785 protein-coding genes, 1 tRNA gene, 33 pseudogenes and 2 riboswitches (2 of these 821 running past the window's edge) are annotated in these 916,370 nt (G+C 58.5%); of the genes and pseudogenes, 459 read left to right on the forward strand and 360 right to left on the reverse strand.

Annotation, left to right across the window (positions count from 1 at the left end; all coding sequences use genetic code 11):
* On the forward strand, positions 1-1,299 hold the 3' portion of the coding sequence (locus tag ACMXYJ_RS17330; RefSeq protein WP_415756145.1) for a sigma-54 dependent transcriptional regulator. The gene continues 27 nt to the left of window position 1, outside the view; only the last 1,299 of its 1,326 coding nucleotides appear in the window; the start codon falls outside the window, past its left edge; the stop codon is at positions 1,297-1,299.
* A gap of 81 nt (positions 1,300-1,380) precedes the next feature.
* Here ACMXYJ_RS17330 and ACMXYJ_RS17335 read toward each other — a convergent pair whose 3' ends face one another.
* The 9 genes from ACMXYJ_RS17335 to ACMXYJ_RS17375 all read right to left on the reverse strand — a co-directional run bounded on the left by ACMXYJ_RS17335 (position 1,381) and on the right by ACMXYJ_RS17375 (position 9,912).
* Entirely contained in the window at positions 1,381-2,661 is a 1,281-nt protein-coding gene (locus ACMXYJ_RS17335) for a hypothetical protein (protein WP_415756146.1), read from the reverse strand.
* A gap of 44 nt (positions 2,662-2,705) precedes the next feature.
* Entirely contained in the window at positions 2,706-3,446 is a 741-nt protein-coding gene (locus tag ACMXYJ_RS17340) for a hypothetical protein (RefSeq protein ID WP_415756147.1), read from the reverse strand.
* Between the two features lie 34 nt (positions 3,447-3,480).
* Positions 3,481-4,161: a C39 family peptidase gene (locus ACMXYJ_RS17345; protein ID WP_415756148.1), complete on the reverse strand. Its 681-nt coding sequence runs from the start codon at positions 4,159-4,161 to the stop codon at positions 3,481-3,483.
* Between the two features lie 62 nt (positions 4,162-4,223).
* Positions 4,224-5,738 (reverse strand): heme utilization protein, encoded by a 1,515-nt coding sequence (locus ACMXYJ_RS17350; protein WP_415756149.1) that lies wholly within the window; start codon positions 5,736-5,738, stop codon positions 4,224-4,226.
* A 51-nt stretch (positions 5,739-5,789) separates the two neighbouring features.
* Positions 5,790-6,362: an adhesin gene (locus tag ACMXYJ_RS17355; protein ID WP_415756150.1), complete on the reverse strand. Its 573-nt coding sequence runs from the start codon at positions 6,360-6,362 to the stop codon at positions 5,790-5,792.
* A 1-nt stretch (position 6,363) separates the two neighbouring features.
* Positions 6,364-6,801, reverse strand: a complete 438-nt coding sequence (locus ACMXYJ_RS17360; protein ID WP_415756151.1) for a hypothetical protein — start codon at positions 6,799-6,801, stop codon at positions 6,364-6,366.
* Between the two features lie 317 nt (positions 6,802-7,118).
* Positions 7,119-7,643: an AAA family ATPase gene (locus ACMXYJ_RS17365; RefSeq protein ID WP_415756152.1), complete on the reverse strand. Its 525-nt coding sequence runs from the start codon at positions 7,641-7,643 to the stop codon at positions 7,119-7,121.
* Positions 7,640-8,203, reverse strand: coding sequence for a nicotinamide riboside transporter PnuC (pnuC, locus tag ACMXYJ_RS17370; RefSeq protein WP_415756153.1), 564 nt, complete (start codon positions 8,201-8,203; stop codon positions 7,640-7,642). The genes ACMXYJ_RS17365 and pnuC overlap by 4 nt, the downstream gene beginning before the upstream one ends.
* A 74-nt stretch (positions 8,204-8,277) precedes the next feature.
* Entirely contained in the window at positions 8,278-9,912 is a 1,635-nt protein-coding gene (locus ACMXYJ_RS17375; RefSeq protein ID WP_415756154.1) for a methyl-accepting chemotaxis protein, read from the reverse strand.
* Between the two features lie 295 nt (positions 9,913-10,207).
* Here ACMXYJ_RS17375 and ACMXYJ_RS17380 point away from each other — a divergent pair, with 295 nt between their 5' ends.
* Entirely contained in the window at positions 10,208-11,038 is an 831-nt protein-coding gene (locus ACMXYJ_RS17380) for an undecaprenyl-diphosphate phosphatase (protein WP_415756155.1), read from the forward strand.
* Positions 11,035-11,463, forward strand: coding sequence for a DUF1294 domain-containing protein (locus ACMXYJ_RS17385; protein ID WP_415756156.1), 429 nt, complete (start codon positions 11,035-11,037; stop codon positions 11,461-11,463). The genes ACMXYJ_RS17380 and ACMXYJ_RS17385 overlap by 4 nt, the downstream gene beginning before the upstream one ends.
* Here ACMXYJ_RS17385 and ACMXYJ_RS17390 read toward each other — a convergent pair.
* Positions 11,460-11,819, reverse strand: a complete 360-nt coding sequence (locus tag ACMXYJ_RS17390; protein ID WP_415756157.1) for an MmcQ/YjbR family DNA-binding protein — start codon at positions 11,817-11,819, stop codon at positions 11,460-11,462. The genes ACMXYJ_RS17385 and ACMXYJ_RS17390 overlap by 4 nt on opposite strands.
* Entirely contained in the window at positions 11,816-12,724 is a 909-nt protein-coding gene (locus tag ACMXYJ_RS17395) for a LysR substrate-binding domain-containing protein (protein WP_415756158.1), read from the reverse strand. The genes ACMXYJ_RS17390 and ACMXYJ_RS17395 overlap by 4 nt, the downstream gene beginning before the upstream one ends.
* Before the next feature lie 129 nt (positions 12,725-12,853).
* Between ACMXYJ_RS17395 and ACMXYJ_RS17400 the strand changes: the two genes are divergently transcribed.
* Together ACMXYJ_RS17400 and ACMXYJ_RS17405 are read left to right on the forward strand one after the other, a co-directional pair.
* Positions 12,854-13,465 carry an FMN-dependent NADH-azoreductase gene (locus ACMXYJ_RS17400; protein WP_046055117.1) on the forward strand — a complete coding sequence of 204 codons (612 nt, stop codon included), beginning with the start codon at positions 12,854-12,856 and terminating at the stop codon, positions 13,463-13,465.
* 179 nt (positions 13,466-13,644) lie between these two features.
* A complete protein-coding gene (locus ACMXYJ_RS17405) occupies positions 13,645-14,682 on the forward strand; it encodes an alpha/beta hydrolase family protein (protein ID WP_415756159.1) in 1,038 nt (345 codons plus the stop codon).
* Between the two features lie 103 nt (positions 14,683-14,785).
* Here ACMXYJ_RS17405 and ACMXYJ_RS17410 read toward each other — a convergent pair whose 3' ends face one another.
* Positions 14,786-15,973 (reverse strand): MFS transporter, encoded by a 1,188-nt coding sequence (locus ACMXYJ_RS17410; RefSeq protein WP_415756160.1) that lies wholly within the window; start codon positions 15,971-15,973, stop codon positions 14,786-14,788.
* A 248-nt stretch (positions 15,974-16,221) separates the two neighbouring features.
* Positions 16,222-17,811, reverse strand: a complete 1,590-nt coding sequence (locus ACMXYJ_RS17415) for an ABC-F family ATPase (protein ID WP_008149954.1) — start codon at positions 17,809-17,811, stop codon at positions 16,222-16,224.
* 496 nt (positions 17,812-18,307) lie between these two features.
* Between ACMXYJ_RS17415 and lpxO the strand changes: the two genes are divergently transcribed.
* Complete coding sequence (lpxO, locus tag ACMXYJ_RS17420) at positions 18,308-19,207, forward strand: lipid A hydroxylase LpxO (protein WP_415756161.1); 900 nt, start codon at positions 18,308-18,310, stop codon at positions 19,205-19,207.
* Between the two features lie 77 nt (positions 19,208-19,284).
* Here the strand turns inward: lpxO and ACMXYJ_RS17425 are convergent, their stop codons facing one another.
* Positions 19,285-20,133 carry a Ku protein gene (locus tag ACMXYJ_RS17425; protein ID WP_415756162.1) on the reverse strand — a complete coding sequence of 283 codons (849 nt, stop codon included), beginning with the start codon at positions 20,131-20,133 and terminating at the stop codon, positions 19,285-19,287.
* A 203-nt stretch (positions 20,134-20,336) separates the two neighbouring features.
* On the opposite strand from ACMXYJ_RS17425, the gene ACMXYJ_RS17430 reads away from it, so the two are divergent.
* Both ACMXYJ_RS17430 and ACMXYJ_RS17435 read left to right on the forward strand, forming a co-directional pair.
* Entirely contained in the window at positions 20,337-20,693 is a 357-nt protein-coding gene (locus tag ACMXYJ_RS17430) for a hypothetical protein (protein WP_415756163.1), read from the forward strand.
* A gap of 51 nt (positions 20,694-20,744) precedes the next feature.
* Positions 20,745-21,896 carry a PQQ-dependent sugar dehydrogenase gene (locus tag ACMXYJ_RS17435; protein ID WP_415756164.1) on the forward strand — a complete coding sequence of 384 codons (1,152 nt, stop codon included), beginning with the start codon at positions 20,745-20,747 and terminating at the stop codon, positions 21,894-21,896.
* Positions 21,897-21,943: 47 nt separating this feature from the next.
* On the opposite strand, the gene rimI is transcribed toward ACMXYJ_RS17435, so the two are convergent.
* Complete coding sequence (gene rimI / locus ACMXYJ_RS17440) at positions 21,944-23,041, reverse strand: ribosomal protein S18-alanine N-acetyltransferase (RefSeq protein ID WP_415756165.1); 1,098 nt, start codon at positions 23,039-23,041, stop codon at positions 21,944-21,946.
* 92 nt (positions 23,042-23,133) lie between these two features.
* Between rimI and ACMXYJ_RS17445 the strand changes: the two genes are divergently transcribed.
* A complete protein-coding gene (locus ACMXYJ_RS17445; RefSeq protein ID WP_415756166.1) occupies positions 23,134-24,708 on the forward strand; it encodes a RimK family protein in 1,575 nt (524 codons plus the stop codon).
* Positions 24,709-24,715: 7 nt separating this feature from the next.
* The gene (locus tag ACMXYJ_RS17450) at positions 24,716-25,639 is read left to right on the forward strand and encodes a magnesium transporter CorA family protein (RefSeq protein WP_415756167.1); all 924 of its coding nucleotides are present in this window, start codon (positions 24,716-24,718) and stop codon (positions 25,637-25,639) included.
* Between the two features lie 146 nt (positions 25,640-25,785).
* On the opposite strand, the gene ACMXYJ_RS17455 is transcribed toward ACMXYJ_RS17450, so the two are convergent.
* Entirely contained in the window at positions 25,786-26,121 is a 336-nt protein-coding gene (locus tag ACMXYJ_RS17455; protein WP_415756168.1) for a DUF2834 domain-containing protein, read from the reverse strand.
* Positions 26,122-26,369: 248 nt separating this feature from the next.
* Between ACMXYJ_RS17455 and ilvA the strand changes: the two are divergent.
* Positions 26,370-27,365, forward strand: a pseudogene (gene ilvA / locus ACMXYJ_RS17460) (threonine ammonia-lyase, biosynthetic); the annotation flags it as partial.
* A gap of 24 nt (positions 27,366-27,389) precedes the next feature.
* Here the strand turns inward: ilvA and ACMXYJ_RS17465 are convergent.
* Together ACMXYJ_RS17465 and eco are read right to left on the reverse strand one after the other, a co-directional pair.
* Complete coding sequence (locus tag ACMXYJ_RS17465; protein WP_033055038.1) at positions 27,390-27,695, reverse strand: NIPSNAP family protein; 306 nt, start codon at positions 27,693-27,695, stop codon at positions 27,390-27,392.
* A 29-nt stretch (positions 27,696-27,724) separates the two neighbouring features.
* On the reverse strand, positions 27,725-28,207 hold the full coding sequence (eco, locus tag ACMXYJ_RS17470; RefSeq protein WP_415756169.1) for a serine protease inhibitor ecotin: 483 nt from the start codon (positions 28,205-28,207) through the stop codon (positions 27,725-27,727).
* Between the two features lie 305 nt (positions 28,208-28,512).
* Here eco and ACMXYJ_RS17475 point away from each other — a divergent pair, with 305 nt between their 5' ends.
* Positions 28,513-28,782, forward strand: coding sequence for a DUF1652 domain-containing protein (locus tag ACMXYJ_RS17475; protein ID WP_123365031.1), 270 nt, complete (start codon positions 28,513-28,515; stop codon positions 28,780-28,782).
* Here the strand turns inward: ACMXYJ_RS17475 and ACMXYJ_RS17480 are convergent.
* Both ACMXYJ_RS17480 and ACMXYJ_RS17485 read right to left on the reverse strand, forming a co-directional pair.
* Entirely contained in the window at positions 28,779-29,174 is a 396-nt protein-coding gene (locus tag ACMXYJ_RS17480) for a hypothetical protein (RefSeq protein ID WP_415756170.1), read from the reverse strand. The genes ACMXYJ_RS17475 and ACMXYJ_RS17480 overlap by 4 nt on opposite strands.
* Before the next feature lie 92 nt (positions 29,175-29,266).
* A complete protein-coding gene (locus tag ACMXYJ_RS17485) occupies positions 29,267-29,536 on the reverse strand; it encodes a DUF2790 domain-containing protein (RefSeq protein ID WP_046047138.1) in 270 nt (89 codons plus the stop codon).
* Positions 29,537-30,103: 567 nt separating this feature from the next.
* Here ACMXYJ_RS17485 and tnpB (ACMXYJ_RS17490) point away from each other — a divergent pair.
* Together tnpB (ACMXYJ_RS17490) and tnpC (ACMXYJ_RS17495) are read left to right on the forward strand one after the other, a co-directional pair.
* Positions 30,104-30,508, forward strand: coding sequence for an IS66 family insertion sequence element accessory protein TnpB (gene tnpB, locus ACMXYJ_RS17490; RefSeq protein ID WP_415756171.1), 405 nt, complete (start codon positions 30,104-30,106; stop codon positions 30,506-30,508).
* A gap of 18 nt (positions 30,509-30,526) precedes the next feature.
* Positions 30,527-31,957: pseudogene (gene tnpC, locus ACMXYJ_RS17495) on the forward strand (IS66 family transposase); the annotation flags it as partial.
* Between the two features lie 490 nt (positions 31,958-32,447).
* Here tnpC (ACMXYJ_RS17495) and tnpC (ACMXYJ_RS17500) read toward each other — a convergent pair.
* A complete protein-coding gene (gene tnpC / locus ACMXYJ_RS17500; RefSeq protein ID WP_415756172.1) occupies positions 32,448-33,992 on the reverse strand; it encodes an IS66 family transposase in 1,545 nt (514 codons plus the stop codon).
* 18 nt (positions 33,993-34,010) lie between these two features.
* On the reverse strand, positions 34,011-34,370 hold the full coding sequence (gene tnpB / locus ACMXYJ_RS17505; protein ID WP_415756173.1) for an IS66 family insertion sequence element accessory protein TnpB: 360 nt from the start codon (positions 34,368-34,370) through the stop codon (positions 34,011-34,013).
* Positions 34,371-34,452: 82 nt separating this feature from the next.
* Here tnpB (ACMXYJ_RS17505) and ACMXYJ_RS17510 point away from each other — a divergent pair.
* Positions 34,453-34,578 (forward strand): annotated as a pseudogene (locus tag ACMXYJ_RS17510) (transposase domain-containing protein); the annotation flags it as partial.
* Between the two features lie 514 nt (positions 34,579-35,092).
* On the opposite strand, the gene ACMXYJ_RS17515 reads toward ACMXYJ_RS17510, so the two are convergent.
* From ACMXYJ_RS17515 to ACMXYJ_RS17535, 5 genes are read right to left on the reverse strand one after another with little or no spacing between them, the layout of a single operon-like run.
* Positions 35,093-35,455 (reverse strand): hypothetical protein, encoded by a 363-nt coding sequence (locus ACMXYJ_RS17515; RefSeq protein ID WP_415756174.1) that lies wholly within the window; start codon positions 35,453-35,455, stop codon positions 35,093-35,095.
* Entirely contained in the window at positions 35,452-36,429 is a 978-nt protein-coding gene (locus tag ACMXYJ_RS17520) for a tetratricopeptide repeat protein (protein ID WP_415756175.1), read from the reverse strand. The genes ACMXYJ_RS17515 and ACMXYJ_RS17520 overlap by 4 nt, the downstream gene beginning before the upstream one ends.
* Positions 36,430-36,448: 19 nt before the next feature.
* Positions 36,449-40,000, reverse strand: a complete 3,552-nt coding sequence (locus tag ACMXYJ_RS17525) for a LysM peptidoglycan-binding domain-containing protein (protein ID WP_415756176.1) — start codon at positions 39,998-40,000, stop codon at positions 36,449-36,451.
* A gap of 29 nt (positions 40,001-40,029) precedes the next feature.
* Entirely contained in the window at positions 40,030-40,896 is an 867-nt protein-coding gene (locus ACMXYJ_RS17530; protein ID WP_415756177.1) for a DUF4123 domain-containing protein, read from the reverse strand.
* Positions 40,887-42,935: a type VI secretion system tip protein VgrG gene (locus ACMXYJ_RS17535; RefSeq protein WP_415756178.1), complete on the reverse strand. Its 2,049-nt coding sequence runs from the start codon at positions 42,933-42,935 to the stop codon at positions 40,887-40,889. The genes ACMXYJ_RS17530 and ACMXYJ_RS17535 overlap by 10 nt, the downstream gene beginning before the upstream one ends.
* Before the next feature lie 241 nt (positions 42,936-43,176).
* On the opposite strand from ACMXYJ_RS17535, the gene ACMXYJ_RS17540 reads away from it, so the two are divergent.
* The gene (locus tag ACMXYJ_RS17540) at positions 43,177-44,478 is read left to right on the forward strand and encodes an OprD family porin (protein WP_415756179.1); all 1,302 of its coding nucleotides are present in this window, start codon (positions 43,177-43,179) and stop codon (positions 44,476-44,478) included.
* A 317-nt stretch (positions 44,479-44,795) separates the two neighbouring features.
* Here ACMXYJ_RS17540 and ACMXYJ_RS17545 read toward each other — a convergent pair whose 3' ends face one another.
* From ACMXYJ_RS17545 to ACMXYJ_RS17615, 15 genes are all read right to left on the reverse strand, one after another.
* Positions 44,796-45,821, reverse strand: coding sequence for an IS110 family transposase (locus ACMXYJ_RS17545; protein WP_415756180.1), 1,026 nt, complete (start codon positions 45,819-45,821; stop codon positions 44,796-44,798).
* A 130-nt stretch (positions 45,822-45,951) separates the two neighbouring features.
* Positions 45,952-46,896 carry a carbohydrate kinase family protein gene (locus ACMXYJ_RS17550; RefSeq protein WP_415756181.1) on the reverse strand — a complete coding sequence of 315 codons (945 nt, stop codon included), beginning with the start codon at positions 46,894-46,896 and terminating at the stop codon, positions 45,952-45,954.
* 13 nt (positions 46,897-46,909) lie between these two features.
* Entirely contained in the window at positions 46,910-48,406 is a 1,497-nt protein-coding gene (xylB, locus tag ACMXYJ_RS17555) for a xylulokinase (protein ID WP_415756182.1), read from the reverse strand.
* 175 nt (positions 48,407-48,581) lie between these two features.
* Positions 48,582-50,054, reverse strand: coding sequence for a mannitol dehydrogenase family protein (locus tag ACMXYJ_RS17560; protein ID WP_415756183.1), 1,473 nt, complete (start codon positions 50,052-50,054; stop codon positions 48,582-48,584).
* Between the two features lie 15 nt (positions 50,055-50,069).
* Complete coding sequence (locus tag ACMXYJ_RS17565; RefSeq protein WP_415756184.1) at positions 50,070-51,173, reverse strand: ABC transporter ATP-binding protein; 1,104 nt, start codon at positions 51,171-51,173, stop codon at positions 50,070-50,072.
* Between the two features lie 166 nt (positions 51,174-51,339).
* Positions 51,340-52,170 carry a carbohydrate ABC transporter permease gene (locus ACMXYJ_RS17570; protein ID WP_046047128.1) on the reverse strand — a complete coding sequence of 277 codons (831 nt, stop codon included), beginning with the start codon at positions 52,168-52,170 and terminating at the stop codon, positions 51,340-51,342.
* 10 nt (positions 52,171-52,180) lie between these two features.
* The gene (locus ACMXYJ_RS17575; protein ID WP_415756185.1) at positions 52,181-53,107 is read right to left on the reverse strand and encodes a carbohydrate ABC transporter permease; all 927 of its coding nucleotides are present in this window, start codon (positions 53,105-53,107) and stop codon (positions 52,181-52,183) included.
* 152 nt (positions 53,108-53,259) lie between these two features.
* Positions 53,260-54,570, reverse strand: a complete 1,311-nt coding sequence (locus ACMXYJ_RS17580; protein WP_415756186.1) for an ABC transporter substrate-binding protein — start codon at positions 54,568-54,570, stop codon at positions 53,260-53,262.
* Positions 54,571-54,798: 228 nt separating this feature from the next.
* A complete protein-coding gene (locus ACMXYJ_RS17585) occupies positions 54,799-55,704 on the reverse strand; it encodes an AraC family transcriptional regulator (protein WP_129444280.1) in 906 nt (301 codons plus the stop codon).
* A 79-nt stretch (positions 55,705-55,783) separates the two neighbouring features.
* Entirely contained in the window at positions 55,784-56,665 is an 882-nt protein-coding gene (locus ACMXYJ_RS17590) for a phospholipase (RefSeq protein ID WP_415756187.1), read from the reverse strand.
* Between the two features lie 191 nt (positions 56,666-56,856).
* A complete protein-coding gene (locus ACMXYJ_RS17595; RefSeq protein WP_415756188.1) occupies positions 56,857-57,720 on the reverse strand; it encodes a phospholipase in 864 nt (287 codons plus the stop codon).
* 146 nt (positions 57,721-57,866) lie between these two features.
* Positions 57,867-59,162, reverse strand: a complete 1,296-nt coding sequence (locus ACMXYJ_RS17600; RefSeq protein ID WP_415756189.1) for a glycosyltransferase — start codon at positions 59,160-59,162, stop codon at positions 57,867-57,869.
* A 107-nt stretch (positions 59,163-59,269) separates the two neighbouring features.
* On the reverse strand, positions 59,270-61,639 hold the full coding sequence (locus tag ACMXYJ_RS17605; protein WP_415756190.1) for a hypothetical protein: 2,370 nt from the start codon (positions 61,637-61,639) through the stop codon (positions 59,270-59,272).
* Between the two features lie 24 nt (positions 61,640-61,663).
* Positions 61,664-63,025, reverse strand: coding sequence for a hypothetical protein (locus ACMXYJ_RS17610; protein WP_415756191.1), 1,362 nt, complete (start codon positions 63,023-63,025; stop codon positions 61,664-61,666).
* A gap of 181 nt (positions 63,026-63,206) precedes the next feature.
* Entirely contained in the window at positions 63,207-63,566 is a 360-nt protein-coding gene (locus tag ACMXYJ_RS17615) for a response regulator (RefSeq protein WP_415756192.1), read from the reverse strand.
* Positions 63,567-63,828: 262 nt separating this feature from the next.
* Between ACMXYJ_RS17615 and ACMXYJ_RS17620 the strand changes: the two genes are divergently transcribed.
* The 5 genes from ACMXYJ_RS17620 (at position 63,829) to ACMXYJ_RS17640 (ending at position 70,373) form a co-directional block, all read left to right on the forward strand.
* On the forward strand, positions 63,829-67,320 hold the full coding sequence (locus tag ACMXYJ_RS17620; RefSeq protein WP_415756193.1) for a response regulator: 3,492 nt from the start codon (positions 63,829-63,831) through the stop codon (positions 67,318-67,320).
* Complete coding sequence (locus tag ACMXYJ_RS17625; protein ID WP_415756194.1) at positions 67,320-68,153, forward strand: CheR family methyltransferase; 834 nt, start codon at positions 67,320-67,322, stop codon at positions 68,151-68,153. The genes ACMXYJ_RS17620 and ACMXYJ_RS17625 overlap by 1 nt, the downstream gene beginning before the upstream one ends.
* Positions 68,150-68,743 carry a chemotaxis protein CheB gene (locus tag ACMXYJ_RS17630; protein ID WP_415756195.1) on the forward strand — a complete coding sequence of 198 codons (594 nt, stop codon included), beginning with the start codon at positions 68,150-68,152 and terminating at the stop codon, positions 68,741-68,743. The genes ACMXYJ_RS17625 and ACMXYJ_RS17630 overlap by 4 nt, the downstream gene beginning before the upstream one ends.
* Positions 68,737-69,918, forward strand: coding sequence for a hybrid sensor histidine kinase/response regulator (locus tag ACMXYJ_RS17635; protein ID WP_415756196.1), 1,182 nt, complete (start codon positions 68,737-68,739; stop codon positions 69,916-69,918). Before ACMXYJ_RS17630 ends, ACMXYJ_RS17635 begins: the two co-directional genes overlap by 7 nt.
* Positions 69,919-69,995: 77 nt before the next feature.
* Positions 69,996-70,373 carry a response regulator gene (locus ACMXYJ_RS17640; RefSeq protein ID WP_008146959.1) on the forward strand — a complete coding sequence of 126 codons (378 nt, stop codon included), beginning with the start codon at positions 69,996-69,998 and terminating at the stop codon, positions 70,371-70,373.
* A 39-nt stretch (positions 70,374-70,412) separates the two neighbouring features.
* Here ACMXYJ_RS17640 and ACMXYJ_RS17645 read toward each other — a convergent pair whose 3' ends face one another.
* From ACMXYJ_RS17645 to ACMXYJ_RS17660, 4 genes are all read right to left on the reverse strand, one after another.
* Entirely contained in the window at positions 70,413-71,324 is a 912-nt protein-coding gene (locus ACMXYJ_RS17645; RefSeq protein ID WP_415756197.1) for a halovibrin HvnA, read from the reverse strand.
* 206 nt (positions 71,325-71,530) lie between these two features.
* Positions 71,531-73,183 (reverse strand): response regulator, encoded by a 1,653-nt coding sequence (locus ACMXYJ_RS17650; protein ID WP_415760749.1) that lies wholly within the window; start codon positions 73,181-73,183, stop codon positions 71,531-71,533.
* A gap of 14 nt (positions 73,184-73,197) precedes the next feature.
* A complete protein-coding gene (locus tag ACMXYJ_RS17655; RefSeq protein WP_415756198.1) occupies positions 73,198-74,700 on the reverse strand; it encodes an ATPase domain-containing protein in 1,503 nt (500 codons plus the stop codon).
* A gap of 116 nt (positions 74,701-74,816) precedes the next feature.
* Positions 74,817-75,872 carry a tetratricopeptide repeat protein gene (locus ACMXYJ_RS17660; protein ID WP_415756199.1) on the reverse strand — a complete coding sequence of 352 codons (1,056 nt, stop codon included), beginning with the start codon at positions 75,870-75,872 and terminating at the stop codon, positions 74,817-74,819.
* A gap of 204 nt (positions 75,873-76,076) precedes the next feature.
* On the opposite strand from ACMXYJ_RS17660, the gene ACMXYJ_RS17665 reads away from it, so the two are divergent.
* From ACMXYJ_RS17665 to ACMXYJ_RS17675, 3 genes are read left to right on the forward strand one after another with little or no spacing between them, the layout of a single operon-like run.
* Positions 76,077-78,224 carry an FUSC family protein gene (locus tag ACMXYJ_RS17665; RefSeq protein ID WP_415756200.1) on the forward strand — a complete coding sequence of 716 codons (2,148 nt, stop codon included), beginning with the start codon at positions 76,077-76,079 and terminating at the stop codon, positions 78,222-78,224.
* A complete protein-coding gene (locus ACMXYJ_RS17670) occupies positions 78,214-78,414 on the forward strand; it encodes a DUF1656 domain-containing protein (protein ID WP_046048365.1) in 201 nt (66 codons plus the stop codon). The genes ACMXYJ_RS17665 and ACMXYJ_RS17670 overlap by 11 nt, the downstream gene beginning before the upstream one ends.
* A gap of 4 nt (positions 78,415-78,418) precedes the next feature.
* The gene (locus tag ACMXYJ_RS17675; protein ID WP_415756201.1) at positions 78,419-79,384 is read left to right on the forward strand and encodes a biotin/lipoyl-binding protein; all 966 of its coding nucleotides are present in this window, start codon (positions 78,419-78,421) and stop codon (positions 79,382-79,384) included.
* Positions 79,385-79,596: 212 nt separating this feature from the next.
* Here the strand turns inward: ACMXYJ_RS17675 and ACMXYJ_RS17680 are convergent, their stop codons facing one another.
* The 4 genes from ACMXYJ_RS17680 to ACMXYJ_RS17695 all read right to left on the reverse strand — a co-directional run bounded on the left by ACMXYJ_RS17680 (position 79,597) and on the right by ACMXYJ_RS17695 (position 86,693).
* Entirely contained in the window at positions 79,597-81,018 is a 1,422-nt protein-coding gene (locus ACMXYJ_RS17680) for an efflux transporter outer membrane subunit (protein ID WP_415756202.1), read from the reverse strand.
* Entirely contained in the window at positions 81,015-84,197 is a 3,183-nt protein-coding gene (locus ACMXYJ_RS17685; RefSeq protein WP_415756203.1) for an efflux RND transporter permease subunit, read from the reverse strand. The genes ACMXYJ_RS17680 and ACMXYJ_RS17685 overlap by 4 nt, the downstream gene beginning before the upstream one ends.
* Positions 84,198-84,209: 12 nt before the next feature.
* The gene (mexE, locus tag ACMXYJ_RS17690; protein ID WP_415756204.1) at positions 84,210-85,463 is read right to left on the reverse strand and encodes a multidrug efflux RND transporter periplasmic adaptor subunit MexE; all 1,254 of its coding nucleotides are present in this window, start codon (positions 85,461-85,463) and stop codon (positions 84,210-84,212) included.
* 312 nt (positions 85,464-85,775) lie between these two features.
* Entirely contained in the window at positions 85,776-86,693 is a 918-nt protein-coding gene (locus tag ACMXYJ_RS17695; RefSeq protein ID WP_008156370.1) for a LysR family transcriptional regulator, read from the reverse strand.
* A 259-nt stretch (positions 86,694-86,952) separates the two neighbouring features.
* Between ACMXYJ_RS17695 and ACMXYJ_RS17700 the strand changes: the two genes are divergently transcribed.
* The 4 genes from ACMXYJ_RS17700 (at position 86,953) to pgm (ending at position 93,270) form a co-directional block, all read left to right on the forward strand.
* Positions 86,953-87,975, forward strand: a complete 1,023-nt coding sequence (locus tag ACMXYJ_RS17700; protein WP_415756205.1) for a zinc-dependent alcohol dehydrogenase family protein — start codon at positions 86,953-86,955, stop codon at positions 87,973-87,975.
* Positions 87,976-88,553: 578 nt separating this feature from the next.
* Positions 88,554-90,044 carry a hypothetical protein gene (locus tag ACMXYJ_RS17705; protein WP_415756206.1) on the forward strand — a complete coding sequence of 497 codons (1,491 nt, stop codon included), beginning with the start codon at positions 88,554-88,556 and terminating at the stop codon, positions 90,042-90,044.
* Positions 90,045-90,111: 67 nt separating this feature from the next.
* The gene (locus ACMXYJ_RS17710; RefSeq protein WP_415756207.1) at positions 90,112-91,512 is read left to right on the forward strand and encodes a PLP-dependent aminotransferase family protein; all 1,401 of its coding nucleotides are present in this window, start codon (positions 90,112-90,114) and stop codon (positions 91,510-91,512) included.
* Between the two features lie 111 nt (positions 91,513-91,623).
* Positions 91,624-93,270: a phosphoglucomutase (alpha-D-glucose-1,6-bisphosphate-dependent) gene (gene pgm / locus ACMXYJ_RS17715; protein ID WP_415756208.1), complete on the forward strand. Its 1,647-nt coding sequence runs from the start codon at positions 91,624-91,626 to the stop codon at positions 93,268-93,270.
* Positions 93,271-93,331: 61 nt separating this feature from the next.
* Here pgm and ACMXYJ_RS17720 read toward each other — a convergent pair whose 3' ends face one another.
* Positions 93,332-94,027, reverse strand: coding sequence for a pirin family protein (locus tag ACMXYJ_RS17720; protein ID WP_415756209.1), 696 nt, complete (start codon positions 94,025-94,027; stop codon positions 93,332-93,334).
* Between the two features lie 280 nt (positions 94,028-94,307).
* Between ACMXYJ_RS17720 and ACMXYJ_RS17725 the strand changes: the two genes are divergently transcribed.
* Positions 94,308-96,782 carry a UvrD-helicase domain-containing protein gene (locus ACMXYJ_RS17725; RefSeq protein ID WP_415756210.1) on the forward strand — a complete coding sequence of 825 codons (2,475 nt, stop codon included), beginning with the start codon at positions 94,308-94,310 and terminating at the stop codon, positions 96,780-96,782.
* Between the two features lie 66 nt (positions 96,783-96,848).
* Here ACMXYJ_RS17725 and ACMXYJ_RS17730 read toward each other — a convergent pair whose 3' ends face one another.
* On the reverse strand, positions 96,849-97,121 hold the full coding sequence (locus tag ACMXYJ_RS17730; protein WP_415756211.1) for a DUF1652 domain-containing protein: 273 nt from the start codon (positions 97,119-97,121) through the stop codon (positions 96,849-96,851).
* Positions 97,122-97,385: 264 nt separating this feature from the next.
* On the opposite strand from ACMXYJ_RS17730, the gene ACMXYJ_RS17735 reads away from it, so the two are divergent.
* The 14 genes from ACMXYJ_RS17735 to ACMXYJ_RS17800 all read left to right on the forward strand — a co-directional run bounded on the left by ACMXYJ_RS17735 (position 97,386) and on the right by ACMXYJ_RS17800 (position 118,563).
* Complete coding sequence (locus ACMXYJ_RS17735; RefSeq protein ID WP_140682769.1) at positions 97,386-98,201, forward strand: helix-turn-helix transcriptional regulator; 816 nt, start codon at positions 97,386-97,388, stop codon at positions 98,199-98,201.
* Between the two features lie 50 nt (positions 98,202-98,251).
* Entirely contained in the window at positions 98,252-99,655 is a 1,404-nt protein-coding gene (locus ACMXYJ_RS17740) for an NAD(P)/FAD-dependent oxidoreductase (protein WP_415756212.1), read from the forward strand.
* Between the two features lie 43 nt (positions 99,656-99,698).
* Positions 99,699-100,040, forward strand: coding sequence for a cupin domain-containing protein (locus ACMXYJ_RS17745; protein WP_056743722.1), 342 nt, complete (start codon positions 99,699-99,701; stop codon positions 100,038-100,040).
* Between the two features lie 47 nt (positions 100,041-100,087).
* On the forward strand, positions 100,088-101,173 hold the full coding sequence (locus tag ACMXYJ_RS17750) for a polyamine ABC transporter substrate-binding protein (protein WP_415756213.1): 1,086 nt from the start codon (positions 100,088-100,090) through the stop codon (positions 101,171-101,173).
* A 92-nt stretch (positions 101,174-101,265) separates the two neighbouring features.
* Complete coding sequence (locus tag ACMXYJ_RS17755; protein WP_415756214.1) at positions 101,266-101,724, forward strand: REP-associated tyrosine transposase; 459 nt, start codon at positions 101,266-101,268, stop codon at positions 101,722-101,724.
* 400 nt (positions 101,725-102,124) lie between these two features.
* Positions 102,125-103,582: a serralysin family metalloprotease gene (locus ACMXYJ_RS17760; RefSeq protein ID WP_415756215.1), complete on the forward strand. Its 1,458-nt coding sequence runs from the start codon at positions 102,125-102,127 to the stop codon at positions 103,580-103,582.
* A gap of 67 nt (positions 103,583-103,649) precedes the next feature.
* Positions 103,650-104,075, forward strand: a complete 426-nt coding sequence (locus ACMXYJ_RS17765; RefSeq protein ID WP_415756216.1) for an AprI/Inh family metalloprotease inhibitor — start codon at positions 103,650-103,652, stop codon at positions 104,073-104,075.
* A gap of 188 nt (positions 104,076-104,263) precedes the next feature.
* A complete protein-coding gene (locus tag ACMXYJ_RS17770; RefSeq protein ID WP_415756217.1) occupies positions 104,264-106,039 on the forward strand; it encodes a type I secretion system permease/ATPase in 1,776 nt (591 codons plus the stop codon).
* Positions 106,036-107,370: an HlyD family type I secretion periplasmic adaptor subunit gene (locus tag ACMXYJ_RS17775; protein ID WP_415756218.1), complete on the forward strand. Its 1,335-nt coding sequence runs from the start codon at positions 106,036-106,038 to the stop codon at positions 107,368-107,370. Before ACMXYJ_RS17770 ends, ACMXYJ_RS17775 begins: the two co-directional genes overlap by 4 nt.
* Positions 107,371-107,372: 2 nt before the next feature.
* Positions 107,373-108,737 carry a TolC family outer membrane protein gene (locus tag ACMXYJ_RS17780; RefSeq protein ID WP_415756219.1) on the forward strand — a complete coding sequence of 455 codons (1,365 nt, stop codon included), beginning with the start codon at positions 107,373-107,375 and terminating at the stop codon, positions 108,735-108,737.
* Positions 108,738-108,777: 40 nt separating this feature from the next.
* A complete protein-coding gene (locus ACMXYJ_RS17785) occupies positions 108,778-111,741 on the forward strand; it encodes an autotransporter domain-containing protein (RefSeq protein ID WP_415760750.1) in 2,964 nt (987 codons plus the stop codon).
* A 112-nt stretch (positions 111,742-111,853) separates the two neighbouring features.
* Complete coding sequence (locus ACMXYJ_RS17790) at positions 111,854-114,901, forward strand: autotransporter domain-containing protein (RefSeq protein ID WP_415756220.1); 3,048 nt, start codon at positions 111,854-111,856, stop codon at positions 114,899-114,901.
* Between the two features lie 23 nt (positions 114,902-114,924).
* Positions 114,925-116,613, forward strand: a complete 1,689-nt coding sequence (locus tag ACMXYJ_RS17795; RefSeq protein WP_415756221.1) for a polyurethane esterase — start codon at positions 114,925-114,927, stop codon at positions 116,611-116,613.
* A 96-nt stretch (positions 116,614-116,709) separates the two neighbouring features.
* Positions 116,710-118,563, forward strand: coding sequence for a polyurethane esterase (locus ACMXYJ_RS17800; RefSeq protein ID WP_415756222.1), 1,854 nt, complete (start codon positions 116,710-116,712; stop codon positions 118,561-118,563).
* A 106-nt stretch (positions 118,564-118,669) separates the two neighbouring features.
* Here ACMXYJ_RS17800 and ACMXYJ_RS17805 read toward each other — a convergent pair whose 3' ends face one another.
* Both ACMXYJ_RS17805 and ACMXYJ_RS17810 read right to left on the reverse strand, forming a co-directional pair.
* On the reverse strand, positions 118,670-118,894 hold the full coding sequence (locus ACMXYJ_RS17805; RefSeq protein ID WP_046055248.1) for a YgdI/YgdR family lipoprotein: 225 nt from the start codon (positions 118,892-118,894) through the stop codon (positions 118,670-118,672).
* A 9-nt stretch (positions 118,895-118,903) separates the two neighbouring features.
* Positions 118,904-119,083, reverse strand: a complete 180-nt coding sequence (locus tag ACMXYJ_RS17810; RefSeq protein WP_415756223.1) for a hypothetical protein — start codon at positions 119,081-119,083, stop codon at positions 118,904-118,906.
* Between the two features lie 18 nt (positions 119,084-119,101).
* On the opposite strand from ACMXYJ_RS17810, the gene ACMXYJ_RS17815 reads away from it, so the two are divergent.
* The 4 genes from ACMXYJ_RS17815 (at position 119,102) to ACMXYJ_RS17830 (ending at position 126,089) form a co-directional block, all read left to right on the forward strand.
* Positions 119,102-120,769 (forward strand): VRR-NUC domain-containing protein, encoded by a 1,668-nt coding sequence (locus ACMXYJ_RS17815; protein ID WP_415756224.1) that lies wholly within the window; start codon positions 119,102-119,104, stop codon positions 120,767-120,769.
* Complete coding sequence (locus tag ACMXYJ_RS17820; protein ID WP_415756225.1) at positions 120,766-123,045, forward strand: ATP-dependent DNA helicase; 2,280 nt, start codon at positions 120,766-120,768, stop codon at positions 123,043-123,045. Before ACMXYJ_RS17815 ends, ACMXYJ_RS17820 begins: the two co-directional genes overlap by 4 nt.
* A gap of 129 nt (positions 123,046-123,174) precedes the next feature.
* Positions 123,175-124,083: a zeta toxin family protein gene (locus ACMXYJ_RS17825; protein ID WP_415756226.1), complete on the forward strand. Its 909-nt coding sequence runs from the start codon at positions 123,175-123,177 to the stop codon at positions 124,081-124,083.
* Between the two features lie 86 nt (positions 124,084-124,169).
* Positions 124,170-126,089 (forward strand): hybrid sensor histidine kinase/response regulator, encoded by a 1,920-nt coding sequence (locus ACMXYJ_RS17830; protein ID WP_415756227.1) that lies wholly within the window; start codon positions 124,170-124,172, stop codon positions 126,087-126,089.
* 10 nt (positions 126,090-126,099) lie between these two features.
* Here ACMXYJ_RS17830 and ACMXYJ_RS17835 read toward each other — a convergent pair whose 3' ends face one another.
* From ACMXYJ_RS17835 to ACMXYJ_RS17865, 7 genes are all read right to left on the reverse strand, one after another.
* Positions 126,100-126,345 carry a hypothetical protein gene (locus tag ACMXYJ_RS17835; RefSeq protein ID WP_415756228.1) on the reverse strand — a complete coding sequence of 82 codons (246 nt, stop codon included), beginning with the start codon at positions 126,343-126,345 and terminating at the stop codon, positions 126,100-126,102.
* 88 nt (positions 126,346-126,433) lie between these two features.
* Positions 126,434-127,765 (reverse strand): IS4 family transposase, encoded by a 1,332-nt coding sequence (locus ACMXYJ_RS17840; protein ID WP_415756229.1) that lies wholly within the window; start codon positions 127,763-127,765, stop codon positions 126,434-126,436.
* A 120-nt stretch (positions 127,766-127,885) separates the two neighbouring features.
* On the reverse strand, positions 127,886-128,362 hold the full coding sequence (locus ACMXYJ_RS17845; protein WP_415756230.1) for a hemerythrin domain-containing protein: 477 nt from the start codon (positions 128,360-128,362) through the stop codon (positions 127,886-127,888).
* Between the two features lie 255 nt (positions 128,363-128,617).
* The gene (locus tag ACMXYJ_RS17850) at positions 128,618-128,914 is read right to left on the reverse strand and encodes a hypothetical protein (protein WP_415756231.1); all 297 of its coding nucleotides are present in this window, start codon (positions 128,912-128,914) and stop codon (positions 128,618-128,620) included.
* Between the two features lie 186 nt (positions 128,915-129,100).
* Positions 129,101-130,444 (reverse strand): cation:proton antiporter, encoded by a 1,344-nt coding sequence (locus tag ACMXYJ_RS17855; protein ID WP_415756232.1) that lies wholly within the window; start codon positions 130,442-130,444, stop codon positions 129,101-129,103.
* A gap of 128 nt (positions 130,445-130,572) precedes the next feature.
* Positions 130,573-131,430, reverse strand: coding sequence for an SDR family oxidoreductase (locus tag ACMXYJ_RS17860; RefSeq protein WP_415756233.1), 858 nt, complete (start codon positions 131,428-131,430; stop codon positions 130,573-130,575).
* 200 nt (positions 131,431-131,630) lie between these two features.
* Positions 131,631-132,785, reverse strand: a complete 1,155-nt coding sequence (locus ACMXYJ_RS17865; RefSeq protein ID WP_415756234.1) for a MalY/PatB family protein — start codon at positions 132,783-132,785, stop codon at positions 131,631-131,633.
* Positions 132,786-133,007: 222 nt separating this feature from the next.
* Between ACMXYJ_RS17865 and fdnG the strand changes: the two genes are divergently transcribed.
* From fdnG to ACMXYJ_RS17900, 7 genes are all read left to right on the forward strand, one after another.
* Positions 133,008-136,073 carry a formate dehydrogenase-N subunit alpha gene (fdnG, locus tag ACMXYJ_RS17870; RefSeq protein ID WP_415756235.1) on the forward strand — a complete coding sequence of 1,022 codons (3,066 nt, stop codon included), beginning with the start codon at positions 133,008-133,010 and terminating at the stop codon, positions 136,071-136,073.
* Positions 136,074-137,009 carry a formate dehydrogenase subunit beta gene (gene fdxH / locus ACMXYJ_RS17875; RefSeq protein WP_415756236.1) on the forward strand — a complete coding sequence of 312 codons (936 nt, stop codon included), beginning with the start codon at positions 136,074-136,076 and terminating at the stop codon, positions 137,007-137,009.
* On the forward strand, positions 137,006-137,659 hold the full coding sequence (locus tag ACMXYJ_RS17880; protein ID WP_415756237.1) for a formate dehydrogenase subunit gamma: 654 nt from the start codon (positions 137,006-137,008) through the stop codon (positions 137,657-137,659). Before fdxH ends, ACMXYJ_RS17880 begins: the two co-directional genes overlap by 4 nt.
* Positions 137,660-137,663: 4 nt before the next feature.
* Positions 137,664-138,590 carry a formate dehydrogenase accessory protein FdhE gene (fdhE, locus tag ACMXYJ_RS17885; protein WP_415756238.1) on the forward strand — a complete coding sequence of 309 codons (927 nt, stop codon included), beginning with the start codon at positions 137,664-137,666 and terminating at the stop codon, positions 138,588-138,590.
* A 64-nt stretch (positions 138,591-138,654) separates the two neighbouring features.
* Complete coding sequence (gene selA, locus ACMXYJ_RS17890) at positions 138,655-140,079, forward strand: L-seryl-tRNA(Sec) selenium transferase (protein ID WP_415756239.1); 1,425 nt, start codon at positions 138,655-138,657, stop codon at positions 140,077-140,079.
* Positions 140,076-141,983 carry a selenocysteine-specific translation elongation factor gene (gene selB, locus ACMXYJ_RS17895; RefSeq protein ID WP_415756240.1) on the forward strand — a complete coding sequence of 636 codons (1,908 nt, stop codon included), beginning with the start codon at positions 140,076-140,078 and terminating at the stop codon, positions 141,981-141,983. Before selA ends, selB begins: the two co-directional genes overlap by 4 nt.
* Positions 141,984-141,989: 6 nt before the next feature.
* A tRNA-Sec gene (locus tag ACMXYJ_RS17900) sits at positions 141,990-142,085 on the forward strand.
* Positions 142,086-142,097: 12 nt separating this feature from the next.
* Here the strand turns inward: ACMXYJ_RS17900 and phaC are convergent.
* The 3 genes from phaC to phbB all read right to left on the reverse strand — a co-directional run bounded on the left by phaC (position 142,098) and on the right by phbB (position 145,882).
* A complete protein-coding gene (gene phaC, locus ACMXYJ_RS17905; RefSeq protein ID WP_415756241.1) occupies positions 142,098-143,801 on the reverse strand; it encodes a class I poly(R)-hydroxyalkanoic acid synthase in 1,704 nt (567 codons plus the stop codon).
* A 98-nt stretch (positions 143,802-143,899) separates the two neighbouring features.
* Positions 143,900-145,078 carry an acetyl-CoA C-acetyltransferase gene (locus ACMXYJ_RS17910; protein ID WP_415756242.1) on the reverse strand — a complete coding sequence of 393 codons (1,179 nt, stop codon included), beginning with the start codon at positions 145,076-145,078 and terminating at the stop codon, positions 143,900-143,902.
* A 57-nt stretch (positions 145,079-145,135) separates the two neighbouring features.
* A complete protein-coding gene (phbB, locus tag ACMXYJ_RS17915) occupies positions 145,136-145,882 on the reverse strand; it encodes an acetoacetyl-CoA reductase (RefSeq protein ID WP_415756243.1) in 747 nt (248 codons plus the stop codon).
* Between the two features lie 341 nt (positions 145,883-146,223).
* On the opposite strand from phbB, the gene ACMXYJ_RS17920 reads away from it, so the two are divergent.
* Positions 146,224-147,261: an AraC family transcriptional regulator gene (locus ACMXYJ_RS17920; RefSeq protein WP_415756244.1), complete on the forward strand. Its 1,038-nt coding sequence runs from the start codon at positions 146,224-146,226 to the stop codon at positions 147,259-147,261.
* Between the two features lie 24 nt (positions 147,262-147,285).
* Here the strand turns inward: ACMXYJ_RS17920 and ACMXYJ_RS17925 are convergent, their stop codons facing one another.
* On the reverse strand, positions 147,286-149,895 hold the full coding sequence (locus ACMXYJ_RS17925) for a DUF3141 domain-containing protein (protein ID WP_415756245.1): 2,610 nt from the start codon (positions 149,893-149,895) through the stop codon (positions 147,286-147,288).
* Positions 149,896-150,150: 255 nt separating this feature from the next.
* Here ACMXYJ_RS17925 and phaP point away from each other — a divergent pair, with 255 nt between their 5' ends.
* Complete coding sequence (gene phaP / locus ACMXYJ_RS17930) at positions 150,151-150,720, forward strand: TIGR01841 family phasin (RefSeq protein WP_415756246.1); 570 nt, start codon at positions 150,151-150,153, stop codon at positions 150,718-150,720.
* 35 nt (positions 150,721-150,755) lie between these two features.
* Here phaP and phaR read toward each other — a convergent pair whose 3' ends face one another.
* The 7 genes from phaR to ACMXYJ_RS17965 all read right to left on the reverse strand — a co-directional run bounded on the left by phaR (position 150,756) and on the right by ACMXYJ_RS17965 (position 159,834).
* A complete protein-coding gene (gene phaR / locus ACMXYJ_RS17935; protein ID WP_415756247.1) occupies positions 150,756-151,304 on the reverse strand; it encodes a polyhydroxyalkanoate synthesis repressor PhaR in 549 nt (182 codons plus the stop codon).
* 309 nt (positions 151,305-151,613) lie between these two features.
* Positions 151,614-152,639: an IS110 family transposase gene (locus tag ACMXYJ_RS17940; protein WP_415756180.1), complete on the reverse strand. Its 1,026-nt coding sequence runs from the start codon at positions 152,637-152,639 to the stop codon at positions 151,614-151,616.
* Positions 152,640-152,849: 210 nt separating this feature from the next.
* Complete coding sequence (locus ACMXYJ_RS17945; protein ID WP_415756248.1) at positions 152,850-154,118, reverse strand: OprD family porin; 1,269 nt, start codon at positions 154,116-154,118, stop codon at positions 152,850-152,852.
* A gap of 127 nt (positions 154,119-154,245) precedes the next feature.
* Complete coding sequence (locus ACMXYJ_RS17950; RefSeq protein WP_415756249.1) at positions 154,246-156,018, reverse strand: acyl-CoA dehydrogenase C-terminal domain-containing protein; 1,773 nt, start codon at positions 156,016-156,018, stop codon at positions 154,246-154,248.
* Positions 156,019-156,082: 64 nt separating this feature from the next.
* Positions 156,083-157,753, reverse strand: coding sequence for a cation acetate symporter (locus tag ACMXYJ_RS17955; protein ID WP_415756250.1), 1,671 nt, complete (start codon positions 157,751-157,753; stop codon positions 156,083-156,085).
* On the reverse strand, positions 157,753-158,079 hold the full coding sequence (locus ACMXYJ_RS17960) for a DUF485 domain-containing protein (RefSeq protein WP_123363997.1): 327 nt from the start codon (positions 158,077-158,079) through the stop codon (positions 157,753-157,755). Before ACMXYJ_RS17960 ends, ACMXYJ_RS17955 begins: the two co-directional genes overlap by 1 nt.
* A 132-nt stretch (positions 158,080-158,211) precedes the next feature.
* A complete protein-coding gene (locus ACMXYJ_RS17965) occupies positions 158,212-159,834 on the reverse strand; it encodes an acyl-CoA synthetase (RefSeq protein ID WP_415756251.1) in 1,623 nt (540 codons plus the stop codon).
* 230 nt (positions 159,835-160,064) lie between these two features.
* On the opposite strand from ACMXYJ_RS17965, the gene ACMXYJ_RS17970 reads away from it, so the two are divergent.
* The 6 genes from ACMXYJ_RS17970 to ACMXYJ_RS17995 all read left to right on the forward strand — a co-directional run bounded on the left by ACMXYJ_RS17970 (position 160,065) and on the right by ACMXYJ_RS17995 (position 166,721).
* Positions 160,065-162,341 (forward strand): PAS domain-containing sensor histidine kinase, encoded by a 2,277-nt coding sequence (locus ACMXYJ_RS17970; RefSeq protein WP_415756252.1) that lies wholly within the window; start codon positions 160,065-160,067, stop codon positions 162,339-162,341.
* 4 nt (positions 162,342-162,345) lie between these two features.
* Positions 162,346-162,981, forward strand: coding sequence for a response regulator transcription factor (locus ACMXYJ_RS17975; protein ID WP_415756253.1), 636 nt, complete (start codon positions 162,346-162,348; stop codon positions 162,979-162,981).
* 78 nt (positions 162,982-163,059) lie between these two features.
* The gene (locus ACMXYJ_RS17980; RefSeq protein ID WP_415756254.1) at positions 163,060-164,160 is read left to right on the forward strand and encodes an AI-2E family transporter; all 1,101 of its coding nucleotides are present in this window, start codon (positions 163,060-163,062) and stop codon (positions 164,158-164,160) included.
* A gap of 66 nt (positions 164,161-164,226) precedes the next feature.
* Entirely contained in the window at positions 164,227-164,958 is a 732-nt protein-coding gene (locus ACMXYJ_RS17985; protein ID WP_415756255.1) for a hypothetical protein, read from the forward strand.
* Between the two features lie 13 nt (positions 164,959-164,971).
* On the forward strand, positions 164,972-165,436 hold the full coding sequence (locus ACMXYJ_RS17990; protein WP_415756256.1) for a MaoC family dehydratase: 465 nt from the start codon (positions 164,972-164,974) through the stop codon (positions 165,434-165,436).
* Between the two features lie 100 nt (positions 165,437-165,536).
* On the forward strand, positions 165,537-166,721 hold the full coding sequence (locus tag ACMXYJ_RS17995) for a patatin-like phospholipase family protein (RefSeq protein ID WP_415756257.1): 1,185 nt from the start codon (positions 165,537-165,539) through the stop codon (positions 166,719-166,721).
* An 81-nt stretch (positions 166,722-166,802) separates the two neighbouring features.
* Here the strand turns inward: ACMXYJ_RS17995 and ACMXYJ_RS18000 are convergent, their stop codons facing one another.
* On the reverse strand, positions 166,803-167,450 hold the full coding sequence (locus tag ACMXYJ_RS18000) for an MliC family protein (RefSeq protein ID WP_415756258.1): 648 nt from the start codon (positions 167,448-167,450) through the stop codon (positions 166,803-166,805).
* 402 nt (positions 167,451-167,852) lie between these two features.
* Between ACMXYJ_RS18000 and otnI the strand changes: the two genes are divergently transcribed.
* The 5 genes from otnI to ACMXYJ_RS18025 all read left to right on the forward strand — a co-directional run bounded on the left by otnI (position 167,853) and on the right by ACMXYJ_RS18025 (position 174,760).
* Positions 167,853-168,641, forward strand: coding sequence for a 2-oxo-tetronate isomerase (gene otnI, locus ACMXYJ_RS18005; protein ID WP_415756259.1), 789 nt, complete (start codon positions 167,853-167,855; stop codon positions 168,639-168,641).
* Between the two features lie 362 nt (positions 168,642-169,003).
* Positions 169,004-170,101 (forward strand): carboxynorspermidine decarboxylase, encoded by a 1,098-nt coding sequence (gene nspC, locus ACMXYJ_RS18010; protein WP_415756260.1) that lies wholly within the window; start codon positions 169,004-169,006, stop codon positions 170,099-170,101.
* Positions 170,102-170,128: 27 nt separating this feature from the next.
* On the forward strand, positions 170,129-171,364 hold the full coding sequence (locus ACMXYJ_RS18015; RefSeq protein ID WP_056742289.1) for a saccharopine dehydrogenase family protein: 1,236 nt from the start codon (positions 170,129-170,131) through the stop codon (positions 171,362-171,364).
* Positions 171,365-171,681: 317 nt separating this feature from the next.
* Positions 171,682-173,403, forward strand: coding sequence for a type I secretion system permease/ATPase (locus ACMXYJ_RS18020; protein ID WP_415756261.1), 1,722 nt, complete (start codon positions 171,682-171,684; stop codon positions 173,401-173,403).
* Positions 173,396-174,760 (forward strand): HlyD family type I secretion periplasmic adaptor subunit, encoded by a 1,365-nt coding sequence (locus tag ACMXYJ_RS18025; protein ID WP_415756262.1) that lies wholly within the window; start codon positions 173,396-173,398, stop codon positions 174,758-174,760. Before ACMXYJ_RS18020 ends, ACMXYJ_RS18025 begins: the two co-directional genes overlap by 8 nt.
* A gap of 33 nt (positions 174,761-174,793) precedes the next feature.
* Here ACMXYJ_RS18025 and ACMXYJ_RS18030 read toward each other — a convergent pair whose 3' ends face one another.
* The 4 genes from ACMXYJ_RS18030 to ACMXYJ_RS18045 form a co-directional block, all read right to left on the reverse strand.
* Positions 174,794-175,741: an IS110 family transposase gene (locus ACMXYJ_RS18030; RefSeq protein WP_415756263.1), complete on the reverse strand. Its 948-nt coding sequence runs from the start codon at positions 175,739-175,741 to the stop codon at positions 174,794-174,796.
* Between the two features lie 291 nt (positions 175,742-176,032).
* Entirely contained in the window at positions 176,033-180,859 is a 4,827-nt protein-coding gene (locus tag ACMXYJ_RS18035) for a M10 family metallopeptidase C-terminal domain-containing protein (protein ID WP_415756264.1), read from the reverse strand.
* 388 nt (positions 180,860-181,247) lie between these two features.
* Positions 181,248-181,826 (reverse strand): S-(hydroxymethyl)glutathione synthase, encoded by a 579-nt coding sequence (gfa, locus tag ACMXYJ_RS18040; RefSeq protein ID WP_415756265.1) that lies wholly within the window; start codon positions 181,824-181,826, stop codon positions 181,248-181,250.
* A 180-nt stretch (positions 181,827-182,006) separates the two neighbouring features.
* Positions 182,007-182,243: a hypothetical protein gene (locus ACMXYJ_RS18045; protein WP_056742331.1), complete on the reverse strand. Its 237-nt coding sequence runs from the start codon at positions 182,241-182,243 to the stop codon at positions 182,007-182,009.
* A gap of 175 nt (positions 182,244-182,418) precedes the next feature.
* On the opposite strand from ACMXYJ_RS18045, the gene ACMXYJ_RS18050 reads away from it, so the two are divergent.
* A complete protein-coding gene (locus ACMXYJ_RS18050) occupies positions 182,419-182,760 on the forward strand; it encodes a hypothetical protein (RefSeq protein WP_415756266.1) in 342 nt (113 codons plus the stop codon).
* 196 nt (positions 182,761-182,956) lie between these two features.
* On the opposite strand, the gene ACMXYJ_RS18055 is transcribed toward ACMXYJ_RS18050, so the two are convergent.
* Entirely contained in the window at positions 182,957-183,853 is an 897-nt protein-coding gene (locus tag ACMXYJ_RS18055; RefSeq protein WP_415756267.1) for a hypothetical protein, read from the reverse strand.
* A gap of 373 nt (positions 183,854-184,226) precedes the next feature.
* On the opposite strand from ACMXYJ_RS18055, the gene ACMXYJ_RS18060 reads away from it, so the two are divergent.
* From ACMXYJ_RS18060 to ACMXYJ_RS18075, 4 genes and pseudogenes are all read left to right on the forward strand, one after another.
* Entirely contained in the window at positions 184,227-184,844 is a 618-nt protein-coding gene (locus ACMXYJ_RS18060; RefSeq protein WP_415756268.1) for a dTMP kinase, read from the forward strand.
* Between the two features lie 135 nt (positions 184,845-184,979).
* A pseudogene (locus ACMXYJ_RS18065) lies at positions 184,980-185,667 on the forward strand (IS3 family transposase); the annotation flags it as partial.
* A gap of 955 nt (positions 185,668-186,622) precedes the next feature.
* Positions 186,623-187,117: a chalcone isomerase family protein gene (locus tag ACMXYJ_RS18070; protein WP_415760751.1), complete on the forward strand. Its 495-nt coding sequence runs from the start codon at positions 186,623-186,625 to the stop codon at positions 187,115-187,117.
* A gap of 10 nt (positions 187,118-187,127) precedes the next feature.
* The gene (locus tag ACMXYJ_RS18075; protein WP_415756269.1) at positions 187,128-187,664 is read left to right on the forward strand and encodes a DUF3833 domain-containing protein; all 537 of its coding nucleotides are present in this window, start codon (positions 187,128-187,130) and stop codon (positions 187,662-187,664) included.
* A gap of 56 nt (positions 187,665-187,720) precedes the next feature.
* Here the strand turns inward: ACMXYJ_RS18075 and ACMXYJ_RS18080 are convergent, their stop codons facing one another.
* The 7 genes from ACMXYJ_RS18080 to ACMXYJ_RS18110 all read right to left on the reverse strand — a co-directional run bounded on the left by ACMXYJ_RS18080 (position 187,721) and on the right by ACMXYJ_RS18110 (position 193,248).
* Positions 187,721-188,209 carry a DUF2878 domain-containing protein gene (locus ACMXYJ_RS18080; protein WP_415756270.1) on the reverse strand — a complete coding sequence of 163 codons (489 nt, stop codon included), beginning with the start codon at positions 188,207-188,209 and terminating at the stop codon, positions 187,721-187,723.
* A 1-nt stretch (position 188,210) separates the two neighbouring features.
* Positions 188,211-189,470: a class I SAM-dependent methyltransferase gene (locus tag ACMXYJ_RS18085; RefSeq protein WP_415756271.1), complete on the reverse strand. Its 1,260-nt coding sequence runs from the start codon at positions 189,468-189,470 to the stop codon at positions 188,211-188,213.
* On the reverse strand, positions 189,445-190,257 hold the full coding sequence (locus tag ACMXYJ_RS18090) for a DUF1365 domain-containing protein (protein ID WP_415756272.1): 813 nt from the start codon (positions 190,255-190,257) through the stop codon (positions 189,445-189,447). The genes ACMXYJ_RS18085 and ACMXYJ_RS18090 overlap by 26 nt, the downstream gene beginning before the upstream one ends.
* Positions 190,254-191,501 carry an NAD(P)/FAD-dependent oxidoreductase gene (locus ACMXYJ_RS18095; RefSeq protein ID WP_415756273.1) on the reverse strand — a complete coding sequence of 416 codons (1,248 nt, stop codon included), beginning with the start codon at positions 191,499-191,501 and terminating at the stop codon, positions 190,254-190,256. The genes ACMXYJ_RS18090 and ACMXYJ_RS18095 overlap by 4 nt, the downstream gene beginning before the upstream one ends.
* Positions 191,502-191,507: 6 nt before the next feature.
* Positions 191,508-192,257: an SDR family NAD(P)-dependent oxidoreductase gene (locus ACMXYJ_RS18100; RefSeq protein ID WP_415756274.1), complete on the reverse strand. Its 750-nt coding sequence runs from the start codon at positions 192,255-192,257 to the stop codon at positions 191,508-191,510.
* Positions 192,254-192,676 carry a nuclear transport factor 2 family protein gene (locus ACMXYJ_RS18105; protein ID WP_415756275.1) on the reverse strand — a complete coding sequence of 141 codons (423 nt, stop codon included), beginning with the start codon at positions 192,674-192,676 and terminating at the stop codon, positions 192,254-192,256. The genes ACMXYJ_RS18100 and ACMXYJ_RS18105 overlap by 4 nt, the downstream gene beginning before the upstream one ends.
* Positions 192,677-192,801: 125 nt before the next feature.
* Positions 192,802-193,248 (reverse strand): PAS domain-containing protein, encoded by a 447-nt coding sequence (locus ACMXYJ_RS18110; protein WP_415756276.1) that lies wholly within the window; start codon positions 193,246-193,248, stop codon positions 192,802-192,804.
* Positions 193,249-193,411: 163 nt separating this feature from the next.
* On the opposite strand from ACMXYJ_RS18110, the gene ACMXYJ_RS18115 reads away from it, so the two are divergent.
* The 3 genes from ACMXYJ_RS18115 to arsN2 all read left to right on the forward strand — a co-directional run bounded on the left by ACMXYJ_RS18115 (position 193,412) and on the right by arsN2 (position 196,599).
* Positions 193,412-194,329 carry a MerR family transcriptional regulator gene (locus ACMXYJ_RS18115; RefSeq protein WP_415756277.1) on the forward strand — a complete coding sequence of 306 codons (918 nt, stop codon included), beginning with the start codon at positions 193,412-193,414 and terminating at the stop codon, positions 194,327-194,329.
* Between the two features lie 360 nt (positions 194,330-194,689).
* Positions 194,690-195,967 (forward strand): MATE family efflux transporter, encoded by a 1,278-nt coding sequence (locus ACMXYJ_RS18120; RefSeq protein ID WP_415756278.1) that lies wholly within the window; start codon positions 194,690-194,692, stop codon positions 195,965-195,967.
* Between the two features lie 47 nt (positions 195,968-196,014).
* Complete coding sequence (gene arsN2, locus ACMXYJ_RS18125) at positions 196,015-196,599, forward strand: arsenic resistance N-acetyltransferase ArsN2 (RefSeq protein WP_415756279.1); 585 nt, start codon at positions 196,015-196,017, stop codon at positions 196,597-196,599.
* On the opposite strand, the gene ACMXYJ_RS18130 is transcribed toward arsN2, so the two are convergent.
* Positions 196,545-197,891, reverse strand: a complete 1,347-nt coding sequence (locus ACMXYJ_RS18130; protein ID WP_415756280.1) for an HlyD family type I secretion periplasmic adaptor subunit — start codon at positions 197,889-197,891, stop codon at positions 196,545-196,547. The genes arsN2 and ACMXYJ_RS18130 overlap by 55 nt on opposite strands.
* Positions 197,892-199,628, reverse strand: coding sequence for a type I secretion system permease/ATPase (locus tag ACMXYJ_RS18135; protein ID WP_415756281.1), 1,737 nt, complete (start codon positions 199,626-199,628; stop codon positions 197,892-197,894).
* A gap of 314 nt (positions 199,629-199,942) precedes the next feature.
* On the opposite strand from ACMXYJ_RS18135, the gene ACMXYJ_RS18140 reads away from it, so the two are divergent.
* A complete protein-coding gene (locus tag ACMXYJ_RS18140) occupies positions 199,943-200,629 on the forward strand; it encodes a response regulator (protein ID WP_415756282.1) in 687 nt (228 codons plus the stop codon).
* Positions 200,630-200,641: 12 nt separating this feature from the next.
* Here ACMXYJ_RS18140 and ACMXYJ_RS18145 read toward each other — a convergent pair whose 3' ends face one another.
* Complete coding sequence (locus tag ACMXYJ_RS18145; RefSeq protein WP_415756283.1) at positions 200,642-202,129, reverse strand: sensor histidine kinase; 1,488 nt, start codon at positions 202,127-202,129, stop codon at positions 200,642-200,644.
* 402 nt (positions 202,130-202,531) lie between these two features.
* Between ACMXYJ_RS18145 and ACMXYJ_RS18150 the strand changes: the two genes are divergently transcribed.
* Complete coding sequence (locus ACMXYJ_RS18150) at positions 202,532-208,930, forward strand: peroxidase family protein (RefSeq protein ID WP_415756284.1); 6,399 nt, start codon at positions 202,532-202,534, stop codon at positions 208,928-208,930.
* 68 nt (positions 208,931-208,998) lie between these two features.
* Here the strand turns inward: ACMXYJ_RS18150 and ACMXYJ_RS18155 are convergent.
* Positions 208,999-209,604: pseudogene (locus ACMXYJ_RS18155) on the reverse strand (VIT1/CCC1 transporter family protein); the annotation flags it as partial.
* Positions 209,605-211,059: 1,455 nt separating this feature from the next.
* Here ACMXYJ_RS18155 and ACMXYJ_RS18160 point away from each other — a divergent pair.
* From ACMXYJ_RS18160 to ACMXYJ_RS18175, 4 genes are all read left to right on the forward strand, one after another.
* Positions 211,060-212,835: a transposase gene (locus tag ACMXYJ_RS18160; protein WP_415756285.1), complete on the forward strand. Its 1,776-nt coding sequence runs from the start codon at positions 211,060-211,062 to the stop codon at positions 212,833-212,835.
* A 238-nt stretch (positions 212,836-213,073) separates the two neighbouring features.
* The gene (locus tag ACMXYJ_RS18165) at positions 213,074-213,844 is read left to right on the forward strand and encodes a TniB family NTP-binding protein (protein WP_256666195.1); all 771 of its coding nucleotides are present in this window, start codon (positions 213,074-213,076) and stop codon (positions 213,842-213,844) included.
* A gap of 7 nt (positions 213,845-213,851) precedes the next feature.
* Positions 213,852-214,706: a hypothetical protein gene (locus tag ACMXYJ_RS18170; RefSeq protein ID WP_415756286.1), complete on the forward strand. Its 855-nt coding sequence runs from the start codon at positions 213,852-213,854 to the stop codon at positions 214,704-214,706.
* Between the two features lie 172 nt (positions 214,707-214,878).
* Complete coding sequence (locus tag ACMXYJ_RS18175; RefSeq protein WP_415756287.1) at positions 214,879-215,895, forward strand: hypothetical protein; 1,017 nt, start codon at positions 214,879-214,881, stop codon at positions 215,893-215,895.
* 797 nt (positions 215,896-216,692) lie between these two features.
* On the opposite strand, the gene ACMXYJ_RS18180 is transcribed toward ACMXYJ_RS18175, so the two are convergent.
* Entirely contained in the window at positions 216,693-217,166 is a 474-nt protein-coding gene (locus ACMXYJ_RS18180; RefSeq protein WP_415756288.1) for an XRE family transcriptional regulator, read from the reverse strand.
* A 334-nt stretch (positions 217,167-217,500) separates the two neighbouring features.
* On the opposite strand from ACMXYJ_RS18180, the gene ACMXYJ_RS18185 reads away from it, so the two are divergent.
* The 17 genes and pseudogenes from ACMXYJ_RS18185 to umuC all read left to right on the forward strand — a co-directional run bounded on the left by ACMXYJ_RS18185 (position 217,501) and on the right by umuC (position 234,224).
* The gene (locus ACMXYJ_RS18185) at positions 217,501-217,905 is read left to right on the forward strand and encodes a DUF6957 family protein (protein ID WP_415756289.1); all 405 of its coding nucleotides are present in this window, start codon (positions 217,501-217,503) and stop codon (positions 217,903-217,905) included.
* A gap of 38 nt (positions 217,906-217,943) precedes the next feature.
* Positions 217,944-218,408 (forward strand): hypothetical protein, encoded by a 465-nt coding sequence (locus ACMXYJ_RS18190; RefSeq protein WP_415756290.1) that lies wholly within the window; start codon positions 217,944-217,946, stop codon positions 218,406-218,408.
* A gap of 764 nt (positions 218,409-219,172) precedes the next feature.
* Positions 219,173-219,670 (forward strand): hypothetical protein, encoded by a 498-nt coding sequence (locus ACMXYJ_RS18195; RefSeq protein ID WP_415756291.1) that lies wholly within the window; start codon positions 219,173-219,175, stop codon positions 219,668-219,670.
* Between the two features lie 21 nt (positions 219,671-219,691).
* Positions 219,692-219,904 carry a hypothetical protein gene (locus ACMXYJ_RS18200; RefSeq protein ID WP_415756292.1) on the forward strand — a complete coding sequence of 71 codons (213 nt, stop codon included), beginning with the start codon at positions 219,692-219,694 and terminating at the stop codon, positions 219,902-219,904.
* 161 nt (positions 219,905-220,065) lie between these two features.
* A complete protein-coding gene (locus ACMXYJ_RS18205) occupies positions 220,066-220,443 on the forward strand; it encodes a hypothetical protein (RefSeq protein ID WP_415756293.1) in 378 nt (125 codons plus the stop codon).
* A gap of 309 nt (positions 220,444-220,752) precedes the next feature.
* The gene (locus ACMXYJ_RS18210) at positions 220,753-221,241 is read left to right on the forward strand and encodes an Lrp/AsnC family transcriptional regulator (protein WP_193076621.1); all 489 of its coding nucleotides are present in this window, start codon (positions 220,753-220,755) and stop codon (positions 221,239-221,241) included.
* Between the two features lie 135 nt (positions 221,242-221,376).
* A complete protein-coding gene (locus ACMXYJ_RS18215) occupies positions 221,377-221,916 on the forward strand; it encodes a peptidylprolyl isomerase (protein WP_415756294.1) in 540 nt (179 codons plus the stop codon).
* Between the two features lie 29 nt (positions 221,917-221,945).
* On the forward strand, positions 221,946-223,688 hold the full coding sequence (locus tag ACMXYJ_RS18220) for an aminopeptidase P family protein (RefSeq protein ID WP_415756295.1): 1,743 nt from the start codon (positions 221,946-221,948) through the stop codon (positions 223,686-223,688).
* 160 nt (positions 223,689-223,848) lie between these two features.
* Positions 223,849-225,138 (forward strand): purine-cytosine permease family protein, encoded by a 1,290-nt coding sequence (locus ACMXYJ_RS18225; RefSeq protein WP_415756296.1) that lies wholly within the window; start codon positions 223,849-223,851, stop codon positions 225,136-225,138.
* Between the two features lie 171 nt (positions 225,139-225,309).
* A complete protein-coding gene (locus ACMXYJ_RS18230) occupies positions 225,310-226,023 on the forward strand; it encodes a TorF family putative porin (protein WP_415756297.1) in 714 nt (237 codons plus the stop codon).
* Positions 226,024-226,079: 56 nt separating this feature from the next.
* Positions 226,080-228,131, forward strand: coding sequence for a hydantoinase/oxoprolinase family protein (locus tag ACMXYJ_RS18235; RefSeq protein ID WP_415756298.1), 2,052 nt, complete (start codon positions 226,080-226,082; stop codon positions 228,129-228,131).
* Positions 228,128-229,810: a hydantoinase B/oxoprolinase family protein gene (locus ACMXYJ_RS18240; protein ID WP_415756299.1), complete on the forward strand. Its 1,683-nt coding sequence runs from the start codon at positions 228,128-228,130 to the stop codon at positions 229,808-229,810. Before ACMXYJ_RS18235 ends, ACMXYJ_RS18240 begins: the two co-directional genes overlap by 4 nt.
* Before the next feature lie 494 nt (positions 229,811-230,304).
* Positions 230,305-230,583, forward strand: a pseudogene (locus ACMXYJ_RS18245) (PAS domain-containing protein); the annotation flags it as partial.
* 108 nt (positions 230,584-230,691) lie between these two features.
* Positions 230,692-230,877, forward strand: a pseudogene (locus tag ACMXYJ_RS18250) (methyl-accepting chemotaxis protein); the annotation flags it as partial.
* Between the two features lie 104 nt (positions 230,878-230,981).
* Entirely contained in the window at positions 230,982-232,199 is a 1,218-nt protein-coding gene (locus ACMXYJ_RS18255; RefSeq protein WP_415756300.1) for a DUF3422 domain-containing protein, read from the forward strand.
* A gap of 323 nt (positions 232,200-232,522) precedes the next feature.
* Positions 232,523-232,957 (forward strand): LexA family protein, encoded by a 435-nt coding sequence (locus ACMXYJ_RS18260; protein ID WP_415756301.1) that lies wholly within the window; start codon positions 232,523-232,525, stop codon positions 232,955-232,957.
* The gene (gene umuC / locus ACMXYJ_RS18265; RefSeq protein WP_415760752.1) at positions 232,944-234,224 is read left to right on the forward strand and encodes a translesion error-prone DNA polymerase V subunit UmuC; all 1,281 of its coding nucleotides are present in this window, start codon (positions 232,944-232,946) and stop codon (positions 234,222-234,224) included. The genes ACMXYJ_RS18260 and umuC overlap by 14 nt, the downstream gene beginning before the upstream one ends.
* Positions 234,225-234,326: 102 nt before the next feature.
* Here the strand turns inward: umuC and ACMXYJ_RS18270 are convergent, their stop codons facing one another.
* Positions 234,327-234,659 (reverse strand): hypothetical protein, encoded by a 333-nt coding sequence (locus ACMXYJ_RS18270; RefSeq protein WP_415756302.1) that lies wholly within the window; start codon positions 234,657-234,659, stop codon positions 234,327-234,329.
* A 238-nt stretch (positions 234,660-234,897) separates the two neighbouring features.
* On the opposite strand from ACMXYJ_RS18270, the gene ACMXYJ_RS18275 reads away from it, so the two are divergent.
* From ACMXYJ_RS18275 to ACMXYJ_RS18310, 8 genes are all read left to right on the forward strand, one after another.
* Entirely contained in the window at positions 234,898-236,166 is a 1,269-nt protein-coding gene (locus tag ACMXYJ_RS18275; protein ID WP_415756303.1) for a cystathionine gamma-synthase family protein, read from the forward strand.
* 136 nt (positions 236,167-236,302) lie between these two features.
* Positions 236,303-237,739, forward strand: a complete 1,437-nt coding sequence (locus tag ACMXYJ_RS18280; protein WP_415756304.1) for an amino acid permease — start codon at positions 236,303-236,305, stop codon at positions 237,737-237,739.
* Positions 237,740-237,790: 51 nt separating this feature from the next.
* A complete protein-coding gene (locus ACMXYJ_RS18285; RefSeq protein WP_415756305.1) occupies positions 237,791-238,681 on the forward strand; it encodes a LysR substrate-binding domain-containing protein in 891 nt (296 codons plus the stop codon).
* 18 nt (positions 238,682-238,699) lie between these two features.
* Positions 238,700-240,088, forward strand: a complete 1,389-nt coding sequence (gene thrC, locus ACMXYJ_RS18290) for a threonine synthase (RefSeq protein WP_415756306.1) — start codon at positions 238,700-238,702, stop codon at positions 240,086-240,088.
* A complete protein-coding gene (locus tag ACMXYJ_RS18295; protein ID WP_030130664.1) occupies positions 240,085-240,522 on the forward strand; it encodes an Lrp/AsnC family transcriptional regulator in 438 nt (145 codons plus the stop codon). Before thrC ends, ACMXYJ_RS18295 begins: the two co-directional genes overlap by 4 nt.
* A gap of 114 nt (positions 240,523-240,636) precedes the next feature.
* The gene (locus ACMXYJ_RS18300) at positions 240,637-241,677 is read left to right on the forward strand and encodes a homoserine dehydrogenase (RefSeq protein ID WP_415756307.1); all 1,041 of its coding nucleotides are present in this window, start codon (positions 240,637-240,639) and stop codon (positions 241,675-241,677) included.
* A gap of 12 nt (positions 241,678-241,689) precedes the next feature.
* Positions 241,690-243,108 carry an aldehyde dehydrogenase family protein gene (locus ACMXYJ_RS18305; RefSeq protein ID WP_415756308.1) on the forward strand — a complete coding sequence of 473 codons (1,419 nt, stop codon included), beginning with the start codon at positions 241,690-241,692 and terminating at the stop codon, positions 243,106-243,108.
* Positions 243,109-243,330: 222 nt separating this feature from the next.
* Entirely contained in the window at positions 243,331-243,696 is a 366-nt protein-coding gene (locus tag ACMXYJ_RS18310) for a histone-like nucleoid-structuring protein, MvaT/MvaU family (RefSeq protein WP_415756309.1), read from the forward strand.
* A gap of 162 nt (positions 243,697-243,858) precedes the next feature.
* Here ACMXYJ_RS18310 and ACMXYJ_RS18315 read toward each other — a convergent pair whose 3' ends face one another.
* Together ACMXYJ_RS18315 and ACMXYJ_RS18320 are read right to left on the reverse strand one after the other, a co-directional pair.
* Entirely contained in the window at positions 243,859-244,749 is an 891-nt protein-coding gene (locus tag ACMXYJ_RS18315; RefSeq protein WP_415756310.1) for a DMT family transporter, read from the reverse strand.
* 14 nt (positions 244,750-244,763) lie between these two features.
* Complete coding sequence (locus ACMXYJ_RS18320) at positions 244,764-245,636, reverse strand: aspartyl/asparaginyl beta-hydroxylase domain-containing protein (protein WP_415756311.1); 873 nt, start codon at positions 245,634-245,636, stop codon at positions 244,764-244,766.
* Between the two features lie 121 nt (positions 245,637-245,757).
* On the opposite strand from ACMXYJ_RS18320, the gene ACMXYJ_RS18325 reads away from it, so the two are divergent.
* A complete protein-coding gene (locus tag ACMXYJ_RS18325; RefSeq protein ID WP_415756312.1) occupies positions 245,758-246,642 on the forward strand; it encodes a LysR substrate-binding domain-containing protein in 885 nt (294 codons plus the stop codon).
* 171 nt (positions 246,643-246,813) lie between these two features.
* Here the strand turns inward: ACMXYJ_RS18325 and ACMXYJ_RS18330 are convergent.
* The 6 genes and pseudogenes from ACMXYJ_RS18330 to ACMXYJ_RS18355 form a co-directional block, all read right to left on the reverse strand.
* Positions 246,814-247,068: pseudogene (locus ACMXYJ_RS18330) on the reverse strand (hypothetical protein).
* Between the two features lie 690 nt (positions 247,069-247,758).
* Positions 247,759-249,297 (reverse strand): PepSY domain-containing protein, encoded by a 1,539-nt coding sequence (locus ACMXYJ_RS18335; RefSeq protein WP_415756313.1) that lies wholly within the window; start codon positions 249,295-249,297, stop codon positions 247,759-247,761.
* A gap of 13 nt (positions 249,298-249,310) precedes the next feature.
* Positions 249,311-251,446, reverse strand: a complete 2,136-nt coding sequence (locus tag ACMXYJ_RS18340) for a TonB-dependent receptor (protein WP_415760753.1) — start codon at positions 251,444-251,446, stop codon at positions 249,311-249,313.
* Positions 251,447-251,552: 106 nt separating this feature from the next.
* On the reverse strand, positions 251,553-251,966 hold the full coding sequence (locus ACMXYJ_RS18345) for a DUF2946 domain-containing protein (protein WP_415756314.1): 414 nt from the start codon (positions 251,964-251,966) through the stop codon (positions 251,553-251,555).
* 144 nt (positions 251,967-252,110) lie between these two features.
* Positions 252,111-252,599 (reverse strand): copper chaperone PCu(A)C, encoded by a 489-nt coding sequence (locus ACMXYJ_RS18350; RefSeq protein ID WP_415756315.1) that lies wholly within the window; start codon positions 252,597-252,599, stop codon positions 252,111-252,113.
* Positions 252,599-253,204, reverse strand: coding sequence for an SCO family protein (locus tag ACMXYJ_RS18355; protein ID WP_415756316.1), 606 nt, complete (start codon positions 253,202-253,204; stop codon positions 252,599-252,601). The genes ACMXYJ_RS18350 and ACMXYJ_RS18355 overlap by 1 nt, the downstream gene beginning before the upstream one ends.
* Before the next feature lie 352 nt (positions 253,205-253,556).
* A riboswitch (cobalamin riboswitch) is annotated at positions 253,557-253,754 on the forward strand.
* Positions 253,755-253,796: 42 nt separating this feature from the next.
* Here ACMXYJ_RS18355 and ACMXYJ_RS18360 point away from each other — a divergent pair.
* From ACMXYJ_RS18360 to ACMXYJ_RS18370, 3 genes are all read left to right on the forward strand, one after another.
* On the forward strand, positions 253,797-254,444 hold the full coding sequence (locus ACMXYJ_RS18360) for an energy-coupling factor ABC transporter permease (RefSeq protein ID WP_415756317.1): 648 nt from the start codon (positions 253,797-253,799) through the stop codon (positions 254,442-254,444).
* 99 nt (positions 254,445-254,543) lie between these two features.
* Positions 254,544-254,927, forward strand: coding sequence for a DUF2946 domain-containing protein (locus ACMXYJ_RS18365; protein WP_415756318.1), 384 nt, complete (start codon positions 254,544-254,546; stop codon positions 254,925-254,927).
* Between the two features lie 235 nt (positions 254,928-255,162).
* Positions 255,163-255,747: a putative natural product biosynthesis protein gene (locus ACMXYJ_RS18370; protein WP_415756319.1), complete on the forward strand. Its 585-nt coding sequence runs from the start codon at positions 255,163-255,165 to the stop codon at positions 255,745-255,747.
* 44 nt (positions 255,748-255,791) lie between these two features.
* Here ACMXYJ_RS18370 and ACMXYJ_RS18375 read toward each other — a convergent pair whose 3' ends face one another.
* The 6 genes from ACMXYJ_RS18375 to ACMXYJ_RS18400 form a co-directional block, all read right to left on the reverse strand.
* Positions 255,792-256,079, reverse strand: coding sequence for a c-type cytochrome (locus ACMXYJ_RS18375; protein ID WP_415756320.1), 288 nt, complete (start codon positions 256,077-256,079; stop codon positions 255,792-255,794).
* Positions 256,080-256,590: 511 nt separating this feature from the next.
* A complete protein-coding gene (copC, locus tag ACMXYJ_RS18380; protein ID WP_415756321.1) occupies positions 256,591-256,965 on the reverse strand; it encodes a copper homeostasis periplasmic binding protein CopC in 375 nt (124 codons plus the stop codon).
* Positions 256,966-257,056: 91 nt separating this feature from the next.
* Positions 257,057-259,138: a TonB-dependent receptor gene (locus tag ACMXYJ_RS18385; RefSeq protein WP_415756322.1), complete on the reverse strand. Its 2,082-nt coding sequence runs from the start codon at positions 259,136-259,138 to the stop codon at positions 257,057-257,059.
* A gap of 112 nt (positions 259,139-259,250) precedes the next feature.
* A complete protein-coding gene (locus tag ACMXYJ_RS18390; protein WP_415756323.1) occupies positions 259,251-259,640 on the reverse strand; it encodes a DUF2946 domain-containing protein in 390 nt (129 codons plus the stop codon).
* A 252-nt stretch (positions 259,641-259,892) separates the two neighbouring features.
* On the reverse strand, positions 259,893-261,929 hold the full coding sequence (locus ACMXYJ_RS18395) for a TonB-dependent receptor family protein (RefSeq protein WP_415756324.1): 2,037 nt from the start codon (positions 261,927-261,929) through the stop codon (positions 259,893-259,895).
* Positions 261,930-262,067: 138 nt separating this feature from the next.
* Positions 262,068-262,445 carry a DUF2946 domain-containing protein gene (locus ACMXYJ_RS18400; RefSeq protein ID WP_415756325.1) on the reverse strand — a complete coding sequence of 126 codons (378 nt, stop codon included), beginning with the start codon at positions 262,443-262,445 and terminating at the stop codon, positions 262,068-262,070.
* 190 nt (positions 262,446-262,635) lie between these two features.
* Positions 262,636-262,697, forward strand: a riboswitch (Fluoride riboswitch).
* A 142-nt stretch (positions 262,698-262,839) separates the two neighbouring features.
* Here ACMXYJ_RS18400 and crcB point away from each other — a divergent pair.
* Both crcB and ACMXYJ_RS18410 read left to right on the forward strand, forming a co-directional pair.
* Entirely contained in the window at positions 262,840-263,223 is a 384-nt protein-coding gene (gene crcB / locus ACMXYJ_RS18405) for a fluoride efflux transporter CrcB (protein ID WP_415756326.1), read from the forward strand.
* A 10-nt stretch (positions 263,224-263,233) separates the two neighbouring features.
* On the forward strand, positions 263,234-263,557 hold the full coding sequence (locus ACMXYJ_RS18410; RefSeq protein WP_415756327.1) for a DUF190 domain-containing protein: 324 nt from the start codon (positions 263,234-263,236) through the stop codon (positions 263,555-263,557).
* 579 nt (positions 263,558-264,136) lie between these two features.
* Here ACMXYJ_RS18410 and ACMXYJ_RS18415 read toward each other — a convergent pair.
* From ACMXYJ_RS18415 to ACMXYJ_RS18425, 3 genes are all read right to left on the reverse strand, one after another.
* Entirely contained in the window at positions 264,137-264,346 is a 210-nt protein-coding gene (locus ACMXYJ_RS18415; RefSeq protein ID WP_415756328.1) for a hypothetical protein, read from the reverse strand.
* A gap of 959 nt (positions 264,347-265,305) precedes the next feature.
* On the reverse strand, positions 265,306-265,929 hold the full coding sequence (locus tag ACMXYJ_RS18420; RefSeq protein ID WP_415756329.1) for a class I SAM-dependent methyltransferase: 624 nt from the start codon (positions 265,927-265,929) through the stop codon (positions 265,306-265,308).
* Between the two features lie 750 nt (positions 265,930-266,679).
* Positions 266,680-266,889, reverse strand: a complete 210-nt coding sequence (locus tag ACMXYJ_RS18425) for a hypothetical protein (RefSeq protein WP_415756330.1) — start codon at positions 266,887-266,889, stop codon at positions 266,680-266,682.
* Between the two features lie 399 nt (positions 266,890-267,288).
* Between ACMXYJ_RS18425 and ACMXYJ_RS18430 the strand changes: the two are divergent.
* From ACMXYJ_RS18430 to ACMXYJ_RS18445, 4 genes and pseudogenes are all read left to right on the forward strand, one after another.
* Positions 267,289-268,507 (forward strand): annotated as a pseudogene (locus tag ACMXYJ_RS18430) (IS3 family transposase).
* A gap of 26 nt (positions 268,508-268,533) precedes the next feature.
* Positions 268,534-268,728 (forward strand): annotated as a pseudogene (locus tag ACMXYJ_RS18435) (transposase domain-containing protein); the annotation flags it as partial.
* Between the two features lie 151 nt (positions 268,729-268,879).
* Complete coding sequence (locus tag ACMXYJ_RS18440) at positions 268,880-269,719, forward strand: class I SAM-dependent methyltransferase (protein ID WP_415756331.1); 840 nt, start codon at positions 268,880-268,882, stop codon at positions 269,717-269,719.
* A 167-nt stretch (positions 269,720-269,886) separates the two neighbouring features.
* Positions 269,887-269,988, forward strand: a pseudogene (locus tag ACMXYJ_RS18445) (LysE family translocator); the annotation flags it as partial.
* A gap of 27 nt (positions 269,989-270,015) precedes the next feature.
* Here ACMXYJ_RS18445 and ACMXYJ_RS18450 read toward each other — a convergent pair.
* On the reverse strand, positions 270,016-270,327 hold the full coding sequence (locus tag ACMXYJ_RS18450) for a hypothetical protein (protein WP_415756332.1): 312 nt from the start codon (positions 270,325-270,327) through the stop codon (positions 270,016-270,018).
* A gap of 476 nt (positions 270,328-270,803) precedes the next feature.
* Here ACMXYJ_RS18450 and ACMXYJ_RS18455 point away from each other — a divergent pair, with 476 nt between their 5' ends.
* Positions 270,804-271,841: a GGDEF domain-containing protein gene (locus ACMXYJ_RS18455; protein WP_415760754.1), complete on the forward strand. Its 1,038-nt coding sequence runs from the start codon at positions 270,804-270,806 to the stop codon at positions 271,839-271,841.
* A gap of 255 nt (positions 271,842-272,096) precedes the next feature.
* Here the strand turns inward: ACMXYJ_RS18455 and ACMXYJ_RS18460 are convergent, their stop codons facing one another.
* The 3 genes from ACMXYJ_RS18460 to ACMXYJ_RS18470 form a co-directional block, all read right to left on the reverse strand.
* Entirely contained in the window at positions 272,097-272,339 is a 243-nt protein-coding gene (locus ACMXYJ_RS18460) for an AbrB/MazE/SpoVT family DNA-binding domain-containing protein (protein WP_415756333.1), read from the reverse strand.
* Between the two features lie 312 nt (positions 272,340-272,651).
* Positions 272,652-272,966 (reverse strand): type II toxin-antitoxin system HicB family antitoxin, encoded by a 315-nt coding sequence (locus tag ACMXYJ_RS18465; RefSeq protein ID WP_415756334.1) that lies wholly within the window; start codon positions 272,964-272,966, stop codon positions 272,652-272,654.
* 89 nt (positions 272,967-273,055) lie between these two features.
* Positions 273,056-273,292, reverse strand: coding sequence for a hypothetical protein (locus ACMXYJ_RS18470; RefSeq protein ID WP_415756335.1), 237 nt, complete (start codon positions 273,290-273,292; stop codon positions 273,056-273,058).
* A 13-nt stretch (positions 273,293-273,305) separates the two neighbouring features.
* Here ACMXYJ_RS18470 and ACMXYJ_RS18475 point away from each other — a divergent pair.
* Positions 273,306-273,499, forward strand: a pseudogene (locus ACMXYJ_RS18475) (transposase domain-containing protein); the annotation flags it as partial.
* Between the two features lie 203 nt (positions 273,500-273,702).
* On the opposite strand, the gene ACMXYJ_RS18480 reads toward ACMXYJ_RS18475, so the two are convergent.
* From ACMXYJ_RS18480 to ACMXYJ_RS18495, 4 genes and pseudogenes are all read right to left on the reverse strand, one after another.
* The gene (locus tag ACMXYJ_RS18480) at positions 273,703-273,996 is read right to left on the reverse strand and encodes a hypothetical protein (protein WP_145307075.1); all 294 of its coding nucleotides are present in this window, start codon (positions 273,994-273,996) and stop codon (positions 273,703-273,705) included.
* Between the two features lie 15 nt (positions 273,997-274,011).
* A complete protein-coding gene (locus tag ACMXYJ_RS18485; RefSeq protein WP_415756336.1) occupies positions 274,012-275,103 on the reverse strand; it encodes a hypothetical protein in 1,092 nt (363 codons plus the stop codon).
* Positions 275,100-276,470 carry a flavin-containing monooxygenase gene (locus ACMXYJ_RS18490; RefSeq protein ID WP_415756337.1) on the reverse strand — a complete coding sequence of 457 codons (1,371 nt, stop codon included), beginning with the start codon at positions 276,468-276,470 and terminating at the stop codon, positions 275,100-275,102. The genes ACMXYJ_RS18485 and ACMXYJ_RS18490 overlap by 4 nt, the downstream gene beginning before the upstream one ends.
* Positions 276,471-276,773: 303 nt before the next feature.
* A pseudogene (locus ACMXYJ_RS18495) lies at positions 276,774-277,065 on the reverse strand (transposase); the annotation flags it as partial.
* Between the two features lie 60 nt (positions 277,066-277,125).
* Here ACMXYJ_RS18495 and ACMXYJ_RS18500 point away from each other — a divergent pair.
* Positions 277,126-277,302 (forward strand): annotated as a pseudogene (locus ACMXYJ_RS18500) (transposase domain-containing protein); the annotation flags it as partial.
* A 1-nt stretch (position 277,303) separates the two neighbouring features.
* Positions 277,304-277,867, forward strand: coding sequence for an AAA family ATPase (locus ACMXYJ_RS18505; RefSeq protein WP_415756338.1), 564 nt, complete (start codon positions 277,304-277,306; stop codon positions 277,865-277,867).
* Positions 277,868-278,119: 252 nt separating this feature from the next.
* On the opposite strand, the gene ACMXYJ_RS18510 is transcribed toward ACMXYJ_RS18505, so the two are convergent.
* Both ACMXYJ_RS18510 and ACMXYJ_RS18515 read right to left on the reverse strand, forming a co-directional pair.
* On the reverse strand, positions 278,120-279,202 hold the full coding sequence (locus ACMXYJ_RS18510; protein ID WP_415760755.1) for a methyl-accepting chemotaxis protein: 1,083 nt from the start codon (positions 279,200-279,202) through the stop codon (positions 278,120-278,122).
* A 207-nt stretch (positions 279,203-279,409) separates the two neighbouring features.
* Positions 279,410-279,685: pseudogene (locus ACMXYJ_RS18515) on the reverse strand (PAS domain-containing protein); the annotation flags it as partial.
* 294 nt (positions 279,686-279,979) lie between these two features.
* Here ACMXYJ_RS18515 and istA (ACMXYJ_RS18520) point away from each other — a divergent pair.
* The 3 genes from istA (ACMXYJ_RS18520) to ACMXYJ_RS18530 all read left to right on the forward strand — a co-directional run bounded on the left by istA (ACMXYJ_RS18520) (position 279,980) and on the right by ACMXYJ_RS18530 (position 283,431).
* A complete protein-coding gene (gene istA / locus ACMXYJ_RS18520; RefSeq protein ID WP_415756339.1) occupies positions 279,980-281,479 on the forward strand; it encodes an IS21 family transposase in 1,500 nt (499 codons plus the stop codon).
* Positions 281,472-282,275, forward strand: a complete 804-nt coding sequence (istB, locus tag ACMXYJ_RS18525) for an IS21-like element helper ATPase IstB (RefSeq protein WP_415756340.1) — start codon at positions 281,472-281,474, stop codon at positions 282,273-282,275. Before istA (ACMXYJ_RS18520) ends, istB (ACMXYJ_RS18525) begins: the two co-directional genes overlap by 8 nt.
* 556 nt (positions 282,276-282,831) lie before the next feature.
* On the forward strand, positions 282,832-283,431 hold the full coding sequence (locus ACMXYJ_RS18530) for a hypothetical protein (RefSeq protein ID WP_415756341.1): 600 nt from the start codon (positions 282,832-282,834) through the stop codon (positions 283,429-283,431).
* A 173-nt stretch (positions 283,432-283,604) separates the two neighbouring features.
* Here the strand turns inward: ACMXYJ_RS18530 and ACMXYJ_RS18535 are convergent, their stop codons facing one another.
* From ACMXYJ_RS18535 to ACMXYJ_RS18555, 5 genes are all read right to left on the reverse strand, one after another.
* Entirely contained in the window at positions 283,605-283,922 is a 318-nt protein-coding gene (locus ACMXYJ_RS18535) for a DUF7693 family protein (RefSeq protein ID WP_415756342.1), read from the reverse strand.
* Positions 283,923-284,071: 149 nt separating this feature from the next.
* Positions 284,072-284,485, reverse strand: a complete 414-nt coding sequence (locus tag ACMXYJ_RS18540; protein ID WP_415756343.1) for a hypothetical protein — start codon at positions 284,483-284,485, stop codon at positions 284,072-284,074.
* 5 nt (positions 284,486-284,490) lie between these two features.
* Entirely contained in the window at positions 284,491-284,688 is a 198-nt protein-coding gene (locus ACMXYJ_RS18545; protein ID WP_415756344.1) for a hypothetical protein, read from the reverse strand.
* A gap of 50 nt (positions 284,689-284,738) precedes the next feature.
* Positions 284,739-285,074, reverse strand: coding sequence for a tyrosine-type recombinase/integrase (locus ACMXYJ_RS18550; RefSeq protein WP_415756345.1), 336 nt, complete (start codon positions 285,072-285,074; stop codon positions 284,739-284,741).
* Between the two features lie 159 nt (positions 285,075-285,233).
* Complete coding sequence (locus ACMXYJ_RS18555; protein ID WP_415756346.1) at positions 285,234-286,568, reverse strand: tyrosine-type recombinase/integrase; 1,335 nt, start codon at positions 286,566-286,568, stop codon at positions 285,234-285,236.
* Positions 286,569-288,143: 1,575 nt separating this feature from the next.
* On the opposite strand from ACMXYJ_RS18555, the gene ACMXYJ_RS18560 reads away from it, so the two are divergent.
* The 4 genes from ACMXYJ_RS18560 to ACMXYJ_RS18575 all read left to right on the forward strand — a co-directional run bounded on the left by ACMXYJ_RS18560 (position 288,144) and on the right by ACMXYJ_RS18575 (position 293,693).
* Entirely contained in the window at positions 288,144-289,352 is a 1,209-nt protein-coding gene (locus tag ACMXYJ_RS18560) for a tyrosine-type recombinase/integrase (protein WP_415756347.1), read from the forward strand.
* 24 nt (positions 289,353-289,376) lie between these two features.
* Positions 289,377-290,909 (forward strand): tyrosine-type recombinase/integrase, encoded by a 1,533-nt coding sequence (locus ACMXYJ_RS18565; protein ID WP_415756348.1) that lies wholly within the window; start codon positions 289,377-289,379, stop codon positions 290,907-290,909.
* A complete protein-coding gene (locus ACMXYJ_RS18570; RefSeq protein WP_415756349.1) occupies positions 290,902-293,187 on the forward strand; it encodes a hypothetical protein in 2,286 nt (761 codons plus the stop codon). The genes ACMXYJ_RS18565 and ACMXYJ_RS18570 overlap by 8 nt, the downstream gene beginning before the upstream one ends.
* A 125-nt stretch (positions 293,188-293,312) precedes the next feature.
* Positions 293,313-293,693 (forward strand): hypothetical protein, encoded by a 381-nt coding sequence (locus ACMXYJ_RS18575; protein WP_415760756.1) that lies wholly within the window; start codon positions 293,313-293,315, stop codon positions 293,691-293,693.
* 99 nt (positions 293,694-293,792) lie between these two features.
* Here ACMXYJ_RS18575 and ACMXYJ_RS18580 read toward each other — a convergent pair whose 3' ends face one another.
* The 7 genes from ACMXYJ_RS18580 to ACMXYJ_RS18610 form a co-directional block, all read right to left on the reverse strand.
* Positions 293,793-294,029, reverse strand: coding sequence for a helix-turn-helix domain-containing protein (locus ACMXYJ_RS18580; RefSeq protein WP_415760757.1), 237 nt, complete (start codon positions 294,027-294,029; stop codon positions 293,793-293,795).
* 699 nt (positions 294,030-294,728) lie between these two features.
* Positions 294,729-294,923 (reverse strand): hypothetical protein, encoded by a 195-nt coding sequence (locus ACMXYJ_RS18585; RefSeq protein WP_415756350.1) that lies wholly within the window; start codon positions 294,921-294,923, stop codon positions 294,729-294,731.
* Positions 294,924-295,367: 444 nt separating this feature from the next.
* Positions 295,368-296,687: an OmpP1/FadL family transporter gene (locus tag ACMXYJ_RS18590; protein ID WP_415756351.1), complete on the reverse strand. Its 1,320-nt coding sequence runs from the start codon at positions 296,685-296,687 to the stop codon at positions 295,368-295,370.
* Between the two features lie 166 nt (positions 296,688-296,853).
* A complete protein-coding gene (locus ACMXYJ_RS18595) occupies positions 296,854-298,752 on the reverse strand; it encodes an acyl-CoA synthetase (protein ID WP_415756352.1) in 1,899 nt (632 codons plus the stop codon).
* Positions 298,752-299,708, reverse strand: coding sequence for a fumarylacetoacetate hydrolase family protein (locus tag ACMXYJ_RS18600; RefSeq protein WP_415760758.1), 957 nt, complete (start codon positions 299,706-299,708; stop codon positions 298,752-298,754). Before ACMXYJ_RS18600 ends, ACMXYJ_RS18595 begins: the two co-directional genes overlap by 1 nt.
* A 175-nt stretch (positions 299,709-299,883) precedes the next feature.
* Positions 299,884-300,975 (reverse strand): VOC family protein, encoded by a 1,092-nt coding sequence (locus ACMXYJ_RS18605; protein WP_415756353.1) that lies wholly within the window; start codon positions 300,973-300,975, stop codon positions 299,884-299,886.
* A gap of 87 nt (positions 300,976-301,062) precedes the next feature.
* The gene (locus tag ACMXYJ_RS18610) at positions 301,063-301,677 is read right to left on the reverse strand and encodes a TetR/AcrR family transcriptional regulator (protein WP_415756354.1); all 615 of its coding nucleotides are present in this window, start codon (positions 301,675-301,677) and stop codon (positions 301,063-301,065) included.
* A gap of 227 nt (positions 301,678-301,904) precedes the next feature.
* Between ACMXYJ_RS18610 and ACMXYJ_RS18615 the strand changes: the two genes are divergently transcribed.
* Positions 301,905-303,143, forward strand: a complete 1,239-nt coding sequence (locus ACMXYJ_RS18615; protein WP_415756355.1) for an NADH:flavin oxidoreductase/NADH oxidase family protein — start codon at positions 301,905-301,907, stop codon at positions 303,141-303,143.
* Between the two features lie 4 nt (positions 303,144-303,147).
* On the opposite strand, the gene ACMXYJ_RS18620 is transcribed toward ACMXYJ_RS18615, so the two are convergent.
* Both ACMXYJ_RS18620 and ACMXYJ_RS18625 read right to left on the reverse strand, forming a co-directional pair.
* On the reverse strand, positions 303,148-303,795 hold the full coding sequence (locus ACMXYJ_RS18620; RefSeq protein ID WP_415756356.1) for a TetR/AcrR family transcriptional regulator: 648 nt from the start codon (positions 303,793-303,795) through the stop codon (positions 303,148-303,150).
* Between the two features lie 2 nt (positions 303,796-303,797).
* A complete protein-coding gene (locus ACMXYJ_RS18625; protein WP_415756357.1) occupies positions 303,798-305,456 on the reverse strand; it encodes a bifunctional 3-(3-hydroxy-phenyl)propionate/3-hydroxycinnamic acid hydroxylase in 1,659 nt (552 codons plus the stop codon).
* A 307-nt stretch (positions 305,457-305,763) separates the two neighbouring features.
* Between ACMXYJ_RS18625 and ACMXYJ_RS18630 the strand changes: the two genes are divergently transcribed.
* From ACMXYJ_RS18630 to ACMXYJ_RS18650, 5 genes are all read left to right on the forward strand, one after another.
* A complete protein-coding gene (locus tag ACMXYJ_RS18630) occupies positions 305,764-308,661 on the forward strand; it encodes an AAA family ATPase (RefSeq protein ID WP_415756358.1) in 2,898 nt (965 codons plus the stop codon).
* A 231-nt stretch (positions 308,662-308,892) separates the two neighbouring features.
* Positions 308,893-309,108 (forward strand): hypothetical protein, encoded by a 216-nt coding sequence (locus tag ACMXYJ_RS18635; protein ID WP_415756359.1) that lies wholly within the window; start codon positions 308,893-308,895, stop codon positions 309,106-309,108.
* A 117-nt stretch (positions 309,109-309,225) separates the two neighbouring features.
* The gene (locus ACMXYJ_RS18640; RefSeq protein WP_415760759.1) at positions 309,226-310,743 is read left to right on the forward strand and encodes a TolC family protein; all 1,518 of its coding nucleotides are present in this window, start codon (positions 309,226-309,228) and stop codon (positions 310,741-310,743) included.
* Between the two features lie 29 nt (positions 310,744-310,772).
* Positions 310,773-311,885 (forward strand): efflux RND transporter periplasmic adaptor subunit, encoded by a 1,113-nt coding sequence (locus tag ACMXYJ_RS18645; protein WP_415756360.1) that lies wholly within the window; start codon positions 310,773-310,775, stop codon positions 311,883-311,885.
* Entirely contained in the window at positions 311,882-314,980 is a 3,099-nt protein-coding gene (locus tag ACMXYJ_RS18650) for an efflux RND transporter permease subunit (protein ID WP_415756361.1), read from the forward strand. The genes ACMXYJ_RS18645 and ACMXYJ_RS18650 overlap by 4 nt, the downstream gene beginning before the upstream one ends.
* A gap of 118 nt (positions 314,981-315,098) precedes the next feature.
* On the opposite strand, the pseudogene ACMXYJ_RS18655 reads toward ACMXYJ_RS18650, so the two are convergent.
* From ACMXYJ_RS18655 to ACMXYJ_RS18665, 3 pseudogenes are all read right to left on the reverse strand, one after another.
* Positions 315,099-315,686: pseudogene (locus ACMXYJ_RS18655) on the reverse strand (polyphosphate kinase 2); the annotation flags it as partial.
* Positions 315,674-316,033 (reverse strand): annotated as a pseudogene (locus ACMXYJ_RS18660) (arsenate reductase ArsC); the annotation flags it as partial. The pseudogenes ACMXYJ_RS18660 and ACMXYJ_RS18655, both read right to left, overlap by 13 nt.
* A gap of 125 nt (positions 316,034-316,158) precedes the next feature.
* A pseudogene (locus ACMXYJ_RS18665) lies at positions 316,159-316,934 on the reverse strand (ParA family protein).
* Positions 316,935-317,092: 158 nt separating this feature from the next.
* On the opposite strand from ACMXYJ_RS18665, the gene ACMXYJ_RS18670 reads away from it, so the two are divergent.
* Positions 317,093-317,875, forward strand: a complete 783-nt coding sequence (locus ACMXYJ_RS18670) for a CHAD domain-containing protein (RefSeq protein WP_415756362.1) — start codon at positions 317,093-317,095, stop codon at positions 317,873-317,875.
* Positions 317,876-318,271: 396 nt separating this feature from the next.
* Here the strand turns inward: ACMXYJ_RS18670 and ACMXYJ_RS18675 are convergent, their stop codons facing one another.
* A complete protein-coding gene (locus ACMXYJ_RS18675; protein WP_415756363.1) occupies positions 318,272-318,868 on the reverse strand; it encodes a DJ-1/PfpI family protein in 597 nt (198 codons plus the stop codon).
* Between the two features lie 143 nt (positions 318,869-319,011).
* Between ACMXYJ_RS18675 and ACMXYJ_RS18680 the strand changes: the two are divergent.
* Positions 319,012-319,249, forward strand: a pseudogene (locus ACMXYJ_RS18680) (transposase domain-containing protein); the annotation flags it as partial.
* Between the two features lie 796 nt (positions 319,250-320,045).
* Here the strand turns inward: ACMXYJ_RS18680 and ACMXYJ_RS18685 are convergent.
* Both ACMXYJ_RS18685 and ACMXYJ_RS18690 read right to left on the reverse strand, forming a co-directional pair.
* Entirely contained in the window at positions 320,046-321,821 is a 1,776-nt protein-coding gene (locus ACMXYJ_RS18685) for a UvrD-helicase domain-containing protein (RefSeq protein WP_415756364.1), read from the reverse strand.
* Positions 321,822-321,864: 43 nt separating this feature from the next.
* A complete protein-coding gene (locus ACMXYJ_RS18690; RefSeq protein ID WP_017683861.1) occupies positions 321,865-323,769 on the reverse strand; it encodes an ATP-dependent nuclease in 1,905 nt (634 codons plus the stop codon).
* 345 nt (positions 323,770-324,114) lie between these two features.
* Between ACMXYJ_RS18690 and ACMXYJ_RS18695 the strand changes: the two genes are divergently transcribed.
* Positions 324,115-325,089 (forward strand): HNH endonuclease, encoded by a 975-nt coding sequence (locus tag ACMXYJ_RS18695; RefSeq protein ID WP_415756365.1) that lies wholly within the window; start codon positions 324,115-324,117, stop codon positions 325,087-325,089.
* Positions 325,090-325,212: 123 nt separating this feature from the next.
* On the opposite strand, the gene qatD is transcribed toward ACMXYJ_RS18695, so the two are convergent.
* From qatD to qatA, 4 genes are all read right to left on the reverse strand, one after another.
* Entirely contained in the window at positions 325,213-325,980 is a 768-nt protein-coding gene (qatD, locus tag ACMXYJ_RS18700) for a Qat anti-phage system TatD family nuclease QatD (protein ID WP_415756366.1), read from the reverse strand.
* Entirely contained in the window at positions 325,977-327,353 is a 1,377-nt protein-coding gene (qatC, locus tag ACMXYJ_RS18705) for a Qat anti-phage system QueC-like protein QatC (protein WP_415756367.1), read from the reverse strand. The genes qatD and qatC overlap by 4 nt, the downstream gene beginning before the upstream one ends.
* The gene (qatB, locus tag ACMXYJ_RS18710; RefSeq protein ID WP_017684654.1) at positions 327,350-327,895 is read right to left on the reverse strand and encodes a Qat anti-phage system associated protein QatB; all 546 of its coding nucleotides are present in this window, start codon (positions 327,893-327,895) and stop codon (positions 327,350-327,352) included. The genes qatC and qatB overlap by 4 nt, the downstream gene beginning before the upstream one ends.
* Before the next feature lie 326 nt (positions 327,896-328,221).
* Complete coding sequence (qatA, locus tag ACMXYJ_RS18715) at positions 328,222-330,171, reverse strand: Qat anti-phage system ATPase QatA (RefSeq protein WP_415756368.1); 1,950 nt, start codon at positions 330,169-330,171, stop codon at positions 328,222-328,224.
* Positions 330,172-331,163: 992 nt separating this feature from the next.
* Between qatA and ACMXYJ_RS18720 the strand changes: the two genes are divergently transcribed.
* The 6 genes from ACMXYJ_RS18720 (at position 331,164) to ACMXYJ_RS18745 (ending at position 336,693) form a co-directional block, all read left to right on the forward strand.
* Positions 331,164-332,438, forward strand: a complete 1,275-nt coding sequence (locus ACMXYJ_RS18720) for a hypothetical protein (RefSeq protein ID WP_415756369.1) — start codon at positions 331,164-331,166, stop codon at positions 332,436-332,438.
* 947 nt (positions 332,439-333,385) lie between these two features.
* Positions 333,386-333,628 carry a hypothetical protein gene (locus tag ACMXYJ_RS18725; protein ID WP_415756370.1) on the forward strand — a complete coding sequence of 81 codons (243 nt, stop codon included), beginning with the start codon at positions 333,386-333,388 and terminating at the stop codon, positions 333,626-333,628.
* A 31-nt stretch (positions 333,629-333,659) separates the two neighbouring features.
* A complete protein-coding gene (locus ACMXYJ_RS18730; protein WP_415756371.1) occupies positions 333,660-334,055 on the forward strand; it encodes a hypothetical protein in 396 nt (131 codons plus the stop codon).
* Between the two features lie 656 nt (positions 334,056-334,711).
* Positions 334,712-335,839, forward strand: a complete 1,128-nt coding sequence (locus tag ACMXYJ_RS18735) for an ATP-binding protein (protein ID WP_415756372.1) — start codon at positions 334,712-334,714, stop codon at positions 335,837-335,839.
* Positions 335,840-336,183: 344 nt separating this feature from the next.
* Entirely contained in the window at positions 336,184-336,435 is a 252-nt protein-coding gene (locus ACMXYJ_RS18740; RefSeq protein ID WP_415756373.1) for a hypothetical protein, read from the forward strand.
* 30 nt (positions 336,436-336,465) lie between these two features.
* The gene (locus ACMXYJ_RS18745) at positions 336,466-336,693 is read left to right on the forward strand and encodes a hypothetical protein (RefSeq protein ID WP_415756374.1); all 228 of its coding nucleotides are present in this window, start codon (positions 336,466-336,468) and stop codon (positions 336,691-336,693) included.
* A 759-nt stretch (positions 336,694-337,452) separates the two neighbouring features.
* Here the strand turns inward: ACMXYJ_RS18745 and tnpC (ACMXYJ_RS18750) are convergent.
* From tnpC (ACMXYJ_RS18750) to ACMXYJ_RS18775, 6 genes and pseudogenes are all read right to left on the reverse strand, one after another.
* A pseudogene (tnpC, locus tag ACMXYJ_RS18750) lies at positions 337,453-339,001 on the reverse strand (IS66 family transposase).
* 83 nt (positions 339,002-339,084) lie between these two features.
* Positions 339,085-339,420: an IS66 family insertion sequence element accessory protein TnpB gene (gene tnpB, locus ACMXYJ_RS18755; protein ID WP_415756375.1), complete on the reverse strand. Its 336-nt coding sequence runs from the start codon at positions 339,418-339,420 to the stop codon at positions 339,085-339,087.
* 541 nt (positions 339,421-339,961) lie between these two features.
* The gene (locus ACMXYJ_RS18760; protein ID WP_415756376.1) at positions 339,962-341,071 is read right to left on the reverse strand and encodes a hypothetical protein; all 1,110 of its coding nucleotides are present in this window, start codon (positions 341,069-341,071) and stop codon (positions 339,962-339,964) included.
* Positions 341,072-341,532: 461 nt separating this feature from the next.
* Entirely contained in the window at positions 341,533-342,165 is a 633-nt protein-coding gene (locus ACMXYJ_RS18765) for a DUF6988 family protein (protein ID WP_415756377.1), read from the reverse strand.
* A gap of 509 nt (positions 342,166-342,674) precedes the next feature.
* Positions 342,675-343,199: a cupin domain-containing protein gene (locus ACMXYJ_RS18770; protein WP_415756378.1), complete on the reverse strand. Its 525-nt coding sequence runs from the start codon at positions 343,197-343,199 to the stop codon at positions 342,675-342,677.
* Between the two features lie 164 nt (positions 343,200-343,363).
* Positions 343,364-343,888: a transporter suffix domain-containing protein gene (locus ACMXYJ_RS18775; protein ID WP_415756379.1), complete on the reverse strand. Its 525-nt coding sequence runs from the start codon at positions 343,886-343,888 to the stop codon at positions 343,364-343,366.
* 118 nt (positions 343,889-344,006) lie between these two features.
* Between ACMXYJ_RS18775 and ACMXYJ_RS18780 the strand changes: the two genes are divergently transcribed.
* From ACMXYJ_RS18780 to ACMXYJ_RS18790, 3 genes are read left to right on the forward strand one after another with little or no spacing between them, the layout of a single operon-like run.
* On the forward strand, positions 344,007-345,560 hold the full coding sequence (locus tag ACMXYJ_RS18780) for a TolC family protein (protein WP_415756380.1): 1,554 nt from the start codon (positions 344,007-344,009) through the stop codon (positions 345,558-345,560).
* Positions 345,557-346,696: an HlyD family secretion protein gene (locus ACMXYJ_RS18785; RefSeq protein ID WP_415756381.1), complete on the forward strand. Its 1,140-nt coding sequence runs from the start codon at positions 345,557-345,559 to the stop codon at positions 346,694-346,696. Before ACMXYJ_RS18780 ends, ACMXYJ_RS18785 begins: the two co-directional genes overlap by 4 nt.
* A 4-nt stretch (positions 346,697-346,700) precedes the next feature.
* The gene (locus ACMXYJ_RS18790; protein ID WP_415760760.1) at positions 346,701-347,726 is read left to right on the forward strand and encodes a DUF2955 domain-containing protein; all 1,026 of its coding nucleotides are present in this window, start codon (positions 346,701-346,703) and stop codon (positions 347,724-347,726) included.
* Here the strand turns inward: ACMXYJ_RS18790 and ACMXYJ_RS18795 are convergent.
* Positions 347,711-348,166, reverse strand: a complete 456-nt coding sequence (locus tag ACMXYJ_RS18795; RefSeq protein ID WP_415756382.1) for a hypothetical protein — start codon at positions 348,164-348,166, stop codon at positions 347,711-347,713. The genes ACMXYJ_RS18790 and ACMXYJ_RS18795 overlap by 16 nt on opposite strands.
* 227 nt (positions 348,167-348,393) lie before the next feature.
* On the opposite strand from ACMXYJ_RS18795, the gene ACMXYJ_RS18800 reads away from it, so the two are divergent.
* The 7 genes from ACMXYJ_RS18800 to ACMXYJ_RS18830 all read left to right on the forward strand — a co-directional run bounded on the left by ACMXYJ_RS18800 (position 348,394) and on the right by ACMXYJ_RS18830 (position 356,829).
* Positions 348,394-350,781: a DUF3772 domain-containing protein gene (locus ACMXYJ_RS18800; protein ID WP_415756383.1), complete on the forward strand. Its 2,388-nt coding sequence runs from the start codon at positions 348,394-348,396 to the stop codon at positions 350,779-350,781.
* Between the two features lie 833 nt (positions 350,782-351,614).
* Positions 351,615-352,391, forward strand: coding sequence for an ABC transporter substrate-binding protein (locus ACMXYJ_RS18805; RefSeq protein WP_046047038.1), 777 nt, complete (start codon positions 351,615-351,617; stop codon positions 352,389-352,391).
* Positions 352,392-352,481: 90 nt separating this feature from the next.
* A complete protein-coding gene (locus ACMXYJ_RS18810; RefSeq protein WP_046047037.1) occupies positions 352,482-353,171 on the forward strand; it encodes an ABC transporter permease in 690 nt (229 codons plus the stop codon).
* 14 nt (positions 353,172-353,185) lie between these two features.
* Positions 353,186-353,884 carry an ABC transporter permease gene (locus ACMXYJ_RS18815; protein ID WP_415756384.1) on the forward strand — a complete coding sequence of 233 codons (699 nt, stop codon included), beginning with the start codon at positions 353,186-353,188 and terminating at the stop codon, positions 353,882-353,884.
* Positions 353,885-353,892: 8 nt separating this feature from the next.
* Complete coding sequence (locus tag ACMXYJ_RS18820) at positions 353,893-355,005, forward strand: succinylglutamate desuccinylase/aspartoacylase family protein (protein WP_415756385.1); 1,113 nt, start codon at positions 353,893-353,895, stop codon at positions 355,003-355,005.
* Between the two features lie 18 nt (positions 355,006-355,023).
* Positions 355,024-355,788 carry an ABC transporter ATP-binding protein gene (locus ACMXYJ_RS18825; RefSeq protein ID WP_415756386.1) on the forward strand — a complete coding sequence of 255 codons (765 nt, stop codon included), beginning with the start codon at positions 355,024-355,026 and terminating at the stop codon, positions 355,786-355,788.
* A gap of 120 nt (positions 355,789-355,908) precedes the next feature.
* Positions 355,909-356,829 (forward strand): MurR/RpiR family transcriptional regulator, encoded by a 921-nt coding sequence (locus ACMXYJ_RS18830; RefSeq protein ID WP_415756387.1) that lies wholly within the window; start codon positions 355,909-355,911, stop codon positions 356,827-356,829.
* Positions 356,830-356,841: 12 nt separating this feature from the next.
* Here ACMXYJ_RS18830 and ACMXYJ_RS18835 read toward each other — a convergent pair whose 3' ends face one another.
* Complete coding sequence (locus ACMXYJ_RS18835) at positions 356,842-357,765, reverse strand: helix-turn-helix domain-containing protein (RefSeq protein ID WP_415756388.1); 924 nt, start codon at positions 357,763-357,765, stop codon at positions 356,842-356,844.
* A 161-nt stretch (positions 357,766-357,926) separates the two neighbouring features.
* On the opposite strand from ACMXYJ_RS18835, the gene ACMXYJ_RS18840 reads away from it, so the two are divergent.
* The 10 genes from ACMXYJ_RS18840 to ACMXYJ_RS18885 all read left to right on the forward strand — a co-directional run bounded on the left by ACMXYJ_RS18840 (position 357,927) and on the right by ACMXYJ_RS18885 (position 369,556).
* On the forward strand, positions 357,927-359,285 hold the full coding sequence (locus ACMXYJ_RS18840) for a glutamine synthetase family protein (RefSeq protein WP_415756389.1): 1,359 nt from the start codon (positions 357,927-357,929) through the stop codon (positions 359,283-359,285).
* A gap of 200 nt (positions 359,286-359,485) precedes the next feature.
* A complete protein-coding gene (locus ACMXYJ_RS18845; RefSeq protein WP_415756390.1) occupies positions 359,486-360,574 on the forward strand; it encodes a polyamine ABC transporter substrate-binding protein in 1,089 nt (362 codons plus the stop codon).
* Positions 360,571-361,872 (forward strand): NAD(P)/FAD-dependent oxidoreductase, encoded by a 1,302-nt coding sequence (locus ACMXYJ_RS18850; protein ID WP_415756391.1) that lies wholly within the window; start codon positions 360,571-360,573, stop codon positions 361,870-361,872. Before ACMXYJ_RS18845 ends, ACMXYJ_RS18850 begins: the two co-directional genes overlap by 4 nt.
* Before the next feature lie 217 nt (positions 361,873-362,089).
* Entirely contained in the window at positions 362,090-362,686 is a 597-nt protein-coding gene (locus ACMXYJ_RS18855) for a paraquat-inducible protein A (protein ID WP_415756392.1), read from the forward strand.
* A complete protein-coding gene (locus tag ACMXYJ_RS18860) occupies positions 362,683-363,339 on the forward strand; it encodes a paraquat-inducible protein A (RefSeq protein WP_415756393.1) in 657 nt (218 codons plus the stop codon). The genes ACMXYJ_RS18855 and ACMXYJ_RS18860 overlap by 4 nt, the downstream gene beginning before the upstream one ends.
* Positions 363,320-364,975, forward strand: coding sequence for an intermembrane transport protein PqiB (locus ACMXYJ_RS18865; RefSeq protein WP_415756394.1), 1,656 nt, complete (start codon positions 363,320-363,322; stop codon positions 364,973-364,975). Before ACMXYJ_RS18860 ends, ACMXYJ_RS18865 begins: the two co-directional genes overlap by 20 nt.
* Positions 364,976-364,992: 17 nt before the next feature.
* Positions 364,993-365,550, forward strand: a complete 558-nt coding sequence (locus ACMXYJ_RS18870; protein WP_415756395.1) for a PqiC family protein — start codon at positions 364,993-364,995, stop codon at positions 365,548-365,550.
* 323 nt (positions 365,551-365,873) lie between these two features.
* Positions 365,874-366,887, forward strand: a complete 1,014-nt coding sequence (locus ACMXYJ_RS18875) for an iron ABC transporter substrate-binding protein (RefSeq protein WP_415756396.1) — start codon at positions 365,874-365,876, stop codon at positions 366,885-366,887.
* A gap of 3 nt (positions 366,888-366,890) precedes the next feature.
* Positions 366,891-368,489: an ABC transporter permease gene (locus tag ACMXYJ_RS18880; protein WP_415756397.1), complete on the forward strand. Its 1,599-nt coding sequence runs from the start codon at positions 366,891-366,893 to the stop codon at positions 368,487-368,489.
* Positions 368,486-369,556 carry an ABC transporter ATP-binding protein gene (locus ACMXYJ_RS18885; protein ID WP_415756398.1) on the forward strand — a complete coding sequence of 357 codons (1,071 nt, stop codon included), beginning with the start codon at positions 368,486-368,488 and terminating at the stop codon, positions 369,554-369,556. Before ACMXYJ_RS18880 ends, ACMXYJ_RS18885 begins: the two co-directional genes overlap by 4 nt.
* An 11-nt stretch (positions 369,557-369,567) precedes the next feature.
* Here ACMXYJ_RS18885 and ACMXYJ_RS18890 read toward each other — a convergent pair whose 3' ends face one another.
* Positions 369,568-370,506, reverse strand: coding sequence for a site-specific integrase (locus ACMXYJ_RS18890; protein WP_371918015.1), 939 nt, complete (start codon positions 370,504-370,506; stop codon positions 369,568-369,570).
* 354 nt (positions 370,507-370,860) lie between these two features.
* On the opposite strand from ACMXYJ_RS18890, the gene arnB reads away from it, so the two are divergent.
* The 10 genes from arnB to ACMXYJ_RS18940 are packed head-to-tail and all read left to right on the forward strand — an operon-like array spanning position 370,861 to position 381,869.
* Positions 370,861-372,009, forward strand: a complete 1,149-nt coding sequence (gene arnB, locus ACMXYJ_RS18895) for a UDP-4-amino-4-deoxy-L-arabinose aminotransferase (RefSeq protein ID WP_415756399.1) — start codon at positions 370,861-370,863, stop codon at positions 372,007-372,009.
* Complete coding sequence (arnC, locus tag ACMXYJ_RS18900) at positions 372,006-373,025, forward strand: undecaprenyl-phosphate 4-deoxy-4-formamido-L-arabinose transferase (RefSeq protein WP_415756400.1); 1,020 nt, start codon at positions 372,006-372,008, stop codon at positions 373,023-373,025. Before arnB ends, arnC begins: the two co-directional genes overlap by 4 nt.
* On the forward strand, positions 373,022-375,028 hold the full coding sequence (gene arnA / locus ACMXYJ_RS18905; RefSeq protein WP_415756401.1) for a bifunctional UDP-4-amino-4-deoxy-L-arabinose formyltransferase/UDP-glucuronic acid oxidase ArnA: 2,007 nt from the start codon (positions 373,022-373,024) through the stop codon (positions 375,026-375,028). The genes arnC and arnA overlap by 4 nt, the downstream gene beginning before the upstream one ends.
* Positions 375,028-375,912: a 4-deoxy-4-formamido-L-arabinose-phosphoundecaprenol deformylase gene (arnD, locus tag ACMXYJ_RS18910; RefSeq protein WP_415760761.1), complete on the forward strand. Its 885-nt coding sequence runs from the start codon at positions 375,028-375,030 to the stop codon at positions 375,910-375,912. The genes arnA and arnD overlap by 1 nt, the downstream gene beginning before the upstream one ends.
* Positions 375,909-377,558, forward strand: a complete 1,650-nt coding sequence (arnT, locus tag ACMXYJ_RS18915; RefSeq protein WP_415756402.1) for a lipid IV(A) 4-amino-4-deoxy-L-arabinosyltransferase — start codon at positions 375,909-375,911, stop codon at positions 377,556-377,558. Before arnD ends, arnT begins: the two co-directional genes overlap by 4 nt.
* On the forward strand, positions 377,555-377,899 hold the full coding sequence (gene arnE / locus ACMXYJ_RS18920; protein WP_415756403.1) for a 4-amino-4-deoxy-L-arabinose-phosphoundecaprenol flippase subunit ArnE: 345 nt from the start codon (positions 377,555-377,557) through the stop codon (positions 377,897-377,899). The genes arnT and arnE overlap by 4 nt, the downstream gene beginning before the upstream one ends.
* On the forward strand, positions 377,896-378,297 hold the full coding sequence (arnF, locus tag ACMXYJ_RS18925; protein ID WP_415756404.1) for a 4-amino-4-deoxy-L-arabinose-phosphoundecaprenol flippase subunit ArnF: 402 nt from the start codon (positions 377,896-377,898) through the stop codon (positions 378,295-378,297). The genes arnE and arnF overlap by 4 nt, the downstream gene beginning before the upstream one ends.
* On the forward strand, positions 378,294-379,673 hold the full coding sequence (locus tag ACMXYJ_RS18930; protein WP_415756405.1) for a UDP-glucose dehydrogenase family protein: 1,380 nt from the start codon (positions 378,294-378,296) through the stop codon (positions 379,671-379,673). The genes arnF and ACMXYJ_RS18930 overlap by 4 nt, the downstream gene beginning before the upstream one ends.
* A gap of 5 nt (positions 379,674-379,678) precedes the next feature.
* Positions 379,679-381,268, forward strand: coding sequence for an ArnT family glycosyltransferase (locus tag ACMXYJ_RS18935; RefSeq protein WP_415756406.1), 1,590 nt, complete (start codon positions 379,679-379,681; stop codon positions 381,266-381,268).
* A gap of 40 nt (positions 381,269-381,308) precedes the next feature.
* Positions 381,309-381,869 carry a GNAT family N-acetyltransferase gene (locus ACMXYJ_RS18940; protein ID WP_415756407.1) on the forward strand — a complete coding sequence of 187 codons (561 nt, stop codon included), beginning with the start codon at positions 381,309-381,311 and terminating at the stop codon, positions 381,867-381,869.
* Here ACMXYJ_RS18940 and ACMXYJ_RS18945 read toward each other — a convergent pair.
* Positions 381,820-382,785, reverse strand: a complete 966-nt coding sequence (locus tag ACMXYJ_RS18945; protein WP_415756408.1) for a LysR family transcriptional regulator — start codon at positions 382,783-382,785, stop codon at positions 381,820-381,822. The genes ACMXYJ_RS18940 and ACMXYJ_RS18945 overlap by 50 nt on opposite strands.
* Positions 382,786-383,092: 307 nt before the next feature.
* On the opposite strand from ACMXYJ_RS18945, the gene argH reads away from it, so the two are divergent.
* The 9 genes from argH (at position 383,093) to ACMXYJ_RS18990 (ending at position 392,594) form a co-directional block, all read left to right on the forward strand.
* Positions 383,093-384,520 (forward strand): argininosuccinate lyase, encoded by a 1,428-nt coding sequence (gene argH, locus ACMXYJ_RS18950; RefSeq protein WP_415756409.1) that lies wholly within the window; start codon positions 383,093-383,095, stop codon positions 384,518-384,520.
* A 165-nt stretch (positions 384,521-384,685) separates the two neighbouring features.
* Positions 384,686-385,564 carry an amino acid ABC transporter permease gene (locus ACMXYJ_RS18955; protein ID WP_415756410.1) on the forward strand — a complete coding sequence of 293 codons (879 nt, stop codon included), beginning with the start codon at positions 384,686-384,688 and terminating at the stop codon, positions 385,562-385,564.
* Between the two features lie 10 nt (positions 385,565-385,574).
* Positions 385,575-386,339 carry an amino acid ABC transporter ATP-binding protein gene (locus ACMXYJ_RS18960; protein WP_415756411.1) on the forward strand — a complete coding sequence of 255 codons (765 nt, stop codon included), beginning with the start codon at positions 385,575-385,577 and terminating at the stop codon, positions 386,337-386,339.
* A 38-nt stretch (positions 386,340-386,377) separates the two neighbouring features.
* A complete protein-coding gene (locus ACMXYJ_RS18965) occupies positions 386,378-387,202 on the forward strand; it encodes an ABC transporter substrate-binding protein (protein ID WP_415756412.1) in 825 nt (274 codons plus the stop codon).
* 147 nt (positions 387,203-387,349) lie between these two features.
* Entirely contained in the window at positions 387,350-388,198 is an 849-nt protein-coding gene (locus ACMXYJ_RS18970) for a polysaccharide deacetylase family protein (protein WP_415756413.1), read from the forward strand.
* A complete protein-coding gene (locus tag ACMXYJ_RS18975; protein ID WP_415756414.1) occupies positions 388,191-389,078 on the forward strand; it encodes a polysaccharide deacetylase family protein in 888 nt (295 codons plus the stop codon). Before ACMXYJ_RS18970 ends, ACMXYJ_RS18975 begins: the two co-directional genes overlap by 8 nt.
* The gene (locus tag ACMXYJ_RS18980; RefSeq protein ID WP_415756415.1) at positions 389,075-390,535 is read left to right on the forward strand and encodes an MmgE/PrpD family protein; all 1,461 of its coding nucleotides are present in this window, start codon (positions 389,075-389,077) and stop codon (positions 390,533-390,535) included. Before ACMXYJ_RS18975 ends, ACMXYJ_RS18980 begins: the two co-directional genes overlap by 4 nt.
* A gap of 16 nt (positions 390,536-390,551) precedes the next feature.
* Positions 390,552-391,730 carry an MFS transporter gene (locus ACMXYJ_RS18985; RefSeq protein ID WP_415756416.1) on the forward strand — a complete coding sequence of 393 codons (1,179 nt, stop codon included), beginning with the start codon at positions 390,552-390,554 and terminating at the stop codon, positions 391,728-391,730.
* A gap of 156 nt (positions 391,731-391,886) precedes the next feature.
* The gene (locus tag ACMXYJ_RS18990; protein WP_415756417.1) at positions 391,887-392,594 is read left to right on the forward strand and encodes an HPP family protein; all 708 of its coding nucleotides are present in this window, start codon (positions 391,887-391,889) and stop codon (positions 392,592-392,594) included.
* A 96-nt stretch (positions 392,595-392,690) separates the two neighbouring features.
* Here ACMXYJ_RS18990 and astA read toward each other — a convergent pair whose 3' ends face one another.
* From astA to ACMXYJ_RS19025, 7 genes are all read right to left on the reverse strand, one after another.
* Positions 392,691-393,725 carry an arginine N-succinyltransferase gene (astA, locus tag ACMXYJ_RS18995; RefSeq protein WP_415756418.1) on the reverse strand — a complete coding sequence of 345 codons (1,035 nt, stop codon included), beginning with the start codon at positions 393,723-393,725 and terminating at the stop codon, positions 392,691-392,693.
* Entirely contained in the window at positions 393,722-394,660 is a 939-nt protein-coding gene (ctlX, locus tag ACMXYJ_RS19000; protein WP_415756419.1) for a citrulline utilization hydrolase CtlX, read from the reverse strand. Before ctlX ends, astA begins: the two co-directional genes overlap by 4 nt.
* 239 nt (positions 394,661-394,899) lie before the next feature.
* Complete coding sequence (locus ACMXYJ_RS19005; protein ID WP_415756420.1) at positions 394,900-395,379, reverse strand: Lrp/AsnC family transcriptional regulator; 480 nt, start codon at positions 395,377-395,379, stop codon at positions 394,900-394,902.
* 12 nt (positions 395,380-395,391) lie between these two features.
* The gene (locus ACMXYJ_RS19010; protein WP_415756421.1) at positions 395,392-396,153 is read right to left on the reverse strand and encodes an ABC transporter ATP-binding protein; all 762 of its coding nucleotides are present in this window, start codon (positions 396,151-396,153) and stop codon (positions 395,392-395,394) included.
* Positions 396,154-396,209: 56 nt separating this feature from the next.
* Positions 396,210-396,920, reverse strand: a complete 711-nt coding sequence (locus tag ACMXYJ_RS19015; protein WP_415756422.1) for an ABC transporter permease — start codon at positions 396,918-396,920, stop codon at positions 396,210-396,212.
* On the reverse strand, positions 396,917-397,642 hold the full coding sequence (locus ACMXYJ_RS19020; protein ID WP_415756423.1) for an ABC transporter permease: 726 nt from the start codon (positions 397,640-397,642) through the stop codon (positions 396,917-396,919). Before ACMXYJ_RS19020 ends, ACMXYJ_RS19015 begins: the two co-directional genes overlap by 4 nt.
* Positions 397,643-397,718: 76 nt before the next feature.
* A complete protein-coding gene (locus tag ACMXYJ_RS19025) occupies positions 397,719-398,501 on the reverse strand; it encodes a transporter substrate-binding domain-containing protein (protein WP_046053556.1) in 783 nt (260 codons plus the stop codon).
* Between the two features lie 183 nt (positions 398,502-398,684).
* Between ACMXYJ_RS19025 and ACMXYJ_RS19030 the strand changes: the two genes are divergently transcribed.
* Genes ACMXYJ_RS19030 through ACMXYJ_RS19040 form a run of 3 tightly spaced genes read left to right on the forward strand, consistent with a single transcriptional unit; the run spans position 398,685 to position 401,304 of the window.
* The gene (locus ACMXYJ_RS19030; protein ID WP_415756424.1) at positions 398,685-399,026 is read left to right on the forward strand and encodes a hypothetical protein; all 342 of its coding nucleotides are present in this window, start codon (positions 398,685-398,687) and stop codon (positions 399,024-399,026) included.
* Between the two features lie 16 nt (positions 399,027-399,042).
* Positions 399,043-400,149 (forward strand): enoyl-CoA hydratase/isomerase family protein, encoded by a 1,107-nt coding sequence (locus tag ACMXYJ_RS19035; protein WP_415756425.1) that lies wholly within the window; start codon positions 399,043-399,045, stop codon positions 400,147-400,149.
* 3 nt (positions 400,150-400,152) lie between these two features.
* Positions 400,153-401,304, forward strand: coding sequence for an acyl-CoA dehydrogenase family protein (locus tag ACMXYJ_RS19040; RefSeq protein WP_059402381.1), 1,152 nt, complete (start codon positions 400,153-400,155; stop codon positions 401,302-401,304).
* Positions 401,305-401,522: 218 nt separating this feature from the next.
* On the opposite strand, the gene ACMXYJ_RS19045 is transcribed toward ACMXYJ_RS19040, so the two are convergent.
* From ACMXYJ_RS19045 to pssA, 7 genes are all read right to left on the reverse strand, one after another.
* A complete protein-coding gene (locus ACMXYJ_RS19045) occupies positions 401,523-402,296 on the reverse strand; it encodes an enoyl-CoA hydratase (RefSeq protein ID WP_076031060.1) in 774 nt (257 codons plus the stop codon).
* 13 nt (positions 402,297-402,309) lie between these two features.
* The gene (locus tag ACMXYJ_RS19050; protein WP_046046988.1) at positions 402,310-403,437 is read right to left on the reverse strand and encodes an acyl-CoA dehydrogenase; all 1,128 of its coding nucleotides are present in this window, start codon (positions 403,435-403,437) and stop codon (positions 402,310-402,312) included.
* A gap of 140 nt (positions 403,438-403,577) precedes the next feature.
* Positions 403,578-404,771 carry an acetyl-CoA C-acyltransferase gene (locus ACMXYJ_RS19055; protein ID WP_415756426.1) on the reverse strand — a complete coding sequence of 398 codons (1,194 nt, stop codon included), beginning with the start codon at positions 404,769-404,771 and terminating at the stop codon, positions 403,578-403,580.
* 12 nt (positions 404,772-404,783) lie between these two features.
* Positions 404,784-405,545 (reverse strand): SDR family NAD(P)-dependent oxidoreductase, encoded by a 762-nt coding sequence (locus tag ACMXYJ_RS19060; RefSeq protein ID WP_415756427.1) that lies wholly within the window; start codon positions 405,543-405,545, stop codon positions 404,784-404,786.
* A 16-nt stretch (positions 405,546-405,561) separates the two neighbouring features.
* Positions 405,562-407,226, reverse strand: a complete 1,665-nt coding sequence (locus ACMXYJ_RS19065) for an AMP-binding protein (RefSeq protein WP_149627947.1) — start codon at positions 407,224-407,226, stop codon at positions 405,562-405,564.
* Between the two features lie 249 nt (positions 407,227-407,475).
* Entirely contained in the window at positions 407,476-408,492 is a 1,017-nt protein-coding gene (locus ACMXYJ_RS19070) for an AraC family transcriptional regulator (protein WP_415760762.1), read from the reverse strand.
* 154 nt (positions 408,493-408,646) lie between these two features.
* A complete protein-coding gene (gene pssA / locus ACMXYJ_RS19075; protein WP_415756428.1) occupies positions 408,647-409,990 on the reverse strand; it encodes a CDP-diacylglycerol--serine O-phosphatidyltransferase in 1,344 nt (447 codons plus the stop codon).
* A gap of 217 nt (positions 409,991-410,207) precedes the next feature.
* On the opposite strand from pssA, the gene ACMXYJ_RS19080 reads away from it, so the two are divergent.
* Both ACMXYJ_RS19080 and ACMXYJ_RS19085 read left to right on the forward strand, forming a co-directional pair.
* Positions 410,208-410,771: a TetR/AcrR family transcriptional regulator gene (locus ACMXYJ_RS19080; protein ID WP_008152706.1), complete on the forward strand. Its 564-nt coding sequence runs from the start codon at positions 410,208-410,210 to the stop codon at positions 410,769-410,771.
* 56 nt (positions 410,772-410,827) lie between these two features.
* Positions 410,828-411,304, forward strand: a complete 477-nt coding sequence (locus ACMXYJ_RS19085; protein WP_008038345.1) for a DUF1348 family protein — start codon at positions 410,828-410,830, stop codon at positions 411,302-411,304.
* Positions 411,305-411,423: 119 nt separating this feature from the next.
* Here the strand turns inward: ACMXYJ_RS19085 and sfnG are convergent, their stop codons facing one another.
* The gene (gene sfnG, locus ACMXYJ_RS19090) at positions 411,424-412,518 is read right to left on the reverse strand and encodes a dimethylsulfone monooxygenase SfnG (RefSeq protein ID WP_415756429.1); all 1,095 of its coding nucleotides are present in this window, start codon (positions 412,516-412,518) and stop codon (positions 411,424-411,426) included.
* Between the two features lie 355 nt (positions 412,519-412,873).
* On the opposite strand from sfnG, the gene ACMXYJ_RS19095 reads away from it, so the two are divergent.
* Together ACMXYJ_RS19095 and ACMXYJ_RS19100 are read left to right on the forward strand one after the other, a co-directional pair.
* Positions 412,874-414,115 (forward strand): acyl-CoA dehydrogenase family protein, encoded by a 1,242-nt coding sequence (locus tag ACMXYJ_RS19095; RefSeq protein ID WP_415756430.1) that lies wholly within the window; start codon positions 412,874-412,876, stop codon positions 414,113-414,115.
* A 195-nt stretch (positions 414,116-414,310) separates the two neighbouring features.
* Positions 414,311-415,090, forward strand: a complete 780-nt coding sequence (locus tag ACMXYJ_RS19100; protein WP_046046975.1) for a TSUP family transporter — start codon at positions 414,311-414,313, stop codon at positions 415,088-415,090.
* Here the strand turns inward: ACMXYJ_RS19100 and nudC are convergent.
* Complete coding sequence (gene nudC, locus ACMXYJ_RS19105) at positions 415,058-415,888, reverse strand: NAD(+) diphosphatase (protein WP_415756431.1); 831 nt, start codon at positions 415,886-415,888, stop codon at positions 415,058-415,060. The genes ACMXYJ_RS19100 and nudC overlap by 33 nt on opposite strands.
* Before the next feature lie 6 nt (positions 415,889-415,894).
* On the reverse strand, positions 415,895-416,707 hold the full coding sequence (locus ACMXYJ_RS19110) for a crotonase/enoyl-CoA hydratase family protein (protein ID WP_415756432.1): 813 nt from the start codon (positions 416,705-416,707) through the stop codon (positions 415,895-415,897).
* 563 nt (positions 416,708-417,270) lie between these two features.
* Between ACMXYJ_RS19110 and glgA the strand changes: the two genes are divergently transcribed.
* The 9 genes from glgA to ACMXYJ_RS19155 all read left to right on the forward strand — a co-directional run bounded on the left by glgA (position 417,271) and on the right by ACMXYJ_RS19155 (position 431,485).
* Positions 417,271-418,857 carry a glycogen synthase GlgA gene (glgA, locus tag ACMXYJ_RS19115; protein ID WP_415756433.1) on the forward strand — a complete coding sequence of 529 codons (1,587 nt, stop codon included), beginning with the start codon at positions 417,271-417,273 and terminating at the stop codon, positions 418,855-418,857.
* A gap of 13 nt (positions 418,858-418,870) precedes the next feature.
* On the forward strand, positions 418,871-420,670 hold the full coding sequence (gene treZ / locus ACMXYJ_RS19120) for a malto-oligosyltrehalose trehalohydrolase (protein ID WP_415756434.1): 1,800 nt from the start codon (positions 418,871-418,873) through the stop codon (positions 420,668-420,670).
* A complete protein-coding gene (malQ, locus tag ACMXYJ_RS19125; RefSeq protein WP_415756435.1) occupies positions 420,667-422,745 on the forward strand; it encodes a 4-alpha-glucanotransferase in 2,079 nt (692 codons plus the stop codon). Before treZ ends, malQ begins: the two co-directional genes overlap by 4 nt.
* The gene (locus tag ACMXYJ_RS19130; RefSeq protein ID WP_415756436.1) at positions 422,742-425,528 is read left to right on the forward strand and encodes a malto-oligosyltrehalose synthase; all 2,787 of its coding nucleotides are present in this window, start codon (positions 422,742-422,744) and stop codon (positions 425,526-425,528) included. Before malQ ends, ACMXYJ_RS19130 begins: the two co-directional genes overlap by 4 nt.
* Before the next feature lie 21 nt (positions 425,529-425,549).
* Positions 425,550-425,864 (forward strand): DUF2934 domain-containing protein, encoded by a 315-nt coding sequence (locus ACMXYJ_RS19135; RefSeq protein ID WP_415756437.1) that lies wholly within the window; start codon positions 425,550-425,552, stop codon positions 425,862-425,864.
* Positions 425,865-425,979: 115 nt separating this feature from the next.
* On the forward strand, positions 425,980-428,139 hold the full coding sequence (gene glgX, locus ACMXYJ_RS19140) for a glycogen debranching protein GlgX (RefSeq protein WP_415756438.1): 2,160 nt from the start codon (positions 425,980-425,982) through the stop codon (positions 428,137-428,139).
* A 113-nt stretch (positions 428,140-428,252) separates the two neighbouring features.
* Positions 428,253-429,011, forward strand: coding sequence for a PIG-L deacetylase family protein (locus ACMXYJ_RS19145; protein ID WP_415760763.1), 759 nt, complete (start codon positions 428,253-428,255; stop codon positions 429,009-429,011).
* Between the two features lie 170 nt (positions 429,012-429,181).
* Positions 429,182-429,982: an endonuclease/exonuclease/phosphatase family protein gene (locus ACMXYJ_RS19150; RefSeq protein ID WP_415756439.1), complete on the forward strand. Its 801-nt coding sequence runs from the start codon at positions 429,182-429,184 to the stop codon at positions 429,980-429,982.
* 429 nt (positions 429,983-430,411) lie between these two features.
* A complete protein-coding gene (locus tag ACMXYJ_RS19155) occupies positions 430,412-431,485 on the forward strand; it encodes an autotransporter domain-containing protein (RefSeq protein ID WP_415756440.1) in 1,074 nt (357 codons plus the stop codon).
* Positions 431,486-431,564: 79 nt separating this feature from the next.
* On the opposite strand, the gene glgB is transcribed toward ACMXYJ_RS19155, so the two are convergent.
* The 3 genes from glgB to ACMXYJ_RS19170 all read right to left on the reverse strand — a co-directional run bounded on the left by glgB (position 431,565) and on the right by ACMXYJ_RS19170 (position 439,299).
* On the reverse strand, positions 431,565-433,796 hold the full coding sequence (glgB, locus tag ACMXYJ_RS19160; protein WP_415756441.1) for a 1,4-alpha-glucan branching protein GlgB: 2,232 nt from the start codon (positions 433,794-433,796) through the stop codon (positions 431,565-431,567).
* 2 nt (positions 433,797-433,798) lie between these two features.
* Positions 433,799-437,140 carry a maltose alpha-D-glucosyltransferase gene (gene treS / locus ACMXYJ_RS19165; RefSeq protein ID WP_415756442.1) on the reverse strand — a complete coding sequence of 1,114 codons (3,342 nt, stop codon included), beginning with the start codon at positions 437,138-437,140 and terminating at the stop codon, positions 433,799-433,801.
* Positions 437,141-437,304: 164 nt separating this feature from the next.
* Positions 437,305-439,299 (reverse strand): alpha-1,4-glucan--maltose-1-phosphate maltosyltransferase, encoded by a 1,995-nt coding sequence (locus tag ACMXYJ_RS19170; protein WP_415756443.1) that lies wholly within the window; start codon positions 439,297-439,299, stop codon positions 437,305-437,307.
* A 230-nt stretch (positions 439,300-439,529) separates the two neighbouring features.
* On the opposite strand from ACMXYJ_RS19170, the gene ACMXYJ_RS19175 reads away from it, so the two are divergent.
* On the forward strand, positions 439,530-439,697 hold the full coding sequence (locus ACMXYJ_RS19175; protein ID WP_415756444.1) for a hypothetical protein: 168 nt from the start codon (positions 439,530-439,532) through the stop codon (positions 439,695-439,697).
* Between the two features lie 11 nt (positions 439,698-439,708).
* Here the strand turns inward: ACMXYJ_RS19175 and ACMXYJ_RS19180 are convergent, their stop codons facing one another.
* Positions 439,709-440,215, reverse strand: a complete 507-nt coding sequence (locus ACMXYJ_RS19180) for an MgtC/SapB family protein (RefSeq protein WP_415756445.1) — start codon at positions 440,213-440,215, stop codon at positions 439,709-439,711.
* Positions 440,216-440,353: 138 nt separating this feature from the next.
* On the opposite strand from ACMXYJ_RS19180, the gene ACMXYJ_RS19185 reads away from it, so the two are divergent.
* The 3 genes from ACMXYJ_RS19185 (at position 440,354) to mapR (ending at position 443,877) form a co-directional block, all read left to right on the forward strand.
* Positions 440,354-440,587 (forward strand): DUF3203 family protein, encoded by a 234-nt coding sequence (locus tag ACMXYJ_RS19185; protein ID WP_056745903.1) that lies wholly within the window; start codon positions 440,354-440,356, stop codon positions 440,585-440,587.
* Between the two features lie 195 nt (positions 440,588-440,782).
* Entirely contained in the window at positions 440,783-442,228 is a 1,446-nt protein-coding gene (gene ccoG, locus ACMXYJ_RS19190; protein ID WP_415756446.1) for a cytochrome c oxidase accessory protein CcoG, read from the forward strand.
* A 239-nt stretch (positions 442,229-442,467) separates the two neighbouring features.
* Positions 442,468-443,877, forward strand: a complete 1,410-nt coding sequence (mapR, locus tag ACMXYJ_RS19195; protein ID WP_415756447.1) for a GntR family transcriptional regulator MpaR — start codon at positions 442,468-442,470, stop codon at positions 443,875-443,877.
* An 8-nt stretch (positions 443,878-443,885) separates the two neighbouring features.
* On the opposite strand, the gene ACMXYJ_RS19200 is transcribed toward mapR, so the two are convergent.
* The 8 genes from ACMXYJ_RS19200 to tpx all read right to left on the reverse strand — a co-directional run bounded on the left by ACMXYJ_RS19200 (position 443,886) and on the right by tpx (position 458,259).
* Positions 443,886-445,040, reverse strand: coding sequence for a Kelch repeat-containing protein (locus tag ACMXYJ_RS19200; RefSeq protein WP_415756448.1), 1,155 nt, complete (start codon positions 445,038-445,040; stop codon positions 443,886-443,888).
* Positions 445,041-445,205: 165 nt separating this feature from the next.
* The gene (locus ACMXYJ_RS19205) at positions 445,206-445,952 is read right to left on the reverse strand and encodes an SDR family oxidoreductase (protein ID WP_415756449.1); all 747 of its coding nucleotides are present in this window, start codon (positions 445,950-445,952) and stop codon (positions 445,206-445,208) included.
* Between the two features lie 93 nt (positions 445,953-446,045).
* Positions 446,046-448,127 carry a bifunctional diguanylate cyclase/phosphodiesterase gene (locus ACMXYJ_RS19210; RefSeq protein ID WP_415756450.1) on the reverse strand — a complete coding sequence of 694 codons (2,082 nt, stop codon included), beginning with the start codon at positions 448,125-448,127 and terminating at the stop codon, positions 446,046-446,048.
* Between the two features lie 189 nt (positions 448,128-448,316).
* Complete coding sequence (locus ACMXYJ_RS19215; RefSeq protein WP_415756451.1) at positions 448,317-449,798, reverse strand: efflux transporter outer membrane subunit; 1,482 nt, start codon at positions 449,796-449,798, stop codon at positions 448,317-448,319.
* Positions 449,795-452,902: an efflux RND transporter permease subunit gene (locus ACMXYJ_RS19220; protein ID WP_415756452.1), complete on the reverse strand. Its 3,108-nt coding sequence runs from the start codon at positions 452,900-452,902 to the stop codon at positions 449,795-449,797. The genes ACMXYJ_RS19215 and ACMXYJ_RS19220 overlap by 4 nt, the downstream gene beginning before the upstream one ends.
* A complete protein-coding gene (locus tag ACMXYJ_RS19225) occupies positions 452,899-456,003 on the reverse strand; it encodes an MdtB/MuxB family multidrug efflux RND transporter permease subunit (protein ID WP_415756453.1) in 3,105 nt (1,034 codons plus the stop codon). The genes ACMXYJ_RS19220 and ACMXYJ_RS19225 overlap by 4 nt, the downstream gene beginning before the upstream one ends.
* Positions 456,000-457,316, reverse strand: a complete 1,317-nt coding sequence (locus ACMXYJ_RS19230) for an MdtA/MuxA family multidrug efflux RND transporter periplasmic adaptor subunit (protein ID WP_415756454.1) — start codon at positions 457,314-457,316, stop codon at positions 456,000-456,002. The genes ACMXYJ_RS19225 and ACMXYJ_RS19230 overlap by 4 nt, the downstream gene beginning before the upstream one ends.
* Positions 457,317-457,758: 442 nt before the next feature.
* Positions 457,759-458,259, reverse strand: coding sequence for a thiol peroxidase (gene tpx, locus ACMXYJ_RS19235; protein WP_008150862.1), 501 nt, complete (start codon positions 458,257-458,259; stop codon positions 457,759-457,761).
* A 303-nt stretch (positions 458,260-458,562) separates the two neighbouring features.
* Here tpx and ACMXYJ_RS19240 point away from each other — a divergent pair, with 303 nt between their 5' ends.
* The 15 genes and pseudogenes from ACMXYJ_RS19240 to ACMXYJ_RS19310 all read left to right on the forward strand — a co-directional run bounded on the left by ACMXYJ_RS19240 (position 458,563) and on the right by ACMXYJ_RS19310 (position 478,062).
* Positions 458,563-458,988, forward strand: coding sequence for a YciI family protein (locus ACMXYJ_RS19240; RefSeq protein WP_415756455.1), 426 nt, complete (start codon positions 458,563-458,565; stop codon positions 458,986-458,988).
* 452 nt (positions 458,989-459,440) lie between these two features.
* Positions 459,441-459,788 (forward strand): annotated as a pseudogene (locus tag ACMXYJ_RS19245) (hypothetical protein); the annotation flags it as partial.
* A 10-nt stretch (positions 459,789-459,798) separates the two neighbouring features.
* The gene (locus ACMXYJ_RS19250) at positions 459,799-461,250 is read left to right on the forward strand and encodes a DUF1254 domain-containing protein (RefSeq protein ID WP_415756456.1); all 1,452 of its coding nucleotides are present in this window, start codon (positions 459,799-459,801) and stop codon (positions 461,248-461,250) included.
* A 27-nt stretch (positions 461,251-461,277) separates the two neighbouring features.
* Entirely contained in the window at positions 461,278-462,681 is a 1,404-nt protein-coding gene (locus ACMXYJ_RS19255; protein WP_415756457.1) for a DUF1254 domain-containing protein, read from the forward strand.
* Between the two features lie 12 nt (positions 462,682-462,693).
* Positions 462,694-463,647 carry a SphA family protein gene (locus tag ACMXYJ_RS19260; RefSeq protein ID WP_415756458.1) on the forward strand — a complete coding sequence of 318 codons (954 nt, stop codon included), beginning with the start codon at positions 462,694-462,696 and terminating at the stop codon, positions 463,645-463,647.
* 14 nt (positions 463,648-463,661) lie between these two features.
* Positions 463,662-464,642 carry an AAA family ATPase gene (locus ACMXYJ_RS19265; protein WP_415756459.1) on the forward strand — a complete coding sequence of 327 codons (981 nt, stop codon included), beginning with the start codon at positions 463,662-463,664 and terminating at the stop codon, positions 464,640-464,642.
* 8 nt (positions 464,643-464,650) lie between these two features.
* Positions 464,651-465,589 carry a DUF58 domain-containing protein gene (locus ACMXYJ_RS19270; protein ID WP_415756460.1) on the forward strand — a complete coding sequence of 313 codons (939 nt, stop codon included), beginning with the start codon at positions 464,651-464,653 and terminating at the stop codon, positions 465,587-465,589.
* Positions 465,586-466,113, forward strand: a pseudogene (locus tag ACMXYJ_RS19275) (DUF4381 domain-containing protein). Before ACMXYJ_RS19270 ends, ACMXYJ_RS19275 begins: the two are co-directional and overlap by 4 nt.
* Positions 466,100-467,092 carry a vWA domain-containing protein gene (locus ACMXYJ_RS19280; protein ID WP_415756461.1) on the forward strand — a complete coding sequence of 331 codons (993 nt, stop codon included), beginning with the start codon at positions 466,100-466,102 and terminating at the stop codon, positions 467,090-467,092. Before ACMXYJ_RS19275 ends, ACMXYJ_RS19280 begins: the two are co-directional and overlap by 14 nt.
* Position 467,093: 1 nt before the next feature.
* Positions 467,094-468,674, forward strand: a complete 1,581-nt coding sequence (locus tag ACMXYJ_RS19285; protein WP_415756462.1) for a VWA domain-containing protein — start codon at positions 467,094-467,096, stop codon at positions 468,672-468,674.
* Positions 468,671-470,095, forward strand: a complete 1,425-nt coding sequence (locus ACMXYJ_RS19290) for a hypothetical protein (RefSeq protein ID WP_415756463.1) — start codon at positions 468,671-468,673, stop codon at positions 470,093-470,095. The genes ACMXYJ_RS19285 and ACMXYJ_RS19290 overlap by 4 nt, the downstream gene beginning before the upstream one ends.
* Positions 470,092-471,120, forward strand: a complete 1,029-nt coding sequence (locus ACMXYJ_RS19295) for an HAD family hydrolase (protein ID WP_415756464.1) — start codon at positions 470,092-470,094, stop codon at positions 471,118-471,120. The genes ACMXYJ_RS19290 and ACMXYJ_RS19295 overlap by 4 nt, the downstream gene beginning before the upstream one ends.
* A gap of 73 nt (positions 471,121-471,193) precedes the next feature.
* Positions 471,194-472,774: an arylsulfatase gene (locus tag ACMXYJ_RS19300; RefSeq protein ID WP_415756465.1), complete on the forward strand. Its 1,581-nt coding sequence runs from the start codon at positions 471,194-471,196 to the stop codon at positions 472,772-472,774.
* Positions 472,775-472,957: 183 nt separating this feature from the next.
* On the forward strand, positions 472,958-475,471 hold the full coding sequence (locus ACMXYJ_RS19305) for a fused MFS/spermidine synthase (protein WP_415756466.1): 2,514 nt from the start codon (positions 472,958-472,960) through the stop codon (positions 475,469-475,471).
* Between the two features lie 239 nt (positions 475,472-475,710).
* Positions 475,711-478,062, forward strand: coding sequence for a tetratricopeptide repeat protein (locus ACMXYJ_RS19310; protein ID WP_415756467.1), 2,352 nt, complete (start codon positions 475,711-475,713; stop codon positions 478,060-478,062).
* 85 nt (positions 478,063-478,147) lie between these two features.
* Here ACMXYJ_RS19310 and ACMXYJ_RS19315 read toward each other — a convergent pair whose 3' ends face one another.
* The 3 genes from ACMXYJ_RS19315 to ACMXYJ_RS19325 all read right to left on the reverse strand — a co-directional run bounded on the left by ACMXYJ_RS19315 (position 478,148) and on the right by ACMXYJ_RS19325 (position 481,343).
* Entirely contained in the window at positions 478,148-479,116 is a 969-nt protein-coding gene (locus ACMXYJ_RS19315; protein WP_415756468.1) for a hypothetical protein, read from the reverse strand.
* Between the two features lie 77 nt (positions 479,117-479,193).
* A complete protein-coding gene (locus ACMXYJ_RS19320; protein ID WP_415756469.1) occupies positions 479,194-479,673 on the reverse strand; it encodes a DUF934 domain-containing protein in 480 nt (159 codons plus the stop codon).
* A complete protein-coding gene (locus ACMXYJ_RS19325; protein ID WP_415756470.1) occupies positions 479,670-481,343 on the reverse strand; it encodes a nitrite/sulfite reductase in 1,674 nt (557 codons plus the stop codon). Before ACMXYJ_RS19325 ends, ACMXYJ_RS19320 begins: the two co-directional genes overlap by 4 nt.
* A 272-nt stretch (positions 481,344-481,615) precedes the next feature.
* On the opposite strand from ACMXYJ_RS19325, the gene ccoN reads away from it, so the two are divergent.
* The 6 genes and pseudogenes from ccoN to ACMXYJ_RS19355 all read left to right on the forward strand — a co-directional run bounded on the left by ccoN (position 481,616) and on the right by ACMXYJ_RS19355 (position 485,113).
* Complete coding sequence (ccoN, locus tag ACMXYJ_RS19330; RefSeq protein ID WP_415756471.1) at positions 481,616-483,043, forward strand: cytochrome-c oxidase, cbb3-type subunit I; 1,428 nt, start codon at positions 481,616-481,618, stop codon at positions 483,041-483,043.
* Between the two features lie 15 nt (positions 483,044-483,058).
* The gene (locus tag ACMXYJ_RS19335; protein ID WP_415756472.1) at positions 483,059-483,280 is read left to right on the forward strand and encodes a cbb3-type cytochrome c oxidase subunit 3; all 222 of its coding nucleotides are present in this window, start codon (positions 483,059-483,061) and stop codon (positions 483,278-483,280) included.
* A 114-nt stretch (positions 483,281-483,394) separates the two neighbouring features.
* Positions 483,395-483,684: pseudogene (locus ACMXYJ_RS19340) on the forward strand (PAAR domain-containing protein); the annotation flags it as partial.
* 18 nt (positions 483,685-483,702) lie between these two features.
* A complete protein-coding gene (locus ACMXYJ_RS19345; protein WP_415760838.1) occupies positions 483,703-484,119 on the forward strand; it encodes a hypothetical protein in 417 nt (138 codons plus the stop codon).
* Positions 484,082-484,705: a hypothetical protein gene (locus tag ACMXYJ_RS19350; RefSeq protein ID WP_415756473.1), complete on the forward strand. Its 624-nt coding sequence runs from the start codon at positions 484,082-484,084 to the stop codon at positions 484,703-484,705. The genes ACMXYJ_RS19345 and ACMXYJ_RS19350 overlap by 38 nt, the downstream gene beginning before the upstream one ends.
* Positions 484,706-484,726: 21 nt before the next feature.
* Positions 484,727-485,113 (forward strand): putative Ig domain-containing protein, encoded by a 387-nt coding sequence (locus ACMXYJ_RS19355; protein ID WP_415756474.1) that lies wholly within the window; start codon positions 484,727-484,729, stop codon positions 485,111-485,113.
* A gap of 24 nt (positions 485,114-485,137) precedes the next feature.
* On the opposite strand, the gene ACMXYJ_RS19360 is transcribed toward ACMXYJ_RS19355, so the two are convergent.
* A complete protein-coding gene (locus ACMXYJ_RS19360) occupies positions 485,138-485,632 on the reverse strand; it encodes a hypothetical protein (protein ID WP_415756475.1) in 495 nt (164 codons plus the stop codon).
* 69 nt (positions 485,633-485,701) lie between these two features.
* The gene (locus ACMXYJ_RS19365) at positions 485,702-486,478 is read right to left on the reverse strand and encodes an AraC family transcriptional regulator (RefSeq protein WP_415756476.1); all 777 of its coding nucleotides are present in this window, start codon (positions 486,476-486,478) and stop codon (positions 485,702-485,704) included.
* Between the two features lie 95 nt (positions 486,479-486,573).
* On the opposite strand from ACMXYJ_RS19365, the gene ACMXYJ_RS19370 reads away from it, so the two are divergent.
* Complete coding sequence (locus ACMXYJ_RS19370) at positions 486,574-487,266, forward strand: aspartate/glutamate racemase family protein (protein ID WP_415756477.1); 693 nt, start codon at positions 486,574-486,576, stop codon at positions 487,264-487,266.
* Position 487,267: 1 nt separating this feature from the next.
* On the opposite strand, the gene ACMXYJ_RS19375 is transcribed toward ACMXYJ_RS19370, so the two are convergent.
* From ACMXYJ_RS19375 to ACMXYJ_RS19385, 3 genes are all read right to left on the reverse strand, one after another.
* Entirely contained in the window at positions 487,268-487,789 is a 522-nt protein-coding gene (locus tag ACMXYJ_RS19375; RefSeq protein WP_415756478.1) for a GNAT family N-acetyltransferase, read from the reverse strand.
* Positions 487,790-487,826: 37 nt separating this feature from the next.
* Positions 487,827-488,819, reverse strand: a complete 993-nt coding sequence (locus ACMXYJ_RS19380; protein ID WP_415756479.1) for a LysR family transcriptional regulator — start codon at positions 488,817-488,819, stop codon at positions 487,827-487,829.
* Positions 488,820-488,906: 87 nt separating this feature from the next.
* A complete protein-coding gene (locus ACMXYJ_RS19385) occupies positions 488,907-489,347 on the reverse strand; it encodes a carboxymuconolactone decarboxylase family protein (RefSeq protein WP_415756480.1) in 441 nt (146 codons plus the stop codon).
* 207 nt (positions 489,348-489,554) lie between these two features.
* Here ACMXYJ_RS19385 and ACMXYJ_RS19390 point away from each other — a divergent pair, with 207 nt between their 5' ends.
* The 4 genes from ACMXYJ_RS19390 to ACMXYJ_RS19405 all read left to right on the forward strand — a co-directional run bounded on the left by ACMXYJ_RS19390 (position 489,555) and on the right by ACMXYJ_RS19405 (position 492,945).
* Entirely contained in the window at positions 489,555-490,988 is a 1,434-nt protein-coding gene (locus ACMXYJ_RS19390; RefSeq protein WP_415756481.1) for a PLP-dependent aminotransferase family protein, read from the forward strand.
* A 123-nt stretch (positions 490,989-491,111) separates the two neighbouring features.
* Positions 491,112-491,405, forward strand: a complete 294-nt coding sequence (locus ACMXYJ_RS19395; protein WP_008150809.1) for a putative quinol monooxygenase — start codon at positions 491,112-491,114, stop codon at positions 491,403-491,405.
* A 190-nt stretch (positions 491,406-491,595) separates the two neighbouring features.
* On the forward strand, positions 491,596-492,006 hold the full coding sequence (locus ACMXYJ_RS19400; RefSeq protein WP_415756482.1) for a cupin domain-containing protein: 411 nt from the start codon (positions 491,596-491,598) through the stop codon (positions 492,004-492,006).
* A 228-nt stretch (positions 492,007-492,234) separates the two neighbouring features.
* Entirely contained in the window at positions 492,235-492,945 is a 711-nt protein-coding gene (locus ACMXYJ_RS19405; protein ID WP_415756483.1) for an ATPase, read from the forward strand.
* 171 nt (positions 492,946-493,116) lie between these two features.
* On the opposite strand, the gene ACMXYJ_RS19410 is transcribed toward ACMXYJ_RS19405, so the two are convergent.
* Positions 493,117-498,024, reverse strand: a complete 4,908-nt coding sequence (locus tag ACMXYJ_RS19410) for an NAD-glutamate dehydrogenase (RefSeq protein WP_415756484.1) — start codon at positions 498,022-498,024, stop codon at positions 493,117-493,119.
* Positions 498,025-498,527: 503 nt separating this feature from the next.
* On the opposite strand from ACMXYJ_RS19410, the gene ACMXYJ_RS19415 reads away from it, so the two are divergent.
* From ACMXYJ_RS19415 to ACMXYJ_RS19445, 7 genes are all read left to right on the forward strand, one after another.
* Positions 498,528-498,881: a hypothetical protein gene (locus tag ACMXYJ_RS19415; RefSeq protein WP_415756485.1), complete on the forward strand. Its 354-nt coding sequence runs from the start codon at positions 498,528-498,530 to the stop codon at positions 498,879-498,881.
* Between the two features lie 295 nt (positions 498,882-499,176).
* Positions 499,177-500,136, forward strand: coding sequence for an AAA family ATPase (locus tag ACMXYJ_RS19420; protein WP_008150800.1), 960 nt, complete (start codon positions 499,177-499,179; stop codon positions 500,134-500,136).
* A 5-nt stretch (positions 500,137-500,141) separates the two neighbouring features.
* On the forward strand, positions 500,142-501,086 hold the full coding sequence (locus ACMXYJ_RS19425; RefSeq protein ID WP_008150798.1) for a DUF58 domain-containing protein: 945 nt from the start codon (positions 500,142-500,144) through the stop codon (positions 501,084-501,086).
* Positions 501,083-501,577, forward strand: coding sequence for a DUF4381 domain-containing protein (locus tag ACMXYJ_RS19430; protein WP_415756486.1), 495 nt, complete (start codon positions 501,083-501,085; stop codon positions 501,575-501,577). Before ACMXYJ_RS19425 ends, ACMXYJ_RS19430 begins: the two co-directional genes overlap by 4 nt.
* The gene (locus ACMXYJ_RS19435) at positions 501,570-502,646 is read left to right on the forward strand and encodes a vWA domain-containing protein (RefSeq protein ID WP_415756487.1); all 1,077 of its coding nucleotides are present in this window, start codon (positions 501,570-501,572) and stop codon (positions 502,644-502,646) included. The genes ACMXYJ_RS19430 and ACMXYJ_RS19435 overlap by 8 nt, the downstream gene beginning before the upstream one ends.
* Complete coding sequence (locus ACMXYJ_RS19440) at positions 502,643-504,382, forward strand: tetratricopeptide repeat protein (RefSeq protein ID WP_415756488.1); 1,740 nt, start codon at positions 502,643-502,645, stop codon at positions 504,380-504,382. The genes ACMXYJ_RS19435 and ACMXYJ_RS19440 overlap by 4 nt, the downstream gene beginning before the upstream one ends.
* Positions 504,379-506,019, forward strand: a complete 1,641-nt coding sequence (locus ACMXYJ_RS19445) for a BatD family protein (protein WP_415756489.1) — start codon at positions 504,379-504,381, stop codon at positions 506,017-506,019. Before ACMXYJ_RS19440 ends, ACMXYJ_RS19445 begins: the two co-directional genes overlap by 4 nt.
* Before the next feature lie 6 nt (positions 506,020-506,025).
* On the opposite strand, the gene ACMXYJ_RS19450 is transcribed toward ACMXYJ_RS19445, so the two are convergent.
* The gene (locus tag ACMXYJ_RS19450; protein WP_415756490.1) at positions 506,026-507,609 is read right to left on the reverse strand and encodes an ABC-F family ATP-binding cassette domain-containing protein; all 1,584 of its coding nucleotides are present in this window, start codon (positions 507,607-507,609) and stop codon (positions 506,026-506,028) included.
* 201 nt (positions 507,610-507,810) lie between these two features.
* On the opposite strand from ACMXYJ_RS19450, the gene ACMXYJ_RS19455 reads away from it, so the two are divergent.
* Genes ACMXYJ_RS19455 through ACMXYJ_RS19465 form a run of 3 tightly spaced genes read left to right on the forward strand, consistent with a single transcriptional unit; the run spans position 507,811 to position 513,286 of the window.
* Positions 507,811-509,055, forward strand: coding sequence for an exonuclease SbcCD subunit D C-terminal domain-containing protein (locus tag ACMXYJ_RS19455; RefSeq protein ID WP_415756491.1), 1,245 nt, complete (start codon positions 507,811-507,813; stop codon positions 509,053-509,055).
* Positions 509,052-512,693: an AAA family ATPase gene (locus ACMXYJ_RS19460; protein WP_415756492.1), complete on the forward strand. Its 3,642-nt coding sequence runs from the start codon at positions 509,052-509,054 to the stop codon at positions 512,691-512,693. Before ACMXYJ_RS19455 ends, ACMXYJ_RS19460 begins: the two co-directional genes overlap by 4 nt.
* Entirely contained in the window at positions 512,690-513,286 is a 597-nt protein-coding gene (locus tag ACMXYJ_RS19465; RefSeq protein ID WP_415756493.1) for a glutathione S-transferase, read from the forward strand. The genes ACMXYJ_RS19460 and ACMXYJ_RS19465 overlap by 4 nt, the downstream gene beginning before the upstream one ends.
* A gap of 109 nt (positions 513,287-513,395) precedes the next feature.
* On the opposite strand, the gene ACMXYJ_RS19470 is transcribed toward ACMXYJ_RS19465, so the two are convergent.
* From ACMXYJ_RS19470 to ACMXYJ_RS19510, 9 genes are all read right to left on the reverse strand, one after another.
* On the reverse strand, positions 513,396-513,653 hold the full coding sequence (locus tag ACMXYJ_RS19470) for a hypothetical protein (RefSeq protein ID WP_415756494.1): 258 nt from the start codon (positions 513,651-513,653) through the stop codon (positions 513,396-513,398).
* Positions 513,650-513,862 (reverse strand): hypothetical protein, encoded by a 213-nt coding sequence (locus ACMXYJ_RS19475; RefSeq protein WP_415756495.1) that lies wholly within the window; start codon positions 513,860-513,862, stop codon positions 513,650-513,652. The genes ACMXYJ_RS19470 and ACMXYJ_RS19475 overlap by 4 nt, the downstream gene beginning before the upstream one ends.
* Positions 513,863-513,977: 115 nt before the next feature.
* A complete protein-coding gene (locus ACMXYJ_RS19480) occupies positions 513,978-514,103 on the reverse strand; it encodes a hypothetical protein (protein WP_255141673.1) in 126 nt (41 codons plus the stop codon).
* 208 nt (positions 514,104-514,311) lie between these two features.
* A complete protein-coding gene (locus tag ACMXYJ_RS19485; RefSeq protein ID WP_008030101.1) occupies positions 514,312-514,491 on the reverse strand; it encodes a hypothetical protein in 180 nt (59 codons plus the stop codon).
* A 155-nt stretch (positions 514,492-514,646) separates the two neighbouring features.
* On the reverse strand, positions 514,647-515,816 hold the full coding sequence (locus ACMXYJ_RS19490; protein ID WP_415760764.1) for a lactonase family protein: 1,170 nt from the start codon (positions 515,814-515,816) through the stop codon (positions 514,647-514,649).
* Positions 515,809-516,105: a DUF5629 family protein gene (locus tag ACMXYJ_RS19495; protein WP_134097098.1), complete on the reverse strand. Its 297-nt coding sequence runs from the start codon at positions 516,103-516,105 to the stop codon at positions 515,809-515,811. The genes ACMXYJ_RS19490 and ACMXYJ_RS19495 overlap by 8 nt, the downstream gene beginning before the upstream one ends.
* A gap of 163 nt (positions 516,106-516,268) precedes the next feature.
* Positions 516,269-517,849: an aldehyde dehydrogenase (NADP(+)) gene (locus tag ACMXYJ_RS19500; protein WP_415756496.1), complete on the reverse strand. Its 1,581-nt coding sequence runs from the start codon at positions 517,847-517,849 to the stop codon at positions 516,269-516,271.
* Between the two features lie 10 nt (positions 517,850-517,859).
* Entirely contained in the window at positions 517,860-518,852 is a 993-nt protein-coding gene (araD1, locus tag ACMXYJ_RS19505) for an AraD1 family protein (RefSeq protein ID WP_415756497.1), read from the reverse strand.
* A 150-nt stretch (positions 518,853-519,002) separates the two neighbouring features.
* Positions 519,003-520,325, reverse strand: coding sequence for an MFS transporter (locus ACMXYJ_RS19510; RefSeq protein WP_076030998.1), 1,323 nt, complete (start codon positions 520,323-520,325; stop codon positions 519,003-519,005).
* Between the two features lie 193 nt (positions 520,326-520,518).
* Between ACMXYJ_RS19510 and ACMXYJ_RS19515 the strand changes: the two genes are divergently transcribed.
* Together ACMXYJ_RS19515 and ACMXYJ_RS19520 are read left to right on the forward strand one after the other, a co-directional pair.
* Positions 520,519-522,255, forward strand: a complete 1,737-nt coding sequence (locus ACMXYJ_RS19515; RefSeq protein WP_008157040.1) for an IlvD/Edd family dehydratase — start codon at positions 520,519-520,521, stop codon at positions 522,253-522,255.
* Positions 522,256-522,440: 185 nt separating this feature from the next.
* The gene (locus tag ACMXYJ_RS19520) at positions 522,441-523,160 is read left to right on the forward strand and encodes a FadR/GntR family transcriptional regulator (protein WP_176471536.1); all 720 of its coding nucleotides are present in this window, start codon (positions 522,441-522,443) and stop codon (positions 523,158-523,160) included.
* 102 nt (positions 523,161-523,262) lie between these two features.
* Here ACMXYJ_RS19520 and ltrA read toward each other — a convergent pair whose 3' ends face one another.
* From ltrA to ACMXYJ_RS19565, 9 genes are all read right to left on the reverse strand, one after another.
* Positions 523,263-524,684 (reverse strand): group II intron reverse transcriptase/maturase, encoded by a 1,422-nt coding sequence (gene ltrA / locus ACMXYJ_RS19525; protein WP_415756498.1) that lies wholly within the window; start codon positions 524,682-524,684, stop codon positions 523,263-523,265.
* Positions 524,685-525,162: 478 nt separating this feature from the next.
* Positions 525,163-527,547 (reverse strand): efflux RND transporter permease subunit, encoded by a 2,385-nt coding sequence (locus ACMXYJ_RS19530; protein ID WP_415756499.1) that lies wholly within the window; start codon positions 527,545-527,547, stop codon positions 525,163-525,165.
* 28 nt (positions 527,548-527,575) lie between these two features.
* On the reverse strand, positions 527,576-528,649 hold the full coding sequence (locus ACMXYJ_RS19535) for a WD40/YVTN/BNR-like repeat-containing protein (protein WP_415756500.1): 1,074 nt from the start codon (positions 528,647-528,649) through the stop codon (positions 527,576-527,578).
* A gap of 892 nt (positions 528,650-529,541) precedes the next feature.
* Positions 529,542-532,199, reverse strand: a complete 2,658-nt coding sequence (gene pepN, locus ACMXYJ_RS19540) for an aminopeptidase N (RefSeq protein ID WP_415756501.1) — start codon at positions 532,197-532,199, stop codon at positions 529,542-529,544.
* A gap of 10 nt (positions 532,200-532,209) precedes the next feature.
* Complete coding sequence (locus ACMXYJ_RS19545; protein ID WP_415756502.1) at positions 532,210-533,040, reverse strand: DUF2797 domain-containing protein; 831 nt, start codon at positions 533,038-533,040, stop codon at positions 532,210-532,212.
* Positions 533,037-533,297, reverse strand: coding sequence for a YeaC family protein (locus tag ACMXYJ_RS19550; protein ID WP_415756503.1), 261 nt, complete (start codon positions 533,295-533,297; stop codon positions 533,037-533,039). Before ACMXYJ_RS19550 ends, ACMXYJ_RS19545 begins: the two co-directional genes overlap by 4 nt.
* Positions 533,298-533,330: 33 nt before the next feature.
* Positions 533,331-534,200, reverse strand: a complete 870-nt coding sequence (locus ACMXYJ_RS19555; RefSeq protein WP_415756504.1) for a rhomboid family intramembrane serine protease — start codon at positions 534,198-534,200, stop codon at positions 533,331-533,333.
* On the reverse strand, positions 534,197-535,171 hold the full coding sequence (locus tag ACMXYJ_RS19560; RefSeq protein ID WP_415760765.1) for a metallophosphoesterase: 975 nt from the start codon (positions 535,169-535,171) through the stop codon (positions 534,197-534,199). Before ACMXYJ_RS19560 ends, ACMXYJ_RS19555 begins: the two co-directional genes overlap by 4 nt.
* Positions 535,168-536,058, reverse strand: coding sequence for an NAD(+) kinase (locus tag ACMXYJ_RS19565; RefSeq protein WP_007906781.1), 891 nt, complete (start codon positions 536,056-536,058; stop codon positions 535,168-535,170). Before ACMXYJ_RS19565 ends, ACMXYJ_RS19560 begins: the two co-directional genes overlap by 4 nt.
* 107 nt (positions 536,059-536,165) lie before the next feature.
* Here ACMXYJ_RS19565 and ACMXYJ_RS19570 point away from each other — a divergent pair, with 107 nt between their 5' ends.
* Positions 536,166-537,116 carry a DUF1853 family protein gene (locus ACMXYJ_RS19570; protein WP_415756505.1) on the forward strand — a complete coding sequence of 317 codons (951 nt, stop codon included), beginning with the start codon at positions 536,166-536,168 and terminating at the stop codon, positions 537,114-537,116.
* Between the two features lie 103 nt (positions 537,117-537,219).
* Here ACMXYJ_RS19570 and ACMXYJ_RS19575 read toward each other — a convergent pair whose 3' ends face one another.
* Positions 537,220-538,503, reverse strand: coding sequence for an arsenic transporter (locus tag ACMXYJ_RS19575; protein ID WP_415756506.1), 1,284 nt, complete (start codon positions 538,501-538,503; stop codon positions 537,220-537,222).
* Positions 538,504-538,629: 126 nt separating this feature from the next.
* Positions 538,630-539,733, reverse strand: coding sequence for a DUF2855 family protein (locus ACMXYJ_RS19580; protein ID WP_415756507.1), 1,104 nt, complete (start codon positions 539,731-539,733; stop codon positions 538,630-538,632).
* Positions 539,734-539,788: 55 nt separating this feature from the next.
* On the opposite strand from ACMXYJ_RS19580, the gene ACMXYJ_RS19585 reads away from it, so the two are divergent.
* Complete coding sequence (locus ACMXYJ_RS19585) at positions 539,789-540,448, forward strand: TetR/AcrR family transcriptional regulator (RefSeq protein ID WP_415756508.1); 660 nt, start codon at positions 539,789-539,791, stop codon at positions 540,446-540,448.
* 13 nt (positions 540,449-540,461) lie between these two features.
* Here the strand turns inward: ACMXYJ_RS19585 and ACMXYJ_RS19590 are convergent, their stop codons facing one another.
* Positions 540,462-541,022: an NADPH-dependent FMN reductase gene (locus ACMXYJ_RS19590; RefSeq protein WP_415756509.1), complete on the reverse strand. Its 561-nt coding sequence runs from the start codon at positions 541,020-541,022 to the stop codon at positions 540,462-540,464.
* 176 nt (positions 541,023-541,198) lie between these two features.
* Here ACMXYJ_RS19590 and ACMXYJ_RS19595 point away from each other — a divergent pair, with 176 nt between their 5' ends.
* Complete coding sequence (locus ACMXYJ_RS19595; RefSeq protein WP_046048837.1) at positions 541,199-541,459, forward strand: hypothetical protein; 261 nt, start codon at positions 541,199-541,201, stop codon at positions 541,457-541,459.
* A gap of 88 nt (positions 541,460-541,547) precedes the next feature.
* Positions 541,548-542,441: a LysR family transcriptional regulator gene (locus tag ACMXYJ_RS19600; protein WP_415756510.1), complete on the forward strand. Its 894-nt coding sequence runs from the start codon at positions 541,548-541,550 to the stop codon at positions 542,439-542,441.
* Here ACMXYJ_RS19600 and ACMXYJ_RS19605 read toward each other — a convergent pair.
* From ACMXYJ_RS19605 to ACMXYJ_RS19625, 5 genes are all read right to left on the reverse strand, one after another.
* A complete protein-coding gene (locus ACMXYJ_RS19605) occupies positions 542,407-543,021 on the reverse strand; it encodes a GNAT family N-acetyltransferase (protein ID WP_415756511.1) in 615 nt (204 codons plus the stop codon). The genes ACMXYJ_RS19600 and ACMXYJ_RS19605 overlap by 35 nt on opposite strands.
* Positions 543,022-543,035: 14 nt before the next feature.
* Positions 543,036-545,291, reverse strand: coding sequence for an Orn/Lys/Arg decarboxylase N-terminal domain-containing protein (locus ACMXYJ_RS19610; protein WP_415756512.1), 2,256 nt, complete (start codon positions 545,289-545,291; stop codon positions 543,036-543,038).
* A gap of 127 nt (positions 545,292-545,418) precedes the next feature.
* Entirely contained in the window at positions 545,419-546,177 is a 759-nt protein-coding gene (gene dnaQ / locus ACMXYJ_RS19615) for a DNA polymerase III subunit epsilon (RefSeq protein WP_033054619.1), read from the reverse strand.
* Between the two features lie 212 nt (positions 546,178-546,389).
* On the reverse strand, positions 546,390-546,848 hold the full coding sequence (gene rnhA / locus ACMXYJ_RS19620; protein WP_415756513.1) for a ribonuclease HI: 459 nt from the start codon (positions 546,846-546,848) through the stop codon (positions 546,390-546,392).
* 92 nt (positions 546,849-546,940) lie between these two features.
* Positions 546,941-547,699: a methyltransferase domain-containing protein gene (locus ACMXYJ_RS19625; protein ID WP_008152097.1), complete on the reverse strand. Its 759-nt coding sequence runs from the start codon at positions 547,697-547,699 to the stop codon at positions 546,941-546,943.
* Positions 547,700-547,764: 65 nt separating this feature from the next.
* On the opposite strand from ACMXYJ_RS19625, the gene gloB reads away from it, so the two are divergent.
* The 8 genes from gloB to fabI all read left to right on the forward strand — a co-directional run bounded on the left by gloB (position 547,765) and on the right by fabI (position 558,601).
* Positions 547,765-548,532, forward strand: coding sequence for a hydroxyacylglutathione hydrolase (gene gloB / locus ACMXYJ_RS19630; protein WP_415760766.1), 768 nt, complete (start codon positions 547,765-547,767; stop codon positions 548,530-548,532).
* Positions 548,533-548,631: 99 nt separating this feature from the next.
* A complete protein-coding gene (locus ACMXYJ_RS19635) occupies positions 548,632-550,086 on the forward strand; it encodes a transglycosylase SLT domain-containing protein (protein WP_415756514.1) in 1,455 nt (484 codons plus the stop codon).
* Between the two features lie 317 nt (positions 550,087-550,403).
* On the forward strand, positions 550,404-552,236 hold the full coding sequence (locus ACMXYJ_RS19640; RefSeq protein WP_415756515.1) for an extracellular solute-binding protein: 1,833 nt from the start codon (positions 550,404-550,406) through the stop codon (positions 552,234-552,236).
* Positions 552,233-554,074 (forward strand): extracellular solute-binding protein, encoded by a 1,842-nt coding sequence (locus tag ACMXYJ_RS19645; RefSeq protein WP_415756516.1) that lies wholly within the window; start codon positions 552,233-552,235, stop codon positions 554,072-554,074. Before ACMXYJ_RS19640 ends, ACMXYJ_RS19645 begins: the two co-directional genes overlap by 4 nt.
* 4 nt (positions 554,075-554,078) lie before the next feature.
* Positions 554,079-555,152, forward strand: a complete 1,074-nt coding sequence (locus ACMXYJ_RS19650) for a microcin C ABC transporter permease YejB (protein WP_415756517.1) — start codon at positions 554,079-554,081, stop codon at positions 555,150-555,152.
* A 1-nt stretch (position 555,153) separates the two neighbouring features.
* The gene (locus tag ACMXYJ_RS19655; protein WP_415756518.1) at positions 555,154-556,173 is read left to right on the forward strand and encodes an ABC transporter permease; all 1,020 of its coding nucleotides are present in this window, start codon (positions 555,154-555,156) and stop codon (positions 556,171-556,173) included.
* A 1-nt stretch (position 556,174) separates the two neighbouring features.
* Entirely contained in the window at positions 556,175-557,785 is a 1,611-nt protein-coding gene (locus ACMXYJ_RS19660; RefSeq protein ID WP_223430832.1) for an ABC transporter ATP-binding protein, read from the forward strand.
* Between the two features lie 21 nt (positions 557,786-557,806).
* A complete protein-coding gene (gene fabI, locus ACMXYJ_RS19665; protein WP_008152082.1) occupies positions 557,807-558,601 on the forward strand; it encodes an enoyl-ACP reductase FabI in 795 nt (264 codons plus the stop codon).
* A 76-nt stretch (positions 558,602-558,677) separates the two neighbouring features.
* Here fabI and ACMXYJ_RS19670 read toward each other — a convergent pair whose 3' ends face one another.
* Positions 558,678-559,922: a hypothetical protein gene (locus ACMXYJ_RS19670; RefSeq protein WP_415756519.1), complete on the reverse strand. Its 1,245-nt coding sequence runs from the start codon at positions 559,920-559,922 to the stop codon at positions 558,678-558,680.
* Positions 559,923-560,271: 349 nt separating this feature from the next.
* On the reverse strand, positions 560,272-561,138 hold the full coding sequence (locus ACMXYJ_RS19675; RefSeq protein WP_415756520.1) for a LysR family transcriptional regulator: 867 nt from the start codon (positions 561,136-561,138) through the stop codon (positions 560,272-560,274).
* Positions 561,139-561,249: 111 nt separating this feature from the next.
* Between ACMXYJ_RS19675 and ACMXYJ_RS19680 the strand changes: the two genes are divergently transcribed.
* Complete coding sequence (locus tag ACMXYJ_RS19680; protein ID WP_415756521.1) at positions 561,250-561,675, forward strand: VOC family protein; 426 nt, start codon at positions 561,250-561,252, stop codon at positions 561,673-561,675.
* Here ACMXYJ_RS19680 and ACMXYJ_RS19685 read toward each other — a convergent pair.
* The 5 genes from ACMXYJ_RS19685 to ACMXYJ_RS19705 all read right to left on the reverse strand — a co-directional run bounded on the left by ACMXYJ_RS19685 (position 561,644) and on the right by ACMXYJ_RS19705 (position 566,689).
* Positions 561,644-562,243: a GGDEF domain-containing protein gene (locus tag ACMXYJ_RS19685; RefSeq protein ID WP_415756522.1), complete on the reverse strand. Its 600-nt coding sequence runs from the start codon at positions 562,241-562,243 to the stop codon at positions 561,644-561,646. The two genes, ACMXYJ_RS19680 and ACMXYJ_RS19685, sit on opposite strands and share 32 nt — an antisense overlap.
* 74 nt (positions 562,244-562,317) lie before the next feature.
* Positions 562,318-562,896, reverse strand: a complete 579-nt coding sequence (locus ACMXYJ_RS19690) for a hypothetical protein (protein WP_415756523.1) — start codon at positions 562,894-562,896, stop codon at positions 562,318-562,320.
* A gap of 1 nt (position 562,897) precedes the next feature.
* On the reverse strand, positions 562,898-565,066 hold the full coding sequence (locus ACMXYJ_RS19695; protein ID WP_415756524.1) for a xanthine dehydrogenase family protein molybdopterin-binding subunit: 2,169 nt from the start codon (positions 565,064-565,066) through the stop codon (positions 562,898-562,900).
* 25 nt (positions 565,067-565,091) lie between these two features.
* On the reverse strand, positions 565,092-565,547 hold the full coding sequence (locus ACMXYJ_RS19700) for a (2Fe-2S)-binding protein (protein WP_054615082.1): 456 nt from the start codon (positions 565,545-565,547) through the stop codon (positions 565,092-565,094).
* 296 nt (positions 565,548-565,843) lie between these two features.
* On the reverse strand, positions 565,844-566,689 hold the full coding sequence (locus ACMXYJ_RS19705) for an oxidoreductase (protein ID WP_415756525.1): 846 nt from the start codon (positions 566,687-566,689) through the stop codon (positions 565,844-565,846).
* 114 nt (positions 566,690-566,803) lie between these two features.
* Here ACMXYJ_RS19705 and ACMXYJ_RS19710 point away from each other — a divergent pair, with 114 nt between their 5' ends.
* Positions 566,804-567,724 carry a LysR family transcriptional regulator gene (locus ACMXYJ_RS19710; protein WP_415756526.1) on the forward strand — a complete coding sequence of 307 codons (921 nt, stop codon included), beginning with the start codon at positions 566,804-566,806 and terminating at the stop codon, positions 567,722-567,724.
* A gap of 10 nt (positions 567,725-567,734) precedes the next feature.
* On the opposite strand, the gene ACMXYJ_RS19715 is transcribed toward ACMXYJ_RS19710, so the two are convergent.
* Entirely contained in the window at positions 567,735-567,983 is a 249-nt protein-coding gene (locus tag ACMXYJ_RS19715) for a transmembrane sensor/regulator PpyR (protein WP_415756527.1), read from the reverse strand.
* Between the two features lie 159 nt (positions 567,984-568,142).
* Positions 568,143-569,501, reverse strand: a complete 1,359-nt coding sequence (locus tag ACMXYJ_RS19720; RefSeq protein ID WP_415756528.1) for an XAC2610-related protein — start codon at positions 569,499-569,501, stop codon at positions 568,143-568,145.
* Positions 569,502-569,683: 182 nt separating this feature from the next.
* On the opposite strand from ACMXYJ_RS19720, the gene ACMXYJ_RS19725 reads away from it, so the two are divergent.
* Positions 569,684-570,187, forward strand: coding sequence for a VOC family protein (locus tag ACMXYJ_RS19725; RefSeq protein ID WP_415756529.1), 504 nt, complete (start codon positions 569,684-569,686; stop codon positions 570,185-570,187).
* A gap of 35 nt (positions 570,188-570,222) precedes the next feature.
* Positions 570,223-571,056 carry a helix-turn-helix domain-containing protein gene (locus tag ACMXYJ_RS19730; RefSeq protein WP_415756530.1) on the forward strand — a complete coding sequence of 278 codons (834 nt, stop codon included), beginning with the start codon at positions 570,223-570,225 and terminating at the stop codon, positions 571,054-571,056.
* Here the strand turns inward: ACMXYJ_RS19730 and ACMXYJ_RS19735 are convergent.
* Complete coding sequence (locus ACMXYJ_RS19735; protein ID WP_415756531.1) at positions 571,053-571,640, reverse strand: LysE family translocator; 588 nt, start codon at positions 571,638-571,640, stop codon at positions 571,053-571,055. The genes ACMXYJ_RS19730 and ACMXYJ_RS19735 overlap by 4 nt on opposite strands.
* A gap of 170 nt (positions 571,641-571,810) precedes the next feature.
* On the opposite strand from ACMXYJ_RS19735, the gene ACMXYJ_RS19740 reads away from it, so the two are divergent.
* The 5 genes from ACMXYJ_RS19740 (at position 571,811) to ACMXYJ_RS19760 (ending at position 576,216) form a co-directional block, all read left to right on the forward strand.
* Complete coding sequence (locus ACMXYJ_RS19740) at positions 571,811-572,431, forward strand: LysE family translocator (RefSeq protein ID WP_415756532.1); 621 nt, start codon at positions 571,811-571,813, stop codon at positions 572,429-572,431.
* 73 nt (positions 572,432-572,504) lie between these two features.
* Positions 572,505-573,545, forward strand: a complete 1,041-nt coding sequence (locus ACMXYJ_RS19745) for a DMT family transporter (protein WP_415756533.1) — start codon at positions 572,505-572,507, stop codon at positions 573,543-573,545.
* Between the two features lie 80 nt (positions 573,546-573,625).
* Positions 573,626-574,708: a bifunctional transcriptional activator/DNA repair enzyme AdaA gene (locus tag ACMXYJ_RS19750; protein ID WP_415756534.1), complete on the forward strand. Its 1,083-nt coding sequence runs from the start codon at positions 573,626-573,628 to the stop codon at positions 574,706-574,708.
* 43 nt (positions 574,709-574,751) lie between these two features.
* Positions 574,752-575,555, forward strand: coding sequence for an isocitrate lyase/PEP mutase family protein (locus ACMXYJ_RS19755; protein WP_415756535.1), 804 nt, complete (start codon positions 574,752-574,754; stop codon positions 575,553-575,555).
* Between the two features lie 4 nt (positions 575,556-575,559).
* Positions 575,560-576,216, forward strand: a complete 657-nt coding sequence (locus ACMXYJ_RS19760) for a DNA-3-methyladenine glycosylase family protein (RefSeq protein WP_415756536.1) — start codon at positions 575,560-575,562, stop codon at positions 576,214-576,216.
* 169 nt (positions 576,217-576,385) lie between these two features.
* On the opposite strand, the gene ACMXYJ_RS19765 is transcribed toward ACMXYJ_RS19760, so the two are convergent.
* The 3 genes from ACMXYJ_RS19765 to ACMXYJ_RS19775 form a co-directional block, all read right to left on the reverse strand.
* On the reverse strand, positions 576,386-577,483 hold the full coding sequence (locus ACMXYJ_RS19765; RefSeq protein ID WP_415756537.1) for an extracellular solute-binding protein: 1,098 nt from the start codon (positions 577,481-577,483) through the stop codon (positions 576,386-576,388).
* Between the two features lie 2 nt (positions 577,484-577,485).
* On the reverse strand, positions 577,486-578,610 hold the full coding sequence (gene aguA, locus ACMXYJ_RS19770; RefSeq protein WP_415756538.1) for an agmatine deiminase: 1,125 nt from the start codon (positions 578,608-578,610) through the stop codon (positions 577,486-577,488).
* Between the two features lie 100 nt (positions 578,611-578,710).
* Positions 578,711-579,595 carry a LysR substrate-binding domain-containing protein gene (locus ACMXYJ_RS19775; RefSeq protein WP_033054579.1) on the reverse strand — a complete coding sequence of 295 codons (885 nt, stop codon included), beginning with the start codon at positions 579,593-579,595 and terminating at the stop codon, positions 578,711-578,713.
* A gap of 281 nt (positions 579,596-579,876) precedes the next feature.
* Here ACMXYJ_RS19775 and ACMXYJ_RS19780 point away from each other — a divergent pair, with 281 nt between their 5' ends.
* From ACMXYJ_RS19780 to ACMXYJ_RS19790, 3 genes are all read left to right on the forward strand, one after another.
* Positions 579,877-580,281 (forward strand): PaaI family thioesterase, encoded by a 405-nt coding sequence (locus ACMXYJ_RS19780; protein ID WP_415756539.1) that lies wholly within the window; start codon positions 579,877-579,879, stop codon positions 580,279-580,281.
* A gap of 46 nt (positions 580,282-580,327) precedes the next feature.
* Entirely contained in the window at positions 580,328-580,816 is a 489-nt protein-coding gene (locus ACMXYJ_RS19785) for a GFA family protein (RefSeq protein WP_415756540.1), read from the forward strand.
* A gap of 100 nt (positions 580,817-580,916) precedes the next feature.
* Positions 580,917-581,705 (forward strand): MipA/OmpV family protein, encoded by a 789-nt coding sequence (locus tag ACMXYJ_RS19790; RefSeq protein ID WP_415756541.1) that lies wholly within the window; start codon positions 580,917-580,919, stop codon positions 581,703-581,705.
* A 137-nt stretch (positions 581,706-581,842) separates the two neighbouring features.
* On the opposite strand, the gene ACMXYJ_RS19795 is transcribed toward ACMXYJ_RS19790, so the two are convergent.
* From ACMXYJ_RS19795 to ACMXYJ_RS19805, 3 genes are all read right to left on the reverse strand, one after another.
* Entirely contained in the window at positions 581,843-583,129 is a 1,287-nt protein-coding gene (locus ACMXYJ_RS19795) for an ATP-binding protein (protein ID WP_415756542.1), read from the reverse strand.
* On the reverse strand, positions 583,130-583,837 hold the full coding sequence (locus ACMXYJ_RS19800; RefSeq protein ID WP_095128502.1) for a winged helix-turn-helix domain-containing protein: 708 nt from the start codon (positions 583,835-583,837) through the stop codon (positions 583,130-583,132).
* Positions 583,838-583,992: 155 nt separating this feature from the next.
* Positions 583,993-584,601 carry a tRNA-(ms[2]io[6]A)-hydroxylase gene (locus tag ACMXYJ_RS19805; protein ID WP_046032069.1) on the reverse strand — a complete coding sequence of 203 codons (609 nt, stop codon included), beginning with the start codon at positions 584,599-584,601 and terminating at the stop codon, positions 583,993-583,995.
* A 160-nt stretch (positions 584,602-584,761) separates the two neighbouring features.
* On the opposite strand from ACMXYJ_RS19805, the gene ACMXYJ_RS19810 reads away from it, so the two are divergent.
* The gene (locus ACMXYJ_RS19810; RefSeq protein WP_415756543.1) at positions 584,762-585,625 is read left to right on the forward strand and encodes a universal stress protein; all 864 of its coding nucleotides are present in this window, start codon (positions 584,762-584,764) and stop codon (positions 585,623-585,625) included.
* 125 nt (positions 585,626-585,750) lie between these two features.
* Here the strand turns inward: ACMXYJ_RS19810 and ACMXYJ_RS19815 are convergent, their stop codons facing one another.
* Entirely contained in the window at positions 585,751-586,221 is a 471-nt protein-coding gene (locus ACMXYJ_RS19815) for a DUF1289 domain-containing protein (protein ID WP_415756544.1), read from the reverse strand.
* A gap of 566 nt (positions 586,222-586,787) precedes the next feature.
* Between ACMXYJ_RS19815 and acnB the strand changes: the two genes are divergently transcribed.
* Complete coding sequence (gene acnB, locus ACMXYJ_RS19820) at positions 586,788-589,397, forward strand: bifunctional aconitate hydratase 2/2-methylisocitrate dehydratase (protein ID WP_415760767.1); 2,610 nt, start codon at positions 586,788-586,790, stop codon at positions 589,395-589,397.
* A gap of 170 nt (positions 589,398-589,567) precedes the next feature.
* On the opposite strand, the gene ACMXYJ_RS19825 is transcribed toward acnB, so the two are convergent.
* Positions 589,568-591,229, reverse strand: a complete 1,662-nt coding sequence (locus ACMXYJ_RS19825) for a SulP family inorganic anion transporter (RefSeq protein WP_415756545.1) — start codon at positions 591,227-591,229, stop codon at positions 589,568-589,570.
* Between the two features lie 193 nt (positions 591,230-591,422).
* Positions 591,423-592,703 carry a serine/threonine transporter gene (locus ACMXYJ_RS19830; protein ID WP_415756546.1) on the reverse strand — a complete coding sequence of 427 codons (1,281 nt, stop codon included), beginning with the start codon at positions 592,701-592,703 and terminating at the stop codon, positions 591,423-591,425.
* 269 nt (positions 592,704-592,972) lie between these two features.
* Between ACMXYJ_RS19830 and ACMXYJ_RS19835 the strand changes: the two genes are divergently transcribed.
* The 7 genes from ACMXYJ_RS19835 to ACMXYJ_RS19865 all read left to right on the forward strand — a co-directional run bounded on the left by ACMXYJ_RS19835 (position 592,973) and on the right by ACMXYJ_RS19865 (position 599,524).
* Positions 592,973-593,356 carry a tautomerase family protein gene (locus tag ACMXYJ_RS19835; protein ID WP_415756547.1) on the forward strand — a complete coding sequence of 128 codons (384 nt, stop codon included), beginning with the start codon at positions 592,973-592,975 and terminating at the stop codon, positions 593,354-593,356.
* Between the two features lie 55 nt (positions 593,357-593,411).
* Positions 593,412-594,332 (forward strand): DMT family transporter, encoded by a 921-nt coding sequence (locus ACMXYJ_RS19840; RefSeq protein ID WP_415756549.1) that lies wholly within the window; start codon positions 593,412-593,414, stop codon positions 594,330-594,332.
* Between the two features lie 81 nt (positions 594,333-594,413).
* Positions 594,414-595,022: a TetR/AcrR family transcriptional regulator gene (locus ACMXYJ_RS19845; protein WP_415756550.1), complete on the forward strand. Its 609-nt coding sequence runs from the start codon at positions 594,414-594,416 to the stop codon at positions 595,020-595,022.
* A 265-nt stretch (positions 595,023-595,287) separates the two neighbouring features.
* The gene (locus tag ACMXYJ_RS19850) at positions 595,288-596,247 is read left to right on the forward strand and encodes a 2-hydroxyacid dehydrogenase (RefSeq protein ID WP_415756552.1); all 960 of its coding nucleotides are present in this window, start codon (positions 595,288-595,290) and stop codon (positions 596,245-596,247) included.
* Positions 596,248-596,391: 144 nt separating this feature from the next.
* Complete coding sequence (locus tag ACMXYJ_RS19855; RefSeq protein ID WP_415756553.1) at positions 596,392-597,459, forward strand: phosphotransferase family protein; 1,068 nt, start codon at positions 596,392-596,394, stop codon at positions 597,457-597,459.
* Between the two features lie 33 nt (positions 597,460-597,492).
* Positions 597,493-598,260 (forward strand): SDR family oxidoreductase, encoded by a 768-nt coding sequence (locus tag ACMXYJ_RS19860; protein ID WP_008149805.1) that lies wholly within the window; start codon positions 597,493-597,495, stop codon positions 598,258-598,260.
* A 148-nt stretch (positions 598,261-598,408) separates the two neighbouring features.
* Positions 598,409-599,524 carry a Gfo/Idh/MocA family protein gene (locus ACMXYJ_RS19865; RefSeq protein WP_415756554.1) on the forward strand — a complete coding sequence of 372 codons (1,116 nt, stop codon included), beginning with the start codon at positions 598,409-598,411 and terminating at the stop codon, positions 599,522-599,524.
* Between the two features lie 406 nt (positions 599,525-599,930).
* Here ACMXYJ_RS19865 and ACMXYJ_RS19870 read toward each other — a convergent pair whose 3' ends face one another.
* Together ACMXYJ_RS19870 and ACMXYJ_RS19875 are read right to left on the reverse strand one after the other, a co-directional pair.
* Positions 599,931-600,179 carry a DUF1652 domain-containing protein gene (locus ACMXYJ_RS19870; RefSeq protein WP_415756555.1) on the reverse strand — a complete coding sequence of 83 codons (249 nt, stop codon included), beginning with the start codon at positions 600,177-600,179 and terminating at the stop codon, positions 599,931-599,933.
* 129 nt (positions 600,180-600,308) lie between these two features.
* Positions 600,309-601,805, reverse strand: a complete 1,497-nt coding sequence (locus ACMXYJ_RS19875) for a helix-turn-helix transcriptional regulator (RefSeq protein ID WP_415756556.1) — start codon at positions 601,803-601,805, stop codon at positions 600,309-600,311.
* Between the two features lie 322 nt (positions 601,806-602,127).
* Between ACMXYJ_RS19875 and ACMXYJ_RS19880 the strand changes: the two genes are divergently transcribed.
* Entirely contained in the window at positions 602,128-602,586 is a 459-nt protein-coding gene (locus ACMXYJ_RS19880) for a hemerythrin domain-containing protein (RefSeq protein WP_415756557.1), read from the forward strand.
* Between the two features lie 177 nt (positions 602,587-602,763).
* Here the strand turns inward: ACMXYJ_RS19880 and sigJ are convergent, their stop codons facing one another.
* The 4 genes from sigJ to ACMXYJ_RS19900 all read right to left on the reverse strand — a co-directional run bounded on the left by sigJ (position 602,764) and on the right by ACMXYJ_RS19900 (position 607,146).
* Positions 602,764-603,657, reverse strand: a complete 894-nt coding sequence (gene sigJ, locus ACMXYJ_RS19885; RefSeq protein ID WP_415756558.1) for an RNA polymerase sigma factor SigJ — start codon at positions 603,655-603,657, stop codon at positions 602,764-602,766.
* A gap of 3 nt (positions 603,658-603,660) precedes the next feature.
* Entirely contained in the window at positions 603,661-604,095 is a 435-nt protein-coding gene (locus ACMXYJ_RS19890) for a carboxymuconolactone decarboxylase family protein (RefSeq protein ID WP_415756559.1), read from the reverse strand.
* 159 nt (positions 604,096-604,254) lie between these two features.
* Complete coding sequence (locus ACMXYJ_RS19895) at positions 604,255-605,538, reverse strand: Zn-dependent hydrolase (RefSeq protein ID WP_415756560.1); 1,284 nt, start codon at positions 605,536-605,538, stop codon at positions 604,255-604,257.
* A gap of 123 nt (positions 605,539-605,661) precedes the next feature.
* On the reverse strand, positions 605,662-607,146 hold the full coding sequence (locus ACMXYJ_RS19900) for an NCS1 family nucleobase:cation symporter-1 (protein ID WP_415756561.1): 1,485 nt from the start codon (positions 607,144-607,146) through the stop codon (positions 605,662-605,664).
* 552 nt (positions 607,147-607,698) lie between these two features.
* Between ACMXYJ_RS19900 and hydA the strand changes: the two genes are divergently transcribed.
* The 3 genes from hydA (at position 607,699) to preA (ending at position 611,935) form a co-directional block, all read left to right on the forward strand.
* Positions 607,699-609,138, forward strand: coding sequence for a dihydropyrimidinase (gene hydA, locus ACMXYJ_RS19905; protein ID WP_129444838.1), 1,440 nt, complete (start codon positions 607,699-607,701; stop codon positions 609,136-609,138).
* A gap of 154 nt (positions 609,139-609,292) precedes the next feature.
* Positions 609,293-610,660: an NAD(P)-dependent oxidoreductase gene (locus ACMXYJ_RS19910; RefSeq protein WP_415756563.1), complete on the forward strand. Its 1,368-nt coding sequence runs from the start codon at positions 609,293-609,295 to the stop codon at positions 610,658-610,660.
* A complete protein-coding gene (preA, locus tag ACMXYJ_RS19915) occupies positions 610,661-611,935 on the forward strand; it encodes an NAD-dependent dihydropyrimidine dehydrogenase subunit PreA (protein WP_415756564.1) in 1,275 nt (424 codons plus the stop codon).
* A 140-nt stretch (positions 611,936-612,075) separates the two neighbouring features.
* Here the strand turns inward: preA and ACMXYJ_RS19920 are convergent, their stop codons facing one another.
* A complete protein-coding gene (locus tag ACMXYJ_RS19920) occupies positions 612,076-612,696 on the reverse strand; it encodes a TetR/AcrR family transcriptional regulator (protein ID WP_415756565.1) in 621 nt (206 codons plus the stop codon).
* A 139-nt stretch (positions 612,697-612,835) separates the two neighbouring features.
* Between ACMXYJ_RS19920 and copC (ACMXYJ_RS19925) the strand changes: the two genes are divergently transcribed.
* From copC (ACMXYJ_RS19925) to ACMXYJ_RS19950, 6 genes are all read left to right on the forward strand, one after another.
* On the forward strand, positions 612,836-613,201 hold the full coding sequence (copC, locus tag ACMXYJ_RS19925; protein WP_415756566.1) for a copper homeostasis periplasmic binding protein CopC: 366 nt from the start codon (positions 612,836-612,838) through the stop codon (positions 613,199-613,201).
* Between the two features lie 3 nt (positions 613,202-613,204).
* Positions 613,205-614,065: a copper homeostasis membrane protein CopD gene (gene copD, locus ACMXYJ_RS19930; protein WP_415756567.1), complete on the forward strand. Its 861-nt coding sequence runs from the start codon at positions 613,205-613,207 to the stop codon at positions 614,063-614,065.
* A 250-nt stretch (positions 614,066-614,315) separates the two neighbouring features.
* A complete protein-coding gene (locus tag ACMXYJ_RS19935; RefSeq protein ID WP_415756568.1) occupies positions 614,316-615,614 on the forward strand; it encodes an OprD family porin in 1,299 nt (432 codons plus the stop codon).
* A 214-nt stretch (positions 615,615-615,828) separates the two neighbouring features.
* Entirely contained in the window at positions 615,829-616,653 is an 825-nt protein-coding gene (locus ACMXYJ_RS19940) for an NAD-dependent epimerase/dehydratase family protein (protein ID WP_415756569.1), read from the forward strand.
* 53 nt (positions 616,654-616,706) lie between these two features.
* A complete protein-coding gene (locus ACMXYJ_RS19945; RefSeq protein ID WP_415756570.1) occupies positions 616,707-617,591 on the forward strand; it encodes an SMP-30/gluconolactonase/LRE family protein in 885 nt (294 codons plus the stop codon).
* Positions 617,588-618,463 carry an aldose 1-epimerase gene (locus ACMXYJ_RS19950; protein WP_415756571.1) on the forward strand — a complete coding sequence of 292 codons (876 nt, stop codon included), beginning with the start codon at positions 617,588-617,590 and terminating at the stop codon, positions 618,461-618,463. Before ACMXYJ_RS19945 ends, ACMXYJ_RS19950 begins: the two co-directional genes overlap by 4 nt.
* On the opposite strand, the gene ACMXYJ_RS19955 is transcribed toward ACMXYJ_RS19950, so the two are convergent.
* The 10 genes and pseudogenes from ACMXYJ_RS19955 to ACMXYJ_RS20000 all read right to left on the reverse strand — a co-directional run.
* Positions 618,448-620,175: a hybrid sensor histidine kinase/response regulator gene (locus ACMXYJ_RS19955; protein ID WP_415756572.1), complete on the reverse strand. Its 1,728-nt coding sequence runs from the start codon at positions 620,173-620,175 to the stop codon at positions 618,448-618,450. The genes ACMXYJ_RS19950 and ACMXYJ_RS19955 overlap by 16 nt on opposite strands.
* Positions 620,159-621,322, reverse strand: a complete 1,164-nt coding sequence (gene ercA, locus ACMXYJ_RS19960) for an alcohol dehydrogenase-like regulatory protein ErcA (protein WP_415756573.1) — start codon at positions 621,320-621,322, stop codon at positions 620,159-620,161. Before ercA ends, ACMXYJ_RS19955 begins: the two co-directional genes overlap by 17 nt.
* 233 nt (positions 621,323-621,555) lie before the next feature.
* Positions 621,556-622,698, reverse strand: coding sequence for a pyrroloquinoline quinone biosynthesis protein PqqE (gene pqqE, locus ACMXYJ_RS19965; RefSeq protein WP_102616694.1), 1,143 nt, complete (start codon positions 622,696-622,698; stop codon positions 621,556-621,558).
* Positions 622,676-622,948: a pyrroloquinoline quinone biosynthesis peptide chaperone PqqD gene (pqqD, locus tag ACMXYJ_RS19970; RefSeq protein WP_415756574.1), complete on the reverse strand. Its 273-nt coding sequence runs from the start codon at positions 622,946-622,948 to the stop codon at positions 622,676-622,678. The genes pqqE and pqqD overlap by 23 nt, the downstream gene beginning before the upstream one ends.
* The gene (gene pqqC, locus ACMXYJ_RS19975) at positions 622,945-623,697 is read right to left on the reverse strand and encodes a pyrroloquinoline-quinone synthase PqqC (protein WP_415756575.1); all 753 of its coding nucleotides are present in this window, start codon (positions 623,695-623,697) and stop codon (positions 622,945-622,947) included. The genes pqqD and pqqC overlap by 4 nt, the downstream gene beginning before the upstream one ends.
* A 126-nt stretch (positions 623,698-623,823) precedes the next feature.
* Positions 623,824-624,738, reverse strand: coding sequence for a pyrroloquinoline quinone biosynthesis protein PqqB (gene pqqB, locus ACMXYJ_RS19980; RefSeq protein WP_415756576.1), 915 nt, complete (start codon positions 624,736-624,738; stop codon positions 623,824-623,826).
* Positions 624,739-624,793: 55 nt separating this feature from the next.
* Positions 624,794-624,865 carry a pyrroloquinoline quinone precursor peptide PqqA gene (pqqA, locus tag ACMXYJ_RS19985; RefSeq protein ID WP_003253598.1) on the reverse strand — a complete coding sequence of 24 codons (72 nt, stop codon included), beginning with the start codon at positions 624,863-624,865 and terminating at the stop codon, positions 624,794-624,796.
* Positions 624,866-625,125: 260 nt separating this feature from the next.
* Positions 625,126-626,646: an acetaldehyde dehydrogenase ExaC gene (gene exaC, locus ACMXYJ_RS19990; protein WP_056741730.1), complete on the reverse strand. Its 1,521-nt coding sequence runs from the start codon at positions 626,644-626,646 to the stop codon at positions 625,126-625,128.
* 247 nt (positions 626,647-626,893) lie between these two features.
* On the reverse strand, positions 626,894-628,669 hold the full coding sequence (locus tag ACMXYJ_RS19995; protein ID WP_415756577.1) for a PQQ-dependent methanol/ethanol family dehydrogenase: 1,776 nt from the start codon (positions 628,667-628,669) through the stop codon (positions 626,894-626,896).
* A 315-nt stretch (positions 628,670-628,984) separates the two neighbouring features.
* Positions 628,985-629,287: pseudogene (locus tag ACMXYJ_RS20000) on the reverse strand (quinoprotein relay system zinc metallohydrolase 1); the annotation flags it as partial.
* Positions 629,288-629,683: 396 nt separating this feature from the next.
* Here ACMXYJ_RS20000 and istA (ACMXYJ_RS20005) point away from each other — a divergent pair.
* Both istA (ACMXYJ_RS20005) and istB (ACMXYJ_RS20010) read left to right on the forward strand, forming a co-directional pair.
* Positions 629,684-631,183, forward strand: a complete 1,500-nt coding sequence (gene istA / locus ACMXYJ_RS20005; protein ID WP_415756578.1) for an IS21 family transposase — start codon at positions 629,684-629,686, stop codon at positions 631,181-631,183.
* A complete protein-coding gene (istB, locus tag ACMXYJ_RS20010; protein ID WP_415756579.1) occupies positions 631,176-631,979 on the forward strand; it encodes an IS21-like element helper ATPase IstB in 804 nt (267 codons plus the stop codon). The genes istA (ACMXYJ_RS20005) and istB (ACMXYJ_RS20010) overlap by 8 nt, the downstream gene beginning before the upstream one ends.
* A gap of 626 nt (positions 631,980-632,605) precedes the next feature.
* Here the strand turns inward: istB (ACMXYJ_RS20010) and ACMXYJ_RS20015 are convergent.
* Genes ACMXYJ_RS20015 through ACMXYJ_RS20025 form a run of 3 tightly spaced genes read right to left on the reverse strand, consistent with a single transcriptional unit; the run spans position 632,606 to position 635,544 of the window.
* Positions 632,606-633,628, reverse strand: coding sequence for a sensor histidine kinase (locus tag ACMXYJ_RS20015; protein ID WP_415756580.1), 1,023 nt, complete (start codon positions 633,626-633,628; stop codon positions 632,606-632,608).
* Positions 633,629-633,637: 9 nt separating this feature from the next.
* Positions 633,638-635,113 (reverse strand): RAD55 family ATPase, encoded by a 1,476-nt coding sequence (locus tag ACMXYJ_RS20020; protein WP_415756581.1) that lies wholly within the window; start codon positions 635,111-635,113, stop codon positions 633,638-633,640.
* A complete protein-coding gene (locus ACMXYJ_RS20025) occupies positions 635,110-635,544 on the reverse strand; it encodes a hypothetical protein (protein ID WP_415756582.1) in 435 nt (144 codons plus the stop codon). The genes ACMXYJ_RS20020 and ACMXYJ_RS20025 overlap by 4 nt, the downstream gene beginning before the upstream one ends.
* A gap of 241 nt (positions 635,545-635,785) precedes the next feature.
* Here ACMXYJ_RS20025 and ACMXYJ_RS20030 point away from each other — a divergent pair.
* Positions 635,786-636,358: pseudogene (locus ACMXYJ_RS20030) on the forward strand (alpha/beta hydrolase family protein); the annotation flags it as partial.
* A 23-nt stretch (positions 636,359-636,381) separates the two neighbouring features.
* Here the strand turns inward: ACMXYJ_RS20030 and ACMXYJ_RS20035 are convergent.
* Complete coding sequence (locus tag ACMXYJ_RS20035; RefSeq protein ID WP_415756583.1) at positions 636,382-637,344, reverse strand: LysR family transcriptional regulator; 963 nt, start codon at positions 637,342-637,344, stop codon at positions 636,382-636,384.
* Positions 637,345-637,501: 157 nt separating this feature from the next.
* On the opposite strand from ACMXYJ_RS20035, the gene ACMXYJ_RS20040 reads away from it, so the two are divergent.
* The 5 genes from ACMXYJ_RS20040 to ACMXYJ_RS20060 all read left to right on the forward strand — a co-directional run bounded on the left by ACMXYJ_RS20040 (position 637,502) and on the right by ACMXYJ_RS20060 (position 644,235).
* Entirely contained in the window at positions 637,502-638,830 is a 1,329-nt protein-coding gene (locus ACMXYJ_RS20040; protein WP_415760768.1) for an MFS transporter, read from the forward strand.
* Positions 638,827-640,329, forward strand: a complete 1,503-nt coding sequence (locus ACMXYJ_RS20045) for a M81 family metallopeptidase (protein WP_415756584.1) — start codon at positions 638,827-638,829, stop codon at positions 640,327-640,329. The genes ACMXYJ_RS20040 and ACMXYJ_RS20045 overlap by 4 nt, the downstream gene beginning before the upstream one ends.
* A gap of 373 nt (positions 640,330-640,702) precedes the next feature.
* Positions 640,703-642,385 carry a peptidoglycan D,D-transpeptidase FtsI family protein gene (locus ACMXYJ_RS20050; RefSeq protein WP_415756585.1) on the forward strand — a complete coding sequence of 561 codons (1,683 nt, stop codon included), beginning with the start codon at positions 640,703-640,705 and terminating at the stop codon, positions 642,383-642,385.
* 63 nt (positions 642,386-642,448) lie between these two features.
* Positions 642,449-642,949, forward strand: coding sequence for a UmoC family flagellar biogenesis regulator (umoC, locus tag ACMXYJ_RS20055; RefSeq protein WP_415756586.1), 501 nt, complete (start codon positions 642,449-642,451; stop codon positions 642,947-642,949).
* A 62-nt stretch (positions 642,950-643,011) separates the two neighbouring features.
* Positions 643,012-644,235: a D-alanyl-D-alanine carboxypeptidase family protein gene (locus tag ACMXYJ_RS20060; protein WP_415756587.1), complete on the forward strand. Its 1,224-nt coding sequence runs from the start codon at positions 643,012-643,014 to the stop codon at positions 644,233-644,235.
* Positions 644,236-645,026: 791 nt separating this feature from the next.
* On the opposite strand, the gene ACMXYJ_RS20065 is transcribed toward ACMXYJ_RS20060, so the two are convergent.
* The 3 genes from ACMXYJ_RS20065 to ACMXYJ_RS20075 all read right to left on the reverse strand — a co-directional run bounded on the left by ACMXYJ_RS20065 (position 645,027) and on the right by ACMXYJ_RS20075 (position 647,200).
* Positions 645,027-645,686, reverse strand: a complete 660-nt coding sequence (locus tag ACMXYJ_RS20065; protein ID WP_415756588.1) for a Vat family streptogramin A O-acetyltransferase — start codon at positions 645,684-645,686, stop codon at positions 645,027-645,029.
* A 46-nt stretch (positions 645,687-645,732) separates the two neighbouring features.
* Positions 645,733-646,428 (reverse strand): pentapeptide repeat-containing protein, encoded by a 696-nt coding sequence (locus ACMXYJ_RS20070; protein WP_415756589.1) that lies wholly within the window; start codon positions 646,426-646,428, stop codon positions 645,733-645,735.
* Positions 646,429-646,528: 100 nt separating this feature from the next.
* Positions 646,529-647,200, reverse strand: a complete 672-nt coding sequence (locus ACMXYJ_RS20075) for a pentapeptide repeat-containing protein (RefSeq protein ID WP_415756590.1) — start codon at positions 647,198-647,200, stop codon at positions 646,529-646,531.
* Positions 647,201-647,377: 177 nt separating this feature from the next.
* On the opposite strand from ACMXYJ_RS20075, the gene ACMXYJ_RS20080 reads away from it, so the two are divergent.
* Positions 647,378-648,139, forward strand: coding sequence for a CerR family C-terminal domain-containing protein (locus tag ACMXYJ_RS20080; protein WP_256664582.1), 762 nt, complete (start codon positions 647,378-647,380; stop codon positions 648,137-648,139).
* Positions 648,140-648,761: 622 nt separating this feature from the next.
* On the opposite strand, the gene ACMXYJ_RS20085 is transcribed toward ACMXYJ_RS20080, so the two are convergent.
* The 7 genes and pseudogenes from ACMXYJ_RS20085 to pedF form a co-directional block, all read right to left on the reverse strand.
* On the reverse strand, positions 648,762-650,474 hold the full coding sequence (locus ACMXYJ_RS20085; RefSeq protein ID WP_415756591.1) for a UvrD-helicase domain-containing protein: 1,713 nt from the start codon (positions 650,472-650,474) through the stop codon (positions 648,762-648,764).
* Positions 650,471-652,321 (reverse strand): ATP-dependent nuclease, encoded by a 1,851-nt coding sequence (locus ACMXYJ_RS20090; protein WP_415756592.1) that lies wholly within the window; start codon positions 652,319-652,321, stop codon positions 650,471-650,473. Before ACMXYJ_RS20090 ends, ACMXYJ_RS20085 begins: the two co-directional genes overlap by 4 nt.
* Before the next feature lie 306 nt (positions 652,322-652,627).
* Positions 652,628-652,855: pseudogene (locus ACMXYJ_RS20095) on the reverse strand (transposase); the annotation flags it as partial.
* A 208-nt stretch (positions 652,856-653,063) separates the two neighbouring features.
* A pseudogene (locus ACMXYJ_RS20100) lies at positions 653,064-653,660 on the reverse strand (MBL fold metallo-hydrolase); the annotation flags it as partial.
* Positions 653,661-653,676: 16 nt separating this feature from the next.
* Complete coding sequence (locus tag ACMXYJ_RS20105; RefSeq protein WP_415756593.1) at positions 653,677-654,438, reverse strand: quinoprotein dehydrogenase-associated SoxYZ-like carrier; 762 nt, start codon at positions 654,436-654,438, stop codon at positions 653,677-653,679.
* A complete protein-coding gene (locus ACMXYJ_RS20110) occupies positions 654,438-655,313 on the reverse strand; it encodes a substrate-binding periplasmic protein (protein ID WP_415756594.1) in 876 nt (291 codons plus the stop codon). The genes ACMXYJ_RS20105 and ACMXYJ_RS20110 overlap by 1 nt, the downstream gene beginning before the upstream one ends.
* Positions 655,314-655,316: 3 nt before the next feature.
* Entirely contained in the window at positions 655,317-655,778 is a 462-nt protein-coding gene (pedF, locus tag ACMXYJ_RS20115) for a cytochrome c-550 PedF (RefSeq protein ID WP_415756595.1), read from the reverse strand.
* A gap of 253 nt (positions 655,779-656,031) precedes the next feature.
* Here pedF and exaA point away from each other — a divergent pair, with 253 nt between their 5' ends.
* Positions 656,032-657,924: a quinoprotein ethanol dehydrogenase gene (gene exaA / locus ACMXYJ_RS20120; protein WP_415756596.1), complete on the forward strand. Its 1,893-nt coding sequence runs from the start codon at positions 656,032-656,034 to the stop codon at positions 657,922-657,924.
* Positions 657,925-658,076: 152 nt separating this feature from the next.
* The gene (locus ACMXYJ_RS20125) at positions 658,077-658,724 is read left to right on the forward strand and encodes a pentapeptide repeat-containing protein (RefSeq protein ID WP_415756597.1); all 648 of its coding nucleotides are present in this window, start codon (positions 658,077-658,079) and stop codon (positions 658,722-658,724) included.
* Between the two features lie 744 nt (positions 658,725-659,468).
* Here the strand turns inward: ACMXYJ_RS20125 and ACMXYJ_RS20130 are convergent.
* Genes ACMXYJ_RS20130 through ACMXYJ_RS20140 form a run of 3 tightly spaced genes read right to left on the reverse strand, consistent with a single transcriptional unit; the run spans position 659,469 to position 661,491 of the window.
* Positions 659,469-660,107 carry a response regulator transcription factor gene (locus tag ACMXYJ_RS20130; RefSeq protein WP_415756598.1) on the reverse strand — a complete coding sequence of 213 codons (639 nt, stop codon included), beginning with the start codon at positions 660,105-660,107 and terminating at the stop codon, positions 659,469-659,471.
* Entirely contained in the window at positions 660,104-661,366 is a 1,263-nt protein-coding gene (locus ACMXYJ_RS20135) for a sensor histidine kinase (protein ID WP_415756599.1), read from the reverse strand. The genes ACMXYJ_RS20130 and ACMXYJ_RS20135 overlap by 4 nt, the downstream gene beginning before the upstream one ends.
* Positions 661,367-661,368: 2 nt before the next feature.
* Positions 661,369-661,491 carry a hypothetical protein gene (locus ACMXYJ_RS20140; protein WP_008149743.1) on the reverse strand — a complete coding sequence of 41 codons (123 nt, stop codon included), beginning with the start codon at positions 661,489-661,491 and terminating at the stop codon, positions 661,369-661,371.
* A 158-nt stretch (positions 661,492-661,649) separates the two neighbouring features.
* On the opposite strand from ACMXYJ_RS20140, the gene ACMXYJ_RS20145 reads away from it, so the two are divergent.
* The 6 genes from ACMXYJ_RS20145 (at position 661,650) to ACMXYJ_RS20170 (ending at position 666,840) form a co-directional block, all read left to right on the forward strand.
* On the forward strand, positions 661,650-662,834 hold the full coding sequence (locus ACMXYJ_RS20145) for an ABC transporter substrate-binding protein (RefSeq protein WP_415756600.1): 1,185 nt from the start codon (positions 661,650-661,652) through the stop codon (positions 662,832-662,834).
* 30 nt (positions 662,835-662,864) lie between these two features.
* Entirely contained in the window at positions 662,865-663,824 is a 960-nt protein-coding gene (locus tag ACMXYJ_RS20150; RefSeq protein WP_415756601.1) for a YVTN family beta-propeller repeat protein, read from the forward strand.
* Positions 663,821-664,552 (forward strand): ABC transporter ATP-binding protein, encoded by a 732-nt coding sequence (locus tag ACMXYJ_RS20155; protein ID WP_415756602.1) that lies wholly within the window; start codon positions 663,821-663,823, stop codon positions 664,550-664,552. Before ACMXYJ_RS20150 ends, ACMXYJ_RS20155 begins: the two co-directional genes overlap by 4 nt.
* Positions 664,549-665,340 carry an ABC transporter permease gene (locus ACMXYJ_RS20160; RefSeq protein ID WP_046048912.1) on the forward strand — a complete coding sequence of 264 codons (792 nt, stop codon included), beginning with the start codon at positions 664,549-664,551 and terminating at the stop codon, positions 665,338-665,340. The genes ACMXYJ_RS20155 and ACMXYJ_RS20160 overlap by 4 nt, the downstream gene beginning before the upstream one ends.
* Before the next feature lie 223 nt (positions 665,341-665,563).
* On the forward strand, positions 665,564-666,121 hold the full coding sequence (locus ACMXYJ_RS20165; RefSeq protein ID WP_415756603.1) for a PQQ-dependent catabolism-associated CXXCW motif protein: 558 nt from the start codon (positions 665,564-665,566) through the stop codon (positions 666,119-666,121).
* A gap of 56 nt (positions 666,122-666,177) precedes the next feature.
* Positions 666,178-666,840, forward strand: coding sequence for a response regulator transcription factor (locus ACMXYJ_RS20170; RefSeq protein WP_008149733.1), 663 nt, complete (start codon positions 666,178-666,180; stop codon positions 666,838-666,840).
* A 113-nt stretch (positions 666,841-666,953) separates the two neighbouring features.
* On the opposite strand, the gene nahK is transcribed toward ACMXYJ_RS20170, so the two are convergent.
* From nahK to ACMXYJ_RS20190, 4 genes are all read right to left on the reverse strand, one after another.
* Positions 666,954-669,548 (reverse strand): hybrid sensor histidine kinase/response regulator NahK/ErcS', encoded by a 2,595-nt coding sequence (gene nahK, locus ACMXYJ_RS20175; protein WP_415760769.1) that lies wholly within the window; start codon positions 669,546-669,548, stop codon positions 666,954-666,956.
* A complete protein-coding gene (gene nosP / locus ACMXYJ_RS20180; RefSeq protein WP_415756604.1) occupies positions 669,517-670,680 on the reverse strand; it encodes a nitric oxide-sensing protein NosP in 1,164 nt (387 codons plus the stop codon). The genes nahK and nosP overlap by 32 nt, the downstream gene beginning before the upstream one ends.
* A gap of 155 nt (positions 670,681-670,835) precedes the next feature.
* The gene (locus tag ACMXYJ_RS20185; protein ID WP_415756605.1) at positions 670,836-672,020 is read right to left on the reverse strand and encodes a porin; all 1,185 of its coding nucleotides are present in this window, start codon (positions 672,018-672,020) and stop codon (positions 670,836-670,838) included.
* 209 nt (positions 672,021-672,229) lie between these two features.
* Positions 672,230-673,036, reverse strand: coding sequence for a sulfite exporter TauE/SafE family protein (locus tag ACMXYJ_RS20190; RefSeq protein ID WP_415756607.1), 807 nt, complete (start codon positions 673,034-673,036; stop codon positions 672,230-672,232).
* Between the two features lie 160 nt (positions 673,037-673,196).
* On the opposite strand from ACMXYJ_RS20190, the gene ACMXYJ_RS20195 reads away from it, so the two are divergent.
* Positions 673,197-674,060, forward strand: coding sequence for an MBL fold metallo-hydrolase (locus ACMXYJ_RS20195; protein ID WP_415756608.1), 864 nt, complete (start codon positions 673,197-673,199; stop codon positions 674,058-674,060).
* Positions 674,061-674,158: 98 nt separating this feature from the next.
* Here the strand turns inward: ACMXYJ_RS20195 and bkdR are convergent, their stop codons facing one another.
* Positions 674,159-674,644, reverse strand: a complete 486-nt coding sequence (gene bkdR, locus ACMXYJ_RS20200; protein ID WP_046048920.1) for a Bkd operon transcriptional regulator BkdR — start codon at positions 674,642-674,644, stop codon at positions 674,159-674,161.
* A gap of 185 nt (positions 674,645-674,829) precedes the next feature.
* Between bkdR and ACMXYJ_RS20205 the strand changes: the two genes are divergently transcribed.
* The 5 genes from ACMXYJ_RS20205 to ACMXYJ_RS20225 all read left to right on the forward strand — a co-directional run bounded on the left by ACMXYJ_RS20205 (position 674,830) and on the right by ACMXYJ_RS20225 (position 681,041).
* The gene (locus ACMXYJ_RS20205) at positions 674,830-676,065 is read left to right on the forward strand and encodes a 3-methyl-2-oxobutanoate dehydrogenase (2-methylpropanoyl-transferring) subunit alpha (protein WP_046048921.1); all 1,236 of its coding nucleotides are present in this window, start codon (positions 674,830-674,832) and stop codon (positions 676,063-676,065) included.
* A 1-nt stretch (position 676,066) separates the two neighbouring features.
* Entirely contained in the window at positions 676,067-677,125 is a 1,059-nt protein-coding gene (locus ACMXYJ_RS20210; protein WP_033054499.1) for an alpha-ketoacid dehydrogenase subunit beta, read from the forward strand.
* Entirely contained in the window at positions 677,126-678,397 is a 1,272-nt protein-coding gene (locus ACMXYJ_RS20215; RefSeq protein WP_415756609.1) for a dihydrolipoamide acetyltransferase family protein, read from the forward strand.
* Between the two features lie 17 nt (positions 678,398-678,414).
* The gene (lpdA, locus tag ACMXYJ_RS20220; RefSeq protein ID WP_415756610.1) at positions 678,415-679,797 is read left to right on the forward strand and encodes a dihydrolipoyl dehydrogenase; all 1,383 of its coding nucleotides are present in this window, start codon (positions 678,415-678,417) and stop codon (positions 679,795-679,797) included.
* Positions 679,798-680,021: 224 nt separating this feature from the next.
* Positions 680,022-681,041 carry a branched-chain amino acid aminotransferase gene (locus ACMXYJ_RS20225; RefSeq protein ID WP_046048924.1) on the forward strand — a complete coding sequence of 340 codons (1,020 nt, stop codon included), beginning with the start codon at positions 680,022-680,024 and terminating at the stop codon, positions 681,039-681,041.
* Positions 681,042-681,142: 101 nt separating this feature from the next.
* Here ACMXYJ_RS20225 and ACMXYJ_RS20230 read toward each other — a convergent pair whose 3' ends face one another.
* Positions 681,143-682,057: a LysR substrate-binding domain-containing protein gene (locus ACMXYJ_RS20230; RefSeq protein ID WP_415756611.1), complete on the reverse strand. Its 915-nt coding sequence runs from the start codon at positions 682,055-682,057 to the stop codon at positions 681,143-681,145.
* A gap of 105 nt (positions 682,058-682,162) precedes the next feature.
* Between ACMXYJ_RS20230 and ACMXYJ_RS20235 the strand changes: the two genes are divergently transcribed.
* On the forward strand, positions 682,163-682,771 hold the full coding sequence (locus ACMXYJ_RS20235; RefSeq protein ID WP_008149720.1) for a LysE family translocator: 609 nt from the start codon (positions 682,163-682,165) through the stop codon (positions 682,769-682,771).
* On the opposite strand, the gene ACMXYJ_RS20240 is transcribed toward ACMXYJ_RS20235, so the two are convergent.
* Positions 682,768-683,532, reverse strand: coding sequence for an ArsR/SmtB family transcription factor (locus ACMXYJ_RS20240; protein ID WP_415756612.1), 765 nt, complete (start codon positions 683,530-683,532; stop codon positions 682,768-682,770). The two genes, ACMXYJ_RS20235 and ACMXYJ_RS20240, sit on opposite strands and share 4 nt — an antisense overlap.
* 82 nt (positions 683,533-683,614) lie before the next feature.
* Here ACMXYJ_RS20240 and ACMXYJ_RS20245 point away from each other — a divergent pair, with 82 nt between their 5' ends.
* Complete coding sequence (locus tag ACMXYJ_RS20245; RefSeq protein WP_415756613.1) at positions 683,615-684,736, forward strand: cytochrome P450; 1,122 nt, start codon at positions 683,615-683,617, stop codon at positions 684,734-684,736.
* A 21-nt stretch (positions 684,737-684,757) separates the two neighbouring features.
* Here the strand turns inward: ACMXYJ_RS20245 and ACMXYJ_RS20250 are convergent, their stop codons facing one another.
* Positions 684,758-685,639, reverse strand: a complete 882-nt coding sequence (locus ACMXYJ_RS20250; protein ID WP_415756614.1) for a LysR substrate-binding domain-containing protein — start codon at positions 685,637-685,639, stop codon at positions 684,758-684,760.
* A gap of 139 nt (positions 685,640-685,778) precedes the next feature.
* On the opposite strand from ACMXYJ_RS20250, the gene ACMXYJ_RS20255 reads away from it, so the two are divergent.
* Entirely contained in the window at positions 685,779-686,810 is a 1,032-nt protein-coding gene (locus ACMXYJ_RS20255; RefSeq protein ID WP_415760770.1) for a D-cysteine desulfhydrase family protein, read from the forward strand.
* A gap of 175 nt (positions 686,811-686,985) precedes the next feature.
* Positions 686,986-687,333: a hypothetical protein gene (locus ACMXYJ_RS20260; protein ID WP_415756615.1), complete on the forward strand. Its 348-nt coding sequence runs from the start codon at positions 686,986-686,988 to the stop codon at positions 687,331-687,333.
* 407 nt (positions 687,334-687,740) lie between these two features.
* On the opposite strand, the gene ACMXYJ_RS20265 is transcribed toward ACMXYJ_RS20260, so the two are convergent.
* Positions 687,741-688,079 carry an FKBP-type peptidyl-prolyl cis-trans isomerase gene (locus tag ACMXYJ_RS20265; RefSeq protein WP_074875989.1) on the reverse strand — a complete coding sequence of 113 codons (339 nt, stop codon included), beginning with the start codon at positions 688,077-688,079 and terminating at the stop codon, positions 687,741-687,743.
* Between the two features lie 146 nt (positions 688,080-688,225).
* Between ACMXYJ_RS20265 and ACMXYJ_RS20270 the strand changes: the two genes are divergently transcribed.
* The 3 genes from ACMXYJ_RS20270 to ACMXYJ_RS20280 all read left to right on the forward strand — a co-directional run bounded on the left by ACMXYJ_RS20270 (position 688,226) and on the right by ACMXYJ_RS20280 (position 690,787).
* Positions 688,226-689,290, forward strand: a complete 1,065-nt coding sequence (locus tag ACMXYJ_RS20270) for a M4 family metallopeptidase (protein WP_415756616.1) — start codon at positions 688,226-688,228, stop codon at positions 689,288-689,290.
* Entirely contained in the window at positions 689,287-689,610 is a 324-nt protein-coding gene (locus ACMXYJ_RS20275) for a protealysin inhibitor emfourin (RefSeq protein WP_095128151.1), read from the forward strand. Before ACMXYJ_RS20270 ends, ACMXYJ_RS20275 begins: the two co-directional genes overlap by 4 nt.
* 103 nt (positions 689,611-689,713) lie before the next feature.
* Positions 689,714-690,787: a diguanylate cyclase domain-containing protein gene (locus ACMXYJ_RS20280; RefSeq protein ID WP_415756617.1), complete on the forward strand. Its 1,074-nt coding sequence runs from the start codon at positions 689,714-689,716 to the stop codon at positions 690,785-690,787.
* Positions 690,788-690,799: 12 nt separating this feature from the next.
* Here the strand turns inward: ACMXYJ_RS20280 and ACMXYJ_RS20285 are convergent, their stop codons facing one another.
* Entirely contained in the window at positions 690,800-691,108 is a 309-nt protein-coding gene (locus ACMXYJ_RS20285; protein ID WP_415756618.1) for an RcnB family protein, read from the reverse strand.
* Positions 691,109-691,319: 211 nt separating this feature from the next.
* Between ACMXYJ_RS20285 and ACMXYJ_RS20290 the strand changes: the two genes are divergently transcribed.
* Both ACMXYJ_RS20290 and ACMXYJ_RS20295 read left to right on the forward strand, forming a co-directional pair.
* Positions 691,320-692,624, forward strand: coding sequence for an MFS transporter (locus ACMXYJ_RS20290; protein WP_415756619.1), 1,305 nt, complete (start codon positions 691,320-691,322; stop codon positions 692,622-692,624).
* A gap of 21 nt (positions 692,625-692,645) precedes the next feature.
* Positions 692,646-693,422, forward strand: a complete 777-nt coding sequence (locus ACMXYJ_RS20295) for a substrate-binding domain-containing protein (RefSeq protein WP_415756620.1) — start codon at positions 692,646-692,648, stop codon at positions 693,420-693,422.
* Here ACMXYJ_RS20295 and ACMXYJ_RS20300 read toward each other — a convergent pair.
* Positions 693,412-694,317: a LysR family transcriptional regulator gene (locus tag ACMXYJ_RS20300; RefSeq protein WP_150657467.1), complete on the reverse strand. Its 906-nt coding sequence runs from the start codon at positions 694,315-694,317 to the stop codon at positions 693,412-693,414. The genes ACMXYJ_RS20295 and ACMXYJ_RS20300 overlap by 11 nt on opposite strands.
* 295 nt (positions 694,318-694,612) lie before the next feature.
* On the opposite strand from ACMXYJ_RS20300, the gene ACMXYJ_RS20305 reads away from it, so the two are divergent.
* A complete protein-coding gene (locus ACMXYJ_RS20305) occupies positions 694,613-696,436 on the forward strand; it encodes a monovalent cation:proton antiporter-2 (CPA2) family protein (RefSeq protein WP_415756621.1) in 1,824 nt (607 codons plus the stop codon).
* Positions 696,433-697,545 carry a DNA alkylation repair protein gene (locus tag ACMXYJ_RS20310; protein ID WP_415756622.1) on the forward strand — a complete coding sequence of 371 codons (1,113 nt, stop codon included), beginning with the start codon at positions 696,433-696,435 and terminating at the stop codon, positions 697,543-697,545. The genes ACMXYJ_RS20305 and ACMXYJ_RS20310 overlap by 4 nt, the downstream gene beginning before the upstream one ends.
* Here the strand turns inward: ACMXYJ_RS20310 and ACMXYJ_RS20315 are convergent.
* Positions 697,526-698,098, reverse strand: a complete 573-nt coding sequence (locus ACMXYJ_RS20315) for a cytochrome b (protein WP_415756623.1) — start codon at positions 698,096-698,098, stop codon at positions 697,526-697,528. The two genes, ACMXYJ_RS20310 and ACMXYJ_RS20315, sit on opposite strands and share 20 nt — an antisense overlap.
* A 207-nt stretch (positions 698,099-698,305) precedes the next feature.
* On the opposite strand from ACMXYJ_RS20315, the gene ACMXYJ_RS20320 reads away from it, so the two are divergent.
* The 7 genes from ACMXYJ_RS20320 to ACMXYJ_RS20350 are packed head-to-tail and all read left to right on the forward strand — an operon-like array spanning position 698,306 to position 704,651.
* Positions 698,306-698,983, forward strand: a complete 678-nt coding sequence (locus ACMXYJ_RS20320) for a thermostable hemolysin (RefSeq protein WP_415756624.1) — start codon at positions 698,306-698,308, stop codon at positions 698,981-698,983.
* A complete protein-coding gene (locus ACMXYJ_RS20325; protein ID WP_415756625.1) occupies positions 698,973-700,454 on the forward strand; it encodes an AMP-binding protein in 1,482 nt (493 codons plus the stop codon). The genes ACMXYJ_RS20320 and ACMXYJ_RS20325 overlap by 11 nt, the downstream gene beginning before the upstream one ends.
* Entirely contained in the window at positions 700,451-701,125 is a 675-nt protein-coding gene (locus tag ACMXYJ_RS20330; RefSeq protein ID WP_415756626.1) for a TenA family transcriptional regulator, read from the forward strand. Before ACMXYJ_RS20325 ends, ACMXYJ_RS20330 begins: the two co-directional genes overlap by 4 nt.
* Positions 701,112-701,921 carry an SDR family oxidoreductase gene (locus ACMXYJ_RS20335; protein ID WP_415756627.1) on the forward strand — a complete coding sequence of 270 codons (810 nt, stop codon included), beginning with the start codon at positions 701,112-701,114 and terminating at the stop codon, positions 701,919-701,921. Before ACMXYJ_RS20330 ends, ACMXYJ_RS20335 begins: the two co-directional genes overlap by 14 nt.
* Positions 701,918-702,562 (forward strand): tetratricopeptide repeat protein, encoded by a 645-nt coding sequence (locus ACMXYJ_RS20340; protein WP_415756628.1) that lies wholly within the window; start codon positions 701,918-701,920, stop codon positions 702,560-702,562. Before ACMXYJ_RS20335 ends, ACMXYJ_RS20340 begins: the two co-directional genes overlap by 4 nt.
* An 11-nt stretch (positions 702,563-702,573) precedes the next feature.
* Positions 702,574-703,236, forward strand: coding sequence for a response regulator (locus ACMXYJ_RS20345; RefSeq protein ID WP_415756629.1), 663 nt, complete (start codon positions 702,574-702,576; stop codon positions 703,234-703,236).
* Positions 703,233-704,651 carry an ATP-binding protein gene (locus tag ACMXYJ_RS20350; protein ID WP_415756630.1) on the forward strand — a complete coding sequence of 473 codons (1,419 nt, stop codon included), beginning with the start codon at positions 703,233-703,235 and terminating at the stop codon, positions 704,649-704,651. Before ACMXYJ_RS20345 ends, ACMXYJ_RS20350 begins: the two co-directional genes overlap by 4 nt.
* A 97-nt stretch (positions 704,652-704,748) precedes the next feature.
* On the opposite strand, the gene ACMXYJ_RS20355 is transcribed toward ACMXYJ_RS20350, so the two are convergent.
* On the reverse strand, positions 704,749-704,964 hold the full coding sequence (locus ACMXYJ_RS20355; protein ID WP_415756631.1) for a DUF4287 domain-containing protein: 216 nt from the start codon (positions 704,962-704,964) through the stop codon (positions 704,749-704,751).
* 76 nt (positions 704,965-705,040) lie between these two features.
* Positions 705,041-705,925: a LysR family transcriptional regulator gene (locus ACMXYJ_RS20360; RefSeq protein WP_415756632.1), complete on the reverse strand. Its 885-nt coding sequence runs from the start codon at positions 705,923-705,925 to the stop codon at positions 705,041-705,043.
* 121 nt (positions 705,926-706,046) lie between these two features.
* On the opposite strand from ACMXYJ_RS20360, the gene ACMXYJ_RS20365 reads away from it, so the two are divergent.
* The 3 genes from ACMXYJ_RS20365 (at position 706,047) to lldD (ending at position 710,716) form a co-directional block, all read left to right on the forward strand.
* Positions 706,047-707,714 (forward strand): GMC family oxidoreductase, encoded by a 1,668-nt coding sequence (locus ACMXYJ_RS20365; protein ID WP_415756633.1) that lies wholly within the window; start codon positions 706,047-706,049, stop codon positions 707,712-707,714.
* 133 nt (positions 707,715-707,847) lie between these two features.
* Entirely contained in the window at positions 707,848-709,470 is a 1,623-nt protein-coding gene (locus ACMXYJ_RS20370) for an MFS transporter (protein WP_415756634.1), read from the forward strand.
* Positions 709,471-709,573: 103 nt separating this feature from the next.
* Positions 709,574-710,716 carry an FMN-dependent L-lactate dehydrogenase LldD gene (lldD, locus tag ACMXYJ_RS20375; protein ID WP_415756635.1) on the forward strand — a complete coding sequence of 381 codons (1,143 nt, stop codon included), beginning with the start codon at positions 709,574-709,576 and terminating at the stop codon, positions 710,714-710,716.
* A gap of 63 nt (positions 710,717-710,779) precedes the next feature.
* On the opposite strand, the gene ACMXYJ_RS20380 is transcribed toward lldD, so the two are convergent.
* Together ACMXYJ_RS20380 and ACMXYJ_RS20385 are read right to left on the reverse strand one after the other, a co-directional pair.
* On the reverse strand, positions 710,780-711,148 hold the full coding sequence (locus ACMXYJ_RS20380; RefSeq protein ID WP_415756636.1) for a DUF427 domain-containing protein: 369 nt from the start codon (positions 711,146-711,148) through the stop codon (positions 710,780-710,782).
* 117 nt (positions 711,149-711,265) lie between these two features.
* Positions 711,266-712,228 carry a LysR family transcriptional regulator gene (locus tag ACMXYJ_RS20385; RefSeq protein WP_415756637.1) on the reverse strand — a complete coding sequence of 321 codons (963 nt, stop codon included), beginning with the start codon at positions 712,226-712,228 and terminating at the stop codon, positions 711,266-711,268.
* A 111-nt stretch (positions 712,229-712,339) separates the two neighbouring features.
* Here ACMXYJ_RS20385 and ACMXYJ_RS20390 point away from each other — a divergent pair, with 111 nt between their 5' ends.
* The 6 genes from ACMXYJ_RS20390 (at position 712,340) to ACMXYJ_RS20415 (ending at position 717,901) form a co-directional block, all read left to right on the forward strand.
* Positions 712,340-713,239 carry an NAD-dependent epimerase/dehydratase family protein gene (locus ACMXYJ_RS20390; RefSeq protein WP_415756638.1) on the forward strand — a complete coding sequence of 300 codons (900 nt, stop codon included), beginning with the start codon at positions 712,340-712,342 and terminating at the stop codon, positions 713,237-713,239.
* Between the two features lie 176 nt (positions 713,240-713,415).
* The gene (locus ACMXYJ_RS20395; protein WP_415756639.1) at positions 713,416-715,365 is read left to right on the forward strand and encodes a DNA topoisomerase III; all 1,950 of its coding nucleotides are present in this window, start codon (positions 713,416-713,418) and stop codon (positions 715,363-715,365) included.
* A gap of 78 nt (positions 715,366-715,443) precedes the next feature.
* Positions 715,444-716,073: a glutathione S-transferase family protein gene (locus ACMXYJ_RS20400; protein WP_415756640.1), complete on the forward strand. Its 630-nt coding sequence runs from the start codon at positions 715,444-715,446 to the stop codon at positions 716,071-716,073.
* 48 nt (positions 716,074-716,121) lie between these two features.
* Complete coding sequence (locus ACMXYJ_RS20405) at positions 716,122-716,625, forward strand: GNAT family N-acetyltransferase (protein WP_415756641.1); 504 nt, start codon at positions 716,122-716,124, stop codon at positions 716,623-716,625.
* Positions 716,626-717,144: 519 nt separating this feature from the next.
* Positions 717,145-717,474 carry a hypothetical protein gene (locus ACMXYJ_RS20410; protein ID WP_415756642.1) on the forward strand — a complete coding sequence of 110 codons (330 nt, stop codon included), beginning with the start codon at positions 717,145-717,147 and terminating at the stop codon, positions 717,472-717,474.
* A 124-nt stretch (positions 717,475-717,598) separates the two neighbouring features.
* The gene (locus tag ACMXYJ_RS20415) at positions 717,599-717,901 is read left to right on the forward strand and encodes a hypothetical protein (RefSeq protein ID WP_056741688.1); all 303 of its coding nucleotides are present in this window, start codon (positions 717,599-717,601) and stop codon (positions 717,899-717,901) included.
* Here the strand turns inward: ACMXYJ_RS20415 and cynR are convergent.
* A complete protein-coding gene (cynR, locus tag ACMXYJ_RS20420; protein WP_415756643.1) occupies positions 717,887-718,792 on the reverse strand; it encodes a transcriptional regulator CynR in 906 nt (301 codons plus the stop codon). The genes ACMXYJ_RS20415 and cynR overlap by 15 nt on opposite strands.
* Positions 718,793-718,916: 124 nt before the next feature.
* Between cynR and cynS the strand changes: the two genes are divergently transcribed.
* Together cynS and ACMXYJ_RS20430 are read left to right on the forward strand one after the other, a co-directional pair.
* On the forward strand, positions 718,917-719,384 hold the full coding sequence (cynS, locus tag ACMXYJ_RS20425) for a cyanase (RefSeq protein ID WP_415756644.1): 468 nt from the start codon (positions 718,917-718,919) through the stop codon (positions 719,382-719,384).
* A 167-nt stretch (positions 719,385-719,551) separates the two neighbouring features.
* The gene (locus ACMXYJ_RS20430) at positions 719,552-720,214 is read left to right on the forward strand and encodes a carbonic anhydrase (RefSeq protein ID WP_415756645.1); all 663 of its coding nucleotides are present in this window, start codon (positions 719,552-719,554) and stop codon (positions 720,212-720,214) included.
* Positions 720,215-720,294: 80 nt separating this feature from the next.
* Here ACMXYJ_RS20430 and ACMXYJ_RS20435 read toward each other — a convergent pair whose 3' ends face one another.
* The 3 genes from ACMXYJ_RS20435 to glsB form a co-directional block, all read right to left on the reverse strand.
* Positions 720,295-720,645, reverse strand: coding sequence for a BON domain-containing protein (locus ACMXYJ_RS20435; protein WP_415756646.1), 351 nt, complete (start codon positions 720,643-720,645; stop codon positions 720,295-720,297).
* 170 nt (positions 720,646-720,815) lie between these two features.
* Positions 720,816-722,318 (reverse strand): aldehyde dehydrogenase family protein, encoded by a 1,503-nt coding sequence (locus ACMXYJ_RS20440; protein WP_415756647.1) that lies wholly within the window; start codon positions 722,316-722,318, stop codon positions 720,816-720,818.
* A 197-nt stretch (positions 722,319-722,515) separates the two neighbouring features.
* A complete protein-coding gene (gene glsB / locus ACMXYJ_RS20445; RefSeq protein ID WP_415756648.1) occupies positions 722,516-723,424 on the reverse strand; it encodes a glutaminase B in 909 nt (302 codons plus the stop codon).
* Between the two features lie 367 nt (positions 723,425-723,791).
* Here glsB and ACMXYJ_RS20450 point away from each other — a divergent pair, with 367 nt between their 5' ends.
* The 3 genes from ACMXYJ_RS20450 (at position 723,792) to ACMXYJ_RS20460 (ending at position 725,360) form a co-directional block, all read left to right on the forward strand.
* Positions 723,792-723,995: an HvfA family oxazolone/thioamide-modified RiPP metallophore gene (locus ACMXYJ_RS20450; protein WP_095132146.1), complete on the forward strand. Its 204-nt coding sequence runs from the start codon at positions 723,792-723,794 to the stop codon at positions 723,993-723,995.
* Between the two features lie 56 nt (positions 723,996-724,051).
* The gene (locus ACMXYJ_RS20455; protein WP_415756649.1) at positions 724,052-724,567 is read left to right on the forward strand and encodes an HvfX family Cu-binding RiPP maturation protein; all 516 of its coding nucleotides are present in this window, start codon (positions 724,052-724,054) and stop codon (positions 724,565-724,567) included.
* Positions 724,568-724,661: 94 nt separating this feature from the next.
* Positions 724,662-725,360 (forward strand): dienelactone hydrolase family protein, encoded by a 699-nt coding sequence (locus ACMXYJ_RS20460; RefSeq protein ID WP_415756650.1) that lies wholly within the window; start codon positions 724,662-724,664, stop codon positions 725,358-725,360.
* Positions 725,361-725,412: 52 nt separating this feature from the next.
* Here ACMXYJ_RS20460 and ACMXYJ_RS20465 read toward each other — a convergent pair whose 3' ends face one another.
* Together ACMXYJ_RS20465 and ACMXYJ_RS20470 are read right to left on the reverse strand one after the other, a co-directional pair.
* On the reverse strand, positions 725,413-726,387 hold the full coding sequence (locus ACMXYJ_RS20465; protein WP_415756651.1) for a nitrilase-related carbon-nitrogen hydrolase: 975 nt from the start codon (positions 726,385-726,387) through the stop codon (positions 725,413-725,415).
* 104 nt (positions 726,388-726,491) lie between these two features.
* Positions 726,492-727,424 carry a GlxA family transcriptional regulator gene (locus tag ACMXYJ_RS20470; protein ID WP_415756652.1) on the reverse strand — a complete coding sequence of 311 codons (933 nt, stop codon included), beginning with the start codon at positions 727,422-727,424 and terminating at the stop codon, positions 726,492-726,494.
* Positions 727,425-727,455: 31 nt separating this feature from the next.
* On the opposite strand from ACMXYJ_RS20470, the gene ACMXYJ_RS20475 reads away from it, so the two are divergent.
* Positions 727,456-727,581 (forward strand): hypothetical protein, encoded by a 126-nt coding sequence (locus ACMXYJ_RS20475; RefSeq protein WP_415756653.1) that lies wholly within the window; start codon positions 727,456-727,458, stop codon positions 727,579-727,581.
* Here the strand turns inward: ACMXYJ_RS20475 and ACMXYJ_RS20480 are convergent.
* A complete protein-coding gene (locus ACMXYJ_RS20480) occupies positions 727,578-727,778 on the reverse strand; it encodes a YbdD/YjiX family protein (protein ID WP_415756654.1) in 201 nt (66 codons plus the stop codon). The two genes, ACMXYJ_RS20475 and ACMXYJ_RS20480, sit on opposite strands and share 4 nt — an antisense overlap.
* Positions 727,779-727,952: 174 nt before the next feature.
* On the opposite strand from ACMXYJ_RS20480, the gene ACMXYJ_RS20485 reads away from it, so the two are divergent.
* Positions 727,953-728,438, forward strand: a complete 486-nt coding sequence (locus ACMXYJ_RS20485) for an adenosine-specific kinase (protein ID WP_415756655.1) — start codon at positions 727,953-727,955, stop codon at positions 728,436-728,438.
* A 10-nt stretch (positions 728,439-728,448) separates the two neighbouring features.
* Here ACMXYJ_RS20485 and ACMXYJ_RS20490 read toward each other — a convergent pair whose 3' ends face one another.
* Entirely contained in the window at positions 728,449-728,757 is a 309-nt protein-coding gene (locus tag ACMXYJ_RS20490) for a hypothetical protein (protein WP_415756656.1), read from the reverse strand.
* A gap of 71 nt (positions 728,758-728,828) precedes the next feature.
* Between ACMXYJ_RS20490 and ACMXYJ_RS20495 the strand changes: the two genes are divergently transcribed.
* The 3 genes and pseudogenes from ACMXYJ_RS20495 (at position 728,829) to ACMXYJ_RS20505 (ending at position 731,838) form a co-directional block, all read left to right on the forward strand.
* The gene (locus ACMXYJ_RS20495) at positions 728,829-730,253 is read left to right on the forward strand and encodes a GGDEF domain-containing protein (RefSeq protein WP_415756657.1); all 1,425 of its coding nucleotides are present in this window, start codon (positions 728,829-728,831) and stop codon (positions 730,251-730,253) included.
* A 7-nt stretch (positions 730,254-730,260) separates the two neighbouring features.
* Positions 730,261-730,662 (forward strand): annotated as a pseudogene (locus ACMXYJ_RS20500) (DUF1214 domain-containing protein); the annotation flags it as partial.
* A gap of 201 nt (positions 730,663-730,863) precedes the next feature.
* Positions 730,864-731,838, forward strand: coding sequence for a DUF1214 domain-containing protein (locus ACMXYJ_RS20505; protein ID WP_415756658.1), 975 nt, complete (start codon positions 730,864-730,866; stop codon positions 731,836-731,838).
* A gap of 272 nt (positions 731,839-732,110) precedes the next feature.
* Here ACMXYJ_RS20505 and ACMXYJ_RS20510 read toward each other — a convergent pair whose 3' ends face one another.
* A complete protein-coding gene (locus tag ACMXYJ_RS20510) occupies positions 732,111-732,731 on the reverse strand; it encodes a cell wall hydrolase (protein ID WP_415756659.1) in 621 nt (206 codons plus the stop codon).
* A 175-nt stretch (positions 732,732-732,906) separates the two neighbouring features.
* On the opposite strand from ACMXYJ_RS20510, the gene ACMXYJ_RS20515 reads away from it, so the two are divergent.
* The 3 genes from ACMXYJ_RS20515 to ACMXYJ_RS20525 all read left to right on the forward strand — a co-directional run bounded on the left by ACMXYJ_RS20515 (position 732,907) and on the right by ACMXYJ_RS20525 (position 736,086).
* Positions 732,907-733,758 carry a CAP domain-containing protein gene (locus tag ACMXYJ_RS20515; RefSeq protein WP_415756660.1) on the forward strand — a complete coding sequence of 284 codons (852 nt, stop codon included), beginning with the start codon at positions 732,907-732,909 and terminating at the stop codon, positions 733,756-733,758.
* A gap of 424 nt (positions 733,759-734,182) precedes the next feature.
* Entirely contained in the window at positions 734,183-735,181 is a 999-nt protein-coding gene (gene moaA, locus ACMXYJ_RS20520; RefSeq protein ID WP_415756661.1) for a GTP 3',8-cyclase MoaA, read from the forward strand.
* 5 nt (positions 735,182-735,186) lie between these two features.
* Entirely contained in the window at positions 735,187-736,086 is a 900-nt protein-coding gene (locus ACMXYJ_RS20525) for a bestrophin family protein (protein WP_415756662.1), read from the forward strand.
* A gap of 168 nt (positions 736,087-736,254) precedes the next feature.
* On the opposite strand, the gene ACMXYJ_RS20530 is transcribed toward ACMXYJ_RS20525, so the two are convergent.
* Positions 736,255-737,043: a DeoR/GlpR family DNA-binding transcription regulator gene (locus ACMXYJ_RS20530; protein ID WP_415756663.1), complete on the reverse strand. Its 789-nt coding sequence runs from the start codon at positions 737,041-737,043 to the stop codon at positions 736,255-736,257.
* 297 nt (positions 737,044-737,340) lie between these two features.
* On the opposite strand from ACMXYJ_RS20530, the gene ACMXYJ_RS20535 reads away from it, so the two are divergent.
* The 3 genes from ACMXYJ_RS20535 (at position 737,341) to ACMXYJ_RS20545 (ending at position 742,452) form a co-directional block, all read left to right on the forward strand.
* On the forward strand, positions 737,341-738,228 hold the full coding sequence (locus tag ACMXYJ_RS20535; RefSeq protein WP_415756664.1) for a serine hydrolase domain-containing protein: 888 nt from the start codon (positions 737,341-737,343) through the stop codon (positions 738,226-738,228).
* Between the two features lie 137 nt (positions 738,229-738,365).
* Positions 738,366-740,549 (forward strand): ornithine decarboxylase SpeF, encoded by a 2,184-nt coding sequence (gene speF / locus ACMXYJ_RS20540; RefSeq protein ID WP_415756665.1) that lies wholly within the window; start codon positions 738,366-738,368, stop codon positions 740,547-740,549.
* Between the two features lie 226 nt (positions 740,550-740,775).
* Positions 740,776-742,452, forward strand: coding sequence for an MFS transporter (locus ACMXYJ_RS20545; RefSeq protein ID WP_415756666.1), 1,677 nt, complete (start codon positions 740,776-740,778; stop codon positions 742,450-742,452).
* A 128-nt stretch (positions 742,453-742,580) separates the two neighbouring features.
* Here ACMXYJ_RS20545 and ACMXYJ_RS20550 read toward each other — a convergent pair whose 3' ends face one another.
* Entirely contained in the window at positions 742,581-743,003 is a 423-nt protein-coding gene (locus tag ACMXYJ_RS20550) for an HD domain-containing protein (protein ID WP_415756667.1), read from the reverse strand.
* Between the two features lie 65 nt (positions 743,004-743,068).
* Complete coding sequence (locus ACMXYJ_RS20555; protein WP_046049313.1) at positions 743,069-743,440, reverse strand: PH domain-containing protein; 372 nt, start codon at positions 743,438-743,440, stop codon at positions 743,069-743,071.
* A gap of 199 nt (positions 743,441-743,639) precedes the next feature.
* Between ACMXYJ_RS20555 and ACMXYJ_RS20560 the strand changes: the two genes are divergently transcribed.
* Positions 743,640-744,065 carry a hypothetical protein gene (locus ACMXYJ_RS20560; RefSeq protein WP_415756668.1) on the forward strand — a complete coding sequence of 142 codons (426 nt, stop codon included), beginning with the start codon at positions 743,640-743,642 and terminating at the stop codon, positions 744,063-744,065.
* Positions 744,066-744,069: 4 nt separating this feature from the next.
* Here ACMXYJ_RS20560 and ACMXYJ_RS20565 read toward each other — a convergent pair whose 3' ends face one another.
* Both ACMXYJ_RS20565 and ACMXYJ_RS20570 read right to left on the reverse strand, forming a co-directional pair.
* Positions 744,070-744,543, reverse strand: a complete 474-nt coding sequence (locus ACMXYJ_RS20565; protein WP_415756669.1) for a GNAT family N-acetyltransferase — start codon at positions 744,541-744,543, stop codon at positions 744,070-744,072.
* Between the two features lie 219 nt (positions 744,544-744,762).
* Positions 744,763-745,242, reverse strand: a complete 480-nt coding sequence (locus tag ACMXYJ_RS20570) for a VOC family protein (RefSeq protein WP_415756670.1) — start codon at positions 745,240-745,242, stop codon at positions 744,763-744,765.
* Positions 745,243-745,415: 173 nt separating this feature from the next.
* Here ACMXYJ_RS20570 and ACMXYJ_RS20575 point away from each other — a divergent pair, with 173 nt between their 5' ends.
* Positions 745,416-745,958 (forward strand): DinB family protein, encoded by a 543-nt coding sequence (locus ACMXYJ_RS20575; protein ID WP_415756671.1) that lies wholly within the window; start codon positions 745,416-745,418, stop codon positions 745,956-745,958.
* 235 nt (positions 745,959-746,193) lie between these two features.
* A complete protein-coding gene (locus ACMXYJ_RS20580) occupies positions 746,194-746,562 on the forward strand; it encodes a DUF5064 family protein (RefSeq protein ID WP_415756672.1) in 369 nt (122 codons plus the stop codon).
* Positions 746,563-746,578: 16 nt separating this feature from the next.
* Here ACMXYJ_RS20580 and ACMXYJ_RS20585 read toward each other — a convergent pair whose 3' ends face one another.
* Genes ACMXYJ_RS20585 through ACMXYJ_RS20595 form a run of 3 tightly spaced genes read right to left on the reverse strand, consistent with a single transcriptional unit; the run spans position 746,579 to position 749,940 of the window.
* Positions 746,579-748,348, reverse strand: a complete 1,770-nt coding sequence (locus ACMXYJ_RS20585) for a SulP family inorganic anion transporter (protein WP_415756673.1) — start codon at positions 748,346-748,348, stop codon at positions 746,579-746,581.
* Positions 748,349-748,397: 49 nt separating this feature from the next.
* On the reverse strand, positions 748,398-749,219 hold the full coding sequence (ppk2, locus tag ACMXYJ_RS20590) for a polyphosphate kinase 2 (RefSeq protein WP_415756674.1): 822 nt from the start codon (positions 749,217-749,219) through the stop codon (positions 748,398-748,400).
* Between the two features lie 58 nt (positions 749,220-749,277).
* Positions 749,278-749,940, reverse strand: a complete 663-nt coding sequence (locus ACMXYJ_RS20595) for a hypothetical protein (protein ID WP_415756675.1) — start codon at positions 749,938-749,940, stop codon at positions 749,278-749,280.
* Positions 749,941-750,120: 180 nt separating this feature from the next.
* Here ACMXYJ_RS20595 and ACMXYJ_RS20600 point away from each other — a divergent pair, with 180 nt between their 5' ends.
* The 7 genes from ACMXYJ_RS20600 (at position 750,121) to ACMXYJ_RS20630 (ending at position 757,443) form a co-directional block, all read left to right on the forward strand.
* Entirely contained in the window at positions 750,121-751,395 is a 1,275-nt protein-coding gene (locus ACMXYJ_RS20600) for a flavohemoglobin expression-modulating QEGLA motif protein (protein WP_415756676.1), read from the forward strand.
* Positions 751,396-751,555: 160 nt separating this feature from the next.
* Positions 751,556-752,866: a flavin-containing monooxygenase gene (locus ACMXYJ_RS20605; protein WP_415756677.1), complete on the forward strand. Its 1,311-nt coding sequence runs from the start codon at positions 751,556-751,558 to the stop codon at positions 752,864-752,866.
* A gap of 24 nt (positions 752,867-752,890) precedes the next feature.
* Positions 752,891-753,307 (forward strand): RidA family protein, encoded by a 417-nt coding sequence (locus ACMXYJ_RS20610; RefSeq protein WP_415756678.1) that lies wholly within the window; start codon positions 752,891-752,893, stop codon positions 753,305-753,307.
* A 170-nt stretch (positions 753,308-753,477) separates the two neighbouring features.
* On the forward strand, positions 753,478-754,155 hold the full coding sequence (locus ACMXYJ_RS20615; RefSeq protein ID WP_415756679.1) for a DUF1028 domain-containing protein: 678 nt from the start codon (positions 753,478-753,480) through the stop codon (positions 754,153-754,155).
* Entirely contained in the window at positions 754,152-755,303 is a 1,152-nt protein-coding gene (gene argE / locus ACMXYJ_RS20620) for an acetylornithine deacetylase (protein WP_415756680.1), read from the forward strand. The genes ACMXYJ_RS20615 and argE overlap by 4 nt, the downstream gene beginning before the upstream one ends.
* A 285-nt stretch (positions 755,304-755,588) precedes the next feature.
* Positions 755,589-757,004 (forward strand): purine-cytosine permease family protein, encoded by a 1,416-nt coding sequence (locus ACMXYJ_RS20625; protein WP_008151857.1) that lies wholly within the window; start codon positions 755,589-755,591, stop codon positions 757,002-757,004.
* A 193-nt stretch (positions 757,005-757,197) separates the two neighbouring features.
* A complete protein-coding gene (locus ACMXYJ_RS20630) occupies positions 757,198-757,443 on the forward strand; it encodes a PLD nuclease N-terminal domain-containing protein (protein ID WP_415756681.1) in 246 nt (81 codons plus the stop codon).
* Between the two features lie 97 nt (positions 757,444-757,540).
* On the opposite strand, the gene ACMXYJ_RS20635 is transcribed toward ACMXYJ_RS20630, so the two are convergent.
* Complete coding sequence (locus ACMXYJ_RS20635) at positions 757,541-758,047, reverse strand: hypothetical protein (RefSeq protein ID WP_415756682.1); 507 nt, start codon at positions 758,045-758,047, stop codon at positions 757,541-757,543.
* A gap of 156 nt (positions 758,048-758,203) precedes the next feature.
* On the opposite strand from ACMXYJ_RS20635, the pseudogene ACMXYJ_RS20640 reads away from it, so the two are divergent.
* Together ACMXYJ_RS20640 and ACMXYJ_RS20645 are read left to right on the forward strand one after the other, a co-directional pair.
* A pseudogene (locus ACMXYJ_RS20640) lies at positions 758,204-758,323 on the forward strand (PLD nuclease N-terminal domain-containing protein); the annotation flags it as partial.
* 571 nt (positions 758,324-758,894) lie between these two features.
* Positions 758,895-759,188 carry a fructose-bisphosphate aldolase gene (locus ACMXYJ_RS20645; protein WP_415756683.1) on the forward strand — a complete coding sequence of 98 codons (294 nt, stop codon included), beginning with the start codon at positions 758,895-758,897 and terminating at the stop codon, positions 759,186-759,188.
* A 93-nt stretch (positions 759,189-759,281) separates the two neighbouring features.
* Here ACMXYJ_RS20645 and ACMXYJ_RS20650 read toward each other — a convergent pair whose 3' ends face one another.
* From ACMXYJ_RS20650 to ACMXYJ_RS20690, 9 genes are all read right to left on the reverse strand, one after another.
* Complete coding sequence (locus ACMXYJ_RS20650) at positions 759,282-759,638, reverse strand: DUF7079 family protein (RefSeq protein ID WP_415756684.1); 357 nt, start codon at positions 759,636-759,638, stop codon at positions 759,282-759,284.
* Positions 759,623-760,405 (reverse strand): hypothetical protein, encoded by a 783-nt coding sequence (locus ACMXYJ_RS20655; RefSeq protein WP_415756685.1) that lies wholly within the window; start codon positions 760,403-760,405, stop codon positions 759,623-759,625. The genes ACMXYJ_RS20650 and ACMXYJ_RS20655 overlap by 16 nt, the downstream gene beginning before the upstream one ends.
* A 414-nt stretch (positions 760,406-760,819) precedes the next feature.
* Complete coding sequence (istB, locus tag ACMXYJ_RS20660) at positions 760,820-761,623, reverse strand: IS21-like element helper ATPase IstB (RefSeq protein ID WP_415756579.1); 804 nt, start codon at positions 761,621-761,623, stop codon at positions 760,820-760,822.
* Positions 761,616-763,115: an IS21 family transposase gene (gene istA / locus ACMXYJ_RS20665; RefSeq protein ID WP_415756686.1), complete on the reverse strand. Its 1,500-nt coding sequence runs from the start codon at positions 763,113-763,115 to the stop codon at positions 761,616-761,618. Before istA (ACMXYJ_RS20665) ends, istB (ACMXYJ_RS20660) begins: the two co-directional genes overlap by 8 nt.
* A gap of 269 nt (positions 763,116-763,384) precedes the next feature.
* On the reverse strand, positions 763,385-763,627 hold the full coding sequence (locus tag ACMXYJ_RS20670; RefSeq protein ID WP_415756687.1) for a hypothetical protein: 243 nt from the start codon (positions 763,625-763,627) through the stop codon (positions 763,385-763,387).
* Positions 763,628-763,940: 313 nt separating this feature from the next.
* On the reverse strand, positions 763,941-764,489 hold the full coding sequence (locus ACMXYJ_RS20675) for a cupin domain-containing protein (protein WP_007895886.1): 549 nt from the start codon (positions 764,487-764,489) through the stop codon (positions 763,941-763,943).
* A gap of 454 nt (positions 764,490-764,943) precedes the next feature.
* Positions 764,944-766,242 (reverse strand): NAD(P)/FAD-dependent oxidoreductase, encoded by a 1,299-nt coding sequence (locus tag ACMXYJ_RS20680; protein WP_415756688.1) that lies wholly within the window; start codon positions 766,240-766,242, stop codon positions 764,944-764,946.
* A 52-nt stretch (positions 766,243-766,294) separates the two neighbouring features.
* Positions 766,295-767,785 (reverse strand): aldehyde dehydrogenase, encoded by a 1,491-nt coding sequence (locus ACMXYJ_RS20685; protein ID WP_415756689.1) that lies wholly within the window; start codon positions 767,783-767,785, stop codon positions 766,295-766,297.
* A 173-nt stretch (positions 767,786-767,958) separates the two neighbouring features.
* Positions 767,959-769,335, reverse strand: coding sequence for a glutamine synthetase family protein (locus ACMXYJ_RS20690; protein WP_415756690.1), 1,377 nt, complete (start codon positions 769,333-769,335; stop codon positions 767,959-767,961).
* Between the two features lie 280 nt (positions 769,336-769,615).
* Here ACMXYJ_RS20690 and ACMXYJ_RS20695 point away from each other — a divergent pair, with 280 nt between their 5' ends.
* The 5 genes from ACMXYJ_RS20695 to ACMXYJ_RS20715 all read left to right on the forward strand — a co-directional run bounded on the left by ACMXYJ_RS20695 (position 769,616) and on the right by ACMXYJ_RS20715 (position 774,802).
* Positions 769,616-770,377 (forward strand): gamma-glutamyl-gamma-aminobutyrate hydrolase family protein, encoded by a 762-nt coding sequence (locus ACMXYJ_RS20695; RefSeq protein ID WP_415756691.1) that lies wholly within the window; start codon positions 769,616-769,618, stop codon positions 770,375-770,377.
* 215 nt (positions 770,378-770,592) lie between these two features.
* Positions 770,593-771,735 carry a polyamine ABC transporter ATP-binding protein gene (potA, locus tag ACMXYJ_RS20700; protein WP_415756692.1) on the forward strand — a complete coding sequence of 381 codons (1,143 nt, stop codon included), beginning with the start codon at positions 770,593-770,595 and terminating at the stop codon, positions 771,733-771,735.
* 29 nt (positions 771,736-771,764) lie between these two features.
* Complete coding sequence (locus ACMXYJ_RS20705) at positions 771,765-772,646, forward strand: ABC transporter permease subunit (protein WP_162247457.1); 882 nt, start codon at positions 771,765-771,767, stop codon at positions 772,644-772,646.
* Positions 772,643-773,527, forward strand: coding sequence for an ABC transporter permease subunit (locus ACMXYJ_RS20710; protein ID WP_415756693.1), 885 nt, complete (start codon positions 772,643-772,645; stop codon positions 773,525-773,527). Before ACMXYJ_RS20705 ends, ACMXYJ_RS20710 begins: the two co-directional genes overlap by 4 nt.
* A 177-nt stretch (positions 773,528-773,704) precedes the next feature.
* Positions 773,705-774,802, forward strand: coding sequence for a polyamine ABC transporter substrate-binding protein (locus ACMXYJ_RS20715; protein WP_415756694.1), 1,098 nt, complete (start codon positions 773,705-773,707; stop codon positions 774,800-774,802).
* A 272-nt stretch (positions 774,803-775,074) separates the two neighbouring features.
* Here the strand turns inward: ACMXYJ_RS20715 and thpR are convergent, their stop codons facing one another.
* Positions 775,075-775,614: an RNA 2',3'-cyclic phosphodiesterase gene (thpR, locus tag ACMXYJ_RS20720; protein WP_415756695.1), complete on the reverse strand. Its 540-nt coding sequence runs from the start codon at positions 775,612-775,614 to the stop codon at positions 775,075-775,077.
* Positions 775,615-775,674: 60 nt separating this feature from the next.
* On the opposite strand from thpR, the gene ACMXYJ_RS20725 reads away from it, so the two are divergent.
* Positions 775,675-775,869 (forward strand): hypothetical protein, encoded by a 195-nt coding sequence (locus ACMXYJ_RS20725; RefSeq protein WP_008151815.1) that lies wholly within the window; start codon positions 775,675-775,677, stop codon positions 775,867-775,869.
* Positions 775,870-775,883: 14 nt separating this feature from the next.
* Here the strand turns inward: ACMXYJ_RS20725 and ACMXYJ_RS20730 are convergent, their stop codons facing one another.
* Positions 775,884-776,237 carry a DUF1428 domain-containing protein gene (locus ACMXYJ_RS20730; RefSeq protein ID WP_415756696.1) on the reverse strand — a complete coding sequence of 118 codons (354 nt, stop codon included), beginning with the start codon at positions 776,235-776,237 and terminating at the stop codon, positions 775,884-775,886.
* 15 nt (positions 776,238-776,252) lie between these two features.
* Positions 776,253-777,320: a hypothetical protein gene (locus ACMXYJ_RS20735; RefSeq protein WP_415756697.1), complete on the reverse strand. Its 1,068-nt coding sequence runs from the start codon at positions 777,318-777,320 to the stop codon at positions 776,253-776,255.
* A 413-nt stretch (positions 777,321-777,733) separates the two neighbouring features.
* Here ACMXYJ_RS20735 and ACMXYJ_RS20740 point away from each other — a divergent pair, with 413 nt between their 5' ends.
* Positions 777,734-777,994: a hypothetical protein gene (locus ACMXYJ_RS20740; protein WP_046055896.1), complete on the forward strand. Its 261-nt coding sequence runs from the start codon at positions 777,734-777,736 to the stop codon at positions 777,992-777,994.
* Here ACMXYJ_RS20740 and ACMXYJ_RS20745 read toward each other — a convergent pair.
* From ACMXYJ_RS20745 to ACMXYJ_RS20770, 6 genes and pseudogenes are all read right to left on the reverse strand, one after another.
* Positions 777,966-778,909, reverse strand: a pseudogene (locus ACMXYJ_RS20745) (NAD-dependent epimerase/dehydratase family protein). The gene ACMXYJ_RS20740 and the pseudogene ACMXYJ_RS20745 sit on opposite strands and share 29 nt — an antisense overlap.
* 2 nt (positions 778,910-778,911) lie before the next feature.
* The gene (locus ACMXYJ_RS20750; RefSeq protein ID WP_415756698.1) at positions 778,912-780,027 is read right to left on the reverse strand and encodes an HlyD family secretion protein; all 1,116 of its coding nucleotides are present in this window, start codon (positions 780,025-780,027) and stop codon (positions 778,912-778,914) included.
* 6 nt (positions 780,028-780,033) lie between these two features.
* Positions 780,034-780,882 (reverse strand): hypothetical protein, encoded by an 849-nt coding sequence (locus ACMXYJ_RS20755; RefSeq protein WP_415756699.1) that lies wholly within the window; start codon positions 780,880-780,882, stop codon positions 780,034-780,036.
* Positions 780,883-780,884: 2 nt separating this feature from the next.
* On the reverse strand, positions 780,885-782,213 hold the full coding sequence (locus ACMXYJ_RS20760) for a glycosyltransferase family 2 protein (protein WP_415756700.1): 1,329 nt from the start codon (positions 782,211-782,213) through the stop codon (positions 780,885-780,887).
* A gap of 5 nt (positions 782,214-782,218) precedes the next feature.
* Positions 782,219-783,607, reverse strand: a complete 1,389-nt coding sequence (locus tag ACMXYJ_RS20765; RefSeq protein ID WP_415756701.1) for a diguanylate cyclase domain-containing protein — start codon at positions 783,605-783,607, stop codon at positions 782,219-782,221.
* Between the two features lie 460 nt (positions 783,608-784,067).
* A complete protein-coding gene (locus ACMXYJ_RS20770; protein WP_415756702.1) occupies positions 784,068-784,976 on the reverse strand; it encodes a LysR family transcriptional regulator in 909 nt (302 codons plus the stop codon).
* Positions 784,977-785,110: 134 nt separating this feature from the next.
* On the opposite strand from ACMXYJ_RS20770, the gene ACMXYJ_RS20775 reads away from it, so the two are divergent.
* Positions 785,111-786,541 carry an MFS transporter gene (locus ACMXYJ_RS20775; RefSeq protein WP_415756704.1) on the forward strand — a complete coding sequence of 477 codons (1,431 nt, stop codon included), beginning with the start codon at positions 785,111-785,113 and terminating at the stop codon, positions 786,539-786,541.
* A gap of 13 nt (positions 786,542-786,554) precedes the next feature.
* Here the strand turns inward: ACMXYJ_RS20775 and ACMXYJ_RS20780 are convergent, their stop codons facing one another.
* From ACMXYJ_RS20780 to ACMXYJ_RS20805, 6 genes are all read right to left on the reverse strand, one after another.
* Positions 786,555-786,995, reverse strand: coding sequence for a cupin domain-containing protein (locus ACMXYJ_RS20780; RefSeq protein WP_415756705.1), 441 nt, complete (start codon positions 786,993-786,995; stop codon positions 786,555-786,557).
* Positions 786,996-787,197: 202 nt separating this feature from the next.
* The gene (locus tag ACMXYJ_RS20785) at positions 787,198-788,529 is read right to left on the reverse strand and encodes an IS4 family transposase (RefSeq protein WP_415756706.1); all 1,332 of its coding nucleotides are present in this window, start codon (positions 788,527-788,529) and stop codon (positions 787,198-787,200) included.
* Positions 788,530-788,990: 461 nt separating this feature from the next.
* Positions 788,991-789,926, reverse strand: coding sequence for a Ppx/GppA family phosphatase (locus ACMXYJ_RS20790; protein WP_415760771.1), 936 nt, complete (start codon positions 789,924-789,926; stop codon positions 788,991-788,993).
* A gap of 235 nt (positions 789,927-790,161) precedes the next feature.
* Positions 790,162-791,565: an MFS transporter gene (locus tag ACMXYJ_RS20795; protein WP_415756708.1), complete on the reverse strand. Its 1,404-nt coding sequence runs from the start codon at positions 791,563-791,565 to the stop codon at positions 790,162-790,164.
* 625 nt (positions 791,566-792,190) lie between these two features.
* Complete coding sequence (locus tag ACMXYJ_RS20800; RefSeq protein ID WP_415760772.1) at positions 792,191-792,628, reverse strand: DUF1801 domain-containing protein; 438 nt, start codon at positions 792,626-792,628, stop codon at positions 792,191-792,193.
* A 42-nt stretch (positions 792,629-792,670) separates the two neighbouring features.
* The gene (locus ACMXYJ_RS20805; protein ID WP_008151753.1) at positions 792,671-792,907 is read right to left on the reverse strand and encodes a hypothetical protein; all 237 of its coding nucleotides are present in this window, start codon (positions 792,905-792,907) and stop codon (positions 792,671-792,673) included.
* Positions 792,908-793,079: 172 nt separating this feature from the next.
* Between ACMXYJ_RS20805 and ACMXYJ_RS20810 the strand changes: the two genes are divergently transcribed.
* On the forward strand, positions 793,080-794,843 hold the full coding sequence (locus ACMXYJ_RS20810) for an L-lactate permease (protein WP_415756709.1): 1,764 nt from the start codon (positions 793,080-793,082) through the stop codon (positions 794,841-794,843).
* A 140-nt stretch (positions 794,844-794,983) separates the two neighbouring features.
* Here ACMXYJ_RS20810 and glcC read toward each other — a convergent pair whose 3' ends face one another.
* The gene (gene glcC / locus ACMXYJ_RS20815; protein WP_415756710.1) at positions 794,984-795,751 is read right to left on the reverse strand and encodes a transcriptional regulator GlcC; all 768 of its coding nucleotides are present in this window, start codon (positions 795,749-795,751) and stop codon (positions 794,984-794,986) included.
* 234 nt (positions 795,752-795,985) lie between these two features.
* Here glcC and glcD point away from each other — a divergent pair, with 234 nt between their 5' ends.
* The 5 genes from glcD to ACMXYJ_RS20840 are packed head-to-tail and all read left to right on the forward strand — an operon-like array spanning position 795,986 to position 802,428.
* The gene (gene glcD / locus ACMXYJ_RS20820; RefSeq protein WP_415756711.1) at positions 795,986-797,485 is read left to right on the forward strand and encodes a glycolate oxidase subunit GlcD; all 1,500 of its coding nucleotides are present in this window, start codon (positions 795,986-795,988) and stop codon (positions 797,483-797,485) included.
* On the forward strand, positions 797,485-798,549 hold the full coding sequence (gene glcE, locus ACMXYJ_RS20825) for a glycolate oxidase subunit GlcE (RefSeq protein WP_415756712.1): 1,065 nt from the start codon (positions 797,485-797,487) through the stop codon (positions 798,547-798,549). Before glcD ends, glcE begins: the two co-directional genes overlap by 1 nt.
* Positions 798,550-798,552: 3 nt before the next feature.
* Positions 798,553-799,770 (forward strand): glycolate oxidase subunit GlcF, encoded by a 1,218-nt coding sequence (gene glcF, locus ACMXYJ_RS20830; protein WP_415756713.1) that lies wholly within the window; start codon positions 798,553-798,555, stop codon positions 799,768-799,770.
* A 20-nt stretch (positions 799,771-799,790) separates the two neighbouring features.
* Positions 799,791-800,192, forward strand: a complete 402-nt coding sequence (locus ACMXYJ_RS20835) for a heme-binding protein (RefSeq protein ID WP_008157093.1) — start codon at positions 799,791-799,793, stop codon at positions 800,190-800,192.
* Positions 800,193-800,247: 55 nt separating this feature from the next.
* The gene (locus ACMXYJ_RS20840) at positions 800,248-802,428 is read left to right on the forward strand and encodes a malate synthase G (RefSeq protein WP_415756714.1); all 2,181 of its coding nucleotides are present in this window, start codon (positions 800,248-800,250) and stop codon (positions 802,426-802,428) included.
* A gap of 57 nt (positions 802,429-802,485) precedes the next feature.
* On the opposite strand, the gene ACMXYJ_RS20845 is transcribed toward ACMXYJ_RS20840, so the two are convergent.
* Complete coding sequence (locus ACMXYJ_RS20845; RefSeq protein ID WP_415756715.1) at positions 802,486-804,015, reverse strand: MFS transporter; 1,530 nt, start codon at positions 804,013-804,015, stop codon at positions 802,486-802,488.
* Positions 804,016-804,304: 289 nt separating this feature from the next.
* On the opposite strand from ACMXYJ_RS20845, the gene yghX reads away from it, so the two are divergent.
* On the forward strand, positions 804,305-805,192 hold the full coding sequence (gene yghX, locus ACMXYJ_RS20850) for a YghX family hydrolase (RefSeq protein WP_415756716.1): 888 nt from the start codon (positions 804,305-804,307) through the stop codon (positions 805,190-805,192).
* Here the strand turns inward: yghX and mug are convergent.
* Positions 805,189-805,710, reverse strand: a complete 522-nt coding sequence (mug, locus tag ACMXYJ_RS20855) for a G/U mismatch-specific DNA glycosylase (protein WP_415756717.1) — start codon at positions 805,708-805,710, stop codon at positions 805,189-805,191. The genes yghX and mug overlap by 4 nt on opposite strands.
* 8 nt (positions 805,711-805,718) lie before the next feature.
* Positions 805,719-806,345: a TetR/AcrR family transcriptional regulator gene (locus tag ACMXYJ_RS20860; RefSeq protein ID WP_415756718.1), complete on the reverse strand. Its 627-nt coding sequence runs from the start codon at positions 806,343-806,345 to the stop codon at positions 805,719-805,721.
* Between the two features lie 225 nt (positions 806,346-806,570).
* Between ACMXYJ_RS20860 and ACMXYJ_RS20865 the strand changes: the two genes are divergently transcribed.
* From ACMXYJ_RS20865 to ACMXYJ_RS20885, 5 genes are all read left to right on the forward strand, one after another.
* Entirely contained in the window at positions 806,571-807,707 is a 1,137-nt protein-coding gene (locus tag ACMXYJ_RS20865; RefSeq protein ID WP_415756719.1) for an HlyD family secretion protein, read from the forward strand.
* Positions 807,707-809,191, forward strand: coding sequence for a DHA2 family efflux MFS transporter permease subunit (locus ACMXYJ_RS20870; RefSeq protein ID WP_415756720.1), 1,485 nt, complete (start codon positions 807,707-807,709; stop codon positions 809,189-809,191). The genes ACMXYJ_RS20865 and ACMXYJ_RS20870 overlap by 1 nt, the downstream gene beginning before the upstream one ends.
* A gap of 19 nt (positions 809,192-809,210) precedes the next feature.
* Positions 809,211-810,701, forward strand: coding sequence for an efflux transporter outer membrane subunit (locus ACMXYJ_RS20875; protein ID WP_415756721.1), 1,491 nt, complete (start codon positions 809,211-809,213; stop codon positions 810,699-810,701).
* A 23-nt stretch (positions 810,702-810,724) separates the two neighbouring features.
* Positions 810,725-811,675 (forward strand): aldo/keto reductase, encoded by a 951-nt coding sequence (locus ACMXYJ_RS20880; protein WP_415756722.1) that lies wholly within the window; start codon positions 810,725-810,727, stop codon positions 811,673-811,675.
* Positions 811,676-811,742: 67 nt separating this feature from the next.
* A complete protein-coding gene (locus tag ACMXYJ_RS20885; RefSeq protein WP_415756723.1) occupies positions 811,743-812,681 on the forward strand; it encodes a LysR family transcriptional regulator in 939 nt (312 codons plus the stop codon).
* Between the two features lie 63 nt (positions 812,682-812,744).
* On the opposite strand, the gene ACMXYJ_RS20890 is transcribed toward ACMXYJ_RS20885, so the two are convergent.
* Entirely contained in the window at positions 812,745-813,017 is a 273-nt protein-coding gene (locus ACMXYJ_RS20890) for a DUF2790 domain-containing protein (RefSeq protein ID WP_415756724.1), read from the reverse strand.
* Between the two features lie 238 nt (positions 813,018-813,255).
* Here ACMXYJ_RS20890 and ACMXYJ_RS20895 point away from each other — a divergent pair, with 238 nt between their 5' ends.
* On the forward strand, positions 813,256-813,708 hold the full coding sequence (locus tag ACMXYJ_RS20895; RefSeq protein WP_415756725.1) for a hypothetical protein: 453 nt from the start codon (positions 813,256-813,258) through the stop codon (positions 813,706-813,708).
* Between the two features lie 23 nt (positions 813,709-813,731).
* Here ACMXYJ_RS20895 and ACMXYJ_RS20900 read toward each other — a convergent pair whose 3' ends face one another.
* On the reverse strand, positions 813,732-814,049 hold the full coding sequence (locus ACMXYJ_RS20900; RefSeq protein ID WP_056745235.1) for a carboxymuconolactone decarboxylase family protein: 318 nt from the start codon (positions 814,047-814,049) through the stop codon (positions 813,732-813,734).
* 212 nt (positions 814,050-814,261) lie between these two features.
* Between ACMXYJ_RS20900 and ACMXYJ_RS20905 the strand changes: the two genes are divergently transcribed.
* From ACMXYJ_RS20905 to ACMXYJ_RS21030, 26 genes and pseudogenes are all read left to right on the forward strand, one after another.
* On the forward strand, positions 814,262-815,635 hold the full coding sequence (locus ACMXYJ_RS20905; protein WP_150657348.1) for a glutamine synthetase family protein: 1,374 nt from the start codon (positions 814,262-814,264) through the stop codon (positions 815,633-815,635).
* 10 nt (positions 815,636-815,645) lie between these two features.
* Positions 815,646-817,037: an aldehyde dehydrogenase family protein gene (locus ACMXYJ_RS20910; RefSeq protein ID WP_415756726.1), complete on the forward strand. Its 1,392-nt coding sequence runs from the start codon at positions 815,646-815,648 to the stop codon at positions 817,035-817,037.
* 3 nt (positions 817,038-817,040) lie between these two features.
* Complete coding sequence (locus ACMXYJ_RS20915; RefSeq protein WP_056745249.1) at positions 817,041-818,201, forward strand: iron-containing alcohol dehydrogenase; 1,161 nt, start codon at positions 817,041-817,043, stop codon at positions 818,199-818,201.
* Between the two features lie 154 nt (positions 818,202-818,355).
* Positions 818,356-819,921: an amino acid permease gene (locus ACMXYJ_RS20920; RefSeq protein ID WP_415756727.1), complete on the forward strand. Its 1,566-nt coding sequence runs from the start codon at positions 818,356-818,358 to the stop codon at positions 819,919-819,921.
* Between the two features lie 143 nt (positions 819,922-820,064).
* Positions 820,065-820,520 carry a VOC family protein gene (locus ACMXYJ_RS20925; protein WP_415756728.1) on the forward strand — a complete coding sequence of 152 codons (456 nt, stop codon included), beginning with the start codon at positions 820,065-820,067 and terminating at the stop codon, positions 820,518-820,520.
* Positions 820,521-820,725: 205 nt separating this feature from the next.
* Positions 820,726-820,992 (forward strand): annotated as a pseudogene (locus tag ACMXYJ_RS20930) (PAS domain-containing protein); the annotation flags it as partial.
* 261 nt (positions 820,993-821,253) lie between these two features.
* Positions 821,254-822,291, forward strand: a complete 1,038-nt coding sequence (locus ACMXYJ_RS20935) for a methyl-accepting chemotaxis protein (protein WP_415760773.1) — start codon at positions 821,254-821,256, stop codon at positions 822,289-822,291.
* Positions 822,292-822,512: 221 nt separating this feature from the next.
* On the forward strand, positions 822,513-822,674 hold the full coding sequence (locus ACMXYJ_RS20940; RefSeq protein ID WP_415756729.1) for a DUF2986 domain-containing protein: 162 nt from the start codon (positions 822,513-822,515) through the stop codon (positions 822,672-822,674).
* An 82-nt stretch (positions 822,675-822,756) separates the two neighbouring features.
* Positions 822,757-823,119 (forward strand): DUF6463 family protein, encoded by a 363-nt coding sequence (locus ACMXYJ_RS20945; protein WP_258612319.1) that lies wholly within the window; start codon positions 822,757-822,759, stop codon positions 823,117-823,119.
* A 127-nt stretch (positions 823,120-823,246) separates the two neighbouring features.
* Positions 823,247-823,864, forward strand: coding sequence for a hypothetical protein (locus ACMXYJ_RS20950; protein WP_415756730.1), 618 nt, complete (start codon positions 823,247-823,249; stop codon positions 823,862-823,864).
* Between the two features lie 217 nt (positions 823,865-824,081).
* Positions 824,082-825,464 carry a M15 family metallopeptidase gene (locus tag ACMXYJ_RS20955; protein ID WP_415756731.1) on the forward strand — a complete coding sequence of 461 codons (1,383 nt, stop codon included), beginning with the start codon at positions 824,082-824,084 and terminating at the stop codon, positions 825,462-825,464.
* Between the two features lie 108 nt (positions 825,465-825,572).
* On the forward strand, positions 825,573-826,244 hold the full coding sequence (locus ACMXYJ_RS20960; RefSeq protein WP_415756732.1) for a GntR family transcriptional regulator: 672 nt from the start codon (positions 825,573-825,575) through the stop codon (positions 826,242-826,244).
* A 114-nt stretch (positions 826,245-826,358) separates the two neighbouring features.
* On the forward strand, positions 826,359-827,291 hold the full coding sequence (locus tag ACMXYJ_RS20965) for a 4-hydroxyproline epimerase (RefSeq protein ID WP_415756733.1): 933 nt from the start codon (positions 826,359-826,361) through the stop codon (positions 827,289-827,291).
* Positions 827,288-828,403, forward strand: a complete 1,116-nt coding sequence (locus ACMXYJ_RS20970) for an NAD(P)/FAD-dependent oxidoreductase (RefSeq protein ID WP_056745265.1) — start codon at positions 827,288-827,290, stop codon at positions 828,401-828,403. Before ACMXYJ_RS20965 ends, ACMXYJ_RS20970 begins: the two co-directional genes overlap by 4 nt.
* Entirely contained in the window at positions 828,396-828,632 is a 237-nt protein-coding gene (locus ACMXYJ_RS20975) for a (2Fe-2S)-binding protein (protein WP_008157207.1), read from the forward strand. Before ACMXYJ_RS20970 ends, ACMXYJ_RS20975 begins: the two co-directional genes overlap by 8 nt.
* A complete protein-coding gene (locus ACMXYJ_RS20980) occupies positions 828,629-829,885 on the forward strand; it encodes an FAD-dependent oxidoreductase (RefSeq protein WP_415756734.1) in 1,257 nt (418 codons plus the stop codon). Before ACMXYJ_RS20975 ends, ACMXYJ_RS20980 begins: the two co-directional genes overlap by 4 nt.
* 74 nt (positions 829,886-829,959) lie before the next feature.
* The gene (locus tag ACMXYJ_RS20985; RefSeq protein WP_074877194.1) at positions 829,960-830,709 is read left to right on the forward strand and encodes an AraC family transcriptional regulator; all 750 of its coding nucleotides are present in this window, start codon (positions 829,960-829,962) and stop codon (positions 830,707-830,709) included.
* A gap of 250 nt (positions 830,710-830,959) precedes the next feature.
* Positions 830,960-831,778 (forward strand): ABC transporter substrate-binding protein, encoded by an 819-nt coding sequence (locus tag ACMXYJ_RS20990; protein WP_008157204.1) that lies wholly within the window; start codon positions 830,960-830,962, stop codon positions 831,776-831,778.
* 10 nt (positions 831,779-831,788) lie between these two features.
* Complete coding sequence (locus ACMXYJ_RS20995) at positions 831,789-833,567, forward strand: cis-3-hydroxy-L-proline dehydratase (RefSeq protein WP_415756735.1); 1,779 nt, start codon at positions 831,789-831,791, stop codon at positions 833,565-833,567.
* Positions 833,560-834,225: an amino acid ABC transporter permease gene (locus tag ACMXYJ_RS21000; protein WP_008157202.1), complete on the forward strand. Its 666-nt coding sequence runs from the start codon at positions 833,560-833,562 to the stop codon at positions 834,223-834,225. Before ACMXYJ_RS20995 ends, ACMXYJ_RS21000 begins: the two co-directional genes overlap by 8 nt.
* Before the next feature lie 10 nt (positions 834,226-834,235).
* Positions 834,236-834,886: an amino acid ABC transporter permease gene (locus tag ACMXYJ_RS21005; RefSeq protein ID WP_415756736.1), complete on the forward strand. Its 651-nt coding sequence runs from the start codon at positions 834,236-834,238 to the stop codon at positions 834,884-834,886.
* A complete protein-coding gene (locus ACMXYJ_RS21010) occupies positions 834,879-835,601 on the forward strand; it encodes an amino acid ABC transporter ATP-binding protein (protein ID WP_008157200.1) in 723 nt (240 codons plus the stop codon). Before ACMXYJ_RS21005 ends, ACMXYJ_RS21010 begins: the two co-directional genes overlap by 8 nt.
* A gap of 134 nt (positions 835,602-835,735) precedes the next feature.
* A complete protein-coding gene (locus tag ACMXYJ_RS21015) occupies positions 835,736-836,764 on the forward strand; it encodes a trans-3-hydroxy-L-proline dehydratase (protein WP_076030925.1) in 1,029 nt (342 codons plus the stop codon).
* A 138-nt stretch (positions 836,765-836,902) separates the two neighbouring features.
* Positions 836,903-837,820 (forward strand): dihydrodipicolinate synthase family protein, encoded by a 918-nt coding sequence (locus ACMXYJ_RS21020; protein WP_008157198.1) that lies wholly within the window; start codon positions 836,903-836,905, stop codon positions 837,818-837,820.
* 73 nt (positions 837,821-837,893) lie between these two features.
* Positions 837,894-839,291 (forward strand): annotated as a pseudogene (gene abaF, locus ACMXYJ_RS21025) (fosfomycin efflux MFS transporter AbaF).
* 33 nt (positions 839,292-839,324) lie between these two features.
* Positions 839,325-840,905 (forward strand): aldehyde dehydrogenase (NADP(+)), encoded by a 1,581-nt coding sequence (locus ACMXYJ_RS21030; RefSeq protein WP_415756737.1) that lies wholly within the window; start codon positions 839,325-839,327, stop codon positions 840,903-840,905.
* A 123-nt stretch (positions 840,906-841,028) separates the two neighbouring features.
* Here ACMXYJ_RS21030 and ACMXYJ_RS21035 read toward each other — a convergent pair whose 3' ends face one another.
* Positions 841,029-842,036 carry an Ldh family oxidoreductase gene (locus ACMXYJ_RS21035; protein WP_415760774.1) on the reverse strand — a complete coding sequence of 336 codons (1,008 nt, stop codon included), beginning with the start codon at positions 842,034-842,036 and terminating at the stop codon, positions 841,029-841,031.
* Between the two features lie 237 nt (positions 842,037-842,273).
* Here ACMXYJ_RS21035 and ACMXYJ_RS21040 point away from each other — a divergent pair, with 237 nt between their 5' ends.
* From ACMXYJ_RS21040 to ACMXYJ_RS21055, 4 genes are all read left to right on the forward strand, one after another.
* Complete coding sequence (locus ACMXYJ_RS21040; protein WP_415756738.1) at positions 842,274-842,714, forward strand: Ohr family peroxiredoxin; 441 nt, start codon at positions 842,274-842,276, stop codon at positions 842,712-842,714.
* A 76-nt stretch (positions 842,715-842,790) separates the two neighbouring features.
* Entirely contained in the window at positions 842,791-843,243 is a 453-nt protein-coding gene (locus ACMXYJ_RS21045; RefSeq protein WP_056745302.1) for an Ohr family peroxiredoxin, read from the forward strand.
* Between the two features lie 106 nt (positions 843,244-843,349).
* The gene (locus ACMXYJ_RS21050; protein WP_415756739.1) at positions 843,350-843,790 is read left to right on the forward strand and encodes an Ohr family peroxiredoxin; all 441 of its coding nucleotides are present in this window, start codon (positions 843,350-843,352) and stop codon (positions 843,788-843,790) included.
* A 133-nt stretch (positions 843,791-843,923) separates the two neighbouring features.
* Positions 843,924-844,385 carry a MarR family winged helix-turn-helix transcriptional regulator gene (locus ACMXYJ_RS21055; RefSeq protein WP_415756740.1) on the forward strand — a complete coding sequence of 154 codons (462 nt, stop codon included), beginning with the start codon at positions 843,924-843,926 and terminating at the stop codon, positions 844,383-844,385.
* Positions 844,386-844,420: 35 nt separating this feature from the next.
* On the opposite strand, the gene ptrR is transcribed toward ACMXYJ_RS21055, so the two are convergent.
* On the reverse strand, positions 844,421-845,305 hold the full coding sequence (gene ptrR / locus ACMXYJ_RS21060; protein WP_046046804.1) for a putrescine utilization regulator PtrR: 885 nt from the start codon (positions 845,303-845,305) through the stop codon (positions 844,421-844,423).
* Between the two features lie 100 nt (positions 845,306-845,405).
* Here ptrR and ACMXYJ_RS21065 point away from each other — a divergent pair, with 100 nt between their 5' ends.
* Positions 845,406-846,797, forward strand: a complete 1,392-nt coding sequence (locus tag ACMXYJ_RS21065) for an aldehyde dehydrogenase family protein (protein ID WP_415756741.1) — start codon at positions 845,406-845,408, stop codon at positions 846,795-846,797.
* Positions 846,798-846,841: 44 nt separating this feature from the next.
* Here ACMXYJ_RS21065 and ACMXYJ_RS21070 read toward each other — a convergent pair whose 3' ends face one another.
* Positions 846,842-847,213: a nuclear transport factor 2 family protein gene (locus ACMXYJ_RS21070; protein WP_415756742.1), complete on the reverse strand. Its 372-nt coding sequence runs from the start codon at positions 847,211-847,213 to the stop codon at positions 846,842-846,844.
* A 147-nt stretch (positions 847,214-847,360) separates the two neighbouring features.
* Here ACMXYJ_RS21070 and ACMXYJ_RS21075 point away from each other — a divergent pair, with 147 nt between their 5' ends.
* Positions 847,361-848,023 carry a glutathione S-transferase family protein gene (locus ACMXYJ_RS21075; protein WP_415756743.1) on the forward strand — a complete coding sequence of 221 codons (663 nt, stop codon included), beginning with the start codon at positions 847,361-847,363 and terminating at the stop codon, positions 848,021-848,023.
* 5 nt (positions 848,024-848,028) lie between these two features.
* Here ACMXYJ_RS21075 and ACMXYJ_RS21080 read toward each other — a convergent pair whose 3' ends face one another.
* Positions 848,029-848,973 carry an aldo/keto reductase gene (locus ACMXYJ_RS21080; RefSeq protein ID WP_415756744.1) on the reverse strand — a complete coding sequence of 315 codons (945 nt, stop codon included), beginning with the start codon at positions 848,971-848,973 and terminating at the stop codon, positions 848,029-848,031.
* A gap of 355 nt (positions 848,974-849,328) precedes the next feature.
* Here ACMXYJ_RS21080 and ACMXYJ_RS21085 point away from each other — a divergent pair, with 355 nt between their 5' ends.
* Positions 849,329-850,117, forward strand: a complete 789-nt coding sequence (locus tag ACMXYJ_RS21085; RefSeq protein ID WP_415756745.1) for an alpha/beta hydrolase — start codon at positions 849,329-849,331, stop codon at positions 850,115-850,117.
* Positions 850,118-850,131: 14 nt separating this feature from the next.
* On the opposite strand, the gene ACMXYJ_RS21090 is transcribed toward ACMXYJ_RS21085, so the two are convergent.
* The 3 genes from ACMXYJ_RS21090 to ACMXYJ_RS21100 form a co-directional block, all read right to left on the reverse strand.
* Positions 850,132-851,403: an epoxide hydrolase family protein gene (locus ACMXYJ_RS21090; RefSeq protein WP_415756746.1), complete on the reverse strand. Its 1,272-nt coding sequence runs from the start codon at positions 851,401-851,403 to the stop codon at positions 850,132-850,134.
* A gap of 174 nt (positions 851,404-851,577) precedes the next feature.
* Positions 851,578-851,994 (reverse strand): organic hydroperoxide resistance protein, encoded by a 417-nt coding sequence (locus tag ACMXYJ_RS21095; RefSeq protein ID WP_415756747.1) that lies wholly within the window; start codon positions 851,992-851,994, stop codon positions 851,578-851,580.
* Between the two features lie 158 nt (positions 851,995-852,152).
* Complete coding sequence (locus ACMXYJ_RS21100) at positions 852,153-853,484, reverse strand: PLP-dependent aminotransferase family protein (RefSeq protein ID WP_415756748.1); 1,332 nt, start codon at positions 853,482-853,484, stop codon at positions 852,153-852,155.
* An 83-nt stretch (positions 853,485-853,567) separates the two neighbouring features.
* Here ACMXYJ_RS21100 and ACMXYJ_RS21105 point away from each other — a divergent pair, with 83 nt between their 5' ends.
* Positions 853,568-854,458, forward strand: a complete 891-nt coding sequence (locus ACMXYJ_RS21105; protein ID WP_415756749.1) for a DMT family transporter — start codon at positions 853,568-853,570, stop codon at positions 854,456-854,458.
* Here ACMXYJ_RS21105 and ACMXYJ_RS21110 read toward each other — a convergent pair.
* Positions 854,406-854,813, reverse strand: coding sequence for a hypothetical protein (locus tag ACMXYJ_RS21110; protein WP_415756750.1), 408 nt, complete (start codon positions 854,811-854,813; stop codon positions 854,406-854,408). The two genes, ACMXYJ_RS21105 and ACMXYJ_RS21110, sit on opposite strands and share 53 nt — an antisense overlap.
* A 173-nt stretch (positions 854,814-854,986) precedes the next feature.
* Here ACMXYJ_RS21110 and ACMXYJ_RS21115 point away from each other — a divergent pair, with 173 nt between their 5' ends.
* Entirely contained in the window at positions 854,987-855,847 is an 861-nt protein-coding gene (locus ACMXYJ_RS21115) for a CAP domain-containing protein (protein ID WP_415756751.1), read from the forward strand.
* A 16-nt stretch (positions 855,848-855,863) separates the two neighbouring features.
* On the opposite strand, the gene ACMXYJ_RS21120 is transcribed toward ACMXYJ_RS21115, so the two are convergent.
* From ACMXYJ_RS21120 to ACMXYJ_RS21130, 3 genes are all read right to left on the reverse strand, one after another.
* A complete protein-coding gene (locus ACMXYJ_RS21120) occupies positions 855,864-856,493 on the reverse strand; it encodes a Vgb family protein (protein WP_415756752.1) in 630 nt (209 codons plus the stop codon).
* A gap of 36 nt (positions 856,494-856,529) precedes the next feature.
* Positions 856,530-857,750 (reverse strand): helix-turn-helix domain-containing protein, encoded by a 1,221-nt coding sequence (locus ACMXYJ_RS21125; protein ID WP_415756753.1) that lies wholly within the window; start codon positions 857,748-857,750, stop codon positions 856,530-856,532.
* Between the two features lie 231 nt (positions 857,751-857,981).
* Positions 857,982-858,899 carry a LysR substrate-binding domain-containing protein gene (locus tag ACMXYJ_RS21130; protein ID WP_415756754.1) on the reverse strand — a complete coding sequence of 306 codons (918 nt, stop codon included), beginning with the start codon at positions 858,897-858,899 and terminating at the stop codon, positions 857,982-857,984.
* Between the two features lie 198 nt (positions 858,900-859,097).
* On the opposite strand from ACMXYJ_RS21130, the gene ACMXYJ_RS21135 reads away from it, so the two are divergent.
* The 22 genes from ACMXYJ_RS21135 to ACMXYJ_RS21240 all read left to right on the forward strand — a co-directional run bounded on the left by ACMXYJ_RS21135 (position 859,098) and on the right by ACMXYJ_RS21240 (position 880,115).
* Complete coding sequence (locus tag ACMXYJ_RS21135; RefSeq protein ID WP_415756755.1) at positions 859,098-860,390, forward strand: MFS transporter; 1,293 nt, start codon at positions 859,098-859,100, stop codon at positions 860,388-860,390.
* A gap of 30 nt (positions 860,391-860,420) precedes the next feature.
* Positions 860,421-861,647: a CaiB/BaiF CoA transferase family protein gene (locus tag ACMXYJ_RS21140; protein ID WP_415756756.1), complete on the forward strand. Its 1,227-nt coding sequence runs from the start codon at positions 860,421-860,423 to the stop codon at positions 861,645-861,647.
* A complete protein-coding gene (gene scpB / locus ACMXYJ_RS21145) occupies positions 861,644-862,438 on the forward strand; it encodes a methylmalonyl-CoA decarboxylase (protein ID WP_415756757.1) in 795 nt (264 codons plus the stop codon). The genes ACMXYJ_RS21140 and scpB overlap by 4 nt, the downstream gene beginning before the upstream one ends.
* Before the next feature lie 409 nt (positions 862,439-862,847).
* Positions 862,848-863,684, forward strand: coding sequence for an ABC transporter ATP-binding protein (locus ACMXYJ_RS21150; protein WP_223431478.1), 837 nt, complete (start codon positions 862,848-862,850; stop codon positions 863,682-863,684).
* A 39-nt stretch (positions 863,685-863,723) separates the two neighbouring features.
* Positions 863,724-864,725: an ABC transporter substrate-binding protein gene (locus ACMXYJ_RS21155; RefSeq protein ID WP_415756758.1), complete on the forward strand. Its 1,002-nt coding sequence runs from the start codon at positions 863,724-863,726 to the stop codon at positions 864,723-864,725.
* Positions 864,726-864,753: 28 nt separating this feature from the next.
* Entirely contained in the window at positions 864,754-865,530 is a 777-nt protein-coding gene (locus ACMXYJ_RS21160) for an ABC transporter permease (protein ID WP_027923579.1), read from the forward strand.
* On the forward strand, positions 865,527-866,294 hold the full coding sequence (locus ACMXYJ_RS21165) for an SDR family oxidoreductase (protein WP_415756759.1): 768 nt from the start codon (positions 865,527-865,529) through the stop codon (positions 866,292-866,294). The genes ACMXYJ_RS21160 and ACMXYJ_RS21165 overlap by 4 nt, the downstream gene beginning before the upstream one ends.
* A 13-nt stretch (positions 866,295-866,307) precedes the next feature.
* Positions 866,308-866,847 (forward strand): cupin domain-containing protein, encoded by a 540-nt coding sequence (locus ACMXYJ_RS21170; RefSeq protein ID WP_415756760.1) that lies wholly within the window; start codon positions 866,308-866,310, stop codon positions 866,845-866,847.
* Positions 866,848-866,851: 4 nt separating this feature from the next.
* Entirely contained in the window at positions 866,852-867,736 is an 885-nt protein-coding gene (locus ACMXYJ_RS21175) for an alpha/beta fold hydrolase (protein ID WP_415756761.1), read from the forward strand.
* Positions 867,733-868,569, forward strand: a complete 837-nt coding sequence (locus ACMXYJ_RS21180; RefSeq protein ID WP_415756762.1) for an IclR family transcriptional regulator — start codon at positions 867,733-867,735, stop codon at positions 868,567-868,569. Before ACMXYJ_RS21175 ends, ACMXYJ_RS21180 begins: the two co-directional genes overlap by 4 nt.
* A gap of 1 nt (position 868,570) precedes the next feature.
* Positions 868,571-869,368 carry an SDR family oxidoreductase gene (locus tag ACMXYJ_RS21185; RefSeq protein WP_415756763.1) on the forward strand — a complete coding sequence of 266 codons (798 nt, stop codon included), beginning with the start codon at positions 868,571-868,573 and terminating at the stop codon, positions 869,366-869,368.
* Positions 869,361-871,043 carry a thiamine pyrophosphate-binding protein gene (locus tag ACMXYJ_RS21190; protein WP_415756764.1) on the forward strand — a complete coding sequence of 561 codons (1,683 nt, stop codon included), beginning with the start codon at positions 869,361-869,363 and terminating at the stop codon, positions 871,041-871,043. The genes ACMXYJ_RS21185 and ACMXYJ_RS21190 overlap by 8 nt, the downstream gene beginning before the upstream one ends.
* A gap of 10 nt (positions 871,044-871,053) precedes the next feature.
* The gene (locus tag ACMXYJ_RS21195) at positions 871,054-871,857 is read left to right on the forward strand and encodes an aspartate dehydrogenase (RefSeq protein WP_123368849.1); all 804 of its coding nucleotides are present in this window, start codon (positions 871,054-871,056) and stop codon (positions 871,855-871,857) included.
* Between the two features lie 10 nt (positions 871,858-871,867).
* Positions 871,868-873,364 carry an aldehyde dehydrogenase gene (locus tag ACMXYJ_RS21200; protein WP_415756765.1) on the forward strand — a complete coding sequence of 499 codons (1,497 nt, stop codon included), beginning with the start codon at positions 871,868-871,870 and terminating at the stop codon, positions 873,362-873,364.
* Positions 873,361-874,326 carry a VOC family protein gene (locus tag ACMXYJ_RS21205; RefSeq protein ID WP_415756766.1) on the forward strand — a complete coding sequence of 322 codons (966 nt, stop codon included), beginning with the start codon at positions 873,361-873,363 and terminating at the stop codon, positions 874,324-874,326. Before ACMXYJ_RS21200 ends, ACMXYJ_RS21205 begins: the two co-directional genes overlap by 4 nt.
* A gap of 13 nt (positions 874,327-874,339) precedes the next feature.
* Positions 874,340-875,482 carry an FAD-dependent monooxygenase gene (locus tag ACMXYJ_RS21210; RefSeq protein ID WP_415756767.1) on the forward strand — a complete coding sequence of 381 codons (1,143 nt, stop codon included), beginning with the start codon at positions 874,340-874,342 and terminating at the stop codon, positions 875,480-875,482.
* 14 nt (positions 875,483-875,496) lie between these two features.
* Positions 875,497-875,814 carry a hypothetical protein gene (locus ACMXYJ_RS21215; protein ID WP_123368846.1) on the forward strand — a complete coding sequence of 106 codons (318 nt, stop codon included), beginning with the start codon at positions 875,497-875,499 and terminating at the stop codon, positions 875,812-875,814.
* 1 nt (position 875,815) lies between these two features.
* Entirely contained in the window at positions 875,816-876,043 is a 228-nt protein-coding gene (locus tag ACMXYJ_RS21220; protein WP_415756768.1) for a recombinase-like helix-turn-helix domain-containing protein, read from the forward strand.
* A 21-nt stretch (positions 876,044-876,064) separates the two neighbouring features.
* On the forward strand, positions 876,065-877,099 hold the full coding sequence (locus ACMXYJ_RS21225) for an aromatic ring-hydroxylating oxygenase subunit alpha (RefSeq protein ID WP_056745372.1): 1,035 nt from the start codon (positions 876,065-876,067) through the stop codon (positions 877,097-877,099).
* Positions 877,096-877,533 carry a Rid family hydrolase gene (locus ACMXYJ_RS21230; protein ID WP_415756769.1) on the forward strand — a complete coding sequence of 146 codons (438 nt, stop codon included), beginning with the start codon at positions 877,096-877,098 and terminating at the stop codon, positions 877,531-877,533. Before ACMXYJ_RS21225 ends, ACMXYJ_RS21230 begins: the two co-directional genes overlap by 4 nt.
* Before the next feature lie 3 nt (positions 877,534-877,536).
* On the forward strand, positions 877,537-878,496 hold the full coding sequence (locus ACMXYJ_RS21235; RefSeq protein WP_415756770.1) for a PDR/VanB family oxidoreductase: 960 nt from the start codon (positions 877,537-877,539) through the stop codon (positions 878,494-878,496).
* Between the two features lie 389 nt (positions 878,497-878,885).
* On the forward strand, positions 878,886-880,115 hold the full coding sequence (locus ACMXYJ_RS21240; protein WP_415756771.1) for a hypothetical protein: 1,230 nt from the start codon (positions 878,886-878,888) through the stop codon (positions 880,113-880,115).
* A gap of 44 nt (positions 880,116-880,159) precedes the next feature.
* Here ACMXYJ_RS21240 and ACMXYJ_RS21245 read toward each other — a convergent pair whose 3' ends face one another.
* Together ACMXYJ_RS21245 and ACMXYJ_RS21250 are read right to left on the reverse strand one after the other, a co-directional pair.
* Positions 880,160-880,561 carry an NUDIX hydrolase gene (locus tag ACMXYJ_RS21245; RefSeq protein ID WP_415756772.1) on the reverse strand — a complete coding sequence of 134 codons (402 nt, stop codon included), beginning with the start codon at positions 880,559-880,561 and terminating at the stop codon, positions 880,160-880,162.
* Positions 880,552-881,058: a GNAT family N-acetyltransferase gene (locus ACMXYJ_RS21250; protein ID WP_415756773.1), complete on the reverse strand. Its 507-nt coding sequence runs from the start codon at positions 881,056-881,058 to the stop codon at positions 880,552-880,554. Before ACMXYJ_RS21250 ends, ACMXYJ_RS21245 begins: the two co-directional genes overlap by 10 nt.
* 313 nt (positions 881,059-881,371) lie before the next feature.
* Between ACMXYJ_RS21250 and ACMXYJ_RS21255 the strand changes: the two genes are divergently transcribed.
* The 6 genes from ACMXYJ_RS21255 to ACMXYJ_RS21280 all read left to right on the forward strand — a co-directional run bounded on the left by ACMXYJ_RS21255 (position 881,372) and on the right by ACMXYJ_RS21280 (position 890,129).
* Positions 881,372-882,670, forward strand: coding sequence for a sialidase family protein (locus ACMXYJ_RS21255; RefSeq protein ID WP_415756774.1), 1,299 nt, complete (start codon positions 881,372-881,374; stop codon positions 882,668-882,670).
* Positions 882,667-883,281, forward strand: coding sequence for a hypothetical protein (locus tag ACMXYJ_RS21260; RefSeq protein WP_415756775.1), 615 nt, complete (start codon positions 882,667-882,669; stop codon positions 883,279-883,281). The genes ACMXYJ_RS21255 and ACMXYJ_RS21260 overlap by 4 nt, the downstream gene beginning before the upstream one ends.
* Before the next feature lie 32 nt (positions 883,282-883,313).
* Positions 883,314-885,350 carry an LTA synthase family protein gene (locus ACMXYJ_RS21265; protein ID WP_415756776.1) on the forward strand — a complete coding sequence of 679 codons (2,037 nt, stop codon included), beginning with the start codon at positions 883,314-883,316 and terminating at the stop codon, positions 885,348-885,350.
* Between the two features lie 380 nt (positions 885,351-885,730).
* On the forward strand, positions 885,731-887,986 hold the full coding sequence (katG, locus tag ACMXYJ_RS21270) for a catalase/peroxidase HPI (protein WP_415756777.1): 2,256 nt from the start codon (positions 885,731-885,733) through the stop codon (positions 887,984-887,986).
* Between the two features lie 151 nt (positions 887,987-888,137).
* On the forward strand, positions 888,138-889,157 hold the full coding sequence (locus ACMXYJ_RS21275; RefSeq protein ID WP_415756778.1) for an AbrB family transcriptional regulator: 1,020 nt from the start codon (positions 888,138-888,140) through the stop codon (positions 889,155-889,157).
* A 351-nt stretch (positions 889,158-889,508) separates the two neighbouring features.
* A complete protein-coding gene (locus tag ACMXYJ_RS21280; RefSeq protein ID WP_415756779.1) occupies positions 889,509-890,129 on the forward strand; it encodes a hypothetical protein in 621 nt (206 codons plus the stop codon).
* Between the two features lie 82 nt (positions 890,130-890,211).
* Here the strand turns inward: ACMXYJ_RS21280 and ACMXYJ_RS21285 are convergent, their stop codons facing one another.
* Positions 890,212-890,577 (reverse strand): hypothetical protein, encoded by a 366-nt coding sequence (locus ACMXYJ_RS21285; RefSeq protein ID WP_415756780.1) that lies wholly within the window; start codon positions 890,575-890,577, stop codon positions 890,212-890,214.
* 200 nt (positions 890,578-890,777) lie between these two features.
* On the opposite strand from ACMXYJ_RS21285, the gene ACMXYJ_RS21290 reads away from it, so the two are divergent.
* Positions 890,778-891,050, forward strand: a complete 273-nt coding sequence (locus ACMXYJ_RS21290) for a hypothetical protein (RefSeq protein ID WP_415760775.1) — start codon at positions 890,778-890,780, stop codon at positions 891,048-891,050.
* A gap of 116 nt (positions 891,051-891,166) precedes the next feature.
* Here ACMXYJ_RS21290 and mqo read toward each other — a convergent pair whose 3' ends face one another.
* Positions 891,167-892,813, reverse strand: a complete 1,647-nt coding sequence (gene mqo, locus ACMXYJ_RS21295) for a malate dehydrogenase (quinone) (protein WP_415756781.1) — start codon at positions 892,811-892,813, stop codon at positions 891,167-891,169.
* A gap of 387 nt (positions 892,814-893,200) precedes the next feature.
* Here mqo and ilvD point away from each other — a divergent pair, with 387 nt between their 5' ends.
* Positions 893,201-894,883: a dihydroxy-acid dehydratase gene (gene ilvD / locus ACMXYJ_RS21300; RefSeq protein ID WP_415756782.1), complete on the forward strand. Its 1,683-nt coding sequence runs from the start codon at positions 893,201-893,203 to the stop codon at positions 894,881-894,883.
* 48 nt (positions 894,884-894,931) lie between these two features.
* Here ilvD and ACMXYJ_RS21305 read toward each other — a convergent pair whose 3' ends face one another.
* The 5 genes and pseudogenes from ACMXYJ_RS21305 to ACMXYJ_RS21325 form a co-directional block, all read right to left on the reverse strand.
* Positions 894,932-895,795 (reverse strand): methyl-accepting chemotaxis protein, encoded by an 864-nt coding sequence (locus ACMXYJ_RS21305; RefSeq protein ID WP_415760776.1) that lies wholly within the window; start codon positions 895,793-895,795, stop codon positions 894,932-894,934.
* 42 nt (positions 895,796-895,837) lie between these two features.
* Positions 895,838-896,485: pseudogene (locus tag ACMXYJ_RS21310) on the reverse strand (MCP four helix bundle domain-containing protein); the annotation flags it as partial.
* A 225-nt stretch (positions 896,486-896,710) separates the two neighbouring features.
* A complete protein-coding gene (locus ACMXYJ_RS21315) occupies positions 896,711-897,658 on the reverse strand; it encodes a phosphatidate cytidylyltransferase (RefSeq protein ID WP_056745391.1) in 948 nt (315 codons plus the stop codon).
* A complete protein-coding gene (locus tag ACMXYJ_RS21320; RefSeq protein WP_046049021.1) occupies positions 897,655-898,254 on the reverse strand; it encodes a lysophospholipid acyltransferase family protein in 600 nt (199 codons plus the stop codon). The genes ACMXYJ_RS21315 and ACMXYJ_RS21320 overlap by 4 nt, the downstream gene beginning before the upstream one ends.
* On the reverse strand, positions 898,241-898,873 hold the full coding sequence (locus ACMXYJ_RS21325) for a CDP-alcohol phosphatidyltransferase family protein (protein WP_415756783.1): 633 nt from the start codon (positions 898,871-898,873) through the stop codon (positions 898,241-898,243). The genes ACMXYJ_RS21320 and ACMXYJ_RS21325 overlap by 14 nt, the downstream gene beginning before the upstream one ends.
* Positions 898,874-899,150: 277 nt before the next feature.
* Here ACMXYJ_RS21325 and ACMXYJ_RS21330 point away from each other — a divergent pair, with 277 nt between their 5' ends.
* The 4 genes from ACMXYJ_RS21330 (at position 899,151) to ACMXYJ_RS21345 (ending at position 901,382) form a co-directional block, all read left to right on the forward strand.
* Positions 899,151-899,582, forward strand: coding sequence for a nuclear transport factor 2 family protein (locus tag ACMXYJ_RS21330; protein WP_415756784.1), 432 nt, complete (start codon positions 899,151-899,153; stop codon positions 899,580-899,582).
* A gap of 157 nt (positions 899,583-899,739) precedes the next feature.
* The gene (locus ACMXYJ_RS21335) at positions 899,740-900,141 is read left to right on the forward strand and encodes a GFA family protein (protein WP_415756785.1); all 402 of its coding nucleotides are present in this window, start codon (positions 899,740-899,742) and stop codon (positions 900,139-900,141) included.
* 79 nt (positions 900,142-900,220) lie between these two features.
* Complete coding sequence (gene msrA, locus ACMXYJ_RS21340; protein WP_415756786.1) at positions 900,221-900,727, forward strand: peptide-methionine (S)-S-oxide reductase MsrA; 507 nt, start codon at positions 900,221-900,223, stop codon at positions 900,725-900,727.
* A gap of 235 nt (positions 900,728-900,962) precedes the next feature.
* Complete coding sequence (locus ACMXYJ_RS21345; RefSeq protein WP_415756787.1) at positions 900,963-901,382, forward strand: organic hydroperoxide resistance protein; 420 nt, start codon at positions 900,963-900,965, stop codon at positions 901,380-901,382.
* Positions 901,383-902,085: 703 nt separating this feature from the next.
* On the opposite strand, the gene ACMXYJ_RS21350 is transcribed toward ACMXYJ_RS21345, so the two are convergent.
* The 3 genes from ACMXYJ_RS21350 to ACMXYJ_RS21360 are packed head-to-tail and all read right to left on the reverse strand — an operon-like array spanning position 902,086 to position 905,081.
* The gene (locus tag ACMXYJ_RS21350) at positions 902,086-903,594 is read right to left on the reverse strand and encodes a tripartite tricarboxylate transporter permease (protein WP_415756788.1); all 1,509 of its coding nucleotides are present in this window, start codon (positions 903,592-903,594) and stop codon (positions 902,086-902,088) included.
* Positions 903,595-903,618: 24 nt separating this feature from the next.
* Positions 903,619-904,113: a tripartite tricarboxylate transporter TctB family protein gene (locus ACMXYJ_RS21355; protein ID WP_415756789.1), complete on the reverse strand. Its 495-nt coding sequence runs from the start codon at positions 904,111-904,113 to the stop codon at positions 903,619-903,621.
* On the reverse strand, positions 904,110-905,081 hold the full coding sequence (locus ACMXYJ_RS21360; protein ID WP_403137872.1) for a tripartite tricarboxylate transporter substrate binding protein: 972 nt from the start codon (positions 905,079-905,081) through the stop codon (positions 904,110-904,112). Before ACMXYJ_RS21360 ends, ACMXYJ_RS21355 begins: the two co-directional genes overlap by 4 nt.
* Before the next feature lie 308 nt (positions 905,082-905,389).
* On the opposite strand from ACMXYJ_RS21360, the gene ACMXYJ_RS21365 reads away from it, so the two are divergent.
* Entirely contained in the window at positions 905,390-905,740 is a 351-nt protein-coding gene (locus ACMXYJ_RS21365; protein ID WP_415756790.1) for a DUF6152 family protein, read from the forward strand.
* A complete protein-coding gene (locus tag ACMXYJ_RS21370; protein ID WP_415760777.1) occupies positions 905,740-906,252 on the forward strand; it encodes a DUF6644 family protein in 513 nt (170 codons plus the stop codon). Before ACMXYJ_RS21365 ends, ACMXYJ_RS21370 begins: the two co-directional genes overlap by 1 nt.
* 3 nt (positions 906,253-906,255) lie before the next feature.
* Here the strand turns inward: ACMXYJ_RS21370 and ACMXYJ_RS21375 are convergent, their stop codons facing one another.
* Together ACMXYJ_RS21375 and ACMXYJ_RS21380 are read right to left on the reverse strand one after the other, a co-directional pair.
* The gene (locus tag ACMXYJ_RS21375; protein ID WP_415756791.1) at positions 906,256-907,344 is read right to left on the reverse strand and encodes a polyamine ABC transporter substrate-binding protein; all 1,089 of its coding nucleotides are present in this window, start codon (positions 907,342-907,344) and stop codon (positions 906,256-906,258) included.
* Between the two features lie 51 nt (positions 907,345-907,395).
* A complete protein-coding gene (locus ACMXYJ_RS21380) occupies positions 907,396-908,697 on the reverse strand; it encodes an NAD(P)/FAD-dependent oxidoreductase (RefSeq protein ID WP_415756792.1) in 1,302 nt (433 codons plus the stop codon).
* Positions 908,698-908,846: 149 nt separating this feature from the next.
* Here ACMXYJ_RS21380 and ACMXYJ_RS21385 point away from each other — a divergent pair, with 149 nt between their 5' ends.
* Entirely contained in the window at positions 908,847-909,749 is a 903-nt protein-coding gene (locus ACMXYJ_RS21385) for a LysR substrate-binding domain-containing protein (protein ID WP_415756793.1), read from the forward strand.
* Between the two features lie 17 nt (positions 909,750-909,766).
* On the opposite strand, the gene ACMXYJ_RS21390 is transcribed toward ACMXYJ_RS21385, so the two are convergent.
* On the reverse strand, positions 909,767-909,988 hold the full coding sequence (locus ACMXYJ_RS21390) for a hypothetical protein (protein ID WP_056743460.1): 222 nt from the start codon (positions 909,986-909,988) through the stop codon (positions 909,767-909,769).
* A 220-nt stretch (positions 909,989-910,208) separates the two neighbouring features.
* Between ACMXYJ_RS21390 and ACMXYJ_RS21395 the strand changes: the two genes are divergently transcribed.
* The 6 genes from ACMXYJ_RS21395 to ACMXYJ_RS21420 form a co-directional block, all read left to right on the forward strand.
* Positions 910,209-910,973, forward strand: coding sequence for an alpha/beta hydrolase (locus tag ACMXYJ_RS21395; RefSeq protein WP_415756794.1), 765 nt, complete (start codon positions 910,209-910,211; stop codon positions 910,971-910,973).
* A 135-nt stretch (positions 910,974-911,108) separates the two neighbouring features.
* A complete protein-coding gene (locus tag ACMXYJ_RS21400) occupies positions 911,109-911,366 on the forward strand; it encodes a DUF2790 domain-containing protein (protein ID WP_415756795.1) in 258 nt (85 codons plus the stop codon).
* A 108-nt stretch (positions 911,367-911,474) separates the two neighbouring features.
* Positions 911,475-912,146 carry a heavy metal response regulator transcription factor gene (locus ACMXYJ_RS21405; RefSeq protein WP_415756796.1) on the forward strand — a complete coding sequence of 224 codons (672 nt, stop codon included), beginning with the start codon at positions 911,475-911,477 and terminating at the stop codon, positions 912,144-912,146.
* Positions 912,143-913,549 (forward strand): heavy metal sensor histidine kinase, encoded by a 1,407-nt coding sequence (locus tag ACMXYJ_RS21410; RefSeq protein ID WP_415756797.1) that lies wholly within the window; start codon positions 912,143-912,145, stop codon positions 913,547-913,549. Before ACMXYJ_RS21405 ends, ACMXYJ_RS21410 begins: the two co-directional genes overlap by 4 nt.
* Positions 913,550-913,791: 242 nt before the next feature.
* Positions 913,792-914,976 (forward strand): acetyl-CoA C-acyltransferase family protein, encoded by a 1,185-nt coding sequence (locus ACMXYJ_RS21415; protein WP_415756798.1) that lies wholly within the window; start codon positions 913,792-913,794, stop codon positions 914,974-914,976.
* A 441-nt stretch (positions 914,977-915,417) separates the two neighbouring features.
* Positions 915,418-916,370 carry the 5' portion of an undecaprenyl-phosphate glucose phosphotransferase gene (locus tag ACMXYJ_RS21420; protein WP_415756799.1) on the forward strand. 472 nt of this gene lie beyond the right edge of the window, so the window shows 953 of its 1,425 coding nt (coding positions 1-953); its start codon is at positions 915,418-915,420; the stop codon falls past the right edge of the window.

Consider the following 916,370-nt stretch of genomic DNA (forward strand, 5'->3'; position numbering starts at 1 on the left):
CTGTTAGTAGTGGACCCTTGTGACGACTGTTATCGTCTGCTGCCGGGTTTGCGCACTGTGGGTTGGGACGTTGACAGCTGTACCCTGGAAAATGTAGCCGACAAAACCTGCGATGTCGGCCTGTTGCGTTTGCAGCCTTTTCACCTCGAACGTCCGGAAGCCGTCAAAGAGCTGATCAGTCGTAGCGGTACCGAGTGGATCGCCGTACTCAACCAGGAAGTCCTGCGATTGCAGAATGTCGGGGACTTTGTCTGCGAATGGTTCTTCGATTTCCATACCTTGCCATTCGATGTGTCCCGGGTTCAGGTGACGCTGGGCCGGGCATTCGGGATGGCACGCCTGCGTGGGCAGGGCACGGTTCACATTGATCAGCCTGAACACGAGCTGCTTGGCGACAGCAAACCCATTCGCGAACTGCGCAAGTTGCTGAGCAAGCTGGCGCCCACCGAGTCTCCAGTATTGATCCGTGGTGAAAGCGGTACCGGTAAAGAACTGGTCGCCCGCACGCTCCATCGACAATCCCAACGTCACAGCAAACCCTTTGTCGCGATCAATTGCGGCGCAATTCCCGAACACTTGATCCAGTCCGAACTGTTTGGCCACGAGAAGGGCGCTTTTACTGGCGCCCATCAACGCAAGGTCGGGCGGATCGAAGCGGCTAACGGCGGCACGCTGTTTCTCGACGAGATCGGTGATCTGCCCCTGGAACTGCAGGCGAACCTGTTGCGTTTCCTCCAGGAAAAGCACATCGAGCGGGTGGGCGGCAGTCAACCGATTCCCGTGGATGTGCGGGTGTTGGCCGCGACCCATGTCGATCTTGAGGCCGCGATCGAGAAGAAACGCTTTCGCGAAGACCTGTATTACCGCCTGAACGTGTTGCAGGTCGCGACCGCCCCCCTGCGTGAGCGCAATGGCGATCTGTCGATGCTGGCGAACCACTTTTCCCATTTCTACAGCCATGAAACCGGCCGCCGTCCGCGAAGCTTCAGTGAAGACGCCTTGATTGCCATGGGCAAGCATGACTGGCCCGGCAATGTGCGCGAGCTGGCCAACCGGGTACGTCGCGGGTTGGTATTGGCTGAGGGCCGGCAGATTGAGGCGCGAGACCTGGGGCTGATCAGCCAGCAGGCCGTTGCCGCGCCGATGGGCACGCTGGAAAACTACAAGCACCGGGCAGAGCGCCAGGCCTTGTGCGATGTACTTAACCGTCACAGCGACAATTTGAGCATCGCCGCCAAGGTGTTGGGGATATCCAGGCCTACCTTCTACCGTTTGTTGCACAAGCATCAGATACGTTGAGCTGCAAGTAAAAGCACTGAAGCCTGGAGCGATCAACAACAAAAAACCCGCCGAAAAAGCGGGTTTTTTGTAGGTGGTGGATTAGAAGTAGTACGGGAATTTCAGGCTGAAGGAAAAGTCTGGCGAGTCGTCGGTCAGACCGATGGACAGGTTGGGAACGATCGTCAGGTTATCGGTTGCTGCCAGGGTCATGCCGATGTTGAAGTTGGCCGAGTTGTAGTCGCTGTTGGTAATCGATTGCCAATCGCCACCGTCCGGCTTGATCTTGCTCTTGCGGGCGAACTGATCGGTGAACGAGAACGACATACTCATCTTCTCGTTCAAGGCGAAAGCAATACCGGCGCCAACCTGCCAGGAGTTACCCAGTTTCACGTCCCCGGGCACCTTGGAGTTGACCTGAGGGCTGATGTCGCTGAAAGAGTCTTCAATGTTGTAGGTGTAGGCCAGGCTGCCGAACAGCACAGCCGGGTCGAAGGTCTTGACCAGCGAGATACCCGGGGTGATCGCCCAGACACCATTGCCGGTAGGCAAGTCTTCGGGTACTGCGAGGTTATCGTTGCCCGGGACCTCAATCAGCTTGATGCCGTAAGGGTCATCCCCGGTCGGCGCTTTGACGCGCAGTGTCACCACCGCGTCGGGCAGATTGACCGACTCATCCAGGAATTTGTAAGCAACGCCAACGTTCACATCGCCGATGGTCGGGTCGCGGGTAACCGTCGCGTCTGAAACCCCGTTTGCGGCGCCACCAGCGCCGCCGGAGGAATACGTGGATTCGCGATAGACCACGGGGACGTTAATGTCGAACTGCCAACGTTGTCCCGTGTTGTAGCGGGCGGTCAGGTCCAGGGTCCAGTTATCCGACTTGATACGGTCGAGGTTGATGTTGCCGAGAAAGATCGAGTCCAGTGCCAGGAAGCCATTGAGCGTCAGCGCACGGGTGTCGTAGTGGGTGTAGGTCAGGCCGGTTTCGACGCTGAACTTGCCGCCACCGAAGAAGCCGCTGGCTTCGTCATACAGGTTGGAAACGCTTTGCGCAGGCTCCGAATCATCCTTGAGCGATTGGCCATATGAACTACCGGTGGTTCCCGGCGCACCGGCAGCCACCGTCTGACCACCCTTTACCGTTTCGGCGGGGGATTTGGTCAGGCGTTTGGGAGCGGGTGTTGCAGGTGTTTCTTCGACCTGGCGAACGCGTTGCTCGAGTACCATCAGCGCGTTCTGTTGTGCTTCGTAACGCTGTTTCAACTCCATGAGTTCTTGTTTTAGTATCTCGACCTGGGGGTCCGGTGCTGCGTACAGCAGTGTCGCCGGGGCCAGGCTACTCAAACAAACAATAGCTCTGAACGTAAACGATCGGTGCATGGGTTAGCCGTCCCTTCTGACTTCATGATGAGACTGAGCGTAGATCAGAATCCCTGAGTGCGAAGACCTTTGAGCTGGTCCAGGTTGCCGTTCAGCGACCCGGCTGTCGCCACGTTGTCACGCAGCACGACATTGAAGGAAGTGAGGTTGCGGACCTGGTTGCTACTGCCGAGCAAAGTCGTGTTCTGCATCATCCCGCCCTGGGCCAGGCGTTGTACGGTGCTGCCCTGGTTGTTGTTGGCCACGATGTTGAGTTGCACACCCGTACCGGTCGAGGAAACGCTCAGCGAGCCTGCGCCGTTGGCGCCGACCAACGTCTCGCCTGCGGCCAGTGCCTGGCCCTGCTGTTGCGTTGCTGGCGCCTGGTTAGCCTTCGTGACGTTGATATCAACGTTGTTGTAGGCAGTGTTATGGTCGCCGGCCGCACGCACGACTTGGGTGACGCCTTCGGTGGTGTTGAGGCCGCTGCCGCCCGTGACGGTACCGGTGCCTTGCGAACTCGCCGAACCATTACCTTTTTCGTCGATCATCGACACATAGAACTGTGGCTTGATGGTCGATTGTTGAATTTGCATCGAGGAAGTTGCCCCGATCACTTCACCGTTGGCGTTTTGCCAAGTGCTGGTCATGACGATGCCGAAACTGACGATCCGTCCCGGCATGACATAGCGGCCTCGCAGGGTTGCCAATTCCTGATCGTTAAGTTCAATGGGTTTGAGCGTCTGTGCCTGGGTCGGCAGGCTGGCGGCCAGGCAAATCACGGCCAGCCAGATTGGAGTCTTCATTGGAATGCTCCCGGAGCGTCGTGCTCCCTTGTTATTAGAAGAAGTCGCTTTGGATGAATCCGAAATCCATCAACTCTGCGTCTTGCACCGGGCTGAAGGTGTTGATGCGGTTCTTGGCGGTCAGTGGCAGGGGTGGGTCGAGCAACGCATTGGTTTTGTCGTAGCCCTGGCCGATGACGGCAAAGATGATGCCGTTCCAGCCTTTTACAAAGTCTTCGACTTTGTAACGTTTATGACCGAGTACCGGATCTCCGATATATACCCAGCCCTTATGGACTCTTTGCATGACCACAAAATGTTTGTAGCCACGGATATCCATGAGCACCACAACCGGAATTTTGATTTCGCTCAACGTTTCCGTCGCTACCCGGTAACCACGGGCCCGCATGCCGAGACTTTCCACGTAGCGCTTCATGTCGAGCATGGAAAAGCCCTGGACGCGGACAAGATCCTGATCGGAGTGTGACAGCATGCCTTCGATGATTTGTTCTTCGTTCACGTCAAGCCAATAGGCCTGGCGCAAGATGGTTGCCAGCGCTGCTGCGCCGCAACTGAAGTCGGTTTTCTGTTGCACGAGGTCGGCAAATTTCCGCTCGCGTACGCTCTGGATCGGCTTATACACAAGAGCGCCACCCGGCAGGACGGCAAGCGGCATTTGTGCAGCCTCGATCACACTGGCCACGCAAAGCAATAATGCCAAGGCGATAATGCGCATGGTGGAATGCCTTCTGGTTGGGTTGAAAAAGGCCCCCGTAAGGGGGCCTCCAGAGACAGCAGTTAGAACGATTGGTTGGAGATGGCCAGCGAGTTGCTTTGCTGGTTGCCCACACCGGCAGCTACGTTGACGCCCAGGTTGCCACTGCCACCATTCACCGAACCGCTCAGGGTTGCAGTGTTGGTCACAGGGTTGGCCCAGCCAGTTGGAGTCAGCACTTGATAAGAGTAGGTGTTACTCAAATCATACGAGCTGCTTTCACTCCAGCTTTTCGCTTTTGCGTACTCAGATTCGGACGACTTGCTGCCCGATTTATCGTACGAGGACGCGTTCGCTTTCTCGAACGAAGCATCGAACGCTTTCTCGAACGACGATTCTTTCGATTTGTCGTACGAGGATTCGTGCGATCTGTCGTACGAGGAGTCACGGGTACGGTCGTACGAGGAGTCGCGTGTACGGTCGAACGAGGAATCGCGCGAACGGTCGTACGAAGTTTCTACCGCTACGTCAAGCGATGCGCCAAGCGTTGCGTTAAGCGATGCATCGGACTCCCTGCTGCGGGTGCGATCGCCAAAGCCATTGTTGACGGTAGTGGAGCTGGAGGACGCCGCCGCAGCGTCCAACGAAGCGTCCAGGGAAGCAGTCAGAGAAGCACTCGAAGAACCGTTTGCATTGCTGCTGTTGGTACCGCTTGCACTGCTGCTGTTGGTTCCGCTCGCAGAACTGCTATTGGAACCGCTTGCAGCGCTGCTGTTGGAACCACTTGCAGCACTGGCGGAAGAACCGCTTACATCAATGCTGAGGGAACCGCTGGCTTCAGAACTGCTGGAACCGGCCTTAGCCCAGCTTGAAGAAGCGCTTTGACTGCCGCTGGCCTCGAAGGACTTGTCGCGAGAGGCACTACCGCTAGCGGTTTTGGTAACCGTAATGGTATCGACGCGATAGGTCCGGTCGGCGGTGTTGTTCACTGTCAGGCCAGGACCGTCTTGATTGGCGGAGGCGGTGGCTCTTGCGCTACCGAGTGGAGCATTGGTATTGGCAATGGCCATGGTGTTTTTCTGTTGGTTCAGATCGCCGCCAGCAATGTTGACACCCACGTTGCCGCTGCTGCCGTCGGCAGATCCACTCATCACGGCAGAGTTGGTTACGCCGAAGTTGTCGACGCGGTTACGGTTGCTGGTTTGCCTGACGTCAGCGGTGGCACTGGCAGTGCCGAACACGAAGCTGTTATCGATCGCGGCGTTGTCGGAGGCTGCGTTGGCGATGGCGGCGGCGTTGTCTTGCTGGTTGCCGTTACCTGCCGCCACGTTGACACCGACGTTGCCGCTCGCGCCTGCGGCCGAACTACTCATCTCGGCTGAGTTTTCTACCCCTTCATTCCAGATGCGGTTGCCGGTACTGTTCTGTCTGTCGTTAGCATTGGCAGTCGCGCTGATAGGGACCATTTTTGCAGGAGGGTTGTGATTGCCACCGTTGTGATGGTTGCCACGCCGATCGTTTTGCCCAGCTTGTGCAGCAACAGCCAAGACCGCAGCGATTGCAAAAACCAGAGGTTTTATTGCCATCGAAGGTTTCATGGTGATTCTCCGTACTTATTTTAGGTTAAGTGTTGTACCTACCTGTTTGGGTCAATCCATGACCCGTACGCTCAGGGTGTTGGCCGTTCGGTTTCCCACCCCGGCGCTCTGATTCAACTGGATCACCCCACGACTACCGGTGAAGGCCTGATCGCTGGTAGCGACCTGGCGATAGCCTGGTGCAGAGTCAGTTGGATCGGAGTTGATGATCAGCGCCACGTTCTGTTGCCTGAGGACGCTGTCGTCGATACTTTGCGGCTGTGTGCCGATGCTTATCCGCATGGCATTGGCTTGCTGGTTGCTGGCGCCCGCGCTCTGGTTGACGCCCAGAGCACCGTTGCCGTGGCTGAAGGAGTCGCCTTGAATGCTGGATCGAGCATCGATCCTCGGGTCGATCACCGAACGCATCCGTTGGCGAATCTCTGTGGTCGCAGCAGCGCCATGGCCGACGGCGATGGCCCGGGCGTTAGCCTGTTGCTGGAGATCGCCGGCAGCCTGGTTGACCGCGAGGTTGCCCTGGTACTGGGTGCCTGAGCCGTCGATGTCGGCGTTATTGATGACGGGAGATTGGGCAAAGGTCGATGCACTGCAAAACATAGCGATAATCAGCAGCGTACGATTCATCTTAACGGTCTCCCGTTATGACTTTCAGAGCACCCAGGCCTTGTTGGACGCTTGAATTGACCATGTTGGCAATACCGTTTCCGGCATTTCCAGAACGTCCGGCGGGGAGGTTGGAAAGCTGGCTCTGGTTGGTGATATTGCCGCCCAGGTTGTTGGTGTTTTGAGTGACCAGGCGGGAGATGCCTGCACCACTGGCGACACCGGCAAAGTCGCCGTCGCTCAATTCGTTCGTTTGCGCGAGGATTTGTTTGGACGGGTTGGCATTGACGGTGGTGGGGCTAGGGTCGGGAATCATCGGAGCACGCGTTGCCATGCGAGGCTGGACATCGCGTTTGATAATGATGATGCCGTTGTCGGCTTGTACGGGTAGGCAAACACTTGAGCCCAGTGCGCATCCGATCAGCAGGAGGCTATAAATGCTGTTATCAAATTTCCCCACGGCGGCAATTCCTTCTGTGAGTGAAACGCTGGCCCTTATCAGCGTTGCGAGGAAGAGAGCAGAAGGTGTGCCGGTTTTTGTTTTTCGTTTGAAAACAGTTGGTTGGCTACAATTGTCGAAGTAGTCAAAAAATTTTGTAACGCCACTGAGACAGAGCCACGCAAAAACGCCGCCGATGCTGGCGGCAGTGCTCGCTAAGGGCGCTGAAGGCAGGTTGTATCAGTGGCTTAACATTTTCTTGCTGGAGTGCTTGAGCGGCTTTAGCTCGCGGGTTTGCGCAGGGGCGGGTGTTTCAGGAATGGACATTTTCGGTACTGTCAGGCCTTGAGCAAGCGGGTCACAGCCTCAAATGCTGCGTCCTTGCGCTGTTGCCAGCCACCTTGCAGCACCTTGCAAGGCTGGTGGTGCAGGTCAAGCCATTGGCGATTGGCCTGGAAAAACGCCTGGCGTTCTGCCAGTTGCGGTTGGCAACGCTGCCCGTCGTCATGCCAGGCAACGGTTTCAGGGCTCAGCAGCAAATGCAGGTCGTAGTGCCGTGCCAGCAATGCTTGCTCGATCCAGGTCGGGTAATCGCCAAACAAAGTCTGGCTCCAGAGGATGTTGCTCAGCAAGTGAGTGTCGAGAATCAGCAAATGCGGCTGCCGGGCGCGTGCCTCGTCCTCCCATTTCAGCTGCCCTCGGGCGATTTCCGGAATGTCGGCCAGGCAGGTGTCACGTGGGTTTTGTTCGATGAACCAGCGTACATATTCGTCTACCAGGACCCCGCCGAAATGCTGCTGTAACTCGGCTGCCAGCCAACTCTTGCCACTGGATTCGGGGCCCGTAAGTACCAGAACTTTCATGTGCGCAACGCCGGATCGGCCCGCCATTCCCGCCAGCCTTGCACGGCAATCAGGGCGAACAGCGCGTAGAGCCCAGCGGTCAGGTACAGGTCTTTGTAAATAAACAGCCCGACGAAGATCACATCCAGGGTGAACCACAGCGGCCAGCATTGAATGCGTTTTTGCGCCATCCATACCTGTGCCACCAAACTGAAGCCAGTCAGTGCCGCATCGAGCCAGGGTTGTGCGGCATCGGTCCAGTTCGCCATTGCAGCGCCCAGCAACAGACTGCCCATCGCGCCAATGAGCAGACTGAAAGCGACCGATTTACTGTCGAGTACGCTGACCTGCCGACCATGGTGTGCGCCCCCCGCATGCGTCCACTGCCACCAGCCATAGAGCTGCAATGCGGCGTAGATCACCTGCAGGAGCATGTCCGAGTAGAGCTTCACCTCAAAAAAGATCCAGCTGTAAAGCAGCACCATGACCAGACCGATCGGCCAGCACCAAGGGTTCTGTTTGACCGTCAACCAGACGGCAATGACACCGAGGGCGGCGGCAAACAGTTCAAGCCCGGACATGGAGGTTCCTTGGGGGAAGTCGAAGAGGGGGCGGATTGTAACGGCAGGCGCCGCCAAGTAGAACCGGCCTGTCGTTACACGCGGAACTGCTTGAGCAGCCCATTCAATTGCTCACTCAATTCCTTCAGATGAACGCTGGCCACGCTCGACTGTTCGGCCGCCAGCGCCGTGCTGTGGGACAAACCGGCCGCCTGGGTGACGTTCTGGTTGATGTCCTCGACCACATGCGCCTGTTGCAAGGTCGCGCTGGCGATGGAGGCGTTCAACCCGTTGAGGTTGCGCAGCGCCTGGGCAATGGCATTCAGGCTTGCACCGGCCAGGCCGGCCTGCTCGATGGTCAACTGCGATGCACGGCTGCTGTCGCCGATCACTTTGACCGCCGCTTCGGAGTGACTTTGCAGGCGTTCGATCATCGACTGGATCTCGGCCGTAGACTTCTGGGTACGCTGGGCCAGCAGTCGCACTTCATCGGCCACCACTGCAAAACCGCGACCTTGCTCGCCGGCCCGGGCGGCTTCGATGGCCGCGTTGAGGGCCAGCAGGTTGGTTTGCTCGGCGATGGAGCGGATCACTTCGAGGACGCTGCCGATCTGCGTGCTTTCGGCGGCCAGGGTGCGAATCACTTCCACCGCCTGATCGATGGTCGACGACAGCTTGTCGATCTGTTGCAGGCTGCCATCGATGTTAACCTGGCCTTGCTGCGCCTGAGACTCGGCATCGCGCATTTCGCTGGCGGCGTGCTCGGCGTTCTTCGCGACGTCGTGTACGCCATACGTCACTTCATTGATTGCCGTGGCCACCAGTTCCATTTGCTGGGACTGTTGCTGACTGCGTTGCTGGGCCTGGGCGGCGTCGTTGCCCAGTTCGCTGGAAGACTGACCCAGGGCACTGGCGGACACTTGCAGTTCCCTGATCACCAGTCGCAGCTTGGCGGTGAAGGCGTTGAAGTGGCGTGCCAGTTGTGTGACTTCATCCTGGCCATGGGTGTCGAGGCTGTGGGTCAGGTCGCTCTCGCCGCTGGCGATGTTGGCCATGGCGTTCACGGTTTCCTGCAGTGGACGCACGATGCTGCGGGCAATCAGGATGACCAGCAGCGCCATGATCAGGGCAATCACCAGCCCCACGAACGAGGCCTTCCAGACCTGGGCATAGAACTCGGCCTGCATGTCATCGATATACACGCCCGAACCGATTACCCAACCCCAGGGCTCGAAGAGTTTGATGTAGGAAGTTTTTTCTATCGGTGCACTGGCGCCCGGTTTCGGCCAGCGATAGTCGACGGTGCCGGCACCCTTGGACTTGGCGACGGCGACCATTTCGTTAAACAGGGCAAAACCGTCCGGGTCGCGAATCGCCGAGAGGTTCTGGCCATCGAGTTTCGGGTTGGCCGGGTGCATGATCATCACCGGCGTCAGGTCATTGATCCAGAAGTAGTCATTCTGGTCATAACGCAGACCGCGAACGGCGCTCAGAGCCTGCTTCTGCGCAGCATCGCGGGTGAGCGTGCCGGCGGTTTCGAGGTCGTGGTAATAGGTCAGAATACCGCTGGCGGTTTGCACCACATGCTGGGTTTTCTGGGCCTTGGCGTTGTACAGGTCATTGTGTATCTGCTTGAGCATCAAGACGCCCAACGTCATTAGCATCAGGACGGCCACGATCAAGATGAGCCACAAACGTCGGCTGATCGACATACTGCGCAAGCTGTTCATAACGCTGTCACTCCGATTTCTTTTTCTTCTAATAAATGATCGCCAGCATCCAACCACACTTTGCCAATCGGTCATATCCGACCCAAGTCCAATAACGCGGCAGCGTTAATCGGACTTGTCTGATAGGATTTCGGCCCCGCACGGAAAAACCTGAATCCAAGTTGATTTTTCACGGAATTTTTATGGTTTCGTCTGGATCCTGTGCGCGCGGGACTTCAGCTAGGCTGATCGCAGTAATCGTTCTGAAAAAATTATTAACGGGGCATGCCGTGGCGCATTGCTTCTTGGGGGATTGATGGATCTTTGGACTGCCTTTTCGGCGTTGATTCTTGGGGTTGTAGAAGGGCTGACGGAGTTTTTGCCGATTTCCAGTACCGGTCACCAAATCATTGTGGCGGACTTACTCAACTTCGGTGGCGAGCGGGCCATCGCTTTCAACATTATTATTCAGCTGGGGGCGATTCTGGCGGTGGTGTGGGAGTTCCGCCGCAAGATCTTCGACGTGGTCATCGGTTTGCCGACCCAACCGAGCGCTCGACGCTTTACCGCGAACCTGTTGATTGCGTTCATGCCGGCCGTGGTACTGGGGGTGATTTTTTCCGATTTGATCCACGAGTACCTGTTCAACCCGATCACTGTCGCGACGGCGTTGGTTGTGGGCGGGATCGTCATGTTGTGGGCCGAAAAGCGTCAGCATGAAGTGCATGCCGAAACCGTTGATGACATCACCTGGAAAGACGCCCTGAAAGTCGGCTTCGCCCAGTGCCTGGCGATGATTCCCGGGACGTCACGCTCCGGCTCGACGATCATTGGTGGCTTGTTGTTCGGGCTGTCGCGCAAAACCGCTACCGAGTTCTCGTTCTTTCTGGCGATGCCGACCATGGTCGCTGCGGCGGTTTACTCGGGCTACAAATACCGCAATCTGTTCGTCCCCTCGGATTTTCCGGTGTTCGCGATCGGTTTCGTCACGGCGTTCATCTTCGCGATGATTGCCGTCAGAGCCTTGCTGGTGTTCATCGGCAGTCACAGCTATGCGGCGTTTGCCTGGTATCGCATCGCGTTCGGCCTGGTCATCCTGGCCACCTGGCAGTTCGGCTGGGTCGACTGGACCGCGGTCAAGCCATGAATGACGCCAGCGCGCGCAACAACCCCGGACGCAAACCCGCAGGAGAGATTCGCAATCTTCAGCTGAAATTGTTGGTGTTTGCGATCCTGTGCGCGCTGCCGCTGTACGGTTCGATGTCGTTGTGGCTGCGCGGGGTTTCGGTGATTCCCCTGGCGGCGTACGGGGTCGTCAGCCTGCTGGCGTTCTTGCTGTACTGGAGCGACAAGCGCAAGGCTCGTGCAGACCATTGGCGCACACCGGAGAACGTGTTGCATGCGGTGGAACTCGCCGGGGGCTGGCCGGGTGCCTTGCTGGCGCAGCAGCTGTTTCGGCACAAGACGCGCAAAGTGTCGTTTCAGGTGTTGTTCTGGATGATCGTGCTGCTGCACCAGGTGTTCTGGATCGACCAACTGTTTCTGGGTGCAAATCTGCTGGCATTGATTTAAAGCAGCAGTCCGACCTGGGTGCGCTTGGGCAACTTGCTCACCACCAATTGATGGGAGCGCTGCAACAAGCCTTGCAGCTCTTCAGGGCCCAACGGGTAGGGCGTTTCCATGATGATCCACTGAGCCCGCGCCAGATACGGCGCGGGGCGGATTCCCGGGCGGTCGCAATGACCGAGAAACAAGTCCTTGTCGACCTTGAAGGCCAGGGATTCGCCCCGCAGATTCTGCAAGGCAAACATCTTGTTCCCTGCAATCGAAAACACCCGTACGCCACCCCACTTGTAGTCTTCCCGCGCACCCGGCAGCGCGAGACAGAATTGCGCGACATCCTCTTCGCTCATACGTCCAGTCTTCATATCAGTCGGTCCCCACAGGCATTGAATGATTCGATCAAATGGTCGAGCCAGGCTCGTACGGCCGGCATCACCCCGCGCCGATGAGGGTAGACCGCTTGCAGCCAGCCGCCAGGTAACGACCAGTCGGGCAGCAACTGTACCAGCGAGCCGTTTTCCAGTTCCTGCTCGCAATACATCATCGGCAGCATGGTAAAACCCTGGCCGGCGAGGGTGCAGGCCTTGCGCACGATAAAGTCATCAATGCCCAATCGCGCTTCGAGGGTGAGATCGCAGCTTTTGCCCTGTTGGTCGAGCATGCGGATATGCACCAGGCGGTCGGCTTCCAGGGCGCCGAGCACGGGAAGGTTTTTCAAGTCTTCAGGGTGGTTGATTTCACGACCGTGCAAAAAACCGGGGCTGGCGACCATCGCCATCTGCGCCTGGCGCAAACGTCGGGTGACCAGCAGCGGATCCTCATCGCCCAACTCACGCACCCGCAGCGCCACATCGACGCCCTCGGTCACCAGGTCGACGCGGCGGTTGAGCAGCATGACCTCCAGTTGAACCTGAGGATACTTTTCAAGAAATTTGCTGATCACCGTTGGCAACATCTCATGGGCCAACCCGACGGGGCAGGACACCCGCAAACGCCCGCGAGGTTCACTGGACATGCTGGCAACGGCTTCGTCGGCCATCTCGGCTTCCAGCAGCATCGCCTGACAGTGCCGCAGATAACGTTCGCCCACGGCGGTCAGCTTCAGTTGTCGGGTGGTGCGTTGCAGCAGGCGCGCGCCAAGGCGCTCTTCCAGCTCGGCGATGCGCCGCGACAATCGCGACTTGGGAATGCCGAGCAAACGCCCGGCCGCCGCGAAGCCACCGGCTTCAACCACCTTGGCGAAGTAGTAGAGATCATTGAGGTCTTGCATGGTGTGAGCTCGATTGTTCTATCAGTAGGACGAACTATCGCATTGTTGCAGTCTAATCAGCTATTGGTTTCGCCTGTAGGATTCTCACCATTAGATCGCCTCGTAGCGATCCTCACCTGGAGATCCCACATGAAACTGCTGCATATCGATTCGAGCATTCTTGGTGACAACTCGGCTTCCCGTCAGCTGAGCAGCGAAGTCGTTAAAGCCTGGCAAACCGCCGAGCCGACTGCCGTGGTGACCTACCGCGACCTGGCCGCCGATGCCATCAGCCATTTTTCCGCCACCACCCTGGTTGCCGCCGGCACCACCGCTGAACTGCGTAACGCCGCGCAGCAACACGAAGCCGAGCTGAGTGCCACCACCCTGGCCGAATTCCTCGCCGCCGATGCCGTGGTGATTGCAGCTCCGATGTACAACTTCACCATCCCGACCCAACTCAAGGCCTGGATCGACCGCATCGCGGTTGCCGGTCAGACCTTCCGTTACACCGAAGCCGGTCCTGAAGGCCTGTGCGGTGGCAAGAAAGTCGTGATCGTCTCGACTTCCGGCGGTCTGCATGCGGGTCAGGCGACTGGTGTTGCTCACGAAGAGTACTTGAAGGTGCTGTTCGGCTTCATCGGTATCACTGACATCGAGTTCGTCCGTGCCCATGGCCTGGCCTACGGTGACGAAGTTCGCACCAAAGCCATGAGCGACGCTCACACGCAAATCAGCGAGCAGTTGTTCGCCGCTGCGTAAGGCTTCTGTAAAGAAAATCAAACAGCTCGAGCAACATCCAAAAAACTCTGTATTCTGATCACGCAAGTGCCAGATGCGGAGTTTTTTGTTTCTGGCTATTTCGGAATTTCATTAAATAGTGGCCCGAGTTATGCAGTCGAGGGTTAACGTCCCCGGTCAGTAGCCAGGTGGAGCCTCCCATGGTGCGTCTTTGTGCAACCTTGCTGATTTGCCTGCTCAGCAGCCTGAACTCAGTGCACGCCGCGCCTGCGCCGCATCCTCACTGGAGCGTCGGCTACCATGAGATGAGTTTTCTTGACCCTCTGGACTTGCAGCCGATGCGCGCCATCGCCTTCTATCCCTCCAGCGACAAGGAACACTCCAGCCTCCTCGAGGGCTACACGGTCGAAGCGGGCGAAGACACCCGCGTCGCCATCGGCCGATTCCCGATGCTGATGCTGTCCCACGGCAACACCGGAACCCCGCTGGCCTTGCACGACCTCGCCACGTCGCTGGCACGCAAAGGGTTTGTGGTGGTGGCGGTGATCCATCCCGGCGACAACTCCAAAGACCACAGTCGCCTCGGTACGTTGAGTAACCTTTACGGTCGGCCCATCCAGATTTCCGAAGCCATTACCGCGACGCTGGGTGATCGAATGCTCGCGCCCTTCGTCAATGCCGATCAGGTGGGTGTGATCGGTTACTCGGCGGGCGGGGAGACGGCGCTGATTCTGTCCGGCGCGACGCCAGACCTGGACCGTCTGCGCCGTTATTGTCAGGAGCGCCCGGACGACCGCGATGCCTGCAACACCCAAGGCGAATTGATTGCTGACCGCGATGACTTGCAACCGGTGGCCGACCCGCGGGTTCGCGCCTTGTTGCTCATGGCGCCGCTGAGCCTGAAGTTTGGCCGTCATACCCTGGCCGACGTGCATGTGCCGGTGCTGCTCTACAGTGGCGACGGCGACAAACTGGTGGCGTTCGACAAGAATGCCGCCGCCCTGGCGCGCAAACTGCCGATCGCACCGGACTTCAAGTTGCTGGCCGGGGCAGGGCACTTTGTGTTCCTGGCGCCTTGCAATGAGGAGCAGATCATCACCATGCCGGCGCTGTGTACCGATGCCGATGGTGTCGATCGCAAAGACATCCATCGCACCATGGTGTCCGAAGCCGGGCGTTTCTTCTCTCACGCGCTTGGCAAATCGACCCGGGCCGGAATGCAGACGGCGGATCAGTAATGTGGGAGCGGGCTTGCTCGCGAAGGCGGTGGGTCAGTTGACATTAATACTGACTGATACACCGCCTTCGCGAGCAAGCCCGCTCCCACAGTGGATTGCAGTGTCAGGCCATGGCGCGGCGTTTCAGTAATAGGGTCAAACCGAGTCCTGCCACCGACAACAACGCCGCGCTGAAGAAAATCCACGTGTACCCCAGGTTCAACGCCACCGCGCCCATCAATGGCCCGGCAATCGCCAGTGCCAGATCGAAAAACACCGCGTAAGCACTCAATCCCGCCCCGCGACTGGAGTTGGGCACTTGCTTGATCGCTTCGACCCCCAGCGCCGGATACACCAGCGACAAACCAAACCCGGTCAGGCCTGCACCGATCAGCGCATAGCCGGTCGAAGGCGCCAGCCACAGCAACACCAGGCCCACCGTTTCAATGCTCATACAGGCAATGGCCGAGGTGAACCCACCGAAACGGCTGATGCTGGAGATGAACAACAGTCGCGCCAGAATGAAACACACGCCAAACACTGTCAGGCAATAAGCCGCGCCGGCCCAGCCACGGTTGACGTAATACAGAGTAATAAAGGTGGTCAGCGTGCCGTAACCGATAGAGGCGAGGCTCAGGCTCGCGCCGAACGGCGCAATGCGCCCGAACACCGCCCAGAACGGCAGGCGCTCGCCGCGAATCACCGGCACCGAGGGTTTGTTACGAATCAGCAGCAACGCCGCCAGCGCCAGCACCGACAGCGCGATCCCGAGGCTGGCGAACCCCAGTTCGCCGACCATCACCACCCCCAGCGGCGCACCAATGGCAATTGCGCCATAGGAGGCGATGCCGTTCCAGGAGATCGATCGCGCGGTATGTTCAGCGCCCACTTTACCCATGCACCAACTGATGGTGCCGACCCCGATCAAGCCTTGGGCGATCCCCAGCAACAAGCGGCCGGCGATCAGGATCAACAGGCTCAGCAATGGAAAACTTTGCAGCAGCGTTGAAATCAACGTCAGCGCACCGCTCAACACAATCCCCGATAACCCGTAAACAATCGCCCGCTTGGTGCCGATGCTGTCCGACAGGCGCCCGGCCATCGGGCGGCTGAGCAGGGTGGCCAGGTACTGCGAGCCGATGGTCAGCCCCGCGATGATCGCGCTGAAACCCAGCTGTTCGTGGACGTAACCCGGCAATACGGCAATCGGCAGGCCGATGCAGAGGAAGGCAATAAAGGTATAAAAGACGATGGAGACGATCTGCAGAGTGATCGCCATGGAGCTTTGAGGGGGCAGTTGCTGCACAGACATGAGGGCTCGTTCGCGGGCGGCGGTAGGAGAACTGCATCATGGCGCGGGCGCAAAATAAAAGAAAGCAGGCTAACTATATTCATCGGCCTTGAGGGCTTCATCGCGAGCAAGCTCGCTCCCACAGTGGATCGCGGTCCCCTGTGGGAGCGAGCTTGCTCGCGATGGGTTTTCAGCACCAAAGCTCCACTTGGCCTTGAAATGCAAAAAGCCCCGTCACAAGGACAGGGCTTTTCATTTATAGCGAACGCTTAGAACACAACGCCCTGGCTACGCAGGTAGTCGTCATAGGTGCCGCTAAAGTCGATCACGCCGCTAGGGCTGAGTTCGATAATGCGGGTGGCCAGGGACGATACGAACTCACGGTCGTGGCTGACGAAGATCAGCGTGCCCGGGTAGTTCTCCAGCGCCAGGTTCAGCGCCTCGATGGATTCCATGTCCAAGTGGTTGGTCGGTTCGTCCATGATCAGCACGTTCGGCTTTTGCAGGATCAGCTTGCCGAACAGCATGCGACCTTGCTCACCACCGGAGATGACCTTGACCGACTTGAGGATTTCGTCGTTGGAGAACAGCATCCGGCCGAGGGTACCGCGAACGATTTGCTCGCCGCCCTGAGTCCACTGGCCCATCCAGTCGAACAGGTTGCAGTCGTCTTCGAAGTCGTGAGCGTGGTCCTGGGCGTAGTAGCCCAGTTCCGCGGCGTCGGTCCACTTCACAGTACCGGCATCCGGGGTCAGTTCGTTGACCAGGGTGCGCAGCAGGGTGGTTTTACCGATACCGTTCGGGCCGATGATCGCCACACGCTCGCCGGCTTCAACCTGGAAGCTGAAGTCCTTGAACAGTGTCTTGCCGTCGAAGCCTTTGGCCATGCGCTCGACGATGACCGCCTGACGGTGCAGCTTCTTGGTTTGTTCGAAACGGATGAACGGGCTCACACGGCTCGAAGGCTTGACCTCGGCCAGCTGAATCTTGTCGATCGCCTTGGCGCGGGACGTGGCCTGCTTGGCTTTCGAGGCGTTGGCCGAGAAGCGGCTGACGAACGATTGCAGTTCCGAGATCTGCGCCTTCTTCTTGGCGTTGTCCGACAGCAGCTGCTCGCGGGACTGGGTCGCCACGGTCATGTACTCATCGTAGTTGCCCGGGAACAGGCGCAACTCGCCGTAATCCAGGTCAGCCATGTGGGTGCACACGCTGTTCAGGAAGTGACGGTCGTGAGAGATGATGATCATCAGGCTGGAGCGCTGGGTCAGGATGTTTTCCAGCCAGCGGATGGTGTTGATGTCCAAGTGGTTGGTCGGTTCGTCGAGCAACAACACTTCAGGATCGGAGAACAGCGCCTGAGCCAGCAATACGCGCAGTTTCCAGCCTGGGGAAACTTCGCTCATCGGGCCGAAGTGCTGCTCGATGCCGATACCCAGGCCCAGCAACAGTTCGCCGGCACGGGATTCGGCGGTGTAGCCGTCCATTTCGGCGAACTCGGTTTCCAGTTCAGCAACGGCCATGCCGTCTTCTTCGGTCATTTCCGGCAGCGAGTAGATACGGTCGCGCTCGGCCTTGACCTTCCACAGCTCTTCGTGACCCATGATCACAGTATCGATCACGGTGAATTCTTCGTAGGCGAACTGGTCCTGGCGCAATTTACCCAGACGCACGTTCGGCTCGAGCATGACCTGGCCGCCGGACGGCTCGAGGTCGTCGCCGAGGATTTTCATGAAAGTCGACTTGCCGCAACCGTTGGCGCCGATCAGGCCGTAGCGGTTGCCCGCGGCGAATTTGACCGAAACGTTTTCGAATAGCGGCTTGGCGCCGAACTGCATCGTGATGTTAGCTGTAGAGATCAAAGGTTTTTCCTGCGAAGCATTCAGAGTAGCTAGGGTTGCGGCAGTACCGATTCAGTACCCGTTTCCGGTTTTCGAACCACAGGAAATGCATCCCGGTCAGAAGCGGAAGGTCCATCTGGCAATAAGTGGACAGCAGCATATGGAGCGCTTGGCCCGAGTCGAAGTGCGCTGAGACGGGGTTCATTCCCGTCATCAACCAAGGGGGGCGCGTAATGTTTGGCGGCGATTGTACTGGTCTGGCTCTTTAAACGATAGGGCGTTAAGGCCGCACGGCCACTTTGGCAGCATCAGTGGACAGATTTTCACATCTGAAGGTTAACTATTGGTTACAAACTGTGGCTAAAATGCCATCTATCACCTGATGCCGACAGGCGGCATAGGCTCAAGAACGCGCCATTCGGAACCGCTGTTCTTAATTCAGACGCTGCACAAGACCCTCGAGCCGATCCAACGGCAAGGGACGCAGTTTGTTCACTTCTGACGTGTGACGATTTTTGTGAAATTGATCATTGCCGCTATTTACGTTGTATCCATTGCGTACGTCCACTTGCGCGGACGCGTGCGCCACAAGCTGGGCCGCCAACTGAGCGACCACTCGACGTTTCTGGCGCCGATCAACTGCTTCCTTTATCTGTTCTCGAAAATCCCCAACAAGCCTTACCTCAACCCGGCCGACTTTCCTGATCTGAGTCCGTTACAGGACCATTGGGAGGAAATTCGTGCTGAAGGCCAGAACCTGCTCAGGGCCGGGGAGATCAAGCGCTCGAATCAATATGACGACGTCGGCTTCAATTCCTTCTTCAAGACGGGCTGGAAGCGTTTCTACCTGAAGTGGTACGGCGACAGCCACCCTTCGGCCATGAAACTCTGTCCGCGCACCACCGAACTGGTGCAAAGCATCGGCTCGATCAAGGCCGCGATGTTCGCCGAGCTGCCACCGGGTTCGAAACTGGTCCGTCACCGCGATCCGTATGCCGGTTCCTACCGCTATCACCTGGGCCTGGAAACTCCGAACGATGCCGGTTGCTACATCAACGTCGATGGCGAGAACTACCACTGGCGCGACGGTGAAGCGGTCATGTTCGACGAGACCTTCATTCATTACGCCGAAAACACTACCGAGCAGAACCGCATCATTCTGTTCTGCGACGTAGAGCGGCCGATGAGGTATCGCTGGGCGGCGGCGTTCAATGGCTGGTTCAGCCGTAACGTGATGTCGGCGGCGGGTGCGCCGAATGATGTGGGTGATAAGACCGGCGGCATCAACCGCTTGTTCGCCAAGATCTACAAGATTCGCCTGCGCGGCAAAGCGCTCAAGAAGCGCAACCGCAAGCTCTATTACCTCGAAAAGTGGGCGATTTTTGGTGGTTTGTTGGCGATTTTTGTTTTGATCTGAGTTTGCGTTACGTCGGAATCCGCCATCGTCGGAGCTTGCTCGCGATGGGGCCATAACATTCACCGCACAACCCTCAATTAGCCGCGAGAAGACTTGGTGGCTTTTTTGTTTGCGGCCGGCTTCGTTTTGCTCGTGCTCTTGCCCCCAAGGCTGCGTTTAAGCAGCTCGGTAAGATCGATAACATCTGCAGTTTTGCGTTCCTCTTCGCCAGTCGCTGTCTCAACATCCTCGATCTTGCCTTCATTAGCCTTTTTCTCCACCAACGCCATGATCTTGTCTTCAAAACTGTCGCGATAATCCTCGGGTTTCCAGTCTGCGCTCATGTCCTGAACCAGACGTTTAGCCATATCGAGTTCACCCTTGGCCAATTCGGGCTTGGTGACTTCACTGCCCAACTCCAGCGTATCCAGACTTCGCACTTCGGCGGGCCAGCGCAGCATCACCAATACCATCGCCGATTCCAGCGGCATCAGCGCGGCGAGGTGTTGGCGCGTGTGCAGCACAACATGAGCCAGGGCGACTTTATTCGTCTTGCTTAACGTTTCGCGCAACAGCGCATAGACCTTGCCTCCGCGTTTATCCGGCGCGAGGTAGTAGGGCGTATCAATGTTTTGCAGGGGAATCTGCTCGCTGTCCACAAAGGAAAAGATGTCGATGGTCTGAGTGGACAGCGGGTGCGCCGATTTGATTTCCTCTTCGCTGAGGACCACATACCGACCCTTTTCATACTGCACACCTTTAACGATGTGTTCCTTGGTCACTTCCTTGCCGGTGACCTTGTTGACGCGCTTGTAGCCCACCGGGTCCATGCTGCGGCTGTCGAGCCAGTCGAAATCCACCCCGTGCGAGGACGTCGCCGAAACCAGCGCCACAGGGATATGCACCAGACCGAAACTGATCGCGCCTTTCCAGATTGCCCGTGCCATGGTCGTCTTCTCGCGAGTGATGTTCAGGTGACCCGCGGCCTGACGCAAAAGTTTCAGTGGCTTGCAGCCCGGTCCTGAGGGGGATCAGCGGCGGGCTCAACTTCGTGTTACATCTTGCCGGGGAGGTTTTAGTTAACAAATCCGAACCCCGGGCGTAGCGTGATATCGAAGTTCCTATCCGCGCTGATGTCGAGAGGCTCCCCATGAACAGATTTGTGCTCGGCTGCGCCGCGTTGGCGTTGAGTGGCTTGCTGAGCAATCTGGCCCAGGCCGACACTGCGCCGCCACCTTCTTCGGTGCTGTTGGCCCAGAGCCCGACAGGCAACGCCAGCAACCCTTACAACAGCCCGATTCGCCGGGCCAATCCCAACAGCATGCAAGGCACGCAACCCCGCGCGCCGGCCATCCGCGCCCCAAACACGGTGCCCGTGCCGAGACCGCCGACGCTTGATAATGGTGGCATCGGTAACCGCTATCCCCAGGATCGGTCGCCTCCCGCCACCCCACCGAAATTCATTCCTAATCCACCTCATCGAGACCCAGGCACCAGCAACCGTTGAACGGCACGACAGCGTTCTTGCCAGCCATTCGAACGACAAAAGGAATCGTGCATGTTGCGTAAAACCCTTCTGGCCACACTGTGTGCCAGCGCACTGATGACCGTCACGGCGCCCGTTTTCGCGGCGCCAACCCAAAATCTGAAAAGCGAACAGGGCACCCTTGAGGTGACGACAGTGACCAAGGGGCTCGAACATCCCTGGGCCTTGGCATTTCTTCCCGATCGCCAAGGGATGCTGGTGACCGAACGGCCCGGCAACCTGCGGGTGATCAGCGCCGACGGTAAACTTTCCGCTCCGCTGAGTGGCGTGCCAAAAGTATGGGCCAAGGGGCAGGGCGGCTTGCTGGATGTGGTGTTGTCGCCCGACTTCAAGCAAGACCGCACGGTCTATCTGTCGTATGCCGAAGGCGGTGGTGAGGGCGACAAGGCCGGGACGGCGGTAGGTCGCGGACGTCTGTCTGACGACCTGACAGCCCTCAAGGATTTCAAAGTGATTTTTCGCCAGGAGCCCAAGCTTTCGGTCGGTAACCACTTTGGTTCGCGCCTGGTGTTCGACCGCGACGGCTATCTGTTCATCACCCTTGGCGAGAACAACGACCGGCCGACTGCTCAGGACCTCGACAAGCTGCAAGGCAAGGTCGTGCGGATCTACCCGGACGGCAAGGTGCCGGATGACAACCCCTTTGTCGGTCAGGCCGGCGTACGCCCGGAAATCTGGTCCTACGGCCAGCGCAATCCGCAAGGCGCGGCGCTCAACCCCTGGACCGGCACCCTTTGGGAAAATGAACACGGTCCCCAGGGCGGCGATGAAATCAACATCATCGAGCGTGGCAAGAACTACGGCTGGCCGATGGCAACCCATGGCATCAACTATTCCGGCCAGCCGATTCCGGAAGCCAAGGGCAAGACCGCGGAAGGCACCGTCGCCCCGCACCATGTCTGGGAAAAGTCCCCCGGCCTCAGCGGCATGGCGTTCTACGACGCTGACCGCTTCAAGGCCTGGCAACACAACGTGTTTATCGGCGCGTTAGTGAGTCAGGAGTTGATCCGCTTGCAGTTCGATGACGACAAGATCGTTCACGAAGAGCGATTGCTGGGCGAACTCAACAAGCGCATTCGCGATGTGCGGCAAGGGCCAGATGGGTATTTGTATGTGCTGACCGATGAGGACGATGGAGCCCTGTACAAGATCGGACTGAAGTAACTCATCCTTGTAGCAGCTTCGCCAGCTGCTACAAGGGATTGTGAAACTCATGAGCGGGCGTACAGGATCACCGCCGCCCGCAACTTGCCCCGCCCGAAGCTGCTCATCTTGTCGAACTCTCCATGGCTGACTGGCAGATGCTGGCAGTCCATGGGTTGGCGATGCTGGCTGTGATCGACATCCGGGTCATGCAGGTAAACGAATTCCTCATCGCAATCGGTGACGATCACCCAATGCGGCGATTTGGAACGGGTCAGTCGATAGCTGCTGATGAGCACCAGCGGTTGTCCGCCATCATCCAGTAACCGTGGAAGGTTCAGTGGTCCGCCGATCACTCGCTCCACATCAGTCTCTTGTAGCTGCGTGGTGAACTCTTCGTGCACTAACCGCATTACATCTTTTTTATGCACATCGCGTACTCCATCGAGAAACAGTGGCCCGGCCATACTCAGTTGCAGACGCACTCCAAAACCTCGTCGCCATGCCGCCAGCGCCAGACCTTGAGGACTGCAGCCACCATGGCCGGAGGTCATGAACACGGTGGTCGCTTCGCGCCAGATTTGCAGTTCTTCACGGCGCTCCAGCATGCGATCCGCTTGCAGCGCGCCCATGGCCATCAGCAGACAGGCCGGGCCGCAGGTGAAATCGGTGGTCTGCCGATACCAGGGCACCTTGATGTTGCTCGAGTCGCGGTGCTGGAGGATGCGCTTCTCCAGCCGCAGCGCGTCGGCATGGTCCTGGTAATAGTCGTGAATCAGCGCAAAGCGTCGATATCCATTGCGCTCATACAGGGCAATCGCCGTCGGGTTGTCGATGCGTACTTCCAGTCGCAGGTAGGCGCAGTCGTGCTCAAGGGCGCAGGCCTCGATGCGCTGAAGCAATTGCTTGCCCAGGCCGCTGCCGCGCGCTTCGTTGGCGATCGCAATCGAGTAAAGGCGCGCCAGCGAAGTACCCCGGTGAAACAGCACCACGGCGTAACCGACCAGGTGCTCACCACGCTGGGCCACCAGCAGTTGCCCGTGGGCCCGCGTGATCATCCATTGAAAGCTGCGACGGTTAAGCCGATCCGTGGTGAAACAGTGTTGTTCGAGTTCCAGCAGTGCCGGTAAATCTTCAACCACCGCCAGGCGAAAAACCAGATTCATATGACCACCGTAAAAGTTGCGTAACGAAACGGGACTTTCTAAAAAGTTCGTGCTTAATAGGAAAGGTCTTGTTCTCCAACGGATCAATCACTATGTCAGCGGTACAGGGTCATTGGCGCGAAGTATCCGAGCAAACTTTGCCGGCAGCAACTTATTTAAATGACGGTGTTAGAACTTCCAGTCAGTTGATTATCATCGTCGAACGCAAGGAAGACTGGGCCTCCTACTTCCCCAGTGAAGACATCGTGACGGCCCAGGAATACCTCGAAAAAACCCGTGACGACGAGCGGGGCAAGCGGGTTCAGGTGATCAACCTGTGCCGCAGCTACAAATACCTGGGGCACGGTTACTACTGCTCTTTGCTGGCCGAAGCCCGCGGACACAAGGTGATTCCGTCGGTGCGGACCATCAGCGAACTGACTCGAAAATCCTTGTACGGCCTGGCCCTGGATGATTTGGATAAAACCCTGGAAAAAGCCCTCAGTCATCATCTGTACAGCGATACCGAAGGCTTTACCCTGACGCTGTACTTTGGCAAGACTCATATCGAGCCGTTGCAGGATCTGGCGCGACAGTTGTTTGAAGTCTTTCCGTGTCCGATATTGTTAGTTGAATTTCGTCGAACTAACGGCTGGCACATTGAAGGAATAAAGTCCGGCGCCTTACATAAGTTACGCGAAGACCAGGAAGACCAGTTCGCCCACTCACTCGACAGTTTCAGTCGCAAGATCTGGCGCGTGCCGCGTTCCCGGCGTTTGGCCCGTTATGACCTGGCCATCCTGCACGATCCCCAGGAAGCGTTGCCGCCGTCGAATGCCAAGGCGCTGGACAACTTCGTCCGGGTTGGCAAGACGTTGGGCATCGACGTCGAGCTGATCGAGCGCAAGGACTACGCACGTATCGCCGAATACGACGGACTGCTGATCCGCGAGACGACCAGTGTCGACAACCACACCTACCGCTTTGCCAAGAAAGCCGAGAGCGAAGGGCTGGTGGTGATGGACGACCCGGCGTCGATCCTGCGTTGCACCAACAAGGTGTACCTGACCGATCTGCTCAAGAGCCATCAACTGGGCATGCCCGCCACCGAGATTCTCTACAAAGAGCGACCGGAAGACTTTGAGCGGGTTGGTGAGCGTCTCGGTTTTCCGTTGGTGTTGAAGATCCCCGACGGCTGTTTCTCTCGGGGCGTGATCAAGGTCGAAAGCCAGCAAGCCTTGCTCGACGCCACGGCCGAACTGTTCGAGCATTCGGTGCTGTTGCTGGCTCAGGAATTCTTCTACACCGACTACGACTGGCGCATCGGCGTGCTCAACCGCAAACCCATCTTTGCCTGCCAGTACTTCATGTCCAAGGGCCATTGGCAGATCTACAACCACAAGGCCAAGGGTCAGGACATCAATGGCGAATGCCGTACCCTGGCGGTTCACGAGGCGCCGCGGGCGGTGGTGGAGCTGGCGGTGAAGACTGCGAACCTGATCGGCGATGGCCTCTACGGTGTCGATCTCAAGCAGTCCGGCGACAAAGTGGTGGTGATCGAGGTCAACGACAACCCCAACATGGACGCTGGCATCGAAGACGCTTACTTGCAGGACGATCTGTATTCACTGGTGCTGGAAGAGTTCGTCCGTCGCCTGGAACTCAAGCGCCGCGGCCAGGCCTGGTGAACGGCCGATGATCAAGAGCTTTCAACTGATCCACGGCGCCCTGCACAAAGTCGAACGGCTGGACGCCGAAGTGATGCTCTTCAGCAACCCCGACGCCGCCGAGCGGGACCTGCTGCACAGCCATTTCAAGCTCGATGAACACGCCCTGGCCTCGGCCCTGGACCCCGACGAGGTGTCACGCATCGAGTTTCACCCCGACAACCTGTTCCTGATCTGGAAACGCCCGGAAAACTATTCCGGCGCCGGCAGCCTGGCCTTCGAGGTGTCATCCTGCGGCTTGCTGTTCTCGCCGGGCCGTTTGCTGGTGATCGCCACCGACGACTCGCCGCTGCACGGGCTCGGCACCCGGCAGCGGCTGAACACGCCACTGGATGTGTTGCTGGATTTGTTGTTCAACAACATCCATCACTACTTGGGCCACTTGAAGGTGATCAAACTGGTTGCCCGGGAGTTGCAGCAAAAATTCAATGCGTCGATGGAAAACCAGCACCTGATCCAGATGTTCAACCTCAGCGAGAGCCTGATCTATTACATCAACGCCATCCACAGCAACGGCGCAGTCCTGACCCGGTTGCGCAATCACGCGGCAAAGGAACATTTCAGCGCCGAAGCCATTGGCCTGATCGACGACCTGATCATCGAAAACAACCAGTGCTACAAACAGGCGGAAATCTACTCCACGGTGTTCTCCGGGCTGATCGACGCCCGGGGCAACCTGATGAACAACAGCATGAACAACCTGCTGCGCAAACTGACGTTGATCAATGTGGTGTTTCTGCCGCTGAACCTGATTGCAAGTATCGGCGGCATGTCCGAGTTCAGCATGATGACGGCGGGCGTGCCGTGGTGGGTTTCGTATCCGCTGTTTCTGAGCGCGATGATAGTGGCGGCTGGAGTGATGGTGCTCGGGCTCAGGCGGTTGGCGAAGTAACTTTGGCGGCTGTCAGACCGCCTTCGCGAGCAAGCCCGCTCCCACCTTATTATCTCTGCCATTCACAAATTATGTGTTCACGGAAGATCTCAAGTGGGAGCGGGCTTGCTCGCGAAGGCGATCTCAACGGCACAACAACTCCTGGATCAAACCTGTTGAGTCGCAGCATCAGATTTCTTGCGGCTTTGAAATCCCCGCGCGACCAAATACAACAATGGCCCGATGGATACAAAAATCGCCGTAATCAGCAGATAAGGAACCACCGACCATGCCGGCTGCCCACGCTTGCGCGCATCCGTGTACATCCAGATGCCCGCGAGCGTCGCCAGCAGGTACAAATCAATCACTACCTGCGCCGTGTCGGGGCGCGACATCAGGCTGATGCCGAAGTCGATCAATGACTGTTCGGCCTGAAGCATCACCGAAACGGTGTAGCCGGTGAACGCGATCAGAGCAATGAGGGGCAGGGCGACAGACTTCATGGTTTCCTTCCTTGGGACGATGAGCAGAGTCGTCAACCTACAGAGGCCGAGTAAAATTGGCCATTGACTTGCCATCAGCGTCCGGCTAATTTCCGGACATGACTTCCACTGTATTGCGCTGCCAGCCAAGCATTATTACCGCCATTCCTTATTTGGCGGGCTAGCTCATGACTGCAGCACCCAACCCGCCCTAGAGGCGGGTTTTTACTTTCTGCCTCCTGGGTTCCGATCAACGTCAGGAGACGACCATGAACACGACCACCGCCCAGCAGACCTTGCTTGAGCACTACGTAAAAAAGATCCTCGCCGCGCCGGTGTATGAGCTCGCGGTGCGTACGCCGCTGCAACCGGCGCCAGCGTTGTCCGAGGCGCTCGGCAATCAGATCCTGCTCAAGCGCGAAGACCTGCAACCGACCTTCTCCTTCAAGATCCGCGGTGCCTACAACAAACTGGTGCAGTTGAGCGATGAGCAAAAGGCACGTGGCGTGATCACCGCTTCGGCGGGCAATCATGCCCAGGGTGTGGCGCTGGCGGCACGTGAATTGGGGATTGCCGCGACCATTGTGATGCCGTGCACGACGCCGGAATTGAAGGTGCTGGGCGTACGCAGTCGGGGCGCCGACGCCGTGCTGCACGGTGAGAGTTTTCCGTTTGCGCTGGACTATGCGCTGAACCTGGCACGGCAAACCGGTCGCACCTTTGTCTCGCCGTTCGACGACCCGGACGTGATCGCGGGGCAGGGCACCGTCGCCATGGAAATCCTGCGTCAGCATCAAGGTCCGCTGGACGCGATCTTCGTCCCGGTGGGCGGTGGCGGCCTGATTGCCGGCATCGCGGCGTACGTCAAATACCTGCGACCTGAAGTCCGTGTCATCGGCGTCGAGTCGGAGCATTCCGCCTGTTTATATGCGGCATTGCAGGCCGGCGAGCGAGTTGTCCTGCCGAACGTAGGCACTTTCGCCGACGGTGTGGCCGTCGCACAGATCGGTGCTTATGGTTTCGAAGTCTGCCGGTTTTGCGTCGATGAGGTGTTGACGGTCAGCAACGACGAACTCTGCGCCGCCATCAAGAATATCTACGACGATACCCGCTCGATCACCGAACCTTCCGGCGCCTTGGCCGTGGCCGGAATCAAGAAATACGTGGCGCAAACCGGTGCCCGTGATCAGACACTGGTAGCGATCGACTCGGGCGCGAATATCAATTTCGACAGTTTGCGCCATGTGGCCGAGCGCGCCGCGTTGAGCGGCGCCCCGGCGTGAGCAGTATCAGGCCAGCAGCGGGCGCAGGAAGGTCCGCTCATAACTGACGATAAACTTCTTCTCGACCAGCGAAGCCACCAGCGCGGTGCTTTCGGCATCTGTCATCGCGATATGCCGGTAGCTTTCATAGTCCGCCAGCGAAGGAAAGCTGAACAGGCAGTAGGCGATATTGCTCGCGCCCTCGGAAGGCAGGAAGTACCCGTGGTGCGTACCGCCCAAACGCTCGACGATGCCGAGCCAGGCCTTGGCGTAGGCTTCGAATTCGCTGAGTTGATACGGATCGATCACATACTTGACGTGGCAGGTAATCAAAATGGCGCTCCTGTAGAGGGACAGAACGGTTATTCCTGGACGGCTTTCTCGACCTTGCTCGACGCCGACCAGATCCGGTAGCGAACTTCGACGTCTTTGGGCACGTAGAGCACGATCGGCAGTTTGCTGTTGTAGCGCAGCATGAAACCGTCACCGACCACCGGCACGAAGTCCTTTTTACTCTTGCCGTCCGGGCAGGCCATCATCGTACTCATCGGGCCGATGACTTTTTCCAGTCGATAGAACGGATAGCCCCAGCCTTCGAGGTTTTTCTCCTCGAGAATGCCGCCCAGGCGTTGGCGATTGCAGTCGACGGTCAGGGTTTTTCCGGCGAGGACTTCGACCTGGAAACCGTCTTCCTGAGTCTGTGGGGCAAGGTGAATGACCTGGCGGGTGAAACCGTTCTCCGCTTTGGGGAACGGCGCGACTTCTTCGAGTTTTGCGGCGTGAGCGATGGTCGACAGCCCGGCAACAATCAGCCCGACGGTAGTGATACAGGTCAAAGAACCCATGATGCCTCCTTGCTTGCGAGTGGGGTCAGCGGATACTGATTTGAATGGTCGCATTCTTACTGGCGTGGTCGGCCAATGCAAACTTGTCGCTGGATGTATGCAAATTGCAGGGGCACCACAACGCCTTTCTTGCATATTGCATGGGCTATTTACGCGCGGTTTCGCTAAATCGTTGATTTACCGATGAGCTGCAGGGCGAAATTCCGGGCATGTTTTATGCTGTAGCTGGTCTTAAGCTGACCGGGGATTTCATTGCGTCAGTATCGATCGTTGATTGGCAGTCTCACATTAAGGAGAGGGTCGCCATGTTTCTTTCTGCCTTGGAACTTCGCAACATCATTGAAAGCAGTTTTTTGCCGAAACGTTGTCAATGCACGCTGTCGCCGGACCTGTCGATGACCGTCAAGGTGTATTCCGATCGGGAAACCGATCACCTCGACCTCATGGTGACCGGAATCAATGCCAAGCACTTAAATGGTTGCCGTGAAATCAACGACCTGATCGCTGGACTGCGCTCTGACATGCAGCACCAGACCATTGCCCAGACGCTGCATCCAGACAGAAAAGCGCTTTAACCCACGGTTTCGAGTTCCATCGACACGCGCTTGGTCTGGAGAAACGCCAGGCCCAGCGCCAGTTCGACCACCACCGCAAGCAATATGCCCGGACCGGCATGGCCATTGAGCCATTCGCCGAAGCCCAGTGCTGCCAGCCCCCAGCAGCCGACCATGAAACCATTGCTCAGCGCATGGCGGGTGATCGAAGGCGCCTCGTTTCGAACCAGATAAAACATCACACCCAATGCCGCGAACAGCATTGCGCTGCGCCGCGCGACAACGCCCACTGCCAACGAGTAGTCGAGACCCCAGATTGACAGCAACCAGTCGGGCATCAAACCCCAGACAAGGGCCAGCAAAAAGCACAGAAGGGAAGAGAAGGTCGACAAGGCACGAAACGATAACTGCATGGCGAATCCTTGCGGCAGTGGGGGGAGGCGCTAGAGCATAGCGCCAGAACCCCTCACCGGAATACCGCAAAGTGTTGAATCAGACCTTTCCGTCAGTTCTGATAACTGCAGGCGTCGGAAAGTTTACGGTAGGAGATTTCCGCAGGCTTGCCCGAGGTGCTATCGATGTACTTCATGTCGGCTGTGACCACTTTGCAGTCCAGCGTCGACGGTTCGGTCAAGGTAATGACCTTGCCCACGTGCAGCGGCATACCGTAGTGGTACGGCACCGCCTGAGAGCTCGAAGTGTCATTGGCCTGGGCGAGACCGGCAAACGCGGTGCAGGCGAGGGCGGTGGTGATCAGCAACGTGCGCATGTTCATGAACGATCTCCGATGCGGGGGGAAGTCAGCTCGACGTATTGGCGTCGAACCTGCCGCACTGGGCGTCAGAGAACTCTGAGGGCGTGCGGTCCAGTAAAGTTTTGGACCGCGCGGTTAAGCGATGGTTAACCCGACTGAGTGCCGCCTGTCGTGAGGAGGTTTCTGACAGAGGTTTCATGTAGGTAAAAAAACTGAGGGAGGTTCGGCCCGTTCCTACACGGCCGGACTCTTTGTCGTCTTTCGCAGGCAGGTTACCAGCGTTTACTGTTTGACCTCGCTGCAAAATCAGCGAGCAGGTTTGGTCACCTGATGCCATCACACATATGTGTGCCATCATTCGCGCTGCGGACATCTATGTCCTCGTAGTGCGTTGCAATGGCGGCTGTGTGCTGGACGCCTTCGGGCGAACCGATTTGATGGTGTCGGTTGACCAAGCCTGCACACAGTCCGCCTCCCATCGTTTGGTCACGGTACTGGCGGTTATTTACTAATCATCGAGTAATTACTATGCCAACGCTAAATCCATTGTAAGCGCTCCATGAACCCCACATTCAAAGCGCTTAGCTGATGCCGGATGCTGTGCTCCCGATTCTCTCAGGAGGCCAGCTCGTCATGATGCGACCCGACGCCAAAGTTGAAAAAGTTTATCTCTACCCCAAGCCCGTGGACTTCAGAAAGTCCATTGATGGCCTCGCTGCGCTGGTCGAGCTGGACATAAAAGTGGCGGTGTTCGATCCCGTGCTCTTCGTTTTTCTCAACAAGCCCCGTAACCGCGTGAAGATTTTGTACTGGGAGCGCAACGGCTTCTGCCTTTGGCTTAAGCGCTTGGAGTCCGAGCGATTCAAAACATCGCCTGATCTCAGCGATGAAGTGATCGTTCTGACCGTCCAGGAACTGAACTGGCTGCTCGACGGTTTTGACCTGTGGCGCAACCGTCCTCACCAGGTTTTGACTCCACGCTACGTAGCCTGACCCGGTATAATCCGGGCCATGATTTCTCTGCCCGACGATCTTCCTGATGACCCCGTTTTGCTCAAGCAGCTGCTGCTTGAGGCACTCAATCGCCAGGAAGAAGTTGCCCAGGCTTATCAGGCTCACATCCTCGACCTGAAAGGACAGATCAAGCTGTTGCGCGACCGCTTGTTCGGGCGTAAGTCCGAGCAGACAGCGCAGCCCAATACGCCGCAACTTGCACTGTTCAATGAGCCTGAAAGCGAGCCGATGCCATTGATCGGCGATGCTGAAGAAGTCGTTTCCCCGGTGCCGCGCCGAGGAAAACGTAAGGCGTTGTCGGCTGAGCTGCCGCGTGTCGAGGTCATCCACGAACTGCCCGAGCACGAACTGACCTGTGCCTGCGGTTGCCGCAAGCACGTGATCAGCGAAGAAATCAGCGAACAGCTGGATATCGTGCCGATGCAGATCCGTGTCATCAAACATATCCGCAAGGTTTACGGTTGCCGTGGCTGCGAAACGGCACCGGTCACCGCCGACAAACCGGCTCAACTGATCGAAAAGAGCATGGCCAGCCCAAGCGTTCTGGCCATGTTGCTGACCACCAAGTACGTCGATGGCTTGCCGCTGCATCGTTTCGAGACGGTGTTAAGTCGACACGGTATCGATATACCAAGGCAAACACTGGCGCGCTGGGTGATGCAGTGCAGCGAACACTTTCAGCCACTGCTGAACTTAATGCGCGACCGATTACTGGAAAGCCCGGTGATCCACTGCGATGAAACCCGTGTTCAAGTATTGAAAGAGCCAGGTCGAGACCCGACCAGCCAATCCTGGATGTGGGTACAAGCCAGCGGCCCGCCAGATCGCAAAGTCGTGTTGTTCGAGTACACGTCCAGCCGTGCGCAGGAGGTTCCGTTACGTCTACTGGAAAGTTATCGCGGCTATGTTATGACCGATGATTACGCGGGCTATAACGCCTTGGCGTTGCAGCCGGGGGTTGAACGGCTGGCCTGCATGGCCCATGCGCGCCGCAAGTTTGTCGAGGCTCAGAAAGTGCAGCCGAAGGGCAAGACGGGACGTGCCGATATCGCCCTAACAATGATCAACAAGCTGTATGGCATCGAGCGCGACCTCAAGGACGGCGATGATGGACAGCGTTTAATCGGCCGTCAGCAAAGGAGCGTACCGATCCTGGCTCAGTTGAAAAGCTGGTTGGAGAAAACGCAGCCCCAAGTAACGCCGCAAAGTGTGCTGGGTAAGGCCATTAATTATCTGGCCAGCAACTGGAGCCGGCTGGAGCGTTATGTAGAAGCCGGTTTTTTACCTATCGACAACAATGCGGCCGAAAGGGCGATAAAACCGTTCGTTATCGGTCGTAAGGCGTGGCTGTTCAGCGACACGCCCAAAGGCGCTACCGCCAGTGCTCAGATCTACAGCCTGATGGAGACCGCCAAGGTCAACGGTAAGCGCTCCATGAACCCCACATTCAAAGTCACCACCTGTCCCAGACGCGGTGCCCCATATTTCTCTACCTGTGGCACATAAATAGCTCACTTACTATTTTGCTGGCATAAGAATGCCAATGTTTGGCTATTTTAGTGGCACAAAAATGCCAAAGTTTGGTTATTTCAGTGGCACAAATATGCCAAGGCCAGGTATTTCAGGTGGTACAAAAGATGGGCCCTATTTTTGTGGTATTTAAATGCCATTCAAATGCCACATAAATGCCACGAAAATGGAGAAGTACGCCCTATCTGTGCTCATGTGAGCCATTTTGGACCTGTACCGGGGGTAGGACTATTTTTGTACCGGGGGTAGGATTTTCCGTTTTTACAGGGCTTTGGAGGCCCAAAAAACGTACCGAGTCTATTACGTGTTGGGTGGATTTGTCGGTACAGCAAAGGATATCGAAAGGTCTCGATAGCGTACGATCCAACCACCCACGATAGGGTCAGGCTTAACGTCGTATCTCTGGCGAACAGTTCCACGGCAGCAGTGCTTCATAGTCCGCCACCGACTGCGCATGTGGTAACTGCTCCAGTACGTGGCGTAGCCACGTATAAGGCTCTTGGCCGTTGACCTTGGCGGTCTCCACCAGACTGTAGATCTGAGCACTGGCGGTAGCGCCTTTGGGCGTGTCGCTGAACAGCCACGCCTTACGACCGATAACGAACGGTTTTATCGCCCTTTCGGCCGCATTGTTGTCGATAGGTAAAAAACCGGCTTCTACATAACGCTCCAGCCGGCTCCAGTTGCTGGCCAGATAATTAATGGCCTTACCCAGCACACTTTGTGGCGTGACTTGGGGCTGCGTTTTCTCAATCCAGCTTTTCAACTGAGCCAGGATCGGTACGCTCTTTTGCTGACGGCCGATTAAACGCTGTTCATCATCGCCGTCCTTGAGCTCGCGCTCGATGCCATACAGCTCGTTGATCATTTTTAGGGCGATATCGGCACGTCCCGTCTTGCCCTTCGGCTGCACTTTCTGAGCCTCGACAAACTTGCGGCGCGCATGGGCCATGCAGGCCAGCCGTTCAACCCCCGGTTGCAACGCCAAGGCGTTATAGCCCGCGTAATCATCGGTCATAACATAGCCGCAATAACTTTCCAGCAGACGCAACGGAACCTCCTGCGCACGGCTGGACGTGTACTCGAACAACACGACTTTGCGATCTGGCGGGCCGCTGGCTTGTACCCACATCCAGGATTGGCTGGTAGGGTCTCGACCTGGCTCTTTCAATACTTGAACACGGGTTTCATCGCAGTGGATCACCGGGCTTTCCAGTAATCGGTCGCGCATTAAGTTCAGCAGTGGCTGAAAGTGTGCGCTGCACTGCATCACCCAGCGCGCCAGTGTTTGCCTTGGTATATCGATACCGTGTCGACTTAACACCGTCTCGAAACGATGCAGCGGCAAGCCATCGACGTACTTGGTGGTCAGCAACATGGCCAGAACGCTTGGGCTGGCCATGCTCTTTTCGATCAGTTGAGCCGGTTTGTCGGCGGTGACCGGTGCCGTTTCGCAGCCACGGCAACCGTAAACCTTGCGGATATGTTTGATGACACGGATCTGCATCGGCACGATATCCAGCTGTTCGCTGATTTCTTCGCTGATCACGTGCTTGCGGCAACCGCAGGCACAGGTCAGTTCGTGCTCGGGCAGTTCGTGGATGACCTCGACACGCGGCAGCTCAGCCGACAATGCCTTACGTTTTCCTCGGCGCGGCCCCGGGGAAACGACTTCCTCTTCGGCATCGCCGATCAATGGCATCGGCTCGCTTTCAGGCTCATTGAACAGTGCAAGTTGCGGCGTATTGGGCTGCGCTGTCTGCTCGGACTTACGCCCGAACAAGCGGTCGCGCAACAGCTTGATCTGTCCTTTCAGGTCGACGATGTGAGCCTGATAAGCCTGGGCAACTTCTTCCTGGCGATTGAGTGCCTCAAGCAGCATCTGCTTGAGCAAAACGGGGTCATCAGGAAGATCGTCGGGCAGAGAAATCATGGCCCGGATTATACCGGGTCAGGCTACGTAGCGTGGAGTCAAAACCTGGTGAGGACGGTTGCGCCACAGGTCAAAACCGTCGAGCAGCCAGTTCAGTTCCTGGACGGTCAGAACGATCACTTCATCGCTGAGATCAGGCGATGTTTTGAATCGCTCGGACTCCAAGCGCTTAAGCCAAAGGCAGAAGCCGTTGCGCTCCCAGTACAAAATCTTCACGCGGTTACGGGGCTTGTTGAGAAAAACGAAGAGCACGGGATCGAACACCGCCACTTTTATGTCCAGCTCGACCAGCGCAGCGAGGCCATCAATGGACTTTCTGAAGTCCACGGGCGTGGGGTAGAGATAAACTTTTTCAACTTTGGCGTCGGGTCGCATCATGACGAGCTGGCTCCTGAGAGAATCGGGAGCACAGCATCCGGCATCAGCTAAGCGCTTTGAATGTGGGGTTCATGGAGCGCTTACGGTCAACGGGCAAGAGCCTTATACGTGGCTACGCCACGTACTGGAGCAGTTACCACATGCGCAGTCGGTGGCGGATTATGAAGCGCTGCTGCCGTGGAACTGTTCGCCAGAGATACGAAGTTAAGCCTGACCCTATCGTGGGTGGTTGGATCGTACGCTATCGAGACCTTTCGATATCCTTGGCTGTACTGCCAAATCCACCCAACACGTAATAGACTCGGTACGTTTTTTGGGCCTCCAAAGCCCTGTAAAAACGGAAAATCCTACCCCCGGTACAAAAATAGTCCTACCCCCGGTACAGGTCCAAAATGGCTCACATGAGCGCAGATAGGGCGTACTTCTCCATTTTCGTGGCATTTATGTGACATTTGAATGGCATTTAAATACCACAGAAATAGGGCCCATCTTTTGTGCCACCTGAAATACCTGGCCTTGGCATTTTTGTGCCACTGAAATAACCAAACTTTGGCATTTTTATGCCACTAAAATAGCCAAACATTGGCATTCTTATGCCACTAAAATAGCCAAACATTGGCATTCTTATGCCAGCAAAATGGTAGGTAAGCTATTTATGTGCCACAGGTAGAGAAATATGGGGCGCCGCGTCTGGGATCAGGTGGTGACTTTGAATGTGGGGTTCATGGAGCGCTTACGTTATTCATGGTTGCACAGAGATCACCCTCCATCTGGCCAAGTCGAATCATTGAATAAATATTGCCTTGCTTAGCAGAATCCTCGTAAGCATCTTTGGCCGCTGTGTCGATATATCGTTTGTTTTTTTGTATTGCTTCGCCTAGATAGTATTGAGCTTCGCTGTCACCGGCAGCGGCAGCGATTTGTAGGTAGGGGAGTGCAGAGATAGCCTTGAACTGGGTGTAAAGCTCAATACCTCGACTCTTGGCAGACTGCTGCTCGCTCGTAAGCTTTGCGCAAACTGGTGAGGATATTCCAGCCAAGAAAAAGGCTATAAAGCACAATGCTCGTGCTGATCGCTGATTCATAATTTATCTGGGAAATATGATAGCGGCGGGTGTGTTGCTTTCCATTCTTTCGACATCTGCTTTGCTTGTTCGATTTGTTCAGGCGTTAGTTTTGCTGCGATTTCAGGGAGCATGTCGTTAGCGTAATCTTGCAAGCCGCCACCACCGTCAAGCTCAAGTAGCGTGTAAATTAAAGCGTATGATTTTACTGGGTCATAAGGGAATCCGAGTTCTGATGGGTTCTTAGATAAAAAAGAACCATATCCGAATACAGCACTTGCATATCCAGCTTTCGCAGCCTTTTCATTCCAGAATCTGAGCGTTTCAAAATCTTTTTTGTACGCAAGAACTTCTACATACCCCATCATACCTAAAGGGTAGCCACCTTCAGCAGATGCTTTCATTAAGCGTTCAACTACTTCTGCTCTCTTTGATGGAAGCAGGAAAAACCCTTTTCCATCACGGTACCCGGTTGCCAGGTAATACTGTGCGAAGGCATACCCACTCTCCGCTGATTGCTCAAGCCACTTGTCGTCTCCAGTTAGGCGAAACAACAGATACATGGCTTCTGCATCTCCTTTGGCCGCTTCTTTTTTAGCAGCATTTAATGCCATTTTTCGCCATTCAGCTGGTTCTTTTCGACCTTTTGGACAGTTCTTCATAACAATACACAGATCGTTCTTGTTTCCAGAGAGTCTAATCATTGAATATATATCGCCTTGAAGTGCAGATGCTTCATAAGCGCTCTGTGCCTCAGGTGTAATATGCCGTTTGACTTTGCGCAGCGCTTCGCCCAGATAATACTGGGCTTCGTGATCTCCTGCTTCTGCGGCGATTTCTAGATGAGAGATCGCAGACAAAGTCTTAAACTGATTGTAAAGAATAATGCCTTTTTCTTTTTCTTCAAGTTGCTGTTGTGAAGGGGCAGCTAACGAATCAAAGCTAATAATGAAAGAAAATATTATAGTGCATAAGAATGACTTTGAATTAATCATGTTAATTTCTCGAGGTTTATTAGCCTGTGTATTTCATGGTGGTTCTTGGGATATAGCTGTTTTCATGAAAGTCTAGTTTGCATGAGCCATCTAGACGTTGACCCAGTTTTTTGCTCTCTCTCACATAAGCTGCTCGAATTTGGTCGCTATCTTGTCGAGAAAATCTCAATACGGGATTTTGCATGAAGTTGTCTAGTTTGTATTTGTTTTCACAGTATTCCTGCCCTGAGGTTTCGGCGATTTCGCCAAATTTATTCATGCTTTTGCATGCGTCTTCAAACTGCTGTTGAGCCTCGGTCAATGTCCCAGAAGCACTGGAGTTTTTACCTATCCAGTTTACTATCTTACTTATTGCTTGTTGTTGTAACAGATATGCCTCATCTCTGAGGTACTCGTGCTTCTCATCATTTGGATCACCTTCACCTCCCTTCGTCGAGGTTACGGCAAAGGCTTGTGGTACAGATGTCAGTGTCATAAATATAGGACCTAAAGCTGCTGGCGTCGCCTGAACGAACCATTTCTCCATTTCCTCTTGGTTGTGATATTCAACAATTGTATGAGCAATGGGCCCTCCCTTTCCACTACTGGTCATCGCGTCATATAGATTCATAATGACGTTGATGCCCATCATGTAGACCATTGCAACATCCAACCCAACCGCGCCGAGCATGTTCAGTGCAGAAGCTTGTTCAGCAGCCTCCGGCGTCATCCAACTAATAGAAGCGCCTTTAGCTTTATACAGCTCACGTCGATAAATATTGATGAGTTCTACAACAGCCTCGTAACCCACCTCAAACTTGAAACTACCAGTCGCACCCGGCCCAAGAACAACCGTTGCTTTAAGATTGAGGATGAATTTTCCCTGATCTAGAGAAATTCCAGCATTGCCTTGCAAGCCCGCGCCATAGGCAGCGCCTAAAGATCCGCTGAGGTTGGCAAGCGTTAGCCATTGGCTAGCGCTGGTAGCCTCCTTACCGTTATTGATTCCGGTGGAGGGGCCCGCACGCAACGCAGCCAATGCTTTAGGTGGAGCCCAATTTAAAGCCCCTGTCAGTTGGATACCTGCTTGCACGCCGGCGAATAGATTGAAATTGGCCTTCATGCCATCTTCAATTTGTACTTTGGCGGCCCTGCCGGACAGGACTTGGCCACTTGACTTGGTGTCGACAGCAGTCAGAGCCTTGGATTGGTACACAAGATCTGGGGTAGGGCTGGTGTCACCGTTGTCGGCTTTGGTTTTGATCATTTCATCGTGGGTCTTACGTTCCGCTTTTGCTTCGGCATCTTCGCGCTGCGCCGGTTTGACAGGGCTGAGTGTGGCGCCATATTTGGCGTTGCCGTTTATAGGGGACAGTTCAATGCTACCGGCGAGCATGAGAGACGCACCGGCGTATCCCCAGGCACGAGCACCGAAGTGGAAGGACATACGGCCGAGGTTCAAAGTTTGAAGCTGAGGATTACCTTCAAGGTAGTAATCGACAGTCACATCCTTGGCCTTCTCCCGTGTCGGCATATCGACTTTTAGCAGTTCCACTTCACCTCGTGCCAAGTCAAAGCTCAGCGACGCGCTTGCCGACATCTGAAAACCTTCAGCGGCAGAGAAGGAGGGGCCTTCCATTTTCACTTCGCCGTGCAGTTTTTTTTGCGGCGGCGCCAAGCAGCGGACGAATTGCGCTTGTGGGCTTTTATCGAACAGCCTTACCTCACCACGAACACTCTTTTTGAAGACTACCTGCTTGAGATGCTCGCCCCATTCTTTGCGCGCGCCGGCATCCTCGAGCTGAGTCACTTTATAGCCACTGCTTTGGAGGAAGCTGTAAAACTTGTCAATATTGAACCAGCCATTGGTGTCAAACCAATCGCCGGCCTGGTCTCCAATTCTTAGTGCGCCCTGGCTTTCAAGCCACTGTCCGAATACCTTCTGCGCACTGTTTTTACTCGCACCACCGTCACCATTTGCGGGAATACCTTCAACCACTTTGCTGATGCTCTTACCGGCTTTTTTCAAGTCTTCCTCAAGCAGTTTTGGCGCACCCTTGAGGGTCAGCAAACTGAACCATTTCAATGGCGTCCCGCTTGCACCGAGCGTGCTGACCTCCCTTAGCGGAAAGCCTTCCTTGATGAGGCGGTCAATAGGCTGCGGCTCAAACTGCTCTGGTTCCCATAGCAAGTGACGTCGAATAGGGTCAGCGGCGACTTTTTGCTTAGCCTTTTCGTGCAAACCTTGTTTTACAACTTGCAACCGGTCCCATTCAGTACGTTCGGCCTCGACCAGCCCGGCCGGTGCCTGGGCATTTTGACCAGTTGCCTCGATCCAGTTTTTGTACTTTTCACGCAGACGGTCATTGATTTCCGACTGCTGTTTTTCTGTATCGAGGAATAGCTTGAACTGCTCGATACCTGAAGTGATGTCATTGCCACTGATCAGCGCATATTCAGGCAAGGCAATCCCGTACTCAGCTACCTTAATAATCGCGTCGGTGTATTCGTGATAGGCAAACGACTTGGCTTCGCCGTGCTTCCAGGCCATATAGGCGTACGTATCACCTTCGCAGGCGTATAGGCACTTCTGCAGCTCGTCACGTTTTTTCTTGTCTGTTTCAAGAAGCTTGGCGATATCTTCCTGCGCCTGTGGCTGGATGCCGTCTTCGCTGATCAAGGCTTTGCGTTTTTCCAGATAATTCTGGACGCGGGCGCGGGCTTCGATTGCCGCAGGAGCGAACAATGTGCCGTTTTCGTAGGTATGTCCCTTCTTTACAGCAGCGGCAATGGCTATTTTTTTAAGCGCCAACCATTCGCTGCGTAACTTATGTAGTTCGCTGTAATCATTGCGAATGCGGTTCTGAGTATCGATATCCGACTGAAGTTGATCTATCCGCGAACGTTGAGTATCGGTTTTTGGCGCTTCGGCTTTTGGTGCATCCTTTTCTTTTGCGCGTTTTGCTTCTTGCCGACTGCGAAGGACCATTCCTGGGTCCATTTCGATATCCGGTTCCTGAGCGTGAATTTCCTCCATTCGCTGGCGCTGTTCGCCTTCAAGGAAGTTACTCAGTTTTGGCTCAAGGAAGTAACTCAGCAATCCACTATCGTCTAATCCCTTGAGGCGCTCATCGCGGGATTTGCTTGGAGAAATCTGATTCTCCAGCGCGTGCATTGCCTCCTTCATCGAGGAAGCAGCTCGCTCGGGCAGTAACCAAAATTCTTGTTCGTCGGTTGCATAAATGGCGGTGCCATACGTGCTGGAACAAGGCTTTGGCTGCTCCTTGAAGCTGGGAGCACACGTTTCTGCAAAGTCTTTTTTGGACCCCAAGCCAATTGGTTTAGGGGCGGGCTCACTCGGGGCTTCGGTCTTTGTAGCCGGTTCGGCAGACGCCACAAGGGGCGATGCAGGTTGCGCAACCGCTTCAGCCTGAGCACTCTTGGGAACACTAAGATTCCAACCCGGCATAATCACATCCGGGTAGGCAATAAAGGGATTCAACTGGCGCAACTGCGCAACAGTGGTTTTGTAGCGAACAGCAATCTCGCTGAGGGTTTCACCAAGACTGACTAAATGATTGGTAATTTCCATGGTGCTTCCGTTCTGTTGTTGCGTCGGGTTCATTGGGGATTGGCGGATGCTGTTTGCATCAGCTGTTCAACCTTGATGAACGACTCTTCCCTGGATTGCAGGATGGCCATTGCTTCTGGCCGTGTTTCAAGCAGCGGCCCGTCGACGACAGAGGCGAGCTTGAGCAAATGGTCACCTTCGTAGATGTTGTTTTTGAGCAAAAGGTCCAGGTTCTCGGTAATTTCATTGATCCGATCATCACCGGGCTCACCGAACGCGGCATATTGCTCATCGACCCAGTACAACCACCCCAGTCGCGCTTGAATCTTTGCTGCGTTGTCGGGAAGGTTGAACGCCGGGCCATCGCCACGCCACTTCAGTTCCGATTTCGTCGTCCATGACAGCCACGCGCCACGCTCTTTGCCGAAGTGGGTCGGGGCAGGGCTATACACCGCTTGCCAAGGACCGAACAATTGAATGGACGCGTCACCTGCGGTGTAGGCCAACGCAGCCCAGAGGCTCGGTATGTGATAGCTCAGCAGGCTTTGGCCGCCGGAACCGTCGTTGGCTCGTAGCAACCAGCGCGCGTGGGCGAGGGCCTGGGTGGCGTCTTCTGCGACCAGGGCAATGCCCGAGTGGTTTTCTTCGCACAATCGCGTGGCTTCGACTGCCAACCGGCTGCCCCAAGGTGCTGTGAGCCAGAGCGGACCTTCGTTGGCGATTTCCGCAAAGTCAGTGCTGCTGAACAAGGCTTGAGCATTCATCGGTTCGCCGATGCGATACAGACGCGACATCGCCTCGGGTTGGCGTGCGCGATCGATGATGAAACACAGGACCTGACTGGACTGTTCCCTGGGCAGTGACTCGAATCCGTAACGAGGTGCGGCCAGCAGGGTGTTCATGGCGGTTACATGCATGTGCAATCCTTACGGCTGCAGGCGCCGTTGCTTTGCTTGCCGCATAACGGAGTGATGCCTGACTCGTTGAGACGACTGGGGAGAGGGGCCTTGCCCGCGACATCCGCATCCGCCACCTTCATCGGCCCTGGTAACAACGGCGCCGCAGGCGTCCCCGAGCCCGGCCCACCGCCCGAGTTAACCTTCACCTGCGCACCACTAATGGTCACACCCCCCGCATCCACCTTCACAAAGCTCCCGCCAGCCTTGGCCGTCAGCTCCATGCCACCCTCAACCACAACCTTTTCCCCAGCGTTGTAGTGAATCTCCTGACCCGCCTCAACAAACTGCGCCGTCCCCACCTTCACATGCTGAGTCACGGCAACCGTCAGGTGATCATTAGCCCGGGTTTCAGTCTTGCGATCCAGATGAGTAATCCGATGTTCTTCAACCTTGAACTCGCTTAAAACATTCGCCTCAACGGTGTCATGCCGCTCATTGCCGATGCGAATCTTCTGGTCATGCTCAATGTTTTCATCCCAATCGCGCTGAGCGTGCAGGTAGATCTGTTCTGCGCCTTTCTTGTCTTCAATCCGAAACTCGTTGTAACCGTTGCCGCCCGGTGAGCTCAGGGTCTTGAACGTGCTGCGGGTTTTGTTCGCCGGTAGGTCGTACGGGACGACGTTTTCCTTGTGGTACAAGCAGCCGGTGATCAGCGGCTGGTCGGGGTCGCCTTCCATAAACGACACCAGCACTTCCATGCCGATGCGCGGGATGGCGATGCCGCCGTAGGCGCTTCCGGCCCAGCCGGTGGCGACGCGCAGCCAGCAGCTGGTCTTGTCGTCGGCCTGGCCTTCGCGATCCCAGTGAAACTGGACTTTGACGCGGCCGTACTCGTCGCAATGGATTTCTTCACCCGCAGGGCCGGTGACGATGGCGGTCTGGCTGCCCAGGACTTTGGGTTTGGGGTGTTCGAGGGCAGGGCGGAAGTGCGCGTCCCACGGGGTGGCGAGGAAGCGGTTGCGGTAGCCCTGGTGGAAATCGTCTTTGTTCTGGGTGACGTCGCTGGTGACGTTTGCACCGAGCACTTGCGGCTGTTTGCCTTCGTGCTGCACTTCCAGCAGCAGCCAGAGGTCGTTCCACTCGGCGCGCGGGTGTTCGCTCAGGGCCATGAAGTGGCCGCTGACCAGGGTTGGCTCGTCGCCTTTGCCTTCGGCAAGTTTGTAGTCGCTGCGATGGCGTTCCAGGGCGCGGGTTGCCAGTTGCTTGCCGCGTTCGCGGTCGGTGAAGCGGCCGGGGTAGTCGTAGTCTTCCAGGTCCGGGGCGAACGCGCTTTTGGCGGCACCTTCGGGAAGGATGCGTGGTTTCTCGAAGTCGTAGTCGCGGCGGCTGACGCGGGTGGTGCGGGTTTCCAGGCGTAGGTTGAAGCGCTTGATCACCGGTTTCTCGGCGGCCATGCCGGAGTCTTGCTGATAGGCCACGGGCGCGAGTTTGCGGAACACCGTCTGGTCATCGCCGAACACCAGTTTGTGGCCGCTGGCACTGTGCTGGAAGTGGAAGTGAATGCCTTCTTCTTCGCACAGGCGCTGGATGAAATACAGGTCGGATTCGTCGTACTGCACGCAGTAATCGCGTTCCGGGTAGATCGCGCCGAGCTGGAAGCTGTAGGCATCGGCCAGGATGCCGTGCGCTTCGAGGACCTGAGCGATGATCTTCGGCACACTTAAATGCTGGAAAATCTGCTGGTCATGGTTGTGGCGCAGGTAGGCGAGTTGCGGCACCAGGCTGATGCTGTAACGGGTCAGGCTTTTGCCGGAGTCGCCTTGCTCGATGCGGTACACCAGACCGTGGATGATGCCTTTGCCGGTGGCGCCGAAGGTCAGGCAGCCGGGCTTGTGCAGCAACTCTTCGAGTTTCAGGTCGGGGCGCGCGCTGACCAGTTCGATGTCGAAGCAGAACGGCTGGTTGAGGGTCTCGCGACCGACGAAGCTGAGTACCTGAAGGTCAACGGAAACGCCTTCCAGCGTCAGGGAAATATGGGTTGCGTTCGCGTCCAGCATGCCTTTAATTCCGTCCTTTGAATAAGCTGGGGCGGATGGTGCAGGATTAAAGCGCCTCGTTCAAGGAAACCAACAGTCATTTACCGACTAAAGTCGTCTGTAGCCCGTAACAGCCTTCTGCCATCATCGCCGCTCACCTCTGTGTGTCCACTTCATCCTGGCAAGTTACTTGTCCGGGGCGAAGGCTATTTTTTGGCTTATTGCGCCTTGCGCAAACGCTGCACTGTTGGAGCTTTTTTTCATGCGTCCCCCCTTTATTCTCATCACCGCGCGCCAGTCACTCGGCTTCGGCGCTTTAGTCCTGTGCGCCGGTTTTACCGAGTCGGCTTTTGCGAGCGGTTTTATCGACGACACCACGGCGAAAATCGAATCGCGCACGGTGTATTTCAATCGCGACTTTCGGGATGGGCACACGTCCACCGAGCAGGGCGCTTCGAAGCGTGAAGAGTCGGCTCAAGGTTTTATTCTCAATCTGCAATCGGGTTACACCGAAGGCACCGTCGGTTTCGGTATCGATGCCTTGGGCATGCTGGGGCTCAAGCTCGACTCCAGCGCCGACAGCAGCAACAGCGGTTTGCTGCCGTCCACGGGACAGGATCCGCGCGGGTCGAAAGATGAATACGCGAAACTGGGCCTGACCGCCAAAGTGCGATTCTCGCAAAGTGTATTGAAGTACGGCGCACTGCTGCCTGACGTGCCGCTGCTGAAGTACAACGACGGTCGTTTGCTGCCGACAATGTTCAACGGCGCAATGCTCACGTCCAAAGAGGTCAAGGACCTGACCTTTATGGCGGCGCGGCTGGACAAGTACACCGCCCGGGATTCCACCGACTCCCAGGACATCCGCGTGCACTGCAAGAACAAGCGTTATGCCTGTAACGTCACCGCCGATCATTTCGACATGTACGGCTTCGATTACAAGATCAACGAGCGCCTGACCGGTCAGTATCACTACGCCGAGCTGGAGGACATCTACCGTCAGCACTTCGTCGGTTTGCTGGCCAACCAGCCGTTGGGCGAGGGCGTGCTCAAGGCTGACCTTCGGCTGCTCAAGAGTGCCGACAGCGGCGCCGCTCGTGCAGGCTCCATCGACAACCGCGCCCTGAGCGGCATGCTCGCTTACGCCATCAGCGGCCACACCTTCAGCGCCGGTTGGCAGCGCATGAACGGCGACAATTCGATGCCGTATCTGGATGGGACCAATCCGTACCTGGTCAACTATGTGCAGGTCAACGACTTCGCGGCTGCGCAGGAGCGCTCGTGGCAATTGCGTTATGACTATGACTTCAAGGCGATTGGCATTAACGGACTGAGTTTCCTGACCCGTTATGTGAACGGTGATCACATCAAGGTGCTGGGCAGTGATCAGGAAGGGAAGGAGTGGGAGCGCGACAGCGAGCTCAAGTACGTGGTGCAGAGCGGGACGTTCAAAGATGTCAGCCTGCGATTGCGTAATGCGACGTACCGGACCAACTACGAGAAGTTTGCCCGGGATGTCGATGAGACCCGGTTGATTGTGAGTTACAACTTTTCGGTGTTGTGACAGTGAGACTGGCGGTGTAAGTGACACCGCCTTCGCGAGCAAGTCGGATCGCCGCACCGCCGCTCCCACATCTATGGTTACCCCCTTTTCTGCAATACTGTTTTTGATGCGTGTTTGGCTTGCTTTCATCTATCCGGCGTCTGAGTGGGGTTATGGCCCCGCGCCTCGATGAGAATCGATGCCCGACGATCCTAATTATTCGAACGGCCTTTCAGCCGTGTGGGAGCTCAGGGTTGTCGTCAGGCCGGTTGGCCGTTCACGTCATCAGTTATCCAGCATCGCAAAACCAGGTGGGTGGTGCTCGGGTGACAGCAGGGTCAGGCGTTCATCGCGGCTGGCCCTGCATCGAATTCAGTGTGGTGGGCCGCAATCGCCCAAGCGATCCTCGCCAGCTTGTTGGCCAGCGCACAGACCACATGGTTGGAGTGATGGTGGGTCAATAGCTGCCGGACCCAGTCCGCCAGCCAGCCTTTCTGGAGCTCCAGCCGCATCAAGTAAACACGGGCACACTGGACGAGCAGGCGCCTCTGGTTTCGATCACCGCGCTTGCTGATACCCAACAGTACGGTCTTGCCGCCAGTGGAATGCTGCTTGGGTACCAACCCGATCGAGGCCGAATAGCCTCGACCGCATTTGAACTGTTTGCCATCACCCAATTCGGCAGCCAGGACGCTGGAGGTGATCGGGCCGACACACGGGATGGTCATCAGGCGAGATGCCAGATCATCTCCAGCGGCCTGGTTTTCCACGTCCTTGTCCAGCTTTTTGACCTGCCCGTCCAGGTAGTTGAAGTGCTCATGCAGCATCATCAGGGTCTCTTTGATGCGCTCAGAAAATGAGCTCGCCTCAACCAGCGCCGGAACATCTTTGATTGATTTGAAGCTTGGGGACAGGCTGACGCCAACCTCCAGAAGGGCGGCGTGAATCCGATTGACGGTAGCGGTGCGGTCTTTGATGAACGAATCGCGTGTCGAGTTGAGCATGGCCAGCGCCTGCTGATCCTGGGTTTTTGGGTGCACAAAGCGCATCGTTGGGCGAGTTGCCGCCTCGCCGATCGCCTCAGCATCAGCGAAGTCGTTCTTGTTGCTTTTCACGTAAGGACGCACGAGATGCGGCGCAATGAGCTTGGGCGTATGCCCCAGCTTTGCGACCTCCTGCGCCATGTAGTGGGCGCCACCACAGGCTTCCATCACGACGGTGCAGGGTTCGATATTCGCCAGGTGCTGCATGAGCGCGGCGCGAGTAAATTTTTTGCGGTAAAGCTCATGACCACGATCATCCTGCGCATGCAGGTGAAAGGTGTGTTTGCCCAAGTCGATGGCGGCAATGGCTACTTTGTTCATGGCAACGGTCTCCGGTGAGCCCCCTGTGAAAGCTTAGTGGGCGATCGCAGGGGGCGGCGGGGGTAGCCATTTCATTATTCGACCGCGATCCAATGTGGGAGCGGGCTTGCTCGCGAAGAGGCCATAAGCCTCAGCGAAGATCCAACTGATGGCGATATGGCAAGTCCGGCCCGGTCTTGCTGCACGTCAGCGCTGCTGCTTGCACTGCAAATTTGAGCATCGCATCAATTTGCTCACGACTCAGTTGCTGCACGCCCTCAACCGAATCCATCTGCTGCTCCGTCAGCCAGGTAATCAACGCCGCCTGGAACGTATCGCCAGCCCCCACGGTGTCAGCGATTTTCACTGAGCTCGCCGGCACCGACCATGAACCATGGGCACGACTGAACACCGTCGCCCCCTCGCCACCACGGGTCAGAAACACCAACTGACAACGATGCTGCAGCCAGCCTTCAATCACCCGTTGCGGATCCTGCTCGGGGTACAACAGGCTCAAATCCTCATCGCTGACTTTGATCAGGTCGGCCAGCTCAACCAAGGTCGCAATCCGCGAACGCCACAGGTCGATATTCGGCTCAGGATTGAGCCGCACGTTGGGGTCAAGGCTGATCAAGCGTTTACCGCTTTCCCTGCGTACCAGTGCCAACAGCGTGTCGGCAATCGGTTGTACCACCAGCGAAAACGAACCGATGTGCAGGCCGCGTACCTCAGGGCCCAGTTCCGGCAGATGCTCGGTTTTCAGCTGACGATCCGCGCAACCTTCACCCCGGAAGCTGTAATGCGGTGAACCATTGGCACCGACGGCCACCATCGCCAGGGTCGAAGGCGCAGCGAAATCCACCAGGTAATCCGGGCGCACGCCTTCATCCTGCAGGACCTGTTGCAAGCGTCGACCGAGATAGTCGGTGGACAGGCCGGCAAACAGCGCCGCGTCCACGCCCAAACGGCGCAAACCCACCGCGACGTTGAACGGCGAGCCGCCGGCAATCGCCTTGAAATTCACTTTTGAAGCCAGGCCGCTGGCGTCGTCTTCACTGAAGAAATCGAACAGCGCTTCGCCACACACCAAGTACATAGTTATTCACTCTTCAAAGGGTTGCGACATGCTGTTGATAGCGTTCGTAGGCCTGCTGACAGGCCGCCACATTGTCTGCGATCGGCAAGGTTTCGCTGGCTGGATCGACCTTCACGCAACGCTCGCATAGATCCGCCAGGCTGTCTTCATGCCCATTTGCCCAGGACTTGCACCACGCGGCCTGAATCGCGGCGCCAAGGGCCGCGGCTTCGCTTTGTTCGGTGCAGATCACTGAGGTGTTCATGATGTCAGCGACGATCTGACGCCACACCGGGCTTTTCGAGCCGCCGCCGATCAGGCAAATGCTGCGGCTTTGTAAGCCATTCTGGCGCAGCAGGTCCAGTCCATAACGCAAACCGAAGGTCGTGCCTTCGACCACCGCGCGGCACAGGTTGGCCTGAGTCAGGTTGGTCATCGTCAATCCCAGCAGGCTGCCGGATGCATGGGGCAGGGCGGGGACGCGCTCGCCGTTGAGGAACGGCAGCATGCACACGCCTTCGGCACCGATGGGTGCGTGCTCAACGAGGGCATTGAACTGCTCGATATCCAGTTCGAACAACTCGCGAATCACACCGGTGGCATTGGTCAGGTTCATGGTGCAGATCAGCGGCAGCCAGCCACCGCTGGAGGAGCAGAACGTTGCCACTGACGCGTCCGGACTGACTTTCGGTTGATCCGCATAGGCGTACACCGTCCCCGAAGAACCGAGGCTCATGGTGATAGCGCCGGGTTTGATGTTGCCGGTGCCGATGGCGCCCATCATGTTGTCGCCACCGCCGCTGGAGACCAGCGCCTGCGGGTTGATGCCCAGGTGTTCGGCGATGCTCGGCAGGATCGTGCCGACCGCTTGATGAGCGTCAATCAGCTCCGGCAGCGCGGCTTGCAGTCGCCCGGTGGGGTCGATGTCACGCAGCAGCTGCAAGTCCCATTGGCGGGTGCGCACGTTGAAATAGCCGGTGCCCGAGGCGTCGCCGTACTCACTGCAACTGCGGCCGGTAAGCCAATAGTTGAGGTAGTCATGGGGCAGCAGGATGCGGGCGATGCGAGCGAAAATCTGCGGATGTTGTTCTTTGGTCCAGAGCAGTTTGGAAACGGTGTAGCCCGGCGCGATCACAACGCCGAGGCGTTCCAGGGAGCCTTTTTCGCCACCCAGATGGGCAAGCAGACGGTCGTTTTCCGGGGTGGATTCGGTGTCACACCAGAGTTTGGCCGGACGCAGCACCTGGCCCTGATCGTCTAGCAGCACCAGCCCATGTTGCTGACCGGAAACGCCGATGCCAAGGATGTCCTGGCCGTCGACCTTCGCCGCGAGCAATGCACGGCGGGTGGCAAGCGCGAAGGCCTCGAGCCATTGCGAGGTGTCTTGCTCGCGGCGGCCATTGGCGCCACTGATCAGGCTGTGCGCGGCGGCACCCTGGCCGAGCACCTGACCGCTGACGGCGTCGAGGATGATGGCTTTGGTGCCTTGGGTGCCGCAGTCGATGCCGAGGAATAGTTGTTGGTTTGCCATGGAAGATCCTTGGTGTGTCAGGTCGATCTCGGTGAAGCCATTCGCGAGCAGGCTCGCTCCCACACTCGATCTGAGGTGGCCACGAATGTTGTGTACGCCAGCTATCTATTGTGGGAGCGGCGGTGCGGCGATCCGACTTGCTCGCGAAGACTGTGCAGCAGGTTCACCGTCGTGCTTACGCCAATACCCGCTCCAGAGTCCGCGTCACGCCGACATCGCGCAAGCTGTTACAGCACCACTCAAACGCCGCCACAAACTCGGGCGAATGCGGAATCGCCGTACCAAATATCTCCTCAACCTCCAGCAACCGCTGCGTGATCAACGCATCATCCGCCACCAGCGCCTGACAGAACTCCGCCCGCGGATCAGGAATGCTGTAGGTATCGCCATTCTCGTCCACGCCCTTCAAATACAACGCCCAAGCAGCCACCACTAACGCCGCCCGTTTGGTCTCCTGTCCATCAGCAATCAACCGATTGATCGTCGGCACGGTGAACTTAGGAAACTTCGACGAACCGTCCGAACACACGCGCTCCAGCTGATCGGCAATCGCCTGGTTGGAGAAGCGCGCCTCCAGAGTGTTTTTGTACTCGGTCAGGTCAATCCCCGGCACGGGCGACAGTTGCGGGGTCACGTCCAAGTCCATGTAGGCACGCATGTAGCGCACGAACAGCGGGTCGTTCATGGTTTCGTGAACGAAGCGGTAACCCTTCAAAAAACCCAGATAAGTGAGTGCGAGGTGACTGCCGTTGAGCAGTTTGATCTTCATCTCTTCGTAGGGCGTGACGTCGTCGGTGAACTGCACGCCGACCTTTTCCCAGGCTGGACGGCCGTTGACGAACTTGTCTTCCAGCACCCACTGCACAAACGGTTCGCAGACCACCGGCCAGGCATCGTCGATAGCGTGTTTATCGTGCAGTTGCAGCTTGTGTTCGGTGCTGGTCATCGGCGTGATGCGGTCGACCATCGCGTTGGGAAAACTCACGTGGGTGGCGATCCATTCCCCCAGCTCGGCATCGCGCAGGGCGGCGAACGCCAGTAACGCTTTGCGAGTGACCGCGCCGTTGTGCGGCAGGTTATCGCAGGACATCAAAGTGAACGCAGGCGTGCCGGCTGCACGGCGTTTGGCCAGTGCGGCGCAGAGAAAACCGAACACGGTTTTCGGTGCGCTCGGGTGTGCCAGGTCGTGCTGGATCTGCGGCAGCTGGGCCATGAACTCGCCGTTGCTGTCGTCGATGCAGTAGCCGCCTTCGGTAATGGTCAGCGAAACGATACGGATCTGGGGGCTGGCGAGTTTGTCGATCAACGCTTGCGCGCCGTCTTCAGCCAGCAGCATGTCGCGAATCGCGCCGATGACCCGGACTTCGGTGTCGTCGGTATCCCCAAGCTCGAACAGGGTGAAGAGGTAATCCTGCTCTTTAAGATCGTCCCGGGCGCGACGGTCTTCGGCGCGCAGGCCGACGCCGCAAATCGCCCAGTCCAGGTCTTCGCCGGTGTTCATCAACGCATCGGTGTAATACGCCTGATGCGCCCGGTGGAAACCGCCGACGCCAATGTGCGCGATGCCTTGGCGGGTGTCGCTCAGGGCGTAGGCGGGCAGGACCACCTCGGGGGCGAGGCGGTTGAGGTTCTGTTTATTCAGTTTCATCACATGCTCTCTAAATCAGGCCGCAGCGCGCAACGGGCGGGTCAGCGCCACACCGTCGGCATCGAATAAATGGCAGTGCTCGGCGTCCAGATGCAGGCTCAGCGACTCGCCATAACGGCTGGCCAGGTCGCCGCGAACGCGCATGGTCAAGGCTTCGCCGGACGAGGTCACCACGTGGCAGAAAGTGTCGCTGCCCAGGCGTTCGCTGACGTCGGCCGTGACCTGCAAAGTGCAGTCGCCGATTTGCGCGAGGTTGAGGTGTTCCGGGCGAATGCCCAACGTCACCGCACCACCGACGCTCAGGTTGGCGCCGCTCAGCGGCAACGTGATGCGGGTGCCGGCGTCCAGCAGTACTTCGCAGCTCTGGCTTTCGACGCGGGTGACTTTACCCTTGAGGAAACCCATTTTCGGCGTGCCCAGGAACCCGGCGACAAACAGGTTGGCCGGCTGGTGATACAGGTCCAGTGGCGAGCCGACTTGTTCGACTTTGCCTCCATTGAGGACCACGACTTTGTCGGCCATGGTCATGGCTTCGACCTGGTCGTGGGTCACGTAGATCATCGTGGCTTTGAGTTCTTTGTGCAGTCGCAACAGTTCCAGGCGCATCTGCACCCGCAGGGCGGCGTCGAGGTTGGACAGTGGCTCGTCGAACAAGAAAATCTTCGGATTGCGCACGATGGCCCGGCCGATGGCCACGCGCTGACGCTGACCGCCGGACAACTGTTTCGGCTTGCGTTCGAGCATCGGCCCGAGTTCGAGGATGCGTGCTGCTTCGCCGACTTTCTTCTCGACTTCGGCTTTCGGTACGCCGGCCAGGTCGAGGGCAAACGACATGTTTTTGCGCACACTCATGTGCGGGTACAGGGCGTAGGTCTGGAATACCATCGCCAGGTCGCGTTTGGCCGGGCTGACTTCGGTGATGTCGCGGCCATCGAGCTCGATGGTGCCGCCGCTGACTTCTTCCAGGCCGGCAATCAGGCGCAGCAACGTGGATTTGCCGCAGCCTGATGGCCCGACGAACACCACGAACTCGCGGTCGTTCACTTCCAGGTCGATGCCTTTGATGATGGAAAAGCCTTCGAAGCCTTTTTGCAGATTCTTGATTTTCAGGTTGGCCATGATGATGGGCCTCCACTTGTTGTTATTCAGTTGAGCCGTGCGGGCTTTTTTTGTGGGAGTGAGCCTGCTCGCGATGAGGCCGTGTCAGTCAACATCACTGTTGAATGACACTCCGCCATCGCGAGCAGGCTCGCTCCCACAGTGGATCGCGTTGAGTCGGCGAGCTTCATTTCACGGCGCCGAACGACAGGCCGCGGACCAATTGTTTCTGGCTGATCCAGCCGAAGATCAGGATCGGCGCGCAGGCCAGGGTCGACACCGCCGACAACTTGGCCCAGAACAGACCTTCGGGACTGGAGTAGGAGGCGATCAATGCGGTCAACGGTGCGGCTTTCGACGAAGTCAGGTTCAAGGACCAGAACGCCTCGTTCCAGCACAGGATCAGCGACAGCAATACCGTGGACGCCAGCCCGCCCTTGGCAATCGGCAGCAGCACCCGGACCATTTCCTGCCACAGCGTGGCGCCGTCGAGGCGCGCGGCTTCGAGGATGTCCTTGGGGATGTCTTTGAAGTAGGTGTAAATCATCCAGACCACGATCGGCAGGTTGATCAGCGTGTAGATCACGATCAGTGCGATACGGGTATCGAGCAGGCCGAAACTCTTGGCCAGCAGGTAGATCGGCATCAGCACGCCCACCGGTGGCAGCATCTTGGTGGAGAGCATCCACAGCAGCGTGCCTTTGGTGCGCTGGGTTTCGTAGAACGCCATCGAGTACGCCGCCGGCACCGCGATCAGCAGGCACAGAGCCGTGGCGCTGAACGAAATCACCACCGAGTTCCAGGCGAAGCTGAAATAGTCGCTGCGCTCGTTGATGTGTAGGTAGTTCTCCAGTGTCGGCGTGAAGATGAACTGCGGCGGCGTGGCGAACGCATCGATTTCGGTTTTGAAACTGGTCATCACCATCCAGAAGATCGGGAAGAAGATCAGGATCGCGATGGCCCAGGCCAGGGTGCCGAGCAGCAGGCTTTGCAGACGGCGGGATTGTTGAAGGGTCATGGCGCAGGCCTCAGGCTTTGTCTGTCAGGTTTTTGCCGATCATGCGCACCAGCACGATGGCCGCGATGTTGGCGATCACCACCGCGATCAAGCCACCGGCGGACGCCATGCCGACGTCGAACTGCACCAGCGCCTGGTTGTAGATCAGGTAGGCAAGGTTGGTCGAGGCGTAACCGGGGCCACCGTTGGTGGTGGTGAAGATTTCGGCGAACACCGACAGCAGGAAGATGGTTTCGATCATCACCACGACGGCAATCGGCCGCGCCAGGTGCGGCAGGGTCAGGTGCCAGAAGATCGCGATCGGCCCGGCACCGTCGAGGCGCGCGGCTTCCTTCTGTTCCTGGTCGAGGGACTGCATGGCGGTCATCAGGATCAGGATCGCGAAGGGCAGCCATTGCCAGGACACAATGATGATGATCGACAGCAGCGGGTAGTGCGCCAGCCAGTCCACCGGCTGCGCCCCGAACAGCTTCCAGACGTAGGCGAGAATTCCCGACACCGGATGGAAAATCAGGTTCTTCCAGATCAGCGCACCGACGGTGGGCATGATGAAAAACGGCGAGATCAGCATCACCCGTACGATGCCGCGACCGAGAAACTCACTGGCCTCCAGCAGCGCACTGATCAACACGCCAAACACCACGCTGATCAGCAGCACGCTGCCGACCAGCAACAAGGTGTTGGTGGCGCCGGGCAGGAAACCCGAGTCGCTGAGGAAGTAGCTGAAGTTCTCCAGCCCCACGAACTGGTTTTCGCCGGGGTAGAGCAGGTTGTAGCGGATCAGCGAGAAGTAAACGGTCATGCCCAACGGCACGATCATCCACAGCAGCAACAACGCCACCGAGGGGCTGACCAGAAACCAGCCGGGGTTGGACAACCGGCTTTTACGCACCGGCTGGGGAATGTCCATGTGAGCTTTGGCAGTTGAAATATTCATGGCGATAGAACCGATTCATGCAGACCAATGAAGATCCACTGTGGGAGCGAGCTTGCTCGCGATGGCGATGTGTCAGTCACTCACAATGTTGAATGGGAGACGGTCATCGCGAGCAAGCTCGCTCCCACAGAAGGCGGGAGCAGGTTGCGGGGTTACTTGGGGTAACCGGCGCGCTTCATTTCACGTTCGGTGGTTGACTGGGCAGCGGTCAAGGCCTGGTCGACCGTGGTCTGGCCGATCAGTGCCGCCGAGAACAGTTTGCCGACCTGGGTGCCCACGGCCTGGAATTCAGGAATGGTCACCAACTGGATGCCGATATACGGCACGGGCTTGAGGGTAGGCTTGCTCGGGTCCGCGGCTTTCAGCGACTCGAGGGTCACCTTGGCGAACGGCGCAGCCTTCATGTACTCATCGCTGTACGTCGAAGCGCGGGTACCTGGCGGTACGTTGGCAATGCCGTCTTTCTCGGCAACCAAGGCGCCGTATTCCTTGGACGTGGCCCAGGCGCTGAAGGTTTTCGCGGCGTCCTTGGCCTTGGAACTGGTTGGAATCGCCAGCGCCCAGGAATACAACCAGGCCGAGCCTTTGTCGGTGGTCTCGTGCGGAGCGTAGGTGAAGCCGACGTGTTCGCTGACCTTGCTTTGGGTCTTGTCGGTAACAAAGGAGCCTGCGACGCTGGCATCGACCCAGATTGCGCATTTACCACTGTTGAACAGCGCGAGGTTTTCGTTGAAACCGTTGCTCGACGCGCCCGGCGGGCCGGATTTCTTCATGGTGTCGACGTAGAAGTTCAGCGCGTTTTTCCACTCGGGGCCGGTGAATTCCGGTTTCCACTGCTCATCGAACCAGCGCGCACCATAGGCATTGGCGACGGTGGTGATCAGCGCCATGTTCTCGCCCCAGCCGGCCTTGCCGCGCAGGCAGATGCCGTACTGTTCTTTATCCTTATTGGTGAGTTTGCTGGCGAATTCGCTGATCTGGGTCCAGGTCGGGTGCTCGGGCATGGTCAACCCGGCCTCCTTGAACAGATCGGTGCGGTAATAGGTGATGGAGCTTTCGGCGTAGAAGGGCAAGGCATACAGCGAACCCTTGACCGACAGGCCTTCACGCACCGATGGGAAGACGTCGTCGAGGGCGTAACTGGCCGGCAAGTCCTTCATCGGCTCCAGCCAACCTTTGGCGCCCCAGAGTGCGGCTTCGTACATGCCTATGGTCAACACATCGAACTGTCCGCCTTGAGTGGCGATGTCGGTGGTCAGGCGTTGGCGCAGGACATTTTCTTCCAGCACCACCCAATTGAGCTTGATGTCCGGATGCGCGGCCTCGAAGGTCTTCGAGAGTTTTTGCATGCGGATCATGTCGCTGTTGTTGACGGTGGCGATGGTCAGGGGCTGGGCGCCGAGGCTGACGCTGCTGAGGGTCATGCAGGTGAGGGCAAGCAGAGCTTTTACAGAAGGTTGCATCGTGCACTCCTTTTCTGCACCCGGCGGGTTACAGAAGGACAGTTATTGTTTTTGTGTCTTCCGACGGCAGGAAGAATGTGCACTGATTACAGCCTTCAATTGATGACGTGACAAATCATCCATCGCACTTGAATCGATACTATTTTGCACTGGTGTTTGGAGGGAGAGGTGCAGGGAACGGCTTTTTAGCGGTTAGACCCTATGGATTCCGTACAGGTTTTCAGGCGTTTAACCCAGGTTCTGCTCAGTCAACCGCTGCACGGCCAATCGCCGGTAATGGGACGGCGTCATGCCCTTGAGTTGCTGAAAACGCCGATTGAAGTTGGAAATATTGTTGAAGCCCGATTCGAAACACACATCGGTTACCGGTTTGTCACCGTCGGCCAGCAGCTCACAGGATTTGCTGATGCGCAGTCGATTGACGAATTCGATGAAGCAGCGGCCGGTGGCTTGCTTGAACACTCGACTGAAATAAGTCGGCTTCATGCCCAAGTGCTCGGCGACTTCCTCCAGCGGCAGTTCACGAGCGTAATGCGCGAAGATGTAATCCACCGCCCGGTTGGTGCGATCAATATTGTGCTCGTCGGCCAATTGCGGTGTCGTGGCCCCGGACAGCAGTTGATAGTCGTCAGAGGTCGCCAGCAACTCCAACAGAATGAAAAAGTGCCCAAGGCGCGTCACTCCTTTGGTGTCGGCGATGCGCTGCATCAACGTCATGGCCTGGCGAATGGTGCGCTTGCAGCGAAACTCGATGCCGTACTGGGCGCGCTCCAACAGCGGCGCCAGCGTTTTGAGCTCGGCAAACACCAAGTGGCCGCTGTCGAATAACTCATCCGTGAAGTTGACCAGCATGTCGCGCTTGGGCACCACTTCGTCTTCGGCCACCTGGCTGATCCAGTTGTGGGGCAGGTTGGGGCCGGTGAGGAATAGTGATTCTGGATAGAAGTTACCGATGTAGTCACCGATGAACACTTTGCCGGAGCTGGCGACGATCAGGTGCAGCTCGTATTCCTTGTGAAAATGCCAGCGCACCAACGGGCAAGGAAAACCATGCTGGCGATAGATGATGGACAACCCGTTGTGGTCGTCCATCAGTTCGTAGGAGGGGTCTGTCACGCGGGCTGTTCGGGTCATGTCAGGACGCTTTTCTTGTTATCGCTGTCGGATCATGCCTCTTTTGGCGCCTGCTGTGCCAGCCTGCCACGACTTTCGCTCAGGCCCGCTCGTGCAACCTGTCTCCGTAAACCGCTTTCATGCTGGTGGCGCTCCAGCAGTAGCGGACAATATCCGCCTCTTCAAAAAAATCTGTGCTGATGATGCTGCAACGGGTGACCCAGTCGCGGGTGGTGTGGAACCAGTCGTTGATTTGGTTTTTGATGTGCTGCGGGCCACCCAACAGCGAATAGCACGTCGCCGGCAACGACCAAAGAAATGTATCGTAAGGCGCCCCCACGAGGGTGGTCTGGATATGCGAATGCAGATCGATGGTGTCGGTGAATACCTTGCCGTTCCATTTGTGAGGTACTTGCGGCCAGAAATACTCACTGTCGAGTCCAGGTTTCGCCTGTGCGGCCATGACTATGCGGCGCTGCGAACTGGCGCGCTTGAGCTGTTCCACGGTACTGCGCGCGTCCGAAGGACGGATCAAGCGCGAGCCCAGGTGGTGCATCAGAAAATCATTGAATTGTTGGTAGCCGAAAGGCTTCGCTGCATCCCCTAACTGGTGGAAGTCGAGGACAATGAATTCGTCCGGGTTTCGGTCGAGGAATGACGTCAGCGCGTCGATCAGTTCATCGAGAATGCGGTGGGATTGATAGCCGTTGTGATGGAAGTAGAACACCGGTACTACCGGGCCGGCGGTACAGCCAAGCCGGATATCGAACGCCCGTGCGCCGTTGGCCAGTTGCCAGGCAAATGAGTCGTTCTGGCACGTCGTCCAGTTGCCTACCACCACCTCATAGTTGGGCGCTTTTTTGTCCATTCCGGCGTTGTGCGTTCCAGGCCAGACAATATCAGTCAGCTTCAACTGGCCGATATCCAGTACGTTGCTCATCCATTTCTGTTTGTCGAGTGTGGGTGCTGTATTGCGGGTCATGACAGTTCCTTGTCGTTGATTCGCCCCATCCGTAGGGAGAAGAAGTTCATGTGTCGGATGTAGCTGAGTGCCACATCCGTATCACTGGCCTGAGACAAAAGGCTTTCATGACCCAGCATAGAAGTGCGTGACAGTATTGCCAGCGTCGGAAACACTTACACAAGAATAGCTATTTGATGGCGCGGAAATTGTTAATTCCGCTTGCTCGCTTTGGTCAGGTTTACAATCCGGCAATAAGAGACAATGTTGGACTCTTCAATAAAATCGACATTGATAATGTTGCACTTTGACGCCCAGTCGCTTTTCTTCGGATCGAACCAGAAATTAAGCTCTTCATGAATATCCACGGGGCCACCGAGAGCGCTGTAACTGGTGGCGGAAAGCGACCACGGTGCCCATGTGCCTGGCGGGTTTTTTAGTACATTAATAATATGTTTTTCCAACTCAGCGGTACTGGTAATACCGCTGCCAGACCATTTGTGCCCGATCTGCTCGACAAATACGTTTTGATCGAGTGCCCTGTTCCAAGGGGCCGCGACCAAAATTCTTTGTACAGAACTGATTTGTTTGAGTTGACGGAAACTCAGAGACCGGTTTTTGGTGGGGATTATGCGATGGCCGAGAAAGTTCATCATCATGCTATTGAAGTAAGCGAAATCAAACTGATCCCCCTTCAGTTCATGAAAGTCCAGGATGATGAATTCGTCGGGGTTCTCCCGAAGAAATTTTTCCACATCGGTTACAAGGTTCCCCAAGGTTCGACCATTGCGGTAACCGTTGTGATGAATGCAGAATTTCCCGAGTCCCTGCGCGTTAGCGTCGTACATTAAACGGATATCGAGTGCTCGAGAGCCGTGGCTCAGCTGGGCATAAAAAGATTTGTGCTGACAGGCGAGCCAGTGGGCGCCTGGAATCAGCGGCCAGGATGCTTTCCAGTCGGAGCCCGCGTTATGGGTGCCTGGTAGCGTCAATTCGCAGAGCGACAATGTATCAATTTCCGGAGTGGCGGTCATCCAGTTGTTAAGTGTGTGATTACTCTGAACAAAGTTGTCCATTTAATGCATCCTTGCATTGGTTTGTTAAGGGTTGGTTGTGCCGAACCTAACTCATCAAGTTAAAGTCCGGCTGGGTGTTTATAGGGGCAGTGTTAAGCCTGGTAAATAATGGTGATAATGCAAAATGTTTGCTGCTGGAATAAGTGTTATAACGGATTTCGATTCTTTGCTTCAATCCATTGCGCCATGTATCGCGTGCTTTTGTGGTGGTGATGACGCAGCATACTTCCCGTAAAGTTGTCGCTTCTAAGTTGTGCCAAGCGTTGTTGGCAATACAACAACTTTTCGATCAGCGCCGGACCATGTTCCGATTGTCGATAACGATCGGCCAGCAATGTCTTCCCTTGGGATTGGGCGTCAGTCCACAGAGCCTCGTCCTTGTACAGCTGAACCGCGCAATCGGCGAACGCCTGTGCTGTTCGGGTCACAGCGCCCGGCCAGAGATGTTCGCCATGCATCGCTTCTGCGCCGATTGGCGTTGTGATCGTGGGGGTGCCACACAACATGGCGTCGACAATTTTTCCTTTGATTCCGGCACCGAAGCGTAGGGGGGCCAGACAAATCCGTGCGCCAGACATGACTTTTAACGCATCTTCCGCCCAGTTCATTACGTGAAAACCCTGGCCGGGGTTGTGCAGCGCAGTCGCTTTGGGCGGTGTGTAAGCACCGTAAATGTGCAATTGAACCGTAGGCAGTTGTTGGCGGATCAGCGGCCAGATAGTGGTTTTCATCCAGAGCACCGCATCCCAGTTGGGTGCATGACGGAAGTTGCCGATACTGAGAAAGTGCGCGCGGTCTTCAAAAGAAACCGGTGGCGCGCTCGGTAGATCGACCATCAGCGGGCACCAGTGCAGCAAGTGGCGCGGCAGCTTGAATTGCTCGACCAGCAACTCGATCTCTACTTCGGAGATCATCAGATTCAAGTCGCAACGATAAATCGCTGCGATTTCCCGTTTAGCCAGATCGGTCTCGGCCATGAGTTTGAACTCTTCACGCAACGCCGGGGCGAACAAATCGTTGAAATCATTGGCGTCGTCACTGGCCTTCAAACGCTCCTTGAGGCGTTGATGGCGAGCATCCCGCAGGCTTTGCAGGTCGGAGGTCTCAAGCACGCGCAAGGCATCGGGGCAATGCTTCTCAACTCGCCAGCCGAACTGTTCTTCCATCATGAATCGATCGAACAGAACGATATCCGGGGCCAGTTCGTAGATGAACGTGTCGAAACTGCTGTTGTTCAATTCAATCGGGACTTCGCGAATGCCCAAGACCGTCAGGTCTGCCCGGTGCTCACCGGTGCCAGCCGGGCTACTGAACGTTATGTCCCAGCCTTGCTGCAAGAAGGTCTCGAGAATTTGCATCATATGCCCACCGGCCGCAGAAGAACGGGGCTCGGGCCAGACGTAACCAATGACCAGGACTTTGGTGGCGGGCGGCTGAGTCATGAACAGTGATCCTTTGCAGCAAGCGAGGGGGCAAAAAGGGCGCAATTAAACCACAGTACTGTAGTGGTCGCATGCGCCCTGTTTCAGTAACTCGGTACGTCTGAAACTCAGAGAATGTTGATTTTTACCAGTGTCTGCTCACTGATGTATCCATTGTTGGCATTTTTGAGTGCCGCTTTCATGATCTCTATATTCTGCTGATACGCCTGCTTGTTGGTCTTTAATTGGCTTAGCAACGATGTCGTCAATGCAAACGAGTCGGCATTTTTAAACGCCGTGCCGCGGTTGTAGTTGGTATTTGGAAAACTCGGCAGGCCCATGGATACCTTGCCGTTGGCGAGATTCAGGAGTGGACTTACGTCCAATTGCTGAGAACCATGCTGAAATATTCCGCTGTGTTCGGCGTAGGCGAAATCTTTGGTTTTCGGCGCACCGTGGAAAATTTCATGAACGAAAGTATCGGCTGTGATGCCCGGATTGAAATGATCCCTGCGATAAGCATCGTTGAAGTTGTTGCTGTAGACCCGGATGAATTCGTTATTGGCATTTTGTGCCTTGTTGCCGGTCTTCCAATCGTTGTAGAGCCCCCAATGCAGCTCGGCTATTGCGTCGCTTTCTTTACCGCTGTCGAGGATGAAGTTACCGGGTTTGATATTTGAAAGATCCTCTTTGACTGCAATCAGGTAGTCGCGGTAAGTACTTCGGGCTGCGGAAGAGTCATTCGCAAGCAGAAGGTCAAGAACCGCATTCGATTCCTTAATCAGCGCGGGGTCATTCAATACGTTGATTGCATCGTCTACTTTTCTGCTCGCGAGTGGTAAACCTTCCTTGATCACTGTACGAGCGTAACTTTTAGGCATGACTTTATGCCAGTGCGGGGTGGGCAGTTTAAGTTTGAAATCTAAACCCTTCAGTTTGGCTCCCCAAGGTTCGCCCAATCGGTTCAGAGCGTACCATTCGTCATTGCGGCGTATCCCCCATACCTGGAAGGCATCCTGGGAAGTTTGCGCGGGACGCCAGGTTCCTAGGCGAATAGTGTCAGGGTCGACAGTGGCGGCCAGTTGGCGGTGTGGCGTTATGTCCGACCATTTGCGTACGTCGAAAATCACGTTATCCAGTGCGGCCACGCGGTTGCGCAACAGTTTTGCACCATGTAGAAGCAAGTCGGATGCTCCGTCCAGCGGATTGAACAGGTTGCTCACCAACCCGAGTCCCGTCGAAGCGATCTTGCCGGCCTTGGTAGTAATGCTCATGCTTTTGGCCGCAAGACTGGCAATCTGAGCGACGGCTCCGACTACTAACAGAAGGGTCATCGTGGCTTCTAAAGTACAGGACGCCACCCCTTGGAATTGTCGATCCAGATCGTCTGAGCTCAGATCTTCGATGCATGATTTGAAGGGCACGACAAAGTTGAGAAACGTATCCAGATCCTTCTCCCGTTTTACGCGCAATGCCTCCAGCCTGGTCTGTCCCCAGCACTCTTTCACCAATTCATCGTAGGTCGCGACGGGTCTGTGCTTGAGTACGAAGTTCACCAACGGGTCGAACTCTGTCGAATAGAAACTATGGTAATAACCGTTGATTTCCGGCGTCAGTGGAGACGCTGACAATTCACCGATTTTTTCGATCACACCAGGACTGATGTTGACGAGGCCGGGTGTGACCCCATGGGTATAACACTCGATGTTCGTGGGCAGTTGAAGCACCTTCGCAGGAGGAGAGTAGTTTTTCTCATTGTTGTCAGCGGTTGTGCTTAAAAGGTTTTCCTCTTGGATAAGCGCTGCCAGCCGGGTGTTCTCGCGACAGGTTCCGTGCAAGGTGAATAATTCGTAACAACTCACTCGGCCTTCGAAGTGTGAACAGATGACTACACCGTAGCGACCCTTTGCCTCATCTATGTCCTTATGACTTTCCGTCGGTTTCCGCTCGGTCACTTTCAGGATCGTGTCAATGGTCGACGCTATGGGGTTCGTGGGAAGGCTGGTGATCGAGTGGAGTTTCGCGACTGACGGTCTTACGGTGAACATCATCACCTTACCTTTTAACAGGCGTGTCCGATCAGGCAGTGGCATTGATGAAAAAGCCTGCTTCAAATGCATGTTCATTGCTTGTACATGAGCCACATAGTCGCGATTGAACTGACGGTAGAACTCACCGTCAGGAGAAATCAGGTTGGGGAGCATTTGGGGAAACACTTTGTAAATGCTTTCGCCATTCTTCAGATCCCAGTCACCGGTCCCCAGATCATTGGACATGTGCAGTTCTACAGGCGATACGAGAAACGGGTCGGCGTAAGTATCCTCCAGAGGTCGATTTTTCTTTTGGTGAAGGACGTCGTTTTCAAGATAGGTACATCCTTTGGCGACCTGCTTGAGAATGTCCAGTGCGACGCCTTTGCGAGTCGGCAGAGGGCGAGACAATGTTTCGGCTGTTTCGGCAAGCGTCTTGGCATGTAGGGCATACGCGCCTAATGCCACTTCAAGCGAGTCCGTGACCGACTTCTATACGTCATCCAGCGTGACGATTTTGTTGAGTAACCCCCAATCAATCACCGGATCCACGGCAGCCAGAGCGTCAAGCGTCTTTCGCGACTCGGAGACCGAGTCAAACTTCGACAGTTGGTGTAGCTGCGCATAAGTCATCGAGCGCGTCGATCCCGGCGCAATGATTTCCTGCACCGCGACGATCCGGCAAAATTCGACCCATTGCGGCGTGCCCAATAGCAGGGTGGGAGGCAGATCGCTTACCAGAAATTCCGGCGCGGCCTCTGCCAGCAATAGGTGAGCGGCCAGTGCCGCATTTCTTTCGGTAGTCCGGTGGTTCTCGATCAGGTGCCGTTCGAATTCCGTTTGAATATCGGAGAAGGATTTTTCCATGTGCTCGACAGCATATAAGTTGAAACCTGCCACGTGATTGCGAGGCTCTTGTTCGCCGCCCCCCGGATGAAGATTGAGCAAGAGTGAAGTCAGCATTATTTGCTTGAGCGACTCATCTGATTGGGATTGGTTTTCTTGCGCTCCATACCAACCCAGATCCCGCACGTAAGCGTTTGCCCAGTAGAAAGCGATAGGAGTGGAAACAAGTTTTTCAAGAGCGTCCTCAGCCTCCGGGCGTTTGAAGGGGGTAGACCGTCCTCCCCAAATGCTATTTACCAGATGTTCAAGTAACGATTGATCGTTGATGTAACTGGCGATGAGTTTGCGGAATTCGCTACGCTGAACTGCAGAAAGAGTGACAGAATTGTCTCCGCCGGTATTGATCATTTCCCAATAGTTACCAAGCGGTGGACTCACTGGAGGTTTAAGTTGCATGAATTCTGTCAGCCTGGAACCTTCGGCGGCGGTTCGGGGAATGATGTAACCATGGAATTTCAACCATTGCGCCAGCTTGACGTGATCAGCGAGAGAAATGACGCCACCGGTCAATTTCGCCATTTCAACCAATGCATGAAGATCATCTTTCAGATCCGGTGCAAGTTTAAATGCGTTCGCAACGTCAAGTGTTTTGCCTGAGAATTTTGCATTTATTTCTCCTTCGGAAGTTACTTCGAACAGTGAGTGCTCGGGAAGTGCGAGGGTGGCCATTAATTTTTTGAAGGAGTTTTGCTCGGACATGTTTTGCAGCAGTTTTCTGCCGGGTTGCAGAGCATCTTCAAGCGTCGACCCGGACTCCAGAGAGATGATGGCACCTTCCAGCATGATTGCTTGCGAAGGGCTAATTTCTTCTACTTGCTGATTTAGTTTATATACAGCCTCCATTCGCTCATTGTTGTCACTTTGGATGTGACGATCTTGAATGGCGGTGTAGGGGGCAGGTCTGGACAAGTATCTTTGAGTTGGAGAGTTTGCTGGATTGTGGGTCATGATAAATATCTATTTCTGGATTTTATGTTTGAGAGAGCCTCTTTTGTTATCTTGTGTTTATCAAGAATTGCTGTGTAAGTGTATTTTGCAAGTGTTAGGGGTTCTGAGTTATGTCATTGAGAACTTGTCCAAGGACGACGCCCCTTCATTGCTGTTTGAAGGGGTTTGATTGTCGATTTATCTATTCAATAATGCTCTTTACTTTGTCCCGCAACTGATCAATGGAAAACGGTTTACCAATCACGTGCATGCCTGCCGGCACATCAATGCTTTCGGCATAGCCGCTGGCAAACAGGATCGGCAACTCTGGGCGCAGCATCCGCGCCTGGGTGGCCAGTTCACGGCCGTCCATCACTGGCAAGCCGACATCAGTCATCATCAAATCAATGTACTGATCTTCATCGTTGAGAAACTCCAGCGCCTGTTCGCTGCCATCGGCCTCGAGCACCTTGAACTCGAGTTCCTCCAGCACGTCGACAATCAGCATGCGCACGATGGCATCGTCTTCGACTACAAGGATGATGGACGCGGTGGCGGACATAGTGGGGGTTCTCAGAGGTTGAATTCGCGGTTGGCGGTCGATCGAAATCGCCGGGCTCTTGCTTGAGTAAGTGACGGAACCCGACAAGTTCCCACGCGGTAGAAAAAAGAATAGCCGCACAAGTGCTGGCAAGGATAACCGCTCCTTTGCGCTGGAGCAGTGGAATGTAGGATTTTGCGCGAAAAGGTGTCAGATAATTGGATCAATGTGCCACTTTTGGGGCAAACTCCTTGGTTTTCAACAGTTCGACAAGGTTTCCCCCATGACATCCGCGTCTTCGGTTGATGAGCAACGATTCCGTAAACTCCTGAGTCGCAACGTCAGCCTGCCGTTGGGTGTCGGCGTGCTCAGTGCAGTGTTCTTTGTGTCGCTGATTACTTACCTGCTGTCGGTGATCCAGTGGGTCGAGCACACCGATCGGGTGATCAATAACGCCAATGAATCGATCAAGCTGACCGTCGATCTGGAAACCGGTATGCGCGGCTTCCTGCTCACTGGCGACGAGCACTTCCTTGAACCCTACGAAACGGCCAAGCCACGAATCGCTGTTGCCCTTAATACCTTGCTCGAACTGACCGCGGACAACCCGGTGCAGACCGACCGCCTGCACCGGCTTCAGGCCTTGCAGAATGAGTGGGCCACTTATGCGCAGACAATAATTGAATTGCAGCGATCCAGCGGCGATTACCGCAGCGCGGTCAAGGCCGGGCGCGGCAAGCGGCTGACCGATGAGATCCGCAAGCAATTCGAAGACGTGATCGACATGGAGCAACAGTTGCGCACCACGCGCAACGAGGAAGTGCGCCGCACGACGATCTGGAGTATCAGCCTTTATCTATTGTTCATCGCCGGGATCAGCGCATTGCTGGCCTACATCGGCCGTCGTGACTTGCTCAACCTTTCGCAAAGTTACAGCGCCAACCTCGCCGGGCAACAGGCCAGTGCCCAGCGTCTGGAACAGCAGGCCTGGTTGCGTAATGGCCAGACCGAACTGGCCGAGCAAGTGCTGGGGCAGCTGTCACTTAATTTGCTGGGCCGCAACATTCTGCAGTTCTGCGCGCAGTACCTGGGCAGCGCCGTAGCAGCCATTTATGTCCGTGAAGAACACGGCGGTCTCAAGCGCATTGCCTCTTACGGTTTCTCCCGCGAGCAGGAAGCGCGCGAACAGCAGATTTACAGCGAGGAAGGCATTGTCGGCCAGGTAGCGAACCAGGCTCGCTTGATCCGTCTCGATGACGTGCCGAGCGATTACTTCAAGGTCTGCTCCGGCCTGGGCGAAGGTCTGCCGCATAGCGTGCTGGTGGTGCCGACCAGTGACGACGATCGGGTCAACGGTGTGATCGAACTGGGCTTCTTGCGCCCGCTGACTGATCGCGATGTCGAATTGCTTGAGCTCATTGCCGGCAACATTGGCACGTCCATCGAGGCCGCTCGCTATCGCCAGCGTCTGCAGGAAGTGCTGGCCGAAACCCAGCAGCTCAATGAAGAGCTGCAAGTCCAGCAAGAAGAACTCAAGACCGCCAACGAAGAGCTGGAAGAGCAGTCGCGGATTCTCAAGGAGTCCCAGGCGCATCTGGAGACCCAGCAGGTCGAGCTCGAACAAACCAATGAGCAACTCGCCGAGCAGGCGCAGATCCTGGCCGACCAGCGCGACGCCATGGACCTGAAGAACAGCGAGCTCAATCAGGCCCAGACCCAGCTCGAAGAACGCGCCGAAGAGTTGCAGCGCTCGAGCAAGTACAAGTCTGAATTCCTCGCCAACATGTCCCACGAGTTGCGCACGCCGCTGAACAGCTCGTTGATCCTGGCCAAGTTGCTGGCGGAAAACCCCCAGGAAAACCTCAGCGCCGAGCAGGTCAAGTTCGCCGAATCGATTTACTCCGCCGGCAATGATTTGCTCAACTTGATCAACGACATTCTCGACATCTCCAAGGTCGAGGCCGGCAAGCTTGAGATGCGACCGGAGAACACCAGTGTCGCGCGTCTGGTGGACGGCTTGCGCGGGATGTTCCAACCCCTGGCGACCGACAAGAAACTGGATTTCCAGGTCGAGGTGCAGGCCGGTGCGCCGATGATGATCTTCACCGACCGCCAGCGTCTGGAGCAGGTCATCAAGAACCTGCTGTCCAACGCGGTGAAATTCACCGAAAAAGGCACGGTCAGCCTGACGGTCGCCAGCCAGCCCAGCGACGGTATCGCCTTTATCATTCGCGATTCGGGGATTGGCATTGCCGCGGATCAACAGGAAAGCATTTTCGAAGCCTTCCGCCAGGCCGATGGCACCACCAATCGCCGCTATGGCGGCACCGGCCTGGGCTTGTCGATTTCCCGCGATCTGGCCGCCTTGCTCGGCGGTTCAATCAGTGTCACGAGTGAGCCGGGGCAGGGCAGTGTGTTTACGCTGGTTTTGCCGCAGCAATACGTCGAACCAGGCGAGAATCCTGTCGAGCCGATGAGAGCCACGCCGGTTGCCATTACACCGAGAGTGACGCCCGCCGCGCCGGTACCGCTGATCGCCGAAGTCGATATCCCGCGTTTCGACGATGATCGCACCAAGGCGCCATTCGCCACTCGTTGCATTCTGGTGGTGGAAGACGAGCCGAACTTCGCCAATATCCTTTACGACCTGGCGCATGAACTGGGTTATCAGTGCCTGGTGGCGCACGGCGCGGACGAGGGTTACGACTTGGCGAGGGAATTCATCCCGGACGCCATTCTGCTGGACATGCGCTTGCCGGATCACTCCGGGTTGACCGTCTTGCAACGCCTGAAGGAGCACGCTGAAACCCGGCACATTCCGGTGCATGTGATTTCGGTGGAAGACCGGGTCGAAGCCGCGATGCACATGGGCGCCATCGGTTATGCGGTCAAACCGACGACCCGCGAAGAACTCAAGGACGTGTTTGCCCGCCTTGAGGCCAAGCTGACCCAAAAGGTCAAACGCGTCCTGCTGGTCGAAGACGATGATCTGCAGCGCGACAGCATTGCCCGGCTGATCGGCGACGATGACATCGAGATCACTGCCGTTGGCTTGGCGCAGGATGCGCTGGACCTGCTGCGCACGACGATTTTCGACTGCATGATCATCGACCTGAAGCTGCCGGACATGCTCGGCAACGACTTGCTCAAGCGCATGTCCACGGAAGATATCTGCTCGTTCCCTCCGGTGATCGTCTACACCGGGCGCAACCTGACCCGGGACGAAGAGGCCGAACTGCGCAAGTATTCGCGCTCGATCATCATCAAGGGCGCCCGCTCGCCCGAGCGTTTGCTGGATGAGGTCACACTTTTTCTGCACAAAGTCGAATCCCGGTTGTCCCATGAACGCCAGAAGATGCTCAAGACCGCGCGCAGTCGCGACAAGGTTTTCGAGGGTCGCAAGGTGCTGCTGGTGGACGACGATGTACGCAACATCTTCGCCCTCACCAGTGCCCTGGAGCAAAAGGGTGCAGTCGTGGTCATCGGCCGGAACGGCCGTGAAGCGATTGAAAGACTGAATGAAGTCGAGGACATCGATCTGGTGTTGATGGACGTGATGATGCCGGAGATGGATGGCTATGAAGCCACCATCGAGATCCGCAAGGACCCGCGCTGGCGCAAGCTGCCGATCATTGCGGTGACGGCCAAGGCCATGAAGGACGATCAGGAGCGCTGCTTGCAAGCGGGCTCCAATGATTACCTTGCCAAGCCCATTGACCTGGATCGCCTGTTCTCGCTGATTCGCGTGTGGTTACCAAAAATGGAACGCTTTTAGTGGAACGCAATTTTTCAGTAGAGCGAAATAGCGAAATCGAAATTCGCTTGTTGATCGAGGCGATCTACCTCAAATACAGCTATGACTTTCGCGACTACTCCGGCGCTTCGATCAAGCGCCGGGTCAATCACGCATTGAGCCAGTTCGAGTGCACGACCATTTCAGCGTTGCAGGAAAAAGTCCTGCACGACCCGACGGCGTTCATGCAGTTGCTGCAACTGCTGACGATCCCGGTCAGCGAGATGTTCCGCGACCCTTCGCACTTCCTCGCGATCCGTCAGGAAGTGGTGCCGCTGCTCAAAACTTACCCCTCGATCAAGATCTGGATCGCCGGTTGCAGCACGGGGGAAGAGGTCTATTCGATGGCGATTCTGCTGCGCGAAGAAGGCTTGCTCGATCGCACCATCATCTACGCCACCGACATCAATCCGCGCTCGCTGGACAAGGCCAAGCAAGGGATTTTCTCCATGGAGAATGTCCGCGCCTACACTCATAACTACCAGCAGGCAGGTGGCCAGCGTTCGTTCGCCGACTATTACACGGCGGCTTACGGTTATGCCATTTTCGACAAGACGCTGTGTGAGAACGTGACCTTCGCCGATCACAGCCTGGCGACTGACAGTGTCTTTTCAGAAACTCAATTAATTTCGTGTCGTAATGTATTGATTTACTTCAATAAAAAGCTTCAGGATCGTGCGTTCGGATTGTTCCATGAATCCCTTTGCCATCGAGGATTTTTGGTGCTGGGCAGCAAGGAAACCCTGGATTTTTCGGCCTACGGCAACCAGTTCGAACCGTTGGTCAAACAAGAACGGATTTACCGCAAATCATGAACAGTGCAGCGGATTTGCCTCCTGTAGAGGCTATCGTGATCGGCGCCTCGGCCGGCGGTGTGGAGGCGTTGCTGAGTATCCTCAGCCCTTTGCGAGAAGGCTTCAAGCTGCCGATTATCGTGGTTTTGCATCTGCCGGACGAACGTCGCAGCCACTTGGCCGAGGTGTTCGCACGGCGTGTATCCATGCCTGTACTGGAAGCTCGCGACAAGACACTGGTCGAAGCCGGAACGTTGTATTTCGCGACACCGGGTTATCACTTGTCGGTGGAGCAGGACCGCAGTTTTTCCTTGAGCCTGGAAGCCCGCGTGCACTATTCGCGACCGGCCATCGATTTTCTGTTCGAGTCGGCCGCCGATGCCTATGGTTCATCCCTGGCCGCTGTGTTGTTGACCGGCGCCAACCGCGATGGCGCTCGCGGCCTGGCCCAGGTCAAGCGCTGTGGCGGCATGACCATCGTCCAGGACCCGGATGAAGCCCAGGTCGCGACCATGCCCCAGGCTGCACTTGATATACACCGGCCGGACCACATTCTCCCTATGCGCGGCATCGGCCGTCTGCTTGTCGAGCTGGAACGAATCGCATGCTAAGTACTATCCAGGCCAAATTGCTGATCGTCGACGATCTGCCGGAGAACTTGTTGGCGCTCGAAGCGCTGATCAAGCGCGAGGACCGTATCGTCTACAAAGCCTTGTCCGCCGACGAAGCCTTGTCGCTGTTGCTGCAACACGAATTCGCCATGGCCATTCTCGACGTGCAGATGCCCGGCATGAACGGCTTCGAACTGGCCGAGCTGATGCGCGGTACGGAAAAGACCAAGAACATCCCGATCGTGTTCGTCAGTGCGGGCGGTCGCGAGCTGAACTATGCGTTCAAGGGCTATGAGAGCGGCGCCGTGGATTTCCTCTACAAGCCGCTGGATATTCATGCGGTCAAGAGCAAGGTCAACGTGTTCGTCGAACTGTATCGCCAAAGCAAGGCGATGAAACAGCAGGTCGAAGAGCTGGAGCAGAGTCGCCATGAGCAGGAAGTGCTGCTCAAGCAGTTACAGAGTACCCAGCTGGAACTGGAGCAAGCGGTGCGCATGCGCGATGACTTTATGTCCATTGTCGCCCACGAAGTCCGCACGCCGCTCAACGGCCTGATCCTCGAAACCCAGTTGCGCAAGATGCACCTGGCCCGGGATAACGCTGCGGCGTTCACTCTGGACAAGATGCACGCGATGGTCGACCGCGACGAGCGGCAGATCAAAAGCCTGATCCGACTGATCGAAGACATGCTCGATGTGTCGCGCATTCGCACCGGTAAGTTGTCGATCCGACCGACGCGCTTCGATCTGTCGGCGCTGGTTCGCGGGTTGTTGCAGAACTTTGCACCGCAGATTGATGCTGCCGAGTCCTCCGTCAGTTTGGAGGCCGAGCAACCGGTGGTGGGCAGTTGGGACGAATTTCGCATTGAGCAGGTGATTTCCAACCTGCTGACCAATGCTTTGCGCTACGGCGCCAAAAGTCCGATCACCGTTAAGGTGTACAGTGAGAGCGGTCAGGCTTGGGTGGAAGTGCGCGATCTCGGGATCGGCATCGGCGAAGAGAACCAGAAGCGTATTTTCCAGCAGTTCGAACGCGTCGCAGCCAAACACGCTGTCGCGGGGTTGGGCCTGGGGTTGTTTATTTCAGAGCAGATTGTGGCCGCCCATGGCGGTTTCATTACCGTCGAAAGCCGGATTGGCGAAGGCGCCTTGTTTCGCGTTTGTCTGCCGCTGTAGGAAAACAGCCAGATAAACGCAACCTCTGATCGACCTCACGGTCGTATCAGCAGCTATTGACCGAACAAAGGCTTCCCATGAGTGAAGATGCACAAGACGTCGTATTGATCGTCGAAGATGACCCCTCCATTTTGATGGTGCTGTCGGCCTATCTGTCGGGTGAGGGCTACCGGGTGTTGCAGGCCGAAAACGGCGAGCAAGCCTTCGAAATTCTATCGAGCAAACCGCACCTGGACATGATGATCACCGACTTCCGCCTGCCGGGCGGAATCTCTGGCGTCCAGATCGCTGAACCCGCCGTGAAGTTGCGACCGGAGCTCAAGGTGATCTTTATCAGCGGTTATCCGCAGGAGATCCGCGAGACGGACAGCCCGATCACCCGCAAGGCGCCGATCCTGGCCAAACCGTTCGATCTGGATGTGCTGCAAGAGCTTATGCAGGAAATGCTTTCCTGATGCAGGACACCGTTCGTTGACCGGTGCCCTTTCAGTGGCTCAACGTTTTACCTGATCCGCTGCAATGTAGGTGAATACAGCATCAGTCGTTGCGGTGGGCATCGTAAGTTTTATGATCGGAACCACCGTTCCACCGGTTTTGGCGAAGTAGTCTGTCTGATCATGTTGTGCGCCAGGCAGCCCGCCTGGGATGTAGAAAAACGCTTCGATGGGAAGTTCGCGTGGGATGTTTTGCGGCCAGGTGGCAAGGATCAATTCGATGTACTGATGCCGGCCTGCCATGAAATTACCCAGGTTATGGGCTCGAATGGTTTGATAGAACGAGTCGGCACCCAGATTGTTCATCGAATCGCGCACATCAAAACTGCACAGCGCATTGTGTGTTCTGAAGTTGGCCAGCCATTGATCGCCGGTAGTTATGCCTTGTGATTGGCAGCGATTGCTGCGAGCGGGCCTAGGTTTGTAAAGACCGCAGCCTGGATCCTCTCGTTGGTCCGTTGCTAACACTTCGATCTGCCGCGTACCGGTAGGTCTTGCCAGTACCGGGGCCAATACGAAGCCATTTTTGTACAGCCACACCATGCTGGAGAACTTGGCGTCCTTCCTCAAATATGAAAAAGATACGCCTCCGCTGGTTTGTGAGCGTGGGCTAGGGTTCCAGCTCGAATACTGGGGCGACGGCACTGTTGCGCGCAGCATTATGCCTGCGCACAGAAACGCGGGCATCGAAGCCTTGCCACAATTTTGGCGAGTGTCGTTGTAACGACTGGTCAGGGTGGCTGCGACCGCTGCGCCACTGGCCGTTGTTGCGGATGAATACGTTTCTACACTGGAACCCGATTCCATGTTTTCCATGGAAGTTAGTTTGACCGGCGGTGCTGGTTCTTGTTGTTCGTGGACCTGACAGCCCGTGAGGGCAACCATGAGTACAAGTGCGATTATCTTCTTCATGAGGGTTCATCCCGTTAGTATTGAGCTGCCCGTGGCAAGCGAGCGCAGAGCCGCCTTCGAATAGGCGCGCTGCGTACTTCAGGGGGGATTGAACCCAGAAAAACATACCGCGAATAGCTGTCAGAGTTGACAGGTGACAGGCTTCTAAACGAAGCCTAGGCTTAGCTGTTGCGTGGTGACGCTGAATGAAACAGGGTTTGTGCTGATTACTGCCGGATCATCTCCCGCACCTTCGCCGTCAATAGGTCGAAGGTGAACGGCTTGGTGATCATCTGCATGCCGGGATCAAGGAAACCACCGCGCACTGCCGCATGCTCGGCATACCCGGTGATGAACAACACCTTCAGATCAGGCCGGTACTGCCGGCCGATTTCCGCCAGTTGCCGGCCATTCATGCCGGGCAATCCAACGTCGCTGATCAACAAATCGATACGCTGCCCGGAATCAAGAATCGGCACCGCACTGTCGGCATCGCCAGCCTCGACGAAGGCATAGCCCAGGTCACTCAACACCGTGCTGACCAACGCCCGCACCGCCGGATCGTCTTCGACGATCAGTACCGTTTCGCCATTCTGTGCGAACGGAGCGTGCTGGACGTCCACGGGGCTGTCCTGAGGCACGTCACCGCCGAATCTCGGAAGGAACAGACTCACCGTGGTGCCTTCGCCCACTTCACTGTGAATGGCGACGTGGCCGCGCGATTGTTTGGTGAAACCATAAATCATCGACAGCCCGAGGCCTGTGCCCTGACCGATGGGTTTGGTGGTAAAGAACGGATCAAAGGCCCGGTTGATGGTGCTTTGCGGCATGCCACACCCGGTGTCCGTGACGCTTAGCACCACGTAATCACCCGGTTGAAGGTTGCTCTGGGCTTCGGTGAAGCCAAGGTCCAGATGCTGATTGCTGGTTTTCACCACCAGTTTGCCGCCATCGGGCATCGCATCCCGAGCATTGATCACCAGATTGAGCAGGGCGCTTTCCAATTGGTTGGGATCGGCTTCGGCCACCCAGAGTTGCTTGTTCAACTGCATGTCCAGCTGAATGGTTTCGTTGATGCTGCGCTGAAGCAGTTCGCCCATGGACACCACCAGGGTGTTCATCTCCACGGGTTTGGAGTCCAGCGACTGACGCCGGGAGAACGCCAGCAGACGGTGGGTCAGGCCTGCCGCGCGGTTGGCTGAGGTCACGCCCAGGTCGATAAGGCTGTCCAGATCGTCGGTGCGCCCACGGGCCAGACGTCGGCGCAGCAGCTCCAGGCTGCCGATGATGCCGGTCAGCATGTTGTTGAAGTCGTGGGCAATGCCGCCGGTGAGCTGGCCGACCGCTTCCATCTTCTGCGATTGGCGCAGGGCTTCTTCATTGTGTCGCAGCTGGGCGGTACGTTCCTCGACCTGCTGTTCGAGGGTTTCGAGGGTGTTTTGCAACCGCAGTTCGCTTTGACTCAGATCGATCAGCCGGTCCCTGGCTTCGTACTGTCGTCGACGGCCGCGCAACGCGGTGGTCACTAGGCTAATCAACGTAACCGGGTGAAAAGGGCGCTCAAGAAACGTCACGTTCCCCAACTGTGGGCCGTAGCGCGACGCCGGGTTTTGTTCCGGGCCACCATGGTAGGTCATCAATACAATCGGAAGGTCCGACCAGGCCGGCTGTTGCTCGATCAGACCGAGCAGCGGTTCAAGATCGCCGCTCAACAAGGCCTCGGAAGAAATCAGCAGCAAGCCTGCCCCTTGCTCCAGTTCACTGCACAACGCCACAAGGTCCCGCGTAATCACCCCGTCGTAACCCGCTTCATTAAGCATCATCAGCGCAATCTGGCTGTCGCGACCCAGCGGCGCGAGAATGATCGCGCGCTCGGACATCGCTTCCTGGGCACTCACGGGTTTCCTTCCTCTAGCAAGGGTTGGCTGGCGCCCAGGTAAGTGGGAACACCACGCAACACACCCTGAAACGCATCCAGTGGTTCACCAATGGTCATGCCCTGAGCGCTGATGCGGTATTCACGAATGGTCGATTCATGGCTCCCGGTGCGTTTCTTGATGATCGAAATCGCCCGGCGAACCTTGCCCACCGCCTCGAAGTAGCGCAGCAGGATGACCGTGTCGGCCAGGTAGGTGATGTCCACGGGGGCCTGCATGTCACCGACCAGTCCATGCTGGGCAACGGTCATGAAGGTCGCGGCACCCTGGCGATTGAGGTACAGCAGCAATTCATGCATGTGCAGAACCAGGGCATTCTCTTCGGGCATCGCCGCTTGATAGCCGTTGATGCTATCGATCACCACGGTCTTGATATTGCGTTCATCGACGCAGCGACGAACCCGATAGGAAAACTCTCCGGGGGACAACTCGGCCGCGTCCACTTGCTCGATCAGCAGGTTGCCGGTGTCTTGCAGCGCCTTGAGGTCGATGCCGATACTCTTCATGCGCTCGAACAGCAAACCGAGCTCCTCATCGAATATAAACAGGGCGGCTTTTTCACCCCGAGCCACGGCGGCGGCAGCGAAGATCATCGAGATCAGCGATTTGCCGGTACCGGCCGGGCCGAGGATCAGAGTACTGGACCCGGTCTCGATCCCGCCGCCGAGCAGGGCGTCCATGGCCTTGATGCTGCTGGACAATTGCTGACGGATATAGCGACCACGATGCTCGGCGGCCACCAGGCGCGGAAATACATGAACGCCATCGCCCATGATGGTGAAGTCGTGAAACCCGCCACGGTACTTCTGGCCACGGTACTTCACCACACGGATCCGCCGACGCTCGGCGCCATAATTGGGGGTCAGTTCCTCAAGGCGAATCACGCCGTGGGCCACACTGTGCACGGTTTTGTCGAGGGATTCGGTGGTCAGGTCGTCCAGCAACACCACCGTGGCGTCATAGCGCACGAAGTAGTGTTTGATCGCGAGGATCTGGCGACGGTAGCGCAGTGAGCTTTGGGCCAGCAGGCGGATCTCGGAAAGACTGTCGAGCACTACGCGGGTCGGCTTGACCCGTTCGACCACTTCGAAAATCTGCTTGGTGGCTTCGCCCAGTTCAAGGTCCGAGGAATACAACAAGCTCTGCTGATGCTCGGCATTGAGCAGGCTTTCCGGGGGCGTCAGCTCGAAGATGTGGATGTTCTCATCCAGTTCCCAGCCGTGGGACAACGCTCCTTGTCGCAGCTCCCGCTCGGTTTCCGACAACGTGATGTACAACGAGCGTTCGCCGGCACGAGCGCCGGCCAACAGGAAATGCAAAGCAACGGTGGTTTTGCCGGTTCCGGGCTCACCCTCCAGTAAAAACACATGGCCGCGGGACAAACCACCGGCCAGGATGTCATCCAGGCCTTCGATGCCGGTGGCGGCTTTTGCACTGATCAACTCGTTTGATGTAGACAAAAAATGCCCTCTCATGACTAGGGGAAGCGAGGCAGCAGGCTATAAGTGCCTGAATGGACTGCCTGTTCTCTTGACCCTTGGCCGAGACGACGAGTTCAACGAAATTTTTGCTGTTGTTAAAGCCCTTGCTGCAAGGCCGGGTCGTCGGGATTGAGTTGTTCAAGTTGCGCCAACAGAATCTGCACGTTCTGCAGCTGGCCGCTTTCTTTCCAGTAATTGATCAACAATACCCGGGCTTTTCGGTCCGCCGGATGGCGCTGGACGATCTCCTGCAACTGTTTCTGCGCCGCTTCCAGCTCCTGTTCATCGTGAAGCGTGGTGGCCAGGTCGTAGCGGTAATCCTTGTTGTCCGGCTCCAGCTCCACGGCTTTGGAAAGGCCGAGCAGGGCGAATTCACTTTGCCCGTGATGCAACAGCCAGAGTCCCAGGGCATGTTGCAGGTAGGCTGAATCGGGCTGAGCCTTCAGCTGCTTGGCCAACAGTTGCCGGGCGGCATCGTTTTGGCCCAGGCGATCCAGCACGTCGATTTGCATCACCAGCGCGGGCAGGTTGCCGGGCGCAAGACGCAAGGTGTTCTGCAGTGCCTGCTGCGCCTCTTTCAATTCGGCATTGTGCAGATGCAGTCGAGCCAGTTGATATTGGTTGTCGGCGCTTTCCGGTTGACTCTTCAGGTCCTGTTCCCAGGCGTCGATGGCTTGCTCCAGCGGCCCGAAGTACAAACCGAGATCGTCCGGCGATAGCCCCAGCAAGGCGTTCACGGCGGCATAGCGGACGCGCTGTTCGCTGTCATCGAGTAACGGGCCCAGCAGCAGGCTGCGCTGACCGCTGGGCACCAGACCGCTGATACTTTTGATCGCCGCGATGCGCACGTCCGGCGATTCATGCTGCAAGTCCGCATCCGCCAGTTTCAGGGCCACGGAGCTGGGGTAGTTGGGCAGTTCGGCATGCAGCCAGACGCGGCGTTTGACCGATATATCAGGGCGGCCCAATTGCTGGTAGAGAACCCGCGCTGCGCCCGGTTGGCCCGCGCGCGCCTGGTTCAGCGCCTCGCTGTAGCCACGCTTGATCGCCTCCGGCACAGCGGGGGTTGTGCTGCGCAGGAAAAACCAGGCAAGGCCGATGGCAAACAGGACGCAGAGACTGATGAGCAGGTAGCGGCGGGACTGGGGCATGCAGGAATCCGGGAGCTGGCAAGCTGTTGCAAAGTTGCCAGCTTCGGTCAGGCAAGGCTGTGAGTCAAACCCAGACTTGGTTCATTACGTGAGTCAGTCGATTCAAGGCAGTCTGGCTTTTCAATGATTTTGCCTACAGGTTGCGTCGACATTGAAACCCGTCGAGGCGCGTTGGCAGTGACTACGCTTGCTGGAGATGACTCGATGAGCGCTCCCATGCAACCGCTGCTTCAGTACTTCAAAGCAATACTCAACCCCGGGCCCGGCGTGGCGTTGTTCGCCCTGCGGACGATCGCGGCCGGGCTGCTGACGTTGTATCTGGCGTTCCTGTTCGACCTTGAGCAGCCCAAGTGGTCGATCATGGCGGTGGTCATCGTCAGCCAGCCATTGGGCGGCATGGCCCTGGCCCGGAGTTTCGGCCAGGTCATCGGCACCACACTCGGGGCGGTCGTGGCGGTGTTGATCATGGCGATCTTTCCCCAGGCGCCCCTGCCTTTCATCCTCACCCTGGCCTTGTGGCTGGCACTGTGTACCGCCGGCGGCACCTTGTTGCGCTACACCAGTTCCCAGGCGTTTGTATTGAGCGGGTACACGGCGGTGGTCGTGGCACTGCTGGCGGTGCCCGATCAGGGAGGTACGTTCCTTCTCGCCGTCACCCGCGTGACCGAGACGCTATTGGCGGTGGCTTGCGTGTGCGTGGTCAGCCTGCTCACGGCGCGGCCGGAAGCTGTGGCCCGGGATTACTTCGCCAAGATCGATCAGGTCATCAAGCTGCTCGCGACTCACGCTGCTGCCGTCATCCGGACCGAAGAAAGCGAGGCCGATTTCCATCGGAGGCAGATGCAACTGCTCGGCGCGATCAGCGCCCTGGAGGGGGTACGTCGGCATTTGTATTTCGATGCGCCACGGTTGCGCAGCGCCAATGAGTTGGTGCAGTTGCTGGGTAATCAGCTGGTGTTGTTGACGTCGCGGCTGACGGCTTTGCGTCACCAGCGGGAGCTGCTTTCCGAGCGCTGGAAAGGTGCCTTGCCGGAGGAGATACAGCGATTACGCGCCGAAGAACTGGTCTTTCTCGATGAATTGGCCCTGCAAGGGCGCTCATTGTCGACCAAAGCCCGGCAGCGTTTCTCGGCACTGCAACAGCGTTTTGATGATCAGGCGTACAAGGCCGAACAACTCACCGAGACGATGCCAGCCACCCTGCGTTCACTGGCCTGGGCACTGCGCTGGGAACAGGCGCGGATGCTGGAGCAGCTCGGCCAGATTCTCGAACTGAGCGACGCAATCCAGGACGGGCGTGCGGCCAGTAGCATGTTTCGCGGCCAGGACAATCCGCTGCATCTGGACTTCACGTTGGCGGCAATGAATGCGATCCGAGCATTTACCGCATTGGTGGTGGCCGGTCTGATCTGGATTGAGACCGCTTGGGACGGGGCTCGTGGCGGGATGATCGTGGTGGGGATTCTCTGTTCGCTGATGGCGACGTTTCCACGACCGTTGCTGGCCAGTCAGAGCTTTGCCAGGGGGCTGGGTCTGGCTTTGGTGGTGTCGGCGCTGTACCTGTTCCTGCTAATACCGATGATCAGTGACTTCGAGTTACTCGCCTTGTTGCTAGCCCCCTTGCTGTATGCCGTTGCGGTGGGGCTGTCCAGTCCGCCAACCACGGGCACAGGCATTGGTCTTGGGCTGACGACCATTCTGTTGCTGGGCCCGCAAAACACGGAAATCGGCCAGAACAGTGCCATTCAGTGGTTCGAGTTTGCCGGTTCCTATATCTGCGCAGCCGCGCTGGCGCTCAGTGTCTATGCCTTGATCTTTCCGTTCAGGCCCGTTTTACGGATGCGCCGGCTGTTCAATGAGAACTGTGAGCAGGTCTACGCTTTGCTGAAGACGCCGGCCACCGATGAGCAGCAATTTGCGTTTGAAAGCCGCATGGTCGATCGCCTGACCATGATGTTGGGGCTGCTGCCGGCCACCGACGACAAGCAATCCAGCGAGCTGTTCGAAGTCAGCCTCGGGTGCATGGCGCTGGGTGTGGCGTTGAACCAGCTCAGGCAACAGGGACAGAGCAACACCTTGCTCAGTACTGAGCAACAAAACCGCTTGCTCGCGGCTGTCCGTGAGACAGGTCGATTGATCGCCGGGCGGCCCGGGATTGACCTTGAGCAACTGCTCGGAAACCTGCGTGTCTTGGGCGATGAAATGGACAACTTGCATTTAGACGTTCATGAACACCTGTGGTCGGTATTCAGGATGCGCGTGGCGTTGTTGATCGTGGTGTCGTTTCTGGAGCGACATCGCAAACACTTTCAACCCACAGAAACGGAAGGAGTGCCGGCCCTTGCCCATTGATTTTGAGTTGGGTGGCGTCTACTTGCCGCCGATTGCTCAGGCGTTACTGCTGGCACTACCGATTTACCTGGTGCTGGACTGGATCTTGCGCCGCATTGGCGTGTTGCGGTTCGTCTGGCATGAAGCCTTGTTCGAAGGCGCGTTGTACGCCTGCGTTTGCGCAACGCTGATTCTGGTGATGGGAGCTTGATGCTTTGAAGAAGATCCTTGCCCGACTCGTAACGGTGGCGGTGGTGTTGCTGGCTTTTGTTCTCGGCTGGTTTGCCTGGGAACATTACACCCGTGCCCCCTGGACCCGCGATGCACGGGTGCGTGCCGATGTGGTGACCTTGTCCGCCGATGTCTCGGGGCGCATCGTTGGCTTGGGCGTGCAGGACAACCAGCATGTGGAGAAAGGCCAGTTGCTGCTGGAGATCGACCCGGCGCGCTATGTGCTGGCGGTTGAGCATGCCAAGCGCTCGGTGGAAGTGGCGAAAGCCACCCTTGGTCAGTCCGAGGCAACGATTGTCGCCAGTGAAGCGCTGCTCCGCCAGCGTCAGAGTGAAGAACGCCGACGGCGCACGCTCAAGCAGCGGCTTGCGATTTCTGGTGAAGAATGGGAGAAATCCAGCACGGAAGTGGCGGTGGCGCAGGCCGAGTTGTTGCGCAACCAGGCCAACCTCGGTCTGGCTCGGGCCAACGTGCAATTGGCCATCGCCGCATTGACCCAGGCCGAACTGGACTTGCAGCGCACGCGGGTCGAAGCGCCCGTGACAGGTTACGTCACCAACCTGCTGACCCGTCAGGGGGACTATGCCGCAGCCGGAGGCGCGTTGTTGGCGCTGGTGGACAGCGACTCGTTTTATGTCAGTGGCTACTTTGAAGAAACCAAGCTGCCGCGAATCGAGGAGGGCGACCGGGTCAGGATCGAATTGATGAGCGGCGAAACTTTCGGCGGCACGGTGCAAAGCATTGCCTTCGCCATTTCCGACCGGGAGAACCTGCCCGGCGGTCGATTGCTGGCCAACATAAACCCCAGTTACACCTGGGTCAAACTGGCGCAACGGGTACCGGTGCGGATACAGATCGATCCCGATTACGCTGCCAAAAACCGACTGCGCGCCGGGACCACCGCCACCGTAACCATCATGGAAACCCGCGATACTCAAGAGCACCGCTAACCCCCTGTGGGAGCGAGCTTGCTCGCGAATGCGGTGTGTCAGCCGCAGAATATCCATTGGATGTACCGGCCTCTTCGCGAGCAAGCCCGCTCCCACAGGTTCTGTGATTGCTTCCAGCACGGTGCGCAGGCAAAAAAAAGCCCCGCGACCGAATGAGGCGCAGGGCAAAGGAATTGGTTGGTTGCGGCCAACCAAAGGAGCTCGTTAAAACTTTACTTGCTGGCGACCGTCTCTGGTTGCCAGCCACCGCCCAGGGCTTTGTAAATCGCGACAATGCCGCGGTACAGATCGACTTCGGCCTGGGCCTGCGTGTCCTCAGCCGCCAGACGCTCACGCTGGGCGTCAAGCAGGACGAGGAAGTCCGCCGTGCCTTCGCTGTAGCGAATTTGGGCGAGGTCGGCCGCGGCGCGGCTGGATTCACTCTGACGAATCAGCGAGATCAGGCGTTGCTGGCGTTTGCCGTAGTCGCTAAAGGCGTTTTCCGATTCTTCCAACGCCAGCAGTACTTGCTGCTCGTAGGTTGCCAGGGCACCTTCGGCATCCGCATCGGCGCCACGTAAACGGGCGCGCACGCTGCCAAGGTCGAATGCAGCCCAGGTAATGCTTGGGCCCAATGCCCAGGCGTTAGCCGCCGAGGAACCGATTTGCGAACCGCGCCCGGCGGTGAAACCAAGGAAACCGCTGAGGCTGACCCGAGGGAACAAATCAGCCTTGGCTACGCCGATACGGGCGGTGGCGGAAGCCAGTTTGCGTTCGGCGCTGAGAATGTCCGGGCGACGCTGCAACAGTTCACCCGGATCACCGATCGGCAATGCCTTGGCGATCGCCGGCAAGTCCTTGGGACTCAGGTCGACGGTCAGCTTGTCCGGACGCTCGCCCAACAGAGTGGCGATGCGGTTTTTCTGCCGAACCTGTTCAGCCTGCAATTGCGGCACGCTGGCTTCGACGGACGCCAGGCGAGCATCGGCGCGGACCACATCGAGCTGATCGCCGACGCCGGCATCACGCAGGCTGACGGTGATCTTGCTCGATTCCTGCTGGTTGTTCAGGTTGGCCAAGGCGATCTTTTCCCGCAGCTGCGCACCGCGCAGTTGGCCATAGGCGTCCACCAGCTCGGCAATCATCGAGACTTGCAGTTGGTATAGGTCGGCTTCGAGCGCTTGCTGTTCGGCGTCGGCGGATTCCAGGTTGCGCTGGATACGGCCAAACAGGTCGATCTCCCACGCCATGTCCAGGCCCAGGTCGTAGCGCTCGCTATTGACCCGCTTGGTGGTCTGGCCCGGGATCTGCCCCTTGGCCAGGTCACTGCTGGCGCGGCTGGTGATGGTCGGCATGGCGTCATTGCTGACGTCATCGCGAATTGCCCGGGCCGCTTTCCAGCGGGCAAAGGCCACGCGCAAATCACGGTTGCCTTGCAGCGATTGAGTCACCAACTGGTTGAGGGTCGGGTCTTCGAACTGCTGCCACCAGATGCCTTCGAAGCGCGAGCGGTCGAAGTTCTTCTGACCGGCGCTGCCATCGGTGGCGGTGGTGATGTTGGCCGGCTCAGTGGCTGGGGTCTTGTAGTCCGGGCCGACGGCACAGGCACTCAGGGCCAGTACCAGAAGGCTCGGCAGGAAGGCTTTCAGGCTCATTGTTGCGCCTCCAGTTTCAGGGCCTTGGCCGCTTTGCGCTTTTCACCGCGCTCCACAAAGTTACGAATCAAGACGTAGAACACTGGCGTCAGCAACAGACCGAAGAAGGTCACCCCGAGCATCCCGGAGAACACCGCCACACCCATGGCATGACGCATTTCGGCACCGGCACCGCTGGAGAACACCAGAGGCACAACACCCATGATGAACGCGAAGGAAGTCATCAGGATCGGGCGCAGACGCAGACGGCAAGCTTCCAGAACCGCGGCGAGCGGGCTGAGGCCTTCGTCTTCCTGTTTATCCTTGGCGAACTCGACGATCAGAATCGCGTTCTTACAGGCAAGCCCCACCAGTACGATCAAGCCGATCTGGGTGAAGATGTTGTTGTCGCCTCCGGAAGCAATCACACCGGTAATGGCCGACAGCAGGGTCATCGGTACGATCAGGATCACCGCCAGTGGCAGGCTCCAGCTTTCGTACTGAGCCGCGAGTACCAGGAACGCCAGCAATACGCAGAGCGGGAACACGAACAGCGCAGTGTTGCCGGACAGAATCTGCTGGTAGGTCAGGTCGGTCCATTCGTAGGTCATGCCGTTCGGAAGTTCTTCCTTGAGCAGTTTCTCGATGGCTTTTTCGGCCTGGCCGGAGCTGTAGCCGGGGGCTGCCGCTCCATTGATTTCAGCGGTGATGAAGCCGTTGTAGTGCATCACGCGGTCCGGGCCCGAGGTGTCGCTGACCTTGATGAAGGTCGCCAGCGGGATCATCTCGCCTTTGTTGTTACGCACTTTCAGCTGACCGATCTGGTCCGGTTCGAGACGGAACTGTTGTTCAGCCTGAACGTTGACCTGATAGGTACGACCAAAGCGGTTGAAGTCGTTGGCATACAACGAACCCAGGTAGATCTGCAGGGTGTCGAAGATGTCGCTGACAGCCACGCCGTGGGTCTTGGCTTTTTCCCGGTCGATAGCCGCATCGACCTGTGGCACGTTCACGGTGTAGCTGGTGAACAGGGCGGCCAGTTCCGGCACGTTGTGGCTTTTGTTGATGATGTTCATGGTTTCTTTGTACAGCTCGTCGTAGCCGAGGTTGCCCTTGTCTTCGATCTGCAGGCGGAAACCACCGATGGTGCCCAGGCCTTGTACGGGCGGCGGCGGGAAGATCGCCATGTAGGCTTCCTGAATCCCGGCGAACTGACCGTTCAAAGCACCGGCAATGGCACCGGCGGACATGCTCGGGTCTTTACGCTCGTCGAACGGTTTCAGGGTCACGAACACGATGCCGGCGTTAGGACTGTTGGTGAAACCGTTGATCGACAGGCCCGGGAAGGCCACGGCACTTTCCACACCAGGCTGTTTCAGGGCCAGGTCGGACATGCGTTTGATCACGTCCTCGGTGCGGTCCAGGCTCGAAGCGTCCGGCAGTTGCGCGAAGGCCACCAGATATTGTTTGTCCTGGCCGGGTACGAAGCCGGTCGGGGTGTGGGCGAAACCGAAGAAGGTCAGCACCATCAGGCCTGCGTACAACAGCAGTGCAATACCGCTGCTGCGGATAACCCGGGCTACGGTGCCGACATAGCCATTGCTGGCGCGTTCGAAGAACCGGTTGAACGGACGGAACAGCCAACCGCCCAATAGTTTATCAAGCACTTTGGTAAAGCGATCTTTCGGCGCACTGTGGCTCTTGAGCAGCACGGCGGCCAGGGCAGGGGACAGTGTCAGCGAGTTGAACGCCGAGATCACGGTCGAGATGGCAATGGTCAGGGCAAACTGTTTGTAGAACTGGCCGGTGAGTCCGGAAATGAACGCCGCCGGGATAAATACCGCACACAGCACCAGCGCCGTCGCGATGATCGGCCCAGTCACCTCTCGCATCGCTTTCTTGGTGGCTTCTACGGGCGTTTCTCCCAGCTCGATGTGCCTCTCCACGTTCTCCACTACCACAATGGCGTCGTCCACCACGATACCGATCGCCAGTACCAACCCGAACAGCGACAGGGCATTCAACGAGAAGCCGAACAAGTGCATCACCGCGAACGTGCCGATCAGCGACACCGGCACGGCTACCAACGGAATGATCGAGGCGCGCCAGGTTTGCAGGAACAGAATCACCACCAACACAACGAGAATCAGTGCTTCGAAGAGGGTGTGAACAACGGCTTCGATGGAGCCGCGCACGAAGATCGTCGGGTCATAGACGATGCTGAAGTCCATACCTTCCGGGAAGTTCTTCTTCAGCTCGGCCATCTTGTCGCGCACTTCGTTGGAGATTTCGATCGCGTTGGAACCAGGGCGCTGGAAGATCGGGATCGCCACCGCCGGTTGGTTATTCAGCAACGAACGCAGGGCGTATTGGCTGGAACCCAGCTCAACGCGGGCAATGTCTTTGAGGCGAGTAATTTCACCGTTATCGCCGGAGCGAATGATGATGTTCTCGAACTCCTCTTCAGAAACCAGACGGCCTTGGGTGTTGACCGAGAGCTGGAACGCGGTGGCATTCGGCGCGGGTGGCGCACCCAATGCACCGGCAGCCACTTGACGGTTCTGTTCACGAATCGCGGTCACGACATCGGTGGCGGTCAGGTTACGCGAAGCGGTCTTGTTCGGATCGAGCCACACACGCAGCGAGTAATCGCCCATGCCGAACAGCTGCACGTCACCGACACCGCCCAGACGCGCCAGCTCATCCTTGATGTTGAGCAAGGCGTAGTTGGACAGGTAGAGCATGTCGTAGCGTTTGTCCGGCGAGGTCAAGTGCACAACCATAGTCAGGTCGGGCGAAGCCTTGTCCACGGTGATACCGATGCGTGTCACTTCTTCAGGAAGCTTCGGCTCGGTCCGGGTCACACGGTTCTGCACCTGTACCTGTGCGTTGTCCAGGTCAGTGCCCAGCGCAAAGGTGATGGTCAGCGTGATCTTGCCGTCAGCGGTGGACTGCGAGGACATGTACAGCATGTTCTCGACGCCGGTGATGGCTTGCTCCAGTGGAGCAGCCACGGTTTCACCGATAACTTTAGGGTTGGCACCCGGGAAGTTGGCGCGGACCACAACGGTCGGCGGAACCACTTCCGGGTATTCGCTGATTGGCAACTGGAACAGCGAGATGGCGCCGGCGATCAGGATCAGCAGCGAAAGTACCGCTGCAAAGATCGGCCGTGAAATGAAGAATTGGGAAAAATTCATCGTAGAGATCCCTTAACCGCGTGGTGTCGCAGCAGCCAGTTTCACAACCGTACCCGCCGCGACCTTGGCAGGTGCGACTTGGGGCAGGTTGCTGGCTTCCAGCGCTTGTCGTTGTTGTGCGAGTGCCGCGAGGGTTTGTTCACTGGCCATCGGGATCACTTCTGGCGTGACCGGCGAACCAGGGCGAACCCGTTGCAGACCCTTGACGATGACGGTGTCGTCCTTGCTCAGGCCGTTGCGCACGATGCGCAAACCTTCGATCTTCGGACCCAGTTCGACCGAGCGGTAAACCGTCTTGTTGTCGGCATCCATCACCAGCACGAACTTTTTACCCAGATCGGTACCGACCGCTTCGTCGTTGATCAGCACGGCGGAATAGGTGCCGCTGCCGACCAGTTTCAGGCGGGCATACAAGCCGGGGGTGTATTGACCGTCAGTGTTGTCGAACACGGCACGACCGCGGATGGTGCCGGTTTTCGGGTTGACCTGGTTGTCGACGAAGTTCATCACGCCCTGGTGCGGGTTGCCGTCTTCGTTGGAGAGACCGAGGTAAACCGGCGTGGTAGCACCGCGTTTGCCCTGGCGAGCGAGCTGGGTGTATTTGAGGAACACACGCTCGTCGGCGTCGAAGTAGGCGTAGACCTTGTCAGTGGACACCACACTGGTCAGCGCGGTGGTATCGGCGGTCACCAGGTTGCCGGCGGTGATTTCCGCACGGCTGACGCGACCGCTGATCGGTGCGGTGACACGGGTGAAGCTCAGGTTCAGTTTGGCCAGATCCAGTTGTGCCTGGAGGGCTCCGACGGCGGCGCGGGCTTCTTGAGCGGCGCTGGTGCGTGAATCGGCCAGCTCGGCGGAGATCGCGTTGCTGGTGCGCAGACGTTCGCCGCGCTGGGACTCGTTTTCGCTGCGGGTGGCGTTGGCGCGGGACTGGGCAACCAAGGCTTCGAGGCGGCGAACCTCAGCCTGGAATGGACGCGGGTCGATCTGGAACAACAGGTCGCCTTTCTTGACCAAAGCGCCTTCAGTGAAGGCCACTTCATCGATCTGGCCAGAGACCCTTGGACGAATTTCTACGGTTTCCGGCGCTTCGAGGCGGCCGGTGAATTCATCCCATTCATTGACCGGTTGTTCCAGCACCTTGGCCACGCTGACTTTGGCTGCGGGCATAGTGGCGGCCGTGTCCGGAGTCTTGCCACAGGCGCTCATCACCAGTACGGCCAACAGGGCCAACGGGAAGCGTAAATGTTTGAGTGATTGTTCCATGGATGCATCCGCCAATGTATTGAGAATGGACGGATGATGCTCGGGGAGGTTGTATCGCACGAATCGAATGAGGCAAAGGTAACTATCATTCGGAATGATATAAGTCCCAGCCAAGCTCTCTAGCGTGCACCTTTCGTTAGGCGGCTATCAATTGGATTGATGACAATTCTGTGTTGCGGGGAATGCAAAGGTTCAGCTTGAGACCGCGTTGCGACCTATCGCGAGCAAGCTCGCTCCCACAGGGGAATGCATTCCAAATGTGGGAGCGAGCTTGCTCGCGATGGGGCCAGAAGCCTTCATGTAAAATCAGGATCAGGCCAAACTATCCGGATCACCAAAGAACATCTGAATACGCGACCTTAACCAACGTTCGCCAGGATCATTATCCTGCGACCCACGCCAGGCCATGTGCAATTCAAAACTGCGCACCGGCAACGGCGGGTCTTCAGCCCGCACACCACCGGCCGCCGTCAACGCTTCAGCCGTGTAATCCGGCACGGTCGCGACAATATCAGTCCCGCTGATGAGGGTGCTGAGTCCGTTGAACTGCGGCACTGCGAGCACCACATGTCGTTTGCGTCCGAGCTTTTCCAGTTCTTCATCTATAAAGCCGCTCAGGTCGCCCGCGAACGACACCAGCGCATGGGGCCGTGCGCAGAAATCATCCAGGCTCAATGGCCCCGGCACCGTGTCGGCCCGCAACAGCTTCGGCATGCTGCGACGCAGTACTTTGCGCTTGGCGTTGGCCGGCAGGTCGGCGGTGTAGCTGACGCCGATGGAAATTTCACCCGAAGCCAACAGGCTCGGCATCAGGATGTAGTTGGCCCGACGCACCACCAGCACGATCCCCGGCGATTCGGCGCGCAGACGCTTGAGCAGCATCGGCAGCAGGGCGAATTCGACATCATCCGACAGACCGATGCGAAATACCGCGGTGCTGGTCGCCGGGTCGAATTCCGCCGCACGACTGACCGCGGTGGAAATCGAATCCAGTGCAGGCGAGAGCAGGGCGAAGATTTCCACCGCCCGGGCGGACGGCTCCATGCTGCGACCGGTACGCACGAACAACGGATCATCGAACAGCCCGCGCAGGCGCGAGAGTGCCGCACTGATGGCCGGCTGGCCGAGGAACAATTTCTCCGCAGCGCGGGTCACGCTGCGTTCGTGCATCAATGTTTCGAAAACGATCAACAGGTTCAGGTCGACACGACGCAGGTCATTACGATTCATCTGGAGTCCTGGCAGAGTCATCAAGCTTGACGAGAGCGGCCATATGAGAACAATGGCCGGCATGAATATTAAGGGGAAAGGCTGCTACTCTGCACCGAGTAATTCAGTTTTCCTGAAAAGGCTGCTTCGGTTTTCACGGATGTCACCGGCGCTGCGGAATCAATGACAGGCATGTCGACTATTAATAGCCACTGATAGTCTTGGGTAGAAAGCCCAGATAGAGTTCAGGGCATTAGAGGTTTCTTTGACGAGGTTTGCGATGTCCCGCACGATCCGTTTTCACAAGTTTGGTCCAGCCGAGGTGCTCAAATGCGAAGAGCATGCGGCCGCTCTCCCTGCGCCGGGCGAAGTGCAGGTGCGCGTCGAGGCGATTGGCATCAGCTGGTACGACATTCTCTGGCGCCAGAACCTGGCCTCTTCCCACGCTCGTCTGCCTTCAGGCCTTGGCCATGAAATGTCCGGCGTCGTGACGGCGGTCGGCGAGGGCGTCGATGATCTGGCAGTCGGCGACAAGGTCGCTAGCTTCCCGGCCGAAAGCCCGAATGACTATCCGGTCTACGGCGAGCAGATCGTTCTGCCGCGCTCGGCACTTACCCGTTACCCGGACGTGCTCAGCCCGATCGAAGCCAGCGTGCATTACACGCCGCTGCTGATCGCTTACTTCGCTTATGTCGATCTGGCACGGGTCAAACCCGGGCAATTCGCCCTGGTGACCGACGCCAGCCACTGTGCCGGTCCGTCCTTTGTACAACTGGGCAAGGCGCTGGGTATCCGGGTCATTGCCGCGACCAAGACGGCGGAAGAGCGTGAGAATCTGCTGTCCCTGGGTGCCGAGAAAGTCATCGTCACCGAAGAACAGGATCTGCTGATGCAGATCAACAAGATCACCGACAACCGTGGCGTGGACGTTGTGTTCGACGGTCTCGGCGGTCCACAGATGTCATTGCTTGGCGATGTGCTTGCTCCTCGCGGCAGCCTGGTGCTGTACGGCCTGCAAGGTGGCAACCAGACACCGTTCCCGGCCTGCGCAGCGTTCCAGAAGAACATCCAGTTCTTTGTGCACTGCATCGGCAACTTCACCGGCAAGCCGGAGCTGGGCATCATCCAGGACCAGGTCGCACTGCAACGTGCCTTGCGCGACATCAACCAGATGACCGCCGACCGCGTGCTGCTGCCGCTCAAGACTCGGGTCTTCCCGTTTTCCGAGTTTGTCGAAGCACACCGCTACATGGACGAATGCCCATGCCGCGAACGGGTCGCCCTCCAGGTTGAACCTGCGTAAGCCCTTCAAATAAGCCCCTTCTGCAAGAGTCCGTGCCCCCACGGATTCTTCTGTTTTCAGCACCTGCCAAAATGAGACGTCCCATTGCCCCATCACTGGGTCAGTTCAGCAACTGAACTGGTTTTTGCTCTCAATCTGTATCTTCTAATCATCATATAAGCCTTGATAATTGAATGATTACTTTCATCTCAAGGAATGAGTCATGGCTGGTTATCAGGCTGATACTTTTCAACACACACTGTTAATACATATCCGACCAATAGTTCGTCGTTACGCAGTTGCTAAAAAAACATGGGTGACTTCTTTCTCTATTTCTTGTGCTAATTGTCTGTGGGACGCTGTCGGACATTTCCTAGGATGTCGCTCGCAGCGGCAAGAGGCCGGCCCTGCAGGGGGTCGCGGCCACCTGTCGTTGGCGGGAGCAGGGGAGACTTCTAGTTATTTCAAATAATTACTAAAAGCTTAAGTGCTAGCATTTGGCAATAGCGTCCAATACTTCAATCGTGGCAAGCAACCCATTGCGCAATGCGTGTCGTTGTTGGCGCGATAACGAACTAACAAGCATCAGGTAAATAAAGATGACCAATACCCATGACCAAGCGATGAACTATGTCTACCAACAAGTGTTGCAGCGATTGCTGAGTTTCTTCTCGCGCGCCGAACGCACGGCATTGCAGCTGATGATTCAGCGACTGGTGGTGGCCGCCGGGGGCATGGAGCGTATTGGCGATTACAAGGTCCTGGCGATTCAGTCCGGCTCCCGCGACAGTTGTTACACCCTGGCGCTGCTGCGCGCTGCACAACTGAGTATCGCCGGCCGGGCGCCAGCGACATTCCAGTTGCGAGTGGCATCCTTGCGCTTGAACGACGCGAGCCCTGCGGCGCTGGAAAACATCCATCGCAGCTACAGCGCCTTGTTCCTCTACGACGATCCTCGGGTCGAAGTGTTGATGGTTGATAACCGGGAAGTCCTGCCGTTCAACCACCTGACGCCGATTTCCGAAGGCGGCCGTGAGTTGAATCGGCTCAATCTCTTGATGGTGGGCCATCGTCGCGCCTGGAACGGGCCGCTTGATCTGTGGGACGACGGGTATCTGGCCTCCGGCGAGTTCTATGGGCAAATAGCTCGTTGGGACAGCGGTGTCGATGCATTGATCAGCAGCGACTCACCTCGTCAGCAGAAGCAGTTTCTCGACGGGTTGAAACGTGCTGCCGCGAAGGCCGGGCTCAAGACCTCAAGTCACCACGAAACCGGCTACGAGGCGCTTTTCGCGCTGCTCGATGAACTGGGCAGCGACTGCTACCGCGCTTTTTATGCTGAGCACGGCCAGGTTGCGTGGCGTCCGGCTGAACGATTTGAGGCCTGTCGTCGCGCCACGTACATCGACATTCACGACTTGCTGGTCAGCAACCTGGAAGAGCGTTGGCCGCTGCTCACAGAGTTTCTCGGTTTTCAACCTGACGAGCTGGCGGCTCAACTCAGCGACAACGAGTACGTCAGCCTTTCTATCTCTGCACACATGCGGGGTTTGCAGTCGTGCTTCGTTCACGACCGCGGCTACGAGACGGGTGTTGCCGAATACCTGCAACGGGCCTTGGTGATGATGCGGCGCAAACAACTGGCGGAACGGTTGTGCGAACAAGCGGTAGAGGCGTTCGGCAATCCGGCGACGTTGGCCGAGCAACGCGTGCTGGCAGCGGCCGAGGAGCAAAAAAACCTTGGCCTGAGCGAGGCTCAACTGGTGTGCCTGCTCTTTTCACCTTTCGTCGAGAATGGCGCGGCGCTTGAGCGTTTTCTGCGCCAGTGCCACCCCGGTATGCTCGTGGCGATGCCTGATTTGCACCGGGCAATGCAGGGCAATCCGGTGCCGGAGCAGGTTCTGCAATGGATGACCGACGTCAGCGGGTTGCCTGTCAGCTTGATCGGCAAGCTTTACCGCATGGGACCGGTGTCTGCGGATGAGGGTAGGGTAAGCGCCACGGAACTCGGCGGCGCGGGTTTGCAAGCCGAAGCAGCCAACTATGACGACGACACGGCGGTGGCGGATGAATGGTCAGCGGGGCGCTGAAAGTGCGTGGCTTGACAGATTCTCTGACGATGCATGATGACGTTCACACGGCATTCGGCCCTCGCCCATGAAAGGGTCACGAGAAACTGACTTCGCGTATCAGGCGGTGTACCGATATCTGACTAACCTGATCAACGAACCGGTCAGTGACACGCGAGTCCGTCTGCCTTCGTTGCGACAGTTGGCGGAGCGTCTGAGCGTGTCGATCTCGACCATTCAGTACGCTTATTCGCTGCTGGAGAAGGAAGGGCGCGTTTATTCGGTGGCCAAGTCCGGCTATTACGCGTTACCGGTGTCCTCCATCAGCATGCTCAGCAGTGGCAACGACCTGCTCGAAACCGTTTATGTGAACGCCAGACGTCCCGGAATGCTGGTCTTGAGCGCCGATGAACCGGCGTTGTTGCAACCCCTCGACAGTCCGTTGTTACTGCTGGAACGAGAACTGCTGCGCCAGTATCCGCGTCAGCCACAACCGGCATCGCAACCTTGCGGCGAGCTGGAATTGCGCATCGCCCTGGCGGCGCGCTACACCACCTCGCCGCTGCGCTGCTGGCACGCCGACGATGTCTATATTGGCGCCGACCTGCGTGGCGTGCTGGAAATACTGATCGCTGTGTTGAATCTCAAGGACGCGACGGTGTTGGTCGAGTCGCCGTGCGACTGGGCGATTCTGCGGTTGCTCCAGGCTGCGCAGGTGCGAGTGATCGAGCTGGCGGTGCAATCCTGTGGCGGCCTGGACGTTGAATGGCTCAAGGAACTGCTGGAGACCGAACCGGTGCGGCTGGTGATGGTTTCATCCGGGCTGAACATGCCGCGAGGCAGCCTGGCACCCGATGACAACCGGCAAGCCGTCGCGCAGTTGCTGGAGCGACATGGCAGTTGGGTGTTGGAAAACGACTGCTACGGCGAACTCGGATTCGAGCCGGACGGCCAGCGGTTTCGCGATTTGCTGGACCCCGATCGGCTGATCGTGTTTTCCACCTTCGAGAAAATCATCGGGCCGGAGGCGCCATACGGCTATCTGCTGTCTCGGCATTTCAGTGCTGAACTGCAACGGTACTTTCTGCTGCGGTCGTTCCGCTTGTCACCGATTCGGCAGAAAGCCATCGCTCGCTTGTATGGCAATGGACGTGTCGATCAGCATCTTCAGGTATTACGGCGGATGCTCAAGGACCGCAAGGTGCAGATGACGCAGCTGTTGCAGGAGCGTCTGGGCGATGCCTTGCACTTCGTCGAGCCTCAGGGAGGAGCAACGATCTGGGTTCGTTCGCTGCGTCAGGTCGATGTTCGTCGAGTGTTCCAGCGCCTGCTCAAGCACCAGGTGGTGATCGCACCGGGAGAGCTGTTCAGTCTCCAGGGCTTGCACGCGCAACACTTGCGCCTGAGTCACACCTTCGGCGGTGATCACGACTTGGCCGCGGCAATGGGCTTGTTAGGAGACGCCTTGCGTCTGGAGTCGATCGATTGAACGGGGCCACACACCCTGCGTGACACTCATGGATCGATCCCATCGCGCTGCGGTCAAACTGCCAGTAAACTGCGTTCCTATTCCTGAACCACTCGACTTCAGAGGTTTTGCATGACACTCAGTCCTTTTGCGGGCAAACCGGCACCGGTAGAACTGTTGGTCGACATCCCGCGACTGGTGACGGCCTATTACACCGGCCAGCCCGATGCCGCCATTTCGACCCAGCGCGTAGCTTTCGGCACGTCCGGGCACCGAGGCAGCTCGTTCGACTTGAGTTTCAACGAATGGCACGTTCTGGCGATCAGCCAGGCAATCTGCCTGTACCGCGAAGCCCAAGGCATTGATGGCCCACTGTTCGTCGGCATCGACACTCACGCGCTGTCCACACCGGCCGGCGCCAGTGCCCTTGAAGTGCTGGCCGCCAACGGCGTGACGGTAATGATCGCCGAAGGCGACGAATACACCCCGACACCGGCTATTTCCCACGCCATTCTTTGCTACAACCGCGGGCGTACGTCGGGCCTGGCAGACGGCGTCGTCATCACGCCGTCGCACAATCCGCCGCAAAGCGGTGGCTACAAATACAACCCTACCAATGGTGGTCCGGCCGATACCCATATCACCAAGTGGATCGAAGCCAAGGCCAACGAACTGCTGAGCAACAAGCTCGCAGGCGTCAAACGCATCAGCTACGAGCAGGCGCTGAAGGCCAGCACGACCCATCGTCACGATTACCTCAATACCTACGTCGCCGACCTGATCAATGTGATCGACTTCGACGCCATCCGTGATGCCAAGCTGCGTCTGGGGGTCGATCCGCTGGGCGGAGCCGGGGTGCGCTACTGGTCGGCGATTGCCGAGCATTACCGTCTGGATCTGGAAGTGGTCAACAAACAGGTCGATCCGACCTTCCGCTTCATGACCGTCGACTGGGACGGTCAGATCCGCATGGACCCATCGTCCACTTACGCCATGCAGGGCCTTATCGGTCTGAAAGAGCGTTTCGACGTAGCATTCGCGTGTGACCCGGACCACGATCGCCATGGCATCGTGACCCCGTCCGGCGGTTTGCTCGCGCCGAACAACTACCTCGCCGTAACGATCGACTATCTGTTCCAGAACCGTCCGCAATGGCGCGCTGATGCGGCCGTGGGTAAAACCGTGGTCAGCAGCGGCTTGATCGATCGCGTTGCAAAACGTCTGGGTCGTCGCCTGTACGAAGTGCCGGTCGGCTTCAAGTGGTTCGCTGACGGTCTGTTCGACGGCTCTCTGGGCTTCGGCGGCGAAGAAAGTGCCGGTGCTTCGTTCCTGCGCAAGGATGGCAGCGTCTGGTGCACCGACAAGGATGGCTTGATCCCGGCACTGCTGGCGGCAGAAATGACCGCCCGCACCGGTCGCGACCCAAGTCAGGCCTATCGCGCCTTGACCGATGAACTGGGTGAACCGTTCTCGGTGCGCGTCGATGCCAAGGCCAACCCTGAGCAGAAGGCACTGCTGAGCAAATTGTCGCCGGACCAGGTCACCTCGACCCAACTGGCGGGCGAAGCGATCCAGAGCATCCTCAGTCATGCGCCGGGTAACGACCAGGCGATCGGTGGTCTGAAAGTCATGACCGAGAACGGCTGGTTCGCGGCGCGTCCGTCGGGCACCGAAGACATCTACAAGATCTACGCTGAAAGCTTCGTCAGTGACGAACACCTCAAGCAATTGGTGGCAGAAGCGCAAACACTGGTGGACGGCGCGATCTCTGCGAAGTAATCCAGAATGTAAGAAGGGGCGGCCATGACGGTCGCCCCTTTTTTTTTCGCGTTTTACCCGATCAAGCCAGGTCCACCAGAACGATTTCACTGTCTTCGATGGCGGTCACCCGCAACACGTGCTCATCGGCAACTGCAATACCGTCTCGAGCTTGTGCACGCAAGCCATTGACTTCAATGGCACCGGTAGCCGGTACCAGATAGGCGCGACGGCCATTGTCCAGACGATACTCGGCGGATTCACCGGCCTTGAGGTTCGCGGCCACTAATCGCGCATCGGCTCGAATCCGCAGGCTTTGATCGTCGCCAGCCTTGCCGCTTGCCAGTGTCACGAAACCTTCGCGCTGCCCTTTGGGGAAGGGCTTGGCGCCCCAGGACGGTGCCAAACCGGATTCGTTCGGGATGATCCAGATCTGGAAGATCCTGGTCTCGGTCGCTTCCAGGTTGTATTCACTGTGGGCGATCCCGGTTCCGGCGCTCATGACCTGAACGTCACCCGCTTCGGTACGACCCTTGTTGCCCAGGTTGTCTTCGTGAGTGATTGCGCCTTCACGGACATAAGTGATGATTTCCATGTCCCGGTGTGGGTGTTTCGGGAAACCGGTGCCAGAGGCAATCACGTCGTCGTTCCACACCCGCAGGTTGCCCCAGTTCATGCGTTTTGGGTCATGGTACTCGGCGAACGAAAAGTGGTGATGAGCATCCAACCAGCCATGGTTGGCGCCGCCCAGGGAGTTGAAGGGTCTGAGTTCAAGCATGATCGTCTCCTGAAAAGGTTCGTCATGGGGCAGAGTGCCTGAGCCACGAAACGCGAACCGGTGGTTGATGGCGAGCATCATCTATCAGGCATCAATCGATAAAAAGCGTAAAAAATGCCTCAATACAATCGAATAATTTGATATCAAAAAACCTCGAAAGATTCTCATCCAACCTTCACTTCATCGCATAAGCCAATGACCTGTAAGCATTTCACTAGAACTGAACGGCAAATGCAGACACCATAGCCCCCAACAGCCTCACACCCTGGAGTCAGCCCGCGTGCCGCAACACACCCCCGATCTTCCTCCTGAACTTCGTCCCTTGGCCGAGATGCCGCTGCTCAAGCGTCTGGCCGCCCGGTTCTTTGGTCACGGCCTGACGCGTCTGCGCGCACAACACCGTGCATCCTGGCTGCACGGCCAGGCTGACGGCTTTCGAAGTGGGCACAGTGCCGGGGTGGATTACGGCTATAAGGAAGGCAAACTTGAGGGGTTGGAGGAAGGCCGGCAGGTATTGTTGATCCGCGACTCGCGCTCGACCGAACACCGGCCGCCCAACGTTGACGACAATCTGTTCGACGATTGGCGTCTGCCGTTGAGCGCTGAGTTGAAGAAACGCATGAAGACGGATGTCGCTAGACTGCTGCCACCGCACGCCCAGCCCAGCGCCGCGCAGTGGAAAATGATCTTCAGCGACACGCCCTCGACCTCGGTGATTGCCGGCGCGGGTGCGGGCAAGTCGACCACGTTGGTGTTGCGAATTTTGCTGCTCACCCATTATCTGGGGTTCGAGCTGAGTTCGATGACGGTGGTGACCTTTACCCGTGAATCGCGCAAAGACTTCATCAACAAACTGATCGAGCTGTTTGCACTCTGGGGCCGGGCGCTCAGTTTCAAGGAGGCGCGTGATCTGGTACGCACCTTCCATTCGCGAATCCTGCCAATGGTTCGCAGCCTGCCGGGCTTCGAGCGGCTGCAAGCCTTCGAAAACCTCAGTCACCGTGCGCAAAGCGGCGATGAGGAGGTCGACAGCAATCCTTTCGACCTGCGCATCAACGACGCTCAGCGCCAACAACTCAACGCTTGCTATCACAGCCTGCACACGCGCAATGAACGCTTTCGCGAATTGATCAAGCCATTGTCCCGTCACGCGCTGCAGCTCAAGGAACTGGAGCGCGATCACCCGGACGTGCAGAAGCGCATGGCCGTGACCGAACTGGCCTCCAAGCGCGACGAAGAGCTCTGCGACGCTATCGAGGATTTGTGGTTTCGCGCGGGTGCCTGGCCGATCAAAGGCATCGAGCCGAAGCGCCAGACGTTCGATATCAACGGCTCAACGTTTCATTGTCATGGCTATATTCCGAGCCTGGACGCTTGGGTGGTGCTGGGGTTCGATCCCCGGGAAAACCCGCAGGTCAGCCGTCCCAATGCCAAATTGAGTGTGCGCGCTGAATGGGCGGTAAAGCGCACCCTGTTTCAAGCTTTCTGTCGTAAGCCATTGATATGGCTTGATAGTTACGAGTCATCAAAGCGTGTATTGGCGTCCCTTGGAGGCGATGCCAGTGCCGGGCCGGGCTTCGATTACAAGGTCAAGGGCGAGCTCAGCTCTGCGCCGTTACTGGACTGTTTTGTCGCTGCGGCGGGGTTTATCGAGAACCTCGGCCTGGATGTACCCACTGCCGTGGGCCAGATGAGTTTCGCCAAGGACGACCCGGAGCGGTTTTTCTTCGAGGCCTTGAGCCTGTACTGGCGAGCGCTGGAAGATCATCTGCTCGATCAGAAACCCCCTGTGATGACTTACAACCGGATGTTCGCCTTGTTCAGCGAACACTCGCCGGAAAACCTGAAGCTGCTGAGTGATGAGTTACTCAGACCGATGTCGCACCTGATGATCGACGAATTTCAGGACGTATCGCCACAGATCGTTTCCTGGATTCGCGCGAGCCTCACGGAAATCCGCAGTCGCGGCCCGGCCATGCATGTGGGGCGCGGCGCACAACGTTCGTCTTTGCTCTGTGTCGGCGATGACTGGCAATCGATTTATGGCTGGCGGGGCAGTTCGCCGACGTATTTCATGGAATTCAACAAGGAATTCCCTTCGCCGAGCACGACCAAGGTGATGCTGAGCGACAACTATCGCAGCCATCAGCACATCATCGATGCGGCCGAACACATCGTTCGTGCGGCGCCGGCGATCGCAGGCAAGAAGGCCAAGGCCAGTGGAGAGCCGAAGGCATTGCTGCCGGTTAACGTTCTCGATCGCGACGATCAAGGCATGGCCAAGCGCCTGATGGAGCACTACAGAAAAGGCGATTCAATCTTGATGCTTTATCGAAAAAGTAGCGATAAGTCATTGATAGAAGAGCATATTCAGTCTGTAGTTAATGTGGATTCTAGCTTGCCGTACGAAGCGCGACGGCTCAAACAGCTGACTTATCACAGCGCCAAGGGACTTCAGGCTGACGCCGTGTTCCTGCTGGGTGATTGTCAGCACCTGACCAGCTCACCGTACAAGAACCAGGTCTACCGCATGGCCGGTCTGGGCAAGGCTGGCGACAACGAAGCGTACGACAACGCGCAGAAAGACGAGATCCTGCGACTGGCTTACGTCGGCATCACTCGAGCAGTGAGTCATTGCTACTGGTATGTCGATGGGCAAGATACCCAGGCGGCCAACCTGCCGAAAGCTTCCGATCGGATCGGCAAGGGCAAGGCGTTCTTTGCCGATCACCGACAGGGCAAGGCATCGGCGTGAACCGTAAAAAATCTTCGCACACAAAAAAGCCCACTTAACGTGGGCTTGTTGTTGAGTGTTCAGCCTTCAGGCATAGCTCCTGAGGGCGGTCGGCGGAATGAAAGCCTCAAGCTCGTCTTCCACCGCTTCGATTATTCGTTCTACATCCGCAGCATTCATTACCGTCGCGCAAGGAATGCCGGCGATGGCGATCATGGTCTCGCCACTGGCACGGTCAAATAGACGGGCAACCATGCTACCCGGCGCATCCATGCTCGCCTCGAAACCCATGGGATGAAAATGCCAGCGCATCAGCTGGCAGGCGTTTGGAAAGGTGACTTTACTGAACCCTTTATTCATATGTAGCCCGCCTTATTCATCGAGCGCTTCCTTTAGCTCATGTTAGGAGGGAAGAACCTTCAATGGCTCAACCGGTGACTGCCTTTAAAAGTAGCATCCGGATGTGAAAATAATGTGGATTTTTCAGGCCGTTTAGCGATTGGTTCAGTTTTTTTGATGCAGGTCACGGGAACGGCCGGTGTCCGGCAGTTGGCCGCCACTGGTTGGTCATTGAAGCTGAGACGGAATTTCGGCAAGCTCGGCTTTTTTCTCGCCGAGTCCTTTATGCACGCCGATGATGATGGTCCGTTGCAAACCCAGGCCACGGGCGACACGGTGATGCGTTATCACTTGCGCTGGAAACACCGAGACCTGGACGGGGTGATGGCGCTCTATCACCCAGAGATTCAGTACAGCGATTTTTTCCAGAACCGGGTGATGGGGCTGTCCGAATTACGTGAATACGTGCGCAGCAGCATGCCCCGTGATCCCGATGAAGCCCTCGAACACTCGGACCGTATTCGTCTGGACGGCAACACGGCGTTCATTCAGTACCGCATCACCCTTCGCGGCGGTGAAGGACTGGTGTCGTTCCGGGCCAGCGAAGCGATTACCGTACGTGACGGACTGATCTGGCGGGTCAACGAATATGCCTCGCTGGTGCATGAACAGCCCGTCAGCAAAGCCGCCAGCAGCCAACGTCCGGCGGTCAGCCGACTCGGGCTGTCTGCACGCCAGCTGAGTTTCATGGCTGAAGACTTGCAGCAATATTTTCAGCGCCAGCAACCTTACCTCGATCCTGAACTCGACCTGCAACGGGTGGCGAAGGAGTGCGGGTACAGCCGCAATCAGATTTCCTATCTGCTGAATCAGGTGCTTGGCCAGAGCTTCTATCGATACGTCAACCAGGCGCGCCTGCAGCATTTGCTCGCGGCACTGGATAACGCCACGCCGCCACTACGCATCGACGAACTGGCGTTTGCCGCCGGGTTCAATTCGCTGTCGGCGTTTTATAGCTGCTTCCGTCAGCACACCGGCCAGTCGCCCAAGGCCTACGTAAAACAAATTTCTTTGCGTGCACGCGCGCAAGACAGCCTCTAAGTCCACGCACTAGGATCGACGCCATCGAAGTTTGAGTGGCGGAGTCTTGCATGTCGGCGTGGCGCACTATCAGTTTGTGGATGGATCAACTCGACGAGCCATTATTGGCGCGACCGGCGCTGGAACAGGATCTGGACGTTGACGTCGCCATCATTGGCGCGGGGTATACCGGGCTCTGGACCGCGTACTACCTCAAGCGCCTGGCGCCCGATCTGAGCATCGCCATCGTTGAAGCGCAAACCGCCGGTTTTGGCGCCTCGGGGCGTAACGGTGGTTGGCTGATGGGCAATGTGCTGGGCGAAGACCGCTTGCTGGCCGACTTGCCGCCCGAACAGCGCCGGGCTTCTTTCGATTTGCTGCACGGCATTCCGGATGAGGTCGGGATTGTCCTTGAACGTGAAGGTATCGACTGCGATTACCGCAAAGGCGGGGCGCTGTATTGCGCTGCCCGTTATCCGGAACAGGAAGCCACCCTTCGGCACTACCTCGACACGCTCTACAGCCAGGGTTTGACCGAAAGCGATTACCGCTGGCTCAGCCCCGAGCAGTTGGCGCAACAGATCAGAGTCGCCAAACCTTATGGCGGTATCTATGCACCGCACGTCGCGACCATTCACCCGGCAAAGTTGGTGCGAGGTCTGGCTCGGACGGTGGAGAAAATGGGCGTCAGGATCTACGAGAACAGCCCGGTCACCCAGTGGCAATCGGGTGGCCTGCGCACGGCGCAAGCCTCGGTTCGCAGCCGTTGGATCGTGCCGGCGGTCGAAGGATACTCGGTCACCTTGCCACCGCTGGGACGTTATCAACTGCCCGTTCAAAGCTTGATCGTGGCCACCGAGCCGTTATCCGCTGCCACGTGGGATGAAATCGGCCTGAGTCGCGGTCAGGCCTTCAGCGAAAACAGTCGCCAGGTCACTTACGGTCAGCGCACGGCTGACAACCGGTTGGTGTTCGGCGCGCGGGGCGGTTATCAGTTCGCGGCCAAGTTACGCCATGACTTCGACCTGACCACCAGCGAGGTGGAGCTGCGGCGTTATCTGTTTAGCGAACTCTTCCCGCAGCTCAAGAACGTGCGGATTACCCATGCCTGGGGCGGCAACCTGGGGATGTCCCGGCGTTTCAAACCGCACATGCTGTGCGATCAGGCCAGCGGCATCGCCTTGTCGGGTGGCTATGGCGGGGAGGGTGTCGGCGCCAGCAACCTGGGCGGCCGGACCCTGGCCGACCTGATTCTGCAGCGCGACACCGAGCTGGTTCGCCAGCCGTGGGTCATCCATGGCGGGCTCGACGCACTCAGGGCCTGGGAGCCGGAGCCCTGCCGTTGGCTCGGCTACAACGCGATCATCCGTAGCTTCGCCCACGAAGACCAGACCCTGGCCAATCCGGCCACCGCACCATGGCGTCGCAAATTGGCCACCGGTATTGCCGGCTTCATGGAAGGTTTCATGCAGTAAACGGCGCGCTCTTCATCTATAGGCTCAATCGACAGGTACTCCCATGAGCATCACGCAATTCAAGAACACCGCAACCCTGAAGCTGGAAGAGTCGAATCCGGTCGCCGTACCACTGGGCATGCCTGTGGCGGTGGCTTCGACCACCAGCGTTGAGCGCGACGATGGCGTCGAAACCGGCGTCTGGGAATGCACGCCCGGCCGCTGGCGGCGGCAGATCGTCGCCCAGGAGTTCTGTCACTTCATTCAGGGGCGCTGCACGTTTACCCCGGATGACGGTGAAACCCTGCACATAGAAGCCGGCGATGCACTGATGTTGCCAGCCAACAGCCTCGGCATCTGGGATATCCAGGAAACCGTGCGCAAGACCTACGTTTTGATTTTTTGATCCTCTGATTGCCTGCCAACAACAATAAACCCATCAGGAATCGACTCATGATCCGAAAGACACTGACTCTGGCTCCCGTTGCGCTCGTCGCATCCCTCGGCCACGCGACCGAGACCGTCAAGATCTACAACTGGTCGGAATACATCGCCCCGGACACGACCAAAAACTTCCAGAAAGAAACCGGCATCGCGTTCAGTTACGACGTCTTCGACAGCAATGAAACCCTCGACGGCAAATTGATGACCGGCAAATCCGGTTACGACGTGGTGTTTCCGTCTAACCACTTCATGGCGCGGCAGATTCAAGGCGTGGCGCTGAAGAAACTCGACAAGAGCCAACTACCGAACTGGAAAAACCTCAACCCGGCGCTGCTCAAGGCCTTGCAAACCAACGATCCGGGCAACGAACACGGCTTCCCGTACCTCTGGGGCAGCACCGGCATCGGTTACAACATCGCCAAGGTCAAGGCCGTGTTGGGTGATGACGCGCCAGTGGACTCCTGGGACCTGATTTTCAAGCCCGAGAACATGCAAAAGCTGCAGAAGTGCGGTGTGGCCATCCTCGACAACGGCCCCGAACTTCTGCCGGCGGCACTGAACTACCTGGGCCTGCCGCATCACAGCAAGAACCCGGAAGACTACAAAAAGGCTGAAGCGCTGCTGATGAAAGTCCGCCCGTATGTCAGCTATTTCCATTCGTCCAAGTACACCAGCGACCTGGCCAATGGCGACATCTGCGTGGCTGTCGGCTTCTCCGGTGACATTCTGCAAGCCGAAAACCGCGCGAAAGAAGCCAAGAACGGCATCGACATCGGCTATGCGATTCCCAAGGAAGGCGCCGCGATCTGGTTCGACATGGTCGCCATGCCGGTAGACGCCCCGGATGAAAAGGCCGGCTACGCCTTCATGAACTACCTGCTGCGCCCGGATGTCATGGCCAGCATCAGCAATTATGTGCACTACGCCAATGGCAACGAACAGGCCGACAGCCTGATCGACCCGGCGATCAAGAACGACACCAAGGTCTACCCGAGCCCGGACATGATGGGGAAATTGTTTGCGCTGGAGGCGATGCCGCTGAACATTGACCGGGTTCGCACGCGGGTGTGGAACAAGATTCGGACCGGGAGTTAAGGGTTCATATCTTGTAGTCATTGCGGCCCGTCGGGCTGGCAGGTAACGCTGTAGATTCCTGGCCTCCTATCGATGGATCAGGAGGCAATGGAATGCCTGTTTGTACAAATGCGGGTCAGCTACGCGTTGGTCGTTTCTCTGAGTCCGGGCGTATTTATTTGATAACGGCTGTCGTTGACCAACGGCAGCCGTTTTTTGTTGATTGGCGATTGGGGAGGTTGGTCGTTCAGGCGTTGCGTCAGGCGCAGGAGGAGGGTTGGGCGGACTTTTTGGCATGGGTTGTGATGCCGGATCACATGCACTGCCTGGTGCAGCTGCACGACAAGACACTGGCGGAGCTGATGTGCCGTATCAAATCCCGGAGCAGCTTGGCGGTCAATCAGGCGTTAGGGCGGCGAGGGCGGTTGTGGCAGCAAAGTTGCCACGATCGTGCGGTTCGGCGGGAGGAGGACGTGAAGGCTCTTGCCCGGCATGTCGTGGCTAATCCGATCCGAGCGGGACTGGTGACGCGGGTTCATGACTACCCACTTTGGGATGCGTGTTGGTTGTGAGTTTTTGACGACTGCTTCGCAGCCGAACGCAGCAGTCGTCAAAATCTCTAATCCAATGAAGATCGAACTGATATCAATGCGCTGGCACTCATACTAATAACTCACGGAAAGTGAGACTCCATCGACAAAAAGAAACTTATCTCTATTTAATAATTAAATAGCCAATCGTCAGACGATTTGCGCAAACCGCCATCTAACAAACAATATTTCGACAGCACAGGCATTGTTTTCGGGTACTTGCAGGAATACTTCAATTTGACGTCAAAAAAAATGTAGACGTTTGATTTCGAATTGTGTCAGTTTTCTTTCGCCTTCATTGGGCGAGTGATAGGACGATCTCGCCAGAGATTGTCGCTGTCTGACAAAAAACTGTTCCATAGCTAAACAAGGAAGTGTGTTTATGTCGAAAGTAAAAGACAACGCTATTGATACCGCTGAACAGGCGTTCCAGCCACTACAAGCATTGGCTGCATCCAGTTCTGCGTTCAACCAGATCAATAGCTTCAGCCATCAGTATGATCGGGGCGGTAACCTCATGGTCAATGGCAAACCCTCCTTCTCCGTCGACCAGGCAGCGACCCAGTTGCTGCGCGATGGCGCTGCCTACCAGGACAAGGACGGCAGCGGCAAAATCGAACTCACCTACACGTTCCTGACCTCGGCGTCGTCGAGCACCATGAACAAACACGGGATCACCGGGTTCAGCCAGTTCAGTGCTCAGCAGAAAGGCCAGGCTGTGCTCGCCATGCAATCCTGGGCTGATGTGGCCAATGTCACGTTCACCGACAAGGCCACGGGCGGCGACGCTCACATGACCTTCGGCAACTACAGCGGTGGCCAGGATGGTGCAGCGGCATTCGCTTATCTGCCGGGCACCGGCGCTGGTTATGACGGTACTTCGTGGTATCTGACGGGCGGTGGCTATAACGTCAACAAGACACCGGACCTGAACAATTACGGCCGGCAAACCCTGACCCACGAAATCGGTCACTCCCTGGGCCTGGCCCACCCTGGCGACTACAACGCCGGCGAGGGCGCGCCGACCTACAACGACGCTTCCTACGGGCAAGACACCCGCGGTTACAGCGTCATGAGCTACTGGAGTGAAAGCAATACCAGCCAGAACTTCAGCAAGGGCGGCGTCGAAGCCTATTCGTCCGGTCCGCTGATGGACGATATCGCGGCTATCCAAAAGCTCTACGGTGCCAACACCACCACCCGGACCGGTGACACCACTTACGGCTTCAACTCCAACGCCGGGCGCGACTTCCTGAGCGCGACTTCGTCGTCGGATAAGGTGGTGTTTTCGGTATGGGATGCGGGCGGCAAGGACACCCTGGACTTCTCCGGTTTTACCCAAAACCAGAAGATCAACCTCAATGAGGCCTCGTTCTCCGACGTTGGCGGCCTGGTGGGTAACGTATCCATCGCCAAGGGCGTCACCGTCGAGAACGCTATTGGCGGTTCGGGCAGCGACCTGCTGATCGGCAACAGTGTGTCCAACGAACTGAAGGGCGGTGCCGGCAACGACATCCTCTTCGGCGCGGGCGGCGCGGACAAACTGTGGGGTGGCGCCGGTTCGGACACCTTCGTGTTTGCGGCCAGCAGCGATTCCAAACCTGGTGCAATCGACCAGATCCTCGATTTTGTCAGCGGTCTGGACAAGATCGACCTGACCGGTATCACCAACGGCGCAGGCCTGCATTTTGTGAACTCGTTCACCGGTGCGGCAGGCGATGCGGTGTTGACCTCTTCGGGCGGTAACAGCCTGTTGTCGGTGGACTTCTCCGGGCATGGCGTGGCCGATTTCCTGGTCAGCACCGTGGGCCAGGCGGCTTACTCCGACATCGCTGCGTAATGTGAGGTGAAAAGGAGGGCGGCGCAGACGCGCTGCTCTCTGCCCCTTGAAATGAGTAAAGCGCCTTATGATCCATAACGGCTTCACCTGCAGAACAACCGCGTGGCTATTGGCGACGTTCATGATGATTTTTGGAGATGTAGCCATGGCGAGCAGCCTGAAATTAGCAGACCCCTCGGAACTGGCCGGCAAATGGCAGGCGACCCTGATCGCCAAAGATGACTCGCCAGAGTCCCAGGCGTTGCAGGACAAACCGTCCAACGTCTGCGTCATCGACTTTCAATCGAAACAGACGCTGGGTGAGGGCGCCGATTGTCTCAGCGCCTGGCTGGACGGCGAATCTGCGATTGGCTGGTTCCCTGAGCCGGATGGCCTGGCGATCACCGGCAAAGAAGGTTCGAAGATTCTATTTCTCAGCCGCCAACGCGACGGATCGTATAAAGCCACATTGAAATCCGATCTGGTCATAACACTTGTGCGTCAGGTGCAATAACAAGATTCGACTATAACGCTCGTCATTGCCGACATAAGCACAACCCAACTAGTCGAGGCGCTCTGCCGCCCACGAAAAGTTGTTGTTAGTTTGTAAGCGCTATTGCAAAGCCTATATCCGCCCCTGCGCGGACAGTTAATGGAAACTTCGCCGGCCAAGGCGAGGAAATAACACCTCAGGAATAACCCATGAAGATGGCAAAGAGCCCGGCCACCGCACCACTATTCAAAGCGCTGGGCGACTACAAGAGCATCCTGATCAGCGTCGGTTGTTTTACCGCGTTAATTAACGTGTTGATGCTGGTCCCGTCGATTTACATGCTCCAGGTCTACGACCGCGTGCTGTCTTCGCAAAATGAAACCACCCTGGCAATGCTGTCGTTGATGGTGGTCGGGTTCTTTGCCTTCATCGGTCTGCTTGAGATCGTGCGCAGCTTCATCGTCATCCGCATCGGCAGCCAACTGGAGCGTCGCTTCAACCTTCGGGTCTATCAGGCCGCATTCGAGCGCAACCTGTTCAAGGGCGAGGGCAACGCCGGGCAAGCCTTGGGGGACCTGACGCAAATTCGCCAATTCGTCACCGGTCCTGCGCTGTTTGCCTTCTTCGATGCGCCGTGGTTTCCGGTCTATCTGTTTGTGATCTACCTGTTCAATGTCTGGCTCGGCGTGTTTGCGACGGTGGGCACGGTGCTGTTGATCGGCCTTGCTTGCCTCAACGAGGCAATGACCAAAAAGCCCTTGGGCGAAGCCGCAGGGTTTTCCCAGAAATCCAGCCAACTGGCCACCAGTCACCTGCACAACGCCGAAACCATTCAGGCCATGGGCATGCTCGGGGTGTTGCGTAAACGCTGGTTCCAGGTCCATTCACGTTTCCTCGGCTTGCAGAACCAGGCCAGCGACACCGGTGCCGTCATCAGCTCTCTGAGCAAAACCCTGCGCCTGTGCCTGCAATCGCTGGTGCTGGGCCTGGGCGCCTTGCTGGTGATCAAGGGCGATATGACGGCCGGGATGATGATCGCCGGTTCCATTCTGATGGGCCGCGTCCTGAGCCCCATCGATCAGTTGATCGCCGTGTGGAAGCAGTGGAGCGGCGCCAAGCTCGCTTACCGTCGTCTTGATTCGTTGTTGCAAGCCTTTCCACCGAGTGACGAAGCCATGGCGCTGCCGGCGCCGAAGGGGCAGATCAGCTTCGAACAGGTCAGCGCCGCGCCGCCGGGGCAACGGGCCGCCACGCTGCATCTGGTCAATTTCAGCCTCGGTGCCGGGGAAGTGCTGGGCGTGCTCGGCGCCTCCGGTTCCGGCAAATCGACATTGGCCCGGGTTCTCGTTGGCGTCTGGCCGACGCTGGGCGGCACGGTGCGGCTCGACGGCGCGGACATTCATCGCTGGAACCGCGACGATCTCGGTCCTTACATCGGTTACCTGCCTCAGGACATCGAATTGTTCAGCGGCAGCATCGCCGAAAACATCGCCCGGTTCAGCGAGGCGGACCCGCAAAAAGTCGTTGAAGCCGCGCAACAGGCTGGCGTTCATGAACTGATTCTGCGCATGCCGCAAGGCTACGACACCGTGCTCGGCGAGGACGGCAGCGGCTTGTCCGGGGGCCAGAAGCAGCGTGTGGCCCTGGCGCGTGCGTTGTATGGCAACCCGCGCCTGGTGGTGCTGGATGAACCCAATTCCAACCTCGACACCGTGGGCGAAGCGGCACTGGCCAGCGCCATTGTGCAAATGAAAGCCCAAGGCACCAGTGTGATTCTGGTGACCCATCGCTCCTCGGCACTGGCCCAGGCCGACAAGTTGCTGGTGCTTAACGAAGGGCGCTTGCAAGCCTTCGGTGCCAGCCAGGACGTGCTCAAGGCACTCGCAGCCAATCAGGAACAGCAGCGGGAGAAAACCGTGCAAGCACCGGGTGGACTCAGCATGAGCCGTCAGTATCAGCCCTCGACAAGGAATTCGGGTGTATGAGCAACATCAGCGAAGCCACCATGGAACACGACTACATCGCAGAGCGCCCTGAGCGCGACGCGCGTTTCTTCGTCCGCATGGGCTGGATTCTGGCGATCGTCGGCGCCGGCAGTTTCTTCACCTGGGCCAGCCTCGCGCCCCTCGACCAAGGCATTCCCGTGCAAGGCACGGTTGTGGTGTCGGGCAAGCGCAAAGCCGTGCAATCGATGAGCAGTGGAGTGGTCAGCCAGATTCTGGTGCGCGAGGGCCAAGTGGTGAAGCAGGGCCAGCCATTGTTCCAGCTCGACCAGACGCAAGTCGCCGCGGACGTGCAATCGCTTCAAGCGCAATACCGCATGGCCTGGGCCAGTCTGGCTCGGTGGCAGAGTGAACGGGACAACCTCAAGCAGGTGAGTTTCCCCGCTGAACTGAGCAACAATCCTGACCCGCGTCTGGCCTTGGTGCTGGAAGGTCAACGGCAGTTGTTCAGCAGCCGCCGTGAGGCGTTTTCCCGCGAGCAGGCCGCCTTGCGCGCCAGCATCGAAGGCGCCAGCGCGCAACTGGCCGGCATGCGCCGCGCCCGCACGGACTTGACTGCTCAGGCCAGCTCTCTGCAACAACAGCTGAGCAACCTTCAGCCCTTGGCAGATAACGGCTACATCCCGCGCAATCGGTTGATGGAGTACCAGCGTCAGCTGTCGCAGGTTCAGCAACAATTGGCAGAAAACATCGGCGACAGCGGCCGTGTGGAGCAGGGCATCCTCGAATCGCGGCTGAAACTGCAACAGCGCATCGAGGAATACCAGAAAGAAGTCCGTACCCAGCTTGCCGATGCGCAATTGAAAAGCGTGACGCTGGAAGAGCAACTGACTTCCGCCGGGTTCGATCTGCAACACAGCGACATCATCGCCACCGCCGATGGCATTGCGGTCAACCTCGGGGTTCACACCGTGGGCGCGGTGGTGCGACAGGGCGAAACCTTGCTGGAGATCGTGCCTCAGGGGACGAGTCTGGAGGTGGAAGGACACCTGCCGGTCAACCTGATCGACAAGGTCGGCGCGCACTTGCCGGTGGACATCCTGTTCACGGCGTTCAACCAGAGCCGCACGCCGCGCGTGCCCGGCGAAGTCAGCCTGATCTCCGCCGACCAAATGATCGACGAGAAAACCGGTGCGCCCTATTACGTACTGCGCAGCAGCGTCAGCGATCAGGCCATGGAAAAACTCAACGGTCTGGTGATCAAGCCTGGCATGCCGGCGGAAATGTTCGTGCGCACCGGTGAGCGTTCACTCCTCAACTATTTGTTCAAACCGCTGCTCGACCGGGCAGGTTCCGCGTTGACTGAGGAATAAGGATGTTCCGCTGTATGAATAAGCTTTCCATGCTCGCCGCGACCCTGGCGTTGCTGACCTGCAACAGTGTGCTGGCCATGGGGCCGTTCGACGTCTACGAACAAGCGTTGCGCAATGATCCGGTGTTTCTCGGCGCCATCAAGGAACGCGATGCCGGCCTTGAAAACCGCGCCATCGGCCGCGCCGGTCTGTTGCCCAGGATCGGTTACAACTACAACAAGGGGCGCAACTCCTCCAAGGCTACTGCCCTCAATGAACGCGGGCAGAACCGCACCGATGACCGCAACTACAGCAGTTACGGCTCGACCCTGACCCTGCAACAACCGCTGCTCGACTACGAGGCTTACGCGTCGTACCGCAAAGGCGTGGCGCAATCGCTGTTTGCCGACGAAGCCTTTCGCGGCAAGAGCCAGGAATTGCTGGTTCGGGTGCTCGAGAATTACACCCAGGCGCTGTTCGCGCAGGATCAGATCGACATCGCGCAAGCCAAGAAAAAGGCTTTCGAGCAACAGTTCCAGCAGAACGAACACATGTTCCGACAGGGCGAGGGCACGCGCACCGACATCCTTGAGGCCGAGTCCCGCTATGAACTGGCCACGGCCGAGGAAATCGAAGCCCGTGATGAGCAGGACGCATCGTTACGAGAGCTGGGCGCGCTGATTGGTGTGCCGGCGATCAACATTGGGGATTTGGCGCCGCTGGATAAGAGTTTCCAGACGTTTACCCTGCAGCCGGCCAACTACGACACCTGGCATGAGATGGCCGTGTCCAACAACCCGAATCTGGCTTCGCAGCGCCATGCCGTGGAAGTCGCGCGTTATGAAGTCGAACGCAACCGCGCCGGACACCTGCCCAAAGTCAGTGCCTACGCCTCAGTGCGCCAGAACGAGTCGGAAAGCGGCAACACCTACAACCAGCGTTACGACACCAACACCATCGGCATCGAAGTCAACGTGCCGCTGTACGCCGGCGGCGGGGTCTCGGCCTCGACTCGTCAGGCCAGCCGCACCATGGAGCAGGCCGAGTACGAACTGGACGGCAAGACCCGGGAAACCCTGATCCAGCTGCGTCGGCAGTTCAGCGCCTGCCTGTCGGGCGTGAACAAGTTGCGGGCTTATCAGAAGGCCCTGACGTCTGCCGAAGCGCTGGTGGTTTCGACCAAGCAAAGCATCTTGGGCGGTGAACGCGTCAACCTCGATGCGCTGAACGCCGAACAACAGCTCTACACCACGCGCCGCGACCTGGCTCAGGCGCGCTACGACTATTTGATGGCCTGGACCAAGTTGCATTACTACGCCGGGACGTTGAATGAGCAGGATTTGGCCAAGGTTGACGAGGCGTTCGGCCAAGGCCCAAGAACGCAATAGATGCCTCCCAAAAAAACAAAAAAAGCGAGAAGTCATGAACATGGACGTACAGATCAAGCCAATGTCGGTCGGCACGCTATTACTCCTGGTGTCAGCAATGCCCGGCTCGGTGCAAGCCGCTTACCTGGAAACCGGCACACCCGGCGATGCCGCCAGTTGGCGCTCGGCGGAGTTCCAGCGCGACTGGGGACTGGCCCGTATGCAAGCCGATCAAGCCTACGCCGCCGGCATCACGGGCAAAGGCGTGAAAATCGGCGAGCTCGATTCAGGCTTCGATGCTGCCCATCCCGAATTCGCCACCGACCGTTACCACGGGGTGACCGCCAGCGGCCGTTACGTTGACGGCTCCCAGTTCAATGTCGACGGCACGCTCAACGCCAACAACGACTCCCACGGCACGCACGTCGCCGGCACCATCGGCGCTTCCCGCGATGGCACCGGCATGCACGGCGTGGCGTACAACGCGCAGGTCTACGTCGGCAACACCAACAAGAACGACAGCTTCCTGTTCGGCCCCAATCCTGATCCACGCTACTTCAAAGCGGTCTACAACGCGTTGGCGGATGCCGGTGTGCGAGCGATCAACAACAGCTGGGGCAGTCAGCCGCCGGATGTCAGCTATCGGACCCTCGACGATCTGCATGCCGCCTACGCCCAGCACTGGAACAAAGGCACCTGGCTCGATGAGGCGGCGGACGTTTCCAGGCGCGGTGTGATCAACGTGTTCAGCGCCGGTAACAGCGGTTATCCCAACGCCAGCGTGCGTTCTGCCTTGCCGTATTTTGAGCCGGAGCTGCAAGGCCATTGGCTGGCGGTGTCGGGGCTGGATCAAAGTAACCAACAGAAATACAACCAGTGCGGGATCGCCAAGTATTGGTGCATCACCACGCCCGGCGCGAAGATCGACAGCACCATTCCCGGCGCAGGCTATGCGATCAAGTCCGGCACCTCCATGTCCGCGCCGCATGCCACCGGTGCCTTGGCGCTGGTGATGGAACGCTATCCGTACATGAACAACCAGCAGGCGCTGGAAACCCTGCTGACCACCGCCACCCAACTCGACGGTTCGATCACCGAAGCGCCGAATACCCGCGTCGGCTGGGGCGTCGCCAACCTCGAACGGGCGATGCGCGGGCCGGGGCAATTACTCGGACGTTTCGACGCCAATCTGGGGGCAGGGCAGAGCGATGTCTGGAGCAACAACATCACTGACAAGGCGCTGATTCAGCGTCAGAGCGAAGACGCGGCGGAACACAGTGCCTGGCAACAGACACTGCAGACCAAAGGTTGGGAGCACGGTGTACCGGTCGGTGCCAGCCAGCAGGATCAGGCCGACTTTGCGGTGGGCACGGCCCGGGATCTCGCAGCCTCCACTCGGGTCTACGAAGGCAGCCTGATCAAGTCCGGTGCCGGACGCCTGATGTTGACCGGCGACAGCACTTATCGCGGGCCGACCACGGTGAATGGCGGTCTGCTGTCGGTCAACGGTTCGCTGGCGTCAAAGGTGACCGTCAATGACAGCGGCACGCTGGGTGGATCGGGACGCGTCGGCGCACTGACCGCCAACCGCGGCGCTACGGTGGCGCCCGGCAATTCGATTGGCACCTTGCAGGTCAGCGGCGACGTCACGTTTGCGCCGGGTTCGACCTACGCGGTGGAGCTGTCGCCGACCGAGAGTGACCGGATTGTCGCGGGCGGCACGGCCACGGTCAGCGGCGCGACCGTCAGCCTGTCCCTGGAAAACAGCCCGACCTTGCTCAGCACTCAACAAGTGCAAAGCCTGCTCGGTCATCAGTACAACATCCTGCAAGCGGCCGGCGGTATTCAAGGTCAGTTCGGCGCGGTGCTGCCCAACTACCTGTTCATCGGCGGCAACCTCGATTACGCCGCCACCGGCATTCAACTGAGTGTCGAGCGCAACGACACAACCTTCGCCAGCGTCGGCCAAACGCCGAACCAGCGCGCCGTAGCCTCCGCCGTTGAAGGCCTTGGGGCGGGCAATCCGGTTTACGAAAGCTTGCTGCTGTCGCCCACCGCGACATCCGCCCAGCAGGCGTTTCAGCAGTTGTCGGGGGAAATCTATCCGGCGCTGGGTTCGGTACTGATCAACGACAGCCGCTACCTGCGTGATGCTGTCGGCGAGCGACTGATTGACGCCCAAGGCACTCAAAGCAATGGCTGGATCAAGGCGCTGGGCGCCTGGGGCAAGACCGATGACCGCCATGACACCGCCGGTTACACCACTTCGATTGGCGGCTTGCTCGCCGGTGTCGATGGGGCGCTCGATGAGCAAACCCGGATCGGCCTGGTCACCGGTTATAGCGACAGCTCGGTGAGCATGGGCTCCGGCACTCACTCATCGGCCAAGGTCGACAGCTATCACCTAGGTGCTTATGCCGGCCGCGAGTCAGGTGCCTGGCGTCTGAGTGCCGGCGGTGCCTACAGCTGGCATCGCGCCGACGTCAAACGTGACCTGCAATACGGCGACGTCAGCGCCAAACAGAAAGCCAAGGTCGATGCGGGGACCACCCAAGTGTTCGGTGAAGCGGCGTATCGCCTGAACCTGCAACCGCTGGCGCTGGCGCTGGAACCTTTCGCGAACCTGGCTTACGTGCACCTCGACACCGAAGGTTTCACTGAGAAAGGTGACGCTGCCGCACTGAAAAGCAGGGGTGACACGCGTGACGCGGTGCTCAGCACATTGGGCGTGCGTGCGTTGAAAACCGTGAACCTGTCCGGCCAACAGAAACTGGACCTGAGCGGCAGCCTTGGCTGGCAGCACAACCTGAGCCATACCGATTCCGAAGAACACCTGGCGTTCGCCAGCGGCAGCACGCCGTTCTCGGTGGAAAGTTCGCCAATGGTGCGCGATGCAGCGCTGGTGGGCGCCCATGCCAGCCTGGCCCTGAGCCGGGACATCCGCTTGAACCTCGATTACACCGGCCAACTGGCCAGCCGCGAGAAGAGCCATGGCGTAGGGCTCAGCCTCAATTGGCAGTTTTAACGCAGAACCCTTGTAGCAGCTGCCGAAGGCTGCGTTCGGCTGCGCAGCAGTCGTAAACCCTGAATGCACGGTGTAACGGGATTTTGGCAACACAACTAAGGACGGTACCTGGATGAATAACAAGCACAACAACCTTGCCTTGCTTTGCGCATTGGCCACCCTCGGTACCGCGCAAGCGGCGCCTTACGTAGAAAACGGTAGAGCGGGCGATTCCAACAGTTGGCGCAGCGCTGAATTCAATGCCGATTGGGGGCTGGGAGCGGTCAACGCACAAGAGGCCTACGCCGCCGGTTACACCGGTAAAGGCGTGAAGCTGGGGATCTTCGACCAACCGGTCTACGCCGCGCATCCGGAGTTTTCCGGCCCGAACAAAGTGATCACCCTGGTCACCAGCGGCATCCGCGAATACACCGACCCGTACATCCCGGTCAAAGCCGGCGATGCGTTTCGTTATGACGGTTCGCCCTCGGTCGGTTCCGACGGCGAGCTGGGTGCCCACGGCACCCACGTTGGCGGGATCGCTGCCGGCAGTCGCGATGGCGGCCCGATGCACGGCGTGGCGTTTGGCGCGCAGATCATCAGTGCGGACAACGGTGATCCGGGCCCGGAGGACGGCATCATTCGCGGCAACGACGGCGCGGTCTACAAGGCCGGTTGGGATGCCTTGATCGCCAGCGGCGCGCGGATCATCAACAACAGTTGGGGCATCGGCATCACCGATCGCTTCGATCTCGGCGGTCGCAACCCCGCCTACCCGCATTTCACCGTGCAAGACGCGCAATTGCAGTTCAACGAGATCCGTCCGTTGCTCGGGACCAAACCGGGCGGAGCCTATGACGGCGCCATCGCGGCGGCCCGCAGCGGTATCGTGACGATCTTCGCGGCCGGCAACGACTACAACCTCAACAACCCGGACGCCATCGCAGGCCTGGGCTATTTCGTCCCGGACATCGCGCCGAACTGGGTGACCGTGGCGGCGTTGCAGAAAAACCCGGACCTCAACAGCCCGGACCTCTACAACATCAGCACCTTCTCTTCACGCTGCGGCTACACCGCCAGCTTTTGCGTGTCCGCACCGGGCAGCAAGATCTACAGCTCGATCATCAGCGGTACCAACGCCGACAACCTGACCACTGGCTACAAAAACTACAACGGCACCTCAATGGCGGCGCCGCACGTCGCCGGTTCCATGGCCGTGCTGATGGAACGCTTCCCGTACATGACCGGCGCCCAGGTCGCCAGCGTGTTGCGCACCACGGCCACCGACCTCGGTGCGCCGGGTGTCGATTCGCTGTATGGCTGGGGCATGATCAACCTGCGCAAAGGCATCGATGGCCCGGCGATGTTGGTCACCGAGCAAGACATTCCCGAGGAGTTCCGTATCCAGGGTGCCTACGGTTCCAGCCAGTTTGTGGCGGACTTGCCAGGGATCGGCGCGATCATCGACGCAGGCAAACCGACGCAACGCGTGTGCAATGACGTGCACTGCGGTCTCGACACGTGGCGCAACGACATTTCCGGGCACGGCGGTTTGACCAAGCAGGGCATCGGCACGTTGGTGCTGACTGGCGCCAACACTTACGCCGGTCCGACGCTGGTCAATCAGGGCCGATTGGCCATCAACGGCTCGCTACTCTCGGCGGTCACCGTCAACGACAGCGGGATCCTCGGCGGTAATGGCCGCATCGGCGCATTAACCGCGAAAAGCGGCGGCACCGTGGCGCCAGGCAATTCCATCGGCACCTTGCAAGTGGCGGGCGACGTGACCTTCGAGCCTGGCTCGACCTACGCCGTGGAGTTGTCGCCGACCAGCAGCGATCAGATCGTTGCGGGCGGTAAAGCCGTGATCGACGGCGCTACCGTCAGCCTGTCCCTGGAAAACAGCCCGACCTTGCTGACCACCAGCGAAGTGAAATCCCTGCTCGGCAACCAATACAACATTCTGCAAGCGGCCGGCGGGATCGAAGGGCGTTTCGGCGCGGTGCTCCCGGATTATCTGTTCATCGGAGGCACACTCGGCTACTCGGCCAATGGCATCCAACTGGCGGTAGAGCGCAACGCAGCGTCCTTCGCCAGCGTCGGCCAAACCCCCAATCAACGCGCCGTCGCCGCGGCCGCCGAGCAACTGGGCGCCGGCAATCCGCTCTATGAAACCTTGCTGCTTTCGCCGACCGCGGCCGTCGCGCAACAAGCTTTCCAACAGCTCTCCGGTGAGATTCACCCGGCGATCGGCACGCTGCTGATCAACGACAGCCGTTACCTGCGCGATGCCGTCGGCGAACGCCTGCGTGAACGTGATCTGTTCAATGCTGCGGCACCGACCGATGACCGCAGCAACGCCTGGGTCAAAGTCCTTGGCGCCTGGGGCAAGAGCGATGGCGGGCATGACAACGCCAGTTCCAACAGCTCCATCGGCGGCTTGCTGGCCGGTGTTGACGGGCTGATCACTGAAGACACGCGGCTGGGTTTCGTGACCGGTTACAGCGACAGTTCGTTGAGCATGGGCGATGGCACGCATTCGTCAGCCTCGGTCGACAGCTACCACTTGGGCGCCTATCTGGGCCATGAAATCGATGCGCTGCGTCTGAGCGTCGGCGGCGCCTACAGCTGGCATCGCATCGACGTGAAGCGTGACCTGCAATTCGGCGACGTCAGCGGCAAACAGAAATCCAAACGCGATGCGACAACCGCACAACTGTTTACCGAAGCGGCGTATCGCCTGGACCTGCAACCGCTGGCACTGGAACCGTTCGCCAACCTGGCTTACGTGCACCTGAACAGCGACAGCTTCACCGAAAAGGGTGATGCCGCAGCGCTCAAGGGTGGTGAAAACAACCGCGACGCCGTGCTCTCGACCCTCGGCCTGCGGGCGAGCAAAGCGATTGCCCTGTCGGACCAACAACAACTGGAACTGTCCGGCACGCTGGGCTGGCAGCACAACCTGAGCAACACCCGTTCCGAAGATCACCTGGCCTTCGCCAACGGCAACACCGCGTTCAGCGTGCAGAGCGTTTCCCTGGATCGTAACGCTGCCGTCATCGGTGCGCGGGCCGGTTTGGCAGTGGCGCAGGACGTTCGTTTGAGCCTGGATTACAACGGACTGCTCGGCTCCCGTGAGAAAGACCACGGTGTGGGTCTGACGCTCGACTGGCAGTTCTGATTTGACGCAAAGGAAGCAAACCTATGGGACTGTTTGATTACAAAAATGCTGACGGCAAGGCGTTGTACAGCGACGCCATCGCGCTGACGCTGTATGCGTACACGCCAACCGGTCAACCGCTGCCGGCGACCGGTTGGGCGCCGATTGGCGCTACGCAGCTGGGTTATCAAGGCAAGGTCGGCGCACAAGGCACCTTCTATGGCGAGAAGGACGGCTTCACCAGCGCCGAAGCCGAAGTGCTCGGCAAGTACGACGCGGCGGGCAAGCTGATCGGTATCGGCATTGCCTTCCGAGGCACTGGTGGCCTGGGTTACAGCGACACCTTCGGCGACATGAAAAACAACCTGCTGGCTGCTGTCGGCCCGGTGGATTACGCGACGAACTACGCGAAAAACGCCTTCGACAGTTTGCTCAAGGACGTCGCCGCGTTTGCGATCGGCCATGGCCTGAACGCCAGGGACGTGCTGGTCAGCGGTCATAGTCTCGGCGGGCTGGGCGTCAACAGCCTCGCCGAACTGAGCGGCGTCAACTGGGGCGGTTTCTTCAAGGAGGCCAACTACGTTGCCTTCGCCTCGCCGACCCAGAGCGCAACCGGCAACAACGTGCTGAACATCGGTTACGAGAATGATCCGGTGTTTCGAGTGCTCGACGGCACCACCTTCAGCAGTGGCTCGCTGGGCAAGCACGACGGGCATCAGGATTCGGCGACCAACAACATCGTCAACTTCAATGACCAGTACGCGTCCACCGCGCAGAACCTGGTGCCGTTCAGCATCCTCAACCCGCTGAACTGGTCAGCCCACGGCTCGCTGGGGTATGCCGACGGGTTGAACCGGGTGATCGACTCGCGCTTCTACGACCTCACCGACAAGGACTCGACGCTGATCGTGTCCAACCTGACGCAAGCGTCCCGGGGCAAGACCTGGGTCGAGGACCTCGGTCGCAGCGGCGAACCTCACACCGGCAGCACATTCATCATCGGCACCGACAGCAATGACCTGCTCAAGGGCGGTGCCGGCAATGACTTCATCGAAGGTCGCGATGGCCATGACCGGTTCCGCGATGACGGTGGCTACAACATCCTGCTGGGCGGCAAGGGCAGCAACACTTTCGAGCTGCAGAAACCGTTGCAGAACTTCAGTTTCGCTAACGATGGTGACGGCACGCTGTACGTGCGGGATGCCTATGGCGGCATCAGCATGACCCACGACATCGGCGCGCTGGTCAGTCAGGAGTCGGGCTCATGGTGGGGGAGCAAGGAGGTGACTTACAGCGTGACCGTCAACGGTTTGCTCAACGGCAGCGAACTGACCCACTACAACCACTCGCTTAACGGTGATGCCTACGGCAACACACTGGCGGCCACTGTCGACGGCGACTGGTTGTTCGGCAATGCCGGCGATGACCTGCTGCGCAGTGACAAAAGCCACGTGACCTTCGTCGGTGGCGCGGGCAATGACGTAATGCAGGCCTCGGCTGGCAACAACACGTTCCTGTTCAGCGGCGCCTTCGGTTTCGACGTGGTCAATGGCTACCAGAGCAACGACAAACTGCTGTTCATGGGCGTTCAGGGCGCGGGGCAGGGGTATGACTACACGCAACACGCTTCGCAGTCGGGCCATGACACGGTGCTGAAGATTGGCGACTTTGCCGTGACCCTGGTGGGGGTGGGACTGGATAACCTGTCGGCTTCAGGCATTACGTTTGCCTGAGGCTGCATGCACTAAATGCTCCGGGGCGTCTCGTGAGTGAGGCGTCCTGGTTGTGAGCTATCTCTGACAATTCCAACAAAAAGAGAGGCAATACCAATGGGTGTGTACGACTACAAAAACTTCGGTACAGCCGATTCCAAAGCGTTATTTACCGACGCGATGGCGATCACGCTGTATTCCTATCACAACCTCGATAACGGCTTTGCCACCGGCTATCAGCACAACGGCTTCGGCCTTGGCTTGCCGGCCACACTGGTGACCGCGCTGATCGGCGGCACCGACTCCCAGGGCGTCATTCCCGGAATCCCATGGAACCCCGATTCGGAAAAAGCCGCACTGGACGCGGTGCAGAAAGCCGGCTGGACACCCATCACCGCCACGCAACTGGGCTATGACGGCAAGGTCGATGCACGGGGAACGTTCTTCGGCGAGAAAGCCGGGTACACCAGCGCTCAGGTGGAAATCCTCGGCAAGTACGACGCTCAGGGTCATCTCAGCGAAATCGGTATCGCCTTTCGCGGTACCAGCGGCCCACGAGAAAGCCAGATCAGCGACTCCATCGGCGATGTGATCAACGATCTGCTGGCAGCATTGGGGCCCAAGGATTACGCCAAGAACTACGTCGGCGAAGCCTTCGGTAATCTGCTCAGCGACGTGGCGGCCTTTGCCCGGGCCAATGGCCTGTCGGGTAAGGACGTGCTGGTCAGCGGCCATAGTCTGGGTGGGTTGGCGGTCAATAGCCTGGCAGACTTGAGCAACGACAAATGGGCCGGGTTCTACCAGGATTCCAACTACATCGCCTACGCCTCGCCGACCCAAAGCAGCACCGACAAAGTGCTGAACGTCGGTTACGAAAACGACCCGGTGTACCGCGCCCTCGACGGCTCATCGTTCAACCTGTCGTCGGTGGGCGTGCACGATGCCGCCAAGGTCTCGGCGACCGATAACATCGTCAGCTTCAACGACCACTACGCCTCGATCGCGTGGAATGTGCTGCCGTTTTCCATCCTTAATATTCCGACCTGGATCTCGCACTTGCCGACCGCCTATGGCGACGGCATGAACCGGGTGATCGAGTCGAAGTTCTACGACCTCACCAGTAAAGATTCGACGATCATCGTTGCCAACCTGTCGGACCCGGCGCGCGCCAACACTTGGGTTCAGGATCTGAATCGCAACGCTGAAACCCACAAGGGCAGCACGTTCATCATCGGCAGCGACGGCAACGATCTGATCCAGGGTGGCCGGGGCAACGACTATCTGGAAGGCCGCGATGGCAACGACACCTTCCGCGACGGCGGTGGTTACAACATCCTGGTGGGTGGCAAGGGTAACAACGTGCTGGACGTGCAGCAGTCGGTGAAAAACTTCGACTTCGCCAATGACGGCGCCGGAAACCTGTACATCCGCGACGCCAATGGCGGCATCAGCATGACCCGCGACATCGGCAGCATTGTGACCAAGGAGCCGGGGTTCCTGTGGGGGCTGTTCAAGGATGACGTGACCCACAGCGTCACGGCCGAAGGCCTCAAGGCGGGCAGCAACCTGACTCAGTACGCGTCAACAGTGAAGGGCGGCGCCGGGGCCGATACGCTCACGGCTCACGCCAGTGGCGATTGGTTGTTTGGACTGGACGGCAACGATCATTTGCTCGGCGGCAAGGGCAACGACGTGTTTGTCGGCGGGGCGGGCAATGACGTGTTGGAGTCGGGAGGCGGAATCGATACGTTCCTGTTTAGCGGCGCGTTTGGTCAGGACCGGGTGGTTGGCTACCAGGCCAGTGACAAACTGGTGTTTCTCGGGGTTCAGGGGGTGACGCCGAACGACGACTATCGGGCGCATGCCACGGCGGTGGGGCACGACACGGTGCTGACGTTTGGGGGGGATTCGGTGACGTTGGTCGGGGTTGGGCTGGATAGTTTTTCGGGAGCGGGAGTTGTTATTGCCTAGTTGATGCAGCGTTTGTAAGGGCCTCTTCGCGAGCAAGCCCGCTCCCACATTAGACCGAGTTCCAATGTGGGAGCGGGCTTGCTCGCGAAGAACGATGACTCGGTACTCAGTCTTCCTGTCGAATCGTGGTCACTTCATCAGCCTTGACCTTCACTTTCGCCCCGGAAATATCTTCGAACTCGAAGAAGCCGTCCTTGGTCTTGGTTTTCGGCATGTCCTTGGTCAAATACTGGGTGCCGTTCTGCAGCGTCACAACCGTTGGTGTCGAGCAACCGGCCAGGGCCAGAAAGGCCGCTACCGCCAGGGGCAAACCCAGAGTCTTGATATTCATAACCACCTCTCATCCTTCAAAAAAAACAGCGCGACTGCCACGAACGAAATCAATCGTCACTGTACCTCTATCGCGGTTGGTGCGATGGATCGGCAGAAAGTTCAGAGGCACCCGAAAAATTACCGAATAACGCCGCCGCTTATCCTTTTCCGTTTGCCCGGGCAGGGCGTAGCTGGTATCTGTACGCATAACCAGTACTCGCTCGCCATGGCCTTTTTTCCTGTGACTGCAAACCCTCTCGACGATCCGTTCTACTACTTGAACAACTTCATGCAAGTGCTTGATTGGCTTGAGCATCGCTATGCCGATGTGTTGAGTGTCGAAGAGCAACACTTCATCCGCGAGTTCAAGCGGTTGCCCCGTGAATCCAGGGCGCTGCTGGTCAGGATGGTGATGCGCAAGGGGATTCACTTCCGGGCGAGCAAACTGCATTACCTCGAGATCGGCGACATCGTCATCGCCGCCGGCCCACTGCTGGCGCTGGGCTGGATCGATGAGCAATCGCCGCTGTCGATCGACGCGCTGTTCGAGGTGTTGCTCAAGGCAGAAATTCTCCAGAGTTTTGGCGCCACCATCGATCAGCCCAAGGGAAAAAAGACCGATTGGCTGCCCGCACTGAGCGAACAGTTTCCGCAGGCTCACAGCTTTGGCCAGTGGTGCCCGTCGCTGGATGACCGATTGTTCAGCCTGACCATCATGGGCCTGTGCGACCGGCTGCGCTTGATGTTTTTCGGCAATCTTTACCAGGACTGGTCGGAATTCGTACTGGCTGACCTGGGCATCTTTACCTATGAAAAAGTCGAGTTTTGCGCCGACTCCCGAGGCCTGCGCAGCCGTGACGACGTGGATGCCTGCCTCTTTCTTCATGAGTGTCAGCAGCATTTCGAGGCCGGCGAAGCCGTGGAAGGCATTGTCGAGCAGATCAAAGGGCTGGCGCTGAGCAATCCCTGGCTGCAAAGACGTCGCGGCAAACTGTTGTTCCAGATCGGTCAACACTGCGAGCGCCTGGCGGATTTCTCTACCGCACTGGTGATCTACCGCGAGTGTGCCTATCCCGGCGCACGCCTGCGGTTGATTCGCGTGTTGGAGCGCTGCGGTGAATACCAACTGGCCATGGACCTGGCCGTCGCGGTGGAGCAATCGCCGGAAAGTGCCGCCGAACAGCAACAATTGCTGCGTGTGCTGCCCAGGCTGCGGCGCAAGTTGGGCGGTCCGGTGATAAAGCGCTCGTCCCCACGGGAAATGCTGCGCCTGGACCTGCAACTGCCCAGAACCGATCCGGCGTTGTCGGTGGAGTCTTACGTTCAGGCGCATTTGGCAGAAGAGTCGGCACCGGTGCATTACGTCGAAAACAGCCTGATCAACTCGCTGTTCGGTCTGCTGTGCTGGCCGGCGATTTTCGCGCCGTTGCCGGGGGCGTTTTTCCACCCGTTCCAGCGTGGGCCGGTGGATCTGCTCAATGAAGACTTTCACGCACGCCGCGCGGAGCTGTTCCACAGCTGCCTGGCGGAACTCGATGACGGGCGTTACCGAGAGACCATTCGTGAGCGCTATGCCAGCAAGTGGGGCGTGCAGTCGCCCTTCGTGTTCTGGGGTGTACTGAGCGAAGAGCTGCTCGATCAGGCACTCGATTGCCTGCCGGCCGAACACCTCAAGCACTGGTTCAATCGACTGCTGTTGGACATCAAGGCCAATCGCGCCGGCATGCCGGACCTGATCCAGTTTTGGCCGCAGGACAAAACCTACCGGATGATCGAAGTCAAAGGCCCCGGTGATCGCCTGCAAGACAATCAATTGCGCTGGCTCGAGTTCTGCCATGAGCACCAGATGCCGATTGCCGTCTGCTACGTGCAATGGGCGGAGCAGGGCGCTTGAGTTACAGCATCGCGGTGCGGGCGCTGTGTGAATTCACCGCCAAGGTCGGTGACCTCGACCTGCGTTTTACGCCTTCGCCGACGGCGCTGGAAGGGATTGTCGGCCACCGTACGGTGGCGTCCCGGCGCAGCGAGGGCTACCAGAGTGAAGTCGCGCTTGAAGGCCTGTACCAAACGTTGAAAGTCAAGGGCCGGGCCGACGGCTACGACCCCGCGCAAAATTGTCTGGAAGAAGTCAAAACCTATCGCGGCGACTTGAGCAAGCAACCGGCCAACCACCGTCAGCTGCATTGGGCGCAGGCGAAGATTTACGGCTGGTTGATGTGCCAGAAACTGGAGCTGGCGCAGATCAATCTGGCCCTGGTGTACTTCGACATCGTCAGCGAAAAGGAAACCTGCCTGGTCGAGGCGTTCAGCGCCGCGCAACTGCGGCTGTTCTTCGAACAACATTGCGCCTTGTTCCTGCACTGGGCCGAGCAGGAAATGACTTATCGCGAAGGGCGAAATCGGGCGGCGCAACAACTGGCGTTTCCCCATGCCGACTTTCGACCTGGGCAGCGCCATCTGGCGGAATCGGTGTTCAAGGCGGTCAGCACCGGTCGTTGCTTGATGGCCCAGGCGCCCACGGGGATCGGCAAGACGGTCGGTACGCTGTTCCCGATGCTCAAGGCCCTGGCGCCGCAGCAACTGGACAAGGTGTTCTTCCTTACCGCGAAAACCCCGGGGCGCAAACTGGCGCTGGACGCCGCGCAGGTGATCCTCGACAGCGCCGACGCGCCACCCTTGCGGGTGCTCGAAATGATCGCCCGGGACAAGGCCTGCGAGCACCCGGATAAAGCCTGTCACGGCGAATCCTGCCCGTTGGCCCAGGGGTTTTATGATCGCTTGCCCGCCGCTCGCCAGGCGGCCAGCAAATTGTCCCTGCTGAACCAGAACGCGTTGCGCTCGGTTGCCCTGCAACACGACGTCTGTCCCTACTACCTGAGCCAGGAAATGGCTCGCTGGGCAGACGTGGTAGTCGCCGATTACAACTACTATTTCGATTTCAGCGCACTGCTGTTCGGGCTGGCCCAGGCCAATAACTGGAAAGTCGCGGTGCTGGTGGATGAAGCGCATAACCTGGTGGAGCGCGGCCGGCAGATGTACAGCGCCAGCCTCGACCAATCGACCCTCAATGGCGTACGAAAAACCGCGCCCGAGGCGTTGAAAAAATCCTTGCAACGGGTCAACCGTGAGTGGAATGCCCTGCATAACCTGCAACTCGGCGCCTATCAGGCCTATGACAGGGCGCCGGAAAAACTGCTCCAGGCGTTGTCGTCGTGCAGCGCGAGCATCGGCGACTACCTGAACGATCATCCGCAGGGCCTGGACGGAGCGTTACAGAACTTCTATTTCGACATGCTGCAGTTTTGCCGGGTGGCTGAGCTCTTTGATGAACAGTTCCTGTTCGACATCAGCAAGCGCGACCTCGACCGCCCACGTAACCTGTCGCAGCTGTGCCTGCGCAACGTGGTACCCGCCGGCTTCATCCGTCCACGCTTGACGGCTGCACGCAGCACCGTGCTGTTTTCCGCGACCCTGAGCCCTCGCCACTACTATGCCGATCTGCTGGGGACGCCGGAGAACACGGTGTGGATAGACGTTGAATCACCATTTCACGCCGATCAGCTGCAAGTGCACATCGTCAGCCAGATCTCCACACGGTTTGTCCATCGCCAGTCATCCCTTGCGCCGATCGTTGAGCTGATCGCTCGGCAGTTCCGCCAACGTCCCGGCAACTACCTGGCGTTTTTCAGCAGCTTCGATTATTTGCAGCAAGTGGCGCAGTTGCTGGCCGAGAAACATCCACACATCAACCTGTGGTCGCAGTCCCGGGGGATGGGGGAAGGGCAGCGTCAGGATTTTCTCGATCAGTTCACCGCCGAAAGTCAGGGCGTCGGTTTCGCGGTGTTGGGCGGGGCTTTTGGCGAAGGCATCGACTTGCCGGGCGCGCGACTGATCGGAGCGTTTATCGCCACCCTCGGACTGGCGCAACTCAACCCGGTCAACGAGCAGTTGAAACAGCGCATGGCCGCCATTTTCGGTGCCGGTTATGACTACACCTACCTGTTTCCCGGTGTACAGAAAGTGGTGCAGGCGGCGGGGAGGGTGATCCGCACCCAGCAGGATCAAGGGGTGGTGATGTTGATCGATGACCGGTTTGGCGACAGCAAGGTCAAGCAGTTACTGCCGCGCTGGTGGTCAATTGCTCCGAGGATTTTGCACGCTATCGAGTAGGATTTTTTACTTTAAAAACATCGACATATCTTGAAAGAAAGGCCCATTTGAACAATCAGCGAATGCCGTCTTTGATTCAAAGAGCCAGTCATCACGTTCAAGCTGAATCTTTGATAAGGAAATCAGGATATGTCAGTAGCACCGAAATACACGTACACCCCTGAGCAGGTCACCGCAGCATTCAATGAAATAAAAGCGACGCTGTTCAGCGGCATCACGGCCGAGGCAACCCCAAAAATTCTGGTCGTTGCCGGGCTGCAAGGGTCAGGCAAAACCTATCTGCTGGAAAAGAGCCTGCTGCCTTCAAAACGCTACGACAACTATGTTCGCCTGTACCTACCCGACTACCGCAAGAAACACCCCCAATATGCAGAGATGATCAAACTCGGGGTCTTGCATGCGTACGAGCATACCGAGGCATTTGTTCGTGAGGTCAGTACCAAGATCTTTGCGCAGGCCTTCACCGGCAAATTCAACATCATCATGGAGTGTGCGTTCGATAGCCTTGATTTCGCGGCCTTCCCACCGTCGGCGACCGCCGCCGGTTATCAGTTCGAAACTCACATCGTGGGCTGTACTCAAGAGTTTGCTCATGTGTCGAGCATTAAACGAGCATTCAAAAGCCTTGAAGACCAGGAAATGGAAAGGTTTCTTACGGTATCGACCCTGGATGCCAGCATGAGTTTTGCGCCTGCGATCATCCTTGCCTTCGAGACGGCTGCAAAAGCGGTCAGCGGCTCGCAAGTCAATGTGTACGAACGCGGGTTCGGCGTGTTGAACGAGCGCACCTTGATTGCCCAGAGTACCTACTCCAAAGCTGCCGACGGTTCCGTCACTACAACGACAACCAAGGTGGATTTTTCATACAGCGTCTATTCCAGCATTATCGACAACCACGTCTTCGCGGTTAGCGATCGAGGCGAAGTCATCAAAGAGTGCCACCTGGCACTGCTCAAGATGGCGACTCATGCTTCGTATGTTCCGAATTTCGTCTACAACGATCTGTACGCCTACATTGTCCGATACGTGAATCGATAGCGCTGGGCGACGAGAGCCGTTTTTCCGACTTTCCAAATGCGTGGTTTGTCGCATACTCCAAAAAACGGTCATACCAAGAGGGATCAATGAACGAGGATCGGACCAAAGCCAATGCCATCGACGACAGTCGTTTTCGCCTGTTGATCGATGCGGTGATTGACTACGCGATCTACATGATTGATCCCGATGGCATCATCACCAGCTGGAACGCCGGCGCCAGGCGTTTCAAGGGGTATGAAGAGGCCGAGATTCTCGGTCAGCACTTTTCGCGGTTCTATACCGAAGAGGATCGCCGTGACGGTTTGCCCCAGCGAGCGCTGGACACGGCGATCAGGGAGGGGCGTTTCGAGGGGGAAGGCTGGCGGGTTCGCAAGGACGGCACGCATTTCTGGTGCCACGTCGTCATTGATCCGATTCTCGACCCGTCGGGCACGTTGCTGGGGTTTGCCAAGATCACCCGGGACCTGACCGACCGCAAAATGGACGAAGAAGTCCTCAAGCAAAGCGAGCAGCAATTCCGGCTATTGGTTCAAAGTGTCACTGACTACGCCATCTACATGCTGACCCCGGATGGCCGCGTGACCAACTGGAATCCCGGGGCCCAGCGCATCAAGGGCTATTTGCCCGAAGAAGTCATCGGCAAACATTTTTCGATGTTTTACACCCCGGAAGACCGCGAGGCCGGCGAACCGCAACGGACCCTGGACATCGCGGTGCGTGAAGGGCGATTTGAAAACAAAGGCTGGCGCGTGCGCAAGGACGGTACGCGGTTCCTGGCCAATGTCGTGGTCGACCCGATTTGGGGCGAAACCGGCACCTTGCTCGGTTTCGCCAAGATCACCCGTGATATCACCGAAGTCACACAAGCTCAGCAGACGCTGGAGCAAACCCGCGAAGCGCTGTTTCAGGCGCAAAAGATGCAGGCCATCGGCCAACTCAGCGGCGGCATTGCCCACGACTTCAACAATTTGCTGACTGTCATCCTCGGCAATCTGGAAATCGTCCGCAAACGCGTGGGAGAGGATCCGAAAATTACCCGATTGGTGGACAACGCCACTCAAGGGGCCTTGCGGGGCGTCTCTCTGACCCAGCGCATGCTGGCGTTTGCCAGACGCCAGGACCTCAAAGCCGAACCCGTCGAGATCCCGGTGCTGGTGCAAGGCATCATCGGGCTGTTACGCAGCTCGCTCGGGCCTTCCGTGGTGCTCGAAACCCGATTTTCACCAGGGATCGAGCCGGTCCTGGCCGATATCAATCAGCTTGAGCTGGCGGTGTTGAACCTGGTGACCAACGCCCGTGATGCAATGCCCCATGGCGGGAAAATCGTCATCAGTGCCAAGACCGAAGAAACCTGGGATCAACCGCAGTTATCCCTGCTGTCAGGCCGGTATGTGTGCCTGAGTGTCAGCGATACGGGGGAGGGTATGGATGAAGCCACGCTTGGTTCCGCAATGGACCCGTTTTTCACCACGAAAGGCGTAGGCAAAGGCACGGGGCTGGGACTTTCGATGGTGCATGGTTACATCGAGCAGTTGGGCGGACGATTCGTCCTCAAGAGCCAGAAGAACATAGGCACCATCGCCGAACTGTGGATACCCATCGCCACGACCGGCTTGGTTGCCAGGCCCGTTACCGAGGAGGCCGCACCGCCGGTGCATCGTCTATGCGTGTTGGTGGTGGACGATGACAGCCTGGTGTTGACCAGTACCTGCCTGTTACTCGAAGACCTGGGGCATCGGGTGATCAGTGCGACGTCCGGGGCGCAAGCGCTGGAAGCATTCGACACTGAATCAGCGATTGACCTGGTCATCACCGACATGGCCATGCCGCAGATGAATGGCGCACAACTGGCGCAAGCAATGCGGATTAAAAAGCCGAACCTGCCGATCATCCTTGCCACCGGTTACGCCGAGCGTCTGGAAGGTTTCGCGACCAGACTGCCGCGCCTGTCCAAACCCTTTACCCAACTCAATCTGGTGGAAATCATCGCCTCGACCATGAAATGACAAAGCGACCTCATTGTTCAGCCGCTGGTCCCGCGTTCTTCTTGAAACCACGCACGTTCATGGCGCACAGGCAAAACTGCAACACGATCAGTGCATAGGCCTGAGTGTGGTAACCCCACGTCACCCATAAAACATTGCTGACGATAAAACAGACAAAGCCCGAGACCCTGCGCCTGGGGCTTTGCGAACCGATCAACCACGCCGCCAGCACCGTGACCAGCATCGCTGGCCATTGCACCCAATCGAGATAGTCCATCGCAGACCCTCCCTTGTATTGTCATTTCAGCAGAACGTGTCGCGTGAACCGAACAACCAAAAAGGCCCGGCATTGGCCGTAATGCTGTTCACTTAAGCGGAGCAGCCTTACGGTCCACCGGAAATCGGGTTTTTGAAATTTTCACCGTCCTTGGCCTTGAAGGCCTTGGGCGGTGATCCAGAAACAGCCCGGCAACGCCTTTTCTTAGTTCTGCTAACCGTCTACCCGTCGCCGAAACGGGATTGGCCGCAGCCATCACGATCAACTGCACGGCGATGTACTGGCAAGCCGGCTTGAATCGGATGTCCGACGGCGCTCGGCCAAACGCCACTGCTGCCTGACTCGCCTCCCGGCGAATCACGTTGTAAGCCAGCAACAGCCCCCATACTTCCTGGTAGATCAGGTCGACTTTTTTGCTGCGCAAGGTCACTGCGTTCTGTTGCATTGAGCTTTTGATATCCCTGAAGCCCAATTCGATTTCCCAGCGTTCTTGATACAACACGGCAACGGCCTTTGTGCTGTAGGTCTTGGCCGGCAACGATGTCATGATTGTTTTTACTTTACCTTGAATTTCATAACTGACTTCACGCGCCTCCCAGTGTGTAGGAAGAGTCGGATTTCGCTTTCTGGCTTGCGGCGACACTTTCATACGCACCAAACGATCGTTGTGGTTGTAACGGGCTACCTCCTCGCAAACCAATCCCTTTTTTGCCGGAATCAGCCAGTGGCGGTGATTGCCGTCGCCGCTCAGGCTGAGCATGAGATCGGCGCTCCAGAATCCCTTATCGAACAGCGTCACGGAGTGGTCGGGAATCTTCTGCAAAAACTCATCGGCCAGACGCATTTCGCTGCGTCGGTAAGGGCTAAGTTGTGCATCCAGGATCAGGTGCGAACGCACATTCATCAGCGCCACCAGGCGCAGCATGGGAAAGGGAGTCTGGCGGTCGGTCGAGGTGTTTCCAGAACCGAAATGGTCTCGCAACTCAGGTGTATCCGGCGTGCGCAGAAGCGCACCATCGACCGCAAATACTTGCAAGTCCTGCCAGGCATCATCGGGATAGCGCTGCGCGCCCCATTGAGTGCCAGTTTTGCGAAACAACCACTCAACCGGGTCGGCCCCAAGCCGCTTGCGGGCCTCGGTCACACCGCTACGGGCCAACAGATGGTCAGAAGCCAGACCTTGGGCGCAGATGTTCAAACGCCGGGCGACTTCATGAACAGGTTCGTCGCGAAACAATGCCATTCCGAGCACCAGCCAGAGCACTTGGTCGGCAGGCAAGCGACGCCGCCGGATAGTGGCCTGGCTGGACAAATCCAGCGCAGATGCGACCCACTCGATGGGAATATTTTGAGTGAAAGTGCTCAAGTCACAGAAGTTAAAAAGGTCGCCGAGGTCGAGCAAGTCCTGTTGAACAGACATAAAAAATCCGATGCCAGAGGTCTGGCATCGGATTTTCGAAGAAGCCCGGCGAGGATTCAAATGCTTAAGTGAACAGCATTACGGCATATGCCGGGCCTTTTTGGTGTCGCGCCACTTGCATCAAGCCGCCAGATTGGCTGTGCTCATTTCTTTCTTGTACTGAGCTTTCAAACTTTCCATTTGCGCCCCCAGCTCTTCCAGGGTGGCTTTACCCAGCAGCTTCTTGGCCTGAGGAAACATTTCCGTTTCTTCTTCTTCGATGTGGTGTTCCAGCAGTTCCTTGACCACTTTCACGCGACCGGCAAACTCCGGAGTGGACGGGTCGGTGACCTTCAAGTCCGGCAGCACCAGCGAATCTACGGTGCGATGTTCTTCCTTGGCTTCGTAATACATGACGTCCTGCTCCTTACCCCCGGCTTTCTTGTACGCCGGGTACAAGACTTCCTCTTCGAGACGGGTGTGGATCGCGACCTCCATTTCCAGCTTGGCCAGCAATTCGCTGCGCTTTTTAACTCCACGCTCGGTGGATTCGCTTAATTGGGTCAGGATGCCTTTTACGCGTTCATGGTCGGCTTGCAACAGATCAATGGCGTTCATGGTTGAGTCTCTCCAACGAGTCAGGGGGTGAGCGCGAACGGTCTCAAGGCCGAAAGTCGCTTATTGTCCTTGAGCATTTGTCGTGCCGGTTTTTCGATGAGATGCCTTTCTTATAAAACAAGGAGTTGAAACAACTGATAGCAAACTGAAGTCATGCAGCCTGCATGAGTCTGAAAATTGACTCATGCAGTTCGCAGTGGAGCATTGATGTTCCAAACAATAAAAAGCCCGGCGATTGCGCCGGGCTTTTCAAGTTCAGGATAGGGGGTCGGGTTGCTGGAGCGAACGATGAGCGTTTTGCGCGGAAATCGAGACAGGCGGGAAATCTTCGTTGAGCAGCCGCAAGTGCGCGATTGCTTCTTCGAACTTCAAGTCGGCCTTCCTGCGCATCGCCTGATAGCGATCAAACTGTTTCACATCCATGTCGCTATCCTCGAGTAACGCAAAGGCGCTACGGTTCAGCGCCTGGGCCTCTTCAAACATCTGACGATTACGTTCCAGGGCGAAGGCCCGGCAGGCTTTGATTTCATCGGAGGTGGAATAGTGAATCATGGCCAGCACCTGATTTTCTCGAGGTTCCTGTTGATAGGTATCGACGCCGCAGGGGAACCGAACCTGGTGTCCCTCCGTGCAAAAGCCGGGTGGGATTAGCGTTGTGACTTACCGGATCGCAAAAGAATTTCAAATTTATGAATGTGAAAATTCGATAATTCCGACCCTGAACGCACAAACCTCAAATCAAATTTCCTGCTTTTTATGCTGTTCATATCGCGCCAGGATCGGTTGAGTGCTGACCCCATGGATAAGGATGCTGAGTGCGACCACGGACAGGGTCAAATCCATGCAGAGTGTTGCGATCGACTCGCCCAACCCATGGTTCAGGGCATAAAAAAGGTAATACAGACTGCCGATGCCGCGTATGCCGAACCAGCCAATCAACATTCGCTGGCGCCCGGTGAGCAAACCACCCCAAGGCATGGCGACGACGCTCAGCGGTCGTATCAGGCAAAACAACACGCCAGCGATCGGCAACGCACGCCAGTCCCAGTGAGCTATCAGCACTACGCCGAGCAGCGTTACCAGAAAGACTTCCATGGCCCGCTCCACCAGGCTGCCGAAGGCGAGCATGTCGCCCATCATGATGCCCGCGGCGACCTGCGTGTCTTCGAGGCTTGCGGTATCACCATGAACCGCATGTTGCGGCTCAACATTCTGATGTCCCACGACAGGCTGTACCAGATGCTCCGCCGGAAGCTCGTCGTCACCTGTGGATTTGACTTCTACGTGACGTAAACCCAGGCCGGCGGCGAACACCGACAAAAAGCCGTAACCGTGAATCGACTCGGCCCCGACATACGCCAGGGCAATCAAGGCGAGGGCGAGGTAATCATTCGGAGAAAGGGTGCTGTCGTCATTCTTGATGCGCATTAACAACGTCAGGCGGCCAATACCGCGCCCCATCCAGTAGCCGGTGAGTAAACCGGCCGGCACTGCCCACAACAGACTGTGCAGCACCCAGTCGCTCAACCAGCCGGGGTTGCCGTCGTGTTGCACCAGCAGCAGGCCGAGGATGACAAAGGGGAAGGCGATCCCGTCATTGAGCCCGGCCTCACCCGATAGCCCGAAGCGCACGCTGTCGTCATCCCGGGCGTCGTTGACTTGAACCAGGGCGGCGAGCACCGGGTCGGTGGGGGCCAGAATCGAGCCAACCAACACGGATGCGCCCCAGGACAATTCGAAACCGTAATGCAGCAACAGGCTGACACCGGCAATGGTCAACACCATGACCGGGCCGGCCAGACCGTAGGCAATGCGCCAGTTTTTGTCTCTGAGCGGCAAGCGCAACTTCAAACCACAGACAAACAACGAAAACAGCACCGCGACTTCCGTCAGATGCTCCATCCAGATGGACGCATCATCGGTGTCCAGTTTCAACAGGCCGAACCCCGCGGGCCCGATGGCTACACCCAGCACCAGGCACACCGCCGACGTGGTCACCGGCATCCAGCGCAGGTACGACGACGTCAGCGCCAGCGTCAGCAGTACCGCACCCAACACGGCCACCCACAAAATGAAACTCATGCTCGGTACTCGTCGGGTGCGTGCCGCTCCGGATATCGAAAGGCCCGCCAAAGGAGGCCTATAAAAGGAGAGCCTATAAAAGGAGAGCCTATAAAATGTGGAGCTCTGAAAGTGGTGGTGGGTTCAATTTAAAGCATCGGCTTGCCGCCCGTGATTCCATACCGCTGCCCCGTGATGTAACTGGCCTCATCCGACGCCAGCAACACATAAATCGGCGCCACTTCCACCGGTTGACCCGGCCGGCCGAGCGGCGTCTGCCCACCAAAGTTCTGTACTTCTTCATCGGGCATGGTCGAGACAATCAGCGGTGTCCAGATCGGCCCCGGTGCCACGCAGTTCACCCGAATGTTCTTCGGCCCCAGCATCTGCGCCAGGCCAGCGGTGAAGTTGGCAATCGCACCCTTGGTAGTGGCGTAAGGCAGCAGGGTGGGTTTGGGCATGTCGGAATTGACTGAACTGGTGTTGATGATCGAACTGCCAGGTTTCATGTGCTTCAACGCGGCCTGACAGAGCCTGAAAATGGCGGTGATGTTGACGTCGAAGGTCATCACCCATTCTTCGTCCGGGATGTCCTCGAAGTGTTCGTGGGTCATCTGGAACGCGGCGTTGTTGACCATCACATCGATCCGGCCGAAGCGTTCGACCGTCTTGTCCACCAGCTCCTGGCATTGGGTTTTCTGCGCCAGGTCTCCGGGCAGCAACAGGCACTGCCGGCCAGCCTGTTCGACCCAGCGTGCGGTTTCCTGCGCGTCTTCATGTTCATTGAGGTAGGCGACGGCGACATCCGCGCCTTCACGGGCGAAGGCGATCGCTACGGCGCGACCGATGCCACTGTCGGCGCCGGTGATCAGGGCGATTTTGCCGTCCAGTCGGCCTGAGCCCTTGTAGCTTTGTTCGCCACAATCGGGATACGGGTCCATTTTCTTTTGGGAACCGGGGACAGGCTGGGCCTGTTTCGGGAAGGGTGGTTTGGGATAGGCAGTCATTGGGAAATCTCCGTTCGCAAGGCAGAAGAGTCAAAGGGTTGACCCTGGTGTTTTGCCTTGAGTTCGGTTGGATTTCAGGGGGGCTGCGTGATCGTTCCCACGCTCTGCGTGGGAATGCAGCCCGGGACGCTCCGCGTCCCTAGAGCGGACGCAGAGCGTCCGTTGAGGCATTCCCACGCAGAGCGTGGGAACGATCATCTTCAGGCGTTGCGATTGAGCAAACTACGCTCCATCCGCGCAATGCCTTCTTCCAGCAATGCCCGTGGGCAGCCGAAATTCAGGCGCACGAACTGTTTGCTGTCATCGCCGAAATCCAGGCCCGCGCTCAACCCGACCTTGGCTTGCTCAAGGAAAAACTGCTGAGGGTTATCCAGGCCCAGCGCCGAGCAATCGAGCCACGCCAGGTACGTGCCTTGCGGGATATTCATGGTCACACCCGGCAGTCGGGTGTTGACCGCTTCCACCAGATAATCCCGATTGCTTTGCAGATACGCCTTCAACCCGGCCAGCCAAGGGCCGCCTTCGCTGTAGGCGACGCGCGTCGCTTCCATGCCCAACGGGTTGACGCTGTCGACCATTCCGCAGCGGGCGTGGTTGACCTTTGCACGCAACGCCGAATCCTGAATGATCATAAAAGACGTCTTCAGACCGGCAATGTTGTAGGCCTTGCTCGCTGACATCAGCGTGATGGTGCGCTTGGCGATTTCCGGGCTCAGGGAGGCCGTCGGAATGTGCACGCGCCCGTCGAAACACAGCTCGGCATGAATCTCGTCAGAGATGATCCAGGCGTCCTGCTCCAGGCAGATGTCGGCGACCGCTTGCAGTTCTTCTCGCGGGAAGACTTTGCCCACCGGGTTGTGCGGGTTGCTCAGCAGCAACGCACCGCCACCGATCAGCGCCCGATTCAAGGCATCGAATGGCGTGGCGTAAGTGCCGTCCGCCAACGCGTCAAATTCGAGTTCAACCTTGTTCAAACCCCAGTGACCCGGCGCATGACGCAGTGGCGGGTAGTTGGGAACCTGAACCACGACGTTTTGCTGCGGCTGGACCAGCGCATGCAGGGCCATGTTGAAACCCGACTCCACGCCTGGCAGGAAAATCAGTTCCTCAGGCAATACGCGCCAGGCGTACTTGTTCCACAGATCGGCGACGATGGCATCGCGCAAGTCATCCTGAGCCACGCTGTAGCCGAGCATCGGGTGTTCCAGACGTTTTTGCAGGGCCTGGAGAATCACCGGCGGCGCGGAGAAGTCCATGTCGGCCACCCACATAGGCAACACGTCGGCCGGGTAACGGCTCCATTTGGTACTGCCGGTGTTGTGGCGGTCGAACACCTGATCAAAATCGAAAGTCATGCTCAGTCTCATAAAAAGCGTGGTTGAACGTGGGGTAATGATAAACGCCAAGGACCGGTGGGAGCGAGTGTGCCACCCCCGGTATTGCCCGATGGTCGGTTTTCACACAGTCAGTTCTAACATTGTCTACAGTTTCAAGTGTCGGCAGCCAGTCTGCCGCAACCGTGATTGTCCAGAAAAACCCGGCAAAACTACCGGGTCTCCACCTGACAGGAGTGCACGATGGACCTCAACCGTCGTCAGTTCTTCAAGGTCGCTGGTATCGGCCTTGCGGGCTCGAGCCTCGGCGCGCTGGGCATGGCCCCCGCGACTGCCTTCGCCGAGCAGGTGCGCCACTTCAAGCTTGCCCACACCCATGAAACCCGCAACACCTGCCCGTACTGCTCGGTAGGCTGCGGCTTGATCATGTACAGCCAGGGCGATGCCGCCAAGAATGTCGCGCAAAACATCATCCACATCGAAGGCGATGCCGATCATCCGGTCAATCGCGGCACCCTGTGCCCCAAAGGCGCCGGCCTGCTGGACTTCATTCACAGCCCCGGTCGCCTGCAGTACCCGCAGGTGCGCAAACCCGGCACCACCGAATGGACGCGTATCTCCTGGGATGAAGCGCTCGATCGCGTCGCCGACCTGATGAAGGCCGACCGCGACGCCAACTTCATCGAGAAGAATGCCCAAGGCCAAACAGTGAACCGCTGGCTGACCACCGGTTTCCTCGCGGCCTCGGCGGCCTCCAATGAAGCGGGCTACATCACCCACAAGGTGGTTCGCAGTCTCGGCATGCTGGGGTTCGATAACCAGGCGCGTGTCTGACACGGCCCGACGGTGGCAAGTCTTGCCCCGACGTACGGCCGTGGTGCCATGACCAATACCTGGACCGATATCGGTAACGCGAATCTGATCCTGGTAATGGGCGGCAACGCAGCAGAAGCGCACCCGTGCGGCTTCAAATGGGTGACCGAAGCCAAGGCGCACAACAAGGCACGCTTGATCGTGGTCGATCCGCGTTTTACCCGGACCGCCTCGGTGGCCGACTATTACGCGCCGATTCGCACCGGCACCGACATCGCCTTCATGGGCGGGCTGATCAATTACCTGCTCACCGAAGACAAAATCCAGCACGAGTACGTGCGCAACTACACTGACGTGTCGTTCATCGTCAAAGCCGGTTATGGCTTCGAAGACGGAATCTTCAGCGGCTACGACGTGGCCAAACGCAGCTACACGGACAAGTCCGGCTGGGGTTATGAACTCGGTGATGACGGCTTCGTCAAGGTCGACCCGACCCTGCAAGACCCGCACTGCGTCTATCAATTGATGAAGCAGCATTACAGCCGCTACAACATCGAACTGGCGAGCCAGATTTGCGGCATGCCGGTGGATGCCATGCAGAAGATCTGGGAAGAAATCGCCACCTGCTCGCAACCGGGCAAGACCATGACGATTCTCTACGCGCTGGGCTGGACGCAGCACTCGATCGGCTCGCAGATCATTCGCAGCGCGGCCATGGTGCAATTGTTGCTGGGCAACGTCGGCATGCCGGGCGGGGGCGTCAATGCCTTGCGCGGGCACTCCAACATCCAGGGGCTGACCGACCTCGGTTTGCTGTCCAATGCGCTGCCGGGCTATCTGACCTTGCCGCAGGATGCGGAGCAGGATTACAACGCCTACATCGTCAAACGCACGCAAAAACCGTTGCGGCCGGGGCAGCTGTCCTATTGGCAGAACTACGGCAAGTTCCACGTCAGCCTGATGAAAGCCTGGTACGGCGCGAATGCCACGCTTGAAAACCGTTGGGCTTTTGACTATCTGCCGAAACTCGACATCCCGAACTACGACATCCTCAAAGTGTTCGACCTGATGGGCCAGGGCAAGGTCAACGGCTACATGTGCCAGGGGTTCAACCCCATCGCCGCGCTGCCTGATAAAAACCGGGTGATGGCGGCGCTGGCCAAGTTGAAGTGGCTGGTGGTGATGGACCCGCTGTCCACCGAAACCTCGGAGTTCTGGCGCAATGTCGGGCCGTACAACGACGTCGAAACGGCCGGCATCCAGACCGAAGTGATTCGCCTGCCCACCACCTGTTTCGCCGAAGAAGACGGCTCGTTGGTCAACAGCAGCCGCTGGCTGCAATGGCACTGGAAAGGCGCCGACGGTCCGGGTGAAGCGCGCACCGATGTGCGGATCATGAGCGAGCTGTTTATCCGTCTGCGCCAGCGTTACCAGGCCAACGGCGGCGCTTATGCCGAGCCAATCCTCAAACTGTCCTGGCCGTACAAAATTACCGAGGAGCCTTCGCCGGAAGAACTGGCCAAGGAAATCAACGGCTATGCCACCACGGACTTCACCGACGCTACCGGCGCGGCGATCAAGGGCAACGCGCAACTGGCCGGTTTCGGCCTGCTCAAGGACGACGGCAGTACGGCTTCCGGTTGCTGGATTTTCTGCGGCAGCTGGACGGAGGCGGGCAACCAGATGGCCCGGCGCGACAACAGCGACCCGTATGGCATGAAGCAACACCAGGGCTGGGCCTGGGCCTGGCCGGCGAACCGGCGGATTCTCTACAACCGTGCTTCGTGCGACCCGCAAGGCAAACCGTGGGACGAGAAAAAACGCCTGGTGTGGTGGAACGGTAAAGTCTGGGCGGGCACCGATGTGCCGGACTTCAAGGCCGACTCGCCACCGGAAGCCGGGATGAATCCGTTCATCATGAACCCCGAAGGCGTGGCGCGGTTCTTTGCCGTCGACAAGATGAACGAAGGGCCTTTCCCTGAGCATTACGAGCCGTTCGAAACGCCGATCGGCATCAACCCGCTACACCCGGAAAACAAGAAAGCCACCAGCAACCCGGCGGCGCGGATCTTCGATTCGGTATGGGATTCCTTAGGCGTGGCCAAGGACTACCCGTATGCCGCGACCAGCTACCGGCTGACCGAGCATTTCCACTTCTGGAGCAAGCATTGCAAGCTCAACGCGATTTCCCAACCCGAGCAGTTCGTCGAGATCGGTGAAGTGCTGGCCAAGGAGAAAGGCATCGTGGCGGGCGATCGGGTCCGTGTCAGTTGCAAGCGCGGGCACATAGAAGCGGTGGCGGTGGTGACCAAGCGGATTCGTCCGCTGCAGGTCAACAATCAGGTGGTGCACCAGATCGGTATCCCGCTGCACTGGGGTTTTACCGGGCTCACGCGCCACGGTTACCTGACCAACACCCTGGTGCCGTTCCTCGGCGATGGCAACACCCAGACCCCGGAATCCAAGTCATTCCTGGTCAACGTGGAGAAAGTCTAAATGGCCAGCCAAGACATCATCGCCCGTTCGGCCACCACGACCGTCCCGTCCTCGGTACGCAATCAAGAGGAAGTGGCCAAGCTGATCGACACCACCAAGTGCATTGGCTGCAAGGCTTGTCAGGTCGCCTGTTCGGAATGGAACGAGCTGCGCGACGAGGTCGGCCACAACCTCGGCACCTATGACAATCCACAAGACCTGAGCGCAGAAACCTGGACCTTGATGCGCTTCACCGAGCACGAAACCGACACCGGGAATCTGGAGTGGCTGATTCGCAAGGACGGCTGCATGCACTGCGCCGAGCCTGGTTGCCTGGCGGCGTGCCCGAGTCCGGGAGCGATCATCAAGCACGCCAATGGCATCGTCGATTTCGACCAGGATCATTGCATCGGCTGCGGTTATTGCATCACCGGATGCCCGTTCAATATCCCGCGCATCTCGCAAAAGGATCACAAGGCCTACAAATGCACGTTGTGCTCGGACCGGGTGGCCGTGGGGCTGGAGCCGGCCTGTGTCAAAACCTGCCCGACGGGCGCCATTGTGTTTGGCACCAAGGAAGATATGAAGGAGCATGCGGCGGAGCGCATCGTTGACCTCAAGAGTCGTGGCTTCGACAACGCTGGCCTGTATGACCCCGAAGGTGTCGGCGGCACCCACGTGATGTACGTGCTGCACCACGCCGACACGCCGAAGTTGTATGCCGGCCTGCCGAACGCTCCGACCATCAGTCCGCTGGTGGATCTGTGGAAAGGTGTGAGCAAACCCTTGGGGTTGCTGGCTATGGGCTTGGCGGTGCTGGCCGGGTTCTTCCACTACGTGCGCATCGGACCGCAGCTGGTCGAGGAGGACGAACACCCAACCATCCCCGATCCCGCCGTGCATGAAATCGATCCGTCGGTGCACACCTATGATCCGAAGGGGGAGGACAGACCATGAACGACAAACCGATCCTTCGTTACACCAGCAATCAGCGCACCAATCACTGGCTGGTGGCGATCTTTTTCTTCATGGCGGCGCTGTCGGGGCTGGCGTTGTTTCATCCGGCACTGTTCTGGCTCAGCAACCTGTTTGGCGGCGGCCCGTGGACGCGCATCCTGCATCCGTTCATGGGCGTGGTGATGTTCGTACTGTTCCTGGGATTGGTGATTCAATTCTTTCGGGCGAACTTCTTTATCAGCAACGATCGGTTGTGGCTGAGGCGAGTCGGGCGGGTGATCAAGAATGAGGAGGAGGGCGTGCCGCCCATCGGCAAGTACAACCCTGGGCAGAAGCTGCTGTTCTGGACCTTGCTGATTTGCATGCTGGTGCTGTTGTTCAGCGGCCTGGTGATCTGGCGCGCATATTTCAGCGAGTACTTCGGCATCACCAGCATTCGTTGGGCCATGCTGCTGCATGCGTTGGCGGGTTTCATCCTGGTGCTGAGCATCATCGTTCACATCTACGCCGGCATCTGGATCAAGGGTTCGGTCAGCGCCATGGTGCATGGCGGAGTGAGCCGCGCCTGGGCGAAAAAACACCATGGACTCTGGTACCGCGAAGTGACCCGCGACGAGCACCCCGACCGGCCGATCAGCAAAAAAGGATAACCCCTTGGCGACGATTCTTGAGCCTGGCGAGATCGAAGCGGCGGCGAGTTCACCGCCGTTTCTGCACCTGCCTCCGAAAAACCTGTTCACCTTGCGCGCCTTACGCCTGGAGCGTCTGGTCGACGGCCATCCACTGGCCGATTACCTGCGGCTGGTGACCGGCCTGTGCCACGTGCAGCAGTGTGTGATGGACGATCCGCCCGTGGCCGCCATTCCCGATGCCGAACGCCTGCGCGTGTGCCAGCAACACGGCTTGCCGCCGTTCGCCGCTGACAGTCTGGTGCGCGAAGACGATTGGCTGCCGTTCCTCGAAGCGCTATTGCAGCGTTACCAGCCACCGCCGCAACCGGCCGTGGAAAAAGCCGTGGCGACCTTGCGCCGCGCCAACGTCGGGCAACGCAAGGCCTGGGCGATTGCGCTGGTCAGCGGCCAGTTCACCCTGCTGCCCGCCGCCGTGGTGCCGTTTCTCGGCGCGGCGTTGCAGGTGGCCTGGAGTCATTGGTTGCTGAGCACGCCGGACCTTGCACTGAAACCCGGCGACAGTCTCAGCCAATGCCCGGCCTGCGGTTCGCCGGCCATGGCCGGGGTCATTCGCCATCGCGGCAAGTACAACGGCTTGCGCTATCTGGTGTGCTCACTGTGTGCCTGCGAATGGCATGTGGTGCGGGTCAAATGCGTGTATTGCGAACAAAGCAAAGGCCTTGAATACGTCAGCCTCGATGACGACCGTCACGCCGCCAATCAGGCACCCATACGCGCGGAGGTCTGCCCCGGCTGCCGCAGCTACCTGAAACTGCTTTACCTGGAAAACGACGCCGAGGCCGAAGCACTTTCAACGGACCTGACCAGCCTGCTGCTGGACATGCGCCTGGAGCAGGAAGGCTACCAGCGTCCGGCGCCTAATCTTCTGCTGGCACCTGGAGGCGACTGAGCGTATCGGTTTGACCTCAGCGGCTACACTCAGGCGCGACGGTCAATGTTTGCGGGAGCGCCTGATGTCTTCCAGATCCGCCAGCCAAGCTCTGCGGCTGCCTTCCATCGACAGTTTGCTGCGCCATCCCGCTTGCCAGCCATTGGCCGAGCGTTACGGGCGTGAGGCGCTGTTGGCCAGCCTGCGGCAATTGCTCGATGACTTGCGTGAACCGGTGCTTTCAGGGCAACTCGACGCCATTGAAATCGCACCCGAAGCGTTAGCCGGCAGGGCGGGTGAACGCTTGGCCACTCAGCATCGCAGCAACGTGCGCCGGGTGTTCAATCTCACCGGCACGGTGCTGCACACCAATCTGGGACGAGCGTTGTTACCGGAAGAAGCCATCGACGCCGTGCAGAGAGCGGCCCGTTATCCGCTCAATCTGGAATTCGACCTGCACAGCGGCAAGCGCGGTGACCGTGATGACCTGATCGAAGGCCTGATCCGCGAGCTGACCGGCGCCGAGGCGGTGACGGTGGTCAACAACAACGCCGCCGCGGTGTTGCTGACGCTCAACAGCCTGGGCGCGCGCAAGGAAGGCATCATTTCCCGGGGCGAACTGATCGAAATCGGCGGCGCGTTCCGTATTCCCGACATCATGGCCAGGGCCGGGGTCAGGCTCCACGAAGTCGGCACCACCAATCGCACGCATGCCAGGGACTACGAAGCCGCGATTGGTCCACGTAGCGGTTTGGTGATGCGCGTCCATGCGAGCAACTACAGCATCGAAGGCTTCACCGCGCGGGTGCCGACCGCCGAGTTGGCGCTACTCGCGCATAAACACGGCTTGCCGTTGCTTGAAGACCTCGGCAGCGGCAGCCTGCTGGACCTGACTCGCTGGGGTTTGCCCGCCGAGCCGACCGTGCGCCAGGCGCTGATCGATGGCGCCGACATCGTCACCTTCAGCGGCGACAAGCTACTGGGTGGCCCCCAAGCCGGGTTGATCGTCGGCCGCAAAGACCTGATCGCGAAGATCAAGAAGAATCCACTCAAACGCGCCTTGCGGGTCGACAAACTGACCCTGGCCGCCCTCGAGGCGGTGTTGGGCCTGTACCGCGATCCTGATCGACTGGCCGAGCGGCTGCCGAGTTTGCGCCTGCTGACCCGACCCCAGGCGGACATCCTGACCCAGGCCGAGCGCCTGCAACCCTCGCTGGCGAAAATCTTGGGCGACAACTGGAGCGTCAGCGCAGTACCGGCGCTTGGCATGATCGGCAGCGGCAGCCAACCGGTTGCGCGCTTGCCGAGCGCCGCGTTATGCCTGCGACCGCACGCGTCCAAACGTCTTCGCGGACGGCAGTTGCATGATCTGGAAGCGTCCCTGCGTGCGTTGCCGATTCCGGTGCTTGGGCGCATTGATGACGATGCGTTGTGGCTGGATCTGCGGCAACTGGACGATGAGCTGGCGTGGCTGGCGCAACTCGATCAAATTGCAGGAGCCGCAGAGTGATCGTCGGCACCGCAGGGCATATCGACCACGGCAAGACTGCCTTGCTCCAGGCCCTGACCGGCCAGGTCGGCGATCGTCGTCGGGAAGAGCGTGAACGCGGCATGACCATCGACCTCGGCTACCTTTATGCGGCGCTGGAACCGCAAGCGCCCCTGACCGGTTTTATCGATGTGCCCGGTCATGAGCGCTTCACCCACAACATGCTGGCGGGTGCCCAGGGCATTGATCTGGTGTTGCTGGTGGTCGCGGCCGACGACGGCGTCATGCCGCAGACCCGCGAACATCTGGCCATCGTTGAATTGCTGGGCATCCCTCGGGCGCTGGTGGCGATCAGCAAATGCGACCGCGTCGAACCGTCCAGAGTGCAAGCCGTTCGCGAACAGATCCAGACATTGCTGGCGCCGGGGCCTTATGCCAACGCGCCGCTGATTGCACTGTCGAGTGTGACCGGGGAGGGCATCGAGACCCTGCGGCAAGCCTTGCTCGAGGCGCAGCGTGAAGTCGTTCAACGCAGCACCACCGGCGGTTTTCGCCTGGCGATCGATCGTGCCTTCAGCGTGGCCGGCGTCGGTATCGTGGTGACCGGCACTGCGTTGTCTGGCGTGGTGGCGGTGGGCGATACGCTGATGCTCGGCCCGCAGGGCAAACCCGTGCGCGTGCGCGGCCTGCATGCGCAGAATCGGGCCGCCGAAGTCGCAATGGCCGGACAGCGAGTGGCGTTGAACCTGAGTGCCGAACGATTGGCCCTGGAGCAGATTCATCGCGGTCACTGGTTGCTGGCCGAGTGGCTGTACGCACCGACGCAGCGAGTGGATATCGACCTGCAATTGTTAGCCTGCGAACCCAAGGCCTTCGAGCACTTTCAACCGGTGCACGTTCACGTGGGGACTCAGGATGTGACCGGACGGGTGGCGTTGCTGGAAGGCACCCGCCTGGCGCCGGGTGAACGGATGTTCGCGCAACTGCTGCTGAATTCGCCGGTGCAGGCGGTGAAGGGCGATCCGTTGATTCTGCGTGACCAGAGCGCCCAACGCACCCTCGGCGGCGCGCGGGTGCTCGACCCGTTTGCACCGACCCGACAACGCCGAAGCCCCGAACGGCTGGCGCAGCTACACGCCCTCGCCACAGGCAAAGAGTTGGAAGACAGCCTGCCGGCGTTATTGGCCAACAGCGACACCGGGCTCGATCCGCAGCGTCTGGAGCGTCAGTTCAACCGCCCCCGCAACACGTGGGTTTTGCCCGATGACGTGCGCCTGATCGACACCCGCCAAGGTCCGTTGCTGTTCAGTGCGGCCTGCTGGGAAGCGCTGAAAGCGCTATTGCTGGACCACCTCGCACGCTTTCACCAACTGGAACCGAATCAAATGGGCCCGGACCGGGATCGCCTGCGGCGGTTCACCGGCACAGCGCTGGACCGTCCGACGTTCATCAGTCTGCTCGACGAATTACTCGCCAGTGGTGCCATTGCCGCCAGCGGGCCATGGCTGCATTTACCCGATCATCAGGTGCGCTTGAGCGAAGACGACGAAGCCCTGTGGCAACACTTGCGACCATTGTTCGAACAGGCTGGTTTTGATCCGCCGTGGGTGCGCGACCTTGACCATGACGAGGCGGCCGTGCGCTTGCTGCTGTGTAAAATGGCGAGGCTGGGATTGGTGCATCAAGTCGTCCGTGACCTGTTCTACACCGACACGATGATCCGCCGATTGGCGGCTATGCTTGTGCAACTGGCCGCGCAAAACCCGGTGATTCAGGTCACGGCGTTTCGTGATGCGGTGGGCCTGGGTCGCAAGCGCAGCATCCAGATTCTTGAATACTTCGACCGGATCGGCCTGACGCGACGGTTTGGCGACAAGCGCCATATCCGCCTCGACAATGCCTTGGCCCAACGCACCGAGCACTGACTTCAAGGAAGGCAATCGCGCCCGGTGGCGCGGCCGGGCTTCAAACCCGGTTGGGGACGGCATCCGTTCCCGGGCAGGTTCGACTCCGGCTGCCTTCCGCCATTTACCCGCGTGTCACTGCATCACATAACGCCCCGGCGCCGACTCGATCGCCGGGTATTGGGCGTTACCGGTATGCAGCACCGAGGGCTGGCGTTCGCCAGACTGCTCAGCCAGCCAGACGAACCAGTCATTCCACCAGCTACCGGAATGTTGCTGGGCGTTCTTGAACCAGGTTTCCGGATTTTTGGTGACCCGATTGTTGGTCCAGTAATGGCGTTTTTCCTTGGCCGGCGGGTTGATCACTCCGGCGATATGCCCTGACGCGCCCAGTACAAAACGCTTGGTCCCGGAGAGCAACTCGGTGCTGGCGTAAGCGCTTCTCCACGGCACGATGTGATCGTCATGGGTGGCGAGGATGTACGCCGGAGCATCGATGGCGCGCAGGTCCAGCTTGACCCCGCAACAGTCCAGCTCACCGGATTTCAGGTCGTTCTGCAGATAGGTGTGGCGCAAATACCAGCAGTACATCGGACCCGGGAGGTTGGTGCTGTCGTTGTTCCAGAACAGCAGGTCGAGGGGAATCGGTTTCTGGCCCTTGAGGTATTTGTCGACGTTGTAGTTCCACCACAAGTCGTTGGGGCGCAGCAGCGAGAAGGTATTGCCCATGTCCTCGCCCTTGAACAGGCCGATTGGGCCATCCAGGCCGCCGATGGTGCGCTCGCGGTAGGCCACCAATTGTTCATCGACGAAGATGTCGATAGGGCCGGTATCGAGGTAGTCGAGGAAGGTGGTCAACAGGCTCACGCTGCCAATGTCTTTGTCGCCACGCGCCGCCAGGACCGCCAGCGCCGAACTCAACAAGGTGCCGCCGATGCAGAAGCCGACGCAATTGGGCCGCTGCTCGCCGCTGATTTCACGGGTCACTTGCAGGCCTTTGATGATGCCGGTTTCGATCAGGTCATCCCAGGTGGTGCCCGCGTGTTCCTGATCGAAGTTGCGCCACGACATCAGGAACACCGGGTGCCCTTGTTTCAACAGATGGGCAACCATCGAGTTGTCCGGGCGCAGGTCGAGAATGTAGTACTTGTTGATTGACGGTGGCACGACAAACACCGGGCGCCGGTACTGGGTTTCGCTTTGCGGGTAATACTGGATGAGCTGGAAGAGTTCGTTCTCGAACACCACTTCGCCTGGAGTGTTGGCCAGATCGACACCGACTTTGAAGGCGCCGGCGTCGCACTGGCGCATCTTGCCTTCTTGCAGGTCGCTGGCCAGGTGCAGCAGGCCGGTGAGGAGACTGCTGCCCTGTGTATCGACGACACGTTGCAGCGCATCGGGATTACTGGCCAGAAAGTTACTCGGCGCCCCGGCGGCGATGGCTTGTTCCACCAGATAGAGCAGGCGCTGACGCGGCTTTTTGTCCGGGATCGCCAACTTGTCCAGCAGCTTCAGCAGAAACCCTGCGTTGAGCAGATAAAAGGCGGCGAGTGAGCCGAACAGTGGCTGGCTCCAGTTGCCGCTGGCAAAACGACGATCGTCGAAGCTGAATGGCTGACCGGTCAGCAGTTGCTGGCCGAGTTCGCCCCATTGCTGTTGGTAGTCCGATTGAAGGCTGTCCAGGGTGCCGCGCGGCAGGTCAAACCACTCGTTGTATTCCTGGCCGGTAAACCACGGATTGGTGCTGACCCAGAGGCGTAATTGTTGCACTGCAAAGGAGGCAATGAACGGAACCTGGCCTGACCAGAAGGTGTTGAAAGTATGCGAATTATTGTCCATGGAACTCCTTGCCCACATCAGTAAACCGGGCTGAAAAAAACCGCGGCGCCGGACTTCGGCGCCGCGTTAGCAGTCAAGCAAGCAGTCCTTTGTTTCTTCTAGCGCTCGATGACCAGGCTGACGCCCTGGCCGCCACCGATGCACAACGTGGCCAAGCCTTTTTTGCCGTCGCGACGAATCAGCTCGTGCAACAGCGACACCAGAATCCGCGCACCCGATGCACCGATCGGATGACCCAGGGCAATCGCTCCGCCGTTGACGTTGACTTTGCTGGTGTCCCAACCCAGTTCCTTGCCAACCGCCAGTGATTGCGCGGCGAACGCTTCGTTGGCTTCGATCAGGTCGAGGTCGTCCAGGCTCCAGCCGGCTTTTGTCAATGCCAAGCGGGTGGCCGGCACCGGGCCGATGCCCATGATCGCCGGGTCCACGCCCGAGCTGGCGTAAGCCTTGATGCGTGCCAGAACCGGCAAGCCGAGGGTCAGGGCCTTGGCGGCGCTGGCCAGCAACAGCACGGCGGCGCCGTCGTTGAGGGTCGAGGAGTTACCGGCGGTCACGCTGCCGTTTTTCTGGAATGCGGGTTTGAGGTTGCCCAGCGCCTGCAGCGTGCTGTCCGGGCGGGGCTGTTCATCGGTGTCGAAGACCAGCGGCTCACCTTTGCGCTGAGGGATCAGGATCGGGGTGATTTCACGCTTGAAGTAGCCGGCTTCGATGGCAGCTGCGGCTTTCTGTTGCGAGGCCGCGGCGAAAGCGTCCTGGTCTTCGCGACTGAGCTCGTACTTCTGCGCCAGGTTCTCGGCGGTGATGCCCATGTGGTAGTCGTTGAAGGCGTCCCACAAACCGTCCTGAATCACGCTGTCTTGCAGTTGCGCATGACCCAGACGCAAACCGGTGCGGGCCTTGGGCAGCACATACGGCGCCAGGCTCATGTTTTCCTGACCGCCGGCAATGATGAGCTCGGCGTCGCCACAACGGATGGCCTGGACCGCCAGTTGTACAGCCTTGAGGCCTGAGCCGCAGACCTTGTTCAGGGTCAGGGCAGGGGTGGTATGGGGCAGGCCGGCCTTGATCGCCGTCTGGCGTGCCGGGTTTTGCCCCGAGCCCGCGGTGAGTACCTGGCCGAGGATCACTTCATCGATCTGCGAGCCGTCCAGACCGGTCTCTTCCAGCAAACGGCGAATGACTGCCGCGCCCAGCTCGGTGGCTGGAATAGCGGACAAGGCACCTTGAAAACTGCCAATGGCGGTACGAGTAGCGGCAACGATTACGACTTCGTTCATGCGTGACCTCATTAAGATGTTGTCGAGCGGAAGCAGGGCATCCATGCCCTGACAGGTCTACTGCATGTTCATGCCGCCGTTGACCGAGAAGTCGGCCCCGGTGCTATAGCCCGATTCATCGGAAGCCAGCCAGGCCACGATGGAAGCGATTTCTTCAGGTTGACCGAGACGCCCGACGGGTGTGGCCGCGATCATGGTGTCGAGAATGTCCTGGCGTATGGCCGCAGTCATGCTGGTCTGGATGTAGCCTGGGGAAACGGTGTTGACGGTCACGCCCTTGCCGGACACTTCCCGGGCCAGTGCCATGGTGAAGCCATGGATGCCGGCCTTGGCCGCGCTGTAGTTGGTCTGGCCGAACTGGCCGCGCTGACCGTTGATCGAGGAGATGTTGATGACCCGTCCCCAACCCTTGGCCAACATCCCTTCAATGACCTGTTTGGTGGTGTTGAACAAGCCGCTCAGGTTGGTGCCGATGACCGCATTCCAGTCTTCGGGCGTCAGTTTGCGAAAGGACGCATCACGCGTGATGCCGGCGTTGTTGACCAGGACATCGATCGGGCCGAATTGCTCACGTGCCATCTCGAACGCTTTGCGCGTAGATTCCCAATCGGTGATGTCGCCATAGATGCATTCGAATTGATAACCCGCCGCCAGTTGACCGGCTATCCACTCATTCTTGCGGGCGGAGTCAGAGCTGCAGCCCACGATGACCTTGAATCCCTCCTTGTACAGGCGCTGACTAATCGCAGTGCCAATCCCACCCATACCACCTGTGACCAACGCAATACGACCAAGCGACTTCATATGCTCTCTTCCTTTTTATATTTTGCGCTGCAAGATGGAGATTGTTCGGCATTGACGGGGTGTGCGGAAGTGTTGAGAGGTGACGGTCTGGTGTCCAACGGTGCCATGCACGAAGCGAAACGGAACTTTCTATCGTCGCCTCGCCGCTCATCTGTAGCAGCTGCCGAGCCTGCGAGGCAGCTGCTACAAAGCGACGACTGGCTTGAAATAGTGGCTAAAAGTGAGGAGTACCTATACTGGGATCAATATTGGTGACGGTACGATCCATTAGTCTTTGATTCATCGCAGATCAGTCATGGCTCCGGACAGGATGTTCGGTTCCACAGGTCATTGAGGACGCCATGTATAGAATGAGTTCAGGCTATGCCAGCGTGCTGGTAAATACGCTCTTGGCTCAAGGACTGGATGTTGCCAGTCTGTGCCAGGAGGCTGAACTAGACATGCAGCTCGCGAACAAACCAGGAGCGTTTTGCGAGCGAAAGGCTATCTATCGACTATGGGATCTGGCCGCTCAGGCCTCGGGTGATCCAGACATCGGCTTGAAGGCCTATGGAAGTTTCCACCCTGGCAGCTTTCAGATCGTCGGCTACACCATGATGTCCAGCCTGAATCTGAAAAAAGCCCTTGAACGACTGGTCCGTTTCAGTCCGTTGATTGGCACCGGGTTCAGCCTTTTCTTTACATCGGAACAGCAGAATTACCGACTTTCCGGCCTCGATCATCAACAAAAAGGCTCGGTCAAACCTCGTCAATACACCGATGCAGCGCTGGCTTCATTGCTGGGTTTCTGCCGTAAGCTGGCAGGCGGCAACGCACCGCAACCCTTGAGCGTGGGATTCACCTATCCCGAACCTGAAGACACCACCGAGCACCGTCGGCTGTTTGGCTGCGACCTGCATTTCGACGCGCCTTACGACAGCATTTTGTTTGACGGTCAGGAACTGATGCGTCCGTTGAGCATGGCCAATGAAGCGTTGGCGGTGCTGCATGACAGTTTTGCCGAGGCTCAACTGGACCTGCTGTTTGGTTTTTGCATTGTCAGCCGGATTCGCGCGCTGATTACCGAGCGTTTGAGTCAGGGCCAGGGGCAGTGCGACATGGAGTCGATTGCGGCGGCATTGAACATCAGCAAGCGGACGCTGCAACGCGCGCTGGAAAAGGAAGGAACGCAATTCAAGGACGTGCAGAACGCGGTGCGCCGGCAATTGGCCGATTTCTACCTGCGCCATTCTCACTTCAACATGAAGCATGTCGCGTATCTCCTTGGTTTTCATGATCACAGCAGTTTCAACAAAGCCTGTAGCCGCTGGTTTGGCATGACGCCCGGCCAGTATCGGGCCGATGAATCGTTTGAAATCAAGGAAGCCGCGTCGGTCTGACGCGGTCCTCCTCGGCGTTCAACGTTATTTCACCGGAGTTTTTTTCACGCCTTTCTTGGCCTTGGCAGGTTTGCGCACCGGACTCGCAACCTTGGCGATGGGGGCTGGGGTTACTGCGGGTGTCTTCTGCTTGATTTGCTCAGGAATTACCGCTGGGGCTTGCTGTTTGATCGGCTCTGGAATTGCCACCGGGGTGATCTGCTTGATTGGTTCCGGGATTACGGCCGGGGCTTTCTGCTTGATGGGCTCAGGGATGACCACCGGGGATTTTTGTTTGATCGGCTTGGGGATTTCCACCGGGGTGATCTGCTTGATCGGCTCCGGGGTTACCACCGGGGTTTTCTCTTCGATGGCATCGGCTTCACCCGGTGGTTGGGTCAGGCTGAAACCCGGCAGCGGCACGTCGAGCAGCGTGTGCAGCTCACACCAAAATGGGTTGTCTGCGCCGCTGGTCAGCAGTTCCGGCAGCAAATTGGCAACGGCTGCCAGCACTTGTTGGCGCTCTTCGACCTCGACAAGCATCAAGGGCAGGCTGTGCAGGCTTTCTTGCGGATGGGTGGCGACCAGCAGTTTTTGCAGGCGCAGGGTTTCGCGCAGATCAAGCGGCTCGGCACTGTAGTCCTGAAGCAACACTTGCAGTTGCAGGATCAATTTTTCGACACTTTCCTTGCCCGGCTCGTCGCTGTCGCGACCCAGCAGGAACAGGATCCGTATCAAGGCTTCCATCAGGCCGCCAAGGGGCAGGGCATCCTGCAGGCGCTCGATCAGGAGCTTGTCGTGCTGTTCGGCATGTTCCTGCAGATTTCGCCCGGGTGCATTGCCGGTGAGGCTGTTGAGTACGCCATACACACCGTAGAAACACATTTCCTGAGCCGCATCACGCAGATCCCGATAGCCGTTCAAGGCGTCCTGCACCTGGTTGGAAAACAGTTCCTGCCAGACCAGCAACGGGTTGTTCTGGCTGGCGGGATGACGATCTTTGCTCACTTGAGCGGCACTGCCTTCCAGCCACCACAGCGCCGGGTTCAAACTGCTCCAGGTCACTTGCTGCTGATGGAAAGGGTGGGTCCGGCGCAGCATTTCGGCGCTCGGTTCGTTGATCAGCTGGCGCAACCACGGGCGTATGAATTCGTCGTACACACTATTGTTGATTGTGGACGCGCGCTGGACCAGCGCAAATTCGCGATCGTCATCACGGGGCGGCTGCACCTGACCATGGATGTCGGCGATACGCCGGCGTTCGAAACGCACGGCATACGGCGTCGCCGAACTCTCCGGCAGGTCTTCTATCAGCATTTCATACAGCCCGGCTGACAGCGCATTGATCGCATCGACCGCACCAAGCAATTCACGGTGTTCACGCCGTGCCACTTCACCGGACACGAAGATGCCCAGGTGACCGATGCTCGCGTGTCGCAGGTAAACGATGGTGCGCCCGGCATTTTGCAACGCGAGATCGCTGGGATAGACGTCGGTGATCCAGTCCAGTGCCTGCTGCGGGGAGGTGATGTTGTCGCCATACGAGCAGAACACCACCACCGGCACTTCGATCAGCTTGAGGTCAAGCCCGCTGCTCTTGCGGCCCAGGCCACCGGACAGCCGATTACCGATGAACAGGTCGTCGACAATCATCTCGATCTCTTCGCCATTGAGCAGGGTCGGGCTGCCCCACCAGCGTTCGAAATCCAGAAAGCGTGCGGCCTCGCTGTCGACTTCGCTGAACAGGTGGTAGTACTTGCCCCAATAGGTGTTGGCCGGGTCCAGGTTTTCGAAATTGCTCACCAGCCAGGTGCCGTCGAATCGGTCATTACCGAGGTCGCTACCGATGCGCGCCATCCAGCCACCGCCCAGCAAACCACCGGTGTAGCGCATCGGATTGCGGCCATTGACACCGGCCCAATACGATAACGGCGCACCATTGACGATGATCAGCCCCGGCAACTCCGGACGGGTGGCCGCGAGCCCCATTAACGCCCAGCCTGCCTGGCAGTTGCCGATCAGCACGGGTTTGGCGCTGTCTGGATGCCGGGCGCTGACGACCTCGATGAACTTCGCTTGGGCGTCTGTGATATCGGCAAGGGTTTGCCCAGGGCGAGGCGAGTGACTGAAGGAGATGAAGTAGGTGGGGTGGCCGGCTCTCAGGCTCTCGCCGATGACCGAATCCTGTTTGAAACCGCCGATGCCCGAGCCGTGACCGCCGCGGGGGTCGATGATGATCACTGGCTGTTTTTTACTGTCGATCTGTTGCCCTGGGCCGCCGAGGATTTGCAACAACGAATAGTTGACCGGGCGGGGCAGGTCTTCCCCGGCGACCAGCGTTTCATGATTGAACTTGAGCAGCAGCGGATACCCGGCGCGTTCGTGGGCCAGGGTGTTGTCGCCGCGCTGACGCAAGGTGTCCCAGAACAACACGCTGCGTTGGCCGAGGTCCGTGAAGTATTCCTGCCAGTCAGCAGGCGTTGGCTGCCGGAGTTGCCCAAGGCTTAAAGGCGCGAAGGTTTTTGCCTGGCGCTTCTGCATGGCGTCGAGGACGTTGCGGGTATTGAGGTGCTGCAGATGATTCAGGTGTTCGAACAAGCCAGCGGGTTCGGAGAACTCTTCATCTTGCAGCGCAATATTTAATTCCTGACCCATCGTGATCTCCTGACGCTGTGCATGGGAACCGGCCCATCTGAACCCTTTAATTAAAGAGGACTAGCCTGGCCGTTCGATGAGCAGGAGTTTACAGCGAATAAGGAGGGCTTTAGCAAAGTTTATTTTGCACCGCACAAAAATAGGCATTGCCAAATAGTTTTGTGCACTGCAATATCAAGGCTAACGCGATGACTGGCCGGATCGCTATCGCGTCCTCAGGCCTATCAGGGCCTTCCAGTACCAGGAGATTCAAGCATGTCTTTTTTCAATTCGGAAAAACTGCAAACCGCTCAGAAAGCCAACCTCGATCTTTTGCAGCAAATCAGCGGCAAAGTCTTCGCCAGCGTTGAACAGCTCAGCCAGTTGCAGTTCAAGGCACTGCGCGACTCCACCGAAGAGCACTTCGAAGGCGTTCGCAAGCTGCTGGCCGTCCGTGATCCACAAGGTTTCGCCGATCTGCAGGCTTCTTTCACCCAGCCGAGCGCACAGGCCGAACGTCTAGCCGAGTTCAACCGTCAGGTTCAAGCGCTGATCGTGGGCACTCAGTCGGACATCGCCAAATTGACCTCGAGCCAGGTCGAAGCGGGCACCCAACAGGTGCAAGAGTTCGTTGAAACCATCAGCAAGAATGCACCAGCCGGCTCCGAGCCTGTTGTGGCTGCGTTCAAGTCGAGCCTGGCGAATGCCGGTACTGTGTTCGAAAGCGCACAGAAAGCCGTAAAACAGGCTGCCGATGTGGCTCAGAGCAGTTTCGACGCAGCAACTGCCGCGGCCACCAAAGCGGCCCCGGAAGCAAGCGCCAAAGCTACCAGCGGTAACAAGTAAGTCACGTTAAGCAAGCGGCACCAATGGCGATGGGTTTATTCCCCATCGCCATTTTTTTTCGGCCCGTTATCGGTGCCGGGTTTAGCGCCAAACATGCCAAACAGGTTCTGGGTATTGAGATACAACGCCTTGGACTGGTCGACATACTGGCGCATCAGGTCCTGCATCACTGGGGCCTGTTGATGCATGAAGTCGCTCCAGGCCTCGGACGACTGCGCGCCGGTCTGGGACTGAACGTCGATTACGGTCTGAATGCTCTTGTCCAGGTAACTGCCAAGTACACCCTGATAAGGGCCGTAGAACTGGATAATCCCCATCAGCATTTCGGTGGTGAAGATCGGCTCACCGCCGCTTTCAGCTTCCAGAATCACTTGCAGCAGGATGCTGCGCGTCAGGTCCTCGCCGCTCTTGGCATCGACCACCTGAAAGGCAATTTTGTCGACCACCAACTGGCGTATGTCCGCCAGCGTCAAATGACTGCTGGTGTGGGTGTCATACAGTCGGCGATTGGGGTACTTCTTGATCAGGCGGGGGGTGGTATCAGTCATGCGGGGCGTCTCGCGGCGGGCCTGGTTTGCAGGCATCTTAACCTACTCTCATCCTTGGCGCCTTTGAGGCCGCTTTCGCGAGCAGGCTCGCTCCCACATCTATGGTTACCCCCTTTTCTGCAATACTGTTTTTGATGCGTGTTTGGCTTGCTTTCATCTATCCGGCGTCTGAGTGGGGTTATGGCCCCGCGCCTCGATGAGAATCGATGCCCGACGATCCTAATTATTCGAACGGCCTTTCAGCCGTGTGGGAGCTCAGGGTTGTCGTCAGGCCGGTTGGCCGTTCACGTCATCAGTTATCCAGCATCGCAAAACCAGGTGGGTGGTGCTCGGGTGACAGCAGGGTCAGGCGTTCATCGCGGCTGGCCCTGCATCGAATTCAGTGTGGTGGGCCGCAATCGCCCAAGCGATCCTCGCCAGCTTGTTGGCCAGCGCACAGACCACATGGTTGGAGTGATGGTGGGTCAATAGCTGCCGGACCCAGTCCGCCAGCCAGCCTTTCTGGAGCTCCAGCCGCATCAAGTAAACACGGGCACACTGGACGAGCAGGCGCCTCTGGTTTCGATCACCGCGCTTGCTGATACCCAACAGTACGGTCTTGCCGCCAGTGGAATGCTGCTTGGGTACCAACCCGATCGAGGCCGAATAGCCTCGACCGCATTTGAACTGTTTGCCATCACCCAATTCGGCAGCCAGGACGCTGGAGGTGATCGGGCCGACACACGGGATGGTCATCAGGCGAGATGCCAGATCATCTCCAGCGGCCTGGTTTTCCACGTCCTTGTCCAGCTTTTTGACCTGCCCGTCCAGGTAGTTGAAGTGCTCATGCAGCATCATCAGGGTCTCTTTGATGCGCTCAGAAAATGAGCTCGCCTCAACCAGCGCCGGAACATCTTTGATTGATTTGAAGCTTGGGGACAGGCTGACGCCAACCTCCAGAAGGGCGGCGTGAATCCGATTGACGGTAGCGGTGCGGTCTTTGATGAACGAATCGCGTGTCGAGTTGAGCATGGCCAGCGCCTGCTGATCCTGGGTTTTTGGGTGCACAAAGCGCATCGTTGGGCGAGTTGCCGCCTCGCCGATCGCCTCAGCATCAGCGAAGTCGTTCTTGTTGCTTTTCACGTAAGGACGCACGAGATGCGGCGCAATGAGCTTGGGCGTATGCCCCAGCTTTGCGACCTCCTGCGCCATGTAGTGGGCGCCACCACAGGCTTCCATCACGACGGTGCAGGGTTCGATATTCGCCAGGTGCTGCATGAGCGCGGCGCGAGTAAATTTTTTGCGGTAAAGCTCATGACCACGATCATCCTGCGCATGCAGGTGAAAGGTGTGTTTGCCCAAGTCGATGGCGGCAATGGCTACTTTGTTCATGGCAACGGTCTCCGGTGAGCCCCCTGTGAAAGCTTAGTGGGCGATCGCAGGGGGCGGCGGGGGTAGCCATTTCATTATTGGATCTTCAGCGTTCACAAATCCTGTGGGAGCGAGCCTGCTCGCGAAGAGGCCCGCCATCACAGCGAAAATCCACAATAAAAAGAGGACTGCGCCGTCAAGCGAGTCCCCCCTTGTGCTGCCAGAACAGACTTACCAGATCGGCAAGGTGTAGCTGACGATCAAACGGTTTTCATCCAGGTCGCTGCCGAAGTTGGTCGAGCGAACCGTCGCGTTACGCCATTTCACGCCGACATTCTTCAGCGGCCCGCTCTGCACGACATAACCAATGTCGGTATCACGTTCCCATTCCTTGCCTTCCGGGCGGTTGCCGCCCAGATCGATATTATCGCCGGTGAGGTAGCGGGTCATGAACGTCAGGCCCGGAACGCCGATGGCTGCAAAGTTGTAGTCGTAGCGCGCCTGCCAGGACTTTTCGTCCTTGCTGGCGAAGTCGCCGATTTGCACGAAGTTCACCAGGAAGGCATCGGTGCCATTGACGTAGGCGTAGCCGGTGTCGCCGCTCATACCTTGATAGCCCAGGCCCAACGCATGCCCGCCGAGGTTGTAGGTGAACATCGCGCCAATGGCATTGTTATCGACATTACTGCCACCATCGTCCGTGGAGCGGGCGAAGCGCAGATCCGTCTTCAGCGACTGGCCGGTTGTGACCGGCAATACGTAGGTCAGGTTGACCAGGTGCTGGCTGTAGAAGTTGTCGAGGTGACCGTAGCTGTAGCCGGTGGCGAGGTTGCTGGTCCATTTGTAGTTCAGGCTGGCGAAATCGAAGCTGTCGCTATCGAGATGACGTGTGGTGATGCCTTTTGCGCCGGTGCGGGTGATGCCCATGTCCTCGTAGTCCGAGGAGTCGCGTTGATTGACCTGCGTCAGTCGCCCGGCATCCACGGTCAAGCCTTCGAGTTCCAGCGAGGTCAACTGACCGCCCTTGAAGGTTTGTGGCAACAGCCGTGAATCGTTGGCCAGTACCGTCGGCAGTTTAGGCAGCAACGTGCCGAGTTTTAGCGTGCTTTTTGAGGCGCGCACTTTGGCGGTCAGGCCCAGTTCGCCGTACTCGTCCTGCGCACCTTTGCTCGTGTCGCGGTGGCGTTTGAGCAGGCCGGAGCCTGCGCGATCAGGGCTGGAATCGAGCTTGACACCCAGCAGTCCGATGGCATCGAAACCCACACCGATCAAACCGTCGGTGAATCCCGATTCATAGCGCAGCAGGAAACCCTGTGCCCATTCCTCTTGTTTGGATTGCGCAGCGTTGTCCTGGCGATAGTCACGGTTGAAATAGAAGTTGCGCAGCTCAAGGCTGGCCTTGCTGTCTTTGACAAAGTCAGCAGCGGCGGGGGCCGAGAGGCTGATGACGCCGCCGGCCAGCAACAGTCGGGTAGCGAGGATGCGGGTGTTGCGGTCCATGGTGAAGCCCCTTTGTTTTTATTATGGAAAGACAGGTCCCGCGGCCCTCGCCAGGTGGGCGAGGGCTTATCAATAAAAAACGCGAACGCCAAAAGATAGGAGCGTGACGCCGCGTGCGGTTCAATCGTTAGAACTGCTCGGCGCTCAGGCCAAACAAGGAGGCACTGCCCGCGCGGATGGATTGCTCCAGGCTCAAAATGCGCGGCAGCAGGCGGTGGATATAGAAGTCGGCGGTGGCGATTTTTGCGCCATAAAACCCTTCGTCTTCATGCAACTTTTTCTTGGCAACCTGTGCCATGCGCGCCCAAAGCCAGGCATAGGCGACGTAACCGAACAGGTGCAAATACTCCACTGAAGCGGCGCCGACTTCGTTGCGGTTGGTCGCGGCCTGATCCTGTAGCCAATCGCTCAGGTCTTCCAGACGCTGCACGGCATCGAACAGTTGAGCGCAGTAGGGCGCGTCAGGCTGATGGGCGAAATGACGGATCTCGCCGGTGAACTGGCGCAGCGCAAAGCCCTTGTCGGCGAGCACTTTGCGTCCGAGCAGGTCCAGGGCCTGAATGCCGTTGGTGCCTTCGTAGATCTGCGCGATGCGCACGTCACGGACCAATTGTTCCTGGCCCCATTCGCGGATGTAGCCATGGCCGCCGAACACTTGCTGGCCGTTGATGCAGCTTTCGAGGCCGGTGTCGGTGAAGAACGCCTTGGCCACCGGAGTGAGCAGCGCAACCAGGGTTTGCGCGCTGTCGCGTTCATTGGCGTCATCGGAAAACTTCGCCAGGTCCAGTTGCTGCCCGACATAACTGGCAAACGCGCGACCGCCCTCGGTCATGGCTTTCATGCTCAGCAGCATGCGGCGCACATCAGGGTGAACGATGATCGGGTCGGCCAGTTTGTCCGGAGCAATGGCACCGGTCGGCGCGCGGCTCTGCACACGTTCGCGTGCATAGGCGACAGCGCTCTGATAGGACGCTTCGGCGCAGCCAATGCCTTGAATGCCGATGGACAAGCGCTCGTAGTTCATCATGGTGAACATCGCCGCCAAACCTTTGTTGGCTTCGCCGACCAGCCAGCCGCTGGCGCCGTCGAAGTTCATCACGCAGGTGGCCGAGGCCTTGATGCCCATCTTGTGTTCGATCGAACCGCAGCTCACAGCGTTGGCATTGCCGAGGGAACCGTCGGCATTGACCAGCACTTTGGGCACGACGAACAGCGAGATGCCTTTCGGCCCTGCCGGTGCATCCGGCAATTTGGCCAGCACCAGATGGACAATGTTTTCGGTCAGGTCCTGATCGCCACCGGTGATGAAGATCTTGCTGCCGGTGATGCTGAAGCTGCCGTCGGCCTGAGGTTCGGCGCGGGTGCGGATAATCCCCAGATCGGTGCCGGCGTGGGCTTCGGTCAGGCACATGGAGCCGGCCCAGCGGCCTTCGTACATCGGCGGCAGGTACAGGTTTTTCAAGGTGTCGCTGGCGTGGGCATCCAGTGCCAGGCAAGCACCGGAACTCAACGCTGAATAGAGTGCAAAGCTTGAGTTGGCGCCGTAGAGCATTTCTTCGAACTGCACGGCGAGCATCTTCGGCATGCCCATGCCGCCGAAATCGGCGTTACCGGAAAGACCCACCCAGCCGCCTTCGATGTAGGTCGCATAAGCCTGTTTGAAACCGATTGGCGTGCTGACCTGGCCATCAACCCACTGGGCGCCTTCCTCGTCGCCGCTGCGATTCAATGGCGCTATCAGGTGCGAGGTGACTTTGGCCGCCTCCTCAAGAATGGCGTCAGCGGTGGCGGCGTCGACACTGTCGGCCAGGGCTGGCAGGCGTGCCCACAGGGCCGGGGCATCGAACACTTCATGCAAAACAAAGCGCATGTCGCGCAACGGGGCGTTGAATTCGGGCATAACGTGAACCTCAAAAGGTTGTGCGATGGGCACGGCGCCGCTTGAGCAGGCCGTGCCCTTTCTATCAATGGGCGGAAGCGCTGGCGGCGCCGAGGCCGGTCTGGGCGCGAACGAACTGGTCCGCGTAAGCGTCACGCTCCTTGTCGGCCCGCACGCTTTGGTCGAGTTTCGACACCACGACGATCACGAAGAACGCCAGCGGCATGGAGAACAGTGCCGGGTGGTCGTACGGGAAGATCGCCTTAGCATGGCCGAGCACGGTGACCCAGACGGCTGGCGAGAGGATCACCAGCACCAGTGCGCAGATCAGGCCGGCGAAACCACCGATGATCGCGCCTTTGGTGGTCAGGCCTTTCCAGTACATGGCCATGATCAGCACCGGGAAGTTGGTCGACGCGGCGATGCCGAAGGTCAGGCCCACCAGGAACGCGACGTTCATCTTCTCGAACAGAATGCCCAGCAGAATTGCGATGATGCCAAGGCCGACAGTGGCCATGCGGGTCACGCGCATTTCTTGCTTCTGGGTAGCTTTGCCTTTCTTGAATACTGTGGCGTAGAGGTCGTGGGATATCGCCGAGGCACCGGCCAGGGCCAGCCCGGAGACCACCGCCAGAATGGTGGCGAAGGCCACGGCCGAGAGGAAACCGAAGAACAGGTTGCCACCGACCGCTTTGGCCAGGTGCATGGCGACCATGTTGCCGCCGCCAATCAAGGCGCCGCCGACTTCACCATTGACGTAGTACTGCGGGTCGGTGCCGATAATGACCATCGCGGCAAAGCCCAGGGTGCAGACAACAAGGAAGAAGAAACCGATGAAGCCCGTGGCGTAGAACACTGATTTGCGCGCTTCCTTGGCGTTAGGCACGGTGAAGAAGCGCATCAGAATGTGCGGCAGACCGGCAATCCCGAACACCAGGCCCAGCGACATCGAAGCGGTGTTGATCGGGTCGGCGAGCATTGAGCCAGGGCCCATGATGTTCCAGCCGCTGGCATGGGCTTCGACGGCTTTGGTGGCCAGGGTTTCGTAGCTGAAGCCGAATTGCGACATGGCCATGAACGCCAGGGTCGTGCCGCCGGCAAGCAGCAACACAGCCTTGATGATCTGCACCCAGGTGGTGGCGATCATGCCGCCGAAGATCACATACACCAGCATCAGCGCGCCGACAATCACCACCGCAACCGGGTAGTCGAGGCCGAACAGCAATTTGATCAACTGACCGGCACCGACCATCTGCACAATCAGGTAGCAGCACACCACCGTCAGCGAACCAAACGCGGCGAAGATCCGCACTTTGTTCTGGTCCAGTCGATAGGACACGATGTCGGCAAAGGTGTAGCGCCCCAGGTTGCGCAAGCGCTCGGCCATCAGGAAGGTGATGATCGGCCAGCCGACGAAGAAGCCGATGGTATAGATGAAGCCGTCGTAGCCCTTGGCGAACACCAGGCTGGACAGCCCCAGCAGCGTGGCGGCGGACATGTAGTCACCGGCAATCGCCAGACCGTTCTGGAACCCGGTGATGCCACCGCCGGCGGTGTAGAAATCAGACGTGGATTTGGTTTGCCGCGCCGCCCACCAGGTGATGGCCAGCGTGCCCAGCACGAAGACGAAGAACATGCCGATCGCATGCAGGTTGAGCGGTTGTTTTTCCACCGCGCCCAGCGCGGGCGCAGCCAGTACAACGGAGGCCGGCAAGAGCCCGACAGCGGCGAGGAGAAGTTTACGGAGCAGGTTCATTACTTGCTCTCCTCGAGAATGGCGGCGCCCAGTGCATCGAAACGCGTGTTGGCGCTGTAGACGTACCAACCGGTCAGTAGCCAGGAAAAAATGATGATCGCCGCGCCAACCGGCATGCCCAGGGTCAACATCCGATGCTCGGCGAGCGGCGCATGCAGCCACTGCGGGGCAAACGCCACCACCAGCATGAACGCGTAGTAAGTGCCCAGCACCGCAGCACTGAGTGACCAGGCCAGACGCGAACGGCTGCTCACCAATTGAATGAATTTCGGGTTGGACCGAATGCGTTCACAGCGTTGGGTATCAGTTGAATGGATGTCGATCATGGGTGGCTCCATCTTGTTGTTGTTATCGATGCTTTGGGTATTTAAGGGCAGGGCAGAGCCGAATCCGGCCTGCACGAGCCCGAAGCGGCCGGTAAACACACCGGCCGCTTGACGGGTACAACGTCGATTCGGTTAGAGCGCCTTGGCCCTGTCGCGCAGCACGTACTTCTGGATCTTGCCGGTTGAAGTCTTCGGCAGCAGAGTGAAAACCACCGTGCGCGGCACTTTGAAACCGGCCAGATGCTCGCGGCAGAAACTGATGATGTCGGCCTCGCGAACGTCCTGGTGATCAGCCTTCAACGTGATAAAGGCGCAGGGCGTTTCGCCCCACTTCTCATCGGGACGGGCGACGACGGCCGCTTCCATGACGGCTGGATGGCGATAGAGCACACCTTCCAGTTCGATGGTGGAAATGTTCTCGCCGCCGGAAATGATGATGTCCTTGAGTCGGTCCTTGATCTCGACATAACCGTTCGGATGACACACCGCCAGGTCGCCGGTGTGGAACCAGCCGCCTTCGAACGCTTCGGCCGTGGCGGTCGGGTTCTTCAGGTAGCCCTTCATCACGGTGTTGCCGCGCATGAAGATCTCACCGATGGTCTGACCGTCTCGCGGAGTCGGCTCCAGTGTCTTCGAGTCGCCGACCATCACGCCTTCGAGCGTCGGATAGCGCACGCCCTGACGGGATTTGATTTGCGCCCGTTCGTCCAGCGGCAACTCATCCCATTCGGCATGCCAGGCGCAGAGCGTCACCGGGCCATAGGTTTCGGTCAGGCCATACACGTGGGTGACCTTGATGCCCATTTCTTCCACGGCACCGATTACTTTGGCCGGTGGCGCGGCACCGGCGACCATGGCGTTGACCGGGTGATCGATCGCGGCTTTAGCCGACTCCGGCATGTTGACCAAGGCGTTGAGCACGATCGGCGCAGCGCACAGATGGGTGACCTGATGCTCGCGGATCAGCGTAAGGATTTTCTGTGGATCGACACGGCGCAGGAACACATGCACACCGGCCATGGCGGTGATGATCCACGGGTAGCACCAACCGTTGCAATGGAACATCGGCAGGGTCCAGAGGTACACCGGATGGTTGCCCATGGCCCAGGTCATCTGGTTGCCCAACGAGTTCAGGTAAGCACCGCGATGGTGGTAAACCACGCCTTTGGGGTTGCCGGTGGTGCCAGAGGTGTAGTTCAGCGAGATGGCTTCCCATTCGTTCGCCGGCCACTGCCAGGCGAAGGCCGGGTCGCCTTCGGCCAGCAGTGCTTCATAGTCCAGATCGCTGACCGCCTGGCCTTCGCCGTATTCCGGGTCATTAACGTCGATGACCAGTGGCGGGTGATCGAGCATGCCGATCGCCGCGTGAATCACATCATGGAATTCGCGGTCGGTAATCAGCACCTTGGCTTCGCCATGCTGCAGCATGAAGGCGATGGCTTCGGCATCCAGACGCACGTTGAGCGGGTTGAGCACCGCGCCAATCATCGGCACGCCGAAGTGCACTTCAAGCATCTCGGGAATGTTGGGCAGCATCACGGCCACCGTGTCGTTCTTGCCGATGCCGCGACCGGCCAGCGCCGAGGCCAAGCGGCGGCAGCGGGTGTATGTCTGCGCCCAGGTGCGGCGGATAGAACCATGGATGACGGCGGGGTAGTCTGGATAAACGCTGGCGGTGCGCTCGATGAAGCTGAGCGGAGACAAGGCAATATGGTTGACAGCCGCAGGGCCTAGCCCTTGTTCATAGATCGACATGTACGGGTACTCGGTGGCTGATTGTTAGCTCTATAGATGTCCTTGCAGCGTCGCCGCTGAGGGCATCTTTTATGTCCGGTCTGCTTTATATAACATTCAGCTACTGATATGGAAGTACAACCTACGTCATATAGGACATGTACTATATTTGATTCAGGCCGGTCTAAATCAATACAGCCTTACCGCCAAGGCCGGTATATCCTTGGCTTCCCCAACGAAGCGGACCTGTGATGACCCTGACTCCCGTTCGATTGCACAGCTGGTTGCGCCTGCAGCGCGAGGGTGTGTCTCTGGCCGCCCGGGCTGATGCGTTGTGCCGTGCGTTGCAGGAATGTCCCGAGGTGCGCCGGGCGGTTTATTTGAGTTGGCAACCCAATGCGCGGATTTACAGCCACGAGGGTGCTGCCCAGCATTTCCCCCCGGGCCTGGGTGACCCGTCGCTGGCCAGCGATCAATTGCTGTTTGATCGGCTGGTCGAGGCGGGGCGCCTCGATCTGGCGCAAGTGCGGCAACTCGATTGCTGGTTGTCCGGTCGATTGCGTCGGGCCGCTATCAGCCATGGCCAGGTGTTTGATCTGGCCTTGCAACCGGGGCTGCCGGGGTTATTGCTGGTGGAAGTGTGCGAGGGCGTGAGTCTTGATTGGCTGGGTTGGGTGCAGGACTTGCTGACGACCTTGCTGAGCAGCGTCAATGGCATGCTGCGCGGCTCGCCGCTGTTGGGTCACGATCCACAGCCGAGTCTGTTGCTCGATGCCCAGGGCCGACCGCTGGAATTCAATGCCGCGCTGTTGGCACTGCTCGCCGAAAAACCGCTGGCTGATGTGCTGGGTTTTCTGCCGGTCAATCACCGGGTGCTGGTCCGTGCCTGCCTCGACCAGCAACGCGCCATCGATGGGGTCGAAGCCCAGTTCGAAGCACAGATCCTGATCTGGACGTTTATCCCCGATCCGCAGGACAACCGTGTACTCGCCCGTTGCCGCGATGCCACGGCACAAGTGCTGGCCGAGCGTGAAGCGGCCACGGCACGGCGGCTGTACCGGCTGATTATCGAGAACACCACCGACCTGATTTCCCGACACACTCCAGACGGGCGCTTTCTGGATGCCTCGCCGGCGTCCTGGACATTGCTCGGCTACTGGCCGGAAGAGTTGCGCGGGCAAATGGCCCAGGGTTTGTTCCATGGTCAGGACCTGGCCAGTCTGGTGCAGCGCGCACGGGATGCCCTTGAGCAGGACGGTTACCACACGATGACCTATCGCATTCGCCATCGAGACGGGCATTACCTGTGGTTCGAAACCGCGAGCCGGGCGATTCGTGAAACCTACACCGGGACGGTGGTTGAAGTGGTCAGCGTGTCCCGGGACATTACCGCCCGGGTGCAAGCCGAGGAGAACAAGCGGCGCCTGGCGGAGGTGGTCGAAGCCAACACCGATCCGGTGTTGTTCATCGACCCCGAGGGGCAAGTCACTTACCTCAATCCAGCGGCGCGGCGCATTCTCGGGATCGACGAGCAACAACCGATGCCAGCCTTGGCGCAATTGTTCGCCAGCAGCGACCTGGCACGTCTGCAACGTGATGGCTGGAGCAGCGCCGAACGCGACGGTGTCTGGAGCACCGATGCGCGATTGCAGCCACCGGGAGGCGGCACTTCAGTGCCGGTATCGCTGGTGCTGTTGGCGCACCGTTCGGCCGGCGGCGAGCGCTATTACTCCTTGGTGGCGCGGGACATGACCGAGCGTGAACTGCGTGAGGTGCAACAGCGCCGCCATCAGGACGAACTGGCGCACACCGCGCGGTTGGTCACCCTGGGGGAATTGGCTTCGGGCATCGCCCACGAAATCAATCAGCCGCTGGCGGCGGTGGTCAATTATGCCAACGCTAGCCAGCGCTATTTACAGACGCTGGAATCCAATCCCCAGGCCGCCGCCCGAGTGGCGCAAGGGCTGGAGCGTATTACCCATCACGCCACGCATGCTTCAGAAGTCATCAGACGTTTGCGCGCGTTTCTGCGCAAGGGGCAACGCCGGATGCAGGCCCTGAATTTCACCGACGTCGCCCGCGAGGCGGTGCGTTTGTGTGCCTGGGAAGCGAGCAATTGCCAAGTGACAATCGAGGATCGCCTGCCGGATAATCTGCCGCCGATTTATGCCGACCGGGTGCTGCTGGAGCAGGTGCTGCTCAATCTGTTGCGCAATGCCATTGATGCCAACCGCGAACAACATCCGGGGCAGCCGTCACTGATTGTGATGGCCGCGGGGCAGGGCGGTGGTGCAACCGTGGAAATCAGTGTGCAAGACCAGGGACCGGGCGTCAGCGAGCCGGAACTGGAGCAGATATTTACCCCGTTCTATACCAGCAAGCCCGATGGCCTGGGACTTGGCTTGTCCATGAGCCGCAGCATCATCGAAGGTTTCGGTGGCGAATTGCAGGCCCTGCGCCAACCGGTCGGGCTGCTGATGTGCTGCCGCTTGCCGCTGGCCGGCCCAACAAAACAACAACAGGAATAACGTAATGGCAGGTGCGACGGAGCACGTGGTGTATGTGGTCGACGACGATCAAGGCATGCTCGACTCAACGGTCTGGTTATTGGAATCGGTAGGGCTCAAGGCCTTGCCGTTTACCAGTGGCGTGGAGTTTCTCAATGCGTGTGATGCCACGCTCGATGCCTGTGTGCTGCTCGATGTTCGCATGCCCGGCATGGGCGGTTTGAACGTGCAGGAAGAAATGCGCACACGTGAGCTGAACCTGCCGATCATTTTCGTCAGCGGGCATGCGGACGTGCCGATCGTGGTTCGCGCCTTCAAGGCGGGTGCCCATGACTTCATCGAGAAGCCTTATAACGAACAATTGTTGCTGGACAGCGTGCAACAGGCGCTCAGCAACTGCGCGGAAAACCGCTCGGGCAATCAGGGCCATGAAGCCTTGCAGGCACGCTTGCTGACATTGACCCCACGGGAGCGCGATGTCTTGCTGCCGCTGGTCCAGGGTTACACCACCCGTGAAATCGCTGAGCAACTGGGTGTGAGCGCAAAAACCGTCGACCTGTATCGCTCGCGGGTGATGAAACGCATGCAGGCCAATACCTTGCCGGACCTGGTGGGCATGGCCATCGCCGCTGAACTGGTTGATCCGCTGAAGCTGCGGTGATTGCTCGCGTTTTCTAATGAACGTCTATGCTGGGCTAACCGATCTCTTACCTTTGCAGCGATCTGCAAGGAGGCAGCAATGGTGCCCACATCCAGTTCCGAGAAAGCGTTCACTCGCAGTCTGCTCGATGTTTTGATCCGTGCCGGGCTGATTGCCGTATTGGTGCTGTTCTGCTTTGAGATCTTCAGCCCGTTCCGCGACCTCATGCTGTGGTCGCTAATCCTGGCGATCACCCTTTATCCATTGCAAGAGCGGCTCAAGGGGGCGCTGGGTCAGAAAGACGGCCACATTGCGACGCTGATTGTGCTGATCGCTATCGTTGTGCTGATGGTGCCGATCTATCTGTTGGTCACCTCTATTGCCGATTCGGTCGCGCATGCCATGACCACCGTCAAGGACGGCAACTTCCATATTCCGCCACCCCCTGACTCAGTCGCTGACTGGCCGTTAGTGGGCAAGCGTCTCTCTGCTGTATGGATGCAGGCCTCAACCGATCTTCCCGACCTGACAGCGAAGTACCTGCCGCAGATCAAACATTTCAGCGTGAGCTTCCTCGGCAAACTCGCCGGCGTCGGCATGGGGTTCCTCACCTTTATCTTTGCACTGATCATCGCCGGCATTTTCATGGCCTATGGCGAGAGCGGCAGCCGCAGTGCGGTACAGATCGCGACCCGCGTCAGCGATCCAGGCAAGGGGCCGAAAATCGCCGAACTGTGTACCGCAACGATCCGTGCGGTCGCGTTGGGGGTGGTCGGCATCGCCTTCATCCAGATGCTGCTGGTCGGCATCGGATTTGTGCTCATGGGTGTCCCCGGTGCCGGTCTGCTCGCCTTGGCGGTGCTGCTGCTCGGCATCATGCAATTGCCGGCGACGCTGATTACGCTGCCCGTGATTGCCTTTGTGTTCGCCACCGAGGGGGCCAGCACGGCGACCATCATTTTCGCCATCTATGTGTTCGTTGCCGGCCTGGTCGATAACGTACTCAAACCATTGCTGCTGGGGCGCGGTGTCGATGTGCCGATGCCAGTGGTGTTGATCGGTGCCTTGGGTGGCATGGTCACCAGTGGCATTCTCGGGCTGTTCATCGGCCCGGTGGTGCTTGCGGTCGGCTATCAGTTGTTCTGGCAATGGGTGGAGGATCAGCCGCAGAACAGACCGGACGTCCCGCCAACGTTATGACTGCCCGGGCTTGCGCTAGCATGAAAGGTGTTCAGGCCATTCGCCCTGACGAGCAGGGCTGCCACCATGACGACACAGAGTCATCAACTGCTGGACCAGGTGCTGATCGCCCATGGTGGTCTGGAACGCTGGAACCACTTCAGTAAAGTTCGCGCCACGCTCGTGACCGGCGGCTTGCTATGGGGCATGAAAGGGCTGACGCAGGACAGCGCCCCCCGCCAGATGACCGTTTGGCTGCACGAACAGCGAGCTTCGGTGACGCCATTCGGTGGGCTTGATCAACGGACGGCCTACACGCCAGACCGCATCGCCATCGAAACCACCGCGGGCAAGGTGATTGCCGAGCGATCAGCGCCCCGGGAATCCTTTCGCGGTCACGGGGAAACAACCCCTTGGGACCCCCTTCAGCGAGCGTACTTCAACGGTTACGCGCTCTGGTCCTACCTGACCATGCCTTTCCTATTCACCTTGCCGGGTGTCCTGACCGAGGAAGTCGAGCCCTGGCAAGAGGGAACACAGCGCTGGCAACGATTACGGGTGACCTTTCCCGAGACCATCGCCACCCACTGCGCGGTGCAGGATTTCTACTTCGGCGAGGACTTCCTGCTTCGTCGACACGACTACAACGTGGACGTGAGTGGCGGCCTGCCTGCCGCACAGTATGTTCATGACTACGTTGAAGCAGGCGGGCTGCGCATGCCCGGCAAACGGCGAGCCTATCGGCGCGGCGCGGACGGGCAGCCAGACAAGGATCTCTTGTTGGTGGCTATCGACCTCAGCGATATCAGCTACGCCTAGAGAGGGTTGAATCATGACCATCCATTCCTGGGTAAAACTCTACCTTGATGACCTGAGCCTGGGTCAGCAGTTCGAAAGCGACAGCTTGCGTGTCCATCGGGCGTCGATGCTGGCCTTTGCTCAGGAGTTCGACCCGCAACCGTTTCACCTCGATCCTGAAGCCGCCGAGCTGAGCCTGTTCCGTGGCCTGGCAGCCAGTGGCTGGAACACCGCAGCCCTGACCATGAAGCTGCTGGTGGAAAGCGTGCCATTGGCAGACGGGATCATCGGCCTTGGCATCGAGTTGAGCTGGCCGACGCCGACCTACCCGGACGACCTGTTGCGTCTGCAATGCACCGTGCAGGCCATTGAACCGTCCAGCTCCAAGCCAGACCGGGGTGTGGTGACTATGTTCATGGAAACACTCAATCAGAATGACAAGGTCGTGCAGCGAGCCACCGGCAAACTGCTGGTCTTCAGAAGACCGGCGCCTGATTGAGAACGTCGTCATGGGTGTGTGGAGCGTGCGTGATCGGCAAGGCGTCTTGCCGTTGCATTGAGCGCGTTCTTTGTCGATTGCAGGGGCCGGAGGCGGCGTTGTGAAAACATTCCTGCTCAGACCTAGCGCCTCAACGCTGAACATGTTGCGTCAAGCGTGCCTGCAACGCCGTGATGCGGTGCCGCCAACGTTAACCGAAAAAGCGTTCATCCCTGGCATTCCGGATGCTCGCTACTGGCTGGACCAGGATCTGACGCCGTTCATTCGGGATGTGAGTCAGGCCAACCTTCGAGAGGCTGAGGCGCTCGCCAGCGCAGGGATGCCCAATGACACCCTGCCACTAGCAAGCATGTTGGCCGTTTCGGGGGGCGGCGATGCCGGCACATTCGCGGGGGGAATCATTGCGGGATGGACCCTGCATGGGTCTCGACCGGTGTTCAAAGTCGTCACCGGCATTAGCGCCGGCGCCCTGGTCGCCCCGTTTGCCTTCCTGGGGCCCCAGTACGACGGTGTCATTCTGGGGATCTGCAATGCAGTCGGTCCAAAAGACATTTTCCATGCGCGCAATGTGCTGACCCGTCTTGCCAGCGACGGTATCGCGCACAGCAAGCCACTGTCGCGGCTGATTGCACAACACATCACTGCTGAGGTTCTTGCGGCGATCGCGTCGGAATACGCCAAAGGACGTCTGCTGATGATCGGCACCACCGACCTTGATTCTGGACGCCCGGTCACCTGGAACATGGGCGCTATTGCCTCCAGCCAGGCACCGGGCGCGCTCGATCTGTTTCGCAACATCATGGTCGCGTCGATGAGTATTCCCGGTGCCGTCTCACCCGTCATGATCGATGTGGAGGTTGACGGCCAACAGTTTCAGGAAATGCACGTGGACGGAGGCGTCCTGACTCAGGTGTTCCTTTACCCACCCGGCACTGTGATGGCGCTGAACCGCGTGACCGGGGCGCGCTTGCGTGATGAACGGCATTTCTATGTCATTCGCAACGGCAAACTGGAGTTGCAGTGGTCCGGGACGAAGCGCCGCACCTTGAGCATCGGCGGTCGCGCCATCAGCGCATTGATCCAGACTCAGGGGATCAGCGATCTGGACCGCATTTACCGAATTGCACAGCAGGATGGGGCGGACTTCAATCTGGCGTACATCGGCTCGGATTTTGATACTTCTCGCACTCATAAATTCGATGGCGAGTACATGAAGCGCTTGTTCGACTACGCCTTTCAACTCAGCGCGAAAGGCTATCCGTGGCATAAATCGCCGAGTACGTGAGAGCCAGTCAGTCAAGCCGTAACGCGATCTGCTGCTACAAAAATGTCACGCGCTTGACTTTCCGGGCCTGCCCCAGAGATATCAACTGACCGGCTCGGCCGTACAACTCATCGCCCCTGAACCCGGCTTCTGGAAAATCACCCCGGCGCCGTCTTGCCAGAAGCGGTAGCTCCCCTGGGAATCCTTGCCGGTGTATTGGGTTCCCGAATCACTCGATACCTGGCTCAAGGTGATCGAGGTGTTCGCCCATTTCAGGTACACGACACCTGGCTGCGTGTTAAAGAAAGTGGCGGCAATCAGAGCGTTAAACCCTGTGCAACGAAAAGCCAGGGGGCCTTCGGTGAGCCTGTCTGGATCCTTGGTTCTCACAATGGCCGAGCCTTGGCGTAGCTGGTACGCGCGCTCGGCATAGCTTCGGATCGTGCACGCCTTGGGCTCACGGTCCGAGGCACACTGATTGCGGGCGTCGATCCAGAACTGCTGGTCGATCAAGATCTTGTCTGGTCGCGGTACTGAACGTTGATCCGTGAGCGCGAGGCGATAAAGACGCGTCAATTCGATATCCATCTGCGCCAGTTGCGGATCGCGACAGATAAGCTTTTCGACGGATGCCCTTGCCGAGGCGCAGTCGAAGCTGGTCTTGAACGACGCGGCATTTGCGCAGGTGCTCGTCGCCGCGCAAACGCTGGCAGCGAGCAGACAGGTGAAAAGGGTCGTGACCGTTTTCATGTTGGCTTCACCCAGATCATTACGTGATCCCCGGATTGCCATGGAACCTATCGATGTGTTGGACATTCATTCGTTCGCATTGGGTGTACGCAGTGTAAGTCAGTGCTCAAAACTTGCCACACCGCCGGGCGCAGAAACGCATGCCTTGTAGCCGCTGGCGACGTCTGCGTTCGGCTCTGTAGCAGCTGTCGTAAACCCAAATCAACTGCTCGCCGGGGAGGGCTGGCAGTCTGGTGGAGCCCGCTTGCTCGGCACCTTCGGTTTCTGTATTACCCTGCTGATCTGGCCGTTTGTCTAACGAACTGTCGACCTGTAGGAGCACGGCTTGCCGGCGATGGCGTCCCTGAGATCGCTATCGCTAGCAAGCTCGGCGCCTACAGAAAGCCATACATAGGAGCTACCATGCCTCGTTTTGCTGCCAACCTCAGCATGCTCTACCCGGAACATGCGTTTCTGGATCGCTTCGCCGCCGCGGCCGCCGATGGTTTCGAAGCGGTGGAGTATCTGTTCCCCTACGACTACAGCGCTGAAGAACTCAAGCAACGCTTGAGCGACAACGGCCTGGTGCAGGCACTGTTCAACGCGCCGCCCGGTGATTGGGCGGCGGGCGAGCGGGGCACGGTGTCGTTGCCAGGCCGTGAGAGTGAATTTCGGGGTGGTTTTGATCGTGCCCTGGAATACGCCGGCGTGCTGGGTAACTCGCGCATCCATGTCATGGCCGGCCTGCTGCCGTCCGAGAGTGATCGGGCACGGCATCACGCCATTTATCTGGAAAACCTGTCCTATGCCACCGCCCAGGCGGCCAAGGTCGGTATCACGGTGCTGCTGGAACCGATCAATACGCGGGACATGCCGGGCTTTTTCCTCAACCGGCAGGACCAGGCCCAGGCCGTTTGCAAGGAAGTAGGCGCCAGTAACCTGAAGGTTCAGTTTGACTGTTATCACTGCCAAATCGTTGAAGGCGACCTGGCCACCAAACTGCGTCGGGACTTCGATGGCATCGGCCATATCCAGATCGCCGGCGTGCCGGACCGGCATGAACCGGACTTGGGAGAGGTCAACTATCCCTATCTGTTCGAGTTGATCGACCAGTTGGGCTATGACGGCTGGGTAGGGTGCGAATACCGCCCACGAGGCAACACGTCGGCCGGCTTGCAGTGGTTGCGCAACTGGAAGGCACGCCAAGCGTAATAGAGGAGGGCGGCGACGGGCCAGGAACCCGTCGTCAGACGGCAGCAACAGTTCGACTCCCTGCTTGCGTCATGGAATCATCGGTGCGCCGCTTTCGGCGGCGATGTCCTTTTGATTAGGCATTCGGGCTCCAGATTAAGGAAAGCTGACGGTCAAACATAGTCGCGAATCTGTGGCTGGATCAGTAGCGCAGCGATGTGACGGGGCCTGGGAACAAAGACCGACACTCTGGCTTGCTGGTCGCCTGGGACTAAAATTGAGCCACCTTTCGCGTGCAGAGAGCTTCCTGCTCTTTCGATATGGAGCGAGTGAAGGCACAATGCGCATCCTTTTTTGGCTGGCCTTGCCGGAGGCGCCTCGAAATGATCAAAACGCCGTACTACCTCATCGATAAACAAAAGCTGCTGGCGAACATGCAGAAGATTGCCTATGTGCGCGAACAGTCCGGGGCCAAGGCCCTGCTGGCACTCAAGTGCTTCGCCACCTGGTCGGTGTTCGACCTGATGCAGCAATACATGGACGGCACCACGTCGTCGTCGCTCTACGAGCTCAAGCTCGGTCGACAGAAGTTCGCGGGCGAGACCCATGCCTACAGCGTGGCCTGGGCCGACGACGAGATCGAGGAGATGCTCGAAAACTGCGACAAGATCATCTTCAACTCCATCGGCCAGTTGCAGCGCTACGCCGAGGCGTCAGCAGGCAAGGTGCGCGGCTTGCGGGTCAATCCGCAGGTGAGCAGCTCGGATTATCTGCTGGCCGACCCTGCGCGTCCGTTCAGCCGTCTGGGCGAGTGGGACCCGGTGAAGATCGAACAGGTCATCGAGCAGATCTCTGGCTTCATGTTCCACAACAACTGCGAGAACGGTGATTTCGGCCTGTTCGACCAGATGCTGTGCACCATCGAAGAACGCTTCGGCGACTTGCTGCACAAGGTCGAGTGGGTCAGCCTCGGTGGCGGCATCCATTTCACGGGTGAAGGCTATGCGATCGACGAGTTCTGCGCGCGCCTCAAGGCCTTCTCGCAAAAATACGGCGTTCAGGTCTACCTGGAGCCGGGCGAAGCGGCCATCACGCAGAGCGCGTCGCTGGAAGTCACCGTGCTCGACACCCTCTACAACGGTAAGCACCTGGCGGTTGTGGACAGCTCCATCGAAGCGCATATGCTCGATCTGCTGATCTATCGGCTGAATGCCAAGCTGGCGCCTAGCGATGGCGAGCACACGTATATGGTGTGCGGCAAATCATGCCTGGCCGGAGACATTTTCGGTGAGTATCAATTTGATCGTCCGTTGGCGATCGGGGATCGGCTGTCGTTCATCGACGCAGCGGGTTACACCATGGTCAAGAAGAACTGGTTCAACGGCCTGAAAATGCCGTCCATCGTAGTGAAACAACTCGACGGTACAGTCGAGGTGGTTCGTGAGTTTGGTTACAACGACTACATGTCCAGCCTTTCGTAAGCTGGCAGAGAAGGAGAGAGAGAAAAATTGAAGAAGAACGTGCTTATCATTGGTGCAGGAGGTGTCGCCAAGGTGGTGGCCCACAAGTGCGCGCAGCACAACGATGAACTCGGTCGTATTGCTATCGCGTCGCGCAACATCTCCAAGTGCCAGGCCATCATCGACAGCGTCAAGGCCAAGGGCAGCCTCAAAGTGCCCGCCGAAATCCAGGCGTTCTCGCTGAACGCTATGGATGTCGAAGCGACCAAGGCGCTGATCCGCGAAACCGGATCGCAGATCGTCATTAACGTCGGTTCCGCCTTCCTCAACATGTCGGTGCTGCGTGCCTGCATCGATACCGGCGTGGCCTATCTGGACACCGCCATTCACGAAGAACCGGGCAAAATCTGCGAGACGCCGCCCTGGTATGGCAACTACGAGTGGAACCACCTCGAAGAGTGCAAAGAGAAGAACATTACTGCCATTCTCGGCGTGGGCTTCGACCCGGGTGTGGTCAACGCCTATGCGGCGCTGGCGCAACAACAGTATTTCGACCGCATTGATTCGATCGACATTCTCGACGTCAACGCCGGTTCCCATGGCAAGTATTTCGCCACCAATTTTGACCCGGAAATCAACTTCCGCGAATTCACCGGACAAGTGTGGAGCTGGCAGAACAGTCAGTGGACCAGCAACACGATGTTCGAAGTCAAACGCACCGACGATCTGCCGGTCGTCGGCGCGCAGAACCTGTACCTGACCGGCCACGATGAAGTGCACTCGTTGTCGAAAAACCTCGACGTGCCCAACGTGCGTTTCTGGATGAGCTTCGGCGAGCACTACATCAATGTGTTCACCGTACTCAGGAACCTTGGCCTGCTCTCCGAGCAACCGGTCAAGACCGCCGAAGGCCTGGAAGTCGTGCCGCTGAAAGTGGTCAAGGCCGTGCTGCCTGATCCGAGCTCGCTCGCGCCTGGCTACACCGGCAAGACCTGCATCGGCGATCTGGTCAAGGGCACCAAGGATGGCCAACCGCGCGAGGTGTTCATCTACAACGTGGCTGATCATGAAGACGCTTACGCGGAAACTGACAGCCAGGGCATTTCCTATACCGCAGGCGTGCCGCCCGTGGCAGCAGCCCTGCTGGTCGCCCGCGGCGAGTGGGATGTGCAGCGCATGGCCAACGTCGAGGAGCTTCCAGCTGAGCCGTTCCTCAAGGCGCTGGATGTGATGGGCCTGCCGACCCGCATCAAGGACGAAAATGGAGATCGTCCCTGGAGCTGAAACGCTTGAGGCTCGCCACCTACAGGTGAGCCTCGTTTCCTGCTCCATACGCAAAAACGCCGCTCTTTGAGCGGCGTTTTGGTTTGTGCGCAATGGGGAATGCAACATTCCCGCCCGTCACCCACATGGAAACCCAGCCCGCCGAACCGGCACTAACCCATGGTTGCGTGGTCAGTAATTGGCGCCTGAAGCGACGAGGATCGTCTCTGATAGCGGCGCATCCGGCTACGTTTAGTGTTTTCTCCAATGCCTTGGGGCAAAAAAACCCGCGATGGATTGCGTCTTGGACTGACTATTTCTTTTGCGGGCGACACTCTATGGGTTTGCTTCTCGATCCGCGTCATGACATTGATGCCGCTTTATTAAGCTATCGCCGAGTGTTCTGGTCGTTGGCGCTGTTCAGTGGCGTGATCAACCTGCTGGTGCTGGTGCCGTCGCTCTACATGATGCAGGTGTACGACCGGGTCCTCACCAGCCGCAATGAAACTACCTTGTTCATGCTCACTATGATCGCCCTGGGACTGTTCATGTTCAGCGCTCTGATCGAGTGGGCACGCGGCGAGGTGATGATTCGCATGAGCGCGGGGCTGGACGATGCCTTGGGCGAGCGGATTTTCGACGCTGCCTTCGCCCGCAGCCTGCGCGAGCACAACGCCAACCCGGCGCAGGTGCTCACCGATCTGGCGACGTTGCGGCAGTTGATCACCGGCCAGGGCCTGATCGCCTTGCTCGATGCGCCGTGGTTGCCAATCTTCCTGCTGGTGGCGTTCATCTTTCATCCCTGGTTCGGCGTGCTGACGCTGGTTCTGGCCCTGGTGCTGATCGGCCTGGCGCTGTGGGGCGAGTTGGCGACTCGCACACGCTTGGGCGAAGCCAATCGCCTGGGTGTGCAGTCGTCGATCTATGTAAACAGCACGTTACACAATGCCGAAGTCATCCAGGCCCTGGGCATGCTCGGGCCGTTGCGCCAGCGTTGGAGCCTTCTGCAGCAACGCATCATTGCCGCCCAGGCGCATGCCAGTGACCGCGGCGCGCGTATCACGTCGATGACCCGTTTCGTGCGCATCTCCGGACAATCCCTGGCCCTGGGCCTGGGGGCGTTGCTGGTGCTTGAAGGCCAATTGTCGGCGGGCATGATGATTGCGATGTCGCTGCTGCTGGGGCGTGCCCTGGCGCCCGTGGAAATCGCCATTGGCTCGTGGAAGCAATTCAATTCCGGCCGCCAAAGCTACCAGCGCCTGAGCCAACTGCTTGCCCAGCATCCGCGCGAGCGCCTGCGCATGCCTTTGCCACCGCCCACTGGGGCAGTGCGCCTGGAGCAGTTGTATGTCGGCCCGCCCGGCGCTTCGCAACCGATCCTGCGGGGCATCAATTTCAGCCTGGCCAAAGGGGATGTGCTCGCCGTCGTCGGCCCCAGCGCCAGTGGTAAATCAACGCTGGCCAGGGCGATGGTCGGCGTATGGCCGGCCATGGGCGGTTCGGTGCGCCTGGACGACGCCGAGATCAGTCAATGGTCCCATGATGCCCTGGGCCCGCACCTTGGATACCTGCCGCAGGACATCGAGCTGTTCGACGGCAGTGTGGCCGACAACATTGCCCGCTTCGGCGAGCAGGACGCCGACAAGATCATCGCCGCCGGGCGTCACGCGGGCATTCACGAAATGATTCTGAGGTTCCCCAAGGGTTACGACACGCCGCTGGGCCCCGGCGGGCTTGGCTTGTCCGGTGGACAAAAGCAACGCCTCGGCCTGGCTCGCGCGCTCTATGGGCGCCCGTCGCTGATTGTGCTCGATGAGCCCAACTCCAACCTCGATGAAGCCGGAGAGCTGGCGCTGGTGCAGGCCATCAGTGTGCTCAAGGCTGCTGGCAGCACCGTGGTACTGATTACCCACCGGCCTAATGTGCTGGCGGTGGTCGATTACATCCTGGTGCTCAAGGACGGCACTCAACAAGCATTCGGTCCACGGGACCAGGTACTCAAGGCATTGATGCCGGGGCCAAGACCGGCCGCGGTCAGGGAGACTGGCGAAGATGCTTGATCTGACCCCTGAGGCACAAACCGAGCAAGGTCTGAGCGTGCGCAACACCGCAGCGCTGCCCAGCGCCAGTACCGACGCTGGCGGTGCGGCACGCTATGGTGTTGGTTTCCTGGTCCTGACGCTGGGCGGCTTCCTGCTCTGGGCCTGCCTGGCGCCGCTCGACCAGGGTGTTGTGGGCAGCGGCACCGTGGTGGTGGCGGGCGAACGCAAGGCTGTGCAGTCGTTGGTCGGCGGGGTGGTGGAAAAGCTGCTGGTCAGCGATGGCGACCGCGTCACCCTGGGGCAGTTGCTGGTGCAGCTCAATACGGTGCAGGCGCAGTCGCAACGGGACGTGACCCTGGGCAAGTTGCTCAACGATCGCAGCGTCGAGGCGCGGTTGATTGCCGAGCGCCTGGGCTCAGCCGAAATCCAATGGCCCGCTGAACTGCTGGAACGCGCCGACGAGCCGCGGGTCAAGGCCGCCATGGCCTTGCAGAGCCAGTTGTTTTTGACCCGCCGCGCAGAACTGGGCAGCCGCTTGCAGATCATCGAACACGAAGCCGCGGCATTGCAGCAGCAATTGCTCGGCTACGAAGGCGTCAAGCGCAACTACGACACGCAGATGCGCTTCCAGCAGCAAGAGCTGGAAGGCCTGCGTGAATTGGCCCGTGAAGGTTACATTCCGCGCAATAAACTCTTCGAGGCCGAGCGCAATGCAGCCCAGTTGGCCGGGCAAATTTCCTCCGGGGTGGGCGATGTCGGCAGGACCCGCCAGGCGATCAATGAAAGCCGGCTCAAGGCCTTGCAGGCGCAGCAGGAATTTCGCCGCGATGCCGAAACCCAGCTCAGCGAGGTCTCTGCCGAGGCGGCGGGTTATGCCGATCAGATTCGCGCCTTGCAGTTTGAAGTCGACAACGGTGCGATCCGTGCGCCGGTGTCCGGGCAGGTCATGGACGTGAACATTCATACGGTCGGGGGCGTTGCGCAGGCCGGCCAAACCCTGATGCAGGTGGTGCCACTGGATGCGCCGATGGCGATCACCGCGCGTTTCGAGCCGCTGATGGCCAATAAGTTGCGTCCGGGTCTGCCGGTGCATGTGCATTTCACCGCGCTGCAACGGGTGGATACGCCGACGGTCACCGGTACGGTGACTACGGTGTCGGCGGACCAGTTGATCAATGAACAGACGCACCAGCCGTACTTTTCCGCCAAGGTCGAAATTCCCGCCGACACCGTCGCCTCGCTGCAGGCCGCCGGCCTGCTGGTGCGCCCCGGCATGCTCGCCGATGTCACGGTGGTGACGGGGGAACGCACCTTGATGAATTACCTGATGAAACCTTTGCGTGAGCGCTTGCTTGCGGCCTTCAAAGAGGAATGACATGTGGGAGATTCTATGGTTGAGGGGAAGCCCTCAACTGACCTTTGACTGATATTCGCTTTGCCCTTTCAGCAAGGCGAATGCCACCCGCGCAAGCTTGCGAGCCAGCATCACCAGCGCCTCAGTGGTGCTGAAACCCCGGGCTCTTTGGGCTTCGTAAAACCCTTTCCAGGCTTTCGTACGGCTAGCCGACATCGCTGCATTGTGCAGAAGCCGGCGAGCCTCGGGGTCACCGCGCTTGGTCAAACTGCGGCGACCGTCCTTCTGTCCTGATTTAGACACCCGTAAATCCATGCCCAGGAAGGCGATAAACGCATCCGCGTTTCTAAAATCCCCGCGCTGAAACGCAGTTATCAAGCGAGCCCCAGTCAAAAATCCAATGCCTTCAACTTTCAGGCAACGTTTCAGTTGACCGAGTAAACCGGCTTCTTTGAGCTGATCGTTGATCGTCTTTTCGATCAGCGTTTCAAGCTGCTGCATGGACTTCACTTGTTCTGCAAAAGCCGCCTTCAGCAGCGACTCATTCGACCAACTCTGCACCAGGCCAACCCTAGCCTGGACCAAGGCAGCCCGGCGACGGAAGAGGCTCAGGAGCTGGCGGTACAGCGGTGATGGTGGGGTCCAAGGGCGCAACTCCTCGGCTTCGTTCTTCAGGTAACGGGCCAGCAACTTGGCGTCCAGCGCGTCGGTTTTGGCGCGGATCTTTACGCCTTCGCGATAATGTTTGAGTTCATAGCCTCCCACCATGTAAATCGCGCATCCGGCCTCATAGGCTAGATCAGCAAAGTCCAGGTGATAGATGTTGGTCGCCTCAATGGCAATAGCCACCGTCCCCGGCAACGTCTTCAGCCACTGCTTGATGGATGTTTTAGTGTTAGGAATCTCTTCAAGCAAATCGTTATCCGCCTGATAAATCACCAGTTCATTCTTGGCGACATCCACGCCCACGATCGGTTTTGATAGAGAGACCGGCATTGCCATAGGATTTCCTCCGAGATAAGGTTTGAGCACTTGAAGGGCTCACCCAGAGGCGCAGGCTTGTTCCTATCGTCGGTCTAGCCAGATGCATTCTTTATCGGCGCTTGGGTGAAAGGAGGAGGGGCGAAATCTCCCACGGTCTGTACTGCGTCAACAGTCAGAATCGAGCCTTGTCCCTCCTCCTCCCTTCAAGTCCTACCATACAAGCGAGCCTGCTCGCGATAGCGTCGGATCAATCAGCCTCCATGCTGGATGTACCGCCGTCTTCGCGAGCAGGCTCGCTCCCACATGAGGTCAGGCTGTAAAGTCGCTGGCGTGCAGCTCCTGGACGCCCAGCAGTTCGAATTCGAACTCAGGAGTGGCGTCGGCGTTGACACTGCCGGAGAGAATGCCATTGGCAAAGCGCAGTTGGCCGGTGGCGTTGGTGGGGTCGAAGGCGTTGCTGCCGATGAACGTAAAGGCGTCGACAGTGGCGGTCAGCGGGTTGGCATCCAGGCCAGTGAAATCCAGATGATCGCCCTCGGTGGTCTTGAAACCGCTGATCACATCGCGCAAAGCCCCGACGCCCATGTCCGACAACGCACCAAACGCATAGGTATCCGCGCCAGTACCACCGGTGAGTTTGTCGGTGCCTGCACCGCCGATCAGCCGGTCATCGCCCGAACCGCCCACCAGCGTGTCGTTGCCCGCACCACCGTTCAGAACGTTCGCGCCGCTGTTGCCCGACAGACTGTCGGCGTAGGCGCTTCCCGTCACGTTTTCTAAGAATTTCAGGGTGTCGAGCCCGGAACCCACGGTATTTTGTTGCGCTGACGTCGAGAGGTTTACGGTAACGCCAGACAGGGCGCGTTCAAAAGACACCGTGTCATTGCCATCGCGTCCGTCCAGCACGTTGTTGCCGGCTCCAGCGAACAGCGTGTTGTCCAGCGCGTTGCCCGTGCCATTGGCGGCGCCAGTGCTATCGATATACAGACGCTCGACGTTGTTGCCGAGGGTGTAGGCCGCCAGTCTGCTGTGCACGCTGTCGATCCCTCCAGGTGCCGCATTGCTGTTGGTCTCGATTACGATGTCGTCGGCGTTGTCGACATAGTAGGTGTCGTTGCCATCGCCGCCGCTCATGCTGTCGTCCCCTGCGGCACCATCGAGCACGTTATTGGCGGCATTGCCGGTGATGAAGTTGTGTCGCTCATTGCCGGTGCCGTTGATGGCCGACACGCCGGTGAGCACAAGGTTCTCGAGATTGGCGCCCAGGGTCCAGCTGACCGAGGCCTGCACCGTATCGATCTGCGAGGTCGAGGTGTTGGTTTCCACCACGCGGTCTAACGCGTTATCGACCACATAGACGTCGTTGCCATTGCCACCGGTCATGGTGTCGGCACCCAGGTGACCATCCAGCGTGTCGTTGCCCGAGCTGCCCACCAGGGTATCCGCCTGGTCGGTACCGGAAATCATGTTCTGGGCGTTGTCGAAAATGTCCTGCACGCTGTTGTTGTCGTTAGGGTTGCCCTGGAAGCCAAGGTCATTGGCAATGTAGTCGGCCAGGCGCTGGCCGACGATCTCCGCCGATTCCTCGTGCAGGTGCCAGACGTCGTCGGGATATGCCTGCGGATCTACTTCGTGGCGCAAGGGGAGGTCGGTGTAGTCCACCGCCAGCTTGACGTCGGCGCGCTCGGCGGCGATGGCTTCCTGGGCAGCGCGGACATAGCCAACCCCCTCGACGATGGAGGCAATCTTGTCTTCCGAATAACCACGGGTACGCGCTGCGTCCTGCTCGTAGTGACCGGTTTCCATCATGTACACGCTGAAGTTGCCGAGCTGGGCATGCAGGTAATCAAACACCTTCAGGGTCGCATCCTTGTAGGCCGCTGCTGCCGCTGGTTTGTCCGTGGCGCGGGCGATCTCCTGGGCGGCTTCCTCGCCCTGGCCCCAAATGATGCCCATGGTGACGTTATTGATGGATTGCAGTTCGGTGAGCTGGTCCCGCAGCAGCGTCACGGCGCGCAATAGCGCAGCCCCGGGCTGGTTGGTGTCGGTCAGCCACCAGCACAACTTGAGTTCCTCGGCGCTGAGAGTCGACAGGCCGGTGACCGTGCTGCCGCCCACCGCGATGTCGATGCCGTTGCCATCGGCATCGTTGAACTGGCTGCGCACGTCATAGGGGGTGTAGCGGCCCAGGTCGTTGACCAGCATCGAGGTGCCGGACTGATTGTCGTCCTCCGTCATGCGTAGCAGTCGCGCATTGGATTGGCCAAGGGTGGGTACGTAGAGAATGTCCTGTTGGGCGCGCTCGCCGAACACGAAATCGCTGGCGGTCAGGGTGTTGAGGTAGTTGCCGTTGAGGGCGACTTCGAAACGATTGCCATCGGCATCCGCTTCGGCGGACTTGATGTAGGTCTTGTCGCCGGCCGCGTTGAGGGTGATGTACAGCGTGCCATTGCTGCCATCGCCGAGGCCGACAAAGCCAACGCCCGAAACATCGATCTTGTCGACGCCCGCGGTGAAGTCATAAATCGTGTCGGTGGCCGTGACACCACCGGTGTCGTAGTCGCGGTAGCTGTCGAGTACGTTGGTGTAGCGGAAGGTGTCGGCACCGTCGCCGCCGTACAGCGAATCGCGTCCGGCGCCGCCATCGACGATGTCCGCGCCGGTGCCAGCCTTGATGGTGTCGTTGCCACCGAGGCCGAGGATCAGGTCTGCGCCCGCCGTGCCGTTGAGGGTTTCGGCATTGTTGGTGCCGGTGATGGTGTTGGCGGGCGCATCAGCCACGACCAGGGCGAAGCTATCGCTGACCGATGCACCGGCCGGGTCCGTGGCTTTGACCAGCACGTTGTAATTGCCGGACGCGGTGCTGGTCGGTGTGCCGGTGAAGGTCAGGTTGGTGGTATTGAAGCTCAGCCACGCGGGCAGGGCGCTGCCATCAGCCAGGGTCGCGGTGTAGCTGAGGCTGTCATTATCCGGATCGGTGAAGCTGGTGGCCGGCACCACGTAGCTGAACAGGGTGTTCTCGGTCGCGTTCTGATCGAGCAACGCCGTTGCTACCACCGGCGCCTGGTTGGTCGGTGACGACGAGGCGAAAACGAAATTGGCGCTGGTCAGCGTGTTGAGGTAGTTGCCGTCCAGCGCCACCTCGAACCGGTTGCCATTGGCGTCGGCGGTCAGGGTCTTGATGTAAGTCTTGGTGCCGGCACTGTTGAGCACCACGTACACGGTGTTGTTCTTGCCATCCCCCAGCCCGGTGAAACCCATGGCCGAGAGGTCGATCTTGTCGGCGGTGATATCGAAGTCGGTGATCAGGTCGCCAAGGTTGGCGCCGCCGGTGTTGTAGTTGCGATAACTGTCCAGACGGTTGGAGAACACGAAGGTGTCCGCCCCGACGCCACCGGTGAGGGTGTCCATACCGGCTCCGCCGTCGAGCCTGTCGTCGCCCGCGCCGCCACTGAGGCTGTCGTTACCCGCGAGGCCGAGCAGGGTGTCGGCCGAATCGCTACCCAGCAGCGAGTCGCTGCCGCTGGTGCCGGTGACCACCCGATTGAAAATGAAATTGCTCGCGGTCAGGGTGCTGGCCAGGTTGCCCGAAAGAATCAACTCGAAGCGATTGCCGCTGGCGTCGGCATCGTAGTCCTTGATGTAGGTGCGGTCGTTGCTGGCGCTGTAGCTGACCTGCAAGGTGCCGCCACGGCCATTGCCCAGGCCGGTAAAAGCGAGGCCGGCGAGGTCGATCTTGTCTTGGGTGACGTCGAAGTCGGTGATGGTGTCATCGAAGCTTGTGGTTGCGTTGCGGTAACTGTCGGACTGAGCGACGAAACGGAACGTATCGGCGCCGGTACCGCCAGTGAGTTTGTCGATCCCTGCACCACCCACCAGAATGTCGCCACCGGCCCCGCCATTGATGGTGTCGTTGCCGGCAACGCCGTAGAAAATCTCGCTGGCGGCACTGCCCACCAGCGTGTCGTTGCCAGACGTTCCTTGCACGGTGGTCATCGGCACCGTGGCGCTGACGTAGCTGCCGTCACCATAGACCAGCGTGGCGCCCTTACTGGTGTGACTGATGGTGTTGCCAATAATGGCATTGCGATCAGTGCCGTCTTCATTGCGCTCGGCAACGCCGTAGGTCGACAGGTTGCTGCCACTGATGAGGTTGCCCTGGATCGTGTTGTCGCTGCCGTTGAAGTACTTGCCGGACACGCCCAGGGTGTCGTCGTAGGACTGGATGATGATTTCCGGTACGGGGTTGCCCAGGGAATTGTTGTTGAGCGTGTTGTCGATGATCTCGACGTGGTTGCTGCCGTAGATGCGGATCCCGGCGCTGGCGTTGTCGTGAATCTCGACGCCGCTGACGGTCACCTCGCTGGACAGTTTGATCAGCACCCCTTCGGCGCCGTTGCCGTACACCTCTCCACCGGTGATGGTGATGTTGCTGGGGGAGGGGATGTCCTCGCTGCCGCGCTGCACCACGATGCCATTGCCGCCATTGTTGTAGGCAACGTTATTGGTGAGGGTGAAATCGTGGGTACTGGTGACGACGTTGAAACCGTGTCGGTCATTGTCGTAGGCGACGTTGTTTTCGAAGGTGCTGTCGCTGAGGAAGTCAGCAACGAAGCCGTCCAGGCCATTGCCGTGGGACACGCTGTTCTTGATGACCATGTTGACGGTCTGCTCGTGGGGGTCGAAACCGTACCCGGAGCAATCCTTGATCTCGACGCTGTCGAGGGTGACGTTTGAGTCGTAGCCTGCTTCACCGGGAATGTAGCCGTTGAACCAACCGTCGATCTTGCCGGTGGTGTTGTCACGGTTGCCGTCGATGGTGAGGTTGCTGACACCGAAATCGTGGGTTTCCTCGCCATAGGCGGAACGGATGACCCCCGTGATCTTGGTGTCGGAGCCGTCAGCCACCTTGACGGTGGTTGCCCCCATGCCGTCGCCATACAGGTAGACGTTGCTCTTGAGCATCAGGCAACCGTCGGAGGGTTCCTCGCCTCCCGAAACGATATAAGTTCCGGTCGGCATATACACCTGCCCCCCGCCTGCCGCGGCCGCTGCATCAATCGCACTTTGTATCGCCGCCGTGTCGTCTGCGATGCCATCTCCTTTGGCGCCAAAATTCTGTACGTTGAAAATCATGAGTTTATCTCCGTATCAGGCTAAACCTCGGCAAATGCCAATATTCCATCGACAGCTACCGTTTTATGACCCAGCGGAGCGCAAAAGTTGTGACCGCATATCGGAGATACGTCAAATAACTGATCTTGCTGATCAGCGGTTGTTAGGAGGGGCAAAGGAAATAACGTTATTTTGACACTGGCTCCGGCGGCAAGCGTTGCCTCGTCGGGAGCGGGATCGCGAAGACAATGGCGTTATTGATCAGGCCGAGCGTGTTTTGCGCTTTGAGCTGGACAGCCGTTGCTTGCGCCGAACGCCAAGGCGAAAACCTGTGGGTACGATCCGCTCAGCTGAGATTTTCGGGATGCCGGGGCCGCGGTCCGACGAAGAAACCGCGGCGGCCGATCAATCAGGCGGCGGGGAGCAAGCCTTTTTGTTTGGCGACATGAGTCGCCAGTGCGTCCATCAAGTCCGGGGACAGGCAGTCGTAGGGCTCCAGGCCGATCTCGCGCAGGCGCTCACGGATGGCCTTCATTTGCTCTGGCGGTGTGCCGGTTTCGATGATGGAGGACACGAACGCCGCGAAGCCCGGCGCAGCCCATCCGCTCTGGGGAGAGAGTTCGGTGTGGACGAAGTCCAGGCCATAAAACGCATGGTCCTTGTTCTCGATGCGCCCGAAGAGATGGGCGTGGCACTGCTTGCAGGCGTGCCGCTGGATGGTGGCGGTTTCGTCGACAATTTCCAGTTTTTCGCCGTGGGCAATGACGCTGACCTTATCCCGAGGTACTACGGCAATGACGGCGAATGTCGCGTTTTGCGGTTTCCAGCATTTGCTGCAGCCGCACGCGTGGTTATGCAGGGTTTGTGCGTCGATCTTGACCTCGACCTTGTCGGTCGCACACAGGCATTGCAGGGTGCCACCGGTGAAATTCGCGGCGGCGGGTTGGATACCGTTGTCCAGTGAAGGGTGAAGTTTCAAGGTGCTCACGTTGGCTTCTCCGTTTCAGGGTGTTAGACGAACGTGCCCGGGGCCGAGCTGTTGCTTCCGGGTAGGCCTGAGAAAATCATAGTTCAACGGCACACAAACAGCTGAGTAGCAAACGGCTCCTTATTCACTGATACGCAGAATGCTTCGTCCAGAGGCTGCTGCTCAGTTCGGAAAGTCGAGCTAAAGCCACGTATTCAGCACTCGCCGATCCAGCTCCTCCCAATCCGCCATGCCCAACACCCGCGTGGTATTCAACCCGCGCAAATAACCGCGCAGCTGATTGGCGGTGGCCCGTGCAAGCTCCGGGTCGGGCGCGTTTTCGCCCAACAGTACGGTTTCGTATTGGATCAGGTACTCGGCCACCCGGTCACGGAAGTCGGGCAAAACGGCGTCGCGGATCAAGTCAAAAGTTCTCAAGGAGAGATCCTCATCAATCTATTCTGGTTGTGATTGAGTGTGCAGTGCCTGCACGGCGGGCAACTATTGCTAGAAGTAATAGTGACCATTACGAAACGCAAGTTCTGCTTTGTCGGCAATAGTTGGAAAATCACCTCCATCGAACACCGTACCTTTTATTTTTTGGATGAGACCGATGCGCCCTTTATTCGTGCCTGCCATGGCGTTTGCCTCTTTATTGCTCGCCGGTTGTGCCTCCACGCCGAACGACCCGACCCTGACCTTGCAGACCAGCAAGACTCCTGCCCAATACGCCGACTGCGTTGTACCGAAACTGCAAGGCAGCGCGTTGAGCCCGACCGTCTCGCAGACCCAGCGCAGTTACCGGATCGTGGTGTCGAGCAAAGTCTCGGCGGACAACGTGCTGGAAGCCTACAAGGCCGGGAACGGCGGCAAGGTGTTCATCTACGAGCGGCACTTGCTGGCCTCGAACTTCCTGCCTTCAAGTTTTGAACGCGCCGCGCAGGATTGCATCTGACCCCGGCCCGTAAACGCTTTTCATAGCGCTCCTTTGGTTGGCCGCAACCAACCAATTTTTTGCCCCGCACCGCCTTCGGTTGCGGGGCTTTTTTTTCTGAGAATGAACAAAGGCTTGTCTTTGATTCAAATGGAAGAGGGGGGATGATTTCATCCCCGCCTTGGATCTCCCTGGCATTTAGACTCCGGCATCGACATCAACGGCTCCGGGTGAGTAGTAGGTAGATCACATTGCGATAGGGGTCGAAATACAAACAGGAATGTGGTGATGAGTCCGCAGGTATGAACGCCCTCATCTGTTCGCGCGTCCTGAGCACTAGCTTCCAGTCCATGAAAGCTTCCATGTAGCCCCGCCCCCAGTTGTCCGGTGTAAAGTTTGCGATCAGGAGTTTACCTCCTGGATTCAGTTTACCCATCAGCCAAGCTGTAAGCGCCATTGCCTGGGCGCGATTTAGGTAGTCATAGATGCCAATACTGTAGATAAAGTCAAATCCATCGTAATCATCACTTTCAGGCAGCTTCTTGACATTGCATTGCCACTTGATGATTTCCGAGCAAGTTAGAGTGGCAAGCTTCAGCGTCTCTAAGTCATTATCAAATGCGACGAAGCGCTGGATCCGCAGTCGGGTCTCGGGTTTGAGAAGCTCCAGTTCTCGGCAGTGGCCGCAAGCGACGCTCATGATAGAAAGCGTTTCCCGATGGGATGCCAGACGCTCAATCAAGCCGGCAATGTGCTCACGGCGCCAGCGTACGCTCAGTGCATTTGGGCTTGAGGTGACAACCTCGAATATTAATTTTCCGATCGCGCTGGAATCGGGAGGCGGATTCTGAAAGTAGGCATAATCCAGCATTACAGCATCCCCTGGGTAGCCTCTGGGCTTTTCGAAAGCTCGTGAGGTGTAGGGGTCTTCCTGGAGTAGTTGAAAAATCGGATGTTCACGACATTTATCTACTATGTCGTCCTGCCAGAGCGTGTCGGGCAAACTTTGGCGGTACTCCGTCAGCAGCTCGGTCATACAAGTGATGGCGTGCATATGGTCGCTACCGAGAATTTCTTGCTGGAAAATATCAAGTTCGCTAATCAGGCCTCTCATCATCAACCTCCGCTGCGCCGCAAAGTAGGTGAGCCACTGTCATAGATTAGTAGAACCGGTGCGGTGCAGTACCTCACACGGAGAGTCATTTTGCGAATCTGCGCATCGCATCGACCCCACTGAATATGGTGAGGACAAGGGTAGAAACGAGCGCTGTACTCGATCTTATCGGCCGGCTGGAGAGGGGAGTGACCATGCCGAGTATTTCTGGGTAAGCAACCCTGGATTTTGAGACCCGTTAGTCAAAAACCAAGTTAGAGTGTTTATCAATATCTGTTCATAAGGTCCCTCCACTCGATTCGCGTAGTCGCGCCAAGCGGCTCCAGCGAACGAACCGGGCAAAAAAAACCGTATCTCAATCGTTATGTGAAGAATGAATCGTCCGCTGTTTATTTCTCTAGATGGGCCCAAGGGAGCCGGCAAAACCACACTGTTGGAAGCCGTGACGAAAGTACTAAGGGCAGACAACAAAAAGGTGATCCGACTTTGCGAGAAAAAAAGCGATCCCTATAGGGGTGAAACAATGACCCTCGTTAACAAGCTCGTCAGAAATCCCACCCGGGATTTGGAGTTGAGGGTTTGTGAGCGCTTTGCTGATAGCCGTACCTGGATTTCCCGGCACGTACTGACTAAACAGCCACCAGACAGCATCATCTTGATCGATCGCTGGTACCCGTCTGATGCCGCGTTTCGCCGGATAGTGCCGTTTGCAGAGATTCTACAATTGAACATTGATCGAAACGTGCAAGTGCCAGACCTGCATGTCGGGGTTGTCACCGCCCCTGATATTTCGTGGGCAAGGGCTGCGGCACGAGGGCGTGGGCTGGGCAGTACAGTGATCCATAAGCTGGAAGAACATGCCGCTTGTACAAAGGCGTTCGAGCAAGCAATTGCAGATCACGGCTGGGTTTTATGCCGTAACGAAGGAACGATCGAAGACGCAACGATGCAGGTGATTTCCGAGATCTATAGAGTCCTTCGGTGCCCGTAGGCTAAGCTCACTGCGCCGGCCTTGAAGTACCCGGAAGAAGAACTATAAATTATTCCTATGTTCTAAAAACCAATAGTTTTAGTGAGTTATGGAGAGTTCAGAGAAAATACTCGAAGACATTTTAAACGATTCGGGGGCAGCCGCAGCATCCTGTCGCTGATGCGTGACGACGGTGAGCAGCTCGGTCGATTCAAAGTGCGCAGTCTGATGCGCTAGCTTGACCTCGTCAGTAAACAGCCCGGATCACATGCCTATAAACGAGCGACGGTTCAACGGCTGGATATCCCGAACATCTTGAATCGGGAGTTCGATGTTCCGGCACCCAACCAGGTGTGGTGCGGCGACATCACCTACATCTGGGTCCAGGGGAAATGGCATTACCTGGCGGTCGTGCTGGATCTTTGCACGCGCCGGGTGGTGGGCTGGGTGTTGTCGGAAAAGCCGGACGCCGATCTGGTTATCAAGGCGCTGGATATGGCTTACGAGCAACGAGGAAGACCCCAGGGCCTGCTGTTTCACTCGGATCAAGGGTCGCCCAGTATGCGAGTCGTTTATTTCGCCAGCGGCTGTGGCGTTATCGCATGCGCCAGAGCATGAGTCGCCGGGGGAATTGCTGGGACAACGCGCCAATGGAGCGCGTGTTCCGCAGCTTGAAAACGGAGTGGATACCGACCACGGGTTACAGAACGGCTCAAGAAGCCCTGCGCGATATCAGCCACTTCTTGATGCATCAGTACAACTGGGTTCGACCCCATCAATTCAACGGTGGGCTGGCGCCAGATCAGGCCGAAGAAAACTTAACGTCGTGTCCGGGATTAGTTGACCACTACAGTTTACTCAGAGCCACAAGTACTCAATGGGTTAGGCTTCGAGCTTCATCCTCAATCGGTTAAAATTTTCAAACCAACCGGGGCTCCTGTTTACGTCTACGACGTGTTCACGGACGGCCCGGACCGGGTCGGAATCGCAAGCTTGGTACTCGAAATGGACGCCCTCCAGGTTGCTGACGTAGGACACGCCTGCGCCAACTTATCCGAGAGCCAGACAGACCCCGACCTTCTTTCACGTATTGCCGACCGACTGATATCCCATGGACTTGAAAGTGGCCTCCGAACGGTGCGTGTCGTTGTCCCCGCCGGTGATGAAAAATCGATTCAAGCGTGTCTAGCACAGGGCAATATTTGCGTTCAGGAATGCCTGGAAAGCGATGGAAAACAGTTCGTCTGGTTCGATTATTCGAATTCGAGTCAGCAAGACGAATAGTTTAGTACTCAATCATTTGCGCCCACAGAGCGAAAAAACCAGCACAAGGCCGAATGTATAAGCGTGGCCGCGCCCGGGGCGCGGGCCGACGCTTTCGATCGGGAACCGGTTTCTGCCGCCGAAAGCGGCCTCCCAGGAGTCGTGTGCCCACAAGACTGCGGTGAATCAAGCTAGGCTCCAGCAATCCTAAGGATGGTCAATCTAAATACTGGTGACAGACAGCAATGGCTGATTGCGGCCTGTCGTGACCGGCTTAAAACGACCCAATAAAGACGATCAACAGAGAAGCTCTAGCGCATAAAGTTGGAGACCTCCAGTGGGTTGCCGACGGAACCTATGTTCTCAACCGCCTCCCTTGGGGGTAAAAAAGTTGTACACGTTCTGTACTAATGGCGTAAAAACTATACGTTGAGCTAGTCTTGTATAGAATTTTAAAAAAGGCCGACCCGTTGATGAACGTGGCTGATTTCAGACGCTTTCTCGAACATCGTCTGTCGATATGCGGGCTATTCGCGATGTTACTCGCCGTACCTGCCTGGGCGGATTGGCATCCCGCGCTGCCCGATGGGCGTCTGGTGGGCAGCGGCGACTTTACCTGGTTCGGTGTGAGTCTATACACCGCGCGGTTGTGGAGCGCTGGGTTGCCGCCGACCTGGGATCAGCCCTTTGCACTCGAACTGACTTATCACCGTGTCTTTTCCAGGGAAACGCTGGTGGAGGTCAGTCTCAAGGAAATGCGTCGCATGGCAAAGGCTCATCCAGATGAGTCCACCCTCCAGCGCTGGTCCAGTGAAATGCGTGACGCCTTCGTCGATGTTCGGCCCGGAATGCGCATTACCGGGCTCTACCATCCCGGCAAAGGCTGCACTTTCTTCGTCGACGGCCAACTGCGCCGGCGGGTCGACGACCCTGCATTCGCCCGCGCCTTCTTCGGTATCTGGCTTGATCCGCGCACTCGGGACAAGCAACTGCGTCAACGACTGCTGGGGATGGCCGGGCTGGCGGAGTGAAGAGGTTGAGATGCGTCAAATACTGGTACTGCTCGTTAGCCTGTTGCTGGTCAGCTGTAACAACGTTGGCGTGGAGCACTACGCAAAGGAGCGACCGACGCTGGATCTCGTGGCGTTCTTCTCTCGGCCGGTACAGGCTTGGGGCCTGTTCCAGAATCGCTCGGGCGAGGTGGTCAAGCGCTTCCATGTCCAGATCGAAAGCCGCGTCGAGGACAAGCGGTTGATCCTCGACGAGCGATTTCTCTACAGCGATGGCACGCGTCAGCGGCGCGTCTGGACGCTGGAACCGGCCGGCGCCGGGCGTTGGCGTGGTCGTGCGGACGACGTAGTCGGAGAGGCTAGCGGCGAGGTCGCTGGCAACGCGCTGCGCTGGCGCTATCGCCTTGACCTGCCAGTTGACGGCAGGCATTGGGAAGTGGATCTGGACGACTGGATGTACCTGATGGACGAAGACACGATGATGAATCGCTCAAGTATGAGCAAGCTTGGCGTCGAGTTGGGACAAGTGATCCTATTCTTCCGCCGTCAGCCGGAGTCGCTTCCGTAAACCCACAATAACCGGCAAAACAGGCGATATTCGCGTATTCAAAAGGCTGTTGTTTATCAGCGGGACGCAGCCAGTCGCAGGATGATCGGCATCCATACAGCCCACAGCGCCGCAAGCAGCAGGGCCGTGCCAAGGGTACCCCAAGGCAGGCCTACACTGGCCAGCGTTGCGCCGGCGATGTAAGCCAGAGGTCCACCGCACAGACCCAGTAGCGCCCCGTACCAGATGGGACGTCGAGCCCACGCCAGGCTGTGGCGAAGCCCACTGGCCAGTACCAGCCACAGCATGGCAAGCCACAGGGGAAGGGGTTGCTGGGCAAAATCGAAGACTCCCAGCGCACCCAGGCTGGCATCCAGTAAACAGCCTGCCATCCCCACACAGGCCAGAGCGGTTGCTTCGTCACCTGGTCGTGGGCAAGCAGCTACATGCACCAACAGGCCTGCCACCACGGGGAGTAGCAGCCAAGGATGCCGCTCGCTCAGTACGCAAGCCCACCAGGCGGCCTGCATCCATAGCGCGTTGCCGATCAACCACGCCCGGCTCAAATCAGGCGCCCGGCAGCGCTGCTCGGCGTGCGGCCGGAGCTGCCCAGAGCAGTTGCGCGACGCCGATAGTACGCTCCTCGAACCCACCCTGGCAGTAACACAGGTAGAACTCCCAGAGACGCTGAAAGGTGTCGTCATAGCCCAGCTCGGTCAAGGCGGTGCGCGACTGACGCAAGTTGTCGCGCCAGTGCTGCAGAGTCCGCGCATAGTCCTGGCCGAAGTCCTCCATGTGCACCAGGTTCAACGCGGTATGGGAACTGGCGGTCTGCAGCATGACGCTCAGGGAGGGCAGGGCTCCACCGGGAAAGATATAGCGCTGAATGAAATCTACCGACCGCCGGGCCTGTTCATAACGCTGGTCACGGATGGTGATGGCCTGCAGCAGCATCAAGCCGTCATCCTTGAGCAGCGACGCGCAGCGCTGAAAGTAAACAGGCAGATAGCGGTGCCCGACCGCCTCGATCATCTCGATAGAGACCAGCTTGTCGAAGCGTCCGCCAAGGTCGCGGTAGTCCTCGCGCAGGACGGTAATGCGGTGTTGCAGACCAAGATCCTGGACGCGCTGCAGAGTATGGGCGTACTGCGCCTCGGACAACGTGGTGGTGGTCACCCGGCACCCGTGGTGGGTGGCGGCATGGATCGCCAGGCTGCCCCATCCGCTACCGATCTCGAGCAGATGGTCATCGGGGCGCAGCGCAAGTTTGGCGCAGATACGCTCGAGCTTGTTCAGTTGGGCCTGCTCCAGACTCTGTTCCAGACTGTCGAACATGGCTGCCGAGTACATCATGGTCGGGTCCAGCAGCCGCTCGAACAAGGCATTGCCCAGATCGTAATGGGCGAGAATGTTGCGTCGCGCGCCGCGCCGGCTGTTGCGGTTTAGCCAGTGCAGCAGACGTAGGATCGGACGGCCCAGGCGCGCCAACCCGCCTTCAAGGGCGTCGAGTACCTCCAGGTTGGCGACGAAGAGGCGAGTGACCGCGGCCAGGTCCGGACTGCGCCAGTAGCCATGGATGTAAGCTTCGCCGGCACCGATAGAGCCGTTGGCAGCCACCATCCCCCAAGCTGCCTCGTCGAAGATCTCGACCTCAGCGTGTAGCGCGCTGGCGACGTCGCCGAACAGCCACTGCCGGTCTTGGTAGATCAGGCGCAGCCGGCCTTGGCGCAAGTTGCGAAGCTGAGTGAGCACGGCGCTCCTGGCCAGGCCGCCGAATAACGGCGCCAGGCCCAACGATTTGCTAACGCTCAGAGTTGGATCGGACATGCTTGGGCTCCTCGTGGACGTGATGGCCAAGGTTTTGGCTGCTCTGACTGGTCTTGTGGGCATAGAGCGGGGTGCGTTTGAGTAACAGGCGCATGGCTTGCCAATAAATCGCACCGAGGGTGCGCAGGCTCATCCAGGGGAAGGCCAATACGTGCCGTTGTAGTGCGGCGGCATCCAGCGGCTGTCGGCGCAGGGACAGGTCGGCCTCGAATACTTTTTGTCCTTCGCGGCGGTTTTCCATGTGGATGCGCATGTGCGCGTCATCAATGGAAAAGCGCATGTGGTACTGCATATCCATTGGCAGGAATGGCGAGACATGGAATGCCTTCGTGACCGAGAACTGCCGGGGCTGACCGGGCAGCACAGACAACACGTAGTGAAAACGTTCACGCCAAGGGGTGTTACGTACCTCCAGCACAATCGCCGCCAGGAGACCGTCACTGTCGTGGCAAAAGTAGAAACTGACCGGATTGAATGAAACCCCCCAACTGCGCGGCTGGGTCAGCAAATGAATGGTGCCGCAGGGCGCCTGGCCCAAGGCCTTGGCCACCACTTCGCGCACAGCTTCCTTCAAGGGGATACCGCGACGAGTCCAGGCTGGCAGGTAATCGGTTTCTCGCCAGCACAACGGCGCCAGGCGAAAAGCACCGAGTAACGGGGACAGGCCCAGCAGCAGATCCTGTTCATCCAGATCCAGATAAAGCATGCCAATGCGATAACGGAATCCATGGAACCGCGGCACCAGACGCCGGTGGCTGACCCAACCGTAGCAAAGGCTGCTGTTCACAGGCGCTCCCCGAATCTTTGGGCGACGTCCAGTGCGCTGACCACGCCATCCTCATGGAAGCCGTTTGCCCAATAAGCGCCGCAGAAGTAGCTGTGCTGGTTTCCCTGTAGCTCGCCCTGGCGCGCTTGGGCCGCCATGGCTGCAAGGCTGTATTGAGGATGTGCATATTTGAAGCGAGCCAGCACCTGCGACGGGTCCACGCAATCGCCCTGATTGAGGCTTATGCAGAAGGTCACCGGGGCGTCGAGGCCTTGCAGTATGTTCATGTTGTAGGTCACGGCCGCCGGGGCGTGCGCGGGTCCACCGAGGCGATAGTTCCAGCTGGCCCAAGCCTTGCGCCGGCTGGGCAGCAGGCGGGTGTCGGTGTGAAGCAATACTTCGTTGGCGGCATAGTCGAGGGCGCCTAGCACCTCGTGCTCGGTGGCCGTCGGTTTCTCCAGCAGCGCCAAAGCCTGGTCGCTATGGCAGGCGAACACGACCTTGTCGAAACGCTCATGGCCTGCCGCACTAGTGATCACCACGCCGTTGTCGTCCCGGCGGACGCTCATCACCGGGCAGTTGAGCCGAATGCGTTCGCTGAACGTCTTGCACAACGGCTCCACATAGCTGCGCGAGCCACCCTCGATCACTCGCCATTGTGGCCGCTGGCTGATCGAGAGCAGTCCATGGTTACGAAAAAAACGGACGAAGAAGTGCAACGGGAAGCGCAGCATATCAGCCCGTGATACCGACCAGATGGCCGAGCCCATGGGTACGATGTAGTGATGGATGAAACGCTGCCCGTAGCTTCGCGTATGCAGGTAATCACCAAGACTCATACCTGGCTCAATGCGGTGGCCGTCAAGGTCGGCCACCGCCTGGCGGTTGAAGCGCACAATATCGCGCAACATGCCCCAGAAGCCCGGCGACAGCAGATTGCTGCGCTGGGCGAAGAGGGTGTCCAGGTTATTGCCGTTGTATTCCAGGCCGCTCTCCGGATCGTTCACGGAAAAGCTCATCTCGGTGGGGCGTGAGACGACTCCAAGGCGATCCATCAAGCGGATGAAGTTGGGATAGGTCCAGTCGTTGAATACGATGAAACCGGTGTCTACTGCATAACGCTGGCCCTGCCATTCGATGTCGACAGTATGGGTATGGCCGCCGATCCAGTCAGCCGCTTCGAACACGGTCACCTCATTGCGACGTGACAGCAGATAGGCACAGGTCAGCCCAGAGATCCCGCTGCCGATAATGGCGATACGCATATGACGCTATTCCTGTTCGGTTCGCGCCAGTCGACGGCCCAGGGCCAGGCGCCAACGCGCTGGCAGGGCGCCAAGCAAGCGCAGGATGAGTATGAAGAGGCGTGGAAAGTTGATCTCCAACGGTCGTCGCGTCAGGCGCGCGACGACATGCCGCGCGGCGCGGTCGGCCGTCCAGAGTTGTGGCATGGCAAAGGTGTTGCGCTGAGTCAGGGGGGTGTCGATGAAGCCTGGGCTGACCAGCGTTACATCGATGCCTTCGGCATGTAGATCCAGGCGCAGGGACTCGACCAGATAACGCAGGGCCGCCTTGGACGCGCCATAGGCTCCAGCCCGGGGCAGCGCCAGCCAGGTCACCGAGCTGCCGATCACTACCAGGTGTGGTCGTTGCCCACGGCGCAGCAGTGGAAGGGCCGCCTGCAGGCAGTAGCTGACCCCCAGCAGGTTGGTGCGCATCATCCGCTCGACGATCTCGGCCGAGAACCTGCCCGGCACAAGGTATTCGCAGGTGCCAGCGTTCAGGATCACCAGGTCGAGTGCGCCCCAGGCATGCTCGATGTTCTCGCAGATAGCCGAGACCTGTCGTGGGTCAGTCACATCGCCGGTAGTGAGCAGGGCCCGAGGGTAGCGCAGCACTAGCGGCATCAGTGCCTCCGCCCGGCGGCCCCCCAAGGCCACCTCATGGCCTTGCTCCAGCAGCCGTTCAGCCAGGGCAGCACCGAGGCCGCTGCTAGCGCCTGTCAGCCAGCAGCGGCTCATGCGAGCCTGCCCTTGATCCAGCCGATCACCCCGCCAAGAACCGGGACGTGCTCGTAGAGCAGGGCGCCGGCATCGAAGTAGTCGTGGTGCAGGTAGACATGTGTCGCCCAGCGCAGGTGGCTGCAGCCTTGCAGACTGATCGGCTGGCCGTGGGACAGGCGTGGATGACGAAAATGCAGGTTCCAGCGCAGATAACCGTGACCGGGGGCGGTTTCATCCGCGTCAAGGAGGTCGTAGCGGATATCCTGAACGTTGGTGTACAGTTTTTCAAAGTACGTGCGCAGTGCCGGCAAGCCATCCAGCTGATGCAAGGGATCACGAAACTGAACGTCGTTGCTGTATAGCTCGCCCAGGCGGTCCAGGCAATCGGCGTTCAGCGTTGCGAACGTATCAGCGAATTGGTGGAGATATGCAGACATGGCAGGCTCCAGGTAAAGTTGTACAATTCGAGAAAACTGTACAGATTTATCTGAAGCCTACGGGGAAAATTGTACAAGTCAATATTCTTGTACACTTTTTGTGTCGGTCGTAGCGCTACTCGTCGTTAGCCACCGAGGCTTGCCAGTTTACTGCGAAGCTCGGCCACTTCGGTCTCAAGTGACTGAATCCTTTCCAGAGCGGCAACCTTGTCGCTGACGTCGTGCTGTATGCCAATGTAGTAAGTCAACTGGTCGGCATCATTGTGCACGGGAGTGATAGACAGCTCGTTCCAGAACGGGCTGCCATCCTTGCGATAGTTGCGCAGCACCTGACGGCAGGGCTGACCGAGGCGGATGGCGTCGCGGATTGCCTCCAGGCCGGCCTGGGCATGATCGTCTGCCTGCAGGAACCGGCAATCCTGGTAGAGAATTTCGTCGGCACTGTAGCCGGTCAGGCGCTCGAAGGCAGGGTTGGCATAGATGAGGATGCTGTCATTGCCTTCCTGCTCGGCCACGACGATGCCGTCATTGGAGGCTTCGACCATAAGCTGCAGGAGTTTGGAGTCGATCATGGTCTGGGTTCGCTGTGGTTCATGGTTTGCCCCACAGCGTAGCCGTCAGCGACGGTGATGCCTAGATGGGGCGGCGCGGGGAGGCCGGATATCGAATGATGCTGGTTAAAACCGGTCTTGCTTGGTTTAGAATGCCGACACCCTAAGGATGCAACGACCTTCAATGACCGAGCCCATCGAATCCGCCTCCGACGACGTCTTGCTCCCCATGCGGGAAGTCGCCAGTCTGACCGGCGTCAACCCGATCACCCTTCGGGCCTGGGAGCGTCGCCATGGGCTGATTCGACCGGTGCGCACGGTGGGCGGGCATCGCCTGTATTCGCAGCAGGACATCGAACATATCCGCAGCATCATGCTCTGGACGAGCCGGGGGCTGCCGATCAGCAAGATAGGCGCATTGCTCCTCCGCAAGCAGGACACGCCCGCTCTCTCTGCATCAGGCCCGGCCGAAGCTCCCCTGGTCCAGTGGCAAGAGGCCGTTCATCGTGCCGCGCAGGCTTTTGATGGTGCTGAGTTGGAGCGCCTTCACGGGCAACTATTCACGATCTATCCGAAGGCTACTGTACTGGAGGCTATTCTGCTTCCGGTCTGGCGCAGCCTGGCAACCGGCAATGCTTTCGGCCGTCGCAGTCAGTGGCTATTCCTGGACGCCTTCTTGCGTGCGCGGATGTTATTGCGACTGCAGATGAACCAGAGCAGCGGTGCTTGCGTGCTGCTGGCAGACGGCTCGGGCCATGCGCGCGAATTGGAGCTGTTGTGTGCTGGTTTGTTGATGAGTAGTGACCAGTTGCGCATTGAGGTGTTGGGCGCGGGCCAGCCTGTGGAAGAACTGCCGTTGCTGTGTGAAGCAATTCAGCCCGCCGCACTGGTGCTATTGGTCCAGGCGCCACTGCAGGCAGATGTGCACAAGCGACTTCGTGCCCTTCAAATGGGCGTTACATGCCCAGTGGCCTTGGCCGGCGACGCAGCTGCCGCTTCGTCGGCAGGGTTGCGTGGTTCTTCGATTGCCATTTTGGGCAATGACGAAGCGAGTATTTTGCCCAGGCTGGAAGCCTTGGTAAGGGGAACACTGCAAATTTGAATCCAGTCATTCCAGCTAAGGAGGGTTATCTCAAACTGCATTGCAAACTTGCTGCGATATGACCCATGAGATACCCCCCTAACCTATGCAAAGGAGCGGCGGGCGGCGGGATTATCTACAGGCCCTTGCGGGAAAGAGAGACTTCAATTTCGAGGGGAGAGCGAGAGGTTTTGGAGGGCCGCTTTTGGCCGAAACCAGACATTACTCTCGCTACTCAAATCTGCGAAATCGTATCGGGTAGTACCCAGCCCCCTAGCGTAGAATTTTCAAAACACGAGCCCACACCCCGAGACGGACCCTCAATGCAAACCCCCGCCACCCCCCCCCCTCTGGAAAACCTACCTCCTTTTCCTCGCCCCCATGGTCCTCTCCAATTTCCTCCAATCCATGTCGGGCACCATCAACAGCATCTACACCGGCCAAATGCTCGGCACCCAAGCCCTGGCTGCCGTGTCCGGCATGTTCCCCATCGTCTTCTTCTTCATCGCCCTGGTCATCGGCCTCGGCGCGGGTGCGGGTGTGCTCATCGGCCAGGCCTGGGGCGCGCGTGAGCCGCATCTGGTGAAAACCATCGCCGGCACGACCTTGCTGTTAGGCGCAATGATCGGCCTGACAGCAGCCGTACTCGGCAGTGTGTTCGCAAGGCCAGCGCTGGAAGGCTTGGGCACACCGGCCGACGTTATCGAAGACGCCGTGTCCTACGCCCACGTGATGATGTGGATCATGCCGTCGCTGCTGGTCTACGTGCTGTTCACCCAACTGCTGCGCGGGGTGAGCGATACGGTGTCGCCGTTGATCGCGTTGGTGGTGTCGACGTGTATCGGGTTGGCGCTGACGCCGGCGTTGATTCGGGGGTGGTTCGGGTTGCCGATGATGGGGATTCAGAGTGCGGCGTATGCGGGGTTGGCGGGTAATTTGTCGGCGATGGGGTGGCTGGCGTGGCGGTTGATTCGCAAGGGGCATCCGTTGGCGCCGGATCGGGAGATGTTTGTGGCGATGCGGCTGGATCTGGTGATTCTCGGCAAGGTGTTGCGCATCGGGTTGCCGACCGGGTTGCAGATGGTGGTGTTGTCGGTCTCGGAGCTGGTGATTCTGGCGCTGGTGAATCAGCACGGTTCGCAGGCGACGGCGGCGTATGGGGCGGTGACGCAGATCGTCAATTACGTGCAGTTTCCGGCGCTGTCGATTGCGATCACGGCGTCGATCCTCGGGGCTCAGGCGATTGGGGCAGGGCGGCTTGAGCGCATGGGGCCGATTCTGCGCACGGGGCTGTTGATCAATGTGTGCCTGACCGGTGGCTTGGTGGTGTTGGGTTATCTGTTGTCGCACTGGTTGCTGGGGTTGTTCCTCACGGATGATTCCACTCGGGCGATGGCGGAACATCTGCTGCACATCATGCTGTGGAGTCTGTTGGTGTTCGGCTTCCAGGCGATTGTCGGCGGCATCATGCGCGCCAGCGGCTCGGTGCTGGTGCCGATGGCGATTTCGATTTTTTGTGTGGTCGGGGTGCAGTTGCCAGTGGCGTATGTGCTGGGCGGGCACTTCGGCTTGCAAGGCGTGTGGATGGCGTTTCCGGTGGCGTACCTGGGGATGCTGGTGTTGCAGACGGCGTATTACAAAATGGTCTGGCAGCATTAAAAGATCGAGCGGTTGGTGTAGGCGGGCAGGGGGTGACGGTGATGAACATGCAGATGATTAAAGTAGACGATAACGGTCTGAATCAGCTCCGTGATGCCCTGCGTCAGGCAGCATTGCCCTGCGATGATGTCAGCGAACCAGGCCGGCAGTTTTACCGTTTCGAAGTGGCGGGGGAATGGGTGGCTTTTGGAGGGCTGGAGGGTTCGGCTCCCGACATGTTGCTCCGCTCCATGGTGGTGTGTGATGAGCGTCGTGGAAAAGGTTTGGGCAAACAAGTGCTGCTTGCACTGGAGCAGTGTGCGGCCTCCCAAGGCGTACTCCGACTGCACTTGTTGACGCAAGGGGCTGCCGGTTTTTTCGCAGCCAATGGCTACGAACGGTTCGACAGGCATGAGGCGCCTGGCGCTATCAAGCAGACAGCCCAGTTCGAACATTTATGCCCGGCGTCTGCGAGTTATCTAAGAAAAACGTTCAGTGCATCTCAAAACGACAACTTCGGCCTCAGGAAAGTATTGGCACTGGCGATATTCGGCCAGCAAAGTGGTGAAGCCAACAAAACGGCGGGCCGCTGCTCACGTCACTGTTCCTTGAACGCGCTGTCGACGCGGTCCAGCAGCGGCTTCAACAGGTAGCTGAGCATGTTGCGTTCACCGGTCTTGATGGTGACCGAGGCGGGCATTCCCGCACGTATATGGTTGCTGCCCAGCATGGCCATGCCGGCTGGCGTCACTTCGATCTGTGCCAGGTAATAGGGTTGTTTGTTGTCGTCGCTGACCAGGCGGTCGGCGGAAATTGTCAGCACCTGGCCCGGAATGTTCGGTGTTTGCACGTGATTGAACGCGGGGAACGAGATGGTCACCGGCAGGCCAGGCGTCATGCGGTCGATGGCTTGCACCGGAATCATCGCGTCGATCTGCAACGGTTCGTGGGCCGGCACGATTTCCATGATCTTGAATCCAGGAGCGATTACGCCGCCAATGGTCGACACGTTCAGGCCCTGGACCATACCGTCGATGGGCGAGCGGATCACCGTGTGCCGGACTTGATAATCCAGGGCCTGCAAACGGTCGGTGAGGGCGCTGTTTTCTTTTTGCACGTCGGCCAACATCGACTGCACTTCCTTGCGATAGTCGAACTCCCGCTGAAGGATGTGCAGTTTGATATCGGCGACCTGGCCCCGCACCCTGGCAATGTTGTTGAGGTTGTCGGCTTGCGAGGCGTTGAGGTCAGACCCGGTGCGTTCGAGTTCGAGCATACGGTTGCGGGGTACATAGCCTTCGGCGGCGAGCTGGCGGATCCCGACCAGTTCCTGATTGAGGAACCCGAGCTGTGTCGAGCGGGCGCTGTAGACGTGTTGCAACCCTTTGATCTGTGCTTCGGCGGAGTTTTGCGATTGGCGCAGGATGCCAATCTCGCCCTCAAGGGCGGCGCGGCGTGTGGTGAACAAATGCTGTTGCAGGAGGATCGCATTGTTCAGGTGCTCGTTACCGGCGTAGCGCTGCAACATGGCGGGATCGAAGATGACCTCGGGTACGCCGTCACGCTCGGCTTGCAAACGGTTCTCCATGGTTTTGGTGGCGATGAATTGAGCGTTTACCACCCCTTGTTCCGAGCGTGCCTGGGTGGCGTCAAGCCGCACCAGTTCCTGATCCTTGCTGACGCTGTCGCCTTCGCGCACCAGAATCTCTTCGACACTGCCGCCGGTGAGGTGCTGGATGGTCTTTCGGTTGCTGGTGATCTTCACCGTGGCGGTGGCGACGATGCCGGCGTCCAGCGGTGCGAGCCATGACCAGAGCAGAAATCCGCCAAAGCCGAGGATCATTAGCAGCACGCCCCAGCGTGCCAGGCGGTGGTCGTCGACATCGATATTGGCCGCCGCGCGCGCCAATTCCTGGCTACGCGGATCGAGACTCAAAGCGCTCATTTATTCTCTCCCGCGAACAGCTGACAGGGTTGGTGCGCCCACGGTCGGCAGCACGCTGGTTTGACGCAGTGCAGCAAATACTTCGTCCCGGGGGCCGAACAATTGGGTGCTGCCCTCACGCAGCATCAGCACTTTGTCGACGGTGCCGAGGATGTTCGGGCGGTGGCTGATCAGCACCGTGGTGCACCCCCGGGATTTGAGATCTTCAAGTACCTCGATCAGCGCTTTTTCCCCGGCGTCGTCGAGGTTGGCGTTCGGTTCATCCAGCACGATGATCGACGGCTCGCCGTACAAGGCACGGGCCAGACCAATGCGCTGACGCTGTCCACCGGACAGCGGGTTGCCGTCCACATCCAGGGGCGTGTCATAACCGTGGGCAAAGCGCAGGATCATGTCATGCACGCCGGCTCGTTTGGCTGCCACGAGAACCGCGTTACTGTCGACTTCACCGAAGCGGGCGATGTTGTCGGCGATGGTGCCTTCGAACAATTCCACATCCTGGGGCAGGTAACCAACCCAGGGGCCGAGCTCTTCCTTGTTCCACAGGTAGACGTCCACACCGTCGAGCCGAACCTTGCCACTTTGTGCCGGCCAGATACCCACCAGCAGTCGTGCCAGGGTTGATTTGCCCGACGCGGACGGGCCGATGATGCCCAGGGATTCACCCGGCGACAGATTGAAGTGCGGCCCGCGAATGATCGATTGGCTCATGCCCGGCGCCCCAGCGTGCAGATGCTCCACCGAGAGCATGCCCAATGGCCGTTGCAGCTTCATCGCATCGGCCCGGGGCGGAAAGTCTTGCAGCAGTTGCTTGAGCCGCGACCAGGCGCGACGGCCGGTCAGCAGTTGCTTCCAGGCGCCGATCAGTTGCTCCACGGGTGCCAGCGCGCGGCCGCTGAGGGTTGAGCTGGCGATCATCATGCCCGGGGTGATCGAGCCGTCGATCGCCAGTAATGCGCCGGTGCCGAGGATCAGCGATTGCAGGGTGATCCGCACGAAACGCGCGAGGCCGCTGATGTAGGCCGCCCGATCGGAAGCCAGGGTTTGCATTTCGAGAATCCGCAGGGAGCTGCCGAACCAGCGTTGAGTGATTGCCGGCAGCATGCCCATCGCTTCGATGACTTCGGCGTTGCGTAGATTGTTGTTGGCGAAAGTGCCCGAGATTTGTGACGCCAGATTCGCCTCGTTCAACGGCTTTTTGGTGGCGATTTCGGTGAGCCAGGTCAGGGATACCAGAATCAGCGAACCGCACAGGGTGACGATCCCGAGCAAGGGATGGATCAGGTAGGCGACGAACAGGTAGATGGGCGTCCACGGCGCATCGAAGAACGCAAACAGGCCGTTGCCGGTGAGAAACTGGCGTACTTGCGCGAGGTCTTGCAGGGCTTGCGCCGGGTTACCGCCGGCGCGCTGCAGGTTGCGCTCGAAAGCGGCGGTAAACACGCGACGGTTCAGGGCCATGTCCAGTCGATTGCCGACCCGGATCAGCACCCGCGTGCGCACCACTTCCAGTATGGCCATCAGGGTGTACAAACCGATCATCAGAAGGGTCAGCATCAGCAGCGTGGTGACATTGCTGCTTACCAGCGCCCGGTCATACACCTGCAGCATATAAATGGCCGGCGCGAGCATCAGCACGTTGATCACGCCACTGAACCCGGCCAGCGAATAGATCGTATGACGCAGCCGAAAAAACACCTCGGAAAGCTCGGATTGTTGCTGGTTTTTCTTGTTCATCGGAAGGGTCCAATGCCGTGGTTTTATGTACCTCAGCGTAGGAGAGTGACGGTTGGTCGGATGACGGTCCGACCCGGGTTTTACGCGTCAATGTTTTTTTGACGCTTTTGGTAGTGTTAAAAAACAAATTGTTAGTGCGTTTTATTTGGGTGGTTTGTGATGAAGATTGCTTCTTGGCGGATCAATTTCGTGCGACCTAAGTCTGATTTTCGGCCGCGAAGCTCTCGCCCATCCGATCAGTACACAGCGTCAGCCAGGGTTACCTGCTATTAATCAATGGGTGTAGGAATGTTTGACCATTTCAGGAGCGTGTCATGAACCCTTTCATCCAGATCGGCATAGTCGATGACCACCCTATGTTGCGTGAAGGCGTTGCCAATACGCTGAGGAAGAGGACAGATTTTCAAGTCGTGGAGCAGGGGGGGAGCGCGGATGAAGCTCGGGACATCGCTCTGCGATTGAGACCGGACGTGATGCTGATGGACGTCAATATGCCGGGCGATGTATTTGCTGCCGTGCGGTACATTTCGACGCAACTGCCGGACGTGAAGGTGCTGATGCTGACAGTTTCCGAATCCGAAGATGACGCCTATTCAGCGCTCGAAGCGGGGGCACGTGGCTATGTGTTGAAAGGGATCAGCGGACCGGATCTGGTGCTGGCGATTCGCTCGATCTCCAGGGGCAAAACGTACATCACCCCTGAATTTGCCAAAAAGCTGCTGAGCAACTTCAGAAAGCATGAAGCCGAAGTCCGCAAGATCGACCTCACCCATCGGGAGGAGCAGATCATTCGTGAAGTCTCAATGGGCTTGACCAATAAGGAGGTGGCTTCAAAACTCTTGATCAGCGAAAAAACCGTCAAGTACTACATGACTTGCGTGATGCAAAAGCTGAATGCCCGCAACCGTGTCGAGGCTGTCACCGCCCTGCGGCGCTATTGGGAGCGCGAGGCTGTTGGTCGCCTGCACATCGGGACAGTGAATACTCACTTAGATGTATAGGGTGGCCCCTGACTAAAGCTTGAACTGTGCATTTACCGAAGTGCCGGCAGCGGATGAGTCGATGCTGAACAGCCCTCCCAGGGATTCAACACGATAGCGCAAACCGGCCAGCCCCAATCGGGTTCTGCCCGCTGTGTCGACCACCATGGCGTCAGCCGCCATGCCTGGTCCATTGTCCTTGACGCTGATGTGTAGCAGCCCGTTCATGTAATCCGCGCTGATGGCCTGGCCGTGGCCGTGGGCATGACGGTAGGCGTTGTTGAGGGTTTCCTGCACAAACCGGTAAAGACACAGTTTGAGTGGTAGCGAAGCCTCCTCGGGCAGCGCCCCCAACGTTAATTTGACCTTGGTGCCGGTGCGCTGCTCGTGTCGTTGAGCCACCAGTTGCAACTCCTCCTGCAGGCTCAGGTCGTTGATCTCCGGAAGCGCCAGCCCCCGCGATAACTCCCGCACCTCACGCAATGCATCGGTCGCCGCGCCGCGAATGGTTTCCAGGGATTCCTGATCGACTTCCGTGCAGTTCTCGGCCAAGTCGTCGAGCCGGATCAGAATCAAGGTCAAAAGCTGTGCCGGGCCATCATGCAGGTCTGCACCGATGCGGCGCAGGGTGAGTTCGTTGATCCGCGAGAACTCCTCAGTCGCCGTGGTCATCTTGCGTTGGAGCGCGGCATTGCTGATGCGCAACCGTGTTTGCTCCAGTAGCCGCAGTCTCAAGGCCACTTGCTGGCGCTGGATGATCGTTTCACCGCGCCGAACAAGGAAGAACAGCAACGTCAGCATCGCCAGTGTCGCGGCGCCCACGACCATCCACACCTGCTGGCGGACGCGCTTGATCTCCTGCTCCAGGCTGTCGGCCTTTTCATAGAACTCACCCACGGCAATGATTTTGCCGGTGTTGAACTCGCGCAGCGGTGCATAAATTTCATAGAGCGGCATATTCATATTGCGCTCGAACTGGTTCTCTTCCTGTTTAAGGTCCTCGAGGTCGGTCACCACGTTGCCTTTGAGCGCATCGGCAATCTCTTCCATCGGGAACTTGCGATTGGTGATGGATTTATCTGTGCCGTAAACCACAGTGCCGTCTGGTCGCCAGATCTTGATCGAGACGATGTGCCGCCTCAGTGAGCGGGTCTCCATCAAGCTGTCCAGGGATTTGATGCTTTCAGCCGAGAGGACGTTGTCGCGACTCATTTCCTGCACATAAGGCTCCAGAAACGCTTCCATGTAATGGGCGCCGGCCTCTGCGGCGCTTTGTACGGCGGCCCGCTCTATGCGCTTACTGACCAGTTCGCCGACGAAAAACATCGTCAGCCCCAGGATTAGCGCGGCGACAATCACGAACTGCGTGGAGCGGCTTAGCTTGCGTGCCTGAACCATCAGTCGGCTGCGCAGGATCGGGTTCCGGCGACGATCGGGCTCAGGTGTCGGCCCGTCCAGGACCTCACTCGATTCAGCGATAAACGTCTCGGTTTCCGAGTGGGCTTTTGAGTCATTCGCCATCGCTTCAATTCCCTGATCATTGCTCGACGTTGGTTGGAAAACCTGCGCGTCAACGGATATCCGCAGAGTGTCATGTTCAAGTGGCCTGTACGAAGAGGCTCACTATAGATGGACAATCAGTACAGCACGCGACGGCTTGTTGTATGGCCTGGAACGGGTCGCCCAAACCTGGGGCGATTCACCCTTCAGGGGTCGACCAAGGTCTGGTTGGCACCTGCGACGAAGGTCTCGATTTTTGATTGGACCTTCGCATCTATCGCTGTTCGTTTGCCTCCCTGATGCTTTAGATGACGAATTAACGATTTGGAATCTAGCTGACAGGCTGCCCGGAAGGTTGGGATCAAGGCCAGGTCAGTCATGACGGATCTGAAGTTTGAAACCCAATTTGACAGGTGAAATATCATGGCCACACGCTATATTTTGAAACCTTTTCGATTCAATCTTTCCGATCTGGACTTCATGCGGAATCAGATTGACTTTCGTCCGCTCTACGATGCGGATGACAACGCGATCATCGATTGGAGCGGGTCGAGTGCGATATACGATTCGCAACGCCGGTTAATCTACGATCCGGGCAGCACGACTCTGAGCCAGGCCCAGATTGATAGTAACCTTGCGATGTATGGCCACTCATACGCGTCGGTGACGGCCTCTGAGGGCCTGCGCGATCCGTCGGGGCTGAACAACAACCTGTACCTGGTCAATGCTACCTGGGGGTCAGCCGATCAGCCATTTCTGCAACGCATGGCGGTGGCGTTCGATCAGTACGTCAAGCCCATGGCGGGGCTTGGCAGCGACCCCAACGCGTTCTACGCCAATACGTTTACAACCAGTCCCAACCCGGCCGCGGCGGACTACACCAAGCGAGGCGACAACCTCGCGACGCCGATCAACGAGGCGTCTCCCGCTCACGACGTTGTGGATTACACGCCGCGCATGATTAGCCGGTTGGTCACCACGGCAGACGTTACCTTCCAGACGGAGCCCGGTAGCACTCACCTCGTCAAGGACGTCAACGGTTTCACCCAGGTTGCGGACTACGGCATGCTGGAAGCCCTCGGCCAGCAAGACGCCCAACGCGGCTATGACTTGCAGTTTGATGCCAACGGCAATCCGGTCTGGCAGCTGGATGGCAATGGCGATCCGGTCACTGACCCGCTGACCGGCGCCAACGTGCAAGCGTACTCGTCTGTGCAAAATGATGAGTACTTCATCGGCGCACAGAACCCTGGTGTGTCACCGGTCAATGGCTGGTTTGTCCTGTTCGGCCAGTTTTTCGATCACGGCCTCGATTTCATCGGCAAGGGCGCGGACGGCACCAAGATCACGATCAACCTGTCCCCGGACGATCCGCTCTATGGCGTGATCAATCCCACCACCGGCCAGCCTGCCACCAAGATCGTGATTTCGCGCGCCGATGTGAGCGGGTTCACCGCCGACGGTACTCCACAATGGAACAACCACACATCACCCTACATTGATCAGAGCCAGACCTACGGCTCCGACCAGGAAGTCACCGACCTGTTGCGAGCGTGGGTGTCCACCGATGGCGGTGTCACTTACCACGCCGGCGCCCAAATGCTGGACGGCAACACGTCAGTTGCCTGGAAGAATGCGTTTGGCGAAACGACTCACGCCACGCTGCCTACGCTGAACGAACTGCGTGCACACCTGATGCTCACCCAACGTGCTGACTTGACGTGGGAAGATGTGCTCGACCTGCGCAATCGCGATGAGGCTGGCAACGTGGAAACCGGGGCAGAGGCCGGTAACTCTGGCCAGGCGCTGATTCTTGATATGAACCCGCGCTTCGACGAGGCGCACTTCAAGAACCCGTTGAACCCCGAGGCTGCGACTGATTTCCAGGCCAATATTGCGACCCTCAAGACCGCCGCTCTGGCGTTGGGCGCCGGTTACGAGTTCGCCTATGTCGACGGTGCAGGATCGAATGATGGTTACCTGGAACTGAAGCTGCCGGCCGGCGCCATGGGCCCGGGATCACCGGCGGTGACGCTGACGGGAGCCAGCGCGTTGGCGCTGTGGGTGAACTTCAGCGACTTCAGCATCAAGACATCGATGCAGGCAGGCCCCACCGTGATCGCACTCACTCCACAAGTGCACGCCGCCGTCGGCGAGTTACTGATGGCGGCGGTGGGCGATCACTACATTGCCGGTGACGGCCGAGTGAACGAGAACATCGGCCTGACCGCGGTACACCATGTGTGGCACGAAGAGCACAACTTCCAGGTGCGCAACATTCAGGAAGCCGTTGCGGTCGAGGACTTGCGTCAGGAGCGGCTCGATCAGGCGGGTACTTACAACCATGACCTGCTGCATGAGTGGCAGGTATCGGTGGTCACCCAGGCGACAGATGTCGTGGCGGCCGGCGTCAGCGTGGTCGGCAATCACTACGAAGACGCGCAAGGCAATTACGTTTACGCCGGTGGTGCCATCGCCTGGGACGATTACAAACTGTTCAATGCAGCCAAAATCACGGTCGAGATGGAGTATCAGCATACGGCGGTGGACCAGTTTGCACGGACCATCACACCCAACATTGCCGAGTTCGTGGGCTACAACAGCGGCGAACAAGCCGATGTGAGCCTGGACTTCTCGCAAGTGGCCTATCGCTTCGGCCACAGCACCTTGCGCGAATCGATCGACCTGATCGACCCGTCGGGAGGCATCACCAGCAGCGTGATGCGCGTTGCACTCGAGCGAGCTTTCCTCACGCCTGAGCTGTTTGCGCAAAAGGGCGCGGCCGCTATCGCCCTGGGCATGACCCACCAACAGGCCAACGAGGTTGACGAATACGTCACGCCAGCGCTGAACCAGGGCCTGCTCGGCCAGCCACTGGACCTGGCCGCGATCAACATCGCCCGTGGCCGCGACGTCGGCATCCCGACACTCAATGAGTTTCGTGCGGCTATTGGCCTGAGTGAGTACGCCAGTTGGGCCGACTTTGGCGCCAACATGATCCACCCGGACAACCTGGTGAATTTCATTGCGGCTTATTCGTTCGACGGCAACGTCGCACGCGCCGCCGCGCTGATCGGTCTGGAGAACGGCACGATCGACGAAGGCAGTATCGAAGCCGAGGGGTATACCTACAACCAGGCGTTGGACTTCCTCAACAACACCTTCAACAGCCCGACTGACGTGGGCAGCTATGGCGTCGACGGCTTTCAACACATTGACACCTGGTTGGGCGGTTTGGCGGAGGTGCATGTCACCGGGGGCATTCTGGGTGAAACCTTCGACACGGTGTTTGTCGACCAGATCAGCCGACTGATGAACGGCGACCGCTTTTACTACCTCTATCGCCTGGACCAGTTGCAGATGGGCGAGGGCATCGTCAATGAACAGTTCAAGGACATCGTCGAGCGCAACACTGGTGCCGAGCACCTCAATGGCAGCGTTTTTGCCTATGCCGACAAGTACTACGACCTGGCGCAGAACGAGGTCGCCAATGCCAAGACCGAGCACAAGTACGCCGATGCGATCAAGGCTTACGAGGATGCTCATCCCCTCTACGCCGCCGATGGCATCACGGTGATTGGTCATCAGTCTCTGGGCATTTATTCCACCCGGGGCAATGCCACCACCAGCAACGGCGACATCGTGACGGTCAATGGCGTGCAGTACATCCGTGACTTCCGTGTCGAAGACAGCGCCGCGACCTCTGGCACCACTGCGATCAATGGAGGGGAGAATCTCGACGGCACGCTGAACAGCGGTGCCGAGTCCCACGAGGTGATAGTGGCCAGCGACAGTAACGACCTGATTTACGCCTGGGGGGGGGACGATACGGTCTATGGCGAAGGCGGCAACGACATTATCTACGGCGGCAACGGTATCGACCGTCTGTACGGTGGTGATGGTAACGACCGCATCTACGGCGGCGATGGCGGCGATTTGCTGGATGGCGGCGCCGGTGACGACTACGTGAGCGGCGAACAATCCGCCACGGCAGCGGCGGGCATCGACCAGATCATTGGTGGCGAAGGCAATGACATCCTGCACAGCGGTGTGGGCATCGACAAGCTGTCGGGCGAGTCGGGTGACGACTTCCTTTTCGGCGAAGGCGATACCGATCCCTTCACCCACGGTGGCGATGGCAACGACATCCTTGACGGCGGTGCCGGTGGTGATCTGCTGTGGGGTGACGGCGGCGACGACCTGATCATCGCCGGCGACGACCAGGATGTTTCAGGCGGCCTCGATGGCGACGATATCCTGCGCCCGGGCTCCTTCTCCCAAGCCATGGGTGGTGGGCCGGACGAAGTACTGGGTGGCGACGGCAAGACCGACGTGGGCAACGATGGCAAGGGAATTGGATTCGACTTGATCGACTTCAGCGACCATGCCAAGGCCCCCCAAGGCCTTGTGATCGATTTCTCGACCCAACAGAACCCGGCGGTGGCGATCGACTTGACCACACCTTTTCCGGCGTGGGTCGGCATTGAAGGGGTCATTGCCAGTCAGAACAACGACACCGTCCTGGGTGATGCGAGCGCCAACTGGCTGATCGGCGGCAGCGGCAATGACACGCTGGTCGGCGGCATTGGCAACGACGTGATCGTCGGTGACGGTATTCGCCTGGACAGCCTGATCGGCACCTACGCCGGTGGCTACGACAATTACCAGGATGGCGCCAACTACCGTGCTGCCGGATTTATCGGCACCAACGGTCTGCTGGACGCGGTGGGGCCTGGCTACGACAAGCACTTCACCGAGATGCTGAAGTCGGCCACTTTCGAGAACCTGGAACTGGGCGGTAGCCAGGTCACCCGTTTGTGGCGCAATGGGGTCGCGAGTACCAATCCTGCCGATCTCGCCGATAGCGTCACGGTCGGTGACGGTGGCACGGCGGGCGTGTCAGACATGGCAATGTTTACGGGCAACCGGTCGGAATACACGATTCAGAGGATCAACTTTCTGACCCAACATCAAGGCCTCATCACCGCCTTCAAGATCACCGACAGCGTGGCGGGCCGCGATGGCAGCGACATTGTGGTTGGCGTGGAAAAACTGGGCTTCGCCGACCGCACGGTCAACCTGAGCATCACCAATCATCTGCCGACCGGTAATGTGGCGCTGTCGGGCTTTGCCACTGCGCCGACGACTCCCAGCCGTCCGGTGCCTGCTCAATACCGGTTGACCGCCAACACCTCGGCCATCCAGGACGCCGACGGCTTGCCTGGGCCGAGCGGGTTCTCCTATCAGTGGCAAGCGCTGGTGGGCGCCGCCTGGCTGAGCATCACCGGGGCCAATGCGTCAACCTTTGCACCCACCTCGGCACAGTTCGGCCAGCAATTGCGGGTGATCACCACGTACACCGATGACAGCGGCACGGTGGAACAGCTGACGTCGGCCCCGTCAGAGGTAGTCGGGCGCTTGATCGAGGGCACCAACTTCTTCAACAACACGCTCAATGGCACCAACTATCAGGACATCCTGATGGGCTACTCGGGCAATGACATCCTCAACGGTGGCTTGGGCTCCGACGTGTTGGACGGCGGCACGGGCAACGACACAATGCGCGGCAACACCGGCAACGATGTCTATATGGTCGATGCCAATGGCGATGTGGTTCAGGAGAATCTGAACGAGGGCACCGATACGGTCATGTCGTCGGTTAGCTACACCCTTGGCGCCAACGTCGAAAACCTGACCTTGCTGGGGTCGAACAACATCAACGGCACCGGTAACGCACTGGACAACGTTATCAATGGCAACAGCGGCAACAACCTGCTCACTGGCTTGACGGGTAACGACACGGTGTTCGGGGACGCCGGCAACGATACGCTGGTGGCTTCCTTGAACGATGGCAATGACCATTATGACGGTGGTACGGATGTCGACACCTATGATTTGTCGGCCACGTCGGCGGCAGCCACGGTGGACTTGCAGGCCGGTACGTCAACCAGTACCCAGACCGGCAGCGACAGCCTGACCGGCATCGAAAACGTCACCGGCGGATCGGGCAACGACCACATCCAGGGCGATGGCGTCAGCAACCTGTTGCAAGGCCAGGGCGGCAATGACTGGATGGCCGGTGGCAGCGGCGACGATACCCTGATCGGAGGGCAAGGTCTGGACAGCCTGTTCGGTGGGCTTGGCAATGACACCTTTCGGGCATCAGTCAATGACGGCAACGACAGCTACGACGGCGGTGGCGACACCGATACCTACGACCTGTCAGGGACTTCGGCCAATGCTTCGGTCAACCTGCTCACCGGCCTTGCCAGCAGTTCGCAAACCGGCAATGACACCTTGACCGGTATCGAGAATGTGATCGGTAGCAGTGGCGCCAACACCCTGACCGGTGACGGTGGCGCTAACGTGCTGACAGGCCTGGGAGGCAATGACACGCTCGGCGGTGGTGGTGGCAACGATACGCTGGTCGGTGGCGCGAACCGGGACACCCTGACCGGTGGAGCGGGCAATGACCTGTTTGTCTTCTCGGCACTTGGGGATTCGGGTACGTCCACCCTTACGCGAGATGCAATTACCGACTTTACCCAAGGGCAAGACCGCATCGATCTGTCGCTGATCGATGCCCGGACCTCCGGCGCAGGTTCGGCCGGTAATCAGGACTTCACCTTCCTCGGCGAGTGGAATGGCGCCGGCAACGAGTTCAACAACCAGGCGCAACTGAAGTACCACTTCGGCAATGTCGGCGGAGTCGATCACACGTATGTGGAGGGCAATGTAAACACTGGCAATACGGCTGATTTCCAGATCGATCTGGTCGGGCATATCGCCCTGACGGCGAGCGATTTCGTCGGCGTGGTGTAGTCGTTAACGCACACAGGGCGCCCCTTGGAGGAACGGGCGCCCTTTTTGTTCTGGAGAATGAACGCGAACTAAACTACGGCCCCGAACAACGACCCCACCAACGCGGTGATGCCCATGGCCAGAACGCCCCAAAGCGTCACGCGCCAGGCACCGATCATGACCTTGGCACCCCCGGCCTTGGCGGCAATGGCCCCCAGGCTACCGAGAAATACCAGCGACATACCTGAAATCCACGGCACAACGCTTTGCGTTGGCGCGATGAAAACCACCGCCAAAGGCAACGCAGCACCCACCACGAAACTGGCGGCCGAGGCCAGGGCGGCCTGCAAGGGTTTGGCGGTGAGGGTGGCGCTGATGCCCAGCTCGTCCCGGGCGTGAGAGCCCAATGCGTCATGGGCCATCAATTGATCGGCCACTTGATGCGCCAGTTCGGGTGATACGCCGCGATGCATGTAGATGTTGGCGAGTTCGATGTGTTCGGCTTTCGGGTCGCTCGCCAGTTCTGCCCGTTCGCGGGACAGATCGGCCCGCTCGGTATCGGCCTGGGAGTGCACGGAAATGTACTCGCCTGCGGCCATGAACATTGCCCCGGCCATCAGCCCCGCCATACCGGTGACCAGCAACGTGGCGTGGCTGGCGTTGGCTGCCGCGACACCGATCAGCAGACTAGCGCTCTCGGTATCCATCCGGTCAGCTTGATGGCGGCATGCTATATGCGGAAAGAAAATGAAGGGGACATCAGAAAATTTCTATCGCAGGTGGAGGATGAACTGCAGCATTTAGATTACGCAAACGCTTCGAAGGCTGAAAACCAGGTGTGAGTCCTTCTGATTGATCCGCAAGATCTGCATCGGCACTAGAAATCGCATACCTGAAACTCCGAGGGACTGCAGGCTGATGCAATCCAGTCGGTAGTGGGTAAAACGAATGGAAGGGATCAATAACATTGCAAGTGAGCAGTGTTCGACACTCCCATCAAAGATCTTGGCATGGTGAGATACTTGGAACAGATCGTGCTATTTTTTCACAGGTTGTAGCCGCTTCTCGATGTCTAAACGGCCCGAAGCATGATTGAGGGCGGACGTTCCCGTCTTCAGTTGGCGCTCACAGAAATTCAGAGTTCAAATTTGTAGTAGAGGCTAGGTGTCAGTCATAGCCCGCAAAACATCGGGTTTCCACTACATTTTGGAAAGACAGTCCATTATTCCCTTAAAATCGGTGGATAGGTCACCTAAAGAAATTTCAAGGATTTCAGAAGCCTAGAAACTGCGAAATAGATTGAGATTCCACTGAACGCGAAATATTGACTAGATGGACAGTCATAACCATCTGACTTACTTGTATTTCTGCGCCAATCGCGATTTGAGTGGAAATCCCTAAAACCCAGCAATTCCTATTCCAAACCCTTCTCTTACGGAAATTAGTGGAGTCCTTCAGGGTTTTTCCATTCAAGAAACAAAATAAATCGTGATTTTCCGCTCATTTATTTAAGTCCAATTCGTGAATTCCCACTCATTGATTCAAACCATTTTCAGCGTCCAGCAAAAATCTGGCTAACCCGCGCCGCCACCTCTCCTGTGTCTCCGCATGCGCCAGTCAGAGCAACCTGGCTGCCAAGATTCCTGTCAATACTCATACATTATTCATCCCCGCTCTCCGAAAGAACTAAGGAGAAAGTGGCAATATATCCATAATTATTTAGCAGTTGGATCGGCCTGGCATTTCAAATTTTTTGCATCTGAATTTTCGATAGATTTTGGCGTTAAATAATATTATTGAGTTCAAATGACTAACTGGAAGTCCTAATCGGCTGTCAATATAACCATAAAACCATGGGTGGATTTTAGGAATAAAAAATATTCGAAAATTCTGGAGTGCCCGTTACTTGGGGCTTCCAGCGATTTAGTGCGCCAAGATAAATTCAGAAAAATTTTTAATTTACATATATTGACAGTACCAAGAGGCGCTCTTGACCTTCAAAATAGATTTGGGTTTACTGCTCGGCATCCAATAGCTGGAAAGTTACAACCCGCTCTTTAAAAAATCGAAAGTGGTCGATCTAGGGTCTGGCGATTATTTCGTCAACAATGTGAGTCTTTAGATCTGACCACATATTAGAGGAATGGTAAATGCAAAATGTTCCTGGGCATATTTTGGAAGCTTCTAATGTGAAGCTGGATTCAACCAGTACTCTCGCCGAAATAAGACGGCATGAAGAGGCGGTTAGGCGGTACGAAATTCTCAAAGACTATTTGACAGGAACAATCAGTGCTGATGTAGCTATGGAGATTCTGTGCGTCAAGAAGTCTCGCTTTTACAAACTACTGAAATACATGGCAGGAGCTAAAAGTTACAGGGCACTGGTACCGGATGTAACGGGAAGAAAGCCAGGCCTCACAGTGACAGATCCTGAGACACTGAAGCTGATAGAGGAGATGTTCGAGGAACACTACCCTAGCCACAAGACCATCGCGGCGGTATGGAAGCATTGTCAAACCCAAGCCGACAATAGGCGGACGCTTAGGCCGAGTTACCATACCGTTTCGACTTGGATCAAAGCCAAAACAGAGTCGCTCCTTTACAAGATGACTCACACGGGAGACCAAACCAAGCAAAGGTATGGGGCAAAGCCCGGTTATAAAGTTACTAAGAGGCCGCTGGAGTGGGTGCAGATCGATCATACGGTTGTCGATCTTATGGTAGTGGACGAGGACGACAGAACGGTCGTCTTGGGACGTCCTTACATCAGTTTGGCGGTTGATCTGCATACACGTGTGATACTGGGATTTTACGTCTCATTGCTTCCGCCAAGCGCTGTATCTGTTGCAATGCTGATGGAAAACTGCGCCTTGCCCAAAGTGGAATTTCTGCAAAGCCTAGGACTCCCAGAACACCTGCTTCCCTACTACGGACTGGCGGAAGTCATCCACACCGATAATGCAAAGGAGTTCATCTCTGACGTGTTCGTCCTCAACGCCAAGGACTTTGGCATTGACGTTGAGCACCGAGATATTCCCGAAAAGCACCAAGGTGGCCACATTGAAAGTCTGATTGGAAAGTTGATGATCAACACGATCCATCCGATGCCAGGCACCACAGGCTCCAATGCTCAGCAGGGCAAACATCTGAAGAGCAACAAGAAGGCCGCGATTGGGTTAACTGGGCTGCGCCGTATACTGGCCTATACCTTACACGCCTACCATCAGACGAAACACTCGGAGCTAGACACGACTCCTGCGCAAGCATGGGATGGGCACTTTTCTAAAAAGCCGAACAGTCGGGTTTTGGAAACGTCCCAGTATGAAGACTTCAAATACCGGTTTTACCCAGAAGTCTCCAATAAGAAAGTAGTGCCGGGAGGTATTGAGATTTTCCGCAGGTTTTATTACGGACGCTTACTTAAGGACAGGATTCGGGACGAGGTCACAGTTAAGTATGATCCATACGATTTGAGCTTCATTTACGTAAAACTTGGCGAGATCTTCGAGAAGATTTCTTGTGTGCGCAATAGTTTCAGTAGGAGTTCGGACTATGAGATGTACCGTTGGCAACGCCAACAGAAGGGAGATCGAGATGGCACCATGACGAAGGAAGGGGCGCAGTCTTATGGTGAAATTACCAAGCAGAAAAATAAGGAGGTGAAATTAACCACTCAGGAAAAACGCAGGAGGAAGGCGGAAAAAGGAAAAGCTGACTATAAAAAACAAGCAGGTTTACACGGCAAAAATTCAGAAGACGACAGCACTCTGAGCCGTACGACTCCGAACACAACCAGCACCACCGGCAAGGCCAATGACACCGGCAAGTCATCTAAGAAATCTAATGTTTTTGACATTGGCGGTTTCTTCAAGAAAACCGAAGATGTTGACTACAACCAACCCCCGATTTTTTACGATAGCAACTGATTAAACACTTATCTTGTACTTAACCTGAGCGCATGGGTCTGGTTTTTCTTGCCTATTATTTGGACATCAGTCTAGGGGGAATCATGCGCTCATACTTTTGTGGACTACCATGACAGATTACTCTCACGTACACCCTGCATCTCACATCCACTTCAATGAGCCAGACGATGTTCGTCTTATCACCTGTTCCAACGACTTCTGGGTGCACCATCCTAGCGCCCAGAAAATCATACTAAGGATGGAAATGGCAATGAAGATGCGGAACAAGATCAACGCACCCAGTATGCTCGTTACCTCTCCAGGAGGAGGAGGCAAAACCGCTTTGATTGGCGAGATGAAGGCTAGGAATGCTACGAACGAAAACAAAATGATCTTCGTGACCATGCACCAAAGCCCTAATGGCTACTCACTCAAGGATCTTATCCTGAGCGAACTAGGTTTGGGGGTAGGGCGAAGGGCGCGGCAAGGCCATAACATTACTCCAGAACTTCAATATATCATTAGGACGGAAAATATTTGCGCCATTGTGATTGATGAGATTCACGATGCGCTGACATTGACCGAGCTTCAGCAGCGCATCAACCTTTCGCTGCTGAAGAATCTGTCAGGCTCCACCTACGGCCTCTCGGTGTTTGCTTTCGGGGTACCGGCAGCTGCGCGTGTGCTCCGTCAGGATCCTCAGCTTGAACGCCGATATCCTGTAGTGGCCCTTAACGGGTGGGAAAATGGGCCAGAGTTTCGAAACTTCGTATCTAGCTATATCCACCATTTGCCGCTGAAGAACAAAACCAACTTTCAGGATCAGATGCTGTTCCTGAAAATTATGAACAAGGGGCAGGGTATCACCGATAACGTTGTGAAGATTCTGCAAGCATCAGCTATGGCCAGCATCATTGACGGCACCGAACACATCAACCACCGCCACCTCGATAACATCGACGACATTATGGCGAGTTTCAACTACGCACTGCGTGGCGCAGAGATGCCATTAGAGGAAGAGGGGCAGTAAAGATTAGATGAAGCGAAATCTGTCATTAAGTAAAAAGCGTCAGATTGCTCGCACGGTGCTGCAAGGCCTCCACGGGTTCCAGCATCGCTGGCCTGAACGCACAGAGGTTTACCAGGCTTTGGATGGCATAGCCAAATCCGACGACGCCATTTTTGTAATGTTGCGGGGAGATGCAGGAGCAGGAATTAGCTCGATACTCGAAGAGTTTTCTTTAAAATTTCACGACGAGGTAATTGTTGTGAAACCGCGCATTTACTCATCGAGTCTTAACATGATAGGTCAGGTACTCCACGCAATCTTTCCTTTTAGCGACTTCCGCACCTACAAGCGTGTGCCTAAAAGTTTGATTGAATGCCGCCAGGCTGCCAGAAAGATTATTATCTTCGACGATCTGGATATTATTTCTAATCAAAATAGTATGGAAGAGGTGATTTTTGACCAGCTCCATCAACTTGCGCGAAGCCTTGGTTGGTATAAAATTATCATGTCTACGAGAAACAAAAGGTTGCTTCAGCGTTACTCAAAGGTCATAGGAATAACTAGCATGGTGATCCCTGTCTCTGGGATAATTCCAGCAGTCAATGTAAAGACCGTTGTTCAAGGATTCTATGATTGGTGCAATCAGCACTACGGGACTAAAGCTCAACCGCCCTGCATGTCTCGATTTAGCAAGCTCGATCAAGATATGCCGATCGACCGTATCATCGACGTGTGCGAAACCCTGTACTGCTCGGAACTCCTGAAAGCACATCTGGATTTTAACAGCAAGACGATCACTTTTACCGGCACGCCTTTGATTTATAAATTTCCTGATAATTTTTTAGATCTTCGTCACGAAATTGAACATAATGCTTTTACCTAAAGATCAATGTGTACAAAGTAACCCTCAGTATGCGCGCAGGAGCCCTCAATACTTATAAGAAATCCTCAATGGCTTAGTGGGACTTGATAGCCTAGCAACTATTGATAGTGCGGATGATAAAGCGGCTAGTTAAGCCACTCCCAAGAAAAGAGTAGCAATAGTGAGCCCAAGAATGTATGCAGTTCCGGAACCGCTAGCAGACGAAACCCTATCGTCATGGATGTGGAGAGTAAACTCAACAGCCCACATACCTATCATGTCTTATATGCGATTCAGTTCGCTGGAAGGCGAGATCATAGAGCGTGATAAAATAGGACTTCGGGGAGAGCGGTTCGCAGATCGCGACCTCTTGACTGAAAACGGATTTATTGAAACCTTCAAAAAAGAATTCAACATCTCTCAACCCTGGTTGAATAAACGATTTCCTGAATTCAGTCAACCCACCATACCGACTCAATTCAGAAGGGCGTTTTGCTCACAATGCTTTATCGAGTCTTTCCAGAAGATTGGCATTCCGGTTAGCAAGGTTCAGTGGTGTTATCTGACCAAGCCTCTCTGCGAGTTTCATGGTACTCCACTTCATGACTCGTCGATTTTCTTTATAGATCATGACGATTACACAATTCAGGCATTTGTATCCTACTGGGATGATCATCAGTTCAAGGAGGATTGCGATTTGATCCGTGGTGCTGGAGCGATGAGAAATTCCCTGGCGCTGAAGGCTCAACAGCAATTGGATAAGCTGACGAAGCGGGCATCCAAATCTGGCCATAGCTTTGGTGTGCAAATGTTCGTGCTGACCCTAATGAGGTCAATGATGATTCCCGCGTTCCATCACGGCTATCCCAAAATAGCATTCGCACATTGGGGTGGCAGCGACCCCTATGCGGGTCTCGGGATTCATGGCGATTTTTACAATGAAATCTATCGAAGTACTTGCCTGGCGCGGTTGTACGCTCTCTATTTCAGCGCGATTATTTTGGGTTGGATTACCAGTGAACAGGCATTTAAGACTCTCCGCGAAGGTTATTTTTCCCCTTGGAATACTCACATGATATGGTCAATACTGGATGATCGTCCGGGGATATTGAGATTGCTTTTTTCGGAACTTAAGCTTTATGAAACGCCATGCCTTAATCTTACTCATATGAATATACCCAAACTAACTCGGATTATTTATGATGTATAAGATTACGACAGTTTATTGGATACCGGGATGTATGTTACATCGCACCGGTAGCCGATCAAGCTATCATTTTGTCGTCGCTTTACATGTAGATGTGGTTGCATGGAAGATCTTGACTTACACGTTAGGGTTCAGGGAGGGATGTGATGGATTTTCTAAACCGACCTTGATCGACTTGAAGTACCCTAATCGTTTCTGGCTCTGGCAAGCATTTCGACGGGACTTGAAGGAGCGGACGGCTTTGGTCATCCCGCCACAGGCGGTAACCAGGCTGGATTTTGACTCCTTCGGCCCTTTCCGTGTCGTTCGGAAACTTCCAGCAGCTAAGGTAGCGCTCTTAACCAATAGCCTTATGAAGGCTTTTTACGACTTAAGCTTATGGCACATCGGTTATCTCTATAACCCTATACGAACTACTAGCGCTCAGCTGCATCGAAGAATCGATAGAGCGATTGCATGCGCGAATGGATTTGCGCCGCCGTGAGCTAATTGACCTGTTGCCTATCGACACTACAGAACGTTTTCGCTTCAATCTATATAGCCAAAACAACTATAAATTTGCGTGAGCGCTGACATCATGAAAGCAAGGTCGCGGTTTAGGGCGCATAAAAACTGCTTCGGATGTTGGATGGTTCAAATCATTACGCGCCCGTTTCGTAGCATCGTAATAGCTACATGAACCAACCTCGTGAAAAATGGGCGGCGCGCTCTGGGAGACTGGTGTTTGATTAAATCACCACTAGGACACTACGCCAGAGTTAGGAGCGTGAGCTCATTTGCTAGGGGTGAACACCTGATTATCAGCTCTTCCTCCAATACTCCCTCACCGACGTCAACGCCAGCCCCAACTGCGCCGCTGCCTGCTGCTGCGTCGCACCTTCTGCCTTAAGTGCCAATACCGCTCTCTCATTTTCTGCGTTTAGCGGCTTTCCGCGTCCGCGCTTTATGAGGTTACCGTCGGCATCGAACTGTTCGGCGAGCACCTTCATGCCACCTTCAGCTTCGAAGGCCGCCACGTCGGTCAATGCACGACCAATTACCGTCAGCGGTTGCTCACCCTGGCGTAGGGCAATGCAGAGGGTAAGCATCGCTATGGGATCGAGACCAAGGGATTGCGCCAGCTCGTCAAATTGCTCGACGGTGATGCTGGTCTGCGCGTTCTCGAGGGCACTGACTTTACGTCTGTGGGTCGCATCCGAGACGTCAGCATACCTAGCGCGCCGGACAAGACGGAGCGCCCGAAATACGGCTGCAAATGCGGTTCTCAGTTCCATGACTTTCTCAAAAGTCAGGATATAGCCATAACTGAGCTTTACGAATAAACGTCAATATAGTGTATTATCCGTTCTTCCGGGTGCACCTGCGGGCTAGATGCCTCGGTTCGAAGGTAGTAGGGCGCGAGCAAGGCTTTCTCTAGGAGCTCTAAAACCGACGTACCTGTGGGCACCCCAGATACAGTTGCTCTAGATACCTCGAGCACCGAGGTCGGGCGAGCGCAGACCGAGATCAGCCATCACCTTGGTTCGAGAAGGGTTCGGCTTCCGGTTGTGCGACCTATGAAGGGAGCGCGCACTGAACACATTAGCTGGATTGACGGAGATTTTGAGATTGAGCACAGATGAAAACGAAGGGGCCGACGAACTACTCACCGGCCCTGGCGAACCCCTCAATGGATCGATGGCCTCATACGAGATTCTCACAGGGCTCGTGCAAGCTCTCTATCCACGTAAGCCCTATTGCTTGGTTGAAGATTGGACGATTTTTCGAGCTGAGGTCACTGAAGACGAGCTCCAAAAAATTCACGGCGAAGGCCAATTACCCCTCATCGTTTATGCCCGTAACGTCGTCTTCGACAGCGAGAGAAGGTTTGACGTCGGTGATTGGGTGCGCTCCACGTTCGCAGTTTCGTTCGAAGAAGGGTTTCTGTTCGAAACAAAAAACACCACTTATGTGCTGATGGGGCCTGGCCACGAAAAGGCGGCAAGTCTCAAGACGGTTCTTTCTTTTTTCTAGTGAAATCGGTTCACGAATTGGCTGGGGCTGAGGCTGAGATGTTTGGAACAGATATTGGAGATCAAGCAGGGGACGAAGGAACGTTCGTAACACATATTGTTGATCGGGCGGGGTACGAAGGAATGTTTGGAGAAGATCATTCACATTGGTTCAAGGTCAGTCGGTTGCTTCCTACACACTGGTACCACATTGATTTAAAAATCAGAAACGAAGACCGGATGACTTCCATCATTCAAATGGCAGGTGACGAAGCTGCATTTGAGCAGATTCTCAAGGAATGTGGTTCCGATGTCGTCCTCACGCAAGTCCAAGTGGTTACTCCCGCATGGATGAACAAAACGGACGGTTGGCGCATGGAAAAGCTGGTCAGCTTGTCGACTGGTTTCGATAAAATCGGCGTGCTGGTGTGTCTGCTGGAAGTAGATAGTGGTGTTGTGTATGCGGACGTTCACAATCCTCTGTTTCGTGCCGACTCCTTGGTCGAAGTCAAAAAGATCTACTGAATCGAGATTGAGACAATGCCAAATGACACAGAGCTCGAACTCCACTCCAAACGCTTGACCGACTTTCATATTTTGCGAATTATTCGAGCGCGTAAGCATTCATACAATGAGCCCGTAACCGCTTTCTTGAGTGACGTTTTCATAAACGCAAACTCAGCGATCGGTATCGTCTATGGTCACGTTAATCAAGGCCCTCATGGGCGCTATGCAGACGAACACTTTTTGCGCACCAGCGATATCCGTCGCGTGCAAAAGGAAGGGCGGTACTGGGTGCTAACCACTCAGAATTCCCGATACGTCGTTGCCTCTTTCAAGCGAGATAATGGCAGGGCTAGTTTTAGAAGCTTTCTACGGCGAACTAAATGTAGTTTTCACTAGACGAGCTCTCACTACAGACGAGGTTCAAGAAGGCTGCCGGCCTCTAGGGGCGTCTATCGGATGATCCGCGAAATTTACGGGGGTAGAAGGTGGAATTACTCATTCGAAAAGGAGAGCAACTCAGCTTATCGTACGGCATTTTTGCGTCATACAATCGCTGCGGCCCATTCACAGCGCTTAAAGATTTCGACCTTCTTGAGACGATTGAGGTATACAAAAGTCAGACCTGTGAGGCTGCGGACGAATATTCCCTGCTGTCTGATTTTCCTGATTACCTAATCGCACGCCGGTACATAGAATTAACGCCGTGTCGAAATATTCACCTCGGCGAGTTCAATGGGTTTGATGTGAGACAGAAGGTCGATTCTGATGGATGAACGCAAAGGATGAAGCTCTTTTTGGATTGCGAGTTTTCTCAGCTCAACCAAGACACAAAGCTCATCTCACTCGCTCTGGTGGCGGAGTCCGGAGAGGAGTTCTATGTCGAGCTTTCGGATACTTACGACTTCAGTGACTGCAGTGATTTTGTCATCGAGCACGTACTCCCACAGCTCAACCCATCGCTGCATGGTCAAACCTTGTCGGGAGCTCAAGCAGCTTTAAGCGGTTTCCTTGCGTGCTTTGATGAGCCCCTCGAAATATGTACGGATGCCCCGAATTGGGACTGGGATTTTTTTTGTGACCTGGCATACGTGGATCACCGCTGGCCAGCACATGTCATTAACCGGCCGACGAACCTCATCACGCTGATCAGCAAGGTGAGCACCAACGCTCTGCAAAATGTGGAGCTCCCTGACCTGCCACATCACGCCCTATTGGACGCCCGGATCCTTGCATTGCTTTACAAGGGTTTGGCTTCAGCTTTGTACCCCAACATAGATTAGAAAATATGCGGAGGATTGGCGATGGCTCTTGATGACTACACGGTGTACTGCGATGTTCAAATGCCGGTCGCGCAGGGTCGAGAGCTACTGCACGTGGTGAATGCCTTGCGCGATTCGGGAGCTCATCCGAACCTCGATACAGTTTTTGCGCATATGCAATTTGAATTGAAGATGTCGATCGATATCGTCGAAAACCCACCAGATTGGGGCGCTGCCGAGCCTACTGAGCATTGAGAGCATAGGGCTAGGCGCTAGCGCGAAGAGGCGATTGCAGGTTGCAGGTCAGTTATCGAAAGTCGTCCTTGATGAGTGTGTGTCAACGAGGCGCGCAAACTTGTCTGCTGCCCCGGCACTAGCGGCGAGCTCTAATACAGACAGTGGAGCATTGGAATCATATGACGGATGAACTATTGCCCATTTTACGAGGGCGCTATCCAGAGCTTTTCTCCGATACCCATCTTCGGGAGATTGCATGCTTGCCGGGATGGTTAAATCTGATTGATGAACTGTGCCGCACTTTGCAAATTCACCTGGATTCTCATCCTGATGTTCCTCAAGTAAAGGTGCTCCAAGTCAAAGAAAAGTTTGGTGGGTTGCGCTTCTATTTTTCTGGCGGTGATTCGGCGTGCCGTGGAGCGGTTGCCACTGCAGAAGAACGCTCGCTCTCGACCTGCGAAGTTTGTGGGCAGACCGGGGTTCTAAGAGAAGGGCGTTGGCTGCGCGTACGATGCATCGAGCACATCCATCGGTCACCCTCTGACGACAGCAAATGAAGTGATCTGATGCAAGCCATCGACCCGATGAAACAGCAGACCGCTAATGCACCAGTTTAAGAATTCGCGAAGCACTGTTCAGGGCGGGTAATCCTTGGACATTTTCCTAGTCCCCGCACTGGTGTGCTCATCCAACCAATCAGCAGTGCTGACTTCACCTTAGACAAAGGCATCCTGAAAAACACCTAAGCGATTGCCCGTTAAAGCAAAGAGGTACGGGCTATCCAGATCGCTGGCCTCATGTCAGTCTCGTGGCACAAATTTTTTCGCTAGATCCTAGGGTCTATTGTTGATTGGCGTAGAGGCAACATGAAAAAAGTGAAGTTGGATCGTATCAACCGAGCAATCCTCGAAAATCTGCAAAGCAATGCTCGGATCAGCAATTTGGAGCTGGCCGAGAAGATTAATCTTTCCCCCAGCGCCTGCCTGCAAAGAACCAAGGCGCTGGAGGATGCCGGTTACATTCGCGCCTACATGGCGTCGATCGACATCGATGCGATCTGTATCAATGTCATGGCCTATGTCATGTTCAGCCTGCGCGATCACGCGGGGCATTTGCGTGTTCAGTTCGAACGCTTCATCGCCAAGCGTCGCGAGCTGGTCGATTGCCTGAAGGTCGATGGAGAGTTCGACTACATAGCCTTGGCCACCTGTTCGACCGTTACCGATTTCAACACGCTCTGTGAGCAGTTGCTGGATGAAAACCCCAACATCCTGAAAATCAACAGCAGCATCATTCTCGACAAAACCAAGTGGTTTGCCGGTTATCCGCTAGAGAATCTGATTTGGCGGGAATGACGGCGAGCGACCTGCATAATCTGCGGTAAATGACCGCACATCCCGCAGCAAGTGCAATGAACACGGGCTATCTCAATCTTTTGCATCGCCGTCTTTGCGGACAATGATGGTTTTATCCTGAGGGAGAGAACAGTCATGTCTGCATCTGCGTACGTCACCCTGGAAACGGCACTGGGGGCCTTTACACTCGAACTGTTTGGCCAGCAGGCACCGCTGACCACCGCGAATTTTCTGGCGTACGTGGAGAGTGGTCGCTACGACGGCACCAGCATTTTCCGCATCGTCAATCCGTCCAATCAGCAACCGGAAGACTCTGTGCGCATCAGTGTCGTGCACGGCGGCACGCGCCCCTTGGCAGCCAATAATTTACCCATGATCGAGCTCGAAAGCACTCTGCAGACCGGCTTGAGCCATCGACATGGCAGTGTTTCGTTGGGGCGTGACGAGGCCAATAGTGCCGAGGGTGATTTTTTCATTTGCATCGGCGATCAGCCGCACTTCGATCATGGCGGCGCTCGCCATCCGGATGGCCTGGGCTTTGCCGCGTTCGGGCAGGTCTGCGCGGGTATGGATGTGGTAGAGGCTATCTGGGGCCATGCTGGAGCGCAGGAATATTTGCCGCCCGAGGCTGAGATTGCCATTGTGCGAGCCTATCGTCAGCCGCGAGGTGTGTGATGGGGCGCCATGCGGATGTAAGGGCGGTAATGGCAGCGCGTCGATACGATGCATTTTTACTTCCCCGTAGCGATGCTTACCTCAACGAAGACCTGGCGCCGGCTGACGAAGCCTTGTACTGGCTGACTGGTTTCAGTGGCAGTGTAGGGCTGGCGGTTCTCACAAAAGAACGCGCGGCGCTGCTAGTCGATGGTCGCTATACCGAGCAGGCCCGCCAGGAGTGCGTTCAGTTCGAGACCTTGATGCTGGACGACAGTTATCTGTTCAGTTGGCTGCGCGGGCAGTTGCAACCCGGCGCAACCATCGCCTGCGATTCAAGGCTGCACAGCGTCGATGAGTGCGAGCGCTGGCAGGTCATGGCGACGCAATCGGGCTTCAACTGGCACGAGTCCATAGACAATCCGGTGCTTGAATGCTGGCGCAATCGCCCGGCGTCGCCGAACAGCCCAGTGCTTGCCTTGGGGCTGCAACATGCAGGTATGGCTGCGCAAGACAAGCTCGAACACCTCACTGCCAGCTTGAGCGCTTCGCAGTGCGATGCTTTGTGGCTGCCTGCACCGGATATGTTGGCGTGGACTTTAAATGTGCGGGGTCAGGATATCGGTATCGCCCCATTGCCGTTCAGCAACGCTCTGCTATACGCAGATGGTCGTCTGGATTGGTTCATTGATGCCAACCGCCTGCAACTGCCCGAAGGTTGGCTTCCCTTTACGGTGACTGTACGTCCACCCCAGTGGCTCGCCCAGACCATCTCCGAACTGCATGGCCAAAAGGTATGGGTTGATCGCCGTATGTGCACCGCCGCTGTTTATCGTCAGTTCGAGTCCGCCGGTTGTGTGTTTTATGAGGCGCCAAATCCCCTACTTCTGCAACGGGCTTGCAAGCAGCCCGCTGAGTTACATGGCAGCCGTGAAGCGCACCGTATCGATGGACTCGCTTTGTGCCGATTTCTGTATGCGTTCCACTGCCGCTGCGACCGATTTGTGGGGCAGAGCGAACTGTCGATTGTCGAATCTCTGGAGGGCTGGCGTTCTCGGCATCCCGATTACCAAGGCGTGAGTTTCGAGACCATCGCCGCCACCGGTGCCAATGGTGCTCAGCCCCATTACTTGCCCAAGCCTGGGCGGGCGGCAAAGCTCAAGCACGGTGAGCTGTTACTGATCGATTCCGGTGGCCAATACCCCCAGGGGACGACCGACGTGACCCGGGTGGTGGCTTGCGGCACGCCGACCGCACGTCAGCGTTGCCTTTACACCACCGTGCTGCGCGCCCATATCGCACTGGCTAGCTGTATGTTCCCTATAGGCACCAGTGGACAGCAGTTGGACAGCGTTGCGCGGCAGGTGATGTGGCGTGAAGGTTTGGACTACGCCCATGGTACCGGACACGGGGTTGGCAGCTATCTGCATGTGCACGAGGGGCCCCACAGAATTGCCCCCCACGCCAGCGCGGTACCACTGCAAGCGGGCATGGTGACCTCGATCGAGCCGGGTGTTTACCTATCCGGTGAGCTGGGGATCCGCATCGAGAACCTCTATGAAGTAGTTGAGGCCGAGGCGCATCCCGGGTTCCTCAAGTTCCAAGTCCTTACCATGGCGCCGTTTGCGATTGAACTGATTGACCGTGGACTGCTGAGCCAGGCCGAAGCTCAGTGGCTCGATGAGTATCATTGGACTGTTCGGGTGTCATTGGCGGCCTCTCTGGAGCCGGACGTCGCAGCATGGTTGCTGCGGCAAACGCTACCGAACAACATGCAGTTTCTTGCTGAATAACCGTTGATTGTTTTTCTTGGCCCCTGCAAAAGCGCAGTTAGATTTCAGGAGGGCTGACATCATGTTTCCAGCGTTCGCGAGCGCCTCAAAACAATTCTAATAGTCGGTTTGCCTCCCACTTCATAGTGGGAGAGCAGGCGTTGCCAGTATAGAGGCGAGCATGAACAGTTCAGAAAATGTGATTCCCGACGGGTACGATCGCAGACCTGTGCCCCAGTCCGAAACGGTCTCTGGAATCGGGTTGGCGCTTATTACCTTTGGGATTGGGATGACCTTGCCTGTGTTCTGGCTGGGTGCAGACGTAACTCAGAAAGTTGGGTTCTCGACTGCTTCGCTGATTTTCGTCGGGGTATGTGCGGTACTCGGTTTGCTGTGTGCATTGACCGCAATGGTCGGTGTGCGGACACGGCTAAGTACCTACATGATTCTGCAGTTTTCCTTCGGCCGCCATGGCGCCAAGTTGATCAACCTGACCATGGCTGTAACCTTGCTGGGGTTCTATGCTGCCACTGCGGATATCTTCGGCAGCACAGTGGCCAGCGCGTTGCAAAGTTCATGGGGCATTGTCACGCCGGCGTGGGTGCATTGCGTCTGGGGTAGCATTCTGATGACATTGATGGCCATTTATGGATTACGTGGCCTGGATCGTCTGTCGATTTATTCGGTGCCGCTTATGGCGCTGTTCATGCTGTTTGCACTGTACCTTGGCGTCCAGCGCGCAGCGCCCGGTCAACTGGGCGGGTTCTTGGGCTCAGGCGACAGCCTCGCACTGGCGATAGCCAGTACCATTGGCATGGTGATTTTGACACCGGTATTGATGCCTGATTTCACTCGTTATGCACGTACTGAAAAAGATGCCTTGATTGCCATTCTTGGAATGGCCGCAGGTTTTCCGTTTGTGCTTATCGTCGGTGGCTTGTTGTCGATCATTACCGGCCAGAGCGAAATCATGTTGATCATGGCTAGCCTCGGCGTACTGCTGCCGGCCTTGGCCGTACTCGTGTTATCCACCTGGATCACCAACACCGCGAATTTGTATTCCGCGACGCTCACGCTGGCGACCGTCAGCCGTACCGCGAGCTGGAAGCTGACAGTGGGGGGAAGCGTACTGGCAACCGGCCTGGCTGTCGGTGGGTTCATGACGCATTTCCTGGATTTTGTCATGGCCTTGAGCATCGTGATCCCGCCATTGGCGAGTATCTATGTCACGGACTTCTTTGTGGTACGTCATCAACGTTATGACATCGATGCGCTGAAACAGTCCTCCGCATTTGGCTGGCCGGCACTAATCAGTTGGGCGCTGGCCAGCGCAGTCGCCTGGATGACGTCCTTTGAAGGCTGGACGCTGACATCGCAACCCACGTTGGACTCGCTACTGGTGGCCCTCGTCGCGTACTTGGTGCTACACCGATTGATCCCTGTTTCTACGGCAGTGCCGTCGCACTCGTAAACCGATAATTCCCCAACCAATGCGTTGACCCGGGAGTTTACCCGGAGGGCGAAGCCATGACCGTTTTTAGAAAAACGAACACTGCAAGCCTGTGTTCGACGGGGATGGCTCGCTTTTTTTCTGCCAACCGCAACGCCCATAAAAAGCTTTAGAAGTTCAGGAGCAGTTTTAATGAACATCATCCGACTCATCGTGATGGCAGCGCTCGGATTCAGTTGCGCAGCCCATGCCCAAGTCTCCAGCACACTGGCTTTAACCTCTGAGTACCAGGTTCGTGGTATCGGTTATTCCGGTAACCATCCGGCATTGAGTTTGAGCCTGGACTGGGCCGGCGAGAGCGGGTTATTTGTCGGCGCCTGGGCGACAAATACCGACAGCTTCGAAAGTGGCGACCCCTATGACGATGGCGCGAACATCGAGATCGACTTTTACGGTGGCTATAACGGCCAACTGGAAAACGGATTGCGTTATGGCGTGATCGGTTACTACTACACGTTCCCTTCGACCAACTACAACATCAACTATCCGGAGATTGGATTCAGTCTCGGTTACGGCAACCTGAACACGTATCTCTACTATTCCAATGACATGATCAGCACGTCTCAGTCGTCACAGTATGTGGCGGCCGACTACACCTTCAATCTGCCGTTGGAAGTCGATCTGACTTTCTTGGCTGGTCACTCTTTTGGCGAGTACTTTCGCCAGACAGAAATGACGGGCGCCCATGAATACTCTAACTGGGAAGTAGCACTCAAACGCAGCTTCGGCCCGGTCAATACAAAACTGAGCTGGGTCGACACCGACTTGTCGGGTCGCTTCTACAACAGTGGCGAGTACCTGCGTAATGACGGCCGCCTGATCTTCACCGTTTCCCACACTTTTTGAAATAACAGCCGGCGGCCCTGCGCCTGGCCGGCTTTTGCGTGACTGCAGGAGGACTTATGACAATCCGTGTGGCTACCGATATCGGTGGCACTTTTACTGACTTGGTTTATCTGGAAAACGGCGTGATCAACGCGGTCAAGGCCGACACCACACCTCCGAACTTTGAACAGGGACTGCTCAATGCGGTCGCCAAAAGTGGCGTCAGTTACGCCGATATCGAATTTTTCGCCCATGGCTCGACTGTGGTGATCAACACCCTGACCGAACGCAAGGGTGTCAAAACCGCCTTGCTGACCACCCGTGGATTTCGCGATGTGCTGGAGATTGCCAGAGGCAATACGCCGGATATTTTCAATACCTACTACCGCAAGCCGCCGCCTTTCGTGCCCCGTCATCTGCGTCTGGAAATCTGTGAGCGATTGAATTATCGCGGTGAAGTCGTCACCCCCCTGAACCTTGAAGCCCTACCAGCCATCCTCGGCACCTTGCGGGGGGAGGGCGTGGAAGCGATCGCGATCTGCCTGCTACATGCCTATTGCAACCCCGTGCATGAACAGCAATTGATGGCTGCCGTGAGCGAGTTGTGGCCGCAAGTGGCGGTCATCGCTTCGCATCAGGTCAGCCGTGCGCTGCGTGAATATGAACGCACCAGTACCACGGTGTTGTCGGCTTATGTGATGCCTGCTACGCGAGACTATCTGGATAATCTGTCCACACACCTGACAGATAAAGGGCTGCGATCGGCACCCTTCATCATGAAGTCCAACGGCGGCATTTCCCCGGTCAATGCGGCCAAGCAAGATCCGATCAGCCTGGTGGAGTCCGGGCCGGTCGGTGGCATTCTCGGGGCGCAGGCCTACGGCCAGTTGATTGGGGAAAACCAGTTGCTGGCGCTGGATATCGGCGGCACAACGGCCAAGTGCTCCTTGATCCATGACGGCAAGGTGGAAATCAGCAACGATTACGTGATCGAGAAGACCGCGATCAGTGCAGGATATCCGATCATGACACCTGTCGTGGACATCGTTGAAATCGGCAATGGCGGTGGCAGTCTGGCGTGGGTCGACGCGGCGGGTAGCTTGCGTGTAGGCCCGCAAAGTGCAGGCTCCACACCGGGGCCAGTCGCTTATGGTCGAGGCGGTATGGCACCGACGACCACCGATGCCAACCTCTTTACGGGCCGGATCAATCCGGATGACTTCGCCGGTGGCGAAATCAAACCGGATGTCGAAGGGGTGCAAAGTGCTTTTACAAAACTCGGAGAGCAGATTGGCGTATCCGCCAAACTGCTGGCCCATGGCGTATTGCAAATTGCCAATGCCAACATGGTCAATGCGCTCAAGTTGATTTCGGTCAACCGTGGTCATGATCCTCGAGACTTCGCGCTTATGGCCTTCGGCGGTGGCGGGGCATTGCATGCCGCTGCCCTGGCTGCAGAACTCGGTATTCCGAAAGTCATCATTCCGCCGTTTGCCGGTGTCTTTTCGGCGTGGGGCATGTTGATGCTCGATTCCCGCCGCGATTACATACAGACGCACCTGCAACTGCTCGATGACGAAGGGCTGCATGGCTTGACCAGGGCTTTTGCCAGTCTTCAGGCCACTGCCGAAGCACAATTTGCCGACGACGGTATGCCGCCCGAAAAGCTCCGTTTCGAATGGCACATCGATGCGCGTTATACCGGCCAGGAACACACCGTGAAAGTAGCGCTTGAAGAGCTGCAGTTGCTGTCAATACTCGAGCGCTTTCACGCGCAGCATGAACAGGCCTACACCTTCCGGCTGGAGTTACCGATCGAGGTCGTCAACCTCCATTTGGTGGCATTTGGCGAAGTACCCAAATCGCCCATGGCGCCCATAGGCGTGAGTACTTCGACTACAGCCGAAGTTGCATTGAGTGGTCGGCGCTGGGTTGAGTTCGAGCCTGAACAACCTATCAAGACGCCCCTGTACCAACGCTCTGCGCTGCTCAGCGGTATGCGGATCGATGGCCCGGCGATCATCGAAGAGGCGACCACCACGACAGTCGTTCGCCCAGCCGATCGGCTTGAAGTCGACAAGTACGGTGGCCTTCATATCCATATCAACGTGCAGGAGGTTTCGGCATGAGCAACGCCAATCCATTTACCCGCGAAATTATCAAAAACGCCTTGGTTGCTATTGGCGAAGAGATGTTCATTGCCCTCAAACGCACTAGCATGAGCCCGATCATCTATGAGGCACTGGATTACGGCATTGGCCTTACTGATGCGACAGGACAGTTGATATCCCAGGGCAACGGCATTCCTGGCTTCATCGGCACGCTCGATGGCGCCGTACGCAGCGTGATGGAGAAATTCCCGCTGACCGATATTTTGCCGGGCGACATGTTCATAACCAACGACCCATACGGCGGCGGTGGCACACATCTTTCGGATGTCTCGATGATCATGCCGGTTTTCCATAACGAGCGCCTGATCGCCTGGACGGCCAACAAGGCTCACTGGACGGAGGTGGGTGGCAAGGATCCTGGCAGCTTCAGTTCCGATGCCTCAGAGATTTACCAGGAAGGTCTGCAGTTTCCTACCGTACGCATCTATGACCGTGGTCGGATCAATCAGGCTGTAGTGGACATCATTGCTGCCAACGTCCGCCTGCCAGACATGACGCTGGGTGATCTGCATGCCTGCGCAGCTGCCTTGCGCGTGGGGGAGCGGCGGCTGTTGTCGATCGTGGCCAAGTATGGCGAAGAAACCACCCTTGATGCCATCGAGCGGTTGCTCGAGCACGGCGAGGCGATGACGCTGGCGGCGTTTGCAGGCCTGCCCAAGGGCGTTTTTTATGCCGAGGACGTCATCGACGAAGACGGCCTAGGCAACGGGCCGTTCACGGTGAAAGTCAAAGTCGAGATCAGTGAAGGTCGCTTCGTGGCTGATTTCACTGGCTCAAGCCTGCAAGCGCAAGGGCCGATCAACAATACCTTGTGCGGTCTGCAGTCAGCGGTACGCGAAGTGTTCATGGGCGTTGTGCGACCTGGTATTGCGGCCAATGCCGGGTGTTTCCGCCCAATTGAAGTGATCTGTCCACCTGGCACCATCTGCACGGCTCAGCGTCCGGCGCCGGTGTCTGCTTACTTCGAGTCAATGGTAGCGGCAGCCGATGTGATACGTCGCGCATTGGCTCAAGTGCTGCCGGATCGCTTGATCGCAGGGCAACTCGGTTCCGTATGCTCAATGGTGTTGAACGGGCGCAACTCCATTACCAACGATGAGTACCTTATGGTTCAGCCGTTGGTTGGTGGTTGGGGCGCCGGGTATGACAAGGACGGAGAGAGCGGTCAGTTCTGTGTGGGCAATGGTGAAACCAGCAATATTCCGGTCGAGTTGACCGAGCGTTGTTATGAGGTGTTGGTCGAGCGCTATGGTTTTCATCATGAAGAGGGTGGCGCAGGGCGTCACTGTGGTGGAAGAGGGGTAATGCTCGATTATCGGATCCTGTCGCCCAAGGCTTGGGTGTCGACATTCTTCGGGCGAGGCATCACCCCACCGTGGGGCATTGACGCGGGTCATGACGGCTCGTGCAACTACGCCGAAGTCATTCGCGCACAGGGGCCAACCGAACGCTTCAGTCGAGCCAATCGTGTAGAGCTTGAAAAAGGCGATTTGCTGCGTCTGGTCACGGCAAACGGCGGTGGTTGGGGGCCGACAAAAGCGCGGAGCCTGGAGGCTATTCAGGACGATATCAAAAACGACTACATCTCGGCTGAACAAGCTCGGCGCTACTACCCCGAGCAGATGTCACGGATTTAACTCAACGGCAACGTTTGATTGCCAAGGCTGGTAACGAGACACATGCCAGCAGTACCTGCCAGGGACGGCTTGGCTTCGATTGTTTTTATCGAGGACGAATGATGTTTTCTCATCGAAAGGTCGATGCTCTTTCCAAGCAATTGAGTGACGTTTTATCAAAACTTGCCGCCGGGCAGCAGGCGGATATCCCCGGCGACGATGTAATCCATTGCTATCCGGAGTTGTTGGCGAGCCTGATGCACTTTCGCCATGCATGGATTGATTTACAGCACAAAGCCCATTGCCATGAGGTTACCCGTTCAGTCATAGGACAGGTCGAGGCTTTAAAAAAACAACTGCAAGAAAAAGAAGGCGAGATTGCAGCCCTGCATCTGGGCCTGGATCAGTCAGGGCTATTGATCGAAGAAAGCAAATCTCGGCAGGAAGTACATGAGCTTGAGAAGCTGGTGTGGAATGCAGTCAACGACACGTTGACCGAAGGCTATTGGGAGCTAATGGTCGTTGGCGGGGACGTCTACAACAACGCAAACACCTTGTGCTGGTCGAAGCAGTTCAGAAAGTTGATCGATTATTCCGAGTCAGAGTTGGCAGCCTCTTGGGGTAATTATGAGCGCCTGATCAATGCCGATGATCTTGATGCCGTGCTGCGGGTTGTCGATACCTACCTCCAATCTGGAGATAGCAGCAACTGCTACGTTGTTGAGTATCGAATGCAGCACAGGACTAAAGGAGACATCTGGTTCCGTGAGAGAGGCAGGGTCGTGCGGGATCACAATGGAAAAACTTGTCGAATGATCGGTGCTGTACGAGACATATCTGACGAAAAGCTGGCTGCCGCCATCCATGAAAGAGAGATCGCCCGTATACAGGCAACTTACGGTCAGATTTCTCAAGTTGTGAGTGTTATAAAAACCATTGCCGATCAGACGAATATGCTCGCACTGAATGCTGCAATTGAAGCCGCTCGGGCTGGCGTCGTTGGACGAGGCTTTTCCGTTGTGGCAGACGAAGTGAAAAAACTAGCCAAGCGAACGAGTGTGGCTACGCAACAAATTCAGGAGATGCTCACTACGTGTTGAGCTTCAATTGCGGGCCTGGTGTGGGTGAAGGTTAAACCGAAAAGTCCCTGGTTTCGTAGTCAAGTCAACCAACTTCAAAATGGCCACACTACATGCACCCGTTACGACAACGCCTGCACAACGAACTACACGCGCGCCCGTCTCTGTACTTCGATGAGCCGGCCCATGTGTTTCATCTGGCCTTCCTCGGCAGCGATCAGGAGTGCTATGCATTCCTTGAAAACTGCTGCCCTGGCCCCCTCGATCTGAATGCCGCCCAAGGCATTACCCAACTCGATGGCCATGCACTGAAATGGGAACGCCATGCCGAGTTTTTCACCTTGACCCTGGTGGTCACCTCATCAGGTGATGACTTGTCCTGGACATCACTACCTGAAGTGCTGGCGCAGAAGGTTGAAGCGCATTTGCCGCAGCTGATCAACTCGGTGCAGATCGTAGTGCGTGGCGAAGCCCACTTGGATCTGTCCCGTTATGGTTTCAAGGATCCGAGCGGTTCTTGCGTGGGTGGTGGCGACGCAATGGTCTGGAGTGACTTTCGCCTTAGCGAGGATGGCAACAACCATATGTTATTCATCAACCGACGCCTGAATGCCTACCGCCAGGGACGGATGATACGCCGCCTGCTCGAAATCGAGACCTACAGGATGATGGCTTCATTGTCGTTGACCATGGCCAAAGACTTGAGCGTGCAACTCGATGTTTTTGACAAGACTCTTGTTACTCTTTCCGAACGGAACGCCGACCCAAAAGGCAGTAATGCGAAGACCCTGCTTGCAGATATTTCCAGCCTTTCTGCCCAAGTGGTGAGCAGCTCTGCGAAGACCCGGCACCGCTTCAGTGCTACGCAAGCCTATTCCCAATTGGTGTTCGAACGTTTGGGCGAGCTCCGAGAAAGTCACGTAGGTGATTGCCAACGTTTGGGCGTATTTATCGAGCGACGCTTCAAACCTACCGTCAGGTACTGCACCGCTACCGAACAGCGTCTAGAGCACTTGGCCAAAAGTGTGGCCAACCTTGGCGAGTTGTTACAAGCCCGAGTTCAGGTAGAAATGGAGGAGCAAAATTCGGAAATTCTGAAAAGCCTGAATGCTCGCGCCGATGCTCAAATCAAGATCCAGCGCGCGGTGGAGGGGCTGTCGATTATTGCCATTACCTACTACCTGCTCAGTGTGTTCAAACTGGGTTATTCAGGTCTGCACCTGCTAGGCGTTGGGATCGCCCCCCGAGAGGCCATGCTGGTATTGGCCCCGCTCGCGATCGGTATTCTCGCGTTGATCGTCCTCCGTATCAAGAAAGTGAAAGAGCATTAATACGGTGATCTGACTAATTTTATGCATTAAGGTCGTGGTGTTAAACGCTGGGAGTGCACACCCAACATTGAAGTCGTTGAACGACTGCTTGCAGATACAGATTCAATGAGCCGGACGGAAGCCGCTGGCAGGTTGAACGCAATTTCGTAGCTGCCGGTGGCCCCCCGAAACCGATGATGACTCAGCCCGCCCAGCCTCTTTGCCAGCCTCCGGCATGGGCTACCAGCAAATCCATCGGTCGAAATTCCCCCTGCGCGAGATTGACCGCAAGCGCGCTTCGACGTTAACTGTATGTATATACAGTTTCGATCAAGGCATGCATCATGAGCGTCACCATTCTCGGCCCCCTAGCAAAAGGGGGAGTCCAGCTTCCGTTTTACTCGTTCAAAGTACCAGCCGGTTTCCCATCCCCTGCGGCTGATCACCTTGAACAACACATCTCCATCGACGAAATCCTGGATATCCGAGCACCGCATATTTACCTAGTGCGCATCGAAGGCCGCAGCATGGAAGGCGCTGGGATCTTCGATGGCGATATGGCTGTGGTTGATCGCTCGATCACCGCTGAACACGGCCACATCGTGATTGCGGCAGTGAACTGCGAGCCGGTGTGCAAGCGCCTGTGCAAGCGAGGTTCCGACATCATCTTAATGTCTGAGAATGCAGGTTACCCGCCGCGATACATCCTCGAAGGTGATGAACTGATCATCTGGGGTGTGGTGACATTCAGCGTACGTGCCCATGATCCAAAAGCCTGAGCCCGTCTTCGCTCTCATCGATTGCAATAGCTTCTATGCAAGCTGTGAACGAGTCTTCCGTCCCGACCTGGCGAAGACACCCATTGTGGTGCTCTCGAACAACGACGGTTGTGTGATCGCCCGCAGCGCGGACAGCAAACCATTCATAAAAATGGGCGATCCGTACTTCCAGATCAAACACAAACTCAAGCAGCACGGGATCGTGGCCTTCTCATCCAATTACGCACTTTACGGCGATATGAGCGAGCGTGTGATGAGCGTGATCGAATCCCTCGTGCCCGCAGTTGAGGTCTACAGCATCGATGAGGCCTTCGCAGATTTGGCGGGAGTGCCCGGTGATCTGGAGGCTCTCGGACGCCGAATACGTGCGCAGGTGTATCGGAGTACCGGCATCCCAGTTGGAGTAGGTGTTGCTGGTACGAAAACGCTCAGCAAACTCGCCAATCACGCGGCGAAGAAATGGCAGGCGCAGAGCGGTGGTGTCGTCGATCTTCGTGACCAAACCAAGCGGGATTGGGTACTGAAGAAATGCTCGGTGTCAGACGTGTGGGGCGTCGGACGCAAGATGACTCTTCACCTGGACGGCATGGGCATCAAGTCCGCCTGGGATCTCTCCAAAGCTGATGCTTGGATGCTTCGTAAGAAATTTAGCGTGGTAATCGAGAAGACGGCCCGTGAGTTGGCGGGTACGCCGTGCCTGGAGCTTGATGAGCCTGATCCGCCCAAGCAGGAAATCTGCTGCAGCCGGATGTTCGGAAAGCGGTTATCCGAAATTGCTCCAATCAAAGAAGCTGTTGCCACCTACATGCAGCGTGCTACGGAGAAACTCCGGGCACAGAAATCGCTGTGTAAGAAAGTCCGGGTGAGCATTCGCACCGGGATGTTCAATCCTGAGGAAGCAAAATATGCCAATGGCGTGCTGGTTGAACTGCCTTACCCAACCGACGATGTGCGATTGATGACCAAGGCTGCCGTAGAGGCGGTGGATAGGATCTTTCGACCAGGTTTCAAATACAGCAAGGCTGAGGTTCTCCTTGTCAGCCTCTGTCAGAAGGGTGAATACACCGATGACCTTTTCTCTGTTTCTCAACCCGAAGCTACCGAAAAAGTAATGAGCGTGTTGGATGCAATAAATGGGAGGTGGGGCAGGGGGACATTGCGTGTTGCCAGTGTGCCAACGGATCCAGACTGGGGAATGCGTCGGGATTTGATGAGTCAGAGCTTCACGACTCGTGTTGATCAGCTTTGGACTGTCTATTGTCGATAGCTCGTATCGCCGTTAGCTTCGGCCGATCGCACTGGCTAAATTATTCTAAATTATGGCTCAGCAATAATTATCGCTGGGACATAATTTTGAAGCGTCTGGCGGTCAACTCACAGGAGGGTTTGCGGCGTTCAACGAGATGTACCACTTAGCGTAGGGCGAATTCGCGACCTGACATCTATTGAGGTCAGGGCTGCCATCATCCCACCAAACCGGCCCGCGCTCCCCGAGCGCCACCTTTGCCGTTTGGACGCGCGCCCTGGCCAACTTCAGCTGCCCAGGATCGCCATAAGCTTTCGCTGCCTTTACCTCACGACGCGCCGCCATCAAGTCATTGACCAATTGCTGCCGCACATCCTCACTCAGTGATGGGTTACTGCAACGCCACAGCTGCCCTTTGACTACAAAGTATCGACCGTCAGGAGTCATTGGGTTCATCTCTGCAAATCCATGGTGCATTAGTGCTGCATACCCAGCACGTGATGTCTCGCAGCTGAATGTTGGTGAGGTGCTCTCAGCTAGTAACGGTTTGACAATCTGTAACTCGCATCCAGCCATTAAAAAAAGCACCCCTTACTCCCAGATATCATGATTTTTCACAAGCATGAGCCTTCCTTATAGTCCTCCCAAGCCCACTTGGAACACGGTTGTGTTTCCCTTGATGCGAGACAATTTTATGGAAAATAAGAAACGCCCCGTCCAAGCTTCAGAGGTTGGGATGGGGACTCGAGTCGTATGGGGAGGAGAGCAAGTTCAACATCCCTACAATGCGACCCAGACGCCCATCGTGGTCAGTGCCGCCTATGGCTATGACGATATCGATAAGTGGTATGACGTGGCATTGGGAAAGGAGCCCGGCTTCATTTACAGCCGGATGAGCAATCCCACTGTCTCTGTCTTAGAAGATAAACTCTGTGAGCTCGAAAGCGCGGAATCGGCTGTAGCTTTCAGTACCGGAATGGCTGCAATCAGCGGCGTACTACACACCTTCCTATCCTATGGGCAGCGTGTGATATCTACACGGGACAGCTACGGTGGTACGAACAAAATTTTTGAGGAGTTTCTTCCACGCATGGGTGTGGAAGTAACCCTTTGCGATACGCTCGACACCGTGGCACTTGAGCAGGAAATCGCTAAAGGCTGCAGTGTCCTATACCTGGAAACACCCACGAACCCAACGCTGAAAATCGTTGATATTCGGCGCCTGGTGGCAGCGGCGAAGCGAGTGGGTGCTTTGGTTGTTGCGGACAATACATTCGCGACGCCTCTGAATCAGAATCCGCTCGCTTTAGGCGTTGATGTGGTTGTGCACAGCGCGACCAAATTCCTGTCTGGTCATGGTGATGTACTCGGCGGTGTGGTGTGCGGCGCCGAGAACTTGATGTCTCAAGTTCGCCATTACCGCGAAATCAATGGGGCCTCGCTGGATCCTTTTTCGGCGTATCTAATCATCCGAGGCATCAAAACTCTGGCTCTGCGTCTTCGCCAGCAACAGGCTAGCGCACAACTTTTGGCCGAGTACCTCTGTACCGAGCCGCTGGTCGAGTCTGTGAACTATCCGGGGTTGCCTCAACATCCGGGGCATGACATCGCTCGCTCGCAAATGAACGGATTCGGAGCCATCGTAAGTTTCGTGCTGAGAGGTGGCATGGACACAGTGACTCGTTTGCTGCCGCTGCTCAGATATGCGCATCGGGCGGGTAATTTGGGAGCTGTCGAGACCATCTATGGGCCGGCTCGGACGACCAGTCACGTGGAAAATACCTTGGAAGAACGTCAGGCACTTGGAATTTCTGAAGGTTTGGTTCGAGTGTCCGTAGGTATTGAAGATTCAGCAGATTTATTGGCTGATCTAAAACAAGCCTTCGCTTCAGTGCGAAGCAAACAAGGTGATGCAAGCCTTCACGCTGACAGTGCCCAACGTTTCATTGAGGTAGAAGCCTGAGTACGGGCAGGACTTTCGATATTCATCTTAAGCCCTTCATGAAGAATGAAAATAATAAAATCCAGCGACAACAAAATTGTACTGCCCAAAAGCCAGTTACAAGGTGTTTGTCCGAACATTTCATGAGAATACAACTATGACCACACAGATAGAAGATAATCAGCCCGATCCAAACTCGCATTTCAAAAAGGAAATGCAAACTCGTCACATCGTTATGTTGGCGTTGGGCGGTGTGATTGGTACGGGGTTATTCCTTACCTCCGGTTACACGGTTAATCAGGCAGGGCCGCTTGGTGCGGTGATCGCTTACATCATCGGTGCGGTGATGGTGTATTTAGTCATGGTCTGTCTCGGTGAGTTGGCTGTACAGATGCCAGAAACCGGGTCGTTCAGTAGCTACGCAACGCGATACCTGGGCCCAGGCACAGGCTATACAGTGGCCTGGCTTTACTGGCTCACATGGGCAGTAGCTATCGGTTCAGAATTTACAGCTGCGGGCATACTGATGGTTCGGTGGTTTCCTGACACGCCGGTCTGGATTTGGAGTGCGCTGTTTGCCATTGCAGTCTTCTTAAGCAATGTTGTTTCCGTCCGGTTGTTCGCGGAGACTGAATTTTGGCTTTCGCTGATTAAGGTTCTGACCGTTATCACGTTCATTGCGATCGGCGGAGCGGCAATTTTCGGTCTTTTTCAAGTACAGAATTTGCAGGGTGCGGGACTTTCCAACTTCACGCGTGAGGGGCTGTTCCCCACCGGGTTCTTACCCATTGCAATGACCCTCCTAGCTGTTTCATTCGCATTTTCCGGAACTGAGCTGATCGGGATTGCGGCAGGTGAAGCGCAAGATCCACAAACTAGCGTGCCCAAGGCAATCCGCACGACAGTGGTGCGTTTGGCGCTGTTCTTCGTGGGGACAATTTTCGTCCTTGCGACGTTACTGCCACGAGAGCAGGCAGGGCTCGTAGAAAGTCCATTCGTCATGGTGTTTGAGCTGATTGGCATCCCATACTCTGCCGACATTATGAACTTCGTCATTCTCACGGCACTGATTTCCGCCGCTAACTCGGGGCTGTATGCAGCATCGCGCATGCTGTGGACATTGAGCGATCAAGGACATATGCCTAAGCGCTACGCTAGGCTTTCCAGTCGGGGTACACCAGTGAACGCCATCGTTCTTAGTATGGCGGGTGCAGTGGCTTCTCTGCTCAGCAGTGTGTTTGCTCCTGATACGGTTTACTTAGCCTTGGTGTCCATTTCCGGTCTGGCGGTCGTAGTCGTGTGGATGAGCATTGCTGCAAGCCAGATCGCGTTCCGTCGTCAATACGTCGCTAATGGTGGACGAGTTGAAGACCTACATTTCCGTGTACGTGGCTATCCGTGGGTGCCTATCGGTGCGATTTTGTGTTGTCTGCTGGCCTGTGTCGGTATCGCTTTTGATCCTGAGCAGCGAGTGGCGCTTTACTTCGGCCTCCCCTTTATCGCGTGGTGTTATTTCGTTTACTGGATCACTCGAAACAAGAGAGCAGAGCGGTTGGCTTTAGCCGCAGCTGTTCATTCCTCTAGCACCGCGTGAATTTCTCAGGCAATGATTGAGCATAGATAAAGCCCTGATGAGGTTGCGCCGATGAGTCAAAAGTCACTACCACCCTTGAATTGGTTGAGGGCATTCGAAGTATCGGCGCGTTTTTTAAACTTTACCCACGCGGCAGAAGAGCTCTATTTGACTCAAGGGGCTGTGAGTCAGCAGATCCGTCAGTTAGAAAGTCACCTCGGTGTGGCGCTGTTCAAGCGCTTACCTCGAGGGCTTGGCTTGACCGAGGAAGGGCAGTCCTACCTGCCTGTCGTACAAGACGCGATCAGTCGCCTTGCAGTCGGCACAAACGAGATTTTCGGCCAGCACAATCGAAGACATTTAAAGGTGCGTGGCAGCCTTTCCTTTCTTCACTATTGGTTGGCCCCCCGGCTCGCAGATTTTTGTCGGGAGTATCCCCAGATTGATATTCGATATATCAGCAATATTTGGGTGAAAGAACCAGACGGTGAGGATGATCTAGAGATTCGCTGGGGATGCGGTGAGTGGTCGGGCTTGCACGCTCAGCGATTGACTTGGGACATCCTTCAGCCTGTTTGCTCCCCAAAGCTCATGGCCAGCTCACCAATACATGAGCCTCGCGACTTGATGAACCATTCACTGCTTCATGTGTTGGGGTACGAAGAAGGTTGGGGTTACTGGTTGAAGCGAGTTGGAGCAGACGACGTCGACTACTCCCGTGGTCTTCAGTTTGACACGCTGATTTCCACGATCCGCATGGCCGAACTGGGGCAGGGCGTTGCGCTCGCACGGTCTTCGGTGGTCGAGGATTTGCTTCAGAGTGGGCAATTGGTTGCGCCATTCAATCACCGAATCGAGGCAAGCGAATCCTTTTATCTGGTGCACGAACAGACCGAAGTGCTATCGCCTGATGCCGCAAATTTTTCTACCTGGCTTGTGGCTCAAGCCCATCGCCTTTTGTAAAACTGATTTGGAGTTGTCATGCATTATGTAAGCACTCGCGGCGGCGACATGCGTGCTGATTTTCGCAGTGTGGTTCTGTCGGGGCTCGCCGAAAATGGTGGTCTCTATGTCCCGGCCAGTTTGCCTGTATTCACCGAGAAACAGATTGCCAGCTGGTCGTGGCTGCCGTTTGATGAGTTGGTTTGGCGAGTGATTTCGCCTTTTGTTGGCTCTTCCATAGACGAAAGCACCCTGCGTGCCTTGCTCAGTGACAGCTATCAACAATTCAAGCATCGCGCTATTACGCCGCTTGAGCAGATCGGGCATAACGAGTGGATACTCCAGCTGTTTCATGGCCCGACCGGTTCTTCCAAGGACTTCGCCGCGCAATTGCAGTCGCGCCTGGTCGAGCATTTTCTGGAGGAGGTCGGTAAAGAAGCGTTGGTGGTCGGTGCAACTAACGGTGATACCGGCGTCGCGGCGCTTGAAGCCTTTGCTAACTGCCCGGCCGCCCGCATGGCGATACTGTATCCGCGCGACGGGCTTGCGTCTGAGCAACTCAGTGCCTTGCAGGCAGCCGACCCGCAGCGGGTTCAGCTGTTTCCGGTTGACGGTAATTTTGACGATTGCCAGACGCTGGTCTCCCGACTCTTGCGTGAGTGGCCGTTGGACGGAGTGATGCCGGTCTGTTTCAACTCGACCAATTGGATCGGCGTCCTGGCCCAGATTGTTTTTTACTTCCACGCCGCGTTACAACTGGGCGGTGGCTCGCGTCCCGTTGGATTTAGCGTTCCAGCTGCCAGCTCGGCCGAGATCTACGCCGGCTACATTGCGCAGAAAATGGGATTACCCATCAATCAGGTGATCATTTCCACCAACAGCAATGATGCTCTACACCAGTTTTTTCATTGCAATCGCTACTCGACCCGGATGACTAATCGAACAGTGTCGCCGGCGATGGACTTCTCGTTGTTTTCCAACCTGGAGCGGTTTATCTGGGAGATTTACGAGCACGATGGCTGCTCAACAAAAGCGCTGATGGAGCATTTTGAAGGTTGCGGAGAAATGAGCATCGGCAACCAGCAATGGCTGCGTGCCCGAGTACTCTTCGATTCCTATGCGGTAGACGAATCCCAGGTGCGCGATGAGGTGGTCGAACTGTTCCGAGAGACAGGTTCGGCCATCGATCCTCACACCGCTGTCGGTGTACTGGCCGGCCGGCTTCATCGACGCAGCCTGGGGGCACCGATGGTCACCTTCGGGCAAATTGCGCCGGCCAAGTCGGCGGCGCTGTTGGCCGAGCTTGGCGTCTGGCAAGCAAGCGTTCCGAGCACTGTCGAGGTGCGCGCGCAACCACCGTACCTGGCCAAGGGTGATCTGGACGGTCTGTGCCAGGCGCTTCGTCTGACGCAGCAGAGGCTTGCATGAAGCGCATTCTAGATCCGCTGGACGAACGCATACTGGCCGAACTTACCGCCAATGCGCGAATAGCCCATATCGAACTGGGTGCCAAGATCAACTTGTCGCGCAATGCTGTGCGCCAGCGCATCGAGCGTCTTGAGCGCGACGGTGCGATCCAGGGCTATACGGTACTTCTCGGTGAGTCACGGCGGCCTACATCGCTTATCAGCGCGGTGATCTTTGTCTACCGCTACGACCGCATGCGTGGCGAAGAAGTATTGGCTGCGCTGCGCTCCATTCCTGAAGTCGTGCAATGTGAAGTGCTCAGTGGTGAGTTCGATTTGATGCTGCGCGTGAATGCCGCCACACCTGAACGTGTCCATCTCGTCTGGAAGGAAATCGCGGCCATGCCCGGGGTGGAAAACACCGTGACCTCGTTCGTTCTTTCTGCTGTGTTTTGAAAACATAGCGCTTGGGCAAAACGCCCAGCTAATACAGCATTTTGCCATATTCAACTGCCAAAGCTCGGCTCTTAGGATGTTCCTATCGAACAACATCAATAAGGAACAGCTTTTATGACTGAGTACAAAATCGCCTTGGTAGGGTTTGGTGGCGTGAACCGTGGTTTCGCCCAATTGGTCGCCGATCGTAATGCCGAGTGGAAAGAGTCCCTGGGCTTCACTATTAAAATTGTCGGTGTCACCGATCTGTTCCTCGGCTCAATCGTTGCTAAAGACGGTCTGGATGCAAAGCAGTTGGTTGCGCTGCCGGTTGAGAAAGGTGCATTCGCTCAACTGCCGGGCGGCAATGCTGAGGCCTTCAACGAAACCGTGATCAAGCATTCCGGTGCAGACATCATCTCTGAGGCCACTTTCACCAATCCGGTGGATGGCGAGCCTGCTACTACCTTTTGCCGCTGGGCCTTGGAAAGTGGCATTCATGTAGTGACCACCAATAAGGGGCCTATTGCGCTGCACGGTGCCGAGCTCAAGGCGTTGGCCTGTCGCAATCAGGTCGCTTTCGAATACGAGGGGGCGGTGATGAGTGGCACCCCAGTGATTCGTCTGGCCAAGCAGGCCTTGGCGGGCGCCAGCGTACAAGGCTTCGAAGGCATCCTGAACGGCACTTCCAACTACGTGCTCACCCAAATGAAAGACGGCCTAACGTTCAACGATGCCGTCGTACAAGCGCAACAGCTCGGCTACGCCGAGGCAGATCCAACCGCCGATGTGGAGGGGTTCGACGTACGCCTCAAGGTGGTCATCCTAGCCAACGAACTTCTGAATGCACGACTGAATGTCAGTGATGTAGCGTGTTCGGGCATCAGCAATATCAGCGCGGAAGATATTGCTCAGGCAAGTGCCAATGGCGCGAGCTGGAAACTGATTGGCTCAGCCGATCGTGAAGCCGATGGCTCGGTTCGAGCGAGTGTGAAAGCTCGGTTACTGTCGACCTCACATCCTCTTGCCGGAATTTGCGGTGCTACAAATGCCGTGTCATTCAATACCGAACTGCTGGGAGCTGTCACGGTGTCCGGCCCTGGAGCAGGGCGTATAGAGACGGCCTTTGCATTGTTGTCGGACATCGTCGCCATCCACACCGCCCACGGCAAATAACAGGAGATAGTCATGAGCATATCCAGCATGGCCAGTATCCACCTTGTTGAAGCTAAGCAGATTGATGTGTTCAGTCCATTTGATGGTCGCTTGGTAGGGAGCGTTCCTTGCCTCGATGCAGCCGCAGTTCCTGGCTTGCTGGAACGCGCGCGAATCGGCGTGCGCGAGAGTGCGGCAATGCCACGTCACCTTCGTGCGCGCATTCTTGAGGACGCCGCCAGGTGTGTGGAGCTTGAGTCTGATGCATTTGCCAAGCTGATCGTTGCAGAGGCGGGAAAAACGCTGCGACAAGCAGAGAAGGAAGTGAAACGTTGCGTGAACACGTTGAAGCTATCGGCGGAAGAGGCGCGTCGTAACGCCGGGGAAGTGATTCCATTTGGGGCTTATGAAGGATCGGAATCGCGTCAAGGTTGGTTCACGAGGGAACCGTTGGGGCTTATCGTCGCGATCACTCCCTACAACGATCCGCTGAATTTGGTCGCCCATAAACTCGGCCCGGCAATCGCCGGTGGCAATGCGGTGATTTTGAAACCCTCGGAACTCGCGCCGCTGTCTGCTCTCAAGCTCGTTGAGTGCTTGGTGAAAGCGGGTCTTCCACCCTCAGTGATAACCCCGGCTACTGGTGGCGTCGACTTGGGTAAAGCGTTAGTGGAGGTGCGCGAAGTTAGGATGATTTCCTTTACGGGTGGTTTTGCCACGGGAGAGGCCATTGCTCGCAGTGCTGGTTTGAAAAAGTTGGCAATGGATCTGGGAGGAAATGCCCCGGTTCTCGTGCTTGAAGATTGTGAAATCGAACCGACCGTGGAGTCCTGTGTATCTGGTTCTTTTTGGGCAGCAGGGCAAAATTGCATCGGCACGCAGCGCATCCTTATTCATAGTTCAATTTATGAGGACTTCCGTGAGCGTTTTGTCAGCCAAACACGTGAATTGGTGGTGGGCGATCCTGATCAGCGAGCAACGGATGTGGGCCCGATGATTACGGAGCAGGCGGCCCGTCGTACCGAGCAATTGGTTAATGAAGCACTGGCTGAAGGTGCTGTTCTTCTGTGTGGGCACCATCGCCAAGTGGGAAGTTATGCGCCGACCGTGCTTGAGCATGTGAGACATAGCAGTACGATTTGGCAGCAGGAAGTATTCGCGCCGGTGGTCATCCTGGAGCCTTTTGACCATCTGGATGACGCTATTGCTCTGGCAAACGCAACAGAGTACAGCTTGCATGCAGGTCTTTTCACACGTGATATTTCCAAGGCTTTGAAACTAGCGCGTCAGATTGAAGCGGGTGGCGTGATGATCAATGATTCTTCCGATTATCGTTTCGATGCCATGCCTTTCGGTGGTTTTAAGTACGGAAGTCTGGGGCGCGAAGGTGTTCGATTTGCGTATGAGGACATGACGCAGCCTAAAGTAGTCTGCATCAGCGAGCTGGATTAAACCTGCGAAGTAAACTGCCATCGGCTCACATCGGGTGGACGCTTTTTTATCACGCCCGATGTCCCCTGCGCTAAAAAGTGGAAGTGGATCGCACTAACTTACACAGAAGTGCACGCGCGATGCTTTGTGAGATATCCTGACCTCAACTGTAAAGCGGTGAACGGACAACTTCTTTGGTTAACCCTATCTCACATTTGCATGCAGTCATTTACGAGGTTAACCATGTCCAAGCTCGCAGAATTCCGCCAGCTCGAAAAACACCTGGCCCAACAGCTCGAAGCTCTCGAAGCCCTGAAAGGCGATGCTGGCCTAAAAAAAGAAATCGAATTTGAGACCAAACTGCGCGCTTTGCTTGCTGAGTATGGTTACAGCCTGCTGAACGTGATCAACTTGTTGGATCCCCAGGCTGGTCGTCGCGCTCCAGCCGTCGAGTCGAAAGCCGGCAGCCGTAAGCCACGTCAATTGAAGATCTACAAAAATCCGCACACCGATGAAGTCGTCCAAACCAAAGGCGGCAACCACAAAACGCTGAAGGAATGGAAAGCGAAATACGGTTCCGACACTGTAGAGTCCTGGCTGACAAAGTGATTTTAGTTTGAGTACAAAAGGGCCTTTTGGGCCATTTTTTTGGAGATCATTGAGAGTCGATCTTTTGAGTTCTCCGGCAAAACGAAGGGCGGGCCGAGATGAATAAAGGAGAGGTCGCCCGCATCAAGCTGTTTTTCGCATCAGTTGTACTATGTGGTTGCTCTAAGCCTTAGATGTGAGAACGACCGGGGTAAGCTGGACTTTTCCGAAGCCTTTTACTGCTACGATCACTAATAAAGCTCCCATGATAGTAATCCAAGTGACTTTATTTCCGAATGTGAGGTAGTCCAAAAGCATTGTGATTACTGGAACCATGTAGAAAAGTACGCCGACCTTGCTTGCTGAATTTTTCGCTAACATACGGAATAAAAGTAATACGGCCAATGTTGATACTACAATCGTCATCCATGTGGCTGAGACTATAAATGTGGGGGTTAAGTTAAGTTTTATCTCGGTGAAAGGGAGTAGTAATAGAAAAATGCAAGATGCGGTCAGAGCTTGGTAGAAAGCTGCGACAACAGGATCAATTACGGACTTTTTCTGCATAACTGAACCGACGCTTATAGCTATGACAGATATCAGGCCGAAGAACAGTCCAAGCATGGTTACGGCACCAAGGTCGCGCGCCCCAAAAATAGCGATTGTCAAACCTGTCAATCCAAGAAGTAAATAAAAATATCCTACTTTGCCAATTTTTTCATTCGCGAATATCGGGGTTAAAATTGGTTGAAGGCCTAAAATTATTGCAAGAACCCCTGGGGTTAATTTGTAGTTGAGGGCTAAAAAGTAAGCCGTCTGATATCCTACTTGCAACAAGATACCAATCAGTATTGCTCGTAGCAGCAAGCGTTTTGGCAGTAGCAATGTCTCTTTTAATCCGCGCTCGCCTGCAATTAAGGCGCATACGATAATCAGCGCCAAACTAGCACCTACGGAGCGTATAGTGAGGAATACGGAAACAGACGCATCCTCAAGCCCTAGCTTGACGAATATGGCTCCGCTACTCCACATTAAGAGAAATAGTAATGGTGAATATTTTTCTAAAGTGTTCATAGCGAAGCTCCAGATTACACGTTCCAGTCGTTTATTGTGTAGCGTTCACCCATGTCTCTTTTCTCAATAAGATATCGGCGTAAAGACTTGGCCTTTTTAATGATTTCGCCATTGTTTGCTTGCTCTGCGGCGCTAATTATCCAGTCATAGCAAGATGATACTGGCAAATCATAAATGAAATGATATTTGGAAAGAGTGAATATTATATCTTTGAAAGTAAAGCGATTGAGAATTTTTGAGGTCGCTGCAATTACCTCTTTTTTATTGATGTCCGAGAAGGGTTCGCGTTTTATATGGAAGGAGTTTCGATAGGGGGCAAGCGAGGAAGGGGCAGCAAAAATATCGGTATATTCAAACTCGCCTTCATACATGAAGTCCAAGCAGAGAAACATACGGCTTTTCAGTCCGAAATTCACAGCTGCATGGCTGATCCCCGCATCCAAAAACCAGACTTCACCTGCCATCATTTGGAAAACGCCACGCTCGTCAGAGTGGAATGCTTCGTCGTTATTCTCAAGGGCTACGAAAACCCGGAAGTAGGTTGTCGCTTGATCAAGCTCAACAAAGTCGCGGTGCGGTATAACCAAACCGTCGACGAGGCTTCTAGCGCGGATCATTTTGAGGTTGTCGAGTTTAAAATGCTGCGATACTAGATCTTGGATGCCCGGACACTGCTTCGCATGTTCAGTAGGAAAGCATTTATCGGTATTCCTGTATTGAGTGTCCGATGCGTCGCCGCTTGCGTTATAAACAGAAAGATTTTTCCAATACCCTTGGCCAAACTCATCATATTCTTCAGACTGCTTAGTGACCGAGTTAAGATATTTAACGTCACTTGCTAAGTCGTAAGCACTGATGTTGATTTTTCCGATAATCTTTGACGCCATCATTTGACTCCCTGTTAATTTAGGCTTCAATAGTAAGTCATAGATTGACTATCTACGCGTTAATAATTATGATATGCCCTATCTCGGAATGTGATGATGGATTATCAAAATGAATTTGGACATGAACCAGCTACGTGCATTTGTCACCGTTGCCGACCTTAAAAGTTTTTCCAAGGCATCCCAGAAGTTATGCCGCGTCCAATCTGCTATCAGTCAGCAGATACAAAAACTTGAAGGCCATCTAGGTTCAGATCTTTTCGTTAGAGGTAAGCGAATGCTGGAGCTGACTGCTCATGGCGATAGTATGCTTGCTTATGCAATAAAAATTTTAGAAGTTAATGATCAAGCAGTAGCAAAATTAACTGATAAATCTTACAAGGGTGTGGTTAGAGTTGGGACGTCTGATACTTACGCATCTAACTACTTCTCGGAAATTATAAAGTGTTGTGCAGACCGCTTTCCTGATATTGAAATCGAGGTGCATTGCGGATACAGCAGTCAAATTTGGCAGAGCTATGAAGCTGGCGAGCTTGATGTTGTGCTGACGCAGGGATGCCCGTCGAGCGTGCAGTCGGAACTCCTTCACTCAGAACCCCTGAAATGGGTTTGCACTTACGAGAGCAAAATTGTTGAAAAAAATCCTGTCCCTCTAGCGCTTTTTACTAAGGGCTGCGGAGATAGAGACTTAATATTAAACGCTTTAAATCGAGTCAAAAAGGCGTACCGAATAAGTTATCATAGTACAAGCCACGCAGGGATTCTCGCGGCCTTGTCGTCTGGCTGTTATGTATCTGCTGTGTTGTTGAGCACTGTTCATGACGAGCTTCGTGTGTTGGGAGAGTCTGAAGGCTTTCCACTAATAGGTAATTTAGATATTTCGCTTGCCTATCATGATAAATCGAAAGGCTCACTCTCAAGTATATTTGCGGATATATCGAGGAGCTATTTTCAATCACTGAGTGTGGGCCATGTTATCTGTTCAACCAAGCGTGCGTGCGCGACTTGATGTAAAAAAATTCGCCGCTTTTTGGATTTACCTGTGAGCGGAGCAATAATTCAGCTGTCCGCCTTCGTGCTTGGGGAAGGCAAAGCGAACGGACTCCATATTTAGGTATAGGGTGTACTGTGAGGCTAGCTCGGAAAGTGAGCAGAAGCAGTTGAACACGTGGGTCAGTTTTCAGTCGGCAGAACAGCCTTTACTGGGGCAGTTTTCGGTCAGCGGCAACACAGACTGCCTTTGAAGATCTGTTGCGCCGCACTTGAACTCCTCATTCTTGCTAATCGTTTCCAGCGCACCACGCACGTTGCCTCCAACCTCGCCTGATCCGCGCTGTTCGACTCATAACGTCAGTTCCATGATAGCGGCCTCAAGGGCAAGCTGGTTTTGATTGATCTTGAAGAGTAGGGAAGGGAGCAGGTCTGAATTTGGCATCGCGATTCCTCCATGAAAGAGCTCAGCGTAGCAAAAGGTCTGGAAAGCCGGACGCGGCTCCGATACCAGCTAGTCCTGGCTGACCAAGTGATCTCGGCTTGAGTACAAAAGGGCCCCTCCAGGGCCCTTTTTTGTGTGCGCCCAGCATGGGCGCAATCTTGTGGGTGAAAGTCCCGCCGTAAGCTGACCACAGCGAACGAAGTGAAGCGCAACTGCATGAGTGTGACCGAGTGTGGGGAGGAAGCGTGAATCGAAGCCATGAGCCGATGTACAAGAACCGGATATGCAGAGACTTCCGTGTTGCATAAATCCTATCTCGAACCGCTTACACAGGTGCTCACCAAACCTTTTGAACTGGATACCCTGGCCTTGCTGATCAGAAAATTGATCGTGAAAAAAAAGACCCAGCGCTAAGCCATTATGGCTCTGAGACCGTCGAGTCAAGGCTGACGAGTGGCTCCGGTTTGATTACAAACAAAGGGCCCCGCGAGGGCCCTATGTTGTAGGCGTCTAAATTGCACACCTTGCATCCGTATCCCCTGCCAAAACAGGCGGTATGACATGGCTCCCCTAGCTCGATTCTTCAGGAGACAAGCTTAAGCTCAGATGCTTGTGACACTGATCAATCTCTTGACTATCGCCTCCAATGTTTTGCTTTGGTGCATCTCCCCCTCGCGACTCTGAACGTCACTATCCTTTTCCTTTGTCGGGTATGGATTGCTTGCAAGTAAGGGCCGGCGATTGTCTGTGGCGGCTACGCGTACGCAGCAAGCGACGCCAACCGAGGACGATGCCAGTAACGCTGATGGCGAAACCACCGAGGCTAAAGGCGATTATCAGCACCTCACGCAATAGCGGACGCTCTAACAGTGGGAGCCAATCCCAGCTATGAAGCAGGTTGAATAACCAGCGACCGACGCGACCGCGCTGGTCGAGCTGATCGATCAGTGCGCCGCTGTATGGGTCGATGTGAACCCAGGTGCCAGCAGAGTCGTTGAAGCGTACGCGGAGCATAGGCAAACGCTTGTTTTTGTTGCCGTACATGCTCTGCTCGGCGCGAGCGAAGTAATAAAAGTCATAGGCAGTAAGCCATTCGAGTTCCACTTGCGCACCCGGCAACATCGCTTGGGCTGCTCGCTCCAAGGTAATTGACGGCAGTTGAACCTGCGCCTCCATAGCGCCGGCAGAGAGCATAATCCGACTGTTCCCGACAGCGTCGTAAGCCACCAGATAACTCCTACCGCCGATGAACCTCCATTCCACTTCACGGGCCTGGATTCCGGCTTGGTCGAAGCGTTTGGTCGCCTCCGCAACCGGCAACTCCGACCCATCAGCGTGCAACTCTGCTCCGTAATAGGCGTCTGGTCGCAGCACTGACTGACTGTCCAGCAGGTGCCAGGGGCGCATCGACATTAGGCCACTGAAGATCCAGGTGATCAGCAATGCGCCGAACAGCAACCCGCCGATATGGTGCCAGCGGGCGAAGCCGCTCGGGTAGGGCGACCGTGAGCCGCTACGATAGGGTTTCGCGAAACGCCAGCGCAACAAGCCGACCACCAGGCCAAGTATTGCCAACACAGTGCCAGCCAGTGACAGGTAGATGACGATATCCGCCGCCCAACTATCGAACACGCCACCGCGTAGTGGATAAAGCCAATGCAGCCAGGCACCGAGCCAATTCCAGGCGCGTTCCTGGGCGGTGACATCGAGTAACACGCGGCCATTGTGTTGCGAGACATACAGTCGCCGTTGTTGCAGGTCTTCCACCTGCACTACATGAAATGGCCGCTCCGCGCTCAGGGCGCGGGAGTGGCTCCACATGTCTTCGTACACCAAGCCCAGATAGCTGACCTGTGCACCCCCGGCAAATGCTTGTGCAGCAGCCAGCGCAGCGTTCCTGTCGACGGGCGCAATGATCTTCCCGGTGCGGGCATCGACGGCTACTTGCGCCTTGCCCGGAAAACCGAGCAGGTAGCGCGGTTCGTTGGCCACCGAAGTGAGCTTAACGCTCTGTGGGGCCACGGATTCACCCCTGGCGGCAAGCGCCGTTTCCAGGCTGACGCAGCAGTTCTCAGTCGACAACACCGGCAATCCGGCAAGCTGTTCCGCAGGTGTCAGCTTGGGGTAACCGACATAGAGCATCACTACACCAGACACAAACCACAGCGCCATAAACAGGCACAGCGTAATACCTAACCAGCGGTGCCAGAGGTACAGATAACGTTTCATCGATGTACCTCCTTTAGAAACGCGTATCCACTGCTACTTCGAAGGTTCGGGGTGCGCCCTGGTAATACATCGTGCCGTAGGCCTGCTTGGCATAGATTTCATCGGTCAGGTTGCGCACGCGGGCAGTAACCGCCGTATGTTCGTCAACTTTGAAACGGGCGAATGCGCCGTAAAGAGTGTAAGAGGGCGCTTTCAATGTGTTGGCGTTGTCGGCGTAGACCGACGCCACGTAACGCGCATCCATCCCTACCTGCCACGCCGGCACAATTTCGTAGGTCAACCAGAGGTTGCCAACATGATTGGGGACGTTGGTTGGGGTGTTGCCTTTGCGCGATACCGCCTGGCCCCCAACGTTCTCGGTGAATTCGTCGTACTGCGCATCGACGTATGCGAAGTTACCTTCAGCCATCAGCTTGGAGGTGACTTGCAGCTTGCCCGCCAGTTCGATTCCCTTTGAAGTCTGTTGGCCCGCCTGAGTTGTATTGTTGATGTTGTTAGGGTCAGTCACTGAAAAGTCTTTACGAACGATTTGGTAGGCGGCGAGCGTCGCCGCGCCACGACCATCGAGGAAGTCGAACTTGCTGCCGACCTCAATCTGTTCTCCGGTGGTCAGGTCGGCGTTTTGCGCTTGGGAAAAGGTCGCCGAGGCCAGGTTGCCTGCCGGTGGATCAGCGGCTGTGCTGTATTGCACGTAGACATTGAATGCTGGAGTGAAGGCATAGACCAAACCGACCCGCCCGGTGACGGGTTCCCAGGTGCGCTCAAAAAACGCCGGGCTAGTGGGAGTGACCGCGCCGTAGTTGTTCACCTCCATATGCAAGTGGTCGTAGCGCAGGCCGGTCAAGAGGGCCAATTTATCAGTCAGTTCAAGGCGGTTTTCCAGAAAGCCAGCCAAGGTGGTGACCTCGTGCTTACGCACTTTTTGTAAGCCGGTATTGACGCCAGGGATGTCGTAAAAACTCCCGGGATCGAAGTTGTCCGGATCAACCGTATCGTATGGCGAACTCGAAAACTTGCCATTCGGATACAGCTTCTGCTGGTTTACCGAGTAGTCGAAGCCGGCAGACCACTGGCTAGTCATGCCGAACAAGGTGTTGTCGTGTCGCAATTCGAAGCGGTTACCGTCGACCTGTTGTTCATGCCGTTGCAGATAGGCAGAGCCGCGTCTCACCAAACTGTTATCGGTGTTGTAGCGATAGTTCTCTAGGTTTCGATAGTCGCGCTGGGCGTCGTAGTGGTAGAGAGTATTTTGCAAGCTGGTGCTGTCATTGATCTGATAATCGATGATCGAACGCACCCAGCGGACGCGCTGCTCGTAACGCCCATCGCCCACGTTATAGTTTTCAAAGCGTCGGCTCTTGTCGATCTTCATGGTATCGCCGACCTGGTTCAGAATCGGCGAGCCCCAGTAGGGGCTGTCCTCTTTGTCTTCTTGGTATTCAAGCGCCAGGGTATGGCTGAGCTGTGGCGTCAGGTCACTAAGGATGGAGAACGCGGTGCTTGTAGACTCGCGCTTATTGCGATCCATGTAACCATTACTGCCCGTACGACTGACATCCAGACGAGCGAAGTGATGCGGATCCGGGCCGTCACTCAGGGCATGGTTGACCCCAAGCGAAAGCTCAGAGGAATCATAGCTGCCATAGCGCACGCGGCCTTCGACTGCCTGTTCTTCCCGGCTGGCCAACTTGGTGATGTAGTTGATCGAACCGCCCACCGCCCCGGCACCATAGAGGAACGTAGACGGGCCTCCGATCAGTTCCACGCGATCATAAATCCAGGCATCCACTGGGCGTGTGGCACTGCTGTAGCTCATGCCAATGCCATTGTAGAGCTGGGTGATCTGGTTCTGAGTGAAACCACGGTAAGCCACAAAGCCGCCATAGCCGGGGTTGGCCGAAGCGTTGATCCCGGTCATGGAATTGATGACATCCTGGGTGTCCTTGGCGCCGCGTTCCTCAATGATCGCACGATCGGCAACACTCACCGATGCGGGCGTTTCGCGGGCGGTCAGACCAAGGCGTGAACCGGTTTTGATCGGTTGGTCGAGGATCACGCCTGAGGGCTGTTCCTGGCGAGCGGAGATCGTAGTCGCCGGCAGGTTGAGCGCATTTTCTTCGGCCCAGGCCAGATTGCAGGCACCGATCATCAGCACCAACGAAGTGTTTCTTGTCTTCATGAACAGCTTCCACGCAAAAATGTGAGGGTCGCACCTGACAATTCCTGCGGCTGCGCGAATGCACAGGCAGGCAATATCAGGCCGAGAGAGTCACTGCGAGTGAAGCGTCGGGGGATGCACGAGGATTGAGAGCAGGCCACACATAGCGGGGTGGCGGCTGCGCCAGGCTGCGCACGATGATGGGGATGACGGTGCCGCCTGGCACATAGTCAAGTGCCCAGACCATGGTATTGATGGCCACCGCCACGGCAAAGGAAGAACACAGGGGGCAAGAAAGCTGGGTCGCCAGATGTGGCGCAGGATCATCTGAATCGCTGGCATCTATATAGGGGCCATGCTCGCTACTTACAGAGCAAAAGCCGCCGTTCAACCCGCTCAGGCTTAGAGCGCTCATCTGCCCGTGATGAATTCTGCAGGCGAACAGACTGAACAGGACGCTGGCATACAGCACCCATGCAATCGATGATCGGTCATTGGGGACAGTTTTCATGGGCGGCGACTCCAGCACCGAATTTTTCAGGGGGAACAGTCGCTGAGGGAGACTAATTGCCGCAGCTCGGTCTATGACGCGATGGGGTGTTTAATCAGTGATGTTTACTTGATCAAACATCACTGATTTTTATTCTTCAGGTCATCAATTCATCTTGCTGTGATCAGGCATATTCAAAGCCCGCGCTGTGGCCTCAACCTTGACCGACTCCTTCTCGCCTTTGGCATTCTCTACCGTCAGCGTCAGCGGCACCTTGTCGCCTTCTTTGACCTGGCCAACCAAGTCGATCAGCATGATGTGAAAGTTGTGGGGATCCAGGGTGACCGCTTTGCCAGCAGGCAAGGCGACGAACTCTACCGGTTGCATGCTCATCACGTCGTTCTTCATGGTCGACTGGTGAACTTGCACGGTTTTAGCTACTGGTGACTGTGCACTGAGCAGCTTGCTGTCGCTACTTGCCGTGATAGTCATGAACGCACCGGTCGCCTGCTGCCCTGCGACTGTTGCGCGAACCCACGCGTCGTCTACCTGCGTCTGGGCTGACACCTGGCAAGCCAGCCCCAGCAGCGAAAACCCAAATACGATCTGTCTGACGCGTTGGGTGATGCTGGTTTGATTGTGAGTTGAGTTCATTAACAGACCTCCATGACGGTAAGCAAATCTTCCGCACACTCTTGTGCAGAAAGCGAGTGAGACAATCCAAGGCGTAGCGTTCCCCTGGAGTCATAAACATAGCTCGTCGCAGTATGGGACAAGGTATAAGTTGATCCGCTGGGGACTTTTTCGTAGAACACGCCGAACTCTTTGGCCGTAGCAGCCGTTTCTTCCAGTGTTCCGTAAAGTGCGACAAAGGATGGATCAAAGGTTTTGACGTAGGCATCGAGTACAGCTGGTGTATCCCGTTCGGGATCCAGCGTGATGAAGATGACCTGGAGGCGGTCGCCATCCTTGCCCATTAGTTTCTTGATTTTTACTGCGCGAGCCAAAGCAGTGGGGCAGATCGCTGGGCATTGGGTAAATCCGAAGAACACCATCGGCATCATGCCTCGATAGCTCGAGAGCATTCTCACATCGCCGTCAGTATCCTTTAACTTGAATGTGCGCCCCAGGATCTGATTGCTCAGATCTTTGCCGTATTTGTACGACAGTTCTCCTCGGGAATCGCAGCCAGTCAGGATGCCCATACCTAGCAGTCCTATGCCTGCAATCACCTTGCGGCGAGTCAACAAAACGCTCATGGATTAACGCCTTTTTGGATCGCCCATAGTCCAGTCAGCTGTATGGACGCATCATCTTTAAATGACCGCATGGTATCAAAATGAATGTAATCGATACCTTCCGACTGGACGATAGGTCAGACGTAACCCAAGTATGACTATTGAGCACATTTGTTCTGACCAACCGGAGGAGGGGCGAAAAGTCTAACGATGCCCGTCGCCTTTAATAACCTGCGACATTCTGGCGCAGGCATTGCCTTGAGTCCGCTAGAACATGTTTACCAAGTCTCCTGCGGCAGACTGTCGCAGATGGCTTTGTGAAACCTTGTGGGAAAAAGGCTTCTCGTATCGTGCGCAGGCCGTGCAAAACCCTTAATCTGCTGGCGCTTTGTGGTTTCACCGATTGGTGAATCAATAGGGAAGCAGGTACGCCCGTTGGCAATTCCTGCGCTGCCCCCGCAACTGTGAGCGGTTAGCTCTCTCGTCTATGCCACTGGCCTATAACGGCTGGGAAGGCGCGGGAGGGTGTCGAGCTGTGAGCCAGGAGACCTGCCACAAGTGCTGCCGATTATCCCGGCAGTTTCCAGACCCGCATCCCTCGGAGGGAGAACTGATGCATATCGAACCCGGCGTGCTCAATGCCGCAAAAGTGCTGTACGCCAACGCTGCTGCAATCGCTACTCTGGCGGCGTTTTCGCCGAAGCTGTTGCGCCCCGATAACCTGATTAAGACAGTGCTGGCCGCAGCCTTCTTTTCGGTTTTCATGGAGATTTTCCATTTGCCGGTCGGCGCTTCTGAATTGCATTTCGTTGGTGCTTCTGCCGTCTACATCATCTTCGGCTTTATCCCCACGCTGTTTGGTTTTGCCATTGGCCTGTTGTTGCAAGGATTGCTGTTCGAACCACAGGATCTGGTGCACCTGGGGGTCAACTCGTTGTCCTTGATGTTGCCGCTAATTGCCGCCCATGGCTTACTCGGTCGCCGCTTCTTCGACGTCGCGGGACGCAGCATTCGCTGGGCAGAAGTGGTCAAGTTTGATGCGCTGTATTACACCGGTGTGGTAGCGATGGTGGGCTTCTGGTTGTCCATGGGCGAAGAGCCAACCCCTCTGAGTAACTGGGCGCTGTTCGCCGTGTCTTACCTGCCGTTGGTGTTGTGCGAGCCGCTGTTCACCTGCCTGGTGGCGCGGACACTCAAACGCTATGCCGACAACGCCTTTGTCGAGCGTTTCACCTGTGTGAATTCCCTCAAAGTCGCGTAATTGAATCGTATCCCCATCGTCCAGTTAACTCTGGGCGGTGGGGTTGATCAACATCTTTCGATCTTCAACCCCGCGTGCTTCGGTGTTAATGTCGCCGCCATGAAACTGACCCTATCAGACCGCTCACTCGTTGCCTGGACGCTGTATTTCTGCGTCCTGTTCAATGTATTCGCCTGCGGTTTGGGGCATGGGCAGATGAGCGGGCTCGAACTCAATGGCGTCGGTGGTCAGTTCTGCTCCGCACTGGGCAGCAAGAGCCCGACCCAGAACACGGACTTCACTGACCAGTTAGCCGGTGGCTGGGCCGGTAGTCTTTCCTGCCCTATCTGTTCTGCGGTGACGTTGAGCATCGCTTTTCTGTTTTGTCTGACCTGGCTGCTGCGGATTGGACAAAAGCCGCGCCCTAGTCGCGAACTGCGCTGCAAGGCACCCCCTCGATATTCCTGGCCCTCGGCCAACCCTCGCGCTTCCCCCGAAGTTTGACACCTGCACGTGGCCGGCTTGTTTTGCCCGCTACTGCTTGTTTTTTCGTCGTCTGATTTACGTCAAGTTGTCGCTGATGTGACAACAGGTGGACGCCGTTCTATCGTCTCGGGAAGGAAGGCAGTATGTCTCGCGTTATTGATCATCCAAGTTGCAGATTCAGTTTTCTCGAAGGGATAACTTTCAGTTTTCCTGCATCCCATAAATCGGAAGCGACGATGGCATGGAGACTGGTATGCGATCTATAGCTATTCCTTCAGGGGCTTCGCGACTGGTCAGTAAGACGTCGCGCGTGAGCAGTCGTGGAGACTTCCTGTTGCCGTTTCCTGACTACCCCAGTAATGCACGCTGTTTTGTTCATCTGGATGCTCGGTTGCTGCCTTACTGGCATACGCTGTTCGATGTGTGTCCTGGGTTGCTCAAGCTAGATCCACCGGATGGCTTGAATATATTTCGCAGTTTCATGACGTGGGCATACCGTAATCATCCACCGCTGAATTGGACTTACTACTTGAGCGTCTGCCGCTGGTTGCTCACTTCGACCTACAACGCGCAAATCCACGAGGAGCACATCGATTCCTTCATGACAGCGGCAGCGGCCCGCTGGATAAATACTGACGATAGCCAGGCACGAGGGCTGGTACTGGCGTGGCAAGGTTCATCGATGAGGGTGTTTGACTGGAAAGTTGCACCTCGTTCTGTCACTGGCGTTGACCCTGAGCTGGAGGAGTTTCCACCGACGCCTTGGGACTTTGCCTGGTGTCCTTTGACAGGGAAAGGCGGCGCCGGATTTCGACGCTGGTTGCCCATCCCCGGATAATTTAGCTACGTCCAGTTGGCAGGATCGCTCGGCTGACGCGATCCTTACTTAGACATCCAGGCAATCACAGCTTTGTAGTCTTCGGCGCTGCAGTCCATGCACAGTCCCCGTGCCGGCATGGCGTTGAAGCCTTCGGTCACGTGTTTGACCAATACCTCGGTGCCTTGCTCCAGACGGGGGTTCCATGCCGCTTGATCACCTTTTTTGGGTGCCATGGGTAACTGGCCGCTATGGCACATGGTGCAGGCGCGGTTGAATACCGCTTCAGGCTCTTGGGCGGCATAAGCGGTAGAGAATGCGAGTAAACAGGCTGCTGCCAATACTTTCTTCACGGTTAACCTCATTGGGCATTTTTATAATCAGGCGGCGCCTTCGGAATGACAGAGTCCATCCGTGGCAAATGAGCATTGCCGACGGCATTCGCCGTTTGGCAGAAAGCACATCAGCAGGGCATTTTGAGTTTAGTGAGGGCGTATCGAGACCCCAAATGCGACAGGCCGCCGCACCAGGCGACCTAGCTAATAAGCCGTTGGCCGCTTGAGGGGGGCGAGCGTCGCCTGTGGCAGGTTGTCGCAGGTCAGTTTGTAAGTGGATGCATGCTACATTTAATGCCGACGCGGTGATTTCTCTTGGCAGGGTTAACGTCGTGTCATTGAGTGCAAGGCCTGAAAGGGTCTTGGCACTTTTCTTATTTCTAAGTACCCCACTCCTGCATCCGATATCGGCGACCATTTTTACTGAGTCTCCAACACACTCATCTCTAGCTTTTTCTTTGAAAACGCCTCAAAGAAAAGGCCCACAGCGTGGGCCTCCTTACACTTCAGCCGAGCTTACTGATCCAGATCACTTGCCCACGGTGAAGCCGTAATCGCCATCACTTTTGTGGGTGTCGACCGAAACGGCATGCCATTCAACCTTGTACTTTCCGGCTGTCAGCGGTTTTTCAGGTGTGACGATCAGAGCCTTTTGGTCGCCAGGGGCGGTTTCGATGCTTTTGACCGCAACTGCGGAGCCATCGCCAGTGATGGTCACTTTGGTGAACTTGGCTTCGACACCCTCTGAGAACACCAGGCGCAATTCTTGAGGTGCACTTACCGTGCTATCAGCAGCTGGTGTTTCACTCTTCAAGTGGGCATGGGCAAACACCGAGGTGGCAGTTGCAAAGGATGCAAGCAACGCTACGGAGGTCAGGATTTTTTTCGCAAAATGAGCTGGCATCTTTATTACCTCTGGTTAACGACGAGTAAAGGTTTGCTGCGAATTCGTAATCTCTATCGCTGAGGCTGATGGGCCCCAGCTGTTATCCACATCAGAAGTCCAGGGTAAGCCCAGCGTACAAAGCACGCCCATCACCTGGTGAGTGCAGGGATGTTTGGGCACCATCCGGGTCGTACCAAACGTATTCATAATAGCGGTTGGTGAGGTTTTTCAACTGTAGATCGACGCTCACTGAGTCGGTCACTTTGTAGGTGGCGCCGAGGTTCATCAGTACATATCCGCCATACGTCCCCTTGGTGTTTTCACGCTCCAGGTAGTAGTTAGTCTGGCCGTTCATCCAGGCAGTCAACTGCAAGGCAGGTGTCGCTTCATAGCTGATGCCGGCGTTGTAAAGGTGATGAGGGATATGGTCGATTTCCTGGCCTTTGCTGTTGGGCAAAGTGGAGCTTGGCTGGAGTATTTTCGAATACTGCCAAGAGTAGGCCATCCATATTTCAGTGCGTTCGTTAGGGTGCAGGTTCATCTGTAAGTCGTAACCCCAACGTCGGGTTTCACCAACGTTATCTGACTCACCGCTCGGGTCGTTCAGCCTGCGGCTGACCTCTCCGGAGGCCTCTTGCTGCCAATATGCGACTCGGCCATCGACCCAGTCAGCCGGCGTGAACTTGATACCTGTTTCCCAGCCTTCGTTGATCGACGGTGCCAGATCGGTGTCTCTGGGCGGTATCTTGTAGGCCGCCGCACCTGTACCAACTTGGAAAGTACGGCCCCAGTTGGCATAGAGGCTTGCCACGTCCCACGGCGAATAGACCACGCTGAGCTTAGGCTGTTTGATCAGGCCATAATCGTTGATGTCGTAATCCAGGCCGGTCATTTCGTTGGTGAAATCACCCTGGATTTTATCGACCCGATACGCCGGAACGATCTTCAGCGACTCGAAAGGTTTGATCTCGGCCTGGACGTACGCGCCGTAGGTGTCGAAACCGAACCGCTGGTCGCGGGTGGTTGCCAGGCGAGCACGGTCTTTGGTGCGATAGCGCTCACTCTTGTTCTGCTGCTGTTGTACGTCTGCGCCACCTTCCAAGGCGAAGTCATACAGCCAGCTGACTTCCGGTCGCCATGTCAGAGAGGTGAGGGCGCCATATTGGGTTTCGTAGGCATCACGTTCCTGTTGGGAGCTAGTGCGCCAATACTGCGTCCAGCGTCGGTCATCGAAGGTGTTGACGTAGGTCTTCGCCGACCAAGCGAGCGTATCGGCCAAGTCAGTATCGAAATGCAGGCTGACCTGATTCATGCGCCGCGTGCCTTTGTCCGTGGCGTTGTACCTGTTGGTCATGGTCGGATGATGACGGGCATCGTCTTCGGTCAAATAGCCTGGCTCCTGAGCCTCTGCTTCGTAGTGACGGGCAATCAGACCAATGCGGTAGCTGTCATCGTCGGGCGTATAGAACCACTTGCCAGACATCGAGTATCGGTCGGCTTCTGCATGATCCCGATAGCCGTCGGACTTTTGATAAGCGAAGAAGTAGTTTTGCGTCCAATTGCTGCTTTCGATGCCCTTGGCGAGTTGGGCTTCCTGGGTATTGAAGCTGCCGTAGCGAATGCGCGCCTTGCTGTAGTCGCCACCTGTGCGGGTCAGCATGTTGACGTTGCCAGCGATGTTGTTCAGGCCGTAACGGGCGTCACTGGTGCCGCGCACCACCTCGATGCTGTCGAGTTCGAGGGGGAAGATCATGTCCATGAACGGCATGTTGCCGTCATTGCTGTTGCTGGGAATTCCGTCGATCAGCAGTTTGACGGCATTCACCTCACCTTCGCCGTTGAAGCCACGAAAGGAGATCTTGCCGGATGTCGTGCCCTGATTGAACTCCGTGAGCATCACGCCTGGCGCGCGACTGAACAGCTCCCAGCTGTAGTTGACCGGCATCTTCTCGAGAATGTCTGCTCCCAAAATATCGACTGAGCTGAGCACGCTGCTGGTGCTCAAGGGGCCGCTGGCTATGCCCTGAACGTTCACGGTGCCTAGGGTCAGAGTTGAATCTTCGGTTTTACTGGCTTCGGCCAATGCCAAGGACAAAGGGCTTATTGCAAACAGGCCAAGCGACAACAACGGCCATAGTGATCGGGACACAGACAAAGGCTTTGCCTGAGGCAAAGTAAATGGAGCAGGCATAACGCACACTTCCTGATGACCAAGAAACTTCAAGGGCGTTTAGCGACCACGACAGGGCCGCTAAAAATTGGTAATGAAGACAACGCTGGACTTATGTCAGCGGTGTTGATGATCAGGCGAGGGGAGAAGCGCGCGGGCTCAGGCTGGGCCAACGAATCCTGGGATGCAGCGTTGGCAGTTCTGGATTGTCGAGAGACGTATCAGGCGCGTATCGCGGTAGGAAATGTCTGTAATAGTTAGAGGGAAGCGCTGCCATTCCGGCATGGCCACAGCAGCAATCGCCGTGTTGCATGACCGTTTTTGACGGGGCCTGCTGGAGAGTATCGATCAGCTTGTCGAACCCTGGAGGCAATGTTTGTGAGGCTCCTCCTGAGCAGAATCCACCCCAGAGCATCACTTGCATATCCGGCGTCTGCATAGCGCGGCTCAGCGGCATGAACAGCATGTTTAGCAACACGGCTAAACAGGCGATCCAAGGGCTTATGCGTTTCAACGAGGACATGAAGAAGGTCGGCAAAGAGGGGCGGCCATTTAGCCGGAATTCAGGGGGGATGTAAAAGTCGCGATACGCGCTATTTTGCCGCAGGTAAAAGCTCAGCGCTGAGCAACCTCGACTCAATGTTTATCATTGCGGCCGGGCATAAGGCACATACCAGGCTAACTGCGTCCAATAATGAGCCAGCTGCTCGTGGGCCCTGCTCATCAAAGCAGCGTCCAGGAAGACGCTGCCTTGGGGTCAGACTTGAGCGCGCTATTACATCCGCCACTCCAGCCCAAAAAACAGGCTTCGGCCATCACCAGGCAGGAACTGAGCGCTGTCTTGCCCCTTCGCGTCGGCGATCACCCCGGTGGTCGATGCGTAGGTCTTGTCGGAGAGGTTGCGGCCTTCAACAAAAAAGCCCAAGCCCTGCGCTGGTCGGTATCCACCTTTCAGCCCCCAAATGGCATACCCGTCCGCATACAGGGTTTCAGCCTCGTCGACATTGTAGTGGTTGGGTACCCATTCGAATGTCGGGCCGGCGTACCAGCCTTGTAGCTGCCACAGGGCCTCGCCCTTGATGAATTGCCGAGGGATCCCGGCCAGTCGATTATCGCCGTAGACCTTGTCATCGTCGAAGCGGAAGTCGTTCAACAGGTACTGTCCACGTAAAACGAACTGGCCAAAGGTCAATGCTCCCCCCAGTTCAATACCTTGGTGAATCGTATGGTCGGCATTCACCGTTCCCAGTGGTTGGCCACTGCTGTCGTTGAGTGCGAGCAATTCGTCGCGGATCTCGCTGCGGTAAACCGCAAAGTCCAGGTCGAGGTTGTTTCGAGACCAGCGCATACCGGCTTCCAAAGTATTTGCCTTCTGCTCGTCGTTTTTCGTCACGACTTGCCCTCCAGTTAGTTCGGAGAACGTTGGCGGCTCGATACTTTGGCTCAAGTTGGCAAAGAGCTGTATACCTTCAGCTAAGTCGTGGAGTATGCCAATGCGGCCTATGTGACCTTGGTAAGTCTCGTTGAACGATTCATCCTGAGGCAAGCAGAAGGCCGAGACAAAAGCGTTGCACTTGAAGCGGTCGTCGACTTCGCGTTGCTGGTGCAACCAGGCAACACCTGCGATCACAGCCCAGCGTTGCGCGACGGGGATCTCTAGTTCGCCAAAGGCATTGAGGTTGCGCGCTGTCTGGTGAAGCTCGTTGACCTTGCGACCTTTGTGCCCGGCAACGTTGACGTATCGAGAGTCCCAGTTACGTCCTTGACTCGCCTCCACGCCGGCTGTAGAGCGCCAACCTTGCTCGTTCTGCCACTTGTGTGAGAGACGTGCACCGTAGTCTTCACTATTGATGTCCAGTACTTGGAAGATCGGGTGGAACAACGACTTCTCGCTGTAGTAAGTGGCCAGTTCCAAACTGTGCCCATCGTCCAGCTGTAAGGTACTGATATTGCCGATCCGGTTGAGGGTGAAATCGCGCTGCTGATCACCGCTGATGCTGTCCGCTGAAGCCTGTTTGGGGTCATTACGCATCTGAGCCTTGGTCAGGTTGCCGGGCAGATCCGAGTCGGTCTCCACATGGGTCAGGTAGAAACGGGTCGACAGGCGTTCGTTGATGCGACCGCCGAGGTTGGCGAAATAGCGCTGATTATCCTGCCTGGAATGGTCGCGGTAGCCGTCCTGATTGGAGTCGGAAACGCTCAAAAAACCATCCCAATTCCCGAAGTCCTGTGCGAACGCACCGTATCGACGTTGATAGCCAAAGCTGCCTCCTTCGTAGCGCACGTCTACAGGCGGTGCGGTCTTTCCGGTGGGTGTCACGAAGTTGATTGCTCCCCCAAGGTTGGTTGCCCCATAACGCCAAGCATTGGCACCGCGCAGCACCTCTATATGGTCAGCGGCCAGTGGTTCGATGGTCTGGAAGTCGAAACTGCCATCGGCCAGATTGACGGGGGCGCCATCCTGCATCAATAGCAGACCGCGCCCGTGGAAAGTACGTTGCAATCCCGAACCCCTGATTGAGAGTCGGGCTTCTTCTGCGCCAAAACGCGGCTGAATGAAGACACCGGTGGCGAGCCCGAGCGCATCCTGCAAGGTACTGCTGCGACCAGTCTTGTAGGTCTCAGCATCGACCACTGAGGCACCGCCGGGGATATGTGAAAAGTCAGCGCGTTTTTCAGCAATGCTCGGGGCTGTCGGGTCACTACGGTACTCGCCCTTGATTTGGGTTTCTCCTAGTTCGACGTGATCGGCCTGCGCACAGGGAATGAGGCCCAGGCTTAAAGCCAGGCTCAAGAACGGCGTACGGTTCATGGGTTGCTCCTTGGATCTAATTTTAGGTGTTCGAATCGGCAGACAGCATCGTTCCCGGTCGAGCAGACAAAGCTGCACCGCTCAGACAGGCACGATCAGATACCCGCAGCGAAGTGCGGGAGAGGGATAGCGATGGAGTTAAGGGGAAGCGCGGGGGTTGGCGGGGGGCCAGGTGAAGCGAGGGCAAGTGCTTTCGCGTTGTTGGCGATACTTGAATGTTTTGCGATGGGGGCGAAGCAGCCAGCTGAGGCAGAACAGCATGGTGATGTTTAAAGTGAATGCGCTACAAAGCGGACAGCCCATGGTTGGCATCAAGCCCGGATTTTTCGAATCGTCCGATTTTTCGCCCAGACCGACACCGGTATGGTTGTCAACAGAACAAAAGAGGCCGCCGACTCCATTTAGCTCCAGACCACTTTGTTCTCCATGACTGAAGCTGCAAGCCAATGCACTGAACAGGACGCATGCATAGAGCATCCAGGCGATCAGCGCGCGATGACTTCGAACAACACTCATGGCGTTGGCTCATGGTTACGGGGGCTTTATTCTTATTCATCATAGACGCAGATTTTACATATTCGCCAGTCGTCTTAAGGAGAATGGAGTAATCAAATTCAGGCGCCTTCGTCAGCCTAATGCTGGAGACTCGGTTACGGTGGAATTCGAGTTCTTAGCATCTTGAATATCCAACCGGTGCTGCTATAGGATGAAGACAGGAGATGGCATTCCTCCTTTAACCGCCTTTGTGCTGATGATGCCTACGTGAACCCTGGACAGGGTGCGTAGGTGTGTCTCCCTGTCCTCCAATTTAGGACAGGATCGTGACCTCTATTCTCATATCAGTTCCCTCTCGTAATCTGCGGTTATCAGCAGCTCCTCGGCTCTACCAGCCCAGAGGAGAATTGCATCCATGCTGAAATCACTTCTAGTTATCGCCATCGGCGCATCCCTTGGTGCCTGGTTGCGCTGGATATTGGGCATGAAGCTCAACGCCCTGTTCCCTACGATTCCCCCAGGTACTGTGGTCGCCAATATGGTCGGGGGCTATATCATTGGCCTCGCCATAGCGTTTTTGGCCGCATCCCCCTCCCTAAGCCCTGAATGGCGCCTGCTGATCATCACGGGTTTCTGTGGGGGACTTACCACCTTTTCCACTTTTTCAGCCGAAACAGTCGCCCTGATTCAGGAAGGCAGATTGCTGTGGGCGTTCGGCTCAGTTTCATTGCACGTTTTGGGCTCGTTGGCGATGACGGCTGCCGGGCTTCTGTCCTATCAAATGATTGGCACGCGCTGAGGAGATGAAGATGAAAGGTTTTCTGGTGATTTTCTTTACCCAACAGAACCGTCGCTATCAAGGAAAGATGCTCGGCGACTGGATCGTTGATTTAGCCAAAGAAATGGGCCTGCGTGGCGCGACCCTCTCCACAGGTATCGAGGGTTTTGGACACACGGGCCGGCTGCATTCCTCGCACTTTTTTGAGCTGGCAGATCAGCCGACGGAGATTCGAATGGCTATCACCGAGGAGGAATCCGAAAGGTTATTCAAGCGATTGGAAATTGAGGATATTTCGGTTTTCTACATAAAAACCCCAATCGAGATGGGCACTGTCGGAAAAAAGGCCACCTAGCCCCCGCTGATTGCTGCCGATTGAAGCTTTCAACGAATCATGACGCTTACCTTCGCAGGAAGGACGGCTTAGCAGTAGGTGACGTGTTGAGCCATTTTTCCTTAAGTCGTTGCTTCGGGCCGGCAGGCCCGGCTACCGCAACCATAAAGACAACGACTACCCTCCGCCATTTCACGGTACAAGCCCCGTCTCGTGCGAGACCTTTATCGCAAACTTGCGTCCTTAGATTTTCGGAAACCCAGATGGCTAGTTATGCTTTTGACCGCTTGAGAATGAGCTTTGGACATCGTCCAAGGCCTGCCATGGGAGGATCCCCAAAGAAGCCTTTGCGCAGTCGGGCCCGTGGGGAAATGTTTTGTCCCTGTCCAGTTCGGCCTGCTCAGCATGGCAAGTCTTGCACCTGACAATTCCCCGATTGATCGCCCAGCTTGAGTGCCATTCCAGAAGTTTTTCTGTCGGTGTCATTGGATCAACGCTCTCAGGCGAGATTGGCGAATCAGTGTGCTCTGTTCGGATGACAAGAGCGAAGTCACAGCAGTTCAATTGACCGTCTGCATTTGGATTTTAGCTGCCTGTTGATCACTCCGGAGCCATCAACATTGCGAGCGTCATTTTGATGAATTTTTCATTTTTGCTGATCGTGCCCAGCGCTCCACGAACGTTGTCGGCGACATCAGCAGATCCGCGCTGCTCAACCCAAAGCGTCAATTCCATAATGGCCGCTTCCAGCGCGAGTTGGTTCTGATTGATCTTGAATAGTAGGGGTGGGAGCAGGTCTGAATTTGGCATCTTGATTCCTCCGTGGAAGAGGTCAGCGTAGCAGCAGGAGACTCTTTAGGAAGAGATGGCCTTTCCAGCAAATTGAGATGCGGGGTAGCAGACCTCACTCATGCCTTTTTGCGATGTTTCCAATCGACTAATGTCCGCTCTTACTTCTCATCGGAAACTGACTGCGGTCGCTTGCGATGGTGGCTCATAGCCGCTAATAGTAAAGAGGTGCTTGGAGAGGGCGTGAAGATGATTTCGAGATTTGTTGTTGTCCCTGCAATCCCAACGGAAACGGGATCAATGCGTAACGGATCGCGCTTCTACTGTCAGACTGCACCTATAGGCTTCAACCTCTATGACAATGAGGAAAAGCTGCGGCTGAAGACAACCTATCAGACCCGAGAAGAAGCAGAGGGAGAGTGTCAGCGGCTCAACCTGGAGCGGCTTCAAAGCGTCCTTTCGGAACGGGAATCCGTGACTGCGCTATAGGCATTCACTCCCGCATAGGCATCAGGCGCCCGGTTTCCGAAACGAGTGGATCAGGAGCTCGCGGAAGCACGACCTACACCACTCTGACGTGGATGCTCCGCGTTCAGGAGCGAACAAACAACATCTGCCTCTGCCCTGATCTTGAACACCCCATGCTTGCTAGCAGAGCCTCCCTCGACGAGATCTACAACCCGATATTGCTTGATGCCATCGTCCAGTCTGGTTGTTTCGATGACCCTGAATCTTGAATGCATGGTGCGTTCCCTGCTGAAACTGGTGCTTTAGAAGTACCGGTATGACTCCATAATTTCAACAATTATGCAGGACTGAGCTGAGACAATTTATGACAGGGCGCAATGATTCTCTGCATGAGGACAGAGACTTCGCGGGAGGTGGGAGGGGTAACCGCTTAATCTGTCCCCGCAAAATTGCCAATTTGCTGCCGCACAATTGGCGTTACGCTTATGGGTAAAAAGGTAAAGCAGCCAAGTTCACTCGCTCGACACTGGCTTTTGGGCAATGACGTCAAAGCGATGCCAATGCTTGGTGCCACGCATACTGCGCCCATCATATTCATGGACTTCAAAGGCCTTCAAGCTAAGACCCCGAAATAGCGCGCGAGCCTCTAACTCAGAGTGAAAGGTTCTAGTCGCGTCGGATGCCCAATCATCTTTGTCACCGAAGAGTTGGCCCACAAAAAAACCTCCCGGCAGAAGTGCAGACATCACAACTGACCAGAATTTTTCAAAGTAATCTGGATGACAAAATGGTAAGGCCATACCTGCATGGATCAACGACGAGGGTGGCAAAGTCTCGAGACTTTCAAACCGTTGGATAGTTGTTTCTATCTTTGCAGCAGGGTGAACCAGACCGATGGCGTGCACCATTTCGATTGCGGCCGGCTCTCGGTCGATAGCTAGAACATCCCAGCCAGCTTGAAGTAAAGCGCGAGTCTCGTTGCCAGAGCCGCAGCCCAGATCCACAGCTTTTCTAGAGTTCGTCTGAGTGCTAGCAAGTCCAAGTGCTGTGTGAAGAAGCGATGATGCTGGACGGTCTCTGTGGTGCTCGTAGTAAGTTTTCCACCTAAATGTCCCGCTTGGATCCTTGCATTGCATTCCTTTAACCTTCCCTGTGATCGTAATCTCGTCAAGAGCCTTCGTATGCTGGCAGGGATTTGATACGGAGTCTCCTGAAAAGGCAACTGAAGAACCAAGCTTCGAGACTTATGCAGCCAGGCGACAGCGGTCTCGATTTGCGCCGGGATGCATTTCACAGGGATGCGCTCAGAGGGCGTGATTCATGCAAGGTGACTTGGGCATACTCTTACAAGCTTTCAACGAATCATGACGCTTACCTTCGCAGGAAGGACGGCTTAGCAATAGGTGACGTGTTGAGCCATTTTTCCTTAAGTCGTTGCTTCGGGCCGGCAGGCCCGGCTACCGCAACCATAAAGCCAACGACTACCCTCCGCCATTTCAGGCGGTAAAAGCCCCGTCTGTACGAGACTTTTATTGCAAACTTGCGTCCTTAGATTTTCGGAAACCAAGATGGCTAGTCGTGCTTTTGACCGCTTGAGAATGAGCTTTGGACATCGTGATCCCCAAAGAAGCCTTCGCGCAGCCTGGCCCGTGGGGAAATGTTTTGTCCCTATCCAGTTCCGCCTGCTCAGCATGGCAAGTCTTGCACCTGACAATTCCCTGATCGATCGCCCAGCTTGAGTGCCATTTCAGAAGTTTTTCTGTCGGTGTCATTGGATCAACGCTCTCAGGCGAGATTGGCGAATCAGTGTGCTCTGTTCGGATGACAAGAGCGAAGTCACAGCAGTTCAATTGACCGTCTGCATTTGGATTTTAGCTGCCTGTTGATCACTCCGGAGCCATCAACATTGCGAGCGTCATTTTGATGAATTTTTCATTTTTGCTGATCGTGCCCAACGCTCCACGAACGTTGTCGGCGACTTCAGCAGATCCGCGCTGCTCAACCCAAAGCGTCAATTCCATAATGGCCGCTTCCAGCGCGAGTTGGTTCTGATTGATCTTGAATAGTAGGAGGGCGAGCAGGTCAGAATTTGGCATCGTGATTCCTCCGTGGAGGAGGAGGTCAGCGTAGCAGCAGGAGACTCTTTAGGAAGAGATGGCCTTTCCAGCAAATTGAGATGCGGGGTAGCAGACCTCACTCATGCCTTTTTGCGATGTTTCCAATCGACTAATGTCCGCTCGTGCTTCTCATCGGAAACTGACTGCGGTCGCTTGCGATGGTGGCCCATAGCCGCTAATAGTAAAGAGGTGCTTGGAGAGGGCGTGAAGATGATTTCGAGATTTGTTGTTGTCCCTGCAATCCCAACGGAAATGGGATCAATGCGTAACGGATCGCGCTTCTACTGTCAGACTGCACCTATAGGCTTTGAACGAGCCCCATGAAAGACAGGACACCGTTTCCCCCTTACGATAAGGGATAGGCAAACGGTTATGTTTATGACTAACAGCAACGATAAGAGTGGGGAGCTTTTGGGCCAGGAGCGGCGGCGCCGCTGGAGCCCAGAGCAAAAGCTGGCCATGGTTCGCGAGAGCCTTGAACCAGGACAAAGTGTGTCGGTCGTCGCTCGGCGCAACGGCATCAATGCCAATCAGCTGTTTCTGTGGCGCAAGCTTTATCAGGACGGCAGCCTGTCGGCGGTCAGTTCCGGCGAAGCCGTGGTGCCTGCCTCCGAGTTGAGCGATGCGCTCAAGCAGATCCGTGAACTGCAACGGATGCTGGGCAAGAAAACGATGGAAGCAGAAATCCTCAAAGAGGCCGTGGAGATCGCCCGGTCGCGAAAATGGATTGCGCACTCACCCTTGTTGCCGGGGGACGATCAGTGAAGCTGGTCAACGAATGTCTCGGTGTGGCGCGCTCGCAATTAACGGTTCGAATCAAGCAGTTGGTATCGCCCAAAGTGCGGCGAAGCAGGCCCTGAACGATGCTGATCTGGTAGTTGAAATCCAGCAACAGGTCAGCGAGTTGCCCAGCTATGGCTACCGTCGTGTCTGGGGATTACTGCGCCGCGCCCGTGAAACCCAGTTGCTGCCCGCGATCAATGTGAAGCGGGTTTACCGGGTGATGCGTGATCACAACCTGCTGCTTGAGCGCCGGATCAAACAACCCGGCGTGCCGCGTCGGCACGAAGGCCGTATTGCCGTGGAAACCAGCGATACGCGTTGGTGCTCGGACGGCTTTGAGTTCCGCTGCGAGGACGGCGCCAAACTGAGCGTCACCTTCGCCCTGGACTGCTGTGATCGCGAGGCTATCGGCTGGGTCGCGAGCCCGACTGGGTACAGCGGTGATGATATCCGCGACTTGATGCTGGAAAGCGTGGAGAAGCGTTTTGGTGATCAACTACCCACCACGCCGGTGCAATGGCTGAGTGACAACGGCTCGGCGTACACCGCCGAACAGACGCGCCTGTTTGCTCGACAGATCGGTTTGCAGCCGGTGACCACACCAGTGCGCAGCCCGCAAAGCAACGGCATGGCCGAGAGCTTTGTGAAGACGATCAAGCGTGATTACGTGGCGCATATGCCCAAGCCGGATCGAGAAACGGCGTTACGCAACCTGGCAATTGCCTTCGAGCATTACAACGAGCAGCATCCGCACAGCGCCTTGAACTATCGCTCACCGAGGGAATTCAGGCGCTTAGCGGCAGCATCAATTTAACGGGGAGTTGGTGTCCGGTTTGGTAGGGGCAAGTCCACTGGTTGTTTGCCGGGTCGCTGCGCAGTGGCAAACGGGCGGCGGCGATCATGAGTATAATCCAGTCGGCGCGCATGACTGGGCATGATCCGTATGTTTATCTGAAGGATGTGCTAACTCGGCTGCCGACGCAGCGGGCGAGTGAGATCGAAAAACTACTGCCGCATCATTGGGTATCGGCCTAGCTTACTCAAGGTAACTTTGACAGACTCCCGGATTGGAACGCTAACCCCCCCTTACCAGACGCGGATAGCGGGATAGAAAGAGAATCTCGTCCACCAAAGCCATCCGGGCGTTAACGTATCTTTCGGTATCTATCTCTAGCTAGGGGCCCAAATGTCACTGATTCTTTCCTCAACAGAGCGCTTTCTCTCAGAGTTCCATGACCAAAGAGCAGGTATTACGTCGAAAGCGTTTATGGCACTCCCAGCTGTCAAGGGTGGGAAGGCGGCGGCGTCCTCCTATGAATTTCTTGTAGATGTTGTCCCTAAGGCGAGTATGCCGCTGACTGTGCTGGATGTCGCTTGTGGCGACGGCTATTTGTTAGAGCTGGTAACCCTATCGAGATCGAAGACTGCGACGTTGATCGGTGTTGATATAAGCCGGGGGGAACTCACTGCCGCCGAGCATCGACTTGGGCAAGACGCAACCCTTATCAAAGGGCGTGCGCAAGAGATGACGCTGCCTACGGGCTCAGTGGACATCGTATTATGTCACATGGCTCTCATGCTCATGGACGACTTGGAGTTGGTAATAGCAGAAATTAGAAGAGTACTAAAACCTGGCGGCCTGTTTTCTTTTATTGTCGGCGCAAAGCCAGAGTCTAGCAATGCGCAGAACCTATACATCCAGATTCTGCGCACTGCCCGACAAAATTTAAACTCAACGATTCCACGCCTCGGCGACAAACGCCTCGAAGGCGATGTACAAATTGAACAATTGCTCGCAGGCGGTTTCGCTAATGTTGCAATAGATGAGATTTCTATCTCGCGACGCTATTCACCGTTAGAAATGTGGAGCTGGTTTGAAAGCATGTATGATTTGCATGGAATTCCAGATGCCATGCGAGAAAGTATGAAGAGGGAGTATATTAATACTCTATCAGTCACATGTGACAGCGATGGTTTCGTGGGATTTACAGATAATCTGCGTCAAGTCACTGCTGTTGCGGGCTAACACATCCGTCGATTCTAGGGACAAGGGCGAGCAACTTTCTCTGAGGAAACTGCTCCAGACCTCACGCTTTACGATTTTGGGTTTTGAAGGTTTTTTGCGCATGGCGATCCGCTTGTTAACCTGGAAGAAAGTTCGATACTGGTAAGAAATGGCGAATCAACCAGACCCTAGCCCGTCCCGAGCTATCCCGGCGGGTCAGCTGGGTAGTTGGGGCGACGTTCATCTGCTTCGGAGCAGCCATCCTGACCATGCGTCGACAGGCTGCATAAGAGGAGGGCAGTACAGGTGCCAAAACATCACCACTGATTTGATGCAAAGCCTGCCTCTTTCAAGCCAGGGTAATCATCGAGCGCAAGGCTAGTCTCACCATCGTCCATTGGCTCGCGCACTGATTTATGTATCACTCCGGCTTCAGCATCCGCACGCATCTGATCGAGCTCCCTGTGAAACGCCTTGTCCTGAACCGTGGGCTTACTGGTGTATGGCTTTCGTTCGGGTTCAGGCTGTGCTGCATAAGTCGTTACCGCATCAGGGTCGTGCTGTAGCTTTTCTTTAACTTGCGATTCCAGCATTGCACGTAGCGCATCTTTGTCGGGCCGAGTCAGCAATTTGTCACTCCTATGAGGAAACCAGGCACCCAGTAATCGACTGGGCCAGTGGCCGTTGGGGAACATCCAATCGATCGTTTCGAAAGTTTGGGATGCGGATGCAGCCACAGGATTTCAGGTCGAAGAGAAGAGGCGGATCATCAATTTCTTCCAACGCGGCGATCGTGTCAAATTGGGTACATGCCTGGGATGATTCCGTAATCGACAGGAACGCAGGCAGTGAGAGAGTACAAGGCTACGATCCCTTCTCGATTTCCAGCACGCTGATCATGGGTGTTGGCCTCTACGTGGGTAAACCAACCGATGGCGTTAGCTGATAGCTGGGGCTATTTCATCAGGAAATTGCTGTAGTCGAGTTCGGTCTATAGCTAGTCCAACAGGTAGTAGGCATACATTATGTATGGCCTCTTGGTGTACGTAAGGATATGCTGCCCCCGACTTCATATATGCCAATAAAAACCAACCACAGTGACGTTATGAGCCAATCAGAGACGCGTGCGAGTGCCCTAGCGCTGTATCCAGAGGACTCCCGCGAGGCGGCGGCTCTGCTTAAGCAGGCCGTACCACTGATGGTGCGTCACAACATTCCACCAAATCCTGTGCACTATGCTCTCTGGTACACCTACAGCAAAGGTCAGGAGCCAGAGCTTAATCGCCATCTGGACAGGGTCGTCAAAGACTTCGACTGTTTCCCTCCAGAATCCGCTACAAAGCTTTTTCGCGACTACATCATTCGTGAGGAGTTGGAGGAGGCGCGCGCAGGGCAACAACAAGCGATCGATCTGGTTGACGACATGGAGCGTGATGTCTCGCGTTGCGTGAATGGCAGCGCCAACTTTCAAGCCAGTCTTGGCCATTGCATGGAAATGCTCGCGGAGCCGGTCGACCAGAGGTTGCCCGCCATTCTGAGCGAGCTGCAACAGAGCACCCAGGTCATGCAGGATCAGCAGGAGCTTTTTCTCTCCCAACTGCACTCAGCGCAAAATGAAATTAAGAGCCTGAGAGACAAGCTCGAGCGAGCCCAACTGGCTGCATCTTTGGATGGGCTGACTAAGGTGTTGAACCGAGCTACCTTCACTCGCTTGCTGGATCATGCATTGATCAACGCTCCTCATGGGGTGGCATTGGTCATGTTGGATATCGATCATTTCAAGCAGTTCAATGACCGGTATGGCCATCCTTTGGGCGACCGCGTACTGGAGCATGTTGGTCAGGTGTTACGGAACTCAATCCCGCCTCAGGCCCTGGCGGCACGCTATGGTGGTGAAGAGTTCTGTGTAGTCCTGCAAGAGTGTTTTGATCTCACCAGTGCTCATACTTTTGCTGAGCAACTGCGCCTAAAAATTCAGGCGCTGCGAATCAAGGTTCGTGGTACAGATGAAGTGCTAGACACTGTAACTGCGTCGCTTGGTGTCGCCCTCGCCAAAGCGGGTGACGATGTGGAAAGCCTTCTGACTCGTGCCGATGATGCGCTCTATCTAGCCAAGCGCAGCGGGCGCAACCGAGTGAACTGAAACTGGCGTTCGGACACTTGCTGCAATCACAAAGCTCCACAGGATATGGTGATTCGATTCGCGTTCATTCCGAATGGCAGCCATAGCTAAGCTGTGGTGTGAAGTGACGTCAATGGAGGAGGTCGCTCCTTCGGGCTTAAGCCCGGCTCGATCTCGCGCCTTCAGGTAATGTGTCCAGGTATGCGTTTCCGGCCTGGCGAAGGACTCTGAAGTTCAGCCTGATGTACTGGTGCAGCGGAGCATTTTATGGCTTCCTCATTTGTCTTCGAGGCTGCCGCGCTGTTCGCTATTCCAGGCTTCAGTGAGTTCGTCTATCCGATCTGTGATTTGAGGCTTTTTTGATAGGACTAGGCAGCGCGTGTTGCCGACAAATTCTTCTATCAGGTACACAGCGTCGCCGACATCCAGCTCCAACTCCTGTAACGCTTCATCAGGAATTCGAATAGCGCCGTCACCATCCCATTCTTCAATGATGATTTTCATCGGTGGCTTTCTCACGTGCGGTCTCCATTGCGTCTGAGTCGGCAATGGTAACGTGCTTTTGCGTACAGGCTCAGAGCGCAGCTAGCAAAGGTTCGAGCTGTTCACGCTCCGAGGTACTTAACAGGTCGATCAGATCAGTGTTGATCCGGTGCCTCATAGAAAGCACCCGCGTTGAGGCTGCCTTTATCGATGCCTCGGAAATCCCATGCGCTCGGCATAGTACGGCTGCACGGTTACCGAGAGGCGCAAGTCAAAAGCTTTCAAAGCCGCTTCTAATTGTTCAATTTTTGATGTGTGTAAAAAGTCCACTAGGCGATCACCCTGGGCCTAATGCACGCCGAGCAACCGGCACAAGTCAGCCTTGCGCATATCTCGCTCCATCATGGCGTTCCATAGCGCGATCTTCGCCACGGTTACCGCTGGCAAGCGGACTACGTGCTCACCAGCCTTCGGCGCAGATGCTACTGGTATGACTCGTCGCTGATCGACGTAAACGGATAGGGTTGTCTCGATCGCGTCCAGGGCTTCGCTGACTGCGCTCTCCCGATCATCGCCATAGCTGTTCAGCTCTGGAAGGTCGCGGCAGAACATGGCAAGTCCTGGAACACTGTCTTCCTCAAAGCGGATTGCATAGTCGTACATGGTCACTCCTCGGAGTTTATCGCGGTAATTTCACTCGCGCGCTGCGTCGGTAGGCGTTCTTCAAGTAGGCATACAGATCATGGGGTAGATCACTCGGGTGCCATCAACACCGCGAGCGTCATCTGGATGAACTTTTCATTCTTGCTGATCGTTTCCAGCGCGCCTCGCACGTTACCTCCGACCTCACCTGATCCGCGCTGCTCAACCCAAAGCGTCAATTCCATGATAGCCGCCTCAAGGGCGAGTTGATTCTGATTGATCTTGAATAGCAGGGAAGGGAGCAGGTCTGTAAGCGTCCAGCCAACACACCTTCCGAACTCCAGCATTCAGGGCGATGGTGGACGCTCGAATTGGTTGTTCGCCGGGTCACTACGCGCGATAAGCGGGCAGCCGCGATCATGAGTTTGATCCAGTCGGCACGCATGAATGGGCATGATCCGTATGTCTATCTCAAAGATGTACTGACGCGGCTGCCGACGCAGCGTGCCAGTGAAATTGATCAACTGCTGCCGCATCGGTGGATGCCCGCCTGAGTCACGCAAGGTGACTTCGGCGGACGCGCCTACCATTATTTAACGTGCATACAACTACAGCTTCGTCACAAAAGTCCGCGCCTGATACAGCGCAAAGCTGCTGAGCACGATAATAAGGGCGACTGCGAGCATGTCGGCCCCCGGAAAACCCCAGAAATCAGACATAGTGCTTCCTTAATAATAATAGTAAGTGGCAACAACCATCAGGCCAGCGCAGTGTCGCGCATGCGTTGGCGACCAAAGTCGTTAATCCTGAACTTGAACAGCACTCGGCCGGCACCAAAATAGGCCTGGTCATCGAGCTTCTCCTCAACACTTTCGATGATGCCGCTGGAGAACAGGTCTGTCAGGGTGACGCGAGTGTTGCCGCGCCAGTAGTCACCGCTAAGACCGTATTCACTCATCAGCGCATCGGTGATTTGCCAGTCCCAGATGCCGACGTCCTGCTGATCGTTGATCAACTGGAGAATGCGGCCCTTCATATGCAGCTTATTCATGGCCTGCTCCAATCATCACGAGTTAACTACATCAACGGCGATGCTAGGTTTTTTGCTGTCGGTTGATACGGCGCGTACTACTTCGAGCACCTCATCACTTTCGGTGAACATCACAAACCCGCCCGCCACAAACAGCACCAAACCAGCCAAGAAGTTCCATTCGGGAAACTTCAGCGTGAAGGCAGCGAGGAAGATCACCGCAAACAAACCATACAGCGCTGCAATTGCTTGCCCGCGACCAACGCCAATCAGTGGGAACGACTTGTACCAAGAGACGTAGCAGAAGGCGAAAGTCACTCCTGCTAACGTCAGCCAGCCGATGGCGGCCCAATTGAATGTGGCGACAACAAGTTCTACTACCGGTTGATCGGTAAATAAAAAGATGGCCGGCAGAATCAGTGCGACCCAATACAGCACTTCGGCGGTAAAACGCACCGTAATGCCTACATCCGGGTCGGCAACATCGAGCCCGCGACCGGCGATTGCACCTTCTACACCCCAGCCAATAGCAGCCATTGCACCGCCTAAATAGCCCAGCCAGCCGGTGTCACCGGTGCCGGTGACTTCAGCAATGATGCCGGGTGCATACACCGTCACACCGCCGGCCAAGATGATGAAAATACCCACGGCTGCGCGCCGGGTGATTTTCTCCTGGTACCAGAGCCTGGCCAGCGTTGCGCCGATGATGGGGTACATCAATGCGGAAATAGCCGCGAAAGCCCCGCCGATATAACCGATCGCCAAATACGAGCCAAAGATGGCCATCGGGCCGCCAAAGATGGCACCGATGAAGAACCACTTAGAGATGTAACGCATCTGTTTGATGGTGCGAACGTACTCTCCCCACTTGCCCAGTACCCCGTTCCAAACGAACAGGAAGAACAACACGGCAACGGCGTTGAAGGTGGTCAACACGGCTGCCGCCAACAGGAACTCGGCATTGGTGTCGTACTTCAGGTCTACATAGGGCGCTTCGAACCAAACTGCGGAACCTGGCACATACCAAGCCCCCCAGAGCACGGCGCACCACAATGCCCACGTAAAACCCCAACGGATGCTGCTGGTGGTGAAGCGCGACCGAGCCTGGCTTAGGCTTGGTTGATTCATGAAGATTCCTTTGCTGGCGTCGATTGCTTGCCGTGCAGGAAGGCTTCCAGTGAATCGTCTATGGCATCCATCCACGGCGTGTGATGCACGGGCGCCATGGTGCCGGTCAGCGTGGAGCGATAGCTTTTGTTGCGATAGCCGAGGATGTCCGCTTCTTTATCATGCTCCCACTCCTTGAAAATATCAGCCACGGTGAGAACATCGAAGGGCGGGTAATCGGTTGGCTCAAGCAGGTCGAGTATGTAGGCGGCCTGATAGTCGATGGCTTCAAAGGGATCGGCCACTTGCTCTTCGCGGGCCACCCATTCACGGGTGTCACTGGCCATGGTTTGTTCTGCTGGCAGCTTGATGCGGCCAAGCATAATGTCCCGGGCATACCAGGCCTGGGCATCGAACATGTTGAAGGTGTAGTACTGATCCTGCATGCCGAGGAACATCAGCTTCGGATTGGCCAAAGACACGATGCCTTTGTACAAGCCTTCCGGGTATAGCCGGTTGCGCGTGGTCAGCGTTAGCTCGTTGGGCAGGAACGGGAAGTGATGCCGATACCCGGTGCACAGGATGATCGCGTCAACCTCTTTGCTGGTGCCATCCTTAAAATGTGCGGTCTTGCCGACCACATTGGTGAGCAACGGTACTTCGGCAAAAGATTCCGGCCAATCAAAGCCCATAGGCTTGGTGCGATAGCTGAAAGTAACCGACTTGGCGCCGTACTTGTGGCACTGCGTGCCGATGTCTTCTGCCGAGTAACTGCTGCCAACCAGCAACAAATTTTTGCCTTGAAACTCGCACGCATCGCGGAAATCATGGGCGTGCAATACGCGACCGGGAAACTGCTCCAAGCCTTCGAAGTAAGGCGCGTTGGGGGTCGAAAAGTGCCCGGTGGCGACGATTACATGATCGAATTCTTCGGTGATCAGTTGGTCTTGCTTGAGGTCGCGCACGGTGACCGCGAACTTGCCGGTGCTCTCGTCATAGGCAACCCAATGCACCGCTGTATTGAAGCGGATGTGCTGGCGCACGTTGCTTTTGGCTACGCGGCCGATGATGTAGTCACGCAACACGGCGCGTGGCGGGTAGGAGGGAATCGGTCGGCCGAAGTGTTCTTCGAAGCTGTAATTGGCGAACTCCAAGCATTCCTTGGGGCCGTTTGACCAGAGATACCGGTACATGCTGCCATGGACGGGCTCGCCATACAGATCCAACCCGGTGCGCCAGGTGTAATTCCACAGACCGCCCCAGTCACTCTGCTTTTCGTAGCAAACGATCTCGGGGGATTCAGCGCCGTCGCAACGGGCGGCTTCAAAAGCACGTAATTGTGCCAAGCCGCTAGGGCCGGCGCCAAGAATGGCAACTCTAAAAGTCATAAAGACTCCTTTCTTCAGGCGGTTCATCGCGCGCGGGATCTTGTCCCTGGCGACGACTGAGCGCGGAAAAGAGTGACGCTCGTGCCGGTAACGGTCGGGCCATCAAGCTCTGAGTGATGCGCACCAAAATCGGCTTAACCGATGGTGCTATGTGATGAAGGCAGCATCTGTCGGTGAAACAGAAGGCCGGGGGTGGGCAGGCCACCAATGAAGCGCGGGTTCTCGAGAAAACGCTGGAAGGCAGCGTTCGATCCGGTCAAACAGGAGAAAAAATGCTTGAAACCGGTCAGAACGTTAACACACCTGACGTAGGGAGAAGCCTTTTTCCTGCAAATAACCATTGATGATGGTGACGATCGCATGGGCCAACTTATGTATTTCCAGCAGGTGCCGGAAGGTCATGATCGTGGTGTTTTCGGAGATCGACGCGCTGAGGCTCTGGCGTGCGAACTGGCGTATTGGCGTATTGGCGTATTGGCGTATTGGCGTATTGGCGCGATTTTATATAGCGCTTCTTCCATCGTCGGGTCGCCCAGGGTGAGCCAGGCTGCAGCAGATGAATGCGCAACATGGTTTCCAGCGGATAGAGTTGCCGCTTCGACGCAAGGACGCAGAGCCAGCACGACGAGCCAGGAAAGCGTGGCAGCAGTGTCCGAAACGGGCGGCAGCAATCATGAGTTTGATCCAGTCTGCACGCATGAATGGGCATGATCCGTATGCGTACCTGAAGGACGTTCTTACTCGCCTGCCAATGCAGCGGGCGAGTGAGATCGCTCGACTGCTGCCACATCAGTGGGGCACTGTTAATTTATCGGAGATGGCAACGTTTTAGAGTGGCTGAAAGCGAAATGACAAAAGAGACGGCACGTTACATCTTGATCACAGGCGCTGCAGGTACCGGCACCACGACCTTAGCGGATGCTTTAGCAAAGGAACTGAGCACAACTCACCTAGAAGCAGATGATTTTTTGTGGCTGCCCAGTAACCCGCCATATCAGCATCTGGCAGACAAAACGCAACGAGGAGAGCGCTTGCTACAAGAAGTGCGCTCTCATGGCCGTGCAGTGGTTGCCGGATCAGTAATGGGCTGGGGTCAACCGCTTGAGAGCGAATTTGATCTTGTGGTGTTCCTTTATCTTCCTGTTGAACTCAGATTAGAGAGACTAAAACGTCGAGAGGTAAAACGCTTCGGTCAAGCAAAGCCCGAGTTTCTGGCTTGGGCAGCTCAGTATGATGAGGGGGGCGTCCCTGGACGTAGCTTGGCCAGGCATCAGGAATGGCTGTCTGCGCTTACCTGTACTGTCTTAAAGCTTGAGGGGGACATATCCGTTACAGATCGGGTATGGCAAATACTGGATGCAGTCGACGGACTGAACCACACACCGTCAGTCATGTGAACGTGTGTTGGCTATACGCTTACTTTTGCATCGCGAGTCCTCCATGAAAGAGGTTAGCGTAGCAAAAGGTCTGGGAAGCCGGACGTGACTCCGATCTCGTCGAGTCCTGGCTGACCAAGTGAGTTGGTTTGAGTACAAAAGGGCCTGATAGGGCCCTTAATTGTTGGCGAGGAATAGGGCACGAACGAGAAAGCAGCGCGTTTACTTTGGCGGCCCAGGCAATGACAACGCCGGTGTTTCAGCGTGTTGGGACTATCGATTAAAGCGCTCGACCAACGAATATTGAGTTGCAGCTGTCTTGGTCAACTCCTTGCTTAGTTCTGCTGAGTGATGAGCTTGCTCAGATGTCTGATCTGCCAGGTGGGCAATGGTGGTGATGTTACGGCTGATTTCCTCGGCGACGGCGGATTGCTCTTCAGTGGCGGCCGCAATCTGCGTTGTCATATCAGTGATGTTGGCTACGGCTTCACTGATTCCCACCAATGCCTTGTCTGCTTCAAGTACCCACTCCACGCCTTCTTCGGCTTGACGATGACCGCTTTCCATTGTCTGTACGGCATTGTTAGAGGAAGTCTGAAGCTTGGTGATCAGGTCATGGATCTGCTTAGTGGACTCAGACGTGCGCTGTGCCAACTGACGTACCTCGTCGGCCACAACAGCGAAGCCTCGACCCATATCGCCAGCGCGCGCGGCCTCGATCGCGGCATTCAGTGCCAGTAAGTTGGTCTGATCGGCAATACCTTTGATTACGTCGACCACTGTTCCGATTTCGTTGCTGTCCTTGGCCAACTGCGCGACGGTCTCCCCAGTTTCACCCACCACTGCAGAGAGGCGCTGGATCGCTTCGCGGGTATCTCGGGCAATGTCGCGTCCGCGTCCGGTCAGCAGGTTAGCCTCCTGGGTGGCGTCAGCGGTGCGCTGGACATGGCTCGCGACTTCTTGTGTGGTCGCCGCCATCTGATTGACTGCAGCGGACACTTGCTCGGTCTCGACGCGCTGGCGGTCAAGTCCACGTGAGCTGTCGGAGGCCAGTATGTCGGATCTCCCGGCTAACCCACTGAGTTGCTCTGCAGTGTCTTGCAGGCGTGTAAGACAGGTCTTTAGACGCGCAGCCTGGCTCACAAAGGCTGTTTCCAGACGCGCTTGAGCCCCGTGCTGATCACTGTACATCTGTGCAATAAGTTGATCCGAAGTAGAGGGCTCAGCCATCTGCAACAGGCGCATTGTTCCTTGCTTTTGCCAACGAGAGGTTATCAGTCCGAGCGGAACGGAAATGCCTATTGTGGCGACAATAGCTACGAATGCGTTGAGAAGTAGGCCGCTCAAAGTGCCCACTAGACCCATGACAAGGTACGGCAGGTAGTCCAGCAGGGCAGGCAGCCACTTGTCTCGAGTGGGAATGGCAGGTTTTCCCTGGCTGATGCGCCGGTAGAGGGATTCTGCGCGTCGGATCTGCTGAGCGGTCGGTTTGACTCTGACCGATTCAAAGCCAACCACTTGGCTGCCTTCAAAAATTGGTGTTACGTAAGCGTTCACCCAGTAGTGATCGCCATTCCTAGAACGGTTTTTGACAATCCCCATCCACGGGTTGCCTTGCTTGAGAGCGCTCCACATATGGGCAAAGACTGCAGATGGGACGTCAGGATGGCGGACGATGTTTTGAGGCGCGCCAATCAGATCGTTTCGGTCGAAACCGCTGATCTCGACGAAGGCGTCATTGCAATAAGTAATCACTCCTCGAGCATCGGTTGTTGAGATGAGTTTCTGTTGAGGTGCTAGCGCAATTTCGCGCTGCGTTACTGGTTGATTGTTTCTCATTCCTACTGCTCCTTGTGTCCTATTAAAATGCCATCGGCAGTTACTAGAAAAAGGTTAGTAAGCATTGTAAAAAAAACCTTTAATAACAATGTGTTGTGTTGAGTTTCTGGGGTGGGCACCTAGAGTATTTTGAGCTACACAAGCGAATTGTCATGTTCTACGTCCCGAATGGCAGTACGTGTTGCCGCTGACCGAAAACTGACCCAGTAAAGGCTGTTCTGCCGACTGAAAACTGACCCAGGTGTTCAACTACGTCTGCTCACTTTCCGAGCAGGAGAACACAGGGTGATCAGCATGGAAATGTTGGGGAAAATTCGGAGGATGTACTTTCGCGACAAGCTGTCGCTGCACCAGATCGCCAAGCGTACCGGGCTGTCGAGAAACACCATCCGAAAATGGGTCAGAGCACCCGAAGCCACTCAGCCGGCGTACCAGCGGGGCGCTACCTTCAACAAACTCAGCCCATTCCACGAGACGCTGGAGCAGGCGCTGAAAGCCGATTCGTTCCGGGCAAAGCACAACCGCAGAAGCGCCAAAGCACTTTTCGAGCAGATCAAGGCCGAGGGCTATGACGGCGGCTACAGCCAGCTCACGGCGTTTGTACGCTCGTGGCGAGGTGAGCAAGGCAAGTCTTTACGCGCTTTTGTACCGCTGACGTTTGCGCTCGGTGAAGCCTTTCAATTTGACTGGAGCGAAGAAGGGCTGCTCATCGGTGGCCTGTTTCGACGCATCCAGGTCTCCCACATGAAGCTTTGCGCCAGTCGCGCATTCTGGTTGGTTGCGTACCCTAGCCAAGGTCACGAGATGCTGTTCGATGCCCATACACGCTCGTTCGGAGCGTTAGGTGGCGTGCCGCGTCGCGGCATCTACGACAACATGAAAACGGCTGTCGACAAGGTCAACAAAGGCAAAGGCCGCACGGTCAATGCCCGGTTTTCCGTGATGTGTGCGCACTACCTGTTCGATCCGGATTTCTGCAACGTAGCCTCTGGCTGGGAAAAGGGCATTGTCGAGAAGAACGTACAAGACAGTCGACGGCGTATTTGGCTTGACGCTCAAAACTGCATGTTCCACACCTTCGAGGAACTGAATGCCTGGCTCGGCCAACGCTGTCGTGCGCTCTGGAGCGAGCTGCTGCATCCGCAGTACAACGGACTAACGGTGGCGGAAGTTTTGGAGCTGGAACGGGTCGAAATGATGCCGATGCCGACGGCCTTTGATGGCTACGTCGAGCGCACTGTACGGGTCTCCAGCACCTGCCTGATCAGCGTGGCGCGAAATCGCTATTCGGTGCCTTGTGAGCGAGTCGGCCAGTGGGTCAGCAGCCGTCTTTACCCATCCCGGATCGTGGTCATCGCCGATGACACGATGATTGCCAGCCACGAGCGCCTCTTTGATCGAGATCAGGTCAGTTTTGACTGGCAGCATTACATCCCACTCATCGAACGCAAGCCGGGTGCACTGCGCAATGGCGCACCGTTTGCCGATCTGCCCAATCCGTTGCGGCTTCTCAAACGGGGCCTGAGGCGTCACAACAACGGTGATCGAATCATGACGCAGGTGCTGGCTGCCGTGCCCATCGCCGGTCTGGACTCGGTGCTGGTAGCGGTAGAACTGGTGCTTGAGTCGGGAAGTCTGAGCGCCGATCACATCTTAAATGTTCTCGCTCGACTCACCGCTACTGCACTGCCGCCTTCCGTAGAAACCAGCCTGCAACTCAAGGTGGCGCCTGTTGCCAACACGGCCCGATATGACCAACTCCGTACAACAGATGAGGAGAGCCGCAATGCGTGACTTGATGGCAGAACTTAAAGAACTGCGTCTGCATGGCATGGCGCACGCTTGGGAAGAGCTGGCGGCCCAGGGAGAAGCTTCGACGGCATCCTCGAAATGGCTGCTTGAGCATCTGCTCCAACAGGAGCAGGCAGATCGCGCCGTGCGCTCTGTGAATCATCAGATGAACATGGCAAAGCTCCCCATGCACCGTGATTTATCTGGCTTTGACTTCAGCGCTTCCAGCGCTGATGCCCGTTTGGTCAAGGAGTTATCCAGCCTGGAATTTACGGAGACTGCGCAAAATGTAGTTTTCATCGGTGGGCCTGGAACCGGAAAAACACACCTCGCCAGTGCCTTGGCCGTGTCCGGAATCACTACTCATAACAAACGAGTACGGTTCTTCTCCACGGTGGATCTCGTCAATCTTCTGGAGCGTGAAAAGTACGATGGCAAGGCAGGCCGAATTGCCCAAGGACTGCTTCGAACAGACCTGGTGATACTCGATGAGCTTGGGTATTTGCCCTTCAGCCAGAGTGGTGGCGCGCTGTTATTTCACCTGCTTTCAAAACTGTACGAACACACCAGCGTGGTCATCACCACCAACCTCAGCTTCTCGGAATGGTCGAGTGTGTTTGGCGACGCCAAGATGACCACTGCGTTACTAGATCGGCTGACACACCACTGCCACATCGTCGAAACGGGCAACGAGTCCTACCGCCTGCAACACAGCACCTTGGCCGCCCAGACAAAGATCAAATCGCGTGAACGAAAGCGCAAGGACGAAGATGGTATCGAGGACGATGAGCCGTTTTGATCTGCACCGTAAACACCCTTCCGCATGCCTGCATGCGGTGGGGCCCGATGCGTCTTCAATCAAGACACTACTGCTAAGCTTATCCACAATTGCTGGGACAAAAATCAGCAATCCGCCCTGGGTCAATTTTCAATCGGCAGGGTGGGTCAGTTTTCAATCAGCGCCAACAGCTGCTCGTGTTACAGCCAGAAAAGTTACGTTACAGCCCGCGCCAGGAAGCAAGCGGAGCGCGCAGAGCATGAGGATGGAAGCCCGCAGGGCCGAGACCAGTCGAAGACAGGGCTTGGTTTACGACAGCCGTCCCCAAAGGGGCATGCTCCAATAGCAAAGCATTTTTGAAGCCTATAGGACGAGGAGTGCGTGTCTGAACAAGGGCAGTCGGACGAGGAGGGTGTTCATCTTCAATAACGACGGCTGTGACCATCGCCTCTTATGCCACTGGCATGCGATCCAGGCACCCACAAAATTATTCAAAAAATAAATGAAATTGGGCTAAAGGTTTTCTCATTTCGAACCGTTCTTATTTTGAACATAGGATCGACTAATGAGGAACACGATGAGCGCATCGGTGGCTGGCAATGGATTTACGTATGAGATCAGCGAAGAATTCCATTGGCTGGACTACGTCGATGAGTTCTATGACGCATCCATTGGAACAAAGGGCGGCGAAATTATCAGGCTTTCGCTTGATGATTTTGTACAGTTTTATACCGCTTCTCAAGCAGCTGAGGTCGCTCGGTGCCTCTTTGAAGCACTTGCGACGATTAAGCACGCAAGACCGGATCTTTCGCTGTGTGTAGCGGATGGAGTCAGGAAAAATGCATACGAAGATGCTTTAGACCAATTTTCTCCGGATAGGTCTGCGGCCATAAGGTCTGAAAAAGACAAGCAGATGTTACTGACCTCCATAGCGCAGCCAAATTATTTGTACATGGCAGTTGGTGAGTTTTCCGATCCCGACCCAATGATTGAACTGTGCGATGGAGAAAATGCCGTCTACGACATGATCGTGGCAAGTGAAACCGGGGACAGCCTAGAAATGGATTTTGGGTCGTTCAGGATGTATTTCACTAAAGAGCAGGCGCTATGGCTATGGTTTCATTTGTCGATCACCGCAAATTGCTTGGGGCAGCACCGCTGGATAGGGGGCAGTTAAACTCAGCCTCAGGCCTTAACCTCAGCGCGAGGCCGGCAAGCGCGCGTGGGAAACCGGTAGGTTATCGCAAGGTGGTCTAGGTTGTAGGCAGCCTAGTCGGGCTGGGCTTGCCTCATGGCTTCGGGGGTTCAATTGGATGCGCTTGCGCCAAAGATCAACCTATGGAGTATGAGCTAGATACTTTGAAGAATTTCTTCCAGTCGAAGATGTTCGTCTGGGCGAAGAAGCTCCACCGGATCCGCTGCATGCGTGCCGGTAGAGCTGAATTCGTACGTTCGACCGTCAGGGCTGTAGCAGCTATCACAGTAGTCGAGCGCGCCGCAATCATTGAACAGCGTAATAACCCATCCATCCACGTCGACCGTCATCAGTCCGCAGTAAATTTCGTTCCAGCTGGTTGAGGTAACTCGGCGCATTGCACGTGAAGCCAGGGAGGCATCGCGTAGGATTTGGCAGACCTCTCGAGCTGTTAGCATTTCTTTATCCGACATGCGTTCCTCTCAGGGCTATGGATCTTAAACTCTGCTAGGCGTGATGCCCCAGACCTTGAAAATGTGCATGGTCACTTGGAGCCGACGCCAACGACGCATAGTGGACAAGTGCACAGCAGGTGCAAGGTTTCGCGAGCGAAGCTCGTTGATCAAGAGCGATTGCATTCAGGATAGCGACCCCAGGTACACACATACTCCCAAAGCAATTTGCGCTCGAGATGCTTAATGTAAGCCGCAGTGTACGGGGTACCCATGTCTACTGGGCACGCGGAAACCCAAAGCTGCTCAAGCGGTGTCGTTTCCAGCAACGTCATCCGGAAAGTGTTACCACCGGAGTGGCCAGGTCGCTCACTGAAGGCCGAAGTATTGAACTGCCGAAGCCGCTCAGCAAGAGTCTGGCCGGTCGTCTCACCGATGTAGATGATGAAGTCATTATTTACACGATAGTTGTCTGGCTTACGCTTGCTTCGAGCGATGAAGTAAACGCCGGGGAAGTCTTTTTTTGGAAGGTCACTGCGATTCGACCATGGGTGCCAATCGCAAAATCCTACTTCACCTTGCATAGAAATTATTTTTCCCTTTCATGTGTGACGAAATGCCGAAGCTCTAACCGTGCCGCTATGACCTTGTCCTTAATTTCCATAGGGTCAATGGACATGCCACCACCCGAAGTCACGGCGAGGGTCTTGAGGTTGTTGACCGCCTTGATAAAGGCTTTATCTCTGTCTTTCTCCCGCTCCGAACGATCATCAGCAAACCATGCCATAGCGTTATTCCTTCCTGCCAATCCTGCCTTAAAATTCTGTAGCTTAGGCGTCAGTCAGTGCGTGATTGATCACCGGAAATCCTTTTACTCTCAATGGCGGGCGCTTGCTGGGCCGCGCGCAAAGCAATTCCGCCGAACGACACGCTAGCATCCACATAGCGCAATGCGGATTTCATGTCCTTCCAGCCCACATAACCCATCAAGCCCTTGATGTCCCAACCGTTCGCAGAGGCCCAGGTCGCAAAGCCTCGCCGCATCGAGTGGCTGCTATACAGCTCCGCTGGCAATCCTGCCTCTTTGAAAATGCGGCGCAGCACGGGGATCAGGCTATGCGGCTGCATGGCTTTGCCTGACAGATTGCCCCAGCGATCAATCCGCTGGAACACCGGGCCTTTCGCGATCCCGGCAACTATTATCCAGTTGATGTAGGCCTCCAGCCTAGTTGCAGCCACGAATCTTTGAGAGGCGGATGAGGAACCGTTTGGGATATCGCTTCGTTAGGATGCTCGGCAAAGGATCGATCAGATCGAGTATCCGGGCCTTCTTTAGCCTCTGTCGCGCATCCCTATGCCTCGCACCGAACGACTGCGCTCCTGGTCATGCGAGTGGTAGTAGACATTCTGAGTTGTGCTGAGACTGCTATGACGCAAGTCCATCTGCAAATCCTTGGGACTTCGCAGCGGCGCATCGAGCGTCGCAGAGGTATGTCTGAGCCAGTGCGCAGAAGCCACCCGCGGACTATTCATCTCGTGCTCGTCGCGCTCCTCCTCGCGCATCCGCGCCAACGCATTATCGAAAACCGATTGGAGGAGGGCGCGCACCTGCCGACCAGACAGCCCTGAACGACCTCGCAGAGTCATGAGCAGAGGCGTCTGTTCATTCCACTCAGGCAGCGGAGACAGCCCAACAAAATGCCGGTAGCGCGTCAGATACTTGGAAATGTACTCCTCCCTGACCGCGACCTTCCCGGCCTTGTTACCTTTCCCGATCACGTGGTACCACCAGTTGCCCTCAGGATCGAGTCGGAAATCACCCATGACCGGATGCCAGTTTGGTCTGCCTACGATATCGGACACCCGCAGATACATAGCAAACAACGTCGCGACGATGAACAATGTGAGCTCATGCCGGTCTGGTTCCTCCACGGCCATATGCTCAGCGGTTTCCAGCACATAGTCCCACTGCAAAGGGGTCAGAGCACGGTTTGTCCCTTCCTCCTGAGGGGTTCCACGGATGAGGCTTTTCTTCTTGATCATCCGGAAAGGGTTGGCCGTAACCGTTCCGTCTTCAACCATGTACTCAAAGAAACGGCTACAAATTGTGTAAATCTGGTTAATGGTGCTTTGGGAAACCTTGTATCGCGTGACGATACCGTGAGCCGCGCCAAGCTCTATATCATGGGAGGCACCATCTGGAGCCGGTGTCAGTCCGTCCGATGAATCCTTAGAACATTTCAGGCTGAATGGTCTCCATTTTGGATTTGGAATGACTGGCTCACCCCAAGCTGATTCGGTATGGTCATAAGTCACGAACCGACCGCGCACAATTGGGCCTATCCACTCAGCGGGAGGATTACGGCAAAACTCCAGATAATCTTCAGCATCTTGTCGTTTGAGCTGAGAGAAAGGTTTTTGCCTTATGATAAGTGTCCATAACAGCAACCGCTCGACATGAGTTCTATAAGAAGTGAAAGTCAGGCTGTTGTCCGTAAAAGCGCGAAGAAATCCCCGAGTCGTCAGATAACCCTTGTTGGCCTCCACTAATGCGGGAAACCTTTCAATATACTGGCGAACGCAAGCCATACTAGGTTCACGCAAACTAAAGTCCATATCAATGAAGATTTCGTAGGTCTCAAAAATAGGCATTGGTTGCGTAGTCATCTTGGTGTACTACCGTATGGTTTGGCTGTGATTAGAAACTTCCAGTAATGGAAGTAACTGGAAGTAACTGGAAGTAACTGGAAGTAACTGGAAGTTAGGGCAGGGCGGCTGCATTTTTCATCTTCCCTAATCTGAACTGATTAACATTGATCGATGGTAGCCCCTGGAAGACGCCGCTGCAACTCCCCTTGCTCAGCGGATATAGTTTTTAGTTTCAACTTGACAAAAGCCTGAAGCGTGCACTAAGAGCGATTGTTCTGTTGGTTTTTCCGCTAATTTCTTTGTGTGGATTTTTTCTCTTTATGTCGTGCTCGGGATTTTTTTATTTAACTATGTATTGTCAGATCCAGCTTAATTCTCCGTACCATTATGGATTGAGATCTTTCTGAATTACTCCAAAAATCATTTAACCTAATATTGTCAGAGTGTGCGAATTCTGTTTTTGCTTCTTTGGGGTTTGTGGGCTTAAAGCGGAGTTAGGCTTGTTGGAGCGGCTTTTCTCGGCACACGGTCAGTGGCAATTGTTGTGTAATTCATGCTTCAGGCTCTGCATTGACCGAATGATATGCGCTGCAACGTAGTCCAGGCAGATCTCAATAAATGAGTGAAAAAGCACGAATGGTTTTTCCATTTAAATCTTTAAATGGAAACGCCCTCTGGAACATCCACTTATTTCGTTGAATACCTGAGAGAGCCCTGTTTTCGTGGGTTTCACGGGTTTTAAGTACGATTAGCACATGGCATTTCCACTTATTGTTTTAATAAACAACGGCGCCATCGAGGGAGGCCACGATCCAGCTACGTGTTGTTGATCATGTCGTTCAGGAGCGGCGGCGAGCAGGCATGCATCAGTGCGTGATTGCAACACGAACGATGGTGGATATGGCGCTGGCCCGGTATTACGGGGCTTTGAGGAAGTCGCAGCGGCTTTGAGAGGCTTCGGTTTAGGGGTTGGTGTGCAAGCGGACGCTGAGTTTCAGCAGGTCTACGGAAAGACCTTGGCAGCGCTCTGTTGGCATGGAATGTCCACTTGTTTCGTCTCAGGAAACGGAGGGTGTGAATGTCCACTCATTACCTCAAAAATCGCTGAAACCCCTGTCTTTCGTGGGTTTCAGGGCAGCCATGGATCCGCACCTTCGGATCTCAGTCCATTAATTTCTCCTTGGGCTAGGGAGCTATTACATTTGAGCTTAATTAATAAATATTGTTGTTAATCAGTAGTTTACGAATTTTTACCTAACAGATTTTTCCACTGATTTCGTTAAAAAAACCTGTCGCATTGGCATGCTGAATGCGCTCAAGCCCTCGGGAATCAAGGGTTTGAGGGGAATAGCAAGGGGCTTTCCACTTAAACCGCGATTGGCGCAATTTCCCCACATTTTCTCGTCATTCCATTTTTCTCTCGATCCTCACAAAAGGCTGACACTAAACGCATCTATAGAGTAATACTTGATTTAACATAATATACATTACACGTATGACGAGCATGTTCGTGAGTGTTGCGTTACACAGGAAATTACCTAGGCTCAACTGCAACGCTTCCTACCATAAGGAGCAGCTTCAGCTGTTGCGCTTATGCCCATTGTTCGTTTGAAAGACAATTCCGTGCCATCCGGACTCATTGGTTGGGTGCTGACCGATGACCGTGGACGACCGCGCTATTGGTCGACAGTCTGGTCTTCACTGGACGGTGCCAGCTTGGCGCCGTCCACACTACGAACCCAGCTGTCCGTCATCGAACAGCTGTACCAGTCTGCCAAACGGCTGTACCAGGCTGACTGCCTTGATCGCTTGATTGCGGAGCTCAAATTCGATGAGCTTGAAGCCTGTCTTGAGACGTTTTTCATCACGGCAAGGAATCATGGCGCCCAGACTGCGGCCAACTACCATCCCAACTGGCGTGTGGCCTACGTTTTCGTCAAAAGTTGTGTTCAACGCCTGGTGAAGAGTCATGCCGATCCCGACATGCTTTGGCGGCTGAACATGCGTCTGGAGCGCCTGGAGAAGCTGTTTGACTCGCTGGGGATGGCGCCCGCACCGCCGGCTGAAATTGTCCGAGCCTTGCCAAGCCCGGTACTGGATGAGTTTTACCAGATCATTGATCCGTACTCGGCGCGTAATCCTTTTAGAAACAGCACGTTACGATGGCGTAATTACGTATTGTGCCTACTAATGTTGCATCTTGGATTACGTCGCGGTGAAACCCTGGTGCTGCCGATGGATGCATTAAAAAGCGAAAAGCGCTTCACCCCAACTGTGGGAACCGTGAACTGGTTGAATGTCGGCGACAATCCGTATCAGCGAGATCCACGCCCGGAACAACCTAGCCTAAAAAACAACAATGCCGCCCGGCAGCTACCCGTACCGCCAGCGTTGGCCAGCCTGATCAGGATCTTTGTCGAAAGCTACCGACCCTCAACCCGACACAGTTACTTATTTTCCTCGCTGGAAGGCAATCCACTATCATTACGCCAGGTCAATGGTATTTTTGCCACGATCACACGTGAGCTCACCGCCGAGGCACGCCAAGCACTTCAGCAGTATCGCGGGGCCGGTTGTATTACACCGCACGACATGCGGCATACGTGTGCGACCATTAGGCTTCATCAATTTGTAGAAAATGGCGATGACCTCGAGATGGCAATCCAGAGACTGCGAGCTTTTTTTGGCTGGGCCCGCACCTCGGATATGCCACGACGGTACGCACGAGCTTTTTTTGAGGATCGCTTAGCCACCGTTTGGAATCATGCATTTGACGTCCATGTCAGCCATCTGCGCTCCTAAAAAGGGCAGATGAAGGAGCAGCGCATGCAGCGGAGTCAGTCGGGCTTTCCTGGACACGCGAGACTGTTAGAGGCGTTGGCCTCCCTGCCTCCCCTGCCCTCCGTAATCCGTTATTGGGATGATTTTGCAGACTGCTGGAAAACTATCAGAAATCCCGAGGAAAACGCCTGGTCCTTTGAAGTTAATGGTGAGTTCCTAGAGTTTGATTTCAATTCCTTTGACGTAGAATTGATACACCTAATGAAACTGTGGCTAGCTCGTTCCGTTTCTGAATTGGCATGCGCAACCTTTAAAATGTATTTCCAGGCACTTCAAAGGCTCGAAAAAAGCCTTATATATACGACGTTAGACCTCTCACTTACACCGCCCCTGAGTATCGACGATAAGTGGCGGTGCGAAATAATGATGGCGTGTAATAATCATCCTTTGCGCGCGCTAAAGTCGTTGCTGTTATTTTGTTGCGGTCAATCAGTGGGGCTTCTAAATAATGATTCCAGACCCCGAATTGCAGCGCTCCCTCAACACGCCGTGGATAAATATGCCAGTGTTCGGAACGGTGATGTATTTCTTGATTTATATGAGGATCGGAAAATCATTGATTTTCTGGACTCGCTCAATGACGCCTCAAGGCATGATCTGACTCACGCCAAAACAACTCTTTTAATTAGTGCTTGTATCTTGTGTATTTGCTATCAGTTTGCGATGCGCCCCAAGCAGATCGCCAAACTTAAAGTGGGACATCTGAAGATATTTAATTTTGAAAAGACCGCCAGTGTGCAGTTGCGATTTTTTCGAGGGAAACAACGCAAGAGCACGGCCCCTATACCGATGCTAAGAAAGATAAAACGCGAGTGGACCAATCTCTTTGTAGAGTTGCATCGCCGGCGAACCACGGGCCAAGCGTTCCCTCAATCACCCGGTGCTCTAGCTGATTCCTTGTTTGGCCTGACGCCAGCAGGTGTCGTCACATCGCTGGCAAGACTCACCGCAGAACTGGGGTTGGATGGTCGTAGTAGCACAGATTTCAGGCACAGCGCTGCACAGCGTATGGTGGACGCAGGTGCCACCCAGGAAGAACTCGCTGAATACATGGGGCACAGCTGGTCAATGACCGGGCTGGTTTATTTTGAATCATCACCGACGCAGGCCGAGCGGGTGAATCGCGCTCTGGCCATTTCCCCGATATATAGCAAAATTGAGCGTATTGCCAGAACCCGAACGATCAGTACGGAGGACTTATCGAACGCACTACCCGCGCACCAAATAGGCGGTATGCCACACGGAATACCCATAGCGGGAATTGGCATGTGTACCCTTGGCCAAGGGTTATGTGCAAAGAATCCGGTATTGTCATGTTATGGCTGTGATCGTTTCCTGGCGGTCCAGAATTCTAAGATTCATGAAGAGGTTCGTGACGGTTTGCGCCCTGTTGTGCTGCAATTTTACAATGCATCAAGAGGCGAGAACTACTCCCCCGCTTATTCGCAATTGCAAGATGTCCTGGAGCGGGTGGAACATGTCATTGATGAGCTAAATGGCGCCTTTGATAATGAATAATAACTTTAGAGATTTTATTGAAAAAAATAAAATGCTCGCCATCTCCAAGGGCGTCAACTGGGACATCCCCACTGCACCTGATGGAACCGTAAAAAAAGGTGAAGGATGGCCGCTGTTCCGTATGGCGGGCAATCCCCGAATCCCTTATTGGCTTGCGGACTTAGGGACCGATATAAAAACCCTGGCGTTGATCAACGCGGAGCGCAGCACACAAGGGATGCCCCCCATCACAAGGACGATGCTGTCGAACGCGTGGCAAGACTTAATCAAAGCATGCGCTATTCATTATATTTATGTGAAAGGTGCATCCGCAGCGCATGCCAGCCAGTACATCGTGCGAACCATTCGTGTCATTGCATCTTGTTGCGGTAACGCTGAGCCGTGGGAGCTGAGCGTTGATCACATTGCGTCTGCACTTAAATTCGCATCACTGTTACAGCCTTCAGGGCAGCTGGCCAGAGGAATTAGCAATTCAGTACAAAATGTTTTGGACTTTAATTGTCTGACTGACCGCACTCCTTTGCTGTCTGCAGTGAGCGTTAAACACCGTAACAATCGCGACGACACGTCTAACTTTCGACAAAGCCTTTCGGAGCGCAAACGCTCTGAGCGTCTTCCCGATTACAATGCGTTCTGGGAATTGATCCGGATTGTTTTTACCGAAGAGCCACAGACATTTTATGACGAGTTGAGGTTTGCGCAAGCCAAGATTCTGGTGCTCTGTGGTCTGCGGATGGGCGAAACACCACTCATGCCAGCCGATTGGTGTCAGGAGTTTTCTTATCTGAGTAAAAAGGGCATTTCCGCAGGTGAGTATGGTGGTATTTCCTCATCGATCGCTCTTAAATATTTTGTGGAAAAAAGAAGTATTTCGGATAAAGACGGCAAGCTCTTGTATCCAGATATTCAGCACATTCCCGAGATGTTCAGAGAGATTATTACTCAGTTTCTGGGGCGGGTGCTTTTACTTACCCAACCGCTCCGCAGCACTCTTAAGAAACAGTATGAATCCAATCGGATTTTTGCTGATTTTCAACCGGACGAACTGGTGGCTGCTGCGGACCTCTATCCGTGTTTGACCGGCAACCCGTTTGTTTTTGAAGATGACCAGGAAGCTCAACTTATTGCCCAGTACAGGAAAAACTACGATATTGGTGTCCTGGATGAAATTGAAAGTCGGCAATTGTTATTAAAAGAACAGGGTGGAAAGCTGAAGAATGTTGTTCGTCAGTATTTCGCTGTGCTGCGTAAAGGCTATGAATCGCTAACCCCTTTTCGCACAGTATCCGGCGCGCCTTGTAAGGTAAACTTTAGGACGGGGTACTTTAAGATTTCGGAGATGGAGCAACTGGTGAGATTAAAAATGCCGTCCAAGCTCTCCCCCCTAAAACCGATGCGCACCACTGCAGGTTCGATACCGCCGTATGACCTGTTATTTCTTGCGCCCATACGCGCGCTATCAGAGGGGCGAAATGACGGGCTGTGCGATATTCGTAAATACTGTTTTATTGGCATTCTCGATACGGTCGATTTGCGAAACCACTATTATAAAAGTCAGAGTGCAAACACCACATTTTTTCAACGGTATGGGCGTGACGAAGAGAACCAAGGCCTTACCATCAATAGTCATTCTCTGCGACACGTTCAAAACAGTGAGCTGTTTAGGATGGGGGTGGCTGACACGATCATAACTAAACGTTATGGCCGTCGTAGCGTTGAGCAGTCGTACCAGTACGATCATCGCAGTTTGCTCGAGGAACTTGCCTCGATGGATTTACCCCAGGCGGCGCAAGACGTATTGTCGGCAGGCAGTTCGCAGGTGCTAGCGATGGTTCTGAGTGGAAAGGTGTCCGGTCCAGTTGTTGATGAGTTTCGAGAGATTCAGAAAACAATGGGCGATGAGGCAGCATTTCTCTATCTGGCGGGAGAAGCTGATGGATTTCACGTTACGCCTTATGGGTTTTGCATCAACAGTTTCGTAACCAATCCGTGTCCAAAACACTTAGAGTGTTACGGCGGGTGCCGTCATCTTTGTGTTACCGACTTGCAAACACATCAGCAAAATTTGGTGGGGCTTCGTGAAAAAATTGCATTAGCCGTTAACAAAATTGAGGCTCGCGTGAGCGACAGTATTGGTAGAACAAACCAATTGAATCATGCCAAGAAAACCTTAGAGAATATTGATCGAGCATTGGCGTGCCGACCGGGTGAAAAACCTTTTCCAGATGGTCCAGATTTGTCGGTACAGGTCCATCAAGTAGACTTGTTCGAAGGCTAGTTACCTTCACGCTGCTGCCCTGTTACCTAGCTAGCGGAGAAATTATGTCAGCGCTGGTCAAACCTGTCCGCCGCACCGTCAGTGCTAGTCAGCTTGATGATGATCTCGTTCGCGTTCTCGAAGCCATGCTGGACAGCGGTGAGAAAATAACCGCCCATGCCATTGTGCGTAAAATCGAGAATCTAGGTGCCGTTTCCAGCCTCACCCGGGACACCTATCGCAGCGACTTGATTGCGCAGTACCAGCAATTGCAAGTGGTCCGAAACCAGTGGGTCGAACGAGCAAAAAAAAACTCTCAAAAACACTTGTTAACCACTCTTGCGATGAAAGACGAGCGTATAGCGGACTTAGAGCGGCAAGTCGCTTTGCTGACAGCCTCTCACAAAGCAATCATCTTGGCCGTAGGTGAATTGGGTGGCCTTCGTGCATGGCAGCGGTTTTTTCCTCGTTACGATGAACATACGCTGATGGTCCTACCTGAGCTTAAAGCGCAAAAGCCTGACTAACCCCCCTCCTCCGGTCAACTGCGCCGCGATCACGGCTACGATTAGACAGCCTCGGAAGAGTGTTCCTCAGGTCATGAACCATTGATCATCAGAGGTATATCATCGTGCTTCGGTCAATTGCGCTCGAATCGTTTCAAAAAGCTCGTCCAGCGTATCGCCTGACTGCACCCTAAAGCATTCTACAAGCAGGCTGAGTGGATGCACTTCCATTCTATCTGCAAGCTGAGTCACTTTTTCCAGAGTAACTCCCTTCATGCCCCGCTCCAGGCTACTGATGTAGGTTCGGCTACTGACCAGGCCAAAATCCTCTTGTGTGAGCCCCTTGCGCAATCTCATATTCCGTAGGGCCTCTGCGAATGCTTCCTTCAATTCCATTTTGCTCACCATGCAAAAGGAACGATGAAGCCTTTTTGAATCCTATAGCACTACAATCTATAGGGCTCATTGAGGATTGATTATGGTTAAGCCAGCAAATACGAAAAGCGCTTTGCCCGAGACGGCTCGTGTCTACGTGGCAGTGCTGGATGAGTTGGATCGCGACGCCCGTGTCCAGATAAAGGGTTTTGATTGCAGCACTGAATTGGTGAAATTCTTAGACGATTGCAACCGCGATGGCTCTCCGTCTTGCATTGTGGATGTTCAGATGGCGTTACCGCCTTGGCTCAATGCTACAGACCGTTGGGTCGTCCAACCTCTCATAGCCATAGCCTACGGGCGGTTCCAGGCACCGGGTGGGCGCGTGCGAACGAAATATATTTTCCAGGTCGCCTCCGGATTCATGTATACCGACGACGCGCTGGTTTTCCCTTTAAATATCCAGGAGTGCACAATCTTATACAGGATGGGCGAGCCCCCAGAATTTGGTCAGCAACCGCACCTAGAGCCCCATCAGGTTCAGATATCCGCACTACTCGCAAGTGCATTAAACGCAGCTACTGGCGCTCAATGAATACTCATTCCAGTCGCCACATTGCCGCCTCCTCCCCGCGCGGGATTGAGCAGATATGCATCTGAGGGGGTACCGGCCCAGAACGGTTACTGGGCAACGGCTGCTGGGGTCCTCTCAACGGCATCGCCAATTTGTACTAGCAGATCGATCACGCGACTCCGCACCCTGGCGTCATCTGGAGCAATGGTTCGAGCAACGGCTTCAGGATTCTCGATCAGTCGTGTCAGAGCATCAAAATCATTTTCGTTCAGATCAAGTTCCAGGATCACCTTACGAGTCATAAAGCAGCTCCAGCAGGCAGCAAATGGGATGTTTTTCAGGTTAACACTCAGGGGTAATGAAGCAACCTGAATCCAGATATCTATAGCGGGAATGACCTCTCTCAAAGCCTGTGACGCAGGGCTCTGTTCTGGCCGCGGCAAGAGATGCATTTTAACGAGGTCCAATCGATTTGCACGTCGCATTACACAGTCAACCCACCCACGGCGAGGGCGATCAGGGCGGAGATTGAAGAGGTCAAAAAAGCTCAGTCGAGAATTGGGACTGACTCAGTAGGTTCACGTGGCAAACTCAATGTACAGATGGTGATGAAATAAAAACGACCACTACCGCGAAACGGTCGCGGTAGTGTGTGCGGATTGATAAATAGAATCGCAAACTTCCGTCGAGATAGGTGATTAACAATTCTCGAGAAAACGACTTTATATAAGATTAAGTCGTGTCGTTTAGTATCGATAAGTCGCCTGCACTGAGACTCCATTCGCACTATTGTCGTAATTAGCGCTGTATTCCGGTTGAACACCGGAATTGTTCGCCTGTTTTACCGAGACTTTGGAATCCCAGAGATAACCATAAGCAAAGTCTATGGTCAGATCGGAATTCGGCGAGTAAGCACCACCCAGGGTTACGGCCTGGCGATTCCCGACTGGAATACGCACGCTGCGATCGGCATTTCTGATTGGCGAAGGATCATAGGCGTAGCCTGCGCGCAGCAGCCATTGCTGGTTCAATTGATAGGAGGCGCCCACGGCGGTGCTCCAGGTGTCGCGCCAGTTCATTTCTTCGATCACATGTCCCATGCCAGCGGCCTGGCCCATGGGGGAAAGACCGCTGTTGACTGCCTCGACTTTCTGGATCCGGCTCCATCGTTTCCAGGTGGTCCCCACGTAGCCCGTCCAGCGACTATTGAAATGATGGGTGATCGACGTGTCCACCGATTCGGGCATCGTGAGGTCTATCTTGTTGTCATACTTTCCGTCCAGCGGGATAACACTCGGGGAGCCAGAAACTTCAGTATGCCCTTCGAGTTCATAGTCCACCTTCGAGTGATAGTTAATCCCCCAACTGGTTGCCTCAGTAAAGTCAACCAGGATGCCTACGTTGTAGCCAAGTGCCGTGTCATCACCTTTGATGGTGACCAGTGTGTCCTCGCCGTTGTTCAAGGCGCCGGTGGCCAGGTAATTCTGAAGCTTTGCATTGAAACGGTTTATGGTCGGTCCGCCACCAATGGACACGTAATCATTGATCCGATAAGCAATGGTCGGCTGCAGGGTTACTTCCTTGGTCGTGCTATAGGAACCATGGTAGCGGCCCTGAAAAGTGCTCTCGTAATCATTGATCAGACCACTCGGCGCATAGAGGCCAAGACCAATCGAAAAGCGATCATCAAGTGGCGTCGACATATAAGCGAAGGGCACGACGCCCAAAGGTACCGAATCCCCCTTATTGGTGCCCGGGACTCTGCTTTGCGCATCACTGATATCGTCGCTCACCGAGACGACTGCGACCCCGCCGGAAATCTCACTGCGTTTCAACTTGGTCAAACCTGCGGGATTTCCAAAGATGGTGCTGGCGTCCAGCGCGGAAGACGACCTTCCCGCATAGGCCGTTCCTGCACTGCTTGCACTTTGTTCGTTGAGTGCGATGCCATTGGCGCTTGCAATGGTAGAGGCGCTGAGTAGTGCGATGGCACTGCTGAATTCAATCCAGACAGCACACTTGCGCTGAGTGGAAACACACGGGATCACGCGGCTATTCAGTTTCATTTTCCACCTCATGTTTATTGTTTTTGTTGATTGCACCAGGCAAGGCTTCGCCTTTCCGTGCACTTTTCAGTGCCGGTTGGAGTGGATCGATGTTGTGTAAAACACCCTGGCTGAACAGCGCCAGGGCATGACTGCCGGACTTACAGATTGCGAATCAGGAACTCAATTAAATCCACTCGACTTGAAAGCTATAACGGCCCAAGAGCGGAGCCAGAACTTCCTGGCCAGTGCCGGCCCTGACGCAGGCAACCTGCCCACGACGATTGTCCTGCACGACTTCAACAGCAATATCCGAAAGCCCCAGACGTTCCACTTCCTGCTGGACTACTTTGGCAATTTCCCGCTGCTGCAAAGCGGGCTTGAATATCTTGCCCACGGCAGTCAGTGGCAATGCATCGAGGATTTCAATGCGCTTGGGAACGGCTGCCCGCTCGCTGATGTTGAGATGAGCGAACGCCTCAAGTTCTTCGGCGTTGCAGCTTTGGCCAGGGCGCAGTTGGACGTAGGCGACCGGCACCTCACCCGAGTAGGCATCGGGGCTGCCGATTGCAGCGGCCAGGGCGACAGCGGGATGCGCCTGAAGCGCCTCCTCGATTTGCTTCGGATCGATGTTGTGACCGCCGCGGATGATCAACTCCTTCTTGCGTCCGGTCAGCCAGAAATAGCCCTGCGCATCCTGGCGACCCAAGTCGCCCGTATTCAGCCAGCGCTGACCGTCGATATCGATCCAGAGGCCCTGGTTATGACGCTCCTCCAGATAACCCTCAAAGAGGTTTGGACCGCTGATCGTGATGAGGCCGATTTCATCCACGTTGGCGTCGCGCAGGTACTCTCCGGAATCGTTGAGCAAGATCGCGCGCATATTCTGGTAGGCGATCCGTATTCCGATGGAGCCGATATGGCGCTCGCCATGGGGTGGATTGATTGATGAGACGCAGGCCCCCTCAGTGAGGCCGTAACCTTCAAGGATTTTCACCCCGGTACGGCTCTCGAACTCCCGGAAAAGCTCAGCCGGCATGGGGGCGGCGCCACACATGGCAAAGCGAAGACTGGACAGGTCGCGACCCTGCCATTCATTTTGCAGAAGTGCGGAATAGACAGTAGGCACGCCGGAAAAGAGGTTGATACCGAAGTGCTCGACCATCTCCCAGAATCGTGGGATCACCCCCTCGCCACGATACCCCTGGGGCGTCCCGAGGATCACATGGTCGCCTTGAGTCCAAGGCATCAGTCCAGTCACCAGCTGGCCATTGACGTGAAACAGCGGCAGGCCACAAAAGATAACCTGGCCACCACTGCGTGGCTGCAAGTGAGCGGCCACGGCCCATGCATTGAATACTTCAGAGCCATGGGTACGCGCGGCGATCTTGGGGAGTCCGGTGGTGCCGCCAGTACAAATATAAGAGGAGCATTCATCCTGACGAATTTGCCGACCACTCTTCAGGTGTGTATGCGGCTGAGTACTCATCAGCGATCGCCAATCGTGGATCGCGATACCGCTGTGTAAGTCTCGCTCCTTCAGTGCCGCGGCCTTCAGAGCCCCACGGACAGATTCGGAGACATAGGGTTCCATGCTGACCCAGACGACAGACCTGACCGTGGGTAACTGATCCAGCTGCGAAACCAGTTTTGACCACAGATCGCTGCCCGCCGTCGGCGCGAGCGTCACCACCACCGATGCCTTCGCGGCATTCAGCAAGCCGGCCATCTGCTTGGCCTCAAGCACAGGATTGATCGCCATGACGATCCCAGCCGCCTCCCCGCCCCATATCGTGAAATGGGTTTCCGGCAGATTGGGCAGGATGAAGGCAAGCACCTCGCCCGGCTTTATGCCCAGATCATGGAAGGCATTTGCCGCACGGGTGATATCCACGAAGAGCTGGGAGTAATTCCACTCGTGGGTGTGTTTGAAATCGGCGGCATCGGTGAAGAAGCTCAGCGCCGGTGCCTGGGGGGTGCGCTCGGCCGTCTGACGCAGCGCTTCATAAGTGCTGCAAGCCAGGCCACGCTCCGACAAGGGGACTCGTTCGAGATTTTCGATGTCGTTCAGGGTCTGCAGAACCATCAGGCTTCCCCCACGACTCGGTTGCGTTGTACGCCGAGATCGATCACACCATCGGCGCTGCGAATACGCGCCTCGACCACGTCACCGGCCTTGAGATACTGCGTCCGCCCCTCCTGCGCCTTGAGAAAAAGTTTCCACTTTGTGGCTTCTGGCATCAAGGCCGCAATGCGCTGCTTGGCAGGCGAAGGGATCGTTAGAGCGCAGCCGGCAGGCGTACCCGTAGCGATCAGGTCTCCAACCGCGAGATCCTGTACCGCGGAGAGCTCGGTCAGGGTTTCAGCCGGACCGTAAACCAGGTTGGCCGTACTGTCGTCCTGTCGCACCTGATCGTTGACCGTCAGGCGCAGCTGCAATTCTTTCAAGTAATGAATGTTCGTGGCATCCAGCAGACAGAGGTATGGGCCGACCGGGCCAAACGTGCGGAAGCTTTTGCCCTTGTAGAACTGCATCTGGGGAATTTGAATGTCACGCGCCGAGTAGTCGTTGACAATGACAACGCCGGCGATGAACTCATGCAGATTGGCGTCGGTGACAGAAACAGCGCCTGTGATCGCGCGTTTCATCACCAGCCCCAGTTCAATTTCGTAGTCGAGAAAACGCACGGTGCGCGGTTTGATCAGGTCGCTATCGGCTGCCACCAGGCAACTCGTCGCCTTGGTGAAGATCATGTTGAATTTCTTCGCATCAGGGTCCATGCCTGACTCGATCATGTGCTGACGGTAATTGGCACCCTGGCAGACAAACTGCTGGTTACGGGTCACCGGCGACAGCAGTTTTACTTCGCCCGCCTCCAACTCCGGACCTTTCAGTTGAGCGAGGTCGTCGAGACTGTTCTGACGAATGAAGTCACCAGTGGTTTCAAAAACACCGGGGACAACGGTGATACGGCCCTGGCGAAGCACGCCCCAGTGGATACCGTTCTGAAATTCAAAGCGGACTACGTGTACAGCAGACATTGAAGGTACTCCTGGAGCGGCGTTTGTCCCGCGTTCGGTGGCGCGAGAACTGTGGTGTTGTTCTGAGGGCGGGCTGGCAACGGTGTAGACCCACGCACCGCCAGCAATCAAAGCGCCGGCTTTAAGCACGTCCCGCCGGCCAAACCGGGTTGAGTTGTCCGACATGGCGGCAGCTCTACCCGAACATCCGCATGAGTGTTACCAACTTTCGGATGGTCAGGTCCGGGCTGCGTCGCAGGTTGCGGATCAGCAGCAGAACATTGGTCAGGGACAACTTGGGTTTGGTAAAACTCTTGGGCATGCGCTGCCCCCACTGCGCCATTGCCTCGGGGCTCACCGGATGAATGCCCGTAGGCCGGGTGGCCGTGAAAATATCGCCGTCGCAGTAATGCTCGTGCTTGTCGCCCCAAGGGTCTTGCCAGTAATCGAAGATCTGACTGCCCAGAATGTGCCGGCCGATGCCCCATGAGTGTTCCCAACCCCGCTCCCGCAGGACGCGCTGCCCCATGCCCACGGCGTCTGCATCGACAACTTCATAGGCGCTATGGCTGTAGGTGGCCATGAACCCTTGCGCAATCGCGAGCGTATGGTGATCCGCGGGAGTGTCACCGAGATCAAGGCGCATGAAAGTGACGATAGGCGTGCCGTCGGGGAGTACCTGCACATCGCTGGGAATAAACCCGAAATGCTGCGTATACCAGGCACAGGTCGCTTGATAGTCGGCCACTTCAATGACGATGTGACCCAGTTTGAGCACTTCAGGGGGAGTGGTCGGCGGGCGCTGCGTGGCGTTGATTCGTGGTTGCTCGTGCGCCAGATTCCAGTGCAACGGAGCTCTATGCGCCAGAGGCTTGCCCGGGGTCTGGTCGCAAACGGCCTCCACAATGAAACCGGAAGGATCCGTCAGTCTGACGCAATACCCTTTACCGGGATGTTCCGATTTCTCGACCGATGACGCACCCGGGATTCGAGTGAGTTTTTCCAGTTCGTCCAGGGACTGCACCGCAAGTCCGAACCCGATGAAACGTGCATGTTCGGCCCGTTGGACACGGTAACAATAGGCAGTGGCGTCGGTGGCCCGCAGATAGAGCGTGTCGGCCTCCTGCCGACTGACCGTCAGGCCGAAGTCAGTCAGGAAGCGCGCTGCCTCATTCAAGTCCGGCCGCTGGAAGATCAGGTGAGTCAGATCCTGAGCCTTCACCGTCGGCTGCGGATGCCGCGCGGGGTGTGGTGTCGCCAACCGGTGCAATTCGTTTTTGTTGTTCATTGTTTTTGTTTTCCGGGTTTTTAGGGCGAAGCTGTCCCGAACCCCTCGAAAAAATCAGGGGTTTATCCAGTCAAATCAGTTACGAACTCAGTCGAGAGATGGCAATGCCGGCAACTCTTGGGTCGCCAACGCACGAGCCTCCTCTGGCGGCACACCCAATGCGCGCAATACCAGTTCGGCGGTATCAGAGCCCGACTCGCGCCACGTTTTGTGACCTTCCAGTACCAGGAAAATCGAGCCCAGGGTGCTACTCGATATCAACGTCAGTACCGAGAGCAATTGCTCCTGCGCAAACGTGTAGCGCCCAGTGGCAAGCCCGCTCAGAAGATCCTTCGTCGCCTGGCTGCTGAACATTTCGCGCAACGCAGAATTGCTCATGGCGAACTTATGGATGAACGCGCCCCACTGGGAGTCTTCATGAGCTCGACGAATGAAGAATCGAATGCCATTGGCAAGGCGATTTGCCGGATCCGTGAGGGAATTGAAGCTCTTGTTGACACGCTCATGCATCTCCCTCGCGAGATGACTGGCGACCGCCTCGAACAGGCTTTCCATGCTGTCGATGTTGCTATAGACCGTTCCGCGCGCCACGCCCGCCTCTTGCGCGAGGTCGAGGATGTTCACTTGCGAGGTGCCTCTCTCGGCGAACAGGCGAAAGGCAGCTTGATGGATGCGGCGCTGTGTTGGATTCAGGGATTCCACGGTTCTCTCTCCAGGATTACCTTATGGACCGATTGAACACTCGTGTTCATTTCACGTCAACCATATTTTTTAGCATGTCGGTTTTTCTGTCTGAAAACCGACGCAAAACCAAATAATCCCAGTACTAGAATCGAGGCAGCCGGATCAACAAAAGCCCCTCGTATTGACATAGTTGAACACGCATGTTCAATTGTGTTGGCGACTTTTTATAAGCTGAAGGACAGAACATGACCGGCTCAAATCTCTTCAAACCGCTTCGATTGCCCAACGGCACGGTGATTCCAAACCGGATCGCCAAGGCTGCCATGGAGGAGAACCTTGCCAATGAGGATCACGCTCCAGGGGAAACGCTGGTCATTCTCTATCGGAGTTGGGCGGAGGGTGGTGCCGGTCTGATCATCACTGGCAACGTCATGGTTGACCGTCACGCCTTGACCGGACCCGCTGGCGTCGTGCTTGAGGATGATCGGAACCTGGGCAAATTCAAGCTGTGGGCCGATGCTTGCCGCAGCCATGGGGCCCAGGCCTGGATGCAAATCAATCATCCCGGACGGCAGCTATTGGCTTCGCTGGGGCAATCGGCAAGAGGCCCCTCCGCAGTGGCGGTCGATATCCCCGGCCTTTCAAAAGCGTTTGTGCCGCCCAGGGCTTTGGAGGAGCAGGAGATCGAAGAGCTCATCGGGCGCTATACCCAAGCGGCGGTGCTGGCCGAGCGTGCCGGATTCACCGGCGTGGAGATTCATGCCGCGCATGGCTACCTGTTCAGCCAATTCCTTTCGCCCCTGACCAATCGGCGTGATGACCGCTGGGGCGGTAGCCTCGAAAACCGTGCGCAGATTCTACTGAAAACCATCGACGCAATTCGCCAGCGAGTGGCACCGATCTTTTGCGTCGCTGTGAAGCTCAACTCCGCGGACTTTCAGCGCGGCGGTTTCGATGCAGCGGATGCGGCTCGCGTAGTGGAAATGCTTAACGCCAAAGCGGTCGACCTGGTCGAGTTGTCAGGTGGCAGCTACGAAAGCCCGGCCATGCAGGGGCAGACCCGCGATGGCAGCAGCCTGGCTCGAGAGGCCTACTTTCTCGAATTCGCGGAGAAAATAGGAGAAATAGCGCGCATGCCGCTGATGGTCACCGGCGGCGTGCGCAGAAAGGAGGTTGCGGAGAGAGTGGTGAGCGGCTCGGTGTCGATGGTCGGACTTGCCACTGCGCTGGCAATCGAACCCGCCCTGCCGAGGCAGTGGATGGCAGGTCGGGACGTCAGAGTGGAGCCCATCGTCGTCAGCTGGAAGAACAAGACGCTGGCATCGCTGGCAGTGGCCTCGGTGATCAAGAAGCAGCTCGGCTTGCTGAGTCAAGGTAAACGGACAAAACCCGGGACCTCGCCACTCATGGCATTGATCGGTAATCAACTGAAGGCTCGTCGCCAGGCGAAGAGCTATCGGCAATGGATTGATCAAGCCAGGTAGAGGATCAGGCCGGTAGCGGCTTGCCGGCGATTTTCCTGGCTCTGGCAGGTGTGACGCCCAGAGCCTGGAGGATCATTTCGGCAACCCGCAGATCGTGCTCCGCCACTGCACGCCCCTCGACAACCGAGCGCATTGCTCCGGTTGTGCATGACAGGACTATATCCAGGGCGACCCCTTCGTCCGCGTAAGCAAACGTGCCCGCACGCAGCCCCTCACGCAGATCGCCCAGTACATGGTCAGCCAGACGCGAGCGCATGGCCTGGTCGAAATGGATGATGCGCAGCAGCGCATTCGCCCATTGGTGGTCGGCTGCGGCCCGGCACACAAACATGCGCACACCGATCGAAAGACGCTGTGCGCCGCAGTGCACATCCCTGCTCATGGCGTAAATGGCATCGGAGAACTCTGCGGCCATGGCGATGCCCACCGCCTCCAGTACTTCGTCGCGAGTTCGAAAATAGTTGTAGATGGTGCCGTTGGATACCGCGGCTTCCGCAGCGACCTCGAGCAGTGCGATCTCCCCCACTTCCTTGCGTGCGATAAGGCGCAATGCCGCGTCCACCAGGCCGCGGCGGGTGCGCTCACGCTTCTTGTGACCTCTCGTAAGAGGTTCTGGCGCATCAGCTTCTAAAGGAAGTGTGGGGGAATGCATGATCAAGCTCGCAATCGAATGGGCTCGTTGATGGTAATGGAAACGCTGTCCGCAGTAGCACCTTCGCTAGCTAGCAGGTTCCTGCAGTCTCGAAGAAGGCTGTCGGCCTCTGAGCCAGGGGCGTGGTGCATGATGATACGGTCGGGGCGAACCGCGACGAGCGTTCCCTTGGCAGCCAGCGGCAGGATCTCATGGTTCATGTCTTCGATGAAGTCACAACTGCCGCGGGAGCGTTGACCGCGTGCTCTGATCTCTAAAAAGTGGCCGCCCATTTTTTCCCAGGAAACGATCTGATCAGGGGTCAGCAGTGACAACGGGTCAACACCGAATCCAACCAGGGTCAGACTATCTCCAAGCGCATCGTCGCTCAGTTTGATCTGCTTTTGCAGGTTGCGAGTCCAGGCCTGGGGAAACAGGCTGCCGCATACCAGTTTGTCGCCACGGCAATGCTGCACGAACAGGCCGTTTTTGAAGGTGTTCTTCGGCTTGATGTCCAACTGTTCGAAGTACCTCCTGGTAGTAGGCGTCAACGCCAGCGTGCGCATCAGGCCGTGGACAAAGAAAGCACCGATCTTGTTCTTGGGCATCACCAGGCGGCCCATGAGTTTCGCCAGATTGATCATCGCCCGGGCATGGGGGCGACGCTCTACGTCATAGGTTTCGAGTATTGCAGGCGCGGCATGGCCGCGAAGGACCCAAGCCAGTTTCCAGGCAAGGTTGGCGCCATCTCGAAGCCCCGCAACGAGCCCCTGCCCGACAAAAGGAGGCGTGATGTGCGCTGCGTCACCGGCGAGAAAGACGCGCCCCTTGCTGAATCTGTTGCAGCACCGCGCGTGGAATCGATACACCGCCTTGCGTTCGATTTCCAGCTCCTGCGGGTTGATCCATGGCGCGATCAGCCGGGCTATGCTTTCCGGGCTTTCCAGCTCTTCCCGGGACTCACCGGGTTGCAGCATGAACTCCCAACGCTCCCTGCCGCCGGGTGCCGGCATGTGCGGCGTCGGGCGCCGCGGATCACAGAGGAACTCGATGTGATCGATCGCTGACTTATGCCGGTTCTTGACATCGACAATCAGCCAATCCTCCGCATAGGTCTGTCCTTCGAATTCCTGGCCAATCAGCCCTCTGACCCTGGAGCTGGCGCCATCCGCTCCGATCAGGTACTGGGCACGAATGGAATGCGACTGCCCATTTTCATCCCGTACGGAGGCGAAGACGCAATCCGACACTTCGACCAGGCTCTCAAGCTCGAAGCCACCCAGGCTGGTGACGGTTTTAAGCCGGGAAACCTGGCCGCGCATCGCGTGCTCGAGGTCGGGTTGATAGAACGTCACGAGTTTCGGATGGCCGTCGACGCACCCCTCGGTATTGGCTCGACCAAACTGCCCGAGTACCGGGGAGTGCATCCTCACTTCAGGGATAACGATCTTCTCGAAAGCGTCTTCCGACAAACCGGCCTGTTGCAGGATGCGCAGCGCCTCGTTGTCCAGAGCAATGGCGCGCGGCATCAGTACGACGTCATGGACCTTGTCCAGTACCAGGGTCGTGACCCCATAGCGGCCGAGCAGCGCAGCGATGGTCGCACCTACCGGACCATAACCGATAACCAGCACGTCGACGGCGGCGGGAGGCAATTCGCAAACTTTCTTGTTGTTGTTCATCTCGGGCCCTTGTTGTGATTGAAGTCGTGAGACGCGAGGTCTCATCGTCAGGCAAGATCAAGGTATTCAATATTGAGAGATATTTCAATATTGATGTTTTTGTCATTAATCTTTGAGATCATGCTCAAGCCGCGCCGGGTCAAGGGGCGAGCCGAATTGCGCGACGTGAACGGAGTTTGCGCGTGTGCCAGTTTCCGACCGGCGACGCTTGGCTTCAGCGCTGATCAGCGTTGTCATTGGAGGCATAGCTGAAGACGGCCTCGTGAAGATCGCGGCGCACACTCTGTCTAGTCTTTAGGAATCAACCGTGGCACGTCCGCAGCCCCATCCCAACCCAGTCTTGCTCTGCTTCGTCGAGTTCGAGCTCGATGAGTCCAACGCCTGTTTGTCGCGCAATGGGCAAGCGGTGGCATTGGCGCCGACGCCCTTCACGTTGTTATGCGCGCTGGCACGCCAGCCAGGATCGCTGGTGACCAAGGACGCCTTGCTTGATGCCGTGTGGGGGCATCGGTTCGTCAGCGATTCGGTCCTGAAGACGGCCATTAGCGATCTGCGCAAGGTACTGGGCGACGATCCCAGGCATCCTCGTTTCATCGAGACGGTGTCACGGCGCGGCTATCGCTTCATCGCCCCGCCCTCCTCCACACGTTCGATAGCGCCTGCACCCGCGACGGCTACAGCGGCCGACACACCTCTGTCATCGTCATTCATCGGTCGCACCGACGAGGTCGCCAGGCTGCAACGGGCCTGGGAGCAGGCGAATGGCGGCCAGCGCTCAGTGGTCTGGCTCGCCGGCGAGCCGGGAATTGGCAAGACGATGTTGATCGAACATTTCCTTGCAGGCCTTGGCGATATCGCCTGCGCACGCGGCCATTGCGTGGAGCACTACGGCGCCGGCGAGCCATACCTGCCGGTGCTCGAAGCGTTGGCCGATCTGTGCCGCAGCGACCCAACCTTGCCGGCGCTGATGCGCGCCGTGGCACCGACCTGGCTGCTGCAACTCCCTTGGCTGAGTACCCCGCAGGAGAAAGATGCGTTGCGGAGCGAGCTTGCCGGCGTCGGCCCGGATCGCATGCTGAGGGAAATGGGCGAATTGCTGGACCGTTACACAGAGCAGCGCCCGCTGATGCTGGTGACCGAAGACCTGCATTGGAGCGATCGGGCGACGGTCCAGCTCATCAACTATGTAGCACGGCGACGCGGCCGCACGCGGTTGATGTGGCTGTCGAGCTTCCGCCTCGCCGAAGTGGTTGCGCTCGATCATCCCCTCAGCTCGTTGCGCCACGAACTGCGCCTGCAACGTCTATGCGAAGAAGTGGTGCTCGACCCGTTTTCGGAAACCGAGGTCGCTGAGTATGTGGCGCTGCGCTCGACTTCGCTGGCACGCGATGAAGCCTTCGTGCGCGCCCTGCACTCACGGACCGACGGTGTGCCATTGTTCGTTTCGTCGATCACCAGTGAAGTGATGGATCCAAAGGACGACAGAACCACCATCGAGGCTCGGCTTGCGGATCTGGCGGTGCCCGAAAACCTCGCAGCCATCATCGATCACTACATCGCCAGGCTAGGTCCGGAGCAACGCACCCTCCTTTCGGCTGCAGCGGTGTGCGGGGTTGAATTCCGCATCGAGACGGTTTCGCTGGCCCTCGAGCGCGAGCTCGCTTCGGTGGCACACGCCTGTGAAGAGCTGATAAGCGAACAGGTATGGCTCATACAATCACGGTCCACTGAAGTTGAAGAGACGCTAGAGCCACCCCACTCTTTCCGACACGCGCTCTTCCGCCAGGTGCTGTACGACCGCACGCCGCGCTCATTGCGCACCCAACTCCATCGCCAGGTCGGCGCTGCCCTCGAACGCGAACGCACGACCGGCGTGCCGGTTGCTGCCTCGGAGCTGGCAATGCACTTCGACCGCGCCCGGCAGCCGATGATTGCGCTGCGTTACTACGCCGAGGCCGCGGAAGCCGCGCTGCTGCACTTCAGCCCGGACTTGTGCATTGGCCTCACTGAGCGCGCCTTGGTCCTGTTGATGCAGGCTCCCGAAGGGACGGAGCGCAATGCGCTCGAAATTACCCTGGCAACGCTGCAGGGGGTTTCGGCTTTCCACATGTTCGGTGTCGGCAGTGAAGCCAAGAGCAGCTTCGAACGTGCCTACAGGCTGCTGGCGGATATCCCCGAGCACCCCATGCGCGGTCGCCTGCTGCATGGATTCGGCTATCTGCTTGGTCTGCGCGGCGACTATGCGTTGGCGCTCGAAGTGGCGGAGCGTGCCGAGGCCCTCTCCTGCGAGGCAAATGATCAAGAGCTCATGCTGGCGGCGTGCATCGTCCAGGGCGAGGTGCATCACCTCCAGGGACGCACGAAAACGACTCGCCGCTGGCTGGAACGCGCCCTCGCAATCGCCGAGCCACTGGACATCGGGACGAACGAGGTTTTTGCGGCTGATCCTCAGGTCATGCTTCACGGCATGCTGGCTATAGAACTCCTGCGGTCAGGTCTGGTTGAGCAAGCCCGAGCCCACATGCAGCAGGCGCGGGCACGCGCGCAGGCGTTGCGTCAACCCATGACCTGGCTGGTCGCCGCCTGGCAGGAGGTGCTGATCGAGGTGCGGATGGGAAATCACGTACGTGTAGCCGCGCTGGCCGATGACATGCAGGCGCTGGTCGATAAATATTCGCTCGCACTCGGGCGTACGGCTTGCCGCTGGTGGCGCGGCTGGGCCGACGCGCGCAACGGTGCACCGCTTGATGGCTACCGTCGCATCCGCGAGGCCTATGAAGAACACACCGGGCTTGGAATGCGTTCCGGTGCCAGCGAGGTGCTCGGCTACGCCACCGAGGCGCTGCTGCTCGCAGGTGATTGCAACGCAGCGCAAATCGAGTTGCAGGAAGTATATCGGGTGGGCGAGGAACTGGGCGAGCGCGTCTACCTGCCGCAGCTGTTGCTGCTGGAGGCAGCGATTTCGCGAGCACAAGGGCAGCCCGACGCCAGCATCGCTGCGGTGCGGCGCGCGGTTGAAGAAGCTCGCGCCCAGGAAGCATCGTGGCTGGAGCTGCAAGCGCTGGTCGAACTGTGCGAGTACCCTGACGCTACGGTCGACGACCATCTGGCATTGGCCACGCTGATTGACCAGTTGCCGGAAACTGACGGAACCGAGCTGGCGAAACGTGCGCGCTCGTTGACTCACGCTGCACAGTCAACTTGAAGAGTTAAGGGCGAAAACCTGGGGGAGCGAGCTTGCTCGCGACAGCGGTGGGTCAGCCAATATCGATGCTGGATGTGCCGCCGTCATCGAGCAAGCTCGCTCCCACAGGGGTAGCGGTGTTCACGACCTTAACCTACGGTGCTGTCCCGACTGAAATCTGACCTTTTGCTTACGACTCGCTCAGGGGGACGACCTACGCTGTCGTCGAACTTTCTTGCCCCCTGGTCTGCGATGATCCTGAACCCTGAATCCAAATATCCGAGCCGCCGCTCTTACGTAGTGAAGCTGCGCAGCGACACCGCGCCGGGGGCCCTGGTGGGCCGCCTCGAAAACCTGGTCACCGGGCGACAGCGCGAGTTTTCCTCCGCCGAAGAGCTTTTGGAGTCGATTGCCTTGGACCTCGCGTTGACAGCCGGCGAGCACACGGCCGATGCCGACGGCGAGTGACGCCTTCACCACAAACGAGTGCTCGATATGGCGACCGAACGGCGACCCTTCGCTGACGACTTCACGCACACCGGGCCCTACGCTGATGCCACCTCGAATTTGCACGAGCCCAATCCGATGCCGCGACTTCCAAACTTCCACCTGTTGACCCGCAACACCGGGCAGACGCCCCTGCAACATGCCGAACGCGTAATCGGTGTCGTAAAGGGTGCGGCGCTCGCCGCGTCCATCGCCCTCATCCTGACCGGTTGCTCCACGGAGGTGCTGACGCCGTCGGTAGACCTACCGAGCAACTTCGCCGCGAGCACGGCCTCCGAAATGGAACCCGAGGCGGCATGGTGGGAGGTTTACCACGACCCGGTGTTGACGGATCTGGTGCGCCGAGCCGCGCGCGAGAATCGCGACGTCAAGATTGCCGCCGAGCGCCTGCACGCCGCGCGTGCTGGCGAAACGGTCAGCCGTTCATGGCTGTTCCCGAGTGTCGGCGCATCCGCCTCCGGCAGCGATCGCAGCAGCGGCTACAGCTCCGCCACGAAACAGGGTTATCCGGATACCAAGACCACCAGTGCGGGGCTGGACGTCTCGTGGGAGCTCGACCTGAGCGGCCGCCTGCGCGCCGGCGCAGCGGCGGCCGACGCCGATGCGCTGGCCGCGGAGCACAGCATGCGCGGCGTACGCCTGCTGGTGATGAGCGACGTCGTCAGCAATTACTTCACACTGCTCGGCGCGCAACGCCAGGTCGCGACACTGCGCGCCATCTCAGCGATGCAGGACGAGACGCTGCGTCTGGTTGTCGCTCGCCAGCAGGCGGGGCTGGCCTCGGCCTTCGACGTCGAACGCGCGCAGACCGACGCCTTGTCGGCGCGGGCGCAGATTCCGCCGCTGGAAACACAGGTGGCTGTGTCGCGCCATCGTATTGCGGTGCTGATTGCCGACCAGTCCTTCAATACCGCGAACATCCAGTCTTCGATCAGCGATGTGGGAGTGGTGCCCGAGGCCAAGCCAGGCCAGCCCGCAGAGCTGCTGCAACGTCGACCTGACGTGCTGGCGTTGATGGCGCAGCTCGATGCAGCCAATGCGCGCCGCAAGCAGGCCGCGGCCGAGTGGTTTCCGCGGCTGTTCCTCGACGCCTCCTTCGGCCGTCAGGGCTTGAGCCTGAACGGCGCCGATCTCGGCGTTGCACGCTTCACTAACGTGGCGGGTTTGCTGGCGATGCCGCTCTTTAACGCCGGGCGCACGCAAGCAATCAACGATGCGGCCGAAAGTGCTCAAAAAGAGGCGCTGCTGCGCGCCGAAGACGGCATCGTGCGGGCGCTCGAAGATGTAGAGAACGCCCTCGTCACGCTGGCGCAAGAGCGGCGCCGCGCCGGGTCGCTGCAATTGGCCGCCGCGTCCGCCGAGGCTGCACAGAACCGCGCCCAGTCGCTCTATAACCGCGGGCAGATCGACCTGTTGCCACTGCTGGATTCGCAGCGCGCGCGCCTGGCGGCACGCTTGAATTCCAACGAAAGCAACACCCGCCTGCTGATCGATAGCGTGCAGCTCTATAAGGCACTGGGCGGGGGCTGGCAGGTGTTCGAACAACCCGCTCCCCCCACCGCGGCCACCAAAGCCGACCTGCCACCCCTTTCTTAAAAATCTGCCGTTTTACTAGAGGAACCGCCTTGAAAACCTCCCTTACTGCGGCCGGCGCTCTGGCCGTAGCCGTCATGCTTTGCGCGTGCAGCCCGGACCAGCCAGCGGTGCAGGCCCCCCGACCGGTGCGCACAGCTGAAATCAGCTACGACAACGCTCGCGACATCAATCGCTACGTGGGTACCGTGCAGTCGCGGCACGAAGTAGACCAAGCCTTCCGCGTGGGCGGCAAGATCGCCCAGCGCAAGGTCGATGTCGGCCAGTTTGTGCGCGAAGGCGACATACTGGCGGTACTGGATGACAGCGACTACCGCCTCGCCGAAGAAGCGTCGCGACAACAGTGGACAGTTGCCGTCGAGCAGACACGCCAGGCCGACTCGGACCGCCAGCGTCTGACCGCACTGAAGGCTGACGGTTCGGTCAGTGCGGCCGACGCCGAGCGCGCGCAGACCAATGCGCAAACCGCGCATGCAACTGCCGAGGCCGAGGCACGCAAGCTCGAACTCGCGCGCAACCGACTCAAGTACACCGCGTTGCGCGCCTCGCGCAGCGGCGTCGTCACGGCTGTGCGCTTTGAGGCCGGGCAGGTTGTGCCGGAGGGTCAAGCGGTTGTCTCGATCGCGAATCCGGATGAGTCCGAGATCGTCATCGATGTGCCCGAGAATCAACTGGCCGTATTCAAGGACGCGCGTTTCAAGGCGTCGCTGGCCAGTGCGCCGAGCGAGGTCTTCGATGTCACGCTGCGCGAGCTGTCGCCGCAGGCTGCAGCGCAGACGCGCACCTATCGCGCGCGGCTCAAGCCGGTCCAGGCGTTGCCGCTGGGCGCCACCGCCACGGTGATGGCCGAGCGAGTCATGACAAGTGTCTCTGTGGCGGCAGTGCCAGCCACTGCGTTGACGCAGAGCGGCGGTCAACCGGCGCTGTGGGTGGTCACGCCCTCTGGCAAGGATCCGGTAGGCATCGTCGATCTGGAGCATGTGACCGTTTGGGGCTATCGCAACGACGAAGTGCTCGTCTCCGGGCCGCAGGCTGGCGCATTGGTCGTCACCGCCGGCGTCCAGAAGATGACGTCCGGATTGAAGGTCGCGCTCTCCGGTGCGGCGATCGTTGACGCCAATACCACGCAGCAGGCCGCCCGATGAACAACTTCAACCTCACCGACTGGGCGCTGCGCCATCGCGCCATCGTTCTGTTCATGCTCCTCATTGTCGCGGTGGCTGGCGCCTTCAGCTTCACCCGGCTCGGCCAGCTCGAGGATCCGAACTTTTCCGTGCCGTCCATGACCGCCATGGTCATCTGGCCGGGCGCCACTGCCCAGCAGTTGCAGGACCAGGTCCTAAACCGCATGGAGAAGAAATTCGAGCAGATCGACAACTTCGAGAAGGTGGTCACCTACGCGCGGCAAGGCTACGCAGGCATGACGCTCACCGTACGCGGCGGCACTTCCAAGGCTGACCAGCGCGAAGCCTGGTACCAGGCGCGCAAGAAACTCAACGACCTGAGCCTCGAGATGCCTGACGGCGTGATCGGCCCGATCCTGAACGACGAGTACGGCGACGTGTATGGCCTGATGTACGCCATCAAGGGCGACGGCGTCGGTCAGGCCGACCTGTCGCACGCGGCCGAGGACATCAAGCGCCAGATGCTGAAAGTGCCGATGGTCAAGAAGATCGATCTCATCGGCAAGCAGGCCGAGCGTGTCTACGTCGAGTTCTCGCACGAGCGCTTGGCCGCGCTGGGCATTACACCGCTGACCATTGCCGAAAGCCTCAAGAGCCAGAACGCCATGGTGCCGGCGGGCCAGATCGACACCCGCGGCGACCGCGTCATGGTGCGCGTGAGCGGCCAGTTCGCCAGTGAAGACGCGATCCGCAATGTGCCCATCTCTGCGAGCGGCCGGCAGATCAAGCTCGGCGACATTGCGACCGTTACACGTGGATTCGAAGATCCGCCCACCTACACGGTCCGCCACAACGGCCAGCCCGTGCTGATGCTCGGCATCACGATGACCAGCGACGGCAACATCGTGGACCTTGGCAAGGCGATGGACGCGGCGGTCGCCAAGATCCAGTCCGAGCTGCCGCACGGCGTGGAACTGGAACTCGTGGCCGACCAACCCACCACAGTGAGGGATGCAATCCTGGACTTCGGCCGCGCGCTGGCCGAGGCGTTGATCATCGTGATCGCGGTGAGCCTGGCCAGCCTGGGCTGGCGCGCCGGCCTCGTGGTCGCGGCCACGGTGCCGCTGGTGCTGGGCGGCGTGGCACTGGTGATGCTGGCGATGGGCTGGAACCTCGAGCGTATTTCGCTCGGCTCACTGATTATCGCGTTGGGACTGTTGGTGGATGACGCCATCATCGCCATCGAGATGATGGTGGCGAAGATGGAAACCGGTATGGACCGCGTGAAGGCGGCCGCCTTCTCCTATCAGTCCACCGCGATGCCGCGCCTGACCGGCGCACTCATCACGGTCGTAGGCTTCCTGCCGATCGGCCTCTCGAAGTCCACCACCGGCGAATACGCGGGTGGCATTTTCTGGATCGTTGGCGCCGCGGTGCTGTTCTCGTGGATCTGTTCCGGTATTTTCACGCCGTACCTGGCGGTCAAGATGCTGCCCAACGACTTGGGCACCCACCAGCACGGTGATCCGCACGATACGAAGTTCTACCGCAGCCTGCGCCGCCTGATCGACTCCGCCATCGAGCGTCGCTGGGTGGTCATCGGTGCGACGGTTGCTGCTCTGGTACTTGCTCTGGCCTGTATCAAGCTGGTGCCGCAGCAATTCTTCCCCAACAGCTCGCGTCCGGAACTGGTCATAGACCTGCGCGTCAAGGAAGGCTCCTCGTTCGCAGCGACGACCGAGCAGGTCAAGCACATGGAGGAGATCCTGGCGAAGGACGAGGACGTGCGTTTCTATACCGCCTACACCGGCGCCGGTGCGCCACGCTTCTATCTCTCGCTCAACCCCGAGCTGCCGAACCCGGGATTTGCCCAGTTCGTTGTGATGACCAAGGACCTGGATGCACGCGAGCGGGTACGTGCGCGGCTGGTGGCCTCGGCGGACCAACAATTCCCCCAGGCGTGGGTGCGCGTGACCCGGCTCGAGTTGGGGCCACCTGTCGGCTACCCGGTGCAGTTCCGCGTCGTCGGGCCTGATACCCAGAAGGTGCGGCAGATCGCTCGAGAGGTGGAGAACGTGATTGCGTCCAACCCGAAGGTGCGCGACCTCCAGCTCGACTGGAACGACCCGGTGCGCACGCTGAAGGTCGAGCTTGATCAAGACAAGGCAAGCGCGCTCGGCCTCACGCCGTCCGACGTGTCGCTGGCAACCCAGACTGTGATGAACGGCGCAACCGTGTCGCAACTGCGTGAGCACGAGGAACTGATCGACATCGTCGCCCGTGCCGTGCCCGCTGAGCGGTTGAGCCTCGACACACTGAAAGACATCAACCTCTACACACGCCAGGGAACTGTTGTGCCACTGTCGCAAGTCGCACAGGTGCGCTCTGAACTGGAAGAGCCAGTGCTTTGGCGCCGCAACCGCGATATGGCAATCACGGTGCGTGCCGACGTGAAGGATGGCGAACAAGGTGTATCGGTGACTCAGGAGATCCAGCCGTTGCTCAAGGACATCGAAGCGAAGATGCCCTCGGGCTACCGCATCGACACGGGCGGAGCCGTCGAGGAAAGTGATAAGGCCAACAAGGCGCTGATCGCGGTGGCCCCGCTGATGATGATCACCATCCTGCTGTTGCTCATGCTGCAACTGCAGAACTTCTCCCGCATGTGGATGGTCGTGCTGACTGCACCGCTGGGCCTGATCGGTGTGGTGCCGGCGCTGCTGGTGTTCCAGTCGCCGCTGGGCTTCGTTGCAATCCTGGGCATCATCGCACTGGGTGGCATGATCATGCGCAACGCAGTGATCCTGATCGATCAAGTGCAGATCGAAATCACTGAAGGGCGCGACCCGTGGAATGCTGTGCTGGATGCCGCCATACACCGGGCCCGTCCGGTGATGCTGACGGCGCTGGCGACCGTACTTGCAATGATCCCGCTGACGCGCAGTGTGTTTTGGGGGCCGATGGCAATTGCGATCATGGGCGGTCTTACGGTGGCGACGCTGCTAACGATTTTCTTCGTCCCTGCATTGTACGCCGCATGGTTCAAGGTGGGTCGCCAGACGACCGCTGACGCTCATCAGTTACAGGGGGACGCCACGTTCGCTTCTGACTTATAAATGCCGGGGCACTGTGCCCCGATTTCACCGCAATTAGAAGGCTTGCGAGGCGGTCGTTCAGGCTATCCGGCTTCGAATGCTGCTCTCCAATCGAAGGGCGCCTCGCTCCAGCCTCTCTTTAATAGACTTGAGGAACGATGAGTTCCGGTGGCGTCGGACTGCGGGAGTAATCCTCCTGTCTTACGCGTTGCGGTAGTTCGATCACCGGTAACTCTACTTCTTCATAGGGCATCTGCCCGAGCAGGTGGTGGATGCAGTTAAGTCTTGCTTTCTTCTTATCATCGGCTTGCACCACCCACCATGGCGCTTCGGCGATGTGGGTGCGTTCCAGCATTACTTCCTTGGCCTTGGTATAGGCTTCCCAGCGCCGACGGGACTCCAGATCCATTGGGCTGAGTTTCCACTGCTTGAGCGGGTCGTGAATGCGACTGAGAAAGCGCAGGTGCTGTTCCTGGTCGGAAATGGAGAACCAATATTTGATTAGCTGAATGCCGGAGCGTGCAAGCATTCTTTCGAACTCTGGCACAGTGCGGAAGAACTCTTCGTACTGATCGGCGTTGCAAAAACCGATCACCTGTTCGACGCCTGCGCGATTGTACCAACTACGGTCGAAGAGCACGATCTCACCCGCTGCCGGCAGGTGTGAGACGTAGCGCTGGAAGTACCACTGAGTACGTTCGCGGTCATTGGGTGCAGGCAACGCGGCAAAGGTTCATGTTTCTCACTGGTCGTCGGGTCTTCAAAACTCCACATGATCGCTTCATCGGAAGACGGTATTCGTGAGGCTTCTTCGGAAGACTTATCACACAGTGTGATGACGTAGTGGAACTGCTGTCCTTCAAATTCACCGATCGATTTGCTACGCAAGCCATTGCTCTCTATGCCTATGTGTTCGAGAGACTCCAGGGTGCGAGGATCAACCTCGCCGGGTTCGAGGCCAGCACTGAAAGCTTCAAAGTGTGAAGAATCAGTGTGGCGAAGCAGCGCTTCGGCCAGCAAGGAACGGACATCGTTTTTAGCGCAGACAAACAGCACCCGGAATTTGTCAGCCATTCCTTTCACCCCGCTTGGACAGTTGATCTGAAAAATGCCAATGCTTAGTTAAGCAGCGTTTTTGATCGCCCGACCTCAAGTCGATGGAATGCACTATTTCCAAATTTTTCAGTGCCCGTGCCGATTCAGTCTGCCTCCTCCAGCAGGTGCAAGAGATCAACAAACTGGCCTGTCAGCTTGTGATGCCGGTCGAGGTGAATCAAAGGTTGGCAGCGCTCATGCGATTCACGCATCTTCACCGAACTGCCGGGATACACCGGAAGAATCGGCAGCCCTTCCGCGATGAGCTCTTCGACCAGATTGCGGTGAAAGCCAGTGGTGCTGACGTAGTGATTGATGACAATCCCTTCAACGACCAATGACTCATTATGGTCCCCCTGAAGTTCTGCCACCTGTGCCAGCACCTGGTACAACGCCTGACGAGCGAAGGTATCGCAATCAAATGGAATCAAAACCGCATCCGCTGCGATGAGTGCACTGAACGTATAGAAGTTCATCGCTGGAGGCGTATCGATGTAAACCCGGTCGTAATCCTGGGAAATATCGTCCAGCAGCCGGCGCAGCTTGTTTATCTTGAACTTGGCTTCCAGCTTGGGCTGCAAATCCGCAAGTTCGCCGCTGGCAGTGATGAGGTGAAGATTGTCGTAGGGTGTCTCAACGATATGAGCGCGGCTTTTTTTGGCTGCCGGCCCAGAAGACAGCGTTTGCTTGAAAAAATCCGCAATGCCCACCGGAATGTCATCCCCGGTCAGGCCGGTGAGGTAATACGTAGAGTTGGCCTGGGCATCCAAGTCGACAACGAGTGTCCGGTAGCCTTCCATTGCGCTTGCAGCAGCCAGGTTACACACACAATACTCGACTTGCCTACCCCACCTTTTTGATTGAAAACAACACGACGCATCAACACCATTCCCGCGGCAAAGGATTTCAGTCTATCGATTTCCTGAGAATCCACAGCGGCAACTTGATGAATTTTATATTGCAGTGCCCGTGCGCAATGGCTGCAACGAACATTAGCTCTGCTACGCTCTGCGAACCCACTCACAAGCGAGGACGATGATGTCTTTTGTCGACGATTTTGTGGCTCAGATCATTTCCCTGGAGGTCTCCCTCTATCACTCGCGCGCTCGGCTGCAAGCCAACAGTGACAGCGAAGCGCTGCATGATCTGAGGATTGCAGTACGGAAAATACGAAGCCTTTTGCGACCGCTGCGCAAGATGCCGGAGATTATCGAATTGAATCAGGCCGCCGCTGAGGTTGGCAGAGCGACGACTCCCACGAGGGATCTGGAGGTCATCGTTGATGAGCTTCGGAAGATGGGGTACCCGCGCCAAGCAATCAGCCGAAGCGCAACCCTGACAGAGCAGTATCGGAAGATCGCTGCCAGCTCAGTGCTCGACAAACTATTTGCCGAACTGGATCGATGGCCAGAGATATTCAGGGCAGCCGAGCGAGCCGGCGAACTGGTTGATATCAAAAGACAGATAGAGAAAGCCCTGAAGAAAAGAATCACTCAACTGATCGCCGGACTTCGGGACAAGCATTTTGATCGGCACGAGCTGAGGATCATCGTGAAAAACGCGAGATACCTCTCCGAGGCGTTTCCAACGCTGTCACCGCTCAAGGCAAAATCCAGGGATCAATTGAAGTCGGTACAAGCGTCGCTCGGCTCATGGCACGATCATCATCAATGGTGCCTGCGGGCCGAGGCGGAACCTGATTTGCTCGAAATCGCACCGTACTGGAAAGTCGCGTCAGAACAGGCGTTGGCTGATGCCGAGCTGAAATTAGCGTCACTGCTTGATCACCTGGAGAATGACCTGGCGAAGTCTAAAAACTGATATCAAATCGCCTTGAAATGCTTGATATAGAGCCCCTTATACATTTTGAATCATCTAAAAAATGCGCTACCCTCCGCCACCTCAACAGCAAAGGGGTTGCAGATGAAAATCGCGATTGAAACAAATGAGCAAGGAAGCGGTTGCAAAGTTTGGCTAGGCGAAACGGCAGTTTCGTTCCCCAGCCTAGAGGACGCTAAAACCTACATTGCCCAACTCGAAGAGCGGATAGAGGCTGCCTCTCATACTTTTGTCCTGGATGCTGGAAACCCTGTGGCTAGGTAAACATCTCGTCAGCGGTCGTTGATAAGGCCAGTCTGCATACGCGACCTGATTGCTCGACGAGGCTGAGCATTGACCATCACCGTTTCCAACAACCATTAGCAGCCGCTGCTCGCCTTAAAGAAACCGCGAAATGTTCGCCATTGCCCGCGTTATGTAAACGTCCTTCTCCCCCACTGGGGCTACATAGTGAAGAGCACTGCGTGCAGCCTCTACACCTGCTAAACGAGAGATGAACCAAGCAGCCAGATACTGCGACGATAGGCAGCCGCCAGCGGTTGCGACATTGCCCTTAGCCACAAACGGCTGATTGAGCACCGCCACGCCGGCCTCTTCAACCCATGGCTTGGTGATAAGATCCGTGCAAGCCGGAACGTCATCTAGCAAGCCGAGCTTTGCAAGTATGAGCGTGCCCGAGCACTGGGCCCCCAAGAGTTGGCGACCTGGGTCTAGTTTCAGTCGAGACATCAGTGCGTCGTCCGCGACGACGTCCCGAGTCAATCTCCCACTACCCACCAGCACCGCATCCGCGCCGCAGGCATCCTCTAAGGACGCCTGCGCCTCGATCTTCAGGCCGTTCATCGATAGCACCTTATCTGTGGGGCTGGCGATAGATACTCGCCAGCCAGGCTTTTGAACCCGGTTGAGGATGCCGAAAGAAATGAGCGAATCGAGTTCGTTGAACCCTTCGAAGGTAAGGATGGCGATATGCATGGTGCGCCTAGTGCCAGAAAAAGCGTGAAGCCCATATTAAAATCGAACAACCAATACATTCAAAAAATTGTAATGGATACATTTCGCTTATCTGTAGCGGCTTCGCAGCCATTTGGCACCACTCTTGAGAGCGTCCTCAATGGATCGACAATAACCCAGTCGAAAACCAGATCCGACCGTGGGCACTTGGGCTCGAACTGGTTATTTGCCGGCTCGCTACGTACCGGCAAACAGGCGGCGGCGATCATGAGCTTGATCCAATCGGCGCGCATGAACGGGCATGATCCGTATGCCTATCTCAAAGATGTGCTGACGCGGCTGCCGATGCAGCGCGCCAGTGAGATCGGGCATCTGCTGCCGCATCAGTGGATGCCTGCCTAGCTTACGCAAGGTGACTTCGGCAGACGCTTACGGTGTGTCTGCCGGACGCTTATGCAGATTTCACACAGCGACGTGTTGGAAGTAAATATCCAAAACCGGAAGGGGTTACACAGTTTTGGACATTTACATGCCAGAAATTTCGATATTTACTTCCGGATAGTTGAAGGACCAGAAACGACGAATCCCGCTCTAGGCGGGATTCTCAGCCGTCGATTGCATGCGTACGACGGGGCAGGACGCTGTTACCTGGCACTGGGCCATCTGATTTTCATCAGAAGCGGGGTGCGATCCGAAGATCCCTGTAACCACCCCGTGGTTCACGCCTAGGCGCAGATGAACATTAGTCAATCCATAATCGCTATGTCAATCCTGCTGTCACCTGGATCACCTAGATTCCCCCCCGATCATCCCTCAGCCCCCGGTTCAGAGGGCTGTTAGCGGCAAGAACTGGCTCTTCACCGGATCGCTACGCAGCGGAAAACGGGCTGCAGCGATCATGAGTTTGATCCAGTCGACGCGGCTCAACGGGCATAATCCGTATACCTAGATGACTTGGCCGGACGCTTACGAAACTTTGACAAATTGCGCCCGCCAAAGAGAAAGCAGGGCTCTGGGAAATAGCTAACTTCACCCAGTGTTAATCATCAGACTGACGTATCGCCCGCTGTTGTTCTTCATATCTGCGACGAGATTCCTGCAAGCGATCTTCGGCTTCCTTCTCTGCGTTGCGTTGTTGAGTGGCCAGTGGGGGATAGAAAATCCATCTATTCTTTACGTCTTCTTCATACGTGCTCGTTTAGGGACGGTTATCGGGGGGGGGGGGCGGTACTTCAAACCCCAATTGCGCCAGTACAGGTCGATCCTCTTCTTTGAGCTTTTTTACCGCCCAAATCAGCATATGCTGGGGCCTGGAACTCGCCACATAAGCGAACCTTGCGGCTTCCGATCCGCGATCTCGCAACCAGTCTTGCCAATGAGACTGGTGCGGCCCGGGCTGTTGGGACGAAACCACCACAGTGACATCGTGAGTTTCGCCCTTCACCTGGTGAATAGTTTCGTAGCGCAACGTGTCTGGTGGCCCCTCCAGTACCTCTTGGCTCAACACTCGCACGGAGACTGGCTTATCACCCTGCCCTTTGCGAGCCACAAGGTTCAAGTCTTTCAGGACATCCAGCTCCTCCAGTAACTCCACAGGTACGAAAGGTTGATTCGGGAGCCGTCGGATCGCCAGCTTTGCAGTGCGCACCCAAGCAGACCAGGTCTGATCGGACTTGCCTGCACCATTGGCGACCATAAATTTCAGGCTTTCATGGAGGAACTTCCGCCAAACAAGCTTGGACTCCATGACAATGGGGCAATAGGGGCCGACCTTGGTGACCTGCAGCTCGAGTTTGTCGGCCAGCCACTTTGCAAACGTCCTCAGGCTTTGCTTGATGTCCTTGAGGTTACCTGTGCTGGCGCTGATGCACGCGACTGCCAATAGTTCGATGCCTTCGAAGGTCTCACCATTACGCAAACGCTGCAGGGTCGTATGACCCCGGGCCACCAGTACCACTTTGGTGTACCCCTGTGTCATGGTGCGAATTGTAGGCAGCAGCTCAGAGGGGCACACGTCATATTCGAGTATCCGTGGTTGCAGGGAAGCAATATCTGCATTGCCCCTGATCCGTTCGCCGCCAAGGATGTTGGTACACAGATCGACTATGACCTGTCCACTCCGCCAGTTCGCCTTGAGCTCATACGGGTCGAATTTTAGCTTGACCATGAGGTCGGTGACATTCTCGGGGTTCGACTTGCGAAAGCCATAGATTGACTGGTTAAGATCACCCACGAAATGGAACGCCATACCGAACCGTGCGAGATGCTCCACGATTCGTAGTTGCTCTGCAGAGAGATCCTGGCATTCGTCCACGATGACCAGAGGAAACCGGCGCGCGATCCGCGAAAAATAGGGGTCGAATTTCCTATCCTTGAATGCCTTCAGGGCAAGCATGTCGATGTCACCAAAGGTGGCAAAACCTCCTCGCCACAGCCGCTTCTTAGTGGCAATGAGATCTTTGAAGGTATCCTGATTAAGGGTTTCGGCGTTCAGTTGCTTATCGAGGCCGCGTTCGCCAGTGGAAAATACGAACTTGGTCGTTCCAAGGTCGTAGTCGTATTTGCACGCAGAGATCCAACGATCGCAAATGCTATTTCGCGTGCGATAGATGTTCGCTGCTTTGTCCAGAATCCGAATGCGAAAGTCACCTTCCCTGCCGGTATATCCCGTCATCTCACTGGCAATGCTCGCCACCAGCCGGTTCAGCACAAAGCTGTCGAACGTAGCGATTAGATGAGGTTTGCCGATCGGCTCCCCCAGGTACCTATGAACCCTGTTCCTGAGTTCGTCCGTGGCACTGTTGGAGAACGTCAGCACTGCGATGCCTGATGGTGAACGAGACCATTCTTGGACGATTCTGGCCACCATCGCGGCAACCACTTCCGTCTTTCCGCTGCCCGGGCAGGCCTTGAGGTAAACGTGCCTGTCGAGCGGTGAGGCGAGATAATCCAACTGCTCCTGGGTGAAGTTCATTGGGGGATCACCCTGCGTGGGATTACTTCAGCAACTCGAGCGATCATGCCTGTCCCTCTTCCAGTCCACAGGCCCAAAGGATGGCCAGTCGGATGTACTCCGGCACGACGAAATCAGCTGGGCGCGCCAAGAGCGCGTCCGCGAGCGCTTGGGCGTACAACCCCTTGCCAATCTCTTCGGAGTCGAGCCTGGCGAGCAAAGCGCCAGCAAAAGGGGCTTTGTCAGCAGAGGACATGGATGCGAAATCCCGTTTTGCATCTTCCCTCAAATTCCCGGCCACCTTGCCATCCTGAACGGGCCAGAGATCTGCTGCCACATTCAGCATGGTCGTGAGGTTGCCGCCCTCCAGCGCAATGTCGTACTCGAAGGTCTTGTACTTGCCGGCGAACAACCGAGCGAATTGAGACTGATTGATCGGCCCCTGAAGCTCCAATGCCGGATTGTTTCCCAGCCGGTGATCTTCGGCATGCGGGAGGAATGGAACTGGTTTTTCCCTGCCTTCGCCATCGTCAATGGTCGAGAAAGATTTGGGAGGGTCATTATCCGTGAGTCCGGCGCACCTGATAGGCACATTACCACCAGGCTGGGCGCCCGTGACATCGCAGAACAGCTGCATGAAATGCTTGAAATAGATACCGCCAAGGTTGATGACGGACACGCCGTAATCGTCCAAAGAGTCCCTGCCCTTCCCTTGAGCATGCAAGACGATCCTAGCCAGCTCGGGGACAACGATTGCCTCGGCAATTCCTTCGACGAGGATCGCGCCTTTTGAGAAAAGAAGATTTGACTTGGTGACGTCGAGCCAGCGATCTACAAAACGCCGGCTCTGCTCAGGAAGCCCTGTTTTTCTCAGAGGAACGGCTGTTGGCATGCCTTCATTGGAGAGGTGAATCAGGTGCTCCACAGACACCGCAGCCGAAATCACAGTTGAGTGGGTTGTGATGATGACCTGGATACCTCGAGCTTCTGCCTCCGTTTTGAGGTGTCGTAGCAACCGTAGTTGGAGCTGCGGGTGTAGGTGCGCCTCCGGTTCCTCGATGAGCAGCAGCCGCAGGTAGGTCTCTTCACCACGACCCTCCTCTACCTCAAGGACGAGCTCCGCTAGGATGGATGCGATGTACAATAGGTTGTTGTACCCCAGGCTGTTCTCCCCCAGAGATCGGAACTGGGTGGGGTCGGCATTTGTGAGGTCGGGGAAATAAAGCAGTCTCAATCCTTCAACGATACGGGAGAAGCTCACCTCGGAGAATTGGATCAACGTGCTTTGGGATAGATGCATTCCGAGCGCGGCCTTCAGGCTTTCACCGATGCGTTGGTTGGCCAGTTTGATGGCAAAGTCGTCGCTCTGAGAAAGCTCGCGGTTGAAGTCGCCAACGCGCTGCTCCAGCGCAGTTTGAGTGCCGGCCTTTCTGGCAGCGTCCAGCTCTTTCCGACATAGGGCCTTCAACAGTCTGGCCAAACGTGATTGGCGCCCCTCTCGGAGCTTGCTCTCTGCGTCGCGGAGTGGCGGCAGATAAACACAGTGAATCAAGTCAAGTGTTTCAGGATCTAAGGGCTGGGTGAATTCGTGACCACCATAAGTGTGATACTTGAAGCGTCCACGTGACTCTTGGTTTTTGGCAATGAAGGTGAGCTTCGCTTCATCATAGTTCCCGCACCACTCATCAAAGGCAGTGGCATCCTTATCATCCAAGTCGGAAAACGTGGCCTGGATCTGGAGCTCCTCCGAGGCGAAAGCACCTGCCTCAAAACCCTTGTAGAAATCGTGCTCACCGATGATTCGTTTGCCCGACTCCGAGTCATTGAAGAGCTGACGCACCGCGCTGATTACACCGGTCTTGCCCGCGCCGTTTTCGCCCACCAACACGTTCAGCCCATCGTGAAATTCGATAGTGAAGGGTTCGCCAAAGCACTTGAAACCTCTAACATCCAACGCGCGTAGATACATGAGAATCCCTTCTATCTGGAGTCATCCGGTGGCGAGCAGAGGCGGCGCCTAGATGGCGCTAGGTCTCGATGAACGACGCCTAGCTGAATAGTGGCAATACGTTACACCGGTTGACTATCAGGGCCTACCTGTAGATGGGGCTTTAGCTTCCGGTTGAAACGGACAAAAGCGCACGTAAGCCTGCCAATCCACAGAATCTCTGGGGCACTTTAGCGCCGCTCTACGCGTGATGCCGGCAGACCGGTATCATTTAACATCCTCAAATAGTGCGGCTCAGGTGCGGCCGAACCTCCAAAGAACGACCCTCACCAGGGTGCTGCTCAATTTTTAGTGGAGCCACGCGGCGTGATCGAAAAATTCATTGAGTTCAACGAAAAGCGAGGCAAAGCGCTGACTGAGCGCTACGTTCTCCATGTGTTCAACGTGTTCTCTCCCACTCAGCTGAAACGCAGGCTGGGGCACAAGCAACCGAAGGTGTGTCGGTATTGTGGGAAAGACGAGAGATCCACGACCTTCCGCGAAGAGTCGCATGCCATACCCATTTTTCTGGGGAACAAGACGATTATCGATGAGCTGGAGTGTGATCAGTGCAATCACCACTTCGGGGATCATCTTGAAAACAGCTTCGCAGCCTACACCCACCCTCACCGTCCATTTCAGCGAATCCGGGGGCGCAATGGCATCCCCAAGTACAAAGCCCCAGACTTAGAGGTCTCGGCTGTCGACCAATCTAACCTAGTCATCTGTGTCGGTGATAAAGGTGGAGTCGATACATTGGAGGTCAAGGGCAAGAATCAACTCCGTTTCCAGGTTGTGCGCCAACCCTACTACCCGACCGCCATTCACAAGATGCTCATCAAAATGGCATTGGCCATGATGCCAGACGATGATCACCGCCAATTCGATTACCTGAAACCCTGGCTTCTGAGTAAAAACCATAAGCCTGGCTTGATTGGCTCCGTGCCGGTTATCGAGTGGGGGATAAGCGGAGGCGTCAATCCGAACAAAATCACCTGCATCGTTGCCAAGGTGAGAGAGGCGTTTCAAGAATCGACATATAGGTATCAGTTCATATTTCAGTACGGGAATTTCCAGTACCAGTTTGTGATTCCCCTGCCTGACGAGTGTGGCCATCGTAAGGATTTCGTCTACGCGCCCGTGTTCCTGCCTGATGAGCATTTTCGAGTATTCGGTCCATCCGACTACCAGGAGAAGCACTTCAACTCACCTGACCGGGTGCGTGGAGAAAAACTCAGCATCCTGCTTCAGTACAGCGACAAATCCTCTGGAGGGTCTGGACAGGAGAACACTGCTGATTAGATTCTCAATTTTCAGGCGGCGAGTTTCGCGCGTCGACGCGCAACTCCTCGGAGTGAAGACCGGGTCGTAGTAAAACGAGCTCGTAGACCTGGACGCTGCCTGGCAAGGCATTCAAACCTGATACTAGGTGCGTACTAGATCTCGCAGATTACTAATGATTTGGGCTGCAGCTTGCTCTGGCGATTGCTCTCGAAGCAGCGCCAGCGCCTGTACCGTTTTTGGGATATCGGTAGCAGGCCTGGTTGGTCTTCCCTCGCTTTGCACGAACGGGCCATCGGTCTCGGTGAGAAGCCGGTCAGACGGTAGCAAGGCGACGAGGTTGCGGTGCTTGGCAGAGGTCAGCATCTGCGAGTTGATCGAAAAATAGCATCCAAGCTCCACAGCCCTCCTAGCTTCACTGGGGGAGCCGGTAAACCAGTGGAGCACCACCGTCCCCCGGTCAGTCGGAAGCAGGCGCTCGATATGGGATAGCACCTTTCCAACACTCCGTACGCTGTGGACGGTGAGAATCTTCCCGCCCTGCTCCGAGCAAGCCTCGAGCACCCTCTTGAAGACCCGTTCCTGCGCCTCAAAGCTCCGATAGAATTGGGGCCCGGCATCAAGCCCTATCTCCCCAACGTATCGAGTCTCCTCAAGCAGGCGCTCCAATAGCGGCAGCTCCGATTCACGCTCGGCCACCAGTTGGGGATGTAGCCCCAATGCCACCCGGACATGCCGAGACGATGCAGCAAGCTCACGATTGCGCCGCCATGCTTTCGGTGTAGTGGTCACGGCCAAGGTAGCGACCCCCGCCTGATCGCACTCCACGATGAGACGCTCGTGATCGGGATAGAGGTCAAGGTGGCAGTGGAAATCCACCCACTTTGGAGTCGAGCTCTTCTGCGGTTTCATAGTGGTATGGCTGTCACACCCTCGAGGTAATCGTCGACTTCCAGCAGTCCATCTCGATAAACCTGTTCGAAGTCATCCAAGCTGTCAGGATGGTCGATCAAAGGTCCGGGCTCATGAATTGCGAACTTGGCGCGGTGTGGAGCACGTTTGAGGCGCGCGATGGCCAGCTGGAAAGAGCGCACATGTTCGCCATCAGATTTGTTCGTGTCCAGCGCTTGCGCATGTAGATCCGGGATGACATATCGGGTTTGATCCGGCCCGCACCCACGATGAATTGCTGCCCGCCTGATAATGCAGGGGACGCAGAACCCGCAGTGCTTGGGTGATCGATTCGAGGGATCAGGATTGTACCTTGCCTTTCCTGGCGAGGAGCACGACATCGTGAGATGCACATGATCCGCTAGGAACTCAGGGTCAGAGCACTGCTCTGCCATTTGGCCCTTGGTGAGATGGCCGAACATGTTGAATAGCCTCGTGCTTAGGCCCAAACGCCCGAAGAGCTCATTCACCCGCGCCATGTAGTATGGATGAGTCGTGCGCGTGCTACATGCACCCAGGCGGCGCGGATCCAGGGGAACGTTCAGAGAGATCAGGCCATTTTCAGGCACATGGATGGTGATCGAGTCGCCGATCGCTTCCGCAGCCATGGCCGCCAGCGCGAAGAACAGGAATGAGCGCGCTCGAAGCGTATCTTCACTACCTCCACCCTCCACGAGATCGTGCGGGAACCCGACACGGGCCTGGACGTGGTTGATCGACGTCTCGGAAAACCTCTCCTGCAGCGCTGCCCGGCAGTCGTTCTGATAGGTACTGGTGCTGTTGGTGTCCCAGTAATGGCTCACAAGCAATGGTTTGCCGCCGCCACTGAATAGATCGATCGCCCCAATGAAACTGTCCATCCCCCCTGAGAACAGGCAGACGTTGTCCGACTCATCTGTTCTCAAGCTCTCCGGAGCGGGAGATAGCTCATCGATATCTGTGGGCCGCTCGCGGAAGACCAGGCGCCAGCGATCACCAGTGAGGAATTTCAAGGTCGAGGCCAGCAAGTCGGACGTTGCTGTCCATACTGCGGGTTCTGCGACGGGGACGTAGAGGTCGATCTCCCTCGTCCAGGAATTCTCCGATTCGGTGTCTCGTGAGATTCTGGTGTCCGCCGCGGTAAGGGTCGCCGCCAGCAGTGCCAGATCGACGGCAGTCTCTCCTGGGCTCAGCCCCAGATCAGCCAATTGCTCAATGGCTTGGCCAATCCCGAACTGCAATCTCCCGTGCCCGTCGAGGAACTGGATATTGGTGATGACACTACCTGACTCCAGCAGCGCTAGATCCTCGTCATCCGTTTCGCCGAGCCGGCAGATAATGCTGTGGTGCCTCATTCCAGCCCCTCCGCTGCAGTCGCGATAAGATCGAACGCCGCCTCATAAATCGCAGACGTGACCTGATTGACCTCTTGGTCTGTGGGCGCCGGCCATTGCTCCAGCCGGTTGGCGAGCTGACCTCGCGTACAACCTGTGATGAACGAACTCAGCTGAGACTGGATGCGTTCAACCGCTTCCACATCATCCGGCATGGTGATGCCCCTACCGCCCAAGTCCGCCATGATCATGCTCTCAATCGAATTCGCTACGAAATCGAGGAAGAAGTTCTGCCGATCAGATTGAGTCATATCCTCGAAGCTACCGCTGCCTGCCTCGTCAAGTTCGGCGATCGTGTTCAGTGCAGCCTGGCGCGCAACGCCTTCGTCAATCGCCCCACCAGGCGGGCAAATGAACTCAAGCAGCGCGAGTAGTACCTGGGAGGCCGGTTGCCCTGGAGCCACGGTGAGTTGCAATCGCCGTAGTGTTTCTGCTGCCCCGTTGCGCTGAACATCCCCGAAGATACTCAGCAGCTTTGCCGCGGTAGCGCGGGATGTTCCCATGCGCCGCGCACCTCTCGATGATCCCCCTACGCCTTTACGCACATAGGAAGACAGGGCATTCCCCAAATCGCTGGGGCTTCCAGTGCGGGCGAAACGGGTGAAGCTGCTGCGGGCACCCCGAAGTGAGCCAGTGCCGTCATTGTTCACCGGCCCTGATGGAGATAAGCCTGGCTGAGACGGGTTAGAGCCAGGCTGAGATGGATTTGATTGCCCAGGCCCATTCGGTTGAGCGGCCGGGCCGGCTGGTTGTGCTACATCATCAATCCAGGAGGGCACCAAGCCGGAGCTCGGGCCTCCATATCCTTTGGAGGTACCCATATCAATCCTTAAGATTTCCCGCTGAATTCAAGTACGCGCTTGGCTGCCTTCTGAAGCGTCTCGTTCTCGACCTGCTGGCTCCAGCCCCTCAGAATCCCCTCAAGCCCCTGGATGGCATTGGTGTCCTTTAGGCTCTCATGCCATGGGGCGGGAGCCCACATGCCAAGCTTGGGCGTGGGCAGAGATCGGACGAATTCGACTAGACGTTTCTGTAGCGCGGGGCGTTGTTTGACAAGTTCGATCAATCCCGTAACGCCTTTGGGTTGATTCGAATACTCGTCTGCTTGGATTATCCGATCGCGGAGTGTATCAAAAACATTCTCGGCATCAACTTCAGCTAACGCCACGATGTCCTTCTTCGTGGCCGCTTGCCGGATCTGCAATGCAGGGCCCATTAGCTTGTCAACGAGCGCCTCGAGATGACTCACTGCGACCTGCCCCATCAAGGAGCTGCGTTTGTCGCGAGTCACGAAGATGTAGGGGCGCAGATCAACACCGGTCAGCGTGGGTTCGATCGCCGCCCAGTTGCTGATCCAGTCGCTCTTCTCCCAATCGTGCACATCGCCAGAGTTGGCCACAGCCTTGAGCTTCCCAGAGCCTTTCTCCTTCTCCGACTCTGAGGCGGTTCCCTTTGACTTCTTGGTCCGCTTTTCCAGCTCGGCGATTGCAGGTACCGTACCGTCCGCATCCAGGCTCGCGATCCGTGCCAGTTGCTCATAAAAGTCAGGGTGGAAACGCTCAGCCAGCATGATTTTCGCAAGTATTGGACGCCGAATATCCTCAGCAAATCCTCGAGCCTCCGCGATGGCGTGGCGCAGCATCATCGAGTTCAGAAAGCGTTTGATCTGGCGGGGGTTGCCGCGAGTACCTTCACTCAAGATCCGCGCCAGCAAGGCACTGGTATCCAGTGCTTCCTGGACAAAGTCAGGAAGTGGATCGCCGAAAGCACCAGTTAGCGCTTTGCGGTCGAGGCCGCTGCTTTTCCAGGGCCGGAGCATATCCTTCTGAGCGGCCGTCAAGATCTTCTCGAGTTGATCTTCATCGGTTTTGACGGCGCTTTCCAGCTGTAGGAGCGTGATGTAACTACGGGTCTCCGCCAGCCCCAGCGCCGGGATGCGGAACGGTACCTGAATGAGCTTTTCGAGGTAGTTACGCGCATAGGTCACCGGCCCCGCCCCCTGTGGCAGGTCTGGGAAGTGCTCGCGCACCGCGTACTCGATCATGGCCTCGTCAGCACCGACCACGAATGCTGTCCGGTTTACGAAGAGGAAGAGACGGATGGCCTCAAGCGTGGCGATGGCTGTCTTGGGCAGGCATCGATCAAGGTCATCAACGATGACTACCAGTTGGTCAATGTCTGCGGCCGTCAGAAGCTCTTCGAACTCGGCCCGGAACTTGTGCATGTGCTCGGGGAGCTGCTCAGACTCTTTCTCAGCATCCTTGATGAAGCCACCGGCCTTCTCAGCAAGGCCGGTGAGGCTTTCTATGCTGAGATGGTCGCCCGGGTTCTGCACGAAGGCGGAAATGGACTCCACTGCTCCTTTGAGCTGGTCAATGCTGGGGATGCCGGACAATGCGGTAAGCCCGAGCCCTCCGGCATGCTTCGCCAGTTTGAACCAATCAATACGTCGCAAGACCTTCTTCGCGGCGTCGGCGACCTTCTTGGAGCCTGGCCGTGCACGTTGCAATTCATCGACAATGGTCTGGATAACGACAGTTTTTGCGTCCTCAAAGCCTTCGAATGTCCAGCCGTTGAACCAGATACAGCAGACGCGCTCATCAGCGTTGAGCAGTTGCTGAGTCATCTTCAGGACGCTGGATTTACCCGCCCCCCAGTCGCCGTGCACACCAATAGTGACCGGGGTTCCCCGAGATTCATCAAGTAGGCGCTTTACCGTTTTGGCAATGGGGGCGTAATACAGCAGGTCAGTGGCTGTTTCCTGGTCACTCAGGAACATGTAAAGAACTCCTTTTCTAGCATTTGAGATCAAACCACGGGGGTGACCAGCGGAAAGCCGCCGCTCTCACATCAGGTTATGGGCATCAATAGATGTCCGCGAGTAGGCCAAAGTCGGCGCATTGATGTCAATACGCCATTTGGCGGGGTGATGAACTGCCCCGACTCAAGCGCGAGTTGGCTGGAGCCACCAAAGGGTACGTTTTTCGAGAGACGGTGGCAGTGCGCCTTGCGAGCGGAGCATCGGCAAGTAGCTGACGTAACAAGGGGCTAAGGTAATTCCTAAGCGAATCGGATGTTGTCTTCGAATGGATATCGACGTCCCAGGGCAGCTAAGCAAGCTGGGCCTACCGATCGAGCTATGACAATCTTTTTAGCTCGTAGAAAATCAAATCCGTCAAAGCTAATCTACACATTTTCAAAATGTTTTCTTTGACCCCTGAGGTAGTTATCGAACTCCCTGCAAAGTAAACAATGAATCGCCCCTAGTATCGTAGAAACTCCATGCCGTAAACGGAGACCAATTAGGAGGTGCCATTAGCAAGTGGCGAGGCGCCGACGGAGAACTCAAGCTACTGTCTTGAGTGCGACGTCCCTGGAACACGCTGGCAAGCCAATACTTCTTCCATTTTGGGCGCGACTGATTAATCGATCGATTCAATATCAGTCGAGTCTCACTTAGTCGTCGCGATAGCCCAGAGCTCAATATCGAATTATCGCTTTGCCCTACCCCACCCTAGTGCGCAAACGGCCTATCCATGGCACCTGGCCAAGCCCTTTCAAGACCTTAATTTTCCGGCCGATAACACGATTATTGAGTTTCTTTCGAGCGCAAAACCCGTTAAAGAATATGACGAATATCAACTTTTGTAACAGGTTGGGCTCCGGAACTCAAGCTCTGAACATCATTCCCTGCTCTCCAGCGTTCAGTCCTTGCACTGCTGCGTCTCGATTGCTAGGACTCATCAGGCTATGCCACCTAAGGATCAAGAATTGAATCTCCCTGCACCACTTTCTCCTGAATCAACTTCACAAGCGAACGAAGCCGCTGAAGCGAAGGCGGAGGTCCTGCGCGTACTCCGGTATGTCTGGACGCACGCGAAAGGACTCAGTGCTCTCTTCACAATTATCGGATCGCTGATTGCAATTCTGGCGCTGTATACATACCTATCAGCGATTGATCGCGTTGACCTATTCCTCCCTTCCATCTCGATTGGACCGGCTTTGTTCATCTGGTTGTTTTTTGTTGTAATGGTGTTTTTAGCCTTTGTACTTTGTATAGCCACGCCTTCGATAATTTTTGCGGCGCTAATCTCGATATTCGGATTATCTGATGAACATTTACGTGAGTTCGCCCCAACACTCGCAGGTATTACTGTAGGCGGATTTGCACTTCTTAGTCTTTCAGTGCTGTTCGTGCCATCCCACTACATAAACTGGTCCATTGGCATACTGTATGTAATCGGTTTCGCTAGCGTGGGATACGTAGTGGCGAGGTCAAAAACGCAGCGAGATAAATACCTAACAAAAATTGGCGAAAAAAACGGTTGGTACATTTTCAAATCCGTGATGTTCATTGGCGCTGTGGCGATGGTCCTGTTATTGGTAATTCTTACTGGTATTTTCCCGGCAATATTCACAACCTGGTCTCATCCGGAACTTAAATCTCAATCTGATTCCTATTGGCTCGGGCTAATATCTTTCGGCGCAATGGTATTATCTTGCATTCCAGTGCTAGCATTTTGCCTCAGTCGCGGAGCACTTATTACCAGGATATCCAGAACCCTGACAACAATCTTCTTTGTACTTATATTATTCTGCTTCATGTCGCCGGCAATATTCAGCTTGGTAGCATACTCCGCCGCCTCCGCAATTAAGCTTCGAGATTCGCAGGTATCTGAATTCATCGTCAGTAAAAAGTACCCGACGGTCACTTTTGACGCTACTACGTGGCAAATAAAGGAAATCCAAGACGAAAACAAGACCATCACAATCAAAGCGTTCAAGCTCTTCAAATTTGGCGATGCTCTGCTGCTATGCCCGGCAAAATATGTGAACACGTTACGAGAAGATGTGCCCTCAATCTCAAAATACTGTTTCGCCACCTCCTCCGCAGAAATGACACTTGCGGCACCAACGCTGGTACGGCAGAACATCTATTTGAAAGCTACGTACTGCGGCCGGGAATTCACAAAACCTCCATTTTTGCTTAGCCAAAAGCAGGCTTGTGTATTCGCTCCTTCAAAGTTGAAGCCAAGTGCTAACTGAGTTACATATAGCAGATGGCGAATCAGGTAACCCCGACCTAGCGATCGTACTCCGCCTGTCATGGGCGGGTTGCGCTCTCGAACCAATCAGAGTGACCAAGTGGATCTTATTTCAAACCGGCTAGAGAGAAGCCACCTTACCGTCATCACCGAATTGATCGAGGAGGCGCAAAGCTAAGTGATCTGCTCTGGATGGATCAAACGGTGCGGGCTCAAACTCCTTCTGCCAAGCCTCGATAAAGCACTCAACCGAGGTGTAGCCATTACGATATTTACGAATGCTAGGCATACGAGCCCTTGGTGTATCTCCGCTCTAGCGGACAGACCAGGGCTTAAGCATGTCAGTTAGAGCTAATCTTGCTGCAAACTGCCTAGCCTCTGGAGTTAAAGCTGCCCCTCTCCCTTGAACCGCTCCCTCTTAGCCCGGCTGGTGGCGGTTTTTTTCAGTCAGATGAATTGTGAAGCACCCGGCCAAAGATGTATAAGCGCCCGGTGCCGACGCAAAAGGCCAGTGAGATCGACCAGTTGTTACCGCATCGGTGGATGCCGGGCTGTAACCGTCCGGGCAACACACCTTCCTGAGACCGTCGCTTGAGACGATGGTGTCCACCTGATTTAAGTGGACACTATTTTTAGCCTTTTAAAGAGGATGCCATGTCACTAGAACGCCGTTCCTATTCCAACTCCTTTAAAGCCCAGGTCATCGCGGAGTGCGCGCAGGCTGACTCGATTGCCAATGTCGCTTTGCCTTAGCGTTACTGTCAGCTCTGAATTTGTTCGAATTCCTCTGCCTTCTCTCCTTGCGATGAAGACGTTTCGGTGGGGCTCGATTGATCCACGCAACGGCTCTAATTGAACCTCTGCTCCTTGGCTCAGGTCATGTATTTCACGTCACATTGATGCCTTAACTGCCAATGAGATGCAGAAAATAAGCATCTGGAGCGGATTATGAACGCAGTTATCGACGGTTTGCCCGAAGCCATCCGCCAGCAAGCAGAGAATCTTCTAGCTGAAATTCACAGGGCTGGATCAATGATTTTAGCCATCAAGAGTGGCGCGCAAGCTTATGGGTTCGTGCAGGGATTGGTCTGTGCGGGCGGTATCTCGGCAGAGCAAGGAGAGGCCCTCTCCGAGCATTTTGACAAAACGACTGAAAACCGATTAAAAATTTTATCCGTCGGCTTGCCCTGAGGATGATGACGGTAATAAGTAAGGGAACAGGATGAAAAAAATCATTTTCCTTATGATGCTTAGCTCATTCACCGCGTGCACCTTGGTGCCGAAGTCAGCGGAAGACGCCGATCTGGTTCCGGCTTCACGAATGTATGGCTACTCAAAAAAATCTGATGCCCAACTGGTCGTCATGCTCGACTCCGTACCGGACGGAGGCTGCATAATTCGTCTGTCCATTGATGGAAAGCCTGCCGCCGATTTTTCCAACGGTGAGATTGCCTACTTCGGCGTGACCATTGGAACGCATAAACTCGTGGCTCAACCGCTCGCGAAATGCTCGAAATCTCAGGTGACTGAGGAGACAATTAATGTGAAAGCAGGTGATTCTTTACTTAGGCGTATCACCGGATCAGTCATTGAGCCAAGCCCCCTGCCATACCGGTGATGACTCCCGGCAGTTTCTGTGACCCCAATGGCCACAAAGTCAAAGGTAATCGAACGCCCTTTCGTTATGCATTGCATCGAGCAGACCGCCGCCAGCACGGCCCCCCCTCGTTAATTCCGAAACTATCAAGATTTTTACTACTAGCTTCGTACTGGCGCTGGAAAAGCAGCGGAAAATCGCTCGCAAAAACTGTACTAAAAACTAAAATTGTACAAGCCCAGTCAGGCTCGGAAATAACATGTCTCCTTCAGAACGACTTATCGCTTGGCACAAAAACTGGAGCCTTTCAAAGGGTGTCGTCACTTGCAGGTCATGCACAGCTACACAGACCGAGCAGGATAGGGGCAGCGACTTCCCCCACAATTCTATCTGCCCAAGAGCAGATGCGCAGTCACGTCCCTGGGACGAGCTTGATGATATCCAACCAGTCAACTCCAAATCTTCGCAACGAAGCTGATACGCCCTGCCTGAAAACGACGAGGATCACCGGCTTTGGAGGTTTCGATGAGTGCGGCAACTACCGCAATCTGCTTTGGTAGGGAACAGGCTCGATGTCAGCCATAAAGGCCAAGTGACTGAATCAGTGCTCTAATCAGCACACGCTGTTTCGCTCCCGTTTTCGACCTCTATCACGTCTCCCTACCAGGATCACCGGCATGCGCCTGTCTGACTTCATCATCAAGAACCTTGAGCCGATTCTGCAAGCTTGGGAAGACTTCGCAAGAACCATTGAGGTACCCGGCGAAGCACTCGACTCCAAGGCTTTGCGTGATCATGCCGAACAGATGCTGCGTGCAATTGCTGTAGACCTGTGCACATACCAGTCTGCGCAAGAGCAAATCGCCAAGGCCCAAGGCAATGCGCCTATCGATGAGTTGGAAACCGCCGCCGAAACTCATGCGGTCACACGTCTAATGGCGGGTTTCACCCTGGATCAAATGGTCTCTGAGTATCGGGCGTTGAGAACGAGCGTACTTAGTCAATGGCTGGGTCAGATGAAGGCCGGAACAGTTCTGGAAGTGGACGATATGATCCGCTTCAACGAAGCCATCGACCAGGCGCTCGCCGAATCTATCGCTAGCTACTCGCGTGCGGTAGAGGCCTCACGCAACGTTTTTTTAGGCATCCTTGGCCATGACTTGCGCACGCCACTGGGGGCTATTTTGCTGGGTGCCGATGTGTTGCGGCGCTCGGTTGATCTGGGAGCACGTAAGAGTAAAATTGCATTGGGGATATACACCAGCGTCAAACGAGCCAGTCAGATTGTTGGCGACTTGCTGGATCTAACCCGCTGCCAAATGGGCCCTGGGATTCCCGTCAAAAAGGAGGATATCGACCTCAGTCCACTCTGCACACGCATAGTTGAAGAGATTCGCACTGCTCACCCAAACGCGGATATCGCTTTCAAAGTGGGGGAATCGGCTCGCGGTGATTTCGATGGCGCCCGCATGGAGCAAGTGTTTTCCAATCTGCTCAGTAATGCCGTGCAGCATGGGGATTTACAGTCTCCGATCAGGGTTTCACTGGAAGTAAAAGACAGCAGCGTTATTTTCATCGTCCAGAATTTCGGAGAACCTATCCATGAGGACATTTTGCCCTTCATCTTCAACCCCATGGGGCGTTTCTCTCAGCATGCATCTCTTGATCTAGGCCCTAGTACCGGCCTCGGCTTAGGTCTGTACATCGCTTCCGAGATCGTGGCAGCACACTGGGGGACGATAGACGTGACCTCCGACAGAGAGCGAGGAACCACATTTCTCGTAAAAGTGCCTATAGAAAAATAGTTGGCCGCCGACACTCTTGCGCCGGACAGGGATGGTTCAGATCGATTCGTTACCGTAGGTGTGAACTGCGCAAGGGAGGAACGGGCGCAAGTTCTGATAAGGGACTTAGGGCCGTCAGACTGCTTAGACATTATGGCCAGGTGTACATGCCCGCTCGAAGACTGCGGTAGCGATTGCGCTGATATCAAGTAATAAAAAAATCTCAAAATCCCCGTTACCTGATGGTCAAGAGTAAAACATGAGAGTTAGGCTTTCTGGAGCAAGTGCTCAAGAAATTGTCCCTTTACGCTATGCATCAGGCGGACGAGGTCAAAAGTGGCGCGAAGATCCGGATGGTGGCGTAGATGAGTGATCTAATAAATGGGCTCGACGGGCCAAGAAGCGCCCAGCAGGAGCTTTTTTATGGCCTTGAGGACGCTGCTGCGATCATCAGTTGGTCGGTGATTGAGCTAACAGATATGGCTAGTAGACCCAAGGATGGCCAATCTGCCTTTCTTTTGAAAATTTGCAAGATGTTGAAAGCTGAGCAAGACAAGCTGCGCGGCTATGCGACAGAAGTGAAGACTGGAACGATTGTGCGCGCCACACCCGAATAAGTGGCGCGGTAGGAATTTTACGAGGTAGTCATGGGGCCAAGAAAGCCTGCGGTGGGACTGAAGCGTGACCTGAAGGAGATAGCTGACAATTTGGAACTTGTATCTGGCGAACTGAGCAAGCTGGCTGAGCGCATTGATGGAGTGGATATCACCGCCGTCCTTAATCTGATGTCCATGCTGTACAGCGACGCGGACAAGCTAAGGGCTTATGCGGCAGAGGTGAAGGCGGGGAGGATTGTGCGGGCTAAGACGTACTGAAAATCCATGCACTGAATCCTTCTCAGCGCCATTTCTTTCGGATGCCCCTAGCAAGACGTAACTGGTGGTATAAACTTGAGTCTGATCCTCATGACTTTTACAGCCCGTCTCCCCTTGGCGGGCTTTTTTTACTAATAACCTTTACGTCCTCCATCGAGTTCCTTACCCGCTTGAGTAAGACAGAGCCCGCGTCTATGTGCGGCTCGCGCCATTTCGCTCCGGTGACAAGTTCTGCGTAAGCTCCGCCCAAAATACCTTACGGCCAGAACCTGTCTCTGTGCCAAGTCAGCATACGGGGTACCGGGTAACACGCCTTTCTGACTCCAACGTCTACGTGTTACGAACACGCCATGGCTACTTATCTCCGCACGCGAGTGATCGGAATGTTACCGACGTATGGCTTGGTGAGGATCAAAAACTCAACGCCATGGGCTCTGGCTGATGGCACTATGAAGGTTGACTTCGACGGTGAGTAACAGCGATGCAAACTCGGCGGCTGGACAACGAGCAGTTACGCGCGATGATAACGAGCCAGATAGACCTTCGCGATGCCCTTAGGATATTGGCAGCTCGGGCACCTGTGATGAAATCGCGTCGCTTAGAGTCTGCGTATTGGGGTTTACTTTCACTGCTAATCCTCAGCGCAGATTTTTGGGCGTTGATGATTGGCGAAATGATCGTCAAGGAAATGAACTGCCCAGGTGATCAGCGTGATTGGCATTTAACGGAATGTTAAGCGCTTCAATTTATGGTAAGCGTCTACCCGACACTCTGCGTGATGAAACGGTCGCACCATCGGTGCGGGAGCAATTCGGTAATTTCACTCGCTCGCTGCGTTGGCAGCCGCGTCAGCACATCTTTGAGATAGGCATACGGATCATGCCCATTCATGCGCGCCGACTGGATCAAACTCATGATCGCCGCCGCACGTTTACCGCTGCGTAACGAGCCCGCGAACAGCCAGTTGGAGCGCCCAATAGCCCACGGCCGGATTTGATTCTCGCACCAGTTATTATCGATGGGCACAGCACCGTCATCGAGATAGCGCGTCAGCGCTATCCAGCGTTTGAGGCTGTAATCCAGGGCCTTGGCGATGGCCGAACCCTCAGGCACAAGCTGTCTTTGGGCGATCATCCAGGTATGAAGTGCGTCGGCGATTGGCGCTGCTTTTTCCTGCCGTATTCGCTGCCGATCACCCGGTTCCAGCTCTCGGACTTCTCGTTCAACTTCGTACAAGGCCGCGATGTAATGCAGCGCTTTTTCGGCGACCTGGCTCTTATTGGTCGCGTGCAAGTCGAAGAACTTCCGGCGGGCATGGGCCATGCAGCCGATCTCCGTAACGCCCAGTTCAAAGCCTGCCTTGTAGCCGGCAAAGTCATCGCAGACCAGCTTGCCGTTCCAACTGCCCAAGAAGGCTCGGGCATGTTCGCCAGCGCGGCTCGGGCTGAAGTCGTAAACGACCGCCGCCAGGTCGGAGAACTGACTGGTGGCATAGGCCCAGACGTAAGCGCGATGAGTTTTTTTTCGCGCCAGGCGTCAGCATTTGTACCGGCGTCTCGTCGGCGTGAACGACGCCGTGCGTCAGCACGGCTTCGCGCAGCGCATCAACCAGCGGCTGTAATTGCACGCCGCAGTTGCCCACCCACTGCGCCAAGGTCGAACGGGCGATGGGCAGCCCGGCGCGGCCGAAGATTTTCTCTTGGCGATACAGCGGCAGATGGTCGGCGAACTTGGCCACCATGATGTGGGCCAGCAGGCCTGCGGTCGGGACGCCTTTGTCGATGACGTGCGCCGGTACCGGCGCCTGGATTAGCGTTTCGCACTGCTCGCAGGCCCATTTCCCACGGATGTGACGCTCGACGGTGAATACGCCGGGCGTGTAGTCGAGCTTTTCGCTGGCGTCTTCGCCGATGCGCTTGAGGGCGCAGCCGCACTGGCAGTGGCTGTTGTCCGGTTCGTGATGGATCAGTGCGCGAGGAAACTGCGGTGGCAGCGGTGCGCGCTTGGGTTGCTGGCGCACTTTGGCTTCGACAGGTGCCGGTTGCAGCGCCTCAAATTCGGCTTCGATAGCGGCGATATCCGTATCGATCAAGTCGTCGAGCAGGCTGGCTTGATCCGGGCTCAACTGCTCGCTGCGCTTGGCAAACTTGAAGCGTTTGAGCAGCGCGATCTCGTGGGCCAGTTTCTCGTTGACCGACTTGTGATGAATGATTTGCTTGTCCATCGTCTCGACGCGCTGGATCAACTGCGCCGCCAAGGAACGCAGTTCTTCAGGGTTTAATTGATCGAGATTCGGATGCGAAGTCATACCGCCGATTTTGCCAGAGAGGGCTAGTGGCGGCGATAGACTGATGGGCCAATTGCGCTGGCAAGCAGGCCATGGCAGGCGAGTTAGAGCACCGTGATGGCTCCTCCGGAACCGACGCGTTGCCAAGGTAAGCCGAGCACCAAGGCTTGAAGTTGCTCTACATCCAACTCGACTTCAGAGCCGTGCCGCACGCCCGGCCAAAAGAAACGTCCTTGATTCAAGCGCCGGGCAGCAAGCCAAATCCCCAAGCCATCATGCACCAGCACTTTCATGCGATTGGCACGACGGTTGGCAAACAGATAAGCACAGTGCGGCTTCGCCGCACCGAACACCGCCACGACCCGCGCCAGCGCAGTTTCAGTGCCGGCGCGCATGTCCATTGGCTCGGTGGCGAGCCAGATGGAGTCGATGCGGATCATCGCAGCAGGTCTCGCAGGAAAGCAGAACACGCCGCTGCATTTTCTGCCGGCCAACTCACCACGACTACGCCTTTTGAATGCGGCACTTCGATTCGGATCGTGGCAGGAAGGGCCTGATGCATCGGCACCGGCGGCGATGTCTTGACCGGGATGAAGGCGGTTTGAAGTGTCAGGTGTTTCTGCGCATGCACCCGTATCCATTTATGGACGAGGTTGGCGTTGAGATTGTGGGTCAACGCGACATTGGCGATCGAAGTGTCAGGCTGCGCGCATTCGGCATGACCTGGGCCTTGAAGGACTTGGAATAGGAACGGCGTTCTTGTGGCATAGGCGTCCGCTTAAAAAGGCTAAAAATGGTGTCCACTTAAATTTAGGTGGACACCATCGCCTCAAGCGACGGTGTCAGGAAGGTGTGTTGCCCGGACGGTTACGCCGGGCTGACCTGCGCAAAGTGTGCTCCCCAACTGCTTACAAAGATATTACGCGCGTGCGCACCAATGAGATTGGACTTGGGTTTCTGAGGGTCCAGGCTTGGCTTATATCAGCTCGCTCCGGGGAACTGCTGCTCCTTATAGTCTTCACCAAGCAGCATCTTTAGGTGACGATTATTCAGATCCCATAGCTCCTTTACGGTAAGGGGTGGAGCATCGACGACTCTCATCAGCCCACGTTGACTGGGAAAATCAACCGGGTTTTTGGCTCGTGGATTGGTAACAAGAATACCCGGACGCACCAGACCTTCAGCCAGTCGCTCTTCGGTTTCTGCTTTATCTCGCAGAATCATCAATACGCCGTAATCCTCTCTCAGGGTCACCTGCAGCACCGCAGAAATTATTGACGCGCGCTCTGCGATGTCCGCAGCCCGTGGTTCGGCAGGGTTTCCGAACAGACTGACAGGCACAGGCCCACGACGGCCACCACCCCTTCCAGTCTCCGGCCTATTGTCCACGAGCTCCCTATACGTGCTTTTCCGTACGTGGCTCTCTCCCTTACTGTCAGACTCCCAAATAGAATGACCGAACCCATGAACGGCATGCTCAGCAAGAGACTGGCCACCTACCCCGCCGTCAGCGTTGTGACTTACTCCGTAGAAGAATGAGTCAGGGCAAAGGAGCGCATCGTTCAATACAATGACGAGCACATCCTGGAGACCAACCACTCCATCCCTCAAGTACCCTTCGTACTTGTTTAATTTCTCCGCGATTGCACCCGTTATCCGAAGTAGCGTCCGCTGCCGGAGCTCTGTAGCGGCTTCAGGACAGGGATTCAGAGGATCATGAGACGCGAATAGCTCATTGATTTTCGCATCGTCGCCAGTCGACGGAGTGATCAGCTCAAGACAGATTTGCTTTCCGCCCTGCTGAACCCGAAAGTCCGGCCCCCATCCACCAGGCGACGGCTTAGGGTCATAGCCTGCATGCTTCAATCGCTCAAATAGCAGCATTTCGCCTAGCCGCTGGGCAGATTTATTGCTGTTGCCGGAGCACAGCTCTGCAAGGAACTGAGGGTCCGCGCACTCACTGGTATCAAAACTCGTGTAGGTAGCAAGTAGGTTTTCGTGAGCTTTCTCTACGAACTCAGCTGGAAATCCCTCTTCGTAGCGCCGATTTAATGTTGCCTTCCAGCGCTGGAACAGCTCTTCGATGTTCATCACCGCGTTACCCCCTCTCTGAAAAAAACGTCACGCAGCCAAAAAACACTAGAGGTCACAAAGATACTCTGGCCGTGCATCAAGAGCTGATCGACAGTGGGAAGTTTCGCATCCTGGGCGCATCTAATTTTTCAGCACGGCAGCTCCGTGAGACGAGCTCAGCCGCCGCGAATCTTCCAACCCGAGTATAACCTTTACGACCGTGGAAGCTTTGAGACTGAGCTCAAACCTGTTTGCGAAGTGCTCGCCTTGGGCGTAGTCACGTACTACAGCCTCGCCTTGTACTTCCTCACCGGAAAATACCGCGCCAAAAACCCATCGAGGGGACTTCTCGCTACGAAGACTTGGCTAGGTAAATTGATGCACGCGGACAAAAATCCTTGATGCGTTGTAGATAGTGGCGCAGCGTCATGAAGCCGTGCCACTCCCCGAGTGGCACGAGTTGCCATTGATAACAAAGCTCAACCCGCAACAGACTCGGGTAGGCAATCTGAAAACTCACGCTGTAATCCTGCCATTCGCCCTTCCTCGGGCCGAATGCCTGCCATGATGCGAATAAGATCACCAGAAATGCCTAGTAAGGCATTAGACAGACGCACCATCATAATAGCTAAGTCTACCGGGAATCCTTCCCCGTGGCGGATCACAGCGTGTATCCCACCGTGAACAAAAGAGTTGAGAGGGTACCAGGAAGAGTCTTTGAATTCCCTGAGCGACTTGACAGGTGCGTGCGGTGCTTTTTCCTGGACTGCATTAAGCATGGAGTTTATGGACACACTGGCCCTGCTGGCCCGTCTTCCGCTACTCGGTGTGAGTTCCGCTAACAACTCATCTACTTGCTCATTCGAGGCCCCGTACAGCGACCACATCGCTCGCACCAGCGACTCATACTGAACCCTCATCAACGCCGCTGCGGACGAACACAGTCCAGCTGCTACGAGGCTCTTGACGCCGCGAGAGTGCTCAAAGCTAAGACTACAGAGCCTTCTCGCTGTCTCAAAACGTCGCGCAGAACCTAAAGGCTCAAAGGAAAAAAACTCATTGATCCGTTCATCATACAGCGATGATCGCATTAACAAGTCGATAAGATCCATACAAGCGCTTCCAGGTTCTTTATTGCTCCGGAGCTTACGGCACAGATGGAGAGGTGAACAAGCGCCCTTCCTTCCAGAGAGGAAAGAGCACACGAGTATCTGTCGAGGTCGATCACTGAAGTAGGCACCTCAAACGGCGATACAATACTCGCGGCAGCTAGCATGCCTCCCTATTCAGATTTTCGGAAACAATTGACCACCGCAAGCATCGTCAATCTCCAGAACTAATGAATCGCAGGCACTCGTTACGCAACAATGAGCATTCGCTAGCAAACGGTCACTTCGCACTATCAGGTTATTTTTGTTGCGCTTAATAAACACAACTCCTGCAACAAGAGGCCCTCTACTGAGTTAGCAACACCGTTTCTACCTGCTACCAAGGTACCCTCACTATTCCAGGGACTTGGGTAACGCAACAGCCTCCAAGCTCGCTCTCTTTCAGCGACAAGATGTTTCGAGATTAGCCCGGTTGCGCGCAGATTTTGCAGCGATCAAATCACCTCAGCCACTCATTCTCCCGTCAGCTTCTCAAACAGCTGCGCGTGTTCGGGAAATTGCTCGGTAAGCTGCTGCTGAATGCCCAACTGCATATCTGCAAAATCAAACCCTGGTGTAACCGCTTCGCTGATCAGGCCGTATCCCGCCAGTCCATTTGTAAGCTGCGAAGCTTTCCAGATGCCGCCCGGTACATGCAGCTGCAAACATTGTCCGGCGATTATATCGCTGCCCATCACAACCGTTTTTAATGTGCCGTCCGGAAATATCAGGCTGTACTGAATCGCATCTCCCAGATGGTAGTAATGCACGATGTCCGATTGGTTCAGATGAAAATGGCCTATTGGCGAATCCTTGGTCAGCAAGTAGTAAATGGATGTCATCAGGTAGCGCCGGCCCCCAACGGTCTCGACCATCGCGTGGTGATCGTTTTGAAAGGTTCTGCGGTAGAAACCGCCTTCCATGTGGGGCTCGAGGTTCAGTGTTGCGATCACAGCCTCGGCGCTGGGAATGTGTTTATCAAAGGTGTTGGTAGTCATGTTGATTGAGCTCTCCAGCCTTTGAAATAGCGCGCAATCAATGCACTAGAGCTATTACGGCAATGCATGTAATTAATAATAACTATGCTAAATAGCTCTTTAGTAGAGCTAGCCATTAGAGCTTGAACGCACGAGTACTCAGTACCCTCGCCCACTATTGTTATTCACGCCGCACTTGTGTTTGCGACACGAGCGGTGCGAATAAACAAGGCGCGCACTTTCTCCCAGAAATTCCCCCCCAATACGAAAAAGCTACCGATCAGCATGAGGTCACCCAGCGCTTGAGCTTGCCAGAGGTTGGGTCTGAGCCCCGGCCAAATGCTGTCGACGTAGGGTTCAAGAAAGGAGGAAATCAGTGGCACAAAGAACATAACGATGCCAATTTTGTGACGCCATGGGCCCACTTCGACTTCCGTGCTGGGTGCAAGTGAGGACACATAACCGAACAGGCTGCGCTTTAACTGTTGGAATCCGGATTTGCCCATGATGGCAATGGCGAGAATCAGCAGGATTTTGTTGCTGATGAACAGCACACCCGTCAGTGCAGCGATCTTTGAACCCGCCACATCGGCTGCCGCGGCGAGAGGCACTAACAGCCAGGAGCCCAGCATCAAGCAGATAATGACTATGCCCAACTTAAAGCGCCAGCCAGTTGAATGGGCTTCAACGACACCCTGGGTGTTATTCATAATCGTCGTACCTTTTTAACCGATCACAGTAGATTTGATGGCGCTTAAAAAGCGTAGCAGCCATGTGTCCATTTGGACGGCTATGCTCCAGTGATCTTTGTTGGTCGGGAAATGCGTAATGCATCCAGGTACAACCCTGCTGAATTGGCCAGGCCGGCTCGTGCTGCTTGGCGTACTAGGCCTCAATGGCTGCGTACGTCTTGGGCCGGACTTCCAGCCGCCCGGCGAAGAATGGGTCAAACACTGGACCACCCCTGCCCTCGAGCAATCCAGCCAGCGCAGCCTGAACCCGGACATTCGTCAGTGGTGGCAAGTCTTCGCCGATCCGGTCCTCAATCGTTTGATAGCCGAGTCGGATGCACGCAACTCCAGCCTCAAAATCGCCGGCCTGCGCGTCATGGAAGCCCGTGCCCAACTCGGCATTGCTCAAAGCGGTCTTTACCCGCAACTGCAGCAAGCCAGTGTCGACAGTCTTTACTTTAACCGCAGGCAATCCGGCGGGACCAACCCGCAGGACAGCCATTTTTGGCAACACAGCGCGGGGTTCGACGTGGGTTGGGAGTTGGACTTCTGGGGCCGCTTCAGTCGCGCCATCGAGTCGTCCGACGCCAGCTACTTCGCCGCCCAGGCCAACTATGAAGACGTGCTCGTACTGCTGCGCGCACAAGTGGCCGATACCTATTTCTCACTGCGCACCACCGAAGCCCGTTTACGCGTCGCCCAGGAAAACGCCAAACAGCAAAAGCGCAACTTCGAGATTACCGAGAAGCTCTTCAACAGTGGCCAAACTGCAGAGCTCGACCTGCAACAAGCCAGAACCCAGTACCTAGGCACGTTGAGCACCATCCCCAATTTCGAAGACCAGTTGCAACGGACCCGCAATGCGTTGGCGGTGTTGATTGGACAGCCACCCGGCGCGCTGCCGCAACTGGTTGAGAACGTGGGATTGATCCCGCTGGTCGACCGTGCCGTATTGCAAGATGTACCGGCCAACCTGCTGCTGCGTCGACCCGACGTGCGCGCCGCCGAGCTTAATGTCGCCGCCCAGTCAGCGCTGATCGGTGTGGCCGAGAGCGATTTCTATCCGTCGCTGACCTTGCTCGGCAGCATCGTCTGGTCAACCGACACGCTCAGTGGCACGCCCCGGAATCTGGATTTGATCGGCGGCCCCAGTCTGCGCTGGAATCTGTTCGATCACGGCCAGATCAGCAACAACGTGCGCGTGCAGGATGCGCGGTTGCAGCAGCTGATCGAGGCCTACCGCGACAAAGTTCGCCAGGCGGCACGCGAGGCGGACGATGCGGCCTATGGCTTGATCAAATCCCTGGAGCGCGAAGGCATTCTGCGTGAGGCCGAAGTAGCCGCCAAGCGTTCGCTGGTGTTGGCCAGCGCGCAGTATCGCGAAGGTTATTCGGACTTCCAGCGTGTGCTGGATGCGCAGCGAGCCCTGCTCGAACAACAGGATAATTATCTGGTCGCCCGCAGCAATGCCGTGAGTAATGTCATTGCCTTGTACAAAGCCGTGGGCGGTGGCTGGTACAGCGCCCAACCGAAAGTTGATCCAGCCACCCGCCAGCAAATGGAAAAACGCACCGACTGGGGCGATCTGCTGGAAGAGCCAGCCACTGCACAGCCTGCCATTCCAATGTCTTACAAGGTAAAAGACCAATGAGTGAAACAGCCCCTTCCTCGTCCGAGCCCCCAGTCGCCCAGGCATCAGCGCCGACCGCCGACCCGGCGAAAAAAGGCATCAAGTGGGTGCTGTTAGTGATACTCCTGAGCCTGACCTGGTACCTGTTGGCGGATCGTTTCACACCCTATACCCAACAGGCCCGGGTGGGTGCCTTTGTGATTCCGGTCGCCTCGGAAGTGGCAGGCCGCGTGATCCGGGTGAACGTGCGCAACAACCAGGACGTCAAGGCCGGCGAAATTCTGTTCGAGGTGGACCCTCAGCCGTACCAGATTGCCGTCGACCGTGCGCGCGCCGACCTTGAATCGACCCGCCGACAGATCGGTGCCAGCACCGCCGGCATTGCCTCGGCGCAAGCCAATTTGCGGGCCGCCCAGGCCAATGAACTCAAGGCGCGCCAGGACAACCAGCGGCTTGAGGGTTTGTATCGCGAAGACCCCGGCACCATTTCCGTGCGCCTGCTCGAAGTGTCTCGCGCCAACCGCGAACAGGCTGTGAGTCAGGTCGCCGCTGCCCGCGCCGAAGTGCAGCGCGCGCGCGAGCAGGAAGGTGGCAGCGAGGAAGACAACGCCTTGCTGCGCAGTGCCGCCACGGCCTTGTCCAAAGCCGAACTGGATCTGTCCAACACGCAGATTCGCGCTCGCTCGGCCGGGCTGATTACGGATCTGCGTACTGACGCTGGGCAATTCGCTGCGGCGGGTAGCCCGGTCATGACCCTGATCGCCATTCATGATGTGTGGATCAGCGCGGACATGACCGAGAACAACCTGGGTCTGGTGAAGCTCGACACGCCCGTTTCGATTGTTCTGGATGCGCTGCCGGGCGAGGTTTTCGAAGGCCGTGTGCGCAGCGTCGGTTACGGCGTCAGCGTGGGGCAGACACCCGCGCCTGGCACCTTGCCCAGCGTGCAGAACAGTCGCGACTGGTTGCGTCCGGCCCAGCGTTTTCCGGTCATTATCGAGTTTTCACCAGACTCATTGAGCACGTTGCTTGACAGTCGGGGGATCCGTGCCGGTGGGCAGGCCGAAGTCATGGCCTTCCCCACCGAGGGCAATCCGCTGAACCCACTCGGCCACGTGTTTGTGGGGTTCATGAGCTGGTTGAGCTATGCCTACTAAAGGTATGTCGACTCGGCGCACGCCACGGGATCAACGCGCACTGCGCCTGGCCACCGGCACGGCGTTGAGCCTCACCGCCAGTTTCGGCCTCGGCTTGCCGATTCCCTTTATGGCGCCGGTGCTTTGCCTGCTGTTGCTGGCCTCGGTCAATCGCCCGCTGCCGTTCAAGGCCGGACTGGTTCTCGCACTGGCCGCCATGTTCACCACCGGCATCGGCCTGCTATTGATCCCGGTCCTGCGTTATTACCCCGTCAGCGGCGTGCTATTGATCAGCGTCGGTCTGTTCCTGGCCTTCCGCTTTGGCCTGCGTGGCGGAAACGCCTTGATCATGACCTTCCTGGTGATTGGCCTGACCATGATTTCCTCGGCCGGTATCGCCGAATTCGATCTGGCGGCGATGGTCATCGGCGCACTGGTGACAGGTTTGCTGCTCGCCGTTGTCGTCGTGGCGTTCAGTCATGGGTTATTCCCGGACCCACCCAATGCCCCTTCCCCGCCGCCTGCCCCACCCTTGCTGCCAGAAGAAGTCAGTCGGGTTGCGCTGCGTGCCACCCTGATCGTACTGCCGGCATTCCTGCTGGCGCTGATCGACCCGGCCGGTTATCTGCCCATCATCCTGAAGGCCGTCGGCCTGGGTCAGCAAAGCTCCACGACAAACGCCCGCATCGCCGGTCGCGAACTGCTCGGCTCGACGTTACTCGCAGGCCTGTTGGCGATCCTGTTCTGGAGCGCCCTCAGCCTGTTTGTGCATCTGTGGATGTTCTTTCTGTGGATGCTGCTGTTCGGCCTGGTGATGGCGCGCAAGCTGTATGGCTTGAGCCCGACGCGGTTTACCCCGGGATTTTGGCTCAATACCCTGATCACGCTGATCATCCTGTTGGGTCAGTCGGTACAGGACAGCGCAGCAGGCAAGGACGTTTACACAGCGTTCGCCATCCGCATGGGCTTGTTCATCCTCGTGACGCTGTATGCCTGCCTGATGGTTCATCTGCTCGATCAACGGCAGGAAAGTGCTCAAGGATTAACCTGATACCCCTTACCCTGCAGGCAACTGGTATAGGCGGTAGAACTGGTCGCAGCACTGGTTTTCTCTTGCGCCCGGCGCTCCTGGCGTTGACGCGAGCCTCCGACGACCGCGCCTGCCACGGCGGTTTCCTTGGCGCGATCCTGGCGATAGTCCTGCTTGCGGTCATCATCGACCTGATCATAAAACTCGTCATGCTGACGTCCCCGCACCTGCGCGCCCGCAGCCCCTGCGGCAGCGCCCGCCGCGGCGCCCTTCAGCCGTCCACCGCTCGGAGGCGGTGCAGCCGAGGCGCTCTGACCGGCCGCAATGTTGTGGCATTCGGTCATGTCCGTTTGGGTTTGTTGCGAACTCTGCCCTTTCATCGGCACGACCGTTTCCGCCCACCCCTGGGTCCAGGAAACCGACAGTGCGATGCACAGGCTAATGGATGACAACCTTTTCATGATGACCTCCGACAGGGCCCGGCACTCTGCAAGCACACTGGGTCGGTAGACAGACCGCTCAATACGTCACACCTCGTGATCCTGAGCGCGGTTCAGCATAAAAGATTGTAGATCACCCCTTCACACACGCCCTCCTTCCCTATTCATGGTCCGCGTACAGAACTATTTTTCGCGCCTGCACACGTCATGACCTAACCTGAATGGCTAAAGCCGCTGGAGGCATGCCTATGCGTCCTGCATTGAAATTACTCATGTTCGTTGTGTTCGCGCTGTTGGGGGCGAACATCGGCGAGCTGTCGGCGGATGAACTACCCAACACATCTAGCAACGGTGAGGCCAGCGCTACCGCTACGGTGTCAAAAAGCGATCTGGAAGCACTGCAACTAAGGCTGGACACCCTTAAACAGAAGGTCTCACTGACCAGTAACTACACCCAGTTAGTGGGCTTTCAGGACAACGTTCAGTTGCTCTTCAGTGATGTGGACAAGTTGGCGGCGCTGTTACTTCCCGAGCAGGCACAATTGCAAGCACAACTCAGTGTGCTCGGGACGGCGTCCGCCAACAGCCTTGCCGCGGAAAAGTCCGATATCGTGAAACAGAGGTCCTATCTCACCGCACAAAAAGACAAGGTGGATAACGATCTCAACATACTGCTGGCGATCAAAGAAGGCGCGACTAACCTCATCGCCCAGATTGCCAGCATTCGGCGTACCCAACTGGAAACCGAACTGGCCCAGCGCACCGCCAGCTTCCTCAACCCCCGGTTCTGGTTACCTATGTTTTCTCCACTGCAGGAGGATAAAAACCGTCTGAGGTTCTTGATCGACCAGTCCAACAGTGTCATCCAGTCCGTCTGGCAACCCGGCCGGCGTGCCGCGACCGTCACGTTGTTATTGCTGGCCCTGGCCTTCTGGACGCCGGGGCGAAGACTGGCTGAACGTGGTTTGACATGGGTCTGCATCCATCGAGTACCGGAAGGTCGCCTGCGCCGAAGTTCATTGGCGATAGCGACGGTAGTTGCCACGATGTTGAGCGCAGGTTGCGCAATACAGCTCATCTCCGCTGCAGCTACCCGGCTAGAACCATTGCCGCAGCCACTGCAAGGTTACTTCGACGATGTCGAGAAAGTCGCTTACGCCTGCGCCATGATTATCGGACTGAGTCGGGCCCTGCTGTCTAAACGCAATCCCTCATGGCGGTTGCCCGGCATCGCCGATGAAGTGGCACTTGCAATAAGCCCTTTTCCGGCGCTGCTGGCCGGATCAATGCTGATACTCCTCTCGCTGGTACAAGTCACCAATGCGACGGGTATGAGTACGCAAGTGGTTCTGTTCAGCCGTGGCGTCGTGTCATTAGTCGTCATCATGATTATCGGTGCGCTATTGCTACGCGTCAGTAAAACCCGCCGAGCGATGGTCATTGCCGGGGAACACCCGGAGTCAGGGACTACGCTGGCGGGGCTGATTTATACCGGCGTCAGTATCGCCATGTTGATCTCGATTTTTGGCCTGCTGATCGGTTACATCTCCCTGGCCCGGTTCATCACTTACGAAATTGTCTGGCTCTATATCGTTATTGCCAGCTTCTATTTACTGACGCAGTTGTTCAGGGACTTGTGTGATTACCTGTTTTCGCCAAAGCACCCCAGCGGCAAAACGATCAAACAGCTGCTGGGTATCGGCGACGTACGGCTGGAACAGATCGAGGTTGTTGTGGCGGGTATTGGCCGAGCGGCCTTACTCCTGATTGCCGTGATTACAACGATTGTGGGGGGGATTGGAGCGACCTTTGGCCAACTGACTGACAGGGTTTCAGCGATCCTCGGCGGCGATGGCCTGCGCAAGTTGAACATCATTCCGGGCAATCTGTTGAATGCGGTTCTCGCGCTGTTGATCGGTATTTACCTGATTCGATCGCTGCGCAGATGGCTGGATAACGAATTCCTGCCGAAAACCGATATGGACCCCGGCATGGGTGCGTCGCTGAGCACTCTGTTCAGTAATATCGGCTACGTACTGGTCATTCTGCTGGCGTTGTCTTCCTTGGGCGTCCAATGGACGAATCTGGCCTGGATCGTCAGTGCGTTGTCGGTGGGGATCGGCTTCGGCTTGCAGGAAATCGTCAAGAACTTCGTATCCGGGTTAATCCTGCTCACCGAGCGACCGGTCAAGGTCGGCGACCTGATCAGCATCAGCGGGGTCGAAGGCGATATCCGGCGGATCAATGTCAGGGCCACCGAGATACAGCTCAGTGACCGCTCGATCGTGATCGTGCCCAACTCGCAGCTTATTTCCCAGAACCTGCGCAATGTGACCATGGGCGGCAGCGCCCAAGGGGTGGCCACCCTCGAGCTGGTGTTCCCTCTGGATATCGACCCCGAACAAGTCAAAACCCTGCTGTACACCACCTATTGCGAACATGAAACCATCCTCGACAAACCCTCCCCCGTTGTTCGATTCAGCAACCTGAGCCCTGAAGGCATCACCCTAACCATCACCGGCTATGTCAGCAGCCCAAGGATTGTCAGCACGACCAAGAGCGATCTGCTTTTTGAGATCCTGAAGCGATTGAGTGCGGCCGGCATCGAATTGGCCAAGCCGGTCCCTCCCGCGTAATGCCCATCAATAGCCTAATGCTGTTCACTTAAGGTTGAGGGGCATATCCGTTTCTGCGGTGATGGCGGCTGGCGGTTTCGCTTTTACAGCGACTCACTTTTCCAAACGCCGAAAAGTAAGCAAAAGGCTTTGCCCCTCCATTCGGTGCCTCGCCTAGGCTCGGCATGCCCTCACTCCGGGAAAGGGGCGGCAGATCTGAAGCCAAAGCAACGGCAAGATCAAAAGATCAAAAGATCGCAGCCTCGCTTCGCTCGACAGCTCCTACAGGGGGAAGGGTGCACGCACGCTCCTCACCACTCAACAGGCCGAGCGTTAGCTCGCCTGCAGCTTTTGATCTTGATACACCGCCCCATCGAGAGGCCGAGTGGAGGTTCTGCGCAGTGGGCAACCCGGCATGGATGCCGGGTTAGCCGCCCCCGGCCATGGATGGCCGATGGCGGCGGGCCCACGGAGCAGGACCGGAGCGAGGGTATGCCGAGCCTAGGCGAGGCACCGAACGTCAGGGGCAGGAGCCCTTTGGTTACTTTGGGGCTTTTCCAAAGTGACCCGCCGTAAGGGCGGAACCCTAAGCATCCGTTACCGCAGAAACGGATATGCACCCCAAGCTTAAGTGAACAGCATTACATCAATAGCCTGCCTGGCGCCTGAACATGTTCGTGATCACACGGGATCGCCGTGATTTTTTGCGCCATCGAATGACACGATTATTTTCATAGCATTGCATTATGAAATAAAACATGTCATTTATAGCCACGCAAAATCATCAGGACTGACCCACCGTGCCAGATCGGATGGCCTGTACCACCCCAACGCCCCTCCAAGGAGTCAACAATATGAACAAGACAGAACTTCTAGGTGCTCTGGCACTGTGCGCCGCAAGCTTGCTGGCACACGCCGACGAAGACAGCCTGCGTATCGGTATCGAAGCCGCCTACCCGCCCTTCTCTTTCAAGACGCCAGAGGGCAACGTCAGTGGTTTCGACTACGACATCGGCAACGCCCTGTGCGAAGAAATGAAGGTCAAATGCGAGTGGGTCATCCAGGAATTCGACGGCATGATCCCGTCGCTCAAAGTGCGCAAGATCGATGCCGTGCTGTCATCGATGTCGATCACTGAAGACCGTATGAAGTCGGTCGACTTCAGCAAAAAGTACTACCACACGCCCGGCAAGTTCGCGATGAAGGCCGGCAATGTGATCAACGACCCGCTGGTTGATCTCAAGGGCAAGAAGGTCGGGGTGCAACGCTCATCGACCTACGACCGTTTCGCCACCGAGCAGCTTGAAAAAGCCGGGGTCGAAGTGGTGCGCTACGGCTCACAAAATGAAGCCTTCCTCGATCTGGCGTCGGGTCGACTGGACGCGACGCTCGCCGACATCGTCAACACCGATGAGAGCTTCATCAAAACGCCAGCAGGCAAAGGCTTCGCGCTGGTGGGACCTGACATCAGCGACCCGAAATATTTCGGCCGAGGCGCCGGGATCGCGGTGCGTAAAGGCGACAGCGTGAACGTTGCACGTCTGAGTACAGCGATCGACGCCATCCGCGCCAATGGCAAGTACCAGCAAGTGATGGCCAAGTACTTCGCGTTCGATATCTACGGCGAATAAACCTTACCTGAAACCCTGTGGCGCCGGCCTCTTGCGGGCGCTCTGGGCTCGTCTCGCGCGCCTTTTGGCGCTCGTTTGAGGAACTTCATCATGCTTCACGGCTACGGATCGAGCATTCTCGATGGCGCCTGGCTGACCATTAACCTGGCCCTGACCTCCATGAGCATGGCGATTGCTTTGGGTCTGATCGGCGCGGCCTTTCGGTTGTCGCCGCTCAAATGGCTGGCAATGCTGGGCGAAGGGTACACAACCCTGATTCGCGGTATTCCTGACCTGGTGTTGATCCTGCTGATCTTCTACGGCGGCCAGGATCTGGTGAACCGCATCGCCCTGGCGCTCGGTTACACCCGCTACATCGACATCAATCCCTTTATCGCCGGCGTCTGCACCATGGGCTTCATTTTTGGTGCCTATCTGTCAGAAACCTTTCGCGGCGCCTTTATGGCGATCCCTAAAGGTCAGGCCGAGGCCGGTGTGGCCTATGGCATGAGTGGCGGCCAGGTGTTCTGGCGGATTCTGGTGCCGCAGATGATTCGTTTCGCCATCCCGGGGTTCACCAACAACTGGTTGGTGCTGACCAAATCCACCGCGCTGATCTCGGTGATCGGCTTGCAGGACATGATGTTCAAAGCCAAGAACGCAGCGGACGCCACACATGAGCCGTTTACGTTTTTCCTCGCGGTGGCGGCGCTGTATCTGATGCTCACCAGCGTGTCATTGCTGGTGCTGCGCTATCTGGAAAAACACTACTCGGTCGGCATCAAAGCCGCCGAATTGTGATTGGGAGCAACCCCATGATTCTCGACTACCACCTGATCTGGGAAAACCTGCCGCTGTATTTCAATGGCGCCTTGTTGACCCTCAAAGTCCTGCTGATTTCCCTGGTCTTCGGCCTGGTGCTGGCGATTCCGTTGGCACTGATGCGGGTGTCCCGATCGCCCCTGATCAACTTCCCTGCGTGGCTCTACACCTACGTGATTCGCGGCACGCCGATGCTGGTGCAATTGTTCCTGATCTATTACGGCCTGGCGCAGTTCGCAGTGGTCCGTGAAAGCGCGCTCTGGCCGTACCTGTCCAGCGCAACCTTTTGTGCCTGCCTGGCCTTCGCGATCAATACCAGTGCCTATAGCGCGGAACTGCTGGCCGGCAGTTTGAAGTCCACGGCCCACGGCGAGATCGAAGCCGCCAAGGCCATGGGCATGTCGCGATTTACCCTGTACCGCCGCATTCTGCTGCCATCGGCCTTGCGCCGGGCGCTGCCGCAATACAGCAACGAAGTGCTGATGATGCTGCAAACCACCAGCCTGGCATCGATTGTCACCCTGGTGGACATCACCGGTGCCGCGCGTACGGTCAGTGCGCGGTTTTATCTGCCGTTCGAGGCGTTCATCACTGCCGGCCTCATCTACCTGGCCCTGACCTTCATCCTGGTTCGTCTGTTCAAGCTGGCCGAGCGTCGCTGGCTGGCGTACCTGGCACCGCGCAAGCACTAAGGAATTTTATGAAGCACATTGAATACCTGTTGCCGTGGAGTGCTTCGGGCACTGAACGGCGCCTGTCGCTGTTTCGCTTTGGCAGCGGACCGCGCAAGGCTTACCTCCAGGCGTCCTTGCACGCTGATGAGCTGCCGGGGATGCGCGTGGCGGTTGAACTCAAACGACGTCTGCGGGTGCTGGAAGAACAAGGTCGCCTGAACGGAGTGATCGAGCTGGTGCCGATGGCCAATCCGATTGGTATCGCCCAGATGTTCCAGGCCACCCATCAGGGGCGCTTCGAGTTCTCCAGCGGGAAGAATTTCAATCGGGATTTCCCGGAGCTGGCCGAAGCCGTGGCGCCGCTGCTGGAAGGAAAACTGGGAGACGATGCCGACATCAACACCACACTGACCCGCCAAGCCATGGCCGATGTCCTCGCCGACATGCCGCCAGCGATGTCGGAACTCGATGGCTTACGCCGCCTGTTGCTGCAGCATGCCTGTGACGCCGACGTGGTGCTGGACCTGCACTGCGATTTCGAGTCGATCATGCTGCTTTACGCCATGCCGCAAAACTGGCCGCGCTTGCGTTCGTTGGCCGCTCGACTCGGTGCCGGTGCCGCGCTGCTGGCCGAGGGTGCGGGCGGCAGTGCATTCGATGAAGCCTGTGCGATCCCTTGGTTGCGGTTGGCCGAGCTCTTTCCTGAAGCCGATATTCCGCTGGCCTGTGTGGCCACCACCATCGAGTTGCGCGGCATGGCCGACACCGAACGCGAGCCATGTGTCGATAGCGCCGAGGCCATTCTTGGCTACCTCGCCGAACAAGGCCTGATCAGCGGTGACTGGCCAGCAGCGCCAACAACCTGTTGTGAAGCGACGCCATTCGCCGGCGCGCAGTACGCCTATGCGCCGCACCCCGGGGTGGTGAGTTTTCTGCAACCGCTGGGTGCCCGGGTCAGGGTGGGCGATCCGCTGTTCGAAGTGCTGGATCCGCTGACCGATCGCCACAGCATCGTGCGCGCCAGCACCGACGGCATCCTCTATGCCCGAGAACGCCTGCGCTTTGCCCAGCCCGGTTTGTGGCTGGCCAAAGTCGCCGGCACCCGCCTTATTCGCCAAGGTCGCTTGCTCAGCGACTGATTCCAGAGAATAAAAACCATGTACAAACTTGAAGTTCAGAATCTGCACAAAAGCTACGGCAGCCACCACGTGCTCAAGGGCGTGTCCCTGGAGGCGAAGGCCGGTGACGTGATCAGCCTCATCGGCTCCAGCGGCTCGGGCAAAAGCACTTTCCTGCGTTGCATCAACCTGCTGGAGCAGCCCAACGCCGGCAACATCGTGCTCAACGGTGAACAATTGAAACTGGTGACCAACAAACTGGGCGGGCTCAAGGCCGCCGAACCCAAACAGTTACAACGCATGCGTTCGCGGCTGTCGATGGTGTTTCAGCACTTCAATCTGTGGTCGCACATGAGTGCCCTTGAAAACGTCATGGAAGCCCCGGTGCATGTGCTTGGCATGAGCAAGAAAGAAGCCCGGGAAAAGGCCGAGCACTATCTGAACAAAGTCGGCGTGGCGCACCGGATGCACGCCTGGCCGGCCCATATGTCGGGCGGCGAGCAGCAGCGTGTGGCGATTGCCCGGGCGCTGGCCATGGAGCCGGAAGTGATGTTGTTTGATGAGCCGACCTCGGCACTCGATCCCGAACTGGTCGGCGAAGTGCTGAAAGTCATGCAGGACCTCGCCCTCGAAGGCCGCACCATGGTGGTCGTGACCCACGAAATGGGCTTTGCCCGCGAGGTTTCCAATCAACTGGTGTTCCTGCACAAGGGACAGGTCGAAGAACGTGGCGACCCGCGCGAAGTGCTGGTCAACCCGCAGTCCGAACGCCTCCAGCAGTTCCTTGCCGGCAGCTTGAAGTAATCCGGCACACGTTTTCGGCAGTCCTTTGTTCAGCGTTGCACACCAACGGTTGGCTTCGGATACACTCCAGCCAACCTTGTGCCACCCCTTCTCCAACCCTCAGGAAATGTTGAGCCGGATATGCCGACCCCATCGAAAAACACCACGGTCTATGCCGCACCGGTTATGCGCAAACTGGCGGAGATCGTTGGCGATTTGCAGCCGTCACTGCGCAAGGTGGCGGACTTTATTCTGCGTCACCCGCTGAGGGCCGCAACCCTGACCATCGAGGAGATGGCTCAAGAAACGTCCACCTCGCCAGCCGCGGTCAACCGCTTGGCCAAAGCCCTGAACCTGGGTGGCTATACCGGCATGAAGGCCGAGCTGGTCGCGACGTTGCAGCAAATGGTGTCGCCGGTCGACAAATTGCGCAACGAACTGGCGCATCGTCCTGGCGGCGCGTTTGGCCTGCATGAGCAAATCCAGAGCGCCAGCAGCAACCTCGCCACGGCGGCGACCAACAACCATGCAGACACCTTTGAAGCCTTCGTCACGCGCCTGACCACTGCTCGCAAAATCTACATCCTGGGTTTTGGCAACAGCGTCTACTTCGCTGGCCTCGCTGCCTCGACCCTGATGCCTTTCTGCGCGGACGCCACCGCCATCAGCATGGAGGGCGGCAACGAAAACGCCGCTTATCGTCTGGCCGCGATTACCGATCAGGATGTGTTGCTGGCGATCTCCCTGCCGCGCTATTCCCTCGACACCCTGCAACTCGCTCGTTTCGCCAATGAGCGTGGCGCCACGGTGCTGGCAATCACCGACTCACCCGCCTCGCCGCTCACCAGCATTGCCGAACACGTGCTGTTTGCTCCCGCTGACCATCCGGTTTTGACCAGTTCCAACATCGCGGTGCTCGCCTTGATCGAAGGCTTGGTGGCGGGAGTGATGGCGCGCAACAAGGAAGCCGTCAAGCTGGCGACCGAGCTGACCGAAAGCGTGATGGCTTACCTGCACATGCCGGGCAACAGCAAATCGGCGAAAGCCACTAAGCCACGCTGACGTGTCCCTGTCTTACCCGCGACCGGGTGCACCACCGGGTTTTCGGGCAAGCGTCTGACTGGGAAGTTCGTTGAACAACGCGCGATAACTGCTTGAAAATCGGCCTAAATGCCAGAACGACCAGTGCATCGCCACTTCGGCAACGGTGGTGTCCATCGCTGTGCGACTGAGCAATTCGCGGCGTGCGCTGTTGAGTCGGCGCAAGCGCAGCCAATGGGTCGGGGTCATCCCGGTATAGGCTTTAAACGCATGCTGCAACTGCCGCAGTGAAACCCCGGCGACCTGCGAAAGCTCCAGCAGATTCAAGGTCTCCTCCGGGGCATCAGCCGCCCACTCACCGATGCGCTTCATCACCGATCGCTCTTCGGCGCGGCGCTGTAAACCTCCGCGATCAAGGCAAACGCACGCGTTGTCGAGGATGTACAGGCAGTCTTCCAGCAACTGCTGGGTCAACGCCTCCTTGCTCGGCGGATCGAGCGTCTGCGCCAGTCGGGTCAATGTCCCGCTGAGCCAGCGACTGAACAACGCGTTCTGCCCAGAATTCAGTGGCGCCATGAACAGGCCTTCGAGCCTCGCCACGTTCAAACCGTGACGCTGCACGAACTCCGGACCGAACACCACGGCGATTTCCTGGTAGTTCTCCGGGGTGATCCAGATGTTGCGGCTTTCGCCATTCAACACGTACAGCGCGTTGTCGCTTCGATCGAAACAGAACGCCAGCGAACCTTCGGGCGCGCTGAAATTCTGCTCGACCCGCGTGTTCATCTGTTCCTCGTAAATCTCTACGCCTTGCAGGTCCAGGTAGCGCACGCGCCCGGCGAAATGCCCCGGTGACATTTGCTGGTAATGCTGCACCCAGCCCGGTGTGGCGCGGATTTGCTCGGCTACATCGGCGGTGTTGAACGCTTGGACTTGCAGGGGGTTGCACGTTGTCATGGGTGACCTTACGCACTCGTTTGGTGCGTTTTGGTGCTGCTGAAAGTGGATAGATGGAACGTCAAGGCTCGCCCAAGATAGTCGTCAACGCGCCACAGGGGAAGTGTGTGGTGGATGAAACCAGCCTCCCCGGCGTTAATAAAACCAATAACGAGGTCTTTATGAATGTCCCTTTCGATCAGCTGCTCACGTGGCTGAAAGATCACAAGATTACCGAAGTCGAGTGTGTGGTCAGCGACTTGACCGGCATCGCACGCGGCAAAATTGCACCCACCAACAAGTTCCTGCATGAGCGAGGCATGCGCCTGCCGGAAAGTGTGCTTTTGCAAACGGTAACCGGGGACTTTGTCGACGACGACATCTACTACGACCTGCTCGACCCGGCCGACATCGACATGGTGTGCAAGCCCGTCTCCGACGCGGTGTACGTGATTCCATGGGCCATCGAGCCCACCGCTATCGTGATTCACGACACCTTCGACAAGTTCGGCAACCCGATCGAGCTGTCACCGCGCAACGTGCTGAAAAAAGTCCTGCAGCTGTACACCGACAAAGGCTGGCGGCCGATTGTCGCGCCGGAAATGGAGTTCTACCTGACCCAGCGCTGCGAAGATCCGGACTTGCCGCTCAAGGCACCGCTGGGGCGTTCGGGCCGTGCTGAAAGTGGTCGTCAGTCGTTTTCCATTGACGCTGCCAACGAATTCGATCCGCTGTTTGAAGACGTGTACGACTGGTGTGAACTTCAAGGCCTGGACCTCGATACCTTGATCCACGAAGACGGCCCGGCGCAGATGGAAATCAACTTCCGTCATGGCGACGCACTGGATCTGGCCGACCAGATCACCGTGTTCAAGCGCACCCTGCGCGAAGCGGCGCTCAAGCACAACGTCACCGCGACCTTCATGGCCAAACCGATTGGCGATGAGCCCGGCAGCGCCATGCATATCCACCAGAGCGTGGTGGACATCGCCACCGGCCAGCCGATCTTTGCCGATGCCGACGGGAAGATGAGCGAGCTGTTCCTGCACCACATCGGCGGCCTGCAAAAGTACATCCCCAAAGTGCTGCCGATGTTCGCACCGAACGTCAATTCGTTCCGCCGCTTCCTGCCGGACACTTCGGCGCCGGTGAACGTCGAATGGGGCGAAGAAAACCGTACCGTTGGCCTGCGTGTGCCGACTTCAACGCCGGACGCAATGCGCGTGGAAAACCGTTTGCCGGGCGCCGACGCCAACCCTTATCTGGCGATTGCAGCCAGTCTGTTGTGCGGATATCTGGGCATGGTCGAGCGCGTCGAACCGAGCGCTGCGGTGCAAGGTCGTGCCTATGAACGCCGCAACCTGCGCCTGCCGATCACCATCGAAGACGCTCTGACGCAGATGGAAGAGTGCGAAACCATCGGGCGTTATCTGGGGAGCAAATTCGTCCGCGGTTATGTGGCGGTCAAGCGCGCCGAACATGAGAACTTCAAACGCGTGATCAGCTCGTGGGAGCGAGAGTTCCTGCTGCTTAGCGTCTAGCAAACAAGCTCTCACATGAGACCGCATTCCCCCTGTGGGAGCGGCGGTGCGGCGATCCGACTTGCTCGCGAAAGCGGTCTGTCAGTCAGCGGTGATGTTGGATGTGCTGGCCTATTCGCGAGCAAGTCGGATCGCCGCACCGCCGCTCCCACAGGGGAATGCTAACGCCTGACAAATCCAAAAATTAGAAGAGGTGTCGTATGCGTCTATTGAAATCCGTGGCTCCGGTCGCACTGGCGTTATTGTTCAGCGCCGTTGCGCAGGCTCAGCCAACGGTCAGCGTCTACAACTGGACCGATTACATCGGCGAGACCACCCTCGTCGACTTCCAGGCGAAAAGCGGGATCAAGGTGATCTACGACGTGTTCGATTCCAACGAAACCCTGGAGGGCAAACTGCTCGCTGGCCGCACCGGGTATGACGTGGTGGTGCCGTCCAACCACTTCCTCGCTCGCCAGGTGAAGGCCGGCGCGTTCCTCAAGCTCGATCGTTCGCAGTTGCCCAACTTCAAGAACCTCGACCCGAAACTGTTGGCGCTGCTGGAGAAAAACGATCCGGGTAACGAGCACTCGGTCCCGTACCTGTGGGGCACCAACGGCATTGGCTACAACGTCGACAAGGTCAAACAAGTGCTGGGCATTGACCACATCGATTCCTGGGCTGTGTTTTTCGAACCGGAGAACCTGAAGAAGCTCAGCCAGTGCGGCGTGTCGATGATGGATTCGGCCGATGAAGTGTTCCCGGCCGTTCTCAATTACATGGGCATGGACCCGCGCAGCGAAAACCCTGAAGACTTCAAAAAAGCTGAAGCCAAGCTGTTGACCATCCGCCCTTACATCACCTACTTCCACTCCTCCAAGTACGTTTCGGACCTGGCCAACGGCGACATCTGCGTAGCTTTCGGTTACTCGGGTGACGTGTTCCAGGCCGCGAACCGGGCCAAGGAAGCCAAGAACGGCGTGAACATCGCCTACGCGATTCCCAAGGAAGGCAGTAACTTGTGGTTCGACCTGTTGGCGATTCCCGCAGACGCCAGCAACCAGAAAGAGGCGCATGCTTTCATCAATTACCTGCTCGATCCGCAAGTGATTGCCAAGGTCAGTGCGTCAGTCGGTTACGCCAACCCGAACCCGGCGTCCAAGCAGGACATGGACCCTGAGCTGGTCAACAACCCTGAGGTTTATCCGCCTCAGGCCGTCCTCGACAAGCTCTACATTTCCACCACCCCGCCCCAGCCGATCATGCGTTTGATGACCCGCTCCTGGAGCAAAGTGAAGTCCAACCAATGAACCAGTACAGCAACGAACATGCTCACTCCTATTACGCGGCGTCAGCCAATGGAATGGCGCCCTACCCCACACTGGTCGAGGACCTTGAAGCCGATGTCTGTGTGATTGGCGGTGGCTTTACCGGCGTTAACACGGCGATCGAACTGGCGCAGCGCGGGCTCTCGGTGATTCTGCTGGAGGGCCGACGGATCGGCTGGGGTGCCAGCGGGCGCAACGGTGGTCAGTTGATCCGCGGCATCGGCCATGACGTCAGCGGTTTTGCCCGTCATGTCGGTGAAGAAGGCGTGCGCTACCTTGAGCGTGCGGGGGTCGAATCGGTAGCGCTCGTGGGCAACCGCATTCGTGAACACGGGATTGATTGCGACCTGCGCTGGGGGTTCTGTGAACTGGCCAATACTAAAGCGCAGTTCGCGGCGTTCAAGTCTGAGCAGCAAGGCCTTGTCGAATCGGGTTACGCCCACGAAACCCGACTCGTCGGGCCGGAGCAGATCCGTCAGCAGGTGGTGAACTCAGGCGTGTATGCCGGTGGTCTCGTCGATATGGGCTCCGGTCACTTGCACCCGCTCAATCTTGTCCTTGGCGAAGCGCTATTGGCGCAATCCTTAGGGGTGAAAATTTTCGAGCAGAGCCCGGTGCTGGAGTTGATCCATGGCAGCACCGTGCAGGTTCGCTGTGCCGGCGGCACGGTGCGCGCCGGCAGTCTGGTGCTGGCGTGCAACGCTCACCTGGAAGAGCTCGAACCGAAACTGAGCGGCAAAGTCCTTCCGGCGGGCAGCTACATCATCGCCACCGAGCCATTGGCGCCCGACGTTGCCGCGCAGTTGATCCCGCATAACCTGGCGCTCTGCGACCAGAAAGTCGGCCTGGATTACTACCGGCTTTCGGCAGATCGACGGTTGCTGTTCGGCGGCGCTTGCCATTATTCCGGGCGAGATCCTGCGGACATTGAAGCTTACATGCGCCCGCACATGCTCAAGGTCTTCCCGCAACTGGCCAACGTGCGCATCGACTATCAATGGGGCGGCAAGATCGGCATCAGCGCCAATCGCTTCCCTCAGGTCGGGCGCTTGAACCAGCATCCGAACGTGTTTTACGCCCAGGGTTACTCCGGTCACGGCCTGAACGTGACCCACTGGTGCGCCAAGCTGTTGGGCGAAGCGATCCACATCGGACACAGTCAGGGCTTTGACGTGTTCAGCGCCGTGCCGCACATGACCTTTCCCGGCGGGCCTGTGCTGCGTTCTCCTTTATTGGCTCTCGGCATGTTCTGGTATCGCCTGCGCGAATTGCTCGGCTGACGATAACTCTCCCCCCTCTTATGATCGTTCCCACGCTCCGCGTGGGAATGCAGCCCGGGACGCTCCGCGTCCCAACAGCGGACGCAGAGCGTCCATGGAGGCATTCCCACGCGGAGCGTGGGAACGATCAGTACCCGCCTTTTAATTTGCTCAATCGCTAGGCGCTTCTATATTGAGGGAGTGCTCTGACTTCCCTGCGTCCTGGCGAGTGCAGCCTATGGCTACGACTGACCCACTGATCATCTGCGAGCACTGCGACTGCGTGTATCAAAAAGTCACGCTCGCCAAACATCAGAAAACCCTGTGTACACGCTGCGGCGGCGTGCTTCAGCGCTATAACGGCCTGACGGTGGAACAACGTTTGGCGTTGACCTTCACCGCGTTGATGCTGTGGATTTTCGCCAACTTCTATCCCGTCATGAGCATCAGCCTCAAAGGCCTTAAAAACAGCGCAACACTCTGGGATTCGGTGCTGGCCCTGAGTCTGGGGCCGATCACTTTCATCGCCATGGTGGCGGCGATCGCGATGATCATCGCGCCGATTTTCCAGTTGTTGCTGCTTATCTGGGTCCTGAGCTTCGCCCTTGCCCACCAGCGCTCGCCCGGCTTCAGGTTCTGCATGCGCTGGCTGGAAACCCTCAGGCCCTGGAGCATGCTGGAGGTCTGTCTGCTGGGGGCGATGGTCGCGGTCATCAAACTCGCCGGATTGCTGGATGTGCTGCCCGGCATCGGCCTGTTTGCCCTGGCCATTCTCAGTCTGATGATGATCCGCATCGCAGGGCGCGACATCCGTGATCTATGGGACATCTTATGAACAGGCCCCCGGTGGCGAGTGAACTCAACCTGTGCCTGTGTCATAGCTGCGGCCTGGCCTGTGACATGACCGATGAACCTCACGAATGCTCACGGTGCGGCGCGCCGCTGCATCGGCGCAAAACCAACTCATTGGCCCGGACCTGGGCCTACATGTTCACTGCCCTGGCGTTTTACGTCCCGGCTAATCTGCTGCCAGTGATGAACACCAAGATGGTCGGCAACGGCGCCGATAGCACGATCATGAGCGGTGTAGTGGAGTTCTGGCAGCACGGCGCCTGGGACATCGCCCTGATCATTTTCATCGCCAGCATCGCGGTGCCGGGCATTAAGTTCGTCGCCCTGACGCTGTTACTGGTGACCGTTCAGCGCGACAGCCAATGGGCGAGTAAGCAGCGGTCAACGCTGTACCGTTTCGTCGAGCTCATCGGTTACTGGTCGATGCTCGATGTGATCGTGGTCGCCCTGGTGGCTTCACTGGTCAAGTTTCAAGCCCTGGCCGATATCGAACCGCGCCCGGGCATTCTGTTCTTTGGCCTGGTGGTCGTGTTCACCATGCTGTCAGCGATGAGTTTCGACCCACGCATGATCTGGGATAAAGAGCGGAAAAATCCGCAAAACGAGGAGGTCATGGATGAAGTCGCAAGCCACTGATGGGCCGCAAGCCCCCGGCCAGGCCCCTGTTAAAACCCGCCGCTTCAGCGTTTCGCTGGTATGGATCGTACCGATCGTCGCGGTGCTGGTGGGGATTTCCCTGGTTGTGCACACCATGCTGCAGGAAGGTCCGACCATTACTGTCACGTTCAAAACCGGCAGCGGCCTGACGGCCAACAAGACCGAGGTCAAATACCGCAACGTGGTGATCGGCCATGTCTCGGACGTGGAGCTGAGCAACGATCAGAAGAGTGTCAACGCCACCATCAAACTGTCCAAGCAGGCGGAAAGTTTCACCCGCGAAGACTCGCAATTCTGGGTCGTGCGTCCGCGTATTGGCGCTGGCGGGGTGTCGGGGATCGATACCCTGCTGTCCGGGGATTACATTGGCGCCGACATCGGCCAGGCCAATGCTCGCTCCAAGAACTTTACCGGCCTGGAAAACCCGCCGCCGATTACCTATGGCGAGCCGGGCAAGCGTTTCACCCTGCGCACCCAGGATCTCGGTTCGCTGGATATTGGCTCTCCGGTTTACTATCGCAAGATTCCGGTGGGTCAAGTAGTGGCCTATGCCCTCGACGCCGACGGCAAAGGGGTGAACATCGAAGTGTTCGTCCACGCGCCCAACGATGCCTACGTCACTGAAAACACCCGGTTCTGGAACGCCAGCGGGATCGACGTGAATGTCGGCGCCAACGGCTTCTCGGTGAAAACCGAGTCGCTCTCTTCGATCCTGGTGGGCGGCATCGCCTTCCGCGCTCCTGAATACAGCCCCAACGATAAACCGGCCGCCGAGGACAAAGTCTACGACCTGTTCGAAGACCAGCTAACCGCCCTCGCCCCGCCCAGCGGCAAGGGGCAATACTTGAGTTTACGTTTCGATCAGGCTTTGCGCGGGCTCAAGGTTGGCGCGCCGGTGGAATTCCTTGGCATCGAATTCGGCAGAGTCGTGGCGGTCAATCTGGATTTCGATGCGAAAAAGCGCAGTTTTCCGGTCAATGTCGGCATCGTGATCTACCCGCAACGACTCGGCCAGGCCCACACCAAAATGCTCGAGGTGTTGAAGCATGACCCCAACGACGAAGCCGCGGGCGTGCGGCTGATGGGCACCTTCATCGAAAACGGTCTGCGGGCCCAGGCCCGGAGCGGCAACCTGTTGACCGGTCAGCTCTACATTGCGCTCGACTTCTACCCCAAAGCGGAGAAAGTCGTGTTCGACCCGACCGCCCGTCCAGTCTCCATCCCGACCGTTCCAGGCAGCCTCGAGCAGTTGCAGGAAAAACTGGAGGGCATGGTCAACAAGATCAACCAATTGCCGATCGAACGCATCGCCGGCAACCTGGACAGCAACCTCGTCGAACTGCGCAAAGGCCTCGCACAGTTCAACGCCAAGACCCTGCCCGGTGTGCAGACCACCCTGGCGGATGTCAGCAAGACGCTGCAATCGGCCAGTTCGACCTTGGCCGAAGACTCGCCGCAACGCGAACAATTAGGTCAGACCCTCGACGAGCTCGGGCGCATGTCACGCTCCTTGCGTGAACTCTCGGATTACCTCGGACGGCATCCGGAATCGCTGATTCGCGGTCGTCCCGACAATGCTGCGCCGATGGACCTGCAGGGGCCGCCACGCAAATGACTACAGGAGCATCACTCATGGTTTATCCGCTGAAAATCAGCTTGGTCACTGCATTGTTGCTACTCGCCGCTTGCCGCGGCGATCCGATTCAATTCCACACCCTGATTCCGGCTCAACCGGGGCTTGCTGCGCGAAACAACGGTGCGGAAATCCAGATTGAGGGCCTCAGCGTGCCGCCCCAGGTCGATCGTCCGCAGATAGTCATTCGCCAGGGCAACAGTGGCATGGCGATCCTCGAAACCGAGTGGTGGGGCGCGAGCCTGTCGGATGAATTACGCAGCGCGTTAGTGGATCAAATGGTCAACAGCAATCCTCGACGCAACGTATCGGTGCGGTTAGACGTGCAGCGGTTTGATTCGATTCCCGGTCAATATGCGTTGATCGACGTCAAGTGGCGCCTGCGCAATCTGAGCGAAGGTGATGCGGCGCTGCTCACCTGCCGCAGCACTTTGCAGACGCCTTCAGGGCCGTCCATCGATGAACTGGTGGCGGCTCAACAAAACAACGTCAAACGCCTGGCCGCGCTTATCAGCCAGGCCGCGGGCGGAATACAAAAAGGGTGTCCATCGGCTTAATCAAGCCGTAACGCGATCCGTAACAGCTGGCGAAGCCTGCGTTCGGCTGCGCAGCAGTCGTGAAATCAGACACTACGGTCATTCAGTTAAATCGCGAGCTCAGGTTTGACGACTGCTACGCAGCCGAACGCAGGCTTCGCCAGCTGCTGCAAGTGATGCGCAGCTACTGAAATTTTGACGCTTTTTTCTCATTTGGCACTTTACATTTGCCGCGCCTTAAACATGCAAATGATTCGTATTGATCTACACTGATCGACGACCCTTCCCGTCGATTCTGCCGAGTCTGCGCGCACGATTTTAGAAAAAACAGGAGCTGCCAACGCATGAATTCCCCGTTCCCTTCTTTCCTGAAAACAGCACTGCTGGCCACCGCGTTGCTGAGTGCCGGTCACGTGTATGCAGCGGATGCCGATGGCATCGTGGTCTACAACGCCCAGCACGAAAGCCTGACCAAATCCTGGATAGAGGGCTTTACCAAGGAAACCGGCATCAAGGTCACCGTGCGCAATGGCGACGACACCGAGATGGGCAATCAGATCGTGCAGGAAGGCGCTGCCTCCCCGGCCGACGTGTTCCTGACCGAAAACTCCCCGGCCATGGTGCTGGTCGACAACGCAGGGCTGTTTGCACCGGTTGCGCCGGCCACCCTGGAACAGGTCGGCAATGCTTACCGCCCGGCCCATGGCAAATGGGTGGGGATCGCCGCGCGCTCCACGGTGTTTGTCTATAACCCGAGCAAACTGCCCGAAGCCGAGCTGCCCAAGTCGCTGATGGACCTCGCTGGCCCGAACTGGAAAGGTCGCTGGGGTGCTTCACCGGCCGGTGCCGACTTCCAGGCCATCGTCGCCGCCGTGCTGGAACTCAAAGGCGAAGCCGCCACCCTGGAGTGGCTGAAAGGGATGAAAACCAACTTTACCGCGTACCGGGGCAACAGCGCCGTGCTCAAAGCGGTCAACGCCGGGCAGATCGACAGCGGCGTGATCTACCACTATTACAGCTTCGGCGATCAGGCCAAGACCGGCGAAAACAGCAAGAACACCGCCCTGCACTACTTCAAGCACAAGGATCCGGGTGCGTTTGTCAGCGTCTCCGGTGGCGGCGTTCTGGCGTCCAGCAAACACAAGGAACAAGCCCAGGCGTTCCTCAAATGGATTACCGGCAACGATGGCCAGGCCATCCTCAAAACCGGTAAATCGTTTGAATACGCGGTGGGCAAGAACGCTGAATCCAATCCAAAACTGGTGCCTTTGCAGCAACTCGACGCGCCGACAGTCGATGCGTCAAAACTCGACAGTAAAAAAGCCGTGGAGTTGATGACTCAGGCGGGACTGCTCTAAGTGATGCCCGAAACCTTGCCAGCGGGTGTCGCCGAGACGATACCCGCGAATTTGCGACGACGATCCCGCGGCCTCTTCGCGGGGCGTGGTGGCGCGTGGGTGATCAGTTTGTCGGTGCTGGTTTCGCTGTTGTCACTGCTGCCGATTGCCTTCGTCATCGGCGTATCGTTTCAGACAGGCTGGGCGACCCTTGTGCCACTGGTGTTCCGGCCACGGGTCGCTGAATTATTGATCAACACCGTTTTACTGGTGGTGATCACGATTCCGTTGTGCGTCACGTTAGGCCTGTCTCTGGCCTGGCTGACAGAACGCACCAACCTGCCGGGGCGGCGCTGGTGGTCGTTGTTGGCGACCGCTCCGCTGGCGGTGCCGGCGTTCGTGCACAGCTATGCGTGGGTCAGTCTGGTCCCGCCGATTCACGGGCTGTTTGCCGGGGTTCTGGTCTCGGTCATCGCCTACTTCCCGTTCCTGTACCTGCCGATTGCTGCGACCCTGCGCAGGCTTGATCCGGCCATCGAAGACGTTGCCGAATCGCTGGGGCTAAAACCCTGGGCGATATTTTTCCGCGTGGTGTTGCCGCAACTGCGCCTGGCCATCTGCGGCGGCGCGTTGCTGGTGGGCCTGCACCTGCTGGCTGAATATGGCTTGTACGCGATGATCCGCTTCGACACCTTCACCACGGCCATCTTCGATCAGTTCAAATCCACCTTCAACGGCCCCGCCGCCCACATGCTGGCCAGCGTGCTCGCCCTGTGTTGCCTGGTGATGCTGACCGCAGAATCGGCCGCTCGCGGCACGGCGCGTTATGCCCGGGTCGGGTCGGGAAGCGCTCGTGAACAGCGGGTGGTGCGCCTGAAACCCGCAACCACATTCCTCGCGCTGACCGTGCAGATCGCGACCTGCGCGCTGGCGCTGGGCGTGCCACTGGTGACTTTGGGTAACTGGCTGATCGCCGGCGGTACGCAGGTCTGGCAGATGGACGAGCTTCTGCCGGCGCTGGAACAGACGCTGCTGTTCGGTGTTGCGGGTGCCGCCCTCACCACCTGCGCCGCCATCCCGATTGCCTGGCTGTCGATTCGCTCTCCGGGCCGGTTGCAACGTGTACTGGAAAGCTGCAACTACATCACCAGTTCGTTGCCCGGGATCGTCGTGGCCCTGGCATTGGTGACCATCACCATCCATTTCGCCCGGCCGATTTACCAGACGACTATCACGGTGTTGCTGGCGTATCTGCTGATGTTTTTGCCCCGCGCCCTGGTGAGCTTGCGCGCCGGTATCGCCCAAGCCCCGGTCGAGCTGGAAAACATGGCCCGCAGCCTCGGCCGCTCCCCTGCCCGGGCATTGTGGCTGATCACCCTGCGTCTGGCCGCGCCCGGCGCTGCCGCTGGCGCCGCGCTGGTGTTTCTGGCGATCACCAACGAGTTGACCGCCACCCTGCTGCTCGCCCCCAACGGCACGCGCACCCTGGCCACCGGATTCTGGGCCATGACCAGCGAAATCGATTACGCCGCGGCTGCGCCCTATGCCTTGCTGATGATTTTGCTGTCGCTTCCCCTGACCGGGCTTCTTTATCACCAATCCAAACGAACGGCTGGCCGATGAACGCTCTTGAACTTCATTCCATTTCCAAGTCCTACGGCGCCCATCAAGCGCTGGAGAGCATCAACCTGTCGGTGCCAACAGGCAGCCGAACGGTCATCGTCGGCCCGTCCGGCTCAGGAAAAACCACGCTGTTGCGGATGATTGCGGGCTTCGAATTCCCGGACACGGGACGTCTATCACTCAATGGTCAAACGCTCGTCGACAACACCCACGAAGTCCCGGCGCATCAGCGTTTGATTGGTTATGTTCCCCAGGACGGCGCCCTGTTCCCACACATGACCGTGGCCGCTAACATCGGTTTCGGGCTTTCGATCAAGGGCGGTGCAAAACAGGAGCGCGTCGCAGAGTTGATGGACAGCGTGGCGCTGGATGCGAACATGGCCAACCGTTGGCCCCATGAACTGTCCGGCGGCCAGCAACAGCGCGTGGCGCTGGCGCGGGCATTGGCGCAACAGCCGCGCTTGATGTTGCTGGACGAGCCGTTTTCGGCCCTCGACACCGGACTTCGGGGCGCCATGCGCAAAATGGTCGCACGGCTACTGACCGACGCTGGCGTGACCACCATTCTGGTCACCCATGACCAGAGTGAAGCGTTGTCGTTTGCCGATCAGCTGGCGGTGATGCGTGATGGCCGGCTGGTGCAATCAGGCCATCCGCTGGACCTTTACCGCTACCCCGAGGATGAACAAACCGCGCTGTTTCTGGGGGATGCCGTGGTCTTGCCCGCCAGAATCGAAGCCGGCTGGGCCCATTGCGAACTCGGTCGGATACCGGTGAACAACCACCGGAACAACAAATCGGCGCAGATCATGCTGCGTCCCGAACAACTGCAACTCGTCAGCATCCAGCCCAGCCCGACCCAGGCTGCCGGGTGTCGCGCCGTCGTGACCGAGCGGGATTTCAGCGGCAATACCTGCACGTTGACGGTGGAACTGGAGTCGTTGGTTTCAGGGCAACAGCCGGGTCGATCATTAATGGTGCGCAGTTCGGGCCTGTATGCGCCACCCGCCGGCAGTGCGGTTCACGTCTCAACGATCGGCCATGCCCACGTACTGAGCGAATCCTGAACCCCCGTCCCTCAAAGATCGAACCGGTCCACGGCCCGACGCCGTTCGTTGTCATCGCGCACGTCGTAGTTGGCCGTGGTCTGGATGTTGCTGTGATGGGCGAGTTTCTGGGCGATCGACAAGTCATATTCCTCAATCACTCGGGTAATGAACGAACGTCGAAAGTCATGCGGCATGATTTTCACCCCGACCTGCGCGCCCCGCTGTCGGGCGATGTAATAGATCGCATGCTTGGTGATGCGCTCGCGGGTGATGTGACTGCCGCGGCGGATGCGGTTGAACAGGAACGAATCGTCCACTTCACCCTCCTTCAGTAGCGAGCGCCGCAGCTCCAGCCAGTCATTGAGCTTGGCGAACGCCCAGGCCGGTGCGTACTTGATCAATTGCTTGTTGCCCTTGGCGGTCACACGAAGGCTGCGCTCGGCGAAATCGACCTGGTTCAGGTCCAGGTTCACCGATTCCGATTTGCGCATGCCCGAGCCATACAAAATCCCGATGATCGCCGCATCCCTCAACCCTTGTGGCCGTGGATCGGCGGCGCAGACCGCCATCAACTCCTGGATCAGCGTGCGCCTGAGGTTGCGCCCCTGGGACAAACGCGTGCCGGCAATCCCCTTGACCGAGCGCATTTTCAGCAAGTGTTCCTGACTGATCAGGCTCATGCGCCACGCTTCGTTCATCACCCCGCGCACCGCGTTGACGTACAGCGAAGAGGTGTTCGGCGCGTAGCCGTCGGTGCGCAAGGTGGCCACCAGCGCGATGACATCTTCAGGTTGCAGGTTATGCCAGGGAATCTCCTCGACGTTCATGTCTTCGAAGCCCAGCCGGTCAGCGGCGTCCTGCAACACATAACGCATGGTCAGCTGGCTGGAGGGCGCCAGACGTGCCAGGTACAGGGTCAGCGGGTTGGTCTTTGAAGGGATTGAGTCGGTAGCGGGTAAGTCAATCAAACGAAACGGCCTTAATGTGGAAACAGTTCATTAAACAACTAAGGATTGAAACATTCTTCATATAAAGCGGGACACTTCTGCAGGACTTTCTACTAAAAAACTCGATGAACGGCAGAAGTCTGAACAGTGGCTGTATGACTTTCAGATAAACGATTCGCCGACCGGGTTTTCATGTTCCTTTGACAAAATCAGGCATAACCTTTCATCAATCCGGTGAGCCTCGATGGGCTCCCAACCTGCCGGCCACGGCTGTAAAAGTCAAATACAGCGTGTGCCTGGCAGTTAACTAAATCATTGAAAACACGTTTCTTTCGGCATTTACGCTGAACGACGGCTTACGCCCCGAGGTTATCCATGACTCAGGCTTTTCTCCCCTTCTCCCGTCCCAGTATCGGCGATGAAGAAATTGCCGCCGTAGAGCAAGTATTGCGCTCGGGCTGGATCACTACCGGGCCAAAAAATCAGGAACTGGAAGAGCAATTCGCCAACTACGTTGGATGTCGTCATGCCGTGGCACTGTCCTCGGCCACTGGCGGAATGCACATCACGTTACTGGCATTGGGAATCGGTCCGGGCGACGAAGTCATCACGCCGTCGCAGACCTGGGTGTCCACAGCCAACATGATCTGCCTGTTGGGCGCGACACCGGTGTTCGTCGACGTTGATCGCGACACGCTGATGAGTGACCTGGCCAGCATCGAAGCCGCGATCACGCCGCGCACCCGAGCCATTATTCCGGTGCATTACGCCGGTGCCGCCTTCGATCTCGATCCGCTTTATGCATTGGCCGACAAACACGGCATCCCGGTCATCGAAGATGCCGCTCACGCCGCAGGCACCTTCTACAAAGGTCGTCATGTCGGCGCGAAAGGCACGGCGATTTTCTCGTTCCACGCGATCAAGAACATGACCTGCGCCGAGGGCGCCATGTTCGTCAGTGACGATGAAGCCCTGGCCAGTCGTGTGCGCATGCTCAAGTTTCATGGCTTGGGCGTCGACGCTTACGACCGCATGACTCACGGCCGTAAACCTCAGGCGCAAGTGATGGAGCCGGGCTTCAAATACAACCTGGCGGACATCAATGCCGCCATCGCCCTGGTGCAGCTGGAGCGCCTGGATCAGATCAATGCCAAGCGTACCGAACTGGCCCGCGTCTACCTCCAGCGCCTCGAAGGATCAAAGGTGCAGCCGTTGGCGATTCCGGCGTACCCGCAGCAGCACGCCTGGCACCTGTTCATCCTGCGGATCGACACCGAGCGCTGCGGGCTGGACCGTGAAGCGTTCATGAAGGCCCTGCAAGCGCAGAACATCGGCACCGGCATTCACTTCATTGCCACTCACCTGCACACCTACTACCGCCAGCGGTTTCCCAACATTTACCTGCCCAACACCGAATGGAACTCGGCACGGCTGTGCTCGATTCCGTTGTTCCCCGACATGACCCTCGATGACGTCGATCGTGTGGTCGGTGCCATCGAAAACGTTATGGACTCAAGCCTGTGAAACCTTACCCGATCCGTTGCGTGTCGATCGTCATCCCGGTCTACAACGAGCAAGACAGCCTGCCCGAGTTGCTCCGGCGCACCGAAGCGGCGTGTCAGCAATTGCACCATGACTACGAGATTGTGTTGGTGGATGACGGCAGCCGCGATGACTCGGCGCAGATCCTCGAAGCCGCCGCCCATCGCGAGTGCAGCCCGGTGGTGGCGGTCATTCTCAACCGCAACTACGGCCAGCACGCGGCAATCATGGCCGGTTTCGAGCAGTGTAAAGGCGATGTGGTCATCACCCTCGACGCCGACCTGCAAAACCCTCCCGAGGAGATTCCGCGGTTAGTGGCTCAGGCCGAGCTGGGTTATGACGTGGTCGCCACCGTGCGCAGCAATCGTCAGGACTCGGCGCTGCGCCGCTGGCCCTCGAAGCTGATCAATCTGGCGGTGCAACGCTCCACCGGCGTCGCCATGAGCGACTACGGCTGCATGCTCCGCGCTTACCGGCGAACCATCGTCGACGCCATGCTCGCCTGCCGCGAACGCAGCACCTTCATCCCGATCCTCGCCAACAGTTTCGCCCGACACACCACAGAAATTCTCGTGCCCCACGCCGAGCGCGAACACGGGGAATCGAAGTACAGCCCCATGCGCCTGGTCAACCTGATGTTCGACCTGATCACCTGCATGACCACCACACCCCTGCGTTTGCTGAGCATCGTCGGCTTCGGCATGGCGGCCCTCGGCGTGCTGTTTGCCATTACGCTGATCGTGCTGCGCCTGGCCTTCGGTGCCCATTGGGCCGGCGACGGGACATTCGTGCTGTTCGCCGTGTTGTTCATCTTCACCGGTGGCCAATTCATCGGCATGGGCCTGTTGGGCGAGTACCTGGGACGCATGTACGGCGACGTTCGCGCCCGCCCCCGGTTCTTTATCGAAAAGGTCCTGCGTAGCCAACCTGCTGCCCCGGCTCCCGTTGTCACCGTTGACGGTCTCACCTCCATTTCTTCAGATCAGGTTCACTCATGAGTGCAAAAGCTGTTGTCTTCGCCTATCACGATATTGGCTGTGCCGGCATCGAATCCCTGCTCAACTCGGGCTTTGATATTGCCGCGGTGTTTACTCATCCTGATGATCCCAAGGAAAACGCGTTCTACGGCTCCGTTGCGCAACTGTGCGCACGCAAGGGCATCCCGGTGCACGCCCCGGAAGATGCCAACCACCCGTTGTGGATCGAGCGCATCAGCAAGCTCAACCCGGATTACCTGTTCTCGTTCTACTACCGCAACCTGTTGAGCGAGCCGCTGTTGGCCACAGCCAGCAAAGGCGCCTTCAACCTGCACGGTTCGTTGCTGCCACGCTACCGAGGGCGCGCGCCGGCCAACTGGGTGCTGGTCAACGGCGAAAGCGAAACCGGCGTGACCCTGCACCGCATGGTCAAACGGGCCGATGCCGGCGCAATCCTCGCCCAGAAAACGGTTGCGATTGAGCGCAGCGACACGGCGCTGAGCCTGCACGGTAAATTGCGCGTGGCCGCCACCGACCTGCTGCGCGACACGCTACCGGCGTTGCTTCAGGGCAAAGTCAGCGAAACCCCGCAGGACGAATCCCAAGCCACAGTGTTTGGCCGTCGAACCCCGGCCGACGGCAAACTGCTCTGGAACAAATCGGCGGAAGAACTGTTCAATCTGGTTCGCGCCGTCACCCAGCCTTACCCGGGCGCGTTCTGCGCCGTGGGCGAGCACAAGCTGATTGTCTGGAGCGCAGAAGTCGCCAAAGGCAACGACGGTCAAGCGCCTGGTCGAGTCATCAGCGTCGACCCACTGCGAATTGCCTGCGGCGAAGATTCCCTGGTGATCGCTGCCGGCCAGCGCAACGACAACGGCCTGTACCTCAGTGGTCCGCAACTGGCCAGCGAACTGGGTCTGGTGGACGGTTCCGTGCTGCGTGGCGCCGAGTCCGGTCGCGCCCCGCGTCGCACGCGCGTGCTGATCCTCGGCGTCAATGGCTTCATCGGCAATCACCTGTCCGAGCGCCTGCTGCGCGACGACAAGTACGAAGTGTATGGCCTGGACATCGGCTCGGACGCCATCGAGCGCCTGCGCAGCCACCCGAACTTCCACTTCGTCGAAGGCGACATCAGCATCCACTCCGAGTGGATCGAATACCACATCAAGAAGTGCGACGTGATCCTGCCACTGGTGGCGATCGCCACGCCGATCGAGTACACCCGCAATCCGCTGCGGGTGTTCGAGCTGGACTTTGAAGAGAACCTGAAACTGGTTCGCTACTGCGTCAAATACAACAAACGGGTGATCTTCCCGTCGACTTCCGAAGTGTATGGCATGTGCCAGGACCAGAACTTCGACGAAGACACCTCCAACCTCATCGTCGGGCCGATCAACAAGCAACGCTGGATCTACTCGATCTCCAAGCAACTGCTCGACCGGGTGATCTGGGCTTACGGCCAGAAAGGCCTGAACTTCACGCTGTTCCGTCCCTTCAACTGGATGGGCCCTCGCCTCGACCGCCTGGACTCGGCGCGAATCGGCAGTTCCCGAGCGATCACCCAGTTGATCCTCAACCTGGTGGAAGGTACACCGATTCGCCTGTTCGATGGCGGTGAGCAAAAACGCTGTTTCACCGACATTGCCGACGGCGTGGAAGCCCTGGCGCGGATCATCGACAACGACAACGATGCCTGCAACGGCCAAATCATCAACATCGGCAACCCGGACAACGAAGCCAGCATCCGTCAGTTGGGTGAAGAGCTGTTGCGTCAGTTCGAAGCGCACCCGTTACGCGACAACTTTCCGCCGTTCGCCGGGTTCCGCGATGTCGAAAGCAAAGCGTTCTACGGCACCGGTTATCAGGACGTGTCCCATCGCAAACCGAGCATCGCCAATGCCAAGCGCCTGCTGGACTGGACGCCGACCGTGCAGATGAGTGAAACCATCGGCAATACGCTGGATTTCTTCTTGCGCGAGGCCATGCTCGAAATCGCGGAGCACTCTACAGAAGAATCATGCTGATGCAGGCAGGTCTGCGGATTGATGTCGATACGTATCGAGGCACCCGTGAGGGGGTGCCGCGGTTGCTGGAAATCCTCGATGAAGCGCAGGTCAAGGCGACGTTTTTCTTCAGTGTCGGGCCGGACAACATGGGGCGTCATCTGTGGCGCCTGATCCGCCCGCAATTTCTCTGGAAAATGCTCCGTTCCAACGCGGCAGGCCTGTACGGCTGGGACATCTTGCTGGCCGGCACCGCGTGGCCCGGCAAACCGATCGGCCGTGATCTTGGGCATTTGATGCGTCAAACCGTGGCAGCCGGGCATGAAGTCGGCCTGCACGCCTGGGATCATCACGGCTGGCAGGCCAATGCCGGGCGTTGGAGCGACGCGCAGTTGGTGGAGCAGATTCGTCAAGGCGTGGATGAGCTCAGCGACATCCTTGGGCAACACATCTGGTGTTCGGCCTCCGCCGGTTGGCGGGCGGACGAACGCGTAATCGAGGCCAAGCAAGCATTCAGCTTTCGCTACAACAGCGATTGCCGGGGCCAGAGCCTGTTCCGACCGCGATTGGCCGATGGTGATTTGGGTGCGCCGCAGATTCCGGTGGACCTGCCGACGTTCGATGAGGTGGTCGGCCCCAACGTGGCGGCCGAGGACTTCAACGCCTTCATTCTTGATCGCTTCAGCCCCGAAAAACTCAACGTCTACACGATCCATGCCGAAGTAGAAGGGATTCTGATGGCCAACGATTTTCGTCAACTGCTGGCCGATGCGCGCCAGCGAAACATCCGTTTTCAACCCTTGGGCGATCTGCTGCCCGAGGCGCCCGACACCTTGCCGGCTGGCCGGGTGCTGCGCGGCACCCTCGAAGGACGCGAAGGCTGGTTGGGAGTGCAAGGCGTATGAGCAAGCGCTGGGTATTACCGTTGTTGCTGGCCATCTTCGCTCTGGCGTATCTGTTGCCGCTGGGCAGCCATGGCTTATGGATTCCCGACGAAACCCGCTACGCCCAGATCAGCCAGGACATGCTCCTGAGCGGCAACTGGGTGTCGCCGCATTTCATGAGTTTGCGTTATTTCGAAAAACCTGCGGCCGGCTACTGGATGATTGCCGCCAGCCAGGCACTGTTTGGCCAGAACCTGTTCGGCGTGCGGTTTGCCTCCGCCCTGAGTACCGGGCTGAGTGTGTTGTTGTGTTACCTCATCGCTCGCCGGATGTGGAACGATCCACGCAAGAGTTATGCCTGCGCGCTGCTGTACATGAGTCTCATCGTCATCGCTGGCGCCGCGGGCTACGCCAATCTCGATCCGCAATTCACCTTCTGGGTGAACCTGAGTCTGGTCGCTTTGTGGTTTGCGCTGGACAGCGTCGGCCGTAGCCAACGGGTCATCGGCTGGGCGGTGCTCGGACTGGCCTGCGGCATGGGGTTCATGACCAAGGGTTTCCTCGCCTGGCTGCTGCCAGTCCTGATCGCCCTGCCCTGGATGATCTGGCAAAAACGCTGGCGTGAACTGCAGATCTACGGACCGCTGGCGATTGTCGTGGCCATCGCCGTCAGCCTGCCCTGGGTCTTGGCGGTGCATGCGCAGGAGCCGGATTACTGGCGATTCTTCTTCTGGCACGAACACATCCGTCGTTTTGCCGGGGACGATGCGCAACACGACGCGCCGTGGTGGTTTTATCTGCCGCTGCTGGTGGCGTTCAGTCTGCCGTGGGTGGCGTTGTTGCCAGCGGCGTTGCGCCAGGCGTGGCAAACACGTCGCCAGGCGAATATCGCTTTCCTGCTGCTGTGGCTGTTGATGCCGCTGCTGTTTTTCAGCCTCAGCAACGGCAAATTGCCGAGCTACATCCTGCCGTGCCTGCTGCCGTTGGCTTTGCTGCTGGGCCATGCGCTGGTGGACCGTTTAAAGCTGGAGCACGGCCGGGCGCTGGGCATCAATGGCCTGCTGAACCTGGTGCTGGGCCTGACAACCCTCCTGGCCCTGGTCTATCTGCAACTGAAAAAACCGCTCTACAACCATGAACTGCACAACCTGGTGCTGGTGTTCATCGGTCTGATCGGCTGGATCATGGCCAACCTGCTGCAAGCCTTCAGACCTTTGCAATGCTGGGCGGCGCCGGCCTTCGGCAGTCTGCTGTTGATCGGCCTGTTGCCGGCCGGGCTGCCCGAGTCGGTGGTCGCCAACAAGATGCCCGACCAATTCATCCTCGAGCATGCCCAGGAACTCGGCCAGACCGACCAGTTGCTGAGCAACGACCTCGGCGCCGCCGGCGCGTTGGCCTGGCGTCTGAAACGCCCGGACGTGGCGTTGTACAACACGATAGGCGAATTGAAATATGGCCTCGCCTATCCTGACGGCGCACAGCAGCAAGTCCACCCGAACCAGGTTCAAGCGTGGATGCGCAACGCCCGCCAGAGCGGTTCGGTCGGCGTGGTCATGCGCGTGAAGGGTGACGACGAATTGCGCGAAATCGAACGGCTGCCCAAGGATGGCAAGCGCTATGAACAAGGCAACATTGTGATTCTGATTTTTCCTCAGGAGGCGTCATGAGCCTGTTACTGCTCTTGGCCGCCTGCCTGCTGACCTGCCTGGGCCAGATCGCCCAGAAGTACGCCGTGGAAAGCTGGCGTGACAAGGCGTCGGGCTGGACCGAGAAACTGCGCTCGCCGTGGTTATGGCTGGCGCTCGCCGCGTTGGGATCGGGCTTGCTGGTGTGGCTGCTGGTGTTGCAGCGCCTCGAAGTCGGCATCGCCTACCCGATGCTGAGCCTCAATTTCGTGCTGATCACCCTGGTCGCCCGCTTCGTTTTCCACGAAACCATCGACCGTCGCCACTGGTTGGGTGTGGTGCTGGTGATCGGTGGCGTGGTGCTGTTGGGGCAACACACATGAACCTGCGTCGCGGAATCATCTTCGCGCTGGGCAGCGTGCTGCTGGTCAGTGCCGCACAACTGGGCATGCGCTGGAGCATGAGCCGCCTGCCGCCACCTGAACACTGGTTTACCGCCAGCGTCGATCTAACTGCCGTCGCCGTGGTACTGGCGGCGATCCTGGCCTACGCCCTGTCGATGCTTTGCTGGCTCGCCGCCTTGCGGGATTTGCCGCTGGGCCGGGCCTATTCGCTGCTGAGTATCAGCTACGCGCTGGTGTACCTGCTGGCCGCCAGCCTGCCGCTGTTCAACGAAGCGTTCAGCCTTTCAAAAAGTCTCGGGGTGGCCCTGGTCATCCTCGGCGTCATCACCATCAACTCTCGCCCTGCTCTCGCGTCCGAACTCAGGAGTGCCCCATGAAAATCAGTGTATTTGGTAGCGGTTACGTTGGCCTGGTGCAAGCGGCCGTCCTGGCTGAAGTCGGTCACGACGTGGTCTGCATGGACATTGACGAGAAGAAAGTTGAACTGCTGCAACAAGGCCACGTGAGTATTTTCGAACCTGGGCTGGCCAGCCTGGTGCGCGAAAGCCTGGAAGCCAACCGGCTACAATTCACCACTGACGAGAAGTTTGCGGTGCAGCATGGCCAGGTGTTGTTTATCGCCGTCGGTACGCCATCGCGGGATGATGGTTCGGCGGATCTGCGTTATGTGTTGTCGGTGGGCGAAGCCGTGGCGCGTCACCGTGAACAACCGGTGATTCTGGTGGAGAAATCCACGGTGCCGGTGGGCACGGGTGACACCTTGCGCGCGCATATCGACAAGTGCCTGATCAAGGTCGGCCGCTTGCTGAAATTCGATATCGTCTCCAACCCGGAGTTTTTGAAAGAAGGCTCTGCCGTGGCCGATTGCCGGCGCCCGGACCGGATCGTCATCGGCTGCGAACGCGATGAGGTGCGTGACGTGATGCGCGACCTCTACGCGCCCTTCAACCGCAACCATGACCGGATCATGTTCATGGACCTGCGCAGCGCCGAGCTGACCAAATACGCCGCCAACTGCATGCTGGCGACCAAGATCAGCTTCATCAACCAGATCGCCGAACTGGCCGAACACCTTGGCGCCGACATCGAATCGGTGCGCCTGGGCATCGGCGCCGATTCGCGCATTGGTTACCACTTCATCTACCCCGGCTGCGGTTATGGCGGCTCGTGCTTTCCCAAGGACATGCGCGCGCTGATCCACAGCGCCGAAGAGGCGCATTGCTCCAGCGATTTGCTGCAAGCGGTGGAAGCGATCAACCAGCGTCAGAAGCACAAGCTGTTCGAGCGCATCAACGCGTTCTACAAAGGCGATTTGCGCGGCAGGACTTTCGCCGTGTGGGGCCTGGCGTTCAAACCGAACACCGACGACATGCGCGATGCTCCGAGCCGGGTGCTGCTGGAATCGCTGTGGGCCGCCGGTGCCAATGTCCGCGCGTTCGACCCGGAAGCCATGCAGGAAACCCAGCAGCTGTATCCCGATGAATCGAGGTTGATGCTGATGGGCACACCGGAGTCGGTATTGTCCGGTGCTGACGCCTTGATCATCTGCACCGAATGGCAGCAGTTCAAGGCCCCGGATTTCAGCCTGATCCAGCAGCGGCTCAACGCACCGGTGATCTTCGACGGACGTAACCTGTACGACGCCGATCGTCTGGCCCGCGCTGGCTTCATGTACTTCCCGATGGGTCGTGGTGAATCGCGCAACTTGCCGATTCCGCATCAGCAGTGGCCCGCTGCGTCGGTCGTCGCTTGAGTGCGATGTCACCCGTAATCCGCCGCCAGTCCTTGGGGCCAGGACTGGCGGCGCTGTTGTTGTTCAGCGCCGGTGTGTATCAGCAGGCGGTGATCGGCTTCGATTCGCGCTTTGTGCTGTTCGCTCAGGAAATGCTGCGCCATGGGCCAACATTTTTTCCGACCACCTATGGCCAGCCGTATGCGGATTATTCTGCGCTGACGACGCTGTTCATCTGGCTGCTGTCGCTGCCGTTCGGGCAGGTCAACAGTTTGACTGCCTGGTTGCCGACCGCCATTGCCGCAGCGGTGATCGTCACATTGATGTACCGATTGCTGGCGCCCTACTCCCAGCGCTGGGCCTTGCTGAGCATCGCCCTGATGCTGCTGACCAATACCTTTGTCACCGAAACCCGTGCCGTGTCCCAGGATTTGATGCTCGCGGCGGTGGCATTTGCGGTGTTCTACCTGGGCTATGCCGCCGACTATTTCGCAGCAAAGCGCCGGTGGTGGCTGATCTTTGCCTTGTTGCTACTGGGTTTCGGGATTCGCGGGCCGATCGGGTTGGTGATTCCCACGGGCATGCTATGCAGCTATTTCTTGCTCAATCGACAATGGCAGCATTTTTTTGGTTTTGGCCTGATGGCGTCGGTACTGCTGGCCGTGTGCGTTGGCGTGCTGCTGTGGCTGGCGCAAACCATCGGCGGCCCGGAGTTCATGCACGACGTGGTGCGCATGCAGGTCCTGGGGCGCCTGGACGGCAGCGAAGGCGTCAGCGGTTCGCTGTACTACTTCACCCGTTCGCTGGGCAACTATGCGCTCGCGTATCCGTTGGCGTTGCTGGTACTGGCCGCCGTCTGGCTGACAACTCCGCGGCAGGCCGGTCCCGCGTTGCGCCTGTTGCAGTACTGCACGGCGGCCGCCTTGATCGTGATGGTCGGACTCTCGATCCCACAGGCAAAAAAGGCCCGTTACCTGCTACCGATGTTGCCCATGGCGGCGATCATTGCGGCGTATCCGTTTCAGGTGGCGCAAGGTCGGGTATTCGAGTGGTTGCGGGGTTTGATGCAAGGGGTGTGGTTGTTGATCCCGGCTCTATTGGTTGTTGGATTGATGGTCGCTCACCGACGTTTTTCCGAGCAAATGCCGGCGCTGACTGCAATTTTGATCATTCTTGGCGTGCTGCAAGTCATTGCGCTAGCGGTGCTTTTCAGACCCCGATGGCGGGCGCTGACGTTGGCCTGTTGCGCGGTGTTGGCGTTGTGGTCGGTGTACATTCTGGTATTCGAACCGGTCGAGCGCCGACTCTACGATACCCGGACCTTCAGCCGCGCGGCATTCGCACTTGTCCAGAAAGACCCGGCGCCTCTGGTGCTGCACGCCATGGGTAAAGACGCCAAGGCGATCAAATTCATGGTCAATATCGATCAGGACTTTCAGCCGGTATTCACCGAATCGACCCAAGAATTGGAAAGCCTTCAGGGGCCGAATTGGCTGATGATGGATGAAAGCGACTACCGCGCCCTGCAGGGCACGCCGTTGGGTGCGTTGTCGCCCGTATTGAGCGGGCGCTTCGACAAAAACGATTTCGTCCTGCTGCACCTCAATCCCTTGTAGCAGCAGCCTCGCAAGCTCGACAGCTGCTACAGTCGCCCGCATGAATTTCACTATTCGCCGTGCCCAACTTGCCGACGCTGTTACCCTCCCCGCCATCGAGCGTTCGGCGGCTGAACTGTTTCGCTGCGACCCTTCGCTGGCCTGGCTTGCCGATGCGCAGGTGACCGATGCCGAACAACATCAACGGGCAATCGAGACGGAGCAGGTTTGGGTTGCGCAATCGGCCGATGGCGTACTTATGGGATTTCTCAGCGCTGTTGAAGTCGACAACGAATTGCATATTCAGGAACTGTCCGTCAAACAACACTTCCAGGGCCGGGGCGCGGGTCGCAAGTTACTGTTAACCGCGGTTGAGCATGCCCGGGATCGAGCACTCTATGGTCTGACGCTGACCACGTTCCGCGACTTGCCGTGGAATGAACCGTTTTATCAGCGCCTGGGCTTTGAAACATTGAGCCCTGCACAATTGGGTCCGCGATTAGCCACTGTATTAAACGACGAAGTCGCCCACGGCTTACCCGGTGTACGGCGTTGTGCGATGCGTTTGCACCTTAGAGCGGCGCCTTCAAATCAACCCCCAACGCCTGGGCAAACGCCTTGACCAGCGGACTGCGCACGGTGTTGTGGCGAAGGATGAGATTGAACGGCGTGACGATGTTGATCAGGTCCGGGCGCACCGCGCGAAATTGTCCCTGCGCCACCAGTGGCCTGGCGTAATGCTGGGGAAGAAAACCCACGAAACGCCCGGTCTTGATCAACAATGCCACCGCTTCGACCTGGGTGGCCGAGGCGGAAAAGCTGTCGTAGTGGGCAAAATTCAGTTTGTCGCGATGGATCGCGTAGCGGTGGTTGATGCACTCGTAATCCTTGAGCACATTGCTGCCAATTTCCGCCTCCGGTACCGAGAACAGCGGATGACCAACCGCGCAGTAAACCTCCGAGCGTTCTTCATAGAGTGCGTAGTAATCAAACTCTTCGCGCTTCTGATAAACCGGGACAATCCCTGCCACTAATCGCCCCTCTACGACGCCTCTTTCCACTTCATCCAGTTGCGACGCCTGAAGTTGAAACCTTACTTTGGGCGACTCTTCATTGATCCTTCTAAGCGCAGCAACTAACGGCGAATTAACATCGGAAATCGTATTATCAATAACCCCCACACCAAGGTCACCGATCAGTTCGTTTTGCGCTGAACTAAGCCGATCACGAAAGTTATCGACCGAGGCAAATAAATCAATGGACGCCTGATACACCAGGCGGCCCTCTTCGGTCAGGTGAAAACCCTCGCGACCTCGGGTGCACAGGCGCATGCCGATGCGAATTTCCAGATCGGAGATCTGTTTGCTGATGGCTGCCAGCCCTACATTCAGCTCGTTCTGGGCGGCACTGAAGCCGCCGGCCTCGACCACGGCCTTGAACACTTTGAGCAGTTTGAAATCCAGACCGCTGAGGGTCAGCGGTGCCCGATGGCTCGTTTTCAGCGGTGGGTTTCCGGAATTGGAAAGTGGGGTTTCCATAATGCCTATTTACCTCTGGCGCCCTATTCAACAACCTGTGTCCAACAACAAAAACAGTGCTGGTAAATAATAATGACCACAGAAAACCAGGCTTGGCAACCGCTAATAAATACCGCCCATCAGTGCCAACTCACTGATTTCGAACTATTAAAAGCTGACACTTCGATCAGCTCTCGCAACGATGCAACTGCGCTTTTCCCCTGCCCTTGAATAATGTTTAGGCCAAACCACGCCCAATTGATTTGTGGCGAGTGTTTCAGGCCCGGCACGCCGATTTCAGTTCGCTTTACCGACGAGGAAAACAACAATGTCTCAAACCACCGACCGTCTCTGGGGTGCTCGCTTCAAAAGCGGCCCGTCCGAAGCCCTGGCGGCCTTGTCCCGCTGCCCCGAGCGCTACTTTCGCCTCACCCCTTATGACCTCGCCGGTTCCAAGGCGCATGCCCGTGAATTGCAGCGCGCCGGGCTGTTGAGCGAACAAGAAACCCAAACCATGCTCGACGCTCTCGAGCGCATCGGTGATGACTTCCGCGCCGGCAGCATCGCACCGACCCTGGACGACGAAGACGTCCACACCTTCATCGAGCGCCTGCTGACCGAACGCCTCGGCGCGCTGGGCGGCAAGCTTCGTGCTGGTCGTTCGCGCAACGACCAGACCGCCAACGACCTGCGCCTGTTCCTGCGTGATCACGTCCGCACCCTGGCCGTTGAAGTGCTTGCCTTGCAACAGGCGCTGGTGGATCAGGCCGAACAACACATCGAAAGCATCTGCCCGGGTTTCACTCACCTGCAGCAGGCCCAGCCAATCGTCTTCGCTCACCACTTATTGGCCCATGCGCAATCGATGTTGCGTGACGTACAACGCCTGGTGGACTGGGACAATCGAACTTCGCTGTCGCCACTCGGTGCAGCGGCCATGGCCGGTTCTGCCATCGCTCGCCTGCCGCAGCAGTCAGCCAAGGAAATGGGTTACAGCGGCGTGTGTGAAAACTCCATCGATGCCGTGGCCAGCCGCGATCACGTTGCCGAGTTCCTGTTCATTGCCAGCATGCTCGGGATCAACATTTCCCGCCTCGCTGAAGAGTTCTGCCTGTGGTCGTCGCGGCAATTTCGCTGGGTCGCCCTGGACGATGCCTACGCCACCGGCAGCTCGATCATGCCGCAGAAGAAAAACCCGGACATTGCTGAACTGGCACGCGGCAAGGCGGGTCGCCTGATTGGCAACCTGACCGGCCTGCTCTCCACCCTCAAATCCCTGCCGCTGTCGTACAACCGCGACTTGAGCGAAGACAAAAACGGCGTGCTCGACAGTGTCGACACCCTGTTGCTGGTGCTGCCCGCCATGGCCGGGATGGTCGCGACCATGAAGGTCAACGTCGAAGAGTTGCGTCGTCAGGCGCCACTGGGTTTCACCCTCGCCACCGAAGTCGCCGACTGGTTGGCCATGCGCGGTGTGCCGTTCAAGGAAGCTCACGAAATCACCGGCGCGCTGGTCCAGGCCTGCGAGAAACACGACATCGAATTGTGGGAAGCGTCCCCGGCATTGTTGGCCGAGATCGATCCGCGCCTGACTGCTGAAGTGCGCGAGAGCCTGACCCTCGAAGCCGCCATCGCCGCCCGCAGTGGCTGGGGCGGCACCGCGCCGCAACAGGTGCGCGAGCAGATCGGTCGCTTGAAAACCGCCCTCGCCGCGCAGCACGAATGGACCGAGAACTACCAGGGCTTCCGCCTCTGAAGCAGAACACAAAACCTGTGGGAGCGGCGGTGCGACGATTCGACTTGCTCGCGATAGCGGTGGGTCAGTCAACATTGATATTGAATGTAACGCCGCCATCGCGAGCAAGCTCGCTCCCACAGGGATTGTGATTGGTCTGAACTACCAAGTGTACGGAGAAACAACATGAGCCAGACTCAGGCAGAACGACTCCAGTCGGAGCGCAAACTGGCGGAAAACCAGTTCGATATCACCCAGTACCACCATGTGCCACGGCGTTACTACGGGCGGATTTTCTTCGCCACCGTCATCGTCATTGCGATTCTCGGGCTGGTGCGAGCCTTCGCCGAAGGCAAGATCGAGTGGTCTTACATCGGCCAGTTCCTCACTTCCCAGGCGATCATGTGGGGTTTGCTCAACACCATCGTCATGGCGGTGCTGGCCATGGCGCTGGGCATTGTCTTCGGGGTGATCACCGCGATCATGCGCATGTCGGCCAACCCGATCCTGCGCTACGTGGCGGTGACGTACACCTGGCTGTTTCGCGGTACGCCACTGATCCTGCAACTGCTGTTGTGGTTCAACCTGGCGCTGATCTTCCCCACCATCGGCATCCCCGGCCTGTTCGAAGTGGACACCGTGAGCCTGATGACGCCGTTCGTGGCCGCCCTGCTCGGCTTGAGCATCAACCAGGGCGCCTACACCGCCGAAGTGGTGCGTGCCGGCCTGCTGTCGGTGGACACCGGCCAGTACGAAGCCGCCAAGTCGATCGGCATGCCGCGCCTGCAAGCGCTGCGCCGGATCATCCTGCCGCAAGCCATGCGGGTCATCATTCCGCCGGTCGGTAACGAGTTCATCGGCATGGTGAAAATGACTTCCCTGGCGAGCGTCATCCAGTACTCGGAACTGCTCTACAACGCCCAGAACATCTACTACGCCAATGCCCGGGTCATGGAGCTGCTGATCGTCGCCGGTATCTGGTACCTGGCCACCGTCACCGTCCTGTCTTTCGGTCAAAGCCGTCTGGAGCGTCGTTTCGCTCGCGGCGCCGGCAAACGTTCTTGAGGAGTTCTACATGAGAAGCATCGTCAAGGCTGTGAGCCTGAACAAGTACTACGACCATTTCCACGCGCTCAAGGACGTCAACATCGAAGTCGAGCAAGGCGAAGTGCTGTGCATCATCGGCCCGTCCGGCTCCGGCAAAAGCACCTTGCTGCGTTGCATCAACCAGCTGGAAAAGATCGACAAGGGCGGCCTGTGGGTCGACGGCGAACTGGTGGGTTACCGGATCGTCGGCAACAAACTGCACGAACTCAACGAGTCGCAGATCGCCCGTCAGCGCCTGTCCACCGGCATGGTGTTCCAGCGCTTCAATCTGTTCCCGCATATGACCGTGCTGCAAAACATCATCGAAGGGCCGTGCCAGGTGCTCAAGCGTTCGCCTAAAGAGGCGCACGAAGAAGCTTTGGAATTGCTCGCTCGCGTCGGCCTGGCCGACAAGCGCAACAGCTACCCGATCGAACTCTCGGGTGGTCAGCAACAACGCGTCGCCATTGCCCGTGCACTGGCCATGCGGCCCAAGCTGATGCTGTTCGATGAACCCACTTCGGCACTCGACCCGGAACTGGTCGGTGAGGTGCTGTCGGTGATGCGCGACCTCGCGCAAACCGGCATGACCATGATCGTCGTCACCCATGAACTGGGCTTCGCTCGCGAAGTCTCCAACCGCATGGTGTTCATGGACGGCGGGCAGATCGTGGAGGCTGGAAGCCCCGAAGAAATACTAATAAGTCCACAAAACCCGCGCACCCAAAGCTTCATTTCTGCCGTTCGAACCTAAGCGCCGGTTGGCGTCAAAACACTCATAAGAGAACGACCATGAAGAACTTCGTTATTCCAGCAGTACTCGCCGGCCTGATGGCTTCCAGCTTCACCTTCGCCGCTGAATTGCCGGCCAGCATCAAGGCCAAGGGCGAGGTCGTGGTAGCGATCATGCCGAATTACCCGCCGATGGACTTCAAGGACCCGGCCACCAACACCCTCACCGGTCTCGACTATGACCTGGGCAATGCCCTCGCCGAACGTCTGGGCGTGAAGATCAAATGGCAGGAAACCGGTTTCGAGCAAATGATCAATGCGCTGACCACCGACCGCGTGGACATGGTGATGTCTGGCATGACTGACACCGCTGAACGTCAGGCCAGCGTGACCTTCGTTGACTACTTCACCAGCGGTCCGCAGTTCTACACCTTGCAGAAGAATAAGGACTTAAACGAGATCATCGACCTGTGCGGCAAGAAAGTCGGCACCAGCCGCCGCACCACCTTCCCGGCGGAAATCGCCGAGTGGAGCAAGGCCAACTGCGAAGCCGCCGGCAAGCCAGCGATCAACGTGATCGGCACCGAAGGCTCGGCCGATGCCCGCGCGCAACTGCGTCAGAGCCGTATCGACGCGGCCATGCAGGGCAGCGAGACCTTGTCCTACCTGAAGACTCAGGAAAAGGACATGTATAAAACCGTGGGCCTGCCGATCTCCAAGCAGTTCACCGGGCTGGGCGTGAGCAAGAAAAAGCCTGAGCTGAGTGAGGCGGTGAAGGTCGCGTTGCAGAGCATGGTCGATGACGGCAGCTACCAGGCGATCCTGAAGAAGTGGGATCTGGAGTTGGGTGCGATCAAGACTGTGACCATTAACGCCGGCAAGTAAGCATCTGATGCATGCCCTTTGTGGGAGCGAGCTTGCTCGCGATAGCGGTGTATCAGTCAACAGAGATGTTGAATGCACTGGCCTCATCGCGAGCAAGCTCGCTCCCACAGGGTTCAGAGTGCACTTATAGATAGTTGGAGCACCACGATGTCCTCCTCGCCACAACCCACCTGGCCCGACCAGCACAAAGCCTGCCTCGCCCTGGCCTTCGACCTCGACGGCCCGACCGGAGATGCCATGCTCAACGGCTCGATCTGGCGCAAACCCGAGTACTTCGGTTTCGGCGGCTACGGCCCTTACCGGGCCTTGCCACGAATCCTCGATGTGCTCGACGAGTACCAAATCCCGACGACGTTCTTCGTCCCGGCCTGGGTCGTGGAGAACTGGCCGAAACAGTGCCAGGCGATTGTCGAGCGCGGGCATGAAGTGGCCTACCACGGCTACAAACACGAATCCTTTTACGCCCTGACGCTGGAACAGCAAAAGGACGTGATGAACAAATCCCGCGAGGTGTTCTGGAAACACTTGAACATCCGCGCCGAAGGGTTTCGCACCCCGTCCGGTGACTGGCGCGCCGAAACCCCGGCAATGCTGGTGGAAGCCGGCGTGACCTATTCCAGCAGCATGCGCGGCGATGACCGACCGTACCTGGTGAAAGTGCCGGGCCACGAAACACCGCTGGTGGAAATCCCCGGTCGCTGGGAAATGGACGACTACGCCTCCCTCGCCTACACCCGCGCGCCGGACTTTCCTTCCGGGCTGGACCGCACCGCCAGCTACGCGCTGACCCTCGATAACTGGTGCCGCGAGTACGACGGCGCCATGAACGAAGGGTTGTGCCTGACCACCCTGTTCCACCCCAAGATCACCGGCAAACCGGGACGCATCCTGTTGCTGGAAAAACTCTTCGAACACATGCGCCAGCGCGATGACGTGTGGTTCGCCACCTGCCGCGATGTCGCCCAGTGGTGGCTGAAGGAGCATCACCATGGCTGAGTCCACTGTCTGGCCCAAAGGCTATCGCTGCGCCGTGGTGTTGACCGTCGATTACAACGACATCCACGGCATCCTCACCCAGGCCCCGGAAGTCGCCGGGCGCGACAAGACGCTGTCGGTCTGGCGCTATGGCACCCAACGCGGCGTCGACCGTTTGCTCGGTTTGTTCGAAGAACTGGGGGTTTCCAGCAGTTGGTTTGTGCCCGGTATCGTCGCCGAGGAAAATCCCGGGCACATCCGGGCAATCCAGGCTGGCGGGCATGAAATTGCCTGCGCCGGTTATCGCCACCAGAACTACGACACCCTGAGTCTCGCCGAGCAAAGCGCCGAGATTGCCAAAGGCTGCGAGGCGTTGACCGCGCTGACGGGCCAGCGCCCAACGGGGTTTCGCATCCCGGCCGGCAACGGTGCGCCGGGTTTCATCGAGGTGTTGAAGGATCACGGCATTCGCTGGTCCTCATCCTGGCGCGGTGACGACTTGCCGTTTGCTCACCCGACGGCGCCCAACGTCATCGAGTTGCCGTTGCACTACGAACTGGAAGATGAACCCTTCTTTGCTTTCAACCTCAGCCCGGCCGTGCCGCCGGCGCAATCGCGGATCGCTTCTTACAGCCACACCCTGGGCAACCTGCAAATGGACTTCGCCGGGTTTCACCGATTTGGCTTGTGTTACGTGCTGCGGCTCCATCCGGAGATCATTGCTACGCCCGGGCGGATTGGCGTATTGCGCGAGTTGCTGGAGGGGATTCAACAGCACGATGACGTGTGGATCGCCACGGGCGCCGACGTCGCACAATGGTGGGCTGAATCGGCGCTGCCGGTGACCGAGGACCATCCGGCGGCCGTGTATGAGCGTCATTATCGGGATTACCTTTCATGAGTGAGCGGATGCAGCGACTGGCGCAGTTTTGCGTCGACACCCGATTCGAAGACTTGCCGCCCGCGCTGGTGGCCCAAGCCAAGCGGCACATACTCGACACCTTCGGCGCGACCCTGGCCGGGGCTGGTAGCGAGGTTGCGAAACAGGCACGGCAGGTGTTCGACGGTGAAACCGGGAGCACGCTGATCTGGGGCACCGATCAGCGCACCGGCGCGGCTCAGGCCGCGATGCTCAATGGCGTCGCCGCCCATGCCCTGGAACTGGACGACACCGGTGGCTGCGACCATTCCGGCGCCGTGGTGCTGCCGGCGGTCATGGCGGCGGTGTCGATGTCTGGAGTACCGGTGAATGGCCGGGAGTTGATCACGGCCGTGGTGATCGGCTACGAAATCGGCCGCCGGGTGCTCGAAGCCTGCGGCAGTTATTCGGCCCACAACGGCGCCGGCTGGCACTCCACCGCCACCTGCGGCGTGTTCGGCGCGGCGGCGGCCAGTGCGCGAATTCTCGGACTGGATAACGCGCAAACCGTTTCGGCGCTGGGCATTGCCGGCAGTTTCAGCGGGGGGTTGTGGGCCTTCATCCACGACGGCTCGCAAAGCAAGAAACTTCACAGTGGTCGTGCCGCCGAGGGTGGATTGCTGGCGGCGCGATTTGCCCAACGCGGCATCACCGGGCCGACGAAGTTGTTCGATGATGTCTGGGGCGGGTTTCTCAAGACCCTGGCCGGTGAGACTGCACAACCTGACGCGCTGGATGCCGATCTGGGCGTCGTCTGGAAACTCGCTCGCTGTTCGATAAAACCTTATGCCGCGTGCCGCGGAACCCATTCGGCGATTGATGCGCTGGGCCTGTTGCTGGATCAACTGCAGGTCAGCGCGGATCAGGTCGAGGATGTCCGGGTGTCGTTGTGCGGGTTTCTACAGGACATGTGCGGCGGACGCGATGTTGGTACGCTGGCGGCGGCGCAGATGAGCTTGCCGTACGCCCTCGCGGCCCGGCTGGTGCAGGGTCATTGCCGGTTGGAAGCTTATGACGATGAACAGCGGCGCGACCCACGGATTGCTCACTGGATGTCGCGTATCCGTCTTGAAGTGGACCCGCAACTGTCAGAGGATGGCGAGCCCGTCGTCAGCGTGCGGACCGTGGACGGTCGGCAGGCGAGCTTGTGCGTTGACGTGCCGTTGGGTGCGCCGGGCAATCCGTTGAGTGATGCGGCGCTGGAGCAGAAATTTTTCAGTCTGGCGGTGCGGGTGATGTCGCGAGAGCAAGCGCAGGCGTTGTGTGAATTGTTGTGGCGACTTGAAGAGTTGGAATCTATCGAGGCACTGATCATTCCCACGCTCCGCGTGGGAATGCAGCCCGGGACGCTCCGCGTCCCTGCCGAAGCGGACGCAGAGCGTCCATTGAGGCATTCCCACGCAGAGCGTGGGAACGATCAAAGCCAAACACCAAAATAAGGATATTTGCACCACCGTGGCCACTTACTCACTTGTTATCCGCCGGTTGATGATCGTTTCGCTGACCATCGTCGTCAGCCGCGCCATCACCAGCCCGCTGCTGACGTTGTTCCTGAGCAACAAACTCGGCCTCAACCAACAGGACGTCGGCTTGCTGCTGGGCATCGCGGTGTTCATCGCCACCCTGCTCGCGCTCTACGGCGGTTACATCATCGACCGCCTCGAGAAGCGCAGGCTGCTGATCCTCGCGATGCTCTCCAGCGCCATCGGCTTCGTGCTGCTGACCTTCGCCGACAACCTCTACCTGACCACCGCCACCCTGGTGATCACCGAAACCGCCTCGGCGCTGTTCCTGATCGGCTCGAAGGCGATCCTCAGCGAAAACCTGCCCATGGGCCAACGCGCCAAGGCGTTTTCCCTGCGCTACACCTTGACCAACATTGGCTACGCCACCGGCCCGATGCTGGGTGTGGTGATTGCCGGCGTGTACCCGATTGCACCGTTCCTGATTGCCGGTGGCATCGCGTTCTTCAGTATTTTCCTGATGATCGGGATACCGAAGGACTCGGCCCAGGCCCCCGCGATCGGCCAACCCCAGAGTTTTCTCAAGACGCTGGTCACCCTGAAAAACGACCGCACGCTGATCATGTTCACCTGCGGCTGCCTGCTCAGCACCGTGGTCCACGGCCGTTTCACCCTGTACTTGTCGCAATACTTGCTAGTGACCCACGATTCCAAGCGAGCGCTGGAAACCATGGCCGCCCTGCTCGCCTGCAACGCGATCAGCGTGATCCTGCTGCAATACCAGATCGGCCGATTCCTCAAACGCGAGCAATTGCGTTACTGGATCGCGGGCGGTACCAGTCTGTTCATCGTCGGGTTGATCGGTTTCAGCCTGGCCGACAGCCTGGTGTCGTGGTGCGTGGCAATGTTCATCTTCACCCTCGGGGAAATGATCATTTACCCCGCCGAATTCCTCTTCGTCGACACCCTGGCCCCGGAAGAGCTGCGCGGCAGCTATTACGGCGCGCAAAACCTCGCGGCCCTTGGCGGTGCCCTGAGCCCGGTGATTTGTGGTTACCTGCTGATGCACACCCCGGCGCCAACGATGTTTTATGCGCTAAGCGCGCTGACCGCCATGGGCGGTTTCCTGTGTTTCATGAGTGGTCGCCGGGTGGCGTTACAGCAAAATTAATGCACTAAAACTGCATTAATATGAATTTGTCAGCATCAGGAATGAACGGCACACTGTGCCCGTTCCTCCCCCAATAGTTGGAACAACTTCAAGGGCTTTCTGGGTATCCCAGCTAAGCCTTTTTTTTGCCTCGGTTTTTTACGGATTGTTTGCCTCATGTTTGCTCGCTGGTTACCTGCCGCTATCAATACCCGTCCTTCAGAATGGAGCCGCGCTGCCATCGGCATGGCGCTGGGCACGATGTTCAGCGTCTGGCTCTGCAGTCAGGTATTTGGCATGCAAGTGGCGCAGCACCTGATCGGTCCGCTGGGGGCATCGGCCGTGTTGCTGTTCGCCGTGTCCTCCGGCGCCCTCGCCCAGCCCTGGTCGATTCTTGGCGGCTACCTCAGCGCCGGGGTGGTTTCGCTGCTGGTCGCTCACGTACTTGGACGAACCCTCGGCAGCGCTTGCCTGGCGGCCGGCATGGCATTGATTCTGATGTGCTGGCTGCGTTGCCTGCATCCACCGGCCGGGGCGTTGGCGCTGCTGTTGGTGTTGGCAGACCCGGCGACCATTGCCCTGGACTGGAAAGCCCTCGGCCCGGTGATGCTCAGCGGATCGACCATGCTGCTCAGCGCCCTGGCCTACAACAACCTGACGCGCATTCGTTACCCAAAACGCGCCAGCGAACCGGTGTCCAGGGTGCCGGCCGATCGCCCGCCCACCGACAGCCAGGCGATCACCGCCCAGGACCTGAAACTGGCCCTGGCGGACATGGAAGCCTTCTTCGACGTCACCCCCGAAGACCTCGAACAGTTGATCCATGCCAGTGAGTTGCATGCCAAACGACGCAGCATTGGTGATGTGTTTTCCAGTAAGGGTTGAAGATCAAAAGATCGCAGCCTGCGGCAGCTCCTACATTGAAATGCGATCCCCTGTAGGAGCTGCCGCAGGCTGCGATCTTTTGATTTTAGGATTTATCTATGCCGCAGATAATTGCCGTGCAGGTACTGCCAGACTCACCGCACGCACTGATGAACCGGCATTCAACCCCAAGCTCCTCGCAGTTTGCGCTTCGACAATCAACGTACCGGCAGCCACCCGCGCCGGTGCCGCGGTAATCCGGCACTCGGCAAACTGGCGGTTATGAATCAGGTAAGTCGCCGCCTGCTCACCCGGTGTGCCGATGCTCAGTTGCAGTACCTGGCTGTCGCGCACCGCACGGATATCCCCGGTGGCGCATTCGATCAGTGGGCCGCCGTCGAAGATGTCGATGTAATCACGGTGTTCGAATCCTTCAGCCTTGAGCATGCCCAGCGCCGGTTCGGTGTTGGGGTGGACGCGACCGATGACGGTTCGCGCCGCTTCCGGCAACAGGCAGGTCGGCAGCGGAAACTTGGGCATCAGTTCGGCGATGAACGTCTTGTTGCCCAGGCCGGTCAGGTAGTCGGCATCGGCAAAATCCATTTTAAAGAAGTGCCGCCCCAAACCTTCCCAGAACGGTGAAACGCCCTCTTCGTCCGAGTAGCCGCGCATCTCGGCGATGACCTTTTCACCGAAGTGCTGACGAAATTCCGCCAGAAACAGGAACCGCGCCTTGGACAGCAAACGTCCGTTCATGCCGCTGCGGTGATCGGCATGCAGAAACAGCGAACACAGCTCTGAATGACCGGTCATGTCGTTACCGAGGAACAAGGTCGGCAGCTGCTGATTGATCCCGAGGTTTTTCGAAGCCGCGACAAACAGGCCCAGTCGATAGTTGTACCAGGGCTCACGCAGGCCGACGGCACCGGCGAGTGCGCAAATGCCGATGGCTTCATGCTGGTCATTCTCGAGCACAAACAGGTAATCGGCATCGGCGCGTTCGGCCTCGCCAGCGAAGGTTTTCGCCGCCCATTCCAGACGCTGACGCAGACGTCCCGCGTCGGCCGGCAAGGTGGTCAAACCGGTTCCGGCACTATGGGCCAGGGCTAACAGTGCCGGCAGGTCTACCGGTGTGGCTGGACGAACGATCATCGCATTTGCTCCTGGGTAACCCGATGTTTGGACAGAAAGACCTCGGCCAGCATGCAGCGCGCGCTGCCGCCGCCGATGCGCTCGATGGTGTCGATATCGACGGGGAGTGGCGTGGTGTGGGTTTCGATCAATCGACGCTGCGCCGCATCCAGCGATTGCCAGGCCGTGCGCGACATCACCAGCAAAGGTTCGCCCGCAGCGTTGTGGACCTCCAGCATGTTGCCGGCGAAGGATTCCAGTTGCTCCCAGCTCAGGGCGATGACCTCTTTGCCGCTGTCTTCCAGGCGTTTACGCAGGGCCTGGCGTTCGGCCGGCTGAGTGACCGACGCCAGGCACGCCACGGCCAGGCGCGTGCCGACACTCATCATCACGTTGGTGTGGTAAATCGCGACGCCCTGGCGGTCCACTGCATTGAATGCGCACAGCTCGTAACCCAAATGGCTGACCACCTGATCCAGGGCACGGGCATGGGTGCGGGTTGAATAACCGGCGTAGCAAATCCGCTGCTGACGATCCAGCACCATACTGCCGGTGCCTTCGAGGAACACTTCCTGCTGTTCGAGGCTGGAAAGGTCCAGCAACTGTTCCACCCGGTACTCGTCCCGCAGCCAGTCGAGCACGCCTTTGTCCCGCTCCAGACGCCGGTTGTGGCCCTGCATCGGGTACAGCACCAAGGTGCCGTCGGGATGGCTGCTCCACCAATTGTTAGGGAAGATCGAATCCGGGGTGTGCGGTGCTTCGCGGTCGTTGTGCACCATGACTTCGACGCCATGGCTGCGTAGCGCGGCAACGTAGCCATCGAACTCTTGCAACGCCTTGAGTTGCACGTCTTCGCTGACGGCGGCCGGCTGCTGGAAACGGTTGTTCGCCGCTGTGTCCTGATTGAAGGAGAAGCGTGTCGGGCGAATCATCAAAACAGTATTGGTGGTTTGCATGGGCACAGATTCAATGAGGGTTAAGAGGTACTCATTGTCTGTGTCGCAGGCTAAAAAACCCGGTTGATAAGAGGCTGCGGCGTGATGGAAACGGCTGAAAAACGTGTGTGGCCCAGCCGATTCGGCGAGCACCGAAAAGCAAAAGATCGCAGCCTTCGGCAGCTCCTACAGGATCGGGTTTTCACACGGTCAATGTAGGAGCTGCCGAAGGCTGCGATCTTTTGATCTTGATCTTGCTTCTATTCCATCGTGGTCTTGACCATCGCCAATTCCGGATGGCTGACCAACTTGTCGATGTGCAAATCCGGGTCATCGAACCACACCTCGGTCAGCACCCGATAATGCTCCATGTCCCGGCAACGCATGCGCAAGCTGTAATCGAACGCCCCGCTGATCAATCGACATTCCAGCACCTGCGGACAGGCGCGGACCTTGGCTTCGAACGCCTTTTGCGCCGCCCGCCCACTCTGGTTGGACAACGCAACCAGCACCAGCAACGACAAGCCTGGTGTCAGTTTCTTTTCATCGAGAATCGCGCCATACCCACGAATGACCCCGAGCTGTTCGAGCTTGCGCACCCGTTCCAGGCACGGCCTGGGCGTCAGGTGCACGCGCTCGGAAAGCTTTTGATAAGTGATGCGCCCATCGTGGCGCAGCACTTCGATGATTGCCTGATCGATACGATCAAGCACGATCGACAGATCGCGGATATCCGCCATGTACGTCTTGCCTCACTTCAAACGACCCGATAGAAATTGCTGCAAACGTTCACTTTTTGGCTGGTCGAGGATCGTAGCGTCACCCTGCTCCTCGACCTTGCCCTGATGCAAGAACAACACCTGGCTGGAAACCTGCCGGGCAAACCCCATTTCGTGGGTCACCATCAACATGGTACGGCCTTCTTCGGCCAGTGCCTGAATGACCTTCAGCACCTCACCCACCAATTCCGGATCGAGTGCCGAAGTCGGCTCGTCGAACAACAGAATCTCCGGTTCAACTGCCAGGGCACGCGCGATTGCCACCCGCTGTTGCTGCCCACCGGACAGAAACGCCGGGTATTGATCGGCCACTCGTTGCGGCAAACCGACCTTGTCCAGATAGACCCGCGCACTTTCTTCGGCGGCCTTGCGGCTGATTCCCAGCACCCGACACGGCGCCAGCACAATGTTCTCCAGCACCGTCAGATGGCTCCACAGATTGAAATGCTGGAACACCATCGCCAGGCGCGTGCGCAAACGCTGCAATTGCGCCGGATGAGCGACACGCATGCCACCGGCACCCGGGCGCGTGATGACGCGCTCGCCGTCCAGTTCAATGGCGCCTTCGTCCGCGCGCTCCAGAAAATTGATGCAGCGCAGCATCGTGCTTTTACCCGAACCGCTGGCGCCGATCATGCTCACCACATCGCCTGCCCGTGCATTCAACGAGACGCCCTTGAGCACTTCGTTGTCACCAAAACGTTTATACAGATTTTCAACCGTGAGTTTGTACATGTCAGCACTCCTGGAGCGGCGCGCCTGGCGGCACCGCCCTGGATAGAAAATGGGATTCAGTGAGTCGGGCCGAGAAAACTCAGCCAGCGCTTCTCTGCCAGCCGGAAAGCTCCGACCAGACCGAACGACAGCGCGAGGTACAGCAGGCCGGCAATGCCGAAGGCCTGGAAGGTCATGAAGGTCGCGGCATTGGCGTCGCGGGCGATTTTGAGGATGTCCGGAATGGTGGCGGTGAACGCCACTGAAGTCGCGTGCAACATCAGGATCACTTCGTTGCTGTAATACGGCAGTGCCCGGCGCAACGCCGAAGGCAGAATCAGCCGCAGGTACAGGCGCCAGCCACTCAAGCCATAAGCATGGGCGGCCTCGATTTCACCGTAGGGAATGCTGCGAATCGCCCCGGCGAAAATTTCCACGGTGTAGGCGCAAGTGTTGAGCGTGAACGCGAGCAAGGTGCAATTCATCGCATCGCGGAAAAATGCTTCGAGCAGCGGTTGCGAGCGCACTACGGCGATGCCGTAGATCCCGCTGTAGCAAATCAGCAACTGGATATACAGCGGCGTACCACGAAACACATAAGTGAACAGCTGAACCGACCAGCGCAGCAGGCCCCAGCGCGAGGTGCGCATGATCGCCAATGGCAACGACAGGAAGAACCCCATCACAATGCTCGCCACCAGCAGCCACAAGGTCATGGCCAACCCGGTGAGGCTGTAGCCGTCGCTGAACAGAAAGGGTTTCCAGTATTCGGCAATCAACTCGATCATCGTGCCATCCCCCGCACACCCTGGTTATAGCGCCGTTCCAGCACGCGCAAAACGTAGTTGGAAGCGCTGGTGATCAGCAAATACAGCGCCGCTGCCAGCAGCAGGAAATCGAGCATATTGAAGGTGCTTTTGCCGGCTTCCTGCGCGACTTTGACCAAGTCCGACAGACCGATGATCGACACCAGCGCCGTGGCCTTGAGCAGCACCAGCCAGTTGTTGCCGAGGCTCGGCAAGGCGAAACGCATCATTTGCGGGAACACCACAAAGCGAAATCGCTGCCAGCGATTCAGACCAAAGCACGCGGCGGCTTCCTGCTGCCCACGCGGCACACTCAGAATCGCCCCGCGAAAGGTCTCGGTGAAATACGCGCCGTAGATAAAACCGAGGGTGATGACGCCCGCCACGAACGGGTCGATTTCCATGTAGGGCCAGTCCATGGCCTCGGTCAGGCTGCTCAGCCAGCCTTGCAGGCTGTAGAAAATCAGCAGCATCAGCACCAGGTCCGGCACACCACGGATCAGTGTCGTGTAGAAGGTCGCCGGCAGGTTCAACAGCTTCAGCGGCGACAGTTTCGCCGCCGCGCCGAGCAGGCCCAGCGCCATGCTCACCAGCAGCGAGAGCGCTGACAATTTCAGCGTGATCCAGGTGCCGTGCAGCAACAAAGGGCCATAGCCTTGCAGGGCCGAGAGATCGACCCCGATCAGATTCAGGAAGGAGTTCACGTCAGTCACCTGTCTTGAGGCGCCCGCGCGCAAGCGCTGCGCCTGTTACCAGGACGCAGCCTTCGGGGCGCGAGGATCAGTAGTTGTAGAGGTCCAGATCGCCGAAGTGTTTCTGCTGGATCTGCGCGTAGATACCCTTGTCATGCAGGGCCTTGATGGCGGCATTGAGCATGCCTTTGAGTTCTTCGTTGTCCTTGCGCACGCCGATGGCGATGTCGGATGGCACTAACGGGTCGCTGATGCCTTCACTGTTCTTGAAGTCAGCGCCTTGGGGGGAAGTCAAAAAGCTCATTTGCGCCTGCATCTTGTCCTGGATGGAGGCGTCGAGACGACCAAATACCAGGTCGGCGTAGACCTGATCCTGATTCTGATAAGCCCGCAGTTTCACGCCGCCGGGTGCCAGTTTGGCCTTGGCGTAGGTTTCCTGAATCGTGCCCTGCATGTAACCGATGGTCTTGCCCTGCAGCGACTCGGCGGTGGGCAACAGCCCGGAATCCTTGCGGGTGACGATCGCGGTCGGCCCGGCATACAGGCGATCGGTGAAGTCGATCTGCTTTTTACGCGCATCGGTCACCGTCATCGACGATTCGATGGCATCGAACTTACCTGCCTTGAGTGCCGGAATCAGACCGTCGAAGTCATTGCTGACCCACACGCATTTCAACTTCAATTCGGCGCAGATCGCGTTGCCCAAATCCACGCCAAAGCCCTGCACGCCGCCATCGGCGGTGGTGGACTCAAAAGGCGGGTAGCTCGGGTTGACGCCGAATCGCAGCTCTTTCCATTCCTTGGCACTGGCGCCGGTGGTGCAGCACAGCAATGCGATTGCCGGCAAGGTCAGCCATTTGATGTTGATCATCTTCTTGAGTCCCGGATTATTTGGATTTATCGCGGTCTGGCGCCTGCGCCTAACCACACTTTTTGACAGGGGCAGAGAGTCGATGCGGTATTCACCGCAGCCGTATTTGTTGTTGTTTTCGACCGGCCCGAGCCAGTCGTCGGAGTGCAGTCCGCTTCAGGCGCATCGTCGCAAGCGCTTGAAATGGACCGTCAGAATGCCAATTGCCAGGCCGGTGCAGGTGTCGAAAGCCCCCGTCCAGACAGCTCAACTGCGCTGAACGAGGGGCTTTCACAGCCGATTCTGTCGTTGGTCACCCAAGATCAAAAGATCGCAGCCTTCGGCAGCTCCTACAGAGCCGTGTTTCACCGCGATATTGCGGATGAACATCGATTGCAAGGAGCTGCCGAAGGCTGCGATCTTTTGATCTTTGCTTTAAGGCAAAAACGCAAACTAACCCTGCACATATGCCGGTTGTACATCACAAATTTGCACTGGTACGATCCTGCATCGCTCGCACGCGAGCTTCTCTATAAAGAACAATAAAAGCAGGGAGTTAGTGATGACTGCTCAGGTTTCATCGAAGGGGACTTCGTCCATGAGTGCCACGCAAAACGAAGTCCTGGCCGAGGTTCGCAACCACATCGGTCACCTGACCCTCAATCGCCCCGCCGGCCTTAACGCCATTACTTTGGACATGGTGCGCAACCTGCAGCGTCAGCTCGACGCCTGGGCGCTGGATCCGCACGTACACGCGGTGGTACTGCGCGGTGCTGGCGAGAAGGCGTTCTGTGCCGGCGGAGACATTCGCTCGCTGTACGACAGCTTCAAAAACGGCGACACGCTGCACGAAGATTTCTTCGTCGAGGAATACGCCCTCGACCTCGCGATTCACCATTACCGCAAACCGGTTCTCGCCTTGATGGACGGTTTTGTCCTGGGTGGCGGCATGGGCCTGGTGCAAGGTGCCGACCTGCGGTTGGTCACCGAGAAAAGCCGTCTGGCGATGCCGGAAGTGGCGATCGGTTATTTCCCGGATGTCGGTGGCAGCCATTTCCTGCCGCGCGTTCCCGGTGAGCTGGGTATTTATCTCGGCGTCAGCGGCGTGCAGATCCGTGCGGCCGATGCGCTCTATTGCGGCCTGGCCGACTGGTACCTGGAAAGCGACAGGCTGGGCACTCTGGACGAGCACCTCGATCAGCTCGAATGGCACGAAACGCCGTTGAAGGACCTTCAAGGTCTGCTGGCGAAACTCGCCGTGCAACAACTGCCGGCCCCCCCTTTGGCGGCGTTGCGCCCGGCCATCGATCACTTCTTCGCCCTTCCCGATGTGCCGAGTATTGTTGAGCAACTGCGTGAAGTAACGGTCGCCGACAGCCACGAATGGGCCACGACCACCGCCGACCTGCTGGAAAGCCGTTCACCGCTGGCCATGGGCGTGACCCTGGAAATGCTCCGTCGTGGTCGGCACTTGAGTCTGGAAGACTGCTTCGCCCTTGAGCTGCACCTGGACCGTCAGTGGTTCGAGCGCGGCGACCTGATCGAAGGCGTGCGCGCCTTGCTGATCGACAAAGACAAGAAACCGCGCTGGAACCCGTCGACCTTGCAGGCGCTGGACGCCGAGCACGTCGCGAGTTTCTTCACGGGTTTTGACCAAAGCGGGAGCTGAGCCATGCACGATATCGAATTGAGCGAAGAGCAAGTCATGATCCGCGACATGGCCCGGGACTTTGCCCGCGGCGAAATCGCACCCCACGCCCAGGCCTGGGAAAAGGCCGGCTGGATCGATGACGGTCTGGTGGCGAAGATGGGCGAACTGGGTCTGCTGGGCATGGTGGTGCCTGAGGAATGGGGCGGCACCTATGTCGACTACGTCGCCTACGCCTTGGCCGTGGAAGAAATTTCGGCCGGCGACGGCGCCACTGGCGCACTCATGAGCATTCACAACTCCGTGGGATGCGGTCCGGTCCTCAACTACGGCACTGAAGAACAGAAACAGACCTGGCTGCCGGATCTCGCCAGCGGTCAGGCCATCGGCTGCTTCTGCCTGACCGAACCCCAGGCCGGTTCCGAAGCCCACAACCTGCGCACCCGCGCCGAACTGCGCGACGGCCAGTGGGTGATCAACGGCGCCAAGCAATTCGTCAGCAACGGCAAACGGGCGAAACTGGCCATTGTGTTCGCGGTGACCGATCCGGACTTGGGCAAGCGCGGCATCTCGGCGTTCCTGGTGCCGACCGATACCGCGGGTTTCATCGTTGATCGCACCGAACACAAAATGGGTATTCGCGCGTCCGATACCTGCGCGGTGACCCTGAGCAACTGCACCATCCCTGAAGCCAACCTGCTGGGTGAGCGCGGCAAAGGACTGGCGATTGCCCTGTCGAACCTTGAAGGCGGCCGCATCGGCATCGCCGCGCAGGCGCTGGGCATTGCCCGCGCGGCATTCGAAGCGGCACTGGCCTACTCGCGGGATCGGGTGCAGTTCGACAAGCCGATCATCGAGCACCAGAGCATCGCCAACATGCTGGCCGACATGCACACCCGGTTGAACGCGGCACGACTGTTGATCTTGCATGCCGCGCGGTTGCGCAGTGCCGGCAAGCCGTGTCTGTCGGAGGCTTCACAGGCCAAATTGTTTGCGTCGGAGATGGCCGAGAAAGTGTGTTCGTCGGCGATGCAGATTCACGGCGGGTATGGGTATCTGGAGGATTACCCGGTGGAGCGTTACTACCGGGATGCGCGGATTACGCAGATTTATGAAGGGTCGAGCGAGATACAGCGGATGGTGATTGCTCGGGAGTTGAAGCATTACTTAGTGTGATGGCTGGAATTGGGGGTGGTCTGTAGATCCACCCCTCACCCTAACCCTCTCCCCAGAGGGGCGAGGGGACTGACCGAGTTGTTTTGTAGAAATTCTTCGACCTGCAATTCCGAGCCGAACTCAAGTTTGAATAGCTTGAAGATCGGCTCCCTTTCCCCCTCTCCCCCATGGGGAGAGGGCTGGGGTGAGGGGTGGATTTTGAATCTACCCCACTGCCATCACTTACCCTTGAACTCGGCTTCACGCTTGGCAATAAACGCCGCCATCCCTTCCTTCTGATCCTGCGTCGCAAACGCCGCATGGAACACCCGACGCTCAAAGCGCACACCTTCCGACAGGCTCACTTCAAACGCGCGGTTGACGCTTTCCTTGATCATCATTGCAATCGGCAGCGACTTCTTGGCAATCAGCGCCGCGACTTTCAACGCTTCTTCCAGCAACTCATCAGCCGGAACAATCCGCGCCACAATCCCGCAACGCTCCGCTTCCACCGCATCGATCAAGCGACCGCTGAGGCACATTTCCATGGCCTTGGCCTTGCCCACGGCGCGGGTCAGGCGCTGGGTGCCGCCCATGCCTGGCAGTACGCCGAGGTTGATTTCCGGCTGACCGAACTTTGCATTGTCGCCGGCCAGGATGAAGTCGCACATCAGCGCCAGTTCACAACCACCGCCCAAGGCGAAACCGTTGACGGCGGCGATGATCGGCTTGCGGCGGTTAGCCACGCGATCGCTGTCGCTGAACAGGTCGTCGAGGTAGATCTGCGGGTAGGTCAGCTCGGCCATTTCCTTGATGTCGGCGCCGGCCGCAAAGGCCTTTTTCGAGCCGGTGAGCACGATGCAGCCGATGTTCGAATCGGCTTCCAGGCCATCGAGGGCGTGGTTCAGCTCGCTGACGATCTGCGCGTTTAACGCATTCAGCGCTTGCGGACGGTTCAGGGTAATCAGGCCAACGCGACCATGGGTTTCCAACAAAATCGTTTCGTAGTTCACAAGTAGCTTCCTTTTAAAGATTGCGCGAAATAACCATGCGCTGAATATCGCTGGTGCCTTCGTAGATCTGGCAAACCCGCACGTCGCGGTAGATCCGCTCCAGCGGGAAATCGTTCAAGTAACCGTAACCGCCGAGGGTTTGCAACGCCGAGGAACAGACTTTCTCGGCCATTTCCGAGGCAAACAGCTTGGCCATGGACGCTTCGACCAAGGCCGGTTTGCCGCTGTCTCGCAGCGCCGCCGCGTAATGCACCATCTGCCGAGCGACGGCGATCTGGGTTGCCATGTCCGCCAGGCGGAACGCGACCGCTTGATGTTCGATGATCGGTTTGCCGAAGCTTTCACGCTCACGGGCGTAGTCGCGGGCCGCTTCGAACGCTGCGCGGGCCATACCCACCGATTGCGAAGCGATGCCGACACGGCCGCCTTCGAGGTTAGCCAGGGCGATTCGATAACCTTCGCCCTCCTCGCCCAAGCGGTTGGCGACTGGCACCTTCACGTCTTCGAACAGGATCTGGCAGGTGTCGGACGCGTGCTGGCCGAGCTTGTCTTCGACCCGCGCGACTTTGTAGCCCGGCGAATCGGTGGGCACGATCAGCGCCGTGATGCCACGCTTGCCGGCACTCGGATCAGTCACGGCGAACACGATCACCACCCCGGCGTTCTGCCCGGAGGTGATGAACTGCTTGCAGCCGTTCAACACGTAGTGATCGCCTTCCAGACGGGCACGGGTTTTCAGGCCGCTGGCGTCGGAGCCGGCCTGCGGTTCGGTGAGGGCAAAAGCCCCGAGCATCGAGCCGCTGGCCAACGGTTTGAGGAAGCGCTCTTTCTGGTCATCGTTGCCGTACTTGAGGATCGGCACGCAACCCACCGAGTTGTGCACGCTCATGATGGTCGAGCAGGCGCCGTCGCCGGCCGCGATTTCTTCCAGGGCCATGGCGTAGGCCAGGTAACCGGTGTCGCAACCGCCCCACTCTTCCGGCACCAACATGCCGAAGAAGCCCAGCTCCGCCATCTCGCCGATGGCTTCCTTGGGGAAGCGATGCTCACGATCCCACTCGGCGGCGAACGGTTTCAGCCGTTCCTGGGCAAACTGCCGGGCCGCTTCGCTGATCTGAAGTTGTTCGTCATTGGGAATCATGGTGAATCCTTTAAATCCGGGGTACGGCACAGAACTCTGTGGGAGCCAGCCTGCTGGCGATGGCGTCGTGTCAGTCAATGTCTACTTTTATGACACACCGTCATCGCCAGCAGGCTGGCTCCCACAGGGGTGAGGTTGACCTAGTAAAGGCATTCAACGGCCATGGCCGTGGCTTCGCCGCCGCCGATGCAGATCGCTGCAACGCCGCGTTTCAGGCCTTTCTGGCGCAAGGCCGAGAGCAAGGTCACGAGGATCCGCGCGCCAGACGCACCGATCGGGTGGCCGAGGGCGCAAGCGCCGCCGTGAACGTTGATCTTCTCGTGGGGGATTTCCAGTTTGGTCATGGTGACCAGACTGACCACGGCGAAGGCTTCGTTGACTTCGACCAGATCGACTTCGTCCAGCGACCAGCCGGTTTTCTTCATCAGTTTCTCGATCGCGCCCACCGGTGCCACCGGGAACAGGCCCGGGGTGTCGGCAAACGCGGCGTGGCCGTGAATCACGGCCAGCGGTTTCAGGCCGCGCTTTTCAGCTTCGGAACGGCGCATCAACACCAGTGCCGCAGCACCATCGGAAATGGAGCTGGAGTTCGCCGCCGTCACCGTGCCGCCGTCGCGGAACGCCGGTTTCAAGGAAGCGATCTTGTCCAGTTTGGCTTTCGGTGGCTGTTCGTCGTTGCTGATCAGCACCTGCTCTTTGCCGACAGTCACGGTGAGCGGCACGATCTCGTCTTTGAAGCTGCCGTCCTTGATCGCCTGCTGTGCGCGGGTGGTCGAGGCAATGGCAAACGCATCCTGGGCTTCACGGGTGAAACCGTTGGTTTCGGCGCAATCCTCGGCGTAGGTGCCCATCAAGCGGCCCTTGTCGTAGGCGTCTTCCAGGCCGTCGAGGAACATGTGATCGAGTACGCGACCATGGCCCATGCGGTAACCGCTACGGGCGCGATCCAGCAGGTACGGCGCGTTGGACATGCTTTCCATGCCGCCGGCGACAACCACGTCGGCGCTGCCGGCCACCAGCATGTCGTGGGCCAGAATGGCCGCTTCCATGCCCGAACCGCACATTTTGTTCAGGGTGGTGCAGCGGGTCGATTTATCCAGCCCGGCGCCCAATGCGGCTTGGCGCGCTGGCGCCTGGCCGAGGCCGGCGGACAGGACGCAACCGAACAGCACTTCTTCAACCGAGTCTGGAGCCACACCGGCGCGTTCGACCGCGGCGCGAATTGCCGCAGCACCGAGTTGCGGCGCGCTCAGGCTTTTCAATTCGCCCTGAAAACCACCCATCGGGGTGCGGACGGCGCTGACGATAACAATGGGATCGTTGGAAATAGTCATGACAAATCCTCCTTATTTGGCGGCCATGCGCAAGGCGCCGTCGAGACGGATCACCTCGCCATTGAGCATGCTGTTTTCAATGATATGCCTGACCAGCCCGGCATACTCGCCTGGTTTGCCAAGACGCGGCGGAAACGGCACACCAGCCGCCAGGGAGGCGCGGACTTCCGGGGTCATGCCGGCCATCATCGGGGTTTCGAAAATGCCCGGGGCGATGGTCATCACGCGGATGCCGAAGCGCGCCAGTTCACGGGCGGCGGGCAAGGTCAGGCTGACGATCGCGCCTTTGGAGGCGGCATACGCGGCCTGGCCGATCTGGCCATCATAGGCTGCAGCCGAGGCGGTGTTGATAATCACACCGCGCTCGCCATCGGCATTCGCTTCGGTTTCGGCAATCGCCGCAGCGGCCAGGCGCAGCATGTTGAAACTGCCGATCAGGTTAACGTTGATCACCTGGCTGAAATTGGCCAACACGTGCGGGCCGTTCTTGCCGAGGATCTTCTCACCGCGCACGATGCCGGCGCAGTTGACCAGACCATTCAGGCCGCCGAAGGCTTTGACCGTCGCCTGCACAGCGGCTTCCGCCGCCGCTTCGTTGCTGATATCCGCCACCACGCTTTGCGCGCCGAGACGTTCAGCCTGGGCCGCAACGGCCTCGGCGTTCATGTCCACCAGCATCACTTTGGCGCCCGCCGCGACCAGCATTTCAGCCGTGGCCGCACCGAGGCCGGATGCACCGCCGGTGACGAGAAAAACCTTGTTTTCGATCTGCATCATTGTTTCCTTGGATTCAAGCTGAAACGTTCTTCGCGGCGGCCTCTTGAGCCTTGGCGATTTCCTGGTTGCGCAAGATAAAGCGCTGCAATTTGCCGCTAGGGGTTTTCGGCAACTCGCTGACAAATTCGATTTCACGGGGGTACGAGTGCGCGGCCAGTCGTTTGCGCACGTGTTGGCGCAGTTCTTCGGCCAGTTCCGGCGCAGCGCGGTATTGCGCGCTGAGCACGACAAAGGCTTTGACCAGTTCAGTGCGCTCCGGATCGGGCTTGCCGACCACGGCTGCTTCGACCACGGCAGGGTGTTCGATCAATGCGCTTTCCACGTCGAACGGACCGACCCGGTAGCCGGAAGTGGTGATCACGTCGTCGCTGCGACCGACGAAGCTGATGCTGCCGTCCGGGTTCCACTCGACGGTGTCGCCGCTCAGGTAATAGTTGCCGACGAAGGCCTTGGTCGGTGCGCCTTCGTAACCGGCGAACCAGCACATCGGCGACTGGGTACGATCGATGGCCAGAATGCCCGGCTGACCGACGCCGAGTTCTTTGTACTCGTCATCCAGCACCACGATGCGGTGGCCCGGCGAGGCGAAACCGGCGGCGCCCATGTGGATCGGATGCTCGAGGCCATGGTGATTGCACAGCACCATGCCGAGTTCGGTCTGGCCATAATGGTCGTGAATGACCACGCCGAGGTTGTCGGCGAACCAGCGAATCACTTCCGGGTTCAGCGGCTCGCCGGCACTGCTGACGATGCGCAGCTTGCCCTTGATCGAGCGGGCGAACTCGTCGCCACCCGCGATCAACAGGCGATAGGCCGTCGGCGAACCGGTAAGGTTGGTGATCCCGTATTTGTTGATCACCCGGCAGGTGCTTTCGAGGGTGAACGGGCCATCGTAAAAGGTGATCGGATGCCCCATGGCCATGGGACCTGTGACACCGAAATAGATGCCATAGGCCCAGCCCGGATCGGCGACGTTCCAGAAGGCGTCTTCGGGGCGCAAGTCCACGGCGTCACGGGTGTAGCTCTGGAAGGCGACGATGGCCTTGAGCGGAACGGAGAGCGCTTTCGACGGACCGGTGGTGCCCGACGTGAACATCAGCAGGAACGGGTCTTCGCCCGTCAGCAGGACCGGTTCGCACTCAGGAGAATAATTGGCCAGCTCGGCCCAGAAGCTGTAATCGCCGCGGACGATGCCTTGGCCTTTGGGACCGGCGACGGTGACGATGGTCGGGCAGTCGGCGACTTCAGAGAGTTTGGAGCGATTGCCCGCGTCGGTGACTACTACTTTGGCACCAGAGGAGCTGAGGCGGTGTTCGATGGCTTTCGGGCCGAATGCCGTGAACAGCGGCTGGTAGACCGCGCCGATGCGCCAGGTGGCGAAGACGGTGATCAGCAATTCAATGTTACGTGGCAGGAGACCGGCAACCTTGTCGCCTTTTTTCACGCCTTGGGCCAGCAGGAAATTGGCGAACCGCGCGGCTTTGTCCTGCAAGTCGCTGAAGGTGTAGGTCGCGCTGGCGCCATCGCGGCCTTCCCAGAACAGCGCGATGCGCCCCGGCAAGGCATGCCGGTCGCAACACTCGACACAGGCATTGAGGGCAGTCAAATCGCCCGCGAGTGCGGCGTCGACGGTGTGCTGATAATTGAACTGTGATGTAGCAGACAAGTAATCGCGCATTGCCAGAATCCCTTTGTATTTTTATTAGGCTGGGGGAACCTCGATTAACAGGGAAATACTCGCTCTGCGCGGGGCGCGGGACAATGGTCAAAGCTATCAAGTTGCGTGACTGGTTTGGCCAAGATTGGAGAGATGTGTCGCCTGTAAGGGCCTCATCGCGAGCAGGCTCGCTCCCACAGGGGAACGCATTCCAAATGTGGGAGCGAGCCTGCTCGCGATAGCGTCAGCCCAGACACCACAGGCTTCAGATCAGTCAGCTTCGTTAAGGATCAGGCTGCGGTAGTGCCCCGGATTTGACCCCGACCACTTGCGAAACGCCTTGTAGAACGAACTGGCGTCGGCAAACCCCAAACGCGTGGCGATCTCGGCGAAGCTAATAGAGGGTTCTGCCAGCCAGACAATCGCCAACTCCTTGCGCACGCTGTCCTTGAGCCCCTGGTAAGTCTGACCCTCTTCAGCCAGACGCCGACGCAGGGTGGAAGCCGACATGCACAGCTGTTGTGCCAGGGGTTCGGTTTCCGGCCAGTGTTCGGCGGGCAGTTGCCGCAAATCATGCTTGATCCGGCTGGCCAGGCTCTCAGGGTCGCGGTATTTGACCAAAATATTGGCCGGCGCATGAGCCAGGAAACGCTTGAGTTCCTCCGGGCTGCGCTTGATCGGCAAATCCAGGCTCTCGGCGGAGAAAATCATCCGCGTGCGCGGCCGGTCAAAACGCAGGTTCTCGGAGAACATCACCTGATAGTCATTGCAGAAGTCCGGTGCCGGGCAGCGCAACTCGATGGCCAGGATCGGAATCCGCCGCCCCGCCAGCCAGCAGGCGACGCCGTGAACGATCATCCAGTAAGTGAAATAGGTAAAGGCGCGGCGTGGGTCCTGGTCATCTTCGAGCAAGACGATTTCCGCCAGGCTTTGCTGACGAACCAGCTGTGCAGGCAGGTGTTCGAGCATCAACGACAAAAAGCTCAAGCCCGAGGTCAGGCCGGCGGCCAGGCTCGGCTGGACCATGGAGCAGCGGCAGAGAAACTCAAGACTGCCGGATTTGAGTTTGCGCGGGTCCATGCCAAAAAACTCATCGTCTCCACGTCGGGCCAGCAAACGCCACAGACGCGCATAAGCGGTGGCCGGGACACGTGCATCGCAGCTTTCGAGCAGTGCCGGATCGATGCCGACCTTGTTCAACACCTCTTCGGTGGCGACGCCCGGGGCGCAACTTTGCAACAGCGCTTCACGCACCAGTTGAATGGAGATGGTGTCTTTTTCCGACATTGGCCGAGGCGAGCCCTGTTCTTGTTTGAGTGCTGGCATCTTAGCGCAGCTGTCGGCCCGACGCAGATCCCTTGGGGGGCGGCTTGAAACCCTGTGGGAGCGAGCTTGCTCGCGATGGCGTTTTAATAGGCAACACATTTGCCCGTGTTAACCCTTACAGAATCCGATAGAGCAACCGCTCGATCCGCACACGACTCACGCGCTTGAGAAACTTGGCCACCCCCGCCGGGTATTCCAGCAGTGTTTCCAGTTCCTGATAACGCTCGATCCGGCGGGTGTTCTCGAAAATCTCCGCCAATTCGTTACGACGCGGCTCCAACAGTTCGCCTTTCGGATCATCAATCAGCAAGGCGTTTTCCAGGTCGAGTCGGAATGCCCGCGGGTTGAGGTTGTTGCCGGTCAGCAAGGTGTAGCGCTGATCGATCCACATGCCCTTGAGGTGGTAGGTGTTGTCGCCGTCACGCCACAGATGCAGGTTCAGCTGGCCGCTGTCGACGCTGCGATGATGGCGCTTGGCGAAACGCCGCAGGCTGATCTCGTAAAGATAAGGCAGCGCCGAAATCACCTTGAACGGTTCGCTCGGCGGGATGTAGAAGTCGTTGGCCGTCTTGTCGCCGACAATGATGTCGATCTTCACGCCACGCGCCAGTGCCCGGTTGATTTCACGGGTCACGGGCAGCGGCAGGTTGAAGTATGGCGTGCAGATGGTCAGTTGATGCTGAGCGCTGGCGATCAACTCGCAAATCACTCGACTCAACGGGTTGTTCTTGCCGACACCGAGCAATGGGCTGACCGACAAACCACCCTTTTCCGTGGTGCCTGTCGTGGTGTCGTACGCCGCGTGCTTGAGGCGGCTGCGCAGGTCGCCGATGTCGTTGCGCAGGCTGCGGGTGGTCGGCAGGTTCGGCAAATCGAGACGATGCACGGCTTTGGAGGCGATCAGTCCGTGCTGGACCAGGTGCTGCATTGAATCGGCCAGGGCGCTGTTCTGCAGCACGTGATAACGGTCGTAGCGGTATTTATCGAACTTGTGCAGATAGACGTTGTTCAGACTCGCGCCGCTGTAGATCACACAGTCATCGATCACGAAGCCTTTCAAATGCAGCACGCCGAACAGCTCTCGGGTCTGCACGGGAACGCCATACACCGGCACTTCACTGGCATGAGTCCGAGTCGTTTCCTGATACCAGGCCGAGTTGCCCGGCTGCTTGCCGGCGCCGATCAAACCACGCTGGGCGCGCAACCAGTCAACGACCACCACCACGTCCAGTTCCGGACGCGCCAGTTTGGCCGCGTGCAAGGCATCGAGAATTTCCTGGCCGGCTTCATCCTGTTGCAGATAGAGCGCGACGATATAAATGCGCTGGGTGGCGCTGGCGATCTTTTCCAGCAGGCAACGGCGAAACTCGGCAGCGCCAGAGAGGATGGTGACGGCATCGGCGGTCAGCGGAAAACTGCGCAGTTTGGGCAGCAGAGAGCGTTTGAAAAGCGACGGCATAGGGCTCGCAAAAAGGTCGAATCCGAAGAACCCGAGAGCTTACACCATGGATTGCCTTGGGTCTTGTTAGTGTCTGTAAAGGCCCCTTCGCGAGCAAGCCCGCTCCCACATGGGAATGCATTTCAAATGTGGGAGCGGGCTTGCTCGCGAAGGCGATTTTTCAGACGACAAAAATATTCGCTTGACCAAGGAGAACGATCGTTCTACTGTTCGCCACATGAACGAAATAACCAGCAACGACACACGCGACATCATTCTGGATGTCACCGAAAAGTTGATCTACAAAAGTGGCATCGCTGCCACCGGGATGGATCTTCTGGTGAAAACCGCCGGCGTCTCCAGAAAAAGTATTTACCGCTACTTCGCCAACAAGGAGGAGCTCACCGTCGCGGCCCTGCAACGCCGTGATGTGCGCTGGATGCATTGGTACAGAAGCGAAGTCGACCAGGCTGAAACACCGGCCGACCGGCTGCTCAACCTGTTTACCGTGCTCAAGGCCTGGTTCGCCTCCGAAGGCTTCCGTGGCTGCGCATTCATCAACACCAGCGGTGAAACCGGCGACCCGCAAGACCCGGTTCGCCTGGTTGCCAAAGACCATAAACAGAAGCTGCTCGACTACGTGCGCGAGCTCTGCACCGAACATGGCGCCACAGACCCGGAGACGCTGGCCAAACAGCTGCTGATCCTGATCGACGGTGCCATTACCGTGGCGCTTGTCATGGGTGATCACAGTGCCGCCGATAATGCGCAATGCATGGCGCGAAAGTTATTGGACCTGTAACACTTAAACCAAGCCCGACAACTTGCTAGAACTTTACTTTGATAGGGAGACTATTAATGTCTAATGCCGAAGTTCGTCCGCCATTGCCGCCATTCACCCGTGAATCGGCCATCGAAAAAGTACGCCTGGCCGAAGACGGCTGGAACTCCCGCGACGCGGAACGCGTGTCGCTGGCCTACACCCTGGACACCAAATGGCGTAACCGCGCCGAGTTTGCCTACAACCGCGAAGAAGCCAAAGGTTTCCTGACGCGCAAATGGGCCAAGGAACTGGATTACCGCCTGATCAAAGAACTTTGGGCCTTTACCGGTAACCGCATCGCCGTGCGTTATGCCTACGAATGGCACGACGACTCGGGCAACTGGTTCCGCTCCTATGGCAACGAAAACTGGGAGTTCGACGAGAACGGTTTGATGGCCAATCGGTTTGCCTGCATCAACGACATGCCGATCAAGGAAAGCGACCGCAAGTTCCACTGGCCGTTGGGCCGTCGTCCTGACGACCATCCAAGTCTGTCCGACCTGGGCCTGTAACTTCACCAAGATCCAATGTGGGAGCGGGCTTGCTCGCGAAGGCGGTGTGTCAGTCGACATCAATAGTGAATGTCAGTCCGTCTTCGCGAGCAAGCCCGCTCCCACAGGAGTTGTGGTGTTCAGGCTACCGCGGCTTGCTGCTTGGCCGCTGCCTTGGCTTCTAGCTCACGCACCAACGGCAATACCCGCTTGCCGAAATACTCCACTTCTTCCTGAAAGTGCAGAAACCCCGCCAACACCAAATCCACACCCACCGCTTTCAGCGCGACGATCCGCTCGGCAATCTGCTGCGGCGTGCCGATCAGGTTGGTCTTGAACCCGTCGTTGTACTGCACCAGATCCTCGAACGTCGACTTGGCCCAGTTGCCCTCGCCCTCAGGTGACGCCCTGCCCGCCTGCTTCGCCGCATCGCCAAACGCATTCACCGCCTCGGGGTCCGCCTGATCGATGATTTGCGCCAGCACGGCTCGCGCTTCCTCTTCGGTGTCGCGGGCAATGACAAACGCGTTCACGCCGACTTTCACCGAATGATTGTTCGCCGCCGCCTTGGTGCGAATGTCATCGACCTGGGCCTTGACGCCTTCCGGGGTGTTGCCGTTGGTGAAGTACCAGTCCGACACCCGTGCTGCCATGTCCCGAGCCGCGCGGGAACTGCCACCCTGGAAGATTTCCGGCTGACCCAACGGTTTGGGTTTGAGGCTGTAGTTGTCGAAGCGGTAGAAATCACCGCGAAAGGTGAAGTTGTCCTGGCTCCAGATGCCCTTCAGCGAGCGAATGAATTCTTCGGAGCGGCGATAACGCTCGTCGTGTTCCAGCCAGTGTTCGCCAATCGCCTGGAACTCACCCTTGAACCAGCCACTGACAATGTTCACCGCCACCCGGCCATTAGTCAGCTGGTCGATGGTTGCCAATTGCTTGGCCGCCAGCGCCGGTTGCCAAGGACCGGGCAGGATCGCGGCGATCACTTTCAGGTGGGTGGTGGCGGCTAGCAGCGCGTGGCTGAAGGCGACCGATTCGTGCTGGTACTCGGCGCCGTAACCGGCGGTGAAGCGGATCTGCGTCAGGGCGTATTCAAACCCCGCCGCTTCGGCCAGTTGCGCCAGTTTGCGGTTGTAGTCGATGCCCCAGTGGGTGCGTTGCTCGATCTTGCTGACCACCAGCCCGCCGCTGACGTTCGGTACCCAGTAGGCAAATTTGACGGCTTGCTGACTCATTGGCATGTCCTCGGGACTTTAGGGAAGTCCTAAGGCAAGAGCAGCAACCGTGCCAGCGCTGAAACATGGCTTGTGGCGCGACTGTCATGAGCCGAGCGAGATCCTTGTGGGAGCGGGCTTGCTCGCGAAAGCGGTGTGCCATTCAACATCTTCGTTAGCTGACATACCGCTTTCGCGAGCAAGCCCGCTCCCACAGGGACCCGTGTGCGTCTGGGGCAATTTGCTGATGCACTGTTGGCGCTGCAACAGTTACAGTCGGGGCAAACCCGCGCAAGCCCGTAATGACAGGCCTTTGAATTCGGCATGGACCGTGCAATCCCCAGTGGCATCCACTGCCGATCCAAGGAGCCGTCCCATGACCGAACACCAGGTAATCAATCCGCTGTCCACTGGCACCGACTATGAAGCGCTGGCCGCAAGGTTCCGGCCGATTTTCCAACGCATCGCTGCCGGTGCCGTTGAGCGGGAACAAACCCGCAGCCTGCCTTACGAGCCGATTCAATGGCTCAAGGACGCCGGTTTCGGCGCCGTACGGATTCCGGTTGAATATGGCGGTGGCGGCGCCTCCCTGCCACAACTGTTTGAGCTGCTGATCGAATTGGCCGAAGCCGATTCCAATGTGCCTCAGGCCTTGCGCGGGCACTTCGCCTTTGCCGAGGATCGCTTGAACTCGGCGCCCGGGCCAGCGCGGGATCTGTGGTTCAAACGCTTCGTCGACGGTGACATCGCCGGCAATGCCTGGACCGAAATCGGCAGCGTGGCGATTGGCGATGTCATCACCAAAGTCTCGCCTCACGGCGATCAGTGGAGGCTCAACGGCGAGAAGTTCTACAGCACCGGCAGCCTGTTTTCCGACTGGATCGACGTGTACGCGCAACGCAGCGACACCGGCGGCGACGTGATTGCCGCGGTCCGCACTCGCCAGCCGGGCATCGTGCAGAGCGACGACTGGGACGGCTTCGGTCAGCGCACCACCGGCAGTGGCACCTCACGGTTCATCGATGCCGACGTGGAGGCCGAGAACATCATCGACTTCGCCACCCGTTTCAAATACCAGACCGCGTTTTATCAGCTGGTGCTGCTGGCGACCCTGGCCGGGATCGGTCGTGCGGCGTTGCGCGATGTGGCGCATCAGGTGCGTGAACGCAAACGCATCTACAGCCATGGCAATGCGCAGCACGTCAGCCAGGATTCGCAAGTGCAGCAAGTGGTCGGCGAAATCGCGGCACTGGTGTATGCGGCCGAAGCCAGCGCCTTGAGGGCTGCACAACCGGCGCAGCGGGCTTATCTGGCGCGATTCTCGGGTGATGACGCCTTGGAACAAGAGGCGAATGTCGCAGCGGAAATCGAATCGGCCAAGGCTCAGGTGGTGGTGTCGGAGCTTATCCAGCGGGCGACCACAGAGCTGTTCAATGCACTGGGGGCTTCGGATACTCGCGTGGGTAAATCGCTGGACCGGCACTGGCGCAATGCGCGGACGGTGTCGTCACACAATCCGGTGATCTACAAGGCACGGATTGTCGGGGATTGGGCGATCAACGGGACCGAGCCGCCGTTTGTGTGGCAGATCGGGAATGGGCCACAGCACAAAATATAAGGTTGCACGCAATCCCTGTAGGAGCTGCCGAAGGCTGCGATCTTTTGATCTTAAAAGCCAAAATCAAAAGATCGCAGCCTTCGGCAGCTCCTACAATGCATTGCGCCAGAGCGGTCGCCGCAGAAGTTGGATATAGGTAAGATATCGGCCCTTCCCCGCAGCCCTGTCCTGCGCCCCGCCGAATAAGCCGATTCCATGCCTTTCGAACTCAGTGTTGACCTCACCACCCTGGCCATTCTGGCCCTCGTCGCTTTCATTGCCGGTTTCATCGACGCCATTGCCGGCGGTGGTGGTCTGTTGACCACCCCGGCGCTGCTGACCGCCGGCCTGCCGCCGCATCTGGTGCTGGGCACCAACAAACTCAGTTCGACGTTCGGCTCGGCTACCGCCAGTTTCACTTTCTACCGACGCAAGCTGTTCCATCCAAGGCAGTGGATGCACGCCATTGTCGGCACGCTGGTGGGCGCGTTGACCGGTGCCGTGGTCGCTCACTACCTGCCGGCGGAATGGCTGAACAAGATGCTCCCGGTGATCGTTTTCGGCTGCGGCGTCTATCTGTTGTTTGGCGGCACACCAAAGGCGCCACTGGACAGCGACGCACCGATCAAGAAAAAGTGGCAATCGACCCAAGGCTTCGGCCTCGGTTTCTACGACGGCGTGGCCGGTCCCGGCACGGGCGCGTTCTGGACCGTCAGCACGATGCTGATGTACCCCATCGACCTGGTGAAGGCCAGCGGCGTGGCGCGCAGCATGAACTTCGTCAGCAACATTGCGGCACTGTCGGTGTTCGTGTTTTCCGGGCAGGTGGACTGGATCATCGGCCTGAGCATGGGCCTGTCGGTGATGGTCGGGGCATTCTTTGGGGCTCGCACCGCCATCAGCGGCGGTGCGAAGTTCATTCGCCCGGTGTTCATCACCGTGGTACTGGGCTTGACCGTGCGGTTAGCCTGGCAACACTGGTTCAGCGTGGCCTAAGCGCCGCGCCACATAGACGTCGATCAGGTAACGGGCAATCGAGCGTGACGCCGGCAACGGCGGCAACTCATGAACGTTGAACCACTGGGCGTCTTCGATCTCGTCTTCCTGACACACGATCTCGCCGCCGGCGTATTCGGCATGGAAACCCAGCATCATCGAATGCGGGAACGGCCAGCACTGGCTGCCCATGTACTGGATGTTCTTGACCTCGATCTGCACTTCTTCGCGGACTTCGCGAATCAGGCAGTCTTCGGCCGACTCGCCCGGTTCGGCAAACCCCGCCAGCGTGCTGTAGACCCCGGTGACAAAGCGTGGCGAACGCGCCAGCAGGACCTCATCGCCCCGGGTCACCAGCACGATCATGCTCGGCGAAATGCGCGGGTAGCTGCGTAAATCACATGGCTCGCAATACATCGCCCGTTCCCGGGTTACCTGGGTCATCGCCTGCCCGCAGTTACCGCAAAAGCGGTGTTCGCGGGCCCAGGTGCCGATTTGCGCGGCATAGCCGAGCACCTTGTAAACCGTATGGTCGCCTTCAAGCATGAACGCCCGCAGGCCTTTCCAGTTGCAGCCCGGCACTTCGCTGTGACTGCGCAGCTCCAATAAATAGACCGGTTCGCCGTCCAGGTGACCGATGCCATGTTCGGCAAGGATCGACAGGTCCTGGCGCTTGAGCCATTCGCGGGGGAACAGCGCGCCATTGTCATCGAACAGAAAGCCTTCGGGGCTGCGCGCAACCGCCCAGCCGCCGGGTTGGTCGGTGTCCAGTACTGCAGTGGTCCAGCGTGAAGTCATGTTTAATCAGTCCAGAAATTCGGGTTTCTGTTTGCTCATATGGGCAGCCATGGCCACGCGCAGATCGGTGGATTGCAGCATGGCGGCGTTCCAGGTGGCGACGTATTCGAGGCCGTCGTCGATGCGATGGTCGCGCATGTAGCTGATCATCTCTTTGGTGCCGGTGATCGCAATCGGCGACTTGCTCGCGATCTCACGGGCAATGCCCATGACACCGTCGAGCAGGCTGGCGGTGTCGCTGTAAACGCGATTGACCAGGCCCATGCCCCGCGCTTCTTCGGCACCGAACGCGCGACCAGTGTAAGCCAGTTCACGCAGCATGCCGTCACCGATGATCCGCGGCAAGCGTTGCAAGGTGCCGACATCAGCCGCCATGCCGATGTCGATTTCCTTGATCGAGAACTGCGCATCTTCGGCGGCGTAACGCATGTCGCAGGCCGCAATCAGGTCGATGGCGCCACCCAGGCAATAACCCTGAATTGCCGCCAGCACCGGCTTGCGGCAATTGTCGACCGCATTGAAAGACGCTTGCAGGGCGAGGATCTTGCGGCGCAGCAAGCGCGCGTTGCGCCCAACGTCCTTGCCCAGTTCATTGGCCACGCCGGCCAGCATCATCAAGTCGATGCCAGAAGAAAAATGCTTGCCCGCACCGCTCAGCACCACCACCCGGACTTCGTCGGTGTCGTCGACCCATTGGAAAATCTCGATGATCTCGCTCCAGAACGCGGCGTTCATCGCATTGATCTTTTCCGGCCGGTTGATCTGCACATGGGCAATTTTATCGGCCAGTTCGACGGTGAACGCAGTGTACTGAGACATGGCAGTGATCCTTTTACCGGGCAGAAAATGAGGCCCGGACTATAACAAGGCATCAAGGTGGACCGTAAGGCAGCGGTTCGGCCAAAGACGGGACTGACCACCGCGCACCATAACAGTGCGCGAGAAGTGCCGCGCTTCGCACATTCATGTGACATCTCGACTTTTTTTTTGAGGCGAAAAGGTAAAAAAACATGCCCTTCGTCGGTGCGTTTCTCCCTCCAAGCGGTACGTCCGTACCTCTTTGAACCGATTGTCGAACAATTTTGCCATCTGGCCTCGCCCGCTCTAAGTTCTGGCCTAGACTCAGATCCGCGGGGCGAAACCGGTCGGTCACAAAGCGGAAAGAAAGTCGAAACTTTTGCCGGTCGTGACGGGTCAGCTTAAAAGGAGGTGCGTTGCGACTGGTGCAATCCTTGCAACGATCTCTACAGCCATTCTGCTTCATCGTATTGGCAGCGCTTGCTCACCGATGCGTAGCGCGTTTGCGCCCGGCCACAGGAATTGGCCACGAAACACCGTTTGTGCCAGACCTAAGAATTAGATCAACAACACGGGAGATTCATATGATCAGTGCGGCTTTAGATATTCAGGGAGAACGTGCTCATCAGCAGGTCGGCGAAACGAGCGCCGTGAGCGCCCCCAGTCACCAATCGATCAGCGTCCCCGGCACCAAGACGCTGGCACCGGTGGCCAGTCAGAATCCCAACAAGAAGAAAGTGCTGTTCGTCACCTCGGAGATTGCCGATCTGGTGAAAACCGGTGGTCTGGGCGACGTTTCCGCAGCGCTGCCGCGAGCCATGGCTCACTTGCACGATGTGCGCGTGTTGATCCCGGGTTACCCGCAAGTGCTGCACAGCGAGAACCCGATTCATATCATTGGTGAGCTCGGTGGTCACGCCGCGTTGCCCCCCTGCAAGATCGGGCGCATGGACATGCCCGATGGCCTGGTCATTTACGTGTTGATCTGCCCCGAGCTCTACGAGCGCGAGGGTTCGCCTTACGGTGCCAACAACGGCCGCGACTGGCCGGACAACCACATCCGTTTCGCCCGTCTGGGCCTGGCAGCCGCCGATATCGCCGCCAATCTTGCACAAATCCACTGGTGCCCGGACCTGGTGCACGCCCATGACTGGCCTGCCGGTCTGGCGCCTGCTTACATGCACTGGCGTGGACAGCGCACCCCGACGCTGTTCACCATTCATAACCTCGCCTATCAGGGCGTGACCAGTCTTGGCTCCTGCCCGGAACTGGGTATTCCCATGCATGCCTTGCAACAGGAAGGCATGGAGTTCTACGGCAAGATGTCGTTCCTCAAGGCCGGCATGGCTTATTCGAGCCACATCACCACCGTCAGCGCCACCTATGCCCAGGAAATCACCACCCCGGCCTTCGGCTGCGGTCTCGACGGTTTTCTTGCCGCCAAGACCCAGCAAGGTCTGCTCAGTGGTATTCCCAATGGCATCGATGAAAGCTGGGACGCGGCCACCGACCCGCACCTGTTCTGCCCCTTCAAAATTGGCGACTGGGAAGGCAAAGCGGTCAACGCGGCCCACGTGCGTGACCTGTTCGGTCTGGAAGACTCCGAAGGTCCGCTGTTCGCCGTGGTTTCGCGACTGGTCTATCAGAAAGGCCTGGACCTGACCGAAGCCGTCTCCGAGTACATCGTTAAATCTGGCGGGCAGATCGCGATCATCGGTCGTGGCGAGCCGGAAGAAGAACAAGCCATGCGCGAGCTGGCCCTGCGTTTTCCAGGCCAGATCGGCGTGCGCATCGGTTTCAACGAGACCGACGCCCGTCGCATGTTCGCCGGCAGTGATTTCCTGCTGATGCCTTCGCGTTATGAGCCTTGCGGGCTGAGCCAGATGTACGCCCAGCGCTTCGGTTCGTTGCCGGTGGCACGCAACACCGGGGGTTTGGCCGACACCATTGAAAACGGCGTGACCGGTTTCCTGTTCGACGAATCCACGGCCGAAAGTTACGAGGAAGCCCTGAGCCGGGCGTTCAAGGTTTTTGCCTTCCCCGACCTGCTCAATGCCATGCGCTGCAGGGCCATGGCCGCGCCTTTCAACTGGTGCAAGGCGGTCGAACCGTACGCCGAACTCTACGAAAAACTGGTGACCAAAGCGCTGGGTAAATCGGGCAAACATTAAGAGGTTTTCAAAGATGCCGTTACGGACCCTTGAGACCTGGCCCCACGGCGCAATCATGCTGGACGCAGAGCACACGCGTTTTGCCTTGTGGGCGCCAGATGCGTTTTACGTCAGTGTCGAACTGGAAGATGGACAGTCCTTGCCACTCCTGCCCCAGGCAGATGGCTGGTTCGTGATCAATAGCCGTTGCCCTGCCGGCACGCGTTACCGCTACAACATCGACGGCGAACTGGAGGTGCCCGACCCGGCCTCCCGCGCGCAGGCCGGTGATATCGACCGCCACAGCGTGGTGGTCGATCCACTTGCGTATCAATGGCAACACAGCGCCTGGCTCGGGCGGCCGTGGAATGAGGCCGTGATCTACGAATTGCACGTCGGTGCGCTCGGCGGCTTCAGCGAAGTCGAGCAGCACCTGGCGCGCCTCGTCGAGCTGGGCATCAGCGCGATCGAATTGATGCCGCTGGCGCAGTTCCCCGGTGATCGCAATTGGGGTTACGACGGGGTGCTGCCCTACGCGCCCCAAGCGTCCTATGGCACTCCCGAACAACTCAAACACCTGATCGACACCGCCCACGGCCATGGCCTGGCGGTGATTCTCGACGTGGTCTACAACCACTTCGGCCCGGACGGCAATTACCTGCATCGCTACGCCAAGGGCTTCTTCCGCGAAGACAAGCACACCCCGTGGGGTGCGGCGATCGACTTCCGGCGGCGCGAGGTGCGGGACTTCTTCATCGACAATGCGTTGATGTGGTTGCTGGAGTACCGCTTCGATGGCTTGCGCCTGGACGCGGTGCACGCCATTGAAGACCCGGACTTTCTTCGGGAACTGGCGCAAAAGGTTCGCCAGCAAACCGATCCGGCCAGGCATGTGTGGCTGACCGTTGAAAACGAACACAACCAGGCCAGCCTGCTCGAAGATGGCTACGACGCGCAGTGGAACGACGACGGCCACAATGCCTTGCACGTGCTGCTGACCGGCGAAACCGACGCCTACTACGCCGACTACGCGCAAAACCCCACCGAGCAACTGGCTCGCTGCCTGAGCCAGGGCTTCGTGTTTCAAGGCCACGTAACCCGTCACGGTACAACCCGTGGTGAGCCCAGCGGTCATTTGCCGCCCAGTGCTTTCGTGCTGTTTCTGCAAAACCACGATCAGATCGGCAACCGCGCCTTGGGCGAACGGCTGCATCAACTGGCCAACCCCGATGCGCTCAAGGCAGCCACCGCATTACTGCTGTTGTCACCGATGATCCCGCTGATGTTCATGGGCGACGAGTTCGCCGCCGAGCAACCGTTCCTGTTCTTCACCAGCCATCACGGTGAACTCGCGGAGCTGGTCCGCGAGGGACGACGTAACGAGTTTGCCGCCTTCAGCGCGTTTGCTGATCCGCACAAACGCGAGCAGATTCCCGATCCCAACGCGCGCCAGACCTTTGAGGCTTCACGCCCCGAGCTGACCTCAACCCGGCAATCCGCCATGCACGACCTGTATCGCCACCTGTTGCAGATCCGCCATCAGCAGATCATTCCCCGCCTGCCCGGTGCTCAAGCATTGGGCGCCGAGGTGCTGGCCACAGGCGCGGTAACGGCGCGCTGGCGACTGGGCGATGGCAGTCAGCTGCGAATTGACCTGAACCTCAGCGACACGCCTGTGGTCCACTCCCCACAGGCCGACGCTTCGTTGTTGTTGTTCGAATACCCGCCACAGTCAGCCGGTCTGTTGGATCAGGGCACACTTGCCCCGTATTGCGCGCTAGTCAGCCTCACGGCCGCTGCCCCTTTGCTACCCCCGGATGGAGAGCGCCAATGAGCGATGCGCAATTGGAAATACTGGCCAGCCGAGCTGGCCTGGCAGTCGACTGGATCGACGCCAACGGCCGCCCACAGAAAGTCGCTCCATCAGTGCTACGCAACGTCCTCACCGGACTCGGCCACCCGTCCGGCAGCGCTCAGGAAATCGACGCCAGCCTGCTGGAACTGCAGCAGGTGCAACAAACCCGGCACCTGCCGCCGCTGCTGACTGCCGACTTCGGTGTCGGCCTGAGCCTGGCGCATTACTTTGAGCCCGAAACACCGTGCGAAATCCACCTTGAAGATGGCTCGCGACTTAATTTGAAACTGGATGCCGAGGCGATACTGCCCGGCCTGATCCCGGTCGGTTATCAGCATGTCAGCATCGACGGGCAGTCATTCACGTTAGCCGTGGCACCGACGCGCTGCTACAGCGTCGGCGATGCCGTCGACAGTCCGATCCCCCGTGCCTGGGGCCTGAGCGTGCAGCTGTACTCGCTGCGTCGTCCGGGCGATGGCGGTTTCGGCGATACCCAGGCGCTGGAAGACCTGGCCCGGGTGGCCGGCGAACGCGGCGCCGAAGCCTTGGCGATCAGTCCGCTGCATGCGATGTTCGGCAGCGACACCCAACGTTACAGTCCGTACTCGCCGTCCAGCCGCTTGTTTCTCAACAGCCTGTACGCCGCACCGGGCGCCATCCTGGGTGATCGAGCGTTGCGTATGGCGATTGATGCAACCGGCCTGGCGGCAGAACTCAAGCACCTCGAAGCCTTGCCGTTGATTGATTGGCCCGTGGCGGCCGAAGCCAAACATCGCCTGTTGCAGGCGTTGTACGAAGGTTTTGTCCAGGGCGAACACCCGTTGCATGCCGACTTCAGCAGCTTCCGCCACGCCGCTGGCGAAGCCCTGGAAAACCACTGCCGCTTTGAAGCCATTCAAGAAGCTCGCGCCGCCAAGGGTGAAAGCCTCGACTGGCGGCAGTGGCCCGAGCAATGGCAAAACCCGCGTAGCGCGGCCTTGGCCGAATTCGCCGAAGAGAACGCCGGGCGCATCGGCTTCTTTGCCTTCTGCCAATGGCTGATCACACGCTGCCTGGAACGCGCACAAACCGCCGCCCGCAGCGCCGGCATGAGCATTGGGCTGATCGCCGATCTGGCGGTGGGTGCCGATGGCGGTGGCAGTCAGGCCTGGAGTCGTCAGGACGAATTGCTCGCCTCGCTGACCGTGGGTGCACCACCGGACATTCTCAACCGTACCGGTCAGGGCTGGGGGATTTCCGCGTTCTCGCCCGAAGGTCTGGTACGCAATGGCTTTCGTGCCTTCATCGAAATGCTCCGCGCCAATTTTGCCCACGCCGGTGGCCTGCGCATCGATCACGTCATGGGCCTGCAACGGCTGTGGGTGATCCCCAATGGCGCGTCACCCGCCGACGGCGCCTACCTCTATTACCCGGTGGACGACCTGCTGCGTTTGCTGACCCTCGAGTCCCATCGCCATCAGGCCATCGTCCTCGGTGAAGACCTCGGCACTGTGGCGGATGGTCTGCGAGAAAAGCTCATCGCCCGCTCGATCCTCGGCATGCGCGTGCTGCTGTTCGAACAGGACAACGCACACTTCAAACCGATTCTCGACTGGCCGGACAACGCCCTCGCGACCACCAGCACCCATGACCTGCCAACGCTCAATGGCTGGTGGCATGGCCGTGATATCGACTGGAACGCCCGACTGGGCCTGGTCGACGCCCCCAGTGAAATCGAATGGCGCCACCACCGCGAACGCGAGCGTGATGGCCTGCGCCGGGTGTTGAGCGAGGACCCGCAGAACTTTCGCGAAGAGTCCCATGAAACCGATCAGGTGCTCGACGCCGCGATACGTTTCCTCGGTCATACCCGTGCGCCGTTGGTGCTGCTGCCGCTGGAAGATGCCTTGGGCATCGAACAGCAGGCCAACTTGCCCGGCACCACCGATACGCACCCCAACTGGTCCCGACGCCTGCCCGGCGACAGTGAAGCGTTACTCGATGACGCGGACGCCGCCCGGCGCCTGGAACTGCTCGCCTGTGCGCGGCTTCAGGCGGCCGAGCGTGACCAATGAAGCAAACGCTTATCCAACCGCTGCGGGCCACCCTGCGGCTGCAGTTCCATAAAGACTTCACGCTGGACGATGCGGTGCCGCTGGTGCCGTACTTCGCCAGCCTCGGCATCAGCCACGTCTATGCGTCACCCCTGCTGAGCGCCCGCGCCGGTTCCATGCATGGCTACGACGTCGTGGACCCGACCACGGTCAACCCGGAGCTGGGTGGCGAAGCGGCGCTGCGGCGTTTGGTCAGCGCATTGCGCGAGCAGAACATGGGGCTGATCCTCGACATCGTCTCCAACCACATGGCCGTCGGCGGTGGCGATAATCCCTGGTGGCAGGATTTGCTGGAATGGGGACGCCTGAGTCCTTATGGCGAGTTCTTCGATATCCAGTGGCATTCGCCCGACCCGTTGATGGAAGGCCAGTTGCTGCTGCCCTTCCTCGGCAGCGACTACGGCATCGCCTTGCAGGACGGCACCCTGCCCCTGCGCTTCGATGCGCAAAAGGGTGCGTTTTATGTCGAGCACTATGAGCATCACTTCCCGATCTGCCCGACGAATTACGGCGAATTGCTCAGGACCGATGACCCACAGAGCGCCGAATCGCTCAAGTCGCTGGCAGACGGTTTCAGCACCTTGAGCTACCAGACCGACGCCCACAGCCTGGCGATGCCGCTGAAAACAGAGCTGCGTGAACTGGCCAGCGATCCGGCGATTCTGCAAGCCATCCAGCAAAACCTCAGCGCGTACGATTCGCTCACGCCCGAAGGTTTCCAGCGCCTGCACCTGTTGCTTGAACGCCAAAGCTATCGCCTGGCCAGTTGGCGCACGGCGGCAGATGACATCAACTGGCGGCGTTTTTTCGATATCAACGAGCTGGGCGGCCTGCGGGTCGAACGTCCGGCCGTGTTCGAAGCCACCCACGCGAAAATCTTTGAGCTGGTGGCCGAAGGCCTGGTCGACGGTCTGCGCATCGACCACATCGACGGTCTCGCCGACCCTCGGGGCTACTGCCGCAAACTGCGGCGGCGGGTCGACAGCCTGTCGCCGGATCGGCACCTGCCGATCTACGTCGAGAAGATCCTCGGCGAAGGTGAAACCCTGCACCGTGACTGGTCGGTGGATGGCACCACGGGTTACGAGTTCATGAATCAACTGTCGCTGCTGCAGCACGCGCCCGAAGGCGCCGACACCTTGGGCGAATTGTGGAATCGCTACAGCGAACGGCCCGCTGATTTCCGTCAGGAAGCGCAACTGGCCCGCCAGCAGATCCTCAACGGTTCCCTCGCCGGAGACTTTGAAAGCGTCGCCCAGGCCCTGTTGCAAGTGGCCCGGGATGACCTGATGACCCGCGACCTGACCCTCGGTGCGATTCGTCGGGCATTGCAGGAGCTGATCGTGCATTTCCCGGTGTACCGCACCTATATCAGCCCCCGTGGGCGTTTCGCTGAAGACGATGTGTTTTTCCAGCAAGCCATGGACGGCGCCAGGCTTACCCTCGGCGAGGCCGACTGGCCGGTGCTCGATTGCCTGGCCCGCTGGCTGGGGGGTGAATCATGGCGCAAACGCCCCTTGGGACGGCCGCGCAAGATGCTCAAGCATGCCTGTGTGCGTTTTCAGCAACTGACGTCGCCGGCGGCGGCGAAGGCTGTGGAAGACACCGCGTTCTATCGCTCCGCGACGTTGCTGTCGCGCAATGACGTGGGCTTCAGCACCGAGCAATTCAGCGCACCGGTGGCTGATTTCCACGCGGTTTGCATCAGCCGTCTCGAAGCGTTTCCCGACAATTTACTGGCCACCGCGACCCACGACCACAAACGCGGCGAAGACACCCGAGCGCGCCTGGCGGTGCTGAGCGAGCGCAGTGCCTGGTACGCCGAGCAAGTCCCGCTTTGGCAGGCCCTCGCCCGCCCCCTGCGCGACGACGACCAGATGCCGACGGCGGGCGATGAGTTGATCCTCTATCAAGCGATCCTCGGCAGCTGGCCGCTCGATTTGCGCAGTGACGATCAAGCGGGCTTGGAGAACTACACTCAACGCCTGTGGCAGTGGCAACAGAAAGCCCTGCGCGAAGCCAAGTTGCAAAGCAGCTGGAGCGCGCCGAACGAGGCTTACGAACAAGCGGTTCAGCAATTCCTGCAACGTCTGCTTCTGAGCCCCGAAGGTGAGCTGTTACGCGCGGCCCTCGGCAAAGCAGCCAAGAGCATCGCCGTCCCCGGCGCACTCAATGGGTTGGCGCAAACCTTGCTGCGCATGACCGTGCCGGGGGTACCGGACCTGTATCAGGGCAACGAGTACTGGGACTTCTCGCTGGTCGATCCTGACAACCGCCGGCCGGTGGATTACGCCAGCCGCCAGCAGGCGATGCAGGCGCCATTGGAACTGCCCGAGCTGTTGGCTGACTGGCGCGACGGGCGCATTAAACAAGCGCTGATCGCACAAGTATTGAACCTGCGGCTCGAGCACGCCGAGCTGTTTCGGCGAGGGACGTATCAAGCCCTTGAAGTCGTCGGCAGCCAGGCTCACCGGGTGCTCGCATTTGCTCGCTCGCTGGACGGAAAACGCGCCATCGTGATCGTACCGATACGCTGCGCCGAACTGCTGGAAAACAGTGCCGAGCCCCGAATTGACGCGCCGCTGTGGGGCGATACACGGGTCAAATTACCGTTCACCGCCCCTGATGAAAATTTGAAGGGACTTTTTTCAAGCACAACAGTCACACACCAAAGGGAGTTGAACATCAGCGCTGCGCTGGGGGATTTCCCGGTCAATCTTTTTATCCAAACTACCCACACTTGAGTTCAGTTCAGGAGCATTGCGATGAGCACTAACGACAAACGCATCCGCGAATTCGCCTATCAGATCTGGGAATCGGAAGGAAAACCCGAGGGCCAGGACGCTCGCCACTGGGAGATGGCCCGCAAACTGGCTGAAGCCGAAGCCCTGGCACCGAGCAAATCGCCCAAAGCCGCTGGCAACAAAGCCGCCATCAAGGCCCCTGCCAGCAAAGCCAATGGCAAGGCGGCGGAGCCAAAAACCAAAGCCAAGCCCGCCGCTGCCTCCAAGGTCATCCCGCCGGGCGAAAAAGCCAGCGAGAAGAAGCCTCGAGCAGCGCGTAAACCGCCCGCGGTCTGACGCCGCTCACCTTTGTCCTGATTGACCCCGTGGCGAGTCTTCTCGCCACCGAGGGCTCGCTCGCCCTCAAAAAAAACCAGAGCCAAGAACTGTCCCCCCCTTTGCAGGAGCACCTATGACCAGTCCGAAGAAAGCCGCGCCAGAACCTCAAGTCGAGGCCTCGCGAATCCGTGAAGGCTTGCCCTTCCCGCTGGGCGCGACCTGGGATGGCCTGGGGGTCAACTTCGCCTTGTTTTCCGCCAATGCCACCAAGGTCGAGCTGTGCATCTTCGATGATGCCGGCGAGGTCGAACTGGAACGCATCGAACTGCCGGAATACACCGACGAGATCTACCACGGCTACCTGCCCGACGCGCATCCGGGGATGATCTACGGCTACCGTGTCTACGGCCCGTACGACCCGGCGAACGGTCATCGCTTCAACCACAACAAGTTGCTGATCGACCCCTACGCCAAACAACTGGTCGGCCAGTTGAAATGGTCCGAAGCGCTGTTCGGCTACACCATCGGCCACCCCGACGCCGACCTGAGTTTCGATGAACGGGACAGTGCCCCGTTCGTGCCCAAGTGCAAGGTGATCGACCCGGCTCACACCTGGGGCCGCGACCATCGGGTCAGCGTTCCATGGGACAAGACCATCATTTATGAAACTCACGTGCGCGGCATCAGCATGCGTCACCCTTCCGTCCCCGAGAACCTGCGTGGCACCTTCGCCGGATTGATGGTCGATGATGTGCTGGAACACATCCGCAAACTCGGCGTGTCGACGGTGGAATTGCTGCCGATTCATGCCTTTGTCAACGACCAGCATCTATTACACAAAGGCATGACCAATTACTGGGGCTACAACAGCATCGCGTTCTTCGCCCCCGACCCACGCTACCTGGCCAGCGGCAAGATCGACGAGTTCAAGGAGATGGTCGCGCACCTGCACGAAGCCAATCTCGAAGTGATCCTCGACGTGGTCTACAACCACACTGCCGAGGGCAATGAACAAGGCCCGACCCTGTCCATGCGCGGCATCGACAACGCTTCCTACTACCGCTTGATGCCCGACGACAAGCGCTTCTACATCAACGATTCCGGCACCGGCAATACTCTGGACCTGAGTCACCCGTGCGTACTGCAAATGGTCACCGACTCCCTGCGCTACTGGGCCACGGAAATGCACGTGGACGGTTTCCGCTTTGACCTGGCGACCATTCTCGGGCGTTACCACGATGGCTTCGACGAACGTCACAGTTTCCTTGTGGCCTGCCGTCAGGACCCGGTGCTGCGCCAGGTGAAGATGATTGCAGAAGCCTGGGATTGCGGCCCCGGCGGCTATCAGGTCGGTAACTTTCCGCCCGGCTGGGTCGAGTGGAATGACAAATTCCGCGACACCGTGCGTGCGTTCTGGAAAGGCGACGACGGCCAACTGGCGGACTTCGCCAGTCGCATGACCGCCTCCGGCGAGATGTTCAATCAGCGTGGCCGCCGGCCGTATGCCTCGGTGAACTTCGTCACCGCCCACGACGGTTTCACCCTCAACGACCTGGTGTCGTACAACGACAAACACAACGAAGCCAACGACGAGAACAATCAGGACGGCAGCAACAACAACCTGTCCTGGAACCATGGCGTCGAAGGCCCGACCGACGATCCCGAGATCAATGAGCTGCGTCAGCGGCAGATGCGCAATTTCTTTGCCACGCTGCTGCTGTCCCAAGGCACGCCGATGCTGGTGGCCGGCGACGAATTCGCCCGCACCCAGGAAGGCAACAACAACGCCTATTGCCAGGACAGCGAGATCGGTTGGGTCAACTGGGACCTGAGCGAAGACGGCAAGGCCCTGCTCAAGTTCGTCAAACGCCTGATCAAGTTACGCCTGGCGTACCCGATCCTGCGTCGCGGTCGGTTTCTGGTGGGCAATTACAACGAGGACATCGGCGTCAAGGACGTCACCTGGCTCGCGCCGGATGGCAGCGAAATGTCCATCGAACAATGGGAGGAAGGCCATGGCCGCTGCCTCGGCATGCTGATGGATGGCCGTGCCCAGGAAACCGGTATCCGCCGCAAGGGCGCCGACGCTACGCTGCTGCTGGTGGTCAACGCGCATCACGACATTGTCAATTTCCTGCTTCCGGAAGTGCCTGACGGCGGTTTCTGGACCTGCATGATCGACACCAATCAACCGTCGATTCGCGGGCAGGAACGCTTCGAGTTCGGTCACGAATATTCGGTCACTGGCCGTTCGCTGCTGCTGTTCGAATTGCAGCATGAGGAAGAAGAGTGAACTGAATGGAGCAACGAGGCGACGAATAGCGTGACATGAGCAATACTCTGTTCGCGGCAATCCAGGGTTTGGAGCGCCGCACATTGCTATCAACGAAGAACAAGGACGTAGCCATGAAAACGGTCTCCATCAGCGAAAGCAGCCTGCCCGTACAAATCTGGAACAGCGCCCCGCAACTGGACAACATTCCTGTCATCAGCACTCAGACCCTGGTTCCTGCCGGCGCACGCGCTGTGTTGATTGCCCCACATCCCGGCGATGAAGTCGTGACCTGTGGCGGCCTGCTGCAGTTGCTCAGCGCACTGGGGCATCCCCTGCAATTGATCTCGATGACCGACGGCAGCGCCAGCCATCCGGGCTCGCAACAATGGTCGGAGAAACGCTTGAGCGTGTTCCGCCCCCAGGAAAGCCTCGAAGCCTTGCGCCGGCTCGGGTTGCCAATGCACAGCCTGAAGTGGATTCGTGGCGGCTTCACCGACAACGCCCTGGCCGAACGCGAGTTTCAGATGACTCAATTCATTGCCCGCTATTTACGCCCAGGGGATGTGGTGTTCAGCACCTGGCGCGAGGATGGCATTGTCGATCATGACGCGGTCGGCCGGGCCAGCGCCAAGGCTGCAGCAATGGTCGGCGCGACGTTCAACGAAGTACCGGTCTGGGCCTGGCACTGGCCAACGCGTGATCGAGGGCTCATCCCCTGGCATCGCGCGCGCAAGGTGCGCCTGGACACCTGGACCGTCGCGCGCAAAAGCCACGCCACCCACGCCTATGCCAGCCAGCTCGACGGCGAACCGGCCATCGGCCTCGCCCCGCTGCTGCCCCCGGTGCTTCTGGAACGGATACGGTTGCCTTATGAAATTGTCTTCGTCTGAAGATCAAAAGATCGCAGCCTCCGGCAGCTCCTACAGAGGTACACGCACCCTGTAGGAGCTGCCGAAGGCTGCGATCTTTTTGCTTCACAAAGACATACCGCAAATCCCACTGAACTGCCCGCCGCTGCATCAGTCGCATACATAACCAGCCCTGATTCAGAGGAGTGAACGTGACCAGTGATTCCAAGTGGCGGGCCGTCGAATCATCTCCATTGAACACGCCCCTGGCGATTCATCGACTGAGAGTGCTGACGGTCAACACCCACAAGGGTTTTACCGCACTCAACCGACGTTTCATTCTCCCGGAACTGCGTGAAGCGGTACGCAGTACATCGGCGGACCTGGTGTTCCTGCAGGAAGTCGTCGGTGAACACGACCGTCATTCCACTCGCTACAACGACTGGCCGCAAACCTCACAGTACGAGTTCCTGGCCGACAGCATGTGGAGCGACTTCGCCTACGGTCGTAACGCGGTCTACCCTAACGGTCACCACGGCAATGCCCTGTTATCGAAATACCCGATCCGCGAACACCGCAACCTCGACGTCTCGATCACCGGCCCCGAACGCCGCGGCCTGCTGCATTGCGTGCTGGACGTACCGGGCCACGCCGAGGTCCATGCGATCTGCGTGCACTTGAGTCTGTTGGAAAGCCATCGCCAACTACAGCTCCAGCTACTCTGCCAACTGCTCGAATCGTTACCCGACGATGCGCCGGTGATCATCGCCGGCGACTTCAACGATTGGCAGTTGCAAGGCAACACCGCCCTCGCCCGACGCGACTACCTGCATGAAGCCTTCGAACGCCACCACGGTCGCCCGGCGAAAACCTATCCGGCGCGCTTTCCGCTGCTGCGTCTGGACCGGATTTATCTGCGCAATGCCAGCAGTCATGAGCCGCGAATACTGGGGAGCAAGCCGTGGACGCACTTGTCGGATCACTTGCCGTTGGCAGTGGAAGTGCACCTGTAGCGGTTCAATCGCGAGCCGCAACGAATGTTCGGTTTCAGCCTCATTATTGACAGTACCAAACAGCGAAAATCAGTCAGCAACTGGCCGGATAGAGGCAGCTGGAAGACCGACTGTCGGCTGACGAACGCCTCTGATTCGCGGGTTTCGCGATGATTTTTCGTACAAACAAGAACTTAGATAAACGCCAAAAAACAATTGGTTGCAAAGGCCAAATTAGCCATACCGCTCATCGTTCATTTTCTTGACGCAGCGCCATCGGTCTTCTTAGCTACACGTTACTACCCCCGGAAATATCACCCGGGGCAACCCCCCAGACTCCCGCAAAATCGGGCGGCCAGAGGCTTGCCCCACTACATTCGGTCGCCCCTCATTCGGGTAGGAGAGAGACGCCAGAGCGAGATACCGCATGCGATTGCAAGGTAGACCTCCATGAAAACTTCATTCACCCAACAAGAGATCAAAGTTACTTTTTGCACTGTCTCGAGCTCACTCCTTCTGTGCTCGTCCATGGAAGTACAGGCAGGGCCGGCAGAGGATGAAACCGCGCCTTGGTACCGTCAGGATGTTCCGGTCATGACCTTACCCGCCGTCAGTATCACCGCCCCCTACCCCGGCCGCTTCAGCGCCGCCTCCGACACACGAACTTCACGCCTGACCATCGAGGACGCTGCGTCTTCGGCCTGGGATCAGGTGTATGGACAGGCTTCGCGGCAGGCGCAAACCGATGTTCTGGCTCAGGGATTTGCGATCCCTGGCAGTAGCGAATTCAAAGGTCCGGCGATCCTGACTCTGCAAAGCGGTAGCGGTCATACCCAGCGAGTCGGACTGGTTGGCGGCATCACTCAGTTACAAGGCAACAGCAACGGGCTGCTGACCGGTCGCGCCCTCGCTGACCCCAGCCACGACACCCTCAACCTCGAAGGTGAGAGCCTCGGCGCCTACTGGAGTTTGACCGGGCCCCAAGGCTGGCACGTGGACTTGACGGCCAGCGGCGGCCGGGTCAACGGCTTTAGCCGCAATGACCAGGGCGCCCGACTGGCGACCGAGGGCAGCGCGGTGACGCTGTCGGTGGAAGGTGGTTTCCCCATTGGTCTGAGCGATAACTGGGTAGTCGAACCCCAGGCGCAATTAATCAATCAACGCATTACCCTGGACACCCCGTATGCAGGCTCAGGCAATGCCTCGTCCAGCGATCTTACGTCCTGGAGCGGCCGGGTCGGTGCACGGTTGAAAGGTAGTTACGACATCAACGGCATGGGGGTCGAACCCTATGTGCGAACCAACGTGTGGCACACGGTGTACACCAGCGATACCGTGAACCTCGATCAGGTCGAGAAGATCAGCAGCAGCCGCTATTCATCGACCGTCGAAGTGGGTTTGGGCTTGGTGGCCAGAGTGACACCTGCCGTGAGTCTCTACGTCAGCGCCGACTACAGCAGTAGCGTGGATGAAAATGATTTGAACGGGTTGATTGGGAGTTTGGGTGTGCGGATGCGGTGGTAAGTGTTTCAGCTCAAGAAATTGATTGTTCGGGCTGCCCCCATCGCGAGCAGGCTCGCGATGGGAGCAACTCGGTGTTAGATCAACCCTCCGGACGCAGCATCAACACCGCCAGCGGCGGCAGGTTCAACACCAACGAGAGTGCCTGGCCATGGCTCGGCTCGTCCTCGGTAAACGCCCCGCCGCTGTTGCCATAGTTCGAACCGGCGTAGGTGGCCGCATCACTGTTGATCACCTCGGTCCAACGCCCGGCAAACGGTACGCCGATGCGATAACCCTCACGCGGCACCGGCGTGAAGTTAGCCACCACCAACACCGGCCGCCCATCCCTGCTCCAGCGCATGAAGGCGTAGACGCTGTTGATTGCATCATCACCGATCAACCACTGGAAGCCTTGCGGCGCGTCGTCCTGATCATGCAACGCCGGCTCTTCGCGATACAGCCGATTAAGGTCGCCGACGAGTTTCTGCACACCTTTGTGTTCCGAGTATTGCAGCAAGTACCAGTCCAGTTGCTGATCGTGGTTCCACTCACGCCACTGACCAAACTCGCAGCCCATGAACAGCAGCTTCTTGCCCGGATGTGCCCACATGAAACTGAGGTAGGCGCGCAGGTTGGCGAATTTCTGCCAGCGGTCGCCGGGCATCTTGTCGATCAGCGAGTGCTTGCCGTGTACCACTTCGTCGTGGGAGATCGGCAGGATAAAGCGCTCGGACCAGGCATACACCAGGCCGAAACTCAGTTCGTTGTGATGATGGGCGCGATACACAGGGTCTTGCTGGATGTAGTGCAGCGAATCGTGCATCCAGCCCATGTTCCACTTGTAGTCGAAGCCCAGCCCGCCCTGTTGCGTGCCCTGGCTGACACCCGGCCAAGCGGTGGACTCTTCGGCAATCACCAGCGCGCCGGGGGCTTCGAGGTCGACCACGTCATTGAGATGGCGCAGGAAGTCGATGGCTTCCAGATTTTCCCGACCGCCGTGGCGGTTTGGCACCCATTCGCCGGCCTTACGCGAGTAATCGCGATACAGCATCGAAGCCACGGCATCGACCCGCAGACCGTCAACGTGGAAATGCTTCAGCCAGTGCAGCGCCGAGGCCAGCATGTAGCCGTGCACTTCGGTGCGACCCAGGTTGTAGATCAGCGTGTCCCAGTCCTGATGGAAGCCTTCCTGCGGGTTACCGTATTCGTACAGGGCAGTTCCGTCGAATTGCGCCAGGCCGTGGGTATCGGTCGGAAAATGCGCTGGCACCCAGTCGAGGATCACGCCAATGTCAGCCTGATGGCAGGCATTGATGAACGCGGCGAAGTCATCCGGCGACCCGTAGCGAGCGCTCGGGGCGAATTGCGACAGCAGCTGATAACCCCAGGACCCACCGAACGGGTGTTCCATGATCGGCATCAGTTCGATGTGGGTAAACCCCAGATCCTTCACGTAAGGAATCAGCCGCTCGGCCAACTCATGCCAGGTGTACAGGCGCGCAACTTCGCCCAAATCGTCCAACTCACATTGCCAGGACCCGGCATGCAATTCGTAGATCGACAGCGGCGCACTCACCCGATGACGGTCGCCACGGGATTGCATCCACTCCTGATCCTGCCACTCGATGTTCAGCGGCGAAGCGACTTTTGACGCGGTGTCCGGCGGCAGCGAAGTGGCCAGCGCCATCGGGTCGGCCTTGAGCGGCAGAATGCCGTGGGTGCCGAGGATCTCGTATTTATACGTTTCCCCCGCTTGCATGCGCGGGACGAAGATTTCCCATACACCGGTCGGATGACGCAGGCGCATCGAGTGCCGGCGACCGTCCCAGTTGTTGAAGTCACCCACCACCGACACCCTTTTGGCGTTCGGCGCCCACACGGCGAAACGCACGCCATCGACACCGTCGACCGTCATCAGCTGCGCGCCCAGGCACGCGCTGAGATCGCGGTGATTGCCTTCGGCGAACAGGTACAAGTCCATCTCGCCGAGCAACGGGCCAAAGCTGTAAGGGTCTTCGGTAACCTGTTCGCCACCGGCCCACCGGGTTCGCAGCAGATACGCCTGCGCCCGATCGAAGTGCCCGACGAACAGGCCCGGCGTCTGGGTGGGCTCAAGGTTGCCGAGTTCCTCCCCGGAATCCTTGGCCAGTACCTGTACGCTCAAGGCGTCCGGCAAATAGGCCCGAATGAATTGCCCACCATGACCATCGCCATGGGGGCCGAGAATTGCAAAGGGGTCGTGATGTTCGGCGCGTACCAATGCGTCGATGTCCCGCGATCTGGGCAGCAACGCTTCTTTAGCGTGACCCTGTTCCTTGTTCGAGAAACTCATGACTACTCTCCACCAAGATCGGAAAAGGGTTTAAGCCCACTCAATAACCCATACAAACCGTGCAACGGCACGGGCAACCATGTGGGGCGATTTTCTGCCTCATAGGCTACTTCATACGCTGCCTTCTCCAGGCCGAACAACGCCAACGCGGCGTCCTCGCCTTCCGGATCTTGCCATGCATGAGCAAGACTAGCTGCCGCCAGCCGATAAGCGTCGACAAATGCTTGTCTTGCTTCATTTAAATAGCGATCAGCGACACGTTGACGAGCGGCTCGGGCATCGGCCGTGTTGTCGACGTTGTGCACGTTGATCGCCATCGCCGCAGCGTAGTCAAAAGAACGCAATACGCCACTGACGTCTTTGTATGGGCTGTGTTTGCCCCGTCGTTCATGCAGCGGTCGCGCCGGCTCGCCTTCGAAGTCGATCAGGTAGGCGTCGCCTTTGATCACCAGCACCTGGCCCAGGTGCAAGTCGCCGTGGACACGAATACGCAGACCACCAACGGCTTTTTTACCCAGTTCCTGAACATGGCTGAGGATGGCTTTTTTGTTATCCAGTAAACGAGTGACCAAGGCTTTGTCTGCCGGGTTCAATTCGCTTTGATGCTGCTTGAGCAACTTCAGCGCATGCTCCAGTTGCGCCGCCACATCCTTGGCGCAGGCCAAGGCATCTTTTTGGGTGGTGACCTGTGGGGCGAAGTCCGGGTTGTCGCTGGGCGCCGCCAGAAGCTGATGCATTTCGCCCAGACGCTGGCCGAGCATTCCGGCGAAGTCTCTCAGTTCACCCAAGGCATTGTAGTGTTGCTCCTGCTCGGACATGGCGTCGGCGAGTTCATCACGCAGCGCCCGTTCGAGGTTGTTCTGGGTCCATTCCCAGGCATCGCCCTGATTGCTCAAGTAGCCTTGGGCAATCATCAGCAGGCTTTCCTCGCCCGCCGGGTCGCGGCGAACCACCGACCCCAGCAGCGGCGAGATATTGCGGAAACCGGCGAGTGTCAGGAACGCGCTCATTTCCAGTTCCGGGTGCACGCCAGACGCGACCTTGCGGATCAGCTTCAGCACCAGGCTGTTGCCGATCACCACCGAACTGTTGGACTGTTCGGCGGACAGGTAGCGCACTTCCGATTCCCCGGTCAGACCGAGTTTCGCCAGCTCCCATGTCGGTTCAAAACAGATATCGCCCGCGCTGGATGGCAATACGGTATTACTTTGCATGCCTTGCAATACCGCATGCACAAAGGTGTCGAGGCTGAATGCATCGGTGATCAAGCCGACCTGACGCACGCGCCGGACCCGAGACAAGGCCAGTTGCTGAGGCAACGCGGCACCCACCTGATCTTCGGAGATAAAACCGAACGGCAACTGATAACGGTTGGTCTGGCCGCCACTGGTGACATCGATTTCACTCAACAGCACCGGATGTTGTGGATCGCCGAAGCGCACGCCATAAGCGATGTTGACCTGTTCGATGGCCGCGTCCTTGCCGGCAAACCAGCGACGATTCTGTAGCCAGCTCGGCAAAATACCCTGCTCCAGCGTGCCGCGGGACGGCGCTTCGAGCAGTTCTTCCATTTGTTTTTTCAGCACCAGCGTGGTGAAGTCCGGCAGGCTTTGCGCCGGTTCCACGTGCCAGCTCGGCATCTGGTTTTCCGCCGCCAATACGAACCAATAGAAGCCGTAGGGCGCCAGGGTCAGCAGGAAATTCAACTGGCCGATCGGCGGGAAGGCGTTACCGCCGAGCATCTCCACCGGCACCATGCCGACGTAGGCCGACAGGTCCAGTTCCGCCGCTTGCGCGCTGCGGGACACGTTGGCCACGCACAAGATGATTTCGTGCTTGCCGTCCGGTCCGGTGAATTCCCGGGTGTAGGCCAGAATCCGTCGGTTGGTCGGCGAGAGCATTTTCAGCGTGCCGCGACCGAAGGCCTTGGACTGCTTGCGCACGGCGAGCATGCGCCGGGTCCAGTTCAGCAGCGAATGCGGATCGCCGGCCTGGGTTTCAACGTTGACCGACAGGTAACCGTATTGCGGGTCCATGATCGGCGGCAGCACCAGGCTGGCCGGGTCGGCGCGGGAGAAACCGCCGTTACGGTCAATCGACCACTGCATCGGCGTGCGCACGCCGTCTCGGTCGCCGAGGTAGATGTTGTCACCCATGCCGATTTCATCGCCGTAATACAGGGTCGGCGTGCCGGGCATCGACAGCAGCAAACTGTTGAGCAGCTCTACGCGACGACGATCGCGCTCCATCAACGGTGCGAGACGGCGGCGAATGCCCAGGTTGATCCGCGCCCGACGGTCGGCCGCGTAGTAATTCCACAGGTAATCGCGCTCCTTGTCGGTGACCATTTCAAGGGTCAGCTCATCGTGGTTGCGCAGGAAAATCGCCCACTGACAGTTGGCCGGGATCTCCGGGGTCTGACGCAGAATGTCGGTGATCGGGAAGCGGTCCTCCTGAGCCAGCGCCATGTACATGCGCGGCATCAGCGGGAAGTGGAACGCCATGTGGCATTCGTCGCCGTTCAGCCCTTTGGCGTCGGTGTCGCCGAAGTACAGTTGGGTGTCTTCCGGCCATTGGTTGGCCTCGGCCAGCAGCATGCGGTCCGGGTAATAGGCGTCGATTTCGGCACGGATCTGCTTGAGGACGTCGTGAGTCTCGGGCAGGTTTTCGTTGTTGGTGCCGTCGCGTTCGATCAGGTATGGAATCGCGTCCAGACGCAGACCGTCGATGCCCATGTCCAGCCAGTAACGCATCACTGACAGCACGGCTTTCATGACTTGCGGGTTATCGAAATTCAGGTCTGGCTGGTGGGAATAGAAGCGATGCCAGAAGTACTGGCCGGCCACCGGGTCCCAGGTCCAGTTGGATTTTTCGGTGTCGAGAAAGATGATGCGGGTGCCGTCGTATTTTTGATCGTCATCGGACCAGACGTAGAAATCCCGTGCCGCCGAACCTTTCTTGGCTTTGCGCGCGCGCTGGAACCAGGCGTGCTGGTCAGAGGTGTGGTTGATGACCAGTTCGGTAATGACCCGCAGGCCACGTTTGTGGGCTTCCGAGATGAACCGCTTGGCGTCGGCCATAGTGCCGTAATCGGAATGCACGCCACGGTATTCTGCAATGTCATAGCCGTCATCGCGCCGAGGCGAGGGATAGAACGGCAACAACCAAATGGTGTTGACGCCCAGATCGGCAATGTAATCGAGTTTGGCAATAAGACCGGGAAAGTCGCCGATCCCGTCATTGTTGGAGTCGAAAAAAGACTTAACGTGAACCTGGTAGATCACCGCATCCTTGTACCAGAGCGGGTCCTTGATAAAGGTGGCTGCCTTAGGTTTCTTCGCCATTTGAAACTCCTGTTGAATTCGAAATTCGCTGAGCCGAGCGCCTGTCTCAAACGCGATGATTACCTGTGGGAGCGAGCTTGCTCGCGATGGCGGAGTATCAGTCGACATAAATGCTGACTGTTGTGACGCCATCGCGAGCAAGCTCGCTCCCACAGGTCCTGCGTTTACACAGTGATCCGCCAGATCCCGAACGGTTGATGCGCCGGGTCGATTCGCATGAACTGGTACTTGCCGTGCCAGGTCCACCGATGACCGCTCATCAAGTCTTCGCCCTGGGTGCTGGCGTCGTCGGGCAAGCCCATTTCCCACAGCGGCAATTCGAAATTCGCTTCCTGGACGTTGTGTGGATCAAGGCTCACCGCCACCAGGACGAAATTGCGGCCATCGGCGCTGCGTTTGCCGAAATACAGAATGTTGTCGTTCCAGGCGTTGTAGACCTTCAAGCCCAAGTGCGTCTGCAGCGCCGGGTTCTGCCGGCGGATGCGGTTGAGCTGGGCGATCTCGGCAATGATGTTGCCCGGCGCGTTGAAGTCCCGTGGGCGGATTTCGTACTTCTCGGAATTGAGGTACTCCTCCTTGCCCGGCACCGGTGCCGCTTCGCACAGTTCAAAGCCTGAATACATGCCCCACAGACCGGAGCCCATGGTTGCCAGTGCAGCGCGGATCAGAAATCCGGCACGCCCCGACTCATGCAAAAACGCCGGGTTGATGTCCGGTGTATTGACGAAGAAATTCGGCCGGAAGCATTCGCGCCACGGCGATTCGTTGAGTTCGGTGAAGTAAGTGGCCAGCTCGGATTTGTTGTTGCGCCAGGTGAAGTAGGTGTAGCTCTGGGAGTAACCGACCTTGCCCAACCGCGCCATCATCGCCGGTGTGGTGAAGGCTTCAGCCAGGAAGATCACCTCGGGGTACAGCGCCCGCACATCAGCGATCAGCCATTGCCAGAACGGCAGCGGTTTGGTGTGCGGGTTGTCGACGCGAAACAGCTTCACGCCCTCCTCGACCCAACCCACCACGATGTCGCGCAACTCGACCCACAGGCTCGGAATCGCATCGGTGGCATAGAAATCGACGTTGACGATGTCCTGGTATTTCTTCGGCGGGTTCTCGGCGTATTTGATCGTGCCGTCGGGCCGCCAGTTGAACCAGCCCGGATGCTGCTGCAGCCACGGGTGGTCCTGGGAACACTGAATCGCGAAATCGAGGGCGATTTCCAGTCCATGGTCAGCGGCTGCCGCGACAAGACGCCGGAAGTCTTCGCGCGTGCCCAGCTCCGAATGAATGGCTTCATGCCCACCCTCTTCGCTGCCGATGGCATACGGACTGCCCGGATCGTCCGGCCCGGCGGTCAGGGAGTTGTTCGGGCCCTTGCGGTAACTGCGGCCAATCGGGTGGATCGGCGGGAAGTACAGCACATCGAAGCCCATGTCCTGGATCATCGGCAGCCGCGAATGCACATCGTTGAACGTGCCATGACGGGCTGGATCGTCGGTGATCGAACGCGGAAACAATTCATACCAACTGGCGAACTGCGCCAGGTCCCGTTCGACGTCGAGCGGGTACTCGGGGCTGATGCTCAAATAGGCACGATGATCGGCCTGCGTCATCAACTCGGCGCTACGCTGGTGCAGAAACAGCTCGACCTGCTCGATTTCGAGCAGACCCGACAATTCATGGTGCAGCGCCGCCAGTTGCTCGCTCAGTTGTCCTTCCGTGCGTTCGGCGGCTTGCTGGACTTGAGTCCGCCCTTCCTGCAGTTCCAGGCTGATCGGCACTCTGGCTGCGTGTTTTTTCTCCAGGTCATAACAGAAGCTGGCGAACTGATCGATCCAGGCTTCGATGCAAAACACATAACGGCCCTGACGCGCGACCCGGAACTGGCCCTGCCAACCGTTATTGCCCAGGTCGGCCATGACTTCGCTTTGCCAGGTTTCATCACCCTCGGCACGCGAGCGTATGCGCACGGCCAACTTGTCGTGGCCGTCGGCAAATACTTTGCTGGTCACCACCACGTCCTGACCCACCACGGCTTTGACGGCGAACTGCCCGCCATCGAGGGTCGGCATGGTGTTTTCGATTGCGATGCGCGGTAGCAGTAAGGCCTGCGACAGCGGCATATGAGGGTTGTAGTTCAGCTCTGTCGGTTTTTCAGCAGTCATCGAGCATCTCTCCTTTACGCCCCATGGACGCTCTTGTGTCTGTGGCTTGTAACAGGATAGCCATCCCGCAGGATCGTCCGCCCCGGAATGAACTCACTTAGGTTCCGAGCGACAGGCGCCGGTAAAAGTTCACGAGAAATTGCCTGGGCCTTCGGCGGAATCAATTCCTTTGCACGGTGGTCAACACACTTAAGCACGACTTACGCCATGTGCCACTGGAGGCTGAATTCATGAGCATTCCAATCCCTGCTGAAACGCCTGATCCAAATATCGACAGCCCGACCATTCCGTCGACCGAGCCTGAACCTGTGCCTGAGCAAGAGCCGCCTGGCACTACACCGCCACCGCGGGAAGAGCCACCAGAGACGATGCCGCCGGTGATCGTTACACCCGAGTAACGATCGTCAGTTCACGGCTTTTGATCCTTGTCCTTGTCGATCATTCGCACAACGACGGGCATCACACTGAGGATCGCCAACGCCAGCAACGTGCTGAGCACCGCCGTCGCCTCTCGCCCCAACCCGGCCGAGACACCGATGGCGGCGGTCATCCACAACCCGGCGGCGGTGGTCAGCCCTTTGACGTGGCCCTCGTCGTCCGCGGTATTTTTCAGAATAGTCCCCGCGCCCAGAAAGCCGATCCCTGCGATCACACCCTGCACCACCCGGCTCATGGCATCGGCCTGCGAGCCGGACATTTGCGGCACCAGCACGAACAGCGCGGCGCCGAGCGCCACCAGCATGTGGGTGCGAACCCCGGCGGCCTTGCCCTTGTGCTCGCGTTCGAAGCCGAGAATCCCGCCCAACACTGCGGCCATCAGTAAACGCACGGTAATGCGCGTCAATTGTGAAGCGTCGCCAACGTCGGCGAACTCCGCTTGCAGGGTCACCCAAACCTCATGCCACCAGGCGTTCATGGTGTTGTCCTTGTGCTGACTGACCAGAAAGTTGCTCTATTGAGGATGGACCGCGCCGACCATTAATCGGTTGCACAGAACGATGATCTTCGGCGGTGCCCTAACACTCTAGAACCCGCAGAAAAAAAGGACACTTCCATGACTGTGCGCATCGAAAGCCAGACCTGCTTCTTCATTACCGAGAACGGCGAAGAAATTCGTTTGTGTCCCGACGTCACCATCATTACCGACTCGGAAAAAGCCATGTCGGCGGTGGAGCTCAATGGCCAGCGCTTCTACATTACCGAAGCAGAAGCCGACGCATTGACCGTAGCAGGCGCAGTCGACGGGCGTAAGCATTTGAAGGCCACCGACAGTGATTCGGTGATTTGACTGACCCGGATCAACAACACCCGCAGACGCTTGATATAGGCGTCTGCGTCCCGCTGCTGCGGGTGCATCAACTTGTCGCAGGCAGCGGATCAATGCCCATCTGATCCGCTTTTTATTGCATTAGGTGAGTCTGTTATGCAAACAGATCGCCGCTCATAGTGCTCAGGCCTGATGGAGGCTGATGAGCGAAAGACCATGAGCGATAGAATCCCCGTCCGAACCGTAGAAACCGCCCCTTTAATACACAACCCTTCAGTGAAGAGCTATGAGCCTTCGCGTCCAAAGATGAAGGCCAAGTCCAGCGACAACCTGATCCACACCCGCAGCTTCACCGGTTTATTCCGCACCCTGCGCCTGAGCGGCGCGGGGTTTCTGTTCCTGCTGTTCTTCGGCACGGTGTGGTTGAACTGGGGCGGTCGCCAAGCCGTGCTCTGGGACCTTTCCGAAAGTAAATTCCACATCTTCGGCGCAACCTTCTGGCCGCAGGATTTCATCCTGCTGTCGGCGCTGCTGATCATTGCCGCCTTCGGCCTGTTTGCGATCACCGTGTTCGCCGGACGAGTCTGGTGCGGTTACACCTGCCCACAGAGCACCTGGACCTGGATCTTCATGTGGTGCGAGAAGCTCACCGAAGGCGAGCGCAACCAGCGGATCAAGCTGCAAGCCGCACCCTGGGGCCTGAACAAACTGGTCCGCCGCTCGGCCAAGCACACCTTGTGGCTGGCCATCAGCCTGTTGACCGGCCTGACCTTTGTCGGCTATTTCACCCCGATCCGGCCGCTGGCCGAAGAACTGCTCACTTGGCAGATGGGCGGCGTCAGCCTGTTCTGGGTGCTGTTCTTTACCGGCGCGACTTACATCAACGCCGGTTGGCTGCGGGAAGCGGTGTGCATGCACATGTGCCCGTATGCGCGGTTCCAGAGCGTGATGTTCGACAAAGACACCCTGACCATCTCCTACGACGTGGCCCGCGGCGAAAACCGTGGCCCACGCAAACGTGACGTGGCACCGGCTGAAGTCGGCCTCGGTGATTGCATCGACTGCCAGGTGTGCGTGCAGGTCTGCCCGACCGGCATCGACATCCGTGACGGTTTGCAGATGGAATGCATCGGCTGCGCCGCGTGCATCGACGCCTGTGATTCGATCATGGACAAAATGGGCTACGCCCGCGGGCTGATCAGCTACACCTCGGAGCATCAATTGCAGGGCGGCAAGACTCATTTACTGCGACCGCGATTGATCGGCTACACCGCGGTCCTGCTGGTGATGATCGGTGCGCTTGCCCTGGCGCTGGTGGAGCGGCCGATGGTCTCGCTGGACGTGAGCAAGGACCGTGGCCTGTTCCGCGAGAACAGTCAGGGGCAGATCGAAAACATCTACAGCCTGAAAGTCATCAACAAAACCCAGCAACGTCAGGATTACCGCCTGACCCTGGTCGATGGCGACGGCTTCCTGCTGCAAGGCAAGACCGAACTGAGCCTGGCACCGGGCGAGATTGTGGATGTGCCGGTGTCGGTGGCGATGACCACGGAACGGCCGAGCAGCAGTTCACAGACGATCAGTTTCAAGATTGTCGACAGCGATGAGCCAGAGATTTATAGCGTGGCGAAGAGCCGGTTTGTTGCGCCGATGAACCGTTGAGGCTTTAGAATCCACCCCTCACCCCAGCCCTCCCGAAACGTCGGACCGCCCCACAGGGGAGAGGGGGAAAGGGAGCAGATCTTCAAGCCTTTCAAAACCTGAGTTCGACTAGATATTTCAGGTCGCAGTATTTTGAACAAACACCTCGGTCAGTCCCCTCGCCCCTCTGGGGAGAGGGTTAGGGTGAGGGGTGGATATCCCTGACACCCAACAAAAACCCCAGGCAACAAGGCCACCCGATGAAACGCTACGAAAAATTCGCCGACGACATCGCTGAACTGATCCGCTCCGGTGTTCTCGGCCCCGGACAGCGCGTGCCATCCGTGCGCTACGCCAGCCAGACCTACGGGGTCAGCCCGTCCACGGTGTTCCAGGCCTACTACCTGCTCGAACGCCGCGGCCTGATCCGCGCTCGCCCGCGTTCCGGCTACTTCGTCAACGCGCACGCGCCGAGCCCGTTCTCGGAGCCGGTGATCAGCAGCCAGGCCAATGAGTCCACCGAAGTCGACGTCAGCGAACTGGTGTTCTCGGTACTCGACTCGATCAAGGACCCGAACACCGTACCCTTCGGCTCGGCCTTCCCCAGTCCGACCCTGTTCCCGCTGCAGCGCCTGTCCCGCTCCCTGGCCAGCGCCGCCCGCGAGATGGACCCGCGCATGGTCGTCACCGACATGTCGCCGGGCAACCCGCAACTGCGTCGACAAATCGCCCTGCGCTACATGGTCGGCGGGCTGATGCTGCCCATGGAAGAACTGCTGATCACCAACGGCGCGCTGGAAGCGCTGAACCTGTGCCTGCAAGCGGTCACCGAGCCCGGCGATCTGGTGGCCATCGAAGCCCCGGCGTTCTACGCCTGCCTGCAAATCCTGGAGCGGTTGAAGCTCAAAGCCGTCGAAATTCCTGTGCATCCGCGCGATGGCATCGACCTTGGCGTACTCGCGCAAACCCTGTCACGGCACCCGATCAAGGCTGTCTGGTGCATGACCAGTTTCCAGAACCCGATGGGCGCGACGATGCCCGAGGCGAAGAAACAGGAACTGGTTGAGCTATTGCGCAGCCATCAGGTGCCGCTGATCGAAGACGACGTCTACGCCGAACTCTATTACGGCCAACAGGCGCCGAAACCGGCCAAGTCTTTTGATACCGAAGGGCTGGTGATGCACTGCGGTTCGTTCGCCAAAAGTCTGGCCCCCGGCTACCGCATCGGTTGGGTCGCCGCCGGGCGTTACGCGCAGAAGATCGAACGGCTGAAACTCATGACGTCGCTGTGCGCCTCGATGCCGGCCCAGGCGGCCATTGCCGATTACCTGCAACACGGCGGCTATGACCGGCACTTGCGAAAACTGCGCTACGCCCTGGAAGAACAGCAAAGCGCCATGCTCGCCGCGATCGCGCGCTACTTCCCGGCGCAAACGCGCGTCAGCCAACCGGCCGGCGGTTACTTCCTGTGGCTGGAATTGCCACCGCAGATGGATTCACTGAAGTTGTTTCAGATGGCGTTGGCGCAAGGGATCAGCATTGCACCCGGGCCGATTTTTTCACCGGCTCAGCGCTTCAGGAATTGCATTCGGCTCAATTACGGCAGCCCCTGGGATGAGACGGCCGAGAGAGCGATGGAGACGTTGGGGCGGATTGTGCGGTCGTTCTGACCCCAGATCTATCGCTCGGTAAACAACTCAGTACTGACGGTGTAAGCCGGGTGACTCATGGGCAATTGCCCTGCTGCTACTATTAGCTGCCCCGAGGGCAGCAGTCTAGTGCTGTGTGCAAACCGACCGGTTTCCAATTCAGCAGACGTTGTCCAATGATTGGAGACAGGGTCGAACACCTCCGCGACAAAGGCACCTGATACATCTGAAGTATCACCCACCACCAGCACACGCCCCAAGCGCAGTGTTGCGGCACTATGACCTTTGCGGCCAAAATCCAGGTGCATGGCTGGGCCCCAGCTGTCCGTTTCAGGATCGTACAGATACGAACCCGTTCGCCCGTGAGCAAAAGGCTCATCGGTACCGCCGGCCACCAACACCCGGCCATCAGTCAACAGTGTTGCCGTGTGCTGCATTCGTTTTTCGGGTAATGGGTTGACGTTGCGCCAGGTTCGATTGACCGGATCAAACAACGAGGCATCGTCGATCGCAGCATTCAGCGTTGCCGAGTACCCCCCCAACACCAATACTTCTCCGGACGCCAACAGCGTGGCGCTGTGATCCATCCGTGCAATCGGGATCCAGGGGGCAACGGTCCAGCTATCGTTTGCCGGGTCGTAGATTTCCACACTGTCGAGTACCTGACCCGTCCCTTGATACTGATTATTGCCCGCGCAAACCAGGACATGACCATTGTTCAAGAGCGTTGCGGTATGTGCAAAACGCGGTGTCCCCAGCGGTGTCGCCGCTGTCCAGCAATCATCGGTTGAGTTGTACAACTCGACACTGTTGAGCGTGCGCTGCTGCCCGGCCCCTGCAATGATCATGACCTGACCATTGATCAATCTCACCGCACAATGACGGGAGCGGGCCTCGGCCAATGGAGATGTGGGATGCCAAGTATCTTCGAGTGAATCGTAGCGTTCGACGTCGGCAACCGGTGCAATTGCCGCAACGCGCAACTGCTCCCAAGAAATCTGATCGGCGCGCACAGGTGGTGAAAGGTTGGGATGGTCAGCCGCATCCGGTGTATTGCGCTCTGACCCGTTAATGCCCCCCACCACCAGTACAGAACCGTCAGGTAGCACCGTGGCCGAGTGGTTTGCCCGCGGGACGGTCAGGGAAGCTACCGTTTCGAAATAACCATCGACGACATTGTTCATGGGAATGCTCCGTCACTGAAAGTCAGTTTGAATACAGTGATTCAGGAATAACCAATCACCGCTTTCACTCAAATCCAATCTACGGGCCACTCCTCGATAGGTCTACTGTCAGAAATAACAGGTACCAGCAGAAGGCACGATCTGTTATGTGGTGTGCCCCTCCGGTTATCGCCCGCCGCCTAGATCAACAAACGTCCCGGTCGCATAGGAAGCCTTATCCGACAGCAACCACACAATCGCCTCAGCCACTTCATCCGGTCGCCCGCCCCGAGCCATCGGAATCCCCGACTCCAACTTGCTGACCCGATCCGGGTCGCCGCTCAATGCGTGGAAATCGGTGTAGATGTAACCAGGGCGCACGGCGTTGACGCGGATGCCTTCGCCGGCCACTTCTTTGGACAGGCCGATGGTGAACGTATCCAGCGCACCTTTCGACGCTGCGTAGTCGACGTATTCACTTGGCGCGCCCAGGCGGGAGGCCACCGAGGACACGTTAACGATGCTGCCGCCCTGCCCGCCATGTTTGGGCGACATGCGCAGGATCGCGTGTTTGGCGCAGAGGATTGGCGCCAGGACGTTGGTTCTGAGGATTTTGAGAATACGGAATTCGGACATTTCATCGATCCGCGACTTATGCCCGACGGTGCCGGCGTTGTTCACCAGGGCCGTGACCCGGCCCAACTCAGTGTCCACGCGATGGAACAGCGCGATCACTTCATCTTCGATGCTGACGTCAGCACGCACCGCAATGGCTTGGGCGCCGAGGGCGCGGACTTGCTCCAGTACACGTTGCGCAGCGGATTCGTCGGCCAGGTAGTTGATGCAGATCCGATAGCCTTGCTCGGCGGCCAACAGGGCTGTGGCGGCGCCGATGCCGCGGCTGCCGCCAGTGATGACGATGACTTTGTCCATGCGAAATTTCCCCCATTCCAAGCGTTAGCAGTCGGGGCCAAGAATAACCGTCATCGCAGGCTTTTGCATGGGCTCACATCAATCACATTGTTATCAACTCAGCGCCAATTGCTCTGCACGCAGAATATCTATCATGAAGCGTTCGGCCGGCAGCGGGTGCCCGAGCAGATAGCCCTGCAGCGAATCACAACCGAGTTGCGTCAGGAAGTCTTGCTGCGAGTCGGTCTCCACCCCTTCGGCGACGATCCGCAACCCCAGCGCCTGGCCGAGGGCAACGATGGCGGAAACGATGGCGGCGTCATCGCTGTCACGCTCCAGATCCCGGACAAAACCCCGGTCGATCTTCAGTTCGTTGGCCGGCAAGCGCTTGAGGTACATCAAGCTCGAATAGCCGGTGCCAAAGTCATCGATCGACAGGTCGACACCCATTGTCGACAGCTCCTGAAGCACCGTCATGCTCGCATCGGCATCGCTCATGGCGGTGGTTTCCGTGATCTCGAGGGTCAGGCTGTTGGCCGGCAAATGGTGAGTGGCCAAGGCTTTGGCGACGCTCTGGACCAGGCCCGTGTGGCAGAACTGCAAGGCTGAAAGGTTCACCGCGATGCGCCAGTCGGTGTACCCGAGCACGTACCACTCGCGCATCTGACGGCAGGCTTCGTTGAGCACCCACTCGCCAATCGGAATGATCAGCCCGGTTTTCTCCGCCAGTTCGATGAACTTGTCCGGCAACAGCATGCCCTGGGTCGGATGCACCCAGCGCAACAACGCCTCGGCACCGACCGGCCGGCCATTGTTGGCGTCGAACTTGGGTTGGTAATAAAGACTGAATTGCTGCTGATCAATGGCGATACGCAAGTCCTGCAATAACTGCAGCTGTTTGCGCGCGTTGCTGTTCATCGAGGCATCGAAGAAGCTGTAGCCGTTTTTCCCGGTGCCCTTGGCGTGGTACATCGCCGCGTCAGCGTTCATCAGCAATTCCTCGGCGGTTTCACCATTGCCCGGATAAATCGCGATGCCGACGCTGGCGGAAATCTGCAAGTCATGTTCGGCGACCCGGAACGAACGCCCGATCAGCCCGACCTGCCGGGCCGCCAGGTTCAATGCGTCATTCTGCTCGCCGAGCTGTACCAGTAAAACGAATTCATCACCGCCGATCCGCGCCAGGGTGTCATGGCTGCGCAAATCCTCACGCAAGCGCAAGCCGACCTCACGCAACAACAGATCGCCCATATGGTGCCCAAAGGCATCGTTGACCGGTTTGAAACCGTCCAGATCGATGAACATCAACGCGAAACAACCGCCTTGCTCGCGCACCATCGACATCGCCTGATCGATGCGGTCAGCCAGCAACACGCGATTCGGCAGGCCGGTCAGGGTGTCATGCAGGGCCAGTTGGGTCAGCTCGCGGTTGGCTTCGGTCAATGAGTGGGCAAGGCCTGCGGTGCGGGCCTCCAGGCGCGCATCGAGGACCGAGGTCAGCAAGGCAAGGCTCAACACTGCCAGGGTGGTGATCAGCACCAGATTGTCCAGGCCCTTGCCGTTCAGGCCGCTGACGGCCGCGCCACAGAAGCTGCCATCCGGGAAACGCGCCGCCGCCATGCCGGTGTAGTGCATGCCGACGATCGCGACCCCCATGATCACCGCCGCACCGCCACGGATCAGGCCGACATAAGGTGTGTGCTGGCGCAGGCGAAAAGCGATCCATAACGCGGCGCCCGAGGCGACCACGGCGATCAGCAGCGAGGCGCCGAACAGTGTCGGATCGTAATCGATACCCGGCTGCATACGCATGGCTGCCATGCCGGTGTAGTGCATCGCGCTGATCCCGGAACCCATGATCAGCGCGCCGAACGCCAATTGCCAGGCTGGCAATTGTGGCTGGCTGACCAGCCACAGGGCAAAGCCGCAGGACAAGATGCCAATCAACAGTGACAGCAACGTGATGCCGACGTCGTATCCGAGGTCGATGGGCAGTTTGAACGCGAGCATGCCGATGAAATGCATCGACCACACGCCAACCCCCATGGCAAAGGCGCCGCCAGCCGTCCATAGATGTACGGCCCGGCCCTTGGCCGTGGAGATGCGTTCGGTCAGGTCGAGCGCGGTATAGGAGGCGAGAATCGCCACACAAAGCGAGATGATGACCAGCGTGGGGGAATAGCTACCGATAAGCATGAGACTACTCGCGACAGCCCTCCGTTCTCGGGGGGCAAATCGGGCGATTGTACTGATTGCGCAAAAGAACGCACTGACAAAATAAGCAAAGGGCCATCAAGTCGATGAAACGCTTGTTTGACACCTCGCGACGGCCGCGCCCACCGGTAGCAGCTGCGTTGTGGCGAGTTGCCATCAGAGAATCGGCGCCTACTCTTTTTCGCTCACTTGTAACGCCCCATCCCAGCCACCACCCAATGCCGCGATCAACTGCACGCTGGCAATCAACCGGCTCTGCAACAGGCTCAGCACGCTGCGTTCGTTGTTCAACGCTGTGGCCTGAACGACCACCACGCCCAGATAAGCAATCACACCGGCCTTGTACTGGTTCTGGGTCAGGCGCAAGGACTCTCGCGCCGCGTCCAGAGCTTCCTGGCGCACGCCCGCTTCGTCTTCCAGGACCTTGAGCTGCACCAGATAGTTTTCCACCTCACGGAAGCCATCGAGCACGGTCTGACGGTACTTCGCCACGGTCTCGTCGTAGGCCGCTTCGCTACGGTCAACTTCCGCGGAGCGCTGACCGCCGTCGAACAAGGTCATGGCCAATTGCGGTCCGACCGACCAGAAGCGGTTCGGCACGCTGATCCAGTTCGAAGTGGTGCTGCTGCTGTAACCACCGTTCAGACTCAGTGTCAGATCCGGGTAATAGGCCGCCTTGGCCACACCGATGTTGGCATTGGCGGCCATCACCGAGCGCTCGGCGGAGGCGATGTCCGGGCGGCGCTCGAGCAATTGCGAAGGCAGGCTCAGCGGTATCTCGGGCAACGCAGGAATGTCTTTGGTTTCAGCCAGGCTGAACTCGGCCGGCGGTAGCCCGATCAGTACGGCAATGGCGTTCTCGAACTGGGCGCGCTGCCAGATCAGATCAACCATGTCAGCCTGGGTGCTTTTGAGCTGAGTCTGAGCCTGCGCCACCGCATCCTTGCCGGAGACACCGGCGCGGTACTGATTTTCGGTCATTGTCAGCGAGCGCTGATAGGCCTCGACCGTCGCCTCCAGCAGGCGTTTCTGCTCGTCGATCACCCGCAATTGCAGATAGTTCTGCACCAGTTCCGACTGCTGGCTCAAGCGCATCGCCGCCAGATCGGCATAACTCGCCTCGGCGTTGGCCGTGTCGGCTTCCAGTCCTCGGCGCAGCTTGCCCCAAACGTCGGCCTCCCAACTGACTCCGGCCTGCGCGGTGTAAGTGTCACGAATCCCGCTGGAAGAACTGGTCAGGCTCGAACTGCTGCTGCCGGTGCCCTGGCTGGAGCGGTTTTTCCCGACGGTCAGGTCCACGGTCGGGAAAAACGCGCCACGGGCACTGCGCACCAAGGCCTGGGCCTGACGGTACTGGGCTTCGGACTGTGCGACGGTCTGGTTGGAACTGTTGAGTTTTTCGATCAGGCCATTGAGCTGCCGATCGCCATACAACTCCCACCAGGCGCCACGGGCCAGGGAATCGCTGGGATTGGCCTGACGCCAGCCTGCCGCTTCCTTGTATTGCGCCGGCGCAGCCGCTTGCGGGCGCTGGTAATCCGGGCCGATGGCGCAGGCGCTGAGCATCGCCACGCACAGCGCCAGGCTCAACAAACGCGAGCCTCGGGCCGTAACCAGCGGTGCAGTCAGAGTGATAAGCGAACGGTCAGTCATAGCGGAGTTTCCAGAGCAGCATCAGTACGCACCCCACGCCAGTGATTGAAGCGATGGCGCAGTTTGTCGAGATAGAGATAAACCACCGGGGTGGTGTAAAGGGTCAGTACCTGGCTGAAGATCAGCCCGCCAATGATGGTCAGGCCCAGCGGCTGACGCATTTCCGCACCTTCGGCGCGGCTCAGCAGCAACGGCAACGCACCGAGGATCGCCGCCAGGGTGGTCATCAGAATCGGCCGCAGACGTTGCAGGCAAGCGCTGCGAATCGATTCCAGCGGCGCCATGCCCTGATGCCGTTCCAGCTGCAAGGCCAGGTCGATCATCAGAATGGCGTTTTTCTTCACCACGCCGATCAGCAGGAACAACCCGAGCAACGAGATCAGGCTGAACTCACCGCCCAACGCATAGATCGACAGCAACGCGCCGACCCCGGCCGACGGCAAGGTCGAAAGAATGGTCAGCGGATGGATGTAGCTTTCATACAGCACACCGAGCACCAGATACACCGCAACCAGCGCGCCGAGAATCATCCACGGTTGGCTCTTCTGGGTCGCGGCGAAGGCGTCGGCGGTGCCGGCCATTTTCACGATCACGTCTTCCGGCATGCCCAGTTTGGCGATAGCCCGCTCGATGGCCGCCGAGCCCTGCTCAACTGTCACGCCTTCAGCCATGTCGAAGGAAATGCTCTCGGAGGCGAACTGGCCTTCGTGGCTGACGCGGTCGTCTTCCAGACTGTTTTCATAATGAGCGATGGTCGAGAGCGGAATCCGCGCGCCGTCAGCCGTGATCACCTGAACCTGTTTGAGGGTGATCGGGTCCTGGGCGTATTTCGGATTGACCTCCATCACCACTTGATACTGATTAAGGCTGTCGTAAATCGTCGAAATCTGCCGCTGGCTGTAAGCGTTGTTCAGCACCGCGGTGACCATGTCCATGTCGACGCCCAGGCGTTTGGCCTGATCACGGTCGACGATCAGCGTCACCTGTTGGGCGCCGCGCCCTTCACGGGCGTCAATCGCGGTCAGCTCCGGCAAAGCCTTGAGTGCGGTAACGACTTTCGGGTACCACTCGCGCAACTCACCAAGGTCGGCGCTTTGCAGGATGTAGGAATACTGGGACGTGGTCTGTTCACGGCCGCCACCAAACTGCAAGTCCTGATCGGCCATCAGCATCAGCTGCGCACCGGCGACCTTGGGCATTTCCTTGCGCAGGCGTTCAATGACCTTTTGCGCAGAAATGTTGCGTTCCTTGATCGGTTTCAGCCGCACCAGCATGAAGGCGTTGTTGGTGCCGTTGGTGCCGCCGATGAAGCCGGCGACGCTTTGCACCGCGTCATCCTTGAGCACGGCGCGGCGGAAGGTTTCCATTTTTGGCTGCATCACGCTGAACGACAACCCATCGTCGCCGCGCACGAAACCGATCAGCTGACCAGTGTCCTGCTGAGGCATAAATGTTTTAGGAACAACGATATACAACGCAATGTTAACGCCGACTGTCACGACCAAGCTAAGCAAGGTCAACCGGCGATGACGCAGCACCCAGTCGAGGCTTGTGGCGTATTTGCCGACCATCCACTCGTTGGCGCGCTGACTCCAGCGCTGCAAACGGTTTTCCTCTCCCGGCGTATGCGGCTTGAGCCAGCGGGCGCAGAGCATCGGTGTCAGCGTCAGCGAGACCACCAGCGACACCACAATGGACGCCGCCAACGTGATGGAAAACTCGCGAAACAGGCTTTCGACGATCCCGCCCATGAACAGGATCGACAGGAACACCGCCACCAGCGAGACGTTCATCGACAGCAAGGTGAAGCCGACTTCCTGCGCCCCCAGGTACGCGGCCTTCATCGGCGGTACGCCTTTGTCGATGTGCCGGGAAATGTTCTCCAGCACCACAATGGCGTCGTCCACCACCAGTCCGGTGGCCAGAATCAGCGCCATCAGTGACAGGTTATTCAGGGAGAATCCGTAGAGGTACATCACCGCAAAGGTGCCGACCAGCGACACCGGCACCGCCAACGTTGGAATCAACGAGGCGCGGAAGTTACCGAGGAACAGGAACACCACCAGGATCACTAACGCCACGGCAATCAGCAAGGTCATTTCCGCTTCGTGCAAGGTCGCCTTGATCACCGGCGACCGGTCCATCGCCACGTTCAGCTTCACGCTGGCCGGCAACACGGCCTGCAACGCCGGCAGTTGAGCCTTGATTTCGTTGACCGTCTCGATGATGTTGGCGCCGGCCTGGCGGTTGATCACCAGCAGTACCGCCGCGTCGTTGTTGAAGAAACCGCTGTTGTAGCGGTCTTCGACGCCGTCGCTGACTTTGGCCACGTCCTTCAGGCGCAGGGCCGCGCCGTCCGCGTAGTGAATGATCAGCGACTCGTAATCCTTGGCTTTTTCCAGTTGATCGTTGGCCTGAACCTGCCACTGCCGCTGTCCGTCTTCGACCGAGCCCTTGGGCCGTCGCACGTTGGCGCTGGCGATGGTGTTACGCACATCGTCCAGTGCCACGCCGTACTGGTTGAGCGCCTGCGGTTCGAGTTCGATGCGCACCGCCGGCAAGGAACTGCCGCCGATCTGCACTTCGCCGACACCCTGCACCTGAGACACGCTCTGGGACAGAATCGTCGAGGCCAAATCGTAGAGCTGGCCTTTTTCCAGTACATCGGAGGTCAGCGACAGCACCATGACCGGCGCCTGGGACGGGTTGACCTTCTTGTAGGTCGGCATGCTGCGCATCCCGCTCGGCAGCAAATTGCGCGAGGCGTTGATTGCCGCCTGCACTTCCCGCGCCGCGCCGTTGATGTCGCGGTCGAGGTCGAACTGCAAAATCACCCGGGTCGAGCCCTGGCTGGAGCGGCTGCTCATGGTGTTGACCCCGGCGATGGCGCCGAAGGAGCGCTCCAGCGGCGTAGCCACGGTCGAGGCCATGACCTCCGGGCTTGCACCGGGCAGACTCGCCTGGACCACGATCACCGGGAAGTCCATCTGCGGCAGCGGCGCCACCGGCAACAGGCCGAAGCTCACGCCGCCCAGCAGCATGATCGCCAGGCTCAGCAACATCGTCGCGACCGGGCGCTTGATGAAAGGTCCGGACAGGTTCATGGCTGTTCTACCGCTTCCACGGCTTCAGGCTTGCGACCCCAGCGCCGACCGAGGCGGTCGAAATACAGATAGATGACCGGAGTGGTAAACAGCGTCAGCACCTGACTCACCAACAAGCCACCCACCATCACCAGACCCAACGGTTGACGCAGTTCCGCGCCGGAGCCGGTCGCTAGCATCAGCGGCACCGCGCCGAACAGCGCGGCCAGTGTGGTCATCAGAATCGGCCGGAAACGCAGCAGCGCCGCCTGATAGATCGCCGTTTCCGGGTCCATGCCCTGATTGCGTTCAGCGTCGAGGGCAAAGTCGATCATCATGATCGCGTTCTTTTTCACGATACCGATCAACAAAATGATGCCGATGATCGCGATCATGCCCAGATCATTCCCGCTCACCAGCAACGCCAGCAAGGCACCGACCGCCGCTGAGGGCAAGGTCGAGAGAATGGTGATCGGGTGGATGTAGCTCTCGTAAAGCACACCGAGCACGATGTACATGGTGACCACCGCCGCCAGAATCAGCAGCAAGGTGCTCGACAGCGACGCCTGGAATGCCTCGGCCGCGCCCTGGAACTGGGTCTGCACGCCGATCGGCATGCCGATGTCTTTCTGCACCTGGTCGATGATTTCCACTGCATGCCCCAGCGCCACGCCAGGTGCCAGGTTGAAGGACATCATCACTGCCGGGAACTGACCGATATGAGTGATCGCCAGTTGGGCCTGACGCTCCTCCATGTGCGCCAGACTGGACAGGCGCACTTGCCCGCCATCGGTGGTTTTCACGTGAATCTGATTCAGCGCCTCCGGGCCGATCCTTTCGCCCGACTGCGATTGCAGCACCACACGGTACTGGCTGGCCTGGGTGTAGATGGTGGAAATCTGTCGCTGACCGAAGGCGTCGTACAGCGCATCGGTGATGTTTGACACCGACACGCCGACCCGCGACGCCGCATCGCGGTCAATCACCAGATAGACCTGCAAACCCTTGTCCTGCAAATCGCTGGCAACGTCAGTCAACTCCGGCTGTTGGGCCAGTGCGTCCACCAGACGACCGCTCCACAGACTGAGCAGCTCGGAATCCGGCGACGACATGCTGAACTGGTATTGAGTCCGGCTGACACGGTCTTCGATGGTCAGGTCCTGCACCGGTTGCATGAACAGGCGAATGCCGGTGAGTTTGTCCAGTTCCGGTTGCAGACGTGCAATCACCTCGGTGGCGCTGAGGTCACGGTCACTGTGGGATTTGAGGTTGATCAGCAGACGACCGCTATTGAGCGTCGAGTTGTCACCGTCGACGCCGATGTAGGACGACAGGCTCTCCACCGCCGGATCCGCCAAGATCACTTTGGCCAGTTCCTGCTGACGCTCGCTCATGGCGGCGAAGGAAATCGACTGCGGCGCCTCGGAAATGCCCTGGATCACCCCGGTGTCCTGCACCGGAAAAAAGCCCTTTGGCACCACCATGTAGAGGAACACGGTCAACGCCAGCGTGCCGATGGCCACCATCAGGGTCAGCGGTTGATGCTTGAGAACCCACTTTAACTTGCGCCCGTAAACCGCGATCATCCAATCAATTGCTGCGCCGCTGGCCCGGTAGAAACGGCCCTGTTCTTCTTCCTTCGGCTCACGTTTGAGCAGCCGCGCGCACATCATTGGCGTCAGGGTCAGAGAGACGACAAGGGAAATCAGGATCGCCACCGCCAGGGTGATGGCAAACTCGCGGAACAATCGCCCTACCACGTCGGCCATGAACAGCAACGGAATCAAGACGGCGATCAGCGACAGGGTCAGGGAGATCAGCGTGAAGCCAATCTGCTTGGCGCCCTTGAGCGCCGCATTCAGGGGGCTGTCGCCCTCTTCGATAAATCGGGAAATGTTCTCCAGCATGACGATCGCATCGTCCACCACGAAACCGGTGGCGATGGTCAGTGCCATCAGGGTCAGGTTATTGACCGAGAAACCCGCGAGGTACATCACGCCGAAGGTGCCGATCAGCGACAGTGGCACGGCCACCGACGGAATGATCGTCGCGCTGGCCCGACGCAGGAACAGGAAGGTCACCATCACGACCAGTGCAATGGCGATCAACAATTCGTGCTGCACGTCGGTGACCGAGGCGCGGATAGTCTGGGTGCGGTCGGTCAGCACGGTGACTTCGAGACCGGCAGGCAGGTTGTCGGTGATGCTCGGCAGCAGGGCTTTGATCCGGTCGACTACTTCGATGACGTTGGCGCCAGGCTGCCGCTGGATGTTCAGCAGCACCGCCTGATTTTCGTTGGCCCACGCCGCCAGACGTTCGTTTTCCGCACCATCGACGATCTCTGCCACGTCCTTCAACCGCAACGGCGCGCCGTTGGCATAGGCGAGAATCAGGTTGGCGTAGTCTTTGGGCGAGGTCAGTTGATCGTTTGCATCGAGCATCGACACCCGCGTCGGGCCGTCAAAGTTGCCCTTGGGCTGGTTGACGTTGGACGCTCCGATCAAGGTGCGTACGTCAGACAGGTTCAAGCCATTGGCCGCCAGTGCCTCGGGGTTGACCTTGATCCGCACGGCCTGACGCTGGCCACCGGCAATGCTGACCATGCCGACGCCGCTGATCTGGGCAATTTTCTGCGCCATGCGCGTGTCGACCAAATCGTTGAGCTTGGGCAGCAGCATGGTCTTGGAGGTGATGGCCAGCGTCAGTACCGGGGTGTCCGCCGGGTTGACCTTGTTGTACACCGGCGGCGCCGGCAGGTCCTTGGGCAGCAAATTGGTCGCGGCGTTAATCGCCGCCTGCACCTGCTGCTCGGCGACGTCCATGTTGACGTCGAGGCTGAAACGCAGGGTCAGCACCGAAGCGCCGCCGGAGCTGGTCGATGCCATCTGGGTCAGGCCGGGCATCTGCCCGAATTGACGCTCCAACGGCGCAGTCACGGCGCTGGTCATGACATCCGGGCTGGCACCGGGATACAGCGTCATGACGCGGATGGTCGGGTAATCGACCTGAGGCAATGCCGACACCGGCAACAGCCGATAGGCGATCACGCCGGCCAGGACTATGGCCAGCATACTCAGGGTCGTGGCTACCGGGCGAAGGATGAACAGCCGCGAGATGTTCATGCGCCGTCCTTTTTCACCTTGTCGGTGGTCGTCGCGTCAGGTGCCGTGGCGGCCGATTTGCCTTGCAGGTGCCCGGTCGGGGTGGTCGGTACATCCTTGGTGTCGTTGACCACTTCCACTTCGCTGCCTTCCTTCAAGCGGTCGGTGCCTTCAAGGACCACGCGATCCCCAGGGGCCAGGCCTTCGGTAATCACGGTGTTTTCACCGTCACTGGCGCCGACTTTCAACTGACGAATCGCGACTTTCTTGTCGCCGTCCAGGGCGTAGACAAACGTACCGTTGGTGCCGAACTGAATCGCTGCCGAAGGTGCGAGCACCACGTCTTTTAGGGTGTCGGCCAGCAGGTGGACGTTGACGAACTGATTCGGGAACAGCGCCTGATCGCGGTTCTCATAACGCGCCTTGAATTTCAGGGTCCCGGTGGTGACGTCGATCTGGTTGTCCAGGCTCTGCAAGACGCCGGTGGCCTGCAACTTGGTGTCACCACGGTCCCAGGCTTCGGCGGGCAGTTTGGCGCCGGTGCGATAACGGGCCAGCACGGTTTCCAGGCTGTTTTCCGGCAAGGTGAAGGCGACACTGATCGGTTGGGTCTGGGTGATGATCACCAGCGCGGTGGTGTCGTTGGCTGCCACCAGGTTGCCGACATCCAGCTGACGCAAGCCCACACGCCCGGCAATCGGGGCGCGGATTTTGGTGAATTCCAGATTGAGCTTGGCGTCGTTGACCGCCGCCTGATTGGTTTTGACCGTGCCCTGGTACTGCCCCACCAGTGCTTCGGCGGTGTCCAGGGTCTGCTTGGCAATACTGTCTTCGCGGTACAGGCCGCGATAGCGTTCCACATCGACCTGGGCGTTTTTCAGTTGTGCCTGGTTCTGCAGCAACGTGCCTTCGGCCTGAAGCAAGGCGTTCTGGTAAGGACGCGGGTCGATTTCAGCCAGCAGATCGCCTGCCTTGACCATCTGCCCTTCCTCGAAGGAGATCTTCATCAGCTCACCACCGACGCGGCTGCGCACATTGATGGTGTTCAGCGCCGTCACGGTGCCCAGCGCCTTGTAGTACAGCGGGAAGTCGCCCTTGACCGCTGGCGCGACACGCACCGGAATCGGCCCGGTCGCCCCGCCGAAACCGGGACGCATTCCCCCCGACTTGCCGGTGTGCCCGGCAACGGCTTTCTGCCCTGCGCCCTCTTTTTGGGCAGTGCCGGCGGGCCAGAATTTCCAGCACAGGCCAGCGATGACCAATAGGACAAGCAGGCCAAACAGCCAGCGACGGGGACTACGGGAAACGGAGGATTGCATGGAATGATCAACCATTGGGCGCGTGGGCTTCTTCTACAGGAGGCTGAACGATAAGCACTGGCGGGCATTAAGCAAAGCGGCTTTACCGGCAATTTACCTTCGGCTTACGTAACAGGAGATGTATCTAAGACACTGAAGCACAAATGAAAACGGCCTGGACAGAGGGGGCGTTCTCACTGAATTACCCCGCCGCGCCGGGTCTGCTGTTGTGCAGGGCAAGGCGCGAGAAGCGTGATTTGGTCATTCCAAATAAGCTTCGAGCAACGCAGCCCTGCACAACAGCAGGCCCGGCCCTTCGGGTTGTGCCTTAAAGCGGGCCAGCCTGCGTTGCAGGCCTTGGGAAGGGAACAACCATTACCAGCGGCCTGCGCCTTGCCTGGCCCGCTTTAAGGCGACAACGCGGCGGGGAAATTCAGTGAGAACGCCCCCTAGGCCGTTAACAATTGTAAAAGCGCGCTTATTTCAGAACAGCAAGTGCCGCTTCGTAGTTTGGTTCTTCAGCGATTTCCTTGACCAGTTCGCTGTGCAAAACGTTGTCGTTTTCGTCCAGAACCACGACGGCACGGGCGGTCAGGCCTTTGAGTGGGCCGTCAGCGATGGCCACGCCGTAGTTCTCGATGAACTCGGCACCGCGCAGGGTCGACAGGTTCTGTACGTTTTCCAGGCCTTCAGCGCCGCAGAAGCGCGCTTGAGCGAACGGCAGGTCAGCGGAGATGCACAGCACGACAGTGTTGGCGACATCACTGGCCTGGGCGTTGAACTTGCGAACCGAAGTCGCGCAGGTCGGGGTATCGACGCTTGGGAAGATGTTCAGCACTTTGCGCTTGCCGGCGAAGCTCGCCAGGGTCACGTCGGACAGATTGCCGGCAACCAGAGAAAAGGCTGGCGCCTTGGAACCGGCTTGTGGCAGTTGGCCGTTGACTTGAACCGGGGAGCCTTTAAGAGTGACTTGAGCCATGAACGGAGTCCTTCTGAACGTTGTTGTAGAGAATTTTGAAGAGGCCGAAGTTAACCACGAAATGGCCCGACGACCTATGCCCAGATACAAATTGTGAAGTGTCGCCCCCTAAATTGGATACAACTCTGACAATCAACACAAAACCTGTGGGAGCGAGCTTGCTCCCACAGGGGTCGGTGTACAGCGTACCGCCCTCGCCGGCCGCAACCCGGTGTTCATGACGAAAGGCAGCCAGCATTGTCGATTCAGGCGACGGCCATTCGACTAGCCTGTGAATCACTCACATCCAGCGGAGATAAGACCATGCGATTCATGATCATTGTGAAAGCCAGCCAGGATTCCGAGGCCGGTGTGATGCCCAGCGAGGAACTGATGACCGCGATGGGCAACTACAACGAGGAGCTTGTCAAAGCCGGCATCCTCATCGACTGCGATGGCCTGCAACCCAGCAGCAAAGGTGCCCGCGTGCGTTTCTCGGGTGACCAGCGCACGGTGATCGACGGCCCGTTCGCCGAAACCAAGGAGCTGATCGCCGGCTACTGGATATGGCAGGTGAAGTCGAAACAGGAAGCGATCGAATGGGTCAAGCGCTGCCCCAACCCGATGCCAGGCACCGACGCCGAGATCGAGATTCGCCAGGTGTTCGAGGCAGAGGATTTCGGGGACGAGTTCACACCGGAACTGCGGGAGCAGGAAGAACGGCTACGGGAGCAGATGAACAAACACTGAATAGCGGATCATTCCCACGCGCCTGCGTGGGAATGATCAAAATGTCGGTTTCCCAAAGGAGCGAGGCTTACCCGCGATTGCTTTTTTGCCTCCCGATCTTAACCCCCTGTTTCGAATTAACTTTTTAGTACATACAAATCCCCACAAACATGTACAAAAAAAACCAAAGATCCCCCCTTCGACTGGCGAACCCCGAGTTAGCTGCTAGCGTCAACAGACGTGTCCTACAGGCTTGATAGGAAAGAGATTTCGCAGTAACGGCCGAGAAGTGCCGAGTCGTCCAATGAGCCACGAAGGAACGGGGGATTCATGTCGAAGAATGCGGGAGCACACGCCTTTCTATTGGTGGCCTCAATGGCGTCTGCCGTTTATGCCCACGCGGATAACGCCGATACGGCCAACAAAAGTAACAACCCGCTGAACCTGGCACCTGGCGCCAACCTTCAGGATTACTTGCGATTGATTCATCGCCGCGCGGCCTGCTCGGCGCATTGGTGCAATACCAGAGCTCTTTCGCCGGCGACCACGATCGCGCTCACGTCGAAACCGCAACGATGCAGCCCTTCATCATTCATAACCTGGCCAAAGGTTGGTACCTGCGCTCGACCGGCACCTGGACGTTCGACCTGAAAAACGACACCCATTACATCCCCATCGGGTTCGGTGGCGGCAAGGTCTGGAAATCCGGGACAAATATTCTCAACGTATTCGTCGAACCTCAGTGGACAGTGGAACGCAAAGGCGATGGCCTGCCGCAGTTCACGCTGTACACCGGGATCAACGTCACGTTTGGCAAATAAGGACTTTCAAATGCACGGTGCAATTCGCGCAGCCGGTTTCAGCCTGATGACGATGTTCGTCAGTTGCGGGGTCGGCGCCCAGGAGCTGGATACGCGGATCGGCAAGATCGCGATGGAAGGCGAACTGCCGGCCCATGAATCGATTGCCAAACTCTACGCCGAGCTGGATTTCCAACAGGCGACCCAGAGTTACCTGTGGGCCTTGCCGCTGGTGTCCTACGCGCAATGGCAGGAAGAGTTTCGCGACAAACTCGGCGCCCACAGCGGCGACCTGATGGTGCTCAACAGTTACGAAGACAAACTGGGCGTAATCACCGCCAACGCCACCACGCCGTACATCCTCGGCTTCGTTGACCTGAATGAAACCGGCCCGCTGGTGATCGAACTGCCGCCCGGCCCGACCGCGGGCGGTGTGGGTGATTTCTGGCAACGCGCAATCATCGACATGGGCCAGACCGGCCCGGACAAAGGCAAGGGTGGCAAGTATCTGGTGCTGCCACCGGGTGCCGAGCCACCCGCCGACGCCGGCAAGTATTACCTCGCCAAGTCGGAAACGATGAACGTGCTGGTGGGTTTTCGCGTCCTCGATCCGGACCCGGCCAAGGGCAAGGCGCTGGTCGAACAATTCAAGATGTACCCGTACGCCAAACGCGCCGAACCGGGCAAGACCCAGTTGCTCTCCCCCGGAGGCAAGGCCTGGTCCGGCACTCAGCCACGTGGTCTGGCGTATTGGCAGCGCTTGCACCAGATCATCCAGAAAGAGCCCGTCAACGAACGTGACCGTTTCTACATGGCCATGCTGGCCAGCCTGGGCATCGAAAAAGACAAACCCTTCAACCCCAACGACAACCAACGCAAGGCGATGGAACAAGGTGCGCAAGTCGGCGAGTTGATCGCCAAGGCCAACACCTTCGCCAAGCGTTTTCCAGACGCCCAGTATTGGAAAGACCGGCAATGGGACACCGTGCTGAACATCGCCGAGCCGTCGCAGCGCGTGGCTTATTACGACCAGTTGTGGGAACGCAGTGCCTGGTTCTACGAAGCGGTGACCAACACCAAGGGCATGGTTTCCAAGACTCCGGGCCTGGGCCAGACCTACCTCGGCGCCTACACCGACGCCAAGGGCCACTGGCTCGACGGCGGCAAAAGTTATCGCCTGCACGTCGGCGCCAACCCGCCGGCCAAGCAGTTCTGGTCGATGACCGTCTACGACATCGACAGCCGTTGCCTGATCGACAACCCGCAACGCAAGGCCGATCTGTCGTCCCGTCAGGATCTGAAAAAGAACGCCGACGGCTCGGTGGACCTGTATTTCGGCCCGACCGCGCCCAAGGATTTCGAGAACAACTGGGTGCAAACCGTGCCCGGCAAACACTGGTTCAGCTATTTCCGGCTGTACGCGCCCACCGAAGCCTATTTCGATAAAAGCTGGAAACTCGACGACATCACGGCCGTGGAATGACGCCCAAGCGTTTTATAAGGAAGTTTTATGAATAACCGCATGCTGCTCGCCGCGCTCTCGCTCACCCTGAGCACCAGCGCCTGGGCCGACTTCACCGCCACCCCGGAAGAAGCCCGGGGCATCGCCAAGGAAGCCTATTTATACGGCTTCCCGGTGGTAGAAATGTACAAGACCCTCTACACCCAGGCCGTGGACAAGAAGAGCCCGAACTTCAAGGCACCGTTCAACCAGATCGGCAACACCGCCAAGGCGTTCACTGCCAAAGACACCGCCTTCGTCACCCCGAACGCCGACACGCCCTACTCCTTCATCTGGATGGACCTACGCGCTGAACCGATGGTGCTGACCTTGCCGGCCATCGACGAACATCGTTACTACTCAGTGCAGTTGATCGACGCCTACACGCAGAACTTTGCCTACCTGGGCACACGTAGCACGGGCAACAATGGCGGGCATTTCATGATTGCCGGGCCGAACTGGCAAGGCCAGCAACCGGTAGAAATCGATCGGCTGCTGCGTAGCGAAAGCAACATCGCCTACGCGCTGTATCGCACGCAGTTGTTCGATGAAAAGGACTTGGGCAAGGTCAAGGAGATCCAGAAGGGTTACAAGGTCGAGACGCTCAGCCACTACGTCAAACAAAAAGCCCCGCCCGCCGCGCCGAAGATCGACTGGCCGAAACCCACGCCGACCATGAGCGATACGCCCGACCTGTTCCGCTACCTGAACTTCATGTTGTCGTTCGCCCCGCCCCAGGACGTGGAAAAAGACCTGCTCGCACGCTTTGCGAAAATCGGTATTGAAGCCGGCAAGCCTTTCAAACCGGACGCGCTCACGCCTGAGCAGCGCAAGGCGCTGGAGGACGGTATCAGCGATGCCAAAGCTGAGTTCGCCCAGTTCAAAAAAGACAAGGTCGATAGCCATCAGGTCACCAGCGGTGACTTCTTCGGTACCCGCGATCACCTGAACGGCAACTACCTGTACCGCTACGCCGGCGCCAACATGGGGATCTTTGGCAACTCCGCCGAAGAGGCGAATTACATCGGCTACTTCGTCGACAAGGACGGCCAGCCGGTCGACGCCTCGAAACACGATTACACCCTGCATTTCGACAAGGGCGCCCTGCCCCCGGCCGATGCGTTCTGGTCGCTGACGATGTACGACGGCAAGAACAAGTTGCTGGTGGCTAACCCGTTGAACCGTTACCTGATCAACTCGCGCATGCTGCCGGACCTCAAGCTCGACGCCGACGGTGGGCTGACTCTTTACGTGCAGCACGAGGCACCGGCCAAGGACCTGCAAAGTAACTGGCTTCCAGCGCCAGAAGGCCCGTTCTACGGGATCTTGCGCTTGTACCTGCCGAAACCGGAAGTCACCAGTGGCCAATGGAAAATGCCGTTGCTGACCCTCATCAATCAACCAAAACAATAAACGGAGTCCGTCATGGTCAGGCCTTATGTTGTGCGTCCTTTACTGGCCCTGTGCGTGCTCGGTGCAAGCCCTTTGGCCCTCGCGGCCGAGGGCGGCGTCGGCCGGCCGATCACCGGGCAACAGGTATTTTCCAATGCCGGGATCGTGCCGCCGGAACCCGGCTGGGTCATGTCGCTGACCAGCATCTGGTACGACGGTGACCTCAAGGGCAGCAAGGGTGTGCCGATTTCCGGTGAGATCGGCGCAGACCTGGACATGAAAGTCTCCTACACCATGGCCAACTTCACCCACATCTGGGACACCGGCAAGGGTCGCTGGAACTACGCCTCGGCCATCGGCGTGCCGGTGCAGTACACCGACGTCAGCATCAGCATTACCGGCCCGCGCGGCCGGACACTGGGCACCGAAGACACCGGCACGCAGTTCGCCGACATGCTGATCACGCCGATCGCCGCCGGCTACCACTTCGACGAGGTTAACCACCTCTCGTTATCCCTGCCGATCTACGTGCCGACCGGCGCCTATAACGACGATCGCCTGGCCAACCCCGGCCAGAACACTTACACCTTCATGCCCACCGTGGCCTTCACCCACCTGGACGGCAAGGGCGGTGAGTTCACCCTCTCGAGCGGCCTCGAGTTCTACACCGAGAACGACGCCACGGATTATCGCAACGGCAACATTTTCACCCTCGATGCGCTGTGGACCCACGGTTTCGGCAATGGCTGGAGCGCCGGCGTTGTCGGCGGTTACGTGCAGCAGATCACCGATGACAAGGGCCAGACCGCCGATTCACTCAACGGCTTTCGCGGCCGCTCGGTGGGTGCCGGTCCGGTGGTGGGCTGGGCCGGGAAATTTGCCGATGCCCAGGCCAGCGTCAGCGCGCGCTGGGTGCCGGAGTTCGACACCAAGAACCGCCCTGAAGGCAACGGTTTCAGCGTGAACCTGACGCTAGCGTTTTTCTAGGAGTGGAACATCCCATGACTGCACTCAACGACCTCAACGCCCTGCAAGCCAGCATCGCCGAAGCCGTGCTCGGCCAGGATCAGGTGATCCGCCAGATTATCCTTGGCCTGTTGGCCAACGGGCACTTGTTGCTCGAAAGCCTGCCCGGCCTGGCCAAGACCCGTACGGTCAAAGCGCTGGCCAAACACCTGGACGCGAAGATGAGCCGCATCCAGTTCACCCCCGACCTGCTGCCGTCGGACATCACCGGCGCCGAGGTGCTGCACCAGATCGATGGCAAGAACGAGATCCAGTTCCAGCCCGGCCCGCTGTTCGGCAACCTGATTCTGGCGGATGAAATCAACCGCGCACCGGCCAAGGTTCAGGCCGCGTTGCTGGAAGCCATGGAAGAACGGCAAATCACCGTGGCGGGCAACAGTCATGTGCTGCCGGAACTGTTCATCGTGGTGGCGACCCAGAACCCGATTGAACAGGAAGGCACCTATCCGCTGCCGGAAGCGCAGATGGACCGGTTCGTGATGAAGGTTCTGCTGGATTACCCGAGCGCAGAAAACGAAAGCCAGGTGCTGCGCCTGTTGCGTGAAGAAGAGTTTGCGTTGGGCGCCAAAACGGCTGCAGTGCAGGGCTTCGCGCTGTCCCAGGAGGTGATCTTCGCGGCGCGTCGGGAAGTCAGCGCCGTTCACGTGTCCCCGGCCATCGACCGCTACCTGATCGACCTGATCAATGCCACCCGCCACCCGGCCGATTACGATGCCGATCTCGGTCGCTGGATCGCCATCGGTGCCAGCCCTCGCGGCGGTATTGGCCTGGATCGCTGCGCCCGGGCCGATGCCTGGTTGCAGGGGCAGGATTTTGTCTCGCCCGATAACGTTCGCGCCGTGGTGCATCCGGTGCTGCGTCATCGCCTGCAACTGAGTTACGACGCCGTGGCCGACGGGGTGACGGCCGATCAGGTGCTGGACCGCGTGCTCGACAAAGTCGCGATTCCGGCCTGAGGTAGAAAATGAACAGTGCGGACGGTCTGGTCTATGTCTCTCTGGCGCAGTTGATGGCCCTGGAGCTCAAGGCGCGTGACCTGAGTTTCCTTTCGCGTCAGCCGCGAGGCAGCATTCTTGCCGGCAACCATGCCTCGCGCCTGCGGGGCCGTGGGTTGAACTTCGATGAGCTGCGCCGCTATCAGCCGGGGGACGACTTGCGTCATCTGGATTGGCGGGCGTCGCTGCGCACCGGCAAACCGGTGGTTCGCACCTTCACCGAAGAACGCGACCGCCCGGCGTTGATTCTGGTCGATCAGCGCATGTCGATGTTCTTCGGCTCCCAGCGCAGTTTCAAATCCGCCATTGCCGCCGAACTTGGCGCGTTGGCCGCGTGGATGGTGTTCAACGCGGGAGATCGGGTCGGCGGCCTGGTGTTCAACGATTTGCGCATCGACGCCATTGCCCCGCTACGCAGCCGTAAGCGTGTCGAAGCACTGTGCAGTCGCATCGCTGAGCAGAATCAGCAACTGAACGCGGCCAATCCGGACGCCGAAGGTGAGGACCAACTCGACAAGGTGTTACAGCATTGCCTGGCGGTGGCCGGTCACGATCACCTGATTTGCATCGTCAGCGACTTTGCCGGCGCCGGTGAGCGCACCTTGCAGTTGATGCGCCAATTGGCGGCTCACAACGATGTGATTGCGATGCAGGTCTACGACCCGTTGGCGCTGAACCTGCCGAAGAACGGCCGTTTGCTGATCACTCAAGGCCAGTTGCAGGTGGAACTGGCCGTCGAGCAACGCAGTGTTCATCAACCGCTGGGGGACTTTCTCAGCGGTCGGCTCAAGGACGTCGCCACGTTGCTGCGCCGCAGTCAGGTGCCGCTGATGATGTTCAGTACCGCCAACGAGGCGCAGGAACAATTGCGCGCCGAACTGGGCAAGCTTGGCGGAGGTCGGCGATGAACCCGAACATCCCGAGCATCGAGCAACTCAAGGAGATCGCCCTGCCCGCGCCGGTGAGTTATGCGCCGTAGACATGGGGTTGGTGGGTGTTGCTCTGCCTGTTGGTGATTGCGGTTTTGCTGGTCAGCGCACGGAGGTATTGGCAATGGCGGCGGGATCGCTATCGGCGCGAAGCGTTGGTGCGGCTGGCCGAACTGCAAAACAGCGACGATCAGCTGCAAGCCCTGCGCGAACTCGCGGAACTGCTTAAACGCGTGGCCCTGTCGATGCCCTCCCCTTGGAATACAACCCCTGTGGGAGCGAGCTCGCTCCCACAAGGGACTGTTGGTGCGCTTGGGGGGGATGACTGGCAGGCATTTTTGGTGCGACACAGTGCGCAGCCTCTACCGGCGGATTTGAGCCAGCAACTGGCGCAATTGGCCTATGCGCCTGATGCCGCATTGTTGGCGCTTAAGGCTGAACAGCGCCAACAACTGTTCGCCACCTGCAAACACTGGGTGGAGCATCACCATGTGGCAGCTTGATTACCCTTGGCTGCTAATCCTTTTGCCGCTGCCGTGGTTCGGCTACCGCTACCTGCCCGATTACCGCGAAGCCCGCAGCGCCGTGCGCGTACCGTTTTTCGCGGCCATGAGCCGAGCCATCGGCCAGGCACCCAGCCAGGCCGGCACCCGCAGCAATCGCTGGCAGTTGCTGCTGAACCTGCTGGTCTGGGCACTGTTGCTACTGGCGGCCGCTCGCCCGGTGTTCGTCGAAAAACCGATTGAGCGTCAGCAACCGGTGCGTGACTTGATGCTGGCCATCGACATTTCCCAGTCCATGGAAACCACCGATTTCACCGACGCCAACGGCCAGAAGATCAACCGGCTGGCGGCGGTCAAGGACGTGGTTCATGGCTTTATCGACAAGCGCAAAGATGATCGGCTGGGCCTGATCGTGTTCGGCAGTGGTGCTTACCCGCAGGCGCCGTTGACCCTCGATCACGCCAGTCTGTCGCTGTTACTGGACGACACCGGCATCGGCATGGCCGGCCCCAACACGGCCATCGGTGACGCCATCGGCCTGAGCCTGAAACTGCTCGACCAGGCCCACGAACAGGAAAAAGTCCTGATCCTGCTCACCGACGGCAATGACACCAGCAGCGCCATTACCCCGGATCACGCGGCGGCCATGGCGGCCGCCAAAGGCGTGGTCATCCACACCATCGGCATTGGTGACCCTGGCGCCTCGGGCGAAGCCAAGGTCAACCTTCAGGGCTTGCAGCAGATCGCCGAGGCCACGGGCGGCAAGTTTTTCCGTGCCGAAGATCGCAATGCGCTGGATCAGGTGTACGGCACCCTCGACAAACTCACGCCGCATCAAGTGAAAACCCTCAGTCATCAGCCGAAAAAGGACCTGTTCTGGTGGCCGATGGGGGCCGCGATCGGTTTGCTCGCGCTCTATCACTTGGGCGCCCTGCTCCGTCCGCACCTGACACTCGCGCGTCAGCGGCAGGAGGCTTGAGATGGAGATCAATCTCAGTGACTTCCATTTCCTGCGTCCACTGTGGCTGTTGCTGGTGCCGTTCGGCGCCCTGCTGCCCTGGCTCTGGCGCCGCAGCCGTGATGTGCAACGGCGTTTGCGCAGCAACATTGCCGAGCACTTGTTGCCGCATTTGTTGATTACGCCGCAGGATCAACAGCGTTTTCGGCCCGTGCATCTGACGTGCGCGTTGTTGATACTGGGCGCCGTCGCGGCTGCCGGGCCCACATGGGAACAGGACCGTCCGGCCTTTCTGGAAAACCGCGCGCCACTGATCATCGCCATCGACCTGTCGCCGTCCATGGACGCCACCGACGTACCGCCAAGTCGCCTGGAAGCGGCCAAACACAAGCTGCACGACCTGATCCAGCGTCGCGCCGGGGCCCGCAGCGGGTTGATCGCCTATGCCGGCAGCGCGCATCTGGTACTGCCACCGACCGACGATCCGGCCCTGCTCGACACCTTCATTCAAGCCCTGAGCACCGACCTGATCAGCAAACCGGGGAAAAATGTCGGCGCGGTGATCGAGCAAGCCAAACGCCTGCTGATCGCCGAGAAGACGCCGGGAACCCTGCTGCTGATCACCGACGGCGCCGACACCTCACAACTCAGCGGTCTGGACAAGCAACTGGACGACAGCGCGCTGCAAGTGCTGATTCTGGCCGTCGGCAGCGAGGACGGCGGGATCATCCACGACGCCAACGGCCAGCCACGTACCGACAGCAATGGTCGTCCGGCACTCGGCAGCTTTGATCAGGCCGCACTCAAACAGCTTGGATCAACGTTGGATGCGCCGTTGGGCAGCCTGACGCTCAATGACGACGACCTGGACTGGATCGAACTGCACGCCCAACAGCATTTCCAGGCTGCCAGCGATGAACAGCGCGAACTGCACTGGAAGGACGCCGGTTACTGGCTGTGCTGGCCGTTGCTGCTGATCGCCTTCTTCAGTGTGCGCAAGGGCTGGAGCCTGAACTGGATGGCCGGGTGGTTGTTGGCTCTGGGCATTGGCTTGCAACCGGCACCGGCCGAAGCCAACGCATTGGCCGATGCCTTTTTTACGCCAGACCAGCAAGGCCGCTGGGCCTTCGAGCACGAGCATTTCCCGCAGGCCGCGGCGCATTTCGTCGATCCTTACTGGAAAGGCATTGCCGCCTACAACGCCGCCGATTACGACCTGGCACTGGCCAGTTTTGCGCGGCTCGACACCCCGCAGGCGTATTTCTACCTGGGCAATATTTACGTGCGCCGCTTCAAGTTTGATCAGGCCATCGCCGCATATACCCAGGCGTTGAAGGTGCAAGCGCAATTCCCTGAAGCCACCGCCAACCTGGCCTTGGCCATCGCCTTGCAGAAAGACACCGACAGCGCCGAACAGAACGCGCCCGAGGTCAAACCCGACGAGATCAAAATGGACAAGGCGCCGGGCAAGGGCCAGAGCAAACCGGTTCAGACCGAGCAAGCGGCGTCGGATGAGCTGTGGCTGCAGAACCTCAGTACGTCGCCGGCGAAATTCCTGAAGCAGAAATTCAGCTTGCAGGATCAGGCGGGAGGCAAACCATGATCCGTCTGATAGACCGAATCGCGGCCTTCGCGAGCAAGCCCGCTCCCACATTTGATCTGTGTGCGCTGCAAATTCCCTGTGGGAGCGAGCCTGCTCGCGATGGCGACCTGTCATTCCCCACAATCATTGGCACCTTGCTCATCTGCCTGATCAGCACCAGCGCTCTGGCCGCTGAACCGGAGCTGCGAATCCAGACCCGCCTGCAACCCGCCGACTCGGTCATGGTCGGCGGCATTCTGCAACTGCAACTCGATGTCCTCACCGACAGCTGGTTCACCGACGCGCCCACCCTGCCCGACCTGAAGCTGCCCGGCGCACTGGTGTTGCCGCCCGACGGCCATGCCGAGCACCTGAACCAGACACTCGACGGCAAGTCGTTCAACGGCATGCGCTACAGCTACCGAATCACACCGAGTCTGGCCCAGGGTTTCGACATCCCGGCGTTGACGGTGCGCGCCACGCCCGGTCAGGCCAGCGCGCCGTTAACCGCCCAAAGCCAGCCACTGCACTTCATTGCCACACAACCGCCAGGGTTCCAACCCGGCGAACCGGTGCTCGTCGCCCAAGGGCTGCGCTTCACGCAAACAGTCGCCAACGCGGCGACACCCCTGAAGGTCGGTGACAGCATCACCCGGCAACTGACGCTGCAAGCTGACGACGCCCTGGCCATGTCGCTGCCCGCGCCGTCACTGGAGGATGTCGCCGGCCTCAGCCGTTATCCGAAAACCCCGCAGATCAGCAACCTCGACGACGGTCGCGGCCATTTCAACGGCGGCCAGCGCATCGACACCGTGACCTATCGGATCGACACCGAAGGCCACCACAACCTGCCGGCGATCGAGCTGAAATGGTGGGACGCCAGCACTCACCAGACTCGCACTGCGCTGTTGGCCGTGACCTTCGATGCCGCCGCCAACAGCGCTTATCGGCCGGTGTTTTCAATCACCGAAGACCTGAAAAAACTCGGCCAGAAAAGTCGTCTGCATCTCTCCGGACATTGGTTGGGGATGTTGGCGTTGCTGTTGATCGTGGCACTGCTCGGTTGGTTCGCCCGTCCGCTCGTCCATCGTGCGTACCTTCAATGGCAGGCCAGGCGCCGCGCCCGACACGCCGCGTGGCTGAAATCCGCCGACTACGCCTGGCGGCAGATTCCGGTGCAAATCGACGGCAAACCCGCACAGCTGAGCGCCCTGTACCTGTGGGCCAGACGCAGCCGCATGGGCCTGAAACTGACGAACCTTGGCCCGCGCCTGCAAGACCTGTTGCGCGGCTGTTACAGCCGTCAGCCCGCCAAAGATCAGGCGCTACGCCACCTCAAGCAATCCTTGGCTACGCTGCATAGTCAGGCCAAACGAGACACAGCATCAGCGGCACCTGCACTGCGTCCACTCAATCCCGTTTACGAGAAGGATTTTCCATGACGAACCCTATATCGCTGCGCCACCGCTACGGGCTGACGCTGCTGTTAACCCTTGCACTGAGCCTGCCGGCGCTGGCCCAAACCAGCGAGCCCCTGCCCTCGTGGAACGACGGCCCGGCGAAAAAGAACATCATCGAGTTCGTCCAGGCAGTGACCGATCAAAGCAGCAAGGACTTCGTCAAACCCGCCGATCGAATCGCCGTGTTCGACAACGACGGCACGCTGTGGAGCGAGCAGCCGATGTACTTCGAATTGCTGTTTGCCCTGGAAGAGGTCAAGCGCACCGCACCGCAGCACCCGGAATGGAAAACCACCCAACCCTTCAAGGCCGTGCTGGAAAACGATCACAAGGCCTTGGGCGAGTCGGGCATGGACGGCATTCTGAAAATCTTCGGTGCCACCCACACCGGCATGACCACCGAAGCCTTCGATGACTACGCCAAAACCTGGCTGACCCAGGCGCGCCATCCGAAAACCGGCAAGCCCTACACCGAGATGATCTTCCAGCCGATGCTGGAAATGCTCGACTACTTGCGCAGCCAGAGTTTCAAGACCTACATCGTCTCGGGCGGTGACACCGCGTTCATGCGTGCCTTCGCCGAGAAGGTCTACGGCATCCCGCCGGAACAAGTCATCGGCACCACGTTTGTCACCGCCTACCAGCTCAAGGACGGCCAGCCGTCGATCCTGCGCACCGCCAAGTTGGCCCACAACGATGACGGCCCGGGCAAACCGGAAAGCATCGACGCGGTCATCGGCCGTCGCCCGATCCTCGCCTTTGGCAACTCCGACGGCGACCTGCAAATGTTGCAGTGGACCGCCGCCGGGCCGGGCAAACGTATCATGGGGCTGGTGCATCACACCGACGCCAAACGCGAATGGGCCTATGACCGTCAGTCGCAGATCGGCCGGCTGGACAAGGCCCTGGACGAAGCAAAAACCCGCGGCTGGACTATCGTGGATATGGCCGCCGAATGGCGTCGGATCTATCCCTTCGAGGCCGCCGCTCCCGAGCACGTGCAATAAAAAAGCGTAACGCAGGGCTGCAAAAAACGTTTGTCGCGCTTGAGCGACGCAAGTGAGCAAAGGAGCAAGTCAGATGACTCGCATACACAAGTGGCTACCGAAACTCGCCCTGGTGGCAGCCTCGGTGATGGCGATTTCGGCAACAGCCGGAGCCGCTGAAAAACCCAACATTCTGGTGATCTTCGGCGATGACATCGGCCAGACCAACATCAGCGCCTACTCCATGGGCGTGGTCGGGTACAAGACGCCGAACATCGACCGCATTGCCAAAGAAGGCATGATGTTCACCGACTATTACGCGGAGAACAGCTGCACGGCTGGACGCTCATCCTTCATCACCGGACAAACACCGCTGCGTACCGGCCTGTCGAAAGTGGGTGCGCCCGGTGCCTCGGTAGGCCTGCAAAAACGCGACATCACCATCGCCCAGGCACTCAAGTCCCAGGGCTACGCCACCGGCCAGTTCGGCAAGAACCACTTGGGCGACAAGGATGAATACCTGCCGACCAACCACGGTTTCGACGAGTTCTTCGGCAACCTGTACCACCTCAACGCCGAAGAAGAACCCGAGCGTCCGTACTGGCCCAAGGATGACCCTGAATTCGTCAAGGCCAACTCCCCGCGCGGCGTGATCCACAGCTTCGCTGACGGCAAAATCGAAGACACCGGCGCGCTGACCACCAAGCGCATGGAAACCATCGACGACGAAACCACCGCCGCCGCGCAGGCGTTTATCGAGAAACAGGCCAAGGCAGACAAACCGTTCTTCGTCTGGATGAACACTACGCGCATGCACCTGTTCACCCACGTGCGCGAGTCGATGAAGGGCCAGAGCGGCATGCCCGGCAACGAGTACGCCGATGGCATGCTGGAACACGATGGCGACGTCGGCAAACTGCTGAAAACCCTCGACGACCTGAAAATCACCGACAACACCATTGTCGTCTACACCACGGACAACGGGCCGAACCAGTTTTCCTGGCCGGACGCGGCAACCACGCCGTTCCGCAACGAGAAGAACTCCAACTGGGAAGGCGCCTATCGCGTACCGGCGATGATTCGCTGGCCGGGCAAGGTCAAACCGGGTGAAGTCTCCAACGAGATGTTCTCCGGTCTTGACTGGTTCCCGACGCTGCTGGCGGCTGCCGGCGACACCGGAGTGAAGGACAAACTCCTTAAAGGCTGGGCACCGACCTCGGGCGGCACCAACTTCAAAGTGCATCTGGATGGTTACAACCAACTGCCGTACCTGACCGGCCAACAGCCCAAAGGTGAGCGCAAGGAGTTCTTCTACTTCAACGATGACGGTGTGCTGGTGTCGATGCGTTTCGACAACTGGAAAGCCGTGTTCTGCGAGCAACGCGCACCGGGCGGTTTCAAGGTCTGGAGCGAACCGTTCGTGTGCCTGCGGGTACCGAAAATCTTCAACCTGCGAATGGACCCGTATGAACGCGCGGATATCGTTTCCGATCAGTATTACGACTGGACAACCAAAAACGTCTACCTGGTTGCGCAAGCGGTGACCAAGTCTGCGCAGTTCCTGCAGACCTTCATCGAGTATCCGCCGAGCCAGAAACCGGCCAGCTTCAGCGTTGATCAGATCCGTGCTGCCGTAGACAAAAAAATCGAAGAAAAAATGAAAGCTGCACAGTAAGACCGCTTGACCGCCGTTCGCCTTCACCGGCGAGCGGCCCTATTTTTGGCTTGAGACCGCGTCGGCCCCATCGCGAGCAAGCTCGCTCCCACAGGGGACCGCATATCCATAGTGGGAGCGAGCTTGCTCGCGATGGGGCCGGCAGGGTCGCAGACTTTTTTGAATTGGAACAAGGCAATCGCAATGTCCTCACGAGTCGCCAGCAAGTCGTCGGCCATCCCTGCCACTCAGAGCAAAGCCCCGGCGTTGCTGATTCCCGCCCTGTTGCTGTTCGTCTCAGGTGCCGCGGCGCTGGTGTATCAGGTGCTGTGGATCAAGCAGTTGTCGTTGGTGGTCGGCGTCGAGGTGTACGCCATCACCACCGGGATCAGCGCCTTTTTTGCCGGATTGGCGTTAGGCGGTTTGTGGTTCGGCCGATGGGCCGATCGCTTGCAACGGCCGGTGATGCTGTATGCAGGGCTGGAAGTGCTGGTGGCCGTGCTCGGTGTCGGTGCGACCTTCGCCATGAGCCTCGCGGCCAGCCCGTTTGCCTGGCTGGAACAGCACGTCGGCCTGCTGGCCTGGGTGTTGCCGTTTGCGTTGGTGGGCATTCCGGCGCTGCTGATGGGCGGTACCCTGCCGGTGCTGGTTCGCTCGTTGGCAGCCAACCCGCAACAGCTGGGCAAGGCCGGCGGTCAGCTTTATGCGGCGAACACCGCCGGGGCCATCGCCGGCACCCTGCTCGCCGCGTTTGTGTTGATTGCGACCCTCGGTGTACGCGGCAGTGCCTTGGCCGCGGCCATGCTGAACCTGCTGGCCGCCGTCGGTGCCTTGTGGCTTCAACGCCACCGTTCACTGTCGAACGAGGCACCGGTCAAGCACCACGCCGACAAAGCACCCGATCGCGTTGCCTTGTGGCTTTACTCAATTGCCGGTGGTGTGGCCCTCGGTTACGAAGTGGTCTGGTCGCAGTCCATCGTGCAGTTCATGAGCACTCGCACTTACGCCTTTGCGGTGGTGCTGGCGACGTACCTCACCGGGCTGTTTCTCGGCAGCATCCTGCTGGCCCGTCGGGTTGAGCGCATTCGCGATCCCTGGGGTGTGTTCGGTTTGCTGATCGCCGGTGCCGGGCTCGTCGCATTGCTGGAAATCGCCCTGCTCGGACGCTGGCTGGTGGTCGCCCAAAGCCTGGCCGAAACCTGGGTGTTGTCGTTGGGTGCGAGTGACCTGTTGGGCATGATCGCGCGGTTTGCAGTGGCAGCAGTGAGCATCGTGTTTGTACCCACTCTGCTGCTCGGCGCCGCATTTCCGCTGGCCCTGCGTTTGAGCGTCGGCCGCGAGCGGATCGGTCAGGCTGTCGGCGCGGTGGTGGCGTTCAATACGCTGGGCGGGATTGTCGGGGTGATGCTCTGCGGGTTTGTGCTGATCCCGTTGCTGGGGCTGGTCCGAACCCTGGGCCTGCTGGCAATTGTCGCCGCCGGGATTGGCTACTTCGCGGTGCGCAAAGGTCATAGAGTCAAGAAAGGCCGGCGGCAGGCGGTGGTCGCTATTGGCCTGTTGTCGATTGCGGTGGCGGTTTTTACACCGGTGAACAAACTCGCCAGCCTGCTTCCCGGTGCACGCAACGGCACTCTGGTTTTTTACGAAGAAGGACGTGGCGGCACCGTGGCCGTCGTTACTCAGGGCAAAGGACAAAAAGCGTTCCAGCGCTTGTACATCCAGGGCGTGTCCAACACCGGCGACGCCATGCCGTCCCTGCGCTACATGCGTATTCAGGCGCTGCTGCCGCTGCTGATCCACAATGGCGAACCTCGCTCAGCGCTGGTGATCGGCTTTGGCACCGGCATCACCGCCGGTGCCCTGACGCGCTATCCGGGGCTGGAGCACCGTGTCGTGGCCGAGTTGCTGCCTTCGGTGGTCAAAGCCGCGCCGCTGTTCAAAGGCAACTTCAATGCGTCCGCTGACCCCGGCATTGACGTACGCCTGCACGATGGCCGGCAGGAACTGCTGCGCAACCCACAACGCTACGACTTGATCACCCTCGAACCACCACCGCCCTCCGCGGCGGGCGTGGTGAATCTGTATTCCCGGGACTTCTATCAGTTGGCCGCCAGTCGCCTGGAGAAACAAGGCCTGGTCGCTCAATGGCTGCCACTGCCCACCCAGAACATCGACGATTCGCGCTCACTGGTGCGCAGCTTTCTCGACGTCTTCCCCTACGCCACCCTGTGGACCAGCGAGTTCCACGAAATGCTGCTGGTGGGCTCGATGGAACCGATCGAACTGGACGCGGCGACAATCAGCCAACGCTTCCAACAGGACACCGTGCGCAGCACCTTACAGGACGTGGGCATTGGCTCCGCTGCGGCGTTGCTCTCGACCTGGGTCACCGATCGTGCAGGCCTGGAGCGTTTCGCCGCCGACGCCCAACCGGTGACCGACGATCAACCGCGTATCGAATATGCGCCGTGGGTGCGGGCCAAGGAGATCAGCCGCGTACTGCCGGCCTTGTTGGACCTGCGTATAGCGCCACCACTGGTGAATGCCGATGCGGGTTTCAACGAGCGGATGAACGCGCACCAGCAACGCCTGATGCAGTTTTATCGGGCGAGCCTGCATGCGTATGACGGTGACCGCGACGCATGGGCCAGGGATATTCGCGAGGTGATGCGCGGGGATGGGGGGAATCCGTATTTCCGGTGGTTTGTCGGGGAGTAATGCAACGCCTGACAGACCGCCTTCGTCGGAGCGCCGCCCGGAGACAAGCCCGCTCCCACAATCGACCTCCGTCGTGTACGTGCTCTGTGTTCACTGGAGATCCAATGTGGGAGCGGGCTTGCTCGCGAAGAGGCCCTCAGCCTCAATGCATCATTTGACAGACGCCGGCCATCCGGCAAAGCTGCGTCGAGCTTGAACGCGCACCTGACGGCAAACGCACCTGGACTAGGGAAGTCGCAATGCCGAAACATAAAAATAAAGCGGTACAGCCAAACCCTGATTCGCCACCGACCTTGATTAACCGTTACCTGTTTCCCGTCACCCTCGGCGTCTTGCTGTTGGCCATAGCGGGCATCGGCTGGTTTCTGTTCAGCAGCCAACCGGCCCCCGTGACTTATGCGCCTGTCAGTACGCCGGTCGCTCAGCCGGCCAAACCGCAACCGGTCGCCGTGGCACCGGCAACGATGGTCGATGAGCAACAATGCCAAGGCTGCCACAGCGAGCAGGTCAAGGACTGGCAAGGTTCCCATCACCAATTGGCGATGCAGGAAGCCAATGCCGAAACGATGCTGGGCGATTTCAAAAACGTCACCTTCAAAGCGGAAAACGAAACCACCCGTTTCTCGCGCAAGGGCAACGAATTCTGGGTTAACACTCCCGGCATTGACGGCAGGAATGCCGACTTCAAGGTCGCCTACACCTTTGGCATCGCGCCGCTGCAGCAATACCTGATCGAGGTCGGCGAAGGTCGGTTGCAGGCCCTCGGCGTGGCCTGGGATACCGAGAAGCACCGCTGGTTTCACCTCTATCCGGGCCAGGGCGTGAACTTCAAGGACCCGTTGCACTGGAGCAAGCCGAGCCAGAACGCTAACTTCATGTGCGTCGAGTGCCACACCACCGATTACAAACGCAATTTCGATACCGCGAAAAACACCTTCGACAGTCACTGGAACAGCCTCGGTGTCGGCTGTCAGGCTTGCCACGGCCCGGCCTCCAATCATCTGGAATGGACCGCAAAAAAAGGCGACCTGGTCCATGCGGGTTTTGCCGTCGACCTGAAGGACAAGAACGCCACTGTCGAAATCGAAACCTGTGCCCGCTGCCACTCGCGCCGCGCGCCATTGGGCGATGGCTTCACCGCTGGCAAACGCCTGATGGATGACTACCTGCCGAGCCCCCTGACCCGCGAGCTCTACGCACTGGACGGCAAGATCAAGGACGAAGTGTTCGAACACGGCTCCTTCGCCCAAAGCAAAATGTTCGACAAGGGCGTGCGCTGCAGCAACTGCCACAACCCGCACAGCACCGAGCTCAAGGCGCCGGGCAACGGTGTCTGCCTGCAATGCCACAACACCGCCGGCAAGACTTCGGTGGACAGCGTCGACGGCAAAGGGCTGCAAGCGAAGAACTACGATTCCATCGAACACACGCGCCACACCATGGGCCAGCCGGGTTCGCAGTGCGTGGATTGCCACATGCCCGGCAAGTTCTACATGGGCAATGACTTCAGGCATGACCACAGTTTCAGCATCCCCAACCCTGAGCGGGCGAAAAAACTCGGCACACCCGACGCTTGCCTGACCTGTCACCAGGGCAAGGCTGGCGACAAGGTCACCGAGCAATTCAAGCTCTGGAACACCGCCACCGCGCAGGCACCGCGTTACGACGAAAGCCTGTGGCTGATTCGCAACGGTCAGCCCGGCGCGGCACACGCCTTGTACGAGCAGCTTCAACGAAGCAATTTGCCAGCGATTCAGCGCGCGACCCTACTCGCCGAGTTGCCGCTGTACCCCAGCGAACAGGCATTGAAACTGGCCACCCAGGATTTGAACAACCCGGCCCCGCAAGTGCGTGAAAGCGCCGTTCGGGCGATCAGCGCGTTCCTGCCGCCACCGGAGCGCGCGTCGCTGCTGACGCCGTTGCTGAGTGATCCGGTGAAGGCTGTGCGGATTGTCGCGGCTCGGGATCTGCTGAGCGTGGCCCGTAATGGATTGGGTAGCGCCCAGGCCCCCTGGAATGCGGCCATCGCCGAATACGAGGAAGTCCAGAAAAGCCTGGCCGAACGCGCCGAAGCCAACCTAAACCTGGCAATGCTTTATCAGGCCAGCGGTCGTAGCGGCGAAGTCGAAGCGTTGCTGCGCACCGCCCTCAAGCGCGATCCAGGTTTCTATCCGGCGCTGGTGACGTTGGTGCAATGGCTGGAGGCGAACGGACGCAGTCAGGAAGCTCAGGCGCTGCTGGAGCAGAGCCTGAAAGAACATCCGGATACCGCCCTTCTGCAACACACTCAAGGCCTGTCGCTGGTGCGCGCGGGCAAATCAGCTCAGGCCATGCCAGCCCTGCGCAAGGCCGCGCAACTGGAGCCTCAGAACGGCCAGTACGGTTACGTGTTGGCGGTGGCATTGCACGACAGCGGCAAGGTCGATGAGGCTTGCGAAGAGCTGGAGCGGCTGTTGAAAGTGCAGCCGGCCAATCGCAATGCCCGGTTGTCGTTGATCCAGTACTACCTGGATAACGGGCAGGAACCAAAGGCGCAGGTGCTGTTGCAGGGCTGGAAGAAAATGAACATGGGGGATCCGGCGCTGAAGTGACCCTCGCCCCAGGTCTGTACCTGCTGCGTTGTGGCGAGGGGATAAATCCCCTCGCCACAACGCAGCAGCTACATAGACGGTGGTATCACCAGGACGAACCGCTTTTGAGCGCCAACTCCCGTCGACTGTTCGCCCGCATCGCCTTGATCAACGACACCGTCCCCACCAGCAAAATCGCCGCGCCAAACAGGAAGTCAATGTTGTACAGCTGAAAGTCCTGCAACGGCCCCACCAGAAACACCCGGATCGCCCCGATACTCACCAGCGTGGCGAGAAAATCGATGCCCGGCTCGTCGCGATAAAACACGTGCATCAGCGGCAGGCAAATCACCAGCAGCAACAGCAAGACGATCACCTTGAACGAGCCTTTGCGCTCGACGCTGAACGCACATTCGTTGGCGGCGTAAGGCTTGTAATCCTCGTCGCGCACCAACGCGTTTTTCTCATTGATGTACTCGACCCGGTTGTACTTCTGAATGGGCGTAAAGGTATTCGACATCTCCATCACCGTGGTGATGTGGCGAAAGCGCACGTCGATGCGCTCATTGCCCTTGAGGTAATACAGCACCGGTTTGTAGCCGTAGCGGTAGGTGTCGAAGGGAAACTCGGTGGCGCGCCCCTGTACGCCGATCGGTCGTGGCTCGAGCTCGGCGTAGGCGCTTTTGTTGTCTGAGGCGAGGTTACGGCTCAGGGGTTTGATCCTGACTTGTTCTAGGAAAATCGGCGTGGCGCCGTAGGACCATTGCAGCGGTTCCAGGCGCAGGCGTAGCTCGTTTCGGCCCAGGTCGTAGCGGTTGAAAGTACGCTCGGAAACAATCACAGCGCCGCTGAGCATGAACTCGCCACGCAGGTTGTTGGTGATGCGCAGGGTCAGCTGATCCTTGCCCAGCGACAGCGCATCGGCGGCCGGTGGTGTGCCGCACCAGGCGTAACTGTCGAACGCACCACCCAACTGCCCGCCGCGGTTCTCCTGGAACACATAAAAATAACCGCCCCACAGGGTCAACATCAGCAGAAACGCGGTTAACCCTAAAATCTTCTTGCCCACACTCAAACCAGACTCCTTTCGGTACGACTTCCTTATGAGGTGCGGACTCTACCAAAGTGCCATCATCGACCCAAGCAAAACCCTCAACGTCGCCTGAACAACGGCCGCGGCTCAATCACCGAGCGCCCATACAACACACTCATCCCGGCCAGCCCCTTGAGCGCATCTTCAACCGACTTGCCCTCGCGCACCGCGAAGCTGTCGAACCCGCATTGACGCATGTGGCTGAGTTGATCGCGTAGTACGTCGCCGACCGCGCGCAACTCGCCCGTCCAGCCCAATCGAGTGCGCAGCAAGTACGCCTGGCTGTAACCGCGACCGTCACGAAAACTCGGAAAATCCAGGGCAATCAGCGGCAGGTGTGAGAACCACGGTTTGAGGCTTTCCACCTCATCGTCCGGCCCCAACCACACGCCATTTTGCGGTGGACCTTCAAGCCAACGGGCCAACGGCAGAATCACTGCACCCGCCGGCCATTCATCGTTGACATCCCTGACCAGGGTCCATGGATCATCAGCGACAATCCGCGCCACACCCTCCTCCAGTCGCAGCACATTGTTCATGCCGACACCTCCAGCAGCTTCGGATAGACCTGCTCTTTGAACGGTTCCAGACCGATGCGCTGCAAGGTGTCGACGAACACTTCCTCGCTCTCGCGGTAATTGACGAACGTGGCGATGATCTGCTCGATCACCTCGGGCACTTCGGCGGCGCTGAAGGACGGACCGATGACTTTGCCCAATGCGCTGTTCTTGCCCTGAGCACCGCCGAGGGTGATCTGGTACCACTCGCTGCCGTTCTTATCGACCCCCAGAATGCCGATGTTGCCGATGTGGTGGTGGCCGCAGGCGTTCATGCAGCCGGAGATGTTCAGGCTGATGTCGCCCAGATCATGCAGATAGTCGAGGTCTTCGAAGCGTGCCTGAATGGCTTGTGCGATGGGGATCGACTTGGCATTGGCCAGCGCGCAGAAGTCGCCGCCGGGGCAGGCGATGATGTCGGTCAGTAAACCGATGTTGGCGCAGCCCAGGCCTTGTTCGCAGGCGCGATTCCAGAGCGTGTAGAGATCAGCCTTCGGCACGTCGGGCAGCACAATGTTCTGTTCATGGGCGATGCGAATTTCGCCAAAACCGAACTGCTCGGACCAATCGGCCACGGCCTCCATTTGCTCGGCCGTGACATCACCCGGCGGCGAGGCGATGCCCGGTTTGGTCGACAGCACCACGCTGGCGTAACCCGGCACTTTGTGCGGCTGAACGTTGCGCGACACCCAACGGGCGAAGGCCGGATTTTCGGACAGGCGCGTGCCGAAGTCGAGGTCGGTGTCCGCCAGAGCGCGGTAATCCGGCGGCACAAAGGCACTGGCCACGCGCTCATACTCGACGTCGGTCAACTGCGCCGGGCCGTCCTTGAGGTACTGCCACTCCTCCTCCACTTCCCGTGCAAAGGCTTCGATGCCCAGCGCCTTGACCAGAATCTTGATCCGCGCCTTGTACTTATTGTCCCGCCGACCGTGACGGTTGTAGACCCGCAACACCGCTTCGACGTAGGACAGCAGGTGCTGCCACGGTAACCCTTCGCGAATTTGCAAACCAAGGATCGGCGTGCGCCCCAACCCGCCGCCGACGATGACCCGCAGCAGCATTTGCCCGTCGGTGCCTGGGTAAAGATAGAGGCCGATGTCATGCATCATGATCGCCGCCCGGTCTTGTTCCGCCGAGCAGATCGCGATCTTGAACTTGCGCGGCAGGAACAGGAATTCCGGGTTGATGGTCGACCACTGCCGCAGGATTTCTGCCAGCGGCCGCGGGTCGATCATTTCATCCGCTGCCACCCCGGCAAAGGCTTCGGTGGTGATGTTGCGCACGCAGTTGCCGGAGGTCTGGATCGCGTGCATTTCCACGTGTGCCAGGCGTTCAAGGATGTCCGGCACCTGGGCCAGTTCGATCCAGTTGAACTGCATGTTCTGCCGGGTGGTGAAGTGGCCGTAGCCTCGATCGTAATCCCGGGCGATGCTCGCCAGCGTGCGCATTTGCGGCGCGCTTAACGTGCCGTATGGAATCGCCACGCGCAGCATGTAGGCGTGCTTTTGCATGTACAGGCCGTTTTGCAAACGCAGCGGCAGGAATTCTTCTTCGCTCAACTCATCCGCCATGAAGCGTTCGACCTGATCGCGAAACTGCGCGACACGCTCAAAGACCAGGGCCCGGTCATAGTCATCGTACTGATACATGTGGCTACCTCATCAGGATTGATCGGGCTCTGCAGCTCGTTCACGAGGTAACGAGGTAACGACTATGGACCTGCGGCTCAGCACGTTACAGATTCACCTGAATGCTAAAAAACCGTATCAGGTTGTGGTAGATAGCCGCAGGGTTACCTCAAATCTGATCCGCATAAACTCGGTTTTTCTGAGTCTGTTTTGTTTCCGGCAAGGTTTCTACAGTGCACGACATGCCAGTCCGGGTGGCCTGGCAAGACTTTGCAACCGTGGAAGCATTGACCATGAGCACAGCAACAATCGGACAGGCCTATAACTACAAGGTCGTCCGCCAATTCGTCGTGGCAACCGTGGTTTGGGGTGTCGTGGGGATGGCGATGGGGGTGTGGATCGCCTCGCAACTGGTATGGCCGCAGATGAACCTTGACCTGCCGTGGACCACCTTCGGCCGCTTGCGTCCCTTGCACACCAGCCTGGTGATTTTCGGCTTTGCCGGCAGCGCGCAATTCGCTGCCAGTTACTACGCGGTGCAGCGCACCTGCCAGGTGCGGCTGTTTTCGGACAAGCTCGCGGCATTCACCTTTTGGGGCTGGCAGTCGGTGATCGTGGTGATGCTGATCACCCTGCCGCTGGGTTACACCACCACCAAGGAATACGCCGAGATCGAATTCTCCGGCGCGGTGTGGATGACGGTGGTCTGGGTGGCTTACGCCATCGTGTTTTTCACCACCGTGGTGCAGCGCAAGACCAAACACATCTACGTCGGCAACTGGTTCTTTGGCGCGTTCATCGTGGTGATCGCGATGCTGCACGTGGTCAATCACCTGGCGATTCCGGTGGACTGGTTCAAGTCCTATCCAGTGTATTCCGGGGCCACCGACGCCATGGTGCAGTGGTGGTACGGGCACAACGCGGTGGGGTTCTTTCTGACCACCGGTTTCCTGGGGATGATGTATTACTTCGTGCCGAAACAGGTCGGGCGGCCGGTGTATTCCTATCGGTTGTCGATCGTGCACTTCTGGGCGCTGATTACCTTGTACATCTGGGCCGGCCCGCACCACTTGCATTACACCGCGCTACCGGACTGGGCGCAGTCGCTGGGCATGGCGATGTCGCTGATCCTGCTGGCGCCGAGCTGGGGCGGCATGATCAACGGCATGATGACGCTGTCAGGTGCCTGGCATAAATTGCGCACCGATCCGATCCTGCGCTTTTTGGTGTTGTCCCTGGCCTTCTACGGCATGTCGACCTTCGAAGGGCCGATGATGGCAATCAAAACGGTCAACGCCCTCTCCCACTACACCGACTGGACCATCGGCCACGTCCACGCCGGCGCTCTGGGTTGGGTGGCAATGATCACCTTCGGCTCGCTGTACCACATGATCCCGAAAGTCTTCGGCCGCGAGCAGATGTATAGCACACCGCTGATCAACCTTCACTTCTGGCTGGCGACCATCGGCACGGTGCTGTACATCGCCTCAATGTGGGTCAACGGCATCACCCAGGGCTTGATGTGGCGGGCGATCAACAACGACGGCACGTTGACCTACTCCTTCGTCGAAGCCTTGCAGGCCAGTCATCCAGGGTTCGTGGTGCGCTTCGCCGGCGGGGTGTTCTTCCTCAGCGGCATGTTGCTGATGGCTTACAACGTCTGGCGCACGGTGCGGGTTGCGGACGTCGAAATGGCCCACCGCGAAGCGCAGATTGCCTGAGGCAAGGGGCTTGAGATGATTGAGGTCGTGCTGAATGTGTTGGGCGTCGTGGGGCTTTGGCTGGCGGTTGAATACTGCCTGAAGCACCAGACGACCGAGAGTCTGGATGAAGCCAGTTTGATTCCGTTTGCCGATGACCCGGAGGTGGCACGGCGGGTGGAACTCGCGACGGGCAAGACGGTGAAGGCGGTAGCGCCGGAAGAAGCAAAACCTGGTTGGGGGAATCTGGAGATTTGAACGCGCAGGTTCTGGCGATGACCGACGCACTCGCCGAAAAGGCTCTGGAAGACGCTCGTCCCTGAGCGGCGGATTGGCCTAGAATCCGCCCATTGAACACAGGGAAGTATCAAAATGAGCGGAAAACCAGCGGCCCGGGTTTCGGATCCGACCACGTGTCCCCTTCCGGGACACGGCACCAACCCCATCGTCAGCGGCTCAGCCGATGTCTTTTTCGACGGGTTGGCCGCCGCACGGCAAAGCGATCTGTCTGCCTGCGGTGCTGCCATCGTCGGCGCTGTTCACAGACCGTTTTTATTAACGGGCTGAATGCAGCAGTCGTCGGCAGTACGGGTGATCACGGCAGTGTCATTGTGGGTGGCTCCGGCACGGTCATTATTGGCGATGCCGTAGTGTTCGCTCCCGTAGGGGCCATCAAGGCAATGGCAGCGACCGCAGTAACAGCCGCCGCAGCCCAAATAGTGCCTGCTGCAGTGCAGCCAGCCGCATTGGCCCAGTCCTCGCCAGCACCGCTGGCAGCGTCCAGCTCCGCGGCGCCGGCCAATCCAATCAAGGCGTCGGTAGAAATGCTCGCCGCCTTTGGCAACAGCCCCGACACCAAGCGCGTGTTCAATGATCCGGCCCATCCAATAGGGACGCCGCAAGACCCGTTCGAAAAAAACAAGATCTATGAGCAGCTCAAGTCGCGTGTCGCCAAGGCTCATGGTTATAAGGTTCAGAGCACCTCTACACCACCCAGCTACCCCGACCAGAGGGAAACCAGCCTGTGCGGGCCCGCTACCTTTTTTCTATGCGTTGTTGATGGATCGCCCCGACCTGTACACGAAAGCCATCATTGACCTATGGGAAACGGGGGAAACCACGATCGGGCAATTGCATATCAAACCCAGCCATAGTGCGTGTAACCCGACAAATCTCAGCCGAAAGAACGAAAACGACCGTATCTGGGCCATTGACTGGATATCACTGGCCAGCTTGCGGGACAGTGAGAACCTGCTGCTGGACTACGATTCACCGGACGATCAGGCCGCGGGCATCACGCTGCCAGGAAAGATCGCGGATTGGTTCAAACAGGCGGGCGCAAGCGTCATCTTCGACAACGTTCAATTCACCTCTCATCTCGATCAGAAACAACTGATCGAACTGTTTGGGCACATCGGCCCACAACACCACGTCGCAACACTGATCGGCGCGGGCATGCTGGCCGGCGGCGAAGGGCTGATGAAGGACCATTGGATTACCTGGGAACAAGCGCCTGCCACAGCGGCGGGAAACATCACTCAAACAACGGCTTTGGGCGAGAAAATCACTCAATCAAAATTGTTTACCTGGGGGCGGGTCGCCCATCTGGTGGCTCCCGATTCAACCTTGCAAAGCGTACTCAAGCACCTTTATGGCGGCCTCGTATTCAGCAAGATTCCTTGATTCCCAAAAAAAGAACCCACAATGAAACGCGCACTTTTTTCAATTATCGCGCTCTCGCTGCTGCTAGGCGGATGTGAGCTGACCACCCTTGCTGGCTGCGCCGGGCGCGCACCTCTCGAGATTCAACCCGACAGTCTCGCGAGTGCGACAACCGGCAAGGCTTATAACGTTAGTGTCGAGGTAAAAAGAACCAACGTGGCCGTCGCAGGGTTCTATGTCGACCCGGCGCAGCCGCTGCCTGAAGGTTTGAAACTGGTTTACGAAGAAGGCCAGAACCATGCCCGAATCGTAGGTACACCGACAAAGCCCGGGCGGTATGAAGTCTCAATCTATCTCAACACATACGGCACGCAATGCACCGGGCAAGCGGCGCAAAGAACCTACACGCTAAACGTCGAGAGCGATTGAGATCAAGCGGCGCCAGGCGTTCGATTAACCGCGTTCGCGGGGGATCAGGCTCTGCAACTGCTGCGCCAAAAAGTTCGCATCGAACGCAAAGGTATCCGGGTCTTTCAAGCCATTGGTCTTGCGCCATTGCCAGCTGTTGGACGGTGGCAGGCACACCAGCGAAATGCTGCCGTAGCGCGCGGCCGTCAGGCCCATCACAGCCAGTGAAATCTGACCACCGGCACCCATCACATCCGGCACAAATTCAACCGGTTTACCGGCGATCACAATGGACAGCTTCTCGGTCTTGAAGGTCGACGTTTCGACCGGCACGCTCGGCCCCGAGGCGACATAGGCCTCGCGGCTCACCTCCAGCAGATTCGGCGCCTGGACCGGTTCCAGCCATTGCTGGATCTGATCGAACAGTTCACCAATGCGCGTCGCCCACACGGCCGATTGCGACTCGAACAGTTGCTTCTTGTGTGCTTCGCTTTCTGCGTAATGGCGAAGCATCTCACCCAGTTGCTGTACATCGTCCATTGCGGTGTTCCTTTGTTGAAGCGGTGCTGCGGACTTTGAGCATGGCAGATGCGCGCTGCCGGCGTACGACTAAAAGCGTGAACGGTATTGGCTGGGGGTCATGGCCAGGTATTTGCGAAAGGCACTGCCCATGTGGGACTGATGGGTGAAGCCGGCGTCCAGGGCGATGTCGGCCAGGGACAGGTCGGTGTGTTCGATCATCCGGCGTGCCGCCTGAAGCCGCACTTCAACGAGGTAAGCGTGAGGTGTCAGGCCGATCGCCCGGGTGAAGTCGCGCAGAAAGCGCAGCTCGTTTTGTCCGTAGGTGACGGCCAATTGTCCAAGGGTCAGGGGTTCGTGGAACTGCTCGGCGATCTGATCCAGCACTCGGCTGAAAACCCTGGGCGTGGCACGTTGCGCGGTATCGGCCTTTGGACTCATCAAACCAACAAATTCCACCGCCCTTTGCTCAAGCGCCAGCCTGTCCGGTTGTGGAGCGAGCAACAGACGCCGCAGTTCCCGGCCCAGCATCAGCGCACGGCGATTGCCTGAAGACTGAATACGGTGGTCAACCGAGGGTAAATGCTGATGGGCCAACGGCTCGTCCAGACGCATCAGCAGGTATTCGCCACCGCTGGCCGATTCGGAAAACACTTCCACGCCGACCGGGGTGTAAGCCAGTACGCCAGGCAAGGTGTCGAAATCCACCCGATGATCCGAATCGATGGCGTGCACACCGTGTTGCCGTTCCAGCGTCACCCCCAGGGTTTGCCACTGCACAGGATCACGCGCGCTGTAAGCCGCACGGGGCAAAAGCTGCAGGCAAAGTCTGCCGCCCAGCAGGTCGTGGCTCAGCACCGCTGGCATGTGAAATTTCCTGATAGATCGCGATGAAGACCCACGGGTACTCTCAAATAAAGGCATGCTCAAAAACAAAGGGTTGCCATCAACAGGAGCACGACATGCGCACCATCGGCCTAATCGGCGGCATGAGCTGGGAGTCCAGCGCCGAGTATTACCGTCTCATCAATCAGCAGGTGCGCGACCGGCTCGGGCCGTTGCGTTCGGCGAAATTGCTAATGTACAGCGTCGACTTCGGGCCTGTCGAACAGGCCCAGCATGCCGGGCGCTGGGACGATGCGGCGGCGATTCTGGTGGATGCGGCGCAACGGTTGCAGGCGGGTGGCGCCGATTGCGTGGTGCTGTGCACCAACACCATGCACAAGGTGGCCGGGCAGATTCAGGCAGCGATTGACATTCCATTCCTGCACATCGCTGATCCAGCGGGTCAGGCTGCCGTCGATACGGGTGCGCTCAAGGTCGGATTGCTCGGCACAGCGTTCACCATGGAGCAGGACTTCCTCAAGGAGCGCCTGACTTCGATGGGGCTGACCGTGCTGGTGCCGAAGGCCGATGAACGTCAGGCCGTCCACCGGATCATCTATGACGAGTTGTGCGTCGGGGTAATCAGCGAGGCGTCACGCAAGGTCTATCAGCAGGTCATCGAATCACTGACCCGACGCGGCGCCCAGGCGATCATCCTCGGCTGCACGGAAATCGGCCTGCTGATCAAACCCGAGCACAGCGCCCTGCCCTTGCTCGACACCACCGAACTGCATGCGCAGGCGGCGGTGGCGTTCGCGTTGGGCAAGTGACTCAACCAGCCTTGGGTGTGCGACGCAGGCGCGCCATGCTCAAGGCATCCACCAGCACGCCGTCACGCACGGCGTAGTCGCGAAACAGCCCTTCGGTGTCGAAACCGAACTTGCGGTAGAGCCCGATGGCGGCTTCGTTGTCGGCGTAGACCGAAAGCTCGACCCGCTGCAGGTTCATCCAGTTGTCGGCGATGTCCAGCGCTGCCGCCAGCAGTTTCGAGCCAACGCCCTTGCCCTGCCAAGCTACCGCGACACCCATGCCAAGATTGCCGGCATGGCTGCGGCGGATCCGTGAAAACTGCTCCAGGCCAATATTGCCGATGACCGTCCCTTGATGCAGCGCCACCAGCTGCACCAAACGCTCGTTGTCGGGCGCCAGGCGCTTGCGCCAGACTTCGGTGGACTGAAACGGCATTTGCAGCACCTGACGGGTAATGGCCGGGTCGTTATAGAGCGCGGTGATGCCGTCGATGTGGGATTCGTTGAAACGTTCGAGGGTGATGACAGCGTCAGTGACGGGCATGGGTGATTCATCCTTGAGACAGACATGGCCGCCCACTCTATACCGCCGCAGGTTGTTCGAACCACTCCCGCCGCTCTTCGAAGGTGTTCTGGATCAGCTCGACGATCATCTGCACCTGCGCTTGCCCCTCGGACTCGGCATTGACCGCCATCCACACCTGCCGCTGCATCGGTTGACTGAACAACCCCGGCAATTCAATCAGGCCGCGGTCGAAGCGGCTGATGTAGCCGGGCAGCAGGCCAATGCAGGCACTGCAACGGATCATCTCCAACATCAGCTCATAGGAATGCAACTGCACCACTCCGGCCAGACGCTGGTCAACGAGGGTATTCCACGGCCGAAAGCTGTCGACCTGACGGTCATGCTGCCATTGCACCAGCAGGAAATCCGTCAGGTCGTCGAGGCTGTCTGGACGCGACGCGACCCGTGAATACCGTTTGGCGATGTGGGGCAGGTAGTCGAGCCGTGCCATACGTTGGGGCTCGCAGACAGCAAAGCTCGGGCCTGGCGCCGGTGAATCGGTGCCGGCCAGCCACAGCACCACATCGGCACTGACCGCTTGCAGGGACAGTTCGCTGTCCAAGGTGATGATGTCCAGGCGCACGCTGGCGTTGCGCCGCAACAAGGCAACCAGATCGCGACCGAGAATGTCATGCAGGATCGATTCGGCGACGGCCAGGCGAATCAACGGCTGTTCGATCACCGGCAAGTCGCGCTCGTGGGCCAAAGCAATCAACTGCGATTGCAGTTGGACCCCGTCACGACTAAGGGCAACGCCATTCTCTGAGTGGCTGAATAGCGAACACTGCAGGTGCGCTTCAAGCTGCGCCAATTGTTTGCGCAGCTGGGTGGTCTTGATGTTGAGACTGCGGGCCGCTTGCATGAAACAGCCGCAACGGGCACTGACCCGAAAAGACTGCGCCAGCACCGGATCGATCCCTGCCGCCAGAGAGCGCCAGGATGAGATTTTTTCTACGGGCTTGCGGTACTCGGCAACTTGCTGACGACCTGTGGTTCCCATGAATGGCATCGCTGACTCCCTGTCGATCTGTCCTTGAAAACCTCATCCTGCGCAGCGTTTATGAACCTGACGTGACACTCGGGACGGAAAATCGATTCAGCCGCCAGGGGTTTGCCGAAAACTCACCGCCAGTCGATTCCAGCTGTTGATCGTGGTGACGGCGATGGTCAGGTCGACCATCTCGCCTTCGTTGAACTGCTCCCGGGCCTGCGCGTAGACCTCATCGGGCACATGGCTTTCAGAGAGCAAGGTGACGGCTTCAGTCCAGGCCAGCGCCGCGCGTTCTCGCGCATTGAAGAAGCCGCTGTCGCGCCAGACCACGATCGAATACAAACGACGGTCGGTCTCGCCGAGTCGCCGGGCATCCACCGAGTGCATGTCGGTGCAGAAAGCGCAGCCATTGAGTTGCGAGGCACGGATTTTGATCAAGTGCAGCAAGGCCGGCTCGATGCTGAGATTGCTGGTCAATGCCTCCATGGCAATCATCGCTTTCATCGCTTTGGGCGATGCGCTGTAGTAATCCAGGCGGACGTTCATGGAGTGACCTCGTGGATCGAATGTGTGCCCCCCAAGGTAGGCGTTGATACGCAGGCGTTACAGATCCAATTCTGCGAAATACCCGTGGACCACTCAGGCACCAGACCAATCGGAGGTTTTTCGCCCACGCAACTTTTGCGCAGGCGCTCATGCGGGTAATCTGGCCCGACGCACACGCGCCTCATTTGCCCCAGGAGCCTCGCCGGTATGGAACTTCACGTTGTCATCAACGGCCGCAAGGACCTGGCAGGCCAGTTGTACAACCAACTGCGCAGCGCCATCGAATCCGGTCGTCTGGCAGCCGGGACGCAGTTGCCGCCCAGTCGTTTGCTGGCAGAACAATTGGGCATTTCGCGCAAGACCATTTCCGACACCTACACGCAACTGACCTACGAAAACTTCCTCACCGGGGTCATCGGCAAAGGCACGTACGTCAATGCCCGACCGGCGAAAATCACCCGTAAACAGAGCCATTCGGAATTGGCCAGCGCCGAGGTCATCGAGTCCTGGCGCAACCTGCCGGTGTTCCTGCGCCATCCGACGCTGGAAGGCTCGTTGCGTTACGACTTCATCGGCGGCGCCACCAGCAAGGGCCAGTTTCCCCAGGATGACTGGCGACGCTGCACCGCTCACGCCTTGCGCCAGATCTCTGCGTCCAAGGGCTTCTACAGCCTGCCCGAAGGCCTGCCGGCACTGCGTAATGCGATCGCCCGGCACATCGCGTTTTCTCGCGGGGTCAATTGCCAGGACGAAGACGTGGTGGTGTGCAACGGCGCGCAACAGGCGCTGGACCTGATCTCCCGTGTGCTCACGCGCCCCGGTAGCCTTGTCGCCATGGAAGACCCCGGCTATCCGCCCGCACGCCTGCTGTTCGGTACCCACGGCGCCACGGTGATCGGCGTCCCGGTGGATGCGGAAGGCATTCAGGTGGACAAGATCCCCCTTGGCACCCGCCTGATCTACGTCACGCCGTCCCATCAATTCCCGCTCGGCATGCCGATGAGCCAGGCGCGCCGGGTGGCCCTGCTGGAGCGTGCCCATGAGTTGGGCGCGATCATCATCGAGGACGATTACGACAGCGAATTCCGCTACGAAGGCCGGCCCACCGACTCGCTGCAAAGCATGGACGAGCGCGGCATCGTCGCCTACGTCGGGACCTTTTCAAAAACCCTGCTGCCGGAGCTGCGCCTGGGTTATGCGATCCTGCCGCCAGCGATTCTCGACGCGGTCATTCGCGCCAAGCAGCTCACCGACTTGCACACGTCCACCCTGCCCCAATGGGCACTGGCCAAGTTCATCGCCGAAGGCTGCCTGCTCAAGCACATCCGGCGCTGCCATACGATCTACGCCGGGCGTCGCGAGCGGATCCTCGAGCGCATGGCCGGCGATCTTTCACCGTGGCTCGAGGCTGTCCCGACCACCGCCGGGTTCCACATGGTGGTTATGTGCAAAGTGTCTATCGATATTCCATTGCTGATCGAACTGGCGAAAAAGGTCGAAGTCGGGGTGTATCCCATCGACAGCTTTTTCTATCAGCAAGCGCCCCAGGCCGGGCTTTTCCTCGGTTTTGGTGCCATCGAAACCCTCGACATCGACATCGCCCTGGACCGCCTGCGGGACATTTTGCAGCAGGTCGCCTGACGGATTGGTCTGCGTTTTTATCCCGTGATTGGCTATTGGTGGTCCGTGGATGCAGGCCTATCCTGCATAAGCGTTATCCCTCAATGAGCAGGATTCGTCCGGCCTGATTCAGGAGTCTGAGCAATGTCCAACGAAGTGATCAATACCGTTAAGGTGCAGGCCGCCGCCGGCCGCTCGGACGAACTGGGCAAGCAACTGCAAAAAATTGTCGACACCCTGCGCGAACTACCGGGCTGTGATTCCTATATGGTCGACCGCTGCCCCGAGGACGACAACCGCTGGACTGTCAGCGCCCGCTGGCAATCGGAAGCGGCCATGCAAATGCATTTCAATTGCCCTGAAGTACAAGGCTTTATCGGCCTGATCGACAGCCGCCTGGCCAACAGCGTCGACTTCAACAGTTTTCCTATCGTTTAAAAATTAGGTCGCCGCCTTCGGCCACTCCTACAGGGCTATGGGTACCCCCGCAGGAGTGGCTGGAGGCGGCGATCTTGTTTTTAGAACGCGCACGATTGGTCCCCTCGCCTTCACGAAAATTGGCTGTTTGATTGGCCCTGGCCGAGACTTACTGTGGTCCCTGACAACTAACCACAGCAGGTGATAACCCATGAACGCCTTCCGCTACTGTGCTGCGCCGCTCGCCGCCCTGGCCCTGACCTTTTCCGCCGCCGCATTCGCTCACGACCCTTCGGAAAAAGTCACCATTCTGCAGGACGAAATGCTGCAAAACGTGCCGGGCAAAAAAGCGTTGATGATCGAAGTCGACTACAAACCCGGCCAATCGTCCATCGCCCACAAGCACGAGGGCACGGCCATGGCCTATGTCCTTTCGGGCTCGATCACTTCTCAAGTGAAGGGTCAAAAAGCGATCACCTACAAAGCCGGCGAATTCTGGTACGAACCGGCGGGGTCGGAGCACCTGGTCTCGAAAAATGCCAGTACTACCAAACCCGCAAAATTGTTGGTGTTTATGGTGTTAGCGCCCGACGAAAAAGTATTGATCCCTTTGGAAAACTGATAGCTGTTGCGCCAGCCATAAATAAACAGGCCCGAATTAACAATTCAGGCCTGTTTATTTCCCGGCGCAATTAGCCGGGGGCTTTTAAACCAAACAAAACTAGTAGCCACCTGACAAGTGCGCTGATTGGCCATTTTATTCAGTGACGACAGGGTTAGTCTGGAATCTCCGCCGACTGTGTCCGGCCTATTAACTTTCCGACTCAAGTTGTTTCACGGGAGAAACACCATGAAACTTGCACTTGTCAGCACCATGACGATGACAATTCTTTTAACGGGCTGTTCAATACCCACTGCACCGAAGGCAGTTTCTTCGCTCGACGGCATTTTCACCGAGCCGGTCGGCCGCAGCAGCGCCACGCGTGTCACCAATGGCAGCAATGTGTCCCTGGGCATCGTCTACAGCCGCAACACTCAGACCAACCGCGCCTACCTTCAGGATTACCAGGTCAACGCCGGCACCGGTTTCGGCCAGAGCCTGCTGGTGCAGTCGATTCACGACGCCTACGTCGCCACCTCAAAACCCGACCTGGCCGTGGACTGGGTCAAGGCGTCCTTGCAACGTCAGTTTGGCTCGGTGACGGTGTATCCGGACATGCAAAGCCTGAGAGCGGCTAAGCCGGAAGTGGTCGCCATTGTCGATACCCGCAGTCAATTGATGACATCGCGCAGTTCGGACATCAGCGCGAATGTCAGCGCAGCGTTCTACGATTCGAACTTTAACTACATCGGCACTGCACAAGGGCATGACGCTAAAGAACTGAGTCCGGTATGGGCGGACTATAAACGTAGTGAAGAGATAGTTGCCGATATAAACGAACAGCAGAATGTGCAAGTTCGGGCACTGCAGAAGTTTGACCAGTCGCTCAGTAATTTATTGACCAGACCGACAGATAAAGTGTCGATGATCGATAACACAACAGGTCAGAAGTTGTATTGAGGCAAATGGCCTCATCGCGAGCAAGCTCGCTCCCACATTAGTTCTGTGGACGACGCAACCAATGTGGGAGTGAGCCTGCTCGCGATGAGGCCCGACCAGACGGTACAAACCCTTCAGGCAAAAAAAAAGCCCCGCAATTCTCATTGCGGGGCTTCTTCATTCAGCGCCTGATCAGGCCGCCGGTTCCAGCTCGGCGCTGGCAGTGCTAGTGGCAGTGACTGGCACTACCGCTTGACCGCTCAACGCCAGATCCAGCAGCTCACGGTTGGCCACCGCATACATGGCGTAATCAGTGCCGCTGGCGGCACGGATTTCTACCAGCATGGCGCGCCAGCGTTCGATCATGCCTTCGTGCTCTTCCATCCACAGCTCCAGACGGGTTTCCACGTCCTGGGTGCCGTCGCCTTGTTGCAGGACGGAGATGGTGATCGCACGTTGTTGCCAATCGACGTCATCGCGGAACGCTTCACGGGCCAGGGCCTGCCAGTTGTTTTCAACCGGCAGAGCGCTGATCTGTTGCAGGTACCAGGTGATGTCCAGCGCGCTGCCCACAGCGAAGTAAGCCTTCGCCACGTCGGCTGCGTTCTGACCGGTTACGTCCGCCGCTTCGATGATCGGCAGCAAGGTGTACAGGTGAGTAGTGCCTGCAACCATGCGCGCCAGCAACTCAGGAACGCCAGCCGCAACGTAAGCCTGATAACGGGTCTGCCAGCCTTCGCGGGTCGGGCCTTCCAGCAGTTCGTCGAGCTTGAGGCCCAGCGCTGCCAGATGTGGACCGAAGTGCGCGACGTCACGGGCAGCATTCTGCTCGTTGCGACGGCTGCGCAGGAACCAGCGCGTAGCGCGACGGCCCAGACGCATCAGCTCGTCCATCAGCTCCAGTTGTACGTCGGCGGAAACCTGGTAGTCCAGGGCTTCGATCTGACGGAACCAGTGCGGGAGATGGAAAATGTCACGCACGATCACGTAAGCGCCGGCCACGTTCGCCGGGCTCATGCCGGTCGACTCTTTGAGTCGTTGAACGAAGGTGATGCCCATGTGGTTGACCAGATCGTTGGCGATCTGGGTGCTGACGATCTCACGCTTCAGACGGTGACGGCGCATGGCGTCGGAGAACTTGCTCACCAGGGTCGGCGGGAAAGCGGTTTCCATGTCGCGCGTCAGGTAGTCATCGTCCGGTACCTGAGAGTTGAGCAACGCTTCCTTGAGGTCGATCTTGCTGTAGGAGATCAGCACCGACAGCTCGGCACGGGTCAGGCCGTGGCCTTCCGCGAGGCGTTCGTTGATCGCTTCTTCAGCCGGCAGGAACTCGATGGCGCGATCCAGCTTGCCGCGGCCTTCCAGATCGTTCATCAGACGCTTGTATTCGGCAATCCGCACGAAGGCACGGCGTGCTGCCAGGGACAGTGCCTGAGTCTGCTTGTAGTTGTTGCCCAGCACCAGGTTGCCGACTTCGTCGGTCATGCTCGCCAGCAACTGGTTACGTTGCTTGTCGGTCATGTCACCGGCATGAACCACTTCGTTCAGCAGGATCTTGATGTTTACTTCGTGGTCGGAGCAGTCCACACCACCGGCGTTATCGATGAAGTCGGTGTTGGAACCGCCGCCATTGAGACCGAATTCGACACGACCCAGCTGGGTCATACCGAGGTTACCGCCCTCGCCCACGACTTTGCAGCGCAGTTCGTTGCCGTTCACGCGCAGTGCATCGTTGGCCTTGTCGCCGACATCGGCGTGGCTTTCGCTGCTGGCTTTGACGTACGTACCGATACCGCCATTCCACAACAGATCCACCGGTGCCTTGAGCAAGGCGTTCAGCAGTTCGGTCGGGGTCAGCTTGTCAGCCTGAATGTCGAAGCGCTCTTTCATCTGCGGGGAAATCGCGATGCTTTTCGCGCTACGGGAGAAGATCCCGCCGCCTTCGGACATGATGCTGGTGTCGTAATCCGACCAGGCCGAACGCGGCAGGTCGAACAGGCGCTGACGCTCGGCGAAGCTGTTGGCCGGCTCCGGGTTCGGGTCGATGAAGATGTGCAGGTGGTTGAACGCTGCGACCAGTTGCAGCTTGTCGGACATCAACAAGCCGTTACCGAACACGTCACCGGCCATGTCGCCGACGCCGACCACAGTAATGTTGTCTTCCTGAACATTGATGCCGCGTTCGCGGAAGTGACGTTGAACGCCAACCCACGCGCCCTTGGCGGTGATGCCCATTTTCTTGTGGTCGTAACCGGCCGAGCCGCCCGATGCGAATGCATCGCCGAGCCAGAAGCCGTAGTCGATGGCGATGCCGTTGGCGATGTCGGAGAAGGTTGCAGTGCCCTTGTCCGCTGCCACCACCAGGTACGGGTCATCGTCGTCATGACGCACGACGTTGGCCGGCGGTACCAGTGCGCCGTCTTTCAGGTTGTCGGTGATGTCCAGCAGGCCCGAAATGAAGATGCGGTAGCAGGCGATGCCCTCGGCCGCGATCTCGTCCCGACCGCCGCCCAATGGCAGGCGACGCGGCAGGAAGCCGCCCTTGGCGCCCACCGGCACGATGACCGAGTTCTTCACTTGCTGGGCTTTTACCAGGCCCAGGACTTCGGTGCGGTAGTCTTCTTCACGATCAGACCAACGCAGACCACCGCGAGCAACGTTGCCGAAGCGCAGGTGCACGCCTTCGACACGTGGCGAGTAAACGAAGATTTCGAACTTCGGAACAGGCTTCGGCAGTTCTGGAATCTGGTGCGGGTTGAACTTGAAGCTGAAGTAGGACTTGTTCTGACCGTGCGCGTCGGTCTGGTAGAAGTTGGTGCGCAGCGTGGCTTTGATCAGGTCCAGGTAGCGACGCAGGATGCGGTCTTCGTTCAACACCTGGACGTCGTCCAGTGCGCTCAGAATCGCGTGTTCCAGACGTTGCTGCTTGTCTTCCAGATCGTCAGTACCGAGCTTGCGGGCCAGGTAGAAACGGGTTTTGAACAACCGGGTCAACTCGCGAGCGATGTCGGTGTGGTTGTTCAGGGTGCTGGCGATGTAACCCAGGTCGAAGCCCAGGCGAATCTGCTTCATGTAACGGGCGTAGGCACGCAGCAGCGCGACATCGCGCCATGGCAGGCCGGCGGTCAGCACCAGACGGTTGAACGCATCGTTCTCGGCATCGCCACGCACGATGTGGACGAAAGCGTCCTGCAAGGTGTCGTTGAGTTGCTGGATGTCGAGTTCCAGGCCTTCAGCGGCGGTGAACGCGAAATCGTGAATCCAGAACTCGCGGCCACTGTTGTGACGCAGGCGATACGGGAATTCACCCAGCACGCGCAGGCCAAGGTTTTCCAGGATCGGCAACACGTCGGACAACGCCAGCGGGGTATCGGCGTGATACAGCTTGCAGTGCAGTTCGCGCTGACCGGAGACCTGACCCAGTGGCTGATAGAAACTCATCACCAGCGGATTGGATTCTTTCAGGCTCAGCAAGTGCTGCATGTCGACCACAGCCGAGTGGGCGGCAAAACGCTCGCGGTAACCGGCCGGGAAGCCTTTCGGGAAGTCAGCCAGCACGTTGGTGCCGTGGGCTTCGCCGAAGCTTTCGACGACCAGGCTCGCGTAGTCGTCCTGCCAGCTGCGGCAGGCCTGTACCACTTCTTTTTCCAGCAGAACCGGGTCGATGTCCAGACGGTTCTTCGGATCGACGCGCAGAATCAGCTGCACGCGGGCCAGCACGGACTCGGAGAAGAAAGTCCAGAACTCGCAGTCCGAGGCTTTCAGGCGATCCATCAGCACTTGCTGGATCTTCTGGCGCACTTCGGTGGAGTAGATGTCGCGCGGCACGTAGGCCAGGCAGTAGCAGAAGCGGCCGTACGGGTCTTTGCGCAGGAATACGCGAATCTTGTTGCGTTCCTGGATCTGCACAATCGACATCACGGTGGCAAACAGTTCGTCGACCGGGGTCTGGAACAGGTCGTCGCGCGGCAGCACTTCAACTACCTGCGCCAGTTCCTTGCCCAAGTGAGCCTTGGCCTGGAAGCCGGAACGGCGTTCGATTTCTTCGACCTTGCGACGGATGTACGGGATGACCCGCACGCTCTCGCCATACACCGAGGAGGTGTACAGGCCCATGAAACGGCATTCCTTGATGACGTTGCCGTCGGCGTCGATTTCACGGATCGACACGTAATCCGGGTAAGCCGGACGGTGTACACGGCTTGGATGCGCAGCCTTGGCAAACGACAGCAGGGCCGGTTCGCGCAGGTAGTTTACGGCGTAGTCTTCGATACGCAGGTCATCGTAGGTCAGGCCGGTGCGCAGCAATTTGGTCAGGCCGAGGAAGGAGCCCTGGTCGTAGACGATGTGGCCGCCGTCGGCTTCATCGCGAACCACGAATTCTTCATAGCCGAGGAAGGTGAAGTGGTTGCCCACCAGCCATTCCAGGAAGCTTTTGATTTCGGCTTTTTCTTCCGGATCAACCTTGAACTGGCTGTTGTCCAGGCCGGTGAGGATCTCCTGGACCTTGGTTTTCATCGGTTCGAAATCGGCGACCGCGACGCGGACTTCACCGAGAACCTGTTCCAGTTCCTTGCTCAGGACATTCAGTTCGGCCGAATTGGCGCAACGGTCGATTTCCAGGTACATCAACGACTCTTGCAGTACGTCGTCGCCCTGGGTGCCTTTCGGCAGGATTTCCAGCAGCTCGCCCTTGCTGCCGCGACGCACGCTCAGCACAGTGGTTTGCAGGGTGTGGATGCTGTAGCCGCGACGGTTCAGCTCGGTGCGTACCGAGTCCACCAGAAATGGCAGGTCGTGGTGCAGCACTTCGACCGCGGTGTGGGTCGACTGCCAGCCGTGGCGTTCGTAATCGGGGTTGTAGACGCGCACTTGCGGTTGCGCGTGATCGAAGCGCTCAAGCAGGCGCCACGCAGAAAGGGTGCAGCCGGCGAGGTCGGACAACCGACGCTGGGTCAGCTCGTCCAGGGAAATGATGCCGAAAAATTGTTCCGCGAACAGCGCCACTTGTGGCAGTGCCTGTTCACTGATGTGCTGGGCCAGTGCCGCTTGCAGTTGGTGCTGGAAGTCGGCTTTGCTGGCTGCGGTGAAGAACGCCATCTGTGGTACTCCGCTTGGGCTTGTTATTGATGGAAGCGTCGCGTGCAAACCCCTTTCGGGGCAATCCGTCACCCTGTTCCTGATTCTCGGGCAGAGGAAACAGGATGACAGGTGGGTGAAGCTGGACGAGACACTCAGGTCACATTCACCTTCCATGAATGGGCATCTGCAAAAACGACTGGGCAAGGTGCAGCGCAATGCCTTTACAGGTGCTCATCCGTTGCGCAGCTTAACCAGTGCGGCAAGGCCCGTGCTTGCAGCGCTGCGACATATTCGGTCATCGGTACGCAGCTTGCGCCTTGCGCATCGGACAACACTAGCAGCCGCACGGCAAAACGGAGGGTTTAAGCCCGGTTTTGCGGCACATCCGTACCAGAAATGACCAGCAACACCCCGGATGCTCACGACACATCCTCTGACAACCAGGCGAGCAGAAATTCCCGTCTGCTGGCAGAATCGCCCTTTGTTCGTCTTCACGATGCTCGTCGAGCCAGGAATTCCCCATGCAAATGACCACCGCCCTCTTGATCGTCAACCCGTGCGATGACGAAGAAGACAACATGGCCATGCTCTGCTGCCACAGCGATCAGGGCGATATGTTCCTGATGACCCGCTACCCGGACGAGGATGCGCTGGACATCAGCCTCGGCGACGAGCCTTCGACCCTGGACGGCGTGAAAGTCACCCTCAGCCCTACCCGCCTGCTGATCGAAATCGCCGCCGCTGACGCCGATGCGCTGAATGGTGATGATTCGCTGGAAATCATTCACAGCACTGATGCGAGTGATTTGGCTGAAGTGGAAGAGACGTTGCAGAACATTCTCAAGGGTACTGGCACCTATGTAAGCGAGCTCTAAGACACGGAATCTCCGGTGCCTGAACCAGCCTCATCGCGAGCAAGCTCGCTCCCACATTTGATCGCATTTTCATGAAACAACTCGGTCACGTGTGGGAGCGAGCTTGCTCGCGATAAGGCCCGAAAGACCACCACCACCCTTTGAGTCCTACAAAATTCAAACAATCTCGCCAATCAATTCCTGCACTTTGCACAAAATGCCGTTAGTCGCCGCCCCCCGCGATAGATTAAAGTAACGCCCCCAGCCCTGGCGTTATTCGAACGTCTTCGGTCACCCTTTCCAGGAACAGTCATCGATGGAACATCGTGAAGCGCTGCTAGCGCTGCGAACCTTTCTTTCAACGCAGATTCTCGGCCAGGAAAAACTCATCGAGCGCTTGCTCATCGCCTTGCTTGCCGACGGCCACATGCTGGTCGAGGGCGCTCCGGGCCTGGCCAAGACCAAGGCCATCAAAGAACTCGCCGAAGGTATCGAAGCACAGTTCCATCGCATCCAGTTCACCCCCGACCTGTTGCCCGCCGACATCACCGGCACGGAAATCTATCGCCCGGAAACCGGCAGTTTTGTGTTCCAGCAAGGCCCGATCTTCCACAACCTGGTGCTGGCGGACGAAATCAACCGCGCCCCGGCCAAGGTTCAGTCGGCCCTGCTCGAAGCCATGGGCGAGCGCCAGGTCAGCGTCGGGCGCAGCACATACGAGCTGTCGCCGCTGTTTTTGGTGATGGCCACGCAAAACCCGATCGAGCAGGAAGGCACCTATCCACTGCCCGAAGCGCAGCTCGACCGCTTCCTGATGCACGTGAAAATCGGCTTCCCGGACGCCGCCGTCGAACGTCGGATCCTGCAACAGGCCCGCGGCGAAGCGTTGAATGGAGAAACCAAGCCCGAGCGCCGGGTCAGCCAGCAGGCGATCTTCGCCGCGCGCAAGGAAATCCTCGGTTTGTACATGGCCGACGCCGTGGAGGAATACCTGGTGCAACTGGTCATGGCCACACGCACCCCGGCCAAGTTCGACCCGGAGATGGCCGAGTGGATCGCCTATGGCGCCAGCCCGCGCGGCTCGATCGCCCTCGACCGTTGCGCCCGGGCCCACGCCTGGCTGGCCGGTCGCGACTTCGTCAGCCCGGAAGACATTCAAGCGGTACTGTTCGATGTGCTGCGTCATCGCATCATTCTTTCCTTTGAAGCCGAAGCCGCGGGCATCGACCAGGACCGGGTGGTCCAGCGGATTCTCGACGTCGTAGCCGTCGCTTGACCCCGATGAACGTCATCCTGCCGCCCGAGCCGGGCATCCGTGTCAGCCTCGCCGAGCTGATCGAGATGCGCCATCGTGTGCGTGAAGTGCAGCTGTTTTCCACGCCGAGCCAGCGCAGCCCGCTGATCGGCTTGCACCACTCCAAACTGCGCGGGCGCGGGGTGGACTTCGATCAGGTGCGGGTCTATCAGGCCGGCGATGACGTGCGAAGCATCGACTGGCGCGTCACCGCCCGCACCCAGGAACCCCACACCAAGCTGTTCCATGAAGAGCGCGAGCGGCCGATTTTCATCATGGTCGAGCAAAGTCGCCGGCTGTTTTTCGGCTCGGGGCTGATGTTCAAATCGGTGCTCGCCGCCCAGGCCGCGAGCCTGATCGGCTGGGCCGCACTGGGTCATAACGATCGCGTCGGCGGACTGGTGTTTGGCAACAACGAACACTATGAAATCAAGCCACGACGCAGCAAACAGAGCCTGCTGCAGTTGCTCAACCGTCTGGTGCGGGTCAATCAGTCGCTGCACACGGAAAACGAGCCGGACCGGGATGCCTTCAACATTGCCCTGCGCCGTGCCCGGGAAGTCCTGCGCCCCGGCAGCCTGGTGATCATAATCTGCGACGAACGCACCCTGACCGAGGGCGCCGAACAACAGCTGAGCCTGTTGTCGCGGCATTGCGATCTATTGCTACTGCCGGTATCCGATCCACTGGATCACGCCCTGCCCGCCGCCGGGCTTTTACGCTTCGCCGAACGCGGCGCGCAACTGGAACTCGATACCCTGAATTTCGAGCTGCGCCAGACCTATCGCGCCCAGGCCGAAGCGCGCCTCGCTCGCTGGGAATTGCTGGCGCAGAAGCTTCGGGTATTGCTGATGCCCCTGAGCACCCAGAGCGAGATGGTTGAACAATTGCGCGAATACCTGAACCCACAGAAACCGGGGAAAGGCCGATGAGCAGCCTCGATCAACTGCAACCACTGATCTCCCCGCCACCGATCGAATTCTGGCCACCGGCACCGGGCTGGTGGCTGTTGCTGTTGTTACTGCCGCTCATCGGTTTCGGTCTGTGGAAGGCAAGGCGCTTCCTTCCAGACAAAGGCCCCATCGTGCGCGCCGAGCAACCGCTGGACCCGGTGCGCCTCGCCGCGCTGGCCGAATTGGCGCGCATGCCAAAACCTTACGACGGCGCTCCGGCCGGTGCCTGGCTGCAGCAACTCAACGGTTTGCTCAAACGCCTGTGCCGCAACCACTACCCCTACAGTCAGAGCCATACCCTCAATGGGCGCAAATGGCTGGCATTCCTCGACAATCGCTGCCCGGCCGCCGGCCTGACCCGCTGGATGGTGCTGGTCGAAGGCGCCTACAAACCCGAATGCAAACTCGACGACAAGGCCATCGCCGGCCTGACTCAGGCTGTCGACACCTGGATTCGTAAACATGTTTGAGTTCGCCTGGCCATGGATTTTTACCCTGCTGCCGCTGCCCTGGCTGATGCGCATCGTGCTGCCTGTCGCCGACAGTGGCGAGCCGGCGCTCAAAGTCAGCTTCCTCGGCGACCTCGAAGGCCTGGCTCGCCGCCGCGCTCGGGCCAACCTGCCGGCCTGGCGCCAACAGGCCCCGTTCATGCTGCTGTGGCTGTTGTTGCTGATCGCCGCGGCGCGCCCGCAATGGCTTGGCGAACCGCTGCCCATCGCCGCCAGCGGTCGCGATCTGCTGGTCGCGGTCGACGTATCTGGCTCGATGGATTTTCCCGACATGCAGTGGCAGGACGAAGAAGTCAGTCGACTCACATTGGTTCAGCACTTGCTCGGTGACTTCCTTGAAAGTCGCGATGGCGATCGCGTCGGCCTGATCCTGTTCGGCAGCCAGGCGTATCTGCAAGCACCGTTGACCTTCGACCGGCACACGGTGCGCGTGTGGCTCGACGAGGCGCGGATCGGCATCGCCGGCAAAAACACGGCCATCGGCGATGCCATCGGCCTGGCCCTCAAACGCCTGCGCCAACGCCCGGCACAAAGTCGCGTACTGATTCTGGTCACGGACGGCGCCAACAACGGTGGCCAAATCGACCCGCTCACGGCTGCGCGGCTGGCAGCCAGCGAAGGCGTGAAAATCTACCCGATCGGTATCGGCGCCGATCCGGAGCAAAGCGGCACTTTGGGTTTCCTGGGGGTCAACCCGAGCCTCGACCTCGATGAGCCCTCCTTGATGGCGATCGCCGAAGCCACGGGCGGCCAGTATTTTCGCGCCCATGATGACAAGGAGCTGCAAGCGATCAAGGACACCCTCGACAAACTGGAACCGGTGACCCAGCAACCGACTCAGGCCCGCCCGGCTCAGGCGTTGTACCACTGGCCTTTGGCGATGGGGTTGCTATTGAGCATGCTGCTGGTGGTTCGCGAACGCTGGCCTGACAACCCATTGCGGCGACTGTTCACCAAGGACCTTCTGCAAAATCAACTGCCCGACTGGCGCCAGCGGCTTAAGCGCCTGCGTCTGCGGAGGCGTCGATGAGTGCACTCTGGCCGTACGTGTTCCGCCCCTGGTGGTTACTGTTGTTGCCATTGCTTGGCTGGTTGCTCTGGCAGCTCTGGCATCGGCAGAAACGCGCCGGGCGCTGGCAGATGATTCTGCCTCCGGCCTTCCATGCGGCGTTGCTCAGTGGTGGCAACGGTCGCGACAGCAAATTGCCGTGGGTCATCCTTGGATGTGCCTGGGTCCTGACCGTCCTGGCGCTGCTCGGCCCGAGCTGGGAACGTGTCGAGCAAGCCAGTCAGAAACCCGCCGACCCGTTGGTCGTGGTCCTTGAGCTGACCCCGGAAATGCTCGCCACCGACGTCCCCCCCAACCGGCTGGAACAGGCCCGGCGCAAGCTGTTCGACCTGCTGGAGAACCGCAGCGATGCCCAGACCGCGATCGTCGTCTACGCCGGCAGCGCTCACACGCTGGTGCCACTGTCGGATGATTTGTCGACCAGCCGCAATCTATTGGATGCCCTCAAGCCTTCGCTGATGCCCCAGGCAGGACATCGCGCCGATCTGGCGGTGACCAAGGCCCTTGCCCTGCTGGAACAGGGCGCACTCGGTGACGGGCGGATCCTGCTGATCGGTTCGACCTTGACCGAACTGGAACGCCAGGGGATTCAGCAGGCGCTGGACGGCAAGTCGACACAATTTCTGATGCTCGGTATCGGCACCGCCGAAGGCGCGCCGATCACCCAGGAGGACGGCAGTTTTCTGAAGGACGACCAAGGCGCGATTCTGGTGCCACATCTGGACGAGCCAAGCCTGAAAGCCTTTACCAGCGACCTGGACGGACGCTATCGCCACGCGCGCCTGGACGATGCCGACCTGCGCGCCCTCGGTTTGCTCGACGGTCCACGCGCGCTGCGCAATGACGGTCAGACCCTGCGCCTCGATACGTGGGCCGATCAGGGTTACTGGCTGTTGTTGCCGTTGCTGCTGCTCGCGGCGTGCGCCGGTCGTCGCGGCTGGCTGTTCTGCGTGCCACTGTTATTCCTGTTGCCACAACCGAGTTATGCCTTCGACTTCAACGATTTGTGGCTGCGACCCGACCAACAGGGTCTGATCCTGCTGAAGCAGAAGCGCTCGGCCGAGGCTGCGCAGCATTTCGAAGATCGCCAATGGCAAGGCGTGGCGCTCTACGAAGCAGGCGACTACAGCGACGCCGCCCAGCGGTTCGCCGAAGGCAGCGACGCCCACGCCCACTACAATCGTGGCAACGCCCTGGCAAAAAGCGGTGAGCTGGAAGCCGCGCTGGATGCCTACGAACAGGCGCTGGAGCGTCAACCGGATTTGCGTCCGGCCCTGACCAACAAGGCGCTGGTGGAAAGTCTGCTCAAGCAGAAAAACACTCCACCGCCCGTTGCACCGGACAAAAACGCCGGCAACGAGACCGAGCCTCCCACGCAAGAACCGCCGCCGGGCGCGGCCACACAACCAGCGGATAATGGCGAACCGAAAACCGACGGCCAACAAACCACGACGGACTCCGACCAACAGAGCAACACGCCTTCGAAACCCGGCACCAATGAAGTCCCGGGCAGCGAACTGGGGAATGAAGACAGCACCCGACCACCGATGCGGCCGGCCAGCGACAACATCGATGGAGAACAGCGCCAGGCGCTGGAGCAATGGCTGCGCAAGATCCCCGATGATCCGGGTGAATTGCTCAGACGCAAATTCTGGTACGAACAGCAACAACATCAGGATCAGGAAAAAACTCGATGACCCGCTTCACCACTTTCTTGCTCGCATTGCTGCTTTGCACTGTTCAGGCTCAGGCTGCGGGGCTGGTCGCCAGTGTGGATCGCAGTCGCCTGAACAGCGGCGAAACGATTGAACTGACCCTGGAATCCAACGATGTGACGCAGTTCGGCAAGCCTGACCTGACACCGCTGGAGCCGTTGTTCGACGTGCGCGGCACGCGTCAGGTCAACCAGTTGACCACCCTGAACGGCGACAACCGTGCAACCACGCGCTGGATCATCACCCTGCTGCCTCGGCAGAACGGCAGCGTGGTGATTCCGTCACTGCAACTGGGTGACGTGCAGAGCCAGCCGATCACCCTGCAAGTGGTCGAGACCGAAACCCAGGACAGTCCGACCAAACGGGCCCCGGTGTTCATCGACGCCAACCTCGATCAAAGCAGCGTTTACGTGCAGGCCCAGGCGATCCTGACCTTGCGCATCTACCATTCGGTGTCGCTGTACGACGACAGCAGCCTGCCTCCTTTGCAAATTCCCGATGTGCGTATCGAGCAACTCGGCGAGGCGCGCACCTACGAGAAAGACATCAATGGCCTGCGCCACGGCGTGATCGAGATGCGCTACGCGATCTACCCGCAACACAGCGGTGAGCTGATTATTCCGCCGCAGATATTCAATGCCGCACTCGTGGACGCACAGCCCGCCAAGGACTCCGACGCGCAGGCACCGAAATCGGGCAAATTGATGCGGGTCAGCTCCGCCGAGATTCTGCTGACCGTCAAGGCCAAACCCGTCACCTACCCGGCCGACGTGCCATGGTTGCCGGCCCGTAGCCTCAGCCTGAGCGAAAGCTGGAACCCGGAACCGGATCATGCGCAGGTGGGTGATTCGTTGACCCGCAGCCTGACGGTAAAGGCTGAAGGCCTGGACAGTTCGCAATTGCCACCGCTGCCCGCCACCGATGTCAACGGCTTGCGGCGCTACCCGGATCAACCGGTATTGGGCAACCAGAACAGCGAACGAGGCCTGATCGGCAGTCGCGAAGACCGCGAAGCCCTGGTGCCGACGCGTAGCGGCGCAATCGAGTTGCCCGCAGTTGAAGTGATCTGGTGGAACACCTTCGAGGACCACCTGGATCACAGCAGCCTGCCGGCCCAAACCCTGCCAGTGGCGAATAATCCGAGCCTGATGGTCGACACCCCGGCCGGCATGCCACAAGTCTTTTCCGCTGCCGACAACGAAGCCCTCTGGTGGTGGAAACTCAGCACCCTGATCCTGGCCTGCACCACCCTGCTGGGCTTCGGTCTCTGGTGGCGCGCCCGCTGGCAACCGGCGATCCTGCGCGCGGCGCAGACCGGCCCGAGCCCGCGCACCGTGCTCGACGATCTCAAGCGCGCCTGTCAAGCCAACGACACCCACGCCACCCGTCAGGCCCTCGACGCCTGGGCCCGGCAACAACCGGAAACCCTGGCCGATATGGCGGCGCGTTTTGTGCCGCTGTCCGACGCCCTCGATGGCTTGAACGGCGCGCTCTACAGCGAAACCGGCCAGCATTGGCAAGGTGACGATCTGTGGCGGGCGATCAAGGCGATTCCGATTGCCGAGCGGGTTCAGGACCCGGTTGGCGACAGTGGCCTGCCGCCGCTTTATCCGAAGTAACGGCCCCTAGCGGTCGAGATGGAACTCGGCGTCCAGATGAATGGCCTGTAAAAAAGCGCTGTCGTGTGAGACGACGATCAATGCCCCTTGGTACTGATTGAGCATCTGCTCCAGCGCAATTTTACTGGGCAAGTCCAAATGGTTGTCCGGCTCGTCCAGCAATAGCAATTGCGGTGGCCGCTGTGCATATAACTGCGCAGCCAGTGCTATTTTCAGACGTTCGCCGCCGCTCAACTGGCAGGTCTTGAGCATCGCACGATCCGCATCGATGCCCATCTGCGCCAACCGGGTTCGCGCCTCGGCTTCGGGCAACTCCGGATTACTCTCGTAGAGCCATTGCACCGCGGTGCGTTCGGGGTACTGCAATCCGGCGTGTTGATCCAGCCAGCCAACATGGCAACTGCAGATAAGTTCGCCTTCGCGCACCGGCAGTTGGCCGGCGATCACTCGCAACAGGGTCGACTTGCCGCTGCCGTTGACGCCCAGGATCGCCATGCGCATAGGCCCCGTCAGCGTCAGATTGACCGACGCCGCGTAACCGAACGGGAGAATGACGTCGTTGAGCTGCACAATCATCTTGCCATTGGGCACTACGCTTTCCGGAGACAACATCATGCGTTGAATGTCCGGCGCGCACCGCGCACGGGCCTCGGCGATACGTTGTTGTTGCTGCTCCCGGGCCACCTGTTGATTGAGGCGCAATTTTCCCTGACTGTTTTCACTGCGCTCTTTCTGTGCGTTGGTAATCAGCTTGGTCTGATTGCCGTCACGGGCCTGACGGTCGCCGCGCGCATTACGCCGTTGCTGACGCTCCATCTGCACGACCATCTCACGTTGCTCACGCTTGGCCTGCGCCCGCTCACCTTGCAATGCCGACTGGAACGACTGCTGTTCTTGCTCGCGTGCCGCCGCATATTGACTGTAGTTACCGCCATAAACCGCCGGCCCCAAGGGCGAAAGCTCGACGATTTCGTTCACGTGTTCCAAAAGTCCGCGGTCGTGGCTGATCAACACCAGACCGTTGGGCCAGCGAGCGATCTGCTGTGCAAGCTTGTGTTGCTGATCAATATCCAGGTGATTGCTGGGCTCATCCAGAATGAGCCAGTCGGCTCTGGACAACCACGCCCCCATCAGCGCCACCCGTTGTCGTTCGCCACCACTGAGGGCGTCGGTGCACGCGTCGGCATTCAAATGACCCAGGCCGATCTGCTGCAGCTCCGCCTCAAGGCGTGCGGCGCAATCCCATTGATCGACTGCCAGCGAATGGTCGTCATCGTCGACGCTGCCTTGGGCAATGCGATCCAGTGCCGCCAGAATAGGGGCGACCCCGGCCAGTGCGGCAACGCTGGGATAGCGCTCGGGTTCCAGTAACTGCGCCACGGCGTAAACCCGCCCTTCGCGGCGAACGATGCCGCTGGTGGGCAGTTGTTCCCCCGTCAGGAGCCGGCCAAGCAAGGACTTGCCACAGCCATTGGCGCCCACGATGCCGGTGGCCCTGGTACTGAAGGTGTGGCTCAAGTGATCGAACAGAACGCGCCCGTCGGGCAGGTTGAACGACACTTGATCAAGTTGAAGTAACCGTTGGGTCATGACGCCTCCTTAAACAATAAAACTCCCTGATGCTGCGCAACAGCGTTCGACTGCCCTCCACCATACTGAAGCTGTACCACCCAATCGACAGGCAATCTTTCAAGGCTTTCAGCATCCCCGGTCTTTTGCCAGTAAACTCCCTCCCCTTTAGTCGCCATCATTTCCCTCGCGGCCATCACCTTATTTCCTACGGAGTTCACCTTGCGTCTGTTTCACACCTCCGACTGGCACCTTGGACAAAACCTGCACGGCCAGGAACGCGATTTCGAACACGCCTGCTTTCTCGAATGGCTGCTGCGCCAGCTGAAGCTGGACCAGCCAGACGTGCTTCTGATTGCCGGCGATATCTTCGACACGGTCAATCCGCCGGTCAAAGCCCAGGAACGTCTCTACGATTTCATCGTCAGTGCCCATGAACAGCAGCCGAAGCTGACCATCGTGATGATCGCCGGCAACCACGATTCCGGCTCGCGCATTGAACTGCCCGCGCCGCTGATGCGGCGTTTGCGCACGCATGCGCTGGGTCGTGTGCTGTGGCTGGATGACGGTCAACTCGACGCCGAGCGTCTGCTGCTGCCATTACCGGATGCCAAAGGCAAAATCGTCGCCTGGTGCCTGGCGCTGCCGTTCCTGCGCCCCGCCGAAGTGACCGGTGCGCATTTGGGTGACAACTACCTGCGCGGTATCGGTCAGGTTCACGAATGGCTGATTGAAGCGGCCAATGCCAAGCGCAAACCGTGCCAGGCGCTGATCGCTATCAGTCACGCGCACATGGCCGGCGGTTCGGTCTCGGAAGACTCCGAGCGCAGCCTGATCATCGGTAACGCCGAAGCGCTGCCCGCCAGCCTGTTCGGGCCGAGCATCAGTTACGTCGCCCTCGGCCACTTGCACAAGCCGCAGAAGGTCAATGGTGAAGAGCGTATCCGCTACAGCGGCTCGCCGATTCCGTTGTCGTTCTCCGAGATTGGCTATCAGCACCAGATTCTCGACATCAATCTGAAAGGCGAAACCCTGGTCAGCGTCGAACCCAAACTGATCCCCCGGGCGGTGAATCTGCAACGCATCGGTCCCGCACCATTGGCGGAAATCCTGCTGCAACTGGCCGACCTGCCAAACATCGACCTGCTGGCCGATATCCAGCGCCAGCCGTGGCTGGAAGTTCGGGTGCGCCTCGATGAGCCGCAACCCGACTTGCGTTATCAAGTGGAAACCGCCCTGCAAGGCAAAGCCGTGCGTCTGGTGCGGATCGCCGCTGAATACGCCGGCAACGGCAGCCGCGATGGCGTGGATGACGGCACGACCTTGATCGAACTCGACCAGCTCACGCCTCAGGAACTGTTCAGCCGCGCCTGGCAGGACAACTACGGCAGCGAGGTCGACGAGCAAACACTCAAGGACTTCGCCGAGCTGTTGCAAGACGTGCAGATGGAGAGCGAACAAGTATGAAGATCCTCGCGATCCGCCTGAAAAACCTCGCCTCACTGGCCGGGCCTTTTGAAATCGACTTTACCGCTGAACCGTTGGCCAGCGCCGGTCTGTTCGCGATCACCGGGCCGACCGGCGCCGGTAAAAGCACGTTGCTCGACGCCTTGTGCCTGGCGCTGTTCGGTGCTGTGCCTCGGCTGAGCAATGCTCAGGTGTCTGCCAAAGCGCCAGACGCCGACGGCGAAATCAGCACGGGCGACCCCCGCACGCTGCTGCGTCGCGGCACGGGTGAAGGTTATGCCGAAGTCGATTTCGTTGGCATCGATGGCCGTCGTTACCGCGCTCGCTGGGAGGCTAATCGCGCCCGGGAGAAGGCCGGCGGCAAGCTGCAAGCCAGTCGTCAGAGTTTGCGCGACATCGATCTGGATCAACTGCTGGCCAGTCAGAAAGTTGAATTCAAAACTCAGCTCGAATCCGTACTGGGCTTGAACTTCGAGCAATTCACCCGCGCGGTGCTGCTGGCCCAGAGTGAGTTCAGTGCTTTTCTCAAGGCTAACGACAACGAACGTAGCGAGCTGCTGGAAAAACTCACCGATACCGCGCTCTATACGCGCCTCGGTCGCCGGGCGTTCGACAAAACCAAAGAGGCTCGCGAAACCCACAAGTTATTGCAGGACCAGGCCACCGGCGTGACGCCGTTGTCGCCAGAAGCCCGCGCGGAACTCGATGAACGCTTCAACGAGGCTCAGCAGCAACTCAAGACCCAGCAAGCGCAACTCAAGCAATTGGAACTGCAACACACCTGGCTCAAGGACCTGCGCCAATTGCAGGACGAGCAGCAGAGCGCTACCGAACAGCTGCAATCGGCCCAGCAGCACTGGGAAGTTCTGGCCGGCGAACGTTTGAAGCTGACTCGCCTGGAGCAACTGGCCCCGCAACGGCACCAGTTCGCCCGCAAGACCGAACTCACTGCCCAGCTCACACCGCTGGCCGCGCAGATTCAGCAGCACACCCAACAGCAAGCCGAACTGAACGAGCGCCAGGCGCAACTCGAACACAGCCTGAGTGCTGCACAGACCGCGCTGGTCGAGGCCCAAAGCCAACACACCTCCAGCGCTCCGCTGCTGCGTCAGGCCTTCGAAGAGCAAAGCACCCTCGCCCGTCTGGTCAAAGACGCCAGTCTCAGTGCCGACCTCAAGCAGCAGGCGGAACTGGCCTGCACTCAGGGCCAAAACACGATCCAAGGCCTGCTCGACCAACAGAAACTGGTCGCCGAACGTTTGCAGCGAATTGCCGGGGAGCTTGAGCAAAGCACTCCTCTGGCCCCCTTGAGCGATGCCTGGAACGCCTACCGTGATCGCCTGCAACAGCTGATGCTGATCGGCAATCGCCTGAACAAGGGCCAGGCTGAACTGGCCGCCTTGGAACAAAGCGCCGCTCGCGCTGCCGAGGACCTGTCCACCCAGCGCCAGAGCCTTGAAGTGCTGTACAAGGAAGCCGGCGCCGAACCGGAGGCGGTGGCCGAGCAGATCCGGATTCTCGGGAGTCTGTTGCAGGATAACCGCAAGCAACAGCGAGCCTTTGAAGAGCTGACGCGACTGTGGGCCAGTCAGCAGGAACTGGACAAGCGCGCGTCCGAACTCCAGCAGCGCCAGCTGAGCGCTCAGCAAGAACGAGAACGCCTGACCCAGGACGGTGTGAAAGCCAAGAATGAATTGGTCGTTGCCGAACAGACACTGACCGTCACCCGCGAACTGCTGGAGCGCCAGCGTCTGGCACGTAGCGCCAGCGTCGAAGAACTGCGCGAGCAGTTGCAGGACGATCAACCGTGCCCGGTCTGTGGCAGCCCCGACCATCCCTATCATCAGCCCGAAGCCCTGCTGCAGAGCCTTGGCCGGCATGATGAAAGCGAACAGGCCAACGCCCAGAAAGCTGTCGATCTGTTGAAAGAAAAGCTCACTGAACTGCGCGCTGAAGTGGGCGGCGTGATTGCGCAGCAAAAGGAGTTGCTGCAACAGCAAGAACACCTCGCGACCCAGCAGCAGAGCCTGGCGCCGAGCCTTGAAGCACATCCGTTATCGGCGCAGCTGTTGACGCAGGATGCGGCTAAACGCGATGCCTGGCTGGTACAGCAAAACAACCAGTTGAACCAAAGCATCACTCAGGACGAACAACGGCAAACCGCCCTGCTCACCCTGCAGCAAGACGCCGCGCGCCTTCAACAGCAACTGCGTAGCGCTGAAGCAGCGAACCAGCAAGCTGCCCAACACCTGACCAACCAGCAACGTGAGTTGAGCAGTGATCGCCAGCGTCTGGACGAGGAGTTGACGGCGTTCAGCACCCTGCTCCCGGCCGATACGCTGCAAGCCTTGCGCAACGAACCGGCCGCGACCTTCATGCAACTGGACCGGCAGATCACCCAGCGCCTGGAACAACTCGATCAGCAACGCGATGAACTCAGCGAACAGCAACAACGGCAGCAGACGCTGGAGAAAGAACAGGACCGCCAACTCACTCGCCTCCAGCAGTTGGAAACGGCCCGACAGCAGTTCACCGCCCTCGCCGACCAGCAACAGGCCTGCCAGCAAAAACTGACGCAATTGCTCGGCGAACACACCAGCGCCGAGCAGTGGCAGCAGCAACTGGATCAAGCCGTCGAACAGGCGCGCAATGCCGAAGCGACGGCCAATCAGGAACTGCAAACCGTGCGTACGCGGCTGGCGCAGCTGGGCGCCGAACTCAAGGCCCAGCAGGAACGCTCGCAGGCACTGGACACCGAAGATCGCGAGCTGAGCGGCAAGATTGCCGACTGGCGCGCACTGCATCCGGAACTGGATGACGGTGGCCTGGAAGCTCTGCTGAGTGTCGACGACCAGCAGGTCAGCGAACTGCGCCGGCAATTGCAGCAAAGCGAAAAAGCCATCGAACAGACCAAGGTTCTGTTGCAGGAACGCGATCAGCGTCTGCTCAATCACCAGGCACAGCACAACGGCAATCTCGACGCCGAACAACTGGCGACAGCGCTTGCCGAGCTGCAAAACCTGTTCACCGCCAGCGAACACCGTTGCGCCGAACTGCGCGCCGAACAGGCCGAAGATCAGCGCCGGCAAAACGCCAATCAGGCCCTCGCTCAGCAGATCGCCGACGCCTACACCGAGTACCAGCGCTGGGCACGTTTGAATGCACTGATCGGTTCGGCCACGGGCGACACCTTCCGCAAGATCGCCCAAGCCTACAACCTCGACCTGCTGGTGCATCACGCCAACGTTCAGTTGCGGCAACTGGTGCGGCGCTATCGCCTCAAACGTGGCGGCAGCATGCTCGGGTTGTTGGTGATGGACACCGAGATGGGCGATGAACTGCGTTCGGTACATTCGTTGTCCGGCGGCGAGACGTTCCTGGTGTCGCTGGCTCTGGCGCTCGGCTTGGCGTCCATGGCATCGAGCACGCTGAAAATCGAATCATTGTTCATCGACGAAGGTTTCGGCAGCCTTGATCCGGAATCCCTGCAACTGGCCATGGACGCTCTCGACGGCTTGCAAGCGCAGGGACGAAAAGTCGCGGTGATTTCACACGTGCAGGAAATGCATGAACGGATTCCGGTGCAGATTCAGGTCCGCCGTCAGGGCAACGGCCTGAGTACGCTGGAGGTGAAATGAATACGCTGTATTCCTTCCGCCGCTGCCCCTACGCGATGCGGGCGCGCATGGCCCTGCGCTACTCCGGTGTGGCGGTGAATATTGTCGAGGTCAGCCTGAAGGCCAAACCAGTCGAAATGCTGGCCCTGTCGAGCAAAGGCACGGTACCGGTGTTGAGCGTCGACGGTCAGGTGATCGATGAAAGCCTGGCGATCATGCACTGGGCCCTGGCGCAGAGCGATCCGCAGGATTGGTTGCTCAAGGATGATCCTGTCGGGCAGCAACTCATCGCCGAGCTGATCGAAGAAAACGATCAGGTGTTCAAGGTGCACCTGAATCGCTACAAGTACGCCGAACGATATCCTGAGCAGCCGATGACGTTTTATCGCGCCGAGGGCGAGGTGTTTTTGCGTAGGCTCGATGAGTTGCTGGAGGGACGCGACTACTTGCTGGCCGAGCATCCGAGTCTGGCGGATGTAGCGCTGATGCCATTCGTACGGCAGTTCGCCCATGTGGATCGCGAGTGGTTCGGGCAGACGCCCTATCACCGTTTGCAGGCCTGGTTGCAGCGGTTTCTGGAGTCGGAAAGATTCACATCGGTGATGGCGAAGTAGAGCGCGATCCCTGTAGGAGCTGCCGAAGGCTGCGATCTTTTGATCTTCGCATTGTCGCTGCCGCCAAAGATCAAAAGATCGCAGCCTTCGGCAGCTCCTACGGGTGGTCTCAGGCGAACACTGCACACATCTGCAACGCCGAGCAATCCACGTGGAACGGCCCGAAGAAATCGTTCTGGCGTTCCATTGGCGGATTGCCAGCCAACAGCCCCTGGGCCTTCTCGGTTTCAATGTTACGAGCAAGGTTGTGATTGGCTTCGATAGTCCGTGCCACCGACCCCGCCGAGCCCTGTCCGATCCCCAGCAAGGAAGATCCATTGGTCATGAACGCCAGGAAGGCGATGACCCAAAGTCTGTGCCCTTTCATTCCCCGGCGACTCCTGCGAGTTCAGCCTGATCGACCATCGCGGTTTGCGAACGGTGTTCAAACTGGATGCCGGGATGAGCGACTTGAATCGGCGCATCGAGGGTCTGTAGCGATTGAGGCGAGAGGCTGAAAACCAGCACCATGGCTACGTAAAGAGCGATAGCCAGGTAGGCGCCGTATTTGGCAGAAGTGATGATTGAGCTGGCCATGATGTTCTCCGCAGGCATGTTTCGATGCCCACAGAATCGATCAAAAAAGCGGTGATAACCACTCAGGGTTATCCATAGTGACCATCAGCTTCGTTGATCATTAAGCCAGACTATTTCAGTCTTCAATAAAACTCATCAAGCGCTCGCGGGCCGCATCCGGCTCGTCTGGAACGGGCTGGGCAGCCGAAAGAATGGGGGTGGAATAGAGAAACAGAAGAACCACGGCCAGACGCATTGCCATGCTGTCGAACCTTATCATGAGAAGGAGTCAAAAAATCAGCGTCAAATTTAAACTTATGGCTATGTGATATCAAGCAATACATTGATGGCAATATGATGCTGTCGTAAACGCGTTATGCAGGAGCGACATCACTCAGGTCTCTCGAAGCGTTTCAGCTCGATCGGCGCAAGTGACTTCGCTCCTGCATAAAGGGTGCAGGGTTCAAATTTCAGGCTTGGGTCTTGTGATCCAGAGCCGCGTAAAAGTTGGCGCTCTGTTGCAGGTATTTCTGGGTGTAGCTTTGTGCGTGGGATTTTTTGTCGCTGATTTCAACGTTGGCGCTGGCTGGCAGAGCAACGGTGGCCGAGATAGCGGAAGCGGCGATTACGGAGAAGAGATTGAAGTTCATGGCGGTGTTCCTCGGATTCAGTTGGCTTGCTTGCCCGGTGGGGCCGTGAAGCAAACTTAACCTTCGAGGTTGGCACCTTGAAATCTTTTGTAGCATTAGCAGATATCAGCGTCATTAATAGAAGGATGCAGGCCCCATCAACCGGGGCCTGCGGCCTATTGACGCACCAGAAACTTGAGGTCGCTCGGGGCATCCATCGGCAGTTTTTGCACGGTTTTACCCAGCAGGCCTGTCTTTGAATCGCGTTCGACGACGACAATCTGGTTGCTTTTCTGATTGGCGATCAACAAGAACTTGCCACTCGGATCGAGGCTGAACTCACGCGGGTGATCACCTTCAACAGAACGGCGCTGCAGTTCCTTGAGGTGCCCGGTCGCAGGATCGATGGCGAACACCAGCAGCTGATTGGCGGTGCCACGGTTGCTGACGTAGAGGAACTTGCCATCACGCGACGCGTGAAGTGCACCGGCCGCCTTGTCCGAAACGGGCTGACCCGTCGCCAACTCGACCATTTGCGTTTGCTTGAGTTGGCCGTCCTTGTAGTCGAACACCGCAACCTGCGCGCTCATTTCCATGACCAGCCACGCGTGCTTGCCATCGGCGCTGAACAGCAGATGACGCGGCCCGCTGCCGGGTGGCAACTGCACGGACGCCGGTGTAGCGGCGGTCAAGGGCAGTTCCGGGTTGGCCTTGGGGTCGAAGCGATAGGCAAAGATCTTGTCGGCACCCAGGTCATTGGAGAACACATACTGGCCGTCCGGCGAGGGAACCGTGGAATGCACGTGTGCCGACATCTGCCGCTCGGGATTGACCCGGCTCGATGGATGGCTGCTCATCTGCACCACGGGCTTGAGCTTGCCATCGGCGCCCACCGGCAACACCGCCAGGGTGCCGCCCGGATCTTCAGACACCGAATAGTTGCTGACAAACAGGTGACTGGCTTCAAGGCCGAGGCTCGAATGAGTCGGCTCGTTGCCCAGGCTTTGCACCTGATTGATCAGGCTCAGTTCATGGGTCTTCGGATCGATCGCATAACTGCTCACGCGCCCTACCGGATCGGTCTGTCCCGGGCCGTTTTCGTTGACCACGAACAGCTGGCGCTGGTCCTTGGACAGGGTCAGCCAGGATGGGTTTTCGCTCTTGACCACTTGCAGCGGTTTGGCATCGATCTGCCCGGTGGCGCTGTCGAAGTTCAGGCGATAGATCCCTTGGCTCTGACCGGCCGTGTAGGAACCGACCAGCAACTGATAGTCGTCGGCGAATGCAGCCTGAAAACCCATCGCGCCGACACTGCCGGCCATCAACAGTGGCCAGAGCTTACGCATCCTCATTCGCTTCTTCCTCGTCGTCATCACCGCGGAACGCGGTCATGCATACCAACCGGTGCTCACCGGAACTGCCGGTGATCAGCCAGCTTTGCAGGTCTGGATCGAAGGTCGCGGCCTCGACTTCGGCCGGGGTGAACTCCCAGTGTTTGGACACACGACCATCCAGGCATTCGATGTGCAGGTTATCGTCTTCATCGAGGGAGAATTCGAAGGCGTGCAGCCCGTCGATTTCCACCATATCGCAGTGTTCGAGGGTGGCGAGCAAGGTGTCGGTTGGGGCGGTCATGGCAGTCAATCTTTGAATGGGAAAGACGCAATGATAGCTCATTGCGCCTGAGACCAATGTGGGAGCGAGCTTGCTCGCGATGAGTCCGTGCCAATCACATCGATGTTGAATGACATACCGCCATCGCGAGCAAGCTCGCTCCCACAGGGGATTGTGCTCGCCGTTAGAGGGCGTCGCGGGAAAGTTGGCCGTCCACCAGGCGTTGAATGCGCAGCGGATTACCCTTCTTCAAGGCATCTGGCAGCAGGCTGTCGGGGTAGTTCTGGAAGCACACCGGGCGCAGGAAACGGTCGATGGCCAAGGTGCCCACTGACGTGCCGCGCGCATCGGACGTTGCCGGATACGGCCCGCCATGGACCATCGAATCGCAGACTTCCACCCCGGTCGGATAACCGTTCAGCAGGATCCGTCCGACCTTCTGTTCCAGCAACGGCGTCAGCTCAGCGAACTGCTCGAAGTCCGCCGGTTCGCCAATGATCGTCGCCGTCAGCTGCCCGTGCAGGCCGTTCAATGCGGCGCTGAGTTGCGCCCGATCGGCCACTTCGAGGAACACTGTGGTCGGGCCGAACACTTCTTCCTGCAGCACTTCATCGCCCTTGATCAACAGGCTGACATCCGCCTTGAACAGCTGCGGTTGCGCCTGATTGCCTTGTTGCGGACTGCCGGCGAGATGCTCGATGCCCGGATGGGCGAGGAGTTTTTGCAGGCCTTGGCCATAGCTGCTCAAGGTCCCGGCATTGAGCATGGTTTGCGCCGGTTGATCGCCGATCAGCCCTGCGACCTGCTGAATGAAGGCGCTGAACTGCGGCGAGCGAATACCGATCACCAGCCCGGGATTGGTACAGAACTGGCCGCAGCCCTGAACCACCGAAGCGGTCAGGTCACGGGCGACCGATTCGGCGCGAACTTGCAGCGCCTGCGGCAAAACGATCACCGGGTTGATGCTCGACATCTCGGCGAACACCGGGATCGGTTGTGGACGCGCGGCAGCCATGTCGCACAACGCACGACCGCCTTTCAACGAACCGGTAAAGCCTACCGCCTGAATCGCCGGATGCTTGACCAACGCTTCGCCGACCCCACCGCCATAGATCATGTTGAACACGCCGGCCGGCATGCCGGTTTTTTCTGCGGCCCGGATGATCGAGTTGGCAACGAGTTCGGCGGTTGCCATGTGACCGCTGTGAGCCTTGAACACCACCGGGCAACCGGCGGCCAACGCCGAAGCAGTGTCGCCGCCGGCTGTGGAGAATGCCAACGGAAAGTTGCTCGCACCAAACACGGCCACCGGTCCGAGGCCGATGCGGTATTGGCGCAGGTCCGGACGCGGCAACGGTTGGCGCTCCGGCAGTGCCTGATCAATCCGCGCTCCGTAGAAATCACCGCGCCGCAGTACTTTGGCGAACAGACGCATCTGACCGCTAGTGCGACCTCGTTCGCCTTGAATCCGTGCCGCTGGCAGCGCGGTTTCGCGGCAGACCAGCGCTACAAAGTCATCACCCAGCGCGTCCAGTTCATCAGCAATCGCATCGAGAAATTGCGCCCGGCGTTCGGCGCTCAAGCTGCGATAGGCCGGGTAGGCGGCAGCGGCAGCCTTGGCGGCGGCATCGACCTCTTCGAGGGTGGCCTGGTGGAAACTGTAAGGCAGGTTTTCGCCCGTGTTGGCATCAACGCTGTTGACGATGATTTCGCCGGCAGCGCTGCGCTGACCGGCGATGTAGTTGTGACCAAGAATCTGGGTCATGCCTATCTCCTTAAAGGGTGCCGACGGTGCCGGGCTCGAATGCTGCGTCAACCGGTGCAATCCCGTTGATCAACGGTGCACCGAACTCGGCCTGACTGATCTCGAACACGTCACCCGGCTGAGTGCGAATGCCGTCGGCAAAGGACAGGGTCGCAGTGCCGAAGAAGTGAATGTGCACATCGCCCGGACGCAGGAACTGGCTGTACTTGAAATGGTGGTACTCGAGGTTTTCCAGGCTGTGGCACATGTTGGCCTCGCCACTGAGGAACTCGTTCTGCCACAGCACTTCACCGTCACGCAGGATGCGGCTGGTGCCTGCCAGATGCTCCGGTAATTCACCGACCCGAAGTTCCGGGCCATAACTGCAACTGCGCAGTTTGGAATGGGCCAGGTAGAGGTAGTTTTTGCGTTCCATCACATGGTCGGAGAACTCGTTACCCACCGCGAAACCGAGGCGATACGGTTTGCCGTCGTGGCCGATGACATAGAGACCGCTGAGCTCCGGCTCCTCCCCCGCGTCTTCGGCAAACGGCGGCAGCGGGAACGGATGGCCCGGACGCACGACGATGCTGCCGTCGCCCTTGTAGAACCATTCCGGTTGTACGCCGGCCTGCCCCGCCGTCGGTTTGCCACCCTCCACGCCCCATTTGAAGATGCGCATGGTGTCGGTCATCGCGGCTTCGTCGCCGACTTGCTGATGCATCTTGTCCCGCGCCGACGCACTGCCCAGATGGGTCAGGCCCGTACCGCTGACCAGCATGTGCGCGGGGTCCGGGTGATCCAGTGGCGGCAGGATGCGCAGCATGGCCAACAGTTCTGCATAGTCATGGCTGATGCTCAGGCCCAGGGTTTTCACCTGTTGCTCAAGATTGACGCCCGCCTCGATCGCCGCCAACGCCAGGTCGCGAACCGTGCGTGCGTCCTTCACTTCGCGCACCAGACCGTCTTCGACCACGCCCACCCGGCGCTCGTCGTTACTCAATTCGAACTGAACTAAACGCATGATTTTCTCCTTTGAACAAACTCGAAAACGCCACAAAACCAATGTGGGAGCGAGCCTGCTCGCGATGAGGCCGTCACATCCAACAGTAATGGTGACTGACACTCCGCTTTCGCGAGCAAGCTCGCTCCCACAGTTGATTGGTGTGAATCCTCAGGTGCGGGTAGCGCCACGGGCGCTGGCCGCGAACTGGTCGGCCGGCAGTACGTGCTTTCGTTCCAGCAGGCGATAAACCACACCGGTCAACACCAACCCGAACACCATCACACCCGAAAGGAAATACAGGCCCGAAGCCAGGTTGCCGGTGTATTCCTTGAGCGCGCCGATCACGAACGGACCGATGTAGCCGCCGAGGTTGCCCACCGAGTTAATCAAGGCGATCCCGGCCGCCGCACTGGCGCCGGCAAAGAAGCGGCCCGGCAAGGTCCAGAACACCGCCGTGCAGGAAAACAGCGCGAAGGCCACCAGGCACAACGCCGCCAGTTGCAGCACAGGCACCGTCAGCCAGGCACTGAGGAACAGGCCGATGGCACCCAATACGTAAAGCACCGCCAAGTGGCCGTAGCGATCATTCAAGCGGTCGGAACTGCGCGGAATGATCAGCAACCCGATGATCCCGAAGATGTACGGCACCGACGACACGAAACCGGTCACCAGATCCGTGCCCCCGAACTGCTTGATCAGGGTCGGCAGCCACAAGCCCAGGCCGTAGATGCTCAGGGTCACCGGCAGATAGAACAACGCCAGCAGCAAGACACGTTTGTCCTTAAGGGCGTGCAACGGATTGCCGTGGCGGGTCTGGCCGTATTCCTCAAGGTCCTTTTTCAGTTCGCCGGTCAGCCAGTCCTTCTCGGCCTGGTCCATCCACTTCACCTGTTTCGGGCCATCCGGCAGCCAACGCAGCACTGGCCAGGTCAACAGGATCGCCGGAGCGCCGATGACGATGAACAGCCACTGCCAGCCATGCAGGCCAAGAATGCCGTCCATGCCGAGCAGACCGCCGGACACCGGGCCGGTGATCAACATGGCGATGGGTTGGGAAAGGATGAATAACCCGAGGATCTTGCCGCGATGGCGCACCGGGAACCACTGGGTGATGTAGTAGAGAACGCCCGGAAAGAACCCGGCTTCCGCGGCGCCGAGCAGAAAGCGCATCACATAGAAACTGTGCGGCCCCTGGACGAAGGCCATGCCAATGGTGATGGCGCCCCAGGTGACCATGATCCGCGCAAACCAGCGCCGCGCGCCAAAGCGTTCGAGCATCAGGTTGCTAGGAATTTCCAGCAGGAAATAGCCAATGAAAAACAGCCCGGCACCCAAGCCGTAAGCCGCGTCACCAATGCCGAGGTCGGCGCCCATGTGCAACTTGGCGAAGCCTACGGCGGAGCGATCCACATAGGCGATCAGGTACAGCAGGATCAGGAAGGGAATCAGTTTCAGCGTGATGCGACGAATAAGCCGCAGTTCCTGGCTCATGAGATCGGTCTCCGATTGTTGTTGTTATAGAACCTCGGGGGACGCCTCTCGCAGAAAACCGCCAGGGCAATCCCTCCGTTGAAACGGACTATATAGTAATACTATTTACGCAACAACACTTCCAAACAGTCGGATTTGCGCTTATGTTACGCCTTAGCTCGAACAATATAGTCATACAATAAGAGAACAGATCATGTCTGATAAGAAACCCACCCTGCGCTCCGCCCAATGGTTTGGCACTGCCGACAAGAACGGCTTCATGTACCGCAGCTGGATGAAGAATCAGGGCATCGCCGACCACCAGTTCCACGGCAAGCCGATCATCGGCATCTGCAACACCTGGTCGGAACTGACCCCGTGCAACGCGCATTTCCGCCAGATTGCGGAGCACGTCAAACGTGGGGTGATCGAGGCTGGGGGCTTTCCCGTGGAATTCCCGGTGTTCTCCAACGGCGAGTCGAACCTGCGTCCGACCGCCATGCTCACCCGCAACCTGGCGAGCATGGACGTCGAAGAAGCGATTCGCGGCAACCCGATTGACGGTGTTGTGCTGCTGACCGGTTGCGACAAAACCACCCCGGCGTTGTTGATGGGCGCGGCCAGTTGCGACGTGCCGGCCATCGTCGTCACCGGCGGGCCGATGCTCAACGGCAAACACAAGGGCCAGGACATCGGCTCGGGCACCGTGGTCTGGCAACTCAGCGAACAAGTGAAAGCGGGCACCATCACCATCGACGATTTCCTTGCGGCCGAGGGTGGCATGTCCCGCTCGGCCGGTACCTGCAACACAATGGGCACCGCGTCGACCATGGCCTGCATGGCTGAAGCACTGGGCACTTCCCTGCCCCACAACGCGGCCATTCCTGCCGTCGATGCGCGTCGTTATGTGCTGGCGCACATGTCCGGCATGCGCGCAGTGGAGATGGTTCGCGAAGACTTGAAGCTGTCGAAAATCCTCACCAAGGAAGCCTTCGAAAACGCCATTCGGGTGAACGCCGCTATCGGTGGTTCGACCAACGCCGTGATCCATTTGAAAGCCATTGCCGGGCGCATCGGTGTGGAGCTGGACCTGGATGACTGGACCCGCATCGGTCGCGGCATGCCGACCATCGTCGACCTGCAACCGTCCGGGCGTTTCCTGATGGAAGAGTTCTACTACGCCGGCGGCCTGCCAGCAGTATTGCGCCGCCTCGGCGAAGCCAACCTGATTCCGCATCCGAATGCCCTGACCGTCAATGGCAAGACCCTCGGCGAGAACACCAAGGACGCACCGATCTACGGCCAGGACGAAGTGATCCGCACCCTCGATAACCCGATTCGCGCCGACGGCGGCATCTGTGTGTTGCGCGGGAATTTGGCGCCACTCGGCGCGGTGCTCAAGCCCTCAGCCGCCAGCGCCGAACTGATGCAACATCGCGGGCGTGCGGTGGTGTTCGAAAACTTCGACATGTACAAGGCACGGATCAACGATCCGGAGCTGGAGGTGGATGCCAACTCGATTCTGGTGATGAAGAACTGCGGTCCGAAGGGTTATCCGGGCATGGCCGAAGTTGGCAACATGGGTTTGCCGGCCAAGTTGCTGGCCCAAGGCGTGACGGACATGGTGCGTATTTCCGATGCGCGCATGAGCGGCACAGCGTACGGCACTGTGGTTCTGCATGTAGCCCCGGAAGCGGCCGCTGGCGGACCTTTGGCGACCGTGAAGGAAGGTGACTGGATCGAACTCGACTGCGCCAACGGTCGTCTGCACCTGGACATTCCCGACGCCGAACTGGCAGCGCGCATGGCTGATCTGCAGCCACCGCAGCAACTGATCGTGGGCGGTTATCGTCAGCTGTACATCGATCATGTGCTGCAGGCGGATCAGGGTTGCGATTTCGACTTCCTGGTCGGTTGCCGTGGTTCTGAGGTACCGCGCCACTCTCACTAACCCCACCAATCCCCTGTGGGAGCGAGCTTGCTCGCGAAGGCGGTCGATCATCCAACATTAATGTTGAATGTGCGGCCCTCTTCGCGAGCAAGCCCGCTCCCACATTTGATCTATGCCCGCCTCAAGATTGCGCCGTGCCTGTTATCATGCGCGGCACCCCATCGCACAGGATCGCGCCGTTCCCCATGGATTACCGCAAACCCTCCGACCGCAAAAGCATGCACTCGCGCATCGTCCAGGAACTGGGCATGCAGATCGTTTCCGGACGCTTCAAGCCGTGTGACAAACTGCCCGCCGAAGCCCTGTTGTGCGAGGAGTACGCGGTCAGTCGTCCAGTCCTGCGCGAAGCCACCCGGGTATTGGTCGCCAAGGGTCTGGTGTATTCCCGTCCGCGGGTGGGCACGGTGGTCAAGCAGCGCAAGGAATGGCACATGCTCGATCCGGATGTGTTGCACTGGCTGATGCAAAGCAGCCCGCAAAATGAATTCTTCGATTTGCTGACCAGCGTACGCAGCATCATTGAACCCGCAGCCGCCGCCCTCGCCGCGCAGTTCGCCACGGACGCTGACATCGCCTCCATCGGTGAAGCCTACCAACGTATGGAAGCCGCACCGACCCCCGAAGCGCTCTTGCAACCGGACCTGGATTTCCATAGCCGGATTGCCGATGCGACCCATAACGACCTGCTGGCCAACCTGTGCAACATGCTGTCGGTGGCGATTGCCGAAGCCTTGAAGCATTCCAACCAGCGACCAAATCTGCATGAACTGGCATTGCCACGGCACAAGGCAATTCTGACGGCGATCGAGAACCGGGATGCGCTGGGTGCGCGGCATGCGACATTGGTGCAGCTGGATGATGCGCGTAGTGCGTTGAATGCGGTGCTGGGTACCGATCCCTCATAAACAACCACAGGGGGCTTGTGTCGAATTTGAGATCGAGTAGGAGGCGGCTTTGCAGCCGCCGTCCTCTCACACCACCGTACGTACGGATCCGTATACGGCGGTTCAAGCTATGCGGCTAAGCCGGTTTATCGTATCCAGTAGCGAGACCAACCCAAGTTGATCCCATAGCTTCTTCGGCAGCGCCTGATTCATATGAGATGCTCCCGAGCTCCACCATGGGCCTCGGCCATTGAAGGCTGATTTGCAGGCGCGAGCTTCGCTAAGCCCCAGGCGCATCAAGCTACGTGCCCTCGTTGAGGGCCGCTTCCATTGACGCCAGACGGCGCAGCGGAGTTTGCGCCGCACCCAGCCGTCAATTTCCTCAAGTGGCCGTTTGCTCTGACTGAGCTTGAAGTAGCCTGCCCACCCGCGCAGCACAGGGTTTATCCGTTCGATGACATTCGCCATCTTGTGGCCCCGCGCCCCGCGCAGCAGGTCTCTTAATCGATCACGCAATCGACCCAGACTCATCATCGCCACTCTCAGCCTCGGTTGCTGATGCCAGCTCATCCCATAACCCAGATAGTCGCAGACCCAAGGCCGTGCTACGTGGCTCTTTTCCCGGTTCAGCGTCAGTTTCAGGCGCTGATTCAGGAAACGCTCAACACCGACCATCACCCGTGTGCCAGCTCGCTGACTGCGCACATAAATGTTCGCGTCGTCGGCATAACGCACGAAGCGATGGCCTCGCCGTTCCAGTTCGCGGTCGAGTTCGTTGAGCAGGATGTTCGACAGCAACGGCGAGAGCGGGCCGCCTTGCGGCGTCCCTTCCTGCCGTCGGCTGACGAGTCCGCCCGACATCGTTCCCGCTTCGAGGTAACGACGGATCAGCGTGAGCACACGCTTGTCTTCGATTTGACGCGCCACGTAGGCCATTAGGACATCGTGGTTGACCCGATCAAAGAACTTCTCGAGATCAAGTTCCACGCACCAGCGGTGACCCGCTGCCACGTGGCCGCGAGCGGTTTCGATGGCTTGGTGAGCGCTTCTACCCGGACGAAAGCCGTAGCTGTAGTCCGAGAACAGAGGATCGAAGATTGGCGTGAGCTGTTGCAGCAGCGCCTGTTGGATCAGGCGATCCACGACGCTGGGAATGCCCAGTTGTCTTGTACCGCCCTTGGGTTTAGGGATGTCGACAGCACGCACACCTTGCGGGTGATATTCGCCGGCCAGCAACCGGTTCTTGAGAATCGGCCAATACTGTTTCACGTAGCCTGCCAATTGTTCGACCGTCATGCCATCGGCACCCGGTGCGCCCTTGTTGCTGACCACGCGTTGATATGCACGCTTGAGGTTGGCGGGTGCAAGCACCCGCTCCATCAGCGTGTCCGGCTCCGCGTTCGTCCACGTCACAGACGCCGCCGATGCTTGCGCCCTGTCAGCCGTCATCTTCGGATACCGTCCGGGAATGGGGGTAACAGTTTTCTCTTGGAGAATATTCTGCGTTTCAACATTCGACGAGACTCTGACGCCTACTGGCGGCATAACCTGTTCAGCCCTTGGTGACGGGGTCATTCGTCACTTACTACGGCCTCGGCTGACTTCTGCACGTTCATCCCGTCGCCTCTCGACGCTCGGTAGCACAGTGGCAAACGTGCAGATCTCCCAGGGTAATTCGCGCGACCTTCCTGCTTATGCCTGTCGGATCTACGTCACAGCGTTCCGTGCAAGTATCGGGCTTTAGGGAAACACGCCCCTTTACCCCGCTGCGCCGCCTCTATCCGCTTGCTGTTCGTCAGGCCAGCATTTTGCCTCGGGCTTCCTTCAGATTCGCGGTCACCCGCGACACCCTTGCCTCTGGCTAACACTTCCCCTTGCCGGGTGTGTAGAGGACTTTCACCTCCAAGTCACCAGCGAGGCCACCACAGCCAAGCTGGTTGCGCTTGCGCGCAACGCGCCATGCCTGGCGCACGTATAAAAAAAGCCGCAACCATGGTTGCGGCTTTTCTATTTCAGCCTGGGATCAGTGAGCAAACAGCGAATTGCCCTTCTGCCCCGCCAGTTTCTCCGGTTTGATCAGGAACCGCGCGAGCGCTGGTAACAGCCACAGTGCGCCAAACATGTTCCAGAGCAGCATGAAGGTCAGCATCAGGCCCATGTCGGCCTGGAACTTGATGGCCGAGAAGATCCAGGTGCACACGCCGATCGCCAGGCACAAGCCGGTGAACAACACGGCTTTACCGGTGGATTTCAGTGTCTGGTAGTACGCCTCTTGCAACGGCAGACCGGCACGCAGGAAGCTTTCCAGACGGCTGTAGATGTAGATCCCGTAATCCACGCCAATCCCCACCCCGAGCGCCACAACCGGTAGGGTTGCGACTTTCACGCCGATGCCCATGAAGGCCATCAGGGCGTTGCCGAGTACCGAGGTCAGGACCAGCGGCAGCACGATGCACAGCGTCGCCGCCCAGGAACGGAAGGTGATCATGCACATGGTCGCCACGCAGATGTACACCAGGATCAGAATGGTCAGCTCGGATTCCTTGATCACCTCGTTGGTGGCCGCCTCGATCCCGGCATTACCGGCGGCAAGGATGAATTCCAGGCCTTCCTTGTTGTTCTCCTTGGCGAAGTCCTGCACCGCATGCACGGCGCGATCCAGCGTGGCAGCCTTGTGGTCGTTGAGGAACACCAGCACCGGCGCCAGGGAGCAACTGTTGTTGTACAGGCCATCAGCCCGGGCGATCGAGTTGTTCAGCACGTCCGGGTTACGCGACAGGGTTTCCCATTTCAGGTTGCCCTCGTTCATACCCTTGATCATCTGTTTGGACACGGTCACCAGCGAGATCGCCGACTGCACGCCCTCGGTGTTCTGCATCTTCCACATCAGCTCGTCGATCGGCGCCATGGCTTCGTAGCGCGAGCAGCCTTCGGACTTGGTCTTGACCATTACCACCAACACGTCGGAACTGGTGGAGTAATTGCTGATGATGAAGTTGTTGTCCTTGTTGTAGCGCGAGTCCGGACGCAGCTCTGGAGCACCTTGGTCAAGGTCACCGATTTTCAGGTTCTGGCTGTACCAGAGGCCACCGCTGAAGGCCAGCAAGGCGAGCACGATAGACACCGGCGCCACTTTCGGGCTGGCAAAGTTCGACAGCAGACGCCAGAACGGGTGTTCGCGGTGCGCGTCTTTCTTGCTGCGCTCAACGGCGCGCTTGCTAATGCCAACGTAGGAAATCGCCACTGGCAGCAAGATCAGGTTGGTGAACACGATCACCGCCACGCCGATGGACGCGCCGATGGCCAGCTCTCGAATCACGCCGATGTCGATGATCAGCAGCGTGATGAAACCCACCGCATCCGCGAGGATCGCAATCATCCCCGGCAGGAACAGCTGACGGAACGTGCGTCGCGCGGCAGTCAAGGCGTTGTCCGCCTCGCTGGACTGCAAGGCAATCCCGTTGATCTTTTGCACGCCGTGGGAAATACCAATGGCGAAAATCAGGAACGGCACCAGCATCGAATACGGATCAAGCCCGAAGCCGAAGAAGTGCATCAAGCCCAGCTGCCAGACCACCGCTACCAGTGTTGTACTCAACACCGCCACGGTGCTGCGCATGCAGTTGGTGAACCAGTAGAGCAGGATCAATGTGATGATGAAGGCGATGCCAAAGAACATCACCACCATGACCAGGCCATCGATCAGGTCGCCGACTTTCTTGGCGAAACCGACGATGTGGATTTGTACGTTGGGGTTCTGGGCTTCGAACTTGTTGCGAATCTTGTCTTCGAGTTCGTGAGAGAACTTGCGATAGTCCAGCGCCAGCAACTTGCCCTGGTCCTGCGGGTCCGGGTAGGACTCCAGCAGCGGGATATCGACAATGCTCGACTTGAAGTCGTTGGCCACCAGACGCCCAACCTGACCTGACTTGAGTACGTTGTTGCGCAACAGGTCGAGGCTTTGCTGGGAGCCGTTGTAGCTCTGCGGGATTACTTCACCACCGGCGAAGCCCTCCTCTGTCACTTCGGTCCAGCGTACGCTCGGGCTCCACAGCGACTTGAGGCCGGAACGGTCAACACCGGAGATGTAGAACACCTCGTCGTTGATCTGACGCAGCGTCTCCATGTACTCCTTGGAGAAAATGTCGCCGTCGGTGGCTTCGACGGAAATCCGCACCGTGTTACCCAGGTTCGCCAGATCGTTGCGATGCTCCATCATCTTTTGAATGAACGGATGCTCGAGCGGGATCATTTTTTCGAAACTGGTGGACGGCCGGATCAGGGTCGCCTGCCAGAACAGGAAAATACTCACCAGCAGGCAGATGGTGATCACTGCCGGGCGGTTGTTGAAAATCAGGCGTTCAAGAAACGTCGCCTTGTCTTGATGATGACTGCTCAAGGATGTCATAGACCCGCCTTCTTATTATTTGCCCGGCTCATTTGGACGACCCGTTCTTTCCATTTTCTGCACCGGCGCCGGTTGGCGAGGTGACGCGAACGCCGCCCTGTCCTGCCAGAATCAGATTGCCGTTGCCCGCTGCGGTGACTGCCGAAACGGAAATGCGATCCGGACGGTTGAACACACTGAAGGTTTCACCGTTGTCGTCGCTGCGGATCACCGAGCCACCGTTGCCGACGATCACGATGGAACCGTTGTCGAGCAGCGTCGCGCCGGACAGACCGAACTCCAGCGCACCGCGAGCGGCCTTGAGTTCAACCGGCTCCCAGGTCGTGCCGAAATCGGTGGAGCGAAACAGATTGCCGCGCAGCCCGTAGGCCAGCAGCGTGTTGGCCTGAGCGGTACCGATCACGCCGAACAGTGAGCCTTCGTATGGGCCTTCAAGCTTCTCCCAGGTCTGGCCCCCGTCGGCGGAGCGGAACATGCTGCCCTGCTCGCCGACGATGAACAGACCGGAATCCTTGACCGCGGCGATGGCGTTGAGGTGGTACTGGTCTTCGTTGTCGAGGCGATCGCTGACATCTTCCCAGTTCTTGCCGCCATCGGTGGTGGCCAGCAACGCGCCGTAAGCGCCCACGGCAAAGCCGCTGTTAACGTCCTGGAACCAGACGTCGAGCAGCGGCGATTCACGTTTCAGATCTTCGAATTGTTTGGTCCAGGTGACGCCGCCGTCCTCGCTCGCGAGGATCTGTGCATCATGGCCGACGGCCCAACCGTGTTTGTCGTCGACGAAATATACCGACGTCAGCAGTTGCCGCGTCGGCACCTTGGCTTGGGTCCAGGTCGCGCCCTGGTCATCGGAATACAAAATGTGCCCGCGATCCCCGACCGCCACCAGGCGCTTGCCGGCGTGCACGACGTCGAGCATCAGGCTCTTGCTGGCTTTGGCAGAGTCAACGGAATAGACAATGTCGGATGCTGGCGCAGCAGCGGCCAGCGCAGGTGCCGACAGCACGGCACAGCCCAACAGCGAGAGCGCTGTAGCCAGCAACGCGAATTTGCGTAATGCCGGCGGGCGGCAGATACCCACACCCATGACAGGCTCACTCATAGACCTTCCCCCATTATTATTGTTAGGCCGTTCAACCTTTCTGGGCGCCATAAGGGTGCTCTTTGCGATTGCCTTTTCTGGAGCATAGTCCTGAAATACGCAATCTAGAGCCCCTTCGGAAGCTGGCTTATCCTATCGGGGTTTGGAAAGGTCTGACAATCGACGCCACGTTATGTTTTGTTAACCTGGGCGATATGCGGGTTGGCTGAATGTTTGGGTATCAGGTGCGGTGATTGGTTGATGTGTATATCCGTTGCTGCGGTAACGGCGGCTTATGGTTTCGCTCTGACAGCGACTCACTTTTCCAGACGCCGAAAAGTAAGCAAAAGGCTTCGCCCCGGCGTACGGCACTTCGCTAACGCTCAGTGTTCCCTCGCTACGGTGTCCATCAGGGGGCATCGCCTACGGTCTGCCGAAGGGGCGAAAGATCAAAAGCAGCATCAACATCTAAAGCCACAGCCACAGCCAGATCAAAAGATCGCAGCCTCGTTTCACTCGACAGCTCCTACAGGGGATGGGTGTACACCCGCCCTTCACCACTCAACAGGCCGAGCGTTAGCTCGCCTGCAGCTCTTGATCTTGCTTTGCCCGCCCGCCCCTTCGGGAGGCTGAGTGGAGGCGTTCATCTGGGGGGCAGGCGCGTAGCGCCGTTCGACGAAGTCGAACACATCGAGAGGAGGTTGAAGCGAAGCCAACCGGAGGCGATGCCCCCAGATGAATGCCGGAACGAAGGAACGCCGAGCCTAAGCGAGGGGCCGGACGCTCGGGGCGAGCGTTTTTTTGCTTACTTTTTTTAGGCGTTTGTAAAAAAGTGAGTCGCCGTAAGGGCGAAACCCTAAGCGGCCGTTACCGCAGGAATGGATATACACCCCCGCGGAAACACCCCCCCAACTCAGGCCAGGCTTTTGCTGACCACTTCAAACACATCGCTGGACAGCTGACCCGAAGCGCGAATCCGCTCCAGCTCACCTTTCATCAACGCCTGACGCGCGTCGTCGTATTTGCGCCAGCGAGTCAGCGGCGCCAACTGCCGAGAAGCGATCTGCGGATTAAACCCGTTCAACTCAATCACCAGATCCGCGAGGAACCGATACCCGGACCCGTCGGCCGCATGGAAGTTGATCAGGTTCTGCCCGGCAAACGCCCCCACCAGCGCCCGCACCTTGTTCGGGTTCTTGATGTTGAATGCCGGATGCTGCATCAACGCCTTGACCCGCTCCAGACCACCGGGCAACACGCTGCCCGCCTGGACGCTGAACCACTGATCCATGACCAGCGGGTTGTCCTTGAAGTGCTCGGCAAAACTCGCCAATGCCGTGGCCTTCTCTTCTTCGAACGACGAATTCACCAGCACCGCCAACGCCGTCAGGCGCTCGGTCATGTTGTCGCTGGTCTCGAACTGCTCAAGCGTCGCCGCCAACACTTCCGGTTTACCGCTGAGCATCAGGTACGACAGCGCAATGTTCTGCAATGCGCGACGAGCAAAGTGCTCGGCCTCGGCTACATACGGGGTTTTCTTCGAGAGATCGCGATTGGCCTGATAACGCAGCCACATCGCTTCGAACAAACCTTCTGCCAATTGTTTACGAGCAAACTCGCGAGCGATGTGAATGGCGTCAACGTCAGCCACTTCGCTGATTTCGGTCAGATACGCCTCGCCCGGCAGCGAGAGCATTTCCGCGACCATCGCCTGATCCAGCGTCTCGTCCGACAACACGGTGCGCAAGGCAGAAATCAGGCGCTGATCCAGCACCAGTTTCTCGCCCTTTTGCTGCTGGGCAATGAGCTCTTGCAGCACCTGAACCGACAATTGCTGACCCGCATCCCAGCGGTTGAAGCCGTCGCTGTCGTGCTGCATCAGGAACATCAACTGATCGCGGTTGTACGGGAAGCTCAGTTTCACCGGCGCCGAGAAGCCACGCAGCAACGAAGGCAATGGCTGTTCAGCGATATCGACGAAGGTAAACGTCTGCTCGGCTTCGGTCACCGAGATCACCCGCGACGTGCCCTGAGCGCTGGCTTCGCTGGACAAGCGCAAGGCAATCGCCGTGCCTTTGGAGTCCAGGAGGCCCAATTCCACAGGAATCACGAACGGCAGTTTTTCAACCTTGTCCGGGGTTGCCGGGCAGCTTTGACGGAAGGTCAGGCTGTAGGTTTTCGCCACCGCGTCGTAGGACTCGCTGACGGCCAAACGCGGTGTGCCGGCCTGGCTGTACCAGCGTTTGAACTGGGTCAGGTCGACACCGTTGGCGTCTTCCATGGCCTTGATGAAGTCGTCGCAAGTCACGGCCTGGCCGTCATGGCGTTCGAAGTACAGGTCGCTGCCTTTGCGGAAGCCTTCGGCCCCGAGCAAGGTATGGATCATGCCGACCACTTCCGAACCCTTTTCGTACACGGTCAGGGTGTAGAAGTTGGAAATCTCGATGAAGCTGTCCGGGCGCACGGCGTGAGCCATGGGACCAGCATCTTCGGCGAACTGGTGGGTGCGCAGGTAGGCCACGTCCTGGATGCGCTTGACCGTGGCCGAGTTCATGTCGGCGGAGAAGCCCGAATCGCGGAACACGGTGAAGCCTTCCTTGAGCGACAACTGGAACCAGTCGCGGCAGGTCACGCGGTTGCCCGACCAGTTGTGGAAGTACTCGTGGGCAACAATCGCCTCGACCCGCTGGTGCGCGGCGTCGGTCGCGGTTTCGGCGCGGGCCAGCACGGCGCTCGAGTTGAAGATGTTGAGGCCCTTGTTCTCCATGGCGCCCATGTTGAAGTCGTTGACCGCGACGATCATGAAGATGTCCAGGTCATACTCGCGACCGTAGACCTCTTCGTCCCAGCGCATCGACTTCTTCAGGCTGTTCATGGCGTGCTGGCACTTGTCGATGTTTTCCGGCTCGACATAAATACGCAGCGCCACGGAGCGCTCGGTCATGGTGGTGAAGGTGTCTTCGACGCACCACAAATCACCGGCCACCAGCGCGAACAGGTAGGCAGGTTTCTTGAACGGATCTTCCCAGGTTGCCCAGTGCCGGCCGTCTTCGCCCGGACCGCTGGCAATCGGGTTGCCGTTGGACAGCAACACCGGATAGCTGTGCTGCTCGGCAATCACCGTGGTGGTGAACGTGCTCATCACGTCCGGACGGTCGAGGTAATAGGTGATCTTGCGGAAGCCTTCGGCCTCGCACTGGGTGCAGAACATCGTGCCGGATTTGTACAGGCCTTCCAGCGCGGTGTTGGTTTCCGGATGGATCTTGACGCTGGTGTCGACCGTGAAGGTGGTGCTGGTCGGGTGCAGGGTCAGGTGGTTTTCCGTCAACTGATAGTCGGTGGCGGTCAACTCGCGGTCAGCCAGGGTGACCGACAGCAATTCAAGCTGCTGGCCATCCAGCACCAGCGGCGGCAAGCCCGGGCCACGTTCAGGATTGCGGCGCATCACCAGTTGCGCATGGACCAGGCTGTGGTCCTCGTACAACTCGAAGGTCAGGTGCGTCTCGTCGATCAGGTACTCGGGCGCCTGATAGTCCTTCAGGTAGATCATCTTCGGTTGTTCGGTGCGCATGCTGGAGTCCTTACTGATGCACGGCGAGCTGGTAGGCCGTGTATTTACGAATATTGATTACGCCGGTGTCGAAAATCAGGTACTGGCCCTTGATTCCCAACAGCGTGCCTTCGGCAATCGGATTCTTGTCCAGGTTGAAGCTGACGATCTTGGCCGGGTACTGCTCGACCGGATAGCGGATTTCGAGCGGTTCTACATCGGCAATGGTCTGGATCGCCTGTAGGCCGAATCGTTCCTGCAAACTTTGCAATCCTTCGGCGCAACTGTCGAACAGCTGATCACGAACCTGCGCCAGGTCGACCGACACCGCATCGCCCTTGAGTAAAGCACGCCAGTTGGTTTTGTCCGCCACCTGACTGCGGAACAGGTCTTCGACGAAGCCCGACTGCTGACGGGTCGAGACACGCATGATTGGCAGGGCCTGACGGGCGCCCTGATCGATCCAACGGGTCGGCAACTGGGTGGCGCGGGTAATCCCGACCTTCACCCCCGAGGAGTTGGACAGATACACAATGTGATCCGTCATGCAGAACTTCTCGCCCCACTCCGGCTCTCGGCAGGTGCCAGCGTCGTAGTGGCAACGCTCCGGGCTCATGATGCAGATGTCACACTGGGCCAGTTTGGTCATGCACGGGTAGCAGTAACCCTGACTGAAACTGGTTTTGGTCTTGCGTCCGCAATGGGTGCAGTGAATCGCGCCCAGGTATTCCAGGCGCACCGTGGTCCCGATCAAGGGATTGACCGGCACCTCGACGTCGTCCAGACGAAACGCGTACTGCACGTTCGGCCCGTCAAGGCGCGCCGACATTTTGCTGATTGCACCGCGGCCAATCTCAATCAATGGACGGCATCCGATTTGAACAGGATATTCGGCACTTCGATCGACTTGGAGCCGCACTCCTGCACGCCCATGTAACCGGTGCGCTGGTCTTCGGGCAGGTTCTGGATTTCCCAGGCGATCATCGCTTGCAGCGACAGTTCGCGTTGTTCGGCGGTGAGTTTGCCACCGTCGGACCATTTCCCGATTTCCACCGCCAGTTTCAGGCTCTGGTAGATCTCGGGGGTGATGTTTTGGATCATTTCGTTAAAAGAGGACATCAAGGGCTCCGCGCTCTTTATTGACATAACTAGTTAGACGGCCAGTTTACGGCGGTTGTACAAACCACCCAACAAGCCGGTCAAGCATCCGACGAGCAACCCGCCGACGTGGGCCGCATTGGCAATTTCACCGAAGCCGATCATCGAGACCAGCCCGGACAGACACAGCAGCAGCCACACCAGCATCATCACCAGCACGCCGCGCGGCAGGCGATAAGCCGGGTTTGGCGACAACAACTGAAAGATCCAGCAATGCCCGAGCAGGCCGTACAGCACGCCGGACAAGCCGCCAAACAGCGTCGGACCACTGAAAACAAACTGGGCGTAGTTCGAGACCAGGCCGAACAGCAACGTCAGGCCGATCAGGTTGATGCTGCCCTGGCGTGACTCGATGCGCCGCCCCAGTTCCCAGTACCACATGCCGTTCATGGCCAGGTGCAGGAAGCCGAAGTGGATCAGCATCGGTGTCACCAGACGCCACCACTGCCCCGCCGCCAGGCTGTCGGCCAATGGCACGAAGTGGATGTACTCGCCGACAACGCGGAAATCGAGGAAGGTCAGCCAGCGCATCGTGTCGAGGTTTTCGCCCAGCAGCGTCACCGCGCCGACAAGCAGGCTCAGCAGCAACACGAACGCTGTCGCCTTGGCGTGGCGCAGTTGCTCGACGAAACCCGGGCGCTTTATGGTTTGCGCCACCGGAATGTCCAGCTGTTGATCGGGATCACCGGCCGGGAAGCGTTCGTACAACGTGCGCACGTCTTCGCTGATGTTGGCCGGCACCCACAGCACCTGCTCACCCGCCTCTTCGCTGACCCGATGCGGCACCTGCATGCGTTGCAGCAGTTTGACGAACCCGCTCAAGTCCACCGCCAGCGGCAGCCGTAAAACGGCAACGGTACTCATCGCAGCACCTCCGGCCGCTCGACATCGACCCAGACAAATTTATGCGGATCGAGGCGGGTTTCCTGGTCCAGACGGTAGGCGACCAGTTTTCCGTAGAGCACGGCGCTGTAATCCAGACAGGCCAGGTTCGGCCGGATCGGCACCGGTTTGCCGCTGCGCCAGTAATGGCCCACGAACAACAGTGGCTCATCGACGCCATAGCGCAGCAAGGTGTTTTTTTCGGTGGACGACAGCGGCGTCCGGGCCACGGGTTCGGGCAAGGCGTCGGGCTGGAACACAATGTCTCCGTAGGTTTGCGGGTCGTCTTCCCAGAATTTGGTGCGGAAGAACGAACGCGTCAGGCCATCGCCGCTGGTCATTGTCAGACCATGAGGCAAGCGCATATCAGTGCCGCGCAACAGGCGGTCAAACACGGTGCAGGCGAAACTGCCGGGCACCGCGGAGGCCTGGAGGAAGTGCTCATCGACGCAACCGTTGGGGAACAGGGCTCGCAGTGGTTCGATCAGCCCCGCGTCCCAGCAGGCATGCACCACCCGGAAACGCCCGGCATCGACGAACAATGGCATCTCATAGAACCATTGCAGGAAGTCATGCCAGTCAGCCGGATGGTCTTCGAATTGGGTCAGGGTTTCGTGCAGCAAACGGGCATGGCGCGGGGTATGTTCACGCACGAACTGCTTGCCGCTGCCCGGAGGCGCCGGTGTGCTCCAGCCCAGGGCGTTGAATTCATGGTTGCCCATGATGCACAGCGCCTGACCCGCTTCGACCATGTCGTGAACGATGTGCAGCGCTTCGCGAATCCGCGGGCCGCGGTCGATGATGTCGCCGACGAACACCGCCATGCGCGACGGATGCCGCCAGACACCACCGTGTTTTTGGTAACCGAGCCGGTCGAGCAAGTGCTCAAGGGTCAGAGCGCAACCGTGCACGTCACCGATCAGGTCGTAGCTTCGCGCGGGATCGAGCATCAGTCGCCTCCACCACCCAACTTGCTGCCCCAGCCGAGTTTAGTCCGGCAGACTTCATAGTAGTTGTGGTCGAGCGGGTGAATCAGCCGCAGCTTCTGGGCCTTTTTGCTGATGGTGATGGTGTCACCCGGCGCACAGGTGAAATGGTTCTGTCCGTCACAGGAGACTTGCGGGTAAATCTGCATATCTTTGGACACGACGATTTTCAGCTCACTGTTGCCATCGACCACAATCGGCCTGCCCGACAAGGTATGGGGGTACATCGGCACAATCACAATAGCGTCAAGCTTGGGATGCATGATCGGCCCGCCCGCCGACAGCGCGTAAGCGGTCGAACCGGTCGGCGTGGCGACGATCAGGCCATCGGCCTTCTGGCTGCAGACGAACTGGCCGTCGATGTACAACTCGAACTCGATCATCCGCGTTGATTTGCCGGGGTGCAGCACCACGTCGTTCAGCGCATCGCCCTGACCAATGGCCTCGGCGTGACGACGAACTTCGGCTTGCAGCAGGAAGCGGTTTTCCACCAGATAGTGGCCGTCGAGCACTTCGGCGACTTTGACTTCGAGCTCATCGGGGCGAATATCGGTCAGGAAGCCCAGGCTGCCTCGGTTGATGCCGAGCACCGGAATATTGTGCCGGGCCAGCGCGCGAGCGGCGCCCAACAGGCTGCCGTCACCACCGACCACAATCACCATGTCACATACTTCGCCGAGCATCTTGCGCGACGAGGTTTGCAAGCCATGACCCGGCAACACTTCGGCGATGGTGTCTTCGAGGATCACGTGCAGGTGACGATCGAGCAGAAACCGTTTCAGTCGGCGAACGGTATCCAGCACCTGAGAACTGCCCAGGCGACCGATGATGCCGATATTACGAAATTGCTCCATGAGGTTCCTGCGCGACGGCGAAAAACACGATTATGGGCGAAAGCGCAGGATAGACAAAATCCTTTCAGCCACAACGGTGTACTCACGATTGAGGCTATGCTCGCAAGATGATCCTATTTCCCGATTTGCTGCAGTTACCCCACCAGTTGCGCCATCCCGAAGTGCGCGACCTGGCCTGGGTCATCCTCGCGCCGCCGATGCTTGGCGTCACGACGTGGCCGCAGCGTCACCCGCTGACCGGCAGTGACTGGGTACAAGCACCGGAGCGGCTGGAACGGTGGCTGCGGCAACTCGACCACGACAGTTATGACTTGCTGCACTGGCTGGCGCAGGCCCGAACCCGGCGATTGGGCTTGTACTACGAACGCCTCTGGCAATACGCCGTGCGGCACGCGCCAGGTATCGACCTGATTGCCGCCAACATGCCGATCCGCCGCGAGGGCCACACGCTGGGCGAGCTGGACATGCTGCTGCGCGATCGTGACGGCGTGCATCATCTGGAACTGGCGATCAAACTTTACCTTGGCCCGCAAAATGGCGACGGACACGACACGGCGCAGTGGCTCGGTCCCGGCTGCCATGATCGACTGGACCGCAAACTGGCACACCTGACTCAGCATCAATTACCGATTTCGGCGCGCCCGGAGAGCCGCGAAGTATTGGCGGCGCTGGATATCCAGCAGTTCAGCGCACATTTGTGGCTGGGGGGCTATTTGCTGTATCCGTGGCCGGGACCGGCCGAGCCACCGAATGGCGCACATCCCCAGCATTTACGCGGCAGCTGGCTGCACCAGAAGGACTGGGCAGACTTTGTCGTGCAACGCCCATTCGGTCGCTGGCAACCCCTGCCCCGCCATGCCTGGCTGGCGCCAGCGCACTATCCGGTGGAGCAGACCTGGAGCATTGAACAGCTGAATGCCTGGCTCAGCGATCTGGAGCCACTGGCCCCGGCGCAGTTGCTGGTGCGACTCACAGAAAACTCGCAAGGGGATTGGGAAGAAGCCGAGCGGCTGTTTCTGGTGGCGGATCTTTGGCCGAATGTGCCTGGTAGTGGCTGAGTTTCTAGCGTCTGGACCGGCCCCTTCGCGAGCAAGCCCGCTCCCACAGGGGACCGCATTTCAACTGTGGGAGCGGGCTTGCTCGCGAAGAGGCCGACGCGGTCTATACCGATAACCGCAATGCCAGCGCCGCCAACGTCACCAACAATACCGGCACCGTCAGCACAATCCCGACCTTGAAGTAATACCCCCAGCCGATCCGAATGCTCTTGCGCTCCAGCACATGCAACCACAGCAGCGTCGCCAGGCTGCCGATCGGCGTAATCTTCGGCCCCAGGTCGCTGCCGATGACGTTGGCGTAGATCATCGCCTCCTTCACCACCCCGGTCGCCTGGCTGGCATCGATTGACAGCAAACCAATCAGCACCGTCGGCAGATTGTTCATCATCGACGACAGCAGCGCCGTCAGCACGCCAGTGCCCATGGCGGCGCCCCACACGCCGTAACCGGCAAAACCATCCAGCCATCCGGCCAGATACCCCGTGAGCCCCGCGTTGCGCAGGCCATACACCACCAGGTACATGCCCAGCGAGAAAATAACGATATGCCACGGCGCTTCTTTGATGACTTTGCGCGTGGAAATCTTGTGACCACGGGCGGCAATGGCCAGCAGCAAGGCCGCGCACACCGCAGAGATGGCACTGATCGGAATCCCTAGTGGCTCCAGCGCGAAGCAGCCGAGCAGCAGAATCAGCAACACGGCCCAACCGGCATAAAACGTGGCGTGGTCGTGGATCGCTGAAGCCGGATGCGCCAGTTGCTCGGGGTCGTACTCCTTGGGGATGTCACGACGGAAAAACCACATCAGCATCGCCAACGTGGCCGCGACACTCACCAGGTTGACCGGGATCATCACCGCCGCGTAACGGTTGAAACTGATGTGGAAAAAGTCCGCGGATACGATGTTCACCAGGTTCGACACCACCAACGGCAGACTCGCCGTGTCAGCGATGAAACCGGCCCCCATGACGAACGCCAGGGTCGCCGCCGGGGAAAAGCGCAACGCCAGCAGCATGGAAATCACGATGGGTGTGAGAATCAGCGCTGCCCCGTCGTTGGCGAACAACGCCGACACCAACGCACCGAGCAGCACCATATAAGCAAACAGCTTGCGTCCGCTGCCCCGTCCCCAACGAGCCACATGCAACGCCGCCCAGGCAAAGAACCCCGCCTCGTCCAGTAGCAGGCTGATGACAATCAGCGCGACAAAGGTCCCGGTGGCGTTCCAGATAATCTGCCACACCAGCGGGATGTCGCTGAGGTGTACGACCCCGAAAATCAGCGCAAGCACCGCACCGAATACCGCACTCCAGCCGACGCCAAAGCCTTTGGGCTGCCAGATTACCAAGGTGATGGTCAGCAGGAAAATCAACGATGCGGTCAGCATGCAGTGCAGCCTTGTCGGAAAAACAAACCGCGATTCAGCCGCAACACACGAGCGGAGTAAAGCCCAAACGTGCTGCCTCCCCTAAACACACCGCAATCAACGCAGCTGCTCCCACAGATCGACGTGCTATAGCCGAATCACATGCCCCTCGATCGGTGCGATCTGGCCATGGAACAGTCGGGCAATCACGCTCTGCGCGGCTTCATAGCCTTGGTCCTCGACCACTTTCAGCAACGGTTTATCAGTCGCCGTCAACTGCCGGTAAAAACGCTGCAAACCCTCACCAATGTGCTGACTGACCCCTTCCGGCCCCCACTCGGTGTTGCGCTTGCGGATCTGGATCGGCGCAAAAAAGAACACCGGCTGCGGCCCCTCGATGGCCGTCAATCTAGCCTCATCGGTGCTTTGCGCAGAACCGGCGAAGCAGCTGTAAACCAACTGCCCGGCAAAATGCTGGTGGACCTGATCACGTAAATCCAGGTCGCCGGAAAAATCCACATACAACGTAAGGCGGTCATTGGCCAGGCTCGCCAGTTCTGCGTAGGCCACCGTTCGCTCGTAACAACCGAGTTTCTCGACAAACGCCTTGTTGCCGGCGGAGGTCAGGGCCACCCGCTCCAGGTCAGGGTGATTTTCCAGGCAGACCGCCGTGCCGTAAGCGGTTTTACTCGAAGCGCTGGAGAACACCAGCCGGGTCGCGCCAAAGAACTGCTTGTCCTGAAGGAAGTCCGCCAGCATCGACGAGGTCAGGAACAGCGGTTTGAGCAAAATCTGCAGGTTTTCGGTTTCAGGGCTGTAGTACGAGTCCCAGCTGCAACGGGTGTATTGGTTGTAAGCCGACGTCAGTGCCTGCCGATGCTCGGCGCCGTCATAGAAACCACGCTCAGTCACCCGTTCCGGGCGCATCCACAGATGGCTGGCAATCGGAAAATACCCGTAGAAGCGCTCCCCGACTTTGATGCCGACCACATCAGACGCCACGACATCGGCAAAACCCCACGCCGGGACGTGTCCCCATTCCGCCAACCCTGTAGGAAAGAACTCCCAGTAGTTCATCGAATTGCCATAGGCAGCGTAGGTAATGTTATTGGTGGTCAACGCGCACCGGTCGATCTTGAAAATCACCTCGCCGGCAGCCGGAATCAGGCTACGTTGCTCCTGCTCGATTCGGCTTTGGTCAAGGGCGTTTTTGCGGGTGATCAGCCGTGTTACCGTGCTCGGACTTTGCATCTTTCAGACTCCTGCTGCGAGTGAATGGCGGGTAGCACCAGAGTAGTGGCAGCCGATGAAGAGCGGGTTCGGAAACAACAAGGGCATCGCGCCCACCCTCAATCCCCGCGCAAAGCCGCTGAAACGGCCGAGCCAGGCCCGGGCGATTTTCACCGTAGAGGCGATTTACGAAGCATTTGTTCGGATTTGGCGACGCGACGGCTGGTCGGGGTTGACCACGCGCGCGGTGGCCCTGGAAGCAGGCGTTGCCATTGGCACGTTGTACGATTACTTCCCGAGCAAGGAAGCCTTGTTGTCAGGCTACATTCGGCACTGCCTGGACGCCTTGTTACTGCGCCTTGATGAGCACGTCGTGCACGCGAAAGAGCTGAACTGGCCCGTCCGGGTCAAACGCTTGATACGCCTGACCTGCGACCCGAACGATACGTTTCAACCATTGTTCAACGATGATGTGTTGGCGATCGAACACCGGATCGCCGAGCCCAAGCATCACCGGCGGGTATTCCAGGAGTTGTCGCAAAAATGGCGTGAAGCCTTCGCCTCCTGCGAGGACTTGCCCACTCAACCATCAGCATCAACCATTGATGCCTGGGTGATCATGGCCTGGGGTGGTCGTCGTTATTGCATCACTGTACAACCGGCGGCGGAGCAAACCGCCGCGTGGTTGTCGGAAATGAAAGCGATGATCTGTAGCCGATTGGCCAGCACCCCGTAACCCAGTGGACTTGTCACACTTTCTTGTGTTGTTCGACCCAAAGACCATAGGCATTGATGAATTTTTGCAAAAACGGTTTGAGCGACTCGGACAGGTTACCCGCCTCGTCGAACGCTGAACCGGCGCCGCTCAAGTAGGCTTCCGGTTGCTGCATGCACGGCACATCCAGAAACACCATGGACTGGCGCAGGTGGTGATTGGCGCCAAAACCGCCGATAGCGCCCGGTGAAGCACTGATCACCGCTCCAGGCTTGCCACTCCAGGCACTCTTGCCATACGGACGCGAACCCACATCAATCGCGTTCTTCATCGGCGCAGGCACCGAACGGTTGTATTCGGGGGTGACGAACAGCACCGCGTCGGATGAGCTCACTTGTTGCCGGAAAGTGCTGTAGGCTGCCGGCGGTGAAGCACCATCGATGTCCTCGTTGTAGAGCGGCAGATCGCCGATTTCGACGATAACCAGTTTGAGATTGGCAGGCGCCAGGTCGGCCAGGGCCAGCGCCAACTTGCGATTGATCGATTCCTTTCTCAAGCTGCCGACCAGTACAGCGATCGTATAGACGTTGCTCATGGAAGATTCTCGACTGTCCGATGGAAAGAGCTTGTAGTTATAGATGACGATTCAACCAGTGGGCGACTGAAAAACGCCGCCCCTGACTATTTTTTTCCTGTAGGAAAACTTACCTCGCCCAACCACGGTCTACAGAGCCGCAAATTGAGTGATTTATCCCCAGAGGTTCTAAGCAGATGGCAGCAGTACTCGTCGGTCAGTTCCATGCAAGAGACGCGGAAGGCCGCGTTTATTCCGTGCATGAGTTCCAGGAATCCACCCCGTCGGCAGACGGTCTCACTGGCTCGGTGCCTGTCACCACCTACAAATTGGCCATTGGCGATCGCGTAAAAAAGCTCGATGACAACCAGTTTTTGCTGGTGCAATCAGACGTCACTATCGTGCGCGAGCCCGACACCTATGTCGGCAGCCGGCCGGAAACCAACGTCGCTTCATAACCCCGTGTTATGAGCAGAAGTCATATGCGCGCACTTGAGTTAGGATTCAGCCACTGACTCCCTCACCTGCTGAACATGGACTTCACGCATGCGTTTACGTCATATCGAAGTGATCCAGGCGCTCCTGCAGACCGGTCACCTGGGCACCGCCGCCGAATGGCTGCAGTTGCCTGTGGCTGAAGTCGAAGGGATTCTGCGCGACGCCGAGGATCAGTTGGGTTTCATGCTGTTTTCCAGCGTGCGTGGACGCTTGCAGGCCACGCGCGAGGCGCGGGAGTTACAGGTCCAGATCGCCCACGTCTATGAAGCGCTCGAGCCGGTCCAGCGGCTGGCCAACAGCCTCAAGCAATATCAGGCTCCGCCCTTGCGGATCGTCTGCACACCGCCCCTGGCTCAGCAGCTATTGCCACAGAGCATTGCCGCCCTGCGCCGACGCCTTCCTGACGCGCCTTGCACCCTTCTGAGCCAACCGACTCGCGAAATCGTCAGAAACCTGCTGCTGCGTGAAAGCGATCTGGGCCTGAGCCTGCATGACCCCGATCACGCCGACATTCATTGCCAAGTGATCGCCCAGGGCAAACTTCAGTTGCTCGCGCCCCACGGGTGGTTGCAACCCAAACAAAAGTACATTTCGCTGCAGGACCTGGCCGGCCAATCGATGGTGGGCCTGGAAGGTCATGATCCGTTGAGCCCGGCGCTGGAAAACAAACTGCATGCCCTGCGCCCTGCCCCGGTCATTCAGACCCGGGTACAGACTCACCAGATGATGCGCAGCATGGTCGAGGCCGGTGAAGGCTTGGCCATCGTCGACCCTTTTACCGCCCTCGGGGCGAAATCGGCCGGGCTGGATGCCTGCCCGTTGGCGCCTGCCGTGCCGATCAGCCTATATGCCTTGACCCTCAAGAACGGCGAGCCATCGCCAGCGGTTCAGGCATTGCTGGACATCATCACGGAACAAGCCGTGGCGATGTTGGCGAGCTAAGCGGGGTTTCCAGCGGGTTATCGAACAATCGATACCAGAACAGCGCCACTTCGGCGGTGTTCGGATCGATCCCGCGATAGCGCAGATGATCGATTCCGCCAATGACGTAACCGCTGCGCTCATAGAGCCGGCAAGCTCCCAGGTTGTTGTTCTGGGTTTCCAGCATGATGCCCGGCAGTTTCTTTTTGCGGCTCCAGAATTGCGCCACATCCAGCAGGGCCTTGGCCACGCCATGACGGCGCGCCGGCGCATGCACCGCCAACTCGTCGATATGGGCAAAACCGTTCCAGTTGGTACTGACCACCAGGTGACCCACGGGCTCATCATCGAGATAAGCCATGAAAATCGCGCTGTCAGCGGCATCGCGGAAACTGCTGAACTCCTCGGGATCAATGCCATAGCACTTGCGATAGGGCGTGATCGGCGTCACCGGCCACTGCTCCACCGGTTTACCGATTTCGGCGGCACCGTAGGTCGCGACTTCAAAACTGAAATCACTGCCCCAGATGTAGGCTGCAAAACCATCGTCGGCAACGCGCACCGACAGCCCTGGGTATTTCGGATTCATGATCGGTTGCATACTGGGAAAGGTCCTCATTCCTTGATGCAATCAACGGTGTAATGCCGTCCATTGCCCTCGTCTTCGTGTTGCAATCCGTGCACATCAGCGACAAACCCCGGGAAGCTGCTGTCGAACGTACGGGCAAACGCCAGGTAATCGATGATCGAGCGCGTCGACTCGGTAAAGCGCTCGCCGGGCATGATCAACGGAATCCCCGGCGGGTACGGCACCAGCATCACCGCGGCGATCCGCCCATCCAGAGCATCGATCGACACTGCTTCAACCTCGCCACGCACTAATTGATCATAGGCGTCAGACGGCTTCATGGCGATTTCCGGCAGCACCGTGTACATGCGCTTGAGGTGTTTGGCCGTGGCATTACTGCGATAGCAGGCGTGCAGTTGATCGCACAGATCGCGCAAACCCATGCCCTGATAGCGCGTGACATTCTCTTGTGCCACGCACGGCAGGCACGTCGCGAGGCTGACATTGGCATCGTAACTGCGCTTGAACTCCAGCAATTCGGTCAGCAGCGTGCTCCATTTGCCCTTGGTAATGCCCATGGAGAACAACACCAGGAATGAATACAGCCCGGTCTTTTCAACGACCAGCCCACGTTCCCAAAGGAATTTGCTGACCACCGCGGCCGGAATCCCGCGCTCGCTGAGGGCGCCGCCTGCCGTCAGCCCCGGCATCACCAGCGTGACCTTGATCGGATCAAGCAGCACGTAGTCGTCGGTGACGCCGCCAAAGCCGTGCCAGTCGGCGTCGGGTTGCAGCAGCCAGTCGTCGGTGACCACGCGGTCGATGCCTTCCACTGACGGCGGCTGCCAGATGGAAAACCACCAATCGTCAGCGGCGATGTGCTGACGCAAATTGGCCAGCGCCCGGCGGAAACTCAGCGCTTCGTCAAACATTTCCTGCAACAGCGAACGCCCGGCCGGCCCTTCCATCATGGCCGACGCCACATCCAGCGAAGCGATGATGCTGTACTGCGGCGAGGTAGAGATGTGCATCATGAACGCTTCATTGAAGCGATCCCGATCCAGCTGCCGCGCGCCGCCGTCCTGGACGTGAATCATCGACGCCTGGCTGAACGCCGCCAGCAGTTTGTGGGTGGAATGGGTGGTGAACACCAGCGGGCCGTCATCGCTGCGGGACGTGCCCATACCGTAACGCCCGGCGAAGAACTCGTGAAACGCCGCGTAGGCGTACCAGGCTTCATCGAAGTGCAAGACCTCGACACTGTTGCCCAGTTGCTGCTTGATCAGCTCAGCGTTATAGCAGAGGCCGTCGTACGTCGAATTGGTCACCACCGCCAACTTGACCTTGGGCGCGCGGCCCTTGGTCAGCGGGCTGGCGTCGATCTTGGCCTGAATCGATTCGCGGCTGAATTCGCTCAATGGAATCGGGCCGATAATCCCCAGTTCATTGCGCTCCGGGCACAGGTACAGCGGGATGGCGCCGGTCATGATGATCGAGTGCAATATCGACTTGTGGCAGTTGCGATCCACCAACACAAAGTCATCGCGAGCGACCATCGAATGCCAGACGATTTTGTTCGCGGTCGAGGTGCCATTGATCACAAAGAAGGTGTGATCGGCGCCGAAATTGCGGGCTGCTCTTGCTTCCGCCTCGGCTAGCGGGCCGGTGTGATCGAGTAAGGAGCCCAATTCGGGGACCGAGACTGACAAATCCGAGCGCAGCGTATTTTCCCCGAAGAACTGGTGAAACGCCTGTCCCACCGGGCTCTTGTGGTACGCCACGCCGCCGCCATGGCCGGGTGTATGCCAAGAATAATTGGAGTCGGCCGTGTGCTGCACCAGCGCTTTGAAAAACGGCGGCAGCAGGCCATCCAGATATTTGCGTGCCGCTCGGGCGACCTGCCTGGCCAGAAAAGGCACGGTGTCTTCGAATAGATAAAGAATCCCGCGCAGCTGGTTGAGTTCAGCCATGGCGTCAGCGGGAGCGTTCTCCAGGGTCACCTGCTCACCCAGTGCGAAGATCGGCAAGTCGGGTGCACGCACTCGCGCCAGGCCAATCAGCTCGGCCATGTTGTGTAACAAATGAGAGTGTGTGCTGGCGTCTTCGGCCGCAATCAACATGCAGGAAAGACCGTGATGGGTCGAAGCGACCAGACGCCCTTCGGTGTAATCCACCGCCGAGACAATGCTGAAGCCTTCCTGCTCCAGCTCCCGGGCGATGCCACGCACGCGATCACCGGCGACGGTGTCGGCCTTGATATCGCGATGGACGATCAGGACCGGGAATTTCAAATCTTTATACATGGGGCTCAGTGTCCTGAGGCGGCAGACCGTGGTCCGCCAATCACCTCAGGGTAGAGGGTTCGAGCGCATGTGGCGAGTGCGGCGCCCCGAAGGAGGTCGTCGGGCGCACCATTGTGTCGCGAGAAAATCAGGCTTGAGCCTTGGCCTCGGCCAGTTGCTGCCAGAGCGATGGGGCGCCGGCGGATTTGGCGATGGTTTCCAGGCGTGCCACGTGTTGGGCCAGGTCATCTTCGCTGGCACGGATAATCCGCGTCGGCTGACGGTCGGCCGGCAGACGACGGATCTCGGTGGCGGAATTGTCCGCACCTTCCCCGGAACCGTTGCCGTCGGAAGCATTACCGGCCAGCGACAGGCTGGTCTGGCCGCCGGTCATGGTCAGGTAAACGTCGGCGAGGATCTCGGAGTCGAGCAAGGCGCCGTGCAGTTCACGACCGGAGTTGTCGACGCCATAGCGTTTGCACAAGGCATCGAGGCTGTTGCGCTGCCCCGGGTGACGTTCCCGGGCCATCATCAGGGTGTCGAGGATCGAGCAGTGCTGCGTGATGTCCGCACGATCGTGCTGGCCCATCAGGGCGAATTCGTTGTTGATGAAGCCAACGTCGAACGCCGCGTTATGGATGATCAGCTGCGCACCCTTGATGAATTCAAAGAATTCATCGGCCACTTCAGTGAAGCGCGGCTTGCCGACCAAAAATTCGTTGGTGATGCCGTGGACGCCAATGGCGCCTTCATCACTCTCGCGGTCCGGCTGCAGGTAAACGTGGAAATGCCGGCCCGTCAGGCGCCGACCGATCAACTCGACACAACCGATTTCGATAATCCGGTGGCCGTCGGTCACCGGCATGCCGGTGGTTTCGGTATCGAGTACAACGGATCTGGTGGCCATCAGTGCTCAGCTCTCAACGGGTCATTCGTGCAAAAGCGGCGATGTTAACACGCCCGCTGGGGTCTTTCAGATACACCGTGTTGCACCCATCGCGAGCAGGCTCGCTCCCACTTTGAATTCGGGGGCTCACAGAATTTGTGCTCAACGAAGATCAAATGTTGGAGCGAGCTTGCTCGCGATGGCCGCGACGCGGTGTATTGGCAGAAACTGAATCAGGCCTGTTTGTACCCGCGCACTTCATCCACGCCACGGTTGGCCAATTGGTCGGCGCGTTCGTTGCCATGGTGACCGATGTGGCCACGCACCCATTTCCAGGTGACGTTGTGGCGATTGACCTGCTCATCCAGCAACTTCCACAGATCAGCGTTTTTCACCGGTTCTTTCGCGGCGGTTTTCCAGCCGCGCTTCTTCCAGTTGTCCATCCACTCGTTGATGCCTTTCATCACGTACTGCGAGTCGGTGACCAGCAGCACGTCACAGGAACGCTTGAGTTCTTCAAGGCCACGGATCGCGCCCATCAGCTCCATACGGTTGTTGGTGGTGTTGGCTTCGCCGCCCCACAGTTCTTTTTCAATGCCCTTGCACACCAGCAAAGCGCCCCAGCCGCCAGGACCAGGATTGCCTTTGCAGGCGCCGTCGGTGAAGAGTTCTACGCTATCGCTATCGCTCATGCCAATCTATCCAGAAAATGCGGTGGCTCGCCGATCGGTGATCGACGATGCCCGAGGCCGGGGCAAACCCGGCCGGGAAAATAAAAAATGTCTTACGGATCGATGCGGCGACGATTGACCTTGGCCATCGGCAATGGAATCAGCTTGCCCATCGGTTCGCGTCGCTCCTGACGGACGGGCCGCAGGCCCACCACGATCTTGCGCGCAACCAACAAATAGAAGCCGCCACCCGACAGTTGCCAGTCACCGGCCTTGCGCTCCCAACCGGCCAGACGAGCCTGCCAGGCGGGTGACGCAAGCGGCGGACGATAGCATCCGAAGCGGCGTTTCTCCAGCGCGAAACCCAGCAGGTTCAGCCAGTCACCGACTCGCGAGGGGGAGATGCAGCGAGCCTTGCGCAAGGCGTCGTGAGCAAAAACGTGACGCAAACCCCAGGTGCTCCAGGGGTTGATCCCGACGATCAGCAGATGCCCGCCGGGCCGCACGCTGCTCGCCGCTTCGCGCAGTAAACCGTGGGGCGACAGGCAGAAATCCAGCCCATGCTGCAACACCACCACATCCGCGGCATGCTCGCTCAAAGGCCACGCCTGCTCTTCGCAGACGATCTCGACACCCGGCAACGGCGCGCCGAGCCGCACATTGCGCTGGACTTGCGGTGCCGACGGCGGCGTCTGGGCCGACGGACCGTAATGCACCAGGTAGCCACCGAAGAACCGTCCCAACTCGTCTTCGAGCATGCGACGTTCTTCGTCCAGCAGAAATTGCCCGATGGGGCCGGACAGCCATTCACGGGCCGCGCTGATCAATGTCAGCCATTCAGGATCAGCCTGAGCGAACGCTTTATCGGTCATTGCATTCTCCAACGCGCCAGGAAGTTCTAAGATGCGCCATTGTTTTCCGCTTGGCGAATCCGACGATGATACAGATCAGTGCCCTGCCCGCCTTCACCGACAACTACATCTGGTTGTTACAAGACCACAACACCCAGCGCTGCGCCGTGGTCGATCCGGGCGATGCCGCGCCAGTGCAGGCCTGGCTCGCAGCGCATCCGGGTTGGGTGTTGAGTGATATTTTGATCACTCACCATCATCATGACCACGTCGGCGGCGTCGAGCAGCTGAAAAAAGCGACGGACGCGACAGTCTACGGTCCAGCCAGCGAAACCATCCCGCTGCGGGACGTGGCCCTCAAGGACAACGACCGCGTCAGCGTGCTGGGCTGGGACTTCGATGTCTTTGCCGTCCCCGGCCACACCTTGGGGCATATCGCTTATTACCATCACGGTTTGCTGTTCTGCGGTGACACCCTGTTCGCTGCCGGCTGCGGACGCTTGTTCGAAGGCACACCGGAGCAAATGCATACCTCACTGACGCGCCTCGCCGCGCTGCCTGAAGATACGCTGGTCTACTGCACTCACGAATACACCCTGAGCAACCTGAAGTTTGCCGCAGCGGTCGAACCGGGCAATCCGGACACCGCCGCACGTCTGGAAAAAGTCACCGCACAACGTGAAGCCGGAATCATGACGCTGCCCTCTACTCTGGCGCTTGAAAAGCTGACCAACCCGTTTTTGCGTGTCGACGAAACATCCGTTAAAGAAAAAGTGGACGAACGGAATGGAACCCAAAACCGGGCTCCGAGTGCGGTTTTTGCTGCTCTGCGTGCTTGGAAAGATAAGTTCTAAGTAGCCATCACGTTGGTACAAAAATTCTGAATGGTTGACCGCAGGGGGTACGCTTTCTAGAATCGCCCGACATTTTTGCCCGGAACTTACTTCCAGCCAATGTCGTCATCTATACGTAAAGCCATCAATTCAGACGCATTGACCCGCTTGGCTCAAGCCATTGCGGTGGCTGTGTCCGCCTCTCTGGCGGGCTGTTCAAGCCATGTGCCGCAGACCGACGCGACACACACTCCGAATATCGCCGCCCGGGCCAAGCAGAAACCTATCTGGCTCAGCGAAAAACCGACTCCGCAAATTCCGCAAGACGTCTGGGAGCGCATGCGCCAGGGCTTCCAATTGCAGGACAACGTGGGTGTCAACCCGCGCATCGAGCAACAGCGCCTGTGGTTCGCCAGCAACCCGTCCTTCCTCGAAAACGCCGGCGAACGCGGCAGCCTCTACATTCACTACATCGTCGAACGCCTTGAAGAACGCAACATGCCGCTGGAACTGGCGCTGCTGCCAGTTATTGAAAGCGCCTACAACCCGATGGCCTATTCCCGGGCCAACGCGGTTGGTTTGTGGCAATTCATCCCTTCCACCGGGCGTTACTTCAACCTGCGTCAAACCCGTTTCTATGATGGCCGTCGCGATATCACCGCCTCGACCACCGCGGCCATGGATTACCTGACCCGCCTGCATGACATGTTCAACGGCGACTGGCTGCTGGCCCTGGCGGCCTATAACGCCGGCGAAGGCACGGTCAGCCGGGCCATCGAGCGTAACGAAAAGCTCGGCTTGCCGACCGATTACTGGAACCTGCCGCTGCCGGCCGAGACCCAGGCCTACGTGCCAAAGCTGCTGGCCCTGTCGCAAGTGGTGCTGGCACCTGAAGCCTACGGCGCGAACTTGAACCCGATCGCCAACGAACCGTACTTCCAGGTCGTCGAAATCAACCAGCGCATGGACCTGTCCAAGGTTGCCGCGGTGGCGAACATCGACGAAGACGAACTGTTTCAGCTCAACCCGGCCTTCAAGCAGCGCACCACCATCGATGGCCCCCAGCATTTGCTGGTGCCAACGTCCAAGGCGCAGCTGCTGACCGCCAGCCTGTCGACCATGCGTCCTGAAGAGTTGATCAGCAAGAAGCCGCTCAAGCCGGTATTCGAAGGCTCGGACGACTCCGAACTCGCCAGTCTCAAGCGCGCTTACCGCGTTAAACGCGGCGACAACCTCGGCACCATCGCCAAGGCCAACAAGGTCGACATCAAGGACCTGCAGCGCTGGAACAAGCTGACCGGCAAAAACCTCAAGGTCGGCCAGACACTGGTCATGCAGGACACCACGAAGCGCTCTTCCGGACGCGTCAACACTGTCGTAGCCGCGAACAGCAAAGCCAACAGTAAAGCTGACAAACAGAAGTCGCAGACCCAATACAAGGTCAAGCAAGGCGATTCGCTGTACATGGTAGCCAAGCGTTTCAACGTTGAAATGCAGCACCTCAAGCGCTGGAACCCACGTGTTGGCCAGGCGCTGAAGCCAGGTCAGATGCTGACGGTGGCTTCGCCACGCTAAAATGAGCCCCTGATTTCAGGGGCTTTTTTTGCCTGCGTGTTTGAGGTTTTTGTGGCGAGGACACTTACCCCAATACACCGAAATCCTTGTGGGTGCGAGCTTGCTCCGGGCGGCGTTCCGACGATAGCAGTTTTACATTCAACACGCAGTTGCCTGTCAGTCCGCTATCGCGAGCAAGCTCGCTACCACAGTTTCTGCGCCCTATCGGCCCATCGCGCCAGCAATTAACCCCGCATTAAGTCCTGTCTTTTTCCTGTCGATACAAGCTGTTACTGTACGGGCCACAAAGCCCAAGCCGCCTGGATCGGATCCCTGACTTGAAGCGTCCCCTCCTCCTGCTCCTGATCAGCCTGGCCTTGAGCTCCCCCGCAAGCGCGACGATCAGCGAAAGCCATGGTTATGCGCAGTTCGGCACGCTCAAGTACCCGGCCAGATTTACCCACTTCGACTGGGTTAACCCGCAAGCGCCCAAGGGCGGTACGTTGCGGGTGATGGCGTTTGGCACCTTCGATACGCTCAATCCCTACACGTTCAAGGGTTCAAGCCCGGTTTCCACGCCGAATTTCCTGCAGTACGGCATCAACGAGCTCAACGAACCGTTGATGGTCGGCACCGGCCAGTACGCGCCGTCCGGCGATGAACCGACCTCCAGTTATGGCCTGATCGCCCAATCGGTGGAGTACAGCGAGGACCGCAGCTGGGTGGTGTTCAATCTGCGCCCCGAAGCGCGTTTCCACGATGGCACGCCGATTACCGCCTATGACGTGGCGTTCTCCTACCGCTTGTTGCTCAAGGAAGGCCATCCGCAATACCGCACCAACCTTCAGGAAGTGTCGCGGGTCGACATCCTCAGCCCGCAGCGCATTCGTTTCGTCTTCAAGCGCGCCGGCAATCCGTTGCTGATCCTGCGCCTGGGCGAATTGCCGGTGCTGCCTCAGCATTACTGGAAGGGTCGTGACTTCAAGGCCACCACCTTCGAACCGCCACTGGGCAGCGGGCCGTATCGCATTACGTCGGTAGAGCCAGGACGAAGAATCATTTTCGAACGGGTCAAGGATTACTGGGGCAAGGACTTGCCGGTCAATCGCGGCAAATACAACTTCGATCGCATGGAAGTCGAGTTCTACCGCGACAGCGACGTGGCCTTCGAAGCGTTCAAGGCCGGTGAGTTCGACATCTACATAGAGCACCAGGCAAAGAACTGGGCCAACGGATACAACTTCCCGGCCGTGCGCCGTGGAGATGTGATCAAGGCGCAAATCGCGCACCAGATCCCGACTCAGAGCCAGGGCCTGTTCATGAACACCCGGCGGGCATCCTTCACCGAGGCCAAGGTCCGCGAAGCGCTGGGGCTGATGTTCGACTTCGAGTGGACCAACCGCACGCTGTTCAGCGGCGCCTACAAGCGCGCCATGAGTTACTACCCCAACAGCGAGTTCTCCGCCACCGGGCTTCCGGTCGGTCACGAATGGCTGTTGCTCAAGCCCTATCGCGATCAGTTGCCCGCCAAGCTGCTCACCGAGCCGTTCAGCCTGCCGCAGACCGAAGGCCGCGGCATTCCGCGGGAAACCATGCGCAAGGCCCTGGAACTACTCGCCGAGGCCGGCTGGAAGCTCAACGGTCAACGGCTACAGAACACCATCGGCCAACCGTTGCGTTTGGAGATCCTGCTGGTCAACCCGAACCTGGAGCGCATCCTTCAGCCTTACGTCGAGAACCTCGCCAGCATCGGCATCGACGCTCGGCTGCGCACGGTCGATCGCGCCCAGTACAAACAACGCCTCGATCAGTTCGATTTCGACATGATCCTGATGACCCTCAACCAGACGCTCAGTCCGGGCCTGGAACAATGGCAGTACTTCCATTCCAGCCAGGTCGGGGTCAAGGGCAGCAAAAACTACGCCGGTATTGCCAATCCGGTGGTCGACCATTTACTCGAACAATTGCTCGCCGCCCAGACCCGCGATGAACAGGTCGCCGCCGGCAAGGCCCTGGATCGGGTGTTGCTGTGGCAGCACTACATCATTCCCAACTGGTACCTCAATTATCACCGCCTGGCCTACCGCAACCGGTTCGCCTTCGTCACCACGCCGCCCTACACGTTGGGCCTGAGCGCGTGGTGGCTGAAATCTTCGGAGAAAGATCGATGAAACCCGTACGCACCCTGCTCTTGCAGGCCAGCGGTCTGTTGTTCGCCGGGCTGGCCTGTGCCGCCCCGCAACATGCCCTGACCCTGTACAACGAGCCGCCGAAATACCCGGCCGATTTCAAACATTTCGATTACGTGAACCCGGCCGCGCCCAAGGGCGGGATCTTCCGTCAGGCCGGTTTCGGCGGCTTTGACAGCCTCAACCCCTTCATCAACAAGGGTGTCGCGGCCGACGACATCAGCATGATCTACGACACCCTGGCCAAACAGGGCCTGGATGAACCGTTCACCGAGTACGGCCTGGTCGCGGGCAAGATCGAAAAGGCCCCGGACAATAGCTGGGTGCGTTTCTACCTGCGCCCCGAAGCGCGCTTCCACGACGGGCATCCGATGCGCGCCGAGGACGTGGTGTTCAGTTTCCAGACCTTGATCAAGGACGGCGCGCCGCTGTTCCGCGGTTACTACAGCGATGTCGAGGAAGTGGTCGCTGAAGATCCGCTGACGGTGTTGTTCAAGTTCAAACACAACAACAACCGTGAGTTGCCGCTGATCCTCGGCCAGTTGCCGGTATTGCCCAAGCATTGGTGGGCGACGCGCGATTTCACCAAGGGCAACCTGGAAATACCGTTGGGTAGCGGCCCGTACAAAGTCAGCGAAGTGAAGGCCGGGCGCTCAGTGCGTTATGAGCGGGTCAAGGATTACTGGGCCAAGGACCTCCCGGCGAACCGCGGGTTCTACAACTTCGACGTGATGACCACCGACTACTACCGCGACAACACCGTGGCCCTGGAAGCGCTCAAGGCCGGGCAGTTCGATTACTGGCTCGAAATGGCAGCCAAGAACTGGGCCAACGCCTACAACATTCCGGCCGTCACCGAGGGCCGGTTGATCAAGGAACAGATCCCCAACGGCAACCCCACCGGCATGCAAGGCTTTGTCTTCAACCTGCGCCGCCCGGTGTTCCAGGACGTGCGCGTGCGCCAGGCCCTGACCCTGTTGCTGGACTTTGAATGGACCAACAAGCAACTGTTCAACGGCGCTTACGCGCGCACCCGCAGTTATTTCGAAAATTCGGAAATGGCGGCCAGCGGCCTGCCGGACGCCGATCAACTGGCGATCCTCGACCCGTTTCGCGGCAAGATTCCCGAGCAGGTGTTCAGCGAGGCGTTCCAGAACCCGGTGACCGACGCCAGCGGGATGATCCGCGCCCAGCAGCGCAAAGCCTATCAACTGCTGCAAGAGGCGGGCTGGCGGATCGTCGATGACAAGATGGTCGACGCCAAAGGCAAACCGGTGACCATCGAGTTCCTGTTGGCCCAGACCGAATTCGAGCGGGTGCTGCTGCCGTTCAAGCGCAACCTGAGCGACTTGGGCATCGACCTGGTGATCCGCCGGGTCGACGTCTCGCAGTACATCAACCGCGTACGTTCACGGGACTTCGACATGATCGTCGGCAGCTTCCCCCAGTCCAATTCACCGGGCAACGAACAACGCGAGTTCTGGATGTCTGACGCCGCCGACAAACCCGGCAGCCGTAATTCCATGGGCCTGAAAGACCCGGTAGTGGACCAGTTGGTCGAGCAACTGATCAACGCCGATTCGCGCAAAAGCCTGGTGGCCCATGCCCGCGCACTGGACCGCGTGCTGCAATGGGGTTATTACGTGATCCCCAACTGGCACATCAAGACTTGGCGCGTGGCGTACTGGAACCACATCGGCCACCCGAAAATCTCACCCAAGTACGACATCGGCATTAACACCTGGTGGGTCAAGCCCGACGCCAAACCAGCGGTAGAAGTCGAAACCAAACTGCAAGCCGACCCTGCGGGCACGGAGTAATCAGATGCTGGCGTATATTTTTCGGCGACTGCTGCTGATCATCCCGACATTGCTCGGCATTTTGCTGATCAACTTCGTGATCATCCAGGCCGCCCCCGGCGGGCCGGTGGAGCAGATGATCGCCAAGCTCGAAGGTTTCGAAGGCGCCACCAGCCGCATTGCCGGCGGCGGTGCCGAAGTCTCGGTGGCGGGCTCCGCCTATCGCGGCGCCCAGGGCCTGGACCCGGCACTGGTCAAGGAAATCGAGCACATGTACGGCTTCGATAAATCGGCGCCGGAACGCTTGTGGATCATGATCAAGAACTACGCCACCCTGGATTTCGGCGACAGCTTCTTCCGCGACGCCAAGGTCATCGACCTGATCAAGGAAAAGATGCCGGTGTCGATCTCCCTCGGGCTGTGGAGCACGCTGATCATGTACCTGGTGTCTATCCCGCTGGGGATCGCCAAGGCGACGCGACACGGCAGCCACTTCGACGTCTGGACCAGTTCGGCGATCATCGTCGGCTATGCGATCCCGGCGTTCCTGTTCGCCATCCTGCTGATCGTGGTGTTCGCCGGCGGCAGCTATTTCGACTGGTTCCCGCTCAGAGGGCTGACCTCCAACAACTTCGACGAGTTGAGCATGGGCGGCAAGGTACTCGATTACTTCTGGCACCTGGCACTGCCGGTGACGGCGCTGGTGATCGGCAACTTCGCGACCATGACGCTGCTGACCAAGAACAGCTTCCTCGACGAAATCAACAAACAGTACGTGGTCACCGCCAAGGCCAAGGGCCTGACCCATCACCGCGTGCTCTACGGCCATGTGTTCCGCAACGCCATGCTGCTGGTGATCGCCGGGTTCCCGTCGGCGTTTATCGGCATTTTCTTCACCGGCTCGTTGCTGGTGGAAGTGATCTTCTCCCTCGACGGCCTCGGGCTGATGAGTTTTGAGGCGGCGATCAACCGCGATTACCCAGTGGTTTTTGGCACGCTGTTCATCTTTACCTTGCTCGGCCTGGTGGTAAAACTCATCGGCGATCTTACATACACCTTTGTCGATCCGCGCATCGACTTCGAAAGCCGGGAGCATTGAGATGAACCTGTCCCCTCTCAATCGCCGACGTTTCGAACTGTTCAAGGCCAATAAACGTGGCTGGTGGTCGCTGTGGCTGTTTCTGATTTTGTTCGGCGCAAGCCTCGGCGCCGAGCTGATCGCCAACGACAAACCGCTGGTGGTGCACTACGACAACGGCTGGTACTTCCCGGCGCTCAAGCGTTACCCGGAAACCACCTTCGGCGGCGAATTCCCGCTGGAAGCCAACTACAAGAGCCCGTACATCCGTGAACTGCTCAAGGAAAAAGACGCCTGGGTCCTGTGGGCGCCGATTCCCTACAGCTACCAGAGCATCAACTACGACCTGAAAGTCCCGGCCCCGGCGCCACCCTCCACCGACAACCTGCTGGGCACTGACGATCAGGGTCGCGATGTGCTGGCGCGGGTGATTTATGGCTTCCGGATTTCGGTATTGTTCGCCCTGACGCTGACCATTCTCAGCTCGATCATCGGCGTGATTGCCGGGGCCTTGCAGGGTTTCTACGGCGGCTGGGTAGATTTGGCCGGGCAGCGTTTTCTGGAGATCTGGTCCGGGCTGCCGGTGCTGTACCTGCTGATCATTCTCGCCAGTTTCGTCCAGCCGAACTTCTGGTGGTTGCTGGGGATCATGCTGCTGTTCTCGTGGATGAGCCTGGTGGACGTGGTTCGCGCAGAATTCCTGCGAGGGCGTAATCTGGAATACGTGCGCGCCGCGCGGGCGTTGGGAATGCAGAATGGTGCGATCATGTTCCGCCACATTTTGCCCAACGCCATGGTCTCGACCATGACCTTCATGCCGTTCATCCTGACTGGCGCCATCGGCACCCTGACCGCCCTGGATTTCCTCGGCTTCGGTTTGCCGCCTGGCGCGCCGTCGCTGGGTGAGCTGGTGGCCCAGGGCAAATCCAACCTGCAAGCGCCTTGGCTCGGCATGAGCGCGTTTGCTGTGCTGGCGTTGATGTTGAGTTTGCTGGTGTTCATCGGCGAGTCCGCTCGCGATGCCTTCGACCCGAGGAAGTGAAATGAATCAGGACAATCTGATCGAAGTGCGCGACCTGGCCGTCGAATTTGTCGTCGGCGAGCGCGTTCAGCGGGTGGTCGAAGGCGTGAGCTTCGATATCAAGCGCGGGGAAACCCTGGCGCTGGTGGGTGAAAGTGGTTCCGGCAAATCGGTGACCGCCCACTCGATCCTGCGGCTGCTGCCCTACCCGCTCGCCCGGCATCCGTCCGGGACCATCGAGTACTCCGGGCAGAACCTGCTGAGCCTGAAAGAGAAAACCATCCGCCACATCCGCGGCAATCGGATCGCGATGATCTTCCAGGAGCCGATGACCTCGCTCAATCCGCTGCACTCGATCGAGAAGCAGATAAACGAGGTGTTGAGCACCCACAAAGGCCTGATCGGCAAAGTCGCGACCAAGCGCACGCTGGAGCTGCTGGAAATGGTCGGCATCCCGGAGCCCGAGAAGCGCCTCAAGGCCCTGCCCCACGAATTGTCCGGTGGCCAACGGCAGCGGGTGATGATTGCCATGGCCCTGGCCAACGAGCCGGAACTGCTGATCGCCGACGAACCAACCACCGCGCTGGACGTAACCGTTCAGCTGAAAATCCTCGAATTGCTCAAGGAATTACAGGCCCGATTGGGCATGGCGTTGCTACTGATCAGCCACGATTTGAACCTTGTGCGAAGAATTGCGCATCGCGTATGTGTCATGCAGCGCGGATGCATCGTCGAACAGGCATCGTGCGAAGAGTTGTTCCGCGCACCGCAGCATCCGTACACTCGGGAACTGCTGGCAGCGGAGCCCAGCGGCAAGCCGGCGACCAATGTAATTGGCCCGCCGCTGCTGCAAGTCGAGGACCTGAAAGTCTGGTTCCCGATCAAGAAAGGCTTTCTGAAAAAGACCGTCGACCACATCAAAGCGGTGGACGGAATCAATTTCAGCCTGCCTCAGGGCCAGACCCTGGGGATTGTGGGAGAAAGCGGTTCGGGCAAGTCGACACTGGGTCTGGCGATTTTGCGGCTGATCGGCAGCAAAGGTGCCATCCGTTTTGAAGGCAAGCAGCTAGACTGCCTGACGCAGCAACAGGTTCGACCGCTGCGTCGGCAGATGCAGGTGGTGTTTCAGGACCCGTTCGGCAGCCTGAGCCCACGGATGTGCGTGAGTCAGATCGTCGGCGAAGGCCTGCGGATCCACAAGATGGGCACCGAGGCGGAACAGGAACTGGCGATTATTGCGGCACTCAAGGAGGTAGGTCTGGACCCGGAAACCCGGCACCGCTACCCCCACGAATTTTCCGGCGGGCAACGGCAGAGAATCGCCATTGCCCGGGCATTAGTGCTAAAACCGGCGTTGATTCTGCTGGACGAGCCGACATCGGCCCTCGACCGGACAGTGCAACGCCAAGTGGTGGAGCTTTTGCGTTCACTGCAAACCAAGTACAACCTGACGTATCTGTTTATCAGCCATGACCTGGCTGTCGTCAAAGCGCTGAGCCACCAGCTGATGGTGGTCAAGCAAGGCCAAGTGGTCGAACAGGGAGACGCGCAAAGTATTTTTGCGGCCCCCAAACATCCGTATACACAGCAGTTGCTGGAAGCCGCTTTCCTGGCCCCAGCCACTGCGCAATAACCTGAAAGAGAGGAGCAACACATGGGTTTTCTCGCCGGTAAGCGCGTACTGATCGTCGGTGTCGCCAGCAAGCTGTCCATCGCATCCGGCATCGCTGCCGCCATGCATCGCGAGGGCGCTGAGCTTGCCTTCACTTATCAGAACGACAAACTCAAGGGTCGTGTCGAAGAGTTCGCACAAAGCTGGGGTTCCAACCCTGACCTGTGCTTCCCGTGCGACGTGGCCAGCGATGAAGAAATCGCCAAGGTCTTCGTTGAGCTGGGCAAGAAGTGGGACGGCCTGGATTGCATCGTGCACTCCGTCGGCTTCGCCCCGGGCGACCAACTGGATGGCGACTTCACCGAAGCCACCACCCGTGAAGGTTTCCGCATCGCTCACGACATCAGCGCCTACAGCTTCGTGGCCCTGGCCAAAGCCGGCCGCGAAATGATGAAAGGCCGCAACGGCAGCCTGCTGACCCTGTCGTACCTGGGCGCCGAGCGCACCATGCCGAACTACAACGTGATGGGCATGGCCAAGGCTTCCCTGGAAGCTGGCGTTCGTTACCTGGCCGGCTCCCTGGGCCCGGACGGCACCCGCGTCAACTGCGTATCGGCTGGCCCGATCCGCACCCTCGCTGCTTCCGGCATCAAGAACTTCCGCAAGATGCTGGCCGCCAACGAAGCGCAAACCCCGCTGCGTCGTAACGTCACCATCGACGAAGTCGGCAACGCCGGCGCCTTCCTGTGCTCGGACTTGGCGTCCGGTATCAGCGGCGAAATCATGTACGTGGACGGTGGCTTCAACACCACGGCCATGGGCAGCCTCGAAGAGTAATCTTCGGTCAGCCAACTAAAAAACCCGCCTCCTGAGGCGGGTTTTTTATTGGTAGATGCCACTGTGTAAACAGCCTTTAGCTCAATATCCCGAGCATTTTTGGTTTGGGTGCGGTAGCCGAATCGATGCCGGTGACTATCCGCTGACTATCTCCTTGCACGATCAAACCACCCATGTGTTTAGACGGTTCATAGATAAAAACCCCATGATCCCCGAAGACAGGGTCAAGCTCACCACGACTCCCAACGCGTAACCAATAAGACTGCGCATTACGACCTGCGTGTCCGGCTGCGACAATTTTTCCATCTGACTGTAGTGCGACCGAAGTGCAAGTGACATGCAAGCCAGGCACATCAGCCTTAATATCGACCAGCAATCTACTGCCGTTGTTGAACGTCGGATCAAATGAGCCGTTGGGCGTCAGTCTGGATAAACAAGCCAAAAACGACTTTGGCCCCTCATATCCAACACAAATGATCAGATCCTCATGGACAATCAATTTGCCCATTACGTTATCGCCTTCCGCTTCCCAATACCCAGATGTACCAAATGCCGGATCAAGAGCACCGTTTGGCAAAAATCGAGCAATAGATTGTTTTCGATGTATTCCGTCGCTATCTATTCGCTGAACTGTTCCTCCCAGAAGAATTCTTTCACCACTCATGATCGCCACGCTTTCACCTTTTGTATCCTGGCCATTCAATCGTACGTCGATAAATCCGCGCCCTCCACCGAACTCAAGGTCCGCTTCGCCATTGTCCTGAAGACGATGGAGTACCGTTGCCTCGTAGACTATGTTGTCGTTGCTGTCCAGCATTGTGTAAGGGGCGGCTATCAGGATTTTGCCGTCGGCCTGCAAACATCCATCCGTGGGAAACAGGGTATAAAACTTGCCCGTTGTCGGAAAAGGAAGAATTCTGTTTCCAAAGATCAAATCTGGACTGCCATTAGTATTAAACCGAGCAATGGCGACACGTGGCTTTTCAACATCGTCTACTGCCCTGACGGCTCCGATCAGCAAAAACTTGCCGTCCGGCTGACGTATCAGTTGGACAGGCGCTGATACCATCCCGGGGGCGAAAGCCCACTTGGTTACACCGCCCAGCCCAAACTGATGATCCGGCGCGCCATCGGAAAAAACGCGGTACAACCAACATTCGTTAGATACCCAGACGGCATACACAATCGCCCCCTGAACATCCTCCACGATGCATCTGATTGATCCTGAACCGCTTGGAGCGTTAACCACACCGCCAACTCCAAAAGCAGGATCCAGTTCACCCGGCTTATCTTGAGGAACAGATTTGCTTTCAATGTTCATACTTTTAGTCCGTTCAAAGTTTGAAAGCTTCCTTTAAAGCTGGAAGTGAAAAGCGCACGCGCGCGAGTCACTATCGCTCTAAGCAGACTGTCGCAGCACCTGTGAAAAATGACAGTTCCAGTATCTTTGGAAGCCAATTCAGTATCCCCGCCGACCGTCAGGGAAGCAGGCAGCCAAAACACTAAAAAACCCGCCTCTTGAGGCGGGATTTTTTATGCCTGCGATTTGAGGTCTGATGTAAAACCCCTGTGGGAGCGAGCTTGCTCGCGATGGCGGAGTGTCAGTCGACATCCATTTTGAATGTCAGTCCGCTATCGCGAGCAAGCTCGCTCCCACAGGTGTTTGGTGTTTAGCCGGAAATGTGTGTCAGGCAGCTGGAAAACAGCTGCTGGATCGGCTGTGTGCGCTGGCTATAGCGCTGCAACAGGACGATCTCCCGATAGAACGTCAACTCCCCCAACGGAATGATCCGGACCTTCGCCCCGTACTCGAGCCAGAGCCCCGCCTCGGGTAGTAGCGACACGCCTAACCCGCATTCAACCATCTTCACGATGGCTTCCAGCTCATCCAGCTCCAAAGCCACCTGCACATCAATCTGCTGCTCACGCAAAAACCGCGTCACCAATCTTCCGCCAAACGAATTGCGGTCGTAACGCACATGCGGATGGCTCGCGAGTATCTGCAACGGCTCATCGCCTTCAAGGTCCGCTGGCACGATCAATACAAAAGGCTCCTTGCGGATGACCTGCGCTGACAGTTCCTTGGGCAATTCGAACGGCGGCTTGATCAGGATCGCCAGATCCACCTCACCGGTGTCCACCTGGCTCAACAGGTTCAGCGACACGCCGGGCACCAGTTTCGGTTCCAGCAACGGCGCCTGTTGCCTCAGTCGTAGCAACGCCTGGGGCAGCAGTCCGGTCTGGGCCGTGGCCACCGCGCCTATTTTCAACTCACCGCGATACTCGCTCACATCATCGCTGACCGCCATGCGGCTGAAGGTCTCCAGCATTTCCCTGGCCATCGGCAACGCCCGCTGACCTGCCGCATTGAGCAGGGCCTGACGTCCGGTGCGGTCGAACAAACGAATCCCCAGCGCCTGTTCCAGATTGCGAATCTGTGCGCTGACGGCCGACTGGGTCAGGCCGATGTGCATCCCGGCCGCGGCAAATGTGCCGTAGCGCGTCACGGCGATGAAGGTTTTCAGTTCCCGTAGCATGGCGTTCTCGATTAATCGAAATAATTTGAGCTCGATGCAAAAATTATCGTCTTTTAATCAAAAAGCACAGGGCTAAACTCAATCTGAATCCACACAGCCGAGGCACCTCCGATGCAACTCTCCCCTTTTCACTTGGCCATCCCGGTCTACGACCTGACGGCCGCGCGCAATTTTTATGGCGAAGTGTTCGGCCTGGAAGAAGGTCGTTCAAGCGATCATTGGGTCGATTTCAATTTTTTCGGCCATCAGTTGGTCATTCACCAGGCGCCGAAAAACGCCTCTCAAGAAGCCGCGCACACCAATGCTGTCGACGGTCATGACGTGCCAGTGCCGCATTTTGGTGTGGTGTTGGGGATGAACGAATGGGAGGCTCTGGCCGAACGCCTAAAAGCCCTCGATACCCGATTCGTGATCGAACCGGGCATTCGCTTTCTGGGGTTGGTAGGTGAGCAATCGACGATGTTTCTCTTCGATCCGTGCGGCAACGCGCTTGAGTTCAAGGCATTCAAGGAAGTAGGTCAATTGTTTGCCAAGTGAATACGTCGGCTTGTGCCAGCAGCTCCTCGATCGAGCCGGGAAGCTGAGGGTTGCACTCGAGTTGTCCGATGCTGAAGCGGATGTCATACCCACGATGCACCGTGGCATTGCGCTCTTCGAGTATTTCTTCGAGTCGCGCCCTGATCGCGGGTATTTCCACAACGCTTGAGCCGGTCAGCAACGCGACGAATTTGTCGCTGCCCAACCGGCCGATCACGTCGCTCTCGCGAAAGGCAATTCGCAGCACATCAGCGAAGGTTTTCAGGGCGTTGTCGCCCTCGGCACGACCATAGAGATAGTTGATGTGCTTGAAGTCATCAATGTTGAAGAGCAGCAGCGTCGCTGGCTTTTTCAGCTGTTGGCAGACATCCAGCCCTTGTTGGGCCAGCGCTGTAAAACCGTGTCGGTTGGAGAGCAGCGTCAACTCGTCCATGCTCGCCATCTGCACGCCCATCAGCTCCTCCTCGGCCTTGCGGGCCAGGTCACGCAGCAGCTCTCGCTCCTGCAGTGGCGTGCGCAACGGGTCGGCGCATGCGCCTGGTTTTACCGGTTTGCCTGGGATCAGCATTACTCACTCCATTGGCGGGTATATTTCTTAGAGTCGTCCATACCCGGTTTGACTCCCTGTTAACGGACCGCCGGTCAACTACCCACGACCGGACATGGCCCTCCCGCGTCAGCCCAGCGTTTGAACTGGGTGACGAAAATGTCGTGCGGCACCGGGACCGGCGCCCTTCCCTGCCCCGGATTCCAGCCCCAAAGCACCAATTTGTCATCGCTGACATGCTTGATCAGCGCGGCGAAATCGCGGTCACCGTTGCTGGAACGGTCCTTGATCATTGCGCACAACTGGTCGGCCGGCAGACCGATCCAGGCCATTTTGTGCGCGGCGGGCGGTAGGCTCCAGTGCGGCGCCCCCGGCGGTGCGTGAGCCCCGTAACTGGCCGGCGGATTACGCTCGGCGTGGCAGGTAGCGCAGGGCAAACCCGCCGCGCCCTTGCCGTCCATGCCCCGCACGACGTTCATGGCGTGAGGAATCCCGGCGTCGAATTGCAACGGCGAATCGCCGGGAATATGGCAGTTCTGGCAGCGCGGGCTCTGAAAGACCTTTTGTACGGTATCGAACGCCTTGATCGCTTCCTTATCGTCAGCAAACAGGTCCTCGGCGTAACCGACCAGGCCGATCAATACCACCGCGCCAAGAATCAGATGTCGTCTCATCTCACACCCCCGACAGTTGCAGCGGCAGTTCCCGCAAGCGCTGCCCGGTCAGGGCGAACACCGCGTTGGCCACCGCCGGCGCCGTGGGCGGCACACCGGCCTCGCCGATGCCGCCGGGTTTGTCGCTGCTGGGCACGATATGCACTTCCACCACCGGCATTTCGTTGAGCCGCAGCACTTGATAATCATGGTAATTGGACTGCACCACCTGCCCGTTCTTGAAGGTCAGTTTGCTGTGCAAGGTAAATCCGAGGCCGAAGGTGATGGCCGATTCCATTTGCGCCGCGATGCTCATCGGGTTGACCGCAATGCCGCAATCCACCGCACACACCACCCGATGCACGCGGATCGCCAGGTTGTCCTGGGACACCTCGGCCACCTGGGCAACATAACTGCCGAAAGACTCATGCACCGCGACACCCAACGCATGGCCGTCCGGCAGTGGCGCCTTCCAGTTGGCTTTCTCGACGGCCAGGTTCAGCACGCCGAGATGCCGTGGATGATCCTTGAGCAAGGTTCGTCGGTACTCGACCGGATCCTTGCCGGCCGCCTCTGCCAGTTCGTCGATCAGCGACTCCATCACGAACGCGGTGTGGGTGTGCCCCACCGAACGCAGCCAGAGCACGAGGATGCCGGTTTGCGGCGAATGCAGATCAACCTGGTGATTCGCCAACCCCTCAAGGTACGGACTGTCGGCAACCCCTTCGACAGAGGTCTTGTCGATGCCATTCTTGACCATGGTCGCCTCGAATGACGTGCCTGCCATGATCGACTGCCCGACCATGACATGCTTCCAGGCGATCGGCAGGCCGCCGGCATCGAGGCCGATGCGGGCCTGATGGAGGAACGCGGAGCGGTAGTAGCCGCCGCGAATGTCGTCCTCCCGGGACCAGACGGTTTTCACCGGTGCACCCGCTGCCTTGGCGACTTCCACGGCTTCTGCGACAAAGTCCGAGGTCGGATTGGCCCGGCGACCGAAACCACCGCCGAGAAACTCGGTATGAATCTCCACCTGCTCGGGTTTGAGCCCGGTGATTTTCCCGGCGACCATTTGATCCAGGGTCTGGAACTGGGTGCCGGTCCAGATTTCGCATTTGTCCTGGGTGATCTTCACCGTGCAATTGAGCGGTTCCATCGGCGCGTGGGCCAGGTACGGCACGCTGTATTCGACATCGATGGTCTTCACCGCTTTACCCAGACCCGCCGCGACATCACCGGCCTGACTGGCCGAAGCGCCAGGGGTGGCGGCGAGTTTGCGGAAGCTTTCCAGCAGTTGCTGACTGTCGAGCCCAGTGTTCGGCCCCAGGTCCCATTCGACCTTCAACGCATCGCGCCCCAGCTTCGCCGCCCAGTAATGATCGGCAATCACCGCCACCCCGGTGGGCACCTGCACCACTTTGTGCACGCCCGGGATCGCCAGCGCTTCGGCGCCTTCGAAGGATTTGACGCTGCCACCGAACACCGGCGAGCGCGCGACCATGGCGGTCATCAACCCGTCGAACTGCACGTCCATGCCGAACTTGGCACGGCCGGTGATTTTCTCCGGTGTGTCCAGGCGCTTGGTCGGTTTGCCAATGATTTTCCAGTCCTTGGACTCCTTGAGCTTGATCGACGCCGGATCCGGCACTGGCAGCTTGCCGGCGTCATCGGCCAGCTCGCCGTAGGTGGCGCGTTGGTCGCCGGCAATCACTACACCCGATTCGGTGCGAATCCCGGAGGGCGCGACGTTGAAGCGTTTGGCCGCCGCGTCGATCAACATCAAGCGCGCCGCTGCACCGGCCTGCCGGTAACGGTCGAACTCCATCCAGGTCGACGTCGAACCACCGGTAATTTGCATCCCGCCAAATCCTGCCAGGCCATACTCGGCGGCCGAAGCCGGTGCATGTTCGACACGGATCTTCGACCAGTCGGCGTCCAGTTCTTCGGCGATCAACATGGTGAGGCCGGTCCAGATTCCCTGGCCCATTTCCGAATGGCCGAGCAGCATCGTGACGCTGTTGTCATTGCCGATCCGTAAAAACGCATTGGGCGCGAAAACATTGCCTTGATTCTCGGCGCCCATGGCAAAGCGATGACCACCGGGGATGACAAACGCCACCACCAGACCACCGCCCAGCACCGCGCTGCCCTTGAGGAAACCGCGACGTGACAGAGGTTTGAGGCTGTTCATTGTTCAGACTCCCGTCAACGTGGCATCAACCGATCTCGGCGGCGCGTTTGACCGCTGCGCGGATCCTTGGGTAGGTGCCGCAGCGGCAGATGTTGCCGGACAGCGCCTGATCGATGTCGCTGTCGGTGGGCTTGGGAATTTTCGCCAGCAACGCAGCGGCCGACATGATCTGCCCGGACTGGCAGTAACCGCACTGCACCACGTCGAGTTCGGCCCAGGCTTGCTGCACGGGGTGCGAACCGTCGGTGGACAGGCCTTCGATGGTGAGGATTTTTTGCCCGTGGGCCACCGCGGTGGCGGGCGTGATGCAAGAGCGCAGCGGCGCGCCGTCGACGTGCACGGTGCAGGCGCCACACTGGGCCATGCCGCAACCGAATTTGGTGCCGGTCAGGTGCGCGACATCGCGCAGGACCCACAGGAGCGGCATGTCCGCGGGGACATCCAGCGCCTGGTCCTTGCCATTGATGTTGAGGGTCAGCATTGCGAATGTCCTCAGACTCACGGTGTTCTGAAGGGGCTCTCGTTAGGCCCTTGTAGGAGCCGAGCTTGGTCGCGATGAACGATAACGCGGTGTGTCAGACCTGACGCCATCGCGAGCAAGCTCGGCTCCTACAGGGTCGGCGGGCTCTCGGGAACCTCGGGTATCCCTTCAGCTAAGCGCAAATTACCGGGCGAGACGGGTTCATCGACCACCGGTCACACAAAAATGACTGAAGTAACTCGCTCTGTGTAGCAGCTGCCGAGCCCGTGAGGCTGCTACATAGAGCGGTTGGGGGCTTAGAAGTCGGTGGACATCGACAGCTGACGCCACGTCTGCAACTCATCAGCAACGAAGGCGTTCTTGGCTTCGATCGCCGCGACACAGTCACTGCCCAGCGGTAAGCGCAGCGGGGCTTTTTGCGCTTCCACCAGGGTAATCATGGCCTGGGCGAGCTTGTCCGGATCGCCAGGCTGATTCAGGGTCACGGCCTTGGCAATTTTGCGCACCTCACCCGCTGTGCTGTCGTAGTCGGCAATCGAAGCCGGGGATTCAACCAGCGAATTGCCTTCGAGGAACTCGGTACGGAAATAACCGGGCTCGACAATGGTCACGTTGATGCCCAGCGGTGCCAGCTCGGCGTGCAGCGCCTCGCTCAAGCCTTCGACGGCAAATTTGGTCGAGCAATAGACGCCGAAACCCGGCCCCGACCTGTAACCGCCCACCGATGAGAGATTGATCACATGTCCACGACGAGCGGCGCGCATGTGCGGCAAGACAGCGCGAGTGACATTCAGCAAGCCGAAGACGTTGGTTTCGTACACGCGGCGCACTTCATCGGCGCTGGCTTCTTCCACCGCGCCGAGCACGCCGAAACCGGCGTTGTTGACCAGCACGTCGATGCGTCCGAAGTGGTCGATGGCAGACTTGGCAACCGCGACGCCCTGGGCTTCGTTGGTCACATCAAGGGTGGCGGCCAGCAAACCTGGCTGCTCGCCAAAACGCTGGGTGATGCTGCTGGCGTCACGGGCGGTGGCAACCACGGCGTCGCCATTGGCCAGCGCGGCGGCAGCGATCTTGGCGCCAATACCGCGAGAAGCACCGGTGATCAGCCAGACACGTTTGAAGTTTTGGGAGGTGGTCATGATCGCGAATCCTTGTAGGCCGTTGGGGTAAGCACAAGGTACGCAGGAACATTGGTCGGAAAAATGCCCTCGTGTTACAAGCACTATGAAACGCTCTTTCATAATGGCGCCGCTATGAATCACGACCCGTTTGATGGTTTGACCGAGTTTCTCGCCGTTGCCGAGCACAAAAGTTTCACCCTGGCCGCGACTCGGCTAGCCGTTACGCCCACCGCCGTCAGCCATGCGATCAAACTGCTGGAACGCCGCACCGGCGTGCTGCTGTTTCAGCGCACCACGCGTCGAGTGGCACTGACCGAAGCCGGCGCCAGCCTGTTTGCCCGCTTGCGTCCGGCGGCCAGTGAAATCGATGAAGCGCTGGCGGTGCTCAGCGGTTTCCGCGACCAGCCCATGGGCACACTGAGACTCACGGCCCCACGATTGTCCGGGTCTTTATTGATGGAGCCGCTGATTCCGCTGTTCCGCGAGGCCTACCCGCAAATCACTCTCGATATTTCCCTGGACGATGCCACGGTCGACCTGATGGCCGGCGGCTTCGATGCCGGGATTCGTCTGGGAGAGTCGATTGAAAAAGACATGATCGCGGTGCGCCTGACACCTGACCTGCAATGGTCGGTGGTGGGCTCTCCGGCGTACTTCGCCAAGGCTGGCAAACCGGCCATCCCGGAAGACCTGACCCGACATCAATGCATCGGCTTTCGCTTCTCGACTTCAGGCAACGCGCATCGCTGGGAGTTTCGCCGCGAGACTCGGGACTTTACCGTGGGCGTCGAGGGCGGCGTGATCGTCAATGACCGCCGGTTGTTGGTCGCGGCCGCTCGCAGCGGTTCGGGCCTGGCCTATGCCTGCGATCTGGAGATTGCCGACGAGTTGGCGGATGGACGCCTGGAGCGGGTGTTGCAACCCTTTGTGCCACTCAGCTCGGCGTTATACCTGTACTTTCCCAGCCGTACCCAGACACAGCCGAAACTGCGGGCCTTTATTGATTTGGCCACCCGGTGGATCGCTGAAAAAGGAGGCCTGGGACGCAGCTGAACCGTCGGCTTCAGGCCACGGCACCGACCAGACCTTTGCCCAGCCGATGCTGCGCCAGAAGACGCATCACGTAGCCAATTTTGAGCAAGGTCGGCCCGATGATGGTCATCGCATGCATCGACACCAGCACCACGATCGGCAAATGACCGTCGTAGAGATAAGCGCCGTAGATACCCGCCACCAGCAGCGCGAGACCGGCACCGAGGACCCGGCTCGACAGGTGCAGAACGTTCTGAGGATTGCTGAAGAACTCAAACATTTTTCCGTACTCCTGAATCAGAATCAGTTGTACGTAGGATGTATCAAGTCTCGTGCCAGATTAAAAACCTATAAAGATCAATGCTTTGAATTCATACAAGTCGATATGACTACTTCAAAAGTAGTCATATCGACCCTACAAAAAGTCATTACGACTACATCAAGGTTGTTTCACATAAGCCGCGCTGTACTTCTGATACTCACCAAAACCGGTCACTTCAGCGGCGCCATTGAGCAACTGCAGGCGAAACAGCGGATCGCCCTCGGGGTCCAGTGCAATGACAAGGTTGCCGGCGAGCAATGGGTACTGATGATGGACTTCAACTGGCGGATCCTTGAGCTGAAAAATGCTCAGGTTGATGTCCGCCATCTCGGGGCCGTTGTCGATCCCCGGCAATACTTTGAGGGTCAACTCGCCGACACGCCGATCCTGGAAATTGCTAACGAGGTAGCGCCCTTCTCGCTGGCTGTCTGCTACCCGCTCAAGCTTTTGCGCGGCAACTTTGAACGCGGTCGGCCGCACATTGATGCTTAATTGACGAGAGCCGTTGATCCACGTGCCGGTCTGGCTGCCCTGTTCGTTCGGCGTGCCTTCGACGAACCAGTTGCCGATCATCTGACCGTCGTCGTCCAGTTCACGCAGAACGATTCCACCATCTTCGTAGGTATTGCCCACCAGCCGGATCGGTTTACCGCTGCCGGTCTTGCTGTAGCGAACTTCGCCAACATAGACATCACCCTGACGTTGCCACCACAGCTCAACGGGGATCTTGTCATCGAGGGTGCCGCGCAACATCACGGGCGCTTCACCGATGGGACCCTCGAGACGACGACGCTCCGTCCATTGGCCGGATTTCAGTTCACGATCGGTAACGTCCACATAGCCAGAAGGCATGAACGGGTTGGCTTCCGACGGTTTCTGCACCACCTCTGTTTTCTCGGCCACCTTCACAGGGCGGTTGTCCTGTATTTGCCAGGTCGCGCCCTGGCGCCAGCAGCAACCGCTTTTGGACTGGGTATGCAGGCGCTTGGTGACCGGGTCGATGTCGAACATGCCCAGGTTTGCGTCACGGGTCAGTGCGGAAAAGGACGTGCTCAACACGAGCGTCGGGCTCTCGGGATCGAACAGATAGACGTCGTAGGAGGGACCGCCATAGCCCGCGTCATTGCCATTGCGTACGGCAAGATCTTGCTGCTCGTCGAAATTGAAATCGCCGAACAACAGCAGACTCTGATCGGCATACGCCAGGTTGCGGTCGAACTCCGAAGCTTTGCGGCCTGGCTTGAACAGCGCGAACGCTTCGGCTGACTCGATGCGCTGCAGCACCTGCCCGCCGGCCCTTTCGCGCAACGTAATCAGCGCGGGAGCGCCGTCGAAAGTCTGGGTGGGCGGCTGCGCAAATAGCACGTCGATGACGTATTTCTGCGCAGGGTCCGTGAGGTGATACGTCAGCGGCTCGGCGCTTACGGCAGCGGCAGCCAGCAGGCAGGAAACAGCCAATAAACGAGGAATAACCATGATGCAGAGCGTCCTTGCGGCAAACCAGGTCGGCAAGTCTAGCGGCTATCGGGTCGGGCCGACATTGTTGATTCCGTCGACCCAGGAAACACTTTCAACTTGTCGATCTACGGTACGGCCAGACGACCCGAGGCTGACTACGCTGAAAGTCCAGCCTGAGAAATCCGTAGAGGAGCTACACCATGCACCGCGTACAAAAACTCACGCCCTGCCTGTGGTTCGACAATCAGGCCGAGGAGGCCGCGAAGTTCTACTGTGCGATCTTCGATCATTCGAAAATCAGCGCCACCACCCACTACGGCAAGGCTGGTCAGGAGATCCACGGCAGGCCCGATGGCTCGGTGATGACGGTCAGTTTCGAACTGGACGGGCAGAGTTTTACCGGCCTCAACGGCGGCCCCGTCTTCACGTTCAATGAAGCGGTTTCATTTCAGGTCAATTGCCATACTCAGGAAGAAGTCGACCACTTCTGGGGGCGCCTGTCCGCGGGCGGTCCGGTTGAAGCCCAGCAATGCGGCTGGCTCAAGGACAAATTCGGTGTGTCCTGGCAGATCGTACCGGTGGCCCTGATGGACATGATGAAAGACCCTGACACGGCAAAATCCCAACGCGCCATGACGGCGATGTTGCAAATGAAAAAACTCGACATCGCTGCACTGCAACGAGCCTTTGACGGCGAGAGCTAATACACTTCGACGCTGACCTGCCGAGGACGCTGACCATGAAGCCCGCCGTTGCCAAAGACGCTGACAAAGCCCCGCGCTTCTGGCGCGACGACGCCCTGCCCTTCATCGAAGCCCGCTCCATCGCCGACGGCCGCGAGGTCTGCTACACCCGGCATTCCCACGAGCACTTTTCCATCGGTGCGATCACGGCCGGGCGCAGTACCTACCTTCACGAGCAATCACAATTCCAGGTCAGTGCCGGCACCGTGGTGCTGATGAATCCCGGTGATGTCCACGCCTGCAACCCCATCGATGACCAACCGTGGTCGTACCTGATGCTGTACGTCGAGACGCCATGGCTGACCGATTTGCAGCATCAGCTCGGCTTCAGCCAGGACTTGGCGTTTCGCCGGTTTTCCATCACCCACACTGACGACAGCGACCTGTTTGCCGGCCTGAAGGGTTTGTATGACGTGCTGGTCGATGCGCAGCAAGACGTGCTGCGCAAGCAAAGCGCGGCCGTTGAGTTTTTCACCGACGTACAGCAGCGGCTCAATCCAATCGATCAACCGCTGCGCGAGCCCAATTTCAAACTTGAACGGGCGGCCGATTACATCCGCGACAACTGCACGCACTTGCTCAAGCTCGAAGACATTGGCGAGGCAGCTCAGCTATCGCCGTCCTACCTGATCCGCGCGTTCAAGCAGCATTACGGCATGACGCCCCACGCCTTTCTGGTCAACCGGCGCATCCAGTTCGCCCGCGATCAGCTGCGCAGCGGCAAGCTGATCGCCGATGTGGCGCTCGAAGCCGGGTTTGCCGATCAGGCGCATTTTCAGCGAGCGTTCAAACAGCATCTGGCGGCGACACCGGGGCAGTATCGCGGCTAAAACAACAGGTACACCGCGCTCGCCGCCAGCAGCAGCAACGCCATGCTGCGATTGAACAGGCGCATGCCCGCCGGGTGACTCAGATAGCCGCGTAAAAACGTCCCGGCATAGGCCCAGCAGCCGACGGACAGGTAGCAAATCACCAGATACACCGCGGCAAACTGCCAGACCAGCCGCGCCTCGCCATCCGCCACAAAAGCTCCCATGCCGGCCACGCAGGCCAGCCAGGCTTTCGGGTTGAGCCACTGCATGACGGCGCCATACAGCATCGACGGTGCCCGGCCTGACTCCTTCGCATCCAGGTGCCCATTGTCGGCGGCCAACTTGAAGGCCATGTACAACAGGAACGCCACACCCGCCCATTGCACCACCTGCGTCAGCGCTGGCCATCGCTGCAACACCTCATGCAGGCCTAATCCCATCAACACCAACAACACAACGAAACCCAACGTCGCCCCGGCTACATGCCGTTGACTGGCGCGAAAACCAAACTGCGCACCGGAACTCAACGCCACGATGTTCACTGGCCCCGGGGTTATCGAGGCCACCAGTGCAAACGCCGCCATCGAGATAATCAGACTCATCACAGACCTTCTTCAATTCAGTTGAACGAGGCCTCAAGGTAAAGAGCGAGCTGATGGCTGTATTGAACAAAACACCCCTCAGCTGTACCGCGACCGACGTCCGCCACTGTATGGGGCAAGCCACCCCAGGCCTGTGATAAAAATACCGTTCCTGCGTTTGGAGACCCGTCATGGACCTCGCCACCCTCACCCTGTTTCTGCCGGCCTGCTTCGCCCTGAACATGGCGCCCGGGCCGAACAACCTGTTGTCGGTCAGCAACTCGACCCGCTACGGCTATCGCATCGCCTGTGTCGCCGGGATCGGTCGGCTGCTCGCGTTCGCCGGCATGATCGCCCTTGCGTCAGCGGGGCTGGCGGTGGTGCTGCAAACGTCGGAGTTGTTGTTCTACGCGATCAAGATTCTGGGGGCGGCGTATCTGCTCTACCTCGCCTGGCAATTGTGGCGCGCGGATCCCGGGGCGGAAAACATGGTGGCGGGCGCGCCGGTGGGGACGCTGGCGTTGGCACGGCAAGAGTTCCTGGTGGCGGCCGGCAATCCGAAAGCAATCCTGATCTTCACCGCGTTCCTGCCCCAGTTCGTCGACTCGACCCAAGCCGTATCGCCGCAATTCGCCGTGTTGGGCGCGTTGTTCCTGGTGCTGGAATGGATCGCCATCGGTGCCTACGCCTACATGGGCCTGCACATGCGCCGCTGGTTCGCCGAACCTCGGGGCAAGCGGCTATTCAATCGTTGCTGCGCAGGATTGCTGTCGGCGGCGGCTTCGGTGTTGCTGATGGCGCGGCGGGCCTGAGGTTATGGATTGACTGGACGCAATGCAGGTTCAAACTGCGTTTCATCCCGTCTCAATCTCCAACGAGCCTTGAATGAACCTGAACGTTGTATACGCCCTTGGTGCTGCCGCTCTTTTTGGCGCGAGTACGCCATTGGCCAAGTTGCTGGGCCTGAACCTTTCGCCGATCCTTTTAGCCGGGTTGTTGTACCTGGGCAGCGGGCTGGGCCTGACGCTCGTCAGACTGTTGCGCGACCGAAGCTGGCAGCCCAGCGGGCTGAAATCGTCAGAGTGGCCATGGCTGATCGGTGCCATCGTTTTTGGCGGCGTGCTCGGGCCGGTGGCGCTGATGTTTGGTTTGACCCTGACCGCCGGCGCCACGGCCTCGCTGATGCTCAACCTCGAATCGGTATTGACCGCCGTGCTGGCCTGGGTGGTCTTCAAGGAAAACGCTGACCGGCGCATCGTCGCCGGAATGCTGTCAATCGTCGCCGGTGGCTTATTGCTGGCCTGGCCGCAGAACCCGGCGCAGTCACAGGGCTGGATCGGACCGTTGGCGGTAGCGCTGGCCTGCGTCTGCTGGGCGATCGATAACAACCTGACGCGCAAGGTGTCGGCCTCGGATGCACTGTTTATTGCCGGCATCAAGGGGTTGGTCGCCGGGGCGGTGAACTGTTCTCTGGCGCTGTTGCTCGGCGCAAAACTGCCGCACATGACGGTGCTGGGGCCTACGTTGATCGTCGGTTTCCTGGGGTATGGCATCAGCCTGGTGTTGTTCGTTCTGGCGCTTCGAGGCCTGGGCACTGCGCGTACCGGCGCCTACTTTTCCACGGCACCTTTCCTCGGCGCGGCGATTGCCATCTTGCTGCTGAATGAACCCGTCACGCTGACCTTTTGGGCCGCTTCGCTGTTGATGGGCCTTGGGGTGTGGATTCACCTCAAGGAACGTCATGCCCATGAGCATCAACATGAGGCGCTCAAGCATGCTCATCGCCACGTGCATGACGAGCATCATCAACATGAGCATTCGTTCCAGTGGGACGGGACCGAACCCCACAGCCACGAACATGAACACACGCCACTGCGTCACAGCCATCCACATTTTCCGGACATCCATCACCGACACAGGCATTAGGCCGTCCTCATGACGAATGACTGGAATTCTCTGTCGATTTTCCGGTGGAGGCGTTGGGCGACGCGTCTTATGCTCACTTCATGAACCTACAAAACACTTTGCTTCCGCCCCACGCCGAGATGGTTCGCGCCATGCTCGAACGAGACACCGCCTACGAGGGGGTGTTCTTTACCGCGGTCAAAACCACCGGCATCTTCTGTCGCCCCAGTTGCACGGCGCGCAAACCAAAACCGGAGAACGTCGAGTTCTTCGCCCATGCCGATGAGTGCATGTCCGCGGGCTACCGCGCCTGTTTGCGTTGCAAGCCGCTGGACGCGGCGGCCATTGCCCCGGACTGGGTGCAGCGGCTGCTCAAATCGGTAGACGCCGATCCCGACCAGCGTTGGACCGATGCCCAGCTGCTGGCCGAGGGCATCGAACCGCTGAAACTGCGCCGCTGGTTCAAGCAGCATTTCGGCATGACCTTTCACGCCTGGCTACGCACCCGACGCCTCGGCATGGCGTTGGGCGGGATCAAACAGGGCGATTCCATCGACAACGCGGCGTTCGACTCGGGCTACGAGTCCCTGAGCGGATTTCGCGATGCGTTTCAAAAGTCCTTCAACATCACGCCGGGCCGCGCCGCCAACAGCGAGCCGCTGCTGTTCACTCGCCTGACCACACCGCTGGGGCCGATGATCGCCATGGCCGAAGGACGCGGGCTGGTGCTGCTGGAGTTTCTTGATCGGCCAGCGCTGACCAAGGAAGTCGAAGAATTGCAGAATCGGTATGGCTATGCGGTCGCGCCAGGGCATAACGCGCACTTGCAGCAGATTGAAGCCGAACTGACGCAGTACTTCGCCGGCAAACTCACTGACTTCAACGTTCCACTACACTTGCCTGGCAGCGATTTCGCCCGACAGGTCTGGGCCGAACTGGGGAAGATCCCGTATGGAAAGACCAGCACCTACGGCACCATTGCGGCGCTATTGGGCAAACCCGGTGCCAGTCGCGCCGTGGGCCTGGCCAACGGGCATAACCGTCTCTCGATTGTCGTGCCCTGTCACCGGGTGATCGGCACCGACGGCTCGCTGACCGGCTATGGTGGAGGACAACCGCGCAAGGCGTTCTTGCTCAGGCTGGAAAAAGCCGCGGTGCAGATCACGCAACAACTCGCATTCTGATTACTTTCCGGGTTTCTCAAAAAGTCATAAGGAAGGACCTTCGATGGACAACCTATTTCACCAGTTGCACCACGACGGCTTGCTGATCCTCACCAACGTCGCCGATGCCGCCGGGGCGCGCATCGTGGAACAGCTGGGCTGTAAAGCCGTCGCCACCAGCAGCGCGGCAGTCGCCTGGGCTCACGGTTATCCGGATGGCAATGCCCTGCCCCTTGAGCGCCTGATTTCAACGGTCGAGTCCATCGCCCGAGTGATCTCGGTGCCGCTGACCGTGGACATCGAGGCCGGTTATTCCGATGACCTGACGCGGGTCGCCGACCTCATCGATGCGGTGATTGCCGCCGGGGCCGTCGGGATCAATATCGAGGACGGTGCGTCCCCGCCCGAACTGCTGGTGCGCAAGATCGAAATCGCTCGGCAGGTTGCCAGTCGCCGAAATGTGAAGCTGTTCATCAACGCCCGGACCGATGTATACCTCAAGAGTCTGGTGCCCGCCGAAGACCGCGTGGCCGAGACGCTCAGGCGCGCCGCGTTGTATGAGGCGGCCGGTGCCGATGGTTTGTTCGCGGCTGGCGTCACGGCCGAGTACGAAATCGCTGCGCTGTGCCAGGGCACCACGCTGCCGGTGAACGTGCTCGGGCTCCCCGGCTTGCCATCGCCTGAAGAGCTGAAAGCCCTCGGCGTACGCCGTTTGAGCGCGGGTTCACGCATCGCCGAGTTTCTGTATGGCGCCATGAGCGCACTGGCCAAGAGCTTTCTGGAAACAGGAACACTCGACAGCCGTGATCTGAAGGCCTTCACCTATGGCGAAGTGAACGCGCTGTTGGCGCCGTCCGGGAAAGCTTGACCCCATGCCCGACGCCTATCTGCCCGCCACCGAGTTTCTATCGTCCATCGATGAGGACTGGCGCCGCCACATCGCCGCCGTCGGCCCTTGCCTGCATCAGCCCCATGCGGCTCGCGACCCTTATGAGTCGCTGGTGCGGGCGATTGCCTACCAGCAACTGCACGCGAAGGCCGGGGATGCGATTGTCGGTCGGTTGATCGCGTTGTTCGGGACGGGGGCGTTCCCGAGGCCTGAACAGATTCTGGCGACAGGCTTTGATCAAATGCGCGGTTGCGGGTTTTCCGCAACCAAGATCGCAACCATTCAGGGCATTGCCCAAGCGGCGCTGGACGGTGTCGTGCCGGATTACGCCACGGCACTGGCCATGGAGGATGAGGCGCTGATCGAGCGGTTGATCACCCTGCGCGGTGTTGGGCGCTGGACGGTTGAAATGTTGCTGATCTACAGCCTGGAACGGCCGGATATCTTGCCCGCCGATGATTTCGGGGTGCGTGAGGGGTATCGGCGGATGAAGGGGTTGGAGGTGCAGCCCAATCGCAAGCAGATGATTGAAATCGGGCTGGGGTGGAGTCCGTTTCGGACGGTGGCGGCGTGGTATTTGTGGCGGGTGCCGAAACCACCCCTCACCCCAACCCTCTCCCCAAGGGGTAGAGGGAACTGACCGTAAAGATCTGACGAATTACTGCAACCTGAAAGTACTGTATTGAATCCATAATCGACTCGGTTTCACAGGTCGATGGATCTCGTAGAACACCTCGGTCTGCCCCCTCTACCCCCTGGGGAGAGGGTTGGGGTGAGGGGTCGATGTCATGCCAAACACCGCACTCAAGTCACAACCCCGACTTCAACCGACTAAACGCCCGTATCAAAGCCCGATTAAACGCCTTGCCATTGTCATTCTTGCTATACAACGAAGACCTCACCTCGGCCGACGGATACGTCCCCGGGTCATTGCGAATCGCCGGATCAATCAAGCTGTCCGCCGCTGTTATCGCGTTGGCGTAATGGATGGTGTCAGTGATCGGCGCAATCACCTCCGGCGTCATCAGATAATCCATCAACGCCAGCCCCGCCTGCGGATGGGGCGCATCCTTGGGAATGACCATCGCGTCGAACCAGATCAACGTGCCCTCCTTCGGTATCCGATAACTCAGCTTGAACGGCTTGTTCGCAGCCTCGGCCTGTCCGGCGGCGATGGCCACGTTGCCGTTCCATGACATCGCGACGCAGGTGTTGCCATTGGCGAGGTCGCTGATGTTCAGGTCATTGTCGAAATAGCGGATGTAAGGCCGAATCTTGGCCAGTTGCTGTTCGGCCTGTTTCAGGTCATCGAGGTTCTGACGGTTGATGTCCAGGCCCATGTACTTCATGACCGCAGCGAAAACCTCGTTGGGATCGTTGAGCAAACTCACCCCGCAATCGGCAAATTTCGACACCACCGCCGGGTCGAACAGCATCGCCCAACTGTCCCGTGGTGCGTCGGGCAGGCGCTTCTTGATTGCCTCTTCCTGATAGCCGACGCCGGTGGTGCCCCAGGCGTAGATCCCGGCGTACCGATTGCCCGGATCGAACACCGCCATGTGCTGGCGAAACTCGTCACCCACGCCAGCAAAATGCGGCAGTTGTTGCGGGTTCAGGGTTTGAATCGCCCCGCTCTGAATCGCCCGGGACAAATGCTGGCCGGCGGTCAGCACCAGGTCATAGCCGCTGCGGCCGGTGAGTAGTTTGGTCTCTACGGTTTCCAGGGAGTCGAAGTGGTCGGCCACCACGTGGATGCCGGTTTTCTTCTCGAAATTGGTCAGGGTGTCCGGGGCCAGGTATTCGCCCCAGATGTACAGATTGACCACCGGCTTGGCGGTGTCGGCGGCCTGCACACACAGGGGTGCAAGCACCAGCAATAACGCTTGAGTCAGTTTGTGCAGGCCCATGTTCAAACTCCCTTTTTGTTGCAGGCACTGCCTGCGTACTGCGGCATGGTGATGCACGCGACGTTACCGCCGCCGAGGAGAATTTCCCGGGAGTTTTCGATACCGACGATTTTGTGTTGCGGGAACAGTTCGGCGAGGGTCGCCTGCGCGGCCTGATCGTTGCGATCGCCAAACAGCGGCACGACGATCGAGGTGTTGCCGGCGTAGTAGTTGATGTACGACGCGCAAATTTTCGTTCCGGCCTGACGGGTGTGCGTGCTGTCTTGCTGATCCAGGCCTTCGGCTTCTTCAGCGGTCCATTCCAGCACATCCGGTTGCGGCAGCTTGTGCACTTTCAGCTCACGGCCACGGCTGTCGCGGGTGCTGCGCAGAATGTCGTAGGCCTCCTGGTAGATTTCCCATTGCGGGTCATCGCGATTATCGGTCCATTGCAGCACCACTTCACCGGGGCGTACGAAACAGGCGAGGTCATCGACATGGCCGTCGGTTTCGTCGAACTTGCAGCCCCGTGGCAGCCAGATGATTTGCTCGGCGCCTAGGTAATCGGTCAGTCGCCGGGTGACTTCGTCCTTGCCCAAATGCTGGTTGCGATTGCGGTTGAGCAGGCATTGCTCGGTGGTCAGAATGCTGCCCTGGCCGTCGCTCTGGATCCCGCCCAGTTCGGCAATCAGCGGCGCGCGGTAACGGTCGAACCGTTCGATTTCGAGGATTTTTCTGGCGATCTGGTCGTCCTTGTCCCACGGGTAGTACAAGCCGCCGTCGAGGCCGCCGTATGCGTTGAACTCAAAGTCCACGCCGCGCACCTCACCGCTGTCGTCATTGACCACAAAGCATGGGCCACTGTCACGGAACCAGGTGTCGTTGCAGGTCATTTCCACCACCCGCACTTGAGGCGGCAATTGGCGGCGAGCGGTGGCGAATTGCGCGGCGGAGGCGCACACGGTGACCGGTTCGCTGCGGGAGATGGCGGTGACGATCTGCACCCAGACTTTCTGCGCAGGCTTGGCGCCATTGCGCCAGACATCGGTGCGCTCCGGCCAGCCAAGCCAGCAACCGGACTTGGTTTCGAACTCGCCGGGCAAACGGAAACCATCGAGTTTGGGGGTGGTGTCGAGCAAACGTGCCATGGTCAAACCTCATCAGCGGGGATTGGAATGACCACAGGCTACGGTCGCCGGCGCCCTCCTCGCCAACGATGATTATTTCGGAATACTTGAATTCAACTCATCAATCGATCAGTTGATCGTTGAACCATTCCAGCATCTGCGCCACTGCCGGGCGCTCCAATCTCACCCGTTCGCACACCAGCGCATATTGGCCGAGCGCAGTCATGCTGGAGGTGAACGGCCGGACCAGACGACCGCTCAGCAAATCCTCCTGCGCGGTCAAGTTATCGCCCATGGCCACGCCCTGCCCTTGAGCCGCCGCTTCCAGCGCCAAACCGGCGTGGGCGAAATACAGCTGCCGTTCGGGGCGCTGATCGCCAGCATGGCTGGTGAGCCAGGCGGTCCAGGTCTTGCCGTCCTGATCGTCGTGCAACAGGCAATGACGTGCCAGATCCTTCGGCGTTTTCAAGGTGCCCTGGTTGAACAGACCGGGGCTGCACACCGGGAAGAATTGCAAGGCCGGCAAGGGCCGGACGAAGTAGGCGCTGCTGTCCACCGGGCCGGTGCCGTAGGTGATCGCCAGGTCGATGTCTTCGCCCGGTGCCGTGGCATCGATCGGTTGTTCATAGAGGTGCAGGGTGATGTGCGGATAACGCGCGTAAAAATCCGTCAGGCGACTCATCAACCACTTTTGCGCCAACTCGGCGGTGACTGCCAGGCGCAACACCGCCAGCGATGAAGGGTCACGCAGCTCATCGCAGGCATCGCCGATCAGTTCGAAGGCCTGCTGCAAGCTTTGCATCAGGCGCCCGGCGGCCATCGTCGGGCGAATCTGCCGGCCTTCACGGATGAACAACGTCACGCCCAATTGCTCTTCGAGCTGGCGAATCTGGTGGCTGACCGCGCTGTCGGTGACGCACAACTCCGCCGCCGCCCGGCCGAAATGGGCGTGACGGGCGGCGCATTCGAAGGTTCTGAGTGCGGCCAGAGAAGGCAGTCGTCGCATGGCAAAGGCTCCAATAGGAAGGCGCCCATGCTGCCCCGGCCATGGGTGGGCGTCCAGCGGGACCGCGTTATCGTTCTTCGCGAGCAAGTCGAATCGTCGCACCGCCGCTCCCACATTTAACCGAGTTCTCCCGGATGAATGCGGACGAATGTGGGAGCGGGCTTGCTCGCGAAGAGGCCAGAACATTCACCACAAATCCAACGGCCCATCACCCTCCCTTATCCACCATGACTTCCCCCCAAACCCGGCGCATGTTGACCCCTCAACCGGAGGGATTCGCGATGCTCAATACACTCAAACAGATCAACTCAACCTCAGCCTTCAACCGCTGGGCCGGCATTGAAGTCACTCGCGCAGAAAGCGGCGAAGCCGAGCTCACCATGGCTTTTCGCGAAAGCGATATGGCGCAATACGCTGGCTTCCTGCACGCCGGACTGATCGGCGCGCTGCTCGACACAGCCTGCGGATTCGCAGCCGGAACAGTCGCCGGCAACGTGCTGGCATCGCATTTTTCAGTTAACTGCCTGGCACCTGCCATCGGCGAAGTGTTCATCGCTCGGGGTCGGGTGGTGAAGGCTGGCAAGAAACAAGTGTTCGCCCGCGCCGAGCTGTTCGCACAAACCGGCGACCAACTGAAACTGGTGGCGACCGGCGACGCGATTCTCGTACCGATCGAGGGCCGCTGAAGGTCTAGGCTGTCTTGGGTACGTTCCAGACCTGTCGGAGGTTCCCATGCAGCTCGAAGGTTCCTGCCATTGCGGCGCGGTGTCGTTCAGTTTGACCAGCGCCCACCCCTACCCGTATCAGCGTTGCTACTGCTCGATCTGTCGCAAGACTCAGGGCGGTGGCGGTTTTGCGATCAACCTCGGTGGCGATGCCGGCAGCCTGAAGGTGCGCGGTCGCAAGCACATCGCGATTTATCACGCACGACTCAAGGAGGAAGGCGATAAACGCGCCCACAGCAGCACCGCCGAGCGGCATTTCTGCTCTGTCTGTGGCTCGGGCTTATGGCTGTTCAGCCCCGAATGGCCGGAGCTGATTCACCCGTTTGCGTCGGCCATCGACACCCCGCTGCCGGTGCCGCCGGAACACACGCATTTGATGCTCGGTTCCAAGGCACCGTGGGTGGAAGTCGAGGCGCATCCTGGGGATCAGCGTTTCGACATCTATCCCGAAGAGTCCATCGCCGAGTGGCATGAGCGCCTGGGTTTGAACCGCTAAAACGGTTCACAGTCTTTGACAGTTTCCCGACAAAGCTGTCAAAGATTGCCGGCCGACAGCCGCCTAGCATGGGCGCATCCAAACTCCCTCGGGTGCTCCCATGTTTCGCTCGCTATGTCTATCGTTGACTTCGCTTTGCCTGCTCATTCCCACTGACTCTTTGCGTGCTGAAGACTGGCGCTACACCTTGCGGGCCGGTGCAGCCAGCGTGCCCCGTTACAGCGGCAGTGACGAACGTGTGGTGGCGCCGCTGCTGGGCGGTGAAATCGTCAGCCCTTACGGATTATTTCTGGACACTGAAAAGGGTCTGGGCTGGGCGTTTGACGAGGACGACTTCGGCCTCAGCGTGTACATCGGCGCCAGTGATGTGCGCAAGGATCGAAAGACCGGGTTCAAAGGTTCGGATGAGCTGAACGGTATGGGCTCGATCAAGTCGCGCCCGGTGCTGGGGCTTGACGGGACTTACCACATGGGGCCGATCATTCTCGGCGCGAGCTTTGAACATGCGCTGGAAAAAGACGATGACGATCACGACACCGGCTCGGCCTGGAACCGCTTGAAACTGAGCATCCGCGCGCCGTTTTATGAGGGGGACTATGGCAAGGTCGTGGGCAGCCTCAATAGCCAGTTTGGTGACAGCAATTACGTGCGCACCTGGTACGGCGTCAGCGATGCCCAGGCGTCGCGCAGTCAGTTCAGGGCCTATGACACACATGGCGGGCTGGTGAGTCGCGGGGCGGATTTGACCTGGTCATTGCCCGTCAATGATCAGTGGAGTGTTTCGACGGTACTGGCCGTGCAATATCTGGCCAACGATGCGGCGGACAGTCCGATTGTTGAGCGGCGGATGCAGACATCGTTGGCTTCGCAGGTGGTTTACACCTTTTGATCGGGTGGTGATGCTGATGGCCCCTTCGTCGGAACGCCGCCCGGAGCCGGCTCGCTCCCACATTTTGGAATGCATTCCCCCTGTGGGAGCGAGCCGGGCGGCGTTCCGACGAAGGGGCCAGTAAGAACAATACAAACTTAATCCAGGTGCGCCCAGGTCATGCGAAACGACGCCCCGCCCCACGGCGAGTCCGCCACTTCCACTTGCCCGCCATGGGATTGCGACACCCGCCGCACCAGCGCCAGGCCCAGGCCGAAGCCACCGGTGCGGCGGTCGCGGCTGGCGTCCAGGCGCGAGAACGGTTCGAAGATTTTCTCCCGCCCGTCCATCGGCACGCCAGGCCCGTCGTCGTTGACCCGCACTTCGTAGTGATCACCGGTGCGCACCAACGACACTTCCACCCGCTCATCGGCATAACGAATGGCATTGCGCAGCAGGTTGATCACCGCCCGGGCCATGAAACGCGGCTCGATACGGACCTCATCGACCTGACACTCGACAATCAGCAATTGCACGCCGGCGGCTTCGGCTTCCAGCGCGACGCTGCCGACCACGCTGTCGAGCCAACTGCTGGCCTGAATGTTTTCCCGAGTGATCACCGTGGCGCCGCGCTCGAGGCTGGCATAGGTGAGCAGTTCGGACACCATCTCTTCCAGTTCGCCGAGGTCGGCGTACATGTCGGCGATCAGTTCACGGTTCTGGGCTGGATCGGGTTGCTGCTTGAGCTGGTCGAGCTCGAACGACAGACGGGCAATCGGCGTGCGCAGCTCATGGGACACGGCGTTGGTCAGCTCGCGCTGATTGGCAATCAGGCCTTCGATGCGCGCTGCCATCAGGTTGAAGTGTTCGGCCAGGTCACGGATGTTCGAGCGTTTGGACAGCTGGATCCGCGACGACAGGTCGTTATCACCAAAACGCTCGGCCGCCAGGCGCAACTTTTCCAGATCGCGCCAGTGCGGCCGTACCCAGAAAAACAGCACGATGCCGATCAGCCCGGCCAGCATCAGGTACGCGGCGGCTATGTAGAACGGCATCAGGCTCGGCTCAGCCGGAAGCTTGATGCTCAACAGTTGAGAACCGCCGTCGATCGACGAAATGAACTGGGTGTACTTATCCCGAATGACCAGTTTCCCTTCGGCCAACAGGGTTTTTTCACGATCATCGAGGGCCAGTTGATCAGCTTCTGGCAGGCTCAGCCCCAAGCCGTAATGCGGGCGCAGCGTTTCCAGTTGTTGCGTACGCGCGGGGCCTTCGAGCCCGCGCAATTGCTCTACCAGCGACCAGGCCTGCCCTCGCACCGCTTCACGGTTATAGGCTTGCATTTGCCCATCGAGTAGCGCGTTGAAGGTGTGCTCAACCGTCTGCAATGCAAGCACCAGCCCCACCGCCAGCACCAGGTACAACCCTAAAAATAACCGCAGCATTTACAGTTCCCACGCAAACGGATTGAACAGGTAACCCTTGCCCCAGACGGTCTTGATGCACACCGGTTCGCGCGGGTTGTCCTTGAGCTTGCCCCGTAGTTTGCTGATGTAGACGTCAACGCTGCGGTTGAGACCGTCGAAAGCGATGCCCCGCATGCGATTGAGGATGTCGTCACGGGACAGAATCTTTCCGGCGGCGCTGGCCAGCAACCACAGCAGTTCAAACTCCATGGTGGTGAGTTCGATGCCCTCACCCGCCAGCCGCACTTCCCGGCAGCTGCGGTCGATGCTCAGATGGCCGAACTCCAGAGCGGTGCACACGCCGCTGTCCGGCGTCTGGCGACGTTGCAAGGCGCGTAACCGGGCCAGCAGAACGGGCGGTTTGATCGGTTTGATCACGTAGTCATCGGCGCCGGACTCCAGCCCGAGGATGTGATCAAGGTCGTCTTCCTTGGCGGTAAGAATGACGATCGGCGTGTCGGACACGCTGCGGATCTCGCGGCACACGTGCAGACCGCTCTGGCCCGGCAGCATCAGGTCGAGCACGACAACTTTCGGTTTGAATTCGAGGAACGCGGCCAATGCAAGGTCACCGCGATGCACCTGCCGCACCTCAAAACCGTGTTGGGACAGGAAATGCGCGATCAGCCCGGAGAGCTTTTCGTCGTCTTCCACCAGCAGTACTTTGCCAAAACCCAGGTTATCCATAACGACCGTCTGCCAGCCCTTGCGTAAAGTGGCCGGCATTATGGCGTGAATCGGTGACCGAACAGTTATCGCAGGCAGCAAAAACCGGCCTCGGGGGCCGGTTTTCGGAGATGTTTCATTCTTTTAAGAGTTTTTTACATTTTCGGGCGAAAGCGTCAGGCCGCGGCTGGCACACCGCTGTGGAAACGGAATTCCACGTCTGGCGACTCGATCAGTTCCTGCTCGGCGGCGCGGACCTTGTCGATCACTTGGGCGATGTCCTTGGCGTCACCGTACTGGTAGGCCAGTTTCAGGTAACCCTGGAAATGTCGCGCCTCGCTTTTCAGCAGACCGAAGTAGAACTTGCCCAGTTCTTCGTCCAGATGCGGCACCAGCGCTTCGAAACGCTCGCAGCTACGGGCTTCGATAAAGGCGCCGACCACCAGGGTATCCACCAATTTGACCGGCTCGTGGCTGCGCACCACTTTGCGCAGGCCCGAAGCGTAGCGCCCGGCAGACAGCTGACGCAGTTCGATCTTGCGCTTTTTCATCAGACGCATGACTTGTTCGTGGTGCACCAGCTCTTCCCGGGCCAGACGCGACATCAGGTTGATCAGATCGACGTGGGAGTGATACTTGGCGATCAGGCTCAACGCGGTACTGGCGGCCTTGAATTCACAGTTTTTGTGATCGATCAGCAAGGTTTCCTGATCAGCCAGCGCGGCCTGAACCCAGCCATCGGGGGTGCGGCAGCCGAGGAACTCGTGAATTTCGGGAAGGATCATGGGGCTCACGGATAAGAGGTTCAAAATCGAAGGGCGCCGATTATACCGGCCTGCCGGCAGACCACCAGTCGCGACCGTTGATATACATCAAGTCCCGAAAGCGCGACCAGCAACTATAGTTGTCCAACGCAGTATTTTTTACTTCATGGAGATCCCGATCATGCAAGCCATTCGCAGCATTCTGGTGGTCCTCGAACCTGAACACTCGGAAAGCCTGGCGCTCAAACGCGCCAAGCTGATTGCCGGCGTGACCCAGGCTCATCTGCATCTGCTCGTCTGCGACCGCAAGCATGACCACAGCGGCATGTTGGGCGTGCTCAAGGCCGCGCTGATCGAGGACGGCTACAGCGTCACCACTGAGCAGGCGTGGAACGAAAGCCTGCACGAAACCATCGTCGATGTGCAGCAGGCTGAAGGCTGCGGCCTGGTGGTCAAACAGCATTACCCCGACAGTCCGCTGAAAAAAGCCCTGTTGACCCCGGCGGACTGGAAACTGCTGCGTTACTGCCCGACGCCGGTGCTGCTGGTCAAAACTTCGAAACCCTGGACCGGCGGGGTCATTCTGGCGGCGATCGATGTCGGTAATACCGATGGTGAACACCGCACCTTGCACTCTTGTATTGTCGATCACGGTTACGACATCGCCAGCCTGGCCAAGGCCCATTTGCACGTGGTCAGTGCTCATCCGTCGCCGATGCTGTCGGCGGCGGACCCGACGTTGCAGCTCAGTGAAACCATCGAGGCGCGCTATCGCGAACAGTGCAAGGCGTTTCAAGCCGAGTTCGACATTGATGACGACCACCTGCACATCGAGGAAGGGCCGGCGGATGTGTTGATTCCGTTCATGGTCCACAAGCTGCAGGCGGCGGTGACGGTCATCGGTACCGTGGCGCGGTCCGGGTTGTCCGGGGCGTTGATTGGGAACACGGCGGAAGTGGTGCTGGATGCGGTGGAGAGCGATGTGCTGGTGCTGAAGCCGGATACGATCATGGATCATCTGGAGGAGATCGTGACCCAGCATTGAGATTTGCGGCGCCGGATAGATTGCCATCGCGAGCAAGCTCGCTCCCACATTGGATCTGTGGCGTTCACAAATCCCCTGTGGGAGCGAGCTTGCTCCGGGCGGCGTTCCGACGATGCTTTTAATGGTTAACCGCCGAAGGCATCCCTGAGGAAACCGGGGGCAATGTAGCGCTGGTAATGCGCCTCGGAGAGTAAAAAGAACTCCCGATCAATGGCATCCCGCAGCTCCGGCAGGCTCCAGTCGCGAAACTCCGGCATCAGCACCATTCCGTAGGCCTCCAGGTTGTTGATGACCCGTGCACCCCGGGCGATCAACTGATACGCCCAGCAATATTCCGACTGATGCGGCACAAAACGAATCTTGCGTTGCTCCAGTTGCAGTCGAAGGCGCTGGGGATCGAAAACCTCAAGCTTGCTGGCCATCACTTGAGACAGCAGCAGCTCAAGACGCAGCCACACCGCGCGCTTTTCCTCCTCGTTGTAACCATTCCAGTTGATCACTTCATGGTGGAAACGCTTGCAGCCACGGCACACCAAATCACCGTAAACAGTGGAGCAGAGGCCGACGCAGGGGGTCTTGATGGTCTGATTGGGCATAGGTTGGGAGAGCACGGGAAAGCAGAACAGATCGGCATGTTAGCCCTTTGTCTAACATTGATCACCCCTCAATCTTGAGGGCTGAGGGTCTATTGGACTTTGGTGACGGCCGCGTTGCGCGCCAACGTGCGCGAGGCTGCGTTGCGGGATTTGCCAAGGGAACAACCATTAGCGGCATCCCGCGCCTTGCCTCGCACACGTTGGCCCACAACGCGACTCGCCACCAAAGTCCAATAGACCCTGACTTACCTTTAATTTTTTTTTGCCGTAGAATCAGCCAGCCTTTTAAGGCGCCAATGTCCGTTAGAAGCTGTTTTCAAAGCGTCACGAGCACAGTCGTTCCTTCAGAGCGGTGTTGGCGAAGGGTTTTTCCAGCGGGGAAAAGCCCAACGCCAACCCTCATCAGCTCCCCGTTCTGCAGGCGTAAAACTTTGAAAGCAGCTTCTGTAAGGAATTGTCGGTAATTCTGGCTAAGTGGCCCAAAACGCCATGCAGCGCATGAGTACGGCAATTTCGGGATGAGCGTCCCGGACACCCATTTGGGACCACTGATGAGGGTAATAACTGTGCTTGAAGCCTACCGCAAACATATCGAAGAGCGTGCAGCACTGGGTATCGTTCCCCAGCCGCTAAACGCCGAACAAACTGCAGGCCTGGTCGAGCTGCTGAAGAATCCCCCGGCTGGCGAAGAAGCTTTCCTCGTTGACCTGATCACCAATCGCATTCCGCCAGGTGTGGACGAAGCAGCCTATGTAAAGGCCGGTTTCCTGTCTGCCCTCGCTAAAGGCGAAGCAAAATCCCCTCTGATCGACAAGAAACGCGCTGTTGAACTGCTCGGCACCATGCAGGGCGGCTACAACATCGTGACTCTGGTTAATCTGCTTGAAGACGCCGAACTGGCGCCAGTCGCTGCCGAAGAACTCAAGCACACCCTGCTGATGTTCGACGCTTTCCACGATGTCGCTGAAAAAGCCAAGAACGGCAACGTTCACGCTAAAGGCGTGCTGCAATCCTGGGCTGACGGCGAGTGGTTCAAAAACCGCCCTGTCCTGGCCGACAAGATCAGCCTGCGCGTATTCAAGGTCACCGGCGAAACCAACACCGACGACCTGTCCCCTGCTCCTGATGCCTGGTCCCGTCCGGACATCCCGCTGCACGCCCTCGCCATGCTGAAAATGGCCCGTGAAGGCATCGTGCCTGACGCCCAAGGCGTCACCGGTCCGATGAAGCAGATCGAAGAAATGCGCAACGCCGGCTTCCCGATCGCCTACGTTGGCGACGTGGTTGGTACCGGTTCTTCGCGTAAATCGGCGACCAACTCGGTACTGTGGTTCTTCGGCGACGACGTTCCTTTCGTGCCGAACAAGCGTGCCGGTGGTTTCTGCTTCGGCAGCAAAATCGCTCCGATCTTCTACAACACCATGGAAGATGCTGGCGCACTGCCAATCGAATTCGACGTCACCAACATGCACATGGGCGACGTGATCGACCTGTACCCGCATGCTGGCAAAGTCTGCAAACACGGCACTGACGAAGTCCTGACCACCTTCGAAATGAAGACCCCGGTGCTGTTGGACGAAGTCCGTGCTGGCGGCCGTATTCCGCTGATCATCGGCCGCGGCCTGACCGACAAGGCCCGTGCCGAATTGGGCCTGGGCGCTACCGACCTGTTCAAACTGCCAGAAGCACCTGTCGACACCGGCAAGGGCTTCACCCTGGCACAGAAAATGGTCGGCAAGGCTTGCGGTCTGCCAGAAGGCAAAGGCGTTCGTCCAGGTACTTACTGCGAACCGAAAATGACCACCGTCGGCTCTCAGGACACCACCGGTCCTATGACCCGTGACGAACTGAAAGACCTGGCGTGCCTGGGCTTCTCGACCGATCTGGTAATGCAGTCCTTCTGCCACACCGCGGCCTATCCAAAGCCGATCGACGTGACCACCCACCACACCCTGCCAGACTTCATCATGACCCGCGGCGGCGTTTCCCTGCGTCCGGGCGACGGCATCATCCACAGCTGGCTGAACCGTATGCTGCTGCCGGACACCGTCGGTACCGGTGGTGACTCGCACACCCGTTTCCCGATGGGCATTTCGTTCCCGGCCGGTTCCGGTCTGGTAGCGTTTGCCGCAGCCACTGGCGTTATGCCGCTGGACATGCCGGAATCGATCCTGGTGCGCTTCAAAGGCAAAATGCAACCGGGCGTTACCCTGCGTGACCTGGTTCACGCCATTCCTTACTTCGCGATTCAGGCTGGCCTGCTGACCGTCGAGAAGAAAGGCAAGAAGAACGCCTTCTCCGGCCGCATCCTGGAAATCGAAGGCCTGGACAACCTGAGCATCGAGCAAGCTTTCGAGCTGTCCGACGCCTCGGCCGAACGTTCGGCTGCCGGTTGCACCATCAAGCTGTCGAAAGAGTCGATCACCGAGTACCTGAGCTCCAACGTCACCCTGCTGCGCTGGATGATCGGCGAAGGCTACGGCGATGCACGTACCCTGGAACGTCGTGCTCAAGCGATGGAAGCCTGGATCGCCAACCCTGAGTTGATGGTTGCCGATGCTGACGCCGAATACGCTGAAATCATCGAAATCGACCTGGCCGACATCAAAGAGCCTGTGCTCTGTGCGCCAAACGATCCGGACGACGCCCGTCTGCTGTCCAGCGTTGCTGGCGAGAAGATCGACGAAGTGTTCATCGGTTCGTGCATGACCAACATCGGTCACTTCCGCGCTGCCGGCAAGTTGCTGGAACAGGTCAAAGGTCAGCTTCCAACCCGTCTGTGGCTGTCGCCGCCGACCAAAATGGACGCTCACCAGCTGACCGAAGAAGGCTACTACGGCATCTACGGCAAGGCCGGCGCTCGCATGGAAATGCCAGGCTGCTCGCTGTGCATGGGTAACCAGGCACGTGTAGAGCCGAACTCGACTGTTGTGTCGACGTCGACCCGTAACTTCCCGAACCGTCTGGGTGACGGCGCGAACGTCTACCTGGCTTCGGCCGAGCTGGCGTCTGTCGCTTCCATCCTGGGTCGCCTGCCGACCGTCGAGGAGTACATGGAATACGCTGGCAAGATCGACAGCATGGCGGCTGATGTTTACCGCTACCTGTCCTTCGACCAGATCGCCGAGTTCCGTGAAGCTGCTGCGAACGCCAACATCCCGGTCGTTCAAGCCTAACGCTGCAACGCAATAAAAAACGCCGCCCATCGTGAGATGAGCGGCGTTTTTTTATGCCTGCAGGTTTGCACTAAACCCTGTGGGAGCGAGCTTGCTCAAGATAGCTGCATTACATTCAACATCAATGCTGAATGACACACCGCCATCGCGAGCAAGCTCGCTCCCACAGGTCATGCGGATGACTTGAGTGCTTGCTGCACAGCGCCGTCAACGCTCAAACTGCTAAGACTCACCTGCTCCAGCTCCTGCGTCGGCAACTTCGACAGCACTGCTTTAGCCTCATGTTTGAGCCGCGCCAGAATCAGCAGCTTGTCCTCGGCTCGCACTTGCATAAAGAACGTTTCCAGCGCCTCGATGCTGGTGCCATCCAGGTTGGGAGACTCCTCCAGACTGAGAATGATCGTATGAATCGGTGGCGATGCATGCCGGGCCAGGCGCAATGCACCGCCCAGGATGCGCTCCACGTTGGCAAAAAACAGCGCCTCGCTCGGCCTGACGATCAGCACTCCGGGGATCTCGCAGGCCTGGGGATGGCGTTGCACATCGACAAATTCATGACCACCGCCCATTTGCCCCAGCACCTGAATATCCGCCGACGACATCTGTTTCAACATCAGGACCACGCTGATCACCACCGCCACCAATAGACCGTCCAGTACCCCCAGCACCAGCACCGCCGCCACCGCGCAAATCACCAGCAGGCGATCGCGACGCCAAACGAAATACCGGCCCAAGGGCTGCAGGCTCAAGCCTCGCGCCAATGCGTGGATGACAATGGCCGCCAGCACCGGCTCGGGGGTCAGGGCAATCCAGGGCAACACCGTCAAGACGATGAGCAACACCACCCCCGCCGCTACCGCACCCGCCAGACGCGAGCCGGCACCCGCCGCCTCATTGGCCGACGTCGCAGAGTAACCGGCGCCTGCCGGCATGCCATGGAACAGGCCTGACAGTAAATTGGCCGCACCGAGTGCCAGCAGGTCGCGGTTCGAGGACACGCGGTCGCCGTGTTTGAGCGCAAATGAGGTGATCGATCCGTAAGATTCGGCATACAGAATCATCACCATGGCGAACGCCAGTTCACCCAGGCGCAGCCAGTCGGCAAACGGCAACACGGGAAGACGAGGCACTTCAAGGCTCAGATCGATCACGCCGATCAGTTTCACCCCATACGCTGGCAAGTTCAGCCATTGGCCGGCCGCGATACCGAGCGCCACCACCAGCAAACCTCCCGGCAAACGCCTGACCCGCGCGCACAACCAAAGCACCAATAAGGACACCGCCGCCACGAGGGCGCCGACCCGGTTCCACTGGGGCAATTGCTCAAGCAGTTGCGGCACGAAACGGATCAGGTTGCCATTGCTCAAGTGCACATCGACGATGCTCGCTACTTGCTTGAGGATGATCGTCACTGCCAGGCCGAAGGCAAAGCCTCGCAGCACTGGTTTGGCAATAAACGAGGTCACGCTGCCGAGCTTGAACAGTCCGGCCAGCAGGAAAAACCCACCCGTCACCAGCACTAGACCGATCGCCAGGGTCATGCGCAGGCCCGAGTCACCATTGGCCAACGTGGCTGTGGCGGCGGCCAGTACCGCCGCCGAAGACGAGGTCGCAGAAACGATGGCAAAGCGACTGGTGCCGAACAGCCCGTAGCACAGCAGACCGGCAAATAACGCAATGACACCCGCCTGTGGTGGCAACGCGGCAATGCTTGAATAGGCGACCGCCTCGGGTAACAACAAGCCGGCAATCGACAGTCCGGCCAATACGTCCAGCCAGCGGTTTGGCCTGTCGGCACGGGGTTGCGCCGATGCGCCGTGGGCACGAGCCATGAAGCGTCTCCAGAGAAAGATAGACTGGCCGGGAAAAGTCCTCGGCAAACGCTCTATGACGCGCGAAATGCAGCTTCAAGCTTAGTCGCTAATCCCCACGGGATGTGTGTTCTGGGTCAGGTGCCGAGCTTTACGCCAGGCAAAAAAAGGCCGCACTGTGCGGTATGCACAGTGCGGCCGTTGTTTCGCCCAATCAGGCAGTCAGCGAATAGATCAACGCCGAGATCGCCACCAGGCCCACCGCCGTCACGAAGACGTTGGAAGCCTGACCGCGATAACGCGCCATGGCCGGGACCTTGCGGATTGCGTACATCGGCATCAGGAACAGGATCGCGGCGATGATCGGGCCACCGAGGGTTTCGATCATCCCCAGAATGCTCGGGTTCAACGTGGCAACGATCCAGCAGACCACCAGCATGAAGGCGGCAGTCATGCGATCCAGGGTCTTCGGTGCCGGGCGCTTGCCACTCTTCACGATCAGACCTTTAAGACCTTCGCTGGCGCCGATGTAGTGACCCAGGAACGACTTGGAAATGGCCACGAACGCAATCAACGGCGCCGCGAAGGCGATGGTCGGGTTGCTGAAGTGGTTGGCCAGGTACGACAGGATCGACAGGTTCTGCGCCTTGGCTTCAGCCAATTGCGCCGGCGACAGGGTTAGCACGCAACTGAACACGAAGAACAGCACCATCACCACCATCAAGGCGTGGGCGCGGGACAGGATCTGCGAGCTGCGCTCTTCGGCGTGATCACCGTAACGACGCTTCTGGTCCACGGCGAACGCCGAGATGATCGGCGAATGGTTGAACGAGAACACCATCACCGGAATCGCCAGCCACAGCGTGTGCAGCAGTGCCGACGGTTCTGGCAGCGTCGACGCGGTGGCGAGAATGCCGCCGTTCCAATGAGGAATCAGGAACACCGCGAGGAACAGCAGCGCAACAATGAACGGATAAACCATCAGGCTCATGGCCTTGACGATCGCCTGCTCGCCGCAACGTACCACCGCCAACAGGCCGAGGATCAGCACGAGCGACAGCACGGCGCGCGGTGGCGGCATGATGTGCAGTTGATGTTCGAGGAAACTGCCCACGGTGTTGGTCAGGGCCACGCTATAAATCAGCAGGATCGGGAAGATCGCGAAGAAGTACAGCAAGGTGATCAGCGCGCCAGCCTTGATCCCGAAGTGCTCTTCCACCACTTCAGTGATGTCCGCGCCTTCGCGTCCGGACAACACAAAGCGTGTCAGGCCACGGTGTGCGTAAAACGTCATGGGGAACGCCAACACCGCCAGGACCAGCAACGGCCAGAAGCCGCCCAGACCCGCGTTGATCGGCAAAAACAACGTGCCAGCCCCGATGGCCGTGCCAAACAGGCCCAGCATCCAGGTGGTGTCATGGCGATTCCAGCTCTCAAGCGTCGCTGGTGCCGTCGATACATAGCGTTCGTCGACGCTATTGGCCTGATCATTCATCCGGTGGGATCTCCGCATTCCGGTCAGTTGCTACCCGGTCAGGACGAGTCGGAAAAATCCGACAGGCAGCGCCCTGGCCGAAACAGGGGCGCGATTGTCCGGGATTAATGAGCAGAAGCAAAGACTTAGCTGAGGAGTGGTTGTGCGGATCAGATCCATTGGCACCCTTTATTAAATAGATGTTTTAAAAAATCTATTTAATAAAGGATTACCGTCATGTAATTTCGATGCTCACTGCTGACCGGCAGCCCTTACCAACGGAGCCTCTCATGCCACTCGTTCGCGTCGACATCAAAAAGCATCAAGACCCGACTCACGCCAAACGTGTCGGGCAATTGATCTACGCCGCCATGCACAGCGCCATTGGCGTGCCGGAGAACGATAACTTCCAGATTCTTGCCGAGCACGACGAACAGCATTTCATTTTTGATCCCGGCTACCTGGGCATCAATCGCACCGACAATCTGGTGGTGATTCAGATCACCCTGAGCGAAGGCCGCACCCTCGAACAGAAGAAACTCCTCTACAAAACCATCGCCGAGAGCCTTAACGCGGAACTGGCGGTGCGCCTGGAAGATGTATTCATCAATCTGGTGGAGGTAAAGAAAGAGAACTGGTCGTTTGGCAATGGAATCGCGCAATACGCCGTTTGAGCGATCGAACGCTCGATACACCTTTGGTCTTTGCACCAGCCCCAGGAGAACATCCATGAAACAGGCCGCGTATATCGCGTTCGCTTTGCTCGGCCTGATCTGGGGCACCAACTTCATCTTCATGAAGTGGGCCGCCGCATGGATTACGCCCACACAGATCGTCTTTCTGCGGGTGCTGTTCGGGTTCCTGCCGATCCTGATTTTCGCCCTCCTGCGCCGCAGCCTCAGTTGGTCGCACCTGCGTCACAGCCACCACTTTCTGGTCATGGCGCTGTTGGCGACGGTGATTTACTACTACGCCTTCGCCAAAGGCACCTCGTTGCTCTTATCCAGCGTGGCCGGGATGCTCAGCGGCGCGATCCCGTTGTTTTCCTTTGTCACCGCTTGGCTTTTCCTGCGTGCAGAACCGCTGAATTCCCGAACGGCCTTCGGCATTTTCCTGGGTTTTGTCGGGGTGATTCTGATCGCCCGACCGTGGAACAGCCTGGCGGCAGGTGTCGATGTCAGCGGCGTGCTGTACATGATCGCCGGTTCGCTGAGCGTGGGCTGTTCCTTTGTCTATGCTCGACGCTTCATCACGCCTTTAGGTTTGTCGCCGCTGGCGCTGTCGACCTATCAGATCGGTTTGGCGCTGCTGCTGATCACGCTGATCACCGACATGCACGGTCTGGCGCGGATCGCTGCAGACCCGGTGGCGCTGGGGGGCGTGATCCTGGGCCTGGGTCTGGCCGGGACCGGCATCGCCTACATCCTTTATTACTTCATCGTGCAACGACTGGGTGCCCTCGCCGCTTCGGGCGTCACTTACATCCCGCCAGTCATTGCGCTGCTGATCGGTACGCTGTTGGTGGGTGAGCCGATCAAGAGCCTGGACCTGTTGGCGATGCTGCTGATTCTGGGTGGGGTCTATGTCCTGCAATCCGGGAAGAAAAATCCTACGCCCGGGCCGACGGTCGCGATCAAACAGAGCCACTGACCACAACCGTCTGGAAGACACGGCACCGGCAGATCCCTATGATGCCGGCCATCAATACGTTGCAGAACCTGTGAGCCACCAATGCCCCGAGTCTCCCGCAAACAAGCCGAACTCAACCGCGAGATCATCGTCGAGGCCGCCACGCGTCTGTTTCGCGAACGCGGCCTGCACGGGATCAGTGTCGTCGATGTGATGGGCGCGGCCGGCCTCACCCATGGCGGGTTCTATGGTCACTTCGAATCCAAGGAGGCGCTGGCAAAAGAGGCTTGCAGCCGGGCGTTCACCCAGTCGATGGAACGCTGGAAGCAGAAAATAGAGGCTAACGACGACAGTCTCTCGGCTCGCGAGAGCATCATCGCGCCCTACCTGTCCGCGGCCAATCGCGATAATCCGGGCGAAAGCTGCCCGGTGACCGCGTTTGCCGGCGACATGTGTCATGAAACCGCTGAAAGTGGATTGCACCAGACCTACACCCAAGGGCTGGAGGCATTGTTGCAGATGCTGGCACCGCTGATGGGCGCGGATCAGCCCGACACCAATCGGCAAAAAGCGTTGGTGGACTATTCGCTGATGGTCGGCGCCCTGACCCTGGCTCGCGCAACCCGGGGTGACGCCTTGTCCGATGAAATTCTCGATGCAGCCCGGACATTTCTCACCTCGGACACGGCGGGTCGTGCGGTGGCTGGCTGAGATAAATACAGCGCAGTGAACCCAAGGCCCCGCCAGCAATGGACGGGGCCTTGTTGTTTCTCCCGCCCGTTCGGCGTCTTTCGTACGAAACCCAAGGAGAAACACCCGCAAATGTAAGCGCTACGGAACGCTCCTACACTGAGGTCGAAAGCCATAAGCCTGCTATCTTTGGTAAATACCAAACCGTTGCGCAATCAGCACTTTGAAGCAACGTCTTGAAGCAACTTTCGAGCCCCCGACTTTCCGATGCCAACAGGAGCCCAGCATGCCCGCAACCGTTCTGGTACTGGTTGAAACCATCAATGATTACCTGCCGATTCTCGAACATCAGGGGTTTCACCTGATTCTGGCTCCGACACCAGCCGAGCGCGCCGATGCCATCACACGGCATGGCGCCCAGATCGATGCGGTGCTGACCCGCGGCCCATTGGGCCTGTATGCCGACGAAATCGCCGCCCTGCCCAATCTCAAGATCATCTGCGTGATCGGCGCCGGCTACGAACACGTCGACCTGCAAGCCGCCGCCAACCGGGGCATTACGGTCACCAATGGCGCCGGAGTCAATGCTTCTTCGGTCGCCGACCATGCCATGGCAATGCTGCTGTCGCTGGTGCGTGACATTCCCCGTTGCGACGCCGCCGTTCGCCGGGGTGAATGGCCGAAAATCATGCGCCCTTCCCTGGCGGGCAAGCACTTGGGCATCCTGGGGCTCGGTGCGGTCGGAATGGCCATCGCCAAACGCGCCGCCCACGGCTTCGACATGACGGTGAGTTACCACAACCGCCAGCATCGCAGCGATGTGCCGTACAGCTTCCGCTCGACGCCCACCGAATTGGCACGGGAATCAGACTTTTTGGTCGTCGCCACCCCCGGCGGACTGGGCACCAAACACCTGATCAACCGACAAGTACTCGACGCATTGGGCCCTCAGGGGTTCATCGTCAACATCGCCCGAGCCAGTGTGATCGTCACCGCAGACCTGATCAGCGCGCTTGAGCAGCGCAGGATTGCCGGCGCTGCGCTGGATGTCTTCGACACAGAACCCCAAGTACCCAATGCCTTCAAGGCGTTGGCCAATGTGATCCTCACCCCGCATGTCGCCGGTCTGTCCCCGGAAGCCACTCAAGGCACCGTGGAGCTGGTAGGTCGCAATCTGGTGGCGTTCTTCACCGGCAATCCGGTATTGACGCCGATTGCCCTGCCCTCGACGACGAGCATGATCTGACCACCATTCAAACAGGTGTATCAAAAACAATGATTGCCCGGCAACACGCTCACCTATAAGGGCGTTTCGTGGTTGTGGGTGTCGGGTGCGCGCATTAGATTAGCCAATAGTCTCAGGCCTCCAGAATAAGCAGAAGGGATAAGCATGGCGCTTACTGACCAGTCCACACGTATCCGCACCGGCGAAGAACTCGATGCCAGCCTGATCGATCCGTACCTCAAGGCCCACATTCCGGGCCTGAGTGGTTTGCCGCAGATCAGCCAGTTTCCGGGCGGTGCGTCGAACCTCACCTACTTGCTGGAATACCCCGAACAGGAGTTCGTCCTGCGTCGCCCGCCGTTTGGCCACAAGGCCAAGTCCGCCCACGACATGGGCCGCGAATTTCGCATCCTCAATCAGCTCCGTGATGGTTTTCCGTACTGTCCGAAAGCCTACGTGCACTGCACTGACGAATCGGTGATCGGCGCCGAGTTCTATGTGATGGAACGGGTCAAGGGGATCATCCTGCGCTCCGAACTGCCGCCGGAACTGGGTCTGGATTCGGCGAAAACCGAAACGCTGTGCAAGAGCCTCATCGACAAGTTCGTTGAACTGCACCGGGTCGACTACAACGCCTATGGCTTGGGCGACCTCGGCAAACCCGAAGGTTATGTCGCGCGGCAAATAAAAGGCTGGAGCGATCGCTACGAGAAAGCCCTGACCCCGGACGCACCGAAGTGGGAGGCGGTCAAAGCCTGGCTCAACGACAAGATGCCGGCCGATCACCCGACCTCCAGCATCGTCCACAACGACTACCGCTTCGACAACGTGATCCTCGACCCAAACAACCCAATGGACATCATCGGCGTGCTCGACTGGGAACTGACCACCCTCGGCGACCCGCTGATGGACCTGGGCAACACCCTCGCCTACTGGATCGAAGCCGACGACCCGGCACCGGTGCAATTGATGCGCCGTCAACCGAGCCACGCACCGGGCATGCTGACCCGCCGTGAGTTCGTCGATTACTACGCCGAGCGTTCAGGCATCCAGATCGACAACTTCGACTTCTACTACACCTACGGCCTGTTCCGCCTGGCCGGCATCGTGCAGCAGATCTACTACCGCTTCTTCCATGGTCAGACCCAGGACAAACGCTTCGCGCAGTTCATTCACATGAACAAACTGCTGGAGCAGATGAGCCTGCAAGTCATTTCGAAATCCAGCCTCTGATCAAGCCACTGGCCCCAATAACAAGGAAAAACCATGTCCAAGACTCAGTTGTTCGACCTCGATGGCAAAATCGCATTCGTGTCTGGCGCCAGCCGTGGTATCGGTGAAGCCATCGCCAAACTGTTGGCCCAGCAAGGCGCCCACGTGATCGTCTCGAGCCGCAAACTCGACGGCTGCCAGCACGTGGCTGACGCGATCATCGCCGCTGGCGGTAAAGCCACTGCTGTTGCTTGCCACATCGGTGAAATGGAACAGATCAGCCAGGTCTTCGCCGGCATCCGCGAACAGTTCGGGCGACTGGACATCCTGGTCAACAATGCGGCGACCAACCCGCAGTTCTGCAACGTACTGGACACCGACCTCAGCGCTTTCCAGAAAACCGTCGACGTGAACATCCGCGGCTACTTCTTCATGTCGGTGGAAGCCGGCAAGTTGATGCGCGAAAACGGCGGCGGCAGCATCATCAACGTCGCCTCGATCAACGGCATCTCGCCGGGGATCTTCCAAGGCATCTACTCGGTGACCAAAGCGGCGGTCATCAACATGACCAAAGTGTTCGCCAAGGAATGCGCGCAGTTCGGCATCCGCTGCAACGCCCTGCTGCCAGGTCTGACCGACACCAAATTCGCTTCGGCGCTGGTGAAGAACGAGGCTATTTTGAACACGGCATTGCAGCAGATTCCGCTCAAGCGTGTGGCGGATCCGAGTGAGATGGCGGGAGCGGTGTTGTATCTGGCGAGTGATGCGTCGAGTTACACCACTGGGGTTTCGTTGAATGTGGATGGTGGGTTCTTGTCCTGATCCGATTGACCGGATGAGCAAAAGGCAGCCTTCGGGCTGCCTTCTTTTTTGCCCACACTAAAGAATTTTAATTCCATCATTTGCAAATAATGAATATTTATTCCATTAATAGCCTTCCTGAAAACAAAATCCCAAAAGGACCCTGGCTATGCGCGAACTCGGTATCGGACTCATCGGCACAGGTTTCATGGGCCGCGCCCATGCCTTGGCGTTTCGCAACGTCAGTGCAGTTTTCGAACTGCCCCTCAAGCTCAAACTCGCCGCCCTGGCCGACGCCGATCCTCAGCGTGCCCGCCACTGCGCCGATGCCTGGGGTTTCGACGCCGCCCATAGCGACTGGCAACAACTGATCGATGACCCCAAGGTCAATCTGATCGCTATCACCACGCCCAATCACCTGCATTACCCCATGGCCATGGCCGCCCTCGCCGCCGGCAAACCGGTGTATTGCGAAAAGCCGTTGGCGGTGAATCTGCAACAGGCCGACGCCATGCGTCTGGCGGCCAAAGCGGCCGGCGTGGTGACGCGGGTAGGTTACAACTATCAGCACAACCCGATGATCGGGCTGGCCCGGGAGCTGATTGAAAACGGCGACTTGGGTCAGATCATCAGTTTCCAGGGTGAATTCAGCGAAGACTTCATGGCCGATCCCGCGTCACCCTGGTCGTGGCGTTGCGATGCCGATCATGCCGGTGGCGCACTGGCCGATCTGGGCAGTCACCTGTTGGCCATGGCCCGTTATCTGGTGGGCGATGTCGAGGCGGTGAGCGCCGACACCCAGACCGTGCACCGGCAACGTCCCGCCACAGCTGGCAGCCCGGAACAACGCAGTATCGCCGTCGACGATCAGGTCCACGCCTTGTTGCGGTTTGCTAACGGCGCTCGTGGCACGTTCAGCAGCAGTTGGCTCAAGCACGGCTACAAGAATCACCTGAGTTTCGAAATCAGCGGCACCCGAGGGACGTTGGTATTCGATCAGGAACGCCTGAATGAACTGCGTCTGTTTCGTGCCGGTCAGGACGGTTTCCAGCGCTTGCTGGCAGGGCCGAATTTGCCGGGCTATGCGGCGTTCAGTCCGGCGGCAGGGCATCAGCTCGGCTACAACGAACTCAAGACACTGGAAGTCCATGATCTGGTGATGGCGCTGGCCGGCTTATCTCAGGGCGGAACGGATTTCGAACAGGCGTGGGAAGTCGAACGGCTGGCGACGGCGATTCGGTTGGCAGCGCGGGAGTCGCGCTGGGTCAGGATCGAGGAAGTCTGAACGAAGCCCCGCCAGCAGCACAGCGCCACTGGCGGTTCAACGTGAGCAGATGGACGCTTACTGAGTGACGCAACGAGTGAGCGTGGTTTCCCGGGTCACCTGCCCCTCAGCCCTCATATCGCCTTGCACATCGGTGTTTTCAGTGGTTTGGCAGGTGCGCACAGGGGGTGGAGGCGGTGCTGCAGGAGGTGGCGGTGGAGGACTGGCACAACCACCCAGAATCGCTATCCAGAGTGTGAACGACAGTGTTGCAAAAATGCGTTTCCCAAGACTTTTCATAGGTTGACCCGCGGTAAGTGATCGACATATTTCCGCGACCCAACTCTCTCACCGCGTACCCGCGGACCGGTCACAGAAAAAATACTCTCGTATTCTTTATACGACCGCTGGTAAAACCCGACAGTTCCTAGGACGTTTCGCGACGATGCAACGTGTTGCTCTCAAGTTCATAACGCAACTCTTCGATCAAAGCTGCCACCGACTCCGGCGTTCTGAGGCTGGCCACGCTCAACCCAGTGACCACCAGATCCACCTGCCCCGACACCGGATGGTAGAGCTTCACCGTCAGTGAATGATCACCCGTAACAGTGCAGTCACAGGCCAACGGCGAAAAGCTCCGCTCCAGTTGCATACGCAATTGCGCCACATAAATCATCCGGCAGTTCCTGTTGCTGTTTCGAAAGGGACGCGATACCCGAAGACCGGTATCGCACCCTTACAGCCTAAGAACTGCCGCCCTTGGCCAGAACATGAATTTGCACCCCCTCGGGTAGTGCATTTGCACCTAACGCTGGGCTTTTGGCCGCCACTCGCCGGAGAACAAACCGCGCTCGCGAGCCCAGACAATCGCCTCGCTACGACTGTGAACGTCGAGCTTGGAATACACCGTCGACACATGGTTGCGCACCGTGTTCGGCGCGAGTTTGAGCCGCGCGGCGATTTCCTTGTCGGCCAGGCCTTCGCAAATCAGGCCGAGCACATCGCGCTCGCGGGCGGTCAGGTCGGTGAACGACACGCTAGGCAACTGCGGCGAATTGACGTTTTTCACGTTAGCGAGCTTCTCGATGAGCGTGCGACTGAACCAGGAAGCGTCTTTCATCACCTCTTCTATCGCCGACACCAACTCCAGCTCCGTGCGTTTACGTTCGGTGATGTCCATAAACACCAGCAGGTAGCAGGGACTGTCCTGAATGTTCACGGTGTCGGCCGAGACCGCGCAATCGATCAGACCCGCGTCTTTCTTGCGTACTCGAACATCGACACGATCGACGCTTCCGGTTTTTTCCAGCGCCGCAAACAGTCGCGAGCGCGCGCCTGTGTCATCGATAAAATCGATCTGCGTCACCGATTTGCCAAGCACTTCTTCACTGGCATACGCGAGCGTATCGAGGAACGCTTCATTGACGTCCATCACCACCTGATCGCCGGCGTTGCATACCAGGGTCGGCACCGGGGTCAGTCGAAAAGCCTTGGCAAAACGCTCCTCGCTCTGGCGCAGGGCGACTTCAGCCTTATGCCGAGGCTCGATGTCGACGAAGGAAAACAGCATGCAGGCTTCGTCGTTCAGCTCAAGAGGCTGGCCGGCGACAATCACCTGCTTGCTGCCACCCGCGGGTAGCTGCAACTGCGCCTGCATTTGCGGAATGGTCGCCCCTTCGCGCAACCGCTGCTTGGCCAGGTCTTTGTTTTCGGCGCCCTCCAGCACGTCCAGTTCATAAGTCGAACGGCCGATCACCTGATCACGGGCATGGCCGGTCATCTCCAGGAAGCCCGGGTTGACTTTGATGTAGCGCAAATCGCTGAGGCGACAGATCACCGCCGGGGCCGGGTTGGCATTGAAGGTTTTTTCGAAACGCTGTTCGGCGCTGGCCCACTCCGTGACGTCGTTCATGATCAGCACCAGCGACTCCGGCTTGCCAGCGCTGTCGGCCAACACCATGCTGCGCACGCTGTGAACCCAGGTGCGCTCTTCGTCGTCGGCAGGCGTCACCTCAACCAATACATCGCTGAAGGTCTCGCCTCGGGCGACGCGGCTGATCGGATAATTGTCGGCCTGAACCGGGTGATTATTGCGATAACGCAAGGCGAAGCGCTTGGCGTACTCCTTGGCATTCGCCCCCAGTTCGCTGAGCTGCCCGACGCCGTGCATGGCCAAGGCGGCGTCGTTGGCCCAGAGGAGGGTCTGGTCGAGTTCCAGCAGAATCACCCCATCGGACAGGCCCGCGATAATCTGCTGCAACTGACGGCGATTGGTTTCGGTGGTCAGGACGTCCTGGCTCATTGGATCTCCACGCGTGCGGCGGCGCATACATTCGCCGCCCTGTGAAGATTACGACCGCGGGGGGTTGGGATAGTGCAGAGGGCTCACCCTGCCGGACAGAGCCAGTTCGAGCGCCCAAGTGCCCACGGCCGGAGGTGAGGGCGGTAAATTTCCCGAGGTGAGATCTTTGTGCTCGCCTATACTTAAAAGGTTAAATAGTTCTGGTGAGCGCGATTGAAAGGTTATTGATAAATATGAAAATTTAAAGATATGGATATCCTTGGAGGTTGCTGGTTAAAAAAGATTTCTCCGTGATGATTTGGTGTCGTGACGAGGATTTGATATGAACGTTTTGTTGAAAGAACTTCAGGCCTATCATCATGAAGTAGCTATGAAAATTACTCAGATCAAAGAGTTACTGAAGAAAATCAGGCATGAATCCGATGGTGCTGATGACTGCAAGCTGTTGTTCAAGACGCTGGAAGCCTTGCATGGTGATGCAGAGCGACACCACCATGAAAATGAAGAACTTATTCGGCTCGCCTTGCTAGCGACTGAGGCGCCGATCCACCAACGGGTCAAGGATATCGAGCGAGATCATCAAGCATTTGGACGCATTGCTGGACAGCTGAAGATGCTGGAGGACACAACTCAGGAAACGAGAGTCATTGCTGACACTATCGATGACTTCATCAAAAAATATTACGATCATATGGACGCGGAGGAAAATATTTTCTTTCCAGCGGCAGACAAGTGGTTGTCAGACGATCAGTGGCAGGAAATAAAGCATCAATGGCATTAATTGGAGCTCACCGTATACCTTCAATATTTAGCGACTACTTAGTACTCGACCTTACTAAGTAATTACGTGGATACCCAGTAACTTGCCCCGCGTTTTATTGACTCACCGGGTGTCCTTATATCGAATGTTCCTCGTTGCTAGTCCCTTCGCTTTGGCAAACAACGACGCTGCACTGAATCACTGCACATCCAGCGCCCCCTGCAACCCCGCCAACTTATCCGGGTTACGCATGATAAAAATCCGCCTCACCCGCCCCGCTTCATCAAACCCAAACGTCATCGACGCAGTGATGACCCCGTCCGCCTTGATGATCACGCCTTGGGCGCCATTGATTTCGCTGGGCAGCCACTCACAAGTCTGCCAATAGACGTGCAACGACTGGCCAATGAAATCCAGCACGCTGGAAATGCCAGACAAGGTTTCGCGGATCGCCGAGGCCTTGCCGCCGCTGTCGGCGCAGAGTTCGACGTCTTCGGTGAGCATTGCGGTCAAGGAAGCGGTCGAGCCGCTGGCGATGGCGCTGTGGAAAGCGCTAAGCAATTGCTCCTGACGCGCCGGTTCCGGCTGAAAGCGCGTTTGGCCGCTGCCCAGGCTGGCCTTGGCCCGGGACACCAGTTTGCGGCAAGCAGCCTCCTGAACCCCGACCGCCTCCGCGACTTGCGCGTAATCCATGTCGAATATTTCGTAGAGCAAGTACGCCGCACGCTCCTTGGGGGTTAGCCGTTCCAGCAACAACAGGAACGCGGTGGACAGCGACGAGGCCAGTTCATGCCTGTGTTCGGGTGAATCCTGGTGGGTGGTGTGAATCGGTTCCGGCAGCCAGGTGCCGATGTAATCAACCCGCGACGTGTGAGCCGAGCGCAGCAGATCGATGCAGTGCCGAGTGCACGCTGTGGTCAGCCAGGCGGCCGGCGTGGCAATGGCGGCGCGGTCGGCCTCCAGCCATTTGATGAACAGCTCTTGCACGACATCCTCGGCTTCGGCGCGGGAGCCGAGGATGCGATACGCCAGACCAAGCAAAAAGGGCCGGCGCTGCTCGAACACAGCGGCGGCATTTTCAGCGGAATTCATCAATCAGTGCCTCGACACCTGCAAACGGTTCCACAGGTTGATCATGCCGATCTCGGCCGTCAAGGCACCGATTTGCGCGTCGTTGAAGTGCTCGCGCAAGTCACCGCGCAGGCTGGCGTAATCGGTCTTTTCATCGAGTACGGTGAGGGCTTCGGTCCAGGCCAGGGCGGCGCGTTCGGCGGCAGTGAAATCGCTGACGTGGCGCCAGACGATCAGGCGATCCAGCCGCTCGTTGGTTTCATTGGCTTCACGGGCCTCGCGGGTGTGCATCTTCACGCAGAAACCGCATTGGTTGATCTGCGAGGCACGAAGGTGCAGCAGGTGTTTGAGGGTCGGTTCGAGGTCGTGGCTGTCGAGGGTGACGTGGACCTGGGTCAGGCTTTCGAACACTTGAGGAATCGATTGCAGTAGGTTGACCGGTTGGGTGTTGGACGACATCGTGTTGCTCCACTGTTTGAGGGATTCAACAGGATGACGATCCAGCACCATGGTTTGTGACACATGAAGAGCAACATCAAAAGATCGCAGGCTGCGCCAGCTCCTACAGGAGCACGCATTCCCATGTAGGAGCTGGCGCAGCCTGCGATCTTTTGATCTTCAGGCCGCCAATTTACCGTTGGCAATCGCCGCCGACGCCGCCAGCATTGCCCGCAACAACACCGCACACCCGGCCGCCAGGTCATCCGGCGCGGCGTTTTCGATTTCGTTGTGGCTGATGCCGCCTTCGCACGGTACGAAGATCATCCCGGCCGGGCCGAGTTCGGCGAGGAAGATTGCGTCGTGCCCTGCTCCGCTGACGATGTCCATGTGCGACAGGCCCAAGCCTTGGGCGGCGCCGCGTACCGCTTCGACGCAGCCTTTGTCGAAGTACAGCGGCGGGAAATCCGCAGTGGGTGTCAGTTCGAAGGTCAGGCCGTGTTCCTCGCAGGTGGTTTCGATGACTTCGCGGACTTCGGCGATCATCGAGTCCAGACGTGCCGGTTCCAGATGACGGAAGTCCAGGGTCATGCGCACTTCGCCGGGGATCACATTGCGTGAGCCGGGATAGGCTTGCAGGCAGCCGACGGTGCCGCAGGCGTGAGGCTGATGACCGAGGGCCGCGCGGTTGACCGCGCCGACGATCACCGAGGCGCCGACCAACGCGTCCTTGCGCAGGTGCATCGGTGTCGGGCCGGCATGGGCTTCGACGCCGCGCAGTTTCAGGTCGAACCATTTCTGGCCGAGGGCGCCCATCACCACGCCGATGGTTTTGTGTTCGTCTTCAAGGATCGGGCCTTGTTCGATATGCGCCTCGAAATAGGCGCCGACGGCATGACCACTGACCTTGCGCTCGCCGGCATAGCCAATGGCGTTCAAGGCTTCACCGACGGTGACGCCCTCGGCATCGACCTTGGCCAGGGTTTCTTCGAGGGTAAATTTTTCCGCGAACACACCGGAGCCCATCATGCACGGAGCGAAGCGTGAACCTTCTTCGTTGGTCCAGACCACGACTTCCAGCGGCGCTTCGGTTTCCACGCCCAGGTCATTGAGGGTACGCAGCACTTCGACGCCGGCCAGTACGCCGAAGCAGCCGTCGAACTTGCCGCCGGTGGGTTGGGTGTCGATGTGGCTGCCGGTCATCACCGGTGGCAGGTTCGGATTGCGGCCCGGACGACGGGCGAAGATGTTGCCGACAGCGTCGATGCTGACGGTGCAACCGGCCTCCTCGCACCAGTTGACAAAAATGTCCCGGGCCTGGCGGTCGAGATCGGTCAGGGCAAGGCGACAGACGCCGCCCTTGACCGTGGCGCCGAGCTTGGCCAGGTCCATGAGCGACTGCCACAAGCGGTCGCGGTTGATGTGCTGATGGGTGGACTGCAGAACGTCTACGGCAGCGTTCATGATGATCTCCTCAGTTCTTCTAGTTCCCACGCTTTGCGTGGGAATTCATCCATGGACGCTCTGCGTCCAGGCTTGGGACGCAGAGCGTCCCGGGCTGCATTCCCACGCAGAGCGTGGGAACGATCAAACCGCTGATTTCGCAACAGACTGACTGGGGCGCATCGAACACAACCCATAATAAATCAGTCCGCCCAGTGCCGATCCGGTGAACCAGCCATAGTCGTAGAACCAGCTGAATGCATCGCTGCCGAGCGACAGCAACGTCAGCGCCACCGGCACGCCGAACGCGATAAACCCGAACCAGTTCCACGCCGGGTAAACGTCATCGCGATAGAGGCCGGCCAGGTCCAGTTGCTGTTTCTTGATCAGGAAATAGTCCACCACCATGATCCCGGCGATCGGGCCCAACAGGCTCGAATAGCCCAGCAACCAGTTGGAATACACCGTCTCCAGGCTTAAATCCGAGACGATCAAACCGAGCTTCTTCAACAGCTCATGGGCCATCAGCGCCAAGCCGACCAGACCGGTGAGCATCACCGCTTTGGTACGGTTGATGAACTTGGGCGCGACGTTCTGGAAATCATTGGTCGGCGAAACGATGTTGGCCGCCGTGTTGGTCGACAGCGTGGCGATGATGATCAGCGCCATGGCCAACGCGACCCAGACCGGGCTCTGGATATGACCGATCAGCGTGACCGGATCGGAGACGGTGACGCCCACCAGTTTTACCGAGGCGGCAGTCATCACCACCCCCAGCGATGCGAACAGGAACATGGTCAGGGGCAAGCCGATAATCTGCCCGACGATCTGATCCTTCTGGCTTTTCGCAAAGCGGCTGAAATCCGGAATGTTCAGGGACAAGGTGGCCCAGAACCCGACCATGGCGGTCAGCCCGGCAGCAAAGTAACTGACCACGCTGGCCCCTTCCGGACGCTTGGCCGGGATCGCCATCAATTCGCTCATCGATACGTTCGGCATCGCCCACACCAACAGCCCCGCGCCCACCAGCACCAACAACGGTGCCGAGAGGGTTTCCAGCCATTTGATCGAGTCCGCGCCACGAATCACCACCCACAGGTTCAAGGCCCAGAACACCATGAACCCGATCACTTCACCGGTACCGCCGAGGGATTTCCACCCGTCGAACACCGAGCCGAGAAACAGGTGAATGGCCAGCCCGCCGAACATCGTCTGAATACCGAACCAGCCACACGCCACCAGCGCCCGGATCAGGCACGGAATGTTGGAGCCGAGGATGCCGAAGGACGAACGCAACAACACCGGAAACGGAATGCCGTACTTGGTGCCCGGGAAGGCGTTCAGGGTCAACGGGATCAGTACGATGATGTTGGCGAACAGAATCGCCAGCAGCGCTTCGCCGACGCTCAGGCCGAAATGCGCGGTGAGCACGCCGCCGAGGGTGTAGGTCGGCACGCAGATCGCCATGCCGACCCACAATGCGGTGATGTGCCATTTGTTCCAGGTGCGTTCGCGCACCTTGGTCGGTGCCATGTCGTGGTTGTAACGGGGGCTGTCGAGGACATCACTGCCGGCTTCGAGCTCAAACAAGCCGTCGCGCTCGGTCACTTGCGATCTGATCTGTTGCATGGCCGCTCCACTGTTCTTTGAATTATTTTTTGCTCATCGGGGGCTGGCGGCATCAATTAACGTGCCGGTTACCCCGTTTGCGCATCGGGCAGTTCCACAAAAACTTTGCAACCAACTGATATTTATCAGTTTTATTTATATCGCCGATGAGTCACCGGTTACTTGCTTGTTCACTCAGGCCAAATGCCAGGCAAGTTGTCCGAACCGTCAGGACTCAATCTGGTGCATACCACTTTTTTTCAACGTTGCGCATCAACCATAGACCATCCTCAAGCGGCTGATTTCACATAAGAAATCTCGTCTATTTTTGGAACCTGTCAAGTGCGTCAAAATGGTGAGAGGCCTCACCATTTTGGTGATCTTCAGTTTTAAACGTTATTTTTCAATAACTTAATCAAGTTATAAGCTTATAAAAAATATTCTTGCTCAATCCTTCAACTCAGGCTAGCGTTTATTCCTGACAGTGCTGACAGGAATACACCTGTTTGCATCGGCTTCATATAAAACATTTAGAACCGGCACAAGTCGGTCATTGCCTGCGAGGAACTCGGAATGTCTCTGTTGATCCGTGGCGCCACCGTTATTACCCATGATGAAAGTTATCGCGCCGACGTCTATTGCGCCGACGGCGTGATCAAGGCCATCGGCGAAAATCTTGATGTTCCGGCGGGTGCCGAAGTGCTCGACGGCAGCGGCCAATACCTGATGCCCGGCGGCATCGACCCGCACACGCACATGCAACTGCCCTTCATGGGCACGGTGGCCAGTGAAGACTTCTTCAGCGGCACCGCGGCGGGACTTGCCGGTGGCACCACGTCAATCATCGACTTTGTGATTCCCAATCCGCAGCAATCCTTGATGGAAGCCTTTCATCAGTGGCGCGGCTGGGCCGAGAAGTCGGCGTCGGATTACGGTTTCCACGTCGCGATCACCTGGTGGAGCGAACAGGTCCGCGAGGAAATGGCCGAGCTGGTCAGCCAGCACGGGGTCAACAGCTTCAAGCATTTCATGGCCTACAAGAACGCGATCATGGCCGCCGACGACACGCTGGTGGCGAGTTTCGAGCGCTGCCTGGAATTGGGCGCAGTGCCGACCGTGCATGCGGAAAACGGTGAGCTGGTCTATCACCTGCAACGCAAGTTGATGGCCCAGGGCATGACCGGCCCGGAAGCGCATCCGTTGTCGCGCCCTTCGCAGGTTGAAGGTGAAGCAGCCAGTCGGGCGATCCGCATCGCCGAAACCCTGGGCACGCCGTTGTACCTGGTGCATGTCTCGACCAAGGAAGCCCTCGACGAAATCACCTACGCACGCAGCAAGGGCCAACAAGTCTACGGCGAGGTCCTGGCCGGGCATCTGCTGCTGGACGACAGCGTCTATCAACACCCGGACTGGCAGACCGCCGCCGGTTACGTGATGAGCCCACCCTTCCGTCCGCGAGGCCATCAAGAGGCACTTTGGCACGGCCTGCAATCGGGCAACCTGCACACCACCGCCACCGACCATTGCTGCTTCTGCGCCGAGCAAAAAGCGGCTGGCCGTGACGATTTCAGCAAGATCCCCAATGGCACAGCCGGTATCGAAGATCGCATGGCGGTGCTCTGGGATGAAGGAGTGAACACCGGGCGTTTGTCGATGCAGCACTTCGTGGCGCTCACCTCCACCAACACCGCGAAAATCTTCAACCTCTACCCGCGCAAAGGCGCGATTCGCGTCGGTGCGGACGCGGATCTGGTGCTGTGGGATCCGGAAGGTACGCGGACGATTTCAGCGAAGACTCACCATCAGCAAGTGGACTTCAACATCTTCGAAGGCAAGACCGTGCGCGGTGTGCCGAGCCACACCGTCAGCCAGGGCCGGGTGGTGTGGGCCGATGGTGATTTGCGCGCCGAGCGTGGTGCCGGGCGGTATGTCGAACGGCCGGCGTATCCGGCGGTGTTTGATTTGCTGAGCAAGCGGGCTGAGTTGAACAAGCCGACCGCTGTGAAACGCTGAGATCGAGGCCTTCGGCCATCGCGAGCAGGCTCGCTCCCACATTTGAAATGCGTTCCCCTGTGGGAGCGAGCCTGCTCGCGAAGAGGCCGGCAGCGACAACACAGAACCAATGCCCATCAGAGGCAGCACCTCAATTAACCGTGAGGCCAACACCGTGATCAAGACTCTGAACCACCTCCCGCATCCGCACGAGAATGCGGCCGCCCTCGCCGGCCATTTCACCGATCTGGCGCCGCCACTCAACGACCGTCAGGCCCATCTGGAAGCCTCGCGTTGCCTGTACTGCTACGACGCACCCTGCGTGAATGCCTGTCCGAGCGAGATCGATATTCCGTCGTTCATTCGCAATATCCATCAGGAAAACGTTCAGGGCGCCGCGCAGAAAATCCTCTCGGCGAACATCCTCGGCGGCAGTTGCGCCCGGGTGTGTCCGACGGAAGTGCTTTGCCAGCAAGCCTGCGTGCGCAACAACGACCATGAATGCGCACCGGTGCTGATCGGCCTGTTGCAGCGTTACGCCGTCGACAACGCACACTTCAGCGAACACCCCTTCACCCGGGCGGCATCAACCGGCAAGCGCATCGCCGTGGTCGGCGCCGGTCCGGCCGGTCTAGCGTGCGCTCACCGCAGTGCCATGCACGGTCATGATGTGGTGATTTTCGAGGCAAGGGAAAAGGCTGGCGGCCTCAACGAATACGGGATCGCCAAGTACAAACTGGTGGACGACTACGCGCAGAAGGAGCTTGAATTCCTATTGGAAATCGGCGGGATCGAAATCCGCCACGGGCAGAAACTTGGTGAGAACGTAACCCTCAGCGATCTGCATCAGCAATTCGATGCGGTGTTCCTTGGGCTCGGTCTGGCCGCCAGCAAACAGCTGGGGCTTGCTCATGAAGATGCACCCGGCCTGCTGGCCGCCACCGATTACATCCGCGAACTGCGTCAGGCCGATGACCTGACCCAACTGCCCCTCGCTGACCGTTGTATCGTTTTGGGCGCCGGCAACACCGCCATCGACATGGCCGTGCAAATGGCTCGCCTCGGGGCACGCGACGTCAACCTGGTGTACCGCCGCGGTGTCGAGGAAATGGGCGCCACCGGCCACGAACAGGACATCGCCAAAGCCAATCAGGTGCGGCTGTTGACTTGGGCTCAACCTGAAGAAGTGCTACTCGATGATCACGGCAATGTGCGCGGCATGCGCTTCGCTCGGACCTGGTTAGTCGAAGGTCGCCTGCAAACCACTGGCGAAACGTTCGAACTGGCCGCCGATGCGATCTTCAAAGCCATCGGCCAGGCCTTCGACGCCAGCGCCCTCGTCGATCCGCTGGCCCGTGAACTCAAGCGTCAGGGCGAGCGGATTCAAGTGGACGAAAACCTGCGCACCAGCATCCCCGGCGTGTACGCCGGCGGCGACTGCACCAGTCTCGATCAGGACCTCACCGTGCAGGCCGTGCAGCACGGCAAACGGGCCGCCGAGGCCATCAACGCCCAACTCATGCTCAACGTGGAGGCTGCGTAAATGGCCGATCTCTCGATTGTCTTCGCCGGCATCAAAGCCCCCAATCCGTTCTGGCTGGCCTCCGCGCCACCAACCGACAAGGCCTACAACGTGGTCCGCGCCTTCGAGGCCGGCTGGGGTGGCGTGGTCTGGAAAACCCTGGGTGAAGACCCGGCGGCGGTCAACGTGTCGTCGCGCTACTCGGCGCACTTCGGGGCCAACCGCGAAGTGGTGGGTTTCAACAACATCGAACTGATCACCGACCGCTCGCTGGAGATCAACCTGCGGGAAATCACTCAGGTCAAAAAGGACTGGCCGGACCGCGCGTTGATCGTGTCGCTGATGGTGCCTTGCGTCGAAGAATCCTGGAAATTCATCCTGCCGCTGGTGGAAGCCACCGGCGCCGATGGTATCGAGCTGAACTTCGGTTGCCCGCACGGGATGCCGGAGCGCGGCATGGGCGCGGCGGTCGGCCAGGTGCCGGAGTACGTCGAGCAGGTCACCCGTTGGTGCAAGACGTACTGCTCGCTGCCGGTGATCGTCAAACTCACGCCGAACATCACCGACATTCGCGTCGCCGCCCGCGCCGCCCATCGCGGCGGTGCCGATGCGGTGTCGCTGATCAACACGATCAACTCGATCACCAGCGTCAATCTGGAGCGCATGGTCGCCAATCCCGCCGTGGGCAGCCAAAGCACCCACGGGGGTTATTGCGGTTCGGCGGTGAAGCCGATTGCGCTGAACATGGTCGCCGAAATCGCCCGCGATCCACAGACGCAAGGCCTGCCGATCTCCGGCATTGGCGGCATTAGCAGTTGGCGCGACGCGGCGGAATTCATTGCGTTGGGCAGCGGCTCGGTGCAGGTGTGCACGGCGGCGATGCTGCATGGCTTCCGGATTGTCGAGGAAATGAAGGACGGGTTGTCACGCTGGATGGACAGTCAGGGCTACGCCAGCGTGTCCGAGTTTTCCGGGCGTGCGGTGGGCAACACCACGGACTGGAAGTACCTGGACATCAACTATCAGGTGATTGCCAAGATTGACCAGGAAGCCTGCATTGGTTGCGGTCGTTGCCACATTGCTTGCGAAGACACCTCGCACCAGGCGATTGCCAGCCTGAAGCAGGCGGACGGGACGCATAAATATGAAGTGATTGATGATGAGTGCGTGGGGTGCAACCTGTGTCAGATCACGTGTCCGGTGCAGGATTGCATTGAGATGGTGCCGATGGATACGGGCAAGCCGTTTCTGGATTGGAATCATGATCCGAGGAACCCCTACCACGTCGCTCCCTGAACCCTGCAGCGCCTGAACTGCCGCCATCGCGAGCAGGCTCGCTCCCACAGTGATTTATGTCTTACACAAATTCTGTGTACGCCAGAGAACCCTGTGGGAGCGAGCTTGCTCGCGATGAGGCCAGCAGCTCACCGCAAAGCTCAAGGCTCCAACCCAATCCCCCGCAAGATCACACTCGTCACGGTCTGCACCGCCCGCTCGAACTGCATGTCCGACAACGGCTGATGGTCATTCAGAATATTCACCTGATGATCAAAGTCGGCGTAGTGCTGGGTCGATGCCCAGATCATGTACAGCAGGCTCGAAGGTTCCACGGGCAGGATGCGTTTGTCGTCCACCCACTGGCGAATTTTCGCTTCTTTCATCTTGGCCCAGTCGTACAGACTCACGTCCAGCTTCTCACCCAGGGTCGGTGCGCCGTGGATGATTTCGTAGGCCCAGACTTTGGAGCCGTAGGGCCGGCTGCGGGAGTGGTTCATCTTGGCGCGGATGTAGCTGCTGAGTACCACGCGCGGGTCGTCGAACATCTCGAAGCACAGCGCGTCCTGTTTCCACACTTCCAGCAGACCCAACAGCACCGCGCTGTACAACTCGCCCTTGGTGCTGAAGTAGTAATGCAGGTTGGAGCGCGGCAGTTGCACTTCGGCGGCGATGTCGGCCATGGCGGTGCCGCCGAAACCTTTTTCGGCGAACACCTTTTCGGCCCCCAACAGAATTTTCTCGACGTTACTGCGACGAATCTCGATCTTGTGATTGCCCATGAGGGCTCCCTGACAACAGCGTTGCTCAAGACTAGCATCCGCTCTACCTCGCGGCGACAAGGGAAAACGAAACTTCGTACGCGCAGCTTCTCGAAGGTAAACTGGCCGCCTTTTCGAACCTGCCTCAGAGGTATTCCACGTGCTGCTCAAGAAAACCCTGACCACCGTCGCCCTGCTCGGCTCGCTGTTCGCCGCTTCATCGGTGTTTGCCCACGCCCATCTGAAAGACCAGACCCCGGCCGCCGACAGCACGGTGAGCGCGCCGTCGGAACTGCGCCTGGTATTTTCCGAAGGCGTTGAAGCGACCTTTTCCAAAGTCACGATCAGCAAGGACGGCAGCGATGTGCCGGTGAAGAGCCTCGCCACCGAAGGCAGCGACAAGAAAACCCTGATCGTCACCCCGGCCGCACCATTGGCAGCGGGGGCTTACAAAGTCGAATGGCACGCAGTGTCGGTCGATACCCACAAAAGCGAAGGCGCCTATAGCTTCAAGGTTGGCCAGTAATTCATGACGAGCGCGATGGTGCTGTGCCGCTTTCTGCATTTCACTGTCGTGCTGATGCTGTTCGGGGCGTGGGTGTTCAGGCCGCTGCTGCTCAATGGCGACGCTGAACACCTAGATCGGCGATTGGCCAGAACAAGCCACTGGCTGGCGGCGGTGGCGTTGGTCACTGGCGTTAGCTGGTTGCTGCTGATCACCGCCAGCATGGCCGGTTCGTGGGATGCGGCATTCGATCCGTCGACCCTTGGACTGGTGCTGGGCAAGACGTTTTTCGGACAGGTCTGGCGCTGGCACTTGCTGCTCAATGCATTGTTGATCGCGCTGCTGATGACGCCCCTGCGTTCAAACCTGCCCCTGCGAATCGGCCTCGCCAGCCTGCTGCTGGCCACCCTCGCCCCGGTCGGCCACGGGGCCATGCTCGACGGCCTCAACGGCCAATTGCTGATCCTCAATCAAATCATTCACCTGACCTGCGTCGGCGCCTGGCTCGGCGGCTTGATGCTGTTGATGATGATTCTGCGGCAGCCGGCAGAGCATGCAATCAAAGCGACCTTGCAACGCTTCAGCGGCATTGGTTACGTATTGGTGGCGGGGTTGGTGATGACCGGGCTGATCAATGTTCGGGTCCTCACTGGGCAGTTCTGGCCGACGCCGTTGCTGTCAGGGTTTGCGCTGATTCTGTTGATCAAGGTTGTGTTGGTCGCCGCGATGCTGGGGCTGGCGTTGTTCAATCGACTGCGGATCAACGACTGCGAGCAGCGTCCGACTGCTCTGAAAAGCAGCGTCATCTTCGAATGGTTGCTGGGGATGGGAGCGGTGGCTGCCGTTTCACTTCTGGGCACCATGCCCCCGATGATCGTGAGCTAAACCCAAAACCCTGTGGGAGTGAGCCTGCTCGCGATAGCGGTCTGACATTCACTGCAGTGGTGTCTGTTCTACCGTCATCGCGAGCAGGCTCACTCCCACAGGGGGATCTACGACAGGCCATAAAACCGAGCCAGGTCATCGTACAACTTCTGATTGACATTCCCCGTAACACTTGCAAATAATCCGCTCCGATGTTGTACGACGACGTATAACAAAAAATAAAAACAACAAGAAACACGGGAGCGTCACTGTGAGCAAGCTCGTCCGCAATTCCTCCGCCTGCACCCCTCGCCCAACCTTCGCACGCCGCCACACCCTGGGCCTGATCGGTTGCGGCAGCCTGGCCCTCGCCTTGCCCATGACCAGTCATGCCGAAGGTTTCGTCGATGACGCCAAAGCCACGCTGAACCTGCGCAACTTCTACATCAACCGCAACTTCACGAACCCGGCCTACCCGCAGGGCAAGGCTGAAGAGTGGACGCAAAGTTTCATCCTCGATGCCAAATCCGGATTCACCCAAGGCCCCGTCGGTTTCGGCATGGATGTGCTGGGGCTGTACTCGGAAAAACTCGACGGAGGCAAAGGCACGGGCGGCACCTCGTTGCTGCCGATTCATGACGACGGCCGCCCGGCTGACAATTTCGGGCGCCTGGGTGTAGCGCTGAAAGGTAAAGTCTCGAAAACCGAATTGAAGGTCGGCGAATGGATGCCGGTGTTGCCGATCCTGCGCTCCGACGATGGCCGCTCGCTGCCGCAAACCTTCCGCGGTGGTCAGGTGACGTCCACCGAGATCAGTGGCCTGACGCTCTACGGCGGCCAGTTCCGCGCCAACAGCCCGCGCAACGATGCGAGCATGGAAGACATGTTCATGAACGGCAAATCGGCGGCCTTCACCTCCGACCGTTTCAACTTTGGCGGCGGTGAATATGCGTTCAACGAGAAGCGCACCCAGGTCGGCGTCTGGTACGCGCAACTCAGCGACATCTATCAGCAGCAGTATTTCAACCTGAGCCACAGCCAGCCCATCGGCGACTGGACCCTCGGCGCCAACCTTGGCTACTTCATCGGCAAGGAAGACGGCAGCGCCCTGGCCGGCGACCTCGACAACAAAACCGCGTTCGCCATGCTCTCGGCCAAATACGGCGGCAGCACCTTCTTTGTCGGCCTGCAAAAACTCACCGGCGACGATGTCTGGATGCGAGTCAACGGCACCAGCGGCGGCACCCTGGCCAACGATAGCTACAACTCCAGCTACGACAACGCCAAGGAAAGATCCTGGCAGCTGCGCCACGACTACAATTTTGTGGCGCTCGGCATTCCCGGCCTGACAATGATGAACCGCTACATCAGCGGCGATAACGTGCACACAGGCACCATCACCGACGGCAAGGAATGGGGCCGCGAGTCAGAACTGGCTTACACCGTGCAGAGCGGCGCGCTGAAGAACCTCAACGTCAAATGGCGTAACGCGTCGATCCGCAAGGACTTCAGCACCAACGAATTCGACGAAAACCGCATTATCATCAACTACCCGCTCTCGTTGTTGTGAGCCGAGGGGCGGGGGATCAACACGAGCCTGTGGGAGCGAGCTTGCTCGCTCCCACAAAGTGCTTCGTGTTGTCAGCGGATGCGGGAATGACCCTCCGTCAATTTCAACCGATGACGCGTTGACAACGACCTGAGACCCTAACGATACTTCGATCTAGTCGTACGACAACCTACAACAAATTCAATAACAACTGACTGCTTGTTCAGGGACTTCCATGACCATCACACCTAACGCCCGCGCTCCTTTCAATCGTCTCCTCCTGACCGGTGCCGCCGGTGGCCTCGGCAAAGTCCTGCGCGAACGCCTGCGGCCCTACGCCAATGTGATTCGCCTGTCGGACATCGCCGACATTGCCCCGGCCATCGATGACCGTGAAGAGGTCGTGCCTTGCGACCTGGCAGACAAGCAAGCAGTCCATCAGTTGGTTGAAGGCGTGGACGCGATCCTGCACTTTGGTGGGGTATCGACGGAGCACGCGTTCGAAGAGATCCTCGGCGCCAACATCTGCGGCGTGTTCCACATCTACGAAGCGGCGCGCCGTCATGGCGTGAAGCGGGTGATTTTCGCCAGTTCCAACCACGTGATCGGCTTCTATAAGCAGGATGAAGTCATCGACGCCCACTCCCCTCGCCGCCCAGACAGCTACTACGGCTTGTCCAAGTCCTACGGCGAAGACATGGCCAGTTTCTACTTCGATCGCTACGGCATCGAGACCGTCAGCGTGCGCATCGGCTCCTCGTTCGCGGAACCACTGAACCGCCGAATGATGAGCACCTGGTTGAGCTTCGGCGACCTGACTCAATTGCTCGAGTGCGCGCTGTACGCCCCCAATGTCGGCCACACCGTGGTCTACGGCATGTCCGACAACAAGAACGTCTGGTGGGACAACCGTTTCGCCGCCGGCCTGGGTTATGAACCTCAGGACAACTCCGAAGTGTTCCGCGAAAAAGTCGAAGCCCAACCGATGCCGGCCGCTGATGACCCGGCTCGGGTCTACCAGGGTGGTGCGTTTGTCGCGTCCGGCCCGTTCGGCGACTGAACCCGCGCACATCACTTGATCCCAACAACAAAAACCCGAGGGAATGAGTTGTCATGCAAGCCGAATTGATTGTCGATGCCCGCAACGCGGTCGGTGAATGCCCGGTCTGGGTCCCCGAGGAAAACGCCCTGTATTGGGTAGATATTCCGGCCGGCGGACTTCAGCGCTGGTGCGCCGAAACCGGCCATGTCCATGCCTGGAAAGCGCCGCAGATGCTCGCCTGCATTGCACGTCACAGCGATGGCGGCTGGGTTGCCGGGATGGAAAGCGGGTTCTTTCATCTGCACCCGCATAACGATGGCAGCCTCGACAGCAATCTCCTGGCTCCGGTCGAACACGCCCGCACAGATATGCGCCTGAACGATGGTCGCTGCGATCGTCAGGGGCGCTTCTGGGCCGGCAGCATGGTGCTGAACATGGGCGCCAACGCTGCCGACGGCACGCTTTACCGCTACAGCGCCGGGCAACGCGGGCCACTCGAGGCGCAACTCAGCGGGTTTATCGTACCCAACGGCCTGGGTTTCAGCCCCGACGGGCGAACGATGTACCTGTCTGACTCTCATCCCCTGGTCCAGCAAATCTGGGCCTTTGATTACGACATCGACAGCGGCACGCCGTCCAACCGGAGGCTGTTTGTCGACATGCATCAATTCCCTGGTCGTCCCGACGGGGCGGCGGTCGATGCCGAAGGTTGCTACTGGATTTGCGCCAATGACGCCGGGCTGATTCACCGCTTCACGCCCGACGGCCGGCTGGACCGTTCCCTCGCCGTACCGGTAAAAAAACCGAGCATGTGCGCCTTCGGCGGCAGTCGCCTGGACACATTGTTCGTGACCTCAATCCGTCCCGGTGACGACCATGACGAACAGTCACTGGCCGGCGGTGTGTTCGCCCTCAATACCGGGGTAAAAGGTTTGCCGGAGCCGAAGGCAATATGACGCCGACACTGCTCGAACTCGAAGACGAATTCACCCATCTCACTCTCGCCCCGGAACTCGGTGGCAGCATCGTCAACTGGAGCGTGCGCGGCACGGGTCTGCCGCTGTTGCGCCACAGCGATGCCCATGCGCTGAACACCGGTCTGCCCGGCAAGCTCGGCTGCTTTCCCTTGGCACCGTGGTCGAACCGAATTTCAGAAGGCGGCTTTGAATGCCCCGAGGGCTGGCTGGCCCTGACACCCAACAGCCTCACCGATCCCCTGCCGATTCACGGCAGCGCCTGGCAACAGCCGTGGCAGGTGGTTTCGCAGACGCGCGATGAAGTCGTCCTGCAACTCGACAGCTCCACGCCCTTCGCTTACCGCGCCCGGCAACGATTCCACCTGAGCGACGGCAAGCTGAGCCTTGAGCTTAAGGTCACCCATCTGGCCGAAAGCCCGGCCTGGCATGGGCTCGGTTTGCATCCCTATTTTCCGCGTACCACGGGCACCCAGTTGCAGGCGCAAAGCCGGCAAGTCTGGTTGTGTGACGGGACAAAACTGCCGACGCACCTCAGTGCGTTGCCGGCCGAATGGGATTTTCAGTCACTCAAGAGGTTGCCCGAGACATTGGTCGACAACGGTTTCTGCGAATGGGACGGCCACTGCCTGATTCGCCAGCCTGCGTTGGGCTATGAGCTGGAATGCCGGGCCACCGGCAGCGATTACTACCTCCTCTACTGCCCGGTGGGTCTGGATTTTTTCTGTATCGAACCGGTGAGCCACCCGGTCAACGCGCATCACCTGCCCGGTCGACCGGGGTTGCGATTGCTGGCGCAAGGCGAGTCAGCCGAACTCGGTTTCAGCCTGCACTATCGCTACCCCAGCAACTGACTCAGCACCGCCCGCAACTTGCCGGGTTTCACCGGTTTGTTCAGCAACGGTGCGTCGAGTCGCTGCAATGAGCGCCGACACTGATCCGTGCGGTCTGCGGTGATGATGACCGCCGGAATCACCTGGTGGTAATGCTCGCGCAAATGCCTGACCACATCACAGCCCACCACCCCGTGATCGAGGTGGTAGTCCGCCAGAATCAGTTCCGGCGGTCGCCCCTCCAAGGCGGCCAGTGCGGAAAATTCATCAGTGGCCGTGACCACCTCGCAACCCCATTGCCCGAGCAGCGCGCTCATGCTTTCGAGGATGCTCACTTCGTTGTCCAACACCAGCAAACGCCGGCCCGGCAATGGATTGCCGGTGCCGGGTAGTGGTGCCGCCAGGCTGATCGGCAGCGGAATTTCATGGGAAATTGGCACGTCGATGCTGAACATCGAACCGCGCCCCGGCAACGAATGAACCCCGACTTTATAGCCGAGGATCTTGGCGATCCGTTCAACGATGGCCAGCCCCAGGCCCACACCCTTGCGGTCGGCGGCACGGCCGACGTCCAGTTGGTTGAACTCGAGGAAAATCGAATCCAGTCGGTCCGCCGCGATCCCGCGCCCGGTGTCCCAGACTTCCAGGCGCAGCATTTCACCGCGGCGCCTGGCACCCAGAAGAATGCTGCCCTCGTCGGTGTAGCGGCAGGCGTTGCTGAGGAAGTTGCGCAGGATCCGCGTCATCAGGCGCAAGTCCGTGCTGATGGCGTAATCGCCCATGTGTACCCGCAGGTTCAACCCTTCAGCCTGGGCCACTGACTGGAACTCCGACACCAACGGCGCGAGCAATTCATCGAGACGGTACAGCGCAATGTCCGGTTTGACTGCCGCCTGATCGAGCCGGGAAATATCCAGCAAATCGGTGAGCAAATCTTCCGCCCCTTCCAGCGCCTGGTGCGTACGCTCCACCAGCACTTGTTCGACGTCGGGCAGCTTGCGTTCGCGCAGGGTTGAGATCAGCAAACGCGCGGCGTTGAGCGGTTGCAACAGGTCATGACTGGCGGCGGCGAGGTATTTGTCCTTGCTGCGATTGGCAGCCTCGGCGGCGTCCCGGGCATCGCGCAAGGCTTCGGCAATCTGTTTACGCTGGGTGATCTGCTGTTGCAGGTTGCGGTTGGCTTCCAGCAACTCATCGGTGCGCGCGGTAACACGCTGCTCCAGTTCGTCGTTGAGTTGCTGCAGGCGCTGCTGGGCGAGTTTGCGCTCGGTGATGTCGGCGACAAACCCTTCCACCAGCCCTTCCTGATCGGGCTTGAGCAACAGGTTCATCAGCACGTCGAGGCTGCTGCCATCCTTGCGCCGCAGTTGGGTTTCATAGCCATGCAGGCTGCCCTGGTGCCTGAGGATTTCGCCGATATTTTCCAGTTCCTGTGCACCACCGACAAACAGGTTGCTCGCCAGATCCGCCAGGGAAAACAGCACTTCCTGGGGATTGTCGTAGCCGAGCATCCGCGCCAGTCCCGGATTGGCGGCGCGCATGCCTTCCAGGAGGCTGGCCTGAAAGATCCCGTGGACCGCGTTCTCGAACAGCCATTTGTAGCGATTGCGCTCGGTTTCCAGCTCGTCGAGGCGCGCGGCGAGTTCCGGGTAATGACTCTTGCGCGCCGAGTGGCTGCCTAATCCCAGTAACCCCGCCAGCGCCCGTTGTTGCTCGTCAGAGGGCTTCGCCATAGACGACCTCGACATCACGCTGACTGGACTCGCGCGGGTTGGTCAGGATGCACGGGTCGTGCATGGCGTGTTGCGACAGGAACGGAATGTCCGCAGTGCTGACCCCGTGCAGTCCGAGGGTTTCGTGGAAGCCGATGGCGTGTTTCAAGGCGATCAGATGTTCGACCAGACGCCCGCAAATCTGCCGGTGATTCAAGCCACGGCAATCGATGCCAAAGGTCTCGGCGATCACCTTGAAGCGCTCGGGTGCGGAGCTGTAGTTGAACGCCACCACGTGTTCCACCAGCACCGCGTTGCACAGCCCATGAGGCAAGTCGAGAAAGCCACCGAGGCTGTGGGACATGGCGTGCACCGCGCCGAGGATCGCGTTGGAGAACGCCAGCCCGGCCTGCATGCTGCCGAGCATGATTTTCTCGCGCAGGGCAATGTCGTTCGGGTTGGCGATCATCTGCACCAGGTTGCCGTTGATCAGGCGCATCGCTTCGAGTGCGTGCGGATCGGTCAACGGCCCGTGACCGGTGGAAACAAACGCTTCGATGGCATGCACCAACGCATCGATGCCGGTACAGGCCGACAGGAACGGGTCCATGCTCAGGGTGGTTTCCGGGTCGATCAACGACACGTCCGGGACCACCGCCTTACTGACGATGGAGAACTTCATGCGTTCTTGCTGGTTGGAGATGATCACGAATTGCGAGACATCGGCCGAGGTCCCGGCGGTGGTCGGAATCAGGATCAGCGGTGGGCTGGGGACGCGGATGGTGTCCACGCCTTCGAACTCGAGGATGCTGCGCCCATGGGCGACGACAATGCCGATGCCTTTACCGCAATCCATCGGGCTGCCGCCACCGACGGCCACGATCACATCGCAATGGTTTTCCCGGTACAGATCGGCGCCGAGCATCACTTCCTCAACCCGAGGGTTGGGCGAGACCGCGCTGTACAGGACGTACTCGATACCCTGGGCTTGCAGGCTGGCCTCGACATCGGCGACCCAACCGGCCGCAATCACACCGGGATCGCTGACCAGCAGCACCTTGCGGGCGCCAAAGGTTTTGGCGCAATTGCCGACGTTGTGCCGGCAGCCGGCACCAAAGATGATTTCAGGCGAAACGAATTTACGCAGCTGGCTGAGATTCTGGCTCATTGGAAAGCCTGTTTTTATTGTTTTGGAAGGTGACGTCCACACTAAAGCATCCGGCTGTGAATGCAATCAGACCAATGGGTAGCAGGCTGGTGTACTCAGACTCTGAATTCACCGGAGACCCCCTGTGGGAGCGAGCCTGCTCGCGATGGCTATCTTCCAGTCACCATTGATGTTGCCTGACACTCCGTCATCGCGAGCAGGCTCGCTCCCACAGGGGATTTGTGTCGCTTAATTCATCCGCGATAGATCAGTCGCGAAGCCTTCTCGTTACGCAACGTCAGGTGTTCCATGCCCAGCCCCGGTGCCTCGGCTTCCTCGCGGGCCTTGAGAATCACACCGTGATGCGGTGACTTGCTGCACACCGGGTCCGCGTTGGCGGCGTCACCGGTCAGCATGAATGCCTGGCAGCGGCAGCCGCCCAGGTCCTTGTGCTTTTCATCGCAGGAGCGGCACGGTTCCTTCATCCAGTCATCGCCACGAAAGCGATTGAAACCGAAAGAATCAGTCCAGATGTGCTCGATGCTGTGCTCGCGCACATTGGGAAACTGCACCGGCAACTGTCGGGCGCTGTGGCAAGGCAACGCCGTGCCGTCGGGGGTGATGTCGAGAAACAGATTGGCCCAGCCGTTCATGCAGGTCTTGGGGCGTTCTTCGTAGTAATCCGGGGTGACGAAGATCAGCTTGCACGGGTGGCCCTGCGCTTCAAGACGCTCGCGGTATTCGTTGGTGATGCGCTCGGCGCGCTGCAATTGTTCTCGCGTGGGCAACAGGCCAACGCGGTTGAGCTCGGCCCAGCCGTAGAACTGGCACGTCGCCAATTCAACGAAATCCGCCTCCAGCTCCAGGCACAAGTCGATGATCTGCGCGATCTGGTCGATGTTGTGCCGATGGGTGACGAAGTTCAGCACCATCGGGTAGCCCTGGGCCTTTACCGCCCGGGCCATCGCCAGTTTCTGCGCGAAGGCTTTGCGCGAACCGGCGAGCATGTTGTTCACTGCTTCGTCGGCGGCCTGGAAGCTGATCTGGATATGGTCCAGCCCCGCGACCTTGAAATCGCGCACTTTCTGCTCGGTCAGGCCGATGCCCGAGGTGATCAGGTTAGTGTAGTAACCCATGTCCCGGGCGGCTTTGATCAGTTCGGCCAGGTCCTGGCGAACCAACGGTTCACCACCGGAAAAGCCCAACTGCGCGGCGCCCATTTCCCGCGCTTCGCGGAACACCCGGATCCACTCTTCGGTGCTTAACTCTTCGCCTGATTGGGCAAAGTCCAGCGGGTTGGAGCAATACGGGCATTGCAGCGGACAACGGTAGGTCAGCTCCGCCAACAGCCACAGCGGCGGACCCGGACGCGAGTCACTCGATCCAGAATTGAGCATGGGCCACCTCCAGAAATGCCAGCACGTCTTCGTCGATCCCCGGTACGCCGGGGAAACTCTCAGACAGTCGATCAATGATCGCCGCCACGCTGCGCCGACCGTCCACCAGATCGAGGATCTGCCCGGCGCTGTCGTTAAGTTTGATCATGCCTTCGGGGTACAGCAGCACGTGACAGTCCTGACGAGGTTCCCATTGCAGGCGAAAACCCTGGCGCAGTGACGGTGATTGCTCGCGGTTGATCAGGCTCACAGGGCAATCCCCCGGTGCCAGACCTGCTCCGTGGTGACGCTGTGATACGGCGGGCGTTCCAGCTCGTAGGCCATGCTCATGGCGTCGAGCATGCTCCACAGCACGTCGAGCTTGAATTGCAGGATTTCCAGCATGCGCTGCTGGCCTTCGACCGTGACGTAGTGCGCGAGGGTGATGCGCAAACCATGCTCGACATCCCGTCGCGCCTGACTCAGGCGATTACGGAAATAGTCGTAACCGCCGACGTCGATCCATGGGTAATGGGTTGGCCAGGCATCGAGCCGGGATTGGTGGATCTGTGGCGCAAACAGTTCGGTCAGCGAACTGCTGGCGGCTTCCTGCCAACAGGCGCGACGGGCGAAATTGACGTAGGCGTCCACGGCGAAACGGACACCGGGCAGCACCAATTCCTGTGAAAGGATTTGCTCGCGATCCAGGCCCACTGCTTCGCCCAGCCGCAGCCAGGCTTCGATGCCGCCTTCGCTGCCGGGTGCACCGTCGTGATCGAGTATCCGTTGCAGCCATTCCCGGCGCACGTCGCGGTCCGGGCAGTTGGCGAGAATCGCTGCGTCCTTCAGGGGGATGTTCACCTGGTAGTAGAAGCGATTGGCGACCCAGCCTTGAATCTGCTCGCGGGTTGATCGGCCGGCGTACATGGTTTGGTGGAATGGATGGTGGATGTGGTAGTAGGCGCCTTTGGCGCGCAGGGCCGCCTCGAATTCGGTGGGGGACATCGGGGTGTCAGTCATTGCGGTTCTCCGGGGAATCTGCGGTGTCTGGTCTGGCCCCATCGCGAGCAAGCTCGGCTCCTACAAGGGATCTTCGGTGTACACAAAACCCTGTGGGAGCGGGCTTGCTCGCGAAGGGGCTATCCGCTACAGCTCAATACTCATGCCGTCAAACGCCACTTCGATCCCGCGCCGCTCCAGCAGCGCCCGCTCGGCCGAGTCTTCATCGAGGATCGGGTTGGTGTTGTTAATGTGGATCAGCACCTTGCGCTGGCGGGTGAAGCCTTCAAGGATGTCGAGCATGCCGCCAGGGCCGCTTTGCGACAGGTGACCCATTTCACTGCCCAGGTTCTGGCCGACTTCGCAGACTCGCATCTCGTCGTCGCGCCACAAGGTGCCGTCCAGCAACAGGCAATCGGCGCGTTGCATCCAGCTCAGAACCTCATCGTCGACCTGTCCCAGACCCGGGGCGTAGAACAACGAAGCACCGCTGCGTCGGTCTTCGATAAACAAACCAATGGTGTCGCCCGGCTGCGGATTGCCGCGGTTGGGCGAGTACGGCGGCGCGTTGCTGACCAAGGGGATCGCGCGAAATCTCAGGTGCGCGCAAGCCGGAATGCTGAAGGGCTCGCGGTCGAGCCCGACCTGTTGCCACTGCAACCCGCCGTTCCAGTGCTTGAGCATGGTGAACAACGGGAAGCCACTGCTCAGGTCTTCATGGACCCGCTCGGTGCACCAGACCTGATGCGGGCAACCTTCGCGAAGGCTCAACAGGCCGGTGCAGTGGTCGATCTGGCTATCCAGCAGGACGACGCCGGCAATCGCCGTGTCACGCACCCGGCGCGCCGGTTGCAGCGGCGCGAAACTCTCGAGTTGCGCGCGAATGTCCGGTGAAGCATTGCACAGCACCCAATCCACACCGTTGTCGCTCAGGGCAATCGAGGACTGGGTGCGCCGTTGGGCCCGCAGGCTGCCATTGCGCATCGCGGCGCACTGGCGGCAGTTGCAATTCCATTGCGGAAAACCACCGCCAGCGGCGGATCCGAGAACGCGAATGTGCATGGGCAATGCTCCAGAAGGCAGGCCCGGCCAACGCAACAGCTGGCCGGGTGAACAATCAGCGGTTGGCGAAATACATCGTCACTTCGAAGCCAATGCGCAGATCGGTAAACGCGGGTTTAGTCCACATGGGTCAATCCTCTTCTTATGCCGGACGATTCCGGTAAAGCCATTAATGCACGGGGCGCCAGGCACCCGAATGCTACTTTCGAACGAGGTGGCGGCGTGCATTGGTAGGGGGTGTTGCGCGGTTTTCAAGCACACCCAGAAACCCATGTGGGAGCGGGCTTGCTCGCGAAGGCGGCGTCACATCCAACACATTGGTTGACTGATAGACCGCTTTCGCGAGCAAGCCCGCTCCCACAAGGTTTTGCGGTGTTCTTGCGAAAGTTAGAAGAACCCCATCGGATTGATGTCGTAGCTCACCAGCAGGTTTTTGGTCTGCTGATAATGGTCGAGCATCATCTTGTGGTTTTCACGGCCGACGCCGGACTTCTTGTAGCCACCAAACGCGGCGTGGGCCGGGTACAGGTGGTAGCAGTTGGTCCAGACACGCCCGGCCTTGATCGCCCGGCCCATGCGGTAGGCGCGGTTGATGTCGCGGGTCCACAGACCGGCGCCGAGGCCGAACTCACTGTCGTTGGCAATCGCCAGGGCTTCGGCTTCGTCCTTGAAGGTGGTGATACCCACCACCGGGCCGAAGATTTCTTCCTGGAACACGCGCATTTTGTTGTGGCCCTTGAGCAGGGTCGGCTGGATGTAATAACCCGTCGACAAGTCGCCTTCAAGACGCTCGGCCGCGCCGCCGGTGAGCAGCTCGGCGCCCTCTTCCTGAGCAATTTTCAGGTACGAGAGAATCTTGTCGTATTGCTGCTCGGACGCCTGGGCGCCGACCATGGTTTCGGTGTCCAGCGGGTTGCCGCGCTTGATCTTGACGATCTTCTGCATCACCACTTTCATGAAGTCGTCGTAGATCGACTCCTGCACCAGCGCTCGCGATGGACAGGTGCAGACTTCGCCCTGGTTGAAGAACGCCAGCACCAGGCCTTCGGCGGCCTTCTCGATGAACTGCGGCTCGGCTTGCATGATGTCTTCGAAGAAAATGTTCGGCGACTTGCCGCCCAGCTCAACGGTCGATGGAATGATGTTCTCGGCCGCGCACTTCATGATGTGCGCGCCAATCGGGGTGGAACCGGTGAAGGCGATCTTGGCGATGCGCTTGCTGGTGGCCAGCGCCTCACCGGCTTCGCGACCGAAGCCCTGAACGATGTTCAGCACGCCGGGTGGCAGCAAGTCGGCGATCAGCTCAGCGAAGACCATGATCGACAGCGGCGTCTGCTCAGCGGGTTTGAGGACCACGCAGTTACCGGCGGCCAGGGCCGGGGCGAGTTTCCAGGCAGCCATCAGCAGCGGGAAGTTCCACGGAATGATCTGTCCGACCACGCCCAATGGCTCGTGGAAGTGATAGGCCGTGGTCAGCTCGTTGATCTCGGCGGCACCGCCCTCTTGAGCGCGGATGCAACCAGCGAAGTAACGGAAATGGTCGGCAGCCAGCGGCACGTCAGCGTTGAGGGTTTCGCGTACGGCTTTGCCGTTGTCCCAGGTTTCGGTGACGGCGAGGATTTCCAGATTCTGTTCGATGCGATCGGCGATTTTCAGCAGCACCAGGGAGCGGTCCTGCGCTGAGGTTTTGCCCCAGGCGTCAGCCGCGGCATGCGCTGCATCGAGGGCTTTTTCGATGTCGGCGGCGCTGGAACGAGGGAATTCGGCGATCACTTCACCGTTAACCGGCGAAGAGTTGGTGAAGTACTCACCATTGACCGGGGCGACGAACTCGCCGCCGATGAAATTGCCGTAGCGCGGTTTAAACGTAACGACGGCGCCAGGTGTGCCGGGTTGTGCGTAGATCATGGTGGGCCTCTGTCTGGGTCGATGCCTGTCGGGCAAACAGGCGATGAACCGATAGTAGAGAGCCCTGCGCGTGAGACGAATGCGCCGTTGGCAGGAGGACTCTCGTTATTTGGTAGTAGATTTGCGCGAATCCAATGTGGGAGCGGCTTGCTCGCGAAGGCGGTGCGTCAGTCAACCAATGTGTTGAATGTAAAGCCGCTTTCGCGAGCAAGCCCGCTCCCACAGGGGTTATGCGGTGGACTCAGCGTTAGTGCTTGGCAACCAGGTCTTTAGGCAGCTTGAACGTCCAGAGCATGCCGCCCTGGTTGAAGTCCTTGATGCGCTTGGCCACTTCGCCGCCCCACAGCGGAACAGCACCGCCCCAACCCGAAAGGACCGAGACGTACTGTTCGCCGTCCATTTCCCAAGTCACAGGTGAGCCGAGTACGCCGGAGCCGGTCTGGAATTCCCAGACTTTCTCGCCGGTCTTGGCATTGAACGCCTGCAGGAAACCTTCCGGCGTGCCGGTGAACACCAGGTTGCCCTTGGTGGTCAGTACCCCGCCCCACAACGGCGCGAAGTTCTTGTGGCGCCAGACTTCCTTGCCGGTTTTCGGGTCGATGGCGCGCAGCACGCCGATGTAGTCTTCATTCAATGGCTTGATGGTGAAACCGGCACCGAGGAACGCCGCGCCTTTCTTGTAGGCGATGCCTTCGTTCCAGATGTCCATGCCCCATTCGTTGGACGGCACGTAGAACAGTCCGGTGTCCTTGTTGTAGGCCATCGGCATCCAGTTTTTCGCGCCGAGGAATGCCGGTGCTACGAACACCGAACTGCCTTTGGCTTCGGTGCCTGGTGCGCCTGGACGGCTGGCTTCGTTGTAGATCGGCCGGCCCTCTTTATCCAGGCCGGTGGCCCAGGTGATCTTGTCCACGAACGGGAAGCCGCGAATGAACTTGCCGTTGGTGCGGTCCAGCACGTAGAAGAAACCGTTACGGTCAGCGGTCGCGGCGGCTTTGATCTCTTTGCCGCCTTCGGTGTAGTTGAACGAGACCAGCTCGTTTACGCCGTCATAGTCCCAGCCGTCGTGAGGCGTGCTCTGGAAGTGCCACTTGATGGTGCCGTCGTCCGGGTTGAGCGCCAGACGCGACGACGAGTAGAGGTTGTCGCCAGGGCGCAGGTGCGAGTTCCACGGCGCCGGGTTGCCGGTGCCGAACAGCAACAGATTGGTTTCCGGGTCGTAGTAACCGCCGAGCCAAGGGGCGGCGCCGCCGGTTTTCCAGAGGTCGCCGGGCCAGGTCTTGCCGGCTTCACCGCCGGAGATGCCATTCTCTATCGCTTTACCGTCCTTGTAGGTGTAACCCATGTGGCCTTCGACGGTGGGACGGGTCCACAGCAGGTCGCCGTTTTTCGGGTCGTAGGCTTCGATTTTGCCAACCACCCCGAACTCGCCACCGGCGACACCGGTGATCAGTTTGCCGTTGATTACCAACGGCGCGGCGCTGATCGAATAGCCTTCCTTGTGGTCGGCGACTTTCTTGCTCCAGACGACCTTGCCGGTGTCCTTGTTCAAGGCCACAAGCTTGGCATCGAGGGTGCCGAAGAACACCAAGTCGCCGTACAGCGCGACACCACGGTTGATCACGTCGCAGCAAGGGCGGATGTCATCGGGCAGGCGCGCATCGTATTGCCAGAGTTTCTTGCCGGTGCGTGCATCCACCGCAAACACCCGCGAGTAGGAACCGGTCATGTACATCACGCCGTCCTTGATCATCGGCTGTGCTTGCTGACCGCGTTGTTTTTCACCGCCGAAGGAGAACGCCCAGACCGGCCGCAAGTCCTTCACGTTGTTGACGTTGAGCGTATCCAGCGGACTGTAGCGTTGACCCTGGACGCCCAGACCGTTGGTGACGATCTGCTCCGGGTTCTTGGGGTCCTGGAGGATGTCTTTATCAGTGACGCCGGCCAATGCCGAGCCAGACAACAGCATGGCACTGAGCAGCACGCTCAAGACGAAGGGTTGGCGACGTGCGGGTTGGGTCATGACGGCTACCTCTGCAGTTTTTTGTTATACCCGGGAAATTTTCCCGGTCTGGTGCAGATTCTTGGGCGCCGCCGCCCTTGGAACAATTGCCCGCAGTGCTGAGATTGCTAGTTCCTTAGTACCGGGTCGAAGGAGATCAACACCTATAGATCGACACTAGTCCCCTGTGGGAGCGAGCCTGCTCGCGATGAGGCCCTCACATTCAGCATTGATGTCGGCTGATACACCGCCATCGCGAGCAGGCTCGCTCCCACAGGGGATTTGTGTTGTTCACTTATCCGCGGCGGAATCGACTCGGGTCATCTGCCCGCGCTCTTAACGCGGGTACAAATGGCTGACGCTGCGGATCAGTTCGTAGCGGCTCAGAGTGATCCCGGTGAAACGCTCGGGAATGGGGCTGCGGATCATCTCGGCCATATCACTGCCGTTGGCGGCGCCATCGCGCATCAACTGGTCGAGCCAGCCGAGGTAGTCACGCATTTGCTCGAACGGCTGCTGATCGCTGGCCACCGGTCCATGGCCGGGAACGATCAGCGTCCACGGCAAGCCCTGAAGGGTGGCGATGTCCGCCAGCCACACCGACAACCCCGGACTGTTGGGTGTGGTCAGCGCCCGTTGATCCGGTACTTGGAAAGCGTTAGATATCTGCCATATTAGTAAAAAACCTTAGAAAGCAGGCATCGTTCAAAAGACGTTTGATGACTTTACTGATGTCGAAGCAGACAACGGGATTGGTTTTCTGATCAATGCAGAGGAAGGCAGATGGAACTCGTGTGGGCTACTGAGGAATTGGTGATCGCTGGGCAACCCTATCCGGGGTTTCCCATTCTGCTTTGGGATTCAATGGAGAGCTGCATCCCGGCCAATCAGTTCTTGCGTCATTACCTGCTTCGCGGGGTCATTGGTTCTAAGCGGTAACTGACCCAGTAAAGGCTGTTCTGCCGACTGAAAACTGACCCAGGTGTTCAATTGCTTCTGCTCACTTTTCGAGCAGGAGAACACAGGGTGATCAGCATGGAAATGTTGGGAAAAATCCGGCGGATGTACTTCCGCGACAAGCTCTCGCTGCATCAGATAGCCAAGCGTACCGGGCTGTCGAGAAACACCATTCGAAAATGGGTCAGAGCACCCGAAGCCACTCAGCCGGCGTACCAACGGTGCGCAACCTTCAACAAACTCAGTCCATTTCACGAGACGCTTGAGCAGGCGCTCAAGGCCGATTCGTTTCGGGCAAAGCACAACCGCAGAAGTGCCAAAGCACTCTTCGAACAGATCAAGGCCGAGGGGTACGACGGCGGCTACAGCCAGCTCACCGCCTTCATACGCACGTGGCGCGGCCAGCAAGGCAAGTCTTTACGGGCCTTTGTGCCGCTGACCTTTGCACTCGGCGAGGCCTTTCAATTCGACTGGAGCGAAGAAGGTCTGCTGATCGGCGGCCTGTTCCGACGCATCCAGGTCTCCCATATGAAGCTGTGCGCCAGTCGCGCATTTTGGTTGGTTGCGTATCCCAGCCAAGGCCACGAGATGTTGTTCGATGCCCATACCCGCTCTTTTGGCGCGTTAGGTGGGGTGCCGCGTCGTGGCATCTACGACAACATGAAAACGGCTGTCGACAAGGTCAACAAGGGTAAAGGCCGCACGGTCAATGCCCGGTTTGCGGTCATGTGTGCGCACTACCTATTCGATCCGGACTTCTGCAACGTGGCCTCCGGCTGGGAAAAAGGCATCGTTGAAAAGAACGTCCAAGACAGCCGACGGCGCATCTGGCTCGATGCTCAAAACTGCATGTTCCACACCTTCGAGGAATTGAATGCCTGGCTCGGCCAACGCTGCCGTGCGCTCTGGGACGAACTGGTGCACCCGCAGTACAACGGGCTGACAGTGGCGGACGTCCTGGCGCTGGAACGCGCCGAATTGATGCCGATGCCGACTGCCTTTGATGGCTACGTCGAGCGCACCGTACGGGTCTCCAGCACATGCCTGATCAGCGTGGCGCGAAATCGCTACTCGGTGCCGTGTGAGCGGGTCGGTCAGTGGGTCAGCAGCCGTTTGTATCCCACGCGGGTGGTGGTCATCGCCGATGAAACGATGATTGCCAGTCACGAGCGCCTGTTTGATCGAGATCAGGTCAGTTTTGACTGGCAGCATTACATCCCGCTCATCGAACGCAAGCCCGGTGCGCTGCGCAATGGCGCTCCGTTTGCCGATCTGCCGAAGCCGTTGCAACTGCTAAAACGCGGTCTGAGGCGGCACACCAATGGTGATCGAGTCATGACGCAGGTACTGGCGGCTGTTCCCATCGCCGGGCTCGACGCCGTATTGGTGGCTGTGGAGTTGGTACTGGAATCAGGCAGCTTGAGTGCTGACCACATCCTGAATGTCCTGGCTCGACTGACATCGACAGCAGCCCCTCCGTCCGCCGAAACCAGCCTGCAACTCAAGATAGCGCCTGTCGCCAATACGGCACGCTACGACCGGCTCCGTACCACCGATGAGGAGACTCGCAATGCGTGATCTTAAGGCGGAACTCAAAGAACTGCGTCTGCATGGCATGGCCAGCGCCTGGGAAGAACTGGCCTCGCAAGGCGAAGCCTCAACGACCTCGTCGAAATGGCTGCTTGAGCATCTTCTCCAACAAGAACATGCGGATCGAGCGGTGCGCTCAGTGAACCACCAGATGAACATGGCCAAACTCCCCATGCATCGTGATTTGGCCGGTTTCGACTTCAGCGCTTCCAGCGCAGACGCCCGCCTGGTCAGGGATTTGTCCAGCCTGGAATTCACCGATACCGCGCAGAATGTCGTGTTCATCGGCGGGCCTGGTACAGGCAAAACACACCTCGCCACCGCCTTAGCCGTGTCCGGGATCACGACGCATCACAAACGCGTGCGCTTCTACTCCACGGTGGATCTGGTCAATCTGCTGGAGCGCGAAAAGTACGACGGCAAGACGGGCCGCATAGCTCAAGGGCTGTTACGAACAGACCTGGTGATACTCGATGAACTGGGGTATTTGCCCTTCAGTCAGAGCGGTGGTGCCCTGTTATTTCACTTGCTATCCAAGCTATACGAGCACACCAGCGTGGTGATCACCACCAACCTCAGCTTCTCGGAATGGTCGAGTGTATTTGGTGACGCCAAGATGACCACAGCGTTGCTGGATCGGCTGACACACCACTGCCACATCGTCGAAACGGGCAACGAGTCCTACCGCCTGCAACACAGCACTCTGGCCGCGCAGACAAAGATCAAATCACGTGAACGAAAGCGCAAGGACGAAGATGGTATCGAGGACGATGAGCTATTCTGATCAGCACCGAAAATACCCTGCCGCATGCCCACATGCGGTGGGGCTTAATGCCTCTTCCACCGGGACACGACTGCTAAGCTTATCCACAATTGCTGATGCAAAAATCAGCAATCCGCCCTGGGTCAATTTTCAATCGGCAGGGTGGGTCAGTTTTCAATCAGCGCCGACAGAAAAGCCTCTGTTAGGGGTCTCTTCATAACCGCACCTGCCTCCCTAGCGTCCGCTCTGGGTAGGTGCAGTTCTCGGGAGGCGGCAATCGGCCATTAGCAGTCATTCGTAGCAGGGGGAAATTCAACTGAGGGAGCTAGGTGGTTTCGATCAACGTGTTACGGGACTGAACCAATAGATCATCGAGATGACTGTCGCGATCCATATAATACAAAGACATAAGTGTAGAGCGACAAAGGGGTTGTCTTTCATGGGTAGATTGTAATGCTCGAGTGGACGATCAATCAGGGTCTCAAACAAAGGGCCCTCACCTTCGCGATGAGCTTTGCCCATTAAGCTTTCCGAGGCAGCCCTTGCTCCGCAACCACAGGCGGACACTGGCAAACGCTTCTGGAAATTTAGTCTCCGAAGCTAAAGCTCCAGTTTTTCGGTTTCCGCCAGTTGGCGCTAATGAGAAGTTAATGGTTGAGCAACGGTAACGTCACCACGAACTCACTTCCCTTCCCATTACCCTCGCTCGTACCAGTGACCTTGCCGCCGTGTGCTTCCACCAGCTCCCGAACGACGGTCAACCCAATGCCCAAGCCGGCCCCGTTGAAACCTATGGCGTGTTCGTCCTGAACGTAAGGGTCAAAAATAAAAGGCAGTGCTTTGGCCGAAACTCCAATTCCATTGTCGGAAATACTTATCTTCAAAACGTCGGCCTCTACCGTGACAGACAGCTTGATTCTGCCGTCGGCCGGAGTGTACTTAGCCGCATTCGCCAGTAGATTATGGAGAATCTGAGCCAGGCGTCCTGGGTCTCCACTGACCATCAAGATGCCATCAGGAAGATGGGCGTCGAAATGCTGCTTTTGCGCGGCCATCACAGGGCCACATGCATCAACAGCGTCATTCAGAATTTGCAATATGTCGACATCGCGGCGATCAATTCGCAACTTACCCGTGCTGGCACGGGAGACGTCGAGCAGATCGTCGACCAGCTGTGAAATATGCTGTACTTGGCTCTCGATCAACTCACGCATCCGCGGTAGCTGATCACTAGGCAGCCGGACCATACGCTCTGCAATCATGCTGATGGGTGTTAACGGGTTTCGTAGTTCATGGGCCACCATCGCAAGTACGCTTTTCTGCTGACTCAATGCACGCTCGGCTGCAGCCTGAAGGTCTTGAGCGCTGAGCGCAGCTATGACCAGCTGCGCGTTAGCCTCGCGCAGCTCCTGGTACAAGCGCTGCTCCTCCAAACGAGGGGGGGCTGCAGCATCTGATTGTGCTAGCAGAATCGCCAGCACCAACTGCTGATTGGCCTCGATCACTTGCTCGACCTGCTGGGTATCCACCAGCCGGCTACTGGCGTCGTTCAATTGTTTTTGCAGTGCTGCTAATACGGCGCGTGCTTCAACAGTTTTTTGGCCAAGCAGGAAGAGTTCGTGAGCCGCATTGGCCATCTCACGCTCATTCTTGCCACCGGCGTTACTCATGAGTCGAGCTCAAACATTTTTATCTCCTGTGCGTACCGCTCCAAAATTCTGTTTTGTCGGTCGACCACCGAGCAGCCCCTCCTGATCTGGCAGCATTTCGCCGATCTGCAAACCGTTATTGTCGATGTGGTACTGGCGCAATTCATCGGAATGGGCGCTGGCCCGCACCTTGACCACGGCCATGATGCGCAGCAAACGGCTCTGCACTTCAATGTAGCGCTGAACGATGATGGCGTCGGTAAGAAATGCTGTGCCGTAAGGGCTGAAGCGCAAGTCGGTGTAGCGGTCTTCCAGCTCTGAGGTCATCAATACGCTGACCCCGGCGCTCGTCAAGGCAGTGACCATGCGCGACAGCGACTCGCGAAAGTCTTCGCGGAAGGTCGGTGCCAGCGCCAGTTCGAAGCCCGACAACGAATCGATCACCACGCGGGTGGCTTTCAGCCGGCTGATCTCGCTGAGCAGCAAATGCACGATTTCATCGATGGACAGGTCCGGGGCGCGGCTGTCCACCAGGCCGACCTGTCCGCTCTGGATCAGGCCCGAAAGGGTGGCGTTCTGCGAGTGGTTGGGCCGTTGTTCGAACACCGCGATCACGCCGGTTTCGCCATTGCGCGCGCCTTCGGCCAGGAAGGTCGCGGCCAGAATACTTTTGCCCGAGCCCGACGGCCCGGCCACCAGCAAGGAATAACCACGGGGCAGGCCGCCGCCCAGCATCTCGTCGAGCTGTGGCACGCCCATTTTCAGGCGCTTGATGGGGAATTCCAGCGGTGCTTCAACCGGGTTGAGGGTGGCGGGTGCAAAGACCTTGATCCCGGATGTGGCGATGCGGAAGGTGTGCAGCCCCGGCAATGTCGGTTGGCCGCGCATCTTCATGATTTCCATCTTGCGCACCATCGAATTGCGCTCAACGCTTTGGCGCAGCCAGATCAAGCCATCGGCCACGGTGAAAATCGGGTTGGTGTCGGTTTCGGTGAAGTATTCGCCAATCAGGAAGGTCGTCGCCTGCCAGGTGGTCATCAACATGCCCAGTTGCTGAACGAACTGCGGCAGGTTGTTGTTCGGGTTGTCCTGGGTCTGGCTCGCCAGGACCACCGAACGGAACGAGTCGACGAACACCAGTGACGGGGAGTGAGCCTCCACCTCGCTGACGATACGCCGCAGTACTTCGTCCAGATTCCCGGCCAGGGTGTCGTCAGCCAGGTTGATGTAGCGGATCGACTGGTTGATCGCTTCGCTGTCGAAAAAATCGAATTGCTGCTGATAACGCAGCATCTTCAGCGGCGGCTCACCCAGTACGGTAAAAAACAGCGCCGGGCGCTCGGGTGTCGCCAGGGCAAACATCATCTGATGTGCCAGGGTGGTTTTGCCACAGCCAGGCGGGCCGGCGATCAGGTTGAACGAAAACTCCGGCAATCCTCCGCCCAGCACCTCGTCCAGTCCTGGCACGCCGGTGGCCAGGCGGTTGATAGTCACTTTGGTGCTCATGGCGAATTTTCCTGCGAAGGGGTGTCGCTCAAAGAAGGTTCCCACATGCCACGAAGCAAACGTGCGGTGAGCGAGGGCCCGATCAGCGTGGTCAGCAGCTCGTAAAAGGTAGTCAGCAACACTTCACCGAAAAACAGGGCATCGACTTCGCTTTGCTCAACGATTACGGACTTGAGGGCAGTCAGATCCATGCCGGACTGCACCCTCTCATAGGTGCGGGCCAGACGCGGATGAGTGGAGGCGCACAGGTGGAGGCTACGGCGAAAAAGCGCGGCAACCCCTTGCTGGCCGATGATGGGCGTGAGGGCTACGTCCATATCCCGCAGGATGGAAATGATCGCCTGGGCGATCCTTGCAATGTCAGCGTTGGGGCCAACACGGTGCGCCAGAGAAGCTACGATCTGGCGGCTCTCTTCGCTTAGCGTGGACATGGCTGACTGATATCTGATGGACAGAGTTTGATGGTACACCCTATAGCTAGCTATCGAGCCCCAATCGGACGCAGCATTACTTGCTGTCATTTACGTTGGCGGAATAAGTTTTTTGCAAAACAGTTTGATCGACCGCTTTGGGTCGATTGCGGCCCGTCACGACAGGCAGAAATCGGCCAAAAGCGGACGTTCAGCCTTCTCACTAGCGAGCGCGAACAGAGCTAACGATGAAAGTTATGCGAGAATTGCAGTGGCGGGCCATTCACTTGGTGGCTTGACCGCCCTGGAGATCGCCGGTGCTCGTTTCGATCCAGACCGCTTCGCCCATGACTGCAAAACACACCCGCAGTTAACAAGTTGCACCGTCTATGGAAAGATAAATCCCGCAAGCACCTCAGAATCACAAGCCGCGTTGGCCGCCGATTGGCGAGATAAACGCGTCACTGCCGTGGTTACATTGGACCTGGGGCTTTCACGGGGCATGACCGATGAAAGCCTGGCCGCGCTGCCGGTACCAACGCTGGTGATCGCTGCCGGCGTACCGTCGAGTGAGCTTCCCGCCGAGTTGGAGTCTGCCAACCTGGCCAAACGCCTGCCTGCGGCGTCAAGCCGTTACGTCGAAATCAGCGACGCAAGCCATTTCACTTTCCTGTCGGCGTGCAAACCTGGCGCTGAGGCAATGCTCGAAGAAGACGTACCAGGCGATGGCATCATTTGCCGGGATGGCGACAGCGCTCGCTCGCGTGGGGTGATTCAACAGCAGATTACATCGCTGATAGCAGAGTTTCTTCAGTTTCGGCCAAAAGCAGAGTGAACAGTGATGTGACCAGAAACAGGTCAATTGGGGGAGCGTCCTGCAACGGGACTGCCAGAAAGAAAGTGACTTGATTCGTCGGAAAATATCTGCATTTGGGTTTTGATTCGCCGTAAAACTTCATCCGCTGCACTCGACAATGGACGCCCTTGTTTTACCAAGAGCCGGGCGTTGACGTTCTGACACAGTGGGTGATCAATCTCCAATGCCACCAACTCACCGGATTCGACTTCTTTAAGCGCCGAAAAGATAGCGGTCAGGGTGGCCCCCTTTCCGCGAAGGACAAACCGCCGAAGTGCGGCCAATGAGTTCGTTACCAACGTGGGTTTTACTTCAATATTCTCAGAATGTACCAACAGCTCAAAAATATGACCCAATCCAAATTCGGGGGGCATTACAGCCAGCGGGTAGCTAAGCATTTCCCTGACACTGACCGGATGTTTGAAATGCGCCAGAGGATGCTGGGCACTGACGAGCAGCTTTACGGGTTGATGCGAAGAGGCTCTGTACTCAATATCAGCGTGTGCCGAGGGATTATATGCGAGCCCGATATGCGCCCTGCTCTCGGCAACCTCTGTCAGCACATCATTGTTAGGTAAAACGTCCATGAACACATTCAGCCCAGGGTAATCGCCACAAAAATCGGCCAGGACATCGTCCATCACACGGTCGATGAACCCCTCGCTGCAGACGATCCTCACCTCCCCTCTTTGCAGCCCCTGCAGCGCTCGCAGCCGGTCCTCCAGTTGTTCTTGCTGGGATTGGCAACCTCTCCAGAACTCCAGCAGGTATTTCGCCGACTCAGTGGGCTCTACGCCACGGGATTGTCGATTGAACAACTGCACTCCGACCTCGTCTTCGAGAAGCTTGATTTGTCGCGTGATAACAGACGGCGCCGTGTTAAGACTATCTGCTGCTCCTCTGATTGATCCGTGTGACAACACCGCGAAGAAATAGCGCAATCTCCTCTGATTTATCTCCCTCATGGTCGAGCCTCCTCCGTAGTGATTCCGTTGCTCAAAAAGCAACACTATTGGTTAAAAGTTGCTATTGCAACAAATGCTTTTGGTATTCACGATGAAGCGGTCGTCCTAATTCAAGCAGCCAATACCTTCTCGGAGGTCGGAATTAATCCGATTGAATATGAATAAAAATAAGATCGAGTTAAAAGCAGCGTTATATAAAAAAATAAGCTGGCGCCTCCTGCCCTTTCTATTGATCTGCTACATCTTTGCCTACCTTGATCGCGTCAATATCGGCTTCGCCAAATTACAGATGCAAAGTGATTTAGGCTTCTCTGACGCAGTCTATGGATTGGGCGCAGGTATCTTTTTCATCGGTTATGCGTTGTTTGAAATACCCAGCAACTTACTGCTCCCTAAGATTGGGGCGAGAAAGACGTTTAGCCGCATTCTAATTCTGTGGGGCTTAACCTCCGCTTGCATGTTTCTCGTCAAAAGCGAAACGTCGTTTTATATCTTGCGCTTCTTGCTGGGCGTGTTTGAGGCCGGCTTCGCGCCGGGGATGATCTTTTATCTCACGTATTGGTACGGACAGGATCGCATGGCGCGTGTCATGGCTACTGTCATGCTCGCTGCACCACTTGCCGGCATTTTCGGCGGACCTCTTTCCGCATGGATCATGAGTTCATTTCACGCCACAGCGTCCATGGCCGGTTGGCAATGGATGTTCCTGGTCGAAGGCGTGCCTTGCGTGCTGCTGGGGATCATGGCGCTATGGTTCCTTCCTGATCGTCCATCAGATGCAAAATGGCTGACACTCGAAGAACAACAGCTGGTTACTGAAGATATTGCTCCTGCAGGTGCTCAGCACCATTCGTTCAGGCAAATCGCGAAAGACCCACGCGTTTACTTAATGGCGGCGGCTTATTTCTGCCTCATTTGCGGCATCTACACCCTGGGGTTCTGGCTCCCCACAATCATTCGCGAAGCCGGTGTCACCGACATACTGCAGATAGGCCTTTATTCAGCAATACCCTACATTCTCGCCGCCATCGCCATGCAGGTCTTCAGTCGTCGGTCTGACCGACTCAACGAACGTCGCTGGCACACCGCTGTTCCCGCATTGCTCGCCGCGCTGTTTTTGGCCGCATCTACGATTTTCAGCACACAGCTGGTCATTTCCATGGTTTGTCTGACCATCGCAACAGCAGCGGTTTGGGTTGCTTACACGATTTTCTGGACCCTCCCATCCCAGCACCTCAAGGGCGACTCGGCAGCAGGTGGCATTGCACTGATCAACACCATTGGATTGATGGGTGGCTTCTTCAGCCCAACGATCATGGGATACGCCAAAACCTTAACCGGCAGCACACAAGCAGGACTACTCGTCATGGCTGCGCTGCTGTTGCTTGGCTCGATATTACTGGTCGCCAACCGCCTGCCTGTCCGCAAGCTAAACCCCATCCCGGCGCACGGAATTAAAACAACAAGAAAGGAGAAGGTCTTATGAAAATTCGAGTCTTGATCGCAGGTTTCCAGCACGAAACCAACACGTTCGCGCCCTCCAAAGCTCACTACAGTAACTTCGAGCGCGGCGAAGGGTTCCCACAAATGGCACGAGGGGTGGATGTTCTTGCGATGCGGGACATTAACCTCCCCATTGGCGGTTTTATCCTCGAAGCAGAAAAACTCGATTACGAACTCGTACCCATTATTTGGGCAGGCGCAAGTCCGTCAGCACATGTCACCGAGGATGCATTCGAGCGCATCAGTGAAGAAATCCTGATAGCGGCACGTCGCGAGCAGGTCGATGCGGTATATCTGGATCTGCACGGTGCCATGGTTGCAGAACATGTCGACGACGGTGAGGGTACGCTGTTGAAACGGCTGAGAGACATAGTCGGCCACGACGTCCCAATCGTCGCTTCCCTTGACCTGCATGCGAACGTTACTGAGCTCATGTTTGCCAACAGCAATGCATTGGTCGCCTTCCGAACCTACCCCCATGTCGATATGGCTGCCACCGGCGCCAAAGCGGCCGTTCTCCTCTCCTGGCTGCTCGAAAACAAGCGTGAGTTGGAGCGAGTTTCGAAACGGTTACCCTTCCTAATCCCGATCAATTCGATGTGCACCCTGCTTGAACCTGCCATTGGTTTGTATGAGCAGTTGGAATCACTGGAAAGCAGTCAGGTCCTCTCCTTGTCGTTTGCGCCAGGATTTCCTGCGGCCGACTTCCCGGAGTGTGGTCCTGTGGTGTGGGGATATGGGACTGACGAAGCAGCGGTTGAGCACGCCGTTCAGCAGCTATATCAAAAAATGGTCAATGAAGAGTCGTATTGGAAAGTTGAGTTTCTTTCGCCTGATGATGCGGTGATCGAGGCGATGCGTTTATCGGCGTCTGCCGATTGCCCCGTGGTGATTGCCGACACCCAGGACAATCCCGGCGCCGGGGGAGACTCCAACACCATGGGCATGCTGCGGGCGCTGTTGAAGCATGGTGCCACGCAAGCAGCGATAGGGCTGATATTCGATCCGGCGGCTGTGGCCAAGGCTCATCGTGCAGGTGTAGGCGCCTTTGTAGAGATGGAACTGGGAGGGCAATCGATGACTCCAGGCGACGCACCATTGGCCGGCCGCTTTGAGGTCGTATCCATGTCCGCCGGGTGTTGCCAGTTCGACGGCCCAATGATGAACGGCATGCGGGTGGATGTAGGTCCTGCGGTGTGCCTGAAAATTGAGGGTGTCCTGGTAGGTGTGAGCTCCGGAAAAACCCAGATGCTTGATAGAAACCTGTACCGAATGGTGGGCATAGAACCGGAAAAAATGAAAATTCTGGTCAACAAAAGTTCTGTCCATTTCCGCGCCGACTTTCAAGCGATGGCGCACGCCGTGCTCGTTGCGAAAGCACCTGGACCGATGATTGCCGACCCAGCGGATTTACCTTGGAAAAACCTTCCCATAGGCCTTCGTACCAGCCCCATGGGCAAACCGTTCGATAAACAAGCCTGACCACTTACTCAATCGATTTTTTTCAAAGAGCAATAAGATAGGCAGCCACTGCTTCCGAACGTGGGTTTACACATCACGCGGTGCTCGGTAGTGGCTCTGTTGCTCAAAATGCAACACTATTGGCTACAAGTTACTGTTGCAACAAATCCTTCTGTTACCCACCATAAAGCGGCCTTCTTAACCTAGGCAGCCGATACGTTGTCTGAGATCGGAATTAGACATTAGCTGGATCTGAATCGAAAAAATGAACGCTGTATAAATGACCTTTAGATGAATCTTAATGCACGACGATATTTCTGAATATTACAAAGCAATATAGTAATAAGTCCGTTAGGCTTATATACCGCCGCACGTACAGGGTCAGAAAAATTGCATGAATCACCTAACACGAAACCCCAGATTTACGATAGTTCTAGCTATTTTTTGTTCCCTCGTCATGGTACTTGCTGCGAGAATTACTTATCTTACGATTTTTTCTCATGAGTTCTTGAATAACGAAGGCCGTAAACGCTCAACGCGACTGATTGAAACAGTTCCCGTCCGCGGCACTATATTTGACCGATTCAATGAGCCCTTGGCGGTATCCACACCCGTGAGCACCTTGTGGGTGAACCCTAAGCAGTTCGCCCCAACTCAACAGCAGGTAGCAATATTGAGCGAGAATCTTGATATTGATGCTTCACTGATTAGCCATCTGGCATTGCACACCCAAGGTAAATCGTTCGCTTATTTAGTCAGAAGGGTTGATCCAGAGATCGCAAACAAGATAGTAAAACTATCTATTCCCGGTGTGTATGAGCGCCAGGAGTATAAGCGATTCTATCCGCAATCTTCGATGATGGCTCAGACACTAGGCTTCACCAACATTGACCAGACAGGCATTGAAGGCATCGAGTTAATGAATGACCATCAACTTTCCGGAACCTCTGGCCTTGAAGAACGCACCTTAAACTTACGTAAGCGTGTCACCAGCGAAATCCTTGTGCGCAAACCTGTCATTCCTGGAATTGATCTGCATTTAACCATTGACTCTACCCTTCAATACTACGTTGAAAAAGCACTATGGAAAGCACTTGAAGACAATGCAGCCCGATCGGTAAGTGCCATTCTTATAGCGGCCAAAACAGGAGAGATACTAGCATTATCAACGGTCCCCTCATTCAATCCCAACGCACGTAAAAGCTTTAACACGAACGTCATTCGAAATCGTGTATTTACTGATGTGTATGAGCCGGGTTCAGTCACAAAACCATTCAGCATGGCCGCCGTTTTGACGGCAGGTATCGTTGACAAAAACGCCATTATTCAGATAGCGCCGGGTTTCGTTAAGATTAATGGTTATACCATTCGTGATGTGGGAAGGGATAATCAATTAAATCTAGCAGGTATCATTCGTCGCTCTTCAAATGTTGGTATGAGCAAGGTCGCAATACCGACAGGTGGTGCAGTTATTTCGCGACTGCTCCTGGATCTGGGATTCGGAAGTAACACCTCGGTCTACTTTCCTGGGGAAAGTGTTGGGTCGGTTCCAACCAGGAGAGTATGGTCAGATATCGCCACCGCGAGCCTTTCATACGGATACAGTTTGTCTGTTAATTTGGCTCAGTTGGTTCAGGCCTATACAGTGTTTGCTAATGATGGAAACCTGATTCCATTGTCGATAATTAAAGGCAAGACTCATCCTTCGCGCAAAGTCATTAGCTCGGACGTCGCCAACAGCATTCTTGACATGCTGGTGCACGCAGTAGATGGACCTGGAGCAGGCGGAAAGCGCGCAGCAATCAAAGGTTATGTAATAGCGGGCAAAAGCGGGACCTCACGCAAGGCCTCCAGTGGTGGGTATCGCAGCAATACATACAGGGCCATGTTCGTGGGTATCGCACCCGCCAATGCCCCTGAGTTCATCATGGCAGTCCTGGTGGATGAACCCACAGCCAAAGGTTACTTCGGGGGAGCGATTGCAGCACCGATTTTCAAGGAAGTACTCGAAGACGTCCTTCGCATCAGAAATGTACCTAGTGATCAAAGTCAAACTCTGCCAGCAATACAGGGCTGAGCCGGCATTCCCATTAAAAGTTGTTTCTTCCTCTCGAAAATGCACTTCAAAGGATAGATAAAAATGAAAAAACTGATTTCCGTGGTCGCTGTAGCTACTTCATTTGCCATGGGTACGGCATTCGCTCAAGCACCCGCGAAACCTGATGTGAGTCCCATCACAAGTGGTGCGCTCAATACGGCAGTTACGCCGACTACCACCGCAGCAAAAACTGCAGTGACCAGCGATGCTGATGCTGGAGCATTGAACGAATGCTACAACACCATTGGCGATCAGCCCCGGACAGCGTTGCAGTCTTGCCTTGAAGGTAAGACTCGCGAAGTCACGTCACAAATGAATATCGCCTACAAAAAACTGGAAGCTCAGACAAAGGAAATCGATTCGAGTACGACGGCCAAAGCCCTTACCTCGCTACTCGCCTCTCAGAAAGCTTTCGAGAAGTTCAAGGACGCGCAGTGTCAGTGGGAAGGTGACTCCGTGATGGGGGGCTCTGGCTCTGGAGATATTTTAAGTTCCTGCAAAGTCGATTTGATCCGCTGGAGAACGAAGCAACTTTCCGATTGAAGTCATCGACATAGGCTGCTGGCTATCTCACTAGGGAGAACCAGCTGGCCATTGAAGCCATCATGGAGCTATCGAGCTGGATTAAAACCGCAATCCAAGCTCATGAATCAAGGGATATTGTGAAGTCGATACTTACGCTTTTCTGTTGCATTACTTTCGTTGCATCTCCCTGGGCTTCAGCCACCCTCAGCGCACCTCCCTCCCCCTCTATAGAAGCACGAAGTTATATTCTGGTAGACGTCGACTCCGGACAAATTCTCGCCGCCCGCGATCCGAATGTCCGCGTCGAACCCGCTTCAACCACAAAGTTGATGACCGCCTATCTGGTGTTCCAGGCTCTCAAAGAGAACAGGATTGCCCTGGACCAGCGGATCAAGGTTAGCGATACGTCTTGGAGGAAGCCAGGCTCGAGTATGTACATCGACACCCGAATGCATGTGCCGGTGGACGACCTCATCAAGGGCATGCTTGTGCAATCCGGCAACGACGCTACCAATCTTCTAGCGGAAACGTTAGGTGGCACTACAGATGGATTTGTGTCCACGATGAACGCCCAAGCGCGCTTACTGGGGATGAGCAGCACGACGTTCAAAAACCCGGAAGGGTTGCCGACACCTGGACACCTGACCACGGCACACGACCTGGCCATAATGGGCGTCAGAATCCTTCAGGATTTTCCTGAATATTCTCACTACTTCTCTATCAAGCACTATTACTACCCCGGCACTCCACCTTCCAACGGCACCAATCGGAACCAACTGCTGTTCCGTGATTCCTCCGTTGAGGGTTTGAAGACCGGCCACACGGACGCCGCTGGATATTGCCTCGTGGCATCGGCCGCAAGGAGCTTTGGTCATTACGGCAAGCGGCGAATCGTTGCCGTGGTACTTGGCGCGGAGAGTGAAAGGAAAAGAGCTGATGAGACCCAGAAGCTAATAAACTGGGGCTTTCGCACCTACACTGCCGTCAGGCTCGATATCAAGGGCACCACCTATGAAACCATGAAAATATGGAAAGGTGAAAAGGCCTTCATCAAACTTGGCATTGCTCCGTCTGCTATTGCTGTACCTGCAGAATCAGTGGCAGATATCGAATCGAAGTTTGATATCCCTCAACCACTATCCGCCCCAATTGCCGAGGGTCAACAGGTGGGACTCATGAAGGTGAGCCTGAATGGTCAACTATTGCGAGAGATCCCGGTTACAGCGCTCGAGGAAATTAAAGAAGCGAATTTCTTCGTGCGACTTTGGGACAGCCTGGTTCTTCTTTTCAAAAGCCTGTTTTGAATAACCTGATGTAGCCAAATTACTACTCACCCCTCTCACCCCATGGATGACATGGATGACATGGATTCATTCATGGTGTGCGGAGCCATCATTTGTAATTTTCAATAGTCTGAAATCAAATCAGCGCCAACACGCATCTCAAACTGTGTTGCATCTTGGGGGCTTGGGCTAAAAAACCCAATCAGGTAAGTATATGTGAAGAATATCTCAAAAAGAGATATTCTTCAGTTTTTTTGTTCTAGGCAAACATGTTTTTTCCCGCGTTTCATATCGATATTTTTTGGACATCTTCAGTCTGGATGTGATGCCGTGAACTGCTTTGGAAGTAGAGGGAGCGGTGAAAAAGTTGATAGAATACGCCACTCCTGCAGATCCCTTTTCTGGCGGTGTTCAAGATTACTTAAGGCTAGTCTCTGAGAAAGTAGCTTACATTCTCCGCCCCGATGCCCCGCAATGAATGTTTGCTCTTGGCCGATTTCTGCCTATCGCCACCGTCTGCTTTGGGTCCAGGCTGTGTAAAAACGCAGGCACCGTTTTGAAGTCTGCGTTGCTACGTAAAATCTGGCAGTGCTTGGTTAATCAGCAGACCAGAAATTTGCGTAGGAACGCGATTTTCGTTCTGGTTTTGACCGTAAAACCTGCTCTAAGACGTTTTCACACAGCCTCGGTCGGTTGCCATCCTTCGCGACAGGCAAAATTCGGCCAAAAGCAGGCGTTCAAAGCTGTCTACATAAACGTGGTCGATTCAGACATTAAGCTCGTCACTGAACGATGCGATACCATGTTCTTGGCTAGGGCAGGTCTGAAGTACATGCACTCAGTGCGTCAATGTCTGCCGCTACGATGATGGCCAAGTGCTTAGCGATTTTCTCGATTGGCCAGTGCCACCAAGCAATTGATTCAAGTGCCGACACTGTTTCTGGAGAAAAGCGTTCTTTGATTACTTGTGCGGGGTTCCCTCCAACAATGGTGTAGGCGGGAACATCCCTGACAATTACAGATCGTGAAGCAATGATTGCGCCATTACCGATTTTTACGCCAGGCTTGATAAGCGAGTCGTAACCAATCCAGACGTCGTTTCCGATAATGGTGTCGCCTTTATATGGAAGTTCATCAGGTTGGGGCATGACCTTTTCCCAGCCGTTACCAAAGTGCTGAAACGGGTAAGTGGAAAAGCCTGACAGCTTGTGATTCGCACCATTCATAATGAATTTCACGCCACGAGCTATGGCGCAAAATTTGCCAATGACGAGTTTATCGCCGACAAATGGGTAATGGTATAGAACGTTACGTTCAAAGCTCTCTGAGTTTTCAGGGTCGTCGTAGTAAGTATAATCACCAATGATAATATTTTTACTGGATACAGTGTTTTTTATGAAACATACCTGAGGAACACCTTCCATCGGGTGTTTGCTCAAAGGGTTGGGGCCATTCATGTAGACACTCTTCATTAAATAGGGTGAAACTAACAAGCATACTTACAAGCTGTGCTCTATATTAAGCTACAGCAAGCCCTAGACTTGACAGCAGCATCGCCGCCTGATTTTTAGATATGATTGCCCCTTTAAACTGTTTGGCATCCATAAGCTTTAAACCGTGCAAACTGGCTTCACGAAGGTCGGCATTATCAAAGCGAGCACCATTAACTCGAGCATTGCTTAAGCTTCCACCTTTAAACACCGTGTTGCGAAAGTCGACATCCCTTAAGTCCGCGTCGGAGAAGTCCAGATTGTCCAGCTCACACTTAAGGAAGGAAAACCCTAGGAGAAATGTCCCCACCAGCAGCGTGTCCTTGAAGGTAACTCCTAATGACGCGGCCCCGCTGAAATTAGAGCCTGTTAATTTGCAGCTTGTGAATGAGACTATGCCCAGGCGGCAATTCTGCCAATCACTATTGTTCAGGTCTGAATTTTCGAACGTTCCTTCATTGAGTATCGCGGATTTGAATTTTACTTTCGCCCCTCTACACCCTTTCCAGGTGGTAGCCTCAAGCTTTGTGGCAGTGAAATCCGTTTCTGTCAGGTTGCAGCGCTCAAAATATGAGTCGCATAAATCTAGGCGACTAAGATCAGCGTTTGACAAATCTACATTAGAGAACCATAAGGGTTTTTTTCGGATATTAATTAAGTCCTCAACCTCTGATCGATCCAGTTTTGTAGAATCAATAACAAGATAATCAGCTTTTTCAATCATGAAAAACTCCTGCGGTGTTTGCTGTTCGTAACCCGTCTGTACCGTCCGGGATTTGATTGTCTCGTTGGGACTGTTAGCCCTCTCTACGTTGTGCGCGGGGCTAACTGTTGTCGGGATAAACGACGAATCCGAAATTCTCCAGCAGAGCTGATTGCTGCCATTCAAGAATTTTAATGCCTGAAGTGTTTATTTTTCGAAAATCAATGCCACTTATATCTGCGTTGCGGAAGTCAGTATTGGATACAGAAAGTCCGGTATAATGAAGTGGTGAAAATTCTGTATTAGTCAAATCGGCTTCATCTAAGTTGGTCATCGTCATAATGACTGACAGGAATTTGCTGTGTGAGAGATTGCATTTGGAAAGATTGGTCGAGCTAAAGTCGGCGTATCTGAAATCTGTGTTGGTAAGCTGCGCCGCGCTGATTACCAATTTTCGACTAATGGCGATATTGAAAGTGGCCAGATTAAAGTCGGTTTCCACGGCGCGACAATGATCAAGTACCAGCTGGAATAGTTGTGCGCGATTAAACGTGCTTAAAGAAATATCGCACTCATAAAATTCAGCTCTTCGAAGGTCGGCAAGTTTGAATTGACAACCAATTGATTGTTCTTTGTCGTAAAATGTACAATCTGAAAACCAACAGTCTTGCAAGTTAGCATTTCCAAAGTTGCAATTTAGTAGCTTACAGTTGGTAAGTGTCAGGTCCTTTTTGGTCATTCCCTGAAAATTTAGGTTTGTGAAGGTTTGATCACTTGCGGCAGTGGCGTCCAAGAATAATGCTTCATTGTCACATTCCATAGGTGTCATTGCTCAACGCGTAAAGAATGAAAAGGCTGCCCACGAATAGTTGTCATTCGTATATTTGAGTGCAGATGACGAACCTGGTTGTGGTCGCTGCGATCCTGAATATATTCCAAGTGGAACAACTATTCCACATGGACAAAATTGGTGTCAACTGTTATAAAATTTCTTTTCTTCCGAGTAGAACAATTGAGCTCGATACTCAGAGGTGCCCTGCATCGGCATCCAGATGGCGCGGGATACGCACGCGGTGAAGATACCCGTGCTCGAATCGTGGCTGCAGCGCTGAAGCTGTTCGGCGAGCGGGGTTTCGAGGCTGCATCAACCCGCGATATTGCAGCCGCTGCTGGCGTAAATGCCCCTGCGTTGAGGTACTACTTCGATAACAAGGAAGGTGTGTACCTTGCGTGCGCGGAGCACATTGCTTCTCACGTGTGGGAGTACATGTCGCAGGTGGTCGCTGATGCCGAGCAGGTGCTCGCGGAGAATGAGAGTCACGATGCCCTAATCGATGCCTTCTGTGCGATACAAGGGCGTGTCGTGGACTTCATGTTCAAGTCGCAAGACTCCTTGGAATGGCAGCTATTCATTGCCCACGGGCAAGGCGGCCAGGGGCCTGCGGCCGGTTTTCACATCATCAATAATCGCCTCAATGAGCCAATTTCTTCCGTGACAACCGCAATTGTTGGGCGTTTGCTGGGGCGAGCGGCCAGCGATGATGAAACGCGGATCAGATCAATGGCGTTGAGCGGCCAACTGGCAGTCTTTCAGATGATGCGCCGTACTGCTCTCACCTCACTGAATTGGGATAAGGTTGATGCGGAGCGGCTTGAACTAATAAAGCGTGTGGTTATCGATCACACCCGCGCGGTTCTGCACGCCATGATCATTGGACGTAGTCCGACATAACCGTAGCTGCCCGACCTACGCCCCTTTCCAATCCCGTAGCTGGACATCCACCATTGGTGGCTTTTGGCCGGTTGCTGCTCGTCTCGACCGGCAGCAATGGGTCCAGGCTGTGTAAAAACGCAGGCACCGTTTTGAAGTCTGCGTTGCTACGTAAAATCTGGCAGTGCTTGGTTAATCAGCAGACCAGAAATTTGCGTAGGAACGCGATTTTCGTTCTGGTTTTGACCGTAAAACCTGCTCTAAAACGTTTTCACACAGCCTCGGTCGTTTTCTGCCTGTCGCGAAGGGCAACTATCGGTCGATTCTGTTGAAAAAGTCGGTTTGCCCAAAATGCTCGAATACTGATGGGTGAATACACCTCTTTTGCACGCTGCTACGTGAAATCCGAGTCCGGAAGCCTCTGCTGAAAGCAAGGATTTCAATCTCAGGCGCGTGCTTTTCTGCCGTGGAAACCAAGCCGGACTTTTTCATCAGAATCGGCCAAAAGCGGACTTAACGTGAACCATTCTGTGCCAGCAATTTTGGGACTGAGGAGCTCTTTACCTCTTCAGATAGGCGTGCCTACGACCGCTCAGCTACGGCCGGATTAGCAGGGAGAGGTGTAAGCAGCGGAAGTCTTGATTCACAGTAAAGGGCAGGGATCGCGCTTCGGAGTCACAATGGTGGTCCGACGTATCGCCCGAGTCACGCCCACCCGCAGTACTAAAAGATCCTGGGCGCAGATTTTTGGATCCTGCGGGGCTTTGGCAATGCGCTGGTAAAGGCCGTCGTAGATGATGACCTCGTCGAACTCCTTCCCTTTAGACTTATGTATCGTCATCAGATGGATGCCACGCCAGTCCTTTTGAGCTGCAGCGAAATGCTCCTGCATCAAGGCACTTCGGACTGCCTCTTCAGCCCCCATGTACTCTCCCTGGGCGCGCCACAACGCACCCAAATTGGTTCGCAATACTGAGCCTCGGTGCAGCAGTCGTAGGTAGCGAGCATCTGTTGCTACTTGCTTCAAGGCTTCCGCAGTGGACGATGCCAACAGGCCGCGCAGGTGTAACCAGTCTTCCGCAGGGTCGCCCGTTAATTGCAGTTGCCGCCGCAATTCTGAGATGCGCTGAACTTCGCTGACAATCAACAGGCGCTTGGAGCCGCGGATCTTTCCCGAGGAGAGGAACCTGCTAAGAGCACCCGCCAGGTCAAGCTCGGTCTGTGGGGTAGGCCTGCCCCCGCGCCGCCCGCGAATGTGCGAGTGAAGTGCGCCGAGCATGCGGCTCGCCACATCGCCAGCGGTACCTCCCGCCAGTAACGTGGCGATAACGCCAGCGGCTAGAGCCGGCGGTTCAGCATCCATTGCGACGTCGTGATGTAGCGCTGGCAGACCATCAGTTGCAGAAGAAAGGTAGTCAGAAAACTCGAGCATCAGCCGCCTGGATGGCACCAGGATCGCGATCGATTTGTCAGGTACTTTTTTGAGGCGATCCAACGCCGAGAACACCGCGGCCTTGGCGGTGAAGTGCAGGCTCTTGCCATACATGAAGTCGTAACGCGCGATTTTGACCTGCTGGTAGGCCTTGCCCTTGTTTGCTCCAGTGAGCAGGTCATTCCCATAGGCCGTGATATCGGTACCGCTGCTGCGATGATTTTCACCCGCGAAATCGAAATGGGCGGCGCCGAAGTTCTCCTGAAAGTCTCCCACCCGCCTGGGATCAGCACCTCGAAACTCATAGATCCGCTGTTCGGGGTCGGCCAGTGCAATGAGGCGACTGCGCTTCCCAAGCTGCTGGATCAGCGCCCATTCATCACTGTTTGTGTCCTGAAACTCGTCGAGGATGATGATGGGATAGGTGTCGGAGAAGATGGCGCCTAACCGATCACTGCGGCTCAGCAGTTCGCTGGCCAAACTTGCGAACAAGTCGAAATGCAGGCGGCCCTCCTGTTCGAAAAGGCGTCGCTTCTCATTTTCGTGCTGGGCCTTATCGATATCTGCCAAATGCGCTGCTGCTTCGGGCGGAGGCAGAAGCTGCAGGTTCGGTCTGCCATTCAACAGATAGGCATGGCTTCGGAGAATGCTCCATGCGAAACCGTGGTACGTGCTGACCTCTAGTTGCTTCAGATCCTCGCGAGAGATCAGCTCAGAAGCCTTTTCGATGATGCGCGCTACGGTCGGCCTGGCGAAGCTCAAGAAGAGGACCTTCTGGCCTGGCTTGAGTATTCCTGAGCGAATCTCATTGCGAGCTTTGACCAGCGCGACGTGTGTTTTGCCGGCACCAGGGCCACCTAGCGCCAGGGCGTGCCTAGCGCATTCCAGAAAGTCGCGCTTCTGATCGCTCCACACTTCCGTCATGCCAGAGGCTGGGGCGGGGACGGTTGGAACTTCCCATAGGCGGCTGCCGCCTCTGGGAGAGGGGGCACGCCGACTAGCTGGGGAGGAAGTGGAGGCAGCGGAGGTGGCTCAATGACGTTCTTGATGGCTGCCAGCGTGGTTCTCACGTATTCAGGCATGTCATTGGCGGTTGGGCAGGAGGCGAGCAAGTCGCCGGCGTCGCCACCACCCTTGGCCCAGCTGAAATAGCTCGACAGAGCCGCTTGCAGATCGGCCAGCGGCGTTGCGGGCGTTGGCGTCCATGCTGCGAGATGCAGCGGCCAATCGCCGCCAGCAACTACAACAGCAGCATAGCTGCGGAGTGCGACCTCAGACACGCCATACAACACAAGGTTTTCGAAGCCCTTAGTCGCGGACTCATAGGCATGATCGACCGAGGCAGTGATGGTTGCGAGCGCCTCCTGTGATTGCTTGTCGAACACCGCGAACACGATCTTGCCGAGAGACCGGAAGAATGTACCCAGAGGAGCGACATTGGTCTCGCCGCGAGCATCGACGATAGCCACTCCAAGGTTTTCGAGAGATTTGAATCGCGTGGGATCCAGCTCGGCGAGCCGGCGGGCGGCGGCAGGCAATGCGTCGAACTCCGTACGGCCCTCAAGCACAAGTACGTAGCGGGCAAGTAGAGCTTCGCAGAACCGAGCTTTAAACTCTGTGCGATAAGCCTTGGGCTTGACTGCTGGTGGGTATGTTGCAGGGACTCCGGTCATAACACCGGCCGTGCGCTTGAGAACCACCACCTGGGCAGGATCGAACTCCTCCAGCACGTAGGGTGAGTGAGAGGTGAAGATGGCCTGTGCCGACTTCTGACGTAGCGAATTGATAATTCGTTTCTGGGTGTGCAGCGGAAGCGCGATCTCTGGCTCTTCCATCGCGAAGATCACGCTTTGCTTGAGTTCGGCGATGATAGACAGCAGAGCCAATACCAGCGTGTTAATCGTGCCAGTGCCTTGGTGCTGATATGGGGCGGAATAGACGGAACCGTCCGGCCTTTTCGCTCCAGTGCCCATGAAGACAGTCAGGGTTCGACGGAGCATGTCGCGGGTGAGGTCCGAAACCCGCATGTGGGGTTGCTCTGCCCAGTCGGATGGTACGTAGTGCCGTACTGCATCCTGGACTGCGACAAGTAACTCGCCGATATCCTCGGTCTCTCCAACTGGCAATGCCCTCAGTTGGTCGAGCAAGTCTTCCCACATTGTCAGTCGTGTCTCCTTCAGCCGAAGGATTACGTCCAACAAAGAGCCTCGCTCTAGGCTGAGTGCGCGGGCGCCGGTTCGTAGGGTGCGAAGATAAAGAAAACCGCACTTTCGTTTGTCGGGCGCAGAGAACCGCAGGTAGGAGCCATCCGGCATTTCGGGAGTGGCGTAAAAGGTATCCCCAGCGAAGTCGTCCTCTTCTACGTCATACCAGCCGTTGAAGAAGACGCGTATTGCTGCGCCAACATGGGGGGCGTCTGTTCCCTCTGGGGGTGCCCCCACAAGCAATGTCTTGGCCTGTGAATCCCACCACTCGATATGGTCGCGGAAATGCCGCAGCTGCTCATCGGAGAGTCCAGCGACAATAACCTCGATCTGGATCGGGACGACCTCGTTCTTGGCCGGATCTACGTACGTACCTGCATAGAAATCGTGCTCATCAATTACAGGACGGCGACTCAGGCGCTCTGGGCCAAGTACCAGGTCCACCGCTTCCAGCAATGTGGACTTGCCGGCGTTGTTGTCACCAATAAAAGCAGTGTGTCCATTGAGATGGACCTCACCGTAGGCGATGCCTCTGAAGTTCCGGACGCGAACACGCACAAGATGCACTTCGACCCTCCTTGTCTAGCGGAAACCAATCTACTGATTTTAGTCCCTCATGGTAGGTGCGATTCGACTGTATCGCCACTTGAGAGCTCCTTCGGGTCGATTCGCGTACCGCGCGCGCAACCAAGGGCCGCTATTGGCCGATTTCAGCCTGACGCTACCATCAGCTTTGGGGCGATTACTACCCTTCACGACAGGTAGTAATCGCCCAGAAACTCCCCTTCGAGGTTGTCCCAAAACCAGAGGCTGATCCGTTCTCAGGGGCTCCACCATCGTCCCTAGCGATCTTCATCGCGGCGCAGTAACAAGCAGCCACATCAACTTGACGCTCTGCTCGGCCTCATGTTTCAGCTGGCGGCTGGACTGAATTCTATTGAGATCGCCGTAGATATCGATCTTTAGCAAGATCGCCGGATGGTAGCCCGGAACACCCGTTGCAGCAGGATCAACACCTTCAACCCCAAATGCCCCCCAGTCTCGTTAATGGACAAAAAGCTCGACCACTCGAACTGGATTTTCTTCGATTACATAATCGATTCTGGAATCGCGCGCCCTCTGACCGTCATAGACTAACCTGCACCTCTGACGAACTCTCAAATGAGGGGGGGCCATGAGATTGCAATGAGGCAGATTGGCAGTCACTCACTCGTTCCACGCGTAAAAAAATTTGTGAAAAAAGTTAGATTAGGTAAGTGACTGATTTATGGAAGATAAAACAAATGTAACAGTTAACAAGGCTCCGGAACCGTTGGTAAAACACCAGATCCCCGGCAAACAGCACACCGGTTTTCTGGTCGAGAATAGCCAGATCCGCGCCCGTGTGCCCACCCAGGCCCAACAGACGAAAATCGTGATTCCCAAAACTTCGCACGCCGGGCGTCAGCGTCCGGGTCGGCAACACCACTTCGGTGCCGCGCATCCAGTCGCCCACCAGGCGATACATATTCTCGGCCATGGCATCGCCCTGCTGCTGCAACAGCTCGGTGGTGCCGGCCAACGCGCTGATCGGCACATCACTGAAGGCCTGGTTGCCGAGCACATGATCAGGATGATGATGGGTCAGCAGCACCTCGATCACCGGTTTGTCGGTGACCGAGGCAATCGCCTTGCGCATCGCTTCGCCGTAGCGTTTCGATGGCCCGGTGTCGATCACCACCACGCCGCGCTCGGTGACGATGAACGCAGTGTTGACGATGTTGCCGCCATTGGCCTTGGCGAAATTGTCGGTGCTGCCTTCCAGCAGCCAGGTGTCTTCGGCGATCTGTCGGGGCTTGAGTGAGTAGTCGAGTTCGGCCAGGGCCGGCAGGCTCAAACCGATCAACAACAGCAGCATCCAGCGCATCACGCGCTCCTTTGGGTCAGGGTATGGCCGCATCGAATTGATTGCCGCTGTTGTCGCGCAGCATCAGGCGCGTCTGCCCTGCCCCTTCGATATCGAAGGCCAGGTTGGGGTTTTCGCTGACAGCAGGAAACAGCTCAAGACGGGCCAGAACCTGATCGTTCTGATCGCGCAGCTCGGCGTGGTTGATGAAGAATTCCGGGATACCACTGACCATGCCGTTGTCCATCGGGTGCGCCACCTGCATGCGCACTCGGCTGAATTCACCACGGGGATAACGGCCGCCCAGCACTTCGCCGATGTGCTCCTCCCAGCCCGGCTGAGTGCGTACCACACTCGGCGCCGTGCAACCGCCGCCCGCCGCATCGATCAGGGTCGAGCCGACATGCCACATCCCATCACGGGTCAGCACCGCCGCGCGCAAAGGCGTGGCTTGCTCGATTCGGATGCGGATTGACAGCCACGGCAGCACGCGGTCCAGCGGCTGGAAATCGACAATTTTCGGCAAAGGGTTGAGTTCGGCCCAGGCGAGGATTTTCACCACTTCGCCCTTGAACGCTCGCGCGTCGATTTCCAGCGGCACTTGCCGGGCGTCTTCGGCAAACGGCGGTGCCAGCAGTTTGACCCGGTCGTCGAACACGAACGGCGCATCGCCGAGCATTTGCTTGTGATAGAAGGCCCACATCACCGACGGCACCGGGTCTTTGCCCGGGTCGATGTCCACGGCGTGCGCGGCGATGGGTAACCAACAGGCCAACAGACAACCCGCTCGCCAGTTCACTATTGATACATCTCGGGCACGTCATAGCGCAGGCCGTAATGGCCATAAATGGTTTTGACAGCGCCCTCGCGGATCAAGGTTTCCAGCGCCTCTTCCACGGCATAGGCCAGTTGACGGTTGCTTTCATGCACCGCCATGCCTATCTCCCAAAGCTGCTTGCCCATGTTCGGGTAGGCGTTTTCCGCCAGGGCCACTTGCGGGTCGTTGGCTTCATGAACCTGCCAATCGATCTCACCGCGCATGGCCATGACGGCGTCGACTTCACCGGCCTTCATGGCGGCGAACGCTTGAGGCACACCGGGATAGTGGTGGGTTTTGCCAGCGAGCATGCCGCTGAACACCGAGGTCAGGTAGAACGACGGCACGCTGTCGACTTCGACGCCGATCGGGTGGTGCTCGAACACGGCGACGCTACCGACTTTGTCCAGCCGGCGGCGGTCATAGGCAACCTGCCATTGTTCGTTCTGGTACGGCCCGAACATCACCACATGGCCGTTTTCCAGTTCGCCCACTTCATTACGCTTCTGTGCGTAGTCGCGATCGTACGGCACGCGCATCATCAGGTCGGCCAGTTGCAGGTCGTGCAACTGACTGGCGCGCCAGATGTAATCGCGCAGGTCGTCATCGAGCTTCTCGCCAGCCGGCGCCCAAATCAACGTCAGCCGCACACCGAGGGCCTTGGCCAATGCTTCGGCGAGTTCGACATCAACGCCACGGGCCTGGCCGGCGTCTTCAAAACTGTAGGGGGCGAAGTCCTTGTAGACCGCCACTTTCAGCTCCCTGGCGGCGATCATTTCGTCATAGGTACGGACCTGCGCCTGCACTGCCTGGCAGCACAGCAACGCAGCGCTGATCAACACAGCGAGCAGGCGCATGGATTACTCCTCGACGTGAACACTGTCCAGATAGGTGCGTACCGCCCACAAGGCTTCCTGACTCAGGTAGTCGGCCATCTTCGGCATGTAGACCCGGCCATCACGCACGGCGCCGTGGCGCACGCGTTCGACGAACCATTCATCACCCGCCTCGGCAACATCCAGCATGCGCAAATCAGGGGCGATGCCGCCGGATTTGGCTTCCAGGCCATGACAGGCCGCACAGTTCTGGTTGTACGCCGAGGAGCCGATTTCCACGGCCTTATCGTGTTCCGGGGAGGTGCGGTAAGGGTTCACCGATGCCCAACCATCGGCATCGACCGATACGCCGGCGTCTTTGATCGGGGTCAGGCCCGGGGTGGCGACAGCCTGAGGGACCACGTTGCCGTGAGCCCAGACCGAACCTGCGCTGATAAAACCGGCCAGCAGTCCGGCAACGAGTAAGGCGTTGCGTTTTGTTTTCATTGTTATGCCCTCTTGATTGCACGCAAAACCTCTTTGAAGAGGCTATGGCACCCATCTTAGGAAGGGCTTCGCGCAAGCCCCATGCTGCTTTGGTGGCCGCCGTCTAGTTCCTTGGTAGTAGGGCTTGTGGCGCACACCTAAATCAGGTGCCGTACGGGAAGTATTCCCGGCAACAGCGGGACTTTTTCCGTATCCGCCAACACGCTGGGCCACCACCCTGTGCAGGCCAAAACCTCCACTGGGAACTGCAACCATGACAATAAGATCGCTACCCGCCCTTTCCCCGCTGTCTATCGCCGTGCAGGCTTTTCTGCTGGTGGGCAGCCTGTCCCTGAGTGCTGTCAGCTACGGCGCGACCGCACCGGCCACTCCCACCCGAAACGTGAGTTGGGAAGACATTGCCAACGATCACCTGACCACCAAGGACGTGCTGCAATACGGCATGGGCACCAACGCGCAACGCTGGAGCCCGTTGGCCCAGGTCAACGACAAAAACGTATTCAAGCTGACCCCGGCCTGGTCCTACTCGTTCGGCGATGAGAAGCAGCGCGGCCAGGAATCCCAGGCCATCGTCAGCGACGGCGTGGTCTACGTCACCGGTTCCTATTCGCGGGTCTTTGCCCTGGACGCCAAGACCGGCAAGCGCCTGTGGACCTACAACCATCGCCTGCCGGACAACATTCGTCCGTGCTGCGACGTCGTGAATCGCGGTGCGGCGATCTTTGGCGACAAAATCTACTTCGGCACCCTCGACGCGCGGCTGATCGCCCTGGACAAAAACACCGGCAAAGTGGTGTGGAACAAGAAATTCGGTGACCACGCCGCCGGCTACACCATGACCGGCGCCCCGGTGCTGATCAAAGACAAAACCACCGGCAAGGTGCTGCTGATTCACGGCAGCTCCGGTGATGAGTTTGGCGTGGTCGGGCAGCTCTTCGCCCGCGATCCGGACACCGGTGAAGAGGTCTGGATGCGTCCTTTCGTCGAGGGTCATATGGGCCGCTTGAACGGCAAGGACAGCACCACGACCGGCGACGTCAAGGCGCCGTCCTGGCCGGATGATCCGACCACCGAAACCGGCAAGGTCGAAGCCTGGAGCCACGGCGGCGGCGCGCCTTGGCAGAGCGCCAGTTTCGATCCGGAAACCAACACCATCATTGTCGGCGCCGGCAATCCCGGCCCGTGGAATACCTGGGCCCGTACGTCCAAGGACGGCAATCCTCACGATTACGACAGCCTCTACACCTCGGGCCAGGTCGGCGTCGATCCGAGCACTGGCGAGGTGAAATGGTTCTACCAGCACACCCCGAACGATGCCTGGGATTTCTCCGGCAACAACGAGCTGGTGCTGTTCGACTACAAGGACAAGGACGGCAAAACGGTCAAGGCCACCGGCCACGCGGACCGCAATGGTTTCTTCTACGTAGTGGATCGCAACAACGGCAAATTGCAGAACGCCTTCCCCTTCGTCGACAACATCACTTGGGCCAGCCACATCGACCTCAAGACCGGCAAGCCGGTGGAGAATCCGGGTCAGCGTCCGGCCAAACCGCTGCCGGGCGAGACCAAAGGCAAGTCGGTGGAAGTCTCGCCGCCGTTCCTCGGTGGCAAGAACTGGAACCCGATGGCCTACAGCCAGGACACCGGGCTGTTCTACATTCCGGGTAATCAGTGGAAGGAGGAGTACTGGACCGAAGAGGTCAACTACAAAAAAGGCTCGGCCTATCTGGGCATGGGTTTCCGCATCAAGCGCATGTACGACGATCACGTCGGCAGCCTGCGCGCGATGAACCCCACCACCGGCAAAGTGGTCTGGGAGCACAAAGAAGCACTGCCACTGTGGGCCGGCGTGTTGGCGACCAAGGGCAACCTGGTGTTCACCGGTACCGGCGACGGTTTCCTCAAGGCCTTCGATGCGAAAACCGGCGCGGAGCTGTGGAAGTTCCAGACCGGCAGCGGCATCGTCTCGCCGCCGATCACCTGGGAACAGGATGGCGAGCAGTACGTCGGCGTGACCGTCGGTTATGGCGGCGCGGTGCCGTTGTGGGGCGGCGACATGGCCGAGTTGACCAAACCGGTGGCTCAGGGCGGGTCGTTCTGGGTGTTCAAGATCCCGAGCTGGGATACGAAAACCGCTCAGAAGTAACGCCGCCTACCTTGCCGATACGACTCAGGTAGCAGCTGTCGAGCCTCGGCGAGGCCGCGTTAGCGGTGTGTCAGGCACACCGTCGACGCAGCCTCGTTTCACTCGACAGCTGCTACGTGAAGCCGTATCCATGCCCATTTAGAGGTCTCGTGATGAAATACCTGTCTTTTTTGCTGCTCTTGACCTTTCCCCCCGCTTACGCCGACGACGGCGAAGACACCCCGCTGATCATCAACGGCTGCACCATTGCCGAACACAGCCAATGCCCCGGCGCCAACCTCAAAGGCGCCAACCTGAGCAATCAGGACCTGCGCAGCATGAACCTCAGCGGCGCCGACCTGCGTGATGCCGACCTGCGCCACGCCCGGCTCGACCTTGCCAATCTGGAAAAGGCCCAATTGCAAGGCGCCAACCTGACTCGCGCCAGCCTGCAGCAAAGCAATCTGCGCTTGGCCAACTTCACCGGGGCAACGCTGATGGCGATTCAGGGCTGGGGGATGTTCGCCCAGGGTGCGCAATTTCAGGACGCCAACCTCAGTGGCGCTTATCTGCAATTCGCCCGCTTGTCCGGAGCCAAATTGCACAACGCTAATCTGCGGGCTGCGGATCTGGAGATGACCTGGCTGAGCAAGGCCGACCTCAAGGGGGCCAACCTCAGCGATGCCAATCTGCAAGAAGCCAAGTTCGGCGAAAGCAACCTCGAACAGGCGAACCTCAGCGGTGCACGGCTGCACTATGCGAATTTTCAGGATGCGAACATGGAGGGTTGCACCGGTTGCCCGACGACTTGGGATAAGTAACCGATCCTACCGGCTGGCACATAACCCTGTGGGAGCGAGCTTGCTCGCGATGGCTGAGTGTCAGGCGTCGTTTTTTTTGATGATGTACATATCCGTTTCTGCGGTCATGCCGACTGGTGGTTTCGCTTTTACAGCGAGTCACTTTCGAAAAGCCTGCGCGGCCCGGCGGAAAGTAACCAAAGCGCTCATGCCCCTGTCGTTCGGTGCCTCGCCTAGGCTCGGCATGCCCTCGCTCCGGTCCTGCTCCGTGGGCCCGCCGCCATCCATGCAGGGTTGCCCACTGCGCAGAACCTCCACTCGGCCTCTCGAGGGGGCGTGTACCGCAAAAGCCAAAGCGAGGCGGCCTACCGGCCGGCCTGACTTCAAGTGAACGCGTTACCCTGTAGGAGCTGTCGAGCGAAGCGAGGCTGCGATCTTTTGATCTTGCCGTTGCCGTTGCTTTGGCTTCAGATCTGCCGCCCCTTTCCCAGAGGCCGAACGCAGGCGTTGCGCAGGGGGCACCGCGGCAAGGATGCCGCGGTAGCCGCCCCCGGCCATGGATGGCCGATGGCGGCGGGCCCCCGAAGCAATGCCGGAGTGAGGGCATGCCGAGCCTAGGCGAGGCACCGAATGGCGGGGCAAGAGCCCTTGGTTACTTGGGGCTTTTCCAAGTGACCCGCTGTAAAAGCGGAACCAAAAGCAGCCGTTACAGAAAAAACGGATATGTACACGATCAAAAAGCACTACATCCTGCGGTGGATCGAGTCAACTCGCCACCCGCACAACCCCCATATCAATCCCCAAATGCACCAGCTCGGTATGGGACGTCACCTGCAACTTACTCTTGAGCAAAGTCAGGTGATTGGAAACAGTCTTGCTGCTAATGCTCAACTGCTCGGCAATCATCCGCGCCGGGGTACCTTTGGCGAGCATCACAAAAATCTCCAGCTCACGCTGAGTCATGCTCTGCAAACGCGGATCACTGGCATCCTGTTGCGGATGACACGCCAATTGAGTGGCCAACGGCTGCTCGATATAGGCATGACCAGCGAGGATGCGCTGCACGGCCTCGATCAGCACTTCGGGCGCCGAGCTTTTGGTCAGGTAGCCCGAAGCCCCGGCGTCCAGCGCCTGGCGCACCAACGGCAGTTCATCGTGCATGCTGAAAAACAGCACCCGCAGTTGCGGCAAGCGCTGACGCAGTCGGCGGGTGGTTTCCAGGCCACTGATCCCCGGCAAACCAAAATCCATGATCACCAGATTCGGTACGGCTTCTTGTACCCGCGTCAACGCCTCCTCACCCGTCGCCGCTTCACGGACTTCCATTGCCGGCAACAACGCCCGCAACAGACTGGCATAGCCCTGACGGACCACCGCATGGTCATCGACCAACAGAATATTCATGACACCTCCAAAGGCATGCTCAACGTCAGCGCCCAACCGGCGCCGGGATGACTGATGATCCGCAATTCGCCGCCCAGGCTGCGCGCGCGTTCAACCATCGAATACAAACCGACGCCCGGCCTTTGCGGCTGTTGCGCGCCACGTCCGTTATCGCGAATGAGCAAGCGCAAACGCCCGCCGTGATGTTGCAGGCGAACCCGCACCTGACTGGCCTCGGCGTGCCGGGCGACGTTGGTCAACGCTTCCTGCAGCAAACGATAAAGATGGGTCTTGTTCGGCACCGACAGCGCCGGCAACTGCGCGCTGACCCGTAACTGGCAATCGATGCCTTGCCGTCCCTGCCATTGCTCCACCAGCAAACCAAAGGCTTCGGCCAGCGGCAGGTGTTGCAACACCACCGGATAGAGATCGCGGACCAGCGCCCGGAAGCCCTGTTGCAGGCGTTCGCAGTTGTGTTCGAGCTCGCGCACCGTGCGTTCAACCACCACCGGTTGATCGGCCACCAGCCGCAACAGACAGGCCTGGGCGCGAATGCCCGCCAGGTATTGGCCGAGGTCATCGTGCAGGGTCTGCGCCAGATGAGTGCGCTCCTGCTCCTGCACCGCCAATAACGTCTGAGTCAGTTGGGTCTTGTCGGCGTAAGCCTGCTCCAACGCAGCGGTCATCTGGTTGAAGTGCACCGCCAGTTGCCGCGCCTCCGGCACGCCTTCTGCGCGCAATCGAACATTCAGCTGCCCACCGGAGACCTGTTGCAACGCGCGCAACAATTCATCGAGCAGGCCCATGCCCCGGCGCACGGCCCAGCGGATGGTCAGCAGACTCAACAGCAACGCCAACCCACAGAGGCTCAGCAGCTGTTGCAAGGAATCCCAGACTTCGTCGATTTCATCTCGCGGATCGACCGCGATCTGGACACGCCGGCCATCCCGCAAATCCAGCACCCGGGCGCTGTGTCGGTCTTGCGCAAACAACAAACGCCCGAGCCAGGCATCGAGCCCATCCTGAACCGGCAACCGTGCCTCCTCGCCGGATTCCAGCCAGCGCACCCGCACATGCCGCAAACTGCCCGTCAGCCGTGGTTGCAGGCTGGCGGGATCACGCTCGGCGGTTTCGCTCAGGTACTCGACCACTGCTTCGGCGGATTGCAGCTCACGCTCCACGTCCGCCAGCGCCTGGTGCACCAGCAAACCCATGCACGCCAAGGTGACCAGGGCGAAAAATCCGCAGACCCACAGGTTGATCCGCCACAGGGCCGACACGCCTAGCGCCCCGGTGTCATGGGCAAGACCAGCAACGGCGCGGGGCGCGGGCCGTGGAGCTTGTCGACGCCGATCAGGGTCAGGATCAGCAGCAACGGCAGAAGCAGTGCTTTGAGAATACGCATGATCGATCGCCTCCAATGTGATGGCCGTTATTGCCCATGCTAAAACCGCGCCGCCCCGGGCGAGTTACTACCTTGGTACTGGCTCACTGGTACTTTCTGCATATTTCCTTCTGCCTCACAGCGTTCCTATGCTGGCGCTACCTGTAATGGAGTGCCTTATGCGCCAGCTTGCCCCTTACGCCCTGATCTACCTGTTGGCGATTGCCTGCGCCGCCGGGCTGGCGACCCAGAGCCAGGCTGCCGACGCGCCGTTACAGGTGCAGATCGGTTTCCTGGGCTATCGCCCCGACCCGGGCCCGTTGCTGTCGAACGTCATTCCCGAGCCGGTCGATGCCGGGTTGCGTGGCGCCGAACTGGCGATCACCGACAGCAACAGCACCGGGCGTTTCCTCAACCAGAGCTACACCCTGGTCAGCGCCAACGTCGACAATCCCGATGCCCTGGTCGAAGCGGCCAAGGCTCAACATGAGCAAGGTCTGCGCCTGTTTGTCGTCAACGCACCGGCCGCCAGCCTGCGCCGGCTCGCCGCCGTGCTACCCGACAGCTTGTTGTTCAACGCCGGCAGCCCCGACGACAGCCTGCGCACCACCGACTGCCTGCCGAACGTGCTGCACAGCCTGCCGAGCCGGGCGATGCTCGCCGATGCGCTGGCGCAATTTCTGGTGGTGCGCAAATGGCAACGGGCGCTGCTGATCGTCGGCCCGACCCCGGATGATCAAGCCTATGCCGCCGCCCTGCGCCGCGCCGCCAAACGCTTCGGCCTGAAACTGGTCGCGGAAAAAGCCTGGAGCTTCGACAACGATCAGCGCCGCAGCGCCCAGGCCGACATGCCGCTGTTCACCCAGACCGCCGAGTACGACGTGGTGTTGGTGGCGGATGAACGCGGTGATTTCGGCGAATACGTGCCCTACCAGACCTGGTACCCACGGCCGGTCGCTGGCACTCAGGGGCTGACCCCGGTGGGCTGGCACAAAACCGTGGAAACCTACGGCGCCGCCCAGTTGCAGAAACGCTTCGAAGCCCTGACCGGACGCTGGATGAATGACCGCGATTTCGCGGCCTGGATCGCTGTGCGCAGCATCGCCAGTGCGGTGAGTAAATTGCGTCAGGTCGATCCGATAGCGATCCGTACGCTTGAAATCAGCGATCAATTGCCGCTGGACGGCTTCAAGGGTCGCAAGCTCAGTTATCGGCCGTGGAACGGCCAGTTGCGCCAACCCATTCCCATCGTGCAGCCCCGGGCGCTGGTCAGCACGTCGCCGCAAGACGGCTTCCTGCACCCCTTCAACGAAATGGACAGCCTCGGCTACGACAAGCCCGAGGTCAGCTGCCACTTTCCCTGACCCGATAATTAAAACAACAAGGAATCTGCCATGCGCCGCACCCTGCTTTCCTGCGCCCTGCTGCTCGCCGCCGGGCACGCTGCTGCCAGCACCGCCTGGGTCTCCAACGAAAAAGACAACAGCCTCAGCCTGATCGACCTGCAGACCCTGCAAGTCACCGACACCCTGCCCGTCGGCCAGCGCCCGCGCGGTCTGCTGCTGTCCCACGACAATAAGCTGCTGTACATCTGCGCCAGCGACTCGGACCGGGTCCAGGTGATGGACGTCGCCACCCGCAAGATCATCAAGGAACTGCCTTCGGGCAAAGACCCGGAGCAGTTCGCCCTGCACCCGAATAATCGCTGGCTGTACGTTTCCAACGAAGACGATGCGCTGGTGACGGTGATCGACACCGAAACCTCCAAGGTGCTGAGCCAGATCAACGTCGGCGTCGAACCCGAAGGCATGGCCGTCAGCCCTGACGGCAAGTGGGCGGTGAACACCAGCGAAACCACCAACATGCTGCACTGGATCGACACCAGCACCCAGACCCTGGCCGACAGCACGCTGGTGGATCAGCGGCCGCGCTTCGTCGAGTTCACGCCCGATGGCTCAAAGCTCTGGGCCTCGGCGGAAATCGGCGGCACGGTGACCATTCTCGACGTCGCCACCCGCAAGACCCTCAAGACCCTGACCTTCCAGATCAAGGGCGTGCACCCGGACAAAGTCCAGCCGGTGGGGATCAAGCTCAGCGCTGACGGCAAGTACGGTTTCGTCGCCCTCGGCCCGGCCAATCATGTGGCGGTAATCGACGCCAAGACTTTCGAAATCCTTGATTACCTGCTGGTCGGTCGCCGCGTGTGGCAAATGTCGTTCACCCCGGATCAGAAACAATTGCTGGCCACCAACGGCGTCAGCGGCGATGTGTCAGTGATCGATGTCGACAGCCTCAAGGTGACTAAATCGGTGAAGGTCGGACGTTATCCCTGGGGCGTGGTGGTGACCCCATGAACGCTCTGGAAGTCAGCGAGCTGAGTTTCGCTTATGGCGCGAAAGAGGCGTTGCGCCAGGTGAGTTTCAGCCTGGCACCTGGCCGCTTCGCTGCGTTGCTGGGGCTGAACGGCGCGGGCAAATCGACGCTGATTGCTTTGCTCACTCGACTCTACGATTTGCAGCGCGGTGACATCCGGGTCGGCGGCTGTTCGTTGCGCAACGCGGCGCGTCCGGCACTCAAGCAATTGGGTGTGGTGTTTCAGCAAAGCACGCTGGACCTGGACCTCAGCGTCGAGCAAAACCTGCGTTATCACGCCGCGCTGCATGGGATGTCCCGGCGTCAGACCGACCTGCGGGTCGACGCCGAACTGGCACGTCAGGCCTTGACCGAACGCCGTCGCGAACGGGTTCGCGAACTCAATGGTGGCCACCGTCGTCGGGTGGAAATCGCCCGCGCCTTGCTGCATGAGCCGCGCCTGCTGCTGCTCGACGAGGCCAGCGTCGGCCTCGACCCGGCCAGTCGGCTGGCGCTCAATCAACACATTCGCAGTTTGTGCCGCGAGCAGAACATCAGCGTGCTTTGGACTACTCACTTACTCGATGAAGTACAGCCGAGCGACGACTTGTTGATCCTTCATCAGGGCCGGTTGGTTGCCAGCGGACAAGCCGACGCCCTGAGCCTGGAGCACGGTGGTGACCTGGGTTCGGCCTTCACTCGACTGACGACTTCAGGAGCCGCCCAATGAATGCCTACTGGCAATGTTTCAGCGGCATCGTGCTGCGTGAATGGCTGCGTTTTGTGTTGCAACGCACGCGGTTTCTCAGTGCGCTGGTGCGGCCGTTGTTGTGGCTGCTGGTGTTCGCCGCCGGTTTTCGCGCCGCACTCGGGATCGCGATCATCGAGCCCTATGACACCTACATTCCCTACGAGGTCTACATCATCCCCGGGCTGGCCTGCATGATTCTGCTGTTCAACGGCATGCAAGGTTCGCTGTCGATGGTCTACGACCGGGAAATGGGCAGCATGCGTGTGTTGCTGACCAGTCCCCTGCCCCGGACTTTCCTGCTGTGCAGCAAACTGTTGGCCACCTCGCTGATCTCGCTGTTGCAGGTCTATGCCTTTCTGGCGATTGCCTGGGTGTACGGCGTGCAACCACCGGCCATGGGGCTGTTGATCGCGTTACCGGCGTTGCTGCTGGTGGCGTTGATGCTCAGTGCGTTGGGCCTGTTGCTGTCGAACGCGATCCGGCAGCTGGAGAACTTTGCCGGGGTGATGAATTTCGTGATCTTCCCGCTGTTTTTCCTGTCGTCGGCGCTGTATCCGCTGTGGAAGATGCGCGAGTCCAGCGAGTGGCTGTACTGGTTGTGCGCATTGAACCCGTTCACCCATGCGGTGGAACTGGTGCGGTTTGCCTTGTATGAACGCTTCAATCCGTTGGCGCTGGCGGTGTGCGTGGGGCTGACGCTGATATTCGCGCTGCTCGCCGTGTTCACCTTCAACCCGCAACACGCGGCGTTACGCAAAACCAACTAACAACACCCCCCTGTGGGAGCGAGCCTGCTCGCGATGAGGGCATCACATCCACATTGATGTCGGCTGACACACCGCTATCGCGAGCAGGCTCGCTCCCACAGGGGATTTGTGTTTAACAGCGTGAAAATTACTACTTTAGTACTGGTTTTCCTGTCTATCGTCGCATTCCAATCGCACCGAGACTGGCATGTAATAGGTTCATAACTATAAGGATTGAACCCCCATGCCGCGTGCCCGACGTCGTCTGCTGCGCCCTTCTCTCATTGCGCTATCGCTGAGCCTGTTGCTGGGCGTCGCGCAGGCCGAAGCACCGCTGTTCTCCGCTGACGGCTATCGCATCGGTCTGTACCGCAGCCCGACCCCGAATCAAGTCCAGGGCGCCGGCATCATCGATACCGCCGCCCTGCAAACCCTGCTGACCCAGACGCCGCGTCCGGTGCTGATCGACGTCTACCGCCGCCAGTGGTTGCAAGGACGTTTCATCGAGGATCAGCCCCACGAAAACGTGCCCGGCAGCCATTGGCTGGCCAATACCGGCGACGGTGACCTGACGCCCGACTGGCAGGACTATTTTGCGCGTAAGCTGAACACATTGACCGCAGGTGATCTCGCGCAACCGCTGGTCTTCTACTGCCGCTCCGATTGCTGGCTGAGCTGGAACGCCGTGAAGCGCGCCGCCGCCATGGGTTATAAGACTCTGTATTGGTATCGCGACGGCCTGGACGCCTGGCAGGCAGCCAACCTGCCCGTAACGCCCGCCCAGCCCGAGCCCTTTCCCTGACCTATACGCGTGCGAGTTGTTGCCACACCCTAAACAAAATAATGAGGTGAAAGGCTATGTACAAAATTCTGATTGCCGACGATCACCCGCTGTTTCGCGAAGCCATTCATAACGTCATCAGCGACGGTTTCCCCGGCAGCGAAGTGATGGAAACCGCCGACCTGGACAGCGCCCTGGTGCTGACGCAGGAACACGACGACCTGGACCTGATCCTGCTCGACCTGAACATGCCCGGCATGCACGGCCTCAATGGCCTGATCAACCTGCGCAACGAGGCCCCGACCATCCCGGTGGTGATCGTCTCGGCCGAACAGGACAAACAAGTCGTGCTGCAAGCCATCACTTATGGTGCGGTGGGTTTCATCACCAAATCCTCGCCACGGGTGCAGATGACCGAGGCCATCCAGCAGATCCTCAACGGCAATGTCTACTTGCCGCCGGACATCATCCGCACGCAAAAATGCGGTACACGGCGCATGAACGATGCCCCGAGCTTTCCACCTGAACTGCTCCAGGCCTTGACCCGCAAGCAGTTGCTAGTACTCGAACGCATGACCAAGGGCGAGTCGAACAAACAGATCGCCTACACCCTGGAAATCGCTGAAACCACGGTTAAAGCGCATGTCTCGGCGATCCTGCGCAAACTCAATGTGCACAACCGGGTGCAGGCGATTTTGAGTGCCGGTGATATAGATTTCGGATCTTACTTACGGCGTTGAGACCAAGTCGCCCCCTTCGCGAGCAAGCTCGCTCCCACATTTGACCGAGTTCACTCAGATCCAATGTGGGAGCGGGCTTGCTCGCGAAGAGGCCGGCACAGACACCAGAAGCCTCAAGGCCTGCCGAGCAAATGACTCATCGCGGTCTTGAGCTTCATCGGCCGCACCGGTTTGTGCATCAGGGTGTGGCCCAGTTCGCGGATCTGCTGCTTCAGCTCGTTGCTGTAATTAGCAGTAATCATCATCGCCGGAATGGCCGAGCCGCGACGGGCGTTGATCCGGGCCACGGCATCGACGCCGTTCTGATCGTCATTCAGGTGATAGTCGGCGATCAGCAAATCGGCTTCTTCGTGATAGTTGTCCACTTGCCGCGCCAGGTCCTGCTCCGACAGCGCCGTGACCACCAGACACCCCCACCCTTCGAGCAAGGTGCGCATGCCGGCGCAAATGGCCGCGTCGTTGTCCAGCACCCACACCCGCGCCCCACGCAGACGTTCAAGCATCGGCTCACTCATCAGCAGACTCGGCAGCGCCTTGGGTGCCGTGGCGCTGAGCGGCACTTCGACCGAGAACATCGAGCCCTTGCCCGGCCACGAACGCACGTGAATGCGGTGACCGAGAATCCCGGCGATTTTTTCGACGATTGCCAAGCCCAGACCTAACCCGCGATCCTGATCCGGACGCTGCACATCACCGCGTTTGAATTCCTGAAAAATCTCCTCGAGGCGGTTTTCAGCGATACCCATGCCGCTGTCCCAAACCTCAATCGACAGTCGCTGGTGATGACGCCGGCAACCGAGCACCACACGACCGCTGTAGGTGTAGCGAATGGCGTTGCTCAACAGATTTCGAAGAATCCGCGCCAGCAACTGAATGTCGCTGCGCACCAGTGCCGAACAAGGGATGAAATGCAGCTCCAGGCCTTCACTGCGAGCCACCTGGGTGTACTCGGCCGCAAGGTTCTCCAGCAATTCGCTCAGGGCAAACGGCGCAATGTCGGCCTTGATCACCCCGGCATCCAGTTTGGAAATGTCCACCAGCGTACCCAGCAGGTTCTCCACATCTTCCAGGGAGTTGCTGACATTACGCACCAAAATCGCATTGGCCACCGGCTCCCGCCGTTCGAGCAACGCGCTGGTAAACAGCCGCGCGGCGTTGAGTGGTTGCAGCAGGTCGTGACTGACGGCGGCGAGAAACTTGGTCTTCGACAGGTTGGCCTGTTCGGCCTCGAGTTTGGCTTCACGCAGCCGAGATTCCGCCCGCCGACGCTCATCGATCTCGCGCAGCAGCTGGTCATTGAGCGTGGTCAGTTCTGCCGTGCGTTCGCGCACCCGCAACTCAAGATTCTGATAGGCCTGGTGCAGCGCTTCAGCGGTGCGGCGGCGTTCGGTGATGTCGCGGATCAACACGAAAATCCCCACCACTTCCCCGGTGGCCAGGCGATTGGGTACGTAGGAGCGCAGCATGTAGCGTTCCTGGTTGTTGATGTTGGTTTCGGCGAACTCGAACGTCACGCTCTCACCGGCCAGGGCCCGGGCCACGTAGGCTTCCAGCCGCTGGTAATGCTGCTCGCTGTGGACTTCGCGCAGGCTCTGCCCAAGCATCACGCCCCGAGGCCAGCAGTACCACTCTTCATATACCTTGTTGGTGAACTCGTAGACCAGATCGGCATTCAGGTAGGCAATCAGCGCCGGCACATGGTCGGTGATCAGGCGAATCCAGCGCTCGCTTTCGCTCAGCGCTTCGGCGTGCTGGTAGCGTTCGGTGATGTCGGTGAAGGTATTGACGAAACCGCCGGTGGGCAACGGATGGGTACGGATTTCCAGCACCCGTCCATCGTACAGACGCTGCTCGCGTTCCTGCACCGGCCGCCCGTTTGCATCGCGACTGGCCGGGGTCAGCAGGTTCAACTCGCTGTCGCCGATCACTTCGGCAAACGGACGATGGGCCGCCACCGGGGCCAGGCCGCTGAGTTCGAGGAAACGCCGGTTCCACAACTCCAGAATTCCCTCGGCGTTGACCATGGCGACGCCTTGGGACAGGTTGTCGACCGCCCGTTGCAACAAATGCGATTTCTGCGCCACCGCTTGCTCGCGGCGCACGGTTTCGCTGAGTTTGACGTCGGTAATGTCGGTGAACAGGATCACCCGTCCGCCTTCCTGAGTGGGTCGTTCGCTGACTTGCAACCAGCGACCGTCCTGCAAGCGATAGAGCAGGTTTTCGTCGGCATGCCCCCGCGGCTCTTCAGTGAACAACCCGGTGGCGGACATCAGTCGCTTGACCTCGGCCAGGCGCATGCCGGCGTTGATCCGCACCCGGCTGTTGCCCCAGAACGCCTTGAAACGGCTGTTGAACAGCACGATCCGCTGGTCCGCATCGAACAGCACGAACGCATCGGAAATGCTCTCGATCGCATCGATCAAATGCTGATGCGCGGTTTCCGCGCGCAGGCGTGCCTCGCTGAGCAAGTGATTGCCCGACTTGAGTTCAGCCATGGCCTGATTCAACGCGTCGGTGCGTTCACGCACCTGCTCGGCCAACACCACCGAATGCTGGAACGCCGCGTACGGGTCATTGCCGCGGGTGATGCCAGACTCGATCCGCTCGATCAGCGCGCCATTGATGCGTTGCAGTTTGTGGTTGTCGCGCTGCAGGCTGGCGATCTGTGCCTGAAGCTCAGCGGTGTCCAGGGGACCGGCCTCGGGCAATGGCAACCCCGGTGAAGGTTTGGTTGATGTGCATGCCATTGAACTGTTCTCCGTAGGTGTTGAAACCCATCACCCGCTGGTCACGCAAAAACGTTCCGATCTGCTCCAGACTGCCGCCGTCTTCGAGTTCCAGACGCCTGAGAAAGCAGTCGCAGCCGATGGTCAGCAACAGATCGCCGAGGCGCTCCTGCAAGCCTTCGAACAGGGTTTGCAGATTCGGCAGCATCGGGCCGGGCGTCATGACCGTGAGGACGATGCCGTTTTCCACCGCGCAGTAGAAACTCAGGCTCAGGTCCGGATGAACCTGCTGAATTGCTCGTACGTAATACTGATCGTTGATCCGCACGGCCAACGGGTGCGCGGCGAAGATCCGATGATCGAGCTCGGCCACCGGCACGCCGATGTGCCGGGCGTACTCCTCGGCGGCGGGTTCGGCATTGAGTTCAAAGACCCGGCGCGAGGCGCTGTCGGCCCCGGTGACCACCAGTTTTTCCGCCCTCGGCAGGATGTGGTGAGTGGTGAACACCTCGAAATCCAGCCAGGTATTGACCAGCACCACCACCGCCGCGCCGCTGTGGAACTCGCCATTAAAATAGACGTGGGTGTGGGTCAGGTAATTGTCGTCGCCGGCCGAACCGCCGAAATGCGGGATGTCGCCCAACGCCGCGCTCAGGGCCGCGAGGACCATTTCTTCACGACTGGACAAGCCATCGAGCAAGGTCAACGCAAAGCTGTTGCCCTTGATCGGCGCGAGGGTGTTGCTGCGACAGCCACCGACCAGTCGCTCGACCATTTGCTGAGCGTCGATCAGGCTGAAGCGCTCCATCTCGGAGATCAGTTCGGCGTCGATGGAAAAATGGCGATGGTCGAAGCCCACTGCGGTCACGCAATTGCGGCCGTAGCCAAGGGGCGTGATTTCCCCGGCGCTGGTGCAACCCACCAGGCGAATGCCGCCGAAGCTTTGTTGCAAGGCCTGGCCCAGCGCCTGCAAGTCGTACTCGGCGGAACAGAAGAACAGCACGAAGCCCAAGTGCGGGTGCAACAGTTGTCGCGCCAGTTCCTGGGCCACCTGTTGGGCATCGGTGGCCTGGGACATTGCACTGACCACACCTTCACTCTGGACCTGCTGCATCGTCGCCTCCCGCAGGTGCGCATGTATGAGGCTCGAGTGTACGAAGCCTGTGAGCTGCGACGTATGCTACTTGGGTAGCGGGTAGCCGCTTCGATGGGATGAGAACGGTGTCGACCCTCGCCGCGATGCGCGCAGCGAAGGTCGCCACCAAAGGCTTACCAGGTCAGCACAGCCCCCACCGCAAAAGTGTCGGTGTCTTCATTCTGGTCGCTGGTGTCGTGGCCGTTGATTGCGAACTGGTTGTACTCGGCCACCAGCTTGAGGTTGTCGTTGACGTCATGGAACAGCGCAACGCCGCGCGTTTCGTAGTCCGCGCCGCTGCCGACCACGCCATTGCCGTCGTCGTTGGTCTTGCCGTAAGACAAGGCCAAGCGGTTCTTGCCCAGTTTGTAGGAGCCCTGCAGCAGGTAACCGTCACTGTCGACGTTGCGCAGGGTCGGTTCGCCGGCGTTGTTGGTGAAGAACGGGTTGATGCCTTTGGCCTGGAAGCCGGAGCCAGTGAGCGACAAGCCGCCCATTTTCGCCTGCACGCCATAGCCGACGCCTTTGGAGGTGACGGACTCGACGGTGGAATCGGTATTGTCCGACGTCTGGTAGCTGCCGTTGACCCAGCTGTAGATCTTCGCCCCGGCAACGTCGAACTGATAGGTGATCTCGCTCTCGGTGCGCGGATTCTCCTGATAGGCCTTGCCCAATGGACTGCTGTCGTTGGTGTCCACCGGGTCCATGATCCCCACGGCCACGCGCAAGCCCTCCATCACTGGCGTGCGATAGGTAATTTGCGATGTCGGGAACGGGTACGGATAACCCGTGCCGATGTTGCCGAACGACACCCCGCCACCGTCCACCAGCCCCAGGGAATCGCTGACCTGGCCGTAACCGGCGAGCATTTCATCCAGCAGGATGTTGGAACGGGCAAACAGGCCGAAGTCCTTGCCGATCAGCACTTCGCCCCACTCCGGGTTGGCCACCGTGCCGTAGAACTGCCGCACGTCGATGGCAGTGTCGGTGCCGTTGGTTTCACTGTCGTTGATGGTCACCCAGAAGGAGGACCGGGCGCCAAGCTTGAGGTCATCGACCTGCTTGCTCATGTTGAAGCCCAGGTAGTTGGGCAGAAAACCCATTTTGACCCGCGCCTGTTTCCGGTCGAACTGGTCGCCGGCACGGTCCACATCGCTGTTCACATAGAAAGCGTTGATGTAGCCGTCGGTGGAAAACGTGGTCTGGTCCTTGTCGTACAGCACGATCTCGGCTTGGGCCATCGAGCTCAATCCGAGGGTCGACAGGCTGGCGATGAAGGCAGGCAAGAAACGATGCTTGATGTTCTTATTGTTGTGCATGACGCGCTCCGCAGCGGGGGACTGGATGTCGGAGGCGATTATCGAAAGCTGACCGGCGGCGTCATACGCTGCCTTGGAGGCGGTTTTGAAGTGCTTTGGAGTGGCAGGTGATGCGCGACAAGTTCGGTGTAAGACCGTCCGTCGACGAGGCCCGGAACTTAAGGTGTACGCCTGTGGAACGGACTGGCGTCCACAGGAACCGGTACTTGCTAGACGCCCGCTCTAAACAGCATGTAAGCGGCGACCACGACACAGATGCTGGCGAAGCCGATCTGCAATCCCCGGGCCGGTATTCGCGCGCAAAGTCTTCGGCCAATGACCATGCCAACGATGCTTGCGACGATAAACGCCACGCCCAGACCGTCGATTCGCACCCCGGCCTGAAACGCGCCGATCACGCCGATGGCGGAAATCAGGCTGATGACCATCAAGGAAGTGGCGACGATTCCGCGCATCTGCACATCGGTCAGTTGCTTGAACGCCGGGACGATCAGGAAGCCGCCGCCCACCCCGAGCAGCCCGGAGACCATCCCGGTCACCGCGCCCAATGCCGCGAGGGTCGCGGTGCACTTGGCGGTCCAGGAAAAGCGTCCGGTCTGCTGATCGAGCATGCAGTTCTTCTGCCCCCAGTTGGCGTGGCCGTGGTCGCTAGGTCCCTCTTCCTGGCGCTCACGACGCAGCATCCGCCAGGCCACCATGACCATCAGCAGGCTGAACAGGATCATCAGGATTTTTTCTGGCAACTGATGGGCGAAGTAGATGCCGACCGGCGAAAAAACCGCCCCCAGCAGGGCGATCAGCAACGCTGCGCGGTAGCGCACCAGGCCATGGCGCAACCCGTCAATGGCGCCGACAGCCGCCGCACTGCCCACCGCAAAAAGTGCGACCGGCGCAGCCTGGGTCATGGTCAACCCCAGCCCCAGCACCAGGGCCGGCACCGCAAGAATGCCGCCACCGGCGCCGGTCAAACCCAGTACCAACCCCATCACCACGCCAAAGAAACTTGCCAGCAACATAAAACACTCATGATCTGAAAAAAAAGCCGGGAACGCCCGGTATCGATGACTGACAGGATAGAGCCCGCGCAGCTTTTTTCATTAATTGAATTGATGCGGGCTGGTCAGCGCAGGGAAAATGAAACTACCCTCAAGGCTTGTCCAGAAAGAAACGGCCACCATGCCTGCCTTGATTGAAGCTTTTTTAGACCCTGCCTCGTCGACCTACAGCTACGTGATCTATGAAGGCGATGGTGGTCAATGCGCCATCGTCGACCCGGTGCTCGACTACGATCCCGCCGCCGGCCGAACCGCCACCGCCCAGGCCGACAGGATCATCGCCTTCGTTCGCCAACATCAATTGCAAGTGCAATGGCTGCTGGAAACCCATGCCCATGCTGATCACCTGTCCGCCGCACCGTATTTGCGTCGGGAACTGGGTGGGAAGATTGCTATCGGCGAATCCATCAGTAAGGTTCAGGGTGTGTTCAAGAGCCTGTTCAATCTTGAGCCGGAATTCTGTATCGATGGTTCGCAGTTCGATCATCTGTTCGCGCCGGATGAATCGTTCAGGATCGGCAACCTCAAGGCCACGGCGCTGCATGTGCCCGGCCATACGCCAGCGGACATGGCCTATCTGATCGACAGCAATGTGATTCTGGTGGGCGATACGCTGTTCATGCCGGACGTGGGCACCGCGCGCTGCGACTTTCCCGGCGGCAACGCCAACCAGATGTTTGCTTCGATTCACAAACTGCTGGCTTTCCCTGCCAGCGTTCGACTGTATGTCTGCCACGATTACCCCCCCGAGGGTCGCGAACCGCAGTGCATGAGCACGGTGGGCGAGCAGCGCAAAAGCAACATTCACATCCATGACGGTATCGACGAAGCCGCATTCGTCGCCATGCGCACCGGGCGCGATGCGGGGTTGGGAATGCCGACACTGTTGCTGCCGGCGATTCAGGTGAATGTGCGGGCGGGGAATTTGCCGCCGGCCGAAGGCAATGGCGTGACCTACCTCAAAATCCCGATCAACAAACTTTAAAATCAAAAGATCGCAGCCTGCGGCAGCTCCTACAGGGGTTCTGTGCCCCACACGATTAATGTAGGAGCTGCCGCAGGCTGCGATCTTTTGATCTTGCCCTAGGCGAGCGTCAACCCATTGGCCGGCAACGGCAGCGCGGTCTTATAGCGCACCTGCTTGAGCGCAAAGCTCGAGCGGATGTTGGCGACGCCGGGGACTTTGGTGAGGAAGTCCATCATAAAACGCTCCAACGACTGAATAGTCGGCACCAGTACCCGAATCAAATAGTCCGGGTCGCCGGCCATCAAATAGCACTCCATCACTTCCGGGCGATCCGAGATCGCCTCCTCGAAATGCTGCAACGCCTCCTCCACCTGTTTTTCCAGGCTGACGTGAATGAACACATTCACATGCAGCCCCAGCAGCTCGGCATCCAGCAGGGTCACCTGCTCGCGAATCAGGCCCAATTCTTCCATCGCCTTGACCCGGTTGAAGCACGGCGTCGGTGACAGATTGACCGAGCGTGCGAGGTCGGCGTTGGTGATGCGCGCGTTCTCCTGAAGGCTGTTCAAAATGCCGATATCGGTACGGTCCAGTTTGCGCATGAGACAAAATCACCTGTTTTTTATGTTTATGCAGATTTTTTATCCTCAAATGACCGCCAACGCAACGAAACAGAGAGAAATATTCTTCTGGGCCCGGCCTATGATTGTTGTAGGACAAGAATTCTTTCATCGAAGAATGACGGTCAGCTCACTACAAGAAATTCACAAGATCGAGCGTAGAAGCCATGAACCAAGCGTACGAACCGCTGCAACTGCACGTTCCCGAACCATCGGGCCGTCCTGGCTGCAAAACCGACTTCTCCTACCTGCGTCTGACCGACGCCGGTACGGTGCGCAAACCCCCAATCGACGTTGAACCGGCCGACACCGCTGATCTGGCCAAGGGCCTGATTCGCGTGCTCGATGACGAGGGCAATGCCCTCGGTCCATGGGCTGAAGGCGTACCGGCCGAGATCCTGCGTAAAGGCATGCGCGCCATGCTCAAGACGCGGATCTATGACAACCGCATGGTGGTCGCCCAGCGTCAGAAAAAAATGTCGTTCTACATGCAGAGCCTTGGCGAAGAAGCCATCGGCAGCGGCCAGGCCCTGGCACTGAACGTCGATGACATGTGCTTCCCGACGTACCGCCAGCAAAGCATCCTGATGGCGCGAGACGTGCCGCTGGTGGACCTGATCTGCCAACTGCTGTCCAACGAGCGTGATCCGCTCAAGGGACGTCAGCTGCCGATCATGTATTCGGTCAAAGACTTCGGTTTCTTCACCATTTCCGGCAACCTCGCCACCCAATTCGTACAAGGTGTGGGCTGGGGCATGGCCTCGGCGATCAAGGGCGACACCAAAATCGCCTCGGCCTGGATCGGCGACGGCGCTACCGCTGAATCCGACTTCCATACCGCCCTCACCTTCGCCCACGTTTACCGTGCGCCAGTGATCCTCAACGTGGTCAACAACCAGTGGGCAATCTCCACGTTCCAGGCGATTGCCGGTGGTGAAGCCACTACGTTCGCCGGTCGTGGCGTCGGTTGCGGCATTGCCTCCCTGCGGGTCGATGGCAACGATTTCGTCGCGGTCTACGCCGCCTCTGCCTGGGCCGCCGAACGTGCGCGCCGCAACCTCGGCCCGACCATGATCGAATGGGTCACCTACCGCGCCGGTCCGCACTCAACTTCTGACGATCCGTCCAAATACCGTCCTGCCGACGACTGGAGCTACTTCCCGTTGGGCGACCCGATTGCGCGGCTGAAGCAGCACCTGGTGAAAATCGGTCAGTGGTCCGAAGAGGAACACGTCGCCGTCAGCGCCGAACTCGAAGCCGAAGTGATCGCCGCGCAAAAAGAAGCCGAACAGTACGGCACCCTCGCCGGCGGCCAGATTCCAAGCGCCGCGACCATGTTCGAAGACGTCTATAAAGAGATGCCGGAGCACTTGAAGCGCCAGCGTCAAGAGTTGGGGATCTGACATGAACGATCACAACAACAAAATCGAGTTGGAAACCGCCATGACCACGACCACCATGACCATGATCCAGGCCCTGCGCTCGGCCATGGATGTGATGCTTGAGCGTGACGACAACGTCGTGGTGTTCGGCCAGGACGTGGGCTACTTCGGCGGCGTGTTCCGTTGCACCGAAGGCCTGCAGAACAAGTACGGCACCTCCCGGGTATTCGACGCACCGATCTCCGAAAGTGGCATCGTCGGCGTCGCCGTCGGCATGGGCGCCTACGGTCTGCGGCCGGTTGCCGAGATCCAGTTCGCCGACTACGTCTACCCGGCATCGGACCAGATCATTTCCGAAGCCGCCCGCCTGCGTTATCGCTCGGCCGGCGAATTCACCGCACCGATGACCCTGCGCATGCCTTGCGGCGGCGGCATCTACGGCGGCCAGACTCACAGCCAAAGTATTGAGGCGATGTTCACCCAGGTCTGCGGCTTGCGCACGGTCATGCCGTCCAACCCTTACGACGCCAAAGGCTTGCTGATCGCCTCCATCGAAAACGATGACCCGGTGATCTTCCTCGAGCCAAAACGCCTGTACAACGGCCCGTTCGACGGTCACCACGAACGCCCGGTAACCCCGTGGTCGAAACACCCGGCTGCGCAAGTGCCGGACGGTTACTACACCGTGCCACTGGACGTCGCCGCCATCACCCGTCCGGGCAAGGACGTGACCATCCTGACTTACGGCACCACCGTTTACGTGTCGCAAGTGGCGGCTGAAGAAACCGGCATCGACGCTGAAGTCATCGACCTGCGCAGCCTGTGGCCGCTGGATCTGGACACCATCGTCAAGTCAGTGAAGAAAACCGGCCGTTGCGTGATCGTTCACGAAGCGACCCGCACCTGCGGTTTCGGCGCCGAACTGGTCGCCCTGGTGCAAGAGCACTGCTTCCACTACCTGGAAGCGCCTATCGAGCGCGTCACCGGTTGGGACACTCCCTACCCGCACGCACAAGAGTGGGCGTATTTCCCTGGTCCGTCCCGAGTGGGCGCGGCTTTGCATCGGGTTATGGAGGTCTGAATGGGCACGCACGTTATTAAAATGCCGGACATTGGTGAAGGCATTGCAGAAGTTGAATTGTCGGTTTGGCACGTCAAAGTCGGTGACATGGTCGTCGAAGATCAGGTACTCGCCGATGTCATGACCGACAAGGCGATGGTCGACATCCCTTCGCCGGTGAACGGCAAGGTGATTGCGCTGGGCGGTGTGCCGGGCGAAGTCATGGCGGTTGGCAGCATCCTGATCAGCATTGAAGTCGAAGGCGCGGGCAACGTTAAAGAGTCGGCTCAGCCTGCACCTGTTAAAGAAGCGCCGGTTGCGGCACCAAAAGTTGCCGCCGCTGTTGAAAGCAAACCGGTCGCTGCTGCAGCGCCGCGAGCTGCCGTATGCCAAGGTCCGATGGTCGCTCGCGAAGCTGATGAGCGTCCGCTGGCCTCCCCGGCCGTGCGCAAACATGCGCTGGACCTCGGTATACAGTTGCGTCTGGTGCGTGGCACGGGCCCTGCCGGTCGGGTACTGCACGAAGACCTCGACGCCTTTCTGGCCCAAGGTCAGCAGCCGCAATCCACCGCTGCCGCCGCTTACGCCCAGCGTAACGACGAAGAACAAATCCCGGTCATCGGCATGCGCCGCAAGATCGCCCAGCGCATGCAGGACGCCACTCAGCGCGCCGCTCACTTCAGTTACGTCGAAGAAATTGACGTCACCGCCGTGGAAGAACTGCGCGCTCATCTGAACGAAAAACACGGCGCGACCCGCGGCAAGCTGACCTTGTTGCCGTTCCTGGTCCGCGCATTGGTCGTCGCCCTGCGCGACTTCCCGCAAATCAACGCCCGTTACGACGACGAAGCTCAGGTCATCACCCGCCTCGGCGCGGTGCATGTCGGCGTCGCCACCCAAGCCGATATCGGTTTGATGGTGCCGGTGGTCCGTCACGCCGAAACCCGCAGCTTGTGGGACAGCGCTCAGGAAATTTCTCGCCTCGCTACCGCTGCCCGCAATGGCAAGGCCAGCCGCGATGAACTGTCCGGCTCGACCATCACCCTGACCAGCCTCGGCGCCTTGGGCGGCATTGTCAGCACCCCGGTGCTGAACCTGCCGGAAGTGGCGATTGTCGGCGTCAACAAAATCGTCGAACGCCCGATGGTCGTCAAAGGCCAGATCGTGATTCGCAAGATGATGAACCTCTCCAGCTCCTTCGATCACCGCGTGGTCGATGGCATGGACGCGGCGCAATTCATCCAGGCCATTCGCGGCTTGCTCGAACAACCCGCAACCTTGTTTGTGGACTAATTTTTAGTGGAGCAGGCATGCAAACTTTAAACACCACGCTGCTGATCATCGGCGGTGGCCCTGGCGGTTATGTGACGGCGATTCGTGCCGGTCAGCTGGGCATCTCGACCATTCTGGTGGAAGGCGAATCCCTGGGCGGCACGTGCCTGAACATCGGCTGCATTCCGTCCAAGGCGTTGATCCACGTTGCCGAACAGTTTCACCAGACTCAGCACCACAGCCAGCATTCCGCCCTGGGCATCAGCGTTTCGGCGCCGTCCCTGGACATCAGCAAAAGTGTCGAGTGGAAGGACGGCATCGTTGATCGCCTGACCACCGGCGTGTCGGCGCTGCTGAAAAAGAACAAAATTCAGGTTATTCAAGGTTTTGCGAAGGTTATCGATGGTAAAACCGTAGAAGTCGGCGACACGCGCATTCAGTGCGAGCACCTGGTGCTGGCCACCGGATCGAAAAGCGTGAACCTGCCGATGCTGCCGATTGGCGGTCCGATCATCTCCTCCACCGAAGCCTTGGCGCCGACGTCCGTGCCGAAACGGCTGATTGTGGTCGGTGGAGGTTACATCGGTCTGGAGCTGGGGATTGCCTATCGCAAGCTCGGCGCCGAGGTCAGCGTGGTCGAGGCTCAGGATCGCATCCTTCCTGCCTACGACGCCGAACTGACGCAGCCTGTGCATGACGAACTGAAAAAGCTCGGCATCAAGCTTTACTTGAAGCACAGCGTTCAAGGCTTTGATTCTGTTAGCAATACACTGCAAGTCCTTGACCCGAGTGGCGACACCCTGAACCTGGAAACCGATCAGGTGCTGGTGGCCGTCGGCCGCAAACCGAACACCCAGGGCTGGAACCTCGAAGGTTTGAACCTGGACATGAACGGCTCGGCGATCAAGATCGACAACCGCTGCCAGACCAGCATGCGCAACGTGTATGCCATCGGCGACGTGAGCGGCGAGCCGATGCTGGCCCACCGGGCTATGGCTCAGGGCGAGATGGTTGCCGAACTGATCAGCGGTAAATCCCGCGAGTTCAACCCTACCGCCATCGCCGCCGTGTGCTTTACCGACCCGGAACTGGTGGTCGTCGGCAAGACACCGGACGACGTCAAGGCGGCGGGTCTGGACTGCATCGTTTCCAGCTTCCCGTTTGCGGCCAATGGCCGGGCGATGACGCTGGAATCGAAAAGCGGCTTCGTGCGAGTCGTGGCGCGACGTGACAATCATGTGATTGTTGGCTGGCAAGCGGTCGGTGTGGGTGTGTCGGAATTGTCGACAGCGTTCGGTCAGAGCCTGGAAATGGGCGCCCGGCTGGAAGACATTGCCGGCACCATCCACGCGCATCCGACCTTGGGCGAGGCTGTGCAGGAAGCGGCGTTGCGTGCGCTTGGTCACGCGCTACACCTCTAACTGATCGTTCCCACGCTCTGCGTGGGAATGCAGCCCGGGACGCTCCGCGTCCCAAAGCGGACGCAGAGCGTCCATTGAGGCATTCCCACGCAGAGCGTGGGAACGATCAAAGGAACGCAATCTGGGCTGCGAATTGGGCCCGGAATGAAGTATTGTTGTCCCAATCCAGAAAAACGTCAGAAGCCTTGAACCGTTTCGGCGGTTGTTAAGTGATAGAGGGTGTCATGGGTAACGAAAGCATCAATTGGGACAAGTTGGGTTTTGACTACATCAAGACAGACAAGCGCTATCTGTCGCACTGGCGTAATGGCGAGTGGGACAAAGGCACCCTGACCGAAGACAATGTGCTGCACATCAGCGAAGGCTCTACTGCCCTTCACTATGGCCAGCAATGCTTCGAAGGGCTGAAGGCCTATCGTTGCAAGGACGGCTCGATCAACCTGTTCCGCCCGGACCAGAACGCCGCACGCATGCAACGCAGCTGCGCGCGCCTGCTGATGCCTCATGTGTCCACCGAGCAGTTCGTCGAAGCGTGCAAGGAAGTGGTCCGCGCCAACGAGCGTTTCATCCCGCCTTACGGCACCGGCGGCGCGCTGTACCTGCGTCCGTTCGTGATCGGCGTGGGTGACAACATCGGTGTGCGTACGGCCCCCGAGTTCATCTTCTCGATCTTCGCCATTCCGGTCGGTGCCTACTTCAAGGGCGGCCTGACCCCGCACAACTTCCTGATCTCCAGCTACGACCGCGCCGCCCCACAAGGCACCGGTGCAGCCAAGGTCGGTGGTAACTACGCGGCCAGCCTGATGCCAGGTTCCCAGGCCAAGAAAGCCCACTTCGCCGACTGCATCTACCTGGACCCGATGACTCACACCAAAATCGAAGAAGTCGGTTCGGCCAACTTCTTCGGGATCACCCACGACAACAAGTTCGTGACCCCGAACTCGCCGTCGGTCCTGCCGGGCATCACCCGTCTGTCGTTGATCGAGCTGGCAAAATCGCGTCTGGGCCTGGAAGTGGTCGAAGGCGACGTGTTCATCGACAAGCTGTCCGACTTCAAGGAAGCCGGCGCTTGCGGTACTGCTGCGGTGATCACCCCGATCGGCGGCATCAGCTACAACGACAAACTGCACGTGTTCCACAGCGAAACCGACGTCGGCCCGGTCACCCAGAAGCTCTACAAAGAGCTGACCGGTGTGCAGACCGGCGACATCGAAGCGCCAGCAGGCTGGATCGTCAAGGTTTGATTTGACGCTTCAGGCACTAAAAAAGCCCACCCCTCGTAAATGCGTCGGGTGGGCTTTTTGTTGGCCGGTCGTTTTTTCAGCGCCGGTCACCTGCAGACGAATCACCCTGCAATCAACTGCCCCACCTGACCGGCATCCTCTTCGATCCGGGCAAACAACCACTCCACAAACACCCGTGTCTGCGCCGTCACATCCGGCGCGACACCGTAGTAATAACGCGGCAATGGCATCCGTAACTCGGACAATGGGCAAATCAAGCGACCGCTCGAGAGATGGGTGCCCAGCAAAGAGGTCGGGCACAAGGCAATGCCCTGACCATCCACGGCGGCCTCAAGCACCAGGTGCATGTGGTCAAACTGCCGGGTGACCTGAGTGGCTGACTGGCCTTGACCAAAATGCAGGGCCCAGTTGTGCCAGTCTTCGCGACGCGCCTTGGCAGTCAATAACGTGTGCCGGCTCAGGGACGCGAGGTCTTCAAGGGCCAGGCGCTCGATCAGCGAGGGTGCCGCGACCAGCAACAGTTCGTCTTCGAAAAGCGCTCGCGCCTCAATCGCCGGCGCCCAGTCATCACGACCACGGCGAATGACGATGTCGAACCCGTCCCGTGCATGATCCGGTGCCTGGGTTTGGGTAATCACTTGCGGCTTGATGTCCGGGTGCTGCGCAATGAAATCCTCCAACCTGGGCGTTAGCCAAAGCATGGCAAAGGATGGACGAACATTGATCTTCACAGTCGGCAGCGAGGCATGTTGCTTGAGCGCAGCAGCGGCGTTGGCGATCTGCGCCAGCCCGGCACTGACCTGCTCATAAAAGCGCTGACCGGCCGGCGTCAGCACCGATTGACGGATACGCCGCTCGAACAGCAGCACACCCAGGTGTTCCTCAAGCAATTTGATGTGCCGGCTGACGGCACTGTGACTGACATGCAGCTCTTCGGCCGCCAGGCTGAAACTCTGGTGACGAGCAGCAACAGCGAAGGCGCGAACAGCATTGAGCGGCGGTAGTGGATTCATCATGCGTCTAATTTAGTCACATATGCAGCGCAATTAAAGCGTTTGTCACGCCCACGTCGTCGCGCCAATCTGCTCGCACGCAGCCAGCGCCACCTGACGGAGCAAGACATGAACAGCTATGGACTCTTTCTACTGTTTGCCACCCTGACCATTTTGAGTCCAGGGCCTGGCGTGGTCCTGACCCTGTCCAACGCGGTACGTCACGGCTGGACCGGGGCAGTGCCGGGCATTCTGGGGATCGCGTCGGGAGCGTTTATCGTCGCCGCCATCAGCGCCACCAGTGTAGGCCTGATCCTCAGCACCTCCGCCAACGCCTTTACCGCGTTGAAATACGCAGGGGCCGCCTATTTGTTGTACCTGGGTTACAAAAGCTGGCGCTCGGCTGGTTTCAACACGCTGCTTGAAACGCGCCCCTCAAGCCCGGGCTACCGTTTCCTTGAAGCGGCGTCGATCCAGTTTTTGAACCCCAAGGCAGTGTTTTTCTTTCTGGCGGTGTTCCCGCAATTCATCGACACCTCGGCGCACTTCTCCACCCAGTTTTTCAAACTGGTCGCCTCTTATGGCGTACTGGTGATCCTCGTGCATGGCAGCTATGCGTTGCTCGCCAATGCCGCCAAAGGCTGGTTGTCGAGCCCGAAGGGTTCCTGGCTGGCGGCGAAAGTCTCGGGCGTGACCTTCGCCGGTTTCGGCGTGCTGATGGCCTCGGCCAGTCGCTAAGGCGCAGAACTGGCGATCGCGCGACGCCTGGTCTCGGTGAGCGCGGGTTGTACTGTCGTTACCTGAACCGGCAGTTCAACAGCGAACCGGCTGCTGAGTTCCTTTCGCCCCGTCGCCGTCAACGCCAGCGCGCGGCTGTCCAGGTCCTGAGTCACCCATTTGCGCTTGATCGCCGTTTGCAACAACGCCGCCCCCAACGAACCGCCCAGATGCGGCCGGCGCATGCTCCAGTCCAGGCATGGGCAGGCGAAGCGGCGGCGCAGCGTACTCAGGTCTTTGACTTCGATACCCAACCCTTCAAACAACACCTCACCGCTGTCGCTCAGCTGATAAACCTGTTCATCGGTTTCCAGCAGCCACCCCGCTTCGATCATCCGGTCATGCAGCAGCACCGCCAACGTTCCGGCCATGTGGTCGTAGCACGTGCGGGCGAATTGCAGTCGATCCGGGGTGCGCGAATTGAAGGTAGGCGCGGCGTTCTGGCCGATCACCATCAACGCTTCCAGTGCCTGGGCGACGCGCTTGTCCGTCAGGCTGTAATAGCGATGTCGGCCCTGCACGTGCAGCCGCACCAGCGCCAATTCCTTGAGTTTGGCCAGGTGCGCGCTGGCGGTGGAGGCGCTGACTTCGGCAATCGCTGCCAGCTCGGTGCTGGTGCGGGCGTGGCCGTCCATCAGCGAACAGAGGATTTTCGTCCGGGACGGTTCCGCAATCGCGGCAGCCACCTGAGAGACGCCGATGTCGTGCTGTTCTACGTTCATATTTCGCTCCCGGACGAATCAAGGCCTTTTCGGACTGGAGATAGTAGCAACACTTTTCCAACCACGAACAAGGCTGCGACCCATGGACCCGATCATCGCTGCGACCCATGCCGATCCTTATCCCTATTACGCGCAACTGCGTGCGGAGGGCGGTCTGGTTTTTCACCAAGGACTGAAGGTGTGGGTGGCGAGTAGCGCCCGAGCCGTGGCGGCCGTGCTGGCGCATCCTGACTGCCATGTCCGACCGTCCCACGAACCGGTGCCCAAGGCGATTGTTGGCGGGATGGCCGGCAAGGTCTTTGGTCAGTTGATGCGGATGAATGAGGGCGAACGGCAGCGTTGCCCGAGGTCGGCGATTCAACCGGGATTGGCGTTGATTGATGCCGATGAAGTCAATGCGCTGGTCCGCGCTCGCCTGATCATTCCGGGCGCCGATGGGCTGTACAAGGCGATGTTCCGCGGGCCGGTATGCGTGGTGGCTGCATTGCTCGGGTTCTCTCCGGCTCAGGGCCGGGCTATCAGCGAACTGACCGGGGACTTCGTCGCGTGCCTGTCGCCCCTTGGCGATCAGGCGCAACGGGAAGCAGCGCACGCTGCGGCGGAACACTTGAGCGGCTATTTCGTTGAGTTGCTGGATGATCCGAGCACTCAGAGCGCCCTGCTCGCCGGGATCCGCCAGCGCTTCGCGGCAACCTCTGGCGACGCTGAAACGTTGATCGCCAATCTGATCGGCCTGTTCTCCCAGACCTATGAAGCCACCGCCGGGCTGATCGGCAATGCGCTGTTGGCGTTGATTCGAACCCCGTCGTTGCACAGCGAATCGACACCCGTGGACGACTTGATCGCTGAAGTTCAGCGCTTCGATCCATCGGTACAGAACACCCGCCGATTTGTCGCTGCGTCGTGTGAAATCGACGGGGTAAGCCTCAATTCAGGCGATGTGATTCTGGTGCTGCTGGCCTCGGCCAATCGAGATCCACAGCTCAATGACCGTCCCGATGTCTTTCTTCTGGATCGTCCAGAGCGGCGCAGCTTCACCTTTGGTGCGGGGCGGCATCAATGTCCGGGGCAGTTGTTGGCGTTGAGTATTGCCAGCGCCACGTTGAGGGAGATTGTGGCAATGAAACCTGCTTTGGATCGCCTGACCTGGCGCTACCGACCTTCCCTGAACGGGCGTATTCCGCTCTTTGGCGATTTGCCGTAAAACCACGTCAACACGCAACGCTCACGCCAGTCGCTGCGCAACAAATTCGATAAAGGCTTTCAACTTCGGCAGTGATTTTCGCGAGCGTGGATACACCATCTGTACCGGCTTGGGCGGCGGCGCATAGGCGTCCAAGATCCGCACGAGCTCGCCTTTGGCCAAGGCAGCCGACACCAGAAAATCGGGCTGCATCAAAATCCCCTCTCCGGCCACGGCCGCCTGCAGCAACACTTGGCCGTCATTGCTTTTCAACACCGCCCCTTCAGGCCAGGGGACTTCGCTGGCACCGCTTTTCAAAGGCCAGGCAAAACGATTGTTCCAGGACGTATGGGTGAGGATTCTGTGTCGGTGCAGGTCTTCGGGGGATTGGGGTTCCTGCCATTTTTCCAGATACCGGGGCGATGCGCAGATCACCATTCGATACGGTGGCAATGGCTTGGCCAGCAGATTCACGCCGATCAGTTCGGAGATCCTGAACGCCAGATCGAATGACGTCTCGTACAGGTCCACCACTTCGTTGCTCAGAATCAGCTCGACCTGGATCTGCGGATAACACTGCATGAACTCGGACACCAGAGGACCGACCAATGACACACCGAGGGTCATCGGCGCGGTGATTCGCAACAGGCCGCTGGGCTCCGGGTTCGACGCCTCCACCCGGCTGAATGCGTACTTCACCTGCTCCAGTGCCCGCTTGGCTTCCTCATAAAACAAGCGCCCTTCCCCGGTGATGGATTGCCGTCGAGTGGTGCGTTGAATGAGCTGAGTGTTGAGGGTTTTCTCCAGGCTCTGGATATGCCGTCCAACCATGACCGCCGACATCCCGACGTCACTGGCCGCATCGGCGAAGCTGCCCGCCTCGACCACGGCGACGAAAACTTCCATTTGCCTGAGTTTGCTCATGACCATGCCTTGTGAAGGGAGGAAACGGAACGCTTGATTAAGTACATCAGGTTAAAGGAGTAATAACCGGCAATGCGTTTATCACGAAGGGCTTTCTCCCTAGAGTCACTTAATTAAAGTGAACAACGAGGCTCCAATGATGCAAACCCTACTGGACACGTCACTGAGTTCTTTTGCGCGGGCAGACCTTCTGCAAGGCCCCACGCCCATTCAGCGCGCCGAACGCCTCGAACAGCTACTGGACTTGAAGTCGCAGGGAATCGGCCTGTTTCTCAAGCGTGACGATCATATGCTGATTGGCGGTGGCGGTAACAAACTGCGCAAACTCGAATTTCATATCGGCGCAGCGCTGGCGGCCGGAGTCGACACGGTGATCACCGTGGGCGGCATTCAGTCCAACCATGCGCGCCTGACCGCTGCGGTCTGTGCGCGCCTGGGCCTTGCCTGCGAACTGATCCTGACCCGCGCGGTACCCAAAGCCGATATAGATTACGAACTCAACGGCAACGTTCTGCTCGACCAGCTGTTCGGCGCACAGCTACAGGTGCTTGCCGGGGGCAGCAACTCACTCGCCGTGGCCGAAACACGGGCCACGCAACTTCGGGATTCGGGGCGCAACGTGCTGGTGATTCCTACGGGTGGCTCAACGCCGCTGGGCAGTCTCGGTTATGCGCGCTGCGCGGCGGAGATCGCGCAACAGGAGACGGAACTCGGCCTCACCTTCAATCAAGTCGTGGTGCCCAACGGCAGCGCCGGCACCCACGCCGGGCTCGCGGCGGGCTTCCAGTTGCTGGGCCGAGGCACCTCGATCGTCAAGTCGTACTCGGTTTTGTCCGATCGAGACACGTCAGCGGCCAGAACCCGGCAATTGACCCAGGATGCACTGGCGCTGTTGGGCAGTAGCGCCATTGTGCAGGCCGGAGAAATTGCCATCGACGGCAGTCAGTTGGGCGACGGTTACGGTCTGCCGACGCCAGCCATGCAAGAAGCAGTGCGCCTGATGGCTCGCGCCGAAGGCTTGTTGATCGACCCGGTGTACTCCGGCAAAGCGTTTGCCGGGCTGTTGGCTGATCTCAGGCATGGACGCTTCCGTTCCGGGGACAATGTGCTGTTCGTGATGACTGGGGGGACGCCGGGCCTTTATGCCTACCGGGAGACCTTTCAGGTCTAGCGGTTAATCGTCGCGGGGCAGTACTTCCAGCAATTCACTTCTCTCGACTGATTTTCCTATTGAGAGAAACACCTGCATTTGTAACAACAAGCGGAGCTTCAGACCTGTCCTACAGCCAAAGGATGCAACCCTAAGTTAAAAGTCGATAACAAGGGCAACATTCCAGGAGTAAAAAGTGAGCCTTCTCTACCAGGATCCATCAATGAGCCATGATGAAGCGACGAGACTCCTTGCTAGCGATGTAGAAACGAACGTTATTGCCGCATTGGTTTCCATTGGCCTGAATGAACAGGACAGAACCTGGGCTCAGAACACCTTTCTCAAGTACCTGGCAAGTGAGACCGAATCGATTGCAGCGTCCGCCATCACCGCTCTTGGCCATTTAGCCCGCAGGCATGGCGATCTGGATACGAAGGTGGTGCTCCCGGCACTCGAAAGCGTGAAATACAAGTTCCCCTCCTTGGATGGAGTTGTGACGGATACCCTTGACGACATCGACGCATTCACCCGAATCATCAGATAGAAGGCGCGGGCAAAAAAAATAGCGGCGAGGTGGCTAATATCGATCAGTTAAGCCATTTCAACCGCAACGCAAACCTTAATGAAATGGCTACCCCCGCCGCCCCCTGATCGCCCACTAAGCTTTCACCGGGGCTCATCGGAGACTGTTGCCATGAACAAAGTAGCAGCTGGCGAAGCCTGCGTTCGGCTGCGCAGCAGTCGTAAAACCTGAGTTAGCGGTCGTCCTGAAACACCGCATCGTCTGATTTCACGATTGCTGCGCAGCCGAACGCAGGCTTCGCCAGCTGCTACGGATCGCGTTTTGGCTTAACTGATCGGCATTAGGCGAGTTGGCTGATCAATGTTCCAAAAAAAACCGTTTTCTGTGTGCAGATAGTGCGGTTCTTGTCATTTCAGCTCATACGCCAATCAATCATCGCGCGTCAGCACTTCCAGCAATTCAATCTCGAAAATAAGGTTCGAGTTCGGCGTGATCTTGCCCATGGTCCGTTCACCGTAGGCAAGATGCGCCGGTACCAGAAGCTTGCGCTTGCCGCCAACCTGCATGCCCATAATCCCCTGATCCCAACCCTTGATCACCCGACCTGTGCCAATCACGCACTGGAAAGGTTTACCCCGGCTGTAGGAAGAATCGAATTCAGTCCCGTCTTCCAGCCAGCCGCGGTATTGGGTGGTAATCAGCGCGCCTTTGACGGCGGCTTTGCCGTCGCCCGGCTCAAGGTCAATGATTTGCAACTCGTCGTTCATGATTCCTACTCGTTCACTGTCGCCCAGTGATTGGGGCGCGGACGGAGGTTTTCGCAGAAACTGGCGCGCAAGGCAATCCACGAAACCGAAAGACCGTCATCCGGCTCACATGAATAACGACTTCGTATTCAGGAAAGGATGCTCTGATGACCGACTCATCACCGCTGTACAGTTTCATCCCGCCCTACATCCTCAACCGAATCATCGCCCACGGTTCCGACCGTCAGCGCTCCAGCGCCCAGACCACGCTGATCCATGTCCGCCATTTGCGGCACAATCCCGGCCCGCCATCGCGACCACCCGCCAACGCGATCCTGCCGCTGCCCGGCCGCCCCGGTCTGGCACAGCGCAGCATTCATGACGCGCAAGGCAAAATGCTGCTGCCGGGTATGCCTGTGCGACTTGAAGGACAGGCGGCAACCGGCGATCCGGCGGTCGACGAGGCCTACGACGCATTGGGTGCCAGCTATGATTTCTTCTGGAAGGTGCTGGGTCGGGACTCCATCGACAACAAGGGTTTTGCCCTGATCGGCAGCGTGCATTACGGCCAGGATTACGAGAACGCGTTCTGGAACGGCGCGCAAATGGTGTTCGGTGACGGCGATGGTGAAATCTTCGAACGCTTTACCCGCTCTCTGGATGTGATCGGCCACGAGTTGACGCACGGCGTGATCGAAAGCGAAGCCGGTCTGGTCTATGCCAGCCAATCCGGGGCATTGAATGAATCGATTTCGGACGTTTTCGGGGTACTGATCAAACAACATGTACTGGGCCAGACCGCCGAACAGGCTGACTGGTTGATCGGCGCCGACCTGCTGGCACCGCGCATCAAAGGTATCGGATTACGCTCGATGGCCCATCCGGGCACGGCCTATGACGACCCGTTGCTTGGCAAGGACCCGCAACCGGATCACATGCGTCGATTCGTGATCACCCAGGAGGACAATGGCGGTGTGCACATCAATTCGGGCATCCCCAATCGGGCGTTTTATCTGGCCGCGATGGCGCTGGGCGGTTTTGCCTGGGAAAAAGCCGGCCGCATCTGGTACGACGCGCTGTGCGACAAACGCCTGAGTAGCGAAGCGACATTCACTACCTTCGCGCAACTGACCGTCGAGCATGCCCGGCAAGGATTTGGTGCGAAGGCAGTCGAGGCGGTGCGGCACGGCTGGTCTGAAGTGGGCGTCGACCTGACACTGGAGGAACAATGAAAACCTTGCCAACACTGGACGATAACGCGGTGGTTTGTGTCTCCCGCCAAGGCGGCATAGCGGCGATCCACACCTTGACCCGCCCCCGAGAGATCGAATTCGCCCAATGCAATGCCGACCAACGCACCCGCATCTGCTCGTTGCTCGAGGGTTGCCTGCTTATGACAAGTTCATCCGCCGGCCGGGGCGATCAGCGCTTCTATCAAATCGAAGTGCGCTATCGCAGCGGCGAACAGGACGACCGGATGGTGATGAAGGTGCCTGAAGATCAGGCGCCAGGGGAATTGGTGCATCTGTGGGACAAAGGTGAACTGCTATAAGTTTGGCGCCCCTCATAATAGAGGCTGATGATCGAGGGCCGTGTGAACTAACATAGGCACATCTCTACCGATACGGCTGATACGCCACGATGGCGAAACCTGAATGAATGTGGATTGGACCAGCGCCGCCATCGGCTCAATGATGCTAGCCCTGATCATCGCGTTGATCTGTCGCGAGCGTTCGCTGCAGAAGCAGCTGGCCGAGTATCGCGTGCTGATCACCAGCCTGACTGACGGACAAAACATCCGCCAGGACGGCGACGTCGAACGCTTCAAGCGCAGCCAGTATTTCGCCCGCATCGGCACGTGGGACTGGGATGTCGACACCGACAAGCTCTACTGGTCGGATGCGATCTACGGCATGTTTGGCTTCAAGATCGACGAAGTAACGCCCTCCTACGCCCTGTTTTGCTCATGTGTTCACCCCGACGACCGGGCCAGGGTCCGGGCCGGGGAGTTGCGCTGCCTGGAAACCGGCGACAACCATGACGAGGAATACCGGGTGGTGTGGCCCGACGGCACGATCCGCTGGCTTCGGGAAACCGGCAATGTGGTCAAGAACGACCAAGATGCAACGATCAAGATGATGGGCGTGGTACGCGATATCACCGAGGAAAAAGCCTCCGCCAGCTACCTGCAACACTTGGCCCACTTCGACCCGCTGACCGGTCTACCCAATCGCCTGGTGCTCGAAGAGCGTCTGTCCGAAGCGCTGGAACAGGCGCGCATCAGCGCCACGAGAGTTGCGCTGGTGTTTGTCGACCTCAACGGTTTCAAGGCCATCAACGACCATTACGGCCATGCCGCCGGCGACCGGGTACTGATCACCACCGCCACCCGCCTGAAGAAAATCCTGCGTTCAACCGATACCGTTGCCCGGATCGGTGGCGACGAATTTGTGGTCATCCTTCAAGGCCTGCCCCAGGGCAACAGCCTGCAAGACGAAGCCCGCAGCATCTGCCAGAAAATCTTCGTCGAACTGTCGCCTCCGGTGACCATCGGTAATGATCAACGCCACATCGGCACCAGCCTTGGGGTCGCGGTGTTCCCGGACCATGCGCCGAGCATGGACCGGTTGATTCATATTGCGGATCTGGCGATGTATGAGGCGAAGCGCAGTGGGAATAATCAGTATCGGTTGGGCACTGAAAGCCCCGTGCGCGCTCACAGCGAATAGCCCTTCGACGGCTTAACGCTCCACCGGCGTGATATCCACAATCGTCCCATTGGTAATCATCACCATCATGTACTTGTCATTGATCTGCACCCACTGCGCCTGAGCCTTCGGCGCTTTCAGACCTTTCTGTTTCCAGTTGGCCAGGGCTTTTTCGCTGCGTTGGTAAACGTCGGGGGCACGATCACCCATCACCAGTTGGCGGGAGTTGTTAACCCCGGGCTGGACGGTTTTTTGCGGTAGGTCATCCGCTTGAACAATGGGACTGATACCGGCAACGCCGGCGGCAATGGCCAAGGCGGCGATGAGGGATTTGCTGTTCATGGGGTGATCCTCCTGTGATGTCGCGGTACCCGAACTCCGACTGCAGATGCAGCGAATCATTCCTTACGGGCTACATTGATCCGTTTCACACATCAATGCATGCCAATAATGCAATTAACATATCGATCACCCTGCTCCACTATCCGCCCCAATAAGAACCGTGCGCCGCGTCCAGGCGGTGCACGTCATAAAAGCGGTGGAGTACACGTCAATGACAGCATCAACCCAACGGCCCGCGACTTCCGGTCGCTCCCGGGCCAGTGCGATTTTCCGGGTCACCTCGGGCAACTTCCTCGAACAATTCGACTTTTTCCTTTTCGGCTTTTACGCCACGCAGATCGCAGCCGTGTTCTTCCCGGCCAGCAGCGAGTTCGCCTCGCTGATGATGACCTTCGCGGTGTTCGGCGCAGGCTTCCTGATGCGACCGTTGGGCGCCGTGGTGCTGGGTGCCTACATCGATGATGTGGGCCGGCGCAAAGGGTTGATCGTCACCCTGTCGATCATGGCCAGCGGCACGATTTTGATTGTGCTGGTGCCCGGCTATGAAACCATCGGGCTGTTCGCCCCGGCCATCGTGTTGATTGGCCGTTTGCTGCAAGGCTTCTCGGCCGGCGCAGAAATGGGTGGCGTCTCGGTGTATCTCTCGGAAATCGCCACACCCGGCAACAAAGGCTTCTTCACCAGTTGGCAGTCGGCCAGCCAGCAAGTGGCGATCATTGTCGCGGCGGCGTTGGGCTATGGCCTGAACCAATGGATGGCGCCAGCGATGATTGCCGACTGGGGTTGGCGGATTCCATTTTTCGTTGGCTGCATGATCGTGCCGTTCATTTTTTTCCTGCGCCGCAACCTTGAGGAAACCGAAGCGTTCGCCGCCCGTAAACACCGCCCGAGCATGGGCGATGTGTTCCGCACGCTGGCGCAGAACTGGGTGATCGTGTTCGCCGGGATGATGATGGTTGCCTTGACCACCACTGCGTTTTACCTGATCACCGTGTACGCACCGACCTTCGGCAAAACCGTACTGCACCTGAGCACCTCTGATGCGCTGCTGGTGACCTTGCTGGTGGGCGTTTCGAACTTCTTCTGGCTGCCGATTGGCGGTGCACTGTCGGACCGCATCGGCCGTCGTCCGGTGCTGATTGCCATGGCCCTGCTGACGCTGGCCACGGCGTATCCGGCGCTGACGTACCTGGTGCAGGCGCCGAGTTTCATCAACATGCTGTGGGTGCTGCTGTGGTTGTCGTTTATTTACGGGTTGTACAACGGCGCGATGATTGCCGCGCTGACGGAAATCATGCCGGTCGAAGTTCGGGTTGCCGGTTTCTCCCTGGCTTATAGCCTGGCCACGGCGGTGTTTGGCGGTTTTACCCCGGCGATGTCGACCTTCCTGATCCAGTACACCGGCGACAAGGCTGCGCCCGGTTACTGGATGAGTTTCGCGGCGCTGTGTGCCTTGTGCGCGACGCTGTATCTCTATCGCCGTTCGGCCGGTCGCCTGCAACCGGCGATGTCCTGAACCCTTTGAGAGCACATGACCATGAAGAAGCTATTCAATTTTGCTGCCCTGACGTTGCTGGCCAGCCTGGGCCTGAGCTCCGTCGCCCAGGCCGAAGAGATCCGCGTGATGACCTCCGGCGGTTTCACCGCCGCCTACAAAATCCTCGGCCCGAAATTCGCCGCCTCCACGGGCAACACACTGGACACCGCCCTCGGTCCTTCGATGGGCAAGGCGCCGGAAGCGATCCCCAATCGCCTGGCTCGCGGTGAAAAGGCCGACGTGGTGATCATGGTTGGCTACGCCCTCGATGACCTGATCAAGCAAGGCAAAGTCGATCCCGCCTCACGGGTCGAGCTGGCAGACTCGCGGATCGGTCTGGTGGTGCGCGAAGGCGCGCCGAAGCCGGACATCAGCTCTGTCGACAGCCTGAAAAAGACCTTGCTCGATGCGAAGTCCGTGGCCTACTCCGACAGCGCCAGTGGCGTGTACATCGAGGAGCAATTGTTCAAACGGCTGGGCATCGAAGACCAGCTCAAACCCAAGTCGACGATGGTCCCGAAAATCCCGGTAGGCTCGGTGGTTGCCACCGGCGACTATCAACTGGGCTTCCAGCAGGTCAGCGAGTTGTTGCCAGTGCCGGGCGTGAGTTTTGTGGCGAAGATTCCAGAGTCGGTGCAGTCGGTGACGCGTTTCGCTGCCGGCATTCCCGTCGGTGCGCAACACCCGACGCAAGCCAAGGCATTGCTCGATTACCTGGCCTCCACCGCCGCTCAGCCAGATGTGAAAGCTACCGGGCTGGACTCGGTCAGTCGCTGACCTGGATTTTCATTTCCACCACCAGACGTTCCAGTTCCAGTGCCGCCGGGGTCAAGGTACGACCCCGGCGCTTGATCAATCCGACACTGCGCATCACCTGCGGATCGGTCAGCGGTACCCGTGTCAGAATCGGGTGATCCGCCGCCGGCATCGCCATCAACGGCACCGCTGCCACGCCCAACCCCGCTTCGACCAAACCAATCATCGTCGTCACATGCCGGGTTTCGCAGATGCTCGGCCGCTGCGGCACGATGCCCGTGAGCGCCTGATCCAGCAGAAAGCGATTGCCGGACGTCTTGTCCAGCGAGATGTAGTCCTGCTGATAAAACTCATCCCACGTCACGCTGCTGCGCCCGGCCAACGGATGATCGCGCCGGCACGCCACCACATAACCTTCCTGCACCAGCGGCTCGAACTCGACTTCCGCCTCCAGGGTGCCCATGAAGCTCAGGCCGAAATCCGCCTCGCCGTTGACCACCGCACTCAGCACTTCGTGGGCGCTGGAATCGAGGACCTTGACCTTGATCCGTGGAAACTGCCGGTGGTAGTGGGCGATCACTCGCGGCATGAAGTAATAAGCCGCTGAAGGCACGCAGGCGACGGTGACATGGCCGAGGCGGGTCGAGGCGACTTCGCTGATGCCCAAAAGCGCCACGTCCAGATCGTCCAGCAGGCGCTCGACGCTCGGCATAAAACCGCGTCCGGCCTGGGTCAGGCTGACCTTGCGTGTGGTGCGCTCGAACAACCTCACACCGAGGGCGTCTTCAAGCTTTTCGATGCGCCGGCTCAGCGCTGGCTGGGAGATCCGCACCGCGTCGGCCGCCTTGCGAAAGCTGCCCTGCTCCACCACGGCGCGGAAGGCTTGCAAGTCGTTAAGGTCGAAGTTGATGGCCATGGTGCGCACTCGGGTAACGGGATAGATTGATCAGCCTATCGCATAAATGTAACTAATTAATGCAACATATAACTACATTTTCGTCGCCCTTCAGGCCCCCATCGCGAGCAGGCTCACTCCCACAATGGATCTGCGGTGGACACAATATCTCTGCACGCCACGAACAAATGTGGGAGCGAGCCTGCTCGCGATGGCGGTGTGTCAGTCAACAGAACTGTATGTTCATGGCTGACGCATCAAGCGCCAGCCTTTATCCTTGTCGCCCCCGCCGTACCGAGTGAATGGAGTTTTTGTCATGCCCCATGAAGGCAACCTGTTGCAAGCCGCTGTCGTGTTTCTGTTCGCGGCGGTGCTCACCGTTCCCTTGGCCAAGCGCCTGCAACTGGGGGCGGTGCTGGGTTATCTGTTTGCCGGCGTGATCATCGGCCCGTCGGTACTGGGCTTGATCGGTAATCCGCAAAGCGTCAGCCACATTTCCGAACTCGGGGTGGTGTTGCTGCTGTTCATCATTGGCCTTGAACTGTCGCCGCGACGTTTGTGGGTGATGCGCAAATCGGTGTTCGGCGTCGGCCTGGCGCAAGTGCTGCTGACGGGCTCGGTGATTGGTGTGCTGGCGTTGTTCGTGTTCGGCCAACCGTTGAACAGCGCGATCGTGCTGGGCTTGGGCCTGGCGCTGTCGTCCACGGCGTTCGGTTTGCAAAGCCTGGCCGAGCGCAAGGAACTGACCAGCCCCCACGGGCGCTTGGCATTCGCGATTCTGCTGTTCCAGGACATCGCCGCTATCCCGTTGATCGCCATGGTGCCGTTGCTGGCGGGCGGCGATTCCACCAGCAACGCGGGCGAAGGCCTCAATCACGGCATGCGCGTGCTGGGCAGCATCGCGGTGGTGGTGATCGGTGGGCGGTATCTGCTGCGACCGGTGTTCCGGGTGGTGGCCAAGACCGGTTTGCCGGAAGTCTCCACCGCCACCGCGTTGCTGGTGGTGATCGGCACGGCGTGGTTGATGGACCTGGTCGGCGTGTCCATGGCACTGGGGGCGTTCCTCGCCGGGTTGCTGCTGGCGGACTCCGAATACCGTCACGAACTGGAAGCGCAAATTGAACCGTTCAAGGGATTGCTGCTGGGGCTGTTTTTCATCAGCGTCGGCATGGGCGCCAATCTGAGCCTGCTTCTGAGCGCGCCGATCACGGTGCTGGGCCTGACCTTATTGCTGATCGCAATCAAACTGCCGCTGCTGTTTGCTGTCGGTCGGCTGGCCGGCGGCTTGGGCAGGGTCAGTGCGATTCGCCTCGGCATCGTGCTGGCGGCCGGTGGTGAGTTCGCGTTTGTGGTGTTCAAGATCGGCCGCGACCAGGGACTGTTCGAGCCACACCTGTACGACTTGCTGGTGCTGACCATCACCTTGTCCATGGCGGTGACGCCGCTGCTGTTGCTGGTGTGCGCACGACTGGTCAGCCCCAAGGTTCAACCGGTGGTGGTGCCGGAGAAATTCCGCGAGATCCATACCGACACGCCGCGCGTGGTGATCGCCGGCATGGGCCGTATGGGGCAAATCGTTGCGCGGATTTTGCGCGCGCAGAACATCAAGTTCGTCGCCCTCGACACCTCGGTGGAAACCATCGAACTGTCGCGCAGCTTCGGCGGCGTCCCGGTGTTCTACGGCGACCCGATGCGCCCGGAGATCCTCAGTGCGGCCAAGGTCGAGCAGGCGGAATACTTTGTCATTGCCACCGATGACCCGGACACCAACATCAAGACCGCCGAACTGGTGCACAAACTCTATCCGCACATCAAAATCATCGCCCGGGCCCGTAACCGTCAGCATGTGCATCGCTTGGTGGACCTTGGCGCCGAGGCCATTCGGGAAACCTATTATTCGAGTCTGGAAATGAGCCGGCGCACGCTGGTCGGCCTGGGGTTGACCCAGGCCCAGGCCGATGCGCGGATCAAGCGTTTCAAGCATCACGACGAGCAGGTGCTGGAAGCCCAGCATGCGATTTATGACGATGCGGCGAAAGTATTGCAGACGGCGCAGGAAGCCCGGGCGGAGCTGGCGAGGTTGTTTGAGTCGGATCAGTTGGAAGAAGAATCGGGAACGATCATAAGGACACCTCGATGAGCAATGCAGACCAAACCTCCCCTGCCCTCAAGGAAATCTTCAACGCCGACCGCCTCAAGCACATCGCCACCGAGATGACCGCGGTCTACCCGGCGTTCAACGCCAAGGCCTTCCTGAAACTGGCCAACGACGGGCTTGCCGAATTATCAATCATGCAGCGCATGGCCCGGGTCAGCGAGTGCCTGCACGCGGTCCTGCCGTTGAGTTACGAGGATACGCTTGAGGTGCTGCGCGCCCTCGCTCCGCGGCTGAACAGCGGCTTCGTCAGCATCTCACTGCCGCATTACGTCGCGACCTACGGCGCACATGCCTTCGAGCAATCCATGGAGGCGCTGAAATACTTCACCTCCTTCGGCTCCTCTGAGTTCGCGATCCGCTATTTCCTGCGCAGCGACATCGAACGCTCACTGGCGGTCATGCACAATTGGTCCCTGGACGAAAACGATCACGTCCGCCGCCTGGCCAGCGAAGGCAGCCGACCGCGCCTGCCATGGTCGTTTCGACTGGAAAAGATTCAGGCTGACCCGACATTGGCAGCCACGATCCTCGACAACCTCAAGGCAGACGACAGCCTCTACGTGCGCAAGTCCGTGGCCAACCACCTCAACGACATCACCAAGGATCATCCCGAATGGGTGCTGGACTTGATCGAAGGCTGGTCGCTGGACAACAAACACTCCGCGTGGATCGCCAAACACGCCCTGCGCAGCCTGATCAAACAGGGCAACCAACGCGCGTTGGCGATCATTGGCGCGGGCGGCAAACCTGAGGTCGAGATCATCGATGTGAAGGTGGAACCTGCGGTGATTCGCCTGGGTGAAAAAATCACCCTGTCCTTCACCGTGAAATCCACGGTCCAGGACAGTCAGCGACTGGTGATCGACTACGCCATCGATTACGTCAAAGCCAACGGCAGCACGTCGGCGAAGGTGTTCAAGCTCAAGGCGCTGACGCTACCCGGCAAGGCGATCGAGACCATCGCCCGTAGCCAGCAGATCAAGGAACTCACCACCCGCCGGCATTACGCGGGCGAGCACGCCGTGCACATTCTGGTGAACGGCGAACGCCTGGCCAGCACCGGGTTCGAGATTATCGCTGACGCTGATTGACCGTGTTGCCGGATCGACCGGGCAGCATGCGTGTCAGGGTGTTGTCGCGGACCCAATAGTGATGGAACAACCCTGCCGCCGCGTGCAAGCCGATCAGCCAGTAACCGGCGCTGCCGAGCAATTCGTGCCAATACTTGAACTGCTTGGCCAGGTCCGGATCGACCGCCATCGGCGATGGCAAGAAGAAACCAAAGTAAGGCATCGGCTTGCCACCTGCCGACAGCATCAGCCAGGCCAATAACGGCGTGGCGATCATCAGCCCATACAGCGCCAGGTGCATCAGGTGCGAAACGCCAGTCTGCCAGACGGGCAGCGTCGGCGTGATGGGCGGACGCGGGGTAAGCCGCCCGAGCAAACGCACCCACACCAACACAAAAATGCTCAGCCCGAACACGCCGTGCAACCCAAGAAACAATCCCTTCAAGGCGTGCCCCTTTGGCAACAACCCTTTGATTTCGATGCAGGCATACACGCCGACAAACAGCACAAGCATCAGCCAGTGCAGGGTGATCGAGAGTTTTCCATACCGGTGAGCGAGTGCATCGCGGGTCATAACAGGCCTCGTGAACGTTATTGTGGCTGCCGAGTCATTCGTGCAGCCTGGTTCCGCTGTGTTGCCGAACCGATTGGCCGCCACCCTGCCCACCCAGTCTTAAGGCAATCTGAAGACAGGCCCGACTGATCTTTTTGGCCACCTTCAGACTCCGTTAAGAAATGCCTCCGATACTCCTCCCACACTTACTTGGGGAGGCGTCTTCCAATGCCCGATTTCAACTGGAACATCCCTCTGCCCCTGCATTTCGGACAAGCCGAAACCCCGCAGATGAGTTTGGCCAGAGCCCTGCCGGACGAGCCCCTGCGCCCCGTCTTCGAAGCCTTTATCCAGCAACGTTTCCGTAAGGCACACGGGGCCGACATCCGTCATTTCATGCCGGAGCTGTTCGGCATGAACAACGTGTCAGGTGAGCTGTGTGCAGTGGCGGGCGTGCGTCTGGCAAGTCGTGAACCGCTGTTTCTGGAGCGTTACCTGGACGAACCGATCGATCCGCTGATCAGTGCAGCGGCCGATTGTGCAGTAGACCGCAGTGGCATCGTCGAGGTGGGCAACCTGGCCGCCAGCGACACCGGCAGTGCGCGAATGAGCATCATCGCCATCACTTACCTGCTGGCCATGGGCGGCCTGGAATGGGTGGCGTTCACCGGCAACATCGGTCTGGTGAACAGCTTCCACCGTCTGGGTTTGAAACCCGTGACCCTCTGCGCCGCCGATCCCGAGCGGCTGGGCGACGACCGCCACAGCTGGGGCAGTTACTACGAGAGCAAACCCTGGGTGCACGTTGGCAACATCCGCGCCGGCTTCATCCATTTGCGCAATATCGGGATGTTCAATCGCCTGGGGTTGCCATCGTCCATCGAGGAATCCAGCCATGTCGCCTGAAACCGAGCGTTTCAAACAGGCCCTGCGCAGCCATGCCGAACGCAAGACCAACGCCATCGCCCTGTGGGGCGATCACCTGAAACTGGACTACGCCACGCTGTACGCAGAAGTGATGTATCGCCAGCAGCGTCTGCGCGATGAAAGCGTCAAGGTGGTTGCTCTGGCCCTGGACAATGGCGTCGAAGCCATACTCTGGGACCTGGCCGTGCTGTTTGAAGGCCTGACCTGCCTGACGTTGCCACCTTTTTTCAGCCCGGCTCAGCGCAAACATTGCCTGAAGCAGAGCCAGGCCGCCCTGGTGATTGCCGAGCCAGCGCTGGAAGCCGAACTGCAAACGGCCGGCTACGAAAAAACCGGCGAGTTCTGGCGGCGCACCTTCAGCGGCCCAAGTCGGATGCCCGAAGGCACCGCCAAACTGACCTTCACCTCGGGCACCACCGGCACGCCCAAAGGCGTGTGCCTGAGCGCCGAGAGCATTCTGCGGGTCGCCCGCGAACTGGATCAGGCCAGCAAACCCACCGGTCCACAGCATCACCTCGCGCTTCTGCCGCTGGCGATCCTGCTGGAAAACCTGGGTTGCTATGCGGCGCTGTATGCCGGTGCCACCTTGAGCCTGCCCAGCCAGAAATCCCTGGGCATTCAGGGTGCCAGCGGTGTGGATGTGCCGCGACTGCTCGGATGCCTGGCCACCCGAGCCCCCGAGAGTTTGATCCTGGTGCCGCAGTTGCTGTTGCTGCTGGTCAGCGCCGCCGAGCAAAAAGCCTTCAGCCCTCACGCGTTGCGTTTTGCCGCCGTGGGTGGCGCACGGGTCAGCGAAGAATTGCTGCACCGTGCGCAACGGATCGGTCTACCGGTTTACGAAGGCTACGGACTGTCAGAGTGCGCGTCGGTGGTATGCCTCAATCGGCCAGGCGCGCGCCGCCCCGGCAGTGTCGGCCGACCTCTGCCCCACGTGGAAATCCGTCTGGCCGAGGACGGCGAAGTGCTGATCAAGGGATCGACCTTGCTTGGTTATCTGGGCGAGGTGCCGCACACCGATGAATGGTGGCCAAGCGGCGATCTTGGCGAGTTCGACCCCGAGGGTTTTCTCTACCTCAAAGGGCGCAAGAAACATCAATTCGTCACCAGTTACGGCCGCAATGTGAACCCGGAATGGGTCGAGGCCGAATTGACCCAACGCCGCCATATCGCCCAGGCCTTCGTCTACGGCGAAGCGATGCCGAGCAACCACGCGCTGCTCTGGCCTCATCGCCCGGACTGCACCGATGAAGAACTGGCCGCCGCCGTGGCCCACGCCAACGAAGCCTTGCCCGATTACGCCCAGGTCCATCACTGGACGCGTCTGGATCAACCGTTCACTCCCGCCAACGGTCTGCTGACCGCCAATGGCCGACCACGCCGGGATGCCATCGTCGAGCGTTACCGCGAGCAACTGACTGAAGCTGACTTTTCAGAGGAATCTGCGTCATGAGTTTTTTCGACACACTGCAAGAAGCCACCCACCAACAACGCCACGAACTGTTCAATCTGCCGATCATTCGCGACGCCCTCGAGGGCAAGGTCAGCCTGGAAAGCTACCGGGCGTTCCTGGCGCAAGCCTATTACCACGTGCGCCACACCGTGCCGCTGATGATGGCGTGCGGCGCCCGTTTGCCGTCGCGCCTGGAATGGCTGCGTAAAGCGGTGTGCGAGTACATCGAGGAGGAATACGGCCACGAACAATGGGTCCTCGACGACATCGAAGCCTGCGGCGGCGACAAGGACGCGGTGCGCGACGGTCGTCCGTCCTTGCCGATTGAATTGATGGTCAGCTACCTCTACGACTTGATAGCCCGGGACAACCCGGTCGGCCTGTTCGGCATGGTCAACGTGCTTGAAGGCACCAGCATCGCCCTGGCCACCCATGCCGCCGACAGCATTCGCGAACGCCTGAACCTGCCGGAAAGCGCTTTCAGTTACCTCAGTTCGCATGGCTCGCTGGATATCGAGCACATGCAGACCTATCGTCGACTGATGAACACCCTCGATGATCCGGCTGACCAAGCCGCCGTGATTCACGCCTCCAAAGTGGTTTACGCACTTTACACCGACATGTTCCGCGCCTTGCCGCACAACGGGGAGAACCTGCATGCGCCTGTCTGAGGCTCGCGTGGTATTGACTGGCGCCAGCGGCGGCATTGGCCTGGCGATCACTACCGCCCTGTGCGCCAGTGGTGCCAAGGTATTGGCAGTGGCTCGGCATCGGGAACCGTTGGAGCCGTTGCTCGAACGCTATCCGCAGCAATTGTGCTGGGTCGGCGCCGACCTGACGTTCCTCGCCGACCGCCGCAAAGTACTGGCCGCCGCCGAAGTCATCGGCGGTACCAACCTGCTGATCAACGCCGCCGGGGTCAATCACTTCGCCATGCTTGAACAGCTCGATGACAGCGACATCAACGCCATGCTGGCGGTGAACATCAGCGTGCCGATCTGCCTGACCAAGCTATTGCTGCCGCTGCTCAAGCAAGCTGAAAGCGCGATGGTGGTGAACGTCGGTTCGACCTACGGCTCCATCGGTTATCCCGGCTACGCCAGCTATTGCGCCAGCAAGTTTGCCCTGCGGGGGTTTTCCGAAGCCCTGCGCCGGGAACTGGCCGACACCCGCGTCGGCGTTTTGTACGTTGCGCCACGTGCCACCCGCACCAGCATGAACAGCCCGGCCGCGCAGGCCTTGAATGACGCACTCAGATCCAATGTCGACGACCCGCAACAAGTCGCCTCGGCGGTGATGCACGCCATTGCCGGAGACCGCCGCGACTTGTACCTGGGCTGGCCGGAACGCTTTTTCGTACGCCTGAACAGTCTGTTGCCAAACCTGGTGGATCGCGGCCTGCGCAAGCAGTTGCCACTGATCCGTCGCCTGAGTCAGAAGCCTGATAACGAGAACCTCAAACCATGAAAAAACTCTTTGCCTGCTTGTTGTTGGGCGCCTTGAGCCAAAGCGCCTGGGCGCTGGACGCCGCCGATCAACAACGTCTCAATGGCATCCAGCAGAGCTGGGCGCACATTCAATACGAAGTACCCGCCGATCAACGGACTGTGGCGTTTGAAAAACTCGCCCTCCAGGCCTCGGCGTTCACTCAGGAACGCCAATCGGTGGCCGAAGCCTGGATCTGGTCCGGTATTGTCACCAGCAGTTGGGCCGGTGCACAGGGTGGGCTCGGTGCACTGAGCAAGGTCAAGGATGCGAAAGTCGACCTGGAGAAAGCCTTGGCCCTTGATCCCAAAGCCCTGCAAGGCTCGGCCTACACCAGCCTCGGCGCACTGTACGACCGCGTACCAGGCTGGCCCATTGGTTTCGGCGACGCCGACAAGGCCGAACAGTTGCTCAAACAGGCCTTGCAACTCAACCCGAACGGCATCGATAGTCTGTACTTCTGGGGTGATCACCTCTACCGTCAAAAACGCTACAGCGAAGCCCGGGGCGCGCTGCAAAAAGCCCTGCAGGCAGCCCCTAGGCCAGGCCGGGAAACCGCCGACGCCGGGCGGCGTAAAGAGATCGAAGCGTTGATGGTGGACGTGAACAAGAAACTCGACTGACAGGAGTCTGTGTGCGCTTATTACTGGTTGAAGATGACGTGGCCCTGGGCGAAGGCATCCATCAGGCCCTGGGCCGCGAAGGGTATACCGTCGACTGGTTGCAGGACGGCAGCAGTGCGTTGCATTCGTTGCTCAGCGAAAACTTTGATCTGGCGGTGCTCGACCTCGGCCTGCCACGCATGGACGGGCTGGAAGTGCTGCGCCGCCTGCGTGACAGCGGCTCCAACCTGCCCGTGTTGATCCTCACCGCGCGGGACGCCACCGAAGACCGTATCGCCGGGCTGGATGCCGGGGCCGACGATTACCTGATCAAGCCTTTTGATCTGGCCGAACTCAAGGCGCGTCTGCGGGCCTTGCTGCGGCGCAGTGCCGGCCGCGCGCAAATGCTGATCGAACACGCCGGCATCAGCCTCAACCCCGGCACCCAGCAAGTCAGCTATCTGGGCGAACCGGTCGCGCTGACGCCCAAGGAATATCAGCTGCTTCACGAATTACTCTCGCCACCGGGCCGGGTCATGACCCGCGATCACTTGATGCAGTTGCTTTACGGCTGGAACGAGGAAGCTGAAAGCAACACCCTGGAAGTGCACATCCATCACCTGCGCAAGAAGTTCACCACTGACCTGATCCGTACCATTCGCGGTGTCGGTTATCTGGTGGAGGAGCGTCGATGACGTCCATTCGGCACCGCACCCTGACGCTGATCATCGGCCTGATGCTCGCCGGTCTGGCGGTGATCAGTGTGTTCAACTGGAACGACAGCAACCACGAAATTGCCGAAGTCTACGACGCCCAACTGGCGCAGAACGCCCGGCTGCTGCAGGGTGTGATGCGCATGCCGCTGGCCAGCAAGGAACACGCCGAGCTGTATCAAGCGTTCAACAAGGCCCTGGGCGAAGCGGTGCCGAGGGTCGATGGCCATCCTTATGAAAGCAAGATTGCCTTTCAGGTCTGGAATCGTCAGGGCGAAGTGCTGGTGCACACCGCCAGCGCGCCCTCCTTCACCGCGCCCCCGTCGAAACCCGGTTTCAGCGATGTGGTGGATCTGAACAACCGCCACTGGCGCGCGTTCATGCTGGAAGACAAACAAACGGATTTACGGATCTGGGTGGGCGAACGCGACGATGTGCGTTCGGACCTGGTGGACCGGATCCTGCGCCATACCCTGTGGCCCAATGTGCTGGGCAGCCTGATTCTGGTGGCGTTGGTCTGGCTGGCCATCGGCTGGGGCCTCAAGCCCCTGGCCGATATGGCGGCGACGCTGCGGGCTCGGCACAGCGGCTCTCTGGAACCGCTGCAACTGATCCCGCTGCCCAGCGAGCTCGAACCGATGCAAGCGGCGCTCAATCGCATGCTCGCGCAGATTCAGGAAGTGCTCGGCCGCGAGCGGCGCTTCATCGCCGATGCCGCCCATGAAATGCGCACGCCCCTGGCGGTGCTGCGGGTGCATGCGCAAAACCTGCTGGAGGCCGGCACCGAACAGGAGCGCCGGGAATCCCTGGCGTTTCTGATTTCGGGTGTGGACCGGACCAGCCGGTTGGTCAACCAATTGCTGACCATGGCTCGCCTTGAACCCACAGCCGTAACGCCGGTGCTGCACACCATCGACCTGGCTCAAACGGTGCGCGACAGCCTGGCTCAGCTAACACCCTGGTTATTGAGCAAGAACCTTGAGCTGGCCTTCGACGTCACCGACCGGCCCCTGAAAGTAGTCGCTGATGCTGCCGCTATCGACATCGCCCTGAATAACCTGATCAGCAACGCGGCCAATTTTTCCCCCGAGCACGGCGTCATCACCGTGCAGCTGGATCAGGCTGACGGGTTCTATTCACTGAGTGTCGAGGATCAGGGGCCGGGGATCGACGAAGCGGAGCGCGGCCGGTTGTTCGAACGTTTTTACAGTCGCGGTAACGTCCAGGGGGCGGGGTTGGGACTGACAATCGTCAACACCATTGCGACGCGGCTGGGTGGACGAATCACCCTGGTCAACCGGCCGGAGGGCGGGTTGCGGGCGACGCTGTCGATACCGGACGGCCAGCGGCGCAATCCACTGCAGCGAACCACCCGCGAACTGCCGCCCAAGGGTTGAGTTTTTTGCAGTCCCAAGCCGCTGAACAATCTGTGGCGAGGGAGCTTGTCGGACCGCCGCACCGTCCATGGCACGTTACGAGCCGCTTACAAGTGGCTCACGTTTTAGCGCTCGCTAAATAATGCGCAACCAACGCATTCGCATGGCCATGCCCCATACCGTGTTCAGTCTTCAGCCACGCCACCATTTCCATATGCTTCTTGCCGCTCACTGTTCCCAGCAGATCCAGCCAGTAGCTGATTGGCTGCCCGTACTTTTTCTCGATTGACGGGAAGTACGACGCCGGGCCTTTCACTTTTGTATCTTCGGTCATGCTGCAAGCTCCCTTGTTCGCGACGGAGTGTCGGATAACGCTCCTTGTCGTCATCCAATAGACTGGACGACAAACCTTATCCCAGCAACAACGCCTGCTCCGCCTCACACAACCCCACCACGTAATCCCACAACACCCGTAGCCGCACGGATTTGTGCAGCTCGCGCCGCGTGCTGATCCAGTAGCTGCGCTGAATACTCTCATCCGGCAACAACGGCACCAGGCCGGGATCGGCGCTGGCCATGTAGCACGGCAGCACGGCGATCCCCAGGCCTGAGCGCGCGGCCTGTTGCTGGGCGATGACGCTGGTGCTGTGGAAGACCACCTGCGGATTGCGGCAGAAGCTGTTGAGGAACATCAGTTCCTGGCTGAACAGCAAGTCATCGACGTAGCCAATCCACGCATGACGACCGAGGTCTTCGCGGCTGTGCAGCGGTGGCGAACGGTCGAGATACTCCTGGCTGGCATACAGCGCCAGCCGATAGTCAGTCAGTTTGCGCGTGACCAGCATGTCGGCTGCCGGGCGTTCGAGGTGGATGCTGATTTCGGCCTCGCGGTTGAGAATGCTGACAAAGCGCGGCACCGCCACTAACTCCACTTCCAGCCCCGGATAACGTTCGAACAGGCCGTTCATGCGGCTGGCGAGGAACATGATGCCCAACCCTTCGGTCACGCCGACGCGGATCTTGCCTAACGGTGCACTCGAATGAGTGATTTCTTCCTGCGCCAGCAACGCGACGTTTTCCATCGCTTCGGCATGTTTGAGCAACGCTTCGCCCGCCGGGGTCAGCTCATAACCCTGGGCGTGTTGAACAAACAACGCCGTGCCGAGGCTCTTTTCGATGGCCTCGATGTGCCGGGCCACGGTGGCGTGGGTGGTGTTCAAACGGCGTGCAGCGGTGAGCAAACGCCCGCTACGCTGCAACTCGAGAAAAAACCGCAGGTCATTCCAATCGAACATGAACCATCCTTGAGGTGGGGCTGTTTAAAAACGCACAGCGGCTGCGCAAAAACTAACATTCTTTTGACGAAAGCTAACAACTAGGATGACCGACAACAAGAACAACAACATGAGGTCACGGATGCAGACTTCCCTGGATGAATACGACTACATCGTGGTCGGGGCCGGCCCGGCCGGTTGTTTGCTGGCCAATCGGTTGTCGGCCAACCCGCAACATCGCGTGCTGCTGCTCGAAGCCGGCGGCCGCGATAACTATGCGTGGATTCACATCCCCGTCGGTTACCTGTTCTGCATCGGCAACCCGCGCACCGACTGGTGCTTCAAGACCGAAGCGCAACCCGGCCTGCAAGGTCGCGCCCTGAGTTATCCGCGTGGCAAAGTGCTCGGCGGCTGTTCCTCGATCAACGGCATGATCTACATGCGCGGCCAGGCTGGCGACTATGACGGCTGGGCCACCGAGGGCAATCCCGGCTGGAGCTGGCAAGACGTTCTGCCATTGTTCAAAAAAAGCGAAAACCACTTTGCCGGCGACTCGGAATTCCACGGTGCTGCCGGGGAATGGCGGATCGAACGTCAGCGGCTGTCGTGGCCGATTCTCGATGCCTTCCGCAGCGCCGCCGAGCAGAGCGGCATCGCCAGCATCGATGACTTCAACCAGGGCGACAACGAAGGCTGCGGCTACTTCCAGGTCAACCAGAAGGCCGGGATTCGCTGGAACGCCTCCAAGGCATTTCTCAAACCGATCCGCAACCGCCCCAATCTCACCGTGCTGACTGACGTCGAAGTGGATCGAGTGCTGCTGGAAAACGGCCGTGCGTCAGCGGTCAGCGCGCGTTGGCAGGGTCAGGCGAAAACCTTCAAGGCGCGTAAGGAAATCGTGCTATGCGCCGGTTCCGTCGGCTCACCGAGCATCCTGCAACGTTCCGGGATCGGCCCTCGCCCGCTGCTGCAACGATTGGGAATCGGCGTTGCCCATGAACTGCCCGGCGTGGGTGGCAATCTGCAGGATCACCTGCAACTGCGGCTGATCTACAAACTGGAAAACGCCCGCACGCTGAATCAAATTGCCGGCAGCCTGTGGGGCAAAATGGGCATGGGCCTGCGTTACCTGTATGACCGCAGCGGTCCGCTGTCCATGGCGCCGAGCCAACTTGGGGCCTTCGCCCGTTCGGGGCCGGAGCAGACGTCGGCGAATCTCGAGTACCACGTTCAGCCGCTGTCGCTGGAGCGCTTCGGTGAGCCACTGCATGCCTTCCCTGCCTTCACGGCGTCGGTGTGCGATCTGCGCCCGCAAAGCCGTGGTCGCGTCGAGATCCGCTCCACCGACCCGCAGGAAGCACCGCTGATTCAACCCAATTACTTGAGCCATCCGGAGGACTTGCGGGTGGCAGCGGATGCCATTCGCCTGACCCGGCGCATCGTCGCCGCACCGGCCCTGCAAGCGTTCAAACCGGTGGAGTACTTGCCCGGCGACAGCTTGCAGAGCGAAGAACAATTGCACGAAGCCGCCGCCCGCATCGGCACCACCATCTTCCATCCGGTCGGCACCTGCCGCATGGGCAACGACGCGGACGCCGTGGTTGATGCGCAACTCAAAGTCCACGGCATCCCGGGCCTGCGCATCGCCGACGCCTCGATCATGCCGCGCATCACCTCGGGCAACACCTGTTCGCCTACGCTGATGATTGCCGAAAAGGCTGCACAGCTGATCCTGAGCACTCCTGTAAACACTATCCCTGTGGGAGCGAGCCTGCTCGCGAAGGCGGTGGATCATTCAGCATCGAGTTGACTGACACGACGCCATCGCGAGCAGGCTCACTCCCACAAGGATCGCACTAGATTCGCGGATGTTGGAATGACCCCTGCAAGGAACACGCAACACCAGTGGAACAAAAAAAACAATCACTGTGAGGGATACCGATATGTCAGAACATGTTCAGCCCCTGGAAGCCGTGCGCAGCGCGGGTACCAGCAAGGAAACCCAAAAAGTCATCTTCGCCTCGTCACTCGGGACGGTCTTCGAGTGGTACGACTTTTTCCTCTATGGCGCCCTCGCGGCGGTGATCAGCAAACAGTTCTTCGCCGGGGTCAACGACACCACGGCGTTCATCTTTGCGCTGATGGCCTTCGCTGCCGGCTTCATCGTGCGGCCGTTCGGCGCCTTGGTGTTCGGCCGGTTGGGGGACATGATCGGGCGTAAATACACCTTCCTTGCGACCATCATCCTCATGGGTCTGGCGACCTTCTGCGTCGGGCTGCTACCGACCTACTCGAGTATCGGCATTGCCGCACCGATCATCCTTGTGGTGCTGCGCATGCTTCAGGGCCTGGCCCTGGGCGGTGAATACGGCGGCGCTGCGACCTATGTCGCGGAACACGCACCGATGGGTAAACGCGGTTTCCACACCAGCTGGATTCAGTCCACCGCGACCCTCGGCTTGCTGCTGTCGCTGCTGGTGGTGCTCGGTTGCCGCTACTTCACCGGTGACCAGTTTGAAGTCTGGGGCTGGCGGATTCCGTTCCTGTTTTCGATCATTCTGCTGGGCATCTCGACCTGGATTCGCATGAGCCTGCACGAGTCGCCGGCGTTCGTGAAAATGAAAGAAGAAGGCAAGCTCTGCAAATCGCCGCTGCGCGATTCCTTCGGCAAATGGGAAAACCTTAAAGTCGTCCTGATCGCCCTGTTCAGCATCAACGCCGGGCAAGCCGTGACCTTCTACGCGGCGCAGTTCTACGTGCTGTTCTTCCTCACCCAGTTCCTGAAAATGGACCCGGCGCTGGCCAACAGCCTGTTGATCGTCAGCGTGATCATCGGCGCACCGTTCTTCATTTTCTTCGGCTGGCTGTCGGACAAGGTCGGACGCAAACCGGTGCTGATGATCGGCCTGCTGCTGGCGACTGCACTGTACTTCCCGATCTTCAAGTCCATCGCCCACTACGCCAACCCGGCCATCGATCAGGCCAGCCGTCAGGCACCGATCACCGTGCTGGCGGACCCGGCCACCTGCACCTTCCAGTTCGACCCGGTAGGCAAGGCGAAATTTGATAGCCCTTGTGACAAGGTCAAAACCTTCCTGGTGAAACAGGGCCTTCCCTACAGCAGCGAAGCTCTACCTGCCGGCAGCGCCGTGCAGATCAGCGTCGGTGAAGTGAAACTCGATGGTTACGATGAAGCGGCCCTGCGAGGCGCCGTGGCCCTGGCGGGGTATCCGTCACAAGCCGATACGCAGCAGGTCAACAAGTCCATGATCGTGGCGCTGATGGTCGCTCTGATCATCATCTCCGCCATGTGCTACGGCCCGCTGGCAGCGTTGATGGTCGAACTGTTCCCGACCCGCATTCGCTACACCTCGATGTCCCTGCCGTACCACATCGGTAACGGTTGGTTCGGCGGTTTCCTGCCAACGGTGTCGTTTGCCCTGGTGGTGTACACCGGGGACATCTTCTACGGGCTGTGGTACCCGGTGCTGATTACCGGGGTGAGTCTGGTGGTGGGCATGATCTGTTTGCGTGAAACCAAGAACGTGGATCTGGATACCAACTGACAGCACGAGCGAAAAAAAACGCCCCGCAATGCGGGGCGTTTTCGTTAATCTGACTCTACGCTCGACGCAACCATCGCCCCGCCACTCACCAGACCGAGGCACCATGATCATTTCATCCGCATCTGACTATCGCGAGGCAGCACGTCGCAAACTCCCGCGTTTTTTGTTTGATTACATTGATGGCGGAGCTTATGCAGAGCACACGCTGAGGGCCAATAGCGCTGACCTGACCGGCATCAGCCTGCGTCAGCGCATTCTGAAAAACGTCGAAACCCTGAGCCTTGAAACCACCCTCTTCGACCAACCACTTTCAATGCCAATCATATTGGCGCCGGTCGGCCTGACGGGCATGTTCGCCCGCCGTGGTGAAGTGCAGGCGGTGAAAGCGGCGGAAAACAAAGGCATCCCGCTTTGTCTATCAACGGTTTCGGTGTGTTCGATCGAGGAAGTCTCGGCACAAAGCCAACAGTCCATCTGGTTTCAGCTGTATGTGTTGAAAGACAGAGGCTTCATGAAAAACGCACTGGAGCGGGCGAAGGCCGCCGGTGTGAAAAACCTGGTGTTTACCGTGGACATGCCCACACCCGGCGCTCGATACAGGGACGCACACTCGGGCATGTCAGGCCCTTTTGCATCATCGCGGCGAATGCTTCAGGCCCTGACCAAACCCGACTGGGCATTCAACGTCGGCGTCATGGGGCGTCCACACGACCTGGGCAATATCTCGAAGTACCTCGGCAAAGCCGTCACGCTGGAAGACTACATGGGCTGGTTGGCCAATAACTTCGACCCTTCGATCAGTTGGAGTGACCTCGAGTGGATTCGTGAGTTCTGGAAAGGCCCGATGATCATCAAAGGCATTCTCGATCCTCAGGATGCCAGAGACGCGGTGAGCTTTGGCGCGGACGGCATTGTCGTGTCGAACCACGGTGGGCGACAGCTGGACGGCGTGCTCTCCACCACCAAGGCCTTGCCGCCGATCATGCAAGCCATCGGTAATGATTTGACGGTACTGGTCGACTCGGGAATCCGCTCGGGGCTTGATGTCGTACGAATGTTGGCGCTGGGCGCAAAAGGCGTATTGCTGGGGCGTTCCATGGCTTATGCACTGGCCGCCGACGGACAACGCGGGGTGGAGAATATGCTGGATATCTTCGCCAAGGAGATGCGCGTCGCCATGACCTTGACCGGGGTGACCTCGATTAGTCAGATTGATGAATCCACGCTGGTGGATGCTGTTCGATGAGCTGAACACCGACCCTTAAAACGCCGCGCCCATGCGCAGCGTTTTCGTTGACGAACGCGGCCATCACTCGACGTCTTCAAGAAGTTCAAAGGTCACTTGATCGGGATAAAACGCCAAGTAGCCGCGAATCTGCTCTACCGACACTTTGGGGTCTTCATAGCTCCACACCGCGTTAGCGCCCTCATGTCCCGGGACTTGCAGACTGAAATAGCTGGCATCGCCCTTGTAGGGGCAATAACTCGTGTGATCGGTGCGGGCAAAGTATTTTTCATCGATGTCCTCCCGCGGCACGTAATACACCGGAGGATAGTTGGCCTCGAGCAACACCAGCGCCCGTGCGGATGCGGCCACCTGAATACCGTGAAACTTTACAAGCAGGCAGCCTGGCTGCTCTGCAATGGTGATGACAGGACTAGGACCGGTGCTTTTCATGAAATACGTTCCTCATGACGGTGATGAACCTGTGAGAGCGAGGCTTGCCCGCGGTGGGCGGCGCAGCAGCCCCAAAACCTGAGACCACGACTTTCAGGTATAACCCAGATTTTGCACTCACGACGGCTTCGCAGCCGAACGGGACGATGCGGCGTTCCGACGAGCCTCCTCGCCCGCCGCGGCCCGGTGTAAGCGCGTCAGCGGCATGTGTGCCGCCACAAACTCAATAAACACCCGCAGCTTCGGCGGCACCTGCCGCCCGGAGGGCCAGAGCAGATTGAACTGGCCCGTCTCGCAGGTGAAATCCTCAAGCACTTCCACCAGACGCCCATCGGCCAACGCCTCGCGAACCACAAAATCTGCGGCATAGGTAATGCCCAGGCCCTGCACGGCAAGGTCCATGCGCCCTTCCACCGAATTGCAGATCATTGAGCGCGGCAATTCCAGTTCAACAGGCTGATCGTCGCGTTTGAACGCCCAGGCCTGCAGTTTGCCGGATTTTGGAAAGCGAAAATGAATGCAGGTGTGCTGATGCAAGTCTTCAGGTGATTGCGGCGTACCCTTGCGGGTGAGGTACGCGGCAGATCCGACGGTGAGCATGCGGTAAGTACCCAGTGACCGTGCCGACAACCCGGAATCCTTTGGCGCGCCGCTGCGGATCACCGCGTCGAAACCCTCGGTGATGACATCGGTCAGGCGATCGGTGAATTCAAGATCCAGCTGGATATCGGGATAGCGCGACTGAAACGCCCCAAAGATCGACAGAAAGGGTTTGGCAATCATCGGCAGGCTGATGCGCAGTGGCCCCTGTGGGACCGACACATTTTGCGAGAGCTCCTCGCCGGCCACTTCCAGCTCCGCCAGGACCCGCCGGCATCGCTCGACAAACTGCGTACCTTCAGCGGTCAAGGTGATGCTGCGGGTGCTGCGGTGAAACAGCCGCACACCGAACTTCGCCTCAAGCCGCGCAATGCTTTTGCTCACCGCAGAGGCCGAGATACCCAGGGCTCTTCCCGCGCCGACAAAGCTGCGGGCTTCGGCCGCGGCGACGAATACGCCGATGGCGTTCAGGCTTTCCATGACGGCTCCATTGATGACTCCAGAGTCCATTCTAAACAGAACTCAAGCCCATTTTTCCGCTAATTGTTCGGGGCTAAGGTGGGTCTCGTTCATCTTCCAAGGTTCTCCTCCATGAATATCTTCCTGACCGGTGCCAACGGTTTTGTCGGCGGCAGCGTCGCTCACCGACTGATCGCTGAAGGGCACTCCATTCGCGGGTTGGTTCGCGATCCACAGAAAGCCGAATTGCTCAAAGCGCGGGGCATCACGCCGGTGATCGGCAGCCTCGACGATCACGCGCTATTGATCGCCGAAGCGAAAAGAGCCGACGCCGTGATCGACGCGGCCAACAGCGATCATGCCGGTGCTGTCGAGTCGTTCATCGAAGCGTTGAAAGGCTCCAACAAGCTGCTGATCCACACCAGCGGTTCAAGCATCATCGGCGATGACGCCAAGGGTAATTACCTGTCCGAAAACATCTTCGACGAGGACACGCCCTTCATCATCGAGTCGCTGAAACAGCCGCGCTACGATATTGACTTGCGCCTGATGAAGGCCGCCAGTGAAGGCATTCGCACCGTGGTGATCTGTCCGAGCAACATCTACGGCGTGGGCCACGGCCTGACCGATCACAGCTTTCAACTGCCGTTCCTGATCGCTCGGGCCCGTGAAACAGGCGTCCTGCGAATTATCGGCAAAGGTCTCAACCGCTGGTCCAACGTGCACATCGATGATGTGGCCGAACTGTTTGTACTGGCCCTGAAAAAAGCGCCGGCCGGAGCGTTCTACTTCATCGAGAACGGCGAGGCGTCGTTCGCCGATATTGGCGCGGCCCTCGCCGAACGCATGGCGCTGGGCCCGGTCCAGTCGTGGTCGGTGCAAGAAGCCGAACAGCACTGGGACCCGATGCACGTGCATTACACCTTCGGCACCAACAGCCGGGTGATCGCCAAGCGTGCCCGCGCGGAACTGGGCTGGGTACCTCGTCATAGCTCGATTCTTGACTGGATCAAGAACGAAATGCCGATATAAGCGGGCAAACGCTTAAAGCCGGTGAAACATCGTCTACGTTCATAACCTCAACTACCGAGGAGCCTGTGCAATGAATCGCAACGCACCGACTGTACATCCATACAGATAAAGATTGCTCCATCGCTCGTCAGCCGCCATTCTGTCCGCCTCTCGACAGTTGATGAGCGATGGTGGTTATGCGGCTGTACCTCTGTGAAAAACCTTCCCAGGCCAAAGACATTGCGGCCGTCCTCGGCGCCAGGCGTCGGGGCGACGGCTGCTGGCTGGGAACGGACGTCACGGTGACCTGGTGCATCGGCCATCTGCTGGAAACCGCGCCGCCGGACGCCTATGACGCGCGTTACAAGCGTTGGGTGCTAGCGGATCTGCCGATCATTCCAGAGAAGTGGAAGATGACCGTCAAACCGCGCACGGCCAGCCAGTACAAAGCGGTCAAGCGGCTGCTCGGCGAGGCCAGCGAACTGGTGATCGCCACCGATGCCGACCGTGAGGGCGAGATGATCGCCCGTGAACTGGTGGAGCATTGCCGTTATCGCGGGCCGATCCAGCGGCTATGGCTGTCGGCGCTGGACGATGCGTCGATCCGCAAGGCGTTGGCAGCCCTGAAGCCGGGGGCCGAGACCTTTAGCCTTTACCATTCGGCACTCGGTCGCTCCCGGGCCGACTGGTTGATCGGGATGAACATGAGCCGGCTGTTTACGCTATTGGGGCGTCAGTCGGGTTATCAGGGCGTATTGCCGGTCGGTCGGGTGCAAACGCCGACCCTGCGCCTGGTGGTGGATCGCGACCGCAGCATCGCCGACTTCGTGCCGGTCGCCTATTGGGCCATCGATGTGCAACTGCTGCACGACGGCACCGCATTCACCGCCCAGTGGCGTGCGGCCTCCGAGGTTTGCGACGATCAGGATCGCTGCCTGAATCAGGCGTTGGCGCAAAATGCAGCGGCAGCAATGGGCAGTGCGGCGAGTGCCCGGGTGATCAAACTGCGCACCGAGCGGATGCGCGAAGTCGCCCCCCTGCCCTTCGATCTGGGCACCTTGCAGGAAGTCTGCTCGAGAAAGCTCGGGCTCGGCGCCCAGGAAACCCTCGACATCGCCCAGGCCCTGTACGAAACCCACAAGGTCATCACCTATCCCCGCAGCGACTGCGGTTATCTGCCCGTGAGTCAGCACAGCGAAGCACCGGGCATTCTGACTGCGCTGAAGCAGGCTGATCCGGCGCTGAACGCCTTGAACGACTTCCTGCAGCCTCAGCGCCGCTCACGGGCCTGGAACGATGCCAAGGTCAGCGCGCACCACGGCATCATCCCCACCGCTGCGGCGAAAAACCTCGAGCGGCTGGCGGGCAAGCAGCGGGCGGTCTACACCCTGATCCGCGCGCGTTACCTGGCGCAGTTTCTGCCCAACCATGAATACGACCGGACCCAGGCCGACTTCGACTGCGCCGGTGAAGCCTTGCGGGCCGTCGGCAAGCAGATCATCGAGCCCGGCTGGAAACGTGCCCTGCCCGAGGCCCTCGCCCCGGCCAAGGGCCGCGAAGCACCGGCGCCGCAAACGCTGCCGGCATTGGCCGAAGGACGTGACTGCGCGGTGGCCGACGTCAAGCTCAAGGACCTCTGGACCCAACCGCCCAAACCGTTCACCGAAGGCGATCTGATCAAGGCGATGAAGAACGTCGCCAAACTGGTGGAAGATCCCCTGCTCAAGCAGAAACTCAAGGACACCACCGGCATCGGCACTGAAGCGACCCGCGCCTCGATCATCCAGGGTTTGCTCGACCGTGGTTATCTGATCAAGAACGGCAAGGCCCTGGCCGCCACCCCGGCGGCGTTCAGCCTGATCGACGCGGTGCCGCGCGCCATCGCCGACCCCGGGACGACGGCGATCTGGGAGCAGGCGCTGGACATGGTGCAGAGCGGCGAGATGAGCCTGGAAGAATTCGTCACCAAACAAGCCGCGTGGATGAGCAAACAAGTCGCCCGTTGCGCCGGCCTGAGCCTGACCATCAGTGGACCGGCAAGCCCCGCCGGGCGCGGTGCCACACCGTGGAAAAACAAGCGCAAGCCCGCCAAACGCAAGCCCTCGACGGGCACCAAACGCGCGGCAAAACCGGCGAGCAAGGCTTGAGGGCACTTCGGCTGCGCCAAAAGGGTCTAGTGTTCTTCAAGTCCAGCGACAACCCCATTTTCTGATAAGGCATCGACCATGATTATCGTGCATCACCTGAACAACTCCCGTTCCCAGCGGATTCTCTGGTTGCTGGAAGAACTCGCCATCCCTTACGAGCTGAAATGCTATCAGCGCGATCCGAAGACCAACCTGGCACCGCCGGAATTGAAAGCGATCAATGCCCTGGGTAAATCACCGGTCATCGAAGACGGCGCGCAGAAGCTGATCGAGTCCTCGGCGATCATCGACTACCTGATTCGCCGTCATGGCGACGGTCGCCTGCAACCCGATCCGTCCACCCCCGCCTATGACGAATACGTGCAGTGGCTGCATTTCGCCGAAGGCTCGGCGATGTTGCCGCTGATGTTGAACCTGTACGTGGGGCGTCTCGGTGAGGCCGGCGCGCCGTTGCATCCGCGGATCAATTCGGAGGTGGCCAACTACCTGAGCTACCTCGACACCGCTCTGAGCCAGTCCGATTACCTGCTGGGCGATGAGTTCAGCGCCGCCGACATCCAGATGAGTTTTATCGGTGAGATCGCCAGAGCCCAAGGCAAGCTCGACAACTATCCTCATATAGCGGCCTGGATTGAACGCTTTCAGGCCCGCCCGGCCTATCAAGCCGCACTGAAAAAAGGCGGGAAATACGATTTCGCCCCCCACTGAGTGAACACGCCCAGGCCAGGGATGGCCTGCACCTCAGGAGTAATCAACATGCCCTTGATCGAACTGCACGCCGCCCAGCGCGACGAACTGGAAACGATTGAAAACCTGATGCAGTTCTACATGTATGACTTCAGCGAGTGGCTGCCGCTGAAGCTCGGTGAGCATGGCTTCTTCAACGCCCAGCCCAAACCGGGTTATTGGCGCAACCCCGCAACCAGGCCGTTTCTGATCAAGGTCGACGGCGAATTGGCCGGTTTCGTGACGGTGGATGATGAAACCCATCTGCACGGCGCCGAGTACAACATCGGCTACTTTTTTGTTAGTCGACGCTTTCGTGGCCAAGGCGTCGCGAAGTTTGTCGTTTCCACCCTCTTGAGCCGGTTCCCCGGTCAATGGCAAATTTTCCACCTCGACGTGAATCAGCCTGCGCAGCGGTTCTGGGCTCGGGTCTTGCCCGAACTCACCCATGGCGAGTTCACCCTGCATCAGCTGCCGGTAGACGGTTATCCCTGCACCGTTTACCAATTCCAGGCATCGCTCCCAGCGTCCTGACTGACGCTTTCCCCTTCCGCTTTTTAATTCCAAACGACTTTGTCCGACAATATGTAGTGACCAAAAATAATCACTACAAACCGTTGACGCCTCCGATTTGCCCTTGCATGATGCAGACGTCTCCCCGATCGGGAGAACAGGCAACACGTTTGAGCAAGCTCGTCTGACCGCCGAGCTGTTTTTCCCGGATACACGCTGCCCACAAGGCAGATTGAAGAAGCTGACCTGGCCTGAACGTCCAGTACAAGGACGAGAAGCGCTGGCGATCAATCCTCATGAAGCTTGTGGTCGACCCTGAAAACGTCGGCAGTGGCCAGAAGGTTTTCGCCGCTTCTCCTCGTTGTGACGCTATTGCGTAGCAGTTATTCAACACGACTACATGCAACAGACGCGGGACCCCGTCAATTTGACGGCTGACCGCTGACGTCCTGGTTTCGGTGCCAGGGATCAACTAACCGATGGGCTACCTGTATTAGCGAATCAACTTTGAAAGATCACCAAATGGTCAAGGGGCTTACTATGAATCTGAACAATCAACCCACTATCGATGAACTGGCTCATCTGTTCGCTGCGCAAAAAGACAGCCATGACAGCCATATTCTGTGGATCAGCAAGTCGGGCCAGGTGCATATCGACTGCCTGTCGACGCACGCTGATGAAGCGGAGTTCGACAAGAACAACCAGAACCTGCTCGCCCGACTGAAGATGTACCGTCGCGGCCAAGGCTATGTCGGCAAGAAAGCCGCGGCTGACAAGGACTTCATCGGTAATGTTCTGCAAACGCTGAAACAGGCGTGGGCCTCGATGCAGAACCAGAACGAAGTTCGGGTGATTGATCGGTTCTACTGATACCTGCACACCCCATCCATAAAAAGGCCCCGCTCGTCATATCGAGCGGGGCCTTTTTGTTTGTCTCGTGCGCACCAAACAACGCTATGGTTAACCGTGTGCACTGGATCATTGGAGGTTTGTGATGAACATACAACTGACAGGCTTGCTGTTACTCGTAATGGCCAGTGCTGCCCATGCCAATAGCATCACCGGCGTTCCGTTGTTCGATGCGGACTGCCCCGGCAAAATCATCGTCCATGCGGACCAAGACGGACCGGTGTTGATCAACAGCAAGGAAGCCGAGACCAAAGCCATTGACGATCGCCGATTCGAAGCCAAGGGTTCGGGCGTCGTCATCTCGATCCTCCTCTCCGATGACGACTCGGTCACGGTGTCCTCCACGGGCAAGGCGCCCAATGGTGTGTGCCAATTAATAGAAGACTGACGTCGTCGACTCACCTGCGGCCGCACCCAACACCAGCTCCATAAAAGCCACCGACGCTGCGCTGTGATAGTTGTTTTTGCGTCGAAGCAGCGCGGCGCCTCGTTTGGGTGACTCCCCCAACAACGGGATTTTGCGCAACGCCCGGCCCTCGGTGGCAATGGGCTCCGGCAGGATGGTGGCGATGGCGGTGTACCGAATGACTTCCAGCAAGGTGCTCACCGAGTTGACCTCGATCACCACCTTCGGCGTGATCTGCTCCTGGGCAAAGTACTCATCAATGCGTGTGCGGGTAACGAAGTCGGGGGCCAGCAGCGCAAATTCCAGTTGCGCGACCTCTTGCGCGGACAACCCGACCTGGCTTTCGTATAACGGGTGATCGCGCCCCACCATGACACCCAACGTCTCGGTAAACGCCGGGATCGACTCGATATCGGCATTTCTGACCTGGGTAAACGCGATGGCGATGTCCAGTGAGTCATCCACCAGCCCGGCCTCGATGTCATCCATCGACAGCTCGAAAATCTGCAGATGGATGTTCGGATACCGCGCCACGTAATCGCGCACCAGTGGCCCCACCAGGTACGCCATGAACGTTGGCGTCATGGCCAGCCGCAAAGTGCCGCGGGACAAATCCTTTACGTCATGCAGCGCACGTTTGCCTGCCTCCAGTTCCACCAGCACCCGACGAGCACATTCGATGTAGGCCTCGCCCGCATCGGTGGGTTTCACCGTGCGCGAGGTTCGGTCGAACAGGCTGACGCCCAGGGTTTCTTCCAGTTGCCGGATCTGTTGGGACAGGGTCGGCTGCGAAACGTGAAGCGCCTCGGCGGCGCGGGTGAAACCGCCGTGGTCGGCGACCGCCAGCAAATAGCGCAAATGTCGGAGCAGCATGGGGAATCACCATCTATAGGCTGTGCTTATGCACTGCATTGTATATCGGTCTTGGACGCTATGGATCATTCGGCAGAAGATTGCTCCACACCCAAGCAACCTCACTCCCGACAGGAGAAACACCATGCAACAGTCCCACGCTTACAACGAACCAAGCCTGGCCCTGACCACGTCGATCCTCGATGCAAAAGCGCGCAAAAACCTGTCCTGGCAGGACCTCACCGACGGCACCGGCCTCGGTCTGGCCTACGTCACTGCCGCCCTGCTCGGTCAGCACCCGCTGCCGGAAAGCGCCGCCAAAGTGATTGGCGAGAAACTGGACCTGGACGCCGACTCCGTGGCCCGCCTGCAGATCATCCCGTTGCGTGGCAGCCTCTCGGGTGTCCCGACCGACCCGACCATCTACCGCTTCTACGAAATGATCCAGATTTACGGCACCACCCTGAAAGCCCTGGTTCATGAGCAATTCGGCGACGGCATCATCAGTGCGATCAACTTCAAGCTCGACATCAAGAAAGTCGAAGACCCGGAAGGCGGCTCCCGCGCAGTGATCACCCTCGACGGCAAGTTCCTGCCACTGCGTCCTTTCTAAGCGGTTGCCGGCCCATACCACGACGCTATATCCGTAGCAGCTGCCGAGCCTGCGTTCGAGGACGTAGTCCTCGCAGATCGAGGCGACTGCTGCGCAGCCGAACGCAGCCTCGCGGGCTCGGCAGCTGCTACAAAATAATCATTCGATTCACGTATTAGGACATCGCCATGAAAGCGCTCATCGAAGGTTTTTTGAAGTTCCAGAAAGACGCCTTTCCGCAACGGACCGACCTGTTCAAACACTTGGCCACCACCCAGCATCCGGGCACGCTGTTCATCACCTGTTCCGACAGCCGTGTCGTGCCGGAACTGCTGACCCAACAAGAACCCGGTGAACTGTTTGTGATCCGCAATGCCGGCAACATCGTGCCCTCCTACAGCCCTCACCCCGGCGGTGTGTCGGCCACGGTCGAATATGCGGTCGCAGTGCTCGGCGTCACCGACATTGTGATCTGCGGGCACTCGGACTGTGGCGCCATGACCGCCGTCGCCAAGTGCAAATGCATGGACCACCTGCCCGCCGTCAGCGGCTGGTTGCAACACGCCGAGTCAGCGAAAGTCATCAACGAATCCCGCCCTCACGCCAATGAAGCGGCGAAGGTGAGTTCAATGGTTCGGGAGAATGTCATCGCGCAACTGGCCAATATCCAGACGCATCCGAGCGTGCGCCTGGCTCAGGAGAAAGGCCTGTTGAATTTGCATGGTTGGGTTTACGACATCGAGACCGGTTCGGTCGACGCGCTGGATGCCGACAGCCACCGTTTTGTAGCGCTCGCCGAGTATCCGGACACCTGCGCCCTTCAAGCCCGATCCATAGACGCAGCCGCCTGAAGTATGTATCCATTGGCAGATAGACGATCGACGCAGCGCTCCCGGCTCACGGGAGCGCTGCACTGACACGATCGACCGGGTTATTTATCGTCCATCTTTGTTGACGATTGAGGCCGAGTTTCAGGGGTCTCTTCAGCGTTGGGGGGTTCTGGAATGCTGCCTGGCGTGAACACGTGAGTCAGCAAGTCTCTGGCATCGACGTCGACGACGCCCTGAACCGAACGGGTCAGAGCAACAGCCTGCTCACACTGTTTATGGGTGTTGACGCGGCCGCTCAATGCCACCGTGCCCCCGTGGGTTTTGACATGGATTTGCAGGCCAAGGCTGGGTTCAGCCATTGCCAAGGCTGACTTCACCCTGGCAGTAATCCACGTGTCGTGAACGCCCCTTTCCAGATCATGAGAGTATTGCTGAAAGGAATGAAGTTTCATGGTGTAACCCTCCCTCACGTCATCAGACGCACTGCCCATCCATTGGCTGTGCAGCCTTCTGACTCTCAGGCGAGCGTTATGGACATCAGATTCGTTTTGGAGTGCTCGCCACGCCCATACGGACGCACATTAAGTATAGTGCGGCCGTTGACTGGGGTCGTGGCGCTGGATCAGCGTTTGACCGACAGATCCGTCTGGGTCATGCGACTGCGGATCGTGAACACCCCATCTCCCGAGAGAATCGCGCTGCGAGCAAACAGGCGGCCACTCTCCCAGTTCGAAAGACCCAGTTCCGGCTTGTTCAGCGCGTACTGTCCGTCGACCCAGCGGGTAATCCCGTTACCGACAAAAGGTGCGTTGACCGCGTTATAGAAGCGTTCCTGAGCCGCGGCATCTTCACTGATCAACGACACGGTGAACTGCGGGCTATAGCGATTGAACAACGCGATGGCGCTGTCCAGGTCATCGACAATCTTCAGGCTGACTTCCGGGGTTTCTTCCCATTCCCACTCGCGGCCCAACTGATCCTCGGGCAGCGGTTCGGCCATGGCTTCGGTTTGATAGCCTTCGGCGCGGTACACCTCAACGCTCGCCGTCTGCCATTCGGTAGGCAAGTATTGTTCGCTGCCCTCAACGATGTGCAACTTGCAGCCCTGACCGCGAGCGATGCCGGCCTGTTGCAGCGCATCCAGGAACAACGGCACCAGTTCGGCGGCGCGGTCGCGCTGGATCAGGCAGACGTTCAGGGTGTTACAGACCTTGCGATCCAAAGAATTACGCACCACAGCGGCAAAGCGCTGGGCATCGGCGTCCTTGTCGGCGATCAGCCAGGCGCCACCGGTGCCGTGCAGGCTGACGGCGGTGCCGGCCTGCTGGGCGATGCTGCCCAGTTGGCTGACGGCGCGACCCGAACCACGGGCCACTGCCAGCGACAGGCGCCGGTCGGCGAACATCGCCCAACCGGCCGCGTGATTGACGCTTTCCACCAGCGACACCGCGCCGGTCGGCAACCCGGCGTCGCTCAGCGCCGGATTCAGTGCGTGGGTGACGATGGCTTGCGCCGTGCCCAACGCATCGCTGCCAATGCGCAACACCGCCGTGTTACCCGTGCGCAACACACCGGCGGCGTCGGCGAAGACGTTCGGCCGGCCTTCGAAGACGAACGCGACGATGCCCAGCGGCGAGACCACTTGCTCGACTTTCCAGCCGTCATGCTCGATGCAACTGACCACTTTGCCACGCGTGGCCGACGCATCACGCCAGGCCCTGAGGCCGGCGATCATGTCGCGGCGCATGCGTTCATCCGCCAGAAGCCGCGTGGTGGAGCGTCCGCGGGCCTTGGCCCGCTCGATGTCAGCCAGGTTGGCGGCTTCGATCAAGGCCCAGCAGTCAGGGTTTTCCAGGCGTTGGGCGAAGCGATCAAAGAACTCGCTGATGGCTTGATCGGAAACCGCGGACATTGCGCCGAAAGCCGCTTCGGCACGTTCGATTGCGATGGCCGCCGCTTGCTGGTCGGCCACCGGGATCAGCAACAATTCGCCGCTGACCTGCTCCACCAGCAAATGGTCCCCGGGCTGAAAGCGCGCGGCCAATTCGGGGCTGACCACAGAGACACGATTCCCGGCGAAAGGGATAGGCGTGCCAGCGACTAGACGTTCGAGCGCAAGAGACATGAAGCGTTTTCACCATGCAGTGGGCGGCCGGAAAATGTATAGGAAAATCCCTGGAGCGTCATTAACCGCACGCCTGCAAAAAGACCCGGGATGCGATGAACCTCTTTCAGGCAAAAGAGCACCTGGACATCACCACGGTGCTGGACGATGAAACGCTGGCGTGTTTGCGCAGCCGGGTCGAAGCGTTGCCGCGCTGACTAGAACACCGACCAGCCAATCCGCTGACTCAGCAACTCCAGCGCGGCCATGCCCGCGAGGGAGTTGCCGGCGGTGTTCAACTCCGGTGACCAGACGCACACCGTGAATTGCCCCGGCACCACCGCGACAATCCCTCCGCCCACGCCGCTCTTGCCGGGCAAACCGACGCGATAGGCAAAGTTGCCGGCTTCATCGTAGAGGCCGCTGGTGGCCATGATCGAGTTGACTTGCTGGGTCTGGCGGGCGCTGAGGATCTGCTCGCCGCTGTGCTTGCAGAAACCGTCATTGGCCAGAAAACAGAACGCCCGCGCCAGATCCACGCAGCTCATGCGCAGCGCGCAATGGCTGAAGTAACTGCGCAGTACTGCTTCGACGTCGTTGTGGAAATTGCCGAAAGACTGCATCAGATAAGCCATCGCCGCGTTGCGCGCGCGATGCTGGTATTCGGACTCGGCGACCTTGCCGTCCACCATGACTTGCGGGTTGCCGGACAGCCGACGGACAAAGTCGCGCATCGACAGTGCCGGCGCAGCAAAGCGTGACTGGTTGATGTCGCAGATCACCAGCGCACCGGCGTTGATGAAGGGGTTACGCGGGCGCCCGCGCTCGAACTCCAGTTGCACCAGCGAATTGAACGGTTGGCCGGAAGGCTCGTGACCCAGGCGCTTCCAAATGTCTTCGCCGGAGTGTCCGATGGCCTGCACCAGGCTGAACACCTTGGAAATACTCTGCACCGAGAACAACGTATGGGCATCGCCGGCGCAATACAGCTCGCCGTCATTGCCATACACCGCGATGCCCAACTGATCGGCCGGCACCGTACCGAGGGCGGGAATGTAATCAGCCACCTTGCCCTGGCCGATCAGGGGACGTACTGCGTCAAGGATCTCGTTCAACAGCGCTTGCATGCCGGGTTCCGAAGTCACGCCCCATGGGATTGCGGGGACACAGACGCTAGACGCCACTGGTCGGGGCCGGATCACAGTTTTGTACCAGCAAAATCCGAATTGATCCCCCCTGTAGGAGCTGCCGAAGGCTGCGATCTTTTGACTTTGATTTTAAGAACAAGATCAAAAGATCGCAGCCTTCGGCAGCTCCTACACCAACCGGTGTTGTATCCTGTATCACAGTGTGTACAGCGCCCCTCCGACACACCCCGCCCCTAAAACCCCACGCCAAAGACACATCGCAGATACACCTGCTTGATGAACTGTGCCTGTCGATTGGCCACGCCGATCAAAGCGCTCAACTCACTCAATGCTACGGAGTATCACCATGTTCAAGCTCTCGACTTCTTCCTTGACCCTCGGCCTGATCATCGCTGGCGGCCTGGCCCTGTCCAACGCGGCTTCTGCCTCCGAGTCCGAGGCGTTCAGCATGAAACAACTGGCCCACGGCTACAGCCAGGTCCAGGCCGACACGGCAGAAAAACCGGCGGAAGGTAAATGCGGCGAAGGCAAGTGCGGCGCTGGCGAGTAACCCACTGTATGGGGCACCGCGATGCCCCACGTCCCTGACTGAACGGAGATCAAGCCATGACCACCTCACTCTCTTCGGCTGTGAAAGGCCTGCACCTGAACCTCGACCGTGCCGGTAGCTGGATTGCGCCGCTGACCCTGCGGGTGTTCCTCGCCTGGGAGTTCTTCGAATCCGGCCTGGAAAAATTCAATGGCGAAAACTGGTTCGCCGATATTCAGGACAGCTTCCCGTTTCCCTTCAACCACGTGCCGGCCACGCTGAACTGGGAACTGTCGATGTGGGCCGAACTGATCTGCGCCCTGGCCATACTGGTCGGCCTGGGAACACGGATCTCGGCAGTCATGTTGATCGTGGTCACGGTCGTCGCGACCGCTGCCGTTCACTGGCCGGCCGATTGGTCTACATTGAGTGAGCTTGCCCAGGGTTACGCCATCAGCAACAAGGGTCACGGCAACTTCAAACTGCCGCTGATCTACCTCGCGGCCTTTATGCCGCTGTTGCTCTCGGGTGCCGGCAAGCTTAGCCTCGATGCGTTGCTGGCTCGAGTCTTCTGGCGTCGCGATAACCGCTGAGGCGCCAGGGGCTTGATAACGTCAAGAACCCGGCATCGACGACTGACAGCCCCAGCCAGCTTCACCCCACTCACATGTGAAGACAGGAGCCACCATGAGCGTGACCACCCAATGGATCGAGATCGACAGCGCCGACGGTAAATTCGGCGCTTACCTGGCGATTCCGCACACCCGCAAAGGCCCGGGGATCGTGTTGATCCAGGAAATTTTCGGCGTGAATGAACACATCCGCTCGGTCGCCGACCAATACGCTGCCGACGGTTACCTGGTGATTGCACCGGACCTGTTCTGGCGCAGCGGCGCGCGGATCGAACTGGGTTACGACGAGGCCGGCTGGAAACGCGCCGTCGAGTTGATGAACGCCACCGACGTCGGCAAGGCGCAGAAAGATATCGAACTGGCCATCGACGCCTTGAAAGCCCAGCCGGGTCTGGACGGCGGGATCGCTTCGATTGGTTACTGCTTCGGTGGTTTGCTCTCGTACCACACCGCCGCCAATGGGCTGGTGGACGTGGCCATCGCCTATTACGGCGGCGGAATCCAGAATCATCTGGACCGGGCCGATGAAATCGAAGTGCCGCTGCTGATGCACTTCGGTGAACAGGACAGCCATATTCCACTGGAAGCCGTGGAGAAAATCGCCGAGCGTTTCGATACCAACGATAACGTGGAAATTGTCGTGTACCCCGAGGCCGAACATGGCTTCAACTGCTCGCATCGCGACAGCTACAACCAGCGCGCAGCGGTTGAGGCACATGGCAACACGCTGATCTTTTTGGGTATGGAACTGTAAGACCAGGCGAGTAAAAGGGGACTTCCAGAGTCCCCTTTTTTGTGTCTGCCGTTTAACGACTGAGCTCTTCCACGGTATCGGTCACCGCCAATTTCGGATGTGCACTGCGCTCATGCACATGGCTCGTCGGTGTGCGGTCGATCAGCAGGCTCAGCAGTTCCGGGCGGCTGTAGTGACCGCGCGAATCCATCATGCGTTTGCGCTTGTCGATCAGGCTCATGTCGAGGTCGACAATCACCTCGCCTTCGCCTTCAGTCAGCGAGCCCTGCACCACGCCGTCCGGGCTGATGATCGCAGTGAAGCAACCGCCGGAAATCGGGCCAATGGGGCAGCCGGTATCGGCCATGATTTGCGCCTGTTGTTCAGGGTTCAGCCAGGCCGTGGAGTTGACCACGAAGCACGCTGCCTCCAATGCATGCTGTCGGATGCTGACTTCCATTTGTGAAGCAAACAACGGCCCCGCAAACGATCCTGGATACATCGCCGCATGGATCTGTTCGCCATCGGCCATCAAGGCGTAACGGGCCAGCGGGTTGTAATGTTCCCAGCAGGCCAGTTGGCCGATGCGCCCTACCGCGCTGTCGGTGGCGCGCAGGCCTGAGCCGTCGCCCATGCCCCAGATCATCCGTTCGTGATAGGTCGGGGAAATCTTGCGGCGATGCTGAATCAGGGTGCCGTCGGCATCGAACAACAACTGCGTGTTGTACAGCGTGCCGCCGTCGCGTTCATTGACGCCGATGGAAACCACCATGCCAACCTGTCTGGCGGCGGCGCCGATGGCCTCGGTGGCAGCCGAAGGGACAGTGACGGCCTGATCCAGCAGTTTGAGGTGTTCAGCCGCCATTTCGAAAGGCGACTGAACGAACGAGAAGTACGGGTAGTAAGGCACGATGGTTTCCGGGAACACGGCGAACTGCACGCCCTGCTCACCGAGTTCGAGAATCTTCTGCACCACTTTGTCGACGGTGCCTTCACGGCTGTAGAGCACTGGGCTGATTTGTACGGCGGCGGCTTTTACGAGGGTCATGACGGGGATCTCATTGAGGGAGTGGACTTCAACGAGATCAAAATTACGCCGATAATATTTAGACCGGAATGTCGAATACACCACCTTTTAGGACATCCTGAGCGTCAGCCTCGATTCGCGCGCTGGATCACTTGCGGTGGCTGGCCAAATGCACGGATAAACGCCCGACGCATCCGCTCCCTATCGCCAAAACCGGTATCGGTCGCCACCACGTCGATGGGGTGCCGCCCGGTTTCCATCATCAGGCGCGCCGCTTCCACCCGCAGGTTTTCGATGGCCTTGGCCGGTGATTGCCCGGTTTCGGCATGGAACACGCGGCTGAACTGCCGAGGGCTGAGGTTGGCGGCGCTGGCCAACTCCTCGACCGACAGCGCGGACTTCAGGTTCTGCTTGGCATAGGCCAACGCGGCCTGGATGCGATCGGTCTTGGGTTCCAGTTCGAGCATCACCGAAAACTGCGACTGCCCTCCCGCGCGCCGGTGGTACACCACCAATTGCCGGGCAACCCGCCGCGCCACCTCCGCGCCCAGATCCTTTTCCACCAGCGCCAGCGCCAGATCGACGCAAGCGCTCATGCCCGCGGCCGTCCAGATATTGCCGTCGTTGATGAAGATCCGGTCTTCCTCGACCTTCACCTTCGGGTACGCCTTCTGCAGCGCCGGTGCATGACACCAGTGCGTGGTCGCGCGTCGACCGTCCAGCAAACCAGCCTCGGCCAGCGCAATGGCGCCGGTGCAGATCGAGCCCAGACGCCGGGTGGTCCGGCTGGCGTTGCGCAAAAACGCCACCATGCCCGGCGATACCGGACGGATCAGGTTGTCGCCCATCACCAGCAGCGTGTCGAACGAGCGCTGGTCGAACGCCGTGGTTTCCACGCCAAACCCGGCGGAGGTCTGCACCGTACCGCCGCGCTCGGACAGCAAGGCAATGCTGTACGCCGGTTCGTCTGTGGCCATGTTGGCCAACTCGAACGTGGCGCACATGGCCAGGCCAAACACCTGAAACCCGGGGTAAACGATGAGTCCGATGGAGTGCATGGCGGTTGGCTCTTCTGACCTTAAAGGTGGCATGCCTGATTTAACAGCCACTGACGTTGCATCGCAAGATGATCGTCATTGCACGCTTAGGGTACTGACGCTAACCGGCATTGGCGGCTCGGCCATTGTCGATGCGCTGAACTATGCGAAGTTCTAGCAGCAACGGGTATTGCATTTTCCACTGCCGAAACGGGCCTCCTGACGCTCACGGAAAAACGCCGAATAGCTCATGACCGGCTCGCCGGGATGATTGAGCGCCATTTGCGCAACGTAGTTATCGTAATCGGGCACGCCAACCATTAAACGCGCGCTCTGGCTGAGGAACTTCGCGACATGCTTCAGTTTGCTGTACATGGCAAATCTCTCTATGACTGTGGGTCTGGCCCATGAAAGCGCACCGATGTATCTGCAATGTGTCAGCTCCGGGGCGCTTTGTATGTTCAAGTATCAAACGCATCGATGCACAACGCCCGGCTCGTTCTCACGCTAGGCTGAAGAATAACGACATCGTGAAAGGAGGCGTTCGAGATGCAACTCATCACGTTGAAAATCGACAAGCCTGAAGCAACGAACTTCATTTTGGGTCAGACCCACTTCATCAAGTCCGTCGAGGACATCCACGAAGCGTTGGTCAATGCCGTGCCAGGTATCCGCTTTGGCGTGGCCTTTTGCGAAGCGTCCGGCGAATGCCTGGTGCGCTGGTCCGGCACCGACACCGCCATGATCGAACTGGCACGGAGCAATGCCCAAGCCATCGGCGCAGGCCATAGCTTCATCATTTTCCTCGACGATGGCTTCTATCCCGTAAACGTGTTGAACGCCGTCAAAATGGTTCCAGAGGTGTGCCGTATTTTTTGTGCAACGGCCAACCCGACTGAAGTGATTCTTGCCGAGACGGACCAAGGACGAGCGATTCTGGGCGTGGTGGATGGCTACTGTGCCCGTGGCATTGAAGGCGAGGAAGACATCCTGTGGCGCAAGAACCTGTTGCGGCAGATCGGCTACAAACTTTGAGCACCTTCCGTTAAACAGGCTTGGCTAACACCTCCGCCGCAATGGAACAGGCAATCATGCTGGCGAAGTAGAGCGCAGAGCCTGTTTTCTGCAAGTCCCACCAGGCCACCGCCAGTTGATTGCACCGTCCACCCAGAACCATCAGCAAAAAGCTGAATTGCACTTTCAGCAGACGCCGGTCGATGCCGGGAAAGCCCCACGTCATTGTGTTCGCGTGAACATTTTTACCTGCTTGTGCAGCAGAAATCGGGAAGGAGTCTAATATTGAATTGCCATAGATCGGTCCATCCCATATTTGCGTAATGATGCGAAGGATCATTGGCATGCCGGCGGCTTTGGCGCCAACACCGGACCGGTGATGGCTAAATAGATTTCAACTTGGAGGGAACCATGAGCAATCTCATCGCCAGCGGCGAGCCACCTGAAGCCGTCCGCCTCATGGTCAAGGTTTACGCCTACTTGCTGCTCGCAGGGTTTGCGTTTGTTCCGGCCTATCTGATTGGCTACTTATACGTCTTTCAAGACCCCACCCTTATTTTCGAAAACCACCTGTTCCATATCATTGCGATCACGGCAGCCACCTTGGCGGGCCTGTTTGTGACTTACGTCACGTGGCGCTGCTATCAGTCATCGGGAGATCCGCTGCTGCGATGGATGACGCTAGGTTTTCTCGGTTTTGTACTGATCTACGCGTTGCATGGTGCGTTCACCGGGCTTGCACACCACAATATCTGGCTCTTCCTGCTGTATGGACCGGCCTCTCGACTGGTCATGTCGATTCTGCTGTTAGTCGGAATGCTGTCGTACCACCGCCCACCCGATGCCGCGGACCAACGAATGAAGGCCCGCCCGTGGTTGACCTGGATAGGACTGTTCCTGCTGGTTGACGTGGCAGTGGCGTACGTCGCGAATTCACCGATCGCCGGCAACCTCGCGGTGCGCCTTTCGATGGAAGGTGGTGCCCTCGCTCTATCCACATTGACTGTGGCAATACTCTTGCTGCGCCGTATCCGTTCGCCGCTGATGATGATTTTTGTCGTCTCGGTCACCGCGTTCGCGCTGTCATCGCTTGCCTTCATCCTTGCACGTCCGTGGAACCACATGTGGTGGCTCGCTCATGCGATCTTCGCCGGTGGATTCTTCATGTTGAGCTATGGGGTCGTGCAAGCGTTCCTCACCACGCGGTCGTTCTCGAAGATTTACAGCCAAGAGGAGCTGATGGTGCGTCTTGCCGAAGCGATGGCGTATACCGAGAGCGCCCTGCAGGAACTCCAGCGCACCAATCAAGAACTCGGGCACCTTGCGGCGACCGATCCACTGACGGGTGCTGATAATCGGCGTCGATTCATGGAGCGACTCGAAGTCGAAATGGGCCGGACCAAGCGCGGCGGTGAGCCGTTCTCCGTGTTGGCACTCGATCTGGATAATTTCAAGTCCATCAACGATCGCTTCGGGCATCAGGTTGGCGATGACATCCTGAAGGATTTCGTGGAGAAATGCCTCGATTCGATCCGGCCGTATGACGGCGTAGCCCGAGTGGGCGGGGAAGAATTCATGATTCTGCTACCTCAGACTTCACTCGAAGGCGCGCACGTGATCGCTGAGCGTCTGCGAAGTACCGTCGCAAACAATTCTTTTCATGGCCTGCAGCGGTTAACCGTGGTCACCGTGAGCATCGGCGTATCGCAATCCGGCCGCGACGGCGACACCATCGAGGCCATTCTGCGTACAGCCGATCAACGCCTGTATCACGCTAAACACGAAGGCCGTAATCGTGTGGTCACGACCATCAAAACCAGCCTCCAATCTATGTGAAAGCGTCGGCATCGTCCCGGTCGCGCTGATCAATCAATTGTCGATGCTGAGTGATTACATTGATCCGGCCGAACGTCTGGTAGCGTGCCCGACTCAGGACGTGGTGTACGGCGCGGGCAGCGGCGAAACCAAATGGGTGATGCCGGAAAAATTCTTCGACGAGTTGCCGGCACTGCTCCAGGACGCCAAACCGTTGCCGGGCGAAGAAGCCCGTTACGCGCAAATGGCCGCCCTCGCGGCCATCGCCAAGGCCGATCCGCACGTGACCTTTGCCAAAGGTCAGCTGCCACCGGTGAAAGGCTTCTGGTCGCTGACCCTGTACAACGAACAGCACTTCTTTTCCCCCAATGATCTCAAGCGTTACTCGATCGGCACCAAGAACAAATCTCTGCAAGCCAATACATCTGGGCGCTGTCGGCGTTGAACATGTACGCCATGAAAGAAGGCTCGGAAAAAGCCTTCGGTGCTGGTTACAACCGCCAGGTTTGCAGGGCATTCTCAATGACTTCTTCCAACGGCCAATCTGCTCCGAGGGCCAGATCGAAGGACGCCAGTGGTGTGGTGATGTCGGGCTGCCGGGGCCGGACAAAGGCAAGGGTGCCAGTATCTGGTGCTGCCACCGGACTACAAGGGTGAGGTACCGCCGGGCTATCTGACTTACCGCTCGCGCACTTACGGCGTGTTCGTGTTCTGGCGCGGGTTCTTCAAGGATCCGAAACAACTGGAGGCACCGGTCGCGGTCATGGAGCAAACCCGCATCTATCCGCTGGGCAAACAGGCCACGGCCAAGGCGATGGAGTTCCCCAATGCCTCGAAAACTCCGGTCAACATGCTCTACCCCACCGATGGCAGCGCGTTCGACATGCTGTCGCGGTTCATCGACCACGAATACGTTGACCCGCAAGACATGGAAATGCGCGGCATGCTCGCCGCGCTGGGTATCGTCAAAGGCAAACCGTTCAAACCAGAGGCAGCCACCCGTGACCTGCTCGACAAGGCTGCGAAAACCGCGAGCAAGATCGGCCATGCCATTTCCTGCACGCCGCAAACCATTGTCGCCAATGGCACCTGGTATCCGGATCGCAAGTGGTTGAACGTATTCCCCGGCAATGCGACGTTCACTGCCGACACCTTCAATTACATCGACCCGCGCACCGGTTTCTTCACCAATGCCTACTCGGCCAGCCCGGGCATGGCGGTGAACATGGAAAACGTCGGCGCCAAGTACCCGGCCACCTTCGTCGATGCCAAAGGCCAATTCCTGTCCGGCAGCAACAGCTACTCGCTGAACCTGCCCAAAGGCATTCCGGCGGCATTGTTCTGGTCGGTGACGGCGTATGACTCGATCACTGCATCAGGCCTGGATAATGGCCAGCCGTTCCCGTCACTGAACACCATGGACAACCCCGTCACCAACACCGACGGCTCAATCGACGTGCACTTCGGCCCAGACTCACCGGGTACCGGTAAAAACCGGATCAAAACCCTGCCGGGCGAAGGTTACTTCGTGATTCTGCGGTTGTACGGCCCGACCAAGGCGTTCTTCGACAAGGCATGGAAACCGGGTGACTTGATCAAACAATGATCTGAGATGCGTCTGAACGACATGAGTGCATTAGTGCACTTATGTCTTCGGCATTTTTGATCGACAGCTTTGGGTTGTGGCTTTGCGAGTCTTTCAATAGCCAATACATTCACTGATCCGCAGCCCCTGTAACGGCGCTCTCGTTTGTCACACCACCGACGATTTACTTTCGCCTCAGCTATCTGGATCGACACTATCAATACACGCCTGGATTCCCGAGTTTGAAGCCATAGGCTTTGAGGATGGCGTAGACCTCGCTCATGCGAACGCCCCTACTTCGCCGTCCCACCACGCGGCTTATAAAAGAGAAACATCGAAGTCTCGGTGGTCTTGATGTATTTCCTGGCCCAAGCGGGTTTCACTTTCCTGTCGTGGAAATACATCGCGCCGTGGGTTCGGTCGTTCAGTTGTTTGTTGAGCGCCTTGCGCGCGATTTCCTTGGCAATCGCGTATTGGGTTTCTTCCTGGACCTGATCCGAGCGTCCATCACACCACCACGAAAACTGACAATTCTTGGTTTCAGAACCTTGCTTGACCACGGCGCATACCGTGTCCGGAAAGCCCTCGTGGCCCAGGCGGTTCATGACGACGCTGGCGACGGCTTCCATGTCGGCGGACGATTTGCCTTTGGCTTCCCAATAGATGGAGCGGGCCATACAGGTGATTGCATCGTCCAGCGGCGACGCACCGACGGGATCGACGGCCTGAACTTCAGAGGTGGTGATGGCTTCGGACTTGGGCACCGGTACATCGGCGCTCTTCTCCGCAGCTTTACGCTCAAGGACCTCGGCCTTGTCCTCAGCCACTTCCTTTTTTTGTTCCTGTTCAGACGCGAGGGCCTGGCCGGCGAGAAGGGTTATTGCCAAGCAGGTGGCTATCCAGATAACTCGCATGATCGACCTTTCTGACGGAACCGGAAGCACGCCACACTGGCGACTTTGCTTGATTGTAGTTGCCAGAATTCATTCCAGCAGACGGACAAAAAAACAGTCTTGGGGCGTGAAAAGTCATTGTGCTGGCAGGGGAGAAATCGCGCATCATGGGCGCAGTCAGCTCAAGGGGATTTCCATGCGCTTCAAATCATCTGCTATGCGTCTTGCCACGGTGTCACTGGGGATGTTGTTCGCCATGAATGCGTTGGCGGTCGACGAGAAACAACTGATTGATTCGATCAACCTCTACCGCAGCCAGGTGCAGCGCTGCGCGGGTCAGGTATCGCAGGAACTGCCGCCGCTGGCCGGCGACCCACGGCTGGCGCTGAACGCCAACAGCGTTGGCAATCTGCAGCAGGCAATGGCCAGCGCGGGTTATCCGATGAAGAATGTGCAGGCAATCAGCCTGTCCGGACCGCGCGATGCGCCGTCGGCGATGAAAGCTATTCAAGAGAGTTTTTGCCAGATCGTGCTGGACCCGCAATTCGTCGATGTTGGCGTCAGCCGCCAGGACCGTGAGTGGCGCATCGTGCTGGCGCGTCCACTGTTGAGCGGTCGCCTGGGCGACTGGCAAGCGGAAGGCCAGAAGCTGCTGGCCGAGCTCAACATCGCACGCAGCCAGCCGCGTCAGTGCGGCACGCAATCCTTTGCCGCCGCCACCCCACTGGTCTGGAACGCCGCGTTGGCGACGGCGGCCGAGGAGCACGCCCGGTCGATGGCCAACAACAATTACTTTGATCACAAGGACCGCGATGGCCGCATGCCGGGTGATCGGGCTGAATTGGCCGGTTACAGCGGCGGGCAGGTTGGCGAGACCATCGCTGCCGGCCAAGACACCGTGCGCAAGGTGGTCGATGGCTGGGTGTCCAGCGCCGGTCACTGCGCGAACCTGATGAACCCAAATTACCGGGAGTTGGGCGCGGCCTATGCGGTTGATCCGAAGAGTGATCCGGGGATTTACTGGACCGCGATGTTCGGGGCGCCGTAAGTTCGGGACGCCGGATAGAAAAAAACCGGAGCCCTGTCATGGGGCTCCGGTTTTTTTTCTGCAATCGTTGCCCAGCCAGATCTTTCCAGCGGCACCAGCGGATTGCTCTGCGGGTAGCACGCGGCCGCCTGGCCGGCCCTGATTCAGATCTTTGTCCGATTGACGGAGAAAGAATATGAAGGGGGTTTAAATATTGTCTAATCGCTATTTACGACTGCATTACCGAGGACATCTATCATGGTTTTCTCGTTATTAATCAGCTAGTTGAAAATACACAAAACAACTTAATCGCTGAATTAGATCCTTCATCGACCCTGTCGATCAGCCGGTCATTAATAGTGATTGGACGCCCTCTAAAGTTGCTCTTAGTCTGCGCTCAACAATTTCGTTGATAGCGCAATATTCAACTCACGGCGAGGATGTCATGTCAGAGCGAGTCTTGATCGATGGGTTCTCCAGACGGGTGGACTATCTGCGGATGTCTGTCACCGACCGCTGCGATTTCCGTTGCGTGTATTGCATGGCCGAAGACATGCAGTTTCTGCCCCGCCAACGGGTACTGACCCTGGAAGAAATCTACCAACTGGCAGAAAGCTTCGTGGCGTTGGGCACCCGCAAGATCCGCTTCACGGGCGGCGAACCGCTGATTCGTCCGGGGGTGGTGCAGCTGTGCGAAAAGATCGCCGCCCTGCCCGGCCTGCGTGAACTGTGCATGACCACCAACGGTTCGCAGTTGGGCAAACTTGCAGCTCCCCTGTTCGAGGCCGGGGTCAAACGGCTCAACATCAGCCTCGACAGCCTGGACCCGCAACGCTTTCGTGAACTGACGCGCACCGGTGATCTGGCGCAGGTCATCAACGGCATCGACGCGGCCAACGCTGCAGGATTTCGCAATACCAAACTCAACTGCGTGGTGATGAAGGGCCGTAATGACCATGAGATCAACGACCTCGTGAGTTTTTCCATCGACCGAAATCTCGACATTTCTTTCATCGAAGAAATGCCCCTGGGCACCATCCATGAACACAGCCGCGCGGAGTCGTTTTACGCAAGCAGTCAGGTACGTGAACGGATCGCCGAGCGCTACACTCTGATCGAGTCCGCCGAGTCGACCCAAGGCCCGTCGCGCTACTGGCGCCTGGCCGAGGCACCGCAGATTCGCCTGGGGTTCATTTCCCCCCACAGCCACAACTTTTGTGGCACCTGCAATCGGGTTCGGTTGACGGTGGAAGGTCGTCTGCTGCTGTGCCTGGGCAATGAGCACGCCGTCGACCTCAAGGCCGTTTTGCGCAGCCATCCCGGCCATCCCGAGCGCCTGGAAAAAGCCATCATCGAGGCGATGAAACTCAAACCCTATCGGCACAATTTCGAAGTGAACGACGATGTCCAGGTGGTTCGCTTCATGAACATGACGGGCGGCTGAACACCATGATCGTTAGACCCAAACCCAATCTGATCGGCGTCCTGACGTCACTCAAGGGCTCGATCGCCAAACGAATTGCCTGGCGCAGCCTTCTGGTAACCCTGCTCGCCTCGGCCATCGTGCTCATCGAAACCTTGCACCCGAGCTATTTTTCCAAGGTCAGTGCAACGCCCTTCACCCTGCTGGGTTTGTCGTTGTCGATCTTCATGAGCTTTCGCAACAACGCCTGCTACGACCGCTGGTACGAAGCGCGCAAAGCCTGGGGCGACATGCTGGTGGACATCCGCTCGATGGTGCGCGAAACCCAGGTCATCAAGGACGCGAACGAGCGACACAATATCCTCAGCAACCTCTGCGGCTTCGCCCATGCGCTCAATGCAAAACTGCGCAAAGAAAACGAACTGGCGGCCAGTGGTGAATGGCTGAACCCGATGCCCAAGGACAACGCGGCGGATATCAGCGGGGGGATTCTGCTGCAGGTCGGTCAGCAGTGTTCGGCACTCGCCGAGTCAGGCGCGATCAATGAATGGCGCTATACGCTCATGGCCAACCATTTGACCCGCCTGACCCAGGTGCAAGCGGTCTGTGAACGGATCAAACACACACCGCTGCCCTTCCCCTACACCTTGTTGCTGCACCGGACCATCTACCTGTTCTGCATTTTGCTGCCCTTCGCAATGGCCGAGCCACTGGGCTGGCTGACACCGATTTTCACCGCCATTGTCAGCTACACCTTTTTCGGTCTGGATGCGATTGGCGATGAGCTGGAAGACCCGTTCGGTCGCGATGAAAACGACCTGCCCATCGATGCGCTGGTGCGCAGCATTGAACGGGATGTGCTGGCAGCGCTGGGCGTGACGCAACTGCCACCGCAGCTGGAACCGGTGGACTATGTGCTGAGCTGATGGGCTCGGTGATTCACCAGGCATTGGTACATGCCAGTAGACGCAGAACCTGTGGGAGCGAGCTTGCTCGCGAAGAGGCCGGCACATCCAACATTGATGTCGACTGACAGTCCGTTATCGCGAGCAATTGAACCTTGACGGTGAAAAGCTGCTGAAGCAAGACGCGCTTCACGCCTCCACCTGCACCACTTCAATCCCGAGCTTCTGATAGTCCTCGACATTGCCCGACGCCACGTGGCGCTCGGTGATCAGGGTATGAATGCGCTGACACGGCGCGACAACGAACGGCTCCACCGCCCCCAGTTTGTCGGCGGTGGTGACGGCAACGACACGGGAGGCGCTGGCGAGCATCGCCTGTTTGACCGGCACCTCGTCGAAATGCAGGGAGCTGATGCCGACTTCCGGGTGAATCGCGCAGACCCCGGTGAACAGCAGATCAGCCTTGATACCCTCGATCAGCCGCAGAGTTTCCTGTCCGCTGGCCGACAGGGTCGCGGGATTGAGTTGCCCGCCGGCCAGAATCACCGTGATGCCTTTGTATTCGGCCAGGGTGATCGCGATCATGGGTGAGGCGGTGACGGCCGTAATGGAAATGTCCGACGGTAAAGAACGGGCGATCTGCAGCGTCGTACTCCCCGAATCGAAAATCACAATCTGGCCGTCCTGCACCTGGCGAGCGGCGAGTTGTGCCAAGTGTGTTTTTACCTCATCGGTTTCATTGACGCGGGTGAAAAAATCCTTGCCAGTGTCCTTGGGCCGCGGCAGTGCACCGCCGTGCACCCGCTGCACCAGCCCGGCGCTGGCCAGTTCCGCCAGATCACGGCGAATGGTGTCTTCGGACACCGCGAAGTGCTGGCTCAACTCGCTAGCCATGACCTTGCCGTCACGTTCGAGGATCAATAGAATTTTTTGCCGGCGCAGATGAGGGAGTTCGGCGGCGGAGTGTGAATCGTGCATGTTTTTGCCCGCTTTTGCGTGAAATTGCGTGTTTGTGCGAGACTAGCCAAAGCGCGGGATAAACACAAACCAACCGGCTATCAATTGTTTCGATGATTCAAATCATGAAGCCCAATTTTTTATTTCTTTGTGACCTATTCAAGATGGCGCCATCACACATGTTTTGGATGAAAACTTCATGAATCTAAACTTTGCCTTTGCCTGCATGATCGTGGTCTCGTTCGCGATTGCGTTGGGCCACGCCTGATCAGCAGAAACCAAGGGCCATCCGCTCTCTCCTCCATCCAGAGTCGACTCATGCTGTGTTCCCTCGTATCGAACGGCGCGCTCGTCACGCCTGAACAGCCGGATACAACGGTGCCCTGGTGGAGCTTTACCAAAACCGTGCTCGCTGCTGCCGCGCTGTCACTGGTGCGTGACGGGTTGTTCGACCTGGACGATACCGTTGCTGAAGGCCCCTTCACGCTGCGCCAGCTGCTGCGGCACGAGGCCGGGCTGGCGGATTATGGCGAGCTCGTCGACTACCACAACGCCGTGGCCCGCCATGAGACGCCCTGGTCGGCCGATGACATGCTGCAACGCCTGGATGCCAGCCGGTTGCGCTACACACCGGGGGACGGTTGGCGCTATTCGAACGTCGGCTATCTGTTCGTCGTGCGACTGATTGAACGTGTGACGGGGCGCACGCTTGACGATGCGCTCACGGAGCGCGTGTTCGCCCCCCTCAGTTTATCCCGCATACGCCTCGCCAAAACGCGAGCCGATCTGCAGGGCGTGAACATGGGCAGCGCGCCAACCTACGACCCCGGCTGGGTCTATCACGGCTTGCTGGTTGGCCCACTTGAAGAAGCCGCCCTTTGTCTGGACGGTCTGCTGGCCGGCAACCTTCTGCCAAACCCACTGCTGCAAGCGATGCAAACGGCACGCGTCCTCGGCGGCCCGATTCCCGGTCGCCCGTGGACTTCCCCGGGTTACGGGCTCGGCCTGATGCAGGGTTTGGTCAAGGGCGAACTGACGTTGAGCGGACACACCGGCGCCGGTCCAGGCAGCGTAGTCGCGATCTATCGCTGCGTTGATGGCGAAAACGCGGTGAGTTGTGCTGTCTTTAATGACGGCGCCGACGAAGGGGCTGCCGAAGCAGAAGTGGTCGAACGCCTGTCGGCAATCCTTGGCAAAAACCGTTAGAAAAGCCGTATCCCTTCCCCGCATCGTCTATAACCAGTGTCGACATGATTTGGATCAGGGAGCCTTGAAGGCTCCCTCGCTAAATTGATCTCTTGAAAAAAAGCCGACAAGTGACTGTCCGCTAGGAGATTCCCCGCATGAAAGCCCTGAAAATTGCCGCCAGTGATTCCGCGTTCGATTGTTTCCAGACCTCCCGAGAAGTAATTCCGCTCAATCAAACCGACTACACCGACGTCGCGGTCGCGGTGTTCTCTGTGGAGGATGTGATGGCGGGTGCCTTGGACGTCCTGCAACGTACCGGTTTCGATATCCCCATTTTTCTCGTCGCCTCCCCCAGTTCCGGCAACCGCGCCCGGGACGTCTACAAGCACCTGCAAGATGTTCTGCTTCAGGTAAATGGCATTTTTGACCCCTCGCGCAACAACGCCGAATACCATGGCAACCAACTGGAGACCGCGGCAAAAGCCTATGAAGAAAGTCTCCTGCCGCCGTTCTTCGACGCGCTCAAGCACTACACCGAATCGGCCAACGCCACGTTCGCCTGCCCTGGCCACCAGGGCGGCCAGTTTTTTCGCAAACACCCGGCTGGGCGGCAGTTCTTCGACTTCTTCGGCGAGACCCTGTTTCGCGCCGATATGTGCAACGCCGACGTCAAGCTTGGCGATTTGCTGATCCACGAAGGCCCGGCGCTTCTGGCGCAAAAGCACGCGGCGAAGGTGTTCAACGCCGACAAGACCTACTTCGTACTCAACGGCACATCGGCCTCCAACAAGGTGGTCACCAACGCACTGCTCACGCCTGGCGACCTGGTGCTGTTCGATCGCAACAACCACAAATCCATTCACCAGGGTGCGTTGATCCAGGCAGGGGCGACTCCGGTTTACCTGGAAACCGCGCGCAACCCCTATGGGTTCATCGGTGGGATTGACGCCCATTGTTTCGAAGAAGACTACCTGCGCGAACTCATCAGTGAAGTCGCACCGGACAAGGCCCAACTGCCACGGCCGTTTCGCCTGGCGGTCATTCAGCTGGGCACCTATGACGGCACCATCTACAACGCCAGACAAGTCGTCGATCGCATCGGCAAGCTGTGCGACTACATCCTGTTTGACTCGGCGTGGGTGGGCTACGAACAGTTCATCCCGATGATGAAGGATTGCTCGCCGCTGCTGCTTGACCTGCACGAGAACGACCCCGGGATCTTTGTCACTCAATCGGTGCACAAACAGCAGGCAGGGTTTTCCCAGGCGTCGCAGATCCACAAGAAAGATCGCCATATCAAGGGCCAGGCCCGTTATTGCAACCATGCGCAGCTGAACAACGCCTTCATGGCCCAAGCGTCTACCAGCCCGTTTTACCCGCTGTTCGCCTCACTGGATGTGAACGCGCGCATCCATTCCGGGCGCAGTGGCCTGCGCCTGTGGGAAGACTGTGTGAAGTTCGGCATCGACGCGCGCAAGTTGATTCTGGAAGCGTGCACCATGGTCCGTCCCTTCGTGCCGGACACCATTGACGGTCGCCCTTGGCAGGACCATCCGACCGAAGACATCGCCAACGACATCCGGTTTTTCGAGTTCCATCCGAAGGATCGCTGGCATGCCTTTGGCGGTTACGCCGACAAGCAATACTTCATCGACCCTTGCAAGTTGCTGTTCACCACGCCCGGCATCGACCCGGTCGATGGCAGTTACACCGACTTCGGCATCCATGCCGGCATCCTCGCCAATTTCCTGCGCGAGAATGGCATCGTTCCGGAAAAGTGCGACCTGAACTCAATTCTGTTCCTGCTCACCCCGGCCGAAGACTGGGCGAAGATGACGCATCTCGCCTCACAGATCGCGCGCTTTGAACGCTTCATCAGTGATGACGCGCCGATGAGCCGGGTGTTGCCAGCCATCTACGCGCAGCACGAGGAGCGCTATCGCAACTACACCATTCGCCAACTCTGCCAGGAGATGCACGACCTCTACCGCACCCACAACGTCCAGCAATTGCAGAAGGCAATGTTCCGCAAGGAACACTTCCCGAAAAAGGCGATGAACCCTCAGGCAGCACAGTTCGAATTCATCCGTGGCAACGTCGAACTGGTGGCGCTGACGGACGCCGAAGGTCGCATCGCTGCCGAAGGTGCCCTTCCCTATCCACCCGGCGTGCTCTGCGTGGTGCCTGGGGAAATATGGGGCGGGGCGGTGCTTAAATACTTCCTGGCGCTGGAGGAAGGTATCAACTCCCTGCCTGGCTTCACGCCGGAACTCCAGGGCGTGTACTTGAAACAGGAAGGTGATCGCATTCGCGCCTATGGGTACGTGATCAAGACGTGAGTCTTCACACCTCCAGTGGTGTGTCGGCCCGGGGTTGAGCGTGATGGCGAGTGGATATCTGCGTGAAGCCGATTATGCTTCAGGAAACCTTGCAGCGATGCGAGGCCGTCAACCTGTGTGCATGCTTCGCGCAATCCGTAATCCGACGACATCAGCCCCAGGGCCTGGGTGCGGCAAAAAGGTAACGAGGTACTCCGGCCTATAACAAGAACGACGGAGAAGACTCATGGCCGCAATCGACAACACTTCCACGGGCAGCGCGCCCCACCACGGGATTACCAAGGAGGAGCGCAAGGTCATCTTTGCCTCGTCCCTGGGCACCGTGTTCGAGTGGTACGACTTCTACCTTTATGGGTCTCTCGCCGCGATCATTGCCAAGCACTTCTTCGCCGGCGTCAATGAGACAACGTCCTTCATCTTCGCACTGCTCGCGTTCGCCGCGGGCTTCGCGGTACGCCCCTTCGGCGCCATCGTGTTCGGCCGACTGGGCGACATGATCGGGCGCAAACACACCTTCCTCATCACCATTGTGATCATGGGTATCTCCACCGCCATCGTGGGCTTTTTGCCCGGCTACGCGACCATTGGCGTGGCGGCGCCGATCATCCTGATCACCCTGCGCCTGCTGCAGGGCCTGGCCCTGGGCGGTGAGTACGGCGGCGCGGCGACCTACGTGGCCGAACATGCGCCGAAAGGCAAACGCGGCTACTTCACTTCGTGGATTCAAACCACTGCAACCCTCGGCCTATTCCTCTCGCTGCTGGTGATCCTCGCCTGCCGCACGGTCCTCGGCACCGAAGCGTTCGAGGCCTGGGGCTGGCGGATTCCGTTCCTGCTGTCGATCCTGCTGTTGATCGTCTCGGTGTACATCCGCCTGCAACTCAGCGAGTCGCCGGTGTTCTTGAAGATGAAAGCCGAAGGCAAGTCTTCCAAGGCGCCGCTGACCGAATCCTTTGCTCGCTGGGATAACCTCAAGATCGTGATCATGGCCCTGCTCGGCGGCACTGCCGGCCAGGCCGTCGTCTGGTACACCGGGCAGTTCTACGCGCTGTTCTTCCTGCTGCAGACGCTGAAGATCGAAGCGCAGACCGCCAACCTGCTGATTGCCGGCTCCCTGCTGATCGGTACGCCGTTTTTCGTCATATTCGGCAGCCTGTCCGACCGCATCGGCCGCAAGGGCATCATCATGGCCGGCTGCGTCCTGGCGGCAGTGACCTACTTCCCGATTTTCCATGGGTTGACCCAATACGGTAACCCCGACGTGTTCGTCGCGCAGGAGAAGAACCCGGTCACGGTGGTCGCCGATCCCGACCAGTGCTCGTTCCAGTTCGACCCGGTGGGCAAGGCCAAATTCACCAGCTCCTGCGACCTCGCCAAGACCGTGCTGGCGAAGAGGGCCATCCCCTACAAGAACGAGAAAGCCGAACCGGGCACCGTCGCGCAGGTCCGCATCGGCGACAAGTTGATCCCGAGCTTCGAGGGCACCGGCATGCCGGGCGCCGACTTCAAGGTCAAGAACGACGCCTTCGCCGCCACCCTCGGTACCGCGCTCAAGGAAGCCGGCTACCCCGAGAAGGCCGACCCGGCGAAGACCAACTACCCAATGGTGCTGCTGCTCCTGACCATCCTCGTGATCTACGTGACCATGGTCTACGGCCCGATCGCCGCCTGGCTGGTGGAACTGTTCCCGGCGCGCATCCGCTACACCTCGATGTCGCTGCCCTACCACATCGGCAACGGCTGGTTCGGGGGCTTCCTGCCGACGGTGGCGTTCGCGATGGTGGCGGCCACGGGTGATATCTACTACGGGCTGTGGTACCCGATTGTCATCGCTGTGATGACGGCCATTCTGGGCATTTTCTTCATGCCGGAAACCAAGGATCGGGAAATTCATCACACCTAAGGCTGGCACCCGCCCTCTCCTGCCAGGGAGAGGGCAATCCAGAAACGATCAAACGGTCTACGCTGATCACGCAGGCTCCGCCAGCTGCTACACAGTGCGGGGTGCAATTGATCTATTTGTTCAGCTCCTCAGGAGCGCAATACGCCAATCGCCCGCCGATATTTTTCAACGCGCTCCAGGTCTTCCCACGACGGCTGCGCAATCCGCGACAGATCGCTGTTCTCTTCAAGGTCCGCCAGTTTCACCACCCGCCCAATCGGGTTCTGCGCCGCGCGTTCGACGAAGGCTTCATAGGATTCACCCGCCACTTTGGTGACCGACTCGATGGCCGTCAGAACGGCTTCGCTGAAGCCTTCCTTGCGCAGATCATCAAGGCTGATGCCGCAGTCTTCGACCACGTCATGCAGCACTGCGACGATGCGTTCTTCCAGCGTCGTGACCCGCAACATGACTTTCAACGGATGCAGGATGTAAGGGCTACCGCCCTTGTCGACCTGCCCCTCATGCGCGGTGGCGGCGATGGCAATGGCGCGTTCCAGTGTCTGGCTCATGTCGTTCTCCCTGGGTAATCGGCGTTCGCATTGGAGCTCGCCGCCATGACCGTGAAAATCCGGGCTCAACCCAACAGATGCTGTGAGATGAGTTTGGAAATCTCGACCATCGACGTTCTCCCAGTGAATTCAAACTTCACTCTGCCCAGCGCCGAGAAGTAGATTTCCAGCTCAGAATCCAGGTCGAAGGTGCCCGAGGTTTCCACGGAATAAGCGACGATGTTTTTGTAAGGCAACGAAGTGAAGTCTTTTTTGCTGCCGGTGATGCCTTGGACGTTGACCGCGATGATTCGTTTGTTGGTAAACACCACGCCGTCGCGCATGGATTTATAGGCATCAATGACCTGCTCGCCGTCCAGCAGCAGCGCGGTGACTCGCTCCGCGTATTCGTTGTTTTGCTTGAGTTTGAAAAAGCCTTTGTTGTTGAAATCGATCATCCGCCATCCCCTTCCTTAAAGAGTGTTCCCTGGATTGCCAGCGCGTGGCGCGGCGAGCATACCATCGGGCCTGCGCTTTTTGCGCCCCCTCCAGCAGCGGATCTGAAAAACCAATGGAACCCCGCGCCTCATCGCGTTTTCGAAAGCCTATCAGCGCTGATCTTTGATCAAACAAGGCGCCATTGGAGAGGAAACCCCGATGAACAGTAGACTGCTGTTTCTGCTTGCCAGCCTGAGTCCCACCCTGGTCATGGCTGAAGGCTGTGACGTGCTGACCCGCTCCCAAAGCCCTTCCGTGCCGGTGGTCGAAACGCATAGCTGTTATGAGTACGAAGGCATGCCGGTGAGCTCCATTGATTGGTCATGCAGCAACGAGAGCAAAGACATGCTGACCAGCACCAAGAAAAAAGTCGAACAGTGCGCCGATCATTCTCAGGCCACTTGCAGCGCCACGTTGACGCAAGAATCGCTGGCCAATCCTCACTCCACCAGCAAGGACAAGAGCAGCACATCGTTGAATATTCCGAACAATGCGAAGGTCACTACGTATTACTACGGCGCTGAGCATTTGAGTCAGGCGAAAATTGATTGCGAGTCGGGTGGGGGTCACTGGAAAGCGCAGTAGCCGCTCAAGAACACAAAAGCTTCTTCACCATCGGAATGCAAGCGAGTTGCAGACCAGAGGGCGAATGGTAAATAGCCGTCTGTTCACCGACAAAACCGCATCGCCGGTAGAAGTCAGCAGCGTTCAACGTAGCGTCCAGATTAACGTCCTCCAGCCCCAGATCCCGCGCCAGGCACTCAAGATGATCCAGAATGCGCTTGCCAATGCCCCGCTGCATAAAGCCCGGCAAGACAAAGATCGCGCCGATTTCACGCCTCTCCAGATCAAGCATGCCTGTCGCCACGGGTTCTCCCTGAATACACCCCAGATAAAAGTGTTTTTCCATCAGGTCGCAATATCCGTCCTCGGCGGCCCCTGCCGTCCAGACGTCCATTTGCTGCAGGGTATAGGCGCCGATGCATTGATGCCGTATCGCTTGACGCCGAATGTCGAATGCCGCCCGGCAATCGCCGTGATGGGCTCGTTTGATCTCTAACATTTCAATCTCCGTTAGCCATCGGCGGACGGAAACTAAAAAGCCCCGTCCATTTCTGGCGGGGCCTTGGTTAATACGTCAGGTTCCAAGCACGCATGACCTCATGGCCCGCCGGAAGCGGTCATAGAGGAATACATCATGTACATGCGGGATGTGTAAGTCATGGGCAGATAGTGTTGTTGAAGAAGCGGGATGTCAATCTTGTGCCCCAAGCAGCGTTGGTTAGCCCTTAACAGCCGCTTCAATCCCAGCGATGTCGATCTTTCCCATCTCCATCATGGCGTCGAACGCGCGCTTGGCCGCTGCTTGATCAGGGTTGGTTATCGCGGCGGTCAGAACGCGTGGAGTGATCTGCCATGACAACCCCCACTTGTCCTGGCACCAGCCGCATACGTTTTCCTGGCCGCCATTTCCGACAATCGCGTTCCACAAGCGATCCGTTTCGGCTTGGTCGTCAGTTGCGACCTGGAACGAAAAAGCCTGGTTGTGCTTGATCCCCGAGCCCCCGTTCAGTCCGAGGCAAGGGATGCCCATCACCGTGAACTCGACCGTCAGGACATCGCCCTGCTTGCAGGCCGGATAGTCGCCGGGCGCGCGAAGGACAGCTCCCACAGCGCTGTCGGGAAACGTTTCGGCGTAGAACGTCGCAGCGTCCAGCGCGGTGCCGTCGTACCAAAGGCAAATCGTGTTTTTGCTGATCATCTTGGTTCTCCAGAATCGGAACGGGTCCGTGCATTTTAGCAGCGCATTCAGCGGGGCGGCTTTGGCAACTGGCGTCCCCCTGGTCTGCCAACTTCAGTAGCTGCTCCGCATTGGAGGCGATAACATCCCGGCCTCGCATGGAGTGTGCGAACACCTACTCAAAGGATGAACACATGAGCCGCACCGACCACATCTGCCTGATGGCGACCTATAACCAATGGTTGAACGCAAAGATCTATGGGGCAACCAGGTGCTTGTCCGATGATGAGCTCTCAGCCGATAGGAAAGCGTTCTTCAAGTCTATTCTCGGGACGCTAAACCACGTGGCAATCGGAGACACTGTGTGGCTAAAGCGATTCGCCAAGCATCCAGCGAACCACTCGGCACTGGCGCCAGTGAGGCAACTTTCCGATCCGGAAAGCCTCGACCAATTGTTGTTCTCTACTGTTCCAGAGCTCTCAGTGCATCGAGCGAGACTCGATCAGATAATCGTCGAATGGGCTCACTCTATTACAGAGTCCGATCTGGACCACACTCTCCATTACGCCAGCATGAACGGTGTAGTGTCCGATAAGAATTTTTACAGCCTTGTCATGCATTTTTTCAACCATCAAACCCATCACCGTGGCCAGGTGACTACGCTGCTTTCACAGGCGGGTATTGACATAGTTGATACAGATTTAGTCTTTCTCATTCCATCCCAATCCTGCGTATAAAAGCGACAGCTCTGGTTGCTCCTGACAGTCGTTGTCCGGTGCCGCCCCTTCAGTCTGGGTACTCTTTTCGTGCACCTTGAAGGTAGAAAACCCCAAGCAATCACCTAAGCTCTAAGGGGAGATTTTGCGCTGCTACAAATTGATAGCTCCACCCTATGGAACACGCTCCGTTAATGCGATTTCCATGGACAGCCGATTCCAAGAAGGTCGCCATCAACCCCAAAAGGAGCCTCCCATGTTCAAGCCCGGTCACCTGAACCGTACTAATACCCCTGGCACGCCCGGAGTCCCGGAATACAACATTGATGTCTTCTATGAAGTCCGCCGCGACCCCAAGGAAGGCATGCTGATGCACTTCAAGATGGACGGAGCGGTATCCGGTAAAAGCTTCACTGAAGAATTCGATATGCACCGCGACACGGCCTTCAACTTTGCCAGCCGCGTGGCAAAGGCTGCGGCCAAGCATGGAGTGCCCGCCAATGCCAGTCTCATCATGCGCGGACACAAGGAATACGACGCGATGTTCGAGGATATTCGCGACAAACTCGGCGTCCAGCCAGGCGATCCAGTCGATCTGGATAACGCTGAGAAAGACCGTCGCTGAGTGACGCCAATGCCACTCAGCGCGCCTCGTCCACCGGATGGATCACGAGGTAGCTGTCGACGGCATCGTCGATGGTTGGAAAGAATGCCGATTCGCCAAGCCGTGCGAACAGCCCGAATCGCTTCAGCTTGTCCTTGACCGGGTCCTTCATCTCGGCCACGCACAACTTGATGCCTGCCGCGTGCAAGGTGTCGTCCAGTTCAGCCAACACGTCGGCAGAGGTCACGTCCACACTGGTGACCGGTTCCGCCGCAACGACCAACCAGCGCACGGGCGTTGGCGATGTCGCCACTGCGGCAAGCACTCGGTCATTGAACAGTTCGGCGTTGGCGAAAAACAACGGCGCATCCCAGCGAAACAGCACCAGACCGGGGATAAGGCTCGCGTCGGGATAGCGCTGGATGTCGTGGTAGCCCTTGACCCCCTTGGCTTGACCCAGCACCGCGGAATACGGCCGCCAGCCATCCCACAGAAATTCGATGACGGCGATCACGATGGCCAGCCCGATGCCCTCGATCGCGCCGAACACGGCCACGCCGACGGTGCAGACGATCGACAACCAGAACTCCCAGCGCTGGATGCGATAAATGCGCCGCAGGTCGGCCACTTCAATCAGGCCGATGGCCGACGCGATCACGACCGCGGCCAGTGCGCTGCTGGGCAAACTCTGCAACAGGTTCGGCGCCACCATCAGCAATAAGGCAACGGCCAACGCGCCGACAACCCCGGTCAACTGGGTTTTGGCGCCTGCGGCTTCGGCCACGGGCGTGCGTGACGAACTGCTGCTGATCGGAAAGCCCTGGAAAAATCCAGCCGCCAGATTGGCAAAACCGAGCCCTGCCATCTCCTGGTTCGGATCGACATAGGTACGGGTCCGCGCCGCATAGACACGCGAGAGCACGCTGGTGTCGGCGAACGACACCAGGGCGACGGCGAAACCGCCGATGAGTACGGGGACAATATCGGCGCGGGTGATCCAAGGGATGGCGAACGCAGGCAAACCTTGCGGAAGAGCACCGAGGACCGATACACCCGCGCGCGCGGCAAGGTCCAGCACACCGACAGCAACGGTCGCGCCAGCCACGGCGATCAAGATACCCGGCACGCGCTTGAAGCGCTTGAGCAGCATGATCACGACCAAGGTGGCTGCGCCGATCATGAACGCAGTCCAGTTGGTCTTTCCTTCCATCACCGCGGTGGCGATAGCCCATATGTTTCTCAGCGGGCCGTCGGACTCAATCGAAAAACCGAAAAACTTGGGCAGTTGGCTGATCAAAACCGTCAGCGCGATGCCGTTCATGTAACCGTAGCGGATCGGCTTGGACAGCAACTCCGTAATGAAGCCCAAACGCATGATGCCCGCCAGGATGCACACGGTGCCTGAAACGATCGCCATCATGCCCGCAAGGGCGATGGCGCGATGCGGGTCACCGCCCGACAGAGGCAAGACGACTGCCAGGATAACGGCGGCCAATGAGGAATCCGGGCCCAGCACCAGAATCCGGCTGGGCCCGAACAATGCGTAAGCGAGTAGCGGAACGATGGTCGCGTAGAGCCCATAGATGCCGGGTACGCCCGATGCCACGGCATAGGCGATGCCGACGGGTACCAACATCGTGGTGAGCACCAGTCCGGCCATGATGTCGTGACGCAACCAGGCAACCTGGTACCCGCGCAGCGTGCGCAGCCCAGGAAGCCAGCGGCTCCAGCCGGTTTCGTCGCCGGCATCCCGGCGTGCAATCCGGCCCGGTTCCGGGACGGGAGGCGAAGCATCCGAATCGCTCATAGAGCTGTGGCCTATAGGTGTACAGCGCAGATTCGCTTAAATGTGCCCGTCAGAATTTTTCGGGCACTCGCCGGTGCGGGTAATCCGGGTCACGATAGCCGCCTGGCTTCTGCCGTTTAGGCAATATCACCTCCTCGCGCGGTACATCCTTGTACGGGATGCGGCTGAGCAAATCGTTGATGATGTTAAGGCGCGCCCGCCGCTTGTCGTTCGAGTTGGCCACCAGCCATGGGGCATGATCGGTGTCAGTCGCCTTGAACATGTCGTCACGCGCACGTGAATAGTCATACCAGCGGCTGTATGACTTGAGGTCCATGGGGGTCAGTTTCCAGATTTTGCGCCCATCCTTGATGCGTTCCTGAAGCCGGCGAGTCTGCTCGTCTTCGCTGACTTCCAGCCAATACTTGAGCAGGATCACGCCCGAGTCGACGATTGCACGCTCCACCAGAGGCGTTGTCTTCAGGAAACTGGCAACCTGCTGTTTAGTGCAAAACCCCATCACCCGCTCGACGCCCGCCCGGTTGTACCAACTGCGATCGAAGATCACCACTTCGCCCGCCGCAGGCAGGTACGGCAGGTAACGCTGGACATACATCTGGCTTTTCTCTCGCTCACTCGGCGCCGTTAGCGCCACCACCCGAAATACACGCGGGCTGACACGCTCGGTGATCGCCTTGATCGTCCCGCCCTTGCCTGCGCCATCGCGCCCCTCGAAGACGATACAGATCTTGATGCCCTTGGCTTTTACCCACTCCTGTAACTTGACCAATTCGACGTGCAGGGTGCGCAGTTGCTCAAGGTAATCCTTGCTCTTCAGCTTCGGGTTTTCAGCAGCATTACGCTTAGGGGCTTTTTTCTTATCCTTTGCCATGACCAAGACCTCATAGATGCCAGTCGCCAATAGGTATTCAGCGTAGGTTGCTTTCAACTCATCCGCCGAGCGCGATGATCGCTGTGATCAGTACAGCGCCGGTGACTGCCGTCGCAAGACCGCCTTGCCACGGTTTTGCGCCGGCGTATTTCGAGAGCATCCATCCGGCGATGAACAGCACCCCGAGTCCGACCAGGTTAGACAGGCGTACCGCGAGCGCTGTTTGATCAAGTAGCAGAAACGGCACGACAAGCGGGAATGTCGAGAACACCACCAACAGGAAAACGCCGACAGCGCCCCTGAAATCATCCCAACCAAGGCGCGGCTGTACCGGCATGGATGAATACTCGACCAGGCGGCGACGCAACGATTCCAGCTCTTCAGGGCCGGCCGCTGCTGCGAGACGCGGGGGTAACGCCTCGGCAATGAGCGCTTGCCCGGCAGCGGCATCCGTCGCAACAAGCAGGTTGGTACGAAGCGTACGGTTGCGTGTGCGCTCGATCAGGGTTCGCAGTAAATACATCACGGCGTCCGCGAGTCCCCAGGCGAGGTTGCAACCCAGCGCGGCGATCATCATCGTGCGCTCGGCCTCCTGGCCAGACGTGGCCACGCTGATGGTTCCGGTGAAGGTCATTGCCATCAGCAGGCCGAAAATGACCTCCGTGACACGATCGACCGGATCAAGAACACGGGCCCGCTTTTGCTCTCCAGTGCTTTGCATGCGCTCATCCTCGCCACGGCTGCGTCAGCGTGGTCCTGGTTTTCAGCCGTGTCTGGATGGCCAAGACCCTGCATCCGCCAGCACATCGAACAGCTTAGTTCAGACTTGACCTGTCACAACGCGACGTATCGACAACGACTAAACTTTTGCGATTGAACCTTGTTTCCCAAGGAGATCTCCATGAGCACCGCGCCCCTGTCCGAACTCGATGCCGCCCTGCCTGGGCTGGCCCGCAAGATCCGCGTGCTGGACGCCCTGGCCTGGCCGGATGGGGTCGAAGAAGCATTCCTGACACGTTGGCGCGCCGGGCAGGCAGAACTGCCCAAGGTCGAACTGCGCCCGCGCGACCACAGCGCCGACATCGCCGCCCTCGAAGCCTTTATCGGCCGCTGCGATGAGGGGCATCCGGCCGGGCGCCACCTCGCCATGACGGCGCGCAGCTATGCCACGGCCGGGCTCATGCTCGGTGCCATCGGCACGCCCGCCTTTACGCAGTATTCGTCAGCGCTGTACCGGCGCCCGGACTTCTACTACTCGCGCCTGAAACTGAGCATGCTGGACGCGGCCCAATTCTTCCTCAAGACCACCGATGCCCTTCTGGGCGGTGCGCGGATTCCACCGTGCCCGGCCGAAATCCCGGCCGAGGTCTTTGCCGCCTGGATGCAGCCGGAACTGGACCGCTTCTTCGGACCGGGCCGGATCACCGTCGTGCTCGATCCGACCCTGGCCGCCAAGGCCATCGCCGGGGCGAGTCGCATCCGCCTGCGGGCCAGCGCCCTGTTCTCGGAACTGGACAAGAACCAGCTGTTGCAACATGAGGCCTTCGTGCATGTCGCCACCGCACAAAACGGTGCGCTGCAACCCAACCTCAAAAGCCTGGGCCTGGGGGCGCCACGCACGACCCAGACTCAGGAGGGCATCGCCACCCTGGCCGAGCTGTTCACCGGCAGCATGGACATCAACCGCCTGCGCCGCCTCGCCTTGCGCGTACTCGCGGTCCAACAAGCGCTGGATGGCGCCGATTTCATTCAGGTGTTCGAAGGTTTTCTCGCGGCCGGTCAGTCGCAAGAGGAATCCTTCCGCTCGACCCAGCGGGTGTTCCGCGGCGCCGACCTGCGCGGCGGTTCGGCGTTCACCAAGGATGCCGCCTACCTGACCGGTTTGCTCGGTGTGCACACCCTGTTGCGCATCGCGATTCGCGACAACCGGCCGGAACTGGTGGGTCATTTGTTCGCCGGGCGCCTCAGCCTGGGGGATACCGTGCGCCTGGCCCCGCTGTTCGAGTCCGGCTGGCTGCAGGGGCCGGTCCACGTCCCGGCCTGGGCCTCCGACCTGCGTCTGCTCGCCGCCAACCTGGCGTTCTCCGCTTTTATTTCCCGAATCAAGCTGGATGTACTCGATCTGGAGGTGCTCATGGCCTTCGCCGACGAGCATGAAGACGACGCCAGCGCCTAGCGTTTAAAGGGAGAGCCACCGAACCAAACGCTCTGCATCAGTTATTTATACTCAAATGCCAGCTTAATAATATTTTACCGATACCAGGGTGATCCCTAGTCTTGACCCCAAGAAATGGCAGGCCGTTACCGACCTAAATCCAACTTCGAAGGGTATTGAGATGACCACTGAAAAAATAAAAACAGATACGCTGATTGTTGGCGCCGGTCAGGCTGGCGTGGCCATGAGTGAACACTTGAGCAAACTCGGCGTGCCGCACCTGGTGCTGGAGCGCAACCGTATCGCCGAGCGCTGGCGCACCGGCCGCTGGGATTCGTTGGTGGCCAACGGTCCGGCCTGGCACGACCGTTTTCCCGGTCTCGATTTTGACGACCTCAGCCCCGACGACTTTGCCCCGAAAGAGCGGGTTGCCGACTACTTCGAAGCCTACGCCAAGAAATTCAACGCCCCGATCCGCACCGGCGTGGACGTGCTGAAGGTCGAGCGCAATGTCGGTCGTCCGGGCTTCACCATTGAAACCTCTGAAGGCGTGATCGAGGCCAACCGCGTTGTTGCCGCCACCGGGCCATTCCAGCGCCCCGTCATCCCGCCAATCGCGCCGAAAGACCAGCCATTCCTGCAGATCCACTCCGCCGACTATCGCAACCCGGCGCAGCTGCCCGAAGGCGCTGTTCTGGTGGTCGGTGCCGGTTCCTCGGGCGTGCAAATCGCCGATGAATTGCAGCGTGCCGGCAAGAAGGTTTACCTCTCGGTGGGTGCACACGACCGCCCTCCTCGCGCCTATCGCAACCGTGATTTCTGCTGGTGGTTGGGTGTGCTGGGCGAATGGGATCAGGCGGCCATGAAACCGGGCCGGGAACACGTGACCATTGCGGTGAGCGGCGCACATGGCGGCCGCACCGTGGACTTCCGTGGACTGGCCCATCGCGGCATGACGCTGGTGGGTTTGACCCAATCGTTCACTGGCGGCGTAGCGACTTTTCAACCGAACCTTGCCGAGAACCTGGCGCGCGGCGATGAGAACTATCTGGCGCTGCTCAATGCGGCTGACGCCTACATCGAGCGCAACGGCCTGGACCTGCCGGAAGAGCCTGAAGCGCGCATTACCTTTTCCGATCCGGACTGCGTGACTAACCCGATCCTTGAGCTCGACCTGGCCAAGGCCGGCGTGACCTCGATCATCTGGGCCACCGGTTTTGCCACGGATTACAGCTGGCTCAAGGTTGATGCCTTCGACGACCACGGTAAACCGGCGCATCAGCGCGGCGTGTCGAGCGAAGCTGGCGTGTATTTCCTCGGCCTGCCGTGGCAGTCCCGTCGCGGCTCTTCGTTCATCTGGGGCGTTTGGCATGACGCCAAGTACGTGGCTGACCACATCGCCATCCAGCGTTCATACCTCGACTACCACGATGCCGCGCAACGCGAGGCTGAAACCGTCCCGGCCGCCCATAAAGCAACTGTCAGCGCTTGAGCCATTTTTCTTTAGGAGCTTCAAATGTCCACGCCAACCCATACCCGTATTCGCATGTTCAACACCAAGGAAACCTACCCGAACCAGAGCCTGGACAATGACCTGTGCCAAGCGGTCCGCGCTGGCAACACCGTTTATGTTCGCGGCCAGGTCGGGACTGATTTCGAAGGCAACCTGATAGGCCTCGGCGACCCGCGTGCGCAAACCGAGCAAGCCATGCGTAACGTCAAGCAGTTGCTGGAAGAAGCCGGCAGCGACCTTAGCCACATCGTTAAAACCACCACCTACCTGATCGATCCGCGGTATCGCGAGCCGGTGTACCAGGAGGTGGGCAAGTGGCTTAAAGGGGTGTTTCCGATCTCGACCGGGTTGGTGGTGTCGGCGTTGGGGCAGCCGCAGTGGTTGATGGAGATTGATGTGATTGCGGTGATTCCTGAGTAGACCGAGTTGCGGCCATCGTCGGAACGCCGCCCGGAGCAAGCTCACTCCCACAGGGGATCTTCAGCGAACACAAAATGTGTGAGCGACTTCGATCAAATGTGGGAGTGAGCCTGCTCGCGATGAGGCCCGCCCAGACACCCATTCGCCAAGGCAAACCAAGGAGCAAAACCATGACCTTCTCCATCGCAGCACGTTGCCCCGAAACCGGTCAGTTCGGCATTGCGATCAGTTCCTCCAGCATCGCCGTCGGCGCCCGTTGCCCCTGGCTGCTGCCGGGTGTCGGCGCCGTCTCCACACAAAACATCACCCTGCCGTCGCTCGGCCCGGAAGCCCTTGCCCTCATGGAACAAGGCCTCACGCCGGCCGAGGCGTTGGACAAGGTCCTGACCCGCAACGGCTACAGCCAATACCGCCAGATCACCGCGATTGACCACCTCGGCCGAACCGCACACTTCAGCGGCGCGCAAACCCTCGGCAACCACAACGCCGTGTCCGGCGATCAATGCGTGGCTGCCGGCAACATGCTGGCGGACCGTTCAGTGATCGAGGCCATGGTCGAGGCATTCGAACATGGCGAGGGCCAACTGACCGATCGCCTGCTCGCGGCCATGAAGGCGGCAATCGCCGCGGGCGGTGAAGCCGGGCCGGTGCATTCGGCGGCGGTGGTGGTAGTCGGCGAGCTGACCTGGCCGATCATCAACCTGCGGGTGGATTGGGCGGATCACGATCCAATCGGTCAATTGGAGAAACTCTGGGACGCCTATCGCCCACAGGTTCAGGACTACATCGACCGCGCCCTGGCCCCCGACAAATCCCCTGGCTACGGCGTCGCTGGAGACGACCGATGAGCAACAGCCTCGATTTGCTGAAAACCTTGGTGGCGTTCGACACCACGAGCCGCGAATCAAACCTGCACCTCATCGAGTTCGTCCGCGACTACCTCGAACGCTTCGACGTGCCTTGCGAGTTGATCTACAACGAGCAGCGCAGCAAGGCCAATCTGTTTGCAACCATTGGCCCGACGGACCGGCCGGGCATCGTGCTGTCGGGGCACACCGACGTGGTGCCCGTCGACGGCCAGCCGTGGACCGTCGCACCGTTCGAACTCACCGAGCGCGACGGCAAGTTGTACGGTCGCGGCACGGCGGATATGAAAGGCTACATTGCCTGCGTACTCGCCTTGGTCCCGTCACTGGTAAACGCCACGCTGCGGCTGCCGGTACACATCGCGCTCTCCTACGATGAGGAAGTCGGCTGCCTGGGTGTGCGTTCGTTGCTGTCGGAACTGGAAAAGCGCCCGGTCAAACCGATGCTCTGCATCATTGGCGAGCCGACCGAGCTCAAACCGGTGCTCGGCCATAAAGGCAAACTGGCGATGCGCTGCGATATTCACGGTGAAGCGTGCCATTCGGCGTACGCGCCGCTTGGGGTCAATGCGATTGAATACGCCGCCGAACTGATCGGTGAACTGGGGCGGATTGGCAATCGGCTCAAAGCGCCCGAGCACCACGACACGCGTTTCGATCCGCCGTTCAGCACGGTGCAAACCGGCGTGATTTCCGGCGGCAAGGCCTTGAACATCGTCCCCGCCGATTGCCGCTTCGACTTCGAAATCCGCGCCCTGCCCTCGCATGATCCGAGTGAGGTTGCGCAGGAGCTGAAGGCCTACGCCGAGCAGCAGGTTTTGCCGCGCATGCGTGCCGTGAGTGAACAGAGTGAGATTCGCTTCAGCGAGTTGTCGGCGTATCCCGGTTTGGCGACCGATGCGCACAGTGACGCGGCTGAGTTGATTGCTGCGTTCTCAGGCTCTCGAGATTTTGGCACCGTCGCCTTCGGAACCGAGGGCGGCCTATTCGACGCCGCAGGCATTCCCACCGTCGTCTGCGGCCCCGGCAGCATGGATCAAGGCCACAAACCCGACGAATTCGTCAGCCTCGAACAACTCACCGCCTGCGACGCCATGCTTCATCGAATGCTGCAATCAATCAGCGAATAACAAAGATTTTGAACACCCCAAAATCCCCTGTGGGAGCTAGCCTGCTAGCGATAGCGATCTGTCAGCCAAATCATTTTTGACTGTCAAATCGCTATCGCTAGCAGGCTAGCTCCCACAGGTTTTTCGTATTCGGCGACATACATTTTTTAGCGTCTATACCCACAAACTTACTAATTTATCTCTCACTCCCCACCGCACATCATCAACTCCAACAAGAAAAGCGTCGCCCCCGTGCAGCGCTCACCGAAGTACGTCCACGTACTCACTTTTGCCTTGGAGTCCGTCATGGTTACCGCAGCAACAACCTCCGCCCCGCTCATCGAAAAACACACCATCGGCTACGTGCCGCCCGAAGATCGCCACGGAAAAACCCGCGACCTGTTCACCCTCTGGTTCGGCGGCAACATCGCGCCGCTGCCCATCGTCACCGGCGCCCTCGGCGTGCAGATGTTTCACCTGAACCTGGTGTGGGGCATCGTCGCCATCCTCGTCGGCCACCTGGTCGGCGGCGTGCTGATGGCGCTGCACTCCGCGCAAGGCCCGCAAATGGGCATTCCGCAAATGATCCAGAGCCGCGCCCAATTCGGCTCCCTCGGCGCGCTGCTGGTGGTGCTGATCGCCGGCATCATGTACATCGGCTTCTTCGCCTCCAACATCGTCCTCGCCGGCAAGTCCCTGCACGGCGTGGTCGACAGCGTGCCGGTGCCGGTAGGCATCGTCATCGGCGCACTCGGCTCAGGCATCATCGGCATCATCGGCTACCGCTTCATCCACGTGCTCAACCGCATCGGCACCTGGGTGCTCGGCGCCGGCATCGTGCTGGGCTTCGGCTACATCTTCACCCACGTGCAGACCGCCGACTTCCTCACCCGCGGCAGCTTCAACATCTCCGGCTGGCTCGCCACCGTCTCCCTCGCCGCACTCTGGCAAATCGCCTTCGCGCCCTACGTCTCCGACTACTCGCGCTACCTGCCCGCCAACGTGCCCGTGGCCGCAACCTTCTGGACCACATATCTGGGCACCGTGCTCGGCTCCAGCCTCTCGTTCATCTTCGGCGCCGTCGCCGTCCTCGCCACACCCGTCGGCATGGACACCATGGACGCCGTCAAACTCGCCACCGGCTCCATCGGCCCACTGATGCTCGTGCTGTTCCTGCTCAGCGTCATCAGCCACAACGCCCTCAACCTCTACGGCGCCGTGCTGTCGCTGATCACCCTGGTCCAAACCTTCGCCTACCGCTGGATCCCGACCGCCAAAAGCCGCGCCGTCCTCTCGGTCATCGTCCTCGCCGCCTGCTGCTTCGCCGCCGTCGGCGCCTCCGCCAACTTCATCGGCCACTTCGTCGACATGGTGCTGGTGCTGCTCGTCGTACTGGTGCCGTGGACCGCGATCAACCTGATCGACTTCTATGCGATTCACAAAGGTCAGTACGACATCGGCTCGATCTTCAAAGTCGATGGCGGGATTTACGGACGGTACAACCCGCAGGCGTTGTTGGCGTATGCGATCGGGATTGTGGTGCAGATTCCGTTTATGAATACGCCGCTGTATGTCGGGCCGATTTCGGAGCACATCAATGGGGCTGATTTGTCCTGGTTGGTGGGGTTGTTGGTGACTTCGCCGTTGTATTTCTGGCTAGCGAATCGGGACAGTGCTTACAAGCGTCGGTTGTCGAGCGGGAAACTGGCCACCAGTCTGTAATTGGAACCCAACCCCCCTGTGGGAGCGAGCCTGCTCGCGATGAGGCCCTGACAGTCAACATCAATGTCGACTGTCACACCTTTCGCGAGCAACCCCGTTTTCGCTTTACCCGCCATCCCCACAAAACCCCGAATTTTATTGAACCCCACCCACACCCGTTCACCTAACTGAATGACTATCAGGAGGGTGACCAATGCAAACCGAAACCATCTGGATCGTACTCGCCGCAATACTTGTGCTGGTCGAGTTATGGGCAATCAACAAAGTGCGAAAAGCCGAAGGAAAATCCAGCAACAAACTCGTATGGATGGTGGTAATCGTGTTTGTACCGCTGTTCGGGCTGATAGCATGGGCACTGGCGGGACCGAAACACACCGATCCCAACCCGCATTCACCGCAGGCCAGACAGAAACGCCGATGGCATGCGGTAACGATTTGAGAACTGCGCAATTTCAAACGACAAAGACCCTATGATTAGGGGACTTTGTCGTTTCTGGCTGGAGCGTCTGACTGATCAGCCATCACTCCCACTCCCTTTAACGTTTTTGCTCCCGAACTCTCTCGTCCAGAACTCCAAAATTAATAGTTCTCGCATACGCCGGGTCCATCTCAGTGCCGTCCGGCCGCCCTCCCTCGGTTCTCACGTTAATAAATTGCCCTTTTACTATGCCTTTATCGGGATCCATTTCTTTGATTCGCATTGTACCTTCGACGACCCAGCCTCCACTTATCATCTCACCGCCGCCTTGGATCAACAGCGCACCAAAACCTCCCGAACCGACCTTGTAATCAATACCTGGCTGAAAATCAAAGTTACTAAAATCCAAGCGAAACACCCAATGATTGGGGGCTTCTTCCGGGTTAAACCCCCAAAAATATCGTTGCCCGGCAGTGGTAAAATAGCCATCAATTTTCACTTTCCTGATGACTTCAGAAAACTCACTATCAGTCAATTCGACTTCAAATTTTGCCTTCCAGTTATCACTCGATGAAGATTCAGTCGGAGCAACATCATTTCTTTCAATCTCTTTAACATTCGTCACAGCATCTATCCCTGCTTAGTTATTACGTTGCTTAACAAGTCCTTTAAGCTAATAAAATCAGTTCGAAAGCGAACCTGTAAAATATGACAGTTAGCTATATCAATTCGCTATATCTGCTACAGCCATCAACACTCTCGGATATGAATCGATCTTCGTAACAAACTCGTATGGATGGTGGTGATCGTGTTTGTACCGCTGTTCGGGCTGATAGCGTGGGCACTGGCGGGACCGAAACACACCGATCCCCACCCCCATTCACCGCAGGCCAGACAATGACGGCGGAGGCTGTGCGGTAGCATTTGGGAACTGCGCAAACTCAAACAACAAAGCCCCGAAGATTCGGGGCTTTGTTGTTTTCTGACCACCCGATTTCACAAATCTGACGTCCGAAAATCGTGTAGGAATTTACCCTCTATGGCGAGGGGATTTATCCCCGTTGGGTCGCGAAGCGGCCCCAAAACCTGCACCCCATTTCCCAAGGCACTCCACACGGCCCGAATCACCGCGACAAGCCCGAAAACAGTGGCATTCAGCCTTATCACAACAAACCCCCAACCGTCCTACAGCCCGGTTGTGAGCACCAAAATGCGCGCCTATATTCAACCCGTCGCTGACCGCAGTTAGCGATTGGGTTTCGCAGCCCTACAGAATAGAATCAGCCGGCACCGTCATAAGACACCCAGGCGAGCCTCGCCTGCGTCGCAGTTTATGGCGGCTGTGCGTGGGAGACTTTCGAGTCTGCCGGGTTTGATTCTTTCCTGGTCTGCGAACCCGCGCACAGTTGCCACCCATTTTGTATCGCAGCAAAAAGGTGGCAGTTCATTCCCTTCATAAAGAATCTTATCCAATGACAATGAACAATCCGCCTCGCCGCTTCACCCCAATGTCCCAATTCGCCACCGAATACCCCGTCCTCCTAATCGACAGCGACGCCCCACTCCGCGAACTCCACAACTGCGTCAGCGAACGCCTCAGCGCCGTCCTCAAGTACCTCAACCTCATGGCCTGCACCAGCCTCCCCGACTACGCCGAAAACGACATCAACACCGTCACCAACATCGCCCGGATTATGATCCAGGATGTGAGCGATGTGTTTCGGGTGATTGAGCAGCGTGGGTTTGATACCCCCAAAGGCCAGTGATCGAATTTCAGCCAAAAAAAACCCGCATTAATGCGGGTTTTTTATTACTTGATCATATGTTCAGCGAGTCGCTAGTCCAGTGTGCGTTCGGGTTCAAAGCCTGCTGGCGATTTCCTTCCAGATGTAGGCGTAGTTGTATTTCAGCCAGCGAACCAGCACTTTATCGAACTGCCGGCGAAACCAATTACGTTCTCTTGCTGCCAGCCTTTCCTCTATCGATTCTCTAAGTATGTCGGGATCGAAGCCCGTCCATACTGGGGGCACCGCGGCCACCAGATTGGTGAAACACACCGGTGCGACTTCTGAATAGAGGATTTCGTACAATATGTCGGGGTCGACGCCTCTGACCTTGCTCGCTACAAAGTCATATTCGACTGGGAAATCGTTGAATGGCTCGGAGAGTGCGGCTCTGACCTTTGTCAGTTGTGGTTCAGTCAGAAGATGTCCCAATGTGTGAATTCCTCCAGCTCTTCATCCAGTGAACTCGCCACTGCTTCGCCTGCGACACCACCGGCGACTGTCCCAGCCAAGACAACCGCAATTGCGCAAATGGGCATGGCAGGGCCGCAAAGCGTGCTAGCGCCCATCCCCGCGAGGATACCGCCCAACGCACCCGCACCAACGATGATGCCTTGGCGCGCCGCTTCTTTGGGTTTGTTTTCAGCATCCAATACTTGATAGGTCGCCAGAGCGGCGGTCACCAGAACGCCGAGCTTGCCCATGATCAGCATTTTTTTGGTGCCGGTCGTGAATTTGACATTATCACGGCCCGAGGATTCCAGAATGGTGTAGTGGACCTTATTTTTTTCTACTTCTGACAGGCTGTCGTAACCCTTTTGGAATAGGCCTTCAGCGTACATATCTAAGAGCGTTTTGAGCCCCTTTCCTTCCTTTTTCTTCCTTTGGACGATAGCCAAACCCTGCGCAGAGGTGAATTTGCGATGTTCCATCATGATTTTGTTTCGCATCTCATGACTGAACTTCACACCTTCTTGCGCAGTAATCTTTCCAGCTTTCACGTCATCCCGAGTTTGCTGAGACATGCGATCGATGTTCCTGGTGTAGCTTGCCCTGACCTTTTCATCAGAGATGGCATCCAGAGAAAACCTCAGGGCAGTGCCCTCCATCAGCTCTAACGCCCTATCGAGGGGCGAGTCTTGCAAGGCGTGCTCACGCTGAACGACATAGCTGCCGGTGACAATGTACGGCTCTGTCATAGGATGGTCCTTATCCTAGAATTTGGTTCAATAGGCTCTCGGTAAGCGAGGGCGCCTCTGCGGATGCTTGTTCTTCAAACTTGAGCATCACGCACGTCGTGCCCGACGGGTTCGAAAATCTAACAGCGTTGTCCTTATCGAATACGCCGGGGAGCGATGAGCCGTCCTCAAAGTGTGCGGTGCACGATAAGCCCTCATAGCTTTCTTCAGCAGGGATTCTGAAGCCGATCCAGCTCGCGTAACCCTGTCGGCGCTGATTGAAAACTGACCCACCCTGCCGATTGAAAATTGACCCAGGGCGGATTGCTGATTTTTGCATCAGCAATTGTGGATAAGCTTAGCAGTCGTGTCCCGGTGGAAGAGGCATTAAGCCCCACCGCATGTGGGCATGCGGCAGGGTATTTTCGGTGCTGATCAGAATAGCTCATCGTCCTCGATACCATCTTCGTCCTTGCGCTTTCGTTCACGTGATTTGATCTTTGTCTGCGCGGCCAGAGTGCTGTGTTGCAGGCGGTAGGACTCGTTGCCCGTTTCGACGATGTGGCAGTGGTGTGTCAGCCGATCCAGCAACGCTGTGGTCATCTTGGCGTCACCAAATACACTCGACCATTCCGAGAAGCTGAGGTTGGTGGTGATCACCACGCTGGTGTGCTCGTATAGCTTGGATAGCAAGTGAAATAACAGGGCACCACCGCTCTGACTGAAGGGCAAATACCCCAGTTCATCGAGTATCACCAGGTCTGTTCGTAACAGCCCTTGAGCTATGCGGCCCGTCTTGCCGTCGTACTTTTCGCGCTCCAGCAGATTGACCAGATCCACCGTGGAGTAGAAGCGCACGCGTTTGTGATGCGTCGTGATCCCGGACACGGCTAAGGCGGTGGCGAGGTGTGTTTTGCCTGTACCAGGCCCGCCGATGAACACGACATTCTGCGCGGTATCGGTGAATTCCAGGCTGGACAAATCCCTGACCAGGCGGGCGTCTGCGCTGGAAGCGCTGAAGTCGAAACCGGCCAAATCACGATGCATGGGGAGTTTGGCCATGTTCATCTGGTGGTTCACTGAGCGCACCGCTCGATCCGCATGTTCTTGTTGGAGAAGATGCTCAAGCAGCCATTTCGACGAGGTCGTTGAGGCTTCGCCTTGCGAGGCCAGTTCTTCCCAGGCGCTGGCCATGCCATGCAGACGCAGTTCTTTGAGTTCCGCCTTAAGATCACGCATTGCGAGTCTCCTCATCGGTGGTACGGAGCCGGTCGTAGCGTGCCGTATTGGCGACAGGCGCTATCTTGAGTTGCAGGCTGGTTTCGGCGGACGGAGGGGCTGCTGTCGATGTCAGTCGAGCCAGGACATTCAGGATGTGGTCAGCACTCAAGCTGCCTGATTCCAGTACCAACTCCACAGCCACCAATACGGCGTCGAGCCCGGCGATGGGAACAGCCGCCAGTACCTGCGTCATGACTCGATCACCATTGGTGTGCCGCCTCAGACCGCGTTTTAGCAGTTGCAACGGCTTCGGCAGATCGGTAAACGGAGCGCCATTGCGCAGCGCACCGGGCTTGCGTTCGATGAGCGGGATGTAATGCTGCCAGTCAAAACTGACCTGATCTCGATCAAACAGGCGCTCGTGACTGGCAATCATCGTTTCATCGGCGATGACCACCACCCGCGTGGGATACAAACGGCTGCTGACCCACTGACCGACCCGCTCACACGGCACCGAGTAGCGATTTCGCGCCACGCTGATCAGGCATGTGCTGGAGACCCGTACGGTGCGCTCGACGTAGCCATCAAAGGCAGTCGGCATCGGCATCAATTCGGCGCGTTCCAGCGCCAGGACGTCCGCCACTGTCAGCCCGTTGTACTGCGGGTGCACCAGTTCGTCCCAGAGCGCACGGCAGCGTTGGCCGAGCCAGGCATTCAATTCCTCGAAGGTGTGGAACATGCAGTTTTGAGCATCGAGCCAGATGCGCCGTCGGCTGTCTTGGACGTTCTTTTCAACGATGCCTTTTTCCCAGCCGGAGGCCACGTTGCAGAAGTCCGGATCGAATAGGTAGTGCGCACACATGACCGCAAACCGGGCATTGACCGTGCGGCCTTTACCCTTGTTGACCTTGTCGACAGCCGTTTTCATGTTGTCGTAGATGCCACGACGCGGCACCCCACCTAACGCGCCAAAAGAGCGGGTATGGGCATCGAACAACATCTCGTGGCCTTGGCTGGGATACGCAACCAACCAAAATGCGCGACTGGCGCACAGCTTCATATGGGAGACCTGGATGCGTCGGAACAGGCCGCCGATCAGCAGACCTTCTTCGCTCCAGTCGAATTGAAAGGCCTCGCCGAGTGCAAAGGTCAGCGGCACAAAGGCCCGTAAAGACTTGCCTTGCTGGCCGCGCCACGTGCGTATGAAGGCGGTGAGCTGGCTGTAGCCGCCGTCGTACCCCTCGGCCTTGATCTGTTCGAAGAGTGCTTTGGCACTTCTGCGGTTGTGCTTTGCCCGAAACGAATCGGCCTTGAGCGCCTGCTCAAGCGTCTCGTGAAATGGACTGAGTTTGTTGAAGGTTGCGCACCGTTGGTACGCCGGCTGAGTGGCTTCGGGTGCTCTGACCCATTTTCGAATGGTGTTTCTCGACAGCCCGGTACGCTTGGCTATCTGATGCAGCGAGAGCTTGTCGCGGAAGTACATCCGCCGGATTTTTCCCAACATTTCCATGCTGATCACCCTGTGTTCTCCTGCTCGAAAAGTGAGCAGAAGCAATTGAACACCTGGGTCAGTTTTCAGTCGGCAGAACAGCCTTTACTGGGTCAGTTTTCGGTCAGCGGCAACACCCCCGTCTCAGCAGCAGAGCTAGACGGTGGAATCGGACGTGTCCAGTTACTGCCGGTAGACCTAACGATGGTTAATCCAAAAAATTTGAAAGACGGCTTTCGACCCAGAGCGGACGTCGAGGGCGAGCTTCTGAGAATGGTCGATAAGACGATTTACGCGGCAAAAGTAAGCACTCTTGCCTCTTGAGTATCTGCTATGAACGCATTGACTTGCTCTTGCGGATGCGGGGAAAGTTCTGGGTATTCATCTGCAAGGTATTCGATGACCGTATCTTCTTCCCAAGGGCCGAGCGAAGTCATGTAGTCAGGGTACTGATTTTGAGTTTCTCTCCATGATTGGTAAGGATGCCTGGAGAGCAACATGACTGTTCGGGTGTAGATGATATGAATCTGCACGAATCTATTTCCGTATGTTGACGTTTGGGAAATCGCCAGGCGAGTTTAAATCCTTTTCAAGATTGCCTTCCTGTCGGCAGCTTTTGCCTGAAGAAAAGTGGTGGACTGGACGTCCGCTTCTGGCCGAGGGTGTGTAAAAACGTTTTTGAGCGCGACAGGTACTCAAAACGGGACTGGAAATCGCGTTTCTACGCGAAATCCACATCTGCTGACGTGCCGATAAATTTCAGATTTAACGTAGACGCGCACACTTCAATTTTGGCGAAGCGTTTTTACACACTCTGGGCCGAAAGCGGCCCCATCACTGCCCCCATCAGAAGTTTGCAGGAGTATTCGCACTAATAATCTCCGCCTCATCCGCCCCAATATTCCGAAACCGATGCGGCAGCGTCGTCGGAAAGTAATACCCATCCCCAGCATTCAACACACTAATCTGCCCATCAACCGTCAACTCAACCGTCCCACGAGTAACCAGCCCACACTCCTCCCCTTCCGAGTGAACAATCGGCTCTTCCCCCGAACTCGCCCCAGGCGCGTATTGCTCGCGCAACAAGCGCATCTGCCGGCTCGGCACCGAAGCCCCAATCAACAGCAACCGCAACCCATGCCGCCCGAGATCCGGCTGTTCATTAGCCCGAAACACGTATTGATGCTCACGCGGTGGTTGATCAAAGGTAAAGAAGTCCGCCAAAGACATAGGAATGCCTTCGAGCAGTTTTTTGAGGGAGCTGACGGAGGGACTGACGCGATTTTGTTCGATCAGGGAGATGGTGGCATTGGTGACGCCGCTACGCCGGGCCAGCTCGCGCTGGGAGAGTTTGTAGCTTTCGCGTACTAATTTGAGTCGTGAGCCCGTGTCCATGACAGCCTTATGCGAGGAATACTTAAGGGTTATGGGGGTGGATGGCGGGCGACTTTTGGCCGCGAAAACACCGCTTCCCTGTCCCGGAAATTTGAAAGGCGGGTATTAAATCACGTTTGGTGGTGTTGCTCAGCAGGTTCGATAACTGGTTAGTGAAAAAGCTGATGGCGCTCGTGCCAGACCGTTTAGCGATGTTAGTTTTTGGGGTGTCAGGTGGTATTGATGGTGGCTGATTTGGCGTCATCGCGAGCAGGCTCACTCCTACAGTTTTGGCCGGGGCGTATATGCATTTTGTGCATGCCGTAGATCACCTGTGGGCGTGAGCCTGCTCGCGATAGCGGTGGGTCAGGCGACATCAATGTTGGCTGATATGGCCTCTTCGCGAGCAAGTCGGATCGCCGCACCGCCGCTCCCACATTTTGATCGGTGGTGGGAGCAGAGCCTGTGTCGGGGGTTAGATGCCGAAACGGTCTCGCAGCGCGTAGTACGCGGCGCCCATGGCGGTGAGTGGGGCCTGGAAGGTGCGGCCGCCGATCATGGGCATGTGCGGGAGCGAGGCGAACGCGTCGAAGCGTTCGGCGTCGCCGCGGATCATTTCCGAGATCAGTTTGCCGGCCAGGTGCGAGCAGGTGACGCCGTGGCCGCTGTAGCCTTGCATGTAGTAGGCGTTTTTCTCGATGCGGCCGAATTGCGGCATGCGGGACATGGTCAGCAGGAAGTTGCCGGTCCAGCGGTAGTCGATTTTCACGTCCTTCAGTTGCGGGAAGGTCTTGAGGATTTTCGGTTTGATCAGTTGCTCGATGTCGTCCGGTTCGCGGGCGCCGTAGACCACGCCGCCGCCGTACAGCAGGCGGTTGTCGGCGGTGAGGCGGTAGTAGTCGAGCAGGTAGTTGCAGTCTTCGACGCAGTAGTTGTTTTTGATCAGGCTGCGCGCAACCTTTTCGGACAACGGTTCGGTGACGACGATTTGCGAGCCGCACGGCATGCTTTTGCGCGTGACGCGGTTGTCGAGGTCTTGCGGCAGGTAGGCGTTGCCGGCGATCAGCAGGTACTTGGCGCGGACCACGCCTTTGGCGGTGCGCACGGTGATCGGTTCGCCGTAGGTGATTTCCACCGCAGCGGATTGTTCGTAGATTTTGCCGCCCAGGCCGATGATGGCCGAGGCTTCGCCGAGGGCCAGGTTCAGCGGGTGGATGTGGCCGCCCTGCATGTCGAGCAGGCCGCCGACGTAGTTGTCGCAACCCACTTCGCGCTTGATGTCGGCCGCGTCGAGCATTTTCAGGTTTTTGTTGCCGTAGCGTTCCCAGCTGCTTTTCTGCTCGGCCAGGCCTTTGAGCTGCTTTTTGTTCAGCGCGGCGAAGATGCCGCCCGGCTTGTAGTCGCACTGGATGTCGTAGTGTTGTATGCGCTGACGGATGATGTCGGCGCCTTCAAAGATCATGCTGCCGAGGACTTCGGCGGTTTTGTCGCCGTAGCGTTCTTCGATGACATCGACGTCGCGGCTGTAGGAGTTGACCAGTTGGCCACCGTTGCGGCCGCTGGCGCCGAAACCGACTTTGGCGGCTTCGAGCACGGTCACGCTGTAGCCGGCTTCGGCGAGGAACAGGGCCGAGGACAAACCGGTGTAGCCGGCGCCGATCACGCAGACGTCGCAGTCCACCGCTTGTTCGAGCACCGGGAAGTCGCCGGTGAAATTGCGGGTGGCGGCGTAGTAGCTGTTTACATGCTTTTGTTTAACAGAGTCTTGTTTCATAGGTTTCTCCGATGGCCGCTGGCATGTGCCGGCGGCCGCCGTTGTAGAGGTGTTAGAGCTTGATCCAGGTCGCTTTGAGTTCGGTGTATTTGTCGAACGCGTGCAGCGATTTGTCCCGACCGTTACCCGACTGCTTGTACCCGCCGAACGGCGCGGTCATGTCGCCGCCGTCGTACTGGTTGACCCAGACGCTGCCGGCGCGCAAGCCGCGCGCGAAGGTGTGGGCCTTGCTGAGGTTGCTGGTCCAGACGCCTGCGGCCAGGCCGAAGATGCTGTCGTTGGCGATGGCCAGCGCTTCTTCTTCGGTGTCGAAGGTGATCAGCGACAGCACCGGGCCGAAGATTTCTTCGCGGGCGATGGTCATGGCGTTGGTCACACCGTCAAAGATCGCCGGCTCCACGTACAGGCCACCGGTGGCTTCGAGGGTGCGGCTGCCGCCAGCGATCAGTTGCGCGCCTTGGTCTTTGCCGATCTGGATGTAGCGCAGCACGTTGTCCAGTTGACGCTGATCGACGACCGCGCCGACGGTGGTTGCCGGATCAAGGGCATGCCCCGGTTTCCAGGCTTGCAGGGCTTCCACCAGCAGCGGAATGAACTGCTCGCGAATCGAGCGCTCCACCAGCAAACGCGAACCGGCGGTGCAGACTTCGCCCTGGTTGAAGGCAATCGCACCGGCCGCCGCTTGGGCTGCCGCGCGCAGATCCGGCGCGTCGGCAAACACCACGTTCGGGCTCTTTCCCCCGGCTTCGAGCCAGACGCGTTTCATGTTGCTTTGGCCGGAATAGATCATCAGTTGCTTGGCAATCGCGGTCGAGCCGGTGAAGGCCAGCACGTCGACGTCCATGTGCAACGCCAGCGCCTTGCCGACGGTGTGACCGTAGCCCGGCAGGACGTTGAACACGCCTTTCGGAATGCCGGCATCCAGCGCCAATTGCGCAATGCGAATCGCGGTCAGTGGCGACTTTTCCGAAGGCTTGAGGATGAACGAGTTGCCGGCAGCCAGTGCTGGGGCGAACTTCCAGCTGGCCATGATCAGCGGGAAGTTCCACGGCACGATGGCGGCTACAACACCGGCAGGTTCGCGGGTGATGAGGCCGAGTTGATCGTGGGGTGTGGCGGCGACTTCGTCGTAGATCTTGTCGATGGCTTCGGCGCTCCAGCGGATCGCGTTGGCGGTCGCCGGGATGTCGATGTTCATCGAGTCGTTGATCGGTTTGCCCATGTCGAGGGTTTCGAGCAGGGCGAGTTCTTCCTGGTTGGCCAGGATGAGGTCGGCGAAGCGGATCAGGATGCGCTTGCGCTCGGCCGGGGCGAGGTTGGCCCAGATGCCGGATTCGAAGGTGCGGCGTGCGACGGCGACGGCCGCATTGGCGTCGGCTTCGTCGGTGCTGGCGACGTTGGCCAGGAAGCGGCCGTCGACCGGGCTCATGCATTCAAAGGTGTCGCCGTTGAGTGCCGGGCAGTATTGGCCGTCGATGAATGCGCGGCCTTCGATGGTTAGGGACTGGAAGCGTTGCTCCCAGTCGCTGCGAGTGTTTGTCATGGTTGTGACTCGACGCAGAGGAATAAGTAGTGGGACTGCAATCCCCTGTGGGAGCGAGCCTGCTCGTGATGGCGGAGAATCAGGCGACATCAATGCTGACTGATGCGCCGCCATCGCGAGCAGGCTCGCTCCCACAGTTGATCGGGTTTTCAGCCTGGATCCGGTGTTACCCATCAAACGGTGTGCAAGTACCAGTTGTACTCAAGGTCGGAGATGGAGTTCTCGAACTCGGCCAGCTCGCTTTCCTTGCACGCCACGAACACGTCGATGTACAGCGGGTCGATGTAGCGCGCCATGACTTCGCTGTCGTCCAGCTCGCGCAGTGCATCACGCAGGTTGTTCGGCAGGCTCTGCTCGTTCTGCTCGTAGCTGTTGCCTTCAACCGGTGCGCCCGGCTCGATTTCGTTGGTCAGGCCGTGGTGAATACCGGCCAGTACCGACGCCATCAACAAGTACGGGTTGGCATCGGCGCCCGCTACGCGGTGTTCGATGCGCACGGAGTCCGGCGAACCGGTCGGCACACGTACCGCGACGGTACGGTTGTCGATGCCCCAGCTCGGCGAGTTCGGTACATAGAACTGCGCGCCGAAACGACGGTACGAGTTGACGTTCGGGCACAGGAACGCCATCTGCGCCGGCAGGGTCTCGAGCACACCGCCGATCGCGTGACGCAGTGCGGCGTTCTGCTCGGGATCCTCGCTGGCAAAGATGTTGTTGCCTTCTTTGTCGAGAATCGAAATGTGCACGTGCAAACCGTTGCCCGCCTGGCCCGGATACGGCTTGGCCATAAACGTGGTGTCCATCTCGTGGTCGTAGGCGATGTTCTTCACCAGACGCTTGAGCAACACCGCGTAGTCGCAGGCCTTGATCGGGTCGTTGACGTGATGCAGGTTCACTTCGAACTGCGCCGGGGCGCTTTCCTTGACGATGGCGTCCGCAGGAATGCCCTGCTCTTTCGCGCCTTCGAGGATGTCTTGCAGGCAATCGACGTATTCGTCCAGGTCGTCGATCAAGTACACCTGAGTCGACATCGGACGCTTGCCGGAGACCGGCGAACGTGGCGATTGCGGACGACCGTTCACGTTGTCCTGGTCGATCAGATAGAACTCGAGTTCGAACGCGGCGCAGATGGTCAGGCCCATGTCATCGAACTTGCTCACGACCTGGCGCAGCACTTCGCGAGGGTCGGCGAAGAACGGCTGGCCTTCGAGTTCGTGCATGGTCATTAACAGTTGCGCGGTCGGGCGCTTCTGCCAAGGCTCGATGCTGAGCGTGTCAGGGATGGGGAAGCAGATTCGGTCTGAGTCACCGATGTCCAGACCCAAGCCGGTGCTTTCCACCGTAGAACCATTGATGTCCAGAGCAAACAGCGACGCCGGGAGGTTAATGCCTTTTTCGTAAACCTTATGAAGACTGGTGCGCTCGATGCGCTTGCCGCGCACCACACCGTTCATATCCGCAATCAGAAGGTCGACGTACAAAACCTCAGGATATTTCTTAAGGAATGCGTTTGCTTCGTTGAGTTGAACGGTACGCAGAGGGACCGACATGATGCACCTATTAGCTGTTAATTATTATGTTCACTACCTTGTTGCGAGCCCAGTCAACCCGAACGGCAAAGTGAAGTCAATAGCGAACACCTGGCCTCTCAACCTTTATTTTCGGGCCTTTCTTGGGCACGAGAGTGCCAAATCAGTCCTGCGCACCGTGCAAACCCTGAAGATCTGACGTACGGCGTTTAGAATTTTTTACATGAGAGTTGTTAATTAAAATCAACAAGGCTAAGCTCCGGAAAAGCTCGTTCAAGTGTGAAACTTCGAGGTGATAAAAATGGCATTCAAGCCATTGATCGGCGTTACAGCGTGCGTCAAACAGATTGGCCTGCACCCCTACCATGTCAGCGGCGACAAGTACTTGCGTGCTGTCAGCGTCGCGGCTTTGGGGCTGCCGGTCGTCATTCCTTCTTTAGGCGATCTGACCGAAATCGATGACCTGCTCGCGCAGCTCGACGGTCTGCTGCTGACCGGCTCGCCCTCGAATGTGGAACCCTTCCACTATCAAGGCCCCGACAGCGCCCCCGGCACGGATCACGATCCGCAACGGGACGCCACCACCCTTCCCTTATTGCGTGCGGCCATTGCGGCGGGCGTTCCGGTGCTCGGCATCTGCCGAGGCTTCCAGGAAATGAATGTGGCGTTCGGTGGCAGCCTGCATCAGAAGGTCCACGAACTCCCGGGCATGCTGGATCACCGGGAAGCGAATCATCCGGACCTGGCGGTGCAATACGCACCGGCTCATGCGGTCAACGTGCAACCGGGTGGCGTGTTCGAGGCGCTGGATTTGCCGCAGGTGTTCCAGGTCAATTCGATTCACAGCCAAGGCATCGACCGACTGGCGCCCGGCCTGCGCGCCGAAGCGATTGCGCCGGATGGTTTGATCGAGGCGATCTCGGTTGAACACAGCCCAACCTTCGCCGTCGGTGTGCAGTGGCATCCGGAATGGCAGGTTCTGTCGAATCCGCCCTACTTGAGTATTTTCCAGGCGTTCGGTGATGCATGCCGACGACGGGCGGCGTTACGTAACAGGCGCTGACTTCAAACACGACTAAATCAATTTACTGCCCCCGAGAGTCAGGCGGGCGTGCCTTTGCGCGCCGGTCCCTCACGACAACAACAAACGCGATAACAACAAGTACCACCAGGCAGCCAGGACGGCGGCGCCGAATAAGCCCGCCCAGTGCTGGCTTGCAATCAACTATTAAGTCAGGCCGCGTTGGCCCGACGACTGAAACCTGTTGGGAGTTTCACATGGCAAATGCCTCCAGCATCTACAGGAAGGCTCTTGAAGGTCACCAGTCACCGAAAAAGGTGCTGGTGAAAGTCGACCGCGTCACCAAGAAATTCGACGAAACCACCGCGGTGGACGATGTCTCGCTTGAGATTCATCAAGGGGAAATCTTCGCCCTGCTCGGCGGTTCCGGCTCCGGTAAATCGACCCTGCTGCGCATGCTTGCAGGCTTCGAGCGCCCGACCGAAGGACGGATTCTGCTCGACGGTGTCGACATCACCGACATGCCGCCGTACGAACGGCCGATCAACATGATGTTCCAGTCCTACGCGCTGTTCCCGCACATGACGGTGGCGCAGAACATCGCCTTCGGCCTGAAGCAGGATCGCCTGTCCGCCAGCGAAATCGACGCCCGCGTTGAAGAGATGCTGCGTCTGGTGCACATGACCCAGTACGCCAAACGCAAACCCCATCAGTTGTCCGGCGGTCAGCGTCAGCGTGTGGCCCTGGCGCGTTCCCTGGCCAAGCGTCCGAAGCTGTTGCTGCTCGACGAACCGATGGGCGCACTGGATAAAAAGCTGCGTTCGCAGATGCAACTGGAGTTGGTAGAAATCATCGAGCGGGTCGGCGTGACCTGCGTGATGGTGACCCACGATCAGGAAGAGGCCATGACCATGGCCCAGCGCATCGCGATCATGCACCTCGGCTGGATCGCGCAGATCGGCAGCCCGGTGGACATCTATGAAGCGCCGGTCAGCCGTATGGTCTGCGAATTCATCGGTAACGTGAACGCCTTCGACGGCACGGTTGTGGAGGACCTTGAAGGTCACGCGATCATTCACAGCCCGGACCTGGAACAGAAGATTTACGTCGGTCACGGCGTCAGCACTTCGGTGCAGGACAAGTCGATCACCTACGCCATCCGCCCGGAAAAACTGCTGGTCAGCACCACCCAACCGGATACCCGTTACAACTGGTCCAGCGGCAAGGTGCATGACATTGCCTACCTCGGCGGTCACTCGGTGTTTTACGTGGAGCTGCCTAGCGGCAAGGTTGTGCAGTCGTTCATGGCCAACGCCGAACGCCGTGGCGCGCGCCCGACCTGGGACGACAAGGTCTACGTGTGGTGGGAAGACGACAGCGGCGTGGTACTGCGCTCATGAAAACACTCAATCAGCGGTTTATGCGGCTGATGCCGAGTGGTCGAAAGCTCGTCATCGGGATTCCTTTCCTGTGGCTGTTCCTGTTCTTCATGCTGCCGTTCTTCCTGGTGATGAAGATCAGCTTCTCGGAAGCGGCCCTGGCCATTCCTCCTTACTCAGAGATCTACACCTTCGCCGAGCAGAAATTTCAGCTGCTGCTGAACCTCGGCAACTACTCGCTGCTGACTCAGGATGAGTTGTACATCTCGGCCTACTTCGGCTCGTTGAAGGTCGCGTTTTTAAGCACACTGATGTGCCTGGTGATCGGTTTTCCGATGGCCTACGCGATCACCAAGGCGAGCAAGGAAACGCAAAACGTCCTGCTGTTGCTGATCATGATGCCGACCTGGACGGCGATCCTGATCCGCGTCTATGCGTGGATGGGCATCCTCAGCAACAACGGTTTGCTCAACGCTTTCCTGATGTGGACCGGGCTGACCGATCACCCGATCGAGATCCTCAACACCAACACCGCCGTCTACATTGGCGTGGTGTATGCGTATCTGCCGTTCATGGTGTTGCCGCTGTACGCCAACCTGGTCAAGCACGATCAAAGCCTGCTGGAAGCCGCTTCGGACCTGGGTTCGAGCAACTTCAACAACTTCTGGAAAATCACCGTGCCGCTGGCCAAGAACGGAATTATCGCCGGCTGCATGCTGGTGTTCATTCCGGTGGTGGGTGAGTTCGTGATTCCAGAGCTGTTAGGCGGCCCGGAGACCCTGATGATCGGTCGCGTGCTGTGGCAAGAGTTCTTCAATAACCGCGACTGGCCGGTGGCGTCTGCCTTGGCGGTGGTGATGCTGTTGATCCTGATTGTGCCGATTCTGCTGTTCAACCGCAGCCAGGCCAAAGAGATGGAGGCACGGGGATGAAACGCTTCGGATTTTCAAAGTTCATGCTGATTTTCGGCTTGTCGTTTATCTACCTGCCGATGTTGATTCTGGTGATCTACTCATTCAACGCCTCGAAACTGGTGACGGTATGGGGCGGCTGGTCGTTCAAGTGGTACGCCGGCTTGCTCGATAACTCGCAACTGATGGGCTCGGTGGTGCGCTCGCTGGAAATCGCCTGCTACACCGCGATTGCTGCGGTGGCGCTGGGGACGTTGGCGGCGTTTGTGCTGACTCGCGTGACTCGTTTCAAGGGCCGCACGTTGTTCGGTGGTTTGGTGACGGCGCCGTTGGTGATGCCGGAAGTGATCACCGGTCTGTCGCTGTTGCTGCTGTTCGTGGCGATGGCGCAGTTGATCGGTTGGCCGATGGAGCGCGGCATCGTCACCATCTGGATCGCACACACCACATTCTGTGCGGCGTATGTGGCGGTGGTGGTTTCGGCGCGTTTGCGTGAGCTGGACCTGTCCATCGAAGAAGCGGCCATGGACCTCGGGGCGAAGCCATTCAAGGTGTTTTTCCTGATCACCATTCCGATGATCGCGCCGTCACTGGCGGCCGGCGGCATGATGTCGTTTGCCCTGTCGCTGGATGACCTGGTGCTGGCGAGTTTCGTGTCCGGCCCGGGTTCCACGACCCTGCCGATGGAAGTGTTCTCGGCGGTGCGCCTGGGTGTGAAGCCTGAGATCAATGCGGTGGCCAGCCTGATTCTGCTCGCGGTTTCGATCGTGACCTTCATGGTCTGGTACTTCAGCCGCCGCGCCGAAGCGACCCGCAAACGTGCGATCCAGGAAGCGATGGACCAGACCGCCAGCGAATCCTGGCAGCAACCTAAAAAGCAGATGGTTGGGGCAACGGCCTAATGTAGGAGCTGCCGCAGGCTGCGATCTTTTGATCCTGCTTCTAAAAATCAAAAGATCGCAGCCTCGTTTCACTCGACAGCTCCTACAAGATGATCGGGCCCGCTCCCTCGCCACAGGTTTTATGTTCATTGCAATTTTGCTTTGCGTACTTGAATAAAGAGAATTGGAGTTGTACCGATGAAAATGTTTGGCAGGACTCTGCTGACACTGTCCTTATTGGGCGCAATGGCCACCGGCGCCCAGGCCAATGACAAGGTACTGCGCGTCTACAACTGGTCGGATTACATCGCCCCGGACACCGTCAAGAAGTTCGAAGACGAGACCGGCATCCGCGTGACCTACGATGTGTTCGACAGCAATGAAACCCTTGAGGCACGGCTGCTCGCCGGCAAATCCGGCTACGACATCGTCGTGCCGTCCAACAGTTTCCTGGCCAAGCAGATCAAGGCTGGCGTCTATCAGGAACTGGACAAGTCGAAGCTGTCGAACTGGAAGAACCTCAACCCGGTCCTGCTGAAAAATGCTGCCGCCAGCGACCCGGATAACGGTCATGCCTTCCCGTACATGTGGGGCTCGATCGGCATCGGCTTCAACCCGGAGAAGGTCAAGGAAGTGCTCGGCAGCAACGCGCCGACCAACTCCTGGGACCTGCTGTTCAAACCGGAAAACGCTGAGAAATTGAAAGCGTGTGGCATCAGTTTCCTGGATTCGCCGACCGAGATGCTCCCGGCCGCCCTGCACTATCTGGGCTATCCGGTGAACTCGCAGAACAAAGACCAGATCGCTGAAGCTGAAGCGCTGTTCATGAAGATTCGCCCGTCGGTGGCGTATTTCCATTCGTCGAAATACATCTCGGACCTGGCCAACGGCAACATCTGCGTGGCGGTCGGTTACTCCGGCGATGTGCTGCAAGCCAAGGCGCGCGCCCAGGAAGCTGGCGATAAGGTGAAGGTCGATTACAGCATTCCCAAGGAAGGCGCGGGCAGTTTCTACGACATGGTCGCGATCCCTCGGGATGCGGCGAACGTGGAAAACGCCTACCTGTTCATGAACTTCCTGATGCGCCCGGACATCATCGCCGAGATCACCAACAACATCGGCTACAGCAACGCCAACGCGGCGGCCACGCCGTTGGTGGATGAAGCGATTCGGGATGATCCGGGCTCGTATCCGTCGCAGGCTGTGATGGCGACGTTGTATGCCATTCCGGACATGCCGATCGGCGTTCAGCGGGTGATGACCCGGGGCTGGACGCGGGTGAAGCTCGGCAAGTAATTCACTCGAATTTACTGCTGATCCTGAAATGGCCTTCGCGAGCAGGCTCGCTCCCACAGTGGTCCGTGGTGGAACACAGAGTTGTTAACGACGCTGATCCCTTGTGGGAGCGAGCCTGCTCGCGAAGAGGCCATGACATTCAACATAGATATCAGTTCTAACCTTTTCCGTTCACGCAGCGCCTTACCACCGCTGCACTCCTCTCTGCAGAACGGCCTCACCTGGCTTCCTCGGTTAAGGTGAATTTGGGCGCCCTCCTCGGGCGCCTTTTTTTATGATGGAGCAAGCGGCCATTCGGCCAGCGCTCGGTAGCGGCCCTTATGGGATTCGAACAGGGTGAAGTGATCGGCCCGCAGATAGAACTCGGGCGGCGTCGCGGACTCAGGCACCGGCACTCGGTAATCACGCATCAGCGTCAGATGCGGTCGAAACTCCTTCGGCGAATCTTCAAACCCGAACGGCAGCATGGCCTGCTCAAGCGCATACACCAGACGCAGCAATGCCGGTGATGCCTGCTCCGGAGCGAGCACCAACACCCCGGCCCTGCGCCAGGCATCCAGCCGATCAAGCGCAACCTTCAAAGGCACACCCGGCGTTCGAATACTGGCAGCGGCCGTGCAGATATCGGCGATTTTCGCCACCTCGACAGCGCCCAAAAACATCAACGTCAGATGAAAGTTTTCCACCGGTACCGGGCGTCCGCTCCTGAGTTCAAGTGCGCTGCGCCATTGGGCAATGGCCCGACGTTGCTCGGGCGTGCAGTTCAGGGCAAAAAACAGCCGTTTTAACGGCTCATGGGATTCGTCGCTCATATCTGGCACCTCCTGACATCCAAGTTATAGTTCATGCAAACGATTCAACTGGAGGGGGCCATGCGCGAGATCATCAGCAAGGAACCATGGTGGGCCGTACCACCGAAACCCGGTCAGGATGAGTCCGAGCTGGAATGGGGCTGGCTGGTTCATTACAACGAAGGTGAGCCGCGCTTCGAGTTCATCAAAGAGCGGCCGACGGACAGCGAAATCCGTAATCGCAAGAGTTGCAGGACCACCCCGACACCGGAGTGATCCTGTCGTTGGTTTCAGGCTTTTACGATCATTTCGAACCCGCCAAAGATCAGCCGCTGGCCATCGAATGGCATCGGGTTGACGTCCGGTTGCATGCGCGGATCGTTCATCAGTTTTTCCATGCCGGCATCGCGGGTGACCTTGTCGGGCCAGATGATCCAGGAAAACACCACGGTTTCGTCTTCCTTGAGTTTTACCGCCATGGGAAATGAGGTCACTTTGCCGTCAGGGACCTCGTCGCCCCAGCATTCGGCGACGCTGAGGGCGCCGCATTCCTTGAAAATGCCAGCGGCGGTATCGGCGTGTTTCTTGAATTTTTCGCGGTTGGCGGTAGGTACGGCAGCGATAAAGCCATCAACGTAGGACATGGTCGTTCTCCTTGGTTATGGGGTGATCTGCTGGTTAGTCGATTCCGTCGGCTCCCAATCGACAGATCCCCTGCCCGAACTGACCGACGGTACTTCGGCGCTCCCCGCCAGATTGCCCTCGATCTGCGCCGCCATGTAGAACGTACCGGCCATCACGCCGGTGGTCGGGTTTTGCACCAGCTTCAGCCAGGCCTTGTCGAACGTGTTACCCAAACTGCTGCGAATCAGTGCCTCGCTGTCAGGCCGGTCATTGGCCTGGATAATCGCGCGAATCCCCGCCACACCCACGGAAATCAAGCCCCCGGCCAATTTGCCCGCTGCAGCGGCCACTGCACTGGCCGCACCTCGCGGGACCATTTCGGCTTCCATCCGTTGGCTGGCGCGCTTGGCCACCGGGGCCATGGCGGTGTCTGTCGAACCCACCCCCTTTTCACCGCCGGCCTTGTGGATCTTGTCGATCAGCGCCGCATAGGCCGGCAGCGTATTCAGAGGCTGGGTGTGCACGACCTGATAAAGCGAGGCGTCCCGCGCTGGCGGTGGCCCGAGGGCGATGGCGGGGATTTTCTGGATTCGGCCATTGAGCTGAGCCATCGGCACGCCGTGGCGCTGGGAGATTTTCTGCAGTTCTTCCTGAAGAATGTCCACGTAGAACGCCGTTGCCAGGCCGAGAATCGCGTCGGGATCGATTTCCACCGCGACCGGCGCCAGCACGCGCTGTTGGTATTGCTCCAGCAGATAGGTCGCCAGGCGCTTGGCCGAGGCATCCTGCTCGCCTTTGGCGCTGAGGGTGTACCAGCTGACCTTCATCGACAGCCATTCCTGGGTCCAGTAACTGCTGAACCATGGAATGAAGTTCTCTTCAGTCAGTTGATAGACCCGCGTCCGCCAGTAATCCATGGCACCGCGCGCGTAGATTTTGGTTTGCTCGGTGGCCGATTGCGACGCCGCGACAATCTCCTGATCCACCATCTGCCAGGTGCTTTGGGAAACAATCACCGGCACCACTTCCACCGGGGCAGGCGCAGTCGTGACGCATCCCGCCAACACCACCAACACGGCGACGATCAGCGAACGCAGGTTCAAGATCGCGGTTCCTACAGGCTTGCCCGAACGGGATGTCCGGTGTTCAAAGGCCTATTAATTTGAGTATAGGTGTCGGTGTTTGTTCGCTTGGGGTTGAGGCTGTTCTTCAGATCGCCTTCGCGAGCAGGCTCGCTCCCACTTTGGACCGGGGAGACGCAGACTTGTGGGAGCGAGCCTGCTCGCGAAGGGGCCCTCAAGAACGCACAAAAATAGTCCATCACTTATGTCGATATTCACCATCGCCGCGAATGCCTTTCGCTCAAAAACCGTCAGCGTAGGATCAGCCTTAACCCAACGCAAAACCCCGCATCGGAGGGGCGAATCATGATTATCCATCTCCTGACCTGCCTGGCCCTGACGGCCGTCACACTGAGCGTTTTTTCCTGGTACGTCCTGTCTGAGGAGCGCACGTCATGATTCACTCCGTGACCCTGGCCGTGAGCTTTGCGGTGTTCGGCAATAACTACTATTCCCAGTCCTTCGTTTCGCGCAAAACGTTTGAACTGGTGTTCGACAAAAACTTCGAGGCGTTGCTGATGCCGTCGGCCGCCAATCACTTCAACAATGAAGTGATCGGGCTCAATGATCAGTTCCGATTCCTGAGCGATGTGCTGGAGGAGCACCTGCTGGCGACCGAGCTCGCCGCTACCGCCCGCCGGAATCAATACTTCTGAGCAGTTGCCCCAGGCCCTCGGTAAAACAGGTCGGTGAGTTCAAGGAAAAGCGCTCAAGCAGGCGACTGTTGTCGGCACGCGAATGTTTGATATCACCGGAACGTGGCGCGTCGTGGTTCAACGTCACGGGGCGTCCCAGGAGTTCGCTTAATGTCGCCACGAGTTCGTTAACGCTGGTGGATCGGTTAAACCCGACATTGACCGGTTCGATAATCGGCTCTGACTCTCCGACCGCCTGTACCAGGACCTTGACGAGGTCATTGACGTAAAGTCCCTTGTTTGCTCCCCATCACCGTAAACCGTGATGGGGAGTTTTTTTTGCGCCCTCTCGCTGAAAATACTGATGACACCGGAGTAAGGCGATGAAGGGTCCTGACGGGGTCCGTAAATGTTGAAAAACCGCAGAATGACCGGTTCAAGACCATGCTGGCGGCGATAGAAATCGAGGAAATGTTCGCTGGCCAGCTTGTCGGCGGCATACGGCGTCAGCGGATTCTTGGGCGTGTCCTCGGTAATCGCCATGCCCTCGCCATTGTTGCCATAGATCGCCGCACTGGACGCGTAAACCACCCGTCTTACGCCTGCCTCGCGCATGGCTTCGCAGATATTCAGCGTACCGACGAAATTGCTTTGGTGCGTCGCGACCGGGTCATCGACCGACGCCTGCACCGAGGCCACCGCCGCCAGATGCACCACCGCGTTGCAGTCTTTCATCGCCCGCTCCACCGTCGGCGCGTCGGCGACATCCCCCACCACCAGGGTCAAATGGCAGCGATCAATCGGCAAGTTCGACAGTTTTCCACTGGAAAGATCGTCCAGAACCCGAACGCTATAACCGCTTTCCAGCAGTGCTTCGACCAGGTGCGAACCGATGAAACCGGCACCGCCCGTCACAAGAATTCGTTCAGCAGTCATGATTATTTACTCCCCGGTGCAGTGGTGGGTGTTTTATCCATTGCAATGAAGTCGCCTAATTGCTCGATGAGTTCCCGGCTGTCACTGAGCATTTGTTGCCAGTCGGTGGGAAAGCGAACATTCAACGGCAGTTGATCGATTCTCCATCGCGGCGACAGAGGGCGATCAAACCGGGCGGCGACCTGCAAGCCCATTTCGCTGGCAGCGAATGGCCCGCGCAACACCGTCGGCGTGCGACCGGCGCTATCGACGGCCTGGACAACATGGGCCGCCAACCACTCGCCATCGGGCATGCGCACGCGCAGCGGCTGGCCAATCGCGGCGTAGCTGATGTTCAGCGGTTCCAGATAAATCCACAGCAGAGGCTCTTCCAGCCGCTCAAGGCGCATCAACAACGTACCCGCACCGACGTTTTCGCCGGGCGTGACCAACACCTCCGCGATTCGACCGCTCTGCGCAGCCTTGACCGACAACGCGGCGAGGCGCGTTTTCAACCACTGCTGTTCGGCGGTCTGTTGAATAATCTCGCGCTCAACGCTCAACGGCGACTGACGGGCCAGTTGCTCGCGGCGCTCGAACGCCAACAGGTCGGCTTTAAAAGCATCAAGTTCGGACTGGGCGGCAAGCACCTCTCCACGAGACACGGCGCCTGATTCAACAAGGTCTTCAAGCACCTGCACGCGCTCCTCCGTCCTGCTCACTCGGGTCCTGAGTAACTGACGCTCCCTCGTGTCCAGTTTGGTGTTGGTGACGGGCACCGATTTCTTTGGCATCGCGGCGAGCTGCGAGAGCCGTGCACGCCATTCGGGATTGTCGAGACTGACCAACGGCTGATCGATCTGGACCTGCTCCCCGGCCATGACGAACAGCTGATCGACCCGACCGGCATCCCGCGCGCGCACCTCAAGAATTGGCAGGCGCAATTGCGCCGGTGCGTCGATCATCAACATGCCGTAAGCCAGCTTCCCTCCCAGCCAGAGCAAGGGGCTCGCGACCAGGAACAGGATCAAATACCAACGCACGCGAAACGCCATGCGTTTGCCCGGCGCGTAGAGCACAGTCAAACCCTGTTCCTGGGTGGGGTTCAGTTCTTTGCGACTGTCGAATCGAATCTTCATGACGGCTCACCGTTTTGGAAAGTCTCGCCAGGCTTGCCAGTCAATGCCGGCAATCCCCCGTGGTTGGAGCTGTTCGCGCCAGACACTGGTCTGGTGCTGCAACTGCTCAGTCGACGCGCCGGCCCAGGATTCAGTGGCATCCAGTTGCGGCTCCGTGCTTTGCGCCAGGCGAAACTGCAGATCGGGCCAGCGTTGAGCGATCTGCTCTGCCATTCGTGCGCTGTTTTTCGGGTTACGGGTGTAGATCATCAGGCTGACCTGATGCACGCCCGCCTCAGGAAGCGCGCACGGCAGACAGGTCTTTCCGGGTTTTGCCTCTGCAAACCAACGATGATGGCTGGAGATTTCTACCGGCCATGGGCTGGCTGCGGAGGCGGCGCGCAAGGTATCGAGCAAGTCCTTCACGCGCTGATCCGGGACCGGCACGCCCAGTTGTTCGAGTTCCAGGTCCAGGTGCAGGCTGGTGAATGAAAGCCCCTTCAGCTTGGCCAGCAAATCGGTGAGCTGATGGCGGTCCTGCGGTTCGATCCAGGCCGAATCGCCGAGCAACAGGCTGACTTGCACCCCCTTGCCGGCCGCGTCCTGCAGCAATTGCGTCAGCCGTTGGCGCGTCGTGGCAAGGTCATTCAACTGGGCGGACTTGAGGCCAAGGTAGATCTTGTCCATCCCGGCTTTACGCAGTTGCTCGAGCTCCGCCTTGCGTTGATCGGGATCGAGCAACGCTTCGCTGTCCCAGACATAACTGGCCTGGGACCATTGGCTCGACGGCGCCACCGCCGCCTGAGCCGCCAGTGGTTGTGCGGCCAGTATCATCGGGGGCAACGACAGCGTCAGCAGCAGAAGTATCGATCTCATAATCAAAACCTCGTGGCTCGTTTAAGCACCCACCACGGCGCCATAGAGCTTTCTTCGTGGCCCCTGCGAAAAATCTCATTGAGCATGGCCACTGCGCTCCAGCACCGCAGGAGTAGCATGAACAGCGGAAAGAAAGGCACCAACAACCCCAGGACCACGTCCTTTGCCGGCCGGTCGGACACCATCAACAACATGGCGCCAAACAACATCGCGGTGATCGTCAGGTACAGCGTGTAGATCAGTACAAACAGAAACAACAGCGTCTTGCCCGGCAGAACAAATAACGCCAGCAAGGTGTAGCTGAAGATGAGGAACGGCAGCACCAGCTGAAAAAAGAAGCCGCTGAGCAGGATCATCAGAAAGGTCGGCCAGCCCAACAACCTGGGGTTGATGTTGTGGTTGTGCTTTCTGATGTACAGAAAAAACAGGTCGCCATCCCAGCGCAAGCGCTGCATCAGAAACTGACTGAGCGTCGACGGTGCATCGGTGTGTCCAATCGCTTCCGGCTCGAAGGGAATCCTCAAGTCGTGTCGCTTGAAGTAACTCTTGATACGCAACGTCAGGTCCAGATCCTCCGCGGTGTGCGTGTTCCAACCACCGATTTTCACCAGAAAGCTGCGGCGGAAGGCCCCGAAGGCCCCCGAGACGTTATTGACCAGGTTCCATTCGGCCAGACCGATTTTCGACATGTGGATGGACAACAGGTATTCCAGCGCCTGCATCGCGGTCACCCACGAAGCCCAGACGTTGCGCACTCGCAGGCTACCGGCGACCGCAGGCACCGACGGGTCCTCGAAATGGCGCACGATGGAGCTGACCATGTTGTTGTCGAAGGACGTATCACCGTCGAGCGCCATCACGATTTCACCGCTGGCAAGCGACAGGCCGGCGTTCAACGACGACACCCGCCCGCCCCTCTGCCATTTGGCAATCGGGCGCAAATGACGCCTGGGGTACAACTGCGGATCCACGCTGAAACTGCGAACGGCGCTGAGCGTCGGCTGGTTCACCGTGGCCCCGTCCACCACCGGAATCATCTCGATGTGGCCGGGGTACGTTTGCTCGCACAGGCTCAACAACGTGGTCTGAACGTCCATCCCTTCGCTGTAGCAGGTAATGATGCAAGAGACCTTGGGCCGATAGAGACTGATCCTCGGTACACGGGTGCGCCGACGTGTGAACCAACGCAATACCCCCAGCATCACCATGATCATCAGGGGCAATTCAAAGATCAGAAACAAAGGGAAAAGCATGAAAAACACCCGGCTCAAACCATCCGGCCCCATGATCCCGCTGAGTGCGCTGAGAAGTTGCTCCAGGAAAGGGCTCATGGCGGTCACGCCAACTCACTGGCCAGACGGGCCAGTAGTAGTTCGCCATCTTCTTGTTCGAGCAGATCCTGGGGCGCCGTGATGCTGACCACACGCAAGGAAATGTCGCTGACCTCTGGTGCTGAAAACAACTCGGCGACCCGGCTCAAGCGTTGTTTGACGGTTTCCAGGCCGTTGCCATCGGTATGGGGAAGCATGATCCAGAAGTACTCTTCGGTACTTCGAGAGCAGCGGTCTGTATCCCTGACGGTTTCCTTCAATCGATCAGCCACGCTATCGATGAAGGCATGGCCATGGTGTTCACCCAGGCGAGTCAACGTACCGGCCAGGTTGACGAAGCGCAGACCGAGCAGTGAGAAGGCAGGCGACTGGTAGCGGCGTACGACCTGCATCTGCCAGGTCAGCAGGTCATAGAAATCCTTGCCGCCTAACAGATTGAGTCGACCGAAGTGATGGACCGCTTTATCGCTGAACTCCTGGCGGCAGCGGAAACGGCCGGCCTCGGCCAGGCGGAAATCTCTGACCTCGCGTACTCGTAACTTGTCAGGCGTGTGTGACAGGCCGCAATCCAGGCAGCGTGCCTGCACTTCGGCATCGACAAAAAACGCCTGACATGACCGACAGCGATAGTTCTCCATCGGGCGGTCGTAATCAGTGCCAATATGGCGCAACCGGTTCAAGCAGTTGGGGCACAACAACACCCCGTCCTTGAGAAAGGATTCCTGTGGGCCCACATGCCCACAGGTAAAGCAGTGCAATGAAGGCTGCCGTGAAATGTCCAGGGCCTGACATTCGGCACACACATCAATGTAATTGAGCCGGCCCGAGCCACACTCCGAACACAGGCGAACGCGATCGACCAGAACTCCCTCTTCCAGCCAGTCCTGCTGCACCATCAAACTGAGCCACACAAACGAGTTGACCTGCTCGTTATCAGTCAACGCGTCCAGCAACGGATAGCGATAATGCTGAGGCACCTCCGGGTCTCGAAGGGCATAGATGTGGGCGTTGTCGCGCAACCACAACCATGAAAGCACCCGACTTTCAAAACGCTCGGGGGCAGAACCCTGTTTGAACAACCTGTAGCGTTCTCGCCACACCCCCCAGAGGGCTCTTGTTTCGCTGGAATCCACTGGGCACGCGCCATCACCCAAGGCTTCACACCAGCCGTTCTGATCACGGCAGCAGTAAATGAGGCTGTAGCGATAAGGGGGAATGGCGCGCAACTTTCGAAGCACCCGCCCGGCATAAACCGCTGGCAGGTCCAGCAGCAGGACATCAAATGCGGGTGCAGCCAACAAGCTGCCCATATCGGCGAAGTGCTCAAGCTCCGGAAGATTCAAGCTTGGAACTCTATTACCCAGTATCGCAATCCGTGGAGTTGGAGTCGGCATGACGCACAGCCTCTGCAGACAGACAAGTACGGTTAAGAAGAGTTAGAAACACTAGCACCGCATCAGAAAAACGTCAGTATTATTATGAAGTTATTTTTTGATATATCGACCGCCAATATTTCGCCATTAATCTTAATTGGATCCCGCCTTGCTCAGCACATTGCGACTCGTTAAAGCGCCTGATCACCAGCAAAAATTATTATTTATATTTCATCAAGTTAAACACACTAAGTAACTAAAGCATTACAACTACACTCACTACTAGTTAATGGCCACCATTGATAGCGTTGCGCCATTTAACAGCATCAGCAGTTAATTCCCATTTGCGACAAATCCTTTCAGTACCACCTCTATATTAATAAGTTCAACGTGTTTTTATACCAAAATTACTCCCTTATAGAACCAGAACAACCAAGCATTACACGAGTGAAACATCACTGTTTCAATAATGAACATTAGATCAAATCTGACAACTTTCTTGCTCAGCACAAACATCCCGAAGGCAACCCCGCAACCAGCGATGCACAGGGTCGGCATCCAGCCGCGGATGCCAGAGCATGGCGACGGTGAACGCCGACAGAGACAACGGCAGCGCAAAGCTGTGCATGTCCGCGCGCAGGCTGGCGGTGTGGCGTTCGGGAACGCTGGCGATCAGGTCGGTGGTTCGGGCGAGCGCCAGCGCCGTGGAGAAGCCTGCAACGATGGTTGCTATGTGCCGCTCCAGTTCCAGGAGCTCAAGGGCTTCATCAATGGGCCCCTTGTCGAGCCCCCGCCTCGAGACGCTGATGTGGCTACCCGCCGCATAACGTGCGGGGGTCATCTCGCCTTCGCTCAGCGGATGCCCCCTTCGCACGACGCCAATAAAACGATCCCGAAACAAGCCTTGGGTTCGCAACTCCGGCCCAGCGGCCTTCCCCACCACACCTGTTTCCAGATCGACCGTCCCGTCGCGCAGTGACGCGCTGTCTTTGTCGGGTTTGTGCATGAAGCGCAGCCGCACGCCAGGGGCCTGCTCGGCGATGCGGGCAATCAGTTCCGCGCCAAAATTCTCGACAAAGCCTTCACTGGTTCGCAGCGTGAACGTGCGGCTCAGCTGCTTGAGGTCGGGTTGCTCGGCAGGTCGAAGGACCGCCTCGGCGTCCTGCACCAGTTGACTGACCCGCTCGCGCAGTTCGAGCGCCCGCGGGGTGGCAACCAGACCCCGCCCGGCCCTGACCAACAGCGGATCGCCGGTGGTTTCACGCAATCGCGCCAGTGCCCGGCTCATGGCCGAGGGGCTCAGGCGCAAGCGTTTGGCGGCGCGCGCCACGCTGCCTTCGGCGAGCAGCACATCAAGGGTGATCAGCAAATTGAAATCGGGAGTGGACATGCGGCGCCCCGTGGCAGAATGATATGGCGTTGAACGCACGTATCAAGTGCAAACGGTGCGCCTTCCGCCATGTTAGGCCGGGGCGTAGATTTCTGATAGCTCCGCTTCGGGAGTGGCCAGAAAAGAGGAACAGCATGAAATCACTCAGTGCAATCGCAGAGCGTGCGCAACAGACACCGTCGGTTCGGTGGGCGCTGGCCAGTCTTTCGCTGTCGATGCTGCTGTCCTCGCTCGGCACCAGCATCGCCAATGTGGGGTTGCCGACCTTGGCCCAGGTGTTCAACGCCTCCTTCCAGCACGTGCAGTGGATCGTCCTCGCCTACCTGCTGGCCATTACCACCCTGATCGTCAGTGTCGGGCGGCTCGGTGACATCACTGGCCGTCGGCGGCTGCTCTCGGCCGGCATCGGCGTGTTCACCCTGGCATCGGCCCTGTGCGGTTTGGCGCCCACGCTCTGGATGCTGATTGGCGCCCGGGCGCTGCAGGGAATCGGTGCGGCAATCATGATGGCGCTGACCATGGCGTTTGTCGGCGAGACGGTGACGAAGGCCAAAACCGGCAGCGCCATGGGCTTGCTCGGGACGATGTCGGCGATTGGCACGGCGATGGGGCCGTCGCTCGGTGGCCTGTTGATTGGCGGGTTTGGCTGGCAGGCGATCTTCCTCATCACCGTACCGCTGGGCTTGCTGACGCTGGTGCTCGCGCATCGCTACTTGCCCGCCGATCGCCAGAAGCCCAAGACCGATCGCGCCGGCTTCGACCCGCTGGGCACATTGCTGCTGGCGTTGACACTCGCCGCTTATGCGCTGGCGATGACCCTTGGGCGAGGCAGCTTCGGGCCGTTCAACCTCGCCTTGCTGTTGGCGGCGGGCGGCGGCGCCTGCCTCTTTGTGTTCACCGAGGCGCGAGTCACCTCACCGTTGATTCGATTGGCGATGTTCCGTGATCCCGTGCTCAGTGGCAGCCTCGCCATGAGCCTGCTCGTCGCGACCGTGATGATGGCGACGCTCGTGGTTGGGCCTTTCTATCTCGCGCATGGGCTGGGGCTCGATGCCGTTCTGGTTGGACTGGTTTTGTCGGTCGGGCCGTTTGTCGCGGCACTGACGGGTGTGCCCGCAGGTCGTATTGCCGACCGCTTTGGCGCCCAACGCATGACCCTCGCCGGGCTCATCGCCATGGCGATCGGGTGCCTGACGCTGTCGGTATTGCCGGAGACGTTCGGCATCGGCGGCTACCTCTTGCCGATGGTCGTGATGACCCTCGGCTATGCCCTGTTCCAGACAGCCAACAACACGGCGGTCATGGCGGATGTTCAGCCGGACCAGCGAGGCGTCACCTCCGGCCTGCTCAATCTGTCGCGCAATCTGGGGCTCATCACGGGGGCGTCCGTCTTGGGTGCGGTGTTCGCGCTCGCATCGGCCTCGGTTGACATTGCAACGGCGCGACCCGAAGCAGTTGCCAGCGGTCTGCGGATCACCTTCGCCGTGGCGCTGGTGCTGATCGCTGTCGCACTGGCCATCGCGCAGGGAAGCCGCGTGATGGCTGTGCGTCGTGAACGCCGGTAAGCCGACAGGTCGTTTACTTTTCCAGCACGACCAGTGGCGTGTCTTTCTTCACAATGTACGTCGCCAGCTCAGACGCTTTGTTCGCGCCGATATTCTTCGCGACGTGCGCAGTGCCTGCGGGGATGTACAAGGAATCGCCGGCTTTGAGCGTAATCGGTGGCCGCCCTTCGAGTTGATATTCGAACGTGCCTGCAATGACGTGGGCCACTTCCACCCCGGGATGCGAATGCTTGGGGGACACCACACCCGGCTCGAAATCAACGAGAACCTGGATCACCTCACGCCCGGAAACGTCGAGGTCCTGGCGCAGCAGATCGGTGCGGTGAAGACCCGCCTGCCAGCTTTTAGCTGGAGGTGCCTCTTGAGCTTGAGCGAGGCCCGCGAAGGCAGTGAGTGCCGCGGTAACGGCGACGCCGAGCATGCCAGCAGAGATACGGCGGTTAAAACGGGACATGGCATTTCTCCAATCTGTGCGCGGGAATGTCGCGCGGAGCTTGCCGCGGATGCGGTGGCTCTATTGGGAGGCCGCCGTGTATCGCGCAAGTGTCGTCAATGCCCTGGTTTTGTATGCGAAGGTAGCTGCAGGTGCGCGGGATACGTTCCGATACAAACGGATCCCGCGGATACGAAAAAGCCCGCACAAGGCGTAATGCTGTTCACTTAAGCGGAGCAGCCTTACGGTCCACCGGAAATCGGGTTTTTGAAATTTTCACCGTCCTTGGCCTTGAAGGCCTTGGGCGGTGATCCAGAAACAGCCCGGCAACGCCTTTTCTTAGTTCTGCTAACCGTCTACCCGTCGCCGAAACGGGATTGGCCGCAGCCATCACGATCAACTGCACGGCGATGTACTGGCAAGCCGGCTTGAATCGGATGTCCGACGGCGCTCGGCCAAACGCCACTGCTGCCTGACTCGCCTCCCGGCGAATCACGTTGTAAGCCAGCAACAGCCCCCATACTTCCTGGTAGATCAGGTCGACTTTTTTGCTGCGCAAGGTCACTGCGTTCTGTTGCATTGAGCTTTTGATATCCCTGAAGCCCAATTCGATTTCCCAGCGTTCTTGATACAACACGGCAACGGCCTTTGTGCTGTAGGTCTTGGCCGGCAACGATGTCATGATTGTTTTTACTTTACCTTGAATTTCATAACTGACTTCACGCGCCTCCCAGTGTGTAGGAAGAGTCGGATTTCGCTTTCTGGCTTGCGGCGACACTTTCATACGCACCAAACGATCGTTGTGGTTGTAACGGGCTACCTCCTCGCAAACCAATCCCTTTTTTGCCGGAATCAGCCAGTGGCGGTGATTGCCGTCGCCGCTCAGGCTGAGCATGAGATCGGCGCTCCAGAATCCCTTATCGAACAGCGTCACGGAGTGGTCGGGAATCTTCTGCAAAAACTCATCGGCCAGACGCATTTCGCTGCGTCGGTAAGGGCTAAGTTGTGCATCCAGGATCAGGTGCGAACGCACATTCATCAGCGCCACCAGGCGCAGCATGGGAAAGGGAGTCTGGCGGTCGGTCGAGGTGTTTCCAGAACCGAAATGGTCTCGCAACTCAGGTGTATCCGGCGTGTGCAGAAGCGCACCATCGACCGCAAATACTTGCAAGTCCTGCCAGGCATCATCGGGATAGCGCTGCGCGCCCCATTGAGTGCCAGTTTTGCGAAACAACCACTCAACCGGGTCGGCCCCAAGCCGCTTGCGGGCCTCGGTCACACCGCTACGGGCCAACAGATGGTCAGAAGCCAGACCTTGGGCGCAGATGTTCAAACGCCGGGCGACTTCATGAACAGGTTCGTCGCGAAACAATGCCATTCCGAGCACCAGCCAGAGCACTTGGTCGGCAGGCAAGCGACGCCGCCGGATAGTGGCCTGGCTGGACAAATCCAGCGCAGATGCGACCCACTCGATGGGAATATTTTGAGTGAAAGTGCTCAAGTCACAGAAGTTAAAAAGGTCGCCGAGGTCGAGCAAGTCCTGTTGAACAGACATAAAAAATCCGATGCCAGAGGTCTGGCATCGGATTTTCGAAGAAGCCCGGCGAGGATTCAAATGCTTAAGTGAACAGCATTACGCACAAGGCGGGCTTTGTAACTCGAGTAGGTGGCCGGTGCTGGTCTCCGGCTTACAAGGTTTATCAGGACTCCCACAGAACAGTTTTGTGCTGTCCTGCTTCACACGGCATAAGGGCTGGATCTCAGCGCGGAGATCTTTCTAACCGTGTACCCTTCGGAACGCGCCCCACGTTTCCTCGCCATCCGCTTGCGCATCAGTCTGCGTCTTCACCTACAACTTCAAGAGTAGTCCAAAGTCCAAAGCGCAACAGGGGCTTTTTAGAACGATTTTGCCCTGTGGGAAGAGCGCCAGGATGGAAAAATACTAACGCCCGTGGCACGCCTCGCTGAGGTCAATGACGACCGGGCCTTCATCGAGGCAAGGTTGCTACGGGTTGATCAGTGTTTACTCATCAGGCCATGCATAACGCCGAATCTCAGACCCGGCTCGGAAGGCGTCATGTGCGAGACACCAAACACCTTGAATGCCGCCAGCATGAGCACCAGACCGCCAGGCAAGATGCTCTGGCGATGGGTTTGCAAGCCTGCCAGGCCGAGCTGTTTGACATGCCCCACTTCAAGCAGGCGCAACGATAAACGCAACAGGCCACTGTAGGTGATGCCGCTTTCGCCATGGTCGTTCAACCCATTGGCCTTGAGGACTTTGGCCAGCATCCGTGCGGTGCCTGAAGAGCCAATCACCTGCTGCCAACCCAGCGCGCGATACCGACGCGCTACTTTTTCAAACTGAACAGTGGCCACACGCTCAGCCTCCAGGAGTGACTGAGCAGTGATACAGCCGCCCTGAAAGTAGCGCGCGCCGAAGGTGCCGCTGCCTATGGCAATACTCTCGGTCATCAGGGGCTGAGCGCCCTGCCCCAGAATCAATTCAGTGGACCCTCCACCGATATCCACGACCAATCGCCTGTTTTCGGTACCGGGTATCGTATGGGCAACACCGGCGTACACCAGTCGGGCCTCTTCATGCCCAGAGATGACATCAATCCGAAACCCCAGGTGCCGCTCCGCGCTGGCCAAAAACAGTTGCGCATTGTCGGCTTCGCGCACGGCACTGGTCGCCACTGCCCGCACACGACCGGCCTCGAAGCCGCGTAACTTTTTGCCAAATCGCGCGAGCGCTTGCCATCCCCGATCCAGAGCCAACTCGTCCAGCGCTCCACCTTGAAACCCCTCCGCCAAACGGACAGGTTCACGCAGGGTTTTCACTTCCTGGATCACGAACCCCTGACGCCGTCTGACTGACTGGCCGATCATCATGCGAAACGCATTAGAACCAAGGTCAATGGCTGCAAATAGAGAGGCGTCTCCTTTCATGGGCGGGATTCCTTGCAAGCTGAGCGCGCTAGGCGGTTTGCGAGGATCTTGCCATGGGGTCGATGACGCTAAGATGACACCGAAGGACGCAAAAATGCGTCATCGCGCTGTTTCGAGGGCGGTTGCCGCGCAGCCAGGCCCTGCGCCTTGGCGGCGGCACTCAGGCGTTTTGGCCTGTTGTCAAAGGGACGCATGGCCTGCGGACGGGAAGTCAGCAGGCCATGCGCGCCGCCGTTTACAGGTCGGTGATTTCCTTATGGCGCGGCACCAGCGCCTTCATCACGCTCCACGCCACCAGATAGGCCAGCGCACAGATGGCAAACATGATCATGTAGCCGGTATGGATATCGCCGATCAGTTTGTAATGGTCGATTACCCAACCGCCAGTCTTGGTCATCACAACGCCGCCCAAGCCACCGGCCAATCCACCAATGCCGACCACCGATGCGATGGATTTTTGCGGGAACATGTCGGACACGGTGGTGAAGATGTTGCACGACCACGCCTGGTGCGCCGATGCGCCCACGCCGATCAGCAGCACCGGCACCCAGAAACTGATGTAGCCAAATGGCTGCGCCAGCAGTACCAGCAGCGGGAAGAAAGCGATCACCAGCATGGCTTTCATACGGCCGTCATACGGCGCATCGCCGCGTGACATGAAATAGCTCGGGAACCAGCCGCCGCCGATACTGCCCACCATGGTCATGCTGTACAGCACGGCCAGCGGCAACACGATGGCCTGGCCCTTCATGCCGTATTGCGCAGACAGGTAGGTCGGGAGCCAGAACAGGAAGAACCACCACACGCCGTCGGTCATGAATTTGCCGAAGGCAAAAGCCCAGGTCTGGCGGTAGGTCAGCAACTTGAACCACGATACTTTTTTGGCGGCGGCACCCGAGTCTGTGCCAGTGAGTGCTTGTGCGCCCTGATCGCTGCGGATGTAGGCCAGCTCTTGCACCGACAGACGTTTTTGCTGCTCCGGTTTTTCGTACAGCGCAATCCATACCGCCACCCAAACGAAGCCCAACGCACCGATCACGATGAACGCCGCTTCCCAACCCCAAAGGCCGGCAATCAGCGGCACGCTGATCGGTGCCAGGATCGCGCCCACATTGGCGCCGGAGTTGAAGATACCGGTGGCGAAGGAACGCTCCTTCTTCGGGAAGTACTCGGCGGTGGCCTTGATCGCGATCGGGAAGTTACCCGCTTCGCCAATCGCCAGCACGGCGCGCGCCAGCATGAAACCGGCGATCGAAACCGGGATGACGGCAAGGCCCAAGGCGCTGCTGATGCCGGCAATACCCTCGCCCATCGGCTCCGCAAAGGCATGCATGATCGCGCCGGTCGACCAGATGCAGATCGCTACCACATAGGCCTTCTTGGTGCCGATCTTGTCAACGAAGCGGCCGGCGAACAGCATGGAAATCGCGTACACAAACTGAAAGACAGAGGCGATGTTCGCGTAATCGGTGTTACTCCAGCCAAATTGCGTCGACAGATCCGGCGCCAACAGACTCAGGACCTGGCGGTCCAGGTAATTGACGGTGGTGGCAAAAAACAACAGCGCGCAAATCGTCCAGCGGTACTTGCCGACGGCCTGGCCGATTCGTTGCGGATTGATGGGCTCGTTCAGATTCATGGCATCACTTTATTGTTGGATTATGGTGATGATCTCTCGGTTTCAAGCGAGATCAATTGTGTCGCAGAGCATCGCCAAAACGCGATGGGTCCACGCCACGGTATTGCGGGCTCGAAAATGGGTACTCCATGCTCAGCGGCTGGAGTTGGACATTTGGCAGGAGCTATCGGGCGTTTGGCGGGACAGTTGCATGTGACTGGCCTGACCGTGGGGATGGGCAAGCAATCGAGGTCGAACCATAGGAAGCGGCAATCAGGGAGGCGCGCAGGCGGGTTGAATTCATGATGGGGCCGACACTCGTTTTTATTTTTAGGGTTTAACAGTCGATGATCGTCTGTCGTCGTACAACCGTGTCTTTTATATCGAGTTCACTACCGGGCTGTCAATCTGAAAAATCGCCGTTCGTCTCGACAAAGGTTGCTCGATAGAAATTCGATCAAGTCCAGAGGACATAGTCTGTGGGCCAGTTAGCGCTTGGATGTATCGGGTGTTGTCAGCGAGATATGAAGGTTTTGAAGATTAAACATTGTTGTACGACAACACACTTCAAAAGCTCATGACGAGAGACATCGATAGCAGTCATCTCGTCAGCGTGCTTTTCGACGGGCAGGTCGGCGAGGACGAATCAGGATTTCGCAGCCGGTTTGCTGCGAGCGGCTGCTGTCGATGTGTTGAGTGCCACGGCGGCGAGAATGAGGGCCTTCAAGGCTTTCTCATCAAGCGTGTCGCCCTCATGCAAATCAATGGCACGTCGGGTGTTGCCTTCGAGGCTGGCGTTGAAAAGGCCTGAAGGGTCGTCCAGCGAGGCGCCCTTGGCAAACGTCAGCTTCACGACCTGCTTGTAGGTCTCACCGGTGCAGATGATTCCGGCGTGCGACCACACTGGAACCCCCCGCCACTTCCATTCTTCGACGACGTCGGGGTCGGCCTGCTGGATGAGCGTGCGGACCTGAGCGAGCCTCTCACCCCGCCAATCTCCCAGCGCCTCGATTCTCGCGTCTATCAGCCGAGAGGCTGAACCTGCGCCCTCTTCCTCTTTTGCACCGACCTGCTCTTTCTTCATGGTGGTTGTCGCCTTCTTCTTGAGGGTGTCCAAAACCGGGCCCTACAGCGTTTTTTGACTGTTGCCGAGGGTCTTGGCCTTTTCGATCCCCCAGTCAAAGGCAGCTTCCATGTCCAGCAGATGCGGTTTTGGATCGTGGTCCTCAAAAATGGCCGTGCCGTCCGGCCGGTAAACACCGATGAACATCCCCAGTGAGCCGTCCTTCAATATCTCGGCTTTGACTTCGATCTTGCATCCGTTGGACAGCGTTTCCTTGTGGTGCATATGGCGTTCAGTCATGGCTGCATTTCTCCCGTCGTTGAAGTCCGAGTGGCGCATTTACCCATTGGCCATGTTAGCTCAGTGCGGCGCACTCAAAGGCCTGCCAGGACAGCGGCGTAATGCCACCTATACTAGAAGCCACCGCCCCCTCGGGGTCTGCGCTCCCAACAATAAAAAGCAGAGGTGGAACATGGTCTGGCAGCAAATCTACGATCCGTTCGGCAACCCGATACTTTCCACCCTCATGGCAGCAGTGCCGGTCGTGGTGATGCTGGCAGCCCTGGCGTTCTTCCATGTCAAGGCGCATCTGGCCGCATTGATGGCCCTGGCGTCTGCACTGGTGATCGCGATCTTCGCCTTCGGCATGCCGGCGAACATGGCCGGCTCGGCCGCACTGTACGGCGCCGCCAACGGCTTGCTGCCCATTGGCTGGATTGTGCTCAACATCATCTTCCTGCATCGGCTGACCACCGAGAACGGCTCGTTCAAAGTGCTGCAGGATTCGTTGGCGCGCATCACCGACGATCGACGCCTGCAATTGCTGCTGATTGCCTTCTGCTTCGGTGCTTTCTTCGAAGGGGCCGCAGGCTTCGGTACGCCGGTGGCGGTGACCGGGGCGATTCTGATCGGGTTGGGCTTCTCGCCGCTGGCCGCGTCTGGCCTGGCGTTGATCGCCAACACCGCGCCCGTGGCGTTCGGCGCGCTGGGCACACCGATCATCACCCTGGCCAAGGTGACCGGGCTGGATGAAATGGAACTGTCGATGATGGTCGGCCGGCAATTGCCATTCTTCTCGGTGATCGTGCCGTTCTGGTTGATCTGGGCCTTCGCCGGCTGGCGCAAAATGCTGGAAATCTGGCCGGCGATTCTGGTGGCCGGGGTCAGTTTCGCCGTACCGCAGTTCCTGGTGTCCAACTACCATGGGCCGATGCTGGTGGACGTGATCGCCGCGCTGATTTCCATGGCCTGCCTGACCGGTTTCCTCAGGGTCTGGAAACCGGCCACCGTGCACACCTCCGCCGCGCTGTCCGGGCGCGTCGACAATTCGAAAATAGCCGAAGAGCATGACGAAAAACCCGTCGCTAGCGCGGCGTTTGCCAGCGATGCCAAGCCTGCGGTGATGCGGGCGTGGATGCCGTGGATCATCCTCACCGTGTTCGTGTTCGCCTGGGGCACACAGGGTTTCAAAAACATGTTTGATACCCGCCCGGCGATTGATCCGGCAACCCATTCGGCCAAGCTCGACCCTCAAGGCAAACCGCTGCGCGAAGCGAACCCGATCTTCGCTCCGGTCGTGACGTTCACCACGATTCACCAGCAGATCGAGAAGGTTCCGCCGGTGGTGCCCGCGCCTAAAACCGAGGACGCGGTCTACAAGTTCACCTGGTTCACCAGCACCGGTAGCGGCATCCTGCTGTCGGCGATCCTCGGCGGGTTATTGATGGGCTATTCCATCCCGCAACTGATCCACCAGTACCTGCGAACGATCTGGGTCGTGCGTTACTCGCTGATTACCATCGTCGCGATGCTCGCCCTGGGCTTCCTCACCCGCTATTCAGGACTGGACGCCACCATGGGCCTGGCCTTCGCCGCGACGGGCATTTTCTACCCCATGTTCGGCACCTTGCTCGGTTGGCTCGGTGTGGCCTTGACCGGCTCGGACACGGCGTCAAACGTGCTGTTCGGCGGCTTGCAACGGGTGACCGCCGAGCAGCTGGGGATCAGCCCGGTGTTGATGGCTGCCGCCAACAGTTCCGGCGGGGTCATGGGCAAGATGGTCGACGCCCAGTCGATCGTGGTGGCCTCGACCGCCACCCGCTGGTATGGGCATGAAGGGGAAATCCTGCGTTATGTGTTCTTCCACTCCATCATCCTGGCCATTCTGGTCGGTGGTTTGGTGACGTTGCAGGCGTATGTGGCGCCGTTCAGTCATATGGTTGTTGGGGGGCATTGATTGATGTAGTTCGGGGTGGGATGGGGGGCATATCCGTTTCTGCGGTGATGGCGACTTAGGGTTCCGCCCTTACCGCAGAAACGGATATACACCCAATCAAAGCCCCCTATCAGCCCTCGGCTCGCCTAAAGACCCGGGCCTTACGCCCACCCCTCAAGTCGCAACGTGGCCCTGACCAAACGTTGTTCCTCGCTTTCAATTTCCTTGAGGTTCTCGCAGATGCTCTGGATGTGCGCGATGGCCGCCTTGCGTGCTTGTTCCGGCATACGGCCGGTAACGGCGTTGTAGAGCCGCGCATGTTGACGGTCGATCTGACGTTTTTGCGGTTCGCGGTGATAAAGGTTGTTGACCGAGGCAAACACAGTGTTCAGCAGCAAATCCGTCAGCGAGCGCAAGGTTTGCACCAGCACCGGGTTGTGCGAGGCCTCGCAAATCGCCAGGTGAAACGCATGATCGAGTCGAGCGTGTTCGGACGCCTCCAGCGAACGGCTGTGGGCATCGATCAACGCCTCGTAGCTGCGGGTGATGAGGACGAAGTCGGCGTCGGTTCCGCGCAACGCCGCGAGGCGTGCGGACTCGCCTTCGAGCAGGCTGCGAACCTCGAACAGATCGTAAAGCGTGCGGGGTTGTGAGCTGAACAAGTGCATCAGCGGTGACGCGGCACCGTTACCCGAAAGGTCGGCGACAAAGGAACCTTTGCCCTGCTCTGTCTTGATAATCCCGCGAGCGCGCAACAGCTTTAGGCCCTCGCGAAGTGCCGTGCGGGAAACGCCGAGTTTTTCGGTCAGACGACGCTCCGACGGCAACAGTTGCCCGGTCTTGAGTACCCCGTCCACGATCAGCCGTTCGATGCGTTCACAGACCACGTCGGCGACTTGCGGATTACGGCTCGTTTCTGCCCTTTCCATCGACTCTCCAACTGGTATGACCAGTCTCACTACCAAAACCACAGATGTTCAAACACAAACATAAGCTTATGTTTTAAAACTGTTTTTTTGCACTAATTAAAAACCATCGAACAAAAAACTGGTTCGACCAGCCAAACAACACATAGACAGTAGAACGCCTCAGGCCAATCATGCAAGTCAGTGGTAAACGGACACAGACCTCCTATAAAAACAACTGAGGGTCGTCAACCGACTATGAACATTCTTTACGATGAACGCGTCGACGGCGTCCTGCCTGAGGTCGACAGAGCTGCCTTGCTGCAAGCCCTGCACACGCAGTGGCCGGATCTGGAAGTCCTTCATCAACAGGAAGAGCTCAAACCGTACGAATGCGACGGACTTTCTGCTTACCGCACCACGCCCATGCTGGTGGTGCTGCCGCGCCACATTGACGAGGTGCAAGGCGTGCTTCGGCTCTGCCATGAGCGGCAGGTCGCGGTGGTCGCTCGCGGTGCCGGCACCGGTTTGTCCGGCGGTGCCTTGCCGCTGGAAAAAGGCGTGCTGCTGGTGATGGCGCGTTTTAACAATATCCTGCACATCGACCCCGCCGCCCGCACCGCTCGCGTTCAGCCGGGGGTGCGCAACCTGGCGATTTCCCAGGCAGCCGCGCCGTTTGGCTTGTACTACGCACCGGACCCTTCCTCGCAGATCGCTTGTTCAATCGGCGGTAATGTGGCGGAAAACGCCGGTGGCGTGCATTGCCTGAAGTACGGGCTGACCGTGCACAACCTGCTCAAGGTCGACATCCTCACCGTCGACGGCGAACACCTGACCCTGGGTTCCCAGGCGCTCGATTCTCCGGGCTTCGATCTGCTGGCGTTGTTCACCGGTTCCGAAGGCATGCTCGGTGTCATCACCGAGGTCACGGTCAAACTGCTGCCCAAACCCCAGACCGCCAAAGTGCTGCTGGCGGCGTTCGATTCCGTCGAGAAGGCTGGCCGTGCGGTGGGTGACATTATTGCCGCCGGCATCATCCCTGGCGGCCTGGAAATGATGGACAACCTGGCCATTCGCGCCGCCGAAGACTTTATCCACGCCGGCTATCCGGTCGACGCCGAAGCCATTCTGTTGTGCGAGCTCGATGGCGTTGAAGCCGACGTCCATGATGACTGCGACCGCGTACGCCAGGTGCTGGAACAGGCCGGCGCCACCGAAGTGCGCCAGGCTAAAGATGAAGCCGAACGCGTGCGTTTCTGGGCCGGGCGCAAGAATGCCTTTCCGGCAGTGGGCCGTCTCTCACCGGATTATTACTGCATGGACGGGACGATCCCGCGCCGCGAGTTGCCCGGTGTGCTGCACGCAATCGCTGCGTTGTCGGCTGAGTACAGCCTACGGGTGGCCAACGTTTTCCACGCCGGTGACGGCAACATGCACCCGCTGATTCTGTTCGATGCCAACCAACCCGGCGAACTTGATCGCGCCGAAGCCCTGGGCGGCAAGATCCTCGAATTGTGCGTGAAAGTCGGCGGCAGCATTACCGGTGAACACGGCGTGGGCCGGGAGAAAATCAATCAGATGTGCGCGCAGTTCAATAGCGATGAGTTGACCGTGTTCCATGCCGTCAAAGCCGCCTTCGATCCGAGTGGTTTACTCAACCCCGGCAAGAACATTCCGACGCTGCACCGTTGCGCCGAGTTTGGCGCCATGCACGTTCACATGGGTCAGTTGCCCTTCCCTGAACTGGAGCGTTTCTGATGCGCAGCGAACACGATATCGACGACAGCGCCTCGCTGCTGGAGCAGGTCAACCAGGCGCTGCAAAACGCCACGCCGTTGCGCATTCAAGGCTCCAACAGCAAGGCCTTTCTTGGGCGCATCGTGGCGGGCGAAGTGCTCGACACGCGCAGCCACCGAGGCATCGTCAGCTACGACCCGACCGAGTTGGTGATCACCGCCCGCTGCGGTACCCCGTTGGCAGAACTGGCTGAAGTGCTGGACGCGGCGCAGCAGATGTTGCCCTGCGAACCGCCCTCCTTCGGCGACTGCGCCACCGTCGGCGGCATGATCGCCAGCGGGCTGTCGGGGCCACGGCGTCCTTGGTCGGGCTCCGTCAGGGACTTCGTCCTCGGGACACGGGTCATCACCGGCCACGGCAAGCATTTGCGCTTCGGTGGCGAAGTCATGAAAAACGTCGCCGGTTACGACCTGTCGCGCTTGATGGCCGGCAGCTACGGCTCGCTCGGCGTGGTCACCGAAGTCTCGCTCAAGGTCCTGCCCAAGCCGCGTCAAACCTTAAGCATCAGCCTGGAAATGGACAGCGATCGCGCCTTGCTGCGTCTCGCCGAATGGGGGCAACAACCGCTGCCGATCAGCGCTGCGTGCCACGATGGGCAGCGCCTGCACCTGCGGCTTGAGGGGGGCGAAGGCTCGGTGGCGGCGGCTCATGACCGATTGGGCGGCGAGTTGCTCGATGCTTCCTATTGGGATGATCTCAACGAACATCGATTGAGCTTCTTCGATGAGGACCAGGCACTTTGGCGCCTGTCCGTCCCTCACAACACACCTCGGCTTTCCCTGCCTGGCCGTCAGTTGCTCGATTGGGGCGGTGCACAGCGCTGGCTCAAATCCGACGCAGAGGCAACGTTCATTCGCTCGATCGTCGAAGAAGTCGGCGGGCATGTGACCTGCTATACCCATGGCCTGATCGACAGCCCGTTTCAACCGTTGCCTGCCGCATTGATGCGCTACCACCGGAACTTGAAGCAACAACTCGATCCCCGGGGCATCTTCAACCCCGGGCGCCTGTACGCGGAGCTTTGACCCATGCAGACCACCTTGAGCGAACAAGCCCGCCAGCTACCCCGCGCCGAAGAAGCCGAAAGCATCTTGCGCACCTGCGTGCACTGCGGTTTCTGCAATGCCACCTGCCCGACCTATCAATTGCTGGGCGATGAACTGGACGGACCACGGGGCCGCATCTACCTGATCAAGCAGGTTCTGGAAGGCAACGAAGTCACGCAAAAGACCCAACAACACCTGGATCGCTGCCTGTCGTGCCGTAACTGCGAAACCACCTGCCCTTCCGGCGTTGACTACCACAACTTGCTGGACATCGGCCGGGCGGTGGTCGATGCAGCGGTGCCGCGCCCACTCGGTCAGCGTTTGTTGCGCGAGGGACTGCGCAGCGTCGTGCCCAATCCTGCGCTGTTCAAAGGCCTGGTCAGCAGCGGTCAGGTGTTCCGGGCGTTGTTGCCCAACACCTTGCAGATAAAGTTGCCCCGCCGCGTCTATCCGGCCAAGCCGCGCCCGGTCACTCGCCACACCCGGCAGGTGCTGATGCTTGAAGGTTGCGTGCAACCGAGTCTGTCGCCCAATACCAACGCGGCCGCTGCGCGAGTACTGGATCGACTGGGGATCAGCGTCACGCCGACCCGCGAGGCCGGTTGCTGCGGCGCCGTGGATTATCACCTCGACGCGCAGGCAGCCGGCCTGGACCGCGCCCGCCGCAACATTGACGCGTGGTGGCCGAGCATTGAAAACGGTGCCGAGGCCATTGTGCAAACCGCCAGCGGTTGCGGTGCCTTCATCAAAGATTATGGCCACCTGCTCAGCACCGACCCGGCCTACGCCGAGAAGGCAAAAAAGGTCAGTGCCCTGGCCAAGGATCTGGTCGAAGTGCTGCGCGACGAGCCGCTGGAAAAACTCGGCGTCCACAGCGACCAACGCCTGGCCTTTCATTGCCCCTGCACCTTGCAGCACGCGCAGAAACTGGGTGGCGCGGTTGAAGCGATTCTGACCAGTCTGGGCTTCAATCTCACGCCTGTTGCCGACAGTCACCTGTGCTGCGGCTCCGCGGGCACCTATTCGCTGACCCAACCCGAACTGTCCCGACAACTGCGCGACAACAAGCTCAACGCGCTGGAAAGCGGACATCCCGAAGTCATTGTCACGGCCAATATCGGCTGTCAGTCCCACCTCGACGGTGCGGGCCGAACCCCTGTCAGGCACTGGATCGAACTGGTCGAAGCCGCCTTACCCTAATCGAGCACTGGAGAGTCCCCATGAAAAGCAAAGCCGTACTGAGCCAGACCGAAGTCAGCCAAATCCTCGCGGCGGCACGCACCGAAGCGCAGAACAACCAATGGGCCGTGACCATCGTGATTGTCGATGACGGCGGCCATCCTCTGGCCCTCGAGCGCCTCGACGGTTGCGCTCCGATTGGCGCCTACATCGCCACCGAAAAGGCCCGCACTTCGGCCCTGGGTCGGCGCGAATCCAAAGGTTATGAAGAGATGGTCAATGGCGGGCGCCACGCTTTTTTGTCCGCGCCATTGCTGACGTCCCTTGAGGGCGGCGTGCCGATCATCGTCGACGGCCAGGTGATCGGCGCGGTCGGGGTGTCCGGTGTCAAAGCCGAGCAGGACGCACAAGTGGCCAAAGCCGGCGCGCAATGCCTGAACTGAATTGAGCCGGGCGCGATTTAGCGCTCGATAACACTGTGTGATGGAGATGCAAAAAGTGACCGATTTCGTGATTTGCCAAGGCCTCACGGTCGCGCCTGTCTTGCAACGTTTCGTTGATCTGGACGTGCTGCCGGGAACCGGCCTGGACCCTCAAGCGTTCTGGAGTGGTTTCGCCGCACTGGTGCATGAACTGGCACCTATCAACCGCGCGCTGCTGGCTGAACGTGATCGCCTGCAAACCGAACTGGACTCCTGGCACCGCGCCCACCCGGGACCGGTGACGGACATGGCGGCTTATCGCAGCTTCCTGAGCGGTATTGGTTACCTGCAACCGCAACCCGCAGACGTCAAGGTCAGCACCGACAACGTCGATACAGAAATCAGCGTGCAGGCCGGACCACAACTGGTTGTCCCGGCCGTTAACGCGCGTTATGCGCTGAATGCCGCCAATGCGCGCTGGGGCTCGCTGTACGACGCACTCTACGGCACCGATGTGATTTCCAATGACGACGGCGCCGAACCGGGCCGGTCTTACAATCCCGTGCGTGGGGCGAAAGTCATCGCGTTTGCCCGTGGCTTCCTGGATCAGGCATTCCCCTTGAGCAGCGGTTCCCATGCAGAGGTGGCGCGTTACCGAATCGAAAACGGCACACTGGAAGCCACTTTGAATGACGGCAGCCAAACTGGTTTATCGAACGCCGCGCAGTACATCGGCTATCAGGGTTCACTCGCTGATCCCACGGCCATTTTGCTGAAAAACAATGATCTGCACGTCGAGATCCAGATCGATCGCCAGAGTGTGATTGGTCAGGTTGACGCTGCCGGCGTGAAGGACCTGCTGATTGAAGCAGCCCTCTCGACCATCATTGATTGTGAAGACTCGGTCGCGGCGGTCGACGCCGATGACAAGGTGCAGGTGTACCGCAACTGGCTGGGTCTGATGAAGGGCGACCTGAAAGAGGACCTGGAGAAAAACGGTAAAACTATCACGCGACGACTGAACCCGGACCGCGAGTACACCGCGGCCGATGGCAGCGCACTGTTGTTGCACGGGCGGTCGTTGCTGTTCATCCGCAACGTCGGACACCTGATGACCAGCCCGGCGATTCTCGACAAGGGCGGACTGGAAATCCCGGAAGGCATTCTCGACGGCGTCATCACTAGCCTGATTGCCCTGCATGACCTGCAACGTCGCGGCAACTCCCGGACCGGTAGCGTCTACATCGTCAAACCGAAAATGCACGGCCCTGCCGAAGTGGCCTTCGCCGAGCAATTGTTCAGCCGCATCGAAGAGCTGCTCCAGCTCGAACGTCATACCCTGAAAATGGGCATCATGGACGAGGAACGGCGCACCAGCGTCAACCTCAAGGCCTGCATCGCAGCAGCCTCCACACGGGTCGCGTTCATCAACACCGGTTTTCTGGATCGCACCGGCGACGAGATGCACACCGCCATGGAAGCGGGCGCGATGCTGCGCAAGGGTGACATGAAAAATGCCGCGTGGATCGAAGCCTACGAGCGCAACAACGTGCTCGTCGGTCTGGACTGTGGATTGCGTGGGCGAGCGCAGATCGGCAAAGGCATGTGGGCCATGCCGGACCGGATGGCCGATATGCTCAAACAGAAAGTCGCCCACCCGAAAGCGGGCGCGAATACCGCATGGGTGCCCTCGCCGACCGCCGCCACTTTGCATGCGCTGCATTACCATCAGGTCAACGTGCGCTCAGTGCAGGAGTCCCTTGAAACAACGGACTTCGGTGCCGCCAGCCCGGCACTTCTGGACGGCTTGCTCAGCGTGCCGGTCGTCACCACCCCATCCTGGTCGGCTGATGAGATTCGTCAGGAAGTCGAAAACAATGCCCAAGGTTTGCTGGGGTATGTGGTGCGCTGGGTCGAACAAGGCATCGGCTGCTCGAAGGTGCCCGACATCCATAACGTGGGGTTGATGGAAGATCGCGCGACCTTGCGCATTTCCAGTCAGCACATGGCCAACTGGCTGCGACACGGGGTGATCACCCAGGACCAGGTCGTCGAGATATTGCAGCGCATGGCGCGGGTCGTGGATGAGCAGAACGCCGGTGATCCGATCTACACACCCATGGCGTCGGACTTCGAGCAGTCAGTTGCATTTCAAGCGGCCTGCGCACTGGTGTTCGAGGGATGCGCACAACCCAATGGCTACACCGAACCGCTGCTGCATAAATTTCGGCGCGCGTACAAGCAGTCGAGGGCGTAAATAGAGGGCACTGAAACAGTCGGGCCGTATGGCAAACGGCCCGACGTTCGTTTTCGATCACTGCCCTTCAGCAAGCTTGATCTTCGGTGTCTGCAGAGCGCGCCAGGCAATCAATATCGCCATGAGTGCCAAGCCGAACGTCACCCACGAAGCCAGATTAATTCCACCCTCGAATGCACTTCCCGCCTGCGTCATCAGCTCTCTTGCCTGATCTCCTGACAACTGCACCGCTACATGATGAGCACCCGATAGCGTCTCACTCGCCAGCATCGTCTGAACCTCGCTCAAAAAGCCCGGAAGCTGCAATGCACCGCGATAGTAGGCAGTGACGAGACCACCAAGTACCGTCGTCCCCAAAACAACACCCACTTCATAGGCCGTTTCACTAATGGCGGACGCCGCACCCGCCCTTTCCGGCGGTGCTGCCGATAAAATCACATCGTTGGATACCGTCGCGATCGCGCCCACGCCGATGTTCAGCAAGGCAAAAGCCACCACCAGAACGGTCAGGCTGCTGCCGATGCTGGCGACCAACAAAAACGCCGCCCCAGCAAACGCCATCAGAATCGGTACCAGCACATGCACCGGTACTCGCCGCGCTACAGGCACGACGGCCATTCCCACTACGATCGCCATGATCTGACCAGGTACTAACGCAAAGCTGGCACTCAACGGGGACATCTGAAGGACGATCTGTAAGAACTGAGTGGTGAAGAACACAAAGCCGACGAGGAACGCGAGGCTCATCAAATTGATTAGTACGGAGCCGCTAAAGGCGCCACTTCGGAACAGACTCAGGTCCATCAGCGGCACAGGCAGACGTAACTGCCGATGCACAAACATCCACCCAGCAACCATGCCGATTACAAATGCTGTCAGCGCCATCCAGTCGAGACCATTACTGGCGCTGTGTTTAATGCCGTAAACGATGGCACTGAGGGCAACCATCGATTGCAGGATACTTAGCGGATCCAATGGCCCTGAACAGTCTTTCTCGGACTCGGGCAACAACACTGGTCCCAATACCAACAACGGCACCAATACGGGTATCGCCAAAAGGAAAATCGCCCCCCAGCTGAAAAACTCCAGCAAAACTCCACCGACCAAAGGGCCGAGTGCTGATCCTACCGTCAGCGTTGTTGCCCAGATCGCGACGGCGACTCTGCGCTCCTCTCGATCCAGAAACACCGAACGTATCAATGCCAACGTCGAGGGCATCAACATCGCACCGAAAATCCCCATGCAAGCTCGCCCGGCAATCAGTTGCATGGCGGTATCGGAGTAGGCGGTCAGCACCGACACAATGACAAAACCCAAAGACCCGGCCAGTAACAACTTTCGATGCCCGATTCGATCGCCCAGACTACCCATCGATACCAGTAATCCCGCCAATACCAGCGAATAAGCATCGATCATCCATAACTGCTGACTAGCGCTCGGACTCAGGGCCTCGGCAATCTTTGGTAACGCAAATCCAAGCACCGTATTGTCTACGGTCACCAGCAGTACTGGCAGCATCAGCACGGTTAGGGCTGACCATCGTTTTGATTTTGCTCTGTGTTGGGCTGTCTCACTTATTAACGGCATAGCTCCAAGCTCCTTATTACCTCAGAAAACACGGGACATTTTTCAATGCTTCCGTGAAACGAACCCTGCGCACTTCCATGGCGAGGGTTTAAGAAAGCAACTTTCAACGTAAGAAAAATTAACTTTTCTCGCGGGAAAGCAGAGCACTTCTATAATTTCGTCACATCAAAACTCAATCGGCTATTTGTTTCATATTGTTTGATGGCACTGATGGGCTGAAAGCCCTTTTCCGTCTGCCCCACCCCAAAAGCAAGCGCCCCAAACAATCTCGGGCGGAGGAAGCGCACAGATGACCCGTCTCACTGCGAAAGACTTTGCCCCGGAACTGCTCGAACTGTACGACTACTACGCCCACGGCAAGATCAACCGGCGTGAGTTTCTGGATCGGGCGGCGTTGTTCACCTTGGGCGGTTTGACCGCCATCGCGCTCCTCGCCGCCCTGAGTCCGAATTATGCGCTCGCCGAGCAGGTGGAATTTACCGACCCGGACATTGTTGCCGAATACATCACCTATCCATCCCCCAAGGGCAACGGGCAGGTCCGTGGCTATCTGGTGCGCCCGGCGAAAGCCACCGGCAAGGTGCCAGCGGTGGTGGTCGTGCATGAAAATCGCGGGCTCAACCCGTACATCGAAGACGTCGCGCGGCGTGTGGCCAAGGCAGGGTTCATCGCCCTCGCCCCTGATGGCCTGACGTCGGTGGGCGGCTATCCCGGCAACGATGACAAAGGCCGGGAGCTGCAGGCGACCGTCGACCCGGAAAAGCTCATGAATGACTTTTTCGCCGCTATCGAGTGGCTGATGAAGCATGACGCGACCACTGGAAAAGTCGGGATCACCGGGTTCTGCTACGGCGGTGGCGTCGTCAATGCGGCGGCCGTGGCTTATCCAGAACTGGCGGCTGCCGTGTCTTTTTATGGCCGACAGCCAGAGACCAAGGATGTCGCCCGCATCAAGGCGCCGGTGATGCTTCACTACGGTGAACTGGATACGCGCATCAACGAAGGCTGGCCCGCCTATGAGAAGGCATTGAAAGCCTCGGGCAAGACGTACGAAGCGTACATCTACCCCGGGGCCAATCATGGTTTCCACAACGACTCCACGCCACGATACGACGAGGCCGCAGCGAAGCTGGCTTGGGACCGGACGCTGGGGTGGTTTCGGCGGTACCTGGCTTAAGGGTGAGGTTGCTCGCCTGTCGCTAAATAGAGTTGGCGGTACGCGCCCACCAGTTGATCAAGGGTGAACGCGCGATTTCGCCCACTGGGATTGGGCAGGATCCATACCGAGGCATTGCCAAAGGTCTTTGGCTGAAGCCCCCATGCAATGTCTCGCTGGCCGGATAGCGCGCAATACGCCGCTTTACCGAGAAACGCCACAAAGCGTGGCGCATGACGCGCGATTTTTTGTTCAAAGTCCGCAGCGGCAGCGATGAATTCATGGGCAGACAGCTGATCCGCTCGCGCCGTCGGCCGATCCACCACGGCCGTTAATCCACACCGATACTGCAAGATCGTCCGATCGTTTTCCGGGCGCACCTCCTCAGGCGTAAAGCCGGCGAGATGCAGCGTGCGCCAGAAGCGATTGCCCCGGCCCGCAAAATGATGACCTTGGGCAGCGGCAGTCACGCCTGGATTGATCCCACAAAAAATCACGACTAGCCGTTCGGCAAGAATATCGTCGAGTCCTTCACTCACCGTAAACCTCACCCACCGCAAATCACGTTGACCGCACTGCGCGCAAGCTCGGTCAATTCAGCGCGGGATTTGCCCGCCCGCGCACGTATCGAAATGCTATGCAGCAGGGATGACGCGAGTACGGCAAGCGCTGCCGGATCGACATCGCCTTTCAACTCGCCGGAGTCGATTGCCGCTCGCAGACGCGTTTCGAGATCGGCATCGAGCCTGCTGAGCCGGTCCGACAGCACGTCGCGTATTTCAGAGTCCTCGACGGCTTCAGTCGTCGCTGTGCCAATCGCAAAGCAACCACGCGGCTGGCCGTCACCCGAGAAGTAGATCGACAACTGCCCTTCATAAAACCGCATCAACGCCTGGCTCAAGGTCAGTTCGTTGTCCGTCAGCGCCTCCTGCATGGCCGCAGCGGCGAACTCCCAATACTGCTCCAGCGCTTTGATATAGAGCGCGTGCTTGTCACCGAATGCCGCATAGAGGCTTGGGCGATTCATGCCGGCGGCCGTGGCGATGCTGTCCAGAGAAGCGCCGGAATATCCGGTACTCCAAAAAACATCAAGCGCCTGCAACAGCGCTGTCTGCGGGTCATACGCGCGTGGGCGGCCGCGGCCTTTCGCCTCTGTAATCTTTTTTTGTGCCATATCGTACAAAATCCTTGAAGACGGGTTAGTCAGGCGATATTCTTACACCATCGCACAAAATTAAGGAACCAGAAATTCCTTGGTTTGCAGGTTTGTTGTAGCGGAGCTCGAACTGGGTATTGCGGCGACGAAACAGAGGCGGCGGAGCGATCCTCCTGACCGCACACGGTATGGCTGTTTTTGTGGGTGTTAGCCCGACTTCCCGGTTAATAGGTGCATTCAATCATGACCAAACAGTTCGACATCCCAGCTACACAGACCTTCGAGCATCCAGCGCCGAACCCGTCTGACTTGCCCATCAAGAAGCCGTTAAAAGAGAAATTACGGCCAGTGCTGATGGTGGGTTTTCCTCTGCTCTTCGCTGCGGTGGGGTACGCCCACTATCTGGCGGGCGAGCCCTTTGTATCGACCGATAACGCTTACGCCCGGGTGGCAAAGGCATCGATCAACGGGCGCATTTCCGGGCAAGTTGTCGAGATCGCGGTCGAGGACAATCAGCCTGTTCATAAGGGCCAGATTCTGTTTCGGATCGACCCGAAACCGCTGCAGATCGCCGTTGACCGTGCACAAGCACAGCTGAGCGTCGCGCGGCTGCGCATCGATGGACTCAAGGCCAGTTACCGCCAGCAGCAGGCCGAACTGCAATCGGCCAAAGAATCGGCCGATTTCGACCAGCGGGAGTTTGCCCGCAAGAAAGCGCTGGTCGCTACCGAGTTCGTCTCGCGCGCCATTTACGAGCGCGCCGACACCGACCTTAAAGTTTCCCGGCAACGAATCGCGTCGGTCGAACAACAGATCGCCAGCACGGTCGTTGCCTTGAATGGCAATCCGAACATCGAAGCCGATAGTCACCCGTCGGTGCGCGAGGCCAAGGCTCAACTCGACGAGGCGCAGTTGTATCTCTCGTACGCGACGGTGTATGCGCCGGACGATGGCATCGTGGCCAAAGTCGACGACCTGCAGGTTGGCAACTATGTGAACAACGGCGCGCCAGCGTTTGCGCTGCTGTCCGATCGCGAGATTTGGGTTGAGGCCAACTTCCGCGAAACCGACGTGACCCACATGCGTCCAGGCCAGGAAGCGACCATCAGCATCGATACGTACCCTGATCGCGTTTTCAAAGCCCACGTGACCAGCATGAGCCCCGGTGCCGGATCGGACTTCGCCCTGCTGCCGCCTGAAAATGCGACCGGCAACTGGGTCAAGGTTGTGCAGCGGGTACCGGTCCGTCTCGAACTCGATGAGATGGACCCTGCCCTGCCCCTTTTCTCGGGCACCAGCGCCACGGTCAAGGTCGATACCGGGTATCGCACGCCTTGGTGGCACCCGCTCAAATCCCTGTTAACCGCAGGTAACTTCTGATGAACGCCAATCTTGCGGGACCTCAAGGTGCGCGGACGTTAAGGTTCGCCGCGTTGCTCGCCACCTACATGCAGTCGGCGAACCTGCCTTTGCCAAATGCGGTACTCAGGTTGATTCAGGGCAGCCTGTCGATGACCGACGACCAGGCTGGCTGGATATTCACCTCGTACCTCGCGGCCAGCGCCATCACTATGCCGATTGCGCAATGGCTCGCCGGGCGCTATGGCTTGAAGCGGGTTTATCAAGCCGCGCTGGCCGTCTTCGTCCTTGGCTTGCTGCTCGCTACGCAGGCAACGACGCCGCTGGAATTCGTTGGCGCGCGCATTGTTCAAGGCTTGGCGAGTGGCGTGCTGGCACCGCTGTCGATGGCGATTGCGCTGGAGACATTGCCACTCGAGAAGCGTGCGAAATTTGGCGCGACGTGGACGGCCATCGTGCTGTTCGGCATCGTCAGCGGCCCGAGCATCGGCGGTTGGCTCGGCGAACATTTCGGATGGCGCCCGATCTTCTACATCAGCCTTCCGTTATCGGCGTTTATCTTCCTCGCAATGGCGCTGTTGCTTGCCGAGAAAAAAGCCGAGAAACGTCCGTCGTTCGACTTCTTCGGTTTCGGCAGCTTCACGCTGGGTTTGATCAGCCTGCAAATGTTGCTCGACCGTGGTGAACGCCTGGACTGGTTTTCCTCGACCGAGATCTGGCTGGAAGCGATCGGCTGTGCACTGGGGCTCTACCTGTTCGCTGTGCATGTGCTGACCGCGAAGGTGCATTTCCTCAACAAGCGTTTGTTCAACGACCGCAACTTCGTGCTCTCGACAGTCATCTTTTTTGCCGTGGGTTTCGTGCTGTTGTCGACCATGGCACTGACCTCGCCGATGCTCGACGAGATTCTCGGCTACCCACCTGACACCACGGGTTCCCTGACGATTCCGCGCGGGATCGGCCTGGTCGGTGCGTTCCTGTTGATGGGCCGTGTGCCCGAGCGTTTCGACCGTCGACTGTTCGTGGCTGCAGGCGTCGCCGTGGTGATTTATGCCAACTGGCTGATGCTCGGCTATTCGCCATTGATGGACTGGTCGCCCGTGGCGGTGGCCGGTGCGATCCAGGGGATTGGCATCGGTATCTTGATGCCGTCGCTGACCAAGGTCGCGTTCAGCACGCTCGACCCGACGTTACGCCCGGAAGGCACCGGCCTGTTCAACCTGTCACGGGTGTACGGCAGCACCCTCGGCGTTGCGATTGTGCAGCTGTTCTTCTTCAACAATACGCAGGCGATGCACATGGCGCTGGCCAGTAACCTGACGCCCTATCGCGCCGCGGCGCATTCCGCGCCGACGTCCCTGCAAGCACTGGCGGGGCTCAATGAAATGATCACCGGCCAGGCAGCCTTTATCGCGGTGGTCGACCAGTTCAAGATTTTGATGTTCGCGATGCTGGTGGTCAGTCCACTGGTTGTCTTTCTTCGTAAGCCCGTTGCGACCAACTAGTTTTCGTGGAGTTTGCCCAATGAAATCCCATGCGCGCTTCATCAACAGACAGATGTTCAAAACCACGTTCGCTGCGGTGTCGGCTCTTGCATTCCTGACCGCCTGCACCGTCGGCCCTGACTATCAAATACCGCCACCGAGCCTGTCGCAGCACTACGATCAACAGGCCGAGCAGCGTCTCGGCCAAGGCGGCAACAAGCCCGGTGAACAGCACATTGACCTGGGCAAGAAGGTCAACGGTGACTGGTGGTCTGCGTTTCGGTCGCCGAAGCTCGACAAGCTTGTACGTCGCGCCATTGACGGCAATCTTGAGCTCGTAGCGGCAGACGCGACGATCCGGCAAGCGGCTTCCTTCGTCGCTGCGGCGGAAGGTGCGTTGTATCCGCAGGTCGACTTTGGCGCCCAGGCTGGCCGCCAACGGGTGCACACCGCAAAAGAGCCTTCCATCTCCAATTTCTATGCGATTGGGCCACGGGTTGGCTTCGACCTTGACGTTTTCGGTGGCAACAAGCGCCAGGTCGAACAACAGCAAGCGTTTACCGATCTTCAGAAGCATCGCTACGAAGCGGCGTACCTGACCCTGACGGGCGATGTCTCGAGTCAGGCGTTGTTGCTGGCCTCGGCCAACGCGCAGATGGCAGCCGTCGAGAAGCTGCTCGCCAATGACACAAAGAATCTCGAACTGGTGCGCATGGCGCACGCCAATGGCAGCACCACGCAGATCGATGTTTCGCTGGCCGAGACGCGGCTCGCTCAGGACCGCACGCTGTTGCCGCCCCTCGCCCAGCAGCGCGATTCGGCACGTCATGCGCTCTCAATTTTGACGGGCAAAGGCCCGGCTGACTGGATCGCACCTGACTTCACGCTCGCCGAGTTTTCCTTGCCGGCAAACGTGCCCGTCAGCCTGCCTTCCGAAATGGCCCACGACCGGCCGGACGTACGGCAAGCAGAGGCAGAACTGCACATGGCCAGTGCCGCGGTTGGCGTGGCGACAGCCAACCTCTATCCCCATGTCGAGCTGTCCGCGTCGCTCGCACAAGCGGCTTCAGGCAATGGCGGCGCTGCACTCTGGGGCTTCGCTGCGGGGCTGAGTGCTCCGATCTTCAATGGCGGAACGCTCAAAGCTGAACGTCAGGCCGCTGTCGACGGTTACAAGGCAACCCTCGCCGGCTACCAGCAAACCGTCATTAATTCGTTCGGTCAGGTCGCCGACACGCTGCAGGCCATCAATCATGACGCCGAGGAAAACCTGGCGCAGGAGGACGCGTTGCGAGCGGCGGAAACGAGCTTTCGGTTGAACCAACAAGCCTACGCGCAAGGCGAGAACAGCATTCTCCAGGTGCTGGAGGCGGAACGTGCTTATGAGCAAGCGTTACTGGGCCAAATCAGAGTGAAGACCGCGCAGTACCTCGACACGGTGCGGCTATACGTGGCACTCGGCGGTAATTCCGCTGGTGTGTTTGAGCAACGAGTGGCCAGTCGCGAAGACCAGAAACCTTCCTATCAGTAGCCCCAGACATTGGAGTAAAAGCTATGCCTTACGAATCATTTCACGATGCACTTCGAGATACCCGATTCCCTCTGATACACGGATCCGGTGAGATGCCAGCCGTTGGCTTTGGCACGTTGTTCAGGGATCTCAGCGTCACAACACAAGCGGTCAAGGCCGCGCTGGAAGCAGGATTTCGCCATTTCGATTGCGCAGAACGTTATCGAAATGAAGAGAGGGTCGGCGTTGCCCTGCAGGAAGTGATTGAAGCGGGTAAGGTCCGGCGCGAGGACGTGTTCATTACCACGAAACTGTGGAACACCAACCATCGTCCCGAGCGAGTTGAACCTGCTTTTGAGGCCAGTTGCCGACGGCTACAAGTTGATTACATCGATTGCTATCTGATCCATACGCCGTTTGCCTTTCAACCCGGTGATGATCAGGACCCAAGAGACGAGCACGGTCGAGTCATCTACGATTCAGGCGTGACGTTAATAGAGACCTGGCGGGCACTTGAGCGCTTGGTGGATGAAGGACGCTGCAAGTCCATCGGCTTGTCTGATATCACGCTGGAGCGGTTACAAGAGATTGTGGCAGTGGCCCGGATAAAACCCGCCGTCGTGCAGGTTGAATCCCACCCTTATCTGCCTGAATGGGAGCTGCTTGAATATTGTCAGCAGCATGGAATTATCGTCCTTGCGTTTGCGCCACTCGGCCATGGCATGGAGCCGAACGTACTGGAAGACTCGGTGATTACAGGGATCGCCAAGCGCGTGCAGAAGACCCCGGCTCAAGTGGCATTGGCCTGGTCGGTACAGCGGGGAGTCGCTTTCCTGACCACGTCTGCTACACCGAGTCATATTCAGGAAAACATTGATATCTCTACCCTGCCGCACAGGGCCATGCGTGAAATCAAGGAAGAGATTACGACCCGGATACGATTCAACTCAGTCATGGAAACGGGTGTACCTGGCTTTATTCCGCAGAAAAAGTGATACACCACGAGGGGGCGATCTGTTTGCAGGGCCGCCCTCTTCATCCCTACCCCTTGAGGCGGAAACGATGGACGTTTTCCAAACCATGCGTTTTTTTGTGGCGGTCGCTCAGAGCGGCAGCTTTACCGCGGCGGCTGAGGTGTTGGACACCACAACAACCAACGTTTCCAAAGCGGTCTCCAGCCTGGAGGCCAGGCTTCAAACTCGCCTGATTAACCGGACAACCCGACGCCTGGCGCTGACCGAAGCCGGTCTGCGCTACTTGCAACGCTGCGAGAAAATTCTGGAAGAGGTGCGCGAAGCAGATGAAGAAGCAGGCACCGCTCATACCCTGCCCGTTGGCCGGCTGAAAATTCACGCGATGTCAGCCATTGGCAACCATTACGTGATCGATGCCATCGCCCGCTATAGAGAGACTCATCCCTCGGTGATGTTTGATTTGACCCTGACCAACCGGCTCCCCGACTTGCTGGAAGAAGGCTATGACATGTCGATTGTCTTAGCCCGGGATTTACCCGATTCAGGGTTTGTCGCTCAGCGGCTCGGCATGACCTACAGCATCCTCTGCGCCTCGCCTGCGTACCTGAAGAAACGCGGACACCCCGAATCCCCGAGTGCGCTTGGCTCACATGATTGTCTGAGGATTGTGAATACCGTCATGCCGGCTGAAAACTGGGCATTTGAGGGGCCCGAAGGCATGGAAACCGTCAACATTCCGCTGTCTCCGTTGCACATCAACACCGCCGATGGCATGACCATCGCGATTACCAACGGGATGGGCATCGGCATTCAGCCGATTGCTTCGGCAGTCGACGGACTCAGGGCGGGCACGTTAGTGCGGGTACTACCCGACTATCATCTTGAAGAGCTGAATTTATTTGCAATCTACCCATCACGAAAATTCGTGGATGCAAAGATCAAGACATGGGTGGAGTTTCTTAAAAGTTATATTCCGGGTTTGTTGGCATCCGATGAAAAAATCACAGGAACACCCGGGAACCGATAACGACATTTGAAATCGTCAGTGCAGCAGGCATGGAGTGTCGACCCTCCATCTTCCACACAAGACTCAACCATTTGAACAGCCGGTCCCCATGACTTGATACTGCAGGATATGCCGTTGACCGTGAGAGTCTTCATACGTCATTTGCGCCGGGACTGGCCCGCACTGGTCAGGAATATCGGTCACCGCAATGACTTTCTGGATATCCAGTTTCGTATCGTAAGTGTAGGTTTCAACAGGCGTCTTGCTGTCCGCAGGAGTTGTATGGCTTTCGCCTGCAAAGGCCTGTGTACCTAAAACACCAAGTGCAAGAAACATCGCAAGTTTTGGGATTTTCATCGTATTCACCGTATCGTCAAAAGTTAACCTCGTGAGCGGGTTGACCCCGACTCTGTTTGCTCACTCGGTAGAGGCGATGCTAGGTGTTTACCCCTCCTTCAAACAGCGACCCACTGGACAAACACTGTTGCCAGATTCCGCATGAATGGAGAATTTCGAACAGACAACGCCAGGAAGACGATTAATGAGCTATACCCGCTAATCTCTCATTGCAGTTCTTCAGCACAGGAGGTTGGCAATGAAGCGCAGAAACTTACTTGCAGCGCTAATGGTCACCGCAAGCCTTTTCGGCTGCGCCACTTCATCCGCCCCTGGAGTGAGCGTTACTTTGGTTGCCACCCGGCAGAACACCGGTCAGATCGGCAATGTAACGTTGGCCGACTGGGGTAAAGAAACCGGGTTCAGTTTCTTCATCAGTGGTGCTCCAAGCGGAGCGTCTCTGCCCTTGCGCCTCTTTACCTTCATCAACAAGGGCAGCTGCCAGCACCCCGGGCCAGTCGCTTACGCCATGAATGATCGTGTCACCACCGAACGCCAGGCCATACGCGGCTGGGCTTTCTCTAGAAGCGCACCTGTCGCACTGCCGGTCCTGCTTTCCGGTGAGTACTCCATCGTCGTTCGAAGTGCACCGGACAGTGGCAACATCGATATTTTTTGCGGAGATATCAAGCAGAAAGGCTCAGGGAAATAGCCTCGGCGCTGGATCAAGCGCTTTCATGTCTCAATCACATCATCCGCCCAACTGATGGCCGCAACGACGGTCGGGAAACCGATCGTGCTGGTCAGTGAGATCAGCGTGTGACGGATCTGCTCTGGCGTAGCGCCCGCCTCCAGTGCCCGTCGGGTATGACTGTGCACCGCGCCCTCAGAACGGATGGCCGCCGCGGCACCGAGCTGGATCAGCTGGACAACGATCTCTTCCAGTGGACCGGTATGACGCACCGCCGTACCCAAGGCCTCCACGGCAGCCAGGTAATCCGGGTACTGCTGTTCGAGACGTTGGTAGGTGTTGTGCGCTTTCTTCTTTGCCATGGTTGTTTCCTCGCGTTGGAGGGCGATCAGTTCTCGCCTTTGCGCCCGAGTCATCAGGCTGCGATTTGCGAAACTTGCACACTGCAACAGTAGGCTACGCTTACAGCAGCTCATTGCACACGATGCTCGCGTCTGCAGGTTTTGGTTTGTTCTGGAGAGCGTCTGCAACAGCTATTTCAGACAGGCCCAAACAATTCACGCAGGACTACGTGATGACCGAGCCCTTCCTCAGTTTTGATCAACTCAAGCGTGCTGCCGCCTCCGGCGAGATCGATACCGTTCTGGTCTGCATGGTCGACATGCAAGGCCGACTGGTCGGCAAACGATTCCAGGTCGAGTTTTTCATCGACAGCGGCCATGAAGAAACCCACTGCTGCAATTACCTGCTGGCCGACGACATCGACATGGAACCGGTGCCGGGTTACGCCGCGGCCAGCTGGAGCAAAGGCTATGGCGACTTTGTGCTCAAACCCGACATGGCCACGTTACGACGGGTGCCCTGGCTTGAGTGCACGGCGCTGGTGCTCTGCGATGTGCTCGATCATCACCATCGGCGCGACCTGCCGCATAGCCCGCGGGCGATCCTGAAAAAGCAGGTCGAGCGACTGCGCGAACGTGGCTACACCGGCATGTTCGCTTCGGAACTGGAGTTCTATCTGTTCGACGAGAGTTACGAGGCGATCCACGAGCGCAACTACCACAAGCCGAAGACGGCCGGTCACTACATCGAGGACTACAACATCCTGCAGACCACCCGCGAAGAGCCGGTGCTGCGGGCGATTCGCAAGCATCTGCAGGCCAGCGGCATTCCCGTGGAAAACTCCAAGGGTGAATGGGGGCCGGGCCAGGAAGAGATCAACATCCGTTATGCCGATGCGCTGACCATGGCCGACCACCACGTCATCATCAAGCACGCCTGCAAAGAGATCGCGCAACTGCAGGGCAAGGCGATCACGTTCATGGCCAAGTGGCGTTATGACGCCGCCGGTTCCAGCAGCCACATTCACAATTCGCTGTGGGACAAGAACGGTAAAAAGCCGCTGTTCTTCGACGCCAAGGCTGAGTTTGGCATGTCGAAACTGATGCGTTCATGGGTGGCCGGGCAGCTTAAATATGCCAACGACATCACCTGTTTTCTCGCGCCCTACATCAATTCGTACAAGCGCTTTCAGGCCGGCACCTTTGCCCCGACCCGGGCGGTGTGGAGTCGGGACAATCGCACTGCGGGCTTTCGTTTGTGCGCAGAAGGCAGCAAATCCATCCGCATCGAATGTCGTATTGGCGGCGCCGACCTCAACCCTTATCTGGCCTTCGCCGCGTTGATCGCGGCGGGACTGGCCGGTATCGACGAGAAGCTCAGCCTCGCGCCGCCCTTCGAGGGCGATGCCTACGTCGACGAACACTTGCCTGAAGTTTCGAAGACCCTGCGTGAAGCTTGCGCCGCACTCCAGGGCTCGACCATGTTGCGCGAAGCGTTCGGCGATGAAGTGATCGACCACTACGTGCACACCGCCGAATGGGAGCAGAAAGAGTACGACCGGCGGATTACTGACTGGGAACTGCAGCGCGGGTTTGAGCGCTATTGAGACCGCCATCATGACTTCAACCATTCAACTGATCTCACCGGTCGATGGCCGGGTCTATGCCGAACGCCGCTGCGCCGATGCGGCGCAAATCGACCAGGCTTTGGCGGCGGCCGAAACTGCCCAGACGCAATGGAAACGCCGGCCACTGAGCGAACGCGCCGCCTTCTGCAGCGCCGCGGTGGACGCAATGTTGGCCATGAAGGCAGACATCGTGCCGGAACTGGCCTGGCAGATGGGTCGCCCGGTGCGCTTTGGCGCTGGCGAACTTCGCGGTTTCGAAGAGCGTGCCCGGCATATGATCGCCATTGCACCTGAAGCCCTGGCTGCGATTGAACCCACGCCCGTCGCCGGTTTTCGACGCTGTATCAAACGCGAGCCGGTGGGTACGGTGCTGGTTGTTGCCCCCTGGAATTACCCCTATCTAACGGCAGTGAATACGATCATTCCGGCGCTGATGGCGGGCAACAGCGTCATCCTCAAACACGCTTCACAAACGCTGCTGGTGGGCGAACGGTTCGCCGAGGCGTTTCGCCGTGCCCATCTGCCCGAAGGATTGTTCCAGAACCTGCTTCTGAGTCATCTCTACACCGGAGCGATCATTGCCTCTGGACGCGTGCAGCAGGTGAACTTCACCGGCTCGGTCGAAGCCGGCAAGGCCATGGAACACGCGGCCATCGGAGGTTTCCTCGGTGTGGGCCTGGAGCTCGGCGGCAAAGATCCGGCCTACGTCCGGGCAGACGCCAACCTCGAACATGCAGTGGAAAACCTGGTGGACGGTAGCTTCTTCAACTCCGGGCAAAGCTGTTGCGCCGTGGAGCGCATTTATGTCGATGAAAAAATCTACCCGGCGTTTGTCGAGCGCTTCGTTTCTTTGACCCGCCAATACGTGCTGGGCAACCCACTGGACGAAGCCACCACGCTCGGCCCGCTGGTGTCTCCGAACGCCGCTGATTTCGTTCGCGGGCAGATCGCCGATGCATTGACCCAAGGCGCTCGGGCGCTGATCGATCCAAAGGATTTTCCTGCCGACGCACCGGGCAGCGCCTACCTCGCGCCGCAAGTATTAGTCGACGTCACCCATCAAATGTCGGTGATGCGCGAGGAAAGCTTTGGCCCGGTGGTCGGCATCATGTCGGTGGCCAGCGACGACGAAGCCATCGCCTTGATGAACGACAGTGAGTTCGGGCTCAGCGCTTCCATCTGGACGCAAGACCTTGCCGCCGCCGAACGCCTGGGCGACGAGATCGACACCGGCACCGTGTTCATGAACCGCTGCGACTACCTCGACCCTGCCCTGGCCTGGACCGGAGTGAAGAACAGCGGGCGCGGCGTCACGCTGTCGCGACTGGGTTATGACAACCTGACCCGAGCGAAATCCTTCCATTTGCGCCACGAGATCTGAGCCATGAGCCTGACCGCGAACTGGAATTACCCCACAAGCATCCGCTTCGGTGTCGGCCGCATCGCCGAACTCGCCGAGATCTGCCGCAGCCAAGGGATCCAGCGACCGTTGCTGGTCACCGACAGTGGCCTGGCGCGCGCCCCGATCACCGCCGCAGCGCTGGACGCCTTGCGCGCTGCCGGCCTTGGCGTCGCGCTATTTTGCGACCTTAAGCCCAATCCGGTCGAAGCCAATCTGGCGGGTGGGCTCGACGCCTGGCGCGCCGGCAAACACGATGGCGTGGTCGCCTTCGGCGGCGGCAGTGGCCTGGACATGGGCAAGCTCATCGCCTTCATGAGCGGCCAGACACGACCGGTGTGGGATTTCGAAGACATCGGCGACTACTGGACCCGCGCGGATGAAAGCAGCATCGCCCCGATCATTGCGGTGCCGACCACGGCGGGCACCGGTTCCGAGGTGGGCCGTGCCGCGGTGATCATCGATGAGCGCACGCACACCAAACGCATCATCTTCCACCCGAAGATGATGCCGCGCGTGGTCATCAGCGACCCCGCCCTTACCGTCGGCATGCCGGCCAAGGTCACCGCGGGCACCGGCATGGATGCGTTTGCGCATTGTCTGGAATCGTATTGCGCACCCGGCTTTCACCCCATGGCCGAAGGGATTGCGGTGGAAGGGATGCGCCTGGTCGCCAATGCCTTGGTGCGAGCCGTACACACCCCCTCGGACCTGGAGGCGCGCGCGGAAATGCTCGCGGCTGCCGCGATGGGCGCTACCGCTTTCCAGAAAGGTCTGGGCGGGATGCACGCCCTCTCACACCCAGTGGGCGCCCTGTACGACACCCATCACGGCATGACCAACGCCACGTTCATGCCCTATGTCCTGAAGTTCAATCGCCCGGCCATCGAGGAACGCATCACCCGCCTCGCGGCTTATTTGCGTCTGCCCTCGCCCGGCTTCGACAGTTTTCTGGCCTTCGTCCTCAAGTTGCGCAAGGACATCGGCGTGCCCCACACGCTGGTTGAGCTGGGGGTGGATGACCGACAGGCCGACCTGATCGCGGACATGGCGATTGTCGACCCTTGCGCCGGTGGCAACCCGCTGCCATTGACCCGAAATGGCGCGGCAGAAATTTTCGAGGCGGCGTACCACGGCCGTCTGTAGAGCAGTTGTCTGTCCATGGCCAAGGTGCGAACGCGCAGCATGGGCGGGATTTATCCGCAAGAAACAGGAGCAGTACGACAAGGGGTTGAAGGCCAGCCCATCCGGCAACGTAAACCCGGATGGATGCGTATCAAAACCTGAAGGGGCACACAACATGAAGCCAGCAAGCCAGCCCGGCACAGCCGCGCCGCAAGACGATGACGTCAAGGTGCTGCACAGCATGGGCTATGCCCAGCAGCTCTCACGACGGATGGGCGTTTTCTCCAACTTTGCCATTTCCTTTTCGATCATCTGCATCCTCTCGGGTGGTATCAACTCACTCGCTCAGGGCACCTCAGGTGCGGGTGGTGCGTCAATCGGCATCGGCTGGCCAATCGGTTGCCTGATCTCCGGGGTTTTCGCCATGGCCATGGCGCAGATTTCCTCGGCCTACCCCACCGCTGGCGGCCTCTATCACTGGGGTTCGATTCTCGGTAACCGCTTCACCGGATGGCTGACCGCGTGGTTCAACTTGCTCGGGCTGGTCACCGTGCTCGGTGCGATCAACGTCGGCACCTATTACTTCTTTTTCGGCGCCTTTGGGCCGGCCCTGGGAATGGAAGACACCACCACGACCCGGGTGATTTTCCTGGCGATCCTGACTGGCCTCCAGGCCTTGTGTAACCACCTGGGTATCGGCCTGACGGCGAAGCTCACCGACTTCTCGGGCTATCTGATCTTCGCCACGGCGCTCGCGCTGACCATCGTCTGCCTGATCTCTGCACCCAGTTATGAATTTGCCCGGTTATGGACCTTCAGCAACTACTCCGGCGAGGCTGGCGGCAGCGTTTGGCCACAGGTGTCGAACGGCTGGATTTTCATGCTCGGTCTGCTGTTGCCGATCTATACCATCACCGGTTATGACGCCTCTGCGCATACCTCTGAAGAGACCCGGAATGCCGCCATGTCAGTGCCACGCGGCATGGTCATGTCGGTGGTCTGGTCGCTGCTGTTCGGCTGGGTCATGCTCAGTTCCTTTGTGCTGATGCTGCCGAACATGGACGAGGCGGCGAAGCATGGCTGGACCGTGTTTTTCTGGGCCATGGACACCCAGGTCAATCCGACTGTGAAGTTGGCGCTTTACGTGGCGATTTTCATCTCGCAGTTTCTTTGCGGGTTGGCGACCGTGACCTCGGTCTCACGCATGATCTTCGCGTTTTCCCGCGACGGCGGCCTGCCCTTCTCCAAAGCGCTGTCCTCGGTCTCGCCGACCCTTCGCAGCCCGGTGGCGGCGATCTGGACCGGTGCCACCCTCGCGGTGTTGTTTGTCTGGGGATCTTCGGTGATCTCCATCGGTGAAACGCCGGTCTATACCATCGTGGTGTCTTGCACGGTGATCTTCCTGTTCTTCTCCTTCGTCATTCCCATCATCCTGGGCCTGTTCACCTACGGGACGTCGAAGTGGCCAACCATGGGGCCGTGGAACATGGGACGCTTCTGGTACACAGTGTTCGCCCTCCTCTCGATCCTCTCGATGGTGATCATTTTCGTCATCGGCATCCAGCCACCAAACGAATGGGCGTTGTACATCACCATCGGTTTTCTGGTGTTGACGGCCATTGTCTGGTTCGGTTTTGAAGCCCGACGCTTCCAGGGTCCGCCGATTGGCGACATGATCGTCAAGCGTCAGGCTGAAATTGCGGCGGCGGAAGAGGCGTTGAACAAACGGGCTGGAAGTTGATCGCTAAAGATGAGTAACCTGTGGTGAGGGAGCTTGGTCCCGCTGGGCTGCAAAGCGGCCCCAAAAGGCAACACCTGTCTCGAGATCAGGCCCCATTTCTCATCCATAGGCCAATAGGACGCCGGTGCGGCAGGAGGCATGCAATGGAGCTGAAATTCAGTCACGTCGATGTACTGGTCAAGAACCTCGAAGAAGCCTGTGCGTACTACGCGCAGATACTCAAAGCCAGGATCTCCAAAACGCTCGTCTGGGAACGAGGTGGTCTGCACGTGCGCTACGCGATTGCGCTGATCGGCCAGGAGCGTTTCATGCTGGTACAGCCGTTGGCGGGGAACCTGAAGGAGCTATTGGACTCCTCGGGCGAGGGGATGATTTATCGCCACTGCTACTCGACACCGGACATCGAAAAGGCCTATGACGAATTGATGGACGCCGGTGTTCAACCAGAAGACGAAAACGGAAAACCATTGGCCCGCGCGAATCTGCAATCCCCGTCCGGGGCACGCATCATCTGGTTGCCCAAGCGCTTCGGGCACTTCTCTATCGAGATCCTGGAAGACAAAGCGCTGGAGGCATTTGTCGAGGCTGCATTTGCCTAAGTGATGTGGCGACCGGTGGAATCCACAGTCAATAGCGGTCATCCATTTGAGGACACTCGTACATCGAGCAAGGCATATTCCGCTTGTGAAAAAACTAAGGCTCCACACCTTCTTTCCGACGCACAACCTGTCCTTTTAGAATTACTCATTCATCTTTCACTCATTGCTGCCGATGTCCCTGACTTAGGGCATAGGAGCAATACAGATGAGAAACAACCAACCGGTTACGCAGCGCGAGGTTGCCCTTGGACCTCAACAAAAACTCATCTCAACAACGGATGCACGAGGCGTCATCACGTACTGCAATGACGCCTTCGTTGATATCAGCGGTTTCAACAAGTCCGACCTGATCGGCGCGCCTCAAAACATCGTTCGTCACCCCGACGTACCCTCCGCCATCTTTGCCCATATGTGGGGCGCGCTCAAGCTTGGCAAGCCGTGGATGGGCATCGTCAAGAACCGCTCCAAAAACGGCGACCACTACTGGGTCAACGCCTACGTCACGCCGATTTTCGAAGGTCGTGAGGTCGTTGGCTATGAGTCGGTCAGGGTCAAGCCGACGGCCGAGCAGATCCGCCGCGCCGAAGCCCTCTATAAACGCATCAGTCTTGGAAAATCAGCCGTCCCGGTCAGCGATCAATGGCAACCCGCCCTTCTCACCTGGTTGCCTGTTGTGACGATCGGGTTGGTGGGGACGCTGGGCGGCATGTTCCTCGGCGCGCCTGAGGCTTTTATGTTGGCTGTGGGGGTATCGATTCCCATCGGGTTGCTTGTGTCCCGCAGGCAAAACCGAGGGGCGCTGCGTTTACTGGAAATGGCTGAGGCCTCAACCTCCGACTCGTTGTTGGCCACAATGTACAGCGAGGAACGCGGTCCTCAGGCACGCCTTGAAACGGCGTTTGTCAGCCAAGCGTCTCGGCTCAAGACCTGCCTCACTCGGCTACAAGACACGGCAGAGCAACTGACCAGTCTGGCTGGGAGATCCGATGGTCTCGCCGCCGATAGCTCTCGTGGACTGGACCGCCAACGGGTCGAAACCGAGCAGGTGTCGGCCGCAGTCAATCAAATGGCGGCCACCACGCAGGAGGTCGCCAGCCACGTCCAGCGTACTGCCGACGCCACTCAAGAAGCCAATGTGCTGACTGGACGTGGACGCGAGGTGGCCCGAGACACTCGAGAAGCCATTCAGCGCCTCTCCGTCGTGGTGGGCGAGACAGGGCTGACGGTGGCGCAGTTAGCCAAGGACAGCCATGAAATCGGGACGGTGGTGGATGTCATCAAGGGCATTGCCGATCAGACTAACCTGCTGGCGCTGAACGCAGCCATCGAAGCCGCGCGGGCGGGCGACATGGGTCGAGGCTTCGCGGTAGTCGCGGATGAAGTGCGTCAGCTGGCACAGCGCACAACTCAGTCCACAATCCAGATCCATAACCTGATTTCAAAGTTGCAGGTCTCATCCAGCAACGCGGTTAAAACCATGGAAAGCGGACATCGACAGGCCGAAGAAGGCGTGGCGTGGGTGCTTGAGGCAGACAAGGCATTAGTCGGTATCAGTGAGGCCGTCGCGAACATCACGGACATGACTACCCAGATTGCCGCTGCGACCGAAGAACAAACCGCCGTGGCCGAGGAAATCAGCCGCAATATCACGACCATTGCTAATCTGGCGGACCAAACATCTGAACAAGCCAGGCATTCGGCAGAGCTGAGCAAGGAATTAACCCAGACCGCTAAAACTCAGTATTCATTGGTCGAGCGATTTAACCGATAATCCATCCACTGTGTTAAAAAAGCCCGCCCCGGCGGGCTTTTAATTCCGGGCGCTGCTCGAACACAAGCGGATTCACGCTCTGGATATTCCCGACGACTTTCGCTACATGGATCCTGAGTGGGTGGACATGCTCGAAGACGCAGTGAAGCCCTATCTCACTACCCAGGCTTTCTGCGCAAACCACTGCCATCATTCAAGAATTTACAAACCGAGTAGAAAATATGAATCGTCGTAAAAAAATACAGCAGCTATTAAAGGCTCACGCCAAAAAGGCCAGCGCCAAATTGGCACCGCCCAGTAAGTCTAAATACATTAGTAAAGCTGACCGATTGAAACTAGCGGCTGAACCCGGTCTGGACCCGATCATTTCCCCTGAGAGCTGATCTATTTATCTTGAACAGCACCAGAATTTACAAGTCTGTTTGGGCCAGGTCTTCCGACGTACCGTTACGGAGCATATAAGACATGTCAAACATCGTCGCATGGACCCTGTTCGCCTTGGGCGTTCTTCATATTCCATTCGGTATCATCAAGTTCAAAACAGCATTCGCCGCCGCTGTAGACTCTGGCTTCGTTGACCAATTCAAAGCGCACGAAGATCGGCGTACTGCCCTCTGGTTTACCATGCTGGGGCCGCTTTTTATGCTCGCAGGGCAGACCGCGATTCACGCCGTAGCCGTTGGCGATCTCGCACTACTCAAAATGGTTGGCATCTATGTGCTTATGATCTCGATCATTTGCGTCATTGCTGTTCCAAAATCGGGGTTCTGGGCAACGCTGCTGGTTTCTCCGCTGATCATCGCGGCAGGGTATGGCTTGTACGCCTAAAAACGGGCAGCAACGATCATGAGCCTGATCCCGTTAGCGCGCATGAATGGGTGATGGCGAAAACCACGTAATCCCCCGATGCTTTGGGACTTACAAGGATGGCGCAATTAACGGAGCAGTCATAACGATGATCTTGGTTGTTGAGGGTATCAGCGCCAGCGGGAAAACCACTTGGAGCGCTAAGCATGGAGGGCAGCATGTCATTCCTGAAAACGGCCGTTTTGAAAACGAGCCGGATCGGATAAAAGATCCAGTCGGAACAGCTACATTTTGGGCCGAGCGAAACGTGGATCGCTGGCAAACGGCGCTGGCCATGGAAGATATTTCTTCGTGGGCTTTGTGTGACAGTGACCCTCTCAAGCTCCACTACATTTGGAGCCTTTGGCAGATCGGCGAGGCGAGCGAACACGACTGGCGAATAGAGTTGGACGCCACAAGAGAAACAATCGCACAAGGACGTATTGGCTTTGCTGACTGTTACATTGTTGGCCGCATAGATCCTCAGCTCGCGCGAGAACGAGCCAAAGCAGACCTCACCCGCCGACGGAGTAGATTCGAACTACACGTGCGCCTCCAACAAGCTCTGCTGACCTGGTACTCAGCTATGGATGAAGTGCTTCCCGGCAGAGTTCGATTCAGTTTTCCTTCAGAAATGCCGACCTTGAAAAACCTTGATGGCAGATATGCGGTAGCGGCCTTTGATCAAATGATCGCGTCGCTTCCACGACCTGCTCACACCTCTTAGCGAGACTGAGCCTTATATAGCAGTGGAAAGTGGATCGAGCATTGATACTGTCACCGACTCGTGTCATTGCATGATCTGGTTTAGAAACCAGAGTCTTTGGAGGTATCGCATGCGCCCTTTGTGCCCAATCAAACCTCCGTTCTTCTCGGTGCCATTTCCAGTCCGTCTGCAAAACAGGCTCACGCGAACCTGTCTGCGATGGATCCTGTGCCTGAGCATGATCGCGCCCGGCATGGCCGCTGCAGAGACACGCCCCGAGAACATGGTGTATCTGCGTACGATTGATCCGGGCATCGAGCAAGACATTCGCTATGCCAGCGCTCACAACTTCACCGGGCACCCACTCGACGGTTACGCCGCGGCACAGTGCCTGTTATCGCTGGACGCCGCCAAGGCTCTCGCCCGGGTACAAACGGCATTGAAAGCGCAAGGCTACGGTTTGAAGGTGTTTGACTGTTATCGACCGAGCCGTGCCGTTGCCGATATGGGGCGTTTCGCGACGGAACCAGGCGACCCACGCAAGGCCGAGTTCTATCCGCGCGTGGACAAGCAGGACTTCTGGCGCCTGGGTTACGTGGCCCGGGTGTCGAACCACTCCAAAGGCTCAACCGTGGACCTGACACTGACCGGTCCGGATGCCCTGCCCGCCGATAACTGGACGCCTTCAGCCGGGCAAGTCGATTGCACGGCGCCCTATGGCCAGCGTTGGCGCGACGGCGCGCTCGACATGGGCACCGGTTTCGATTGCTTCGATGAGCGAGCACATACCGACAACCCGACGATCAGCGCTGCCGCCAGGGACAATCGCCAGAAGCTCAGCAGGGCCATGGAGAAAGAAGGGTTTACCGGGTACTCGAAGGAATGGTGGCACTTCACTTACAGTGGGGAAGGTTCTCCGAAGAACGTCATGGACTTCCCCATCACGCCGCTGGGTGCACGCGACGCTCTCGACACCGCCAATCAGCTGATTGTGGTCACCACAAAAAACTGGACTGACATCCAGGGCGCAGCCCAGCGCTATGAACGGCAGGGGAACACCTTTCGAAAATACGAAGGGTCGTTTCCGGTGGTGGTCGGCAAGAGCGGACTGGCGTGGGGCAAGGGCCTGAGCAGCGTTGAGCAACGCGAAGGTCCGGTCAAACATGAAGGCGATGGAAAAGCACCTGCCGGGGTATTCAAACTGGGGACGGCGTTTGGCTACGACCGTACGGCCAACACCAAGCTGCCTTACCTGGCGCTGACCTCGACCATCGAATGCGTGGATGACAGCCACTCCGCACGCTATAACGAGCTGGTCGATGGAGCGGCTATTTCGAAAGACTGGAACAGCTCCGAACGTATGCGCCGCGATGACGACACGTATCGAAAAGGCATTTTCATCGAGCACAATACGCCGGCGTCCCCCGCCTCGGGCTCGTGCATTTTCTTCCACATCTGGCGCGGCCCCACCTCGCCGACGCTGGGTTGCACCGCCATGGATCAAGTGGATATCTCTCGTTTGTTCCATTGGCTGGACCCTCGCCTGTCCCCTCTGCTGGTTCAAATGCCCGAAGCGGAATACGAGCACTTTCGCGAGAGCTGGAACCTCCCCGAACGTTGATAGCGTCAGCATTGGCAGACGGTGTCTCGAAGTCCTGGTCATCGACGCAGGAACACCCAGGGAAAATTCGTATACCATATCTGCAATTCCATCCTAACGATCACGACCGTGGCCCTGACCAAACTCAACGCTCCCGACCTTGGCAATTCGCCTTCGACGTCGGAAATCATCACCCGTCATCTGCGTGACGCCATCGTCGCCGGGCATTTCGCCGAGGACGAGCCGATTCGCCAGGACGATATCGCCCGCCAGTTCAACGTCAGCAAGATTCCGGTGCGCGAAGCCCTCAAGCGCCTGGAGGCCGAAGGCCTGGTGATGTTCCAGCGTAATCGCGGGGCGATGGTCACGCGGGTTTCCGATGCAGAACTGGCGCAGATGTTCGAAGTGCGCATGCTGCTCGAAGACAAGGTGCTGCGCCTGGCCATTCCCAACATGACCGAAGAAACCTTCGCCCGCGCCGAACGCATCTGCCAGGAGTTCATCGGCGAAGATGACGTGGGGCGCTGGGCCGAGCTCAACTGGGAACTGCACGCTTGCCTTTACGAACCGGCGCAACGACCGTTTCTGGTCAGTCTTATCCGCTCGGTCAACGACAAGCTGGAACGCTACCTGCGCATGCAGATGAGCCTGTCGGCCGGCAAGGAACGCGCCGATCACGAACACCGGGAAATCCTTGCGGCCTGCCGCGCCGGTGACGTGGACCTCGCGGTGAAATTGCTCGACGAGCACATTGCCGGCGTCTGCAAAACCCTGTTCGAGCACCTGCCTCACCACCATTGACAGCTCGCCGCACTGTGCCGATTTCGTCATCGGCACTGGATAAAACCATCAAGCCGGCAAGCCCTCGCACAGGCCACTCTTTCGTTCACTCATCTGAACGGACGTGGCCATCCCATGAAACGCATCACCGTGATCGACTCCCACACCGGCGGCGAACCGACCCGCCTGGTGACCGCCGGATTTCCTGACCTGGGCAACGGCAGCATGGCCGAACGTCGACAACGGCTGGCCGAACAGCATGATCAATGGCGCGCTGCCTGCGTGCTCGAACCACGGGGCAGTGACGTTCTGGTCGGTGCCCTGCTCTGCGAGCCGGTGGACCCGAGCGCCTGTGCCGGCGTGATTTTCTTCAACAACAGCGGTTACCTCGGCATGTGCGGCCACGGCACCATCGGTCTGGTGGCCTCGCTGGCGCATCTGGGCAAGATCGGCCCTGGGGTGCACAGCATCGAAACCCCGGTAGGCACGGTGCAGGCAACGCTGCACGAAGACCATTCGGTCAGCGTGCGCAACGTGCCGGCCTACCGTTACCGCAAAGCGCTGTCGCTGCAGGTGCCGGGGTTCGGTCAAGTGACCGGCGATGTTGCCTGGGGTGGGAACTGGTTTTTCCTGATTGCCGAGCATGGCTTGCGCATTGCCGGCGATAACCTCGATGCGCTGACCGCCTACACCTACGCCGTGCAGCAAGCACTTGAGGTTCAAGGCATTCGCGGCGAAGACGGCGGCTTGATCGACCATGTCGAGCTGTTCGCCGATGACGAGCAAGCCGACAGCCGCAACTTCGTCCTCTGCCCTGGCAAAGCCTACGACCGCTCGCCCTGCGGCACCGGCACCAGCGCCAAACTGGCGTGCCTGGCGGCCGACGACAAATTGCAGCCGGGACAGATCTGGCGTCAGGCCAGTGTCATCGGCAGTGAGTTCGAAGGTTCCTACGAACTTCAGGGCGAGCGCATCGTGCCGACCATTCGCGGTCGCGCCTTTATCAGCGCCGAAGCCAGCCTGATCATCGAACAGGACGACCCGTTCGCCTGGGGCATTCGTCCGTGAACGAGGGCCTGGTGGCCGATGTGATCGTGATCGGCGCCGGCATCATCGGCGCCGCGTGTGCCCAGGCGCTGGCGGGGCGCGGCTTGCGCGTGCTGGTGCTGGACGCCGGCCTGCCCGGCGCCACGGCGGCGGGCATGGGCCACTTGCTGGTCCTCGACGACAATCCGGCCGAACTGGCCCTCAGTCAATATTCCCTGCAACGCTGGCGCGAACTGGCGCCGGCCCTGCCCGACGGCTGCGCCTACCGTTGCAATGGCACCCTCTGGCTGGCCGCCAATGCCGAAGAAATGGCCGTCGCCCACAGCAAATACCTGAACTTGCAGGCCCAAGGCGTGGCCTGCGAATTGATCTCCAGCAGTGCCTTGCACCAGCGCGAACCGGAACTGCGCGAGGGTCTGGAAGGCGGCCTGCTGATCAATGGCGACGGCATTCTCTATGCGCCTGCGACGGCTAATTGGATGCTGGACACACCGAACATCAGCCAACGCCGGGCGCGGGTCAGCGAAGTCGATGGCAACCGTGTGCGACTCGACAACGGCCAATGGCTAAGCGCCGAAGCGGTGATTCTGGCCAACGGCGTCCAGGCCAACGAGCTCTGCCCGGAGTTGCCGATCGAGCCGAAGAAAGGCCACTTGCTGATCACTGACCGCTACCCCGGCAAGGTCACCCACACCCTGGTGGAACTCGGTTACGTCACCAGCGCCCACAACGCTACTGGCCCATCGACGGCGTGCAATATTCAGCCCCGGCCAACCGGACAATTGTTCATCGGAGCCTCGCGACAATTCGGCACCACCGACCCGCAAGTCGAAGGCTGGATGCTGGCGAAAATGCTCCGGCGTGCCACTGACTACATGCCGGGTCTGGCGCAGCTCAACGGCATCCGCGCCTGGACCGGTTTTCGCGCTGCCAGCCCCGACGGTTTGCCGCTGGTAGGTCAACACCCGCAACGCAAAGGCTTATGGCTGGCGGTCGGTCACGAGGGCCTCGGCGTGACGACCGCCCCCGGCACCGCCGACCTGCTGGTCGCGCAGCTGTTCGACGAAACACCGCCACTGGCCGCGCAACCGTATCTGCCGCAACGTTTTCTCGGAGAGCCCGTTTATGCCTGAATTGATGCTGGACGGACGTGCCCTGCGGGTTGCCGAGGGCACCAGCGTCGCCGCGGCACTGGCGCTGAGCGGCGATGGCTGCACGCGCACCTCGGTCAGTGGCCAACGTCGCGCACCGCTGTGCGGCATGGGCATTTGCCAGGAATGCCGGGTGACCATCGACGGTCGCCGGCGCCTGGCGTGCCAGACGCTGTGCCGTGACGGCATGCACGTGGAGACTCAAGCATGAGCGAATACGCCGACCTGCTGATCATCGGCGCCGGACCAGCCGGCATGGCCGCCGCGCTCGCCGCAGCACCAAGCGGTGCGCGCATCGTCCTGCTCGATGACAACCCGCTGCCGGGCGGGCAAATCTGGCGTGACGGACCTCAAGCCAAGCTGCCGAACCCGGCGCGTCAGATGCGCGAGCGACTGGAGGCGTGCAGCAACATCCGCCGCCACTCCGGCACTCGGGTGATCGCCTGCGCCGGGCCAAAACAACTGCTGGTCGAAGACGCCGATCGAGGCTGGTTGATCGGTTACGACAAACTGATTCTGTGTACCGGCGCCCGGGAGTTGCTGCTGCCCTTCCCCGGCTGGACGCTGCCTGGAGTGACCGGGGTGGGTGGCCTTCAAGCGTTAATCAAGGGCGGCCTGCCGGTGCAGGACGAACGCATTGTGATTGCCGGCAGCGGACCGTTATTGCTGGCCAGCGCCGCCACCGCAAAATACAACGGCGCCCGGGTGCTGCGCATCGCCGAGCAGGCCTGCGCGGCCGCCGTCGCCGGTTTCGCCGCGCAACTGCCACGCTGGCCCAACAAGCTGATGCAGTCGGTCGCGTTGTTCGACCGCCATTACCGTACCGGGACCCATGTACTGGCGGCCCTGGGCAATGAGCGGCTGGAAGGTGTGCGCCTTCAACAGCAAGGGAAAATCGTCGAACTGGAATGTGATCGCCTGGCTTGCGGTTTCGGTCTGATCCCCAATACCCAGCTCGGCCAAGCCCTGGGCTGCGAACTTGAAGATCAGGCGATTGCCGTCGATGCCTGGCAGGCCACTCGCCGCGTCGATCACTACGCGGCGGGTGAATGCACCGGTTTCGGTGGCAGTGAACTGGCGTTGGTCGAAGGCACAATCGCTGGCCACGCCGCCGTCGGTGACCTTGATTCGGCCCGAGCATTGTGGCCGCGTCGTGCGCGCTGGCAGGGTTTCGCCAACGCCCTCAACAAGGCCTTCACCCTCGATCCGCAACTCAAGTCGCTGGCACAACCCGACACTTTGGTGTGCCGTTGCGAAGACGTACCTTACGCAGCGCTTGCCGAGCACACAGACTGGCGCGAGGCCAAACTGGCCAGTCGTTGCGGGATGGGCGCCTGCCAAGGCCGGGTGTGTGGCGGCGCGTTGCAGCACCTGTTTGGCTGGCAACCTTCGGCGCCACGGCCGCCCTTCAGTCCGGCGCGGATCGAGACCTTGTTGGGCCTGGACGACACCCCGCCGGCCTGAATGCCGGCCCGGGGCTTTCGGGTCCGTCGCCGAGTCTTTATGATCCCGGGCATTGCCTCCAGACGCCCAGCGCCATGTATGCCTCGCTCACTACCTTCAAACCCTGCGACCTGCCCACCCTGCTGAGCAGCCTGCAGCCGATCGCGGCGCTGCTCGACACCCTGTCGGACGTGGTGTTTTTCATCAAGGACAGCGAGGCCCGCTACGCCTTCGTCAACCAGACCCTGGCCCGACGCTGTGGCTTCAAACACAGTGACGAGCTGCTCGGGCGCACCGCCGACATGGTCTTTCCCGAGCGCTTCGGCCCGCTGTACACCGAGCAGGATCGTCGCGTGCTGTCCACCGGCCGCGAACTGGCCGACCAACTCGAACTGCACCTGTATTACGGTAACCAACCGGTCTGGTGCCTGACCCACAAACTCGCACTGCGCGACCTGCAAGGTCAGATCGTCGGCCTGGCCGGCATCTCCCGCGACCTGCAAGCGCCACAGTCCAGCCACCCGGCGTTCCAGAAACTCGCGGCGGTGGACGCGCATATCCGCAGCCATTTCGCCCGCCCTATCAGCCTTGCCGAACTGACCGCGATCGCCGGGTTTTCCGTGGCGCAACTGGAGCGCCATTGCAAACGGGTGTTCCAGCTCACCCCACGGCAGATGATTCACAAGGCGCGCCTGGAAGAAGGCTCCCGGCTGTTGCTGCACACCGACCTGCCCATCACCGAGATCGCCCTGCGCTGCGGTTACACCGATCACAGTGCCTTCAGCCGGCAGTTCCGTGCCTTGACCAGTCTGGCGCCGAGTCAGTATCGCGAAAGCCGTCGCTGAACCCGGGCAAGTGTTCCTTTAAGGGGCGCCCGGCGTTCCCACTGCTCCCTTCTGTAACACCGCCTGATACGGCCCGCCGAGGCGTTCTTCTCCTACGCCCTGCTCCCACAATCTTGTAGGACCTTTAGCTCAAGGCTTGGCGATTAATTCTCGCCTCTGCTCGGAAACAGGCACGCTCATTGCTAATCACATATCGTATACGAAATTCACAATACGATATCCAACAGCACTTTCCGACAACGAGGCCTCTATGAAAAACCCCGCATTTGCCGTAGCCCTCAGCGCTGTTCTCAGTACTTCCTTTATCGCCACCGCCCAGGCCGACAAGCTCGACGACATTATTGGTTCGGGCAAACTGCGCTGCGCCGTGACCCTGGACTTCCCACCCATGGGTTTCCGCGATGAAGGTAACAACCCGGCCGGTTTTGACGTGGACTACTGCCGCGACCTGGCGAAGATCCTCGGGGTCGACGCCGAAGTGGTTGAAACGCCCTTCCCCGATCGAATTCCGGCGCTGGTCTCCGGGCGCGCAGACGTGATCGTTGCCTCCACGTCCGACACCCTGGAGCGGGCCAAAACCGTCGGCCTCACCGTGCCGTACTTCGCCTTCCAGATGGTGGTGCTGACCCGCGACAACACCGGCATCAACAGCTTCGCCGATATCAAAGGCAAAGCCCTGGGCAACACCAGCGGCACCTATGAAGCCATCGCTCTGGAAAAAGACGTGAAGAACTGGGGCACCGGCACCTTCCGCGCCTATCAGTCGCAGAACGACACGCTGCTGGCGGTCGCCCAGGGTCACATCGACGCCACTGTGGTCACCAACACCGTGGCCGCCGCCACGATCAAATCGGGCAAATACAAGAACCTGAAAATCGCCGGTAACGCGCCTTACACCATCGACTACGTGTCCCTGGGCGCCAAGCGCAACGAGTATGGCTTGCTCAACTACCTCAACCTGTTCGTCAATCAGCAGGTGCGCAGCGGCCGCTACAACGAGCTGTTCACCAAATGGGTCGGCACCGAGATTTCACCCACCGACCTGACCGTGCCCAAGGTCTATTACTGAGGTGTCCGGCATGCCTAGGCCAACCTCTCTGACCGGTCGCAGCCTGGTCGCCGGCGCCGCACAAGGCGCCCTGCTGTTCGCCGATGTCGGGCTGAGTTTCTGGGGCGGAGTCGACCCGTACAGCGGCGAGGTCATTGACCGTCATCACCCGCTCAGCGGCGAATGCCTGGCCGGACGGGTGCTGGCGATTCCCAGCGGCCGCGGCTCGTGCACCGGCAGCAGTGTGTTGATGGAACTGATCAGCAACGGTCATGCGCCGGCCGCACTGGTGCTGGCCGAACCCGATGAGATCCTGACCCTGGGCGTGCTTGTGGCACAGACCATTTTCGAGCGCTCCCTGCCGGTGCTGTGCATCGGCCGGGAGGCCTTCGCCGCCTTGCGCGGCAAGGCCTTTGCTCGGGTCGAAGCCTCAACGGTGACCGTGTTCGAACACCTGCCGGGCGATGCCTGGCAGGCACTCGACAGTCCGTTGCAGACAGCAGAAAAAAGCACCGCTATCGAACTCACCGAACACGATCAGGCGCTGCTCGACGGCGAGCATGGCAAAGCCGCCCAAGTGGCGATGCAGATCGTCCTGCGCATGGCTGAACTGCAAGGTGCGCGACACTTGGTGGTTGTCACCCAGGCACACATCGACGGCTGCATTTATACCGGGCCTGCGAGCCTGCGCTTCGCCGAACAACTGGTGCAGTGGGGAGCAAAAGTACGGGTGCCGACCACCCTCAATTCGATTTCCGTCGACCAGCGCCGCTGGCGCGAGTTGGGCATTGACCCGGCACTCGGCGTACCGGCCAGCGCCCTCGGCGATGCATACATGGCGATGGGTGCACAGCTGAGTTTCACCTGCGCGCCCTACTTGCTCGACAGCGCGCCGAAGGCCGGCGAGCAAATCGTCTGGGCCGAATCCAACGCCGTGGTGTATGCCAACAGCGTGCTCGGCGCACGCACCCTGAAATACCCGGACTACCTGGACATCTGCATCGCCCTGACCGGCCGCGCGCCCCTGATCGGCTGCCATCTGGACGCGCAGCGTAAAGCGAAACTGCAAATCGAATTACCGGTTTTGCGCGAGTTGGACGATGCCTTCTACCCCTTGCTCGGTTACCACATCGGTGCCCTGGCCGGCAGCCGGATTCCGCTGGTGTTGGGGCTGGAAAACAGCAAGCCGAGCCTGGACGATTTGAAAGCCTTCGGCGCCGCTTTCGCCACCACCTCCGCCGCACCGCTGTTCCATATCGCGGGGGTGACCCCGGAAGCACTCGACCCGACGCAGGTGCTGGAGGCGAATGTCCCCGTGCCGGTGGAAAAAATCCGCCTGAAGGATTTGCTGCTCAGTTGGCGCGAGCTCAACAGTGCCCGCGACAGTCGAGTGGATGTGGTCTCGCTGGGCAACCCGCATTTCTCCCTCAGCGAATTCGCGCATCTGGCGCGGCTGTGCCGGGGTCGGCACAAACACCCCGAGGTCGTGCTCGCCATCACCTGCGGTCGTGCGGTGCTGGAGCAGGCTCGCGAGGCCGGACATATCGCCGTGATCGAAGCCTTCGGCGCGACCCTGGTCACCGACACTTGCTGGTGCATGCTCGGCGAGCCGGTGATCCCGCTGGCCGCCAAAACCTTGATGACCAATTCGGGTAAGTACGCCCATTACGCACCCGGCCTGGTGGGCCGCAAGGTGCACTTCGCCAATCTCGCCGAATGTGTCGACGCCGCCTGCAGCGCCACGGCCAGTGGTCGTTTGCCGGCCTGGCTGCAATCGGCCGCCTCTCTGGAGAGCCCCGCGCATGTTTGATTACACCTTCCAATGGCGCGCGACCCTGCGCGCCCTGCCGGACATGCTCGCCGGCGCCTGGGTCACCTTCGAGACCGCCGCGCTGTCGATGATCTTCGGCGTGCTGATCGCCCTGGCCCTGACGGTGATGCGCGAAACCAAACAGCCGTTGTTGCGCGGCATCGGCAACGGCTGGGTGTCGATCGCCCGCAACACCCCGTCGCTGTTCCAGATCTACGTCCTCTACTTCGGCCTCGGCTCGCTGGATTTGCATGTCAGCTCATGGTTCGCGCTGCTGGCCGGGATCACCTTCAACAACGCCGGCTACCTGGCGGAAAACTTTCGCGGTGGCCTCAAGGCTGTGCCGGGCACACAAGTTCGCGCCGCGCGCTCGCTGGGCATGAGTGCCTTCCAGGCTTACCGGATGATCATCGTCCCGCAGCTGCTGCGGATCGTTTTCTACCCGTTGAGTAATCAGATGGTCTGGGCGGTGCTGATGACGTCGCTGGGGGTGATCGTCGGGCTGAACAACGACCTTACCGGCGTGACCCAGGATTACAACGTCAAGACGTTCCGCACCTTCGAATACTTCGCCATCGCCGCGGCGTTGTATTACCTGATTGCCAAGGCGATCGTCGCCGTCGCCCGGCTGATGGCCTGGCGGCTGTTCCGCTACTGAGGAGGTGAGCATGTTGACCACCAGTTTTTCCTGGAATGACCTGTTGTTCTTGCTTGATGGCGCCTGGGTCACTCTGAAACTCACGTTCTGGGCGATCATCCTCGGCTCTTTCGCCGGGCTGTTGTTCGGCTTGCTGCGGGCGCTGTTTCCGCGCGCCAGCCTGCCGCTGGCCTGGGTGCTGGACGTGTTTCGCAGCGTGCCGTTGCTGATCCAGTTTGTGTTGTTCAACTCGCTGAAAAGCATCGTCGGCTTGAACATCAGCGCCTTCAGCGTTGGTTGCATTGTGCTCGGGGTCTATGCCGCCGCGTACTTCACCGAGATCGTGCGCAGCGGCGTGCTGTCGGTGCCGTTCACCGTGCGCCGGGCCAGTCGTTCACTGGGCCTGAGTTTCCTGCAGGACCTGCGCTGGATCGTCCTGCCGATGGCCACGCGGGTGGCCTTTCCCGGCTGGCTGAACCTGGTGCTCAGCGTGATGAAAGACACCGCGCTGGTGATGTGGATCGGCATCGTCGAACTGCTGCGCGCTTCGCAAACCATCGTGACCCGCATTCAGGAACCGCTGCTGGTGCTGTGCATCGCGGGCCTCATCTACTACGTCATGAGCCTGGTGGTCGCTCGCCTCGGCGCTCGTCTGGAAAGAAGGTGGCAAGAAAATGATTGAGATCGACAACGTACACAAATCCTTCGGCAACCTCGAAGTGGTCAAGGGCGTCAACCTGACGGTGAACAAGGGCGAGGTGGTGTCGATCATCGGTGGCTCCGGCTCGGGCAAATCGACCCTGCTGATGTGCATCAACGGCCTGGAGCCGATCCAGAAAGGCAACATTCGGGTCGACGGTGTCGAGGTCCATCACAGCGCCACCGACCTCAACCGTCTGCGGCAGAAGATCGGCATCGTCTTCCAGCAATGGAACGCGTTCCCGCACCTGACCGTGCTGGAAAACGTGATGCTGGCGCCGCGCAAAGTGCTGGGCAAAAGCAAGGCAGAAGCCGAGGAACTGGCGGTCAAGCAACTGACCCACGTCGGTCTGGGTGACAAGCTCAAAGCCTTTCCCGGCAAGCTCTCCGGCGGCCAGCAACAGCGCATGGCCATCGCCCGCGCCCTGGCCATGTCGCCGGACTACATGCTGTTCGACGAAGCCACTTCGGCCCTCGATCCGCAATTGGTAGGCGAGGTGCTGGACACCATGCGCATGCTTGCTGAAGACGGTATGACCATGGTGTTGGTGACTCATGAGATTCGCTTTGCCCGGGATGTATCCGACCGTGTGGCGTTCTTTCGCAATGGTTTGGTGCATGAGATCGGCTCGCCTGATCAGGTTATTGGCAACCCGGTGCATGCGGAAACTGCGGCCTTTCTGAAATCAGTGAAATAACTAATGGCCTCATCGCGAGCAGGCTCGCTCCCACAGGGTTTGGTGGTGTACACAAAATCGGTGGCCAACACAGTTCACTGTGGGAGCGAGCTTGCTCGCGATGGGGCCCGAACAGACAAAACAAGGAGCAAACCATGCGCTCATCAAAAGTCATCCATGTAGTCAGCTGTCACGCCGAAGGCGAAGTCGGCGACGTGATCGTCGGCGGCGTCGCACCACCGCCCGGGGCCACCGTTTGGGAACAGTCGCGCTGGATTGCCAAGGATCAGACCCTGCGCAACTTCGTCCTCAACGAGCCGCGCGGCGGCGTGTTCCGCCACGTCAACCTGCTGGTGCCGGCCAAGGATCCTCGGGCGCAAATGGCCTGGATCATCATGGAACCGGCCGACACGCCACCGATGTCCGGCTCCAACTCGCTGTGCGTGGCCACCGTGTTGCTCGACAGCGGCATCCTGCCAATGACAGAACCGCAAACCCGACTGGTGCTCGAAGCACCGGGCGGGCTGATCGAAGCGGTGGCCGACTGCCGGGACGGCAAGGTCGAACGGGTGGAAATCAAGAACGTGCCCTCCTTCGCTGACCGCCTCGACGCCTGGATCGAAGTCGAAGGCGTCGGCTCATTGCAGGTCGACACCGCGTACGGCGGCGACAGTTTTGTGATCGCCGACGCCAAGCGCCTGGGCTTTTCCATTCGTCCTGATGAAGCGGCGGAGCTGGTCGAGGTCGGGCTGAAAATCACCCGCGCGGCCAATGAACAACTGGGCTTCGTCCATCCGCTGAACCCCGAGTGGTCGCACATTTCCTTCTGCCAGATCGCGGCGCCCCTCGTCTATGAAAACGGCATTGCCACCGGCGCCAACGCGGTGGTGATTCAACCCGGCAAGATCGACCGTTCACCGACCGGCACCGGCTGCTCGGCGCGCATGGCGGTGTTGCAGGCCAAGGGATTGATGCAGGTCGGCGAGCGTTTTATCGGCCGTTCGATCATCGGTTCCGAGTTCCACTGCCGCATCGATTCGCTGACGGAAGTGGCCGGACGCCCGGCAATCTATCCGTGCATTTCCGGCCGGGCCTGGATCACCGGCACTCATCAATTGCTGCTCGATCCAAGCGATCCGTGGCCACAAGGCTATCGACTGTCTGACACCTGGCCTGGGGCCTGAACACAGCCTTACAAACCCTCACCAAAAAACTCTGACAAACGGTTAGTAAAAACCCCCTCGTAACTGAAAAAAGCACTGGCCGAGTCTTTTCACATGCAATATCGTATACGAAATACAATTACTGAACCGGAGGCAACAATGAGCAAGCGCATTAACTGGAGTGGCGTCTTCCCCGCGGTGACCACTCAATTCAACGACGACTTCTCCATCAACCTGGAAAAAACCCACCAGGTGATTTCCAACGTGATCCGTGACGGCGTGTCGGGCCTGGTGGTATGCGGTTCGGTCGGGGAAAACACCTCACTGACCGCCGAAGAAAAAATCGCCGTGACCGAAGTCGCGGTCGACGCTTCCCGTGGTCGCGTGCCGGTGATCTGCGGCGTGGCCGAATTCACCAGTATTCAAGCGGCCAAGGTCGCCAATGCCGTGCGCCGGGTGGGTGTTGACGGGGTCATGCTGATGCCGGCGTTGGTCTACGGCTCCAAGCCGTTCGAGACCGCCGAGCACTACCGCTACGTGGCGAAAAACGCCGACGTACCGCTGATGGTTTACAACAACCCGCCGATCTACAAAAACGACGTCACCCCGGACATCCTGATTTCCCTGGCCGACTGCGACAACGTGGTGTGCTTCAAGGATTCCTCCGGCGACACCCGTCGTTTCATCGACGTGCGCAATGAAGTGGGCGACCGTTTTGTGCTGTTCGCCGGCCTCGATGACGTGGTGCTGGAAAGCATCGCGGTGGGGGCCGAAGGCTGGGTCTCGGGCATGTCCAACGTGTTCCCGAAAGAAGGCGAAACCATCTTCCGCCTGGCCAAGGCCGGTCGCTTCGCCGAAGCCATGCCGATCTACGAATGGCTGATGCCGATCCTGCACCTCGATGCCCGTGCCGACCTGGTGCAGTGCATCAAGCTGTGCGAAGCCATCGCCGGTCGCGGCAGCGCCCTGACCCGTCCACCACGCCTGGCCCTGCCGGAAGCTGATCGGGTTTTCGTCGAGCAAATCATGGCCAAGGCCCTCGCCAACCGTCCGGAACTGCCGGACGTCGGTCTCTGAGTGATTGCCGGGCGGGTCTCTTGCGGACCCGGCCCGGCTGCCTGTTTTTTGCGCCTCTACAGGAAACGTCAGCATGCCCAATCCTCACAGCACCGCCCGCGCAACTTCACCTTCGGGACTCAAGCGTGTCGTGGCCGCCGCCATGGCCGGCACCGTCGCCGAATGGTATGAATTCTTTCTCTATGGCACCGCCTCGGCACTGGTCTTCGGCCAGCTGTTTTTTCGCCAGACCGACAGCCCGATCGATGGCATTCTCGCCGCCTTCGCCCTGTATGCCGTCGGCTTCCTTGCCCGCCCGCTGGGTGGCTTGGTGTTCGGTCACTACGGTGACAAGTTCGGCCGCAAACGCCTGCTGCAACTGAGCCTGGTGGTGGTCGGCATCACCACGTTCCTGATGGGTTGCCTGCCCGGTTTCGACCAGATCGGCTACGCCGCGCCCGTGTTACTGGTGCTGCTGCGGCTGATCTAGGGTTTCGCCTTCGGTGGTGAATGGGGCGGTGCGATTCTGCTGGTGTCCGAACACTGCCCGGACAATCGCCGAGGCTTCTGGGCCAGCTGGCCGCAAGCCGGTGTGCCGGCCGGTAACCTCGTGGCGACCGTCGCGTTGCTGCTGTTGTCATCGAACCTGTCGGAGGAGCAATTCCTCGCGTGGGGCTGGCGCGTAGCGTTCTGGTTCTCGGCGGTGGTGGTGCTGATCGGCTACTGGATTCGCACCAGCGTCGATGACGCGCCGATCTTCAAGGAAGCCCAGGCCCGTCAGGCGCAAAACAAGCAACAACAATTGGGTGTGGTCGAAGTGCTGCGTCATCACTGGCGCGCGGTGCTGGTCGGTATCGGCGCGCGGTTTGCCGAGAACATCCTTTACTACACCGTCGTGACCTTCTCGATTACCTACCTGAAGCTGGTGGTGCACAAGGACACTTCAGAGATTCTGTTTCTGATGTTCGGCGCGCACCTGCTGCATTTCTTCATGATCCCGCTGATGGGTTATCTGTCCGACCTGGTCGGGCGCAAACCGGTGTACCTGACGGGTGCGATCCTTACCGCGTTCTGGGGCTTCATCGGCTTCCCGATGATGGACACCGGCAATAACTGGATGATCATCGGAGCAATCACCCTGGGCCTGGCGATCGAGTCGATGACCTACGCGCCCTACTCGGCGCTGATGGCCGAAATGTTCCCGACCCACGTGCGCTACACCGCGTTGTCCCTGTGCTATCAGGTGGCACCGATCTTCGCCGGCTCGTTGGCGCCGCTGATTGCCCTCACCCTGCTCAACAAGTACCACAGCTCGACACCGATCGCCTGGTACCTGGTCGGCGCCGCGCTGATCTCCATCGTCGCCGTCGGTTTGACTCGGGAAACCCGAGGCAAGTCGCTGCACCTGGTGGATAGCGAATCCGCTGCACGGATCGCTGCTCTGGACACTGCCGAACCCGCCAGCGCACGTCGGGGTGATTCGTTGGCTTGAGACGCCCCCAACCTTTACCGACAGGAGTTTTTCATGCCCCACATCATCGGCCACAACTACATCGGCGGTGCGCGCAGCGCCGCCGGCACCATCACCGTGCAAAGCCATGACGCCAGCACTGGTGAAGCGCTGCCCTACTCGTTCACACAAGCCACCATTCAGGAAGTCGACGCCGCCGCCAAGGCCGCGGCTGCCGCCTACCCAGCCTTCCGCAACTTGCCGGCGATTCGGCGCGCGGAGTTTCTTGAGGCCATCGCCGCGCAACTGGATGCGCTGGACGATGAGTTCGTTGCCTTGGTCACCCGCGAAACGGCGCTGCCAACCGGGCGTATTCAGGGTGAGCGCGGCCGCACCAGCGGACAGATGCGCCTGTTCGCTCAGGTCCTGCGTCGTGGCGATTTCTATGGCGCGCGCATCGACCGGGCCTTGCCCGAACGCCAGCCGCTGCCTCGGGTGGATCTGCGTCAGTACCGGATCGGCGTCGGCCCGGTCGCGGTGTTCGGGGCGAGCAATTTCCCGCTGGCGTTCTCCACCGCCGGTGGCGACACCGCGGCCGCCCTGGCCGCCGGTTGCCCGGTGGTGTTCAAGGCCCACAGCGGCCATATGGCGACTGCCGAGCTCGTGGCCGATGCAATCCTCCGCGCCGCCGAGCAAACCGGCATGCCCAAAGGTGTGTTCAACATGATCTACGGCGCGGGTGTCGGCGAAGCGCTGGTCAAGCATCCGGCGATCCAGGCGGTCGGCTTCACCGGTTCGCTCAAGGGTGGTCGCGCCCTCTGCGACATGGCCGCCGCACGGCCGCAGCCAATTCCGGTGTTCGCCGAAATGAGCAGCATCAATCCGGTGCTGGTACTGCCCGAAGCCCTGCAACTGCGCGGCGAGAAAATCGCCAGCGAACTCGCCGCGTCGGTGGTGCTCGGCTGCGGCCAGTTCTGCACCAACCCCGGATTGGTGATTGGCATTCGCTCCCCTGAATTCAGCGCATTTGTTGAATCGCTCAGCGCGATCATGGCGGACCAGCCGGGGCAAACCATGCTCAACGCTGGCACGTTAACCAGCTACGCCAAGGGCGTACAGGCGCTGCTCGCGCATCCGCACATCAGCCACCTGGCCGGCCGCGAACAACAGGGCAAGCAGGCCCAGCCGCAGCTGTTCAAGGCCGACGTCAGCCTGTTGCTCAACGGCGACGCGCTGTTACAGGAAGAAGTGTTCGGCCCGACCACGGTGCTGGTAGAAGTGACCGACAAAGCCGAACTGCAACGAGCATTGCAGAGTTTGCACGGTCAACTCACGGCCACGTTGATCGCCGAAGCCGGTGACCTGCAAACCCATGACGAGCTGCTACCGCTGCTCGAACAGAAAGTCGGCCGGGTACTGTTCAACGGCTACCCGACCGGTGTCGAAGTCTGCGATGCGATGGTGCATGGCGGTCCCTACCCGGCCACCTCCGATGCGCGTGGCACCTCGGTCGGCAGCCTGGCCATCGAGCGTTTCCTGCGCCCGGTGTGCTACCAGAACTGCCCGGATGCGCTCCTGCCCGAGGCGCTGAAAAACGCCAATCCGCTGGGCATCGCCCGTCTGGTCGATGGCAACAGCGATCGCCAACCGCTGTAAAAATCACTCAGCAACCTACTGTGGGAGCGAGCCTGCTCGCGATAACGGCATGTCAGTCAACGAAGATGTTGAATCTGACGGCCTCATCGCGAGCAGGCTCGCTCCCACAGGTCCGGCTTTCACTCAGCCCAGCAGCGCTTTCAAGTCGTTGTACAAGGCTTCGGGAATCTGCACGCCCTCCACCAAACTGCGCGCTCGCGCCTCGTAACGCCGTTGCGACGGCAAGCGTGCGCCCTGCCCTTGTATGCTCTGGAACATGACTTCGGCACGGGCCAGGTGCTGCTCGGTGGCCTCGCCGAGGAAGCGCCGCGGATCGAGGGCGATGATCAGCTCGCCGTGGTAAGGCGATGACTTGCTGCCCGCGTCGTACGCCAGCGATTCAGCACTGGTCAAGTCACCAATCAACGGCCCGGCGATCAACTCCACCATGGCGGCCAGCGCCGAGCCCTTGTGCCCACCGAACGTCAGCATCGCGCCAGCATCGAGTACCACGTTCGCATCGGTACTCGGCTGCCCGTCTGCATCGACGCCCCAGCCTTCGGGAATCGCTTTTCCGGCGCGTCGATGCAACTCGATCTCGCCACGGGCAATCGCACTGGTGGCGAAGTCGAACACAAACGGATCCTTGCCCGAACGCGGCCAACCGAACGCAATGGGATTGGTGCCAAACACCGGTTGACTGCCCCCCGCCGGCGCGACCCAGGCATGGCTGGGATTACACGCCAGCGCCACCAGGCCGGCAGCGGTCAGTTGCTCGATCTCGACCCACAGCGCGGAAAAATGCACACAGCGATTGATCGCCAGCGCCGCAATTCCGTTTGCCCGGGTTTTCTCCTCCAGCAATGGCAGACCCGCCTGAAACGCCAATTGGGAGAAACCACCTGCCGCATCGACCCGCACGATCGAAGGGGCTTGGTCGATCACCTGTGGTTCAGCATCCGCCGCCACCTTGCCGGCCCTGAGCGAATTCACGCACCCCAACACCCGGTACAAACCGTGGGAGGCGCAGCCATCGCGCTCGCCGGCAATCACCGTGGCGGCCACCGCCTGAGCGTGGGCAAGGTTGAAACCGTTGTGCAACAAGATCGATTCGGCCAGCTCGCGAGCTTCGGCCAGGGACAGTCGTTTCATCATCAACTCCTTGGACAGACCGCCCAGACTGGCCCATTCCAGACGCCACGGCTTGATCGCTTTAGGCCCGGTCGACGACGAATTCGGCATACCCCGCCAACACGGCCGTTCGTCGGCTGGGCCTCCCATCACCCCTTGACACCGATTGAGCTCTGGGCGAGTATTATTTCCATCGCATACGATACAAACGTATACGATAGGCAAATTAAACCTATTGAAACGTTGAGGATTCATTCCATGAGCAAGATCGAAAAAGTACTGGTTACCGGCAAAACCCACACCACGTTCAGCGACGCGACCCGTGCCAACGGCAAGCTCGACATCGAGCTGTCATCGCCAGGTAACGCGAAACCGGCCCACGTGTTCGCAGCCACCCAAGCGCACCCGACCGCCGAGCAACTGTTCGCCGGTGCATGGTCCGCCTGCTACATCTCCGCCATCGAACACATCGCCAAGGCGAAAAAAGTGGTGCTGCCGACCGATGCGTCCGTCGACATCGAGGTCGATCTGGGCCAGACCGGTCAGGCCTACTTCCTTCAGGCTCGATTCTTTGTCCGCTTGCCGGGCGTGGCACACGACGTCGCAACCGCACTGGCGCACGCCGCACACGAACTCTGCCCGTACTCGAAAGCGACGCTGGGCAACATCGACGTGGAAGTGAACGTCCTGACAGCGTAAAGATCTTTTTAATCCATTAAATATGTCGCACACGATATAAGCGCATACGAGAACAGTGAAAACTTAGGAAATCATCATGAGCAAGATCGAAAAAGTCCTGGCCACCGGCAAAACCCACACCACCGTCAGCAACGCTGGCACTACCTCGCGCGGCCATGACGGCAGCCTCGACATCACCCTGTCGACGCCTGGCAACGCCAAGCCAGCCCACGTATTCGCCGCCACCCAGCCGCACCCGACGGCCGAGCAACTGTTCGCTGGCGCCTGGTCGGCCTGCTACACCGCCGCCGTCGGGCTGGTGGCCGGTGAGATGAACGTGGTGCTGCCGTCGGATTTGTCCGTCGACATCGAAGTGGATCTGGGTCAGACCGGTCCGGCCTACTTCCTTCAGGCTCGATTGACCCTGCGCGTGCCAGGTTTGTCCCACGACATCGCGACGACACTGGCGCACACCGCCGATCAAATCTGCCCGTACTCGAAAGCGACGCGGGGTAACATTGACGTGGCCCTGAACGTCCTCACGGCATGACGCACCGCGCGGCGTTGCTATCGATCGGCATGGTCGATACGCCATATATCGTATGCGCTTTAAGCGTATACGCATCACAACCCAGCACAACGTTGAGGACTCAACCATGAACAAGATCGAAAAAGTCCTGGCCACAGGCAAAACCCACACGGCATTCAGCGACGGTGACAACTCTTCCCGTGGCCTCTCCATCCAGCTCTCGTCGCCTGGAAACCCTAGACTGGCACACGAGTTCGCAGCCATCGTGCCGCACCCAACAGCAGAGCAGTTTTTCGCCGGCGCATGGTCGGCCTGCTACACCGCTGCCGTCGAGCTGGCGGCAAAAAATATGAAGGTGACGCTGCCGTCCAATCTGGCCATTGATATTGAGGTCGATCTGGGCCAGACCGGTCCGGCCTACTTCCTCCAGGCCCGGCTGACGCTTCGCGTGCCAGGCTTGACGCAAGACGTCGCGACGGAGCTGGCGCACGCCGCAGACCAAATCTGCCCGTACTCGAAGGCAACGCGCGGCAATATCGACGTGGTCATCAACGCCCTGACCGCGTGATGCACCGTACGACCGGTTCGACTTTCGCCGTCGAACCGGTTGCCACCGTCAGTTAGAGTCGTTCCGACACAATCGCATACGAGGTATATTTCACTTTTTGCGAGCCAACCGTCTTTGGCCAACGAGGATGTACATGAAGCCCACCGACAACGCCGTCCCCGACAACCTGAAGCTCTCCGAATTCCTGTGTTTTGCGGTCTATTCCACCAACCTGGCCTTCGGCAAGGCGTACAAGCCGATACTCGAGCAGCTTGGGCTGACCTATACGCAATACATCACCATCGTCGCGCTGTGGGAGGAAGACGATCAGACCGTCGGCAGCCTGGGCGAGAAGCTGTTTCTGGAATCGAACACGCTGACCCCGATCCTGAAGAAACTGGAAGCGATGGGTTTTTTGCAAAGGCAGCGCGATCCCGAAGACGAGCGCCAAGTGCGGATCAGCCTGACGAAGAACGGTCGACAGCTGCGCGAAAGCCAACCGGAAATGGGCCTCGCCGACGCAACGGGCCTGACGCTCGACGAGTTCACGATCCTGCAGAAGGCGATCGTGAAGTTGCGCGGCAATCTGATCAAGTCGACGAAAGCCGGGGAATGAGCCGGCACGCCGATCTGGACATTCTCAAGCGTGAACTAGCGCACCGCCTCATCCCGCACCACCCCGCGCTCCTCCAGCAAGCGCACAAACATGGTCAGACTTTGCGACACCGTCCCGCGGCGCCACACCAGCCAGGTGCGTAAATAGCGGAACGATTCCGATAACGGCCAGACGCTCACGGTGGTGCATCCGGGCATGCTGTTGAGCATGCTGCGGGGCATCAGCGCCAGGCCTGCACCGGCGCTGACGCACGCCAGCATGCCGTGATAGGACTCCATTTCGAAAATCTTGCCGGGCACCGCCGCGTCCTTGGCGAACCAGCTTTCGAAGTGGTGTCGGTAGGAGCAATTGGAGCGGAAGGCATAGATGTTTTCGCCATTAACATCCCGCGCACGATGAATGGGGGAATGGTTGAGCGGTGCGATCACCACCATTTCCTCCTCAAACGCCGGCACGCCTTCCAATGCCGGGTGCAGCACCGGCCCATCGACAAACGCGGCCGCCAATCGCCCCGACAACACGCCGTCGATCATGGTCCCCGAAGGTCCGGTGGACAGGTCCAGCTCAACCTTGGCGTGCTTCTGGTTATACGCGGCCAGCAGCTCAGGGATGCGCACCGCAGCGGTGCTCTCCAGTGACCCCAGCGGAAACGAACCCTGCGGTTCTTCGCCCGCCACCGTCGCGCGAGCTTCCTGGACGAGGTCGAGAATGCGCCGGGCATAGTCGAGAAAACTCCAGCCGGCCGGCGACAGGCGCAGTCGGCTCTTCTCGCGGATAAACAGGTCCACGCCCAGATCCAGCTCCAGCTGCTTGATCCGCGTCGTCAGGTTCGACGGCACCCGGTGGATGTGCTGAGCCGCCGCGCTGATGCTGCCGTGCTCGGCGACGGCTTTGAAAATTTCCAGCTGAACCAGATCCAAGGCATTCTCCAAACGTGAACGATATGCTCAGTATTATTCAGTTTCCAGAAAACAAACGCCACCGTAACCTGAGCGCATTCCCACCTAGCAGGACGGTGCCATGACTCAAGTTTCCAGCCTCACCCATGCCATTTCGATCAACCCCGCCAACGGCGAGCAGATCGGCCACTACCCTTTCGAATCCGCATCGGCACTGGACGCCGCCCTGTCCCGCGCTGCTGCCGGGTTTCGCGCCTGGCGCAGCAAACCGGTTGATCAACGCTCGCAGTTGTTGATCGCCCTGGCGCAGGCATTACGCAACAACACCGCCGCGATGGCGAACATGATCACCCTGGAAATGGGCAAGCCAATCACTCAGGCGCGCGGCGAAATCGAAAAGTGCGCGCAACTCTGCGAGTGGTACGCCGAACACGGCCCGGCGATGCTGAGCGCCGAGCCGACGCTGGTTGAAGGTGGGAAAGCGCGCATTGAATATCGCCCGCTCGGCCCGATTCTCGCGGTGATGCCGTGGAACTTCCCGATCTGGCAGGTCCTGCGCGGCGCCGTTCCAGCGTTGATCGCCGGCAACACCTACGTGCTCAAACATGCTCCGAACGTGATGGGCAGCGCCTATCTGTTGCTGGAAGCCTTCAAGCAAGCCGACTTCCCTGAAGGCGTGTTCGAGGTCATCAACGTCACGCCCGACGGCGTTTCCAAAGCCATTGCTGACCCACGTATTGCAGCGGTCACTCTCACCGGCAGCGTGCGAGCCGGCATGGCGATCGGCGCTCAAGCCGGCGCGGCGCTGAAGAAGTGTGTACTGGAACTGGGCGGCTCCGACCCGTTCATCGTGCTCAACGATGCCGACCTCGACGAAGCGGTCAAAGCTGCCGTGATTGGCCGCTACCAGAACACCGGGCAAGTCTGCGCGGCCGCCAAACGCTTGATCGTCGAGCAAGGCATCGTCGAGGAATTCACGCGCAAGTTCGTCGAAGCCACGCAAAAACTGGTGGTCGGCGATCCACTGGCCGCCAACACCTACATCGGCCCCATGGCCCGCTTTGATCTGCGTGATGAACTGGATCAACAGGTGCGCGACACCCTGGAAGAAGGCGCGACGTTGCTGATGGGCGGCAAGAAGGCTGAAGGCGCCGGCAATTTTTACGAGCCCACGGTCTTCGGTGATGTCACCGACCAGATGACCTCGTTCAAACAGGAACTGTTTGGCCCGGTGGCCTCGATCATCACTGCACGAGACGCAGCGCATGCTCTGGCACTGGCGAATGACAGTGAGTTCGGCCTCGCCTCGACCATTTACACACGCAACCTCGAGCTTGCCGAGCAGATGGCCGATGAACTGGAAACCGGTGGTGTGTTTATCAATGGCTATTGCGCCTCCGACCCACGCGTCACCTTCGGCGGCGTGAAGAAAAGCGGGTTTGGCCGTGAACTCTCGCATTTCGGTGTGCGTGAATTCTGCAATGCCCAGACGGTGTGGCTGGATCGGCACTGATCGCATAACGATGCCCGGGAGCTTTTGGCTCCCGGGCTCATGCGCTATTCGTTCAGGTAATACAGCTTGTTCACAATCATCCAGCGGTAATTGATGTTCAGTAGCGACAGATAATCGGTAAATCGCATGCCGAGATAATCATCAGTGACTTTTACCGCGGCGGCATCACCCGTGACATCGATGCTGAGCACTTCCCAAAACGGCTTGACCTCTTTGGCTGCCGGCCCCTCGGCCTTGATCGCGCTGATAAATTCCTCCAGGGATGCCCATTCAAGCTTTTCTTCGTAATGGCCAATGATGCGGCAAGCAGGATGAAAGGCGTGTCGCAGCAAGGCTTCATCGGCGAACACCATGCCTTCTACATAATTGCGGACCACCACGTTGATGTGTTCTTTAGCCAGCAGTTGAGTCGTCATGTCATACCTCCAGCGTTCTCACCATCGCACCGCCGGATCAGGTTGATCGATCGTCCATTCCACCCTGAAAGTCTAGCACCGGGCGCTTAACCGTCCCGGACGGCGACTATCATGATGGGGGTCACCTGCCTTTCGAGGAGCTGAGAGATGTCGCTGACTCTTTACTACCATCCGCTGTCGTCGTTCTGCCACAAAGTGCTCATCGCACTCTACGAAAACGCTACCGAATTCGAAAAGCGGATCATCGATCTCGGCAACGATGCCGACAGAGCAGCGCTGCAAGCGCTGTGGCCGCTCGGCAAGTTCCCGGTCATTCACGACCACGCTCGCCAGCGCAACGTGGCGGAAACCACGATCATCATCGAATACCTGGACCGATTTTATCCGGGTGAACATCCGCTCGTTCCCGACGATTGGGACACCGCGCTGGAGGTCCGTCTGTGGGACCGTGTGTGCGACCACTATCTCCAGACGCCGCTGCAACAGATTGTATTTGATCGCCTGCGCGACGCTCATGGCGATTTGACCCGAGAACGCTCCACACTGCAGACGGCGTACGGAATGCTCGACCGCCAGATGGCCTCCAGAATCTGGCTCGCCAGTGCAGACTTCAGCCTGGCCGATTGTGCCGCCGCCCCGGCCCTGTTCTATGCCAGCACCCTCGAGCCGTTCCCCGACGAATACGGTCACTTGAAAGCCTATTTCGACAGGATGATGAACAGACCGTCCGTCCAGCGGGTCATTGACGAAGCCAGGCCCTACTTCTCGATGTATCCGTTTGCCGAAGCCCTCCCGGAGCGGTTTCGCTAGCGCGCCTAACCGACAATATCGATCAACTGCTCGCGCTGAGCCCCCGTCAGCATCGGACCGAAACCTGCACCGGCATTTTCCGCCATGTAACGCGGGTTGCCGGTGCCGGGGATGACGCAAGTCACCGCTGAATGCGTCAGCAGGAACTTGAGCGCCAGTTGCGCCCAGCTATTGACCCTCACATCCGCAGCCCAGCGCGGTAACGGCTTGTCCTTCAAGCGGGCGAGCAAATCACCGCCGCCGAAGGGACGATTGCAGATCACCGCCACGCCGCGTTCGCGACACAGCGGCAGGATGCGTTTCTCGACGCCGCGATTATCCAGGGCATAGTTGATCTGCAAAAAGTCCAATGGCTCGGCCTTGAGTACCGCTTCCACTTCGTCATACGCCGACGCCGTGTAATGGGTGATGCCGATGTAACGAATGCGCCCTTCTTCCTTCCATTTGCGCAGCGTGGGCAAATGGGTTTTCCAGTCCAGCAGGTTGTGAATCTGCATCAGGTCGATCCGGTCGGTCTGCAGCAGTTTGAAGGACTGTTCCATCTGCGCGATGCCTTCTTCGCGGCCACGGGTCCACACCTTGGTGGCCAGAAAGGCCGGCGACCGCGGCTCATGAATCGACAGCAGCTCACCGGTCGTCTGTTCGGCACGACCGTACATGGGCGAACTGTCGATCACCTTCCCACCCTTCTCGAACAACGCGCGCAGCACCGCAGGCAGCTGCTTGTAGGCGGGGCTTGAAGGCTCGACATCAAAACCGCGATACGTGCCCAGCCCAACGATCGGTAAGAGTTCGGCGCTGGATGGAATGGCCCGGGTCAGCATGTTCTTGCCTCCTGTTTCGGTCGACGGCGTGGATGCTGCAAATGCCGGATCGAAGGTGAAAACCGCCGAAGCACCGGCCGCCAGCGTGAGTATTTTTCGACGCGTGTACCCATCAGTGTGGCTCATGGAATTGTCCTTCCACATTTTTGCTGTCAGCCACGATCCACCGCACTTCTCGCGTCGGACGCACGAGGCTGGCCACATCAGCATAGCTACCGGCGACCATTCGCCCCCACCAGCACGCAGAAATGGAAGGCGAAACCCAGCCTCAGCGCCTAATGCCGATCAGTTAAGGATTTGAGCACCGCTCCCACAGGTTCTGTGCCTTAACTGATCGGCATTAGCCTCAGCGCCGCTCTTTCCGACGGCAGGACGTTGAGCCATTTGATAGCGATGGGCATCCCTCCCAGGGCGTCGCGCTATCGGTCTACTACACTCTGACAGCGATCAATCGATAACCGTCTTCCGGCCAGAGCCGTCAATGCCGCCCACTAAAGTTAGCCGAATGCCACGAATCCTGGTGTCAATCGTCGTCATCGTCGCCGTTGTGTATCTGGCGCTGTGCGCTGCGCTGTTCGTGTTCCAGCGCGCCCTCATCTACTTCCCGCAACCGCGCGCTGTCGACACCTCGGCAACACCGCTCACACTGTCCGTCGACGACGCGCAGGTGCTGGTATCCGTCAGGCCGCACGAGGGGCCGAACGCGTTGATCTATTTCGGTGGAAATGCCGAGGACGTCTCCCGCAGCCTGCCGTCGTTTTCCGCAGCCTTTGCCGATCACGCCGTCTACTTGATGCACTACAGAGGCTACGGTGGCAGTTCCGGATCGCCCTCCGAGGAGATGATTTCGCGCGACGCCATGACCTTGTTTGACCAGGTCTACGCCACCCATCCACACATTACGGTGGTCGGTCGCAGCCTGGGCTCGGGCGTCGCCGTGCGCCTCGCCAGCCAACGCCCGGCGGCGCGTCTGGTGCTGATCACGCCTTACAACAGTGTTGAAGAACTCGCCGCCCGGCAGTTCCCCATCTTCCCGGTGAAGTGGTTGCTCAAGGACACCTTTGAATCCTGGAAGTACGCCGCCCACATCACAGTGCCGACGCTGTTGATCGCCGCTGAGCACGACGAAGTGATACCGCGTTCCAGCACCGAGCGGCTGTTCACGCATTTCGCCAACGGGGTGGCGTCGCTGAAGGTCATACCGGGGACGGGGCACAACTCGATATCCGAGAGTCCCGAGTACCTCAAGGTGTTGGGTGATGGGTTGTAAGTGGCGGTGTTCGACTAGCGCAGCGATCGGAAAGCCGTACGAAGTTCCTCGGTAAACAACTGCGGCTGTTCCCAGGCCGCGAAGTGGCCGCCCTTGTCGGCCTGGTGGAAGTAGATCAGGTTGCTATAAGCGCGCCGGGCCCATGTTTCTGGCGGGCAGTAGACATCATCTGGAAACACGGTGACGGCTACCGGCAGCGAAATCTCGGTGGTCTTCTGTGCGGCCGAAGAAAGCGGGCTTCGCCCCATGTTCTCCCAGTAGAGCCTTGCTGCCGAAGCGCCGCTATTCGTCAGCCAGTAGAGCGTGATGTCGTCCAGCACTTGATCCTTCGTCGGCGACTGTTGCGGGTCGGCGCCGTATGTCCACCGGGCAAAGCCTGGATGCACGAGCATGAGCGCGGCGAGGAAAGCCGGTGAATCCGTCGCGCCGTAACCGATCATCTGTGGCCGCGCTGCCATCATCGTGCTGTACGCCAGGTTCCCCTGTTTGACGAGCGTGGCGACGGCGTCATAGGTCGCCCGTTCCTTCTCGGTAAATCCCGCCGGCGCCGGTCCGCCGACAGCAAGCGCCGCGCTCGCTTCCGCCGGTATCGTAGCGGGCAGGTTAAGGTGAATGCCGCGCAATCCGGCTGGCGCCTGGCGCGCCATCGCGCTGGTAATGGGGGCGCCCCAGTCACCACCCTGGGCGACGTAGTGGGTGTATTCGAGGCGCTGCATCAGCTGCGCCCAGACCCGGGCGATGTGGTCCGGATCCCAACCGATACCACTCGGCTTGCCGGAGAAGCCATAGCCAGGAATGGACGGAATCACCACATCGAATGCATCTGCCGCATTGCCCCCGTGCGCGGTCGGATCGGTGAGCGGACCGACGACCTTGATGAACTCGAACACCGAGCCTGGCCAACCGTGGGTCATGATCATCGGCAAAGCGTTCGGGTGGGGGGAGCGCACCCAGATAAAGTGAATCTCGACTCCGTCGAGGGTGGTCACGTACTGCGCCAGATTATTGAGCTGCGCCTCGGCCTTGCGCCAATCGTAGTCCGTGCCCCAGTAGCGAACCAGCGCCTGCAGTTGTTCCAGCTGTGCGCCCTGTGAACGATCAGAAACCGTCTCTTTGTCCGGCCAGCGGGTCGCCGCGATACGGTTGCGCAGATCGGTGAGTTCCTTGTCCGCCACATTGACGTGGAAGGGTTGGATGGCCTGGGGATTGGCGGCGGAAGCGGCGCTGGCGAGGGTCGAGACGCAAAGCGCGAGGGTAGCGATGGCGACCGCGAATGTGTGCTTCATCTTCATTACCTCAGCTGAGGGTCACGATGAGTTACGAATTTTCGCTTATCGGTCACCGTGCAAAATTGCAGGAAGACGTCCTTGCCAACCGGTGAGAGGAGGCGATGACCACGTGAGCCCTATCGCAAGGGTGAAACGTTGAGCTACACCCTTGCGATGCGTAACAGGTCTGGCTTAGATCAGATTGATCTGAACGTTGATGTTGCCCCGCGTGGCTTTGGAATACGGACACAGCTTGTGCCCTTCATCCACCAGCGCCCGGGCGGTTTCGCGATCCATGCCCGGCAGGCTGATGTTGAGGCGAGCCTGCAGGAGGTAGCCGCCTGCGTTGGTGCCCAGGTCCACTTCGGCGTCAATGGCCAGGTCAGGCGGGAGCGTGACCTTCATTTTACCGGCAGCGACCTGCATCGCACCGATGAAGCAGGCTGACCAACCGGTGGCGAACAACTGCTCAGGATTGGTGCCGTCGCCCTTGGTACCTGGGGACGAAAGCTTGACTTCGAGTCGTCCATCATCACTGCGTGAGGCTCCGTCCCGCCCACCGGTGGTGTGGACTTTGGCGGTGTACAGTACTTTTTCGATCTGGGTCATGATGATCTCCTGATTGAAAATGCTGGATGAAAAAGATTGCCCTCTGTGAGCGTATCGACCGTTCCTGCTTGCTCGATGGATTCGCCCCTCGTCAGGGCGCTTGCGTAATCGGCAGCGGACTGGACCTTTCAATATAGATGGCGGTTGGCGACTTCGGGTTATGTATAAGCACCAATCACCCACTTAACTTTTTCCAGCGCCTCACGCAGTGCACCCATCTCTGCCGACCCCAGCGCCAAGCGAATCGCATGCGGTACATGAGCGGAAGTCGCAAAAGGCTCAGCGGTTGAAACCGCGACTTTTTCACGCAGCAGCGCCGCGGCGATCTGGTCAGCCCTCGCATCTTCAGATAAGGGCAGCCAAAGAAAATAAGACGACGGATGACGAATGCACGGAAGGCCCGCCAGCACTTCTGCGGCCATGGTTTGCCTGGCCTGCGCATCCTCGCGTTTTTCAGCTTCCAGTTGCATGACAGTGCCGTCGTCGAGCCACGTGCTCGCGATCGCCGTCAGCACGCCGGGAGTATTCCAGGTGGTCGCCCTGATCGTGCGCTCCAACGCAGGCACTTTTTCGGCCGGCACGGCGACGAAACCTACGCGCAGTCCGGTAGCCACACTCTTGGAGAGCCCTGAAACGTAAACGGTCCGCTCAGGGGCGAGTTGCGCTATTGGTGCCGGTGGGTCCTCGGCAAGAAAGGCATAGGCGGCGTCCTCGATGATGAGCAAGTCATGCCTGCGTGCAATCGTCACCAGCGACTCGCGCTGATCGGCATTCATCACCCACCCCAGCGGATTGTGCAGCGTCGGCATCGAGTACACCCCCCGCACGCGGCGACTCCGGCACAGGCTGTCCAGCGCCTCCAGATCAGGCCCCTGTTCGGTCACGGGAATGGGCACGATTTCAAGGTGCAAGGCTTCGGCCAGCACGATGAATCCTGAATAGGTCAGCGCATCCGCTGCAATCACATCACCGGGTTGCAGCAGCGCCATCATCGTCACGGCCAGCCCATGCTGGGCACCGCTGACCATCAGCACTTGCTCGGCATCCACCGTCAGCCCTCGGGCGAGCAAATGGCGCGCCACCGAGGCGCGCTCATGCAGGCGCCCGGCGTGTGGCTGGTAGCGCAACAGGGACTCCAGATCACCGCCCGAGGCGAGTTGGCGTAGCGCATTTCGCAAGAGTTCTGCCTGCCCTGGCAGCGAGGGATAGTTGAAGTTGAGGTCGGTCATTCCCACGGCAACGTTTTTCTGGTCGATACCCAAGCCCGGCGGCAACGACGTCTCCCGCACGAACGTGCCTCGCCCCGTCTCGCCGCTGACCAGGCCCATGGCTTCGAGCTCTGCATAGACCCGACTGGCGGTCACCAGCGCCAGCCCTTCTGTCGCCGCGAGTTGACGATGCGTCGGCAATCGCGTGCCTGGCAACAATCGGCCTGACCGGATGTCGGCCGCAAAAGCATCCACCAATGACTTGTACCGTGAGCGAGGCATGTCGAGATGTATCCATGACAATTTTTTGATTGTAGTGATCGCCGATCATACGATGGAACTCTGCAAATTGAGAGCACCCTCAGATGGAACGGACCCTGCAAAACCCAACGACGGAAAAGACCGCGAACGGCTGGCTCAACGGGTTTATCGGCGTGCTGATTTTCAGCGGCTCGCTGCCGGCCACACGGTTGGCCGTGCTGGAATTCGACCCGGTGTTCCTGACCGTTGCCCGAGCGGCGATTGCCGGGCTCCTGGCGCTGTGCATGCTGGTGCTGTTTAAAGAAAAGCGGCCTGCCAAGCGTCAGCTTATGCCCTTGGCGATCGTGGCAATGGGCGTTGTAGTCGGGTTTCCGCTGCTGACGGCGCTGGCGCTGCAGTACGTGACGTCGGCACATTCCATCGTCTTCGTTGGCTTGTTGCCGCTTGCCACTGCGGTGTTCGGCGTGTTGCGCGGCGGGGAGCGGCCCCGGCCGGTGTTCTGGTTCTTCTCGGTGCTGGGCAGCGCGTTGGTCGTGGGATTTGCGGTCTCTCAAGGCCTGACCGCTTCGCCGACCGGAGACATTCTCATGCTGCTGGCCATCCTCGCCTGCGGGCTGGGTTATGCGGAAGGTGCGAAGCTTTCAAGAACCCTGGGAGGCTGGCAGGTGATCTCTTGGGCGTTGCTGCTGTCGCTGCCCGTCATGGTCCCGCTGACCTGGTTTCTGGCCCCGGCTTCGTTCTCGGGAATCACCTCATCCGCGTGGTTGAGCCTCGCTTACGTATCGATCTTCAGCATGCTGATCGGGTTCGTATTCTGGTACCGCGGGCTGGCCCAAGGCGGGATTGCCGCCGTCGGCCAGCTTCAGCTGCTACAGCCGTTTTTTGGCTTGGCGCTGGCGGCCACGCTGCTTCACGAACACGTCAGCATCGGCATGCTGGGGGTTACCGTCGCGGTGATCCTTTGCGTGGCCGGGGCGCGAAAGTTTTCGAAGTGAGTGGGCGCGACAAACGTTGCTGCCAGTTTCCGCCATCGGCGCGCTGGCATTCTTCTTCAGAATCGAACTGCACATGGGCCGATACTGGGCTGACGAGAACGTCCGCTTCGCGTAACGCCATGGCAGTCAACTCGAGCATGCGCTCGCCCTGCCCACTGGCCAGCGACTGATCCTTATTGGCCTGCGTATCGAAGACCCAGATAATCCTCAGACTGGCGGGGAACAGGTCGTAATCGACCTCGTGGGTCAGCCAACAGAACCCCACGACTTCCGCTTTGGCCGTCTCACACGCCTCGGTCAGGGTGGCCACCAGGCGTCTTTCAATGTTCGCCTGATCGCGTTTGCTTAACGGCATGAGTGGATCCTTGTGACGGGTAAAAAGAAGCCATCATACGACACCTCCCTGTCCACTTTGGCGGACGCACTGCGCCCCGCGCAAATATGTCTCTTGGGCCCGTGAACCTTGTGTTGAAGCGCCAGTCATAGCCGAGCCGTGAATTCCACTTGCCCGCTCAGAGCTATTCATCCATGCGCCAAACCCTCCTGTCCGTTCGCGTTGCCTCGCTCTGTTTGATTCCTCTGTTTTCCCTGTTCGCCAACCCCGCCCACGCCGGTGCCGAAAGGCAGTTGGTGGAAGCCATCAACGACTACCGCGCTCACCCCGATCGCTGCTTGGGGCGCGCGGGGCGAGCACTATCGCCGCTGGCGTTGAAGTCGAACCTGGCTTTGCCAATCGGCTATGGCGGCGGTCTGCGCGATCGATTGAAAGCGTCCGGCTATCAGGCGGTGACAGTGCGCACGATTCGCGTGGTCGGTGCGCAGGATGCCGATGAGGCCTTCGACATGCTCCAGAGCGATTACTGCGGTGCGTTGCTCGATACCCAATATGCCGACATTGGCGTCAGTCGCGCCCGGAGTGAGTGGCAGGTGGTGCTGGCGCAGCCCGTGCTGGACAGTCGTGTGGGTGATACCCGAGCAGTCAGCAAAGCGTTGCTGGCACAGGTCAATGTGGCACGCTCAAAGCCGCGCCTTTGCGGTCGTCAGCGCTTCGCCGCCGCACGGCCATTGGCCTGGAACGCAGCCCTGGGCGCTGCGGCGCAAGGGCACAGCAAAGCAATGGCCTACGGCAACTACTTCGCACACCAGGACCCCGACGGTGACATGCCCGCAGACCGGGCCAGAGCCGCTGGTTTCCGTGGCCGGCAGATCGGCGAGAACATCGCTGCCGGCCAGGGCTCACCGAGCAAGGCCATGTCGGGCTGGCTGGCCAGTCCGGGGCATTGCGCCAACCTGATGAACCCGATGTTTACCCAGATGGGCGCAGCCTATGCGGCGGACGCGCGTAGCGATGAAGGCGTGTACTGGACGATGTTGTTTGGCGCGCCTTGAGTGATTGAGCGGCGCCTTATTTGGGGCGCCGCACCGCCCTCACCTTTCCGCTGCCACCACCGCCGCAGAAAAACTGATCGCCGCCATCCGATTCAAGCCCCGACACCCCGACGCCAGCCGGCAGCTTCACGCTCTCCAGCACCTCGCCGGTGGTCGAGTCGATATGGCGTAACTCACCCTCGTCTTCTTCCCAGGTGCCATGCCACAGCTGGCCCTCGACCCAGGTCACCCCGGTGACAAAGCGGTTGGATTCAAGGGTGCGCAGAATCGCGCCGGTCTCGGGGTCGATCTGATGAATCTTGCGATCCCGATACTCGCCGACCCACAGCGTCCCTTCCGCCCACGTCAGCCCTGAGTCACTGCCGCCAGGCGCCGGGATAGTCGCGAGGACACGGCCGGTCTGCGGGTCAATTTTCTGGATGCGGTCTTCGGCGATCTGGAACAGGTGCTGGCCGTCGAAGGCGGTGCCGGCATGGGCGGCGACATCGATTGAGCGCAGTGTCTTGCCACTTTCAGGGTCCAGGGCGTTGAGTTTGTCACCGGTGGCAAACCACACGTGCTGGCCGTCCCAAGTGACGCCATGCACCTTGTCGACACCGGCAAAGGGTCCATATTCACGAAGGATTTTGGCTGCTGACTGTTTCATGTTGGCATTCCTCGTTACGGGTGGGTGACGTTCATCCTAGTCACCCGGCAGTGGCACCGGGAGTAACAAGGTCGTCGCGAAACCCGGCACCGGCGGGGTCATCCAGCGACGCGTCCGGCCGCGACCGAACGACTGCACCTTGCCCTCGCGGGCCAGTTCCTCAAGTGCCCGTTGCACCGTCCGCTGGCTGGCGCCAAGGGCCAGTGCCAGGGCCGAACTCGACCACGACTCACCGTCGACGAGGAAAGCAAACACCTCTGCGTGCTTCTCTTCGACGTGTTGCGCCAGCACCACAACGTCAGAGGCAACCAGCGACACCAGCGCAAATCCGCGTTTAGTAGCAGTGACGCCGGCCAAGGGTTTAAGTGCGGTGCGCAGTCGCCCGATTTCGACTCTCAACCGCGCGCGAAGTGACTCATCGGCGTGCTTCAAACGAAAGGCCCGGGCAATCAGCGTTTCCCTCGACACGTCGGCCGGCCACGCTTCGGCCAATGCCCGTGCGAGGGCGAACAAGACCGGGCGCGTAGCGAGGGGAACCGACATGCCGGCGCCACGCACCACGTAGCGACAAGCGTCCACGACCAGCGACGTGGACGCGAGCAACGCTTCAACCTCATCCAGCAACAGAGGCCGTTCTTCACCAAAGGCAATCAACCGCGCGACGGGCGTGTCCAGGACAAGGGCAGCGTTTTCCACCTCGGCCGTCAGCGCAGGAATATCGGCGTCGCGCGCGGCGTGCTCGGCCCTTGTGAGTGCAGACCGCGCCTTGTTCGTCTCGAGTCGTCGCATCGCGATTCCCGCAACGACCAGTTCGTGGGCGGTGCGCAATGCCGGCGGCAAGGGCGCAGGGTCAAGCTCGGCGAGCAGCTCCTCGGCCTCTTCGAGATGCCCGATCAGCAGCAAACGCCGAATCTGCAGATACCGCGCATGAGCGGCGTTCACTCGATCGCCGTGTGCCTCAAGCGTCACCCGCGCCGACTCGAGTGCCTTTACCGGCCAGCCCAACTCCCGGGAGGCCAGCGCGATCTCGGCCTCGGCGACCACACACCGCGCCCGAGCCAAGGCCTCCTTTGGCCCGAAGGCTCGCGCCGCCCTCTGCACCAGCGCCTTGGCTCGCACCAGATCACCGAGTTGCGCCATCGCAATCCCGCGCAACGCCAGCGCCGGCGCATCGTCGCGCAACGCGACCCGGTTCAACGCGCCGAGCGGATCCCCCGCCGCCAGCGCCTGCGCTGCGGCCGTGATCAGCGAGTCCATCGCAATCCCGCCACCGTTGTCACTCCCACCGTCGGATGTTCGCTGTTGAGTCTATCTCACGACGACCGATCACGAAGGAGGCCGCCCGACATTCGAATGTTGGGCGTGACTCTAAAGCCGCAGGTGCCTGCCCCGCTTCTGGGAAATCCTTAAGCGGGTATCGGCTTTTCTTATCGGGTGATTTAAAACGGTTGCTCCCTCGTCAAACAATCCGCAGCGCAATCGGGCTCATCACTGCCCCGCCGCCCACCCCGGCTGCCGCCCGAAGTCTTCGAACAGTTCAAAAATGGTCGCTTTGACCTTTTGCACCGCGTTGCTCTCGACGACCGTGTCATGCCAGCACAGCGAAAGATCACGGGTGAACAATCGATGATCGATCCTGGCCAGTTTCAGCCTGTGTTGTTCAAGTTCAACATGCGCGGCCGCCCACGGCAGGATCGTCACGCCCAGTTTGGCCAGGACGGCCGAGAACAACAGGTCCGTGGAGTTGGCCTCGAACTCAACCTCACAATGCAGCCCCGCCTCCTGGAACGCCGACTCGACCCGGCTGCGAATCGTGTTTGGCGCACAGGGCAGCACCAGCGGCATCTTCGCCAACGCCTCGATCGATACCGGTCCATCCGGTAATGAAAACTCGGGCCACGCCACCAGGTACAACGTTTCGGTGAACAGCCGCTGCATGGCCATGCCACGGGTTTCGACCGCATCGACATTCACTGCCAGCGCCACTCGCCCCACCGTGATCAGCCGCCCCAGGTCGGCGCTCGGGGCATCAATCAACTCCAGCTTGATGCCCGGGTAGCGACTGCGAATCGTGCGTGCGAGCGGGATGGCCAGCATGCGCGCGGTACTCGACGGCATGCCGACCGACACTTTGCCCTGCGGGAATTCGGCGTCCTGACGCAGCAGTTCCTGGGTGCCGTCGGCCTGGCGCAGCAGTTCGATGGCATGCCGATACAGCGTCTGTCCCGCCGCCGTAGGCACCACGCCATGCACGCTGCGCTCAAGCAGTTGCATGTCCATGTCCAGTTCCAGATTACGCATCTGCTGGCTGATCGCGGGCTGCGCGATGTGCAGCGCTTCGCTGGCGCGGGTGATGTTGCCGCACTCGACCACTTTGATGAAATACCGCAACTGGCGCAGGTCCATGCATCCCTCCAAAGCCATATAACTTTCCGATGGAAGCAGAGGAATATCATATTTGAAGCTTATGAGATACGACGCCTAGACTCGTCTCACAACAAACGAAGCGCCAACGGCCGCCACCGGCCAGCAGCGCTTCTATAGGCCTATCAAGGTCAATGGGAGATCTCAATGTCTAGAGTGTTAACAGCATCAGCAACGAGCGTGAAGCCCATCAAAACGCCCCTGACCCGCGAGCAGATTCGTGGCTTCTGGACGGTCTACGTGGGATGGGTTCTGGATGGCGTGGATTCAGTGATCTTCGCCCTGGTTCTGATCCCTGCCCTGACCGAGCTGCTGCCCGCCTCGGGCATTGAGCCCACCGCCACCAACATCGCCATGTACGGGTCGATCACGTTCGGGTTGTTTCTGATCGGCTGGGGGATGTCGTTCATCTGGGGGCCGCTCGCCGACCGCTTTGGCCGGGTGAAGATGCTCGCCGCCAGCATCCTGGTCTATTCACTGTTTACCGGCGCGGCGGCGTTCTCGGAGAACATCTGGCAATTGGCGGCGTTCCGGCTGATCGCCGGGATCGGCGTCGGCGGCGAGTGGGCACTCGCCGGCACCTATGTCGCCGAGAGCTGGCCGGAAGACCGGCGCAAGATGGGCGCGGGTTATCTGCAAACCGGCTACTACTTTGGCTTCTTCATTGCCGCGCTGTTGAACTACACCGTCGGCGCCACCTATGGCTGGCGTGTAATGTTTCTCTGCGGCCTGTTCCCGGCGTTCATTGCGATCTATACCGCGCTGAAAGTGAAAGAGCCGGGCCAGGTGCGCAACGCTGCGCTCAACCTCAAAACCCCCGAATTGAAGCCTGCAACCCGCGCGACGTGGTGGGAAATCTTTGCCCCGGCCTTTCGGCGCCGCACGTTGACCAGCTCTTTATTGGTCGGGGTCGCCATCGTCGGTTTGTGGGCCGGCTCGGTGTACGAAGCAACGGCCGTCGTCACGCTGGCCACCCAGGCGGGTATCGATCATGTCGGGGCGGTGCACCTCGCTTCCATTGGCGCGGCAGTGCTGTCGCTCAGCACGATTCTGGGTTGCCTCGTGGCGCCCTGGCTGGCGGAACGACTGGGTCGACGGGTGGCGCTGGGGATCTATTTCGCCGGCATGGCGGCATCGATCATCGTCGCATTCGGCTGGGTGTTCTACATGGATGATGGCCTCCATCTGTTCATGGTGTCGCTGGTGTTCCTCGGTTTCTTCGGCGGCAACTTCGCGATTTTCTCGCTCTGGCTGCCCGAGCAGTATCCAACCCGGATCCGCGCCACGGCCTTCGCCTTCAATGCCTCGGTCGGCCGCTTCATCGGCGCCGGCGTCAACTTCCTGCTGGCCGCGGCGATTCACTGGTACGGCTCGCTCGGCGCGCCCATCGCCTGGACGGCCGCAGCCTTCGTGGTCGGCATTCTGATCCTGCCGTTTGCCGTCGAAACCCGTGATCAGACCTTGCCGCAATAACACGCACCTGAACATTCACTGGAGAACCCTATGCAAGCTTTGCAAGGCGTGAAGATTGTTGATCTGAGTCGCGCGCTGTCGGGGCCGTTCTGCACCATGGTGCTGGCGGACCTCGGGGCCGATGTGATCAAGGTCGAGCCCGGCCCGACCGGCGACATGAGCCGCACCTGGGGCCCGTTCGACCGGGGCGTGAGCACTTATTACCTGTCGTGTAACCGCAACAAGCGCGGCCTGTGCATCGACTTTCGCAATCCCCAGGGATTGGCCACGATCCAGCGGCTGATCGATGACGCCGACGTCGTCATCGAGAACTTCAAACCCGGCACGCTGGAGAGTATGGGGCTCGGTTATGACGTGCTCAGCGCCCGCAACCCGCGACTGATCATGGGCAGCATCAACGCCTTTGGCGCCGACGGGCCGATGAGTAGTTGGCCGGGCTTCGACCAGATTGCCCAGGGCTACTCGGGGTTGATGAGCCTGACCGGTTTCGTCGATGGCGACCCCACGCGCACCGGCACCGCCATCGGCGATTTGACCTCGGGCATGTGGCTGGTGACGGCGGTGTTGGCGGCGCTGCTGGAGCGCTCGACGTCCGGGCAAGGCCAACACGTCAGCACGTCGTTGCTGGCCAGCCTGGTCGGGCTGTTGAGTGTGCACGGTCAACGCTATCTCAGCCTGGGTGATGTGCCGCGTCGTACCGGCAATGCGCATTCGGTGATTGCGCCTTATGGCGTGTTCCAGACGCTGGACGGCCCGTTGAATCTGGCGCCGATCACCTCGGCCATGTGGGGGCGTTTGTGCGTGCTGCTCGATTTACCCGAATTGCCGGATGACCCGCGATTTGCCACCAACGAAGCACGCGTCGAACGGCGTGACGAGTTGCGGGAGATTCTGGAAAGCCGCTTGAAAACCCGCAGCAAACTCGAATGGACCACGCTGTTCGTCGAGGCAGGATTGCCCGCCGGTCCGATCAACACGCTCGACGAAGTGTTCGACGATCCGCAGGTGCTGCACAGCCAACTGACCGAGACACTCACGCACCCGACACTGGGCGCCTTGCGTCAGGTAGTGACACCGGTGTTCAGCGCCACCGACGGCGGCGCCAGCCGTCCACCGCCGCTCCTGGGCGAACACACCATCGAAGTCCTGCGTGAAGCCGGTTTCGACGCTGCATCGATCAACGCCCTGCTGGCTGCCAAGGTCGTGTTTCAGGACACCGACGATTCGCCCGCACACTCAACAGGAACCGCCCCATGAACCCAACCTCTTCTGCCACCGTGACCGTCAACATCGTCGATGAACGCATCGCGCGGGTGGTGTTCAGCAACGCCACCCACCGCAACGCCCTCAGCGCGCAGTTGCTGGCATCCCTCGACGAAAGCCTCGCCGCCCTCGCCTCCCAACGCGTCCCCGTGGTGATACTCGGCAGCGAAGTGGGCCAGCCGGTGTGGAGCGCCGGCCACGACATACGCGAGCTGCAACACGACCGCGACCCGATTGCCTACGGCAAACCCCTCGAGCAGGTATTGCGCCGCATCCGCGCCTACCCCGGCGTGGTGATCGCCCTGATTTCCGGTTCGGTATGGGGCGGAGCGGTCGACCTGGCCATGAGCTGCGACCTGGTCGTTGCCGACCACAGCGCCAGTTTCGCGATGACCCCGGCAAACATCGGCTTGCCCTACACCACCAGCGGGTTGCTGCGGTTCTTCAACAACTTGCCGATCCACGTGCTGAAGGAAATGTTCTTCACCGCGCAGAAGCTTGATGCCGAACGCGCTGAAAGGTTTGGTTTGGTGAACAGGCTGGTCGACAGCGAAGCGCTGGAAGCGACGGCGCTGGACATGGCCCAAGGCATCGCCGCCAAAGCGCCACTGGCCATTGCGGCGGTGAAGGAGCAATTGCGCATTCTGGAGGACCTGCAACCGATGCCCGTGCAGGCGATGGAGCAGATTGCGGAACTGCGGCGACAGGCCTGCGAAAGTGCCGATTTCACTGAAGGGCTGGCGGCGTTCACCGAGCGCAGGCCCGCAGTGTTTAGCGGGCGATAGAACACAGATCTGAAAGCTTCTGTATTTGTGAGGGCCTCATCGTCGGATCGCCGCCCGGCGATCCGACGATGAGGCCCAAACGAACAGCGCTAATCCCGACCTGGAACACAAAAAGCCGCCCCCCTTGTTTCATATGCAAAACAAAACCCTCTATTCGCGTTACCTCGACACGCCCTCCTTTCTCGCCGTTTCCCATGGCCTGCACATTCAATGTGCAATTTCGTGCCATACCGGAAACCGTGTTTCGTATATGAAACACGCCAAAAACCGCAAAAACTTCGCAACTCATTAATAAACAAGGATTTTCTAACAAAAATTCAACCTGGCATTCGGCTGGCATTGTTCATGCACTAACCACCGTATCACCTATAAAACAGACCAGAGACCCTTCCCAATGGCTGTGAACGAGATGTATGCCATCGCCCCTCAATGGAATAAACCCGCTCCCAAGGAAGATCTGGAGCCCATCGAAATTGAATTTCGCAATGTCGGTAAATGTTTCCCGGCCAAAGGAAAATCCGAAGCGCCGTTTGCCATTCGCGAAGTCAATTTCAAGATTCGCCGCGGTGAAGTGGTGTCGATCATCGGCCCTTCCGGTTGCGGCAAAAGCACCATCCTGAACATGGGCTCCGGCCTCTATCGACCTTCCGAAGGTGAAGTGTTCGTCGGCGGTGAAGCGGTGACAGGTCCGGTTCGCCAAGTCGCTTTCATGTTGCAAAAAGACCTGCTGATGCCATGGCGCAGCATTCGTCGCAATGTCGAACTGGGCCTGGAAATTCAAGGGGTACCGGCCGCCAAGCGTCAGGCCGTGGCCAAAGATCTGCTCGATCGTTGCCACCTGCAAGGCTTTGCCGACCACTACCCGTTCCAGCTGTCGGGCGGCATGCGTCAGCGTGCAGCCCTGGCTCGTACCTTGGCCATCGACCCGCAAGTGCTGTTCCTCGACGAGCCGTTCTCGGCCCTGGATGCGCAGACCAAGATGATCCTGCAGCAGGACATGGCGCGGATGCTCTTCGACGAAAAGAAAACCGCCCTGTTCATTACCCATGACCTGATCGAAGCCATCGCCATGTCCGACCGGCTGCTGGTCATGAGCGCCCGCCCCGGCACCATCATCGAAGAAATCACCGTCGACCTGCCGTTTCGCGACAACCCGCTGGAGCGCCGCAAGCTGCCGGAAATCGGTCCGTTGGCCGGTCGCCTGATGGAATTGCTGAAAGTCGGCGAAGACACCGAACTGCATTGATCAACGCCCTTGCGGCCATCAACCGATTCAGGAGTACGCATGTTCAAGTCTCTGTTTCAACGCTTCAGCCAGGCCACCGGCATTGCGCTCGGCCTGGGCATGGCCTTCGCCGCGCAGGCGCAGCCCACCGACGTAACCTACTTGTTGCCGGCGCCGCCGAACTCGCCGGCGTTCGCCCCGTGGATCATCGCCCAGCAAAAGAGTTACTACGCCGCCCAGAACCTGAACATGACCTTCATCGCGGCCAAGGGCGGTGTGGACGTGGCGAAGCAGATCGGTGCCGGTAACGCCATGCTCGGCGGTGCCTTGGGTGATACCCCGATTGTGGTGCGGGCCAACGGTATTCCGGTGCGCTCCGTCGCTGTGTTGGGCGCCGGCGGTGTGACCATGATTGCCACCAATGCCGCCGAAAATATCAATTCGATCACCGACCTCAAGGGCAAGACCATGACGGTCATGTCCTACTCGGACACCACCTACTACGCCTTGCTCGCCTCCCTTCGCAAAGCAGGCCTGAGCAAAACCGACGTGAACATCCAGGCTGCCGGCCCGTCGGGCGTCTGGCAGTTGTTCTCGGCTGACAAAGCCCAGGCGATGGCGGGAGTACCGGACTGGGTGGTCAACGCCGAAGAAGCCGGTGTGAAGATCAAACTGATCCCGCAATCGCAAATTTTCGAAAGCATGGCCCAGGCGATTCTCGCGTCGGACGACGCCATCAAGACGCACCCGGAGATTGTTCGCGGCGTGGTCCAGGCCACCCTGCAAGGCATGCGCGACATCATCCAGGACCCGCGCGCCGCTGCGGTCACCTTCGCCAAAGCCGTGCCTGCCTACGCCGGCAAGGAAGATTCGCTGGAGAAGGTCTTCAAGCTGTACGTCGAACACGTCTACGCCAACCAAACCGTACTGGGTCGCATCGATCCGGCGCGGCTGGAAGCGGTGCGCACGTTCTATGTCAGCGAAGGCATCGTCACCCAGGAACCGAAGCTCGACGACCTGTACACCAACCAGTTCATCGACACCCAAACAGCTGCGCAATAACGGCGAGTGACAACAAGGTAACGACACGATGAAAAACCTCAATAACTCCATGCTCGGCAGCGTTGCCCTGCTGATCCTGTTCCTGGTGCTCTGGCAATGGGGCCCGGGACTGCTCGGCATGCCCGAATTCGTCATGCCGCACCTGAGCCGCGTGGCCCAGGAAAGTGTGGTGATGTGGCAAACCGGCGGCCTGCTGCAACACACCTTGATCACCGCATTCGAGATCATCGTCGGCTTCGGCCTGGGCGCTCTGCTCGGTGTGGCGATCGGTGTTTCACTCGGGCTCTCGCCCGCTGCCGAAGCCATGCTGTCGCCATACATTCTGGCCCTGCAAATCGCCCCGAAAGTGGCCTTCGCCCCGCTGTTCGTGATGTGGCTGGGCTACACCATCTACCCGAAGATCCTGATCGCGATCCTGATTGTGTTCTTCCCGGTGATGATCAACGTGCTGTCCGCCATCCGCACCGTTGACCCGGACATGATCAACCTCGTCCGGACCATGAACGCCAGTCGCTGGCAGATCTTCCGCCTGGTGGAGTTCCCATCGGCCATGGCCGCGCTGTTCTCGGGCTTGCGCATTGCCTCGACCCTGGCGGTGATCGGCGTCACCGTCGGTGAGCTGGTCGGCGGCAACCAGGGCCTGGGTTTCCTGTTGGTCGATGCTGAAGGTCAGGGCAATACCGCGGGCGTATTCGTCGCGATTGTGATGCTCACGTTGATCGGTGTGCTCTCTTACGGCGCGGTGGTCTGGGCCGAGAAACGCGTTCTGCATTACATGCCCAAAGCCATGCTGAGTACGCAATGATGACGGCCCTCAATCGTTTGCTCGAAGGCCGCCGGATCCTGGTCACCGGAGGCGCCCGCGGATTGGGTTATGCCTTCGCCCAGGCCATCGGCCACGCCGGTGCCCACGTGGTGATCGCCGATATTCTTGCCGAACGCGTCCAGCAATCGGCCACTGAACTGGTCGCCGAAGGCCTGACCGTGCACGGTGTGACGGTCGATCTGGCGCAACCCGATTCGATCGATGCCTGCGTGGCTGAAGCCACTCGCTTGCTCGGCGGCCTCGACGGTCTGGTGAACAACGCTTCAATCACCAATTCCGGCGGCAAGACCTGCGAAGAGCTGAGCCTCGAGACCTGGGATCAGGTCATGCAAGTCAACGTGCGCGGCACCTGGCTGATGACCAAGGCGTGTCTGCCGGTCCTGCGCGCCAGTGGTCGTGGCGCCATCGTCAACCTGGCGTCGGACACGCCGTTGTGGGGTGCGCCCAACCTGCTGGCCTATGTCGCCAGCAAGGGCGCAATCATCGCGATGACCCGCAGCCTGGCCCGCGAACTGGGCACCGACAACATCACGGTCAACGCCATCGCGCCGGGCCTGGTGCTGGTCGAAGCCACCGCCTACGTGCCCGAAGCACGTCACCGTTTGTACAACGACCACCGGGCCATCCAACGCCCGCAACTTCCCGAAGACGTCAGCGGCGCCGTGCTGTTCGCGCTGTCCGACCTCGCCCGTTTCATCACTGGACAAACCTTGCCGGTCAACGGCGGGTTCGTCATGCCTTGATCAGGAGACAGCCATGACCGATCTATCCGCTCAACAAACCACCCCGAAAAGCTGGGAACAGCCGGCCGGCAGCGATCTCGAAAGCTGGATGAAAACCCGCATCGCCCGCTACGACACGCGCAAGTACGACTGGAACGCGCTGAAGTTCCAGGCCGACTACGACCCGAAATTCCGTCGTGCGCAAATGCGCTACATCGGCACCGGCGGCACCGGCGTGAGCACCGACATGAACACCATCCCGTCGGAGAACTTCACGTTCTCCACCATGGTGATTCCGGCTGGTCACGAAGGCCCGCCGCACCTGCACACCGACGTTGAAGAAGTGTTCTTTGTGCTGCGCGGCAAACTCAAAGTGGTGATCGAGAAGGACGGCGAGCGTTTCGAAACCATCCTCACCGACCGCGACGTGATTTCGGTGCCGCCCGGCGTGTACCGCGAAGAGATCAACATCGGCGATGAAGACGCGCTGATGTGCGTGATGCTCGGCGCGAAAAAACCGCTGACCCCGACCTACCCGCCAGAACACCCTCTGGCCTCGATCAAGCGCGGATAAGCCCATGTCGTACGCCATCGATAATCTCGTCCCGCCGCTCACGGCTGACCTCCAGGCACAACTGGCCCTGAATTTTCCGGTGCGCACGCTGGAGATCGCCGGCGGTCGCCAGGCCTTTCGCGAATGCGGGGCCGGGCCGGCCATTGTGTTGTTGCACGGGATCGGCTCGGGCTCGGCGTCGTGGTTAGAGGTGGCGCAGCAGCTTGGCCAGAGCGCCCGGGTGATTGCCTGGGACGCGCCCGGCTACGGTGATTCCACGCCGCTGAGATCGCTGGCCCCCGACGCTTCGGACTACGCCGAACGACTGCTGCAACTGCTCGACGCACTGGGTATCCAGCGCTGTGTGCTGGTGGGTCACTCCCTCGGGGCGATTACCGCCACGGCGTTTGCCAGCGGCGTGCAGCAGCAACGGATCAGCCGGCTGGTCTTGATCAGCCCGGCCCAAGGCTATGGCCATCCCTCACGCGCGTTGCAGCGTCAGGAAGTGCGCAACAAACGCCTGCGTGCCCTGGAACAACTGAGCATTAAGCAAATGGCCGAGCAACGCAGTCCCTACATGCTGTCGCCCGCCGCCAGCCCGAAAGCACTGGCGTGGGTGCGATGGAACATGGCGCGGCTCAATCCCGATGGCTATCGCCAGGCCATTGAGCTGTTGTGCAGCGATGACCTGCTGCGGCACCCACCGCTGTCGATGCCTTGCGAAGTGCATTGCGGCGAAGCCGACGGCATCACCGCGCCCGAAAGCTGCCTGACCCTGGCCAAGGCGTTGGGCGCCACGTTCAACCTGATTGCCGATGCCGGGCATGCCAGCCCTATTGAACAACCTTATGTCGTGGCGGGCCGTCTGGCCTTTGCCATTAAAGAATCCCTGACAGGTGCATCTCTATGAACGATTCAGATCTGCTGAAGGACGCTCAGGAAAAATACATCGTGCCGGGCCTGGAGCGCGGCCTGCTGCTGCTCTGCGAATTCAGCCGGCGCAATCGCACGCTGACCGCGCCGGAACTGGCCCGGCGTCTGGCACTGCCACGCTCGACCATATTCCGTCTGCTGACGACCCTGGAAACCATGGGCTTCGTCACCCGCAGCGGCAATGAATACCGCCTGGGCATGTCGGTGCTGCGCCTGGGCTTTGAATACCTGGCTTCGCTGGAGCTGACCGAACTGGGTCAGCCGCTGCTGGCTCGTTTGTGCGACCGCCTCAACTACCCGAGCAACCTGGTGGTGCGCGATGGTCGTTCGATCGTTTACGTGGCCAAGGTCTCGCCGCCGTCGGTGTTCTCCAGCGCGGTCAACGTCGGCACTCGCCTGCCCGCCCACGCCACTGTCCTCGGGCGAATTCTGCTCGAAGACCTGTCGCTGGCCGAGTTGCGTGAGCTGTACCCGGAGGAACACCTGGAGCAGTTCTCGCCGTGCACGCCGAAAACCGTGATGGAACTGTTCGACCTGGTACAAGCCGACCGCCAGCGCGGTTTCGTCAGCAGCGAAGGCTTCTTCGAGTCAACGATCTCGACAGTCGCCGCCCCGGTGCGCGATGAGACAAGCAGGATCGTCGCGGCGCTGGGCGTCACGATCCCGACCGCACAGATCGCTCACGTCAACTTCAACGAGTTGCTGCTGCAAGTGCGCCGTAGCGCCGACGAACTGTCGCGACTGCTCAACTACAACAGCGCTGCTGCCCATGACGGTCAGCACCGCGTCACTGCATTGATGAGGGATTGAGATGAACCTTTATCAACTGCAAGACAGCACCGCGATTGTCACCGGTGGCTCTTCGGGCATTGGCCTGGCCTGCGTCGAGTTATTGCTCGAAGCCGGCGCGGCCGTGGCCTTTTGCGGTCGGGACGAAAACCGGCTGCGCAGCGCCGAAGCCGAGTTGCGTCAACGCTTCCCCGAAGCACGGCTGCTCGCCCATGTTTGCAACGTGCTCGATGCGGACTCGGTCAAGGCGTTTGCCGCGGCTAGCCTGGCCGCATTGGGCCCGGCCAGCGTGCTGATCAACAACGCCGGGCAAGGTCGGGTGTCGACCTTCGCCGACACCACCGACAGCGCCTGGACCGAAGAGTTGAACCTGAAGTTCTTCTCGGTGATCAACCCGGTCCACGCCTTCATGACACAGCTGCAACGCCAGCCGAACGCGGCCATCGTCTGCGTCAACTCGCTGCTGGCCAGCCAGCCGGAACCGCACATGGTCGCCACTTCGGCCGCTCGCGCCGGGGTCATGAACCTGGTGCGCTCGATGGCCACCGAATTTGCCGGCCAGGGCATTCGGGTCAACGGCATCCTCATTGGCCTGGTTGAGTCCGGGCAATGGCGCCGACGTTTCGAGGCCCGCGAAGAGCGGGATCTGGACTGGACCCAATGGACCGCCCGGCTCGCGCAACAAAAACACATTCCCTTAGGGCGTCTGGGCCTGCCGATTGAAGCGGCCCGCGCGATCCTGTTTCTGGCCTCGCCTCTGTCGGCTTACACCACAGGCAGCCATATCGATGTTTCTGGAGGCCTGTCCCGCCATGCGTAATGAAAATACTGTCACCGTTGGCGCTGCCATCACCGCGTTTCTCGAGCAATGCGACGTCAAGGCCGCGTTCGGCGTGATCTCGATCCACAACATGCCGATCCTCGATGCCTTCGCCGTTCGCGGAAATATCCGTTTCGTCATGGCTCGCGGTGAAGCCGGCGCCACCAACATGGCTGACGCTTATGCCCGCACCACCGGCGGCCTCGGTGTCTGCCTGACGTCCACCGGCACCGCAGCCGGCAACGCCGCTGGCGCCATGGTCGAAGCGTTGACCGCCGGCACACCGCTGCTGCACATCACCGGGCAGATTGAAACGCCGTACCTGGACCAGGAATTCGCCTACATCCACGAAGCCCGCGACCAACTGACCATGCTCAAGGCTGTATCGAAGGCTGCATTCCGTGTACGCAGCGTCGAAACCGCCATCAGCACGATGAAACTGGCCGTGCAAACCGCCCTGACCGCTCCTACCGGGCCGGTCAGCGTGGAAATCCCGATCGACATCCAGTCGACGTTTATCACGATGCCGACCGACCTTTCACCGCTGCCAGTTCCAGTGGCCGTCCCCGCACCCGAAGCGCTGGACCTGGTGGCCGAGCGTCTGGCCACAGCCACCCGCCCACTGCTGTGGCTCGGCGGTGGGGCGCGGCATTGCGGGCCGCAAGTCAAACGTCTGCTGGACATGGGCGTCGGTGTGATTACCTCGACTCAAGGTCGCGGTGTGGTCAACGAAGATGACGAACGCTGCCTCGGCGCGTTCTCGCAAAACAAATTGGTCGAGCAATTCCTGCAAAGCTGCGATGCCTTGCTGATCGCCGGCTCCCGTCTGCGCAGCAACGAAACCTTCAAGTACGCGTTGAAATTGCCACGCAACACCTTGCGAATCGACGCCAACCCGGCCATCGAAGGTCGCAGCTATAACAGCGAGCTGTTCATCTGTGGCGACTCGGCGCTGGCCCTTGAAGGCCTGGCGGATCGTCTCGAAGGTCGCCTGCAGATCGACCCGACATTCCTCGCCGAACTCAAGGACGTCCGCGAAAAATCCCGCACCCAATTGATCGCCGACCTCGGCCCGTACTCGGCCATGGTCGAACAGCTGCAAGCCATCACCGGGCGCAATTTCTCCTGGGTGCGCGACGTCACGCTGTCCAACAGCATCTGGGGCAACCGCCTGCTGACCCTGTTCCACCCGCGTGCCGGCGTGCATGCCCTTGGCGGCGGCATTGGCCAGGGCCTGTCAATGGGCATCGGCGCGGCAGTCGCTGCGGCTGAAACGGCACCTGAGCGCAAGGTCTTCGCCCTGGCGGGTGACGGCGGTTTTATCCTCAACCTCGGCGAATTGGCGACGCTGGTGCAAGAAAAAGCCAACGTGGTGATTCTGCTGATGAACGACCAGCGCTACGGCGTGATCCGCAACATTCAGGACGCGGTCTACGGCAGCCGTCACTGCTACGTCGACCTGCACACGCCGGATTATTCCAAGCTGGCGGAATCCCTGAGCCTGCGCCACGGCCTGGTCACCGACCTGAAGGATTTCGGCCGCGTGGTCGACGGCGCATTGGCTCAACCCGGCCCGTTCCTGCTGGAAGTCGACATGCTCGCCGTCGGCAGCTTCGCCACCCAGTTCGCCGGTCCGCCCAACAGCGAAACCAAAGCGCAAAAAGCCACGGCCTGAGGACTTCGTCATGTTGCATATCACCATGATCGGCTGCGGCGCCATTGGCGTCGGCGTGCTCGAACTGTTGGAGAAGGACCCGCAACTGTGCGTTGACTACGTCATCGCTTCGGCCGGGTCTGAAGAACTGGTCCGCCAGCGGCTGGCCAGTTTCAAGCAACCGCCGCAGGTGCTGACCGCCTTGCCGGCCGACGCCCGCCCGGACCTGTTGGTCGAGTGCGCCGGCCACCGCGCCATCGAAGAACATGTGTTGCCGGCGCTGGAGCGTGGCATCGCCTGCCTGATCGTCTCGGTCGGCGCGCTGTCCGAAGTCGGCCTGGTTGAACGCCTGGAAGCGGCAGCCGAACGCGGCCAGACCCGCATCGAGTTGCTGCCCGGCGCCATCGGCGGCATCGACGCCTTGTCGGCGGCCAAAGTCGGCGGGCTGGATTCGGTCAATTACACCGGCCGCAAACCGGCTAAAGCCTGGAAAAACACCCCCGCTGAACAGGCCTGTGACCTGGACAGCATTACCGAAGCCACAGTGATTTTTCAGGGCAGCGCCCGGGAAGCGGCACGGCTCTATCCAAAAAACGCCAACGTTGCGGCGACCTTGTCGCTGGCCGGGCTCGGCCTGGACCGTACCCACGTGACGCTGATCGCCGATCCGCTGAGCGAGGAGAACGTCCATCACTTCGAAGCACGCGGCGCTTTTGGCGGTTTCGAACTGAGCTTGCGTGGCAAACCGCTGCTGGCCAACCCGAAGACCTCGGCGCTGACCGTTTACAGCGTCGTCCGCGCCTTGGGCAACCACGCCCACGCGATTTCGATTTAGGGGACCGTCGATGACTCTCGAACAGACTTTACCGATCTGCATTGCCGGCGACTGGCGCCTCGGTCGCGGCGAGCGTTATGCCACGTGCTATCCCGCCACGGGCGAAGCGGTCGCCTGGCTGAATGCCGCCAGTGTCGAGGACGTCGAAGACGCCGTGCAAGGCGCCCATCAGGCGTTTTTGCACAGCGGCTGGGCGCAGCGCAAACCTCACGAACGGGCCAGCGTGCTGTACCGCATCGCCGAGCTGATCCGTGAGCGCAGCGAAGAACTGGCGCAATTGCAGCGCCAGGACAATGGCAAACCGATCAACGAAACCCGTGCCCTGGTGGCCAGCGCCGCCGGTACGTTCCAGTTTTTCGCCTCGGCCTGCGAAACCCTCGAAGAAACCATCACGCCATCGCGCGGTGATTTCGTCAGCATGAGTGTGTACGAACCGATGGGCGTGATCGCCGCGATCACCCCGTGGAACTCGCCGATTGCCAGCGAAGCGCAGAAGGTCGCTCCGGCGCTGGCGGCGGGCAACGCGGTGGTGATCAAACCGGCGGAAATCACCCCGTTGATGGCTTTGCAACTGGCGCGCATCTGCGAAGACGCCGGGTTGCCAAAAGGATTGCTCAGTGTGCTACCGGGCAAGGGTTCGCTGCTCGGTGATGCGTTGACCCGTCACCCGCTGGTCAAGCGCGTGTCGTTCACCGGCGGCACCAAAACCGGCAAACACATTGCCCACATCGCCGCTGACAAGATGATGCCGGTGTCGCTGGAACTGGGCGGCAAATCGCCGACCATCGTCCTCGACGATGCCGATCTCGACCACGCGGTGGCCGGTGTGTTGTACGGCATCTTCAGTTCTTCGGGCGAAGCCTGCATTGCCGGGTCGCGGTTGTTCGTCGCCCGCGCCTTGTATGAGCCGTTCATGGCGCGCCTGGTGGCCGCTGCGGCCGAACTGCGCGTCGGTGATCCGGCCGATGAACGTACCCAAATGGGCCCGTTGATCAGCGCCGGCCACCGCGACTCGGTGGAGCGTTATGTTGCTCTAGGGCTGGCCGAAGGTGGACGCCTGCTGCTCGGTGGCAAACGTCCGAGTGGCGGCGTGTACGACCAGGGTTATTACTACCCGCCGACCATCCTCGAAGGCCTGAACAACAGCCAACAGGTTTGTCAGGAAGAGATCTTCGGCCCCGTTTTGGTGGCGATGCCCTTCGATGACGAAGCGCAATTGCTCGAGCAGGCCAACGACAGCCTGTACGCGCTCGCCGCTGGCATCTGGACGCGCGATTACAAACGCGCCTGGGCACTGGGCCGAAAAATTCAGGCCGGGACGGTGTGGATCAACACCTACAAACAGTTCTCGATTTCCACACCGTTCGGCGGCTGGCGCGACAGCGGTCTGGGCCGTGAAAAAGGTCGCCTCGGCATCCTGCAGTACATGGAACAGAAAAGCCTTTATTGGGGCATGAATGAACAGCCACTGGCCTGGGCCGGTGTGCAACGAGAGGTTGGGTTATGAGCGTTTTAGGCATTGATGAAGTCACCTACGGCGTCGAGGACCTCGACACCAGCGTGCGTTTTTTCAGCGACTGGGGCCTGACGAAAGTCAGCGAACAACCTGACGAAGTGGTCTTCGAAACCCTCAACGGTTGCCGCGTGGTGCTCGCCGACATCAACAAGGCCGGTTTGCCGCCCGCCATCGAGGCTGGTTCGACAGTGCGCGAAGTAGTCTGGGGCGTTGAAAGCGACGCTGACTTGAAGCTTTATAGCGAACGAATCGCCAACGATCCGGGCTTCATCGAAGCGGATGGGCGCATCGGTTGCACCGACCCCAACGGCCTGGCGATCCGCCTGCAAGTGACCCGCAAGCGTGAGCTGGAGATCGAGTGCAGCGGCCATAACACCTGGCAGACCAAAGGCCGGATCAACAAGGCCGCGCCGATTTACGAGCGCGCCACACCGATCGAAGTCGGCCATGTGGTGTTTTTCGTCAAGGACGTCAATGCCTGCGAAGCGTTCTATCACGAGCGTTTCGGCTTCCAGGCCTCTGACCGCTATCCGGATCGCGGGGCGTTCCTGCGCACCGCCGAAGAAGGCGGCCACCACGACCTGTTCATGCTGCAACTGCCCGCCCCTCGTGCCGGCCTGAACCACGTCGCCTTCACCGTGCGCGATGTGCACGAAGTGTTCGGCGGCGGCATGCACATTTCCCGCAGCGGCTGGGCAACGGAAATCGGTCCGGGTCGGCACCCGGTGTCGTCGGCGTTCTTCTGGTACTTCAAAAACCCGGCCGGCGCACTGGTCGAGTACTACGCCGACGAAGACCAGCTGACTGGCGAATGGCAGCCGCGGGACTTCGAGCCGGGCCCGACGATGTTCGCTGAATGGGCGATTGCCGGCGGCATCGATGGCAATACCCGACGCCAGCAGCATGTCGAAGCGCCGCAAGGCAAGTTCCTCACCGACAAACCGAAACCCTGAGCAGGAGTTACTCATGTCCGCACTGAATATCGCGATTGCCGGGGCCGGTATCGGTGGCTTGACCGCCGCCATTGCGCTGCTTCGCGCAGGCCATAACGTCACCGTATTCGAACAGTCGAAAGCCTTTTTGCGGGTCGGCGCCGATATCAACCTGACACCTAATGCCGTACGTGCTCTGGATGGTCTCGGGATTGGCGCTGCCGTGCGCATTCCGGCCGCTCGTCCAACGCACCGGATCAGCCGCCTGTGGGACAGCGGCGAGGAAACTTCGCGCCTGGAAATGTCCGATGCCGCCGAACAGAAATACGGTGCACCGCAACTGACCATTCACCGCGCCGATCTACTGGCCGCACTGACGGACGTCTTTCCACCCGAACAGGTGAAGTTTGGCAAACGCGCCGAGCACGTCGTGCAAACCGCCGACGGCATCGAGTTGCGCTTCAAGGATGGCAGCCGCCACGTCACCGATCTGTTGATCGGCGCCGATGGCATCCATTCGGTGGTGCGTAATGCGCTGTTCGGTGATGAGCAGCCGCGCTTTACCGGAGTGGTCGCTTACCGCGCCGTCGTACCTGCCGAAAGCGTGGCCCATGTGCCGAACATTCAGGCGTTCACCAAATGGTGGGGCCCTACCCCGCAAAGCCAGATCGTGACGTTTCCGCTGAACCAGGGCCGGGACATTTTCATCTTCGCCACCACCGCTCAGGACAGCTGGCATGAAGAGTCCTGGACCAGCGCCGGCGATGCCGACGAGTTGCGCAGCCACTATCAGGACTTCCACCCGGACGCTCGCGCTCTGCTGGATGCGTGCAACGAGGTGCTCAAGACCGCGCTGTATGAACGCGATCCGCTGCCGTTCTGGTCCAAGGGTGCGATGACCCTGCTGGGCGATGCCTGCCATCCGATGATGCCGTTCATGGCGCAAGGCGCCGGCCAAGCGATCGAAGACGCAGTGGTGCTCGCTCGCCATTTGCAAGACCTGACCAGCACCGCGCAGATCGCCGATGCCCTGCAGGCTTATCAGCAGGCGCGGTTGCAACGCACCAGCCAGATCCAGATCGGCTCGCGTGGTAACCAATGGCTCAAGGACGGCGGCAACGCCGACTGGGTTTATGGCTATGACGCCTGGGCCGTGCCGATGCCGAACGTGGCGTGAGCAGGACCGCAGGCATGAGCGAGACCTTGCTGGTGACCGTGCTGCTCAAGCACGACCAATCAAAGAACCTGGAAGAGATTCAGCGGCACATGAAGCAGCAGGACTGGTGGGAACGGTTTCCCCCGCAAGGCGTCGAGGTGGTGTCCTGGACCGTGGCCATGGGCCTGGGCCAGATCGTCACTCTGCGGTTGCCGCCGAGCCTGCTGCCGACCCTCAACGTCGAGCTCGAACGCTCGGCCTGGGGCGTGTTCAGCACCGAAGTTTTCCCGACGTATGACTTTATTCCCGTGCGCGAAATGATCCGCGAACGGGTACGTAATGGAGGTCAATGAGATGAGCAATACCGAACCCTACCTGGAGCCCCATCAGGCCCGTAAACGTCCCAACACCCAGTTCGAAGAGTTGCTCGGCGACTCCATCGAACGCGCCTTTGGCAACGGGGTGACCGAGTTGCCCGACCTGCTCGCGCATCTGAATCTGGCCGGGCCACCCTGCCCGCTGACCACCGGAGAGTGGACACAAGACGCCTATAAAACCCTGATGGCTCGGCTGGGCGAATGACCCGCCGGAGGACAATAAGAAATGAACATGAATACAACCGTCGATCCCGCTGAAAACCTCTTGGCCAACGGGTTGAAAAACCTTTGGTTCCCGGTCCTGCCTTCCGATCAATTGGGCGAAAAACCGGTGTCGATTCGCCGTCTGGGCTACAAGATCGCCCTGTGGCGCGACAATGACGGCAGCGTCCACGCCCTGGAAGATCACTGCCCTCATCGCGGCGCGCCGCTGTCCCAGGGACCGGTGCTGGGTGACCGTCTGCAATGCCCTTATCACGGCGTCGAAGTGCGCTGTGACGGCACCGTCACCAAAGTCCCCGGCAGCCCCGGTTGCAAGCTTGAAGGCAGCCGCCCGACACGCATGTTCCACACCCGTGAAGCCGCTGGCGCGATCTTTCTGTACAACGCGGCAGATCCGCACGTGGACACGCCGCCGGAGCTGGTCCTGCCAGAGCAACTGACCTCCCCGGAATGGAGCAGCTTCCTCTGCTACACCGAGTGGAAAGGCGATTATCGCTACGTCATCGACAACGTCATGGACCCGATGCACGGCACCTACCTGCACAAGATGTCGCACTCCATGAGCGAAGGCGAAGCCACCGCAAAGTTCGTCACCCGCGACACCGACAACGGTTTCTTCTTCGAGAAAGAAGGCCAGCGCGGGGTGAATTTCGACTGGACCGAGTTCATGGACAACGGCTGCCACTGGCTGCGCCTGGAAATCCCCTATCCGAAAACCGGCGGCCCCGGCGGCAACTTCACCATCATCGGCAGCTACACACCGAGCAGCCGTTCCTTGTCGGCAGTGTTCCACTGGCGTTGCCGTCCGCTGACCGGCTGGCAGCGCGACACCTGGCGTTTCCTCTACAAAAATCGCCTGGAAGCACGCCACTGGGCGGTGCTGGAACAGGACCGGGTGCTGCTCGAATTCATGGAGCCGGACGCCAACCAGCGGGAAAACCTCTACCAGCATGACCTCGGTGTGGTGCGTCTGCGTCGCTACCTGAAAAACGCGGCCAAGGCCCAATTGGAGCTGATCGACGCGAAGCAGTTGCCATGAACGCAGCCGTGCAACGTGTTCAGGCCGGCTCGTTGATCGAGCCGGCCAGCGCCACCTGGTCGAATGCCTTGCTGATCGGCAATGAAGTGGTGATGTCCGGCATGACCGGCCATCCCGCTACACGCCTGGCCGTTGTGGCTGACGCGCCGCTCGATGCCTACGCCCAGACACTTGTCGTGTTGAACAAAGTCCGGGCGCTGGTCGAGGCGGCGGGTGGGCATATCGGCAACATTTACCGGCTGACGGTGTATGTCACCGACATCGCCGACAAGGACGAAGTGGGTCGCGCACGGCGTGACTTCTTCGAAGGTCAGGCGGTTTTTCCTACCTCCACGCTGGTTGAAGTGAGCGCGCTGGTGTTTCCCGAACTGCGGGTGGAGATCGAGGCCGGCGCGCGTCTCGATCTCGATTTGCGTACTGTCGAAAAGAGGTGACCGATGTCCCATTCCTCCCCCCTCACCGCTCGCGTGCACACGTTGCGCTATGAAGCCGAAGGCATCATCAGCGTTGAATTGCGGCCGTTTGGCGACACGGTGTTCGCCCCGTTTGAAGCCGGCTCGCACATCGATCTGCATTTACCCAACGGGCTGGTGCGCAGTTACTCATTGCTCAACTCGCCAAGCGATCAAGGCCGTTACGTGATCGGCATCCTGCGTGATCGCAACAGCCGCGGCGGCTCGGAATTTGTGCACGCGCAACTGCGGGTCGGCATGCAACTGCCGATCTCGTCGCCACGCAATAATTTCCAGCTCGACCTGAGTGCCAGACACAGCGTGCTGGTGGCCGGCGGTATCGGCATCACCCCGATTTACTGCATGTTCCGCCAACTGCTGGCACTGGGAAAATCCGCCGAGCTGATCTACTGCGCCCGCTCGCGACAGGAAGCCGCGCTGGTTGAGGAACTCAGCGGCTTGAGTGCCAAAGTTGTCTATCACTTCAACGATGAAAAGGGCATGCCGCCAAACCTGAGCGCCTACCTGGCCGATCAGCCGAGCGATACGCACTTCTATTGCTGCGGTCCGACGCCGATGCTCGATGCTTTCGAAAGCACCTGCGAAGGCCTCGGTTACCCTCATGCGCATATCGAGCGCTTCGCGGCGGCCGAATTGCCACCGTCCGAAGATGCCCAGAGTAGCTACAGCGTCGAGCTGAAAAAATCCGGCAAGACGCTGTCGATCGAGCCTGGTTTGAGTTTGCTCGATGTGCTGCTCGAGGCGGGTTGCGATATTGAGTACAGCTGTCGTGAAGGGGTGTGCGGTTCGTGCGAGACGCGGGTTCTGGAAGGTGATGTCGACCACCGGGACGGCGTACTGACCAAAGCCGAACGTGCGGCCAACAAATCGATGATGGTGTGTGTGTCGGGCTGCAAGAGTCGGCGATTGGTACTGGATCTATAACACGAGTATCAAGTTTCCAGGGTTAAACAGGCCGACAGGTATGTCGGCCTTTTTTATGCGCGCGACATAAAAAACGCACAGTGAACGTGCAGTTTCGTTACCCCTCGAGGCGCCTGTTTCATGGGCAATACAAACAAACATGTTTCCCATATAAACAATTGTTTTTATTGGGTTTTTAAGCACCTTAAAGACGTTTAAGAGTTGGCATAGTTTCTGCTCAGGTAACCCTGAGTTCATAGGCCATACGCCGTATTACCCATAAAACAACAAAAACAGAAACGCACTTAATCAAAGCAACACTCGACGTTATCCACCCATCGCCACTGTTAAGGCGAACGGAACAGTGTTGCCGGTCACTTTGTAGCGTTCAATTGAGCAGCGGAGTCAACATGAAGCATTACGTTATATGTATGGGACTGATGATGAGCAGTTGCGTGAGCTTCGCCGGTGAACCCGGTCCCGCTGCGCCCGTGACATCGACTACCGGTAAAAAGCCGTTTCCGCATATCGCCTGGCGCAGCGACGATGGCGAAAGCAGCCTGGACATCGGTGGTGCCCTGCGAACCAACTACCGCGACGAGCATTGGGACACCACCGAAAACAATGGGCGTTTTCTCTTCGACACCTTCCGCATCGACGTACAGGCGACCTACAAAAATCTCTATAGCGATGTCGGCTACTGGTTTCAGGATGACGGCAAGCGCTCCATCGACCGCGGCTTCGTCGGCTACCGCCTCAACAGCAACTCAAACCTGCAACTGGGCGCGCCGTTCAAACCGTTTGGCCTGGAACCCTATCCGCAATTTGGCTGGAGCTATCACCTGCCCTTCTTCATGGGCTATGGCGTCAGCGCCGGCACAGGCTTGAAGTACAGCTACAAGGATCAGGACTGGGATCTGCAACTGGGGTACTTCCCGCGCATGTTGCCTTCCGACATTCGCTACTCGCCGGAAGTCGGGCGTTACGCCGACCTCAAGGACAATGCGATCCCCTTCACCCAGTCGCGCCAGGACAACGAGAAACACAACCAGATCAACGCCCGGGTCGCGCGGACCTTTATCAATGATGGCTGGAAAACTGAAATCGGCGCGTCCGTGGCCACCGCCCAGTTGTACAACGCCACCACCAAAGACGACGGCGATTACTGGGCCGGCGGTATCCACGCCATCATCAACGCTGGCGCGTGGACCGTCTCCACCCAAGGCATCCGCTATGAGTACGACCCCAAAAACCCTGCCGGTGTCAGTAACGACTCGGTGCTGATGGGCGGCAACGGCCTGACCCCGGCGTATCTGATCGCCTCCAAGGCCACCATTGCTTCGCTGAACGTCGGCTATGACATCCCGACGCCGAAACTGGGGCAATTGAAGAAGATCAAGCTGTACAACGACTACAGTCGCATGATGAAAGACAAGAGCGGTTGGGACGACTCGCAGATGTACACCGTCGGTGCGCAGTTCCTGGCCATGCCGATCATGGCGTGGGTCGACCTGACCTGGGCAAAAAACGCCAACCCCTATGGCGGTGCGGAGAACGGTACGGGCTTTACCAATACCCGTTCGGTTGGCAGCAATCAGTGGTATTACCGGACCAACGTCAATATCGGGTATTACTTCTGACCCGTTGAAATCGTGGCGTATCGATGCTCGGGATAAGCCTAACGCTAGACGCGCGGTCGTAGAAAGGCCAAAACGTCCTGAAAGACCTGATGCCATTCTTCACTGGGCTCGTTTGCCAGTGGATGCCAAAAGAACTGGAACTCGTGTCCTCCATCGTCTTCTGCAAAATGGCTCCAGGTATCCGGAAGGTTTTGCATAACGCGGCACTCGTGAAACGCCCACGTGTGCCCCGTTATCGCTGAATCCCAGTTCCCCAGATCCCGTATCACCTCGCCCCTGACGCCCGCCTCTTCGAATAACTCCCGAATAGCCGCCGCGTCAGTCGGCTCTCCGGGTTCGACACTGCCCTTGACCAGTTGCAGACCTGCCAACGGATGCCGGAACGCTAAAATCTCCAGCCCCTCTTTTTTTCGCAGCACGACAGGACAAGCTTTATCTATGCGCATGGGATGTCCATGCTTTTGGCTTCGGTGAGCAACCGCATGTTTATCAGCGCCACACGACGCCCGTCCGGCGCCAACCGCTCCTCAACCCCATACGGCACAAACCCGAACTGCGGATACAGAAGCAGCCCCGCCGTATTCTCGTTGAAGCACGAAAGCTGCACCTCCCGCGCCCGATGACGTTCAAGCGCCAGCCCCACCATCGTCTGCAGCAAAAACTTCGCGATCCCTTTCCCCCGGGCCTTGGGCGACACGATCACATTGCCGATCGCGCAAACGCCATCGCGCTCAAACCTGTAAAAGTTGGCAAAGCCCATAACAGAACCGTCCGCCTCAACCACCGTTGAGTCGGAACGTTGAGCAATCGATGCCTGCAGTTGATCTTCCGTCAGCGGGTACTGCGCCTTCGGGAACATAAAAAACAGCTCTTGGGGATTTTGAGGAAAGTCGCAAATCGTCAGGACATCTTCAGCGCTGACGGGGCGGTGGGTGAGGTGCATGGTTTGGATCCATCCAAGTGTCGGGGTGACAGATTACTTTTTGCAGAGGATGGATAGAAGTTTCCTTTTCAGGTTCACCACGGCTTAGGTCCGGCTTTTTCGACCAACGGTGGAGATGCCCGGCAAGTCTCGTTGGGCGGAAGTAAAAACCTTTAATCCGGTAGTCTCAGCCTCTCAATCAGACGTGGATCGTCGACAACGCAGCACGCTACAAATAATTGCTTACAAAATAGAAAATCATTACACCCGATCATGTACTACCGAGTGTTAGTTTGAGCGCTTTATCGGGCCATGAGATGCCAAAGTATTAATTATGCGCATCAAACTTCCCAGCGTTCCTGCCCTCGGTGCCTACCTTGCACTCTCTTGCCTGTTTGCGGCTGCATGGCTCTTCAACCCTGCCAATACGCACTCTTCCTTTGCCCTGATCAGTCCCGTGATGCCAGTGGCCAGCCAAGTGGCCAAGCCCATTTATACCAGCCGCTTCGCCTCCTCCGGGCTGCTGGATTTCGTGCATTCCTCGGCGGTAACCGCGTTGCCCGACGGCAGTCTGATGACGGTCTGGTTTGCCGGCTCCCGCGAAGGCGCAGCCGATGTGCAGGTGCGCTCCGCCCGCTTCGACCCGAAAACCGGCGAGTGGGGTTCTGAAAAGGTATTGGCGACTCGGGATTCGACCCAACAGGGCACGCGAAAATACATTCGCAAGCTGGGTAACCCGGTGGTTGCCCTCGCGCCGGATAATCGCGTGTGGTTGTTCTACGTGTCCGTGTCCATGGGTGGCTGGGCTGGCAGCGCGGTCAATGTGATGGTGTCGGATGACTTCGGTGAAAGCTGGTCCGCCCCGCGCCAACTGATCACTTCACCCTTTCTGAACATCAGCACCCTGGTCCGGTCGGCACCGGTGTTTCATGCCGACGGCTCCATCGGTTTGCCGGTCTACCACGAGTTTCTGGGCAAGTTTGCCGAGTACCTCTACTTGAGCGCAGACGGCAATGTGATCGACAAATTCCGCATCAGCCACGGCAAGAATTCATTGCAGCCCACGGTGGTTCCGCTGGACGGCCAGCGCGGCATTGCCTTGCTGCGCTATGCCGGCGACACCCACCACCGTGTGCTGGCGACCCGCACCGAAGACGCCGGTCAAACCTGGAGCGAACCTTATCCGCTCGATCCCTCGAATCCGAACTCATCGTTGGCCGCCGTCGCGACGCCCGAACATGGGTTGCTGGTGGCGCTCAACGACCTGCAGGAAGGACGCTTCAAGCTGAGCCTTTATGGGACCGACGCGAAAATGGACGATTGGCGCTCGTTGCGGGACCTGGACAAGTCACCTGATCCAGCAGGCGCTCCGTTTTCACCCGAGGCCTACAAGGAAATCATCGGTAAAGAGTTCCGCGGTTCCAGCGGCGCGCTTCGCCAACCGCTGGAGGCGCAGTTCCTGGATAACCTCGACAACCGTGTCTGTAAAAACCAAGGGTGTGAGTTTGAATACGAATACCCGTACTTCATCCGCAGCCCCGATGGGATGTATCACTTGGTTTATTCCTGGAACAACACCTTCATCAAGCACGTCTCCTTCAACGATGCCTGGCTCAACGAGCGTCGCAAATGATTAGTCTGTGGCAAGCCCATGCCAGCTTCGCAATGATCATCTTCCTGGTGCTGCCTTCTTTCGGCTTGCCCAGGACGTGGCGGATCGCACTGTTGGCCGCGTTGCTGGCAGCCAGCTTCATAGCGCTGGACGGGTTATCGTTGGCCGCCTATTTGCGCAGCTACATTGATGACCTGGCGATCACCTCCATGGTGTTCATGGCGTGGGGTTGCTTGCGTCGGCTGGACCTCCTCCCACCTGCGCGGGGTAAAACCGGCGTATTGATCCTCTTCGCCTTGATGGCCCTGGTGCTGTACCCGGCCACCCTGGGCATGAGTGATCTGGACCCCTATCGGTTTGGTTACAGCCCGCGCCCGATGCTGATTTTCGTCGCCGTGCTGACCCTGGGCCTGTTTTACCTGCGCAACGGCCTGGCCGTCGTGATGCTGGCCTGCGCGACCCTGGCCTTCATCGCCGGGATCAAACCTTCGCAAAACTATTGGGATTACCTGGTTGATCCGCTGCTGGGTCTGTATTGCTGCGTGGCACTGCTGATGCTTGCCGTGCGCTGGACGCATCGCCGGGCAACCAAGCGCCGCGGTGCAGTGGGCGATGTGTCCGGTTCCGTTTGAGATTCAACGATTTTATTAACAGGGGAACATGGATGGGTTGGTTGCACTCGAGACGTTTACATTACTGGCTGGGCGCGACAGCGATTACGTTCGCGCTGTTTGCTGTGCTTCGTGTCATGTTTTTTTTCGGCTATTCCGGTTTCGACGCCAACGCCCTGATCGACAAAAATGACGTCATGGAAACCCTGGGGATCGGCTTTCGTTTCGATCTGCGCCTGGCCATCCTGGCGATGTTGCCGTTGGCGTTGCTGGCCTGGATTCCTCGCTGGAACCTGATCGGCAGCCGTCTGCTTCGCCGCATCGCCCGCGTGTATCTGGTCGCGGCCCTGAGCGTCCTGCTGCTGATTTACATCATCGATTTTGGTCATTACGCCTATCTGGGCGTGAGGATCAACGCCACCGTGCTGCGCTTCATCGAGGATGCGCAAATATCCCGCGACATGGTCTGGCAGACCTACCCGGTGATCTGGATTTCGCTGGGTTGGCTGGCAACGGTCGCGCTGGTGACACTGGCTCTGGTGCGTCTGGAACGCGTAACGCTGGACCGCCCTCGCAAAGCCATTCGCCGGCTCTCCGCGACATTGGGTGGCGCGTTGATGGTCGTGGCGGTGCTGCTGGGCATTTTAGGTCGTGTCGAAAACATGAACCTCGAAAACCCGGTCCCGCTACGCTGGAGCGATGCGTTCTTCTCGGGCAATAACCAGGTTGCTGCGTTGGGCCTGAACCCGGTGTTGTTCCTCTACGACACGGTCAAAGTCGGCCAGTCGCGCTATGACGAAGCGCAGGTGCGCGAGCACTACGCGGTGATGGCCAACTACCTGGGCGTGGACAAGCCCGATCCGCAAACCCTTGATTTCGTCCGTCACCAGGCACCACAACCCTACAAAGTACCGGGCTCGCGGCAGCCGAACGTGATGTTCGTCATGCTCGAATCGCTGGGCACCAGCGCCGTCGGGGCCTACGGCAACCCGATCAATCCGACGCCGAACATCGATCGCCTGGCCACCCAGAGCTGGTTTTTCGAGCACTTCTATGTGCCGGTGACGGGGACCGCAAAAACCGTCTGGGCCAGCATCAGCGGTGTGCCTGACGTCACCCGCCAGGAAACCGCGACGCGTAATCCGTTGATCACCAAGCAGAACACACTGATCAACTCCTTCACCGGTTACGAGAAGATCTACACCATCGGCGGCAACTCCGGCTGGGCCAACATGAATGCCTTGATTCGACAAAGCATCGACGGCGTTCGCTTGTTCGAAGAGCGGGACTGGAAGTCCCCGGTGGTGGATGTCTGGGGGATTTCCGATCTGGACCTGTTCAAGGAAACCGACCAGATTCTGCAAGCACTGCCCAAGGACAAACCGTTCTTCGCCTATGTGCAGACGGCCGGCAACCATCGTCCGTTCACGATTCCCAAGACCAATGATGGATTCGAGGTCAAGCACCCTACCCTGGCCGAAGTACAGGCCGCAGGGTCGCGCAGTGTCGAGCAGTACAACGCCGTGCGTTTGCTAGACTTCAACATCGGACGCTTGATGGAAATCGCCAAAGCAGGCGGCTGGTACGACAACACCATTTTCGTGCTGTTTGGCGACCACAACACCCGTATCGCGCAGATCCCGTTCCTGGCACCGGCCTACGAGCAACTCGGCCTGGAAAGCAACGCGGTGCCGATGATCATCCACGCACCAGGCTTGCTCGGGACGCGTAAGGTCAAGGAAGCGGTCGGCCTGGTGGACTTGCTGCCCACCGTGGCGGGCATGGCCGGCCTTGAGTTTCGCAACAGCGGCATGGGCCGTGATATTCAGCAGCCCGCGCCCGAGGGTGAGCGCGTAGTACCGCTGGTACTGCGCGAGGGCACATTCCCGCTGATTGCCGGCGTCACTCAGCACTACATGGTGCAGATGGAGCACGACGGCAGCTCGCCAAGTCTCCATGACCTGGCCTCGCCGACGCCGCTGGACAACGTCGCCGAGCAAAACCCTGAAGAGTTCAAACGCCTGTCGCAACTGACCCGCGCCATGCACGAAACCTCAAGGTTGATGCTGTACCAGAACGTGCGCAAGTAACGGCGTTCCCGCGTCTATGCTTCAAATAGACGCGGGACCTTCCCGTGACGCCAGTAAAAGACTCTGCCTATCACGACCCAATACTCCCCCTATTAGCTGACTTCCCAACTGGGGTCTAACCTTACTCGAGCGCCGGCACCATAAGCCGGCCGGTCAAGAGCTGATAAGGAGATAGGAATGGGTCAGAAGCCTGACTAAACCTGCCGTAGGCCACCGTGCAGGCAACTCGATTGCCGCTGTTCAGAATTCCCGTGTGATCAAAACAATCAGTTGATCAAACTGCTGGCCCTGCAGCCTGTGTCATTGGTTTCGCCCGTTGCTGTTTAACGCCCACGCTGGGCCGGATAGCCGGATGAATACGACCAAAAGGTAGCTCACACATGGCAAACGAATCGAAATGCCCGTTCATTAGCGCCGCTGGCGGTGGCACGACAAACCGCGACTGGTGGCCGAACCAACTGAATCTGAAGATCCTCCATCAGCACTCGTCCCTGTCCGACCCCATGGACAAGGACTTCAACTACGCCGAAGCCTTCAAAAGCCTGGACTTTGAAGCGGTCAAAAGAGACCTGACTGCGTTGATGACCGATTCCCAGGACTGGTGGCCGGCGGACTTCGGTCACTACGGGCCACTCTTCATTCGCATGGCCTGGCACGCCGCCGGTACGTACCGCACCGGTGACGGTCGTGGTGGCGCCGGTTCCGGCCAGCAACGCTTCGCGCCGCTCAACAGTTGGCCGGACAACGTCAGCCTCGACAAGGCGCGCCGGCTGCTCTGGCCGATCAAGCAAAAGTACGGTCGTAAAATTTCCTGGGCCGATCTGATCGTCCTCACCGGCAACGTCGCGCTGGAGTCCATGGACTTCAAGACCTTCGGCTTTTCCGGCGGTCGTCCGGACGTTTGGGAGCCGGATGAGGACGTTTACTGGGGCTCGGAAAACAAGTGGCTGGGCGGTGACACCCGCTACGGCAAAGAGCAGAAGGTTATGCAAGAGCCCGGCGAAGGCCCACTCGTTGCTGAGCCGGGGGAAAATGAGGAGAGCCGCACCGACCAGGGGCGCTTCCTGGAGAACCCGCTGGCGGCCGTGCAAATGGGCCTGATCTACGTGAACCCGGAAGGCCCGGAAGGTAACCCCGACCCAGTCGCTGCCGGGAAGGACATCCGCGAAACCTTCGCGCGCATGGCGATGAATGACGAAGAAACCGTGGCATTGATCGCCGGCGGCCACGCCTTCGGCAAGACCCACGGCGCAGGACCTGCCGACAACGTCGGCGCCGAACCCGAAGCCGCTGGCCTCGAAGCCCAAGGCTTTGGCTGGAAGAACAGCTTCGGCACCGGCAAGGGCGCGGACACCATCACCAGCGGCCTGGAAGTGACCTGGACCACCACGCCCACGAAATGGAGCAACAACTACCTGGAAAACCTGTTCGGCTTCGAGTGGGAGTTGAGCAAAAGTCCGGCCGGTGCGAACCAGTGGATACCGAAGAACAACGCCGGCGCCGGCATCATTCCGGATGCTCACGACCCGTCCAAGCGTCGTAATCCAACCATGCTGACCACCGACCTGTCGCTGCGGTTCGACCCGATCTATGAACCGATTTCGCGGCGTTTCCTGGCCAATCCAGACCAGTTGGCCGACGCGTTCGCCCGCGCCTGGTTCAAGTTGATCCACCGCGACATGGGTCCCCTCTCCCGCTACCTCGGCCCGGAAATGCCAAGCGAAGAGCTGCTGTGGCAAGACCCGATTCCAGCAGTCGATCATGCCCTGGTCAACGACAGTGACGTCGCCGCACTCAAGAGCAAACTCCTGGCCTCCGGCTTGAGCGTCTCGCAGCTTGTATCAACGGCTTGGGCGGCGGCTTCGACCTTCCGTGGTTCCGACAAACGCGGCGGCGCCAACGGTGGGCGCTTGCGTCTGGCCCCACAGAAGTTCTGGCAGGCCAACCAGCCTGACCAACTGGCGAACGTGCTGGCGAAACTCGAGGATATCCAGAGCGAGTTCAACAACAGCGGCAAGAAAATCTCGCTGGCAGACCTGATCGTGCTGGCCGGTAACGCTGGCGTCGAACAGGCGGCGAAAAATGCCGGCCAAACCGTGACGGTGCCTTTCACTCCAGGACGGATGGACGCCTCTCAAGAGCAGACGGACGTGGAGTCTTTCGGCTTCCTCGAACCCATCGCCGATGGCTTCCGCAACTACCTCAAAGGCAGATACAGCGTAGCGGCCGAGCAGCTGTTGATCGACAAGGCGCAACTGCTGACACTTACCGCGCCAGAAATGACCGCGCTCATTGGCGGCATGCGTGTGCTGAACACCAACGTCGGGCAAACCAGACACGGTGTGTTCACCCAGCAGCCGGAAGCGTTGACCAACGACTTCTTCAAGAACCTGCTCGACATGGCCGTGGAATGGAAACCGGTCTCAGAGGCTAATGAGGAGTTTGAAGGGCGCGATCGCAAAACCGGCGAAGTGAAGTGGACAGGTACCCGTGTCGATCTGGTCTTCGGCTCGAATGCGCAGCTGCGTGCGTTGGCGGAAGTCTATGCAACCGCTGATGCGCAGGAGAAGTTCGTCAAAGACTTCGTCGCAGCCTGGGCCAAAGTGATGGACCTGGATCGCTTCGACGTTAAGTAACACGAGCGGTATCGCTGAAACTGCAACGCCTCCCACTGTGGAGGCGTTGTGCTTTTTGTCACTTGACGCTTCACGCCGTTAGATGGGAAAACGTGCGTGGCCCGGATGCAAGCGATGGGTTCAACATGAATCAAGGAAGACTCATCACACCATGAAAACCCTATTGTGTTTGCTGATCGCCACTGGCGTCGGCACCGCGCTGCAATATGCCGGTCTCCCCCATGGCCTGTTGCTCGGATCAATACTCGCGACCGCGTTGATCGCCAGCAACTTGCGTTTTTCTCCAGCGCTGCCCTTCAGCCTTGTCTACGTGCAAATCGTGTTGGGGATCGCGACCGGCCTGATGTTCACCTCGTGGAACAGCCAAACGGCGGCCGCCATGTTGCCGAGCCTGGGCTTCATGCTGCTGGGCTTGATGGTCCAGAGCGCCGTGGCCGGTTTGTGGCTGCTCAAGGTCTCGGGATGGAACCCGAAGGACTCCCTGTTAGCCGTGTATCCGGGCGCACTCGCCGCCGTGTTCGATTTGCTCGAGTCCGAGCGCGCGTCCAGCAAAGTGATCGTTGTGCACCTGGTGCGACTGCTGTCGATCACCGTGCTGGTCAGCTTCTGCATTCCCGGACAGACCGACGTGGCGCTTGCCGAGAGCAGCCCGCTGCTCATGAGTACCGCGCTGACCTTGCTGTCGCTGATCGCCTTGTGCCTGTTGCTCGGCCGCTTGCTGTTGCGCGTCGGCGTTCCGGCACCATTCATGCTCACCGCGATCGTCGTCACCGGCGTCTACCTCAAGCTGGGCTATCTCCAGGCCTTCCACCTGCCGTCATGGAGTGTCGACACCGCCGTGGTCCTCCTCGGCGTGCTGATTGGCTCGAAATTCAAAGACATCAGCCTCGCAGAACTCGTCCGCCACGGACGGGCCGGGCTGATGGCCGTCGGCCTGATGCTGCTGATCGCAGCAGCGTTTGCCGCAGTGGCCGCGCGGGTTCTGGGCAGCGATCCCTTGTCGTTGTGGCTGGCGTACATGCCTGGCGCCATCGAAACCATCGCCCTCGTCGCCTTCAGCGGCGGACTAAACGTGGTGTTCATCCTGACCCATCACCTGGTGCGAATGGTCGTGCTGCACTTTGCGCCAGCGTTGGTCGTTCAGGCGCGGCGCTGGCGGGAGGATGGTTGAACGCTTGAAGGACTAAGTGGGAGAGATCGTGGCGAGGGCACCAATCAAAATGGTCAACACCAGAAATCCACCCAGGAAAATCGCCATCTTGCCCATTGGGCCTCCTACATTATGAGTTTGCGGTGCAGCGGTTGCCGCGACTGCGGAGCATGCCGTTATTGTGAGCCGGCGGTTGTGTGCATTACAGATGCAGATAGCGCAGGAAAATACGGATCAGAACACCGAACTGGGGCTAGAACGCCTTTAAACGTCAATTCCGCCAGGATCTATTTATGCCGCTGAGTTTTCATATCTGTCAGCGCTCAAAAAAGGACAAGATTGATTGGTAATCTCAAGGATCGAGGATAGGGCATGAGTATTTTCAGTCGAATAAAAGCTTTCGTAAGACGTGGCCAGGAAGAGCAAGTCGCCGGCTACTCCATACCAGAGTTGAAGTCGGTTTTTGCTGAGCCTCTATCACGCCTCCCTCGGTCTCTGACCGACTATCCTCAAGTGGTATCTTTGGACGATATCGGTATCTCGGCCTATTACTCTGCTTTCTTGATCGGCAATGAAGACGCTCATAAGTTTTCGGCACTTGTCGAATCGAATTTCAGGTTCAAGACTGAAAAACTATTCAACGACCTTCCCGTAAAACGTTATTCAGATATCCGAGAAAACAACCACCTGATCTATTTCAGCTCCGACGGAGAATTTAACGCCACAACGATACGGATGGTTACGAATAGCGTCGAATTCCTGAACATCATTCAGCTTGAGAAATTGGCCGTTCCGCCACCCTGGATAGCGTTTGAGGGGTACAACCCTTTGTGGTGGGGAGGAAATATGCAAGGCGCTCAGGGCTACTATAACGACAGCTACTTCTCGCCGTTTTTTACTGATTTAAGCGGAGCAGAAAGGGAGATTTATTACGCAAGGTACGAGGCGCCGAATGAATGGATAAATAGCCTGGATTTGATGTACGACGAATGATCGTTCACCTTTCTGGAACAATAGCCGGAGCCGCCACCTGACCAATCACCGGCGGCGGAGTCCGACTTTTTCTGCTTGACCGCTACGCGGCAAGCTCGACGTAGCTAGACTCCCCACCTCCCGTCGCGCCCGACAACCAACCCCATACAAAGGTCAGAGTAGTACGTCCTGCGTGATCAACGCCTACTGTGCCCCGAGACCAGCCGGCAAGAATCTCACCATCCGTAGTCAGGCACTGATAAAGAAGCTCAATGGTATCGGGGCCTGTCACGCGCCCGACTTGATTACCCCTGCGGATATGGCCGCCCTGATAAGTGCCCCAAATAGCCTCTTCCTCGACACGGTAGTGAAAAACGGTGCGTGCATCGGACAGCCCGTGGGCGTTGTCTGCTACCGAAAATCGGCGATTGTTCAAACGCTCGCTGATTTGAGAAAAGGGGATTTCCATAAATGTCGCGTCCTTTAGTCGAGAGGTTCCATTCCAGTCATCGATTAGCTTAAGCCATTTTGTCGCGACGGATGGAGGCACTGCTTAGCCGTCTCTGGTGCTGCGAACTCAGGAGCCACCACCGCTTGTCAGCTCCTCAGCACCTTCCCCTTCCCGGTTATTCCAACGCTGTACACCCCCTCACATGGCTGGCCTAAATGATGAACAGGACAATTGCTGCTCTCACGATCGCGGGCCTGGTGTCCGCCTGCTCACTTTTCGCGTTTGCTGCCGAAAAGGTGACTGAAGACGCACCTGCCGCGTTTCCCGGAATCAACCAGGCTCAGGGCACTGAATCCAAGGAGGACAAGGCCGACAAAAAAGGTGAGGAGGCGGCGGGTTCAAACTCCGGTGCCAGCTCGGAGGAGACGGACAAAGATGCGGCCACCTCTAGCGGTTCGAAGGACGTTGAGAAAAAACCAACGCAGGAGTGAGTTAGCGGTCCGCCCGCTTCGGCCTTAGTGTTGCGTAACCTGCAAGAACTGAATGGCGCCCACAAAAAAGCCCACTGACCGTCTCCGGTTCAGTGGGCTTTTGATTCGGCCTCTAGTTACAGAGCCATATCAGTCGCAGCATTAGCCTTCGGTGCCTTAGCCGGAGCAGCCGGAGCAGCAGCCGGAGCCACTACCTGACCAATCGCCGGCGGCGGAGTCAGCTGCAGCACCTTGGCGGTGTAAGCCCACTCCTCAGCCACTTTCTCAGGGCTGCCATTCAACTGAGTGCCATAGCTAGGCACGATCTGGTGCAGCTTTTCCTGCCAGGCTGGGGAAGCAACCTTGTCTTTGAACACTTTCTGCAGCACGGTCAGCATGATCGGTGCAGCGGTCGAAGCGCCCGGCGATGCACCCAGCAAACCGGCAATGCTGCCGTCTTGCGAAGCAACAATCTCAGTACCCAACTTCAGCACGCCACCGGCAGCTTCATCACGCTTGATGATCTGCACGCGTTGGCCGGCTTGCCACAGGCGCCAGTCTTCGGCTTTGGCGTTCGGGAAGTATTCTTTCAGGGCGTTGAGGCGGTCTTCGTCAGACAGCATCAGTTGGCCGGCGAGGTACTCGACCAGCGGGTATTCCTTGATGCCGACCTTGGTCATTGGCCACACGTTGTGCGTGGTGGTGGTGGTCAGCAGGTCCAGGTACGAGCCTTCTTTCAGGAACTTGGTGCTGAAGGTCGCGAACGGGCCAAACAGGATGACGCGCTTGCCGTCCAGGACACGGGTGTCCAGGTGCGGAACCGACATTGGCGGTGCGCCAACGGAGGCTTTGCCGTAGGCCTTGGCCAGGTGTTGCTCGGCGATGGTCGGGTTTTCGGTCACGAGGAACGAGCCGCCTACCGGGAAGCCTGCGTATTCCTTGGCTTCAGGAATGCCGGACTTCTGCAGCAGGTGCAGTGCACCGCCGCCCGCACCGATGAACACGAACTTGGCGTCGGTTTCGGTTTTGGTGCCGTCTTTCAGGTTTTTGTAGCTGACGCGCCAGCTGCCGTCTTCGTTCTTGGTGATGTCTTGCACTTCGCTAGACAGTTTCAAGTCGAACTTTGGCGTGGTTTGCAGGTGCGCAACGAACTGGCGGGTGATCTCGCCGAAGTTCACGTCGGTACCGATCGGAGACCAGGTGGCCGCGACTTTCTGGTTCGGGTCACGCCCTTCCATCATCAGCGGAACCCACTTCTTGATCACAGCAGGGTCTTCGGAGTACTGCATGCCGGCGAACAGCGGGCTCGCTTGCAGGGCTTCGTAGCGCTTTTTCAGGAACTTGATGTTGTCATCGCCCCACACAAAGCTCATGTGTGGCGTGGAGTTGATGAACGAACGCGGATTCTTCAGCACGCCTTGCTGAACCTGCCAGGCCCAGAATTGACGGGAGATCTGAAAGGCTTCGTTGATTTCAACGGCTTTCGGGATCTGAACGTTGCCTTTATCGTCTTCCGGGGTGTAGTTCAACTCGGCCAGGGCGGAGTGACCGGTACCGGCGTTGTTCCAGCCGTTGGAGCTTTCCAGGGCGACGCCGTCGAGGCGCTCGACCATTTCCATCGACATACCCGGTTCCAGCTCGTTGAGCCAAACACCGAGGGTCGCGCTCATGATGCCGCCGCCAATCAGCAGCACATCGACTTTCTTTGCCTCTTCCGCTTGCGCGGACGCGATCCCCATCGACAAAGCCAGCCCCAGCAGGGCCGTGTTCATTTTTTTAAACATGTGTAGCACCTTTGATAAAACGCCATCCGCCCTTCCATCCCCACGCTTGAGGCCCCTGGTTCACGGCATGCAGGCAGCATGCTGTGGGTTGCGCACGCATAAGGATTGGAGGGTGGGCACACAAGGCCGACGTGTCTCCATCGACCTCAGTTTATATGTCCCTACTGAACTGACTTTTTATCGTTATTGGCTTCAGCTACTTGAGCGACAGTGATTCTGTTGGCGCGTCTCAAGGACGCGCAAACTGAATAGGTCAAAGCAAGTTAGGGCGAAGAATATCACGACACGGCAAACCCGCGCGTCTGTTCCCGACTTGATAGTCCGGGCACGAGCGCTGAGCCCACTATACTCATCGTGTTTTTCTCGACGAGCCAGTGAGGAGCAGTCATGAGCGATAAAGACGATTTGCGCAAATATTCCTCCCAAGTGGTCGATGGCGTGGAACGCGCGCCCGGTCGTTCCATGCTGCGTGCCGTGGGTTTCACCGACGAGGACTTCAAGAAACCGCAGATCGGCATCGCCTCCACGTGGGCGATGGTCACGCCCTGCAACATGCATATCGACAAGCTGGCGATAGAAGCCGAAAAAGGCGCGAATGCCGCCGGTGCCAAGGGCGTCATTTTCAACACGATCACCATTTCCGACGGCATCGCCAACGGCACCGAAGGCATGAAGTATTCGCTGGTGTCCCGGGAAGTGATCGCCGATTCCATTGAAGTCGTGGCCGGCTGCGAAGGCTTTGACGGCCTGGTGACCGTGGGCGGTTGTGACAAGAACATGCCGGGCTGTCTGATCGGCATGGCGCGGCTGAATCGCCCTTCCATCTTCGTCTATGGCGGCACCATCCGGCCGGGCGCTGGCCATACCGATATCATCTCCGTGTTCGAGGCCGTGGGTCAGCACGCGCGAGGGGATATCAGCGAGATTCAGGTCAAGCAAATAGAGGAAGTGGCGATCCCGGGCCCCGGTTCCTGCGGCGGCATGTACACGGCCAATACCATGGCTTCCGCGATTGAGGCGCTGGGCATGAGCCTGCCCGGTTCCAGCTCTCAGGACGCCGTCGGCAACGACAAGGCGTCGGACAGTTTCCGCGCCGGCCAGCAGGTCATGGAGCTGCTCAAGCAAGACATCAAACCGCGCGACATCATGACCCGCAAGGCCTTCGAAAACGCCATTCGCGTGGTGATCGCCCTCGCCGGCTCGACCAATGCCGTGCTGCATCTTCTGGCCATGGCGCATGCCGTGGATGTCGAGCTGACGCTGGATGATTTCGTCGAGCTGGGCAAGGTGTCCCCGGTGGTGGCCGACCTGCGGCCCAGCGGTCAATACATGATGAGTGAACTGGTCGCGATCGGAGGCATTCAGCCGCTGATGAAGCGCATGCTCGCCGCCGGGATGCTGCACGGTGATGCACTGACAGTCACGGGCAAAACTCTGGCCGAAAACCTGGAAAACGTGCCCGACTATCCCGAGGGTCAGGACGTGATCCTGCCCTTCGACCAACCGATCAAAAAGGATTCACACCTGGTGGTGCTGCGCGGCAACCTCTCGCCCACCGGCGCCGTGGCCAAGATCACCGGTAAGGAAGGCTTGCGCTTTGAAGGCACGGCGCGGGTTTATCACGGCGAGGAAGGTGCGCTGGCCGGCATCCTCAATGGTGAAGTCAAAGCCGGCGATGTGATCGTGATTCGCTACGAAGGCCCCAAGGGAGGGCCGGGCATGCGCGAAATGCTCTCGCCCACTTCGGCAGTCATGGGCAAAGGGCTGGGCAAGGACGTTGCGCTCATCACCGACGGGCGCTTCTCCGGCGGTTCACACGGGTTTGTGGTGGGACATATCACGCCCGAAGCCTTTGATGGCGGGCCGATCGCTTTGATTGAAGACGGCGACAAGATCACCATCGACGCCGAAACACGACAGATTTCGGTCGATGTCTCCGACGCCGAACTGGCCGAGCGCAAGACCCGTTGGGTGCGCCCGGAATCCAAGTACAAACGCGGGGTGTTGGCCAAGTACGCGAAGACCGTGTCCAGCGCCTCGGAAGGCGCGGTGACGGATAAGTATCTCTAGGCGCTTCATACGCGAGCTCGACAGCGGCTACAGGGATCGCGTCATGGCTTAGAGTCTGAACCGATCCACCGATTGCGAGAGCTTGCCTGCCAGGGTGGACAACTCATCGGTGGTCGAGGCCGTCCGGCCAATGACCTTGCTGTTGCCTTCGGACATGCCGGCAATCATTTCGACCTGATGGGCGATTTCGTTACTGGCCAGGCTCTGCTCACCGATGGTGCGGGTGATGTCGTTGACCAGTTGCGTGGTGTTCAACGTGGCGTCGAGGATTTCGCGGATGGCGCGCTCGACGTCGGCGGTCACGGCCATGCCTTTGTCGACCTGCGCCACGCCCGCCTCCATGCTGGTCACCGCCTCGCGGGTGCTTTGCTGGATGCGTGAGACCATCGTGGCAATTTCCTGGGTGGAGGCGCTGGTGCGTCCCGCCAGGCTGCGCACTTCGTCGGCCACCACGGCAAACCCGCGCCCTTGCTCGCCGGCACGAGCGGCTTCAATCGCGGCGTTGAGCGCCAGCAGGTTGGTTTGGTCGGCGATGCCCTTGATCACCTGGATGATGCTGAAAATCCCTTCGGACTCCTTGTCCAGCGTGCGGATCACCTGGGCCGACTGCTGCGACGAACGCGCAATACCGTCCATGTCATTAACCACCTGATGGATCACCCGACCGCCCTCCTTGGCCAGTGTCTCGGCCTGATTGGCCATGTTCAGTGCGCGCTCGGCATGCCGGGTGATTTCCTCGATGCTCGCGGTCATTTCGCTGGCGGCGGCCGCCATGGTGCTGGCCGCTACACTTTGCTGCTGGCTGCTGCCGGCCACTTCGTGGCAGCCACTGCTCAATTGCTCGCTCATGCCACTCACGCCGTGGGCGTTGCTGCGCACGACCTCGATCATGCCGCGCAGGTCGCGCTGCATGGTCGCGAGGCTGCGAATCAGGGCGCTCGCTTCGTCGTTGTGAGTGGGCTCGACAATCGGTTCGCTCAGGTTGCCATGGGCGATGCTGTCGGCGATGCGGCTGGCGTTCTGCAACGGCCCCATGATGCTCAGCATCACTCCGCGCCCCAAGGCCAGCAGCAATAACAGGCTGGCGATGAGGACGCCGCCGAGGGTGAAGTTGGCATTGCTGATGACTTTCTGAGTGTCGACACTGGTCTGTTGGGTGTTGGTTTCGATCAGTTCGCTGAGGGCGGCCATCTGATCTTCCAGCTGGCTGAATACGCTACTGAAACTGCCCAGTTGTTGTTGCGCAGCCTCTGGATTTTCCAGCGCCAGCGCGACAATGCGTTCGGCTGCGCTGATGTAGGTATCGAGGCTGGGCTTGATCTTGTTCAGGCCCGCTTTAAGGGTGTCGTTGACCGGCAGCTTGAGGTTTTCACCGAGCATTTCACGAAAATGCGCCGCATGTTCCTCGGTGGAACTGCGCACCTCGGCTTTACTGCTGGTGCTTTTACCCAACCCGACCAGCATCGCAGACAGCACGTCGGCGCGTAACGCGTCGTGCATCATGTCGGCTTCGAGGTGATTGCGCAGCACGGCCATGCTGACCTGGTTGTCATTCACCGCGTCGGCCATCTGGGTGTTTCCCAGATAGCTGACCAGACTCATGATCAACGCGGTAATCAGCCCGGTGCCAATCAGCAGAATCAAACGTAATTTTATGGACACTCTGTGGATCCTCTCTCAGCACGTTTGTCAGTGGCGTAAAGCCAACTGCGGATTGGTTTGCTGAAAAGGTTATCGACTGGCACGAGTGGTTAATGAAGCGAATATCCATACGCGCATGTCTTTTACGACATGCGGTATGTTTTTTCGGTTTTGAAGGCGCCCGAATCAGGCAGCGGAGAAGAAGTATCGCGTCAGGTGAAAGAAGATTGGTGCTGCGAAGCAAATCGAGTCCATCCGGTCGAGCATGCCGCCGTGTCCTTTGATCATGGTTCCCCAGTCCTTGGCGCTCAAACTGCGTTTGATCGCCGACATGACCAGACCACCGAGGAAACCCATCACCACGATGACGAACGACATCATCAGTGACTGCCAGAAGCTGAAGGGGGTCATCCAGAACATGCAGCCGCCAATCAGCGTTGCAGACAGGCCTCCACCGACCAGACCTTCGACGGTTTTTGACGGACTCACCAGCGGCGCAACTTTGTGCTTGCCGAAGAGCTTGCCGAACACGTACTGCAACACGTCACTCAACTGAACGACGAACACCAGATAGAACAGCAGCAACGCGTTTTGGCCGGTGAATCCTTCCAGATCCAAAAGCAAAAGTGCGGGCGCATGGCTGATGCAATAAATGCAGATCATCACGCCCCACTGGATCTTCGCCGTCCTTTCCAGAAAGCCGTCAGTGTCCTGGCTCAGCACCGCAATCGCCGGTAGCAGCAGGAATGAATACACCGGAATCAGCAGCGTAAACATCGAATACCAGTGCGTACCGATCAGAATGTATTGCAGCGGGATCAGGATGAAAAACGCCGAAAACAGGGCGTTATGGTCACCTCGTCGGGTCGGTGTCAGGGTGATGAACTCCCTGAGCGCGAACAGTGAAATGAAACCGAACAGGACGACCGTTGCATTACCGCCCAGCAGGTAGGAAACGAAGAAGATGATGACCATCCCCCACCAGGCATTCACGCGCTGATTGAGGTTTTCGATGGTCGAGACCGCGCCTTCCGTTTTGGCCCGCCGGGCCAGCAATCGACCGGCCAGCGAAGCAATCGCCAGCAAGCATGCCAATCCAAAAAAGAACCACAAAAACTTTGCTTCAAGACTCATTTCGACAGCCCCACAATGGCGTTACGCGCGCGTTCCAGAAACACCTGTTTGTCCTCGCCAGCAATCCTTTCCATCGGATTGCCGATACGGATCGTGCAGATGATCGGCAGAGGGACGTGTTTGCCTTTGGGCATGGAGCGATGAAGGTTTTCCAGGTAGATCGGCACCAGGTCGACATCGGGAAAGGTCTCGGCCAGCCGGAAAAGACCTGATTTGAATTCCCCCGGCAGCGCCTCGGATGATCGAGTGCCTTCCGGAAAGAAGATGATCGAATGACCCGCCTGCACCACATCGAAAATGGGCTCCAGCGCGTTTTTACCGGGCGCCGGTTTACGGTCAATCAGCACCGCGTTCAGGCCTTTCTGGGAGATGTACGACAGAAACCGGTTCTTTCCCCAGTAATCGGCAGCGGCGATCGGCTTCACATTTAACCTGGCCTCGGGCGGCAGGGCCGCAATGATGGCCAAGGTGTCCATGTGACTGGTGTGATTGGCGAAATAGATTCGCTGACGCGTGAGATCCGGCGGGCTCTCCCACCTGGCCGTGACGCCAATCAGCAGTCGAAGAACAGAAATCAGCGCATTACTGATCCACATGGTCGGCCCCTTTCAGCTGCTTGGCGATCGCCAGCGTTCGTGTGACGCAGGTTGCGACTGAGCCAATGGCGATGACAGCCAGCGCGATCAACAGTACGTAGTGAGTGCCGTAAACGTTAGCTTCGATGGCATTCAGTAGCAGTCCTGCGGTCATCACGGCCATTCGATGCTGCTTGGCCATAGGGCCGATGAAGGTCTGCTTGAGACCGATCGAGCCGCCGAACACCCTGACATATGCAGTCAGTGCCGCCGCCAGGGCAGCAAACCATCCGAGGTCGGATTGGCCAATGGCATACCCCAACCCGACGATCAGCAGGCTGTCGGCAATCCGGTCCGGGAATTCGTTGTAGAGACTGCCGATATCGGACTTCTTGCCGCCCTCTATCGCCACCATCCCATCGAAGAGGTTGCACAGCAGGCGCAACTGAATGCCGATCGCGCAGCAGATCGATCCAATGACACCGCTATCAATATTGAGCGCCACGACGCCGACAAGCGCGAAGGCGATGCTGGCGACGGATATCTGATTGGGGGAAATGTCTCTTTTCACCAGAATGTCGGTGATGCGTTTTGCCCAGCCCGCAGAGCGCGTCTTGATGGGCCTTCTGTTGTCATCCACTAGCCAATATCCCTATAAATGATGAGTTACTACGTGTTGCATTGTAATGGCGAGTTGCGCCGACTACACCCAGCAATTGCAGTCTTTGTTAACGACCCCTGCTTTCCAGCCAAAAGTTTTCACCTTTATTTTTCGGGACACCGTTCCGACCTTAAACCTCGAGACAAACCCTCAACACCAGTTCGTTTTTTTCTCGGCTGCATGCTAGGTTGTACGATGACCGATAAGTGATATTTTCACACTCGCTCCGACGACCCATAACAACAAGGAAACACCCATGAAAAAAGTGAAACTGCTGATTGGATTCTTGTGCCTCTTCAGTGGCTACGTAGCCGCCGCCCCTGCTTCCGCGGACAAGGATGTTGCGCAAGCCGTCGATCATCTGACGCAGGCCATGTTGCACAAGAACATTGCCGAGCTGAAAGCGCTGACCGCCGAGAACCTGACCTACGGGCATTCCAGCGGGAAGATCCAGGACAAGAAAGCATTCATCGACGATATCGAAACCGGTAAAAGTGCGTTCAAAACCCTGGAAATGCAGAACCAGACCATCACCGTATCGGGCGACGTAGCGCTGGTCCGCCATCACTTCTCGGCACAAGCCCTCAAAGGCACCGAAGTGGTTCCGACTGAAATCGAGAACTTCCAGATTTGGCAAAAACAGAAAGGCCACTGGTTCCTGGTAGGTCGACAAGCGTTCAAGTTCTGATTTTTGCGTGACGAAGGGGGACATCGGTTAGCCAGGCTACGGTGTCCCCTGCCCTCTCCTTTTACTGCAAGACGATGACGGTTGAGCGGACACTTGGGTTTCACTCCACTCGGCAGACCGCTACAGTGGCGCGACCGCCCCCTGAGAAACGATGAACATGGATGCACGTCACCAAGGAAGTTGCCTGTGCGGCGCAGTGAAATATCGAGTGACTGCCGAGCTGAAAGCGGTTACCCATTGCCATTGCAGCCAATGCCGCAAGGGCCACGGGGCAGCGTTCGCGACGTATGCAAGTGCACCCAGGTCGGCGATTACGATCATTGCGGGAGGCGAGACGCTGAAAACCTTTCACTCGTCTGAAGGCGTCGCCCGACAGTTCTGTGGCGACTGCGGCTCTTCGCTGTTCTGGTCTGATGCCAAAGGTGAGTATTCAGATTGGATGTCAGTGGCGATAGGCACGCTGGATACGCCGTTTCTGAGTGAAAAACAGAAACACGCGTGCGTTGCATCGAAAGCGCCGTGGTACGCAATCGAGGATCGGTGGCCGAGGACCGAGTGAGCGCTTTCGGCCAAAAAGCGAAAGCACATGAGGTACATTGATACCTGATCCCAAATTCACTGATGGGAGGGACCGTACTATGGCGACGCGAACTGAAACTGCGATCCTGGCCGGTGGCTGCTTCTGGGGCATGCAGGATTTGCTGAGACGCTACCCCGGCGTAGTCTCCACGCGGGTGGGGTACTCGGGCGGCGATGTGCCCAATGCGACCTACCGCAACCATGGCACGCACGCGGAAGCGATCGAGATCGTGTTCGATCCGGACCAGATCAGCTATCGCCAGATCCTCGAGTTTTTCTTCCAGATCCACGACCCGACGACGAAGAATCGTCAGGGCAACGATGTGGGTTTGAGCTACCGTTCTGCACTCTTCTATCTCAACGATGAACAGAAGCAAGTGGCCGAGGACACGGTGGCCGACTCTGATGCATCTGGCCTGTGGCCCGACAAGGTCGTGACTGAAATCGTGCCCGCTGGCCCGTTCTGGGAAGCCGAGCCGGAACATCAGGACTACCTCGAACACTATCCCAACGGCTATACGTGCCATTTCATTCGGCCAGACTGGAAACTGCCTAAACGAGCGTGATGTCTCGGCCGGTCCAGCCTGTTGTGGAGGACCACCGTTTGACCGTCATTTCCAGCCCGGTCGGAAGATTTGTAACGCTGTGTATTTTTGCCGGCGATCTTACACAGCGATACACAATCGCCGGATCAGGACACATACGCAGTACATGAAGGTGAAAAAGTGGGTGGCGTCGAACACCTGGTGTTCTCCGATGAACCCAGGCTAAAGAGCCCACCCCCCCAGCAGGAGCCACCTCATGATCAATGAAATCGATACCGTGCTTTATACCGGCAAGACCCACACGACCGGAGGCCGTAACGGCGAGTCGCGAAGCGACGATGGACGCTTGGACGTCAAGCTTTCCGCGCCTGGCTCGTCAGGGAGTGGTACCAATCCCGAACAGCTGCTGGCTGCAGGTTGGTCGGCCTGTTTCATCGGTGCAATGGGTAAGGCGGCTGCCGCGTTGAAGGTGACCCTGCCGAGCGACGTCGCCGTCGATGCCGAAGTGGACCTGGGTAAGACCGAGGACGCCTTTTTCCTCCAGGCGCGCCTCAATGTCAGCCTTCCGGGTCTGGAACCTGCTGTCGCTCGGGCGGTGGTGGATGGCGCCCACCAGAGATGCCCGTACTCGAAGGCGACCCGTGGCAACATCGACGTTACGATCAATCTGGTTTAACCCAAAGCACTCCGTGCGACGCTGTTCACTTAAGATCGGGGTACATATCCGTTTCTGCGGTGATGGCGGCTGGCGGTTTCGCTTTTACAGCGAGTCACTTGGAAAAGCCCCAAGTAACCAAGGGCTTCTTCCCCGCCATTCGGTGCCATCGGCCATCCATGTCCGGGGGCGGCTACCGCGGCATCCTTGCCGCGGTGCCCCCTGCGCAACGCCTGCGTTCGGCCTCTGGGAAAGGGGCAACAGATCAAAATCAAAATCAAAAGCCACAGCCACAGCCACAGCAAGATCAAAAGATCGCAGCCTCGTTTCACTCGACAGCTCCTACCGGGGAGAGGGGGTGTACGCACGCTTCTCACCACTCAACAGGCCGAGCGTTAGCTCGCCTGCAGCTTTTGATCTTGATGCACCGCCCCCTCGAGAGGCCGAGTGGAGGTTCTGCGCAGTGGGCAACCCGGCATGGATGCCGGGTTAGCCGCCCCCGGCCATGGATGGCCGATGGCGGCGGGCCCACGGAGCAGGACCGGAGCGAGGGCATGCCGAGCCTAGGCGAGGCACCGAACGTCAGGGGCAAGAGCCCTTGGTTACTTGGGGCTCTTCCAAGTGACTCGCTGTAAAAGCGAAACCGATAGCCGCCGTGACCGCAGAAACGGATATACACACAAAAAACAAAACACAGCTCGGCAGGCTGCGCTGGCCAATTCGCTCAATCGTCCTCATGCAACTTGATCCCCCGAGCGTGAAGCAGGTGCGGAACCACCAGCACCAGCAGCGTCAGCGCAAGAAACGCGGCCGATATCGGTTGCGTCACAAACACCAGCCAGTCCCCCTCGCTGATGGACAACGCATTGCGCAGCTGCTTTTCAGCCATAGGCCCCAGCAGCATGCCGACGATCACGGGCGCGACGGGAAAATCGAAACGACGCATGAGCACCCCGCCCCAACCAATCGCCAACATCAGCAAAAGATCGAAGGAAGAATGGCGCATGCCGTACACGCCAATGGTGGCAAACACCAGAATGCCCGCGTTCAGGTACGGCCGGGGAATCTGCAAAAGCTTGACCCACAGCCCCACCAACGGAAGATTCAGCACCAGCAGAATCACGTTGCCGACATACAGCGAGGCCACCAGAGTCCAGACCAATTCCCCAGAAGTCTGAAAGAGCATCGGCCCCGGCTGCAGGTTGTAGTTCTGGAACGCGGCCAACAGAATCGCCGCAGTGGCGGACGTCGGTATGCCGAGCGTCAGCAGTGGCACCAAAGAACCCGTCGCGCTCGCATTGTTGGCCGCCTCGGGACCGGCAACCCCCTCGATCGCCCCCTCGCCCTTGTTGCCCGCAAACTCTTTCGGGTACTTGCTCAGTTTGCGTTCCGCCGAATAGGACAGGAACGTCGGAATTTCAGCGCCACCGGCCGGAATCGACCCGAATGGAAAGCCGATCAACGTGCCCCGTAGCCAGGCGGGGACCGAGCGTTTCCAGTCAGAGCGCGTCATCCACAACGAGGTCAAGCGGTGCCGACCGGACGCTTCTTCTTTTTGATACAGCAAGCTGTACAAGGCTTCACCTACGGCAAACAACCCGACCGCCACGAGCACGACTTCAATGCCATCCACCAACTCCGGCACCGCCAGGGTGTAACGGGCAATGCCCGAGGTCGAGTCCAGGCCGATCAAGCCGATGGTCAATCCAATCCCGAGCGAGACAAAACCGCGCAGCATCGAAGCGCCGAGTACCGCAGACACCGTCGTGAAGGACAGCACCAGAATCGCGAAATACTCGGCAGGACCAAACTTGAGCGCCAGCGTGGCGACAATAGGGGCAAACAACGTCAGGAACACCGTCGCTATGGTGCCGGCAACAAATGAGCCTATCGCAGCCGTTGCCAGGGCCGGTCCTGCCCGGCCGTTGCGCGCCATGAGATTGCCTTCCAGGGCCGTGACCATGGAGGACGATTCACCGGGCGTATTGAGCAGGATGGAAGTGGTCGAGCCGCCGAACTGCGCGCCGTAATAGATACCGGCGAACATGATCAGGGCACCCGTGGGATCGACCTTCGCGGTAATCGGCAGCAACAGCGCTACCGTCAGCGCCGGCCCAATACCCGGCAAGACGCCAATGGCGGTACCGAGCAAACAGCCGATAAAACCCCACATCAAATTGATCGGTGTCAGCGCTGCGGAAAAACCAATGGCCAGGTTCGCGAGAGTTTCCACCTTGTTTACCTCCTTCGGCCCGGGTCAGATCCAGGCATTGACAAGGGGCGGCAGGGAAACCCCTAGCCCGGCGTTGAACAGCCAGTAAATCGGCAGGGTCAAGGCAATGCCGATAGCGAGGTCCTTCACTGGACGACGACTGCCAAAGCCCCGTGCCGAACAGGCAAACAGCAGCCCGGCGGCCAATACGAAGCCGATGAGGTTAATCAGCACGGCCACCCCCACCAGTCCCGCCGTCACCCAGGCTGCGCCGGATTTGCCGCCGGGCAGCGCTCGGGCAGCTTCGTCGCTGTGGTCTGCCAACTCGCGAAAACCGCCGGTGACGGCCTGGTAACACAGCAACAGACCGACAACGCCCAGGAACACCGCGACGGCATACGGATAGACGTGGGCTCCCAGGATGACGAAGCCCATCTCGGGAGGAAACCGGAACGCGCCCACCGCCAACACGGCGCTGATGGCAATCACTCCGGCGCCGATCGCCAGTTGCACCGGCACGATTGCGCGAGGCTGAGTCATTTCGAAACCAGCCCGACCTCGACCAGCATTGCACGCAGCCGCACATGCTCTTCGTCGACGAATTTGCCGAACTCATCGCCGGTCAGGACGTTGGGTGACCATTTGTTGGTGTCGATATTGTCTTTCCAGACTTTGCTATTGGTGGCGGCAACGACGGCGTCGATCACTTCTTTGCGCTGCTCGGGCGTGAGGTTCGCGGCACCGTAAACACCCCGCCAATTGCCGATGGTCACGTCGTAGCCTTTCTCTTTCAGGGTCGGTGCATCGATGCCCTCAATGCGTTCGGGCGCGCCGATGGCGAGTACTCGGAACTGGCCGTTCCTGATGTATTGGCCAAGCTCGGCATAACCACCGGTGATCACCTTGATCTGCCCGCCCAATGCTTGAGCAACGACTTCACCCCCACCCGCGAAGGCGACGTAATTCACCTTGTTGACCGGGACACCCATTTTCGCGGCCAACTCGGCAATGCCGATGTGATCGATCGACCCCTTGGAACCACCGCCCCAGGAAATACTGGTCGGCTTGTCTTTGAAGACTTTCAGCAAGTCCTCCAGGGTTTTGAATTCGGACTCCTTGCGGACGGCAATCACGTTGTATTCGGTGAACAGCCGGGCAATCGGCGTTACGTCCTTCAAGGTGATTTGCGGTTTGTTCTGTTCAATGGCAGTGACCATGATCGCACCGACAACCAGCAGCGCATTCGGATCGCCCTTGGTGCTGTTGGCGAACTGCGCCAGCCCCAACGTCCCCCCTGCTCCGCCCTTGTTCTCGAAGGTGGTGGATTTGGCCGTGTTGGCCTCGATTAAAGCCTTGCCCAGAACCCTGGCGGTCTGGTCATAGCCGCCACCCACAGAACCCGGGGCCATGAACTTGACGGTGTCCAGTGCAAAGGCCGGTGTCGCGAGTGCAGCTGCGGTAACGGCTGTTGCGATGCAGCGGCTGAATCGACGGAACAAAGCGGACATAAGTTGTCTCCCGATTGCATTGTTTTTATAGGTGCCGGGTGAACGTCGATCAGGGTGAAAAATCCTGTTCAATGAACATTGGCCTGCGAATAAGCGTAGGCCATGGTTAGGGAGACAGCATTTAACCAATTCGCTATCGTCACTCGCCTATGAACCGGACAAGCAAGCTATTGATATTCAAACATCTACTTCTTCAGAAACATTTGCTCGGCGCAGCGTTGAAAAATGTCGGGCTATTCTAAAAACCCTCTGTGGTGAAAACGCGTCAGGACTCACGTTGATCAATGATCTGCAACAGGAGACTTGTCATGAAAGGCATGCTCGGCAGCATTGGATTGTCACTGTTACTGGCTGCAACGGCGGCGTTCGCGCATCACGGCTGGAGTGAATACGATTCCAGCAACCCCCTGCAGTTGAACGGCACGATAGAAGAATCCGGTTACTCCCATCCACACGGCTTCGTGCGCCTCAAAACCCAAGACAAAACCTGGAACGTCGTCCTGGCACCGCCCTCGCGCATGGAGAACCGCGGCCTTTCCCGGGACATGCTGAGTGTGGGGAACACGGCCAGCGTGGTCGGCTATCAGAATCGCAACAAACCCGATGAAATGCGTGCCGAACGCATCACGGTCGACGGCAAAACCACAGAGTTGCGGTGATGCAGGCCATCGATACCAGCGCAGAATCGAGTCCGGACAGCTGGCTGGACTGGGTGGGTGACTTGCCGATTGGGGCGGCCATGCGCGGTGACCTGTGGCTGTATCCGATGGTCGAGGTGGTTCACATCATTGGATTTGTGGTGCTGGTCGGCTCTGTCGTGATGTTCGATCTGCGGGTGCTCGGGCTGTCGAAAGAGATTGCGGTGACGGCCCTGGCTCGCCACCTCCTGACCTGGTCCATCCTGGCCCTGCTGCTGATCGTGCCCGCCGGGCTGATGATGTTTTCAGCCCATCCCCATGACTTCGCCTCGAATGACATCTTCATCTTGAAGCTATGCCTGATCGCTACTGCCGGGCTCAACGCTGCTCTTTTCCACGTCGGGGTATACCGCTCGGTCCCTCAGTGGAACACGGGCACTGCGGCGCCTGGAATCGCAAAAATCCAGGCGCTGCTTTCGATTGGGTTATGGGTCAGTGTCATTCTCTGCGGTCGGCTGTTGGCGTACACCTGATCATCAGGTGTTGGTTTTCAACTTGGTCCACAGGCGAGTAGTCAACCGTGCGATGGCCGCGGGAAGTTCCTCTACGGTAAACAACTTATCCAGCACACGTGTCGGCGGGTAAATCGCGAGATCCTGCTTCACGGTCGGAACAACATACTGATCCGCCGCCAGGTTGGGGTTGGCGTAATGAATGCTGTTGCTGATGTTGGCAATGACCTGAGGTGTCAGCAGGTAGTTCATGTAGGCGTAGCCATTCTTCGCGTGTGGCGCACTCTTTGGCATGACCACCATGTCGAACCACAGGGTGGAACCTTCGTCAGGGATCGAATAGGCGATGTCGATGCCGTTGTTGGCTTCCTTGGCGCTGGCGGCCGCCTGCACGATGTCGCCATTGAAACCGATCACCGCGCAGACATTGCCGTTCGCCAGGTCGCTGATGTATTTGGAGGCGTGGAAATACTGCACGTAAGGTCTGATCTTGAGCAGCGCCTGCTCGGCTTTCTTGTAATCCGCCGGCTCGTGGCTATGCGGTGGCAGCCCCAGGTAATTCAGGGTGATCGGCAGGATCTGCGTAGGGTTATCGATAATCGCCACGCCGCACTGGCTCAGCTTCTTGATGTTGTCTTCATCAAAAAAAAGTTTCCAGGAATGGGTGACATCGGTGTTGCCGAAGATCGCCTTGATCTTCTCGACGTTGTAGCCAATACCCGCCGTGCCCCACATGTACGGATAACCGTATTGATTGCCTGGGTCATTGACCTCGAGTTTTTTCATCAACGCCGGGTCAAGGTTTTTCCAATTGGGCAGCTGGCTTTTGTCGAGTTTCTGCACCGCACCGGCTTTGATCAATCGGGACAGAAAATGGTTCGAAGGGCTCACCACGTCATAGCCGGTATTGCCCGTCATCAACTTGGATTCCAGCACCTCGTTGCTGTCGTGAATGTCGTACGTTGCCTTGATCCCTGTTTCCTTGGTGAATGAGGTCAAGGTGTCGTCAGCGATGTAGCCGTTCCAGTTTGAAATATTGACGACTTCGTCAGCGTAAGTGGCTGCCGACAACGTCGCCAGCACGACCATCAGGGAAATGTTATTGACGCGCATGTTCAATCACCGAGTGTTTGATGAGTTTTTATTGTTTGATCGCCGGGTGTTCTAGATTTCTGTTTTGGCCCTGACCGCTTCCACGCGCATTCGAAGCATGGCACCGATATCGAGCAAGGGGCGCGGTGGCAGCCAGCCCGGCTGAGCCCTGCGCATCACAGATTCGAGGATGGGCGAGCTGGCACCCGATGCCAGTTCGGCGAGCAAGCGTCCCCAAAGAGTGCCGCGTGCGACGCCCGAACCATTGCAGCCGGCCACCGCAAACACGCCTTCATCGACCTTGGAAAAATACGGTTGCCCGGTGCGTGAGGCGCTCAAGTGCCCGGTCCAGGTGTATTGAATGTCCTGCTCGCTCAAGAACGGGAAGCGTCGTTGCAAGCCGAGCACATGGTGTTTGCGACGATGCAGCAGCTCACTGTCGGATAAATCCCGAGAACGGTATTCCGCGGTGTTGCGGATCATCACGCGACGGTCCGGAGTCAATCGCACCGTGGCGCCCAAGGGCCGGGTGGACAGCACGCCCCAAGGCTCAACCGCGCCGATGGACTTGAACTCGGCGTCGCTGAGCGGCCGTGTCAGGCTGGCGCTGAGTTCCATCGGGAACGTTCCGCTGTCGTCTATTCCAGAGCGCGGAATGAACGCGTTCAGGCACACCAGGACTTGCCTGGCCTCGATGCTTCCATCGGTGCCATTGGCGCGAATACACCCTTTGCCCAAACGCTCCAGGCCGGTGATATCGGTGTCCTCAAACAGGGTCACGTTGGCCGGTAGCGTATCCAGCAGGCCCTTAACATATTTCGCGGGTTGCAGCAGTGCGTTGCCATTGCCGCACCAGATCGCAGCCCGGTAATGCGCGGTGCCCAGTTTTTTGCTCAGCGGTTCACCTTCCAGAAAATGCGCAAAGGCGCCGACCGCGCGCAGCGTTGCCAGTTTGGCCGCGACATCGGTCAACTTGCCAGGATCGTTGACGGCGAAATAGTAGCCCGACTCCCTGAACTCACACTCGATGCCGAGACGAGCAATGCGCTGGCGCACTTCGTCACTGGCGGCACGGGAAATCGAGGTATCGACTTCAAAACCGGCGAACCCCGGGTTACCGATCAGCTCATCCTTGGCCGGATGTTCGTGCCCCACCACGAAGCCCGAATTGCGCGCCGACGCGCCCTGTGCGGCACGTTGTCTGTCGACAATCACGATCCGTGCCTGAGGGTGCATTTCAGCGAGTGTGTGAGCGGCGCACAGCCCGGTGATACCGGCACCGACAATCAGCCAATCGGCTTTTTGCGTGCCTTTGAGAACATCGCGAGCGGGAGAGCTCCCCGCCAGCGCAATCCAGCCACATTCATTGGTCATGCATCACCTCGTCTGCCTGTCGTTCTGCCAGCACCGAGCATGACGTCATCGCATGGGTATGTCCGGCTGGCGCTGGCTAGAGCTAGAATCTATAAGGCCTGTAGTGATACAACCAACGTTATAAAATCATCGAGCTATTCAAAAAACGCATGGATAAAATTCACCACGTTCCTTCTCTCCAGGCCTTGCAGGCGCTGGTCGAGGTCGCAGGCTCGGGCAGCTTCACGCAAGCGGCGCAAAAGCTGTGTCTGACCCAAAGCGCAGTGAGCCGAAAAATCCAGCAGTTGGAGAGCCACTTCGACTTGCCGATGTTCGTGAGGAATAGCCGCAGTGTTCGACTGACACCGGAAGGCGAGCAGGTGCTTGCGACCGCCCGAAGTATCCTGACGCAACTGAAAACCCTTGAAGATCGGCTGACACCGCAAAAACGACCCTTCCGCATACGCATGCATGTGTCGCTGGCGGTTCGATGGTTGCTGCCAAAGTTGAGTGAGTTCTATCGAAGTCATCCGCAGGTTTCGCTGTCGATCGAAACCGTGGCCACGGAAGTGGTGGAACCGGCCATCGACAGCGACGCCTACATCCTCTATCTGCCCGAACCGTCCCGCGATCCTGACTGCCTGACGTTGTTCGAGGAGGCGCTGGTGCCGGTGTGCGCCCCAGGCCTGGGCAGCACCTCCCAGCCCTTGGAGTCGGTGGCCGATCTCGTGCGTTTCCCGCTGTTGCATCGCTCGGCGGACAAGCATGACTGGTTCCGGTGGCTGCAAGCCAATGGCGGCCAGTCACTCGAGGACTACCGCCACATCCCCTTCAACCTCGACGAGTTGGCGCTCGATGCGGCGGCGCGAGGGCTGGGGGTCGCCATGACTGACCTGACCCTGGCAGGCGAATCACTCGAACGCGGCGTGCTCGTCGTTCCGTTCGGCCACCCCTTGAAGACCCGCGGCATTTACGCCTTGAACCTGCAACCTTCCGCCGCTGCTCATCCAGCCTGTTCGCTGATCATGCAGTGGTTCACCCAACAGGCCGAACAGCCGGCAGGCGACATTTGACCACCGGGGATTGACCACTATGTTCCGCGCCCCAGCCCTTCTGTCGCATTGGCAAAAGCGGCGCTCGCCTCTTGAACCAGCCTGCGCCATTCAGCGCTGTTGATGAGTCCTGTTCGCTCCATCTCATCGGCAGCCTTGAGCAACGCGTCATATTGCTCTTCGGCATCCATCCGGATTTCGGGCACTTTCAGGAGCTGATACCAGGCCGCCAGGGCTTCGCTCTTTTGATCATCACTCATGCTCAAACTCCCAAAGACAGTCTTCGTTTTGAAGTTTTTTCATGGGTGGCGTTCCTCGGTCCCGACATACGGCAGGCAGGCATAAAGACAGGCGCGCCGTGCATTACAAACTTGTCATTGAGTTGTCAGCGTAGCCAGCACCCTCGCTTCATACAGTGGCGTCGTCAGTCACCCACCGCGGGTGACACACCTCCCACTGATGATGACAAGGGTCGACACCATGAAACCACTGAGCAAACTCTGCCTGATCGCCGCCAGCCTGTTGATGCTGGGCACCGGTTCCGCCATGGCCAGCAACATCGCGCCGGTCAAGGCCAACAACGTCGTGCTGGTGCACGGTTCCTGGGCCGATGGCTCGAGCTGGTCGGACGTGATCACCCGGTTGCAGGCCGCCGGCTTGCACGTCACGGCGGTGCAAAACCCGTTGACCTCGGTCGCCGACGACGTTGCCGCCACCCAACGGGTGCTCGATCAACAAGACGGCCCGACCGTGCTGGTCGGCCACTCCTACGCCGGCACCGTGATCAGTGAAGCCGGGGTCAATCCGAAGGTCAGCTCGCTGGTTTACGTTGCAGCCCGGGCACCGGACGCGGGCGAGGACTTCGTCGCGCTGTCGGCCAAGTACCCGACCATGCCCGTGCGCGCCGGCACCGAGGAACACGATGGTTTCATCAGCCTGAAGCAAGACGCCTTCCTCAAGTACTTCGCCAGTGACGTGCCCCACGACAAGGCGATGGAACTGTTTGCCGTCCAGCAACCGATCGCCAAAACCCTGTTCACCGACCGCACCACCGCTGCCGCCTGGCACACCAAACCGTCCTGGTACGCGGTCTCCAGCCTCGATCAAACCATCAACCCGGACCTGGAACGCTTCCTCGCCAAACGCATGAACGCGACCACCATCGAGCTGCCGTCAAGCCACCTGTCTTTGGTCTCGCATTCCAAAGAAATCGCTGACCTGATCCTCGAAGCCGCCGGTCGCTAACCGTAACGTCGGCGCCGTTTCATTACAGAATTGTCATTCAACTGTGGGTCGGCTGTGCGGATCGCCTGGTTAATCTGAATTCACTGCCAGGCAACCCGTCGGCAGCCAATCCGCCTCTGAATAGAGGGAATCATCATGAAAATGTCAGTCCTCGGTTTTGCTGCTCTCCTCGCCACCGGTTCGGCGTTTGCCGATACCCAGACCGCCGAACCTGTCATCCACGACAAGACCGGTTTCTTCGTCCACCTGGATATCGCCAAAGACCTGTCCAGCAACATCATCACGCAAGATTGCGGCATCGTTCCCGCGCAGCTGATTTACCTCGACCATCAGGGTCGCAAGCACGTGCTGGATTACCAGGTACAGGGCATGGATTGCCTTGGTGGTAACTGATCAGACGCCTGTACTCACAGAGGATCGGGCTACACTGGCGCCACTGGCAGACCTCTGTAGCCCGCCGCCGCGACATATATGTTGCTGACACCGAACCAGGCAGATCCCATGAACATCCTCGTAGTCGAAGACGAACCCAAGGCCGGTAACTACCTGCTCAATGGCCTGCAGGAACTCGGCTACTCCGTCAGCCTGGCCCGCGATGGCGTCGATGGCTTGCACCTGGCCCTGGAGCACGATTACGACGTCATTGTGCTGGACGTCATGATGCCGAAAATGGATGGCTGGGAAGTCCTGCGCCGCTTGCGCAAGGAAGCCGACACCCCGGTGCTGTTTCTCACGGCCCGCGATGACATCGCCGACCGCATCAAGGGCCTGGAACTGGGCGCCGACGATTACCTGATCAAACCGTTTTCCTTCGCCGAACTGGTGGCGCGCCTGCGCACCCTGACCCGGCGCGGACCCACCCGGGAAGAAGAACAGCTGCAAGTCGCCGACCTGCAAATCGACGTGCTCAAACGCCGCATCACCCGTGCCGGCGTGCGGATCACCCTGACCAACAAGGAGTTCGCCCTGCTGCATCTGTTCGCCACGCACCAAGGCCAGGTTCTGTCGCGCTCGATGATCGCTTCGCGAGTCTGGGACATGAATTTCGACAGTGACACCAACGTCGTGGATGTCGCGGTGCGGCGCCTGCGGCTGAAAATCGACGACCCGTTCCAACTCAAGTTGATTCACAGCGTGCGCGGTATCGGCTACCGCTTCGATACGCAACCATGACTTCCCGCCTTCGCCACTCATTAACGCTGCGCCTGGCCCTGATGTTTGCCTTGCTCGCCTTTGTCTCGCTGACCCTGCTGGGTGTGGCGTTGTACCGAGACCTTGAGCGCGAACTGATCCGTCGCGACGACGCCGCCCTGGTCAACCGCATCGATCAACTGCGCACCTTCCTCAACGACAGCAACACCCTGGACCTGATCAAGACCAAACCGGCGCTGTTCCAGAACATGCTCGGCAATCGCGAGGCGCTGCTGACCATCGGCGCCCCCGGACAAAAACCGTTGCTGGTGGTCAACCCGGGAAACCTCGCCGTGCCGTCGCTGGCACCGGTGGCCATGGACCATCCGTTGGCGCTGGCCGACGTGCAGCATTACCCGAGTGTGGACGGCGTGCCCTTCGCGGCGCTGGCGGCGACCATCGACTCCGGCGACCTGGGCAGCCTGCAAGTGGTCACCGGGCGCCTGATGACCGAGCGCACCGCGGTCCTCGCCCGCTACCGACTCAACGTGTACCTCTTCGCCAGCGTGGCGGCGATTCTACTGGCGCTGTCCGGCTACCTGCTGGTGCATCGCGGGCTCTTGCCCGTGCGACGCCTGGCCCGACACGCCCAAGGCATCGGCGTCGGCAACCTCACCGAGCGCCTCGACAGTCAGGGCGCACCGCGGGAACTGCTGCCGATGATCGAAGCGTTCAACGCGATGCTCGACCGCCTCGGCAAGGGCTTCGTACAACTGGGTCAGGTGTCGACCGACATGGCCCACGAACTGCGCACGCCGATCAACAACCTGCTCGGCGAAACCCAGGTCGCCCTGCAGCAAAACCGCAGCATCGAAGCCTATCAGCAACTGCTCGCCTCCAACGTCGAAGAGCTGGAGCGACTGGCGCGGATGCTCGACAACATGCTGTTTCTGGCCCGCACCGACCCGGCCAGTGCTTTGCGCCAACGGCAGGAACTGGATGCTGCAGAAGAAATGGAACGCATGGCCGACTATTTCGAAGGGCTGGCGGCGGATGTCGGGATCAGCATTGATGCCCAGGGCAGCGGAGTGATCTGGGCCGAACCGATGTTGCTACGCCGCGCCCTGGCCAACCTTTGCGCCAACGCGATCAAATACGGCGCGCCTGACTCCGAGCTGTTCATCCGCGCCACACCTGCGGCCGACGGCACCCGACTGCAAGTGCGCAACCACGGCCAGACCATCCCCGCCGAACACTTGCCCAGACTGTTCGAGCGCTTCTACCGCGTCGACGAATCCCGCGAACGCTCGGCGCACTCCAACGGCCTGGGCCTGTCGATCGTGGCGACGATCATGCAGCTGCACAATGGGGCTTACAGTGTCAGCAGTAGCGACGGCATTACCTGCTTCGAGTTGTTTTTTCCGGCGCGGCAACAGGACGAATAAGGTCCCGGCACCCACTGAGCGCGATTCAGGTACAGCCACAATTGTGGCGAGGGGGCGCACTTCGGGTTTTTACCTCTTTCGCGCTTTCGATCTGCTCAAGTGGATCTAATATCTACTTCAATTGAAATGGCAAAAAACACCAGCGCCCTTGAGCAATTTCGGCATAGGCCAAATAACGTTGCCGACTCTAGACTCGCCCCCAATAAAAATACTGAAACGCAATCGAATCCAGGGGAACCCGCATGAACCCATCCGACATTTTTGTTATCAGCGCCGTCCGCTCCGCCATCGGCACCTTTGGCGGCTCGCTCAAAGATGTGCCACCTATCCAACTGGCCACTGACGTTTGCCGCGCCGCCATTGAGCGTTCGGGGCTGGCGCCTGAACACATCGGTCACGTGGTGATGGGTCATGTGATCCCGACGGAAGCCCGTGACGCCTACATCTCTCGTGCCGTGGCAATGAATGCCGGCCTGCCGAAAGAGACGCCCGCTTTCAACGTCAACCGCCTCTGCGGTTCTGGTTTGCAGGCCATTGTCAGCGCAGCACAAAGTTTGATGTTGGGGGATGCCGGCGCTGCGCTGGCGGGTGGCGTCGAGTCCATGAGCCGCGGGGCCTATATCTTGCCGCAGGCGCGCTGGGGCGCACGCATGGGTGATATGCAAGCGATCGACTACGTGCTCGGCGCTCTGCAAGACCCGTTTGGCGGTTTCCACATGGGCATTACTGCGGAAAACATCGCCGAGCGCTATGGCATCACTCGTCAGGCTCAGGATGAGTTGGCGCTGCTCAGTCAGCAACGCGCAGTCCGGGCGATTGCTGAAGGGCGATTCACCGACCAGATCGTGCCGATCGAAGTGGCGTCCCGCAAAGGTACCGTGACGTTTGCGACGGACGAGCATGTCCGCGCCGAAGTCAATGCCGAGCAATTGGCCAAGATGAAACCGGCCTTCAAAAAAGACGGCAGCGTCACCGCCGGCAACGCGTCGGGCCTCAATGACGGTGCCGGTGCACTGATCATGGCCACGGGTCAGATGGTTCTCGACCAAGGCCTCAAGCCCATCGCCCGACTGGTCGGTTATGCCCACGCCGGTGTGGAACCAGAGCTGATGGGGTTGGGACCGATTCCCGCCACCCGCTTGGTCCTCAAACGCGCCGGCCTGACCGTCGCCGACCTGGATGTCATCGAGTCCAACGAAGCATTCGCGGCCCAGGCGTGTGCCGTGGCGCAGGAACTGGGCTTCGACCCGGAAAAGGTCAACCCGAACGGTTCGGGGATTTCTCTGGGCCACCCGGTGGGTGCGACCGGTGCGATTATCGCCACCAAAGCCATTCACGAACTGCACCGTGTTCAGGGCCGTTATGCCCTGGCAACCATGTGCATCGGCGGCGGCCAAGGCATCGCCGTGTTGTTCGAACGCGTCTGATCGGCCCAAACGAAGACGGCGCCCATTACGGGCGCCGTCTCGTTTTACCGCGATGGAATCTGTGCGCAATGCACTCCGACTTCAGCTCGGTGTAAGCCTCGATCACTGCGCGACCAAACTCGCGCCCCCTACCCGATTGCCGACCCGGCACGACCTTGCTGCAGACACCGCGGACGGCCCCGCTGTCGGCCGGTCGGTATCCCGATGGACTTCATTATTTCAAGCCCGGAGGTTCTACTAAACTACTCACAACTACGCAGATTCAGTGAATGATTTCACAGTGCTGCTAAAGTGATAGCACGCGTCGCCACATGCTCCCAAAGCCTGCATTTTCGAAGGTGGGTGGCTAATCACGGTGACGCCAACGCTCTCAAGCGAGGGCAGCATGAACTGAATCGCGTCATCATCGAGCGCGAGGGGCAGCAGACATGAGGTCTAAATATGATATTTGAGCCCAACAGTACCCGTTCCGTGCTCCAGCGAAGAAGCAGTACCAGTATCGTTATTCAGGCTGGTCTCGATTGTGTTGCGGTGACCGGTGTTGCATGGTTTTTGATCAATTATCATATCGGCTTCATAACGCAGTCCTATGTCATCCTGCTCCTGTTGCTGCTGGGGGCTTTGGCCGTCGTGTACGACCACTATGCGATTTACCGCAGCAATGTTGTTTTTACCGTCAAAGCCTTCAAGCTTTTGAAAGCGTGGACTGCCACGTTTGGCTTTCTCGTTGCCATGGCCTTTCTTACCAAGCAAAGCGAACAATACTCGCGTTTATTGGTCGGGCAGTTATTTGTCGTTGGATATTTTGCTCAGTTGCTTTTGCACCTCGCGACACGCGAGATGCAAAAGAAGTTTTTGGCCCACCCGACTCAATTGGAAAACTCGCTCATCATTGGCTCGGGCGAACTGGCCAGCTATCTTCACAAGAAAATCAGCAATAATCCCTGGCTGGGTGAGCGCATAGTCGGCTGTGTGTTGATTGGCGCGGACGATGATCGGGGAAAGGAAAGTCTGGAAGGCGCGCAACGTCTGTCGATACTGGGCGATATCTCCGACCTTGATGAGCTAGTTGTTAAACACGCCATTCGTACCGTCTATTTCGTGACCCCTCTGGGTGGCTCAGAGGTCATCCAGGATGTTTATTTAAGGCTGTTCGATAAACACATCTCTGTTAACTGGGTGCCTGACATTTTCTCGTTGCGCCTGATCAACCACAGTGTTCGTGAAATCGCCGGCATTCCCGTGCTGACCTTGTCTGAAACTCCGCTGATGGGGATGCGTCTGTTTCTGAAGAACCTTGAGGACAAAGTCCTGGCCTTTCTGATTTTGGTTCTTGCAGCGCCAGTCCTGGTAGCCGTCGCCATTGCCATCAAGCTCGATAGCCCTGGCCCCAT

The organism is Pseudomonas arabinosi (assembly GCF_047758675.1).
Lineage (GTDB): Bacteria > Pseudomonadota > Gammaproteobacteria > Pseudomonadales > Pseudomonadaceae > Aquipseudomonas > Aquipseudomonas arabinosi.

Excerpts from the sequence above, each read along its gene's own strand:
- ACMXYJ_RS17335 (WP_415756146.1), bottom strand. The coding sequence starts at position 2,661 with ATGCACCGATCGTTTACGTTCAGAGCTATTGTTTGTTTGAGTAGCCTG.
- ACMXYJ_RS17340 (WP_415756147.1), bottom strand. The coding sequence starts at position 3,446 with ATGAAGACTCCAATCTGGCTGGCCGTGATTTGCCTGGCCGCCAGCCTG.
- ACMXYJ_RS17345 (WP_415756148.1), bottom strand. The coding sequence starts at position 4,161 with ATGCGCATTATCGCCTTGGCATTATTGCTTTGCGTGGCCAGTGTGATC.
- ACMXYJ_RS17350 (WP_415756149.1), bottom strand. The coding sequence starts at position 5,738 with ATGAAACCTTCGATGGCAATAAAACCTCTGGTTTTTGCAATCGCTGCG.
- ACMXYJ_RS17355 (WP_415756150.1), bottom strand. The coding sequence starts at position 6,362 with ATGAATCGTACGCTGCTGATTATCGCTATGTTTTGCAGTGCATCGACC.
- ACMXYJ_RS17365 (WP_415756152.1), bottom strand. The coding sequence starts at position 7,643 with ATGAAAGTTCTGGTACTTACGGGCCCCGAATCCAGTGGCAAGAGTTGG.
- pnuC (WP_415756153.1), bottom strand. The coding sequence starts at position 8,203 with ATGTCCGGGCTTGAACTGTTTGCCGCCGCCCTCGGTGTCATTGCCGTC.
- ACMXYJ_RS17375 (WP_415756154.1), bottom strand. The coding sequence starts at position 9,912 with ATGAACAGCTTGCGCAGTATGTCGATCAGCCGACGTTTGTGGCTCATC.
- ACMXYJ_RS17380 (WP_415756155.1), top strand. The coding sequence starts at position 10,208 with ATGGATCTTTGGACTGCCTTTTCGGCGTTGATTCTTGGGGTTGTAGAA.
- ACMXYJ_RS17385 (WP_415756156.1), top strand. The coding sequence starts at position 11,035 with ATGAATGACGCCAGCGCGCGCAACAACCCCGGACGCAAACCCGCAGGA.
- ACMXYJ_RS17390 (WP_415756157.1), bottom strand. The coding sequence starts at position 11,819 with ATGAAGACTGGACGTATGAGCGAAGAGGATGTCGCGCAATTCTGTCTC.
- ACMXYJ_RS17395 (WP_415756158.1), bottom strand. The coding sequence starts at position 12,724 with ATGCAAGACCTCAATGATCTCTACTACTTCGCCAAGGTGGTTGAAGCC.
- ACMXYJ_RS17400 (WP_046055117.1), top strand. The coding sequence starts at position 12,854 with ATGAAACTGCTGCATATCGATTCGAGCATTCTTGGTGACAACTCGGCT.
- ACMXYJ_RS17405 (WP_415756159.1), top strand. The coding sequence starts at position 13,645 with ATGGTGCGTCTTTGTGCAACCTTGCTGATTTGCCTGCTCAGCAGCCTG.
- ACMXYJ_RS17410 (WP_415756160.1), bottom strand. The coding sequence starts at position 15,973 with ATGTCTGTGCAGCAACTGCCCCCTCAAAGCTCCATGGCGATCACTCTG.
- ACMXYJ_RS17425 (WP_415756162.1), bottom strand. The coding sequence starts at position 20,133 with ATGGCACGGGCAATCTGGAAAGGCGCGATCAGTTTCGGTCTGGTGCAT.
- ACMXYJ_RS17430 (WP_415756163.1), top strand. The coding sequence starts at position 20,337 with ATGAACAGATTTGTGCTCGGCTGCGCCGCGTTGGCGTTGAGTGGCTTG.
- ACMXYJ_RS17435 (WP_415756164.1), top strand. The coding sequence starts at position 20,745 with ATGTTGCGTAAAACCCTTCTGGCCACACTGTGTGCCAGCGCACTGATG.
- rimI (WP_415756165.1), bottom strand. The coding sequence starts at position 23,041 with ATGAATCTGGTTTTTCGCCTGGCGGTGGTTGAAGATTTACCGGCACTG.
- ACMXYJ_RS17445 (WP_415756166.1), top strand. The coding sequence starts at position 23,134 with ATGTCAGCGGTACAGGGTCATTGGCGCGAAGTATCCGAGCAAACTTTG.
- ACMXYJ_RS17450 (WP_415756167.1), top strand. The coding sequence starts at position 24,716 with ATGATCAAGAGCTTTCAACTGATCCACGGCGCCCTGCACAAAGTCGAA.
- ACMXYJ_RS17455 (WP_415756168.1), bottom strand. The coding sequence starts at position 26,121 with ATGAAGTCTGTCGCCCTGCCCCTCATTGCTCTGATCGCGTTCACCGGC.
- eco (WP_415756169.1), bottom strand. The coding sequence starts at position 28,207 with ATGGGTTCTTTGACCTGTATCACTACCGTCGGGCTGATTGTTGCCGGG.
- ACMXYJ_RS17475 (WP_123365031.1), top strand. The coding sequence starts at position 28,513 with ATGTTTCTTTCTGCCTTGGAACTTCGCAACATCATTGAAAGCAGTTTT.
- ACMXYJ_RS17480 (WP_415756170.1), bottom strand. The coding sequence starts at position 29,174 with ATGCAGTTATCGTTTCGTGCCTTGTCGACCTTCTCTTCCCTTCTGTGC.
- ACMXYJ_RS17485 (WP_046047138.1), bottom strand. The coding sequence starts at position 29,536 with ATGAACATGCGCACGTTGCTGATCACCACCGCCCTCGCCTGCACCGCG.
- tnpB (WP_415756171.1), top strand. The coding sequence starts at position 30,104 with ATGCCGGATGCTGTGCTCCCGATTCTCTCAGGAGGCCAGCTCGTCATG.
- tnpC (WP_415756172.1), bottom strand. The coding sequence starts at position 33,992 with ATGATTTCTCTGCCCGACGATCTTCCTGATGACCCCGTTTTGCTCAAG.
- tnpB (WP_415756173.1), bottom strand. The coding sequence starts at position 34,370 with ATGATGCGACCCGACGCCAAAGTTGAAAAAGTTTATCTCTACCCCACG.
- ACMXYJ_RS17515 (WP_415756174.1), bottom strand. The coding sequence starts at position 35,455 with ATGAATCAGCGATCAGCACGAGCATTGTGCTTTATAGCCTTTTTCTTG.
- ACMXYJ_RS17520 (WP_415756175.1), bottom strand. The coding sequence starts at position 36,429 with ATGATTAATTCAAAGTCATTCTTATGCACTATAATATTTTCTTTCATT.
- ACMXYJ_RS17525 (WP_415756176.1), bottom strand. The coding sequence starts at position 40,000 with ATGGAAATTACCAATCATTTAGTCAGTCTTGGTGAAACCCTCAGCGAG.
- ACMXYJ_RS17530 (WP_415756177.1), bottom strand. The coding sequence starts at position 40,896 with ATGCATGTAACCGCCATGAACACCCTGCTGGCCGCACCTCGTTACGGA.
- ACMXYJ_RS17535 (WP_415756178.1), bottom strand. The coding sequence starts at position 42,935 with ATGCTGGACGCGAACGCAACCCATATTTCCCTGACGCTGGAAGGCGTT.
- ACMXYJ_RS17540 (WP_415756179.1), top strand. The coding sequence starts at position 43,177 with ATGCGTCCCCCCTTTATTCTCATCACCGCGCGCCAGTCACTCGGCTTC.
- ACMXYJ_RS17545 (WP_415756180.1), bottom strand. The coding sequence starts at position 45,821 with ATGAACAAAGTAGCCATTGCCGCCATCGACTTGGGCAAACACACCTTT.
- ACMXYJ_RS17550 (WP_415756181.1), bottom strand. The coding sequence starts at position 46,896 with ATGTACTTGGTGTGTGGCGAAGCGCTGTTCGATTTCTTCAGTGAAGAC.
- xylB (WP_415756182.1), bottom strand. The coding sequence starts at position 48,406 with ATGGCAAACCAACAACTATTCCTCGGCATCGACTGCGGCACCCAAGGC.
- ACMXYJ_RS17560 (WP_415756183.1), bottom strand. The coding sequence starts at position 50,054 with ATGAAACTGAATAAACAGAACCTCAACCGCCTCGCCCCCGAGGTGGTC.
- ACMXYJ_RS17565 (WP_415756184.1), bottom strand. The coding sequence starts at position 51,173 with ATGGCCAACCTGAAAATCAAGAATCTGCAAAAAGGCTTCGAAGGCTTT.
- ACMXYJ_RS17570 (WP_046047128.1), bottom strand. The coding sequence starts at position 52,170 with ATGACCCTTCAACAATCCCGCCGTCTGCAAAGCCTGCTGCTCGGCACC.
- ACMXYJ_RS17575 (WP_415756185.1), bottom strand. The coding sequence starts at position 53,107 with ATGAATATTTCAACTGCCAAAGCTCACATGGACATTCCCCAGCCGGTG.
- ACMXYJ_RS17580 (WP_415756186.1), bottom strand. The coding sequence starts at position 54,570 with ATGCAACCTTCTGTAAAAGCTCTGCTTGCCCTCACCTGCATGACCCTC.
- ACMXYJ_RS17585 (WP_129444280.1), bottom strand. The coding sequence starts at position 55,704 with ATGACCCGAACAGCCCGCGTGACAGACCCCTCCTACGAACTGATGGAC.
- ACMXYJ_RS17590 (WP_415756187.1), bottom strand. The coding sequence starts at position 56,665 with ATGACCCGCAATACAGCACCCACACTCGACAAACAGAAATGGATGAGC.
- ACMXYJ_RS17595 (WP_415756188.1), bottom strand. The coding sequence starts at position 57,720 with ATGGACAACTTTGTTCAGAGTAATCACACACTTAACAACTGGATGACC.
- ACMXYJ_RS17600 (WP_415756189.1), bottom strand. The coding sequence starts at position 59,162 with ATGACTCAGCCGCCCGCCACCAAAGTCCTGGTCATTGGTTACGTCTGG.
- ACMXYJ_RS17610 (WP_415756191.1), bottom strand. The coding sequence starts at position 63,025 with ATGACCCACAATCCAGCAAACTCTCCAACTCAAAGATACTTGTCCAGA.
- ACMXYJ_RS17615 (WP_415756192.1), bottom strand. The coding sequence starts at position 63,566 with ATGTCCGCCACCGCGTCCATCATCCTTGTAGTCGAAGACGATGCCATC.
- ACMXYJ_RS17620 (WP_415756193.1), top strand. The coding sequence starts at position 63,829 with ATGACATCCGCGTCTTCGGTTGATGAGCAACGATTCCGTAAACTCCTG.
- ACMXYJ_RS17630 (WP_415756195.1), top strand. The coding sequence starts at position 68,150 with ATGAACAGTGCAGCGGATTTGCCTCCTGTAGAGGCTATCGTGATCGGC.
- ACMXYJ_RS17635 (WP_415756196.1), top strand. The coding sequence starts at position 68,737 with ATGCTAAGTACTATCCAGGCCAAATTGCTGATCGTCGACGATCTGCCG.
- ACMXYJ_RS17640 (WP_008146959.1), top strand. The coding sequence starts at position 69,996 with ATGAGTGAAGATGCACAAGACGTCGTATTGATCGTCGAAGATGACCCC.
- ACMXYJ_RS17645 (WP_415756197.1), bottom strand. The coding sequence starts at position 71,324 with ATGAAGAAGATAATCGCACTTGTACTCATGGTTGCCCTCACGGGCTGT.
- ACMXYJ_RS17650 (WP_415760749.1), bottom strand. The coding sequence starts at position 73,183 with ATGTCCGAGCGCGCGATCATTCTCGCGCCGCTGGGTCGCGACAGCCAG.
- ACMXYJ_RS17660 (WP_415756199.1), bottom strand. The coding sequence starts at position 75,872 with ATGCCCCAGTCCCGCCGCTACCTGCTCATCAGTCTCTGCGTCCTGTTT.
- ACMXYJ_RS17665 (WP_415756200.1), top strand. The coding sequence starts at position 76,077 with ATGAGCGCTCCCATGCAACCGCTGCTTCAGTACTTCAAAGCAATACTC.
- ACMXYJ_RS17680 (WP_415756202.1), bottom strand. The coding sequence starts at position 81,018 with ATGAGCCTGAAAGCCTTCCTGCCGAGCCTTCTGGTACTGGCCCTGAGT.
- ACMXYJ_RS17685 (WP_415756203.1), bottom strand. The coding sequence starts at position 84,197 with ATGAATTTTTCCCAATTCTTCATTTCACGGCCGATCTTTGCAGCGGTA.
- mexE (WP_415756204.1), bottom strand. The coding sequence starts at position 85,463 with ATGGAACAATCACTCAAACATTTACGCTTCCCGTTGGCCCTGTTGGCC.
- ACMXYJ_RS17695 (WP_008156370.1), bottom strand. The coding sequence starts at position 86,693 with ATGAATCGTAATGACCTGCGTCGTGTCGACCTGAACCTGTTGATCGTT.
- ACMXYJ_RS17700 (WP_415756205.1), top strand. The coding sequence starts at position 86,953 with ATGTCCCGCACGATCCGTTTTCACAAGTTTGGTCCAGCCGAGGTGCTC.
- ACMXYJ_RS17705 (WP_415756206.1), top strand. The coding sequence starts at position 88,554 with ATGACCAATACCCATGACCAAGCGATGAACTATGTCTACCAACAAGTG.
- ACMXYJ_RS17710 (WP_415756207.1), top strand. The coding sequence starts at position 90,112 with ATGAAAGGGTCACGAGAAACTGACTTCGCGTATCAGGCGGTGTACCGA.
- pgm (WP_415756208.1), top strand. The coding sequence starts at position 91,624 with ATGACACTCAGTCCTTTTGCGGGCAAACCGGCACCGGTAGAACTGTTG.
- ACMXYJ_RS17720 (WP_415756209.1), bottom strand. The coding sequence starts at position 94,027 with ATGCTTGAACTCAGACCCTTCAACTCCCTGGGCGGCGCCAACCATGGC.
- ACMXYJ_RS17730 (WP_415756211.1), bottom strand. The coding sequence starts at position 97,121 with ATGAATAAAGGGTTCAGTAAAGTCACCTTTCCAAACGCCTGCCAGCTG.
- ACMXYJ_RS17735 (WP_140682769.1), top strand. The coding sequence starts at position 97,386 with ATGCACGCCGATGATGATGGTCCGTTGCAAACCCAGGCCACGGGCGAC.
- ACMXYJ_RS17740 (WP_415756212.1), top strand. The coding sequence starts at position 98,252 with ATGTCGGCGTGGCGCACTATCAGTTTGTGGATGGATCAACTCGACGAG.
- ACMXYJ_RS17745 (WP_056743722.1), top strand. The coding sequence starts at position 99,699 with ATGAGCATCACGCAATTCAAGAACACCGCAACCCTGAAGCTGGAAGAG.
- ACMXYJ_RS17750 (WP_415756213.1), top strand. The coding sequence starts at position 100,088 with ATGATCCGAAAGACACTGACTCTGGCTCCCGTTGCGCTCGTCGCATCC.
- ACMXYJ_RS17755 (WP_415756214.1), top strand. The coding sequence starts at position 101,266 with ATGCCTGTTTGTACAAATGCGGGTCAGCTACGCGTTGGTCGTTTCTCT.
- ACMXYJ_RS17760 (WP_415756215.1), top strand. The coding sequence starts at position 102,125 with ATGTCGAAAGTAAAAGACAACGCTATTGATACCGCTGAACAGGCGTTC.
- ACMXYJ_RS17765 (WP_415756216.1), top strand. The coding sequence starts at position 103,650 with ATGATCCATAACGGCTTCACCTGCAGAACAACCGCGTGGCTATTGGCG.
- ACMXYJ_RS17770 (WP_415756217.1), top strand. The coding sequence starts at position 104,264 with ATGAAGATGGCAAAGAGCCCGGCCACCGCACCACTATTCAAAGCGCTG.
- ACMXYJ_RS17775 (WP_415756218.1), top strand. The coding sequence starts at position 106,036 with ATGAGCAACATCAGCGAAGCCACCATGGAACACGACTACATCGCAGAG.
- ACMXYJ_RS17780 (WP_415756219.1), top strand. The coding sequence starts at position 107,373 with ATGTTCCGCTGTATGAATAAGCTTTCCATGCTCGCCGCGACCCTGGCG.
- ACMXYJ_RS17785 (WP_415760750.1), top strand. The coding sequence starts at position 108,778 with ATGGACGTACAGATCAAGCCAATGTCGGTCGGCACGCTATTACTCCTG.
- ACMXYJ_RS17790 (WP_415756220.1), top strand. The coding sequence starts at position 111,854 with ATGAATAACAAGCACAACAACCTTGCCTTGCTTTGCGCATTGGCCACC.
- ACMXYJ_RS17795 (WP_415756221.1), top strand. The coding sequence starts at position 114,925 with ATGGGACTGTTTGATTACAAAAATGCTGACGGCAAGGCGTTGTACAGC.
- ACMXYJ_RS17800 (WP_415756222.1), top strand. The coding sequence starts at position 116,710 with ATGGGTGTGTACGACTACAAAAACTTCGGTACAGCCGATTCCAAAGCG.
- ACMXYJ_RS17805 (WP_046055248.1), bottom strand. The coding sequence starts at position 118,894 with ATGAATATCAAGACTCTGGGTTTGCCCCTGGCGGTAGCGGCCTTTCTG.
- ACMXYJ_RS17810 (WP_415756223.1), bottom strand. The coding sequence starts at position 119,083 with ATGCGTACAGATACCAGCTACGCCCTGCCCGGGCAAACGGAAAAGGAT.
- ACMXYJ_RS17815 (WP_415756224.1), top strand. The coding sequence starts at position 119,102 with ATGGCCTTTTTTCCTGTGACTGCAAACCCTCTCGACGATCCGTTCTAC.
- ACMXYJ_RS17825 (WP_415756226.1), top strand. The coding sequence starts at position 123,175 with ATGTCAGTAGCACCGAAATACACGTACACCCCTGAGCAGGTCACCGCA.
- ACMXYJ_RS17830 (WP_415756227.1), top strand. The coding sequence starts at position 124,170 with ATGAACGAGGATCGGACCAAAGCCAATGCCATCGACGACAGTCGTTTT.
- ACMXYJ_RS17835 (WP_415756228.1), bottom strand. The coding sequence starts at position 126,345 with ATGGACTATCTCGATTGGGTGCAATGGCCAGCGATGCTGGTCACGGTG.
- ACMXYJ_RS17840 (WP_415756229.1), bottom strand. The coding sequence starts at position 127,765 with ATGTCTGTTCAACAGGACTTGCTCGACCTCGGCGACCTTTTTAACTTC.
- ACMXYJ_RS17845 (WP_415756230.1), bottom strand. The coding sequence starts at position 128,362 with ATGAACGCCATTGATCTGTTGCAAGCCGACCATGAACGCGTAAAAGGC.
- ACMXYJ_RS17850 (WP_415756231.1), bottom strand. The coding sequence starts at position 128,914 with ATGATTCACTATTCCACCTCCGATGAAATCAAAGCCTGCCGGGCCTTC.
- ACMXYJ_RS17855 (WP_415756232.1), bottom strand. The coding sequence starts at position 130,444 with ATGAGTTTCATTTTGTGGGTGGCCGTGTTGGGTGCGGTACTGCTGACG.
- ACMXYJ_RS17860 (WP_415756233.1), bottom strand. The coding sequence starts at position 131,430 with ATGACTGCCTATCCCAAACCACCCTTCCCGAAACAGGCCCAGCCTGTC.
- ACMXYJ_RS17865 (WP_415756234.1), bottom strand. The coding sequence starts at position 132,785 with ATGACTTTCGATTTTGATCAGGTGTTCGACCGCCACAACACCGGCAGT.
- fdxH (WP_415756236.1), top strand. The coding sequence starts at position 136,074 with ATGGCCAGCCAAGACATCATCGCCCGTTCGGCCACCACGACCGTCCCG.
- ACMXYJ_RS17880 (WP_415756237.1), top strand. The coding sequence starts at position 137,006 with ATGAACGACAAACCGATCCTTCGTTACACCAGCAATCAGCGCACCAAT.
- selA (WP_415756239.1), top strand. The coding sequence starts at position 138,655 with ATGTCTTCCAGATCCGCCAGCCAAGCTCTGCGGCTGCCTTCCATCGAC.
- phaC (WP_415756241.1), bottom strand. The coding sequence starts at position 143,801 with ATGGACAATAATTCGCATACTTTCAACACCTTCTGGTCAGGCCAGGTT.
- ACMXYJ_RS17910 (WP_415756242.1), bottom strand. The coding sequence starts at position 145,078 with ATGAACGAAGTCGTAATCGTTGCCGCTACTCGTACCGCCATTGGCAGT.
- phbB (WP_415756243.1), bottom strand. The coding sequence starts at position 145,882 with ATGAAGTCGCTTGGTCGTATTGCGTTGGTCACAGGTGGTATGGGTGGG.
- ACMXYJ_RS17920 (WP_415756244.1), top strand. The coding sequence starts at position 146,224 with ATGTATAGAATGAGTTCAGGCTATGCCAGCGTGCTGGTAAATACGCTC.
- ACMXYJ_RS17925 (WP_415756245.1), bottom strand. The coding sequence starts at position 149,895 with ATGGGTCAGGAATTAAATATTGCGCTGCAAGATGAAGAGTTCTCCGAA.
- phaP (WP_415756246.1), top strand. The coding sequence starts at position 150,151 with ATGTCTTTTTTCAATTCGGAAAAACTGCAAACCGCTCAGAAAGCCAAC.
- phaR (WP_415756247.1), bottom strand. The coding sequence starts at position 151,304 with ATGCCTGCAAACCAGGCCCGCCGCGAGACGCCCCGCATGACTGATACC.
- ACMXYJ_RS17940 (WP_415756180.1), bottom strand. The coding sequence starts at position 152,639 with ATGAACAAAGTAGCCATTGCCGCCATCGACTTGGGCAAACACACCTTT.
- ACMXYJ_RS17945 (WP_415756248.1), bottom strand. The coding sequence starts at position 154,118 with ATGGACCGCAACACCCGCATCCTCGCTACCCGACTGTTGCTGGCCGGC.
- ACMXYJ_RS17950 (WP_415756249.1), bottom strand. The coding sequence starts at position 156,018 with ATGCCCGAATTCAACGCCCCGTTGCGCGACATGCGCTTTGTTTTGCAT.
- ACMXYJ_RS17955 (WP_415756250.1), bottom strand. The coding sequence starts at position 157,753 with ATGAACCTGCTCCGTAAACTTCTCCTCGCCGCTGTCGGGCTCTTGCCG.
- ACMXYJ_RS17960 (WP_123363997.1), bottom strand. The coding sequence starts at position 158,079 with ATGATCGACATCCATTCAACTGATACCCAACGCTGTGAACGCATTCGG.
- ACMXYJ_RS17965 (WP_415756251.1), bottom strand. The coding sequence starts at position 159,834 with ATGTCGATCTATGAACAAGGGCTAGGCCCTGCGGCTGTCAACCATATT.
- ACMXYJ_RS17970 (WP_415756252.1), top strand. The coding sequence starts at position 160,065 with ATGACCCTGACTCCCGTTCGATTGCACAGCTGGTTGCGCCTGCAGCGC.
- ACMXYJ_RS17975 (WP_415756253.1), top strand. The coding sequence starts at position 162,346 with ATGGCAGGTGCGACGGAGCACGTGGTGTATGTGGTCGACGACGATCAA.
- ACMXYJ_RS17980 (WP_415756254.1), top strand. The coding sequence starts at position 163,060 with ATGGTGCCCACATCCAGTTCCGAGAAAGCGTTCACTCGCAGTCTGCTC.
- ACMXYJ_RS17985 (WP_415756255.1), top strand. The coding sequence starts at position 164,227 with ATGACGACACAGAGTCATCAACTGCTGGACCAGGTGCTGATCGCCCAT.
- ACMXYJ_RS17990 (WP_415756256.1), top strand. The coding sequence starts at position 164,972 with ATGACCATCCATTCCTGGGTAAAACTCTACCTTGATGACCTGAGCCTG.
- ACMXYJ_RS18000 (WP_415756258.1), bottom strand. The coding sequence starts at position 167,450 with ATGAAAACGGTCACGACCCTTTTCACCTGTCTGCTCGCTGCCAGCGTT.
- otnI (WP_415756259.1), top strand. The coding sequence starts at position 167,853 with ATGCCTCGTTTTGCTGCCAACCTCAGCATGCTCTACCCGGAACATGCG.
- nspC (WP_415756260.1), top strand. The coding sequence starts at position 169,004 with ATGATCAAAACGCCGTACTACCTCATCGATAAACAAAAGCTGCTGGCG.
- ACMXYJ_RS18020 (WP_415756261.1), top strand. The coding sequence starts at position 171,682 with ATGGGTTTGCTTCTCGATCCGCGTCATGACATTGATGCCGCTTTATTA.
- ACMXYJ_RS18025 (WP_415756262.1), top strand. The coding sequence starts at position 173,396 with ATGCTTGATCTGACCCCTGAGGCACAAACCGAGCAAGGTCTGAGCGTG.
- ACMXYJ_RS18030 (WP_415756263.1), bottom strand. The coding sequence starts at position 175,741 with ATGGCAATGCCGGTCTCTCTATCAAAACCGATCGTGGGCGTGGATGTC.
- ACMXYJ_RS18035 (WP_415756264.1), bottom strand. The coding sequence starts at position 180,859 with ATGATTTTCAACGTACAGAATTTTGGCGCCAAAGGAGATGGCATCGCA.
- ACMXYJ_RS18050 (WP_415756266.1), top strand. The coding sequence starts at position 182,419 with ATGCGCCCTTTATTCGTGCCTGCCATGGCGTTTGCCTCTTTATTGCTC.
- ACMXYJ_RS18055 (WP_415756267.1), bottom strand. The coding sequence starts at position 183,853 with ATGAGAGGCCTGATTAGCGAACTTGATATTTTCCAGCAAGAAATTCTC.
- ACMXYJ_RS18060 (WP_415756268.1), top strand. The coding sequence starts at position 184,227 with ATGAATCGTCCGCTGTTTATTTCTCTAGATGGGCCCAAGGGAGCCGGC.
- ACMXYJ_RS18070 (WP_415760751.1), top strand. The coding sequence starts at position 186,623 with ATGTTACTCGCCGTACCTGCCTGGGCGGATTGGCATCCCGCGCTGCCC.
- ACMXYJ_RS18075 (WP_415756269.1), top strand. The coding sequence starts at position 187,128 with ATGCGTCAAATACTGGTACTGCTCGTTAGCCTGTTGCTGGTCAGCTGT.
- ACMXYJ_RS18085 (WP_415756271.1), bottom strand. The coding sequence starts at position 189,470 with ATGTCCGATCCAACTCTGAGCGTTAGCAAATCGTTGGGCCTGGCGCCG.
- ACMXYJ_RS18095 (WP_415756273.1), bottom strand. The coding sequence starts at position 191,501 with ATGCGTATCGCCATTATCGGCAGCGGGATCTCTGGGCTGACCTGTGCC.
- ACMXYJ_RS18100 (WP_415756274.1), bottom strand. The coding sequence starts at position 192,257 with ATGAGCCGCTGCTGGCTGACAGGCGCTAGCAGCGGCCTCGGTGCTGCC.
- ACMXYJ_RS18105 (WP_415756275.1), bottom strand. The coding sequence starts at position 192,676 with ATGTCTGCATATCTCCACCAATTCGCTGATACGTTCGCAACGCTGAAC.
- ACMXYJ_RS18110 (WP_415756276.1), bottom strand. The coding sequence starts at position 193,248 with ATGATCGACTCCAAACTCCTGCAGCTTATGGTCGAAGCCTCCAATGAC.
- ACMXYJ_RS18115 (WP_415756277.1), top strand. The coding sequence starts at position 193,412 with ATGACCGAGCCCATCGAATCCGCCTCCGACGACGTCTTGCTCCCCATG.
- ACMXYJ_RS18120 (WP_415756278.1), top strand. The coding sequence starts at position 194,690 with ATGGTCCTCTCCAATTTCCTCCAATCCATGTCGGGCACCATCAACAGC.
- arsN2 (WP_415756279.1), top strand. The coding sequence starts at position 196,015 with ATGCAGATGATTAAAGTAGACGATAACGGTCTGAATCAGCTCCGTGAT.
- ACMXYJ_RS18130 (WP_415756280.1), bottom strand. The coding sequence starts at position 197,891 with ATGAGCGCTTTGAGTCTCGATCCGCGTAGCCAGGAATTGGCGCGCGCG.
- ACMXYJ_RS18135 (WP_415756281.1), bottom strand. The coding sequence starts at position 199,628 with ATGAACAAGAAAAACCAGCAACAATCCGAGCTTTCCGAGGTGTTTTTT.
- ACMXYJ_RS18140 (WP_415756282.1), top strand. The coding sequence starts at position 199,943 with ATGAACCCTTTCATCCAGATCGGCATAGTCGATGACCACCCTATGTTG.
- ACMXYJ_RS18145 (WP_415756283.1), bottom strand. The coding sequence starts at position 202,129 with ATGGCGAATGACTCAAAAGCCCACTCGGAAACCGAGACGTTTATCGCT.
- ACMXYJ_RS18150 (WP_415756284.1), top strand. The coding sequence starts at position 202,532 with ATGGCCACACGCTATATTTTGAAACCTTTTCGATTCAATCTTTCCGAT.
- ACMXYJ_RS18160 (WP_415756285.1), top strand. The coding sequence starts at position 211,060 with ATGCAAAATGTTCCTGGGCATATTTTGGAAGCTTCTAATGTGAAGCTG.
- ACMXYJ_RS18165 (WP_256666195.1), top strand. The coding sequence starts at position 213,074 with ATGGAAATGGCAATGAAGATGCGGAACAAGATCAACGCACCCAGTATG.
- ACMXYJ_RS18170 (WP_415756286.1), top strand. The coding sequence starts at position 213,852 with ATGAAGCGAAATCTGTCATTAAGTAAAAAGCGTCAGATTGCTCGCACG.
- ACMXYJ_RS18175 (WP_415756287.1), top strand. The coding sequence starts at position 214,879 with ATGTATGCAGTTCCGGAACCGCTAGCAGACGAAACCCTATCGTCATGG.
- ACMXYJ_RS18180 (WP_415756288.1), bottom strand. The coding sequence starts at position 217,166 with ATGGAACTGAGAACCGCATTTGCAGCCGTATTTCGGGCGCTCCGTCTT.
- ACMXYJ_RS18190 (WP_415756290.1), top strand. The coding sequence starts at position 217,944 with ATGTTTGGAACAGATATTGGAGATCAAGCAGGGGACGAAGGAACGTTC.
- ACMXYJ_RS18195 (WP_415756291.1), top strand. The coding sequence starts at position 219,173 with ATGAAGCTCTTTTTGGATTGCGAGTTTTCTCAGCTCAACCAAGACACA.
- ACMXYJ_RS18200 (WP_415756292.1), top strand. The coding sequence starts at position 219,692 with ATGGCTCTTGATGACTACACGGTGTACTGCGATGTTCAAATGCCGGTC.
- ACMXYJ_RS18205 (WP_415756293.1), top strand. The coding sequence starts at position 220,066 with ATGACGGATGAACTATTGCCCATTTTACGAGGGCGCTATCCAGAGCTT.
- ACMXYJ_RS18210 (WP_193076621.1), top strand. The coding sequence starts at position 220,753 with ATGAAAAAAGTGAAGTTGGATCGTATCAACCGAGCAATCCTCGAAAAT.
- ACMXYJ_RS18215 (WP_415756294.1), top strand. The coding sequence starts at position 221,377 with ATGTCTGCATCTGCGTACGTCACCCTGGAAACGGCACTGGGGGCCTTT.
- ACMXYJ_RS18220 (WP_415756295.1), top strand. The coding sequence starts at position 221,946 with ATGGCAGCGCGTCGATACGATGCATTTTTACTTCCCCGTAGCGATGCT.
- ACMXYJ_RS18225 (WP_415756296.1), top strand. The coding sequence starts at position 223,849 with ATGAACAGTTCAGAAAATGTGATTCCCGACGGGTACGATCGCAGACCT.
- ACMXYJ_RS18230 (WP_415756297.1), top strand. The coding sequence starts at position 225,310 with ATGAACATCATCCGACTCATCGTGATGGCAGCGCTCGGATTCAGTTGC.
- ACMXYJ_RS18235 (WP_415756298.1), top strand. The coding sequence starts at position 226,080 with ATGACAATCCGTGTGGCTACCGATATCGGTGGCACTTTTACTGACTTG.
- ACMXYJ_RS18240 (WP_415756299.1), top strand. The coding sequence starts at position 228,128 with ATGAGCAACGCCAATCCATTTACCCGCGAAATTATCAAAAACGCCTTG.
- ACMXYJ_RS18255 (WP_415756300.1), top strand. The coding sequence starts at position 230,982 with ATGCACCCGTTACGACAACGCCTGCACAACGAACTACACGCGCGCCCG.
- ACMXYJ_RS18260 (WP_415756301.1), top strand. The coding sequence starts at position 232,523 with ATGAGCGTCACCATTCTCGGCCCCCTAGCAAAAGGGGGAGTCCAGCTT.
- ACMXYJ_RS18270 (WP_415756302.1), bottom strand. The coding sequence starts at position 234,659 with ATGAACCCAATGACTCCTGACGGTCGATACTTTGTAGTCAAAGGGCAG.
- ACMXYJ_RS18275 (WP_415756303.1), top strand. The coding sequence starts at position 234,898 with ATGGAAAATAAGAAACGCCCCGTCCAAGCTTCAGAGGTTGGGATGGGG.
- ACMXYJ_RS18280 (WP_415756304.1), top strand. The coding sequence starts at position 236,303 with ATGACCACACAGATAGAAGATAATCAGCCCGATCCAAACTCGCATTTC.
- ACMXYJ_RS18285 (WP_415756305.1), top strand. The coding sequence starts at position 237,791 with ATGAGTCAAAAGTCACTACCACCCTTGAATTGGTTGAGGGCATTCGAA.
- thrC (WP_415756306.1), top strand. The coding sequence starts at position 238,700 with ATGCATTATGTAAGCACTCGCGGCGGCGACATGCGTGCTGATTTTCGC.
- ACMXYJ_RS18295 (WP_030130664.1), top strand. The coding sequence starts at position 240,085 with ATGAAGCGCATTCTAGATCCGCTGGACGAACGCATACTGGCCGAACTT.
- ACMXYJ_RS18300 (WP_415756307.1), top strand. The coding sequence starts at position 240,637 with ATGACTGAGTACAAAATCGCCTTGGTAGGGTTTGGTGGCGTGAACCGT.
- ACMXYJ_RS18305 (WP_415756308.1), top strand. The coding sequence starts at position 241,690 with ATGAGCATATCCAGCATGGCCAGTATCCACCTTGTTGAAGCTAAGCAG.
- ACMXYJ_RS18310 (WP_415756309.1), top strand. The coding sequence starts at position 243,331 with ATGTCCAAGCTCGCAGAATTCCGCCAGCTCGAAAAACACCTGGCCCAA.
- ACMXYJ_RS18315 (WP_415756310.1), bottom strand. The coding sequence starts at position 244,749 with ATGAACACTTTAGAAAAATATTCACCATTACTATTTCTCTTAATGTGG.
- ACMXYJ_RS18320 (WP_415756311.1), bottom strand. The coding sequence starts at position 245,636 with ATGGCGTCAAAGATTATCGGAAAAATCAACATCAGTGCTTACGACTTA.
- ACMXYJ_RS18325 (WP_415756312.1), top strand. The coding sequence starts at position 245,758 with ATGAACCAGCTACGTGCATTTGTCACCGTTGCCGACCTTAAAAGTTTT.
- ACMXYJ_RS18335 (WP_415756313.1), bottom strand. The coding sequence starts at position 249,297 with ATGAAACGTTATCTGTACCTCTGGCACCGCTGGTTAGGTATTACGCTG.
- ACMXYJ_RS18340 (WP_415760753.1), bottom strand. The coding sequence starts at position 251,446 with ATGATCGGTGCCTGCAATCTGGCCTGGGCCGAAGAAAATGCGCTCAAC.
- ACMXYJ_RS18345 (WP_415756314.1), bottom strand. The coding sequence starts at position 251,966 with ATGAAAACTGTCCCCAATGACCGATCATCGATTGCATGGGTGCTGTAT.
- ACMXYJ_RS18350 (WP_415756315.1), bottom strand. The coding sequence starts at position 252,599 with ATGAACTCAACTCACAATCAAACCAGCATCACCCAACGCGTCAGACAG.
- ACMXYJ_RS18355 (WP_415756316.1), bottom strand. The coding sequence starts at position 253,204 with ATGAGCGTTTTGTTGACTCGCCGCAAGGTGATTGCAGGCATAGGACTG.
- ACMXYJ_RS18360 (WP_415756317.1), top strand. The coding sequence starts at position 253,797 with ATGCATATCGAACCCGGCGTGCTCAATGCCGCAAAAGTGCTGTACGCC.
- ACMXYJ_RS18365 (WP_415756318.1), top strand. The coding sequence starts at position 254,544 with ATGAAACTGACCCTATCAGACCGCTCACTCGTTGCCTGGACGCTGTAT.
- ACMXYJ_RS18370 (WP_415756319.1), top strand. The coding sequence starts at position 255,163 with ATGCGATCTATAGCTATTCCTTCAGGGGCTTCGCGACTGGTCAGTAAG.
- copC (WP_415756321.1), bottom strand. The coding sequence starts at position 256,965 with ATGCCAGCTCATTTTGCGAAAAAAATCCTGACCTCCGTAGCGTTGCTT.
- ACMXYJ_RS18385 (WP_415756322.1), bottom strand. The coding sequence starts at position 259,138 with ATGCCTGCTCCATTTACTTTGCCTCAGGCAAAGCCTTTGTCTGTGTCC.
- ACMXYJ_RS18390 (WP_415756323.1), bottom strand. The coding sequence starts at position 259,640 with ATGTCCTCGTTGAAACGCATAAGCCCTTGGATCGCCTGTTTAGCCGTG.
- ACMXYJ_RS18395 (WP_415756324.1), bottom strand. The coding sequence starts at position 261,929 with ATGAACCGTACGCCGTTCTTGAGCCTGGCTTTAAGCCTGGGCCTCATT.
- ACMXYJ_RS18400 (WP_415756325.1), bottom strand. The coding sequence starts at position 262,445 with ATGAGTGTTGTTCGAAGTCATCGCGCGCTGATCGCCTGGATGCTCTAT.
- crcB (WP_415756326.1), top strand. The coding sequence starts at position 262,840 with ATGCTGAAATCACTTCTAGTTATCGCCATCGGCGCATCCCTTGGTGCC.
- ACMXYJ_RS18410 (WP_415756327.1), top strand. The coding sequence starts at position 263,234 with ATGAAAGGTTTTCTGGTGATTTTCTTTACCCAACAGAACCGTCGCTAT.
- ACMXYJ_RS18415 (WP_415756328.1), bottom strand. The coding sequence starts at position 264,346 with ATGCCAAATTCAGACCTGCTCCCACCCCTACTATTCAAGATCAATCAG.
- ACMXYJ_RS18420 (WP_415756329.1), bottom strand. The coding sequence starts at position 265,929 with ATGCAATGCAAGGATCCAAGCGGGACATTTAGGTGGAAAACTTACTAC.
- ACMXYJ_RS18425 (WP_415756330.1), bottom strand. The coding sequence starts at position 266,889 with ATGCCAAATTCTGACCTGCTCGCCCTCCTACTATTCAAGATCAATCAG.
- ACMXYJ_RS18440 (WP_415756331.1), top strand. The coding sequence starts at position 268,880 with ATGTCACTGATTCTTTCCTCAACAGAGCGCTTTCTCTCAGAGTTCCAT.
- ACMXYJ_RS18455 (WP_415760754.1), top strand. The coding sequence starts at position 270,804 with ATGAGCCAATCAGAGACGCGTGCGAGTGCCCTAGCGCTGTATCCAGAG.
- ACMXYJ_RS18465 (WP_415756334.1), bottom strand. The coding sequence starts at position 272,966 with ATGTACGACTATGCAATCCGCTTTGAGGAAGACAGTGTTCCAGGACTT.
- ACMXYJ_RS18470 (WP_415756335.1), bottom strand. The coding sequence starts at position 273,292 with ATGCTGGAGTTCGGAAGGTGTGTTGGCTGGACGCTTACAGACCTGCTC.
- ACMXYJ_RS18480 (WP_145307075.1), bottom strand. The coding sequence starts at position 273,996 with ATGAATAAGCTGCATATGAAGGGCCGCATTCTCCAGTTGATCAACGAT.
- ACMXYJ_RS18485 (WP_415756336.1), bottom strand. The coding sequence starts at position 275,103 with ATGAATCAACCAAGCCTAAGCCAGGCTCGGTCGCGCTTCACCACCAGC.
- ACMXYJ_RS18490 (WP_415756337.1), bottom strand. The coding sequence starts at position 276,470 with ATGACTTTTAGAGTTGCCATTCTTGGCGCCGGCCCTAGCGGCTTGGCA.
- istA (WP_415756339.1), top strand. The coding sequence starts at position 279,980 with ATGGAAATGTTGGGGAAAATTCGGAGGATGTACTTTCGCGACAAGCTG.
- istB (WP_415756340.1), top strand. The coding sequence starts at position 281,472 with ATGCGTGACTTGATGGCAGAACTTAAAGAACTGCGTCTGCATGGCATG.
- ACMXYJ_RS18530 (WP_415756341.1), top strand. The coding sequence starts at position 282,832 with ATGAGCGCATCGGTGGCTGGCAATGGATTTACGTATGAGATCAGCGAA.
- ACMXYJ_RS18535 (WP_415756342.1), bottom strand. The coding sequence starts at position 283,922 with ATGTCGGATAAAGAAATGCTAACAGCTCGAGAGGTCTGCCAAATCCTA.
- ACMXYJ_RS18540 (WP_415756343.1), bottom strand. The coding sequence starts at position 284,485 with ATGCAAGGTGAAGTAGGATTTTGCGATTGGCACCCATGGTCGAATCGC.
- ACMXYJ_RS18545 (WP_415756344.1), bottom strand. The coding sequence starts at position 284,688 with ATGGCATGGTTTGCTGATGATCGTTCGGAGCGGGAGAAAGACAGAGAT.
- ACMXYJ_RS18555 (WP_415756346.1), bottom strand. The coding sequence starts at position 286,568 with ATGACTACGCAACCAATGCCTATTTTTGAGACCTACGAAATCTTCATT.
- ACMXYJ_RS18560 (WP_415756347.1), top strand. The coding sequence starts at position 288,144 with ATGCCCATTGTTCGTTTGAAAGACAATTCCGTGCCATCCGGACTCATT.
- ACMXYJ_RS18565 (WP_415756348.1), top strand. The coding sequence starts at position 289,377 with ATGCAGCGGAGTCAGTCGGGCTTTCCTGGACACGCGAGACTGTTAGAG.
- ACMXYJ_RS18570 (WP_415756349.1), top strand. The coding sequence starts at position 290,902 with ATGAATAATAACTTTAGAGATTTTATTGAAAAAAATAAAATGCTCGCC.
- ACMXYJ_RS18575 (WP_415760756.1), top strand. The coding sequence starts at position 293,313 with ATGCTGGACAGCGGTGAGAAAATAACCGCCCATGCCATTGTGCGTAAA.
- ACMXYJ_RS18580 (WP_415760757.1), bottom strand. The coding sequence starts at position 294,029 with ATGAGATTGCGCAAGGGGCTCACACAAGAGGATTTTGGCCTGGTCAGT.
- ACMXYJ_RS18585 (WP_415756350.1), bottom strand. The coding sequence starts at position 294,923 with ATGACTCGTAAGGTGATCCTGGAACTTGATCTGAACGAAAATGATTTT.
- ACMXYJ_RS18590 (WP_415756351.1), bottom strand. The coding sequence starts at position 296,687 with ATGAAACTGAATAGCCGCGTGATCCCGTGTGTTTCCACTCAGCGCAAG.
- ACMXYJ_RS18595 (WP_415756352.1), bottom strand. The coding sequence starts at position 298,752 with ATGGTTCTGCAGACCCTGAACGACATCGAAAATCTCGAACGAGTCCCC.
- ACMXYJ_RS18600 (WP_415760758.1), bottom strand. The coding sequence starts at position 299,708 with ATGTCTGCTGTACACGTAGTCCGCTTTGAATTTCAGAACGGTATCCAC.
- ACMXYJ_RS18605 (WP_415756353.1), bottom strand. The coding sequence starts at position 300,975 with ATGAACAACAAAAACGAATTGCACCGGTTGGCGACACCACACCCCGCG.
- ACMXYJ_RS18615 (WP_415756355.1), top strand. The coding sequence starts at position 301,905 with ATGACCGGCTCAAATCTCTTCAAACCGCTTCGATTGCCCAACGGCACG.
- ACMXYJ_RS18620 (WP_415756356.1), bottom strand. The coding sequence starts at position 303,795 with ATGCATTCCCCCACACTTCCTTTAGAAGCTGATGCGCCAGAACCTCTT.
- ACMXYJ_RS18625 (WP_415756357.1), bottom strand. The coding sequence starts at position 305,456 with ATGAACAACAACAAGAAAGTTTGCGAATTGCCTCCCGCCGCCGTCGAC.
- ACMXYJ_RS18635 (WP_415756359.1), top strand. The coding sequence starts at position 308,893 with ATGATCCTGAACCCTGAATCCAAATATCCGAGCCGCCGCTCTTACGTA.
- ACMXYJ_RS18640 (WP_415760759.1), top strand. The coding sequence starts at position 309,226 with ATGCCGCGACTTCCAAACTTCCACCTGTTGACCCGCAACACCGGGCAG.
- ACMXYJ_RS18650 (WP_415756361.1), top strand. The coding sequence starts at position 311,882 with ATGAACAACTTCAACCTCACCGACTGGGCGCTGCGCCATCGCGCCATC.
- ACMXYJ_RS18670 (WP_415756362.1), top strand. The coding sequence starts at position 317,093 with ATGTCTTTTGTCGACGATTTTGTGGCTCAGATCATTTCCCTGGAGGTC.
- ACMXYJ_RS18675 (WP_415756363.1), bottom strand. The coding sequence starts at position 318,868 with ATGCATATCGCCATCCTTACCTTCGAAGGGTTCAACGAACTCGATTCG.
- ACMXYJ_RS18685 (WP_415756364.1), bottom strand. The coding sequence starts at position 321,821 with ATGAACTTCACCCAGGAGCAGTTGGATTATCTCGCCTCACCGCTCGAC.
- ACMXYJ_RS18690 (WP_017683861.1), bottom strand. The coding sequence starts at position 323,769 with ATGTATCTACGCGCGTTGGATGTTAGAGGTTTCAAGTGCTTTGGCGAA.
- qatD (WP_415756366.1), bottom strand. The coding sequence starts at position 325,980 with ATGAAACCGCAGAAGAGCTCGACTCCAAAGTGGGTGGATTTCCACTGC.
- qatC (WP_415756367.1), bottom strand. The coding sequence starts at position 327,353 with ATGAGGCACCACAGCATTATCTGCCGGCTCGGCGAAACGGATGACGAG.
- qatB (WP_017684654.1), bottom strand. The coding sequence starts at position 327,895 with ATGGGAACATCCCGCGCTACCGCGGCAAAGCTGCTGAGTATCTTCGGG.
- qatA (WP_415756368.1), bottom strand. The coding sequence starts at position 330,171 with ATGTTCCTGAGTGACCAGGAAACAGCCACTGACCTGCTGTATTACGCC.
- ACMXYJ_RS18725 (WP_415756370.1), top strand. The coding sequence starts at position 333,386 with ATGAACGCAGTTATCGACGGTTTGCCCGAAGCCATCCGCCAGCAAGCA.
- ACMXYJ_RS18730 (WP_415756371.1), top strand. The coding sequence starts at position 333,660 with ATGAAAAAAATCATTTTCCTTATGATGCTTAGCTCATTCACCGCGTGC.
- ACMXYJ_RS18735 (WP_415756372.1), top strand. The coding sequence starts at position 334,712 with ATGCGCCTGTCTGACTTCATCATCAAGAACCTTGAGCCGATTCTGCAA.
- ACMXYJ_RS18740 (WP_415756373.1), top strand. The coding sequence starts at position 336,184 with ATGAGTGATCTAATAAATGGGCTCGACGGGCCAAGAAGCGCCCAGCAG.
- ACMXYJ_RS18745 (WP_415756374.1), top strand. The coding sequence starts at position 336,466 with ATGGGGCCAAGAAAGCCTGCGGTGGGACTGAAGCGTGACCTGAAGGAG.
- tnpB (WP_415756375.1), bottom strand. The coding sequence starts at position 339,420 with ATGATCCGCATCGACTCCATCTGGCTCGCCACCGAGCCAATGGACATG.
- ACMXYJ_RS18760 (WP_415756376.1), bottom strand. The coding sequence starts at position 341,071 with ATGAACATCGAAGAGCTGTTCCAGCGCTGGAAGGCAACATTAAATCGG.
- ACMXYJ_RS18765 (WP_415756377.1), bottom strand. The coding sequence starts at position 342,165 with ATGGATCTTATCGACTTGTTAATGCGATCATCGCTGTATGATGAACGG.
- ACMXYJ_RS18770 (WP_415756378.1), bottom strand. The coding sequence starts at position 343,199 with ATGACTACCAACACCTTTGATAAACACATTCCCAGCGCCGAGGCTGTG.
- ACMXYJ_RS18775 (WP_415756379.1), bottom strand. The coding sequence starts at position 343,888 with ATGAATAACACCCAGGGTGTCGTTGAAGCCCATTCAACTGGCTGGCGC.
- ACMXYJ_RS18780 (WP_415756380.1), top strand. The coding sequence starts at position 344,007 with ATGCATCCAGGTACAACCCTGCTGAATTGGCCAGGCCGGCTCGTGCTG.
- ACMXYJ_RS18785 (WP_415756381.1), top strand. The coding sequence starts at position 345,557 with ATGAGTGAAACAGCCCCTTCCTCGTCCGAGCCCCCAGTCGCCCAGGCA.
- ACMXYJ_RS18790 (WP_415760760.1), top strand. The coding sequence starts at position 346,701 with ATGTCGACTCGGCGCACGCCACGGGATCAACGCGCACTGCGCCTGGCC.
- ACMXYJ_RS18795 (WP_415756382.1), bottom strand. The coding sequence starts at position 348,166 with ATGAAAAGGTTGTCATCCATTAGCCTGTGCATCGCACTGTCGGTTTCC.
- ACMXYJ_RS18800 (WP_415756383.1), top strand. The coding sequence starts at position 348,394 with ATGCGTCCTGCATTGAAATTACTCATGTTCGTTGTGTTCGCGCTGTTG.
- ACMXYJ_RS18805 (WP_046047038.1), top strand. The coding sequence starts at position 351,615 with ATGAACAAGACAGAACTTCTAGGTGCTCTGGCACTGTGCGCCGCAAGC.
- ACMXYJ_RS18810 (WP_046047037.1), top strand. The coding sequence starts at position 352,482 with ATGCTTCACGGCTACGGATCGAGCATTCTCGATGGCGCCTGGCTGACC.
- ACMXYJ_RS18815 (WP_415756384.1), top strand. The coding sequence starts at position 353,186 with ATGATTCTCGACTACCACCTGATCTGGGAAAACCTGCCGCTGTATTTC.
- ACMXYJ_RS18820 (WP_415756385.1), top strand. The coding sequence starts at position 353,893 with ATGAAGCACATTGAATACCTGTTGCCGTGGAGTGCTTCGGGCACTGAA.
- ACMXYJ_RS18825 (WP_415756386.1), top strand. The coding sequence starts at position 355,024 with ATGTACAAACTTGAAGTTCAGAATCTGCACAAAAGCTACGGCAGCCAC.
- ACMXYJ_RS18830 (WP_415756387.1), top strand. The coding sequence starts at position 355,909 with ATGCCGACCCCATCGAAAAACACCACGGTCTATGCCGCACCGGTTATG.
- ACMXYJ_RS18835 (WP_415756388.1), bottom strand. The coding sequence starts at position 357,765 with ATGACAACGTGCAACCCCCTGCAAGTCCAAGCGTTCAACACCGCCGAT.
- ACMXYJ_RS18840 (WP_415756389.1), top strand. The coding sequence starts at position 357,927 with ATGAATGTCCCTTTCGATCAGCTGCTCACGTGGCTGAAAGATCACAAG.
- ACMXYJ_RS18845 (WP_415756390.1), top strand. The coding sequence starts at position 359,486 with ATGCGTCTATTGAAATCCGTGGCTCCGGTCGCACTGGCGTTATTGTTC.
- ACMXYJ_RS18850 (WP_415756391.1), top strand. The coding sequence starts at position 360,571 with ATGAACCAGTACAGCAACGAACATGCTCACTCCTATTACGCGGCGTCA.
- ACMXYJ_RS18855 (WP_415756392.1), top strand. The coding sequence starts at position 362,090 with ATGGCTACGACTGACCCACTGATCATCTGCGAGCACTGCGACTGCGTG.
- ACMXYJ_RS18860 (WP_415756393.1), top strand. The coding sequence starts at position 362,683 with ATGAACAGGCCCCCGGTGGCGAGTGAACTCAACCTGTGCCTGTGTCAT.
- ACMXYJ_RS18865 (WP_415756394.1), top strand. The coding sequence starts at position 363,320 with ATGAAGTCGCAAGCCACTGATGGGCCGCAAGCCCCCGGCCAGGCCCCT.
- ACMXYJ_RS18870 (WP_415756395.1), top strand. The coding sequence starts at position 364,993 with ATGGTTTATCCGCTGAAAATCAGCTTGGTCACTGCATTGTTGCTACTC.
- ACMXYJ_RS18875 (WP_415756396.1), top strand. The coding sequence starts at position 365,874 with ATGAATTCCCCGTTCCCTTCTTTCCTGAAAACAGCACTGCTGGCCACC.
- ACMXYJ_RS18880 (WP_415756397.1), top strand. The coding sequence starts at position 366,891 with ATGCCCGAAACCTTGCCAGCGGGTGTCGCCGAGACGATACCCGCGAAT.
- ACMXYJ_RS18885 (WP_415756398.1), top strand. The coding sequence starts at position 368,486 with ATGAACGCTCTTGAACTTCATTCCATTTCCAAGTCCTACGGCGCCCAT.
- arnB (WP_415756399.1), top strand. The coding sequence starts at position 370,861 with ATGACTCAGGCTTTTCTCCCCTTCTCCCGTCCCAGTATCGGCGATGAA.
- arnA (WP_415756401.1), top strand. The coding sequence starts at position 373,022 with ATGAGTGCAAAAGCTGTTGTCTTCGCCTATCACGATATTGGCTGTGCC.
- arnD (WP_415760761.1), top strand. The coding sequence starts at position 375,028 with ATGCAGGCAGGTCTGCGGATTGATGTCGATACGTATCGAGGCACCCGT.
- arnT (WP_415756402.1), top strand. The coding sequence starts at position 375,909 with ATGAGCAAGCGCTGGGTATTACCGTTGTTGCTGGCCATCTTCGCTCTG.
- arnE (WP_415756403.1), top strand. The coding sequence starts at position 377,555 with ATGAGCCTGTTACTGCTCTTGGCCGCCTGCCTGCTGACCTGCCTGGGC.
- arnF (WP_415756404.1), top strand. The coding sequence starts at position 377,896 with ATGAACCTGCGTCGCGGAATCATCTTCGCGCTGGGCAGCGTGCTGCTG.
- ACMXYJ_RS18930 (WP_415756405.1), top strand. The coding sequence starts at position 378,294 with ATGAAAATCAGTGTATTTGGTAGCGGTTACGTTGGCCTGGTGCAAGCG.
- ACMXYJ_RS18935 (WP_415756406.1), top strand. The coding sequence starts at position 379,679 with ATGTCACCCGTAATCCGCCGCCAGTCCTTGGGGCCAGGACTGGCGGCG.
- ACMXYJ_RS18940 (WP_415756407.1), top strand. The coding sequence starts at position 381,309 with ATGAATTTCACTATTCGCCGTGCCCAACTTGCCGACGCTGTTACCCTC.
- ACMXYJ_RS18945 (WP_415756408.1), bottom strand. The coding sequence starts at position 382,785 with ATGGAAACCCCACTTTCCAATTCCGGAAACCCACCGCTGAAAACGAGC.
- argH (WP_415756409.1), top strand. The coding sequence starts at position 383,093 with ATGTCTCAAACCACCGACCGTCTCTGGGGTGCTCGCTTCAAAAGCGGC.
- ACMXYJ_RS18955 (WP_415756410.1), top strand. The coding sequence starts at position 384,686 with ATGAGCCAGACTCAGGCAGAACGACTCCAGTCGGAGCGCAAACTGGCG.
- ACMXYJ_RS18960 (WP_415756411.1), top strand. The coding sequence starts at position 385,575 with ATGAGAAGCATCGTCAAGGCTGTGAGCCTGAACAAGTACTACGACCAT.
- ACMXYJ_RS18965 (WP_415756412.1), top strand. The coding sequence starts at position 386,378 with ATGAAGAACTTCGTTATTCCAGCAGTACTCGCCGGCCTGATGGCTTCC.
- ACMXYJ_RS18970 (WP_415756413.1), top strand. The coding sequence starts at position 387,350 with ATGTCCTCCTCGCCACAACCCACCTGGCCCGACCAGCACAAAGCCTGC.
- ACMXYJ_RS18975 (WP_415756414.1), top strand. The coding sequence starts at position 388,191 with ATGGCTGAGTCCACTGTCTGGCCCAAAGGCTATCGCTGCGCCGTGGTG.
- ACMXYJ_RS18980 (WP_415756415.1), top strand. The coding sequence starts at position 389,075 with ATGAGTGAGCGGATGCAGCGACTGGCGCAGTTTTGCGTCGACACCCGA.
- ACMXYJ_RS18990 (WP_415756417.1), top strand. The coding sequence starts at position 391,887 with ATGTTTGCTCGCTGGTTACCTGCCGCTATCAATACCCGTCCTTCAGAA.
- astA (WP_415756418.1), bottom strand. The coding sequence starts at position 393,725 with ATGATCGTTCGTCCAGCCACACCGGTAGACCTGCCGGCACTGTTAGCC.
- ctlX (WP_415756419.1), bottom strand. The coding sequence starts at position 394,660 with ATGCAAACCACCAATACTGTTTTGATGATTCGCCCGACACGCTTCTCC.
- ACMXYJ_RS19005 (WP_415756420.1), bottom strand. The coding sequence starts at position 395,379 with ATGGCGGATATCCGCGATCTGTCGATCGTGCTTGATCGTATCGATCAG.
- ACMXYJ_RS19010 (WP_415756421.1), bottom strand. The coding sequence starts at position 396,153 with ATGTACAAACTCACGGTTGAAAATCTGTATAAACGTTTTGGTGACAAC.
- ACMXYJ_RS19015 (WP_415756422.1), bottom strand. The coding sequence starts at position 396,920 with ATGATCGAGTTGATTGCCGAATACTGGAAACCCTTTCTGTTCAGCGAC.
- ACMXYJ_RS19025 (WP_046053556.1), bottom strand. The coding sequence starts at position 398,501 with ATGATCAACATCAAATGGCTGACCTTGCCGGCAATCGCATTGCTGTGC.
- ACMXYJ_RS19030 (WP_415756424.1), top strand. The coding sequence starts at position 398,685 with ATGGACCGTCAGAATGCCAATTGCCAGGCCGGTGCAGGTGTCGAAAGC.
- ACMXYJ_RS19035 (WP_415756425.1), top strand. The coding sequence starts at position 399,043 with ATGACTGCTCAGGTTTCATCGAAGGGGACTTCGTCCATGAGTGCCACG.
- ACMXYJ_RS19040 (WP_059402381.1), top strand. The coding sequence starts at position 400,153 with ATGCACGATATCGAATTGAGCGAAGAGCAAGTCATGATCCGCGACATG.
- ACMXYJ_RS19050 (WP_046046988.1), bottom strand. The coding sequence starts at position 403,437 with ATGATTCCCAATGACGAACAACTTCAGATCAGCGAAGCGGCCCGGCAG.
- ACMXYJ_RS19055 (WP_415756426.1), bottom strand. The coding sequence starts at position 404,771 with ATGACTATTTCCAACGATCCCATTGTTATCGTCAGCGCCGTCCGCACC.
- ACMXYJ_RS19060 (WP_415756427.1), bottom strand. The coding sequence starts at position 405,545 with ATGCAGATCGAAAACAAGGTTTTTCTCGTCACCGGCGGTGCATCCGGC.
- ACMXYJ_RS19065 (WP_149627947.1), bottom strand. The coding sequence starts at position 407,226 with ATGCGCGATTACTTGTCTGCTACATCACAGTTCAATTATCAGCACACC.
- ACMXYJ_RS19070 (WP_415760762.1), bottom strand. The coding sequence starts at position 408,492 with ATGTCGGAAAAAGACACCATCTCCATTCAACTGGTGCGTGAAGCGCTG.
- pssA (WP_415756428.1), bottom strand. The coding sequence starts at position 409,990 with ATGCCGTCGCTTTTCAAACGCTCTCTGCTGCCCAAACTGCGCAGTTTT.
- ACMXYJ_RS19080 (WP_008152706.1), top strand. The coding sequence starts at position 410,208 with ATGAACGAAATAACCAGCAACGACACACGCGACATCATTCTGGATGTC.
- ACMXYJ_RS19085 (WP_008038345.1), top strand. The coding sequence starts at position 410,828 with ATGTCTAATGCCGAAGTTCGTCCGCCATTGCCGCCATTCACCCGTGAA.
- sfnG (WP_415756429.1), bottom strand. The coding sequence starts at position 412,518 with ATGAGTCAGCAAGCCGTCAAATTTGCCTACTGGGTACCGAACGTCAGC.
- ACMXYJ_RS19095 (WP_415756430.1), top strand. The coding sequence starts at position 412,874 with ATGACCGAACACCAGGTAATCAATCCGCTGTCCACTGGCACCGACTAT.
- ACMXYJ_RS19100 (WP_046046975.1), top strand. The coding sequence starts at position 414,311 with ATGCCTTTCGAACTCAGTGTTGACCTCACCACCCTGGCCATTCTGGCC.
- nudC (WP_415756431.1), bottom strand. The coding sequence starts at position 415,888 with ATGACTTCACGCTGGACCACTGCAGTACTGGACACCGACCAACCCGGC.
- ACMXYJ_RS19110 (WP_415756432.1), bottom strand. The coding sequence starts at position 416,707 with ATGTCTCAGTACACTGCGTTCACCGTCGAACTGGCCGATAAAATTGCC.
- glgA (WP_415756433.1), top strand. The coding sequence starts at position 417,271 with ATGATCAGTGCGGCTTTAGATATTCAGGGAGAACGTGCTCATCAGCAG.
- treZ (WP_415756434.1), top strand. The coding sequence starts at position 418,871 with ATGCCGTTACGGACCCTTGAGACCTGGCCCCACGGCGCAATCATGCTG.
- malQ (WP_415756435.1), top strand. The coding sequence starts at position 420,667 with ATGAGCGATGCGCAATTGGAAATACTGGCCAGCCGAGCTGGCCTGGCA.
- ACMXYJ_RS19130 (WP_415756436.1), top strand. The coding sequence starts at position 422,742 with ATGAAGCAAACGCTTATCCAACCGCTGCGGGCCACCCTGCGGCTGCAG.
- ACMXYJ_RS19135 (WP_415756437.1), top strand. The coding sequence starts at position 425,550 with ATGAGCACTAACGACAAACGCATCCGCGAATTCGCCTATCAGATCTGG.
- glgX (WP_415756438.1), top strand. The coding sequence starts at position 425,980 with ATGACCAGTCCGAAGAAAGCCGCGCCAGAACCTCAAGTCGAGGCCTCG.
- ACMXYJ_RS19145 (WP_415760763.1), top strand. The coding sequence starts at position 428,253 with ATGAAAACGGTCTCCATCAGCGAAAGCAGCCTGCCCGTACAAATCTGG.
- ACMXYJ_RS19155 (WP_415756440.1), top strand. The coding sequence starts at position 430,412 with ATGAAAACTTCATTCACCCAACAAGAGATCAAAGTTACTTTTTGCACT.
- glgB (WP_415756441.1), bottom strand. The coding sequence starts at position 433,796 with ATGAGTTTCTCGAACAAGGAACAGGGTCACGCTAAAGAAGCGTTGCTG.
- treS (WP_415756442.1), bottom strand. The coding sequence starts at position 437,140 with ATGGCGAAGAAACCTAAGGCAGCCACCTTTATCAAGGACCCGCTCTGG.
- ACMXYJ_RS19170 (WP_415756443.1), bottom strand. The coding sequence starts at position 439,299 with ATGACTGCTGAAAAACCGACAGAGCTGAACTACAACCCTCATATGCCG.
- ACMXYJ_RS19175 (WP_415756444.1), top strand. The coding sequence starts at position 439,530 with ATGAGCATTCCAATCCCTGCTGAAACGCCTGATCCAAATATCGACAGC.
- ACMXYJ_RS19180 (WP_415756445.1), bottom strand. The coding sequence starts at position 440,215 with ATGAACGCCTGGTGGCATGAGGTTTGGGTGACCCTGCAAGCGGAGTTC.
- ACMXYJ_RS19185 (WP_056745903.1), top strand. The coding sequence starts at position 440,354 with ATGACTGTGCGCATCGAAAGCCAGACCTGCTTCTTCATTACCGAGAAC.
- ccoG (WP_415756446.1), top strand. The coding sequence starts at position 440,783 with ATGAGCGATAGAATCCCCGTCCGAACCGTAGAAACCGCCCCTTTAATA.
- mapR (WP_415756447.1), top strand. The coding sequence starts at position 442,468 with ATGAAACGCTACGAAAAATTCGCCGACGACATCGCTGAACTGATCCGC.
- ACMXYJ_RS19200 (WP_415756448.1), bottom strand. The coding sequence starts at position 445,040 with ATGAACAATGTCGTCGATGGTTATTTCGAAACGGTAGCTTCCCTGACC.
- ACMXYJ_RS19205 (WP_415756449.1), bottom strand. The coding sequence starts at position 445,952 with ATGGACAAAGTCATCGTCATCACTGGCGGCAGCCGCGGCATCGGCGCC.
- ACMXYJ_RS19210 (WP_415756450.1), bottom strand. The coding sequence starts at position 448,127 with ATGCTTATCGGTAGCTATTCCCCCACGCTGGTCATCATCTCGCTTTGT.
- ACMXYJ_RS19215 (WP_415756451.1), bottom strand. The coding sequence starts at position 449,798 with ATGACTGACCGTTCGCTTATCACTCTGACTGCACCGCTGGTTACGGCC.
- ACMXYJ_RS19220 (WP_415756452.1), bottom strand. The coding sequence starts at position 452,902 with ATGAACCTGTCCGGACCTTTCATCAAGCGCCCGGTCGCGACGATGTTG.
- ACMXYJ_RS19225 (WP_415756453.1), bottom strand. The coding sequence starts at position 456,003 with ATGAACATCTCGCGGCTGTTCATCCTTCGCCCGGTAGCCACGACCCTG.
- ACMXYJ_RS19230 (WP_415756454.1), bottom strand. The coding sequence starts at position 457,316 with ATGGTTGATCATTCCATGCAATCCTCCGTTTCCCGTAGTCCCCGTCGC.
- tpx (WP_008150862.1), bottom strand. The coding sequence starts at position 458,259 with ATGGCTCAAGTCACTCTTAAAGGCTCCCCGGTTCAAGTCAACGGCCAA.
- ACMXYJ_RS19240 (WP_415756455.1), top strand. The coding sequence starts at position 458,563 with ATGCGATTCATGATCATTGTGAAAGCCAGCCAGGATTCCGAGGCCGGT.
- ACMXYJ_RS19250 (WP_415756456.1), top strand. The coding sequence starts at position 459,799 with ATGCACGGTGCAATTCGCGCAGCCGGTTTCAGCCTGATGACGATGTTC.
- ACMXYJ_RS19255 (WP_415756457.1), top strand. The coding sequence starts at position 461,278 with ATGAATAACCGCATGCTGCTCGCCGCGCTCTCGCTCACCCTGAGCACC.
- ACMXYJ_RS19260 (WP_415756458.1), top strand. The coding sequence starts at position 462,694 with ATGGTCAGGCCTTATGTTGTGCGTCCTTTACTGGCCCTGTGCGTGCTC.
- ACMXYJ_RS19265 (WP_415756459.1), top strand. The coding sequence starts at position 463,662 with ATGACTGCACTCAACGACCTCAACGCCCTGCAAGCCAGCATCGCCGAA.
- ACMXYJ_RS19270 (WP_415756460.1), top strand. The coding sequence starts at position 464,651 with ATGAACAGTGCGGACGGTCTGGTCTATGTCTCTCTGGCGCAGTTGATG.
- ACMXYJ_RS19280 (WP_415756461.1), top strand. The coding sequence starts at position 466,100 with ATGTGGCAGCTTGATTACCCTTGGCTGCTAATCCTTTTGCCGCTGCCG.
- ACMXYJ_RS19285 (WP_415756462.1), top strand. The coding sequence starts at position 467,094 with ATGGAGATCAATCTCAGTGACTTCCATTTCCTGCGTCCACTGTGGCTG.
- ACMXYJ_RS19290 (WP_415756463.1), top strand. The coding sequence starts at position 468,671 with ATGATCCGTCTGATAGACCGAATCGCGGCCTTCGCGAGCAAGCCCGCT.
- ACMXYJ_RS19295 (WP_415756464.1), top strand. The coding sequence starts at position 470,092 with ATGACGAACCCTATATCGCTGCGCCACCGCTACGGGCTGACGCTGCTG.
- ACMXYJ_RS19300 (WP_415756465.1), top strand. The coding sequence starts at position 471,194 with ATGACTCGCATACACAAGTGGCTACCGAAACTCGCCCTGGTGGCAGCC.
- ACMXYJ_RS19305 (WP_415756466.1), top strand. The coding sequence starts at position 472,958 with ATGTCCTCACGAGTCGCCAGCAAGTCGTCGGCCATCCCTGCCACTCAG.
- ACMXYJ_RS19310 (WP_415756467.1), top strand. The coding sequence starts at position 475,711 with ATGCCGAAACATAAAAATAAAGCGGTACAGCCAAACCCTGATTCGCCA.
- ACMXYJ_RS19320 (WP_415756469.1), bottom strand. The coding sequence starts at position 479,673 with ATGAACAATGTGCTGCGACTGGAGGAGGGTGTGGCGCGGATTGTCGCT.
- ACMXYJ_RS19325 (WP_415756470.1), bottom strand. The coding sequence starts at position 481,343 with ATGTATCAGTACGATGACTATGACCGGGCCCTGGTCTTTGAGCGTGTC.
- ccoN (WP_415756471.1), top strand. The coding sequence starts at position 481,616 with ATGAGCACAGCAACAATCGGACAGGCCTATAACTACAAGGTCGTCCGC.
- ACMXYJ_RS19335 (WP_415756472.1), top strand. The coding sequence starts at position 483,059 with ATGATTGAGGTCGTGCTGAATGTGTTGGGCGTCGTGGGGCTTTGGCTG.
- ACMXYJ_RS19345 (WP_415760838.1), top strand. The coding sequence starts at position 483,703 with ATGGCAGCGACCGCAGTAACAGCCGCCGCAGCCCAAATAGTGCCTGCT.
- ACMXYJ_RS19350 (WP_415756473.1), top strand. The coding sequence starts at position 484,082 with ATGGATCGCCCCGACCTGTACACGAAAGCCATCATTGACCTATGGGAA.
- ACMXYJ_RS19355 (WP_415756474.1), top strand. The coding sequence starts at position 484,727 with ATGAAACGCGCACTTTTTTCAATTATCGCGCTCTCGCTGCTGCTAGGC.
- ACMXYJ_RS19360 (WP_415756475.1), bottom strand. The coding sequence starts at position 485,632 with ATGGACGATGTACAGCAACTGGGTGAGATGCTTCGCCATTACGCAGAA.
- ACMXYJ_RS19365 (WP_415756476.1), bottom strand. The coding sequence starts at position 486,478 with ATGCCAGCGGTGCTGAGCCACGACCTGCTGGGCGGCAGACTTTGCCTG.
- ACMXYJ_RS19370 (WP_415756477.1), top strand. The coding sequence starts at position 486,574 with ATGCGCACCATCGGCCTAATCGGCGGCATGAGCTGGGAGTCCAGCGCC.
- ACMXYJ_RS19375 (WP_415756478.1), bottom strand. The coding sequence starts at position 487,789 with ATGCCCGTCACTGACGCTGTCATCACCCTCGAACGTTTCAACGAATCC.
- ACMXYJ_RS19380 (WP_415756479.1), bottom strand. The coding sequence starts at position 488,819 with ATGCCATTCATGGGAACCACAGGTCGTCAGCAAGTTGCCGAGTACCGC.
- ACMXYJ_RS19385 (WP_415756480.1), bottom strand. The coding sequence starts at position 489,347 with ATGAACGTCCGCCTGGATTACTACAGCGCATCGCCCAAAGCGATGAAA.
- ACMXYJ_RS19390 (WP_415756481.1), top strand. The coding sequence starts at position 489,555 with ATGGAACTTCACGTTGTCATCAACGGCCGCAAGGACCTGGCAGGCCAG.
- ACMXYJ_RS19395 (WP_008150809.1), top strand. The coding sequence starts at position 491,112 with ATGTCCAACGAAGTGATCAATACCGTTAAGGTGCAGGCCGCCGCCGGC.
- ACMXYJ_RS19400 (WP_415756482.1), top strand. The coding sequence starts at position 491,596 with ATGAACGCCTTCCGCTACTGTGCTGCGCCGCTCGCCGCCCTGGCCCTG.
- ACMXYJ_RS19405 (WP_415756483.1), top strand. The coding sequence starts at position 492,235 with ATGAAACTTGCACTTGTCAGCACCATGACGATGACAATTCTTTTAACG.
- ACMXYJ_RS19410 (WP_415756484.1), bottom strand. The coding sequence starts at position 498,024 with ATGGCGTTCTTCACCGCAGCCAGCAAAGCCGACTTCCAGCACCAACTG.
- ACMXYJ_RS19415 (WP_415756485.1), top strand. The coding sequence starts at position 498,528 with ATGCAAATGACCACCGCCCTCTTGATCGTCAACCCGTGCGATGACGAA.
- ACMXYJ_RS19420 (WP_008150800.1), top strand. The coding sequence starts at position 499,177 with ATGGAACATCGTGAAGCGCTGCTAGCGCTGCGAACCTTTCTTTCAACG.
- ACMXYJ_RS19425 (WP_008150798.1), top strand. The coding sequence starts at position 500,142 with ATGAACGTCATCCTGCCGCCCGAGCCGGGCATCCGTGTCAGCCTCGCC.
- ACMXYJ_RS19430 (WP_415756486.1), top strand. The coding sequence starts at position 501,083 with ATGAGCAGCCTCGATCAACTGCAACCACTGATCTCCCCGCCACCGATC.
- ACMXYJ_RS19435 (WP_415756487.1), top strand. The coding sequence starts at position 501,570 with ATGTTTGAGTTCGCCTGGCCATGGATTTTTACCCTGCTGCCGCTGCCC.
- ACMXYJ_RS19440 (WP_415756488.1), top strand. The coding sequence starts at position 502,643 with ATGAGTGCACTCTGGCCGTACGTGTTCCGCCCCTGGTGGTTACTGTTG.
- ACMXYJ_RS19445 (WP_415756489.1), top strand. The coding sequence starts at position 504,379 with ATGACCCGCTTCACCACTTTCTTGCTCGCATTGCTGCTTTGCACTGTT.
- ACMXYJ_RS19450 (WP_415756490.1), bottom strand. The coding sequence starts at position 507,609 with ATGACCCAACGGTTACTTCAACTTGATCAAGTGTCGTTCAACCTGCCC.
- ACMXYJ_RS19460 (WP_415756492.1), top strand. The coding sequence starts at position 509,052 with ATGAAGATCCTCGCGATCCGCCTGAAAAACCTCGCCTCACTGGCCGGG.
- ACMXYJ_RS19465 (WP_415756493.1), top strand. The coding sequence starts at position 512,690 with ATGAATACGCTGTATTCCTTCCGCCGCTGCCCCTACGCGATGCGGGCG.
- ACMXYJ_RS19470 (WP_415756494.1), bottom strand. The coding sequence starts at position 513,653 with ATGAAAGGGCACAGACTTTGGGTCATCGCCTTCCTGGCGTTCATGACC.
- ACMXYJ_RS19475 (WP_415756495.1), bottom strand. The coding sequence starts at position 513,862 with ATGGCCAGCTCAATCATCACTTCTGCCAAATACGGCGCCTACCTGGCT.
- ACMXYJ_RS19480 (WP_255141673.1), bottom strand. The coding sequence starts at position 514,103 with ATGGCAATGCGTCTGGCCGTGGTTCTTCTGTTTCTCTATTCCACCCCC.
- ACMXYJ_RS19485 (WP_008030101.1), bottom strand. The coding sequence starts at position 514,491 with ATGAACTTCAATCTCTTCTCCGTAATCGCCGCTTCCGCTATCTCGGCC.
- ACMXYJ_RS19490 (WP_415760764.1), bottom strand. The coding sequence starts at position 515,816 with ATGCGTAAGCTCTGGCCACTGTTGATGGCCGGCAGTGTCGGCGCGATG.
- ACMXYJ_RS19495 (WP_134097098.1), bottom strand. The coding sequence starts at position 516,105 with ATGACCGCCCCAACCGACACCTTGCTCGCCACCCTCGAACACTGCGAT.
- ACMXYJ_RS19500 (WP_415756496.1), bottom strand. The coding sequence starts at position 517,849 with ATGACCCAGATTCTTGGTCACAACTACATCGCCGGTCAGCGCAGCGCT.
- araD1 (WP_415756497.1), bottom strand. The coding sequence starts at position 518,852 with ATGCGTTTAGTTCAGTTCGAATTGAGTAACGACGAGCGCCGGGTGGGC.
- ACMXYJ_RS19510 (WP_076030998.1), bottom strand. The coding sequence starts at position 520,325 with ATGAGCCAGGAACTGCGGCTTATTCGTCGCATCACGCTGAAACTGATT.
- ACMXYJ_RS19515 (WP_008157040.1), top strand. The coding sequence starts at position 520,519 with ATGTCTGATAAGAAACCCACCCTGCGCTCCGCCCAATGGTTTGGCACT.
- ACMXYJ_RS19520 (WP_176471536.1), top strand. The coding sequence starts at position 522,441 with ATGGATTACCGCAAACCCTCCGACCGCAAAAGCATGCACTCGCGCATC.
- ltrA (WP_415756498.1), bottom strand. The coding sequence starts at position 524,684 with ATGCCGCCAGTAGGCGTCAGAGTCTCGTCGAATGTTGAAACGCAGAAT.
- ACMXYJ_RS19530 (WP_415756499.1), bottom strand. The coding sequence starts at position 527,547 with ATGACATCCTTGAGCAGTCATCATCAAGACAAGGCGACGTTTCTTGAA.
- ACMXYJ_RS19535 (WP_415756500.1), bottom strand. The coding sequence starts at position 528,649 with ATGAGTGAGCCTGTCATGGGTGTGGGTATCTGCCGCCCGCCGGCATTA.
- pepN (WP_415756501.1), bottom strand. The coding sequence starts at position 532,199 with ATGCGCACCGAACAACCGAAGATGATCTACCTGAAGGACTATCAGGCG.
- ACMXYJ_RS19550 (WP_415756503.1), bottom strand. The coding sequence starts at position 533,297 with ATGTCCTCTTTTAACGAAATGATCCAAAACATCACCCCCGAGATCTAC.
- ACMXYJ_RS19555 (WP_415756504.1), bottom strand. The coding sequence starts at position 534,200 with ATGAGTACCGTTGCCGTTTTACGGCTGCCGCTGGCGGTGGACTTGAGC.
- ACMXYJ_RS19565 (WP_007906781.1), bottom strand. The coding sequence starts at position 536,058 with ATGGAGCAATTTCGTAATATCGGCATCATCGGTCGCCTGGGCAGTTCT.
- ACMXYJ_RS19570 (WP_415756505.1), top strand. The coding sequence starts at position 536,166 with ATGATCCTATTTCCCGATTTGCTGCAGTTACCCCACCAGTTGCGCCAT.
- ACMXYJ_RS19575 (WP_415756506.1), bottom strand. The coding sequence starts at position 538,503 with ATGCTGACCGCATCGTTGATTTTCCTGCTGACCATCACCTTGGTAATC.
- ACMXYJ_RS19580 (WP_415756507.1), bottom strand. The coding sequence starts at position 539,733 with ATGCAAAGTCCGAGCACGGTAACACGGCTGATCACCCGCAAAAACGCC.
- ACMXYJ_RS19585 (WP_415756508.1), top strand. The coding sequence starts at position 539,789 with ATGAAGAGCGGGTTCGGAAACAACAAGGGCATCGCGCCCACCCTCAAT.
- ACMXYJ_RS19590 (WP_415756509.1), bottom strand. The coding sequence starts at position 541,022 with ATGAGCAACGTCTATACGATCGCTGTACTGGTCGGCAGCTTGAGAAAG.
- ACMXYJ_RS19595 (WP_046048837.1), top strand. The coding sequence starts at position 541,199 with ATGGCAGCAGTACTCGTCGGTCAGTTCCATGCAAGAGACGCGGAAGGC.
- ACMXYJ_RS19600 (WP_415756510.1), top strand. The coding sequence starts at position 541,548 with ATGCGTTTACGTCATATCGAAGTGATCCAGGCGCTCCTGCAGACCGGT.
- ACMXYJ_RS19605 (WP_415756511.1), bottom strand. The coding sequence starts at position 543,021 with ATGCAACCGATCATGAATCCGAAATACCCAGGGCTGTCGGTGCGCGTT.
- ACMXYJ_RS19610 (WP_415756512.1), bottom strand. The coding sequence starts at position 545,291 with ATGTATAAAGATTTGAAATTCCCGGTCCTGATCGTCCATCGCGATATC.
- dnaQ (WP_033054619.1), bottom strand. The coding sequence starts at position 546,177 with ATGGCCACCAGATCCGTTGTACTCGATACCGAAACCACCGGCATGCCG.
- rnhA (WP_415756513.1), bottom strand. The coding sequence starts at position 546,848 with ATGAGCGATAGCGATAGCGTAGAACTCTTCACCGACGGCGCCTGCAAA.
- ACMXYJ_RS19625 (WP_008152097.1), bottom strand. The coding sequence starts at position 547,699 with ATGACCGATAAAGCGTTCGCTCAGGCTGATCCTGAATGGCTGACATTG.
- gloB (WP_415760766.1), top strand. The coding sequence starts at position 547,765 with ATGATACAGATCAGTGCCCTGCCCGCCTTCACCGACAACTACATCTGG.
- ACMXYJ_RS19635 (WP_415756514.1), top strand. The coding sequence starts at position 548,632 with ATGTCGTCATCTATACGTAAAGCCATCAATTCAGACGCATTGACCCGC.
- ACMXYJ_RS19645 (WP_415756516.1), top strand. The coding sequence starts at position 552,233 with ATGAAACCCGTACGCACCCTGCTCTTGCAGGCCAGCGGTCTGTTGTTC.
- ACMXYJ_RS19650 (WP_415756517.1), top strand. The coding sequence starts at position 554,079 with ATGCTGGCGTATATTTTTCGGCGACTGCTGCTGATCATCCCGACATTG.
- ACMXYJ_RS19655 (WP_415756518.1), top strand. The coding sequence starts at position 555,154 with ATGAACCTGTCCCCTCTCAATCGCCGACGTTTCGAACTGTTCAAGGCC.
- ACMXYJ_RS19660 (WP_223430832.1), top strand. The coding sequence starts at position 556,175 with ATGAATCAGGACAATCTGATCGAAGTGCGCGACCTGGCCGTCGAATTT.
- fabI (WP_008152082.1), top strand. The coding sequence starts at position 557,807 with ATGGGTTTTCTCGCCGGTAAGCGCGTACTGATCGTCGGTGTCGCCAGC.
- ACMXYJ_RS19670 (WP_415756519.1), bottom strand. The coding sequence starts at position 559,922 with ATGAACATTGAAAGCAAATCTGTTCCTCAAGATAAGCCGGGTGAACTG.
- ACMXYJ_RS19675 (WP_415756520.1), bottom strand. The coding sequence starts at position 561,138 with ATGCTACGGGAACTGAAAACCTTCATCGCCGTGACGCGCTACGGCACA.
- ACMXYJ_RS19680 (WP_415756521.1), top strand. The coding sequence starts at position 561,250 with ATGCAACTCTCCCCTTTTCACTTGGCCATCCCGGTCTACGACCTGACG.
- ACMXYJ_RS19685 (WP_415756522.1), bottom strand. The coding sequence starts at position 562,243 with ATGCTGATCCCAGGCAAACCGGTAAAACCAGGCGCATGCGCCGACCCG.
- ACMXYJ_RS19690 (WP_415756523.1), bottom strand. The coding sequence starts at position 562,896 with ATGAGACGACATCTGATTCTTGGCGCGGTGGTATTGATCGGCCTGGTC.
- ACMXYJ_RS19695 (WP_415756524.1), bottom strand. The coding sequence starts at position 565,066 with ATGAACAGCCTCAAACCTCTGTCACGTCGCGGTTTCCTCAAGGGCAGC.
- ACMXYJ_RS19700 (WP_054615082.1), bottom strand. The coding sequence starts at position 565,547 with ATGCTGACCCTCAACATCAATGGCAAGGACCAGGCGCTGGATGTCCCC.
- ACMXYJ_RS19705 (WP_415756525.1), bottom strand. The coding sequence starts at position 566,689 with ATGACCACCTCCCAAAACTTCAAACGTGTCTGGCTGATCACCGGTGCT.
- ACMXYJ_RS19710 (WP_415756526.1), top strand. The coding sequence starts at position 566,804 with ATGAATCACGACCCGTTTGATGGTTTGACCGAGTTTCTCGCCGTTGCC.
- ACMXYJ_RS19715 (WP_415756527.1), bottom strand. The coding sequence starts at position 567,983 with ATGTTTGAGTTCTTCAGCAATCCTCAGAACGTTCTGCACCTGTCGAGC.
- ACMXYJ_RS19720 (WP_415756528.1), bottom strand. The coding sequence starts at position 569,501 with ATGGTTATTCCTCGTTTATTGGCTGTTTCCTGCCTGCTGGCTGCCGCT.
- ACMXYJ_RS19725 (WP_415756529.1), top strand. The coding sequence starts at position 569,684 with ATGCACCGCGTACAAAAACTCACGCCCTGCCTGTGGTTCGACAATCAG.
- ACMXYJ_RS19730 (WP_415756530.1), top strand. The coding sequence starts at position 570,223 with ATGAAGCCCGCCGTTGCCAAAGACGCTGACAAAGCCCCGCGCTTCTGG.
- ACMXYJ_RS19735 (WP_415756531.1), bottom strand. The coding sequence starts at position 571,640 with ATGAGTCTGATTATCTCGATGGCGGCGTTTGCACTGGTGGCCTCGATA.
- ACMXYJ_RS19740 (WP_415756532.1), top strand. The coding sequence starts at position 571,811 with ATGGACCTCGCCACCCTCACCCTGTTTCTGCCGGCCTGCTTCGCCCTG.
- ACMXYJ_RS19745 (WP_415756533.1), top strand. The coding sequence starts at position 572,505 with ATGAACCTGAACGTTGTATACGCCCTTGGTGCTGCCGCTCTTTTTGGC.
- ACMXYJ_RS19750 (WP_415756534.1), top strand. The coding sequence starts at position 573,626 with ATGAACCTACAAAACACTTTGCTTCCGCCCCACGCCGAGATGGTTCGC.
- ACMXYJ_RS19755 (WP_415756535.1), top strand. The coding sequence starts at position 574,752 with ATGGACAACCTATTTCACCAGTTGCACCACGACGGCTTGCTGATCCTC.
- ACMXYJ_RS19760 (WP_415756536.1), top strand. The coding sequence starts at position 575,560 with ATGCCCGACGCCTATCTGCCCGCCACCGAGTTTCTATCGTCCATCGAT.
- ACMXYJ_RS19765 (WP_415756537.1), bottom strand. The coding sequence starts at position 577,483 with ATGGGCCTGCACAAACTGACTCAAGCGTTATTGCTGGTGCTTGCACCC.
- aguA (WP_415756538.1), bottom strand. The coding sequence starts at position 578,610 with ATGGCACGTTTGCTCGACACCACCCCCAAACTCGATGGTTTCCGTTTG.
- ACMXYJ_RS19775 (WP_033054579.1), bottom strand. The coding sequence starts at position 579,595 with ATGCGACGACTGCCTTCTCTGGCCGCACTCAGAACCTTCGAATGCGCC.
- ACMXYJ_RS19780 (WP_415756539.1), top strand. The coding sequence starts at position 579,877 with ATGCTCAATACACTCAAACAGATCAACTCAACCTCAGCCTTCAACCGC.
- ACMXYJ_RS19785 (WP_415756540.1), top strand. The coding sequence starts at position 580,328 with ATGCAGCTCGAAGGTTCCTGCCATTGCGGCGCGGTGTCGTTCAGTTTG.
- ACMXYJ_RS19790 (WP_415756541.1), top strand. The coding sequence starts at position 580,917 with ATGTTTCGCTCGCTATGTCTATCGTTGACTTCGCTTTGCCTGCTCATT.
- ACMXYJ_RS19795 (WP_415756542.1), bottom strand. The coding sequence starts at position 583,129 with ATGCTGCGGTTATTTTTAGGGTTGTACCTGGTGCTGGCGGTGGGGCTG.
- ACMXYJ_RS19800 (WP_095128502.1), bottom strand. The coding sequence starts at position 583,837 with ATGGATAACCTGGGTTTTGGCAAAGTACTGCTGGTGGAAGACGACGAA.
- ACMXYJ_RS19805 (WP_046032069.1), bottom strand. The coding sequence starts at position 584,601 with ATGATCCTTCCCGAAATTCACGAGTTCCTCGGCTGCCGCACCCCCGAT.
- ACMXYJ_RS19810 (WP_415756543.1), top strand. The coding sequence starts at position 584,762 with ATGCAAGCCATTCGCAGCATTCTGGTGGTCCTCGAACCTGAACACTCG.
- ACMXYJ_RS19815 (WP_415756544.1), bottom strand. The coding sequence starts at position 586,221 with ATGCCCAATCAGACCATCAAGACCCCCTGCGTCGGCCTCTGCTCCACT.
- ACMXYJ_RS19825 (WP_415756545.1), bottom strand. The coding sequence starts at position 591,229 with ATGGCTCGTGCCCACGGCGCATCGGCGCAACCCCGTGCCGACAGGCCA.
- ACMXYJ_RS19830 (WP_415756546.1), bottom strand. The coding sequence starts at position 592,703 with ATGAATGATCAGGCCAATAGCGTCGACGAACGCTATGTATCGACGGCA.
- ACMXYJ_RS19835 (WP_415756547.1), top strand. The coding sequence starts at position 592,973 with ATGCCACTCGTTCGCGTCGACATCAAAAAGCATCAAGACCCGACTCAC.
- ACMXYJ_RS19840 (WP_415756549.1), top strand. The coding sequence starts at position 593,412 with ATGAAACAGGCCGCGTATATCGCGTTCGCTTTGCTCGGCCTGATCTGG.
- ACMXYJ_RS19845 (WP_415756550.1), top strand. The coding sequence starts at position 594,414 with ATGCCCCGAGTCTCCCGCAAACAAGCCGAACTCAACCGCGAGATCATC.
- ACMXYJ_RS19850 (WP_415756552.1), top strand. The coding sequence starts at position 595,288 with ATGCCCGCAACCGTTCTGGTACTGGTTGAAACCATCAATGATTACCTG.
- ACMXYJ_RS19855 (WP_415756553.1), top strand. The coding sequence starts at position 596,392 with ATGGCGCTTACTGACCAGTCCACACGTATCCGCACCGGCGAAGAACTC.
- ACMXYJ_RS19860 (WP_008149805.1), top strand. The coding sequence starts at position 597,493 with ATGTCCAAGACTCAGTTGTTCGACCTCGATGGCAAAATCGCATTCGTG.
- ACMXYJ_RS19865 (WP_415756554.1), top strand. The coding sequence starts at position 598,409 with ATGCGCGAACTCGGTATCGGACTCATCGGCACAGGTTTCATGGGCCGC.
- ACMXYJ_RS19870 (WP_415756555.1), bottom strand. The coding sequence starts at position 600,179 with ATGATTTATGTGGCGCAATTGCGTATGCAACTGGAGCGGAGCTTTTCG.
- ACMXYJ_RS19875 (WP_415756556.1), bottom strand. The coding sequence starts at position 601,805 with ATGAGCCAGGACGTCCTGACCACCGAAACCAATCGCCGTCAGTTGCAG.
- ACMXYJ_RS19880 (WP_415756557.1), top strand. The coding sequence starts at position 602,128 with ATGAACGTTTTGTTGAAAGAACTTCAGGCCTATCATCATGAAGTAGCT.
- sigJ (WP_415756558.1), bottom strand. The coding sequence starts at position 603,657 with ATGAATTCCGCTGAAAATGCCGCCGCTGTGTTCGAGCAGCGCCGGCCC.
- ACMXYJ_RS19890 (WP_415756559.1), bottom strand. The coding sequence starts at position 604,095 with ATGTCGTCCAACACCCAACCGGTCAACCTACTGCAATCGATTCCTCAA.
- ACMXYJ_RS19895 (WP_415756560.1), bottom strand. The coding sequence starts at position 605,538 with ATGAACGCTGCCGTAGACGTTCTGCAGTCCACCCATCAGCACATCAAC.
- ACMXYJ_RS19900 (WP_415756561.1), bottom strand. The coding sequence starts at position 607,146 with ATGCAACAGATCAGATCGCAAGTGACCGAGCGCGACGGCTTGTTTGAG.
- hydA (WP_129444838.1), top strand. The coding sequence starts at position 607,699 with ATGTCTCTGTTGATCCGTGGCGCCACCGTTATTACCCATGATGAAAGT.
- preA (WP_415756564.1), top strand. The coding sequence starts at position 610,661 with ATGGCCGATCTCTCGATTGTCTTCGCCGGCATCAAAGCCCCCAATCCG.
- ACMXYJ_RS19920 (WP_415756565.1), bottom strand. The coding sequence starts at position 612,696 with ATGGGCAATCACAAGATCGAGATTCGTCGCAGTAACGTCGAGAAAATT.
- copD (WP_415756567.1), top strand. The coding sequence starts at position 613,205 with ATGACGAGCGCGATGGTGCTGTGCCGCTTTCTGCATTTCACTGTCGTG.
- ACMXYJ_RS19940 (WP_415756569.1), top strand. The coding sequence starts at position 615,829 with ATGACCATCACACCTAACGCCCGCGCTCCTTTCAATCGTCTCCTCCTG.
- ACMXYJ_RS19945 (WP_415756570.1), top strand. The coding sequence starts at position 616,707 with ATGCAAGCCGAATTGATTGTCGATGCCCGCAACGCGGTCGGTGAATGC.
- ACMXYJ_RS19950 (WP_415756571.1), top strand. The coding sequence starts at position 617,588 with ATGACGCCGACACTGCTCGAACTCGAAGACGAATTCACCCATCTCACT.
- ACMXYJ_RS19955 (WP_415756572.1), bottom strand. The coding sequence starts at position 620,175 with ATGGCGAAGCCCTCTGACGAGCAACAACGGGCGCTGGCGGGGTTACTG.
- ercA (WP_415756573.1), bottom strand. The coding sequence starts at position 621,322 with ATGAGCCAGAATCTCAGCCAGCTGCGTAAATTCGTTTCGCCTGAAATC.
- pqqE (WP_102616694.1), bottom strand. The coding sequence starts at position 622,698 with ATGCTCAATTCTGGATCGAGTGACTCGCGTCCGGGTCCGCCGCTGTGG.
- pqqC (WP_415756575.1), bottom strand. The coding sequence starts at position 623,697 with ATGACTGACACCCCGATGTCCCCCACCGAATTCGAGGCGGCCCTGCGC.
- pqqB (WP_415756576.1), bottom strand. The coding sequence starts at position 624,738 with ATGCACATTCGCGTTCTCGGATCCGCCGCTGGCGGTGGTTTTCCGCAA.
- exaC (WP_056741730.1), bottom strand. The coding sequence starts at position 626,646 with ATGATCTACGCACAACCCGGCACACCTGGCGCCGTCGTTACGTTTAAA.
- ACMXYJ_RS19995 (WP_415756577.1), bottom strand. The coding sequence starts at position 628,669 with ATGACCCAACCCGCACGTCGCCAACCCTTCGTCTTGAGCGTGCTGCTC.
- istA (WP_415756578.1), top strand. The coding sequence starts at position 629,684 with ATGGAAATGTTGGGAAAAATCCGGCGGATGTACTTCCGCGACAAGCTC.
- istB (WP_415756579.1), top strand. The coding sequence starts at position 631,176 with ATGCGTGATCTTAAGGCGGAACTCAAAGAACTGCGTCTGCATGGCATG.
- ACMXYJ_RS20015 (WP_415756580.1), bottom strand. The coding sequence starts at position 633,628 with ATGAGTAACGCCGGTGGCAAGAATGAGCGTGAGATGGCCAATGCGGCT.
- ACMXYJ_RS20020 (WP_415756581.1), bottom strand. The coding sequence starts at position 635,113 with ATGAGCACCAAAGTGACTATCAACCGCCTGGCCACCGGCGTGCCAGGA.
- ACMXYJ_RS20025 (WP_415756582.1), bottom strand. The coding sequence starts at position 635,544 with ATGTCCACGCTAAGCGAAGAGAGCCGCCAGATCGTAGCTTCTCTGGCG.
- ACMXYJ_RS20035 (WP_415756583.1), bottom strand. The coding sequence starts at position 637,344 with ATGAGGGAGATAAATCAGAGGAGATTGCGCTATTTCTTCGCGGTGTTG.
- ACMXYJ_RS20040 (WP_415760768.1), top strand. The coding sequence starts at position 637,502 with ATGAATAAAAATAAGATCGAGTTAAAAGCAGCGTTATATAAAAAAATA.
- ACMXYJ_RS20045 (WP_415756584.1), top strand. The coding sequence starts at position 638,827 with ATGAAAATTCGAGTCTTGATCGCAGGTTTCCAGCACGAAACCAACACG.
- ACMXYJ_RS20050 (WP_415756585.1), top strand. The coding sequence starts at position 640,703 with ATGAATCACCTAACACGAAACCCCAGATTTACGATAGTTCTAGCTATT.
- umoC (WP_415756586.1), top strand. The coding sequence starts at position 642,449 with ATGAAAAAACTGATTTCCGTGGTCGCTGTAGCTACTTCATTTGCCATG.
- ACMXYJ_RS20060 (WP_415756587.1), top strand. The coding sequence starts at position 643,012 with ATGGAGCTATCGAGCTGGATTAAAACCGCAATCCAAGCTCATGAATCA.
- ACMXYJ_RS20065 (WP_415756588.1), bottom strand. The coding sequence starts at position 645,686 with ATGAAGAGTGTCTACATGAATGGCCCCAACCCTTTGAGCAAACACCCG.
- ACMXYJ_RS20070 (WP_415756589.1), bottom strand. The coding sequence starts at position 646,428 with ATGATTGAAAAAGCTGATTATCTTGTTATTGATTCTACAAAACTGGAT.
- ACMXYJ_RS20085 (WP_415756591.1), bottom strand. The coding sequence starts at position 650,474 with ATGACGGAAGTGTGGAGCGATCAGAAGCGCGACTTTCTGGAATGCGCT.
- ACMXYJ_RS20110 (WP_415756594.1), bottom strand. The coding sequence starts at position 655,313 with ATGCGCCTGCTCGCTGTGTTGATCAGCGCTGCGTTGCTGTGCTGCCAG.
- pedF (WP_415756595.1), bottom strand. The coding sequence starts at position 655,778 with ATGAAAACAAAACGCAACGCCTTACTCGTTGCCGGACTGCTGGCCGGT.
- exaA (WP_415756596.1), top strand. The coding sequence starts at position 656,032 with ATGACAATAAGATCGCTACCCGCCCTTTCCCCGCTGTCTATCGCCGTG.
- ACMXYJ_RS20125 (WP_415756597.1), top strand. The coding sequence starts at position 658,077 with ATGAAATACCTGTCTTTTTTGCTGCTCTTGACCTTTCCCCCCGCTTAC.
- ACMXYJ_RS20130 (WP_415756598.1), bottom strand. The coding sequence starts at position 660,107 with ATGAATATTCTGTTGGTCGATGACCATGCGGTGGTCCGTCAGGGCTAT.
- ACMXYJ_RS20140 (WP_008149743.1), bottom strand. The coding sequence starts at position 661,491 with ATGCGTATTCTCAAAGCACTGCTTCTGCCGTTGCTGCTGATCCTGACC.
- ACMXYJ_RS20145 (WP_415756600.1), top strand. The coding sequence starts at position 661,650 with ATGCGCCAGCTTGCCCCTTACGCCCTGATCTACCTGTTGGCGATTGCC.
- ACMXYJ_RS20150 (WP_415756601.1), top strand. The coding sequence starts at position 662,865 with ATGCGCCGCACCCTGCTTTCCTGCGCCCTGCTGCTCGCCGCCGGGCAC.
- ACMXYJ_RS20155 (WP_415756602.1), top strand. The coding sequence starts at position 663,821 with ATGAACGCTCTGGAAGTCAGCGAGCTGAGTTTCGCTTATGGCGCGAAA.
- ACMXYJ_RS20160 (WP_046048912.1), top strand. The coding sequence starts at position 664,549 with ATGAATGCCTACTGGCAATGTTTCAGCGGCATCGTGCTGCGTGAATGG.
- ACMXYJ_RS20165 (WP_415756603.1), top strand. The coding sequence starts at position 665,564 with ATGCCGCGTGCCCGACGTCGTCTGCTGCGCCCTTCTCTCATTGCGCTA.
- ACMXYJ_RS20170 (WP_008149733.1), top strand. The coding sequence starts at position 666,178 with ATGTACAAAATTCTGATTGCCGACGATCACCCGCTGTTTCGCGAAGCC.
- nosP (WP_415756604.1), bottom strand. The coding sequence starts at position 670,680 with ATGCAGCAGGTCCAGAGTGAAGGTGTGGTCAGTGCAATGTCCCAGGCC.
- ACMXYJ_RS20185 (WP_415756605.1), bottom strand. The coding sequence starts at position 672,020 with ATGCACAACAATAAGAACATCAAGCATCGTTTCTTGCCTGCCTTCATC.
- ACMXYJ_RS20190 (WP_415756607.1), bottom strand. The coding sequence starts at position 673,036 with ATGTTGCTGGCAAGTTTCTTTGGCGTGGTGATGGGGTTGGTACTGGGT.
- ACMXYJ_RS20195 (WP_415756608.1), top strand. The coding sequence starts at position 673,197 with ATGCCTGCCTTGATTGAAGCTTTTTTAGACCCTGCCTCGTCGACCTAC.
- bkdR (WP_046048920.1), bottom strand. The coding sequence starts at position 674,644 with ATGCGCAAACTGGACCGTACCGATATCGGCATTTTGAACAGCCTTCAG.
- ACMXYJ_RS20205 (WP_046048921.1), top strand. The coding sequence starts at position 674,830 with ATGAACCAAGCGTACGAACCGCTGCAACTGCACGTTCCCGAACCATCG.
- ACMXYJ_RS20210 (WP_033054499.1), top strand. The coding sequence starts at position 676,067 with ATGAACGATCACAACAACAAAATCGAGTTGGAAACCGCCATGACCACG.
- ACMXYJ_RS20215 (WP_415756609.1), top strand. The coding sequence starts at position 677,126 with ATGGGCACGCACGTTATTAAAATGCCGGACATTGGTGAAGGCATTGCA.
- lpdA (WP_415756610.1), top strand. The coding sequence starts at position 678,415 with ATGCAAACTTTAAACACCACGCTGCTGATCATCGGCGGTGGCCCTGGC.
- ACMXYJ_RS20225 (WP_046048924.1), top strand. The coding sequence starts at position 680,022 with ATGGGTAACGAAAGCATCAATTGGGACAAGTTGGGTTTTGACTACATC.
- ACMXYJ_RS20230 (WP_415756611.1), bottom strand. The coding sequence starts at position 682,057 with ATGATGAATCCACTACCGCCGCTCAATGCTGTTCGCGCCTTCGCTGTT.
- ACMXYJ_RS20235 (WP_008149720.1), top strand. The coding sequence starts at position 682,163 with ATGAACAGCTATGGACTCTTTCTACTGTTTGCCACCCTGACCATTTTG.
- ACMXYJ_RS20240 (WP_415756612.1), bottom strand. The coding sequence starts at position 683,532 with ATGAACGTAGAACAGCACGACATCGGCGTCTCTCAGGTGGCTGCCGCG.
- ACMXYJ_RS20245 (WP_415756613.1), top strand. The coding sequence starts at position 683,615 with ATGGACCCGATCATCGCTGCGACCCATGCCGATCCTTATCCCTATTAC.
- ACMXYJ_RS20250 (WP_415756614.1), bottom strand. The coding sequence starts at position 685,639 with ATGAGCAAACTCAGGCAAATGGAAGTTTTCGTCGCCGTGGTCGAGGCG.
- ACMXYJ_RS20255 (WP_415760770.1), top strand. The coding sequence starts at position 685,779 with ATGCAAACCCTACTGGACACGTCACTGAGTTCTTTTGCGCGGGCAGAC.
- ACMXYJ_RS20265 (WP_074875989.1), bottom strand. The coding sequence starts at position 688,079 with ATGAACGACGAGTTGCAAATCATTGACCTTGAGCCGGGCGACGGCAAA.
- ACMXYJ_RS20270 (WP_415756616.1), top strand. The coding sequence starts at position 688,226 with ATGACCGACTCATCACCGCTGTACAGTTTCATCCCGCCCTACATCCTC.
- ACMXYJ_RS20275 (WP_095128151.1), top strand. The coding sequence starts at position 689,287 with ATGAAAACCTTGCCAACACTGGACGATAACGCGGTGGTTTGTGTCTCC.
- ACMXYJ_RS20280 (WP_415756617.1), top strand. The coding sequence starts at position 689,714 with ATGAATGTGGATTGGACCAGCGCCGCCATCGGCTCAATGATGCTAGCC.
- ACMXYJ_RS20285 (WP_415756618.1), bottom strand. The coding sequence starts at position 691,108 with ATGAACAGCAAATCCCTCATCGCCGCCTTGGCCATTGCCGCCGGCGTT.
- ACMXYJ_RS20290 (WP_415756619.1), top strand. The coding sequence starts at position 691,320 with ATGACAGCATCAACCCAACGGCCCGCGACTTCCGGTCGCTCCCGGGCC.
- ACMXYJ_RS20295 (WP_415756620.1), top strand. The coding sequence starts at position 692,646 with ATGAAGAAGCTATTCAATTTTGCTGCCCTGACGTTGCTGGCCAGCCTG.
- ACMXYJ_RS20300 (WP_150657467.1), bottom strand. The coding sequence starts at position 694,317 with ATGGCCATCAACTTCGACCTTAACGACTTGCAAGCCTTCCGCGCCGTG.
- ACMXYJ_RS20305 (WP_415756621.1), top strand. The coding sequence starts at position 694,613 with ATGCCCCATGAAGGCAACCTGTTGCAAGCCGCTGTCGTGTTTCTGTTC.
- ACMXYJ_RS20310 (WP_415756622.1), top strand. The coding sequence starts at position 696,433 with ATGAGCAATGCAGACCAAACCTCCCCTGCCCTCAAGGAAATCTTCAAC.
- ACMXYJ_RS20315 (WP_415756623.1), bottom strand. The coding sequence starts at position 698,098 with ATGACCCGCGATGCACTCGCTCACCGGTATGGAAAACTCTCGATCACC.
- ACMXYJ_RS20320 (WP_415756624.1), top strand. The coding sequence starts at position 698,306 with ATGCCCGATTTCAACTGGAACATCCCTCTGCCCCTGCATTTCGGACAA.
- ACMXYJ_RS20325 (WP_415756625.1), top strand. The coding sequence starts at position 698,973 with ATGTCGCCTGAAACCGAGCGTTTCAAACAGGCCCTGCGCAGCCATGCC.
- ACMXYJ_RS20330 (WP_415756626.1), top strand. The coding sequence starts at position 700,451 with ATGAGTTTTTTCGACACACTGCAAGAAGCCACCCACCAACAACGCCAC.
- ACMXYJ_RS20335 (WP_415756627.1), top strand. The coding sequence starts at position 701,112 with ATGCGCCTGTCTGAGGCTCGCGTGGTATTGACTGGCGCCAGCGGCGGC.
- ACMXYJ_RS20340 (WP_415756628.1), top strand. The coding sequence starts at position 701,918 with ATGAAAAAACTCTTTGCCTGCTTGTTGTTGGGCGCCTTGAGCCAAAGC.
- ACMXYJ_RS20350 (WP_415756630.1), top strand. The coding sequence starts at position 703,233 with ATGACGTCCATTCGGCACCGCACCCTGACGCTGATCATCGGCCTGATG.
- ACMXYJ_RS20355 (WP_415756631.1), bottom strand. The coding sequence starts at position 704,964 with ATGACCGAAGATACAAAAGTGAAAGGCCCGGCGTCGTACTTCCCGTCA.
- ACMXYJ_RS20360 (WP_415756632.1), bottom strand. The coding sequence starts at position 705,925 with ATGTTCGATTGGAATGACCTGCGGTTTTTTCTCGAGTTGCAGCGTAGC.
- ACMXYJ_RS20365 (WP_415756633.1), top strand. The coding sequence starts at position 706,047 with ATGCAGACTTCCCTGGATGAATACGACTACATCGTGGTCGGGGCCGGC.
- ACMXYJ_RS20370 (WP_415756634.1), top strand. The coding sequence starts at position 707,848 with ATGTCAGAACATGTTCAGCCCCTGGAAGCCGTGCGCAGCGCGGGTACC.
- lldD (WP_415756635.1), top strand. The coding sequence starts at position 709,574 with ATGATCATTTCATCCGCATCTGACTATCGCGAGGCAGCACGTCGCAAA.
- ACMXYJ_RS20380 (WP_415756636.1), bottom strand. The coding sequence starts at position 711,148 with ATGAAAAGCACCGGTCCTAGTCCTGTCATCACCATTGCAGAGCAGCCA.
- ACMXYJ_RS20385 (WP_415756637.1), bottom strand. The coding sequence starts at position 712,228 with ATGGAAAGCCTGAACGCCATCGGCGTATTCGTCGCCGCGGCCGAAGCC.
- ACMXYJ_RS20390 (WP_415756638.1), top strand. The coding sequence starts at position 712,340 with ATGAATATCTTCCTGACCGGTGCCAACGGTTTTGTCGGCGGCAGCGTC.
- ACMXYJ_RS20395 (WP_415756639.1), top strand. The coding sequence starts at position 713,416 with ATGCGGCTGTACCTCTGTGAAAAACCTTCCCAGGCCAAAGACATTGCG.
- ACMXYJ_RS20400 (WP_415756640.1), top strand. The coding sequence starts at position 715,444 with ATGATTATCGTGCATCACCTGAACAACTCCCGTTCCCAGCGGATTCTC.
- ACMXYJ_RS20405 (WP_415756641.1), top strand. The coding sequence starts at position 716,122 with ATGCCCTTGATCGAACTGCACGCCGCCCAGCGCGACGAACTGGAAACG.
- ACMXYJ_RS20410 (WP_415756642.1), top strand. The coding sequence starts at position 717,145 with ATGAATCTGAACAATCAACCCACTATCGATGAACTGGCTCATCTGTTC.
- ACMXYJ_RS20415 (WP_056741688.1), top strand. The coding sequence starts at position 717,599 with ATGAACATACAACTGACAGGCTTGCTGTTACTCGTAATGGCCAGTGCT.
- cynR (WP_415756643.1), bottom strand. The coding sequence starts at position 718,792 with ATGCTGCTCCGACATTTGCGCTATTTGCTGGCGGTCGCCGACCACGGC.
- cynS (WP_415756644.1), top strand. The coding sequence starts at position 718,917 with ATGCAACAGTCCCACGCTTACAACGAACCAAGCCTGGCCCTGACCACG.
- ACMXYJ_RS20430 (WP_415756645.1), top strand. The coding sequence starts at position 719,552 with ATGAAAGCGCTCATCGAAGGTTTTTTGAAGTTCCAGAAAGACGCCTTT.
- ACMXYJ_RS20435 (WP_415756646.1), bottom strand. The coding sequence starts at position 720,645 with ATGAAACTTCATTCCTTTCAGCAATACTCTCATGATCTGGAAAGGGGC.
- ACMXYJ_RS20440 (WP_415756647.1), bottom strand. The coding sequence starts at position 722,318 with ATGTCTCTTGCGCTCGAACGTCTAGTCGCTGGCACGCCTATCCCTTTC.
- glsB (WP_415756648.1), bottom strand. The coding sequence starts at position 723,424 with ATGCAAGCGCTGTTGAACGAGATCCTTGACGCAGTACGTCCCCTGATC.
- ACMXYJ_RS20450 (WP_095132146.1), top strand. The coding sequence starts at position 723,792 with ATGTTCAAGCTCTCGACTTCTTCCTTGACCCTCGGCCTGATCATCGCT.
- ACMXYJ_RS20455 (WP_415756649.1), top strand. The coding sequence starts at position 724,052 with ATGACCACCTCACTCTCTTCGGCTGTGAAAGGCCTGCACCTGAACCTC.
- ACMXYJ_RS20460 (WP_415756650.1), top strand. The coding sequence starts at position 724,662 with ATGAGCGTGACCACCCAATGGATCGAGATCGACAGCGCCGACGGTAAA.
- ACMXYJ_RS20465 (WP_415756651.1), bottom strand. The coding sequence starts at position 726,387 with ATGACCCTCGTAAAAGCCGCCGCCGTACAAATCAGCCCAGTGCTCTAC.
- ACMXYJ_RS20470 (WP_415756652.1), bottom strand. The coding sequence starts at position 727,424 with ATGCACTCCATCGGACTCATCGTTTACCCCGGGTTTCAGGTGTTTGGC.
- ACMXYJ_RS20475 (WP_415756653.1), top strand. The coding sequence starts at position 727,456 with ATGCCTGATTTAACAGCCACTGACGTTGCATCGCAAGATGATCGTCAT.
- ACMXYJ_RS20480 (WP_415756654.1), bottom strand. The coding sequence starts at position 727,778 with ATGTACAGCAAACTGAAGCATGTCGCGAAGTTCCTCAGCCAGAGCGCG.
- ACMXYJ_RS20485 (WP_415756655.1), top strand. The coding sequence starts at position 727,953 with ATGCAACTCATCACGTTGAAAATCGACAAGCCTGAAGCAACGAACTTC.
- ACMXYJ_RS20490 (WP_415756656.1), bottom strand. The coding sequence starts at position 728,757 with ATGATCCTTCGCATCATTACGCAAATATGGGATGGACCGATCTATGGC.
- ACMXYJ_RS20495 (WP_415756657.1), top strand. The coding sequence starts at position 728,829 with ATGAGCAATCTCATCGCCAGCGGCGAGCCACCTGAAGCCGTCCGCCTC.
- ACMXYJ_RS20510 (WP_415756659.1), bottom strand. The coding sequence starts at position 732,731 with ATGCGAGTTATCTGGATAGCCACCTGCTTGGCAATAACCCTTCTCGCC.
- ACMXYJ_RS20515 (WP_415756660.1), top strand. The coding sequence starts at position 732,907 with ATGCGCTTCAAATCATCTGCTATGCGTCTTGCCACGGTGTCACTGGGG.
- moaA (WP_415756661.1), top strand. The coding sequence starts at position 734,183 with ATGTCAGAGCGAGTCTTGATCGATGGGTTCTCCAGACGGGTGGACTAT.
- ACMXYJ_RS20525 (WP_415756662.1), top strand. The coding sequence starts at position 735,187 with ATGATCGTTAGACCCAAACCCAATCTGATCGGCGTCCTGACGTCACTC.
- ACMXYJ_RS20530 (WP_415756663.1), bottom strand. The coding sequence starts at position 737,043 with ATGCACGATTCACACTCCGCCGCCGAACTCCCTCATCTGCGCCGGCAA.
- ACMXYJ_RS20535 (WP_415756664.1), top strand. The coding sequence starts at position 737,341 with ATGCTGTGTTCCCTCGTATCGAACGGCGCGCTCGTCACGCCTGAACAG.
- speF (WP_415756665.1), top strand. The coding sequence starts at position 738,366 with ATGAAAGCCCTGAAAATTGCCGCCAGTGATTCCGCGTTCGATTGTTTC.
- ACMXYJ_RS20545 (WP_415756666.1), top strand. The coding sequence starts at position 740,776 with ATGGCCGCAATCGACAACACTTCCACGGGCAGCGCGCCCCACCACGGG.
- ACMXYJ_RS20550 (WP_415756667.1), bottom strand. The coding sequence starts at position 743,003 with ATGAGCCAGACACTGGAACGCGCCATTGCCATCGCCGCCACCGCGCAT.
- ACMXYJ_RS20555 (WP_046049313.1), bottom strand. The coding sequence starts at position 743,440 with ATGATCGATTTCAACAACAAAGGCTTTTTCAAACTCAAGCAAAACAAC.
- ACMXYJ_RS20560 (WP_415756668.1), top strand. The coding sequence starts at position 743,640 with ATGAACAGTAGACTGCTGTTTCTGCTTGCCAGCCTGAGTCCCACCCTG.
- ACMXYJ_RS20565 (WP_415756669.1), bottom strand. The coding sequence starts at position 744,543 with ATGTTAGAGATCAAACGAGCCCATCACGGCGATTGCCGGGCGGCATTC.
- ACMXYJ_RS20570 (WP_415756670.1), bottom strand. The coding sequence starts at position 745,242 with ATGATCAGCAAAAACACGATTTGCCTTTGGTACGACGGCACCGCGCTG.
- ACMXYJ_RS20575 (WP_415756671.1), top strand. The coding sequence starts at position 745,416 with ATGAGCCGCACCGACCACATCTGCCTGATGGCGACCTATAACCAATGG.
- ACMXYJ_RS20580 (WP_415756672.1), top strand. The coding sequence starts at position 746,194 with ATGTTCAAGCCCGGTCACCTGAACCGTACTAATACCCCTGGCACGCCC.
- ACMXYJ_RS20585 (WP_415756673.1), bottom strand. The coding sequence starts at position 748,348 with ATGAGCGATTCGGATGCTTCGCCTCCCGTCCCGGAACCGGGCCGGATT.
- ppk2 (WP_415756674.1), bottom strand. The coding sequence starts at position 749,219 with ATGGCAAAGGATAAGAAAAAAGCCCCTAAGCGTAATGCTGCTGAAAAC.
- ACMXYJ_RS20595 (WP_415756675.1), bottom strand. The coding sequence starts at position 749,940 with ATGCAAAGCACTGGAGAGCAAAAGCGGGCCCGTGTTCTTGATCCGGTC.
- ACMXYJ_RS20600 (WP_415756676.1), top strand. The coding sequence starts at position 750,121 with ATGAGCACCGCGCCCCTGTCCGAACTCGATGCCGCCCTGCCTGGGCTG.
- ACMXYJ_RS20605 (WP_415756677.1), top strand. The coding sequence starts at position 751,556 with ATGACCACTGAAAAAATAAAAACAGATACGCTGATTGTTGGCGCCGGT.
- ACMXYJ_RS20610 (WP_415756678.1), top strand. The coding sequence starts at position 752,891 with ATGTCCACGCCAACCCATACCCGTATTCGCATGTTCAACACCAAGGAA.
- ACMXYJ_RS20615 (WP_415756679.1), top strand. The coding sequence starts at position 753,478 with ATGACCTTCTCCATCGCAGCACGTTGCCCCGAAACCGGTCAGTTCGGC.
- argE (WP_415756680.1), top strand. The coding sequence starts at position 754,152 with ATGAGCAACAGCCTCGATTTGCTGAAAACCTTGGTGGCGTTCGACACC.
- ACMXYJ_RS20625 (WP_008151857.1), top strand. The coding sequence starts at position 755,589 with ATGGTTACCGCAGCAACAACCTCCGCCCCGCTCATCGAAAAACACACC.
- ACMXYJ_RS20630 (WP_415756681.1), top strand. The coding sequence starts at position 757,198 with ATGCAAACCGAAACCATCTGGATCGTACTCGCCGCAATACTTGTGCTG.
- ACMXYJ_RS20645 (WP_415756683.1), top strand. The coding sequence starts at position 758,895 with ATGACAATGAACAATCCGCCTCGCCGCTTCACCCCAATGTCCCAATTC.
- ACMXYJ_RS20655 (WP_415756685.1), bottom strand. The coding sequence starts at position 760,405 with ATGACAGAGCCGTACATTGTCACCGGCAGCTATGTCGTTCAGCGTGAG.
- istB (WP_415756579.1), bottom strand. The coding sequence starts at position 761,623 with ATGCGTGATCTTAAGGCGGAACTCAAAGAACTGCGTCTGCATGGCATG.
- istA (WP_415756686.1), bottom strand. The coding sequence starts at position 763,115 with ATGGAAATGTTGGGAAAAATCCGGCGGATGTACTTCCGCGACAAGCTC.
- ACMXYJ_RS20675 (WP_007895886.1), bottom strand. The coding sequence starts at position 764,489 with ATGGACACGGGCTCACGACTCAAATTAGTACGCGAAAGCTACAAACTC.
- ACMXYJ_RS20680 (WP_415756688.1), bottom strand. The coding sequence starts at position 766,242 with ATGAAACAAGACTCTGTTAAACAAAAGCATGTAAACAGCTACTACGCC.
- ACMXYJ_RS20685 (WP_415756689.1), bottom strand. The coding sequence starts at position 767,785 with ATGACAAACACTCGCAGCGACTGGGAGCAACGCTTCCAGTCCCTAACC.
- ACMXYJ_RS20690 (WP_415756690.1), bottom strand. The coding sequence starts at position 769,335 with ATGTCGGTCCCTCTGCGTACCGTTCAACTCAACGAAGCAAACGCATTC.
- ACMXYJ_RS20695 (WP_415756691.1), top strand. The coding sequence starts at position 769,616 with ATGGCATTCAAGCCATTGATCGGCGTTACAGCGTGCGTCAAACAGATT.
- potA (WP_415756692.1), top strand. The coding sequence starts at position 770,593 with ATGGCAAATGCCTCCAGCATCTACAGGAAGGCTCTTGAAGGTCACCAG.
- ACMXYJ_RS20705 (WP_162247457.1), top strand. The coding sequence starts at position 771,765 with ATGCCGAGTGGTCGAAAGCTCGTCATCGGGATTCCTTTCCTGTGGCTG.
- ACMXYJ_RS20710 (WP_415756693.1), top strand. The coding sequence starts at position 772,643 with ATGAAACGCTTCGGATTTTCAAAGTTCATGCTGATTTTCGGCTTGTCG.
- ACMXYJ_RS20715 (WP_415756694.1), top strand. The coding sequence starts at position 773,705 with ATGAAAATGTTTGGCAGGACTCTGCTGACACTGTCCTTATTGGGCGCA.
- thpR (WP_415756695.1), bottom strand. The coding sequence starts at position 775,614 with ATGAGCGACGAATCCCATGAGCCGTTAAAACGGCTGTTTTTTGCCCTG.
- ACMXYJ_RS20725 (WP_008151815.1), top strand. The coding sequence starts at position 775,675 with ATGCGCGAGATCATCAGCAAGGAACCATGGTGGGCCGTACCACCGAAA.
- ACMXYJ_RS20730 (WP_415756696.1), bottom strand. The coding sequence starts at position 776,237 with ATGTCCTACGTTGATGGCTTTATCGCTGCCGTACCTACCGCCAACCGC.
- ACMXYJ_RS20740 (WP_046055896.1), top strand. The coding sequence starts at position 777,734 with ATGATTCACTCCGTGACCCTGGCCGTGAGCTTTGCGGTGTTCGGCAAT.
- ACMXYJ_RS20750 (WP_415756698.1), bottom strand. The coding sequence starts at position 780,027 with ATGAAGATTCGATTCGACAGTCGCAAAGAACTGAACCCCACCCAGGAA.
- ACMXYJ_RS20755 (WP_415756699.1), bottom strand. The coding sequence starts at position 780,882 with ATGAGATCGATACTTCTGCTGCTGACGCTGTCGTTGCCCCCGATGATA.
- ACMXYJ_RS20760 (WP_415756700.1), bottom strand. The coding sequence starts at position 782,213 with ATGAGCCCTTTCCTGGAGCAACTTCTCAGCGCACTCAGCGGGATCATG.
- ACMXYJ_RS20765 (WP_415756701.1), bottom strand. The coding sequence starts at position 783,607 with ATGCCGACTCCAACTCCACGGATTGCGATACTGGGTAATAGAGTTCCA.
- ACMXYJ_RS20770 (WP_415756702.1), bottom strand. The coding sequence starts at position 784,976 with ATGTCCACTCCCGATTTCAATTTGCTGATCACCCTTGATGTGCTGCTC.
- ACMXYJ_RS20775 (WP_415756704.1), top strand. The coding sequence starts at position 785,111 with ATGAAATCACTCAGTGCAATCGCAGAGCGTGCGCAACAGACACCGTCG.
- ACMXYJ_RS20780 (WP_415756705.1), bottom strand. The coding sequence starts at position 786,995 with ATGTCCCGTTTTAACCGCCGTATCTCTGCTGGCATGCTCGGCGTCGCC.
- ACMXYJ_RS20785 (WP_415756706.1), bottom strand. The coding sequence starts at position 788,529 with ATGTCTGTTCAACAGGACTTGCTCGACCTCGGCGACCTTTTTAACTTC.
- ACMXYJ_RS20790 (WP_415760771.1), bottom strand. The coding sequence starts at position 789,926 with ATGAAAGGAGACGCCTCTCTATTTGCAGCCATTGACCTTGGTTCTAAT.
- ACMXYJ_RS20795 (WP_415756708.1), bottom strand. The coding sequence starts at position 791,565 with ATGAATCTGAACGAGCCCATCAATCCGCAACGAATCGGCCAGGCCGTC.
- ACMXYJ_RS20800 (WP_415760772.1), bottom strand. The coding sequence starts at position 792,628 with ATGAAGAAAGAGCAGGTCGGTGCAAAAGAGGAAGAGGGCGCAGGTTCA.
- ACMXYJ_RS20805 (WP_008151753.1), bottom strand. The coding sequence starts at position 792,907 with ATGACTGAACGCCATATGCACCACAAGGAAACGCTGTCCAACGGATGC.
- ACMXYJ_RS20810 (WP_415756709.1), top strand. The coding sequence starts at position 793,080 with ATGGTCTGGCAGCAAATCTACGATCCGTTCGGCAACCCGATACTTTCC.
- glcC (WP_415756710.1), bottom strand. The coding sequence starts at position 795,751 with ATGGAAAGGGCAGAAACGAGCCGTAATCCGCAAGTCGCCGACGTGGTC.
- glcD (WP_415756711.1), top strand. The coding sequence starts at position 795,986 with ATGAACATTCTTTACGATGAACGCGTCGACGGCGTCCTGCCTGAGGTC.
- glcE (WP_415756712.1), top strand. The coding sequence starts at position 797,485 with ATGCGCAGCGAACACGATATCGACGACAGCGCCTCGCTGCTGGAGCAG.
- glcF (WP_415756713.1), top strand. The coding sequence starts at position 798,553 with ATGCAGACCACCTTGAGCGAACAAGCCCGCCAGCTACCCCGCGCCGAA.
- ACMXYJ_RS20835 (WP_008157093.1), top strand. The coding sequence starts at position 799,791 with ATGAAAAGCAAAGCCGTACTGAGCCAGACCGAAGTCAGCCAAATCCTC.
- ACMXYJ_RS20845 (WP_415756715.1), bottom strand. The coding sequence starts at position 804,015 with ATGCCGTTAATAAGTGAGACAGCCCAACACAGAGCAAAATCAAAACGA.
- yghX (WP_415756716.1), top strand. The coding sequence starts at position 804,305 with ATGACCCGTCTCACTGCGAAAGACTTTGCCCCGGAACTGCTCGAACTG.
- ACMXYJ_RS20860 (WP_415756718.1), bottom strand. The coding sequence starts at position 806,345 with ATGGCACAAAAAAAGATTACAGAGGCGAAAGGCCGCGGCCGCCCACGC.
- ACMXYJ_RS20865 (WP_415756719.1), top strand. The coding sequence starts at position 806,571 with ATGACCAAACAGTTCGACATCCCAGCTACACAGACCTTCGAGCATCCA.
- ACMXYJ_RS20870 (WP_415756720.1), top strand. The coding sequence starts at position 807,707 with ATGAACGCCAATCTTGCGGGACCTCAAGGTGCGCGGACGTTAAGGTTC.
- ACMXYJ_RS20875 (WP_415756721.1), top strand. The coding sequence starts at position 809,211 with ATGAAATCCCATGCGCGCTTCATCAACAGACAGATGTTCAAAACCACG.
- ACMXYJ_RS20880 (WP_415756722.1), top strand. The coding sequence starts at position 810,725 with ATGCCTTACGAATCATTTCACGATGCACTTCGAGATACCCGATTCCCT.
- ACMXYJ_RS20885 (WP_415756723.1), top strand. The coding sequence starts at position 811,743 with ATGGACGTTTTCCAAACCATGCGTTTTTTTGTGGCGGTCGCTCAGAGC.
- ACMXYJ_RS20890 (WP_415756724.1), bottom strand. The coding sequence starts at position 813,017 with ATGAAAATCCCAAAACTTGCGATGTTTCTTGCACTTGGTGTTTTAGGT.
- ACMXYJ_RS20895 (WP_415756725.1), top strand. The coding sequence starts at position 813,256 with ATGAAGCGCAGAAACTTACTTGCAGCGCTAATGGTCACCGCAAGCCTT.
- ACMXYJ_RS20900 (WP_056745235.1), bottom strand. The coding sequence starts at position 814,049 with ATGGCAAAGAAGAAAGCGCACAACACCTACCAACGTCTCGAACAGCAG.
- ACMXYJ_RS20905 (WP_150657348.1), top strand. The coding sequence starts at position 814,262 with ATGACCGAGCCCTTCCTCAGTTTTGATCAACTCAAGCGTGCTGCCGCC.
- ACMXYJ_RS20910 (WP_415756726.1), top strand. The coding sequence starts at position 815,646 with ATGACTTCAACCATTCAACTGATCTCACCGGTCGATGGCCGGGTCTAT.
- ACMXYJ_RS20915 (WP_056745249.1), top strand. The coding sequence starts at position 817,041 with ATGAGCCTGACCGCGAACTGGAATTACCCCACAAGCATCCGCTTCGGT.
- ACMXYJ_RS20920 (WP_415756727.1), top strand. The coding sequence starts at position 818,356 with ATGAAGCCAGCAAGCCAGCCCGGCACAGCCGCGCCGCAAGACGATGAC.
- ACMXYJ_RS20925 (WP_415756728.1), top strand. The coding sequence starts at position 820,065 with ATGGAGCTGAAATTCAGTCACGTCGATGTACTGGTCAAGAACCTCGAA.
- ACMXYJ_RS20935 (WP_415760773.1), top strand. The coding sequence starts at position 821,254 with ATGTTGGCTGTGGGGGTATCGATTCCCATCGGGTTGCTTGTGTCCCGC.
- ACMXYJ_RS20940 (WP_415756729.1), top strand. The coding sequence starts at position 822,513 with ATGAATCGTCGTAAAAAAATACAGCAGCTATTAAAGGCTCACGCCAAA.
- ACMXYJ_RS20945 (WP_258612319.1), top strand. The coding sequence starts at position 822,757 with ATGTCAAACATCGTCGCATGGACCCTGTTCGCCTTGGGCGTTCTTCAT.
- ACMXYJ_RS20950 (WP_415756730.1), top strand. The coding sequence starts at position 823,247 with ATGATCTTGGTTGTTGAGGGTATCAGCGCCAGCGGGAAAACCACTTGG.
- ACMXYJ_RS20955 (WP_415756731.1), top strand. The coding sequence starts at position 824,082 with ATGATCGCGCCCGGCATGGCCGCTGCAGAGACACGCCCCGAGAACATG.
- ACMXYJ_RS20965 (WP_415756733.1), top strand. The coding sequence starts at position 826,359 with ATGAAACGCATCACCGTGATCGACTCCCACACCGGCGGCGAACCGACC.
- ACMXYJ_RS20975 (WP_008157207.1), top strand. The coding sequence starts at position 828,396 with ATGCCTGAATTGATGCTGGACGGACGTGCCCTGCGGGTTGCCGAGGGC.
- ACMXYJ_RS20980 (WP_415756734.1), top strand. The coding sequence starts at position 828,629 with ATGAGCGAATACGCCGACCTGCTGATCATCGGCGCCGGACCAGCCGGC.
- ACMXYJ_RS20985 (WP_074877194.1), top strand. The coding sequence starts at position 829,960 with ATGTATGCCTCGCTCACTACCTTCAAACCCTGCGACCTGCCCACCCTG.
- ACMXYJ_RS20990 (WP_008157204.1), top strand. The coding sequence starts at position 830,960 with ATGAAAAACCCCGCATTTGCCGTAGCCCTCAGCGCTGTTCTCAGTACT.
- ACMXYJ_RS20995 (WP_415756735.1), top strand. The coding sequence starts at position 831,789 with ATGCCTAGGCCAACCTCTCTGACCGGTCGCAGCCTGGTCGCCGGCGCC.
- ACMXYJ_RS21000 (WP_008157202.1), top strand. The coding sequence starts at position 833,560 with ATGTTTGATTACACCTTCCAATGGCGCGCGACCCTGCGCGCCCTGCCG.
- ACMXYJ_RS21005 (WP_415756736.1), top strand. The coding sequence starts at position 834,236 with ATGTTGACCACCAGTTTTTCCTGGAATGACCTGTTGTTCTTGCTTGAT.
- ACMXYJ_RS21010 (WP_008157200.1), top strand. The coding sequence starts at position 834,879 with ATGATTGAGATCGACAACGTACACAAATCCTTCGGCAACCTCGAAGTG.
- ACMXYJ_RS21015 (WP_076030925.1), top strand. The coding sequence starts at position 835,736 with ATGCGCTCATCAAAAGTCATCCATGTAGTCAGCTGTCACGCCGAAGGC.
- ACMXYJ_RS21020 (WP_008157198.1), top strand. The coding sequence starts at position 836,903 with ATGAGCAAGCGCATTAACTGGAGTGGCGTCTTCCCCGCGGTGACCACT.
- ACMXYJ_RS21030 (WP_415756737.1), top strand. The coding sequence starts at position 839,325 with ATGCCCCACATCATCGGCCACAACTACATCGGCGGTGCGCGCAGCGCC.
- ACMXYJ_RS21035 (WP_415760774.1), bottom strand. The coding sequence starts at position 842,036 with ATGAAACGACTGTCCCTGGCCGAAGCTCGCGAGCTGGCCGAATCGATC.
- ACMXYJ_RS21040 (WP_415756738.1), top strand. The coding sequence starts at position 842,274 with ATGAGCAAGATCGAAAAAGTACTGGTTACCGGCAAAACCCACACCACG.
- ACMXYJ_RS21045 (WP_056745302.1), top strand. The coding sequence starts at position 842,791 with ATGAGCAAGATCGAAAAAGTCCTGGCCACCGGCAAAACCCACACCACC.
- ACMXYJ_RS21050 (WP_415756739.1), top strand. The coding sequence starts at position 843,350 with ATGAACAAGATCGAAAAAGTCCTGGCCACAGGCAAAACCCACACGGCA.
- ACMXYJ_RS21055 (WP_415756740.1), top strand. The coding sequence starts at position 843,924 with ATGAAGCCCACCGACAACGCCGTCCCCGACAACCTGAAGCTCTCCGAA.
- ACMXYJ_RS21065 (WP_415756741.1), top strand. The coding sequence starts at position 845,406 with ATGACTCAAGTTTCCAGCCTCACCCATGCCATTTCGATCAACCCCGCC.
- ACMXYJ_RS21070 (WP_415756742.1), bottom strand. The coding sequence starts at position 847,213 with ATGACGACTCAACTGCTGGCTAAAGAACACATCAACGTGGTGGTCCGC.
- ACMXYJ_RS21075 (WP_415756743.1), top strand. The coding sequence starts at position 847,361 with ATGTCGCTGACTCTTTACTACCATCCGCTGTCGTCGTTCTGCCACAAA.
- ACMXYJ_RS21080 (WP_415756744.1), bottom strand. The coding sequence starts at position 848,973 with ATGAGCCACACTGATGGGTACACGCGTCGAAAAATACTCACGCTGGCG.
- ACMXYJ_RS21085 (WP_415756745.1), top strand. The coding sequence starts at position 849,329 with ATGCCGCCCACTAAAGTTAGCCGAATGCCACGAATCCTGGTGTCAATC.
- ACMXYJ_RS21090 (WP_415756746.1), bottom strand. The coding sequence starts at position 851,403 with ATGAAGCACACATTCGCGGTCGCCATCGCTACCCTCGCGCTTTGCGTC.
- ACMXYJ_RS21095 (WP_415756747.1), bottom strand. The coding sequence starts at position 851,994 with ATGACCCAGATCGAAAAAGTACTGTACACCGCCAAAGTCCACACCACC.
- ACMXYJ_RS21100 (WP_415756748.1), bottom strand. The coding sequence starts at position 853,484 with ATGCCTCGCTCACGGTACAAGTCATTGGTGGATGCTTTTGCGGCCGAC.
- ACMXYJ_RS21105 (WP_415756749.1), top strand. The coding sequence starts at position 853,568 with ATGGAACGGACCCTGCAAAACCCAACGACGGAAAAGACCGCGAACGGC.
- ACMXYJ_RS21110 (WP_415756750.1), bottom strand. The coding sequence starts at position 854,813 with ATGCCGTTAAGCAAACGCGATCAGGCGAACATTGAAAGACGCCTGGTG.
- ACMXYJ_RS21115 (WP_415756751.1), top strand. The coding sequence starts at position 854,987 with ATGCGCCAAACCCTCCTGTCCGTTCGCGTTGCCTCGCTCTGTTTGATT.
- ACMXYJ_RS21120 (WP_415756752.1), bottom strand. The coding sequence starts at position 856,493 with ATGAAACAGTCAGCAGCCAAAATCCTTCGTGAATATGGACCCTTTGCC.
- ACMXYJ_RS21125 (WP_415756753.1), bottom strand. The coding sequence starts at position 857,750 with ATGGACTCGCTGATCACGGCCGCAGCGCAGGCGCTGGCGGCGGGGGAT.
- ACMXYJ_RS21130 (WP_415756754.1), bottom strand. The coding sequence starts at position 858,899 with ATGGACCTGCGCCAGTTGCGGTATTTCATCAAAGTGGTCGAGTGCGGC.
- ACMXYJ_RS21140 (WP_415756756.1), top strand. The coding sequence starts at position 860,421 with ATGCAAGCTTTGCAAGGCGTGAAGATTGTTGATCTGAGTCGCGCGCTG.
- scpB (WP_415756757.1), top strand. The coding sequence starts at position 861,644 with ATGAACCCAACCTCTTCTGCCACCGTGACCGTCAACATCGTCGATGAA.
- ACMXYJ_RS21150 (WP_223431478.1), top strand. The coding sequence starts at position 862,848 with ATGTATGCCATCGCCCCTCAATGGAATAAACCCGCTCCCAAGGAAGAT.
- ACMXYJ_RS21155 (WP_415756758.1), top strand. The coding sequence starts at position 863,724 with ATGTTCAAGTCTCTGTTTCAACGCTTCAGCCAGGCCACCGGCATTGCG.
- ACMXYJ_RS21160 (WP_027923579.1), top strand. The coding sequence starts at position 864,754 with ATGAAAAACCTCAATAACTCCATGCTCGGCAGCGTTGCCCTGCTGATC.
- ACMXYJ_RS21165 (WP_415756759.1), top strand. The coding sequence starts at position 865,527 with ATGATGACGGCCCTCAATCGTTTGCTCGAAGGCCGCCGGATCCTGGTC.
- ACMXYJ_RS21170 (WP_415756760.1), top strand. The coding sequence starts at position 866,308 with ATGACCGATCTATCCGCTCAACAAACCACCCCGAAAAGCTGGGAACAG.
- ACMXYJ_RS21175 (WP_415756761.1), top strand. The coding sequence starts at position 866,852 with ATGTCGTACGCCATCGATAATCTCGTCCCGCCGCTCACGGCTGACCTC.
- ACMXYJ_RS21180 (WP_415756762.1), top strand. The coding sequence starts at position 867,733 with ATGAACGATTCAGATCTGCTGAAGGACGCTCAGGAAAAATACATCGTG.
- ACMXYJ_RS21185 (WP_415756763.1), top strand. The coding sequence starts at position 868,571 with ATGAACCTTTATCAACTGCAAGACAGCACCGCGATTGTCACCGGTGGC.
- ACMXYJ_RS21190 (WP_415756764.1), top strand. The coding sequence starts at position 869,361 with ATGCGTAATGAAAATACTGTCACCGTTGGCGCTGCCATCACCGCGTTT.
- ACMXYJ_RS21195 (WP_123368849.1), top strand. The coding sequence starts at position 871,054 with ATGTTGCATATCACCATGATCGGCTGCGGCGCCATTGGCGTCGGCGTG.
- ACMXYJ_RS21200 (WP_415756765.1), top strand. The coding sequence starts at position 871,868 with ATGACTCTCGAACAGACTTTACCGATCTGCATTGCCGGCGACTGGCGC.
- ACMXYJ_RS21205 (WP_415756766.1), top strand. The coding sequence starts at position 873,361 with ATGAGCGTTTTAGGCATTGATGAAGTCACCTACGGCGTCGAGGACCTC.
- ACMXYJ_RS21210 (WP_415756767.1), top strand. The coding sequence starts at position 874,340 with ATGTCCGCACTGAATATCGCGATTGCCGGGGCCGGTATCGGTGGCTTG.
- ACMXYJ_RS21215 (WP_123368846.1), top strand. The coding sequence starts at position 875,497 with ATGAGCGAGACCTTGCTGGTGACCGTGCTGCTCAAGCACGACCAATCA.
- ACMXYJ_RS21220 (WP_415756768.1), top strand. The coding sequence starts at position 875,816 with ATGAGCAATACCGAACCCTACCTGGAGCCCCATCAGGCCCGTAAACGT.
- ACMXYJ_RS21225 (WP_056745372.1), top strand. The coding sequence starts at position 876,065 with ATGAACATGAATACAACCGTCGATCCCGCTGAAAACCTCTTGGCCAAC.
- ACMXYJ_RS21230 (WP_415756769.1), top strand. The coding sequence starts at position 877,096 with ATGAACGCAGCCGTGCAACGTGTTCAGGCCGGCTCGTTGATCGAGCCG.
- ACMXYJ_RS21235 (WP_415756770.1), top strand. The coding sequence starts at position 877,537 with ATGTCCCATTCCTCCCCCCTCACCGCTCGCGTGCACACGTTGCGCTAT.
- ACMXYJ_RS21240 (WP_415756771.1), top strand. The coding sequence starts at position 878,886 with ATGAAGCATTACGTTATATGTATGGGACTGATGATGAGCAGTTGCGTG.
- ACMXYJ_RS21245 (WP_415756772.1), bottom strand. The coding sequence starts at position 880,561 with ATGCGCATAGATAAAGCTTGTCCTGTCGTGCTGCGAAAAAAAGAGGGG.
- ACMXYJ_RS21250 (WP_415756773.1), bottom strand. The coding sequence starts at position 881,058 with ATGCACCTCACCCACCGCCCCGTCAGCGCTGAAGATGTCCTGACGATT.
- ACMXYJ_RS21255 (WP_415756774.1), top strand. The coding sequence starts at position 881,372 with ATGCGCATCAAACTTCCCAGCGTTCCTGCCCTCGGTGCCTACCTTGCA.
- ACMXYJ_RS21260 (WP_415756775.1), top strand. The coding sequence starts at position 882,667 with ATGATTAGTCTGTGGCAAGCCCATGCCAGCTTCGCAATGATCATCTTC.
- ACMXYJ_RS21265 (WP_415756776.1), top strand. The coding sequence starts at position 883,314 with ATGGGTTGGTTGCACTCGAGACGTTTACATTACTGGCTGGGCGCGACA.
- katG (WP_415756777.1), top strand. The coding sequence starts at position 885,731 with ATGGCAAACGAATCGAAATGCCCGTTCATTAGCGCCGCTGGCGGTGGC.
- ACMXYJ_RS21275 (WP_415756778.1), top strand. The coding sequence starts at position 888,138 with ATGAAAACCCTATTGTGTTTGCTGATCGCCACTGGCGTCGGCACCGCG.
- ACMXYJ_RS21280 (WP_415756779.1), top strand. The coding sequence starts at position 889,509 with ATGAGTATTTTCAGTCGAATAAAAGCTTTCGTAAGACGTGGCCAGGAA.
- ACMXYJ_RS21285 (WP_415756780.1), bottom strand. The coding sequence starts at position 890,577 with ATGGAAATCCCCTTTTCTCAAATCAGCGAGCGTTTGAACAATCGCCGA.
- ACMXYJ_RS21290 (WP_415760775.1), top strand. The coding sequence starts at position 890,778 with ATGAACAGGACAATTGCTGCTCTCACGATCGCGGGCCTGGTGTCCGCC.
- mqo (WP_415756781.1), bottom strand. The coding sequence starts at position 892,813 with ATGTTTAAAAAAATGAACACGGCCCTGCTGGGGCTGGCTTTGTCGATG.
- ilvD (WP_415756782.1), top strand. The coding sequence starts at position 893,201 with ATGAGCGATAAAGACGATTTGCGCAAATATTCCTCCCAAGTGGTCGAT.
- ACMXYJ_RS21305 (WP_415760776.1), bottom strand. The coding sequence starts at position 895,795 with ATGCAGCGCGACCTGCGCGGCATGATCGAGGTCGTGCGCAGCAACGCC.
- ACMXYJ_RS21315 (WP_056745391.1), bottom strand. The coding sequence starts at position 897,658 with ATGAGTCTTGAAGCAAAGTTTTTGTGGTTCTTTTTTGGATTGGCATGC.
- ACMXYJ_RS21320 (WP_046049021.1), bottom strand. The coding sequence starts at position 898,254 with ATGTGGATCAGTAATGCGCTGATTTCTGTTCTTCGACTGCTGATTGGC.
- ACMXYJ_RS21330 (WP_415756784.1), top strand. The coding sequence starts at position 899,151 with ATGAAAAAAGTGAAACTGCTGATTGGATTCTTGTGCCTCTTCAGTGGC.
- ACMXYJ_RS21335 (WP_415756785.1), top strand. The coding sequence starts at position 899,740 with ATGGATGCACGTCACCAAGGAAGTTGCCTGTGCGGCGCAGTGAAATAT.
- msrA (WP_415756786.1), top strand. The coding sequence starts at position 900,221 with ATGGCGACGCGAACTGAAACTGCGATCCTGGCCGGTGGCTGCTTCTGG.
- ACMXYJ_RS21345 (WP_415756787.1), top strand. The coding sequence starts at position 900,963 with ATGATCAATGAAATCGATACCGTGCTTTATACCGGCAAGACCCACACG.
- ACMXYJ_RS21355 (WP_415756789.1), bottom strand. The coding sequence starts at position 904,113 with ATGACTCAGCCTCGCGCAATCGTGCCGGTGCAACTGGCGATCGGCGCC.
- ACMXYJ_RS21360 (WP_403137872.1), bottom strand. The coding sequence starts at position 905,081 with ATGTCCGCTTTGTTCCGTCGATTCAGCCGCTGCATCGCAACAGCCGTT.
- ACMXYJ_RS21365 (WP_415756790.1), top strand. The coding sequence starts at position 905,390 with ATGAAAGGCATGCTCGGCAGCATTGGATTGTCACTGTTACTGGCTGCA.
- ACMXYJ_RS21370 (WP_415760777.1), top strand. The coding sequence starts at position 905,740 with ATGCAGGCCATCGATACCAGCGCAGAATCGAGTCCGGACAGCTGGCTG.
- ACMXYJ_RS21375 (WP_415756791.1), bottom strand. The coding sequence starts at position 907,344 with ATGCGCGTCAATAACATTTCCCTGATGGTCGTGCTGGCGACGTTGTCG.
- ACMXYJ_RS21380 (WP_415756792.1), bottom strand. The coding sequence starts at position 908,697 with ATGACCAATGAATGTGGCTGGATTGCGCTGGCGGGGAGCTCTCCCGCT.
- ACMXYJ_RS21385 (WP_415756793.1), top strand. The coding sequence starts at position 908,847 with ATGGATAAAATTCACCACGTTCCTTCTCTCCAGGCCTTGCAGGCGCTG.
- ACMXYJ_RS21390 (WP_056743460.1), bottom strand. The coding sequence starts at position 909,988 with ATGAGTGATGATCAAAAGAGCGAAGCCCTGGCGGCCTGGTATCAGCTC.
- ACMXYJ_RS21395 (WP_415756794.1), top strand. The coding sequence starts at position 910,209 with ATGAAACCACTGAGCAAACTCTGCCTGATCGCCGCCAGCCTGTTGATG.
- ACMXYJ_RS21400 (WP_415756795.1), top strand. The coding sequence starts at position 911,109 with ATGAAAATGTCAGTCCTCGGTTTTGCTGCTCTCCTCGCCACCGGTTCG.
- ACMXYJ_RS21405 (WP_415756796.1), top strand. The coding sequence starts at position 911,475 with ATGAACATCCTCGTAGTCGAAGACGAACCCAAGGCCGGTAACTACCTG.
- ACMXYJ_RS21410 (WP_415756797.1), top strand. The coding sequence starts at position 912,143 with ATGACTTCCCGCCTTCGCCACTCATTAACGCTGCGCCTGGCCCTGATG.
- ACMXYJ_RS21415 (WP_415756798.1), top strand. The coding sequence starts at position 913,792 with ATGAACCCATCCGACATTTTTGTTATCAGCGCCGTCCGCTCCGCCATC.